The following is an 892,353-nucleotide window of genomic DNA, read 5'->3' on the forward strand; positions in this document are numbered from 1 at the left end:
TCGATGCCGACCGCGGCGAACGCCTCGTTGAACTCGACCAGGTCGAGGTCGGCGGCGCTCAGGCCCTCCTTCTCCAGCGCCCGCTTGGTGGCGTTGGCCGGCTGCATCTGCAGCGAGGAGTCGGGACCGGCGACCATGCCGTGCGCGCCGATCTCGGCGAGCCACTCCAGGCCGAGCTCCTCGGCCTTCGCCTTGCTCATCACGACCACGGCGGCCGCGCCGTCGGAGATCTGGGAAGCCGAGCCGGCGGTGATCGTGCCGTCCTTCGCGAACGCCGGCGGCAGCTTCGCGAGCGACTCCGCGGTGGTGTCGCCGCGCACGCCCTCGTCGGCCGACACCACGATCGGGTCGCCCTTGCGCTGCGGGATCGTCACCGGGACGACCTCCTCGTCGAACACGCCGTTCTTCCAGGCCTCGGCGGCCTTGCGGTGCGAGGCAGCCGCGAACTCGTCCTGCTCCTGGCGGGTCAGCTTCACACCCTCGGCGTTCACCTGCTCGGTGAGGCCGCCCATCGCCTGCTGGGTGGCCTGGTCGTAGAGCGCGTCGTACGCCATCGAGTCGACCAGCTTCACGTCGCCGAACTTGAAGCCCTCACGCGACTTCGGCAGGAAGTGCGGGGCGTTGGTCATCGACTCCATGCCGCCGGCCACCACGATCTCGACCTCGCCCGCACGGATCAGCTGGTCGGCCATCGCGATGGTGTTGAGCCCGGAGAGGCAGACCTTGTTGATCGTCATCGACGGCATGGTCCACGGCAGCCCGGCCGCGATGCCGGCTGCGCGGGCGGGGTTCTGGCCGGAGCCGGCCAGGATGACCTGGCCCATGATCAGGTAGTCGACCTGCTCGGGCCGCACGCCGGCCTTCTCGATCGCCCCCTTGATGGCGATCCCACCCAGCTCGCTCGCCGACAGGCTCTTCAAGCCGCCGAGCAGGCGGCCGATGGGGGTGCGCGCACCCGCAACGATGACGGACGTACCGGACATGGATGCCTCCAGACTTCGTGGTCGATCTGTGACCGACCTTACCCACGCACGATGGCAGCGGCGAGGGTGGAAAACGTCACACGCACTCGCCGCGAGCAGCGCGGCGTAAGACCATGTCCGCCATGAGCATGGAGATCCCCGCGCAGCTGTTCACCGCCATCGACCACGTCGGCATCGCGGTCGCCGACCTGGACGCCGCGATCGCCTTCTACGAGGAGACCTACGGCATGCGGCTCGCCCACCAGGAGGTCAACGAGGAGCAGGGTGTGCGCGAGGCGATGATGGCCGTGGGCGACTCCGGGAGCCACATCCAGCTGCTGGCCCCGCTCAACGAGCAGTCCACGATCGCGAAGTTCCTCGACAGCAAGGGCCCCGGTATCCAGCAGCTGGCCTACCGGGTCACCGACGTCGAGGCGGTGAGCGCCATCCTGCGCGAGCGCGGACTGCGCCTGCTGTACGACGAGCCGCGCCGCGGCACCGCCGACTCGCGGATCAACTTTATCCACCCCAAGGACGCCGGCGGCGTGCTCGTCGAGCTCGTCGAGCCGAACCCCGCCGCGACCGCTCACTGAGGCACACCTCACAGACGGTGTGCCGCACCGTTACCGATGGGTAATCTCCCGCCCAACCCAGCCGCTCGACCCACTCACGCAGGAGCCGACGTGCAGCACATCCTCGACGCGATCCTGGCCGGCGACTCCGCCGCCGCGGACTTCGCCGCCCTCGAGATCCCCGACCACTACCGCGCCGCGACCGTCCACAAGGACGAGGTCGAGATGTTCGAGGGCGTCATGACCCGGGAGAAGGACCCGCGCAAGTCGCTGCATGTGGAGGACGTGGCGCTGCCCGAGCTGGGGCCGGGTGAGGCGCTGGTGGCCGTGATGGCCTCGGCGATCAACTACAACACCGTGTGGACCTCGATCTTCGAGCCGGTCTCGACGTTCGGGTTCCTGGAGCGCTACGGCCGGCTCTCCCCGCTCACCAAGCGGCACGACCTGCCCTACCACGTGGTCGGCTCCGACCTGGCCGGCGTGGTGCTGGCGACCGGCCCGGGCGTGACGAAGTGGCAGCCGGGCACCGAGGTCGTCGCCCACTGCCTCTCGGTCGAGCTCGAGGACCCCGACGGCCACGACGACACGATGCTCGACCCGCAGCAGCGGATCTGGGGCTTCGAGACCAACTTCGGTGGCCTCGCCGACATCGCGCTGGTCAAGGCCAACCAGCTGATGCCCAAGCCGGCGCACCTGACCTGGGAGGAGGCCGCCTCCCCCGGCCTGGTCAACTGCACCGCGTACCGCCAGCTGGTCTCCAAGAACGGCGGCGACATGAAGCAGGGCGACAACGTGCTGATCTGGGGTGCCTCCGGCGGCCTCGGCGGCTTCGCCACCCAGTACGCCCTCAACGGCGGCGCCACCCCGGTGTGCGTGGTCTCCTCCGAGGACAAGGCCGAGATCTGCCGCTCCATGGGCGCCGAACTGGTCATCAACCGCAACGCGGAGGGCTACCGGTTCTGGAAGGACCCCCAGACCCAGGACCCGAAGGAGTGGAAGCGCCTCGGCGCGAAGATCCGCGAGCTCACCGGCGGCGAGGACATCGACATCGTCTTCGAGCATCCCGGCCGCGAGACCTTCGGCGCCTCGGTCTTCGTCACCCGCAAGGGCGGCACCATCACCACCTGCGCCTCCACCAGCGGCTACATGCACGAGTACGACAACCGCTACCTGTGGATGAACCTCAAGAAGATCGTCTCCTCCCACTTCGCCAACTACCGCGAGTCCTGGGAGGCCAACCGCCTGATCGCCAAGGGCAAGATCCACCCCACCCTCTCCCGGACCTACGCCCTCGACCAGGTCGGCCAGGCCGCCCTCGACGTCCACCAGAACGCCCACCAGGGCAAGGTCGGCGTCCTGTGCCTCGCCCCCGAGGAGGGCCTCGGCGTCCGCGACCACCAGATGCGCGAGCAGCACCTCGACGCCATCAACCGCTTCCGCGGCGTCTGAGCACCCCGGCCTCAAGGACCCGGGGGTTTCTGGCGAGGCGGGGTGGGTTGTTGCGGGTGGATCGGCAACACTGGACCGCACACACCCGACCCGCGAAGGAGTAGCGCCGCGATGAGCGACCAGGGACTGTCCATCTTCGACGACAACGAGCCGGAAGAGGACGAGACCCGCGCCGCCGCGGACGATGGCGCGGACGCGACCCAGGTGCTCCCCGCCGTGCCGTCGCGCGCGCCGAGGTCTCCCGCCCAGGCGCCGGCCCGACAGCAGGGGTCGGGACAGCCGGGCTCCGGACAGCGGGCCCCGGAGCGGCCCTCCCCGGTCCCGCCGACGGCCGCGGCGGCGACCCCCGCCCCGGTGCTGCCGCCGCGGGCCCCGGCGACCGCCCAGCCCGCGGCGGCGGGGGCCCTCCCGGTGGTCCGTCGGGGCGGCTACGACCGCGAGGCGGTCGACGTCCGGCTGCACCAGCTCGCCAGCGAGAAGGCGGGCCTCAGCGCCAGCCTCGCCGAGTCCGAGCAGCGCGCCGTCAGCCTCGAACAGCAGGTCGCCGGGCTGCGCGCCGAGCTCGAGGAGAACAAGAACCCGTCGTACGCCGGACTCGGTGGCCGCGCGAGCGCGATGCTGCGCCTCGCCGAGGAGGAGGCCGCCGAGGTCCGCGCGACCGCCGAGCGCGACGCGGCCGAGATCCGCGAGCAGGCCGGACGCGACGCCAAGGCGACCCGGGCCGATGCGATGCGCGAGGCCGAGGACATGCGGCTGGTCCAGCTCAAGGAGCTCGACGAGCACCGCAGCCGGCTGGTCGCCGACGCCGAGCAGGAGCGGTCGCTGGCGCGCAGCGAGGCCGAGGACCTGGTGGCGACCGCCAACCGGGAGGCCGCCCAGCTCCGGCTCGCCGCCGCCCAGGAGGCCAACGAGCTGCGCACGGCCGCCAAGCGCGAGGCCGAGCAGCTGCGCGCCGCGGCCGACCGGGAGGTCCAGGAGTCCCGGCGCACCCTCGCGGTCGAGAAGGAGCGGCTCGCCCGCGAGGCGACCGACCACCACGCCAGCGCCACGGCCGAGACCCGCCGGCTGGTCGAGGAGGCCGAGGAGCGCGCATCGGCGGCCGAGCAGCGCGCCCAGTCCGCGGCCGCCCAGGCCGCGGAGCACCGCGGCCAGGCCGCGACCGAGGCCGAGGCCCTGCTCAGCCGGGCCCGCCGCGAGGCCGAGCAGATCGTCGCGACCGCTCGCACCCAGGCGGAGTCGATCACGTCCTCCGGGGCGGCCGAGGCCGAGCGCGAGCTCGCGGCGATCCGGGCCGAGGTCGACCGGATCACCAAGCGCCGTGACGCGATCACCGCGCAGTTGGCGTCACTGAGCGAGGTCATCTCCGGCTTCGCGAAGGATGACGCGTGACCGAGCCGCCGGCGCGGGCGGAGGCAGAGGAGTCGGAGGAGTCGGAGGCGGAGGACGGCGTCGCCGGCATCCCCACCGACGAGGACTACCTCGGCGAGCCCGGCCCGCCGCTCGACCACCACGCACCGTTCTTCGTCGGCTTCGTCGGCGGGCTCGGCGTGCTGGTCGCCATCTGGATGGCGACGCAGATCCAGGCCATCGGCTCGACGCTGATGCTGATCGTGGTCTCGCTGTTCCTGGCGGCCGGCCTCGACCCGGCGGTGCGCTGGTTCGAGCGGCGGGGCATGCGCCGCTCCTACGCCGTACTCACGGTGATCCTGGCGTTCCTGGCGGCCCTCACGCTCTTCATCGTCGCCATCGTGCCGGTGATCGCCGACCAGGTCCGCTCGCTGACCGACAACGTGCCGCACTGGCTCGACCAGCTGCAGCGCAACCGCCAGGTGCAGCGGCTCGACGACGAGTACGACATCCTCGAGAAGGTCCAGGACTACGTCACCAACGGCGACTTCGCCGGGGCGCTCTTCGGCGGCGCCGTCGGCATCGGCCTGGCCGTCCTCGGAGCGCTCTTCAACGGCTTCATCATCGTGGTGCTGACGCTCTACTTCCTCGCGTCGCTCCGGACGACGAAGGGCGCGCTCTACCGCCTCGCCCCCGCCTCCCGGCGCGACCGGGTGTCCCGGCTCGGCGACCGGGTCGTCCGCAGCGTCGGCGGCTATGTCTCGGGTGCCTTCATCGTCGCGCTGTGCGCGGGCATCTCGTCGCTGATCTTCCTGTTCGCCGTCGGCCTCGGCGAGTACGCCGTGGCGCTGGCCTTCGTGGTGGCGCTCCTCGACGTGATCCCGATGATCGGCGCCACGCTCGGCGCGGTCATCGTCACCGCGATCGCGTTCGCGGAGGACTGGAAGATCGGTCTCGCCTGCGCGGTCTTCTACATCGTCTACCAGCAGGTCGAGAACTACGTGATCTACCCGCGCGTGATGTCGAAGTCCGTCGACGTCCCCGGCGCGGTCACCGTGATCGCCGCGCTGGTGGGCGCCGCGCTCTTCGGTGTCGTCGGCGCACTGCTGGCGATCCCGACCGCCGCGTCGATCCTGATGCTGGTGCGCGAGGTGTGGGTCAGGCGGCAGGACTCCCGCTAGCCTCGATCTTTCACGTAGTCGTGACTGAGTACGGCGTGTAACGCACGGAAGTGCCTGTCCTGCGAGGGATTCTTGGGCTTGTCGAAGGTCCAAGGAAGCCAAGCGGAAAGGCACTCCGTAGGTGAAGGTTATCCCGGCTGGTTCTGGTCTTCGTGTCGAGTGCGGGGGCGAGTCGCTGATCTCGTCGGCGGGCGCGGCGATTTTGTTGTCGACGGCCCGTGTGAGCGGGCTGGCAACGGCATTGGCGGATGGGTTGGCGCCGTGGCGCTCGAGCAGGTCGACGCACGACCCGGGCAAGACGGTGCTGGATCTGGCGGTTGCGATCGCGTTGGGTGGCGACTGCCTGGCCGACATCGGCGTGGTCCGGGCCCAGCCGGAGCTGTTCGGGTCGGTGGCCTCCGACCCGACGGTCAGCCGCCTCATCGAGGCCTTGGCTGAGCGACCTGAGGAAGCGATCGCGGCGATCCGGGCCGCTCGTGCGGTTGCTCGCGATCGAGTGTGGGCGCAGCGCACGCCCTTCGCCGATGAGGAGCAGGTGGTGGTCGATCTTGATGCCACCCTGATCGGGGCGCACTCGGAAAAGGAGGGTGCGACGCCGAACTTCAAGCGCGGGTTCGGGTTCCACCCGATGCTCGCCTTCGTCGACCACGGTCAGGGTGGCTCCGGTGAGCCGTTGGCGGCGATGCTGCGGCCGGGGAAGGCGGCCGCCAACGACGCCGCTGACCAGATCAGGGTCCTCGATGAGGCCCTCGCCCAACTCCCCGAGCACCTGCGGTCGCGGGTGCTGGTGCGTGGTGACACCGGCTCGGGGGTCCACGCGTTCGTGTGGCACGTCCACAACTTGGGTCTGGAGTACTCGGTGGGCGTCTACGGTCGTCAGCCCGTTCTCGACGCCCTCGCGGTGCTGCCGAAGCAGGCGTGGCGCAGGGCACTCGATGCCGACGGACGGCCGCGTGAGGGCGCTCAGGTCGCCGAGCTGACTCGGTGGCTGCCGACCACGTTCACGGGCTGGCCGCCCGGGATGCGGGTGATCGCCCGCCGCGAGCGGCCCCACCCAGGAGCCCAGTTGCGGATCACCGATCACGAGGGCTGGCGGATCACGGTGTTCGCCACCAACACCAAGAGCGGCCGGCTGGCTGATCTCGAGGTCACCCACCGGCTCCGGGCCCGCGCCGAGGACCGCATCCGCGCCCTGAAGGACACCGGGGCGACCAACCTCCCGCTGCAGGGGTTCGACAAGAACCAGCTCTGGCTCGAGCTGACCCAGCTCGCCGCCGAACTCATGACCTGGACCCAGGTCCTGGCCTGGCACGGACAACCAGCGCGGGTCTGGGAACCCAAACGGATCCGACTGCGACTCCTCGCGGTCGCCGGCCGGGTGATCACCACCGGCCGACGTCGGATCCTGCGCCTGTCGCGGCGATGGCCCTGGGCTGACCTCGTCCTCGGCGGACACCGCCGACTCGCCGCCCTCACCTGAACACCCGCCCAGCCCGAACGACCAGGACCTCGGAGAACCGGCAAGAGGGCCGGCGATTCACCGCGCCAGCGGCCACCAAAGCCCATCAGCTCAGCACGACACCCGATCCACCGACGTCATGAAAGATCGAGGCTAGTGGTCATCGCTGTTGATACGTCGGGGGTATCCGTGTTCAGGGTGCGTGCCTCGCAAGGCGGCGGCGCGACGGCATACCTGGTTGTCTACCGAGCGTCGCCGACGCGGCGAGGTGCGTGCACTGGGTGCGTAGACCCTGGGTGAATCAACGGTGATGGCCACTAGGGAGTGTCTGGTTATTCGCGAAGCCAGATGAGGATGGCGCTGAGGACGACGCCGCCGCGGTAGGTCGTGGCGTGCTTGTCGTAGCGGGTCGCGATCCCGCGCCATTGCTTGTGGTCGTTGAAGGACCGCTCGACCACGTTGCGCCGTTTGTAGATGACGGGGTCGAACGAGGGTGGTCGTCCTCCTGCTGAGCCACGACGGATGCGGTTGCCGATCTCGTCGTCTCGCTGCGGGATGACTGTTCGGACCCGCTTGCTGCGCAGCAGGGCGCGGTTGGCGCGCGAGGAGTAGGCCTTGTCTCCGAGCAGACGGTCGGGTCGGGTGCGCGGCCGGCCGGGTCCGATTCGTTTGACCGCGAGGTCGGCCAGCAAGAACTTGAGCATCGGGGCATCGCCGGCCTGGCCCGCGGTCAGACCGATCACCAGCGGTCGCTTGCGGCCGTCGACGAGCTGGTGGACCTTGGTCGACAACCCGCCCCGGGAACGGCCGATCGCATGATCGGGAGGCTCGTGAGCCGGGGCCGCGGCGGAGTTCTTGTAGTTCGACTCAGCCCCCTGTGAGGCCGGCAGGCCGCTCCTGGCGCGACAACGTGGTGGCGTGCTGGTGGGCCCGGTTGATCGTGGCGTCCACCGACACGGTCCAGTCGACCTCGCCCGCCGCGTCCGCCTCGGCGATCAGCTGGGCATGGATCCGGTCCCAGGTGCCGTCCCGGGAGAACGCCTGATGCCGCTCCCACACCGTCTGCCACGGCCCGAACGAGCCCGGCAAGTCACGCCACGCGACCCCGGTCCGGTAGCGGTAGATGATCCCTTCGACCACCTGCCGGTGATCGCGCCACGGTCGACCACGACGACCCTCGGAGGAGGGCATCATCGGCTCGATACGGGACCACTGAGCATCGCTCAACACCTCGACACGCGACATGGGTCAACAATCACCCACCCAACCGCCCCGAATTAGCAGACATGCCCTAGGGCGTGGCTCCTAAATCCGGGTGTGTGGAGTTGATTTGATGTCGACATGTCGCGGGAACGATTGCTGACTGATGCTCAGTGGGAGCGGATCGAGCCGCTGATGCCGTCCTCAGACGGTCAGCGAGGACGGCCGTTTCGAGATCACCGTCAGGTGGTCGAGGGGATCATCTACCGACTCCGGACCGGGGTTGCGTGGCGTGACCTTCCCGAGTCGTTCGGGCCGCATCAGACGGTCTCGAAGCGGCATCGTCGATTCAGCGCTGACGGCACCTGGGACCGGATCCACGCCCGGTTGGTGGCCGAGGCCGACGCGGCAGGGCAGGTCGATTGGACGGTGTCGGTGGACTCCACCATCAACCGTGCCCATCAGCACGCGACGAACACGAGCCGCCTCGAGCGGCCCGCTGGCGTGCACACGGGGGGCTGAGTCGAACTACATGAATCGGGCCGTAGAGCCTGGTTTCGAGCCCCTGGACCATGCGATCGGCAGATCGCGCGGTGGCCTGTCGACCAAGGTCCACCAGTTGGTGGACGGTGGCAGGCGACCTCTCGTGGTCGCTGTCACCGCCGGCCAGGCAGGCGACTCGCCCCTGCTGCGCTGGCTCCTGGCCGACCTGGCCGTCGCCCGACCCGGTCGCGGGCGGCCCCGCACGCGACCCGATCAACTGCTCGGCGACAAGGCCTACTCATCACGCGCCAACCGCGCCCTGCTCCGCAGCAAGCGCGTCCGAGCGGTCATCCCGCAGCGAGACGACGAGATCGGCAACCGCGTCCGCCGCGGCTCCTCAGGAGGGCGACCACCCTCATTCGACCCCGTCACCTACAAGCGCCGCAACGTCGTCGAGCGCTCCGTCAACGACCACAAGCAGTGGCGCGGCATCGCCACCCGCTACGACAAACTCGCCTACGTCTACCGCGGAGGCATCGTCGTTCGCGCCATCACCATCTGGCTGCGCGAATAGGGAGCCACGCCCTAGGCCGTGCTTAAGGCAGCTCGCCGGCGACCGGGGCCGCGGCGGTGGTGCGCTCCCCCAGCTTCACCCCGACGACGCCGACGAGGATCAACACCCCACCGAGCAGCTGGACCGGTCGGGGCAGCTCGTCGAGCAGCAACCACGCGAACACCACGGCAGCCACGACCTCGAGCAGCGCGACGAACGACGCGAGGCGCGAGCCGAGGCGGCGACCGGCGGCGATGCCGGTTGTGTACGGCACGGCGGCGGTGACGACCCCGAGGAGCACCAACGGCACCCACCAGGCGACGTCGGTGCCGGCGTACGCCACCTCGGCGGTCGCGCGCCGCATCGGGAGCACGCCGACCAGGCCGGCGAGGCCGAGCACCCCACCGCCGACGAGCAGGCCGCCGGCCGCGAGCGCCATCGGCGGCAGGCCGTTGTCCTCGTCGGCGGAGATGACGAAGTACGTCGCCGCGCCGACCATCGCGGCGAGCGCCCACAGGACCCCGGCCGCGGAGAGACCGACGCCGGAGACGAGGTCGAGGACCAGCACCAGGCCGACCGCGGCGATGCCGGCGCCGACCAGCGTCACCCGCCCGGGCCGCTGGCCGTGTCGCAGCCACATCCAGGCCACGACCGCGGCCGGCGCGGTGTACTCGATGAGGAGCGCCGGCCCGACCTGCATGTGCTGGACCGCCGAGAAGTAGCAGAACTGGGCACCCGCGACGGCGATCGTGCCGTACAGCAGGATCAGGCTGGCGTTGCGGCGCACCAGGCCCCACCGGCCGCGCAGTGCTAGCAGGCCGAACGGCAGCACGACCAGCGCCGCCAGGGAGATCCGGATCAGCACGATCGCACCCGGGCTCCAGCCGGACTCGAGCAGCGGGCGCGCGAGCGGGCCGGAGAGGCCGAACGTCGTCGCGGAGACGACCGCGAACGCCAGCCCGGCGGGCAGCCGGGAGCCCGCTGCCGCCTCCGGGGCGGTCGTCGACGGGTCGTCAGCCAGTTTGCTCACGGCTGATGCTATCCCGGCAATCTTCTACGAATGTCGTGACCTTTCAGTAATATGTCAACATGCCCTTGGCGAATGACACCACGATCACGCTGCAAGCAGCGGTCGTGCTCGCCAACTCCGCGATCGGCACCGACACGCTCACCGAGCTCGACCAGCTGGACGCCTGGTACGCCGAGTACCTCCACACCGGGCGGCGGGCGACGAGCAGCGACGAGCTCGACAGCGTGCGGGCCGTGCGTCCAATCCTCTACGACCTGCTGAGCGCCGACCGCGACCGCGCGGCCGAGCTCGTCAACGAGCTGCTCGCGGAGTCGGGCACGGTCCCGCAGCTGGTGCGGCACGGCGACTGGGACTGGCACCTGCACGGGGTATCCCCCGACGCCGGGCCGGCGACCCGCATCGTCGTCGACACCGCGATGGCGATGGTCGACGTCATCCGCGACGACGAGATGTCCCGCCTGGGCATCTGCGCCGACGAGACCTGCACCGGCATCGTGCTCGACCTCTCGCGCAACCGGTCGCGCCGGTTCTGCTCCACGGCCTGCGGCAACCGCAACGCGGTCGCTGCCTACCGCGCGCGCCAGGCACGCGGCTCCTAGCCTCGCCCGTGACCGGCGTCAGCCCAGGAAGCGGCGCAGTACCTCGGTGAAGACCTGGGGCTGCTCGGAGTGCACCCAGTGCCCGGCGTCCTTGACGGTCACCCGCCGGTTGCGTGGGAACCAGCGGTCCATCGCGGCGGCGTACTCGTCGCGGACGTAGTCCGAGCGCTGACCCGCGATCCACAGCGTCGGGCCCTGGTACGGCGGGGTGCCGGCGAGCGCGTCCTCCGGCCAGCCGCTGAGTGCGGCGATGTCGCGGCCCAGCACCTCGAGGTTGGGCTGCCACGACCAGCCGTCATCGCCGCGGCGCAGGTTCTGGAGCAGGAAGCTGCGCACCGTCGGATGCGGCACGGCGGCGGTCAGGGCGGCGTCGGCGTCGCGCCGGTGCTCGAGCCCGTCGAGATCGAGGGCCCGCATCGCCTGGATGTAGCCGATGAACTCGCCCGCCGACCCGTAGCCGACCGGCGAGACATCGACGACGCACAGCCGCTCGACGAGCTCTGGGTGGCGCAGCGCCAGCACCATCGCCGCCTTGCCGCCCATCGAGTGTCCGACCAGCGCGACCGGGTCGTCGGCCCGGAACAGCTCCGCGACCCGGTCGGCGACGTCGACGTAGTCGAAGTGGTCGGGCCACGGCGAGCGACCGTGGTGCGGCATGTCGACCAGCAGCACCCGATGGTCCTCGGCGATCGCCTTGGCGACGGTGGTCCAGTTCTTGCCCTGGCCGAAGAGGCCGTGGCAGAAGGCCACCAGCGGACCGCTCTCCCCCAGCGTCGTGGTGTGGAGGGACATGGCGCGAGGTTAGTTCAGCACCCGGCGGTCGCGCCGCGCGGGCCCGGCCCTCGGTCGGCGGGCGAGGTCAGAAGTCGAAGCCGTCGAACATGTCGCCGAGGCCGTCGCCGAGACCACCGATCGCGTCGCCGATCCCGTCGCCGAGATCGCCGATGCCGTCGCCGATCGCACCGATGCCGTCGCCGAGCATGTCGAAGCCGCCGAGACCGCCGAAGAGCAGGCCGGTGAAGAGCACGGGGCCGAGGCCGCCGAAGGTGCCCACGGCGTACGGCTGGTAGGCGGGCCCGGCCTGGTAGTAGGGCACCCGCTGAGCCCCCGCCATCACCATCCGGGAGTCGGGGTCGGCGCCGGCGGAGACCCGCTCCGCGTCGAGCGCGCAGGCGGGCACGTCGCGCGGCACGCCGCCCGCGGGCGCCCACGGCACGTCCGTCACGGACAGGCCGTGGCGCGGGTCGAAGAAGCAGGGCGGCCGCCGGGTCGGCAGCGGCTCACCGGCCACCCGGGCCTGCACGCAGGCGATCGCGTAGCGGCCGTCGTCGAGGATCTCGGTCACGTGCCGGACGTGGTCGGGCTGCGTCATCGAGTCGGCGGCGGTCTTCGCGGACTCGTAGGCGTCCAGCGCCCGCTGGTAGTCGGCGTTCTCGCCCGGGCTCAGCTCGCGGCCGGCCAGCTCGAGGTCGAGCTCCTGCAGCTGCTCGCCGAGCGACGTCACGTCCTCGAAGACGAGCTTGCGCACCGGCGCCAGCTCGGCCTCGCGGCGCTGGAGCTCGCGCTCCTTCGAGCGGCGCGACGCGACGACGGCCACCCCGATCGCGGCGGCGATGAGGAGCAGGATCAGCAGGCCTTCCATGGCACCAGCGTACGTGGACCGCCACAGGCGGCCGAGGCTCAGGCGCGAGCGGGCTCGTCCGCCTCCTCGGTCCGGTCGTCGGCGGTGAGGGGCTGGGCGACGCTCTCCAGTGACCGCCCCTCGGCCTTGACCCCGAGGAACGCCTCGACGATGCCCGCGCCGATCATCAGCACAGCGCCGACGAGGTAGCCGAGCGCGATGCCGGTGATGTCCTGGTCGGCCGACGCCCGGTCGATGAGCCAGCCGAAGAGGAGCGGCCCGCTGATGCCGCCAGCAGCCGTTCCGATCGCGTAGAAGAACGCGATGCAGAGCGCTCTGGTCTCCATGGGGAAGACCTCGCTGGCGGTCAGGTACGCCGCGCTCGCACCGGCCGAGGCGAAGAAGAAGATCACCGCGCCCAGGATCGTCAGCGACAGCGCGGTCACCGAGTCGAGCAGGAGGCCCGTCGCGCCGAGCAGCGCACCCGAGAACACGTAGGTGAAGGTGATCATCCGCACCCGGCCGATCCGGTCGAAGAGCGGGCTCAGCACCAGGGCGCCCGCGAAGTTGCTGGCCGCGAACGCCGCGATGTACCAACCGGTCTGCTCCACGCCGAGGAACGTGCTGAGAGTGTCGCCGTAGGTGAAGAAGAAGGCGTTGTAGAGGAACGCCTGGCCGACGAACAGCGAGAAGCACAGCACCGTGCGCTTGGGATAGAGCGTGAACACGGTGCGGGCGATCATGGTGAACGGGATCGTCTTGCGCTGCCGGATCGTGATCGTCTCGCCGGTCTCGGGCAGCCGCTCTCCGGACTCCTCCTTGACGGTGTCCTCGATGCTGCGGACGATGCGCTCCGCCTCGCCGTCGCGGCCGTGGATGAACAGCCAGCGCGGGCTCTCCGGCACGTTGCGGCGTACCAGGAGGATGCCGAAGGCGAGGATCGCGCCGAGGCCGAACGCCAGTCGCCAGCCCCACTCGGCGGAGATCACCGTCGGGTCGAGCAGCGGGATCGTCAGCAGCGCCCCGCCGGCAGCGCCGATCCAGTAGGAGCCGTTGATGGCGACGTCGACGCGGCCCCGGTACCTCGCGGGGATGAGCTCGTCGATGGCCGAGTTGATCGCGGCGTACTCGCCGCCGATGCCGAAGCCGGTGAAGAAGCGCGCCGTGAAGTACCACCACGGCGCCATCGAGAAGGCCGTCAGCACCGTCGCGCACGTGTAGACGACCAGGGTGACGATGAAGAGCTTCTTGCGTCCGAATCGGTCGGTGAGCTGTCCGAAGAACAGCGCACCCAGGCACGCGCCAGCGACGTAGATCGCGCCGGCGAAGCCGACGTCCCAGCTGCTCAGCCCCAGCCCGGTCTCCGGGTCCTTGAGCGCGTCCGACATCGAGCCCACGATCGTGACCTCGAGCCCGTCGAGGATCCAGACGGTGCCGAGCCCGATCACGATCAGCCAGTGCCACCGAACCCAGGGCAGCCGGTCCAACCGGGCCGGGATGTCGGTGGTGATCCGTCCTGTCTCCGCTCCCATGGGCCGATCCGTACCCGGGGATGCGGATCGGCAAGCCGGGTGGTGGTTTCGAGGCTCGCTTCGCTCACACCTCAACCACCGTCACGGCGGTTGAGGTGCGAGCAGCGCCAGCGACGAGCCTCGAAACCACCGCGCAGGGCTCAGCGGCTGCTGTAGTCCCGGAACCCGCGCTTCGTCTTGCGGCCCAGGTAGCCCGCGGTGACCAGGTGCTCGAGCAGCGGCGCCGGCGCGAACCCGGGCTCGCGGAACTCCAGGTAGAGCTCGCGCTGGATCGCCAGCGACACGTCGTTGCCGACCACGTCGAGCAGCTCGAAGGGACCCATCGGCAGCGCGCAGCCCTGCTTCATCGCGGTGTCGATGTCGTCGGCGGTGGCGTAGTGCGCCTCGAGCATCTTCACGGCGTCGTTGAGGTAGGGGAAGAGCAGCGCGTTGACGATGAAGCCGGCCCGGTCGCCGCAGGAGACGGCGACCTTGCCGAGGCCGGCGCACAGCGCGCGGGTGGTCTCGGTGACGTCGTCGGCGGTCACGACGGTCGAGACGACCTCGACGAGCTTCATCACCTGGGCGGGGTTGAAGAAGTGCATGCCGATCACGTCTTGCGGCCGCGACGTCGCCTGGGCGCACGCGATGATCGGCAGGCTCGACGTGGTGGTGGCGAGGATGGCACCGGGCTTGCAGATCTCGTCGAGGTTCTCGAACAGCGTGGTCTTGATCGCGAGGTCCTCGGCGATCGCCTCGACGACCAGGTCCACGGAGGCGAGGTCGTCGAGCGAGGTCGTGCCGGTGAGCCGCGCGAGGATCTCGGTCTTGGCCTCCTCGGTGGCCCGGCCCCGCTGGATCTGCTTGTCGAGGGACTTGGCGATGGCGGAGCGCACGCCGGCGACCTTGTCGTCGGAGCGGCCGACGTACCGCACGTCGTACCCACCCTTGGCGAAGACCTCGACGATGCCGGTCGCCATGGTGCCGGTGCCGACGACACCGACGACCTTGATGTCGTGACGCAGCTGCGGCGTGGCGTCGGCGGACGGGGTCCGGTCGTCGGGCACGACGACCGGGCTGTCGGGCGCCTCGTAGGTGTAGAAGCCGCGGCCGGTCTTGCGGCCCAGCCAGCCCGCGGTGACCATCTGCTTGAGGATTGGTGACGGCGCGTGCAGCCGGTCGCGGCCCTGGCGGTACATCGTCTCGAGGATCTCGTACGCCGTGTCGAGGCCGATCAGGTCGAGCAGCGCGAGCGGGCCCATCGGGTAGCCGCAGCCGAAGCGCATCGCGGCGTCGATGTCCTCGCGGGTCGCGTAGCGGGCCTCGTACATCGAGACCGCGTGGTTGAGGTAGCCGAAGAGCAGCGTGTTGGCGATGAATCCGGCCTTGTCCCCGCACACGACCGGCGTCTTGCCGAGCTCCGCGACCAGGGCCGTCACGTCCTCGAGCACCTGCTCCTCGGTCACCACGGTGCGCACGATCTCGACGAGCTGCTGCACCGGAGCGGGGTTGAAGAAGTGTGTGCCGATCACCCGCCCGGGTCGCGAGTTGGCGGTCGAGATCTCGGTGACGGACAGGCTGGAGGTGTTGGTCGCCAGGATCGTGTCCAGTCCCACGATCGCGTCGAGCTCGCGGAAGAGCTCCTTCTTGGTCTGGAGCGACTCGACCACCGCCTCGATGACCAGGTCGGCGCCGGCGACGTCGGCCAGCGCGGTGGTGAAGGTGATCCGGCCGAGCAGCTCGCGCTGCTCCAGGTCGGTCATCTTCTCCCGCTTCACCGCGCGAGTGGTGGAGTGCTCGAGGTACTGCCGGCCGCGGGCCAGCGCGTCGTCGTCCTTCTCGACCCCGACCACGGTGTAGCCGTGCCGCGCGAAGACCTCGGCGATGCCGGCACCCATGGTGCCGAGGCCGAGGACGCCGATGGTCGTGTAGCTCCGCGAGGCGGCGGCTGGGGTGCTCATGCGGCGCATCGTGGCACGGGATCGCCGATCTCGGCAGTGGCGTAGTTCACTCGCAGGTAACTTGACGGTCCGATCGTCGGCGTCCGACCGGCCTCGACTAGATTCGTCGCCCGTGAGACTCGTCGTAGCCAGGTGCCAGGTCGACTACGCCGGGCGGCTGACCGCCCATCTCCCGATGGCCACGCGGGTGCTGATGATCAAGGCCGACGGCTCGGTGCTCGTGCACTCCGACGGCGGCTCCTACAAGCCGCTGAACTGGATGTCGCCCCCGTGCACCCTCCGCGAGGGCACCAACGACGACGGCCAGGTCGAGTGGACGGTCAGCAACCCCAAGAGCGACGACACGCTGCGGATCCTGATCGAGGAGATCCACCACGAGTCGAACCACGACCTCGGCGTCGACCCCGGCCTGCGCAAGGACGGCGTCGAGAAGCACCTCCAGGGGCTGCTCGCCGAGCATCCCGCCACACTCGCCCCCGGCCTGACCCTGGTACGCCGTGAGTTCCCCACCGCGATCGGCCCGGTCGACCTCATGTGTCGCGACGCGGACGGCGCGTCGGTCGCCGTCGAGATCAAGCGGCGCGGCGAGATCGACGGCGTCGAGCAGCTCACCCGCTACCTCGAGCTGCTCAACCGCGACCCCCTCCTCGCTCCGGTGCGCGGCATCTTCGCCGCCCAGGAGATCAAGCCCCAGGCCCGCGTGCTCGCCACCGACCGCGGCATCGCCTGCGCCGTCGTCGACTACGACGCGCTGCGCGGACTCGACGACCCGAGCCACCGGCTGTTCTGATCGTCCACAGCCGCGAACGACCTCCTGGCACGCCCCGGCGGGAGCACGTACGGTGACCGGCATGACCGGTGACGCCAGCCTCCACCTCCGGGTGAGTCGACTCGAGAACGAGACCGAGTCGATCTACGAGCTCATCACCGAGGTCAGGTCCACCCAGCAGGAGCACACTCAGCGCCTCACCAGGGTGGAGGAGCGCCTCGCCGGGGTCGACGAGCGCCTCGCCGGGGTCGACGAGCGCCTCGCCACGATCGAGTCCACGCTGCACGAGGTCGTACGCCGCCTGCCGGAGCCGCCCGCGGGGTCGTGAGGCTCAGACCCGGCAGCCCAGCTCGGTCAGGGCCGCGCGCCCGGGGTCGGTGAGCCGCAGCGCGCGCGAGTCGGTCGCGCGGCGCACGAACCAGCCGCGATCGACCAGGGCGTCGGTGATCCCGGCGGCCAGCGCACCGGCGAGGTGCGGTCGGCGCTCGGTCCAGTCCAGGCACGGCCGGGCGAAGGAGCGACGCCGCGACCGGGCAGCCGCGACGTCGACACCCCACGCGCCGAGGGCGTCCACACCCACGGGCGTCACGTCGTACGCCGGCGTCAGCCACCCGCGCTCGAGCAGCACGTCGTGCAGGGCGACGCCGCACACGCCGGCGAGGTGGTCGTAGCAGGTGCGGGCGAAGCCGAGCGCCCGGGCGTGCCCGGCCTGGCGCAGCGAGACCACCGGACGCGGCGGCGCGACCTGCGAGAGCGCCTCGAGGGCGGCGCCGACGTCGGGCCCGGCGATCCGGTGGTAGCGGTGCCGCCCCTGGCTGACGACCTCGACGAGTCCACCCTCGCGCAGACGGGCGAGATGCTCGCTGGCGGTCGACGCGCTGACACCGGCGGCCCGCGCGAGCTCACCGGCGGCGAGCGCCCTACCGCCCATCAACGCGTCCAGGATGCGGGCCCGGCTCGGGTCCCCGATCAGCGCGCCGACGGCAGCGAGGTCGGTGTCGTGCACCAGGCGAGGCTACGCCGCCGATGCTTCGGCCGGCGCCGAAGCGTCCGGCCCCTAGCGTCCGGCACATGGAGAATCCCGGAGCCCTGGTCGAGGAAGCCGTCGAGCACTGCCTGGAGGTCGCCGCCACCTGGCTCGCCTGGACCGGCCGGCCGGCGGTGAGCGACGCCGGCGACCGGATCTACACGCCCTGCAAGGCGATCCGCCGGATCGGCGACCACCTCGTCGACCACCTCGCCGAGGTCGAGGCGCTGCTCGCGGGCGTGCCCACCCGGCCCGACCACTGGCACGCCAGCCTGGTGACCGTCGACGCTGACTGGGCGCGCTTCACCGAGCTCGACCTCGACGAGGCGCGCGAGCGGCTGAGCCGGCTCGGCCGCACCTTCGCACTGTGCCTCGCGGCGGCCGGGCCCGGCGAGTGGGACCTCCCACGCGGGGAGAACTGGACCCTGCGCGAGATCGCCGAGCACCTCGCCCACATCCGCTGGTACGCCGACCAGATGGGGCGGCTCGCCGGGTAGGCCCCTGTCCGCCGACTGTCACGATGGCGACATGAGGATCTTCCACATCGCCACCCTCGCCGACTGGGAGGCCGCCCAGGAGTCCGGCGCCTACCGGACCTCGACGCGCGGGGTGACCCTCGACGAGGAGGGCTACCTCCACGCCAGCCGGGCCGACCAGTGGGAGCGCGTACGGGCGGCGTACTACGCCGACGTCACCGAGCCCCTGGTGCTGCTGGAGATCGACACCGAGCTGCTCGACGCGCCCGTGGTCGAGGAGGCGCCGGCGCCCGGCGTCGATGAGACGTTCCCGCACGTCTACGGGGAGCTCGCCCCGGCCGCGGTCGTCGCGGTCAGGCGGCTCTAGGCCGGGCTCAGGCGCCGGCCTGCCGCGGCGCGGTCGGGTCGTCGCCGCCGTTGCTCTGCTCGCGGGCGACGTACTCCTCGATGTCCTCGATGTCGTCGACGTTGCGGCGCACCACGGCGAGCAGGTCGCTCATCGTGGCGACCTCCTCGACCTGCTCCTTGATGAACCACTGCATGAACTGCTCGGAGGCGAAGTCGGACTCCTCGCGGGCGATCCGGAGCAGCCCGTTGATCTGGTCGGTGACCCGCTTCTCCTGCTCCAGCGCCAGCTCCACCGGGGCGACCACGTCGTCGAACCGGCTGACCGGGGCCGGCACCGCGGGGATGGTCACCGCGCTGTCGGTGTCGAGGAGGTACTGGATCATCATCGAGGCGTGCGCCCGCTCCTCGAGCGCCTGGCCGTAGAAGAGCGCGGCGGTCTGCGGCATCGTCAGCGCGTCGTAGTGGACGGCGCACGCGAGGTACTGGTTGTGCGCGGCGAGCTCGTTGCCGATCTGGACGTTGAGCTGCTCGACGAAGCGGGGTGCTGCCACAGGAGGCTCCTCGGGGGTCGGGCCGGATCCAGAGCCCGGGCTGGGGGCTCAGGCTGCCTTCGCAAGCTTCTTCTTGGTGACCTTCTTGCCGTCGGCACGCACCAACTTGCGCTTCTTGACCGTATACCCGGAGGGCAGCGTGCCTTCCTTCAGCATCCGCAGTGGGCACCGGCCGCACTGCGGCTTCGAGACGCAGCACTCCAGCTTCGGCAGCTTGGCCACCTTCTTGGAGTCCTTCTTCTTGCCCACGACCGGAACGGTAGCACGAAGATTAGGGCAGCCTTACCTCATTGCCGGCATTCCATCAGTCCAGATCGTGCGCCGCCCGGACGATGTCGACGATGCCGTCCATGATCTGGGTCAGCCCGTAGTCCTTGGGCGTGTAGACAGCGGCCACGCCGAGCTCGCGCAGCCGGCGGCCGTCCGAGTCGGGGATGATGCCGCCGACGACGACCGGGACGTCCGCGGCGCCGGCGTCGCGCAGGCCGTCGAGCACCGCCGGGACCAGCTCCATGTGCGAACCGGAGAGGATCGAGAGCCCCACGCAGTGGACGTCCTCGGCCACGGCGGCGGCGACGATCTGCTCCGGGGTGAGCCGGATGCCCTGGTAGACGACCTCGAAGCCCGCGTCCCGGGCCCGGACGGCGACCTGCTCGGCGCCGTTGCTGTGCCCGTCGAGGCCGGGCTTGCCGACCAGCAGCCGCAAGCGGCCACCCGGACGCCCGGCCAACTGCTCGCCGGTCTCCTTCACCCGCGCCCGGACGGCGGCCAGCTCGGCGCCGGCCATGCCGGCCTGGGCGGCGACCCCCACCGCGCCGCTGACGCCGGTCGGTGCGCGGTACTCGCCGAACACCTCGCGCAGCGTGGCGGCCCACTCCCCCGTGGTCGCCCCGGCACGCGCGGCGGCCAGGGTCGGGCCCATCAGGTTGGCGTCGGTCGCGGCGGCCTCGGCCAACACCGCCAGCGCCGCGCCGACCTCGGCCTCGTCGCGCTGGGTCTTCCAGGCCTCGACGCTGGCGATCGCGGTCTTCTCGGCCTCGGGGTCGGCGACCATGATCGCGCTGTCGAGGTCGGCGGTCAGCGGCGACGGCTCGGTCGACTCGAACCGGTTGACGCCGACGATCACCTCGTCGCCGGACTCGATCCGGGCCCGCCGGGCGGCATGGGAGGAGACCAACTGCGACTTCATGTACTCGACCGCCGCGATCGCGCCGCCCATCGCCTGCACCCGGTCGATCTCCGCCCGGGCGCCCTCGACCAGCTCGGCGACCTTCGCCTCGATGACATGGGAGCCGTCGAAGATGTCGTCGTACTCCAGCAGGTCGGACTCGAAGGCCAGCACCTGCTGCAGCCGCAGGGACCACTGCTGGTCCCACGGACGCGGCAGGCCGAGGGCCTCGTTCCAGGCGGGCAACTGGAGCGCCCGCGCGCGGGCGCTCTTGGACAGGGTGACGCCGAGCATCTCCAGCACGATGCGCTGCACATTGTTCTCGGGCTGGGCCTCGGTCAGCCCGAGCGAGTTGACCTGCACGCCGTACCGGAACCGGCGCATCTTCGGGTCCTGGACGCCGTACCGCTCGCGGGTGATCTCGTCCCACAGCCGGCCGAAGGCCCGCATCTTGCAGGTCTCCTCGACGAACCGGACGCCGGCGTTGACGAAGAACGAGATGCGTCCGACGACCTTCTCGAAGTCCGCCGCGTCGACCTGGCCCGCGTCCCGCACCGCGTCGAGGACGGCGATCGCGGTGCTCAGCGCATAGGCGAGCTCCTGCGTCGGCGTCGCGCCCGCCTCCTGCAGGTGGTAGCTGCAGATGTTGATCGGGTTCCACTTCGGGACCTGGTGCACCGTGTAGGAGATCACGTCGGCGATCAGCCGCATCGAGTGCTCGGGCGGGAACGCGTAGGTCCCCCGGGAGAGGTACTCCTTGATGATGTCGTTCTGGGTGGTGCCGGCCAGGCGGGCGGCGACCTGCTCCGGCGGCAGGTCGGGGTTCTGCTCCTCCGCGACCACCTGGTAGAGCGCCAGCAGCCACATCGCCGTCGCGTTGATCGTCATCGAGGTGTTCATCTCGACCAGCGGGATGTCCTCGAACAGGCGCCGCATCTCACCCAGGTGCGGCACCGGCACCCCGACCTTGCCCACCTCACCGCGCGCCAACGAGGAGTCCGGGTCGTAGCCGGTCTGCGTCGGCAGGTCGAAGGCCACCGACAGCCCGGTCTGCCCCTTCGCCAGGTTGGTGCGGTACAACGCGTTCGACGCCGCCGCCGTCGAGTGCCCGGCGTACGTGCGCATCACCCACGGCCGGTCCTTGGCGTGGCTCGCCTGCTGCTCGGGCACTGCCTGCTCGCTCATACGAGGGAGGGTAGGCCGGGGACTACCCCGAGGTAACCGGTCGGACGTGTGGGGTATCCGACACGTCGGGCGGCGAGCTCAGGCGCTGGCCCGGGCGCGCTCGACCTCGACGACCCGGATCAGCCGGGACAGGTGCAGCATCCGGCGCACGGCGGGACCGCAGCCGCGCAGCATGAGGTGCTGGCCGGAACGGCTCGCCTGCCGGGTGGCGACCGCGAGCACCTTGAGCGCGGTCATGTCGATGGTGGTCACGTCGGTCAGGTCGACGACCACGTCGCTGTCGTGGCCCTCGAGGTGGTCGTAGATCGCGTTGCGGACCTCCATCGTGCTGCGGACGTCGAAGTCGCCACTGAGGAGGAGGGTCGAACCGTCGGTGATGATCTCCATCTTGCGCCCCGTTTCTCGGGATCCCGCGTCCCGATCAGCCGTCCTTGGCCTTGTCACCCACTATGACGCGGATCGCGACGGAATGGTTGCCCCATAACGGGTGGTTTTTCGTCGTGTCGCGGCGCGGCCGGTGCTGACCCGCCCGCGCCCGGCCTCGACGTGGGGCCCGGCTACGCTCACGGCATGGTGCACCTGACCCGGATCTACACGCGCACCGGAGACGCCGGCGAGACCCGGCTCGGTGACATGAGCACGACCTCCAAGACCGACCCGCGGCTCGCGGCGTACGCCGACGTCGACGAGGCCAACGCCCACCTCGGCGTGGCGCTCGCCCAGGGCGCGCTCGACGACGACGTCGTCACCGTGCTGACCCGGGTCCAGAACGACCTCTTCGACGTCGGCGCCGACCTCTGCACCCCGGTCGTGCCGGACCCCGAGTTCCCGCCGCTGCGGATCGAGCAGGAGTACGTCGACCGACTCGAGGCGTGGTGCGACGAGTACAACGAGGACCTACCCAAGCTCCGATCGTTCATCCTCAACGGCGGCACGCCCGGGGCCGCCCACCTGCACGTCGCCCGCACGGTCGTACGCCGCGCGGAGCGGTCGGCGTGGGCGGCGCACGAGGCCCACGGCGCGACGATGAACCTGCTCGCGATCACCTACCTGAACCGGCTCTCCGACCTGCTGTTCATCCTGGCGCGGCACGCCAACCGCGCGAACGGCGACGTGCTCTGGGTGCCCGGAGGCGAACGGCAGTAGTCACTTTCTGCCGCTGCCCTGGCCGGCACGCCACGGCGACGGCCGGTCGGAACCGCGACGACGGTGGGCGGAGTCCCCTTCCACCCACCGTCGCCGCGCGCCAGCGCCCTCCGGTCAGGAGCCGGACTGCGCGAACGGGGCGACCATGACGGTCAGGTCGGGCAGCGTGTCCTCCTGGACGACCGACCCCTCGACGAGGATGTCGACGTACTTCTCGAGCCCGGGCATGTTGACGTCGGCCATGATCGGGTTCATCGGAGTCTGCTTCAGCGCCTCGACCGTCTGCCCGCAGTGCGACGACATGACGTCGTACATCTCCTCGGCGTTGGCCGGATCGTTGAGCTGCTCGCCGGCCTCGGTCAAGGCGTCGAAGAACGCCTCCGACTGCTCCTGGTGGGACTCGTAGAAGTCGGTGGTCTGCGCGTATCCGGCGAAGGGCATCGAGACGCCGCCGGTCACCAGCGTGTGCGGGCTGCCGATGTTCCTCAGCCCCTCCATCGACTCCACCGGCAACGGGGTCTGGGCGACGTCGACCTTGCCGGACAGGACGGCCTGCAGGAGCTGGCCACCGGGGAGCGCGACCCACTTGACGGACGACGGATCGCCGCCGTCGGCACGGATCGCCCCGGCGACCGTCGCCTCGCTGACGCCACCGACCGCGGTCAGCGCGACGGTCTTGCCCTCCAGGTCGCTGAAGCGCTCGACGTCGCTGTCCTCCTTGACCATGGCGCCCGAGGTCGCGGCCTTCTCGTCGGTCGGGAAGCCGTAGGCCGTCGCGATCCAGGTCAGCGGGGTTCCGCCCTGGATCGCCTGGATGACCTCGCCGGGGGCCGTGAACGCGACGTCGACCGATCCGCCCACCGCGGCCGCGATCGTCGTCGAGCCGCCACCGCCGGCCTCGACCAGCTCGACGTCGAGGCCGTGGTCCGCGAACAGGCCCTTGTCCTTGGCCCACCACAGCGGAATCTCGCTGCAGTAGCCCAACGAGCTGACCTTGAGGCTCTGGTCGGTGGAGCCGCCGCCGTCCGACCCTCCGCCGCCGCAACCGGCCGCGAACAGGAGCGTGGCCGCCAGCGCGGCGATCGAGCCGCCGCGGATACCTCTGGGCAATGCGCCGTGCCTCTTCATTGATGTGAACCTCTTGTCAGTTGAGTTCCGATGGGTGTCGTGGTGCCTTCGTTGCCGGAGCTGCTGGTGCTGCTGGTGCTGCGTGGTTGCTGCAAGTGGTTGCTGCAAGTGGTTGCTGCAAGTGGTTGCTGCAAGTGGTTGCTGCAGGTGGTTGCTGCAGGTGGTTGCTGCAGGTGGTTGCTGCAGGTGGTTGCTGCAGGTGGTTGCTGCAGGTGGTTGCTGCGCGTGGCGCTACAGGGCGCTGCCCTCGCGGGCCGCGGGGACCCAGCGCAGGAGCCGTGCCTCCAGGAGGCTGAAGAGCGCGTTCGAGACGACGCCGATGAACGCGATCATCACGACGCCGCTCCAGGTGTCGAGGAAGCGGAACTGGTTGCTCGACAGGACGACGTAGGCGCCGATGCCCTCCGACGCCGCGAACATCTCCGAGACGACGACCAGGATCAGGGCGATGCCCAGGCTGACGCGCAGCCCGGCCAGGATCCCGGGGCTCGCGGCCGGCAGGACGATCCGGGTGAAGTAGGACCGCCGTTTCATCCTGAGGCTCTTGGCCGATCTCAGGTAGCCCTCGTCGATCGATCGAGCGCTGTCCATCGTGTTGACCAGGATCGTCCAGAACGTGCCCAGGACGACGATCGTGATGTTCATGCCGTTGCCGATCCCGAACAGCATGATCGCCACCGGCAGCAGGGCCGTCGCTGGGATGGCGATCCCGAACCTCACGATCGGCGCCATCAGCGCGTAGGCCGTCCGATTCATTCCGAGCAGCATCCCCAGGGACACACCCAGGACGATGCTGATCGCCCAGCCCTCGGCGAACCGCCCCGCGCTCGCGACCAGCTGCTCCCACACCGTCTCGGAGAGGAAGAGGGTGCTGGCCCCGCCCGTGAACCAGGTGTCGCGCAGGTTCGCGAATATCTCCGAGACGGGCGGGACGAAGGGCGTCGACCAGATGCGTGCGACGACCTCCCACAGGACCAGCAGGAGGAGGCCGAGCCAGACATGGCTGCCGACCTGCACCACCGCGCGGTGCAGTGCTTGGCCTGCGCGCCGCAGGCTCCCCCTGGTGGACAAGGCGCCGCCGTTCGACTGGATCAAGGTGTGCGACATGGTCCGACCGCCTCCTTCATGGCCGCTGCCGACGATTTGCGTGGGACCACGGGACGAACCTGCGCTCGAGCACCATGAACCCCGTGTACTGGATGAAGCCGAGGACTCCCGTGATGACGATCCCGGCGTAGGCGTAGTCGGGATGCGTGGGGATGTCGGCCTGGAACTTGATGATCAGGTGGCCGAGGCCGGAGCCCGCCGCGACGATCTCGACACTCAGGATCACGATCAGCGCAACGCTGCCGGCGACCCGGATCCCGGTCGCGATCATGGGCAGGGCCGAGGGCAGCACCACCCTGCGCAGCACGGTGACCTTGCTCCACTGGAGGCTCTTGGCCACGGTCAGCAGCTGTGGCTCGGTGCTGCTGACCCCGTAGATCGTGTTGAGCAGGATGAGCCAGCTGATCGACGAGACGGTCAGGGCCACCTTCATGTTGGTTCCCAGCCCCAGGACCAGCACCGCAACCGGGATCAGGGCGACCAGCGGCACCGCCCGACAGGCATGCACCACCGCCAGGCTCGGCTTGCGCATGGCGGCGACGGCACCTGCGACCAGTCCCAGTGGCACCGCGATCGCGACGCCCAGCACCATCGCGAGGACCCAGGCGCGGACCGTGTCGAGGATCTCGGCGCGATATCCACCGTCTCCGACCAGGTGCACGACGCCCCGGGCCACGTCCATCGGTGGCGGCAGCGACGACGAGGCGACCAGGTCGCCGCGGGTCACCGCCCACCAGCCGAGGAGCAGCAGGCCGACGCCCAGCAGGCCCAGGAGCGGATCGCGCATCGCGAACAGGAGCGGCGTACGCCCTGGCCGCGCCGCCTTCGCCTGCGCCTCCATGGACCCCGCGGCCGCGACCCGAGCACCGGGTCGTTCCATGAGGTCGCTCACGACGCCTCGCGATCGACCTTGTGGGCGCCCATGATCAGCTCGTAGAGCTCGGCCCGGATCTCCCCGAACCGCGGATCCTGCTTGGACAGGAGCTGATCGCGCGGCCTGCTGATCGGCACCTCCAGGTCGGCGATCGTCGAGGCCGGCGAGCCCGAGAGCACCACGATCCGGTCCGACAGATAGACCGCCTCGTCGATGTCGTGGGTGACGAAGATGATCGTCTTGTTCCACTCTTGCCAGACGTTCAGGACCAGGTCCTCGAGCACGTTCCTGGTCTGGGCGTCGACCGACGCGAACGGCTCGTCCATCAGCAGGACCTTGGGCCGCGAGACCAGCGCTCGCGCGATCGCCACTCGCTGCTGCATGCCGCCCGAGAGCTGCCAGGGGTACATCGGGCCGGTCTTCTCGGGCAGACCGACCTGGGCCAGCAGGCGGTACACGCTCTCCCGACGCTCCGCCTTGCTGCTCGAGTCGCGGATCGGAACCGCGATGTTCTGTTCCACGCTCATCCACGGGAAGAGCGAACGGCTGTAGTCCTGGAACACGATCGACAGCTCTTCCGGCGGACTCGAGTAGGCCCTCCCGTCGAGCGCCAGCTCGCCCGTGGTGGGCTGGATCAGGCCGGACAGGCAGTTGAGCAGGGTCGTCTTGCCACATCCCGATGGACCCACGATCGAGACGAACTCCCCCGGGTGCACGGCGAGGTCGATCTGCTCGATGGCCTGGACCTTGCCGTGCTTGGATCGGTACTGCTTCGAAAGACCGTCGACGCGGAGCATCGGCACGGTCTCCGTCGTCGGCTCGGCGACCTTGGTGTCGGTCGTTGGCTGTGAATGCATGATGTCAATCCCGCTTCTCTGGAAGAGCTCCTCGGCATGACCGCGGGGGCGCAGGAGGCCGCGCGGTCCCGTCGTCGTAGTGGACGCCGGCTGGCCCGAGCCAGCTGGCCCGGCGAGCGCTCGTGGTCATCGCTGTTGATACGTCGGGGGTATCCGTGCTCAGGGTGCGTGCCTCGCAAGGCGGCGGCGCGACGGCATACCTGGTTGTCTACCGAGCGTCGCCGACGCGGCGAGGTGCGTGCACTGGGTGGGTAGACCCTGGGTGAATCAACGGTGATGGCCACTAGGCCCGGTAGGTCACGTTGCTCACGGCGTACTCGGGAGCGAACTCGTAGTAGTCGCGAAGCGTGACCCAGAACCTGATCAGGTCCCGCTTCATGTCGTACGCCTCGTGGTCCTCGTACTCGGTGCGCGAGTGGACGATCAGGTGGTTGTTCAGGAACTGCATGTCACCGGGCTGGAAGATCATGTCGAGGTAGATCGAGGGCGAGCTGGCCACCTCGTCGAACATGTCGAGCGCCGCGATGGATCGCTCGGTCAGCCGCGGTGCGTCCTCATGGCGCTGGGACGACTCGATGTAGCTGCGGCCGTAGCGCGCGCTGAGCCGGCCCTGGTGGGCGCTGAAGATGGGCGACAGCTGGAAGCCGGGTCCCTCCGCGTCGATCGGGAGCCGCTTGTCGAAGGCGAAGCTCTCGTAGAGCTCGGCCACCAGCTGCGGATCGCGCCGCAGCATCTCGTTGTGGATGGCGGAGGAGCTCGCGATCCGGCTTGCTCCGCCGCTCTTCGCGGCCCGTCTGCACAGCAGCGCCACGACGTCCGAGCCGTCCACGTGGTAGTCGAGGGTGGCCGTGGTCTGGTACCCGCGGACCTCGGGGTCCCGGTAGTCCTTGCCCTGATCGCGGACGTGGACCAGGAGGTCGTTGCGGGCGTTCTGCGGCAGCGGGATGCCGATGTGCGAGCCGAGGATCCAGTAGGCCAGCTCGCACTCGGGCTCGCTCAGCTCGAAGACCGGAAGCCCTCGCACCAACGAGAACCCGAGCCCGTCCGTCAGCTGGTCCAGCACCTTCGCGATCAGCGGCTCGGTACGCGGCAGCGGGTAGTCGTCGCGCGTGATCTCCCCCAGGGGCGCCCCGCTCGCCTGGGCGTCCGCCACGGCCTGCAGCAGCTCATCGATGTTCTCCTGCTCGAGAACGACGGTCGCCTCCGGCGAATCGGCCACCTCGGGGCCGACCCAGGCAGCCGGGGAGTCAATGGGCTGGATGTTGGTGTGGTCCATCGTGTGCACAAACCTTCCATCGTCGGAATTCATGGTGCGGAAACAGATCTCGTGGATACGGATCACGGCCGCGATTCGGCCTGTGTTGCGTCTCACATTGCGATCCAACGTACCGTAAAACGAGATGATCGGGACTGTCTAGAGGATCCTGGAAAAGTCCTGAAAATAGATTTCAAATAGCAAACAAGGGCGCGTCGAAGTGCGCGGTAGAGGGGGGTCTCTCCGCGCTCTCGACACGCCCTTCTGAGGCATGTTTCACGGGGCGTCCGGCACCGAGGCCGAAGCGCTGGAAAAAGAATCGCCTTTGCATTTCTTGACCGCAGGCGACGCGCGCCGCGCAGACCGGCCTGTCACTCACCGGAAATGCAATATGCGTCCGATATCTAAAATGACGATCTATCGATGGCAGGGACCACCCGAACCCGACGGAGACATCCGTTCGGGCATTCCCACCCTCCTCACGATCTCCGTTTCCTCATCCCTTCGCCATGCCGGCAGCGCCGATCGACATCTCGCCCGCCAGCCGCTCGGCGGCACCCTGCAGCAGCGGAACGGCGCGAGCGATGATGTCGTCGGTCATGCGGGCCCGAGGACCCGACACCGACACGGCCATCCAGGACATCCGCTCCGCCTTGATCGGGACGGCCACGCACCTGACCCCGATCTCCTTCTCCTCCTCGTCCATCGCATAGCCGAGTCGGCGGATCTCCGCCAGGTCGGCGAACAGTGCGGTCTCGGTGGTCAGGGTGTGCGGCGTGTAGCCCGGCAAGCCGACCCGGTCGATGACACTGCGGATCTGGTCGTCGTCCAGCTGCGCGAGCAGAGCCTTGCCCACCCCGCTGCAGTGCAGCTCGACCTGGCGTCCCACCTCGGTGAACATGCGCATCGCGTGACGTGAGGGGACCTGGGCGACGTACTCGGCGTGCGCTCCGGTCAGGATCGCGAGGTTCGCGGTCTCGCCGAGCGCATCGACCAGCTCGCCGAGGATCGTCTGGGTGTTGACGCCCACCATCGAGCTGGCGGTCGCCCCCAGCGGAACCAACCGGAACCCGAGCGCGTAGCGACGATTCGGCATCTGGCGCATGTAGCCCCGGTCGACCATGGTCTGCAGGAGCCGATGGATCGTCGGCAACGGGATGTCGGACGCCGCCGCGATCTCCCCGATCGCCAGATGGCCGCCCCCGGCGGCCACGATCTCCAGCAGGTCCAGGGCGCGATGAACCGACTGGACGCCGCCGCTGCTACGGCGCGATTCGCCGTCAGGAACCACCATCCGCCGTACCCCTCTCCTCGCCAGCGGGCCGTTTGACAACCACCCTCAGGCTGTCTAGTTTCCACTATCCAGACGGAGATTTCCACATCTCGGAAACTTACGCAAGGGGTTGGCATGCCAGATCGGGTACGCGTCGGACGGCTGAGCGTCGCGGAGGTGCTGCATCGGTTCATCGTCGAGGAGGCGCTGCCGGGCTCCGGAGTCGAGCCGGACAGCTTCTGGGCCGGCGCGGACGCGATCATCCACGAGCTCTCCGGCCGCAACGCCGCCCTGGTCGCTCGGCGCCGTGAGCTGCAGCAGCTCATCGACGACTACCACCGGGCCGCCCCGGGCTCGCCCGACCCCGCCGCCTACCGGCGCTTCCTCGAGGAGATCGGCTACCTGGCCGAGGACCCCGAGGACTTCGCGATCACCACCGCGGGCGTGGACGTCGAGATCGCCGAGCAGGCCGGTCCGCAGCTCGTCGTACCGCTGCTCAACGCCCGGTTCGCGACGAACGCCGCCAACGCGCGGTGGGGGTCGCTGTACGACGCGCTCTACGGCACCGACGCGATCCCGGAGGACGACCTCCTCGCCCGCGGCGCCGGCTACAACACCGTGCGCGGCGCCGAGGTCATCGCGCGGGGACGCGCACTGCTCGACGCCCACTTCGGCCTTGCCGGCGGCTCCCATGTCGACGCGACGTCGTACTCGATCGACGCGCAGGGCCTGGCCGTCCACGTCAAGGACGAGGTGCTGCGCCTGGCGGACCCGACACAGCTGGTCGGTCACCGCGGGCCGGCCGGCGAGCCCGACGCGATCGTCCTGGTCCACCACGGACTGCACCTCGAGATCCTGATCGACCGCGCCGACACCGTCGGCTCGACGGACACCGCCGGCGTCAAGGACCTCGTGCTGGAGTCGGCGGTCTCGACGATCATGGACCTCGAGGACTCGGTCGCGGCGGTCGACGCCGACGACAAGGTGCAGGCCTACCGCAACTGGCTGCGCCTCATGCAGGGCACGTTGGCCGCGGAGGTCACCAAGAACGGGCGCACGTTCACCCGCGCGATGAACCCCGACCGGGAGTGCACGTCGCCCGGAGGCGAGACCGTGACGCTCCACGGTCGCTCCCTGCTCTTCATCCGCCAGGTCGGGCACCTCATGACGACCGACGCGGTGCTCGACGAGCACGGCGACGAGGTGCCCGAGGGCATCCTCGACGCGCTGGTCACCGGGCTCGGCAGCGTCCACGACCTGCGCGGCAACTCGCGCCTGCGCAACTCACGCACGGGCTCGATGTACGTCGTCAAGCCCAAGCTGCACGGTCCCGACGAGGTCGCCTTCACGTGCGAGCTGTTCGCCCGGGTCGAGGAGGTCCTGGGCCTGGCCCCGCTCACGATCAAGATCGGCATCATGGACGAGGAGCGGCGGACCAGCCTCAACCTGAAGTCCTGCATCTCGGCCGCGCGCGATCGGGTCGCCTTCATCAACACCGGGTTCCTGGACCGGACCGGCGACGAGATCCACACCTCGATGCAGGCCGGTCCCCTGGTCCGCAAGAACGACATGCGAAGCGCGACCTGGATCCGCGCCTACGAGGCGTCCAACGTCGACATCGGCCTGGCCTGCGGTCTCCGGGGGCGCGCGCAGATCGGCAAGGGCATGTGGGCCGCGCCCGACAACATGGCCGAGATGCTCGCCAAGAAGATCGACCATCCCCGGTCGGGCGCCACCTGCGCCTGGGTGCCGTCGCCGACGGCCGCGACCCTCCATGCGATCCACTATCACCAGGTCGACGTGCACCGGGTGCAGCGCGAGCTCGCGGGAAGGAGCCGCACGTCGAAGGCGGAGCTCCTGACGATCCCCCTGGGCGACCCGGCCGCATGGTCCGCCGCCGAGCGGCAGGCCGAGCTCGACAACAACATCCAGGGGACGCTGGGGTACGTCGTGCGGTGGATCGACGCGGGCGTCGGCTGCTCGAAGGTGCCGGACATCGACGGCGTTCCGCTCATGGAGGACCGCGCGACCTGCCGGATCTCCTCGCAGCACGTCGCGAACTGGCTCGCGCACGGCGTCGTCTCGGCCGACCAGGTCGAGGAGACGCTGCGCCGGATGGCCATGGTCGTGGACGGTCAGAATGCCGACGACCCGACGTACGTCCCGATGGCGCCCGCCTACGACGGCGAGGCCTTCCTCGCCGCACGCGACCTCGTCCTCCAGGCGACGGAGCAGCCCAGCGGCTACACCGAGCCGATCCTGCATCGGCGCCGGGTGACCGCCAAGACCCACACCACCAGGAGCAGCTGATGTCCCTCGACCTCGCCACCGCCCGCGCGATGATCGCCGCCGCCCTCGACCATGGATCCGCGGCGGGCCTCAAGCCGCTGACGGCGGTGGTGCTCGACGCCGGCGGCCATCTCATCGCCGCCGAGCGCTCCGACGGCTCGTCCAACAAGCGGTTCGAGATCGCCTTCGGCAAGGCCCACGGGGCGATCTCGCTCGGCATGGGGTCCCGCGCGCTGATGGCCCGCGCCGAGCAGCAGGGCTACTTCGTCGCCGCCGTGACCTCGGCCGTCGGCGGGGCGCTCGTGCCGGTCCCCGGCGGCGTGCTGGTCAAGGACGGTGGCGGGACCGTGATCGGCGCCCTCGGTGTCACCGGGGACACCTCGGACCACGACGAGGCGGCCGCCGTGGCCGGCATCGAGTCCGTCGGACTCCTCCCCCAGCCCGACTGAGCCGCCGGTCCCAGGGAGGCATCAGCCGGTGGTGCCGGGCGTCAGTGCTCGGCCCGGCCCACCGGCTGGTCCGGAGCCGCGGCGGACGTCGGCGCCCGCCGCTCCCGCGCGGCGAACACCGTGGCGGCCGCGGGGATCATCAGCGCCGCGATGACGAGCAGCGTCTCCAGGGTGCCGACATGGTCAGCGAGCAGCCCGAGCAGCGGCGGCCCGGCCAGGAAGGCGGTGTAGCCGATCGTGGAGACCGCGCTCACCCGGCGGGCGGCGCGCAGCGGGTCGTCCGCGGCCGCGCTCATGCCGACCGGGAAGCCCAGCGAGGCACCGAGGCCCCACACCACGATGCCGATCCCGACGAGCACGATGCTGCCGCCGAACACGATGAGCAGGATGCCGGCGAACGCCGCGGCGGCACTGCTCCACAGCACGGGGGCGCGGCCGTAGCGGTCGAGGACCACCGGGCCGTAGAGGCGGCCGGCCATCATCGAGCAGACGAAGACGGTGAAGCCGGTGACGCCGACCCAGTGCCGCACGTCGTACCCGTCGATCAGCGCGAGCGACAGCCAGTCGTTGGCGGCCCCCTCGGAGAGCGCGAACGCCATCACCATGACGCCGATCGCCAGCGTGCGCGGCTCGCGCCACGGCGACCAGCCGGTCGACGTGGCGCTGTCCGGGTGCTCCTCCTTCGCGGGGAGGTACGCCGCGGCCGCGCGCCAGGTCGCGATCGCGGCCAGCACCGCGAAGCCGGGCACGTGCAGCAGCAGCGGCGCGTGCAGGGCCGCCATCGGGATGCCGATGCCGGCGCCGGCGAACGAGCCGAGGCTCCAGCCGGCGTGGAAGCGCGGCATGATCGTCCGCTCGAGGCGGTGCTCCACCTCGGCGGCCTCGACGTTCATCGAGACGTCCCAGGTCGCGATGCCGATGCCGTCGACGAAGAAGCCGATCGCGGTCAGCGCGATCAGGTCGGTCACCACGCCGGTCATCGCGACGGTCAGCCCGACGGAGACCAGCACCGCACCGAACCGGGTCACGGCGGCGGCGCTGTAGCGGTCGATGAGCCGGCCGCTGAGCGGCAGCGCGATCACCGATCCGATCGAGATGGCGAGCAGCAGCAGGCCGAGGGAGGCGTTGCCGAGGTCGAGCGCGCTGCGGATGTCGGGCAGCCGGGAGACCATGGTGGCGAAGCAGAAGCCGTTGAGTGCGAAGCTCAGCGCCACCGCGTTGCGGGTGTGGAGCAGGGACGTCACCGCCCCAGCGTTCCCGATCCGGCACCGCTCCTCCAAACCGGTACCCGACCGGTCCCAGACGGGCCGCGTCAGAAGCCGTGGGTACGGCGCAGGCCGGCGAACCAGTCGGCGAACACCGGGATCCGCCACGACGCGGCCTGCACGAGCGCGGCATCGGCGTGCCGGGCCGCGAGCTCCGACTCCCCGACCGCTGCCGCGGCCATGGCCAGGTAGGCGTCCACCGGGCCGATCGCCAGCGCGGAGCCACCGCAGGCGCTGCGGCCCGACGCCGGCGCCAGCCGCTCGTAGGCGCCCGCGGCGAGGCCGCGCTCGCCGAGGTAGAGCGCCAGCTCGGCGCCGTGGGCCCAGGCGAGCAGCGAGATCTCGTTGTGGTGCTCCAGCGGCGCGCCGCGGGCGGCGTACGTCGCCCGCGCCCGCTCGTGCTCCCCGGCCCGCCAGAGGAAGACCGCGATGCTCGCCGCGAAGGGGTACGACGACTCGTCGAACATCTCGAGCACCGGCACCATGTCGAGCGACCGCCCCTGCCACAGGGAGATCGCGAGCCGCGCGGCGAGCACGGTCTCGCCGCCGGTGTCGTGCGTGATCCGCCGGTCGAGCGCCTCCAGGTGCTCCAGGTGACGCGCGCAGTCGTCCCAGCGGCCCGCCATCGCCAGCCACGGCAGCTCCAGGCCCTCGAGCGCCAGCTCGCCGAACGCGATCCGCAACTCCTCGGCCTGTGCTCGCGCGGCGGCGGCCTGGGACCACATCTCGTCGATCCGGCCGGCCTCGCCCAGCGCCGCCGCTCGCAGCACCGAGGAGACCAGGTGCGCCCGGGGTCGGCCGAGTCGGTCGGCCAGCTCGACGGCCTCGGTGATGATCTCCAGGCGGTACGGCGCGTTGCTCGGCGCCCAGAGCCCCGCGAAGTAGATCTGGCAGGCGTCCAGCAGCAGCACCGGGTCGCCGAGCCGCCGGGCCATCGCCAGCCCCTCGTCGGCGAGCGCGGTCAGCTCGTCGAAGGAGGCGCTCTCGCCGAGCTCGTTGGCCAGGGCGAGCAGCACCCGGCAGCGCAGCGCGCCGTCCTCCGGCGGGAGCCGGTCCAGGCTGCCCCGCAGCGCTCCCACGACGGTCGGGTTGACCTCGCCGGGCCCGGCCGAGCGCCACAGCACGCCCTGGCTGGTCGACACCGCGGCGGCGGCGACCGCCTCGGGGTCGCGCAGCTGCTTGCCGGTCTCGATCGCCTGCTCGACGCTCGCGACCAGGTCGGGCAGCTGAGCGGCCCAGCGGTAGGACTCGATCAGCGCGGTCAGGATCGCGTAGCGGTCCCGCGGCGTCCCCTGCCCGTCGCCGTCGAGGGAGACCAGCGCGCCCTCGAGCAGCTCGGCCGCCTCGTCGTACGCATAGAGCCGCCGGGAGAGGTCAGCGGCGTCGACGGCCGCGCGCCAGGCCCGGTCGGCGTACGACGGGCCGGCCTCGCGCCAGTGCCGGGCCAGCTCCGTCTCGCGTCCGGGCGCCCCGCTGAGCGCCTCGGCCACCCGGGCATGGGTGCGCGCCCGACGGCTCAGGCTCAGCCCGGCCCGGAGGGTGTCGCGGACCAGGGCGTGCGCGAAGAGGTACCGGTCGATGCCGTCCTCGCGGACCAGCCCGGCCGCCTGCGCGGGCTCCACGACGTCGAGCAGGTCGTCCTCGTCGATGCCGGTGACGGTCGCCAGCGTCGGGACGTCGAACGTCCGGCCGATCACCGACGCCGACCGCAGCGCCGCGACCGTCGCCTCCGGCAGCCGGGCCAGGCGCTGGTTGAGCACGTCGGCGACCGCGCCCGGCAGCTCCTCACCCTCGCCGCCCCCGCTGCCGAGCCGGGCGAGCTCGACCAGGAAGAACGGGTTGCCGTCGGTGCGCTCGCGCAGCACCGCAACGGCGGCCGGGGCCAGCTCGCGGGACGCGATGCTGGCGAAGACCGCCGCCGCCTCGGTGGGGGCGAGGCCGGACAGCTCGACGCGGACGGCGTGCATCCGGGCGAGCGCCTCCGAGACCTCGGCCAGCAGCCCGCTCGCCTCCGCCGGGCTGCGCCAGGTGGCGACGACGAGGAGCCGGGCCAGGTCGCTGGTCTCGACCAGCAGCCGGAGCACGCGCAGGGTCGAGGCGTCGGCCCACTGCAGGTCGTCGAGCACCACCACGACGGTCCGGTCTCGAGCGGCGCTCCGGACCGTCTCGACGATCCGCTCCCAGGCCCGGAACTGCTCGCCGTCCCCGCCGTCACCGGCGGCACCGGTCGTCGTCTCGTCGAGGAGGCTGGCGCCGAGTCCCTCGAGCACGGAGCGCCACGGCCACAGCGGCGGCGCGCCGTCGTCCTGCGAGCACCGGCCCACCAGGGCGAGCATGCCCCGCTGCCGAGCGCGGGCGATCAGCTCGGCCGCGAGCCGCGACTTGCCGATGCCGGGCTCGCCGGTGATCACGGCGTACGACGGAGCGCCCCCGTCGGCGCGCTCGATGGTCGCGAGCAGCGCCGCCAGGTCCTCGTCCCGCCCGACCATCGGCCAGGGCGCGACCGGCTCGGCCTCGGCGGCCGGCCCCGGGCTGGGCCGCGGGGCATCGGGAGTCTCGGGAACCGGCGGCGACGCGGTCGCGGCAACGCGGGGACGCACCCACTCCAGGTCAGGGTCCTGACGCAGCACCGCGGCCTGCAGCTCGCGCAGGTCGGCCGACGGCTCGATCCCGAGCTCCTCGTCGAGGACGCCCCGCAGCCGGGCGAGCGCGTCGAGCGCGTCGGCCTGGCGGCCGCTGCGGGTCAGGGCGACCGCGCAGAGCGCCCACAGCCGCTCGCGCAGCGGGTGGGCCGCGATCAGCGCCTCGAGCTCGGCGACCACCGCCGCGTGCCGGCCCAGGGCCAGCTCGACGACCGCCCGGTCCTCGACCGCGACCAGCCGCAGCTCCTCGAGGCGCGCACGCTCGGCGACCGCCGGGTCGGCGTCACCGAGCTCGGCGTACGGCGTACCGCGCCAGAGGTCGAGCGCCTCGGCCAGCGCCGCGGCGGAGCGCTCCAGGTCGGGCTCGCCCAGCGGTGCCGCTCCCCAGACTGGCAGCGGCTGCAACCTCCGGTGCTCGTCGGAGACGGCCCGCTCGAACCGGTGTGCGTCGAGGTCGTCGCCGGGCACCCGCAGCGCGTAGCCCGGTGCCACGGTGACCAGCACCTCGGCCGGCGCCCGGCGCTGCCGCCCCGGCTCCAGCACGCGCCGCAGGTGGGAGACGTACCCCTGGAGCGTGCCGGTCACCCCGGGCGGGGCGCCGTCTCCCCAGAGCAGGTCGACGATCCCGTCCACCGAGACCGGCCGGCCGCCGGAGAGCGCGAGCGCTGCGACGAGTGCGCGCTGCTTCGGGGTGCCGAGGTCGACCGGCGCGCCCGCGAGCCGGACCTCGACCGGACCCAGCACCGACACCTCCACGCCGGAAGCGTAGATCCCGGCGGCCCGGCTCCGCTCCCAGTCGGCTCGAAGCGATCTCCAAGTCGGCGGGCGCAAGGTCATCCCACCGATCGATCCACCACCACAGGAGTCATCACCATGACCATCGAGCTCAACGACGCACCTGCCGCTGCCCTGAGCGGGCTGCTGCCCGGTCGCCTCCACCTCCCCGGCGACGCGGGCTACGACACGGCCCGGGTCGCCTGGAACCTCGCCGTCGACCAGCGCCCGGCCGCCGTCGCGCTCCCCCGCAACGCCGCCGAGGTCGCCACCGTCGTCCGCCAGGCCGCCGCGGCCGGCCTGCGGGTCGCCCCGCAGAGCACCGGCCACAACGCCGGCCCGCTGGCCGCCCAGGGACTCGACGACGTCGTCATCCTGCGCACCTCGGAGATGAGCACCGCCATCGCCGACCCGGTGCGCGGCATCGTCCGGGTCGAGGGCGGTGCGACCTGGGAGCCCGCCGTCGACGCCGCGGCCGCGCACCACCGCGCCGTGCTGCACGGCTCCTCCCCCGACGTAGGCGTCGCCGGCTACAGCCTCGGCGGCGGCATCGGCTGGTACGCCCGCAAGCTCGGCCTCGCCACGAACAGCATCACGGCCGTCGAGATCGTGATCGGCGACGGGACGCTGGTCCGCGCCGACGCCCACACCAACGCCGAGCTCTTCTGGGCGGTGCGCGGTGGGGGCGGCAGCTTCGGCATCGTCACGGCACTCGAGTTCGCGATGTTCGACCTCGCGACGGCGTACGCCGGCTTCCTCATGTGGGACCTCGCCGACATCGAGCCGGTGCTGCGCGAGTGGGCGGCCTGGGCGCCCGGCGCTCCGGACGAGATCACCACCGCCTTCCGGGCGATGCGGATCCCGCCCCTGCCGGACCTGCCGGACTTCCTCAGCGGCAAGGAGATCGCGATCATCGACGGCGCCGTGCTCGGCTCCGACGAGCGCGGCGAACAGCTGCTCGCCGGCCTGCGGGCGCTGCGGCCGACCATGGACACCTTCGCCCGGGTCCCCGCCAAGTCGCTGGTGCGACTGCACATGGACCCCGAGGGCGGGACCCCCGTGGCCGGGGACTCGACGATGCTCGGCTCCTTCCCCGACGCAGCGGTCGATGCCTTCATCGCCGAGGCCGGGCCGGACGCCCGGAGCTCGCTGCTGATGGCCGAGCTCCGTCAGCTCGGCGGCGCGCTCGCCCGCCCGCACCTCGGTGGCGGCGTGCTGCACCGGCTCGATGCGCAGTTCCTCACGTTCGCCGCCGGCATGGCGATGACCCCGGAGATGGGTGCGCAGGCGCACGCGGACGCCGTACGGCTCAACCAGGCGCTCGAGCCGTTCCAGAACGGGCGGCAGTACTCGAACTTCGCCGAGAACCCGGTCGACTCCCGGTCGTTCTTCGACGCCGGGGCCTGGACCCAGCTCGCCGGCATCCGCAGCGCCGTCGATCCGCACGGCGTCTTCGTGGCCAACCACCCGATCCCGCGCCTGTTCGAGGACGGCCACCCCACCGCCTGACTGGGGTGGGGTTGCCACGGGGTCGCTCCCATCCCTCCGTTTCCCCGGCCGACCGGGGAAACGACGACGACACGCCGGCTCTCACCGGGGTGGTCAGGGAAACCGAAGACGACACGCCGCGCACCATCGGCGAGTCCTCACCGCTTTGCCTGACCACCCCCAGCCGAGGAGCCACCGGACGGTTCTCCCACCCACGGCAAGGCCCCCGATCCCAGAAGCCACCGGAGTCCCTCCAATCCCCGGCTGACCGGGGAAACGACGACGACACGCCGGCGACGATCGGCGAGTCCTCACCGCTTCACCTGACCACCCGGCAACACCTAGTGGTCGTCGCTGGAAGTTCCTCGGCCACCCGGAGAACTTCCGGTGATGGCCACTGGATGACTAATTCCAAGGGATCGTGCAAGCGAGCGGCGCTCAGCGCCGCTCCGGCAAGGCGCCGATGCGTCGGCAGACTGGACGTCTTTCAAGCGTCGGCAACGCCGCCGGAGCGGATGATGAGCGTCGCGCAGCGTGCGAGGCCTTGGAATTAGTCATCTAGCGGGGGCCGCGGGTCCAGTCGGTGCCGGGAGGGCCGGACTCGAGCCAGGACTGGAAGCCCATCAGCGAGGCCGGCGACATGGCCAGCTCGACCGGGCCGGACGGCGTCCGGCAGGAGATGACGACGTGCTCGGGGTAGAGCGAGATCTGCTCCGGACCCTCGGGCTCGCGCCGGCCGGTGTAGGTCACCTCGGAGCGCTGGAGCACCCGCTTGGGTCGCGGCCAGAGCGAGAAGTAGCGGAACCACTCCAGGGACTCCCCGGAGTAGCGGCCGAGGCCGAGAAGCCAACCGCGCCCGACATGAGCATGTCGGACGCGGTAGCTGAGCTCGAAAGTGCCGCCGTGGCGAGAGAGCAGACGTCGCCGGACGATCAGGCCCAGGCCGTAGAGGACGGCGAGAACGAGCAGCACGCCAGCGGCATCCAGGAGCCACTGCCACACCGGCATCCACGCCCTCCGTCCACTCCATTGCCGTGGGTGCACACCCTAGCGGCACCCCGGCAATGGAGCGGAAGCGGGTCGCTCAGGATCAGGAGGCCTTCTCGACGGCCCGGATCCGGGCCTCGGCACGACGCAGCCGGCGCTCGGCCTCGTCGTTGGCGCCGACGACGTTGCGGGCCTCCTCCAGCTCCGCACGCGCCGCGTCGACGTCGATCTCGTGCGGCAGCTGGGCGTGGTCGGAGAGGATCGACACCCGGCCGTCGGCGACCGACACGAAGCCGCCGTCGACGACCGCCACCACGACACCGCCGTCGGGGGTGGAGATCTCCACCACCGCATCGGTCAGCAGCGACAGGAGTGGCGCGTGGCCACGCAGGATGCCGACATCGCCCTCGGTGGTCCGGGCGATGACCATCTCCGCCTCCCCGGACCACACGGTGCGGTCCGGGGCGACCAGCTCGACCCGGAGCGGGGCGCTCTCGGCAGCCATCAGAGGTTCTTCTGGATCTCGGCCCACTTCTGCTCGACGTCGTCCAGACCGCCGCACATGAAGAAGGCCTGCTCGGCCACGTGGTCGTACTCGCCGTCCGCGATCTTGTTGAACGCCTCGATGGTGTCGGCCACCGCGACGGTCGAGCCCTCGATGCCCGTGAACTGCTTCGCCACGTAGGTGTTCTGGGAGAGGAACCGCTGGATCCGGCGGGCCCGGGACACGATGATCTTGTCCTCTTCGGACAGTTCGTCGACACCGAGGATCGCGATGATGTCCTGGAGCTCCTTGTTGCGCTGCAGGATCTGCTTGACCCGGATCGCGCAGTTGTAGTGCTCGGCACCGATGTACTGCGGGTCGAGGATCCGCGACGTGGAGGTCAGCGGGTCCACGGCCGGGTAGATACCGAGCGACGCGATCTCACGCGAGAGCTCGGTGGTCGCGTCGAGGTGCGCGAACGTGGTCGCCGGTGCCGGGTCGGTGTAGTCGTCCGCGGGCACGTAGATCGCCTGCATCGAGGTGATCGAGTGGCCGCGGGTCGAGGTGATCCGCTCCTGGAGCACGCCCATCTCGTCGGCGAGGTTCGGCTGGTAGCCCACCGCGGAGGGCATCCGGCCGAGCAGCGTCGAGACCTCGGAGCCGGCCTGGGTGAACCGGAAGATGTTGTCGATGAAGAGCAGCACGTCCTGCTGCTGCACGTCGCGGAAGTACTCCGCCATCGTCAGCGCGGACAGCGCGACCCGGAGACGGGTGCCCGGGGGCTCGTCCATCTGGCCGAAGACGAGGGCGGTCTGACCGAGAACGCCGGCCTCCTCCATCTCGACCATCAGGTCGTTGCCCTCACGGGTGCGCTCGCCGACACCGGCGAACACCGAGACACCACCGTGGTCGCGGGCGACCCGCGCGATCATCTCCTGGATGAGCACGGTCTTGCCCACGCCCGCGCCGCCGAACAGGCCGATCTTGCCACCCTGCACGTACGGCGTGAGCAGGTCGATCACCTTGATGCCGGTCTCGAACATCTGCGTCTTCGACTCGAGCTGGTCGAAGGCGGGCGCCTTGCGGTGGATGCCCCACCGCTCGTTGACCTCGAAGGTCTCGCCCTCGGCGAGGTTCAGCACGTCGCCGGTGGTGTTGAAGACCTTGCCCAGGGTCGCGTCGCCGACCGGCACGGTGATCGGGCCGCCGGTGTCGGTCACCTGCGCGCCGCGCACCAGGCCGTCGGTCGGCTTCAGCGAGATCGCGCGGACCATGCCGTCGCCGATGTGCTGGGCGACCTCCAGCGGGAGCACCGAGGTCTCACCGCTCAGGGTGACGTCGACCTCGAGCTTGTTGTAGATGTCGGGCATCGCGTCCACGGGGAACTCGATGTCGACCACGGGGCCGATGACCCGGGCGATGCGGCCGACGCCAGCAGTGCCGGTCCCCTGCGTCTCTTCGATCGTTGCAGTCATGTCTTTCACTCACTCCCGGCTTGGGCGTCGGCGAGCGCGTTGACGCCTCCGACGATCTCGCTGATTTCCTGGGTAATGCCGGCCTGGCGGGCCTGGTTGGCGATTCGCGTGTACTTCTTGATCAGCTCTTCGGCGTTGTCGGTCGCCGACTTCATCGCCTTCTGGCGAGCGGCGAGCTCGGAGGCCGCGGCCTGCAGCAACGCGAAGAAGATCCGGCTCTCGACGTACCGCGGCAGCAGCGAGTCGAGCACGGCCTCGGCGGACGGCTCGAACTCGTAGAGCGGCAGCGCCTCCTCCTTGGACGGCGCCTCGGTGCCCTCGACGACCTCGAGCGGCAGCAGCCGCACCGCCGTGGGCTCCTGCACCAGCATCGAGCGGAAGCGCGTGAAGACCACGTGCACCTCGTCGACGCCCTCGCCCTCCTCGTCGACGAACGCCGAGATCAGCGCCTGCGACACCTCGTGGGCGGCCTCGAGCGACGGCTGGTCGGAGAAGCCGGTCCAGGACCGGACCACCGAGCGGCCGCGGAACTTGAAGTAGGCCTCGCCCTTGCGGCCGCAGATGTACGTCGCGACCTGCTTGCCCTCCTCGCGGAGCTTCTCCGCCAGGCGCTCGGCCTCCTTGATCACGCTCGAGCTGTAGGCACCGGCCAGACCGCGGTCGCTGGTCACGACCAGCACCGCGGCCCGGGTGGCGTTCTCCGGCTCGGTCGTCAGCGGGTGGTCGACGTTCGAGAACGTCGCCACCGCGGAGACGGCACGGGTCAGCTCACGCGCGTACGGCGCGGCCGACTGCGCCCGCTGCTGCGCCTTGATGATGCGGGACGCAGCAATGAGCTCCATGGCGCGCGTGATCTTCTTCATCGACTCCGTCGACTTGATCCGCGCGCGGTACTCACGCAGCGATACGGCCATGGAGGATCAGCCCCGCTTCTGCTTGACGATCTGCTCCTGCTCGACGTCCTCGTCGGCCAGCGCCTCGGCCTGCGCCTCCTTGCCGACCTTGATCGAGCCACCGTCGGAGGTCTCGAACTGGTCGAGGAAGGCGTCGTAGGCCAGCACGAGCGAGGCCTCGTCCTCGAACTTCAGCGTCTCGCGGATGCCGGCGAGGATGCCGTCGTGCGAGCGGCGGAGGTAGTCGAGGAACTCCTGCTCGAAGCGGATCACGTCGTTGACCGGGACCCGGTCGAGGCGGCCGGAGGTGCCGAGCCAGAGCGACACGGTCATGTCCTCCAGCGCGTACGGCGAGTACGCCGGCTGCTTCAGCAGTGCCATCAGGCGCTGGCCGCGGTCGAGCTGCTGGCGCGAGGCGGCATCGAGGTCGGAGGCGAACATCGCGAACGCCTCCATCGCGCGGAACTGCGCCAGGTCGACCTTGAGCGAGCCGGTGACGGCCTTCATCGCCTTGGTCATCGCGGCGCCACCCACGCGGGAGACCGACACACCGACGTCGATCGCCGGGCGCTGGTTGGCCGCGAAGAGGTCGGACTGCAGGAAGATCTGGCCGTCGGTGATCGAGATGACGTTGGTCGGGATGAACGCCGAGACGTCGTTGGCCTTGGTCTCGATGATCGGCAGGCCGGTCATCGAGCCCGCGCCGAGGTCGTCGGAGAGCTTCGCGCAGCGCTCGAGCAGGCGGCTGTGCAGGTAGAACACGTCGCCCGGGTAGGCCTCACGGCCCGGCGGGCGGCGCAGCAGCAGCGACACGGCGCGGTAGGCCTCGGCCTGCTTGGTCAGGTCGTCGAAGACGATCAGCACGTGCTTGCCGTCGTACATCCAGTGCTGGCCGATGGCCGAGCCGGTGTACGGCGCGAGGTACTTGAAGCCCGCGCTGTCGGACGCCGGGGCGGCCACGATCGTGGTGTACTCCAGCGCGCCGGCCTCCTCGAGGGCGCCACGCACGGAGGCGATGGTCGAGCCCTTCTGGCCGATCGCGACGTAGATGCAGCGCACCTGCTTCGTCGGGTCGCCGGAGTCCCAGTTCTGCTTCTGGTTGATGATCGTGTCGATCGCGATCGTGGTCTTGCCGGTCGCGCGGTCGCCGATGATCAGCTGCCGCTGACCGCGGCCGATCGGCGTCATGGAGTCGATCGCCTTAATGCCGGTGGCCAGCGGCTCGTGGACCGACTTGCGCTGTACGACCGTGGGCGCCTGCAGCTCGAGGGCGCGGCGCTCGCTGGACTCGATCGTGCCGAGCCCGTCGATCGGGTTGCCGAGGGGGTCGACGACGCGGCCCATGTAGCCGTCGCCCACCGGGACCGAGAGGATCTCGCCGGTACGACGGACCGTCTGGCCCTCCTCGATCTTGTCGAAGTCACCGAGGATGACCACGCCGATCTCGCGGGTGTCGAGGTTCAGCGCGATGCCGAGCGTGCCGTCCTCGAACTCCAGCAGCTCGTTGGCCATCGCCGAGGGCAGGCCGCTGACGCGCGCGATGCCGTCACCGGCCGATGCGACGGTGCCGACCTCTTCCTTGCTGGCGGCGTCGGGCTGGTACTCGGACACGAACCGCTGCAGCGCGTCCCGGATCTCCTCCGGACGGATCGAAAGCTCCGTCATATCTGCGTCCCTACTCTCTTGGGCTCTGGTGGGGCTGGTGTTCTACGTGTGTGGGTGCCGGCTGGGTGGCGGTCAGCCGGCCAGCTTGCGTCGGGCGGAGTCGAGGCGGGCGGCGACGGTGCCGTCGATGACGTCGTCGCCGATCTCGACCCGCATGCCGCCGAGCAGGCCCGGGTCCACCTCGACGTTCAGGTGCACCGGGCGGTCGTACTGCGCGCTGAGTGCCGCCGCGAGGCGGCCCTGCTCGGCATCGGTGAGCTGGCGAGCCACCCGCACGTGCGCGACTCCCTCGCCCTGGGTCGCCGCGGCGACCTTCTGGTACTCCGTGACCGCGGCGTGGAAGGAGCGGAACGAGCCCGCGAGGGCCTGCTCCACCAGCGCGATCGTCGCCGGCAGCGCGCGGTCGTCGAGCAGCCGCCGCAGCAGCTGTCGCTTGTCCGCCTCCGTGCGGGCCGGGTCGGAGAGCGCGATGCGGAGATCGGCGTTCTCCTCGACGACCTGGGCGACGGTGAACAGCTCGTCGGAGAGCCGACCCGCCTCGCGACGGCCGGCCGACCGGACGGTGGCGATCACGCCGAGGTGCTCGAGCGCGTCCGCGAGATCGCGAGCCGCGACCCAGCGCAGCCCGACGCCCTCGGCGAGCACCTCGAGGCCCTCCGACCCGACCTTGCCCTCGAGCAGCCCCCGGACCAGGGCGGCCTTGGCCGCCGCCGGCGTCGAGACGTCGGTGACCGCCCGGCGCAGCGCCGGCTCGGACCGCAGGAGCTCGGCCAGGCGGAACAGGTCCTGGCCGAGGTCCGCGAACTGCTCGAGCGTGTCGCGGTCGTTGTCGACGCGCTCGCCGAGGACCTGCAGCGCCTCCGCGGAGGAGCCTCGCAGGGAGCTCAGGGCGTGCACCATCAGTTCGCTCCGTTGCCCGCGGCCGCGGAGGCCTCGATCGTCTCGAGGTCGACGAGGAACCGCTCGACGACGCGCGCGGAGCGGTCGTCGTCCTCGAGGCTCTCGCCGACGATGCGGCCGGCGAGGCTGGTCGCCAGCGAGCCCACCTCGGCCCGCAGGGCGGTGACCGCCTGCTGACGCTCGGCCTCGATCTGGGCCTTGCCGTGCTCGACGATGCGCGCGGACTCGGCCTGGGCCTGGTCCCGCATCTCGGCGACGATCGCGGCACCGTGCTCACGGGCCTCTTCGCGGATCCGAGCGGCCTCGTGGCGGGCGTCCGCCAGCTGCTGCTCGAGGTCGGCGAGCTTGGCATCGGCCTCGGCCTGCTTGTCCTCGGCCGCGGCGAGGCCACCCTCGATGGCCTTGGTCCGCTCCTCGAAGGTGGTCTCGAAGTTCGGAACCACCCACTTCTTCACCGCGAAGAAGAGCAGGCCGAAGACGACCAGCGAGAGGACGATCTCGATGGTGTGCGGCAGGAGCGGGTTGAGCTTCCCGTCCTCCGCCGCCTGCGTCGCCAAGGGGGCGATCAGTGCTTGCATGGCAGGTCCTTCCGGGGTCCTACGTCAGAAGTGGGTCGGACCGGTCAGAGAACGAACGCGAGGGCGATACCGATGATCGCCAGCGCCTCGGCGAGCGCGAAGCCGAGGATCGCGATCGACTGCAGGCGGCTCTGGGCCTCGGGCTGGCGGGCGACACCGCTGATGTAGGCGGCGAAGATCAGACCGATACCGACACCGGGGCCGATCGCAGCCAGGCCGTAACCGATCATGTTGAGGTTGCCGTCCACGGCAGTTTCCTTTCGGTTGGTACTACTTCAGGTACTGATTCAGGTGTTGTGCGGGGTGAGACTTGGGGGAACGCCGGAGGGCGTGGGGCAGGTCAGTGCTCCTCGGCGACCGCGCCCGAGATGTACATGGCGTTCAGCAGGACGAACACGTATGCCTGCAGGAACTGGATCAGGATCTCGAGGAACGCCACGAGGATGAACAGCACCCAGGCGAGCACGCCGACCGGGGCGTAGGCGCCGCCCATCTCGACGATGAGGTACTCGCCGCCGAGGGCGAACAGGATCAGCAGCAGGTGGCCGGCGAACATGTTGCAGAACAGACGCAGGGCCAGCGTGACCGGGCGGACCAGGATGTTCGACATGAACTCCAGCGGCACCAGCAGGATGAGCATGGGGCCGCCGATGCCCGGCGGCACCGTCTGGTGCTTGAGGTAGCCGACGAAGCCGTGCCGCTGGATGCCCGCGGCGTTGTAGATCACCCAGCTCAGGATCGCGAGGCTGTAGACCATGCCGGCCCGCGAGAAGGTCGGGAACTGGATGAACGGGATGGTCGCGAAGAGGTTGTTGACCAGGATGAAGAAGAACAGCGCGAAGAGGTACGGCACGTACCGCGCGAAGTCGTGCGCCCCGATGATGTCGCGGCCCATCGAGTTGCGGACGAAGCCGTAGGCGCCCTCGCCGACGAACTGCAGCCTGCTCGGCACCATCGCCCGGCGCCGCGACGCGGCCCAGAAGAAGACGAACACCACGACCGCCGCGAGCACGATCTGCAGCATCGGCTTGGTGACACCGAGCACGAAGGACTGGCCGAACATCTCGAAGGTGTCGTGGCCACCCCCGATCGCCGGGAGATCGAAGTCCCCCGGTCCGGGCGGCGTGAAGCCATCGGCGCGCACCACGGCGGCTGCGTAGGTCACCGGTTCTCCTCTACTTCTTCTGGTCGTGCGGCTGGTCTGGTGGCAGTGCGCGGTTGAAGCGGCTGAAGGTGAGATAGATCCCCAGCGCCGCGCCGATCAAGATCCCGATCGCGACGACGAACCCGGTCCCGAGCCATCGGTCCACCAGCCACCCCAGGACGCCGTAGAACGCGACCCCGGAGACGATGTACCCGAAGGCGTGCCACGGGTCGCCCTTCGGGCGCTCGCCCTGAGGTCGAGCCGACGGATCCTGCTGACTCATTGCGAACCGGAGGATAGCAGTCGAGTTTGGTCACCGATCCCACCCCTCCGCCGACGTGGACGCCGCCCCGGCGGGACGGTGCTCGGGCAGGTCGTAGATCGGGATCCGGCGGCTCGTCGAGAGCACGACCTGGACCACCATCCACCCCAGGGTGCCGGCGATCACGGTGCCGCCGAGCCAGGCGCGGTCGATCGTCTCGTCGAGCAGTCCCGATCCCGACAGCGCGACGAAGGCCAGCGCCATCGCGACCACCTGGAGCGTGTAGGTCAGCAGCGCCACGAGCAGCGACGCCGCGGGCAGCAGGGCGGCCACGGCGTTCACCGTGAACGTGCCGAAGCCGAAGACGGCCACCACGAGGACGGTGCCGACCAGGGCGCCGTACGCCGCGGCCGAGCCGGCCGTCAGCGCGCCGAGCAGCGCCGCGGCCAGGCCGAGAAGGGCCGTCGCCGACGCCGTCCGCACGAGCGCAGCCGTCCCCCGGTCGCGAGGTGCGGAGCGGGTGTCGGTCGTCATGTCGGCGGCCGTTCGTCGAGGGTGATGGTCGAGCGCCCGGCGTTCCTGGAGAGCGCTTGTGAAAAGTAGCACAAAGTCCCCGTGGGCGAGAAAACGCCCCCCGACACTCGGACCCGGGGTCTAGATCTGCATGCCCGGCTGGTCGGGCAGCTCGGGGCGGCGCAGGCGCGGCAGCAGGAAGGTCGCGGCGACGGTCACGGCCGCCATCGCCGCGACGGTCGCCCACATCCACGACTCGTCGCTGGCCAGGCTCATCAGCACCGTGCCGAAGGCCACCAGCGCGGCCCACAGGTACATGATCAGCACCGCCCGGCGGTGCGAGTGGCCGATCTCGAGCAGCCGGTGGTGCAGGTGCTGCTTGTCGGGGGCGAACGGCGACCGGCCGGCCCGGGTGCGGCGTACGACGGCGAGGACCAGGTCGAGGATCGGCACGATCAGGATCGAGACCGGCAGCAACAGCGGGAGCAGCGTCGGCAGGAAGCTCGCCTGTGAGCCCGCGGCACCGGCCGTGATCTGGCTGGGCGTGAACTGGCCGGTCAGCGTCACCGTGCTCGCCGAGAGCACCAGGCCGATCAGCATCGAGCCGCTGTCGCCCATGAAGAGGCGCGCCTGGTGGAAGTTGTGGGGCAGGAAGCCGATGCACGCCCCGGCCAGCGAGGCGCTGAGCAGGGCGCCGGTGGTCGCCAGCGAGACGTTGTTGAAGTCGGCCAGCGAGTAGCAGAAGACGAAGTAGGCGAGTGCGCCGATGCCGACGACCCCGGCGGCGAGGCCGTCGAGGCCGTCGACGAAGTTCACGGCGTTCACCGTCGCCACGACCACGAACCCGGTCAGCAGCGCGCCCTGGGAGCCGTCCAGCACGAACTGGGTGCCGTCGCTGCCCGGGAAGAAGACGTACTGGATGCCGAACGCGATCAGGAAGCCGGCGGCGAGCACCTGGCCGCCGAGCTTGGTGAGGGCGTCGAGCTCGAAGAGGTCGTCGAGCACGCCGACCGCGCAGATCAGCGCGCCGGCGATGAGCACGATGCCGGCGTCGCGGAAGACGAACGGCTGGCTGGTCGACAGGAAGGGCAGCTGCCGCGCCACGACGTACGCCGCCACCAAGCCGCCCAGCATCGCCAGCCCGCCGAGGTAGGGGATCGGTACGGCGTGCACGTCGCGGTCGCGGACCTTCGCGACCGCCCCGGTGCGCAGCGCGATCTCACGGGCGATCACCGTGAGCAGGTACGTCGCCGCCGCGGCGACCAGGAAGACGAGGAGGTACTCCCGCACCGCCTCAGCCTTCGTCCGTCAACGCGGTGCCGAGGGGTTCGAGGACCTCGTTGAGCCGGTCGAGCGACAGCGCGCCCCGGCGCAGGATCCGGCCGCGGTCGCCGGTGCAGTCGACGATCGTGGACGCCTCGCCACCGGGACTCGCACCGGAGTCGACGACGACGGACACCTCGTCGCCGAGCATCTCGACCGCCTGGTCGGCGTCGGTCGCGGCGGGCATCCCGGACTTGTTGGCCGAGCTGACGGCGAGCGGGCCGGTGCGCTCGAGGATGGCCAGCGCCACCGGGTGGTCCGGCATCCGCACGGCGACCGTGCCGCGGGTGTCGCCGAGGTCCCACTGCAGCGAGGTCTGCTGGTGGCAGACCACGGTGAGCGGGCCCGGCCAGAACTCCTCGACGAGGGCGCGGGCGTAGCCGGGCACCCGCACGGCCAGCGCGTCGAGCGTGGTCGCGGCGCTGACCAGCACCGGCGGCGGCATCTCGCGGCCCCGGCCCTTCGCGGCCAGCAGCTCGCGGACCGCGGCCGGGTCGAACGCGTCGGCGCCGACGCCGTACACGGTGTCGGTGGGCAGCACGACGAGCTCGCCCTGCTGCACGGCCAGGGCGGCCGCCTCGACGGCCGCCTCCCGCTCCTCCTCGGACGTCGTCGGGTAGCGCTCCACAGAGGTCATCGTGCCAGCCGGGCCGTGGTGAACCGTGCGCGACCTGCCAGGTCGTGGTGGTCTCGTACGTCGACCCAGCGCCCGGTCGCGGTCAGCACGGCCGGCGCCGACTCCCCCTGCACGTCGGCGTGCTCGAAGCCGAGCAGCCCGCCGGGTCGCAGCAGTCGCGCCGCCCGGTGGGCCAGCACCCGGATCGCGTCGAGGCCGTCGGCGCCGGAGAACAGCGCCAGGTGCGGATCGTGGTCGCGTGCCTCCGGGGCGACCGACTCCCAGGCCTCGAGCGGGATGTACGGCGGGTTGCAGGTCACCACGTCGACGGTGCCGAGCAGGTCGTCGAACGCCGTCGCGAAGTCGCCCTGGCGCAGGTCGACGCCGGTGCCGGCCAGGTTGCGCTCGGCCCAGGCGTACGCCGGCTCGTCGAGCTCGACCGCGTGCACCCGCGCACCGGGCACCTCGTCGGCGACCGCCTTGGCGACCGCCCCCGATCCGGTGCACAGGTCGACCACGACGCTGCCGGGCCCGGCGTGCTCGATCGCCCAGCCCGCCAGCAGCTCGGTCTCCGGGCGCGGCACGAACACCCCCGGACCGACGGCGAGCTCGACGTGGCGGAACCACGCCACGCCGGTCAGGTGCTGCAGCGGCTCACGGGCGGCCCGGCGGGCCACCAGCACGTCGTACTCCCCCGCCGCCGCGTCGGACACGTCGTCGACGAGCGGCAGCCGGCTGCGCGTGGTGCCGAGCACGTGGGCGAGCAGCTCCGCCGCGTCGTGCTCGGGGCTGGCGACGCCCGACTCGCGGAGGCGGGCGGCGGCGCCGGAGACCAGCTCCCGGGGCCGGATCACCACCGGCTCACGACTCCAGCGCGGCGAGCCGCTGCTCGAGGTCGGCCTCGACGCAGGTGTCGAGCACCGGCTGCAGGTCGCCGTCGAGCACCTGGTCGAGGTTGTAGGCCTTGTAGCCGGTGCGGTGGTCGGAGATCCGGTTCTCCGGGAAGTTGTAGGTGCGGATCCGCTCCGAGCGGTCGACGGTGCGCACCTGGCTGCGGCGGGCCTCGCCGGCCTCGGCGTCGGCGGCGTCCTGGGCGGCCTGGAGCAGCCGCGAGCGCAGGATGCGCAGCGCCTGCTCCTTGTTCTGCAGCTGGCTCTTCTCGTTCTGGCAGCTGACGACGATGCCGGTCGGCACGTGGGTGATCCGCACGGCGGAGTCGGTGGTGTTGACGCTCTGGCCGCCCGGGCCGCTGGAGCGGAAGACGTCGATGCGCAGGTCGTGCTCGTCGACCTGGACGTCGACCTGCTCGGCCTCCGGCAGCACGAGGACGCCGGCGGCGCTGGTGTGCACCCGGCCCTGGGACTCGGTGACCGGCACGCGCTGCACGCGATGCACGCCGCCCTCGAACTTCAGCAGCGCGTACGGCGCCTCGCCTGGCTCGGGAGTGCCCTTGGCCTTCACCGCGACCGTGACCGACTTGTAGCCGCCGAGGTCGGACTCGGCCGCGTCCAGCACCTCGACCTTCCAGCCCCGGGCCTCGGCGTAGCGGGTGTACATGCGCAGCAGGTCACCGGCGAACAGCGCGGACTCCTCCCCGCCCTCCCCCGACTTCACCTCGAGGATCGCGTCCTTGTCGTCGGCCGGGTCGCGCGGCACCAGCATCCGACGCAGCCGCTCCTCGGCCTCGTGCCGGCCGGCGACCAGCTCCTCGGCCTCTTCCGCGAAGGCCGGGTCCTCCCCCGCCAGTTCACGGGCCGCCTCGAGGTCGTCGCCGAGCCGCTGCCAGTCCCGCCAGGCCCCGATGATCGACGACAGCGCGGCGTACCGCTGGTTGAGCTGCTTGGCGAGCCGCGCGTCGGCGTGCGTCTCGGGCGCCGCGAGGCGCCCCTCCAGCTCGGCGTGCTCGGCGAGCATGCCCTCCACTGCTTCGAACATCTTCATCTCTCGTAGTCCGGACTCAGGTTTCGCGACGAGCCGGCGACACCGGCTCCCTCAACCTCCCGGTCTGATCCTCGTCGCGCTTGCGCGACGAGGGACCGTGACATGACACGAGCGCCGGTCCCCGCACGTGGCGGGGACCGGCGCTCGAAGACAGCTACTTCTTGGCGTCGGCGGCCTTCTTGGCGTAGCGGGCCTCGAAGCGGGCGACGCGGCCACCGGTGTCGAGGATCTTCTGCTTGCCGGTGTAGAACGGGTGGCACTGCGAACAGACGTCGGCGTGGATGACGCCGGAGGTCGCGGTGCTGCGGGTGGTGAACTGGGCGCCACAGGTGCAGGTCACCTGGGTCTCCACGTACTCCGGGTGGATGTCCTTCTTCATGGTGTGTCCTCTCGATGGCCGCCGGGTCGCCGCACTCCCTGCGAGTGGAGCGTGAACCGGAGCCGACAGACGATTGTCGCACGCGGTGGAACGCATGAGTAATCGGAGACATTCCCGGCGCGAGGTGCCGTTCGGCGCCGCTGGTGCACCGAGCTGCCCGGCCCGCGTTCGGGTGCGCCGGGCGGCGGTGAGCCAGCAACCTGATGCGGGTGCCGGATGGTTGCTGACGCACCGCTGGGGCGGAGCCGCTGCCCCTACGGCGCGGGCTCGGCGACCCGCCCTGGCGGCTCGACGAGCTCGAGGTGCGGCGTGCCCGCCTGGGCCGGGAGCCGCACGGTGACGGTGGTGCCGACCCCCTCCTCGGAGTCGAAGAGCACGGCCCCGCCGTGGCGGTCGACGATGGTCTGCGTGATCCGGACGCCGAGTCCGGTGCCGGCGATCTCGTTGGTCACCGCGTTGGAGGCCCGGAAGAAGCGGGTGCCGAGCCGGTCGAGCTCCCCCGCCGGGATGCCGATGCCGCGGTCGGTGACGGCGACCTCGACCTGGCCGCGGTGCGCCGTGATCGCGACGTCGACGACGCCGTCGTCCTGGCTGAACTTCACCGCGTTGGTGACCACGTTCAGGAAGGCGCGGTGCAGCATCGCCCGGTCCGCGAGCACCGGGACCGGCAGGTCGGGGCACTTGACGCCGATCCGGATGCCCCGGCGGGCGGCGGTGATCTTCACGTCCATCACCACGTCGCGCACCAGGGCGGACAGGTCGACCGGCTCCATCTGCTGGCTGCTGCCCTCGGCGCGCTGGAGCGTGAGCAGGTCGTCGATCAGCATCTTGAGCCGGGCCACGTTGCGGCGGGTGGCGTCGAGCATCCGATCGTGCCGCGGCTCCAGCTGTCCCTCGAACTCCTCGGCCACCAGCTCGACGTAGCCGCTGATCGTCGTCAGGGGGGTGCGCAGCTCGTGGGAGACGTTCGCGACGAAGTCGTCCTTGGCGGTGTCGAGGGTGCGCAGCTCCCGCTGGATCCAGACCTCGACCGCCCGGGCCCGGTTCTGGGCGTCGGCCAGGTCGTTGAGGGCCTTCGCGACCGCTTGCACCTCCTTGGGTCCGGTCGGCTCGGCACGCACCTCATGGTCCCCGCGCGCCATCCGCTGCACGACCTTCTCGAGCGCCAGCAGCGGGGTCGAGAGCTCGCCGAGCAGGCGGCGCCGCTGCCGGGTCATGACCACCGCCGCGACGAACGCGACGAGCAGCACCGCGAGCACCGTGCCGCGCAGCCGGAGCGTGACGCCCTCGGTCGCGGATCGCACCCGGCTGTCGAACGCCGTCGTGGTGCCCCGGTGCGCGGTCCGGAACGCGTCGAACGCCGCGATCCCCCGCCGCATCTCACGCGGGCGGGTTCCAGCCCCGCCCTCGGCGGCGATCCGCGGCTCGGCGTACTGCTTGATCCAGGCGTGCGCCACCTGCTCCTGGCGTGCCACGGCCGCCTCGAGCGAGCGGTCCCCGACGGCGAAGGAGCGGACCTCCTTCTCGTGGGCGCTCAGCCGCAGCTCGGCCTGACGGTAGTCGTCGACGGAGTCGGGTACGCCGACGCTCGCCCACGCCTCGACGGCCGCGGACATGTCGGTGAGCTCCTGGTAGATCGCCTGGTTCGCCGCCGCGGCCGGCTCGAGCTCCTGGCTCAGCTCCTGGACGGCGACCGCGGACACGATCACCCCGGTCACGGCGACCAACGTGGCCAGCGCGCCGAACAGCCCGATCCGGGCCAGCACCGACGCCACCACGCGCGCGACCGGACGTCCAGTCATCCCAGCCACCCCCGTGCTCACCCCGGGTGCCCCAGGGCACCGTCCCCGCGGAGCAGGCTACTGGCGTGGGCCGGGCGCGAACGCCACAGACCCGCGACCTTGCGGCTACCTAGCGGCAACCGGCGGACGACCATCTGTCGACGCGCCCGGTCGGCCTTCGCGGTCAGCCGGAGCGGCTCAGCAGCGCCTGGACCCGGGAGGCCAGCTCGCGGGGGCTGAACGGCTTGGTGATGTAGTCGTCGGCGCCGGAGTCGAAGCCGGTCTCGACGTCCGACTCCTGGGCGCGGGCCGTCAGCAGGATCACCGGCAGGTCGGCCAGCGCCGCGTCCGCCCGGATCTCCCGGATCGCGTCCAGCCCGGACACTCCCGGCATCATCACGTCGAGCACCGCGAGGTCGGGTCGCTCGGCACGACAGGCGTCGAGCGCCGCCCCGCCGTCGGCCACCGCGACTACGTCATGCCCGAGGGTCGAGAGCTTGAACTCGACGAGCTCGCGGATGTCGACGTCGTCGTCCGCGACCAGGATCCGAGCCACGCGGGTCCCCTTCCGTTCTGCTGTGCGCTGTCACCCTAGCCCGAGCGGCGCCGTTCCCACGCCGCTCGGGTCGTCGCCGGACCGGTCACTCCTCCCGACCGGACACGGTCGGGGTGGTCGTCTGGACCTGCATCAGGAACTCGATGTTGGTCTGTGACTTCTTCAGCCGCTCCAGCAGCAGCTCGAGGGCCTGCTGGCCATCGAGGGAGCTGAGCACGCGGCGCAGCTTCCAGACGATCGCGAGCTCCTCCTTGCTCATCAGGAGCTCCTCGCGGCGGGTGCCGGACTGGACCGCGTCGATCGCCGGGAAGAGCCGCTTGTCGGCGAAGTCGCGACGCAGCCGGATCTCCATGTTGCCGGTGCCCTTGAACTCCTCGAAGATCACCTCGTCCATCTTCGAGCCGCTCTCGATGAGCGCGGTCGCGAGGATGGTCAGCGAGCCGCCGTCCTCGATGTTGCGGGCCGCGCCGAAGAACTTCTTCGGCGGGTAGAGCGCAGCGGAGTCGACGCCGCCGGAGAGGATCCGGCCGCTCGCCGGCGCGGCGAGGTTGTAGGCCCGGCCGAGGCGGGTGATGCCGTCGAGCAGCACCACGACGTCGTGGCCGAGCTCGACGAGCCGCTTGGCCCGCTCGATCGCGAGCTCCGCCACGGTCGTGTGGTCGCTCGGCGGCCGGTCGAACGTCGAGGAGATCACCTCGCCCTTGACCGAGCGCTCGAAGTCGGTGACCTCCTCGGGGCGCTCGTCGACCAGCACCACCATCAGGTGGCACTCCGGGTTGTTGGTCGTGATCGACTTCGCGATCGACTGCAGGATCATCGTCTTGCCGGCCTTCGCCGGGGACACGATCAGGCCGCGCTGCCCCTTGCCGATCGGGGCCGCGATGTCGATGACCCGGCCGATCATGTTCTCGGGCCCGGTCTCCAGGCGCAGCCGCTCGGAGGGGTAGAGCGGGGTCAGCTTGGCGAACTCCACCCGGTGCTTCGCCGCCTCGGGGTCGGCACCGTTGACGGCGTCGATGCGGACCATCGGGTTGAACTTCTCCCGGCGCTCACCCTCCCGGGGCTGGCGCACCTGGCCGACGATCGCGTCGCCGCGGCGCAGCCCGAACTTGCGCACGATCGAGAGCGACACGTACACGTCGTCGGCACCCGCAAGGTAGCCGCTGGTGCGCACGAACGCGTAGTTGTCGAGCACGTCGAGGATGCCGGCCGCCGGGACCAGGACGTCGTCCTCGAGGATCGTGGTGTCCGGCTCGTTGCGGCCACCGACAGTGCGGTTCCGGTCGCGACCGCGGCGGCGCCGGTTGCGGCGGCCGCTGCCGTCGTCGTCGCCGTCGTCACCGTCGCCGTGCTGCTGGTGCCGGTCCTGGGACGGCTGGGCCTGGCGGTCCTGCTGCTGGCGGTCCTGCTGCTGGCGGTCCTGCTGCTGGCGATCCTGCTGCTGGCGGTCCTGCCGGCTCTGCTGCTTGCCGTCCTGCTGCTTGCCGTCCTGCTGCTTGCCGTCCTGCTGCTTGCCGTCCTGCTGCTTGTCCTGCTTGGCGTCCTGCTGCTTCTCTCGCTGCTGGTCCCGCTGCTGGTCCGCACCGCGCTCGCGCCGGGCCTGCCGCGGCTGGCCCGACTGGCCCGCCTGGTCCGCGGACTTCTCCCGCGAGCGCTCCGGCTTGTCCTGCTGCCGGTCCTGCTGCCGGTCCTGCTGCCGGTCCTGCTGCCGGTCCTGCTGCCGGTCCTGCTGCTGGTCCTGCTGCTGGTCCTGCTGCGGGTCGTGCTGGGGGCGCTCCGGCTCCCGCTTCTCCTGCCGCGGGCGCTCCGGCTTCTCCTGCTCCCGCCGGGGCTGGTCCTGCGGCTGGTCCTGGCGCGGCTGACCGCCGCCGCTCTGGTGGGCCTTGATGGCCTCGACCAGCTGGGCCTTCTTCATCGAGCCCGAGCCCGAGATCCCCAGCCCCGCGGCCATCGACTTCAGGTCCGCGATGAGCATGGAGTTGAGCCCGGCACCGCGCTTCCTCGCCGGCTTGCTCCCCGGCTGCTCGTCTGATGCGCCGGTGGTGGCTTCGATGGTCTCCGTCACGTGAGGTCCTTCCCACGTATCACTGCCGAGCCGGCCTCGGGCCGGCGGCTTCTGGTCATTGGTTCCTCACCCGTCGCGGCGTGGGTTCACGAGGCGGGCGGGCATGAGAGCGGCAGAGCGCCGCGAACGAGGAAGAGGGTGCACGATGCCGGCTGCTGGACCGGCGGTGCCACGCCGAGTGATCCGGCGCGGTCCCAAGATACCACCGGGTCGGGCCGCACGTTCAGGTAAGGCGGGCGCCGGTCGTCTCGATGTCCAGCAGGTGGCCGACCCAGCCTCGCGGGCATCGCGCCCGCAGCGCCTCCGCCCCGGCCGCGTCGGTGAACGCCAGCACCGTCGGTCCCGCCCCGGAGACCAGGGCTGCGACACCGTCGGCCCGGAGCAGGTCGACGAGGTCGAGCGAGTCCGGCATCGCCGGGCGACGGTACTGCTGGTGCAGGTAGTCCCGGGTCGCCCGCAGCAGCTGCTCGGGCTGCCCGGCGAGCGCGGCGACCAACAGGGCAGAGCGGCCGGCGGCCGCCGCCGCGTCGGCGTGCGGCACCTCGGCGGGCAGCAGTCCGCGGGCCACCTCGGTCGAGACCGACGACGGCGGCACGAAGGCCACCGCCTGCACCCGCGGGTCGACCGCCGCGGAGACCGCGAAGAACTCATGGTCCTCGTCACACCCGGAGATCGTGAAGCCGCCGAAGAACGCCGGCGCGACGTTGTCGGGGTGGCCCTCCATCCGCGCGGCCAGCCGGAAGAGCGCCTGGTCGTCCGCGAGCAGCGAGCCGCCCGCGACGAGCCCGCGGGCCAGCGTCACGCCGGCCACGATGGCCGCCGACGAGGAGCCGAGGCCGCGCGCGTGGGGGATCACGTTCGCGCAGGTCAGCCGGAGCCCCGGCGGCTGCGCCCCCATCAGGTCGAAGGCGGCGCGCATCGCGCGCACGACCAGGTGCGACTCGTCGCGGGGCACGTCCTCGGCACCCGCGCCGGTCACCTCGACCTCGAGTCCCGACCCGATCACCTCGGCGGTCAGCTCGTCGCGCAGCGAGAGCGCGAGCCCGAGCGAGTCGAAGCCGGGACCGAGGTTGGCCGACGTCGCGGGGACCGTGACCCGCACCGGGCCGTCGACGAAGGTCGCCACCTGTGCACCCGGCCGTCAGGCCAGACCGGCGGCCTCCGCCGCCGCCGTGACGTCGGCGTCGACCACGGTGTCGACGATGCTGTGGCCGCTCTCCGCGAAGCCCTCCAGGGCGGTCGCGGTGTCCTTGAGCCCGTGCCCGGTGACCGTGATCGCCACGGTGCTGCCGCGGTACGACGCCCCGCCGGCGAGCTCCTGGAGCAGCCCGGCGACGCCGGCCGCCGAGGCCGGCTCGACGAACACCCCGTCGCGCGCCGCGAGCTCGCGCTGCGCGGCCAGGATCTGGTCGTCGGTGACCGCCGCGAAGGAGCCGCCGGACTCGTCGCGGGCGGCCTCGGCCAGCTTCCACGACGCAGGGTTGCCGATCCGGATCGCCGTGGCCCGGGTCTCCGGGTCGGGGAACGGCGCACCGGTGACCAGCGGTGCCGCACCGGCGGCCTGGAAACCGCGCATCACCGGGGTCTTCGTGGCGGCGCCCGCGTCGGCGTACTGCGTGTAGCCGAGCCAGTACGCCGAGATGTTGCCGGCGTTGCCGACCGGCAGCAGGTGGTAGTCGGGGGCGTCGCCGAGGAAGTCGACGATCTCGAACGCCGCGGTCTTCTGGCCCTCGAGCCGGACCGGGTTGACGGAGTTGACCAGCGCCACTGGGTAGTCCCACGACAGCCCCTTGGCCATCGCCAGGCAGTCGTCGAAGTTGCCGCGCACCATGATCACCTGGGCGCCGTGCAGGATCGCCTGCGCCATCTTGCCGGCCGCGATCTTGCCCTCGGGCACGAGCACGAGCGGCTTGAGGCCGGCCTTCGCGGCGTACGCCGCCATCGAGGCGGAGGTGTTGCCGGTGGAGGCGCAGACGACCGCCTGGGCGCCGTCGTGCTTGGCGACGGAGATCGCGGCGGTCATGCCACGGTCCTTGAAGGAGCCGGTGGGGTTGTCGCCCTCGACCTTGAGCCACACCTCGGCGCCGGTCAGCCCGGACAGCCACTCGGAGTGGACCATCGGTGTGCCACCCTCGCGGAGCGTGATCGCGACCGTGCCCTCGGGGATCTGGAGCAGCGGTCGGTACTCCTCGATGACGCCACGCCACTGGTGGGTCCGCTGGATGCTCACTCCGCGACTCCCTCGACGCGCATCACCGAGGTGACCTCACGGACCGCCGGCATCCCGCGCAGCGTCTCGACGGTCGCCGCCAGCTGCGCGTCGGTCGACTCGTGCGAGACGACGACGAGCTGCGCGTCGGCACCGCGGCCCTCCTGGCGCACGGTCTGGATCGAGACGCCGTGCTCGGCGAACGCGGTCGCGACCGACGCGAGCACGCCCGCCCGGTCGTCGACGTCGATCGCGACGTGGTAGCGGGTGACGGTCTCCCCCATCGGCAGCACCGCCCGGTCGGCGTACGCCGACTCGCCGGCGCCGCGGGTGTCGGCGAGCCGGTTGCGGGCGACCGTGACCAGGTCGCCGAGCACCGCCGACGCCGTCGGCGCGCCACCGGCGCCGGGGCCGTAGAACATCAGCTGGCCGGCCGCCTCGGACTCCACGAACACCGCGTTGTAGGCCTCGCGGACCGAGGCGAGCGGGTGCGACCGGGGGATCATCGCCGGGTGGACGCGCACGGAGACCGCGTCGTCCCCACCCACCCCGTCCCTCAGCTCGCAGATGGCGAGCAGCTTCACGACGCTGTTCATGTCGCGCGCGGAGGCGACGTCGGCGGCGGTGACGTCGGAGATGCCCTCGCGGTGCACGTCGTTGGCGGTGACCCGCGAGTGGAAGGCCAGCGACGCCAGGATCGCGGCCTTGGCCGCGGCGTCGAAGCCCTCGACGTCCGCCGTGGGGTCCGCCTCGGCGTACCCCAGCTCCTGAGCCTCCTCGAGCGCCTCGGTGAAGCCGGCGCCGGAGGTGTCCATCCGGTCGAGGATGAAGTTCGTGGTGCCGTTGACGATGCCGAGCACCCGGGTCACCCTGTCGCCGGCGAGCGACTCGCGCAGCGGACGCAGGATCGGGATCGCGCCGGCGACCGCGGCCTCGTAGTAGAGGTCGCGGCCGACCTTCTCGGCGGCCTCGAAGAGCGTCGGGCCGTCCTCGGCGAGCAGCGCCTTGTTGGCGGTCACCACGGACTTGCCGCTCTCGAGGGCCGCGAGGATCAGCGAGCGCGCGGGCTCGATGCCACCGATCACCTCGATGACCAGGTCGACGTCGTCGCGCGTGACCAACGCCGTGGCGTCGGTGGTCAGCAGGCCGTCGGGCACCTCGACCTCGCGGGGCGCCTCGAGCCGGCGTACGGCGACGCCGGCCAGCTCCACCGGTGCTCCGACGCGGGCCGCCAGGTCATCGGCCTGCTCGTCGAGCAGGCGCACCACCTGGGAGCCCACCGAGCCGCAGCCCAGCACTGCCACCCGCAGTCGATCGGGCACAGCAGGCTTGTCGCTCTCCATTACAAATCACCCATGTCCGTTGCCAACAGGTCGTCCTCAGTCTCGCGGCGTACGACGACGCGCGCGACCCCGTCCCGCACCGCGACCACCGGCGGCCGCAGGGCGTGGTTGTAGTTGGAGGCCATCGAACGGCAGTACGCACCGGTGCCGGGCACGGCGAGCAGGTCGCCGGGGCGCACGTCACCGGGCAGGAACTCGTCCTTGACCACGATGTCGCCGGCCTCGCAGTGCTTCCCGACGACCCGGGCCAGCACCGGAGGGGCGTCGGAGGCGCGCGAGGCCAGCGTGCAGGAGTAGTCGGCGTCGTAGAGGGCGGTGCGGATGTTGTCGCTCATCCCGCCGTCGACGCTGACGTAGGTGCGCACGGCGCCGCCGTCGAGCTGGACCGGCTTAACCGTGCCCACGGTGTAGACCGTGCACATCGCGGGGCCGACGATCGCCCGGCCCGGCTCGATCGAGAGCCGCGGCTCGGGGATGCCGAGCGCCCGGCACTCGTGCTCGACGATCTTGCTCATCTCGGTCGCCAGCTGCGCCGGGTCGGCCGGGTCGTCCTGCGTGGTGTAGGCGATGCCGAAGCCGCCGCCCAGGTCCATCTCGGGCAGCGTCACGCCGAGCTCGTCGCTGACCCGGGCCTGCAGGGCGAGCACCCGGCGGGCCGCGACCTCGAAGCCGGCCGAGTCGAAGATCTGGCTGCCGATGTGGGAGTGCAGGCCGAGCAGCTCGATGCCCGGGGCGGCGAGCACACGGCGTACCGCCTCGAACGCCTGACCGTTGGTGATCGACAGGCCGAACTTCTGGTCCTCATGGGCGGTGGCGATGTACTCGTGGGTGTGCGCCTCGACGCCGGCGGTGACCCGGATCATCACCCGGGCGGTCGCACCGTCACCGGTGATCGACTCCAGCCGCTCGATCTCGTCGAAGGAGTCGACGACGATCCGCCCGATGCCGGCGGCGACCGCGCGGCGCAGCTCGCTGAGCGTCTTGTTGTTGCCGTGGTAGCCGATCCGGGCCGGATCGACCCCGGCTCGCAGCGCCACGGTCAGCTCCCCCGCTGAGCAGACGTCGAGGCAGAGCCCCTCCTCCTGGATCCAGCGTGCGACCGCGGTGCAGAGGAACGCCTTGCCGGCGTAGAAGACGTCGTACGCCGCGAACGCGTCGCGGAAGGCCCGGGCCCGGGCCCGGAAGTCCGCTTCGTCGAGGACGTACGCCGGGGTGTTCACGTTCGCGACCAGGTCGGGCACCGCGAGTCCGCCGACGTGGAGCTCGCCGTCGACCTTGTGGGCGGTCTGCGACCACAGGTGCGGGACCAGGTCGTTGACGTCACCGGGCTCGCGCAGCCACGAAGGACCGCGGAGCGCTCCGGGCGCGTGCGCCCAGCCTGCCTCGTGGGTCATCTACATCCGCCCTCTACATCCGCTCGGGTGCACTGACGCCGAGCAGGCCGAGGCCGTTGGCGAGCACGGTCTGGGCCGCCACCGTCAGCACGAGCCTCGCCTGGTTGATCGGCGCGACCGGCTCGTCGCCCTGCGGCAGCATCCGGCACTCGCGGGTGTCGTACCACTTGTTGAACACCGCCGCGAGGTCCTCGAGGTACCGCGCGACCCGGTGCGGCGCACGCAGCTCGGCGGCCGCGGTGACGACCCGTGGGAACTCCGCCAGGGCGCGCAGCAGATCGCCCTCCCGCTCGTGGGAGAGCAGCGCGGGGTCGAAGGACGCCACGGCGCCGGCGAGCTCCATGCCGAGGTCGGCGGCGTTCTCCACCATCCGGCAGGTGCGTGCGTGCGCGTACTGCACGTAGTAGACCGGGTTGTCGTTGGTCGCCCTGGCCCACAGCTCCAGGTCGAGGTCGATGTTGACGTCGCTGGAGTAGCGGGCGAGCGCATAGCGGCCGGCGTCGACGCCGATGGCGCCCACCAGGTCGTCGATGGTCACCACGGTCCCGGCACGCTTCGACATCCGCATCGGCTGGCCGTCGCGCAGCAGGTTGACCATCTGCCCGATCAGGATCTCCAGGTTGACGCCGGGCTCGTCGCCGAACGCGGCGCACATCGCCATCATCCGGGCTACGTAGCCGTGGTGGTCGGCGCCCAGCATGATCAGGCAGCGGTCGAAGCCGCGCTCGCGCTTGTCGAGGTAGTAGGCGAGGTCGCCGGACAGGTACGCGCCCTGGCCGTCGGACTTGATGACCACCCGGTCCTTGTCGTCACCGAACTTCTCGGTGGCCAGCCAGGTCGCCCCGTCCTTCTCGTAGATGTTGCCGAGCTCGCGCAGTCGCGCCACGGCCCGCTCGACCGCACCGGACTTGTGCAGCTCGTCCTCGTGGAAGAAGACGTCGAAGTCGACGCCGAAGTCGTGCAGCGACTTCTTGATCTCGCCGAACATCATGTCGACGCCCACAGCGCGGAAGACCTCCTGCGGGTCCTCGGCCTCGAGGGCGTCGGGGCGCTCGGTCAGGACGGCGGCGGCGATGTCGTGGATGTACTGCCCGCCGTACCCGTCCTCCGGGGCCGGCTCGTGGCGAGCGGCCGCGAGCAGCGAGCTGCTGAAGCGGTCGATCTGGCTGCCGTGGTCGTTGAAGTAGTACTCGCGCGTCACCGAGGCGCCCGACATCTCGAAGATCCGGCCGAGCGCGTCGCCGACCGCCGCCCAGCGGACGCCGCCGATGTGGATCGGGCCGGTCGGGTTGGCCGAGACGAACTCCAGGTTGACCTTCTCACCGGCGAAGGCGTCGTTGGCACCGTACGCCGCGCCCGCCTCGACGATCCGGGCCGCGACGACGCCCTGGGCGCCCGCCGCGACGGTGATGTTGAGGAAGCCGGGCCCGGCGATCTCGACCGCGGCGACGCCGTCGACCTGCTCCAGACGCTGCTGGACGAGCTCGGCGAAGGCCCGCGGGTTCAGCCCCGCCTTCTTGCCGAGCTGCAGGGCGACGTTGGTGGCGTAGTCGCCGTGCCCCTTCTGTCGCGGGCGCTCCACCGTCACGGTCGTGGGGACGCCGTCCGGCAGGGTGATCGCACCCTCGGTGGACAGCGTCGTCAGAACGTCGACGATCGCGGTGGAGAGCTGCTCGGGAGTCACCGGGCAAGGGTATCGGCGCGACCGGCCCGCTCTCGCATCGGTTTCGGCGGTGGGACGGCGCGGCCGATCAGCCGACCGATTACACCCTCCTCGCGAGTCGGTTGTAGGGTTCTGCGCAGTCCCGTCACGGCGGGGCGATGCCTCCGTAGCTCAGGGGATAGAGCACTGGTTTCCGGTACCAGGTGCCGCAGGTTCGAATCCTGCCGGAGGCGCCCATCTCGTCGGGTCACGGTCGTGACCTCCCGGTGCCACCAGGACGCCGGCAGTTGCAGCCCGCCCTCCGCCGGCCGGCGGTGAGCCAGCAACCAACGACCGCCGCGAACCGGTTGGTCACTCACCGCGGCGGCGCGGTGCGCCCGCCCGGCTCAGTAGACGATCACCCCGCGCAGGTTCCGGCCGGCGTGCATGTCCTCGTACCCGAGTGCGACCTCGTCGAGCTTGTAGGTGCGGGTCACCAGTTCGTCGAGCTTGAGCCGACCCTCGGCGTAGAGCCGCAGCAGCATGAGGATGTCCGCCTTCGGGTTGGACGCGCCGAAGAGCGAGCCCTGGATGCGCTTCTGGAAGAGCGTGACGTCGGCGAGCGAGATGGGCGCGCCGATCTCCGCGATGTTGCCCAGGCCGGTCACCACGACCGTGCCGGCCTTGCGGATCGCCGCCATCGCCTGGGCGACGTGCTCCCCGGTGGTGACCCCGACCGTCACGATCGCGGAGTCGGCGCCCTGTCCGTTGGTCGCCGACTGGGCGAGCTCGGTCGCCTCCTCCATCGTGGCCACCGCGTGGGTGGCGCCGAGCTCGAGCGACTTCTCGCGCTTGAGCGCGACCGGGTCGACGGCGATCACCATCGAGGCCCCGGCGTGCGCGGCGCCCTGCACCGCGTTGATGCCGATGCCGCCGACGCCCATCACCACGACGACGTCCCCGGGCCGGACGTCGGCCGAGTTCACCGCCGAGCCCCACCCGGTGCCGACGCCGCAGCCGATCAGACACGCCTTGTCCAGCGGGACGTCGTCGGGCACCTTCACCGCGGAGTCGACGGCGACCGTGGTCACCTCGCAGAAGGTCGAGATGCCGCACATCTGGCCGACCGGCTGTCCGTCGTAGGACAGGCGGAAGCTCTCCGGGTCGTCCCACCGGGAGCCGACGAGCAGGGTGGCGCCGAGGTCGCAGAGGTTCTGCATCCCGCGCGAGCACCAGGCGCACCGGCCGCACGACGGCAGGAACGAGAACACCACGTGGTCACCCTCCTGCCAGCCCGGCGTGTGGGGGCCGACCGCGGTCACGACCCCGGCGCCCTCGTGGCCGCCGGCGAACGGGTAGATCCCGACGGGGATGTCGCCGGTCGCGACGTGGTCGTCGGAGTGGCACAGCCCCGAGGCCACCATCCGGACCTGGATCTCATCCTGTCTCGGGGCGTCGACCTCGAGGTCCACGACCTCGTAGGTGCCGGGTGCTTCCTTGATGATCGCGCCGCGTGTGTGCATGAGGTCCTCCCGGATCGGTGTGACGGGCGTCACGTCGATCGTGGCCCTCGGCCGTTGGCGATCGGTTGGTCGTCGGCGTCGCTCAGCAGGCGCCGAGCAGCTCGCGGAGGGCGGCGACCTCGCTGCGGTCGGCGGTGAGCGACCAGGCCGACTTCACCGCGACCCAGCGCACGGCGTACTCGCACTGGTAGGCCCGCCGCGGCCGCCAGGCGGCGGGGTCGTCGTCGGACTTGGCGGCGTTGGCCGGCCCGTCGACCGCCAGCAGCACGGCGAGGTCGTTGGCGTACTCGCGACGCCGGACGTCCGACCACGCCGACGCGCCGGAGCGCCACGCCTCGGCGAGCGGGACGACGTGGTCGATCTGGATCGCCTGCGCCTGCGCCGGCGCCTTGAGGTCGTCGAAGGTGAGCCTGCGGCCGGTGTAGGGATCGAGCCACGAGCCGGCGAGCACGTCGTGGTCGCAGCGGCCCTGCTGAGCGACCGTCACGGTGCCGGGCACGGCGTCGCGCAGCAGTACGTCGTCGCGCTGGTTGCAGCCGTTGCCGTCGGTGTCGGCCCAGGGCGTGCCGAAGGCGGCCCGGTCGTACGTCGGGCCGGCCGGCGACCGCGGACCGACCTCGAGCCGGTCCAGCGCCCGGGTCGCCGCGGTCGGCGAGAGCGTCTCGACGGACGCCGGGCCCGCCGGCGACGTCGCGCCCTCCGTCACCGCGCAGCCCGCGAGCAGCGCGACACCGGCGACGGAGGCGAGGAGCCAGGCGCCGGCGGCCCGGCTCAGCCTCGATCCACCGATTTGCGGCGTCGCGCAGCAGGCGGAAATCGGTGGATCGAGGCTCAGCACCGCTCGATCGTGGCGTCCTGGCGCGCCTCGTTGCCGTAGCGGCGGGCCTGGTCGACGTACGGGAGCACCACGCTGGCGCCGCCCACGTTGCCGATGCTGCCCTGGACGACGCAGCTGGTGATCTTCGACGGCACCACGTGGGCCGTCGCCTGCGCGAGCCGGAACAGCTCGGCCGGCGACAGATCGGTGTGCATGTGCGCCATCACCGAGAGCACGCCGCGCTCGATGAAGCCGGGCACGGCGGCGCGGGCGCGCACCCGGGCCTGGATGCCGCGCAGCACCCGCTGCTGGTTGGCCGAGCGGTCGAAGTCGCCACCGGGCAGGCTCTTGCGGATCCGGGAGAACGCCATCGCGCCGTACCCGTTCAGGTGCACCTGGCCGCTCTTGAAGCCCTTGCGGTTGAGGTTCTCGTCGTAGAAGGGCCGCGGGTTGTGGACCGTGATGCCGCCGATCTCGTTGACCATGTCCTCGAAGTAGGGGAACCGGGTCACGAAGACGTAGTCGGGCTGGATGCCGACGAGGTCGCCCACGGTCCGGCCGAGCAGCTGCGGCCCGCCGTACGCGAGCGCGGCGTTGACCCGGCTGGAGCCGTAGCCCGGGATCGGCACCCACGAGTCGCGCGGGATGCCGATGGCGGTGGCCGCGCCGGTCCTGGTGTTCATGCCCACCAGCTGGAGCGCGTCGCCGCGGGTGCGGGTCATGTCCTCGCCCGGCCGGGCGTCGGAGCCCACGGCCAGGATCCAGACGACCTCGGGGGTGAGGTCGACGCCGTCGGCGCGCTGGACCTTCACCAGCTCGATCTCGGTGCTCTTGACCGCCGAGTCGGGGATCACCAGGGCGGCGACCCCCAGCACGGCGCCGACCGCGACCCAGCGCAGCAGGCGCGGGAACCGCTTCCGCATGTCAGATCGCTCCCTTCGTCACGTCGTAGCCGAAGACCTGCCAGCCCCCGCCCTCCCGGGTGAGGTAGAGCCGGCCGGCGACCTTGACCCGCTCCTGCGTGCCCCCGGTCGTGTCGAACTTGAGGATCACGTGCGCGGTCACCCCGACCGGCTTCCGCTTCACGGCGAGGACGTCGATGCGCAGCGCCCGGCCGACGGGCTCGACGCCGTCGATGTCCGCCCCGAGGTCCTGGTTGCTCATCAGATCGGCGTCGCGCTTCGCCTCGGCCCGGGCGCCGCGGGTGAAGCCCGGCCAGGCGTCGGCGAAGTCGGTGCGCGGGTAGTCTCCCTCGACGTACGCCGCGTCGAGCCAGCCGTCGACGACCGACCGGACGTCGGTGGACAGCCGGTCGCGGGCCGGTCGGCCGAGCGTGCCGGTGACCTTCCCGAAGGACACCTGGGTCTCGACGGCGGGCGGCTCACCCGGGTCGGTCGAGGCGCTCGCGCCGTCGTCCGGACCGGCGCCGGGGTCGTCGTCCCCACCGCTGCATCCGCCCAGGACGAGGGTCGCCACCAGGGCGGTCCCCACCGTCGCGGCGAGCGCACGGGACCCGCGTCGGACTCTCTTGCTCATACCCCGAAGCTCTCCGTTTCCTGTGCCGATCGGGTCGAAGTCTGCAACGCCGACCTGTGGCTCCCGGCACACCACGCCGAATCGCCTTCCGGGCGATCTGCATTTGCTGGTCCGGGGGTCTAGCCTTGACGTCTGACACTCCCCCGCGCACGTACCGGAAGAGGCGAATCAACCCGTGCCGCAGTCCCCTGGTAGTCAGTCCGATCTCGCGACCGCCGACTTCGGCGCCAACGAGTGGCTCGTCGAAGAGATGTACGACCAATATCGACGAGACCCGGACAGCGTTGATCCGACCTGGAAGAAGTACTTCCAGTCCAACGGCAAGGGCGCGGGAGGTGCCAACGGTACGACCCAGGCCCCCCCGGGGAGCAAGTCGGGGTCGCCGGGCACCGCTCGGGCGCCCGAGCCGGCACCGGCCCAGCAGCCGGCCCAGCAGCCGGCGGCGAAGCACGCCGCGGAGCCGGTGCAGGAGCACCGGCCCGACCCGACGCCGACCCCCGCTCCGATCGCCCGGCCGCGGCCGGAGAGCAAGGCCGCCGAGCCGGCCAAGGGCACCAGCAACCCGGTGCCGAAGGAGTCCCGCCCGGCGGCGCCGGCCCCGACCAAGGACGAGCCGACGTACACCGTGCTCCGCGGCGCGCCGGCGCGCACCGTCCAGAACATGGACGTCTCACTCACCGTGCCGACCGCGACCTCGGTGCGCTCGGTGCCGGTCAAGCTGCTGTGGGACAACCGCACCGTCATCAACAACCACCTCGCCCGCGCCCGCGGCGGCAAGGTCTCCTTCACCCACCTGGTCGGCTACGCGCTGGTCAAGGCGCTGAAGACGATGCCGGAGATGAACTCCGGCTACGACGTGGTCGACGGCAAGCCCAACCTGATCACGCCGGCCCACATCAACCTCGGCCTCGCGATCGACGTGAAGAAGTCCGACGGCACGCGCCAGCTGCTGGTGCCGAGCATCAAGGCCGCCGAGACGATGGACTTCGCGGCGTTCTGGACGGCGTACGAGGAGATCGTCCGCAAGACCCGCGACAACAAGCTCACCATCGAGGACTTCCAGGGCACCTCGATCTCGCTGACCAACCCGGGCGGCATCGGCACGGTCCACTCCGTGCCCCGCCTGATGAAGGGCCAGGGCACGATCCTGGGCGTCGGCGCGATGGAGTACCCCGCCGAGTGGCAGGGTGCGTCGGCCGACGCGATCGCCCGCAACGGCATCAGCAAGGTCATGACGCTGACCTCGACGTACGACCACCGGGTCATCCAGGGCGCGCAGTCGGGCGAGTTCCTCAAGCGGATCCACGAGCTGCTGCTCGGCGCCGACGACTTCTACGACGAGATCTTCCGGTCGCTGCGCATCCCCTACCAGCCGATCCGCTGGAACGCCGACATCGCGACCTCGCACGACGACGAGATCTCGAAGCAGGCGCGCATCCTCGAGCTGATCCACGCCTACCGCGTGCGCGGCCACATGATGGCCGACACCGACCCGCTGGAGTACCGCCAGCGGACCCACCCCGACCTCGAGATCGAGTCCCACGGCCTGACCCTGTGGGACCTCGACCGCGAGTTCGCGGCCGGCTCCTTCGGCGGCGAGGGTCGTCGGTTCATGAAGCTGCGCGACGTCCTCGGCATCCTGCGCGACTCCTACTGCCGCACCACCGGCATCGAGTACATGCACATCATGGATCCCGAGCAGCGCCGCTGGATCCAGGAGCGCGTCGAGCAGCCGCACACCAAGCCGCCCCGCGAGGAGCAGCTGCGGATCCTGCTGAAGCTCAACCAGGCCGAGGCGTTCGAGACCTTCCTGCAGACCAAGTTCGTCGGTCAGAAGCGCTTCTCGCTCGAGGGCGGCGAGACCACGATCCCGGTCATCGACGAGATCTGCGAGGCGGCCGCCGAGGCCGGCCTCGACGAGGTCACGATGGGCATGGCCCACCGCGGCCGCCTCAACGTGCTGGCCAACATCGTCGGCAAGAACTACTCCCAGATCTTCCGGGAGTTCGAGGGCAACATCGACCCGCGCACCGTCCAGGGCTCGGGCGACGTGAAGTACCACCTCGGCGCGGAGGGCGCGTTCACCGCCGGCACCGGTGCCCAGATCAAGGTGTCGGTGGCGGCGAACCCGTCGCACCTCGAGGCCGTCGACCCGGTGCTGGAGGGCATCGCCCGGGCCAAGCAGGACGTGCTCGACCGCGGCGCGGCGTACCCCGTGCTGCCGCTTCTGGTGCACGGCGACGCGGCCTTCGCGGGCCAGGGCGTGGTCGCGGAGACGCTGAACCTCTCCCAGCTGCGCGGCTACCGCACCGGCGGCACCATCCACGTGGTGGTCAACAACCAGGTCGGCTTCACCACCTCGCCGGGCTCGTCGCGTTCCTCGCTCTACTGCACCGACGTGGCCCGCATGGTCCAGGCGCCGATCTTCCACGTGAACGGCGACGACCCCGAGGCCTGCATCCGGGCCGCGCGGCTGGCCTTCGAGTACCGCCAGGCGTTCAACAAGGACGTCGTCATCGACCTCGTCTGCTACCGCCGGCGCGGCCACAACGAGGGCGACGACCCGTCGTACACCCAGCCGCTGATGTACGACCTGATCGAGCAGAAGCGCTCGGTGCGCAAGCTCTACACCGAGTCCCTCATCGGTCGTGGCGACATCACGATCGAGGAGGCCGAGCAGGTCCTCCGCGACTACCAGCAGCAGCTGGAGCGGGTGTTCACCGAGGTGCGCGAGGCGACCAGCCAGCCCTCGGAGTGGACCACGGTCCCCGACTACCCGGACAAGCCGACCGGCGAGACCAACACCGCGATCACGCTCGACGTGATGAAGCGGATCGCCGACGCCTACGTCACCCCGCCCGAGGGCTTCACCGTGCACCCGAAGGTGATGCCGCAGCTGCAGCGCCGCGCGGCGGCGATCGCCGACGGCCCGATCGACTGGGGCACCGGCGAGATCCTCGCCTTCGGCTCGCTGCTGATGGAGGGCCGCCCGGTGCGCCTGGCCGGCCAGGACTCGCGCCGCGGCACGTTCGTCTCGCGGTTCGCGACGATCATCGACCGGAAGAACGCCGACGAGTGGACGCCGCTGGCCAGCCTCACCGAGGACCAGGCCAAGTTCTACGTCTACGACTCGCTGCTCTCCGAGTACGCCGCGCTCGGGTTCGAGTACGGCTACTCGGTCGCCCGACCCGAGGCGCTGGTCCTGTGGGAGGCGCAGTTCGGCGACTTCGTCAACGGCGCCCAGACGGTGATCGACGAGTTCATCACCTCCGGCGAGAGCAAGTGGAACCAGCAGTCCGGCGTCGTGCTGCTGCTGCCGCACGGCTACGAGGGCCAGGGCGCCGACCACTCCTCGGCGCGGATCGAGCGGTTCCTGACCATGGCCGCCGACGAGGCGTTCGTGGTGGCCCAGCCGTCGACCCCCGCGTCGTACTTCCACCTGCTGCGCCAGCACTCGCTCGGCGAGGAGCACAAGCCGCTGATCGTCTTCACGCCGAAGTCGATGCTCAAGCGCAAGGAGGCCGCGGCCCGGCCGGAGGACTTCACCGGTGGGTCGTTCCGCCCGTTCCTCGGTGACGAGTCCGCCGACCAGGAGAAGGTCGACACACTGCTGCTCTGCTCGGGGCGGGTCACCTGGGACCTGATGGTCGAGCGGGCCAAGCGCGAGGACGGCGAGCGCTTCGCGATCGCCCGGGTCGAGCAGCTCTACCCGCGTCCGGAGGCCGAGATCCGCGAGGAGATCGCCCGCTACCCGCACCTGCGGACCGTGCGCTGGGTCCAGGACGAGCCGCTGAACATGGGCGCGTGGCCCCACTACGCCGTCAACGTGTGGCCGCACGTCGACGCCCAGGTCGAGGTGGTCTGCCGCCCCGAGTCGTCCTCGCCCGCCGTCGGCACGATCAAGCGGCACGGCGAGGAGCAGAAGGACCTGGTCGCGCGCGCGTTCGCCTGATCTGGTAGTGGTTTCGAGGCTCGGGCCTGGCGGCCCTCGCACCTCAACCACCGTGTCGGTGGTTGAGGTGCGAGCGGAGCGAGCCTCGAAACCACCAGAGGAGGACTGATGTACTTCACCGACCGCGGCATCGAGGAGCTCGAGAAGCGCCGGGGCGACGAGGAGGTCACCCTGGCCTGGCTCGCGGACCGGCTGCAGGAGTTCACCGACACGCACCCGGAGTTCGAGACGGCCGTGGAGCGGTTCGCGACCTGGCTGGCCCGGTTGGACGATCCGGAGGACTGAGCCTGGGCCGGTGCCGGGATACCCGGTGAACCGGGTATCCCGGCACTGTTCAGGTGTTGCAACGGCCGAGAAGTGCCAGCACTGCCTGTGAAGTCCGGTCAGGCCAGCGCGGCGAACCCCCGCTCGACGATCGCCGGCAGCGACCCGCCCTCGTCGACCCAGATCGCCGTCGAGGCGCGGAAGACCGCGAGGCCGGCGGCGGCCAGGGTGCGGGCGGAGGCGTCACCGCCGAGCTCGCGAGCGACGGCCCACTCCCAGGACGCGAACGTGTCGAAGAGTCGGCCCCGGAGCACCGGCGAGGTGGCGGCGGCGCGCTGGCGCAGCTGCACGCGCTCCCGGTCGGACTCGAAGCCGCGAGCGAGCTCGACGACGGCCTCGCGTACGACCTCGAGGGGGCGCAGCGGGCCGCCGGCCAGCTCGCGGATCCGGGCCCGGAGCTGCGCCTGCCGCTCCTCGCGACCCATGTCGAGCACCTCGTCCTTGGTGGCGAAGTAGCGGAAGAACGTCCGGCTCGAGACGCCCGCGTCGGCGGCGATCGCGTCGACGGACGTCTCGTCGTACCCCTCACTCGCGAAGCGGCGCAGCGCGGCGTCCTCGAGCGCGCGCCGGGTACTGGCCTTGTGGGTCTCGCGACGCCCCGCCGGCTCAGTCACCCGCGACCGCCATCCGCCGCTGCGCGCTCCGGTCCGGCCGCGCACCGGGCCGGCCGCTGCGCAGCTCCACCCGCGACAGCGTCCCGGTGAAGGCGAACGGCGGCCGGTAGTCCGAGGTGACCGCGATCCCGCGGTCCCGGCCGACCAGCAGGCCGGCCCCGGAGGTGACGAGGTTCGGGAAGAAGAGCAGCCCGGGCAGCGGCGCCTGCGCGACGTCCGCCCCGTCGACGGCCAGCACCAGCCGGGGCTCGCGCCCGGGCTCGTAGCGCACCGAGAGCACGTGCTCGCCGACCGGCACGGGATCGGGCGCCACCAGCCGAGTCGTGCCGTCGAGCAGTGCGACCGCCGCGGTCAACCGCCCGTCGAGGAGGTACGTCGCCCAGCCACCGTGCCGGTCCCCGATCGCCGTGATGATCCCGTGCGCGCCGCCGGCCGGCAGGTCGACGTACGCCGTGAGCTCGAAGCCGCCCAGCAGCGCCGGCAGCTGGCACTCCTGGACCGGTCCGCCGCCGGGCGCATAGGTGCCGACGGAGGGCGGCGGGAACTCGCCGGGATGCAGGTGCGCCATCGACGCCGGGAACTCGAAGAGCGGCAGCACCTGGTTGCGCCCGGCCTCGGCCCACCACAGCGCCTCCATCCGGCGCACCCGCTCCGGATGCTCCGCCGCGACGTCGCGCGCCTCGGAGAAGTCCTCGGCGAGGTCGAAGAGCGACCACCGGTCGGCGTCGAAGTCCGTGCTGCCCACGAGGTGCGAACGCTCGTCGAACTGGTTAGCGACATGGTCGGTGACCGCCATCCAGCCGTCCTCGTAGATGCCGCGCGAGCCGAACATCTCGAAGTACTGCACGAGCCGGTGCTCGGCGGCCTCCGGTTCCGCGAAGCTCGGGAGCAGCGACCGGCCCTCGACCGGCTGCTGGGTCACCCCGTCGACCGCCTCGGGCGGCTCGATGCCGGCCGCGTCGAGCACCGTGGCGTAGAGGTCGACCGCGTGGCAGAACTGCGGGCGTACGCCGCCGTGCCCGACCAGCCGGTCACCCCAGCGCACCACGAGCGGCGTGCGCACCCCGCCCAGCCAGGCGTACCGCTTCCACAGCCGCAGCGGCGTGTTGCCGGACCAGGCCCAGCCGAACGGGTAGTGGTTGTAGGCGTCAGGGCCGCCGATGTCGTCGATCCGCGCGATCGACTCCTCGACGTCCTCCCCCATCCCGAGCCAGCCGGCGGCCTCGTTGAGCGTGCCGGTCACCCCACCCTCGGCGCTGGCGCCGTTGTCGGAGAGCACCATCACCATGGTGTCGTCGGCGATCCCGCGCTCCTCGAGGGAGGCGAAGAGGCGCCCCAGGTGGTGGTCGGTGTGGGTGACGAAGCCCGCGAAGACCTCCATGTAGCGGGCGAAGAGGCGCCGCTGGTCGTCGGGCAGCGTCTCCCAGTCGGGGATCCACGGCGGCCGCTCGGGCAGCTCGGTGCCTGTCGGCACGATGCCCTCCGCGACCTGCCGCTCGAAGGTGCGCCGGCGCCACGCCTCCCAGCCGTCGTCGAACGCGCCCCGGTAGGGCTCGACCCACTCCTCGGTGACCTGGTGCGGGGCGTGCGCGGCGCCCGGGGCGAAGTAGAGGAAGAACGGCTTGCGCGACTCCGCCTGCTGCTGGTCCTGGATCATCCGGATCGCCTGGTCGACCAGGTCCTCGGTGAGGTGATAGCCCTCCTCCGGGGTGTACGGCGGCTCGACGTGGGTGTTGTCGCGTACCAGCTCGGGTGCCCACTGGCTGGTCTCGGCCCCGAGGAAGCCGTAGTAGCGCTCGAAGCCCTGCCCCAGCGGCCAGCGGTCGAACGGGCCGGCCGCGGAGTACTCGTTCTTCGGGGCGAGATGCCACTTGCCCACCGCCAGTGTGTTGTAGCCGTGGTCCTTGAGCACTCGCGCGAGACCGGCGGCCGAGCGCGGGATCCGCCCGGTGTACCCGGGGAACCCGAGCGCGGCCTCCTGGGTGACGCCCATGCCGACCGCGTGGTGGTTGCGCCCGGTGAGCAGGGCGGCCCGGGTCGCGCTGCAGACCGAGGTGACGTGGAAGCGGTGGTAGCGCAGCCCCTGGGCCGCGAGCCGGTCGATGTTCGGCGTGGCGATGCCCGACCCGAAGCAGCCGAGCTGGGCGAAGCCGACGTCGTCGAGGACGACCATCAGGACGTGCGGGGCGTCGGGCCGCCCCGGGCGCGGGTACGTCGCGAACCGGGGCTCCGAGGTCTCGACACGGGTGGTGATCCGCTGGGTCTCCATGGCCGGGCATTCTGTCACTCGACTGACACTTTCGTCCGTACCCGGAGTACGGCAGGATGCCGCCATGACCGACCACACGACCAGCCCCGCGTGGATCAGCTCCTCCGGACCGGACGGCGACGTCAGCTACCCGCCGGCTCCCTGGGCGATGGTGGGCCAGCTCTGGCTCTCGGTCCTCAAGCTGCGCACGGGCGTCGACGAGCTCCGTCCGGCGGGCGTCTACGGCGTGGCGTTCGTGTCCTACGAGCCCGGCAGCCCGCTGACCTACTCCGAGCTGCTGGTCGCCCGGCTGGTCCCGACCCAGCAGCACGGCAGATGCGTCTCGATCACCGACATCTGGGTCGACTCCCCCGCGTCGGTGGCCGGCGGTCGCGAGCTCTGGGCGATCCCGAAGCAGCTGTGCGACTTCGAGCTCGACACCAGCCATCGCGGTCCGCTGACGTCGACCCACTGGTCGACGTCGCTGGAGCGCCGACCGATCGCGAGCGCATCGTTCACCGACGTCAGCCGCGCGATGGTGCGGATCCCGTTCCGGGGCACCACCTGGCAGCCCGGCATCGGCGACACCGATGGCCAGGACCGCACCGCCGCCCTGCAGGGCTCCTCGAAGGCGCTGCCCTGCCGCGGCCGGTGGGACTTCGCCGCAGACGGCCCGCTCGGCTGGCTGCGCGGCGCCCGCCAGCTCGCGTCGTTCCGGCAGGCCGACTTCCGCATGTGCTTCGGCTGAAGCCGTGCCGCGTCGCATCGAGCCCGAGGCCGACGTCGTACGCCGGATCGGCGCGATCGCGACGCGGCTTCCGGAGGCCCGCGAGGAGGAGGCCTGGACCGGTGTGCGCTGGCGGATCCGGGCGAAGACCTTCGCCCACGTGATGGTCGCGCAGCCCGGCTACGAGTCGGCCTACCGCGACCTTACCGGCGACGACTCGATCCGCACCGTGCTCACCTTCCGCGCGGTCGGCGACGAGCTGCTCGCGCTGACCCACGCGGGGTGGCCGTTCTACCGGCCGCCGTGGTCGCCCACGATCGTCGGCATGGTGCTCGACGACGACACCGACTGGACCGAGGTCGCCGAGCTGGTCACCGAGTCCTATCGCGCCTGCGCCCCGCAGAAGCTGGTGCGGCTGCTCGACACCTGAGCGCGGGACCTCAGTCGCAGCCCCAGCCGTCGCCGTCCGCGTCGAGGCCGTAGATGTCGCTGCCGATGACGCGCACCGGGCCCCGGACATAGGCCGGGCCGTCGCCGCTGCCACCGGCGCAGTCGACGTCGCTGGCGATCGGCACGCACCCGCTGTAGTTGGGGTCGCACCGGCCACCCGGCTGGGGCTGCGGCTTGATCACCTTGGTGCCGTGGAGCACGATCCGGCTGACCGGCTTGCGCTTGACCTTGTCGACGACCAGCTCGCGGTCGACCCAGACGCCGTCCTCGTAGGTGATCCGGAAGACCTTGACGCGCAGGCCCGGGCGGCCCGGCCGCGCGACCTTCGTGACGCCCTTCTTCAGGGTGGCCGTCTTGCGGTGGACCGTCTGGTACCGGAGCTTGATGTTCTTGCGCACGCGCTCGTGCGTGACGACGACCTCCTCGGCCGGATCCGGCGACGGGTCGTCCGTCGCGTAGACCGCACCTACCGCGAGCGTCCCGCCCGCCGCGCCGGTGCCGACCTCGCTCGACTCCCCACAGCCCGCCAGTCCCAGCACCGCCATCGCCAGAGCCGCCACCGCGGCCAGCGTCCGCCCACGTCGCACCGTTGTCTCCCCCGATCGAGTTGCCCTGCGGTCGAGCGCACCGTAGGCAGAAACGGGCAAGCCGGTTGGCAACTTGAGGCAACGTTGAGCCTCAGGTCTAGAGCGCGTCTCCTCATCCGCTTCCGGTTGAGGAGCCGTGCTCTAGCCGGCCGGGCGCACCGTCACGTCGGTGATCGTCGCGTCGCGCGGCAGGTCGACGAGGCGCACGATCGCGTCGGCGACCGTCTCGGGGCGGATCCAGTCGGCGGCGTCGTACTCCCTGCCCTCCTGGGCGTGCACCCGCTCCTGCATCGGCGTGGCGGTGCGGCTCGGGAACACGGTGGAGACGCGCACGCCCGCTGCGGCCTCCTCGGCGCGCAGGGAGTCGGCCAGCGCGCGCAGGCCGTGCTTGGAGGCGGCGTACGCCGACCAGCGCGGACCCGCGGAGAGTCCGGCGGTCGAGTTCACGAACACGACGGTGCCGCGCGCGGCCCGCAGCGCGGGCAGCGCGACGCGGGTGAGGGCGGCCGGGGCGACGAGGTTGACGCGCAGCTGCGATGCCCAGGCCTCGACCGACAGCGACGACACCGGGCCGAGCTCGACGATGCCGGCGGCGTGCACGACGGAGTCGAGCGAGTCCGGGAGCACCAGGGACCCGACCGACTCCGGGAAGGCCAGGTCGGCGACGACCACCTCGGCGCCGTCGTACGACGAGCGCAGTGCCTCGGCCCGCTCCTCCGAGCGCGCCACCAGCACGACCCCGTCTCCCCGGTCGAGGAGCGTGCGCGCGACGAGCGCTCCGATCCCGGAGCCGGCCCCGGTGACGAGATGGGTGGCCATCAGCGGGTGAAGACGATCTTGCCGAACTGCTCACCCTCGAGCATCGCGGCGAAGCCGGCGCGGGCGTCGGCCATCGGCAGCGTCCGGTCGATCAGCGGTCGGGCGCCGGTCGCGTCGAGCATCGACACCAGGCCGGCGAGCTCGTCGCGGGTGCCCATCGTCGAGCCGATCACGCTCAGCTGCAGGAAGAAGATCCGGGTCAGCTCGGCGTCGTCGAGGTTCGGGCCGGAGGTGGTGCCGGAGATGACGATCCGGCCGCCCGGACGCAACGACCGGATCGAGTGCGACCAGGTCGCACGACCGACCGTCTCCATGACCGCGTCGACCTTCACGGGCAGTCGAGCCCCCGACTCGAACGCGTCGTGCGCGCCGAGGTCGAGCGCCCGCTTCCGCTTGGCCTCGTCACGACTCGTGACCAGCACCCGCAACCCGGCCGCTCGGCCGAGCACGATCGCGGCCGTCGCCACCCCGCCACCGGCCCCCTGGATGAGCACGGTCTCGCCGGCCCGCAGCCGGCCGCGGGTGAAGAGCATCCGGTACGCCGTGAGCCAGGCGGTCGGCAGGCAGGCGGCCTCCTCGAACGACAGCGTCGCCGGCTTCGGCACCACGTTGCGGCGCGGCACGGCGACCTTGTCGGCGAAGGTGCCCTGGTAGCGCTCGGACAGCAGGGACCGCTTCGGGTCGAAGGTCTCGTCGCCCGTCCACGACGGATCGCTGATCACCGCGTGCACGACGACCTCGTTGCCGTCCTCGTCGTACCCGGCCGCGTCGCAGCCGAGGATCATCGGCAGCGCCTCCTCGCGCAGCCCGACCCCGCGCAGCGAGAACAGGTCGTGGTGGTTGAGCGCGGCCGCCTTCACGGTGACCGTCGTCCACCCGTCCGGCACGTCGGGGTCGGGCCGCTCCCCCACCTGCAGTGCGGAGAGCGGGTCGTCCTGGGAGAACCGGTCGGCGTAGACGGCGAGCATTCGTCCAACCTATCGGTGGTTTCGAGACGGTTGCTGCGCAACCTCCTCAACCACCGTGCACGGTGGTTGAGGAAGGCGCACTGGCGCCTGTCCTTCGAGACGGTTGCTGCGCAACCTCCTCAGGAACCATCTCGAAACCACCGTCACCGGCGTGCGACACCGTCCCGACGTGCGGCATCCGCCACAGCGGACGCGACCGCCGGGCCGACCCGCGGGTCGAACGGCGAGGGGATCACGTGCTCCTCGGTGAGCTCGTCCCCGACGAGGTCGGCCAGCGCCTGGGCCGCGGCGAGCTTCATGCCCTCGGTGATCGCGGTCGCGTGCACGTCGAACGCGCCCCGGAAGATGCCGGGGAAGGCGAGCACGTTGTTGATCTGGTTCGGGAAGTCCGAGCGGCCGGTGGCGACCACCCGGGCGTGCCGCTGCGCCACCTCGGGGTGCACCTCGGGGGTCGGGTTCGCCAGACCGAAGATGATCGCGTCGGGCGCCATCCGCGCGACGTACTCCTCCGGGACATTCCCGCCCGAGACGCCGATGTAGACGTCGGCGTCGACGAGCACGTCGGCGAGACTGCCCGAGCGCCCGTTCTTGTCCGCGGTCATCTCGGCGAGCTCGCGCTTGACCGGCGTGAGGTCACCGCGTCCGGAGTGCAGCACGCCCGTGCGATCGGTGACCGCGAGGTCCGTGATGCCCGCCTCGATCAGGATCTTCGCGACGGCGACGCCGGCCGCGCCCGCGCCGGAGATCACGACCCGCGTGGCCTCCGGGTCGCGGCCGGTCAGGCGCAGCGCGTTCTGCAGCGCGGCCAACGCGACGACGGCGGTGCCGTGCTGGTCGTCGTGGAAGACCGGGATGTCGAGCCGCTCCTTGAGCCGGTCCTCGATCTCGAAGCAGCGCGGCGCGGAGATGTCCTCGAGGTTGATGCCGCCGAAGCTCGGCGCCAACCGCACGATGGTCTCCACGATCTCGTCGGCGTCGGTGGTCGCGAGGCAGATCGGGACGGCGTCGACGCCCCCGAACTGCTTGAACAGCACCGCCTTCCCCTCCATCACCGGCATCGCGGCCTGCGGGCCGATGTCGCCGAGGCCGAGGACCGCGGTGCCGTCGGTGACGACGGCGACCGTGTTGGGCACCCAGGTGTAGTGCTGCGTCATCGTCGGATCCGCCGCGATCGCCTCGCAGACCCGGGCGACGCCGGGGGTGTAGGCCAGGGACAGGTCGTCGCTCCCCACCAGCGGTGCCGTCGACCGGAGCTCCATCTTCCCGCCTACATGCAGGTCGAAGACGGGGTCTCCGGCGTGCGGGTGAGAAGGAGTGTGAGGGGTCATCACGAGACCTAGCTTTCCAAGACGAGGGCGTACGAACAGGTGGGGTCCGGTTCGACGCGCGGGGTGTGCGCGGATGGGCATCGGACCGCGGGGGGTCTCCCTCCCCTCCAGTCTCGCACAGCCTCAGAACCGACGGGGACGTGGCCAGACCCTGGCGACGGTGACGGCTGTCACGTCCGCCTCGGGCAGCACCCCGCGGTGCCGCGAGTCGACCCCCTCGTCGGGGTTGTCGCTGAGCACCCACCAGCCCGGGGCTCCGGAGCGCGTCGTACGTCGCTCGGCGGCGCGCTTGACCGCCACCGTCCCGTCCGGGAACCGGGCGACCACCACGTCGCCGGGGCGCGGCGCGCGGCGGTAGGAGACCAGCAGCCGGTCGCCGGTGCGCAGGGTCGGCTCCATCGATGCGCCGCGCACGATCGCGAAGCCCCAGCGGGGGGTGTCTTCCCCTGTGGACCGGGTACCTCGTGTTCGCTGCGACACGCGGAGTAGTGTCCCAGCAGCGCCCCGTGAACTTCACCGGTGGCATCGAGGACAACCGAAGACGAGAGGACCCGACCCGCATGTTCGCGCGACTGTTCGCCCCCACCCTTGAGGTTTCCGCCCACTGCGATCTCCCCTGCGGCGTCTACGACCCGGCCCAGGCGCGCATCGAGGCGGAGTCGATCAAGGCGATCATCGCCAAGGTCGCCGACAACGACGATCCCGACTTCCGCACCCGGGCGATCCTGATCAAGGAGCAGCGCTCCGAGCTGGTCAAGCACCACCTGTGGGTGCTGTGGACCGACTACTTCAAGCCCCCGCACTTCGAGAAGTACCCGCAGCTGCACACCCTCGTCAACGAGGCCACCAAGCTGGCCGGCGCCGGTGGCACCAAGGGCGAGCTCGACGCCGCCAAGGCCGACGAGCTGCTCGCCAAGATCGACGAGATCGCCGAGATCTTCTGGGCGACGAAGAAGGGCTGAGGCCCGAGCGCGTCCGGCCGGCACCGATCGGCGGTTAGCGGGACCGGCCCCGGGGTACGAAGACCCCAGGGCCGGTCCCGCTACATTTCGGCAGACCGGTCTCGGAACCCGCTTCACGACCACGCTCGAGGACGACACATGGCATCGATCGGCGCGACCACCGGCCCGACCGCGACCGAGGACGCCCGCCGGGCGGACGTCGAGCTGCGCCTGCCGGCCGACCGCGCGTACGCCTCCGTGCTGCGCACCACCACCGCCGGCCTGGCCGCTCGGCTGGACTTCCCGATCGACGACATCGAGGACCTGCGGATCGCGGTCGGCGAGGCCAGCGCGATGGTGCTCGCCGAGGCGGCGCCCGGCACCGACCTGCGCTGCCGCTTCTACCAGGACCTCGGTGAGCTGACCGTCGACGTCACCGTCTGCGTCGACGGCGCGGTCGAGCCCGACACCGACAGCTTCGCGTGGCAGGTGCTGAGCACCCTCGCCACCCGCGCCGCCGCCGACTCGACCGACGAGACGTTCACGGTCACGCTCACCATGGTGTCCTCCCATCGGGAGCCCGGTCGCTGACATGGCGCTCTCGCTGGACGACGACGGGAGATCCGACGGCCCCACGGGCGTCGAGCTGACCCGTCTGCGCAGCGCCGAGCTGTTCGCCGTCTTCGGCGACGAGCGGGAGTCGGAGGCCGCCCACGAGTCGGCCCGGGAGGCGCTGGTGCACCTCCACCTGCCGCTGGTCGAGCACTGCGCCCGGCGCTTCCGCAACCGCGGCGAGCCGCTCGAGGACCTGGTGCAGGTCGGCACGATCGGGCTGATCAAGTCGATCGACCGCTTCGACTCCGAGCGGGGCGTCGAGTTCTCGACCTACGCCACGCCGACGATCATCGGCGAGATCAAGCGCTACTTCCGCGACAAGGGCTGGGCGATCCGGGTGCCGCGACGGCTCCAGGAGCTGCGCATGCAGATCGGAACGGCGAGCGCCGAGCTCACCCAGTCCCTGGGCCGCTCCCCGACCCCCCGCGAGCTCGCCGAGGCGATCGGCTGCTCGGTCGAGGAGATCGTCGAGGGCATCGAGTCCAGCAACGCCTACTCCACGCTGTCCCTCGACGCCAGCGACGACGGCGACGACGGCACCGCCACGATGCTCGACGCCATCGGCGTCGACGACGAGGGGCTCGAGCACGTCGAGATCCGCGAGTCGATCAAGCCGCTGCTGGACAAGCTGGCGCCGCGGGAGAAGAAGATCCTGCTACTGCGGTTCTTCAAGAACATGACCCAGTCCCAGATCGCAGCGGAGATCGGGGTCTCCCAGATGCACGTCTCGCGGCTGCTCAACCGGACGCTCGAGCAGCTGCGCACCTCGCTCGAGGAGAGCTCGTAGCGCCTCCTCCTACTCCTCCTCGGCCGGAGCCAGCGCCGCCACGCTCGCCGGGTGGAAGATACCGCCGAGCACGATCAGCGCCACCGCGGCGACGGCCAGCGCGACCACCGTCGTGTCGCCACCCCAGAAGCTCCAGGCCACCCCGAGCTGGATCAGCTGGGCCAGCACCGCCGGGCTGCGCGCCCAGGAGCTGAGGCGGGACAACGCCCAGGCGCAGCCCAGCAGCCCGCCGCCGTACAGCAGGAAGAACACGGCGGTCGTCACCGCCACCTCCGCGCGGTCGGCGTTGAGGTTGGCCACCTCGAGCACGGCGTACCCGAGCAGCAGCAGCCCCTCGACCGCGACCAGCGAGGCGGCCACGATCAGGGGCGCCGGCACGTGGGCGGCGGGTCGTAGGCTCACCGGAGCACTCTAGAAGAGAGGCCGCCGGCGCCCCCGGCCAGACCGCCGCGGACGTGACTTCTGTGACGGATAAGACCATCGCAGGGGGTTGTTTAACGGTCGAAAGATTGCCACTCTTTGAGAGGCATCGCGTGAACTTGCGCGTGCTTTGTCGTGCCCATTCGCCCGGCAGGTCCGCAGCACCCCGCTCGGCCTGCCCTTTGAGCCTGTCTGTAGAGAGAAGGAACGCCCAGCCATGGATTGGCGCCACCGTTCCGCGTGCCTCGACGAGGACCCGGAGCTGTTCTTCCCGATCGGCAACACCGGTCCGGCCATCCTCCAGATCGAGGAGGCCAAGCAGGTGTGCCGACGCTGCGAGGTGCGCGAGCAGTGCCTCGCGTGGGCGCTCGAGGCTGGACAGGACCACGGCGTGTGGGGCGGTCTGAGCGAGGACGAGCGCCGCGCGCTCAAGCGTCGCAACGCCCGGGCTCGGGTGCGGACCGCCTAGCGGAGACGCGTCAGCGGATCCGCTGACGGTGGTCGAGCGAGCCGCGCGAGTGGGCTCGCGAACTCGCGACCGGCGTGTCGAGACCAGTCCAGCGTCCGGGTCACTAGTCGAGAGGCACGTCGAGCGCCGCCCGGGTACCGGTCCCGCCGGGGCCCGGCCCCAGCTCGAGCTGGCCGCCGAGCTCCGACTCCACCAGCGTCCGGACGATCGACAGCCCGAGGCTTCCCTGGCCCTCGAGGTCGAAGTCCTCGGGAAGGCCCCGGCCGTCGTCGTCCACGCTGACGTGCAGCCGGCCGACCAGCCGCTGCGCGGACAGCACGATCTCGCCCGTGAGGTCGGCGTCGGCCGGGTCGTAGCCGTGTTCGACGGCGTTCTGGAGCAGCTCGGTGATCACCATCGCGAGCGCGGTGGCGGCCTCCGACGGCAGCTCGCCGAACGACCCGGACCGGCGCACCCGCACCCGGCTGCCGACCGCGCTCACCTCGGTCACCATCCGCCCGAGCGGGTCCACGATCTCGTCGAAGTCGACCCGCTCCTCGACCGCCTGGCTGAGGATCTCGTGGACGATCGCGATCGACCCGACGCGGCGTACCGCCTCCTCCAGCGCCAGCCGCGCCGACTCGTTGTCGATCCGCCGCGCCTGGAGCCGCAGCAGCGCGGCCACGGTCTGCAGGTTGTTCTTCACCCGGTGGTGGATCTCGCGGATCGTCGCGTCCTTGGTGACCAGCTCGCGGTCCCGGCGGCGCAGGTCGGTGACGTCGCGCACCAGCACCACGGCGCCGATGTGCTCGCCGGCGGGCCGTAGCGGGATCGTCCGCACGATCAGCGCGACGCCCTCGGTCCCGATCTCGGTGTCCCGCTGCGCCCGGCCGCCGAGGACCGCGCTGAGCGTCTCCTCGTCGGGCCGGCGCCGGGGCGGCACCAGCGAGCGCGTGGTCTCGGCCAGGGACAGCCCGGTCAGGTCGCCGGACAGGCCGAGCCGGCGGAAGACCGACTGGGCGTTCGGGCTCGCGTACACGACCCGCCCGGCGGCGTCGATGCGCAGGAAGCCGTCGCCGACCCGGGGGGTGTCCGCGTGGTCGCTGCGCTCCCCCGCCGCCGGGAAGTGGCCGTTGGCGATCATCTGGGTCAGGTCGGAGGCGGTCTGGAGGTAGGACAGCTCGAGCCGGCTCGGGGTGCGCACGCCGAGCAGGTTCGTGTTGCGGGCGACCACCGCGATCACCCGCCCGGCGCGGCGCACCGGGATCGACTCGATCCGCACCGGCACGTCGTCGCGCCACTCCGGGTCGCCCTCGCGGATCAGCCGTCCCTGGGTGTACGCCGCGTCGATCAGTGGTCGGCGACCGACCGGCACGAACGTGCCGATCACGTCGTCGACGTACGCCGTGGGACCGGTCGTGGGCCGCATCTGGCCGGCCGCCCAGAAGCCCTTGCCCTCCCGGTCCGGCAGCCAGAGCACGAGGTCGGCGAAGGAGAGGTCGGCGATGATCTGCCAGTCGGCCTGGAGCAGCTGGAGCCACGCGACGTCGTCGGCGTCGAGGTCGGTGTGGCTGCGCACGAGGTCGCTGAGGGACGGCACGCTGGCAAGCGTAGGACTTCCGCCGACACCCGCCCGGACCGCCACTGGACGTTTCGGACGACTTTCGTAGGATCGCCCCTATGTCCGGGTCATACTGGCGGAACGTGCACGCAGCAGGGCTGGCGGTCCCGTCGGATCGCCCCCTCGACGAGCTCACCGCCGAGCTGACCCGGATGCTGGGCGACCCCGACCCGGCCCTGCGCGACGGCACGGCGTACCCCGCCCTGACCACCTGGATCGAGCGCGGCGTCTACGACGACCTGCTCCCGGGGCTCGGCGACGGCATGGCGATGGGGCTGCTGGCCGGTCTCGGCGAGTGCGACACCGACACGGTCTTCCGGCGCAGCTTCTCGGCCCTCGTGCTCGGCGAGTGCATCGCCCGCGACAACGCCCGGCCGCTGCTACCCGGCGGCAAGATCCTCGAGTGGGGCGACCGGCTCACGACCTGGCTGCTGCGCGAGCACGACCTGCGGGGCTTCGTCCCCGGCAAGGGCTGGGCCCACGCGGTCGCCCACGGCGCCGACGCCCTCGCGATCCTGGCGCGGTCGCCGCACCTGTCCACCCCCGAGCTGACCGTGGTGCTCGACGTCGTGGCCGACCGGCTGCTGCTCCCGGTCGACCGGCTGTTCAGCAGCGGCGAGCCCGACCGGCTCGCGTTCGCGACCATGGCGGTGCTGCGCCGCAACGTCGTGCCGCTGCGGGTGCTCGAGCCGTGGATCGCCCGGATCGCGGGCGCGGCCGGCACCCGCTCGGCGCACGACGACGGAGATCCCTACCTCGCCGGCGGCAACGCCGAGGCGTTCCTGCGGGCGCTCTACCTGCAGCTCTCACTGGGCACCCGGCCGCCTCAGGTGCGCTCCGACCTGCTGCTGGTCGTGGTGGACGCGCTGAAGTCGACCAACCGCGGCTATCTCGTCACGACTGGTGAGTAACCTGCGGGCATGCCCGACGAGAACCGGCCCGACGACACCGACCTGACCGGCCACGCCGGCGAGCTGGCGATCGCGGTCGCTCGCGCACACGGCGTCGAGACGATGTTCACCCTGTCGGGCGCGCACGTGTTCCCGATGTACGACGGCGCGGTCAAGGCCGAGCCGCCGATGCGGCTGCTCGACGTACGCCACGAGCAGACGGCGGCGTTCGCCGCCGAGGCCACCGGCAAGCTGACCCGGGTGCCGGGGCTGGCCGTGCTGACCGCCGGGCCGGGCGTGACCAACGGGCTGAGCGCCGTCGCACAGGCCCAGTTCGCGGGCTCGCCGATGGTGGTGGTCGGTGGGCGGGCGCCGCAGAGCCGGTGGGGCACCGGCGCGCTCCAGGAGCTCGACCAACCGCCGATCTTCGCGCCGGTCTCGAAGAAGGCGCACACGATCGCCACGGCCGACGCGGTGCTCGACGGGATCCACGACGCGTTCGTGACGGCCGGCTCGCCGCACCGCGGGCCGGTCTTCGTCGACGTGCCGATGGACGAGCTGTTCAACAGCGCCGGCGGCCCGCTGCCGGCGCCGATCATGCCGCGCGGCGCCGCGCCCGACCCGGACGCCCTCACCGAGATCGCCGAGCTGCTCGCCGCCGCCAGCCGACCGGTGCTGATCCTCGGCACCGACGTGTGGGCCGATCGCGCCGAGGAGGCGGCACTACGCTTCGTCGAGGCCACCGGCGTCCCGACCATCACCAACGGCATGGGCCGCGGGATCGTGCCCGGCGGCCACCCGCTGCTGGTCACCAAGGCGCGCGGCGCCGCCCTCGGCGGGGCCGACCTCGTCGTCGTGGTCGGCACCCCGCTGGACTTCCGGCTCGGGTACGGCGTGTTCGGGGGCCGCGACGGCGCACCGCCCGCCCAGGTCGTGCACGTCGCGGACTCCCCCGCCCAGCTCTCCGGCCACGCCGACCTCGCCGCGTCGGTGGCCGGCGACCTCACCTCGGTCCTCGACGGGCTGCTCACCGAGCTCGAGCAGGTCGTACGCCGGCCCGACTGGTCCGCCTGGCTCGGCGACCTCCAGGGCGCCGTGTCGGCCTCCGCCGCGCGCGACGCCGAACTGCTCGGCGCCACCGCCGACCCGATCCACCCGGCCCGCATCTACGGCGAGCTGCTCCCCCGCCTCGCCGACGACGCGGTGGTGATCGGCGACGGCGGGGACTTCGTCAGCTTCGCCGGCAAGTACGTCGAGCCGCGCCGCCCCGGCGGCTGGCTCGACCCCGGCCCGTACGGCTGCCTCGGCGCCGGCCTCGGCGCCGCCATCGCGGCCCGGCTGGCCCGCCCGTCGGCACAGGTCGTGCTGCTGCTCGGGGACGGCGCGGCCGGCTTCTCGTTGATGGACGTCGACACGCTGGTGCGCCACGACCTGCCGGTCGTCATGGTGATGGGCAACAACTCCGCGTGGGGCCTGGAGAAGGGCCCGATGCAGATGCTCTACGGCTACGACGTGATCGCCGACCTGGCGCCCCGCACGGCGTACGACGAGGTCGTGCGCGCGCTCGGCGGGGCCGGCGAGACCGTGACCGACCCGCGCCAGATCGGCCCCGCGCTCGACCGGGCGTTCGCCGCCGGCGTGCCGTACCTGCTCAACGTGATCACCGACGTCGCGGCGGTCTATCCCCGGACCAGCTTCGGTGTCTGAGGGGGTACTGGTCCGGCGCGCCGGCCCCGGCGACCTCGCGGCCGCGGGCGAGGTGACGGTCGCGGCGTACTCGGAGTTCACCCTCGGCCCGTCCGACCCCTACGTCGAGCGGCTGCGCGACGCGGCCGCCCGCCATCGCGAGGCCGAGCTGTGGGTCGCCGAGCTCGACGGCGAGGTCGTCGGCACGGTCACGATCGCGCTCGTCGGGTCGCCGTGGCGCGAGATCGGCACGGCCGACGAGGGCGAGTTCCGGATGCTGGCCGTCGCGCCCGCCGCCCGCGGTCGCGGCGTCGGCGCGGCGCTGCTGACCTGTGTGGTGGACCGCTTCCGCGGGCTCGGTGCGCGCGGCATCGTGCTCTCCAGCCTGGCCGAGATGACCGCAGCGCACCGGGCCTATGCTCGGCTCGGCTTCGAGCGGGTGCCCGGCCGGGACTGGTCGCCGGTGCCCGGGATCGACCTGATCGCCTTCCGCAAGGAGCTCTGATGGACGCGACCCTGACCTTCACGGTGACCGACGACGACACGGCGGCCGCCGTCGGCTCCGGCACCCTGCCGGTGCTCGGCACCCCCCGGCTGCTCGCCTGGTGCGAGGCCGCCACGTGCGCGGCGCTCGAGCCGGGCCTGCCCGAGGGGTCCACGAGCGTCGGCACCCGCGTCGAGCTCGAGCACCTCGCCGCGAGCGCGGTCGGCCAGCGGGTCGAGGTGACCGCGTCCTCGACGTACGCCGACGGACGACTGCACCGGTTCACGGTCGCCGTCCGCAACCTCGGCGCCGACGGCGGACCGGGGAAGGTGGTCGGCACCGGCCAGGTCACCCGGGTCGTGGTCGATGCCGAGCGGTTCCTGTCGCGGCTGTGACGTCTGCCGGGATACCCGGTGCCGTACCCGGTGCACCGGAGGTCCCGGCCCGCCCGCGGGTGGTTCGGAGGTCGCCCGGCGCGGATCGATCGAGGGCCGACCGGGAGTGCCACCCACGGATAGTCCGTCACGTTCTGGTTGCCCTACCGGCCGACTTGCGGCTGGATCGTGACGGACTATCCCGAATCGCCACCCACCAAGCAGCCGAGAGCCGTCACCGCCCACGACCCGCGTGCGCCCGATTTCACGCAGCGCCGCGGGGTTTGAGAGGATGGTCGACGGCCTACGGGCCATCGACGTCCCGATCAGGAGGAAGACCATGGGCAAGACCGGCCGCAAGCGCCGCGCTCGCAAGAAGAAGGGCGCGAACCACGGCAAGCGCCCCAACGCCTGAGCGCACCGGAACCACAGAACCCCCGAACCTTGCGGTTCGGGGGTTCTTGCTTGCCGGTGGCCCACGACGGGCGCGGGCAGCGCGGTGGTGGAGCGGTCAGCCCTCGCGGAGCTGGACCTGGACCTCGCGGATCTTCAGCAGCACTCGCTGGCGCAGCTGGTCAGGGGCGATCTCGGTGCACGAGCGCGCCACCACGGTCTTGACCGTGCGCTGCAGGTCGTACTTCTCCAGGCAGGGGTTGCAGCTGTCGAGGTGCAGCCGCACCTCCGAGCAGTCGGCCTCATCGAGCTCGTTGTCGATGAAGTAGACGATCCGCTCGAGGAAGTCGGCACAGTCCCCCGCGCTCGGCTCGCCGGGCAGGGAGGGGTGGTCGTGGCTCATGACTTGCCCCTATCGCGGCCGACGCTCAGCAGGTCGTTGTCGCGGACATAGTCCGAGAGCAGGTCACGCAGCTGGCGCCGTCCCCGGTGCAGCCGCGACATCACGGTGCCGATCGGGGTCTCCATGATCTCGGCGATCTCCTTGTAGGCGAAGCCCTCGACGTCGGCGAGGTAGACCGCCAGCCGGAACTCCTCGGGAAGCCGCTGGAGGGCCTCCTTGACCTCGGAGTCGGGCAGGTGCTCGAGGGCCTCGGTCTCGGCGGAGCGCAGCCCGGTCGAGGAGTGCGACTCGGCGCGGTGCAGCTGCCAGTCCTCCACGTCCTCCGACATCGACTGCTGCGGCTGGCGCTGCTTCTTGCGGTAGTTGTTGATGAACGTGTTGGTCAGGATGCGGTACAGCCAGGCCTTGAGGTTGGTGCCGGGCCGGAACTGGTGGAAGGACGAGTAGGCCTTCGCGTACGTCTCCTGCACCAGGTCCTCGGCGTCGGCCGGGTTGCGGGTCATCCGCATCGCGGCCGAGTAGAGCTGGTCGAGGAAGGGCAGGGCGTCCCGCTCGAAGCGGGCGGAGCGCTCCGCGTCGGTCTCGGTGGCGAGGTCCACGACGGGGTCGACCTCGGGGGTCGGGTCAGCAGGGTCGGTCATCACTCCCCAGCCTAGCCCGGTCGGGCGTTCGAGCACTGCCTGCATGGTGGTTGGAACGCCGACACCCCGTCGGTCATTCCCGGGCCCACGCTCAGGGGCGGGCGCTCGCGCCGGCGATCTCGCGCACGATCCACTCGAGGGTCGACTCCACGATGATGCCCATCGCCTCGGACTCGGTGAGCTCGCCGCGGGCCGGCACCTTGAAGCCGTGATCGGCACCGGGCACGACGGCCAGGTCGGTGTCGGCGGGGAACTCCTCCGGCCGGCCGAAGGTGTCGCGCTCGCCCTGGATCACCAGCGTCGGCACCCGCGAACCGCGCAGCTCGTCGAGTCGCGACGACTCCGGCTTGCCGGGCGGGTGCAGGGGGAAGGCGAGCGCCAGGCAGCCCGACGCCGCCAGTCGCTTCGCGCAGCGAGCGGCCGACCGGGCGCCGGCGGAGCGGCCGCCCACCACGAGCGGGGTGCGGGTGCGCAGCCGGTTGGCGGCGGCGATCAGCCCGGCGTCGAGCGTCGGCGGCGCGGTCGCCACCTTGCGTCCGGCCACCTTCCAGGGCTGCTCGAGACGCACGACCGTGACGCCGTTGCGCGGCAGCTGCTCGGCGAGCGCGGTCAGGTCACGGGTGTCGATGCCGTTGCCGGCGCCGTGGCTGAGCAGCAGGGTGGCGATCGGACTGCGGGCCTGGTCGACCACCAGGCGTGCCTCGCCGTGCGGCGTGTCGAGGCGGCGCTCCTGCCGGGTCACGACGAGGTCTCCTCGGGTCCGTGCTCCAGCGGCAGCGGCTCGAGCAGCTCGGGGCCGTTGTTGCGCACGTTGCTCACCAGCGCCGACACCGGATAGGCCTCGAGCCGGCCGGGGGCGGCCGGCTCGAGCAGGTCGAGCAGCTCCGCTCCCTGGGCGCGGGGGTCGAGCCAGGCGCCCCAGCGCTCCCGATCGACCATCAGCGGCATCCGCTCGTGGATGTCGCCGAGCGCGTCCTCGGCGTCGGTGGTGATCACCGTGCAGGACCACCGGAACCGGTCGGGCGCGTCGTCGGCCTTCGCGGGGTCGCGCCAGATCTCGTAGAGGCCGGCCATCGCGAGGATCCCGTGGTCACGCGGCCGGACGAAGAACGGCTGCTTGCGGGGCTTGCCGGCCTTGGTCGTCTCCCGGGTCGGGTACCACTCGAAGTAGCCGTCCGCCGGCAGCAGGCAGCGACGGGTCGCGAAGGCCCGCTTGTACGCCGGCTTCTCCGCGACGGTCTCCATCCGCGCGTTGATCAGCCGGTTGCCGATCGAGGCGTCCTTCGCCCACGACGGCACCAGGCCCCAGGTGAGCACCCGCAGCTGGCGCTGCGGCGGCTCGTCGCTCTCCTTGGACGGCGGCCGCTCGACGACGGCGTACACCTCCTTGGTGGGCGCGACGTTGTAGTCGGCCTCGAGGGCGTCCGGGATGCGACTCTCGACGATGTCGAACTCCTCGACGAGATCCTCCGGGCGTCTGCTCGACGCGTAGCGGCCGCACATGCGGCAACTCTAGAGGGGACGGCCGACGGCGGCCGGGCCCAGCAGCGGCTCAGGGTGCGTCTCCTGATCCGGCGCCGTCGCGCAGCAGGCGCTTCCGGATCAGGAGCCGTGCACTAAACCCGGGCCAGCTCGTCGAGCAGGGCGGCCACGGCCTCGTCGTCCGCCGGCAGGCCCTCGATCCAGGCGCGGGGCCGGGGAGGGTCGCCGGCGTCGATCATCCGCAGCAGCAGGTCGAAGCGGCGCAGCAGCAACTCGTCGCGCAAGGCCAGCACCACCAGGCGGCCGGGGGCGATGTGCCCGATCGTCTCGCTGCCCGGGAACACCCCGCGCACCGTGGCCCCCAGCTGCGCGTCGGCCATCGCGCGGGCCAGCGGCTCGCCGAGCCGCGCCGAGTCGGGCCCCGCGCCGGTCGCGACGACGACCAGCGCGTGGGTCTGGTGCGCGGGGCCGCCCCGGCGCAGGTCGGTGACGACGGTGCGCAGGTGGGCCAGGCTCGCGAGGCCCGTGAGCGGGTCCTCGCAGGACACGGCGTGCAGGTAGCCGAGCGTGGCCTCGCCCCAGGCCGCGGCGAGGGCCCGCGCAGCGGCGTACGCCGGAGCCTCGCCGCGCACCAGCTCCCAGGTGCGGGCGAGGCCGTCCAGCGCCTCCGGCAGCGAGACTCCGTCGCGTGCGAGGGTGCCCCCCAGCACCTCGCACGCGACGACCGAGCCCGATCCCGAAGCCAGGGCCTCCCCCACTGCCTCGAAGCGGGGTGGCAGCGCCACCCTCAGCTCGTCGGTCAGCTCCCGCCCCGGTCCGGGATCGGCCGTGGTCGAGCTCCGCCTGCGCGTCGCCATCCCATCCACGGTCGAGCTCCCCCTCTGGTCCGGTCTTGCCGGCTATGGGACGGCGCACCCGCCGACCCATGACGCGCTCGCGCTCGCCATTTCTTTTCGGGTTCTCCCGGGTTCCCCCCGACTCTCCCGAGCGATGCCGTCGCCTTTCGCGGGTTCGGACGTTGGGCCAGGCATGGGCTCCTCCGTATCGACCCTCGACGGGCGCAGCGACGCCGAGCTGATCTCGGCCGTCCGGGCCGGCGATGTCGCGGCGTACGGCGAGCTCTTCGCACGCCACGTCGAGGCCGCCCGGCGGCTCGCCAGGCAGCTGGCGCCGGGGCCGGACGCCGACGACCTCGTGTCGGAGTCGTTCGCGAAGGTGCTCGGCGTCCTGCAGCGCGGCGGCGGCCCGGACCTCGCGTTCCGCGCCTATCTGCTGACCGCCGTACGACGGGTGCACGTCGACCGGATCCGGGCCGCGGCGCGGCTGCACACGACCGACGACCTGACGCCCTTCGACCCCGGCGTGCCCTTCCGCGACACCGCGGTCGAGCGCTTCGAGAGCGCGGCCGCCGCGCGCGCGTTCGCCTCGCTGCCCGAGCGCTGGCAGCTGGTGCTGTGGCACACGGAGGTCGAGGCACAGCGGCCGGCCGAGGTCGCGCCGCTGCTCGGCATGACCCCGAACGCCGTCTCCGCGCTCGCCTACCGGGCCCGGGAGGGCCTGCGCCAGGCCTATCTGACGATGCACGCCGGCGACGCGGACGACGACGCCTGCGAGCGCACCCGCGCCGAGCTGGGCGCCTACGTCCGCGGCGGCCTCGCCCGGCGCGACGCCGCCCGGGTCGAGCAGCATCTCGAGCGGTGCCGGCCGTGCAGCTCCCTCTATCTCGAGCTCAGCGAGGTCAACGCCGACCTCCGCACGGTGCTCGCCCCGCTCCTGCTCGGCGGGGCCGCCGCGGCGTACCTCGCCTCCAGCGGGGGCACCGCCGTCACGGGCATCGCGCTGCTGCTCGGGCGGGCCCGCGACCTGCTGCTGGCCCACGGCCCGACCGCGGCGGTCGCCGGTGCCGCAGCGTCCGCGGTCGTCGCGGGTGCTGCGATCACGCTCCACCGGGCGCCGCCGGAGACGCCCGCCGCGGTCGAGCCACCCGCCGTCTCCAGCACGCCGTCGGTGCTCGAGAGCGGTCCGCGGCCGCTGCACCGGGCGCCCCACCCCGACCGGAGCGGGCCCGCCGGCGCCGTCACCCTCGCCGTCCCCGCGACGCCCGAGCCGACCTCCGGTCCCACCACCCCGCCCGACCCGGCCCCGACGAGCGCCCCGACCTCCGCACCCACCACCGCACCCACCACCGCACCCACCACCGCGGCGCCGACGACCGGCCCGCCCACAGCCGAACCGGCACCCGCGCCGCGCTCGCCCGCGGCCGGGCTGTCGGCGAGCGTCTCGATCGGGGCCGACGGTGTCGAGGTCGGGCTGGGGCTCGGGCTCGGCGGCGTACCCGTGCTCCCCGAGACCACCCTGGGCGTGCCGCTGGGCGTGCCATCGGGAGTGGGGCTGCCAGGGTCCGGGTAAACAGGAGGACATGACCGTCAGCAGACTCATCGCCCGACCGATGCTCGCGTCGATCTTCGTGGTCGGTGCCGCGACCGCGCTCAAGAACGCCCCCGGCACCGCGACCAAGGCCGACGCGGTCACCTCCCGCGTGGTCCCGATGCTGCGCAGGGCCGGCCTCCCCGTGCCGGACGACCCGGAGACGCTGGTCAAGATCAACGCCGGCGTCCAGATCGGTGCCGGGCTGGCGCTCGCCACCGGTCGCGCCCCTCGGCTCTCGGCCGCCGTGCTCGCGGCGTCACTGGTGCCGACGACGGCGGCCGGACACCGGTTCTGGGAGATCGACGACCCGGCGCAGCGCACCCAGCAGAAGCTGCACTTCTTCAAGAACGTCTCGCTCATCGGCGGGCTGATCATCGCCAGCGGCGACACCGAGGGCCGGCCGGGCGTGGCCTGGCGGGCGAGGCGCGCCGCGAAGGACGCCCGCCGTGAGGCGAAGCGGCTGGCCCACGATGCCCGGCGCGAGGCGAGGCTGGCCGCCGCACGAGTGCACTGACGCCACTACGCTGAGCGTCGTGACTGCCGCTACCGACGCCCCGGCCGACCCCTGGCCCGCACCCCGCGCGGCCCACCCGGTCGACGCCGTGGTGACGCTGCCCGGCAGCAAGTCGCTCACCAACCGGGCGCTGCTGCTCGCCGCGATCGCCGACGGCCCCTCGGTCGTCCGCCGGGCGCTCCGTTCGCGGGACACGACGCTGATGGCCGCGGCGCTGACGGCGCTCGGCTCGACCGTCGACACCGCGGGCGACGACTGGACGGTCACGCCGGGTGCCTTCGCCGGCGACGCCCGGGTCGACTGCGGGCTGGCGGGCACCGTGATGCGGTTCGTGCCGCCGGTCGCCGGGCTCTCGACCGGCACGGTCTCCTTCGACGGCGACCCGCACATGCGCAAGCGCCCGATCGGCGAGATCCTCGGCGCCCTGCGCACCCTCGGTGTCGAGGTCGACGGGGAGGCGCTGCCCTTCGCGATCCGGGGCTCCGGCTCGGTCCGCGGCGGCAAGGTCGTGGTCGACGCGTCCGCGTCGTCGCAGTTCATCTCGGCGCTGCTGCTCGCCGGCGCTCGCTACGACGAGGGCGTCGACGTACGCCACGACGGCAAGCCGGTCCCGTCCCTCCCCCACATCGACATGACGGTCGCGATGCTGCGCGAGCACGGGGTGCAGGTCGACGACGCCGACGCGAACCGCTGGCGCGTGCCCCCGGGGGCGGTGCGCGCCGTCGACCACGTGATCGAGCCCGACCTGTCCAACGCGGCGCCGTTCCTGGCGCTCGCGGCGGTCTCGGGCGGGTCGGTGACCGTGCGCGACTGGCCGCGCTCGACCACCCAGGCCGGCGACGCACTGCGCGAGATCCTCGCGACGATGGGCTGCGAGGTGGAGCGCGTCGAGGAGGGGCTGCGGGTCACGGGCTCGGGCACCCTGCTCGGCATCGACGTCGACCTGCACGACGTCGGCGAGCTCACCCCGGCCGTCGCCGCGCTGTGCGCGCTGGCCGAGGCGCCCTCGCACCTGCGCGGCATCGGCCACATCCGTGGGCACGAGACCGACCGGATCGCCGCCCTCGCGACCGAGCTGTCCGCGCTCGGCGCCGAGGTGACCGAGCACGCCGACGGGCTGAGCATCGAGCCGGCGCCGCTGCACGGTGGGGTGTTCCACACCTACGCCGACCATCGGATGGCGCACGCCGCCGTCATCCTCGGCGCCGCCGTCGACGGCGTGCTGGTCGAGAACGTCGCCACGACCGGCAAGACCTTCCCGGACTTCGCGGGCACCTGGTCGGGACTCATCGGCCGATGAGCGAGCGCTGATGAGCGGGCGGTACACCGACCAGGACGTCGAGCACTACGAGCGACCACGTCGGCACACCCGCCCTCGCACCAAGGAGCGCCCGTCGTACGACGACGCGCTCGACGGCATGGTCGTCACCGTCGACCGGGGCCGCTACACGCTGCTCGTCGAGGGTCGCACCGTGACCGCGATGAAGGCACGGCCGCTGGGCCGCAAGGGCGTCGTGGTCGGCGACCGGGTGCGCGTCGTCGGCGACACCTCCGGCGCGGAGGGCACGCTGGCCCGGGTCGTCGAGGTCGCCGACCGCACCACCGTGCTGCGGCGCACCGCGGACGACGACGACCCGGTCGAGCGGGTCATCGTCGCGAACGCCGACCAGCTCGTCGTCGTCACCGCCCTGGCCGACCCCGAGCCGCGTCCCCGGCTGATCGACCGAGCGCTGGTCGCGGCGTACGACGCGCGGATGCAGCCGCTGCTGTGCCTCACCAAGGCCGACCTGGCGGACCCGGAGTCGCTGCTGGTGACCTACCGCTCGCTCGGCGTACCGTGGCTGGTCACCCAGCGTGGCGGCGACCTGAGCGAGCTGCGGGAGCGGCTGCGCGGCCGGATCAGCGTGCTGATCGGCCACAGCGGCGTCGGCAAGTCGACGCTGGTCAACGCACTGGTGCCGGACGCCGACCGCCAGGTCGGCCACGTCAACGCCGTCACTGGGCGGGGCCGGCACACCTCGACCTCGGCGATCATGCTGCCCCTGCCCGCGACCGACGGCCGCGACGGCGGCTGGATCGTCGACACCCCCGGCATCCGCTCCTTCGGGCTCGCCCACGTCGAGCCGGAGCGCTTGATCGAGGCGTTCCCCGACCTCGACGAGATGACCGAGGACTGCCCGCGCGGCTGCACGCACGGCGCCGACGAGCCGGAGTGCGGGCTCGACGAGGCCGTGCGCACCGGCGACGCCGACCCCGAGCGGGTGGAGTCGTTCCGCCGACTGCTCGTCGCGCGCAGCGAGCCGCCGTACTAGTGGCCATCACCGGAAGTTCTTCGGGTGGCCCGCACCCCGGGCACGCACCTCGCGGCGTTGCCGTCGCTTGCTGGACGAGCAAGTAGAGCCGCGCTCCGGCGCCTTGCGATGCACGCACCCCGAGCACGGGCCACCCCCGAGGAACTTCCAGCGACGACCACTAGCGGTCGTCGCCGCGAGCGCTGCGGGCGTCGAGGAGCGCCATCCCGAAGCAGAACGCCGCGATCGCGCAGGCACCGGCGAGCACGCGCAGGCCGAGCACCAACGGACGGTCCGCCTCGATGGCCGAGTCGCTCTGGTCGATGACGTAGGCCATGAACCCGAAGTAGACGCCCAGCACCGCCGACAGCAGCGTGCCGAAGCCCGCCGTCCTGCTCGTCATCGCGTCTCCCTCGCACCTGGGTCGGTCCATCATGGACGGTCGTCCGCTCCCCGGCGGGCGAACTCACCCGAAACGGCGAGTTTCGAGCACCACCCGCCGCGGTACCGCCCCTCCAGGAGAGGGAGGAGAGCACGATGGGTGGTGGCGTGGAGACGTACTGCTCCGGAGACGGCTGGCGCAACCGGGTGATCGGTGGCGCGGAGCCCCTGCCCGGGGAGTACCGCACCCGGGAGGCGGCATCGGAGGTGGCCCGCGCAGAGGCGCGGATCCGGGGTGTGGAGCACGTGATCCTGCGCCCCGACGGGAGCGTCGCGGACCGGCGTCGCTACCCCCGGCTGTCGGGGGAGATCCCCGGCTGAGCGGGCTCCTGCCGGGTGGTGCGGGGTGGCGGCTTCATCAAGGGATGAGGACGAAGGCGCGCTTCCCCTGTCGAGTTCACCCGGGTAGGCGCGGGTCGACCTTCATCCCTTGATGAAGCTGCGAAGGGCCGCGGGCGACCGCCCGCGGTCTGGCCCGAGCCCGGCCCCGCCGATCAGCCCCAGACCGCACGGGCACCGGCGTCACCGGTGAGGATCACCAGCACCAGCACCGCCCCCGCGCCGACGCCGAGGAGCACGTCGAGCACCACCCGCAGCGCGCCGGTGCGCGTGTGCAGCCAGCCGGCGAGGAGGCCGACGATGCCGAAGCCGAGCGTCACCCAGAACAGCACCCGGGCGCGGTGCTCGTGGGTCAGCACCTGCGGGCTCGTCTGGATCTCCGGCGGCCGGGAGTTCAGGAAGGACTTGCCGGTGAAGTACGCCGCGGTGATCGCCCCGACCGCGATCACGACGAGCACCAGCATCGGCCAGCGCATCCGGTCACGCCACCGCGGCACCAGGTAGGCCAGCGCCGCCAGCGCGGCCAGTGGTCCGAACACCACGGCGGCGTGGACGACGAGCGGGTGCAGCGGCAGGCCGTTGAGCTCCATGCCCAGCACAACGGCGCACCTTGCCGGAACGTTCAGTCGACAGCGAATAGGCTGGCTGCGTGCCGACCGACTACACCGACGACCTGCGCCTCGCGCACGTCCTCGCCGACGACGCCGACTCGATCACCGAGAGCCGGTTCCGGTCGCTCGACCTGCACGTGATGAGCAAGCCCGACCTCACGCCCGTGACCGACGCCGACCAGGCGGTCGAGGAGAGCATCCGGCGTACCCTCTCGCGAGTCCGCTCGCGCGACGCGATCACCGGCGAGGAGCAGGGCTCGACCGGCCACAGCCAGCGCCGCTGGATCATCGACCCGATCGACGGCACCAAGAACTTCGTCCGCGGGGTGCCGGTCTGGGCGACGCTGATCTCCCTGGTCGTCGACGACGAGGTGGTGCTCGGGGTGGTGTCGGCACCACTGCTGCAGCGCCGCTGGTGGGCGTCGACGGGCAACGGCGCCTGGACCGGCCGGTCGCTGCTCAAGGCCACCCGGTGCCAGGTCTCCGACGTACGCCGGCTCGAGGACGCCTCGCTGTCCTACGCCTCCCTCTCCGGCTGGGAGGAGCGGGACCGGCTCGACGACTTCCAGTCGCTGATGCGGCGCTGCTGGCGCACCCGGGCGTACGGCGACTTCTGGTCCTACATGCTGCTGGCCGAGGGTGCCGTCGACCTCGCGGCCGAGCCCGAGCTCGAGGTCTACGACATGGCCGCGCTCGACGTGATCGTCCGCGAGGCCGGTGGCCGGTTCACCTCGCTGGACGGCACCGACGGCCCCTTCGGCGGCAACGCGCTCGCCTCGAACGGCCACCTGCACGAGGCCGCCCTGGCCTTCCTCGGCGCGCTGCCCGATGACGACGACGACCCGGACTGGCGCCGCTCGGGCCCCGGCTCGGTCTCCGATCTGCGCCTGCACCGCCCGCGAGACTGACCCTGGCCCCGGCCGGTGTGCACCGGTACGGTCTGTCCATGCGGATCGGTGAGGTTCTCCAGGCCAAGTCGAGTCGCGAGGTCGTGACGATCTCGCCGGAAGCCGGCGTGCGCGAGCTGATCGCCAGGCTCGCCGAGCACAACGTGGGCGCGTTGATCGTGAGCGGCGACGGCGTCTCGGTCGACGGCATCGTCAGCGAGCGCGACGTCGTGCGCCACCTGCACGCCGACGGCACCGTCATCAACAACACGGTCCGCGCGATCATGACCGAGGTCGTCGAGACCTGCGACGAGGACACCCCCGTCGAGGAGTTGATGAAGACGATGACCGAGCACCGGATCCGGCACGTGCCCGTCGTCCGTGACGGCCGGCTGACCGGGATCATCAGCATCGGCGACGTGGTCAAGCACCGCATCGACCAGCTGGAGTTCGAGCGCGACCAGCTCGACAGCTACGTGCACCAGACCTGAGGCGAGGCTCAGCCTGGATCGCTCTCGGCGAGGACGAGCGCCATGTCGTCCTGCAGCGCCTGACCCGTGTACGCCAGCAGGCGCGCGACCAGCCGGTCGAGCGCCTCCTCGACGGTCCCGTCGCCGAGCTCGGCGGCGTACTCGTCGAGGGCGAAGAACTCGCCCCTGTCGTCACGCGCCTCGACCAGTCCGTCGGTGTAGAAGAGCATCCGGGCGCCCCGCGGCCAGGGGTGCTCGCTCAAGGTGGGCACCGAGCCCAGGCCCAGCGGGACGGTCGGCTCGCCCGTGTCGACCGTGGTCGCCTCGCCCGACTGCAGGAACAGCGGCGGGTGGTGACCACAGTTGGCCAGCGTCACCCGGTCGCCCTGGAACTGCCCGACGATCGCGGTCACGAACTCCTCATCGCCCAGGATCCGGCTCATCGTCTCGTCGATGCGCATCGCGAGCGCCCCGGGATCCGGCTCGGTGAAGGCCGCCGCCCGGAACGCGCCGAGGACGGTCGCCGCGGTCTGCACCGCCTCGAGGCCCTTGCCACGGACGTCACCGACGATCACCCGCACACCGAAGGGCGTCTCCGCGACCTCGTAGAGGTCGCCGCCCACCAGCGCCTCCGCGGCCGCGGACACGTAGCGGGCGGCGAGGCCGACCGAGCCGATGGCCGTCGGCATCGACCGGAGCACGGCCCGCTGGGCGGTCTCGGCGATCACGGTCATCCGCTGCAGCCGCTCCTCGCGGCGCTCGCGCAGTGCGGCGTTCTGCACCGCGACGACGCCGAGCAGCGCGCACAGCCCGATGCGCGCGAGCCAGTCGAACGTGCCGGCGTCCTCCAGCCACAGCACGGACAGGAACGCGCAGGCGACCGATCCGACGGCGACGATCGCGGTGTTCCGGGCCGAGGTCAGCAGGCTCGCGACCATCGCCGCGCCCGCGAAGATGGCGATCAGCTGGGCCGGCGTGATGATCGACAGCACGATGAGCCCCGCCAGCACCCCGAACCCGACGAGCAGCCCGCGGTCCGGGCGCACGGACGGTCGGAGTAGTGGCACCGACACATCCTGACAGTCCGGCCCCGGGCCGGAGCGCGGAACGCCCCCGGACCCCCCGTTAGGGTGAACGACATGGACAAGCCCGAGATCGACTTCCCCGACTTCGACCCGCCCGCAGACCTCGTGGTCACCGAGCTCGCCGAGGGCGACGGCCCCGAGGCGACGGCGGGCGCGACCGTCTCCGTGCACTACGTCGGCGTCGCCCACTCCACGGGCGAGGAGTTCGACGCCTCGTACAACCGCGGCGCGCCGCTCCAGTTCCGGCTCGGGGTCGGCCAGGTCATCTCCGGCTGGGACCAGGGCGTGCAGGGCATGAAGGTCGGCGGCCGCCGCCAACTCGTGATCCCGCCGCACCTGGGCTACGGCGACCGGGGCGCAGGCGGCGTGATCAAGCCCGGCGAGACGCTGATCTTCGTCGTCGACCTCCTCGGCGTCAGCTAGGCGCCGCCCTGCGGGCGCCCGGCTGCGTTGTCGTCGCTCGACGGCCCGCTCCGCTCAGAGGCCGCCTTCGCTCCTCCGCCTTGCCGGGCATCCCGCAGGACGACGCCTCACCAGAGGCGGCTACCAGGGCAGGCCGTCGTCGGCGCCCTCCTCGGCCACCAGGGCGGACTGACCGCCCAGGCTGACGACGTCCCCCTGCACCAGCTGCCGGCCCCGGCGGGTCTCCACCTCGCCGTTCACGCGCACGTGCCCGTCCTGGATGACGGGCTTGGCCTCGGCGCCGCTCTCCACCAGGTTGGCGAGCTTGAGGAACTGGCCGAGCCGGATCGAGTCGTCGCGGATCGGGACGGGGAACGGCTCGGACATGAGGCCATTGTCGCTCCTGCCCGTCGAGGCCCGTCAGATGGCTGGAAATGGGTCGAGCCAACGACCATCTGACGGGCTCGACGCGCTGTCCCCAGGTACGCCGGAGCCGGGATTCAGCACCCTGCTCGACCTCCGCGGCCGATTCCTCGCGATCCCCGATCTCTTCGACCCGGTCCCCGTGGCGTGGTCGGCGAGCACGCCGGTGCCGACCACCGTGACATCGACCGCCACGCCCGAGACATCGAGCGCGAGGCCGACCTGCGCAATGCCGGGCTCGAGCACGTCGAGACCGTCGGCCGCGACCTGCGCGACGAGCGCCGGGTCGTGCACCGCATGGAACAGGCGGCCGCCCGCGCCGTACACTCGAGCGCGGGCTCGCGCCACCCTGACGACCGATCAGTGGATCAGCACCGACACCGTGTGGATCAGCACGCCCACGAGCCCGCCGACGATCGTGCCGTTGATCCGGATGAACTGCAGGTCGCGGCCCACGTGGAGCTCGATGCGGCGGGCGGCCTCCCGGCCGTCCCAGCGCTCGACGGTGTGGGTGATGACCGCGGTCAGCTCGGCGCCGTAGCGCTCGACCGCGAAGACCGCGGCGTCGGCGGCCAGGCCGTCGAGGCGCGCCCGGAGCGCGGCGTCGTCGACCAGCCGCCGGGCGAACGCGGTCACCTCGTCGAGCAGGCGGCGGCGTACGGCGCCCTCGGGGTCGGCCAGCGAGGCCTGGAGGCTGCGCCGCAGGGCGTTCCAGAGCGAGACCCCCGAGGCCACCAGCTGCGGCTGGTCGAGCAGCCGCTCCTTGAGGCGCTCGGTGCGCTCCTGGGTCTCCGGGTCGTGCTGCAGGTCGTGGGCGAGCTGGCCGAGCATCGAGTCGAGCGCGAGGCGGGCGTGGTGACGCGGATCGGTGCGGATGTCGTCGACCCAGCTCACCAGCTCGCGGTGCAGTCGGGAGATCACCGCCTCGTTGAGTCGGGCGGGAGCCCACCACGGCGCCCGCTCGCCGAGCACCTCCGCGACCGTGTCGGGGTTCTCGACCAGCCAGCGGTGCGCCTCGTCGAGCACGAGGTCGACCAGCCCGTGGTGCAGGTCGTCGCGCACGGTCTCCTCGAGCAGGCTGCCCAGCACCGGCGCGATCGGCTCAGCCCGGAAGCGCGGCACCAGCGCGTCGCGCACCAGCTCCTCGACGTGCTCGTCGCGGATCCGGCCGAGCGCGATCACCGCCACGTCGGCGAACTCGTCGACGGCCCGCTTCGCGTGCTCGGGTACGACGAGCCAGTGGCCGACCCGCAGCGAGATCGTGGCCGCGGCGACCCGGTCGCGGATGATCTCCTCCTGGAGGAAGTTCTCCCCCACGAACTCCTCCAGCGACCGGCCCAGCTCGTCCTTGCGGCGCGGGATCAGCGCCGTGTGCGGCACCGGCAGCCCCAGCGGGTGCTTGAACAGCGCGGTGACCGCGAACCAGTCCGCGATGGCGCCGACCATCGACGCCTCGGCGCCGGCGTTCACGAAGCCCCAGAAGCCGCCGTGGCCGAGCGTCGCGACGTACACGACGGCGGCGAAGCAGAGCAGCCCCACCGCGAGGGTGCGCATCCGGCGCAGTCCTCGGCGCCGCTGCTCGTCGGCCTCCGAGTCGGGGGTGATCATCGTCAGTGTCGCGCTCATCGAACGCCATCCTCCCCCATTGGGTCCAGACCACCGCGAAGTGAGAAGATCCCGCTCATGCCTCGCACCGTCATCACCTTCGGCACGTTCGACGTGTTCCATGTCGGGCACCTGCGGGTGATCGAGCGCGCCGCCGCGCTCGGCGACCGCCTGGTCGTGGGGGTCTCGGCCGACGCGCTCAACCTGCGCAAGAAGGGCCGCGAGCCGGTCTTCAGCCAGGCGGAGCGGCTCGCGATCGTGGCCGCGCTGAAGCCGGTCGACGAGGTGTTCGTCGAGGAGAGCCTCGAGCTCAAGCGCGACTACATCCAGAAGTTCGCCGCCGACGTGCTCGTCATGGGCGACGACTGGGCGGGGCGCTTCGACGAGTTCAGCGACGTCTGCGAGGTCGTCTACCTGCCACGCACGCCCGCGATCTCCACCACGGCGCTGATCGAGAAGATCTCCGGCGGGTCCTGACCCGCGGCCCCGGCGATGTCCTCCCGGTCGCTGCGCCCGCTGGCGTACGCCGCGGCCACGGCGCTGCTCTCCACCGGGCTGCTCGCGCTGGCGATCGGGGCGGGCTGGCTCGGGCCCGACGTGGGGCGCGGTGCGAACTTCTGCGAGGCCGCCCGCGGCGGACCGGTACGGCAGCCGGCCAACTCCTTCTCCAACCTCGGGTTCGTGGTCGCCGGGCTGCTGATCGCGTGGCGGGCCGGCCGCCCCGACCGGCTGGGCGACGTGCTGCCCCGGTACGCCGGCCTGGCCACGGCGTACGCCTGCGTGGTGGTGCTCCTCGGGCCCGCCAGCGCCGCGATGCACGCCACCCAGTCGGAGCTGGGCGGTCGCCTCGACCTGCTGAGCATGTACCTGGTGGCCTCGTTCGCCGCGGCGTACGCCCTGATGCGGTGGACCGGGCAGGGGCGGCTGTCCTTCTGGCTGGTGTTCGGCCTGCTCGTGGCCGGCTGCGAGCTGGTCGGGCTCTACGACGGCGAGGTGCCGGTCGTGACGTACGCCGGCAACCTCGCCTTCGCCGCGCTGCTGCTCCTGGCCGTGGTCGTCGAGGTCCGGCTCCGACGCCGCCCCGGCGCGACCCGCACCGACCTGCGGTGGGGCGCGGCCGCGCTGGGCACGATCCTGCTCGCCTTCGCGATCTGGAATGTCACCAAGGTGCTGTGGTGCGACCCGCACTCCCTGGTCCAGGGGCACGCGGCCTGGCACCTGCTGGGCGCGGTGGCGGCGTACCTGCTCTTCCGCTTCTGGGCCAGCGAGCGGGCCGGCGACGAGACGGGCTAGGAGCCGATGGGCTCCGGGATCGGGTCGGCGCGCAGCTCGTGCCGACCCGCGACGACCAGCCACACCGCCAGGGTGGCGATCAGCAGGACCGGGAGCAGCTCGATGTCGGGCACGACCGTCGCGGCGAGGAAGAGCGAGAGCCAGCCGCTGCGGGTCGCGGCGATGGTGATGCCGAGGACCCCGGCCGAGACCGCGACGGCCGGCGGCACGCTGTCGACGAACCCGACGACGGCCCAGCCCGCGACCACGCCGACGAACACCGCCGGGAAGATCCGGCCACCGCGGAAGCCGGACGCCGCGGCGACCAGCAGCGCCGCGAGCTTGACCACGACCATCAGGACGAGGTCGCCGTTGGAGTAGTCGGCGATGTCGGCCGAGACCGTCTTCATCTCCTCGAGACCCTTGAAGAGCGTCTCGGGGCCGCCGAGGGCGCCCAGCCAGCCGAGCACGAAGCCGCCCACCGTCAGCATCACCACGGGGTTCCGGATCGACCGGAACACGCGGTGCAGCGGGGAGATGACGTACGACGCGGCGAGCCCCAGCAGCGCGGTCAGCAGCGCGACGGCGACCGCCCAGCCGACGTCGCCCAGGCGGAAGCCGTCGTAGCCGGGGATCTCCAGCCGCAGGTCCATGTCCGAGAGCGCCAGCATCGTCGCCGAGCCCGAGGCGGCGGCGACCAGGGGCGCGAACAGCCGGTTCCACAGCGGGACCCGGGGGTCGCCGATCTGGGCCTCGGTGAGCATCAGGGCCGCGGCCACCGGCGTCCCGAACATCGCACCGATCGTCCCCGCGACGCTCCAGCTCAGCCAAGCCGGCACGGCGACCCGGGGCAGCAGCCGCATTCCGATGATGACGGTCAGCGACCCGTTGACGAGCATGATCGGGTTCTCGGGGCCGAGGCTGACGCCGCCGGCGAGCATCAGCACCAGCGCGAGGGCCAGGCCCGGCACCGCGAGGCCGGGCAGCGGCGCCGCCACCAGCTCCGCGCTGGCCGGATCGGGGCCGGCCCGACCGGGCGCGAAGCGCACCACGAGCCCGACGAGCAGGCCGGTGGTCGTCAGCACCACGACCATCCACCACCAGCGGTCGGGATCGACCCCGACCGCGTCGGGCAGGTCGTCCCAGACGAGGTCCTCGAGCAGCTCGGCCAGCAGCGAGAGCCCGAGCAGGCTCAGCCCGCAGCCGACGCCCACCAGGATCGCCGGCACGGTGAGCCGCAGCAGGTCGAGCCGACCCGGCAGCGGCGCCTCTGGGGCACTCGTCACCTGCAGCACGCTAGGGCGTCACCGCGCGCCGGCACTCACCCGACGCGGGTGAGTGCCAGCGGATCTCAGCGGGTCACGAGCACCCGCGGCGGGGCCAGCCGCGCGGCGGGTGCGGCCTGGGTGCGCAGATGGATGTTCTGGAGCAGGCCGACGGCCAACATCCCCGCGAACATCGAGCTGCCGCCGTACGACACGAACGGCAGTGGGACGCCGGTGACCGGCATGATGCCCAGGCACATGCCGATGTTCTGGAAGGCCTGGAAGGCGAACCAGCAGGCGATTCCGGACGCCGCGAGGCGGCCGAAGACGTCGTCGGTGCGCACCGCGATCGCCAGCGCCCGCCAGATCACCAGGGCGAGCAGCGCGACCAGCAGCCCGGCACCGACCAGCCCGAGCTCCTCCCCCGCGACGGTGAAGACGAAGTCGGTGTGCTGCTCGGGCACGAACCCGGCCCGGGTCTGGGTCCCGTCGAACAGACCCGAGCCGAAGAGCCCGCCACTGCCGATCGCGATCCGCGCCTGCTCGACGTTGTAGCCGGCGCCGCGGGGATCGAGATCGGGGTTGGTGAAGGCCAGGAAGCGGTCGAGCTGGTACTGCTTGAGGAAGCCGGCCGCCACCGCCGCGACCGCGGCGGTGACCCCGCCGGCGACGAGCAGCCCGAGCCAGCGTCGCGGTGCTCCGGAGACGGCGATCACGCCGACGACGGTCGCGGCGAGCACCAGCATCGTGCCGAGGTCGGGCTGGAGCAGGATCAGCGCCGCAGGGAGTGCGGCGATCGCCAGCATGCCCGCCACGTCGCCCACGCCCGCGCCGGCGGCGGCCACCCGCGACCGGCGTACGTCGGCGCGCTCGGCCACCCACAGCGCCATCCCGATCACCACCGCGAGCTTGGCGAACTCGGAGGGCTGGATCGACATCCCGCCGAGCTGGAGCCACGACTGCGAGCCGTTGACCGTGCTGCCCATCGTGAGCACCAGCACCAGTCCGGCGACCGAGGCGAGGTAGACCAGCGGGGCGACGATGCGCACCCACCGGTGGTCGGTCGCGAGCACGACCAGCATCAGCACGACGCCGATGACGATGTTGACCAGCTGCTTGCGCAGGTACGCCGTGGGGTCGCCGCCGGTCAGGTCCTCGCGGTGGCTGGTGGCCGACCAGACGAGCAGCGTGCCGAGCGTGACGAGCGCCAGCACGGCGAGCGTCAGCACCCAGTCGAGGCGCGGGATCCGGAAGGCCGGTCGGGCGGTCGTCGTCGGCATCTCAGCCCTCCTTCCGCGGCGGCAGGATGGAGCCGTCCCGGGTGAACGTCGGCAGCCCCGCCGGCGGGGTGGTGCCCGGGATCGCGGCGCGGTCGGGCCGCACCGTCTCGCCCTCGATGCCGTAGAGCGTCTCCCAGATCCGGCGGATCGCCGGGCCCGACGTGCCGGAGCCGGTGCCGCCCTGGCTGACCATCATCACGACGACGTAGTCGTCGGAGTACGACGCGACCCACGACGTCGACTGCTTGCCGTAGACCTCGGCCGAGCCGGTCTTGGAGCGGACCGTGACCTGGTCGAGGGGGAAGCCACCCATCTTCCAGGCCATCGTCCCCTGCCGGGTCACGCCCTGGAGCGCCCGGTCGATGTAGCCGAGCACGGAGTCGGGCAGGCCGATCGTGCCGGTCTTCTTCGGCGGGATCTTCCGGACCACCTTGCCGTCGGCGCCGACGACCGCCTTGGCGATGCGCGGGGCGTAGAGGGTGCCGCCGTTGGCGAGCGCGGCGTACGCCCGCGCGAGCTGGAGCGGGGTGACGAGCGTGTCGCCCTGGCCGATCGCGAAGTTGACGGCGTCGCCCGCCCGGTAGGCGTAGCCCTCGGCGCAGAACTCCTGGGCGAAGAGGTAGACGAAGTCGCTGGTCTTCCCGTCCTGCGGCTTGTCGGCGATGCCGCAGTAGTAGTCCTTCATCGACTCGAAGTAGTCGCGCTTCCAGGCGCGGTCCGCGATCCGGCCGGACGACTCGCCCGGCAAGTCGATCCCGGTCTCCTTGCCGAACCCGAAGGTCTTCGCCTCCGCGACCAGCGGGTCCTTGGCGTGCACGTCGGCGACGTCGGAGCCGTAACGCTGCCAGAAGTCGTAGCCGACCCGGTAGAAGAACGTGTTGCAGGAGACCTCGAGCGCCTTGTCGAAGCCGATGTAGCCGTAGGCGCCGGACTCGTAGTTCTTGAAGTCGCGGTTGCCGACCCGGAAGGCCGACGAGCAGTTCAGCCGGGTGTCCGTCGAGAAGCCGTTGGTCAGCGCGCCGGCGGTCATGAACGGCTTCCAGGTCGAGCCCGGGGCGAACTGACCCTGGGTGGCGCGGCCCAGCAGCGGGTTGCCGGCCTCGTCGGCGTAGAGCCGGGCCAGCTCCTTCTTGCTGATCCCGCCGACCCAGGTCGCGGGGTCGTACGTCGGCTGGCTGGCCATCGCGACGACACGCCCCGTCCTCGCCTCCAGGACGACGGCCGCACCCGAGTCGGCCGCGTAGTTGCGGTTGGTCACCGGGTCGTGGGTCGCCCGCGCGGTCCGGATCGTGTCGGCGAGCTGTCGCTCGACCACGCTCTGCACCTTCGCGTCGATGCTGGTCACCAGCGTGTCGCCGGGCCGGCTGGCCACCTCGCCGTCGTCGCCGAGCACGCGGCCCATCGAGTCGACGGCGACGCTCTTGTAGCCGGGCATCCCGCGCAGCCACCGGTCGTACTCCTGCTCGATGCCGGCACGGCCGACCACGGAGGAGCCGTTGACCGACGTGTCGGCGTCCTCGCGCGCGGTGTCGAGCTCGTCCTCGGTGATCGGGCTCAGGTAGCCGAGCACGTGGGCCAGGTTGACGCCGAAGGGCCGCGGATAGGCCCGCACGCTCTGCTGCTCGGCCAGCACGCCCGGGAAGTCCTCGGGCTGCTCGAGCACCCGCAGCGCCACCGCCTTCGAGACATCGGAGGCCACGGGAACCGGCTGATACGGCGAGCCGTTCCAGCACACGCCGGTCACCGAGCCCTCGTCGCCGCAGGTGACCAATGACCTGCGGATCCGCGGCACCGGGACGTCGACCACCTCGGAGACCCGCTCGACGAGCAGGTCCTGCTGGTGCTCGGTGAGCTTGCCGAGCACGGTGCGGTCGACGGAGACGACCCACGAGGTGCGGTTGGCCACCAGCGGGCGGCCCTGGTCATCGACGATCAGGCCGCGCTGCGGCTGCACGACGATGTCGCGCACCGACTGCGAGGCGGCCTTCGCGTGGTAGCGCTCGCCGTCGACCACCTGGAGGTAGTAGAGCCGCGCGAACAGGGTCGCGAACAGGGAGAAGACCAGCACCTGGATCACGACCAGCCGCAGGCGGCCGGTGCGCTGTGCCTTGAGGTGCGGGGCCGGCGGATTCGGGGCCAACGGGCGTGGGGACATCAGGCGAGCGACCGGTCCGGCTCGAGGTGGCGGAACGTCGCCAGCACGGGCGGCAGCACGAGCGGCGTGAGCAGCACGTCCCACAGCACGCCGACCAGCACGATCTCGAGCAGCTCCGGGATGCCGGTCGCCGGATCCTGGAGCAGCAGGCCGGAGAGCGCGAACACCGAAGTGCCGACGAACGACGAGGCAGCGACCGTCGCGAGCACCGTGCCCGGCGTCGGGCGGGCGTCGCGGCGCACCCGGCCCGCGACGTACCCGACGACGACCAGCGCGAGCGCCCAGCGGCCGGCGACGTGGTCGGCCGGCGGGGCGAGGTCGAGCGCGAGGCCCGCGGCGAAGCCGAGGACCGCCGCGAACTGCGGCCCGCGGGTCAGCGCGGCGCCGACCACGACGAGCAGCACCAGGTTGGGCACGATGCCGTCCCAGGCCAGGTGCGGGAAGAGCGAGACCTGGAGCACCAGGGCGACCACGACGGCCACCGCGGCGATGCCGGCTCGGGCGGCGCTCATGACCGGATCACCTCAGCCTCCCGTCCGCCTCGATCACGGCGCGGTCGCTGTCGGTGCCGGAGGGGACGACGACACCGACGAGGTCGAGCGCGCCGAAGTCGACGTACGGGTCGATGACGGCCCGCTGGGCGCTGTCGCGCACGCTGCTGAAGACGCTGGTGACGCGGCCGATGGGCACGCCGGAGACGTACGGGCCGGCGGCCTCGCTCCCCCACGTGACGACCGTGTCGCCCTTGCCCGGGACCGCGGCGCCGTCGACGAGCTCGAGGTCGAGCCGGCCGTCGCGGCCGAGCACGCCGCGGCCGTGGACGAAGCCGACGTCCATGCTCCGGCCGACCCGGCCGCCCACGACCGAGTCGGCGTCGACGATCAGCAGCACGGTGGCGGTGGTGCGGGTCACCCGCAGCACGCGGCCGACGAGCCCGTCGTTGTTGACCACGGTCAGGTCGGGGTGCAGGCCGGCGTCGGAGCCCGCGTCGATGGTGACGGTGCTCGAGAAGGACTGCGAGGGGCCGAGCCCGACCACCCGGGCCGGCACCAGCGAGTAGCCGATGCTGCGGGCGGCGGCGGTGAGGCCGTCGTACTCCTCGAGGCGGTTGCGGTTGTAGTCCTGGGTGGCCAGCTGCGAGCGCAGGTCGGAGTTCTCGGCCTGGAGGTCGAGGACGTCGCGCTGCAGGGAGTCCTTGGACCGGAACCACTCGGGCACCGCGGTGAGCGGTCGGACGGCGGCCGCGGTGGCGACCTCGACCGGGCCGAAGACCTCGCCGACGGCGCGGCGCACCGGGTCGACCGGCGACGACGTACGCGAGTCGAGGGTGATCAGCGTGAGGCAGGCCAGCACCAGCGCCACGAGCACGGACGTCTTCGGGCGGCCCCGGTCCGGGTCGCGGCCCCACCGGCGCGCCATCAGCCCCGCCTCCGGTCGCTGACCAGCACCTGCTGGAGCGCCTCGAACTCCTCCACACACTTGCCCGCGCCCATCGCCACCGACGACAGCGGGGCCTCGGCGACGTGCACCGGCATGCCGGTCTCGTGCCGCAGCCGCTCGTCGAGACCGCGCAGCAGCGCGCCGCCGCCGGTGAGCACGATGCCGCGGTCCATGATGTCGCCGGCCAGCTCGGGCGGCGTCTGGTCGAGGGTGGTGCGGACGGCGTCCACGATCGCGTGCAGCGGCTCCTCGAGAGCCTGGCGCACCTCGGCGCTGGAGACGGTGACGGTGCGGGGCAGGCCGGAGACCATGTCGCGGCCCCGGATCTCCGCCTCGGGCTCGTCGAGCATCGGGAACGCCGAGCCGAGGGTCATCTTGACCTCCTCGGCGGTGCGCTCGCCGAGCATCAGCGCGTGCTCCTTCTTCATCCAGGCCACGATCGCCTGGTCGAGGTCGTCGCCGGCGGTGCGGACGGAGAGGCTGGTGACGATGCCGCCGAGCGAGATCACGGCGACCTCAGTGGTGCCGCCGCCGACGTCGACGACCATGTTGCCGGTCGGCTGGTGCACCGGGAGCCCGGCACCGATCGCGGCGGCCATCGGCTCCTCGACGATGTAGACCCGCCGGGCGCCGGCCTGGTAGCCCGCCTCCTTGACCGCGCGCTGCTCCACCGCGGTCACCCCGCTGGGCACGCAGATCACCATCCGCGGCTTCGCGAAGTACCGGCGGCGGTGCACCTGCTCGATGAAGTAGCGCAGCATCTGCTCGGTGGCCTCGAAGTCGGCGATCACGCCGTCCTTGAGCGGGCGGATCGCGACGATGCTGTCGGGCGTGCGCCCGATCATCCGCTTGGCCTCGTGGCCGACGGCGAGCACCTCCCCGGTGGCGTCGTTCAGCGCGACCACGCTGGGCTCGTCGAGCAGCACGCCGCGACCGCGCACGTAGACGAGGGTGTTGGCGGTGCCGAGGTCCACGGCCATGTCACGGCCGATGAAGCTGTTCGCCATGGGACAACCTGTCGCTGAAGTACCGCCCGACGTTCATGGGTGGTACTGGTGGGGAAGAAGTGACAACAGGTTAAGGACGCACGGCACGGCGCCACGGGAGGACACGCGGGGTGACCTGCGGAATCGCCGAGCTGGGTCGGCGGGGGCTGGGGTGTCCACGGCCTTCACCACCGGTTCACCGGCTGCCCGGGGAAACGACGAGACACGCCGAGCCCGGCCGGGGTGGTCAGGGAATGCGAGCGCGACACGCCGGGGAACGACGGCGTGTCGTGCTCGTTCTGCCTGACCACCTCCGCGGCGCGACGTCCAGTGCTCGTCGGCCGTCGTGTTGGCCGGGTCAGCCCCCGTTGCCGCCCGTACGGCGCCCGTGGCGTCGGATGTCAGGTCCTGATGTCAGTCCGGGTGCCGGCTCGGCCTTTCTCGTTTCCCCGGCTGCCCGGGGAAACGAGCACGACACGCCGTCTCAGAGGTGGGGGAACCAGATCCCGATCTCGCGCTCGGCCGACTCGGGCGAGTCGGAGGCGTGCACGAGGTTCTCGCGGTTGGACAGCGAGAGGTCGCCGCGGATGGTGCCGGCGGGGGCCTGACGACCGTCGGTCGGGCCGATCAGGGTGCGCACGACCGGGATCGCCTCCTCGCCCTCGACCACCAGGGCGACCAGCGGGCCACTGGTGATGAACGCGCGCAGCGGCGGGTAGAAGTCCCGCTCGACGTGCTCGGCGTAGTGCTGGTCGGCCTGCTCCCCGGTGATGGTGCGCAGCTGCATCTCGACCAGGGACAGCCCCTTGGCCTCGAAGCGGCCGATGATCTGGCCGACCAGGCCGCGGCGGACCGCGTCGGGCTTGAGCAGGACGAGCGTGCGCTGGGTCATACCGAGGACCCTATAGAGCAGCGGCCCGCGCCCTGACGTCGGCCGGGACCGGCACGTCGGCGTCGATGTCCGAGACCGCCGCACCGACGACCCGGCGCACCGGGATGTGCCCGCCCCAGATGCCGGCCGCGACGTCCTCGGGGTCGTCGACCGGGCCGCCGGCACGGGCCTTCAACGACGCCTCGAGCAGCGGTACGGCGAGCACCGCGGTCGCCGCGAGCTCCTTGCGGGTCGAGGCGCGCAGCGTCGCCGACCGGCCCGGGACCATGTGGTCGACGATCAGGTCGAGCGCGTGCCGGCACTCGGCGGGGTCGTCGACCGCGCGGGCGGTGCCGATCACCACGGCGGACCGGTAGTTCATCGAGTGGTGGAAGGCCGAGCGGGCCGTCACCAGCCCGTCGAGCTCGGTGATCGTGACGCAGACCGTCGCGTCGGTCGCCGCCCGCAGCCAGCCCGCGGCCACCGACCCGTGCAGGTAGAGCGTGCCGCCCGTGTCGGGGCCGTCGAGGTCCACGGCGTACGCCGTGGGCAGCACCAGCGGGTGGCTGTGCCCGTCCCGGGTCACGGTCACGCCCAGGTGTGCGACCAGCGCGTCGGCCAGCAGCGCGTGCAGCGCGGCGCGGTCCTCGACCATCCGGTTGCGGCCGCGGCCGACGGTGGTGCGGGGCGTCGGGGAGAGCGGCGTCGTCGTCACGGGTACTAGCCTGGCCGAGAAGTGGCCTGCATACACGGGCCAATTCGGCATCAGTTCGACAGGACACTGCATGACGACCCCGCCTCCCTCCCTGGCCCTCTCCCTCGACCGGTCCGCGCCCGGGCCGCTCGGCCTGCAGCTCTCCGGCCGGATCCGCGAGCTGGTCCTCGACGGCACGCTCGGCCGCGGCGCCCGGCTCCCCAGCAGCCGGGCGCTGGCGGCCGACCTCGGCGTGAGCCGATCGGTCACCGAGCAGGCCTACGAGCAGCTGCTCGCCGAGGGCTGGCTGGAGTCGCGCCGCGGCTCGGGCACCTACGTCGCGGCCGGCAGTGCCGCCCGGGCCGTCGCGCCGGCCGTGCGTCGGGCGCCCGCCGAGCGGTCCCTGGTGCGGCTCGACGCCGGCACCCCCTGGATCGACCCCCGACACGCCGCCGGCTGGCGGCGCGCCTGGCGCGAGGTCTCGACGGCCCGGCCGCCGCGGGGGTACGACGACCCACGCGGCCTCCCGGAGCTGCGGGCGCTGCTGGCCGACCGGATCACCCGCAGCCGCGGGGTCCCCGTGCAGGCCGACGAGATCGTGGTCACCAACGGCACCACGGACGGGCTGCGCCACCTGCTCACCGTGCTGCCGCCCGCCCCGGTCGCGATCGAGGACCCCGGCTACCGGGCCGCCGCGGAGACCGTCCTCGGGCTCGGCCGCGCGGTGCGGGACCTGCCGGTGCCCGGCACCGTGACGCCGGGCCACCTCGACGGGTGCGCCGCGGCGTACGTGACGCCCGCCCACCAGCACCCGCTCGGCCGGGTGCTGTCCGGCCCGGACCGGGTGGCGCTGCTCGACGCCGCCCGGGCGGCCGGAGCGGTCGTGGTCGAGGACGACTACGACTCGGAGTTCCGCTACGACGTCGCGCCGGTGCCGGCGCTGGCCAGCCTCGACCGCTCGCGGGTCGCCTACCTCGGCACCGCCGCCAAGTCGGTCGCGCCGTCGCTGCGGCTCGGCTGGGTGGTGCCACCGCCCGACCTGCTCGACCGGCTCAACGCGCGCCGGGTGATCACCCACGAGGGCGCCCCGTGGCCGGTGCAGCGGGCCTACCTCGCGCTGCTGCGCGACGGGTACGTCGACAAGGTGGTGCGCACCGCGCGCCGGGTCTACGCCGAGCGCGCGCCCCGGGTGGCGGCCGCGCTCGCGCCGTACGCCGAGCTGGCCGGGCCGCTGGCGGGCATGTACTCCACCTGGCTGCTCCCCGAGGCCGACGCGCTGCGCGCCCGGGAGGCCGGCCGACGAGCGGGGTTCGAGGTCAACCTGCTCTCGGACTACTGCCGCTCGGCTCGGCTGACCGGCCTGGTCGTCGGCTTCGGCGGCGTCACCGACGACGAGCTGGACCGCGCGCTCGCGGCGCTGACCTCAGGCCTCTGAGCCCGCCTCGTCGCCACCGGCCCCGTCCCGCGTCGCGCGGGCCGCATCGTACGCCGCGTAGGCCGCGGCCCGCTCCCGCTCGATCCGGCGCCCCAGCAGGTACGCCGAGCCCCACAGCAGGGCGAAGATCGCACCCAGCACGAACATCATCGGGATCACGAAGCCCAGGCCGATCGCGGCCACCTGGATCACCCAGCCCAGGCCGTAGGCCCACTCGGCGCGCAGCAGGCCGGCCAGCAGCAGGCAGGCCAGGGCCAGGCCGAGGCCGACGGCCAGCGCGCGTCCGGTCTCGACGTCGGCGACCGTGATCAGCACCGGCGTGGTGAGCCCGAGGGTGATCGCCTCGAGGCTCAGCACCGCCGCGCACATGCCGCGGCGCGGCGACCGCTCGCGCTCGTCCGGCGGGGTCGGGACCGCGCGAGCGGGGGTCTCGATGGGCTCGCTGTCGTTCATCGGCGTCCTCCCCGGGGACGGACCAGCAGGCTGCGCGCCTCGCCGACGGTGACGACCGATCCGGTGACCAGCACCGCGCCGGACCCGACCGAGACGCTCGCGGCCGCGCCGGCCTCGGCGAGGGCGGCCGCCTGGTCGATGGCGTCGGCGAGCCGGGGCGCCACGGTGACCCGGTGCTCGCCGAAGATCTCGCGTGCCGCCCGGGCCAGGCGCTCGGCGGACATCGCGCGGTCGGTGGAGTTCTGGGTGCACACGACGTGGGCCAGGTGCGGCTCCAGGGCGGCCAGCAGGCCGTCGGCGTCCTTGTCGGTCATCACGCCGATCACGCCGACGAGCGGGTCGAAGGTGAAGGAGTCCTCGAGCGCCGCGCCGACGGCCTCCGCGCCATGAGGGTTGTGGGCGGCGTCGAGCACGATCGTGGGGCTGCGGCGGACGATCTCGAGGCGTCCCGGCGAGGTCACCTCGGCGAACGCCGCGCGCACCACCTCGTCGTCCAGCGGCCGGCCCTGCTCGGCGTCGCCGAGGAACGCCTCGACGGCGGCCAGCGCGACGGCGGCGTTCTGCGCCTGGTGGGCGCCGTAGAGCGGCAGGAAGACCTCGTCGTACCGCGCCCGCAGCCCCTGCAGCGAGACCACCTGTCCGCCGACCGCGGGCACCCGGGAGACCACGCCGAACTCCAGGCCCTCCCGAGCCACCGTGGCGCCGACCTCCGCCGCGCGCTCCAGCAGCACCCCGGCCACGTCGGGCTCCTGCTGGGCGAGGACCGCGGTGGATCCCGGCTTGATGATCCCGGCCTTCTCGACCGCGATCTCGGCGGCCGTCTCACCGAGGTACCGGGCGTGGTCGACCGCGACGGGCAGCACCACGGCCACCTGGGCGTCGGCGACGTTCGTGGCGTCCCAGGAGCCGCCCATGCCGACCTCGACGACGGCCACGTCCACCGGCGCGTCGGCGAACGCGGCGTACGCCATGCCGACCACGGTCTCGAAGAACGACAGCGGGTGGTCCTCGCTGACGTCGACGAGGTGGGTGTACGGCGCGACGTCGTTGAACGCGCGCACGAACTCCTCGTCGGTCAGCGGCTCGCCGTCGATCGAGATCCGCTCCGACATCCGCTCGACGTGCGGGCTGGTGAACCGGCCGGTGCGCAGGTCGAGCGCCCGCAGCAGCGTGTCGATCATCCGCGACGTGGAGGTCTTGCCGTTGGTGCCGGTCAGGTGGATCACCGGGTAGGCGCGCTGGGGGTCGCCGAGCAGCTCGGCGAAGGCGTGGATCCGGTCCAGGGACGGCTCGAGCTTGGTCTCCGGCCAGCGGGACAGCAGCGCGTCCTCGACCTCTTCGTAGGTCTCGGCGAGTCGGGGTGCGGGTACGTCGGTCATCTCGCCGACGAGTCTAGAGAGTTCCCTCGGCCCCGATCGGATCGAGGCCAGGTGCTACGGAGCCAGCGGCTCGATCTCGATCAGGTCTGCGAAGCGCTCGAAGTGACGGCCATGGTCGGTGACGATCACCGCAGCGTGGTTCTCGAGGGCGACCGCCACCAGGTTGGCATCGTGCACCTGCTTGCCGGCCACAGCGCCGTGACGGACCATCTCGACCAGACGACGCGTGGACCCTTCGGTGGCATGCAGCGTCTCGACACCGTCCAGAAGGTCCTCCAGCACCGCGACAGCGCGCGGGGCCGGGAGGCCCAGCCCGTTCGACGCGACCGGTCGCGTCGCAGCAGTCAGGAACTCGCGCACCGACTGGTCACCGATCGCGAGCGCGCGCTCGTCCTGCTCCAGCAGGCGAACTGCCGCCCGATGGGCCGTTCGTGACCGATCCAGTGCCGCGACCAGGACGTTGGTGTCCAGCAGCACCCACTCCGTGCTACCGATCGCCATCGCCGGCGGGGACGTCTGAGCCGTCTGAGTCGTCCGGGTAGTAGTCCTCGCGGTTGAACGGCTCGGTGCGCCCCGTGTCGACCGTGATCAGGTTGAGCGGTCCACGACGCCGACGCCGCCGAGGCTGCGTGGCCGCGTCATCGAGGTGGCCGCGTCATCGAGGACGAGCCTGAGCTCGGCCTCGAGCGAACGACCGTGGGAGCTTGCTCGAGCCTTCAGCCGAGCGACCGTCTCCTCGGAGACGTTGCGGATGTGAAGGGCGGGCACGAAGCAATGCTAGCAACAGTGCTAGTGGCCATCACCGCTGATTCACCAAGGGTCTACGCACCCAGTGCACGCACCTCGCCGCGTTGGCGACGCTCGGTAGACAACCAGGTATGCCGTCGCGCCGCCGCCTTGCGAGGCACCCACCCTGAACACGGATACCCCCGACGTATCAACGGTGATGACCACTAGCAGATCACCAGGTTCACCATGTCCACGACGTGCCGGTAGCCGATCGCCTCGTAGACGTGGTTGGAGACCGGGTTGGCCTGGTCGGTGAACAGGCAGCAGCGGATCCCCCGGGCGACGTACTGCGCCGAGACCTCCGCCACCGCGCGGCCGGCGTAGCCCCGGCCGCGCAGCTCGCGAGGCGTGTAGACCGGGCCGATCCGGGTCACGCCGTTCGCGGGCAGGTTGGCGGCGGTCAGGTGCACTGGCGTGCCGTGCTCGTCCTCCCAGAGCCAGACGATGCCGTCGTCGATGCGCACCAGCATGTCGTCGATCGTGAAGGACTCCGCGGCGTTGCCGTGCGGCTCGGTGCGACCGGCCTGCTCGGCCGCGGCCCGACCGAAGTCCCGGAACCAGGCCAGGCAGAGCTCGGCGTCGTCGCGGGTCGCGGCCCGGAGCCGCCCCGCCGGGGCGTCGGGCAGCGCCAGGTCGCCGAGCTCGAAGAGCCGCAGGTGCTCGTGCACGCTCACCGCTCCCCCGGCCAGGCGCACGGTCTCGTCGGCGACCACCTGGGCGGCCGGTAGCGCGCCGTTGACGCCGCGGACCTCCTCACCGCGCTCGTGCAGCGCCCGGGCGAGCGCCACGGCGGCGGCGTCGGGCATCGGCAGCACGTAGAGCGGGTAGGGCGCGAACGGCGCCGTACGCATCGCTACGCCGGCCACCGCCCCGGCCCCGTCACGCGCGATCGCCCACCAGCGGTACGGCGGCTCCGCGGTGTCGCCGCCCTGCGCCAGCCGTGCCGTCACGGTCGCGATCACGGTCGTGAGCACCGGCTCGGCGGCCAGGTGCGCGTCCGTCTCGGCCAGGAACCTCGCGGGGTCGCCGGTGAGCTCGATGCTGGAGGACATGACGGAAGTCAGCCAGCCGGGTGCCCACCCCCACAACCGGTTTCTCCGGTTGCCGTCGCGCGCCCTAGGATTTCGACCATGACCGAGACACAGAGCCAGGCCCCGGAGACGACCAGCGCAGATCCTCGCGCCGTCGTCGTACCCGACAAGCCTGCGCTCGAGGGTCTCGAGGCCACCTGGAGCGAGCGCTGGAAGGCGCAGGACACCTACGCCTTCGACCGCACCCAGCCGCGCGAGAACGTCTACTCGATCGACACGCCGCCGCCGACCGTGAGCGGCAGCCTGCATGTGGGACACGTGTTCTCCTACACCCACACCGACCTGGTCGCGCGCTTCCAGCGGATGCGCGGCAAGTCGGTCTTCTACCCGATGGGCTGGGACGACAACGGCCTGCCGACCGAGCGCCGGGTGCAGAACTACTTCGGCGTGCGCTGCGACCCCTCGCTCCCCTACGACCCCGACTTCACCCCGCCGGAGAAGCCGGACCCGAAGCGGCAGATCCCGATCAGCCGGCCCAACTTCATCGGGTTGTGCGAGCGGCTGGTCATCGAGGACGAGAAGGTCTTCGAGCAGCTGTGGCGCACCCTCGGGCTCTCGGTCGACTGGAAGCAGCACTACACGACGATCGGCGCGAAGGCGCAGGCCGCCAGCCAGCGCGCGTTCCTGCGCAACTACGCCCGCGGCGAGGCCTACCTGCAGGAGGCGCCGACGCTCTGGGACGTCACCTTCCAGACCGCGGTCGCGCAGGCCGAGCTCGAGGCGCGCGAGTACGCCGGCGCGTACCACCGAGTGGCCTTCCACCGGCCGGACGGCTCCGCCGTCCACATCGAGACCACGCGTCCCGAGCTGATCCCCTCGGTCGTCGCGCTGATCGCGCACCCCGACGACGAGCGCTACCAGTCGCTCTTCGGCACCACGGTCACCTCGCCGGTCTTCGGCGTGCCGATCCCGGTGCTGGCCCACCCGGCCGCCGAGATGGACAAGGGCGCCGGCATCGCGATGTGCTGCACGTTCGGCGACCTCACCGACGTCCAGTGGTGGCGCGAGCTGGCGCTGCCCGTGCGCACACTGATCGGCCGCGACGGCCGGATGTCCCGTGAGACGCCCGAGTGGCTCGCGCACGAGCCCGCGGCCACGGCGTACGAGCAGCTCAAGGGGAAGACCGCCTTCTCGGCCCGCGAGGCCGTCGTCGGCATGCTCCGCGAGTCGGGCGACCTCGACGGCGACCCGAAGCCGACCACCCGGATGACGAACTTCTACGAGCGCGGCGACAAGCCGCTGGAGATCGTCGCCACCCGCCAGTGGTACATCCGCAACGGCGGCCGCGACGCGGCCCTGCGCAAGGAGCTGGTGGAGGACGGCGGCCGGATCGTCTGGATCCCGGCCCACATGCAGCACCGCTACGACAACTGGGTCGGCGGCCTGAACGGCGACTGGCTGATCTCGCGCCAGCGCTTCTTCGGCATCCCCTTCCCGGTCTGGTACCCCCTCGACGCCGAGGGCGAGCCCGACCACGACCACCCGCTCCTCCCCCGCGAGGAGGACCTGCCGCTCGACCCGTCCACGGTCGCGCCGGCCGGCTACGCCGAGGACCAGCGCGGCAAGCCCGGCGGCTTCGTCGGCGACCCCGACGTGATGGACACCTGGGCGACCTCGTCGCTGACCCCGCACATCGCGGGCGGCTGGGAGAGCGACCCGGACCTGTTCGACCGGGTCTTCCCGATGGACCTGTGCACCCAGGGCCACGACATCATCCGCACCTGGCTCTTCGGCCGGGTGGTGCGCGCGCACTTCGAGAACCACCAGGTGCCGTGGTCGCACGCGATGCTCTCCGGCTGGATCCTCGACCCGGACCGCAAGAAGATGTCGAAGTCCAAGGGCAACGTCGTGGTGCCGACCGAGATCCTCGAGCGCTTCGGTGCCGACGCCGTCCGCTGGCGCGCCGCCATGGCGCGCCCCGGCCTGGACTCGCCGTTCGACGAGAGCCAGATGAAGGTCGGCCGGCGGCTCGCGATGAAGGTGCTCAACGCCTCCAAGTTCGTCCTCGGCGGCGTGGGCGCGACCGGCGTGAACCCGTTCGAGGTCTCGGAGCCGGTCGACTGTGCCCTCCTCGGCCGGCTCGCGAACGTCGTCACCGCCGCGACCGACGCGTTCGAGGCCTACGACTACACGACCGCCCTCGAGACCGCCGAGAAGTTCTTCTGGGAGTTCTGCGACGACTACCTCGAGCTGGTCAAGGAGCGCGCGTACGCCGACGACGGCGCCGCCACGGTGTCGGCGAAGGCGACGCTGGCGATCGCCCTCGACGTGCAGCTGCGGCTGCTCGCGCCGTTCCTGCCCTACGTGACCGAGGAGGTCTGGTCGTGGTGGCAGGAGGGCTCGATCCACCTGGCGTCCTGGCCGACGGTCACCGAGCTCGGCTCCGCCGCCGCCAGTGATCCGGTGACGTTGGACGCGGTCGCGGCGGCCCTGATCGGCATCCGCGGCGCCAAGTCCACCGCCAAGGTGTCGATGCGGGCCGAGCTGGCGCGGGTGGTGATCCGGGGGCCGGAGCCGCTGGTCACCGCGGCCGAGCAGGCCGCCGACGACCTGCGCAAGACCGGCCGCGTGGTCGGCGACCTGGTCTTCACCGTCGACCCCGACGCCACCGAGATCACCGTCGAGGCGGAGCTGGCCCCGGTCGAGGGCTGACCTCGACCGGCCTCGGTCGGCCGGGGTCGGTCACCCGGGGCCCGGCCACACCGCCTCGGTCAGCGCCAGCCGCGGTCGCCGTCGTGACCGCGACCACCGCCGCGGCCCCAGCCCCGGTCGTGGTCGTCGTTGCGGTCGCCGCGGCCCCAGCCACGGTCGTTGTCGTTCCCGGACCCTGACGGGCCACCGATCACGCCGACGACGCCGCCGACCGCGCCGCTCACCGAGCCACTCGGGTTGCCGTAGCCCGGGTTGCCCCGGCCCGGATTGCTGGAGTGACCCCAGCCGTGGCCCCGACCACCACCGCGGCCGGAGTTGTCGCGGGTCGAGGTCGGGATGCTGGTCTCGATGACGCCCTTCACAGCGTTCCGCACGCCCTGGCCCGCGCTCAAGCCCGGACCTCGGGTCGTGCTGCGGTCCTCGCCGCGACCCCAGCCGTGGCCGCGGTCGTGGTCGTCGTCGTCGTCACGACCCCACCCACGATGGTCGCTCGAGCCCGAGGAGCGGTCCGGCACCACCGGGATGACGGGGACCGTCGGCTCCGAGACGGGCGGCGCCGCAGCGAGCGTGGCGCCGTCGGCGTCGTCCTGCTTCGCATCGTCCTGCTTGCCGTTGTCCTGGGCGAGGTGCTTGTCGTCCTTCTTGCCCGGGCGCTGGTGCGAGCTGCCGGGCCGGGTCGTGGCCTCGTCGCCCGCCGAGCCGGCCGCGTGGCCCTGGTCCGGCGCGCCCGCACCGCGGTCGGCCGAGGACTCACCGCCCGTGGCGGCCTTCACCGCGGTCGCCGGCACCGGCGCCTCGGTCGGGACCGGCTTCGGGTGCAGCACGGGCGCGGCCAGCAGGGCCCGGTGGATCGGACCCGCGATGCCGCCGATGGCATCCGTGCGCACGGCGTGCGCCATCACCCCGATGCACGCCAGGACGACGATGATCGAGGCCACCAACGGTGCCCGGTGCTCGGACCGCATCTGACCCCTTCCCCGAGATATTCGGACGTTCGGGGATGAGTTTTCCGGCCCGGCCGCACCGCGGCCAAACCCCCAGGCCGCGAATGGCCGGAAATGGCCCGAGTGGGCTAGTCCCGACAGGCCAGGGGTCGGTGTGCGCGCCGGTCCGGATGGCCCGGGCGGGCCAGACGGCCCGGTGGGGCGGATCCGGCCAGGCCTAGGAGCCTCCTGAACAATCCGCGCGGCTACGCGACGGCCGGTGGAGCGTTGGCTGCGTTCGCCTCGGTCGAAGTGACCCGCCACGCCTTCCCTCGGCCGCCTTGCCACCGCACGCACCGGCCGCCGCTCGCGCTCGCCCGTCTTGTTCAGCAGACTCCTAGGCCGACTTCTTCTTCTTGGCCTCGGACTCGCGCGGCACCAGCGTGGGTGCGACGTCGTCGGACACGACCTCGCGGGTGACGATCACCCGGGCGACGTCGCCGCGGGACGGCACGTCGTACATCACGTGGAGGAGCACCTCCTCGATGATCGCGCGCAGCCCGCGCGCACCGGTGCCGCGCTCCATCGCCTTGTCGGCGATCGCCTCGACGGCCTCGGGGGTGAACTCGAGCTCGACGCCGTCGAGCTCGAAGAGCTTCTGGTACTGCTTGACCAGCGCGTTGCGCGGCTCGGTGAGGATCTGCACCAGCGCCTCCTGGTCGAGCTTGGAGACGCTCGCGATCAGCGGCAGCCGCCCGATGAACTCCGGGATCAGGCCGAACTTGGTGAGGTCCTCGGGGCGCACCTGGGCGAGCAGGTCCTCGGCGTCGCGCTCGGCCTGGCCGCGGACCTCCGCGGTGAAGCCGAGGGTCTTCTTGCCGACCCGCTGCTCGATGATGTGCTCGAGCCCGGCGAACGCACCACCCACGACGAAGAGGATGTTGGTGGTGTCGATCTGGATGAACTCCTGGTGGGGGTGCTTGCGTCCCCCCTGCGGCGGCACCGAGGCCGTGGTGCCCTCGATGATCTTCAGCAGCGCCTGCTGGACGCCCTCGCCGGAGACGTCACGGGTGATCGACGGGTTCTCGGCCTTGCGGGCCACCTTGTCGATCTCGTCGATGTAGATGATGCCGGTCTCGGCCTTCTTGACGTCGTAGTCGGCAGCCTGGATCAGCTTGAGCAGGATGTTCTCGACGTCCTCGCCGACGTAGCCGGCCTCGGTGAGGGCGGTCGCGTCGGCGATGGCGAACGGGACGTTGAGCATCCGGGCCAGCGTCTGGGCGAGGTAGGTCTTGCCGCAGCCGGTCGGACCGATCACGAGGATGTTGGACTTCGCGACCTCGACGACCTCGTCCTTGCTGTGCTTGCCCGGGCCCGCGGGGCCGGCCCCGGGCTGCAGGCCCGACTGGACCCGCTTGTAGTGGTTGTAGACCGCGACCGCGAGCGACTTCTTCGCCTGCTCCTGACCGATGACGTAGGAGTTGAGGAACTCGAAGATCTCGCGCGGCTTGGGCAGCTCGTCGAGGCTGACCTCGGAGCCCTCGTTGAGCTCCTCCTCGATGATCTCGTTGCACAGGTCGATGCACTCGTCGCAGATGTAGACGCCGGGACCCGCGATCAGCTTCTTGACCTGCTTCTGGCTCTTCCCGCAGAAGGAGCACTTGAGCAGGTCGCCTCCGTCACCGATACGTGCCACGGGCGGTCATCCTCCGGTATCTCGAGCTCGACCTGTCGGGCCCGGTGGGTCGGGTCCTGGGCTGTCGAACCTATCTGTCGAGCTGGTGCTGCGGTTGTGCGATCGAGGGGCCGAGGGCCTCTCTGACGGTACCGCGTGCCACCCCCGTTCGGGGGAGGGACACGGGACGTTCTGGGTCGGCCATGGCCTCAGGCGAGTGCGGGGGCACCCTTGCGCGACTCGATCACCGCGTCGATCAGGCCGTACTCGACGGCCTGCTCGGCGGTGAGGATCTTGTCGCGCTCGATGTCGCGGCTCACCTGCTCGAGCGGGCGACCGCTGTGGTCGCTGATCATCTTCTCCAGCAGCTCCCGCATCCGCAGGATCTCGTTGGCCTGGATCTCGATGTCGGAGGTCTGCCCGAAGGTGCCCTCGGTGTAGGGCTGGTGGATCAGGATCCGGCTGTTGGGCAGCGCCATCCGCTTGCCGCGGGCGCCGGCGCCCAGCAGGATCGCCGCCGCCGAGGCCGCCTGGCCGATGCACACGGTCTGCACGTCGGACTTGATGAAGTTCATCGTGTCGTAGATGGCCGTCAGCGCCGTGAACGAGCCGCCGGGGCTGTTGATGTAGATCTGGATGTCCTGGTCGGGGTTCATCGACTCCAGGCACATCAGCTGGGCGATCACCGCGTTGGCGACGTCGTCGGAGATCGGCGTGCCGAGGTAGATGATGCGGTCCTCGAACAGCTTGGCGTAGGGGTCGATGCGCCGGAAGCCGTACGACGTGCGCTCTTCCCACTGCGGGATGTAGTAGTTCATGGCTCTTTCCCCGTCTCGTGGGTTCAGTTCTTGTGGGCCGGGCGGCCGTCGTCGGCGGCCTCGCGGGCACTCTTGATGACCTGGTCGACCAGGCCGTACTCCTTCGCCTGCTCCGCGGTGAACCAGCGGTCGCGGTCGGCGTCGGCCTCGACCTGCTCGCGCGGCTGGCCGGTGTGCTCGGCGATCAGGTCGAGCAGGATCTGCTTGATGTGCAGCGACTGCTGGGCCTGGATCTTGATGTCGGAGGCCGAGCCGCCCATGCCGGACGACGGCTGGTGCATCATGATCCGGGCGTGCGGCAGCGCGTAGCGCTTGCCCTTGGTGCCGGCGCAGAGCAGGAACTGCCCCATCGAGGCGGCCAGGCCCATGCCGACCGTGGCGACGTCGTTGGGGATGTAGTTCATGGTGTCGTAGATCGCCATGCCGGCGTCGACCGAGCCACCCGGGCTGTTGATGTGCAGGAAGATGTCGGCCTCGGGGTCCTCGGCGGACAGCAGCAGCAGCTGGGCGCAGATCGCGTTCGCGTTCTGGTCGCGGACCTCGGAGCCGAGGAAGACGATGCGCTCGCGCAGCAGGCGCTGGTAGATGTGGTCGTCGAGGCCGTTCATCCCGCCGCCGCCGTTGAGCTGCGGCTGCTGGGTCCCCGAGTGGGGCGCGGAGCTGGAGTACTGGGTCACGAAAGCGACCCTAGCCGCAAGCGCCGACACATCCACGGCGTACACCCCCCTGTTCGCCGACAGCAGATTTCGGGCCTGCTGCGGCCGGCATGACCCTGAGCGGTGCGGTCCGTCGGGTGCCGGCGGCACGCGGATCGCCGTTTCCCCGGCCGCCCGGGGAAACGGCGGCGACACGCCGGGGCAGCCGGGGCGGTCAGGGAAAGCGGAGCGCGACACGCCGGGGGATGCGGCGTGTCGCGCTCGGACTACCTGACCGACCCCGCTGGACCCCGGGTCGGCCCCGGGCCCGTGCTCTGGGCGAAATGCCGTCGACCCGCCCGAACGGCTCGGGCGGGTCGACGAACGGGATCGGGTGGGATCAGGCCTCGGCCTTCTCCTCCGCGGCCTCGGCGTCCCCAGCCTCGGCGTCCTCGGCCTCGGCGGCGTCCTCCGGTGCACCGATGGTGCCGTCGGGACGCAGGTTCGCCAGCTCGACCACGTTGCCCGAGGCGTCCTTGACCACGGCCGACTCGACGATCCGGGCCAGCGCCTTGCCGCGCAGGATCTCCTGCACCAGCTCGGGGATGTGGTTGTGCTCGAACATGTGGTTCGCGAACTCCTGCGGGTCCTGGCCGGACTGCTGGGCCCGGCGGACCATGTGCTCGGAGAGCTCCTGCTGCTCGATGCCGAACTCCTCGACCTTGGCGATCTCGTCGAGGAGGAACTGCGCGGTCACGGCGTCGCGGACCCGGCGCTCGAGGTCGGCCTCGAACTCCTCCTGGGTCTGCTCCTCGTCCTCGAGGTACTTGTCCATCGTGACGCCGCTGTAGGCGAGCTGCTGCTCGAAGCTGCTGCGCCGGGCGTTGAGCTCGTCGGTGACGACGCTCTCGGGCAGGGGCACGGAGACCTGCTCGAGCAGCGCCTCGAGCACCGCGTCGCGAGCGGCGGCGGCCTGCTCGAGTCGGCGGCCGCGGCCGAGGCGCTCACGGAGGTCCTCGGTCAGCTCGGCGACGGTGTCGAACTCCGAGGCCAGCTGCGCGAACTCGTCGTCGACCTCCGGCAGCTCCTGCTCCTGCACCTGGCTCACCGACACGGCGACCTCGACGCCCTCGCCGACCAGGTCGCCGCCCACGAGCTGGGAGGAGAAGACGGTCTCGTCGCCGGCGGCCAGGCCGACCAGCGCCTCGTCGAGGCCGTCGAGCATGCCGCCGCGACCGACGCGGTAGGACATGCCGGTGACCTCGGCGCCCTCGACGGGCTCGCCGTCCTTGGTGGCCTTGAGGTCCATCACGACGAAGTCGCCGTCGGCGGCCGGGCGCTCGACGTCGATGAGCGTCGCGAAGCGCTCGCGCAGGGCCTCGAGCTGCTCCTCGACGTCGGCGTCGGTGAGCTCGATGTCGTCGACCTGGGCCTCGACGCCGTCGTACGACGGGAGCGTGATCTCGGGCTTGACGTCGACCTCGGCGGTGAACTCGAGGGCGTCGTTGTCCTCGAGCCTGGTCACCTCGATCTCCGGCTGGGCGAGCGGCTGGAGGTCGTTGGCCTGGAGCGCCTCGATGTACTTCTGCGGCACGACCTCGTTGATCGCCTGGTCGAGGACCGCACCGCGGCCGACCTGACGGTCGATGACGGCCGGCGGGACCTTGCCGCGGCGGAAGCCGGGCACGTTGATCTGCTGGGCGATGGCCTTGTATGCCTTGTCGAGGCTCGGCTTGAGCTCCTCGAAGGGCACCTCGACGGTCAGCTTGGCCCGGGTCGGGCTCAAGGTCTCGACGGCGCTCTTCACAGGCTTTCTCCTATTGGTTGCTCGATGGGTTCTGCGGTGCTGCGAGTCGGGGCGACAGGACTCGAACCTGCGATCTCCTGCTCCCAAAGCAGGCGCGCTAGCCACTACGCTACGCCCCGCCAGGCGGCGCCCCGGGCGCTACCGCGGCAGCGTCCGGACCCCTCCTGGAGCGGATGACGGGAATCGAACCCGCGTAGCCAGTTTGGAAGACTGGGGCTCTACCATTGAGCTACATCCGCGCGACACCTCCCCGACCCGTCGACCAGGGCGCGAATGTGCGGTGCAATCGTGCCATACCGAGCCCACCTGGCCCCAACCGGGACGGCGCCGTGGACGCTCCCCTGGTACGGCGCTGGTACGACGTGGGGCCGCGTCAGCGGCGGTGGACGAGCACCAGCGCGCGGTCGTCGTTGTGGGAGCCCAGCGCGTCGACCAGCCGGTCGGCGCCGCCCTCGAAGTCGCCGCGCAGCAGCCGCTCGGCCTGACCGAGCATCCGGTCGATGCCGAGCCCGATGTCGCGCTTGGGCGTCTCGACCATCCCGTCGGTGTAGAGCATCATCGCGTCGCCGGGTCGCAGCACCCCGGAGACGGTGGTGAACTCGGCGTCCTCGATGAGCCCGAGCACCGGGCCCTCCGCCTCGTGCACCGACCAGCGCCCGGAGCCGGCGTCGAGCTGCGCCGCCGGCGGGTGGCCGGCGGCGCGGACCTCGAAGTCGCCGGACTCGAGGTCGAGGGAGAGGTGGATGGCGGTCGCGAACCCCTCGTCCCAGCGCTGGTTCAGCAGGTACTCGTTGGCCGCGGGCAGGAACTCGGCCGGCTCGAGGGCGCCGAGCAGGCCGCCGAAGGCGCCCGAGAGCAGCAGCGCGCGGGTGCCGGCCTGCTCCCCCTTGCCGGAGACGTCGACGACGACGATCTGCAGTCGGTCGGAGTCGCGCGGGACCACGGCGACCACGAAGTCGCCGGCGAACGGCGTGCCGCCGGCCGAGCGCAGCGCGCCCTCGACCAGCCAGCCCGAGGGCAGCGGCGGGATCCCGCCCTGGCTCAGGATCCGGTCGCGCAGGTCCACGAGCATCGACTCCCCCTGCACCCCGGCGACGCCCAGCCGGGAGCGCCGGAAGGAGGTGGTCAGCACGATGAAGCAGAGCGCGTAGAGGATGGTGATCGCCAGCACGATCCGGGCGTCGAGCTCCGGCTGCCGCGCGATGGCGAGCATCAGCATCACCATCACGAAGACCACGAACCACGGCAGCTGCCGCGGCCCGAGCAGCAGGCTGCCGAGCAGCAGCGGGATCATCAGCGTCGTCATCGGCGCGGTGCCCGGCCAGGCCAGCACGACCAGGGTGATCAGGACCGTGAGCGCGACCAGCAGCACCAGCGTGCGGTTGGCACGCGGCAGGAGGTGCCGGCGGCGGCGCACCCGCCGCGGTCGGGACGGCTGAGCGGGCCGGTCCGCGTCGGTACGAGCGGTCATGGTCGTCGGTCCTCGTCCTGGGGTGCGCTCACTGTAGTGCTCGGGACCGGTACCTGCGCTGGCACTGGGAGCACCAGAACAGGTTGCGCCCCTGGAGCTCGGCGGTGCGCACCGACCGCCCGCAGACGTGGCAGGGCATGCCGTTGCGGCGGTAGACGTAGACCTCGCCGCCGTGGTCGTCGCGGCGCGGCGGCCGGCCCATCGCCTCCGGCGTGTGCTCCGGTCGCACCGTGTCGATCCGCCCGGTGCGCACGCCCTCGCGCATCAGGACGACCAGGTCGTCCCACATCGCCCGCCACTGCCCGATCCGCAGCGTGTTGCCCGGCCGATAGGGGTCGATCCGGTGCCGGAACAGCACCTCGGCCCGGTAGACGTTGCCGACGCCCGCGAGCACCGACTGGTCCATCAGCAGCGAGCCGATGGGCGCGCGACTGCGCCGGATCCGTTCCCAGGCCAGGCCGGGGTCGGCGTCGGCGCGCAGTGGGTCCGGCCCGGACCGGAGGACGACGAGGTCGCGCTCCGCGCGGGTCAGCAGCTCGCACGTCGTGGCGCCGCGCAGGTCGGCGTACGAGAAGGCGGCGGAGCCACCGGCGGGCGCGGCCACCAGCCGCAGGCGCACCTGCCCCCTCGGCACCGGCACCTCGGGCACCCCGGCGACGACCTCGAGGCCGCCGTACAGGCCGAGATGGATGTGCACGAACCGCTCGTCGGGGAACCCGACGAACAGGTGCTTGCCCCAGGCCTCGGCGCCGACCAGGACCTGGCCGTCGATCAGCGCAGCGGACTCGGCGAACCGGCCCTGGGGGCTGCTCGCCTCGACCTCGCGGCCGCCGAACACCAGGGTCAGCTCACCGGCGAGCCGGTGGAGGGTGTGTCCCTCAGGCATCGGCAGCCGGAGGCTCCGGGAGTGGCGGCAGCGTGCCGTCGACCTCGTACGCCGCGAGCTGGGCGATCCGCCGGGAGTGGCGCTCGGCGTCCGAGAACGGCTCGGCCAGGAAGAGCTCCACGAACCGGGTCATCTCCGCCAGCGAGTGCATCCGGCCGCCGACGGCCACGACGTTGGCGTCGTTGTGCTGGCGGGCGAGCAGCGCGGTCTCCTCCGACCACGCCAGCGCGCACCGGATGCCGGCGACCTTGTTGGCGGCGATCTGCTCACCGTTGCCGGAGCCGCCGATCACGACCCCCAGGCTGTCCTGGCCGGCCGCGCGCTCGGCCGCGACGGCCTGCGCCGCGCGCAGGCAGAAGACGGGGTAGTCGTCCTGGGCGTCGTACCAGAACGGACCGTGGTCGACCGGCTCGTACCCGTGCTCGGTGAGCCAGGTCGTCAGGTGGTCCTTCAGGTCGAGGCCGGCATGGTCGCAGCCGAGGTGCACGCGCATGCGGGCATCCTCTCAGCAGCACTGGTCGATGAACGAGGCGGACTGCCGCAGCAACTGCTCGGCAGCGGGGAACACCGAGGCGTGCCGCCAGAAGCCGTGGACCTGACCGAGGTAGCGGGTCGCGGTGACCGCCACGCCGGCGTCGGCGAGCCGCGCCGCGAGGTGCTCCCCCTCGTCGCGGAGCGGGTCGTGCTCGGCGGTCACCAGCAGGGTGGGCGGCAGCGTCGCGAGCCGGTCGGAGCGCAGCGGCGCGAGGTCGGGGTGGATGAGGTCGGCGGGCGTCGCGGCGTACTGCTGCCAGTACCACGCCGCCTCACGCGGGTCGAAGCCGTCGGTGGCGGTGCGGTACGAGGCGAAGCCGGCCTCGGGGTCGAGGAACGGGTAGACCAGCACGACGCCCGCGAACCGCGTCGGGTGGCGCAGCGCGGCGACCAGCGCGAGGTTGCCGCCGGCGCTGTCGCCGTGGACGACCGTCGGCCCGTCGAGGCCGAGCGCAGGGCCCTCGCGGTCGAGCCAGGCGACGACGGTCGACACGTCGTCGGGCGCCGCCGGGAAGCGATGCTCGGGTGGCCGCCGGTAGTCGACGCTGAGCACCGCCCGGCGGGTGCGGTTGGCCAGCCGGCGGGCGGCCGGGTCGTGGACGTCGACGTCGTGGAAGACGAAGCCGCCTCCGTGCAGGTGCAGCACCAGGCCGGGTGTGGCGTGGTCGGGCCGGTAGAGACGCGCCGGCACACCGTCGGCGTCGATGTCGCGCACCTCGGCGACGTCCTCGCGCGGCTCGGCCGCCGCGGCCGCGCGTGCCTGCGCACGAGCGGCGGGTACGTCGTAGCCCTCGGTCCAGACGGGCGTCGCTGCGGCCGCCAGCTCGACGGCGCGCCGGGCCTCCGGGAACAGCATGTCCGCACGCTATCGCCGGCGATCGTGCCACGATGCCCGGCATGCAGATCTCGCGGGCGCGGGTCGCCACGGCCGCCGCCTTCCTCAGCCAGGGCATGGTGCTGCTCAGCCTGACCACGCGCCTGCCCGACTTCCAGGACAGGTGGCACCTGTCCGACGTCGCGCTCTCGCTGGTGCTGCTGATGATGATCCTGCTCGCCGGCGCGGGTTCGGTGGTCGCGGAGCGGCTGGCCAAGCGGCGCGACAGCGCCCTGCTGCTGCGCACCGGGCTGCTGGTCATCGCCGTCTCGGTGCCCGTCCTGTGCGTGGCGCCGAGCGCCGGCGTGTACGTCGCGGGCATGGCCGGATACGGCCTCGGCCTCGGCGTGGTCGACGCGAGCACCAACATGCAGGCGGTCGCGATCGAGCACCGCTACGGCCGGCCGATCCTGCCGTCCTTCCACGGCGCCTGGACGCTGGGCGGCGTCCTCGGGGCGACGCTGACGTTCGGGATGTCACACCTGCCGCTCGAGGCGGCCGCGGTCGTCGGCGTGGTGCCGCTCCTGGTGTCGTTCGCGCCGTTCCTGCCCCGCGACCACGGGCCCACCGAGCTCTCCCTGGAGGTGGCGGTCCCGTGGCGGCCGATCCTGCTGGTCGGCCTCGCGATGGTGCTCTTCTACATGGTCGACACCGCCGTGCAGACGTGGGGCCCGCTGTTCCTCGACCACGAGTTCACGACGCCCGAACGCTACGTGTCGCTGGCCGCGATCGCCTACCTGCTCGCCAGCGGGGCCGTGCGGCTGGCCGGCGACGGGCTGGTCGCCCGGTTCGGCGTGGTGCCGGTGCTGCGGGTCGGCGCGCTGATCGGCGCCGCGGCGCTCGCCGTCGTGGTCTTCTCCCCCGGCTGGCAGGTCGCCGTGGCCGGCTTCGCGCTCCTGGGTGCCGGCGTCGCGGTGGTCGCGCCGCTCAGCTTCTCCGCGGCGGCGAAGATCGCCGGCGGCCCCGAGTCCGAGGGCGGGTTCGAGCCGGCCGTCCGCCAGGCCCGGGTCGACGCGGTGATCGCCCGATTCAACCAGTTCAACTACGTGGGCGCGCTGCTCGGCTCGGTGATGACCGGGCTGGTCGGCGCCGGCTCGCTGCGCGTCGGCTTCGCCGTACCGATGGTCCTGGTGCTCGGCATCGTGCCGCTCGCCGCGGCGTTCGTGCCGAAGGCGGCGGCGTCACTCGGCAGCCGCTGAGCGCTCCTCAGGTCGATCGCGTCTCGAGACGCGTCGGCGCACTCGCGGGCTTCGCGAACTCAGGTCCGGGGCCTTGGTTTCGAGACGCCTCGGTCAGCCCGTCGCTCCGCTCCGGCCTGACCCGACGCTCCTTAACCCTTCGGCGCACTCGCGGACTTCGCAAGCTCAGGTCCGGGGCCTTGGTTTCGAGACGCCTCGGTCAGCCCGTCGCTCCGCTCCGGCCTGACCCGACGCTCCTCAACCCTTCGGCGCACTCGCGGACTTCGCAAGCTCAGTCCGCGGCGCCTCGCCAGTTCTTGTCGGGCAGCGGGACCGGGCGGCCGGGCTGCTCCCCGCCGCGGGCCTCGAGGTAGCTCTGCTTCGGCACCATCACCTTGCGGCGGAAGATGCACACGACCTTGCCGTCCTGGTTGTAGCCGACCGTCTCGACGTGCACGACCCCGCGGTCGTCCTTGCTCGTGCTCTCCCACTTGTCGAGCACGGTGGTCTCGCCGTAGAGCGTGTCACCGTGGAACGTCGGCGCGACGTGCCGCAGCGACTCGATCTCCAGGTTGGCGATCGCCTTGCCCGAGACGTCCGGCACGCTCATGCCGAGCAGGATCGAGTAGACGTAGTTGCCGACCACGACGTTCTTCCCGAACTGCGTGGTCTCCTCCGCGTAGTGCGCGTCGAGGTGCAGCGGGTGGTGGTTCATGGTGAGCAGGCAGAACATGTGGTCGTCGTACTCGGTCACCGTCTTGCCGGGCCAGTGCTTGTACGTCGCGCCGACCTCGAACTCTTCGTAGCTGCGTCCGAACTGCATGCGCCCATGCTGCCTGCCGCCGCCGGGCGGCGCATCGTCCGGGCGCGTGGGCAATGTCACCCGGCCTCACCCGCCCAGGCGGGCCAGTTGTGCGTCCACCAGCGCCTCGAGCCGCTCCGGGCCGAACCGGTCGGGGTCGAAGAGGGCCTGGACGACCAGGCCGTGGGTCGAGGAGGTCAGCAGGTCGACGCTCGTCTCGACGTCCGCCTCGGGCCACCCGGCCGCGACGTGCGGCCGCAGCCAGGCCCGCCAGCGCTCGTAGCGGGCGGCCTCCCGGGCGGACAGGCCGGCGTCGACGATCGCGAGGCCCCAGAAGCCGACCCAGATCCGGCTCAGCTCGGCCGCCTCCCCGGTGGTCGGCAGCACGGCGAGCAGCCGGGTGCGCAGCGATGCCCGCCCGAGCGGGACGTCAGCCTCGCCGAGCGAGGCGTCGGTGCGTGCGTGGAGCAGCTCGAGCGCGTGGTCGATCAGCTCGGCCCGGCTGCCGAAGTAGTGGGTGACCAGGCCCGTGGTCGCGCCCATCTCCGCCGCGACCGTGCGCAGGCTGAGGCCGCCGAAGCCGTCGCGCGCCAGCACCCGCCACAGCGCCTCCGCGATCTCGCGGCGGCGTGCATCGTGGTCGACCCGGGCCGGCATGGGGCTAGATTACATAACAGTCGTTATGCAGATGGGAGCACACCATGCTGAGCAGGCAGGTCGGAGACGCGGAGCTGCGTCCGCTCGAGCCCTGGGAGGCCGCGACGTTCGCGGCGTTCACCGCGCGCCACCGCGAGCACCTCGGCCCCTGGCTCCCCTGGGCCCGCTCGATCGTCGACGAGGAGTCGGCGCACGCGTTCCTCCAGCGGTACGCCGACGCCACCGCACGCGACGGGGGCCGGATCTACGCGCTCTGGCGCGACGGCGAGATGGTCGGCGGCACGCTCTTCCGGGTCTTCGAGCCGGCCGCCTCGACCTGCGAGGTCGGCGTCTGGCTCAGCCCGGAGGCGACCGGGCGGGGCCTGGTCACCCGTGCCGTCGAGGCGATGGTGGCCTGGGCCGTCGACGTGCGCGGCATCCGCCGGGTCGAGTGGCACTGCGTGCCGGAGAACCTGCCCAGCCGGGCGGTCGCCCGGCGGCTCGGCTTCACCCACGAGGGCACGCTGCGCCAGGCGTTCGAGCACGACGGCCGGCTCTGGGACGTCGAGGTGTGGGCACTGCTGGCGGCCGAGCGGTAGGGGCTCCTTCCAGATGCAGACTTGCGCTCGATGTCTCGGGCGGGCCACCGGGGAGGGAGTGCAGGTGCCTAGCGGAAAGCCTGGACCGCAAGAGCAATGAGACATCCCAGAACCGCCACGTCGAGCGTCACTTGGATCCATCGCTCATGGCGCCCAAAGCTTGCGGACCACCGGTCGTCGTTCTCCTTGAGGGCGCGCACCGCCGGGACAGCCGAGCGCCCGAGACCGAACGCCGCACCGATGCCCAACGCTGTCAGCCATGGGGCGCCAAGCAGAACCAAGCTCACCGGGACGAACGGGAGCATGCTCGTCATGTAGGTGCGAGCACCAGTTCCCATCTCGACCCCGAACTGAAGTGCGCCTCGACGGGGCCCCGAACTTGAGATCAGCTCTGGCACCTGCCGCGCGTTCTGGGGCAACCGCAGTCGCAGGACGCCGGCGTCCTGGAGGACGGCGGCCAGGCACACGGTCGCAGCACCCCAGAGGACGGCATCGGCCGGAACCCACCAATGAAGCGTCAGTGAACCGACGATCAGCAGCAGGCTGCCACTGATGAGCCCTCCGAGAAGGAGGCCGACGATGAAGAACCGCCTGGATCCGCCCCGCCAGACCGACGAGACCAGCATTGCTGAGTTATGGCTTCAAACCGACCCCGAGATCGCGTAACCGGACGCCATCGACGCAGCCAACCAGGATGAGTAGTTCGGGAGGTCGCCGACGATCTCTGCGACCGTCACGCCCAGGACGACGACGCAGGCGAAGGCGGCCAGGCTCCACGGAGCGGTGAGCGCAACCGCGACGCGGCGCAGGCGCCGCGCACAGACCCCGCCAGAGCTTCGGATTCGGCCTCGAGCCCGGGTACTCACCGCGGACTCCTCCTCATGAGGTCGGTCGCGAGGCTCACGATCGTGGCCTGCTCGTCGGTGGTCATGACGCCGCGCAGCTCAGCCGCCACGGGATCCCATGCACACAGCCCGCCGCCGGGGCCGTAGGGGATGTGCAGCAACAACCACCTGCGATCGAGAGCGCCTATGACCGAGGCCCAGACGATCTGGTCCGGGGCCAGCTCCAGCAGTCCGCGGGACTGCCCGGTCGTGGGGTCGATGGCCAGGACGCCTCGCGCAAGCTTGCGGCCCTGTGGGTAGGCACCTTGCACCACGCCGACCAGCGTCGACAGGTGGGAGCCGACCTCGGCATCGCTGGGAACCGCGTTCTCTAAGCGGGCGACCTCGGAGGCCTCACCGCGCTCCGGCCACGTCCGCACTGCGGTGAAGACGTCTCCGGGGGCGAACCGGTCCGACCCGGCCCACCCCGAGTTCCGCACGAACTCGACGACGCGACCGTCCCGGTCGACCGAGGACGACCAGGGGTCATAGCCAAGAGGCTCGGCGGCCCGATCCCGCGGTCGCACGACCTGGGCCTTCCCCCCACCCCCCCGCGCCGTCACGACCACACCGGCACCGTCGGGGGTCCACCAATGCAGCACCGGGTCCCGAAAGGGCACCTCAACTCGGGTTGCGGCGCCCGACGCCAGGTCGACCACGACGACGCCGTACTGATCGCCGAGCGCCAACTGCCGTCCGTTCGGGCTCAACTCGAACTGCTGCTCGACGATGTCGGACTTGCGCATGCCGAGCCTGTCGCGATCCACGATGCGCCATTGCCCGTCCGGGCTCATCAACCCGACCTCACCGACCCCGAACCACTGAGGGTCGGTGCCCGCCGCCAAGATGGCGGACTCGATGGGCGCCGCGTGCAGCGATGGCGCGCCCGCAGCGTCGTCGATGTGAAGAACCCGTGGCAGGGCCGTTCTCAGCGGGGCCATGGCGCCGACGGGCTGCCACAGGTCCTGGACTAGCGAAGATCCACGACCGACGAACTCCAGCGCCTCGTCCGGCTCTTGCCCTGGTGTCTCCGCGTCTGGAGACAACGACGCGGTGGCACCAGCGGCAGGATCGCGTCGTCCGTCCGCTCCCGGGCTCGTGCATCCGCACAGGGCGAGCGTCGACAGCACAACAGCAACGCAGAGAAGCCTCGTTGCCTTTGCCCTCACGTCCGGGGCGCCTACATCGGGTGCTTGCACGTGGAGTTCACCCATGCGGACCCACTGCTCAGCAGGCGGAACCGCCCATCGGAACACCGGACGTCGGGCGGCTCCGGTTCGACGCCGTTCCGCTTCCATGCCCAGGTGTTCCTGCCCGCGCAGGAGGCCGGTCGACGGTCGTACTCGATCGAGCCCACGACGCCGTTGCGGTGGAATCCGTCGCTGCCGCAGAAGCCCGGGCCGATGTTCCCGGCCGCGGATCCGTGAGTGGGATTGCACTTGTTCCACTCGAGCGTCCAGAACTTGTACGCGCTCGACCCGGCCGGGACGCCATAGATGCCGGCCAACAGCGGGTGCCAGTTCGGGCAGTTGCCCCAGGTCGTGACGGCCTCGGCGCGCCGGAGCCGCGAGATCCCGTCGAGCGACGCGAGCCCGATAGCCATCCCCGTTGCCGCCACGGCCCGGAAGAGGCCGCGCCGGGTGAACGCAGAGGCGAGGATCTGCTGACGGACGAAGCTCTTCTCGGGGCGTGCTGGCTGGGTGAGGGCGTCGGGTATCTGGTCGAGACTGAGCATCAGCTTGCCTTCCTTGCGAGGGCGTTCGATTCGACGTGCAGCAAGGATTCGAGGAAGGCCAATTGCCTCCCGTACTTCGGGGCCGCCCCGTGTTCGGGCACGAGGGAAACTACTGACTGTGGACTTGCGAGCACGAAGTGGGTCTGGACCGGACCGTCGTCGAGGTCTGTGACGGTGGTTCGCCAGACTTCGCCGCTGGGCACGCTACGGCCCTTGAACGTCGGCACCCGCCCGAGCGCCTCCGCCGGCGCGTAGAAGTAGAGCATCCCGACGCCTTCGACGTAGTTGGAAACGTCGGTGACCCGTACGTTCACCGCGGACTCGGCGGCCGATGTGACGAGAACCCCGTCAGGAGCGTCCTCGATTCGAAGGCCTGAGAACCGTCCCCACGGGTCGATTCCCTCCGACTCGGCCACGGGAGGGAGCCAGGACGCAATCTCGTGGTAGGGCCCACGCCAGAGGGCGAGACCCTGGAGGTCTGAGCGGGAACTGCGATATACGATGAACTCGCCGCCTGGGACCGTCAGTTGTTGCTCGACGTGTGCGTCCAGTAGTTGAAACGCGATCGGATCGTACCCGCCGGCGAATGTGACGTGGAGTTCTCGGCCCTGTGCCCGGTCCGGATACTTTCCGTTCAACGTGGCAGGCTGCACGATCAGCGTGGCGTCACAGCGATTCGTGAACCAGGAACTTGCGGATCTCGCCTGGACGGCACGCCCGTCGGGAGCGATGAAGTAGATGTGCTTGCTCATGCGTGCTCCTCGACATTTGCCTGCACCGATCGCGCAACACCCGCGATCCTCGAGTGGAATCTCTTACCCACGGACTCGAGCGCGGCGATCCCTCCGACCGGCTCGATAGTCAGCACCAAGCCATCGTTGTCAGCCAGCACCAAGGCAGGCAGGTAGCCGGGTTCCAGGGTGTTGAACGCCATCGCATCGACGACGACAGGAACCTCAGCGCCAGCATCGCCAGTTCCGCTGCGCATCAGGATGACGTGATCGACGTCTAGGCCGGACGACGTCGCAAGCCGTCGGAAGGCAGGAACGATCTCGAGACACACTGGACAGTCGTCGGTCGACAGCAGGATGAGAGATGGCCGCCCAGTCCGCGTAACTGAGATCACGCTCCTCGCGGGAGCCGAAGAAGCAGCACTGCTGAAGATCGTGTCTGCATGAACCTCGTTGAGCTGCCGACGAAGACCCGCGTACCCCAAGCCCAGAATTGCGATGGCGACCCAAGAAAGAATGAGAGCCGCGCTCGTGACCGACATAGGACCTCCGATTGACCACTTCAGCCATCACGTCCCGTGCCAGCGCTTCAGAGCCGTCACTTCCGAGATTGGTGAGCCCGATCCTGCGTGGGCACGCAGGATCGGTCAACACTCCCGGTCGAAATGTCGCAAATAGAACGACATAGTGCGCAGTTGTTACGAAATACGGAGCGTTGGGTGATCAAGTATGTTATCCGCGCCGATCGTCTGGTCTAGACAATTACTCACGGGCCCTGCTTCATCACACCGAGACGACGACCGCGGCAACGGGGGCGAGACCCAACACGGATGCTCGAAGTACCGTCTCGAAACTCGCAGGTTTCTGGGACCCGAAGCACCCACAAGGCACCGGCCTCCCGCGCAGCAGCAGGATCGCGACGTACCCGGCGAACACGAACATCAAGCTTGTCACTGCGAGGCCGATCGGTACGAAGCGCCCATCCGATAGCGCGGACATGCCAGCAAGCACACCCAAGGAGGCACAGGCGAGTTCCGCAGCGACGACGACCGCCGCGGTCCACGCGACCAGTGGGTATGGGACGATTCCCTGCACGATCAACACGGCCCTGAACCTCTGAGCGTCCACGAGGTGCCGGAAGGCCGACCCCGCCAGCGCACCGGACGGGACCAGAACGAGGATCGAGGCGACGAAGCTGGAACCCTGATCCATCTCGCCCTCCGACTCGGACTTTGCCCGGCACGCCGACTGCCACAGGAGGATAGTTCCCTATTTCGCGCCAGGGGCCAGGTATCCGGGATCTCGCCGGCTACGCCCGGTTCGCCAGGACGAAACGGCAAGGTGGTGACGTCCGCAAGGGATGACACGCAGCAGCTGCCACCGAGCGGGTGCTGCGCTCCGTAGGACGGTGGTTGAGGAGGGCGCTCTGCGCCCGTCTCGAAACCGCCCGCCGCGAATGACGGTGGTCACCACCGTCTGTCATCTCACCGGGTTTCGACGCGCGGTCGCGGCCTCGCACGCTCGGCTGCGCGCTTGCTCGAGCTGCGCGACCCCACGCGTCGAGCTGGCTCCGTGCACTCGCCGCTGCTCGCTTCAGGAACCCCCGCCGCCGGCCTTGCGGCGGTGCATCTGCGGCGCTGCGCCGCCGGCCACCTCAGAGCCGTGCGCCTTCTCCTTCGGCGGCGCGTCCTGCCGGACGCCCTTCCGCTTGGCGTTCTTCCGATCCAGCGCCTCCCGCATCTTCGCCTTGAGGTCGTCGTTGGCGTTCGAGTCCGTCATCGTTCCTCCGCACGAGTGGGCCGGTCAGGTCCCTTCACCCTCGCACGAGGCACGGCGTACGTCGACCGACTATTCGCCCTACGGCACACCCGGAGTCAGCCGAGCTGGTAGTCCTTGAGCAGGCTGCGGCCGATGATCATCTTCTGGATGTCGCTGGTGCCCTCGCCGATCAGCATGAACGCCGCCTCGCGGTAGAGCCGCTCGATCTCGTACTCCTTGGAGTAGCCGTAGCCGCCGTGGATCCGGAAGGAGTCCTGCACGACCTCGTTGCAGTACTCCGAGGCCAGCATCTTGGCCATCCCCGCTTCGACGTCGTTGCGCTCCCCGGAGTCCTTCTTCCGCGCCGCCCGCACCATCATCGCGTGGGCGGTCTCCACCTTGGTGGCCATCTCCGCGATCCGGAACAGGATCGCCTGGTGCTCCACGATCGGCTTCCCGAAGGTCTCCCGCTGCTGGGCGTAGGCGACCGCGAGCTCGAAGGCCCGGTTCGCGATCCCGCACGCGCGCGCGGCCACGTTGACGCGGCCGACCTCCACACCGTCCATCATCTGGTAGAAGCCCTTGCCCGGCTCGCCGCCGAGGATCTGGCCGCCCGAGATCTCCAGGCCGTCGAACACCGCCTCGGTGGTGTCGACGCCCTTGTAGCCCATCTTGTCGATCTTCCCCGGGATCGTCAGACCCGGCGCGGTCTCCCCGAACCCCGGCTCCTTCTCGACCAGGAACGTCGTCATGTTCCGGTACACCGACTCCGCGCCCTCGTCGGTCTTCACCAGCACCGCGACCAGGTTCGACGTGCCGCCGTTGGTCAGCCACATCTTCTGGCCGGTGATCGAGTAGCCCGCCTCGGGCCCCTCACCCAGCCGCGTGGCCTTGGTCTTGATCGCCGACACGTCCGAGCCCAGACCCGGCTCCGACATCGAGAACGCGCCCCGGACCTCGCCGGTCGCCATCCGCGGCAGGTACTTCCGCTTCTGCTCCTCGGTGCCGTGCCTCATCAGCATGTAGGCCACGATGAAGTGGGTGTTGATCACCCCCGACACGCTCATCCAGCCCCGCGCGATCTCCTCCACGCACAGCGCGTAGGTCAGCAGCGACTCGCCCAGCCCGTCGTACTCCTCGGGGATGGTCAGGCCGAAGATCCCGAGCTCCTTGAGCCCGTCGACGATCTCCTGCGGATACTCGTCCGCATGCTCCAGCTCGGTCGCCACCGGGAGGATCTTCTCGTTGACGAACGTCCGCACCGCCTTGAGGATCTCGCTCTGGTCCTCGGTCAGTCCGTCGGTCTCACACAGCCGGCCCATCGGTGTCCTTCCGCGTCGGGGTGACTGCCCGGTAACCTACTCGGTCGGCGCGGCTTCGTGGCCGTGACAAATCGCACGCACTCAGCGGCGCTTGCCGGACCCCTGCACGAGGCGCGCCAGGGCGTCGACCGCAGCCTCGAGCTGCTGCTCGGCGGTGACCGAGTCCGGATCGAGACCGGGTACGTCGCGCGGCACCAGCTCGGCCAGGTCGCCGACCACCCGGACCCCGGTCGCCGCGAGGTCGGCGCTGCGGGCGTCGGAGCGCTTGCGCAGCCAGTCCGGCACCACGAAGCCGATCGACGGCTCGTCGGACTTGCGCGCGGCGAGCACCTGCTTGGCGAGTCGCTTCTTGACCGCCTTGTTGTAGACGCTGCGGTCGACGTCGTCGCCGAGGGCGGCGTTCAGCCGGCCCAGCAGCAGCGCGGACGCGACGCCGAGCGACTCGTTGGCGCGCGGCGCCGGAGCCCAGGTCGCCGGGGCCAGGCCGGCCACGTCGCAGAACCGCTCCCAGAGCAGCTCCGGCGGCGCACCCGACGGCGGGACGGTGATCACGGTGACCTGCTCCGGCCCGAGCACCTTGGCCCAGCGCTTGGCGACCTTGCCGACGTCCTGCTGGCGCCAGAACCGCTTGCCGACGGTGCCGGACTCCGAGCGCACGGCGCGCTGGAACTCGCTCCAGGCCCAGCTCCGCCGGTTCTGGAGCGTCTCCTGCCACATCGCGGGGACCACCCGGCCCAGGTCGCGGACCGTGATCACGACCTCCACCCGGGCACCCGGGAAGTCGGCGAGCACCCGCCGGATCCGGTCCTCGGGGATCGGCGCCAGGAACTCCATCGAGAGCAGCACCGTGCCGGGGTGGTCGCGCACGTCGGCGGCCAGCCTGGCCCAGGCCTTCGCGCCGGCGCCGGACGACGCGAGGTCGGTGACCGCCCGCACCTGCCGCGACCAGGGGGTCGGGAACAGCACGCCCTGACGCTCGAGCTCGTCGAGGTTCGCACCCAGCCGGGCCTGCACGAAGGTCGTGCCCGACTTCAGCAGCCCGACGTGCAGCACCAACCGCTCGACCATGGAGACCTCTCCGCCTCAACCAGAACCAACTGCAAGGACCAACGTGCGAGAACCTACGGACAGCACCACGCGTGGTTCACGAGCGGGTCACGAGTGGCTGTGCTGCGGAGACTACTCGTCGCGCCACTCGGGGCTGTCGAAGCCGTACTTCTCGGTGACGATCAGCCGCGGCAGCTCCCCGGACGGCGCGAGCTGACCGAGCGAGGCCAGCAGCCGCGCCGGGAACGGCGGGCGCGTGGGACTGGCGTTCCCCGTGTGCGGGCGGTAACCGACGGCGCGGGTGCGCTTGTCCCACATCCAGTTGAAGTGGTTGAGGTAGGCCTTGTACGTCTGCCGGCCGCGGATCGTCAGCAGCATCTCGTCGCCGGTCAGGCCCGAGTCCTGGTAGTTGCTCGACCCGGTGACGGTGTAGCGGGCGGCGGTGTCGTCGCCGTAGTGGCCCGAGATCAGCAGCATCTTCATGTGGCTGTAGAGGTCGACCTCGCCGTCGCTCTCGCCGTTCGGGCCGCTGTGGTCGGTGTCGAAGCCGTTGGAGCGCACCGGGATGTAGCCGCGCTTGGTCGGGTTGCCGAAGACCGCGCGGACCGCGGCGCCGGCCATGCCGTACTGGATCCTGATGTCACAGCCCTGGGCGTAGAGGTTGCGGAAGCGCTGGGCGATGTACTTGCCCCGGCTGCCGTCCCAGGCATGCATGTTGACCCGGATGATCGTGCGGCCGCCGTTGATCGTCGCCCCGGTGCACTTGACCGGACGCAGCAGCGTCATGATCGGGTCGTCGTACGGCGCGCCGTGGAACGGCGTGACCATCAGGCGGTACTTCGTGCCGATGGCCTCGTCGATGTAGGGCTTGGGGACCGGCTTGTCGAGCTTCTGCTGCCGGAAGAGGTCCTCGAGCCGCTCGTAGAGCTCCGGCGAGTCGTTGGTCGTCCACAGGTCGTTGTACTGGTTCTTCGCCCCGTTCATCTTCATGTTCACGGAGCCGACCATCACGACGTCCTTGGCCGCCCCGGTCTTGGAGAAGAGGAAGAACTTCGAGTGCAGGACGTCACCGTTGGACCGGCAGCCCTTGTAGCACTGGTAGGCGAAGTTCTTCTTCTTGGGGTTGGTGCCGATGGCCTTGCGCAGCTTGCGCTGGGCGGGCGTCATCTCGTGGTCGTTGATCAGCACCTGGACCTGGACGCCGCGCTTGCGGGCCTTGATGAGCGCGTCGGCGACCGGGAACCGGTCGAAGGAGAACATCGACATCCAGATCCGCGAGCCCTTCTTGGCGTGCCGGATGGCCGACAGCACCTGGCCCTCGATGCGGAACTGGGTCTCGGGCTTGGATCGCGGGACGTTGAAGACCGGCCCCTCGGCGGGCTGCCACTTCGCCTTCTTGGGCTTCTTCGGCTTGTCCTTGGGCTTGTCCTTGGGCTTGTCCGCCTTGACGAGCGCGAGCGACCCGGCGGACTGGCCGGCCGGAGCCGCCTGAGCGGTGGCGACGTACCCGCTGCCCCCCGTGGCGAGCACGATGAGACTCAGTGCCGTGACAAGCGCACGGGCGCTGGATTTCACGCGACGGACCTTTCGACGACGGAGCGGAGCACGCTAACACAGGCGATCGGGGCGCCCGTCATTCGCGGCGGCGGCGCCAGCGCGATGGCTTGGCGTCCAGCACGGGCACGTCCCCGGCTCGTTCGGCGGCCGCCCGGAGGTCGGTGAGCAGCGCCGCGACCGCACCCACCGCGACCGGGAGCAGCTCGGCGTCGGTGGCGTCGGAGGGATGCCTCCGGGCGGAGATGTCGGCGGAGCGGAGCAGGTCGAGATCGCCGCGCAGGTCGAAGCCGCCGCCCGCGAGCAGGCCCAGCGTGCGCTCCTCCCGGCGCCGCAGCTCGGCCAGCTTCTCGGCGGAGGGCCGGTAGCGCTCGGCGCCCTCGTGCACCAGCGTCCGCTCCCCGAGGTGTCCCCGGATCCAGCGGCCGCGGTCGGTGGGCGAGGTGAAGCCCCTCAGCTCCGCGTTGGTCCGCCGCAGCACCTCGACCTCGACGAGCCCGAGGGACGTGTTCGCGGGCTGCTCCTGGCTCTCGAGTCCGTCGGAGCCCTGCCCGCAGACGTCGAGGAAGGTGTCCCAGAGTGCGCGCGGACCCGCCCCCTTGGTGAGGGGCACGACATGGATGCGCTCGTGGTCGAGCACGCTCCCCCAGCGCTCGAGGACGTCGCCGAGGTCGAAGCTGGCCCAGCCCCAGGCGCTGACCCCCTTCGGCTCCGGCGGGTAGGAGTCGATCGGGAGGTGGTTGCCGTTCTTGACCCACTCCTGCCAGCGGGAGGTGAACAGGTCGACCGTCGGCCGGGCCGTGAGCACGACGTGCAGCTCGGCGTCCGGGAAGGCCTCCCGGGCGCGCTCGACCTGCGCGGGCGTGGCCGACGCGAAGAACTCGTGGCTGATCAGGGCGTCGCCGCCCTTCTTGCGCAGCCGGGTCCGCACCAGGTCGGTCAGATGGGTCCACGGGTGCTCGACGTGCCGGGGCCGGTTGGCCAGGCCCGGGTCCTCGCGCAGCTCCAGCGACGCCAGCAGGTGCTGTCGGCGGGCTCCCGGGAGGTACAGGCCGCGCTCGGCCAACCGGTCGCGGTTGAGCCAGAGCGCCTCCTGCAGGTACGTCGTCCCCGTCTTGGGCAGGCCGATGTGCAGGAAGACGCGCGAGGGGTCGCTCATCGCTCCGCGTCCGGGCCCTGGGGCGTGGTGCTGACCCCCGCCCGGTAGCGGGCCACGGCCGCGGCCACGCGCGGGTCGTCGGTGTCGGCGAGGGCGACGAGCAGCTCGGAGACGAGGTCGGTGACCTCCGCCAGCCGCAGGTTGAGCTGGCGGCACTCCTGGACCTCGGCCTCGAGGTCGGTGATGCGCTGGCGGAGCCGGGCGAGGTCGCGGATGCGGGAGCGGATCATGGCCACTGGACCACCAATCTTGTGAGGTACGGCGGCGCGTCCGGCGTGCCCGCGTCGATGCGGGACCGCACGCGCACGGTGTCGCGGGTCAGGTCGTGGCGGGCGACGACGCGGCCGCCGGAGCGGTCGATCTCGGCCAGGAACGCGTCGAGGTCGAGCGGCCGCACGCCGTACGGCAGGTCCGGGGACGGCGCCGTCGCCACCTGGAGGTAGAGCCGGCCGCCGTCGAGGGCCATCCGGGCCAGCCGGAGCAGGTTGGCGCGTCCGTACGCCGTGGTGGCGTCGGCGACGTGCCGGGCCAGCATCACCTTGGTGCCGGACACCTGGGACAGCTCGACGCCGAGCGGCAGCACCGAGCGCAGCTCGGTCAGGCTCATCCACTGGTAGCGCAGCGGCAGCCGGCCGCGGCGGGCCGCCTTCGCCCGCTTGCCGAAGGCCCGCCGGGCGTAGTCGAAGCCGGCCGCCGCGATGCCCTGCCGGGCCAGGAACGCGGCGTCGGCGCCGGCGCCGCAGCCGACGTCGAAGGCCGTCTCGGCGCGGCCGCGCTCGCGGCGCAGCACCCACCGCACGAACGCGCTGGGTGACGTCTGCTGCCCGTGGGTGCGCAGGTAGAAGGGGTCCCAGACCCGCTCACGGTTGGCCTGGGTACCCCGGAACCAGCCGCTGAGGCGGCGGTAGGTGCTCGGCGGCGTCTCGAACTTGTACGCCGGGTCGGGCACCCGCCAGCTCGGCCCGTACATCGCGGCGAGCAGGTGCTCGGGCTCACGGGGCGCGGGGAGTTCGCGGCCCTCGAGCGTCGTGGTGGAGGTGGGGTACATCCACTCCATCCGGAACGGCGCCCGCACCTCCCCCATCAGGTGCAGGTGGCCGTCGCGGAGGAACCCGCCGAACACGTCGAGGCCGCGCATCCGGCCGTCGCCCTCGCGCACGCCCACCTTGAAGGCGATGCCGCTGTAGCGGGTGACGGGGTAGCCGAGCTCGACGAGCGAGCGTTGCAGCCGGAAGGACTCGAGGACCACGTCGTACGGGTGCTCGTGGGCGCTCACGTAGCCGAGGTCGGCATCGGAGTCGTGCCCGATCAGCGCCCCCTCGCGCACGGCGCCGAGCAGGGTGCCGTAGGCGATGAAGGGGCGCACCCCGGCCGCGGTGAGCGCGCCGAGGACCTTCTCGATCGCGTCGAGCAGGGGCTCGGTGTGCTCGGCGCTGCGGCTCGCGAAGAGCCGGCGCAGCCGGTTGGACTTGTCGAGCCCCAGCGGGTTGCCCTTGGCGTCGGCGACGCGCACCCGGCCCTCGCCGGTGCCGAGGGCGACCTCGACGGCGCCGAGGGGCGCCTGGCTGACGTGGTCGAGCACGGTCACGGCGGTCCGGCCGTTCAGGTACGGCCGCAGCGCGTCGGGCCAGCGCCAGCGCCGCCCGGGGCCCTGCTCGACCGTGTCGCGCTGGGTCCAGAACGACCCGATCCGCTGGTCGTCGAACCGGACGTCGACCGAGCGATCCTCGGTGCCCCGGAAGGCGATGCCGTCGTCGTCGACCGAGAGCGCGGTCAGCAGATCGCCTGCGGGGGGTGCTGGTTCCACCGTGGTCCGTCCTCCTTCCGAGCGATCCCGTCACCCGTCGGAGGGGCCGGAGCAACCACGTCGACTCGGCGTCGCTCGCAGGGACGTGTTGTACTCTGCTGTCACACTAGCAACTCTGTCCTCAGCACTCGCCCGCCACCTCGGCGCCACCGACATCAGGCGTGCGGCGACATCTTGGGCGATGACAGAACGGGAGAATAACGCAGATGCCCGTGCCAGCCGTCGTGCGCCCGCGCCACCGCGCGGTCCTGGGCGCCCTCGTCCTGACCGTGGCCACCGCGGTCGCCTCCAGCACCCTCGCCCTTCCGGCACAGCCGGCCGCGCAGGCGGCACCCGCCACGAGCAAGAAGCGCGCCGTGGTGACCGTGCAGCCGCCCGGTGCGACCAGCTTCCGGATCGCGTCGTTCAACGTGCTCGGCGCCGACCACACCGACGGGGCCAAGCCGCGCAAGGGCTTCGGCACCTCCGCCCAGCGGCTGCCGATCAGCAAGCAGATCCTCGAGAACAACGGCGTCCAGGTCGTCGGCTTCCAGGAGCTGCACTGGCCGCAGGCCGAGCTCTGGAACACGATCGCGCCGGAGTGGGGCACGTTCCCCGGCACCACCCGCAGCGCGCCGGCTGCGCACAACTCGATCAGCTGGCGCCTCGACACCTTCACGCTCGTGCAGGCCAACGTGTTCCTGGTGCCCTACTTCAACGGCAACCTGCTGCCGATGCCGTACGTGCAGCTCCAGAACAACGAGACCGGCCAGCTGTCCTGGTTCGTCAACGTGCACAACCCGGCCAACACCCGCGGTCCGGCCCAGCAGTGGCGCGACCAGGCCGTCCAGGTCGAGTCCGACCTCGTGAACTCGCTGCGCGCGTCCGACCCGAGCATCCCGGTCTTCCTCACCGGCGACATGAACGACACCAGCAAGTTCTTCTGCCCGATCGTCCGCAACACCGAGCTCCAGGCGGCCAACGGCGGGTACGCCGACGCGACGACCTGCCAGCCGCCCAGCCCGGCCCGCATCGACTGGGTCACCGGCACCTCCGACGTGACGTTCTCGTCCTTCGTCGAGCAGCGCACGCCCATGGTCCAGAAGGCCAGCGACCACCCGGCGATGGTCGCGACCGCGACGATCCCGCCCGCCTCCGCCCGCGCGGCCGGCGTCACCAACGTCGTGGTGGTCGCGGTCGACGGGCTCCGTCCCAACGCGTTCACCTCGGCCTCCGACGCCGACCGCACCAAGCACCTGCGCGAGCTGCGGGCCGCCGGCGCCTCGACGATGAACGCCCGGCTCGCCTACGAGCGCTCCACGCCGCTGCCCAACACCCTCTCCCTGCTCACCGGCCGGCCGGTGGTGAAGAAGCGCGGCGGCCACGGCGTGAAGTACGACGAGGACCGCGGCAGGACACTCCACGAGACCGCCGGCCAGTACGTCTCGAGCGTCTTCGACCGGGTGCACAACGGCGGCCGCAGCACGGCGGTCTACACCAGTCGATCGAGCGCCACCACCATGAAGCGCTCCTGGAACAACAAGAACGGCGGCACCGATCCGGTCGGCCGCGACAACGGGCGCAAGAAGCTCAGCAAGTTCGTGCTCTACCGCGACAAGGACAAGCTGGTCGCCAAGCGGGCCATGCAGGATCTCGGCTCCCGCCCCAAGACCTTCAGCTACGTCGAGCTCAGCGCGCTGAAGCGCATCGGCGACGCGACCAAGTACGGCGGCCCGAAGTACGCCGCGGCACTCAACCGCGTCGACAAGCAGGTCAGCGGCATCGTGCGCACCGTCTCCCACAACGCCGCGACCGCGGGCCACACGATGGTGGTCATCGTCGGCGGGTCGGCGGGCGCGAAGGCCGGCAACCGCAAGCCGGCGAGCTACACCACCCCGCTGGTCGTCTGGGGGCCGGGCGTGGTCGCCGGCGCCGACCTCTACGACCTCAACCCCGCCTGGACCAACCCGGGCAAGGCGAAGGTGTCCTACAAGAGCAACGCGATCTTCACCGGCGTCGTCGCCAACCTCGCCCTTGCCGTGCTCGGCCTGGCTCCGCTGCCGGGTTCGAGCCTGAACCCGACCTCGTCGCTCAATGTCTTCGTCGACGGCCCCGTCGTCCCGTAGCGTCCGTCGGTCCGGCCGGCTGGCGCTCGCGGCCGTGCTGAGCGGGTCGCTGGTCGCCGCCGGGTGCACCGGCGACGGCAGCGACGCCGAGCAGGCCCGCAAGCCCGCCTACCACGCGCCGGAGCGGACCGCACCCGTACGGGCGCCGGCGGAGCGCGACGTGGTGCTCACCGACCCGGCCACCCCGGCCCCGCTCCGCGGCGTACCGGACCGGCCGAACCTGCTGATGATCACGCTCGACGACGCGGCCTGGGAGGACATGCAGTACCTCCCGCACGTGCAGGAGCTGCTGGTCGAGGGCGGAATGACGTTGGAGGACGGGCTCTCCCCCACCCCGGTGTGCGTCCCGGCTCGCGCGACGCTGCTCACCGGCCAGTACGCGCAGAACCACGGCGCGCTGACCATCAACGGCGAGGGCGGCGGCTTCACGGCGTTCGAGGACGACGACACGCTGCCGGTGGCGCTGCAGGACGCCGGCTACGACACGATGTTCCTCGGCAAGTACCTCAACGGGTACACCGAGGAGCACGTCGACCACCAGCCGCCCGGGTGGACCGTGTGGCGGCCCACCGTCGACTTCAGCACCTACAACTTCGAGGATCCCCAGCTGCTGGTCGACGGCGAGGTCGTCGAGACCCACACGTACTCCACCACGCTGCTGAGCGACCAGAGCACCGAGCTGCTGGAGGACCCCCGGCGCGAGCAGCGGCCCTGGTACCTGTGGCTCAACTACGTCGCGCCGCACCACGGCGGCCCGGTCGAGGACGACGACCCGAAGGCGCTCTACCCCGACGACGAGCACGCGCTGGCCACCACGGTCCCCGAGGAGCGCGACCGCGACACGTTCGCCGACCTCGATCTGCCCGACAAGCCCAACATGTTCGAGGCGGACCCCTCCGACAAGGTGGTCGTCTCCGCCGCGCGCGAGCCGGTCGCGCAGCAGCGCCGGGCCCAGATGCGGGAGGCGCACCAGCAACGGGTCGAGGCGCTCCAGTCGGTCGACCGCGCCGTGGCCCGCACCGTCGACACGCTGCGCCGCACCGGTCAGCTCGACGACACCTACGTCGTGCTGACCTCCGACAACGGGTTCGTGCTCGGCGAGCACAACCTGGAGGGCAAGCTCTGGTACTTCCGCGAGATCGTCGGCGTGCCGATGTACATCCGCGGCCCGGGCATCCCCGCGGGCACCGTGAGCCGGACGCCGGTCTCGAACGCCGACTGGGCGCCGACGTTCGCCGCGCTCGCGGGCGCGACGATGGGCCGAGAGGTCGACGGGGTCGACGTCCTGCCGTGGCTGGACGCGCGAGCGAGCCGCCGGGTCGTGCCGATCGCGGGCTGGCCGATCAAGGGCGGCCGCACGCCGCTCTACACCGGCGTCGTGGTCGGGCCGTGGACCTACGTGCAGGGACGCCGGGGCCAGCCCGAGCTCTACTACCGCTCGGTCGACCCCTACCAGCTCGACAACCTGGCCACCGACCGGCGCTATCGCGCGAAGCTCAAGGAGCTGCGCCGGATCTCGCGGGAGTACCGCGACTGTGCGGGCGGCGCCTGCCCGAGCGAGTTCTACCGCTGATCGGCGGCTACTGCACGCTGACGTCGGCGACGATCACCGGGTGGTCGGTGATCGCGTCGATCGCGCCGCCATCGAGCTCCCGGTAGCCCGAGAACGTCACCGGGGTGGACCCGAGGACCCAGTCGACGCGGGGCCCGGGCGGCACGTAACAGGGTGGCCCGGGCAGGGCCCCGCTGGCGCTCTTCATCATCGGCGCGAGGCCGGCGAGCCGGCAGTAGAACGCCTCGTGCTCGTTGAAGTCACCGGTCATCAGCACCGGCACGCCGGTCTGGTGGAGCTCGGTCGCGAGGTCGGCCTCGAGAGCGGTCGCGGTCTCGCGCCAGTGCTGCGCGGCGCCGCGGACGTCGGCCGGGTTGTGGAAGTTGGCGAACCAGAAGCGCTGCCCGCTCGCCCGCTGCTCCAGCTGCACGTAGGGCATCTGCACCGTGCGGCCGCCGAAGTAGGGGATCGCGATCGTCTCGGCCTCGATCAGCTCGAACTTCGTGGTGTCCCAGGCGATGCTGTTGGTGCCGTCGATCACCGACAGGGTCTGCCCGGGGTAGACGGCGAAGTTCGGGAGCCGGGCGAGGAACGTCGACTGCTGCACCGGCTCGAACTCCTGGGCGCCGACGACGTCGATGCCCTGCGCCGAGACCAGCGAGGCGGCCTGGGCCGCGCGGGTGGCGCCGTTCGCGAAGTGGGCGCGGCGGCCCTTGCCGTTGGTGTGGCTGGCACCGAGCATGTTGAAGCTCGCGATGCCGAAGGTCTGCACCGGCCCGACCGCCAGGCCGCGCGCCAAGCGCTCGGCCCGGTTGGCGAGGGAGGCCGGCCCGCCCTTGCCGCCCGCCCGGTTGCCGCGGCCCGCGCGCTGGGGCTCACGCACGAGCTCGGTGGCCTCGACCACCCGCTGCGGGTCGGGCGGCGCGGCGGTGACGGCGTCCACCTCGCCGTCGCTCACGGGGCGCGACAGCGAGTCGGCGGCCGCGCCGTTGTCGAGGGCGCCCTCGGACATCAGCTGGGCGACGCCCGTGACCAGGAGGCTGAGGACGACGACCGCGCCGACCGCGAGCCGGCCCCGGTCGGTGCGCAGCCTCCGGCGCTTCGTCTCGTCGATGCGGGAGCCACCGCGGGGTCGGGAAGGCGGCTCAGGCGTCTCCACCGGCTCCACCTCCTGGCTCTCCACGCCGTCCGGCGGGCTCGATCGAGGGTAACAAGGCCCACCCCGGCGCGGGGTGTTCGCCACCTGCCCGCGCCCGAGGGACACTCCCCCCTCGCTCCATCGGCCGAATCCGTCGGCTCCTGAGCGTTCCGGGCTGCCGAGGTCGGGGCGCCCCGACCGGTAGCGTATGGACGTGAGCACCCCACGGAGTCGCAGGCTTCCCCCGCTGCGCTCCTCCAGCCCACGATTCCGCGGGGACCCCGCGTGAGCACGGCCCCCACCCGCGTCTTCGCGGCCCGACTCGTCGGGCTGCCGATCTTCGACCCGCAGGGCGACCAGGTCGGCAAGGTCCGGGACCTCGTGGTGGCGGTGCGCTCGGAGGTGCACCAACCGCGCGTGCTCGGGCTGGTCGCGGAGGTCTTCGGCCGGCGCCGGATCTTCGTGCCGATGACCCGGGTGACCAACATCGACAGCGGGCAGGTCTACACGACCGGGCTGCTGAACATGCGGCGCTTCGAGCAGCGCCCCACCGAGACGCTGGTGATCGGGCAGATGCTCGACCGCACCGTGACCATCCCGAGTACCGGAGTCACGGGCACCGTCTACGACGTCGGCATGGAGCAGGCCCGCAACCGCGACTGGGTGCTGTCCCGGGTCGCGGTCCAGGAGAAGCCGCTGGGCCTGCGCCGGCGCGGCCAGACCCATGTCGTCGAGTGGCGCGACGTGGTCGGCCTGACGACCCGCGAGGAGACCCAGGGCGCGACCCACCTGGTCGCCGCGCTCAACGAGATGCGCCCCGCCGACGCGGCCAACATGCTCCACGACCTGCCTCCGGAGCGGCGTACGGCGGTGGTCGCGGCGCTCCACGACGAGCGGCTCGCCGACGTCCTCGAGGAGCTGCCCGAGGAGGACCAGGTCGAGATCCTCGAGCACCTCGACCACGAGCGCGCCGCCGACGTGCTCGAGGAGATGTCGCCCGACGACGCAGCGGACCTGATCGCCGAGCTGCCGCCCGAGACCGCCGAGGCGCTGCTCGCGCTGATGGAGCCCGACGAGGCCGAGGACGTGCGCCGGCTGTTGTCCTACGTCGAGAACACCGCCGGCGCGATGATGACGCCCGAGCCGGTGATCCTCGGGCCGGACGCGACCGTTGCGGACGCGCTGGCGCACGTCCGCAACCCCGAGCTCACCCCGTCGCTCGCGGCCCTGGTCTACGTCTGCCGGCCGCCCCTGGAGCCGCCGACCGGCAAGTTCCTCGGCGTCGCGCACATCCAGCGGCTGCTCCGCGAACCGCCCTCGACCCTGGTCGCGGGCGCACTCGACGACACCATGGAGTCACTGCGGCCGGAAGCGACCATCGACGAGGTCGCGGCACACCTCGCGACGTACAACCTGGTCGCCGCGCCCGTGATCGACGAGCACGGACACCTGCTCGGCGCGGTCACCGTCGACGACCTCCTCGACCACATGCTCCCCGAGGGCTGGCGCGACCGGGCGGTGAATCCGTGAGCGACCGGACACCCCGCCTCGACACCCCCCGGGAACTGCGCCGCAAGCCGCTGGTGCGGCGCCCGTCGTACAACGACGACACGTTCGGCGTCTTCGCCGAGTCGTTCGCGCGCTATATGGGCACCGCCCGGTTCCTGATGTGGATGACCGGCGTCGTGGTCGTCTGGATCGTCTGGAACATCCTCGCGCCGCGCGACCTGCGCTTCGACGACTACCCGTTCATCTTCCTCACGCTCGCGCTCAGTCTGCAGGCGTCGTACGCCGCGCCGCTCATCCTGCTCGCGCAGAACCGGCAGGAGGCGCGCGACCGGGTGATCGCCGAGCAGGACCGGCAGGCCGCCTCCCGGGCGCGCGAGGACATGGAGTTCCTCGCCCGCGAGGTCGCGTCGCTGCGGATGGCGGTCGGCGAGGTCGCCACCCGCGACTTCCTGCGCTCGGAGCTGCGCAGCCTGCTCACCGACCTCGAGGAGCGCGCCGACGAGCGTGGCCAGACTCACCAGGGCGACGACGCCGCGGAGGACGCCCCCACGTAGACTCAATGGTCATGAGCAGCCCCCTTCTCGACCGGGTCAACGCCGCGCTGGCGACCGTCAACGACCCCGAGATCAAGCGTCCGATCACCGAGCTCGGCATGGTCGACACCGTCGAGATCGACGACGCCGGGGTCGTGCACCTCACCGTGCTGCTGACCGTGGCCGGCTGTCCGCTCAAGGACACCATCAACCGCGACGTGACCACCGCCGTCGGCGGGGTCGAGGGCGTCACGGGCGTCGACCTGACCCTCGGCGTGATGACGGCCGAGCAGCGCTCCGGCCTGCAGCAGACGCTGCGCGGCGGGCAGGCCCAGCGCGAGATCCCGTTCGCTCAGCCGGGGTCGCTCACGAAGGTCTACGCGATCGCCAGCGGCAAGGGTGGCGTCGGCAAGTCCTCGGTCACCGTCAACCTCGCGATCGCGTTGGCGCAGCAGGGGCTCAAGGTCGGCGTCGTCGACGCGGACATCTACGGCCACTCGGTGCCCGCGATGCTCGGCGTGGCCGACGAGCGGCCGACGCAGGTCGAGGACCTGATCATGCCGGTCCCGACCGCGAGCGGCGTCTCGGTGATCTCCATCGGCATGCTCAAGCCGCGCCGCGACCAGGTCGTCGCCTGGCGCGGCCCGATGCTCGACCGAGCGCTGGTCCAGATGCTCGCCGACGTCTACTGGGGCGACCTCGACGCGCTGCTGCTCGACCTGCCGCCCGGCACCGGCGACATCGCGATCTCGCTCGGCCAGCACCTGCCCGGCGCCGAGGTCGTGGTGGTCACCACGCCGCAGGAGGCCGCCGCCGAGGTCGCCGAGCGCGCCGGCACGATGGCCTCGATGATGCACCAGCGCGTCGTCGGCGTCGTCGAGAACATGAGCTACCTCCCCTGCCCGCACTGCGCCGAGACCGGCACCGACCACCGCCTGGAGATCTTCGGCACCGGCGGTGGCGAGCGGGTCGCGAAGACCCTCTCCGACCGGTTCGGCTACGACGTACCCGTGCTGGGCGAGATCCCGATCGACATCTCGCTGCGCGAAGGCGGCGACGTCGGCAAGCCGATCGTCGAGGCCGACCCGACCGCGCCCGGGGCGGTCGCCCTCACCGCGATCGCCACCCGCCTGGCCGGACGCGGCCGCGGCCTCGCCGGCCTGCAGCTCGGGTTGACCCCCACCAGCAAGTCCTGACCCAGTAGGTTCTGCTTCGTGTTCGGGGTCGGCCTGCCGGAGTTCGCGGTCATCGCACTCGTCGCCGTCCTCGTCTTCGGGCCGGACCGGCTGCCCGACCTCGCGCGCCAGGCCGGCCGGATGATCCGCCAGGTGCGCCGGATGGCCAACAGCGCGCGCGACGAGCTGCGCGCCGAGCTCGGCCCGGAGTACGCCGACCTCGAGCTGCGCGACCTCGACCCCCGCACCATCGTGCGTCGTCACATCGCCGAGGTCCTCGAGGACGAGGACGACGACGAGCCGGCCCGCCCTCCGCGGCGCGGCCTGCGGCCGCTCGGCGTGGGCGAGGTCCCGCCGTACGACACCGACGCGACCTGACCCGGACGCGGATGGTCGGGCCGACGCTGGCCTGACCCCGGAGGTGGCGTCGCGCCCCCGGCCGCGACGAACGGTCTGGTCTGCGGCCAGCCCCGTCAAAGACATCTTGACCGCAGCGATCCTTCACAGGGTCGGGAACCGAGTACTGTTCCTCGGGCACGGTCTCAGTCAGGTGCGAAGTCTGGATGCTCGGGCCTCGACGCGGCGCAGACCGCCGAGCCGGCGGGCATGCCGCCCGGCGTGGACCACGGCCTCCGGAGAGGATGCGAACGATGACGATGGACACCGACGTCAGACGGAAGTCGTGTTCGTTCTGCGGGGTGCGTGGCAAACGAGGCATGAAGTTCGGCGGCGGCCTGGGCGCGATGATCTGCGAGAGCTGCGTCGAGCACTACCACGAGCTGTTCCAGTCCAGGTCCAGGACCAAGGCGGCGTCGAAGCCGCCATGGGAGTCCATGTCCGATACCGAGATCCTGGCGAACCTGCCGCTGATCTCGCAGACCGCGGCGCAGGTGGACGAGTTCCTGGTCGAGTGGGTCGAGTTGGCGCGGTCCCGGAAGATCTCATGGGCCGAGATCGGCAAGGCGTTCGGCGTCTCGCGCCAGGCGGCCTGGGAGCGGTTCGCTCAGCGCGTCGAGCAGGTCAGGTCTCGATCCACGAGCGCCTGACCCGGGACGACCTCAACCGGCCACGGCTGCGGCCCGCGCGACGCTGGCGAGGCTGGCGGGATAGCCAGTGACGATCTGGTTGTTCCCGGGCCTCGGGAACAACCAGATCGTCACTGGGTATCGCCCTTCAGCGGGCGTGCGGTCCGCCCGGGGCGGGCATCTCCCGGGGTCGGCCTGCTCGCGAGCTCGGGAGGGATAGTCCGTCACGTTCTGGTTGGCGTTCTCGCCGTGGGGCAGCCAGTTCGTGACGGACTATTCCGATGCGGTCGGTATCGGCGGGCTTCGAGTCCGCCTTGTCGGATGTGTCAGAGGGAGACCCCATGAGGGGGTCTTGCTCACCGACGCTGTCGCCTGACGTCCGACGGCCAGGGCGATTCAGCCGGTTGCGAGCAGCGGTAAGACGCTCGACCTCGTCGCGCCGGACGCATCCAGCAGGTCAAGACCCGTTCGGTGAGCCCAAGGACCCGCCTGCTCAGCCCGGCGCGGGGCGAAGCGGAGCCGCAGCCCTGCGGGCGTCAGCGTGGTCCGCGGGTCCGGCACGACCCGATCTGAGACGTTCTCCACGTCGTAGCCGCGCAGCACGGCCGCCAGCACCGCGTCGAGCAGGACGTAGCTCACGTCGCGGCCGGGGCACCGGTGCAGTCCGTGACCGAAGGACAGGAGCTGCTGCGGACGGGAGTCGGGATCGAGCCAGCGCTCGGGCAGGAACTCATCCGGCCGGTCGAAGAGCGCCGCGTCGCGGTGGACGACATAGGGGCTGACGACGAAGTTGTGGCCCGCCTCGAACCGATAGCGGCCCAGTTCGACCGGCCGGATGGCGACACGGTGCAGTCGCCAGGTGGGCGGGTAGAGCCGCAGCGTCTCCAGCACCACCGCTCGCCGACGTACGGCGTCTCCGCGCGCGGCAGCGGCCCAGCGGCGGTCTCGTCCCAGCTCGTGCAGTGCCCATGCTGCCGCGGCGGCGGGGACTCGCTGCGCGGCCAGCAGGGCCCCGATGAGGAGATCGGCGATGCTCTCCAGCGTGTGACCGGCCGCGACCGCGGCGACCACGGCGCCGGACGCGAAGTCCTGCCGCGGCCGGACCGCGCGATCGCACACGAGAGGGTCGACGACGTCGCGAAGTGCCCGGTACGCCCGGTGCATCCGACGGTTCGCGCGCGTGGGCCAGCTCGCTGGCAACGCGAACGGGTTGCCGAAGACGGCGCTGAGCGCCTCGAGCAACCCGGCGACCTCGACGTGGACCCGGCCGCTGCTCTCCTCGCCGAAGAAGTATCCGGCGACGAGTCTGGAGCACAGCTCTTCGAGCATCGGCAGCGGATCGACGTCCTCACCGCGGTCTCGTGCCGCCTCGACGGCGCCGAGCGAGGCCTCCGAGGCCAGCCCCCGAAGTGGTTCGAGCACGCCGCCGCGGAGTCCCGCATTCAGGTGCTTGCGGAGGCGGTTGCGCGCCGCGATGCCATCGGCGTCGAGGCGCCGGTTGAGGAAGGTGCCAACGATCTCGAACCCGGCCCGCGTATCGAGGACCGTCCGCGCAAGCTCGAGATCGTTGACGCCCGTGGTGATCGAGTCGAACGCGACAACTCCCCCGTAGCTCTCGCGTGCCGACATCAGAAAACCAAGGCGATCCTTCTCATACTCGGCGACCCACCCCGCCCAGCGGCCCCCCACTGGGCCTGGCGGCCGCCACGGCGCCCCGACGCCTCGAGCGCCCAGTTGCTGGCGCCGCCCCATGTCGCCCGTACCCGAGTCGAGCGATCATCAGGTCCACACGTAGTCGGGTGCACCGCCGCGGCCCTGGGCACGCATCACGAGGCGAGCGAGCGAGTACTTGATGAGACGCATAGGGCGGTCCCCCGATCTGGTGGCTCTGCGCGTGCGGCCGAGTTCAGGCAGCCGCACGTCTGTCAGGTCTATCATGACGTACGACAGGATCTCCTTGACACTCTTTGGAGAAGTTCGAGTAGGAATTCTGCGTCATCGACGGACTAGGACATCTGCTTGCCGAAGTCGCTTCGGACGGCTTGCCCAGGGCCCGATCAGCGAGCCTGGACAGGTTCGTCAACGAAACCGAGCTGGACGACGTCAAGGTCTCAACCACCGTCACGATGCCGCACAAGAAGGGGCGAGGAGCACGAATGAGCGAGCACGAATGAGCGAGCACGACTGTCATCGGGATTCCTTTCAGCGGCTAGCAGTTGCGCTGCGGCCCGCACCCGAAGCGCCACGTCGGGTGCACAAGCACCTGGTCCTGCGTCGGAAGAGGTGTGCCGTTATGGGCGCCGCAGTCACTACCGGATGCCTTGCCGCCGCTCTCACCGGCGGCCCCCTTCTGCGCACGTTGCTCAATCAATAGCCAGGACGTCGGGAGTCTCGACGACCAGGCAACCCCATCGCATTTCTATGTCAAGATCCTCCTGACGCCCGGAGGAAAATCTGTCATGGTTCTCCCCATGACCCTCGGGCACTTCGCTGCGGCCACCGAAAGCAGCGGGTTGCCATTTTCCGTAGCTTCGCTCTCTTGGTCACCCTTTTCGACGACTGACGCCAGGACACCAGGCCATAGGCCTTGAGGCGTCCAATCCCTCGACATACTCAACCGGCCCAAACGCCGGTCCACTTTGATGTCCCCTCGCATCGGGCGAAGGGTAACGAAAGGAGAGAACGAATGAGACGAGTTCTCGCGTCGGCCTGTGCGGTTGCGGCGCTCGTGGCGGTTCCGACGGCTGCGTCGGCGATCAACGCCTCATCCAATGACGGATCCGGCTTCGCCAACAGCCTTCGCTGGTACAACACCGGGGTCCAGATGGGAGGGAGTCTCAAGTCAACGAACGGCAACGCGGTGTACTTCTCCGCGAACCTGATCTACGACGGGGAGCTCGACTACCTCTTCGGGCGGTATACGACCGACACGACGTCACTGTCACTTGTCACCCGGGGCGGGCTCGCCGGCTTCAACACCGGTTCATCCAATCCTGCCGTGGATGGCATCAAGGTGCGAGTGTGTCGCAACAAGAGCAACCTGCCTGACTCCTGCGGGTCGTGGTCCGCCCAGGACCGACGCTGACCTGACCTAGAACGACTCGAGTTGGAGAGCGCACCGATGGAATTCACCACTTTCCCCGCGACGACGATCGGCATCGCCAAGCTGTCGAAGCGGTACCGACGCGGCATCACCGCGCTCTCCAACATCGAGGTCACCTTTACGCCAGGAATCACTGCCGTACTTGGTCGAAACGGCGCAGGAAAGTCCACGCTCGTACGCAGCATTGTCGGCATCGACACTCGCTACGACGGAACTATCACATTCGAGGAGTCCGGCGAGATCCTTGGTCGCGCCGAGCGAATGCGACGACTCGGCTGGCTCCCCCAGTCCTTCGGTTACCCCGCCCGCATGACCACCCGCGACTTCGTCGCGTACGCGGCGTGGCTCAAGGGACTGCCCCGAGACTCAGACGAGGCGATCGATTGCGCGCTCGACACCGCCGATGTTGCCAGTCACGGTCGCCAGCGACTCGACGCCCTGTCCGGCGGAACCCTACGTCGAGTCGGGTTCGCGGCCAGTATCGTCCACGCGCCGAGCGTCCTCGTGCTGGATGAGCCAACGACCGGTCTCGACCCGATCCAACGGGCTGAGTTCCACGAACGCCTTGCCATGATCGGACGCAGGAGCACGGTCGTTCTCGCCACACACATTCTCGAGGACGTTGCCGCACTCGCCGACCGGGTCCACGTCATCGAAGCCGGGGAGCTGGTCTGGTCCGGCACAGCCGTCGGCCTCTCAAGGGCGGGCGGCAATACGGCAGTCGACTCAGAGACGCTGCGCAGTGGGTTCCGGAGCGTCGTTGGCGGCGAGTTGAGTTGATCGGGCTTCCCATCTCGCGGCGTGAGCGCACGGTCGTCGTCCTCGCCGTCGCCGTTGTCTCGGCCCTGTCGGTCGGCAACCTGTACTCAGGTTGGTACGGCTCATGGGGGGAGACTGCACGAGCACTCCAGGTCACCACGCTTCTCACCTACCCGCTCCTCGCGGCCCTCTCCGCGTGGCTGACCGGAGCACCCCGCCGACGCCGATATCAGTGGATGGTGGGCACGGGGGTGAGCGGTGCGCTGAGATTGCGCATCTTGTGGGTCACCGCCATTGCTGGACTCGGCTTCGCCGGCATGCTCCCCGTTTTCGTAGTCGCCTGCGTCATGACTGGCAACGAGGCCGACTTCGGCAGTTTTCCAGGCCTTGAGCTTCTCCTCATCGCGACGGGAACCGTCGCTGCAATCGCGTTCGGACTCGCCCTCGCGTCTGCGCTCCCGCCGATGCTCGCGCCTATCCTTGCCACAGTCATCGTGTACGGCGGCGAGTACCTGCTCGACACGGGCACCCCCTCGATGGAGCAATACGCTGGGTTCGTCGTCGCCGACCAGCGCGAGCGCACCTACCTCGAGCCGACCCCTTGGGTCTTGATCGTGCAGTGCTTCCTTCTCGCATGCCTCGCACTCCTGTTCCTGGCGGCAGCGGTGCGATCCCGCTCGTGGCTGTTCCCACTGGCGGGGGCGTGCCTGGCGGCAACTCCATTGGTCATGGTGGGCAGTAGCAACTACTCGGTGTCCCACGCCGCACTGCAGCCTGTCTGCCAAGAGCAGAACGACTACACGCTGTGCATGACCCGCGCGAGGGCGCACACGATGGACGAGGTCGTGGAGAGCATCGAGCCGGCCATGACAATGATGGACTCATTCTCCGGACAGCGCCTGACCCTGGCAGAGGAGTCAATCCGCATCGGCACTCTGGAAGAGCGTGGGACAGTCGGCATGGTCGTGCCCTTCGCCATCACCTCAGGCATCGACGGCGACTCGCACCGCGTAGTGCGTGACGAACTGGTCGTCGACGTGACCAATGCCGTCTTACGCGGGTCGTGCGGCAGCGGCCGCTCCGGCGGGTACGTCGCCAAGTCCGCGACCGCCCAAGACGTATTGCAGGAGTGGGTTCTGCGAGAACTCAACATTCCGCTCGAAGGCGTGTCGTACGCCCAGATCCCTTTGAGCGAAGACTTCGTCGACTGGTCGCCTGTCGCGTCGTTCCGCTCCGCCTGGAATGACGCCTCACCCGATGCTCGCCTGCGATGGTTCGACCAGCATGGCGGAGACGTCCTGACATGCGACCTCCAGGACGACCTCACGATATGACCGCTCTCCTTCGACTTGGCGCTGCCCGCGGGCTATCCGGCAGGACGCTGCTGTCCCTAGCCGCGAGCGTTTCCATCGTCACCCTGACCGCAATGGTCGCGGTGGGCATTCGAACAAGCGCCGGTGCCGTTGCGGCAGGTGCGACGATCGACAGTGCGGTCCTGGTCGGCCTCATCGCCCCGGCCGCCGTACTGTCCCAACTGCTCCAGGACCGAGCCGCGTGGCTGCTCGAAACCGCCACCCGGAAAGCTCGGCGCGTTCGTTTGCTCTGGTTCGTCAGCCTCTGCACTCTGGCCACGCTCTCTTGCCTGGCATGCGTACTGCTCACCGCCGCCAACGTCGACACCTTCCTGCTGGCGGCCGATTTCACCCTCTTCTTCGCGATCAGCTGCGCGGGCGCACTCGTGCTCGGCGGCCCGCTCGGCTGGACACCCGCCGCCGCGCTCGCGTTGGCTGCCTCCACACCGGGCCTGATCCCGTTCGAGTGGAACTACGTGGCTCAGGCGTCGTATGCCATCCATATCTGGTGCGTGGCCGGCGCACTACTGGTCGTGACCGGAGCAGCGTTTGTCGCCCTCGATGAACATGGCATCGACCGCCAGCGCCGCATGCTGGAGCGCCAACCTGGGGTGACCGACGACTAACTCCTCACGTTCCCGTCTCCCTTGGCCATGGTGACTCGCCGGCCAAGCACGAGCAGTGGTCGGGACACGTGGTCCTCGCCCGCCCTGCGGTGTCCGGTCGCCGCGCCCCCACCGCGGGCGCGGCGCGGCCTCGAGCTCACCGGGACTGCACCGCCGCCAGAGCGTCGATCGCCACCAGCATGCGGCGCCCCTCCCCCACGACCGCCTCGACGAAGTCCGCCCCGACGCGATGCAGTACGGCGTCGTACGTCGCGCCCACGCGCAGGTGCAGTACGCACCGCTCGCCGGCGTCGGCGAGTCGGCGCAGCGCCGAGCCGACCCCGAGGCTCGCGACCGGCGACCAGGCGACCTCCGGGACCGACCGGTCGGAGGCGCCGTGCACGACCGTCACGGCCGGCAGCAGGACCACCCAGTCCTGGGACGCACCGCTGAGCACGCACCAGCCGTCGGCGACCCGGTCCAGCACGCCCTGGACGGCGCCCACCCCGGCGACCTCGAGCCGCACCTGCGTACCGAGGGAGGCCATCAGGCGGCTGGCCAGCGTGACCTCGCGGTACGCCGTCCGGCTGCGGTCGACCAGGTCCGGCCCGCGCTCGGCGTCGTAGAGCGCCTCGGCCTGCTGCTCCAGGTCGTCGAGCAACCCGAACAGCTCCTCCTCCCACGACATGCCCGACTTCTGCCCCGACGACCGCGGTCGCCAAACCGCCGGCCGCCGCAGACCGCGCCCGGTCGTCGGCGTGGTGGTGGGTCCTACGATGGGCGCGATGGGTGGAGTCCAGACGGGTGCGCGCCGAGTCGACCGGAGACCGCTGTCGATGGTCGGTCGGTGGCTGCTGCTGCTCGTCGCCCTCGGGGGCCTGCTGGCCATGCACGGCCTCTCCGATCACGGAGTCGGTGGGCCCGCGGCCGTCGCGCCCGCCACGACCCACGTGGCGATGGAGACCGGCACCCCGGCCACCGACCCGGCCGACGATCCGGCGGTCGCCCGAGGCGGCGCGGCCGACGGCCCCCAGGAGCATCACGGCGGCTCGGTCGTCGCGATGTGCCTGGCGGTCATCGGGGCCGTGCTGCTCCTGGGCGTCGTCGCCCGGCGCGCCGGGTTCGTCACGCGGCTGCGCCATGTGCTCACCACCCACCTGGCCGTGCTGACCGCGACCTCGTTCTGGGCGCGGGCGCGCGGGCCGGCGCCACCCGACCTGAGGCTGCTCTCCATCCAGCGGTGCTGATCGGCGACACCGCCGCCGTCGTACGCCCCGGGTCACCACGAGCACGGTGACCGTGGGCGATCGCGACGGCGGTGGCTTCGACGACCCCCGACAGCACCCACGTTCAGGAGAAAGACCATGCCTCTGCACACCCGCACCCACGCGCGTACCGGCACCCGTCGACTGCGTCGCACCGCCACCGCCCTCGCGCTGACCGCCGCATTGGGGGTCTCGCTCGCCGCCTGCGGCGACGATGCCGACACCGCCGACGGCCCGTCCGGCACCCGGACCGCCACCAACGGCGACGTGTTCAACACCGCCGACATCTCGTTCGCGACCGAGATGATCCAGCATCACGCCCAGGCGCTGTCGATGGTCGACCTCGCCGACGGCCGCCCGCTGGACCCCGAGGTCCAGCAGCTCACCGAGGACATCCGTGCCGCCCAGGGCCCGGAGATCGAGACGATGTCGGACTGGCTCACCGCCTGGGACCAGGAGATCCCCGAGACCATGCGCGACCACAGCAACGCGGGCCACGACATGGGAGGCGACATGTCTGACCGGATGGACGGGATGGACTCCGACATGCCCGGCATGATGTCGCCCGACGAGATGGACGAGCTCCAGGACGCCTCGAACGCCGCGTTCCAGGACCTCTGGCTGACGATGATGATCGAGCATCACCAGGGTGCGATCGAGATGGCGCGCACCGAGCAGGAGGACGGCGCGTTCGATGAGGCCGTCACGCTGGCGGAGACCATCGCATCGGCCCAGCAGCAGGAGATCGAGACGATGGAGGGGCTGCTCGGCTGACCCGGCCCGGCTCGACATCATGAACACGCACACGCCTGACGCCCATCCCACCTCTACTCCCGACCCGTCGGCGACCTCGGTCGCCGACGGCCGACCGCCGGGCCGGCGCCCCTCCCACCGCGGTGCGCTGGCCATCGGTGCCGCCGCCACGCTGCTGATGGTGACGCTCCTGGTCGTCGCCCTCACCGACCCCGGCGGCGGCGACCACCCCGGCGACGGTGCCACCGGACCGAACGCCGGGGTCGGGACGCCGATGATCGGCCACATCCACGGCATCGTCCCCGACCCGGAGGGCGACCAGACGGACCATCGCGTGCTCATCGGCGCGCACTACGGCCTGTTCTCCGTCGACGCCGACGGGAACGTCGCCCAGGTCGGCGACGACGTCACCGACTACATGGCGTTGACGGCGGCCGGGCCGGGCCGGCTGCTGGCCAGCGGGCATCCCGAGCCGACCGACGAGAGCCGCCCGATGAACCTGGGTCTCATCGAGTCCCGGGACGGCGGCAGGCAGTGGAACACACTGTCGCTCGACGGCGCCGCGGACTTCCATGCGCTGGAGCACGCCCCGGGCGAGCCGGGTCGGACCTGGGGCATCGACTCGGTCACCGGTGGGCTCGTCACGTCGACCGACGAACGTGCCTGGCAGACGGTCCACGAGCAGCCGCTGGTCGACATCGCCCTCGATCCGGGCGACCCCGCCCGGGTGCTCGCCACCACCGGCGACGGTCGGCTCCTCGAGGTGACCGCCGACCGGAGCGGAACCGTCGACGAGGGGGCGTTCGAGCAGGCGCCACGGCTCGGTCTCATCGACTGGCCGGCCGCCGACGTCCTGGTCGGCGTCGGCGCCAACGGGCGGGTCTCCCGATCGAACGACGGTGGGCGAACCTGGGTCGAGCTCGCCCGGGTTCCCGGCGACCCGAGCGCGCTGGGCGTCGTCGGCCACTCGTGGTTCGCGGCGACCAGCGACGGCCTGTTCCGCGGGCCCGTGGACCCTGACGCGGCGGACGAGGACGTGAAGCAGGTCCTCGCGTACGGCGAATGATCCGATGCCCGCCGGTCACCGGGTGACCGGCGGGCATCCGTCGCACGGACCCCTTGGAGAAGATACCCCCTAGGGGTATAATGGGAGACATGGACGAGACGAACGCACGGCAGACGGCGCCCGGCGCCTCGCACGAGCACGCATCTCACGAGCACCGGGGTCACCCCCACGAGCACACTCACGAGCACACTCACGAGCACGGCGGTCAGGGCGTCCAGACGACCGGGGCGGGCGCCGAGTACACCTGCCCGATGCACCCGCAGATCCGCCAGATCGGACCAGGGACCTGCCCCATCTGCGGCATGGCCCTGGAGCCGGTGACGGTCGCCGTCGACGACGGTCCGAGCTCGGAGCTCGTCGACATGACGCGCCGGTTCTGGGTGGGCGTCGCCCTCTCCATCCCGGTGATCGTCCTCGGGATGGGCACCGAGTTGTTCGACGTCATCTCCGAGGCGATCCCGGGCCGGGTCTCGGCGTGGGTGCAGCTGGCGTTCGCGACGCCGGTGGTGCTCTGGGCCGGCTGGCCGTTCTTCGTGCGCGGCTGGACCTCGGTGCGCACCATGAAACTGAACATGTTCACCCTGATCGCGATGGGCACGGGCGTCGCGTGGCTGTTCAGCGTGGTCGCCACACTGGCGCCGGGCATCTTCCCGGAGTCCTTCCGCACGATGGACGACGCCGTGCCGGTGTACTTCGAGGCGGCCGCGGTGATCACCACCCTGGTGCTGCTCGGCCAGGTGCTCGAGCTCCGCGCCCGGGAGCGCACGTCCGGAGCCATCAAGGCCCTGCTCGACCTGACCCCGAAGACCGCACACCGCATCGCGGACGACGGCGCCGAGTCCGACGTGACGCTCGACCAGGTGCACGTGGGCGACCGGCTCCGGGTCCGCCCGGGCGAGCAGGTCCCCGTCGACGGCGTCGTCGTCGACGGCCGCTCCTCGGTGGACGAGTCGATGGTGACCGGCGAGTCGATGCCGGTGACGAAGAAGACGGGCGACACCGTCATCGGCGGCACGCTCACCGCCGGCGGCACGCTGCTCGTCGAGGCGCGGGCCGTCGGCCGCGACACGATGCTGGCCCGCATCGTGCAGATGGTCGCCGATGCCCAGCGGTCCCAGGCGCCGATCCAGCGGCTGGTCGACAAGGTCTCGGCCGTGTTCGTGCCCGCCGTCATCCTCGTCGCCGTCGCCGCGTTCGCGACCTGGGCGCTCGTCGGGCCCGACCCCAAGCTCGCCCACGCCCTCGTCGTCGCGGTGAGCGTCCTGATCATCGCCTGCCCCTGTGCGCTCGGCCTGGCGACGCCGATGTCCATCATGGTCGGCGTCGGCCGCGGTGCCCGCCTGGGCGTCCTGATCAAGAACGCCGCCGCGCTCGAGCGCCTGGAGCGGGTCGACACCCTCGCGGTCGACAAGACCGGCACCCTCACCGAGGGCCGGCCGGCCGTCACCGAGGTCGTCGTCACTCCCCAGGACGACACCGTGCACGACGCCCGGAACCACGTCGCCGGCGGGTCCGAGGCCGAACTGCTGCGCCTCGCCGGCGCCGTCGAGCAGCCCTCGGAGCACCCGCTGGCGCGAGCCATCGTGAACGCCGCACTCGACGGCGTACCCGGTGGCCTGCCCGACGTGGCGGAGTTCGACGCGCCGGCCGGCAAGGGCGTGACCGGCCTCGTCGACGGCACGCGGGTCGCGGTCGGCAGCGCCGGTTTCCTGGCCGCCCTCGGGGTGGACGCCGCGCCGCTGGGCGCTCGGGCCGACGAGCTCCGCGGCGCGGGCGCGACCGCGGTGTTCGTCGCAGTCGACGGCCGCCTGGCCGGCGTTCTGGCGATCGCGGACCCGGTGAAGCCGACGACCCCGCAGGCCCTCGCGCAGCTGCGCGACGCGGGCATCGAGGTCGTCATGGTGACCGGTGACAACCCGGTCACCGCGAGGGCCGTCGCTGCCCGGCTCGGCATCCCGCGCGTCGAGGCCGAGGTGCTGCCGGACAAGAAGGCCGACGTGGTCAACGCGCTCCGGGCCGAGGGGAAGGTCGTCGCGTACGCCGGTGATGGCACCAACGACGGCCCCGCACTCGCCGCCGCCGACGTCGGGCTCGCGATGTCGACCGGCACCGACGTCGCCATCGAGTCCGCCGGCGTCACGCTCCTGCACGGCGACCTCACGGGGATCGCCACCGCCCGCACGCTGTCCCAGGCGACCATGCGGAACATCCGCAGCAACCTGTGGCTCGCGTTCGGCTACAACACCGCAGGCATCCCCATCGCCGCCGGCGTCCTCTACCCCGCCTTCGGCTGGCTGCTGTCGCCGATGCTGGCGGCCGCGGCGATGGCGCTGTCCTCGGTCAGCGTCATCACGAACGCACTGCGACTGCGCACCATGCGACTCTGACCAGGCCTTCCGGCCGTCGGGACCGCTTCCCCCGTTGTGGGTGAAGCGGTCCCGTGCGCGTTCGCCTTGACTACCGGGTGACCGAAGCGGAAGCACGGACTGCGCGACGGGGAGGCCGGCGTGTCGCGATCCACCTCGCGCGAGCGCGCTCCGCACTCCGAGCGTCAGCTCCGGTTCGTGCGGCCGACCCGCCAGGACGCGGTCGCCGGGTTCGCGACCGGCCTGTTCTCGATTCCGGAGGGGATGGCGTACGCCTCGATCGGTGGGTTCAACCCGCTGCTGGGCCTGTACTCCGGGATGGTGCCGACCACGGTCGGGTCGCTGTTCTCCCGGACCGTGCTGATGACCACGACGCTGACCAGCGCGATCGCCCTGACCTCGCACAGCGTCCTGACGCAGGCCGGTCTGCGCGCCGACGACCCCGGCAACATCGCGATGCTGACGATCCTGGTCGGCGCCATCATGCTGCTGTTCGGGTTGCTGCGCATGGGCTCGTTGATGAGCTTCGTCTCGAACGCCGTGATGACCGGGTTCACGACCGGCATCGCCCTCCAGATCCTCGCCGGGGTGATCGAGGATGCCACGGGGTACCAGACCAGCTACCACAACACGATCGCGAAGCTCGGCGACGCCCTCGCGCACGTCGGCAGCTGGGACCTCACCTCGACCCTCGTGTCCGCCGGGACCGTCGGCTGTTGGTTCGCCGCGCACGCCGTCAAGCGGCTCGAGCCGTTCGCGATCCTGATCGCGCTCATCCTGGTGAGCATCGTCGTCGCGCTCGCCGGCCTGGACGTGCGGGAGGTCGGCGACATCGGTGCCATCCCACGGTCGCTGCCGCACCCGGTCCTGCCGGACGTCTCGGCGGCACCCGAGCTGCTCACCGGCGCGGTCGCCGTCGCACTCGTCGCGCTCGCGCAGGCCGCGGGGATCGGCGCCGCCGTCCCCAACCCGGACGGAACCCGCACCAACGTCTCGGCCGACTTCACCGCCCAGGGCGTCGCGAACATCGCCGGCGGGTTCTTCCGGGCGCTGCCGACCGGCGGCTCGATGTCGCGGACCGGCGTCGCCACCAGCGCCGGCGCCCGCACCCGGTGGACCGGGATCTTCGCCGGCATCGTCCTCGCCGTCCTCGTCCTGGTCGCGGGCCCGGTCGCCGAGCAGATCCCGATGCCGGTCATCGGCGGGCTGATCGTGGTCATCGCCGGCGAGCTGATCGTCGGCCGGATCGGCGACATCCAGCTCGTCGCGCGCACCGGTCTCCTGCCCGCCATCGCGATGGTCGCCACCTTCGTCGCCACCACCCAGCTGCCGCTGCAGGATGCGATCCTGCTCGGCGCCGGGCTGTCGCTGCTGCTGTTCTGCGTCAACGCCCAGCGCCAGGCCCGGATCCGGGCCCTCCAGCGCGACGACCTCGGCCGGTGGTCCACGACCGACGTACCCGCCCGGATCGAGCCGGGCGCGGTCACGGTCCTCCACTACGAGGGCGTGAGCATGTTCGCCGAGATCGAACGACTCGACGAGGCGTGGCCCATCCTGGCCGACGCCCGCAACGCCGTCGTCATCTTCCACGTCCGGACCCTGCCCGACGTTCCCTCGTCGACGATCATCAAGGCTCTCGCCAAACGGGCCCACCAGCTCGCCGACCACGGCTCGCGGCTGATGATCGTCGGGCTCGATCCCGCCCTGATGAAGGTGTTCGACAGGACCGGGCTCAGCGCCGTCATCGGTCCGGAGAACGTGGTCACCCGGACGCCGACGTTCTTCGAGGCCCTCGACCGTGCCTACGACGACGCGGTCGCCTGGACCCGACGACCGCACTGACGCCCGCGGGACGACTCCACAGCGCGTGCTACGAACGCTGTGGACGAGCGGTTGATTTCGCCATCAAAGAGGCGTTTCCTGTGACAAACAGATGCAAACGCAAGGATTGGCGCTCGGGATGCCTGCTCCTCCGCTGCACCGCAGCCTGGCCGTGTGGACGGTCGTCACCGCTGCCGCGGCCGCCGCGGTGGCCTGGCTGCTGCCGGTGGCGGCCGGGCCGCCCGCTCCGGCCGCGGGCTTCGACGAGGTCCTGGTCCGGATCTGTGCGGTCGTCGCCCTCGGGGCCGTCGCGTGGCTGTGGCTAACCACCGGGGTCACGATCGCGGCGGCTCTCCGGGGGCGCGACGGGTGCGCTCGCGGCGTACCCGACCCGGTACGCCGGGTCGTGCTGGCGGCCTGCGGCCTCGCCCTGACCGGCGGCCTGGTGGCCGGCCCGGCCCACGCGACACCGGGCCGGCCGTACGAGGGCCGGACCGTCGGACCGGCGACGGTCGTGGCCGGGCTGCCGCTCCCCGACCGCGCGGTCGCGCCCGCGGCCGAGCCGGACTCGCCCTCCGGACTCGGGCGGGTGGTGGTCTCCCCCGGCGACTCACTCTGGGCGATCGCGGCGCGGCGGCTCGGCCCGGGCGCCTCGAACGCCGAGATCGACGCCGAATGGCGCCGGATCTACGCCGTCAACCGGTCCGAGATCGGCGCGGACCCCGACCTGATCACACCCGCTCAGCGACTACGGATGCCCATCTCGGAGGTACTGCCATGACCGACCAGCCCGTGCCCGGCGTCGTGCCGTTTCGCCCCGCCGTGCCCGCCGTGCCGCTCGCCAGCGTCCAGGGCACCCTCGCCCTCGACCTGGAGCCGCGCCGCGAGCCACCTCTCGCTGCGGTGATCCCGATCGACGCCACCACGCAGCGCGGCATCGAGCACTGGGCACAGCGCTATGCGCAGGCCGCGGTCGAGATCGTCGGCGGTGACCGGCCGGTCACCCAGCTGCTGCGCTGGAGCTCCCGCGAGGTCTACGAGGACCTTCAACGCCGCGCCCTCCTCGTCGCCCGCGCCGGCCGATACGTCCCCGGTTCCGGGCGGGTGCAGCCGGTCCGGCCCCGGGTCCTCGGCGTGCACTCCTGCTTCGTCAGCCGCGACGTGGTCGAGATCAGCTCGCACGTGCGGTACGGCGAGCGCTCCCGCGCCCTCGCGGCCCGCTTCGAGCGGGTCCAGGGCCTCTGGCGCTGCACGGCCCTGGAGTTTGCCTGAGCAAGCGAGCAGCGGCCCGCGACGAAGGAGCGGACCGCGTCGCTCGCGCAGGTTGAGCAAGCGCACGGCTGAGCCTGCGAAGCCGTGACCGCGCGTCGAAACCCGGTGAGAGGACCGGCGGCGCTGATCGCGAGATACCGTCGGATGCAGCACGTGGTTTCGAGACAGGCGCTAGCGCGCCTTCCTCAACCACCGTGGGGCGCGCCTTCCTCAACCACCGTGGGCGCGCCCTCCTCAACCAAGCGCGACGTCAGCTGATCCGGGCCGTCAGGCCGGTCGGGCCGCCGGGGCGACCGTGGCACTGCTTGTACTTCTTGCCCGAGCCGCAGGGGCACTTGTCGTTGCGGCCGACCTTGGCGAACTCGTCGTCCTCCGTGGTGACCGTGCCCGACCGCACCTCGGCCTCACCGTCCTCGGACGGCGCCGAGTAGGAGAGGTTCTGCGGGGCGGCCGGACGGTCGAGGCCCTTGGCCCGGATGCTCGGCTGCTCGGCCGACGGGAGGGTGCGCGCCATCGGCTCGACGGCTTCCTCCTCCTCGACCTCGACCTCGAAGTCGACCTCGCCCTCCGGCTCCTCCTCGACCTGGACGTCGAGGTTGAACAGGAACCCGACCGACTCCTCCTTGATGCCGTCCATCATCGCGGTGAACATGTCGAAGCCCTCGCGCTGGTACTCGACCAGCGGATCGCGCTGGGAGTAGGCCCGCAGGTAGATGCCCTCGCGCAGGTAGTCCATCTCGTAGAGGTGCTCGCGCCACTTGCGGTCGAGCACCGAGAGCACCACCCGGCGCTCCAGCTCGCGCATGACCGGCTCGCCGATCTCCTGCTCGCGCTGCTCGTACGCCGCGTGCGCGTCGGCCTGCAGCGTGCCGATCAGCTCGTCGCGGTCGATGTGGTCGACGCTGCCGACCTCGTCGACGATCGTGCGGTGGTCGACGGAGACGGGGTAGATCTGACGCAGCGCGTTCCACAGCGCGTCGAGGTCCCACTGCTCGGCGATGTCCTCGGTGGCGCCGTTGACGTAGCCGGCGACGGTGTCGTCGAGGAAGCCGCGGATCTGCTCCTGGAGGTCCTTGCCCTTGAGCACCTCGCGACGCTCGGCGTAGATCACCTTGCGCTGCCGGTCCATCACGTCGTCGTACTTGAGGACGTTCTTGCGGGACTCGAAGTTCTGCGACTCGACCTGGCCCTGGGCGTTGGCGATCGCGTTCGTGACCCGCTTGTTCTCGATCGGGACGTCGTCCGGGATCTTCAGCACCTGGAGCACGCGGTCGACCCAGTCGGACTTGAAGAGCCGCATCAGCTCGTCCTGGAGCGAGAGGTAGAACCGCGACTCGCCCGGGTCACCCTGACGGCCGGAGCGACCGCGCAGCTGGTTGTCGATGCGGCGCGACTCGTGGCGCTCGGTGCCGACGACGTACAGACCACCGGCGTCGCGGACCTCGTCGTGCTCGGTCGCGACCTGCTGCTTGATCCGCTCGACCATCGCCGGCCACGCCTCGTCGTACTGCTCGGCGGTCTCGCCGCCGGGCTCGAGGCCCTGCTTGCGCAGCTCCTGGTCGGCGAGGAACTCGACCGAGCCGCCGAGCATGATGTCGGTGCCGCGACCCGCCATGTTGGTCGCGACCGTGACCGCGCCCTTGTGGCCGGCCATCGCGACGATCTTCGCCTCGTCGGCGTGCACCTTGGCGTTCAGCACGGAGTGCGGGATGCCCCGCTTGCGCAGCTTGTCGGAGAGGTGCTCGGACTTCTCGACGGAGACCGTGCCGACCAGGACCGGCTGGCCGTTCTCGTGCCGCTCGGCGATGTCGTCGACGACCGCGTCGTACTTCGCCTCCTCGGTGCGGTAGACGAGGTCGGCCTGGTCGATGCGGGCCATCGGCTTGTTGGTCGGGATCGGGACCACGCCGAGGTTGTAGATCTTGTCGAACTCGGACGCCTCGGTCATGGCCGTACCGGTCATGCCCGAGAGCTTCTCGTAGAGGCGGAAGAAGTTCTGGAGGGTGATCGTCGCGAGCGTCTGGTACTCCTCGCGGACCTGCACACCCTCCTTGGCCTCGATCGCCTGGTGCAGGCCGTCGTTGTAGCGGCGACCCGCGAGCATGCGGCCGGTGTGCTCGTCGACGATGAGCACCTCGCCCTCCATGAGGACGTACTCCTTGTCGTTGCGGAAGAGCTCCTTGGCCTTGATCGAGTTGTGCATGAAGGAGATCAGCGGCGTGTTGACCGAGTCGTAGAGGTTCTCGATGCCCAGGTGGTCCTCCACCTTGGTGATGCCGGGCTCGAGCACCGAGATCGTGCGCTTCTTCTCGTCGACCTCGTAGTCGACGTCGCGCTCGAGCTTGCGGGCGACCTTCGCGAACTCGGCGTACCACTGGACGTCGTCCTGGGTGGGGCCGCTGATGATCAGCGGGGTGCGCGCCTCGTCGATCAGGATCGAATCGACCTCGTCGACGATGGCGAAGTTGTGCTCGCGCTGCACGCACTCCTCGATCGACCCCGCCATGTTGTCGCGCAGGTAGTCGAAGCCGAGCTCGTTGTTGGTGCCGTAGGTGATGTCGCAGGCATACGCCGTGCGCCGCTCCTCGGGGCGCATCTCCGGCAGGATCACGCCGACGGTCAGGCCCAGGAAGTTGTGGACGCGGCCCATCATCTCGGACTGGTACTTCGCCAGGTAGTCGTTGACGGTGACGACGTGGACGCCCTTGCCCTCGAGCGCGTTGAGGTACGCCGGCAACACCGCGACCAGCGTCTTGCCCTCACCGGTCTTCATCTCGGCGATGTTGCCCAGGTGCAGCGCGGCGCCGCCCATGATCTGGACGTCGAAGGGGCGCAGGCCGAGCACCCGGCGCGCCGCCTCCCGCGCGGTCGCGAACGCCTCGGGCATCAGGTCGTCGAGGGACTCGCCGTCGGCCAGCCGCTTCTTGAACTCGTCGGTCATGCCTCGCAGCTCGTCGTCGCTCATCGCGACGAAGTCGTCCTCGATGGCGTTGACGGCCTTGGCCACGGCCTCGAGCTGACGCAGGATCTTGCCCTCGCCGATGCGGAGGATCTTGTCGAGAATGGCAGGCACTGGTCCAACTTCCTGGGTCGCCGACGGCGGCACTGATATGGGGCGGGCTGGGCCACTCTACCCAGCGTGGCCCAGCCTCCGAAGAGTTGTGGCCAGGTCGCCCCGCGTCTCGACCGAGATCGACCCCAGCCCCAGCCAGCCGGCCAGTCGGAGCAGCTCCGCGTGGAGCTGCTCGGCCGTGTCGGGTGGCGCCCCGGGCTCGGCGTATGCCGCCTTGACGACCAACCGCCCCGCACCGGCCTCGAACTGGCGGTCCGCCTTGAGGTCGACCCGGGCAACGATCCGGTCGCCGAGGAGGAACGGCAGCACGTAGTAGCCGTGCACGCGCTTGTCGGCCGGGACGTAGATCTCGATGCGGTAGCGGAAGTCGAAGAGCGCCTCGGTGCGGGCCCGCTCCCACACGACCGGGTCGAACGGGCTGAGCAGCGCGCGGGCGTCCACCCGCCGGGGCACGCGGGCGTCGCGGTGCAGGTACGCCGCGCGCCGCCAGCCGTCGACCGCGACCGGCACCAGCTCGCCCTCCTCGACCAGCTCGGCCACCGCGGCGGCGGTGTCGGCGACCGGCATCCGGTAGTAGTCGCGCAGATCCTGCACCGTCGCCACGCCGTGGGAGCGGGCCGCCCGGACCACGAGCTCGCGGGCCGCCTCCTCGCGCGTCGGGACGGGCCGCGCGAGGACGGCGGGCGGGATCACCCGCTCGGGCAGGTCGTAGCGGATCTCGAACTGACTGTTGCGACCCGCGATCGCGACCTGGCCCGAGGTGTAGAGGTAGTCGAGCATGCGACGCGTCGCGGACCAGTTCCAGCCCCAGTTCTCCTTCTCCCGGGGAAGGCCGTCGCCCACCCATGACGCAGCGTCGCGCGCGGTGGAGGCGCCGCGCTCGGCGATCTCGTCGAGCAGGCTCTTCTCCAGCACGTCGTTCTCGGCGACGAACCCCCACTTGCCGCGCTTGGCGCGGTAGTCGTCCATCCGGTGCTGCATCACCGGCCAGAGCTCGACCGGCATGAACGCCTGGACGTGGGCCCAGTACTCCACGATCCGCCGTGGTCGGCGCTCGGCGGCCCGGCGCAGCAGTTCGACGTCGTAGGGACCCATCCGGGAGTAGAGCGGCATGTAGTGGGCCCGCTGGAGCACATTGACCGAGTCGACCTGGAGCACGCCGGTGCGCTCCAGGGTGCGCTGGAGGGTGCGCATGGTCGGCGCCGCGTGCGGCCGGTCGAGGAAGCCCTGGGCGGCCAGCGCGATCCGGCGCGCCTGGGCGACGCTCAGCGAGTCCATGCCGTGAGGCTAGAGGAGCGCGCCGACAGTGGTGGCCGGTGCTTCTCGGCTCACCGCGTTTCGAGGCTCAGGCCTGGCGGCCTTCGCACCTCAACCAGCGACACGGTGGTTGAGGTGCGAGGAGCCCCAGCGCCGAGCCTCGAAACCACCACACCCGACAGCAGTGATGGCTGCTTCTCGGCTCACCGCGTTTCGAGGCTCAGGCCTGGCGGCCTTCGCACCTCAACCAGCGACACGGTGGTTGAGGTGCGAGGAGCCCCAGCGCCGAGCCTCGAAACCACCACACCCGACAGCAGTCGCGGCTACTCCCCGACTCACCGCGTTTCGAGACGCGTCACGCAGTCCCGAGCAAGCTCGGCCCTGCGTCGACGCTCCTCAACCTGCCTTGCTTTCGTAGCCCGACCTCGTTCCTCGGTCGGCCTACGGCAAGTCAAGCAGCTTCTCCTTGACGGCGTACATGACCGCCTCCATCCGCGAGTGGAGCTGGAGCTTCTCGAGGATGTTGCGCACGTGGTTCTTCACCGTGTTGTCGCTGATGTAGAGCTCCTTGGCGATCTCACGGTTGTTCATCCCGCGCGCCACGAGGCGGAGCACCTCGAGCTCGCGGTCGGTGAGCCGCAGCCCGGCGGTGTGATCGCGCTCGGGGCGCGACATCTGCTTGAACTCGTCGATGAGCTTGACCGCCATCGAGGGGCTGATCAGCGACTGCCCGTCGGCCACGACCCGGACGGCCTGGGCGACCTCCTCGATCGAGGAGTCCTTCAGCAGGTAGCCGGCGGCACCGCTCTTGACCGCCTCGTAGAGGTCGGCCTCCTCGTCGGAGACCGTCAGCATCACGATCTTGGCCGACGGCACCGCCTCCTTGATCGCCAGGCAAGCCTCGATGCCGGACCGCTTGGGCATCCGGATGTCGAGGAGCACCACGTCGGGCGCGGTGCGCTCGGCGAGGGTCGTCCCCTCGACGCCGTCGCCGGCCTCGCCGACCACCTCGACCCCCGGCTCCGCGCCGAGCAGCATCGTCAGGCCGCGCCGGAAGAGCTCCTGGTCGTCGACCACGAGCACCCGGATCGGCTCGCGCTCGCGCTCCTTCGTCAGCTCTGCCACGCGGGCATCATGGCACGCCTGGGCCGTGGGCGCCCCACATCGGGGTGATCCGACGCGCCGACGCCGGTGGCCCGTCCGGGCCACCGGCGTCTTCCGATCGGACCCCGGGTCGTCTCAGACGGTCCCGCCGATGTCGAGCGAGATCACGCCGTAGTCGTAGCCGCGGCGGCGGTAGACGACCGCCGGACGCTCACTCTCCTTGTCGACGTAGAGGTAGAAGTCGTGTCCGACCAACTCCATCTCGTAGAGCGCCTGGTCGAGCGTCATCGGGGCGGCGGCGTGGGTCTTCTCACGGACGACCAGCGGCCCGTCCCCGGTCACGGCGATCGGCCCGACCTGACGCTCCTGGGTGACGACGTCGTCCGGCGTCATCTCCGTGGGCGGCGCGCCGTTGGCGAGCGCCTGCCCGACGGAGACCGGGGTCTTCCCGCCCCGATGGACACGTCGACGGTCGGACGCACGCCGCATCTGGGCGGCCATCTTGTCCAGGGCGAGGTCGAGCGCCGCCATCTTGTCGGCGGCTCCGGCCTCGGCCCTGATCACCGGGCCCTTGGAGAGCGCCGTCAACTGGACTCGTACGGCGCGATCCGCTTGCCGCGGGTTGCGTTCGCATTCCACCTCGACCTTCACCCGGATGATCCGGTGATCGTGCTTCTCGAGCTTGGACAGCTTCTCCTCTACGTGACTGCGAAACCGCTCAGACAGCTCGCAGTGCCGACCCGTGACCACAACTTCCATGTGAACCTCCCGATTGCACACTTGCTTCTCGGCGTTTCGGCGGCCAGCTCCGGTCGCACCCTCGTGGGGGGTACGCCGAAGCACCGGTACCCGCATGGGCCCGGCGTCGGGGAGGAGTCCGTCCGGCCGACCTGGTCTTCGACCCCACAACCGCCTGCTGAGGTGCTCGCAGCTTCTCTGCCACTACTGACCTTCTCCCGGTCACCGCCGCATCTGGCGACGGTGCCGAGGCAGGACTTACCACTAAGCCGCACCGTGATCGACGGTCCGCCCCGCATCGCGGCGCTGACCGTCTTACGTGGACCGTTTCGCCTGCGACTGGCATCGGCTAGCCGACCCTGCGCCCGGCTCGGCCGAGGCACCTGGACGACGCAACCACGGACCCGGACGGACTCCATGCAGAGACGTTAGTCCGAAGGTCAAGGAGACGAAAGGGCCCAAGGTCCCCCGCCTCGACCCCGTCGGCGTGTCGCGGCCACCGCAGCCACGGCGACCACCTCGAGACCCACCGCCTCGAGGGCTCGCTGGGCCTCGCGAAGCGTCGATCCGGTCGTGACCACGTCGTCGCAGACGACCACCCGGGCCTGGGTACGCCGCGCCGCCAGCGCCCGGAGCCGGTCGGAGGGGCAGTGCATGGAGCCGGCCAGGTTCACCGCCCGATCGTCGGCCCCGAGGCCCGCCTGGTCCACGACCCCCGGACGACTGCGCAGCAGGGACGCCGCCACCACGTCGGCGCCGGACCCGCGCAGCCGGCGCGCCGCCCTGGTGGTGATGCGCAGGGTCGGGTCGTGGCCGCGCGTCCGTGCGGTGCCCGGGCGCGACGGCACCGGCACCAGCACCACCGGGCCGTCCGGATGGTCGGCGAGCGCCGCACGGACCGCGTCGGCGAGCAGCCGGGCCAACGGATCGCGCAGCCCGAGCATCCGGCGCTCCTTGTGGCCCAGCAGCAGCGCCCGGACCACCCCGGCGTACTCCCCCGCCGCGAAGGGCGGCGCCAGCCCGGGCGGTACCGGGTCGGGCCGGGCCGGTGCCGCCCCGTCGGGCAGCCCGTCCGCGCAGTCTCCGCAGAGCACCCGCCCGGCACGGCCGCAGCCCGCGCAGCGTCGCCCCAGGAGCAGGTCGGCGGCCGCGTCGGCGAGGTCGGCCCAGGTCTCGCGGGGCATGTGCCGATGCCACCACCCCGCGGGGACCCGCTCAAGGCCACGGTCCGCGGCTGTGGACAAGGCTCAGCCGACGTAGGTCACGCCGGTGGTGCCGCTCGCGAGCGGCACGGTCGGCCGGTCGGCGGCCGACAGGTTGACCATGGAGCGGCGACCCACGCCGAAGAGCGGGTCGCCCGCCGCCGGGGAGCCGGCCAGCGACCGCAGCGGTCCCGGCACGGTGGTCGAGGTGCCGTCGGCCGCCGGCGCGCCGTCGACCGAGGCCAGGTAGAGCTGGACCAGCTTGTTCGTCGCGGCGAACGGGCTGAGGATCGCCAGGCTCGTGGGCGTCCGCCAGGCGATCGCACGCATCGGCAGGTCGCTGTCCGGCTCGCCGGAGATCGGCCGGGCCGGCGTCGCCCAGAGGATCCGGCCGCTGCGGTCGCGGGCGATCCGGCTGAGGACCAGCTCGTCGCCGGCGGGCCGGCGTACGACGGCGACCAGGCGGGTGCCGTCGCGCGAGACCACGAAGCTGCGCACCTGCCGCCCGGTGATGCCGGGCACCTCGAGCTCGTGCCGGCCCCGCTCGCCGACGTACGACACCGCGGCGCCGCCCGCGGTGCGGTCGACCAGCCACATCCGGTCGGAGAAGTCCCAGGCGGGCTCGAGCAGATCGGTGCCGCCGGTAACCACGGTGCGGGCCTGTCCGGCGTCCCGACCGCTGACCGGGGCGGCCACCACCACCCGGCCGTCCTCGGTCACGCCGGCCGCCCGGGTCGCGGTCAGGCTCACGCCCACGCTCCGCACGCCCAGCGCGTCGGCGCCCATCGGGCCGCTGACCGGCTCCAGGGTGCCGCCGGCACCGGAGGCGAGCCGTCCCTCACGCAGGCCGTAGAGCAGCGGGCTGGCCTGCCAGCCGGCCGGGTCGTACTCGCTGCCGCCGTCGACGCGGTAGGCGCTCACCCCGCCCGGCAGCGGGACCGACTGGCCGTTGATCGAGACGCGCAGCGCCTCGATCTCGTCCTCCTGGCGCAGCGTCCAGGCGAGCTGGGCCATCATCAGCTCGATCGACTGCGGCGTCAGGTCGCCGCCGTCGCCCTTGAGCCCGATGTCGGCGATGCCCTCGTCGGAGATCGGCACCGACAGGTTCACGGTCAGTCCCGGCGGGATGAAGCTGCGCACCACCCGGTCGAGGCCCGCGCTCGGACCGAGCAGCAGCGCCTGGGTCAGCGTGCTCGCGAGCTGCTTGCCCTTCGGCACGAAGACCGGCTCCGGCGCCAGGATCGAGGCGGTGGGATCGAAGTAGTAGAGCGACACCTGGCGGTAGCGGCGGGCGAACCACGACTCCGGCACGATCAGCGCGTCCGGCGCCCGGTCGATGCGCCACTCGCCCTCCTCGAAGGCCATCGGCAGCTGCACGATCCGCCGGGCCCGGGGCAGCGGGCCCTGCCAGGCGCCCTGGGCGTCGAGATGGTCCGGATCGCGCAGGGTGACCGAGACCCCGACGCCGCTCTCGGCGATGCGGGGGTTGCCGGCGTAGGTGATCGTCTCGTCCTCGGGCGTCCACGACGCGGCGGCGTCCTGGGTGAGGAACTCGCGGGCGGTGTTGGTCTGGATCGGCGTCGCCGTCATCGCGGCCAGGAAGCCCTGGACGATCTCGGCCCGGGTCGCGCCCTCCTGGGGCGGCCGCGGGTCGATGTAGACGCCGGGCTGACCGGCGACGCCGCCTCCGGACTGCGTCTCGACGACCGGGCCGCTCTCCGGCATGCCCACGCAGCCGCTCAGCACCAGCGCCGCGGCGACGGCGGCCACGACGACGAGGAGGGTACGGCGGCGGGTCATGTCACCGGCTCCGTCACGTCGGAGGGCACCAGCGCGAGCGGGCTGTGGCGCAGCACCGCGCCCGCGCGACGGGGCAGCGTCAGCCGGAACTGGGCGCCCTCCCCCGGCCGGCCCCAGGCCTGCAGCCAGCCGCCGTGGAGGTGGGTGTCCTCGAGCGAGATCGACAGGCCGAGGCCGGTGCCGCCACTGGTGCGGGCCCGGGCCGGGTCGGCGCGCCAGAACCGGTTGAACACCATGGCCGCCTCGCCCGGCGCCAGGCCGACGCCGTAGTCGCGCACCGTGATCGCGGCCGCGTGGTCGTCGCCGGCCACGGCCACCACGATGTCGCCTCCGGCGCGGTCGGTGCCGGTGTGGTCGATCGCATTGGTGACCAGGTTGCGCACGACGCGCTCGATGCGGCGTACGTCGGCCTCCGCCAGACACGGGTGGTCCGGTGCGTCGACCACGATCTCGACCCCCCGCTGGGCGGCCAGCGGTCGGGTCGCGTCGACCACCCGGTGGGCGACGTCGACGAGGTTGAGGTCGTCGAGCTCGAGCACGGCGGCGCCGGCGTCGAACCGGCTGATCTCGAGCAGGTCCGCGAGCAGGGTCTCGAAGCGGTCGAGCTCGGTCTGCAGCAGCTCGGCGGCGCGGGCGGTGGCCGGGTCGAAGTCGCGCCGGGCGTCGTGCAGGACGTCGCCGGCCATCCGGACCGTCGTGAGCGGCGTACGAAGCTCATGGGACACGTCGGAGACGAAGCGGCGTTGGACCCGGCTGAGCTCCTCGAGCTGGCGGATCTGCCGCTGCAGGTTGCTGGCCATCTGGTTGAACGACGTGGCCAGCCGGGCCAGGTCGTCCTCGCCCGAGACCCGCAGCCTCTCCTGGAGCTGGCCGGCCGCCAGCCGCTCCGCGACCTGGCGCGCCATCCGGATCGGCGTGACGACCTGCCGGGTCACCAGCCAGGTCATGCCGGCCACCAGCACGACGAGGAGGACCGCGGCGGTCAGCAGCGCCCGGGTCACCAGCGCCATGGTCTCCTCCTGCTCGTCGAGCGGGAAGAGGTAGTAGAGCGTGTAGGTCTGGGCGTCGGCGGGCAGCAGCACCTGCGAGCCGACGACGATGCCCGGACGCTCGGTCGTCACGCCGGCCGCGTCGGTGCTCCGGATCGTGGTGTAGGTCCAGGCGGTCGGCGCCTCCCGGTCGAAGTGCTTCTCGAGGTCGAGCGGGACGCTGCTGGTGTCGAGGCCCTGGGTGAAGTTCGCGCCCCCGTCGGAGATCCGGCCGCCCCCGCCGGTCGGGCCGGCCAGGACCACCGCGAAGCCGCGGGTGTCACCGGCCTGGATGATCGGCTCGACCAGGTCGCGCTGCTGGCTGGCGACGTCGGCGTCGGTGCCGGGAGCGGCCTCGAGGCGGACCCGCGCCTCGGCGGTCTCGTCGTTCGCCTCGGCCACGACCGCGTCGACCCGGTGGTCGAGCAGGCCGTCACGGGTCTGCTGGAGCAGGTACCAGCCGACGATGCCGATCACCGCCATCGACAGCAGGACGGTGCTGGCGACCACCCGCGCCTGGATGGAGCGGCGCCAGAAGGTCAACGCACGGCGTACCGGATCAGGGAGCCAGTGCGACCCGCGGGGGCGCAGGTGCAGCATGTCGGTGCCTCACACAGTCCCGGCCTTGTAGCCGACGCCCCGGACCGTCACCACGATCTCGGGGTTCTCGGGGTCGTGCTCGACCTTGGAGCGCAGCCGCTGCACGTGCACGTTGACCAGCCGCGTGTCGGCGGCGTGCCGGTAGCCCCAGACCTGCTCGAGCAGCACCTCGCGGGTGAACACCTGCCAGGGCTTGCGGGCCAGGCAGACCAGCAGGTCGAACTCCAACGGGGTCAGGTTGATCGGCGAGCCGGCCCGGGCGACCGCATGGCCGGCGACGTCGATGGTGAGGTCGCCGATCGACAGCGCCTCCGACGTCGGGGCGTCGAAGCGGCGCATCCGGGCGCGGATCCGGGCGACCAGCTCCTTGGGCTTGAAGGGCTTGACGACGTAGTCGTCGGCGCCGGACTCCAGGCCGACGACGACGTCGATGGTGTCGCCCTTCGCGGTGAGCATCACGATCGGGACGCCGGACTCCGCCCGGATCTCCTTGCACACGTCGATGCCGTCCTTGCCGGGCAGCATCAGGTCGAGCAGCACCAGGTCGGGTCGGTAGGCGCGGAACGCCTCCAGCGCCTCGTCACCGCGGGCGACCATCCGGCTCCCGAAGCCCTCCTGCCGGAGCACGATCGTGAGCATCTCCGCCAGCGACGCGTCGTCGTCGACCACGAGGATCCGCCCCTTGGTGTGGGGGTCGGACGGGGCGCCCGATGGCGCCGCGGCGGGCTCGCTCATGGCATCCATCATGACAGTTGCTCGGTGGTCGCGTTGCGCTCGCGAGGAACGGGCTCTGCTCACCGTGATCTCGAGACGCCGGTCGGCTCCTCGACCTGGTGCGTGTCTCCTGGCCCGCGCAGGGCTCGGGCCAGGAGCGCTAGTACCGGTACTGCTCCGGCTTGAACGGACCCGCAACGTCGATGCCGAGGTACGCCGCCTGCTCGCCGGTGAGCGTCGTCAGCCGCACCCCGAGGGCGTCGAGGTGCAGGCGGGCCACCTCCTCGTCGAGCTGCTTGGGCAGCACGTAGACGCCGGTGGGGTACTCCTCAGTCTTGGTGAAGAGCTCGATCTGGGCCAGCACCTGGTTGGTGAAGGAGTTCGACATCACGAACGACGGGTGACCGGTCGCGTTGCCGAGGTTCATCAGGCGGCCCTCGGAGAGCACGATGATCGAGCGACCGGTCGGGAAGGTCCAGACGTCGACCTGCGGCTTGACGTTCTTGCGCTCCGCGACGCCCGGCGCCTCGAGGCCGGCCATGTCGATCTCGTTGTCGAAGTGGCCGATGTTGCCGACGATCGCCTGGTGCTTCATCGCCCGCATGTGGTCGACGGTGACGACGTCCTTGTTGCCGGTGGCGGTGATGATGATGTCGGCGATCGGGAGCACGTCCTCGAGCGTCGAGACCTGGTAGCCGTCCATGGCCGCCTGGAGGGCGCAGATCGGGTCGATCTCGGTGACGATGACGCGCGCGCCCTGGCCACGCAGCGACTCGGCGCAGCCCTTGCCGACGTCGCCGTACCCGCAGACGACCGCGACCTTGCCGCCGATGAGGACGTCGGTGGCGCGGTTGATGCCGTCGACCAGCGAGTGGCGGCAGCCATACTTGTTGTCGAACTTCGACTTGGTGACCGAGTCGTTGACGTTGATCGCGGGGAAGAGCAGCGTGCCCTCGCGCATCATCTCGTAGAGGCGGTGGACACCGGTGGTGGTCTCCTCGGTGACGCCCTTGATGGAGTTCGCGATCGGGGTCCAGTGGTTGGGGTTCTCCGCGAGGACCCGGGTGAGGACCTCGAAGATGATCCGCTGCTCGGTGCTGGTCGCCGTGGCCGGGTCGGGCGCCTGGCCGGTCTTCTCGGCCTGGACGCCGAGGTGCACGAGCAGCGTGGCGTCGCCGCCGTCGTCGAGGATCATGTTCGGCAGCTGGCTGCCGGGCCAGTCGAGGATCTGCTGGGTGCACCACCAGTACTCCTCCAGCGTCTCGCCCTTCCAGGCGAAGACCGGCACTCCCTGGGGGTCCTCGACGGTGCCGTTCGGCCCGACCGCGATCGCGGCGGCGGCGTGGTCCTGGGTCGAGAAGATGTTGCAGGAGGCCCACCGGACCTCGGCGCCCAGCGCCACCAGCGTCTCGATGAGCACCGCGGTCTGGATGGTCATGTGCAGCGAGCCGGCGATCCGCGCGCCCCGGAGGGGCTGCTCGGCGGCGTACCGCTCGCGCATGGCCATCAGGCCGGGCATCTCGTGTTCGGCGAGCTGGATCTCGGTACGGCCGAAGTCGGCCAGGCTGAGGTCGGCGACCTTGAAGTCCATCGGTGCTCCCTAGGGACATGTGGCGGGGCTCTCCCTGCCGACGAGGTTAGAACGGCACCAGGGCATCGGAAGAATCCTCGACGCCTGCGGTCGGGATCGGATCAGGTCGCGCCAGGAGCATGCGGCTTCATCAAGGGATGCAGGCCGAACCCCGCCTCCCCGGGCGAGGTCACCCAGGAAAGCGCCACTCCCACCTCATCCCTTGATGAAGCGTCAGCCGGCCGGCTCAGTGCGCGGCGGTCGACCTGCGCCGCGGGACCAGGTGCAGCACCCCGAGGATGAGCGCGCCGACGATCAGGCCGAAGACCGCGGAGAGCAAGGTGTTCGTGAGCCAGCCCGCGATGCTGCCGAGAGTTCCGTGGAGGGCGTTGTGGACGGCGTGCTCGATGTCGTGGACGAGCTCGTAGGGCGCGTGCCAGCCGAGCTCGTCGAGGCCGACGAGCTCGATGTGGCCGCCGACCCAGAGCATCGCGGCGACGCCGACGACCGAGATGACCGCGAGCAGCCGCGGGGTGCCGACGAGCAGGGCGTGGCCGATCCTGCCGGGCAGGCCGGTGGAGCGCTGGGAGAGCGCCAGGCCGATGTCGTCGAGCTTCACGATGACCGCGACCACGCCGTACACCGCGAGGGTGATGGCGATCGCGACGACGACGAGGATGCCGAGGCGGTTGAGGAAGGGCTCCTCGGCGACCTCGTTGAGCGCGATCACCATGATCTCGGCGGAGAGGATGAGGTCGGTGCGGATCGCGCCCGAGACCATCGCCTTCTCCGCCTCGGCCCCCTCGGCGGTCACCGGCACCGGGTGGTGGTCGTGACCGCGCAGGCGCGCCCAGACCTTCTCGGCGCCCTCGTAGCACAGGTACCCGCCGCCGACCATCAGGATCGGCGTGAGCAGACCGGGCAGGAACTGGCTGAGCAGCAGCGCCACCGGCAGGATGACGAGGAGCTTGTTGCGCAGCGAGCCGATCGTGATCCGCTTGATCATCGGGAGCTCGCGGTCGGCGGTCACGCCGTGGACGTACTGCGGGGTGACCGCGGTGTCGTCGACGACCACGCCCGCCGCCTTCGTGGTCGCCCGGCCCGCGGCCGCACCGATGTCGTCGACGGACGCGGCGGCCATCTTGGCGAGGGCGGCCACGTCGTCGAGCAGTGCGAACAGTCCGCCAGCCATGGCGAAATGCTAGTGGACCCCCCGGGGGGGTCGCGGTGCCGGTTCCCGGCGGGCCCGGCGGGCGGCCGCTCGGGATAGTCCGTCACGTTCCGGTTGTCGTTCGTGCGATCGGGCAGCCAGTTCGTGACGGACTATCCGCTGGGGGCACCCCTCGCGGGGCCGACCCGACCCGGACGACCGAACTCACACCTGAACGACGTAGCTCCCGGACCGCTGCCGAGCCCGGGAGATCGCTAGCGGACCGTCTGGTGGGCGCGGCCCGCGTCGACGCCGGCCTCGATCTCGGCCTGCACCTCGGGCTGTACCTGGTCTTTGGCCGCGGTCAGCGCGACGGCGCGCGTCAGGTGCCGCTCGGCGTAGCCGAGCGGGTCGACCAGCTCGGTCAGCCGGGCGGAGACCGGGCGCCAGGCGAGCAGGAGCGAGAGCAACACGGCACCGACGGTGGTGGCCCCGAACGCGATCACCGGGTGCTGGTCGGCCCAGCCGCCGAAGCCCGCGTAGCCGGCACCCTTCACGAAGAACCCGTGGAAGAGGTAGACGACCAGCGTCGCCGCGCCCATCCGGGCGAACCAGCCGTCGATCCGCGGCACCAGGGCGAAGAACGCCCACGCGCCGAGCGTGCCGATCGCGAGCACCAGGGCCCGCGTCAGCAGCGCCTGTACGTCGTCGCCGTACCCCATCTCGTCGTACCGCGAGCGGTAGTAGAGCCACTCCGTGCTCGCCCAGGCGTCGGTCCAGGTGGTCAGCACCCAGATGCCCACGAACACCGCCACGGCGGCGGCCTGGGCGGGCTTCTTGCGCAACCACTCGAGCCGCTCGGGGGTGGCCTTGAGGCCCATCACGAAGAACGGCAGCAGCCCGAGCACGCGCGCGATGTCGAGGGTGTCGCCCGCGTACATCCCGGCCACCAGGCTGACGCCCACCGCGACCGCGAGCCCGCCCCACATCGGCCGGAAGATCGGGGTGAGGAGTCGCCAGAGGAAGAGGGCCGCGAGGTACCACATCGGCCAGTGCGGATCGCGGAACAGGTCGTCGAGCTCCTCGCCGCCGACGTAGATGCGGAAGATCGCCAACGCGGTCTCGAAGAGCAGGTACGGCACCACCACGGTGCGGAAGAGCTGCCACATCCGCACCTTGCTGTAGACGAAGCCGCGGGAGAGGTATCCGGTGACGAACACGAACGCCGGCACGTGCCACGCGTAGAGGAAGTCGTAGAAGTGCCCGACGACATCGGTGTCGGGCAGCAGCACCCAGGAGTGCCCGACGACGACCAGCGTCACCAGCATCATCTTGGCGTTGTCGAACCACGGGTCGCGGACGGCAGCGGTCGGAGCGGGCATGCTTCCCGCCTACCCGGCGGCGCCGGGGATCAGTCCTCCACGAGGCCGATTCTCAGGTACTCCGCAGCGTAGGTTCCGCTCAGCAGAAGCGAGGCGTACCGGGCCACCTCGGTGGGCGCCTCGGTCGTGACCGTCTCGACCCGGACGCCGCGCTCGGCGGCCGCGGCCCGCAGGCGACCGCGCTGCTCGCGGACCACGGGGTCGTCGACGCCGTCGTCGAGCACGACCAGCACCGGACGCCGGTCGCCGGAGTCCTCGGCGAACGGGTCGTCGAAGACGTCCCGCTGGCGAGCCGCTTCGATGACCGGGAGCAGGTGCTCGGCGTCGCCCGCGAGGGCCGAGCGGCCGGTCGCCCGGCGGATCGACTCCGCGACCCGGCGGGCCGCCCGCGCCGCGAGCACCGAGCCGCCCCACACGATCGGGTTGGCGTCGGCGAGGGCGATCGCGAGCATCTTGGCCGGGTTCACGGCCAGGTCGCGGTGCGGCGAGCAGGCGATCGCGACCGCGTCGAGCGCCTCCGCGACCTGCTCGGCGTCGGCCCGCGGACCGAGCGAGACCCGGTCGAGGTACTCCAGTACGACGACCGCGGTCGCGAGCTGGTCGCGGGTGGCGGTCGGCAGGATCGCGCTCCAGCGACCCGCGGCGTGCTCGGCGACCAGCGAGTCCGGCGGGCAGGCGACGACCAGCTGGCAGCCGCGGCGTACCGCCTCGGCGACCGCCGACGCGGCGCCGGTGTCCGCGCCGTCGGGGGCCAGCACCACCACGAGGTCGAGGCTGCCCGCCCAGCCCGGAAGGCCCGCGGCCGGCCAGGCCACGAAGGGCACCGGGCACCACGGCTCGAGCACCGCGCGCAGCAGCCGCGAGTCGGGGCCGGCGGCCAGGACGGCCCGCGGGCGGGCGAGCTCCACGGCGCGGGCGACCGCCTCGTCGGTGGCCGCCGCCGCCTCACCGGCGGTACGGCGGACCCGGGCGCCCGACTCGGCCAGCGTGCGCAGCACGTGGTCGCCGGCCTCGAGGGCGGCTCCCGCGTCGAGGCGGGACTCGTCGAACCAGGTCGCCATCGCCCCAGCCTCTCGTCGCAGTCCTCAGGACGGCTTGCGCGCCTCGTCGACCAACAGCACCGGTATGTCGTCGCGAACGGGGTAGGCGAGGCCGCAGCCCTGGCAGACCAGCTCCTCCCCCACGACCGCCAGGTCCGCGCGGCAGGCCGGGCAGACGATGATCTCGAGCAGCGCGGGGTCGATGTTGACGGACGAGCTCATCGGTCACTCCTGATCTGGGCGAGCACGGTGTCGCGCACGCGGGACATGGTCTGCTCGTCGCGGCCCTCGGCGTTGAGGCGCAGCAGCGGCTCGGTGTTGGACGGCCGGACGTTGAAGGTCCAGTCGGCGTGGCTGACGGTGAGACCGTCGAGGCGGTCGGTGGTGACGTCGTCCCGTGCGGCGTACGCCGCCTCGATCTCGGCGGTCACCGCCGCCTGGTCGGCGACCGTGGAGTTGATCTCACCGCTGAGCACGTAGCGGTCGTACGCCGCGAGCAGCGCCGAGAGCGGCTGCTCGGTCTCGGCGAGCGCGGCGAGGGTGTGCAGCGCGGCGAGCATGCCGGAGTCGGCACGCCAGAAGTCGCGGAAGTAGAAGTGTCCGCTGTGCTCGCCGCCGAAGATCGCGCCGGTCTCGGCCATGGTGGCCTTGATGAAGGAGTGGCCGACCCGCGTGCGCACGGGGTTGCCGCCCAGCTCACTCACGATCTCGGGCACCGAGCGGCTGGTGATCAGGTTGTGGATCACCGTCGCTCCGGGCTCCTTGGCGAGCTCGCGCGCCGCGATCAGCGCCGTGAGCGTCGACGGCGAGACCGCCCGCCCGCGCTCGTCGACGATGAAACAGCGGTCGGCGTCGCCGTCGAAGGCGAGGCCGATGTCGGCCGCCTCGGCGACGACACGCTGCTGCAGGTCGACGAGGTTGGCCGGCTCGATCGGGTTGGCGTCGTGGTTCGGGAAGGAGCCGTCGAGCTCGAAGTACATCGGCACCAGCTCGACCTGGTCGCCGAGCCGATCGAAGACCGCCGGTGCGGTGTGCCCGGCCATGCCGTTCCCCGCGTCGACGACCACCCGGAGCCGGCGGCCGACGACCGGCGCGAGCGTGAGCAGGTGAGCCGCGTACGCCGCGAGCACGTCGTGCTCGGAGATCGACCCGGCGGGTCCGACCACGGGCCGGGGCTCGGCGACCAGGTCGCGGATCTCGGCCAGGCCCGTCTCCATGCCGATCGGCACGGCGTGGGCGCGACACATCTTGATGCCGTTGTACTGCGCCGGATTGTGGCTCGCGGTGAACATCGCACCCGGGTGCCCGAGGTGGCCGGAGGCGAAGTAGAGCTGGTCGGTCGACGCGAGCCCGATCAGGACGACGTCGGCACCGGCCTCGCTGGCGCCCTGGGCGAACGCGCCGGCCATGCCGGGCGAGCTGGGACGCATGTCGTGGCCCACCACGACCGTCGCCGCCCCGACGACCTGTGCGAACGCGCGGCCGGCGGCCAGCGCGAGCCGCTCGTCGATCTGGTCGGGCACGGTGCCGCGGACGTCGTACGCCTTGAAGACCGCGGCGAGGTTCGTCGGGTCGAGGGTGTCGGCCATGCCTCGGAGCCTATCGAGGACGCGCCAGCGGACTCGATGAAGGTGGTCGAGCGAGCCGCGCGACCGAGGCACGAGGTCACGACCGGCGTGTCGAGAGCGGGACAGTCGCCGAGGCTGAGGCCGAGTCGGGCCGTCAGTCGTTGGTCAGCACCCGCAGGTGCCCGCGCCGGCCGACCTCGCGCCCGGTCTCCTCGGCCGGCGCCACCCGCCGCGGCGCGATCGGCCGAGCGGCCTCGCGGACCGCGTCGGCCAGCGCGAGCAGGTCGTCACTCGTCGGCCCCGGCGCGGTGAGGTCACCCGCGAGCCGCAGCACCTCCCAGCCGCGCGGTGCCGACAGGCGCTCGCTGTGCGCCTCGCACAGGTCGTAGGCGTGCGGCTCGGCGTAGGTGGACAGGGGGCCGAGGACCGCCGTCTGGTCCGCGTAGACATACGTCAGCGTGGCCACCGCGGGACGACCGCAGGCCGTGCGGGAACAGCGGCGGGCAGGACTCACGTCGCAGACGGTACCCCTCGGCACCGACCGCGCCGATTAGGCTCGCGGCATGGAACGACGCCGGCGCACCCGGGACCGTCGGGGGCGCGGGATGCGCGGCCCTGCGGTGCTCCCGGCCGTGCCCGGCCGGCCCGAGCTGCGCACCGCCCGCGAGCGCTTCGACGACATCGCGCTCGGCATCGTCACCGAGGTCGACCGGCGCTGGCAGGACCGGCTCGGCCTCGTCGAGTACGCCGTGGAGGACACCCCCCACCTCCCCGACGACTGGTCCCCGGGCACGGTCCCGCTCTCCTCGCTGGTCCGGGGCACCGGCGCGACGCCGACCCGGCTGGTGCTCTTCCGGCGCCCGATCGAGCACCGCTGCGACAACCGCGCCGAGCTGGAGGGGCTGGTGCTCACCGTCGTGGTCGAGCAGATCGCCGAGCTGCTCGGCATCGACGCCGAGGACGTCGACCCGCGCTACGAGGGCGGGCTGTAGGCCGGCCGACTCGCGTCGAGATCCGTGGACCGGCTGCCGACACGGGGTCCTGACGGCCATCTCGCGGATCTCGACGCCGATGGGGCAGTCGTCAGGGCAGCCCGGGCCGGACGTCGGGCACCAGCCCGTTGCGCACCGGGACGGTCAGCGGCAGCATCGACGCCCCGTTGGCGGAGCTGGTCAGCACCGCTCCGGTCACCGAGGTCCGCTCGGGCAGCACCGAGATCAGCCGGGCGGTGGGCGGCACCTTGACGACCGTGCCGCGGTCGGGCACCACCTCGGCCGTACGGCGGCGCAGCCGGTCGCCGTTCGCGTCGAGGGCCACCACGGTGACAGTGCCGGCCGTCGTGGCGCCGGCGAGCACGACCCGGCGCCGGGCGGCCCCGCGCCCCTCGGCCGGCTGCTTCGGGACGAGCACGGTCGCCTCGGCGTCGAACGAGCTCCCGGCGGTCGCGAAGGAGAGGTCGTTGCCGACGACGGAGCGCAGGGCCGCGCTCACCGGTCCGGAGGAGGTGACCTGGAGGCCGAGGGCGTCCTGACCGACCGCGGCGTTCACGATCGAGGAGACCCGCACCCGCGCCACGCCCCGCGGCGGGACCCGGATCTCCTCGGCGCCGTCGGGGGCGAACACCGACTCGGAGTCGACGACCTTGACCTCGGCCCGGACCTCGTCGTCGCCCGGGTTGGCGATCGCGAGCGTTCGCTGGCCCGTGCCGGGCGCGAGGCCGAGCAGCAGGTTGCTGGTCGCGGGAGCCGGCTGGGCCGGCAGCCAGTCCTGGGTGAGCGGGGCCCGGCCCGGGCGGTCGAAGCGGTCGAGCAGGGCCACCCCGAGCCGGCCGCGGGCGGTGACGACCTCGAGCGCGAGCTCGTCGGTGCGCGGCACCAGGGTGGCCAGGTCGAGCCGCACGGAGCTGCCGCCGGGGACGGAGACGCCGCGCAGCCGGGGCGCCTCCACCACGCCGTTGCGCCCCAGCACGGTGACGTCGGCGACGGCGGTGCCGCCGTCGGGGTTGGTCAGCTCGAGGACCGATCGATGGCTGGCGCCGGCGCCGACGCCGGTGAACCACTGACCCGCCGCCGGCGGCAGACAGGCGGTCACGGCGGGCTCGTCGCCGCCGCCCCGGCCGGCCACCAGGCCCGGCGCGCTGTCGTCCTCGCCGGTCACCGCGACGGCGTCCGGGGCGCGGGTCGTCGTCACCCGGCCCGAGACCAGGTCGGCGTCCTTCGCGTCCTTCCCGAGCCCGACCCGCACCGAGCCGTCCACGTCGTCGGAGACGGTCGTCAGCGCGAGCTCGGGCGCCCCCGGCAGCCCGGCCGGGCAGACGAGGGTGGCCGTGGTCAGCGTGGTGCGCTCCGGTGGCCGGGTGGTGGCCGCGGGCTCGGCCGGGCGCACCAGCAGCAGTGCCGCGACGCTGAGCAGCGGCAGCACCACGGCGAGCACCATGGTCAGGTTGAGTCGGCCGCGCCGGGTGGCGGTACGCCGGCGGCCGCCGGTCGTGCGGGGCTGGGTCATCGGTCGGACCGCCTCGGGTTCGTGGTCGGCAGGCACAGCACGACGACCACTACGACGGCGATGCCCTGCACCACCAGGAGCACCACTCGCAGCCAGGACACCGGCCCCTCCAGCAGCGAGCCGTCGAGCGGCCCGTCGACCTGCCACGCCCGGGTCGTGCGCTTCTCGGCGCTCGCCTGGACGAGTCCGGTCGTGGCGTCGAGGACGGCGGCGACGTCACCGTCGGCGGGCTCGGGCAGCACGACGTACTCGATCCCGCTGGCGCCGAGCCGGTCGACGACCTCGGGCGTCGGCCGGGAGACCAGCGCCCGGACCTCGGCCGTGAAGTCGGCGTCCTCGGCGGTCAGGTTGGTCACCTCGTCCTCGCCGAGGGTGACGCCGTCGCCGCGCCGGACCGTGTAGGTCAGGCCCTCGTCGACCCCGCCCCGGATCACGAGGATGCCGTGCTCGGGGCCCTCCTCGGAGCTCTGCACCATGTAGACGGGGATGTCGGTCTCGATGCCCTCGCCGATGGCGGGGTCGGAGCCGAGCCACCACACCACGCCGCCGACCGGCACCGCGGCGGCCACCACGACCAGGACGCCGCTGAGCACCCGCCGCCAGGCGATGGTCTCCACCCCGAGCCCGACGGCGCCGATCGACGCCGCGACGACGAAGGTGCCCTGGAGCACCAGCAGCAGCACGCCCGGTCCGGCGTCGACGGAGGTGGCGGCGAGGTCGAAGGTGACGGCGCCGAGGAGGGCGGCGAGCACCGCCGTCACCAGTGCCACGACCCAGCAGACGAGCACGGGGATCCGGGTCGCGCGCGGGAGCAGCGCCAGCAGCGCGAGCACGGCGAGCACGAGGCCCAGCCACCAGGGGGCGCCGAGCCCGTCGAGCCGGCCGGCGAGGAGATCGAGGGTGTCGGCCGTCGGCGTCGGCAGGCGGCCGGTGTCGAGCAGCAGGCCCTCGGCCGCCGACCGTTGGATGGCCGGCAGCCACCACGGCGCGAGCAGCACCGGCACCAGGCCGAGCGCCGCCGCGGGCGGACCCCACACCGAGCGGTCGCGCACCGCGCCGCGCACGACGAGCGCTGCGGCCCCGATGACGACCAGGCCGAGGGCGGCGGCCAGGACCCACAGCACGGGTGCGAACGCGGACCCGACGGCGAGCAGCAGGCCCACCCGCCAGGCGGCGCGCCACCGGCGCTCGGCCGCGGGCTCGGCGAAGCCCAGCGCGGCGTGCGCCAGCCAGGGCAGCAGCGCGGCGACCACGACCAGGCCGAGCCGGCCGTCGGACCAGGCCCCGCTCGCGACCGCCACCAGACTCCAGGTGGTCGCACCCCACAGCAGCACCCAGCGCGACGCGCCGGTGAAGACCACCAGGCGGCCGACCACCCTCAGGAAGCGCCACGCGCCCCACAGCCCGACCGGCACCGCGGCGACCAGGACCGCCGACACGGCCGCCGAGGGGCTGCCGCCGAGCAGGGTGGCGAGCAGCGCCATCGGCAGCACGTACGCCGGGGCCGGCACGGCCGTGCCGGTGCCGAGCGGGTGCCAGGTCTCGACCTGGAGCCGCCACCAGTCGCCGACCCCCTGCGGCGCCGGCGACAGGCCCCCGCCGGAGACCGAGCCGAACGCCGTCCGCGCCGCGACCAGGGCGACGATCACGACCAGCGCGACCAGCAGCGCGACGGGGTTGGTGAGGAACCGCGCCACGAGCCCGGTGTCCTCGGCGAGGAGGTCGTCGTCCTCCGGTCCCGGCCGGGGCGCGTAGCTGGCCGGTGCGCGCTCGGCAGCGGCGGCGCGCCGCCGCTCGGCGACGTCCTGGGCCTGGTTGGTCGCGGCGGCGACCAGGTCGCCGAGGAAGTCCAGCCCGTGGCGATAGGGCACCCACCACGGCGAGAGCAGCGGCGCCGCCCGTCGCTCGTCGGCGCCGGGCTGCTCGCGGCGGACCCGGCGAGCCTTGCGCACCTCGCCCGGGTGCGAGTAGAGCGAGAGCAGCGCCGCGAGGTCGTCGAGCGCCTCGCCCACCGATCGCACCAGGACGAAGCCGACCATCCGGAGCAGGGTGCCGAAGGCGAGCCGGAGCACCAGCCACGGCAGCCGCCGGCCGGGCGCGTTCGCGAGCAGCGTGTAGAGCGCCGCCCGCCGCTCCTGGTAGTGGGTGTGTCGTCCGGTCAGGGGGGTACGACGTACGCCCCGGTGCGCCGCCTCGGCGTGGAAGACCACCGCGTCCGGGACGATCAGCGTGGTGTGGCCCGCGGCCGCGGCGCGCCAGCCGAAGTCGATGTCGTTGCCGAAGATCGGCAACTGCTCGTCGAATCCGCCGAGCGTCTCGAGGACGGTACGCCGCACCAGCATGCCCGCGGTGTTGACCGCGAGCACCCGGTGCACCTCGTCGTGCTGGCCCTGGTCGTACTCGCCACGCTCCAGGCCGGTCTCGCGCCGCCCGGTGCCGCTGATGGTGACGCCGAGCTCGAGCAGCCGCTTGAGCGAGGGCCACTCCCGCAGCTTCGGGCCGAGGATGTCGGCCTCCGGGTGCTCGGCGGCGGCCGCCAGGAGCGCCGCCAGCGCGCCCGCATCGGGGTTGGCGTCGTCGTGCAGGATCCAGACCCACTCGGGCGTCTCGCCGCGCTCCCGCAGCCGCTCGAGGCCGCGCCCGACGGCGGCCGGGAACGAGGTCGCCCCGCTCACCCGGAGCACGTCGCCGAAGGCCCGCTCCAGCAGGTCGGGGCTGTCGTCCTTGCTGCCGGTGTCGACCGCGACGACGGCCGTGAGCGGCGCCCGCTGCGCCCGGACCCCGTCGATCACGGCGGGTAGCCAGCGGCCGCCGTCATGACTGACGAGCAGGGCCGCGACGGAGGGAACCACGATCGTGAACCCTAACGGCCACGCGGTCGCGCCCCACCCCCGCGTGCGGCGGCGCCCCACGCCAGGCGGTCGAAGGTCAGACGGCTCGCTTCTTCAGCTTGCGGCGCTCCCGCTCGGAGAGGCCGCCCCAGATCCCGAAGCGCTCGTCGTTCATCAGTGCGTACTCGAGACAGTCGTCGCGGACCTCACAGGTCAGGCAGACCTTCTTGGCCTCCCTGGTCGAGCCCCCCTTCTCAGGGAAGAAGGCCTCGGGATCGGTCTGCGCGCACAGCGCTCGCTCCTGCCATCCAGCTTCCTCGGCGTCCCCGTCGAGGAGAAATAGTTCTCTCACGGCTTTCGCCCTTTCGACCCGGTCTTGCTCCCACATCCCCGAATCACGTGCGGCTCCCGGTAGACCACCGGACCCGGATCACCGCGCCGAGACTCGCGAACGACATTGTGGGAATTACATGCCTGTCGTACCCGCAAAGTCAACCCCGCATCTGCTATGGACCAGCCCGGGAGCCCCGACCGTCGGGCCGCGACCGGGCGTGCGGCAAGGTATCCGCATGCAGAACATCACGGTGCTCTCGGGGGGCATGGGCGGCGCCCGCTTCCTCCAGGGGCTGCTCCACGGGATCGCCACCGGGCGGCTGCCGGGCGTCGCTCCCGATGCGACGGTAACGGTGGTCGCCAACACCGCCGACGACCTGTGGGTCCACGGCCTCAAGGTCTGCCCCGACCTCGACACGGTCATGTACACCCTCGGCGACGGCATCGACACCGGGCGCGGATGGGGCCGCCGCGCCGAGACGTGGAGCGTGAAGGAGGAGCTCGCGATCTACGGCGTGGAGCCGACCTGGTTCGGACTCGGCGACCGCGACATCGCGACCCATCTGGTGCGCACCCAGATGCTCGAAGCCGGCTACCCGCTCTCCGAGGTCACCACCGCGCTGTGCCGGCGCTGGCTGGACCCGGTGTACGGCGACCGGGTGCGACTGCTGCCGATGACCGATGACCGGGTCGAGACCCACGTCGCGATCGCCGACCCCGACTCCCCCAGCGGCCGCCGGGTCGTGCACTTCCAGGAGTACTGGGTGCGACTGCGCGCCTCGGTGCCCGCCGAGATGCTGGTCTTCGTCGGCCTCGACGAGGCCAGCCCAGGACCGGGCGTCGTCGACGCGATCACCGACGCGGACCTGGTCGTGCTGCCGCCCTCCAACCCGGTCGTGTCGGTGGGCACGATCCTCGGCGTCCCGCGGATGCGCGAGGCGCTCGCCGCGACCCGTGCCCCGGTGGTCGGGCTGTCCCCCATCGTCGGGGGCACCCACGTGCGCGGCATGGCCGAGCAGATGCTGACCTCGATCGGCGTCGAGGTCAGCGCCTCCGGTGTCGGCCTCCACTACGGCGCGCGCTCCGCCGGCGGGGTGCTCGACGGCTGGCTCGTCGACGAGGTCGACGCCGACCAGGCGGACCGGGTCGAGGCCGCGGGGCTCCCCTGCCGCGCCGTACCGCTGATGATGACCGACCCGGATGCCACGGCCGCGATGGCCGCGGCCGCGATCGACCTGGTCGCTCGATGAGTGCAGCGACCCGGCTCGAGATCTTCGCCCCCGACGGGGTCCCGGAGGTGGTGGCCGGCGACGACCTGGTCGCCCTTGCGCTCGCGGCCGCCGAGCTCGCGGACGGCGACGTGCTGGTGGTGACCAGCAAGATCGTGAGCAAGGCCGAGGGCCGGCTGCGGCGCGGCAGCCGCGAGGAGGCCCTGGCCGGCGAGACCGTGCGGGTCGTGGCCCGTCGCGGCGAGACCGCGATCGTGCGCAACCGCCTCGGCCTCACGATGGCGGCCGCGGGCATCGACAACTCCAACGTGCCGCTCGGCCAGATCGTGCTGCTGCCCGAGGACCCCGACGGCTCGGCCCGCACGATCCGCGAGGGCATCCACGAGCACGGGGGCGCCAACGTCGCGGTCGTCGTCAGCGACACCGCGGGCCGGGCCTGGCGCGAGGGTCAGACCGACGTCGCGATCGGCGCCGCCGGGCTGGTCGTGGCCGAGGACTTCGCCGGCCGCACCGACGCGCACGGCAACGAGCTGGCGGTGACCCTGCCCGCCGTCGCCGACGAGCTCGCCGGCGCCGCCGAGCTGGCGACCGGCAAGCTCGGCGGCCGCCCGTTCTCCGTCGTCCGCGGACGCGCCGACCTCGTGCTGCCCGCCGGCGAGCACGGCCCGGGCGCCGCGTCCCTGGTGCGGCCCGACGGCGCAGACCTGTTCGGGTACGGCGCCCGCGAGGCCGTCCTCCGCGCGCTGCGGGCGCACGACGACGACCGCCGGCCCTTCGGCGCCCCGGCTCCGGCGACCGAGCTGGCCGCCGCGATCCGCGAGATCGTTGGGCTGGCGCCGTCGCACACCGGTGCCGCCGACGGCGCCCTCGTGGTGACCTATCCGCGGGGCACGAGCCGCGCGCTGAGGGCGCTGGTGTTCGCGCACGGGTGGACGATGAACGCCACCGACCACCCCCATGAGGCGCGATTGCGCCCTGCGGACGTGTGATCCCCCCGTAGACTCTGCCGACGACCGTCCCACGAGCGCCCGAACCGCTCCAGCACGACCGAGGAACACGACGTGGCCAAGCCCGCCAAGACCGACCGCAAGGCGGTCATCGACCAGATGCGCAAGCAGCAGAAGAGTGCCGACCGGCGTCGTGGCGCCGTCATCGTCACGGTCTGCATCCTCGTCGCCGTCGGCATCGTCGCCGCGGCCGTCGTGCCGATCCTCGTGGACAAGTGGGACGACCGCGAGCTCGACAACACCGCGCTGGCCGACATCGGCGAGCCCGTCTCGGCGTGCCAGGACATCGAGACCAAGAAGGCCGACGGCAACCAGAACCACGTGCCGGTCGACACCCCCGTCGACTACACGACCGCGCCGCCGGCGTTCGGGCCGCACTGGAACCAGGCGGGCGTCGCGCCGGCGTCCTTCGCCCGCAAGTTCTACACCCCCGACGACCGCCCCGCGCTCGAGGCGCTGGTGCACAACCTCGAGCACGGCTACGCGATCCTCTGGTACGACGAGACCATCGCCGACGACCAGGCCGCGATGGCCGACATCGAGGCGATCTCGCGCAAGTTCGGCGACGACAACTTCCGCGACAAGTTCGTCGCGGCGCCGTGGCTCTCGACCGACGAGAACGGCAAGAAGTTCCCCGACGGTCAGCACATCGCGATCACGCACTGGTCGGCCGGCGGCAACGGCGTCACCGACCCGGCCAAGCAGGTCGGCGTCTTCCAGTACTGCTCCGGCGTCAGCGGCGCGGCGGTCGAGTCGTTCATGAAGAAGTACCCCTACACCGACTCGCCCGAGCCCAACGCGATGTGAGCGCCCGGCGCCCGAGCTTGCTCGGACGCCAGGTCGAGGAGCGTCGGTCCGGACCGCGCGCCAGCGCGGGACGGGCGACGCGTCTCGAAACCCAGTCGGCCCGGGCGACCTCACGTGAGTTCGCCGCGCCCCGACTCCTTCAGCGCCGCGACCACCTGCTTGACCTCCTGGGCGCGCGAGCGCGTCGTGACCAGCAGCGCGTCGGGGGTGTCGACGACGACCACGTCGTCGAGGCCGACGACCGCCACCACCCGCTTGCCGCCCGGCACCACCAGGCCGGTGCTGTCCACGGTGAGCACGTCCGAGGCGTCGCCGAGGACGGACGTCGCGGCGCCGGCCCCCTCGAGCAGCGTGGCCAGGGCGTCGAAGTCGCCGATGTCCTCCCAGTGGAAGGACGACGGCACCACCGCGACCCGGCCGGCGTCCGCCGCCGGCTCGGCGACGGCGTGGTCGAGCGCGATCTTCGGCAGGCCCGGCCACAGCTCGGGCAGCCGGTCACGGTCCGCGGCGATCGCGCGCAGGTCTGCGGCGAACTCGGGGTGCCACTTCCCCAGCAGGTCGAGCAGCACCCGCGGACGGACGACGAACATGCCGGCGTTCCAGCGGTAGCGGCCGGTCGCGAGGTAGCCCTCGGCGGTCGCGACCGACGGCTTCTCCACGAACTCCTGCACCACGGCCGCGCCGTCGTGGCCGGCGACCGGGTCACCGACATGGACGTAGCCGAACGCCGAGGACGGGAACGTCGGCTCGATGCCGAGCGTGACCAGCCAGTCGTCGCGGGCGACCTGGACGGCCCGACGTACCGCCTCCGCGAACGCGTCCGGATCGGCGATCACGTGGTCGGCGGCGAACGACCCCATCACCGCGTCGGGGTCGGACCGCTCGAGCAGCGCGGCGGCCAGGCCGATCGCCGCCATCGAGTCGCGCGGCGACGGCTCGGCGATCACCGAATCGGCCGCCACCTCCGGCAGCTGGGCGGCGACGGCCTCGCGATGGGGCAGGCCGGTGACCACGAGCAGCCGGTCGTCGACCAGCGGCGCGAGTCGGTCGCGGGTCTCCTGGAGCAGCGTCCGGCCCTCACCACGCAGGTCGTGGAGGAACTTGGGCGCCGAGGAGCGCGACAGCGGCCAGAGGCGGGTGCCGGCTCCGCCGGCCGGGATCACCGCCCAGAAGTGGTCGATCGAAGGCATGGTGAGAGCCTAGGGCGGTGACCACCTTCGGCGACGTACTGGCGCGCCAGCTGCGACAGGATCCCGGCCGTCCCCTGGTGACGTTCTACGACGACGCGACCGGCGAACGGATCGAGCTGTCGGTCACGACGTACGCCAACTGGGTGGCCAAGGCCGCCTCGCTGCTGGCCGAGGAGCACGACCTCGAGCGCGGCCAGCGGCTGTGCCTGGACCTGCCACCCCACTGGCTGGGTCCGGTGTTCCTGGGTGCGGCCTGGACCGTCGGCCTGACGGTCGTCGGCCCGGACGACGTGCCCGAGGACGCCCCTGGAGGCGGCGCCGACGCCGTCGTCTGCGGGCCCGGGTCGCTGGAGCGCTGGGCCACCCGGGCCGGCGAACTGCCGGTGCTGGCCTGCTCGCTGCTCCCGCTCGGCGTTCGCTTCGCCGACCCGGTGCCGGCGGGCGTGCACGACGTCGGCATCGAGGTCTGGTCGCAACCCGACGCCTTCGCACCCTGGGACCCCCCGACGGGCGACGACCTCGCCACCGCGGGCGGCTACGACGACCGCACCCAGGCCGAGATCTGGGCGGCGGCCGCCTCCGGGAGCATCGTCACCGACGGCGGCCGCCTCCTCTCGGAGGCGAACCCGGCTTCCCCACCGGGACTCGCCACCTTCACCGAGCCGCTCAGCAAGGGCGGCTCGCTGGTGCTGGTCGTCCACTCCGGACCGGAGCGGCTCAGCGCGACGTACGCCGCGGAGCGCGCCACGGCCCGCTTCCCTTGAGGGTCGGGCAGCACCACGTTCGGGGGTTCTGAGAGCCGGTGTCACCCGGCCAGGTCCGGGCCCTTCCCACTCCCCTGGCCCAGCGCTCGGTGCTGGCCCGCCCAGCCCGTGCCGAACCGGTCGACGAGCACCCGGTAGCCGGGGTCGGACCAGCCGCGCGCCTGGACGTGGCGGGCGCGGCCGGCACCCGGCGTCTCGTCGCGCGCCGCGCGCCGGGCGTCCCGGGTGTGGGACCTCAGGTCCACGGCCCGCTCGGGCGTCACGAAGCCCGTCTCCCGACGATCGTGGACGACGTCGAGGCTGATCACGTTCGCCGCGGGGGTGAGCACGGCGAGCACGGCGGCAAGCGCCAGGACCTGCTGGCAGGCCGTGACGAAGCGGATCTTGTTGGGAGGCATGAAAGCGGCTCTCCGGTGCGGGGGAAGTTCACACGGGACAGCAACTTTCACACGCGTCACAGCGGCGACGGAAGGGATCGTGAGTAACTACAGAGTTGTAATTTCTACTCGACACGCCGATGGAATCGAGATTTGTCAAGAAACTTCACGCCTGTAATTCATCCGCGACGCCGAACCCAGCCCTTCTTCCGGAGACCAGGCGCGGGATCGCCGGTGTGGTTGGGCCGCGGCGACGATTCGCCGGGTCGGGTCCCCCCGGGGGGCGCCCGGGGTTTCATCACGGGATGCAGGCGGAGTCACGGTTCCCTGCCTGGGCTCACCCTGGGAAGCGCGGCCTCACCCTCATCCCGTGATGAAACCGCGCACGGCGACGCCGACGCTGCCGACCGGACGCCCGAGCCGCCGGGCGGTGAGCCAGCAACCGGTTCGGCGCCACCGATGGTTGCCAACACACCTCCGGCGCAAGGTAGCCCGCCACCCGGCGCACGATGACCCGTTCGGGCAGCCGAGACCGCACCCGCTCAACGCCGACGTACGCCGCCGGGCTGCGGGCCGTGGGTAGGCGCCGAGTCGGCGCTACTTCACCCTCCCCGCTTCGCTCCTCCGGATGAACTGGCGCCGACTCGGCTTACATCTAGCTTCGCTAGATGTCGGCGCCGAGGTCGTCGTCCTCCTGCTCGAGCGCGTCCTCGGTCTCGCCGTCGTACTTCACGTACTTGATGCCCGCGTCGACGTCGCCGTCGAAGCCGAGCTTGCCGTGCTCGAGCACGATCACCCGGTCGCACATCTTGCGCACCGAGCCGGCCGCGTGGCTGACGTAGACCAGGGTCCGGCCGCTGTCGCGGACCTCCTGCATGCGCTGGAGGCACTTCTTCTTGAAGGGCTTGTCCCCCACCGCCAGCACCTCGTCGGCCAGGAAGATGTCGGAGTCGACGTGGATGGCCACGGAGAAGCCGAGCCGGGAGTACATGCCGGAGGAGTAGTGGCCGACCTCGGTGTCGAGGAACTTGCCGACATCGGCGAACTCGACGATCTCGTCGAACTTCCGCTTCGTCTCCGCCTCGCTCATGCCGAGGATCGCGGCGTTGAGGAAGATGTTGTCGCGGCCGGTCAACTGCGGGTGGAAGCCGGCGCCGGTCGCGATCAGGCCCGCGATCCGACCGCGCGTCAGGACCCTGCCGTCGTCGGGCCGCATGATGCCGTTGATCAGCTTGAGCAGCGTGCTCTTGCCGGAGCCGTTGAGACCCATCAGGCCGATGGACTCCCCCTGCTCGACGGTGAAGGACACGTCGTCGACGGCGGTGAAGGTGTTGCTGACCTCCTGCCGCTTGAGCCGCGCCATCGTCATCTGCTTGAAGGTGCGGTGGTAGCGCAGCGTGAACGTCTTGGTCGCGTGATCGACGACGATCGACTCGGCCATCAGAGGCGCTCCGGGATCTTGTTCTCGAGCCGGGAGAAGACCAGCTGGCCGAAGCCCAGGACCACCAGGGAGAGCAGCAGCGCCATGACGCCCCGGGTGAACAGGTAGTCGGGCAGGTCGGTGCTGGCGGTCGCCGTGGGCGAGTCCGTGGTGCCCACCCAGAACGCGCGCTGCATGAGCAGCACCGCGTTGGCCAGGGGGTTGGCCAGGAAGAGCTCGGTCTGACCGTGGAAGCGCTCGGCGACCATGGTGTAGGGGTAGATCATCGGCACGCCGAAGCGGACCAGGTTGTTGACGATCTGCACGACGTTGGAGACGTCACGGAAGAACACGTTCGCCGCGCTGAACATCAGCGCGCCCGCCATGCCGATGGTGATCGTGACGAGCAGGGCCAGCACCATCGCGGCCATGCCGACCGGGTCGGGTGTCCAGCCCATCCAGAAGCAGGCGATCGCCAGGATCACGATCTCGGGCAGCACGTGGTAGGCCGAGACCAGCACCGCCGCCACGGGGAACATCTCCCGGGGCAGCGCCATCTTCTGCACCAGGCCCTTGTTGCGCACCACCGAGCGGGTGCCCGAGCCCAGACACTCGGTGAAGATGCCGGTGATGATGATCCCGCAGAACATGTGGATCGCGAAGTTCTCCACGTTGTCGTGCAGGTTGAAGATGAACCCCATCACGAAGTAGTAGATGAGGAACTGCGACAGCGGGTTGATGTAGGACCAGAGCATGCCCAGCACGGAGCCCTGGTAGCGCGCGGCGATCTCGCGGCTGACCATCAGCCGCAGCAGGTAGCGGCGCCGGAAGACCTCGAACAGCCCCGTCGTGGCCGAGGGAGCCGTGAGCGGAGGCAGCGTGCCGGGGCCGGCGGCCTGACTCACGCGTCGCCCCCGGTCCACGGGCGGAAGGTCTCCTCCCACGCCTCCGGCGAGGTGATCTGCGGCAGCTTGGCGCGGTACTCCGCGGACAGCTCCGGCCAGCGCCGGTAGAGCTCGGCGTGCAGTCGCACGATCCGGCGCAGCTGGTCGCGGAACAGGGCCGGGTCGCGCGTGTAGAGCGCGGCCGCGGTCTGGTCGGGCATCGACACGATGGCGGAGTCGTAGCGCGCCAGGCGGTACCACCGGGCGTCCATCGCGGCGATCTCGGTCTCGGGGAACTCCCGTGAGAGCTGGCGCGGCGGCCGCAGCTGGCGCAGCGGCGCCAGCGCCGCGGTAATGAGCTGGGACCGCCGGGTCGGCACCTCGAGCTCCTGGTGCGACCGGCGCGAGGCCTTGCGGCGTACAGGCGGGAAGGCGTCGGGGTCGGACTCGAGCTGCGCGTCGGCGTACTGCTTGCGGAACGCGTTCACCTCGGCGAGCCGGGTCGGCAGCACCTCGTGCAGCCGGTCCGGGCCGGCGAGCACCTCCTCGAGCGCCTGCTGCCGCAGCTCGACGGTGGAGTACTGCATCGAGACCAGGTGGGCGATCGAGTGGTTGAGGCTCTCGCGGACGACGCGGCCACCGTGCGGGTACGGCGAGTGCAGCAGCGCGGAGATCAGCCGGTTGCGCTGGTGGAAGAACGCCTGCCAGTCGAGCGCGTCGTTCTTGTCGGTCCACGGCACGTGCCAGACCGCGGCGCCGGGGAAGGTCACGGTCGGGAAGCCGGCCGCCTTGGCCCGGACGCCGAACTCGCTGTCGTCCCACTTGATGAAGATCGGCAGCGACAGCCCGACCTCCTCGAGGACGGCCCGCGGGATCAGGCACATGAACCAGCCGTTGAAGTCGACGTCGACGCGCCGGTGCAGCCAGCGGGTCGAGCGCAGGTTGCGCGCCCCGAAGTCCCACTCGGGCAGCACGTGCTCGGGCGACATCCACCACCAGCGCCAGGTCTGGATGATCTCGCCGAAGCTGTGCAGCCGGGAGCGCGAGTAGAGGCTGAACATGTGGCCGCCGACGATCGTCGGCCGGCGGGCCAGGTCGCCGAAGGTCACCGCGCGCAGCAGGCTCTCGGGCTCGCAGACGACGTCGTCGTCCATCATCAGCGCGTACGTCGAGACGCCGGCGCGCACCGTCTCGAGCTGGCCCCGGGCGTAGCCGCCGGAGCCGCCGAGATTGCCCTGCTCGAGGACCCGCAGCTTGCCGTCCAGCGCCTTCTCGGCCGCCGGGAACCGCGAAGCGTCGACGACCTTCCGGCTGCCCTGCTCCATGACGAGCACCTCGTCGAGGATCGCGAGCACGTCGTCGTCGGAGCCGAGCTGGGCGAGCAGGTCGGCGCAGAAGTCCGGGCGGTTCATCGTGGTGATCGCGACGGTGACCGTGCCCGACGCGGCCCGGTCGGCCGGCACCTCGGCGTCCCAGGTCGCGGTGACCACGGAGTCCTGCTCGCCGGCCGCGACGTCGTACCAGTACCAGCCGCCGTCGGCGAACGGGCCGAGCGGGAGCTCGAAGACGAACGTGCCGGTGTCGCCGTCCTCGACCTGGCGGGCCTCGACCCGCTGCGAGCGGCCGTTGGCCATCGACTTGTAGACGGTGACGCCGGCGCCACGGCCCTCCAGCTCGACGGTCAGCCGCACCGTGTCGACGATCGTCCAGCGCCGCCAGTACGACGCCGGGAACGCGTTGAAGTAGGTGCCGAACGACAGGCGTGCGCCGCGCCGGACGCGCACCGCGTGGCGGTCGACGATCTGGTCGGGGTGGATCGTCTCGCCGGAGCTGACGGCCTGGCGCAGCGAGGCCCAGTTGAGCTCCTTGGCGGCCTTGTTGCCGCCGACGGCGTACTTGTCGGCGTCGAGGACCGCGGGGTCGGGGTCGACGTACAGCGGCAGGACGTCGAGGTCGCGATCGACCGGCATGATCTGGCGCTGCAGGACACGGCGCACGGTCTCCGTCACTCAGTACCCCCTCGTGATCCTGGGGAGATCATTCGTCGACTCCTCCGCTGGTGAGCGGCGCTCCCTCGGCGAAGTGCGGCCGCAGCTTGTTCTCGAACATCGACAGGGCCGAGCCGATCGCCATGTGCATATCAAGGTACTTGTAGGTACCGAGGCGACCGCCGAAGAGGACCATCGGCTCCTGCTGCGCCAGCTCGCGGTACCGCAGCAGCGTCCGCCGGTCCTCGGCGGTGTTGATCGGGTAGTAGGGCTCGTCGCCCTCCTCCGCGAACCGGCTGTACTCGTGGACGATCACGGTCCGGCCCGGCAGGTGGGTCTTCACCCGCTCGGGGTGGAAGTGCTTGAACTCGATGATCCGGGTGTACGGCACGTCGTAATCGTTGTAGTTGACGACGCCGGTGCCCTGGAAGTCGTCGACCTCCTCGACCGACTCCTCCAGGTCGACGGTGCGCCACGACAGGCGGCCCTCGGAGTGCCCGAAGTACTCGTCGACGGGGCCGGTGTAGACGATCGGGACCTTGCCCTTGAACTCCTCGGCGACGTCGAAGAAGTCGGTCTCGAGCCGTACCTCGATCTTGGGGTGGTCGGCCATCCTCGTCAGCCAGGCGGTGTAGCCGTCGACCGGGAGCCCCTCGTAGGTGTCGCTGAACCAGCCGTTCTCGAAGGTGTAGCGGACCGGCAGCCGGGTGATGATGTCCGCGCTGAGCTCGGTGGGGTCGGTCTGCCACTGCTTGGCGGTGTAGCCCTTGATGAACGCCTCGTAGAGCGGCCGCCCGATCAGGCTGATCGCCTTCTCCTCGAGGTTGGTGACGTCCTCGCTCTTGATCTCGCTGGCCTGGCTCGCGATCAGCTCGCGCGCCTCCTGCGGCGTGTGGCTCTTGCCGAAGAACTGGTTGATCAGGCCGAGGTTCATCGGCAGCGAGTAGACCTGGCCCTGGTACTTGCCGAACACCCGGTGCTTGTAGTCGGTGAACGCCGTGAACCGGTTGACGTAGCTCCACACCTTCTCGTTGGAGGTGTGGAACAGGTGGGCGCCGTACTTGTGGACCTCGACGCCCGTCGCCGGGTCAACCTCCGAGTAGGCGTTGCCGCCGAGGTGGTGACGGCGCTCGAGCACCAGCACCTTCAGCCCCAGCTCGGAGGCGCAGCGCTCCGCGACGGTGAGCCCGAAGAATCCGGAGCCGACGACGACCAGGTCCGGACCGGACGCTGCCACCGCTGAGGCCTGTGCTGAGGGGGTCGACACGGTTGGTCAGTCTACGGATCCGGTGGGCACGAACCGCATTCCCCGCGCGTCGCGCATGGCCCGGATCACATTGGCGGCCTCGGCCCGGCCGCCCCGCAGCGGGCTGAGCAGCACCACCGCGGCCGCGATCAGCCACGGCTTGCCCCGGACCAGGGCGTTCTCGCCGTAGCGCAGGTGCACCACGAAGAGGTTGCGGTACATGAAGTAGCCCTTCCAGCCGCTCAGGTCGTGCTGCTGGTCGAAGGAGAGCTGGCGGACCAGCACGGCGTCGCGGACCGCCCAGATCCGGAACCCGGCGCGGCGGGCGCGCAGGGCGTAGTCGACGTCGTCGTAGAAGATGAAGTACGACGGGTCGGGCAGCCCGATCGCGTCGACGACCGCGCGGCGGACCATGAACCCCTCGAAGGCGACGTTCTCGAGCTCCACCCGCTCCGGCATCCGGGCGCGCTCGCCGTACTCGGTCTCGACCATGCCGGTCTTGGGGCGGATCGCGAGGGGGTTGCGCAGGTCGAAGCGGGTGGCGGCCTTCTCGACCAGGTGCCCGGCGGTGTCCTCGCGGACCGCCATCAGGCAGTCCTCGTCCTGCGCGAGGAGCACCGTGAGGCATTCGGGCGAGGGGACGACGTCGTCGTCCATCAGCCAGATCCGGTCGAAGCCGCGGGCGTAGGCCTCGCGCACGCCGTGATGGAAGCCGCCGGCGCCACCGAGGTTCTCCGCCGGGCGGAGCACCTCCAGGCCGGCCAGCGCCGCCGTCTCCTGGGCCGTCGCGAGCACCTCCGGCGTGTGGTCGGTGCTGGCGTTGTCGACCACGATGACCGCGTCGGGCCGGCGCTCGAGCGCCGCCAGGCCCTCGAGCATCCGGGCCAGCAGGTCGGCGCGGTTGTAGGTCACCACGACGATCGCCACGGTCTCGGGTTTCGAGGCTCGCTCCGCTCGCACCTCAACCACCGAGTCCCAGATAGGCCTCGTGGCCGGTGAAGTCGCCGCGCAGCCCGGCGTACATGGCCCGGGCGCTCAGCGCCAGGCGCCGAGCAGAGGGTCGGGTGAAGGCGTAGAACCAGGCCGTCTTGACGACGAACGCGAGCGCGTGCGGCCAGCCCTTGTAGTCGCGCAGGTTGACCAGGTTGTTGCGGGCCATGCAGTAGTGCTTCAGCTCACTCGGGCTGTGGTTGTACGTCGTGCGGCCGAACATCATCGGCGTCCCGAGATCGCCGACGGCCGGGTGCCGCACCTCGGCGTCGACGACGGTGGCGATGCGCGCCCCGGCCGCCTCGGCGCGCAGGCGGTACTCGTGGTCGTCGCCCCAGATGAAGAACTCCGCGCGCGGCAGCCCGATCCGTTCGACCAGGGCGCGGGTGACCAGCACCCCGTTGAACGGGATCACGATGCCGTCGATGCGGCCGCCCGTCGCGGCCCGGCGTACGTCGTCGAGCCGGTGCACCACCCGGGTGCCGCCCGGCAGCCGGATCGGGAAGACCAACCGGGCAGGGTCCGCCTGGTCCACCACCAGCGGCCCCCAGAAGTCGAGATCGGGCTGCGCCAGCAGTCGGCCGAGGCAGTCCGGATCGGGCAGGCCGTCGTCGTCCATCAGCCAGACCAGGTCGGCGTCGCGCTCGAGCGCCCACGCGAGGCCGTCGTGGAAGCCCCCGGCGCCGCCGCCGTTGCGGGCGAGGGTCCGGCCGAGCAGCGGGGTGGTGGGGTGCTCGTCGCCGCCGTCACGGTCACCCAGTCCGGCGAGCCACTCCCCGGTGCCGTCGGTCGAGGCGTTGTCGACGACCAGCACCTCGCTCAGCCCGGGCACCTGGTCGAGCCGCTCGACGAGCGCGCGGAGCAGGTCCAGCCGGTTGAAGGTGACCACCACCGCGACGACGCGGGGCCGCTCGTCGGGCGGCGCAGGCTGGTCGGTCACGGCGACCAGACTAGAGTCGCTCAGTCCAGCAGCCGCTCGGGGGTGATGGACACCGGGTACGGCGCGGCCAGCGTCAGGGTCTCGGCGCCGGTGGCGGTGCCGGCCACGACGTACTCGCCGCCGCGCAGCTCCCACGCGGTGACCGACGGGTCCTCGGGGTCGACCACCCAGTACGCCGGGCAGCGGGCCGCCTCGTACGCCGACCGCTTCAGCCCCAGATCGATGTGGCGGGTGCTCGGCGAGAGCACCTCGACCGCCAGCAGCGGCGCACCCGGCAGGTTCGCCTCCCCGAACGCCGTCCTCGGCGCCACCAGCAGGTCGGGCTGGAGCACCGTGATGTCCGACAACTTCACGTCGTAGGGAGCGAAGAGCACCCGGAGGTCACTCGGACCGGCGACGCGGAGCACCCAGTGCAGATTCGCCACCACGATCTGGTGGCGGGTCACGGGCGACGGCGTCACGATCAGCGCGCCGTCGACGAGCTCGTAGCGATTGCCGTCATCGGGCATCGCCGCGAGATCGGCGGCGGTGAACTGCCGGCCGCGCGGCAGAGTGGTCATGCTCGCCATGGTGCCTCCTGTCGGTCATGGGCACCAGCGTGGAGCGGATCCGCACGTCGTGCGGCGCCTCTCCACAGGCCCGACAGGCGCTCAGTCCAGCAGCGCTACCGGAGTGATCGAGACCGGGTACGGCGCGGCCAGCGTCAGGGTCTCGGCGCCGGTGGCGGTGCCGGCCACGACGTACTCGCCGCCGCGCAGCTCCCACGCAGTGATCGAGGGGCCCTCGGGGTCGACCACCCAGTACGCCGGGCAGCGGGCCGCCTCGTACGCCGACCGCTTGAGCCCCAGGTCGATGTGGCGGGTGCTCGGCGAGAGCACCTCGACCGCCAGCAGCGGCGCACCCGGCAGGTTCGCCTCCCCGAACGCCGTCCTCGGCGCCACCAGCAGGTCGGGCTGGAGCACGGTCAGCTCGGAGATTCGCACGTCGAACGGCGCGAACAGGACGACCAGCCCGGCCGGACACGTCGAGTCCAGATGGGAGTAGAGGCGCCCGAGCAGGCGCTGGTGCCGGAACCGCGGCGACGGCGTCACGATCAGCGCGCCGTCGACGAGCTCGTAGCGGTTGCCGTCATCGGGCATCGCCGCGAGATCGGCGGCGGTGAACTGCCGGCCGCGCGGCAGAGCGGTCATGCTCGCCATGGTGCCTCCTGTCGGTCATGGGCACCAGCGTGGAGCGGATCCGCACGTCGTGCGGCACCTCTCCACAGGCCCGACAGGCGGCAGTACCTCAGCAGGCGGCGGTCAGGTCGTCGGCCTCGTTGGCGGCGTACCCGGTGCTGAGCGAGCCGATCGAGCCACCGGTGACCGAGGTGGGCCGCTTCTTCCGCTTGGCCTCCCCGGTCGGCGCGGCGTCGCCCTCGGCGCGGTCGATCGACTCGGCGACCTTCGCCTTGATCTCCTTGATGTCCGGGTTCGCGGTGTTGATCATCGGCGGCACCAGGGAGAGCGTGGAGACCTTCTGACCGCGCGCCTTGAGCGCGAGCTGGGCGAAGGAGTCGAACTCGCCGGCCGGGATGTTGGTCGAGACCATCGCGGAGCTCGCCGCCGCGATCCGCGCGAAGTTCGTGACCGCGGTCTGGGGGCTGACCTGCTGGAGCATCGCGCCCATCACGCACTTCTGGCGCGCCATCCGCGAGTAGTCGTCGGAGCCGTCGCGGGCCCGGGCGAACCAGAGGGTGTCGTGGCCGTTCAGCTTGCGGGTGCCGGGCTTGATGTAGCCGGTCACGTCGGAGCCCAGGCCGCCGACCGGGATCGGCTGCCGGACGTCGAGCGTCACGCCCCCGACGGCGTCGACGAGGTCCTTGAATCCCTCGAGGTTGACCATCGCCCAGTAGTTGATCCGCAGGCCGGTGATGCCCTCGATCGCCATCACGGTGGCGTCCACCCCCGGGTGCTTGGAGCCCGGGAACAGCTCGGTGTTGTCCCCCGCCCACGTGCTCACGCCGTTGAGGTAGTCGGCGTCGAAGCCGTCGGGGAACTGCTGGTGCATCACCGACCCCTTGACGAAGGGGAAGTTCTTCATGTTGCGCGGCAGCGAGATCAGCACCGTGCGGCCGGTGTCGGCGTCGATGCTCGCGACCGTCATCGAGTCCGGGCGCAGACCCCAGCGTCCGGCTCCCGAGTCGCCGCCGAGCAGCAGCACGTTGTAGCGGCCGTCGTTCGCGCCGGTCACCCCGCCGTCGCCGGACATCGCGAGCACGAAGGAGCGCTGCACCCCGACCAGGTGCGCGCCGAAGAGCAGGGCGGCGGCGATCGAGAGGCACAGCACGCCGTTGACGCCCACCGCGGCGCGGCGCTGGCCCAGGGACAGCGTCAGCGGCTGGCCGAGACGCCAGGCGTCCACGAAGAGATAGGCCCAGCCCACGGCAAGTGCGGTGAGCAGCAGGCGGAGCCACAGCAGCGCCGAGGGGTCGAAGGTCAGCCAGAAGAAGAAGCCGTGCGAGAACGCGCCGACCACGAGGCCGGTGCCCACCGCCAGCACCAGCACCGCCCAGGTGCGCAGCGCGATCCGGCCCACCCGCTTGTTGCCGTAGACCAGCTGCGCGGACCCCGGGAGCACGAGGGTCATCAGCATCAGCGAGACGGCGCGGCGGAACCGGACGCGCGCGGCCCGCTCGCCCAGGGCGGTGTGCGAGGTGTGCGACCCGGGGGAAGGAACGGGCGGCATCGAGAGACCTCTCTCGGGAGCGACGTACGGGGAAGGGTGCTGCCTCGCAAGTATCACCAGTCACAGCCGCAACAGGGGTCACGACGCGCCGGGTACCGGCCGACGAGGAGCAACCCGGTACGGTCGCCGCATGAAGGAGCGTCCCCGCGGTGACGGCGAGCCCGGCGAGGGCACGCCGGGCTTCCACTGGCTCTACGGCGACGGCGAGCGCGGCCCGAACCCGTCGGCGCCACGCGAGCCGCGGCCCGACGAGACCCGGGTGATGCCCACGATGTCCCGGCCCGCCGGACAGCCGCCCGTCGACCAGCGGCCGGCGGCCCGGTCCGGGCGTCCGGACCGCTCCGGTACGCCGCCGACGCCGCCCCCGGTCGCGCCGACCACCGGCCCCGAGCGGCCGCGGCGCCGCCGCGGCCCGCGGTTCTACCTGCGGATCGTGCTGGTCCTGCTGCTGCTCTGGGCGGTCTACCTGGTGGCCGTGCCGTTCTACGCGTGGACCAAGGTCGACAAGGTCGCGTTCGAGCCGAAGGGCGACCGCCCGGGCGACCAGCCCGGCACGACGTACCTGATGGTCGGCAGCGACTCCCGCGCCGGCCTGACCAAGGAGCAGCGCAAGGAGTACGTCACCGGCGACGTCGCGGGGCAGCGCACCGACACGATCATGCTGCTGCACACCGGGTCCGGCCCGAACGTGCTGATGTCGATCCCCCGCGACTCGCTGGTCGAGGTCCCGGGGCACGGCACCACCAAGATCAACGCCGCCTACGCCTACGGCGGCCCGAAGCTGCTCGTGCAGACGATCGAGCAGAGCACCGGCATCCGCATCGACGAGTACGCCGAGGTCGGACTCGGCGGCGTCGTCGAGATGGTCGATGCGGTGGGCGGCATCGAGATCTGCCCCACCTTCGACATGGTGGACAAGCTCGCCGGGCTGAACATCAAGAAGGGCTGCCAGGAGGCCGACGGCCGCACCGCGCTCGCGTTCGCCCGGTCGCGGCACAGCGACCCGCGCTACGGCGACATCACCCGCGCGAAGCACCAGCGCGAGGTCGTCTCCGCCGTCGGCGACGAGGTGCTGTCGCCGGCGACGTTCATCAACCCCTTCCGCTACTGGGGCGTCTGGATGGCCGTGCCCGCCGCCTTCCAGTTCGGCGACGGCATGTCGCCGATCGGCGCGGCGAAGTGGGCGCTCGCGATGACCCACGTCAACGGCGAGGACGGGATGACCTGCGGCGTCCCGATCTCCGACCTGGCGGTGCACTGGGACCCCGAGCGGTCGCAGCAGCTGTTCGACTACATCAAGGACGACAAGACCGACGACATCCCGAAGGGTCTGTGCACCCCGACCGGGCTGCCCAAGAGCGTGACCGGATGAGCTTCGAGACCCTCCGCTGGGAGGTCGATCGCGACGGCGTCGGCACGCTCACCCTGCACCGGCCCGACCAGCTCAACGCGTTCGACCTGACGATGGCGGGCGAGCTCGAGCGCTTCTTCCGCGAGGACGCGTGGGACGACGCGGTGCGCGCCGTCGTCGTCACCGGGTCCGGCCGGGCCTTCTGCGCGGGCATGGACCTGTCGGCGCAGGGCAACGTGTTCGGGCTCGACGAGTCGCTGCGGCCCACGGTGGCCGACTTCCGGGCGGCGTACGACCGGGCGCCGTACGACCGGGGCGTGCGCGACACCGGCGGCAAGGTGACGCTGGCGATCCATGCGCTCCCCAAGCCGGTGCTCGCCGCGATCAACGGTCCCGCCGTCGGCATCGGCGCGACGATGACCCTGGCGATGGACCTGCGACTGGCGTCGACGAAGGCCCGGATCGGCTTCGTGTTCGGCCGGCTCGGGATCGTGCCGGAGGCGGCGTCGTCGTGGTTCCTGCCACGCATCGTCGGGATCCAGCAGGCGCTCGAGTGGGTCTACTCCGCCGACATCCTCGACGCCGACACCGCGCTCGCGGGCCGGCTCGTGCGCAGCGTGCACGATCCCGACGACCTGCTGCCCGCGGCACAGGAGCTGGCCCGGTCGTTCGTGGTCGACCGCTCCCCCGCGGCGCTCGGCCTCGCGAAGCGACTGCTCTATCGCAACAGCGCGGTCGCCGACCCGCTCGAGGCGCACCTCTCCGACTCGCTCGCGATGTACTGGCAGTCGATCGGCGACGGCAAGGAGGGCGTGGCGGCGTTCCTGGAGAAGCGCACGCCGAACTTCACCGACCGGGCCTCCCAGCTGCCCGAGGTCTTCTAGCGCTCCCCCGCCTGGTGGTTTCGAGGCTCAGGCGCAGAGCGCCTTCACACCTCAACCACCGACACCGGTGGTTGAGGTGCGAGGGCCGCCAGGCCCGAGCCTCGAAACCACCACCCCGCGGGTCAGCGCGCCCGCTCGTCGCTGATCCGCCTCGCCTTGCCGAGTGAGCGCTCCAGGGCGTACGGCGCCACCACCTCGACCCGCGCGGTCACGCCGATCCGCTGCTTGATGCGGTCCTCGAGCCGGGCGGCCAGCGCGTCGTCGTACGCCTCGGCGACGGCCTCGACGCGCACGGTGAGCTCGTCGAGGCTGCCCGGCCGGGTCAGCACGCACAGGTAGTGGGGCGCGAGCCCGTCGATCGCCAGGATCTGCTCCTCGACCTGGCTGGGGAAGACGTTCACGCCGCGCACGATCATCAGGTCGTCGGTGCGGCCGGTGACCTTCTCCATCCGGCGGAAGGCGGGGTACGCCGTTCCGGGCAGCAGCCGACTCAGGTCGCGGGTGCGGTAGCGCACCACCGGCATCGCCTGCTTGGTCAGCGAGGTGAACACCAGCTCGCCGCGCTCGCCGTCGGGCACCGGCTCCAACGTGACCGGGTCGACGATCTCGGGCAGGAAGTGGTCCTCCCACACGTGCAGGCCGTCCTGGGTCCGGCCCGACTCCTGGGAGATGCCGGGGCCCATCACCTCGGACAGCCCGTAGATGTCGACCGCGCGGATGCCCGAGCGCGCCTCGACCGCACGGCGCATCTCGTCGGTCCACGGCTCGGCGCCGAAGATGCCGACCTCGAGGGCGGTCGAGCGCGGGTCGACGCCCTGGCGCTCCATCTCGTCGAGGATCGCGAGGAAGTACGACGGGGTCACCATGATCACGCGTGGCGCGAAGTCCACGATCAGCTGCACCTGTCGCTCGGTCATCCCGCCGCTGACCGGCACCACCGTGCAGCCGAGCCGCTCCGCGCCGTAGTGGGCGCCGAGTCCGCCGGTGAACAGGCCGTACCCGTAGGCGACGTGCACGACGTCGCCGGGCCGGCCGCCCGCCGCCCGGATCGAGCGCGCCATCAGCTCGGCCCAGGTGTCGAGGTCGGCCGACGTGTAGCCGACGACCGTCGGCCGGCCGGTCGTGCCGCTGCTGGCGTGCACGCGCGCGACCTGCTCGCGCGGCACCGCGAACATGCCGAACGGGTAGTTGTCCCGCAGGTCGGCCTTCGTCGTGAACGGGAACCGGGCCAGGTCCCCGAGCGTCCCGAGGTCGTCGGGGCGCACCCCGGCCGCGTCGAAGGACCGGCGGTAGTGCGGCACCGCGTCGTACGCCGTGCGCAGCGTCGCCCTCAGCCGCTCGAGCTGGAGCGCCTCCAGCTCGGCCCGGTCCAGGGTTGGGATCTCACCGCTCACCAGAACGCACCCCCGATCTCGCGCGACCGACCCACGAACGTCGCGACCACGGTGTCGCCGGCGGTCACCGTCACGTCGTAGGTCCCGTCGCGCTCGTCGCGGTCGCGCTCGACCGCGGCCGCCACCAGCTCGTCGCCGGACCGGGTCGGCGCACGGAAGCGGATCTCGGCACCCGCGGCGACCGTGCGCCGGTTGTAGGAGTTGCAGGCGAAGGCGAACGCCGAGTCGGCCAGCGCGAAGGTGAGCCCGCCGTGCCCGATGCCGTGGCCGTTGACCATGTCGTCGCGCACGGTCATCCGCAGCGTGGCCGTGCCCGGCCCGACCGACTCCAGCCGCATCCCGAGCGCCCGGCTGGCGTGGTCGTCGGACCACATCGCCTCGGCGCTGCGCTCCGCCGTCTGCTGGGCCACCCGCTGGGCGGCCTGCTCGGGACTCACCCGGTCAGGCTAGGCCGCTCCCAGCGTCCGGTCGAGGAGCGCGCGAAGCATCCGGAAGTGCCGCTCGCCGGCCGCCTCGTCGTAGACGGACGTGTCGGCCATCGTGTAGCCGTGCGCCGCGCCCGCGTAGACCTCGTTGACGTGCGGACGGCCGGCGGCGACGAGCGCGGCCTCCAGCGCCTCGACGGCTTCGAGCGGCATCGAGCGGTCCTGGTCGGCGTGGCCGAAGACGTACTCCGCCGTCGAGTCGGCGATGGCCAGGTGCGGGCTGTCGTCGGCGTCGGTCACCAGGCCGCCGCCGTGGAAGCCGCCGACCGCGGCGACGGTCCCGGGGAGCTGCCCGGCGGTGCGCACGGCCAGTCGCGCACCCATGCAGTAGCCGGTGACGCCGATCGGGCCAGCGCCGGCGTGCTGCTCGAGCGCCGCGACCCAGGCCGCGGCGTCCGGGCCGGACCGGTCCGGGGTCAGCTCGCGCACCCGGTCCATGACGCCGGTCCCGAAGAACGCCGCGCGCTCACCCGGGTCGCGCAGGTCGGCCTTCGGCGCCAGGTCGGCGGCGTGGCCGTCGCGGTAGAAGACGTTCGGCGCGAGCACGACGTACCCCCACGACGCGATGCGGTCCGCCATCGCCTCGATCTGCGGGCGCAGTCCGATCGCGTCCACGTAGAGCAGCACCCCCGGCCGTCCCCGGGTGCCCGACAGGTAGGCCTCGGCGGGCCCCGCGGCGGCCCGCACCTCGATCGTCTGTCCCATGGGGACGACCGTAGGCGCCCGCCCGGCGCCCGCCCAACCGCCCGGCGGATTCGGGACGGCTGCCCCTTCCGGCCAGGACGGGCGTGACGAGAACGTCGACCTTCGACCGTTCCCTCGAAGGAGATCCATGTCCTTGACGTCCTCGACCACTCCGCGCCGGAGCGCCGGCGCCCTGATCGCAGCGGCGACCGTGCTCGCGCTGACCGCCGGCCCGGCGGACATCGCCGCCGCGGACTCCCGGGACCGGGCGCGCGCGACCTCGCTGGCCGCGGCGCCCGGGTCCATCGTCTTCATCCGCAACCACAACGTGTGGCTGTCCCGCCCCGACGGCAGCGACCTGCACCAGGTGACGCGCGACGGGGTGGCCGACAAGCCCTACCAGTCACCGTCCCAGTCCGACACCGGCGTGATCGCGGTGAGCTTCGGCAACGAGATCGTGCTGATGCAGCAGAACGGCACCGTCATGAAGCGGCTGGACCCCGGCCCGCTGACGAGCGGCGTGAGCAAGCCCCTCGACGGGCCGCCCGTGTCGGTCTCGATCTCGCCCGACGCCACCAAGGTCGCCTACACCTTCGCCGCCTACCAGTGCGCCCACGGCGCGCCCTGCGGCGACCAGCGCGCCACCGCGATCACGCACACCGACAGCCTCACTGCCCCCAGCGTCTACGGCCAGACCCACTACTGGAACCCGTCGTGGGTCGGCAACGGCCGCACCATCCAGAGCGGCGGCTACCTGCACCAGATCACGCTCAACGACCTCGGGCAGCCGGCTCAGCACTGGTTCGACGACATCGACGTGCCGCAGGTGCCGTACGGCGAGGGCACCGACCTCGACGACGCCGAGCTGTCCCCGGACGGGCGGTGGCTCGGCGCCGTACGCGGCTACGACGCCACGACTCAGATCGTGTGGCACCGGGTGACCGGCAACGCGCAGAGCGGCCCCGCGCCGGCGGTGCCGAACCGGGTGTGCGAGACCAGCAAGATGGCCGGCCTGGCCGGCCCGACCTGGTCGCCGGACAGCAGCACGATGATGTGGACCGAGCCGGACGGCCTGTGGGCCACCACCGGCCTCGACGAGCCCTGCCCCAACCCGATGCTGGTGATCCCCAACGCCTCCCAGCCCGACTGGTCGGCAGCGGCGGTGAACCCCGGTCCACTGCCGGACAAGCCGGGGAAGCCGGGGAAGCCGGGCACGACCTTCTCGGTGACCAAGAAGGTGGCCGTCAAGGGAGTCGCCAAGGTGGGCAAGAAGCTCCGCGTGACCGGCTCCTGGAAGCCGAAGGCCTCCCAGGTGCGCTATCGCTGGCTGCGCGGCGGCAAGCCGATCAAGCGCGCGAAGGCGGCGACCTACCGGCTGCGCAAGGCCGACGCCGGGAAGCGGATCTCGGCCCGGGTGACGCTGCGCGCCCCGGGCGTGAAGACGTACACCGTCACCACCAAGCGCACCGCGAAGGTCCGTCGCTGAGCGATCGCCCCGGGTGACCGGGACTCCTGTCCCTGTCACCCGGGTCGCCCGTCCGTCCACACTGTCGGGCGTGGACGGGCGGGCGGCTGGGCACCCCGTCGGCGCGACGGTCGCCGGCGGGCTCTGCGTGACCCTCTGCGCGACCGCGCTCCTGCTCCTGGCTCGCGCCGACCACCCCTTCGACGTGGGCTGGTACGCCGAGCCCGTGCTCTTCGTGTTCTACCTGATCGTCGGCCTGATGTCCGGGCCGGTCGCGGCCCTGATCCTGCACCGCGGCCGGCACCCGCTCGGGTGGTCGACCGGGGCGATCGCCCTGTCGTTCGCCGCCGCGGCCTGCGTCCTCGCGTACGCCTTCGTCGCGACCGAGCGGGGCTGGCCGGCGGCCGGGCTCGCCGTCCAGGCCTTCGTCGCGGTCGAGGCGTTCGGCCGGACGCTGCCGGTGGCCGTGCTGCCGTGGGTGCTGCGCACCGGGCCGATGACCCGGACCGCGCGGCGGTGCGTCACGGCCGGCATCGCGCTGAGCACCGTGACGGGGCTGCTCGCCCTGACCGGCCACCAGGCCGGCGCACCGGCCAACCCGCTCTCGCTGGCCGACACGCGGGTCCACTCCGTGCTGCTGCCGCTGACCGTGGCGGCACTGACACTCTCCGGCCTGCTGGGTCTGGTCGGCGTCGCCGGTCTCGTGCGGCGCTGGCGCCGGGAGCCATCCGCCGGTCGCCGCGCCTTCGGCGTGCTCGCCGGCGGCATGGTGCTGCTCTTCGCAACGATGACGGCGCTGCTGGTCTGGTCGCCGACCTCGCACACCCTGGTCGCTGCGGTGACGCTGCCGTTGCTCTTCGCGGCCTACCTGCTGGTCTGTCTCTCGAGCGTGGTGCTGGTGCTGCGGACCTGGGAGCTGCCGATCGGGTCCGCCGTGCCCCGAGCCGCCGTCTGGGGCCTGCTGACCGCCAGCGTGCTCGTCATCTACGTCGTGGTCGTCGCGGTCGCGACCCGGCTGCTGCCGATCGGCAACGAGTCGGCGGGCGTCGTCGCCGCGGGCCTGCTCGCGGTGCTGGTCCATCCGCTCCGCCAGGCCCTCCAGGACAGGGTCGACCAGCTGGTCCACGGCGGTGCCGCCAATCCGGTCGTGCTGCTCGCGCAGCTCGGCGCCCGACTGCCCGGGACGCCGCGCCAGGAGGCGCTGCCCGCCCTCGTCGACGGGCTGCGGCAGGGGCTGCGACTGGGTGCGGTCGACGTCACCGGCGTCGACCCGCCGGTGCAGGTGGCGTCCGGCGTACCCCGCCCGGCCGGCGACCGGCTGACCCTCCCCCTCGTCGTCGACCACCGCCGCATCGGTCAGATCGAGGTCGAGGCCGAGGCGGGCCAGCGCCTCGATCCACGCACGATGCGCGCGGTGACGAACTTCGTCGGCCTGGTCGCGCTGAGCCTCGACCTGGTGCAGACCAACCAGCGGCTGCGCGAGGCGTCGCGCCGACTCGGCGACGTGCGACACGAGGAGCGCCGGATGCTGCGCCGCGAGCTGCACGACCACATGGGTCCGGCCCTGGCCGGGGTCGGCCTCGGCCTGGCCGCCGCCCAGCGCCGGCTCCGCCACGATCCGGGTGGGGCGGTCCGGCTGCTGGCGGATCTGGAGGCGGAGGTCGAGCGGCGTACCGAGGACGTGCGCCTGCTCGCGCGCTCGCTGCTGCCGGCTCAGCTCGACGACGGCGACCTCGCCGCGGCACTGACCGTGCTGACCGGGCGGTTCCGCAGCGCCGGGCTGCAGGTGCGCGCGGACTGCACCGGCACCGAAGCCCTCGACGCCCGCCGGCAGGTCGCGGTCTACCACGTCGCCGCCGAGGCGCTGGTCAACGCCTACCGGCACGGCCGCGCCAGCTGCGTCGACGTGCGCGTGCGCTGTGGACGCACGGGCGGGGTGACGCTGGAGGTCGTCGACGACGGCGTCGGCATCTCGCCCCAGCACGGGCGCGGCGTGGGCCTGAAGTCCATGCGCGAACGGGCCGACGAGCTCTCCGGTCACCTGTCGATCGAGCCCGGGGACGCCGGATCGGGCACGCGCGTCAGGATGGTGCTGCCGTGAGCGGGCCGATCCGGGTCGTCGTCGTGGACGACCATCCCGTGTTCCGCATCGGCATGATCGCGCTCCTGGAGGAGATCCCCGGCGTCGAGGTCGTCGGCCAGGCGGCCAGCGAGGACGAGGCGGTCGATGCCGCCCGTGCCCTCGGCCCCGACGTGATGCTCATGGACCTCGACCTCGACGGCGGCTCGGGCGCGGAGGCGACCCGCCGACTGCTGCGGGAGCGGCCCGGCGTCGGCGTCCTGGTCGTCACCATGTTCGGCGACGACGACGCCCTCTTCGCCGCGGTGCGCGCGGGAGCGCGCGGCTACCTGCTCAAGGGCGCCGGTCCCGACGAGGTCGAGGGTGCCGTGCGCGCGGTGGCGCGCGGCGCGTTCCTGCTCGGGCCCCAGGTCGCCGAGCGCGGCGTCGGCTACCTCACCGGTGCCCGCAACGCCCGGAGCGGACCGTTCGCCGAGCTCACCGACCGGGAGCGCGACGTCCTCGAGCTCGTCGCCCGCGGCCACGACAACGCCTCGATCGCCCGGATGCTGGTGCTCACCAACAAGACGGTGCGCAACTACGTCTACGCGATCTTCACCAAGCTGCGCGTCACCGACCGGGCCGCCCTGGTCGTCAAGGCCCGGGAGGCGGGCATCGGCGTGGACCAGCCCGAGCCCAGCGGTCCCGACCAGCCGGGATCCGGCGGCCCGGACGATCGAGGACAGCGGCCCCTGGGGCCGGGGTCGCCGGGATCGCGACGGTAGGTCTGTCACGGCACGGTGCCGTGACCGGCCTGCGCCGTGAGCGGAAGCGAGACCATGTCCCGACCCATCACCGAGGCGCCACCGGCACCCCGGATGCCGGCGGCGAAGCGGTTCCACTGGTGGCCGCTGTGGGCCGTCGGCTGTGGTCTGCTCGGCCTGATCGCCACGGTCGTCACCGACACCCGCGCCGGAGACGGCCCCTCGGCCACCGTCGGCGTCGCCAACATAGCGGCCCTCGACCACGAGATGTTCCGGCTGGGCGGGTTCGTGGGCTATCTGTGCGTCGCGGCGCTGCTCGTCTTCGCCGCCGTGTGGCAGCGCCGGGTCACCCACACCTTCGTGTGGTCCCTCGGCGCCCGGATCGTGACCTTCGGTCTGGTCGCGAGCGCGGCGGCGCTGTCGCTCGCCTACGGCTGGAAGGGCGCTCTGGGGAACTACCTCCACGGCGCGGCCGAGGACGACTACTACGACGACAGCGGCCTGTACGTCTACTACGTGATGAACGACTTCAGCCCGTACGTCGGCTGGCTGCCGGTCACCGTCGCACTCGGCGGGATCGCCTGGATGGCGTTCGCCGAAGGCCTGGTGTCCCGCCCCCTGGGCGCGGTCGCCGGCGCACTCACCGCACTCATCACCGCTGCCGTCGCCGTTACCGGCGTACCCGGTCTGCCGTTCCTCTCGATGTTCGGACTCATCGTCGTCGGGAGCTGGCTGACGGTCGGCCGCAGCCCCATCCTGCAAGGAGGACTCGCATGACCCACCGACTCGTCCCGGGCGGCCTCGCCGCCCTGGCGCTCCTGCTCGCCGCACCGACCGCGGCGACCGGCGCCACCCACCCCACCATCGATCCGGGTGGCGGCGACCCAACGCCCGACGACACCTCGCCCCCGGTGATCGCGGTCGACCGGCCGGTCGGGGACGTCGACGGGTGGCACCGCGATCCGGTCGACCTCGGCATCCGGGTCGCCGACAACCACACCGGCGACCTCGGGGTTCGCGAGGTCAGCTACACGATGTCCGGTGCGACCGTCGGGACGAACACCCAGACCTACACGAACGCCCGCGAAGTCACCGTCCCGCTCCGGATCGCGGCCGAGGGCTCCACCAAGATCGAGATCCGGGCCGAGGACCGCACGGGCCTCGTCACCACCCGCACCGAGTGGGTCGGCGTGGACACCACGAGCCCGTCGGTATCCATCGACTCGCCGGTCGACGGCAGCACCGTGCGCGTCGGCGAGCGCGTGCCGGTGACCTTCTCCTGCGGCGACGCCACGTCCTGGATCACCGACTGCGCGGGCAGCACCGCGGTCGGCGGCCTGCTCGACACCAGCTCCGCCGGGCAGCGGATGGTCTCGGTCGTCGCGAAGGACGTGGTCGGACGCACCACCATGCGCGACGCCACGGTCAACGTGGTCACGGACGCGCCGACGATCGGAATCTCCTCGCAGCCGGTCATCGTGGGCACGCCCCGCATCGGCGAGCGGCTGGAGGCGCGGCACGGCGAGTTCACCCCGCTGTCCTCGGTCATCTACCGCTGGTACCGCAACGGCGTGCTGATCCCCGGCGGTGCCGGCAGCTACTACACGGTCTCGGCCGCCGACGCCGGGGCGATGCTCCACGTCGTCGTGACGGCCACCGCCGCCGGCTACGAGGACGGTGTGTTCGCCGCGCCGGCGGTCGGGCCGATCCCGGCACAGGAGCCCGGCGGGGGCTCGGGTGGACCGGGCGGCGTCGGCGACCAGGCGGTCCGGGCCACCAGCACCGGAGCCGTGACCGGCGTCGCGCGGATCGGGCGGACCCTCACGGCCACCGCGCCCACGTGGTCGGTCGCAGGTGCGACGACCAGCCGGCAGTGGCTGCGCAGCGGCACGCCGATCCCGGGCGCGACGGGTACGACGTACCGGCTGGGCGCACTCGACCGCGGCGCGCGGATCTCCGTCCGCTTCACCGGGCAGGCCTCGGGCCGCCCCAGCGGCACGGTCGACACCGCGGCCACCAAGCCGGTCGGCAAGGCCGCGGCCAAGCTCCGCGCCCGGCTGGTCGGGGGCAAGGTCAAGGTCCGGGTCACCGCGCCCGGGGTCATCGCTCAGGGCAAGATCACCGTGCGTGCCGCGGGCCAGCGGGTCACGGCGAAGCTGAAGAAGGGCCGGGCGACGCTCCGGCTCCGTCCGGTGCCCCGCACCGCCAAGGTCACCGTCGTCTACCGCGGATCCTCCCTGGTCGCCAAGGCCAAGGCCCCGGTGCGTCGCTGACGGCTCATCCGACGTGCCCCTGCCCCGCCCGGGCAGGGGCACGTCGTCGTTCATCCATGGAGCAGCCGGGTGATCCGGCCCAGCACCACGGGCGAGGTCGCGGCCAGGAGCGTCACCGTCGCGACGCCCGCCTCGAGATGGTGGCCGATCCCGACCACCACCAGCACGCACGCGGCCGCGCGCAGCGCCCCGGCGGCGTACCGACGGGTGGGCGAGCCGGCCGCCCACGGACCGGTGCCGAGCAGCAGGCCGCCCACGGCGCCGAGGCTCAGCACCAGCAGCGCCAGCGGGAGGCGCGGACTCTGGAGGGCGGCGACCCCGGCCCAGCCGGCCGCGGTGACGCGCACGGCCGTCGTCCAGGCGCGGCCGTAGCGCGAGTCGACGGCCACCCAGGAAGGCCGCTCCGGACCGCCCGACGTCATGGTCGCCGCCCGAGCCCGGGGTCCTTCCCCGCGACCGCCGTCGTCGGGACGGCGGTGCCGGGCACGGGACCGTTCACGGCGCGACCGTAGGCACGACTCCATGAAGGGGGCGTGAAGCCGGCCGCGGTCCTTCATCGTCGCTTCATGCGCGCCCACCTACGGTCGGGTTCCCGGCCGCAGGGCCGGGAGTGAGCGGAGGGAGGCGTGATGACCGGGCTGCTGGAGCACCTGCTGTCCACGCCGGCCTGGTTGGTGCTGTCGATCGTCTTCGCGCTGCCGGCCCTGGAGTCCTCGGCCTTCCTGGGCTTCGTGTTCCCGGGCGAGACCGCGGTGCTGCTCGGCGGCGGCGCCCCCGGTGCCGTCGACCGGGTCGCCGAGCTCACCTAGGTGGTGCCGTGGCTCTCGACGCTCCCGGCGTTCCCGGCGCCTCCGAAGCTCTCGGACGCACGCGGCGGTCCGCCCCGCTACGGTCGCGGGAGGCACGCGGCAGCGACCTCCGCGGCCTGATCGGTGTCGCCGCCGCAGCGATCCTCGCGGTGGTCGCCTGGCTCCCGTTCCTCGACCGGCCCCTCTCACCCGACGAGGGCGGCTTCCTGCTGATCGCCCAGCAGTGGCACCCGGGCACGTCGCTCTACGGCAGCTACTGGGTCGACCGACCGCCCCTTCTCCTGTGGCTGTTCTCGCTCGCGGCACACCTCGGACCGATCGGCCACGCAGCGACCGGCGTGACCGCGCCGACCGTGAAGCTCCTGGGCGCGGTCGCGAGCGGACTCACCGTCCTGCTCGCCGGCCTGGTCGCGCAGGTGGTCTCCCCAGGGGTCCACTGGACACGGACGGCCACGGTCGTCGCCGCGGTGGCACTGCTGTCGAACCCGCTGCTCGGCATGCCCGAGGCCAACGGCGAGGTCTTGGCGCTCCCCTTCGTACTGACCGGGGTCGGCTGTCTCATCGCCGCGACCCGGCGCCCGTGGGGCCGCGACGCCCTGCTCCTGACCGCCGCCGCCGGCGCCTCCGGCATGGCGGCCGCGCTGGTCAAGCAGAACGTCGTCGACGTCTACGTGTTCGCGCTGATCCTGTTCCTCGCCTCCCGGCGCCGACTGCCCGACCTGGGGCATCGGATGTGCGTCTTCCTGGCATCGGGCGCCGCGCTCCTCGGCGCCGCCCTCGCGACCGCCGCCGTCCAGGGCACGACGCCGACGGGACTGTGGGACGCGACCGTCCGGTTCCGGCTCCAGGCCTCCGCGACCATCCGCTCCTCGGCGTCGACGGCCACCCCGGAGCGGCTGCTCCATCTCGGGCTCGCGGCGCTCGCCAGCGGCGTGGCCGTGCTCCTGGCCATCGCCTGCCTCGGTGCGCTGCGACGCTCCCGCGGCGCACGGGGGGCACGAAGCCCGCTGGTGTGGGCGGCGCTCGGCCTCGCGGCCTGGGAGCTCTGCGCCGTCGCGCTCGGCGGCAGCTACTGGCTCCACTACCTCACCGGGCTCGTCCCGGGGGCCCTGCTCCTGGTCATGCTCGCGCCGGCCTCCGGACGGAGCCGGGCTCTGCTCACCGGGTGCCTGGCCTACGTCGTGCTGGCGAGCGCGGTGGTCTGGGGTCAGCACGCCGCAGCTCCGGACACGGTCTCCGACGACGGGCAGGTCGCCACCTACCTGCGGGAGCACTCCGACCCCGCCGACGGCGTGGTGGTCGCCTTCGGACATCCCGACATCGTGGCCGCGAGCGGACTGCACAGCCCCTACGAGCAGCTGTGGAGCCTGCCCGTCCGGGTCCGCGACCCACGGCTGACCGAGCTCGGCACCGTGCTCACCGGACCGGCCGCACCGCGCTGGGTCGTGGTGGCCGGGGGCAGCCTCGACTCGTGGGGCCTGCAGGCCACCGCGACCCAGCAGGTGCTGGAGGAGCACTACGTCGAGCGCACGGCGTACGGCGACTGGCACGTGTGGCAGCACCGACCGGACGGGAGCGACCCGTGAGAGTCCTGGTGGCCGAGGACGACGTCCGGCTGGCCGACCTGCTCGACGAGTCCCTCACCGAGGCCGGCTGGCGGGCCGACGTGGTCCACGACGGCCGCGCCGCCTACGACCGGCTGTGCACCGACACCGGCTACGACGTGGTCCTCCTGGACTGGATGCTGCCCGGCATGGACGGTGTCACCGTCACGCGCCGGCTGCGCGACCTCGGGCTGTCGACGCCGATCCTGATGCTCACCGCCCGACGCGACCGACGGGACCGGATCGCCGGCCTCGAGGCCGGCGCCGACGACTACCTCACCAAGCCGTTCGACCTCGACGAGCTGATCGCTCGGTTGGGTGCGCTCCACCGCCGTGGCGGCCACCCCGGCGACCCGCCGGTGTAGGGCGGCGTCGGTCCAGGGAGTGCCGTCCTTCACGCCCGCTTCATCCTCCGCCACCTAGGTTCCCGCTGTGACGGATCCGAGGACCACCGCCACCCGGAGGCCCGACGCCGAGGTCGGGCAGATCCGGGAGCCGGCACGGACCGCCTGGTGGCGCGCCGCCCGCCTCTGGGCCGTGGTCGTGTGCTTCATCGGGGTCGGGATCGCCCGGTCGGCCCGGCTCGGCATTCCCTTCCGCGACCCGCACGGCGCCTACCTGGTCGGTCGCGTGGCGCTGACGTCGGCGATCTTCCTCGGGCTGGTCGCGCTGGACGGGCTCGTCCGCACCGACCACCCACGGTCGGTGCGGCGCGGGTGGTCGACCGTCCGCGCCCGGTGGACCTGGGGGCGGGTGGCCCTCGCGTGGACGGCGCTGCTGGCCTACCACGCGACGTACTTCACCTATCACAACCTGAAGAGCTGGGACGTCTTCAACGCCCCGCGCGACGCGATGCTCACCGCATGGGACCACTGGCTCTTCCTCGGACACAGCCCGGCGGTCCTCCTGCACGACCTGCTCGGCCAGCAGGCCGCCGCCTGGGTGCTGATGGTCTGGTACGAGGCCTTCGCGACGCTCGTCGTCGTCGCGTTCCCGGCCGCCGTCGTGCTGGCCCCACGGATGCGGGACGCGTACGCCGGGATCGCGGCGTTCGTCTGGGTATGGATCCTCGGCACCGCGACCTACTACGCGATCCCGTCGCTGGGACCGTTCCACGCCGAACCCGGTGACTTCTCGGGCCTGCCGCACCTCCCGGTCCAGGACACCCAGGCCGACTACCTGGCGCAGCGAGACCACCTCCTCGCGCACCCGCACGCCCCGGACGCGTTCGCGCAGGTGTCGGCGTTCGCCAGCCTCCACGTCGCCGTCACCGCCACGATCCTCGGGCTCGCGTGGTGGCACCGGATGCGCCGCACCACCGTCGTGCTGGCGGTCTTCCTCGCCGGAACCATGGTCGCGACGGTCTACCTCGGCTGGCACTTCGCCGTCGATCTCCCCGCGGGCCTGGCCATCGCGGCACTCGCCTGGGTGCTCGGCCCACTGACCGTCGGCGTACGCCGGCGACCCCCGCGAGCGGCGGGACGGCGGTCGGCACGAGCCGGCGACGACGCCCGCTGACGGCTTCATGCTCCCTTCATCGACACCGACCTACCTTCCGACCATGCGCTGCGTGATCGTCGTCCCGACGTACAACGAGGCCGACACCATCGGGGATCTCCTCGAGTCTCTCCGGGCCGTCCGCCCCCACGCGCCCGGCGTCTCCCTCGAGGTCCTGGTCGTCGACGACGACAGCCCGGACGGCACACAGCGGATCGTCCGCGCGCACCCGGGGTTCGACCAGTGGGTCCACCTGCTCGCACGACCGGCGAAGGACGGCCTCGGCGCCGCCTACCGCGCCGGGTTCGCGGCCGCCGTCGACGCCGGGTACGACGCGATCGTGCAGATGGACGCGGACGGCTCGCACCCGGCGTCCGCCGTGCCGGCGATGCTCGAGCTGCTGCGCTCGAGCGACGTCGTGATCGGCTCGCGCTACGTGGCCGGTGGCCGCACCGAGGGCTGGCCGGCCCGGCGCCGGGCGCTGTCCTGGGCGGCCAACTCCTACGCCCGCGGCGTGCTGCGACTGCGCACACGCGATACGACGTCCGGGTTCCGCGCCTGGCGGACCGACGCCGTCGCCGCGGCCGGCGTGCTGACGACGGCATCGACCGGATACGGCTTCCAGGTCGAGAACACCTGGCACGCCGAACGCCACGGACTGCGGCTGACGGAGCTCCCCATCACCTTCACCGAGCGCACCGCCGGGCACTCCAAGATGACCGGCGCCGTTGCGAGCGAGGCGGCCTCGCTCGTCCTGCGCTGGCGGATCGGCGAGCTGGTCCGCGCCGCGACCACCCTCCGGCCGCCGGCGGCCGCACCGAAGGACGTGGCGCAGGCATGAGGGCCGAGACCCGTTCCCGCACCGATCCGCTGGCGCGGCTCCGGTTCCTCGTCTCCTGGGCGGTGGCGCTGGCCCTGGTCGTCGCGGTCCTGCCTCGGACCGTCGACGTCTCCTGGCACGGGCTCCTGCCGGTGCTGGGATCCCTCCACTGGCCGGCGGCGCTCGCGCTGGCCGCCCTGTGGTTCCTGGGCCTCTACGTCCACTCCTTCGTGCTGACCGCGGCCGCGCCCAGCCTGACGCATCGTCGCGCCCTCACCCTGAACCTGACCGGCAGCGCGCTCGCGAACGTGGTACCGCTCGGGGGTGCCGCCGGCGTCGAGCTCAACCGCCGGATGATGCGCACCTGGGGGATCGACGGCCGCGCGTTCACCGGCTACACCTTCCTCACGAACCTCTGGGACGTCGGCTCCAAGCTGCTGCTGCCCGTGATCGCCGTGGTCGCGCTCGCGCAGGCCGGGGAGCGGCTCACACCGCCGGTGCAGGCCGCGGCGGCCCTCACCGGCGCGGGCTTCGTCGCCATGGTGGCCGGCGCGGCGTACGTGCTGGTCGGCCCGCGCGGTGCCGACGTGGTCGGTCGCGCACTGGAGGCCGCCGTACGCCGGGTGCTGCGACTGGTCCGTCGGGAGCGGGAGCTGGGGCTGGCCGCGGCCCTGCTCGACGTCCGGGCCCAGTGCGCCGCGCTGGTCGCCCAGGGCTGGCTGCGCATGTCCGTCGGGATCGCCGGCTACGTGGCCCTGCAGGGGCTGCTGCTCGGGCTCTGCCTGCATCTGACCGGCGGCGGGAACACCTGGCCCGAGATCCTCGCCGCGTTCGCGGTCGAGCGGGCGCTGACGATCGTGCCGCTGACCCCCGGCGGCATCGGCATCGCCGACCTCGGCCTGGTCGGCGTGCTGCTCGCGCTCGGGGGCGACCCGGCGAGCGCGGCCGGCGCCGCCGTCCTCTATCGCGCGTTCATCTTCGCCGTCGAGATCCCCGTCGGGAGCGGCGCCCTCGGCGTGTGGCTCCTCCGTCAGCGCTGGTCGGCCCGGCGAGCGACCGTGGCGTCCGCGCTCGTCGGCGCGGGCCGGGCGCGCCGGATCGCCCACGTCACCGACGTCTTCCTCCCGCGGCTGGGTGGGATCGAGACCCACGTCGACGACCTCGTGCGCCACCAGCGAGCGCTCGGTCTCGAGGCGGAGGTGCTGACTCCCACGACGCCCGACGGCGCCGATCCCTCCTGGGTGCGTCGGCTCTCGGCGGCGCAGGCACGCGTCGCGGTCGGCCGCTACGACGTCGCGCACGTGCACCTGTCGATGTTCTCGCCGTACGGCGTCGGCGTGGCCCGCGCCGCGGCCCGGGCCGGCGTCCCGGTCCTGGTCACCGTGCACTCGATGTGGAGCGGCCCCGGCGCGATCCTCCGACTCGCCGCGCTGGCCGGGCTCCGGCACCGGCCGGTGGCCTGGTCGGCCGTGAGCGGCGCGGCGGCGGAGACGTTCGGCCGGTCGTTCAACCGGTCGTTCGGCCACCAGCGGGTCGCGGTGCTGCCGAACGCAATCGACGTCGCGTCGTGGCGCCCGCCGGGCCCGGGTGCCGGACCGGGGCGCCCCGGCACCCCGCTCACCATCGTCAGCGTGATGCGGCTGATGCCGCGCAAGCGCCCGGTGCAGCTGGTGCGGATGTTCGCCCGGGTGCGCCGGCTGACCGGTCGCGACGACCTCCGGCTGGTGCTCGTCGGCGACGGCCCGCTGCGGGCCCGGGTGGAGCGCGCCGTGCGCCGCCACGGTCTCGACGAGCAGGTCCGGATCACCGGCCGCCTGACCCGCGACCAGGTCCGGGACGAGCTGGCCGGCGCCTCGATCTACGTCGCTCCGGCGCCGAGGGAGTCGTTCGGGATCGCCGCCCTGGAGGCGCGCTGCGCCGGTCTGCCCGTGGTCGCGAGCCGCCGGGGCGGGGTCGGGGAGTTCGTCCGCGACCGGCTCGACGGGATCCTCGTGGACGACGACGCCGAGTTGGCCGTCGCGCTGGCCGACCTGGTGCGCGACCGGGACCTGCGCGAGCGGATCGCGGCCCACAACCGCGCGGTCGCCCCCGGCTGCGACTGGTCGGACTCCCTCGACCGGACCGCCGAGCTGTACGAGCTGGCGAGGAGCCGGACGCGTGCGGCACAGCCCGCTCTCGGCGCCCTGCCGCCGCTCGTGGCGATGGAGGCCTGACCGCGGTGGCCACCATCGTCTCCCTGCACGCGCATCCCGACGACGAGGCGCTGCTGACCGGCGGCTGGCTCGCCCAGCGGGCGGCGGCAGGCGACCGGGTGGTGCTCGTGTTCGCGACCGACGGCGGCGCCGGACTGGCCGCGCCCCGCCCCGGATCCGCCTCGCTGGCACAGGTACGGCGGGTCGAGGCGGCGGCGTCCGCGGCGGCGATCGGCGCGGCCCGGCTGGTGTGGCTCGGCCACGCCGACTCCGGCATGGCCGGGCGACCCACCCATGACGCCCGTCGCTTCGCCGACGTCCCCGTCGACGACGCCGCCCGTGCCGTCGCCGCCGTCCTCGACGACGAGGCCGCCGACGTACTCACCGGGTACGACGCCAACGGCGGCTACGGCCACCCCGACCACGTCCAGGTCCATCGGGTGGCCCGACGGGCGCAGGATCTCGCCGCCACCCGGCCACTGCTGCTGGAGGCCACGGTCGACCGCACCTGGCTGGTCCGGCTGCTCCGGCTCGTCCGCCCGTTCGCGTCGCTGCTGCGCGGTATCACGCTCCCCGGTGACGAGATCTTCTCCGAGCGATCAGCGGTCGGCCTCGCCGTGGACGTGCGCCCCGACCTCGCCGCCAAGCGCGCCTCCCTCGCCGCTCACGCCTCGCAGCGCACCGGCGGCCTGCGCACCGTCACCCTGCTGCTCGCGCTGCCCCGGCCGCTGTCCGGACGCGTGCTCGGGACCGAGTGGTTCGTCGAGGTCGCCTGACCTCCCGGCGGACCGGAGCAGCCGCTCCAGGACCACCGCGGCCAGCAGCGCCAGGCCCATCGTGGTGCTGCCCAGCACGTCGGTGGGCCAGTGGACGCCCAGGTAGACCCGGCTGAGGCTGACCAGGGTCGCGATCACGACCGCGAGGGCCACCGCACCGATGGTCACCGCGGTGCCGAGCCGGCGCCGTTCGCGGCCGAGCCCGGGTCTGGCGTACCCGACCACGACGAGGGCGAGCATGCCCCAGCCCACCCAGGCCTGGGCGGTGTGGCCCGAGGGGTAGGACCAGCCCGACGCGGGTGCGATCCAGTCGGTCGCCGGCGGTCGCGGTCGCTGCAGCCACGCTCCGACGACGACGTGGAGCACGGCGGCGACGCCGTACACGAGCGCCGTGGTGACGATCGGCCGCCACGTCCGCAGCCGCCACCCGACGGTGCCCATGACGATGACCAGCAGCGGCACCAGGACCGCGTTCGAGCCCAGGTGCGTGACGAGTCGGAAGAAGGCGTCGAGCGCGGGCACGCGATGGGCCACGACCCAGTCGTGGATGCCGGGATCGTCGGCGGCGAGCTCGTCGTGCCCGGCGACGTCCTGGGTGATCGCGAGGAACGACCAGGTCAGCACCGCGAGCACCACCCCGGCCGCGGTCGCGGCGAGCCCGCGGCCCGTCCCGCCGTCCAGCCGGCGACGGATCCAGCCGGCGGTGCGGGGGAAGCGAGCACCCGCCCATCGGACCGGGTCGCCGTCCCGCAGCCGCACGAGCACGGCAGCGCCGGACGTACGCCGGGCCCGGCGCCAGGCCACCCCCGCGGAGAGGAGGACCACGAGCAGCACCAGCGCACCGAGGCCGACCCGGGAGGCGACGTGCTCGACGCGCTGCCAGCTGCGGCCACCCAGGTAGCCGAGCAGCACCGACAGCACGACCCAGCCCGCGGCGCCGGCGACGTTGTAGACGGCGAAGGTGCGGTACCGCATCCCCACCATCCCCGCGGCTCCCGGGATCATCACCCGCAGCGCCGCGGTGAACCTGCCGAGGAAGACCGCGCGACCGCCCCGGGCGGCCAGGTAGCGCTCCGCCCGGTCGAGGCGGTCGCGCTCGACGAACCGGCCGAGGGTGCCGCCGAGGACGCGGTGACCGTAGCGACGGCCGACGGCGTACCCCACGATGTCTCCGACGACCGCCCCCGCGAACCCCGCGGCCAGCACGGCGACCAGGGCCACCCGGCCCTGCTGGGCCAGCAGCCCGCCGAGGATCAGCGCGATCTCGCCCGGGAAGACGAACCCGACAAAGGCGGAGGACTCCAGCGCGGGGAGCGCGAACACGGCGACGAGAGCGGCCCAGGCCGGGAACCCCAGCAGCAGCGCGGCGACACGGTCGGTCATGGCCTCACTCCCCCGGGCTCACGAGATCCGGCCCGGAGGCGAGGTCGGGAAGGCCGCCGGGCGAGCCGGCCTCCAGGCGTGCCGACCCGGAACCGTGGCGACGAGCCCGACGACCTTCACGCCTCGAAGGTAGGAACCCGCGGATGAAGGCAGCATGAAGAGCCGCGCCCAGGCGTCATCCCGCGGTTCGGCCTCGACCCGATCCCCGGCGACGGCATGCTTGCGCCATATACCCCTCAGGGGTATGTTCTCGATCCGTCAGAGATTGATACCCCCATGGGGTATCCGAAGCACGGGGCCCGACGGGGACACGCCACCACCCAGGAGACCGACAATGTCCGACACGAGCACCGCTCCGTCGCCACCGCAACGCCGATGGCTCGGCCTGGCCGTCATCGCCGCGGCCCAGTTCATGGTCATCATGGACACCTCCATCATCGGCGTCGCGCTCCCGCAGATGCAGGACGACCTCGGGTTCTCCCCGGAGGACCTGACCTGGGTCTTCAACGCCTACGTCATCGCGTTCGGCGGGCTCCTCCTCGCCGGCGGCAAGCTCGCCGACCTCTATGGCGCCCGCCGCGTCTTCACTGCCGGCTGGGTCGTCCTGGCCGCCGGCTCGCTGGTCGCCGGCCTGGCCGGCAACGTCGCCGTCGAGCTCACCGGCCGCGCGCTCCAGGGCGCCGGCTCCGCGCTGATCGCGCCCGCCGCCCTGACCATGCTGATGATGCTGTTCGGCCGAGAGCCCCGCGAGCTGACCAAGGCCCTCGCGGTCTACGGCGCCGCGGCGCCGGCCGGCGGCACCGCCGGGGTGTTCCTCGGTGGCGTGCTGACCGAGTACGCCTCGTGGCCGTGGGTGTTCCTCGTCAACCTGCCCATCGCGGCCGTCATCCTGGCCGTCACGCCCTCACTTCTCCCCGCGGGACGCGCCGGCTCCCAGGTCCGGGTCGACGTGTTCGGCGCGGTCACCGTGACCGGTGGTCTCACGGCGGCGGTGTACGGCATCGTCTCCGCTCCCGAGGTCGGTTGGAGCTCCTGGCGCACCTGGGCCGCCCTGGGCCTCGCCGCCGTCCTGCTGGTCGCGTTCGTGGTCCGCCAGGCCAGGGCCGCCCAGCCCCTGGTCCGGCTCGGCATCTTCGCCGCGCCCAACCTGGGTGCCGCCAACCTCGCCCAGGCGCTGCTCGGCGCCGCCTGGGTCCCGATGTGGTTCTTCCTCAACCTCTACCTGCAGCAGGTCCTCGGCTACTCGGCCTTCCCCTCCGGCGCGGCGCTGCTGCCCATGACCGCACTCATCATGATCGGCATGGCGCTGATCGCTCCGCGCGTCATCACCGCGATCGGACCCAAGCGCACCACGGTCGCCGGCCTGGCCATCCTCACCGTGGGCCTCGGCTGGCTCTCCCGGGTCGACCCCGACGGCAGCTTCGTGGTCGACGTCCTGCCCGCCTCCCTGGTGGCCGCGCTCGGCATGGCGTTGGCGTTCATCCCGTCCCTCGGCACCGCCATCACCTCCGCGGCTCCCGACGAGGGTGGTCTCGCCTCCGGCATCGTGAACACCAGCTACCAGGTCGGCTCCGCCCTGGGCCTGGCCGTCATCACCGCCGTCGCAGCCGCCGCCGGGGCGAGTGCGGTGGCAGACCCGGCGGCCCGGACCGACGGCTACTCCGCGGCGTTCCTCGCCGCCGCCGTCGTCGCGCTCGCGGGCGCCGTCGCCTCGGCCGCGCTCCTGCGGCCCGCACCGACGGCACCCGCGCCTGGCGACGCGTCGCCAACAGCCGCGTCACGGGTCTGACGCGGCTCTGCCGACTGCCGCCGGACTCACGGGTCCGGCGGCAGTCGCGAGCCCGCGCTCAGATCTTGCTTTGCACCCCGGCGAGCAGCTGGCGGGCCATCACGATGCGCTGCACCTGGTTGGTGCCCTCGTAGATCTGGGTGGTAGCCGATCCCGGGGCATTCCGGCGCCTGACCTGCGGTTTTACCTCCGGGCGGCACACCGGTGTCACACCGGCACGCCCGCTGTGTGCGGTCCGGCGTGGTGTCGGTCGGGACTTGCGCGAACGCTTCGCTGCTTCGGTTTTCGTGGGTTCAGAACCCGGCTTCTGCTTCGATCTCGATCTCAACGAGCGGTTCAAGTTCGGCGCGAAGTTCGGCGTAGATGCTCGGGTGCCCTGTGTCCCGCTGGAGCATCACGGCCAGGGAGTATCGCTGCTCCGCGTTGTCGACGTCCCAGCGGTTCTGGTTGCGGACAGCGATCACGAGCTCATCCGGCCGGTCGTCGGCGACCTTCTGATGGCGGACGTAGCGCCCGAGCTGGTTCGCTCCGCGGCTCCGCTCGGTATCCGCCGGCTGAAGGTCGAGCCGGCCGCGCAAGCCGGACGGGGTCAGGGCGACGTCGTCCTCCAGGTCTTCTTCGGTTGCTGCCTTGACGTACGCGAGCCGGACCTCCTCGAGAGAGGGACCGTGGAAGGCCTGGAAGCTCATCTTGCTCGCCAGATAGTCCAACCGGGTGACTCGAACAGGCGGGTCGAACGCCAATGCGACTGATAGGTCGATACGACCGCCGGCGACGCGGAAGCTGCTCGGTATGGCGACACGGTAGAAGTGCGCTTGGTTCACTCGGATTGTGTGTTGGCTCAGGAGCACAACTCGATGATCGTCGGACATCTCGGACCGTTCGGGCGACACCCGTCCGTACCCGGTGAGGCGTCGCTCATCTTGACGAGCGGGAGCGCCGGAGTCGAGGTAGGTCGGGATCTGGTCGGCGCCAACGAGCAGGAGCGCGCGGACGCTGTTGCCGTTCAGCTCCGGGTACTGGCCGAGCACACGCAGCGCGCCGTGACTGACAAGCGGCGCCGCGTAGCTCGTTCCTCGCCCGGCCGCGAGTAGCCGGTCGGGCGCGTTGCCTCCGGCCCCGACGACCTTGCCGAGCGTGCTGCCTCGGTCCTCCCGTCCCACTACGGTGTCCACAACGGCGCTCCCCGACGGTGCGCTCAGCTCGGGCTTGATCGCGCCCATCGGGCCCGGCCCAACCCGAGTATGCGGGCTCGGAAGGTTTGGTCCGCCGACCACGACCTTGTCGGCGGAGGCCCGCACGAACACGCCTTGATGATGGCCGCCGCCTAGGCCGCCAACGGTCAGGGACAGGGCGGCAGTGCCCGGATCGAGGATGCCGGGTTCGGGCAGCGTGAGAAGGTCGGCGACGTAGTCGTTCGACCGCAGGCGGCCCAAGTCGTGCTGCCCAGAGTCGTAGTTGCCGGCGCAGGTCACGACAACGACGTCTTGGTGGTAGCGGATGAACTGGTCGACCATCGCGGCGATGGGCGTCGGGCGCGGTCCGGCGTAGGGACGCCGGCTGTCTCCCAGGGACAGGTTGATCACTCGCGCCCCTGCCTCGGCTGCGACAGTCATCGCCTCCAGGAGGAGGTCCGGCCAGGCTTGGTCGTCGGGGAACCGATCGTTGCGATCAAGGACTCGCACACTCAGCAGCCGCCCGGCAGGGACGACGGAACTCCGGGTGGCAAGCGGCTCCTCCAGAGAGCCGTAGAGCCCGAGGCTCGCGACGAGCGTTCCGTGTCCGCTCTCGTCGCCGCCGTCGGCGATTCCCTCTCCCACAGCCTCGGCCCCGATCACGGCCGGAGCGAGAAGCGGATGCGCTGACCGGATTCCGCTGTCGATGACGGCCAGGATCGGAGCCGTTGAGCTCGGGGCTACGGCGAGCGGGAGCGACTCGGGCGTCGCGGAGAGAAACTCGGGCGCGTCCAGCATCGGGCTCGGCATGAGGTCGACCCAGCTGATCCGGTCGGTCGCCAGTACCTCCTCGAGCATGCCCACCGGCAGGTCGCAGCAGACCACGGACCAACCCGCAGTGGCGCGGACCGAGGTGGCATGAACCGTACCGCCGGCACGTCCGACGGCGGCAGCCACGTCGGCGTTGCGACGTTGCGCCTCTCCAGCGTCCTCGGAGCACCAGCAGTTGATCTCGAGGCGCACAACCTCACCCGGGTCCGGTCCTTCGTCCAGGTGGCGGGCCAGCTCGACACCGATCAGGTCGCGCGAGCCAATCGGGCGAAGAGCGTCGATCTTGTCGAACAGCGTCTCGTACTCGGCGGCCCGCTCGTATCCCTTGTCGGTGAATCCGCGAGTGCCCTGCATGTAGAGGTCATTGCGGCGCACGAACTCGGTGAGTTCCGGGTCCTGCGCGAAAGCCACCAGCGCGCGGTCCGAGCGCAGTTCCAGAACACGGAGCCCGGCCCGCTCGACGTCCGCCGGGTCGAGCGGCCCGTTGATCTCCAGAACCAGGATCAGCTCGGGATCGACGCCCAAGACCTCGGAGCGGCGGCGATGCTCATCGGCGATGGTGCTGACCTGACGGCCCAGGTCTTCAGCATGGCGTTCACGATCTGTGTAGGCGGGAGCGCCGCCACGACCGGGCGTGCGCGTTCGGCGCGGGCCAGGGTCGGTGGCTGCAGCGAGTCGAAGGTGGGTGTGCCGTTGGGGCTCGATGAGCGACAACTGCTCGGACACCCCGGCATGCTACGAACGATTTGCCTTCTTGGTCGGCGGATTCGGAATTTGCGCGGTCGGCGTGGCGCGCTGCCGCCGCTCGAACGCGGCCGAGAGGTGCTCGTCGGCGAGCAGCTTCGCGCCTGAGAGGACCCACCGCCGTTGCGCGTCGAGAGCGATCAGCTCGACCTCGGCTGGCGTGAACTCCTTCAACTTCGTGGCCCACTTGCGCAGTCCCAGCCGGTGCGGCGCACCTTGGAGGCGCAGCCGGAGGAGCGCTTCGATGCCCGTGATGTTGAGCGGCGAGAAGGGGATCACGTCGTCGAAGCGACGCCAGATGGCGCTGTCTAGCAAGCCGGGATGGTTGGAAGTCGCAACCACTACCGATTCGCCGCCGATCTCCTCGATCAACTGCAGAACCGTCGCCATGACCCGTCGCAGCTCGGCGTGGTCGTTCCCCACCCCGCGTTCCGCCGCTACGGACTCGAACTCGTCGAAGACAAGCACGCACGGCGTGAGTTCGGCGAACTGTACGACCGACTCGACGTTCTTGGCCGTCTCGCCGAGATAGGACGACACGAGCGCAGCCAGGGCCACACTCGCCACGGGGAGGCTGAGCTCAGCTGCGATCGCGTGAGCCGATGCGGTCTTGCCCGTTCCTGGGTCGCCGATGAAGAGGAGCCGCCGCCGCGGCAGAAGGCGGAAGCTCGCAAGAAGGGACCTGCTCCGGTTCTCCTCGACGATCTCACCGATCGCCGTCACGGTATCGGCGGCCAGCACCAGGTCGCCCAGTTCGTGCGCCGGCTTGGCCAGCGTCAGAAGCGGGCGGTCGTCGCGGTCCTTGGGCAACGGCCGCAGCGAGAGTGCACCCTCGGTCATCGATAGCGCATCGCGATTCAGGGCGTGCTCGAGGTCGCTCGCGAGGAGCCGATGGCCGCGACGGCGCTCGTCCGAAATGATCCGGCCAGCAACCTCCCGAAACGATCCGTCGTCGGCCCGCGAGTACGCCGCGAAGAGTTCCTTGAGCTGGTCGCTTCTCGCCATCTCCTCGCCTCCTCCACCTTCGACTGCCGGATCCGTCCGCGGAGCGGTGACGCGCCTGAGTGTAGTTGCCTCACCCGGCTCCGGCGCTACTTCCGATGACGACGGAGCGCCGCCTGACGACCGTCGTCGACGACATCGTCTCGCTGTCCACCGACAGCGTGCCGTGGGCGTCGGTCGAGCGCCCCGCACCTCGTCGCGGAGACGCGCCCGCTCTTCGCCGGCAGCGGCCCAACTGGCCCGCTCCATAGGCCCCTGCTGCGGCACACAAGCGTCACACAACCCCATTGTGGCGAGTGCCTAACCATGCCGACAGGTGCCCTCGACGGCGTGGCCTGCTAGGACTAGCGTTAGGAGAGCCACGGTGCCACCGTGTGCTCGGATCCCTTACAGGGTTGGTGATTCTCGTGCCTACAGCTGCGACTGCACCCCGGAGAGCAACTGGCGGGCCATCACGATCCGCTGCACCTGGTTGGTGCCCTCGTAGATCTGGGTGATCTTGGCGTCGCGCATCATCCGCTCGACCGGGTAGTCGCGGGTGAAGCCGTAGCCGCCGAGCACCTGGACGGCGTTGGTGGTGACCTCCATGGCGACATCGGAGGCGAAGCACTTCGCGGCCGCCCCGAAGAAGGTGAGGTCGGAGTCGCCGCGCTCGGACTTGCCGGCGGCGGCGTAGGTCATCTGCCGAGCGGTCTCGACCTTCATGCCCATGTCGGCGAGCAGGAACTGCAGGCCCTGGAAGTCGGCGATCGGCTTGCCGAACTGCTGGCGCTCCTGGGCGTAGCCCAGCGCATAGTCGAGCGCGCCCTGGGCGATGCCGACGGCCTGCGCGGCGATCGTGACGCGCGTGTGGTCCAGGGTGCGCATGGCGATCTCGAAGCCGGTGCCCTCCGCCCCGATCATCCGGTCGGCGGGGATCCGCACGTTGTCGAGGTAGACCTCCCGGGTCGGGCTGCCCTTGATGCCGAGCTTCCTCTCCGGCGCACCGAAGGAGACGCCGGCGTCGGACTTCTCGACGACGAACGCCGAGATCCCCCGCGACCGCCTCTCGGGGTCGGTCACGGCCATCACGGTGTAGTACTCCGAGACGCCGGCGTTGGTGATCCACCGCTTGACGCCGTTGAGCACGAAGTCGTCGCCGTCGCGGACCGCGCGGGTCTTCATGCCCGCGGCGTCCGAGCCGGCGTCCGGCTCGGAGAGGCAGTAGGAGAAGCCGCCCTCGCCCGCGGCGAGGCGGGTCAGGTAACGCTGCTTGAGCCCCTCGGAGCCGGCCAGCTGCACCGGCAGTGAGCCGAGCTTGTTCACCGCGGGGATCAGGCTGCTGCTGGCGCAGGCCCGGGCGACCTCCTCGATGACGATCACGGTCGCGAGCGCGTCGGCCCCGGCCCCGCCGTACTGCTCCGGTACGTGCGGGGCGTGGAAGTCGGCCGCCAGCAGCGCATCGGCCGCCTCCTGGGGGTAGCGAGCGTGCTCGTCGACGTCGGCGGCGTACGGCGCGACCTTGGCGTCACACAGGTCGCGGACCGCCGCGCGGACGGCCTGGTGCTCCTCGGAGAGGGCGAACATCGGGAACTCGGCGCTCATGGCCGTGACCTCCGGGTCGAGATGACGAACGGTACTCCGTACCATATCTCCAGGACTCGATCCCGCCAACGTAAGGTCCCGCCATGGCCGCCTCCACCAACCGCCGACTCGTCGACGCCGCGATGACGCTCTTCGCCGAGCAGGGGTTCGAGAGCACCAGCGTCGAGGACATCGCGGCGCGCGCCGGCGTGGGCCGGACGACGTTCTTCCGGCGCTTCCCGACCAAGGAGGATGTGGTCTTCCCCGACCACGACGGCCTGCTGGAGAAGGTCGGCGCCCGGCTCGCCACCGGGACCGCCGCCACCGCACGCACCGCGCTCGAGGAGGCCTCCGGCATCGTGCTCGCGCACTACCTCGCCGAGGGCGAGACCGCGCGTCAGCGCTACCGGCTCACCCGGACCGTCGCCCCGCTGCGGCACCGCGAGCTTGCCAGCGTGCACCGCTACTTCCGGCTGTTCAGCCACCACCTCCGCGCCTGGCTGGGCGACGCTCCGGAGGCCGCGCTGCGGGCCGAGCTGACCGCCTCGTCGGTGATCACCGCCCACAACCACGTGCTCCGGTCCTGGCTGCGGGGCGAGACCGAGGACCCCGAGGCGGCGCTGAGCGCCGCGCTCGACCTGGCCCTGACCGGCCTGGAGCCTCGACGGGCGGCCCTCCCCGGCCCGGTCACGGTCGTGGTCACCACCGGGACGACCGACGTGGACGCCGTCGTCGGCCAGGTACGGCGGGCTTTGCTGGCCCCGGGCAGCGGACCCGGCCACGGCGTACCCGAGACGCGCGAACGCCCGGCCGGGTGACCCGGCCGGGCGTTCGACGTGGTGCGTCAGTGACGAGAGGTCACTTCTTCGCCTTCTTGATCTTCACCGAGGTCTTGCTCTTGGCGACGTAGCCGTCGCCGCTGTAGGAGATCTTGACCTTCTTGCCCGCGGCGGCCTTCGGCAGCTTGATGACGGCCTTGCCGTTGGCGACCTTCTTGGTGACCTTCTTCTTGCCGTACTTCGCGGTCACCTTGCCGGTCGGGAGCTCGGCCTGGTTCTCGTCGCCCTTGACCTTGACGGTGACCTGGTACTTCTTGCCGGCCTTCTTGACCTTGGCCTTCAGCGTGGAGGGCGCCTTGGTGATCTCGATCGAGCCGAGGTCGCCGGGAGCGGCGCTGGTGCAGGCGACGGTGACCGGGAAGTCGCCGGCGGCGGTCGTCGGAGTGAAGACGAACGACGACGGCAACTGCACCTTGTAGGTGCCGGACGCCGGCAGCGTGAAGGCCTCGTTGGCGCCGGTGCCCGTCATGGTGACGCTGCCGTCGGGGTTCGGGGCGGGTGCGCCGAACTTGAGCGGCGCCTTGATGGCGGTGGTGCCGAGCATCGCGGCGTAGTCGTCGACGCGGCCACCGTTGACACCCGCGCCGCCCAGCGTGGGCGCCAGGGTCGCGGGGATCGTGACGGTCGCGTCGAGGCTGAGCAGACCCGGCGGGAAGCTCTGCCCGGCGGTCGCGGTCGGCGGGACCACCGGGGTGGAGACCTTGAGCGCGAAGTCGCCGACCGGCGAGCCGGCAGCGGTGCAGGCGTAGGTCGTCGTGTTCTCGACGGCGTTCGCAGCGGTGGCGCTGATGCCGACGAGCGCGCCGGCGGCGACCGCGGTGGCGACGCCCGCGACGGCGGTGCGGGCGGTGAGGCGACGAAGGTTCATGAAGTGTGCTCCCTCCGAGCAACTCGTTTCGCTACCGGTTGGTAGCAGAGACGGGCGTCACACTAACCCGTGAACCCGCCCGGGGACATACACCCCTGGGTTTTCTTTCGACCGATGTCCGGAATCCCGACTCCTGGCGATGCGGCCTAGGCTCGGATCATGGCGGATTGGCGGGACCCGGAGTGGGTCAGGTTCATGCTCGACGACTGCCAGACCTGGGCGGTCGTCGGCCTCTCGGGCGACCCGGCACGCACGGCGTACTCGATCGCCTCGCTGCTCCAGGACCGCGGCAAGCGGATCGTGCCGATCCATCCCTCGGCCGCGACCGTGCTCGGCGAGCAGGGCTACGCGTCGCTGGCCGACGTCCCCTTCCCGGTCGACGTCGTCGACGTCTTCCGGCGCTCGGAGGCCGCGGGCGACGTCGCCGACCAGGCGGTCGCGATCGGCGCCCGCGGGGTCTGGTTCCAGCTGGGCGTCGTCGACGAGGATGCCTTCGTGCGGACGGTCGCCGCCGGCGTGCCGATGGTGATGGACACCTGCCCCGCGATCGAGTGGGCCCGCCGCTGATGGTGGCGTTCGGCTGGTGCGTGCTGCTGCTCGTCTTCGTCGACGAGATCCTCGCCGTCGCCGCCTTCGGGGCGTGGGGATGGCAGCAGTCACCACAGTGGCTGCTCGTCTGGCTGCTGCCGCTGGTGGCGATGACCGTCTGGTTCGCCTTCGCCTCGCCGCGGGCGCGGTACGGCGGGTCGCTGCGCCGGCCGGTCGTCAAGATCGTGGTGTTCGGGCTCGCGTCGCTCGCGCTCTGGGACATCGGTCGGCACGAGCTGGCGATCGGTCTGCTCGTCTTCTCGGTCGTCGTCAACGCGCTGGCGCAGGTCCCGGCGATCGCCCGGCTCCCGGAGCAGGCGCGGTCAATGCGCGAGCCCGCGGCGTGATGGACCTGCGGGTGGCGCCGGGGCCGGGCATCCCCGACGGTCTGGTGATCCCGGCGGCAGAGCTCGTCGAGCGCTTCAGCCGCTCACCCGGCCCGGGCGGGCAGTCGGTCAACACCACCGACAGCCGCGTCGAGCTCGAGTGGGACGGCGGTGCCTCCGCGGTGCTCAGCGACCACCAGCGCAGCCGACTCCTGAGTCGGCTGCCGGCGCAGCCGCTGCGGATCGTCGCCGCTGAGCACCGTTCGCAGCACCGCAACCGGGTCGCGGCCCGCGAGCGCCTCGCCGAGCAGGTCCGCACCGCCCTGGCCCCGCCACCCCCGAAGCGACGACCGACCAAGCCCACCCGCGGCTCGCAACAGCGGCGGCTCGACGCCAAGCGCCAGCGCGGCGAGACCAAGTCGCTGCGCGGCCGGGTGCGTGACACCTGACCTGCCAGATCGGTCACACCGGTCACACACCCACCATCCGCCCGGCGAAGCGCGCGCGACACGCCGGTGCGCCTCGGCGTGTCGCCACCGTTTCCCCGGGCGCCCGGGGAAACGAGCCGGATCCGGAGCACCGTCAGGCGAACCGCGCACGACACGCCGCAGGTCGCCGGCGTGTCGTGAGCGGATTGCCTGACAGAGGTCGGCGTGACCCCGATCCGGTCGACCTGACGGCACCATCGTGCGGCCGCCATCGCCCAGGTCCCGCACGACTGACAGGTGTCACGGGACTCGGGCGAGTGCGAGACGGAGCGCCGCGGCGGGCCTCAGCCCTCGAGCCGCGCGAGCTCCTCGTCCACGATCGTCGGGTCCAGCTTGGTGAAGATCGGCGTCGGCTTGGCGATCGGCGTGCCGGGCACGATCTGCCGCCGCCCCCAGGTGGGGAAGCCGGAGTACTCCCCGGTGATGATCGGGTACGGCGCACCGCCGTCGAGGTCGGCGACCTCCTCGATGCGCGGCATCGGCGCGACGTCGCCCGGGCCGCCGAGCGCCCGGTCGACCTCGTTGGCCGCGAACGGCAGGAACGGGCTGAGCACCAGGTTGAGGTCCGCGACGCACTGGGCGACGACGTGCAGGATCGTGCCGAGCCGCTCGCGCTCGTCGTCGCCCTTCAGCTTCCACGGCGTGGTGTCCGAGACGTACTTGTTGACCTCCGCCACGGCGCGCATCGCCTCGCCGATCGCCTGCTTCTGCCGGTGGCGCGCGATCAGCTCGCCGACGGTCCCGAACGCCGCCTCGGTCGCGTCGAGGAGGGCCTGATCCGCCGGCGTGAGCTCGCCCGCCTTCGGGATCTCGCCGAAGCTCTTCGCGATCATCGTCGCCGTGCGGTTGACCAGGTTGCCCCAGCCGGCCACCAGCTCGTCATTGGTGCGGCGCACGAACTCCGCCCAGGTGAAGTCGGAGTCCTGGCTCTCCGGGCCGGCGGCGGCCACGAAGTAGCGGAACGCGTCGGGCTGGTAGCGGCTGAGCAGGTCGCGCACGTAGATCACCACGCGCTTGGAGGAGGAGAACTTCCTGCCCTCCATCGTCAGGAACTCCGACGACACCACCTCGGTCGGCAGGTTGAGCTCGCCGTACTGCCGCGGCGTGCCGCCCTTCGCGCCCTTGCCGGAGTAGGCCAGCAGCTCGGCCGGCCAGATCTGGCTGTGGAAGGTGATGTTGTCCTTGCCCATGAAGTAGTACGACAGCGCGTCGGGGTCGTTCCACCACTCGCGCCAGCGCTGGTCGTCGCCGAGCCGGCGGGCCCACTCGATCGAGGCGGACAGGTAGCCGATGACGGCGTCGAACCAGACGTAGAGCTTCTTCGTCGGGTTCTCGCGCCAGCCCTCGAGCGGCACGGCGATGCCCCAGTCGATGTCGCGGGTCATCGCCCGCGGCCTGATCTCCTGGAGGATGTTCTGGCTGAAGCGGATCACGTTCGGCCGCCACAGCCCGGTCGCCTCTCGACCGTCGAGCCACTCCCCCAGCGCCTCGGCCAGCGCGGGCAGGTCGAGGAAGAAGTGCTGGGTCTCGATGAACTCCGGCGTCTCGCCGTTGATCTTCGACCGCGGGTCGATCAGGTCGTGCGGGTCGAGCTGGTTGCCGCAGTTGTCGCACTGGTCGCCGCGCGCGCCGTCGTACCCGCAGATCGGGCAGGTGCCCTCGATGTAGCGGTCGGGCAGCGTGCGGCCCGTGGACGGCGAGATCGCGCCGTACGTCGTCTGCTCGACGAAGTAGCCGTTCTCGTAGACGCCGAGGAACAGCTCCTGCACCACCGCGTGGTGGTTGCGGGTCGTGGTGCGGGTGTAGAGGTCGTAGGTCAGGCCGAGGGACGCGAGGTCCTCGGCGATGATCCGGTGGTTCCGGTCGGCGAGCTGCTGCGGGGTCAGCCCGGCCTCGTCGGCGGCGATCAGGATCGGGGTGCCGTGCTCATCGGAGCCGGAGACCATGAGCACGTCGTGGCCGGCCATCCGCATGTACCGACTGAAGACGTCGGAGGGCACGCCGAACCCGGCCACGTGGCCGATGTGGCGCGGGCCGTTCGCGTACGGCCAGGCGACTGCGGACAGGACTCTGCTCATGGGGCAATCCTAGGGATCGGGCGCCAGCCGATTCCGGCCGCGTCCGGCGGTGGGCGGCCGGGCCCGCCGCGGGACGTCATACGGACAGTGTGTCCGCTTGCTCGGAACGTATGACGTCCGCGCGCGCTCACCGGACCTGACGGCCGGCGAACGACGCGAGCTGCTGGTAGGGCCCGGCGTCGTCGGGCGTCGACTGCTCGGGGCCGAAGGCCGGGGCGCGGTTGTCGGCGGTGAGGTGGGCGCGCAGGAACGCGAGCCCCCGCGCGGCGACCTCGGGCTCCAGCCGGTCGACCGGTACGCCGATCGCGGTCGCGAGGTCCCAGGTGTGGACGGCGATCTCGGCGGTCTGCCAGTCGGCGCTCGCCGGCGCGGCGGCGACACCCTCGTGCCATGCGTGGATCAGGTCGTCCCCGGCCACCCGGAAGGCCGGGCCCCAGCCCTCCGCGACGTGGGCGGGCGGCGCCGCCCAGTCGGGCTGACCGCCCCGCATCATCGTCAGGAACCGACCCGGTGCCGCGATCAGGTGATCGGCGAGTGCGGCCACGTCCCAGTCGCCGCACGGCGTGGGCTGCGAGAGCGCGTCGGGGTGCACCTGGTCGAGGACGTCGCCGGCCTGGTCGAGTGCCTTCGCGAGCACCCGTACCTCGTCGCCCCAGTCGGCGTCGGCCATGGCCTTATCGTAGCGTCGGAGCATGACCACGCTGATCGCGGAGGACCTGCTGCTGCTCGTGCTCGACGACGACAAGGGCACGGTCACCACCGCCTATCCGCAGACCGCGCTCGGCGGCGCCGTGCTCGTCGAGCTCGCGCTCGACGGCGCGGTGGAGGTCGAGGAGAAGACCAGCGTCTGGCGCTCGGCGAAGGTGTCCCCGGTCGCGGCGCACCGGCCGGACGACGACATCCTCGGCGCGGCGTACGACGTCGTCGCGGAGAAGCCGCGCACCGCGCAGGACCTCGTCGACCGGCTCGGCAAGGGACTCAAGGAGCGGCTGGCGGACCGGCTCGTCGAGCGGGGCGTCCTCGAGCGGCAGGAGGGCCGGGTGCTGGGCCTCTTCCCGCGCACCCGCTGGCCGGCGGTCGACTCCGGCCACGAGGAGCAGGTACGCCGGGCGCTCACCGGTGCGCTCGTGCAGGGGCTGACCCCGGACCAGCGCACCGGGGCGCTGGTCGCGCTGCTGAGCGCGATCGACAAGGCGCACAAGGTCGTCGACCATGACGGGCTGCCCACCAAGGAGGTCCGCAAGCGGGCCAAGGAGATCAGCGAGGGCGCCTGGGCGGCCAAGGCGGTCCGCGACGCGATCAGCGCGTCGACGGCCGCGATCGCGATGATCGCCGCCGGCGGCGCGGTCGCTGCCGGCTCCTCGTGATCGTCAGCTGAAGTCGAGGTCGCCGGTGCGGCTGCGCTTGAGCTCGTAGAAGTGGTCGTAGCGCGAGAGCGTCACGAACGCGTCCCACATCCGGCCGGCGTCCTCGCCGCGCGGCGCCTTGCTGAGCACCGGCCCGAAGAACGCGCGCCCGTCGAAGGCGATCGTCGGTGTGCCGACCTCGTTGCCGACCTGGTCCATCCCGCGCCGGTGGGAGGCCGCGATCGCCTCGTCGTACGACGCGTCGTCCATCGCGTCGGCGTGGGAGAGGTCGAGGCCGGCCTCCTCGAGGGCCGCCTCGATCATCGCGCGATCGCGGTCCTGCTTCTCGAGGTGGATGCGATTGCCCATCGCGGTGTAGAGGGGCAGCAGCACCTCCTTGCCGTACTTCTCCTCGGCGGCCATCAGCACCCGCACCGGCTCCCACGCGGTGGCGAGGAACTCGCGGTACTCGTCGGGGATGTCCTTGTCCTGGTTGAGGTACGCCAGGCTCATGATGTGCCAGGTGACCTCGATGTCGCGGACCTTCTCGACCTCGAGGATCCACCGCGAGGTGATCCAGGCGAAGGGGCAGGCGGGGTCGAACCAGAAGTCCGCTCCGCGGGTGGGCTGCGTGGTCATACTCAGTTCAATCCGGACAGTCCGAGACCTATTCCCACCAGCGCACCGCCGGCGACGTACCAGGCGCTGTTGAGCCGGGTCCGCCACAGCAGCACGAGGGCCACCGCGAAGATCGCCACCGCCCAGCCGTCGACGATCACCGCCCGGCCGAGCTGCCACGACACCCCGGCCATCAGCGCGAGCGACGCCGCGTTCACGCCGTCGAGGATCGCCGACGTCCACGGCGAGGACCGGAGCCGGTCGGTGATCCGGGTGAGCAGCCCGACGAAGAGGAACGACGGCAGGAAGATGCCGACCGTCGCGACCAGCGCCCCCGGCAGACCCGCGACCACGTAGCCGAGGAACGTCGCCGTCGTGAAGACCGGCCCCGGGGTCACCTGTCCGATCGAGATCGCGTCGAGCAGCTGCTGCTGCGTCACCCAGCCGAGGCGGTCGACCAGGTCGCCCTCGAGGAAGGCCAGCAGCACGTAGCCGCTGCCGTAGAGCACCGACCCGATCTTGAGGAAGGTGAGGAAGAGCTGGGTCAGCTGACCCGCCGTCGGGTCGGGGAAGAGCACGGTCAACGGCGCCAGCAGCATGCCGTGGCCCGGCCGCCGCGTGGCGAGCAGCCGAGCGCCGGCGGCGATCGCACCGGCGGCGAGCAGCACGACCAGCTCGTTGACGCCGACGAGGTACGCCGCCAGCGCGGCGGCGGCCAGCAGGCCCAGCCACCGGCTCTTCACGGCGACCGGAAGCAGCCCCACGAGCGCCCACGCGACGATCGCCAGCACCGCCGGCACGACGCCGCGCAGCACCCACTCCGCGCCCGGGGTGTCGCCGTGCTCGACGTACAGCCAGGCCAGGAAGGTGACGATCACCGCCGCCGGCAGGATGAAGCAGACACCGGCCGCGACCAGGCCGCGCCAGCGGGCCCGGTCCCAGCCGAGGTGGATCGCGAGCTCGGTCGAGTTCGGGCCGGGGATCAGGTTGGTCGCGCTCATCAGGACGACGAACCGCTCGTCGGTGACCCACCCGCGGCGGCGCACCAGCTCCTCGCGCATCATCGCGATGTGCGCCACCGGGCCGCCGAACGCGATCGTGCCGAGGCGCAGGAAGACCAGAGCCACCTCACGGCCTTTTCCGGTCGGGGGAAGCACAGTGCAAGGATGACGCACATGCCTGGAACCAACCTCACCCGGGACGAAGCCGCCACCCGCGCCGCCCTCCTGGACGTCACGTCGTACTCCATCGACCTGGACCTCACGACGGCCACGAATGGGCAGAGCACGACCTTCGGCTCGACCACCACCATCCGGTTCACCTGCGCCGAGCCCGGTGCCGAGACGTTCGCCGACCTCGTCGACGCGACGGTCCACGAGATCACGCTGAACGGCGAGTCGCTCGACCCCGCCACGGCGTACGCCGACAGCCGGATCGCGCTTGCGGGCCTACAGGCCGACAACGAGCTGGTGGTCCGGGCGGACTGCACCTACTCGCGCACGGGCGAGGGCCTGCACCGCTTCGTCGACCCCGCCGACGACCGCGTCTACCTCTACTCGCAGTTCGAGGTGCCGGACGCCCGCCGCGTCTACACGACGTTCGAGCAGCCCGACCTCAAGGCGCCGTTCACCTTCACCGTGACCGCGCCCGACCACTGGAAGGTCGTCTCCAACTCCCCCACGCCGGCGCCGGAGCCGGCGGCCCAGGGCACGGCGGTCTGGCGGTTCGCGCCGACCAAGCCGATCTCGACGTACATCACCGCGATCGTGGCCGGCGAGTACCACGAGGTCCAGCACGTCTACCGGGGCAAGCACGGCGACATCCCGCTCGGCCACTACTGCCGCCAGTCGCTGGTCGAGCACCTCGACGTCGACGAGCTCGTGAAGCTGACCGAGCAGGGCTTCGCGTTCTTCGAGGACGCCTTCGACTACCCGTACCCCTTCGGCAAGTACGACCAGCTCTACGTGCCGGAGTACAACATGGGCGCGATGGAGAACGCCGGCTGCGTGACGCTGCGCGACGAGTACCTCCCCCGCAGCCGCCAGCCGCGCTCGTTCTACGAGTTCCGCTGCTCGGTGATCCTGCACGAGATGGCGCACATGTGGTTCGGCGACCTGGTGACCATGAAGTGGTGGGACGACCTCTGGCTCAACGAGTCGTTCGCCGAGTGGGCCTGCTACCACGCCGAGGTCGAGGCCACCGAGTTCGTCGACTCCTGGACCGGCTTCGCCAACGCCCGCAAGCAGACCGGCTACCGCCAGGACCAGCTGCCGAGCACCCACCCGATCGCCGCGGACAACTACGACCTGCGCGCGGTCGAGGTCAACTTCGACATGATCACCTACGCCAAGGGCGCGTCGGTGCTCAAGCAGCTGGTCGCCTGGGTCGGCCTCGAGCCGTTCCTCCAGGGCCTGCGGCAGTACTTCAAGGACTTCGAGTACGCCAACTCCGAGTTCAGCGACCTGCTCGCCGCGCTCGAGAAGGCGTCGGGCCGCGAGCTCACCGGCTGGGCGGGCGAGTGGCTGCAGACCGCCGGCGTGAACACGCTGGCGCCGGAGTTCGAGCTGGCCGACGACGGCAGCTACGCGACCTTCGCGGTGCGGCAGAGCGCGCACCCCGACTGGCCGACGCTGCGCCGACACCGGATCGGCATCGGCCTGTACGACGAGGTGGGAGGCCGCCTGGTGCGCCGCACGTCCGTCGAGATCGACGTCGAGGGCGCGCACACCGAGGTCGCCGAGCTGGTCGGCCAGCGGCAGCCCGACCTGCTGCTGCTCAACGACGGCGACCTGACCTACGCGAAGATCCGCCTCGACGAGCGCTCCCTCGCCACCGTCGTCGCCGGGCTGTCGAAGCTCGACGACTCGCTGGCCCGGGCGCTGGTCTGGGGCGCCACATGGGACATGACCCGCGACGCGGAGATGTCGGCCACCGACTACGTCGCGCTGGTGCTCGCGAACATCGGCGAGGAGACCGACGCCTGGGGCGTCAGCCGGATCCCGACGTACGCCCTGCAGGCGGTGAACCAGTTCGCCGCGCCGGACAACCGGGTCGCGCTGCGCGCCCGCTTCGAGAGCGGCCTGCGCGAGCTGCTGCTCGCGGCAGCGCCGGGCAGCGACCAGCAGCTCACCTTCGTCCGCACCTACGCCTCCGTCGCGCACAGCGACCAGGCGATCGCGGACCTGGAGGCGCTGCTCGACGGCGGCCTCACCGTCGAGGGCCTCGCGGTCGACCAGGACCTGCGCTGGTCGCTGATCACCGGCCTCGCCGTCAACGGCCGCGAGGGCAACCGCATCGAGACCGAGGCGGCCGCCGACAACACGATCTCCGGCCAGGAGCACGCGGCCGCGGCCCGTGCCTCGCGTCCGACCGCCGAGGCCAAGGCCGAGGCGTGGGACCTCGCGATGGTGCGCGACGACGTCGCCAACGAGACCCAGCGCAGCGTCGTGCTCGCCTTCCAGCGGGTCGGCCAGGACGACGTGCTCGCGCCGTACGTCGAGAAGTACCTCGCGGCCGCCGACACCATGTGGGAGGAGAAGGGCACCCAGCGGGCGTCGACCGCGCTGGAGTTCATCTTCCCGCGCCAGCTCGCCAGCCAGGAGCTGCTCGACCGGGTCGACGCCTGGCTCGAGTCGTCCTCGGCCAACCCGGCAGCGAAGCGGTACGTCAACGAGGGCCGTGCCGACGTCGCCCGCGCACTGGCCGCCCAGGCCAAGGACGCCGAGTCGGCGCCAGTTTCCCGCTGACGCACGTCGAGTCGGCGCTAGTTTCCGGAAACTGGCGCCGACTCGGCCATCAGGACCGAGCGCTCAGGACTCAGTGTGGAGGGCCTCCGGGGCGCGGGCGTGGTCGGCCAGCATCTGGATGCCGCGGCGCAGGCCGCCGACCAGATCGCCGTCGGCGAACGACGTCCGCATCTGCAGCGCGGCGAGCTCGACCTCCTGGTCGGTCAGCGAGCGGCGGACGACGGCGCCGGTGACGATCTCGAGCACCCGGGCCGCCGGGTCGAGCATGATCATCACGCTGCGCTCGGGCGCGACGAGCGCGGCGTGCAGCTGGGTGGCGAAGCCACGGGAGTCCGGACCCGAGCGACCGACGAAGACGCTGAACTCGAAGCGCGAGACCTGCTCGGCCGCGCGGATCGCCTCGTCGATCTGGAAGCGCTCGGCGCCGTTGAACTCACCAACGCCCACTTGCGCCTCCGGCCTGCGACTCCGTGGCGTCGGGAGCGGGCAGCTCGGCGGTGCCGGAGCGCGGGCCGCCGAACCACTGGTCCTCGGTGGCCTGGCCGCCCGGCGTGAACCGCTCGCCCTTCACGACACCGGGGATCACCACGAGCGCCGTGATGACCAGGAACAGCAGCAGCGGGATGCCTGCGAACACGAGGGCCGCCTCGACCGGGTCGACCGGCGCCGGGTCGCTCCAGCCGACGGGCACGTCGGCGCCCGCCGGAGCACCGGCGGCGAGGACGAGCGCCCCGGCGAGGAGCACGACGGAGGTACGACGGACGCGGCGGGCGAGCTTGGTGGTCACGATGAGAAGGGTATCCGGTGACGGCCGTCACCCGCCCCTCGGGCACAGCACCCCGACCCGGCGTCCGAGCGTCGCACCGGACCTGCCGCACCCTTGGTCGGTGCGGTAGACATGGTGGCCATGTTCGGCTTCGAGATGAGCGACCAGTGCGCCGCCGGTGAGCAGCTGTGCAACGTGGTGGAGGACTGGACCGGCAACCAGACCCTGGCCAACATCTCCGACGTCGTGATCGGCAAGCCCCTCGCGCTGCTGTGGCTGCTGATCCTCTTCCTCGTGGTGCGCTGGGTACTGCACCGTCTCGTCGACCGGCTCGTGTCCCGGGCCGAGGACGGGATGCTGCCGGACAAGATGAGCAGGTTCGGCCTGCGCGGGAAGGCCGCGCGGAGCGCGGAGGCCCGCGACCTGGCCACCCAGACCCGCCGGGTGCAGCGCGCCAAGACGATGGGCGACCTGCTCAAGAGCGTGATCACCGGCCTGCTGATCGCGATCTTCGGCACGATGGCGCTCAGCGAGCTGGGCGTGAACATCGCCCCGATCATCGCCTCCGCCGGCATCCTGGGCCTCGCGCTGGGCTTCGGCGCGCAGTCGCTGGTCAAGGACTTCCTGTCCGGCATCTTCATGATCTTCGAGGACCAGTACGGCGTGGGCGACGTCGTCGACCTCGGCGAGGCCAGCGGCACCATCGAGGCGGTCAGCCTGCGGGTCACCCGGCTGCGCGATCTCAACGGCACGGTCTGGTACGTGCCGAACGGCGAGATCCTGCGGGTCGGGAACATGAGCCAGAACTGGTCCCGGGCCGTCGTCGACGTCAACGTCGGCTACCACGAGGACCTGGCCCGCGTGGAGCGCGTGCTCCGCGAGGTCGCGCACGACCTGTGGCAGGACGACGACTTCCGCGGCATCGTCATCGAGGAGCCGGAGGTCACGGGAGTCGAGATGTTCACCCCCGACGGCGTCACGCTGCGGGTGTTGCTGAAGACCGCGCCGATGGAGCAGTGGGGCGTCGCGCGGGCGCTGCGGCAGCGGATCAAGGCCCGGTTCGATCACGAGGGCATCGAGATCGCGCTCCCCCAGCGGGTGGTCTGGCAGCGCGAGGCGCCGACGCCCGACGGGCCCGAGACGACGACGGCGGGCTCCTCCCCCGCAGGGGAGCAGCCCGCCGTCGATGGCTGAGCAGGCGCGCAGCGCTACGCCAGCGACGCCTCCAGCGTGATGGTGGTGCCGGTCAGCGCCTTGCTCACCGGGCAGCCCTCCTTGGCGGCCTCGGCGGCGGCCACGAAGTCGTCGTTGCTCATGCCCTCGACCACAGCCTTGACCGTCAGCTTGATGCCGGTGATGCCGGTGCCGGGGGTGAACTCGACCGCCGCCTGGGTGTCCAGCGACGTGGCGGGGGTGCCGGCCTTCGCGAGGCCGTTGGACAGCGCCATCGAGAAGCACGACGAGTGCGCGGCCGCGATCAGCTCCTCGGGGCTGGTCTTGCCGTTCGCCTCCTCGGCTCGCGACGGCCAGGAGACGTCGTAGGTGCCGATGCCGGAGGACTCCAGCGTGACCTGGCCGGCGCCCTCGAACAGGGTGCCCTCCCAGTGCGTGGTGGCGATGCGGGTCGTGGGCATGGTGCTCATCACTCCTCGTGCGGTTGCTCGGACGACTGGCTGCCGCGAGTCTTGCACGCCGGTGTCGGCACCTCATCGGCTCCCTTGCAGAATGGACGCGTGACGACGTACTACGAGGAGATCGGCGGCTTCGAGACGTTCCGGCGCATCGTGGCGAGGTTCTACGAAGGCGTCGCCGACGACCCGATGCTGCGGCCGATGTACCCCGAGGAGGACCTCGGCCCCGCCGAAGAGCGGTTCCTGCTCTTCCTGGTGCAGTACTGGGGTGGCCCCACGACCTACTCCGACACCCGCGGCCACCCGCGGCTGCGGATGCGGCACGCACCGTTCGCGGTCACGCCGGACGCGAAGGACCGCTGGCTCACGCACTTCCGCGCGGGCCTCGACGAGGTGGGCCTGACACCCGAGCAGGACCAGCAGTTCTGGGACTACGTCACCCACGCCGCGCAGTTCATGGTCAACACCTTCGAGTGAGGGCCGGGCGGCGGCGCCGTCGAGTGCAAGATTCCCGCAAGAGACTGGACCCCACGCGGCCGGCGATGCTCAATGGAAGGTGCACGCACCATCCGGGGGACAGTATGGGCATCATCGATCTCGTCGACCAGTCGGCAGCGACCGCGCTCGAACACGCGGCGGAGCTCCAGGACCACCTCAAGACAGCGGGCAGCGGCGCCACGATGGCCGAGTGTCGCGCCGAGATGCACCGCCTCGTCGGAGACATCGTCTCGTTGCGCAACGCCGCCGAGCTGCTCAAGCGCGCGCAGCACGCGGCCTAGGCCGGCGCCGCCTCGGGGGCAGGCAGGAGCGCGCGCAGCCGCTCGAGGTAGACCTCGTCCGGCGCCACGGAGCGCTGGGTGTGCCGGTCGAAGAACACGATCGTCACCCGGGCCCGGGAGAGGATCGTGTCGCCGTCGCAGATGACCGACTCGAGCGTCGCGGAGCGCTGACCGACCCGGGTGGCCCAGGTCCACGCGTCGTACTCCTCAGCCCGGAACAGGATCGGCACCCGGTAGTCGACGTCGGTCTGCGCGACGACCAGGGTCACCGGTGCGAGACCCTCCCACATCCGGGCCATGCCGGAGATCCGGGCCTCCTGGAAGTACTCGAAGTACTTGACGTTGTTGACGTGGCCGTAGACGTCGACGTCGGAGAAGCGGACCTGGACCGGGTAGCGCAGCGCGTGGTCGGGTCGGACGACCGGGATCGGCGGCCGGGGCGCCGGCGCCTCGGGCTCGAGGAAGGTCCGCAGCGACTCGCGCTCCTCGTCACGGAGCCGTCGAGGCCGCTCGGTCGCGAAGACGTACGGCGTGAGCACGGTCGTGGCGCGCAGGTAGACCTGCCGATCGCCGGCGGCGTCCTCGTGGAAGATCTCGTAGGCGAGCGTGAAGGACGCCGCCCGGATCTGGGTCACCCACGACTCGATGCTGACCGGCCGGTCGCCGAAGTGCAGCGGGGAGACGTAAGTGACCTCGTGTCGGACGACCACGGTCCCCTCGGCGAGCTCGCCGGTGCTGGCGGCCGGCCCGTGGGTCCGGAGCATGTCCACGCGGGCCTCCTGGAGGTAGTCCACGTAGACGACGTTGTTGATGTGCCCGAGGGGATCCAGGTCGGCCCACCGCATCGGGCACTCGTAGCGATGCCGCACGTCCCCGATGCTGCCAGACGCCGACCGGATGCTCCCGCCGGTGTCCGGCTATGGGTCAGTGGCCGAGCGCGAGGTCGCGGTAGTAGGTGCCGATCGACTCCTGACGCATCAGGCGGGCCCGGCGGTTCGTGACGACGACGTGCGCGATGACGCCGACCGAGAGCAGCGCGGCGAGGGCTGCGATGACCACGAAGGCGACCGCGAGGGCGACGACGGCGGAGCTGACCAGGGTCATGGCGAATACCTTCTCTACATCTGTATTTTCTACTGATGTAGAAGGTACGTCGCTGACATCGGCCGGACAAGTTCGCGGGATAGTGTCACCAGTCACAGCCCCACCGAAGGTCCCCATGCCGAGCACCAGCCCCGACACCCCCACCGCGGCCGCCCCGCTCTCCCCGCGACGCCGCCAGTTGCTCGACGCGGCGCTGCGCGTGATCGCCGACGAGGGACTGAAGGGCCTCACCCACCGCGCCGTCGATCGGCGCGCCGGCCTGCCCGAGGGCAGCTGCTCGGCGTACTGGCGCACCCGCCACGCACTCCAGGCCGCGCTCACCGAGTACGTCGCGAGCGCGCTGCTCGGCGACGTCGACCGGCTCGCCGAGCAGATGCGCGACTGCGAGCCCGACGAGCAGGCCGGCATGGAGCGCGCGGTCGAGCTCTTCCTGCGCTGGCTGGACCAGCGCGAACTGCTGGTCGCGCGCCTCGAGCTCACCATGGCCGCCAGCCGCGACCCCGACCTCGCCCAGCTGCTCGCCGACCATCGCTCCCGACTGGTGGCGGTCGTCGAGGACATCATGACCGCGGCCGGCCTGGAGCAGAGCGCGGAGCGGGCCGAGGCCTTGGTGGCGTCGTACGACGGGATCCTGCTTGCCGCACTGCTCAAGCCGCCGCCCGCGCGCCGGTCGTTCCTGAGCCGCTCACTGGAGCTGCTGGGCGACTCGCTGACCGGCGACCGACCGATGTGATCCACGCGGCACCAACCAAGCAATTGCTTGGTCATGGTTGACGGTCTAGGGTGACAGCGCCAGCACCGATCCGAACGGAGTTCTCATGCCCGAGGCAGTCATCGTTTCCGCGGCCCGCACGCCCATCGGTCGCGCCAACAAGGGCTCGATGACCGAGTTCCGCCCCGACGACCTCACGGCGTTCATCGTGCAGGCGGCGCTGGACAAGATCCCCGCACTCGACCCGACCACGATCGACGACCACTACCTCGGCTGTGGCCTCCCGGGCGGCGAGTCGGGCAACAACATGGCGCGCGTGGTCAACGTGCTCAACGGCCTCGACGATGTGCCCGGCGCGACCATCACCCGCTACTGCTCGTCGTCGGTCCAGACCACCCGGATGGCCTTCCACGCGATCAAGGCCGGCGAGGGCGACGTCTTCATCTCCTCGGGCGTCGAGACCGTCTCGCGGTTCGCCAAGGGCACGTCCGACCACTGGCCCGACACCAAGAACCAGCTCTTCGGCGACGCCATGGCGCGCACCGAGAAGACGGCCGAGGGCGGACAGGACTGGCACGACCCCCGGCAGGACGGGCTGCTGCCGGACATCTACATCGCCATGGGTCAGACGGCTGAGAACGTCGCCCGCCTGCGCGGCCTGAGCCGCCAGGAGCTCGACGAGTTCGGCGTGCGCTCGCAGAACCTCGCGGAGAAGGCGATCAACGACGGCTTCTGGGAGCGGGAGATCACCCCGGTCACGACCCCGAGTGGCACCGTCGTCAGCAAGGACGACGGCCCCCGTGCCGGCGTGACCTACGACGGGATCAAGGACCTCAAGCCGGTCTTCCGCCCCGACGGTGTGGTGACCGCGGGCAACTGCTGCGCGCTCAACGACGGCGCCGCGGCGGTCATCGTCATGTCGGACACCAAGGCCGCCGAGCTCGGCCTGAAGCCGCTGGCCCGGATCGTCTCGACCGGCGTCTCCGGCCTCTCGCCCGAGATCATGGGTCTCGGCCCGGTCGAGGCGACCAAGCGGGCGCTGGCCAACGCCGGCATGAGCATCGGCGACATCGACCTCGTCGAGATCAACGAGGCCTTCGCGGCCCAGGTCGTGCCGTCGTACCAGGACCTCGGCATCGATCTCGACCGGCTCAACGTCAACGGCGGCGCGATCGCGGTCGGCCACCCCTTCGGCATGACCGGCGCGCGCCTGCAGAACACCATGCTCAACTCGCTCGACTGGCACGACAAGACCACCGGACTCATCACGATGTGCGTGGGCGGCGGCCAGGGCATGGCACTCATCCTCGAGCGGATGTAGCTCGAGCTGATGTAGATCAGTCCTCGACGAACCCTGCGAACGCCTGGCCGCGGAACGCGGCCAGGCGTTCTGCCTGCTCGGCCACGCCGTCCGGCATCGCTGCGCCGTCCCACATCGTCACGGCGACCCGGAGCCTCCTGCCCTTGCTGCGCGGTCGCCAGGAGCCGACGACCTCGCCGCCCGCGAGCACGCCTCCGGGGCGGCCCAGGGTGCGCCACAGGTCCTTGCGCGCCGCGTCGTCGGGCACCACCAGCTCGCGGTCGCGGCCCTGGAGGAACAGGTCGAACGGCCCCAGCAGGCGCACCGACTCGCTCGCCGGCGCGTCGTTCAGCGCGTCGAGGTCGTCGGCGAGCAGATCGAGCCGGTGGCCGTCGACGACCACCGGCACCACGTCGTCGGGCCAGCGTTCCCGAACCTCGCGGACCGGACTGTCGACGTACCCGGCCACCAGCGTGGGGTCAGCCGGACCGAGCAGGTGCAGCACCGCCCGCACCGGGTCGAGGTGGGCGGGGACGGCCTTCGCGGGGCCGCGCCAGCCCGGCAGCCGGCGCAGCACCGGCGGTGACGTGCCGGGCTCGAGCTCCAGGCCGGCCTGCAGCGCGGCCAGCCGGAAGGGCTGCTCGTAGGTGTGGGTCGCCTGGCACGGGTTGCACCATCGCAGGTAGGGCTCGTCGAGGCGGGCGGTGAGCTCGCGCGACATCTCCCCCTTCCCGACCGGCCGGCGGACGATCTCGCGCATCTGCGAGGCGACGTGGTCGAGCGCCTCGCGCACGGGGATGCCGGCCCTCCTGAGCGGCCGGGCCGCATCGAAGACGCGCTTGGCGGCGTCGGCCTCGCTCCAGGGCGCGACCGCCGCCGCGACCTGGGCCGCCTCGGCCCGCCGGTAGGCGTGCGGCGCGCCGCGCAGGCTCCAGGCGAGGACGAGGTCGTCGTCGGGCACGCGTGCGCCGCGGATCGCCAGTGCCCACGGGGCACCGTCGGGCCCGGTGTCCTGCACGCCCAGGTCGAGGATCGCGGCGTCGCGGTGGGCGCCGTCGCGGTCCAGCTGCTGGATCGCCACCCGGAACCTCAGCACCTGCTCGCGCGACACGCGCAACGGCTCGCTCATGGCGCTATCCTCCGGCACAGCACCGACGCGCCGCCTATAGTGCCTGGGTGACCGACTCGGGGGACCACGAGACCAGGTGGTTGGACGAAGACGAGCAGCGGTCGTGGCGCGCCCTCGTCATGGGCATGACGCTGCTCCTCGACCGCCTCGACGACGACCTGCGTCGTACCTGCTCCCTCTCGCTCGTCGAGTACGAGATCCTGGTGCGTCTCTCCGAGCGCGAGGGCAGGCAGATGCGGATGGCCCAGCTCGCCGACGCGCTCGCGCACAGCCGCAGCCGGGTCACCCACACCGTCACCCGCATGGAACGGGCCGGCCTGGTGGCCCGCAGCAGCTCGCCCGAGGACGGCCGCGGCATCGTCGCGAGCATGACCGACAAGGGCTACGAGCTGCTGGTCCGGATCGCGCCGATGCACGTCACGGGCGTTCGCGAGCACCTGGTCGACCTGGCCAGCCGCGAGGACTTCGCGGCACTCGGCCGGGTCATGAACGCCGTCGCCGACAACCTCGTCGAGACGCACCCCGAGATGGAGCTGCGCCGGTCCTGAGCCGCGCCGGGCGCGTCGAAGGCCGGTGAGCCGACGCCAGGCAGCGACCACCCAGATCGCCGTACGCACGAGGGCTTCGGTGGTTTCGAGGCTCAGGCGCTAGCGCGCCTTCGCACCTCAACCACCGAGGCGGTGGTCGAGGTGCGAGCCAGGCTCGGACCCCGTCCCGGTCAGTCGCGGGTCAGGCGGCGGTGGGTGACCCGGTGCGGGCGGGCGGCCTCGATGCCGAGCCGCTCGACCTTGTTCTCCTCGTACGCCGCGAAGTTGCCCTCGAACCAGAACCACTTCGCCGGGTCCTCGTCGTCGCCCTCCCAGGCGAGGATGTGCGTGGCGATGCGGTCGAGGAACCAGCGGTCATGCGAGGTGACCACGGCGCAGCCCGGGAAGTCGAGTAGCGCGTCCTCGAGCGAGGACAGGGTCTCGACGTCGAGGTCGTTGGTGGGCTCGTCGAGGAGCAGCAGGTTGCCGCCCATCTTCAGCGTGAGCGCGAGGTTGAGGCGGTTGCGCTCACCACCGGAGAGCACGCCGGCCTTCTTCTGCTGGTCCGGTCCCTTGAATCCGAACGAAGCGACGTAGGCACGCGAGTTCATCTCGAAGTTCGCGACCTTGATGAAGTCCAGCCCGTCGGAGACGACCTCCCAGACGTTCTTGTTGGGGTCGATGCCGCCGCGGCTCTGGTCGACGTAGGAGATCTTCACGGTCTGGCCGACGTTGAGCTCCCCAGCGTCCGGGGTCTCATTGCCGGTGATCATCCGGAAGAGCGTGGTCTTGCCGACGCCGTTGGGCCCGATCACGCCGACGATGCCGGCGCGCGGGAGCGAGAAGGAGAGGTCGCGCATCAGCGTGCGGTCCTCGAAGCCCTTGGTGAGACCCTTCGCCTCGAGCACCACGTCACCGAGGCGCGGACCTGCCGGGATGTTGATCTCGGAGGTGTCGATCTTGCGCATCCGGTCGGCCTCGGCCGCCATCTCCTCGTAGCGCGCGAGACGCGAGCGGCTCTTGGTCTGCCTGGCCTTGGCGTTGGAGCGCACCCACTCCAGCTCCTTCTCCAGCATCTTGGCGCGCTTGGCGTCCTTCTGCCCCTCGATCTTGAGGCGCTCCTTCTTCGTCTCGAGGTAGGTCGAGTAGTTGCCCTCGTAGGGGTGCGTCTGCCCCCGGTCGAGCTCGAGGATCCACTCGGCGACATTGTCGAGGAAGTAGCGGTCGTGGGTAATCGCGAGGACGGCGCCGGGGTAGTCCTTGAGGTGGCCCTCGAGCCACTGGACGGACTCCGCGTCGAGGTGGTTGGTGGGCTCGTCGAGCAGCAGCAGGTCGGGCTGCTGGAGCAGCAGCTTGCACAGCGCGACCCGGCGGCGCTCACCACCCGAGAGATTGTCGACGATCGCGTCCGGCGGCGGGCACCGCAACGCGTCCATCGCCTGGTCCAGGCGGCTGTCGAGGTCCCAGACGTTGGCGGCGTCGAGCTCGCTCTGGAGGTCGCCGGCCTCGGCGTTGACCTTGTCCAGATCGGCGTCCGGGTCGCCCATCATCATGTAGAGCTCGTCGAGCCGGGCCATCTTGCCCTTGATCTCGGAGACGGCCTCCTCGACGTTCTCGAGCACCGTCTTGCCCTCGGTCAGCGGCGGCTCCTGCTGGAGCATGCCGACCGTGGCGCCGGGGTCGAGGATGGCGTCGCCGTTGTTGGCGTGGTCGAGCCCTGCCATGATCCGCAGCAGCGAGGACTTGCCGGTGCCGTTCGGTCCGACGACGCCGATCTTGGCCCCGTGCAGGAACGACAGCGTCACGTTGTCGAGGACGACCTTGTCACCGTGGGCCTTGCGCACGTTGCGCAGCGTGAAGACATATTCCGCCATGCTCCCGACCCTAGTGCGCCCGGGGCGCTGAGACCTGATCGGGGGGCATCGCGTCTGTAGGGTGACGGCCGCCACGAGGGAGGCCCGGCACGACCGACGGAGGTCCGGTGCGTCGACCAGCCAGCACGGACGAGGAGTTCGCGGAGCTCGTAGCCGCGTGCTCCCCGCAGCTCTACCGCAGCGCCTACCTGCTCACCACCTCTTCGCACGGCGCCGAGGACCTGGTGCAGACCGCCCTCGCCAAGGCGTACGCCTCCTGGTGGCGGGTGCGCAGCGCCGACGACCCGGTCGCCTACGTGCACGGGGTGCTCACCAAGAGCTTCCTGTCCGAACGGCGCCGTCGCAGCTCGCGGGAGCTGCCGATCGCGGCGCCTCCCGACCGGCCGGTGACCGACGCCGACCCGACCGAGCGCGCCGCCCTGATGGCCGCGCTCGCCGAGCTCGCCCCCGTCGACCGGGCGGTGGTCGTGCTCCGCTTCTGGGAGGACCGCAGCGTCGCCCAGACCGCGGCCGACCTCGGTCTCACCGAGGCCGCCGTCAAGAACCGCACCCTCCGGGCGCTGCGCTCGCTGCGCGGGCTGCTCGCCGACACCTCCTCTCCTGCGAACGGGAGCGCACGATGAACGATCTCGACTACACCGACGACCTGCACGCCCTGATGGACCGCACCCTGGCCGACCTGCCGGTGCCCACGCACCGGCTGCACGAGGGGGCCCTGCGCCACGGCCGCCGGGTGCGCCGGCGCCGCCGACTGGGGGTCGCCGCGGGTGGCACCGTCGCCGCCGCTGCGCTCGTCGCCGCCGCGCTGCCCGTGCTCGGTGGTGGGACCGGCACCGCCGACGGCGGCGTCGCCGTCGAACCCACACCGACTCCCCTGGCCCGGCCCTTCGAGCCGCACCCCGGCTGGTGGGACATGCCGGTCGGCGAGATGCGCCACCGGCTCGAGGCGCTGCTACCCGACGACGTCGTCGTCGAGAGCTTCCAGAAGCGCAACACCGAGGCGGCTCCCGGCGAGTCGCGGGTGTTCCACGGCCGCTTCGGCGGCGTCCTCCGCAGCGCCGACGACACCGGCCCCGGCAGCATCGAGATCATGCTGGTCGAGCTGCCGCAGGACGCCACCGCGCTCGCCGACCTCAGGTCGCAGCACCTCAGCTGCGCCGGCTTTCCCGAGTCGTGGACCTTCGAGGGACCGGTGAGCGGAGCGACCTGCGAGGAGGGCGACCTGCAGGACGGCCGGCCGGCCCAGCGCACGATCGCCTTCACCGACCAGGGCGTCGAGTACCGCGAGGTGCGGCGTTGGACCGACCGCGGCGAGATCTACGCCGCGGTCTCGAGCTCGACCGAGCGGAAGTGGGGTCCGCCCGCGTCCGCGCGCCACGCGCCGCTGACGCCCGACGAGCTCCTCGCGGTGGGCACCAGCGCCACCTGGACGGACTGGGAGCCGGCAGACTGAGCCTGCGCTCTCACGCGGCCGCCTCGGGCCTCGCCTCCCCCGTCGTCTCGGACCCGGCGCCCTCCGTCGCCTCGCCCGGCGCGGGTTCGGTGCGCTGGGTGCGGGTGAACTGGCTGGTGCCACGGCTGAGGTCGTGACCGACGTGGATGGCGTCGATCTCGAAGGTGAGCACCTCGACGCGCTCGCCGTTGACGTAGGTGCGGGTCTCGAGCCGGCCGTGCACGACGACCGGATCACCGCGGCGCAGCGACTCGGCGCAGTTCTCCGCGAGACCGCGCCACACGTTCACGGTGTACCACTGCGTCAGGCCCTCCGACCACGACTCGGTGCGACGGTTGAACTTGCGCGGCGTGCATGCCAGCCGGAAGTTGGCGACCGGCACGCCAGCGGCCTGGCGCAGGGTGACGTCGCCGCCGAGCCAGCCGCGGATGGTGATGGTGCTGTCGGACATCTGGATCTCCTTGTCTCGGTCCGGGTGGACGCCTCGAGACAACGGCTCGGCACCGACAACGAGCGGCCCGCCGACCCTCCCCTGGGGAGAACGTGTTCGTGGGCCGGCCTGTGGACGGAAGGTGGGCTCGACCATCGCGACGAGCGTTTCGTCGGCCGGCCGACAGATCTCCCGCTGGGACGACGAAGCCTCGTCGTCCAGGGGCCCGGGAGCGCTCGACCGGCAATCCGGATGCCGCGGGTTCATCAAGGGATGACGGTCAACCCGCGCCTACCCGGGTGAGCTCAGCCAGGGATGCGCGACTCCGACCTCATCCCTTGATGAAACGACGGCCTCGGCAACCCCGACGATCGAGAAGACGCGTGCTGCGGAGAGCCTCAGGCCCGGGCGCGGTCGACGCCGGCCCGCACGGCGGCGTACGCCGCGAGCTCCGCCTCGACCGGCTCGATGACCAGCTCGTGGGTGACCTCGTTGACCGCTTCTCGGAGATGCTCGTCGGCCCGGGCGGCGCGGCCGCGGGCGGCGCGGCCGACGGCGATCCGGGCGGCCAGTCCGAGGACGATGCCGAGCACGAGGCCGCCGACGAGCAGCACGAGTGCGACGGCGACCCCGAAGACCTGGGGGGTGTCGGCGTCCTGGAGCTTGCCCGTGGCGAGAAGCACGCCGGTCCAGCCCAGGCCGCCCAGAGCCGTGAGGAGCAGCAGCCACTGGAGGACGCGCAGGAGGTGCATCCAGCCCGGCAGCTTCGCGACCCCGAGGTCGGTGCGCGCGAGCGCCTGGTCGAGCCGGTCGCCGAGCTCGTCGAGACGCGACGGCGCGGCCCGGCGTACCGCCGCCACCCACGGCGGCGTCATCCCGACGGTCACCTCGTCGGCGAAGGTGCGCACCTCGTCGTCGACCCGGGCCCGCTGGACCTGGGTGGCCTCCGGGAGCGCGGTGCGGGAGCGGCCGCTGAGCTGGCTGCCCCGCGCGCCGAGGTCGAGGTCGAGGCGCTTGAGCGGGTCGGCCTTCAGGCCGGAGACCCAGCCGACGACGGGCCAGCCCGTGGCGCGGTGTCCGCGCTGACGCACCGAGCGCTCGACCGCGTCGACGACCACCGGCACGCCGGCCGCTTCGGCGAAGGCGGCGTCGAGGGTGGCGACCCGGGCCGGCTCGACCACCCGGGTCGGCGCGTCGCCGTTGGCCTCGGCGAGCCGGCCGGCGGCGGCGCGCACGTCGGCGTCGATCCCGGCGCGGGTGGACTGCTTCTGGGCGGCCCGGCGGGCGATCTCGGCGCGCAGCTCGGGGATGCCCGTGCCGAGCCGGGCGCTGACCGGCAGCACCGGGACCCGCTGGAGCCCGTCCTGGTCGAGCAGCCGGCGGATGTCGTCGAGCATCGACTGCCGACGTTCCTCGGGCACGGTGTCGATGTGGTTGAGCACCACGAGCATGATGTCCTGCTGCTCCACCGCCGGCTTCAGGTAGCGGTCGTGGATCGCGGCGTCGGCGTACTTCTGCGGGTCGACCACCCACACGAGCAGGTCGGCGAGCGAGACCAGGCGGTCGACCTCCAAGTGGTGGCTGACCTCGGTGGAGTCGTGGTCGGGCAGGTCGAGCAGCACGACGCCGTCGAGCTCGGCCTGCTGGTCGCGCCGTCCGTTGTCGAGCATCGAGTCGCGGGTGGTCTGGTGGCGCGGCGGGATGCCGAGCCACTCGAGCAGCGCGTCGGCCCCGTCGCGGCCCCAGACGCAGGCGGTCGCCCACGAGGTCGTCGGTCGGCGTACGCCGACGGCGGAGAGCTCGAGGCCGGTCAGCGCGTTGAACGTCGAGGACTTGCCCGAACCGGTCGCGCCGGCGATCCCCACGACCGTGTGGGTGGCGGAGAGGCGCAGCCGTCCCGCGGCCCGCTCGACCACGCCGACGGACTCGTCGACGATCGCGTCGTCGAGACGTCCGCGCGCGGCCCGGGTCGCGTCGTCGAGGCCGTCGATGCGGGCACCGATGTCGGTACCGCGGGTGACCATCCGGTCGGTCCCCTCCAGCAAGGACGTCATCTTCTCCCTCGACCTACCCGGAGCAGGGCGTCTCCGACATGGGCACGTGCAGGCCCCAGCCTAGGGCCTGAAGGGCACGAGGCCGGGATCAGGGCCTCGAACCAGCGGTCAGGCCAGCGACGCGTCGTCGCGACGGCTCTGCTCGAAGCGGCGGTCGTCGACCCGGCGGGCCGCGTCGCGCACGTGGCGATCGGCGTCGGGGTCGAGCGCGAGCGCGTCGAGCCGTCCCAGGTGCCGCCGGCGCTCCGCCGCGAACAGCCCGGCGATCCGACGCTCCAGGTCGGCCCGGCCCTGCGCCACCAGCGTGGTCGTCGACTCCGTGCCGAAGACCGCGTCGAGCAGCGTCCGGCCCACGTCGGCACCGCCCGGATCGTCGGCCGCGCTGTCGGCGAGCACGGTGACGGCGAGCGTGACGGCCAGTCCGCGGGCACCGTAGGCCAGATAGCGGGCGGTACGCCGGTCGGCGCCGTCGGCCTTGACCAGCTCGGTCAGGTGCTGCTGCCAGGCCCGCACCTCGCCCTCCACGCTGCGCCGCAGGCCGCGCGAGGCCCGGCCGAGGTCGTCGTCGGTGCCGGTCAGCAGCGGTCCCGCGGTGCCCAGCTCCTGCCAGGCCGCGGTCGCGGTCGCCGACGCCTGCTCGGCGTGGTCGAGCACCATCAGCTCCACGGCCGACTCGATGGCGACCGCGACCCGATCGGCCTGCTGGCCGGTGCCCTTGACGGCGTTGACGAGGCGGTCGCGGATCAGTCCGACCCGGCCCTCGAGCGAGCGCAGCAGCTCACCGGTGCCCGCGAACTCGCGCCACCGCGCCGCCACCTCGCCCCGCAGCAGCGTGCCGTCGGTGGCCGCGGCGACCGCGCGCCGGGTCGCCTCGTCGTACGCCGTCTCCGCCGCCCGCCGCAGCTCGGCCGCCGCGGCGACCTGCTCGGAGACGGCGTCCGCGACGACGTGGGCCTCCCTCGCGTGGGCGCGAACGGTGCCGTCGAGCGTCTGCCGCACGACCGCGGACCGGGCGTCGGTGTCCTCGGCGAGCGACACCAGCCAGGCGCGCACCTCGGCCACCGCCGAGCCGTCGAGCAGGCCCTCGGGCGAGACCGTCGACTCGGGCACGGTGAAGAGCGGGGAGTCCTTGAGGCCGCGGCTGGCGAGCATCCGGGCCAGGTGCGCGGCGACGGTGCGCACGGCGTCGGGCGGCGTCCGGTCGAGGACGACCGCGACCGCGGTCGAGCGCTCGGCGGCCTGCTTGAGGTGCTCCCACGGCACCTGGTCGGAGTAGCGCGCCGCGGAGGTCACGAACAGCCACAGGTCCGCGGCCGCCAGCAGCTGCGCCGCCAGCGTGCGGTTGGCCTTCTCGACCGAGTCCACGTCGGGTGCGTCGAGGATCGCCAGGCCCGGCGGCAGCGTCTCGGAGGCGACCAGCTGGAGCGCGTGCCGGTCGTCGGAGTGCTCCTGGACGCGCACCAGGTCGGGCAGCAGGCGGTCCTGGCCGAACCAGTGCGCGTCGTCGGGATGGTGCACCAGCACCGCCGAGCGAGTGGTCGGGCGCAGCAGCCCGGGGTTGGTGACGCGCCGACCCACGAGCGAGTTGACCAGCGTCGACTTGCCGGCGCCGGTCGAGCCGCCGACGACGGCGAGCAGCGGCGCCTCGACGGTCATCTGGCGCGGCAGCACGTAGTCCTCGAGCTGGTCGATCAGCTGCTGTCGGGTCACCCGCAGCTCCGCCGCGCCGGGTACGTCGAGCGGCAGCGGCGCAGCTTGCAGCGCATCGTGCAGGCGCACGAGTGCCGTCAGCATGCGGGAGTCGTGGTCGGCGGACGCCGTCATCGTGTGGGTACCACCTGTCCGGGGAAGGCGATCGACGGCCGGAGGGCGTCGATCCTCTGCAGAAACCGCTGGCCGCGGGCCGCGTAGTCGGGCGGCGGCGTGCCGCGCAGGTAACGGTAGTGGAGGAAGCCGAGCTCGATCGCGGCCTGCTGGTAGTCGCGCATCGCGCGCTCGGCCGCGGGGCCGCCACGCTCCCGGGCGTAGGCGCGGCTGCGCCGACGCGCGGTGAGGTCGACGACCCAGCCGATGTCGGTCGCCGGCACCAGCCCGCGGGTGGCGGCGTCGGTCAGCGCGGCGGCCAGCATCCGGCGCTCGGAGCGCCGCGACCAGACCGCCAGGCTGATCACCGAGATCAGCGCGGGCGCCATCAGCACGACGTACGCGAGCGCGAAGTGACCCAGGCCGTAGGCCGTCGAGGTGTTCCAGACGGCGTGGGCGACGACCGCGCAGACGTAGCCGGCGGCCGGCCACAGCACCCGGCCGCTCCCCCTGCGCGAGTTCACCGCGAGGCCGACGCCGATACCGATGAACGTCGTGAAGAGCGGGTGCGCGAACGGGCTGATCAGGCAGCGCAGCACGAACGTCGCGGTCACCGCTTCGGTGCCGCCCGGCCCCATGCCGTCGGTGCCGTTGTAGGCGGCGGCCAGGTAGAGGATGTTCTCGGTGAACGCGAAGCCGACTCCGACCATGCCGGCGTAGACGATGCCGTCGAGGATCCCGTCGAGCTCGGCGCGGCGCCACCAGAGCAGGAGGAGCAGGAAGAGCCCCTTGCACGCCTCCTCAGTGACGGGTGCCACGATCTCCAGTGTCTGGGTGTCGGTGAAGCCGCCCACGACCCCGCCGATGCCCTGGAGCAGGATCGCCGCCGCGGTGGCGACGAAGCAGCCCCACAGCAGACCCGCGGCGAGCAGCGTGCGCGGCTCCGGCTCGTAGCGGTCCAGCCAGAGGTAGCAGGCGACGATCGGGCCGACCGGCACCGCGGCGAGCAGCGTCGCCAGCACCACGGACCCGGGAGCTCCCGACAGCGCCAGGATCGCCAGGATCACGAGCGCGCCCACGACCACCAGGACCGTCACCACCACCGTGAACGCGACCGACGACGCGGCGCTGACACGGCGGGCTCCGGGCATGGCGGCAGCCTATCGGTGGCGCTCCCCCGGCCCGCTCACGGCGACCGGTCCCGGGGTGGCTCGTCGGCGTACAGTGGCCGGGTGAGCGAGAACGACACCACCCAGGCCACCACCGAGACCAACACCGAGTCCCACGACCCGGCCGTCCCGGCAGCGTACGCCGCGTTCATGCGCCAGGGCTGGGGCGACCGCGAGCTGGAGCTGCCGCGGGCCGAGGTCGCGGGCCCCGCGGCGCAGCGCCGGCAGCGGCTCGCCGAGGCGTTCCCGGGCGAGCGGCTGGTGCTGCCGGCCGGCACGTTCAAGGTGCGCGCCAACGACACCGACTACCGGTTCCGGCCCGACACCGCCCACACCTACTTCTCCGGCAACCAGACCAGCGACGCGGTCCTGGTGCTCGCCGACGGCGAGGCGGTCCTCTACGCGCGGCCTCGCTCGTCGCGCGAGACCGACGAGTTCTTCCGCGACCGGCAGTACGGCGAGCTGTGGGTCGGCCGCCGTCCGTCGCTGCGGGAGATCTCCGACTCGCTCGGTCTCGAGGTCCGCCACATCGACGAGCTCGACGCGATGCTCCAGGGCACCGGCAAAACCCGGGTGCTGCGCGGCATCGACAGCCACGTCGACCGGATGGTCGCCGCCGACGAGACCCGCGACGACGACTTCGCGCGGGTTGCCTCCGAGCTGCGGCTGATCAAGGACGACTGGGAGGTCGCGCAGCTGCAGCAGGCGTGCGACGTCACCACGCTCGGCTTCGAGGACTCCGTGCGCGAGTGGGACCGGGTCCTGGAGTTCGGCGAGCGCTGGATCGAGGGCACGTTCTTCCGCCGCGCTCGCGCGATGGGCAACGACATCGGCTACGACTCGATCGTCGGCGGCGGCAAGCACGCCACCACCCTGCACTGGATCGACAACACCGGGCCGATCACGCCGGGTGAGTTGGTGCTGCTCGACATGGGCGTCGAGAACCGCTCGCTCTACACCGCCGACGTCACCCGCACGCTGCCCGTCGACGGCCGGTTCACCGACCTGCAGCGCGACCTCTACGACCTCGTGTACGCCGCCCAGGAGGCGGGCATCGACGCCCTGCGTCCCGGCGAGCCCTTCCGGGCCGGCCACCACGCGGCGATGGAGGTGCTGGCCCACGGGCTCGCCGACCTGAAGCTGCTGCCCGTCCCGGTCGAGGAGGCGCTCGACCCCGAGAGCCGCGTCTACGCGCGGTGGACGCTGCACGGCACCAGCCACATGCTCGGCATGGACGTGCACGACTGCGGCCGGGCCGCACCCGAGGCGTACGCCGAGGGCACCCTCGCCGAGGGCATGGTGCTCACCGTCGAGCCGGGCCTGTACTTCCAGGAGGACGACCTGCTCGTGCCCGAGGAGCTGCGTGGCATCGGCATCCGGATCGAGGACGACATCCTCGTCACGGCCGACGGGACCACGAACCTGTCCGCCGCGCTTCCCCGCACGTCGGCGGACGTCGAGGAGTGGATGGGCCGGCTGCGCGGCTGACCCACCCACCCACCCCGCCGTACGACGGCGGCCGCGGTCAGCGCAGGCCGAGACGCGAGGAGCAGGACGGCCAGGCGCCCCAGCCCTGCCCGCGCTTGATCCGCTCGGCGACCTTGATCTGCTCGCCCTTGCTCGCCCCGTGCGGGAGTCGGGCGAACCTGCCGCCGCCGTAGCCGCGCCAGGTGCCGGGGCTGATCTGCAGCCCGCCGTAGTAGCCGTTGCCGGTGTTGATGTGCCAGCGGCCGCCGGACTCGCAGTGGGCGAGCCGGTCCCAGGTGCGGGTGGTGGCGGCCTCGCTGGACGCCTGGACGGCGACGACCGGGGTGAGCGTGGCCGCTGTCAGGGCAGCCGCGGACACGAGAGTGCGCATGCGCATGTGATCTCCTCGACGCCTGCGGAGTCTGGGCCCGTCTCCCGATCCGGGCGCCTGCTGCGCGCCGCCCAGGACGCACGCTCGCGACGGCGCCGCATCAGAGACGCGCCCGCTGTCGGGTTCGGGCGGAGTCGTGCCCGGCCGCTTCCGCGGCTGCACCCCTAGGGTCGTCGTGCGACCCGGAGACCTGGGTCCCCCGTACCTGTCCTGGGTGGGTCGGTTCCGACCCGGCGCCGGACAGGTCTCGGCGTGGCGACGGGCCGCCCCGGAGTGCCCGGGACCCTCACGACGGTAGGTCGACGCGCGCGACAGTCCAAACCGGCGGCCCGGGGCGCGGCTCAGGCTGCTCTCAGACCCGCCTGTCACCCTGACGGACATGTCGCAGCTGCTGTCGCCCCGCGCGCACGCCCTCGTGACCCGCGTGGAGGGGTGGTCCAGCGCCGGTCCCGTCCGCGCTGTCGCGGTCAAGACCCTGGTGACGATCGGCGGTCCGCTGCTGATCGTGGCGGGCGTGCTGATGCTCGTGCTCCCCGGACCGGGCCTGCTGGTCATCGCGCTCGGCTTCGCACTCCTGGCCCTGGAGTACCCCTGGGCGCGGTACGTGCTCGCCCGGCTCGGTCACGGCCTGTCCTGGCTGCGCGAGGCGGTGTTCCCCCGCGAGGCCTCGCGGGCCCGGCGGGCGGTCGGCGTGGTCATGGCCGGCACGTTCCTCGTCGCGACCACCGCGCTGACCTCCGCGGTCACCGCGCTGGTCGGCACCCAGACGGTCCTCTGACCGCACCCTCCCGAGCGGGCCCCGGGAGGACAATCACCCGTCTCGGGCGATGCGGCCGCCAGGCCGTCCGGACAGCGTGCCGTCATGAGCGATGTCCTGCCCTCCTGGCGCGACGGCGCGACCCGCACGGCGATCCTCGACTTCGTCGGCGCGGTCACCGACGGCCCCGACGCCGTACCCGAGGACGCCCGGGTCGCGGTGTTCGACAACGACGGGACGCTGTGGACCGAGAAGCCGATGCCGACCCAGCTCCACTTCATCGTCCAGCAGTGGGTCGCCGCGGCGCGCGCGGACGCCCGCCTGGCCGAGCAGCAGCCCTACCGGGCCGCCCTGTCGGGCGACCTGTCCTGGCTCGGCGCCGCGGTCGACAAGCACTACGCCGGCGACGACCGTGACCTCAAGACGATGATCGCCGCCATCGTCGCCTCGACCGTGCACGAGCGCGTGGAGGACTACGAGGCCGCGGTCGCCGCCTTCTACCGCGACGCCCGGCACCTCACCCTCGACCGCTCCTACGCGGAGACGGTCTACCAGCCGATGGTCGAACTGCTGCGCTTCCTCGAGGAGCACCGGTTCACCTGCTACATCGTCTCCGGCGGTGACCGCGACTTCATGCGGCCGATCACCCCGGACTACTACGGCATCCCGCCCGAGCGGGTCGTCGGCTCCGCGGTGGGGCTGGAGTACGACGCGGCCGCCAACGCGGTCCGCTACGGTGCCGCCTTCCAGTTCCTGGACGACGGACCCGAGAAGCCGGTCCGAATCTGGTCGCGGATCGGCCGGCGACCGATCCTGGCCTGCGGGAACTCCAACGGCGACATGGAGATGCTCCGGTTCGCGCAGGGGCAGCCCCGCAGCCTGAGCCTCCTCGTCCACCACGACGACGACACCGGCCGCGGCGACCCGCCGTACGACGCCGGCGCCGAGCGGATCCTCGCCGCGGCGACCGCGGAGGCGTTCACCATCGTCAGCGTCAAGGACGACTGGACGACCGTCTTCCGGTCGCCCGCGCAGTGATCGCGGCGCGGTCGCCACAGCCTGCGCGAATCGAGAAGGACCTACTCATCCGGCCGCGAGCGGCACTCGCAGGCCGGGGCGCAGCCGTGCCGGAGAGGAAGGCCTCGCCCCAGGGCTGGGCAGAGCGTCGGGACTGGAAGCCGCACATGCACCGTCGTCGCCCGCCGTCCGTCCGCGCCTCCGGGCGTTCGAGGACCTCGCGGCACCGGCCGGCCCGCTCCTCGACGAGATCGACAAGGCGATGCGGCAACGTGGAGCCGAACGGCCCCACCGTTCGCGGACGTCCTGGGTCAGTCCCTGGGCCACCCTGGTAGCCGCGGAGCGCAGAGCTCAGGGCCTGAACGGTACTGACCGCCACCGCACCCTCGACGCAATCCGCGATGGGTTCGAACAGGGTCGTGAGACCACGACGGTTGAGATGCGTCTGCTCCATGTGCTCAGACGCCTCAGGCGCGCCCGTCGGTCTGGTGCATACTGACCCGGGCGGTTTCCATTCGGTCGGAACTACACCAGGGTCATACCGAGGCTTGTTGCGACTGGATTCCGTTCCCCGGCCTCCGTAGCTCAGCTGGATAGAGCAGCGGCCTTCTAATCCGCGGGTCACAGGTTCGAATCCTGTCGGGGGCGCCACAGCTTCGCCGGAAGGGACACCCGGCGCGGCCGGGCGGGTCACCTCCCCCGGCCGCGCGCCTCCTCGCGCTCCTCGTGCTCGACGCGCTGGCGGTGGCTGCTCTCCATGTGGGCCAGGACCAGGCGCTCCATGCCCCGGACGTCGCCCTGGGCGATCGCCTCGAAGAGCACCCGGTGCTCCTCGGTGACGTGCATCAGGTCGTCGTGCTGCCCCATCGCCCAGCGCATCCGGCTGCGCATCGTCTCGGTGAGCTCGTCGAGCAGCCGGTTGCCGGCGAGCTCGGTGACCACCTCGTGGAAGTCGGCCGCGGCACGGCGGGCGGCGACCGGGTCCTCGGCGCGCGCCCCGGCCAGCTCGGCGTCGAGCACGGCGCGCAGCCGCGCCAGGCCCGCCTCGTCCCGTCGCTGTGCGGCGAGCCGGAAGGTGAGCACCTCGAGCGCGGAGCGCACCTCGTCGAGGTCGGAGAGATCGGACGCCGTGAACTCGCGCACGACCGCCCACGTGTTCGGGCGCAGCGTCACCAGCCCCTCGACGTCGAGGACCTTCAGCGCCTCGCGCACCGGGACCCGGCTGACCCCGAACTCGCTGGCCAGATCGCGCTCGACCAGCTTGCTGCCCGGAGCGCGTACGCCGTCGAGGATCTCGTCACGCAGCCGATCGGCGACCCGGGTCGAGTCCGAGGCTCGCTGCGCCGACGGGCTCGCTTGGGTCGTCTGTTCCGTCTGGGTCAAGTCCGGGTCCCGTCTCCTGCTCGCGTGGTCAGGCCACCTGCTCCTGGTCCAAGTAAACAATGCCCTCGTCGAGCGACGGCACGATCTCGGTGCCGATCCGGCGGTTCAGCAGGTCGTCGAGCCGGTCGAGCGGACCGATCAGCGCGCGGCCGCCGGCGCGCGCGACCCGGATCGCGGCGTCGACCTTGGGCTTCATCGAGCCCTCGGCGAAGGCGAGCTGCGAGATCGCGTCGGCCGACGCGGTCACGATGTCGCGCTGCACGGGAGTGCCCCAGTTCTCGCTGACGTAGTCGCCGTCGGTGAGCATGATCAGCACGTCGGCGCCGATCTCGGCGGCGAGCGCGGCGCTGGCCAGGTCCTTGTCGACCACGGCCTGCACGCCGACGTGGCGCCCCTTGGCGTCGGTGCGCACCGGCACCCCACCGCCGCCGACGCAGACCGCGAGCGTGCCGGCCTCCAGGAGGTTCCGGATGAGCGGCGCCTGGACGATCGAGATCGGGTCCGGCGAGGGCACCACCCGACGGAACAGGTCGCCGTCCTTCGCGATCGTCCAGCGGTACGCCGCCGCGGCCTCGGCGGCGTCGTGGGCGGAGTACTGGGGGCCGATCAGCTTCGTCGGGTGGGCGAAGGCAGGGTCGTCCTCGTCGACGACGGTGGTGGTGAGGATCGCGGCGACCTCACGCTCGCCCTGGAGCGCGTTGGCGAGCTCCTGCTGGACGACGTACCCGATCATGCCCTGGGTCTCGGCGCCCAGGATGTCGAGCGGGTAGGCGGCGACGTCCTGGTAGGCGAGGTTCTGCAACGCGAGCAGGCCGACCTGCGGGCCGTTGCCGTGCGTGATCACCATCTCGCTGGTGCGCGCCAGACCGGCGAGCGCCTCACACGTCGAGTGGACGTTGGCGCGCAGGTACTCGGCGGTCATCGGCTCGCCGCGGCGGGCCAGCGCGTTACCCCCCAGCGCTACTACGACTCGCATGGACATCCTCCTGTGGATCGACGGTCGCCGCGCCGGACTTGGTTTGGCATACCATTTCTGCTAAGAATGGTATGCCATTTCCGGCATTGCTCAAGACACCGCTTCCGAGCCACCGCGCAGGAGCCCCCAGATGACCACCGTCGGACGCACTCCCTCCCCCGCCGAGGCGACCGTCGACGCGGCGGCTCCACGGCCGGGCCGATCGGGCCGGCCGGGTGGGACCCGCGTCATCGCCGCCGTGTCGCTGGACGCGCGCACCGCCGACGGGCTGCCCGGCGACGGCCGCGCCGGGGTCGTCCACTCCGCCCACCAGCGCGTGATCAACGTCGTCTCCCCCGACGGCCACCTCTTCTGCCTGGCGACGTCGTCCCTGGACGACGCGCCCCGCACCATCCGGCTCCCCGACGCCGCCTGGCCGCCGGTCGCGCTGCACCCCGGCGACCCGGTGCGGTTCCTGCCCGGCAAGCTGCGCCACCAGGGCTCGTGCGGCGCCTCCACCATCGCGTTCGGGGACGCGATCCGATGGCAGCCGACCCGCGTCGACCTCACGCACCTGACGGTCGCGGACCTGCACGGCCTCGTCGCCGCCCTCGACACCGCGCTCGCGAACCGGCCCGCCGCCTCGCCGTTCGACGCCGCGAGTCAGTCCCTGATCACCGCACGCCTGCACCACCTCGAGGTCGCGGTCCGCACCGGCAACACCACCACGGTCGCCACGGTGGCGCGCGGGCTGATCGGCCTCGGCACCGGCCTCACCCCGACCGGCGACGACATCCTGACCGGCCTGGCCGTCCTGGCGGCGACCCCGGGCATCCGGCTGGACCGGATCCGGCCAGCGCTGCGGGCCGCGTCGTACGACGTGCACGCGCGCACCACCGCGGTGAGCGCGGCGACGCTCCTCGAGGCCGTCGACGGTCGCGGGCGGCAGCGCCTGCACGACCTGCTGGCCGCGATGGGAGCCAGGGCGACGCCGGATCCGGCGTACCGCTCCCGGCTCGACGCCGCGATCGCCGCGGTGCGCGCGATCGGCCACACCTCCGGCACCGACATCCTCACCGGCGTCCGCCTCGGCCTGCATCTCGAGGCGGGTCTCCGCGAGCGGGCCACACCCACCAACACCAAGGAGAACAGATGAGCACCCCACCCTCGCTCGACGAGCGCTACCTCGCCGCGGCCGCCGCCGGCGACCTGGCGGGCGTCCGGGCCGCGCTCGACGAGGGCGTCGACAAGGACGTCCAGGACCGCGAGGAGGCCAGCGCCATCCTGGCGGCCGCCCGCGGTGGCCACCACGACGTGGTGCGGGCGCTGATCGCCGAGGGCGTCGACATCGACGCGCAGGACCAGACCTGCTTCAACCCGTTCATCCACGGCTGCATCCACGACGACCTCGAGTTGGTCACGATCATGGTCGAGGCCGGCACCGACCTGAAGCGGCTCACCCGCTTCGGCGGCAACGGGCTCACCCCGGCCGCGGAGAAGGGCCACCTCGAGATCGTCCGCTACCTGCTCGAGAACACGACCATCAACGTCAACCTGACCAACACCCTCGGCTGGACCGCGCTGATCGAGACGATCATCCTCGGCGACGGCGGCCCGGTCCGCCAGCAGACCGCGGAGCTGCTGCTCCAGCACGGCGCCAAGCCCGGCATGACCGACGAGTGGGGCGTCGCGCCCGTCGACCTCGCCCGCAAGCGCGGCTTCGACGACCTCGCCGCCGTCATCGAGCGCTACCTCTGAAGGGACCTGAGATGACCCGCTACATCGACATCCGCAAGAACACCTACCTCGACTCGGTCTCGCTCATGTCCATGAGCACGAAGGCGAACGCCGTCGAGGGCGTCACCCAGGCCCTGTTGGGCATGGCGACCCCGATGAACAAGGAGGTGCTGCTCAACGTCGGCGTGCAGGACCCCGCCATCGACGCGGCCAAGCCGAGCGACCTGATGATCGTGATCGATGCCGCCGACGACCTGATCGACGCAGCGATCCAGGCCGTCGACGACATCCTCGCCCGCAAGAACGCCTCGGCCGGCGACGCCGCCGAGATCCGCTACCGGACGCTCGACGGCGCCTTCGAGGAGGTTCCGGACAGCAACCTGGTGCTGATCTCGGTCAACGGCGCCTTCGCCGCCCGCGAGGCCCGCAAGGCGCTCGTCGCCGGCAAGCACGTGATGATCTTCTCCGACAACGTGTCGGTCGAGGACGAGATCGAGCTCAAGGCGCTCGCCCACGAGAAGGGCCTGCTGCTGATGGGGCCCGACTGCGGCACCGCGATCATCAACGGCACCGGTCTGGCCTTCGCCAACGCCGTACGCCGCGGGTCGATCGGCATCGTGGGCGCCTCCGGCACCGGCAGCCAGGAGATCTCGGTCCGGGTGCACGACTTCGGCGGCGGCATCTCGCAGCTGATCGGCACCGGCGGCCGCGACCTCTCCGCCGAGGTCGGCGGCGTGATGATGATCGACGGCATCAACGCGCTCGCGGCCGACCCCGGGACCGAGGTCATCGTCATCGTCTCGAAGCCGCCGGCCGACGAGGTCGCCGGCCGGGTGCTCGCCGTCGCCGCCGAGAGCGGGAAGCCGGTCGTGGTCTGCTTCCTGGGCTCGCCGCGCACGGAGTCGGGCTACGACAACGTGCAGCTGGTCTCGGGCACCAAGCCCGCCGCGCTCGCGGCCGTCCTGGCCACCGGCGTGGACGAGTCCACCCTCGACCTGCACGCCCTCAACATCCCGCTGGTCGAGGAGGTCCGCGGCAAGCTGGCGCCCGAGCAGCAGTACGTGCGCGGCCTGTTCTGCGGCGGCACGCTCTGCGACGAGGCGATGTTCGCGGCGCTCGCGACGTTCGACAACGTCTACTCGAACATCCAGCAGGACCCGGCGTACCGACTCGGCGCGACCGACGTGTCGAAGGAGCACACCTACCTCGACCTGGGCGACGACGACTTCACCAACGGCCGGCCGCATCCCATGATCGACCCGACGCTGCGGCTGCAGCGCCTCGCCCACGAGGCCGACGACCCCGAGGTCGGCGTGATCGCGATGGACTTCATCGTCGGCTTCGGCTCGCACGAGGACCCCGTCGGCGTGACGATCCCCGCCATCGCCGAGGCCAAGGCGAAGGCCGCCGCACGCGGTCAGCACCTGGAGATCCTCGGCTACGTGCTCGGCACCGACCTCGACTCCCCCGCGGTCGCCGAGCAGGTCGCCCAGCTCGAGGCGGCCGGCGTGACCATCGCCTCCTCGTCCACCAACCTCGGCCTCCTGGCCCGCGAATTCGTAGCGAAGGGTGACCACCGATGAGCATCACCGACCTGTTCTCGACCGACCTGAAGCCGGTCAACCTCGGCCTGGACATGTTCGCCGAGGACCTCGCCGCCCAGGGCGCCGCCCCGGTGCGGATGGACTGGACCCCGCCCGGCGGCGGCGACCCCGACGTGATCGCCGCCCTCGGCCGGCTCGAGCGGCCCGAGGTCGCCGAGAAGATCAACGCGGCCAACGAGGAGGCGCTGAGCCGGATCCTCGCCGCTCAGCCGTTCCTGGAGGGCTTCGGCCGGGCCATCGACACCGTGCCGGGCATGACCGCGACGACGATCCTGCACGCCGGCCCGCCGATCGCCTACGAGCGGATGTCGGGCCCGATGAGGGGCGCCGTCACCGGCGCGCTGGTCTTCGAGGGCCTCGCGAAGGACCTCGACGCGGCCGACGAGCTCGCCCGCTCGGGCGACATCACCTTCTCCCCGTGCCACGAGCACCAGGCGGTCGGCTCGATGGCCGGCGTGACCAGCGCCAGCATGTGGGTGCACCAGGTGACCAACCGGACGCACGGCAACACGGCGTACACGAACCTCTCCGAGCAGCTCTCCAAGATCCTGCGGTTCGGCGCCAACGACCAGTCCGTCATCGACCGGCTGAACTGGATGCGCGACGTCTTCGGCCCGATGCTCGGCGCCGCGATGGAGCTCAACACCGACGGCATCGACCTACGGCTGATGCTCTCCCAGGCCCTGCACATGGGCGACGAGGCGCACAACCGCAACGTGGCCGGTACGACGCTGCTGATCCAGGCGCTCACGCCGTACCTCCTGGAGACCGACTTCTCCACCCAGGAGAAGCGCGAGGTCTTCGACTTCGTGGCGTCCTCGGACTACTTCTCCGGCCCCACCTGGATGGTCACCGCGAAGGCGTCGATGGACGCCGCGGCCGGCATCGCGAACTCGACCGTCGTCACGGCGATGTGCCGCAACGGCGTGGACTTCGGCATCCGCGTCTCGGGCACCGGCGACCGGTGGTTCACCGGCCCCGCGCAGCAGGTCGTCGGCCCGATGTTCGCCGGCTACACCCCCGAGGACTCCGGCCTCGACATGGGCGACTCGGCGATCACGGAGACCTACGGCATCGGCGGCTTCGCGATGGCCGCAGCCCCCGCGATCGTGGCGCTCGTCGGCGGCACCGTGCAGGAGGCGATGGGCTACTCGCGCACCATGAACGCGATCACCACGGGCAACAACCCCAACGTGACGATCCCCGCGCTCGACTTCATGGGCGTGCCGAGCGGCATCGACGCGCGCTTGGTGATGGAGACCGGCATCCTGCCGCTGATCAACACGGCGATCGCGCACAAGGACCCGGGCATCGGCATGATCGGCGCCGGCATCGTGCACCCGCCCGTCGAGGCGTTCCAGGACGCGCTACGGACCCTCGCCGACACCGTCGGCGAGGCCTGAGGGGATGGGTTGCCATGTCCACGACCTCTAGCTACCGCGACCTGGTGGACCCCGGTGCCGACGCGATCGCGACGTACGCCGCGCGCGGCTACGCCGAGGACGTGCTCCCGGTCCGGCCCCAGGACCGCTCCTGGTCGACGCCGCAGTTCATCACCGTGTGGATGGCGCCGATCCACAACATCCTGTCCTACTTCACCGTCGTCGGCTTCTTCGCGCTCGGCCTCTCCGCCAAGCACGTGGTCGCCGCGATCCTGCTCAGCGCGGTGATCGTCTCGATCGGCTACGTGCTCAACGGCCAGGCCTCCGCCCGCTACGGAGTACCGTTCGCGCTGCTGCTGCGCGACTCCTTCGGCACCAAGGGCGCGCTGATCCCGGCCGCGATCCGCGGCATCGTCGCCGGCGTCGTGTTCTTCGGCCTCTCCACGGTCTCCAGCGCGCAGGCGTTGGACGTGGTGATGGACAAGATCTTCCCGGGCTACGCCGACCTGGGCGGCCACATCCTCGGCCTGGCGGTGCCCACGGCGATCTCCTACCTGATCATGTGGGCGATCACCGTGGCGCTCTTCCTCGGCGGCCAGCGGTTCCTCGCCAGGTTCAGCACCTGGGCCAATCCGGCGGTGTTCGTCCTGATCAGCATCGGCGTCGTGCTGGCGGTCAGGAACGTCGGCAGCTTCTCGCAGGTCTTCGAGCTGCACCCGGTGCAGACCGAGGTCACGCCGCTGATCTTCATCGGCTGCGTCGCGGCGCTGGTCTCCAACTGGGCCGGCCCGATCGTCAACACCGGCGACTACACCCGCAACGCCACGTCGACCAAGGCACCGCTGATCGGCTTCCCGATCGGCGTGATCGCCTCCTACCTGCTCTTCATCCTCGTCACCATCACCTTCATGGCCTCGCTCAGCGTGACGACGCAGGGTGAGTTCGACGTGAACCGGCCGACGATCTTCGTGGACGCGATCAACTCGATCGGCAACTCCTTCGTCGTGGTCCTGCTCATCCTGTCGATGAACATCGGCATGACGGCGTTCTGCGTCTTCGGCAACATGCTGCCGGCCGGGCTCCAGCTCACCGCGCAGCTGCCGCAGCGGTTCACGGTCCGGAACGGCGCGATCCTGACGGCCGTCGCCGGCACGCTGATCCTGCCCTGGAAGTTCCTCGAGGCGACGGACGCGCTGTTCCTCTTCTACTCCTTCATCGGCTCGATGTTCGGCCCGATCGCGGGCATCATGCTGGCGTCGTTCTTCGTGGAGCGGAAGCGCACCGTCGACGTCGAGGGGATCTACGCCGACCCGAGCGCTCCCCAGATCGCCTACAACTGGCGCGCCATCACGGTGTTGGCGATCAGCTTCGTGATCACCATGGCCGGCACGGTGCTCGACGACGTCACCGTCCTGGTCGACATCAAGAACCTCGCGTTCTTCTCGGGCCTGGCCATCGGGTTCGTCGGCTACTCACTCACCATCGCGGCGACGCGGCGAAAGGTTGCACCATGAGCACTCCCACTCCCACTCGCGAGGCGGTCGACGCCTACTTCGCCCAGGCGGCCGAGATCACCGTCGCCGCCATGCGCGCCGGCACCGGCGGCCCGTTCGGCGCCACCCTGGTGCGCGGCGACGAGGTCATCGTCAGCGTCGGCAACACGGTCCTGCGCGACACCGACCCCTCCGGCCACGCCGAGCTGGTCGCCGTACGCGAGGCCTGCGCGAAGCTCGGCACCCTCGACCTGTCCGGCATGGTCATGTACGCCACCTGCGAGCCCTGCCCGATGTGCGTCGGCGTGATGATGTGGGCCGGCATCCGCACCTGCTACTACGCGTCGACCCGGGACGACGCCGCCGAGCACGGCTTCTCCGATCTGCACCTGCGGCGCTTCCTCGACGGCAGCGACACCAGCACGATGGACCTGGTCCACCTCACCGAAGACCGCGACGAGAGCGCGCAGATCTGGACGGAGTTCCGCGCCCTGCAGGGCTGATCCTGGATCCAGCCTGCGTCCGGATCAGGCCTGAGCGTCCGGTGCGACACTGCGCATCCGGTCGGGCTCGAAGCCGTGCTTCATGCCCCAGATCACGGCCTGTGAGCGCCGGGAGACGTCGATCTTGCGATACGCCGTGCGGATGTAGGTCTTCACGGAGTTGATCGAGAGGTAGGTGCGGTCGGCGATCTCCTGGTTGCTCAGGCCCTGCGTGATCAGGGCGAGCACCTCCGCCTCGCGGGCGCTGAGGCCGACCTGACGGCCCGGCCACTCGCCGGCGACGCCCGTGTCGACCGCCGTGGTGGACGCCGGCGGGGTCACCGTCTCCCCGCGGTGCACGGCCTCGAGGCCGGCCACGATCTGCTCCGAGGCCAGGCCCTTGGAGAGGTAGCCCGCGGCGCCGCGCTCGATCGCCCTGCGGACGAGCTCGGGCTGGAGGTTCCAGCTGAAGATGACGACCCTGGCATCGTTCCCGTGCACCAGCAGGTCGAGATCGACGCCGTCGCCCTGGATCGCCGCGAAGGTGTCGTAGAGGATCACGTCGACGCTGTTGAGCACGGGCAGACCCGAGTCGAGCTCGACCACGTTGACCCGGTCGTGGTGCGGGGCGAGCATGGCCGCGATGCCGGCGACGACGAGCTCGTAGTCGTTCACCACGGCGACTCGGATGGGGGCGGCAGCCATGGCGCCACTGTAAGCCCGCGGCACTGTGATCGGTTCGACACGCGCCTCAATGCCGGTGATCGCGCACCGGCCGGGATACAAAGGACGTGGCCCCGCTTGGTATGAGTAGGCGGGGCCGCCTAATTTTGGCCCGCGCCAACCCGCACTGAGCCTGAACACGCAGGTCAGCGACCGCTCCGAACCGAGTGCTTCCGTGTCGGGCTGCCCCCACGGCTGCCCCCATCCTTCTCGTGCTGCCCCCATCGATACGTGCGGGATGAGATGATGAGGCATGGCCAGCAGCAAGCGCAGCGACGGCGAGGGGTCGCTCTACCAGCGGCACATCAAGGGGTGCGCGCGACCGACGAACGTCCGCAGCGACTCGACCTGCAAGTGTCCGTGGCGCGGTGCCCTTGTCATCGGATGGCACGATGACAGGCCAATCCGGAAGCGCGTCACGGCGCCCAGCCGCGCGGCTGCGGCCGCCAAGCTCCGCCAGCTCGCTGAGGATGTGACGAAGGGGCAGTTGCCCCATGGTCGGATCCCCACCGTGGCAGAGTGGCTGACCTACTGGCTCGAGAACATCGTCAGCGAGCGCAACCGTCCGAACACGGTCCGCACCTACCGGACTTACGTCGAGCACTACCTCGTTCCGAACATCGGCAGGCACCGGCTCGACAAGCTAACCCCCGAGCACATCGCCGCAGCGTGGCGGAAGCTCCGCCAGGACGGCCTGTCTGAGAACACCATCCACAACACACACGCCGCACTCTCGCGATCCCTCAAGGTCGCCCAACAGCGCGGCAAGGCGACTCGGAACGTCGCCACACTGCTGGACGCCCCGAAGCGCACGCGCGAGGCGCCGACGGTGCTGGACAGGGACGAGGCGCGAGCTGTTCTCGCCGCCGCACGAGAGGTCCGCAATGCTGCTCGGTGGTCAGTCGCGTTCGCCCTGGGGTTGCGCCAGGGAGAAGCGCTCGGCCTGCGATGGTCCGACGTCGACCTCGACAAGGGCATCGTCGTCGTCCGCCACTCCCTCGGCCGCGTGAAGGGTAAGGGACTCGTTCTCGGCCCAACCAAAAGTGGCAAGGACCGCGCCGTCGTCCTACCTGCACCGCTACTCGCCGACCTCAAGACACACAGGAAGGCGCAACTCTCCGAGCGGATGGCCGCCCGGAACGAGTGGCACGATCTCGACTACCTGTTCCCCTGGCCAGACGGCCGGCCCATCGACCCCCGCGAGGACCGCGACCATTGGAAGGCGCTACTGAAGAAGGCTGGGGTACCGGACGTTCGCGGGCACTCGGCCCGCCATACGGCAGCCACCATGCTCTTGGCGCTCGGCGTCCCGATCGAGGTCGTCAAGGAGATCCTCGGGCACTCGTCTATCACCGTCACCCAGATCTACCAGCACCGCGTCAACGAACTGCACCTCGATGCCGCCGAGCGGATGGCCAGCGCCTACTGGGACTAGGCGACGTCAGTCCTCATCGAGCGGGTGCGCGCGGACGTACCGTTCCAGCGCCCGGATGATGACGGACGTCAACGTCTCGCCACGGTCTGCCGCCACCCGCTTCGCCGCGAACCAGAGGTCATCCGGGATCCGAACGCCGCGCTTCGGTGTCGCGGGCTGGTTGGGCACCCGGAGGACGCTAGAGCCGGGTGTGGCCACACCTCCTCGATTTCGGGGACAGCCGTCCGAAACTGGTGCACACTCGCTCGATGATGGAGGATTTCGCGGTCCTCATGCTGCTCGGGGTGCGAGTCCGCGAGGTGATTGACTTGGCCGAGCAGCACATCTGGCTTCCCGACGACAGGCTGCTCCTCATCGACGCTGGCCTGTCTCATCATCAGCGAAGCGAGCTTGCGAGTCATCTGACGCCGGCCGCCGCCGTTCATTGATCTTGAAGGGCGTGTCAACAGCCTCGTCCTCCGGCCGCCCGAGCGGCCCAGCCTTCCCCGGATCGGGCGACCCGTCGGCGACATCCTTCGCCCGCCGCAGCAACTCGATTGCTGGCACACCCACGACCCGACCGACAGCAACCAGATCGGGCACGGTAAACGCCACGGCCCCCCTCATGCGCTGATTCAGCAGCGTGTGGCTCTTGAATCCAGCCAGTCGAGCAAGCTCGCGGACGCTGCTGATGCGCGCGTCCCACCTCGCCTCCTCGATCACGCGAGGCAGCGCGTCGTTGACCTCGCGGCCGTACTCCATCGGGTTCATGGCGTACAGGATGACACACATTCAGTCCATGCGGACTTAATATCGCCAGTTTGGATGAAAACCTTGCCAATGGACTGATATCGGTCCACTATTACGCCATGGCATCCCCGACGTACACCGCCGACGCGGTCCGGGCAGAACTGGCTCGAAAGCGGAGGACGCAGGCAGACCTCGCCGCGGCCCTCGACATGACGGCACACACGCTCGGGCGCCGTCTCAATGGCGAGGTTCCGTTCACCATCCCCGAGATCGTCGCAGTCGCGACCTATCTCGAGGTGTCGCTCGACATCTTCATGCCGCCAGTCGATCGATCGGCCCTCGCGTCCTGAAAGCACCGATCCCCGGCCAACACGACCAAGCGCGACCGGGGATCAGAACCGAGAGGAAGTATCCCACATGGGAACCATCAAGCGCACGACCCGCAAGTTCAAGATGACCCCGGTCGACTCGATCCCCGAGGCCGCCAACGGTGGCAGCCGTGGCCCCGCGGCGCACTGGGTCAAGATCGCCGAGCAGTGCAAGGCCAACCCCGGAGTGCCGTACATCGTCCGCTTCGACGACATGTCACCCAAGGGTCACCAGTCCGCAGCCAGCGGCATCAACGCCGCCAGCCGCAACAGCCAGTCCAAGACCGGCAAGAACAGGGCGTTCGCCGAGCCGGGATACACCGCTGCCTACCGCGACGGTGTGCTCTACGTCCGCTACGACGCGCCCGCCAAGGTCACCCAGATCCAGAGGCGCGGACGGCGGGGTGCGGCATGAGCGAGCGCCTCCTCTACTCCCTCGAAGATGCCGCCAAGCAACTCTCGGTCGGCAAACGCAAGGTTGAGGAACTCGTTGCCGCTGACGAGCTTGAGACCGTCAAGATTGGCCGCCGCCGACTCGTCCCCTCAGAGGCGCTCGATGACTACATCGAGCGGCTGCGGAGGTCGGCATGACCACGCTCACCACCCCCGAGCAGGCCCGTGACGCCGGCATCGCTCTCCGCGAGCAGCACGCCGATCCGCGCCTGATCCTGGCGGTCGACCGGGTCATCAACCGATGGGCGAAGTCGGGGCGCAAGTTCTCGGCGAACGACCTCCGCAGCAAGGTCCCTGTCGCTGCGCAAGATCTCGTCGCTGGCCGTATCAGGTCGGCGTGGATGCGCAAGGTCATCGTGCGCGTCGGCGAGGTCAAGTCCGATCTGAAGTCGACCCATGCCAAGCGCATCGGTCTCTGGCAGGGCATTGAGCACGCCGCCGCGAGGAGTGATGCCGCATGAACGCCTGCGCCTTCCCCGACGGCGTGCTTCACGACCACGGCAACGCCCAGTGCCACGAAGCGACCTACCAGGCCGGTCGTCGTGACGCTCTGACGCCCCAGCCCCTCGCCCCCGCACTGACCACGCACGTCGACCTTGGCGCGGTGTGGATCGAGCGTGACGGGCAGCAGGTCCGTGTCGACGCCGACGAGTTGCTGCCGTTGGTGCGGTCGCTGCTGTTCCACCTGGACGCGCTGGGGGACGCGCGATGAGCGGGCAGTCGGCCGAGTCTGGAGACACCCCCACCCTCGTTCCGATCGAGAACGCCGAGGCCATGCGCGACTACCTCGACGCGCTGAACGATGCCGGGATCGACTGCCGAGCCGTGGGCATGGACTCGCGCGGCGAGCCGTTCTTGATCTCGCTGAGCGGCTGCTACGCCGACTCGGAGGTCGTGCTCTACGGCAACCCGTGGGACAACGAAGTGGTGAGCCCTCATGAACACCGTCGACCAGCTCGCACGAATGTCCGAGTGGCGTGCCGCGAATCCTGCCCCCCGCCAGCCCGTCGACCTGGCGACCCATGAGGACGAGGACACGCTGCGGCGAGCGTTCGCCGGCATCTCTACTGCTGCTCGTTGTGAGCAGCGTCGTCCCGCACCGATCCGGGTGGACGAGTACGGCTACGACAGGCGCGGCCGCTACTACGCGGGCTGGGACGGGGGCGACGATGACTGACCCCACGCCCTCGCTGCCCGCACGCCTGATCCTCGCGGCGTTCGCGGGCGCGACCATCGCGTTCGGTGTCGCGGCGGCGGTTGTGGGGGCGGCGCGATGAGGTGCGCGCCGACTTGCATCTGCCGATGCCAGCAGCAGGGGTGCGGATGTCGCGCCGCTCAGGTCAGCGAGCAGCCGCCGCCGCGACCCGTCGGTCAGACCGCGCCATGCGGTCTCTGTAACGGGCGCGCCGATGCCCGGTACGTCACGACCCCGCTGGGTGACCGCGTAGTCGTCATCTGGTGCTGGACATGCGACACCCCGAGGAGCGCGTGATGTGCCCTCATTGCGCCGCCCCCAGAGACAAGCACCTGGGCCACGAGGTCCAGGGCGTCTACGACGGCGTCCTGTTCTGGTCCTGCACCTCGTGTGGCCGTGCATGGTCGCGCGACTGGTCGGACCGGCCGCGCATCCAGCAGATCGCAGACGAGTACGTGCGGCAGCTCAACGACCACGCCGACGCCAGCCCCTAGACCGGGCGGCCCCGGTTGGCGCGTGGGGAAGCGCGTCACGTCAGGCCGGGGCCGTCCTGGGACAGAAGAACCCCCACCGGATGCGAGCCAGTGGGGGCCAGAGCAGAACTCCAACACGAAGGGTAACCGACAGTGACCATCATCGACGACCGCGCCGAACTCCTCGGGCTCGCCATCCTCAAGAAGGGCGCCCACCCCAACCCCGAGAACGGCGTCTGCCTCCTCGAGGCCGTCGCGTGGATCTCAGGCGAACCACACACCGACCGCCCGGAGTGCGCCTGCCCCGTGCTCGGCTCGTTCGGGCGCGCGCTGAACGACGTCCTGCCTGACGACAAGCGCCAGCAGCTCGTCCCCCTGGCGCCGCTCATCGTGGGCACCGCTAACGACGGTCACGCTCAGGAGCGCGGCCTCATGGCGGCGGACTGGCTGATCCGGACGTACACGCCGACGTGGCTGCGGCTAGCGGGACTGGAGGAGGCGGCGGTCTCACTGGAGACGCTTCCCCGACGCGCGTCGTGGGATGACGTCGAGGCGGCGGTTCCCGTAGTCCAGGCTGCGCGAGAGAAGGCCCGCGCCGCTGGGGACGCCGCTGGGGCCGCCGCTGGGGCCGCCGCTGGGGACGCCGCTGGGGCCGCCGCTTGGGACGCCGCTGGGGCCGCCGCTGGGGCCGCCGCTGGGGCCGCTCGGGACGCCGCTCGGGACGCCGCTGGGGCCGCCGCTTGGGACGCCGCTGGGGCCGCCGCTGGGGCCGCCGCTGGGGCCGCTCGGTACGCCGCTTGGGCCGCCGCTGGGGCCGCATTGCAGCCCACGGTTGACGCGCTCCAGGACTCCGCGATCGACCTGCTGCGCCAGATGTGCACGCTCGGTGAGGAGGCCGCGCGATGAGCGACCACACCCTCTTCGTCCGCTACGGCACCGATCCCGAGTACGTCATGCGCCGCTACGACGACGGGACCGTGACCGCAAGTAGCCGCCCGCTCGGCGGCAACCACTGGTCCCCCGAGGTCGAGCTGACCGCGCAGCCGATGGAGGCACCGTGCTGACCCGCCGCCTACCCGGACAGCCCCGACCCGCCGATGACCAGGGGGTGGCGGTCCATGGCTGAGCAGAGGGCAGAAACTGACCAGAAGCGCGGCCACCACCTGACCGTGGTGAAGGACGACGACTTCGATCCCGAGTACCCGCACTTCAAGGGCACGATCACCTGCCTCGTCCCCACCAAGTGTGGCGGCTGGCAGGAGTGCCCCGAGTCCCACCAGATCGAGGGTGGTCCCGTCAACGACGGGCCGTGGGACTCCGATGAAGACGCGCCGTGGTTCGAGGAGGACTACTTCACGTTTCATGGCGTCGAGCACGAGTGGCGCTACGGCTACGGCTGGACGGTGCCCTTCGAGGGGTGCTGCGTCGCGGACAACGACTCGTCAGTGGATTCCGTCCACGACATTGGGTTGGAGAACGGCGAGGGAACCTACGTCGTGGATGACGAGTGGGACGACACCTCGTGCACCCTGATCGTGGTCGAGCGTGTGAGCAGTCGGCCCGCCCAGGCGGTGACCAATGACTGACTACCCGCCCATCCTGCTGCTGCTCGTCCCGGACGTGGCCCTTGTCGCCGCCGTGGCGTTCCTCGCGCTCTGGGGCCTCGTCTCGTTCCCGTTCGCCGTCCTCGTGGGCCGCATGCTCCGCGACCAGGCAGCCGAGGACGCGGTCACGGCGCGTGACTTCGGTGAGCCGACGCGCGAGCAGATCGAGGCGGGCTGGCTGTTCGACGACCCCGCGTTCATCGACACCCCGATCTACGCCGAGATGCGCCGCGAGGAAGACGTGTGGTTCGCGGCGTCAGTGCTCGCTGACATCGACGAACTGCCGGGAGGTGACGCGGCGTGATCACCGAGCCCACCGTCATCTGGGACATGCCGGAAGACGAGTACCACGCCCACGAGGGAAGCCTGTCTGCATCGGGCGCCAAGCTCCTCGCGCCGCCGGCACCCTGTCCCGCGAAGTTCAAGCACCAGCAGGAGAAGGGGCGCCCGGACAAGCCTGAGTTCGACTTCGGCCACGCCGCCCACCGCATCCTGCTCGGCAAGGGCAACGACATCGAGGTGCTCGTCGGCAGAGACGGCGAGCCCTTCACCTCGATGCGCACCGGGGCATCCAAGGAGGCTGCGAAGGCGGCGCGCGCGGCGGGCCGCGTTCCAATGCTCGCCACCGAGTACGAACGGGCCGAAGCGGTCGCCAAGTCGGTGCGCGAGGACCCCATCATCGGCCCCGCGTTCACGGCGGGCGACGCCGAGGTCTCGCTGTTCTGGCCTGACGCGGAGACCGGCGTCATCCGCCGCGCCCGGTTCGACTGGATCACGCCCGAGGTCGCCGGACGCCGCCGCATCATCGTTGACCTCAAGACCGCCCGCACCGCCGAGCCCTACGCCTTCGGCCGCTCCGCGGCAGACCTTGGCTACGCCATCAGTGCAGCCAACTATGTAGACGGCGCCATCGCCTGCGGCCTCGCAGACGACCCCGTCTTCCTCCTCGCCGTCGTCGAGAAGACCGAGCCCTACGTGGTCACCACCTTCCAAGCCGACGACGACCTACTCGAACTAGGCCGCGCCCTCATGCGCAAGGCCATCCACCTCTACGCCGAGTGCACCCGGCGCGACCAGTGGCCCGGATACGTCACCGACGTCGCACGGCTCGAGCTGCCCGGCTACTACATCCAGCGAATCGAGGACTTGATCGCATGACCACGCTCGACACCATCACCCAGCCTCGCCCGCAGGCGCTCACGCAAGCCACCGCCGTCGAGCAGGCCCGCGCTGTTGCCGAGGTCGCCGCCGCCGTCCGCGTCGCCCAGGAGAACCCGCGCGACGAGACCACGGCCATCGCTCGGATGCGCCAGGCCTGCGGACAGCGCGCCCTCGCAGACCGCGCCTTCTACTCGGTGCCCCGCGCGGGCGGGCGCGTCGAAGGCTCATCCGTCCACCTCGCCCGCACGCTCGCCGCCTGCTGGGGCAACATCGACTACGGCATCCGCGAGCTCAAGCGCGACGACCAGGCGGGCGAGTCCGAGATGCAGGCATGGGCGTGGGACCAGGAGTCCAACGTCCGCTCCTCGCGCTCGTTCGTCGTCCCCCACGCCCGCATGGTCGGCTCCGCGAGGCGCGGCGACAAGCGACGTGAGCGACTCGACGACCTCGGAGACATCGCCAACAACAACAACTCGGTCGCCGCCCGCGCAGTGCGCGAGACCATCTTCACCATCCTCCCGGTCTGGTTCACCGCCGAGGCCGAGTCGCTGTGCGCCGGCACGCTCAACGGCCAGGGTGGCGAGAAACCGCTGGCCGCGCAGATCGCCGACGCAGTCAAGCACTACGCCGACTCGTTCGGCGTCACGAAGACGCAACTCGAGGCCTACGTGGCCCTCGCAACCGGCGAGTGGACCGCCCAGACCGTCGGCGGTCTCCGCGTCCTGTCGGGCGAGCTGACGCGCGGCGAGAAGCAGGTCAAGGACGAGTTCACGCCCGCCGAGCCCGAGAAGCCACGCGGTGTGACTGCCGACGACATCGCCGCCAACACGCAGGGCGGTGAGCAGGCATGAGCACCGAGCGCATCACCATTACCCGGTCACAGATCCAGGACATTGACACTCTCTGTGCCGGAATCGTCACCCGCGACGGCGAGATGGACGCTTGCTGCAAGGCAGCGACAACCATCATCTACGACGCTGAGCACGCGAGCGTCTGGCCTGCCTGCACATGGCACGCCCACCGGTACGGCGGCGCGCTGACACTGGCCCAGATTCGCGAGGCGCTCACGCAGGGCGCCACTCGGTTTGAGCGCGAGGTGGCCCCGTGGTGACCGCCGCACAGACCCTCCGCGACGCCGCAGCGACGATGCGGGAGCGGGCGCAGGCGGCGACACCGGGACCATGGCATGTCGAGCGTGATGAGATGTCGGAGCAGCTCTGTGTCTACAACGCTGACGGCGTCCATCTGGCCGAAGTATCCGAGTGGTCGCGCTGGCTAGGGAACGCCGACTACATGGCCCTCGCTGCTCCCCCGTTCGCGCTGGCGGTAGCTGCCTGGCTGGAGGCGGAGTCCGCCTCCCTCGATGCGATGGAGACATTCGAGGCCAAGACGGTCAAGCAGGAGCACGGGTGGTCCATCCGGGGCGCCGGGATCGCCGTGCGGAAACATAACGACGGCGAGCTTTCGATCCACGTTGACACTTCGCAGGCCGCCCTCGACGTCGCCCGCACCTACCTCGGCGGTGACCAGTGACGCGGGCGGGGCAGGCGGACGAGTTTGGGAGGTCGTCGCATGAGCCTCTGCATCTCCTGCCACCGCCGCATCACCCACGACGAGACCACCACCAGCGGCCGATGCGACGACTGCCAGCACGACCACGAGAGGGAGGCGTCATGACCAGCCCCCGCGACCTATCCGACCTCATCGGGCGCATCCCCGCGACGTCGCCCGACGACATCGCAGCCGCACGACGAACCTGCGCCCACTACGCCACCGACGCCGATGACCTGCGCGGGCTGCTCGACGTGCTCGGGATTGGAGACGAGACGTGACCACGCCAACCGTCTGCGCGGACTGCGGCGGCTTCTGCACCTCACGCAGCGCCCCGCCTCGCTGCTGGGAGTGTCGCCGACGAGATCAGGCGGGCGAGTTCTGGTCGACCGACGTGCTCACCGATGGCGAGTGGCGACCGACCGGGCCGGGCGGGGTGCTCCAGTGGCAAGAAGGTGCGCAAATGCAGGCCTCGGCGCCAGGCCTCACGCCTGCCGACGTGGCAAAGATGATCGCCTGCCCTACCTGCCGCGCGCGCGTCGACCAGATGTGCCGAACCACCACCGGTCGCACCCGCTCGCCTCATCCGACGCGCTTGGTCATCAAGCGCTGCCCCTGCGGCGAGCCGATCAACCCCGGCCGGAAGGTCTGCGACGACTGTCGCGCCGAGGCTCGCCGAATCAACGGACGCAATGGAATGCGCGCCACCCGAGCAAGGCGACAAGCCATCAGGCAAGCAGCGGCGTGATTCGCCGCCATCCCACACCTCTACTTCAGAAGGAGACAGTGTCATGAAGGCAGGAAGTGTCATCCGGATTCCCGACGCCGTCGCAAGCCGCACGGCCGGACGTGAAGTGATCCAGCCTGGCCTGCCGGGTCGCTGGTCGATCTGGTCACAGGCTGCCGGCGCGCCCGGCGCCCACTTCGCCGTCCCCATCGATGCGGCAGCCAGGGAGACGGGCGTCAAGTACGCAACAGTTCGCATCACCAAGCCCCAGGGCGAGACGGAGCGGGTGCAGCTCATCGCCACCGATCCTGCGGTAGCCATGCCAAAGCCGGTGCGCGCAGCGTGACTGGATCCGCTCCCGCGCACATCTCCGGATGGTGCAGCGCCCCGCCAGGAGCCCGACCACAGCACGACCGATGCCAGGTCGCCGGATGCGCATGCGAGTGCCACACGACGAGCGACGAGGAGGCTGCCTGATGGCCAAGATGCGCGGCTTCAAGCCGGAGATCTGGACCGACGACAAGTTCGTCGAGCTCAGCTCGTTCGCGCGCCTGCTGTTCATGGGCATGTGGAACTACGCGTGCGACAACGGCCACCTCGACGACAAGCCGAAGCAGATCAAGATGCGGGTGCTGCCGACGGATCCTGTCGATGCCGAAGTGCTCCTCGCGGAGATGCTGGAACTGGGCATGGTGGTCCGCGATGACGCGGGCCTGACCATCCCGAAGCTCCGTGAGCACCAGCGCCTCGACAACCGCTATTTCACGTGGTGCGACCGCTGTGAACTCGACGAGATCCCGGAGCCCGCACGCAGTAAGCACCCCCGCCACACGTCGGGCACCCGTCGTGCGCACGACGTGACACCGACGAGCACTCGCGTAGTCACGCGTGAAGGAAGGAAGGAAGGAAGTAGGGAAGGTGAAGGTGAAGGAAGTGTCGGTGATCTGACGACCACCGAGCCGACCAGGCCCGAGATCGACGCCATCTGCGAACACCTCGCCGACGAGGTCGAAGCGACCGGAAGCAAGCGACCTGCCATCACCGAGAAGTGGCGACGCGAAGCACGTCTCATGCTCGACCGCGACGGCCGCACCGCCGAGCAAGTCCACGCCTGCATCCGCTGGCTCTACGCCAGCAACCACCCAGACGCGATCTTCTGGCGCCCCAACGTTCGCGCCATCCCCAAGCTCCGCGCCGAGTGGCACAACGCCGACACCGACCGTCGCAAGGAGATCGAGGCCGAGGTCGCCGCACTCACGCCCACCGAGGACATCGCTACCCGAGGCGGTGACTCATGAGCGCACTCAACCCATGGCGCCGCGCCTACGACCGTGGCCGCGACGACCAGAGAGCCGCCGACGTCGCCTACCTCTACGCGCAAGCCGACGTACACCACGGACGCGTCGGTGACCAACGCCGCCGAGGTGCCATCCGACACGCGGCCGATCGGCTCCGAGATGGGCGACCGACTGGGCGCCCCGAGGACATGCAGGAGGTGACCCATGGCTGACCTCTATTCGGCCGAGTCTGGAGACACCCCCACCCTCGTTCCGATCGAGAACGCCGAGGCCATGCGCGACTACCTCGACGCGCTGAACGATGCCGGGATCGACTGCCGAGCCGTGGGCATGGACTCGCGCGGCGAGCCGTTCTTGATCTCGCTGAGCGGCTGCTACGCCGACTCGGAGGTCGTGCTCTACGGCAACCCGTGGGACAACGAAGTGGACTGGGGCACCGGCCCGTCGTGCGTCGAGTGCATGGCCCAGCGCCCGCACGGGATCGACAGCGTCCGCTTCCCCGCGTTCATCGTCCAGGCCCCGACCGAGGACGGCGCGTTCGCGGGGTGCGGTGTCGCCAATCCGCCCGCACCCGAGTTGAGCGCCGACCACGCTCGCTGTCGGCGCTGCGGCGCGGTGGTTCACCTGCTGCTGATCGCGCACCACGACCGTGACTGCCCTGTCGCCACACCGACCGCTCCGACCAAGGGCGGTGACGGTGATGAGTGACCAGCGTCCGGCCGAGAGGGGAGACCTGCTGCCGTACTACGAGGACGATCTCGTGACCCTCTACTGCGGCGATGCGCGCAAGCTCACGCCGTGGCTCGCGGCCGACGTGTTGGTCACTGACCCGCCCTACGGTCGCGCATGGCGGCAGTCGTCGATCAAGCACCGCAGTGGACGCGGGAAGTCGTCGCCCCACGAAGGCATCCAGGGCGACACGGACACCACGACGCGTGACGCGATTCTGGCACTCTGGGGAAACCGTCCCGGCATCCTGTTCGGCGACCTCATGCTCACGCCGCCGCCCGGAACGCGGCAAGTGTCGGTCTACGTGAAGCCGCCCGACGCCGGCACCCGCGGCGCTTTCGCGCAGGTCAGACGCGACCTCGAGGCGATCTACTTCACTGGGACCCACGGCGCCGGCATCGGCGGGCGGTCTGGCGCCTTCCGCACCAACGCCTCGAACGTGGGCGGCAACGCGGGACTGGCGGCGAAGGCCGGCGGCCACCCGCACACCAAGCCGCAGGACGTCATGCAGGAGCTGATCCTGCTCACATCGGGGGTTGTCGCCGATCCGTTCTCCGGCGGCGGGTCGACGCTCGTCGCCGCCAAGCAGCTCGGCCGCCGCATCATCGGCATCGAACTCGAGGAGCGCTACTGCGAGATCGCCGCCAAGCGGCTGTCGCAGGACTCCCTGTTCGGAGATCTCGTGAGGGTCAGTTCGACCGGGGCGACGTCATGAGCCGCCCCCGCAACCATCGCCTGATCCACCTGGCCGACCTCAACGAACGCCACCACGGACGCATGGTCGAGGTCGCGGGCATCACCGGCACGCTCACCGACGTCATCGCGGTCGGTGCACGTGTCCAGCTCGCCCTCGTTGTCGGTGGCGCGCGCATGTGGACCGACTGGATCGACGCCAACGAGACCGCCGAAGTGTGGAAGGAGTCCGCGATGACCGCCAGTGAGTGCCGCTCGTGTGGACGCCCATGGGACCCCGACCTCGAGCCATCACCCGGCGGACCGACGCGCTGCGAGGACTGTGCCAACGACGTCGCGAGGGAGGAATGATGACCGCACCCACCGCCCCGTGTGCCACCTGCGGCACCGCCTGCAACTCGGCCAAGACGCCACCAGAATGCGCCGACTGCCGACGACGCGCGCAGGCTGGCGAGCACTGGTCACCGGACGTGCTCACCGATGGCGAGTGGCGACCAACCGGCGCTGGGGGCACGCTCCAGTGGCACCCCTGGCCAAAACCGCGCGCAAAGGTCGCCAAGTGCGGCACTGATGGCGGCTACTACCGCCACCTGCGCCGCACCAAAACCGAGCCGTGCGCGGCATGTAGACGCGCGCACGCACTAGCACAGGCGAAGCGGAAGGAACGCGCCACATTGCGGGTGGTCGCATGACGCAGCTCGACACCTCCAGCAGCGCCTCTCGACAGCACTACATCGACACAGGCGAGTACCTGCCGCTCCGGACACACCTATCCGGCTGGTGCACCGCCCCAACCGGCGCGCGACCACACCACGAGCACTGCCACGTCGCGGACTGTCAGTGCGCGTGCCACGACGAGGAGGGCTGATGGCACGCATCCGAACGACCAAGCCATCATTCTGGGGCTCAGGGACCGTCGCCAAACTCAGCCGCGACGCCCGCCTGACGACCCTCGGCCTCATCTCGTTCGCTGACGACGACGGCCGGTTCCTCGCCGCGACCAACGCGATCAACGGCTTCATCTACCCGAACGACGACCTGCCGCCAGCCAGGGTCCGCAAGTGGATCGACGAGATCGCGAAGGTCGGACTCATCCACGAATACGAGAGGGACGGCATCCGCTATGGGTGCTTCCCGAGCTGGCACGAGCACCAAGTCATCAACCGCTACACGCCGTCCTCGCTCCCTGAGCCGGGCGTGCCATGTGTGCCTCGACCGACGAAGGGAGCGAAGGAATGACTCACGGAACACTCACGGAGTCCTCAGTGAGTTACCACCCGGTCACTCCCGACAGGAAGGGAAGGGAAGGGAATAGGAAGGGAACTCGCGGAGCCCATCCATCCTCTGACCTCACTAGCAGCCGATCGCGGCCTGTGGATAACGCCGCCGCGGCAGCCACTCACGACCGCGACGCATGGATGGGACTTCGTCCGATCGGCGGTGGTCGGTGATGGCGACGCAAACGGCACCCGATGTCTCAGACCTCGACATGCTCGACGACGCCCACAGACACGCCCGTTGCTGCATCTGCACCGGCACGTTCGGGCCGCTGATCGGAGTCCCGTACCGCGCGATCTGCGGGCGGCGCGCGATCAACCTGCGCGAGTGGGACGACCCGATGACCTTCCCGCCCGACGCCTGCCACGACTGCCTGCGCCTCTGGAGTGCGGGGTGTCCAACATGCCCGTGACTAAGGATGACGCCGAGATGCTCACCGCGCTCGCATCAAGGCGCGGCCCCACGGCGCACCACGCTGGCACGAACCGGGCGTCATGGCCGCACTCGGCAAGGTCCGCCACTTCGACCTTGGCGAAGTGATGATGACGGTTGGACGGGCGGCACGGGATCGCACCCTGGAGACCCCGGCAGCGATCGGCAACCCCGCCGCGCCCTGCTGGATCGAACGGCCCGTCGAGCGCTGGCAGCCCGAGAAGGTCGAGCGCTCCAACCGCTGCGGCGTCTGCAATCAGCGCCGCGACATCTGCGAACGCACGCCGCGATGGGCCGACGACGACCACGTGTTCACGCCCGACTACGTGCAGCCTGCCGGTTCAGCGGTCGACGAACTCCGCGACATCACGGCCGCCGCACGCGCTGCCCCACCGCCCGCCGATCACGACGAGGCGACCGAAGAGACGCCCGAGGAGGCGCTGTGAGTACCTGCATCAGTCGCGCTGGCGAGTTCAGCGCCCACGAGTTCAGTGACCCGAACTACCCACTGACCTGCCAGTTGTGCTTCGTCTTCGACGAGGACGAGGCGAATCGACGGCTCCGTGCCGCTCGCTACCTCGTCGGCGACTGGCAGGTCAACGGGAACAGCCGAGCGCTCGGCGACACAACCGCCGCTGTCTGGCACCTGGCAGCACGGCAACTCCTGGCGGTCCTCGCTGGCGACGATGCGCACGACGTAGACCCGAAGCTGCCCGCGAACTCCGCGCGAACAGCCGACGAGACCACGACGACCGCACCCGAGGAGGGCTGACTGATGAGCGACCATGCAATTCGCTGGACCTACGAATATGGCGGCGTCAGCGGCGAGGCCATCTGCCTCGCCGATCCCGACGCCGACTGCCACCTGACCAGCATCGCCTGCGAATGCGAGCGCTGGGGCGAGATCTGGCGACGCGATGACGGCACGATCTGGCATCGGATCGTTGACGGCGGTCCCATCGAGCCCCAGTGGCACGAGGTCAAGGTCGGCCCCGACTGCAACGTCTGCCTGTTCATCAACGACTCCGGCTGCGTTGAGGAGCTGACTGCGCCGGGCACCGAGTTCGTCGTCGCACAGACGCCGATCCGGCCGGTCTGGCAGGACGACGGCTGTGACTGGGAGCCGGTGCTGGCGACCGACGGGAGCGAGGACTGATGAGCGCCCGCTACCCCCAGCCCGCCGGCAGTGCTGTCGACGAGCTGCGAGACATCAAGGCCAAGGCGGCCACCAAGAGCGAGACCGAGAGCGAGGCGTCATGACTGACCTGACCGCAACCACCCGAGTAACCGTCGAGGTGTCCGGTCGACGACCAACGATCGCGGACATGCAGGTAGCCCTCGACATCTTGGCCGCCGAGGGCATCCCGTCAACGTTCGACATTCACGTTGATCAGCGCACCGGGCGCGAGTACATCGAGGGCGTGCCGGTGGACGAGCGTCCGATGACGTTCACGCTCAGCGTGACCGCCGAGCGTGCGGCGGCTGTCGCTGCGACTACCGAGGAGGCTTCATGAGTGCGAGTGGGCAGATGTCGACCGAGTCTGGCGTGCTGACCGAGACCGACCGCGAGACGATCTCCGAGGCGATCTGGCTCTGGGACCAGACTCCCGAGCAGACCGTCGAGGATCACGTCCTGCCGGTCGTCGAGCGCGTCGTCGCTGCTCACAAGGCGCGATGGCAGGGGGAGGCGCTCCGCGCCGAAGCCGCACTGATCGGTCGTGGCACCTGCTGCCCCGAGTGCGACGGCGTCGCGCAGATGATGCTCGACCGTGCCGACCAGATGGTCATTTCGACCGGACCGACCGCCGCACCAACCACCGAGGGGGACGCATGAACAACGAGGCGCTGAACGAGAGGCTGGCTGAGATGCTGGCCGAGCATGAATGGACCCGCAAGTCACGGTGCACCTGCCATTGGACGCCGCGGGCCTGCATGTTCCCCGAGCCCTACGTGAATGGTGCCGACCAGTACCGCGCGCACGTTGCCGCCGCGCTGGTGCCCGTCGTGCGGGCGATGCAGGCGGAGGCGTGGGGCGAGGGCGGTGCGCACGTTGACAGTCGCGGCGTCTACGACCCTGACGACAACCCGTACCGCAGCGACGAGAGCGAGGGTGGGCGATGAGCGAGTGGATGTGGCCCATCGGAGGGCTGCTGGTCGCGCTGGTCGCGCTGCCCGTGGCGGTGTGGATCAAGCGGGCTGGCGAGCGTGACTGGCGCCGCCATCAGGTCAGGCAAGTGACGATCCGCATCGTCGCCAACGTGGCACCGGCGGTAGCGACGCTGACTGGGATGGCGACGGCGATGGCATCGGCGATGAGGGCCGCAGCCGACTTCGAACGAACGATGGCGCAGGTAGCCAAGTCGCTGACGGCCGCCGAGACGAGCAACGAGGGGGACGCGTGAGCCGCTGCCTGCACTGTGGAGCCGAGACGACCAACGGCCTGGCGTTGTGCGAGCTGTGCCAGCGGTTCGTGCACGACTGCCTGGAGTTCCTGCCGGTCTACTTCCGCAACCTCGCACGCTGGCGACCGGGACGCGCAGGGTCACGCCAGGTCGCCGGGTCACGGGTGCTCTACGACGGCATCGACCGAGGCGCTGGCACGGGCGACCGGATCAGCGACACGCTGGACGAGACGCTGACGATGCTCACCACGCGAGCACGGACGCTGGCCGAGGACCGACCGCACTTCCCTCGACCACTGACCCTGACCGACGCCGTGCTGACCGACGACATGGCGGCCGCCTACGCCGACGCGCTCAACGACGACCCTGCGCGCACCGTGGTGTTGCTGTGTGCCGGTGTCGACGAGCACCTGATGTCCATCGCGACCACCGAGTGGTGCGGCGACATGGTGCGCGAACTCGGCGAACACGAGTCGCGATTGCGGGGGCTGACTGAGTCGGCTGTCCCCGGCTGGTACGCAGGAGGCTGTCGGCAGCCGGTGGGCTTCGACGAGACCGGCGCCGTGATCCGTTGCGAGACCAGTACCTACGTCGCGCCCGGGCTGACATGGGTGACCTGCCGAGGATGCGGCGCGACCACCCACGTCGCCGACCACCTGCCGGTGATCCTCGAGGAAGCACGCGAGTGGGTAGCTCGACCCAGGGCGCTGGCCGAGGCGGTGGTAGCGATGGTGCCGACCGAGCAGAGCGTGCCCAGGCTGTACGCCCGCATCCGGCAGTGGGTGCACCGAGGCGACCTGAAGCCACGGCGGAATCTGACGCGTGGCTACACCTGGGACGCCGACGCTGGGCGCATAGTGGTCGCCGACGTGGAGATCGGGCACGCGAGGTACCGACTCGGCGACGTGCTCGACCGGGTGCTGACCGAGGGCGCGACACGCCTGGGGCCGAGCGCGGACGACAAGACCACCGTCGCATCGTGACGTGCGCTACCATCTGTCACAGGTTGGGCGTCGTTGGCGTCCCCACACTTAGGTCCCCAGCGTCGTCCGCGACTGCTGGGGTTTCGTGTTCCAACCCCACCGTCCCGAGCGCTCGGGATTGGATCGGCACACCTCTGGCCATTGCGAGAACAGGGCGCCAATGGATCCCCTCGCGTTGCCCGGGCGCTGGACCGCTGGGAACTGGGTGCGACCGGCAAAGTTCAAGGAGGTCAAGATGGCCCTCTTCCATGTTCCGGACTTCGACCGACCGGCATGCGCCAAGCCTGAACACCTGCCGCTCGTCGACGCCGCATACCGGGCCCCGGGTGGTCCCGAAGGTCAGCGGATGCGGGATGAGCTCTGCACCGGCTGCCCGGCCGGCGACCAGTGCCTTGCTGCGGCGATGACCCGCGGCGAGTGGGGTGCCTGGGGCGGCAGTACCAAGCACGCACGGACCCGGCACGGCGCGGCTCGGACGTCGCTGCGCTCGAGTTCGTGATGGGCCGCCGCGTCTACCGGTACGCCGGCCGCGATTGGCCCGACCCGCGCGACACCAGGGCCTGGCGTGCGCTGCGAGACCGAGTGGTGAGCGAGGAGCCCACCTGCCGACTTCGCATCGTTGGCGTCTGCACCACCGTTTCCACCACCGCCGACCACATCATCCCCGTCCCCGAGCGGCCAGACCTCGCCATGGAGCGCACCAACCACCGCGGTGCGTGCGCGTCCTGCAACCGGGCTCGCAGCAACCTCCCAGACTCCGCGCTCGTCAAGGACAGCGCCCGCCCTGCGCCGGCCCTGGAGATCTTCAGGTGCTGACCGTCATCACCGGCCCACCCTGCGCGGGCAAGACAACCTACGTCGCAGACCATCGAGACCCCGGCGACCTGGTCATCGACCTCGACGCCATCGCTCACGCGCTCGGCTACCCCTCCACCCACGTCGAGTGGAACGACCAGCACCCAGCCCTCGCGGCCGCCCGGACCGTCCGGCAGGTCATCCTCGACCAGGCACTCCGCGCCAGTGCCGCAACGTGGCTGATCGAGGCCAAGCCGCACCCCACTAGCCGACGCATCTACCAACGGCACGGCGCCCGGATCGTCGACCTCGATCCCGGCCGCGCCGTCTGTCACCAGCGAGCGGAGGCCGCAGGCCGGTCCGCCGGGACACGGCAGCAGATCGACCGCTGGTACGGCGTCGCCTCCACCAACGCACCCGCTCTCGACCTGTTCGGCTGACCCGCGGGGCCCGGAAAAATCCGAGGGGTGTCCAACCGAGGCCGGATATCCGGCCTCGTCTCTCTCCCCGGACGACCCATGTCACGCTAAGGAGCCGCCGTGCAGAAGGACTGCGCGCAGTGCGGTGAGGTGTTCGAGGCCAAGCGGTCGACGGCGAAGTACTGCGGGGATCGGTGTCGGCAGCAGGCTCGACGCAAGGTGCCGGCGGCGGAGGCTGAGGCGATCGAGCCGCGGCTGCCGTCGATCGTGACCACCACCCAGGCCGAGCTGACGCGGATCGGGAAGCTCGACACGGTGCTCGGTGCGCAGGCGATGACGCTGGCGCAGCGGATGACGTCGATGAAGGACACGGGCTCGGCGATCGCGGCGCTCTCGAGGGAGCTAGACCGGGTGATGCTCCGGGTTGCTGCTGGTGCTGCGAAGCAGGAGGACCAGCTCGCATCTGCCAGGAGGCGCCGTGACGAGAAGAGGCGCGCGGCGGCCGAAGCTCGCGAAGCGTAAGAATCCGGCGGCGTGGTGTCACGAGGTCGAGTACCTCTACACGTTCGGGCCCGAGGTTGCGGACATCGCGGCGGAGACCGGGCTGATCCCTGACGAGAACCAGCAGTGGATCCTCGACCAGACCTTCGGGTACGACGCGACTGGTCGGCCGGCGGCGTTCGAGGTCGACCTAATCGGGCCGCGGCAGAACATCAAGACGAGCTCCATCATCATGATGGAGATCGGGTGGATGTACGTCACCGAGGAACCGTTCATCCTGCACACCGCGCACGAGCTTGACGCGACCGAAGAGGCGTTCATCGACCTGCGTGAGCGGCTGCTCGATACCCCGCTGCTGCGCGCCGAGCTCAACCCGGCGAAGGGTGACCGGGACACCCCGGGGATCTATACCGGCAACGGGTCGTGGGAGATCTGGCTCCTCAACGGCACCCGCTTGAAGTACAAGGCTCGAGGTAAGGACTCCGGGCGGGCGCTGGCTGCTGACAAGCTGGTGCTCGATGAGGGGTTCGCGCTCCAGAACTCGCAGGTCGGGTCGCTCTATCCGATCCTCACTACGATCCCCGATGCTCAGGTCGTCGTCGCGTCCTCGGCCGGGAAGCTGTACTCCTCGGTGTTGCGCGACCATCGGCATCGGGGTCGCAATGGGCTGACGGCCCGCCAGTTCTATGCCGAGTGGGGGGACCGGCAGCCGTGGATCGGCTGCAAGTCCCGGCATTGCAACCACGCGAAGGACGCTGTCGGGTGTGCGCTCGACGACGAGAAGCGCTGGGCGGAGATCATGCCCGCCTGGGGGCTGCGTGTGTATCCCGAGACTATCCGCAACATGAGGCAGGCGATGCCGCCGCTGGAGTTCGCTCGCGAGTTCATGGTCTGGTGGGAGGACCCGCCGAACGGTGACTCGTCGGGCGTGTTGGACCTGAACCAGTGGGCGGACCTGAGGGACCCGTCGGCGCCGGCGCCTGGGCGTGTCGTGGTCACGCTTGCGGTGTCGCCGGACCGAGAGCGTTCGACGATCGCGGCCGCCGGCGCTCACCCTGACGGGCGGACGCTCGTGGTCACCACGACCCGGCCTGGGACGTCTTGGGTGGTCGAGGCGCTGGCGGCGCTGTACGAGAAGCGGAACGTGGTGGGGAAGGTCGGTCTGCGGCCGAACTCGCAGGCGGGTGCACTGATCGGTGACCTCACCGCCGCGGGGATCAAGGTCGAGCCGATCACCAGCGTCAACGAGGGCCAGGCGACTGCGGCGTTCATCAAGGGCGTCGAGGACAAGCGCATCGCGCACGTGGGCCAGGCCGAGCTCGATGCCGCGGTCGCGAACGCCACCACCAAGATCACCCCGAGCCAGACCGAGGTGTGGGACCCCCGCGACGCCACGGTCGACATCTCGCCCGTCGTCGCTGCCTCGACCGCGGCGTTCAAGTGGGCCGCGACGAGCAAGACGCCGCCGCCCGCGCCGCGCCGCGCCGCGGGATCTCGTGCCCGTCGTGGGAGCGAGGTCGCGAGCGCCGGCTTCTGACCGACCTGACCGAAGGGAGACACCGTGGTCGACACCCAGCAGACCCCGCCTCCCAGCCCGGTCCGGGAGCGTGGCTACGCCGCCGACAAGGGGTCGGGCTGGTGGGTCGACCTCAGTCAGGAGACGACCCCGGAGCTGCGGTGGCCGCTGTCGATCGGGGTGTTCGACCGGATGCGTCGCCAGGACGCGCAGGTCGCATCGGTGCTCCGCGCGGTGCAGTCGCCGATCATCCGGACGCAGTGGCGGCTGGACGGCTCCGGGTGTGACCCGGAGGTGACCCGGTTCGTCGCGCAGAACCTCGGCCTCCCGATCGTCGATGACGACCCGGAGAACGACCACCGCGCGGCCATGCGGGGTCGGGACCGGTTCTCGTGGGACGACCACGTGCGGCTCGCGTTGCTGATGCTGCCGTTCGGGCACATGTTCTTCGAGCAGGTCTACCGCTTCGACGAGAGCACATCGAAGTTCCGTCTGCGGAAGCTCGGGCCGCGGCTGCCGCACACCATCTCGCGGATCAACGTCGCGCGCGACGGAGGCCTGGAGTCCATCGAGCAGTGGGGCTCCGGGCTGGATCTGTCGGGCGGCGTGAAGCTCCCGGTGAACCGGCTCGTCGCCTACGTACTGGACCGCGAGGGCGGGAACTGGCTCGGGCAGTCGCTGCTCCGGTCGGCGTACAAGAACTGGCTGCTGAAGGACCGCGCACTGCGGACCTGGTCGCAGTCGATCGACCGCAACGGCATCGGGATCCCGAAGTACAAGGGCGCGGAGAACGAGACCGATCTGACCAAGGGCCAGGACATCGCCGCGGACATGCGAGCCGGGGACAACTCCGGCGTGGCTGTCGCCTTCGGTGCCGACGTGGAGCTGATGGGCGTGAAGGGCACCCTGCCGGACATCGAGAAGTTCGTCGCCTACCACGACGCCCAGATCGCCCGCTCGGCCCTCGGGCACTTCCTGAACCTCGGCGGGCAGACCAACGGCCAGGTCGGGTCGTACAACCTCGGGTCGGTCCTGTCCGACACCTTCCACCTCGCACTGGACGCGGTCGCGGACCTCGTCGCGACGGTCGGGTCGGCCCACATCATCGAGGACCTCGTCGACATCAACTTCGGCCCGACCGCCCCGGCGCCCCGGTTGACCTACGACCCCATCGGGACTCGGCAGACCGAGCTCGACCGCGTCCGTGAGATGGCCGGACTGTCGTCCGACGCCGACCTGACCAAGTTCCTCCGCTCCATCCCCAACCAGTAGGAGTCCTGATGACCAAGATGGGCCGCTACCGCTACTGGGGAGACCAGAAGCCGGACACGTCTCGGCCGCTGCTGACGTTCAGTCGGCCGCAGGAGGCTGTCGCGCCCGCCGCCCGCACGGGTGCAGCCGAGCCGCCGGCCGTGACCGGCACGCTGCGGATCTACGGGCCGATCGACTCTTGGGGCGGCTGTTGGGGCGTCTCGGCCAAGGAGGTCGCACAGGCCCTCGACATGCTCGGCGACGCCGAGCGGATCATCGTGCGCGTCAACTCTCCCGGTGGCGAGTCGTCCGAGGGACGCGCGATCGTCAACCTGCTCCGCGCCCACCGCGCCGAGATCGTCACGGTTGTCGACGGAGCCGCGTACTCGGCTGCGTCCTACATCGCCGCCTGTGGCGACGACAGCGTCATGAGCCCGGGAACCACGCTGATGATCCACGACACCAGCACCTTCCTCTATGGCAACGCGGCAGCGTTCCGGAAGACGGCCGACGTGCTCGACACGCTCTCTAACAGCGGTGCCGAGCTCTACGCAGAGGTCGCTGGCGGCACGGTTGAGGAGTGGCGTGCTCGGCAGGAGGCCGAGACCTGGTACACCGCCGCTACGGCTGTCGAGTCTGGCCTCATGAAGCGCGTGGCCACCGTGCCCGACGCCGGCGTCGCTGAGACAGCCGGTGATGACGAGCCGGAGACCGTTGACCCGACCGACGTCGAAGAGCGCGCCCAGGCGAGCTACGACCTCTCCCTCTTCGAGAAGGCCCCCGAGCCCTCGAACCCTAAGCCCCCGACCGCGTCCGCGGGCGGGACCACCCAACCGGAAGGAGCTGCTGTCGTGGACTTCAACGACACGCAGATCACGGCCCTGCGCGAGCAGGTCGGTTTCCCCGCGGACGCGGACGCCGACACGATCGTGGCGGCCGTGACCGAGGCACTCGGCGAGCGCGCCGAGGCCTCCGAGAGCACGACCACGACCCCGCAGATCCCCGAGGGCATGGCCCTCGTGGACAGCGCGGTCCTCGCCCAGCTCCAGCAGGGCGCCGAGGCCGGCCGCACCGCGGCCACCACCCTCGCCACCCAGGAGCGCGACCGCGAGATCGCGTCAGCGCTCGAGGCCGGCAAGATCGCCGCCTCGAGCAAGAAGACCTTCGAGGAGCGCTGGGACGAGAACCCGGCCGGCACGAAGGCCATCCTCGACGCACTCACCCCGGGCCTGGTGCCGACCGACGAGGTCGGGCACGGCGGCGACACGGAGGGCTCCGCAGACGCCGCCTTCGAGGCCGCGCACACCGCGACCCTCGCCAAGCACGGCATCAAGAAGGGGGCCTGACCATGGCCGACTACCTGCCCAAGTACTTCCGCGGCCCGAAGCCGAACATCACGGTCGGCGCCGGCGGCATCACCGGCGGCAAGCTGCTCGAGCACGACGGGACCGTCACCGCCGCCGGGTCGAAGACCGTCATCGGCGTCGCCGGCCACGACCAGGTCGCCGGCAAGGCCGTCACCTACTTCCCGCTCCCCGGGAACGTCCACCGACTGATGGCGGGGACCGGCGGCGTGACCGCCGGAGACCTGGTGAAGGCCGACGCCGCCGGCAACGTGGTCACCGCCACCTCCGGCACCGACGCCGCCGAGGCGATCATCGGCACCGCCCTGACCACCGCGACGGCGACCAACGTCGCCGAGATCCTCGGAAAGTGAGGGCCTGAACATGGCTACCTCTTCGCCCGCTGCGCCGTCGCTCACCGGCACCACGCTGAGCATCGACGCGTACCTGAACAACCCGAAGTACTACGCCCGTGCGGCTGCGGACTTCCAGCTCACCCGCCCCATCGGCGGCGTGCTGCTGAAGGGCCGACTCGACGTCACCGGCTCCGGTGCGGCGCTGTTCGAGCAGATCGACAGCCTCTTCGCCGAACAGCCCGCGGAGGTCGTCGACCAGCTGGGTGACTACCCGCTCGTCACCACCGGAAACGGCACGCCCTCGGTCGCGCAGACGATCAAGAACGGCCTCGCCACCGAGTTCTCCGACGAGCTCGTCGCGCGGGGGCGGTTCGACGAGTTCAAGCGGAAGACGCAGAAGCTGACCAACTCGGTCGACAAGCTCTTCGACACCACCTGCATCACCGCCGTCTCCTCGGCCGTCACCGCGACCACGCCGGCTACCGCGACGTTCGACAACGCGTCCGGCAATGGCTTCCGTGACATCCAGGTCGCGGCCGCGAAGATCATGGAGGCAGGTGACGCGCTCGGCGTCTCCTACAACCCCGACGTGGTCGCCTGCCGACCGCTGATCTTCGCCTACGTCGTCGAGCAGCTGGTCAAGCTCGGGGCTCTGGACAAGGCCGCCGCCCTGGTCGCCAACGCCACCGGCATCGCTTACTCCGCGGGCGACGGCATGACCTACGTGCGCGCGAACGCGTCGTTCGGCTCCGGCACCAAGGTGCTCGTCGCCGACTCGAACATGCTCGGCAGCATCGCGACCGAGGACCTCGGCGGTGGCTACCAGCGCATGGGCGACGACCCGCTCGACACCGAGGTCAAGACCATCCGCGAGGACAAGAACGACGGCTGGCACATCCAGGCCCGCAAGGTCGCCGTGCCCTTCGTCACCGACCCGGCCGCCGGGATCTGGATCACGGGAGCGGGTGCCTGATGTACACCGTCATCGTCCCCCTGATCCAGGTCGCCACTACCGGCGGCGGCGCCGTCCAGGTCACCAAGGGCGGCGCCGTCCCGAGCGACATCACGCCCGAGGCGCTCGCCAACCTCATCGACCTCGGCTACGTCGAGGGAGCCGAGAGCGGATCGGACGAGCCCGAGGGTCCGCCGGCGAAGTCGGCGTCCAAGGGCGACTGGGAGTCCTACGCGCGCTCCCAGGGCGCCACGGACGAAGACCTGGCCGGCCTGAACAAGGACGACCTCGTCTCGCTCTACGGCGGCTGACATGGCGCACAACGCCACGCACGTCGTCAACGAGGGCCTCGTCGCCTACGTGCGTCTGACCGACGGCGGGACGGTGACGCTCCACTCGGGCGACACCGTCCCGCCCGAGGCGGACGCCGTCCACGTCGCCACGCTCGCCGGGCGTGGCGTCCTGTCCCAGTTGGCCGACCAGCAGTCCGAGCCGAAGGCCTCGGCCGGCGGCAAGCCGAAGGACTGAACCGTGTCGGAGTCGACCACGCCCACCTACGCCCAGCTGGCCGAGTACCTCGCGTACCTGGCTCAGCTGGCCGACATCACCGGTGGGCTGGTCGACCTCGACGACATGCGGCCCCTCGCACTCGAGGTGCGGCTGGCGTCGGTCAAGGCGCTGCTCTACGCCCGCCAGTCCGACATCCTCGATCAGGACAACGTCGAGCAGTTCCCGTTCTTCCTCGAGCTGCTCAACGGGGTCGCGGTCGAGGTCGAGTCGGTCACCGGGACGAACCCTCAGAACGGGACGGTGCGGGCGCTTGCGGTGCAGGCGATCACCTACGGGGTGGCGGCTCAGATCGAGTTCGCTGCCTACCCGGAGCAGCAGCTCGGCGACTCCGCCCGAGCAGGACAGTTGCAGGGCCGGTTCACCGAGCTGTTGGACCGGTTGCGGGCTGTGGTCGCGGAGGGAGCAGAGGGGGCCCTTCCGGCGTCGGTCGGTGGACCCCGGGGGTCGTTCCCGCCGGCTCGGCCCTACCCCGACGCCGCTGAGCGCTGGCCGGGGTCCTGCTGATGCTCGACATCGACGTCGAGGGCCGCCGCGCGCTGGGGCTTCTCGACGATATCGGGGACCGTCTCGGTCGGCCGGACGAGATGCTCGACCTGCTGGTGGACCGGGTCCACGAGTACGAGCGTGACCTGTTCGCATCCGGTGGCAACGGCCAGTGGCCGGCGCTATCGGCCAAGACGGTCGCGCTGAAGGGATCGAGCCGGGTCCTCGTCGACAGCGGAGACCTCCTCGCGGACCTGACCACCGCCCGGGACCTGATGGGCGACGAGGCCGTCGTGGCCTCGGATCGGGCCTACGCCAGGTTCCACAAGTCCGGAACCGGCCGGATGCCTCGCCGTGACCCGTCTCCCCAGCCGCCCGAGCAACTGGTCGCGCAGTGGTCTGAGGATCTTCTCGGGTATGTCGTGGACGGCCAGCGATGACGCTGCGGCTCGTCACCGCCGACGACCTGTGCCACGGCATGGAGACCGTCCTGCGTGGCCAGCTCGGTGGCCTCATCATCGCGCTCGGGCTCGATGAGCGGCCGCGGCCGGAGCGGCCGTTCGAGGTGCCGAAGGTGTGGGACCAGGTCCCTGTGCTGGAGGCGCTGCAGTCCGCGGTGGCGAACCGTGCGGTCGGGGCGATCACCTCGACCGGGATCGTCGGGCAGGTCACCACCCGCCGCAACGCCGATGGGTCGCAGCGTCTCGATGCGACCTTCCTGGTCCGGGTCGGGATCTACGACCGGGGTTCGGACTACAACGTCACCGCCAACCGGGTCCGCACCTGGGCGGCGCTCGTGCGTGCCGTCGGGCTGCGGAACCCGACCCTCGGTGGTGTCGCCGGGGGTGTCCGGTTCGTCACCGAGAGCTACCGGCAGTTCCCCCAGCAGGGAGTCGCGCGGACCCTCGGTGGCTGCGCGGTCGACTTCCACGTCGACGCCCGCAACATCGCCGACCTCGCCGACCTCGACGGCGCCCTCCCGGTCGTCGAGTCCCCCTTCTCCACCGTCACCGTCCGAAACCACCAGGAGTAGGAATGTCCCGTCCCCAGATCATCGTCAACGTCAAGGCCGCACTCCAGCGGCGCGGCGTGACCACGGACACCGGCCGCGCCTTCCTGGTGTACGCCGGCGCGACTGGTCCCGCGGCGCCGGCCCGGTGCCTGTCGGCCGCGGATGCTCTCGCCGCTTCGGTCCCGGCCGCTCAGGCCGCCTACGTCGGCGACGCCCTGACCCAGGGCGCCCCCGAGGTGTGGGTGCTCCGGGCGACCGCGGTCGACGCCGGAGCGGTCACCGAGTCCGAGTGGGACGCCGCGCTGGCGAAGCTCACCGCCGACTACGGGCCCGGCCAGGTTCTCATCCCGGGGGTGTCGACCTCGGCGGCCTACGAGGCGCTGCTGACCCACGCGAACGCTTCCGGGCGGTGCGTGCTCCTCGATGGCGCCTCGAACGCCGCCGCGTCCGCGCTGACGACCGCGGCAGCGGGTCTCGCGGCGGCTGCCGGTGCTCAGCGCGCCGGGATGATCGCCGGGTGGGTGACCGTCCCCGCGACCGGTGGCGGAACTCGCAACGTGCCCGGCTCGGTCATCGCGGCCGGTCTCGCGGCGCGTGGTGACGGGCGTGTCGGGCACACCAACCACGCGCCTGCCTTCGACCAGGGCCTCGGGGCTGGGGTCGCGATCGGTGGCACCGCGGTGACGGTCGCCTACACCGACGCCGAGCTCGACTCCCTGTCGGATGCCGGAGTCTCGGTGATCCGCGACGTCCGCGGCGTGCCGACCCTCTATGACTGGAAGTCGGTCTCCGACGACCCGAACTTCCGCCAGCTCAACTGGGGCCGGATGCACATGGAACTCTCGTTCGGGATCTCCTCGCTGGTCGAGAAGTTCCTCGGTCGCCAGATCGACGGCCGCGGCGCACTGTTCGCCGAACTCGAAGGGGTGCTCCGGGGCTACTTCCTGCCGCTGTGGCAGGCCAACGCCCTGTACGGGGCCGAGCCGGGGGACGCGTTCGACGTCGACACGTTCTCCCCGAACACGCCCACCACCATCAAGGCCGGCGAGCTCCACGCGCTCGCCGAGGTCTCCCTGTCCCCGTACACCGAGAAGGTCGTCATCGATGTCACGACCTCCGTCGCCGAAGGAGTCGCGGCATGACCACGTCGCAGATGCAGCTCATCACCGTCACCGTCGACGGCCGTCCGCTCGGCGTGTTCGACACCCTCACCGGTGGCGAGCCCACCGCCGAGGTGCCCAAGCACCGCCCGGGGGGGATGACCCAGGAGCGGTCCTACCCTGGGCTGCCGTCGTTCGGTGACCTCACCGTCGGCCGTGAACTGGATCAGCAGCGTGACCTCGAGCTGTACCGGTCGCTGGTCAACCGGGTCGGTCGGGCGTCGTTCACCGTGTCCCGGCAGCTGCTCGACGAGAACGGTGCCCCGGTCGGCCGGCCGATCACCTACATCGGCCGGCTCAGCGCGATGACCGACCCCGAGGCCGACTCGAACTCCAACGACCCGTCGATGTGGCAGATGACCGCCGTCATCACCGGGCGCGCCTGATGAGCGGGCAGTCCATCCTGGCCGGGCTGCGGAAGGCCCGAGAGAAGGCGCTCGCCGAGCTCACCATCGACCTCCAGGTCCCCGGCCTCGACGACCCGAAGGTCTACGTGCGGTACCGGCCGATCCAGCAGCGCGAGGTCGACCTGGTCCACGAGCGCACCCGAGACACCAAGAGCGAGGACCGCGATCTGATCGCGAACGCCTCCCTCCTCGCCCACGCCTGCGTCGGCGTGTTCGTGACCGTGGACGGCAAGCCGGATGGCGACCCCTCGACGTGGCCGCGGTTCGATCAGGATCTCGCCCAGATGCTCGGGATCGACGAGGCCCCGGATGGGTCGAAGATCGAGCCGACCACCGCTGAGATCGTCCGCGCCCTGTACATGACCGACGGGGCACTGCTCAACACCGCCCGCGCCCTTGACGCCTGGTCCGCGCCGGCCATCCTGCGGCGCGAAGAGGAGCACGCGGGAAACTGACCGGCGACCCCGCCATCGAGTGGGCAGGGGTCGCCGCCAGCTTCGGGCTCGACCCGATCAGGTTCCTCGATCTCTCGCCTGAGGATGCACCGTTCGCGGTCGCCGCGCTGAAGGCCGCGGTCAAGCAGCGTCAGGAGGAGTCGCTCGGCGACATGGACTACCTCGCCGCGCGCACCGCATCCCACACCGTCATCGGCTTCGCGAACGTCATGCGGGGCTTCCTGCGATCTCTCTTCAGGAGGTGAGCCGTGGCTGAGGAAGAGGTCGGGATCCGGCTCGCGCTGAAGAATCGCCGCGAGGTCCAGCACGGCATCAACGAGGTCGGCGACGAGTTCGACCGGGTTGGCGACGAGGCGCAGCAGGCCGGCCGGAAGGCCCGCATCGGTGCCGCCGGGATGGTCGCGTTCGGGAAGTCGGGTCGGCTCGCTGGCCGTGCCGTGGTCTACGGGTTCGGTGCCGCGTCCGCTGCGGTGGTCGGTGCCGGGATCGCGCTGACGAAGTTCTCGAAGGACTCCATCGGTGAGGCCCGGGAGGCGCAGAAGGTTGGCGCGGTCACCGCGCAGATCATCAAGTCGACCGGCGGTATCGCGAACATCTCCGCGCGTCAGGTCGGTGACCTTGCCGGCGCGATCTCGGTGAAGGCAGGGATCGACGACGAGGCCATCCAGTCCGGGTCGAACCTGCTGCTGACGTTCAAGAACGTCCGCAACGAGACCGGCCGCGGCGCCAAGATCTTCGACCGGGCCACCCGGTCCGCGGTCGACCTGTCCGCGGCCGGTTTCGGGTCCATCGAGTCCGGGTCGAAGATGCTCGGCAAGGCCCTCAACGACCCGCTGAAGGGCATCACCGCGTTGTCGCGGGCCGGGGTCACGTTCACCGAGGGCCAGAAGAAGCAGATCGAGCGGTTCGTCGAGCAGAACGACCTCCTGTCCGCCCAGAAGATGGTGCTCAAGGAGGTCGAGTCCCAGGTCGGTGGCGTCGCCGCAGAGCAGCGAACTTGGGGTGAGCAGGCCGCCGTCTCGTGGGGCAACATCCAGGAGTCCCTCGGCACCGCGCTGCTGCCGATGCTGGACCGCACTCAGCGGTGGTTCGTCCAGGAGGGCGCTCCTGCGCTGGAGAACTACGTCAGCATCTTCGAGCGACGCGGCATCCCGAAGATCCAGGAGTTCGCCGGGATCTTCGAACGTCGCGGTGTGCCCGCGATCAAGGACTTCTACCGTGAGGCGAAGCCTCTTGTGGACGACGTGCTGCCGCAGGTCGCCGGCTATCTCTCCACTACGAAGGACACCGTCAGCATCCTTGCCCCGAAGCTGAAGACGATCTTCGACAGCTTCAACTCGTTGCCAGACTGGGCCAAGGAAGCCGTGGTGATCGGCGGTGCCGGTGCCACGATCGCCGGCCGGCTCGGCGTCGGCAAGCTACTCGGCTCGCGCAACCTCGGTGGTACGGGAATCATCGGCGCCGTCACCCGAGCCAAGCCGCTTCCTGTGATCGTGGTGAACGAGGGCTTCGGCGTGCCTGGAGCTCCCGGGAGCAAGCCGAACGCCCCGGTGCCAGTAGGTTCTCCCGGCACCGGCCCGGGCGCACCCAAGCTGCCGGGCCTGTTGACGACCCTCGCTCTCGGCGCTGGCGTGACGTACTTCAGCAAGGACGGGGTCATCAACGACCTCGCGGGCAAGAAGATCGACACCGACGGCCAGCAGCTCGCTCTGGGCACGCTCAACAAGAGCCTGTCCGAGACCGGGAAGTCGCTCGCGCTGGGCGCCGACAACGCCGCCGAGTTCGACCAGGCGCTCCGCAATCTGTCGTACAACGCGAGCCCAGCGAAGGCCGCCCAGCACTTCATGGACTACGCCGACCGAGTCGGTATGACTCGCGACGCGCTCGCGAAGGCCGTGCCAGGGTTCGCCGGTGCGATGCGCACGTGGCAGCAGGAGTCGCTGACCGCTGGCAATCGCACGAAGTGGCTCACGACGCTGATCAACGGTCCGGGCGGGCTCTCTCCCGCGATCGCTGCCGTCGAACGCCCGCACGTCGGCTCCCTGCGGATCGACGGCCTGGACGCGGCGATCGAGAAGACGAACACGGTCCGACAGAACCTGCTCAACATGCCGGCACTGGGGTCCTACGGTTCGGGTCTCGGCGTCCTCGCACCGCCGAAGAAGCCGAAGGCCCGAGCGCTCGGTGGCGATGTGCGTGCCGGCGATGCCTACGTGGTCGGCGAGCGTCGCCCGGAGCTGTTCTTCCCGAAGGTCGACGGCTACATCCACCCGCGGATCCCCGAGCAGCCCCGGTTCGGTGAGGAGTTCTGGGGCGACGCTCGCAGCGCTGATGGCGCCATCCACATCCACAACTACATTGACGGCCGGCAAGTCAGCGAGACGGTCATCGACCGGTTCACTGGCGAGGAGGCTCGACGGTGACGGTGCTGCGGCAGGTCCTCCTACAGCCGGTGCTTCCGGCCCGACCCGAGTTCCTCGTCCTCGACCTGGTTGGCGAGGACAAGCTGTCGGGTGGTGTTGCGACCTGGAGCACGCTGAACCGACCACGTCGTCGTGATGCGATCCAGTTCGATGGCGTCACCGGATTCACCTACGTGCTCCCGCTGTTGATCAACGGTCTGGACGCAGCGCCCGGGGTCGATCTCGTGGTGGAGCCGCGGGTGCAGGTGCTCCAGTCGTGGGCGAGCAGCGTGCAGACGACCAGGCAGCCGGTTGTGCTGCGCGCCACGGGGCCGTTGCAGACGCCGGAGACGGTGCGGTGGGTCATCACCGGGCTGGACTGGGGCGCCAAGGTCCGCGACAACCGGGGCCGGCGGATCCAGCAGTACGTCACCGTCACCCTCACGCAGTACGTGACTGCAGTGGTGCGGAAGTCGGCGGCGAAGCGCTCCCGGGACCGCAAGGGCAAGGACAAGGCCAACGGCAAGAAGCCTCAGGGCAAGCCGCAGGGCAAGAGCAGCGGCAAGGGCTAGTGGTGGTCACCAATGCCGCGGTGGTGCTGCTGGAGGAGCTGAACCTCCGCAACGGCCGCCGCTCCTCGATGCTGGAGCTCGAAGAGGCCATCGTGGAGCCGCCCGAGCTGCTGCTGACCATGTCGGGTGCGTGCACGCTCACGCTGGTCGTCGGCGACGCCACCCGCGTGCTGACCCGGTCTCCGTTGATCGGTGAGAAGTCGTGGTCGACGGTCCTCGGGATCCGGTTCGAGCTGGCCGCGGTCCGCAAGGTCGGTGACCGGATCACGCTCACCTACGAGGACGGCGTCACGGCGGCGCTGCGTCGCCGCAAGGGCAAGCAGGTCATCCCGGGCAAGTCGATGACCCGTACCGCGATCGTGGCTCGCCAGGTGAACGAGGCACGGGTGCCGGCACTGATCTACCCCGGCGCGAAGCGGAAGGTGGGCAAGCCCGTGAAGCGGGGCGGTGACACCTCGGCGTGGGAACTCACCGGCTCACTGGCCGAGGAGGTGAACCTGCGGCGGTTCTCCACCGGCACCCAGCTCGTGTTCGCCTCCGACGAGTGGCTCATGGACCGCTTGGAGCCCGTCGCCCTGGCCGAGAACCAGGGTGCGGTCCGCAACATCGACTTCGACCTAGACCAGGGAAAGCGCGCGTCTCGGGCCACGGTGCAGCTCGACGCGACCGCCGGTGCGATGCCTCCCGGACTCCCGGTCATGCTTGGCGACGACATGGGCCCGGCGGCCGGACGGTGGCTGGTCCAAGACTTCCGCCGCAGCCTGTCCTCGACCCAGGTCACGGTGACCCTGACGCGAGCCCGTCACGTCCTCGCTGAGCCGAAGGCATCCAGCAGGGGCGACCTCGGCGACGACAGCTTCGTCACCGGCAGCGGGTCCGACACTGGCGGGAAGGCCGCTACGGCCGCCCGCGCGAAGATGGTGGCGTTCGCGCTCGCCCAGAACGGCAAGCCCTACGTCTACGGCGGACATGGGCCGAGCGTCTGGGACTGCTCCGGGCTCGTTCAGGGCGCTACCGCAGCCGCGGGTCACGTGCTCCCGGCGCCGTCGTCTTCGCAGGCTGCGGCGGTCGCCGGGGCCGGCAAGGGCATGTCGATCGATGCTGCGATCCGCACTCGCGGCGCGCTGCTGTTCATTCAGACCTCGACCGCCCATCACGTGGCGATCAGCCTCGGCAACGGCTCCACCATCGAGGCGATGAACCCCGAGGCCGGTGTCGCCATCGGCTCTGCGGCTGGTCGCGGGTGGACCTCGGCCGGCTACTGGATCTGACGAGAGCACGGGAGGGGTCCGGCATGACGCGTGACGGGTTCAGGCAGTTCCTCAACGGTCGCCCCACGGTGGAGGCCGCGGAGGCGGTCACCGCGAAGGTGATCCGTGTCGACGGCGGCATCCACGCTGTCGCTCTCGACGACGACGAGCGGCACCCGATCGGGCCCTGCCGTGGCCCCGCCGAGGTGCAGGTCGGTGACATCGTCCTCCTGATCGAGACCAACGAACTGCCGTGGGTCGCTCAGGTCGACGCACAGGTCGGCGGCGCGTGATGCCCCGCCACCTCGCGTTCCCCCTCGCGGTCGGCGTCGATGGCGCCATGGCCACCCTGGAGCAGGACGCCCCGGCCGAGGTCGCCCAGGCGGTCGCGCTGCTGCTGTCCACCGAGCCCGGTGAGCGCGCCGCGGAGCCCGAGTACGGCTACCCGAGCCCGCTGGGCCGTGGCGTGGATCCGGTGGAGGTGGCCGACGTCATCGCCGACTGGGAAGACCGGGCCGATCCGGCGCTCGTGCAGGTCACCCTGAACACGCTGGTCGAGCAGCACGCGGTCGTGCACCCCAGCATCCCGACCACCAGCACCGGCACCGATGTGGAGGGCGCGTAGATGGCCTGGGAACCCCCCGAGCTCCCCGAGGATCAGGACGAGGTCATCGGACGGATCCTCGATAACCTCCAGGACCGCATGGACGGCTGGGCGCCCTACGACGGGCAGCCCGAGGTTGCCCTGGCGCAGGAGATCGGCCGAGAGACGGTCGTGGTCAACGCCCGGATGCGGGACCAGATCGAGTACGCGGTCGCCGGGATCGGCAGCACGGTCTTCGACGTGCCGTATGCGCTGGCCACGACCGCTGCGATCAGCGTGCAGCTCACCGTGACCGGCACCGGCGTGGTGGTCCCGGACGGGTTCATGGTCACCGGCACCAACCCGGTCGGTGAGGACGTGAACTTCGTGCTCCTCGAGCCCGTCACCGCCGCCACGACCACCCCGGTGGTGACCATGCACGCCGCGGACGCCGGGTCTGCCGGCAACGGCGTCCCCGTGGGGCCGCTCTCGATCATCACCGCGACCTCCACCGTGATCACCGCGTCCGCAGTCACGGCCTCCGCTGGTGGCTCCGACGACGAGCTGCGCGACACCTACCTCGACCGCCTCGTATCCCGACTGTCGGTACTGCGCCCCGGTGGGGTGCTGGCCGCGGACATGGCCGCCCTCGCACGCACCGTCCCCGGCGTCACCCGGGCACTGGGGATCGACAACTACGACGCGCTGTCGGAGGCCATCGACGCCGAGAAGACCGTGTCCGTGTTCGTCATCGACAACGTCGGGGCGCCGGTCTCGGTCGGGGTCAAGGCCGACGTGCAGGACGCCCTGGAGGCGGTCCGGGAGCCGGGGTTCGTGATCTACGTCGAGGATCCGACGTACACCGCGGTGGATGTCGTCTACGACGTGGTCGCCGACGCTGGGGCCGATCCGGGCGAGGTGGCCGCGGCGATCGAGGCGGCGGTGCTCGCCTACCTCGACCCCGCGACGTGGGGCACCACCGTGGATGACGACACCACCTGGCAGGCCGCTGGCATCGTGCGTCTTTTCGACGTCGCCGCCACCATCGGCCGCGTTCCCGGGGTGGCGGCGATCGTGTCGGTCACCCTCAACGGCGCCGCGGCGGATGCCGTGCTGGCGGGCCCGGCCGCGCTCCCCGCCCCGGCTGACGCCGTCGATCCGACCACGGTCGCCGGGACGGTCTCCTGATGAGCGTCGCCGAGCGCGTTGTCGACGGACTCGGGCCCGCGTTCCAGAAGGCCGCGGGGCCGGTGCTCGACGACCTCGCCGGCGGGCTGACCAGCGAACTGGAGACTGCCGACCTGCTCGCCACTCCGACACCGGGCGGTTGGTCGGCCGCGTTCGACCTCGTCACCACCCCGGACCCGGCGTGGCTCGGGTCAGCGACCGGCACCACGGTGCCTGCTGGTCTCACTCTTGAGGAGCAGCGCGCCTACGTGAGGGAGCGGCCCGCGTGGCGCCGCGGGAGCCTCGACGCGATGGCCTCCGCGGTCCGGACGCTCCTCGCCGCGCCGAGCCGTGTCGGGTTCGCCGAGCGGCACGACGCCAACGCCTGGCGCCTGCGGATCCTCGTCTACGCCGCAGACGCGAGCGGCATCACCGAGGCCCAAGTTCTCGCCGCAGCCGCGACACAGAAGCCGGTCGGCCTGGTCCTCGACGGCGTGACCGTCGTGCCCGCGGTCACCTACGACGACCTCGCCGGGATGTACGACGACTACGCCGCACTCGAAGTCGAGGGGTGGGGCTACCCGCTCACCCTCGAAGACGACATCCCCGGCATTCGCTGGTGGAGGCCCGCATCCCGCATCACCCGGTACGCCCGGACGCGCGTGATCGCTCCGACCTACGCCGAGCGCAGCGCACGGTTCCCGACCTACCGCAGCAGCCGAGACCACGACCCGCAGGAGGCCTGACATGCCCACCACACCGGCTTTCGAGCTTCCATATCCCGGCCCCGGCTCCCCAGACAACGTCCCTGCCGACCTCTACGCGCTCGCAGGTCGGCTCGAGGAACTGCTCCCGACCTCGGGCACCTACGAGCCGACCCTGACGTTGGTCGACAGAGCAGCCTCGGCAACCACGCCCGCCCCGTGGCTGTGGAGCCGCATTGGGGACATCGTGACCGTCGACGGACAGATCCAGATCACCCCGTCCACTACCGGTCAGGTGTCAGTCGACGCCTCCCTGCCAGTGCCGTCGAACCTCGCTGCGAACGGTGATCTGAGTGGCGTCATGGGGTCAGGCGTGAGTAGTGCGACGGCGGGCTTGGTCGTGGCATACAGCATCCAAGACCGCGCGCGCCTCCAGTTCGTCGCGGCCTCGACCACCGCGGTCTACTTCGGCGTCCACTTCGCCTACAGGGTGATCTGAGGTTCGGCGCGTGAGCGAATACGTCGTCGGAGCCCTGATCACGGCCGCGGGCGCGGTGCTGCTGTTCGTCCTCAACCGGATGTTCGGCACCGACTCGTCAGCCTCGGTCGCGAACCAGTGGAAGGAGTGGTCGCACGAGCAGGGTCAACGCATCATCGATGAGCGCCTTCGAGTCGACGGCCTTGAGCAGCGCGTCGACGAGCTCGAGAAGGATCTGGCCGCCGAGCGAGAGTCCAACCGGGTTCTGACCCAGCGCAACGAGCGCCAGTCGTCGATGCTCACGTCCCTGATCCGGTGGGCGATCCTCCTGCGCGATGAGGTCGTGCGGCTCGGCGGCCAGGTGCCGCCCGCGCCCGTCGAGGTCGAGAACGCGCTGACGACCCTCGACCCGTAGCCCTCCGCTCCACTCTCCGCGTCGCGCTGCTGCTCGACGCCATCTCCAAGCGAACTCCAAGCACAGGCAGGGCTTGGAATTCGTCCGCTTGCCCGAAGGAGGCATCCAAATGCCCACTCCCAACCCGCTGGCCATCGTCACGTTCCGTGGTCGTCGCATGGACCGCAAGACCGCCACGGCGCTGGCCATCGCCGAGCAGCGCCTTGGCTACGAGCTGACCGTCACGCAGGGCTGCTACAACACGGGCGGCGTCTCGGCTTCAGCGGGCACCCACGATCGCGGCGGCGTCGTCGACCTCGCACCCTACGACCACGTGCACAAGGTCAAGGTGCTGCGCGACCTAGGGTTCGCCGCCTGGTACCGCCCCGCGATCGCCGGACTGTGGCCCGCGCACATCCACGCCGTGATGATCGGACACCAGGATCTCGCGCCCTCTGCCGCACGTCAGGTCCCGGCCTACCTGGCCGGGCGCGACGGGCTCACGGGCAACCGGCTCGACGCCAACGCCTACCGGCCGGACGTAGAGCCGTTCGACTTCGCAGCCGCCTGGCGTGACGGGCTGCTCCGGCAACGCATCAAGGGCATCAAGGCGCGACGGAAGACGTTGGCCGACAAGGCATCGCGGCTCAAGTCGCAGATCACCTACAGGCGTTGACCGTGGCACTCCTGGTCACCGCCAACCTCGGCCGCGGCGCCGACACCGCCGAGTTCCTCCGCAACGTCCGCGCGATCGACGCTGAGGCTGGGTCCGGTGCGGTCATCGGCTTCCAGGAGATCGACGAGGACGACCGCCCCGACGAGCACGGCGCTCTCCGCCACGTCCTCGGCCGCGCGTTCTCCTTCACCAACTGGCACACCCGCGTGCCCATCGGTTACGGCCGGCGGTGGAAGCGCAAGCGCAGCCAGGCCATCAGCGCGTCCGCCGGTCTCTTCCGACTCTCGCCCGCGCGAGTCATCTCAGAGGCCGTTCTTGTCCACGATCGCGGTCTCGAGCTCGTCGTGCTGAACGTCCACTTCCCTCGCAACGACCCGCGACTGCTCTCCCGGTGGCGCTCGGTCGACGCCAAGCTCCGCAAGCGCATCGCGCACTGGCACGCCCGCGGGCGCACGGTCGTCTGGCTGGGTGACGCCAATCGGGGCCGCCTCGGCCCGATGCATCCGTTGGAGCAGACGCTCGCACACGACGGCCTCGACTGGATCCGCGTCATCAAACACCCCGCCGGCGCCCAGGTACGCCGGACTGACACCGGGACGGTCGACCTGACCATCGACGGCCACGACGCCCTGTGGGCACGCGTGGACCTGCACACCCCGAAGGAGCACCGATGAACGACCAGACCGCCACCACCATCGACAAGATCATCACCGCCGGCAAGGCGCTCGCCGCCATGCTGGTCTGCGCCGCGGCGTACCTCGTCGGGATCCTCTCCGGCGACCAGACCCTCGCGGACGTCACCACCGTCCAGTGGCTCGGCCTCGTCGTCTTCATGGGCGGCGCCTACGGCCTGACGTACTCGACCCCGAAGCGCGTCGGTCGCCGTGGCCGCGCGATCGACGAGTAGTTCCGTGCTCTCCCGCCCGGCGCGCCTGGTCCTGGGGATCGGGATCGGCTCACTCATCCAGCCCGCAATGGCTGTCGGGGCGTGGCTGCTCTGGCAGGTCCAGTCCCGTCCCGCTCGCACCCGCTAGGAGATCCTCGTGCCTGAGATCGTCAACGGCATCACCGTCCCCGTCGACGGCGACCCGATCAACCTGCCCGGCGACCTCAAGACGTTCGCGGAGGACATCGGGACCGCGGCTCAGGAAGCTGGTGCGGCGGCAGCGGTCGGGTACGCGAGCTCGCTGGACGACGCGAAGGTGAGCGCCCTCCTCGACGACCAGGGCACCGAGACCGCTTCCGCGCTGTCGGCCTCGATTGGCGCGGTCGGCGGTGGTCTGTTCATGCCCCAGGGATACGGCGCCCGGGCGCTCGCGTCGAAGTGCGCCATCGGCGTCAACGCCGCCGTGGGGATCGCGGGTGACTCCACGGCCGACAAGCCCTACGAGTACCTGCAGATGGGGCTCGCGGCGTTCATCAAGCAGTTTCCCCGGCAGTCGGCCGACCGCTACGAATGGGATGGCACCAGCGCCTATGGGACACCGCAGCCGATCCTCACTGGCATCACCGCGCGCACCGTAGTCATGCGCGACGAGTTCGACCGGTCCGCCGCGGACCTCGTAGGCTCAACGCCCAATGTTGGTGTCGTATGGTTCGCGATCGGCAACGGTGCCGGCGACTGGGAACTGAACGGGTCTGCATGCGTCGCGACCGCCGACGCCACATCTGGCTCGGTCTTCACGACCGTCGTCGCTGGCGACGGCGAGCTGGTCGCCAACCTCACCCTCGCAGCCAACGACGCCCCCCGTTTCGTCGTCAAGCGCGTCAACGACTCGAACCGCATCCGCATCGACGTCCAGCGCAACAGCTCCGGCCAGTACCGCCTCCAGCTCTGGAAGTTCATCGGCGGCGTGCAGACCGCGATTGCCACCTCCGAGTACTTCTTCCACAACACCGCCGTCACGACATTCGACGTGACCTGCCGCGTGGTCGGCACCCGCGTGACCGGCTCGGTCAACGGTCAGTACATCGGCGGCACCCTCTCGACCGACGACGTCACCGCCCTCTCAACCGGAACGGGGGTCGGCCTGGAAGGCGCCAACCGGGGCGCAGCGATCATCAACCGCATGGAGTGGGCCACAGTCACGGCGGCCACCAGTTCGGGCGCGGTGGCCATCTACAACGGCTCCAAGTCTGGGTCGATCCTCTCTTATCAGGAGGGCGTCATCTCGACCCTGTTCCCCTCTGGCACGTTGCTCGACGTGGCGATCGTGAACTCCGGGCACAACTACGGGTCTGGGTCGGCCTCCTCCTACCTTGTGGCGATCGACTCCTTCATTGAGACACTGCGCACCGTGCAGCCTGACTGCGGCGTCGTCATCGCCTCGCAGAACCCCGAGGTGTCTCCCGCGCCCAACGTCGCCGCCCACGCGGCTCGGAACGCTGCACTGCCCGGGTACGCCGCAGTCAGGGGCTACGGCTACATCCCGAGCTGCGAGACCTTCGCGACCATGCTCTCCATCGGGCCGGCTTACATGCAGTCCGATGGCGTGCACCCGACCGGGGGCTCCGAGGGTGGCGCCGGCGTCCAGTCAGCGGCCGTGATCACCTACCTGAACCGACTCGCCGGCCTCGCGGCCTAGGGGCGGCGGCCTCCCAGTGACCGCTGCGTGCGCGCCAGGTTGGCTGCGAAACCTCCGGTTCAGGTTCGGGCTTTGGCTCGAGCTTCGGTGCGTCGACCTCGGCGCGCGTTAGCGAGTAGGCGAGGCCGATCGCACACCAGGCGGGGATGCTCGCGAGGAGACCGTTCTGAAACGCCAGCACCTCGGTGGAGTTATGCACGACGAACATCAGGAACAACGCCGCGCCAAACCGGCCGGACGCCTGCCGCGATGTCGCCACCGTCTTCCAGACCGTCAGCAGCACAAACGCGACCAGCGCGAGGCCGAACACCCCGAGTTGGAGATAGGTCTGCATGTAGAAGCTGTGGGACGACAGGTCCGTAGGCAGGAAGTCTCCCGGCAGCGACCCAACACCGAGGCCGAACCACTGGCCGTCCTGGTCGACGCGGCGAGTGATGTAGGGCCAGAGCCAATCGCGACCTGATAGCGCGCGGCGACCCGACTCGGCGGTGATGCGCTGCGAGATCTCGATCGCCAGCCGGTTCGCGTGGGCGTTGAGGAAGTACCACGTGATCGCCCAGATGGTGCCCACGGCCCCGATCAGACCGACAAGCCAAAACACCTTGGGTCGCAGCGCCGTAGCGCCCCAGTAGGCCAGCATCAGGATCAGGGTGAACCCGATCATGCTGCGAAAGTCCATCCGGAGCGCCAGGACGCCGGTCATGGCGAACACTGCGGACGTGTAGAACCAGGCGTTGTGCGGCTTGCGCACGATCAGGAGCAGCGCCCCCAGGGTGAGGAGGTAGACGATCGATCCGCCGACGATGTTCTTCGGTAGGCCTGACCCGGCCGACCCGACGATGCCGCCGACGATTAGCACGAAAGCCCCCAGTCGGAACAACGAGTACCCGAGCATCTCCTTGCCATAGGCCGCGAACAGGAGCAGCGTGCCGCCGGCCGCCACGGTGCTGATGGTGTGCCGGTAACCCTGCGTCGGGTCCTCGGAGAACAGAAGGGTCCCGATCAGGTAGACACTCATGAGGGTGAAGACCGCGGCCGAGAGGCGTGGGATACGGCTGGCACGACTCAGGATCGGGATAAGGGACGTAATCGCCGCGCCGGCCATCACGAGGTCACTGCCCTCAGGGCTAACCCCGTTCACCGCCGGCACGGAGATGAACATCAGCCCGACCACGGCGGCGAGCAACCGCAAGTCGGTCAGGTCCGGCTGTTGCCGTGTGGTGCTGATGGACATCGCAGCTGATCTTCCCACAGCCGAAACCGGAACTGTCGCGGTTCCCGTCACAAGGCCGGAACTGGCCTCACCTACAGCCGGGCTCCCTCACGGGCAGATCCCCATCCAGCGGGCCCAACCAGGTCGTATGCCGATACAGGCTCCGCCACAGCGCCAGAGCAGCAGCCGCCTCCTCGCCGGTCTCGACCCCGAGGTCCTCACAGAAGCGAGCGAACTCGGCCAGCGGGTTCCTCCCCGACAGGTAGTCCGGGAATGGGCCGTCCAGAGTAGTCACGTCACCCAGCGTGACCCCCACAGCCACTCACCACGACCCGTGCCGAGACGATCCGGCGAAACCGACCCCGGAACTTGTCACCCGCGTGAGCAACAAGCCGCCCCGTCCTCCACGTGAGGGCGGGGCGGTTCGTCGCGTCCGGACGACGAAGCCGCCCCCTCCCAGCCAACGAGAGGAGGCGGCTTTGTCATGCCCCGCTGACGCAGGGAGAACATCGAGCCATCGCGGGAGTCGCCCCCGAATAGCGGCTCATCCCCGCTGACGCAGGGCACCACGCACGCTACACGGCCCACGCCGATGCCCGTCACCGTTTCCCGTCGCGCAGCTGGTACACCCTGGGCGTCGTCACGCCGAGCGCTTCCGCGATCATCCGCGCGGTGACCCCCCGCTCGAGGGCGGCCCGCACCGCCGCCGACAGCACCGCCGGGGCCTCATCCTTGGCGGCCTTGGCCGCAACCACCCCACCCAGCAGATCCTCACGGGGCCGACCGACCGGCGTGTACCCGGCCGGGATGTGCTGCTCGACCTGCTCACGCAGCCACCGCTCATACGGCACAGACGGCAGCGGTCCCGACTCACTGGTCCACTCGCCGGGGTCGGCCCGCTCGGTACGCCGATCGACATACCCGTACACCTCGATCGCGATGACGTCCGCGGTGTCCAGGTCGACGTTGAACGCCGCCGCCGCAGTCGCCCGCTGCTCCCGCACCACTGGCGGCAGGTCGGCCAGGATCGCGCGGCGGGTCCGATCTGAACGCGCCTCGATCTCGAACACCGGCCGCGTCTGGCCGACGGCGGGGTCCCACGTCGGGGTGTCGGTCACGCCGTACTCACGCTCCATGACCTCGCGGAGCGCCTGCATCTGGCTGCTCATCAGTACAGCTCGTCAATCGGGAGGAACCGCTCGGCCTGCTCCTGGGTCCACCACAAGGAGCCGTCGCCCCGCTCCTCGGTGGTGCCGTCGGTGCAGGTGATGGCGTAGCGGTAGTTGCCGATCACCTGCAAGGTCGCGTTCGTGATGACGCCCTCGATCACGGCGTCGTCGCGGATGATGTAGACGGTGCGGCCGATGCGGTCCATCTAGGGCTCCTGGGGTGCTGATCTCGGGTCCATCCCGGTGCCCATAGTCAAGCATCGCTTACACATATAGTCAAGCAATGCTTTCATTCTGGAGGGGTTGACTAGACGACCCGGCTACCGACGTAGGCTGCGGCCGTGAGGCTGCACTCCACGATCCGGCCCGACCCGGACACCGGCGAACGCCGCGAGATCTACGCCGACGCACCGACGTGGGAGGCGGCCATCGCGCAGCTCGACGAGCAGAGGCCTGAGGGGCTGGCGGGAGATCCACATCACCGTCGTGCCCGGAGAGGTCGCGGACTGATGCCGGCCCAGCAGCGCTAGCGCCCATCGACCCTCGGCCGGTACTTCGAGTAGTCCCGCTCTGGCCGCGGCGCATCAGCAGGCCGCACGTGGTGAGCGAGCACCCACGACTGGGTGACATGGACCTCCAGGCCGTTGCCCGTGGAGTAGGAGGACGCGTACATGACCCACGCCTCCCAGCCGTGTCGATCCGTCTGCCGCCACGCCAGCAGCACACCGGGAGAGGGGTCTGACCACGCCCCCGTGACATCGACCCACACGTGGAAGGGAGGCTGGCGCATCCAGGCATCTTAGAACGGGTGTTCGAAGGTGGTGATACCAGGTTTCGGCTCCGCTGAGCGAGTACCGCGACTACGGTGCCAACATGTCAGAGAGCGCATCATCCACGCCGGCCGCGAGCCACGGATCCGACGTCAGCAACCATCCGGCGTATCTGGCCTACGTCTGGACGATCGCCCTTCTGCCGCTCGTGTGGCTGCCCCTCGGCTACTGGGTCCCCGCTCTGGCTGCGCAGGAGTGGGCGATGATCGCCTACTGGGTGATAGCGGTGGTGCTGGCGATCCTAGATAGTCAGCAACTGAAGAAGGGCGGCGTCAACGTCTCACCAGGGGCCGCCCTGCTGATCCCGCTCTACCTCATCCTGAGAACCGTTCGGGCCCGTTCGACACCAGCCGTCCCGATCCTCTGGTTCGCTTCCTTCGGGGCTGCGGTCATCGGTCAGTTGACGTTCGCCGCGAGCTATCAGTTCGACGGCGAGTGGATCGAGCCGGACATCGCAGAGTGGGCTACGAATCAGGGCGCCGGAGAGGTCGACGTCGACTGCCCGACGAAGTGGGTCCACGCGGACGAAGAGGTGCGATGCACCGTTACTGATGGCGCTGGCAACACCGCGTCGGTCATCGCCACGCTCGGCGACGACGGGTACTACTCCTGGTCCTGGCGCTGAAGTCCCCTGCCGAATGTGCACGTTTGCACCTATGCCCGCCCAGAGTCATCTGGAAACACGCGCGTTCACCGATCTAAATACCCCCTGACCTGCACTTTTGCGATGCCGCCACGGGATGAGTGCCGGATTCAAGTCCCGTCACTCACCCCAGACTCCGCGAGCCCCGGTCGTTCCTCGGCCGGGGCTCGCGCCATCTCCAGCTCGGCCGGCCGCCCGCGGCGGTGGGTGGTCCACCGTCTCCGACCGGCGAGACGGTGGACGGTCCACCGCCGCTGGATCCGATCGACACCTACCCACTCTCTGACTAAAGTCAGAGAATGGACACGACCGCGACCCTGCGCGGCTTCAACCGCACCTACACCCAGCGCATCGGCGCACTGGAGGAGTCCTTCCTGGGCACCGGCCGGCCGCTCGGCGCCTCGCGGCTGCTCTTCGAGATCGGTCCGGACGGAGCCGGGGTGCGCGAGCTGCGCGACCGGCTCGGCCTCGACTCCGGATACCTGACCCGCCTGCTCCGCCGACTCGACGGGGACGGTCTGGTGCGGGTCGACGCGGACCCCGCCGACCGGCGCCGACGCGTGGCCACGCTGACGACCGCCGGGCTGCGGGCCTGGCAGGAGCTGGACGATCGGTCCGAGGAGCTGGCGCAGCGGCTGGTCGCACCGCTCACCGAGCGGCAGCGCGTCCGGCTGGCCGAGGCGCTCGCCACGGCCGACCTGCTCGTCCGGGCGGCGACCATCCAGCTGCGCGAGGTCGCGCCGGACGACCCGGCCGCCGCCGACGCCGCCGGCCGCTACTTCGCCGAGCTGGCGCGGCGGTTCCCCGGCGGCTTCGACCCGGGCGACCCCGACCACGCGGGCACCTTCCTCCTGGCGACCAGCGCCGGCCGGCCGGTGGCGTACGGCGGTGTCCGCGAGCTCGACGGCGACCTGCGCGGGGTCGGCGAGATCAAGCGGATGTGGGTCGACGAGGCGTGGCGCGGCGCCGGCCTCGGCGCGCGGATGCTGCGCGAGCTCGAGGCGCTGGCCCGCCGCCTCGGCCACGACCGGGTGGTCCTCGACACCAACGGCACGCTGACCGAGGCGATCGCGATGTACGAGCGCGCGGGCTACCGCGCGATCCCGCGCTACAACGACAACCCGTACGCCGAGGCGTGGTTCGAGAAGGACCTGTCCCCGGGTCCTAGGCCGGCGTGAGCGCCGGCAGGCGCACCCGGAAGGTGGTCCCCTCCCCCGGCTCGGACTCGACGCTGACCGACCCGCCGTGCTGCTCGACGATCGCGCGGGTGATGGACAGCCCGAGCCCGCTGCCCGGGATCGCCCGCTCCTGGGCGAGCGAGGAGCGGAAGAACCGGCTGAACAGCCGCTCGTGCTCCTCCGGCGGGATGCCGATGCCGGTGTCGGCCACCTCGATGTCGACGACCTCCGTACCGACCCCCAGGCGCACGTCGACGCGGCCGTGCTCCGGGGTGAACTTCACGGCGTTGCCCACGAGGTTGATCACGACCCGCTCCAACATGTCGCGATCCCCGAGGAAGGGCACCGGCTCGTCGGGGAGGTCGACCTCGAAGCTGAGCTCCCGCCGCTCGAGCGACGGCGCCACGACGGCGCACCCGGCCGTCACGACCTTGCGCAGGTCGACGACGCGGTCGACCATGCCGATGCCGCCGTCCTGGACCCGGGAGAGCGTGAGCAGGTCGTCGATCAGCGACAGCAGCCGCGAGCTGTTCGCGGCGACGCGCTGCACGGCATCGAGCTGCGCGGCGCCGAGGTCGCCGTACTCGCCGTCCTTGAGCATCTCGACGTAGCCGAGGATGCTGGTGATCGGGGTGCGCAGCTCGTGGCTGACGCTGGACACGAAGGCGTCCTTGACCTGGTCCACGTCGCGGAGCCGCTCGACCGCCTGACGCTCGGTCTCGAGCGCCTCGACCAGCCGGTTCTCGGCCTCGACGCGCTCGGTGATGTCCTCGGAGGTGCTGACGTAGCCGATGACGTCACCGCGATCATCGACGATCCGGTTCAGCGACATCGAGTGACTGCGCTTCTCGCCGTCCTTGCGGACGAACTTCATCACGGTGGGCCCGCGGCCGACGAGCGCGGCCGAGACGACCGCGAAGTCGTTGGCGACCCCGATCTGGTGGGCCAGCTCGGCCACGTCCTCGCGGGAGTGCAGGAGCACCGCGTGCCGCCCCTCCACCTCGCCGGCGGCGTATCCGAGCAGCCGCTCGGCGCCCGGGTTGAAGAGCGTGATCCGGCCGAGCTCGTCGGTGCCGATGATCGCGACACCCACGGTGCCGTTGACGATGCTCTGCACCCGGTCGCGCTCCGCCGCGACCTGCCGGCCGTTCTCCAGCTGCTCCCCGACGCTGAGCACGAAGGGCACCACGACCAGCGCGCAGTCGACGATGAAGAACGCGAGCAGGAGCCCCTGGACGTCGGCGGGCAGGTCGTACCGGGCGTCGATGTGCGCGAACGGCCCGTGACCGCGGGTCGTCAGCGCGATCGCGACCCCGAGCGTGACGAAGAGCTGCGCGATCGCCTCGTACGCACCGCTGCGCAGCGCCCCCCAGGCGAGCACGGGGATCAGCGTGAACGCGAGGGCGGGGAAGTCGTCGAGCAGGAAGACCACCGGGGTGAGCGTCGCGACTAGCGTCCACTGGGCGACCCGCTCCACCACCGACGCGAGCCCGCGGTGCGGCCGCAGCCTGCAGAAGAACGGCGTCACGGCCAGCTGCGACGCGAGGCTCGACATGCCGACCGTCAGCCCCATCAGCCAGGGGGTGCCCCAGCCGGTGACCAGGCTGGTGACGACGGCAGACGTCGCGGCGACGAGATGTCCGGCGAATGCCGCCACGATGTAGCGACCGAGGTCGGCGTGGGAGTAGAGCTCCGGTCGCTGGCGTACGCCGCCGCTCAGGATCCGCCAGACCACCCAGGTCTCGACGGTGATGCCGATCGTCAGCCCCAGCGCGACACCGGACGGGCGGCAGGTCCAGATCGTCAGGAACGCGATCGCGCAGACGAGCACCAGCACGACCGGTATCGAGGGCCGCCTGGTCACGAGCAGGGTCGAGGAGGCCAGCCCGACCGGCCAGATGCCGATCGCGTAGCCACCCTCGGGCGCGCCGTACGCCGCGGTGAGCCCGAAGACCGCCGTCAGCACGAGCATGCCGAGGGCAGGCAGCAGTGACGCCCTGGGTGTCACTCCCACCTTCCGCCCTCCCTGTGGTCCCGACCAGTGCTCACGGCTGCCCAACGATCTTCTCGCGACTCGGGACCGTTGGTGCGCAAATCGCCGGTACCGGGCGAGGCGCCGGTGATGGCCTAGGTTGGACCGGTGACGTCCGAGCAGCAGGCCTACCACGTCGTGGTCGTCGGGGGCGGGCACAACGGCCTGGTCGCGGCCGCCTACCTGGCTCGGGCCGGCCTGTCGGTCCTGGTCCTGGAGCGCCTCGACCACACGGGCGGCGCGGCGATCTCCGCGCCGGCCTTCTCCGGCCACCCCGCGCGGCTCTCGCGCTACTCCTACCTCGTCTCGCTGCTGCCCGAGCAGCTGATCGCGGACCTCGACCTCGACCTGCGGCTGGAGTCGCGCTCGGTGGCGTCGTACACGCCCACGATCCGCGACGGACGGCCCGGTGGGCTGCTCGTCGAGCGCCCGGCCGGCGAGCGCACCGCCGAGTCGTTCCGGCATCTGACCGGTGGGCCGGCCGAGTACGACGCGTGGAACCGCTTCTACGCCGACGTGGGCGACCTGGCGGCCGTCGTCGCACCCACGCTGCTGCGGCCGCTGCCGCTCGAGCGCGAGATCCGCGACCGGGTCTCCGCCGAGACCTGGCATGACTTCGTGACCACGCCGCTCGGCGAGACGATCGAGGCCCGGTTCGCCGACGACACGGTGCGCGGCATCGCCGCCACCGACGGGCTGATCGGCACGTTCGCGTCGATGCGCGACCCCTCGCTGATCCAGAACCGCTGCTTCCTCTACCACCTGATCGGCAACGGCACCGGGGAGTGGCGGGTCCCGGTCGGCGGCATGGGCGCGGTCACCGACGCACTGGCGCGGGCGGCGACCGCCGCGGGCGCCGAGATCCGCACCTCGGCCGGGGTCAGCCGCATCCGCGCCGACGACGCGGGCGCCGAGGTCAGCTGGGACGACGCCCACGGCTCCCACACCGTCGGCGCGCGCTACGTGCTCTCCAACGTCGCCCCCTGGGTGCTCCGCATCCTGCTCGGCGACCAGGAGGACCCCGCGACCAAGCCGGTCGGCGCCCAGCTCAAGATCAACATGCTGCTCGACCGACTGCCGCGGCTGCGCTCGGGGATCGACCCCGAGGTCGCGTTCGCCGGCACCCTCCACCTCGCCGAGGACTACACCCAGCTCGAGGCGGCGTACGACGACGCCGCGGCCGGCAGCGTTCCGAGCGTGCTGCCGGGCGAGATCTACTGCCACTCCCTCACCGACCCCTCGATCCTGGGCGACGTCCCGGCCGGCACCCACACCCTGACCTACTTCGGGCTGCACACCCCCGCGTCGCTCTTCGACGCCGATCCCGAGGCGGCCCGCGACCTCGCCGTCCGCCGCGCCCTCGACTCCCTCGACCAGCATCTGGTCGAGCCGATCGAGTCCTGCCTGGCCACCGACGCCGACGGTCGGCCGTGCCTCGAGGCCAAGACCCCGCAGGACGTCGAGCGCGACCTCGCCATGCCGGGCGGGCACATCTTCCACGGCGACCTCGACTGGCCGTGGGCGGCCAACCGGGCCCGCCTCGACACGCCCGCGCAGCAGTGGGGCGTGCAGACCGACATCGAGTCGGTGCTGGTCTGCGGCTCCGGATCGCGCCGCGGCGGAGCCGTCTCGGGGCTCGGCGGCCACTCCGCGGCGCAGGCCGTCCTCGCGTCGCTCTGACCCGGGTCGCTCCGGGGCCCCTCGATTTTTCCCGCGGGTCTCCCGCTGGTAGAGTTCACGTCGCTTCAGGGTGACGTGGAGCAGGGCGCCATTAGCTCAATTGGCAGAGCAGCTGACTCTTAATCAGCGGGTTCGGGGTTCGAGTCCCTGATGGCGTACCAGACCGAAGGCCAGGACGAATCCCACGTCCTGGCCTTCGGCATTTCGGCCGCGCCGGTTCGCGTCGCGGGTTCATCAAGGGATGAACGGAAGATCGCGCCTACCCGGGTGAGCTCACCCGGGTAGGCGCGCGGCGACCTTCATCCCTTGATGAACCTGCGGCCCCTGATGCCGCCGGGGTCACCGGCCTCCACCGGAGCCCACCCCAGACCGGCGCGGCCGAGCCGTCGCTCTCGGGCCCCCGGGGCAGTCCCGAGACCACGACCGGCCCTGGCCGGGCCGCAGCCGGCGGCTCGCGGCCGACCAGGCGTGCGACGCCGCGACACCGACGGCCAGCGAGGCGAGGATCGCCCAGACCTGATGGCCGCCGTCCTCGAGCGGCGGGTAGACCTGCCAGTGGGTGAGGTAGATCCACAGCGATGCCGCGGCGAGGACGCCGAGCGCCGAGGCCGCCCATCCGGGCAGCCGGACCGGCCGGCCGGCGAGGAGCAGCAGGACGCCGGCCACGATGAGCGTCTCGCGCCGCGGGTCGCCGAAGAAGCCGACCGTCGCCGCGACCGCGATCGCGGCCACGAGCAGCCGCTGCCACCGGCTGCGGGCGTACGCCGCACACGCGCCCAGCGCGATGCACCAGGCGACCATGCCGAGCGTGTACCGCTCGGTCGACGTCGCCTCGACGCCGGTCCACGCGTAGCGCACAGCGAGCGTGACGGCGAGGAGCAGGAGCGCGGATCGGAACGGCGCGGCCCGATGAGCGCGGGCGAGCAGTGGCACCGCGAGCAGCGCGGCCAGGCCGAGGTAGCTCCACACCAGCGTCTCGAGGAACCAGAACTGCCACTGCTCGTCCCAGCGATCGCCCCCGAGCACCCCGTTGAGGAGCACCGCCGTCGACCAGCGGTACTCGTGGCCGACCGCGGCGAGCAGGCCCACGAACAGCACCGCCGGCAGCGCGACCGTGCGCGCGCTGCGCAGCAGTCCGAGCACCCGCTCACGCCGGTCGGTGACCGCGAGCTGGAACCGAGCGAGGTTGTAGCCGGCGACCGCCAGCAGCAGGTGTGCACCGCCCTGGAGCTGTAACAGGTCCGCGTGCGTGACCACGACGAGCGTGATCGCGACCGCGCGGAGCACCACCGAGACGTCCACCGGGACGCCGCGCCGGCGCCGGGCGGGGTCGGCCGGCGCCGGAACGGCGACGCGGGCCAGGTCGGTCGCCGACCTCGTGGGCCAGGACGACGGGAGCGTGCCGAGCCGCTCACCGAGCCGGGTCGACACCTCGACGTAGGACAGCGAGTCGCCGCCGAGCCCGACGAACGAGTCGGCGACCGTCGCCTCCGGGCGACCGAGCACGACGGCGTACAAGTCGCGGACCTCCTCGGCGGTGAGCGGCGTGGTGGCGACGGGGCCGCCGAGCGACTCCTCACGCTCGACGTGACCCCGGAGTGCGGCGTCGTCGGGCTTGCCCGACGCGGTGACCGGCAGGGTGTCGAGCACCACCACCCGCAGCGCCGAGCCGCGCAGCCCCGTCACGGCGGCGATGCGGTCGCGCACCCGGGACCGGGCACGGACGCCGGGGACGAACGCCCACAGGCGCTCCGGGCGCGCGACCAGGCGCACGACGTCGCCGGCGTCGGCGAGCAGCGCCTCGACCCGGTCGAGGTCGACCCGGTGGCCGAGCACCTTGGCCTGTCGGTCGAGCCGGCCGAGCACCTCGACGAGCCCGGCATCGGTGACCCGGGCCAGGTCGCCGGTGCGCAGCTCGCTCAGCTCGGCACCGCGGGCCAGGTCGGCGAGCGACTCGGCGTAGCCCATCATCACGTTGGGTCCGGCGTAGACGAGCTCGCCGGTCCCCGGTGGCGCGTCCGGCACCGGCACCACCCGCAGCGTGCCGCCCGGGACGGCGACGCCGATCGCGTCCGGGTGGTCCGGCGCGAGCTCGGGCGGCAGGTACGCGATTCGCGCGGTCGCCTCGGTCTGGCCGTACATCACGAACAGGTCGACGCCGCGCTCGTGGAGCAGCGCGGCGTACTCACGGACCCGGTCCGGCGCCATCCGGCCGCCGGCCTGCGTGAGGTAGCGCAGCGACGGGAGCCGGGGCAGCACCCGCCGACCGAAGCCCACGGCGTCGAGCAGCGCGAAGGTGTGGGGCACTCCGGCCAGGCCGGTCACCGACGTGCGCTCGGCGAGGTCCCAGAAGCAGGCGTCGGCGACCGACAGATCGGTCAGCACGACGGTGGCGCCGACCAGCAGGTGGCTGTGCAGCACCGAGAGCCCGTAGCAGTAGTGCAGGGGCAGCGCCGTGATCGCCACGTCCTTCGAGTGCAGGTCGAGGTAGTCGGCGATGCTGCGTGCGTTGGCCTCGACGTTGGCGCGCGAGAGCCGGACCAGCTTGGGCGAGCCGGTCGAGCCGGACGTCGAGAGCAGCAGCGCGAGGTCGGGGTGCAGGCCGGTGCTGGTGCCTGGCCGGTACTCCGCGACCAGATGGGCGTGCCGCTCGAGACCGCCCTCGCCGAGCAGCAGCACCGGATGGCCGTCGGCCAGTGCGGCCAGGTAGGCGACCACGAACTCGATCGTCGGCCGCGCCTCCAGCGTCACGAGGTGCCGCGGTCCCAAGCGGTCCCGCTCCGCCGTGACCAGGTCGAGGAGCTCGGCGTACGTCACCACCCGGTCGCCGTGGACCAGCGCCGGATCGCCCGGCGCCCCGCCGAGCAGCCAGTGGGCGGGACGCGCGACCGGGAGCGTGCTCATCGCGGGTTCTCGGGGAACGCCAGGACCTCGCCGACCACGCGCACGCCGACCTGCGTCCCGGGTTCGGGCACGTCGGTCGCGGGCACCCGCGCGGTCAGATCGACCTGGTCGTCCGCGCCGACCCGCACGCGGACGGTCGCGTCGTGCCCGAAGAACGACACCTCGACCACCTCGGCGGTCAGGCACCCGGGCGCGTCCTTCGCGGTGACCGCGACCTGCTCGGGCCGCACCGCCAGGAGGACGCGGCCGTCGCGGGCACCGCGCACCGGGATCGGGCCGAGCGCGCCGGCGGCGGTTCCGGCGTGCGCCTCGGCCGACACCAGCACGGCGTGCCCGACGAACGACGCCACGGCCGGGCCCGCGGGGTCGAGGTAGATGTCGGTGGGTGCCGCCACCTGGAGGAAGCGTCCGTGCGCCATGACCGCGACGAGATCGGCGAGCGAGAGCGCCTCGCCCTGGTCGTGGGTGACCAGCACCGCCGTCGCCTCGCTGGCGCGCAGGGCCCTGACGACCGCGCGTCCGGTCTCCTCGCGCAGGGCGGCGTCGAGGGAGGAGAACGGCTCGTCGAGCAGTACGACGTCCGGTCGCGGCGCGAGCGCGCGGGCCAGCGCGACGCGCTGCTGCTGACCGCCGGACAGCTGGTGGGGGTGCCGGCTCGCCGCGGCGCGGGGCAGCTCGACCAGGTCGAGCATCTCCTCGACGCGCCGCCGCGCGGCCGCGGAGCGGCGGCCCGACGGGAGGCCGAACGCGACGTTCGCCGCGACGTCGAGGTGCGGGAACAGCGCGCCCTCCTGCGGGACGTACCCGATCCGCCGGCGCCGCGGCGGCACCGGCCGGCCCGCACCGGCGACCGTCCGGTCCCCGAGCCGGATGGTGCCGGCGTCGGGCTCGAGGAAGCCGGCGATCAGCCGCAGGAGCGTCGTCTTGCCGCAGCCGGAGGCGCCCAGCACGGCGGTGATCCCGCCGGGCACGTCGAGGTCGACGTCGTCGAGGACGCGGGTCGGGCCGAAGGACTTGGTCAGGCCGCTGACCCGCAGCCCCACCGTCGGTCGAGTCATGCCGGCCTCCTCGGGCTCCGGGACACGGCCGCCCTCCCGAGCAGCCACGTGGCGGGTATCGACAGCAGGATCAGCGCGAGCGCGAACGGGGCGGCGGCGCCGTACTCGACGGCGGAGGCACGTGACCAGAACTCGGTGGCCAGCGTCGAGGTGCCGGTGGGCGCCAGCAGCAGGGTCGCGGTGAGCTCGGTGCCGACGGCCAGCGAGACCAGCGCGACGCTGGCCGCCAGCCCGGGCAGCACCAGGGGCAGCGTGACCCGGCGGACGGCGCCCGCCCGGCTGCAGCCGAGCGAGGTCGCGACGTCCTCGAGGACCGGCGGCGCCAGCTCGAGCGTGGGCCTGACGCCCACCGCGGCGCGCGGCAGGAACAGGATCACGTAGCCGACGACGAGCACCGGCAGCGTCTGGTACAGCGAGGGCACCACCCGGATCGAGATCGTCACCAGCGCCAGCGCGACGACGATGCCCGGCAGCGCGTTCGCGGGATACACCGCCCGCTCGATCAGGGTGACGACCACGCCGCGGTACCGCACCGCGAGCCAGGCGATCGGGAGGGCTGCCGCCGTGGCCAGCACGCCGGCGGCGACCGCCAGGCCGAGGGTGGTGCCCAGCGCGGCGCCGAGGTCGCCCGCGGGCAGCGACGACGAGTTGCCGCGCACCAGCCAGCGCACCAGGCTGACGAGTGGTACGCCGAGGCTCAGCACCGCGAGCGCGAGCAGGGCCGCGCACCAGGCCGGTGCGGCACGGCCGAGCCGGTGCCGGGTCGCCGGCCGGCCGACGCCGGAGCCCACGCGCGAGCGGCGTCGGCGGCCGCGGGCCAGCAGCTCGAGGCCGAGCAGGACCAGGCAGAAGGCGACGAGCACCAGCGCCAGCATGGTGGCGGCCGGGCCGTTGAAGGAGAGGCGGTACTGGTCGAGGATCCCGGTGGTCAGGGTCGGGAAGTTGAGCAGCTGCAGGGCGCCGTACTCCCCCAGCAGGTGGAGGCCGACCAGCAGCGCCCCGCCGAGCACGGCGGGGCTGATCGTCGGCAGCACCACCCGGAAGAACGACGACCAGGCGCCGGCGCCGAGGCTGGCGGCGACGTCCTCGACCGAGGAGTCCAGCCGGCTCAGCGCGGCCACGGTCGGCAGGTAGACGAGCGGGTAGTAGGAGAGGCTGACGACGAGCACCGCGCCCCAGTAGGACTGGACGGCGTGGGTGGTCGAGATCCAGCCGTAGCCGTTGACGAACGCGGGCACCGCGAGCGGTGCGCACAGTAGGCCGTGCCAGAGGCGGGCCAGCGGCAGGTCGGTGCGCACCACGAGCCACGCGCACCCGACCCCGAGGAGCAGGCTGAGCGCGACGCCGCCGACCAGCAGTCGGGAGGTGTTCCACACCAGGTCGTCGAAGCGCGGCCGGGTCACCAGGTCCCAGGCCTCGGCGGGGCCGAGCTCGGCGGTGGAGACGACGACGAAGCCGAGCGGCAGCAGGCTCGTCGCCGCGACCAGCAGCCCGAGCAGCACCAGCACCGCCGGCGGCCGAGCCGTCTCCCGGCCCGGGCGGCGGAGCCCGGGCGGTGCGACGGTGGCCTGGACGCTCAGAGCACGAACCCCGCGTCGGAGAGCAGCTCCACCACCTTGTCGCCGTCGAGGTCGCTGACGGCGACGGTGGGCGGCTGCAGCTCGGCGAGTGGCCGCACGGGCGGCTCCAGGCCGACCGCCGGGTTCAGGGGGTACTCCAGGGCGTAGCTGTCCGCCAGCGCCTGCTGTCCCTCCTCGCTGGTCAGGTACGCGACGAACTCCTGAGCCTCGTCCGGGTGCTCGGCGTTCTTCAGCACCCCGGCGCCCGAGACGCTGAGGAACGCGCCCGGGTCCTGGTCGCCGAAGTAGTGCAGCTCGCTGTCGTCGCTGTGGTCGCCGGACTCGGCCTGGTCGCGGTACCAGTAGTAGTGGTACTCGATGCCGGTCGCGATCTCACCCGAGTTGACCGCCTCGAGCACCACGTTGTTGCCGTCGTACACGGTGCCGTTGGCCTTCAGGCCCTCCAGCCACTGCCGGGCGGCGTCCTCGCCCTCCAGGTCGAGCACCGCGGCCACGATCGCCTGGAAGTCCGCACCCGTGGGCGAGAAGGACACCTTGCCGGCCCACTCGGGCTTCGCGAGGTCCAGGAGCGACTCCGGCAGCTCGTCCTCCCCGACCAGGCTCGGGTTGTACACCAGCACCGTCGACCGCGCCACGAAGCCGGTCCACTCCCCGCTGGCCGGCCGGTAGGCGGCCGGGATCGGCTCGGTCGCCGCGGCCTCGAGCGGCGCGAACAGCCCGGCCCGCTCGACCGCCGACATCGCCGGCGTGTTCTCGGTCAGGAACACGTCCGCCGAGGAGGCCTCGCCCTCCTGGATCAGCTGGGCCGCCAGCTCGGAGTCCGAGCCGTTGCGCAGCTCGACCTTGATGCCGGTCTGCTCCTCGAACTTCGGCGCGATCTCCTCGAGCAGCTGCTCGTGCTGAGCGTTGTAGACCACGATCTTCGGCCCGTCGTCCCCCGAGCAGGCGGCGCTGCCGAGGGCGATGACCAGGACACTGACGAGGGCCAGGGGCAGACGTTTCACGGGCGGGCTTCCTGTGGCTCAGGGTGACGATCTCCATTAGGGCAGGCTTACCTTAGGGCATCTTCATGAGGACCCGGAGCGCGGTCCGCCGAAGCCGAAGAACCCCGGCCTACGATCGGGGTCGTGCCGAGCCTCTGGTCGTACCGGTCCCGCAACAGCGTCCTGTCGGTCTGCTCCGACGGGTCCGTGCTCAGCATCGGGTCCGTGGGCTCGGCGGCCTCCCTCGGCAGCATCGGGTCGTTCGCGTCACTGGGCTCGGTCGGGTCGTCGATGAGCCGCTTCTCGCTGCTCTCCCACCAGAGCGACGGCTCGGTGCTCTCCCACCAGGCCAACCGCTCGATCCGCTCCGCGCAGAGCCACCTGACCCGGGCCGGCTACCGCACCGACGGCGACCTGCCCCGCGGCCTCGCCCCCGGCATCGCCCTCGCCGCGCTGGCGGTCGCGGGGGCGGCGTACGCCGTGCTCCGTCGCCGCTGACCCGCGCCGCACGCCGCATGACGTGCCGCGGGTGGGGCACCGCCCATCCATGACGCTGAGATCGATGTGGTGGGACCGCAACGACATGCCCAGCCCCGAAGCCGCGGTGCTGGGTGGTGAGTGGGACGTCGTGGTCATCGGCGGTGGGGTCACCGGGCTCACGACTGCGACGCTGCTCGCGCGCGCGGGTCACTCGGTGGCGGTCGTCGAGGCACGGCACATCGGGGCCGGCACGACCGGCGGCAGCACCGCCAAGGTCAGCGTCCTGCAGGGCACCCACCTCTCGCGGATCGCGCGCCGCCACTCGACCGCGGTGCTGCGGTCCTACGCGGAGGCCAACCGGGAAGGCCTGGCCTGGCTCGACCGCTTCTGCGGCGACCACGACGTCGAGTGCGAGACGCGGCCGGCCTACACCTACGCGACGTCGGCCGGCGGGGAGAGCGCGGCACGCTCCGAGCTCGACGCACTCCTGCGCGCCGGTCTGGACGAGGCGACCTGGGTCGACCGTCCTCCGCTCCCCTTCCCGACGCGGGGCGCCGTGCTGCTGCCCGACCAGCGACAGGTCGACCCGGTGGGTCTCGTGGCCGCGCTGGCGACGGACGCCCGCCGGCACGGGGCCGTCGTCGTCGAGGGCGAGCGGGTGCGCCGGGTCCGCGGTCGGGACCCGGTGCGCGTGCTCACCGAGCGCGGCGAGGCGAGCGCCGGCCTGGTGGTCGTCGCGACCAACATGCCGATCCTCGACCGGGGCGGCTTCTTCGCCCGGGCGACCCCGCAGCGGTCGTACTCGCTGGCGTTCCGCACCGACTCCCCCGCGGTCGACGGCATGTATCTCTCGGCCGACGGCCCGACGCGGTCGCTGCGCGATGCCGACGGCGGGCGGCTGCTCCTCGTCGGTGGCTCCGGGCACCGCACGGGGGCGGCGACTTCCGCGCGGGAGCATCTCGACTCGCTGCGCCTCTGGACCCACGAGCACTTCCCGGGGGCACGGGAGACCCATGCCTGGTCGGCGCAGGACTACGCGACGACGTCCGCACTGCCCTACGTGGGGCCGGTGCTTCCGGGTGCCGAGCAGGTGCTGGTCGCGGGCGGCTACTCCAAATGGGGGCTGACGAACGGCGTCGCCGCGGCACTCGCGATCTCCGGTCGTGTGCTCGGCGGCCAGCAGCCATGGGCGAGCGCCCTCGAGCCGTGGAGCACCCGCGAGCTCTCCGGTCTTCCCGGGATAGCGCTCGCCAATGCCGAGGTCGGCGTCGAGCTGGTCGGCGGCTGGCTGCGCCCACTCCGGCACGCCGGCGCCCGACCGGCACCCGACGACGGCGACGGCCGGGTGCGATACGAGCGGCCGGGACCGCCCACGGCGGCCACCCGCGTCGACGGCCGCGAGCAGGTGGTGTCGGCGGTGTGCACCCACCTGGGCGGGGTGCTGCGCTGGAACGACGCAGAACGCAGCTGGGACTGCCCGCTGCACGGCTCGCGCTTCGACACCGACGGCAGCGTGCTCGAGGGGCCGGCGACGTGCGGGCTGCGCCGACGTCGTTGACCGACGAACAAGCGCGGCGTGGCCCGCGCCACACCCGGGAAGGGCCTTCCTCAAGGGCTCTGCAAGGTTCGCCCACCGGTCGTCCAAGGCTCTGCCACAACCGCCGAAACCGCCCGACGCGCATGTGAGCCTGGTGCCCGCACCTCGTCCACGACCCCTGGAGCACCGTCCATGCGCAGCCGGCTCGCCACCCTCACCTCGGCCCTCCTCGTGCCCACCGTCCTCGGGCTCGGGGCCGCACCGGCGCTCGCGGGCAATGGGAACAACGGGACCGTCAAGATCGCGGAGGCCGACGAGGTCGGGACGCCGAGCAACGACCCGCACGTGTCGTGCTCGTTCGCGATCGAGTGGTACGGCTACGACGAGGGCCCCGAGTTCGTCTCCACCGTCAGCTTCGCGAGCCAGGCCCCGACCGCCGACGCGACCATCAGCGTCACCGGCAACACCAGCGTGTTCGTCGGCGGCGACGCCGCCGGCGGAGGCACCGACCTCGACGGCCGGGAGATCTACACGCTCTCCTTCACCGGCACGCCGCACCCGCAGCAGGGCTTCCACGTGAAGGTCACCACGACCACCCCGGGGTCGCAGGGCTCGGACCACAAGTTCAAGACCTTCTGGGTGCAGCCGTGCGAGACCGGACCCACCGACCCGACGGACCCGACGGACCCGACCGACCCCGGCGACCCGACCGACCCCGGCGAGCCGGGCGAGGGCGAGCTCCCGGTGACGACGGACCCGGAGCACCCGACGACCGAGGTCGTGCCGTGGACGTGGGACTGGCAGTACGCCCCGCCCACCTGCGACGAGCTCACCGTCGACTACCCGGCCAACATCCCGTCGGGGCAGGCCAACGACGTCAACATCCGGTTCGAGACGAACCTGGGCGAGCTGACCCTGAACTTCCACAACAACGACGGCACCTGGAGCGGGCGCACCGTCTTCACCTACGCCGCGCACCCCCAGTGGCCGGCCGGCGTGACGGCGTATCGCGTCGTGTGGGTCCAGGTCGGCGGCACCAACTACCACTGGCAGGGCAGCCTGGGCTGCGGCGACTGGGCGGCGCCGGACCCCGCACCCGCAGCACCGGCACCCGCAGCACCGGCACCCGCAGCACCGGCACCCGCAGCACCGGCACCCGCCGAGCCCGCGCCCGCCGCGGCCGTGCCGTCGGCGGCCGGCCCGGAGGCGGCTCCGACCGCGGCCCGGCTCACCGGCTTCCGCTCGGGCGCCGTCGCGGTCCGCAAGGGCGCGGCTCCGCAGCCCGTCCAGGTCACGGTGGTCGACACCGACGCCGAGGTGCTCCGGGTGCAGCGCCAGGCCCGGGGCTCCTGGAAGACGGCGCGCACGGTCCGGATCGCGGCGGACGGGTCGGCGCGGGTCACCTTCCCGCGGCTGGCCAAGCGCGGGACCTACCAGTTCCGCGTGGTCGTCGACGGCGTGGCGAGCAAGACGCTGCGGATCAGGGTCCGCTGACCCCGACCGCGGCCGGCATCGACCCGGGCGGCGGTGCCAACTAGAGGTAGAGGCCGGTGGCCGCGTCGCCCACCCGATCGGCGGCGACGGCATGCACGTCGCGCTCGCGCATCACGACGTACAGCTCCCCGTTGACCTCGACCTCGGCCTTGTCGTCGGCGTCGAAGAGGACCCGGTCGCCGACCTGGACGGCACGGGCGTGCGGGCCGACCGCGACGACCCTCGACCAGGCGAGCCGGCGGGCGCCCATGGCGGCGGTGGCGGGGATGACGATGCCGCCGGAGGAGCGGCGCTCCCCGGACTCCTTGTCGAGTTCGACGAGGACCCGGTCGTGGAGCATCTTGATGGGCGTCTTGCTGCTCACGGGATCAGCTGACGACCTTCCGGATGATCACGAACACAGCGACCACGCCGACGACCGCGCCCGCGGCCTTCAGGATGTTGTCGGTGCGGGGCTGGCCGGTGCGGGTGTCCACGAAGCGGGCCTTGATGCTGCTGACCTCGCGACTCACGATGGTCCTCGGGTGCGCCCGGTACAAGAGCTGGTCGATCGTCGTCGCCAGGCGCTCCCTGGTCTCGGCGATCTCCTGCTCGAGCTCGGACAGCTGCTGGTCCTGGCCCACCCTCTTCTCCTCTGACTCGTGACGACGCGCGATGACGGCGTCGAGCGGAAACGCTACCAATCAGCGGGTACCCCGCCTACGGGCGGGGCATCGCGGTCCGGGGATCGAACCCGAACGGCAGCTCGAGACGGTGCGCCTTCATCAGTGCCTCGTCGGTGAGCACGTCGTACGTCGTGCCGTCGGCGACGACGGTGCCGCCGCTGAGCACTACCGAGCGCGGGCACAGCTCGAGCGCGTACGGCAGGTCGTGGGTGACCATCAGGACGGTCACGTCGAGCGAGCGCAGGATGTCGGCGAGCTCGCGGCGGGAGGCGGGATCGAGGTTCGACGACGGCTCGTCGAGCACCAGGACCTCCGGCTCCATCGCGAGCACGGTCGCCACCGCGACCCGGCGCCGCTGGCCGAAGGAGAGGTGGTGCGGCGGCCGGTCGACGTACTCCTCCATGCCGACCTGCTCGAGCGCCCGCAGGACCCGGTGGTCCAGCTCGGCGCCGGTGATGCCGAGGTTGGCCGGCCCGAAGGCGACGTCGGCGCGCACGGTGCCCATGAAGAGCTGGTCGTCGGGGTCCTGGAAGACGACCCCGACGCGGCGCCGGATCTCGGTCAGGTTGGCCTTCTCCACGGCGAGGCCGCTGACCGCGACGGAGCCCGCGCCGGCGGTGAGGATGCCGTTGAGGTGGAGCACCAGCGTGGTCTTGCCGGCGCCGTTGGGACCGAGCAGCGCGACCCGCTCCCCGCGGTGGACGTGCAGGTCGACACCGAAGAGCGCCTGGTGCCCGTCGGGGTAGGCGTAGGCCAGGCCGTGGACGTCGAGGACCGGTGTCATGAGCGCGGCATCCGGCCCGTGTAGCCCCGCGACAGCATCGCCAGGTGCACCCGCTCCCCGCGCTCGTAGGACCGGATGAACAGCGCGCCCGCCGAGCGGGCCAGCACCGGCCAGTGCCTGGGGTTGCGGGCGGAGAAGCCGCGGGACTCCCGCGCGACCTTCATCCGCCGCATCTCGCCGGTGACGACGTCGAGGTAGCGGACCATGAAGGCCATGATCTGCACGAGCTGCTGCGGCAGCCGGAGCCGCTCGAGGCCGAGCAGCAGCTCCTGCGGCTCGGTGGTCGCCGCGAGCGTGAGGCTGGCCAGCACACCCAGCGTGCCCTTGATCAGCAGCGCGACACCGGCCTCGAGCCCGTGCTGGCTGACGGTGACGCCGAGCACCTCCGTGCGGGGGCCGGTGGCGACGAACGGCAGGAGCACCGCGAAGAGCACGAACGGGACCTCGACGACCGTGCGCTTGAGCAGGTACGTCGGCGGCACCCGGGACATCCCGATGACCGCGGCGAGCAGGAGGAGGTAGACGCCGAAGACCGGGTACCAGTCGCGCGGCGTTGCGACCACCACGATCATGAACCCCAGCAGCGCCAGGATCTTCAGGTGCGCCGGGACGCGGTGCACGGGCGAGTGCCCGTGGTAGTGCAGCTGGTGGCCGTGGCCCGCGCCCATCAGCTGACCGGCTCGCGGTCACGCTCGTCGTTGGCGGCGGGCTCCGCCGGCTTGCGGCGGCGTACGACGTAGACCAGGCCGGTGCCGAGGACGAGCACGACGACCACGCCGATCACGCCCGCGAGGCCACCGGAGAGCCGCTCGTTGTCGACGTCCTTGGTGGCGTAGCCCGCGAACGGGCTGTCCTTGGCGCCGTGGTCGGTCTCGGTGTGTGCGAAGCCCTTGTCCTGCGAGACCTTGGTGAGGCCGTCGGGGTCCGCCGAGGCGTAGAAGCTGATCACGCCGGCCAGCACCAGCGCGACCACGGCGACGCCGGCGACGACCCACCTGGTGGAGACGGTCTTCATGCGGAGGCTCCCGTCGTCGAGCTCGTGCGGATCTCGAGCTGACGACGCTCCAGGATCGGGCGGGCGCCGTAGACGAGGTCGGGGCGTACGGCGAGGATCGCGCCGACCGCGAGGAACGTGATCACACCTTCGCCGACGCCGATCAGCACGTGCACGCCGACCATCGCGGTCGTGAGGGTGTCCAGCGGGATGTCCGCCGTGCCGCCCATGGCGTACAACGCGACGAAGAGCAGCGCGGCCACGGGCACGGAGACGAACGCGCCGATGCCGGCCTGGAGCGCGGTGAGCGAGAGCCGCTTGGGCATCACCAGCTGGAGGCCCTTGAAGACCAGCCAGCCGACGACGACCGTGGCCAGGCCCATCAGCGTGATGTTGGTGCCGAGCGCCGTGATGCCGCCGTCGGCGAAGAGCAGGCACTGGACGAGGAGGACCACACTCAGGCAGAGGATGCCGGTCCAGGGCCCGACGAGCACGGCCGCGAGGGCGCCGCCCATCAGGTGTCCGCTGGTGCCGGACGCGACCGGGAAGTTGATCATCTGCACGGCGAAGATGAACGCCGCGACCAGGCCGGCCATCGGCGCGGTCTTGTCGTCGAGCTCGTTGCGGGCCTTGACCAGCGACACGCCCACGGCCGCGACGGCGACCACACCGGTCGTCACCGAGGTCGGCGCGTCAAGGAAGCCGTCCGGGACGTGCATGGGCTCTCCTGCTCGGCGTTCGTGCAACAGCGGATAGGTTGGTCGGACCTGGGTCCGTGCCCACTCTACGTTATTGCACATCTATTGCGACAAGGAGTTCGTCCGTGACCGAGCGCCTCTCCCCCGGCGACACCGCCCCCGAGTTCACGCTGAGCGACGACGCCGGGAAGGACGTCGCGCTGGGCGACTTCCTCGGCCGCAAGGTGATCGTCTACTTCTACCCGGCGGCGATGACCCCGGGCTGCACCAAGCAGGCCTGTGACTTCACCGACTCCCTCGACTCGCTGCAGGCGCAGGGCTACGAGGTCGTGGGCATCTCCCCCGACAAGCCGGCGAAGCTCGCGAAGTTCCGCGAGCGCGACAATCTCACGATCACGCTGCTCTCCGACCCGGACAAGACCGTGATGAAGGAGTACGGCGCCTACGGCGAGAAGAAGCTCTACGGCAAGGTCGTCGAGGGCGTCATCCGGTCCACGGTCGTCGTCGACGAGGACGGCAAGGTCTTCCTCGCGCAGTACAACGTCAAGGCCACCGGCCACGTGGCGAAGCTGCGCAGGGACCTCAAGCTCAACCTCGCGGACGAAGAGCCTCGCTGATCTCGCGGCGATGCCGAGGCACGCTGCACTCACGCCTCAGCCAGCGCGACGGGCGTTGCGGCGTGCGGGCCGTCGGGCCCGAGCCTCGAACCCACCATGGGAGACTTCCCCCGCGCGCCCGTAGCCCAATAGGCAGAGGCATCAGGTTTAGGTCCTGACCAGTGAGAGTTCGAGTCTCTCCGGGCGCACCGCAGCGCCGGCGATTCGCACCCACGGTGTGACGACGGTCACTAGCCTCGATCTTTCACGTAGTCGTGACTGAGTACGGCGTGTAACGCACGGAAGTGCCTGTCCTGCGAGGGATTCTTGGGCTTGTCGAAGGTCCAAGGAAGCCAAGCGGAAAGGCACTCCGTAGGTGAAGGTTATCCCGGCTGGTTCTGGTCTTCGTGTCGAGTGCGGGGGCGAGTCGCTGATCTCGTCGGCGGGCGCGGCGATTTTGTTGTCGACGGCCCGTGTGAGCGGGCTGGCAACGGCATTGGCGGATGGGTTGGCGCCGTGGCGCTCGAGCAGGTCGACGCACGACCCGGGCAAGACGGTGCTGGATCTGGCGGTTGCGATCGCGTTGGGTGGCGACTGCCTGGCCGACATCGGCGTGGTCCGGGCCCAGCCGGAGCTGTTCGGGTCGGTGGCCTCCGACCCGACGGTCAGCCGCCTCATCGAGGCCTTGGCTGAGCGACCTGAGGAAGCGATCGCGGCGATCCGGGCCGCTCGTGCGGTTGCTCGCGATCGAGTGTGGGCGCAGCGCACGCCCTTCGCCGATGAGGAGCAGGTGGTGGTCGATCTTGATGCCACCCTGATCGGGGCGCACTCGGAAAAGGAGGGTGCGACGCCGAACTTCAAGCGCGGGTTCGGGTTCCACCCGATGCTCGCCTTCGTCGACCACGGTCAGGGTGGCTCCGGTGAGCCGTTGGCGGCGATGCTGCGGCCGGGGAAGGCGGCCGCCAACGACGCCGCTGACCAGATCAGGGTCCTCGATGAGGCCCTCGCCCAACTCCCCGAGCACCTGCGGTCGCGGGTGCTGGTGCGTGGTGACACCGGCTCGGGGGTCCACGCGTTCGTGTGGCACGTCCACAACTTGGGTCTGGAGTACTCGGTGGGCGTCTACGGTCGTCAGCCCGTTCTCGACGCCCTCGCGGTGCTGCCGAAGCAGGCGTGGCGCAGGGCACTCGATGCCGACGGACGGCCGCGTGAGGGCGCTCAGGTCGCCGAGCTGACTCGGTGGCTGCCGACCACGTTCACGGGCTGGCCGCCCGGGATGCGGGTGATCGCCCGCCGCGAGCGGCCCCACCCAGGAGCCCAGTTGCGGATCACCGATCACGAGGGCTGGCGGATCACGGTGTTCGCCACCAACACCAAGAGCGGCCGGCTGGCTGATCTCGAGGTCACCCACCGGCTCCGGGCCCGCGCCGAGGACCGCATCCGCGCCCTGAAGGACACCGGGGCGACCAACCTCCCGCTGCAGGGGTTCGACAAGAACCAGCTCTGGCTCGAGCTGACCCAGCTCGCCGCCGAACTCATGACCTGGACCCAGGTCCTGGCCTGGCACGGACAACCAGCGCGGGTCTGGGAACCCAAACGGATCCGACTGCGACTCCTCGCGGTCGCCGGCCGGGTGATCACCACCGGCCGACGTCGGATCCTGCGCCTGTCGCGGCGATGGCCCTGGGCTGACCTCGTCCTCGGCGGACACCGCCGACTCGCCGCCCTCACCTGAACACCCGCCCAGCCCGAACGACCAGGACCTCGGAGAACCGGCAAGAGGGCCGGCGATTCACCGCGCCAGCGGCCACCAAAGCCCATCAGCTCAGCACGACACCCGATCCACCGACGTCATGAAAGATCGAGGCTAGTGGCCATCACCGGAAGTTCTTCGGGTGGCCCGCACCCCGGGCACGCACCTCGCTGCGTTGCCGTCGCTTGCTGGACGAACAAGTAGAGCCGCGCTCCGGCGCCTTGCGATGCACGCACCCCGAGCACGGGCCACCCCCGAGGAACTTCCAGCGACGACCACTAGAGTCCGCGCATGGACTCCGCGCTCACCACCGTCGCGCTCCCGGTGGCGCTTGGCATCATCATGTTCGGCCTCGGCCTGTCGCTGACCCTCGACGACTTCCGCCGGGTGGCCCGGTCACCGAAGCCGGTGGTGGTGGCCCTGGGCTGCCAGCTCCTGCTGCTGCCGGCCATCTGCTTCGCGCTGGTCAAGGCGCTCGACCTGCCGCCACTGCTGGCGATCGGCATGATGCTGCTCGCGGCGTCTCCGGGCGGCACCAGCGCGAACCTCTTCAGCCACCTCTTCCGGGGCGACGTGGCGCTGAACGTGAGCCTCACGGCCGTCAACTCGGTCATCTGCATCTTCACGCTTCCGCTGATCACCAACCTGGCGATCGACCACTACGACCAGAGCGACTCCGTCAGCCTGCAGTTCGCCAAGGTCGTCGAGGTGTTCGCGATCGTGCTCGTGCCGGTCGCGATCGGGATGCTCGTGCGCGCCAGGGCCGCGGCGTTCGCGCTCCGGATGGACCGACCGGTGCGGATCGGGTCCGCGGTGATCCTGGCGGTCCTGGTGCTCGGCATCCTCGTCGACCAGGCCGAGAACGTCGGCGACTACCTCGCCGACGTCGGCGTCGCGACCGCGCTCTTCTGCGCGATCTCGCTCGTGGTCGGGTACGTCGTGCCCAGGGCGTTCGGCGTCCGGGAGGAGCAGGCGATCGCGTCGTCGATGGAGATCGGCGTGCACAACGCGACGCTGGCGATCTACGTCGCGGTCGAGGTGCTCGACAGCACCGAGGTGTCGGTGCCGGCCGCGGTCTACTCGATCTTCATGTTCGTGTTCGCCGCGCTCTGGGGCTACGCGATCAGCAAGCGGCTGGCGCGCGCCCCTCAGCCGGCCTGACCGTCCCTCGCGCCGTCGGAACAGTGGACGGCGCACCGCCGACCCGCCGACCCACCACCCAGCGGTGGACACCCCACGGACCGCGGGTCAGAAGACGGTGGACCACCCACCGCCGACCGGCGAGGGTCGGCTCACTGCAGGATCCGCGCGACGATCGGCGCCATCCGGCGCAGCGCCCAGCCGCGGTGCGAGATCGCGTCCTTCTCCTCGCGGGGCAGCTCGGCCGTGGTCAGGCCGGGGCGGTCGTCGGCCTCGAACAGCACGTCGTACCCGAAGCCGCCGCTCCCCCGGCACTCGCGGACCACCTTGCCGGGCATCACGCCGGAGGCGCACTCCTCGCCGCCGAGCCCGTCGGCGTGCACGAAGGCCACCGCGCACATGAAGTGGGCGCTGCGACGCTCGTCGGGTACGTCCTCCAGCTGCGCGAGCAGCAGCTCGTTGTTGCGGTCGTCGCTCTTGGGGGGACCGGACCAGCGGGCCGAGAGCACGCCCGGCATCCCGTTGAGCGCGTCGACGCACAGGCCGCTGTCGTCGGCGAGCGCCGGCAGGCCGGTCGCCGCGAAGCCGGCGCGCGCCTTGAGCAGCGCGTTGCCCTCGAACGTCGCCTGGTCCTCGACCGGCTCGTCATAGCCCTCGACGTCGTCGATGCCGAGCACCTCGACCTCGGGGAGATGCTCGCGCAGGATGCGCTCCATCTCCTCGATCTTCTTGCGGTTGCGCGACGCGAGGAAGACCTTCATGACTCCAGTGCCTCGCGCTGGATGCGGGTCAGGTCGGCGCAGCCCTTCTCGGCCAGCGCGAGCAGCGCGTCGAGCTCGGCCCGGTCGAACGCCGCGCCCTCGGCCGTGCCCTGCACCTCGACGAACTTGCCGTCGCCGGTCATCACGACGTTCATGTCGGTCTCGGCGCGCACGTCCTCGACATAGGGCAGGTCGAGGCGCGGCACGCCGTCGATGATGCCCACGCTGACCGCGGCCACCGAGCCCGTGAGCGGCTCGCCGGTGAGCGCGCCGGTCGAGCGGAGGTGGGCCACGGCGTCGGCGAGCGCGACGTACGCCCCGGTGATCGCGGCGGTGCGGGTGCCGCCGTCGGCCTGGAGCACGTCGCAGTCGAGCTGGATGGTGTTCTCACCCAGCGCCCGGTAGTCGATGACCGCCCGGAGCGAGCGGCCGATCAGGCGGCTGATCTCGTGGGTGCGGCCGCCGATGCGGCCCTTGACCGACTCGCGCTCGGAGCGGGTGTTGGTGGAGGCCGGGAGCATGGCGTACTCCGCGGTCACCCAGCCCAGACCCGAGCCCTTGCGCCAGCGCGGGACGCCCTCGGAGGCCGAGGCGGCGCAGAGGACCCTGGTCCGGCCGAACTCGACCAGCACCGATCCGGCGGCGTGGTCGAGCCAGTTGCGGGTGATCGTGACCGGCCGCAGCTCGTCGTCGGCGCGGCCGTCCTCGCGGGGGGTGACAGTCATGGCACCGACCCTAGTGTCACCCCGCCCCGTCACTTCACCTCGGCCCGCAAGACCCGCCAGATGCCGATGGTGAGCGGTACGACGAGCCAGACGATCGCCGACACGACCAGCTGGGCCCACTCCTCACCCGACGTCGACCAGTCCCAGATCGCGGCTTGGGAGGACTGGAAGTCGATCCACGGGCGGAGCGTCTCGAACCACCCCATCAGCGCGCCGCCCAGCGCGAGCAGCCCGGGCAGCACCCACTTGTAGACGAAGAACACCACGATCGCGGCGGCGGTGTTGAGCAGCAGCGCCGCGAGCGCGAAGCCGCCCAGCATCGCGAGCACCTGGGTGATCAGGAACGCGAAGAAGTCCGGCCAGCCGAAGGTCCAGTCGGTGTCCCCCTGGAACAGCCCGTAGGCGAGGTTGGCGACGAAGCCGACCACGATCGAGAAGACGACGGTGGCCAAAGTCAGCAGCACGCCGACCAGCGCCTTCGCCGCGATCACCAGCGGGCGACGCGGCTCGAGCGAGAACGTCACCATCGCGCTGCGCTGGCTCCACTCCGTCGTGACGAGCATGATGCCGAGCACGGGGAGCAGGAACGACGTCAGGAACGCCGCCGTGCCCACGAAGTCGCCGAAGCTCATCGGCTCGTCCTGCGCCGCCGTCACGGAGACGGCGATCACCTCCGCCGCCAGGACCAGCAGGCCGATCGTCGCGAGCAGCCAGAAGCCGGCCCGGGTGTCGTAGGACTTGCGGAGCTCGACGCGCACCAGTCGCTGGAACGGCGTCGCCGTGGTGCCCGAGACGTCGAGGGTCGCTGCGGTCACCTCACTTCACCTCGGCGCGCAGCACCCGCAGGACGCCGATCGCGAGCGGGATCACCAGCCAGATGACGCCACTGACCGCGAAGTGCGCCCAGTCCTCGCCGCTCATCGACGCGTCGATGAGCGGCGTCTGTGCGTCGCTGAAGTCGATCCACGGTTGGAGGTCCTCGAACCACCCGATCAGCGCGGCGCCGAGGCCGAAGATCCCCGGGAGGACGAAGGAGTAGACCATGTAGAGCACGATCGCGGCCGGGGAGTTCAGTAGCAGGGCGGCGAACGCGAAGCCGGTGAGCATCCCGATGATCTGCATCAGCACGAAGGCCAGGGTCTGCAGGACGCTGAGGTCCCACACGACCGGGAAGTCCGAGAGCAGGCCGTAGAGGGCGTTGCAGATGGTGGCCAGCACCAGGGCGATGGCGACCGCCGCGACGGCCAGCCCGATGCCCACGACCAGCTTGGCGAGGATCACCAGCGGCCGGCGCGGCTCGAGCGAGAACGTGACCATCGCCGTGCGCTGGCTCCACTCGCTGGTGAGCAGCAGGATGCCGATCACCGGCAGCAGCAGGGCGATCGAGAAGTTCGTCGAGGTCAGGAAGTCGTTGTACGAGACGGTCAGGTCCTGGGCGACCACCACGGCCAGCTGGATGACCATCACCACGCCGGTCAGGGCGGCGGTCGCGATCAACAGCCAGAGACCCGCACGGGTGTCCCAGGTCTTGCGGAGCTCGGTGCGGACCAGCCTCGAGAACGGCGTGGGCGAGGTGCCGGAGATGTCCAGGGCGTGTCCGAGGCCGGGGGCGACGGTGGAGTTCATGCTCATGATGCGACGGCCTCCCGCTGGGTCTGGGAGGTGAGCTCGAGGAAGAGGTCCTCGAGGCCGCCGTCGGCCGCACGCAGGTCGGTGAGCACGATGCCGCTCTCGAGGGCGGTGCGGCCGATCTCGACCGTCTCGGTCTCGACGCGCAGGCCCTCGCCCGCGGCCGAGACGCCGATGCCCTTTGCCTCCAGCGCCTTGGTCAGCGCCTCGTTGTCGAGGGCCGTGACGAACGACGCGGCGCCACTCGCGGCACCGGCGAGCAGGGACTTCTTGTCGCCCTGGGCGACGATCCGGCCGTGGCCGATCAGGATCATCTCGTCGGCGATCTGCTCGACCTCGTGCAGCAGGTGGCTGGAGAGGAGGACGGTGCCGCCGCGCTCGGCGTACCCCTTGAGCAGGCCGCGCATCCAGCGGATGCCGGCCGGGTCGAGGCCGTTCGCCGGCTCGTCGAGGATCAGCACGGACGGGTCCCCGAGCAGCGCGTGCGCGATGCCGAGGCGCTGCTTCATGCCGAGGGAGTAGTTGCGGAGGCGGCGCTTCGCCTCGGTCGGGGTGAGGGAGACGAGCTCGAGCATCTCGTCGACCCGCGAAGCCGGGAGGCCCATCGTGCGGGCGCCGAGCTCGAGGATCTCCCGCCCGGTGCGGCCCGCGTGCTGGGCGGACGCGTCGAGCAGCACACCGACGTGCCGGCCGGGGTTGGGGATGTCGTGGTAGTGGTGCCCACCGATCGTGACCTGCCCCGACGTCGGCGGGGTGAGGCCGACCATCACCCGCATCGTGGTCGTCTTGCCGGCGCCGTTGGGACCGAGGAAGCCGGTCACCCGCCCGGGCTGGCAGACGAAGCTGATGTCGTCGACGGCGGTGAAGCTGCCGTACTTCCGTGTGAGTCGTTCGACGGTGATCATGCCTTCACCCTGCCGCATCGAAGGGCTCGGCACATCGTCCCGCGGGCGAGACACGCGGTGACCTAAGTAGGGGGCGGGGGCCGACCGACGGCCGGTCCGGCACGGTCGGGGCCGGGCCTACCCTTGCCGCGTGGACCGCCCGCGCCCCGAGGAGTACCAGCCGCCGCTGCGGTTGTGGAGCCACCTCTGGCGCCTCTTCCTGATGCTGTTGATCAGCGCCGCCGTGTGGCTGCCCTCCTCGGAGCAGGAAGCGAAGATCTCCGACTGGTGGTGGGTCCTCGACCTCGTGCTCGGCCTCGGGTGCTTCGTGCTCGTCTTCTTCCGACGACGCCACCCGCTCGCCATCGCGGTCGTGATCGGGGCGCTGGGTGCCGTGTCGGGTACGGCGGGCGGCCCGGCCGTCCTGGCGGCCGTCTCGCTCGCGACCCGGCGCCGATGGCGCGAGATCGCGATCATCGGGTCGATCAACTTCGCGGCCGCCCAGTTCTACAGCACGGTCACGGCGAGCACCTCCGACCCGGCGTGGCTGATCCTGGTGGCGAACGCCATCGCCACCGGCGCGATGCTCGGCTGGGGCATGTACATCGGCTCGCGTCGCGAGCTGATCTGGACGCTGCGCAACCGGGCCGAGCGCGCCGAGGAGGAGCAGGAGCTGCGCGTGGCGCAGTCGCGGAGCAACGAGCGGGCCCGGATCGCCCGGGAGATGCACGACGTGCTCGCCCACCGGATCTCGCAGATCTCCATGCACGCCGGGGCCCTGGCCTACCGGGAGGACCTCAGCGCCGAGCAGATGCGTGCCAGCGCCGGCCTGATCCGCGACCGGGCACACGAGGCGCTCACCGACCTGCGCGACGTCCTCGGCGTGCTCCGCGACGACACCGGCGAGCGGCGCAGCGCCCCCCAGCCGACGTACGCGGACCTGACCTGCCTGATCGAGGAGGCCCAGGAGTCCGGCATGCGCGTCGAGCTCGAGGACCTCGTCGACCCGTCGGGGCCGGCGGTGCCCGACGCGGCCGGGCGCACCGTCTACCGGATCGTCCAGGAGGGCATGACCAACGCGCGCAAGCACGCTCCCGGAGCGCTGCTGACGATCCGCATCACCGGGACGCCCGACGACGGCATCGACGTGCAGCTGCGCAACCCGCTCGGCTTCGGCCCGACCCACACGCCCGGTGCCGGCCTCGGCCTGGTCGGGTTGACCGAGCGCGCCGAGCTGCGCGGCGGCCTCCTGGAGTCCGGGCTGGACGGCTCGACGTTCGTGCTGCACGGCTGGATACCGTGGGGGACGTGAGCAGTCCGGCGACCAAGGCCACCACGCGCGTGCTCGTGGTCGACGACGACCCGCTGGTGCGCTCCGCGCTCGGCCTGATGCTCGGCGGCCAGGCCGACCTCGAGGTCGTGGGCGAGGCGGCCGACGGCCACGAGGGGGTGAGCCTGGCCCGGAACCTGCGGCCCGACGTCGTGCTCATGGACATCCGGATGCCCCGGCTCGACGGACTCGCCGCCACCCGCGAGCTGCACACCCGCCCGGACCCGCCGCGGGTGATCGTGCTCACGACGTTCGACGCCGACGAGTACGTCGTGGAGGCGCTGGCCGCCGGCGCCGACGGCTTCCTGCTCAAGGACACGCCGCCCCCGGAGATCGTCGCCGCGATCCGCAAGGTGGTCGACGACGAGCCGATGCTCTCGCCGTCGGTCACCCGCACCCTGATCCGGCGGCTGCGCGACGAGCCGGAGGAGACCGCCAACGCGGCCGCGACCCGCGCGGCCGAGGCCGAGGCCCGGCTGGCGCTGCTCACCGACCGCGAGCGCGACGTCGCCCTCGCCGTGGGCAAGGGGCTCAGCAACGCCGAGATCGCCCGCTCCCTGCACCTGTCCGTGCCCACCGTGAAGGCGCACGTCTCGCGCCTCTTCGACAAGCTCCAGGTGACCAACCGAGTCCAGATCGCGATCTGTGTCCACGACGCTGGTCTGAGCTGAGGGCCCCGGGACTGAGCCTGCGAAGTCCCGGACCAGGCCCGAAGATTGAGGAGCGCCGACGCGAGGGCCCCGGGACTGAGCCTGCGAAGTCCCGAACCAGGCCCGAAGATTGAGGAGCGCCGGCGCAGACCGGAGCGAAGCGACGGGCTGCGCGGCGCGTCTCGAAATCCAATCGAAGTCGCGGACCACTGAACGAGACGGGCGGCCGAGAACTCGGATCGTGGTGGTTTCGAGACGGTTGCTAGCGCAACCTCCTCAACCACCGGGACGGTGCTAGCGCAACCTCCTCAACCACCGGGACGGCGCGGGCGCAACCTCCTCAACCACCGCGGCCGGTGCGGGCGCAGCCTCTTCCGCCACCGTCGCCGTCAGATCTCGTACACAGCCCCCGGCCGCGCGAGCTCGATCGGACCGTCGTACGCCGCGCGGGCCTCGGCGAGCGCGTCCTGCGGGTCGTGCCACGGCGGGATGTGGGTGAGCACGAGCCGCCGCACCCCGGCGCGGGTGGCGACCCCACCGCAGTCGGTGCCGGTCAGGTGCAGGTCGGGCGGCACCGGGTCGCCGGTGCGGAAGGACGCCTCCGCGAGCAGCAGGTCGGCGTCACGAGCGAGGTCGTCGAGCACCGGCGTCGGGCCGGTGTCGCCGGTGTAGACGAGCGTGCCGCCCCCGTTCGAGATCCGGAGTCCGTACGCCGCGACCGGGTGGGCGACGGGCACCGGCGCGACCGTGAACGGCCCGATCCGCACCGGCCCGTCCCACACGAGGAAGTCGAACTCCATGGTCATGCCCGGGTCGGTCGGCAGGTCGTAGGCGCGCGCCATCCGGTCGGCGGTGCCCTCGGGGCCCCAGACCGGGATCCGCGGCTGCGGGCCGGTCGGGTGGTACTTGCGCAGCACGTAGTAGCCACACAGGTCGAGGCAGTGGTCGGCGTGCAGGTGGCTGAGCAGCACCGCGTCGATCGCGAGCGGGTCGGCGTGGCGGTGCAGCGCGCCGAGCGCGCCGTTGCCGAGGTCGAGCAGGATCCGCCAGGTGCGGCCGTCGTGCTCCTGCTCGAGCAGGTAGCAGCTCGCGGGCGAGTCCGGCCCCGGGTAGGAGCCGGAGCAGCCGACGACGGTGAGCCGCATCGGGGCCGTCGCCGGGGCGGTCATGCGAGTCCCCCGACGAACTGGGAGGCCGCGACCATCTCGGGGCCGAGGAAGCGCCGGCCGATCGCCTCGAACTCCGCGGGCGAGCCGGTGGTGAGGAAGGTGTACGTCGGGTCGCCCCCCGGCCGCATCAGGTCGGTGGCGACCAGCATCTTGTAGACGTCCTTGGCGCACTCCTCGGCGCTGCTCACCAGCGTGACGTTGTCGCCCATGACATAGGAGATCACGCCGGTCAGCAGCGGGTAGTGGGTGCAGCCGAGGATGACGGCGTCGACGCCGGCGGAGGTGAGCGGGTCGAGGTACTCGTGGGCCACCGCGAGCAGCTCGTCCCCCCCGGTGACGCCGGCCTCGACGAAGTCGACGAATCGCGGGCACGGTCGGGTGAACAGCTCGACGTGCGGGGCGGCCGCGAACGCGTCGTCGTAGGCCATCGACTCAGCGGTCGCGCGGGTGCAGATCACGCCGATCCGGCCGGTGCGGCTGGCCGCGACGGCGCGGCGGGTGGCGGGGAGGATCACCTCGACGACGGGTACGTCGTAGCGCTCCCGCGCGTCGCGCAGCATCGCCGCACTGGCGGAGTTGCACGCGATGACCAGCGCCTTCACGCCGAGGGAGACCAGGTGGTCGAGGCACTCGAGTGCGTACTCGCGGACCTCGCCGATCGGCTTGGGGCCGTAGGGCTGGCGAGCGGTGTCGCCGACGTACACGATCGACTCGTGCGGCAGCTGGTCGATGACCGAGCGGGCGACCGTCAGGCCGCCGAAGCCGGAGTCGAAGATGCCGATCGGGGCATCCCGGCGCGCGAGCGCCGCCACGTCGGCGCTGGTCAGGTCGGACACGCAGGCAAGGCTAGAGCGTCGGACCCCCGGCGCGGTGGGCACGCGACCCAGGTCACGGGAGATGCCGATCACGGCGCCCGGAGCAGGTAGCGTCGCGGCCATGGCCCGCCGCTCCGTCCTGCTGTCCTCGTGCGCGCTGGCGCTCGCGCTGCTGGCGCCCGCGGGCGCGACCCACGCCGCGTCCCAGGCCGCGTCCCCGGGAGCGTCCCCGGGAGCGTCCCCGGGAGCGTCCGCCGCCCTCCGGGACCCGCTGCCGTCCTCGGCCGCCCGGGTACTCGCGATCTCGGTCGACGGCCTCAACCCACGCGCGTTCAAGCGGCTCGGCGCGGCCCGGACGCCGACCTTCCACCGGCTGCTGAGCGAGGGCTCCGGCACCCTCAACGCCCGCACGGAGTACGAGCAGAACGTCACCCTGCCCAACCACACCAGCATGCTGACCAGCCGCCGCATCGACGCCCGCGCCGGCGGGCACGGGGTCACCTGGGACGACGATCGGCCGTGGATGACCGTGCAGAAGGCGGCCGGTCACCCGGTCGCGTCGGTCTTCAGCGTGGTCAGCGCCGCCGGCGGCGAGAGCGCCCTGTTCAGCACCAAGGAGAAGTTCCGCCTCTACGAGCGGTCCTGGCCCTCGGGCATCGACCGCACGGCGTACGACGTCAAGCAGCGTCGCCTGGTGCGCACCGCCGTCGCGGACCTGGTCGACAACGATCGGGCGTTCACGTTCCTGCACGTGTCGCTGCCGGACCGGTTCGGGCACCTGTACGGCGGGCTGTCGCCCCAGTACCTCGCCGCGGTGCGCAAGACCGACCGCCAGCTCGGCACGCTGCTGGACACCGTCGCGGCCAACCCGACGCTGGCCGAGCACCTGACCGTCGTACTCACCGCCGACCACGGCTTCGTGCCGGGCCAGCGCACGCACTCCCCGCGCGTGCTCGCGGACTACCGGATCCCGTTCCTGGCCTGGGGCGCCGGCGTGCAGCCGGGCGACCTCTACGCACTCAACCCCGACTACCGCAACCCGCGCAAGCGGCACCTGGGGTACGCCGCGGTCCGGCAGCCGGTACGCAACGGCGACCTCGGCAACCTCGCGCTCGATCTGCTCGGGCTCGGCCCGATCCCCGGCAGCGACCTGAACGCCGACCAGGACCTCGACGTCGGCTGACCTCGGTGGTTTCGAGGCTCAGGCGCTAGCGCGCCTTCGCACCTCAACCACCGTGGTGATGGTTGAGGTGCGAGCGGAGCGAGCCTCGAAGCCACCGTGGCGATGGTTGAGGAGTGAGGCGCGCCAGCGCCGAGCCTCGAAACCCGGCAACCCGAAAGACGGCCTCGGGAGCGAGCATGCCTCTCGGCTCACGGGGTTTCGAGGCTCAGGCGCTAGCGCGCCTTCGCACCTCAACCACCGTGACGGCCTTCGCGCCTCGACCACCGTGCGATCGCTCAGGCCCAGAGCTGGCCCTCGAGGCGGTCCTCCGCCTCGTCGATGGTGCCCTCGTAGGCGCCCGTGGAGAGGTACTTCCAGCCGCCGTCGGCGACCACGAAGGCGATGTCGGCGCTCTCGCCGGCCTTGGCGGCCTTGGCGGCCTGGCCGAGCGCGGCGTGCAGGATGGCGCCGGTGGAGATGCCGGCGAAGATGCCCTCGAGCTCGAGCAGCTCACGCACCCGGCGTACGGCGTCGCGCGGGCCGACCGAGAAGCGCGCGTCGATGAGCGAGGCGTCGTACAGCTCAGGCACGAAGCCCTCGTCGAGGTTGCGCAGGCCGTAGACGAGCTCGCCGTACCTCGGCTCGGCGGCGACGATCCGCACCTCCGGCTTCGCCGACCGGAAGAACCGGCTGACGCCCATCAGGGTGCCGGTGGTGCCGAGGCCGGCCACGAAGTGGGTGATCGACGGGAGGTCGGCGAGCAGCTCGGGGCCGGTGCCTTGCTCGTGGGCGAGGGCGTTGGCGATGTTGCCGTACTGGTAGAGCATCACCCAGTCGGGGTGCTCGGCGGCGACCTGCTTCGCGACCCGGACCGCCTCGTTGGACCCGCCGGCCGCCGGGGACGACACGATCTCGGCGCCCCACATGCGGAGCAGCTGGCGTCGCTCCTCGGAGGTGTTCTCCGGCATCACGCAGACGATCCGGTAGCCCTTGAGCTTGGCGGCCATCGCGAGCGAGATGCCGGTGTTGCCGGACGTCGGCTCGAGGATCGTGCAGCCGGGACGCAGCGTGCCGTCCTTCTCGGCCTCCTCGATCATCTTCAGGGCCGGGCGGTCCTTGATCGAGCCGGTCGGGTTGCGGTCCTCGAGCTTCGCCCAGAGCCGCACGCCGGCGCCGCCGTGGTCGAACTGGGCCGACAGCCTCGGCAGCCCCACCAGCGGCGTGCCGCCGACGGAGGCGAGGAGGTTGTCGTAGCGCGGCATGACCTAGCGAGCGCCGCCCGCGACCGCGGGCAGGACGACGACCTGGTCACCGTCGCTGAGCTCGGCCTCGAGGCCGCCGATGAACCGGACGTCCTCGTCGTTGACGTAGACGTTGACGAAGCGCCGCAGGTCGGCGCCCTCGATCAGCCGCTCCTTGATGCCGGGGTGGTTGGCATCGAGGTCGTCGATCAGCGCGCTCAGGCTGGCACCGTCAGCGGTGACCGCCTTCTCGCCGCCGGTGTAGGTGCGCAGGATGGTCGGGATTCGGACCTCGATGGCCATGCTTGTGACTCCTCAGTTGCGTAGCTCGTCGACCACGGTGACCTCTTCCTCGGTCACCTCGCCGTCGACGATCCTGTAAGACCTGAACTCCACGGGGCCGTCGTTATTCCCGTGGTCGCGCGTGCTCACCAGCACGTAGTGCGCACCCGGCTCGCTGGCCAGGCCGATGTCGGTGCGGCTGGGGTAGGCCTCGGTGGCCGTGTGCGAGTGGTAGATCACGACGGGCTCCTCGTCGCGGTCCCACATCTCCTTGTAGAGCTCCAGCAGCTCGGTGGAGTCGAACTCGTAGAACGTCGGCGACCCCGCCGCGTTGACCATCTCGATCAGCCGCTCCGGACGGTCGGACCCCTCCGGGCCCGCGACGACCCCGCACGCCTCGTCGGGGTGGTCGCGCTTGGCGTGCGCGATGATGGCGTCGTACGTCGCGCGGTCGATGGTCAACACGGGCCCAACCCTACGAGGGCGGACGCAGGTACCTGGCCGCGGTCTCACCTGCAAGGACGTCGCCGATCCGCCGCTCGATGGACTCGCTCATCGGCGGCAGGCTCGCGAGCCGCCACCACCGCACGTCGACGTTCTCGTCGTCGGCGACCCGGGCCTCGCCGGTGACCCAGGTGCAGGCGAAGGTCAGGTCCAGGTAGGCGGCCCGGTCGCCGTTCTCGTAGACGACGTCGGGGATCACGCCGACCGAGACGAGCCGGTCGACACTCACCTCGACACCCGCCTCCTCCAGCGCCTCGCGGGCCGCGGCGACGGCGGGCTCCTCGCCCGGGTCCACGATGCCGGTGACCGGGGACCACGCGCCGTTGTCGGCGCGCCTGGTGAGCAGGAGCTCGTCGTCGCGGCGGATGACGGCGGTGACACCGGGCAGCCACAGCTCGTGGGTGCCGACCATGGCGCGCAGCTCGGCCACGAACGGAGGGATCGGCATCAGCTGGTCAGCGCTCCGACCAGGGTCTCCTGGAGGTAGCCGACCCACTCGTAGATGTCGTGGGCCTGGGTGCGCGGGTCCTCGTCGGACAGCGAGTGCCAGTAGGCCTCGTCGCCCTCCTCGACGCCGAGCCGGGTCGCGAGGGCGAGCCGCAGGTCGGTGAACGACCGCATCCAGGTCTCGGCGGTCGGCTGGTCGAGCTCGACGTCGATCATCAGGCCCTCCTCGGTGAGCTCCTTGGGGAGCCCGGCCTCCTCGAGCCCGTCGATGATCGCGATCGCGGCGGCGGCCTTGCCGTCGCGCAGCGTGCCCTCAGTGAACCGGCGGAACTCCGCGGCCGCCTCCTCGTCGTGGGGGTAGGCGGTCGGGAAAAGCCGCGCCAGCACCGGGTCCTCCGGCTCCTGGGTCGGCCCCGAGAAGTCCATCATCGCCTCGAAGGGATCGACGTCGTCGCGGGGCTCCGCGGCCTCGTTGCGCAGCAACTCGACCAGCTGGCCGGCGAGCGAGCGCAGCAGGTCGGCCTCGAAGCCGGTGAAGTTGGCGATGATCAGCTTGCTGCGTCGGTGTCGCTGGAATGCACTCAACCCCAGCCCTCAGTCCTGTCTGTCCATGGTCGCCCAGAGGCCGTACTCGTGCATCGCCTGCACGTCGCGCTCCATCTCCTCGCGGGTGCCGTGGCTGACCACGGACTTGCCCTCCTCGTGCACCTCCATCATCAGCTTCTCGGCGACCTTCTTGGAGTAGCCGAAGTACTTCTGGAAGACGTAGCTGACGTACGACATCAGGTTGACCGGGTCGTTCCAGACGATCGTCACCCAGGGCTTCGCCGTCTGGAGGACGTCGTCGACGACTTCGTCGGGTGTGATGGTCGGATCGACCTCGACAGGCGCGGTCACAGCCCCATGTTGACACAGCGCCGAGACGGCCGAGTTGGCACACTGATCCCCGTGGCTGACTCCGGCTCCCGATCGACCGCGCTGCTCACCGACCACTACGAGCTGACCATGCTCCAGGCCGCCCTCCGGTCGGGCGCCGCGCACCGCCGCTCGGTCTTCGAGCTCTTCCCGCGCCGGCTGCCCGAGGGCCGCAGGTACGGCGTCGTGGCCGGCGTCGGCCGGGCCCTGGACGCCCTCGAGGCGTTCCGGTTCGACGAGCCGACGCTGGCCGCGCTCCGGGACGTCGTCGACGCGTCGACGCTGGAGTGGCTGGCGTCGTACCGCTTCTCGGGCGACGTGTGGGGCTACGCCGAGGGCGAGGCGTACTTCCCCTACTCGCCACTGCTGATCGTGGAGTCGTCGTTCGCCGAGGCGGTGCTGCTCGAGACCCTGCTGCTCTCCATCTACAACCACGACTCGGCGATCGCCTCGGCGGCGTCGCGGATGACCCTCGCCGCCGGCGACCGACCCTGCATCGAGATGGGCTCGCGCCGTACCCACGAGGAGGCGGCCGTGGCGGCGGCGCGGGCTGCGTACGTCGCGGGCTTCGCGGCCACCTCCAACCTCGCGGCGCGGCACCGCTACGGCGTGCCGTCGACCGGCACCAGCGCGCACAGCTTCACGCTGCTGCACGACACCGAGGCCGACGCGTTCCGGGCGCAGGTCACCGCCCTGGGCGAGGGGACGACCCTGCTCGTCGACACCTACGACGTCACCGAGGCGGTCCGGCTGGCGGTCGAGGTCACCGGCCCGGGCCTGGGCGCCGTCCGGCTCGACTCGGGCGACCTCGCCGTCCAGGCCGCGGAGGTGCGCACCCAGCTGGACTCCCTGGGCGCGACCGGCACCCGGATCATCGTGACCAGCGACCTCGACGAGCACGCGATCGCGGCGCTCGCGGCCGCACCCGTCGACGGCTACGGCGTGGGCACCGAGCTGGTGACCGGCAGCGGCCACCCGACCTGCGGCTTCGTGTACAAGCTCGTGGCACGCGAGTCGGACGCCGGCGAGCTGGAGTCGGTGGCCAAGCGCAGCGTCGACAAGCCGTCGGTCGGCGGCCGCAAGTACGCGCTGCGCCGGCGCTCGGCCACCGGCGTCGCGGAGGCCGAGGTGGTCGGCGTCGGCCACCGCCCGGTCGACGACGGCGACGACCGACCGCTGCTGGTGCCGCTGGTGCGGGCGGGCGAGGTCGTGGGCCGGGAGCCGTTGCCGGCCGCCCGCGAACGGCACCTGTCGGCGCGGGCCGAGCTGCCGGTGGCCGTCCAGCAGATGTCGCGAGGAGAGCCGGTCATCCCGACGATCCAGGAGTGAGCGGTAGCGTGGCCTGGCATGAAGCGTGCGTTGATCGTCACCGACGTGCAGAACGACTTCTGTGAGGGCGGCTCGCTCCCGGTGGACGGCGGCGCCCGGGTCGCCGCCGACGTCGGGGCGGTGCTGCGGGCCTGGGTCGCGCAGGGCCCCGACGCCCCGGCGTACGACCACGTGGTCGCGACCAAGGACCACCATGTCGACCCGGGTGGGCACTGGGCGGCCGAGCCCGACTACGCCGAGTCGTGGCCGGTGCACTGCAAGGTCGGCACCGACGGCGAGGCGTTCCACCCCAACCTGGACCCGCAGCCCTTCGACGCGATCTTCCTCAAGGGCGAGCACACGGCGGCGTACTCGGGCTTCGAGGGGCGCACCGTCGACGGGGTCGCGCTCGCCGACTGGCTGAGGTCGCACGACGTGACCGCGGTCGACGTCTGCGGCATCGCGACCGACTACTGCGTCCGCGCCACCGCCCTCGACGCCCTCGGCGCCGGCTTCGACACCCGGCTGCTGCTCGGGCTGTGCGCGGGCGTCGCCGCCGACACGACCGCCGCGGCGGTGGCCGAGATGGAGTCCGCCGGGGTGCGCCTCGGCTGAGGCGCTCGGTCGAGCGACAGGGCCCGTCGTACCTGACCTCAGTGTCGTATCCGGCCGAAATCACGACACTGAGGTCAGGTACGTCGGACGCAGGCGGCTCAGCACCACCTCTCGGCGAGCGTCCGGATCACGGTGAGGTTGCGGTTGGTCGCGACACCGAGGTGCTTCTCGACGGCGGCGTTCGTCAGCCTCGCCTCGTGGTAGTTCGGGCCGAGCAGCAGGTGGACGGCGCGCCCGCCGACCCTGGCCACCTCGCCCGCCGTACCGGCCGCCTCCACGGCCTCGACCCCCGCCTGCGTCGGCGGGTCCTTGAGCAGCGAGACGTAGTGGCGGCCCTCGTGGCCGTCGGCGAACCGCTCGGCGTCGGCGGCGATCTCGCGCAGCTCGGCCTGGGTGAAGACGATCGTCGGCACCTCGAAGCCCGCCTCCGCCTCGAAGGCGCTCTCGAGCGCCGCCTCGATCCGGGCCCGCGACCGCAGGGAGGTGTCGAAGCGGACGTTGCCGGTGTTGATGTAGGTCTCGACGCCGGTGCAGCCGGCGGCCTCGACCGCGGCGGCGATCGACGCCTTCGGGAACTTCCGCTTCGCGCCGAGGTTGATCGCCCGCAGGAACGCGATGTAGGTCCGAGTGGAGGCCGCCATGCGGGTGATCATCTCAGCGAAGCAGCATCGACCTCGTCCACAGCGGCCGCTGGTGGGCGGGGATCAGGCCCAGCTCGTCGAGGTATCCCGTGACCCGCTCCCCCATCCAGGCCAGCGTGTCCCGGTAGTGCGGGTTGCCGAGCGCGACCCGCCGACCCTCGCGGGGATCGATCCCCACGGCCCGGTAGGCCTCCGGGTTGACCAGGGCCCGGGCCACCAGGAACGCGGTCTGCGCCAGCGCCGCCTGGTGCCACGTCAGGGTCAGCCGGCCGAGCCGGGGCAGCATCCGCTCCACCTCGTCGCGGGCGAACGTCATGTGCCGGGCCTCCTCCAGCACGTGGATCCGGCAGACCATCCGCACCAGCGGCTGCACGCGCTCGTCCCTCATCAGCTCGCGCTGCCAGCGGTCGAGGATCTCCTCGGCCACGAGGATCGAGGCGTACGCCGAGACGCCGACGCCGACCGTCTTCATCAGCCGGCCGAGGCGATGGATGGTGGGCTGCGGGCCGTAGGACGGCACGCCGATCCGCTCGATCGCCTTGCCGAACATCAGCGAGTGCCGGCACTCGTCGCCGACCTCGGTCAGGGCGTAGTGCATCCGCCGGGAGCGCGGGTCCGCGTCGTACAGGTCGCGCACCATCATCTGCATCAGGATCAGCTCGAACCACAGCCCGACGCTGGAGATGCTGGCCACCTCGTGCCGGGACAGCTCGATCCGCTGCGCCTCGGACATCCGGTCCCACAGCGGCGTGCCGTAGAGCGACATCCGCTCGGGCTGCATGAACCAGAGCCCGTCGGCCAGCGGCGCGCCCCAGTCGAGGTCGACCTCCGGGTCGCAACTCTGCTTCGCGCTCGACCTCAGCAGCCGGTCGGGGACGGCGTCGGCCGTCGAGTCGGTCCGGGTGTCGGTCATCATCATGCGGCTCTCCCGAGTTGTCTGTTACCAGAAGTAACGGCTACCGCTAGGCTGACGCACATGCCACGCCAGGTCAAGGACGGCCGCTCTGCCCGCTGGGACGCCCACCGCGAGGAGCGCCGCACCGAGCTCGTGCTCGCCGCGGTCGCCGCGATCGACGACCTCGGCCCGTCCGCGGGCATCTCCGAGATCGCCCGGGCGGCCGGCGTCAGCAAGCCGGTCCTCTACCGCTACTTCGACGGGCTCGACGACCTGTACGCCGCGGTCGGGCGCTGGGGCGCCGACGAGGTGATGCGGCGACTGCTGCCGGCGATCCTCACCGAGGCACCGATCCGCGAGCGGGTCGGCCGTGGGGTCGAGGCCTACCTCGCGACGATCGAGCTGCACCCGCACGTCTTCCTGCTGCTGGTGCGCCACCGCGCCGCCGGCACCGACCCCCTCGCCGACGGCAAGGCCGCGATCGCGGCGGCGTTCGCCCGGATCCTCGGCGACACGCTGCGCGAGCTCGGGGTCGACACCGGCGCCGCGGAGCCCTGGGCCCAGTCGCTGGTCGGCATGGGCCTGGCGACCGGCGAGTGGTGGCTGGAGCGGCAGACCATGAGCCGGGCCGCCGTCGGCGCGCACCTGACGTCCTTCATCTGGCACGCGTTCTCCGGGACGGCCGAGGAGCTCGGCGTACCCCTGCGATCGCTGGACGCTCCGGGCGCCGTGCCCGGATCGATCACCCCGCTCGAGGAGAGGCGATGACCCACCCCGACACCCGCCACGCGCCGCGGGAGCAGTACGCCGGCCCGGCGACGCTGATCGCCGGCGAGGTCCGGCTGGAGGTCGAGGCCGACCTGCGCGGCCGCTTCGAGCCGATCGACGGCCGCTTCCACTGGTACGGCCGCCTCGCGGCCGCGACCGGGCTCGACCGGATCGGCTCCGGCGCGACCGTCACCCTCGCGACCGAGCACGGCTCGGCCGACGGCCGGCTCAGCGACATCGACCCGTGGGGGCGGCCGCGCGTGAGCGGACTGGGCCGGCCCCCGTTCTGAGGGCCGGCCATCCCCGTGACCCGCGTCACGTTCAAATACATAGGTTTCCGATGTAAAGTCGAACGGTGACCGAGACCGAGCTCGCCAGCGACCTGGTCGTGCATGCCGCGCGGCTGATCCGCGCCGTACGCCGGGAGCTGCACATGCCGGCCGGGATCCGGATCCTGTCGCTGATCGACGAGCTCGGCCCGCTGGGCATCACCCGGCTCGCCGACCTGGACCGCTCCTCGCAGCCGTCCATGTCGGGCGCCGTCGCCCAGCTCGCCGACCAGGGCTGGGTCACCAAGGCCCCGAACCCCGACGACGCACGCGCCTCGGTCGTGACGCTCACCGACGCCGGCGAGGCGGAGCTCGCCCGGGTGCGACAGGCGTTCGGCGAGCGCGTCGCCGGCATCGTCGCCGGCCACCCCACCCTCACCACCGACGATCTCGCCACGGCCGTCGCCGTGCTCCGAGCGATCCTGGAGAAAGGCCGTCCGTGACCTCGTTCCTCAAGCAACCCCGCGCCGTCTGGGCCGTCGCCTTCGCCTGCGTGATCGCGTTCATGGGCATCGGCCTCGTGGACCCGATCCTCAAGGAGATCGCTGCCGACCTCGGCGCGACCGGCAGCGAGGTCTCGCTGCTGTTCAGCAGCTACATGGCCGTGATGGGCGTCGCGATGCTGGTCACCGGCGTCGTCTCCAGCCGGATCGGCGCGAAGCGCACGCTGCTCGCCGGCCTGGTGCTGATCATCGTCTTCGCGGCCCTCGCCGGCTCGTCGGACTCCGTCGGCGCCGTGATCGGCTTCCGCGCCGGCTGGGGTCTGGGCAACGCGCTCTTCGTCGCGACCGCCCTGGCCACCATCGTCCAGTCGTCCCGGGGCTCGGTCGCACAGGCGATCATCCTCTTCGAGGCGGCGCTCGGCCTCGGCATCGCGTCCGGACCGCTGCTCGGCGGCCTGCTCGGCGAGCAGTCGTGGCGCGCGCCGTTCTACGGCGTCTCGACGCTGATGGCCATCGCCCTGGTCGCGACCGCGTTCCTGCTGCCGGCGACGCCGCCGCAGGGTCGTCGTACGTCGCTGGCCGACCCGTTCCGCGCCCTGCGGCACCCCGCCCTGCTGCTGCTCGCGCTGGTCGCGATCTTCTACAACCTCGGCTTCTTCACGCTGATGGCCGCCGGCCCGTTCGCGCTGCCGAGCTTCGGGATCATGGAGATCGGCTGGACGTTCTTCGGCTGGGGCGTGCTGCTCGCGTTCACGTCCGTGCTGGTCGCCCCGTGGCTGCAGCGGATCTTCGGCACGCTGCCGACGCTGACCGCGGTGCTCTCGCTGTTCGCGGTCGTGATGGCGCTGATGGCGGTCTTCGCCGAGCACGAGGCCGCGATCGCCGTCGGCATCATCGTGGTCGGCGCCCTGCTCGGCATCAACAACACCCTGGTGACCGAGGCGGTCATGGGCGCCGCGCCGGTCGAGCGTCCGGTCGCGTCCGCGGCGTACTCCTTCGTCCGCTTCACCGGCGGCGCCATCGGCCCCTTCGTCGCCATGAAGCTCTTCGAGCACCAGGGCGTGCACGCACCGTTCTGGTTCGGCGCCGCCGCGATCGCCGTCGGCGTGGTCATCATCGCCGCCGGCACGCCGGTGATCCGGCGGGCGCTCCACGACGCCCCCGCCGCACACTCCCCCGGCGAGGCCGAGGCGGAGCTGATCGGCGACCTGGCCTGAGGATCAGCTCCCGGACTCTCCTCACTGGATCCGTCGATCGCGGCGCCTGGGCGGATGACGGTGGTGGAGGCTTGGGGGCCGCCGGGCCGGCGTGCGGGCTTCGGCTGCTGGCAGCCGAAACCCGCGCGACACGCCGGGCCAACGCGGCGTGTCGTACGGGTTCCGGCTGTCAGGTGGGAGCCGGGGTGCTGGTGTGACCCCTGATGCGATGCCTGCGACCTGATGGGCCTCGGGACGGGGGCGGACACGTCAGCGGCGCGCGGGCGGAGTCCGCGTCGACAACCGCGCCCCGTGAGCCGACCGGGAGGGACCCGCGGCCGCGGACGGCCACCGGCCGCCGCACTGCGGTCTCGCTCAGAGGTTGCCGCGAAGCTCCTGCTCCCGTTCGATCGCCTCGAAGAGCGCCTTGAAGTTGCCCTTGCCGAAGCCGAGCGAGCCGTGCCGCTCGATGAACTCGTAGAAGACCGTCGGCCGGTCGCCCATCGGCTTGGTGAAGATCTGCAGCAGGTAGCCGTCCTCGTCGCGGTCGACCAGGATCTTGCGCCGCTTCAGCTCCTCGATCGGCACCCGCACCTCGCCGATCCGAGCGCGCAGCTCGGGGTCGTCGTAGTAGGAGTCCGGGGTGTCGAGGAACTCGATGCCGTTGTCGCGCAGGATGTCGACGCTGCGCAGGATGTCGTTGGTGGCGAGCGCGATGTGCTGGCAGCCGGCGCCGTCGTAGAACTCGAGGTACTCGTCGATCTGCGACTTCTTCTTCGCGATCGCGGGCTCGTTGAGCGGGAACTTCACGCGGTGGTTGCCGCTCGCCACGACCTTCGACATCAGTGCGGAGTAGTCGGTGGCGATGTCGTCGCCGATGAACTCGGCCATGTTCGTGAAGCCCAGCACCTTGTTGTAGAACCCGACCCACTCGTCCATCCGACCGAGCTCGACGTTGCCGACGCAGTGGTCGACGGCCTGGAAGAGCCGCTTCGGGTGGCCCTCGCGGCGCGCGACCTTGGTGGTCGCGGCGACGTAGCCGGGCAGGTAGGGACCGTCGTACCGGGACCTGTCGACCAGGGTGTGGCGGGTCTCGCCGTACGTCGCGATCGCGGCGATCCGCACCGTGCCGTGCTCGTCGGACTCGTCGTGCGGCTCGACCAGGATCGTCGCGCCCATCGCGCGGGCGTGGTCGATGCACTTGTCGACGTCCGGCACCTCCATCGCGAGGTCGACGACGCCGTCGCCGTGCTTGCGGTGGTGGTCGAGGACCGGGCTGTCCGGGGTCACGCCGCCGGTGAAGACGAAGCGGGCGCTGCCGGAGCGGAGCACGTAGGACTTCGAGTCGCGGCAGCCGTTCTCGGGGCCGCGATAGGCCTCGAGGTCCATGCCGAGCGCCAGCTGGTAGAAGGTCGCGGTCTGGGTGGCGTTGCCCACCACGAAGCACACGGCGTCCTGGGCGGTCACCGGGAAGGGGTCATGGGCGGCGTCGTACTCCACCAGCCCGACCAGCTCCTTGAGCTGCTCGAGAGTGAGGTCGGCCTTCAGCTCGTCCGGGGTCAGCGTCATGGCAGGAGCCTCGTCGCGCCAGACATTGTGTGCAACAGTACGTCGAAATACTGTGCAACCTGTCCAACATCGGGAGGCGACGTGGACGCTCTGGACGGCAGGTTGATCGACCTGTTCGCGACCGACCCGCGGATCGGGGTGCTCGAGGCGTCCCGGCGGCTCGGCGTCGCCCGGGGCACGGTTCAGGCGCGCCTGGACAAGCTCGCCACCAGCGGGGTGATCACCGGGTGGGGTCCCGAACTCTCCCCCGAGGCGCTCGGCTACCCGGTGACGGCGTTCCTCACCCTGGAGATCCGGCAGGAGCCGAGCCGGGGCGGCCACGACACCGTCGGCGCCCACCTCGCCGCGATCCCCGAGGTGCTCGAGGCGCACACGATCACCGGCGCCGGCGACATGCTCGCCCGCGTGGTGGCCCGGTCGAACACCGATCTGCAGCGGGTCATCGACCGGGTCCTGGAGACCTCCGCGATCGTGCGCTCCTCGACGGTCATCGCGCTCGCGACGCAGGTGCCCTACCGGGTCCGGCCGCTGGCCCGGACGGTCACCGATCCCCAACTCACCCAACACGGGTGAGGACCCGGGCGGGACCGCACTGTCACTGTGGCGTTCCGTCAGGCAGGAAGGTCATGGCCATGCCACCTATCGACCCGGGGGAGCTCTTCGGCAACCGTTTCCTGGACCAGGAGGTCCCGACCCATCGGTTCCCGGACGCCGGCATGACGGCGACCGACGCGATGCGCCTGGTCGCCCTCGACATGGCGCTCGAGGGCGACCCGAGCCGCAACCTCGCCACGTTCGTGACCACCTGGATGGAGCCCGAGGCCCAGCGGATCATCGCCGAGAACCTGCACCGCAACTTCATCGACCACGCGGAGTACCCCCGGACCGCCGAGATCGAGCAGCGCTGCATCCGGATCCTCGCGGACCTGTTCCACGCCCCGGGCGAGACGACCGGCGCGCGCACACAGGGCTCGTCCGAGGCGATCATGCTCGGCGCACTGTCGTTGAAGTGGAGGTGGCGCGAGCGCCGCTCGGCGGCGGGCCTGCCCACCGAGAGCCCGAACCTGGTCTTCGGCGGCGACGTGCACGTCGTGTGGGAGAAGTTCTGCCGCTACTTCGACGTCGAGCCGCGCATCGTGCCGCTCCAGGAGGGCAAGTACACGATCGGTCCCGACGACGTCGCGCCGCACATCGACGAGAACACCATCGGCGTGGCCGCGGTCCTGGGCACCACCTTCACCGGTCACCGCGACGACATCGTCGGCATCAACGACCTGCTGGTCCGGCTCAAGCGCGAGCAGGGCCACGACGTACCGCTGCACGTCGACGGCGCGAGCGGCGGCTTCGTGTGGCCGTTCCTCTACCCCGACTCCCCCTGGGACTTCCGGCTCGAGCAGGTCCGCTCGATCAACGTCTCGGGCCACAAGTTCGGCCTGGTCTACCCCGGCATCGGCTGGCTGATCTTCCGCGAGAAGGCCGACCTCGCACCCGATCTGGTCTTCGAGGAGAACTACCTCGGCAAGACCGATGCGACCTTCACCCTCAACTTCTCGACCGGCTCGGCAATGGTGCTCGCGCAGTACTACAACCTGGTCCGTCTCGGACGCGAGGGCTACACCTACATCATGCGGGGGATGCAGGACAACGCCCACGCGCTGGCGGAGCGACTCGAGCAGATCGGCGGGTTCGAGCTGATCGGCCGCGACGAGGAGCAGCTGCCGCTGGTCGCGTTCCGACTGCGCGACCACTCGAAGTACGACGAGTTCGACGTCGCCTGGCAGCTCTCCGCCGAGCGCGGCTGGATGGTGCCGGCGTACACGCTCCCGCCGAAGGCGGACAACATCACCATCATGCGGGCCCTGGTCAAGCAGAACTTCAGCCGCGAGCACGTCGACACGCTCGCCCGCGACATCGAGCAGGCCTGCCACACGCTGGAGCGCAAGGGCGGGGCCCACGAGTCCGAGCGCCAGCAGATGCTGCAGAGCCCGGGGCACTGACGCGGTCGGATCCGGGGCGGGCCCGCTCGCGGCCGGACCTGGACCCTCAGATCGCCAGGCTGACCGGCATCGTCGCGACCCAGCCGAGCGCGACCAGGAGGGTGGCGGTCCCGACGCCGCAGAGCACCCAGCGCAGCCGCCGGCTGCGGATCCGGGTGCCGATGCCGGCGAAGAAGAGGACGACGGCGTAGAGCACCACCGACAGCACATAGTTGCCGGCGCGCTGGATGTCGCGACGGACCTCGGCCGCGGAGCGCTCGGACTCGACGTCGAGCGCGGCCGCCTTCTCCTTCGCGGCGACGCGGTACTCGTCCATGGCGAACGGCGTGGGCGGCGCACCCTCCGTGGTGAGCGGGTCGGTGGCCAGCCAGGCCTCGAAGGCCGGCCGGAACTCGGGCCGGAACCGGTCCTCGTAGAAGGCCGCCATGTCGCGCTCGCCGCGCTGCTGGGCGTCGGCCCAGGCGATGAACGTCGCGACGTCCACCTGCGTCTCGGCCTGCGCGAGACCCTGGGCGCGCGCCGCCTCGATCCGGATGGCGCTGGTCCGGCTGGCGGCGGCGGCCTGCTCGCCGTTCCAGCGGGTGGCCTGGTAGCTGCTCCACGAGGTGCCGAGGGCGGCGACCACGAGCAGCACCGTGACGAGGACCTCCTGCCAGTCGCGGCCCGACCGGCCCGGGTCAGCCGGCTCGGCCATGCTCGTCACAGGGCGGGGAGACACTGACGTCGGCGGCCCGCATCTGCTGGTCCATCAGCTCCAGGGTGCGCTCCATCGCCGTCGGCTTGAGCCGACCGACCCCGTCGCCGTGCGGATGGTCGAAGAAGACGAGCAGCAGCATCATGAGCGTGATCACCAGCGTGACGCTGCCCATCAGCACGCCCTGGGTCACCGCGCCCTCCCCGCTGTCGGCGAAGAAGAGCAGGTAGACGAAGAGGATCCCGCAGACGATCCAGAGCACCAGCCACAGCGGGAGCGGGATCAGGCCCTCGGCACCGTGGATGCGGTCGACCCGGGCCTGCTCACGATCGGAGGTCTGGTCCATCCAGCGGTCATACGCCGACTGCTCCGCGTCGGTCGACGGCTCGACGGTCGAGATGGTGCGGAACATCGCCACGCCCCACGGGTTCACCTGCTCGCCGAGGGTGTCGGAGTCGACCGCGTCCCACTCCGCGCCGACGACCGAGCGGGCGTAGCAGACGAGCTCGCCGGTCAGCGTTGCCGACTCGGGAGCCGGCAGGAACTGGGCGGTCTGGACCTGCTGGGCCACGATCGTGGCCTCCGACTCGGCGCCGGCGCGGGCCTCGTCGTACGACGTGAACGCCAGGAAGATGATGAACCCGAGCAGGACCGAGAACCCGGTCGCCAGCACGCCGAACACGCCGGACGCGCGGTCGCCGTCGGTGAACCTGCTGCCCTCCGGGGCGTAGCGGCGCACGACCAGCATCGCGACGACCGCGACCGCGGTCGTCGCGATCGCGATGAACAGGGCGACGACGAGGTTCACGCCGCTCATCCTGGCGACGCCGCCATCCGGGGACATCATCCGAATCGTGTGAAGACGTCCCTGCCGATCCGCTCCTACCGTGGCCGCACCCGTGATCCGTGGAAGCGAGCACGACCGTGAGCATCGAGCACCCGACCCTGCCCCGGCAGGAGGTCCTGCCGTTCCCACCGACCCCCTCGGCATCCCTGGCCGGCCGCACCATGCAGGAGTCGGTCTACCGGGCGCGCGAGCCGGAGCAGCACCTGCCGAAGGACGCCCCCAACATCCTGGTCGTCCTGATCGACGACGCCGGGCCCGGCCTGCCCGACACGTTCGGCGGCGAGGTGCGGACCGCGACGCTGACCCGGGTCCTCTCCGAGGGCATCGGCTACAACCGCTTCCACACCACCGCCATGTGCTCGCCCACCCGCGCCTCGCTGCTGACCGGACGCAACCACCACCGGATCGGCAACGGCCAGATCGCCGAGCTGGCCAACGACTGGGACGGCTACTCGGGCCACATCCCGACCAGCACGTCGCTGGTCGCCGAGGTGCTGACCGACTACGGCTACTCCACCGCGGCCTTCGGCAAGTGGCACAACACGCCGGCCGAGGAGACGACGCCGTCGGGACCGTTCCACAACTGGCCGACCGGCCGCGGGTTCGAGTACTTCTACGGCTTCCTCGCGGGCGAGGCCTCGCAGTACGAGCCCAACCTGGTGCGCAACACCACCAGCGTGCTGCCGCCCAAGCGGGCCGAGGAGGGCTACCACCTCAGCGAGGACCTCGCCGACGACGCGATCGGCTGGCTGCGCCGGCACCAGGCCTTCGAGCCGGACAAGCCGTTCTTCATGTACTGGGCGAGCGGCTGCCTGCACGGCCCGCACCACATCATGAAGGAGTGGGCGGACAAGTACGCCGGCGCGTTCGACGACGGCTGGGACGCCTACCGCGAGCGGGTCCACGAGTCGGCCAAGACGGCCGGCTGGATCCCCCAGGACGCCGAGCTGACGCCGCGCGACCCCCGCCTGCCCGCCTGGGACGACATCTCCGAGGAGGAGAAGCCGTTCCAGCGCCGACTGATGGAGATCGCCGCCGGGTACGCCGAGCACGTCGACGTGCAGGTCGGCCGGCTCCTCGACGAGGTGGAGCGGCTCGGGCGGGCCGACAACACCCTGGTGTTCTACATCTGGGGCGACAACGGCTCCTCCGGCGAGGGCCAGAACGGCACGATCAGCGAGCTCCTCGCGCAGAACGGCATCCCCACCACCGTGGACATGCACATCAAGGCGCTCGAGGAGATCGGCGGCCTCGACGTGCTCGGCTCGCCCAAGACCGACAACCAGTACCACGCCGGCTGGGCGTGGGCGGGCAGCACGCCGTACAAGGGCATGAAGCTGCTGGCCTCCCACCTCGGCGGCACCCGCAACCCGATGGTGGTGCGGTGGCCCGAGAAGATCGCCGCGGACGCGCGCCCGCGCACGCAGTTCCACCACTGCAACGACCTGGTGCCGACGATCTACGAGGTGCTCGGGGTCACCCCGCCCCGCGTCGTCCGCGGTGTCGAGCAGCAGCCGCTCGACGGCACCAGCTTCGCCTACACCTTCGACGACCCGGACGCCGAGGGGCGGCTGCGCACGCAGTACTTCGAGATCATGGGCAGCCGCGCGATCTACCACGACGGCTGGATGGCCTCGGCCTTCGGGCCGCGGGCACCCTGGGTGCCGGGCCAGCCGCCGGGCATCCAGGAGTGGACGCCGGACCAGGACACGTGGGAGCTCTACCACCTCGACGAGGACTGGACCCAAGCCAACGACCTCGCCGAGACCCACCCCGACAAGCTCGCGCAGCTCAAGGAGGTCTTCGCGATCGAGGCGGCGCGCAACAGCGTGTACCCGGTCGGCGGGGGTCTGTGGGTGCCCGTGTTCCACCCCGAGCTGCGGATCTCCACGCCGTACCGCAGCTGGACCTTCAGCGGCGACATCGTGCGGATGCCCGAGTTCTGCGCGCCCGCGCTGGGCAACCGCGCCAACACCGTCACCATCGACGCCGAGCTGCCCGAGCGCGCCAGTGGCGTGCTCTACGCGCTCGGCGGCGCCGGCGGCGGACTGACCTGCTTCATGGACGACGGCCACCTCTGCTACGAGTACAACTGCTTCATCCTGATGCGCACCAAGATCCGGACCGAGCAGCCGCTGCCGGCGGGGCGGACCCGGATCGAGGTGCGCACCGAGTACGCCGAGGTCCGGCCCGGTGGCCCACTCGACGTCACCCTGTCGGTCGACGGCGCGCAGGTCGCGTCCGGGCTCGTGCCGGTCAGCGCGCCACTCCTCTTCACCGCCAACGACTGCCTCGACATCGGCACCTGCCTGGGCGGCTCGGTCTCGCTGGACTACTTCGACCGGGCGCCGTTCCCCTTCGAGGGCACGATCGACACCGTCGAGGTGAGCTACCTCAGCTGAGCCTCGATCTCGCCGCGAGCCAGGCGCTCCGCTCGGCGGCGGCCCGGGGGCGGGCACAACCGTTCAATTGCACCCGCGACCGACCGATCAACGATCGGGCCGCCAGGAGGGCGTCACGGTGAGAGCTGGGCACTCAGCTCGGCGGCGGCACGCTCGACCTGCGGCGCGACCGCGGCCTCGTCGAGACCGGCGTCGAGGGTGACGATGCCGACGCTGGCGTCGAGTCCGGGTACGTCGCGCACCGGCGTGGCCAGTCCGCGCGCACCGACCTGCAGCTCGCCGACGGTCACGACGTACGGCGCGGGGTCGCCGGATCGGCCGAGCAGGATCGCCCGGCCGGCCGCGCCGGCGGCGAGCGGGTGCCGGGAGCCGACCCGGTAGGCGACGTGGTAGTCGGTCCACGACGGCTCGACCACCGCGAGCGCCAGCGCCTCCTCGCCGTCGGCGATCGTCAGATGTGCCGTGCAGCCGACGGTCTCGGCCAGGTCGCGCAGCACCGGCAGCGCGGCCTCGCGGATCACCGGCTGCACGGCGGTCCCGAGCCGGAGCACTCCGAGGCCGACCTGGAGCCGGCCGCGCGGGTCGCGGCGTACCAGCGTGTGACGCTCGAGCGTCCCGACCAGCCGGTGCACGATGGTGCGGCTGACCTCGAGCTCGGCGGCGAGCTCGGTGATCGTCAGCCCGTCGGGCGCGGCCACGAGTACGTCGAGCACGCGCAGACCGCGATCGAGCGTCTGGGAGATCTCGGCGGCCACGGTGCGAGCGTAGCGAGCCGAGAGCCTGGGTGCTCCCGGCCCCGACGCACCTGACGTGTGTGCTGTGGAGACTCACGTTCCACAGCAGCGAGGTCAGGTGCGTCGCGCGGCCACGGCGAGGTCTGGGTCAGGAGGTCTTGCGCGTCGCCCAGTCGCGGATCCGGTCGATCCGGGCGTGCAGCTGCTCGGCGGTCGCGACCGCCGCGGCCGGGCCGCCGCACTCCTTGCGCAGCGCGGCGTGCGTGATGCCGTGCGCCTGCCCGGTGCGGTGGTACCAGGCGGCGACCAGGCCGTTGAGCTCGCGCCGGAGCACGGCGAGCTGCTCGTGGGCGGAGACCTGCGCGACGGTGTCGGGCTCGGGCTTCGCGGCGCTCGCGGCCTTCTGCTTCTTCGCGCGCTCGCTCTGGCGACTGTGCAGCAGCTCGCGCACCTGGTCGGGCTCGAGCAGGCCGGGGATGCCGAGGAAGTCCATCTCCTCCTCCGACCCGACGTGCACCTCGCCGGCGTGGCCGAACTCGCCGCCGTCGTACAGCACCCGGTCGAAGCGGGCCTCGGAGCCCATCGCCTCGAAGGACCCCAGCAGGTCGTCGGACGCCGCGTCCCCCGCGTTCGCCTCCGCCATCAGCTGGTCCTCGGCCGCGAAGATGTCGCCCTCGTCCTTGACCTTGCGGCCGAGCACGTGGTCGCGCTCGACCTCCATCTCCGAGGCGAAGCCGAGCAGGTTGGGCACCGACGGCAGGAAGACCGATGCCGTCTCCCCCCGGTTACGGGCCCGGACGAACCGGCCGACGGCCTGGGCGAAGAAGAGCGGGGTCGAGGTGGTGGTCGCGTAGACGCCGACGGCCAGGCGGGGCACGTCGACGCCCTCGGACACCATGCGCACCGCGACCATCCAGCGCCGGTCGTTGCCGCTGAACTCGCTGATCCGCTTCGACGCGGCCTTCTCGTCGGAGAGCACGACGGTCGCGGGCTCGCCGGAGATACCCCGCAGGATCTTGGCGTAGGCGCGGGCGGAGTCCTGGTCGGTCGCGATCACCAGGCCGCCGGCGTCCGGGACGTGCCGGCGCACCTCCGAGAGCCGCTTGTCGGCGGCGGCCAGCACCGACGGGATCCACGCGCCGCCGGGGTCGAGCGCGGTGCGCAGGGCCTGGTTGGTGAGGTCCTTGGTCAGCGGCTCGCCGAGGCGCGCGGCGATCTCGTCGCCCGCGCGCGTGCGCCACTGCATCTCGCCGGAGTACGCCATGAACAGCACCGGCCGGACGACGTGGTCGGCCAGCGCGTGCGCGTAGCCGTAGGTGTAGTCGGCCACCGACCGCGGCACGCCGTCGTCGCCCGGGGCGTAGCTGACGAACGGGATCGGGTTGATGTCGGAGCGGAACGGCGTGCCCGTGAGCGCGAGCCGGCGCGACGCCGGCTCGAACGCCTCCCGGATGCCCTCGCCCCACGACAGCGCGTCACCGGCGTGGTGCACCTCGTCGAGGATCACCAGGGTCTTGAACCGCTCGGTGCGGATCCGCATCGCGAGCGGGTTCACCGCGACGCCGGCGTAGGTCACCGCGACGCCGACGAAGTCCCCCGACGTCTTGCCCTTGCCGGCGGAGTACGTCGGGTCGATCGGGATGCCGGCCCGCGCGGCCGCCTCGGCCCACTGCAGCTTGAGGTGCTCGGTCGGCGCGACCACCGTGATCCGGTCGACCAGCCGGCGGCCGAGCAGCTCGGCGGCGACCGAGAGCGCGAACGTCGTCTTGCCCGCCCCCGGCGTCGCGACCGCGAGGAAGTCGCGGGGGTGGTCGTCGAAGTACTGCTTCATGGCAGCGGACTGCCACGCACGCAGGGAGGTCGCCGTACCCCAGGCGGCGCGCTCTGGCCAGGCCGGGCCCAGCCTCGATCCGAGAGGCGCGTTGGGCTGGGGATCGGCCGCCGGCCGACCCGTCACTCGTCGGACCCGCTGCCGCCGCCGGCGTCGTCGCGGAGCGACTCCCAGACTTCCTTGCACTCGGGACAGACCGGGAACTTCTCCGGCGCGCGGCTGGGCACCCAGACCTTGCCGCAGAGCGCCACGACGGGGGTGCCCATCACCATCGCCTCGGTGAGCTTGTCCTTCTCCACGTAGTGGGAGAACCGCTCGTGGTCGCCCTCATCGGTCGGGACGGTACGGCGATCCTCACGGACGTCCGTGTCTGTCGAGAAGCCGATGGTGGTCACGGACGAACACCTTACGTCAGAGGTGCCCCGGAGAGGGACTGCCGTCGCGCCGGCGCCGGTCAGTTCAGCTCGGGATCGAACGGGCGCGTCGAGTGCCAGGCCAGCTCGCCGGGCTGCCGGCGCAGCACCTCGCGCCACAGCTCGGCGGTGTCGATCCGGAACGCGTCGACGCTCTCGGCGGGGACGACGTACCAGCTGCCCTCGGCGATCTCGCCGTCGAGCTGGGCGGCGCCCCACCCGGCGTACCCGGCGAAGATCCGCAGCTCGGCCAGGCTCCCCTCGATCAGCTCCACCGGCGTGTCGAGGTCGACGAGGCCCAGCCGACCCTCGAGGGCGCGGAAGCCCACCGGGGCGTCGTCGGCATCGCGCAGCAGGGCCACGGCGAGCGCGCCGTCGGTGCCGACCGGGCCGCCGTGGAAGAGCACGTCGGGCTCGCTGACCACGTCGGTCCAGGCGTCGAGGACGTCGTCGACGCGGACGGCGGAGGGCCGGTTGAGCACCACCCCGAGCGCGCCGTCGTCGTCGACGTCGAGCAGCAGCACGACGCTGTCGGCGAAGTTCGGGTCGAGGAGCGCAGGCGTCGCCAGCAGCAGCATCCCCGCGCGTGCCTCGCTCATGGCCCCATCATCACGCACCCCTCCAGTCACGGCATCGCCCGGATCATGCGAGGCCGGCCCAGCAGCCGGCGCCCTCGGCCCACCACATAGGTTCGGGGCATGGGCGAGCGGATCACCGAGGACGTCAAGCGCGTGGCTCGCGCGATGCTCAAGGAGTTCGACGACCTGATGACCAGGATCGTCACGGAGGTCTGGTCGTCGGTGCCGGCCTACGCCGAGCTGATGCTGCACCAGAGTGAGCTGCGCGAGCGGACTCGGGAGAACGTGCACAACGTCATCACCTGCCTGCTCGAGGACCGGGAGCCGACCGCGGAGGAGCTCGCCCGCGCGACGGCCACCGGGGAGCGGCGCGCGATCCAGGGGGTCTCCGCCTCCTCCGTGATCCAGTCGTTCCGCACCGCGGAGCGGGCCCTCAACGAGGAGTACGTCGACTGGTGCGCGCGCATGCAGGTGCAGCGGGCCAACATCGGCAGCGGCCGCGCCGCGATGATCCGCTGCCTGGACGCCCTGGAGCAGGCGATGCTCGAGGCGCACATGGAGATCCAGCGCCAGGTCGAGGAGGACCTGCGACTCAGCGAGCCCGGCCTCTTCCGGCGGCTGGCGACGGGATCCAGCGTCGAGCTGGCCGACCTGCAGCGCCTGGCCGTCACGATGGGCATCGACGACCCCGAGCGGGGCACGTTCGTGATCGTCGCGCTCGCCTCCCGGGTCCGGGCCGACCGCGCCGCCATGGAGCGGCACCGGCACCGCTTCGTGTCGAGGCTGCGGCAGCTCTTCGCCGTGCCGGTGCTGTCGGGCACCGTCGAGGCCGAGGGCCTCGAGTGGGTGACCCTCTTCGCGATGCCCTGGCGGGGCGACGACCTGCGGAGCCTGGCCACGCGGATCGCCGACTCGTTCCGGTACGACGCGGCGACCGACGTCGTCGCCGCGATCAGCAACACCTGCGTCGGCATGTCCGGCCTGGGCACCGCGTGCAAGCAGGCGATCACCACCCTGGAGTCGCGGTCGGCGACCGACGACGGCCCACCCGTGCACCTCTTCCGCGATCGCCTGCTGGAGGTGATGGTGCACCGCGATCCGCCGATGGGGCGGCACCTGGTCCAGCGCTACCTCGAGCCGCTGGAGGGCGGTGGCGACCTCCTGGTCACGCTGCGCACGCACCTCGAGCAGGACCTCTCGGTGCGGGCCACGGCCGAGGCCCTGCACGTGCACAAGAACACCGTCGTCTACCGGCTGCGGCGCATCGAGGAGCGCACCGGCCTGCTCACCCGGCGACCACGCGACCTGGCGAAGCTGGTGCTGGCGGTGGAGGCGTGGGAGGCCTCCGGCGAGTAGTGCCCACCTGGGGGCACGGACTCAGCCGTCGACGAGCCCGGCCTCCCGCGCGACCCGCACCAGCGCGGAGACCAGCTCCTCCGGCGCGGCCGTGCCGTCGTCGATGACCACCAGCGAGTCGACCCCGGCGTCGCGCATCGCCAGCAGCCCCGCGACCGCGTCGTCGACCGTGCCGGAGATCGTGACCGCCCCGACGCAGTCGTCGTCCACGAGCTCGGCGGCCGACTCCCCGGCCCGCAGCCGGCGCTGCAGCTCGGCCGCGAGGTCCTGGTCGATGCCGGCGTGCTCGGTGATCGCGGAGGCGCCGTGCATGCCCAGGTAGCGCGCGGTGTGGGCACGCAGCCGCTCCCGCGCGCCGGTGGTCGTGGTGTCGAGGGTGAAGGAGGCGTACGCCGTCACCTCGGTCGGCCGGTAGGTCTCGCGGACCCAGCGCACGTAACCGGCGGACGAGAGCACCGAGAGCATCAGGCCGTCGGCCAGCTCCGCGCCCCGAGCGAGCGCCCGCGGCCCCTTGACGCCCCAGACGATGGGCACCTGCTGCGGCGGCGTGGCGTCCAGGGCGCAGCTCATCTGCGTGCCGAGCACCTCGCCGTCCAGCCGGCCACCGGCGAGCAGCACCCGCAGGGCGGCGGTGTAGTCGGCGAGCACCCCGATGGGCCGCTCGAAGGGGATGCCCAGCTGCTCCTGCATCCACCGTGCGTTCGAGGCGCCCAGGCCGAGCACGCTGCGGCCGGCGGAGACCTCGGCCAGCGCGTGGGCCTCCATCGCCATCAGGGCGACGTGCCGGGTCCACGGGTTCACCACGCCGAGGCCGACGCGGACCCGCTCGGTGACCGCGGCGATCGCGCCGGCCACGGCGAACGCGCCGCGCTCGAGGTAGTCCTCACTGACCCACACGTCGTGCAGTCCGGCCCGCTCGGCGAGCCGGGCGAGGTCGACGGCGTCGGCGGCGCTGCGACGTCCGGACGGCGCGACTCCCAGCCTCATCGGCCGGCCCCCTCCCCGATCGCGGCGTCGAGCGCCGCCAGGGTCGGCTCGATCACCGGCACCTCCGGCAGGGTGGCGGCCGCCGTCGGGATGTCCTTCAGGCCGGTCGACGTGGCGAGCAGCACGACCCGGTCCTCGGGCCGGGCGACGCCCCGCTCGATCAGCTCGGGAAGTGCGGCCACCGTGGTCGCCGACGAGGCCTCGACGAAGAGCCCGTCGCTCGCCGCCAGGCGGCGCTGCGCGGCCATGGTCTGTGCGTCGTCGAGCGAGACCGCTGCTCCCCCGGTCCGGACGAGCGCGTCCCATCCCTGCCAGGTCGCCATCGGAGTGGCGATCGAGAACGACACCGAGTCCGACACCGGCACGGTCGCCGCGGCGCGGAACCCCTCCTGCAGGGCGTGGCCGTACGGGCCGAACGGCTCGGTGGCCACCAGCCGCGGCACGCTGCTGCTCAGGCCCAGCTCGACCAGATCCTGGAAGCCGCGCGCCAGGCCGGCGAGCGCGTCGCCGTACGCGACCGGGGTGACGACCACATCGGGCACGTCGCCCAGCTGGGCGTGCAGCTCGTAGGCGATCGTCTTGTAGCCCTCGCAACCGAACGGGTTGGAGCCCGAGGGCGGCCCGACGAAGCCGGACATCGGCACCCAGCCGCGCTCCTCGACGGCCTGCCGCATGATCACCCACCGGTCGGTGGGCTTCTCCACGGCGACGGTCTGGGCGCCGTAGGCCTGCATCATCGTCTTCATGGCCAGCGGCACCGAGGCGAGGGTGAGCACCACGCAGCGTAGCCCGGCGCGGGCGGCGTACGCCGCGACCGCGGCGCCGTGGTTGCCGGTGCTGGAGACCACGACGGTGTCGCGGCCCTGCTGCACGGCCTTGGTGACGGCCACCGCGGCCAGCCGGTCCTTGTAGGACCAGGTCGGGTTGCGCGACTCGTCCTTGACGTAGAGGTGCGGCAGGCCGAGCTCGGCACCGAGGTTCTCGGTCGCGACCAGGGGCGTGTCCCCCTCGCCGAGGCTGACCACCGGTCCCGCCTCGATGGGCAGCAGCGGGCGGTAGCGGAAGAGCCCGGGGTCGTCGGTCGTCTCGAGCCCCCGCGCCCGGGCGAGGTCGTAGGTCGGCACGGCGTAGACATGGCCGCCGTCGACCTCCGTCGGGAGGTAGGCGTCCTCCTCGGCCACCTTGTCGCCGGTGACCGGGTGCACGAGGTGGCCCAGGTAGGCGCTCACAGCGGCACCACCTGGAGCTCGCGGCGACGGTCGCTCAACAGCCGGATGCCGTCGTCGGTCACCACCAGCGCGTCCTCGACCATCATCCCGCCCCAGCCCAGCTCGTAGTAGGGGGTCTCGAAGCAGAAGGTCATCCCAGGCTCCAACTCCCGGTCGTGCCCGGGCGCCACGATCGGCGCCTCGTAGACCTCGAGGCCGATGCCGTGACCGCAGTGCTGCCGCCGGTACGGCGCGGGGCCGCCGTGGGTCTCGACCGAGCGGACGGCCAGGTCGAACAGCTCGGAGGCCAGCACGCCGGGCCGGGCACGGGCGAACTGGTCCTCCTCGGCGGCCAGGATGGCGTCGTAGAACTGCTGCTGGCGTGCGGAGGGCTCGCCCAGGACCGCCGTACGCCCCAGGTCGGCCCAGTAGCCCTCGCGGGTGCCGCCCACGTCGAAGCGGAGCAGGTCCCCGGCCTCCAGCGCACGGTGGGTCGCGGAGGCGTCGGCCAGCGCGGAGCGCGGCCCCGAGGTCACCACCACGAACCGGGGCTCGAGATCCTCGGCCACGAGGGTGCCGGAGACCACGCGGGCGATCTCGGCCTCGGTCACGCCGACCGCCGCGGCATCGATGCCGGCCAGGATGGCCTTCTCGACGACGCGAGCGGAGGCCTCGAGGAGGTCCACCTCGCCGGGCAGCTTGACGGCACGCACGCCGGCGAACCAGTCGCTGGAGTCCACGAACTCGACCTGCGGCAGCAGCTCGGCGAGCCGGCGGCGCAGCGGCTCGGGGCAGGCGCGCTCGTCGAGCCCGACCCGGGTCGGGTCGCCGGCCGCACGGAGCGCGGCGGCGATGGTGGCCGCGTAGTCGGCGTGCTGCTCGACCAGCTGGGTGGCCCGGGCCGCGCCGTCGGCGGACTCGAAGAAGAAGCGCCCGTAGGCGCAGTAGTCCTCCTCCGCCAGGCCGGCGTCGAAGCCCGGAGCGCTGTCGGAGACCGGACCGGCGATCGTCAGCCGGTCGCTGGACAGGACAGCCGCCAGCGGCGACGTGCCGTGCACGACGGCGGCGACGCTGCGGTAGCCGGTCGCGTAGTCGACGTTCGCCGCGCTGAGCGCGAGCACCACGTCGACGCCGGCGGCCGGCAGCGCACCGCGGAGCTTGTCCCGCCGGGCCCGGATCAGGGCGGGGTCGATCCCGCGCGCACTCATCGGTCGTCCCCGGCCCCGCCCGCCTCACGACGGTAGGGCTGGATGACGTTCTCGGAGAACCACGCCATGTTGTCGAGCGTCTCCTCGACGGTGTTGCAGGCGAAGAGCAGCGCCGAGAGCGTGGTCACGCCGGCCTCGGCGTACGCGTGCACCTGCTCCAGCATCTGCTGGCCGTTGCCGATCAGGTTGCGGCTCACGAAGTCGGAGGTGTCCTGGTCCTTCAGGGTGCTCTTCGACAGCGACCGCATGTGGGCGTAGAGCTGGGACTCCTCGAACCGGGCGATGGCGTCCTTGGTGTCCTTGCCGATGGAGACCGAGAGCTGCGGCGCGACGTCGAAGTCCGCGGGCAGCTCGCGGCCGTTCGCCTCGGCGATGGCCCGGATCGCGTCGAGGCCCTCGGTGACCTCGGCCGGGGTGAGCACCGCCGGGATCCAGCCGTGGCAGAACTTGGCGGCGCGGATGCGCGAGCCCTCGGAGTTGCCACCGGAGAGGATCGGGAGCACCTCCTGGCGCGGCCGCGGGAAGCTCTCCACGTCGCGGAAGTTCACGAACTCGCCCTCGTAGGTCGCGCTGCGGTCGCGGAAGATCACCTGCAGGGCCTCGAGGTACTCGTCGGCCTGGCGCCCGCGGTGCAGCTTGGCGCCGGGCCAGATCGCCTCGGCCTCCTCGCGGTAGGCACCGATGCCGACGCCCATCTTGAAGCGGCCGCCCGACAGCTGGTCGAGGGTGGCGGCCTGCTTGGCCAGCACGGCGGGGTTGCGGAAGGAGAGCACCGTGATCGCCGTGCACAGGTGCAGCGTGGTGGTCTCCGCGGCGACGTACGCCAGGTAGAGGTAGGGGTCGTAGTAGCGCGGCGGCTCGGGGAACTCCTCGCGCACGTAGTGCTGGGTGGTCACGTGATCGTTGCCCCAGACTCCGTCGAAACCGAGGCGCTCGGCCTCGACGGCCAGCTGCACGGCCTGTTCGGGGCTCGCGTAGGGGACGGGGTACATCAGGCCTTCGGTTCCGGTGGGAACGCCGAGTCCGAAACGCATCACGGTGCTGTCTCCTCATCAAAGGGGTGGGCTGAAGGGGGATTGATGGCAGCGCCCACAGGTGTGTCGGGGACGGCTGCCGCGGGCAGGGCCTCGAGCCGCAGGTGGCGACGGCGGCGGGCCGGGTCCAGCGTCGGTACGGCGTCCAGGAGCCGCCGGGTGTAGGGGTCCGTGGGTGCCGTCAGCACCTCGCGGCCGCCCTCCTCGACGATCCGGCCGTGCTGCATCACGATCACGTCGTGCGCGATCGCCTGGGCGACGTCGATGTCGTGCGTGATGAAGATGTAGCTGAGCTGCCGCTCGGCCTGGAGCTCGCGCAGCAGGTTCACGATGTGGCCGCGGATGGACTGGTCGAGGCCGCTGGTCGGCTCGTCGAGCACCACGAGGTCGGGATCGGGCGCCAGGGCCCGGGCGATGGCGACCCGCTGCTGCTGACCGCCGGAGAGCTCGGCCGGCCGCCGGTGCCGCAGCTCGCGGGGCAGGTGCACCGCGTCGAGGAGCTCGTCGACGCGGGTCGAGGCCTCGCTGCGGCTCATCCGCAGCAGCACCCGCAGCGGCTCGGCCAGCGTGGTCTCCACCCGGAACTTGGCGTTGAGCGACTGCAGCGGGCTCTGGAAGACGGTCTGCACCCGCCGCCGCAGGGGGCCGCGGAACGCTCGCCGGTCGACGGTGGTCCCGTCGATCGTCACGGTCCCGGAGGTCGCGGTCTCCAGCCCGGCCACGATCGAGCCCAAGGTCGACTTGCCCGACCCGGACTCGCCGACCACGGCGAGGGTCCGGCCGGCGACCAGGGAGGCGCTGACCCCGTCGAGCGCGTGCAGGGTGGCGCGGCCGGTGCGGTACTCCTTGCGCAGGTCGCAGATCTCGAGCATCGTCACGGGCCGACCTCCAGCTCGCGGGCCGAGTCGAGCAGGTAGCGCGTGTACTCGTGGGTCGGGTTGCTGAGCACGTCGTGCGTCTCCCCCGTCTCCACGAGCCGGCCCTGGTTGAGCACGTTGACCCGGTCGCAGGTCTCCGCCACGACGCCGAGGTCGTGGGTCACCAGGAGCACGCTGCACTGGATCTCCTCGGTCAGCGCGACGACGAGGTCGAGGATCTGGGCCTGCACGGTCACGTCGAGTGCGGTGGTGGGCTCGTCGGCCAGCAGCAGCTGCGGACGGCAGGCCAGGGCCATCGCGATCATCACCCGCTGGCACATGCCGCCCGAGAGCTGGTGCGGGTACTTGCGGGCGGCCTGGGCGGGCTCGACGATCCGGACCTGCTCGAGTAGGTCCACCGCCGCGGCGCGGGCGGCGCGCCGCTCCTTCCCCTGGTGCAGGGACACCATCCGGGCGACCTGGTCGCCGACGCGCATCAGGGGATTCAACGAGTCGCGGGGATTCTGGAAGATCATCGCGAACCGGTGCGCGACCGACCGCCGGGCGACCGACGTGACGTCGGTGCCGTCGACGAGGATGCGTCCGGCCGTCTGCACGACGCCGCGGGGCAGGATGCCCATCACCGCGAGCGACGTCATCGACTTGCCCGAGCCCGACTCGCCGACGAGGCCGACGATCTCGCCGGGTGCGATGTCGAAGCTGACGTCGTCGAGGATCGTGGCCCGGCCGGGCACCTCCACCCGAAGGTTCTCCACTGCGAGGCGGGTCACTGCCGGTCACCTCCCAGGTCGTCGCCGATGAAGTGCAGCGCCATGACCGTGACCGCGATCATCAGGCCCGGGAAGAAGGCGGTCCACCACTGGCCGGTGAGCATGTTCGCGGCTCCCTCGGCCACCATCACGCCCCACTCCGCCGTCGGCGGGTGGATACCGACGCCGAGGTAGGCGAGGCCGGCGACGTTGAGGATCGAGTAGCCGCAGACCAGGGTGAGCTGCACCGCCGCCGGCCGGATCGAGTTCGGGAGCAGGTGCCGGAAGGCCACGCGGGGCCAGCGGGCGCCGGAGACGCGGGCCGCGGCGACGTAGTCGAGCTCGCGCTCGCTGAGCACCTTCGAGCGCACCAGGCGCACGAACGGCGCGACCTGGGCGATCGCCAGCGCGATCGCCAGCTTCGGCAGGGACTCCCCCAGCGAGACCAGGAGGATCATCGCGAGCACGAACCCGGGGAAGGCCATCAGGATGTCGACGGCGCGCATGATCACGTCGTCGACGATGCCGCCGAGGTAGCCGGCCACCACGCCGATCGCGGAGCCGATCACCATCGCCAGGACCGCCACGCTCACGCCGATCGCGAGGTCGAGCCAGATCGCGTTGACGCAGCGGGAGAAGACGTCGCGACCGTAGCTGTCGGTGCCGAACCAGTGGCTGGCGGACGGCGAGAGGAAGGGGTCGGCGACCCGCTCGCTCGGGTCGGCCAGCAGGAAGGGCCCGATCGCCCCGAGGACGACCAGCACGCCGATGATCACGACACCGACGACGAGGGACTTCCGGCGCCGGAGGGCCTCCACCCGAGCGGGGAACGTCGTACTGCTCATGAGCTGCTCCCTCCCAGACGCACGCGCGGGTCGATGAGTCCGTAGACGAGGTCGACCACGAGGTTGAGCAGGATGTAGAGCGTGCCGATGATCAACGCGTAGCCCTGCAGGAGGCCGAGGTCGTTGCTGCCGAGCGCGTCGTAGGCGACCCGGCCCATGCCCGGCCAGTTGAAGAGCCGCTCCACGATGATGTTGCCGCCGAGCAGGAAGCCGAAGACCAGTCCGATCGCGGTCAGGACCTGGAGCATCGCGTTGCGCAGCTGGTCGCGCAACAGCACCTCGCGCCCCGGGACGCCGTACGCCCGGGCGGTCCGGACGAAGCCGGAGTCCGCCGTCTGCAGCACCGCGGAGCGGACCATCTTGAGCACCGCCGCGGAGGCGCCCAGGCCGAGGGTGAGCGCGGGCAGGAACAGGAACTGCATCGACTGGCCCGCGAGGGCGAAGTCACCGGCCAGCAGGCTGTCCACGACGTAGAGCCCGGTCACCTCGGGTGGTGGTGGCGTGCCGATCGGGAGCCGGCCGACGGGCCCGGGGAACAGCTGCCAGGTCGAGTAGAGCCCGAAGATCAGCAGCAGGCCCAGCCAGATCGGCGCCATCGAGGAGCCGAGCACCGCGAACAGCCGAGCCAGGGCATCGCTCGGCCGTCCGGGCCGGGCCGCGGCGAGGAGGCCTAGGGGGAAGCCGAGCAGTAGGGCGATCACCAGGCCCGCGACCGCGAGCTCGATGGTGGCGGGGAGCCGGTCGAGAAGCTCGTCGCTCACCGGCCGTCCGGTGGAGACCGCCGGGCCCATGTCGCCATGGAGAAGCCCCGTCGAGTAGTCGAGGAGCTGCCGCGGCAGCGGGTCGTCCAGCCCGAGCTGGGTGCGCAGGGTCTCGATGTCGGCCTGGCTGGCCTCCGGGCCGAGCCGAGCGGCCGCGGAGTCTCCGGGCAGCACGCGCACGACGAGGAAGGTGACCAGGACCAGTCCGATCACGGTGACGGCCGAGATCAGCAGGCGGCGCAGGACATAGCGCAACACTGCGGGTACACCTCCTTGGCGCGACGGGCGGGTCGTGGGATTGGGCGGGAGCGGGGGCGGGGCCGGGGTGGTGGGGACACCCCGGCCCCGCGCGGTCAGCTCTTGGACAGGTACTGCAGCCGCAGCTGCTCGGTGTTGTCCTTGGTCAGGCCAGTGACGCCGTCACGGACCACGTAGGTCCACTTCGGGTTCCACAGCGGGATGGTCGGCATCTCCTCGATCAGCAGGGCCTGGGCCTCGGCCGAGATCGCGTCGCGGTCGGCCTGCTCCATGCTGCGGAAGCCCTGCTGCAGCAGCTTGTCGAGCGCCGGGTTGGCGTAGTTGGTGAAGTTGGTTCCCGCGCCACTGCCCGCCAGGGAGGCCATCTGGTAGAAGGGGTCGGCACCCCACGCGAGGAAGTTGTTCAGGTACATCTCCAGGTCCCGCGCCACGGTGCGCTGGGTGAACTCGGCGTCCGGCAGGGGCTTGACCTGCACGTCGATGCCCAGGTCCTTCAGGGCGGACTGGATGTAGACCGCCGCGCGGGCCTCGACCGCCGAGGACTGCTTGTAGGACAGGGTGGTGCTGAAGCCCTGGACGCCGGCCTCCGCCAGCAGCTTCTCGGCCTCGGCCAGGTCGGTCTTGAAGGCCGCGGCCGAGTCGGCGGCGTGGGTCTCCATGCTCTGGGAGACCAGGCCCGAGGCCGGGTCGGCGTAGCCGTAGAGCACCTCGTCGACGAAGGTCTGGTAGGGCAGCGCCAGCGAGATCGCCCGGCGGACGCGCTTGTCGTCGAAGGGGGCCTTGCCCGTGTTCAGGCCGAGGTACTCGAGCCGGTTGGAGGCCTCGGAGACCACCGACAGGCCGTCCACCTTGCTGAGCTCGGCCACCTGGTCGAGCGGCAGGCCGCCGGCCAGGTCGATCTCGCCGTTGCGCAGCAGGAGCGCGCGCTGCGACGGGTCGGAGATGAACTGGATCGTGACGCCGCCGTTGGCGATCTTGTCCTGGTCGTAGTACTTGGCGTTCGGCGTGAGCTGCACGCTGGTGGTCTTGTCGAAGGCGCCGACGGTGTACGGGCCCGAGGAGTTGTTGTTCTCGCGGAACCACTCACCGGCCCACGGGTCGTCCGAGGTCGCGTGCTCCTCGCCGGCCTTCTTGGAGAAGATGCCGAACGGCTGCATGGCCAGCATCTTGTCCAGGAGCGGCGTACCGAACTCGGACGTCACCTCGACGGTGCCGGGGTCGACCGCGATGAAGCTGTCCTTGGTGAGCCCGACCATCGGGTAGAGCACCTTGGTGTACGCCGTAGCCATCTCCAGGCCGCGCTGGTAGGACCAGACGACGTCGTCGGCGGTCAGCGGGCTGCCGTCGGCGAAGGTCAGGTCGTCGCGGAGCGTGATGGTCAGCGTCTTGCCGTCCTTGGAGTACTCCCACTTCTCGGCGAGCGCCTCGTTGAAGTCGGTGCCACCGACCTGCACGCCGCCGGTCTTGCTGTAGCCCTGCTCGATGACCTGCTCCACGAGCGAGCCGGAGGTGACCATCGAGGCCGGCGTCCGCCACTGCTGGGGGTCCATCACGTCGACCGCGCTGTCGAGGCTGATCACCAGGGCCTTCTTCGTGCTCTGGCTGGACTCGTCGTCGCTGGCGCCACAGGCGCTGAGCGCGAGCACGCCGGCGACGGAGAGCGCCGTGGCCATGGCCATCAGGCGGGAACGACGGGACTGGGCTTTCATCTGGCCTCCTGCGGGACGGACAACGTGCCCGACGGGGGCCGCTGTAGGAGACGAATGCTTCCAACCGGCCCCTCGCCCGACCATGGCCGGGTGGCCAAGGTTCGGCGGCACCACCTTGTGACCGGTCACAAGGAGGCGCCGACGAGAAGTCGGCAGCCCGAGCCCGCCGCTGGTTGAGGTGCGAGGGCCGCCAGGCCCGAGCCCCGACACCACCACCCCGACGGCAGCAGCGCCACTCCCACCTCACCGGGTTTCGAGGCTCAGGCGCAGAGCGCCTTCACACCTCAACCAGCGTGGCGCGGTGGTTGAGGTGCGAGGGCCGCCAGGCCCGAGCCTCGAAACCCAGCGAGCTTCAGACCGCCGTGACCCGAGGCTGCTTCTCGCCTCACCAGGTTTCGAGGCTCCTCCGCTCGTACCTCGCTCCGAAGCACCTCAACCACCGCCGCCCTACCCGAGGCCGCCTCTCGCCGCACCGGGTTTCGAGGCTCCTCCGCTCGTGCCTCGCTCCGGAGCACCTCAACCACCGCCCGGTTCCGAGTCGCGTACCTACGGTCGGTACTAGGCTCCGGAGCACCATGAGCGAGTCCCCGGTGTCCAAGGTCGTCCGTGGCGTGCCCGGAACGGGTCGCCGCCAGCAGTACTCCGCCTCGACGAAGCGGGCGCTCGTCGACGTCGCCGAGGAGCTGTTCACCGCGAACGGGTACGCCGCGACCTCGCTCGACACGATCGTGGCCGGCGCCCAGGTCACCAAGGGCGCGCTCTACCACCACTTCAGCGGCAAGCAGGCGCTCTTCGAGGCGGTCTTCGAGCGGGTCGAGTACGACGCCGCCCGGGCGATCCAGGACGCGCTCGGCGGACACCGCGACCCCTGGGAGAAGGCCACCGCCGGGCTCCGGGCGTTCCTCGACGTCGTCCAGGAGCCGCGCTACCGCCGGATCGTGATCCAGGAGGGCCCGTCGGTGCTCGGCTACGAGCGCTACCGGGAGCAGGAGGAGCGCTCGACGTTCGCCACCGTCCTGGAGATCGTGCGGTCGGTGCTCAGCGCCGGCGAGTGGGAGCTCGACGAGGACCTGCAGCAGACCTTCGCGCGGATCTTCTTCGGCGCGATGTCATCGGCCGGCGAGTCGGTCACCAGCGCCCCCGATCCGATCGTGGCCGCGGCCAACGTCGAGACCGCGATCGGCTTCATCCTCACCGGGTTCCGGGTGCTCGCCGAGGCCGGGGTGGAGCTGCCCAGCAGCGAGACGGTGGTCGAGGGCTGAGGCCCGACCCCACCTACTTCGAAAACGTCACGCTGCCGTTGGCGGCCGGCACCAGCTCGATCCAGGTGTGCCCGGCGGGGACGGTCAGGTCGCCCGCCTTCGTCGACAGCGAGATCGCGTCGTCGAGGCCGGCCTTGGACCAGGTGCCGCGCACCAGCTTGCCGCCGTGGAAGACCAGCGCCTGGCCCTTGCCCTCGAGCTTGGTCTCGGGCACCGGGTTGTCGGCGGGGTCGAGGTAGCCGGCATCGCCGACCTGCACCTTCAGCACGAGCACGGTGTCGGCCGGGAAGTGGTCGCCGTCGGCGGCGTAGGTGTTCTCGTTGACGTAGCCCGTGCCGTCGTAGGTCCAGTTCGTCGTGTGGCCGCCGCCGAAGCTCGCCGCGATCGTGGTGGCCTTCTGGCCGCCCGGGAAGTCCTCCTCCTCGCCCCACGGCAGGTAGTCGGCCGGCCGCGCGGCGTCCTGCTCGGCGCTCGTGGCCACCGTCGTCAGGTCGGCGAAGACGTTGTACGGCATGCTGCGGCCGGTGTCGCGGGACAGGCCCGCGGAGCCCTCGGGGAAGAACTGGATGCCGGCACCCTTGATCCGCGCGATCGTCTGGGCGGCCGCACCACTCGTGACGACTGACGCGTCGACCGGCGAGACGATGCCGATGTCGCTGGCGCGCATCGAGCGCACCGGACCGACCTTGGCCGGCAGCTCGGAGTAGTAGAACGCCGCGAGCCTGGTCAGGCCGCCCTCGACGAGCTCCTCGACCACCAGGTCCGCCTTGCCGAGGCCGAGCTGCGGTGCGCTGGAGCTGGTGTTGTCGATCTTGGTGACCAGCACCGGGTAGGGCTTCGCGACCTCCTCGTCACCGCTGACCGGCAGCCCGGTGAGCGGCCAGGTCGAGGCCACCTCCTCGCCACCCGCGACCTGCTGGGCGGCGGGCGCCTGGTCGTCGGAGGTCTCGTCCCCTCCCCCGCAGCCGACGAGCAGCAGGCTGGCGGCAGCGAGGAGGGCGGTGGTCAGCTGGGCACGGCGCACGGGACGCTCCGTTTCGTGAAACTCGCGTGTTCTGATCGACTTCAAGTGTGCAGGCGGGATCGTCGCACGCGGGGAGGCGCGCCCGGGAATCGTGAGCGGCGCCCGCCCGCGGGAGGTGGGCCGCCGCCCTCAACCGAGCTTGGCGCCGCCGTCGACGTACAGCGTCTGACCGGTGATGTACGACGCCTCGTCGCTGCACAGGAACGCCGCCGCGGCGGCGATGTCCTCGGGGAGGCCGACCCGCTTGACCGGGTTGGCCTCGGCGTTCATCTTGCGGAACTCGTCGACGTCGATGCCGAGGCGCGCGGCGGTCGCGTCGGTCATGTCGGTGGCGATGAAGCCGGGCGCGATGGCGTTGGCGTTGACGCCGAAGGGGCCGAGCTCGATGCCGAGGGTGCGGGTGAGGCCCTGGATGCCCATCTTCGCCGCCGAGTAGTTGGCCTGCCCGCGGTTGCCGAGCGCGGACACGCTCGAGAGGTTGAGGATCTTGCCGTACCGCTGGGCGACGAAGTGCTTCTGGGCGGCCCGGGTCATCAGGAACGCACCGCGCAGGTGCACGTTCATGACCAGGTCCCAGTCGTCGTCGGTCATCTTGAACAGCAGGTTGTCGCGGGTGATCCCGGCGTTGTTGACCAGGATGTGGATGCCGCCGAGCTCGGCGACGACCCGCTCCACGGCCGCCTCGGCGGACTCCGTGCTGCTGACGTCGGCACCGATGCCGACCGCCCGGGCGCCGTCGGCGACGGGCAGCCGCGCCGCGGCCTGCGCCGCCGACGCCTCGTCGAGGTCGAGGACCGCGACCGAGGCGCCCTCCTGTGCGAACCGGCTGGCGGTCCCGAACCCGATGCCGCGCGCGGCTCCGGTCACGACGGCGACCCGCCCGTCAAAACGACCCATCGGTGCTGCTCCTGCCTCTCGACGTCGCTGTCGTCGCACCACGATAGGGCGCCGCGGGCCGATCAGTACCCGGTGGGGCGCGGCTCGCCGTACGGGAGGACGGCGGCGAAGGCCTCGTCACGCGGCAGCACGACCAGCCTCCGCTCCGTGTGCGTGGCCGGGTCGAAGAGGGTCAGCGCCGATCGCGGGGTCGCGCCGTCGCAGCTGATCGCGTGCTGGAGCAGGAGCCGGCCGTCGCGGGCGCCGACGAGCAGCACGTTGCCGACGGCGTGGGGCACCCGCACGCGGGTGATCCGACCGTCCCGGTGTCGGCGGCCGAGGTAGACGTAGCCGCACGGCCCGGCGACCTGGACGTAGAGGCGTCCCCCGGCCCGGCGGGCGTCGAGGTGGCCGAGGTCCATCCGTTGCGGGTGGCGGCGCTCGGTGAGGCGGGTGTACGTCGCGGTCCGCAGGTCGACCAGGCCGAGCGTCGTGGCGCCGTGGTCCAGGCACGACACCAGCACCCGGTGGTCGTCCCACCAGCGCACGGGGTCGCAGCGCCGCGGCGTGGGGATCTCGGTCCGGACGCTGCCGTCAGCGGTCGACAGCAGCCGGACCACGCGCTGCCTCCAGTCCGAGCCGTGGGTCACCAGGCCGCTGCCGTCGGGCGTCGGGAGCAGCGGGCCGTCGACGTCCGGGCTGAGCCGGGTGCGCGTGCCGTCCCAGTCGAGCCGGACCAGCGGAGCCCGGCCGGTCCTCCCCCGCTCGTACGTGACCGCCAGCAGGCCGCCGCCGTCCGGCGCGAGCAGGACCTGCGAGATGTCGCGGGGCAGCGGCACCCGGCTCGCCGTACCGGACGCGACGTCGACCCGGAGCGCGCGCGGCCTCGGGTAGTCCGTGACCAGCAGCGCAGTCGCGGCGTCGGCCGACCAGTCGACGAGGCGGTAGCCGCGCTGACGCACGTCGAGGACCTCGCTGCGGCGGCCGTCGGGGGCGACCAGCTCGAGCCGCAGCCGCTTCGCGCGGATCCCCTCGGCGGTCGGCCGGCCCTGCTCGACGGCCGCCAGCGACCAGCCGGGCCCGGGTGTGGGCGTCCCACCGCGATCTGCCTGGACGGCTCCGGCGGGCGCGGTGGTGCCGAGGAGGGCGAGCAGCGAGACAGCGGCGAGCAGGGACTTCATCGGACGGTTCCTCCCGAGGTACGTCGCGGACGGTGTCGTCGGGGAGACGCGCGGTGGAGCCGTTCGGTTGCCTCGGAGCCCGCGAAGACCCCGCCGGTCCGCCTACCGGCGGACCTTCTTCGTGGCCGGGCTCGTCATCGCCACCTTCGCGTACGACGTCCGCCGTCCGGTCACGCGCACGCTGACCCGGTGACCGACGTCCGCCTTGCCGAGCCCGTAGGTCCGCGCCGTGCTCCCCTTGATCGGCTTGCCGTCGCGCAGCCACTGGTAGCGCAGCTGCACCGGCGCCGGGCGCCAGGCACCCGCGCGGGCGACCAGCTTGCGGCCCTGCCGCGCCTTGCCGGTCACCTTCGGCCGGGTCGTCGACAGCTTGCCGACGACCGGTGCGGTCGGGGCCGACTGCCGGGTCACGGGCGGGGCGCCGGCCAGCGTGCCGGTGACGCGCACGCTCAGCGCCTTGCCGGCGACCGCGTTGGTCGGCGAGTACGCGGTGTCGGTGGCGCCGGCGATCGGAGCGTCGGCGGCGAACCACTGGTAGGACAGCTGCACGCCGCCGGGGCCCCAGGCGCCGGGCTGCGCCGTCATCGTCGTGCCGACCCGGGCGGCGCCGCTGATCGCCGGCGCGCCGGGCGTGACCGCGGGCGCCGGGTCCACCGGGCCCGGGCCGACGGGACCCGGCTCCTCAGGCGTCGGCTCCTCGGGTGCCTCCACCGCCACCGCCGTCGAGGTGCGCGACACCGACGTACGGCCCGGGAGGGAGCCGGTCACCCGCACGCTGACCCGGGCACCGGCCGGCGCCGTTGCCGGCGTCAGCTCCAGCGTCGGATCGGTCGCCCGGTCGATCGGCGCGCCGTCGGCGAGCCACTGGTAGGTCAGCGTCACCCCGGCCGGACCCCACGCCCCCGGCTGCGCCGTCAGCGTGTTGCCGATCCGTGCGGTGCCCGAGATCGTCGGGACCGAGAACTCGACGGGCGGGTCACCGGCGGTCACCGGACCCACGAAGTCGGCGGTGACGTCCACCGACGCCTGGCCGGGCGCCGAGCCGGTGACGCGGGCCCAGATCCACTGGCCCTCGAGGGCGGTGCCGATCGTCAGCTCCGGTCCGGTGCCGACCGGGTCGTCCCCCGCGAACCACTCGACGTCCAGGTCGGCGTCGCCGGGGGTCCAGGCGCCCGGCGAGAGGGTGAGCGTCTGGCCAACCCGCGCCGTCCCGGTGATCGTCGGCGTGCCCGGCCGGATCGCGGTCGGGGCGCCGAGCTGCACGTCGTACGAGCGCGACATCGGCACGTCACCCGCGAAGGAGACCACGGTCGCGTCGCGGAAGGCGTAGGCGCCGTCCCAGTACTCGACAGCGTCGCCGCTGCCGGGGATCGGCGACATCTCGCAGTCGCGGTCGGCCGGCGAGAAGCGGAGCCGGAACTGCTCCGCCTGGTCGGTGACGCGGAAGCGGCCCTGCTGGTCGGTCGTGATCGGGCCGTACTGCGGCGAGCGCCACGGCCCGTCGCCGTCGCGCATCCAGAACATCACCGGGGCGCAGGCCGCCGGCTGCCCATCGCTGCCGCGGACGGTGAACGTCGCCGTCGGGCGCTCCTCCAGCGTGAAGTCCAGGGTGGCGGTGCCGCCGGCGGTGACCGTGACCGTGCGCTCCCTCCAGTAGTAGACGGGCGCGTCGTTGCTGGTGTCGGCGGGGTAGAACGACGCGGTGTAGGTGCCGGGGAGCAGGTTGAGGACCGGCTCGTCGGAGGGGCCAGCGGTGTCGTACCTCCCTGCGGCGTCGACGGTCACGCCGCTGCCACCCTGTCCGCGCTGGAAGTAGACCTCCCCCGCCACCGGCTCGCCGTGCTCGTCGAGGACCCGGCCGGTCACCTGGCCGATCGGCTGCAGCTCGATCGTCTTCGGCAGCGCGGTCACGGCGCCGTTGCTGACGGTGACCAGGGTGACGTCGGAGGGACCGGGCCGGTCGTCGTAGTACTCGTAGCCGTACTGACCGAGCTCGCCGTACTCGTCGGGGTAGGTGCGGATCTGGTACCGCCCGTCGGCGAGACCGGCGACGGAGAAGGTGCCGTCGGCCTCGGGCCGGACCCCGGCGACGTCGTAGTCGAAGAAGTCGCCGTTGGCCTGGAGCCGGTCCAGCACGACGTGCGCGTCGGCGTACGGCGCGGCGGCGCCACCGGCGGGTCGCGCGGTCACCGTCCCGGAGATCGCGCCGGTGTCGGCGGCATGGGACGGCGCGGCCAGGAGCAGCGAGCCGAGGACGGCGAGGAGCGTCGCCGGAGCGACGCGACGGACGGAGACGAGCACGGTTTTCCCTTTCGGCACGGGAAACGGCGCCCGTCCCCCAGGGCCGTCTTATCCGTCGCCGGGCGTCCCTAAACCTGCGATCCGTCGAGCCGGGTCACCCGAGCACGGCGCGCAGCCGCGCGGCGTAGTCGGTGGCCTCGCCGTCGGCGTACGTCGTGCGCGGCCAGAAGAACCCACGCAGCCCGTCGCCCTTGGTGCGGGGCACGACGTGCAGATGCAGGTGGGCCACCGACTGGCTCACGACGTTGTTCATCGCGACGAAGCTGCCCTGGGCGCCGAGGCCGTCGGTCACCGCCGTGGCGAGCCGCTGGGCCGCACCCAGGAACGGGTCGCGGAGCTCGGCGGGCAGGTCGGGCAGCGTCACCACGTGGACCCGCGGCACCAGCAGCACGTGCCCCTTGAAGACCGGCCGGCGATCGAGGAACGCGACCAGGTCGGGCTCGTCGAGCACGACGTCGGCGGGCACGTCTCCCGCCACGATCGCGCAGAACACGCACTCGACCCCGGCCACCATGGCAGGCAAGGCTAACGGTCGACCCGCCGCCGGCCCAGCGATCGGAGGAACCCCATGGACGTCGCACTTCTCGGCGTGGGAGCGGTGCTGTGCATCGCCGCGGTCACGGCCTTCGCGCCGCGGCTCGGCGTGGCCGCACCGCTGGTGCTCGTGCTCGTCGGCGTCGCGATCAGCCTGCTGCCGTTCGTGCCGGAGATCGAGATCGAGCCCGAGTGGATCCTGATGGGCGTGCTGCCGCCGCTGCTGTACTCGGCCGCGGTCTCGATGCCGGCGATGGACTTCCGCCGCGACCTGCGCGCCATCAGCGGCCTCTCGGTGGTGCTCGTCGTGGTCAGCGCCGTGGCGATCGGGTTCTTCCTCGACCACGCCGTGCCGGACATCGACCTGGCCACCGGGATCGCGGTCGGCGCGATCATCAGCCCGACCGACGCGGTGGCGACCACGATCGTCAGCCGGCTCGGGGTGTCGTCGCGGGTGGTCACCGTGCTCCAGGGCGAGAGCCTGCTCAACGACGCCACCGCGCTCGTGCTGCTGCGCTCGGCGATCGCCGCCACCGGCGCGAGCGTCTCGCTGCTCGGCGTCGCCGCCGAGTTCGTGGTCGCGGTCGCGATCGCGATCGCCGTCGGGCTGGCGGTCGGGCGCCTCAACCTCGTCGTGCGCCGCAATGTGACCGACTCGGCGGTGAACACGGCGATCTCGTTCGCGGTGCCCTTCGTCGCCTACCTGCCGGTGGAGCACCTGGGCGCCTCCGGCCTGGTCGCCGCGGTCGCGGCCGGGCTCTACACCGGCCAGGCCGCGCCCCGCTATCTCACGCCGCAGCACCGGCTCGCCGAGGAGCAGAACTGGCGCACGATCGAGCTGCTGCTCGAGGGCGGGGTCTTCCTGCTCATGGGCCTGGAGATCGACGGGCTCGTCCAGGACGTCCGCGAGGAGCACGGCATCACCGGCCACGCGATCTGGGTCGGCGCCGCTGCCGCGGCCATCGTGATCGCGGTGCGCGCCGTGTACGTCGTACCCCTGCTGTGGGCGCTGCACCGCAGGGCCGGGCGGTACGCCGCGTTCCGCGGCCATCTCGAGGACTGGCAGGTGCGGCTCGACGAGGGCGACCTGCCGGCCCGGTCGCAGCAGGGGCGCGCCGCGCACGTCGCCCGACGCAGCGAGCGGGTCCGGACCCGGGTGCGCCGGTCGATGGCCGACATCGACTACCTCACCGGCGCGCCGATGGGCTGGCGCGAGGGCACGGTGCTGGTCTGGGCGGGCATGCGCGGCGTCGTGACGCTGGCCGCGGCGCAGACCCTGCCGCACGACACGCCGCACCGCTCGCTGCTGGTGATGATCGCCTTCGTCGTCGCGGCCGGCACGCTCGTGGTGCAGGGCGGCACCCTGCCCTGGCTGGTGCGCCGGCTCGGCCTCGCCGGGCTCGAGAGCTCGCACGCCCACGAGCGGGTGCGGCTGCTGACCGAGCTCGCCGACGCGGGTCTCGCCACCCTCGACGATCCCGGGCTCGCGCGCCCGGACGGCGCGCCGTACGACCCGGCCGTGGTGGCGCGGGTGCGCGCCCAGGTCGCGGTTCCGGAGGACGCCGAGGGCTGGCTGGCCGCGCGCGATCACGACCAGGAGTACCGGACGCTGCGACTGCTGGTCATCGAGCAGATGCGCGAGACCCTGCTCGACGCCCGCAGCGACGGCGTCTACGACTCCGACGTGCTCGAGGGTGCGCTCGCCGTCCTCGACGCCGACCAGATCAGCACCGAGGTGCGCGGCGGGCCGATCACGCCCTGAGCGGCCGGCCCGGCGACGATGAGGAGCCCCTCCCCGGATTCCTGTACGTTTGTACATGTACAGACGTACAGAAACGAGTGGAGCACCTCATGACCGAGCCGACCCGGCGCCGGCGGGACCCCGTCGCGCGCAAGCAGGCGATCGTCGACGCGGCGGCCGAGATCGTCGCCGAGCAGGGTCCGGCCGGGCTCTCCCACCGCAGCGTGGCCACGCGCGCGCAGGTGCCCCTGGGGTCGACGACGCAGTACTTCGACTCGCTCCAGGACATGCGCGCAGCCGCGCTCGAGCGGATGGCGCAGGATCTCGAGGCCGACCTGGCCTCGCTCGCCGTGGCGATCGCCGACACCGGCGACATCGCCGCCGCCATCGCGACCTGGCTGCACGCCTACCTGACCGACGAGGCCGCCCTGCGCTCCGACGTCGTCCTCAGTTCCGCGGTGGTCCTCGACCCGACGCTGCGGCACCTCGCCCGGCAGTGGACCGCCGACGTGACCGCCATGCTGTCGCCCCACATCGGCGCCGCGGCCGCCCTCGCCGTCTCGATGTACGCCGACGGCGCGACCTGGCACGCCGCCCTGCACGACACCCCGCTCGGCGTCGACGAGCTGACGGACGCGATCCGGGCGCTGCTCACCCTGAGCGGAGGGGAGCCGTCGTGACCGGGTCCACGTCGTACCGGACCGAGGCGAGCCCGCCGCCGGAGCTCTCGAAGCGGCACCGCTGGTCGGCCGCGGCCGTGCTGTCGGCGAGCCTCCTGGTCATCGTGATGGACCTGACGATCCTCAACATCGCCATCCCCGACATGGCCGAGGACCTGCAGCCGTCGGCCACCCAGCTGCTGTGGATCGTCGACAGTTACTCCCTCGTCCTCGCCGGCATGCTGGTCTCGGTGAGCGCCATCGGCGACCGATGGGGCCGCAAGCGGATGCTGCTCGCGGGGTACCTGCTCTTCGGCATCGCCTCCGCGCTGGTCCTCGTCGCCGACACCGCCGCCCACGTGATCGCGATCCGGGCGCTGCTCGGCCTCGGCGGCGCGATGATCATGCCGACCACGCTGTCGCTGCTGCGCTCGGTCTTCCGCGACCCCCGGGAGCGCGCGACCGCCCTCGCGATCTGGGCCTCGGTGGCCGGCATCGGCGCCGCCATCGGACCGCTCGTCGGCGGCGCGCTGCTCGAGCACTTCTCGTGGCGCTCGGCCTTCCTGGTCAACGTCCCCCTGATGGCGATCGCCCTGGTGGCGGGTCTCCTCATCCTGCCGGAGTCCCGCAGCCCGAGGCCCGGGACCTGGGACCTCGCCGCGGCCGGCCAGTCGCTCGTCGGCATGGTCGCGCTCGTCTGGGCGCTCAAGCACTTCGCGAAGGAGCAGAGCCTGGCCGCACCGCCGGGCTGGCTGGCGCTGGCCGTCGGCGTCGCCCTGCTCGCGGCGTTCGTGCGCCGCTGCCTGCGCTCCCCCGAGCCGTTCCTCGACCTGCGCCTGTTCCTCCGGCGGCCGTTCACCGCCGGCGTCGTCGCCGCCCTCGGGTCCACGCTGGCGCTCGCGGCCGCGATGCTGCTGATCGCGCAGTGGCTGCAGCTGGTCGACGGGCTCAGCCCGATCCAGGCCGGGCTCCGGCTCGTCCCGTCCGCACTCGCCGGCGCCGTCGCCTCGCTGCTCGCGCCGTGGCTGGCCCGGCGCCTCGGCGTCCGCGCGGTCCTCGCCGGCTCGCTCGCCATGACCGGCGTCGGCATGGCCTGGCTGCAGCTCACCCCGGGCGAGCTCTCCCACACGGCCGTGTACGTCGCGCTGGTGCTGGTCGGCGCCGGGACCGGCGCGCTGGCCCTCGGCTCGGCGATGATCATGTCGAGCACGCCCGAGGACCGGGCCGGCAACGCGGCCGCGATCGAGGAGGTCTCCTACGACTTCGGCAACGTGCTCGGCGTCGCCCTCCTCGGCAGCCTCGCCGCCATCGTCTACCGCACCGGCCTCGACGGCCATCCGGTCCTCGGCCGGCTCCCGGCCGAGCTCGCCGAGACCGCCGGAGACTCCATCGGCAACGCCGTCGGCATCGCCGACCGGGCCGGCCTCCCCGACCTGGCGACGGCGGCCTCCGTCGAGTTCACCCATGCCCTCGAGGTGACCGGCCTGGTCGGCGGGGTGTTCCTGGTGGCCATCGCCGGCGTCGTCTTCTGGCTGACCCCGCGCGACCTGGACGTCACCGAGCAGCACGACTGACGGTCTCCTGCTGGATCCGCGGGGCCGTGGCGCCCGGCCGTCGCGGGTTTCGGCGATCGGCAGGTGGGAGCAGCCGTACCGGTGTGACGCCTGATCCGGACCCTGATCCGATCCGGCGCGACCCGCCGAGACCGATGGGCGGCCCTCGCTCGGACCGGCCCACCCCAGACCCGGGCCCACACGCGTCAGGAGGGACGACGGTCCGGCCCGACCTGCTACATCAGGCGCGCGAGCAGTTGGGCGCGGTTGTGCACGCCGAGCTTGGCGTGGATCGACTTGACGTGGTGCTTGACCGTGTGGGGGCTCAGGCAGAGCAGCTCCGCGATCTCGGCGTCGGACTTCCCCCGGAGCGCGTTCATCGCGATCTCGGCCTCGCGCTGGGTCAGGGCCGCCCGGACGGCCGGGTCCAGGGCGCGCCGGGCCGGGTCGTCGGTGCGCAGCACCGAGATCACCACGTCCGGACTCTCGGGAACCCGTTGCGACGTGACCGTGATGGTCGTGTCCCGGCCCTCGTCGTCCACGACGTCCCAGGAGCGCGCGGACGACGGGCCCTCGCACTGCAGCATGCCCTCCAGCTCGCGAGCGCCGACCCGGTGCTTGGCCATCAGCTCGGCGGCGGGTGCGTTGAAGTGGCGTCGCGCCGCCGTCATGTCGGTCAGCACCACGGCGGTGCGGGACCGGTCGAAGGCCGCCCGCAGCTGGCTGCGCTCGCGTTCGAGCGAGACCCGTCCGTTGATGGCCGAGACCGAGACGCCCAGGACGGCGGCGGCGGTCTTCGCGAGCTCACGGTCCGCCTCCTCGAACGGAGGCTGGTCCTCGTGCCGCGCCAGGTTCAGCGTGCCGACGACCGCGCCGTCGTGGACGAACGGTGCGCACAGCACCCGTGCCATGTCGTGCGGGCCGAAAACGTCGCGCACGATGGGGAGACGCTGCCACTCGGCCTGCGGCATCAGGGAGTCGCTGTCGCAGACCTGCAGCCGCTCGACCGCGGTCTGGACGACCGGATCGTGGTCGCGCCCGTACAGCTCGTAGCTCTGGGCGTAGTAGCTCCCGAGCCCCCGCACCTGCGCGATCGCCGGACGCCCGGTGACGCTGTCGTGGACGTAGATCCCGACCGCGAACGCGCCGAGCCACCGGTCCGCGCCGTCGAGGAAGTGCTGGAGCATTCCCTCGAGCGACGAGAAGCAGGCCAGCTGCGCCGCGAGGAGCGGGGACATGGCACGCGCGGGCGTCCACCCAGAGTCGCTCATCGCCGCTCCTCGTCGGGTCCGCCGGCGTCTGGACCAGGATCGTAGCCCGTCATGGCCGCGGTCGAGTCAGTTCTCGCGGGAGTCGTCGGGGCCGGCGATGCCCCGACCGATCCGGCCCCGGAAGAACGTCAGCGGCTCGCGGCCGGATCGGATCGAGAAGTCCAGCACCTCCCCGATCAGGATCGCGTGCGAATAGCTCTCGACGCTCTCGACCAGCCGGCACTCGAACGTCGCGACGGCCCCCTCGATCAGCGGTACGTCGAGCCCGGCGCGCCGGTACCGGATGCGGGCGAACTTGTCGTCCTCCTTGGAGGCGAACAGCTTCGCGATGTCGGCCTGCCCGCCCGCCAGGAGATTCACCGCGAAGACGTTGGCCTGCTCGATCGCCGTCCGCGTCCGCGACGTGTTCGACAGGCACGCGAGCACCTGCGGCGGGTCGACGGTGAGAGAGGAGAACGCGTTGACGGTGCTGCCGTGGTCCTCGCCGTCCACCGTGGTGGTCAGCACGGTCACGCCGGTGGGGAACTCCGCGCAGGCTCGCCGGAAGTCGCGCTCGACGCGGGTCGGATCGCGGTACGACGTACGCCGCTCCGCGAGGCCCATCATGGAGCGACCTGCAGCGACGGCGCCTGGCTCGGGTCGAGCCCCATCGAGATCAGCCCGGACATCTCGGCGCACGCGAACATGTTGGGCGGCATGATCGCTCCGGTCGTGGCATCGCGCAGCATCCGCTCGTAGCCGCGCGAGCGCATCAGCGAGTTGAGCCCGCCGGCCGTCGTACCCAGGGTGGAGATGGTGTGGATCGCCGTGCCGACCATCAGCTTGGCGCGCAGGAACGCGTAGCAGGTCGCGATGCTCGGGCCGCTGCGCTCGTCGGCCTCCCAGGCCGCCTGATACATCAGCAGCCGGGCCGCCTCGGTCTGCGCCGAGGCGTGCCCGATCGCGCTGCTGATGGTCGGGTGGTAACCGGTCGGCTGGGCGAAGCCCTTCGCGGCCCGGCCGCTGAGCGAGGTCTGCAGCCACTTCACCATGCCCTCGGCGAGGCCGAGGTAGCAACCGGTGTAGCCGCCCCAGGCAATGTGCGCCTGCGCGACGATCCAGTTGCCGAGGAAGTCGTCGAACTCGCAGAGCACCAGCTCGTCGGGCACGAACGCCCGGTCGATCCTGACCTGGTTGCTCCGCGTCGAGCGCATGCCGAGCGTGTCCCAGTCGTCGATCACCGTGACCGCGTCCGGCTGGTCGGTCGGCATCAGGAAGCCGACCACCCGCGTCGGGTCCGGGTCGCCCTCGGGGTGGGCGAACATGAAGGCGTACTCGCTGGCCTCCCAGTACGACGCGAACATCTTGGTCCCCGTCACCTCGAGGCCACCGTCGACCCGGCGGGCCGACAGCGAGGGCAGGTACGTCGCGGGCAGCAGGCTCGAGGCCGCCGGCTCCGAGAGCGGCGCGCAGATCAGCGCGCCTCCGAGCACGAGCTTCGCGACCCGCTCCTTGGTCTCCTCCGGGACCGCGTCGAGCGTGGAGATGATGCGCGTCGCGACGTAGTGCATGTTGAAGCCGAGGGCCGTCGCCGCGTCGCCCTGGGCGAGCGCCTCGACGAACGCCAGCCACTGGGTGGTGCGCGCCCCGCGGCCGCCCAGGTGCCGCGGGAGGGCCACGCCGAAGAGATCGGCGTCCCGGAGCCGGTCGAGGTGCTCGACGGCGGTCGTCGCCTCGAGGTCGTGCGTGGCGGCGTTGGCCGCGAAGTCGGCGGCCAGGGCGGCGCCGAGGTCGGCGAGCTCCTGGCTCTGGTGATCCAGCTGGAAGTCCACGATTCACTCCTAGGTTGTAGTCGTACGGGCGGGGCCGGAACGGTGGGGTCAGGTCCACATCGGCGGTCGGGTGGGATCGAGGCTCGTGTGCACGACCTTGGTGGTCGTGTACTCGAGCACGGTCGCGGCAGCGCCCTCGCGGCCGAAACCGCTCGCCTTGACGCCGCCCTGGGGCTGTCCCAGCGGGGTGGCGAACCAGGTGTTGATCCAGACCATCCCTGACTCCAGGCGATCGGCGATCTGGAAGGCCCGGGCCAGGTCGGCGGAGCAGACCCCGTTGGCCAGGCCGTAGGCGACGCCGTTGACCCGGTCGACCACCTCGTCCTCGTCCGCCCAGCTCTCGACCGTGAGCACCGGCCCGAAGAACTCCTCGCACGACGCGCTGGTCGTGCCGCCCGGCGAGGCCAGCACCGTGGGGCGCAGGTAGGAGCCCTCGCGCAGGTGCTCGGGGAGGTCCGGCTCCACGCCGCCGGCCCGCAGCGTCGCGCCCGCCTCGACGGCGGCGGCGACCCGGGCCGCGACGCGGTCGCGGTGGGCGCGGCTGACGAGAGGGCCCACCTGGGTGCTCGGGTCGAGGGCGTCGCCGACCGTGATCCGGTCCGCACGCTCGCACACGCGCTCCAGCAGCGACTCGTACCTCGACTCGTGCACCAGGAGTCGCGACGAGGCGAAGCAGACCTCGCCGTTCGCCGCGAAGATGCCGGTCAGCACGTCCTCGGTCACCGTGTCCAGGTCGGCGTCGGCGCACACGATCATCGAGCCCTTGCCACCCAGCTCCATCAGCGTGGGCGCGAGTCGGCCGGCGACGTCGCGCAGGATGCTGCGACCGGTCTCGGTGCCGCCGGTGAAGCTCACTTTCGCCACGCCGGGGTGCGACACGAGCGCGCGGCCCACGTCGGGGCCGTCGCCGGTCACGACGTTGACGACGCCGGGCGGGAACACGTCCTGGAGGATCCGGACGAACTCGACGGTGCTCACCGATGCCAGCTCACTCGGCTTGACCACGACGGTGTTGCCGGCGGCGAGGGCGGGAGCGAGCTTGTGCGCGACCGAGATCAGCGGCGAGTTCCAGGGCACCAGCGCCGCGACGACGCCGAGCGGTTGTGGCGACGTGACGACGTGGGCACCGGGCCCGCAGGGCACGGTCTGCCCGTGCAGGTCCCGGACGACGCCCGAGAAGAAGCGGAAGATCTCCGCCGCCGTCGGCACGTCGATCAGTCCGGCCTCGCGGATCGGGCGCCCGTTCTCGGTGGCCAGCAGCACCGGCCACTCCTCGGCCCCCGAACCCAGCCGCTCGGCGACGGCCCACAGCAGCCGCTGACGCTCGTCGAGCGAGGTCGCGCGCCATGCCGGGAACGCCTTCGCCGCCGCGCTGACGGCTCGTTCGACGTCGGCCGGCGTACCCGCGGTGACCTCGGCCCAGACCCGCCCGGTGCTCGGGTCGATCGCGGGGAAGGTCGCGGCGCCGATGGCTTCCTCGCCGCCGATGATCTGCGGCACCGGCGTCTCGAGGGCTGCCCTCTCGGGCGCTACGGAGAGGGTCATCTCACCCGCCGATGTGGGCCGAGTGGAAGGGGTTGTCGATCCGGATGCGCCAGGTCCCATCGGGCTGACGGCAGAAGACGTTGCTGTCGGTCGCGCCCATCTCGACGGGCTGACCGTCGGGCCCGGTGCCGGTCAGCTGCCACTTCAGGGCGACCAGCACGACGTCCCCCGCCTCGACCCGGTGCACCTCCTCGACGGTCAGGTGCGGCTTGGTGTCGATGAACGCCTGCAGCGCCTCCCGCAGGGCCGGTCGCCCGCTGACGGGTGCGTCGCCCGGGCCGGTCTGGAACACCGTGTCGTCGTCCCAGCAGGACAGTGCCAGCTCCAGGTCGCCGGCGTTCATCGCCTCGACGAACAACTCGTTGATCTCGGTGACGCTGTTTCGCGAACCCACGTGGACTCCTCGTGTCGGTGCGGAGGATCGGCCCTCCGCATGGCGGTGCCTCAAGTTAGGTCCGCCATGACCTGGGTCACATCCCGCGCCGGCGTCATCCCGGCGAACCCCCTGGTTGGGGGATCTCGCGCACGCAAGAACGGCCCCACCCGCGGGCGCGGGTGGGGCCGTTCTTCGCGACGTGGGTGCCCGCGAACGCGGGCACGCCTGCGGTGGAGCTGCGGGGAATCGAACCCCGGTCCTCGAGCGTCGAACCAGGTCTTCTCCGGGTGCAGTCCGTGCTATCGCATTTCTCAGCCCCGGGGCTCGCACGGACACGTCCCCGACAGGCTCAGTCGGGATTGAGTCCCGATCAACCACCCCGACAGCAGTTAACCGGCAAGTCTCCTAGATGACGCCCACGTCCGGGCCGGAGACGGATACCCGGGTGGACGCTTCGATCACCGCTCAGGCGGCGAGAGCGAAGGAACTGCGCTTAGCGTTGGCAGTTATTGGTTTCCAGCGATCGTTTACGAGATGACGCTGGCTCCTCGACCCGCTTCCCCTGGAACTAACGTCCCAAGTCGAAACCGATCAGCCCCTCTTGAGTTGTACAACCACAGTCTAGTGGCTCAACTCCGGGCGAGCACGCCGGTATTCCCCCCGTTCCGGCGTGCCCGCCCGGAAGCCTCCTCAACCGAGGAACCCCGCCAGCCAGCTCTGGACCCCGGCGATGTCGACCCGCTGGTAGCCGTCGAGGTAGCGGCAGTTCTCCGTGTAGCCGTACGACGTCACGCCGATGACCTCACCGTTGTGGAAGAGCGGTCCCCCCGAGTCGCCGAAGCAGGTGTGGCTGGTCGATCTCGAGCCGGTCGTCGGCAGCGAGGCCAGCAAGTCCCGCCCCTGCGTCCTGGTCAGCAACGATCACGCCAACTCGCGTGCCGCCGCCCTGACCCGGGGCACGGTCACCGTCGTTCCGGCGACGACCACGCTGGACCCGGTTCTCGCGTTCCACGTCGTGCTCCCCGCCGAGGACACCGGCCTCCGGCAGGACTCCAAGGCACAGGCCGAGCAGGTGCGCTCGGTCGACGTGCGTCGCTTGATCCAGCGCGTCGGCCGCCTTCCGGTGCCACTGACCCATGCCGTGGACGACGCGCTGCGGCTCCACCTCGACCTGGATTGACCCCATGGTCAGAGGTCCTCGTTGGTCCTGCCGGTGAGCACGGACTCGTTCTGCGTCGAGGTCGGCCTGCCCCGCCGGTCCGCGCCGTCGTCGTCGACCTTGACCAGGATCCAGTTCTTCGGGTCGCCACCCATCTTGATATGGGTGAGCGCGAAGGCACCGGTGAGCTTCTCGCCGTGCAGCACGACCTTGAGGTGCCCGGCCTCGATGGCGTCCGGCAGCGCGATCGGCTCGCCCTGGCGCTCGGTCACGTTGTCGAAGGTGCCCGTGTCCCAGACGATCACCGTGCCCTCGCCGTACCCCGCGCCGATCCGGCCCTCGAAGTCGGCGTAGTCGAGCGGGTGGTCCTCGACCTGGACGGCGAGCCGCTTGTCGCGCGGGTCGAGCGACGGGCCCTTCGGCACCGCCCAGGAGGCCAGCACGCCGTCGACCTCGAGCCGGACGTCGAAGTGCAGGCTGGACGCGTCGTGTCGCTGCACCACGAAGATCGGGTTGGGATGGCCCCGCCGGCGGCGGCCGGTGGGCTCCCCGGAGGCCGCGGTCTCCCGCTTGCCTCGGTACGTCGACAGGCGGTCCTCGCTCATGCCTATCGGGTACCCACGAGGGTTAGCGGTCGAACAGCGCGGACCCGTTGTGCCAGCACACCGCACGCAGCCAGTCGTCGCCGAGGTCGAGGCGGGCCAGCCCCTCGAGCTGGTGGGCGTAGGGGTAGGGGATCGTCGGGAAGTCGCTGCCGAGCACCACCTTGCCGGCATCGCGGTGGCCCAGCTCGCGCAGCCGCGGCACCAGCTCGGTCGGGTACGGCGGGAAGAAGTCGGTGAACACCATCGTCGTGTCGAGACGCACGCCGTCGTACCTCTCGGCGAGCGCGAGGAACTCCGCACACTCCGGCGCACCCATGTGGGCGATCAGCAGCCGCAACCGGGGGAACCGGCGCAGCAGCCGCTCGGTCGAGCCCGGCCCGGTGAACTCGTTGCCGACCGGCCCGGAGCCCGCGTGCACGACGACCGGCGTGCCGGCGTCCTCGATCTGCCCCCAGACCTCGTCGAGCAGCGGGTCGTCGAGGTGGAACTCCCCCACCTGGAGGTGCACCTTGAAGATCTCGACGCCGGCGGCGATCCGCTTGCCGACGTACGCGGCCGCGGACTCCTCCGGGAAGAACGTCGCCGAGCACAGCAACTCCGGCACCTCGCCCGCGAAGCCGGCCGCCCAGTCGTTGAGGTACTCCGCGACGCCCGGCTTGTGCGCGTAGGGCAGCGTCGGGAAGTGCCGCACGCCCATCGCGCGCAGGATCTCGACCCGCTCGGCATGGTCCTGCCGGTAACGGATCGGCCAGTCCCGGCCGATCTTCGGCCCGGCGGAGTCGAACACGGCGTACACGGCCCGCTGGATGTTCGGCGGCAGGAAGTGGACGTGCACGTCGAAGAGTCCCGGCAGGTCGAGGGCCTGCCAGAAGCGGCGTACCTGCTCGACGTCGGGGTGTCGAGACGGTTGCTGCGCAACCTCCTCAACCACCGACTCGTCAGTCACGCATGCCCTTGAGCCGGCGCCCGACGGCCTGCTCGGTCTCCCGGTTGGCCTGCCGCTCGGCGAGCGCGGCGCGCTTGTCCCACGACTTCTTGCCCTTCGCGAGCGCGATCTCGACCTTGGCCCGGCCGTCCTTGAAGTAGAGGGACAGCGGGACGACGGTCAGGCCCTTCTCGTTGACCCGGCGCTCGATCTTGTCGATCTCGACCCGGTTGAGCAGCAGCTTGCGCTTGCGCCGCGCGGCGTGGTTGGTCCAGGTGCCCTGGGAGTACTCCGGGATGTGGACGCCGTGCAGCCAGGCCTCGTGGCCGTCGATGTCCACGAACCCGTCGACCAGCGAGGCACGCCCCATCCGCAGCGACTTCACCTCGGTGCCCTGGAGGACCAGGCCGGCCTCGTAGGTGTCCTCGATGTGGTAGTCGTGTCGCGCCTTCTTGTTCTGCGCGATCAGCTTGCGCCCCTGCTCTCTGGCCATCCGCCCATTCTCTCAGGAGCGGGCAACCGAGATACGCCGAGTTGGCGCCAGATTGCCCCCGAGACGGCGCTAGATTGCACCAGCTCGCGCAATCTGGCGCCAACTCGGCGTCAGGGCAGCCAGTTCATCGGGTTTACCGCGTTGCCGTTCACCAGCAGCGTGAAGTGCAGGTGGCAGCCGGTGGACCAGCCCGTGGAGCCGACGTAGCCGACGACGTCGCCCTGCTCGACCCGGTCGCCGAGGTTGACCCGGTAGCCGGTGGCGTGGTTGTAGACGGCGGTGACGTTGGCGCCGTTGATGTTGCCGAGCGAGAGGTAGAGCCGGTTGCCGTAGACGTCGGACCAGTACTTGGCGATCACGGTGCCGCCGGCGATGGCACGCATGCCCTCGCCGCAGGAGACGCCGAAGTCGGTGCCGTCGTGCAGGCCCCAGTAGTGGTAGATGGGGTGCGAGCGATAGCCGTACGGCGAGGTCACCGATCCCGGCACCGGCCGGATGAACAGCCCGTTCGTGGGCCCCTGGTAGCCGGTGCGCGACCGGCGCGCGGCGGCGAGGATCCGCTGCCGGATCTTCGCCTCCCGCTGCTTCGCGGCACGCAGGGCGCGCAGGTCGTGGATGCGCGCCTTCTTCGCGGCCTGGCGACTCTCGGCCCGGGTGACCACCAGGGAGTGCACCTTGTCCCGCGCCGAGCGCTTCTCGGTGCGCAGGCCCTCCATCAGCACCAGGTGCTCGGCGGCGGCCTTGCGCTCGACCTCGACGTCGTCGCGGGCCTCCGCGACCTGGCGCTCACGGACCTCCAGGAGCACCTCGGCGGCGTGGAGGTCGTCGTACGCCCGGGTCTCGCGGCCGACGATGACGTTGCGCGCCTCCATCTGGCGGGTCAGGTCCGCGGGCGTCTTGGCGTCGAGCAGCGCCGAGAAGGCCAGCAGCTGCGGGTCGCCCTGCTCGTAGATGTCGGTGATGGTCGAGGTCACGGCCTGGTGCTGGACCTCGAGGGCCGCCCGGCCGTCGGCGAGGTTCTGCTGGGCCGTGGCCAGGCGGGTCTCGGCGGCGTCGAGGCGCTGCTGCATCTCGTCGTCGCGCACCTGGGCCGTGGCGAGCTTGGCGTTCGCGGTCTTCAGCTCGCTGCGGGCGCCGGCCAGCTCGGTCCGCGCCTTGGTCAGTGCCGCCTGGGCCTTGCGCAGCCGGCCGCTCGACTCGTTCAGGTCGTGCTGGGCGTCCTTGACCCGGGACTGCGCGTGCTTCTGCTGCTGCTTGAGGCCCTTGCCGTCGTCGGCGGTCGCGAGGGGGACGACGAGGGCGCCGATCGCCAGGCTGGCGACGGCGGTCGCCGCGGCCAGGCGTCGGCTGGCGGTACGGGGGAAGAGACGCACCGGGCTGCCTTCACGTGTTCGGGGAAGTGAACGCGATGACGGTAACCCGCCGGAATCACACTTTGAGGTATTTGCGTGTCAGCACGAGTGTCGGGAGCAGGGTGAGCACCGGACCGAGGATCGCGATCGACATCAGCGCCACGACGTACTCCGGCATCCCGATCCACGGCATGAACGCGAGGCCGGTCGCCGCGCGCTGGTCGATGCCGAAGTACATAAACGCCGCGAGCGCCCCGCCGGCGAGCGCGACGCCGATGATCGCGGTCACCAGCGCCTCGAGCAGGAACGGCAGCGCGATGTAGAGCGTCGAGGCCCCGACCAGGCGCATGATGCCGATCTCCTTGCGGCGGGCGAACGCCGCGAGGCGGATGGTGTTCCCCACCAGCAGCAGGGCCGCGAAGACCAGGAACGCCGCGGTCGCCAGCGCGGCCCACTGCAGCGCGTTGATCGAGCCGTAGATCGGCTTGAGCACGTCGCGCATGTCACGGATGCCGGAGACCCCGTCGAGCCCCACGACCGCGCTGGTGATGCCTTGGTACTGCTCGGGGTCCTTGAGCGTGATCCACACCGACTGCGGCATGTCGTCGGCGGTCGCGGCCGGGTTGGGACCGTCGAACTTCTCCGGCCCGAGGAGCTCCTTGACCTTCTCGAAGGCCTCCTCCTTGGACTCGAAGCGGTAGTCGGCGACCTCGGGGTTCTTCTCGACCTCGGCGGCGATCGCGTCCTTCTGCGCGTCGGTGACCTCGCCGGTGCAGGCGGGGTTGTCGTCCTTGTCCTTGCACAGCCAGACGGTGATCTGGAGCTGGCTCCCCCAGTGCTGGGCGGCCTTGTCGGCCTGCTGGTTGAGCAGCACCCCGAGGCCCACCAGGGTCAGGGACACGAAGAGGGTCAGGATGACCGCGATGTGCATCGACAGGTTCCGGCGCAGGCCCTGGCCGAGCTCGGAGAAGACGTAACGAAGCTGCATGGGGTGGAGGGCTTTCCTTCGGGTCGTCAGGCAGTCGAGGGGTGGGCCGGCGGCCCGTTCAGTGCTGGAATCCGTAGACGCCCTGCGCCTGGTCGCGGACCAGGCGGCCGCTGTCGAGCTCGATGACCCGCTTGCGCATCTGGTCGACGATCCCGGCGTCGTGCGTCGCCATCAGCACGGTGGTGCCGGTGCGGTTGATCCGGTCGAGCAGCTTCATGATGCCGACCGACGTGGTGGGGTCGAGGTTGCCGGTCGGCTCGTCGGCGATCAGGATCATCGGCCGGTTGACGAACGCGCGCGCGATCGCCACCCGCTGCTGCTCGCCGCCCGAGAGCTCGTCGGGCATCCGGTCGCCCTTGCCCTCGAGGCCGACCAGCTCGAGCGTCTCGGGCACCACCCGGTTGATCTCCGACCGCGACCGGCCGATCACCTGGAGCGCGAACGCGACGTTCTCGGAGACGGTCTTGTTGTTGAGCAGCCGGAAGTCCTGGAAGACGGTGCCGATCTGCCGGCGCATCCGCGGGACCTTCCAGCTCGCGAGCCGGTTGATCTCCTTGCCGGCGACGTACACGCGCCCGGAGGTCGGGCGCACCTCGCGCAGCACCAGCCGGAGAAAGGTCGACTTGCCGGAGCCCGACGTGCCCACCAGGAAGACGAACTCCCCCTTCTCGACGTCGACCGTGACGTTGTCGAGCGCCGAGTGGGTCTGACCTGGGTAGGCCTTGACGACCTTCTCGAAGCGGATCACGGGAATCGAGCGTAGACGCTGCACCTGAGAGCGGCCGCCGCGACGCCCGGACGGGCGCGTCGGGCCGCCGGCTAGGTTGTCGGACGTGTCCGTCGTACGCCGTGGGGTCGTGGCCGCCGCGCTGATCCCGTTGGTCGTGCTCGCCGGCTGCACGTCGGCCGGCGACGAGCCGACGGCCGAGCCCAGCGCGACCGTCACCGCCCTGGCCGACCTGGCGACCGACGACGTCGCGGTGGTCCGAGGCGACTTCTGCGCCCGGGTCAGCCCGCAGGAGGTCGAGGAGGCGCTGGGCGGCGCCGCGACGGACACGACCGACGCGACGACGTGGAGCAACGGCGACCGGGCCCGGGTGGCCGACGGCGTCCGCGACGTCGTGCACGAGTTCGGCTGTGCCTGGACCACCGACGTGAACACCGCCCGGGCCTGGGTGTTCGCGCCGCCGGTGACCGGCCGGCAGGCGCACCGGCTGGGCCGGGCCGCGGTGCGGGGCGACGGCTGCGAGCGGGTGCCCGACGCGGAGCGCTTCGGCGCCCACTCCCTCGCCGTCGTCTGCCGCGCGGCTGGCGAGGCGACCACGACCTACCACGGGCTCTTCGGCGACGCCTGGCTGTCGTGCTCGCTGACGGGCGCCGACCTGGCGCGCACCGACCGCTGGTGTGCGGCCGTCCTCCAGGCTGGACGGGCAGCGTAGGTTGGTCCGCATGCTCTCCCGTTCCCGTGCTCTTCCCGCAGCCGTGCTGATGGCGGCGCTGCTCGGCCTGTCCGGCTGCGGGGACGACACCGACGAGCCCACGACCACCGCCTCCGACTCGGCCGGGGCCACCGACTCGCCGACGGCGTCGACCAGCCCGTCCGAGACCGCCGCCCCGAGCAGTGCCCGCACCGACTTCTGCGCGCAGATCCCGAAGCCGGCGATCCGGACCGCGCTGTACGGCGCGGCCATCTACGACGAGGCCTGGGCGCCCGGCAAGGACGCCGACGTGCGGGGCGGGGTGCACGCAGAGGGCGCCGAGTTCGGCTGCGCCTGGACCGCGAAGGACGGCACCACGGTGACGGCCTGGCTGTTCGCGGCACCCGTCTCGGCCGACGAGGGCGCGACCCTGGTGAAGAAGGCCGGCGCCGGCTGCGAGCACAAGAAGATGCGGGCGCCGGGCGCCGACGCCGCCGTCACCGTGCAGTGCATCAGCGACGACGACACCGTCACCCGCACCCAGGCGCTGTACGGCGACGCGTGGCTGTCGTGCTCGCTCCAGACGCCGGGCATCCTGACCCGGCTCGACCGCGCGGCCGACTGGTGCGACGCGGTGCGCGAGGCCGCGCTGGTCTGACCCCCGGCCCTGGCTCGGCCTCGCTCAGCCGGCCTCGCCGGCGGCCGGTTCGGGTGCGGCGTGGTGCACCGGGCAGCCGTTGCGACCCGGCACCGGGAAGGTCCCGAGCCGGTCGATCTCGTAGCCGTCCGGGTAGCTGCGGATCCACGCGACGTCCTCGATCCGCTTCGGCTCACGGCGGGCGGGATAGGCCCGCAGCAGCAGCCCCCGCCCCCGGAGCGCGGCCCGGCTGAGCCGCTGGACGACCGCCGGCGGCGCGGCGTACCGGAACGCCTCGCGCAGCGGCTGGTCCATCAGCGCCCGCGCGAAGAGCCCGGCGGGGCGCCGCAGCGGCCGGGCGTAGAAGGTCCGCATCAGGTCGAGCGTCGCGTCGGCGACCCGGCGGCCCCCCTCGTCGTAGGCGAAGTGCTCCGCCTCGTAGGCGTCCATGAGCTCCTCGAAGCCGGCGTAGGTCGCAGGGAGGTCCTTGATGCCCATGTGCCGGCCGAGCGTCTGGTAGTAGCGGACGCTCGCCTCGACCTCGTGGACGGTGAACCGGCGCTTGCCGTAGTCGTCCATCCAGCGCTTCGGGACCACCACGAACGCGCTCAACACGTAGCGGAACTCGTGGTCGGGGATGTCGTAGGCGCGGTGCATCGCGTTGATCCGGCGGATCGCGGCCCGGGCCTCGGGGTGCTCGAACCCGAGGCGGGTGGGCGGTTCGAGCAGCAGCGCGGTGTCGTCGTACCGCTTCTGCACGCGGCCGGTGAACTCTCCGGTCTCGTCGAGGAGGCGGCCGATGCCCGGCACGGCGTAGGTGCGGAACAGCGCGAAGCTGAGCGCCTGGTTCATGTCCCAGGGGAACTCGTGGCTGACGACGTTCCGGTAGATCTCGACGAAGTCGGTCTTCGGGTCCAGCCGGTCGTTGCGCCGCTTCCAGTGGTCGCGCCTCATGCCGCCAAACTAGGACAGACGCTCGGAGGTTTCGAGGCTCGGCGCTGGCGCGCCTCGGGTGGTTGAGGTGCGAAGGCCGCCAGGCCTGACCCTCGAAACCACCCGTCAGCGGAAGGCGAGCAGCGCCTCGTGGACGCCGTACCCGAGCAGGCCGAGACCGGTCGCCACCGGCACCAGCACGCTCGGCGAGACCCGCCCGCGCGCCGTGGCCCAGGCGACGAGCACCAGCGAGGTCGCGACCAGGCCGGCGACGACGAGGTCGCGGTAGTCGACGCCGCTCGCGCGGGCGTGCGGGATCTCCGCGATCGGCACGCCGGCGAGCAGGCCCCAGGCCAGCACCCGCGTCGTCGAGGACTCGCTGTGCTCCCCCAGCCAGCCCGCGCCGCCGAGGATCCCGCCGAGCAGCGCCCCGCCGACGAGCCACACGGGCGCGCCGTAGTCGCTCAGCATCGAGCCGCCGGCGCCGAGCGTCGCCTGCCAGACGTAGTAGGTGACCAGGCCGGCCTCGACGGCGGCGATCGCGGTCAGGCCCGCACGGCGTACGTCGCGGGCGCCGCGACCGGCCACGAAGGCCAGCACCAGCCACGGTGTGCCGAGGTCGGGCAGCGCCCGCAGCGCTCCCGGCAGGTCCGCGCCCTGCGCGGAGAGGACGCCGAGCGCGACCCCGCAGCCGAGCAGGAGCGGGAGGCGCAGCCGCGCCCGGGCAGCCGGGGCGGTCAGTTGGCGTCGGCCTTCTCGGCCTCGCGGCGCCACCGGATGCCGGCCTCGATGAAGCCGTCGATGTCGCCGTCGAAGACCGACTGCGGGTTGCCGACCTCGTAGCCGGTGCGCAGGTCCTTGACCATCTGGTAGGGGTTCAGCACGTAGTTGCGCATCTGGTCGCCCCACGAGCTGGTGGCGTCGCCGCGCAGCGCGTCGAGCTGGGCCCGCTCCTCGGCCTTCTTCAGCGCGAGCAGCTTGGCCTTGAGGATGACCATCGCCGAGGCCTTGTTCTGCAGCTGCGACTTCTCGTTCTGGCAGCTGACCACGGTGCCGGTCGGGATGTGCGTCAGCCGGACCGCGGAGTCGGTGGTGTTGACCGACTGGCCGCCCGGGCCGGAGGACCGGTACACGTCGACGCGGACCTCCTCGTCGGGGATGTCGATGTCGTCGGTCTGCTCGAGCACCGGCACCACCTCGACGGCCGCGAACGACGTCTGCCGGCGGCCCTGGTTGTCGAAGGGGCTGATCCGCACCAGCCGGTGGGTGCCGCCCTCGACCGACAGGGTGCCGTAGGCGTACGGCGCGTGCACGGCGAAGGTCGCCGACTTCAGGCCGGCCTCCTCGGCGTACGACGTGTCGAAGACCTCGACCGGGTACTTGTGCTGCTCCGCCCAGCGCGTGTACATCCGCAGCAGCATCTCGGCGAAGTCCGCGGCGTCGACGCCGCCGGCGCCGGAGCGGATCGTGATCAGCGCCTCGCGCTCGTCGTACTCGCCCGAGAGCAGGGTGCGGACCTCGAGCGCCTCGACCGACTTCGTCAGCCGGCCCAGCTCGGTCTCGGCCTCGGCCAGCGAGTCGGCGTCGCCCTCCTCCTCGGCCAGCTCGACGAGTACGCCGAGGTCCTCGACGCGGCTGTGGAGTCCGGTGAACCGCTCGAGCTCGCCCTGGAGCGCGGAGAGGCGTCCGGTGACCCGGGTGGCGTTGGCCTGGTCGTCCCACAGGTCCGGCGCGGCGACCTGCTCGCCGAGGGCGGCGATCTCCTCGCGCATGGCGTCGAGGTCGAGCACCTTCTCGATGGAGCTCAGGGTCGCCTGGAGCTGCTTGATCTCTGCGTCGAAGTCCGGTCCTGCCACAAGCAGCAAGGTTACGTGGCGCGCGGCCTCCGGGCCTACTCGCCCGCCTCACTCACCGGCGCCGACGGCGATCGGCAGCTCCGCCCAGACCCGCTTGCCGCCGGCGACACCCGCCTCCATGCCCCAGGAGACGGCGACCGCGCCGACCAGGTGCAGGCCGCGTCCGTGTTCCTCGGTCTCGGTGAGCGGCTTCGGCTCGGGCGTGCCAGCGCCGTCGTCCTCGACCTCGATCCGCAGCGCCGGGCCGGCCGTCGCCAGGCGGACCCGGTAGGACGACTCGGCGTGGGTGAGCGCGTTCGCGGCCAGCTCGCTGACCACGAGCATCGCGTCGTCGACCGAGGTCTCGATGCCCCACTCGTCGAGCTTCTCGCGGACGAACCGGCGCGCGATCGCCACGCTGCTCAGCTCGTCGGGGAGATCCAGCACGGCCTCTTCGCGGATCGACCGGCCGACCTCCTCGAGCAGCTGGAGCAGGTAGCCGAGGTCGACGTCCTTGAGCGCGAAGCCCGCGGCGTTCGCGTCGATCCAGGACCGGTCCACGCCCTCGAGGCCGGAGAAGACCACGACCTTGGTCGCCGGCGCGTCGGCGCGGATGCGGCTGAGCACTTCCTGCCCGGCGATGTCGGGCAGGCCCAGATCGAGAACGACGACGTCGGGACGCAACTGCGCGGCGAGGTCGACGGCTTCTGCACCGTCTCCCGCCTCACCCACGACCTCGAACCCGCCCCGGAAACGGAGCGAGGTGCGGACCAGTCGGCGTACCTCAACGACGTCGTCCACCAGGAGGACGCGGATCGGCACGGTTCGAAGCCTAGCGAATCCGCCGGATCCGGACCGCTGCCGAGCGTCACCGCGCGTCGTCGGGGGCCCGGGGCAGCCGGACCACGAAGGCGCCCGGCTCGCCGGGCTCGGGTGGCCGGTACGACGCCTCGCCTCCGTGCTCCCGGGCGAGCTGGCGCACGATGTAGAGGCCCAGGCCCGTGCCGCCGGCCGACCGACCGGTCGCGAACCGCTCGAACAGCCGCTCGCGCATCTCCGGCGGTACGCCGGTCCCCGCGTCCTGCACGGTCACCAGCACGTCGTCCCCGTCGAGACGGGCGGCGACCCGTACGGGCGGCACGCCGTGCACGAGCGCGTTGGTGATCAGGTTGTCGACGACCTGGGCCAACCGACCGGCGTCGCCCACGACCAGCAGCCCGGGCTCGGCCTCGACGTCGAGCGGCGATCCGGGGCTGCCGCGCTGGGCGGTCGCCGCGGCGGCGACCACGATCGGCGCGACGTCGACCTCGCCCATGCGCAGCTCGAGCCGGCTCGACTGCAGCCGCGACGCCGTCAGCAGGTCGTCGAGCAGCCGCCGCAGCCGCGCCGAGCTGGCGCTCATGCCGGCGAGCAGCTCCGCCCGCTCCGCCGCGTCGAGCTCGTCCCAGTGCTCGGCCAGCAGGTCCGCGGTGCCGCCGAGGACGCCGACGGGCGTGCGCAGCTCGTGGGCGGTCACCGCGAGGAAGTGCGCCTGGTCGTCGGCCGCCTGCTGGAGCCGCTCATTGGCCGCGGCCAGCGCGGCCGCCGCCTCCTCCCGCTCCTGGAGCAGGCTGCGGCGCTCGGTGATGTCGCGCACGACCTTGGCGAAGCCCACATGCACGCCGTCCGAGTCGCGCACGGTGGTGATCACGACCGTGGCCCAGAAGCGGCTGCCGTCCTTGCGGATCCGCCAGCCCTCCTCCTCGTAGTGCCCGTCGCGCAGCGCCAGCTCCAGCTCGTGCTCGGGGTGCCGCGCCTCCTGGACCTCCGGCGGGTAGAAGGCGCGGAAGTGGCGGCCGACGATCTCGTGCGCGGCGTACCCGTTGATGCGCTGGGCTCCGGAGTTCCAGCTCTCGACCCGGCCCTCCGGGGAGAGCATGAAGATCGCGTAGTCCTCGACGTTGTCGACGAGCAGCCGGAACCGGATCTCGCTGCGCCGCAGCTCCTCCTCCGCGCCGCGCTGGCCGGTCACGTCCTGCACCTGGGCGAAGAGGTAGAGCGGCCGCCCGCCGCCGTCGAGCACCGGCGCCAGCGTCGCCACCACGCGCCGCGGCGGGGTCGCGCCCGCGACCTCGTGCTCGACCTGCCCCGACTCGACCGAGCCGTCGAGGATGCCGTCGAGCAGGCGCTGGAGGGTGTCGGCGGCCGGGCCCACGAACGCGGCGTACGACGAGCCGACCAGGTCGTCCACGGGGCGCTCGAGGATCGCGCCCAGGGAGTGGTTGGCGCGGACGATGTGCCCGGCGAGGGTCACCGTCGCCATCCCGATGGCGGCGTCCTCGAACACCTCGCGGAAGCGCTCGAGGTGCTCGCTCAGCACCCGGTGCTCGGCCTCGTCGGCCCGGCCGAGCGGCGCGGCCCGGGGCGCGGCGGCGGGCGTCGACCCGCCGGCGTCGAGCACGTCGACCAGGTCGCCCGCGAGCGTGTCGAGCGAGGTGAGCTTCTCGAAGAACGCCGCCGCGCCCAGCTCGGCCGCGCGGTGCGCGAGTCCCTCCTCCTGGAAGCCGCTGTACATCACGACCGTGGTGCCCGGCGCCGCCTCCAGCACCCGAGGGAGCGCCTCGAGGCCGTCCATCACCGGCATCGACACGTCGAGCAGCACCAGCGCCGGCTGCAGGCGGCGTACCACCTCGACCGCCTCGGCGCCGTCGCCCGCCTCGGCGACCACGTCGAGGAGTCCCGACGACCGCAGCCGGGAGCGCACCAGCGCGCGCACCTCCGCCGCGTCGTCGACGACCACGATCGTCGGCCGCGGCGCCCCTGCCGCACCTGCGCCCACGCAGGGAACCTAACCCGCGCGGGTCGTCAGCCGCGTCCGAACACCTGCGAGACCCACCAGCGGCCGTCGTCGTCGCGGTACGCCCCGATTCCCATCAGCCGGAACTGCCGGCGCAGGATGTTCGCCCGGTGGCCGCTCGAGTGCATCCAGCCGCGGTTGACCACGGCCTTGCCGCTCGGGTAGCCGACGGCGATGTTCTCGCCGACCATCGTCAGGTCGCAGCGCCGCAGCATCGGCTTCAGCGACTGGTGCACGAGCTCGCCCTTGCGGGCCATGCTGCGCGCCCAGCGCTCGGCGAAGCCGGTCAGGCAGGCCTGCTTGCGCAGCCGGCTCAGGCTGCGGTCGGTGCGTTGCTGGTTGGTGGCCGAGAACGCCGTGTCGGCGTACCGCGCCTCCGGCGCCTTCGCCTGCGCAGGCGTCAGCCATAGTGTGGTCGCCACGACCACGGCAGCCAGCGCGGCGAGCACTGACTGTCGGATTCCCAAGAACATGGCACCCCTCGATCGTCGACGGACGGGCTGGGAGGACGCTACCGGTTCCGGGCGCTCCGTGGGCAACGACCGCGAGAGTCGCCGGCGAGTTCCGGGAGACCGGTGACGGTCGCGGTTGTCCACAGGCCGCGGGACCGGGCCTGTTTCGGAGACCCGCTCGGCGGAGAGACTGGCGGCAAGGATCCGACTCGGGGGACCTGATGTCACTGACCCAACCGGCCGCGCGCCGTACGCCGGGCGCCCACGGCGAGCTCGTCGAGCGGCTCGACCTGCAGGTGCGCGAGCTGGTCCGCCGCGAGGGAGTGGATCCGCAGCACGACCCGCTGCTGGTGCGCCGGATCGCCGAGGGCGTGGTCCGCGACCACGACGAGCGCAGCCTCACCGGCGTCGTCGCCGCGGTGCCCGACGTCGGCGCCATGGTCGGCGAGCTGGTCGCGCGGGTGTCGGGCTTCGGTCCGCTCCAGCCGTTCCTCGACGACCCGACGGTCGAGGAGGTGTGGATCAACGACCCGAGCCGGGTCTTCATCGCCCGCAACGGGCGCCACGAGCTGACCACGCTCGTGCTCACCCGGGCCCAGGTGGAGGAGCTGATCGAGCGGATGCTGAAGTCGAGCGGGCGCCGCATCGACCTCAGCAGCCCGTTCGTCGACGCCATGCTCCCGGAGGGGCACCGGCTGCACGTCGTGCTCGAGGGCATCAGCCGGGGCTTCTCGGCTGTCAACATCCGCAAGTCTGCGGATACCGCCCTACACCCCCTCTGACCTGCATCGGAGCGATTACTGCGCTTCGCCGGTCCGCGGGGAGTCCGCACGGGCCCGACCGAACACCTCGTCGACGGCCTCGCGCGTCTGGTCATCGGAGTCCGGCCACATGTGGCTGTAGGTGTCCAGGGTCTCCTTTCCGGCGCCGTGCCCGAGCCGGTTCTGGACGACCTTGACGCTGGCGCCGTGCCGGATCAGCAGCGAGGCGTAGTAGTGCCGGAGGTCATGCTGCCGGGTCATCTCCGGGGCCTTCGCGGCGGTCACGGCCTCGCGGAACGCCTTCGAGACGTGGTCGCGATAGAGCAGTCCGCCGCCGGGCTCAGTGAAGACCGCGCCCTCCTCGCCGGCCGGGAACTCCTTCAGGTGCGCAGCGAGCGCGTCGACGACCGACTGGGGCAGCGGGATCGTGCGGTACGACGCCTCGGTCTTGGGCGGCCCGAACGTCGGCGGCCACGTCAACAGCAGTTGCCGGTCGACCCGGAGGGTACGCCGCAGGAAGTCAACCCGATCGACCGTCAGGCCTGCGGCCTCGCCCGGGCGGAGGCCGGTTCCGGCCATCAGCGTGACCATCGCGCGCCAGCGCGCCGGCATCGCGGCCTCGATCGCCAGCACGGTCTCGGTGGGCAGCGGGACGATCAGCTCGCGCTCGACCGGCGGCAGGGTGATCCTGGTGCACGGCGTGCGGGCGATGATGCGGTCCTCGGCTGCCGCCAAGAAGACCGCCCGCGTGTGCTGGTAGGTCACCCGCACGGTGCGCGGCTTGAGGCCCTTGCTCGTCAGCTTCTGGACGAAGGCCTGGACGTCGCCAGGGCGGATGCTAGCCATCGACCTCGAGCCGAACTCCGGGATGGCGTGCACCCGCAGCGCGGAGTCCACCGCGGCGGCCGTGTTGGGGCGGTGAATCTGCCGGGTCTGCCAGGCCTCGGCGTAGGCCTTGAAGGTGATCTTCCCGGCGCGTGGGTCGACGTACTGGCCGGTGAGGACCGACGTGGTGACCTCGTCGAGCCAGCGCTGGGCGTCCACCTTCCGGTCGAAGTGCCGGGCGTGCTCCTTGCCCGCGTCGTCGCGGTACCGCGCGCGCCACTTGCCGTTGGGACGCTTCTTGACGCTAGCCACGGTCGGTGTCCTCGTCGCGTTCGCGCGCCAGCGCCTCGCGATCCCTGGCCTCCAGCTTGGCCTCATGCTCCCGCGCGGCCAGAATGTCCATCGCGAACAACTCCTCAGCCGAGAGTCCCGCCACATCCCTGATGTGACCAGGGATCAGATCCTGGATCTGCTGGGGTAGGGCCTCCAGGTGCTTGCTGAGCTCGCGCGCATCAAGCTCGGCATCGATGAGCATGTCGACCGCAGACATCGTCCGCCGCCGAATCTGCGCCGCCAGAGAGCGCAGGCCGCTGACCGCCCGTCGCTCGAGACTTTCTGGAATCAGTGACTCCAGGGTCTGGCTCAACGCCGTCGCGACGGTCATGCCTTCGTTCAGCTTTAGCGCCCTGGTCCCCTTCTCGATCTTCAGGATCGTCTGTTGCTGCATCGGTAGACCGAGATCCGTTAGCCGTTCGGCAAGCTCTGTCTGCGTCAGCCCCCGCTCCATGCGGAGCGCCCTGATCCGCTCGCCGACTTCCTTATCGCTGGTCATGCCTTCGCACGCTACACCAAATTGTTGTGTGCTCCAACACCAATCCTCATGTAACTTCATCGTTGTAAGTCAAAACACCGAATCGGAGACACGATGGAGATCTCGTACTCACCCCAGGTCGCGGAGCTGCTCCGCATGGAGGACGTGGCGGCGCTGACCGGCGTCCCGATCAACACACTTCGGTCCTGGCGCGCGAACCCAAAGAAGAACCCCCGGTCCGAAGTCCACGACCCTCGGTCGCCGAGTCGTCTACCGCCGCAGCGACGTCCAGGCCTGGATCGACGCGCGCTTCGAGGAGGCGTCATGACGAAGCGGGGAGCCCATTCCGCCAAGAACCCGGCTCCCCGCTTCGCACTGAACACGACCATCCAGGATGAAGGGACAGACGCATGAGCAAGGCTAGGCGCTTCAACGACAGGAACGAGACAGCCAGGCTCGCGCTCGGCAACGTGGGCGACACCTTCACCGCCGAGCAGATGCGACGCCGTGCCAGGGCTCGTGAGGCTGCTGACGCCAACAGGAATGCGGCGATCGCACGGGCGAAGGACGCCGAGGGCAACGGACCGGGGGCAGCATGAACTACCAGATCGCCGGCCGCGTCACCATCGACCTGACCACCGACCTCGACACCTTCGATCCCGGGTACGACGACCGTCGCCGTCTCGACGTACTTCATCGTTGCCCTGACGGTGTCGAGGTGGTCATCCAGCTCGGTCAGCGCCAGTACCTCACTGAGGACGCCGTCCAGTGGATCCATGAGCACGGCGACCGGCTCCGGATCACCATCGAGGGGCCGTTCCCGGACACGCTGCTGGACATCGTCCGTGCGACGCGTGCTGGGCACCTGGGGGCAGCATGAAGCGGGTCTGGAGCATCACCCTTGACCGGAACTGCGCCTACGTCCGCGGCTACGGGACTCGCGAGCAGATCATCGAGCTGAAGGGCCGGCCACCGACGTGGTCTCGAGCCGAGAAGGCCTGGGTGTGCCAGCCGTCCACCGCGCACGACGTCATCGCGTCGGCCGAGAGGCGCGGCATCGTCGTGAACGTCCGCGGCGGCCCGGGCGACCTAGCACCGGATGGTGCTAGGTCGCAGGTGTCACCTGTCAGGAATCTGACACCTGCAAGCACGTCGCCTCAAGAAGGGCTCTGGTGACCTGGACCAAGCTCTCCGACGACTTCGGGGTCGACTGCCGAGACCTCTCGGACGCCGCCTTCCGAACGCACGTCGAGGGCTTGAGCTGGGTCATGAAGCGTGAGACCGGCGGATACCTCGACGCCCGCGACATCAGGCGCTTCGGCGAGTCCCCGCACGCCGAGATGGCGATCGCCGAGCTGGTCGCATGTGGGTGGTGGTCGATCGAGGGCCAGGGCTACCGGATCCACCACCACATGGAACACCAGCCCGAGCCGGACCTAGTTGCTCGGCGCCGCGAACTGACTGCCGAGCGCGTCCGGAAGCACCGTCGAAAGAAGGCCGGACTGGACGACGGTAACGCCGTTACGGAATGCGTTACCCGGGTCGGGACGGGACGGGACGGGACGGGACGGGAACCCTTAAAGACAACCCGCAGCTACAAGAAGGAGTTGGGGAAGTCGCCTGTTCTTGGTGCAGCGGGCGCCGCGGAGGCTGTCCGAATTGCAACGCGGTGGAGGTAGGGGCATGACGTCGGTTCTCGACCGCCAGGTCGCCAACGGGCAGCTCCCCGCCTGGGCTCGCATCTGGGCCTGGACTCTCGCCAACGCCAACACGCACGGCCACGCGCCCGCGTACCCGGGGCAGATCCGGCGCGACCTCGACATCACCACCCGTGACGTCAGCCGCGCCATCCGTCTGGCACGCGAGCGCCGGGTCATCGACCGCTGCTCGACAGCCGCCTGCCTGGTGCTGCCGGGCCACGCCCTCGCACCGTGCGAGGCCAACCATCGAGAGGGCCTGTGACCACCACCTCTACGACCGACGCCTGGTCCGGACGCAAGGTCACCCAGGCCCGCGCTGCCCTGGCTGCCCGGACGGTCTGGCCGGCGCCCTGTGGCCAGTGCGGCGAGCCCGTGACCCGTACCGAGCGATGGGTGCTCGGGCACATCATCGGCCGTGCCCTGCGACCTGACCTGATGTGGGAGCCGTCGAACCATCGTGTCGAGCACCGTGCCTGCTCGGACCGCTCCGCACAGGCCGCGGTCATCGAGAAGGCACGAGCCGAGGGAGCACGCGACGCACTGGCTCAGCACGGCATCGAGGACTCTTTTCCCGACGATCTGAGCGCCGAACAGCCCCCGCCCCTTCCCGCACACACACTCGGGGGCCTAGTGCCGCCTGTGGAGGCCAGGGACGGCCTGTCGTGGGCCGATCTGTGCCGAGATGCCCCCGACTGGCTTCAGCCGTACCTCGACGTCCCCGAGGATGCGGCCCCGCCGCTGTGGGTCTCGGGCGTCCACCCCGAGGCGGTCGGCAGCATGGGGCCGGCGGCGATCGAGTGGATGGAGTCGAACGTCATGGAGCGGGGTCGGCCGCTCCGGTTGAGGTGGTGGCAGACGCTCGCGGTCGTTCTCCAGCTCCAGCACCGAGAGGACGCCACTCTGTGCTGGCGGGTCATCCTCGAGTCCGGTCCGCGGCGGATCGGGAAGTCGGTGCGGCTCCGAGGCATGGCGCTGTGGCGGCTGGCGAACGGGCCGACGTTCTTCGAGCCGGAGCAGTTGGTGCTGCACACCGGGAAGGACCTGGCGATCGTCCGCGAGGTGATGCGCAAGGCCTGGGCGTGGGCGGCGCCGCTGGAGGACTGGGACATCAAGCGCGGCATGACCGAGCCCGAGGTGTCGTACCTCGGCGTCAACCGGTGGGTGGCGCGCAGCAAGGACTCCACGACTGGCTACGACGCCTGCCTCGCGCTGTGTGACGAGGCGTGGGACGTGCCGCCGGCCAGCATCGACGACGACCTGGAGCCGACGATGCTGGAGCGCGAGTCGCCCCAGCTCGTGCTCACCTCGACGGCACACCGCCGCGCGACGTCGCTGATGCGTGGCCGGATCCTCGACGCGCTGGCGACCGAGGACGGGGAGACGCTGCTGCTGATCTGGGCGATGCCACCGGGGTCGGACCCGGGCGACCCGGTGGCGTGGCGGGCGGCGTCTCCGCACTGGTCGGAGGACCGACGCCGGATGATCGCGAGCAAGTACGCGAAGGCGCTGGCCGGTGAGGCTGACCCGGAGGCCGACGACCCGGACCCGATGCAGGGCTTCATCGCGCAGTACGGGAACGTCTGGCGCTTTCGAGAGCGCCGCCGCGAGCGAGGGGAGCCGATCATCGAGGCTGATGCCTGGGCAGCCCTGGCGGCACCTGTCCCACATGGGACACCACCTGCCTCCGCTGCGATCGAGTCGTGGTTCGAGCATGGTGTGAGCCTTGCCGTTGCGTGGCGATCGTCGCCAGGAAGCCAGGTGGTGGTCTCGGTCTCCGCTCACGAGGACGTCGCGTCGGCTGTGGCGGCGTTGAAGGCGACCGGCTACCGGGGCATCGCGGTCGTGGGTTCGTCGCTGATGGCTGAGCCGGCGGTGAAGAACCTGGCGAAGCGGGCCGGAGAGGGCCGGGTCTCCGCGTCGGTCTCGGAGCTGATCCGGCTGCTGGGTGAGGACGTGGTCCGCCACGATGGCGGTGCTCACCTGTCCGGTCAGGTGCTCGATCTGCGCACGCTGCCAGGTGTCGATGGTCCACGGATGGTGTCGACGGGTCGGGCCGACGCCGTGAAGGCCGCGGTGTGGGCGATCAAGGCTGCCCGAGCGCGTGGTGGGCAGTTCAAGAGCATCGTGTTGCCCAGAACGTGACATCGGGTCTACCAGGATTGACAACTCGGCTCACCTGAGCGGCCTGGGGCCTGACCCTCGGCGGCGTGGGCTTCTGGCGCAACGTCTTCGGCGGCGGGCTGACCGAGGCGGTCAGCGAGGCCGCGAGCGCGCCCACGTTCGGCGTGGACATCGACTCCGGCACGCTCTACGGCACCCCGACGCTGGACGACTACATCTACCGCACCGGGCGGATCACCCGCGCCGAGGCGCTCGCGGTCCCGCCGGTCAAGCGGGCCCGCGACCTGATCTGTGGCGCGATCGGCCAGTTCGTGCTCCGGGTCTACGATCCGTCCGGCAAGCCGACCACCACGTTCTCCCCGAGCCTGTTCCCCCAGCCCGAGCCAGGCATCGCGCCGTCGGTGTCGTGGACCCGCGTGGTCGAGGACATGCTGCTGTTCGAGCGGTCCTGGCTCAAGACGCTGTCGGTCGGTTGGCACGGCCGGCCCGCGGAGGCCCGCCGCCTGGACGCCGAGACGGTCACGATCCAGCCCGAGTACGTCTACTTCCCGGAGGGCACGGCGAAGGTCTGGCCCGAGAAGCCGGGCGTGATCCGGATCGACTCCCCGAGCCCCGGCCTGCTCGACGCCTCCCCAGCGATCCGCGCGTGCATCGCGCTCGCCCGGGCGACCCTCAACCACGTCGACGGCATGCCGCCGATCGACTACTTCACTCCGGCCGAGCCCGGCATCGACCCCTTCGACGACCCCGACCAGGCGGCCGACTTCCTCGACAAGTGGCGCGAAGCCCGCCGCAAGCGCGCGACCGGGTACGTCCCGGCGGCGGTCAAGTACAACGTCGCCGGCTGGAACCCCGAGCAGCTCGAGCTCTCCACCGCCCGCGACCAGGCGGTCCTGGAGGTCGCCCGGCTGACCGGCATTGACGCCGAAGATCTCTCGGTCTCCACGACGAGCCGCACGTACTTCAACAGCCAGGACCGGCGCCGGCAGCGCATCGAGGACGTGCTGGGCCCGTACATGACCGCGATCGAGGGCCGGCTGTCGATGGACGACGTCACGCCCTACGGCTACACCGTCGACTTCGACACCAGCGGCTACCTGCGCCTCGACGACCTCCAGGCCGCGCAGACCGACTCGGTGCTGATCGCCGCCAAGGTGCTCCTGCCAGAGGAGGCCCGGACCAAGCGCGGCCTGGACCCCGACGTCGTGGCCGGTCCGGTCGACCCCGAGCAGGTCACCGCCGCGGTGGCCGCCTCGCTCGCCATCGAAGGAGCCCGCGCATGAGTGAGACCGTCACCTTCGAGACGACGTTCGCCGTCGACCAGGAGAGCCGCACCCTGAGCGGCGTCCTGCTCCCGTTCGGGGTCACGTCCGGCCCTGCTCGTGACCGGGTCAGCGGGAAGGTCTCGCGCTACCAGTTCGCCGCGGGCACCGTCACCGTCCCCGACGTCGACGAGATCGCCGTCGTCCTCAACTACGGCCACGACAACGAGACCCTGGCGGCCCAGGTCGGGATCGCCACCCACCTGGAGGCCAAGCCGGACGGCGTGCACGCCAAGTTCCGGATCGCCCGCACCCCCGAGGGCGACCGAGTCCTGGCACTCGCCGAGGACCGGATCCTGCGGTTCTTCTCGGCCGAGGTCCTCGGCGAGTTCGACGACAAGGACGGCGTGCGGCACTCCAGGTCCGCCGCCGTGGACGGCGCCGCCGTCGTCCTCAAGCCCGCCTTCCCGGGCGCCCACATCACCAGCGTCGCGGCGTCGGCCGCACAGGAGGAGAACACCATGGAGTGCACCAAGTGCAGCAAGGTCCACGCCGAGGGCGTGACCGAGTGCGCGACCCAGGCCGTGGCTGCCGCGTTCACCAAGGCCGACGGCGACCAGCTCATGGAGCAGGTCCAGGGCCTGTCCGAGAAGCTCGCCGAGCTGGAGAAGATCAAGATCCCCGTCGGCCCGGGCGCCGCGCAGTTCCATGTGACCGAGGAGCCGATCTACCGGTTCGCCGGCACCGAGCCTGCCCCGTCCGGTCACGACTTCGCCACCGACCTCCTGGCCGCCGCCCGTGACGGCGACGCCGCCGCGTTCGCGCGGGTCCAGGAGTTCACCGGGCAGTACCTGGCCCCGACGTTCGCCGACCAGCCGACCACGACCGCCGACACCGCGGCGCTCAACCCGTCGCAGTACCGACCCGACATGTTCCTCGGCCAGGCGCCGATCCCGGCGAGCCCCCTGTACGACTTCTTCTACAAGGGGACGCGGACCGACGTCACCCCGTTCTTCTGGTCCAAGCTCGACCGGGCCAACACCGACATCGGGATCGCCGACCACACCGAGGGCGTCGACCCCGAGGACCGCGACCTGGTGACCGTGGTCGGCGACACCGTCACCCCCAAGCCCGTCTCCGGCAAGGTCCACATCACCCGCGAGGTCGCCGACCAGGGCGGCAACCCCGTGGTCTCCGGGCTGGTCTGGTACGACTTCGAGCGCTCGTTCAAGGTCGCCCTGGAGGCCCGGACTGCCGCGCTGATCCAGGCCGCGACCATCGCCGAGCTGGGCACCGCGATCCCGGCTGGCTCGACCGGCACCGTCGCGGGCGCGGCCGTCGAGGACGGTCTGATCGGGCTCCAGTTCCTCGCCGACGGCTACCGGTTCCAGCGCGCCTTCGGCCACGTCGACCTCTACAAGGCCCTCGCTGGCGCCACCAAGGGCGACGACAACGCCGACAAGCTGTACCCGATCATCAACCCCGAGAACGCCACCGGGCAGGCCGCCAGCAAGTGGGCCCACCTGAACATCGGCGGCTACGGCATGTACCCCGCCGCCAGCCTCGGCGCGACCGACGTCAACCAGAAGTCGATCGTCGCCGACCCCACCGCCGTGCACGTGTGGAACTCCGGCCTAACCCGGCTCGACAAGCTCCAGGAGTCCGTCGAGGGCTGGGACCTGGGCGTCTTCGCCTACTGGGCCGGGATCGTCTACGACGCCACCGGCCTCCGCAAGATCACGTTCGACAAGAGTGCCTGATGAGTGCCGATGGGGTCAGCACTGCTGACATCACAGACCAGGCAGGTGCGACATACGTCGCACCTGCGAGCACGTCGCCGAAGCAGCGGGCCGCGAAGGTCGGCACCACGATCACGGTCGATGTCCCCAAGGGCGCCGACCGGGTCGAGGTGGTCCGGCCCGACGGCTCCACGGTGAGTGTCCGGGCCCGCCGTGGCCGGGCGGTCTACGTGCTCGACCGGCCCGGGGTCCACGTGGTGGCCGGCGAGACGGTGCATGCGAAGGCCGGGGGCTGAGCCTTGGCCGCCGACCTCTACCTCTACCCGGTGGATCGCATCCGCGACTACGTCGGAGAGAGCGTCATCACCAAGCACGGTGCGGCGGCGTTCGACGCCGCCGTCCGCGCCGAGCAGATGACGCAGGCAGGCGCCTGCCGAGTCCCCGCTGACGATGACGAGACTCCCGAGGCCCAGCAGATCCGCGAAGTCCTGGCCGAGGCACTGTGTCGGCGGGTGGCGGTCAACCTGGCGCGGCGCGGCCTGCCGCTGGGCATGCAGATGAGCGACGTCGGCCCGGCCCGGCTCACCACCAACGACCCTGAGGTCCGTCGCCTGGAGGGCCCGTACCGAAAGCTGGTCGTCGGATGAGCGCCGCCGAGATCCGGGCCGCGCTCGCCGAGGCGGCCTCCACGGTCGAGGGGGTCGTCTGCACCCCGACCTATGTGCAGCTATCTGCCCTCGGCGAGTCCTGCGTGCAACGCGAGCGGATCACCTACCCCAACGTCTTCGGCGGCGTGGGGAGCTGGAACGTCGTGGTCTGCCTGGGCCAGGACATGGCGGTCGCAGAGACCTTCTTCGACGACAAGGTGCCTGCCGTCGTCGAGGCGCTGGGGCCGGTCATGCAGGTCAAGAGCGCGGCCCTCAACAAGCTCAACCTCGTCGACGGCGCGACCGCGCTGGCGGCATTTATCAACGGCTTCCGGGAGGAATGACCATGGTTGCACTCGGCACACGCGAGCTCGAGCTGTCCATCGGTGGCGAGGACGTCACCGCGCAGATCACCAACTGCGAGATCCTGTCCAACCCCGCGGAGTCGGAGCAGACCACGTTCGCCGAGGCGAAGACCGGCGGCCCCCGGAGGTACTCGCTCAAGGGCGTGCTCCTTCAGGACACCTCCGACGGCAGCTTGTGGGATCAGATCTGGTCGGCGGCCGGCACGACCGTCGCGGTGCTCCTCAAGCCCTACGGCGGTGCCGCGACCGCGGACAAGAAGCACTACTCCGGCAACGTCGTGATCAAGGATCCCGACGGCACCCTGCTCGGTGGCGACGCCGACGCGTCGACCACCGGCCGGTGGACCGTCGAGATCGAGTGGGACTTCACCGCGAAGCCCACCGCGGTCACCGGCCCCTGATCAGGGGCGGCTGACATGGCACGGGCGGCCGGGTTCAAGGTCGAGGGCCTGAACTCGGTCGTCCGCGCCCTCCAGCAGCTCGGCGCCGACGTCGAAGACCTCAAGGACGTCTTCAGCGAGATCGCCGCCACGGGCGCCGACATCGCCGCCGACCACATCGATAGCGACACCGGTCGCGCCGCCTCCACGGTGCGCGGGAACCGCGCCAAGAACAAGGCCGTTGTCGCCGCCGGCTCCGCATCGGTGCCCTACCTCGGAGTCATCAACTACGGCTGGCCCGAGCGCGGCATCGAAGCCCAGGAGTTCATGCAGAGCGCCGACGACCAGCTCCAGCCCATCGCCGTCCAGCTCCTCGAGGACGGCATCAACGCCAAGATCAAGGAGAAGAACTTCCGATGACCACCACACCCCAGTCCACCGCCCCCGCTCCGCAGACCGAGCTGTCGCTGTCGGAGGTCATCGACGGCATGGACGGCTTCGACGAGCTGGCCGTGGAGAAGCACTTCGACGACTTCAACGTCTACGACGTCGTCGGCGCCCAGGGCGGCGCCCGGCCCCGCGACATGGTCAAGGCCCTGCGTGTCGGGGTCTTCCTGGTCCGCCGCACCGAGGGCGCCAACGACAAGGACGCCTACCAGGCCGCGATGAAGATGCCGGGCAAGAAGCTCCACGAGTTCTTCCCCGACGACCCCGAGGAGATCGACCCCGACGACCCGGACACGGACGCGGGAAAAGACGACTCCGAGCCCGCCTGAGGGCCTACGACACGGGGATGTGGTGCTTCATCACCCGACAGCCCCCCGAGGTCTACCAGCGGCTCACCCGGCTGGAGCGTGAGCAGTTCGCCAAGGCCGCGATCGACGCGGCGAAGAAAGGGTGGGTGTGATGGCCGGTCCGATCCGGATCTCCGTCCTGGCGAACGCCTCCCAGGCCAACCGCACGTTCGCCTCGGTCGGCACCACCGTGAACGGCGTCTCCGCCCGCGTCGGCCGCGCCGGCAAGGTCATGGGCCTGGCCGTTGCCGCCGGTGCAGCGGTGGCCGGCGTCGCGGCGCTGAAGTTCGGCAAGGACTCGGTCAAGGCCGCCAGCGACGCCCAGCAGTCCCTCGGCGCGACCGAGACCGTGTTCGGCCGGTACGCCGACACAGTCATCGCCCGCTCCAACAAGGCTGCCCGCGCGATCGGCCTCAGTGCGAACGAGTACCGCGAACTGTCCAACGTCGTCGGCGCCTCACTGACCGGTGCCGGCGTGCCGCTCAAGAAGACGACGGCCCTCACCGACCAGCTCAACCGCCGGGCCAGCGACATGGCCGCCACGTTCGGTGGCACCACCCGCGAGGCCGTCGAATCGATCTCCTCGCTGATGCGGGGCGAGGCCGACCCGATCGAGCGCTACGGCGTCTCGATCAAGCAGGTCGACGTCAACGCCCGACTCGCGGCCAAGGGCCAGGACAAGCTCACCGGCGCCGCGCTCAAGTCCGCCGAGATGCAGGCCCGGCTCGACCTGCTGATGCAGAAGACCGCCCGCACCCAGGGCGCGTTCGCCCGCGAGGGCAACACCCTGGCCCACCAGCAGCAGGTGCTGGGCGCCCAGTGGGAGAACCTGAAGGCCCGGGTCGGGTCCGCGCTGCTGCCCGTGCTGACCCGGCTGCTGACCCTGGTCAACGACAACCTCGGCCCCGCGTTCAACGCCGTCGTGGGCTACCTCGCGCCCCTGGTCGCCCGGTTCAAGGACCTCACCGGAGGCGCCAACGGCAGCAACGCCGCAGTCGCGGCCATCACCGCGTTCTTCACCGGCCGGCTGATCCCCGCCGTCCAGGCCGTCATCGGCGCCTACCAGCGGTTCTACGCCACCTTCATCCCGATCATCGAGCAGGTCGCCGCGGCCATCGCCGCGAAGTGGTCGACCATCGCCCCGCAGGTCCAGGCGATCTGGGACTCGGTGAAGAACATCATCACCAGCGCCCTGTCGATCGTGCAGTCCGTCGTCACGGCCGCGACCGCCGTGGTGCTCGCAGTGTGGGGCAAGTTCGGCGCGACCATGACGAAGTTCACCGCCACCGCGCTCGGGAACCTCGTCACCACCCTGCGCGGCGCGTTCAAGATCATCGAGGGCGTCTTCAAGGTCGTCTCCTCCGCGCTGCGGGGCGACTGGAAGGGCGTGTGGGACGGAATCAAGAAGATCCTGTCCGGCGCCCTGACGGTCATCAAGGGCAGCCTGGCGCAGGCATGGAACCTGATCCGCACCGCCGCCTCGGTCGCCTGGTCCGCGCTGAAGGTCATCATCGCCAAGGCGTGGGAGGGTGCCAAGGCCGCGGTCCGCAACGGCATCCGCGGCTCGGTGCAGCTCGTCACCGCGCTGCCCGCCAAGATCGTCGGCGCGATCCCCAAGCCGCGGACCATCCTGTCCGAGGTCGGCGGGTTCATCATCGAGGGCCTGCGCAACGGCATCTCCGCCGCCGGTCACCTCGTCACCGACGCGGTCGAGGCGATCGTCAACAAGATCCCCAAGAAGATCCGCCAGATGATGGGGATCGCGTCCCCCTCGAAGGTGATGCGTGCCCTGGCCCGGTGGATCCCCGCCGGCATCGCCCGCGGCATCCTCGACGGCCTCGACGGCATCAAGGCCGCGATCGACGCCGTCGGCCGCTTCATCACCAAGACCCTGGACCGCCAGCTCGCCGCCCGCGAGAAGGCGATCAAGAAGCGGCTGGACGGCAAGGCCGAGACCAAGGCCCTCAAGCGGATCCGGATCGAGTGGGACCGCCACTCCAAGACCGTCGTGCGGTCGGTGCGCGACGAGAACGCCGCGCTGGCCGCCAACGGCCGCGCCCAGGACCGGCTCACCGCACGACTGGAGAAGGCCACGACCGCGCTCGACGCGGCCCGGCAGGCGTACTTCGACTACGCCGCCGCGGTCAAGGACGCCGTGGTCGACACCGGGGGCCTGTTCGCCCTGGCCGAAGCCGAGGGAAGCGACGGGTCGCTCGCCTCGATCATCGCCGGCCGCACCGAGGCACTCGCCAAGGCCGAGCAGTGGGCCAAGGTCATCAACTCCCTGCGCGGTCGGCTCAACGACACCGACCTGCGCGAGCTGATCGACAAGGGCGTCGCCGGGCTCGCCACCGCCGAGGCCATCGCCTCAGGCGGACCCGACGCCATCATCGCGCTCAACGCCCTGCAGGACCGCCTCTCCGCGGTCGGGAAGAGCGTCGGGCTCAGTGCAGCGGACCAGTTCTACGGCGCCGGAGTCGAGGCCGCCCGCGCCACCGCCGCCGGCCTGGAGTCCCAGGCCGACAAGCTCGACAAGGCAGCTAAGAAGCTCGCCAAGGCCCTGATGAAGGCCGTGAGGAAGGCCCTGGCCGAGGAGCTGAACGGCAAGACCGGCGGCAAGAAGACCCAGGGCCTCCAGATCGACGTCGACCAGACCCACGCCCGCCGTCAGGGCGCCGCGCTGGCCACCAGCCTCCGCAGGGGCTTCGGCGTCCCCGCCCTCGACGCCTGGGCCACCAGTGGCGGCGCACAGGCCCGCGAGCAGCGCTTCTCGATCCAGTTCACCGCCGACCAGGTCGACCAGCTGATCCGCGGCGGCCGCGTCGACGCCGACATCACCGCCTACCACCGGGCCGGAGGAAGGACCCTCACGTGAGCAGCCAGACGTTCCACACCCTCGACGTGCTCCGCCTCGAGGTCGAGCAGCCACCCGCCACCGGCCTGCGGAACCGGATCAAGAACCCCGACGGCGTCGGCGGCGGCTGGGGCTGGATCACCCCCCAGACGAACCAGAACATCGGCGGCCTGGTCGACGGCTCCGGCCCCTACCTGTCGTTCGCCTCGATGGACACGTTCATGCCCGGGGAGTTCGGGTCCGAGCCCATCCCCGCCCGGCCCGGCCAGTGGGTCAACTGGCGCGCCGAGGTCCGGTCCACCAACCGCAGCTACCAGATCGGCCTCCAGCACCTCAACGCCGACGGGACCGTCGTCGGTGGGTTCATGCTGCTGGCCTCTACCGCCACCGGCGTCCGGTCCGGGTCCGCACACCAGATCACCGACCCCACCGTCGTCGCCGTCCGCCTCCGCGCCTACCAGGTCGGCGGAGGCGCGCCGCCCTGGGGCTTCTCCTGGCGCAAGGCGATGGTCGCGGTCGAGGACACCAACACCGGCATGACCGGCATGGCCTACACCGAGACCCAGTGGGTCAACATCCTCGGCAAGTCCCACAGCGTCCAGATCGAGCGGTCAGAGCTCAACCTCGGCATCCTCGCCGCGGTCGTCTACGACGCCGACCTCGACCCCGCCCAGGCCGGCGTCCACCTCGGCCAGGGCATCCGCGCCCACGCCCTCGTCGCAGGCTCCTGGGAGCCCCTGCACGTCGGGTCGCTGACCAACGCCCGCGCCGAGTACAACCCCCTGGCCACCGACGTCGACAAGCGCGCCAAGATCACCCTCACCGCCACCGACGCCGCCGGCACCCTGGGCCGGGTCCCGCGCCCCGACGGCGTGGCCACCATCCCCGACCTCATCGGCGTCCTGGAGGGCGCCGGAGTCCCGTGGAACATCAACGGCTCCACCAGCCAGCGGTTCCCCGGACCCACCGTCTCGACCAACCCCGACGCCCGCGCGATCGACCAGGTCGCGATCACCCGCGACACCGTCCACGGCTACGCCTGGATCTCCCGGGCCGGGGTGCTCACCGCCTGGGACGCCGACCAGCTCCCCACCGGCGTGGCCGCGGTCCTCGACGAGGACGACATGACCGCCCTCTCGATCGACTACGACACCGACCGGTGTATCAACATCGTCACGGTCAAGTACCTCCGGCCGGGCGGCGAGGAGGTCACCTACGGCCCCTACGTCGACCAGGCCAGCCGCGAGCAGTGGGGCGAGCACACCGCCGAGTTCACCGTCCACGGCATCCCCGAGACCGAAGCCAACATGGCCGCGTTCGCCAACGCCGTGTTCGCCGCCAACGCCACACCCCAGCGGCGCGTCAACACCGTCACCCTCCCGGTCCGCACCCCGGCCGAGCTGCCCAAGACGCTGCTCGACCTCTACGACCTCGTCACCGTCCAGAACGCCGACCTCGACCTCGACCAGTCGATGCGGATCACCGGCGTGCGGCACCAGATCGCCACCGACCGATGGTCGGTCACCCTCGAGTTCGCCGCCCAGGGCGGGGTCGCACCGCCCCAGCAGACCCCATCAGCGGGCCCGACGGTGGCTGCCGGAGCGGGTGAGTGGGTCGCCGCGGCTCCGACGAACGGGTGGACCGGCGCGGTCTACTACAACGTCGCGGACGGCATGTGCACGGCGATCCTCGACCTGTTCAAGACGGCGTGGGGTGCCGAGGTCATGGCCCAGCTCCCACCAGGCGCCATCCCCAAACCGGCGTTGCCCGCGGGCATGTACTTCTACGGGCTGTCGCGGGACACCGGCGCGCAGGCGCCGTTCTGGGTGGGCGTCGGCGGTGACATCGGCTGTGTCTTCGGGTCCGCCGTCACTGGTGGCGGCGGGATCACCGGAACCATCACCTACCCCGTGCGCCGATAAGTGCTGCTCACCCCGTCCCCCCGAGAGAGGAACCCGCATGACCTGGTACACCCGCCGCAGCTGGCGAGCCCGATCCGGGTCCGCGTGTTCATCGACGGCATCCAGATGGGCGACGCGGTCATCATCCCGGCCAGCACCGGTCAGCACCGGTCAGCACTACGCGGTGATCCCGCTCACCGGCCGAGTCCAGGTCTCTGCCGGGACCCACTACGTGCAGTTCGTCTCCGCCGGTGGGTTCTCCAACGGCGACGACTTCGGGTCCTTCTACGGCGTCGTCACCCCCACCTGACCATGACCGCCACCGTCGCCGAGACCGCCACCCTCGCCTGGGGCTACACCATGGCCGACGTGGACAGGCTCGCCCGCTTTACGGCACGCATCCGCAACACCTCGCTCGTCGGCTTCGATGAGCGCTACGAGACGGCCTGGCTCGCAATCATCGAGCGCCTGTACGACGGCCCGGAGATGCCCACCAGCGAAGACCTCATCCAGGTCGGCAAGGGCGCCATCCGCGACGAGGTCAACGCGCTGCTCCATCACCGCGGCATCAACAACTACACCTACCAGGACACGCCGAACTCCTGGAAGTACTGGAGCGTCATCTCAGCCGCCGACGAAGACTTCACAGGCCGACTCGTCGAGCGCCTCGCGCTCCCACAGGTGCTCGCCCTGCTCACCCCTGGCGAGTACGAGGCCATCGCCGCCCTAGCCGCCAACGGCACCCAGGCTGCTGCTGCCGCTGCGGTCGGGATCAAGCCGTCGGCGTTCACCGCCCGTATCGCTCGGGCGCGCCAGCGGATCATTGAGGCGTGGTTCGAGCACGAGACCCCGCGAAAGTCGACCACGAAGGGCAACGACATCGCGTGTAGCGCCGGACACCCGCGGGCCACTCACAGCACGAAAGACAGCCTCGGCCACTGGGATTGCCGCACCTGCCGTCGGAGACGAGACCTAGCGGGCTACCACCGCCGCAAGCCGCTGGCCAAGACGTCTGCCGCCGCCCTGGACTAGCCGGCCCGCGCCACTGGTCGGCGTTTCATGGGATCCCATGAGGTGCTGGTCGGCGTACAGCCCACGCTCAGCGCACGCGTTTGCGCAGGTCAGAACCGGCGTACACCAAGAACGCCCCCGGCCGAAGCCAGGGGCGTTCTGGTGAGGTGACCAAGGGGTGTACACACTGCGTACCCCCTCTCTCGGTCAGCGCGTCGCGTAGGCCAGCCCGAGCTTGCCCTCCACCGCTGTGCCACACGTCAGGTCCCGCCACAGCTGCTCCAGCGGGCCATGCAGCCTGTCCAACGGCTGGCGCTCGTCAAGCTCGACCACCCAGCGGTCGCCCTCGTCGAATCGCCTGAGCAGCCCGGCGTGACGTGCCCCCGGCGGCGGACACTGCCCCACGCAGGTGCACTCCGGCAGCGGGGCATCGGGGTTCTGGAAGCGCCACCCCAGCGAGACGCAGGACTCCTCGCGCGGGTCCAAGCACCACGGCATCACCGACCACCGCACGTCCACGTCACCCCGGTCCTCCAGCAGCCGCAGGTAGCGCTGCGTCTCGGCACACGCGGCCCGGAGCGCGTCCTCCCTGACCCCATAGTGTCCGTCGACGCCGGCCTGCACGTGCCGGTACGTCTGACCGCACCCGGCGCAACGCAAGGCGTCCCGATACAGCCAGACGTACCCGCGCCCATGATCTCGCGCCTTCGCACTTCGGGCCGTCCCGCACGCCAGGCACATCGCCACCACCTCGACGATCTGCACGCTCATGCCTGGGCCTCCAGACGCGCGATGACGCTAGGACGGCAGTTCGGGCAGACGTCAGCGGTGTCTGCCGCCGTCCGGATGCGAATCACTGCCCTCGGCTTCGGCCAGGCCCAGCGCCCGCAGAATGCGAGGTACTGCACCCCCATTTCACGGGCAACCGTGATACGTCCCACCGGCGCAGAGTGCAGCCAGGCGTCCGGCTCGACCATGTTGTCGGCGCCGGCAATATGGTCGGTGGTCTGCGGCTGCGCGGGCTTCCCCACCCGCGAGCCGCCCTGAGATGATTCGGTCACGATGTTGCCTCCTTGGAAGGCGATGTCGAGGCCCTCGGCTGGTGTTCCCGCACCACCGGGGGCCGCTCTTGCATGTTGACAAATCGAGACGCTACTACCGCCCTTGCAGTTTGACAAGTAGGATGGCGCTCATGCCTGAACACCTGATGGGCGCGACCGAGATCGCGGAGTTGCTGGGCGTCACCAGACAGCGCGTGCAGCAGCTCGCCAAGACCGCCGGCTTCCCGGCGCCCTACGACGTCCTCACAATGGGAGCCGTCTGGCTCAAGGCCGACATCGAGCGCTGGGCGCGGGAGACGGGTCGGATCGAGTAGGGCGGTCCGCAGACAGTCCGCAGGACACTCACCAACTGCCGTCAACCACAGTCACTCCCCATGCACCATCGATGCAGGTCAGAGCGGCGTTTGTGGCCAGATCACGCTGGACGGAGCCCCTGCGTGCGGTCAACATCCGCAAGTTCGTGGTCCGCGCCGGCCGGCTCGGCGAGCTGGTCGAGCTGGGCAGCCTGACCCCCACCGCGGCGACGTTCCTCGAGGCGTCGGTGCGCGCCGGCCTCAACATCATCACCACCGGAGGAACGCAGGCCGGCAAGACGACCATGCTCAACTGCCTGGCGGCCGCGATCCCCGGCGGCGACCGGGTGGTGTCGGCCGAGGAGGTGTTCGAGCTGCGCTTCCCCCACCCCGACTGGGTCGCCCTGCAGACCCGGCAGTCCGGCCTGGAGGGCACCGGGGAGATCCGGCTGCGCGACCTGGTCAAGGAGAGCCTGCGGATGCGGCCGAGCCGGATCATCGTCGGCGAGGTCCGGGCCGAGGAGTGCCTCGACCTGCTGCTCGCGCTCAACGCCGGGCTGCCGGGCATGTGCACGATCCACGCCAACAGCGCCCGCGAGGCGCTGGTCAAGATGTGCACCTTGCCGCTGCTGGCCGGCGAGAACATCTCGGCCCGGTTCGTGGTGCCCACCGTCGCCGCGTCCGTCGACCTGGTCGTGCACCTGGGCGTCGACGAGCGCGGCGTACGCCGGGTCGACGAGATCGTCGGGGTGCCGGGCCGGGTGGAGCAGCACGTGATCGAGACCGAGACGGTCTTCGAGCGCCGCGGCGGCGAGCTGCGGCGTACCGGCGGGCTGCCTCCCCATCTGGAGCGGTACGAGCGGGCCGGCATCGACCTGCACCGGATCCTGGCCGGCGCGTCCTGATGGGCGCGCTCGTCGGCCTCGGGGTGGGCATCGGCCTGCTGCTGGTCTGGAGTGCATTCTTCCTGCCGCGGCGCGGCCCCACCGCGCCCCGCGCCCGGCGGACCACCGACCTGCTGGCGCGCGCCGGGCTCGGCCAGGTGTCGGCGACCGGGTTCGTGCTGCTCTGCGCCGCGTGCGGGGTGGGCACGACCCTGGTGATGCAGGTCGTCTCCGGCACGCCGCCGGTGGCGCTCGCCTTCGGCGCGATGGGCGGCTGCCTGCCGGTCGCCGTGGTGTCCGGCCGCGCCCGGCGGCGCCAGCGCGAGCTCGCCGAGGTCTGGCCGGAGGCCGTCGACAACCTGACGTCGGCCGTGCGCGCGGGCATGTCGCTGCCCGACGCCCTGGCCGGGCTGGCGGTGCGCGGCCCGGTGCCGCTGCGGGCCGCCTTCGACCAGTTCGCGCTCGACTACCAGGTGACCGGCCGGTTCGGGGAGTCGCTCGACCGGCTCAAGGAGCGGCTCGCCGATCCCGTCGGCGACCGTGTCGTCGAGGGCCTCCGGGTCGCGCGCGAGGTCGGCGGCGGCGAGCTCGGCCGACTGCTGCGCAACCTCTCGACGTACCTGCGCGAGGACCTGCGCACCCGCTCCGAGATGGAGTCGCGCCAGGCCTGGACGGTCAACGGCGCCCGGCTGGCCGTCGCGTCGCCGTGGCTGGTGCTGCTGCTGATGTCGCTCCAGCACGACGTGATCCGGCGCTACGCGTCGCCGGTCGGCGTGGTGGTCCTCGTGGTGGGCGCCGGCATCTGCCTGGTGGCCTACCGGCTGATGATGCGGATCGGCCGACTGCCCGTCGAGCGACGGATCCTGTCGTGACACCGGCCTGGTGGGGAGCCCTGCTCGGCGCGACCGCCGCCGGCGGGCTGCTGCTCGTCGCGGTCCGGGTCCGCGCCATCCGGCGCCCGCAGCTCGCGCACCGGGTGCTGCCCTACCTCCGCGACCTGCCCTCGCTCGACGGCGCCGGCGACCGGCCCGGACCCACGCCCGTGCCGGCCGCGGTCGGCGTCTTCGGCCCGCCCCTGCGCTCGGCGGCCGACGCGGTCGAGCGGGTACTCGGCGGTGCCACCGCCGTCGAACGCCGGCTGGCCCGGGCCGGCATCGACCGGTCGGTGCACGAGTTCCGGGTCGAGCAGGTCGTGTGGGGGCTGGTCGCCTTCGCGGCGACGGCGGCCCTCGCGCTGCTGCGCACCCTCACCGACCCCGGCAGCCTGCTGCTGTGGGTGGTCGCGTGCGCGATCGCGTTCGTGGCGGGGGTGCTCGCCCGCGACAGCCACCTGACTGGCCAGGTGCGCAGCCGCGAGCGGCGAATGCTCGCCGAGTTCCCGGCCGTCGCCGAGCTGTTGGCCCTCGCGGTCGCCGCCGGCGAGAGCCCGGTGATGGCGCTCGACCGCGTCGTACGACGCAGCGGCGGCGAGCTGTCCCGCGAGCTGGGCCGGGTGCTGGCCGCCGTGCGCACCGGCGAGCCGGTCGCGGCGGCCTTCGACGGGCTCGCCGCGCGCAGCGGGCTGCCGGTCGTCTCGCGCTTCGCCCAGGGTGTCGCGGTCGCCGTCGAGCGCGGCACCCCACTCGCCGATGTGCTGCACGCCCAGGCCGCCGACGTCCGCGAGGCCGGCCGCCGCGAGCTGATCGAGTCGGCCGCCCGGCGCGAGGTACTGATGATGACGCCCGTCGTCTTCCTGGTGCTGCCGGTGACCGTGATCTTCGCGTTCTGGCCCGGGGTGGTCGGGCTGTCGCTGACCACCCCCTGACGTCCCACAAGGAGGAACCCGATGAACGACCTGGTCCTGGCCCTGATGGCCCGGCTCTCCCCACGCGAGCGCGACGAGCGCGGCGACGTGCCGGGGTGGGTGATGATTTGTGTCGTGAACGGGCCCTGATGCCTACCGCTCCCAGACGCCCTTCACCACAACGTCCGCGCGCGGCCGCCCCGTCCACACCCGCACCGGCCGGATCAAGTCACGCAGCACCTCCCGCCGGTGCTCCACCGGCCGGTCATCCCACGACCCCAGCAGATCCTGCGCGATCCCCACCGGATCCGACGGCCCCCGCCGCGCCGACACCGCAGCGTCCTCATGCGCGGCCTGCAACTGATCCCGCTTCTCCACCAGGCCCGCCACCGTCTTGGCGTAGACCTCCGGCGGCAGCGGCGCCGACGCGTTCGACAGGGCCAGCTGCTGCAGCTCGGCATCGACGCGCGCGACAGCCCGGGCGAGTCGGTCCGCCTCCGACCTCGAGGCGGTGACGCGGGCCTCGGCAGCCAGGGCGACGTTGCGCCGCTCGTCGACCTCGCCGGCGAGGTCGACGAGCCAGGCGTAGACCTTGTCCTCGACGTGCGACGCCATCACGTACCCGCCCTTGCACACGGCTGGGCCGATCTCCTTGCCGTTCTGGCACCGGTACTTGGGGACCCGATAGGCGCCGAACTGGCCGGCGACCATCGATCCTCCGCACCGACCGCAGCGGATCAACCCGGAGAGCAGGTACTGCGACCGGATCGTCCGGGCCGGCCTCGCAGCCCTGAGTCGCCGGGCGTCGAGGTATGCCTGCCACAGCTCTTGGTCGATGACGGGCTCGTGGACGCCAGGATGCAGGGTCGGCTCGATCTTCCGGGCCCGGTCGCCGCCGGCGAGGAAGGACCCGGTCGCGAAGCCGGAGTCGAGGACGCGGCGCAGCGTACGGTCCGACCACGGCCCGGGGTCCTTCTTCCCGTACCCACCGACGGTCAGGTGGCCATGAGCGTTGAGCCACCGCACCAGCTGGTAGACGGACTCGCCGGCGACGTAGCGGCGGTACATGTCCGCGAGGACGGGGGCGGTGACCGGATTAGGAACGTGGAGCTTCTTCTCGCGGTCGTAGACGTAGCCGAACCGATCTTTCCCGGTCGGCGGCCGGCCGGCGCGAACCCGTGAAGCGTGGACCTCCTTCCACACCTCCCCGATGCGCTCGGCCTCGAACGCCTGGAGCTCGGCGAGCATCCCGCGGGCGAGCCGGCCGCTCGAGGTGGTGGTGTCGAACTGCTCAGTGGCGGACTCGAGCCGGCCGCCGGCCTCTTCGACGCGGTCGATCGCGACGGCCCACCGGAGCCGGTGGCGTGCCGCGCGGGAGTACTTCCAGACGACGAGGACGTCGTACTCCCCCGCTTCGATGGCGGCGACGGCCTGGTCGAGGCGGGGCCACCAGGCGGAGCGGGCGCGGGATCCGGACTCGTCGATGCCTTCGAGCCAGCCGGCGATCTCGTAGCCGCGGGTGGCGGCATAGTCGATGATCGCGGTGCGCTGGACCTCCGGGGAGATCATCCCTTCACGTTCCTGGGAGACCCGCACGAGCCCGAGCGCCCTCGGTGGGGCTTCGGGGACGACGCGCAGCTGACGCCCGGTCATTGCAGCGACGACGACCCGGCTACGGCGGATCGGTCCGCCACCCAACCCCGCGACCGACTCATGCCGTCTCGTCCTCGTCGGCGGACTCGAACAGCCGATGGAGGTACTCCTCGTGGTTGGCATACCGCATGCCGACGACCACGCCCTGCCCGATGATCCCGATGCCCCCGACGATGCTCGCGAGCACCAAGATGACGGTGCCGATCGCTTGACCGTCCTCGGCTGCTGCGATGAGCCCACCGAGGATAGTCAGACCCACGCCAACGTAGATGTACGTCATCGGCGTCCCCGGCCTCGGCCGCAGGTCACCTGCTTCTCTCATTCCAGGCTCCTAGATGGTGATGGTCGCGAGCTGCTCGTCGAGGTACGCCCGCTCGCGGGGCGTGAGGGAGCTGAGCCGGACGGCGAGCGTGTCGTCGTCGACCCAGAGCTCCCAGGCTGCCTTCTCGTGGTCGGCCTGATGCCAGGCCAGCGCGTGCCCGATCCACCGGATGCTCGGCGCCAGGAGCCGGCCGACCTTGCGGTCGATGATCAGCTCCTCCCTCATCCGCCGATCCGGAGCGCACGGGCCCCGAACGATGTGCTGGGTCTCGTGGGCGATGGTGCACCGGCGCTCGGCCTCGTCGAGGCCGTTTGCGAGATACACCCGCCGCTCGTCGAAGCTGGTCAGCCCCCACTGCCCGTCCGGAAGGTCGTCGGTCCAGACCAGCCGCCAGTCGCGGTAGGTCCCGAAGACGCGCCACGGATGGTGCCGGTGGCGGCGGGGATCGCGGAAGACGTGGATGGGGTCGACCATGACCCGGGACCGTAGAGCCGACCGCCGACACTCGCTGTCCGGATGTCTAGCGGGGCTCCATGTCGTCGGGGTCGTCCGGTTCGGGCTCCCCCGCGCGTTCGGCGTTTCGCTGGCGCTGCTGGTTTTTCGAGACCTTCCCGGTCGTACGCGCGGCTGACCGTAGTCCGGTCAGTGCAGGCGCGCTGGTGGCGGCGGTGTCTCCACCGTGCTCACCCCTCTCCTCTGCTCGTCGGAGGATCTCCTTGATGAGCTCCACCTCGTCGAGTGAGCTGAGGGACGGCACCGCCGTCGGCCGCACCCGGGCCTCTTCCTCGGTCAGGAAGTCCGCCGCCACGAATGCCTCAAGGATCGGGCGGCCGTAGGCACGAGCGAACGCTGCCACCTGCTTGGCGTCCGGCGACTTGATGCCGCCGTTCTTCCATCGCGCGATCGACGGCTCAGTGACGCCGACCTTCTGCGCGATGACGCGGTTGACCTCGCCGCTGCTCCAGCGTGCGACGTACTCGCTCCAGCTCACGGCATGACCGTATTGCGGGTTCGGGGCGCATCCACGTCCCCAATCATGCCTTGCGTTGACGCAAGTGCGCAGGTGGCGGCATTACACGCGTGTCTTTCTGCACGTCAGGAGCCATTCGGGCTTGCGCAAGTGCCGCGTTGCCAAACCGTGACCTTCGTGTATTGCGTTCGCGCCAGTCTCGTGCGTATTGTTCACGCATTGCCGCAAGACAGCAGGTCAGCGGCCCAGACACGCAGAAGGAAGGAGGCGAGGTGATGACCGCCGTTCTCCGTCTCAAGCTCGACCAGCTCGGCAAGATCCGAGGCTGGACCGGGCTCAAGACGGACGCCGCGCTCGCCGCGGCCATGGGCATCGACGCGGGGAACCTCTCCCGCGTCCTCAAGGGCAAGCAGCAGCCCGGCCCCAAGTTCATCGCTGCCCTGTGCACGGCGCTCAAGGCCGACCTCGAGGACCTCTTCGAGATCGTCGACGACGCCGAGGACGTGGCGTGATGCCGTCGCGTGAGGAGGCGATCGCGTCGGCCGGGGCGAAGCTCGCGGCCTCCGACATCGCCTGCGCGCAGATGACGCCGCGCGAGCAGGCCGAGGCCGCCTGGACCCCGACGTCGCCGTACTCGGTGGACGAGATCGAGGACCGCATTCGTGCCCGCCGCGGGATGGCGCCGGTCCACCGGAAGGCGTCCTGACCCACCCCTAGAAAGCCGCAGGGCCCCGTCGCTGCCGAGCGAAGACCGGGACCCCACGAACGAGAGGAATCCTCGCATGAGCGAGACCAGCACCACCATCACCCAGGCCGCGGCGTTGCGCGCCGCCGCCGACTTCATCGACACCCACCCCGGGCTCCCCCTGCCCTTCGCCACGTCGTACTCCACCGGTCGCGTGAAGCTCAACTACTTCCTGCACATCAACGACTTCGGCGGCCTCGCCGAGCAGAAGGCCACGGCCGCCGCGATCGTGCGAGCAGTCGGCGGGGACTGGGACAAGCAGCCCTGGGGCGACGAGTTCCGCTTCACCGCCAGCCTCGACGCCCTCACCTTCGAGGTGCAGGTGAAGCGCGAGGCCGTCTGCGAGCGGGTCGTCACCGGGACCGAGACGGTCACCGTCCCGGCCGTCGAGGCCCAGGAGGCGCAGCCGGAGCGGACCGAGGTCGTGGAGGTCGTGGAGTGGCACTGCCAGCCGCTGCTCGCCGACGAGCCGGTCGACGCTGAGGCGGTGTCGTCGTGAGCGCGCGTCGTACGCCGGTGCCCACGATCGCGTTCCTCGCGGTCGCCCAGCACGCCGCCGACCACGCACTGCCCTTCCACGGCATCGACACCCCCATCACCCCGGGCGGCCCGTTCGTGGTCAAGGTCGCCGCCGACGACATGGAGGCCTGGCTCGACACCCTCACCGACCTCTCCCCCGGCGTGACCAAGCCGGTCGGCGACGGCCCGGCTGCGGTGCTGCGTCACCGCGGTGTCGTCCCTGGCGCGATCGGCGGCGTGCCGGTCGAGGTCCTCTGCATCCTCCGCCGTCCCGCTCCCCAGGCGGCTGGGCTGCGGCTGCTGGTCGGGAGCGCGTCGTGACCGCCCCGGAGATCGGGGGGACGTACGTCGACCCGTGCACCGGCCGCTCGTACCGCGTCGTCGACGTCACGGCCCTCCACGCGGTCGTGGTCCGTGTCGACGTCCACGAGCCCGGCGTCTCCTACGTCGCCGCGCGCGAGCGGTTCGGCGACCACTTCGTGCCGGCCGACGACCTGACCGAGCTGGCCGAGGCAGTGGGTGTGCTCGTGGACGCGCTGCGTCGGCCGGGTGACCCGCTGGCGGTGGAGTTCTCGACGGGCCCGTCGTCGTACGGGCCGTTCTGGTCGGACGCCCGGCTGGGGCAGTTGGTCGAGGTGTGGGCGCGTGAGGTTGCGGCTGCGGATGGTGCTGACGGCGGTGACCCCTCATGACCACCACCGAGACCTGTGCCCACGGCTGCAACCACGTGGAGCCCTACGGCTGGGCGGTCACCGTCGGTTGTCCCGCCCACGATCCTGACGCCCGGGTCCGCGCGCTGGTCGCGCAGATCGACCCCGCCGACGTTCTCCCCGTCCTGATGCGGCTCGCCGCCGACCCGGCGATTGACGAGTACCACTCGTGTGTCGTGTGCGGATCGCACGCGGTGATCGAGCGTGGGGTCTCGATCGTCTCGTCAGTGAAGCCCGAGGGCCAGCTAGTCGGAGTCGCCTGGTGCGCGAGCGAGCGGTGCCAGACGGACCGGCGCTCCACACGTGCTCTCGTCGAGAAGGTCGGACGCGTCACGGCTGGTGGTGACGCGTGATGACCGCCACCGAGACCCTCCGCCTCCCCGGCCACCCCACCACCACCCGACCGGCCCCGGCCGAGCCCACCAAGGTCCTCGAGCCGCCGCCGGCGTACGACCCGTGCGACCACCTCGACACCACCCGCCCCCACGACCTCGACACCTGCCCCTCCTGCCAGGGCCAGTGCCTCGTCGAGGTCCGCGACTGGATGACCGGCCTCGACGTGTGGATCACCTGCCCGGCCTGCGCCGGCACCGGAGAGCGAGGCACAGCATGAGCGACCCGTACGAGGCCGAGCAGACCGGCCCGCTGCACGTACAGAGCGACGACGCACCCGCCATCCCCGACCGGCGGCCGATGGACCACAAGCTGCAGAAGAAACAGCAGACCCGCGGCCCCATCCCCGCCCGCCAGACCAACGGCTACTACGCCGACCACGCCACCGGCGACCGGCTCCGCTCCGTCACCACAATCCTCGGCGGCGGCGTCCCCAAGCCGGCGCTCGTGCACTGGGCCGGGAACACCTGCACCGACGCCGCGATCGAGGCCGTGCCGCTGCTGGTCGCCGCGCTGCGGCGGCCCGAGCAGCTCGCCGAGCTGCGGTCGTGGATCACCCGCGCGCACACCAGGAAGAAGGACGAGCGCGCCGAGGTCGGCAAGGCCGTCCACGCCATCATCGAGTCCCGCCTCCTCGGCACCCCGCCGCCCGCGAGCGTGCGCGTCGGCGACCAGGAGTGGGCGCTCAACGGGCCCGAGCTCGCGCCGTTCATCGAGCACTTCCACCAGTTCGAGACCGACTGGCAGCCGGTCTGGAAGGCCTCGGAGATGGTCGTCGCGAACCCCGTCCACGGGTACGCCGGGACGCTCGACTACATCATCGACGGCGCCGGCCTGATCGGCGACATGCTCCGCGGCCGGGGCTACGCCGTGGACCCGGGCGTCGACGTCATGGGCGACACCAAGACCGGCGGCGAGTGGAACCGGGTCACGTCCGCCGGTCACGTTCACGGCGTCTACCCGGAGGCGGGCCTGCAGATGTCGGCCTACCGGAACGCCGAGGTGTGCTGGCTCCGCTCCGGTGAGCGGGTCCCGATGCCGGCGACCGCGGAGGTCGGCGTGATCCTGCACCTGCGCCCGGAGGGCTACCGGGTCTACCCGGCGCGGTGCGGGGACCTGGAGTACTCCTACTTCCGTCACGCACAGATGGTCGATGAGTGGTCCTCGCGGATCGCGTCGGCGAAGGCCGACGAGTCGGTGATCGGGAAGGCGCTCGTCGCGCCGGCCGAGGCCCGCGGGGCGGTGGCCTGATGTACGACCACACCGACCTGGGCGTCGACCTGATCCGCGCCGAGCGCGAGCGCCAGATCGTCGACGAGGGCTACACACCGGACCACGACCGCGCGCACTCGCACAGCGACTTACTCGACGCCGCCCTCGCCTACATCAAGGTCCAGCCGCACCTGTGGCCCTGGCACCTCTCCACGTTCAAGCCGGCGCACGACGAGCCGCACGACGACTGCGACGACCGGTGCATCCGCGACCTCGTCAAGGCCGGCGCGCTCATCGCGGCCGCCATCGACCGACTCCTCGACGACCAGAAGGACTCCTGATCATGCCCATCCTCGACCTCCAGAAGCGCTCCCGCACCCTCGGCCGAATCCGCCTCGGCCAGAAGGGCGACCGCGGCCAGCCCCAGAAGCTCGACCGCTTCCGCCTCACCTCCGCCAGCGAGCCACTCCTCAACAAGGTCGCCGAGCTCTACGGCGGCGAGGTCCACCCCTGGACCCCTGCCGGCGGCTCCCCCGCCTTCGAGGTCATCACCGACTCCCGCCGCCTCCCGATCATGGTCCCGCCCCAGCCCGTCACCCAGTGGTTCGAGGCCTGGCGCAAGTCCGGGTGCGTCCACCGCTGCGACGGCCGCACGAACGTCTTGACCGACGAGCCGTGCGACCCCGAGGACGCGCTCCACCAGGAGGCCACCGAGAAGCCCACCACCCGCCTCAACGTCGTCCTCCGCGACGTCGAGGGCGTCGGGGTCTGGCGCGTCGAAACAAAGGGCTGGAACGCCGCCGCCGAGCTGCCCGACGTCGCTGAGTTCCTCGCCCAGGCCGGCGGCTACGTCGACGGCTGGCTGGCGCTGGAGCAGCGCACCAGCGTGGACAACTCCGGCTCCAAGGCGGTCACGCGGCACTTCATGGTGCCGATCATCGAGATCGACGTGACCCCCGCGCAGCTGATGGCCGGCCGCGGTCGGGTGGCGGCGCCGGTGCTGACGGGTGGTCCGGTCGGGGACCGGCCGGCGCTCGCTGCCGCGGGTCCGGACTACGTCGCGCTCGCCGCCGACGCCACGACGGTCGAGGAGGTCCGGGGGCTGTGGACTCGCGCGAACGATGCGGGGCACCTCACCCAGGGCCTGGACGAGCACCTCAAGCGCCGTGCGCACGAGATCACGGCCTCCGGCGCTCCTCAGGCCGGCGCGGCCGCGCGCGTCGAGGAGCCGCAGCCGGACGCCGAGGGTGTCGCGGACGCGGTGGTCGTCGACGAGGATGCGGACGCGGTGTGGCAGCAGATCGTGCTCGAGGCCGGCCGGCAGGGCATGACCGCCAGCCAGCTGCAGGACGACTTCCCTGCCCGGATGGGCGGGCTGATCCCGGACGACGCGTCGGCGGGCGAGCTGCGGCACTACCTGGGGCTGCTGCAGGGCGGGACGGGGGCCGCAGCATGACGCGGCCGTCGTACGTCGCAACCCCGCTCGAGCGGGTGCTCTGGGACTCCCGCAACCGGGACCGGCAGGCGATCCTCGCCATGCAACGACGCCAAGACGTCTGGTGGCGAGGCTGGGGCATCCTGCGGCGCAAGCCCTGGCGGGCGAGCCATGGCCCCCAGATCCGTGGCCGATCACCCCGCGTCGCGCTGTCCAACCTCCGACGCTGGCTCCGAGCCGCCCACGACTGCCAAGACCCCGCCGTCGCGTGCACCTGCGCAGGCAGCTTCCGCTTCCCCACTCCGGACCTGCGGCGGGGGGTGCAGTCCTGATGGCCGCCACGAAGTGGTGGGAGCAGCCGTTCGCCGCGCTCGACACCGAGACCACCAGCCCCGACCCCACCCAAGCCCGCATCGTCACCGCCGCCGTCGTCCACCGCATCCCCGGCCAGAGGCCCAAGCCGATCCGCTGGCTCATCGACCCCGGCGTCGACATCCCGGACGAGGCTGCCGCCGTCCACGGCTACACCAACGACCGCATCCACGCCACCCTCGCCCAGCACGGCGCGAAGCCCGGATGGGCACTCCAGGCCGCCCCCACCGGCGCCGTCCGAGCCATGCCCGCTGAGGCCGCCATCTTCAACCTGTGCATGCAGACCGCCGGGTGCATCCTGCGCGAGCAGGCGCTGGTCGTGCACAACGCCGCGTACGACCTCACCCTCCTCGAGCACGAGGCGGCCCGGTACGACGTCGACCCGCTGTCGGTGCGGCCGGCCGGGCTGCGGGGCGTGGTGGACCCGATGGTGATCGAGAAGGCCTTCGACCAGTACCGCAAGACCTGCTACCGCAAGAGCCCGGACGGTGCGGAGTGTGACCGGGAGACCCCGGTGCACGTGTGCGGCGGCTGCCGTGGCGGCAAGTGGAAGTGTGGCGGCTGCGGGACCACCGACCGCACCCTGACCAGCCTCTGCGCGCACTACGGCGTCGTGTTCCCCGCCGACGCCGCGCACGACGCCGCCGCCGACGCGATCGCCTGCGTCCGGCTGCTGTTCAAGCTGCTCGGCGCGTGGCCGGAGATGGCGCGGTGGCGGCTCCCCACGCTGCACGCGCATCAGGAGACGTGGCGCCGGCAGCAGCAGAAGGGGCTGCGGGAGTTCTTCGACAAGGTCGGGAAGGACCACGACGGCTGCTGCGGGGCGTGGCCGGTGCACACCGACGCGTGCGCGGGCGCGCACCGAGAGGTGGTGGCGGCATGAGCGCCCTCGCCGTCCCCCTGCACTGCCAGGAGACCGCCGCCGCGGTGGCCACCCGTGACCGGGCCGCGACCGCCGACCAGCTCATCGACGTCGCCTGCAAGGACGCCATCCGCCTCCTCCGCGGCGGCCGCGCCGGGATGGCGGAGTACCGGCTCGCCCGGGCCGGCACCGCCGCCGACCGGATCCTCGGCACCACGACCACGAAGGACGGCGCCCGATGAGGTACACCACCCGCCCCCTCTCGGACCGCACCTGGTTCAACACGTCCCGGCGCTCCAGGTCCCAGTTCACCTCCACTTGGGCCGACACCCTCACTCTCCTCGAGCGCGAGATCGAGCACCTCAAGGGCCGCGAGCTCGTCATCGAGGTCGACGTCCGTGAGCAGGACATCCGTCTCGACGGGATGCTCCGCGCATCCGCGGTCGCCTCGGACCCCGCCGTCGTGCTCGCCATGGAGTCCAAGCACGGGCCGCTGCTCTACCGGTGCGACCGGTACAACGCGCTTCCCTACCGACGGTCCACCGAGCGCGGCGAGGTCGCCCCGAAGGTCTGGATGCACAACGTCCGCGCGATCGCGCTCACCCTCGAAGCGCTCCGCGCTGTCGACCGGTACGGCGCGACCGAGACCGGCCAGCAGTACGCCGGGTTCAAGGCACTCCCGGCCGGCCGCGCGATACCCGCCTCCCACATGACCTCCGACGAGGCGTGGTCGATCATCGGCTCCTACCAGCTGGAGCCGGTTGCGAAGTTCCGCGCGGAGGCGTGCACGGACGAGGTCCGCGCGGCCTACCGCCGAGCGCGCGCCGCCGCCCACCCCGACCGCCACCGCGGCGACCGCACGCTGTGGGACCAGGTCGAGCAGGCCGCCGCCGTCCTGGGGGTGGCCCGGTGAAGAACCCCGAGAACTGCGGCTACTCCGAGGGCGTCATCCACTCCCACACCGAGCACTGCCACCAGGCCGGCATCCAGCTCGGCCGCGAGCAGGAGCGCGGGCGCATCCTCGCCTGGCTCCACGACCAGGCCGCCCTCCACCACCACGCCCACGGCGACGCCGCGCGCCGCGGCGCCCTCAACCACGCCGCCGACCGGCTCCGCGACGGCCGTGCGCCGGGCCGGGCCGAAGGAACGGAGACGACCGATGGCTGACCTCAACTCGGCCGAGACTGCCCACGTCGGCAAGACGGGTGGAGGGGGCGGCAAGTGGGTCGCCTACGACAGCCCGAAGCCGCCCGCGGTCGCGGACCACTACGCGTTCTGGGGTGACGCCCCGCCGACCCGCTCCGAGCGGTGTGCGTGGTGGGTTCGGCAGATCGAGCGCGGGTGGCGACCCAACCGGCGGATCGCCGGAGAGTGCTACGACTGCTCCGCCGAGTGGTACGGCGTCTACATCTGGGAGTACCTGAACGTCATCGCCCCTGCGCTGTCCAGTCCGACCGCACCCGAGTTGAGCGCCGACCACGCTCGCTGTCGGCGCTGCGGCGCGGTGGTTCACCTGCTGCTGATCGCGCACCACGACCGTGACTGCCCTGTCGCCACACCGACCGGTGCGTCGACGGGCGGCAACCCGACATGAACCCCTACCTCGGCCTCGCCATCATCCTCACCGCCATCGCCATCTCCTGGTGGGCCGCCGGCGGCTTCCGCAACCCACCAGGAGGAGACCCACGATGAACATCCTCGCCATCGACCCCGGCAACACCGAGTCCGCCTACGCCCTCATCCACGCCACCACCCACCGACCCATCCACGCCGCGAAGCTCCCCAACGAGCAGCTCCGCATCGGACTCCAACGCAACGCACTCGGCCAGGCCGCCGAGCACGTCGCGATCGAGATGATCGCCTCCTACGGCATGTCCGTCGGCGCCGACGTCTTCGAGACCTGCGTCTGGATCGGCCGGTTCGCCGAGTCCAGCCGACTCCGCACCGGCCACGAGCCCGACCTCGTGAAGCGCCACCCGATCAAGCTCCACCACTGCCACTCCTCGAAGGCCAAGGACTCCAACATCATCCAGGCCCTCGTCGACCGGTTCGCGCCTGGCGAGCCCAACCGCGGGAAGGGCACCAAGGCCAACCCGGGCTGGTTCCACGGCTTCGCCGCCGACATGTGGCAGGCCTACGCCCTCGCCGTCTACGTCGCCGACCAGCTCGAGGCGAGCCCAGCCGGCCATGCAGCGGGGTTCTGATGGTCACCAACCTCGGCAACGCCACCGCCTACGTCGCCGGTACCGGCCACCGACCCCTCCCCAAGGCCGACGAGCACGGCTACCGCCGCGCCCACCAGCCACGCGCGAAGAAGCCCAGCGGCCTCGACTGGGACGCCCTCACCCCCCACTGCAAGACATGCGGGCAGAAGTCCGGCCAGCTCGACAACAACGACACCTGCCCCACCTGCCGCGGCGACGCCCCGAAGACCACGCCGAAGACCGCCCGCCGACACGGCCCCTACCAGCAGCTCCCCGACGACGAGATCGAACGCCGCTTCACCGCACCCGCCTCCGCACCCGACAACACCCGCCTCGGCGCCGACCTCGCCGACCTCGAAGCCACCGACCCGAAGGTCACCGCAGCCGCCGCAGCACTCGATGACGCCACCGACCGCATCACCCGCCCCGACGACCACGTCCACGCCGATGCTCTCCGCGTCGACGACACCCCAGAACTGCCCACGGAGGGTAAGCAGGGCCAGCCCACGACGCGGATTAGCGCACCGCGCGTAGCGACCAGCGCGGATCCAGCCGAGGCGGCTGGCGCTGGTTCCTCCACCGCCGAGATGAAGGACCCGGCGGTCGCCCAGGAGACGCGCCCTGCGGCGACCGCCGGCCCGACCAACACCAGCCCGGCCTACACCCCCGAGGGCAACCTCGACGCCCAGATCCAGCACGCCGCACGCGTCCTACGCGACACCGCCACCCACCACCACCCCGCCATCAAGCTGCTCCGCCTCAACGCAATCGCCGCGATCGAGGCCCTCCACCTGTTCGTCGAGATGAACCACCCACAGACCCCCGCGCCGGCGCCCGCCCTCCCCCGTGACGGCGCCGGCGCGGGCCCCGACCGGCCGGCCGCCGACCCGGAAGGGGAAGCCGGACGGCGGCCGGCCGCCCGCCGCGCCCCACGCTCGCGCCGATCGAGCGCTGTCACCGTCGACGAGCAAGCCATCATCCGCGAGTACAAGGCCGGCGACACCGCGCCCACGATCGCCCGCCGCCACGGCATCGGCCCGAAGCGGGTCCGCGACATCCTCGACCGCCACGGCATCGCACGCCGCGACGACCGAGCCACCCACTCAGGCGGCCGCAACAAGCTCCACCTCACCGACCAGCACCGCGAAACCATCGTGCGCCGCTACGTCGTCGACCAGGCCGCCATCGGCAAGATCTCCCGCGACACCGGTCACGGACGCCACACCATCACGGCCATCCTCAAGGACGCCGGCGTCACCATCCGCCCAGCCGCGCACCTCGCCCGAGCAACCGTCCTCACCGACACCCAGCGCGCCGAGATCGTCACCGCGTACATCGACGGCGGCGAGTCCAGCCACGTCCTCGGCACCCGGTACCGGATCCGCGCCGAGACCGTGCGCCAGATCGTCGTCGACGCCGGCTACCAGGTCCGGCCCAGAGGCGGCGAACCGGGCACCGACCGCCTGACGGCGCTCGGCGTGACCGCGGCCCAGGTCAAGGCATGGGCACTCGCCCAGGGGCTCATCGACCAGATCCGCACTGGTCGCGTCCCGGGCCGGCTCATCGACGCCTACGAGCAAGCACACCCCACCACCACCGCAACACCCGACCAGTCAGGAGACACCGCAGCATGACCGACACCCACGGCAGCATCGGCACCAAGGGCCTCGACGGCACCGGCTTCACCGAAGACCTCATCGGCGACCACTTCCACGGCGTCGGCACCCACATCATGGCCATCGTCGACCTCCAGGTCGTCGACAAGGCAGGCCCCAACCTCAAGGGCAAGCGGAAGGTCACCTACGTCATCGACGGCATCGAACCAGCCACCGACGACAACCTCGCCGAGCACCTCCGCGAGCTCCAGCGCACCGTCTACCTCAACCGGCAGAAGACCGGCGCCCAGGCCACCATCGACCAGGAGCTCGACGGCACCGGCGCCGAGCCGACCGTCGCCGGCGTGGTCGCCGCCGGCGCCGCCCACCGGCCGCACCCGTTCCTGCCCGTCGACGCCTCCCAGGACAACCCGATCTGCGACGTCTGCGGGCTCCTCGAAGCCGCACCCCGACACAGCGTCCAGGACCAGCTCCCCGACGGCGAAGGCGAGGAGCACGACCCGGACGGCGAGGAGCACGAGGACGACCTGGAGGGAGACGAGCCGCACGACGACGCGGAGCCCTGGGAGTACGAGGCCCCGGAGGGCCAGCTCCCCGCCACCGCGATCCCCGACCCCTTCACCACCCCCGAGCCCGACCCGGCCGCCTGAGACCAGCGCCCGGGGAGTCAAACCCAGCCGGCCCGGCCCGCGACACCCGGAACCCGGCAGGCAAGGACGCCCACCAAGCCCGCGACCCCTTTCCCGCGGGCGGCGCACCTGCTCCCCGGGCGCACCCCAGCACCACCCCGCAACACCGAGCACCACCCGCCGGACTCCCCCACCGCCGGCCGGGACACATCACGCCAGGCACGGAGGCACCGCGTGACCCACGACGGACCACCACCCCGTCACCTCCACCCAGTGGACCCACCGTTCGACCCCGACTACGACGGCCGCCGCGCCCCCCAAGACCTCGGAGCCGAACGCGCCATCCTCGCTGCCCTCCTCGCCCCCACCCGCGACCACGAAACCCACCCCGGCGAGCTCCTCGCCACCGAACTCGACCCCGACGACTTCTACCTCCCCGAACACCAGCTCATCTGGGAGACCTGGCACCAACTCCACACCCGCGACGGCGTCCCACCCGACTCCGTCCTCCTCAACGAAGCCATCGTCCGCACCCGCGACGTCAAAGCCATCCGCGCCCTCACCGACATCGTCGCCGACCGCGCACGCGACCTCCCCAACGACACCCTCGCGCCCCAGCACGCCCGCATCGTCCGCGACACCGCACGCCTCCGCGACGTCGACGAACTCGCCACCGGCCTCCGCCAGATCGTCAACAACGCCCGCATCGACCAGATCGACGCCTACCTCGGCGAAGCACTCCAACGCCTCGACCAGACCGTCATGCGGTTCGGCGCCACCACCACCAGCGCCGCCTCCGGCTACAAAGACCTCTCCTGGGTCCTCACCGGCCAAGCACCCGAGATCGAACCACCCCGCTGGGTCCGACACGACGCCGGCCACGCCCTCTTCTACGCCGGCAAGGTCAACGGCGTCTTCGGCGACCCCGAGACCGCCAAGACCTGGCTCGCACAGTGCGCCATCGTCGAAGCCCTCAACACCGGCGGCACCGCCGCCATGGTCGACGTCGACCACAACGGCGAGAACCACACCGCCGCACGCCTCCTCCTCCTCGGCGCCCACCCCGAAGCCATCGCAGACGGCACCCGCTTCCGCTACTACGACCCCGAAGACGGCGACCAGCTCCGCAACGCCATCACCGAGATCACCACCAACGCCCCCGACGTGTTCCTCCTCGACTCCCTCGGCGAGGTATTCCCCATGCTCGGCCTCAACTCCAACGACGGCGACGAACTCACCGGCGGCCTCCGCCTCATCTCCCGCCCCGCCGACGCCGGCACCTGCGTCATCTTCATCGACCACCTCCCCAAGTCCACCGAAGCCCGCGCCACCGGCTTCGCCATCGGCTCAATCGCCAAGAAGCGCGCCGTCCGCGGCTCCTACATCCGCGCCGAAGAACGCATCAAGCCCGCCCCCGGCCAGGTCGGCAAGATCAGCCTCTTCGTCGAGAAGGACACCGCCGGCGAGCTCCGCAAGCAGATCCCCGGCGGGAAGTACCTCGGCACCTTCGTCCTCGACTCCCGCGAACCCCACGTCAGCCGCTGGGCCGTCGTACGCGAAGACGCCCCCACCGACGCCGACGGCCACAAGCGCTACACCCGCGTCATGGAGCGCATCTCGCGCTACGTCGAGGACAACGACCAGTGCACCGGCAACGAGATCAAGGACGCGATCGGCGGCAAGCCGACCATCGTCGCCGAAGCCATCAAGACCCTCGTCTCAGAGGGCTTCGTCTCCGTCATGAAGGGCCGCAACCGCAGCCACCTCCACCACTCCATCGCCCACTACCGAGAGGCCGAGGACGACCATGTCCAGCACCACGACTGACCACCTCGACGCCACCCTCTCAGGTGGTTCCCTCAGTGGTTCCCCAAGTGGTTCCCTAACCGGTCCCAGGGCATCCAGCGAGCAAGTGGTTCCCCGGTTCCCCTCTCCTCCGGAGGGGAACCACTTGCGAGCCCTCCGCGCGAGTGGTTCCCGTCGGCACGGGAACCGCCGGGACTCACTGCTCCGTGAGGGCGCGATCGGCCGCAAGGACGGTGCGTGATGGTCGGCGCCCTCAAGGACGGGCCGTGCTCGTCGCGTGCTCATGGTCAGGCCGCGCCCGGCGGCGGGCCGTGCCCGCTGTGTGGCCGGCCTCGGTGCTCGGCGGCGGCGAAGACTCGGGCTGGTGAGCGGTGTCGGAAGAACCCGCACCCGGGCGCGTCGATCTGCACGAACCATGGGCTGACTGCTGCTGGTCGGGCGAAGGCGGCGGAGCGGCGGACGGAGGCGGCTGCGGAGGAGCTGCGGTCGCGGCTGATCTGGAACACCAGCGCGGCGCCAGTCAGCGACCCGATCGGGGAGTTGCAGCTGCTGGCCGGGCAGATGCGTCAGGCGGTGGATCTGCTCGGCGCGATGCTCGGTCCGGGTGACCCGTGCGAGTCGTGTGGGCGTGGGCCGTTGCCGTTGGACTCGCCGGCGGGTGTCGCGTGGTTGAAGCAGCAGCGTGAGCTGCGTGGGGTGTTGGAGGCGATGGGTCGTTTGGGGATCGCCAGCCGTGCTGTGGAGGTGCAGCAGGGTCAGGCGGATCTGGTGTTGGGGTGGTTGCGGGATGCGCTCGAGGCGGGCCGCGGCATGCCGGCCGGGAGCACGCCGGCGCAGGTGGTGGAGGTGGTGCTGGCTGCGTTCGTCGACGCAATGCGCCGCGGCCGCGGCGGGTCGGTCATCGCGGGCGAGCTCGACCAAGGGACCGCGTCGTGACCCGGCCGTTGACCGCGCGCCGGGTCCGCCGGGCTCGGCGGCTCATCGCCCGCGAGGCATGCCCAGCCCGCTGGGGCATCCGCCACCGCTGGGGTGGCATGTCCGGCCTCTCGGGTGCCGGGCTGTTCGTCAGGTGCCGGAACTGCGGGGAGGTCGAGTAGTGGCGCTCTCCGGCTTCCGCGCCCAGGCGCATCCGCAGCAGACCTCGCGACGCTGGCCGGCCGACGTCGACGAAGTGGACGACCGCGCGACGCACCCGCTCGACTTCGCCGACTTCAGCGACCGGTACGGGCCGTTCACGGTCGACGTCGCCGCCGCGGCCCACAACACGAAGTGCGACCGCTACTGGACCCGCAAGGACGACGGCACCGCTCAGGACTGGTCCGGAGAGCGCGTCTGGTGCAACCCGCCCTACTCCGACATCGCGCCGTGGATCCGGAAGGCATGGGCGTGCTGGGCGTCGACGTCGGGGATCACGATGCTGCTGCCGGCGAACCGGACCGAGCAGTCGTGGTGGCAGCTGATGGTCGAGCCGTACCGCGACCGGCCCGGGTCTCCGCTGCGGTGCGAGTTCCTGCCCGGCCGGATGAGGTTCCTCAAGCCCGGGCAGACCGCCGTCGGGCCGAACCAGCGGCCGCCGTTCGGGTGCGTGCTCCTGGTCTGGGACGCCGGCGTCAACGCCACGCTCACGTACTCGGCCGACCGGATCCCGGCCGGCGGCCTGTTCGAGGAGGCCACGTCATGAGCCGCCCCCTGCCGGTGTGCCCGGCGTACGACGTCTGGGGCGGCTACCGGCTCCGGTGCGTTCTTCCGGTCGGCCACGACGGCGACCACCTGGCGTCCGAGCTCGAGCCCGTCCTTAGTGGGGCCAGCGCTGACACTGGCCCTACCGAGACGGCTGCGGGGCCGGACGTCCGCACAGAGGCTTCGGTAGGGCCGCGCACTTCTCTCTCCTCCGGTGTCAGCGCCGAAGGTCCGTCGATGTTACCGGGCGCGAGACAGTCGCGGCTCGGACAGGTCCGCGACGGGAGTGGCGTCTGATGCCGATCCGTCCTGAGAACCGCGGCCGCTACCCCGCCGACTGGCCCGCGATCAGCCAGGCGATCAAGGACCGCGCCGGCTGGCGGTGCGAGTGCACCGGCGAGTGCGGCCGCCCCTACCTGCACCTCGACACCGACGACCGCTGCCGGAACCGGCACGGCGAGCCGGCGTACGGCACCGGCTCCCGCGTGGTGCTCACCACGGCGCACCTCGACCACACGCCGGAGAACTGCGACCCCGGCAACCTGCGGGCGATGTGCCAGGGGTGCCACCTGCACTACGACCGCGCTCACCACGCCCAGACCCGCGCGGCGACACGTCGCGCCGAGGCCGCCGCGCTGGCCGGCCTGTTCGACCTCGACGTCCAGGAGACCCCGTGACTCACCCCAGGCCCAGCAGCCGCAGCAGGGCTGCGACGACACTCCCAGCGAACTCCGCTCGGTCTATCCACCGCTCGAGCTTCCTCACGGTCCGGGGGCTCTCCGGGCTGTTGTGCGGGATCCACTCCGCTACTCGGGTGGCGAACAGGTACAGGTCGGCGCGTGCACGTCGTATGGTCACGCATCTCGGGTGTGCGGCGTGGACCCGGTGGGCTGACGACGAGGCTCAGTGGACTAGTCCGGTTCGCGCGGCGGTGACCCGATGAAGGCGTTGACGGTGCAGCAGCCGTGGGCGTGGGCGATCGTGCACGGCGGGAAGGACGTCGAGAACCGGACTCAAGCGTGGTCGTATCGGGGCCTGCTCGCCATCCACGCCGGTGCGCGCTGGTCCGATCGAGGCGGACGCTCAGGGCTCGTGTGGGACGCGCTGCGGGACCCGCTACGGCTGGCCGACCGGGGCGGTCACTGCGCGTGACGACCGGCGGCCCGGGTTCGACGTGATCCGCCCACTTGGCGCGATCATCGGCGTGGTCGACTTGGTCGGCGTGCACGCAGCGCAGTCGGTCGCCCGCTGGCCTGAACAGCCCGCCTGCTGTGACTCGCGGTGGGCCGAGACGTCGTACGCCGAGCACGGCGGCCGCACCCGCCGCGACGTCGTGCACCTGGTGCTGGAGAACCCGCGGCCGCTCCCCGAGCCGATCCCGTGCAAGGGCCGGCTCGGGCTGTGGACGCCGCCGGCCGATGTGCTGGCGCAGCTGCTCGCTGACGCCGGATGGGAGCGCACCGAATGAGCGGCACCGCCGACCCGCACGAGCCTCCCCCGCTGCCCGCTTTCCAGTGGCGGGTGACCCGCACACCGTCGGTCGTCAGGTCGGGTGGGCCGGAACGGATCTACGACCAGGCGGCCGCGGATCCCGCCTACGAGACGCCGCGGGTCCGGGGGTTCTCGGTCGCCGACGTCGACCCAAGCATGACCCTGCTTAGACGAGGTGTCCTCTGCCCTCGATGTGCCCCGAGCACTTTGGGTTGGTGCACACACGCTGCTCACCGAACGACTGCTCACGCTCAGCCATCTTCCGTGGCCGGGCGACCTGGTCGATCCGCACGGGTTTGCCGCAGAGCCCGCACGGCCTGTCGTCGCTCATCGCTGACCGGCTTCGATGTCGGCCTGCATCTGAGCCTGGGGGACGAATCTCCGTTGCTCGGAAACCCAGATGCACAGCCTGTTGCTGTCGACCGTCAGGTCTCCGCCACGTACGAACGACTCAAGGGATCCGTCCTCGTGCACGACCTTGGAGTGCTCAACCAGCGAGCCGACCGCAACGGCAAAGGTTCCCATGTCGTCCAACTGGGAGAACGCGACCCCGGTTACGCCCGCCACCATGATGACGCCGTCGTTGGAGACGTCTCCAGGCTCGAAGGCCCCGTTGACGCTGAGCACGGCGTCATCCTCGACGACCAGGCGCCCTGCGAACGCGCCGTTCACGGTGAGGGCTGCTCCGCCGTGGATCGTCGCACCGCGCACACCGCCGTTGACCGTGACCGATCTGGTGACGTCCAGATTCTCGAACTCGCCGTAGAGATCGCCAGCGCTCATCTCGCCGCCCTTCCTCCTCGTGCGACCCGACTGCCGCATCCACCCGACCGTAGCCACGCTCGCCGACAGCCGCAGGAGAACCGATGACCCTGCCCGCCACCTGCCGGCACGCCGACACCGTCCCGGTCGAGGTCCGTGACTCGCTCGACGCCGGCACCGTGCCCACCACCGTGCCCACCACCGTGGTCGCGCACATCTGCCGTGGCTGCCACGAGACCCTCCCCGCGGCGTGGGGCTGCACGGACTGCTCGTGGGTCGAGGAACGCGCGATGTGCGAACCGGTGCCGCGGCTGCTGCTCGCCCACCCCTGCCAGGAGCACGCATGACCGAGATGTCCGACGAGCTCCGCGCCGCCGTGCAGGCCGCGCTGCGGCGGCAGGCCGACGACCTCGTCCGCCGAGCGTACGCAGCAGCACCGATCCGGCCCATGCCCGGCTGCGTCCTCCCCGAGCCGGACGCCGACGGCGTGTACCGCATCACCAACCTGCCGCACCACCCACGCAAGCCCGAGACCGGCACCAGCTCGACCTTGGAGGGACCCGCGTGACCACCCGCCACACCCCGGCAACCAGCACCGGCGACCGGACGACCCCGGCCTGCCACTACGACCGCGAGACGAAGACCCGCGTCATCCGCGTCCGCCGCCCCGACGACCAGGGCGCCGACCCCGACGAACTCATCCCCTGCGAACAGCCGCACTGCGTCATCTGCCAGCGCGAACACACCACCCACGCCCAACCCCTCACCTGCCCCACCTGCATCGGCGAGGTCAGGCGCGACCTCGAGGACATCCGCTGGCTCGCCCGCCACCTCCGCTGGCAGGCCGCACGCGGCGACGGGCTCGCGGTCCCCTCCGCTCGGATCCCCGGCGGCGACGCCATGGTCGTCATGGCCCGCGCCGGCGCCGACGGGCCCGACCTCATCTGGTCCCCCGACCTCAACGAGACCCACCGCCCCGACGACGTGGTCCCCCTGCTGCTCCCACTGGTCAGCTGGGAGCACCAGTGGCGCGCCCACTTCGGCCACACCGCCAGGTCCACGGACCGGGCGCCGGTCACCGCGATCACCCACTACCTCGCCGACCACCTCAACGACATGGCCCAAGCCGGCGCCCACGGCACCGCGGCGGGCCCGGACTGGCCCGGGTTCGCCGCCGACATCACCGCGCTGCGCCGCCAGCTCGAGGCGATCCTCCACGACGAGCACGAGCCCGACCGCGGCGTGCCGTGCTTCGAGTGCGACCGCCCCCTGGTCCGCCGCTTCGGCGACCCGCGGCCGTGCCGCCACACCACGCCCGCCCGGGCGCACCTGGTCGCAGTGGAGGCCCGGGCCGCGGCCGGCCGCGCCATCCTCGCGGCGATCGCGTCGTACCCCGAGCTCCGCGGCCGCGACTATCCCCACGGCTGGACCCCTCACGAGCTCGCCGCCGCTCGGCCGCCGTCCACCGCGGAGATCTCCGCGGCCCGCCGGCCGTGCGACGCCTGCGCTGGCCGCGGCCAGGGCGGCATCGAGGACCCCAGCGTGGGCCAGTCCTGGGAGTGCCTGGGGTGCCGGCGCCGGTACACGCCCGGCGAGTACGCCCACGCGGTACGCCGCCACCTCCTCACCTCGGGCCCGAACGGCGACGGGTGGACCCACATCACGATGGCCGCGGAGGCGGCGTCGACGCAGACCGGTGCGGTGATCGCGCCGGGCACGGTGCGGAAGTGGATGGACACCGGGAAGGTCCGGGCGTGCTGTCGCTGGTCGTCCACGGTGGACGGGAAGAGCACTGGGCGGGTGCCGGCGTACGACGAGCCCGCCGGCCGTGGCCATGCCGCGGTCGTGCGGGCGTTCGCCGGGCGGGTGCAGTCGGTCCGTGGTCTTGCGCTGGTCTACTGGCCCGACGTGGCCGACCGTGCAGCGGATCTCGTCGTACGGCAGGCCGAGGTCGAGCGGGCCCGGCGTGAGCGGGCGGAGCAGGCGCGGCGGTTCTACGCAGCGCTGGCCGCGAAGGGCATCACCAAGACCAAGCCGGCGCTCGCGCTGGGGAAGAGCATGGGCATCCACCCGAACCGCGTGCGAGCATTCCTCGACGAGCTCGACGCGGCCCGCGAGAAGGAGACGGCATGAGCGCACCCACCCGACTGCCCCAACGGAAGCCGATCGGCACGTGCCCGGTGTGCGGCGACCCGGTGCTGTCGATCGAGGGCGAGACGGTGAAGATCGACGTGCCGCCGATCTCGCCCGACTCGCCACCGAACACCACTGCGATCCCGGGCCCGTCCCACCGGGTGTACTGGCCGTGTGGTCACCGGGAGGACCTGTGACGATCGCGGATTCGTACGCCGACATCCTGCCTACTGACTGGAGCACCCGCCCATGAGCGTCAACGTCATTCCCTGCGTCGTCAAGGACTGCCCCAACGAGACCGCTGGGTTCGAGGCCGGGGGTCGGTTCCTCGACCACGCCGGCACCCGTTGGCTCTGCGCCGAACATAAGGACACGCCCCCGTCCGAGCGCTGACCCGGGGGGCTGCATCTCCGCTACTAGCAGTTGAGCTGGCGAGCGCCGCGACGCACCATGGAGGCGTGACCCAGTCGCAGCCAGAGCAGAGGCCCGACGTCGAGCCAGTCGGCGTCGACGACGTCGAGGCGTGGCGCGACCTCCAGGACGTCCTCGAGGAACGCGACCGCGAGTACTGGGCCCGGACGTACGCCGACGACGAGTCCTAGCAGGACCGCGTTCCTGGAACGCCTGCGGCTGTCCGTGCTCACCGGCATCATGGCCGCGTGACCGGCGACATGGCTCCATGGCCCAGTACTCCGCGTCCCCGCCGCTGGCGCGTAGCGCTGGGCCTCAGCCTGGCTGCAGTCGTCGCCACAGCCGCGCTCGCCGCACTCGGCTGGTGGTGGGCCGGCACGACCCGGACCGAAATGGCCCAGTGGTTCATGGCTGGCGCCTCGATGCTGACGCTCGTCGCAGCTGTGGTCGCGGGCGTCTATGCGGCAGGTGCGTTCAGGCTGGAGAGCGATCGCGAGGAGCAGTGGTCCGTTGCTCAGCGCCGTGCACAAGCCAGGCTGATCGCGGCCTGGCCAGATAGCGTGCACCCGTATCACGAGTCGAACATCCATGACTCGGCGTCGAGTGAGCCTGCGCTGGTGTTCGTCGCATTCCGAAACGCTTCGGATCTGCCAGTCGTCCAGGTCAAGGCCGACGTCTACGTGAACGTCCGGCCCAAGTACGCCGGGCGCTACGAGGTGACGACCTACTCACTCGGCGGCGCGTCGATGCCGGTGCTCCCACCCGACCTTGAGCCGAAGCTGGTTGGGGTTCGCACCGACCGGCCTGAGGGAATGCCTCAGCGACTCGGCCTTGCTGGGGAGGTCGAGTACGACGTGACGATTGAGTTGACGTTCACCGATTCCGCCGGCGTTCGCTGGTCCCGGTCGACCGAGGGACTGCTGATCGACCTTGGCGACGCGTGGCGGGGCGTTGCTTGACAAGCGTGAACCTCTTGTTGTCTCATTCCCTCAAGAACCCGTATGCCCAGACACTGGCGCAGCGGGTTCTTGTGCGTCAGGAGTAGATCACGCGAGGTAGGTGACCACCTCGTGTCCACCGCCGCCCGTGACGACCTCTGGATCGACTTCCTCGAAGACGGCCTCGTCGGCCTCCGCGGCCGCGACCCCGACCCCGCCGACACCGGCGCCCCGGTCAAGACCTGGACCACGCCCGGCGAGCTCGCCCGCGACCTCGACCCCACCACCCGCCAGACCCCCGCACTCGACGCCATCGACTCCGCTCTGGTGGACGTCGACGCAGGCCGATGCGACCGGCTGATCATCACGATGCCCCCGCAGGAGGGGAAGACCACCCGCGTCAAGGCCGGCGTGCTGTGGATGATGACCCGCAACAAGCGCCGCCGCGTCGTCGCCGTCTCCTACGGCAAGGACCTCGCGATCGAGTTCGGCCGCGACGTCCGGTCCTGGATCACCACCTCGACCGGCGTCGACGGCGCCGCGAACCTCGGGATCCGCATCGCACGCGACAACGGGTCCGTCTCGAACTGGACCCTCGAAGGGCACCGCGGCGGCCTCCGCAGCGTCGGCATCGGCGGCGGCATCACCGGCCGGCCCGCCGACGTGATGGTCATCGACGACCCGATCAAGAACCGCGAGGAAGCGGACTCCGAGGTCTACCGCGCGAAGGTCCAGCGGTACTGGACCAGCACGCTGTCCACCCGCCTGGCCCCCGGCGCGCCGGTGATCGTGATCCTCACCCGCTGGCACGAGGAAGACCTCGCCGGGTGGCTGCTGAAGCGGCCCGACGGGCACCGGTGGCGGGTCGTGAACATCCCGGCCCAGGCCGACCACGACCCGAACGCCGGCGAGACCGACATCCTGGGGCGCGAGCCGGGCGAGTACATGGTCTCGGCGCGGATCGACGAGCGCACCGGACAGCCCCGCACCGCGAAGGACTGGGAGCAGATCAAGGTCCAGGCCGGGTCGGCGGACTGGGAGTCGCTGTACCAGGGCAACCCGTCCCCGCCGTCGGGCAACATCGTGCACCGCGACTGGTGGAAGTACTACGCGAGCCCGTTGTGGATCGTCCGCGATGACGGTGCGCACATCGTGACCGAGTACGACGTGATGCTGATGTCGTGGGATATGGCGTTCAAGGACACCGACGCCTCCGACTACGTCGTCGGGCAGGTCTGGATGCGCCGGGGCGCCCGGGCGTACCTGCTCGACCAGGTCCGCGGCCGGATGTCGTTCGTCGAGACCCGGCGCCGGTTCAAGTCGTTCGCCGCGAAGTGGCCCCAGGCGATCGCGAAGCTGGTCGAGGACAAGGCCAACGGCACGGCGGTCATCAACAGCCTCGAGATGACGGTCGGCGGGATCATCCCCGAGGACCCCGGGAACAAGGGGAAGTCGGCGCGGCTGCAGGCGGTCTCGCCGTTCATCGAGGCCGGGAACGTGTGGCTCCCGGATCCGGCGCTGCTCAACCCCTCGACCGGTGAGCCGTGGGCGCCGTGGGTGGACGGGTTCGTCGAGGAGCACGCCGCGTTCCCGTCCGGGTCGAACGATGACCAGGTCGACGCGGACTCGCAGGCGCTGAACCGGCTGCTGCTGCAGCCGCTGCTAACCGGCGAGACGTACGACGAGGACGACCTCGACGACGAGCTGGCGGACTACGCGATCAGCCACTGGTGACCTGCTGAAGATCCCCCACTCTCAGCCCAGATCCTCCGAAGTTGCGCACGAGAGGCGGTGACTGCGGTGACGCTCGTCGAGACCACCCCCGAACCGTCGTACGACGACCTCGTCGTCGAGCTCGGCGCCGTGCGCGAGTGGAACGGCGTCCTCGAAGAGGCAATCTCCGACCTCGAGCTCGCCGCCGACGAACGCGGCTGGCGGCTCGCCTCGATGCAGCTCGAGCAGGAGTTCTCCCGCCAGGGCCTCGAGCGGATCGTGGAGAACTGCCGCGTCGCCGCTATCGCCTCGCCGCTGATCAAGCGCGGCATGAAGCTCCGCGTCGGCTACGTGTGGTCCCAGGGCGTGTCCGTGCAGGCGCGGGCCGGCGAGGCGGAGGCCGCGAAGGGCGGCCAGGACGTCAACGCGGTCGTGCAGGCTTTCTGGGATGACCAGTCCAACCAGGTCTCCCTGACCTCGTCCGAGGCGGCCGAGACCAACGAGTGGGGGCTCGGCACCGACGGCCAGATCGTGTTCGCGTTCTTCACCGACCCACTCACCGGCCGCGTGCAGGTCCGCACCACGCCGTTCCAGGAGATCACCGACAAGATCTCCAACCCGAACGACCGCGACGAGGTGTGGTTCTACGCCCGCTCCTACACGGTCCGCGTGATCGAGCCCGGCTACTCCGGCCTGACCCGGTCCAGGGTGGAGACCCGCCGGGTGCTGCACCCCGACCTGCGGTTCTGGCCGGCGCAGCGGCCGAAGAGCATCGACGGGATCCCGGTGCTGTGGGACCAGCCGCTGCTGCACGTGACGGTGAACCGGCCGGCGCACTGGAAGTGGGGCATCCCGGACGTCTACGCGGCGCTGCCGTGGGCGCGGGCGTACGAGGGGATCCTGACCGACTGGGCGAAGCTGGTGAAGGCCCTGTCGAAGTTCGCGTGGCGGCTCACCGGCGACCGGTCCAGCAAGGCGCGGCGGGCGGCGGAGAAGCTCGCGCACGCGCTCCCCACGCGCATCGACGCCGACGCGGCGCTGCTCGGCGCCGGCACCGTCGGCGACGTCGCCGCGATGGGCCCGGGCGTGAACCTCGAGGCCATCCCGAAGTCCGGGGCGACCATCGACGCCGACGCCGGGAAGCCGCTCGCCAGCCTCGTGGCCGCGGCGCTCGGGGTCTCGGTGGTCGACCTGCTCGCCGACCCGGGCGTCACCGGGGCGCGCGCGGTCGCCGAGACGATGGACAAGGGCATCGTCGGGGAGATGAACCTGCGCCGCGCGACGTGGCGGTCGGTCATCCAGACCATCACGACCTACGTGATCGAGCAGGCCGTCCGGGCGCCGCGCGGGCCACTGTCCGGGACGGTGGTGCGGGACCCGCGGACCGGGGTGGAGACCATCACCCTGGCCGGCGGCACCGAGTCGACGGTCGAGGTCGTGTTCCCCGACCTCAACGAGCTGGACCCGGTGAAGCTCGTCGGGGCGATCGTCGAGGCCGACTCCACCGGGAAGCTCGGCACGCCGCGGCTGGTCGCGCAGCTGCTGATGCGGGCGCTGCAGGTCGACGACGTCGACGAGCTGCTCGACGCGATGTTCGACGAGGACGGCCAGTGGCTGCCGGGGATGGACCCCGCGCCCCGCTCCCGCACCGCGGGCGAGGAGCTGCTGCGGCGTCACGACCGCGGCGAGGACCCGCTCGACGACCCCGACGGCGGGCCCGAGGACGAGCAGTAGCCGCCGGCGATGGCGAGCAGGCGTGAGACCCGGCGCCTGCAGCGTCAGCTCGACGCGCAGCTGCGGAGGCTGACCGATCAGGTCGAGCGGGACCTGATCCGTGCGTGGGCGATGGCGTGGGACGAGACGTCGACGGACCTGACGGCGCTGCTGGTCGACCTGCTGACCGCCGGCGAGCAGGTCACCGTGGCCCAGCTGCTGATGGCGACCCGGCTGCGGCGGGCGCTGGCCGAGGTCGCCGACCGGCTGGAGCGGCTCACGGCGTACGCCGGCGTCCGGGTCACCCAGGATCTGCGGCGCGTGGTCGACATGGCCGGCGGCGCGCAGGCCTCGATCATCGACTCCCAGCTCCCCTCGGGCAGCGGCTTGGTCGACCTGGAGTCGTGGGCGCGTGTCGACCCGCGGCAGGTCGAGGCGATCGTGGCCAGGTCGACGCAGCAGATCACCTCGCGGATGCGGCCGGTGTCGGCGTCGGCGTACGACGTGATGCGGCGCGAGCTGATCCGTGGCGTGGTCTCCGGGTCGAACCCGAGGGTCGTTGCGCGGCGGATGGTGGCCCGGGCGCGGGAGCCGTTCGCTGGCGGGCTGACGCGGGCGCTGACGATCGCGCGGACCGAGATGCTCGACGCGCACCGGGCCGGCGCCCGGGCCGGGCAGGCGCGGCACGCCGAGGTCCTGCGGGGCTGGATGTGGCTCGCGTCGCTGTCCACGCGGACCTGCCCGGCGTGCCTGGGCATGCACGGGCAGGTGTTCGACCTCGACGTGCCGGGCCCGGACGGTCACCAGAACTGCCGGTGCGCGCGGATGCCCGTTGTGCGGCCGTGGACCGAGCTCGGGTTCGACGGGATCGAGGAGCCGGGCCCGTTGGCGCCGGACGCGGACGGGTTCTTCGCCGGGCTGACCCCGCGGGAGCAACAGGCGATCCTCGGGCCGCGTGGCTACCAGGCGTGGCTGGCGGGCCGGTGGCCGCGGTCGAAGTGGGGCGTACGTCGCTCGAACGACGGGTGGCGGGACTCGGTGGTGCCCGGGAAGCCGCCGCGGCTGCCGGGCGGGACCGCTGGGCGGCCGCCGCTTCCGCCGGCTCGCGCGCCGCGCGGGCTCGACGACGATCCGGCCCAGCGCGCGGCGGACGCGATCATCGCGCGGGCGACGAACGCCGAGCCCGCGGTGACGAAGCTCGTTCAGGAGGTCGCAGCCACCGCGGGCGGGCGGCTGGAGCGGCTGGAGTTCCGGCTGAAGAGTCGGGCGTCGATCGTCGACAAGCTCACCCGCCCCGGCGTCGACCTCGCGGAGGCCGCCGAGAAGATCAAGGACTCGCTGCGCTACACGATCGTGATCCCGCGGCGGAAGTACGCGCGCGGCGGGCAGAGCGCCCGCGACGCGCTGGCCGAGGCCGGGTACGTGCTCGTCAAGTCACCGGCCGGCTGGCCCGGGGCGGGCTACCGCGGCGTCAACCTCGCTGTGCGGGCGCCCGACGGGACCGTGTTCGAGGTGCAGCTCCACACCGCCGCGAGCCTGCGCGCCGCCGAGGCCGCACACCTGATCTACGAGGAGCAGCGGCGTCTGCCAGTCGGATCGAAGCGGTGGCTGGAGCTGGAGGCGGAGATGGCGAAGATCTTCAACTCGGTGCCCTGGCCGCCCGGCCTGCCGCGGATAGACTGAGACCATGCGGTACTGGCGGACCCCCCTCGTGAGCGGTGGCCATCTGTACGCGCGCACGTATCCCAGCGGCTACCGGGCCGATCGGAAGTCCCCAGGCGGCGACTGGGTCCGCGACGACTACCTGTGGTCGGAGATCCGGAACACCGGCGAGTGGGAGCCCGCCGCGGCCGCTGAGGTCGCGGCGTTCGAGGCTGCCCGGCTCGCGGCTGCGTCCTGACCGGGGTCTGACCCGGGTTCTAGAGCGGCGGCCGGCGGGGGTCGTCGCCGGCTGACGGCATGTAGGCCGTCGCGTCGCACCACTCACACTTCTCGACCATCGCGAGCCCGCCACGCCCGCCGGGCGCGAGCTCGGCGAGCACGAAGTTGTGCGCGCCCGTCGGCGACGTGCACTCGCCGTCGTCGTATCCCACCCGCCGCACGCTACCCGCCATGCCCTCGACAAGGGAGGTCCCGTCATGCCCAAGCTCGTCCAGGAGACCGGCCGCATCACCGAGGCCGCCGTCGCCGCGGCGAAGAAGACCGGCCGCCTCCCCGTCCAGCTCGTCTCCCCCGGGATGGGCTCGTCCGGCTACTACTCCGCCGAGGTCCTCGAGCAGGCCGTCACCGACGGCCTGTTCCCCGCCGGGATGCAGATGTTCGCCGACCACCCCACCGCTGAGGAGGCCAAGGCCCGCCCCGTGCGGTCGATCAAGGACCTCGTCTCGGTCAGCGTCACCGAGGCCCGGATCGCGACCGACGACGACGTCGCATCGTGGGGCGCCGACCCGGGCGCCGTGGTCACCGAGGCCGACATCGCTCCGGCCTGGCGCGACCTGGTCGAGAACTTCTCGACCGCGATCGGGCTCTCGATCCGCGGCGACGGCGAGCTGGCCGAGGGCGTCATCGACGGGAAGCAGACCAAGATCGTCGAGTCCCTGGTGCACATCCAGTCCACCGACTGGGTCACCCGGGCCGGCCGCGGCGGGAAGGTCCTCTCCCTCGTCGAGTCCGCTCGCGCGAACGCCCGCGCGATCGAGCACGGCATCGACGAGGCCACCGTCAACGACACCCGCGAGGCCCTGCAGACCGCGCTCCGCGACGCATACGCGGCCGCCGACCGCGTCTGGGTGTACGTCCGCGACTTCGACGAGTCGACCGTCTGGTTCGAGATCGAAGGCGCGGGCGCCGGCGACAACGCCGGCACCTACGGCCAGGCGTACGCCACCGCGAGCAACGGCGCGATCGCGCTGTCCGGGACGCGCACCGAGGTGCGGGTCCAGACCCAGTTCGTCCCGGTCACCCGGCCGGGCAGCACCACACCCACCACCGAGGAGTCCGAGGAGGACACCATGGGCAAGATCCAGCTCGAGGAGGCGGAGCACTCCGCGCTCACCGAGAAGGCCGGCCGGGTGGACGCTCTCCTGGAGGAGAACGCGACCCTGAAGGCCGAGAACACCTCCCTCAAGGAGGCCGACGCCACGCGCACGCGGAACGCGCGCGCCGGCGAGATCGTCGAAGCGCGCGCCAAGGAGGCTGGCGTCTCCTACTCGCCGCTCGAGGTCAAGGGCCTGTGCGTCGACCTCCCGGTGACGGAGGACGGCGCGCTCGACGAGGCGGCGTTCACGAAGGCCGTCGACGAGGACGCCGCGGGCCGGAAGGCCGCTGGCGGCGCCGGCAAGGTCATCGGGCACGGCGGGGCACCGTCCGGCGGCGGCACCGTCACGTGGGCGGAGATCGACGAGGCCGCAGGCCTCAGTGAGAAGAAGGGGGCCTGATCATGGCCAAGAACTGCATCCTCGCCCCGACCGAGCCGGCCCGGGTCCTCCCGGTCCCCGCCGGCACGGTCTCCGGGGCACCGGTGAAGGTCGGCGGGTTCGTCGGCGTCGCCGCGGCCGACCGCGCCGACGCCGCCACGAAGAAGGGCGCCGTGGGCTGCCCCGACGGGTACGCCCCGGTCGAGGTCACCGGCCTGTGGGAGGTCAAGGTCCCCGAGGTCGTCGCCGCGGCCGGCACCGCGATCTACATCAAGGCCGACCAAACCCTCACCACCACCGCGACCGACAACACCCTGTTCGGTCACACCGAGCCCATCATCCAGCGCGGCGTCCCCATCGGCGCGACCAAGGTCGTCGACTCCGGCGGCGTACAGGGCACCGTCTACGTCCGTCCCGTGAAGGTCTGAGGAGGCCCCGCGATGAACATGTCCCTTCTCGAGATCGCCGAGTCGATCTCCCAGGAGACCTCCGGCACCACGCCGGCGTCCTACCGGCGCCGCCTCGAGGCCCGCCCGGGCCTGATGGAGACCGCGCTCGGCATGGCCAAGCTCATCGGCCACTACCGCGAGGGCTCCTCGCGGGCCGCGCTGGAGATCAACGAGGCCCTCACCACCAGCGACCTGGCGCAGTACGCGTCCGGGATGCTGATCGACCGGGAGATCCAGCAGAACTACCCGGCGCTGCCCACGCAGTGGCCGAAGTTCCTGACCCCGACCACGGTGAAGGACTTCAAGCCGAAGTACATGAGCGAGCTCGTGCTCGGCGCGCAGGTCTTCAAGGATGTCCCGGAGCGGACCGGCTATCCGATGGCGAAGGGCCCGCGGCTCGCGGAGTACCCGATCAGCGCGAAGAAGACCGGTCTGATGTACGGCTGGTCGTTCGAGGCGCGGATCAACGACGACCTCGACCAGTTGCTGATGGTGCCGAACGCGTTCCCGCAGATGGCGGTGGACACCGAGGACGACCGTGGCCTGCGGCTGCTGATCAACCTGGAGACCGGTGCGCTGAACACCGGCTTCTTCAACGCCGGGAACGGCAACGTCGGCACCCTGAAGCTGAACCCGACGAACCTGCAGACGGTCGTGACGTCGCTGCGGACGAAGCGGGATCCCGACACCGGCACGATCATCCCGTCGGGTCGGCTGCAGCTGGTGGTCGGCTACGCCCTGGAGGCGGAGGCCGAGCGGATCCTCGCGGCGGAGAAGCTGCTGGTCTCCGACGGGAACGGCGGCTACCGCGAGGAGCCGAACCCGCTGCGCGGCAAGGTCGACCTGGTCGTGAACGAGAAGCAGCTCGGTGAGTCGTGGATCGTGATGCCGAAGCCGGGCACCGCGATCCGGGCGCCGTTCTGGTTCGCGAAGCTCCGCGGCTACGAGTCGCCGGACTTCCGCTACAAGGCGGACGGCGGCCGGTCGATGGGCGGCGGGGACGTCGTGGCCACGGAGGGGTCGTTCGACGACGACACCGTGTGGTTCCGCGGCCGGCACATCATGGGCGCCGCGCACGGCGACCCGACGCTGACCTACGGGTCCGACAACAGCGGCGTCTGAGGAGGACGGCATGGCTGAGAAGAAGATCGAGGGTCGGCACCTGCTGACGGAGAAGGACTTCCGTGAGGTCGTCGGCCCGGACGGCGAGGAGCTGCCGTCGGTGCCGAAGCACTGGGGCGAGGACCAGCTCGCGCCGGGCGCGAAGTTCAAGGCGAGGTCCGGGCGGTCCAGCGGCTCCGGCTCGTCGGGCTCGGGCGGCAGCGGCAGCACGGGCGCCACCGGGGCGACCGGCGCCACCGGCGCGACCGGGGCGACCGGCGCCACCGGCTCGTCGGGCTCGGGCGGCAGCGGCAGCTGACCGCACCCCCCTTTGGTGGGCGGAGTGGTGACCCGCCCCGCCCACCAGCACCACCCACGACTCTCGAGAGGAGGCCGCCGTGGCCGAGTCGACCTACACCTACGTGCTGACCGAGCCGGCCGGCCAGGTCCGTCTCCTCCTCAACGACATCCCGGTCGGCGACCCCGCCACCGCGGTGTTCTCTGACGCCGAGATCGACGCGTTCCTCGCCCTCGAAGGCGACAGCGTGAAGCGCGCGGCCGCGCAGGCGATCGACACAAACGCCACCAACGAGGCGCTCGCCTCGAAGGTGCTCCGCACCCAGGACCTGCAGACTGACGGCGCGAAGCTCGCCGACGCCATGCGCAAGCACGCCGCCGCGCTGCGCGCCCAGGCCGACGACGAGGACGAGAACGACGGGTTCTTCTTCGAGGTCCTCCCCCTCACCGGCGCCCCGTGCCGCACCGAGCGCACCCAGTACCCCTACGGCTGCTGATGCCCCGCCCGACGCGCGCCCACGGCCGTCCCGACACCGAGGTCATCCCCACCGACTGGGCTGCGTCGCATCGGCCGGTCGCGGAGAAGACGATGCGCGCCGCGACCGTCGAGCTGCGCCACCCCGGCACCACTCAGGCATGGGACCCGGGCGCCGAGCAGATGGTCGATGTCCCGCGGGCGCCGTACTGGACCGGCACGGCGCGGGTGCAGATGCTCGCGACCCGAGACCAGGTGAACGTCGTCGTCGGCGACGTCGAGTACGTCGCCCAGTACCGGATCGTCGTCCCGGCCGCCGTGGCGCCGACGCCGGCGGATCTGTGCACGGTCACGGTCGTCGACGACGCCGTGCTGGCCGGCCGGACGCTCACCGTCGGGCTGGTCGCGACGGGGTCTCTGATCTGGGAGCGCGACGTGTACGCCGCGCTCGTCTCCTGACCTCCTTCCGTCCACGGCTCCCCCGGCTCCCCCGGCTCCCGCGGCTCCCGCGGCTCCCGTGCGGGCCGGGTTGCACGCGTCCCGACCAGTCCTGAGGAGGGCCGTGATGGGTGCACACCTCGACGTCTCGCAGCTCGCCGCGCTAGGCGTCCGCATCGCCGGCGCCGGCCCCGCCGTGCAGGCCGGCGCCCGGACGGCGCTCACGCGGACCGCGTACGCCATCGAAGGCGACGCGAAGGTCCTCTGCCCGGTCGACACCGGCAACCTCATGGGCTCCATCTCCACCGACGTCGACGGCACCACGGCCGAGATCGGCCCGACCTCGGACTACGGGATCTACGTCGAGCTCGGGACCTCGCGGATGGCCGGGCAGCCGTTCATGGCGCCCGCGTTCGAGCGCCGTGTCCCGGAGTACGTCGACGCGCTGGCCACGATCGCGACGGCGGCGTTCTGACGATGGCGATCAGCAGGCGGCTCGTCCTCGACGCGGTCGCCGGCCGGCTCGCGGCCGTGACGAACGCGACCGGCTACCGCGGGCAGATCGGCGCGCGGTACGGCCTGCCTGGCGTGGTCGGCACGCCGGACGAGCCGCCGACGAAGACGGGCACGGACCTGCGAGTGCAGCCGTACTTCATCCTCGAGCCCGGCGTCGGCCGGCCCCTGCCCGGCGAGGGCTCACTCGGCGGGCCTACTGATCCTTTCCGTGACGTCGACGCGCCGTACGTCGTGCGCGCGGCCGCCGGCGACCACGACGACCTCCTGGCGCTCGTCGACCGCATCGACGCCGTCCTCCGACCGCCCGGCGGCTGGGCACCGACCGTGGCCGGCGCGGTATGCGGGCCGCTGGTACCGCAGCCGGGCTACGAGCCGCCGCTGCTCACCGACAACGGCGTCACGCCGCCGCGGCTCTACGTGCCGCTGCAGTACCGGCTCATCGCCCACACCTAAGCCCCCGGAAGGCACTGCCTCCCGGGGGTTCGTCATGCCCTCACCCAGACCCATCAGGAGGCACCCATGTCCGTCGACGGACTCACCTCGGCCTACCGGGTCGACACCGGCGAGAAGGTCCGCATCCCGCCGCACTGGCTCGACCACCCGACCCTCGGGAAGCCGTTCCGGCGGACCCCGAAGTCCCGCGCCGCCGACCAGGCCCACGCGGGCTCCACCAGCAGCGACCCCGACAGCGGCACGCCGGCGGGGTCGGACCTCGACACCCCCACCAGCGGAGACGGCGACCCGGCCGCTCCCACCGAGACCCCGGCCGCCGGGGACTGAGGAGACACCATGCCCAAGAGCCTGGCCGACGGCCACTCCAAGCTCACCCTGCTCACCGCCAAGCCCGTCGACCCGTTCAACCCGACGGTGACCGAGCTCAACGCCGGCGTCGACGTGTCATGCGCGGTCCTCGCGTCCGACTTCACGTGGTCGGCGACCGACTCCGACAAGGTCAACGAGAAGGCGCTGTGCACCACGAACAACGCCAACGCGATCGGCGCCAGCAACTTCCAGGCCGGCCTCACCATCTTCCGCGAGTTCGATGAGGCCGACGGCGCCGTCGACCCAATCGCGGACGTCGCCTACCAGACGGTGAAGGAGAAGGGCACCACCGTCTACGGCTACCTCCGTGAGGACGGGAAGCTCGCCACGCAGCCCTGGGTCGCCGGTGACGAGGCGCTGTACCTCGAGGTGCTGACGGACAACCCGCAGCGGCCGCAGAACGCGGGTGGCTACATCAAGCGGCGGGTGCCGATGGAGCCGCAGAACGGTGGCGACGTGACCGTCGCGGCCGCGACGCCCTGATCGGCGGCTGCCCCACGAACGGGGTGGCGGGCGCTACGTCGAGGTCGCCCGCCACCCTCCCCTCGCTTCACCTATCTCGATGACCTCACCTCGACGACCAGCTGCACACCAACCTCGACAGGAGCACGACCATGAACGACCACACCGACCAGGCCCTCGGCGACACCACCCCCGACCAGCCGACCCCCTCGAGCACCATGACTCCGTTCGGTGACCCCGCCGGCGCGCCCATCCAGCCCGAACGGCCCGCCCCCGACGCGACCGTGCGGCAGTGGACCCTCGAGCAGATCCTCGACACCGCGAAGCGGCCCCGCCGCCGCGCCAAGATCTGCCTGCGCGCCGACCTCCAGGCCGAGTACGACCAGTGCATCTACGAGCTCTCCGGACTCATCGACGCCCAGGGCCGCGTGATCGTCGACGACGAGCGGCCGGTCGGGGAGCAGTCGGCGAGGGCCCGCGCGAGCGAGCTGGCCGACCGGATGGTCGCCCTGCGCCGCGAGATGGCCGCGTTCATGTGGTACCCGCTGTTCGAGGGGCTCGACTCCGACGCGCTGCAGGCGTTCAACTCCAAGCACCGGCCGAAGCCGAAGAGCAACGGCGAGGGCCCGGACATGACGGAGTACAACACGCTGCTGATCGCGGAGTGCTCGGTCGAGCCGCGCCTGTCCGTGGATGACGTGCGGGCGCTGCGGAAGAAGCTCGGGGCCGCGGCGATGGGCGAGCTGTCGGCGACCGCGAACGAGGTCTGCGCGAAGGGCGGCGTGGATTTTCCTCAGCTGCCGAGCGGCTTGGCTCGGCTGCAGGAGCGGTAGCCCGCCGGATCGTCGCGACCGCCCGCGGCCTGGGTGTCGCGCCGACGGTGTTCGCGGGCCTGCGGCAGGTGACGACGACGTACCTGTACGAGGACCCGGAGCACCCCGACCGGGCCACGGGGTCGTTCGAGTCGGTGGCGTACACGCCGGAGGACCAGGCGCTGCTGCTGGGTCTGGCGGCGTACGAGCACCAGCAGCAGCACGGGGGCATGGGTTCGTGCTCGTGTGGGTGGCCGATCGAGGTGGCGTGGCACTCGGAGATGGACGGCTGGTTCGGGACGCTCGACGTCGTTTGTCACGTGTGCACGGCGCGTGCTGGGAAGACGGTCACGCACACGATCGTGCGTGACACCCGGCCGGCTGGGCATCCGGCGTTGCCGCCGTTCGTGCTCGGTGTGACCACCACCGAAGCCTGACTTCTCCCCGTCCCCGTCTCCGTTCTGGCCCCGCCGTTGTGCGGGGCCCTTCGTCGTTCATGAGAGGCGGTGGGCCCGATGGGTGCTGAAGCACGCTCTGTTGTCGTCAGGCTCACCGCCGAGACCGCGCAGTACATCGCGCAGATGCAGGCCTCGGGCCGCATGACGGTCAACGCGATGAAGCCGGCCGAGGCCGCGGTCATGCGGCAGTCCGCGGCGATCGACGACCTCGGCGGGAAGGCCGGAAAGCTCGGTCTCGCCGCAGCGGCTGGCGTCGCGGCGATGGGCAAGGCCGCGATGGACTGGGAGTCCCAGTGGGCCGGCGTCGAGAAGACCGTCGACGGCACGGCATCGCAGCTCAACGGGCTCGAGGACGACCTCCGCGGGCTCGCCCGCACGATGCCCGCGACGCACCAGGAGATCGCCGCCACCGCCGAGGCCGCCGGCCAGCTCGGCGTCGCCACCGAGGACATCACCGACTTCACCGAGGTCATGGTGAAGATGGGCGAGACGACGAACCTGACCTCCGACGAGGCGGCCACGTCGATCGCGCAGTTCATGAACGTGATGCAGACCGCGGCCGGTGACGTCGACGAGATCGGCAACACGATCGTCGACCTCGGCAACAAGGGCGCGTCGACCGAGGCCCAGATCGTGAACATGGCGCAGCGGGTCTCCGGCGCCGGCACGACCATCGGCGCGACCGAGCAGGACGTCCTAGGCCTGTCGGCGGCGATGGCGAACCTCGGTATCCAGTCGGAGCTTGGCGGCGGGGCGATCCAGCGCGTGCTTCTGGGCATCAACACGCAGGTCGCCTCGTCCGGGGACAAGCTCGAGCGGTACGCCGAGGTCTCGGGGATGTCGGCCGAGGCGTTCGCGCAGGCGTGGCGTACGTCGCCGGTGGAGGCGTTCGATCAGCTGGTTCAGGGGCTCGGTCGGATCCAGGCCGAGGGTGGCGACGTCGCCAGTGTCCTGGACTCGATGGGCATCAAGGGGACCCAGAACCTGCAGGTCATGCTACGGCTCGCCGGGTCTGGGGACATGCTCACTCGGTCCCTGAACCAGGCGAACGATGCGTGGGACCAGAACTCGGCCCTCACGGAGGAGTTCGCCAAGCGGCTGGGCACCACGGCCGCTGAGGTCCAGATCGCGTGGAACAACATCAAGGACGCCGGGATCGAGGGTGGCCAGGTCCTCCTCCCGATCATCTCCGAGATCGCAGCACACGTTGCCGACATGGGGGCAGCGTTCGGCGAACTTCCGGACCCCGTCAAAGACATCACCACCGCGGGTCTCGCGCTCACCGCGGTGCTCGGCGGGGGCCTGTGGTTCGGCGCGAAGGTCATCGGGGGCATCACGTCGACCAGAGCGTCTCTGGCGGCGCTGCGGCCCGAGATCGCCCGAGTCGGAACCGACCTCGCGACCCGCTCCGGCGTCCGACAGTTCACCAGCGACCTGGCCATCATGGCGACCACCTCGCGGACCGCCGGCGCCACGAGCGCGCGCGAGCTCGAGCGGACCGCGGCCGCCTCGCAGCGACTCCGGGGCCAGCTGGGCACCGCGGCGCTGCGCGGCGGGGCGCTCCTCGCGGGCCTCACCCTCGCGACAACCGACCTCGCCGACGGCATGGGTCTGGCCAACACCGCGTCGTACGCCCTGATGGGCAGCATCGCCGGCCCCTGGGGTGCCGCGATCGGCGGTGGCATCGGCCTCATGTCCGACTTCCACGCCGAGTCGCGCTCCGCGAGCAAGGCCATCGACGGCTTCAACGACAGCCTCGACGACACCGACGTCGCCAAGATGCTCGCCGGGTTCCAGGCGCTCCAGTCGAAGACGACCGACCTGAACGCGGACCTCGAGGACACCCACTTCATCCTCAGCCGAGGATTCCTTGACGGCATCTCCGACACCTGGTCCGGGATCGTCGACGTGTTCGGCGACGGCGCGACCGAGCTGAACCAGGCCAGCGGCGAGGCGACCGACCAGCTGGTCAACCTCACCGGCGTCCTCCAGGGCGTCGCCCAGGCGAACGGGGACTTCATCGCCTCGGCCTCCAACGGGCTGCAGAACCTCCCCTACGGTGACCTCGAGGACCTCGCCCGCGTCGGGGAGAAGGTCCAGCCGATCCTCGACGACCTCGGGTACTCCCTCGACGACCTGATGTCGATGAAGCCCGGATCGCCAGAGGCGGTCAAGGCGATCCAGGAGATCACCGACGCGCTCGCGCACGCCGACAGCCCGGCCGGTCGAGTCGAGGCGCTCGGGGACGCGATCGATGGTCTCGGGAACGACATGGAGACCACGGCCGACAAGGCCGAAGGCCTCGCCGACGCGCTCGACGCGCTGCTCGACCCCGGGATGAACCTCTCGGAGGCCACCGACCAGTGGACGACCGCGCTGAGGCACCTGTCCGACGACCTCGACAAGAACAACCGGACGCTCCGGGGGAACAGCGACGCGGCGATCAAGAACCGCGACGCGGTCCGCGAGCGGGTCGGGCAGATCAAGGACCTGCTCGTCGCCGAGGCTGACGCCGGCGCGTCGTCGGCGCGGCTGTCGAAGGTGCTGGGCAGTCAGCGGAAGGCGCTGATCGACGCCGGGGCGGCCGCAGGCATCAGTCGCGACGAGATGCGGGCATACCTCAAGGAGCTGGGGCTCACTCCGAAGCTGATCCGTACGGTCATCGACGCCGACACGCGGCAGGCGTTGAGCGCGATGGACCAGGTCAAGCGGATGCTCGACCAGCTCGACGGGAAGCGCGCCCAGACCGTCGTCGAGACCGTCTACCTCCAGACGAACAAGCCCAAGGCGACCCCCGGCAGCCCCGATGGGCTCAACAGGGCCAGCGGTGGCCCGATCTACGGGCCCGGGACGAAGACCTCGGACTCGATCCCGGTGATGGCCTCCAACGGCGAGTTCATGATGTCGGCCGCGGCGGTCGACCACTACGGCCTCGACACCATGTTCGCGATGAACGCCCGTCACCTCGCATCCGGCGGCGATGTCGCCGGACGCGTCGCCCCGCAGGGAACCCTGGACGACCGACTCGCGATCGCGCAGGCCATGCAGTCGATCCGTGACCTCACCCGCGACCTCAACGAGCGGGTGCAGAAGGGCAAGCACAAGGGCGACCTGGTCACCACCGGTATCGACCGGGAACTCCTCGAGCTCCAGCTGAAGGCTGCCCGAAAGGAGCTTGAGAACGCCGAGAGCCGTGAGAAGCGGGAGAAGCGGGAGGCGGCCCGCGAGGCCCGCCGGGAGGCGCGGGAGGCCAAGCAGGCCATCAGGGACGCGAAGGCGGGGCTGGGTATCGCTGCCGGCCTGTCGACGCCGTCCGCAGGTGAGGCCGCCGGCATGGCGACGTGGGACGCGATCGCGGGGTTCCGCGACCAGATCCGCGACGCCGGTGGGAAGGTCGGAGCGAACTTCGACATGCTCGCGCTCAAGAGCGCGATCCTGACTGCCCGCTACACCACGAACGCGGAGAAGATCGACGACCTCAACAACCAGATCGACTCGATCCGGACCGCCGCCGCCGGCTCGTTCATGCACGACCCATTCCAGGGCGGCCTGGCTGACTTTGACCTTCAGGTCGCGGCCGACACCAACGACACCAACGCCATGACCGAGGCGCTCGCCGCGGCGGCCGCGAAGGGCCTCGACGGGCCGCTGGCAGCGGCGCTGGCGTCGAGCGGGAACCTGCTGCTGGCGCAGGCGTTCGCCGGCATGGACGCGGCCGGGATCGAGCGGCGGGAGCGGGCGTACGCGGCGCGCGATGTGGCGGGGAAGGCATTGGGGGACATGGCGGTGCAGGTGTCGGGGCTCGCGACGCAGGTCAGCAGTCTCGTTGCGGAGAACGCCAAGCTCATCGGGCAGATCAACCAGATGGAGGGCAAGATCAAGAACGGGGTGTACGCCGGCGCGTACGACGGGACTGCGCAGCGAGAGCGGGACAGGGACAAGAAGCTCAGGGGCCGTACAGGAGCTGGCCGATGAGCCCGGAGCCCGGCCCGGTTCTGCAGTTCGTCGACGCTCCCGACGTGACCGCCACCGTCCGGCTCGATCTGTCCCAGCCGGGCGAGGTGTACGTCCTCGCCGACGGGTTCACGATCGGACACCCGTCGTTCACCGGCGGCCCGGAGTCGGTCGGCGTGGACTACGGCTACCGCAGCCTGGCGCTCACCATCACCGTCGCAGGAGACGAAGCGTTCGCTCTCGGCGTGATGCAGGCCCTGGCTCGTGAGCTGCTGCGGCCGTCGAACTGGTTGCTGTTCCGGCTCACCCCCACGACGGAGCCCGTGTGGTTCAAGACCTACGCGGGCGAGCCCGGCGACCTGTCGTTCGACCATGTTGGGTCCAAGCTGTGGCGCATCACCGTGCCCCTCACCGCCGCCGCCTTCGCATACGGTGCGGCGGAGATCGTGGGCCCGTTCACGGTCAACAACAACCCAGCCGCCGGCTCTCACGCGTGCCGCTACGTGATCCCGACGCCGATCAAGGGAGACGCCCCCTCGCCGTGCTCGGTGCAGATCGCGCCATCCGTGATCTGGGTTGACCAAACCGCTCTCTTCGCCACCGTCAGCCACGATGGTCCAGCACCGGCCGCGCACGTGTGGCAGACCGGGTCGTTCACAGCCGGCGCCGATACGACTCACGACAACGCGGCCGGGTCCACCTTCTCCGGTGGATCCCGGTCGATCGTGACCTTCGCTGGCACCCCCGGACTTGCGACCCGTCTTTCCGGCGTCGCACCCACCAGTCCCGAGCCCGGCAGGTACCGCGTGTTCCTCCGCGCTGCGCGCTCCGACACCAGCACGCGGTTCACCGCCAGGATGACGCTGCGGTACATCGGCTCCACCGTCGACGTCGCCACCAACGGCGTCGTGGCGGCCCTCGACCGGCCGCCGTTCTCTGCCAACGGGTACGCCTGCCTGCTCGACCTCGGGGACTTCTCCATCCCGCTCGGTGGCGCCGGCTGGGATGCCTCGGACCTACCGGCCGGCGGTACCCCACCCGACATTGCCGTCAAGCTCCAGCGCACCACCGGCACAGGCGCCGCCTGGCTTGACTACCTGCTGCTCATCCCGATCGACACAGTCACCACCAGCCAGACGCGGATGATGCGGTCCTACTTCAAGAGCTGCGACATCCAGGCCAGCCGGTACGGGGTCTGGGACGCCGAGAGGGAGCTTTTTCGGGCGATGAACACCGGCGACGTGTTCGCCGGGATGATCACGCCTCAGCTCTCGGGAGGTTTCCCGATGCTCGAGCCCGGCAAGAGCAACGTCTTCCACCTTCACCACCAGGTTGGATGCACCACGAACCCCGTCGACCTGAACGCGCCGAACTTCGATGCGATCGCCTCGACTGCGGACGTGACGCTGACGTACCACCCGCGCTACCTATACCTGCGAGGAGACTGATGCGCGCCCCGCTGGCTGTTCGTCTTAGTGACGGCATGACCGACCAGCATGTGACGAAACATCTCTCCCGGCTCCGGTTCCGCAAGACCGCTCCCGGTGGCCACGCGGACGCCTCGTGTCAGCTTGACGCCTCGTCGCGTTCCTTCCCTGACCTTGGCCCAACCGACCGCCTCTGGATCTACGACACCCGCACCGGTAGCACCACCTGGGAGGGGTACGTCAACAACCCCGGCACCCGAAGTGGCCAGGACGGGCAGGGTTACGACATCACCGCCCTCGGCGGCCAGTCCCGCATGGCCGACCATGCCGACAGGTACGGCTACATTGACCGCGACCTCGGCAACTGGCGGCCAAGTAGCTACAACGTCCAGAAGCCCAACGCCACCCGCCAATCAGGCAACGTCCCCGGTGCCGGCTGGTACGGCGGCGAGCCCGCCCTCCAGCTGCAGTTCGTACCCGGCACCCCAGTTGGCGCCAGCGAAGAAACCTCGTTGATGTACACAGGGTTCCTTGGTGGCTCGATGACCCTCGGCGGATACATCGGCTGCTACGACGCTGGAGCTGTCGATCCCAACTACGCGGTCTCCTGGTTCGGTGCGTTCTGGAACCCCGGCGATCCCAAGCACACCGTCTCTCTCGGCACTGGGATGGGCGCCGTCGCCGTCCTCACCGGAAACCCCTCGCTCCTCGCTGGCCGCGGGTCCCTGGTCTTTCAGCTCTACCGCGCCACCTCTGCCGGCAACGTCGGTCAGGACAACGTCTGGGCGGTGTTCGGGCGCATCGCGGTCCTCGGACACCTCATGGACCGCTACGGCGCGCTGAAGAACATGCCCTCGGCTGCTCACCTCATCGCCGGCACAAGCCCCGGAGTCCCTGGGGTGTCCCCTGGCGGCGGCTCCTACTACACCGCCTACGTCCTCGCCCACGAAGTCGTCGAAGACCTCCTCGGCCGCAGCCTCACCTTCTGCGACCCCGCCACCGCGCAGATCGACGGCACCACGTTCAAGATCGACCAGCTTGCCTACCCGGACTCGGTCAAGCCCGCGCGGCTCCTCGATGACCTCACCAGCTTCGAGCCCGACATGATCTGGGAGGTCCTCGAGACCACGCACAACTCCACTGGCCGACACCGCTTCAACTACCGAGGCTGGCCCACCACGCCGCGCTACATGATTCCCCCATCCATCCCTACCGAGCAGCTCGGCTCGGACCTCGACCTCTGCAACCGAATCGTCGTGAAGTGGACCGACGAGCGAGGCATCGAGCAGTCCACGGTGATCACCTCCACCGTGCCCGCCCTCGACGCGGTCGGACGTATCCGAGACGCTGACCCAGTCACTCTCCGTGCTGGCCTGGGTTCCCTGGCCAACGCGGAACGGGTCGGCGGCCGGATCCTCGAAGCGAAGGCGTCGCCGCCGAGGGCTGCCCGGGTCGTCGTGGATCAGCCGATCATGGACCTCCAGACTGGATGTCTGGTGCATCCCTGGGAGATCGAGCCTGGGTACCTGGCTCGGGTCGTTGCGACCGGGGACGACCTGCGAGTTACCGAGATGGAGTACGACGACGACTCGTGCGCGGCGCACCTGCAGCTGGGGACGCCGGCGTTGACGACCGAGCAGTGGATCGCTCAGGCGGTTGGTGCTGTATGACGGCGATCCGCGCGCAGCTCGGTTTCGGGCAGTCCATCGGTCCGGCGTCGTTCGTTGATCTCACCGATGCCGAGGTTGAGGTGCGGTTCGGTGATGGTGGTCTGCTCGAGGTGACCCTCACCCCGGACGTGTCGGGTGAGGTTGCGGCTGCGGTGCGGTGTCGGGTGATCTCGCAGGGGCCGGAGGACGAGGCGGTCCGCCGGGAGATCGCAGGGCTGCTGGCCGAGGAGCCGGGGCCGGGGCGGACGGCGGCGCTGGTGGAAGCGCTCGGCCGGCTCGCGGTGCTGGTGCCGTGACGATCCACGACCCTTCGCGGGTCTGACCAGAGGGAGAGCACCGCGTGATGGATGCCGGTACCCGCGAGGCGATCACCTGGACACTCGGCACGCTGATCGCAGGGTTCGCGATCCTCGGCGTGCTGGTGCGGCTCGTGCTGCTGCCCTACCTGCGCGAGCACCTGATCGCGCCGGTCAAGCAGGTCGAAAAGCAGGTCTCGGAGAACCACCACTCCAACGAGCCACCCACCGTGCTCGACCGCCTCGACGACGTGCAGCAGGAGGTCAAGGTCCTCGGCCGGATGCTCGAGGGCCACATGGAGTGGTCAGAACGCTGGGTCAAGCTCATCGAGCGCGAGGTCGACGTCGCCCGCCGCGACCGCGGCACGCCACCGCCTGCCGGCTCCTGACCTGACCCACCTCGTCCCCTCTCCCCCGCGTCGCGCTGCTGCGTGGCGCCATCTCTGCCTGCCCGAAGGAGGCACCCATGCAGGGACGACGCCTGCCGGACACCGTGCTCAGCGAGCTCCCGGTCGACTACGACGACCTGCAGCCCGGCGACTACTGGAAGGTCATGTCCCGCAAGGACCCCGCTGTGCCATTGACGCCCGACGTGCTCAAGCACGGGACCAGTCCGGAGAACGGGAATCTGACCAACACCGTCTGGGGGATCGTCACGCCGTTGGGCCAGTACGCCATGCTCAGCATCCACACCGTGCGCGAGCACGAGGACGGCACGATCAGCATCCGCCCGGGCGACGGCAGCTCCAACAGCGTTCTCGTTCGGGGCGGACCGCACGGGCTGTCCTGGCACGGCTACGTCGACCACGGCGTCTGGGAGCCCTGCTGATGGCCGCCCACACGGTTCGCCGTCGCGGCACCGACTCCAGTGGCCGCGGCATCTACGCCAGCGACTACATGTGGTCGTGGTGGCAGCAGGTCCTCGCCGACCCCGCCGTAGCTCCATTCGCGCACCTGATCGTCATCACCCAGGGCGCATGGATGACCGTCGCGGGCGGCGGCGCTCGGGCCAGCGCCGGCTACCACGACGGCGGCGGGTGCTTCGACCTTCGCGTCTGGAATCTGACCTCCCGCCAGGTGGTCACGCTGGTATGGGCGATCCGCCGACACGGCGGCGGCGCCTGGCTGCGGAACCTCGCTCACGGCGGGTTCACGGACCCGCACATCCATCTGGTGCTCGGCACCGACTACGACCTCGACTCCGGCGCCGCGTGGCAGTGGTCGGAGTACATCGCCGGCCGTAACGGCCTCGCGTCCAGCGGCCGCGACTACCACCGCCGCCCGAACCCGCTCATCACGACCCCACCGGAGGACGACATGGCCAACGCCGACGAGGTACTCGCAGCCGTCGAGAAGCTGACGAAGCGCGTCGACCGGATGGGGAAGAACACCGCGGCCCGCGACCGCCGCATCCGGGACATGCTCCTCAGCCGCATCGACCAGTACGGCGAGAAGGGCGCGACCGCCGCACAGCTGAAGCGCCTGCGCGCCGACGTCGCTCTGGCGCTCGCTGACGAGGACAACGAGGCCTGACCGCCGTGCTCGTCGCGCCGCTCCGCAAGTCCCGCCGAGCGGCGCACCGGGCTGCCCACTGGGCCGACCTGCGCGCGGTCCACCTCTCCGGCCGCTACGACCGCTCCCCCGAGTCGTTGCGCGAGCAGCTCGAGGCCGCGGCACGGCGCGCGGACGTCATCACCGTCACCGAGGTCGACCGGCCCCAGCGCGGCGACGTGCTCCGGGGACTGGCCGGGTTCCGGCTGCTGCGCCGCGGCAACGGCCAGCGGGGCGAGTCCGCGATCCTGGTCCGCACCGCGGTGTGGGAGGTCGTCGCCTGGGACGCGGTCATGCTCGTCAAGGATCTCGACGGGCAGCGCGGTGGCCAGGTCGCGCCGATCGCGCTGCTGCGGCACCGCGCCACCGGCTGCACGCTGCTGGTCTCGACCACGCACACCTCCGCCGGCGTCGAGGCCGGTTGGGCCGCGTCCGCTCGGGCGCGGGAGCACCGCGATGCCGTCGCAGTGTGGCGGCACACCGTGCTGGCCTGGCGCCGCCGGTACCGGCCGGACGGCGAGCTGGTCGTCGCGGACTGGAACCTCGACGCGCTCCGGCCGTGGGTCCGCGCCTGGATCCGCTCGGCGTGGCCGGGCCTGACGCTCCCGAAGCGGCTCCCGAAGAAGGGGACGCACGGGCGCCGGCTCATCGACTGGTGCCTCACCCGCCGCATCCACCGGCCCCGGATCCGGGTCATGGCCCTCACGCCCGCCTCGGACCACCGCGGCATCCACATCACCGGCACCATCCGACCCCGCAAGGAGCACCGATGAACCTCTCCACCATCCGCAAGTCCCTCGTCGCCGCCGGCGGCTCCGCGTTGTTCGCTGGCGTGGCCGGCCTGGCCGCCGGCATGTCCGACGGCACCCTCACCGGCGCCGAGACCGTGATCGCCGGCGGGCTCGCGCTCGGCGCGTTCGCCGCCGTGGGCCGGGCGACCTGGCGCGTCTCCAACGCCGACGCCGAGTAGCGCCGTGTCCCGCCGTCGTCGTCGTTGGCTGCTGGTCGCGGCGTACGCCGCCGCGGCCTGGCCGCTCGTCGACTACCTCCGCTGGCACCGCGCCCGCCGCCCCTGACCCCACCCCGCGCTCGTAGGAGGACCCATCGTGGCCGGATTCGACGACCTCATCGCCGCCGGACTGCCGTACCTGGCGACCGAGTACATCACCGCCACGGCCGGCACCAGCTGGACCATCGGTTACGACCTCGAGGACGACGCCGGCGCGCCGGTGGATCTGACGGCGGGGTTCACGGCGACGTGGAACGTCTACGACAAGGCGGGCGCGGCGAAGCTGTCGACGGGGTTGACGGTGTCGCGGACGGCGACGGGTGTGGTGGTCACGGCGACGGCTGCGGCGTCGGCAGGTCTCGCGGCTGGGGCCTACTTCCACGAGCTGCAGATCGTCCGCCCCAGCGACTTGGCGACGCTCGTGGTGGTGGGTGCCGGCGACTCCCAGTTCGTGGTGAAGCGGAAAGCGGCCGCGTGATGGCTGGGTTGCGGGTGAATCGGTCGAGTGGTCGGCCGCATGTCGTACGCGGTGTGGAGGGGACGCGGGCGACGTTCAGGCCGGTGTCGTTGGCGACGGCGGAGGCGTTGAACGCGGCCGCGGAGGCGGCTCGGGCTGGTGCTGAGGACGCGCGCGACGAGGCGGAGGCGGCTCGGGATCAGAGTCTGGCGGTGCCGCAGCTGGTCGACGCGAAGGGGGACCTGCTGGTCGGCACAGCTCCCGACACGGCGGGTCGCCTCCCGGTCGGCGTGAACGGCGCATTCTTGAAGGCCGACTCCACGAAGACGTCTGGCCTGGCATGGGTGGAGGGCGAGACGACTCTGGCCACCTATCGGCCCGCTCAGGATCTCAACACTCTCGTCACGCCGGGGTTCTGGACCGTCGACTCCACATCGGCCAACCGTCCCGCTTCGGGGCTATCAGGCAACGTGCATGTGATGTTCCAGGCGACCTACGTCAGCCAACGATTCGTCGCGGGGCAGCGGTCGTTCTTCCGGTCGAGTGGCGATGGCGGGGCAACGTGGACGCCATGGATCGAGGAGCGGACATCTGCCGCCCTGCCGGGCAACACCATCACCGGCACTGGCTCCCCCGAGGGCGTCATCACGGCCCCAGTGGGATCGCGCTACATCGACACCAACGCGACCAACGGCGCGGTCGAGTGGATCAAGGCCACCGGCTCGGGCGCCACTGGCTGGAAGGTCGTCTACGGGGACACGGGCTTCAGGTTCTTGTCTCGATGGGACCCCGCCGGTGTGGTGACAGGCTGGCCCCTCTCTCAGTCGTGGGCGCCCGTCCTCGGCGCCACCGGATGGATCGCCGCTCAGCGCACCGGTCCCATGGTGCAGATCTGGGTTCGAGCGCTCCGCAAGTTGAACCACACGACGGACCGGGTCCACGCCGATGGCTACAACCTGCCTCCCGGCATGACGCCCTACCAAGCCACCCCGGTGTTGGCGCAGATCGGCGTTGGCACGGTGATGACGATCAACGTGTCGACGGGAGGCTCGCTTACGCGGGGCTACGGGAACCAGGGCGCGCCAACAACCGGAGACATCAACCAAGACGTGGCCTGGTCGTACCCGGCGTCGTCCACGGCACCGTGGCCGACCACCCTTCCCGGCACCGCCGCCTAGACAGGAGCACCATCCATGGACGACCTCACGACCCTCACCGACAACGACCTCGACCAGCTCCGCATCGACGTCACCAACGAGCTCGAACGCCGCCAGCGGCTTGCGTCCGCGCCTGCCCAGGTCGCGGACATCGCCCGCCGCTACACCGACGACGGCGGCGACCCCACCGACCTCGCCACCGCCCTCGAAGGGATCATCACCCCAGCGCCGTAGCGACGTCACACGGACCCGGACAGACCTACAGCGGGCCTCTCAGCGGGTAGACCCCGTCCAGCGCCCCCATCCACGTCGTATGCCGAAACACGCTCCGCCACAGCGCCAGAGCCGCAGCCGCCTCCTCACCGGTCTCGACCCCGAGCTCCTCGCAGAAGCGGGCGAACTCGGCCAGCGGGTTTCCCCTTGTCGGCCGCGGGCAGTCCGGAGATGGGCCGTCGAGAGTCGCCATGTCGCCCATCGTCGCCCCACAGCGATCCGGGCCAAACCGACCCGGCGAAACCCAACCCAGAACTTGTCACCCGCGTGAGCAACAACCCCGCCCCGCCACCCAACCCGGGTGGCGGGGCGGCTTCGTCATGCCCGGCCGAGGTCGGCGCGCCGCCGACGCACGGTCTGCGCTGAAACCCCGATCGCTCGCCCAGCCGCCGCGGCGTTCAGGTGCGTCGTCTGCTGGATCCCGTCATCGAGATCCCGGTACCCGGCCTGTCGGGCGGCCTCGTCGAGCTTCGCGACCCGCGCCGCGACCATCCGCCGCACCGCCCGCTCCTGCCCGGGGCGCCGGTTCGCACGGACGTGCTGCTCGTTGCGGCTGCCCGCGGACGCGTCGATCCCCGGGACGGCCATCTCCCGCAGCCGCTCCGGGCCCTGCCACGGCTTGAGGTGCCCCAGCTCTCCGGCCGCGTGGCGCTCCCGGCCGATCTCCTGCGACCGCAGCCGGGTCACATCGGCCGCGAGAGCGGCCGTCGCCGGCAGGCCGTGCGCCGCCCGGTACTCCGCGGCCGTGACGCCGTGGGCCCGGCTCAGGTGTGTCCCCAGGTGCCGGAACCGGCGACCGTCCCCGCACTCCAGGCACGGGATCAGCCCGTCGCCGTCCGAGACCGTCGACCCGGCCCCGATCCGCGTCGACCTCGCCTCGACGACGCCGGCCGCGGCACGCAGCTCGTCGAGGACCCACAGGTAGACCCGGCCGCGGCCGTTGCCGGCCGGCCGGTGCGCGACCGGCGTGGGCCACCGCTCGGGGTGTCGATTCATCAGCGTCGCCAGCGACGAGACCGAGTAGCCGAGCTCGGCCGCCGCCTCGGCACGGGTCACCAGCACCGGCCGCCCACCGGCAACGATCTGGGAGACCCGCGACCGGCTGATCCCGAACTCGCTGGCGATCTCGCCCCGAGGGACTCCCGCTTGTGCCCGGACGATCACCCACGCAGCCCGCTCGAGGCTCGCCCGCCGCGGCCGCACGGTCGGGGCAGCGGGCGCCGCCGCGTCCTTCCTCCGCGCGCCCCGCACGCCCAGACGCGACCGCAGGTTCCCCACCGCGCGCTCGCTGCGGCCTGGGAGCCGGAGCGCGACCTGCTCGACCGAGAGCCGCAGATCCCGCACCAGGCGCAGCTCCTCCTCGCTCCACCGCGGCCTCCGGTCCCGCGGCGGCCCCAGCACCTGGGCCGCCGCCGCGAGCAGCTCGGCGCGGTCGTAGAGGAACGAGGGCTTCTTCGCGCCGTCGACGCGCTGGCGGGTCACCGGCTTGGGCCATCGGTCCGGGTGCGCCCGCATCGAGACCCGGAACGCGCCATCGGTGTGGCCGGTCAACTCCGCGGCCTGACGCAACGAGACCAGCGCGGGGCGGTCTTGCTTGCTCTCCCCGTCCTCGGCCGCGCTCACGACTCGTCGGCGTACACCACGCGCAGACCGTCGACCCGCTCGACGATCCGGGCCGCGAGCGCGCGCCACCAGCTCGCCGGCCACCCGTCCCGCTCGCCCTCCCGGGGGATCACCAGCACCGGCTCCGCCACGTCGAGCAGCCGCGTCGCCCAGGCGTCGACCTGCGCGTCCGCCTGGTCGGTCAAGTCCCCGACCTGCTCGGCCACGCCGGCCGGGATCCGGCTCGTTCCCGCCTCCCACCGCCGCACGGTGCGCTCGGCGACACCGAGCCGGGCCGCGACGTGCTCCATCGTGAGCCCGAGGTCCTCCCGCGCGATCCGGAACTCCGCATCGGTCAGGGCCTCGCTCAACGAGCCGAAGCCCTCGCCCGTGACGGGCGAGGGCTCCCGGGTCACGCTCGGGTGCTCAGGCACCGAACGTCTCGCGGACGATGGCCTCGTCGTCGGCATCCAGGACGGTGTCCGGGGTGAGGGCGGGCAGGTGCCCCAGGAAACCACAGATGGCGTTCGCGGTGGCACCGGTGTCGTTGCTGTCCAGCTCGGCGGCCAGGTCGGCGATGGTGATCATGATCGTTCCCCTACGGGTCTCGGTCTGGGCCTGTGCCCTGACCTCGTGACACACACTGTATGTCCTAAAACCGGACACGGGAAGGGGAAGGTCTGAAGTCGCCACCTTCGTCTAGACCGCCCCGGACATAGGCTGCGACCCGTGAAGCTGCGTAGCATGATCCGGCCCAAGACCGACGTCGACGGCGAGCAGAAGCACACGATCGAGGTCGAGGGCAGCTCCTACGACGACTGCGTCGCGCAGGTCGACGCCCAGACCCCCGACGGCTGGATCAAGCTCTACGTCATGCCACTCGAGCGCTGACGCCCGCCGAGCGGTTTCGTCACGCCCAATCGGGGGCATCCGATCCACATGCCCGACCGTCCACCAGACGACACCACCGTCTGGCTCGACGCCACCACCACCGGCCTCGTGCTCGGCTGGACACCCCAGTACATCCGGCGCCTCGCCGCCCACGACCGACTCCCCGCCGTCCGCCACGGCCGCTCCTGGTGGCTCCGCCGCGCCGACGTCGAGCGCTACGCCGCCGCCCGCGCGTTCACCGCACGCCACCGCGCCTGATCGGCCGGTCGGCGTACCGCCGTAGGCTGCGCCGCGTGAGGCTGCACTCCACGATCCGGCCCGACCCGGACACCGGCGACCGCCGCGACATCTACACCGACGCACCCACCTGGGAGCAGGCTACCGCCCAGCTCGACGCCCAGCGGCCCGAGGGCTGGCTCGAGATCCACATCACCGTCATCCCCGGCGAGGCCACGGACTGATGCCTGCCTGCGCCCAGTGGATCGCTACGGCGATGGACTAGGCCGAATCGCTCAGACCGAACGCGGCCTCCGGCCGTCCCGGACCCCCCGATCGTAGTTCTCGATCCCGCCCTCGAACCACGCGTGGGTCGCGAGCTGAACCATCGCGATACCGACGTCCATGCCGGCGTCGATCGACGCCTTCGCCTTGTGCAGCAGGAACCGCAGCATCGGATCGTCGGGTGCGGGCCACGGCTGCTCGGGCATCCGCGTCTCGCGGGGACTGGGCCAGTCGCCGCGCTCGGCATCCTGGGCCTGCATCTTCGCGACCGCTGGCTGGACGACCTCCTCCGGTATCGACAGGGAGTCCTCGATCTCGTCCGGCGTGCGGTCCATGGTCCCCATCCTGCACGACGGTCGGCGGTACGCCCAGGGCGTCACGGCTAGCCACCGACGCTACCCCCGGCCGCCGACCTTCGGCCGGTACTGCGAGTAGTCCCGCTCTGGTCGGGGCGAGTCTGCGGGCTTCACCAGATGAGCTGGCGTCCACCCCTGCGTCACGCTGACCTCCAGCCCGGTACCCGTGGAGTACGACGACGCGTACATTACCCACGCCTCCCAGCCGTGCTGGTCCGTCTGTCGCCACGCCAACAGCACCCCTGGCGACGGGACAGCCCACGAGTTGGTCGCATCGACCCACACATGGAACGGAGGCTGCCGCATCACCCAAGACTAGAACGCCTGTTCGAACCTTGCTACTGGCCCCCCGCCCCACACCGGCCGCCACGCTGCCGCCGCGCCGCCCGAATCCACCCCGAACATCGACGGCTCGATCTACCGTCAACCCATGAACCTCCAGGTCCGGGTCTCCCACGCCATCGTCGTCGCCATCGCCGCCCTCGCCCTCATCGCAGGAGTCGGCGCCGCCGGCGCTGTCGCCGGCGCGAAGTGGATCGACGGCAAGCGCATCGAGCCGAACTCGATCCCCGCGAACCGCCTCCAGAAGGGCACCCTGACCGGCAAGCAGCTGAAGAAGGGCGCTATCAAGGGCAACGCGATCGCCAAGCGCTCCATCCGCGCCACCCAGATCGCACCCAGCACCATCACCACCAACGAGCTCGACGACGGCACCGTCGACGAGCTGAAGCCCACGGTGGAGTACGTCGACAACGTCATCACCGGCAGCATCGACAACAGCGCGTACTACCCGGCTCCCTGCCCGGTCGGGACCCAGGCCGTCGCCGGATACGTCAAGCCGGGCGGCAGCGGCCTGGTGTCGTTCGTGAACTCCTACATCGACCCCGAGCAGAACGCGCTTATGGTCCAGTTCTCCATTTCCGGCACCGCCAACGTGCAGACCATCTGCCTCCGCTGAACCCGAGCACGCCGACCGGTGTCGGCGACCACGTCTAGCCTTCCGGCCATGACCAGCACCGCCACGGCCAGCCCCAGCGAGCCGCTGACCGACGAGCACCTCGAGATCCTCACCTTCGAGCAGCAGTGGTGGCGCTACCCCGCCGCCAAGGAGACCGCCGTCCGCGATCTCTTCGGCATGTCGATGACCCGCTACTACCAGCTCCTCAACCGGCTCATCGACCACCCGGCCGCGCTCGCCCACGACCCGCTCCTCGTACGCCGCCTCCAGCGGCTCCGGGCCGCCCGTGCGCACCAGCGCTCCGCGCGCCGACTCGGCTTCGAGCGGACGAGTCATTAGGCACCGTTCACGGTGATGACCGCCGGGCTGGTTGTCGGCATCACGGCGATCGCCGGCCCGGCCCTGCAGGACATGGTCAGCTCGGCGCTCGCCAAGGTGCGGTAGTGCCGGTCCGGCGGCGCGGCGAGCGCGGGTCGGCCGTCGTCGACTTCGTGCTCGTCCTGGTGGTGCTGGTGCCGATGTTCCTCGGCATCCTCCAGGTCGCGCTGGTGCTGCTGGTGCGCAACACGCTCGCGTCGGCGGCGTCCGAGGGCGCGCGGTACGCCGCGACGCTCGACCGCGGCCCGGCCGACGGCGCCGACCGGGCCCGCGACCGGATCGACGGGGCGATCTCGGGCCGGTTCGCCCGCGACGTGTCCGCGCGGCCGACGGCCGTCGACGGCGCGCCCGGCGTCGAGGTCACCATCCGGGCAGTGGTGCCCGCCCTCGGCATCGGCGGCCCCGGGGTCGCGCTGGAGGTGACCGGCCACGCGGTCGAGGAGCAGCCGCCGTGAGGCGCCGTGACGAACGCGGCAGCGCGCTGGTCGAGCTGAGCTGGCTCGGCCTCCTGCTGCTGGTCCCGATGCTCTGGATCGTGGTCTCGGTGTTCGAGGTGCAGCGCGGCGCCTTCGCCGTGTCCGGTGCGGCCCGGGCCGCCGGCCGCGCCTACGCCCTCGCGCCCGACGACGCCGTCGGCCGCGCCCGGGCCGAGGCCGCGGCCCGGCAGGCGCTGCGCGACCAGGGCATCGGCGGAGCGCCGCTCGAGGTGCACGTCTCCTGCACGCCGTACCCGCACGACTGCCACGCCGGCACGTCGGTCGTCACGGTCGTCGTCGAGTCGAGCGTCGACCTGCCGCTGCTGCCGGACCTGCTCGGCGGCGGCGCCCCGAGCTTCGCCCTCGACGCGACCCACGACCTGCCGATCGGGCAGTACCAGGAGGCCGCCGATGCCGCGCCGTGACCGGCGCCCGGACGAGACCGGCCAGACGACGCTGCTGATCGTCGGGTTCGCGCTGGTGCTGGCGATGGCCGTGGCGACCGTGGTCGACGTGTCCGCGGCGTACCTGCGGCGGCAGGGCCTGAGCACGGTCGCCGACGGCGCGGCGCTGCGGGCCGCGGACCTCGCCGCGACCGGCACCGAGGTCTACACCGGCGGCGTGCCGCAGGGCCGGCTCCGGCTGAGCGCGGAGCGGGTCCGGGGGTCGGTGCGCGACTTCCTGTCCCGGTCGGGGGCGTACGACGACTACCCGGGCCTGGCCTTCGAGGTCGACATCGACCCGGCCTCGTCGCACGTCACCGTGCACGTCACCGCCCCGCTCGAGCTGCCGCTCACCGTCCCCGGCTCTCCGCAGGTCGCGACGATCGGCGCCACGGGATCCGCGGCCGTCGTGGCCGAGCGGTAGCGGCCGAGCGGTCCGGGCCCGTCAGGCCCGGAAGCGCAGCGTGCCCGCGAACCAGGAGTTGGTCCACACCGGGTCGGTGCGCACCCGCGTGCCGGAGTACGGCGCGTGCAGCACCATCCGGCGACCGTGGAACCAGCCCGCGAAGACGCCGACGTGGTAGACGCCACCGCCGCCGGTGAAGAAGATCAGGTCGCCGCGGCGCATCGCCGAGCGCGGGATGTGGCGGGCGAAGCCGGCCTGGGCGGACGAGGTGCGCGGGATGCCGCTGAAGCCGGCCCGGCGGAAGCTGTAGAAGGTCAGCCCCGAGCAGTCGAAGCGGTTGGGGCCGGCCGCGCCGTAGCCGTAGGGGTCGCCCTTCTGCGCGACGGCGGTGCGCATCGCGACCTCGATCCGGCTGGGCTTGGGCCGGTGCTTCTTCTTGCCGTGCTTGGTGCGCTGCTTCGGCTGGTCCTGCTGCACGCTCTTCTCGACCGTGGCCGAGTGTGCGTCGGAGACCGGCGCGGAGGTGAGCAGGCCGATGGCGAGGGCGCCGCTGGCGAGGACCCTGGCCCCGGTATGGGTGCAGGCGCGCAGGACGACGGACAGGGGTGTGGACATGTGCGTGGTTCCTTCCCACGCCTGTGAGGTGAGCTGTCGGGTTCGGGCGAGGAAGGTGCCCGGCCGCCCTCAGGCGGCTTCACCCCAAGCGGCCGGCCGGCCGCGGAAAAAGTGGGTCCCCCACTCCTGCCCGTACTGCGTCACTCGTCGGTCGGGACGTGCCCCACCTGGTGGACCGGTGCCACGGACGGGCAGGACTCGGCGTGCCCGGGACCGGCTGTGCTTGGTGCAATCCTCAACGACGCTACCCACCGATCGCCGCACTGCAACATCCCGTCGGCCACCGAACGAGTGGCGCTCGTCACACTCCCCGCGTGGAACCGCGGCTGAGTCGGACGCAGATCACAGTCGGGCCGCGACCTCGTCGACGAGGTCGGCGATGGAGTCGACGACCCGGGTCGGCCGGTAGGGGAAGGTCTCGACCTGCTCGGGCCGTGTGGATCCGGTCGTCACCAGCACGGTGCGCAGCCCGGCCTCGAGGCCGCTGATGATGTCGGTGTCCATCCGGTCGCCGATCATCACCGTGGTCTCGGAGTGGGCGGCCAGCCGGTTGAGTGCGCTGCGCATCATCAGCGGGTTCGGCTTCCCGATGAAGTACGGCGTACGACCGGTCGCCGTGCTGATCAGCGCGGCGACCGAGCCGGTCGCGGGCAGCAGCCCGTGCTGGCTCGGCCCGCTCGGGTCGGGGTTGGTCGCGATGAACCGGGCGCCACCCGCCACCAGCCGGATCGCGCGGGTGATCGCCTCGAACGAGTAGGTCCGGGTCTCCCCCAGCACGACGTAGTCGGGGTCGCGGTCGGTCATCACGTAGCCGATGTCGTGCAGCGCCGTGGTCAGGCCCGCCTCCCCGACGACGTACGCCGTGCCGTGGGGGCGCTGCTCGTCGAGGAACTGCGCGGTCGCGAGCGCGGAGGTCCAGATCGCCGCCTCCGGCACGTCGATGCCGCTGCCGAGCAGCCGGGCGCGCAGGTCGCGCGGGGTGAAGATCGAGTTGTTGGTCAGCACCAGGAACGCGCTCCTCGAGGCCTTCAGCGCCTCGATGAACTCCTGCGCCCCGGGGATCGGCACGTCCTCGTGGACGAGCACGCCGTCCATGTCGGTCAGCCAGGTCTCCACCGGACGGGTGCTCATGGCGCCATTCTTGCGTCTCCGTCGAGCCGGGCCCCCACCGCGGTCCCCACTCAACGACGAGGGAGCAGCACCTCGATGCCGTCGGCCGGGTGGTCGCCGGTGACCCGGCCGCCGAGCGCCTCCACGACGACCCGGACCTGGCTGACCCAGTCCACGGTCTCGCCGCCGAGGTCGACCTCGGGAGTCCTGCCGGCGCACAGCACGTGGATGCGCAGGTGTCCCCCGGGCTCGCCGTGGAACACGATCCGCACGGCGCCGGTGCCGCGGCGTACGACGTCGGCGAGCAGCAGGTCGGTGGCGTGCTCGACAGGCCCCGGCGTGTAGGTCAGGGCCAGGTCGCCCTCGACCGCGGCGGTCAGCGCCCGGCCGCGGGACGCGAGGCGGTCCGCCCAGCGCTGCGCGAGCTGCGTCGAGAGGTCGGACAGCGACACCTCGGCGCCCACCACGAGGCTGCCGCGGCGGGTGATCTCGACGAGCTCGCTCGCGACCGCCGAGACCTCCTCGACCCGGGCGAGGCAGCGGACCACGGAGTCGCGGGCGTCGTCGGGCAGGTCGCCGCGCAGCGAGAGGTCCTCGAGCTCGAGCCGGATGCCGGTGAGCGGGGTGCGCAGCACGTGCGAGGCGTGCTCGGCGAAGGCCCGCTCGCGGTGCACGCGGTCCTCCAGGGCCAGCGCGCTCGAGCGGAGCGCGTTGGCGATCGCCCGGGCCTCGGGGATCCGGGTCTTCGGCAGGTCGAGGTCGAAGCGGCCCCGGCCCAGCGCACCCGCCGCGACCGCCAGCTTCTGGAACGGCGCGGAGAGCACCCCGGCCACGATCAGGCCCGCCAGTCCGGCGGCGATCGCGATCAGCAGGAAGAGCGCCGCGACCGAGCCGACGTCGCGGCCGATGAGGTCGCGGGTCACCGACGGCGACTCGCTGACGGTGACCTGGGCGCCGTGACCGCCGTCGACCTCGGCGGTCGCCGCGATGTCGTCGGCCGAGTCACGGTCGCCGCGGTAGTCGTCGCCGGTGACCACGATCTCCGAGCCGTCGCCGGAGGTGAGCACCAGCCGCGCCTCGGGGCCGACGAGGGTCTGGAGGAACGTCGCGTCGACGGGGTCGCCGGACGCCTCCCGGCCGGAGACGACCGTGGCGACGAGCTCCGCCTCCCGGTCGAGCTGGCCGGCGGTCTCCTCGCGGATCAGGTCGCGCAGCACATAGGTGCGGACCAGACCGGCGCCGATGAGCAGCGCGATCGTCAGGATGATGAACGCAGCTGTGAGGCGTTCACGCATCGCCCGAGCCGCCCTCGAGGCGGAAACCCACGCCCCGGACGGCCACGACCCGATCCGTCACCCCCACGCTCTCGAGCTTCTGGCGCAGCCGACCGATCGTGACGTCGAGCGTCTTGGTCGAGCCGTACCAGTTCTCGTCCCACACGTCGGCCATCAGCTGACCGCGGGAGACGACCTTGTCCCGGTTCGCGGCGAGGATGCTCAGCACCTCGAACTCCTTGCCGGTGAGCGGGACCTCCTCGGTGCCGGCGTAGACCCGCCGGGCATCGATGTCGATGCGCAACCCGTCGGGGTCGCCGGCGTCGCTGCCGTTCGCGGAGGAGGTACGGCGCAGCAGGGCGCGGACCCGCGCCTGCAGCTCGGCGAGCCCGAAGGGCTTGGCCAGGTAGTCGTCGGCCCCGTAGTCGAGGCCGACCACCCGGTCGAGCTCGCCCGCCCGGGCGGTGACGATGATGATCGCCCCCTGGTAGTCGGCCTCCCGGGCCCGGCGGCACACCTCGAGGCCGTCGATGTCCGGGAGGCCCAGGTCGAGGATCACGAGCTCAGGGGTCGTCGAGAGCGCGTCGAGGGCCTTCTGGCCGCTCTCCACCCACTCGACGTCGTATCCCTCGCGTTCCAGTGTGCGGACGAGCGGGAACGCGATGTCCTCCTCATCCTCCACGACCAGGACCCGGTGCGCCATGGGAGCGAGCATAGGGCCACGGTGGTCCCAGCCGACCTCGCTACTCACCGTTGACCGCTTTCGGACACGGCCCCGGAACGAGCCACCGCCGTCTGGGCGGCCGCCTGGGCAGCGGTCTGGGCAGCGGTCTGGGGGGCGGTCTCCGCCGCGGACCCGGAGGCCGGGGGCCGCAGCGTCGGTGTACGTCGCCGCAGCCGGTGCGCGGTGAGCGCGAGCAGGACCGCCGCGGAGGCGAGGGTCAGCACCCAGCCCTGCGGGTGGAGCACGAAGAGGTAGGCCCAGCCGATCCACGGGACCACGAACGCGACCCGGGACATGGTCGGCTGGCCGGGCCGCAGCGTCCACGGGTCGGCCGTCGGCATCGCGTCACCGCGGGTGACCACGCCGGCCGCGCCGATCGCCACGATCCGATGGGTCACCATGTCGTCCTCATCGGCAGCACCGGGCGGCTGATAAGTGATCACGTCGCCGACCCGCAGGTCGCTCACGGGGACGACCCGCTCGAAGGCCAGCGAGCCGCGGGAGATCCCGCCGTCGCGGTCGCCGTCCATAGAGCTGCCGGTCACCACGTAGCGATCCAGGCCCAATCCGATGGGAAGCAGCACCAGCAGGGTCACCGGCCCGAGGAGCACGACGAACAACGCCAACCGGCCCCACGGCGTCGGTGCCGGGGGGCGGGGAGCGGTGTCGATCTCCATCGTGGTGCTTTCCGAGAACTCGTGGGGGTGATGGGGACGACCTGCCGGCCCGGCGCTTCCCCCAAAGCAGCGGCCGAACCAGCAGGTCTGATCCCTTCAGAGCGACGGGCGGCGCTCCCCCCAGATGCGCCGCACGACCGCCCTTGGTTGGTCTGATGGCGGCCGGGTGCGCTCCCCCCGATGCGCGCTCGGCCACCCTCATCCCGGAGACCGATTGCGGCCCTCTGGCCTGATCGGTCCCAGCTCTTCAGTTGTTAGTCATCTGTCGGCCATCGCCGTCGGTCATCAGCCGGTCGAGGTGTCGGTGATCACCCACGTGTAGGCGGCGACCGCGGGGTCGCCCTGGTTCGCGAACGGCGCCGAGTCGGGCAGCGACACCGTGAACGTGAACTTGCTGGAACCACCCGGCGCCAGGTTGCCGACGTCCTGCGTGACGTCGTTCATCCCCCCGAACGGGCCGTCGTAGACGATCCGGCCGTCCTGCTCGATCTCCAGGCGGAGCTCGCCGCCCGCGAAGGCCGAGGGCTCGGCGTTCTCCTCGAAGGAGAGCCGCGAGTCGGAGGTGCCGGAGTTGCGGATGGTCACGACCTTGGTCACCGAGCTCCCCGGCTCGAGCTCGGTGATCGTGAGCGTGGCGCCCTGACCCGGGTCGGCCTGCAGCCGGATGCCGGTCGCGGCCTGGCTCTCTCCGGTCCACGGCACGCCGGTGATCGTCGCGAGCAGCCCGACCCCCACCACCACGACCACCGGAAGCACGAACCGTCGCAGCTGCCTGCCCGCGGTGCGAGTCGGCGCGGCGGTCGCGATGGTCATGAGCTCCCCCAGATGCGGCGTTCGGTGATGTCCTCACGCTAGGAGGGCGGGGTCCACGGCTCGGCAACACCGGCTCCACGCGGTACCCACTGTTTGGTAACAGAGGGCTTCCGGCGCTGGTGAACTCCTGATGCCAGTGGTAATGAAGTGACTGCTGTGACTCACCCGCTCGCGCCGAACAGGTCACCGTGCTCGGCGACCCGGTCGAGCACCTGCTCGGGCGTGAACTGCTCCAGGCCCAGCGGATCCTCCGCGCCCTCCTCGATCTCGTGCCAGCCGACCGGCGTGGCGACCGTGGGCCGCTCGCGGCCGCGCAGCGAGTACGGCGAGATCGTGGTCTTCGAGCCGGCGTTCTGGGACCAGTCGAGGAAGACCTTCCCGGTACGCCGGGCCTTCGTCATGGTGGCCGTGACCAGCGTCGGGTGTTCGCCCTGGAGCTCCTCGGCGACCTCCCTGGCGAGTGCCGTGGACTCGTCAGAGGGCAGCCGGCCGGGCAGGTCGGCGTACAGGTGCAGGCCCTTGCTGCCGCTGGTGACCGGCTTGGCGGTCAGGTCCCGCTCGGCGAGCTTGTCGCGCACCAGCAGCGCGACCCGGCAGCACTCGTGCAGGCCGGCGGGCTCGCCGGGGTCGAGGTCGATGACGAGCCGGTCGGCGTTGCGGGGGCGGCCGTTCCTCCCGACCGCCCACTGGTGCACGTGCAGCTCGAGCGCGGCGAGGTTGACCAGCCAGGTGAGCGTGGCGAGGTCGTCGACGATCGGGAAGACGAGCGTGTCACTCGAGGACCGGGCGCGGGACCCGGTCGTGGGGACCTTCGCCGTCCGCACCCACGAGGGCGTGCCGGCGGGGGTGTTCTTCTCGAAGAAGCTCGCCTCTTGGACGCCGTGCGGCCAGCGGATCCGGGTGACGCACCGGTCGCGCAGGTGCGGCAGCAGCACCGGCGAGACCTGGGCGTAGTAGTTGAGCACCTCGCCCTTGGTGTAGCCGGTGCGCGGGTAGAGCACCTTGTGGAGGTTGCTGATCGTGAGGGTCCGGCCGTCGACCTGGACGCGGACCTCCTGCTTCTCGGCCGGCATCAGCGGCCGATCGCGATCACGGGGCGGTGGTCGGGGTCGAGCCGGCGCATCAGGCGGGCGACGAACGGACGCGGCGCGCTGACGCATCCCGCCGTGGCACCGCGGCCGTTGACGTGCAGGAAGATCCCGGAGCCGCGGTGGCGCACCTGTCCGGCGTTGAAGCCGATCACGATCGACCACTCGTACTGACGGCGGTAGTCGGTGAGCCGCTCCGAGGCGTTCGGATCGCTGCCCGGCAGCCACCAGCGGAAGCCGCCCTGGCGCTGGTTGCGGAAGCGGTTGTAGTACGCCGACGCGTTGTCCTGCACCCAGAAGTCACCGCGCCGGACCTGGCGGTAGCGAAGCTTCCACGCGTCGTCGCGCTCGTGCATGCCGAAGGCCCACGGCAGGGCGTAGGTGCCCGTCGGCGTGGTGCCGGTGTTCTGGCGGCGGCGGTGGCCGACCACGAGCCCGCCGTACCCGATCCGGCCGTCGGTGGCCCGCATCCGGGCCGCCCAGCCGTCGCCCGTGAGCGCCCAGAAGGTGATCCGCGCGCGGTAGCCGGCGGTGTGGTTGACGGTGACGACCTGGCGGCTGCCCTCCGGGAGGCGGACGTCGACGCCGTCGAGGCGCACGTGCGTGGGCTCTGCGTGCGCCGGCGCCGGCACCAGGAGCGCCGTGACGGTGAGCGCCAGGGCGAGCAGGAGCCGGATCACGGGTCCCCTCCCAGATCCTCGGGGGTCAGGTCGGTGCGGACGCCCTGGAAGGAGGGCTGCCGCAACCGGTCGTACCCACGACCGTGGGTGTCGATGTCGACGACGAGGGCCGGCTCCAGCCAGTGCGTGCCCTGGGCGTCGACCGGGGGCACCTCGTCGGCGAACGGGCTGTCGCCGCGGCCGAGCCCGGCGACCAGCTCGGTGAGGACCCTGCTCTGTCTCGGCCCGATCCCGCTGCCCACGCGGCCACGGTAGATCAGCCCGTCGGGCGTCTGCTCCCCCACGAGCAGGGCGGCCAGCCGGTCGGTCGTGCCCTCCTGGGGACGCCAGCCGCCCACGACGTACGACAGCCGATGCCGGTGGGCGAGCTTGAGCCAGTGTGGGGTGCGCTCGCCGGGTCGGTACGTCGAGGTCCGGCGCTTGCTGACCACGCCCTCGAGGCCCTGCTGCCGGGTCGCCTCGACGAGCATCGCGCCGTCGTCGTACGCCGCCGGGACCTGCCAGGAGCCGTCGACGCCGAGCCCCTCGAGCAGGCCACGGCGCACCTCCTGCGGCTCCCCGGTCAGGTCGCGGCCGTCGAGGCGGAGCAGGTCGAAGACCATGTAGATCGCCGGCACCCTCTCGGCGAGGCGGGCCGCGGTCGTCGCCCGGCGCACGTGCATGCGCTCCTGGAGCGTGCGGAAGTCGGGCAGGCCCCGGTCGTTGAGCGCGATGATCTCGCCGTCGACCAGCAGGTCGCGCTCGCCGAGCGGACTGGTGGCGAGCTCGGGCCAGGCGATCGTGATCGCGTTCTCGTTGCGGCTGGTCATCCGCAGCCCGCCCGTCCCGACGTCGGTCAGCGCGCGCACGCCGTCCCACTTGACCTCGTGCGTCCAGGCGTCGCCGGTCGGCACGTGGTCCGTGCGGGTGGCGAGCATCGGGCGCATGACGACATCATGCCGGTCGGAACCCGGACCGACGCGCTCGATGAATGGCGTCGCGTTCGCCGGTCATACTGATGTCATGCGTGCAATCTGGAAGGGCGCCGTCTCGTTCGGGCTCGTGAGCGTGCCCGTGAAGCTGTATGCCGCCACCGAGTCCCACGATGTCTCGTTCCGGCAGGTGCATGCCAAGGACGGCGGGCGGATCAGGTACCAGCGGGTCTGCTCGCTCGACGGCGAGGAGGTCGCGTACGCCGACATCGCGAAGGGCTACGAGACCGAGGACGGCGAGATGGTCATCCTCACCGACGACGACATGGCCGAGCTGCCGTCGACGTCGTCGCGGGAGATCTCGGTCGAGAAGTTCGTGCCCTCCGACCAGATCGACCCGATGCTCTTCGAGAAGTCCTACTACCTGGAGCCCGAGAAGACCGGCGCGAAGCCCTACGCGCTGCTGCGCCAGGCCCTGATCGACGCGGACCGGATGGCGGTCGTCACCGTCGCCCTGCGGCAGCGCACCACCGTGGCCGTGCTGCGCGTGCGCTCCACCGACAACGGGGACGTCATCGTGCTGCAGACGATGATGTGGCCCGACGAGGTCCGCACGCCCGACTTCTCCGTCGAGTCCGGCGAGGTGAAGCCGGCCGAGGCCAAGATGGCCACCATGCTGGTCGAGACCCTGGCCGGCGACTTCGACCCGGCCGAGTTCGAGGACGACTACGCCGAGGCCGTCGAGGCCCTGGTCAAGACCAAGATCGAGGGCGGCGAGGTCAAGCGCACCGAGACCTCGACCAAGACCTCCGGCGAGGTCGTCGACCTGCTCGCCGCCCTGCAGCGCTCCGTCGACGCCGCCAAGACCGCCCGGGGCGAGTCTTCGTCGTCCTCCTCGTCCGGAGATGAGGCGCCGGCGAAGAAGAAGACCGCGGCCAAGAAGTCGACGTCGAAGAAGGCTCCAGCCAAGAAGACAACCGCCAAGAAGAAGGCCGCGGCCAAGAAGGCCAGCTGAGCCCCGTGCTCGGTGGTTTCGAGGCTCCTCGCTGGCGCTCGTCGCACCTCAACCACCGTCGCCGAGCACGGTGGTTGAGGAAGGCGCGCTAGCGCCTGTCTCGAAACCACCTTCCAGCACCCGACCCACCGCATCCGCCGACGCAGCGGGGTTTCGAGACGGTTGCTAGCGCAACCTCCTCAACCACCGTCGTCGGGGGTCACGGTGGTTGAGGAAGGCGCGCTAGCGCCTGTCTCGAAACCACCACCCAGCACCCGACCCACCGCATCCGCCGACGCAGCAGGGTTTCGAGACGGTTGCTAGCGCAACCTCCTCAACCACCGTCCTCGGGATCACGGTGGTTGAGGAAGGCGCGCTAGCGCCTGTCTCGAAACCACCACCCAGCACCCGACCCACCGCATCCGCCGACGCAGCGGGGTTTCGAGACGGTTGCTAGCGCAACCTCCTCAACCACCGTGGTCCGGGGTCACGGTGGTTGAGGAAGGCGCGCCAGCGCCTGTCTCGAAACCACCCCGTTCGGGGCGCGTCCAGTGCGGCGAACTGGCTGGCCTACCAGGCGAAGACCACGCGGGCGGCCGCGTACGGCGCGGTGCGGCTCGGCCACGACCTCGAGACCCACTCCATGACGCGGGAGGCGCTGGCGGCCGGGGACATCGACGTCGAGCGGGCGCGGGTCGTTATCCGGTGGGTCGACCGACTCCCCACCGACCTCGGCGCACAGACCCTCGCCAAGGCCGAGGCGCACCTGCTCGCCGAGGCCCGCCACCACGACGCCAAGGCGCTCGGCCGGCTGGGGCGGCGGCTGTGGGAGGTCATCGCGCCCGAGGAGGCCGACGCCCACGAGGCCCAGACCCTGCAACGGCAGGAGGCGGACGCGCTGCGGGCCTGCTCGCTGACGATGGTCGACGACGGCGACGGGAAGACCCGTGGCCGGTTCACCCTGCCGACCTACCACGCCGCCGCCCTCAAGAAGATGCTGATGGCCCTGGCCGCACCCAAGCACCTCGCGGCCACCCAGGGCCCCGGCATCGAACGCCGACCCGGACCCGAGGCACTCGGCCGGGCGCTGTGCGAGCTGATCGAGCGCTACCCGGTCGACCGGCTCCCGGCCACCGGCGGGGTCAACGCCACCGTCGTGGTGGTCATCGACGAAGACACCCTCACCGGACGGCTGGACAAGGCCGGGACCCTCGACACCGGCGACCAGATCAGCCCCGCCATGGCGCGCCGGCTCGCCTGCGAGGCCGGCATCATCCCCGCCGTCCTCGGCGGCAACAGCGTTCCCCTGGACCTGGGTAGGCGGAGCCGCTACCACACCGAGCACCAACGGATCGCCATGTTCCTGCGCGACCGCGGCTGCCGCGCCGAAGGCTGCGACCGCACCACCGGACTCCACGCCCACCACCAACAACACTGGACCGACGGCGGCCACACCAACCTCACCGACAGCGCCTCCCTCTGCGCCTGGCACCACACCCTCATCCACGACCCGGCCTACGTGACGACGTACCTCCCCACCGGGAAGATCCGGTTCCACCGACGCACGTGACGGCTCCGTCACCGACCGCCTGCGCGAGGCGCCTGCACCGGTGACCGGCGCCTGGCCATCAGCATCCGGACGACCAACACGTTCACCACGGCGGCGAACGTCAGCGCAACGAGCCCGACGACGTCCGTCGCGTGCGTGAACCACGGTGCCGGGCCACCGACCGACCACCCGTGGCACGCTCCGGCGGACGTGCACGCCATCCAGCCCGCCTCGCTCGATGGACTCGCCCCCGGTACCTGCGCCAGCAGCCCGTAGACAAGATAGAACCCGATGATCGCCGGGACTCCGCTCGGCAACGCCAGCACCGTGGCGAGCAGAATCGCATCCATACGCACCACGCACCAGGGACCCCGGCTCGCTCGAGCCGGGCCTGCCGGGAAGTTCCTCGACGCGTCGTGTCGAAAACGGCAGAGTTCGATCGACGCATGGGTGACAGCAACGTCGAACCGAGGAGAGACAGATGCGCTACATGGTGTTCGTGAAGATGGCGCCCGACCCGGGCGAGGTGCCACCCGCACTGATCGAGGCGATGGGCGCCGAGATGGGCCAGGCCTTCGCCGACGGCACGATGATCGCGGCCGGCGGGCTCGGAGGCGGCGAGCAGATCGTCGAGCTGCGGCTCACCGACGGCACCATCACCAACACCGACGGGCCGTACGCCGAGGCGAAAGAGCTCGTCGGCGGGTTCTCGATCATCGAGGCCCGGTCGCAGGCGGAGGCCGTCGAGGGTGCCCGCCGGGTGCTGGAGCTGCACCAGCAGTACTGGCCCGGCTGGGAGGGCGCCGTCGAGATCCGGCCGATCTGGTCACAGGACGGCACCGCGGCGGCCGGGTGACCGAGACCCCGACCGCAGCGGCGATCACCGCGGTCTGGCGTCGTGAGTCGGTCCGGCTCGTCGGCGCGCTGACCCGGATGACCCGCGACCTCGACCTCGCGGAGGACCTCGCCCAGGACGCCCTCGTCGCAGCGCTCGAGACGTGGCCCGACGAGGGTGTCCCGGCCAATCCCGGCGCCTGGCTGACCGCGGTCGCGAAGCGCCGGGCGATCGACCAGTTCCGGCGCACCGACGCGCTGCGTCGTCGTACGGCGGAGCTGGCCCGGAGCGGAATGGACGCGCACATGACCGACCTCGTCGACGTGGTCGACCACATCGAGGACGACGTGCTGCGGCTGGCGTTCATCGGCTGCCACCCGACACTGCCACCGGACTCCCGGACGGCACTGACGCTGCGCCTGGTCGGCGGCCTCACCACCGCCGAGATCGCCCGCGCCTACCTGGTCAAGGACGCGACCATGGGCCAGCGCATCTCCCGCGCGAAGCGCATCCTCGCCGAGAGCGGCGCGTCGCTCGAGATGCCGACGGGCGCGGCGCGGCGCGAGCGGCTGGCGGACGTGCTCGCCGTGGTCTACCTGATCTTCACCGAGGGGCACGCGGCGAGCGGCGGCGCCGACTGGATCCGTCCCGAGCTGTGCCTCGAGGCGATGCGGCTCGCCCGGATCCTCAGCGGCCTGGTGCCCGACGATCCCGAGGTGCGCGGCCTGCAGGCGCTGTTGGAGCTCCAGGGCTCACGACTGCCCGCCCGCTGCGACGCCGCCGGCGCGCCGGTGCTCCTCGACGACCAGGACCGACGCCGCTGGGACCAGCTGCTGATCCGCCGCGGCTTCGCCGCGCTCGCCGAGGCCGAGCGGCTCGGACGCACCGGCCGGCCCGTCGGCACGTACGTCGTGCAGGCCTCGATCGCCGCCTGTCACGCCCGTGCCCGCCGGCCGGAGGACACCGACTGGGTCGAGATCGCCCGGCTGTACGACGTACTGGCCCGGACCGCGCCCGGCCCCGTCGTCGAGGTGAACCGCGCGGTCGCCCACGGTCGTGCCCACGGCCCGGACGCCGGACTGGCGATCCTCGACGCGGTCGCCGACGACCCCGCGCTGGCCCGCTCGCACCTGCCGCTCGCCGTCCGGGGCGACCTGCTCGAACGCGCCGGGCGCCCGGCCGAGGCCGCGGCGGCGTTCCGGGCAGCCGCCGCGCTGACCGGCAACGACGACGAGCGCACGCTGCTCACCCGGCGCGCCCGAAGGGTGGCAGACCTCCCAGCGCCGGAGTGCTGAACCGCCACGCGGCGCCGGCTCAGCCGGCCACCACCCGGCTCCCCTGCGCGTCCGGCCGCAGCGAGATCCCCGAACCCGAGAGCAGCACGGCGGCCGCGCTGCTGACCAGGATCGAGCCGGTCTCCGCGGCGGCCGCGAGCTCGACCGACTCGTCCACACCCGGTCCGCCGACCTCGTCGCCCGCGACGCTCACCTCCGCGATCGCCACCCCGGCGGCCGCCGATCCCTCCGCCGTCGGCGCTCGGCCCAACACGCGGCGCAGCGCCCGCACCGCCGTCGCGGGTCCGTCGAAGAGCACCACGGGCGTCCCGTCGGAGCGGCTCCGGGGCCGCGCGCCCGGACCGGTGCCGGACAGGGCCGTCCGGACGTCCTCCGCACCGGCGCCCGCAACAGCCACGACGGCGGCCAGCGCACGGTGACCGCCGAGCTCGGGAAGGGTCCGTACGAACGGGTCGATCACCTCGAGGACCTGGTCGGCGTCGCCCCAGGGGAGGTGGTCCCGACCGTCGAGCAGTCGCAGTTGCGCCCCGGGCACCCGTTCGGCGATGTACCGGCTCTCCTGGGGGTCGAACATCTCGTCACCGGTGCGGTGCAGCAGCAGCGCCGGGGCGGTGATGCTGGGCAGCAGGTCGCGCACGTCGACCAGCGCGTTCATGTCCATCAGCGCACGCACGGTGGTCGGGGTGGCGGCCGCGCTCATCCGACGCTCCCACCAGCGCTGCATGGCCAGGTCGGCCGACGGGCAACGCAGCCGCGCGTCGGCGGCCCAGTCCCAAGCGGTCACCAGGTGCTCGACGTAGGCACGGCGCTCCTCGTCGGTCTTGGCCCAGGGGTAGTCGGGGGCGCGCGTACGCCGCGCGTAGCCGCCGTACAGGACCAGGCCGCGCACCCGCTCGGGATGCAGCGCCGCCATCAGCAATGCCATGGGGACGCCCTCGGAGTAGCCCACGAGCACGGCACTGTCGGAAGCGGCGGCAGCCATGACGGCGAGCACGTCGTGCATCCGGGTCTCGAGGTCGGGCACCCCCGCGGGCCGGTCGGACATGCCGGTGCCGCGCTTGTCGAAGCGGATCAGCCGGCCCATCGCCCCGAGGCCGTCGAGGAAGCGGACGTGGCGCGGATCGTCCCAGTCGATGTCGAGGTGCGAGACGAACCCGGAGATCAGCACCAGGTCGACCGGACCGCCGCCGGTGACCTGGTAGGCGACGTGCAGGCCGTCGGTGACCGTGTACCGGATCGGCGGCCGCGGGGCCGCGGCCCCGCCGGCCCCGGCCTCGGGCCCGGCCTCCTCCACGGTGCCGACGAAGCGGTAGCCGCGACCGTGCACCGTGCGCACCAACGCCTGCGCGCGCCCATCGTCCCCGAGCGCCCGCCGCACCTGCTTGATCCGGCTCGTGACGGCGGTCTCGCTGACGAACCGGCCGCCCCAGACGGCGTCCATCAGCTCTTCCTTGGTCACGACCCGATCGCGGTGCGCGACGAGGTGCACGAGCACGTCGAAGGCCTGCGGCTCCAGGGGTACGACGTGGCCGTCTCGCTGGAGCTCGAAGAGCGTCTCGTCGAGCTCCAGGCCGCCGGCCAGGATCAGGACCACGCAGATCATGGTCCCACGCCGGCGGCCCCGCGCACCCGCTCAGCGGGTCGCGACGTCGACGGCCACGGGCACACCGCGGGTGACCACGTCGTACACCGCGGAACGGCGCCGCGCCTGCTCGACCAGGGAGGCGAGCTCGCGCGCCTCGGCCTCGCCCTGCACGTGGAAGGTGACCCGGACCTGCTCGAACCCGTTGCGCACGCTCTCGTCGAGCCCCAGGATCCCCAGCAGGTCGATGTCGCCCTCGACGCGGGCGGTGACCTCCCCGAGCTCGATCCCCCGGGCGGCCGCGATGTTGGCCAGACCGCTCATCAGGCAGCTCCCGAGCGCCTGCAGCAGGTGTTCGGCGGGCGTGGGGGCGCGGTCCTGGCCGACCAGCACGACCGGGTGGTCGGCCTCGACGACGAACGGCTCGGTGCGGGTCTGCTCCGCCCCGGCGCCGTGGAAGGTGTCGATGGTGGTGCGGTTGTAGGTGCCGTCGACCCAGCGGGTCTGCGCACGGAACTGGAAGCGCGCGATCTCCGGCGCCGCGCGGACGGCGTCGATCGTGCCGAAGAGCGCCGGAACGTCGACGCCGTTGGTGTGCTGGTGCTGCGTGGTGGTCATGGTGCTGTCCTCTCGGTAGGGCGGTGGCCTGTCAGGCGGCGGACGCCGCATCGAGCCCGGCGGGCTCGGGTCGCGAGGCGAGCTGGGTCGCCTCCCGGTCGAGTGCCTCGGCGAGCTCCAGCTGGAGCTCGACGAAGTGAGCGGGGTCCGGGAACGCCGTGAGCTCCCGGGTCAGTCGGAACACGTCGGCGAGGGCGACGTCGCGGGCGGACTCGTACGCCGCGAGGGCGGACGCCTCGGGCCGGGCGCCGCCCAACCCGTCGGTGAGCGCGTCGGCGAGCAGCTCGGCGTCCCGGAAGGCGTCGGTGATCCCGTGGCCGGTGATCGGGTCGCGGTGGTAGCCGGCGTCGCCCACCAGTGACCATCCCGCTCCATGGGCCCGACGGACGTGGTTGGGCAGCGCCCGCACGCCGCGCACCTTGCTCACCGGGTGGCCGACGCGCGCCCGGGCCGCGAGCGGCACGGCCACGTCGTCGAGCTCGCTCAGCAGCGCGGCGTCCCGGCGGGCGCCGGCAGCGCGGACGCCGTCGAGGAGGGCGGTCGGGCGCACGATCCAGACGCAGCCGGTGTCGTCGTGGGTGGGGAAGACGCCCGAGAACGCGCGGTCGGCCACGTGGAACTCGAAGCCGCGCCAGGGCGCACCGCGCACGTACAGGTAGAAGAGGGAGAGGTCGGCGGCGAAGGAGCACGTGGTCTCGGCGTCGACGAGCCGCGCCACGGTCGAGCGGAGACCGTCGGCGCCGACGACGTGACGAGCGCGCAGCACGACGTGCCCGCCCATGGATGTCCTCGCGGTCACCCCGGTGACCCGCCCGGCGCCGTCGCGCACCAGGCCGTCGACCGCCAGGTCGGCGCGGAGCTCGGCTCCCGCGTGGACGGCGGCGTCGGCGAGCAGGGCGTCGAGCACTCGGCGCCGCGGCGCCACGACGAGGTCGACACCGGCGCGCGCCTTCAGCGGCACGGTCCGCTCCCCGGCGGGAGCCCCGAAGGTCACCTCCCTGACGGGTGGCGCGCCGCTCTCGAGGACCCGGTCGAGCAGCCCCCACCGGGACAGCTGGACGACGCCACCGCGCGCGATCCCGTGGGTGGAGAGCGGATCGCGGCTGAGCGGCGCCCGGTCGACCAGCGCGACGCGCAGACCCCGCGTCGCGAGGAGTCGGGCGGTCGTGGCACCGGCGCAGCGCGCGCCGACCACGACCACGTCGTACGGGAGATCTCTCTGGCTCACCCCCTCACGATGGGTCGGGGTGCGCCGGCAACCTTGGAGACGGGGTGGAGGCGCGATGGAGAGCGGGTGACCCTCAGGCCGTGTTGATCAACTCCGCGCCTGCTACGCGACGCGCTGGACGCCCGCTGACTGCGTTGCCGTCGCTCGGAATACGAACGGATATGTCGCTCCGGCCTTGTCACCACACCGCCCCGCGAAACGTCGAGGCTAGGTGGTCTCCCAGCGGAAGAGCCGGGCGGCGATCAGCGTCACCACCGTCGCGAACACCGCGAGGAACAGCATCGGCAGCAGCGCCGCCGTCCACGGCTCGCCGCGGACCATCACGTCGAGCATGCCGTCGTTGAGGTGCTTGAGCGGCAGCACCTGGGAGAAGGTCTGCAGCCACTGCGGGGCCCCCTCGAGCGGGAAGAACGAACCGCTGAGGAAGGCCATCGGCAGCACCATGAAGTTAGCGGCGTTGACCGCGCCCTCCTGGGTCTTGGTGATCGCGCCCGCGAGCAGGCCGATCGACATGAAGCACAGCGTGCCGACGACCAGCAGCGGGATCGCCATCCACCACGCGCCGGTCAGCGTCAGACCGAAGAACAGCGCGCCGACCCCGATGAAGATCGCCATCTGCACGAGCGCGACCGAGACGGTCACCGAGACCCGCGCGCCGACGACGGTACGGGTCGAGACCGGCGCGAGCTGGAGCCGGCGCAGCAGCTTGGTCTGCCGCCAGCCCTGGATCGTGGCGGCAGCGCCGAAGGCGGCGCTCATCGCGACGGCCCAGCCGAGCAGCCCGGGCGTGTAGTACTGGATGGTGTCGAGCGACTCGTCCTCGACCGACTCGACGTCGAGGGAGTACGTCGGGGGCTGGCCGGTCACCGCGAGGTTGGTCCCGTCGACGAGCGCCTGGAGCGCGCCGGCGGTGATGCCCGCCTTCGCCGGGTCGGTCTGCGTGTAGTGCGCGACGAGCGTCTGCCCCTGCTGCTCGACCGCCACGTCGGCGTCGCCCTTGCGCACCTGGGCGATCGCGTCGTCGAGGTCGTCGGAGTGGGTGACGTCGAAGGTGGCCCCGAACGACGCGTCGGCGTCGGCCGGCAGGTCGTCGATCAGCGACACGTCGCCGACGACGATCATGTCGACCTTGCCCACGGACTGGTCGGAGAAGAGCCCGCCGAAGAGCACGAGGAACATCAGCGGGAAGACGACCGCGAAGAAGACCGCGGTGCGGTCGCGCACGAAGCCGCGCAGGATCGCCCGCGAGAGCGCCCAGAACGGCGTGGCCCTGCTCGTCCGTGGGGTGCTCACCCGCGGCTCCCGAGGAAGGGTGCGGCTGCTCATGCTGGGGTGTTCATGCGTGGGGTGCTCATGCTCGGTACTCCCGTCCGGTGAGGTCGAGGAACACGTCCTCGAGTGTGCCGGTCTGCACGCGGACGCCGTCGAGCCGGCTCTGCTCGGCGAGTCGGGCGATCTCGACGGCGGGTTCGCGAGTGGTGAGCACCTCGCCGTCGGTCAGGGTGATCCGGGTCGGGGCGTCGAGCCCGTGGATCAGCGCTGCCGGAGTGTCGAACACCAGCAGCTTGCCGTGGTCCATGATCGCGACCCGGTCGGCGAGCGCCTCCGCCTCGTCCATGTAGTGCGTCGTCAGCACGACGGTCCGCCCGGAGTCGTTGATGCCGGACAGCAGGTCCCACAGGTTGCGCCGTGCCTGCGGATCGAGGGCCGCGGTCGGCTCGTCGAGGAAGACCACCTCCGGGTCGTGCACGAGTGCGCAGGCGATCGACAGCCGCTGCGCCTGGCCACCGGAGAGCTGCTCGACGCGGCTGTCGGCCTTCTCGACCAGCCCGACCCGCTCCAGCCACTCGTCGGCGCGCGACGCGGCCACGCCGTACAGCGACGCGAAGGTGTGGATCTGCTCGCGAGCGGTCAGCCGCTCGAAGAACGACGATGCCTGGAGCTGTACCCCGATCCGCGGCAGCAGCGCGGCGTTGCGCGGCCAGGCCGGGAGCCCGAGCACGCTGGCCGATCCCGCGGTGGGCTCGCGCAGCCCCTCGACCATCTCAAGCAGTGTCGTCTTGCCGGCGCCGTTGGGGCCCAGGATGCCGACGAACTCGCCCTCCCCCACCGTCAGGTCCACGCCGTCGACGGCACGGAGGTCGCCGTAGGTCTTGGTCAGGCCGATGACCTCGATCGCGGCGGTCATCGGGTACTCATCGGGGGGGCTCCCGGGGCGAGCAGCGGCCAGGGCCGTGCCGCCTCGATCTGCGCGGACAGCGAGAACAGCGTGACCTCGTCGTCGGTACGCCCGACCAGCTGGACGGCGAGCGGCAGGCCGTCGGGCGCAAGGCCGCACGGGACCGAGGCGGCGGGATTGCCCGCGACGTTCCAGATCGCGGCGTAGGCGATCGAGGGCATCGCCCGCAGCGCGGCTCGGACCGTGCCCACGCCATCGAGCCGGCCGACCGGTGGCGGCCGGTGCGCGATCGCGGGCGTGAGCAGCACGTCGACGTCCTGGAAGACCCGGTTGGCCTTGATCGACACCTTCTCGGTCTGGCCGAGCGCCCACTCGACGACCTTCGGGGTGACCCACGAGCCGAGGCGGCAGGTCTCCCGGGTGCGTCGCTCGAGCCGGTCGTAGTGCTCGACCAGCTCGGCCTCGCTGCGGATGCCGGCGAAGAACTGCGGCACGAACGCCGCCGTCGGGTCGGGGTAGTGCGGATCCACCTGGCGCACGTCGTGGCCGAGGCCGGTCAGCAGCCGGGCGGTGTCCTCGACGGCGTGCACGTGGGCGAGGTCGGGACGGACGCCGAGCGTGACCGGCGTGGTCGACCAGCCGATCCGTAGTCGGCCCGGCGCCTGGTCGACGGCGTCCACGAACGACGCGTCGCCGGCGGCCCGGTAGAGGTCGCCCTCGACGTTGCCGCGGACCACGTCGTAGATGACGGCGCTGTCGCGCACCGTGCGGGTCAGCGGTCCGGCCGTGCCGAGCGCCCACCACAGGTGCGGGTGCGGCGCGGTGGTGACCCGGCCGCGCTGCGGCTTGAGCCCGAAGAGACCGCAGCTGGCGCTGGGGATCCGGATCGAGCCACCGCCGTCGCCGCCCATGCCGGCGGGCACCATCCCGGCCGACACCGCGGCCGCCGTACCGCCGCTGGAGCCACCGGGCGTGCGGGCCGGGTCCCAGGGGTTGCGGGTGACGCCGCGGGAGGCCGACTCGGTGAAGGGGTAGGCCCCGAACTCCGGCATCGTGGTCTTGCCGACGATCACCGCGCCGGCGGCCCGCAGCCGACGGACGATCTCGGCGTCCGCGGTCGCCGGCGTCGCGTTGCCGTCGCCCCCGAACGTCGTGACCGTGCCCGCGACGTCGATCTCCTCCTTGATCGCGAGGGGTACGCCGTGCAGCGGTCCGGGCGTCTCGCCCGCGGTCAGCGCCGCGTCGCGCGCCTCGGCCTCGGCGATCGCCTCGTCGACGAGCACCCGCGAGAACGCGTTGAGCTCGCGGTCGCGCTCCTCGATCCGGGCGAGCGCCGCCTCGACGACGCCCCTCGCGGAGACGTCGCCTGCGCTGATCAACCGTGCGGTCTCGGCCACTCCGGCCGTGGCGAGGTCGGTCATGTCACGACGTTATCGGGTCGGCCATGCTCAGCCCGAGGCGAGGAGCCCCCGCACCACCCGCAGACCGACCGAGAGCCGGGCCAGGTCGGCCTGCTCGTCGGCGCAGATCTCCTCGAGCGTCGCGGTGGCGCGGGCGACCACGACGGCGTCGGCGTCCTCCCAGGCCGCGACCCGGGCCGGCGCGGTGTCCTCGGCGTCGGTGCGGCCCAGCACCTGCGCGGTCAGCTGGGCGTGCACGGTGTGCAGGTCGTCGCGCAGCGACGCCCGCGCCATGGTCTGCCAGCGGTCGGCCCGGGGCAGGGCGAGGATCCGCTGCACCAGCGCCGGCAGCCCGAGACGCTCCCCGAGGGCGAAGTGCACGCGGGCCACCACGCTCGGGTCGAGGTCCTCGCGGCCGGCGATCTCGATCACCCCGAGCAGCATGTAGGCCGGCGGCAGCACCGCCACCCGCGACGCGAGGTCCTCGGGCACGCCCGCGTGCTCGAGCGACTCCTTGCGCTCGACGTACGCCGCCAGCTCGCGTCCGCTCATCAGCTCGGGCAGCTCCGCCATCGTGCGCCGCACCGGCTCTCCGAACAGCTCGACGGTCCCCTGGCTGTCCAGGGGCGGCCGCCGGTTGTTGACCAGCCACCGCGACGCGCGCTCGACCAGGGTCCGCATCTCCAGGCGCATCCGGGTCTGGAGGGCCGCGGCGAGGCGGTTGTCGTAGGTCTTCAGCTCCCGGCGCAGGTCGAGGGAGCCGAAGATCTCGCGGGCCACGAAGTTGGCGCGGGTGAGCTCGCCCGCGCTCGCGCCGGTCTCGCCCGCGAGCCGCGGCCAGTAGGTGATGCCCGCGCCGTTGACGAGGTCGTTGACGACCTGGGTCACGATGATCTCGCGGCGCAGCGGGTGTCGCCGGACCTGCTCCTCGAAGCCCTCCCGCACCTGGGTCGGGAAGTAGGCGCGCAGGTCGTAGTCGAGGTACGGGTCGTCGGGCAGGTCCGACTCCAGCAGCTCCTGCGCGAGCACGATCTTCGTCCACGCGAGCAGCACCGAGAGCTCCGGAGCGGTCAGGCCCTCGTTGCCGTCGGCGCGGCGCTTGACCTCGCGCACCGGCGGCAGCCCCTCGAGCTCGCGGTCGAGCACGCCGTCGCGCTCCAGGCGCCGGATCCACTCCTCGTGCACGTGCAGCATCGAGGGTGCGTGGTCGAGCGCGTTGGCGAGGGCGAGGTTCTGCTCGTAGTTGTCGCGCAGCACCAGCTCGGCGACCTCGTCGGTCATCTCGGCGAGCAGCTGGTTGCGCTGCTTCTCGGTCAGGTCGCCGGCCTTGACGACCCGGTCGAGCAGGATCTTCAGGTTCACCTCGTGGTCGGAGGTGTCCACACCCGCCGAGTTGTCGATGAAGTCGGTGTTGATCCGTCCCCCGGCTCCCGAGCCGCCCCCGTCGCGGGCGCCGGCCCCCGACTGGGCGTACTCGATCCGGCCCAGCTGGGTCAGGCCGAGGTTGCCGCCCTCGCCGACGGCGCGGGCCCGGACGTCGCAGCCGTCGACGCGGATCCCGTCGTTGGCCTTGTCGCCGGCCGCCGCGTGGGTCTCGGAGGACGCCTTGACGTAGGTGCCGATGCCGCCGTTCCAGAGCAGGTCGACCGGCGCCTTGAGGATCGCGTTCATCAGCTCGGCCGGGGTCATCGCCTCGACGCCCGCGTCGATGCCGAGGGACTCGCGGACCGCGTCGTTGAGCGAGATCCGCTTGAGCTGGCGGGAGTAGACGCCGCCGCCCTCGGAGATCAGGCTGGTGTCGTAGTCCTGCCAGCTCGACCGCGGGAGCCCGAACAGCCGCTCCCGCTCGGCGTACGACGCCGCCGGATCGGGCATCGGGTCGAGGAAGATGTCGCGGTGGTCGAAGGCCGCGACCAGCCGGAGGTGCTTCGAGCGGAGCATGCCGTTGCCGAAGACGTCGCCGGACATGTCACCGATGCCGGCGACCGTGAACTCCTCGGTCTGCGTGTCGATGCCGCGCTCGCGGAAGTGCCGCTGCACCGAGACCCACGCACCGCGGGCCGTGATGCCCATCGCCTTGTGGTCGTAGCCCACCGAGCCGCCGCTGGCGAACGCGTCGCCGAGCCAGAAGCCGTAGTCCTTGGCCACCGCGTTGGCGATGTCGGAGAACGTCGCCGTCCCCTTGTCGGCCGCGACCACCAGGTAGGTGTCGTCGCCGTCGTGGCGGACCACGTCGCGGGGCGGGACGGTCTCGCCGTCGACCAGGTTGTCGGTGATGTCGAGCAGGCCCGAGATGAAGGTCCGATAGCAGGCCACGCCCTCGGCCAGCCACGCGTCGCGGTCGCGGCTCGGGTCCGGCAGCTGCTTGCAGAAGAACGCGCCCTTCGCGCCGACCGGCACGATCACGGTGTTCTTCACCATCTGCGCCTTGACCAGGCCGAGCACCTCGGTGCGGAAGTCGTCGCGGCGGTCCGACCAGCGCAGGCCGCCGCGGGCGACCGCGCCGAAGCGCAGGTGCGAGCCCTCGACGCGCGGCGAGTACACGAAGATCTCGTAGCGCGGCCGGGGCGCCGGCAGGTCGGGGATGGCGTCGGGCTCGAGCTTGAGGGCGATGTAGGGCTTGGGGCCGCCGTCAGCGCCCGGCTGGAAGTAGCTGGTGCGCAGCGTCGCCTTGATGTGGGTGAGGTAGGAGCGCAGGATCCGGTCGTGGTCGAGGCTGACGACGTCGTCGAGCGCTCGACCGATCCTCTCCTCCAGGTCCGCCTCGGCGTGGTCCTCGCCGCCGTGCTCGCGCTTCGGGTCGAAGCGGGCCTCGAAGAGCCGCACCAGCAGGCGGGTGATGTCGACGTTGCCGCGCAGCGCGCCCTCGATGTAGTCGAGCGCGAACGGCGAGTTCCCCTGCCGCATGTACTTCGCGTACGCCCGCAGCAGGGTGGCCTGCCGCCAGCTCAGCCCCGCCGCGAGCACCAGCGCGTTGAAGCCGTCGATCTCGTTGAATCCCTCCCACACCGCCCGGATCGCGTCCTGGAAGGGCTCGCGGGCGTGGTCGGGCAGGCTCGCGCCGTACCGGAGCCCGAACTCGTAGATGTAGGTCGGCCGCTCCAGGTCGAGCTGGTAGGGCCGCTCGTCGATCACCTCGACGCCCATCGACGAGAGCATCGGCAGCACGTTCGACAGCGACAGCGGCGGCCCGACGCGATAGACCTTGAGCCGCGCCTCTCCTCGGCCGGCGTCCAGGTCCTCGTAGAGCGACAGGTCGAGCCCGGAGTCGTGCTCGTCCAGGCGCATGCCCTCGAGCCGACCCAGGTCGACCGCCGCGACGCGCGGGGTGAAGTCCTCCTTGTACCCCTCGGGGAACGAGTCGAGGTAGCGGCGCAGCAGCGCGGTGCCGCTCTCCTCGCCGTACGACGCCAGCACCGCGGTGGTGAAGTCGTCGCGCCACGAGCGGGAGGCCTCGACCATCCGGCGCTCGAGGTCCGCGGTGTCGACCTCGCGGATGTCGGCACCCTTGGGCGGGTGCACCACGAAGTGCACCCGCGCGGTCGTGGACTCGGTCAGCCGCACCGTGAACTCGACCGACTCGCCGCCGAGCCGGTCGCGCAGGATCTCCGAGAACCGCTCGCGGACGGCGGTGTTGTAGCGGTCGCGCGGCAGGTAGACGAGCACGGAGACGTAGCGCCCGTAGGTGTCGCGGCGGATGAAGAGCCGCAGCTGGCGCCGCTCGCGCGCATGCATGGCCTGCTCGGCCATCGGCGCGAGCTCGTCGACGGTCGTGTGGAAGAGCTCGTCACGCGGGTAGGTCTCCAGCGTGTCCATGAGCGCCTTGCCGTCGTGGCTCATCGGGGAGAAGCCGATGCGCTGGAGCACGGCCGCGGCACGCTCGCGCAGCAGCGGGATCCGGGTCAGCGACTCGGTGTACGCCGCGCTGGAGTAGAGCCCGAGGAAGCGGCGCTCGCCAACGACCTCGCCGTTCTCGAACTTCTTGACGCCGACGTAGTCGAGGTACGCCGGGCGGTGCACGGTCGAGCGCGAGTTGGCCTTGGTGAGCACCAGCACGGTCTTCTCGCGCGCCTTGCGGGCCGCCGCGGCCGGCAGCCGGCCGCTGGTCGCGGCCATGTCCTGGTCGGCCCGCAGGATGCCGAGGCCGCTGCCGGCGACCCCGCGGAGGTGCTCGTGGTCGCCGTGACGCTCCAGGCCGTACTCCCGGTAGCCGAGGAACGTGAAGTGGTCGTCGGCCAGCCACTGCAGCAGGTTGCGGGCCTGGACGACCTCGGCGGGGTCGACGCCCTCCGGCGGGGACGTGGTCAGCTCGTCGACGATGGTCGCGACCTGGGCGTGCATCTTGTCCCAGTCCTCGACGGACTCACGCACGTCACGGAGCACGCGCTGGACGGCGTCCTCGATGCCCGCGACGTCGGCGCCCTCGGGGAGCCGGTCGATCTCGACGTGCATCCACGACTCGCGGACCGCCCGGTCGTCGCGCTCGCCGGCGGACTCCGCTCCCTCGCCCACCGGGCGCACGCTCTGCAGCGAGCCGGTGATGTCGCGCACCACGTCGAAGACCGGGTGGATCACCAGATGCACGTCGTGCAGCTGGCGCGAGAGCTCCATCGTCAACGAGTCGACGAGGAAGGGCATGTCGTCGACGACGACCTCGACGACCGAGTGTCCGTCGACCGACCAGCCCTGCTCACTCGGACCCGGCGTCAGGATCCGCACCCGGGCGGTCCCCTGCGGCCGGTTGCCGGCCAGCTTGTAGTGCGAGGCGAAGGCGCCGTAGACGTCGACGTCAGACCGATCGCCGATGTCCTCGACGGCGACATGGCGGTAGTAGGCCCGGATCAGCGCCTCGAGCTCGTCCCGCGGTGGCCCGCCGCTCCCCCTCCCCGACCGGGCCAGCTCGATGGCACTCGAGAGGAGGGCAGACTTGTCCGCTTCATGCGTCGCCGTTGACACAACTCCGAGGTTAGTGGATGCCCGGCGGCTCGCGCGGGGTCGGTGGTCAGAGCTTGCTGCGCAGCTCCCACAGCAGCGGGTAGTACTGCAGCGGCAGCCGGGAGCGGAGGTAGGTCGCGCCGGTCGATCCGCCCGTGCCCGACTTGGCGCCGATCATCCGCTCGACCATCACCACGTGGCGGGCGCGCCAGTTCGCGGCCAGCTCGTCATGCTGGAGCAGGGCCTCGGCGAGGGCCCACACCACGGCGTACCGGTCCCGGTCGTGGGCGACGGTGCGCATCGACGCGGAGACGTCGGCGTCGGTCTCGGCGGCCAGGCCGAAGGAGCGCAGGACGGCGAGGAACGCGTCCCACAGGCTCGGCTCCTCGAGGCGCTCCGCGAGCCGCGCCTCCTCCGCGTCGGTGAGGCCGCGGAAGCGACGCAGGTACGCCGGGTCCTTCGCCCCGGAGAGGAACTCCAGCTCGCGGAACTGCACCGACTGGAAGCCGCTGGCCGGGGCGAGTCGCTGCCGGAACTCCAGGAAGTCCTGCGGGGTCATCGTCTCCAGCACGTCGACCTGCTGGACGAGCACCCGCTCGATCACGTGCACCCGCGTGAGCAGGTGCTGGGCCCACCAGAGGCGGCCGCCTCCCTCGGACTGTGGGGAGTCGCCGCCGAGCATCGCCTCCCGGGCCGCGGTGACCTCGTGCAGGAGCTGCTTGAACCACAGCTCGTAGACCTGGTGGATGGTGATGAACAGCAGCTCGTCGTGGGCCGGTGGCTCCGACTCGAGATGCTGAGCGTCGAGCAGCTGGCCGAGCCGGAGATAGCTACCGTAGGTGAGCTGCGCCCCCTGCTCGCCGAAGGACACGAAGCTCTCGGTCTCGCTCATGGACCGAGAGTACGGCTCGCACCGCACTGCCGGTCGAGGTGCCGTTTCCATGCCATTGCGCGGTTCTGACACGTCAGGCGCCGTCCGGGACGCCACAACCGCGCGATTGCACCGCGAGGGCGTCCCCACCGCGCCCGGCCACCGACGCACGGGGCCGGCCGCGCCGACTCGGCGTGATCAGCCCGTCCGAGCGCCGGCTCCACGCACCGAAGGGTGACCGGAGAGGCCCGGCATGATGGGGCCCATGAGGCTCACGCACACGATGACCTACAACGCCCCGCAGGCCGCGGTGGGCGCGATGCTCGACGACCAGGCCTACCGCGACGAGGTCATTGCGGCCCAGGGGTCGCTGCGGGGCACGGCGAGCTTCGAGCAGGACGGCGACACCCTCGTGGTGGTCGTCGACCAGGTGCAGCGGGCCGACGGGATCCCGGCGTTCGCGAGGAAGATCGTGGGCGACGAGATCAACATCGTCCAGCGCGAGGAGTGGACATCGGCCGACCACGCCGACCTGCACGTGACGATCCCCGGCAAGCCGGGCCGGATGGTCGGCAGCATCGGGCTCACCGGGGACGGCGAGACGACCACCGAGACCGTCGACGTCGAGATCTCCGTCGACCTCCCGCTGGTCGGCGGCAAGCTCGAGAAGCTGATCGGCGACCTGCTCGGCAAGGCGCTGCGCGCCGAGGAGCGAGTGGCGCGCGACTACCTGTCCCGCTGATCCTCGTGGACGTCCTGCCGGCGGCGCAGCACGATCACCGCCGCCAGCAGCAGGAACGGGCCGAACGCCAGGACCAGCGTCAGCACCTGCTCGAACGGGTGCAGCGCACCCATGTGCATCGGGAGGATCATCGCCGGACCGTCAACCCTGGTACGGGTAGCGGTAGTCGGTCGGCGGGACGAACGTCTCCTTGATCGAGCGCGGGCTGGTCCACCGCAGCAGGTTGACCGCGGCGCCGGCCTTGTCGTTGGTGCCCGAGGCCCGGCCGCCGCCGAACGGCTGCTGGCCGACGACCGCGCCGGTCGGCTTGTCGTTGATGTAGAAGTTGCCGGCTGCGAACCGGAGCGCCTCCTGGGCCCACGCGATCGCGCGGCGGTCCTGGGCGATGATCGAGCCGGTCAGGGCGTACGGCGCGATCGACTCCATGCCGTGCACGACCTTCTCGAAGGCCTGGTCATCACGGTCCTCGTAGACGTGCACGGCCAGGATCGGACCGAAGTACTCGGTCGTGAACATCTCGTCGGTCGGGTCGCCGCCCTCGACGACGGTCGGGTTCACGAACCAGCCGACCGAGTCGTCGAGCCGGCCGCCGACCAGCACGTCGAGCTTGCGCGACCGCTTCGCGCGGGCGATGGCGGCCTTGTGCTTGGCGAACGCCCGGTCGTCGATGACCGCGCCCATGAAGACCCCGCCGCTCTCCGCGGAGAAGTCGGACGGGTCGCCGACCGTGATCGACTCGATCTCGGCGAGGAAGGAGTCCTTCATCCGCTTCCACACCGACCGCGCGACGTACGCCCGGGACGCGGCCGAGCACTTCTGGCCCTGAAACTCGAACGCGCCGCGGATCATCGCCGTGCGCACCACGTCGGGGTCGGCCGAGGGGTGGGCGACGATGAAGTCCTTGCCGCCCGTCTCGCCGACGATCCGCGGGTAGGACCGGTAGCCCGAGATGTTGTTGCCGACCTCGCGCCACAGGTGCTGGAACGTCGGAGTCGAGCCGGTGAAGTGGATGCCGGCCAGGTCGGGGTGCGCCAGCGTCACCTTCGAGACCTCGATGCCGTCGCCGGGCAGCATGTTGATCACGCCCGGCGGCAAGCCGGCCTCCTCGAGCAGCTCCATCGTCAGCGACGCGGCGAGCTGCTGGGTCGGCGACGGCTTCCATATGACCGTGTTGCCCATCAGCGCCGGCGCGGTGGGCAGGTTGCCCGCGATCGCGGTGAAGTTGAACGGCGTGATCGCGTAGACGAAACCCTCCAGCGGACGGTGGTCGGTGCGGTTCCACACGCCCGGGCTGTTCGCGATCGGCTGGTCGGCGAGGATCTGCCGCGCGTAGTGCACGTTGTAGCGCCAGAAGTCGATCAGCTCGCACGCGGCGTCGATCTCGGCCTGGAACGGCGTCTTCGACTGGCCGAGCACGGTCGCGGCGTTCAGCCGCTGACGCCAGGGACCGGCCAGCAGGTCCGCCGCCTTGAGGATGACGGCGGCGCGGTCGTCGAAGGACATGTCCCGCCACCCCGGCGCCGCCTCGCCCGCGGCCTTCACCGCGGCCCGGGCGTCGGCCTGCGTGGAGCCCTTGAAGGTGCCGAGCACGTGCTGGTGGTCGTGCGGCTGGACCACCCGCGTCTCCGCACCACCGCCGGCCCTCCAGCGACCACCGATGTAGCCGCGCAGGTTCTGCTGTCGCTTCTCGAGCTTCGCGATCTCCACGAGCAGGGCCTCCCGTTCGGAGGTGCCCGGCGCGTAGGTCAGGTTCGGCTCGTTGATCGGAGCCGGAGGAGAGGTCACAGCGTCCATGCCAGCGATGCTCTCACTGCAGGCCCGCGCCCCCAAACCGGAGCCGGGTGCTACTCCCCTGACACCGCCGCCGAGTGCGACTCCTCGAGTCGGGGCCGCAGCCCTGCGGCGAGGGCGTAGACGCGGTCATCGAGCCGCCCGATATCGGCCTTGAGCTCGGACTTCAGTCCGGCGATATCGGCCTTCAACTCGTCACGCACCCCGACGAGATCGCCCTTCAACTCATCACGCACCCCGACGAGATCGGCCTTGAACTCATCACGCAACCCGACGAGATCGGCCTTGAACTCGTGACGCAGCCCGACGAGATCGCCCTTCAACTCGTCACGCACCCCGACAAGGTCGGCCTTCAACTCATCACGCACCCCGACGAGATCGGCCTTGAACTCGTGACGCAATCCGACGAGATCGGCCTTCGCCTCGCGACGGTTCGCGTCGACCTTGGCATCCAGACGTGCGATGTCGCCCTTCAGGTCGAGGCGCAACGACCGCGTCTGTCCCAGCACCAGACCGCCGAGGCTGACCACGACGCCGAGCAGGGCCGCCAGGGAGACCCAGGTGTCGATGGTCATCGTGCTCACCTTCCCAGTGTGCGCGCACCGGCGTGCGATCGCCACCACGGTAGGGACACACCCGACGCTCCACCAGTCCGGCCCGAATCCCTGTGGACAATGGGGGCCGGCCGCTCACAGCAGCTGCGCGATCTCCTGAACGCCGAACCACCCGAGGTCGTCGTCGGGGTCGGCGTCGGGGCCGCGGTCGGTAGCGTCGGCGTGCACGGCGACCCAGCGCTTGCGCGGGATCCGGTCCCCCGGCTCGGGCACCCGGCCGAGCTCGGCGACCAGCACGACCCGGCGACCCGACCCGCCGCCGGCGTGCGCGGAGAGATCGGCCGCCGTCATCAGCGCGGCGTACTCCTCGTCCTCGCTGTCGTCGGCCGCGACCACGACGTCGTCGGTCGCGACCACCTCGCCGTCGGCGTCCGCGGCCGCGAGACCGCCGAGGGTGAGCGGGACATAGACACGATGGGTCACGGGCCCTCCGGAGCCTTGCGCTTGCGCCGACCGCGCGGCGCGCGGTTGCGGGCGGCCGAGGTCGAGTCGACGAGCTCGTCGAGCGCCTCGACCAGGCACGGCCCGAGCAGCTCGGCGTCGGGCAGCAGGTCGCGGTCGGCGTTGAGCCCGTAGAACACCGATCCGTCGTACGACGTCACGCCGATCGCCAGCGGGTGGCCCTCGAAGAGCGGGGGCACGGGGTACGACGCGACCATCCGCGCGCCCGCGGCGTAGAGCGAGGTCTGCGGTCCGGGCACGTTGGTGACGCAGAGCTGGTAGCCGCGCCGCCGCTCGACGCCCGCGACCCGAGCACCCAGCGCGTGGAACGTCGCGGGCGCGAAGCCGGACATGCCGGCCAGCCGCGCGGCCGGGATGCCGCGCCCGGTCTCCTGGTGGGCGAGGAAGGAGTACGACACCTGGTGCAGCCGGACGACGGGGCTGGGCTCGCCCACTGGAAGGTCGACGAAGTGGGCCGCGATCTGGCTGCCGAGCGAGGTCGGCTCGAGCTCGTCGTCGATCACCGAGACCGGCGCCAGGGCTCGGATCTGCCGGATGCCGCGCATCGACTCGCCGCGGGTCATCAGCCAGGCGCGCAGCGCCCCGGTGATGGTCGCGAGCACGACGTCGTTGACCGAGCCGCCGTGCACCTCCCGGACCTTGCGGTGGTCGGCCAGGTCGGTGCGGACCATCACCAGGCGCCGCTGCTGCGAGAGCGGGCCGATGATCGGCGACTCCGCGCGCGGGCTGCGGTTGGTCAGCGCGTCGAGCACCCGGCCGGTCGTCCGGGCTCCGTCGGCGACGCCCCGCAGCACCGCACCCGTGGTGACGGCCACCGTGTCGGTGACGGTCTCGATCTCGGTGACCGAGTCCCGCACCGCCCCGGCCATCAGGGAGAACGGCGAGGGCCGGCCGCGGGGGTGCCACTCGTCGTGGCCGAGCTCCCGGAGCTCGGGGTTGGCGTCGAGCAGCACCTGCCCGATGTCGACGGTCTGCACACCGTCGACCAACACGTGGTGCGACTTGGACAGCATCGCGACCCGGCCGTCGGCGAGACCCTCGACGAGGTACAGCTCCCACAGCGGCCGGTTGCGATCGAGCGGCCGCGAGATGATCCGCGACGCCAGGTCGCGCAGCTGGTCGACGCTGCCGGGCCGCGGCAGCGCCGAACGGCGCACGTGGTAGCCGATCTCGAAGCGGTCGTCGTCGACCCACACCGGGTTCGCGAGCCGGCCCGGCACGGTCTGGATCCGCTGCCGGTAGCGCGGGACGAACGAGATCCGGTCCTCCACCAGCCGCACCAGCCGCGCGTAGTCGAACCCGGAGTCGCCGGGGTCGAAGATCTCGACCGTCGCGTTGTGCATGGGTGTCGACGCGGACTCCTCGGCCAGCACGGCCACGTCCCGCGGCCGGAGCCGTTCGCTCATCCGACACCCCCTCCGTGCCTGCGCCGTCCCTGCGCCGCCACTGTGCGCCGGCGGACCCGACGTACCGACGGTTGGTACGACATGGGATTCTGACAGACGTCACCCCGACGAGAAGGATGTCCGATGCGCCGTTCCCTCGCTGCCGTGGCCGCGACCCTCGCCACCCTGTCGTTCGCGACCGCCTGTGGGGACGAGGAGAAGCCCCCCGCCGACTCCACCGACGCCAAGGTCATCGAGCTGACCTTCGCGGACGGCACCGTGACGCCCAACGGCGACCGGGTCGAGGTAGCGGTCGGCCAGGACATCGAGCTCGACGTGACCGCGGACGAGCCCGGCGAGATCCATGTGCACTCCACTCCCGAGCAGGAGCTGGAGTACGCCGCCGGCGAGAGCACCGTCACGATCAAGGGCATCGACCAGCCCGGCGTCGTCGAGGTCGAGTCGCACGAGCTGGACCAGGTGATCGTCCAGCTCGAGGTCCGCTAGGCCGCCGAGTTGTCCCCGGACGGATACAACCTCGCCCATGGGATCGGCGGGGCGAAGGACCTGCCGATCTCACCCGAGCTCGCGATCGCGGGCGCGACCGCCGCGCTGGTCATCTCGTTCACCGTGCTGGCGCTGGCGTGGCGCACGCCCCGCTACGACGCGACCACCAGCGGCCGGCCCGCACCCGCCTGGCTCGCCTCGATCGTCGACTCGACCTGGTGGCGCGTGCTGTGGCGCGCCGCGGGCTTCGCGCTGTTCCTCTACGTCGGTGCCGCGGCGGTCTTCGGCAAGGACCTCGTCATCAACCCGTTCTTCGGGGTCTTCTACGTCTGGTGGTGGGTCGGGCTGGTGCCCCTCTCGCTGTTCCTCGGGCCGGTCTGGAAGGCGATCAGCCCGGTCCGCACCATCAACCTCGCGTTCGCGAAGGTCTCGGGCAGCGACCCCGAGCGCGGCATCTTCGCCTATCCCGAGCGGCTGGGTCACTGGCCGGCCGCGATCGGCCTGTTCGCGTTCGTCTGGCTCGAGCTGGTCTACCCCTACTCCACCGAGCTCGGCCCGGTCCGGCTGTGGGTGGCCGGCTACGTCGCGGTGATGCTGGTCGGCGGCGCCCTGTTCGGCAACGTCTTTTACGAGCGCGCCGACCCGTTCGAGGTCTACTCCACGCTCGTCAGCCGGATGTCGCCGTGGGGCCGGCGCGACGGCGTGCTGCTGATCCGCAGCCCGCTGGCCAACCTCGACGCGACCCCGGTCCACCCCGGGCTGTTCGGGGTGGTCGCGGTGCTCTTCGGCAGCACGGCGTTCGACTCGTTCAAGGACTCCACCCGCTGGGTGAAGTTCGTCCAGGGCAGCACGACCTCGTCGTACCTGCTCAACAACATCGCCCTGGTGGCGTTCTGCGTCGGCGTGGGGCTGATCTTCGCCGCCGGCACCATGCTCACCGGGCTCGGCGACGACCTGCGCCGCCGCGAGCTGCCCGACCTGTTCGCGCACTCCGTGGTGCCGATCGTGGTCGGGTACGTCGTCGCGCACTACCTCAGCTACCTGGTCGAGGTCGGACAGCTGACCCTGATCCAGCTCAGCGACCCCTTCAGCGACGGCAGCAACTACCTCGGCACCGCCAACCTCGACGTCAACTACTGGCTCAGCTACCACCCCACCCTGCTGGCCAACGTCAAGGTGCTCGCGGTGATCGCCGGCCACGTCCTCGGCGTGATCGCGGCCCACGACCGCGCCATCCGGATCCTCCCACCACGACACCAGCTCACCGGCCAGCTGCCGCTGCTGGTCGCGATGATCGCGTTCACCGTCGGCGGCCTCTACCTGCTGTTCGCAGGCTAGGCGAACACCCGCCTCAGGCCGCGGCGGGGCCGGCAGCGATGCCGGCCAGCCACGGCTCGCTGGCGGCGACCACGAGCTGGGCGTCGACGACGTCGGCGAGGATCACCGCGGCGGCACGCAGCCGGGTGGCCCGGAAGACCGGGCTGCGCCGTACGGGCAGGCTCGAGACCGAGGTCACCCGGGCGACCATCCGCAGCGAGACCTGCCGGCCGGTGAGCGAGGCCGTGGAGAGGAAGCTCTCGGCGATGCCGTCCCAGTAGTACTCGGAGCGGTCGGTCCACACGTCGGTCACCGCCCGCACCCGGTGCGAGCTGCCCGTGAAGTCGGCGATGCCGTGCAGCACGTCGAGCACCTCGTCGTACCCGGGGCCGAAGCCGAGCTGCTCCTCGGGTCCGACCAGCTGGCGCAGCGGCCGCATCGTCTCCTCGGCGACCGAGGGGGCGATCCAGCGTCCGAGGTGGAGCACCGTCGCGACGTCGCAGAGCGCGTCGACGCCGTTGCGGTGGGCCCGGTCCAGACCGGGTAGCTGGTCGAGGTAGAAGTGCACCAGGTTGGCCCGCACCCGCACCTGGCTGACGAGCAGGTCGGGCGGCGCGCCGGCGGGCAGCACCGTCGGGCTGACCGGACCACGCATCGTGCCGAGCATCCCGAGCTCGATCCGCGACATCCGCGGGATCAGCGCGGGGACGACCGAGCCCAGCAACGGCGCCGGGGACCGCCGGCCGTTGGGGCTGAGCAGGCGCGCCTCCATCGCGGCGGCCGCCGGCTCCAGGTCATCGAGTTCCCACACGGTGGATGTTCGGCATCCGGAGCCGTCGCCTGAGGGTTCCGGGCGCCGATCCCCTCCGCGATCCCTGGACCCGATGCTCACCCGACCGGCGGCAGCACCCCGTCGACGATCCGGGCCACCGCCCGGCCGAGCTCGGAGTCGCCGCCCTCGACGAGGGTCCGGCCGGCGACCAACGCCCGGTCGACCGCCGCCTGGTCGTCGGGCAGGAAGTGGAGGGCGCTCGGCCGGGCGAACCCGGACACCATCGCGGCGATCTCGCGCTCGCTCCAGCCGAGCGTGGGACGCATCCGGTTGACGACGACCTGGACCGGCCGCCCCGGCCACCGGTCACGGACCTCGACCAGGCCACGGGCCAGCCGGGTCAGCCCGACCGGGTCGGCCGCGCCGACGACGAGCAGGTCGTCGGCGGCCTCGACCGCCGCGAGGGTGAGGTGGTTGCGGCCGGGACGCCCGCCGAGGTCGGGCACTGCGTCGTCCTCGAGGCTGAAGCCGGTGTCGACGACCACCTCCCCACGCTCACGCGCCAGCGTCACCAGCGACTCCAGGGTGCCCGCGCGTACCTCGGACCACCGGTCGGCGCGCGGCAGCCCGGTGACGACGCTCAGGTGCTGGTCGAGACCACGCTGGATCGACCCGAACCGTTCCGCGAGCTGACCGGCGGCCTCGAGGCGCACCGCGGCGAGCAGCCCGGAGACCTCGTCGAGGATCCCGAGCTGCTGGGCGACCGCTCCGCCGTACGGGTCCGCGTCGACCAGCACCGTGGGTCGACGTCGCCGGGCGATCTCGGCCGCGAGCGCTGAGGCGAGCGTGGTCCGGCCGGAGCCCGCGGGACCCCAGACCGCCACCACGCGACCGGCGACCGCGGGGCAGGCCGCGCCAGGCGCACCGGGCGGGGCCGCGGGCGCGGGTGCCTCCGGTCGGCGCACCTGCGTGGGCAGCTCGTCGGCGCAGAGCGCGTCCGCGAGCGTGTCGAGCCGGTCGTGGGTGACCACGGTCCGGATGCCGATCCGGCCGGCCCGCAGCCGGCCACCGTCGAGGGTGGCATCGCCCCGCGCGATCGCGACCGGCCGGACGCCGTGGGCGCGCAGGTGGTCGACGGCCGCGCGGTCGAGGCCCGGGTCGTCGATGCCGACCACGGCGACGCCGGCCTGGCCGGCGGTGGCGGCCGCGAGCAGGTCGTCGACGTCGACGCAGCGCTTGAGCACCACGACCCGCGGATGGTCGCCGAGCAGCCGCAGCGCCTCGGGCTCCCAGGCCGCGCCGGAGGCGACGATCAACGCGACAACCCGGTCGGCCATGCCTCAGCCCCGGCGGACCACGGTCAGCACCGGCGTCTCCCGCGCCGCGACGGCGGCGAAGTACGCCGCGGCCGCGTCCTCGGGTACCGCGAGCACCAGCTGCCGGCGCCCGCTCGCCCCGCCGAAGCCGGCATCGGGCCCGGGAGCGTCGACGACGGTCGCCTCCCGCAGCACCGGCGTGCCCGGCTCGGTCGCGGCGTCCCGGTCGCGGGCCGGCGAGCCGACCAGGTAGACGTCCACGACGGAGCCGGCACCGACCGCCGGGGGCACCTGGTCCGCCTCGACGGCGACCGGGAGCTCGACCGTGTCGGCCGGCTGGTCGTCCGCCCCGACGGCGCCGCGCGGCAGCAGCTCGCCGGCTCCCACGCCGCGAACCAGCCGCAGACCGCCCGGCAGGGCCTCCTCGACCCGGTAGTAGGCGGTCAGGTCGTCGCCGTCGGCGAACCGGACCCGCCGGGCCACCAGGTCGTCCTCGGTGAGCTGCGCGCCCGGACCGGCGTCGGCCGCGACCGCCCAGACGCGCACCGTGTCATCGGCGGCGGCCAACAGCCGGGACCCGGCGACCACGGACCCGGCCACGATCAGCAGGCCGACCCACAGCCGCGGGTCGCGCCAGCCCGGGTTCGTCGTCCGGGTCGCGGGCGGCACCGTTGCCCGGGCCCGCCCGCGCCCGTCGGCCTCCCGCTCCTCGTGCCCGGCCCCGAGACTCACGACGACATGATCACCCCGGCGCCCGACCGCGAAACCCGGCCCTCCACAGGGCGGCCGCGCCGGGCCCGGCCGGCGCGACCGGGATGCGACGATGGATCCATGGCCGCGAGTCCCCGCTTCCTCACCCTCGCCGACGTCGCCGAGGTGCTCAACACCTCCAGCGCGCAGGTCTACGCGCTGGTGCGCCGCGGCGAGCTGCCGGCGATCAAGATCGGCGGCCGCGGCCAGTGGCGGGTCGAGGCCGACCAGCTCGAGGAGTTCATCCAGCGCATGTACGCCGACACCCGCGCCTTCGTCGACGAGCACCCGTTCGTCGAGTCCGCGACCGACGAGCGCATCGACTGACACGCGACGCTTATCTATTGACATTCGATAGATACCGACCGACACTCGTGACATCTGTCATCGAGAGCCGGCCGCCGTCGCGCGGGCCGGCGTCGGGAGGTCGGGATGAGCAGCTGGGCAGTGCGCGCGCTGCGCGTGGTCATCGCCGTCGCCCTGGTCGGGTCGCTCGTGGTGCAGCTGGTGCTGGTGCCCCTGCTGTGGCTGGACCTCGACGACGCGCCCGAGGCCGTCCGCGTGCCGCTGGTCGTGATCGGCGTGCTGGGCGTCGGGACCCTGCAGGTCACCGGCGTGTGCATCTGGCGCCTGCTGACGATGGTCGGCCGTGGGACGGTGTTCTCCCCTGCGGCGTTCCGCTACGTCGACATCGTGATCGGGGCGATCGCCACGGGGGCCGTGTTGCTCTTCGGCGTCGCCGTGGTGGCCCGCTCCAGCAACCGGTCCACTCCCGGTGACGAGGTTCCTCCCGGAGTGGTGGCGTTGATCTGCGGGCTGGCCCTGGTGATCGCGGGAGTCGCCCTCGTCGTCTACGTGCTGAGGATGCTGCTGGTCCAGGCGGTCGCGCTCGACTCCGAGGCGAAGCACCTCCAGTCCGAGCTCGACGAGGTCATCTGATGGCGATCGTGGTGCGCATCGACGTGGAGCTGGCCCGCCGGAAGCTGAGCGTCGGCGAGTTCGCGGAGCGGGTCGGCCTCACCCCGGCCAACGTCGCGGTGCTCAAGAACGGCCGCGCGAAGGCGGTCCGGTTCAGCACCTTGGAGGCGATGTGCCAGGTGCTGGAGTGCCAGCCCGGCGACCTCCTCGAGTGGGTCCCCGACGGCGAGCCCGACCGCGGCGACCGGGAGGCCGGTGCCGAGCTCAGCCCACCTCACCGTCGAGGGTGAGCTCGACCGTCCGCTCCTTGCCGTCGCGGACCACCGTGAACTCGACCTTCTCGCCGGGCTGGTGGGTGCGGATCGCGACGATCAGCGCGATCCCGTCGGTGACCCGGGAGCCGTCGACGGCCGTGATGACGTCGCCCTTCCTCAGCCCGCCGTCCTCGGCCGGGGTGTCCGGCATGACCGAGTCGATCTCGGCGCCGGAGCCGCCGGTCGCGCCGGTGCGCACCTGGGCCCCGATCACGGGGTAGCGCGCCTCACCGGTGCGCAGGATCTGGTCGGCGGTGACCTTGACCTGCTCGATCGGGATCGCGAAGCCGACGCCGATGTTGCCGGACTCGCCGCCGATCATGCCGCCCGTGGTGGCGATCGCGGAGTTCACCCCCACGACCTGGCCGCGCAGGTTGACCAGCGGGCCACCGGAGTTGCCGGGGTTGATCGCCGCGTCGGTCTGGACGGCGTTGATGTACGACGACTCGTTGCCCGAGTCGCCGGTCGTCACCGGCCGGTGCAGTGCGCTCACGATGCCGGCCGTCACCGTCGAGCTGAGCCCGAGGGGCGAGCCGATCGCGACCACGCCCTCGCCGACGACGAGCCCCTCGGCGGTGCCGAGGGCCGCCGGCGTCATCCGGCGCGCGTCCTGCACGTAGAGCACGGCCAGGTCGTAGACGGGGCTGCGCCCCACGATCGTGGCGTCGTAGCGGTTGCCGTCCTGCGCGACGACCTCGATCGGGCCGTCGTCGTCGGCCGCGTCGGCGACGACGTGGTTGTTGGTGACGATGTGGCCCTGGCGGTCCAGCACGAAGCCGGAGCCGGTGGCGCCGCCGGCCTCGCCCTTGAACTCGGCGATGACCTGCACGGTGCTCGGGAGCAGCTTCTGGGCCACCGCCGCGATCGAGCCGTTGTCGAGGGGCAGCGGCGGCTCGGAGACCGTGTCCACCGCGGAGAGCCCGCCGGAGACCGTGCCCTGGTCGTCCTGGATCCGCTCGTAGGCGACCCCACCGACGAGCCCGCCGAAGGTGCCGACCACGAGCGCGAGCAGGCAGACGACCGGCCAGACCCAGCCGGGGACGCGGCCGCGCACCTGCGCGTGCCGCGGCGGGTGGGCGGGAGCCGGGGCCGGGAGGTGCCAGGCGGGCGGGTACGGCGGCGCCTGCGTCGTCGGCGGCACCCAGGTGGGTGCGGGGCCGGCCGGCGGCGGGAACGGCAGCGGCCGGGTCGGCTCGGGGCCGGCCGGGGCGTCGTCGTGGCTCACGGCCCCATCATCTCCCGGGCCGACAAGGATCCGCGCCGATCGGGCGGGTCACTGCTGCCGGCGATGCAGCGCGGGGCCGGAGCGGAGCAGCTCCGGGCTCTGCGTGGTCGGTGCCTGCGGGGACCGGGTCTGGGTGATGGTGGCCGGCGCGCGACGGTCGATCGTGGGGGCGTCGGCGGGCGCCACGCCGAGGGCCAGGATGCCCATGAAGGCGGCACCGACCGCGCCACCGCCCAGCGCGACGAGGCCGAGCTGGCGACGCCGGCTGTCCCGGTCCTCGACGAGATAGGCCTCCCCCGGCAGGGCGGGCAGGGCGGGCAGCGCGCCGAGCAGCGAGCCCTTGAGCCCGAGGGGCGCCGCGGTGGTGCCGTACGCGAGCCCGGCGAGGCGGGTCTTGACCCAACCCTCGCGCTCGACCTGGTCGCGGCAGGTGTGGCACTGGTGCACGTGCGTCCAGGCCCGCTCGGTGTCCTCGGCGGAGAGCTGGCCGTCGAGCAGCGCACTCACCCGCGGGCCGAGGTGGCCCGGGCCGATCATGCGGGACCCCAGCCGGAGAGCAGCGGGTCGGACGCGGGACCGGCGTAGCGGGCCCGCCCGGCGGTGGGCGCGCGGTGCGCGAGCGCGGAGCGCAGCATGCTGCGGCCGCGGTGGATGCGGGACCGGACGGTGCCGAGCTTGGCGTCGAGGATCGCCGCGATCTCCTCGTAGCTGAGGCCCTCCACGTCGCACAGCACCACGGCGGCGCGGAAGTCCGGCGGCAGCGTCGCGAGGGCGCTCTCGATGTCGTCGTCGAAGGTGCGGTCGACGTACGCCGCGTCGGGGGTGGGCGCCGTCGAGGTGAGCCGCTCGGCGCGCTCGTCGGACAGGGCGTCGAAGCGGATCCGCTGCTTGCGGCGCGCCTGGTCGAGGAAGAGGTTGGTGGTGATCCGGTGCAGCCAGCCCTCGAAGGTGCCCGGCGTGTAGGTCGACAGCGACCGGAACACCCGGACGAAGACCTCCTGGGTCAGGTCCTCCGCGTCGTGCCGGTTGCCGGTGAGGCGGTAGGCGAGCCGGTAGACACGGTCGGAGTGCTGCTCGACGATCTCCTCCCACGAGGGCACCTGCTGGTCCGGGGTCGTCTCCACCGGGACCTCCTGGTTGTGCACTGGGTCGCGCCTTCGCGCGGATCCGCCGAACAGGGTCTTGTCCTTCCTCACCGTAGGGACACGTGCTGAGAGAATCCTGTGAGGCGGTGTCCCACCGGGCCGCCTCGGTCAGGAGAACGAGCGAGCCGCGGCCGGTGTTCCCGCCCACCTCGGCGCGGGCGCGATACGTTGAGCCCGTGAAGCAAGCGAGTTGGAGCTACGCGGAGGAGTTCGTCACCGAGGACGAGGTGCTCGCCGCCGCCCGCGGCCGGGCGGCCGAGGTCGGCGTGGTGCCGATCGGCTCCGGCGGCGGGTCCGCGCTGCGCTTCCTCGCGTCGGTGCTCGAGGCGCGGGCGGTCGTCGAGATCGGCACCGGCACCGGCGTCTCGGGGCTGTGGCTGCTGCGGGGGATGCGCGGCGACGGCGTGCTCACGACCGTCGACATCGAGACCGAGCACCAGCGCCTGGCCCGGCAGTCGTTCACCGAGGCCGGCGTCGCGAGCCAGCGGGTGCGCACGATCTCCGGCGCCGCCCTCGACGTGCTGCCGCGGCTCACCGACGGCCACTACGACCTGGTCTTCTGCGACGGCGACAAGCGCGAGTACTCCGCTTACCTCGCCGAAGCGCTGCGGCTGCTGCGCCCCGGCGGCGTCGTGGCCTTCGACAACGCGCTGTGGCACGACCGGGTCGCCGACCCGGCTCAGCGCGACGAGGAGACCGTCGCCATCCGCGAGCTCGGGCGCACCGTGGCCGAGCACGACGACCTCGTGTCGCTGCTGCTGCCGGTGGGCGACGGGCTGCTGGTCGCGAAGAAGGTCTGGACGCCGGACGCCGACTGAACCTGGCTCCACCCCGCGCGGCGTCACGGGCGTGGGCGGGCGGCGGTCGCGCGGGTTTCGGCTGCTGGCAGCCGAAACCCGCATGACACGCCGAGGCGGCGCGGCGTGTCGTGCGGCTTCCGGCTGCCGGGTGGGATCAGGGGTGCTGGTGTGACCCCTGACGCGGACCCGGCGCGACTCCCGTGCGGCCCCGAGGCGACCGATGGCGTGGGCGATGCGGGCCGAGCCATGCGACCCTTCACGGGGCGATCGGTCCGGACGGACCGGGTCCGGCGCGAGCCGGTCAGCCCACGCCGGCGAGCGGGTCGGGCGAGCCGAGCCACTCCAGCAGCGCGCGGGCGCCGAAGCCGGTGGGGCCGGGCGTCCACTCGTAGGCGTCGTCGGCGGCGTCGCCGACCGAGGCGATGTCGAGGTGCGCCCACGGCACCTCGCCGACGAAGTGCTGGAGGAACAGGGCCGCGGTGATCGCACCCGGACCACCGGGAGCGTTGTCGGCGTCGGCCACCTTGGAGCTGAGCTTGGACTCGTAGGACTCCGACAGCGGGAAGCGCCACAGCGGCTCACCCGCGACCTCCGCCGCGTCGACCAGCAGCGACGCGAGCGCGTCATCGTTGGCGAACAGCCCGCCGACCTGCTGACCGAGCGCGACCTTCATCGCACCGGTCAGCGTCGCGACGTCGACCACGGCGGCCGGCGCGATCGAGCGCACGGCGTACGCCATCGCGTCGGCGAGCACCAGCCGGCCCTCGGCGTCGGTGTTGGTCACCTCGCTGGTGCGGCCGCCGTGGTGCCGCACCACGTCGCCCGGACGCAACGAGTTGCCGCCGACGCTGTTCTCCGCGGCGGCGACCAGCCCGACCACTCGGACCGGGCAGCCGACGGCGCGCAGCGCGGAGAGCGTAGCGATGACGACCGCCCCACCGGTCATGTCGCGCTTCATCGTGGCCATCGACTCGCCCGGCTTGATCGAGAGGCCGCCAGTGTCGAACGTGATGCCCTTGCCGACCAGGACCACGGTGGGCGTACGCCGGTTGGCCTTGCGCGGCGTGTAGTCGATCCGGATCAGCCGCGGCGGCGTGGGCGAGGCCTGGCCGACGCCGAGCACGCCGCCGAACCCCTCGGCCGCCAGCCGCTGCTCGTCCCAGACCGTGCAGTCGAGGTCGTGCGACGCCGCGATCGCCTCGGCCTGGGCGGCGAGCCACGGCGGGTTCTTCAGGTTGGCGGGCACGGTCGCGAGCAGCCGCGAGAGCCACGCCGCGCCCCCGATCGCGACCGCCCGGTCGAGCGCGGGGGCGAGGTCGTCGGGGAGGTCGGCGAGCACGATCCGGGCGGGTGGGACGTGCTCGGGCGCCGTCGAGCGCCAGTGGAAGAGGAACGAGCCGAGCATCGCGCCGACCACGAACGGGGTCAGCGCGTCCGGCGCGACTGCCGGGATCGAGGTCGCGACGGCCGCGCGGTCGCGGGTCGCCCGTGCGAGCGCGGCACCGGCGCGCCGGAAGTCCTGCAGCCGCTGCTCGCCCACCCCGACGAGCAGCACGGACGCCAGCTCGGGGCTGGCGGCGGTGCCGAGCGGCGCCGGGACTGCGGTGACCTCCCCCGCCTTGCCGGTGGCCGCCGCAGCCTCGAGCACGCGCAGCAGGTCGATGCCGAGCAGGTCCGCGACGTCCGCGGACCCGGGCCCGAGCACGGGCCCGCCGTCGCCCTCCCCCGGCAGGACCGGCAGCGCGATCACGTCGACCCTCGCCACGCCGTGCGGCGGCGCCACACTCAGGGCGAACTCGGGCGGCGAGACTTGGCTCGGAAGCGTCGGGCCCTGGCTCGGCGGCACGTCAGCCGACGACATCCTTGAGGGCATCCCCCAGAGCGCCGGCCTCTTCGGCGTTGAGCTCGACTACTAGGCGGCCACCGCCTTCGAGCGGGACGCGCATCACGATGCCGCGTCCCTCCTTGGTGACCTCCAGCGGACCGTCGCCTGTCCGCGGCTTCATCGCCGCCATCCGCGCACCTTCCTTCACCTGTCAGGGCACCGCGAGCCTCCGAGCGAGCCCACGGCGCCGTACGCGTGGACCATTATCCCCTATCCGGCGGTGACATGGAGCACAGGGCGGGAACCCGGTGGACGCGAGCCGCTGTCCCCGCCGGCTGGCAGACTCGGTGCATGCAGGCTCGCTCGGCGCTCTTCGACGTCTACGGCGACCACCTGCGCAGCCGGGGCAGCCAGGCGCCGGTGGCGGCCGTCGTCCGGATGCTCGACCCGGTCGGCATCGCGGCGCCGGCGGTCCGCACCGCGATCTCCCGGATGGTCACCCAGGGCTGGCTCGAGCCGGTCCAGCTCCGCGGCGGCCGCGGCTACCGCACCACCGAGCGCGCCAACCGGCGCCTCGACGAGGCCGGCGACCGCGTCTACCGCCGCCACGTACCGTCCTGGGACGGCCACTGGCACCTCGCGTTCGTGACCCCGCCCGCCGCCCGCGCGGCCCGCACCCGGCTGCGGGCCGACCTGACCTTCCTGGGGTACGCCGAGCTCGCCGACAACGTCTGGGTGAGCCCGTTCCCCCGCGGCGAGCTCACCACCGTGCTCGAGCGCGCGGGCGCGAGAGCGCGGTCGGCCCGGGCCGATCACTTCGACACCGAGCCGACCGGGGCGTGGGATCTCGACGCGCTGCGCTCGGCCTACGAGGGCTGGCTGGCCTCCGCCGACCGCCTGGTCGGCGCGCAGCTCGCCGCCCACGACGACGCGGACGAGGCGGCCTTCGCCGCCCGTTTCCACCTCGTCCACGAGTGGCGGAAGTTCCTCTTCGCCGACCCCGGCCTCCCCGACGCGCTGCTGCCCGACGACTGGCCGGGCCGCGCGGCGGCCGACCTGTTCGCGACGGAGGCGCACCGGCTCAAGCCGGGCACCGACCGGTTCGTCGCACGCTGCCTCGACGCCTGACCCGCCCACCACGGCCCACCACGGCCCAGCCGCTCTCTCCGACCGGTCTGCAAGACTGCGCGACATGAGCGACTCCTCCGTCCTGCTCGACGTCACCGACGGCGTCGGCACCATCACCCTGAACCGTCCCGAGGCCTACAACAGCCTCAACATCGCGACCAAGGAGCTGCTGCTCGAGACGGTGCAGCGGGTGGCGGAGGACCCCGCGGTCCGGTGCGTCGTGCTGACCGGCACCGGCAAGGCGTTCTGCAGCGGCCAGGACCTCAAGGAGCACATCGAGCTGCTCGACAACGGCGGCAGCGACGCGCTCTTCACCACCGTCGACAAGCACTACAACCCGACGGTGACCGCACTGGCCGAGATGGCCAAGCCGGTGATCGCGGCGGTCAACGGGGTCGCGGCCGGCGCCGGGGCGAGCCTGGCGTTCGCGTGCGACCTGCGCATCGTCGCGGACACCGCCGGCTTCAACCTCGCCTTCGCCAACGTCGCGCTCTCCTGCGACACCGGCGCCAGCTACCACCTGCAGCGGCTGGTGGGCCGGGCCAAGGCGATCGAGCTCCTGTACTTCCCGACCACGGTCAGCGCCGCGGACGCCCTCGAGCTCGGCCTCGCGACCACGGTGGTGCCCGCCGCCGAGCTGGCGACCGAGGTCGGCGCCCTGGCGGCGCGGCTCGCGGCCGGACCCACCGTCGCCCTCGGCGCGATCCGCCAGTCGGTGGCCTATGCCGCCGGCCACTCGCTCCAGGAGTCCCTGGAGCTCGAGAGCGCGATGATGACCAAGACCGGAGCGACCGCCGACCACCGCGCCGCCGTCGCGGCGTTCGTGGCGAAGGAGAAGCCGGTCTTCGAGGGGCGGTAACCGGCCTGGTCGCTAGCCGACGGTCGGCCCGAATCAGCCTCGTAGCGGGAGGGCGCCGAACCGCGATGGGGCTGGAATCCCCTTGTTCCACAGAGGCCTGGGCCACGAACAGGTCACGACCCGGCGTGCTCGTCCACACCCGGATCGGAGGTCTGTGGAAGGTGGTTTCGAGACAGGCGCTCGCGCGCCTTCCTCGACCACCGTGGGCCGAGGACGGTGGTTGAGGAGGTTGCGCTAGCAACCGTCTCGAAACCACCACGAACGCATCCCGCCCCCGACCCATCCCCAGAGGTGCCAACGGGGTGCGCGTCGCCGGGAGGACGCCACCACTCCCCGGGTACGGGCGGTGGTTTCGTGGCTCACGCGCCAGGGCGCCTCCACACCTCAACCACCGCGACGCGCTCGGGCACGACGCTACCGTCGCGGCCGCTTGACGCGGTGGGCGTCGAAGAGATGCAGCACCTGCCGGGGCGCGGCCTCGGCCATCCGCTTGCGGGGCGGGTGGCTGCCGTACTCGACCGTGAGCGCCGCCCCGTCGGAGCGGTGGTTGAACCAGCCGGTCATCGTGCCGTGGCACACGCCGCCGCAGGTGAGCGACCGGCGGGGCAGGCGCAGGTGGCTCGCGACCTTGCGGGAGAAGGCCGGGCTCTTCGTCGCCGTGTCGACGCCGTGGAGGGGCTGGTGGAAGCTGAGGATGCGCGACGGCTCGATCTTCTTCAGGAACCGCATCATCGCGCGGGTCTCGGGCTCCGAGGCCGGGCGCGGCCCGGACTCGTAGGAGCCGTCGAGGTCGGCCCAGGCGTAGGGGAAGTTGCGGTTGAGGTCCACGCCGTGGGCGTTCTTGCGGGTGCCGCGCGCCAGGCCGTCGGGGTTGTAGACCGGGACCACCCACAGGTCGACCCCGCGGATCGGGCGCCCGTCGCGCAGGCTCTCGAGGATCTGCCGGGTCCGGCCCTCGTCGCCGTGCATCGTCGAGATCAGCAGCACCCGGCGCTTCCCCGGCTCCCCCAGCCGCCAGGCCCGGATCGGTCGGCCGCGCACGGAGTGGCCGATCACCCGCTTCTCGACGACGGCACCGTGGTGCTCGCCGTGCTGGTCGCCGTGCTGGTTGCCGGGGTGGTCGCCGGCCGGGGCGGCGTACGCCGGCGCGGTGGTCGGCCCGGCGGCCGGCATCAGCATGGTCGCGGCGACGAGCGCGGCCGCGGCGGTCAGGGTCCCGAGACGCATGCCCCGCACCCTGTCACACCGGCCGAGGCTCACACGGCCGACGTCAGGTAGGCCCAGGTGAAGACGCACACGCCGACGAGCATGCCGACGTGGGCGAGGATCGAGAGGCCCGGACCGTCCGACCACGAGTCCGCGCTGCCCTCGGAGGCGTGCCTGCCACGCGAGGGCAGCCAGCGCAGCAGGATCAGCAGCCCGGCGATCACCGTGACCCACCAGCAGGCGAGCGAGACGATGCCGAAGGTCGACGTGCCGAGCGGGTTGTCCTCGGGGGCGACCAGGAACGCCACCCAGGTGACCAGGGCGACACCGCCCGCGATCGTGTGCACGGCGACCAGCCGCGAGCCCACGCTCGCCCGCCCGGCACCACCCCGACCGAGCCGGAGCCGGGTCAGCACCACGACGACCGCGGCCAGCGCGGTGAGGACGTAGACGGTCACCTCGGTCGACACGGAGGGCAGTGTGCCCTACGCCGTGTGGTCGTCGCCACGCACGGGGTCGTGCACGGGGTCGTGCGCGGCCTCGTCAGCCGGCTCGTCGGCCGGCGACTCGCGCTCCCGGGCGAGCCGGTCGAGCAGCGCGTCGACCTCCGACATCCGGTAGCCGCGGAACGCCAGCGAGAAGCGCACCCGGCGCAGGTCGTCGGCCGTGAGCGGCCCGCTGGCGGGCACTCGGGCGTCGGGCCGGTCGTCGTACACCTCCACCATCGGCGTGCCGCGGCCGGCGGCGAGCAGCGCGACACCGCCGAGCGCGAGCACGACCAGGATCGCGAAGAACCACATCATCCGCGATGCGCCTCCCGGGCGGCGACCATCCGGGCCACGGCCTCCTCGACGTCGTCGGTGAGCACCAGGCGCTCGAGGTCGATCTCACTGATCGTGCGGTGCGCGAGCTGGGTGTCGCGCATCCAGTCGAGCAGCCCCTCCCAGTACGACGAGCCGACGAGCACGATCGGGAAGTCGGTGATCTTGCCGGTCTGCACCAGCGTGAGCGCCTCGAAGAGCTCGTCGAGGGTGCCGACGCCGCCGGGGAGGACGATGAAGCCCTGGGAGTACTTCACGAAGATCGTCTTGCGTGCGAAGAAGTAACGGAAGTTGACGCCGACGTCGACCCACTCGTTGAGGCCGGACTCCCAAGGCAGCTCGATGCCGAGGCCGACGCTGACCCCGCCCGCCTCGCTGGCGCCCTTGTTGGCGGACTCCATCGCACCGGGCCCGCCGCCGGTGATCACCGCAAAGCCCTCCTCGACGAGCCGCCGGCCGGCCTTCTCGGCCGCGGCCCGCCACGGGCTCTCGGCGGGCAGCCGGGCCGATCCGAAGACCGAGACCGCGGGGCCGAGCTCCGCGAGCGCCCCGAAGCCCTCGACGAGCTCGGCCTGCATGCGCAGCACCCGCCACGGGTCGGTGTGCACCCAGTCGCCCGGCCCGCGGGAGTCGAGCAGCCGCTGGTCGGTGGTGCCCGGGTCGACCTGGTCGCGGCGTTGGATGATCGGGCCCTTGTACTTCGCCTTCATGCGGTCAGCCACTTCGTGAGGACCTGCTCGCAACGCTCGATGTGCTCCACCGGCACGTGCTCCTCCTGCTTGTGGGCCAGCATCGGATCCCCCGGGCCGAAGTTCACGGCCGGGATCCCGAGGGCGGAGAACCGCGCGACGTCGGTCCAGCCGAACTTCGGGTTGACCTCGCCGCCGACCAGGTCGGCGAAGGCCTTCGCGGCCGGCAGGTCCAGGCCGGGCAGCGCGCCGGGCGCGGAGTCGGTGACGGTCACGTCGTACCCCTCGAAGAACTCGCGCACGAAGTCCGCAGCCGCCGCCTCGGAGCGGTCCGGGGCGAAGCGGAAGTTGACCTCGACCACGCACTCGTCGGGGAGCACGTTGCCGGCGATGCCGCCCCGGATGGCGACGGCGTTGAGGCCCTCGTGGTACTCCAGGCCGTCGATGACCGGGCGGCGCGGCACGTAGTCCTCGAGCCGGCGGAGCACCGGGCCCGCCTTGTGGATCGCGTTCACCCCGCGCCAGGCGCGGGCGGTGTGGGCACGCTCACCGGTGGTGCGCACCTCGACGCGCATCGTGCCCTGGCAGCCCGCCTCAATGCTGGCGTTGGACGGCTCCATCAGGATCGCGAAGTCGGCCGCGAGCAGCTCGGGATGGCTCTCGGCCAAGCGGCGCAGGCCGTTGTGCTCGGCGGCGATCTCCTCGGCCTCGTAGAGGATGAACGTCAGGTCGCGGTTGGGCTCGGCGAGCGTGGCGGCGATCCGCAGCAGGACCGCGTCGCCGCCCTTCATGTCGCAGCTGCCGAGGCCGTGCAGGACGCCGTCGGCCAGCCGGGACGGCAGGTTGTCGTTGACCGGCACGGTGTCGAGGTGGCCCGCGATCACGACGCGCTCCGCGCGGCCGAGGTGGGTGCGGGCGACGACGTTGTTGCCGTGCCGGGCGACCTCGAGGTGGCCGAGGCCGCGCAGCGCGTGCTCGACCGCGTCGGCGATCTCCTGCTCCTGGAGGCTGACCGACTCGATGTCGACCAGCTGCCGGGTGAGTGACACGGCGTCGGCGGTCAGGTTCAGCTGGTGCGTGCTCACGGCTCCTATCCAACCAGCCGGGTGCGTGACGCGGGCACGGCGGCGCCGTCGGGGGAGTTTCACCGGCTGCGACACCTGTCCACGAAACTGCAACACGTTCTAGTATCGGCGCATGCGCAACGGACTCGTACTCTTCACCTCCGACCGCGGCATCCGCCCGGCCACCCTGGCCGCAGCCGCGGAGGAGCGGGGCTTCGACACCTTCTACGTCCCCGAGCACACCCACATCCCGGTCCGGCGCGAGGCCGCGCACCCCGGCACCGGCGATGAGACGCTGCCCGACGACCGCTACCTGCGCACGCTCGACCCGTGGATCACGCTCGCGACGGTCGCCCAGGCCACGTCGCGGATCCGGCTGTCGACCGCGGTGGCGCTGCCGGTCGAGTCCGACCCGATCACGCTGGCCAAGCAGATCGCGACGCTCGACCACCTCTCCGGCGGCCGTGTCGAGATCGGCGCCGGCTTCGGCTGGAACACCGACGAGCTCGCCGACCACCACGTCCCGGCCCGCCGGCGGCGGACCGTGCTGCGCGAGTACGTCGAGGCGATGCGCGCGCTATGGACGCAGGAGGAGGCGTCCTACGACGGGGAGTTCGTGTCGTTCGGTCCGTCGTGGGCCTACCCGAAGCCGGCCGCGCACGTCCCGCTCATCATCGGCGCCGGCGGCGGCCCGAAGACCTTCGCCTGGATCGCCGCGCATGCCGACGGCTGGATGACCACCCCGACCCAGCAGGACATCTCCGGCCAGATCGACGCGCTCACCAAGGCGTGGGCCGACGCCGGCCGCGAGGGCCGCCCCGAGATCCGGATCCTGATCGCGTTCAAGCCGGACCCCGCGGACCTGGCGGCCTGGGCCGACCAGGGAGCCACCGAGCTGATCTGGGGCGTCCCGGACCGGTCCGAGGACGAGGTGCTCGCCTCGCTCGACCGACTGGCGGGCCGACTGGGACTGGCCGACTGACCGTATCGGCTGACGGGGTTTCGAGATGGTTCCCGATGAGGTTGCGCAGCAACCATCTCGAAGGCAGGCGCGAGCGCGCCCTCCCCAACCACCGTCGTCAGCGGCCGAGGTGCGCCTCCAGGCCGTCGAGGATCCGCGCCAGGCCGAACTCCAGCTCGCGCCGGGGGTCGCGCCCGGCCTGGTAGGCCTCACCGGCGGCGGAGCCGACCCGGCCGGCGATCGGGTACTCGCGGTGTGACATCACCTCGGCGAGCGCCTCGTAGTTGGCCTCCCACCACTCGGCGTCGGTCATCCCGGACTCGCGCTCGGTGCGGCGTACGGCGTGCTCGGCGCGCGCGACGTTGGCGGCGAACCCCGTCACCAGCGTGATGGTCTGGTCCATCTCGAGATCGTCGAGGCCGACGCCCTCCACTGCCGAGAGCTGCCACTCGTAGCGGTCCGCGACGTTCGGGCCGAGCCAGGCGCGGACTCCCCCGACGTCGAGCAGCCACGGATGCGCCCGGTGGTCGGCGAGCTGCACCTCGGCGACCAGGGTCAACCGGGCCCGCAGGTCGCCGGTCATCGGTGGCAGGTCGGCGCGCCCGACCACCTGGTCGACCATCAGCACGACGAGGTCGTCGCGGCCCGCGACGTAGGTGTAGAGCGACATCGCGCCGACACCGACCCGCTCGGCGAGCCCGCGCATGGACAGCGCGTCGAGGCCGTCGCGGTCGGCGAGCTCGATCGCCGCGTCCACGACGTCGTCGACCGAGACCTTCGGGCGGCGGCCCCGCTTCGGCGCCGTGCCGTCGGAGGGCAGCACGTGGCGCCAGAGCAGGCGCAGCGTCGGGTCGGGGTCGGCGGACACGAATGGATCCTACTTTCTCGTACATCGTACGGAACAAATGTTAGACTCCGCCCGTTCTGACCCGTACACCGTACGAAAATTGAAGGAGAAGCATGGAGTCACCCCTGGTCGCCCGCGGCGTCCGGAAGCGCTACGGCGACACCCGGGCGCTCGACGGCCTCGACCTCGAGATCGCCCCGGGCACCGTGCACGCGCTGCTCGGGCCCAACGGCGCCGGCAAGAGCACCGCCGTGCGGACGTTCGCGACCCTGACCCGGTACGACGAGGGCGAGGTGCGGGTCGCCGGGCACGACGTGCGGCGCGACGGGGCAGCGGTACGCCGCGCGATCGGCCTGGTCGGCCAGTCCCCCGCGCTCGACGACGTGCTCCACGGCCGCGAGAACCTCGTGCTCCTCGGCCGACTGCACGGCCTGCCGGCCCGGGCGGCCCGGGGCCGGGCCGACGAGCTGCTCGCGGCGTACGGGCTGGCCGAGGCGGGCGGCCGCCCGGTCTCGACGTACTCGGGAGGCATGCGGCGGCGCCTCGACATCGCGGCCAGCCTGATCCGCCGGCCCAGCCTGCTCTTCCTCGACGAGCCCACCACCGGGCTCGACCCGCGGGGGCGCAGCGAGGTCTGGGCGACGGTGCGGCAGGTGGTCGCGCAGGGCACCACGGTGCTGCTCACGACGCAGTACCTCGACGAGGCCGACCAGCTCGCCGACCGGATCACCGTGATGGGTTCCGGGCGGGTGATCGCGGAGGGCACCTCGGCCGAGCTCAAGGACCGGCTCGGCGGCGACCGTGTCATCGTCACGGTCGCGGGCGACGACCTCGACGTGGTCGCGCGGGTGCTCGACGCGCCGGCGGACCGCGAGACCCGCCGGGTCACCGTCGAGGCGGGCGCGCAGGGCGGCACGGCCGCGCTGCTGGCCGCCGTACGCGCCCTCGACGCCGCCGGCCTGGCCGTCGACGACGTGCTGCTGCGCCGACCCACCCTCGACGAGGTCTTCCTGCACCTCACGGAAGGAGCCGCCCGATGAACGCTCTGCACCAGGGCTGGGTGATCACCCAGCGCGACCTCCGGCACTGGCAGCGCGAGCCGTGGACGCCGGTCTTCGGCATCCTCTTCTCGCTGATGCTGCTGCTGGTCTTCGGCTTCCTCTTCGGCGGGGCGATCGACGTGCCGGGCGGTGGTGACTACCTCGACTACCTGCTGCCTGGGATGTTCGCGCTGTCGATGCTCTTCGGCGTCGAGACCACGATGTCGGCGGTGACCCAGGACACGAAGCGCGGCATCACCGACCGGTTCCGGTCGATGCCCATCCACAGCGTCGCCGTCCCGCTGGGCCGCTCGGCCGCCGACCTGCTCAACTCCGCCCTCCAGCTCCTCGTGCTGATGGTCGGCGGCCTGCTGGTCGGCTGGCACCTGGACGCCGGAGTCGCCGACACCGCGCTCGCGGTGGCGCTGCTGCTCTGGCTGCGCTTCGCCGTGCTGTGGATCGGGATCTACCTGGGCCTCGCGCTGCGGGGCGAAGGGGCGCTGGCCGCCAGCCAGGTGCTGGTCTGGCCGCTCGGCTTCCTGTCGAACCTGTTCGTCGCGCCGGAGACGATGCCGGGCTGGCTGGGCGCGCTGGCCCAGTGGAACCCGGTCTCGGCGACCGCGGCCGCCGCCCGCGAGCTCTTCGGCAACCCGACCGGGGTCACCGACGGCGTGCTCGCCGAGCACGCCGTCCTGCTCGCCCTCGCGTGGCCGGCGGTGCTCACGGCGGTCTTCCTCCCGCTGGCCGCGCGGGCCTACCGCAGCCTGTCGCGCTGAGCGTGGGCCCGGGCCCGGGCTCGTCGTCCCGGCACACCGGGACGACGAGCCCTGCCGCCCGGGTCGGCCGGTGCGGCATCGTCGGCCCGCCCAGGCTCGAACGGCAGGAGAGGACGAGATGATGCAGGCTCGACGTACGGCGGCGCTGGCCGCGGCCACGGTGCTCGGCGCGTCACTGATGACGGTCGGAACCGGCCCGGGCGCGGCTGCGGCCGGCAAGCGTGCAGACCTGGTCGTCGCCTCGGTGGGCAAGCCCCCGACGACGGTGAAGCACGGCAGCTCGTTCAACCTCGGTGCCACCGTGGCCAACAAGGGCCGAGGGGCCGCGAAGCCGAGCTCGCTGCGCTTCTACCTCTCCCGGGACCGCGCCCGGAGCGCCGACGACATCACCGGCGGCACCGTCGCCGTGAAGAAGGTCAAGCCCCGCAAGAAGAAGACCGTCAGCGGCAAGGTGAACGTGCCCTGGGAGGCCAGCGGGAAATACTGGGTGATCGCCTGCGCCGACGCGACCAGGAAGGTCAAGGAGACCAAGGAGGGCAACAACTGCCGGGTCTCGAAGACCCAGGTGGACGTCGACGCCGACCTGCACGCGGACCTGACCGGCCAGCTCACCTTCCTCGACGAGGGGCAGCGGTCCGACCCGACCACCGGCCGGGTCGAGACCTGGAGGCGCACAGCGTCCGCCTCGATCTCGATCGCCATCGACGGTGCCCCGGGCGACCCGACATTCGCCAGCACCGGCAGCACCTACGAGCGCGCCGGATCGCTGACCGCCCACGAGGAGTCGGACAGCTGCGTCCAGGACCGGGAGCGCAAGGAGGCCGGTGGAGGGACGCTGAAGTACGCCGGCGACCGCTTCAACGACGACATCAACGGTCGCTTCACGCGCACCGACCTGAGCGGCCTGCGGATCGGCCTGTTCATGCGCGCCGGCTGGACCGACACCACCACCCAGACCGGCCGGGGCGAGCACCCGTGCGACTCGTTCACCAAGACCACGCAGGGCATCGGGCTCGACGTCAGCGACATCGAGCTCACCGAGGTCTCGGTGACCGCCCAGGCGATCACCTACCGCGTCGTCGGCTGGGTGGCCGAGCAGAACACCACGTCCGACTGGGACAAGGTCGAGGGCACCCTGACGCTGACGCTGCGCTGAGGTGGTTTCGAAGCGTCTCAGGCGCTGGCGCGCCTTCGCACCTCGACCACCGTGGGCTTCACGGTGGTCGAGGTGCGAGCGGAGCGAGCCTCGAGGGGAGGCTCGAAGCCCTGCTACTCGTCGATGACACTGAATCTGTCGGAATGGCCCCACTCAGCCGTCCCGCGTCCCCGCGCCGTGGCCAACTCGTGCAGGCTGAACCCTCGGAATCGGATCTGCCGGAGACAAGTCCAAGCCCAGGCAGCGAATCGGGTGTGCCAGACCTGGCGGATGCGAGGAACTGCTCATTCATCTTTGTGTGTGCTCCCGGGCCGACGACATCTGCTAGGCGAGGAGCCGAACAGCGTTCATCACGGCGCCGATGAAGGGCGGGGGCTCTCCCTCGGCACGTGCCGTCGCGTACCTGTACGCGACGTGGTTCTTTCGAACCGAGATGCCCTCTTCGTCCTCGATACGTTGCAGCTCCACCCCCCATTCACCCCAATCGGCTAGGAGGACTTCCAGACTGTCCTCGACGACCGCGAACCGCGTGTGCACTCCGGTCTCGGGCTGGTCAACCGGTTCTTGCCCCAAGTACTGAAGAAGCCCGCGATTCCCCTTCCTTGCAGCAGCGACCGTCACCGCGAGCTGGGCCTCCGCCTTGCCCTCACGCCTGCCGCGCTCAAGCAGGCCGGCGTCACCGTCAAAGAGGACGAAGTATGGGATCGCCAACTCATCCAGGACTGCCAACGGCAGGAGCATTGCGTCCTTGCCGCCGACGTCCGACACGACGACGCCCGCAACGGCAAGCGGTTCTTCGTCGTGTCGATCCCCGATGCCTTCGAAGACAGCACGGTCTGTCGTTCCCTCAACCAGGAGGACGGCCTGGGCGAAGAACGCCTCCGGCAGGCGATGGGTCGCCATCGAATCCAGAGCCTTGCGGACATGTTCTTCGCTTCGGAGCCCGCTCAGCCGCTCAATTGCAGCATCGACGGTACAACTCGCCACAACGGTGCTGCCCGGTCCCTGAGCTCTGTGCGGCCGCGTCAACCGACGCACTTGAGAGAACTTCCCGGCCGTAATGAAGTGCGGGCTGTGGGTCGCGTAGCAGACTTGGATCCCTTGGTCGGGATCTTCAGCAAGTTTTCGCAGGACCGTGGCGAAGGCCTGTGCCTGGACCGGGTGCTGAAAAAGCTCTGGCTCTTCGATCGCGAGACATATCGCACCCTGATCGGCTGCCGCGGCACCTTGGTGTGCGAGCAGTTGCAGCGCCGCTATCAACAAGGTGCGCTGAAACCCGTGTCCCTGTCGCTCGACTGTTGTCCGAAACTCAGCTTCAGCCACCGCCACTTCGAAGTGAGTCCGAGCGACAGGCGTCGTGATGGGAGTTTGGGCGACCTCTATCGCCTTGCCCGTCGAGTATTGCTCAACCGCCGCTGTGAGGTCGCGCGAGAGTTGCACCAACTGTGGCCCAAAGCTCTCCTGAAATATGGCCTGCTGACGGGCCTCGGTCTCCACCCTTAGTTCCTCAAGTCGATCTTCTGCCGAAGTTCGATCAACGCTCCGCTCTAGAATGCGACCGACGATCGTGTTCCGGCCATCAGCCACCTGCTCCGAAGCCCGCAGATCCGCTGTGACTAGCACGAAGTCGAAGATCCCTGACAACTGGTTTGCGCCGTTGAAACCAAAGAAACTCGTGGTGAGGTCAACCGGCGCGTCCTGGAGTTGGTCGAGATGCGCCATCTCCCAGGCGATCATCCCCGCATCGAGAGTCTCAGCGTTCACGGCCTTTTCAACGCCGAGCTCATCTGCCATCGCGTTGAACGCCATGCGACGCTCCAGCGCACCTTGGAGCCTTCTGATATCGCTGAAGGCCGGATAGGCCCGGACGTTGGCAGACATCACAGTATGGCCCCCCGGAGCGCGCCTCTTCCAGACCGTGAAGGTGTCGGAACCGGGAGGGGCGTAGCGACCCAAGGCGTCGCGATCACGGTCCGTCAGTCCGACGAACGTTACGCGGACCGAGATCTCATCGATGCCGCGCCCGTAGGTGACATCTTCGTCTTCAAGGGTCTCGCTACCGTTGAAGAACCAATCCAAGGCACGGAGGACGGTGGACTTCCCAGCTCCATTCGGTCCAATGAAGGTCGTTACCTCCTCAAACGAGACGTTCACGTCTTCGAGACAGCGGTACCCCTGGATCTGAACGCTTTCAATGCGCACGACTAGTCCTACAGCTCGACCGCCCAGCGCGGCTCGAACGGATTCCCTGTGGCCTCGGCGGAGATGAGATTGACGAGGTGCCACGAACGAATGGATGCGCGCTGTAGGCAGTACGCGAACAACCGATCAGGCTTCCCAGCCGCTCCTGGCCGGATACTGTACGGCTCGACCTCCCGTGTCTCTGTCGATCCGTCCGACTCCCGCGCGGTCAGCAGGACGGTCCGGTTCAGGCGAGCCTCGTTAACCACGACATCCATCACAGTCTCCATGGCCGTCTATGACACGCTCCAAGAGGATGATCGTGTAGCCGGTATGCGAATCCGGCCGGAACTATCTGGCTGTACTTGTCATGCAGGACACAAGATCTCAGTTCACGAGAACGTAGAGTGTGCTTCGGTCTTCCGTTGGATCCACTTGACGGCGGTGTCCTCCCGCTGGACGACTTGGTTCCTTGGCTACGCCTTGACGACGCTCACGGTGGCCTTCTCGCCGTCGCCGACGGTGACCTCGGCGCCGTCGGCCGCGTCGACCACGGCGTACGACGTCGCGAGGGTCTCCGCGGCGATCAGCTGCTCGTGGGCGCGGGCGGCGGCCTGCACGGCCGCGCCGCCGCCGATGGTGAGCGCGATCCGGTCGGAGACCTCCAGGCCCGCGTCGCGACGGGCCTGCTGGATGGCGCGCACCAGGTCGCGGGCCAGGCCCTCCTCGGCGAGCTCCGGGGTGACCTCGGTGTCGAGCACGACGAACCCGCCGCTGCGCAGCACGCCCGTCGCCGAGCCCTCGTCGGTGGCACCGGCGACGGTCTCCAGGGTGTACTCGCCCTCCTGGAGCACCAGCCCGCCGGCGGTGACGGTGCCGTCGTCGGCGACCGACCAGTCGCCGGACTTCGAGCCCTTGATCGCCGCCTGCACGTCCTTGCCGAGCCTCGGGCCGGCCGCGCGGGCGTTGACGGTGAGCTTCTGCTCGACGCCGTACGACGCCGCCTCGTCGGACTCCACGGCGAGCAGCCGCACGGCCTTGACGTTGACCTCGTCGCGGACGATCGCCTCGAAGCCCTCCAGTGCGGCCGGGTCGGTGACGACCACGGTCAGCGAGCCGAGTGGCAGGCGGTTGCGCAGGTTGCGGGCCTTGCGGAGCGCGGAGGCCGCCGAGCAGACCTCGCGGACCGTGTCCATCGCGGCGACCAGCGCCCTGTCCTCGGGACCGGCCGGCAGCTCGTCGGCCAGCGGCCAGTCGGCCAGGTGCACCGAGCGGCCACCGGTCAGGCCGCGCCAGACCTCCTCGGTCGTCAGCGGCAGCAGCGGAGCGGTCGCCCGGCAGACGGTCTCGAGCACCGTGTAGAGGGTGTCGAACGCCGCCGGGTTGTCGCCCCAGAAGCGGTCGCGGGAGCGCCGGATGTACCAGTTCGTCAGCACGTCGAGGAACGACCGGGTGGCGTCACAGGCGTCCGCCACGGCGTACGCGTCGAGCGCCTCGGTCATCTCGGCCGTGAAGTCGCGGCACTTCGCGAGCAGGTAGCGGTCCAACGGATCGGTCGACTCCGTGGATCGCTTCGCGTCGTAGGAGGAGGCGTTGGCGTAGAGCTGGAAGAAGTACCAGCTGTTCCAGAGCGGGATCAGCACCTGGCGCACCGAGTCGCGGATGCCCTGCTCGGTGACGACCAGGTTGCCGCCGCGCAGGATCGGCGACGACATCAGGAACCAGCGCATCGCGTCGGCGCCGTCGCGGTCGAAGACCTCGCGCACGTCGGGGTAGTTGCGCAGCGACTTCGACATCTTGTTGCCGTCGGAGCCGAGCACGATGCCGTGGCTGATGCAGTTCTCGAACGCCGGCTTGTCAAAGATCCCGCTGGCCAGGATGTGCAGCGTGTAGAACCAGCCGCGGGTCTGCCCGATGTACTCGACGATGAAGTCGGCCGGGAAGTGGTGGGTGAACCACTCCTCGTTCTCGAACGGCACGTGCACCTGGGCGAACGACATCGACCCGGAGTCGAACCACACGTCCAGGACGTCGGGGACGCGGCGCATCATCGACTGCCCCGTGGGGTCGTCGGGGTTCGGGCGCACCAGGTCGTCGACGTACGGGCGGTGCAGGTCGGGCTGACCGTCGCGGTCGCGCGGCAGCCGGCCGAAGTCGCGCTCGATCTCCTCGAAGGAGCCGTAGACGTCGAGGCGGGGGTACGCCGGGTCGTCGCTCTTCCACACCGGCACCGGGGAGCCCCAGAAGCGGTTGCGGGTGATCGACCAGTCGCGTGCGTTCTCGAGCCACTTGCCGAACTGGCCGTCCTTGATGTGCTCGGGCACCCAATTGATCTGCTGGTTGAGCTCGAGCATCCGCTGCTTGAACGCGGTCACCTCGACGAACCACGACGAGACGCCCTTGTAGATCAGGGGCTCGCGGCAGCGCCAGCAGTGCGGGTAGCTGTGGTCGTAGGTCTCGCGACGCAGCAGCACCGTGCCCTCGGTGACCGAGCCACCACCGTTCTTGAGGTGGTCGATGATCTGGAGGTTGGCGTCGAAGACCTGCAGGCCCTCGTAGTCGACGACGGGGAACGTGAAGCGGCCGTCCTTGCCGACCGGCATCACCGCCTCGATGCCCTCGCGGTCGGTGACGACCTTGTCGTCCTCACCGAAGGCGCCGGCGGTGTGCACGAGACCCGTACCGTCGGTGGTCGTCACGAACTCGGCCGGCACCACCCGGAAGGCACGCTCGTGGCCGCGGTAGTAGGAGAACGGCGGGTCGTAGGTCAGCCCGACCAGCTCCGAGCCCCGGCCACGCCAGGTGACGGTCGGCTCGTCGCCCAGCTCGCGGGCGTACGACGCGAGGCGCGCCTCGGCGAGGAGGTAGCGAGTGCCCTCGACATCGATGACGACGTAGTCGATGTCGTCGCCGACCATCACCGCGAGGTTGCTCGGCAGCGTCCACGGGGTGGTCGTCCAGACGAGCAGCTTCACGCCCTGGAACGGGCCCTCCGTGGTGACGTCGTACCCGACCGTGACCGCGGGGTCCTGCCGCATCTGGTAGACGTCGTCGTCCATCCGCAGCTCGTGGTTGGACAGCGGCGTCTCGTCGTTCCAGCAGTAGGGCAGCACGCGGAAGCCCTCGTAGACCCAGCCCTTGTCGTGGAGCTGCTTGAAGGCCCAGATCACCGACTCCATGTAGTCGGCGTTCATGGTGCGGTAGTCGTTGTCGAAGTCGACCCAGCGCGCCTGGCGGGTGACGTACTCGCGCCACTCCCCGGTGTACTTCATCACCGAGGCCCGGCAGGCCTCGTTGAACTTCTCGATGCCCAGCTCGAGGATCTCGTCGGTGGTCTTGATGCCGTTGAGGCGCATCGCCTCGAGCTCGGCGGGCAGGCCATGGGTGTCCCAGCCGAAGCGCCGCTCGACCCGCTTGCCGCGCATCGTCTGGTAGCGCGGGATCAGGTCCTTGACGTAGCCGGTGAGGAGGTGGCCGTAGTGCGGAAGCCCGTTGGCGAACGGCGGCCCGTCGTAGAAGACGAACTCGTTGCCGCCGTTCTCGCCCGCGTCGCGCTGGTCGACGCTCGCCTGGAAGGTGCCGTCGGCCTCCCAGTAGGCAAGGATCCGCTCCTCGATCTCGGGGAACCTCGGGCTCGACGGGACGGCGCTCGACTCGTCCGATGAGACCTTCGGGTAGGTCATGGGCGGCTTCTCCTGCGGTGTCGGTCAACTCGGGGCTGTGCCACGAGGACGATCTGACGACCGCGGTACCACCTCGCTTGCCGCCTCCCCGCGTGCTGCGGGGTGACGGCCGCTTCGTTCACGGCTGTGACGGGCCTACCCGTCCGGTTCTAGTGGGCTGACACCGAACCCGCTGATTAAGAGCCAGGAGCGATGACCGCTGTTCTTCCGGAGGCTCGCCGCTGATGACGGCTCGGACGCCTGTCCGGCAAGCGTACGGCGTGGGCTCGGCGCCCCGCCAATCGGATTGCCGGATGACGGCGGGGGTGATCGAGTGGGGATCATGACCGACCACCAGCGCATCGACCGTCGCGACTACCGATCGACCCATGGCGAGCGGGACACCGTGCTCACCTACCTGCGCAACTACCGCATCACGTTCGAGATGAAGTGCGAGGGACTGGACGCCGAGCAGCTCGCCCGGCGCGCCGTACCCCCGTCGACGCTGTCGCTGCTCGGGCTGATCCGGCACCTCGCGAAGGTGGAGCACAGCTGGAACCGGCGGGTGCTGCAGGAGAACATGGGCCTGCCGCGGCTCTACTGGTCCGACGACCGGCCCGACGTCGACTTCGACGAGGCCGTGGCGGACGACGCCGTCGTCGCCGAGGCGTGGGAGTCGTGGCGCCGCGAGGTGGCCGACGCGGACGCCTGGCTGGCCGCGGAGGAGGACTGGGGCCGCGAGGTGCCGGTGCACGACGAGCTCACCGAGGTGCGCGACATCGCGGTGCACCTGGTCGAGGAGTACGCCCGGCACTGCGGGCACGCGGACCTGCTCCGCGAGTGCATCGACGGGCGCACCGGCCAGTGACTCAGGACGCGGCCGCCTTCTCCAGGTAGGGGCGCAGCCGGTCGAGCGAGTGGGGGATCGAGAGCGGCGTCGGCGTGTTGAGGCCCACGATCGTCGGGTAGTCGAGCACGGCGACGGTGCCCGGGAGCCGGTCGAAGCCCGCGATGTCGGCGAGGTCGCTCTCGTCGCCGCCGTTGATCAGGAACGCGAGCAGGTCGGCTCGCAACAGGTCGGATCGCTCGGTGCTCACCTGGATCCGGGAGTCCCCGGTCTTCTCGCCCTGCGCGTGGACACCCGGCTCCATGGTCATGCCGAGCTGCTGGAAGAGCACGCTGGAGCCGTCGTTCTCGTCCGCGACGATGTAGAGCGAGTCGCCGACGACGTACTGCGCCAGGGCGAACGTCCGGCCGGCGAGCCCCGGCAGGTCCGCGGCCGTCCGGGCGACCTCGCCGTCGACGCCGCTGATCACCGAGACGGCGTCGTCCGGGCGGTGCAGGACCTCCCCCGCCAGCGTCACCAGGTCCTGCCACGGCTGGACCTGCGCCTCGTCGAGGTTCGGGATCGTCGGCGCGATCGCTGAGAGGAGCTGGTAGGTGCGCTTGTCGGCGATGGAGAACGAGCCGACGATCAGGTCCGGCTCCAGCGCGGCGATCGTCTCGATCGGCACGCCGTCGGTCACCTCGAACGCCTCGGCGCCCTCGGGGAGCTCCTGCCAGGGCACCGTGGAGTCGGGCATGTAGCTGTCGAGGCTGTAGCCGACCGGCTCGACCCCCATCGCGAGCATGGTGTCGGTCCACTGCACGTCGATGGTCACGATCCGCTCCGGTACGCCGTCCACCGCGGTCGAGCCGTAGACGTGCTCGACCACGACCGGCTCGCGCGGCGTACCGGCGGTGCCGCCGGCGGCCCCGCCCGCTCCCCCCTGCTCGGCGTCGGAGCCGCAGGCGACGAGCGCGAACGGAAGGATCAGCAGCGAGGCGAGGGGCGCGAGACGTCGGTTCATGAAAGGTTAGGCTAACCTAACTCATTCTGGCTCGCGCCTCGGCCCGGGGAACCGGGCGTCCAGCGGCGACCCTAGGGTTGGCTCCCGTGACCGCGACTCCGACGACTGCCTCGCCCACCGCCTCGGCCGCTCCCTCAACCGCGTGGGGCTTCGGCCTCGCCACCATCGACGCCGCCGGCACCGTTCTCGACGTCTGGTTCCCCGCGCCCGCACTGGGCGCGAAGCCGGCCGACGCGGTGCCGCCCGCGGAGCTGAGCGCGCTCCAGGGCACCGACACCGACCGCGGCGTCACCCGCGACGTGCTGCTCGTCGAGGTGGCCGACCTCCAGTCCGGGCCGACCAGCACCGAGGACGTCTGGCTCCGGCTGCACCTGCTCTCCGCGCGGCTGGTCACGCCCCACTCGGTCAACCTCGACGGCATCTTCGGCCTGCTCACCAACGTGGTCTGGACCAGCGCCGGGGCGTGCCCGGTCGAGGGCTTCGAGCTCACCCGGGCCCGACTCCGGGCCAACGGCCGACACCTGACCGTGCACGGGGTGGACAAGTTCCCGCGCATGGTCGACTACGTGCTGCCGTCCGGGGTGCGGATCGCCGACGCCGACCGGGTCCGCCTCGGCGCCCACCTCGCCGAGGGCACCACGGTGATGCACGAGGGCTTCGTCAACTACAACGCCGGCACCCTCGGCGCCTCGATGGTGGAGGGCCGGATCTCGGCCGGTGTCGTCGTCGGCGACGGCTCCGACGTCGGCGGCGGCGCGTCGATCATGGGCACGCTCTCGGGGGGCGGGACGCAGGTCATCTCGATCGGCCAGCGGTGCCTGCTCGGCGCCAACGCGGGCCTCGGCATCTCGCTCGGCGACGACTGCGTGGTCGAGGCGGGCTGCTACGTCACGGCCGGCACCAAGGTCACGATCAAGGACATGGACGGCAAGCCGCGGGTGGTCAAGGCCCTCGAGCTCTCAGGCGCCGACAACGTCCTCTTCCGCCGCAACTCCGTGACGGGCGCCGTCGAGGCGGTGCCGTGGAAGAGCGGCGGGATCGCGCTCAACGCCGCGCTGCACGCCAACTGACTCCCCGGATCGCCCGGACGCCCGGCACCGCGGCGTCCGGGCCCGTGTCCCGGCCGGGATCCTTGGCCCGCGACCGCACACTGGCTCCATGAGAATGCGCACGGGCTTGGCCCTGCTCGGCCTCGCCGGTGTCGGCGTCGCCGCGGCGGTCGGCTATGCCGTCGTGCAGCAGGTGACGCCGCTGTTCCAGCCCGATCAGTGCACGGCCACCGTCGGCGGCCGCACGGTCACGATCGACCCGGAGCAGGCCGAGAACGCCGCCCTGATCACCGCGGTCTCGATCGACCGCGGGATGCCCGCCCGCGCCGCCACGATCGCCCTGGCGACGGCGTACCAGGAGTCCAAGCTCTACAACCTGGAGTCCGGGGACCGCGACTCGCTCGGCCTCTTCCAGCAGCGTCCGTCGCAGGGCTGGGGCAGTCCCACCCAGATCCTCGACCCCTACTACTCCGCCAACGCCTTCTACGACGGGCTGGTGAAGGTCGACGGCTACGAGTCGATGCGGGTGACCGAGGCCGCCCAGCTCGTGCAGCGCTCGGCGTTCCCGGAGGCGTACGCCGACCACGAGGCCGACGCCCGGGTGCTCGCGTCGGCGCTGACCGGAAACTCCCCGCACGCGTTCAGCTGCCGGATCGGCGACGAGCCGACGGCGGGATCGGCGAAGCTGCGGCCCTCCGGGCTGACCCGGCGCGCCGACCTCGTCCGCCGCGAGGTCGCGGCCGTGTTCGCCGACCCGCCGGTCGGCGGCTTCGCCCCCGGCGGCGTCTCGACCGGGCACATGGAGGGATCCGCCCACTACGACGGCCGTGCGGTCGACGTCTTCGTGCGGCCGATCAGCGCGCAGAACCGGATCCGCGGGTGGGCGATCGCGCACTACCTGGTCGCCCAGGCCGAGCGGCTGCAGATCAAGACGGTGATCTTCGACGGCCGGATCTGGTCCGCCGGCAGCCGGTCCGGCGACGGCTGGCGCGCCTACGACCCGCCCGCCCGGTCCGGCGATCGGGCGATCCTGGAGCATCGCGACCACGTGCACGTCGACGTCTACGGCTGATCCGGCCGGACCGACCCGCGGCAACGGGAGTCGAAAGACCCTTCTCCAGACATCACCTGTCCGTATTTCCTTGGTCCGACCGTCACCGAAGGAAGAGGAGACCAGGTGCGCCGTCGTAGGACGATGACGCTCATCGGCGTGACCGTGGTGCTGAGCATCGCACTGGCGGCCGCCATCGAGGGAGCGCCGACGGCGACCCGAGGCCCGCTCTCGGCGCTGCGGGCCACGCTCGCCCGACCGGGAGCGCCCGACGTCGTGGTGGAGGGCAACCGGCTCGTCGACACCCGGACCGGCGAGGAGTTCGTCCCTCGTGGCGTGAACGTGCCCGGCTTCGAGTACGCCTGCGCCCAGGGCTGGGGCAGCTCGGAGCACGCCGGCTGGCTGTCGGCGATCGAGGTCGGCCGCGAGCTGCGCGCCTGGAACGTGAACACGGTGCGGATCCCGCTCAACCTCGACTGCTGGCTCGGCAGCCGGGACGCACCGGTCAACGGCGGCCTGCTGACCCGCAACCGCTGGGCCTACCGCGCCGCGGTGCGCACCTTCGTCGACAGCCTCCGCGGCGCCGGTCTGGTGACGATCCTGGACCTGCACAGCCGCAAGCGGCGGACGGCCTCCGACTTCGGCATGCAGGCGGCACTCGACGCGGACGGGCTGACCTTCTGGCGCTCGGTCGCCAGCGAGTACAAGGACGTGCGCGGCGTGATGTTCGACGTCCTCAACGAACCGCACTCCCGCTACGACGAGGCGAGGGGTGCGTGGGCGTTCGACCTGACCTGGGAGTGCTGGCGGGCCGGCGGTTGCGCGGCCCCGATGGAGACCGACCGCAACCCCTCCCTGAGCGGCGAGACCTACCCGGTGGTGGGGATGGCGCGCGCCGTCCAGGTCATCCGAAGCACCGGGGCCAGGCAGCCGATCGTGCTCGGCGGACTCGACTGGGCCAACGACCTGAGGGGCTGGCTGAGCCACCGGCCCGACGACGACCAGTTGGTCGCGTCCGCCCACCTCTACGACTTCAAGCGCTGCAGCACCGCGGCGTGCTTCGACGACGAACTCGCTCCGGTGGCCGCCGCCGTGCCGCTCCTGATCGGCGAGGTCGGCGAGGCGGACGGCGACACGGCCTTCCTCACCTCGGTGATCGACTGGGCCGACGCCCACGAGGTCGGCTACCTCGCCTGGGCCTGGCTGGACAACCCCGAGGACCAGTGGTCGCTGCTGACCGCGGACGGGCGGCCCGCGCAGCCCGTCGGGCAACTGCTCAAGGACCGGCTGGCGGCCTATGACTAGATGAGCTCGAGGGTCAGGTCAAACGGGCGACGGCGGCGTCGACCCGCTCGTCGGTGGCGGTGAAGGCCACTCGCACGTGCCGGCCGCCGGCGCGGCCGTAGAAGTCGCCGGGGGCGACCAGGATGCCGCGCTCGGCGAGCCACGAGACGGTCGACCAGCAGTCCTCGTCCCCGCCGTCGAGCGCGCGGCTCGCCCACAGGTAGAGCGACGCCTCGGAGTGGTCGATCCGGAAGCCGGCCGACTCCAGCGCCTCGCGCAGCTTGGCGCGGCGGGCGGCGTAGCGGGCGTGCTGCTCCACGACGTGGGCGTCGTCGTCCAGCGCCGCAGCCATCGCGGCCTGCTGGGGCCCGGGCAGGATCAGCCCGAGGTTCCTGCGCACCTCGAGCAGCTCGGCGACCAGCGCCGGGTCGCCGGCGACGAACGCGCAGCGGTAGCCGGCCAGGTTGGAGCGCTTCGAGAGCGAGTGCACCGCCAGGATGCCGTCGTGAGATCCCCCGCAGACGTCGGGATGGAGCACCGACGTCGGGGTCGCCTCCCAGGCGCACTCGATGTAGCACTCGTCGGAGACCAGGATCGTGCCGCGCTCACGGCACCAGTCGACGACCTTCCGGAGGTGCTCCGGCGGCAGCACCCGTCCGGTCGGGTTGGACGGCGAGTTGAGCCACAGCAGGGCGGGCGCCTGCGGACCCAGCGAGACCAGCGAGTCGGTGGCGACACCGCGGGCGCCGGCGAGCGCCGCGCCCACCTCGTACGTCGGGTAGGCCAGCTCGGGCCACACGACGAGGTCGCCCGAGCCGACACCGAGTTGGGAGGGCAGCGTCGCGACCAGCTCCTTGGAGCCGATCGTCGGCAGCACGCCGTCGAGGCCGAGGCCGGTCACGCCGTGCCGGCGCGCCAGCCAGTCGGCGGCCGCCTGCCGGACGGCGGGGATGCCGATCGTCAGCGGGTAGCCCGGGGAGTCGGCGGCGGCGCGCAGCGCGTCCTGGACCACGGCCGGCGTCGGATCGACCGGCGTGCCGATCGAGAGGTCGACCAGCCCGTCGGGGTGCCCGGCCGCGCGCTCGCGGTGCTCGACCAGGCGGTCCCAGGGGAAGTCCGGCAGCCGCGCGGAGACCGTACCGGTCACCGGGAGATCAGTGGTCCTGGTTCTGCGGCGGCAGCTCGGCGATCATCGGGTGGTCGTGGTCGATCTCACCCATCTTGGCCGCGCCGCCCGGGGAGCCGAGGTCGTCGAAGAAGTGGACGTTGGCGTCGTAGTAGCCCTTCCACTCCTCCGGCGTGTCGTCCTCGTAGAAGATCGCCTCGACCGGGCAGACCGGCTCACAGGCACCGCAGTCGACGCACTCGTCGGGGTGGATGTAGAGCATCCGCTTGCCCTCGTAGATGCAGTCGACGGGGCACTCGTCGACACATGCCCGGTCCTTGACGTCGACGCACGGCTGGGAGATGACGTAGGTCACCGATTCCTCCTGATACTCACGAGAGCAGGTGCTCTGTCACAGCCTAATATCCCGGGGGTGTCCGAGTCGGCAGACCCCCAGCATGTGAGCCATCACCTTCGCCAGCACGGCCTCGGCCCCCAGGTCGTGGGCCAGCGGGTGGTGGTCCGCAGGCTGGTGCGCGGCGAGACCGGCCCGAGCGGAGGCCCGGCGTTCACCGACGTGCTGGGCATCTGCCTCGCCTGGGGTGACGGCCGCTGCGTAGTGCAGCCGGCCGAAGGCCCGGCCGTGACGATCGCGCTGGCCGACATCGTGTCCGGCAAGCCGGTGCCGCCGCGGCCCCCGGTCCGGCACCGGATCGCCCCGGCCCAGGCCCAGCGGCGCGGCTTCGCGCTCTTCCCCGGCATGCACGCCGAGCCGCTCGGCGACTGGGTGCTGCGGCACACGCCCGGGTCCGGTGCCCGGCGGGCCAACTCGGTGCTCGCCTTCGGTCCGGCCAACGTCCAGGACGCCCACGACCGGGTGAGCGCGTTCTACGCCCAGCATGGGGCTCGCCCCGTCGCCGCGGTGCTGCCGGACTCCGCCGAGGAGGAGTCGTTCCGCGCGCGCGGCTGGGTGGCCGAGAGCGGCGACGCCGACACGCTCTTCCAGATGGCGGGCGTCGCCACGGTCCGGCGGGCGTTGGGCTCGCGGCGGGCGCCGGCGAGCCCGCCGGCCGAGTACGACGAGGACGGGGACCTGGTCATCGCCCGGATCGGCGACCACGCCCGAGGCGTCGCGGCGTACGCCGACGACTGGGTGGGCTTCCGCGGCATCGAGGTCGACCCCGCGCACCGGCGCCGGGGCCTCGCGCTCGCCGTGATGGCGGCGCTGCTCGGGTGGGGCGCCGAGCGCGGCGCGACCACGGCGTATCTCCAGGTGCTCGGCGACAATGCGGCGGCGGTCGGGCTCTACGAGGGCCTCGGCTTCGTCACCCATCACGCCTACCGCTACCTCGCGCCGGCGCCGGAGCCCGTCGTAGCATCGGATCGGCGCCCCGAGGCCTGACGAACCTCCCGCGAGCCGGCGGAGATCCGGGTGCCCGCGCGTGCGGCGTACCGACGAGAGGTCGACGATCCGTCGGCGAAGGTGTGGTGGCACCGCGACGTAGCCCCCGCCCACACCTCCAGGGCTTCCGCCACCTGGAGCCGTAGGCCGACCCCGGGACGTCATACGGACAGTGCGTCCCCTTGCTCGGAACGTATGACGTCCGGGGTGGCCCCGAGCGGCTCAGGCGCCGTCCGGCTTCGGCTTCTTGCAGACCACCGTGTCGGACGGGGTGTAGCTGGTGTGGAACTTCTCGGTCTTCGCGACCTCGTCGCTGCCGGGCTCGTGGAAGTAGCGCCACACGTCGACGTCGAAGCCGGAGTAGCCGGTGTTGGCATAGCAGTCCGGCGTGGTGAGGGTGCGGGTCGCGGGGGCCCGGTAGTTGTACCGGTCGGAGGTCTTGGTCGTGATGTCCCAGGTCTTCGTCGAGTACATCGACACGGTCACGACGCCCTGCGAGGACGACGTGGCCGGCTGCACCGTCGCGTGCACGAGCACGCCGTACGGCGTGTCGTTCTCGAAGCGCAGGTCGACCGCGCCCCAGGCGACGGTCGCCTCGCGCCCGACCGGGTAGCGGTCGATGTAGAAGGAGTGCGGCTTGTGCTCGATGTCCTTGAGGCCCGCGAAGAACATCGCGTTGAAGGTCGTGGTGGCCATCTGCGAGACGCCGCCGCCGAGGTCCTCCTTGAAGATCCCGTCGCTGATGATGAAGCCCTCGGTGAAGCCGTTCTCGCGGGTGCGCTCGCCGACGATGTCGTTGAGGGAGAACACCTCGCCCGGCTTGAGCACGGTGCCGTCGACGATCGCGGCGGCGCGGCCGATGTTCACGTTGCGGTACTCCGCGTAGGGGTAGTACGTCGTGAACGACGAGACCCGCTCCTTGATCCGCAGCGCCTTCGCGTCCGCGGTCGTGAACTCGGGCTCGACGACCGTGGCCTCGACCTCCATCTGCCGCTCGTCGCCTTCGCGGGTGACCAGCTGCAGGAAGGCGCTGCCCACGTCGTCGGGGTCGTAGGCGACCCCCGGCTTCGCCGGCACCACCCTCGGCTTGCCGTTGACCAGCTCGACGGTGGCGTCGACCGGCTCGTCGGCGCTGACGCCGTCGTCGACCAGCGCGGTCAGCCTCTTCGTCTTCAGGTCGGGCACCAGCGCGCCGCCCTCGGCCCTCATCCGCAGCGCGTCGGAGAACTGCTGCGGCCGCAGCTGGACGGGTGAGTCCCCGAAGACCAGCGTGACCGGCGCCGACATCGCCGGGTTGGCGAACGTGTCCAGCGCCTCTTGGACCGCGGCCTCGTCGATCTCGGGCTGCACCACCGTCGCGTCGAGCTCGACGACCTCGTCGTCCTCGGAGAGGTACGACGCGAGCACCCCGGCGCGCGCCTCGTCCGCGTCGAAGCCGGTGCCCGGGGCCGGGTCGGTGACCTTGATCTCGCCGCCCCGGAACCGGACCGCGCCGTCGGTCGGCGCGGTGCCCACCTCGTCGGCCAGTCCGTCGAGCGCAGCCTCGAAGGCCGCGTCGTCGACCGTGACCTCGACGCCCTGCTCGCCGCCCCCGGTCCAGTAGTTCCACAGCCGCCCCGGGGCCCAGCTCTTGCCGCCGCCGGACTCCGCGACGGTGGCGGCGTAGTCGACCTCGAGCCCGGCCTCGGTCGGGCTCAGCGTCGCCGTGCGGCCGTCGACGCTGACCGGGACCGGGCGCTCGACCCGGTCGGCGAGGCCGTCGCGCAGCGCCTGCTCGGCGTCGTCGGGGGTCATCCCCCCGATCTCGACGCCCTCGACGGTGGTGCCGCGCGGCACCTTGTCGCCGGCCGCGAGGTACGCCGCGGCGTACGCGCCACCCGCGAGCAGCAACAGACCCCCCAGCACCAGCAGCACGACCTTGCCGCCGGCGGAGTCGCGGGCGTTGGTCTTCGGCTTGCTCACGCGCGTGATCCTACGGAAGGGTCGCCGCTCGGCGCGGACGCGGGAGTGTGGCGAGGCCCACCACGAGCAGCAGCATGCCGAGGCCGAGCACGAGATAGCCCTGCCAGTCCTGGCTGATCAGGTAGTCGCCCTCGGGCCGGGGCACCGCCAGCCAGCCCACCATCGCGACCCAGCCGACGGCGAAGGCCAGCCGGCTCCACCAGCCCGCCGGCAGGGCGTACGCCGTCACCGCGGTGGCCGCCACCGCGAGCGCGAGTCCCCAGGTGAGGTCGTGGACCGCGATCGTCGCGACACCCGTGCCGGCACCGAGGAACAGCAGCCCCACGGCCGCAAGGAGCTTCACGGACCGTCAGTCGGTGGGGCGGGCGCTCAGGCCGGCGAAGAGGTCGGTCTCGAACCCGTGGGGGCCGAGCTCGCCGCGCTCCCCCTTGGCGATCCGGAAGAACTCGACGCCCATCGCCTCGGCGCCCACGTTGTTGGACAGCGCGAAGAACGGGCCGTCGGTGGTGATCTGGGTGGCGTGGGCGCGCAGCGCGGCCATCTTCTGGTCGAGGTACGCCGTGGCGTCGATCGCGGCCGCCAGGTTGTCGTCGGAGGTCGCGAAGCGCGGCAGCGGCCCGTCGGGGTCCATGCCCTCGAAGGTCGTGGTGTCCCCGGCCTCGCGCAGCGCCCGCAGGCCGGCCCGCAGGCGGCTCTCGGACATCGCGCCCCAGTAGATCCTGGGGATGTCCCAGGACTCCCCGAGGTCCTTGCGGTACGACGGCACCGCGGCCAGCTGCGCGGCGTACATCGCGACCCGGTGGGCCTGGATGTGGTCGGGGTGACCGTAGCCGCCGAACTCGTCGTAGGTGACCAGGACCTGGGGGCGCACCTCGCGGACGATCGTGACGAGGTGGTCGGCCGCCTCGGTGAGGTCGGCGTTCCAGAAGGCATTGGGGTGCTTCGCGATCACCTCGGGGTCGCCGATCGCGTGGCCGTCGGGGTGCCAGGCCATGCCGGAGTCGCGGTAGGTGCCGAAGCCCCCGAGGAAGCGGTGGTCGGTGACCCCCAGCGCGGCCATCGCGTCGGCCAGCTCACCGCGGCGGTGCTCGCCGAGCGTGTCGTCGCGGTCGGCGGCGAGGTGCTCGAGCTCGGGCACCAGGATCTCGCCCATCTCGCCGGCGGTGCAGGTCACCAGGGTGACCTGGCGACCCTCGGCGACGTACTTCGCCATCGTCGCGCCCTGGCCGATCGACTCGTCGTCGGGGTGGGCGTGCACGAGGAGGAGGCGCTGGTCATTCATGGCATCGATCCTAGGGAGGGGTGGGGACACCACCCCTAACCACCGGAGGGGCGCTTGATCTTCCGCGGCTCGGTCGGCAGCTCGAGCGGCGCACGGGGCGCCCCGGTCTCGTCGGCGTCCAGCCAGCCGTCGAACTGGTCGACCAGCAGGTCGAGCTCGGGCTCCGGCGCGTCGGTCAGCACCGCCCAGGGGTGGTCCTCGTCGTCGTCCTCGCCGGCGAGCCGCTCCCGCTCGGCGGTCGCGGTGTACCCCGCCGCGACGAGCCGGGCGACCACGGCCCGGGCGTCGTCCTCCTCGAAGAAGATCCCGCGCACGCGGTCATCCTCTCCCGTCGGCGGCCAGGAGCGCACGCAGGTGCGGCAGGAACGGCCGGTCGGGCTCGAGCCAGTCGACCGTCTCCAGCTCGCCGGCCGCCAGCCAGCGGATCTCGTCGTGCTCGACCGGGTCGGGGTCGACGTCGGCGGCGGTCGAGACCAGTGCCACCCGCAGCACGTGTCGCTCACCGATCGCGACCTCGCCGGGCAGCCAGCCGGTGACGGCGACCGCGCAGCCGAGCTCCTCGCGGATCTCGCGGACCACCGCGGCCTCGGGGCTCTCCCCCGCTTCGACCTTGCCGCCCGGGAACTCCCAGCGCCCGGCCGTCTCGGGCGGCGTCGTACGCCGCGCGGCCAGCACCCGTCGGCCTCGGACGATCGCTGCTCCCACGACTGCGGTCATGCTCGGACGCTACCGTTCGCGACGTGCACCTGACCCGCACCGACGACCTCGACGGCGAGATCGGGTCGCTCGCCGCGCGGCACGGCGGACGGGTCGGACTGACGCCGGTGCTGACCGGCCTCGACCGCCGGCTCCACCGGTCCTGGGCACCCGGCCTCGACGTACGCCGCGCGTGGGCATGGGACCGGCACGACCAGGCGGACCGGCGCTGGTGGCCGCAGGGCGTCTCGGTCGCGACCGGTGGCCGCTACCTGGCGGTGACGTGGTACGCGAAGGACGGGGGCTCGCGGGTGTCCTTCGTCGACCTGCGCCGGCGTCGCTACGGCCACGTGCCGCTCGTGCTGCCGACGCCGGAGGGTCACGAGCCGTTGCGCATCCACGCCGGCGGGCTCGCGTGGTCCGACCGCCGCCTGTACGTCGCGGCCACCCGGACGGGCCTGTGGGCCTGCGACCTCGACGACATCGTGGGCACCCGCGAGGGCTACCTGCTGCCGGCGCGGCACCGGTTGGCGCCGTCGGCGGACTTCCGGTTCTCGTTCGTCGCGCCGGACGGCGGGTCGCGGCTGCTCGCCGGTGAGTACGGCGGCGCGGGGCAGCCCCACCGGCTGCTGTCGCTGCCGACGGACGGCGGGCCGGCGGAGGTCACCGAGCACGGTGTCGTCCGCGCCCAGGGCGTCGTGCGCACCGGCGATCGGCTGCACCTGACGGCCTCGCACGGCACCCGGGGCCTGGGCTCGCTGTGGACCGGCGCGGCGGGATCGCTCCGGGAGCGGCGGCTCGCCCTGCCGATGGGGGTCGAGGACCTCGCCTACGACCCGGCCCGGGGCCGACTGTGGACGGTCACCGAGCACCCGTGGCGGCGCTGGATCGTGATGGCCCGGGTGCCGGGTGGGGCGGCCGCACGGTAGCCGACTTCTCGATGGCGGAGAGGTGGTTTCGAGGCTCGGGCCTGACGGCCCTCGCACCTCAACCACCGTGGCACGACGACGGTGGTTGAGGTGCGAAGGCGCGCCAACGCCTGAGCCTCGAAACCCGCAAGCCGACAAGCTGCCGTCACCACCGACGTGGCGGTACGACGACGGTGGTTGAGGAGGTTGCGCTAGCAACCGTCTCGAAACCACCCGGCGCCACGCACGACGCGACGACAGATCAGCCGACGGGGCGGGGCTGCCGGGCGAGCTGGCGACTCTGCGCGACCAGCCGGCCGGCGGAGTCCCAGACCTCGCAGTCCTCCTCGAACATCCCGCCGGCGAGGTTGCGGGTCGCATGGCGCACCTTGAGCCAGCCGGGGGCCGGCTTGGCGCGCACGTGGGCGGTCAGCTCGAGCGTCGGCGCCCAGCCCATCATCCCGAGGTCGAAGGTCACCGGCGGCAGCGCGTCGACGACCATCAGCAGCGAGATCGGGTCGGGCTCGCGGCCGTCGGCGAGCCGGAACCACGCCGCGATCTCGCCCCGTCCGCTCGGCTGACCGACCGCCCAGCCGACGTGGTCGGGGTGGAAGCGCATGTCGAAGCGGCCCATCATCGGCGCCAGGTCGAGGATCTCCTGGGGTGCGAACGTGTTCGCGACGCACGCATCGGGCGGGGGCAGCACCGGCTCCTCGGCCGTCGTGCGCACGTCGTCGCCGAGCCGGTCGAGGTCGCCGTACGTCGCCAGCGCGGCGATCCGGGTCTCCTCGCCCTGCGCTCCCGCCTGGCGCAGCTCGGCCGACGCGGTCGCGACCGTGCCGCCCTCCCGCCGCACGTCGACGGCCACGGTCGCCGGTCCGGGGGTCGCAGCCGAGAGGTAGTACGCCGAGACCGCGAGCGGGTCCGGCTTCTTCGGGAAGGTCTCGCGCAGCGCGGTGCCGATCAGCGCGAGCAGGTAGCCCCCGTTGACGCCGCCGCCGACGACCCAGCCGCGGTCGAGATCGGCGGCGTACCTCCCGTCCGCATCGTCACCGGCGGACCGGACGGCCGTATGGGCATCGAACTCGAACGTCACGCTCGCGAGCCTAGACAACGCGTCGTACGGAAGGATGGGGCCCATGACGCGACGTCGGCCACACTGGGTCTACGACGCCGGGGAGGAGCCCGACCCGCGGTTCACCCTGGCCAACGAACGCACCTTCCTCGCCTGGGTGCGCACCGCGTTGGCGATGCTGGCGGGCGGCGTCGCCCTGCACGCGCTGGGCCTGCCCGACAACGACGGGGTCCGCGGCCTGCTCGCCGTGGCGCTGGTGCTGCTGGGTGCGCTGGTCACCGTGCTCGCGATGGTCCGGTGGGCGCGGGTCGAGCGGTCGATGCGCACCCGCACCCCCCTGCCCGCGTTCAATCTCGGCATCCTGATCACCGGGACCGTCCTCGTCGGCGCCGTCCTCCTGGCGTTCGCGCTCGCGTGACCCCCCGCCTGCAGGTCGCCGCCCTGGCGGTCGGCGCCGGCCTCTGCGTCGTGCCGTTCGCCGGACGCACCCTCTCCCCGGACGAGGGTGGCCTGCTGCTGCTCGCCTCCCAGTGGTCGCCGGGGACCTCGCTCTACGGCGACTACTTCGTCGACCGGCCACCCGGGCTGGTCGCCCTTGCCGCGCTCGCCGACGCCGCGGGCGGCGGCTGGGCGCTGCGCGCCCTCGGCGTCCTCGCGGTCGTGGCCACCGTGCTGCTCAGTGGTGTCGTCGGCCGGCTCGCAGCGCCCACCCGCCGCTCGGCTCCGGTGCTCGCGGCCGCCACCGCGGCGCTGCTCACCACAACACCCCTCTTCGGGGGGACCGTCGTCAACGGCGAGCTGCTCGGCCTGCCGTTCCTGCTGGGCGGGATCGCCGCGGCGCTCCGTTCCGTCGGGGTGTCGTCGGGGCGCGCCGCGCTGTGGTGGGGCGTCGCCGCCGGCGCCGCCGGCGCCGGCGGGGCGCTGGTCAAGCAGAGCCTGTTGGACGTCTTCGTGTTCGCCGCCGTGCTCGTCCTGGTCGCGCGCCGGGGGCGCCCGGCGCTCGGCGTCGCGGCGGGCGCGGTCGCCGCCGTCGCCGTGGCCCTGTGGGCGGCGTGGGCCCGCGGCACCGACCCCGGTGCGCTGTGGGAGGCCGTGGTGGTCTTCCGCCAGGAGGCCGCCGCCGTCATCGCGGCGTCGGCCACCGACTCGACCACCCGGCGGCTGGGCGGGCTGTTCCTGGCGCTGCTCGCAACGGGGGTGCCGGTGCTCGGCGTCGTGCTGGGTCGGCGCCTGCGCCGACCGGTCGAGACGGCGGGGATGCCGGACCTGCGCTGGCCGGCGCTCGCGACCCTCGCCTGGGAGCTCGCCGTCGTGCTGCTCGGCGGCAGCTACTGGCTGCACTACCTGATGGGCCTGGTGCCCGGCCTGGTGCTGCTGACGGCCGCCGCGTGCCAGCGACCGCTCCCGGGCCGGCGTGCCCTCGCCGCGGCGTACGCCGTGATGACGGTGTCGACCGCGGCCGCGCTCGTCTGGGTGCTCTGCTGGCCGATCGAGCGTCCGGAGCGACCGGCGGTCGACTGGCTCGCCGATCACGTGACCGGCGGCGACACGGCGGTGGTGGCGTTCGGCGCGCCCAACATCCTCGAGGAGGTCGGACTGCACAGCCCGTACTCCGACCTGTGGAGCCTCCCGGTGCGCGTGCACGACCCCGAGCTGGCCGACCTGACCGCGCTGCTCCGCAGCGACGACCGCCCGACCTGGGTCATCGTGGCCGGCCGGTCACTCGGATCGTGGGGCATCGACGCCACCGTCGCCGACCGGGTGCTGGCCGACCACTACGCTCTGCAGGCCACCACCGGCGACTGGACGATCTACCGCGAGGACGACGAGTGACCCGAAGGACCGCGATGGCGGCGTACGCCGTCGTCCTCCTGGCCTGGTGCTGGCTCGTCGGGATCCCCAACGACCCCGCGGGCGTGATCGTCTGGATCTGGCTCGGCACGCTCGCCTGGCAGATCGAGGACGCCGACCGCGACCCGTGGCGCTTCTGGCGGGACTGGTGGAAGCCGCTGCTCCTGCTGGTCGTCTACTGGCTGGTGCGGGGCCTGGCCGACGAGATCGGCATCCCACCCCACTACTCCATGCCGGTGCGCTTCGACGAGTGGCTCTTCGGCGGCGCCGTGCCGACCGTGTGGCTGCAGGACGCCTGGTGCGGCGACCCGTGCCTGAAGTCGCTCCCACCGCGCTGGTGGGACGTCGCCTTCACGAGCGTCTACGCCTCGCACTTCCTGGTCGCGCTGACGCTGGCCGGCGTGCTGTGGGTGCGCAACCGCGACGAGTGGGTGCGCTGGCTGCGGCGCTACATCACGCTGCTGCTCGCCGGACTCACGATCTACATCGCCTACCCGATGGCGCCACCGTGGATGGCCGCACGGGACGGCTACCTCGACGAGGTGCATCGGATCACCAGCCGCGGCTGGTCGGAGATCGACCTGCACCGCCAGACGATGGTCATGTGGGGCATGGGCAACAAGGTCGCCGCGATGCCCTCGCTGCATGCCGGGATCGCCTTCCTGGTCGCGTTCTGGTTCGTCTCCCGGCTCCGGAGCCGCTGGCGGTGGCTGGTGCTGCTCTACCCGCTGGCGATGTCGCTGGCGCTCGTCTACTTCGCGGAGCACTACGTCGTCGACACCATCGCCGGTGCGGCCCTGGCGGTGCTGGTGATGGTCGCCGTCGGTCGCTGGGAGCTACGCCGCGCGGCGTAGCCGGCGCCGACCGGGGTTTCGGCTGCTGACAGCCACGACCCGCGCGACGCGCCGTGGTGCCTCGGCGTGTCGTGCGGGTTTCGGCTGCTGACAGCCGAAACCCGCACGGTCGTCGAGCCCAGACCCGCTCAACCACGGGGAAATAGCGACAGTCATCGTCGCCAACGGACGGTCCGATGAGTTCTCGCACGGCCGGCGGTCGAACTAGGGGAAATCCCCGATGCCACTGTCCCCACCCACTGGAAGAGTCGTCCCATGCACCGTCAGATCGCCGGCCGACTGACCGGCCCCGTGACCAAGTGGCTCGTGCTGCTGTTCTGGCTCGTCGCCCTGGGCGTCTTCGGCTCCCTGTCCGCCAAGCTGGTCGACGTCCAGAACAACGAGGCGTCCTCCTGGCTGCCGGCGAGCGCCGAGTCGACCGAGGTGTCCGAGGAGCTGTCGAGCACGGTCGACCCCAACAACATCCCGACGCTCGTCGTCTACTACAAGCCCTCCGGCCTCACCGATGCCGACCGGACCGAGATCACCCGGCAGGCCCAGGAGCTCGGCAACATCGACGGCGTCGTCGAGGGCACGGTCCTCACCCCCGAGCAGGCCGCGGAACAGGGGTTCGGCGGCTACTCGGAGGACGGCCAGGTGGCGGTGACGTCGCTGACCTTCAACTTCGGCGCCAACGGCTGGAACGACATCCCCGACGCCGCGGCCTCGATCCGCGACATCGCCCAGCTCGACGGGGCCGAGGTGCACCTGGCGGGGTACGGCGGCCAGGCGGCCGACGCCGCGGAGGTCTTCGAGGGCGTCGACACGACCCTGATCCTCGGCGCGCTCACGGTGGTCGTGATCATCCTGCTGTTCACCTACCGCAGCCCGCTGCTGTGGATCCTCCCGATCTTCAGCGTCGTGGTCGCCTACAGCGTGTCGGGCGGCGTCGTCTACCTGCTCGCCAAGTACGCCGACCTCACCGTCAACGGCCAGAGTCAGGCGATCCTCGGCATCCTGGTGATCGGCGCCGGCACCGACTACGCGCTGCTCCTCGTCGCCCGATATCGCGAGGAGCTGCGCCGCCACGACAACCGCCACGAGGCGATGGCGTTCGCCCTGCACCGCGCGGCGCCGGCGATCCTCGCCAGCGCGGCCACGGTGGCCGCCGGCATGCTCTGCCTGCTGCTCGCCGACCTCAACTCCACCGCCGGTCTGGGCCCGGTCAACGCCATCGGCATCGGCGTGACCTTCCTCGTCATGGTCACCCTGCTGCCGGCGCTGCTGGTCATCTTCGGGCGCTGGATCTTCTGGCCGAAGCGCCCGGCGTTCGGGTCCCCCGAGCCCAACACGACCGGCTTCTGGGCCAAGGTCGGCCGGGCCATCGCGCCGCGGCCGCGCCGGGTCTGGGTGATCACCACCGGTGTACTCCTCATCGCCTGCCTCGGCGTCCTCAAGATCGACGCGGGCGGCATGTCGACCGAGGACGCCTACACCAAGGAGTTCGACGCCATCAAGGGTCAGCAGGTGCTCGCCGCACACGGCCTGGTCGACAACTCGAACACCATCCAGGTGATCGCCAACTCCGACCGGATCGATGCGGTCGCCGCGTCGCTCGACGGCGTCGACGGGCTCGGCGAGCCCACGCCCGCCCAGCCGATCTCCGACACCCGCAGCTACTTCGAGGCACCGATCGACGCGGACATCTCCTCGCCGACGGCGTACGGCATCGTCGAGTCCAGCCGCGCCAGTGCGCACGGCGTGGCGGGCGCCGACGCACTGGTCGGCGGCGGCTCGGCGTTCTACCTCGACACCAAGGTGGCGTCGAACCGCGACAACAAGGTGATCATCCCGACGGTGCTCCTCGTGGTGCTGCTGATCCTGATCTTCCTGCTCCGGGCGCTCGCGGCGCCGTTGATCCTGATCGGCACCGTGATCCTGTCCTTCGGCGCCGCGATGGGCCTGTCGGCCCTGGTCTTCGACTACGCCATGCCGTTGGTCACCGACCATTGGCCCGACGGCGTGCAGGTCGATCCGGGGTTCCCGCTGTTCGCGTTCGTGTTCCTCGTCGCCCTGGGCATCGACTACAACATCTTCCTGATGACCCGGGTGCGCGAGGAGACCGCGCAGCACGGCACCCGCAAGGGCTCGCTGGTCGCGCTCAGCTCCACCGGCGGGGTGATCACCTCGGCCGGCATCGTGCTCGCCGCGACGTTCCTGGTGCTCGGCTCGATCCCGTTCGTCTTCCTCGCCGAGCTCGGCGTGGCGGTTGCGCTGGGCGTGCTGCTCGACACCCTGATCGTGCGGTCGGTGCTGGTCACCGCGATCAACCTCGATCTCGGCGGCAAGATCTGGTGGCCGAGCGCGCTGGACCGCAAGCCGCCGGTCGTGCCGCCCGACGCGGCCCAGCAGGAGGAGCCGGAGGCGGTCCGGGCCTGAGGAGGCGCAGGGTCCGGTCAGGACCGACGCGCGGCGCCCCAGGCGACGCCGAGCTCGAACAGCGACCCGACGCGGAAGTGGTCCATGGCCTCGGAGATACGGCGGCGCCCGGTGCGCTCGGAGATGCCGAGCGCCCGCGAGGCCGCCTCGAGGGTGGCGCCGCTGTCCATCAGCGTCAGCAGCTGGTCCCACCCCGACTCCGGGGAGCGGGCCGCGACCGCACGCTCCCAGAGCCGCTCGAAGATCCAGCCGGCCATCCCCGCGACGGCCCGACTGCGGACGGCGATGACCGAGGTCGGCCAGGCCTCACCCCACACGAGCGGTAGCGCGACCGTCTCCTCGTCGGTGATCCAGAACCAGCCGGGTGGACGGTCCAGAAGCCGCAACTGCAACCCGCCGTCCAGCTCCTCGGTCACCCGCTGCTGGGCGTCCGGGTGGATGGCGTCGCTGATCGACGCGATCACCCGGATCCGGCTGTCCGTCCCACGCCCGGCCTGGTGCCAGACAGCCTGCATGACGGGGTCGGCGACGTAGAGCCGCGACGCGTCGGGCAGCACCACATCGGTACGCCGTGCCGGCCGCCGCCCCTGGCGGACGTGCCAGAGGTCGACGACGGCCTCGGGACCGTGGAAGACCTCGACGTCGAGGTGCTGGCTCCCGCCACCGCCGGTGTCCCAGTCCCGGGCCAGCGCGGGCAGCTGGCCGACCACCTCCGCCAGGTCGGCCAGGTGCCGGAGCATCTCGGCGCCCAGGTCGCCGGCGCGCCGGCGTACCACGTCGGCGATGACCTCCTCGGGGGCCGTGTAGCCGACCCGGTCGCCGCGGACCTCCACGAAGCGCTCGGCCTCGAGCCAGGCCAGGTCGCGCCGGACCTCGTCCTCGTCACGCACGGCGAGGCCCGCCAGCTCGGCCACGGTCTCCGCCCGCGAGCGCAGACCCACCCCGAGGAGCTCGAGGGCGGTCGACTCGGGCGAGCGGGGCGCGGGCTCGGGACGCACCGGGTGATCGTCGCACGCCTCAGCCAAGCAATCCGATGCGGACCCGGTGTGTCCGCTACCGGTCATGTCCGGGATCGGCCAGTCCGATAACTGCCATGGCCGATTCCGGACACACCTGCGGCACCGATCTGGCGACAAGATCCGTGGGCGCCTCGACCCCGGGGCCTGACGGAGGGAACACGATGGACACACCCCGGCCTCGGACGCTCCGAGCCGCACGACTCACCGCCGGCCTGGCCGCGGCGGCGCTCGGCGCCGGCAGCCTCGCCGGCCTGGCCGTCCCGGCGCACGCCGCGGACACCACCGGCTTCCCGCGCACGCTGACGTTCGAGCCGTCGAAGCTGATCGCGACCGCCGACGCGGTCTACGCGGTCGGCTTCGAGGAGGCCGACGACGCCACCGAGAGTCACGGGTACGTCCAGAAGGTCGGCTCGGGGGACCCCGTCGACCTCGGCGAGGGCACCACGGTCGCCGACGCGGCCCTCACCGATGACGGCAACCTGCTCGTCGTGGGCACGGTCAGCGACGGCGACGGCACCGACTCGGCGACCTGGTCGATCGACACCGCAGACCTGGGCCAGCCCGGTCCCGCACCGGAACCGACGCTGGCACCGTCGGGCGACCGCGTCTCGCTCGTCGACGTCGACTCCGCCGGGCCGTACACGGTCGGCAACGACGGCGCCGGCCAGCTGCGGATCTGGCAGGAGGACGACGCGGTCGCGGTGGTCGCCGACGCCGCCGAGGCGACGGCCACGGCGTCCACGGGCGCGGTCGGGCAGCGGACCTGGTACCTGGCCGGAAGCGCGTGGGATCCCGTCACCACTGCCACCCTGTGGGCCGTCACCGAAGAGGGCGAGGACCCCGATCCGGTGCTCCTCGGTGCCGCGGGCGACGACCCCGACCAGTACGTGCAGTCGATGGCGGTGGACCCGGCCACCGACATCGCCTACGTGCTGACGCTGCGTGACAACGAGGACGGGCCGCAGACCTACGGCCTCAACGTCGTCACCGCCGGCGAGGACACCTACGTCCCGCTCGACTACGCCACCGCACTGGCCCTGTCGCCGGACGGCGACACCGTCTACCTCAGCACGGGCTACGACATCGTCGCGCTCGACGCCGACGACGTCGCGTCGTACGCCGAGGGCTCCGACGTCCCCTCGGTCTACCTCGACTCCGACGACACCCTGACCGAGCTCGCGACCGACCCGGCGGGGAACGTCTTCGCCGCCGGCGGCAACGACGTCTTCGCGGTGGCCGTCCCGGAGGCACCGACCGCCCTCGCGGCCGCGCCGGACCCGATGTCCACGGAGGGCGTCACCGCCTCGTGGGACGAGGGCAAGTACGCCTGGCAGCTGGAGGACGCCGGCGGGGCGCCGGCTCGGTACCGGTACGAGATCCGGAGCGCCGACGACGAGGTCGTCGACTCCGGCACGACCAACGACCAGATCGTCTCGGTCAGTGGCCTGCAGCCGGGCACGACCTACGACGTCCGGGTCGCGAGCACCAACGGCCTCCTCGACAGCCCCTGGGTCGAGCAGCAGGTCACGACGCACGACCGCTACCTGAGCGCCCCGTCGGCCCTCGCCGTCCAGGGCAGCCTGACCGTGGGCAGCACGCTCAGTTTCGCCGCCACCGGCGCGTGGGAGGCCGGCACCGACGTCACCTACGAGTGGTACGGCGCCACCGAGAGCATGGGCGGTCAGATCGCCACCGGCCCCACACTCACCCTGACCGCCGAGCACCTCGGCCTGACCATCACCGGCGTCGCGACCGGCACCAAGGCGGGTGCGGCCGGCGTCGCGCTCGTCGCTCGCGCGAGCGGCACGGTCGCGAACCCGGCCCAGCCGCCGATCACGGCCCCGGTGACTCCGCCCGCTCCGAAGGTCCTCGCCGCGGCGACTCCGAAGATCTCCGGCACGGCCCGGGTCGGCGAGACCCTGGTCGCCAAGCCCGGAAAGTGGACCGCTGGCGCGAAGCTGAGCTACCAGTGGGAGGCCGCCGGCAAGCCGATCAAGGGCGCCGACGGCCGCAAGCTCACGCTGACCAAGGCGCTCAAGGGTAAGCGGATCGGCGTCACCGTGACCGGCAGCCTGACGGGCTACGCGACGGAGTCGCGGACCAGCAAGGAGACCGCGAAGGTCGGCGGCGCCGCCAAGGCCGGGGCCAAGCCCGGCAAGGGCAAGGGCGGCAAGGGCGGCAAGGGCGGCAAGCCCGGCAAGGGCAAGGGCGGCAAGCCCGGGAAGGGCGGCAAGGGCCACCGCTGACCGCGAGACACACCTCCGTGCGCCGGCCCGATCGAGGGGGCGGGCCGGCGCACGGAGGTGACCGACAGGCGGCCGCCGTCCGCAGGAGAGGGGCGGCTGGTTAGCCTGTCAGAGTGAGCGAGCGGCCCACCCCCCAGCAGGTACGTCGTGCGTTGGCCCGTGCGGAGCGCGGTGCGGCCTTGGATGTCGCGGAGGCCACCGCGCTGTTGGCCGTGTCCGGTGTGGAGCTCGACCGGTTGAGTGCGGCGGCCGCGAAGGTCCGCGACGCGGGCCTGGTCGCGGCCGGCCGTGTGGTGGGTGGGCGCGGGGTGGTGACGTATTCGCCGAAGGTGTTCATCCCGGTCACGAAGTTGTGTCGGGACCGATGTCACTACTGCACGTTCGTGGAGACGCCTGGTCAGGCCGCGCGCGAGGGTCGTGCGCCGTACCTGTCGCCCGACGAGATCCTGGAGATCGCCTCGCAGGGCGCGGCGATGGGGTGTCTCGAGGCGCTGTTCACCCTGGGCGACCGGCCCGAGGAGCGGTGGCCCGAGGCGCGGGCGTGGCTCGACGAGCAGGGCTACGACTCCACGCTCGCCTACGTGCGCGCGATGGCGGTGCGGGTGCTGGAGGAGACCGGGCTGCTGCCGCACCTGAATCCCGGGGTGATGTCGTGGGAGGAGCTGAACCGGCTCAAGCCGGTGTCCCCGTCGATGGGGATGATGCTGGAGACCACCTCGCGGCGCCTGTTCGAGACCAAGGGAGAGGCCCACTATGGCTCTCCCGACAAGGATCCCGAGGTCCGGATGCGGGTCCTCGAGGACGCGGGCCGGCTGTCGATCCCGTTCACCACCGGGCTGCTGGTCGGGATCGGGGAGACGCTCGAGGAACGGGCCGAGACGATCTTCGCGCTGCGTCAGGTCTCACGGGCGTACGGGTCGGTGCAGGAGGTCATCGTCCAGAACTTCCGGGCCAAGCCCGACACCGCGATGCGGCACGCCGACGACCTCGGTCTCGACGAGTACCGTGCCGCGATCGCGGTCACCCGGATCGTGCTCGGCCCCAAGGCCCGGATCCAGGCGCCGCCCAACCTGGTGGATCTGGCCGAGTGCCGGGCCCTGCTGGACGCGGGCGTCGACGACTGGGGCGGCGTCAGCCCGCTGACGCCCGACCACGTGAACCCCGAGCGGCCCTGGCCCTCGCTGGAGCGGCTGCGGTCGATCACCGCTGAGTGCGGCTTCGAGCTCGCGGCTCGGCTGACCGTGCACCCCGAGTACGTCCGCGCCGGCGAGCCGTGGCTGGACCCCCGCGTCTCCGGCCACGTCGCCGCGCTCGCCGCCGACGACGGCCTCGCGCGCCCCGGCGTACGGCCCGTCGGGATGTCCTGGCAGGAGCCCGACGGCGGCTTCGCCTCGGTGGGCCGCACCGACCTCTTCGAGGCCGTCGACAGCGAGGGACGGTCCGAGGACCGGCGCTCGGACTTCGCGAACGTGTACGGCGACTGGGACTCGGTGAAGGCCGCGGCGTCACGCACCGGTGGTTTCGAGACGGTTGCCAGCGAGCACACGGTGGTCGGGGAAGGCGCGCTAGCGCCTGTCTCGAAACCACCGTCGGGGGCGCTCGCAGCCCTCAGGGCCGCCGAGGCCGACCCGGGCAACCTCTCCGACGAGCACGCCCTGACCCTGATGACCGCGGAGGGCGACCTGCTGCGGCAGGTGTGCCGGCTGGCCGACGACCTGCGCCGCGAGACCGTCGGCGATGACGTGACCTACGTCGTCAACCGCAACATCAACTTCACCAACGTCTGCTACGTCGGCTGCCGGTTCTGCGCGTTCGCCCAGCGGCGCACCGATGCCGATGCCTACTCACTCTCCCTCGACGAGGTCGCCGACCGCGCCCAGGAGGCCTGGGACCTCGGCGCGACCGAGGTCTGCATGCAGGGCGGGATCGACCCCGAGCTGCCCGCCACGGCGTACTTCGACCTGGTCACCGCGGTCAAGCAGCGGGTGCCGCAGATGCACGTGCACGCGTTCTCCCCGATGGAGATCGTCAACGGCACCGCCCGCACCGGCCTGTCGATCGAGGACTTCCTGATCAAGGCCCGCGAGGCCGGCCTCGGCTCGCTGCCGGGCACCGCCGCGGAGATCCTCGACGACGAGGTCCGCTGGGTCCTCACCAAGGGCAAGCTGCCCACCCGCACCTGGATCGAGATCGTCTCCACCGCCCACCGCGTCGGCATCCCGACCACCTCGACGATGATGTACGGCCACGTCGACCACCCCCGCCACTGGGTCGGCCACCTCCGCGTCCTGGCCCGCATCCAGGACTCCGCACTGGAAGCCGGGAGCACCGGCTTCACCGAGTTCGTGCCACTCCCCTTCGTGCACACCAGCGCACCGATCTACCTCGCCGGCGTCGCCCGCCCCGGCCCCACCATGCGCGACAACCTCGCCGTCCACGCCATGGCCCGGATCATGCTCCACGGCCGGATCCACAACATCCAGACCTCCTGGGTCAAGCTCGGCATCGACGGCACCCAAGCCATGCTCCAAGCCGGCGCCAACGACCTCGGCGGCACCCTCATGGAAGAGACCATCTCCCGAATGGCCGGCTCCGAACACGGCTCCGCCAAGACCGTGGCCGAACTCGTCGAGATCGGCGCCGGCATCAACCGACCCGTCCGCGAACGCACCACGACCTACGACCTCCGCTGAGCGCGTTCCGGCCAGCACACCCGCAGCCCCGGGCAGGGTTGGTCCGGTCGGAGCCACCGTTTCCCCGGCTGCCCGGGGAAACGGTGGCGACACGCCGCAGGCTGCGGTGGTGGTCAGGGAGAGCGAGCGGGACACGCCGGTGCGGATCGGCGTGTCGCGCTCGCCTTCCCTGACCGCCTCATCGGGCCTCGATGGGTGAGCCGGCTCCGTCGGTGTCCGGGTCGGTGGTGGGCCGGCGGGACCGACCCCCCGGAGACCTCGGGCCCAGCCTCGGGCTCGGCTCCTGGCTCTCAGGCCAGCACCGCTCGGACCTCCCGCTCGATCTCCAGGTCCTCGCGGGCGGTGACCACCAGGGTGGAGGCGGTGGCGCCGGAGGCGGAGACGTCGGCATCGCCGGAGACCTCCGGGTTCAGCAGCTCGTCGATGCCGAGGCCGAGGAAGCCCAGCCGGTCGACGGCCGCGCGGCGTACGTCGGGGCTGTGCTCCCCCACGCCGCCGGTGAACACCAGCGCGTCGACCCCGCCGGTCGCCGCGGCCATCGCGCCGATCTCGCGCACCAGCCGGTGCACGTAGACCGCCAGGCCCGCCACCGCCTCCGTCGAGCCCGACCCGATCGCGGCGGTCACCTCGCGGAGGTCACCCGAGGTGCCGGTGAGCCCGAGCAGGCCCGACTCGCGGTCGAGGACCCGCTCCAGCTCATCGGGCGTGACCCCGCGCGACTGGAGCAGGTGCAGCATCAGGCCGGGGTCGACGGAGCCCGACCGGGTCTGCATCACCAGGCCCTCCATCGGGGTCATGCCCATCGTGGTGTCCACCGACCGGCCGCCGCGCACCGCGCAGAGCGAGGCGCCGCCCCCGAGGTGGCAGGTCACGATCCGCAGCTCCTCCAGCGGCCGCCGCAGGAGCTCGGCGGCCCGCCGCGCGGCGTACGAGTGCGAGAGCCCGTGGAAGCCGTAACGGCGCAGTCCCCAGCGCTCGCGCCACTCCCGCGGCAGCGCGTACGTCGTGGCGGCCGCGGGCATCGTGGCGTGGAAGGCGGTGTCGAAGCAGGCGACGACCGGCACGCCGGGGTGCCGCTCGACCAGGTCGCGGGCGGCCTCCAGGGCCGGCGGGTTGTGCAGCGGCGCCAGCCCCGAGACCTGCTCGAGCTCGTCGAGCACCGCCGCCGTGACCAGGACGGCGGAGGTGCGCGACCCGCCGTGCACGAAGCGCACGCCGATGGCGTCATACGGCCCGCCGTCGTCGTGGGCCTCCCGGCCGTCGTCGAGCAGGGAGATCTTGAGGCTGCTGGAGCCGGGGTTCACGACCAGCGTGCGCACCTCAGCGGCCCGTCCACTCCCAGTCACGGATCTCGGGCAGGTCCTCACCGGCGGACCGGACGTACTGCCGGTGCCGGATCAGCGCGTCCTTGAGGCGCTCCCGCGCCGCCCCGGAGGTGGCGTGCAGCCGCGGCACGCGGTCGATGACGTCCATCGCCAGGTGGAAGCGGTCGATCTCGTTGAGCACGGTCATGTCGAACGGCGTAGTGGTGGTGCCCTCCTCCTTGTAGCCGCGCACGTGGATGTTCTCGTGGTTGGTGCGGCGGTAGGTCAGCCGGTGGATCAGCCACGGATAGCCGTGGTAGGCGAAGATCACCGGCTTGTCGCGGGTGAAGAGCGCGTCGAAGTCGGCGTCCGACAGGCCGTGCGAGTGCTCCCGCTCCGGCTGCAGCCGCATCAGGTCGACGACGTTGACGACCCGGATCCGCAAGGAGGGCAGCTCCTCGCGGAGCAGCTGCACCGCGGCGAGCGTCTCCATCGTCGGCACGTCGCCGGCGCAGGCCATCACGACGTCGGGCTCCCCCTCGGCGTCGTTGGACGCCCACTCCCAGATGCCGGCGCCCTTGGTGCAATGCACGATCGCGTCGTCCATGGAGAGGTACTGGCGGGCCGGCTGCTTGCCGGCGACGATGACGTTCACATAGTGCCGGCTGCGCAGGCAGTGGTCGCCGACGGACAGCAGCGTGTTCGCGTCCGGCGGCAGGTAGACGCGCACCACGCTCGCCTTCTTGTTGACGACGTGGTCGATGAATCCCGGGTCCTGGTGGGAGAACCCGTTGTGGTCCTGGCGCCACACGTGCGAGGTGAGCAGGTAGTTCAGCGAAGCCACGGGGCGCCGCCAGGAGATCCGGCGCGTCGACTCCAGCCACTTCGCGTGCTGGTTGAACATCGAGTCGACGAGGTGGATGAACGCCTCGTAGCACGAGAACAGCCCGTGCCGCCCGGTGAGCAGATAGCCCTCCAGCCAGCCCTGGCAGGTGTGCTCGGAGAGGATCTCCATGATCCGCCCGTCGGGGGCGAGGTGGTCGTCGTACTCGCGGATCTCGGCATTCCAGGTGCGGTCGGTGACCTCCATGACGTCCTGGAGCCGGTTGGAGCTGTTCTCGTCGGGCGAGAAGAGCCGGAAGGTGTCGAGGTTCTGGGCCATCACGTCGCGCAGGAAGCCGCCCAGCACGCGGGTGGCCTCCGCCGAGCCGGTGCCGGGCCGGTCGACCTCGACGGCGTAGTCGCGGAAGTCGGGCATCCTGAGGTCGCGCAGCAGCACCCCGCCGTTGGTGTGCGGCGATGCGCTCATCCGCAGGTCGCCCTCGGGGTGCAGCTCGGCGATGTCGACGGCCGGCGCGCCGGCCTCGTCGAAGAGCTCCTCGGGCCGGTAGCCACGCAGCCACTCCTCGAGCACCTTGCGGTGCGCCTTGTCGGTGCGCGCGTTGGCGAAGGGCACCTGGTGGGAGCGCCAGTAGCCCTCGACCTTCAGGCCGTCGACCTCCTGGGGTCCGGTCCAGCCCTTCGGGGAGCGCAGCACGATCATCGGCCACGGGCGCCGCGGCGTCGGCTCCGACGAGGCGCGCGCCTCGCCCTGGATGTCGGCGATCTCGTCGAGCGCGTCCCCGAGCGCGCCCGCGAAGTCGGCGTGCATCTGGGCCGGGTCCGACCCCGCAACGACGTACGGCGTGTGCCCGTAGCCGCGCAGCAGCGAGACCAGCTCCTCCTCGGGGATCCGCGCGAGCACGGTCGGGTTGGCGATCTTGTAGCCGTTGAGATGCAGGATCGGCAGCACCGCGCCGTCGCGGCGCGGGTCGACGAACTTGGTGCCGTGCCAGCTGGTCGCGAGCGGCCCGGTCTCCGCCTCGCCGTCACCGACCACCGCGGCCACGACCAGGTCGGGGTTGTCGAACGCCGCGCCGTACGCGTGCGAGAGGGCATAGCCGAGCTCGCCGCCCTCGTGGATCGAGCCCGGCGTCTCGGGGGCGGCGTGGCTGGGGATGCCGCCCGGGAACGAGAACTGCGTGAACAGCCGCTCCAGGCCGCGCTCGTCGAGGCCGACGTTCGGGTAGGTCTCGGTGTAGGTGCCCTCGAGGTACGACGCGGCGACCACGCCCGGGCCGCCGTGGCCGGGACCGGTGATGAAGATCATCGGCTGGTCGCGCTCCATGATCGCGCGGTTGAGGTGGGCGTAGACGAAGTTCAGGCCGGGGGTGGTGCCCCAGTGGCCGAGCAGCCGCGGCTTCACGTGCTCCTCGCGGAGCGGCTCGTGCAGCAGTGGGTTGCCCATCAGGTAGATCTGCCCGACGGAGAGGTAGTTGGCGGCCCGCCACCAGCGGTCCAGCGTCACGAACTCGGGGTCCATGCATCCCACCGTCCTCGGATGCGCCCGCCGGAGGCAAGGGTCCGGGGTCCCGGCGGCCGAATCTCACCTGAACCGGGTGGGCACCATGGCCGGAGTAGCGTGATCTGACCGACCGCGGACCGGCGACGAAGGAGGACCCGTGACCACCAGTCATGGCGACGGCGACCAGGAGCTGTACGGCGACTACAGCGTCGACGACGAGGACCAGCCGGGCAACATCGACGACCTCGGCGACGACGACGTGGACGACGAGCTCGACCGCGGCTACTCCCCACCGGAGCGCTACTCCGTGGGCCAGGGCTACGGCAACACGCCCTGGGAGGAGGAGCACCGCGAGACCATCGACCAGCGGATCGGCCAGGAGGAGCCCGACCCCGACCCGTACGCCGAGACCGACGACGAGTTCGTCGACGACGGCGAGGTCGGCGACGCCCGGGCCGGCCGGCTGGTCGACCCCGACGAGGGCCTCGGCGAGGACCGGGAGAAGGACCTGGTCGGCGACGACGTCGGCATCGACGGAGCGGGCGCGTCCGCCGAGGAGGCGGCCGTGCACATCGTCGAGGACTTCGTCGACGAGGAGTGATCCAGGAGTGCTGTCGGGCTCGACTGGGTAACGCCTCGGTGACACGGAGACTCCGTGTCGAGGGAGGGGAATACCGTGGAGTTCCTGCTGTGGATCCTGGCCGTCATCCTCGTGGTCAGCGGCGTCGTGTCCCTGTTCCGGGGGGCCATCCTGTGGGGCATCGTGCTGATCGTCGTGGGCCTGCTGGTCGGGCCGGGCGGGGTCAGCGTCTTCACGTAGCAGCCCGCGCCGCCGCGACCCGCAGGTCGGCGACGAGAGCGTCGTACGCCGACCTGCGGTCGTCGGCGCGCAGCACTGCCGAGGGGTGCGTGGTGGCGAGCACCCACTCCGGCGGCCGCGCCACCGGGAACGACTCGGGCCAGTCCCGCAGCTGCCCACGGGCCTCGCCGACCTTGAACGACGTGCCGTAGACGGCCTTGCCGGCGGTCCCACCGAGGATGACGACGCCGATCGGGCGCACCAACCGCAGTTCGGCGTCCAGCCACGGGCCGCAGGCCACGACGTGGGCTCGGCTCGGCGACTGATGGATCCGCTGCTTGCCACGGGTCCCGGACCAGCGGAAGTGCTTGACGACGTTGGTCTTGAACACCTCCCTCGGGTCGATGCCGACGTCGGTGAGCGCGTCGTCGAGCACCCGGCCGGCAGGTCCGACGAAGGGCTCCCCCTGCTGGTCCTCGCGATCGCCCGGCTGCTCGCCGAGCAGCAGCAGCGCCGCGTCGCGGCGTCCGTCGCCCATCACGCCCTGGGTGGCGTCTCGATAGAGCTCACAGCCGCGACACTCCTGCACCGCCTCGCGCAGGCTCGTGAGACTCAGCCGGTCGGGCACCCACGCCGCCGCCCCGGGACGCTGCTCGGTCATGACGGTGAGGTACCGCGCCCCGCCCCGTCGTATGCCCGGCCCCGTCGTATGCCCGGTCGGGCCGGCGGGGCCGGCCGCTGCGTGAGTCGACCGGCCCCGCCCCTTCTGCAGGCGAGGTAGCCCCCCACGGCCACCTCGAACCCCACCCGAAAGGGTCGAATTGACGAGAACGTGTTCTAGTTCGGCTCTAGAGTAGCCAGGTGCGCTTCGCGATCAGCACCTCCTTCCAGCCGGTGGACCACCTGGCCCCGATCGCCCGGGCGGCCGACGAGCTCGGCTACCACTCAATCGGGGTGCCGGACCATGTCGTCGACTTCGAGGAGCTGGCGACGCCGTACCCCTACACCCCGGACGGCTCGCGTCGCTGGACCCACGACACCGCCTGGCCCGACCCCTGGGTACTGATCGGCGCGCTCGCCGCCGTCACCACCCGGGTGCGGTTCTTCACCTCCGTCTACGTGCCCGCGATCCGCAGCCCGTTTCAGGTCGCGAAGAGCGTCGGCACCGCCGCGGTGCTCTCCGGCAACCGGGTCAGCCTCGGCGTGGGTATCGGCTGGTGCCGCGAGGAGTTCGAGCTACTGGGACAGGACTTCTCGACCCGCGGCCGGCGCACCGACGAGGCGCTGGCCCTGATGGCGGACCTCTGGCGACCCGGCTGGACGGAGTTCGACGGCGAGTTCCACACCGCGCCGCGGTTGGCGATGGAGCCGACGCCGACCGAGCGGATCCCGATCTTCGTCGGCGGTCTCTCCGACGTCGCGTTCCGCCGGGCCGCGCGCCACGACGGCTGGGTCGGCGACCTCTTCTCGATCGAGCGGGCCGGCGAGATCGCGGGCCGGCTCGCCGCCGCCCGGGCGGAGATCGGCGCTGAGGGCGACTTCTCGGTGATCACCGCGCTGAGCGACGCCTTCCTGCCCGAGCACTTCGAGCGGGCGGAGGCCGCCGGCGTCACCGACTGCTGGACGATGCCGTGGGCCTACTACCACGGGCTCGACGCCACGCTGGAGCAGAAGCTCGAGTCGATGGAGCGGTTCGCCGCCGACGTCCTGGTGCCACTGAACGGCTAGGGCTCGTCTCCCGATCCGGAGCCGTCGCGAGCGGCGTGGACGATGCGCAGGACTTCGATGGTGTCAGGCTCAAGGACCCGATAGAAGACCCCGGAGGGGAAGCGGCGCATCCGGGCCCGGCGTACGCCGGGAAAGCCCTCGACCGGCGGAGCGCCGTTGGGGAACATCTGCATCCGCTCGACCACCCGATCGAGGTCGGCAACGAATCCGTCGGCCAGCTCCTCGGTGATCCGCTCGTAGTGGTCGCGAGCCTCCTCGAGATCCTGGATCGCATGACGCCCGAATCGGAGCGTCACTCGCCCGGCCCCAGCTCCCGCCGCACGTCGATCCACGACCTCGTGGCCGCAGGCTCCTCATGCAGTGCGTCGAGCGCCTCGACCAGCTTGCGGCGCTCGGCATCGGACGGCACGTAGACCGCCTCTCCGAAGTGGGTGCGGAGCGCCTCCTGGATCACCTCGGAGCGCGTTCGGTGCTCGATCGCCCGGGCGCGCTCGACCAGGTCGTACAGCTCCTCCGGCAGCGTCACCGCCACCTTCCTCACTGCCATCGGGGCCTCCTTCGGTATGAAGAAATCATGCCCACAGAGCGCAGCTGTGGATCACTCCCACTCGATGGTGCCCGGCGGCTTCGAGGTGATGTCGACGGTGACCCGGTTGATCTCGCCCACCTCGTTGGTGATCCGGGTCGAGATGCGCTCCAGCACGTCGTACGGCAGCCGCGCCCAGTCGGCGGTCATCGCGTCCTCGGAGGTGACCGGGCGCAGCACGACCGGATGGCCGTAGGTGCGGTGGTCGCCCTGGACGCCGACGCTGCGCACGTCGGCGAGCAGCACGACCGGGAACTGCCAGATGTCGCGGTCGAGCCCGGCGCGGGTCAGCTCCTCGCGCGCGATCGCGTCGGCCTCGCGGAGGATGTCGAGGCGCTCGCGGGTGACCTCGCCGACGATCCGGATACCGAGGCCCGGGCCCGGGAAGGGGTGCCGCCAGACGATCTCTGCCGGCAGGCCGAGCTGCTCGCCCACGAGGCGGACCTCGTCCTTGAACAGCGTGCGCAGCGGCTCGACCAGCTCGAACTCCAGGTCGTCGGGCAGGCCGCCGACGTTGTGGTGCGACTTGATGTTGGAGGTGCCCGCTCCCCCGCCCGACTCGACGACGTCGGGGTAGAGCGTGCCCTGCACGAGGAACGCGACCTTCTCCCCCTCGGCCGCGGCGGGACCGAGGACCTCGGCCTCCGCGGCCTCGAAGACCCGGATGAACTCGCGGCCGATGATCTTGCGCTTCTCCTCCGGGTCGCTGACCCCGGCGAGCGCGTCGAGGAACTGCTTCTCGGCGTCGACGACCCGTAGGTCGGCGCCGGTGCTGGCGACGAAGTCGCGCTCGATCTGCTCGGTCTCGCCCTTGCGCATCAGCCCGTGGTCGACGTACACGCAGGTCAGCCGGTCGCCGATCGCGCGCTGGACCAGCGCGGCCGCGACCGCCGAGTCGACGCCGCCCGACAGCGCGCAGATGGCCTGGCCGCGCTCGCCGATCTGCTCGCGGATCCGGTCGACCTGCTCGTCGACGATGTTGACCATCGTCCAGCTCTGCCGGCAGTGCGCGATGTCGACGAGGAAGTGCTCGAGCACCGCCTGGCCGTGCTCGGTGTGCAGCACCTCGGGGTGCCACTGCACGCCGGCCAGGCCGCGCTCGACGTCCTCGAACGCCGCGACCGGCGTGGTCGCCGTCGACGCGAGCACGTCGAATCCGGCGGGTGCCGCGGTCACCGAGTCGCCGTGCGACATCCAGACGGTGTGCTCGAGCGGTACGTCGCGGAGCAGGGTGCCGCCGCGACCGACCGTGACCGCCGTGCGGCCGTACTCACGGGCGCCGGTGGGGCTCACCTCGCCGCCGAGGCCTCGGGCCATCAGCTGGAAGCCGTAGCACATGCCGAAGACCGGCGTGCCGGCCGTGAAGACGGCCGTGTCGATCGACGGGGCACTCTCGGCGTACACCGAGGAGGGGCCGCCGGACAAGATGATCGCCTTCGGGCGGCGGGCGAGCATCTCGGAGACCGGCATCGTGTGCGGCACGATCTCGGAGTAGACCCGCGCCTCACGCACCCGACGGGCGATCAACTGGGCGTACTGCGCACCGAAGTCGACCACCAGGACCAGATCGTGCTCCGGGGACAGCGTCATGGGCTGAGCCTACCGAGCGGTCCTGGGTCGCGCGGCGCCGCCCGAGCCCGTCGTACCTGACCAGAGTGTCGTGGACTCCGCGGCGGATTCAATCGGTCGAAGCAACACCGATCTGGAGGGTGTTGTGAGATGGGCCGAGGTGTGCCGGGCGAGGTGCGGGTCAGGTTCTTTGATCGGGTGGCCGAGGGTTGGTCGCTCTCGGCTGCTGCCGTGGAGGCGGGCGTGGCGAAGCAGTCGGCGTGGGAGTGGTGGCGGCAGTCTGCTCCGGTGATGTTGAGATTGGTTCAGACCAGACGTGGCGGGTTGCCCGTGGCTCGATCCGACGCGCCGCCCACGGGGTCTGCGCCGCCCACGGGGTCTGCGGGGTCTGCGGGGTCGGTCGTTGTGGGTGATCGGCCCGGGCGGCGGCCGTTGACCAGTGAGGACCGGGCGGTGATCGCGGTGTGTCTGCGGCGGCGGGCTGCGGGCGAGCAGATCACGCTGGCTCAGATCGGGGATCTGATCGATCGGGACAAGTCGGTGATCAGCCGCGAGATTGCCCGCAACAGTGGTCCCGACGGCAGCTACCACGGTGGCTTGGCACATGCTGCCGCGCACCAGCGGCGACGACGGCCCAAGGAGTTCCGGCTGGTGGCCAATCTCCGGCTGTGTCGGCAGATCGAGGCGTGGATGGACGATGGCTGGTCGCCGAAGCTGATCGCGATGATCCTCAGGCGGGACGATCCTCAGGCGGGACTACCCACACATGATCATGGAGCGCGTGTCCCACGAGACGATCTACCAGGCGCTCTACGTCCAGACCCGCGGATCGCTGCGCAAGGACCTCTACCGCCGGCTGTCGACCAGCCGGTCCCGCCGTCACCCCCGCACCGGCGCGAGGCGGGCCAACAGCCCCTACAAGGAGGCGTTCAAGATCAGCCAGCGCCCACCCGAGGTCGCTGACCGGGCCGTGCCCGGCCACTGGGAAGGCGACCTGGTGATGGGGACCGCCGGCGGCGTCGCGGTCGGCACCCTGGTCGAGCGCCAGACCCGGTTCACGATCCTGCTGCACCTGCCCGGGCGCCACGACGCCGAAGCCGTCGCGCAGGCCATGATCCGGGAGATGCGCCAACTGCCCGAGCACCTGCGCCGATCGCTGACCTGGGACCGCGGCACCGAGCTAGCCCGCTACGACAAGATCCAGCTCGACCTCGCGATGCCGATCTACTTCTGCGACCCACACTCGCCCTGGCAACGCGGCACGAACGAGAACACCAACCGGCTGCTGCGGCACTGGTTGACCAAGGGCACCGACCTGTCCCGATTCACCGCCAACGACCTGCGCCAGATCGCCGCCACCCTCAACGCCCGCCCCCGTCCCACCCTGGACCTCAAGACCCCAGCTGAGATGCTGAACCAGCTGCTCACCGAACCGACAGCAGCATGAACCCCGTTGCTACGACCGATTGACCTCACCCGCGGATGCACAGCACTCTGGTCGGGTACGACGCGGAGGGTGGTCGAACCTGGCTCAGCAGCCGGCTCAGGAGGCCCGTCGGTAGCGCAGCCAGATCGCCCGCTCGGCCTCATCGAGCGCCCGCCGTCGGGCGACCGTGGAGGTGTCCACCCACCAGTCCGGCTGCTCGAGGGTCCAGCGGCGGGCACGGGCGCGATGGTCGGTGGATCGCCGGTAGCAGGCGCGGAGGCGGCCCAGGAAGGCCGCCGTGTCTGCGGTGTTGCCGGACATCCTCGTGACCACCTCGATCCGCAGGTCTCGGTAGAGCGCATCCCGGTCGAGGTCGCGACGACGTGGGCCCTCGTGGAGATGGATCGCTCCGTCGTACTCCCCCGCGACACCCGCGACGGGGTCGAACAGGTCCGGCGTGATCAGGTGCCGTCCGTCCGGGTCGAAGATCGGGGCGTTGCACAGCACCCTCGCGGTGGGAAGCGCGAGGCGCCACTCCAGGCGCATCGGCACCTCCTGGATCGACCAGACGTTCTCCTCGGCCAAGCTCAGCGCGGCTCGGAGGCGCCGGATCCCCGGGCGACCCGACAGACGGCCGGCGTAGGTCGTCAGCGAGGCGATGCTCACGAGGTCGTCGGCCGCCGCCATGTCAATCACCTGCACGGCGCGGGTCAGGGTGCCGGCCCGCCGGGCCTCGAAGCTCACGGAGCGCTCCGCGATCGTGATCGGCAGGCCGTCGACCTCGATCACGTCGCCGCCGAGCAGCCAGTCCTCGGCGATCCGTACGCCGGGACGAGACCTCACCACGCGCTGGTCGCCCAGGCCGACCGGCACCGGGAGCCGGGTGCGTCCGTCCGGGCCGAGCCCGCGGAGCCAGCGGCTGCCCAGCCAGGCCAGGCCGGCCCACCCGGTGGCGGAGGCCATCGGGCCGCAGCCGGCGACCGCCTCCACGATCCGCTGCTCCACCTGCTCGGGATCGGCCGCCTCGAGGACGTGGAGACCGCCACCGACGGCGCGCCAACGCGGTCCCCGCGCCTGGCCCCGCGTCGGTCCCGCCACGCCGGCCGGATCGACGCGCACCGGCACCACGACACCGGGGCGGGTGATGCGCAGAACCATGCCGCCAGCGTGCCCCGGTTCGGTCGGGCGCGCGGTGCGCTCTCCACAGCCCGCGTCGTACCTGACCTGAGTGTCGCGAAATCCGCGAATCACGACACTCAGGTCAGGTACGACACGAAACCCCAGGCCCGGCGCTCGCTCCCGTCAGGACCCGGCCGGGGAGGGAGGATGGCCGGGCCCTGACCGTCCACGCAACTGCCGGACAGCGCCTGGACACGGGACCCGGCGGTGGGAGGGAGCGTATGACCGGGTCCGCTGGCTCAACGAGAGGCTCAGACCCGGGTCACGGCCATTCCGGACGATTTTCGACCCGTCCGGCGCCGGCTCAGCCGACCCCGACGATCGGCAGCCGCAGCGCGCCGGGGGCACTGTCGGGCACCACCGGGGCGACCGGGCGTACCGGCTCGATGCGGCGGTACGTCGTACCGAGGCGGGGCCGGGGGTCGGGCTCGCCCTTGTTCGGCCAGCAGGCCATCGCCCGCTCGGCCTGCGCGGTGATCGTCAGCGACGGGTTGACGCCGAGGTTGGCGGTCACGGCCGAGCCGTCGGCGACGTGCAGCCCGGGGTGCCCGTAGACCCGCTGGTAGGGGTCGAGCACGCCGGTCTCGGGCGAGGTGCCGATCGCGCAGCCGCCGATGAAGTGGGCGGTCAGCGGCATGTTGAAGGCGTCGCCGACCGCGCCACCCGGGAAGCCGCCCATGATCGACGCCATCGTGCGGATCGCCTCGTTGCCGGCCGGGATCCAGGTCGGGTTCGGCACTCCGTGCCCCTGCCGCGAGGTCAGGTAGCGCCTGCGGGTGCCCGGGATCCGCCTGGTGTACGTCGTGATCGAGTTGTCGAGGCTCTGCATCACCAGGGCGATCACGGTGCGCTCCGACCAGTGCCGCATGTCGTAGAGGTCGGCCACCTCGCGCCGCTGCCGCCACATCTCGCGCAGCCAGGTCCGCCAGCGCGGCTCGTCGCCGTCCCCGTCGGTGAGCACCGACTGGAGCAGCGACATCAGGTTGCTGCCGGGGCCGTAGCGCACCGGTTCGATGTGGGTGTTCTCGTCGGGGTGGAAGCTCGACGTGATCGCGATGCCCTGGCTGTAGTCGACGCTGGAGTCGGGGGCGATCGCGCCGCCGATCGACTCGGAGTTGGTGCGGGAGAGGTGGCCCAGCCGGTCGGACAGCCGCGGCAGGTGGCCCTCGTCCCTCATCCGGTGCAGCAGCCGCTGGGTGCCGAGCGCACTCGCGGCGAAGACGACCTGCTCGGCGGTGAGGACCCGCCTCGACGAACGCCGGGCGACCTTGGCCTTCGTGTAGCGCACGTGCACGTCGTACCCCCCGCCGTCGCGCGGGGCCACCCGAGTGACGGTGGTGAGCGGCAGCACCGTCGCGCCGTGGGACTCGGCGAGGTGGAGGTAGTTCTTGACCAGCGTGTTCTTGGCGTTGTGCCGGCAGCCGGTCATGCAGGAGCCGCACGCGATGCAGGTACGGCGCTCCGGACCGGCGCCCCCGAAGAACGGGTCGTCGACCCGCTGGCCGGCGCCGGCGCCCTCGTCGCCGAAGTAGACGCCGACCGGGGTCGGGTGGAAGGTGTCCCCCACGCCCATGGCGGTCGCGACCTGCTCCATCACGTCGTCCGACGGTGTGCGCAGCGGGTTCTCGACGACGCCGAGCATCCGCTTCGCCTGGTCGTAGTACGGCGCGAGCTCGGCGCGCCAGTCGGTGATGTGGCTCCACTGCGGGTCGTCGTAGAACGGCGCGAGCGGCTCGTAGAGCGTGTTGGCGTAGACCAGCGAGCCGCCGCCGACGCCGGCACCCGAGACGATCAGGCAGTCCCGCAGGGCGTCGATGCGCTGGATGCCGTAGCAGCCGACCTCGGGACGGAAGAGGTACTTGGTGACCTCGAACGAGGTCTCCGGGAGGTCGTCGTCCTCGAAGCGCGCACCGGCCTCGAGCACGCCGACCCGGTAGCCCTTCTCGGTCAGCCGAAGTGCGGTCACCGAGCCGCCGAAGCCGGAGCCGACGACGAGGACGTCGAAGTCGTACGTCGTACTCGCCGCCACCTCAGGCTCGCCCGAGCTTCTTCATCAGGCGCAGGTTGGCGTTCATCAGCTTCGCGTAGGCCTCGTCGGACATGCCGAACTGGGGGCCGAAGCGGATCAGCCGCTGGGTCGCGACCGACTGGGTCTCGGTGTAGCGGAGCACGCCCTCGGCGCCCTGGCGCCGGCCCATGCCGGACTCGCGCATGCCGCCCATCGGAGCGTCCAGGCTGGCGAAGGTGGCGGCGAACGCCTCGTTGACGTTGACCGTGCCGCACTTGAGGTAGCGGGCCACGATCCGGGCGCGGGCGCGGTCCTCGCTGTAGACCGAGGCGTTGAGGCCGTACTCGCCGCCGTTGGCGCGGTCGACCGCGTCGGCCTCGTCGTGGAACCGGTAGAGCGACACGACCGGACCGAAGGTCTCCTTGCCGAAGCAGGCCATGTCGGGACTGACCCCCTCGAGGATCGTCGGCTCGAAGAAGTAGGGGCCGAGGTCGGGGCGCGCGTTGCCACCGGTGAGCACGCGGGCCCCCTTGGCGACGGCGTCCTCGACGTGCGCGGTCACGGTGTCGAGCTGGGCCTGGGAGATCAGCGGGCCCATGTCGTTGCCCCACTCGAGGGTCGATCCGAGCGTCATCGCCTGGGTGCGGGCGACGAAGCGCGCCACGAAGCGGTCGTAGACCTGGTCGGCGACGAAGATCCGCTCCATCGAGACGCACAGCTGGCCGGAGTTGGAGAACGACGCGCGCACCGCGCCCTCGGCGGCCTTCTCGACGTCGGCGTCGCGGAGCACGAGCAGCGGGTTCTTGCCGCCGAGCTCGAGCGAGCACCCGATCAGCCGGTCGGCGCAGCCTCGGGCGATCACCCGGCCGGTCGCCGTCGAGCCGGTGAAGCAGACGTAGTCGGCGTGCGCCACGATCGCCCCGCCGATCTCGGCGCCAGGCCCCGCGACGACCTGCCACAGCTCGCGCGGGATGCCCGCCTGCTCGAGCAGCTCGGCACCCAGGAGGGCGGAGAGCATGGTCTGCGCGTCGGGCTTGGCGACCACGGCGTTGCCGGCGACCACGGCGGCGATGCCGTCGATCAGCGCGAGGTCGAAGGGGTAGTTCCAGGGCGAGATGATGCCGACCACGCCCTTGGGGACCCGGTTGACGTCGACCCGGGTCAGACCGGGCACCACCCCGGGCCGACGGCTGGTCGCGAGGTGTCGCTTGGCGGTGCGACCGTAGTAGCGGGCGGTGAGCGCGACGTGCAGCGGCTCGTCGAAGGCATGCTTGCGCGCCTTGCCGGTCTCCCACTGGATCAGGTCGATGATCTCGTCCTGGCGGTCCAGCACCAGGTCGTGCAGCCGCAGCAGCGCCCGCTGGCGCTCCTCGATCGGCGTGCGCGCCCAGGCCACCTGCGCCCGTCGCGCCCGCCCGAACGCCTCGGCCACGTCGCCCGGCGTCGACTGCGGGATGTGCGCGAGCGGGGCGTCGTTGAGCGGCGACCGCACCTCCGCGGTGGTGCCGCCGGTCGCCACCAGCCGGTCGGTGAGCGCCGCGACGTACTCCGGCTCCAGCGCGTACGACGCGCGCGGGTCGTGCTCGGGGTCGTGCGGTCCGACGACGGCGGGGTCGCCCGCCGGGTTGCTGTGAGCGCTCATGATCCCGAGGGTAGGTGACCCGCGGTCGCGGTTGCTACCCCGGAGTAGCCCGTGGCGGGGGGCTCGGCTGTCAGCAGCCGAAACCCGCACGACACGCCGCGGGGGGACGGCGTGTCGTGCGGGTCCTGGCTGCCAGGTGCAGCCTCAGGGCTTGTAGATGGACTTCAGCTCCGTGTAGTGCGCCAGGCCCTCGGGGCCGAACTCGCGGCCGATGCCCGAGGACTTGTAGCCGCCGAAGGGCGCGGCGAAGTCCATCGTGTAGGTGTTCACGCCGTAGGTGCCGGTGCGGACCCGGCGCGCGACGTCGAGACCGGCGTCGACATCGCCGGTCCAGACGGTGCCGGCCAGGCCGTACTCCGAGTCGTTGGCGATGCGCACCGCGTCGTCGACGTCGTCGTACGCGATCACGGAGAGCACCGGGCCGAAGATCTCCTCCTGGGCGATCCGCATCCGGTTGTCGACGTCGGCGAAGACGGTCGGCCGGACGTACCAGCCCGAGGTGAGGCCGTCGGGCATCCCGTTGCCGCCGACGACGACGCGGGCGCCCTCCTCCTGACCGAGGGCGATGTACTTCTCGACCCGCTCCTGCTGGCGCTGTGCGACCATCGGGCCGATCTCGGTGGCCGGGTCGAGCGGGTCGCCGACGACCATGCCCGAGACCGCCTCGGCGAGCGCGTCGACGACGGCGCCGTAGTTGGCCCGCGAGGCGAGGATGCGGGTCTGGGCGACGCAGGCCTGGCCGGAGTTCATCAGCGCCGTGAACTTCAGGCCCTCCATGGTCGCGGCCAGGTCGGCGTCGTCGAGCACGATCGCGGCCGACTTGCCACCGAGCTCGAGCGAGACCCGCTTGAGCTGCTCGCCGCAGATCGACGCGATCGTCCGGCCGGCCGCGGTCGAGCCGGTGAACGCCACCTTGTCGACGCCGGGGTGCCGCACCAGGTGCTCGCCGACCTCGCGGCCGGCGGCCACGATGTTGACGACACCGGCGGGTACGCCGGCCTCCTGGAGCAGCTCGGCCATCAGATAGGTGTCGAGCGGCGTCTCCGGCGCCGGCTTGATGACGATGGTGCAGCCGGCCAGGAGCGCCGGGACCAGCTTGGACATGATCGTGAACTGCGGGACGTTCCACGGCGGGATCGCCGCGACCACGCCGACCGGCTCGCGCCGGACGATGACCTCGCCGAGCGCGCCCGTCCGGGTCTCCTCCCACGGGAAGGTGCGGGCGATGCCGAGGAACGCCTCGATCTGCATCCACGGCGCCGGGGCCTGCGCGAGGTTCGAGAACGAGACCGGCGCGCCCATCTCCGTGGAGATCAGCTCGGCCATCTCGCCCAGCTTCGCCGCGTAGAGGTTCGAGAAGTTCTGGACGACGTCGATGCGCTCCTCGGGCGTCAGCCGCGGCCAGGGACCCTCGTCGAACGCCTGGCGCGCGGCGGCCACCGCCGCGTCGATGTCGGCCTTGCTGCCCTCGGGCACGGTCGCGACGACCTGCTCGGAGTGCGGTGAGACCACCTGGATCGTGTCCCCCGAGGCAGGGGCGGCCCAGTCTCCGTCGATGAAGAACGTGGTGCGGTCGAGGCTCATTGGTTTCGGTTTCCTCTCGGTGCGGGGCCGCACAGGCTCGACCCCGGCGGACGGTTACGGAGCGAGCGTGAAGAAGTCGGTGAACCCGGACGGGTCGTGGCGGCCGATGCAGAAGTGCTCGAACAGGCCCCAGCCCTCGTGCCCGTCCAAGGTGGCCCGGCCGACGTGGTCGACGCAGCCGAACATGAACCGGCCCTGCACCGCCTCGTCGGCCATGTCGTAGGTGACCCGCTCGGCGAAACCCTCGCCCTTCCACATGCCGTGGATCCAGTCGGGGTCGCCGCCGTAGCCGCCGCCGACATGGAGGGGTACGGCGAGCCGCGACTCGACCTCGAGCACCAGCGGCTTCCCCTCGGGAGTGGTGCAGCGGATCGTCGCGCCGCTCGGCGTACGCGTGCCCGGGAGGTAGTGGACGTCGATCAACGGCCAGCCGAGCTGCTCCACCCGACCGTCGGGCCACACCCGGGTGCAGTCGTTGAGGGTGCGGAAGCCGTCGGGGCTCTCCTGGACGATCACGACGATGGCGAAGTCGTCGAACTGGACCGGGACGTAGAGCCACCACATGCCCTCGAACGGCGGATCGGAGGGGGCTCCCGGGGGTTCCGCCTCCCCCACGGGGCGGATCCCCCAGGAGCGGTCACGACTGCCGAGCCAGACCGCCGGGTCCACGGTGATCTCGGCGCCGTCCAGGACGATGGTGCCGCTCCAGGTGCCGAGCTGGGCGAACCGCTGGGCGTCGAGCGTGACGCGGCTGCCGGACCTCAGCACGTGCGGCTGCTCCTGGACGACGTCGCTGGTGCCCTCCCAGGTGAGGTCGAGCGCCATGCCGTCGGTCTCGTCGAGCACCACCCGGATCTTCCGCAGCGGGTCGGGGACCTCGACCCGGTAGCCGCCGACGCGTGGGTTGAGGCGGTCCTGGTTCATCAGGTCGGAGAGGTGGACCGCGGTCTGCTTGCCGTCGCGTGCAACCAGGACGAAGGCGTCCTTGGTGCCGAGGTTGGGGTAGTAGCCCATGCCGGTGATCAGCATGATGTCGCCGGTGCGGTCGTGGGCGTTGAAGTACCAGCGGTCGTAGAAGTTGCGGTCGCTGCTGTTGGCGTACGCCAGCGGGAGCGGCGCCTGGTGCAGCGGGAACTCGTCGAGCGGGCCGATGTCGCTCATGCCCCGACCTCCTCGAGCAGTCGGTCGAGGAGCGGCTTGTGGTGGAAGAGCGACTCGATGTCGTCGGGGCGCTCGATCTCGCCGAAGTGGATCTGCCGGGCGCCGGTGCGCATGAAGACGATCGCCCACTGGATGCCGTTGTAGATGTGGTACCAGTGCAGGTCGCCCAGCTCCGCCCCGGTGATCCGCTCGTACTCGGCGCGCACGTCGTCCTCACGCAGGAAGTGCGGCATGCCCGGCATCTCGAGCATCCCGGTGATGGCCTCGAAGACCCGGTGGGCGAAGACGATCCACGACACGTCCAGCTCGCGCGGTCCGAGCGCGGCCATCTCCCAGTCGAGGACCGCCACCGGCTCGAAGTCGCGGTACATGATGTTGCCGATCCGGGAGTCCCCCCAGCACAGCACTGCTTCGGCGGTGTCGGGGAGATTGGCCTCCAGCCAGGCGAGACCCCGCTCGATCACCGGCGAGCGACCGATGTCGGCGACCGCAAACTCGTACCACGCCCGGGTGCGCGCGAGGTTGCGCTCGAGCAGGGTCCCCCCGGCGTACCCGTGCCGCTCGGGGTCGAGGAAGTCGAACGTCGCGGTCGCATCCGGGATCGCGTGCAGCTGCGCGAGTACGTTGACGCTGTTGTCCTGGAGGCGCTTCTGGTCGTCGTGAGTGGCGTCGTGGAGCCAGTTGTCGCCGAAGTTGTACGGCAGCACGTCCTGCGGGACGACGCCCTCGATCCGGTCCATCAGGAAGAACGGCGTGCCGAGCACCTCGCCCGTCGGCTCGACCCAGCCGACACCCGGCACCGGCACGCCCGTCAGCTCGCCGACCAGTCGGATCGCGTCGTACTGGTCCTGGAGCTCGTAGTGCGGGAACACCGGCAGGTCCTCGGCGGCCGGCGCGACCCGGGCGACATACTCGCCGTGCCTGCGCTCGCCGTCCTCCACCCAGTCGACGTCGAGGATGATCGTCTCCGACGACATCCCGTTGGCGTCGACGCCGCTGTGCACGGTGACCGTCGGGTCCGCGCCGGGCGGCAGCACGGTCGTGAGCCAGTCCGCGAGGCGGGTCGGCAGCGTGGCGGCGTCCCGGCTGGAGCGCTGAATCCTCATGTCGGCCGGCGGCGGAGCCTGGGTCACGGTCCCTCCCTCGTCGCGTGTGGCCTCGGTCGCACACGCTGACGCCAGCATCGGTGGAACGTGTTCTAGTTGTCAACGGGGTGGTGCTCGTTTCCCCGGCCGCCCGGTGAAACGACGACGACACGCCGACGTTCCGCGGCGTGTCGTCGTCGGGTCGCCTGACCGTGAGCACGGGAGTGCGCCGGAATTCGTACACAGGTCGTGGTCGCGATCGGTCTATCCACAGCGACGCCACCTCGTGGGTCGTCGTGCGCCGGACGTGGACAGAGAAGGAACATGCTGAATCTCAACTCGATCGATATCCACGACGGTCCGGTCATGATGCGCTTCGAACTGCTGGCTGCGGGCTATGACGGGAGCGCGATTGCTCGGATGCGCCGAGCGGGCGCTCTCCATCGGCTCCGGCACGGTGCCTACGTCGAGGGCGCGTTGTGGCGCTCCCTCAATGCCGCCGGTCGCCGTCGACTCGTCGCTCGCGCGACGCTGCGCAGTGCTCGTTCGCCGGCCGTGCTGGCAGGGCCGAGCGCAGCCGACGAGCTCCAGGCACCCGTGTGGGACATGGGAGACGCGGTACACATCACCCGCCTCGACGGGAGGGCCGGACGGCGAGAAGCGGGCGTTGTGCAGCATCGTGGCTCGATGCGCGCGGGCGACCTGACCATCCGCGACGGGATACCGCTCACGAGCGGCACCCGGACCGCAGTCGACATGATCGCGATCACCGAACCCGAGCACGCGCTGGTAACCATCAACGGACTCGTGCGGGCCGGCGAGACGTCGGTTGAGTTGATGGAGCAACGACTCGCAGGCATGAAGGCCCACCCCTTCAGCCTGAACGCACCCATCGTTCTCAGTCTGGTCGAGCCCCGCTGTGAGTCGGCCGGAGAGACGCGGACTCTCATGCTCTGCTGGCGCCACCACCTCCCGCGCCCGATACCGCAGTACGAGGTGAGGGACGCCGCGGGACGACTCGTGGCACGCGTCGACTTCGCCTGGCCCGATCTGGGGGTTTTCCTCGAGTTCGACGGCAAGGAGAAGTACCAGCGCTATCGGCGGCCTGGCGAATCGGTCTCGGACATGGTGCTGCGCGAGAAGGAGCGTGAACGCGTCGTCTGCGGCATCACGGGCTGGCGGTGCATCCGCATCGTGTGGGCAGACCTACTACACCCTCAGCGCACCGCCGGGCGCATTCGCTCCACCCTGGCCGGGCAGCCTTGGGCCGCGTGAGCCGAAGGATCTGTCAGGCAACCCGAGCACGACACGCCATGCCGCGTCGGCGTGTCGCACTCGTTTCACCGGGCGGCCGGGGAAACGAGCCCACCCTCACACCACATCCCCCACCACGACCCGCGCCTCATCCGCCTCCTGGTCGGTGAGCTTCAGCTGCGACTGACGCTCGGCCTCGACCCGGCGCAGGTAGTGGTCGACCTCCTCGGCGGTGCGGGCGTCGTCCCAGCCCAGCTCCTCGGCCATCAGGCGGGCGACACCGGGGGCGGCGGCGACGCCGCGGTCGAAGGTCTCGATGGAGATGCGGGTACGCCGGGTGAGGACGTCGTCGAGGTGGCGGGCACCCTCGTGGGTGACGGCGTAGACGACCTCGGCGGCGAGGTAGTCCTCGGCGCCCTCCAGCGGCAGCGCGAGGGAGCGCCGGGCGGCGATCAGGCCGAGCAGGTCGTCGATCAGCCCGCCGTAGCGCCCGAGCAGGTGGTCGACGCGCGCGACATGGAGACCGGAGCGGCGGGCCAGGAGCACCCGCTGGTTGGAGCGGGTCTCCCAGTCGGCGGCGCCGAGCAGCGGCACCCGGTCGGTGATCGAGGGGCGCACGGTGAGACCCAGCGTCGAGGTCAGCGAGTGCGCGGCCGCGTCGACGGCGTCGCGGCCCATCACGCGGTACGTCGTGAGCTTGCCGCCGGCGATCATCACCAGGCCGGGCACGGGCGTGACGACCGTGTGCTCGCGGGAGATCCGGGACGTCGGCTCGGACTCGCCCGACAGCAGCGGCCGCAGCCCGGCGTACACGCCCACGACGTCCTCGTGGTCGAGCGGCTCGCGCAGGATCGCGTTGACGTGGCCGAGCACGTAGTCGATGTCGGCCTTCGACGCGGCCGGGTGCGCCTTGTCGAGGTTCCACGCGGTGTCGGTGGTACCGATGATCCAGTGCCGGCCCCACGGGATCACGAACAGCACCGACTTCTCGGTGCGCACGATGAACCCGGCTTCGGACCGGATCCGGTCGCGCGGCACCACGAGGTGGATGCCCTTCGACGCCTGCACGTGCAGCGCGCCGCGGCCGCCCACGAGCTCCTGGATCTCGTCGGTCCACACCCCGGCCGCGTTGATGACGACCCGCGCCCGGATCTCGAGGTCCCGGTCGTGCTCCAGGTCACGGGCACGTACGCCGACGATGCGCTCGCCCTCCCGCAGGAAGCCGGTCACCTTCACCCGCGTCGCGACGTGCGCACCGTGGGAGGCGGCGGTGCGGGCGATCGTCAGCACCAGCCGGGCGTCGTCGACCTGGCAGTCGTAGTACTTGATCGCCCCGGCGAGCGACGCCGGGTCGAAGTCGGGCGCGATCCGCTGCACGGCCCGCCGGGAGAGGTGCCGGTGCCGCGGGACGCCCATCTCGCCGCCGAGGTTCGCCAGCGCGCCGAGCATCGCCATGCCGTCGTAGAGCGTGAGCCCGGCCGCGACGTACGGCCGCTCCCAGCCGCGATGGGTCAGCGGGTAGAGGAACGGCACCGGTCGCACCAGGTGCGGCGCCAGCCGGGTCAGCAGCAGGCCGCGCTCCTGCAGCGCCTCGCGGACCAGCCCGAAGTCCAGCATCTCCAGATAGCGCAGGCCGCCGTGGACCAGCTTGCTGCTGCGGCTGCTGGTGCCGCTGGCCAGGTCGCGCTGCTCGACCAGGCCGGTGCTGAGTCCGCGGGTGACCGCGTCGAGCGCGGTGCCCGCGCCGACGACGCCGCCACCGACGACGAGCACGTCGAGCTCACGCTCGTCGTGCGTCATCGCCGCGAGCGCCTCCTCGCGTGCCTGCGGTCCGAGAGCGCTGGAGCGGGTCATGCGACCAGTCAAGCAAACGGACGCGGCAGGCTCCTAGGCCCGGACCCGCGGTCCGAGACTGGCGCGGTGGTCGTGGACCATCGTGTGCGTGGCCCGGGTCTGCGCGACGACCTCGGTGTCGATCTCGGCGATCGCCAGGCCCTCCCCGTCGTCCAGCCGGGCCAGCGGGCGCCCCTCGGGGTCGTAGACCGCCGAGCCACCGATGAACTCCCAGGCGCCGCAGCGTCCGGTGAGGCCGGCGAGCACGACGTACATACCGTTCTCGACGGCGCGCGCGGCGTAGTAGAGGTCGCGCCGGTGGCCACCGCCCGGGAAGTACGCCGCGGCGGCCAGGTAGCCGACCGCGCCGTCGAGCGCGGCCGCCTGCGCATGCTCGGGGAAGCAGCCGTCGTAGCAGACCGACAGTCCGAGCTCGACGCCGTCGACGTCGATCGACGCGCCGTGGTCGCCGACCGTGAAGAGCTGCTTCTCGAGGCCGTCGAGGTGCTGCTTGTCGTACGGCGCGGTGGCGCTGCCGTCGGGACGCACCACGACCAGCGAGAGCCGCCGGGCGTCGCCGCGGCACACGGCGGCGCCGGCCACCACGGTCACCCCGCCCTCGGCCGACGCCGCACGAAGCGGGTCGAGCCAGCCACCCAGGTCGGCGACGTCGGGCAGCGGACCGGTGAACGCCTCGACGTCGTACCCGGTGAGGAACGCCTCGGGCAGCACGACCAGCCGCACGCCCTGGCCGGCGGCGAGGTCGACCAGCCGGGCGGCGGTGCCGACGTTGGCGGCCAGGTCGCCCGACACGGCGGCGGCCTGCGCCGCCGCGACGAGCAGGGTGCTCATGCCGGCGCCGCGGCGACCGCCTCGGCGAGACCGCGGGCGGCGAGCCGGTCGGCGCGCTCGTTGCCCTCGTCGCCGGCGTGCCCCTTCACCCAGTGCCACTCCACCTCGTGGCGGGCGCAGGCCTCGACGAGGCGCTGCCAGAGGTCGACGTTCTTGACCGGCTGCTTGGCACTGGTCCGCCAGCCGTTGCGCTGCCACGAGACGACCCACGAGGTGATGCCGTTGCGCACGTAGGTGCTGTCGGTGTAGAGGTGCACCACCGACGGTCGGGTGAGCGTCTCGAGCGCCTCGATCGGGGCGGTCAGCTCCATCCGGTTGTTGGTGGTCGACTCCGTCTGGCCGCCGCAGAGCTCGCGCTCGTGCTCGCCGTACCGCAGCAGGGCTCCCCAGCCCCCGGGACCGGGATTGGGCACGCAGGCGCCATCAGTGTGGATGGTGACGGCCCCGTCGGCCGTCGTCACTCGACCACGACCTCCACCCGCTGGAACTCCTTGACCTCGGTGTAGCCGGTGGTCGCCATCGAGCGGCGCAGCGCACCGACCAGGTTCATCGTGCCGTCGGCGACCCGGGAGGGACCGAAGAGGATCTCCTCGAGCGTGCCGATGGTCTCGAACTCCACCCGCTGGCCGCGCGGCAGGTCGTGGTGGTGGGCCTCGGTGCCCCAGTGGAAGCCGCGACCGGGCGCGTCGGTGGCGCGCGCGAACGGCGAGCCGACCATCACCGCGTCGGCACCGCAGGCGATCGCCTTGGCGACGTCGCCGGACTTGCCGATCGAGCCGTCGGCGATGACGTGGACGTAGCGACCGCCCGACTCGTCGAGGTAGTCGCGGCGGGCGGCGGCGACGTCGGCGACCGCCGAGGCCATCGGCACGGCGACACCGAGCACGGTCCGGGTGGTGTGGGCGGCGCCGCCGCCGAAGCCGACGAGCACGCCCGCCGCGCCGGTGCGCATCAGGTGCAGCGCGGCCTGGTGGGTCGCGCAGCCGCCGACGATGACCGGCACGTCGAGCTCGTAGATGAACTCCTTGAGGTTGAGCGGCTCGGCCTGCGAGGAGACGTGCTCGGCGGAGACGGTGGTGCCGCGGATCACGAACATGTCGACCCCGGCGTCCACGACCGCCTTGGCGAACTCCTTGGTCCGCCCCGGGGAGAGCGAGCCGGCCACGGTCACGCCGGCCTCGCGCATCTCGCGCAGCCGCTCGGTGATCAGCTCGGGCTTGATCGGCTCGAGGTAGATCTCCTGGAGCCGCCGGGTCGCGTCGGTGCCCCGGAGCCCGGCGACCTCCTCGAGCAGCGGGTCGGGGTCCTCGTAGCGGGTCCAGAGGCCCTCGAGGTTGAGCACGCCCAGCCCGCCGTACCGCCCCAGCGCCACCGCGGTCGTCGGCGACATCACCGAGTCCATCGGCGCGGCCAGGACGGGGATGTCGAAGCGGTAGGCGTCGATCTGCCAGGCGGTGCTGACCTCCTCGGGGTCACGGGTGCGCCGCGAGGGCACGATCGCGATGTCGTCGAAGGAGTAGGCGCGCCGGGCGCGCTTGGCCCGGCCGATCTCGATGTCGGTCACAGTCGTGGGTCCTTTGTCAGCGTCCGGAGTAGTTGGGGGCCTCGACGGTCATCTGTACGCCGTGCGGGTGGCTCTCCTGCAGCGAGGCCTGGGTGATCCGGACGAACCGACCCTTCTCCTGCAGCTCCGGGATGGTCCGGGCGCCGACGTAGAACATCGACTGGTTGAGGCCGCCGATCAGCTGGTGGGCCACGGCGGCGAGCGGGCCGCGGTAGGCGACCTGGCCCTCGATGCCCTCGGGCACGATCTTGTCGTCGCTGGCGACCTCGGCCTGGAAGTAGCGGTCCTTGGAGTAGGACTTCTTGCCGCGGCTCGACATCGCGCCCAGCGAGCCCATGCCCCGGTAGGACTTGAACTGCTTGCCGTTGACGAAGACCAGCTCGCCGGGCGACTCCTCGCAGCCGGCCAGCAGCGAGCCGACCATCACGGTGTCGGCGCCGGCGACCAGGGCCTTGGCGATCTCGCCGGAGTACTTCATGCCGCCGTCGGCGATCACCGGCACGCCGGCGGCCTTGCACGCCAGCGCCGCCTCGTAGACCGCGGTCACCTGGGGCACGCCGACCCCGGTCACCACGCGAGTGGTGCAGATCGAGCCCGGCCCGACGCCCACCTTCACCGCGTCGGAGCCGGCGTCGACGAACGCCTGCGCGCCCTCCCGGGTCGCGACGTTGCCACCGACGACCTGCGCGTGGCGGGTGGCCGGGTCGGACTTGAGCCGGCGGACCATGTCGAGCAGCATCCGCACGTTGCCGTGCGCGGTGTCGGCGACGAGCACGTCGACGCCGGCCTCGATGAGCGTGGTCGCGCGCTGCCAGGCGTCACCGAAGTAGCCGATGGCCGCGCCGACCATGAGGCGGCCGGCGCCGTCGTACGACGCGTGCGGGAACTGCTCGCCCTTGACGAAGTCCTTGACCGTGATCAGGCCGGTGAGGTGGCCCTGCTCGTCGATCAGCGGGAGCCGCTCGCGCTTGTGCCTGCGCAGCAGCACGGTGGCGTCCTCGCGGCTGATGTCGGCGGGGCCGGTGATCAGCGGCATCGGCGTCATCACCTCGTCGACCTTGGTGGTCGCCCACTCGGCGACCGGGGTGAAGCGCAGGTCGCGGTTGGTGATGATGCCGAGCAGCCGGTTCTCGCCGTCGACGACCGGGAAGCCGGAGACGCGGTACTCCCCCGCGAGCCGGTCGAGCTGCTCGAGCGTCGCGTCGGGGCCGATGGTGACCGGGTTCGAGATGATGCCGGTCTGGGTCCGCTTCACCAGGTCGACCTGGTAGGCCTGGTCCTCGATCGACAGGTTGCGGTGCAGCACGCCGAGGCCGCCCTCGCGGGCCATCGCGATCGCCATCCGCGACTCGGTGACGGTGTCCATCGCCGCGCTGACCAGCGGCACCTTCAGCGAGATCTCGCGGGTGAGCCGCGAGGTCGTGTCGATGTCCGCAGGCGCCAGGTCGGAGTGACCGGGCAGCAGGAGGACGTCGTCGTAGGTCAGGCCCAGCGGGGCGAACTTCTCCGGCAGCTCCACTCCCACAGCCTACCGGCGCGACCCCTCCGGCCCGAAGCCGACGGGTGCCCCGCCGGGGGCGTCCGACGACCTGAGAAGGTGGGGCCCGTGCGCGACTTCGTACGGCGACATCCGGTCGCGATCGCCGTCGCGGTGGCCGTGCTCGCCCGCCTACCCGCGCTGACCCGCCCGGTGCGCGCGGACGAGGCCGGGTTCCTCCTGGTCGCCGGCGCATGGGACCCGCGCCCGGACAGCCTGTTCGGTCCCTACTGGGTCGACCGGCCGCCGGCCCTGATCGCGGTCTTCGACGCGGTCGACGCCCTCGGCGGCGTCACCACGCTGCGGCTCCTCGGCGCGCTGGTCGCGGGACTCTCGGTGCTGCTGGCGGCGGCCGTCGCCGGCACCGTGAGCGGCCCGCGCGCGACCGTGTGGACCGCGATGCTGACCGCCGCGCTGCTCTCGAACCCGATGATCGACGTCGTGGCGGTGAAGGGCGAACTGCTCGCCCTGCCCTGCGTGCTCGGCAGCATGCTGCTCACGCTGCTCGCCGTACGCCGCCGCTCCTGGCCCGCCGCGTTCGTCGCCGGCGCCGCGGGCGCGCTGGCGGTGGGACTGAAGCAGAACCTGGTGACCGGCCTGCTCTTCGCCGGCGTGCTGCTGCTGGTCGCCTGGCGCACCGGCCGGCTCGAGGGGCGGTCGACGGCGGTGCTCGCCGGTGCCGGTGTGCTCGGGGCCGCGGTCCCGGTGCTCGCGACGGTCGCGTGGGCGGAGCTGGCCGGGGTCCGGCTCGGCACGCTGTGGGACACGGTCTACGGGTTCCGGGCCGCCGCCGCCCGGGTGATCGCCGACGGCACCACCGACGCACCGGAGCGCCGGGCCTGGATCCTGCTGGCGATCGCGCTGGCGACCGGTCTGCTGGCCGTGCTGGCCGGGCCGATCGCGAACGCCCGCGAGCTGTGGCGCGACGACCCGCCCGTGGTCGCCGCCACGATCGCGGTGGTGGTCGCCGACCTGCTCTCGCTCGCCGCCGGCGGCAGCTTCTGGCAGGACTACCTGATCCCGCTGGTACCGGGAGCCGCGCTGTGCACGGCGCTGCTCGCCGGCCGCGCGGGTCGGTCGGGTCGCACGATGCGCGGTCTCGTGGTCTTCGCGACGATGTCGGCGGCCGTGGGCATGGTCTCCTGGCTGGCCTGGAACCTGACCGGGCAGCAGGAGTTCGACGAGGTCCGCACCGGCGAGGCGATCGCGGCGTCCGCCGAGCCGGGCGACACGCTCGTGGTGTTCGGCGGCCGAGCCGACCTCCAGCACGCCAGCGGGATGGCCTCGCCGTACCCGTACCTGTGGAGCCTGCCGATGCGGACCAAGGACCCCGGGTACGCCGACCTCGCCGCGCTCCTCGCCGGGCCGCGGGCGCCCACGTGGCTGGTCGAGTGGGTCGCCCTCGACGCGTGGTCCGACCGGGGCGTCGACGAGCTCGCCGAGGTCATCTCCGACGAGTACGTCGAGGCGGGGACGGCCTGCAACGGGCACCCGGTCTACCTGCTGCGCGGCGTCGACCGGCCCCTCGTCACGCCGTCCTGCTGAAACGCCGAGTCGGCGCCAGATTTCAGCCCGGAGGTGAAATCTGGCGCCGACTCGACTGCAATCTGGCGCCGGCTCGGCGTCAGTGGCCGTGCCCGTGGCCGTGCCCGTGACCGGCGGCCTCGGGCTCCTCCTCCTCGGGCTTGTCGACGACCAGGGTCTCGGTCGTGAGCAGCATGCCCGCGATCGAGGTGGCGTTGACGAGCGCGGAGCGGGTCACCTTGACCGGGTCGAGCACGCCCTGGGCGACCAGGTCGCCGTACTCGCCGGTCGCGGCGTTGTAGCCGTTGCCCTTGCCGAGCTCGCGGACCTTGGTGGTGATGACGTAGCCGTTCTCGCCACCGTTCTCGGCGATCCAGCGCAGCGGCTCGTCGGCGGCCTTGCGCACGATGCGCACGCCGACCGCCTCGTCGCCGGACAGGCCGAGGTCGCCGTCGAGCACCGACACCGCGTGGATGAGCGCGGAGCCGCCACCGGCGACGATGCCCTCCTCGATCGCGGCGCGGGTCGCGGAGACGGCGTCCTCGATGCGGTGCTTCTTCTCCTTCAGCTCCACCTCGGTGGCCGCGCCGACCTTGATCACGCACACGCCGCCGGCCAGCTTCGCGAGGCGCTCCTGGAGCTTCTCGCGGTCCCAGTCGGAGTCGGTGGACTCGATCTCGGCCTTGATCTGGTTGACCCGGCCCTCGACCTCGGCGGAGTCGCCGGCGCCGTCGACGATCGTGGTGTTGTCCTTGGTCACCACGACGCGGCGGGCCTGGCCGAGCACCTCGAGACCGACCTGGTCGAGCTTGAGGCCGACCTCGGGGGCGACGACCTGACCGCCGGTCAGGGTCGCGATGTCCTGCATCATCGCCTTGCGGCGGTCACCGAACGCCGGGCTCTTCACCGCGACGGCGTTGAACGTGCCGCGGATCTTGTTGACGACCAGGGTCGACAGCGCCTCACCCTCGACGTCCTCGGCGAGGATGAAGAGCGGCTTGCCGGCGGCGATGACCTTCTCCAGCAGTGGGAGCAGCTCGGCGACGGCCGAGATCTTGCCCTGGTGCAACAGGATGTACGGGTCGTCGAGGACGGCCTCCATCCGCTCGGGGTCGCTGACGAAGTACTGGCTGATGTAGCCCTTGTCGAACTGCATGCCCTCGGTGAAGTCGAGCTCGGTGCCCATGGTGTTGGACTCCTCGACGGTGATGACACCGTCCTTGCCGACCTTGTCGAACGCCTGCGAGAGCAGGTCGCCGATCACGCTGTCGCGGCTCGAGATCGTCGCGACCGAGGCCATGTCCTCGACGGACTCGACCTCGCGGGCGGCCTCCTTCAGCGCGTCGCCGACGGCCTCGGCCGCGGCGTCCATGCCCCGCTTGAGACCCATCGGGTTCACGCCGGCCGCGACCGCGCGCAGGCCCTCGTGGACCATCGCCTGCGCGAGCACGGTGGCGGTGGTGGTGCCGTCGCCGGCGATGTCGTTGGTCTTGGTGGCGACCTCCTTGGTGAGCTGCGCACCGAGGTTCTCGAACGGGTCGTCCAGCTCGACCTCACGCGCGACGGTCACGCCGTCGTTGGTGATGGTCGGGGCGCCCCACTTCTTGTCCAGGACGACGTAGCGGCCCTTCGGGCCCAACGTCACCTTGACGGCGTTGGCGAGCGCGTCGACGCCGCGCTCGAGCTTGCGGCGGGCGTTCTCGTCGAACTCCAGGATCTTCGGCATGACTCTCCTCTCAACGAAGATCGGGTCGTCCGCCTCAGGAGGGGCTACAGACCCCTGAGAGGCGGACGACCCGAGGGAAATCAGGAAACGACAGCCAGTACGTCGCGCGCGGAGAGGATGAGGTACTCCTCGCCGGCGTACTTGACCTCGGTGCCGCCGTACTTGCTGTAGATGACCTTGTCGCCGACGCTGACGTCGAGCGGGACGCGGTTGCCGTTGTCGTCGATGCGACCCGGACCGATCGCCAGGACCTCACCCTCCTGGGGCTTCTCCTTGGCGGTGTCCGGGATGACCAGGCCGGAGGCCGTGGTCTGCTCAGCGTCGAGCGGCTTGACGACGATCCGGTCCTCGAGAGGCTTGATGTTGACCGACACGATGTCGACCTCCACTTTCTGGCACTTCGATGGTGGGTGGTGCACGTCTGGTGCCTGCGGGTCCGGTACGCCGTCGCGGGGGTCGCACCGGTTCACAGGCGCTGGCACACTCACGAGGAGAGTGCCAGATCAGAAACTAGCACTCACCCCAACTGAGTGCCAGCGTTACCCCGCACTGACAGGATCGGACCGTGGATCTCGACGCGTTCCGGTGGCTGCTCACCGACGACGGCCAGCGCCTGCTCGACGCGGCGGCCGGCGAGCTGCGCGCCTCGGGCGACTCCCTCGCCACGCAGACCAGGCTGCGCCGTACGGCGGAGCCGGCACACGTCGCGGCGGCGCTGACCCAGGTCACCCTGCGGGTGCGGGCCCGGGCGAAGTTCGGCGACCTCGCCGACCGGATGTACTTCACGCCCGACGGCCTGGAGCAGGCGACCCGGCCGCGCGTGGCCGAGCACCGCGCCGCCCGGCTGGCGGCCGCTTCGGCCACCACGCTCATCGACCTCGGCTGCGGCATCGGCGGCGACCTGCTCGCGGCGGCCCGCGTCGGCCTGGTCGGCGCCGGGGTCGATCTCGACCCGGTCCGCGTGGAGGTCGCCCGGGCCAACCTGGAGGCGCTCGGCCTCCCGGGCGCGGTGACGGTCGCCGACGCGACGACGGTCGACACCACGCCGTTCGACGTCGCCTTCGCCGACCCGGCCCGGCGGGGCGCCCGCGGCCGCACGTTCGACGTCGACGGCTGGACGCCGCCATGGTCGTTCGTCGAGCGGCTGCTCGCGCGCGACTCCTGCGTGAAGGTCGCGCCGGGGATCCCCCACGACCTGCTGCCGCCCGGCGTCGAGGCCGAGTGGGTCAGCGACCGGGGCGAGGTCAAGGAGGCCGCACTCTGGTCCGGTCGGCTGGCGACCTGTGCCCGCCGGGCGACGGTGATCGTCGCGACCGGACTGGCCACGCTCACCGACGAGGACGACCCCGGGGCCGACGTCCGGGCGGTCGGCGCCTTCCTCTACGAGCCGGACGGCGCCGTGATCCGGGCCGGGCTCGTCACCGCCGTCGCCGCGGGCGTCGACGGCGGCCTCGTCGACGAGCACATCGCCTACGTCACCTCCGACGCGTCGTACCGGACGCCGTTCGCGCGCGGCTACCGGGTCGTCGAGGAGCTCCCCTACCGCGAGAAGCAGCTGCGGGCGGCGATCCGCGAGCGCGGCATCGGGCGGCTCACGATCAAGAAGCGGGGCGTCGACGTCGTTCCCGACCAGCTGCGCAAGCGCCTCGACCTGCGCGGGGACGGCGAGGCGACGATCGTGCTCACCCGGGTGGCCGGCGAGGGCACGGCGCTGCTGGTGGAGCCCTTCTGATCGACGCCGACAGACGAGTCTCCCGGGAGCCGACTGGCTCCCGGGAGACTCGGGTCGTGGGCGGTCAGGCGACCTGCGGGACCGGCTGCCCCTCGGCCTCGACGCGACGGGCCTGGCGGGCGTGCCAGATACCGAAGCCGAAGAGGACCAGCAGGACCGCTGCTCCGGCGAAGGCGGCGATGGCGGCGATGCCGGCGATGGTGCCGACGGTCGCGAACGCGTAGCCGTAGAGAAGCAGGCCGCGGAGGGTGTTGCCCATGAAGAGCGACTCACGCAGGTCCATCCACGCCTGGGCCTCGTCCTTCTGCGCCTGGGTGGCGTTGGGGTTCTCGGCGATAGCCGCGGAGAGCTCGCGACCCTTGGCGCTGGCCTCCTCGTAGGTGACGGGGTCACCGTTGTTGAGGGCCGCACCCGACGCGTTCATGTGCGCCAGGATGTAGTGGTCGGCGAACGCCTTGGCCTCGGGCCCGGTGTCCAGCGGACTGCCGGCGTAGGGCTTCAGGGCCTCGGCGTCGGCCTCGGGGAGGCTCGCGAGCGCGTCGCCCTCCGGCATCACGATGTCCTGCTGGGTGAACTGGGCCTCGACCTGGTCACCGATGAACACGTTCGCCCAGGTGAGCAGGCCACCGGCCATGAGGAGGACGGCGGCGAGGGCCAGTCCCGTCCATGAGATCAACTTGTCGAATGCCGAGCGCATCGTGCGCCTCCCTGTGTTGGCGGGACTCCTTCGTCCTGCTTCACCCAGAACGTTAGAAACTGCTGAACGCCGTCAGCAGGGCCGCACGGACGGTCCTGACGGGACCTAGGTCCCGTCAGGACCGCCGCAGCGTCGGCGGCTCAGCCCAGCGCGGCTCGCTCGGCGCCGATGGTGGTGTCGTCGCCGTGGCCGGTGTGCACGACCGTGTCGTCGGGCAGGGCGAAGAGCCGGGCCCGGATGGACTCCAAGATCTGGTCCTCGTCGGAGTAGGAGCGGCCGGTCGCACCCGGGCCTCCCTGGAACAGGGTGTCACCGGTGAACACGCACCCCAGGTCGGCGGCGTAGAGGCAGACCGCGCCCGGCGCGTGACCGGGCGTGTGCAGGACCTGCAGCGTCGTACCGCCCACCTCGATGACCTGACCGTCGGCCAGGTCGAGGTCCCACAGGTAGTCGCTGTGGGTGAGCTCCCACAGCGGCCGGTCGGCCGGGTGCAGCATGATCGGCGCGCCCGACCCGTCGTTGACCGCTTCGCGCAGCGCCGGCGCGACCCGCACGTGGTCGTCGTGGGCGTGGGTGCACACGATCGCCTTGACCCGCCGGTCCCCCACCACGGCCAGGATGTCGGCGACCGAGTGCGGGGCGTCGATCACCACGCACTCGGCGTCGTCGCCGATCACCCAGATGTTGTTGTCGACCTCGAAGGTCTGCCCGTCGAGGGAGAAGGTGCCCGAGCTGACCGCGTGGTCGACCCTGGCAGATCCCGGACCAGACCCCGGACCGGTCACAGGATCACCACGCTGCGTAGTACGTCGCCGTGGTGCATCCGCTCGAAGGCGGCCTCGATGTCGCCGATGCCGATCTCCTCGGTCACGAACGCGTCCAGGTCCAGCCGGCCCTGCTGGTAGAGGTCGACCAGCATCGGGAAGTCCCGGCTCGGCAGGCAGTCGCCGTACCAGCTCGACTTCAGGGCACCGCCGCGGCCGAACACGTCGATCAGCGGCAGGTCCGGCACCTTCATGTCCGGGGTCGGCACACCCACCAGCACGACCGTGCCGGCCAGGTCGCGGGCGTAGAACGCCTGCTTCCAGGTCTCGGGACGCCCGACCGCCTCGACCACCACGTCGGCGCCGTCCGCACCGTCGTAGGTCTCCGCGCAGATCCGCTTGATCTCCTCGACCGCGTCGACCTTCGAGGAGTCGACGGTGTGGGTCGCGCCCATCCGCTTCGCGGCCTCGAGCTTCTTCGGGTCGATGTCGACCGCGATGATCGGCGAGGCGCCGGCCAGCGCCGCCCCCGCGATCGAGGCCACGCCCACGCCGCCGCAGCCGATGACCGCGATCGACCGACCCCGGGTGATCTCACCGGTGTTGATGGCGGCGCCGATGCCGGCCATCACACCGCAGCCGAGCAGGCCGACGGCGGCCGGACGGGCCGACGGGTCGACCTTCGTGCACTGGCCCGCCGCGACCAGGGTCTTCTCCGCGAACGCGCCGATGCCCAGCGCCGGGGACAGCTCGGTGCCGTCCTCGAGAGTCATCTTCTGCGTCGCGTTGTGGGTGTTGAAGCAGTACTGCAGCTCGCCCCGCTTGCACGCCCGGCACTCACCGCACACCGCGCGCCAGTTCAGGACCACGAAGTCGCCCGGCGCGACACCGGTCACGTCCGGACCGACCGCCTCGACCACGCCCGCGGCCTCGTGGCCCAACAGGAACGGGAAGTCGTCGTTGATGCCACCCTCGCGATAGTGCAGGTCGGTGTGGCACACCCCACACGCCTGGACCTTCACCAGCGCCTCGCCCGGACCCGGGTCCGGCACATTGATCGTCACGACCTCGACGGGCTGACCCTTGCCACGGGCGACCACGCCCTTCACCTGATGCATGCGGCTAGCCAACCGCATCGGGCAAGTTTTGCAACCATCGGGCTCCCGACCGCGTCTCGGGGATGTGCGGACGATCGAGGAGACTGGAGCGGCGATGACCGACCGCGACGCCGACTTCACGGCGTACCTCCAGGCGCGCCAGCCGCGGCTGCTGCGTACGGCGTACCTGCTGACGGGCGATCAGCACCAGGCGGAGGACCTGCTGCAGACCTCGCTCGCGAAGCTCTACCTGGCCTGGGAGCGGGTGCAGGAGCGCGACTCGGTCGACGCCTACGTGCGACGGATCATGGTCAACGAGAACAACTCGGTCTGGCGGCGCCCCTGGCGTCGGCGCGAGGTCACCACCGAGGCGGTGCCGGACCGCACGCCGGTGCACGACGCGTACGACGAGGGCCGGTCCGCCGCGGTCTGGCAGGTCGTGCAGACGCTGCCGCGCAGGGCCCGCGCCGTCGTGGTGCTGCGCTACTACGAGCAGCTCACCGAGGCCGAGACCGCCGAGGTGCTCGGCATCTCGGTCGGCACCGTGAAGTCCCAGTGCAGCCGGGCGCTGGTCGCGCTGCGCGAGCGAACGCCCGTCGACCTGAACCCCCACGCCGATCCGGGCAGCCACCGGGAGGAGGAGCGATGACCGAGGAGACCTTCGTGCGAGAGCTGGAGCGCCACGCCGACGACGTCCACGGCGTGCCTCTCACCCTCGAGACCGTGCGCGGCCGCGCCCGGCAGATCCGGCGCCGGCGGCGAGCGGCGGCCGTGGCCGGCGTGGCCGCCGCCGTGGCCGCGGTCGTGCTGGTGCCGGCGGCGTTGACCGGCGGTGGGAGCGAGCGGGCGCCCGAGCCGGCCCCGCCGCTCACCGCGCCCGGCTCGTCGGTGCTGCACGACGGCGTCGTCACCAAGCCCGACGGCGAGACCGTGCCCCTCGATGTCGACAACTCCAACGTGACCGGGATCGCCGTGCTCACCGATGGACGGATCGTGCTGGCCACCCAGCGGCCGTCCGCGGTTCAGGTGTTCTCGGCCGGCGGCGGGCACGCCGCGACGTACCCCGTCGCGGTGAACTCGATCACCGCGTCGGCCCGGGACGACGCGGTCGCGTGGGTCGGGAAGGACCTGTCGGTGCGGGTGCTGTCGAGCGACGTCGCCGAGCCGGTGACCCTGGCCGAGATCCCGATGCCCGGCGAGGCCGTCGGCAGCATCGACGCGGTGCTCGACGCCGAGCACCTGCTGGTCGGCGACTGGAACACGACCACCGGCGAGCTGACGCAGGCGGGCTACCGCGAGCTGGCGATCACTGAGCCGCTGCGGGTGAGCGACGTCAGCCCCGACGGCGAGCTGTGGTCGGTGCAGTACGCCGACGACTCGGATCCTCAGTTCGGCTGCTCGGGCCTCTACGACCCGAGCTCGCAGCAGATGACCGCACGGACATGCGACACGTCGGGACTGCGGTTCGCCCCCGACGGCCGGCACCTGCTCGGGCTCCGGGGCGACAACAACATGTTCGGCGAGGCGTCGACGTACGACCTCGAGCTGCAGGAGATCGGCCGCTACGAGTCCAAGGGGAAGGGTGACGTCATCAGCCGAGCCGCCTGGGCCGACGCGACCCACCTGGTCGTCGCGCGCACCGACTGGAAGACGTCGACATGGTCGCTGGAGCGGGTCGACCTGGCGTGGGACGACCCCGAGGTCGTCGTACCGGAGGCGCCGGGCCGTAACCCCGAGTCGGTCCAGGAGTTCGTGCTCTCCGAGTGAGCGATACGTCACCGGGACTTCGCCCCGAGTTAGGTCGGGGGTAGACGAAAGTCGGAGGCATCCGGACGCCGCTCGTCGGTAGGCTTGCCGATCGTGTTCGCAGCTCTTGGTCGTCTCACGTCCCGCCGTCCCTGGTTCGTCATCGCCGCGTGGGTGGTGATCGCCATCCTCGTCGCGGCCTTCGCGCCCGCCTTGACCACCACCCAGGAGGAGTCGGAGTTCCTGCCCGACCACTACGAGTCGGTGCAGGCGGCCCAGATCCAGGAGGAGCAGTTCCCCGGCGCCACCACACCGGCGGCGCTGATCCTCTTCGAGCGCGAGGACGGCAAGGCACTCACCGAGGACGACCAGGCGGAGGTCGGCCGGATCGCCGAGGAGCTCGGGCCGGAGCTGGGCAAGGACACCTTCGTCCAGCAGGTCGTGACCGTCGGTCCCGACGGCCAGCCGAACATCTCCGAGGACGGCAAGGTCCAGGTCGGCATCGTCGGCCTGGCCGAGGGCTCGACCGGCTTCGACACCCAGGCGTTCGACGACGCGAAGTCGATGCGCGACGACATCGCCGATCTGACCGAGGGCACGGACCTGAAGGTCACCTCCACCGGCTCCGTGCCGCAGGGCCTGGACTCCCAGGAGTCCAGCGAGCGGTCGCTCGCCATCGTCGGCATCGCCACGATCGTGCTCATCGTCGGGCTGCTGGCGATCATCTTCCGCAGCGTCATCATCTGCCTGATGCCGATCGTCGTCGTCACGCTGGTGTCCATGGTCGCGACCGGCCTGATCGGCTGGGCCAACGAGGCCTTCGACCTCAAGGCCGACTCGTCGATCCAGACGATCCTGGTCGTCGTCCTCTACGGCATCGGCACCGACTACATCCTGTTCTTCCTGTTCCGCTACCGCGAGCGGCTGCGGCAGGGCGAGGACACCCGCGCCTCGGTGGTGCACGCGCTCGAGCGGGCCGGTGAGGCGATCGCCTCCGCCGGCGGCGCCGTGATCGTCGCCTTCCTCGCGCTGCTGCTCAGCTCGCTGGGCATCTTCAAGGCGATCGGCCCGGCACTCGCGATCGCGGTGGCCGTGACGCTGCTCGCGGCGCTGACCCTCGTGCCTGCGGTCGTGACCGTGCTCGGCCGGGCCCTCTTCTGGCCCTCGAAGAAGTGGCGCCAGGAGCCCGAGGCGGCTCGCTTCGGCAAGATCGGCCAGAACCTGGGCCGGCGCCCGGGCGTGTTCGCCGCCGCCTCCGGCCTGGTCCTGGCCGTGCTCGGGGTCTTCGCGTTCAGCTTCAACCCGTCGTTCGACTTCACCTCGAGCCTGCCCAAGGACGTCGAGTCGACGAAGTCGCTGAACACCTTCCAGGAGCACTTCGCGGCCGGCGCGAGCGAGCCGGTCCCGGTCATCGTGCGGGCCGACGACGGCACCCTCGACGAGGCATCCCTGGAGACGTTCGCCAGCGACCTCGACGAGGCGCAGGGCGTGTCCCAGGTCTACCCGGCCACGGTCTCCGACGACGGCACCACGGCGCAGTTCATGGTCGTCCTCGACAACGACCCCGCGTCCGACCAGGCGCTCGACGACGTCAAGGGACCGATCCGCGACGCCGCCCACGCGGCCGCACCGGACGGCACCGAGGCCTTCGTCGGCGGTACGCCGGGCATCTTCGCCGACCTGCAGGAGGCGATGATCCGCGACTACAAGGTGGTCTTCCCGGTCGCCGCGCTGGTGATCATGCTGATCCTCGCCCTGCTGCTGCGCAGCCTGGTGGCCCCGCTCTACCTGATGGCGGCGGTCGGCCTCAGCTTCGCGGCGACCCTCGGCGCGACCGTGATCGTGTTCCAGGGCATCGCGGGCGACAGCGGCCTGATCTTCATGCTGCCGATCTACATCTATCTGTTCGTGACGGCACTGGGCACCGACTACAACATCCTGATGATCGCGCGACTACGTGAGGAGGCCCGCGAGGGCAAGGAGCCGCGGGCGGCGGCCGCCGAGGCGCTCAAGCACGCGGGGCCGACCATCGCCGCGGCCGGCGTGATCCTGGCCGGCACGTTCGCCTCGCTGATGCTCAGCGGCAACACGCTGATGATGTCGATGGGCTTCGCGCTCTCCTTCGGCATCTTCATCGCGGCGTTCGTGATGGCGATGTTCTTCACCCCGGCTCTCACCGCGCTCATCGGACACGCAGCCTGGTGGCCGGGCCACCAGGACCGGCAGGCCCCCCAGGAGCTGTCCGACGTGCCCGAGGAGCCGGCCCGCACCTGACGCCCGGCTCGCGGGCGCACGCCCGAGCGCGCGATACCCAGTGACGAAGTGGTCGTTCCGACAGCACCGGAACAGCCACATCGTCACTGGGTATCGCCGTTTCGGCACCCTCAGACGAGGACCTCGGTCACCGGCTGGGAGGAGTCGGCGGGCAGGTCGAGTCGCGACGGCGTACGACCGCGGGCGACCATCTCGGACCCGAGCGCGGCGACCATCGCGCCGTTGTCGGTGCACAGGCCGGGGCGCGGGACCCGCACCCGGATGCCGCGGGCCGCGGCGCGCTCCTCGGCCAGCACCCGCAGTCGCGAGTTCGCGGCGACGCCGCCGCCGATCAGGATGTGGTCGATGCCCTCGGTGACGGCGGCGTCGATCGCCTTGCGGGTGAGCACGTCGCAGACGGCCTCCTGGAACGACGCGGCGACGTCGTTGACCGGCACCGGCTCGCCCGAGCGCTCGCGGGCCTCGACCCAGCGCGCCACCGCGGTCTTGAGACCCGAGAACGAGAAGTCGAACCGGTGCCGCTCGAGGTCGCGGCGCGCGGTGAGACCGCGCGGGAAGTCGACGTAGACGCTGTCGCCCTCGCGGGCGGCGCGGTCGATGTGCGGGCCGCCGGGGAAGGGCAGCCCGAGCAGCCTGGCGACCTTGTCGAAGGCCTCCCCCGCCGCGTCGTCGATGGTCGCGCCGAGCGGGTCGACCCCGCCGTGCTGACCCGTCACGTCGGTGACCCGCAGCAGCGACGAGTGCCCACCCGAGACCAGCATCGCCAGGCACGGCTCGGGCAGCGGGCCGTGCTCGAGCTGGTCGACGGCGACGTGCGCGGCGAGGTGGTTGACGCCATAGATCGGCTTGTCGAGCCCCACGGCGAGCGCCTTGGCCGCGGCGACGCCGACCATCAGGGCCCCGGCCAGGCCGGGGCCGCTGGTCACCGCGATCGCGTCGACGTCGGTCAGCACGATGCCCGCGGTCTCGCAGGCACGCTCGATGGTCGGCACCATCGCCTCGAGGTGGGCGCGGCTGGCGACCTCGGGGACGACGCCACCGAACCGGGCGTGCTCGTCGACGCTGCTCGCGACGGCGTCCGCCAGCAGCGTGTGGCCGCGGACGATCCCGACACCGGTCTCGTCGCAGGAGGTCTCGATCCCGAGGATCAGCGGCTCGTCGCTCACCCGATCATTGTGCCGAACGGCCTAGTCCGAGAATGGCGGTGACCAGGCAGGCGGCTGTTCCCGGCGGAGCCGGGAAGGGTTGTTGCGGTGGTTAGGCGGCGGGTTCGAGGGTGACGTGGTAGCCGAGGGCTTCGAGGCCCCGGACGTGGCTGCGCTTCTTGGCGGTGGTTGAGACGCGCTGGTCGTAGTGGTCGGGGCCGAGGTCTTGGTAGCGAGCGTTGGGGTCGGCGAGGAGGTGCCAGATGATGGTCAGGATCGAACGGCCGACCGCGACCATGGCCTTCTTCTTGCCGCGGCGGCGCGCGAGCCGTCGGTAGCGGGCGCCGAGGAAGGTCTCGGTGCGGCCGGCACCGACGGCGGCCTCGCCGAGGACCCGGGCCAGGTAGCGGTTGCCGTGTCCGGTGGAGCCGTTGCCCTTGTTCTTCCCCGCCGATGACTTGATCCCGGGTGAGAACTTCGCCCACGACGCGAGGTGTCCCGGGGTGGGGAACCGGGTCATGTCGAGGCCGATCTCGGCGATGATGACCGCGGCCGCCCGCGGGCCGATCCCGGGGATCTCCTCGAGCCGGGCGACCGCGTCAGCGAAAGGGGCGAGATGCTCCTCGATCTCGTCCTCGAGGGCGGCGATGTCGGTGTTGGCCTGATCGATGCGCGCCAGCATCCGTGACAGGAGGAACCGATGGTGCTCACCGAAAGTCCCGACCTTGAGTCCGGCGAAGGCCTCCTCCAGCAGGCTGATCTTGGGACGCATCCGTGAGCGTGCCAGGTCCGCGAGTCGCTTGGGATCGCGTTCCCCGGCGATCATCGCGGCCAGCATCTCGCGCCCGGAGACCCCGAAGATGTCCGAGGCGACCACCGAAAGCTTGATGCAGGCGTCCTCCAGCAGCTTCTCGACCCGGTTCTTCTCCGCGGTGCGGACCCCGACCAGGTCGGCCCGGTAGCGGGTCAGGTCCCGCAGCCGGCGGATCTCGGTGGGGGGCACGAAACTGGGTCGGAGCATCTGCCGCTCGGCGACCTTGCACAACCACACCGCGTCCAGCACGTCGGTCTTCGGCCGTCCGGGCAGGTGCCGGACGTCTTTGGCATTGACCAGCCACGGATCCAGGCCGTGAGCCTCAAACAGGTAGAACGGTGGCCGCCAGTAGTCGCTGGTGGCCTCCATCACGACCCGCTCGATGCGTAGATCGACCAGATGGTTGGCCAGGTCGCTCAACGACCCCACCATGGTCGAGTGCGTGGTCACCTCCTGGACCCGGCGCTTCTTGCCCACCGCCGCGGGCAGCCGGACACAGCACACGACCTCGGCCTTGCCGATGTCCAACGCTGCGACCCGTTCGATGATCTGCTCATCGTCTTCAGAGTCTGCGAACACCCCACTCCTCCTTGGGATCGGTCGTTCTGATGGCAACGACCGCCCGGGGGAACCACCAGGGCAAAGAAGCGAATCTAGTCCTCGCGCTCACACCGACTCACCTCCTGGTGACCCGGATCGGCAGCACTGAAGGGCCCACCACGCGGTTCCCGCGCCCGGCTAGACGACGGCCTCGCAGGACCATAGGAACAACGGCGTCACCGGGCAGCCGCAGCACCATTCTCAGCCCGGAACGGGCGCCCCGACAGGGGCACCTTGGCTAGATGAGTAATTCCGAGGGATCGTGCAAGCGAGCGGCGCTCAGCGCCGCGCTGGCCAGGCGCCGGCGCGACGACAGACTGGATGTCTCTCGAGCGCTGGCAACGCAGCCAGCGTGGATGCTGAGCGTCGCGTAGCGTGCGAGACCTTGGAATTAGTCATCTAGCCGCGGGCGCCGCAGCCTCGGCCCAGGCCGCGGCGCAGCACGATGGCCGTGGTGCCGTCGCGGTAGTAGCGGCGCCGCCGGTCGACCTCGACGAAGTCGCGGGCGGCGTAGAACGCCAGCGCGCCCGCGTTGTCCTCGCGCACCTCGAGCAGCAGCCGGTCGGCACCGGCCGCGCGGGCGGCGACCACCACGGCGTCCAGGAGCTCGGAGGCGAGCCCGTGGCGGCGATACCCCGGGTCGACCGCGATCCGCTGCAGCTCGGCGATGTCCGCGACGATGCTGGCCACGGCATGGCCGACGACGACGCCGTCGACCTCGGCGACCAGGTAGCTCACGGTCGGCAGCGCGCCGGTCACGCCCTCGCCGACCAGCGCCTCCGACCAGGCGTCGGCGCCGAGGTTGTCGCGCTCCAGCGCCGCCACCGCGAGTACGTCGCCGGCGGCCGCGAGCCGGACCGTCACGAGACCGGCTTCGGCGGGTGCGCGGCGGCCGCGTCCGGGCGGCGCAGGTAGAGCGGCTCGGGGTCGAGCAGCTCCGCTCGCTCCTCCGCCACCGTCCGGGCCAGCCAGCCGGCGTCCGGCGCCTCGGGCCCCACCCGGCGCGGGAAGGAGTCGGGGTAGAGGGCCGCTCCCTGCCCCACCACCGGGACGTCGGTCGCGAGCACGGCAGGCTTGTCGACGAGCGGTCCGTCGACACGAGCGCCGTCGGCGTCGTACCGCGCGAGGTAGACCTCCTTGCGGCGGGCGTCGGTCGCCACCGCGAACGGCTCCGTCACGACACCGGTGTCGACGGCCTGCACGGCCAGCACGTCGAGCGAGCACACGCCGTACACCGGGATCTCGAGCACGAAGGCGAGGGTGCGCGCGGTCACGAGGCCCACGCGCAGGCCGGTGAACGGTCCGGGCCCGACGCCGACGGCGATCGCGGTGAGGTCCTGGCGGACGATGCCCACCTCGCTCATCGCGCGGTCGATGAGGGGGGCGAGCTGCTCGGCGTGCTTCATCGGCCGCTCGGCACGGAGCTCGGCCACCACCTCGCCGGACTCCCCGCCATGGAGGGCGACGGAGACGTGCGGGGTGGCGGTGTCGAAGGCGAGCAGCACGGGTCGAGGCTAGGGCATCGGCCTAGGCCGACCGCACGTCGCCGAGCTCGACCGCGATGTCGAGGTGGCCGGCGTGCCGGGCGTACTCGGCCAGCACGTGGAAGCAGATCCACTCCAACGTCGGCGGGTCGTCGGCGAACCGGCCTCCCGGCGCGGCGGTCGCGTCGAGCGGGAAGCCTCGCAGCACGCCGCGGGTCCGCTCCCCGATCCGCTCCAGGCGCTCGACGAGCTGCTCGGCGGTCACGTCGTCGGCGACCACCCAGCGCCCGTCGGCGGCCTCGTCCCACGGCTCGTCGACGGTCCAGTCGCCCCACGGATCGTCGACCGAGTCCCCGAGGAAGCCCCAGACGAACCAGCGCTGCTCCATGTGGAGCACATGGCTGAGCAGCTCGATCGGCGTCCACCCCGACGGCACCAGCGTCGTACGCCGCCGCTCCTCCGGCAGCGCCAGGACGGTCGCCGCGAGGTCGGCGCGGACCCAGTCGAGGTACGCCGCCCAGCGCGCTGCTCCGGCCGGACCGCCCTTCGCGGGCTCGGCGTCGTCGCGCGAGACCCGGTGGTCGTCCGTCGCCATCAGGGTCCTTCGGTCGCGGCCGTCACCGACGCGTGGATCTCGAACACCTTGTCCAGGCTCACCATCTCGAGCAGCCGGAGCGCCGGGCCGGGTCCGCAGACCAGACCGATCTCGGCCTCTCGGCTGGCCAGCCAGCGCCGCGCGGCGACCAGGGTCCCGATCCCGGTCGAGTCCATGAAGGTCACGCCGTCGAGATCGACGACGACCCGCGGCTGCGAGCAGAGCACCGGGTCGAAGAGCACCTGCCGGAGCCGCGAGGCCGTGAAGACGTCGATCTCCCCGCTGACGGTAACCACGGTGTGCCCGTGCCCGGACCTGACCCCGATCTCGAACGGACGCTCGGTCGTCGCCGTGTGATCCACGAGACAGACCGTACCCCGACGGCGGCCGTCCGGAACGTGCTCACTCGATCCGGTTGCCGGCCTCGTCCCAGTGCTCCGCCACCTTCTTGCTCGGCTGCACCCGCGGCGGCTCCCCCGGCATCTTGGGGTAGTCGGGCGGGAAGTTCAGCTCCCCGCCCGGGAGCTCCTCCCAGAGTCGCAGCAGCGGATCGAGGGAGTACGCCGTCTCGTCGATCGTGGCCCACGCGTCACCGTCTCGGACCCGGTCGGGGACGGTGAAGAGGTTGTACTCCCGCGGGTCCCTCACGCCGGCGAGCTCGTCCCAGGTCATCGGCGTCGAGACGGGGGCACCCGGCAGCGGGCGCAGGGAGTACGCCGAGGCGATGGTCCGGTCCCGGTTGTTCTGAATAAAGTCACCGTAACAAATACCCAACGAGTGGATGCACCGTCCACGCGAGGCGGCGCGTTGACGACGCAGCGCCACGCGGCGACACGGCAGCGCTTGACCGGGCCGACGTGAACCAACGTTGAGCCCGTGCGACCCCGCGAGACCGCTGCTACTGCCGTCCACTACGTCAACCTGTTGCCTGCCGCGTCCCAATGCGCTTCCACCTTCTTCGACGGCTGCACTCGCGGCGGTTCACCCGGCATCTTGGGGTAGTCGGGAGGGAAGTTGAGCTCGCCTCCAGGCAACGTCTCCCAGAGGTTGAGTAGGGGTTCGAGGGAGTGAGAAACGTCGTCCATGCTCTCCCACGGATCGCCGTCCGAGAGGTAGTCGGGAACGCTATGGAGGTTGAACAGCTTCGGATCTTCCAAGTCTGCGAGTCGTTCCCACGTCATGGGGGTAGACACCGGAGCGCCAGGGCGAGCACGCAAGCTCCACGCACTCGCGATAGTTCGGTCCCGGTTGTTCTGGTTGTAGTCGATGAACAGTCTCGAACCGCGCTCTTCCTTCCACCAGTTGGTGGTCACTCCCCCGTCCCGCCGCTCAAGCTCTCGCCCCAAGCCGATGGCAGCGTGACGTACTTCCTCAAACGTCCACTCGGGCTTGATCCGCACGTAGATGTGAATGCCCCTGTTGCCGCTGGTCTTGGGATAGCCGCGAAGGCCCAGCTCCAAGAGCAACTCGTTCGTGACCAGCGCTACGCGCCGCGCGTCCGTGAAGGTGGTGCCGGGTTGCGGGTCGAGGTCGATGCGGAGTTCGTCAGGGTGGTCGACGTCTGTGCGCCGCACTGGCCAGGGGTGCAGCGTGAGAGTGCCCATCTGTGCGGCCCATACGAGCGCGGCCGGTTCGTTGGGGCATAGCTCATCGGCGGTACGTCCGCTGGGAAAGGTGATGCTCACCGTCTCGATGTAGTCGGGCGCACCTCTCGGCAAGCGCTTCTGGTAGAAGCCATCACCGCCCTTGTCGGTTGGGCCTGTAGCGAGCCTCATGCCCTCGCGATAGCCGCTGGGCCAGCGCTCCATGGCGGTGGGACGATCTCCTACAGCGCGCATGAGCGGCTCACCTACGGCGGCGAAGTACTCGCACACCTGCAACTTGGTGACTGCTGGGGTCAGCGTTGTGGCCTCGTAGATCACGCGGTCAGGGCTGGACACTCGAACGCCGCGGCCCTCGACTGTGACCGTTGCTGCCGCCGCCTTCGCCATGGACTCCACGCTAGACCGTCACCGTGCCGAAGCGCGCTATGAGCCAGTGGGCTGTCGGCGGGTGGACCTACCGTTGCTGTTCATGGTGTCTCGTGCCGTTCTCGCGCCCCTGGCACCTCGCCACAGCTACAGTCCCATGCCTGTGGGAGACGGTTCACCGAAGCAGAAGGAGCGGTTCAGCCGCGCTTGGGTGATTGCTGCCGCCTCAGCTGCGGACTTCACCTACGAGATTGTCGCGGACGATGAGCGCGGCGTGGATATGACGGTGCATAGCCACGAGCACACCCTCGACTTTCAACTCAAGGCAACGAGCAATCCTGAGGTTCAGGAGGATTGCCTTATCCACGACCTCGACATTAGGACTTACAACCTCCTTCGCTCTGTCACTCGCTCCGGCTATGGAGTTCTCGCTCTGATCGTTGTTGGCCCGGACACGGGAACGTGGCACTCGATGAATGACTCAGGGACCAAGCTGGCGCACTCCGCCTACTACCTCCCGCTCTTTGGCCTGCCAGAGACAACTAACGAAGCGACAGTCCGGCTGAAGGTGCCGACAAGCAACCTGCTGACGAGTGCTGCGATGCAAGCGCTCATGGATGCGCAGGCTGCGAGGTGGGCGTCGTGACGGAGGAGCCAATCTTCGGGGGGTACGCACTCACACCTGCGGATATGACGGCCTGGCTGCGCATTCAAGGCTGGGAGCAGACGGGCGCACTGGGAGACGTGGCACAGCGCTGGAGGAACGACTCCGTGAGCGTGGTGGTACCGATGCTCACGTCTTCGCCTGACTTCACTCTGCGCTGGTCGGAACTGCTTGATCGGCTCTCAGACGGGCTGGACACTGACCCGGCCGGAGTCCTCCTGGCTGTCGCTAAGTCAGGCTCCGACATTGCGGAGTTCCGTGCCACCGGGCAGATAGACGACTCATTGCCTCTTGGTGACGCCGCGACGCTCATCGAGTCCGTGAGGCGCGCCATGCAAGCTTCGGCCAACTCGGCGCTACAGCCCCGCAGCTACTACGGCCACAGCCTGCCGGATGCGGCGCGCGACCACGCGCGGAACGTGAGGATGGGGCAGACACGGCGCGGCAGCTACATCGTGCCGGTCATTAGCCGTCTACCGATCCTTGAACCGGACGACGCAGACGACGCCGTACTGTTCGATGAGGTCGCGTTCCAGCCCTTTGCTCGCACTGCGATGCTGCGGCTTGCAAAGGGGCTGAAGACCCTCCATGACCTCACGCACGGCGCCTCGCAGCCCACTCGAAGCAGCATCACCGAGGCCATCGGAGAAGGTGTCTCTTCTGAGCTTTGTGATGCCGTAGCAAGCACTCTCGAGGCCCACTCCATCGTGGATCTCGATGTGACTTTCGCGTGGGCAGAACGACTCCCCGAGTCCACCGCCCCCGCTGCTGTGACCATGGAAGATGGCTCCGCACCGATGATTCGGCAGGTGTCGAGCGTCCTCAAGGGTGAGCCCATCGTTGGCCGTCAGACCTTCGTTGGCTACGTGAAGCGCCTGGATCGAGGCGAGGAGGACGAGGTAGGGCGCATCACTCTCCGCGCACTCGACAACGACAAGGCCCGCAACATCACCATTGACTTGAACGACGACGACTACCACGTGGCCGGCGAAGCCAACACGGATCGGCGGATGGTGTCAGTGACAGGGGTTCTGCACCGCGAGCCCGGTCGTGCCCTCCGCTTCACCGAAGTCAGCGAGTTCCACCTCCTGGAGGGCTTTCCGTCGCTGTTCGAAGAGGCAGATCGCCCACAGCAGGAACGGTGATCGTCTCACCTGCTGTGGCTAACGCAACGATGCCCCGCACCCTTGCGAGTGCGAGGCATCGAGGCTTTCGGAGATCAGCTTCCGATGGCTCGAACGAACCTGATCGAGTTGTAGTAGGGATTGGCGGTGGGGTCACTCCCCCACTTTTCAGCGGGAGCACCACCCAAGAGGCTCGGATCGAGGCTGTTCACAGCGACACCAGAACCGGTGTTGTCTGCCACCTCATCAGTGAGCGCGGGTCAAGTCCCAGGTAGTGGTGTATCGCCTGTGATCCTTCGTAGGGGTTAGGCGCTGAGTTCGAGGACGGGGTCGGTGCTCACCTCCGTCGTCGTGTCGGTCACTGGAGCGAGTCGGCAGCGGGCGAGGACTTCGAGGCCGAGGTAGCGGCGGCCTTCGGCCCATTCGTCGGTCTGTTCGGCCAGCACGGCCCCGACGAGGCGAACGATGGCCTGCCGGTTGGGGAAGATGCCCACGGCGTCGGTGCGGCGCCGGATCTCCTTGTTCAGCCGCTCGGAGGGGTTGTTGGACCAGATCTGGGTCCAGACGTCCTTGGGGAAGGCGGTGAAGGCCAGGATGTCGGCGCGGGCGGCGTCGAGGTGCTCGGCCACCGCCGGCAGCTTGGCGGCCACGTAGTCCAGCAGCCGGTCGAACTGGGCGTGCACCGCGGCGGCGTCGGGCTGGTCGTAGACCGAGTGCAGCATCGCCTTGACCGCCGGCCACATCGACTTCGGGGTCACGCTCATGAGGTTGGCGGCGTAGTGGGTGCGGCAGCGCTGCCAGGTGGCGCCGGGAAGGTTGGCCGCGATGGCCTCGACGAGGCCGGCGTGCGCGTCTGAGGTCACGAGCCGGACCCCAGCCAGGCCGCGGGCCACGAGGTCGGCGAAGAACTCGTTCCACGCCGCCCCGGTCTCGGCCGTGGCCACCCGCATGCCCAGGACCTCGCGGTGCCCGTCACCGTTGACACCGGTCGCGATCAGGACCACGGCGTTGATGACCCGCCCGCCCTCGCGCACCTTCATGGTCAGGGCGTCGGCGGCGACGAACGTGAAGGGTCCGGCCTCGTCGAGGGGCCGGTGGCGGAAGGCCTCGACCTGCTCGTCCAGGTCGGCGGCCATCCGGGACACCTGCGACTTCGACAGGCTGTTGATGCCCAGCTGCTTGACGAGCTTGTCCATCCGGCGGGTGCTCACCCCGGCCAGATAACAGTCCGCCACCACCGTGATCAGCGCCGACTCGGCCCGCTTGCGCCGCTCGAGCAGCCACTCGGGGAAGTACGTCCCGGTGCGCAGCTTGGGGATCGCGACGTCGATCGTGCCGACCCGGGTGTCCAGGTCGCGGTGCCGGTAGCCGTTGCGCTGCGCGGTCCGGTCCGGGCTGCGTTGGCCCCACTCGGCACCGACCACCGCGTCGGCGTCGGCGGACAGCAGCGCGTTGATCACCGTCTGCAGCAGGTTGCGCATGAGGTCCGGGGAGGCTTCCGCCAGGGCCTCGCCAAGCAGGCCGGCAGGGTCGACAATGTGAGGTGCGGTCACCGTGATGCTCCGTTCGAGAGTGCTGTGAAGGGTTCACTCGAAGATCACGCGGTGGCCGCTCCACGTCTACTACGACGAGGCCGGCAACCGCGTTACACCATCATCGGGGACTCAACTTGAGCGCGGGGCTTGTAGTTGCGCCGTTGCTCATGCCCATGACCTGCCCCTGGATCTTGGTCGCGATGTTTGCCGGGTCGAAGCTGCGCGCTCCCCCTGCTTCACCAAAGCCCACTCGTGTCGCAGCGATGCGGTTGCTCACGTTCGGCGCGAAGATCCACTTTGTGGTCCACACGTTGGGCTTGCCCGAGTCCGAGGCCCAGTTGCCTGCCATGAGGAAGTGAGCCTCCTGCCCCATGAGCACGCTCCACGTGCGAGCCTGCGCGCTGGTGGGGTTCATCCAGTTCTTGAAGACTGGCGCGTTGCCCGTGCTCGTTGAGAACACCTGATCTCCGTCATTGTCGAAGCTCCGCAGCGAGCCCCGATTGCTAAGGCCGTTGACCTGCGGCGTGCCTTCGGCCCAGCGAGTGAGAACGGTGGCGATGGCGTTGGTGCCATCGTCCTGCACCACGCCGACTGATGCAGGGCGGTAGAGGCCGACCCGCACGTCCCGGAGCTCGTTGTCACGGAAGAACACTCGCTCGGCGGACTCGTCGCCTGCCTGAGCGAGACGGCCCTCGAAGGCGCACTGCTTGTCGAAGAAGCCAACCTCAGTCGTGCCCTTCGGGTTGAGAGCGCCGTAGCCCCAGACAGGGTTGTTGGCGTTGTTCATCTTGGGCGTGACTGCTGAACCGCTGTGCTTCGCTGTGGGGTCGATGCTGGCGTTGAGAGCCTGATAGCCGGCGCTCGCGGTGCCGTAGGCGTCCTTGTTGCAGTGGTTGGTGAGTGCCTGCCAGAAACCAGTGACCTGCGGAGTCTGCGCGCTCATGAGCGGCTGCGAGCTTGTCGTGTAGGTCGTTACGGGAGCACCGTTGTTGGTCGTCGTGGTGGAGGTGGTCGCGGGACCGTTGTTACTCCACGCGCTCCACGGCTGGCAGTCCTCAGTCACGCTCGTGTTCATCGAGACCGCACCGGCAGCGGTGAGCGAGAACGTGTAGGAGGTCTGGCGGTTACAGAAGTGTTGGCGCCGCTGCGGCTGCGTCACTGTCGTGACCGTGACAGTGCCTTGAGTGGTCGTGGCGATGGTTACGTCTCGCCGTTCAAGCACTACATAGGTGGTGCGCTCCGTGACGTTCATGACGCCGCCCTCAGCCATGGCGCGACGGTTCTTGTCGTTGAGGTCAACGGTGGGGTGAGCCGCGCTACCGGTGGCAGTGCCAGCGGCGTTGAGCTGCGCCTGGGTAGGCACGGTTCCGTTCGGCACGGTCTGTGCGAACAGGTCGCCGTAGGGAGTCATGCCCTGAGCGGACTGCGCCTCGACTTGAGTCGGTCCCGGGTGCACCGAGCCGTTGGTGACGCTCGTGGTCCATGCGTAGGGGAAGACACCGAGCCCCACGATGTTGCTCGTGGTCGAGGTCGTGGTGTTGGTGCCGTTGGTGGAGGTCGAGTTCGTCAGGTTGCGGTACTCCACCACGTTCTCAGCAGAGGCCACAGGCGGGCGGTTGTAACAGTACGAGCCCCGCTCCGCGTTCGTGTTCCGAGCATCGGGAATCACTGCACCGGGGCGGATGAGGTAGTTCGAGTAGCTGCCAGCGGTGGGGCAACGAGGACGGCAGTCACCGGGAGCGTCGAACGTCCACTCGCGCCGGGTGTCACCGTTGTTGAAGGTGTAGCCGTTGGCGGTGCGCTGAACGATGGTGATACTCGCGTTAGGACCACCGAACTCCACGGCTGAGCCCTTGGCTAGGTCCTCACCGTTGCCTCGACGGTAGTACGTCTTCGCACCCTCTCCATCGGCGGGAATCTTGATGCCACCGAAGACGCGATTGCTGTTGCACTGTAGGAGGTCGGGCTTTGTGGCTGGAACCTTGGGGTCTTCCACTTCCGACTGCCACACGCAGATGATTACGTTGTTGGAGCCTGCCACCTTATTGAGCGCCACCTGCTTCGCCTTCGCGTTCTGCGAGTTGACAGCGGGGTTGGGGTAGGTCGCGTTGATCGCTGCGCGGACTGCTGCGGCCTGGGCCTTCGACGCACTGCTCGACGGGTAGGTCGCCCACTGGTTGTTGGGGGCGGCGAGGTACCACACGTCACGGAGCGTGCCAGCGTTGGCAGCGCATGCTCCCGCTCCAACGCGGTTGAGGTCCGCGTTGCGGTTGCCGCTGTTGTAGCAGCTTGACGCGCCGTTGTCGGGAACGGCTCCGAGGCCTCCTACGTGCCGCCAGCTCAAGGAGCCGTAGTCGCAGGAGCCGCCACCGCTGCCGGTGCCTCCGGTACCTCCGGTGCCTGCTTCAGCAGGGGCCATCCCGGAGAAGAGGGAAAGGAGCAGGGCGGCGAACGCTACTCCGAGCCCTGCGATCACCCTGCTTGGGTCGAGGATGACCATTCTTGGTTGTGTTGTCATTGTGCTTCTCCCATGGAGTGGGTCGTGTCGATGGGGGGAATATCGACTCGGCACCTGACTCAGGACGCGACAAAGCCCGCAGTGCTCGGCACCACGGGCTTCGTATGAGAGAAGACAGCGCTGTTAGCGGACGCGCCCCACGTTGTAGACCTTGGTGCGGTCCGCGTAGTCCTCCGCGCGAACGGTGACTGTCAGGCGTAGCTTCTGTCCCCGGAGGGCCCTCTTGGGCTTGAAGGTGCGTTTGGTCGCGCCCTTGATCGTCGTCGCGGTGCCGTAGGACCACTGGTAGCGCACTGTTGCCTTGTGGGCCTTTCCTGCCTTCGTGAAGACAGGCTTGGAGACGGAGAGCTTGCGGCCCACCTTCGGGTGTCCCTTCACCTTTCCAGTGATCTTGCCGAACTTCTTCACCCACTTGGCAGGTTGCTTCGGGAGAGCGGCGACCTTCTGCGCGTCGAAGTAGAACTGCCAGTCGCCCTTGCCGGCCTTCTCGCCCCTGATCGAGACCCACACGTACTTGCCCGCGTCCTGCTGGCGAGGTGTCCAGGTCAGAACGGGAGCACCCGCGCCATCGCGCTGCACGATGGCAGCGTTGCCGGAGGTATTTGCAGCGAAGTCGGCAGGGGTGAAGTTCTTCGTCTTAGAGGTCCAGACCCTTGACGAGAACTTGGTGCCCGGCTCCCACGAGCCACCGGTGAACTTGACGGTGGCCTTCTTGCCGACGAAGTGAGTCCACTCCCCGTTACGGAGCACGGAGGAGTCTTCGATGCCAGTCGGGTGTCCCACGTAGGAGAAGGTGAACGGCTTCGCAGCGCTCTGGGAATCCCCTTCATTGACAACGTAAGTGAGTGCTTCGTCCTCATAGATCGAGTCGCAAGGCACCCCGACGCGGAACTGCGAGTCTCCTCCGTCAGCAAGTGAGGCCTGCGCGAACGTGCCTACCTTCACGTCGTAGGAATCGGCGACTGTCACGGTGTAGGCAGTAGAAGCACTCGGCGTGGCATCACTGAAGTTGACGACCACAGCGCAACTCGGGGAGAGGTAGGGCGAGAGTCCGCCCCCCTCGTTGGCCACGGTGATGGAGGTGATCTCGGGAGAAGCGCCCGTCGTGGGCGCTTGCTGATTGCCGAGCGCTGTCGTACTTCCCATGAGCATGCCCCCAAGGGCTAGCGCTGGGGCAATGCCCGCGAACAGTTTGGTTGTCTTCATCGGTAACACTCCTCGGTGTCTTCGTGTCGGTGGTTGCTGGCAGGGCCAGGTGTGCGGAATATCGCCACCGATCACCAGGAGACGGTCCAGGCGTTGGAGACGGTCTTGGCGAACTTCTTGTTGCTCGGTACGACCACACGGACGGAGTAGCGCTTGGGGAGCTTTCCGATCTTGAAGCTCTTTGTCTTGTAGAGCCGGTGCTGCTTGCGGGTCACTGCGTCGAAGTAGAAGACGCCCTTCTTAGTGGTGGTCTGGCGGATGGCGTTGTGCCACTTGCCTCCCTTGCGGATCTGTAGGAAGACGTGCTTCTTCCCGCCCTTCTTGGTGAGGCGCACCTTGTCCTCCGCCAGCCAGCCGACCTTGCCGCCTCGGTGGGTGATGCGCTTGAAGCCGTGCTTGGGCTTCTTGTGAACGCTCGTGACGGGCGTGGTGGGGGTGGGCTTGGCGATCACCATGGACCCGAACTCGCTGTCACCGTCCACGATGAAGGGTGTGGCGGCGGTGTAGTCGCCGGTGACGACGTACTCACCTGATGGCGCTCAGCTGAATCTCCCCAGTTCTGCTCACTGAAATTCCCCACCCCGTGGCTCCACCGGAAGCGGGTGGGGCTCCTTCGAAGATGGCGGTCTCTGACCACGCGCCGTCTACCGAAGGAGCCCTCGCTTCCCATGCTGACACGGGAGGAAGACATCGACGCTCACGCGTTGCGCCGGCAGGGCTGGACGATCTCCGCGATCGCCCGGCACCTGGGCCGGGACAGGAAGACCATCCGCGCCTACCTGAACGACGAGCGGGTCGCCGGCGAACGCAAGCCCGCCGGCGACGACCCGTTCGAGCCGTACTTCGACTACGTCCGCGCGCGCCTGACCGAGGACCCCCACCTGTGGGCGATGACGTTGTTCGACGAGGTGGTCGGGCTGGGCTATGACCGGTCGTATCCGACGTTCACCCGCCAGATCCGCACCCGGGAGCTGCGGCCGCACTGCGAGCCGTGCTCGGCGACGAAGGGCCGGGCGAACGCGCCGATCGAGCACCCGCCGGGTGAGGAGACCCAGTGGGACTGGCTCGAGCTGCCCGACCCGCCCGCGGCGTGGGGCTGGGGCAAGAACGCGCACCTGTTGGTCGGTGCGCTCGCCCACTCCAGCAAGTGGCGCGGCCACCTCGCAGCATCCGAGCAGCAGCCGCACCTGATCGCCGGGCTCGACGCCGTCACCCGGAAGCTGGGCGGGCTCACTCGGAAGTGGCGCTTCGACCGGATGACCACGGTGTGCCACCCCGAGTCGGGGAAGGTGACCGCGACGTTCGCCGCAGTCGCCAAGCACTACGGGGTGTCCGTGGCGATCTGCCCGCCCCGACGGGGCAATCGCAAGGGCGTGGTGGAGAAGTCCAACCACACCGCCGCGCAACGCTGGTGGCGCACCCTGCCCGACGACATCACCATCGAAGAGGCGCAGGCCTCGCTGGACCGGTTCTGTGAACTGCGGGGTGATGCCCGGCTGCGTCCCTCCGCCGTCGATGGCCGCGCCAGCGTGCTCACGGTCGCGGAACGCGAGCCGTTGACCCCGGTGCCGACCAGCCCATTCCCCGCCACGATCAGCGAGGAACGGACGGTGTCTGCTCAGGCGCTGGTCGCCTGGCGCGGGAACTTCTACTCCGTCCCGCCGGAGCTGGCCCGCGCCCAGGTCGTCGTGTCCCAGCGGCTCGGTGAACAGCACATCGACATCGTCACCACCAGCGGGATCGTCATCGCCCGCCACGAACTCGCACCCGACGGTGCTGGGGTGATGGTGCGCGACCACGGCCACGTGATCGCCCTCGAGCAGCTCGTCCTCGCAGGACACGACACCTCCCGCCCGCACCGCCGCAAGGAACGCATCCCACCCGGCCCCGCGGCACGCGCGGCCGCCGAGCAACTGCGCGCCCGCAACGACGCCACCGACACCGCGATCAGCGACGACGTGGTGATCGACCTGTCCAAGTACGACCGAGCAGCAACCGGAAGGAACACCCTCACATGACCGACTCCCTGACCATGCCGACGTCCCCACCGATGAGCGGCGCCCAGGCCAGCCTGTACCAGCAGCTGCGCGGCCACCTCGCCACGCTGAAGCTCACCGCCGCTGCCGAGCACCTGCCCGGCGTGCTCGCCCAGGCCGAAGCCGAGCAGTGGTCGATGACCGCGACACTCGAGCACCTGCTGGCCCGCGAGGTCGAAGCCACCGAAGCACGCAAGCTCGCCGGCCGCCTGCGGTTCGCATCCCTGCCGACGCCCGCGACCCTGGCGGACTTCGACTTCGACGCCGCCCCCGGCGTCGACAAGAAGCTCGTCGACGAGCTCGCGACCTGCCGCTACCTCGACACCGCGACCAACGTGCTGCTGATCGGCCCGCCCGGCGTCGGGAAGACCCACCTGGCCGTCGGGCTCGGCCGCGCTGCAGCCGAAGCCGGGTACCGGACCTACTTCACCACCGCCGCCGACCTCGCCGCCCGCTGCCACCGCGCCGCGATCGAGGGACGCTGGGCCACCACCATGCGATTCTTCGCCGGCCCCACCCTGCTCGTGATCGACGAGCTCGGCTACCTGCCGTTACCCGGCGAAGCAGCCTCCGCGCTGTTCCAGGTCGTGTCCCAGCGCTACCTGAAGACCAGCATCGTCTTGACCACCAACCGCGGCGTCGCGTCCTGGGGTGAGGTTCTCGGCGACACCACCGTCGCCGCCGCCATGCTCGACCGGCTCCTGCATCGCTCCGTGGTGCTCAACCTCGACGGCGACTCCTACCGCCTACGCGACCACCACGCCAAGAACGACGCACTCCGTCACGCCGCGACCGGCACACGCCGACCGCTACAGTGACACCCGCCCAGGGTGGGGAATTTCGATGAGCGCCCCTGGGGAATTTCGACGAGCGCCATCACGGCCTCTTCGAGCCGCTTGCCAGAGATCGCCAAGTGCCCGCCCCGCGCACACTGGTAGTTGGTGGAGTTCCTTGCTCTCAGCAGATTGCCCCACATCTTCGCGCCACAGTCGCCACAGCGCAGGAGCGAGCCGAGAAGGTACTTTCCCCTGCGCCTCCTCGGACGAGCACGAGCAGCGAGTAGCGCGAGAACTTCCTCTCGCTCCTCAGTGGTGATGATGGGTTGCCACTTGCCCTTCACCACGTTGCCGTCTGCGTCTCGCACCAGCTCCTTCTTCAAGGTGCGAAGGCCCGCGGTGCGGGGGCGGGTAAGCACTTCATGGAGGTTGTTGAACTTCCACTCGCCACCCCACGGAGTTCTGATGCCGCGTTCGTTCCAGTCGCGAGCGATGGTGTTGACACCCCACCCGGCCTTTACCCGCTCCACAGCCTCGCGGATGAGCTCTGCCTCCTGCGGCTCGATTGTGCGCCTATCCTCCTTCCAGCCGAAGGCTCTGCGACCTCCGGTGAAGGGCTCACCCCGCAGCGCCAGGTGACGATGCGCGGCCTCGAGGCGTTCTCCAATGCGCTCCGCTTCCGCACCGTCCCACGCGGCAACAGTGATTGCGACCGCCCGCCCGTCTGCGGTGCCGAGGTCATAGGTGCCAGACACCACCGTGCGAATCTGAAGCTTGCCCTTGTTGGCGAGGGTGATTAGGTCAATCCACTCCGCAGGGCGGCGGGTGAGACGCGAGTTGGAGTAGGACAGGACCGTGCTGACCTCGCCCGCCCGCACCGCCGCGAGCATGGCGGCGTAGGCGGGACGGGCCTTCTTGCTGAGGCTTGATGCGCCTATGTCGTTGTCGGTGTAGACGTGCGCCACGTCCAGGCCGAGACGCTTCGCGAGGTCGCGGCAGTCTGCTTCCTGCCGTTCGACCCCGACGCGATTGCCTTCTTCATCTCGACTGATGCGCGTGTAGATCACCGCGCGGCCACGATCCGTCAACGCCCGACTCCGTCCACCAGACCAGGTATTTGTTAAGGCTACTAGTTCTGGTTGAAGTCGACGAAGATCCGCTCGCCGCGCTCCTCCTTCCACCAGTCGACGGTCACGCCGTCGTCGCGCCGGGCGAGCTCGCGGCCGAAGCCGATCGCGGCGTGCCGGACGTCGGTGAACTCCCAGCGCGGCTCGATCCGCACGTAGATGTGCACGCCCCGGTTGCCCGAGGTCTTCGGGTAGCCGCACAGGCCGAGCTCCTCGAGCAGCTCGCGGGCGACACCGGCGACCCGGACGGCGTCGGCGAACGTCGTACCGGGCTGCGGGTCGAGGTCGATGCGCAGCTCGTCGGGGTGGTCGGTGTCGGTGCGCCGTACCGGCCACGGGTGGAAGACCAGCGTGCCCATGTGGGCGCACCAGACCGGCACGGCGATCTCGGTCGGGCAGATCTCGTCGGCGGTGCGTCCCGAGGGGAAGGTGACCTGCACGGTCTCGACGTACTCGGGCGCCCCCTTGGGCACCCGCTTCTGGTAGAAGGCGTCGGCGTCCTTGTCCTGCGGCCCGGTGGCGAGCTTCATGCCGGGCCGCACACCGGAGGTCCACCGCTCCAACGCCGTCGGCCGGTCGCGGAGCGCGCGCATCAGCCCGTCCTCGACGCTCGCGAAGTACTCCGCGACCATCAGCTTGGTGACCTCGGGCGTGGTCTCGGTCGCCTCGTAGATCACCCGGTCGGGACTGGACACGCGGACGGCACGGCCGCCCGCCTGGACCTCGGCCGCGGGGGTCTTCGCCATGCGTCGACCCTAGCCCGGCACGACGGAGGAGTGCCGGGCGTGGGGAGGCAGGTTGAGCAAGCAACGGCGCGTCGAAACCTCACGGCAGCGGGCCGTGAGCCCGCCCCACCCCCACGACGTACGCTGAAGGCATGGCCTACAACGTGTCGAAGACCGACGAGGAGTGGCGCGAGGAGCTCACGCCTGAGGAGTACGCCGTCCTGCGCCAGGCCGGCACCGAGCGAGCGTTCGTCGGCGCGTACACCGACACCGAGACGACGGGCGTCTACCGCTGCAAGGCCTGCCAGGCCAAGCTCTTCGAGTCGGACACCAAGTTCCACTCCGGCTGCGGCTGGCCCTCCTTCTACCAGCCGATCAGCGACACCATCGAGTACCTCGAGGACAACTCCCACGGGATGAAGCGGGTCGAGGTGCGCTGCGCCAACTGCGGCTCGCACCTCGGCCACGTCTTCCCCGACGGCTACGGCACCCCCACGGGCGACCGCTACTGCATCAACTCGATCAGCCTGACCCTGGAGCCGGCCGACCAGCAGTGACGCGAGGTCACTCCTCGTCGACGAGCGCGCCGGTGACCACGACGACGGCCTCGCCGTAGGTCCGGTCCGCCCACTGCTGCAGCGAGCCGTCGTCGTAGGTGACGTCCACGACGACACGCGGCCCGGTGACGTAGGCGTCCTGGGCGCCGGGCAGCTCCAGCACCTCGGCCTGGATCCGCTCCAGCTCGGCCCTGCTCAGCTGCTCGGCCGGCTCGGGGTAGGTCGGCTCGGCGGCCGGCATCGCGTCGTACAGCGCGGCCGGGACGGCGCTGGTCACGGTCAGCCGCTCGCCGTCCCAGGTGCCCGTGACGGCGAACTGCCCCCACCGGGTCGCGCCCTCCCGCTCGAAGACGCCGCGCTGGGCCGCCCAGTCCCAGCCGACCAGCTCGGGCCCGTCGCACTGCGGCGGGTGGGACTCCCGGACCGGCCCCAGGCAGAGCTCGGGGGTGCCGGTGTCGATGACCGTGGCGAGCGTGCGGGTGTGCACCGGGCCGGGGGCCGCCGGGGTCGCGGCGGGCGGCGCGGCCGCCGTCGGCCGGTCGGCGGAGGTCACGGAGTCGTCGGTCGCGGTGGCGTCGTCACCGCTGCCGCACGCGGTCAGTGCGAACAGCGCGGCGGCGGCGAGGGCGATCGTGGTCTTCATCATGGCGGTACGACGACGCACCGGCCACGTCGGTTCCCTGCTAGATGAGTAATTCCAAGGGATCGTGCAAGCGAGCGGCGCTCAGCGCCGCTCCGGCAAGGCGCCGATGCGTCGGCAGACTGGACGTCTTTCAAGCGTCGGCAACGCCGCCGGAGCGGATGATGAGCGTCGCGCAGCGTGCGAGGCCTTGGAATTAGTCATCTAGGGCAGGCGGTCGACCAGCTCGGCGACGTCGACCCGGGCGCCGGTGTAGAACGGCACCTCCTCGCGCACGTGCCGACGGGTCTCGGAGCCCCGCAGGTGCCGCATCAGGTCGACGATGCGAGAGAGGTCGTCGGCCTCGAACGCCAGGATCCACTCGTAGTCGCCGAGCGCGAACGACGGCACCGTGTTGGCGCGCACGTCGGGGTAGCCGCGCGCCATCTGGCCGTGCTCGGCGAGCAGTCGACGGCGCTCGGCGTCGTCGAGCAGGTACCACTCGTAGGACCGCACGAAGGGGTAGACCGCGGCGTACGCGTGCGAGCGCTCGTCGGCGAGGAACGCCGGCAGGTGGCTGCGGTTGAACTCCGCCGGCCGGTGCAGCGCCATCTGCGACCAGACCGGCGCCAGGCGGGTGCCGAAGCGGGTACGACGCAGCCGGTGGTACGCCGCCTGCAGCTGGTCGGCCGAGGCCGCGTGCCACCAGACCATCACGTCGGCGTCGGCGCGCAGGCCGGCGACGTCGTAGACGCCGCGGACGACCACGCCGTCGGCGGCCAGGTCGGCGAGCAGCTTCTCGAGCTCCTCGGCCTCGGCGGCGCGGTCGGCGTTGTCGCCGAGCCGCTCCTCGAGACGGAAGACCGACCACATCGTGTACCGGATCGTCTCGTTCAGCTCGTTGATGCGAGCGGCGTTGCTCTTGATCTCGGCCTGCGGGTCGGTCTCGCTCATGCCCCTATTGTGCAAGGCGCCCCCCGATCGCAGCGGGCCGGGATCATCGGGCGTGACCCGCACCGCACCGCCTAGGTTCGGAGCCATGATCACCGAGCTGAACCGGCTGGTCGCACTCGTCGAGGAACGGCTCACCGACGACCTCGACGTCGGTGCGCTCGCCCGGGCGCTCGGCACGACCGAGCACCACCTGCGGCGGATGTTCGCCGCGCTGGCCGGCATGCCGCTCTCGGAGTACGTACGCCGGCGCCGGATGACCGTCGCCGCCGCGGACGTGATCGGCGCCGACGACGATCTGCTGACGATCGCCGTGCGCTACGGCTACGGCTCGACCGAGGCGTTCGGTCGTGCCTTCCGGTCCGTGCACGGCAGCGTGCCGGCCGAGGTACGCCGCGCCGGCGGTCCGCTCCGGTCCCAGCCCCGCCTCACGTTCCGTCTCACCGTCGAAGGGAGCACCCCCATGGACACCCGCATCGTCGACCGGCCCGAGTTCCGCCTCGTCGGCCACGCGTTCCGCGTGCCGTTGATCTACGAGGGCGTCAATCCGCACATCCGGCAGCACATCGAGTCCCTCGCCCCCGAGCAGCACCGGCGGCTCAAGGCGCTCTCGGACACCGATCCGGCCGGCATCCTCGCCGTCACCGCCGACAGTGAGCCCGACGCGGCCGAGGGCTCGATGCTGACCTACCTGCACGGCGTCGCCGTCACCGGAGCGGTCCCCGACGACCTCGACGCCGTCGAGGCACCGGCGGGCTCGTGGGCGGTCTTCCGTACCAGCGGCGCCTACCCGCAGGTGCTGCAGGAGACCTGGGCGGCCACCGCGACGCAGTGGTTCCCGTCCAACCCGTGGCGGCTCCGTCCGGGCCCCTCACTGGTCGCGATCCTGGAGCACGCCGACGACTTCGGCACCGCCACCACCGAGCTGTGGCTGCCGATCGAGCCGGCGTGACGGAGCTCAGTCGCGGCCGTAGCCGGCCTCCCGCGCCTTGATGATCGCCTCGGCCCGGCCGGCGGCGTGCAGCTTGGCGTAGACGCCGGAGACGGCGTTGCGGACGGTCTTGTTGGAGACGTAGAGCTCGGCCGCGATCGCGTCGTTCGACCGGCCCGCGGCGAGCAGCCGAAGCACGTCGCGCTCACGATCCGTCAGGTCCGGGAACGGCTCGGGCTCCTCCGCCCGCGTCGCGGCCCCGGAGAAGTACGACGACACGCGCGCCGCCAGGCTCGCGCCGAAGACCATGCCGCCGGCCGCCGCCGCGCGGATCGCCGTCTGCACCTCGTCGGCCCCGGAGCCCTTCAGCAGGTAGCCGCTCGCGCCGGCGCGGATCGCGCTGAGCACGGTGTCGTCGTCCTCGTTCATGGTCAGCATCACCACCCGGACATCGGGCTGCCGGCCGGTGATGTGCCGGGTCGCCTCGATGCCGTCGAGGTGCGGCATCTGGATGTCCATCACCACGACGTCGGGCTCGGTCTCCGCGATCACGTGGATCGCGTCCCGGCCGTCGGCGGCCGCGCCGACGACCTCGATCCCGTCGAGGGCGCCGAGCAGGCTCGACAGCCCCTCACGCACGATCTGGTGGTCGTCGACGACCACGACGCGGATGTCGCTGGACGGATCGCTCATGGGGTGCTCCTCAGGGGCAGCCAGGCGCGCACGACCGTGCCGCCCGAGGTCGGGCAGGTGATCTCGCTGCGGCCGCCGAGCTCGGCGGCCCGCTCGCGCAGCCCGACGAGACCGACGCCCGCCTGGGCCGACGGTGCGATGCCGACGCCGTCGTCGGCGACCTCGACGAGCAGCGCGTGGTCGGCGACCTCGAGCCGGACGGTGCAGGTGCTGGCCCGGGCGTGCCGGGCCGCGTTGGTCATCGCCTCACCGGCGATCCGGTAGGCCGCGACCTCGACCGCGGCCGGCAGCGAGCCGAGCTCACCCGCCACGACCGTGGCGGCCGGCTCGAGCAGCTCGCCCTGCTGGCGCAGCGCGCCGGCCAGGCCACGGTCGTCGAGCGCGGGCGGCCGCAGGTCGTGGACGAGACGGCGTACGTCGGCGACGACGTCCTGCACGTGCCCGCTGACGCCGGCGATCTCGCGCTCGGCGGCATCGGGGTCCTTCGGGACGAGCAGCCGCGCGGACTCGAGCTGGAAGACCACGCCGCTGAGCGCCGGGCCGAGCCCGTCGTGGAGGTCGCGGCGGATCCGGCGCCGCTCCTCCTCGCGCGCGGTGACGAGGCGCTCGCGGCTCTCCTGGAGCTCGTCGGCGAGCCTGCTGGTGCGCGCAGCGGTCGCGGCCTGGCGCACCAGATCGCCGAGCAGCTCCTCGTCGCGGCGCGACAGCCGGCTGCGCAGCCCGCGGGCCGGCAGCACCAGCCTGCCGACCTCCGCGTCGCGGTAGGTGATCGGCAGCGCGCGGGTCTCGGCGGGACGGTCGCCGTACGTCGCGAGCAGCCGCTCGCCGTTGCTGCGGTCGACCTCGACGCTGACGAACCCCACCCCGAACGCACTCGCCACCGACCGGGCGACGACGGCGAGCTGCTCGGCGCCCTCCTCGGTCGACTCCAGCGTCGAGGCCAGCCCGGCCACGACGTCGTACGGGTTGGCGCGGTCGCCGAAGAGGAACCGCCGCACGCCCCGCGACAGCCGGTTGCGCAGCGGTCCGTAGAGCAGCACGGTCGTCAGCAGCACGACCAGCACCACCTGCGACTGGGCCATCGCGTCGTCGAGCACGAGCGTGATCGCCGCGACCACCGCGAAGTCGATCACGACCAGCACCAGCGCGAGCAGCGAGAGCAGCACCGTGCGGCCGAGCAGCTCCTCGATGGGGACCAGCCGCGGGTTGACGACGGCCACCGTCATCGCGATCGGTGTCAGCACGATGCAGACGAAGAACACGACCGCCGTCAGGTCGCCGAGCTCGAGGAAGAGGGTCACGACGATGGTCGTCGCGGTCACCAGCGCACCCCATAGCAGCCAGCGCAGCTGGTCGCGCTCGGTGCCGCGGGACCGGCGGTAGCGGTGCACGACGACGCCGACCGGCACGACGAGGCCGATGACCGTCAGGGCCTGGAGGCCGCCGGTCAGCACGCCCGCGATCGGCTCGAGGGCCCAGACCGTGGTCCAGTCGGGGTCGACGCCGGGCATCAGGCGGCCGGTGGGCTGGTCGTACGGCGTGACGACGAACGCCAGCGCCCCGACGACGAGCACGATCATGCAGACCCAGCTCGCCGCTCCCCACGGCCCGCGAGGGAACCGGCCCTCGGGGAAGACTAGCGGCAGCACCACGATCGTCGCCGGCAGCAGCGAGGTGAAGCGCGCGAGGAACCAGACCGCGAAGGTCATCGCGGGCAGCGCGTGGTCGGTGACCAGCCCGAGGCGGACGTAGGCCTCGGACAGCCCGTCGAGGGACCAGAAGAGGCCGACCGCGCCCAGGGTCCAGCCGATGCCGCGGTGGCCCGGGTGGCGCAGCACCACCGCCGAGAGGATCGCGAGGATCAGACCGATCAGGCCGGTGCCGACGCCGTGACCGATCTCGATCTCGGCGCCGAACGACCAGAGCATCGGCTCGCCGTACGACCTGCTCTCGAAGACGAGGATGCCGACGAGGCAGGCCAGGCAGAGGACGGGCAGCACGACAGCGACCGGCCAGGCGGCCGGTCGCTGCGCAGTGCTGTCGGTCGGATTCACCGGCACATCATGACCGGTACGCACGGTCGCCGAGGGCGAAACCGAGCGCGGCGACGAGGACCAGCAGCGGCCCGGTCGCGCCGGCCATGTACTGCGCCGGCGAGACGCCGATCACGACGGTGAGACCGCCGAGCACCAGGCCGGTGCGGCCGATCCAGCGCGGGACGGCGCCGGCGCGGCTCGCGGTGAAGGTCGCGAGGCCGGCGAGGCCGGCGAGCACCCAGCACCACGGGATCGTGCCGGTCCAGTGGTTGAACATGACCGCGTTGACCGGCTCGATCATCTGCTCGTCGGCGCCGATGCCGAAGACGAACTCAGTGTCGAGGCCGCTGCCGATCACGGCCACCACCGCGGTGCCCAGCAGGCCGCCGAAGGCGACCAGCGGGGCCGCTGAGCGATCGCCGAGGCCGTCGCGCAGGCGCCGGAACAGGCCGGCGGCGAACACCACCAGCAGCAGGGCGCCGACCACGGTGAACACGTGGAACGCGAGGATCTGCGGGGTCTGGTCGGCGAGCTTGTCGGCCATGCCCTGCGGGTCGCCGAACAGGCTCTTGTCGTACACCGCGTCGATCATGCTCGACGAGACGATCGTGCCGATGCCGGCGAGGCCGGCTCCGATGCCGGCGAACGCCCACGAGCGGGAGGCGCCGGCCGGGCGCGGGGTGAGGGTGGAGACGTCCGATCGGACGGGGTTGTCGGTGGTGACGTGGGTGGTCATCTCGGTGCCTTCTGTGAGTGGTTCCTGTCGATGACCACAGGCTGGCGGGCCGGTTGTCCCGGCAGCCAGGGACAACGGGGCAGACCCGATACCCAGCGGCACAGTGGTTGTTCCCGGCACCCGGGAACGACCACATCGTCACTGGCTATCCCTCAGTGACGAGCTCTCGGGCGGCGCGGTGGGCGGAGGCGATGACCGCGGGGATGCCCACCCCGTCGTAGGCGGCACCGCAGACGGCGAGGCCGGGTACGCCGGCGACGGCCGCCCGGGCGCGGGCCACCCGGTCGAGGTGGCCGACGGCGTACTGCGGGAGGCCGCCGCCCCAGCGCTGCACGTGGGTGTCGACGGGCGCGGCCGCGACCCCCACCGCGTCGCGGAGGTCGGCGAGCGACCAGGCGACCAGCTCCTCGTCGGTGGCCTGGAGGGCCACGGCCTCGCCGTACCGGCCGAGCGAGGTGCGCATCAGCAGCAGCCCGGCGCCGGCGCGGCGCACCCAGCCCCACTTCGAGAAGGAGAACGTCGCCGCCTTGATCCGGCGGCCCTCGACCGGCGGCACCAGGAAGCCGGAGGAGTCGGTCGCGTCGAGCGTCGGCACGTCGGCGGCCCGGAAGGCGAGCGTCACCACCGCCATGGACGCCGACTCGATGCCGGCCAGCACCGCCGCGGCGGTCGGCGCGACCGTCGACAGCAGCCGGGCCGTCGGCGCGGCCGGCGTCGCGAGCACCACGGCGTCCGCGGTGACCGGCACCGCGGCGGTGGTCGGCCCGACCACCAGCTCGAAGCCCCCCGCGGCGGTGCGCCGCAGCTCGCGCACGGTGGCCCCCGTGCGCACGGTCAGGCCGGCGGCCAGCGCCTCCGGCAGCCGTCCCATCCCCTCCGGGATGCCCGCGAAGACCGGCGCGTCGTACGTCGTGGGCACCGCGCCGGCCGCCTCCAGCACCGACCCCGCCGAGGCGTAGGCGACCAGCTGCGGGACCGCGGCGCGGGCGGAGATCAGGCGGGCGTTGCCGGCGTACACCCCGCCGAGCAACGGCTCGACCAGCCGGTCGGTGACCTCCGCGCCGAAGCGGCGGTCGACGAGCTCCCCCACCGAGATGTCGTCGGCGATGCGCTCGGGCGGCAGCGTCGGCTCGAGCCGCACCCGCTCGACGCCCTCCGGCGTCAGCACGCCGGACGCCGCCAGCTGGGCGAGGTCGAGCGGCACGCCCATCAGCGAGCGCGGCAGCGGCCGCAGCGCACCGCGGGTCCAGATCCGCGAGGAGGCGACCGCGGGGTGCTCGATCGGCAGCCCGAGCTCGCGGGCGAGCGTCACGCCCTCGGGGCGCCGGTTGAGCATCGCCTCGGCGCCCACGTCGACCTGCACTCCGGCGACCGAGGTCCGCAGCAGCTTGCCGCCGACCCGTGGCGACGACTCCAGCACGACGACCTCGTGCCCCGCGGCGACCAGGTCGCGGGCGGCCGTGAGGCCGGCGACCCCGGCGCCGACCACGACCACGCTGACCACGCGCCCACTCTCCCAGACCGGATCCGGAACCGAGCCGGCGCGGGTCGCGTCCCAACGGACATGGCCCGCTCACTCACCCGTTCGCTCTCTCCGACGGTGGCCGGCACCGCGCTGCTGGTCGCCCTGGTCATCGCACTCACCGGCTGCTCCTCCGACGACCACGACGAACGGGACGACGCGGCGTCGGGTAGCTCCGCCGCGCTGGACGCGCCCGCCGCGGACGCCCTCGAAGGCGCTGCCGACGCGGGCGGCGACGCCGCCCGGGGCCCGGACGCCGCCGCGCGGAGCGTCGCCCAGGAGATCCCCCAGGCGGTGATCCGCAAGGGCAACGTCGCGCTGCGCGCCGACGACGTCGGCCGAGCGCAGATCGAGGTGCGCAAGGTCGTCGACCGCCACGCCGGAGAGGTGACCGAGGAGAAGACGCAGTCGGACGACGACGGCCGGCCGACGTACGCACGGATGGTGCTGCGGATCCCCTCCGACGACTTCGGCGAGGCGGTCGAGGGGCTCAAGAAGATCGGCGAGCTCGAGTCCGCGAGCACCAACGAGGACGACGTGACGACGCAGGTCATCGACGTGCGGACCCGGCTCCAGGTGCAGCAGCGCAGCATCGCGCGGATCAGCGTGCTCTTCCAGCGGGCCCAGAGCATCCGCGACATCATGGCGATCGAGTCCGAGCTGTCGCGCCGGCAGGCCGACCTCGAGGCGCTCCAGCAGCAGGAGGCCTACCTGGCCGACCAGACCTCCCTCTCGACGATCGTGGTGAGCATCGACCGAACCCCGGCGCACCAGACGAAGCCCGAGGAGGACGATCGGGGCTTCCTGGCCGGACTGTCGGCGGGCTGGGGAGCGCTCGCGACGTTCGCGGTCGGGCTGGCGACCGCCGTCGGCGCGCTGCTGCCGTGGGTCGTCGTGGTGGCGGTCGTCGGCGTGCCGGCGCTGCTGCTGGTCCGGTCGGTACGCCGCCGGACGGCGGCCCGGCCGGCCGAGCCCGCTCAGTCGAGCGAGTAGCCCTGCACGAACTCGGTCAGCCGCTCCAGCTGACCGGGGTCGGTCGTCGGCAGCACGCCGTGGCCGAGGTTGAACACGTGGCCGCGGGCGCTGCGGCCGGCCTCGATGATCTCGGCGGCCCGGGCGGTCATCACCTCGGTCGGCGCGAAGACCAGGGTCGGGTCGAGGTTGCCCTGCACGCCGCGGTCGCCGACCCGGGTGATCGCCTCGTGGAGGGGCGTGCGCCAGTCGACGCCGACCACGTCGGCGCCGGCCTCCCCCATCAGACCGAGCAGGTTCGACGTACCGACCCCGAAGTGGATCCGCGGCACGCCGAGCTGGCCGGCCCGGGCCAGCACGTCGGCGGAGTGGGGCATGACGTGCTCGCGGTAGTCGCCCGGGGTCAGCGCGCCGGCCCAGGAGTCGAAGAGCTGCACCGCGGACGCGCCGGCGGCGACCTGGATCTCGAGGTAGGCGGCGGAGATGCCGGCGATCTTGCGCATCAGCGCGTCCCAGACGTCGGGGGCGCCGAACATCATCGCCTTGGTCTTGGCGTGCTGCTTGGAGGGGCCGCCCTCGACGAGGTACGACGCGACCGTGAACGGCGCGCCCGCGAAGCCGATCAGCGGCGTGCCGCCGAGCTGGTCCACGAGGTCGCGCACCGCCTCGCTGACGTAGGGCACGTGGTCGGGGGTCAGGTCGGGGATCGCCGCCACGTCGGCGAGCGTGCGCACCGGCCGGTCGACGACCGGCCCGACGCCGGGCTTGATCTCGAGGTCGACCCCGACCGCCTTCATCGGCAGCACGATGTCGGAGAAGAAGATCGCGGCGTCGACGCCGTACCGACGCACCGGCTGGAGCGTGATCTCGGTGACCAGCGCGGGGTCCATGCAGGACTCGAGCATGCCGACGCCCTCGCGCACGGCGAGATACTCCGGCAGCGACCGACCGGCCTGCCGCATGTACCACACGGGCGTGTGCGGCACCGGCTCTCCACGGAGCGCCTTGAGGAAGGCGCTGTCCCTGAGTCGCTCGGAGACACGGTCGTTCGCGGCCTGCATGTGCGAATCCTCCCAGGTCAGTCGGCGTGTTCGCACATCCACGACGCTCGGACCGACCTACTGTGAACCCATGGTGGTCGGTCAGGAGACACACCCGAGCACGGGTGCGGGCGCGGCGCCGGCGGAGTTCCGCGAGGCCGTGGCCACCATGCACGCCGCCCGCCTGCGGCCCGAGGTGCTCTGCGAGGAGATGCCCGCGCCGCAGCGCATCGCGCCCTGGGCCTCGGCGCTCTCGGCCGACGTCACCGTCGACGGGACCGACATCGGGACCGGCCGGATCATCCTGCTGCACGACCCGGCAGGCAACGACGCCTGGTCGGGCACGTTCCGCTGCGTGGCGTACGCCCGGGCCGAGGTCGACCTCGAGCTGATCACCGACCCGATGCTCGCCGCCGTGGGCTGGACCTGGCTGACCGAGGCGCTCGACGAGCACAGCGCGTCGTACGTCGCGGCCTCGGGCACGGTGACCCGGGTCGCGACCGAGAGCTTCGGCGGGATGGCCGACGAGGGCGGCACGGCGCAGATCGAGATCCGGGCGTCCTGGACGCCCGTGGTGCCCGACGACGCCCCGGACCTGGCCCCGCTCGACCTGGCGCCGCACGTCGAGGCCTGGGGCGAGCTGCTCTGCACCGCCGCCGGGCTGCCGCCGGTCCCGCACGGCGTGGCCGTGATGCCGAGCCGGCGCGGACAACGGGGCGGCGGGCGCTGACCCGATGTCCGACGACGACGAGCCCACTCCCCCTCCTCCGCTCCTCACGCTGCGCGACGGCCTCCCACCCGTCGTCCAGACCGAGCCCGCCCTGGCCGACGTGGGCGCCGCGATCGCGGCGGGGACCGGGCCGGTGGCGATCGACGCCGAGCGCGCCTCGGGCTATCGCTACTCCTCCCGCGCCTACCTCATCCAGCTACGCCGGGAGGGCGCCGGGACGTTCCTCGTCGACCCGATCGCCTTCGAGTCACTCGAGCCGCTCGAGCGGGCGCTCGACGGCGCCGAGTGGATCCTGCACGCCGCGACCCAGGACCTGCCCTGCCTCACCGCGGTCGGGCTGCACCCGTCGGGGCTCTTCGACACCGAGCTCGCCGGGCGCCTGCTCGGATATCCGAAGGTGGGGCTCGCGACACTCGTCGAGGAGCTGCTCGGCTCGCGCCTGGCCAAGGAGCACTCGGCGGTCGACTGGTCGACCCGGCCGCTGCCCGCGCCGTGGCTGGAGTACGCCGCCCTCGACGTCGAGGTGCTCGTCGAGCTCCGCGGCCTGCTGGGCGAGAAGCTCGAGGAGAGCGGCAAGGCGGAGTGGGCGCGCCAGGAGTTCGACCACCTGCGCGGCTTCGAGCCCGCCGCGCGCACCGAGGCGTGGCGGCGCACCTCCGGGGTGCACCGGGTACGCGGCCGACGAGCACTCGCCGCCGTACGCGAGCTGTGGGAGGCCCGCGACCAGATCGCCGCGCAGCGCGACGTCACCCCGGGCCGGATCATCCCCGACTCCGCCATCGTGATCGCCGCCCAGGCGCTCCCGACGGACCGCGAGTCCCTCCTGGGCACCAAGGGCTTCCACGGTCGCGGCGCCGAGCGCTACGCGTCCCGTTGGGTGGCCGCGCTGCAGCGGGCCGCCGAGATGGACGAGGCCGACCTGCCGACCCGCAACCCCCGCGGCAACGGCCCGCCGGTCCCCCGCGCGTGGGCGGAGAAGGACCCCGTCGCCGCCCGCCGGCTCTCCCGCGCTCGCGAGGCGATCTCCGCCCGCTCCGAGGAGCTGTCGGTGCCGGCCGAGAACCTGCTCACCCCCGACTACCTGCGCCGTACCCTCTGGACGCCACCCGCCAGCCGCGACGCCGTCCAGCTCACCCCGGCCGTCGCCGACCAGCTCGCCGGGTACGGCGCGCGCCGGTGGCAGATCGAGCTCACCACCCCCATCCTCGTCGATGCGATCCTCACCGCCGAGGACGACACCGACGCCGGCTGACGGGCCCCGCAGCGGTGCGTCAGGCGGCGTATTCGATGACGAAGGTGGGTGTGGAGGTCGCGCCGATCGGGGCGGGTGTCCGCAGCTCCAGCCGTTTCCCCGGCCGCCCGGGGAAACGGCGAGACACGCCGACGACCCGCCGGCGTGGTCAGGCAAAGCGAGGGCGACACGCCGGGGAGTGACGGCGTGTCGCCCTCGCTTTGCCTGACCGCCCCACAGTGCGCCTCCGGGAGCTCCAGCAATGGGGGCGACGGCGACGCCCGGACCGGCGATCGTTGGGCGAAGCCGGTGGTTTCGAGGCTCGGGCCTGACGGCCCTCGCACCTCAACCACCGTGGACCCGGCGACGGTGGTTGAGGTGCGACGAGCGCCAGCGAGGAGCCTCGAAACCACCACCAACGCACCCCGAGCCCCGACCACAAGCCGACGTCAGCGAGGACGCCGACAGCCACCTCCCGGATGGTGGTTTCGGGGCTCAGGCGCCAGCGCGCCCTCGCACCTCAACCACCGTGGACCCGGCGACGGTGGTTGAGGAGGTTGCGCTAGCAACCGTCTCGAAACCACCCCTCACGCCGAACCGACCACAGGTCGGCGTCCTCCCGATACGGCACCCGCACTCGTGCCGCCGGGAGGGCGCCGACGATCGCTCGCGCGGTACAGGTGGTTTCGAGACAGGCGCTAGCGCGCCTTCCTCAACCACCGTGGGTGCGCCTTCCTCAACCACCGTGACCACCGGCGGGTGGTTTCGAGACAGGCGCTAGCGCGCCTTCCTCAACCACCGTGGACTCGGCGAGGCTCGGGTCTGGCGGCTCTTACGCCTCAACCGGGGTGACCGGTACCTCAGTCAGCGGTCTCCGAGGGTGACTCGGACGGGTCGGCGGAGTCGGAGACGGACTCGGGGTCGAGGACGGTCCGGGACTCCTCGTCGATCGCGGTGGTGACGGTGTCGAGGTCGAGGACGCCGACGCCGTAGACGAGCTGGCGCAGGCTGGGGGCGACGGCCGCCTCGAGCTCGGGCATGGTGTCGATCATCGGCGCGACCGCCATGGAGCGCACGCTGGTGTTGAAGATCGACGAGTGTTGGGGTCGGCGGCCGGGCTGGACGAACTCGTCGGAGAGGGCGACCTCGACGTTCGCGGGCTGGAGGTAGCCGGTGCGGGTGACCAGGCCGACGGAGTCGGCGCCGATCTCGTGCACGATGAAGTCGGCGGCGATCGCGGGGGCCGGGGTGGTCGCCGACATGCACAGGGCGGTCACGTCGCCGACGGTGGCCGAGCTGTCCAGCCGCGGCATCGGCAGGATGTCGAACTCGAGGTTCGTCTTGCGCCGCAGCACCGGCACCAGCGAGCGGTCGCCGGCGATCATGCCGAGCTTGCCGCGCAGGAACCACTTCAGCGCCGGCGCCTCGGCGAGCTCGGTCTCGTCGAGCGTCACCTGGGGGTTGCGGAGCAGCTCCAGGGTCCGCTCGAGCGCGTTCTTGCTGTCGTCGCTCGAGAAGGACAGCGACGAGGGGTCGTTGGCGTCGTCGAAGACCGAGCCGCCGCCGGAGGTGATGAAGGGCGACAGCCCCTCGATCGTCGGATCGATGTGCACGCCCTTCGCACCCTTGGCCGGGCGGCTGGCGAACTGCGCGGCCGCGGCGAACTGGTCGAAGGACCAGTTCGTCGCGTCGTCGTTGGGCGCGTCGAGGCCCCGATTGCGCATCCGCTCGAAGCGCACCAGGCGCTTGTTGTAGTAGATGACCTCGGGCGAGACGCCGTACGGCATGCACTGGAGGTGCTCGGCCGCGCTCAGCTCCTCGAGCGCGCTGCGGGTGTAGTTGTCACCGAACTCGACGCCGCGCTCGTCGAGCAGCTCGTCGACCGGCTGCGTGTACTGGTTGTCCAGCAGCCAGCGCAGGTCGGACCGCGAGGCGAGGAAGACGTCCGGTACGGCGGCGCCGGCCTCGATGTCGGCGCGCATCGCGGCCTCCGACGGCCACCGCTGGAGCTCGACGTCGACGTTCTCGGGGTCGAGGTTCCACGAGTCGACCGTGGCCTGGAAGGCGCGCAGCACCACCCGCGGGCCGACCACGCCGAACGTCAGCTGCTCGGGTGTCGGCGGGGTGCTCGTCGTCGGAGGGGGCGCGGCGGGCGGCTTCTCCGAGTCCGCGGTACAGGCCGCGGTGGTCAGCACCGATGCCACGGCGAGGACCGCCACCATTCCCCGGGTCGCCCTCACCGAACCTCCTCATCGACACACTCATCGACACGCTCACCGACGCACTCACAGACGCGCCCGGGCTGGCCCGGGCGCGACCCACCCTATCGAGGGGACGGTGGGCGATGCTCAGTCAAAGGCGTGGTGAACGCGTGCGGCGTCGATCACGCGCGCGAAGATCGCGGGGTCCAACGCGGCCCCTTCGCGGCGTACGGCGCGCGGGTCGAGCCGGATCAGGCGGTCCAGCCGCACCTCGCTCGGCCGCCGCGACCGGTCCCAGGCTCCGGAGCCGACGTCCATCCAGTGTCGGCCCCAGTGCGCCTCCTGCGCGGCGTCGCGGTCGTGGTCCTTGCTGGTGAGCATCAGCCCCAGCAGGTCGCCGTCCTGGACGCCGACGAGCAGCACCGGTCGGTCCTTGCCCTGTCGCGGGTCGTCCTCGTAGGGCACCCACCCCCAGACGACCTCGCCGGGGTCGGGCCGGCCGTCGGCCCGAGGGGCGTAGGTGACCTGCACCGTCCGGCGCGAGGCTCGCGTGGCGGCACCGGGTCGGCGCAGCAGACTTCGCAGCGATCGCATGAGAGCGACCCTAGGAGATGAAGCACGCCGAACCGGGAGCGCCTCACGGCGCGTGGCCGCTCGTGGCGGCTAATTTTGGGACCCGGGGCTGCCGCGGTCCGGCGTGCTCCGAGGAGTCTAACCGCCTCAGGCCAGACCTTGTTCCAGCTCCACATGTCCGGCCGCCTCGAGTTGCTCGGAGAGCAGCAGCATCCGCTGCACCTCCGCCTCCGACGGCCCGCTCAGCGCCGCCCGGCCGGCGGCGACGACCCGCGCGAAGGCCGCCGCGCGCAGGAGCACGTCGGCGAAGTCGCTGCCCGCGATGCCGCGCAGCACCTCGTCGATCATCGCCTTCAGCTGCTCGGGCCCCGGCGGCTCGGCGACACCGGCGACGACCCGCGCGACCTGGGCGCTGACCCGGCCGGCCTCGAACTCCCGGGACACCGCGAGCGGGTCGGCGTACACCCACGAGCGCAGCAGGTAGAGCCGCCACAGGCAGCCGGCCAGCGAGTCGGCCGGGGAGCCCGACCACACCTGCGCGATCGTCTCGATGCCCTCGCTGTCGGCGAGGTGCAGCAGCCGGTCGGCGACCGCCGCGTCGTCGGAGCTGCGGGCGCCGCGCACCAGCAGTACGGCGGCCCGGTCGGCGGCCTCGCTGACCAGCGCCGGGTCGGCGCCGTCGTCGACGAGGGCCTCGAAGAACAGGCCGCCGGGCGTCATCGGTCGGTGGTGCCGACGGTCGCTGCTGCGTGGGGCGGTGTTCACCCTGCGAGCGTACGTCGGATGCGCTGGTCGCTGACGGGGTAGGGCGTGCCGAGCTGCTGCGCCCACAGCGAGACGCGGTACTCCTCCAGCATCCACCGCACCTGCCGCAGCTGGGCGCCCGGCGGCCGCCCCTCCGGCAGCGCCTCGAGCTGGTGCAGGTAGGCGTCCTGGAGCTCCGCCAGCTGGTCCATCAGCTGCCGATCGCGGTTGAGCTGGCCGGGCAGCTTCTCGCGGCGCTGCTCGAGCGCGGTCAGGTATGCCGGATAGCGGCGCAGCTGAGCCGCGCCCGCCTCGCCGACGAAGCCGGGGTGCACCAGCCGCGCGAGCTGCGCCCGCATGTCGGTGAGCGCCGGCAGCATCGCCATCTCGGCCCGGCCGCTGAGCGACTTCTCCGTCCGGCGCCAGGCGTCGAGCACCCGGACCACGTCGGCCATGGTCACCCGCACCTGCGCCTCGTGGTCGCGGGCCGCCTCCGCCAGCAGCGCGTCGTACGCCGCCGGGTCGCGCACCGCGGGCCGCGCGTCCACGACCGCCTGCACGACGGCGGCCCGGACGTCCTCCAGCAGGTCCGCGACGCCCGGGTAGGGCGATCCGGCGAGGCCGAGCTTCTCGGCGTTGCCGAGCCCGTCGAGGATCGCCCTGACCGGCGACGGCAGCGCGAGCAGCAGCAGGCGGCGTACGCCGAGCCGGTGCCGCGCCTCCTGCTCGTCGGCGGATCCGAAGACCTGGAGGCCGACGCTCACCCCCTCGTCGACCAGCGCCGGGAAGACCTGCACCTCATGGCCCGCGCGCTTCTGGGTGAACGACGGCTCGATGGTGCCGAAGACCCACGACGTCTCGCCGGTGCGGGCCAGCCCGCTGTCGCTGGCCACCTCGGCGATCGCCTCCGCGAACTGCCCGCGCAACGGCGCCTTGAGCGACTCGAGGTCCTTGCCCCGCGCCTGCTCCTGCCCGTCGTCACCGACGACCCGGTAGGTCGGGCGCAGGTGCTCGGGCACCTTCGACCAGTCCCACGCGTCGCGCGGCACCACGACCCCACTCGTCGACCGGCACCAACGTTCCAGGGCGTCGAGGAGCGGCTCCTCCCCCGGCGGGACCGCCGCCAGGAACTCGCGCGCCTTGTCGGGGGCCGGCACGAAGCTGACCCGCAGGCTCTTCGGCAGGCTGCGGATCAGGCTGGTGACCAGCTCCTTGCGCAGGCCTGGCACGTTCCAGGAGAAGTCGTCGGCCTCGACCCGATTGAGGGTCGCGACCGGCACGTCGATCGTCAGCCCGTCGGCCGCGGCGCCGGGCTCGAAGTGGTAGCTGATCGGGAAGGTCAGGCCTTCGCCCTCCCACCGCTCCGGATAGTCGGTGGCCCGGACCTCGTCGGCCGTGTCATGGGTGAGCATCGCCGGGTCGAAGGTCAGCAGCTCCGGCTGAGTCCGGCGCGCCTGCTTCCACCACTGGTCGAAGTGTGCGCCACTGACCACGTCGGCGCCGACCCGGGCGTCGTAGAAGTCGAAGAGCGTGTGCTCGTCGACGACGATGTCGCGGCGCCGGGCCCGGTGCTCGAGCTCCTCGGCCTCCTCGAGCAGCCGACGGTTGGTGTCCATGAACCTGTGCCTGGTGTGCCACTCTCCGTAGACCAGGGCGTGCCGGATGAACAGCTCGCGGGCGAGCGCGACGTCGACCTTGCCGTAGGAGACGAGCCGGTCGGCCACGAGCGGTACGCCGTACAGCGTGGCGCGCTCGTAGGCCATGACGGCGGCGCGCTTCCTGCTCCAGTGCGGCTCGGAGTAGGTGCGCTTCACGAGGTCGCCGCCGAGGCGCTCGGCCCACTCGGGCTTGATCGCGGCGTTCTGCCGGGCCCACAGTCTGCTGGTCTCGACGAGCTCGCCGGCCATCAGGAACTGCGGGTTCTTGCGGTGCAGCACGCTGCCCGGGAAGATCGCGAAGCGGGAGCCGCGGGCGCCGAGGTACTCCCGGGGTCCCCGCTTCTCCTTCTCCCGCTCCTCCAGCAGGCCGATGTGCGAGAGCAGGCCGGAGAGGAGGGCCTGGTGGATGCCGTCACTATCGAACTCGGTGGTTGAGGAAGGCGCACTAGCGCCTGTCTCGAAACCTCGTCCCTTGCCGACCTGGATCTTCATCTCCTTGCAGACCTGGCGGAGCTGGGACTCGAAGTCCTGCCACTCGCGGACCCGCAGGTAGTTGAGGAACTCGCGTCTGCACATCCGTCGGAACGCCGAGGAGGACAGCTCCTGCTGCTGCTCCTTGAGGTAGCGCCAGAGGTTGAGCCAGGTCAGGAAGTCGCTGCCGTCGGCCTTGTAGCGGGCGTGCAGCTGGTCGGCCTGCGCCTGCTCCTTCGGATGGTCGGCACCCGGTCGCTCGCGTGGGTCCTGGAGCGACAGCGCGGCCGCGATCACGATCACCTCGCGCACGCAGCCGAGGCGCTCGGCCTCGATGATCATCCGTGCCAGGCGGGGGTCGATCGGCAGCCGCGCGAGCCGACGCCCGGTCTTCGAGAGCGTGCCGTGGCGCAGCGCGCCGAGCTCCTCGAGCAATTGCACGCCGGACTGCACGTTGCGGCGGTCGGGCGGCTCGACGAAGGGGAACCGCGCGATGTCACCCAGGCCGAGCGACGTCATCTGGAGGATGACGCTGGCCAGGTTGGTGCGCAGGATCTCGGGGTCGGTGAACTCCGGCCGGCTCTCGAAGTCCTCCTCCGAGTAGAGCCGGATCGCGATGCCCGCCTCGACGCGGCCGCACCGGCCGGATCGCTGGTTGGCCGAGGCCTGGCTGATCGGCTCGATCGGCAGCCGCTGCACCTTGGTGCGCACCGAGTAGCGGCTGATCCGGGCGACGCCGGTGTCGACGACGTACCTGATCCCGGGCACGGTCAGCGAGGTCTCGGCGACGTTGGTGGCCAGCACCACCCGGCGTACGGCGTTGCCGTGCGAGCTGAAGACGCGATGCTGCTCGGCGGCGGTCAGGCGCGAGTAGAGCGGCAGGATCTCGGTGCGCGGCAGGTCTTTCAACGCGTCGGCGGTGTCGCGAATCTCGCGCTCGCCGGGCAGGAAGACCAGCACGTCACCCGGACCCTCGGCCGAGAGCTCCTTCACCGCCTCGACGATCGCCTCGGTCTGGTCCCGGACGACGACCTCGCCCTCGTCGTCGATTGAAGACTCGGTCCCTGAGGAGGCGAGGGACGAGCCGTCTCGAAGGGCCATCAGCGGCCGGTAGCGGATCTCGACCGGGTAGGTCCGGCCGGAGACCTCGACCACCGGCGCGTCGAAGTGCTGCGCGAACCGGTCCACGTCGATCGTCGCGGAAGTGATGATCAGCTTTAGGTCGGGGCGGCGCGGCAGCAGCCGCTTGAGGTAGCCGAGCAGGAAGTCGATGTTGAGGCTGCGCTCGTGGGCCTCGTCGATGATGATCGTGTCGTACTTGCGCAGCTGCCGGTCGCGCTGCAGCTCGGCGAGCAGGATGCCGTCGGTCATCAGCTTCACCCGGCTGGTCCGGGAGGTCCGGTCGGTGAAGCGGACCTGGTAGCCGACCAGGTCGCCGAGCTCGGTGCCCAGCTCGCTGGCGATCCGCTCGGCGACCGAGCGGGCGGCGATCCGGCGCGGCTGGGTGTGGCCGATCAGACCTGTGCTCCCGCGGCCGAGCTCGAGACAGATCTTCGGCAGCTGGGTGGTCTTGCCCGACCCGGTCTCTCCCGCGACGATCACGACCTGGTGGTCGCGGATGGCCGCGGCGATGTCGTCGCGGCGCTGGGTGACCGGAAGCTCCGGTGGGTACGTGATCTGGAGCTCGGTCATGACTGGACCCATTGTGCCAAGCATGTGATCCCGAGGCTCGGGCCTGGGGGCCTTCGCACCTCGACCACCGACCTAGAACTTGTTCTAGTATCGCCGCATGACGCAGGCGGAGGAGTACGACGTCGTCGTGGTGGGCTCGGGCGGCGGCGCGCTGACCGGCGCGTTCCTGGCCCAGCGGGCCGGGCTGCGCACGGTGGTGGTCGAGAAGACCACGCTGCTCGGCGGCACGTCGGCGTACTCCGGCGGCGCCTGCTGGTTGCCGGGCAGCCGGGTGCAGCAGCGCGCCGGCATCGCGGACTCCACCGACGGCGCGCGCGCCTACCTCGCCGCGGTGCTCGACGACCCCGACCAGGACCGGCTGGAGGCGTTCCTGGCGCACTCCCCCGAGCTCGTGGCAGAGCTCGAGGAGGCCGGCATCCCGTTCGAGTGGCTGCCGTTCTCGGAGTACTACGACGCCCCGGGGCGGGTCCCGATGGGCCGCTCGATCCAGCCGACGAACATCAAGCGGGGCGCCCTCTCCCCCGCAGTCGCCGCCCTGGTCCGCCCGCCGGTCGAGCGCGACCGGGTCGGCGAGGGCGGCCGCAACACGCTCTCCGGCGGCCAGGCGCTGATCGCACGGCTGCTCGAGGGCTTCGTCGCCGCGGGCGGCGCCGTCCTCACCGAGCTGCCGATGACCGGGCTGCTCCTCGACGGCGAGGGACCCGACAGCAGGGTCGCCGGCATCGCAGCGATGACGCCGGAGGGCCCGGTCGAGATCCGGGCGCGCCGCGGCGTGCTCATCGCGGCCGGCGGCTTCGAGGGGAACGCCGAGGAGCGCGCGGCGCACGGCGTACCCGGCGACGTCGCGTGGACGATGGCGCCGCGGGGCACCAACATCGGCGAGCCGATCGCGGCCGGCGTCGCGATCGGCGCCGCGGCCGACTACAGCGGGGTCGGCTGGTTCTGCCCCGGGCTCGAGCAGCCCGACGGCGGCGGGTCGTTCACGCTCGGGTTCCGATCCGGGTTGATGGTCGACCAGCGCGGACAGCGCTACGGCAACGAGTCGCTGCCCTACGACCGGTTCGGGCGGATCATGGCCGAGGCCCCTGAGCGGATCCCGTCGTGGTTCGTGTTCGACTCCCGCGAGGATGGGTGCCTGCCGGCGATCGCGATGCCCGAGGGCGACCCGGCCGAGCACCTCGCCGCCGGCACGTGGGTGCGGGCCGAGACGATCGAGGGCCTCGCCGAGCGGATCGGCGTACCGGCCCACGCGCTGACCACCACCGTCGAGCGCTTCAACGGCTTCTGCGAAGCCGGCGTGGACGAGGACTTCGGCCGCGGCGTCGACGAGTACGACACCTTCTTCACCGGAGGCGCCGGTCCGGCGCCCTGCGACCAGGCGCCCTTCTACGCCGCGCGCTTCGTGCTCTCCGACCTCGGCACCAAGGGCGGCCTCGTCACCGATGCCGCGGGCCGGGTGCTGCGCCCGGACGGCACGTCGATCGCGGGGCTCTACGCCGCCGGCAACAGCGCGGCCTCGGTGTTCGGGCCGCGCTACCCCGGGCCGGGCGCCCCGCTCGGGTCGGCGATGGTGTTCGCCTCGCTGGCCGTGCGCGACCTGCTGGGCCAATGACCACCACTAGCCGGACGAGCCGTCGTCCTGCTGCTGGTCCTGGCTCGGCGCCGGAAGCTGCGGCTGCGTGCCGTCGGGCCCCTGCCGGAAGGTCTGCCCCGGGCCGAAGCCCGGCCGGCCGCCGAGGTCGGGGCCGTCGGCGTGCACGGCGTACCCGACGATGCCGCCTGCCAGTCCGCCGATCAGCAGCGTGCCGGCCGCGACGGCGGCGAGCACCGGGAGGCCCACAGTCCGACGGCGTCCGGCCGGCGCCTCCGGAGGAACCGGCGGGGTCAGCGGTGGCGGCGGCGGTGGTGGCGGGAGCGGGTGCGCGGCCTCGGGCGGGAGGGTCTCATCGGTCATGACGGCGAGCGTGCGGCGCCGACCTGTGCGGGGGCTGTGCCGGGCCGATGAGGATCTCGTGAGCCCGGCACAGTGGGCGCACAGGAACCTCACAGGTACGGTCGACAGGGTGTCCGCCATGGACCTGACCCGGCCGGACGGAACCCCGCTGCGCGTGCTCGTCGTGGACGACGAGGTCAACATCGCCGAGCTGGTCTCGATGGCGCTGCGCTACGAGGGGTGGGAGGTGCGTACGGCGCACACCGGGTCGCAGGCGGTCGCGGCGGCCAGGGAGCTGCGCCCCGACGCGGTCGTACTGGACGTGATGCTGCCCGACTTCGACGGCCTCGAGGTGCTGCGCCGGATGCGCGCCGCTCAGCCCGACCTCCCGGTGGTGTTCCTGACGGCCCGCGACGCCGTCGAGGACCGGATCGCCGGCCTGACCGCGGGTGGCGACGACTACGTGACCAAGCCGTTCTCGCTGGAGGAACTGGTGGCCCGGCTGCGCGCGTTGATGCGGAGGTCGGGAGCACACCAGGTCGCGACGTCCTCGGTGCTGGTCGTCGGTGACCTCGAACTCGACGAGGACAGCCACGAGGTGCGCCGCGACGGCCGGGACATCGCGCTGACCGCCACCGAGTTCGAGCTGCTGCGCTACCTGATGCGCAACCCGCGCCGGGTACTCAGCAAGGCGCAGATCCTGGACCGCGTCTGGAACTACGACTTCGGCGGGCAGGCCAACGTCGTCGAGCTCTACATCTCCTACCTGCGCAAGAAGATCGACGCCGGCCGGGAGCCGATGATCCACACCATGCGCGGTGCCGGCTACGTGCTGAAGCCGGTCTCGGCGTGAGCGTCCTCCGATCCCTCACCTCGCGACTGGTCCTCACGACGGTCGTGCTGGTCCTGGCCGTCTCGATGCTGCTCGGTGCCGCCACGACCCTCGCCATGCGCAGCTACCTCCGGGACCAGCTCGACCACCAGGTCGAGCAGGCGCTCCGGCTCCCCCCGGCCGGCGGGCCGGGGGCCGAGGTCGGCATGGTGCGCGCCATCGTTCCCGACGGCGGCTCACCGCGGGGCGACATCGTGCAGCCGGGGGCCCGGGCCGAGGTGAGCGGTGCGGCGCTCGAGGAGCTCGTCGACGTCCCGGCCGACGGCACCGCGCACAGCGTCAGCGTCAGCGGCCTCGGCGACTACCGCGTCATCGCGGTCGAGGCGGGGGGCGGGACCGTCGTCGTCGGCCTGCCCGAGGACGACGTGTCCGCGACCCTCAACCGCCTGATGTCCCTCGAGCTGCTCTTCGCCCTGCTCGCCACCGTGGCCGGCGGGGTCGTCGCGCTGGTCGTCGTACGTCGCCAGCTGCGGCCGCTGCGCGAGGTGGCCGCGACCGCGCACGCCGTCGCGGAGCGACCGCTCGCGACCGGTGCGGTCGACCTCACCGAGCGGGTGCCGGACCACCTCACCGACGAGCACACCGAGGTCGGCCAGGTGGGCGCGGCGCTCAACACCCTGCTCGCGCATGTCGAGACCTCGCTCGAGGCGCGGCACCGCAGCGAGCAGCAGGTGCGGCAGTTCGTCGCGGACGCCTCGCACGAGCTGCGTACCCCGCTGGCCACGATCGCCGGCTACACCGAGCTCGCGCGACGCCGGCCGGGCGACCCGGCGGTCGTCCGCACCGCGCTGGACAAGGTCGAGGAGGAGTCCGGCCGGATGACCTCGCTCGTCGAGGACCTCTTGCTGCTGGCCCGCCTCGACGCCGGGCGCCCGCTCGAGCGCGAACCGGTCGACCTGACCAGGCTGGCCGTGGAGGCGGTCTCCGACGCCCGGGTGGTCGACCCGGGACGCCACTGGCGCGTCGACATCCCCGACGAGCTCGTCGACGCTCCCGCGGTGGTCACCGGCGACGGGCTGCGGCTGCACCAGGTGATCGCCAACCTGCTGACCAACGCCCGCAAGCACACCCCGCCGGGCACCACCGTGACCGTGGCGGTGCGCCGCGACGGGTTCGCGGTGCACGACGACGGCCCGGGCTTCCCGCCGGATCTGGTCGATCACGCCTTCGAGCGGTTCGCCCGCGGCGACGCGGCCCGCACCCGCGGCGCCGAGGTCGGCGTCGGGCTCGGACTCGCGCTGGTCGACGCGATCGTCACCGCCCACGGCGGCCGGGTCACGCTCAGCTCGGCGCCCGGCGACACGACGGTGACCGTGGCGGGTCTCACCCGTTTCGCGTGAGCACCGGCCGCCGGCCGGCTCCGACGATGGGCATCCGCCAACGACACCGGAGGAAGCCATGGCCGAGCGCAACGAGATCCTGGAGCGAGCGCGGACACAGATCTCGGCGCCGGCGGTGGTGCCGTCGCCGCTCGGCGACCTGGAGTTCTTCGGCGGGGTGCCCATGCCCGAGTCGGTCGAGACGACCTACGACCTGCTGGACCTGACCCGGGCGATCGAGGTCTACCTCAACACGATCCCCGGCGCCTCGCTCGTCGCGATGCGCAACGGCTTCCGCAGCATCGGCCTCGATGGCAACGTGCTGGGCTACACCGACCCGCGCGCGAACTCGGGCTCGTACTTCCTGACCCCCAACACCGAGACGACCTACGGGACCCTCTTCTTCGACCTGCGGGTCGGACCGATGGTCATCGAGGCGCCGCCGCAGTCGCTGTGCGTGGTCGACGACTTCTGGTTCCGCTACGTCGCCGACCTCGGCATCGCCGGGCCCGACCGGGGCGCGGGCGGCCGGTACTGCTTCCTCCCGCCGGGGTACGACGGCCCGGAGCCGGACGGCTACTACGTCTACCGCTGCCCGACGTACACGAACTGGCTGGTCGTGCGCACCCTCGGCGGCGTACCGGACCTGGTGAAGACGAAGGTCTACCCGCTGGCGCAGGCCGACGACCCGCCGGCGACGACCTACCTCAACATCGCCGACAAGACCCAGAACACCGTGCACGCCAACGACTTCTCGTTCTACGAGGAGATCAACACGCTGATCCAGGAGGAGCCCGCGGACTCACTCGACCCGGAGCGTGCCGGCCAGTGCGCGGCGATCGGGATCGTGCACGGGCAGCCCTTCGAGCCCGACGAGCGGATGCGCCGGATCCTCACCCAGGCGGCGCCACTGGCCGCCGCGATGGCCCGCGCCCTGACCTACCGGCCGCGCGACCCGGAGGCCTACCTGTACCCGGGCAGCACCTGGCTGGCCGCGTTCGTCGGCGGCAGCTACGAGTTCCTCCGCGACCACGCGCGGCTGCTGGACGCCCGGGCGCAGTTCCACTACGTCGCGACCGTGATCACCCCGGCGATGGCGCACGCCCAGGTCGGTGCCGGGTCGGCCTACGCCTACACGGCGATGGACTCCACCGGCGCCTGGCTCGACGGCGCCCGCTCCTACCGGCTCACGCTGCCGCCGAACGTGCCGGCCAAGAACTTCTGGGCCGTCGACCTCTACGACACCCAGACCCGGTCGCTGCTCGAGACCGACGATCCCCACCCCGCCGTCTCGAGCCTCGGCGAGGTGCAGGCGAACGCCGACGGGAGCGTGGATCTCTGGTTCGGCCCGACCGCGCCGGAGGGCCAGGAGTCCAACTGGGTGCAGACCCTCCCCGGCGCGGCGTGGTTCACGATCCTGCGGCTCTACGGACCGCTGGAGTCGTGGTTCGACAAGACCTGGCGGCCGGGCGAGATCGAGCCGGTCGACTGAGCCGTCACCGGCCCGTGCCCAGCACGCCCACGACCGCGGGCAGCGAGGCGACGACGAGGCCCAGCAGCTCCTCGCGGGTGACTCCGCGGGAGTCGTCGATCCAGGAGAGCACGAGCTCCTCGGTCATCGCCGACCAACCCTGCACGAGCAGGCGGGCGGCCGGCGTGTCCGGGACGATCTCACCCGCGTCGTCCCCGTGGAAGAGCCGGCCGTTGAGCGCCGATCGGGCGTCCTCGTAGATCGCGCGGAGGCTCTCGTTGCCGCCGGCGGCGGCCTTGACCAGCGAGACGTAGCCCTCGTGGTTGGCGACCACGTAGTCGACGTACGCCGTCACCGAGGTACGCAGCCGCTCCAGCGGCTCGCCGTCGGTCGGCGGGGTGGTCTGCGCGATCAGGTCGTCGGCGGCGTGCCGCACGACGGCCTCGTGGAAGGCCTGCTTGCTGCCGAAGTAGTGGTAGAGAAGACCCCGGGAGATCCCCGCCTCCTCGGCGAGCAGGTCGATCGAGAGCTCGTCGAGGGAGCGGTGCGCGAGCAGGCGGACGCCGAGGTCGAGCAGCTGCTCGCGGCGCTCGGCGGGCGAGAGCCGGGTGCGGGGCGCGGTGGTCACGTCGCCACTCTATTGACGCTCGTTCAATAGCGCCAGTAACCTCGCGACCCGTGCGGAGCTTTGATGGCAAGGTCGTGGTGATCACCGGCGCGGGCTCGGGCATCGGCCGGGCGCTGGCCACCAACCTGGCGGCGCGGGGCGCGCGGCTCGCGCTGAGCGACGTCGACGACGGCGGACTCGCCACCACCGTCGCGCTGGCCGAGTCGGCCGGCGCCCGCGAGGTGCGCGCCGACCACCTCGACGTGGCCGACCGGGCCGCGTTCGCGGCGTACGCCGAGAGCGTCGTCGGGCACTTCGACGGCGTCAACGTGGCGATCAACAACGCCGGCGTCGCGCTGGCGGGCGACCTGATCGACCTCGACTACGGCGACATGGACTGGATCATGGGCATCAACTTCTGGGGTGTCGCGCACGGCACCAAGGAGCTCCTGCCGCACCTGATCGCCTCCGGCGACGGCCACCTCGTCAACATCTCCTCGCTCTTCGGGCTGGTCTCGATGCCGGGCCAGAGCATGTACAACGCGGCGAAGTACGCCGTGCGCGGGCTCTCGGAGGCGGTCCGCGAGGAGATGCTGGTCGCCGGCCATCCCGTCGGGGTGACCGTCGTGCACCCGGGCGGCATCAAGACCGCCATCGCCCGCAACGCGCGCTACGCCGCGACCGAGGACGGCGCCGAGAGCGCGAAGCGGTTCGACGAGAAGCTCGCGCGGATGACGCCCGAGCGGGCCGCCGAGGTCATCCTGAGCGGGGTCGAGAAGGGCAAGGCGCGCGTGCTCGTCGGCATCGACGCCCACGCGGTGCACCAGCTCGCGAAGCTGGCCGGATCGCGCTACCAGGACATCGTCGCCTGCGGCGCGCGCAAGGTCATTCCTCCGAAGACGACGTCCGCCTGAGCCGGCCCCGCCTGCGGGGCTTGACGCGCAGCGGTCCGACCAGGCGTGGCCCCGCGAGCCGGCTCTCGAGCTTGCGTGCCTCGCGCTTGAGCGGCTGCGCGACGTACTCCCCCAGGATCACCCCGGAGGCGAGCGCCAGCGCGACCGCCCCGGCAGTGAACAGCGCGAGGAGACCCTCGGAGGTGCTGGCACCCCCCTCGGAGAGCAGGCTCAGGCCGCGATAGATCGAGAGGCCAGGCAGCATCGGCACCACCGCCGGCACGACGACGACCAGCGGCGGGACCCGGAGCCGGGCCGCCACGCCGTAGCTGACCAGGCCGACGAAGAACGCGGCGAACGCGGTCGGCCAGGCCCTGCCGACGCCGCTGACGTCGACCGACTGGGAGATCAGCATCGCGATGGCCGCGACCAGGCCGATCGTCACGAGCACCCGGCGCGGTGCGTAGGAGGCGAAGGCGAACGACGCCGCACAGATCGCGGCGCCGATGGCCGCGGCGGAGGCCTGCTTGAGGTCGACCACCGCGCCCGGCTCCAGGCGACCGACGTCCACGCCGAGCATGTCGCCGAGCTCGAGGCCGCCGCCGACCCCGGCGATGATGCCGGCGGTCGCGAGCATGGCCTCGGTGAGCCGGGCGCCGGCCGTCACGTAGAAGCCGGACAGCGCGTCCTGGAGCGCACCCATGAAGCCGATGCCGGCCAGCAGCATGATGATGTTCGCGGTCACCACGACCGACGGGTCGAGATCCATCGGGGTGGCCGCGACCAGGACCGCGATCAGCGTCGCGACCCCGCCGCCGGCGACCTGCAGGTAGAAGAACGGCAGCCGCCGCCGCGCCATCACCAGCTGGAGCCGGTCGATGCACACCGCGGCCACGAAGGCGATCGTGACGACCTCCCAGCCGCCGCCCAGCTGTAGACCGACGCCCGCGCACATGGCCCCCCAGCCCAACGTGGCGGCCCAGCGCGGCAGCACGTGGCCCGAGGAGACGATCCGGGCCAGCCGGCCGCGCGCGTCCTTGAGGTCGACGTCGCCGCGGAGCACATCACGGACCAGGTGGTCGACCAGCGTGAGGTCCTCGTAGTCGATCTCCCGCTGCTTCACCTGCCGGATCAGCACGAACGCCGGCAGCTCGGGGTCGGGCTGGTAGCTCATCGACAGCGACGTGAACGTCACGTCGACCTCGGGGTTGCGCACCCCGAGCTGCCACGAGAGCGCCTGCATCGTCGCGGTGACGTCCGCCGCACCGGCGCCCGAGGAGAGCAGCAGCTCGCCGACGCGGAGGCAGAAGTCGAGAGTCAGGTTGAGCTCACGAGCCTCCAACATGGCCGCCATGCTTGCAGCCGGCCGTCTAGGTTGACCATGTGCCACACGCTCTGGGAGACGAAGTCCGCGTCGTGATGTCCAAGTGGGGCGGCCGACCGCATTGGGAGTTCGACGCGCTCTTCCTCGGCAGCGACCGGCACGGGGACTGGCTCGGCATCCCGGTCGGTACCCGGATGGCCCGCCCCGGGGCGACGTACGTCGCCCCGACCCACCAGGTCGGCCTGGTCCCGCCGCCCGGCCCCGAGGCGGAGCGCGGCTGGCTCGGCACCTTCCACGACGTGGACGGTCCGGTGCGGGTGTACGTCGACATCACCACCCCGCCCGTCTGGACCGGCGCGACGGTGCGCGCGGTCGACCTCGACCTCGACGTACTGCTGGGGCACACCGGCCGCTCCTGGGTCGACGACGAGGACGAGTTCGCCGATCACCGGATCCGGTACGGCTACCCGGAGGAGGTCACCCGCGCCGCGATGGCATCCTGCGACCGCGTACAGGCCCTGGTCGCCCGGGGCGCGGCGCCGTACGACGGCAGCGCGACCTCCTGGCTCGCCCGACTGAGGGAGCTGCTGGCCCGGTGAGGCGTGGAACGCTGGTCGCGTGCGCATCGCCTTCCACGAGTCGCCGGAGCCGACGCTGGGCGTCGAGTGGGAGCTCGCGCTCGTCGACCGGCGCAGCCGCGACCTGCGCAACGACGCCACCCACCTCTTCGCCCGGGCCCGGCCGCGGCTCGCGGACCCGAGCAGGCTGCACCAGGAGCTGCTGCGCAACACCGTCGAGGTCGTCAGCGGCGTCTGCCGCACGGTCGGCGAGGCGATGGCCGACCTGCGCGGCACGCTCGAGGTCGTCGTCCCGGCCGGGGACGCCCTCGGCCTCGACCTGTACGGCGCGGGCACCCATCCGTTCGCGTCGTGGACCGGCCAGCAGCTCACCGAGGGCCACCGCTACCAGGAGCTGATCAACCGCACCCAGTGGTGGGGCCGGCAGATGCTGATCTGGGGCGTGCACGTGCACGTCGGGCTGCCGGCGCAGGAGCGGGTGATGGGCGTGCTCTCGGCGCTGCTCACCTACTACCCGCATCTCCAGGCGCTCTCGGCGTCGTCGCCGATCTGGGCCGGGCTCGACACCGGCTACGCGTCCAACCGGGCGCTGATGTTCCAGCAGCTGCCGACGGCCGGTCTGCCGTTCCAGTTCACGCAGTGGTCGGAGTTCGAGGCGTTCGTCCAGGACCAGCTCACCACCGGTGTGATCGACGAGCTGTCGGAGATCCGCTGGGACGTGCGGCCCGCGCCGCGGCTGGGCACCCTGGAGAACCGGATCTGCGACGGCGTCTCCACCCTCGCCGAGCTGGCTGCCCTGGCCGCGCTCGTGCACTGCCTGGTGGTCGACCTCGACACCCGGATGGCCGCCGGCGAGCAGCTGCCGACGCTCCCCCCGTGGCACGTCCAGGAGAACAAGTGGCGGGCCGCCCGCTACGGCCTCGACGCGATCGTCATCACCGACGCCGCCTCGAACGAGCGGCTGGTCACCGAGGACCTCGCCGACCTGCTCGACCGGCTGGCCCCGGTCGCCGACCGGCTCGGCTGCGCCGACGAGCTCGCCGCGGTCGCCGACATCCCGCGCCGGGGCGCGTCGTACCAGCGCCAGCGGGCGGTGGCCGCCGAGACCGACGGCGACCTGGTCGCGGTCGTCGACTCCGTGGTGCGCGAGCTACGCGGCGGCCTCTAGGCCGTTGCACGACCTAGATGAGTAATTCCGAGGGATCGTGCAAGCGAGCGGCGCTCAGCGCCGCGCTGGCCAGGCGCCGGCGCGACGACAGACTGGATGTCTCTCGAGCGCTGGCAACGCAGCCAGCGTGGATGCTGAGCGTCGCGTAGCGTGCGAGACCTTGGAATTAGTCATCTCAGTAGCCGCCGTCGGGCGGCACCATCTCGAGGCGTACGCCGAGCAGCCGCACCGGCCGGTCGTGCTCCACCCGGTCGAGCAGCGAGACGGCCGCGTCCGCGAGCAGGTCCGGGTCGTTGGTGGGCTCGGGCAGGGTGAGGCTGCGGCTCAGCGTGCGGAACGGCTTGAGCCGGATCTTCAGCCCCACCCGCGCCGCCGGACGCCCTTCGGCGTCGATGTCCTCGACCGCCCGGCGGGTGATCCGGCGGACCGCCTCCGCGACCTCGTCCCAGTCGTCGAGGTCCTGCTGGAAGGTCTCCTCGCGCCCGTGCGCCCGGGGCACCCACGGGGTCGCGTCGACCGGACTGGTGTCGACGCCCCGGCCGAGCCGGTGGAACCACGGACCCATGGTGGGCCCGATCTCGGCCGCCAGCACGCGGGCGTCCGAGGCGGCCAGCTGGTCCACGGTGTCGATGCCGAGTGCGGCCAGCCGCTTGGCCGTCTTGGCGCCGACACCCCACAGCGCCGTCGTCGGCCGGTCGCCCATCACCTGCTGCCAGTTGTCCGAGGTCAGCTGCCACACCCCGCGGGGCTTGCCGAAGTCGGTCGCGATCTTCGCGCGCAGCTTGTTGTCGCCGATCCCCACCGAGCAGTGCAGGCCGGTGGCGTCGAGCACCGCGGCGCGGCACAGCTCGGCCCACTCCCGCGGGTCGCCGAGCTCGCCGTGGCCCGGACCCGGCGCCAGGAACGCCTCGTCCCAGCCGAGCACCTCCACCACGACCGGCACGCCGCCCCAGGTCAGCGAGCGCAGCGTCGCCATCACCTGCTCGGACGCCTCGTTGTAGACGTCCTTGTCGACCGGCAGGAACACCGCGTCGGGGCACTTGCGCGCCGCGATCCGCAACGGCATCCCGGAGCCCACCCCGAAGGCGCGCGCCTCGTACGACGCCGTCGACACGACCCCGCGCTCGGTCGGGTCGCCTCGCCCGCCCACGATCACCGGCCGGCCGGCCAGCTCGGGCCGGCGCAGCACCTCGACCGCGGCCAGGAACTGGTCAAGGTCCACGTGCAGCACCCACGGCTGCTCCGGCGGCCCGTTCATCGCCGGGGTGGGGGCAGCGCGTCCGTGGACTCCATCTGGCCGAGCCCCGAGACCATCAGCAGGTCGACGACGACCGAGCGGAGCTGGGCGAGCACGGCCTCCGCGGCCAGCACGCCGGTGCGCTCCAGCCGGCCGGTGGCCTCACCCACCGCCAGCAACGGGGTGCGCGCCGCGACCGCCATGTGGTCGGTGGCCAGCTCGGCCGCGGCCATCTCGGCGGCCGCGGCAAGATCGACCGTGAGCCGGGCGTAGGACGCCGGGATCGGACGGCGGTGGTAGGCCGCCACCGCCGTCTGCCGGACCAGCACCCGGGTGCTGCGCAGCGCCCGGTCGAGCGGGTCGACCAGCGAGGACATCTTGCGCAGGTCACCGCGGTGACGCACCCGGAACGGCGACGACGTGACGACGTCGAGCCCCTCGTCGGCGGCGGCCTGGAGCTCGCGGATCAGATAGTCGGTCGAGCGCGCGTCGGCGAGCAGGTCGAGCGCCGCCTCCGGATCGCCCTCGGTCATCACCTCCGCCGCCGCGCGCAGCAGCGCGGCGATCTTGCGCATCACCACGGCCGCCTGCTCCCGTGGCCGGCGCAGCGGCGCGGCCGGCACGACGGTCGCCGCCACCAGGGCGACCAGACCGCCGACGACCGCGTCGGTCCACCGGGTGAAGGCGGCGCCGGGGTCGGGCACCAGCGAGGCGACGACGATCGACTGGACGGCGGCCTGGGTGACCAGGAGCGGCCCGCCGTCGAGCAGGAAGGCCGCGGTCATCGAGAGCGCCACGATCAGGGCGATCTGCCAGGCCCCGGTGCCGACCCAGACCACCAGCAGGTCGGCGAGGAAGACCCCGACGGCGACGCCGACGGTGACCTCGGCGACCCGCCGCATCCGCTGGCCGTAGGAGGTGCCGAGCGCGACCACGGCGGCGACCGGGGCGAAGAACGGCGTCGGGTGGCCGAGCAGATCAGCCGCCACGAACCACGCGACCCCGGCCGCGATCGCGCACTGACCGATCTGCCACCACTTCGAGTGCCAGCGCAGCAGACGGGTCCGGACGGACGTGCGACCGCGATCCCACATCCGGTCGAGCGGTCCGGCCTCCTCCACAGCGCCGATCCTGCCATGCCCCTCGGCCGTCTCCGAGGCTCCGGATGCCCGGGCAGCCGGGGGTCGCTCACCACGCGTGCACCCGCTCGATGCCCGGGCCCTCCGGGGGCGATGCGCCCTTCGCCGCCCCGGCGACTCCGAGCCCGCAGCCGATCGCGGCGACGACGACTGCGGCGACGAGGACGGTCAGGTTGCTCATGGCGACTCCCGGCGGGTCGGGCACCGGCGGGATCCGGTGCGCCGACGACGCTAGGGGCGATCGCGGACGCCCGACGGACACGCCGCTGTCCCCTGGGGAGAACGGCGTCGGAAGGACGCCTGTGGACGACATGTGGTCGTGGGGCAGCGGCCGCCCCCACCGGTCTGATCGGGCCGCTCCGGGTCGAATCAGAGGCCACACCAGCATCTCCGCTCCCATCGCCAGAGCCCGTCAGGCACACCGCTCACGACACGCCGACCCAACACGGCGTGTCGCCACCGCTTCGCCTGACCACCTCGTGACTGCCAGGGGCAACGGGCGTCTCGGGCCTGACGGCCCTCACCCCTCAACCACCGTGCGGGCGGATGGTTTCGAGACAGGCGCCAGCGCGCCTTCCTCAACCACCGTGCGGGCGGATGGTTTCGAGACAGGCGCCAGCGCGCCTTCCTCAACCACCGGGATCCACCGTGCGGCCGCGGCCGACGCGGTTGTGACGACCGCCTCGACGCGCCATAGTCGGCACACCACCGAACGGCGGCGGAGGGAGGGCGGCATCGCGTGGCCTCACTCATCGACCCGACGGGGACGGCGTTCCTCCTGGCGGAGAGCCGCACGATGCCGATGCACGTGGGCGGCCTGCATCTGTTCGAGCGGCCCGAGGGCGCCGGGCGCGACTACGGCCGGCAGATGTACGAGTCGATGCGCGACGTCGACGAGGTCGCGCCGCTCTTCCTCAAACGGCCGCACCGGTCGCTGACGACCGCGGGACAGCTGGTCTGGGTCGAGGACGACCAGTTCGACATCGAGCACCACGTCCAGCACGGCGCGTTGCCCCAGCCGGGCCGGGTCCGCGAGCTCCTCGAGCTGGCGGGGCGGCTGCACAGCACCCGGATGGCCTGGGAGCGGCCGCTCTGGGAGGCGACGGTCATCGAGGGGCTGCGCGACGGCCGGATCGCGCTCTACACGAAGACCCACCACGCGCTGGTCGACGGGATCTCCGCGATGCGGCTGCTGCAGAGCGTGCTGTCGACCGACGGCGAGCGCACCGCGATGCCGGCGCCGTGGGACGCCCGCACCCGCCGTACCTCGAGCAGTACGTCGGGCAGCGCGGCGCCCCCGCAGGCCACCGATCTCACCGACCTCCCCCTGCGCACCCTGCGCTCGGCCCTCGCGATCGCCGGCGAGGCCGCCGGGCTGCCCGCCGCGCTGGCGCGCACGGTGACCAGGGGCGTGCGCAACGAGACCTCGGCGATCTCGCTCCACGCGCCGCGCACGATCTTCAACCAGAAGATCACCGGGTCGCGGCGGTTCGCCGCCCAGGACTGGCCGGTCGCGCGACTACGGGGCATCGGCAAGGCCACCGGCACCACGATCAACGACGTCGTCCTCGCGATGTGCGCGGGTGCGGTGCGCGCCTACCTGCTCGAGCTCGACGCGCTGCCGGACGCGCCCCTGGTGGCGATGGTGCCGGTCGGCCTGAACGCCCGGCAGGCGAACGCCGCGTCGACCGACGGCGGGAACGCGGTCGGCTCGGTGATGTGCCGGCTCGGCACCGACCTCCCCGATCCCGCCGACCGGCTGCGCACGATCCACGCCTCGATGACCGACGGCAAGCAGGCGCTGTCGACCATGACCCCGGCCCAGATCCTCGCGATGAGCGCGCTCGGCCAGGCGCCCGCGATCATCGCGCCGCTGCTGCGGCTGGAGGGCATGATGCGCCCGCCGTACAACCTGATCATCAGCAACGTGCCCGGCCCGCGTACCACGCACTACTGGAACGGCGCGCGGCTGGTCGGCACCTACCCGCTCTCCATCCCGATCAACGGCATGGCGCTGAACATCACCTGCACCTCCTACGACGGCAGGCTGGCCTTCGGGCTGATCGGCTGCCGTCGCACGGTGCCGCACCTGCAGCGCATGCTCGGCCATCTCGACACCGAGCTGACCGCCCTGGAGCGGGCGGCCGGCGTGACGTGACTAGTCCAGCTCCTCGTAGCCGCCGCCGACCGTGTCGGCGACGGCCTGGAGCCGGGCCCGGGTGACGTCGGCGACCGTGCCTAGTCCGGCCGCGTGCGCGTTGGAGCCGGGGCGGGTCGGTTCGGCGGAGTTGATGCTGACGCAGCGCCGGGTGCCGCCGTCCGCGGCGTTCTCGAGCGCGACCGCATGGCCGGTCGTGCCGCTGCCCGCGAAGAAGTCCACGACCAGGGCGTCGGCGGGCATCGTGCCGAGGATCCGGCGCAGCAGCCCGGTCGGCTTGGGCGACTCGAAGACGTGGCCGACCAGCTCCTTGAGCTCGGCGACCGCGGTGTCGGTGGAGCCGACCTCCTCGGCCAGCCAGATCGTGCGCAGCTTCTTGCGCCGCCCCCCGGGCGTGTCCCGGTGCAGCCAGTCGCGCTGGTAGACGTCCACCCGCTCCCCCGCGCGGCCCTTCACGACGCGACAGACCACGTCGTCGGGCCGGGCCTCGATCAGCGGCGGGCTCCACCGCCACACCGCCGGCGTGCCGTCGCCGAAGACCGGCCTGATCTCGACGGCACCGTCGAACGCCGTCGTGCTCACCCGTCCGCTGCTCGGATCGCCCCAGACCGCGAAGTGCAGGGTGCGGGCCGTGACCGGGTTGAACTTCTTGTTGGTGTTGCGCAGCGGCAGGTGCCGGTAGCGGCGGCCGTCCGGAGCGGTCAGCGGGAAGTCGCGCTCGTCGACGGTGTCCGGGCTGCTGGCGTCGAGCACGGTACGGCGTGCGTCGCGGGCGTAGACGAGCAGGTACTCGTGGCTCGTGGCGAAGCCCCGGCCGAGCTGACGCCCCTTGGGGTTGAGGTTGACCACGATCTGGGCGAGCAGGCTCTCCTCGCCGAACACCTCGTCCATGAGCAGCCGCAGGTGCGCCACCTCGTTGTCGTCGATGCTGACGTAGATCGCGCCGGTCTCGGCGAGCACCTCGCGGGCGGCGACCAGCCGGGGGCGCATCATCGTCACCCAGGCCCGGTGCCGGCTGCGGCGCGAGCCGTCGGCGCGGAAGTCGTCGTGATAGGCGAAGTCGTTGCCGGTGTTGTAGGGCGGGTCGATGTAGACCAGGTCGACGGGCCGGCCCAACAGCGCCGGCAGCCGCGGCAGCACGTCGAGGTTGTCGCCCTCGATGAAGACGTTCCACGGCTCGCCCACGGTCCGAGCCTAGAGACACACGAGCACCAGGTGACCGATCCACGCCCATGCGCAACCTACCCTTGGGCAGGTGCGCACTCGGGTTACCTTGACCGTCGGGCTCACTGCCTGTGCCCTCATCGCGGCCTCCCCTGCCCTCGGGGACCCCGGTCCGGACCGGCCGACCACGGCCGAACGGCACTACGCCGTGCAGCGGGACCACTCGCAGGGCCGGTCGCTGCACCCGCGGCACACCTCCGGCAACGAGCCCGGCTGGATCGCGCCCGACCTCTCGCCGGCGCAGCGTCGCGCGCCGGCGCGCAAGACCGAGGCCACGTCGTACACGGTCGTGCCGGGCGTGATGTACTCGACCTGGACGCAGGTCGACGCGCGCGGCCCGATCGTCGCGCACCTGCTGGCCGTCGACCCGAAGGCCGCCGGCGTCGGCATCGACTACCTCGCGCCGAAGCACGTCGCCGAGACCTCCCCGGTCGGGACCATGCTCGCGAAGGACACCCGGGCCGTGGCCGGCGTCAACGGCGACTTCTTCGATATCGGCCGCACTGGCGCGCCCCTCGGCGTCGGGAAGGCCAAGGCCAAGAAGCTGCTCCACGGGCGGGTCGAGGGATGGAACTCCGCGTTCTACTTCGACAAGGCGGGCGCGCCCCAGATCGGCGAGCTGCCGATGATCGCCCGCGTGCGCAACCGGCCGCGGATCGAGGTGACGGGCCTCAACCAGCCGTACGTCGCGCCGAACAGCGTCGGCGTCTACACCAAGGCGTGGGGCAAGACCGATGGCTACACGATGACCCAGGGGCAGCGGAAGCGCATCCGGGTCGTGTGGGTGCGCAAGAACCGCGTCGTCAAGGTCCGCAAGGTGCTCAAGAACGACCGCAAGATCCCCGGCACGATCCTGATCGGCCGAGGGGACGGCGCCCGGCAGCTGAAAAAGCTGAAGAAGGGCAGCAAGGTCGTCGTCAAGGCCCGGCTCAAGGGCCACCCCAAGATGGCGATCAGCGGCGACCGGCCGCTCATCGACGACGGCGTCATCAAGGTCGTCGACAACCGCGTGATGCACCCCCGCACCGCCGTGGGCATCGACCGCGACTCCGGCCAGATCCTGCTGCTGGTCATCGACGGCCGCTCCTCGGCGAGTCGCGGCTACACGATGGTCGAGCTCGCCAACCTGATGATCGACCTCGGGGCCGACGAGGCGCTCAACCTCGACGGCGGCGGCTCGTCGACGATGATCGCCCGCGACGCGACCGGGGCGAACCAGGTGCTCAACAAGCCGTCCGACGGATTCCAGCGCTGGGTCGCCAACGGGCTCCAGGTCACCTACAAGGCGCCGGCCGCCCGCAAGCCCGGGCGACGCCGGTAGAACTCAGGCGGGCACCAGCACAAGCACCACGCTGGTGATCGGCGCCAGGCACTGCTTGGTCGGCGACGGCAGCACCGCCCGTACGACCGTCTCTCCCCCGGTGCTCGTGCCCACGACGCGAGTCGGCACCTCGCAGCCGATCGCCACCACGGCCGCCGCCAGCCGCCGGCCCTCGGGCACCCGCGCCCGCTCGGCGGCCCGCACGATCTGGCCCTGGAGGCGGTCGTTGCGGAACCGCTCGACGTAGCGCCGCACGGCCTGCTCGTCGGCCAGCACGGTCGGCTCGGTCGTCACCCGGCCGCCGGCGGAGGTGCCGGTGAGGATCGCAACCTCGATGATCTCGCCCGGTGCGAGCGAGTCCGGCGCCGCACCCGGGGCGTCGCCGCCGCGGTCGTCGCAGCCGCCGGCCAGGAGCAGGACCAGCGCGACCGTCGCGAGGGTGCGTCGCATGATGGTTCGACGCGGGCGCGGTGGCCCGGGTTCCGGGCGGCCGACGGCACCTGGCAGGCTTGCGGCCGTGGCCCGCTTCACCCGCGCCGAGCTGGAGTCCTTCCGCGACGCGGAGGTCCCCGACCTGCTGCCCGGCCCCGACGACCCCGCCCTCCGGCTGCTCTTCGTGGGCATCAACCCCGGCCTCTGGACGGCGGCCACGCAGACCCACTTCGCGCACCCGGCCAACCGCTTCTACCCGGCGCTGCTGCTCGCCGGGATCATCACCGAGCCGGTCAGCCCGTCGGACGGGATGACCGACGCCGACCGCGACCGGCTGCGCGCCCGCGGGATCGGCATCACCAACATCGTGCGCCGCGCGACCGCCCGGGCGTCGGAGCTCTCCGACGACGAGCTGCGCGCGGGCGGGCTGGAGCTGGTGGAGACGGTACGCCGCACCTCGCCGCGGGTGGTCGCGATCGCGGGCGTCACGGCGTACCGGGTCGCCTTCGGGCAGCGGCGCGCCGCGCTCGGCCGCCAGCCGGAGCCGATCGAGGGCGCGGAGCTGTGGGTGGTGCCGAACCCCAGCGGGCTCAACGCGCACGAGACCGCCCCCACGCTGGCCGCGGCGTACGCCGACGCCGCCCGGGCGGCCGGCGTCCTCTAGACGGGCTCCCTATCCGCAAGCGCGGGAGTCGGACGGCGGCCGCCACTCGCGCCTGAGCAGCCCGTAGACCCACGAGCTCGACACCTCGCCGTTCACGACGCAGTCCTCCCGCAGCGTCCCCTCCCGCACGAAGCCGAGCTTCTCCAGGACGCGGGCGGACGCCGCATTGCGCGTGTCGACCTCGGCCTGGACCCGGTTCAGGTCCAGCGTGTCGAAGGCCCACCGCAGCAGCGCCCCGGCGGCCTCCGTCGCGTAGCCGTTGCCCCATGCCGCCTCGCCGAGGACGTAGCCCAGGGACGCGCTGCGGTGGTCCGGGTTCCACCGGACCAGCGCGCACCAGCCGAGGAACGCCCCGTCGGAGGCGCGCTCGATGACCGGCCGCGCCCCGCTGCCGTCCTCGGCCATCCGCCGGCAGGTCGCGACGAAGCGCCCGGCCCGCTCGGGATCGGTCCAGGGCGGCGAGTCCCAGTAGCGCAGCACCTGGGCGCTCCTGTGCAGCGCCCAGAGGGCGTCCGCGTCCGCATCGGCGACCGGGCGCAGCCGCAGCCGCTCGGTGTGCAGCGTGGGCGTGGGCAGCCTGGGCGTGGACATGGGCCTAGACCGGGAACGCCTGGTCCTTGCCGAGCACGGTCAGCCCGTCCTCGACCACGAACCCGCGGGCCCGGTCCTCCTCCGGGTCGACCCCCAACCGGGCGCCGGGCGGGATCGCCACGTGCTTGTCCACGATCGCGTGCCGCACGACCGCACCGGCGCCCACGTGCACGCCGTGCATCAGCACCGCGCCGCGCACCTCCGCGCCCGCGTCGACCCGCACGGACGGCGAGAGCACGGAGCGACTCACGGAGCCGCCGGTGACGACGATCCCCGGCGAGAGCACCGCCTCGTCGACCAGGGCGGGCTCGCCCGCGCTGCCCTGTACCAGCTTGGCCGGGGGCTGCGGGCCGTAGGAGGTGTAGATCGGCCAGTCGAAGTTGTAGAGGTTGAAGACCGGCAGCGGCGAGACGACGTCGAGGTGCGCGGCGTAGTAGGAGCCGAGGGTCCCGACGTCGCGCCAGTAGTCGCGGTCGCGCGCGGTCGACCCGGGGACGTCGTTGTCCCGGAAGTCGTAGACGCCCGCCTGCTGGCGGCGCACGAACGCCGGCACGATGTCGCCGCCCATATCGTGCTTGGAGCCGATCTCGGTCGCGTCGCGGGTCACCGCCTCGACGAGCGCGTCGGCGTCGAAGACGTAGTTGCCCATCGACGCCAGCACCTCGCCCGGGCTGTCGGGGAGGCCCGCGACCTCGGTCGGCTTCTCGAGGAACTCGCGGATCCGGGTCGGGTCGTCGGGGTGCACGTCGATGACGCCGAACTGGTCGGCGAGGCCGACCGGCTGGCGGATCGCCGCGACCGTGCAGGTCGCGCCGCTCTCGACGTGCGCCTGGACCATCTGGGAGAAGTCCATCCGGTAGACGTGGTCGGCGCCCACCACGACGACGATGTCGGGCTGCTCGTCGCGGATCAGGTTCAGCGACTGGTAGATCGCGTCGGCGCTGCCGAGGTACCAGTGCTTGCCGACCCGCTGCTGCGCCGGCACGGGGGTCACGTAGTCGCCGAGCATCGTCGACATCCGCCAGGTCTGGGTGACGTGCTTGTCGAGGCTGTGCGACTTGTACTGGGTCAGCACCACGACCTGCAGGTAGCCGCTGTTGACGACGTTCGAGAGCGCGAAGTCGATGAGACGGTAGATGCCCGCGAACGGCACCGCCGGCTTCGCCCGGTCCGCGGTGAGCGGCATCAGGCGCTTGCCCTCCCCGCCCGCGAGGACGATCGCGAGGACCTTCTTCCGGGAGCCGGGCGCCATGGGTCCAACGTAGTGGGGTCGCGACCCGCTCGACCACGGGTAGGTTCGCATCGTGCGAGTCGACGTGCTGTCCCGCGAGTACCCACCCGAGATCTACGGCGGCGCCGGGGTGCACGTCGCCGAGCTGGTCCGGGCGCTGCGGATGCGCGTGGACGTCGAGGCCCACGTCCACGCGTTCGGGGCGCCGCGCGACGAGCCGCTGACCACGTCGTACGCCGACCTCGCCGAGCTGTCGGGCGCGAACCCCGCGCTGCGCACCCTCGGGGTGGACCTCGCCATCGCCGACGGCTGCGCGGGCACCGAGCTGGTGCACTCGCACACCTGGTACGCCAACCTCGCCGGCCACCTCGCCGCGCTGCTGTACGACGTGCCGCACGTCGTCTCCGCCCACTCGCTCGAGCCGCTGCGGCCGTGGAAGGCCGAGCAGCTCGGCGGCGGCTACGCGATCTCGTCGTGGGCCGAGCGCACGGCGTACGAGGCGGCCGCGGCGGTGATCGCGGTGTCGGCGGCGATGCGCGACGACGTGCTGTCGTCCTATCCCGCCGTCGACCCGGCGCGCGTGCACGTGGTGCACAACGGCATCGACACCACGCAGTGGGCGCCGCGGGTCGACCCCGACCGCGTCCGCGAGCTCGGGGTCGACCCGGACCGGCCGTCGGTGGTGTTCGTCGGGCGGGTCACCCGGCAGAAGGGGCTACCGCTCTTCCTGCGCGCCTGCGCGGCGCTGCCCGCCGAGGTGCAGATCGTGCTCTGCGCAGGAGCACCGGACACGCCGGAGATCCTGGCCGAGGTGGAGGGCCTGGTGCACGGGCTCCGGACCTCGCGCTCGGGTGTCGTGTGGATCTCGGAGATGCTGCCGCGGCACGACGTCGTCGCCCTGCTGACCGCCGCGACGGCGTTCGCCTGCCCGTCGATCTACGAGCCGCTCGGCATCGTGAACCTCGAGGCGATGGCCTGCGAGACCGCCGTCGTGGCGACCGCCACCGGCGGCATCCCCGAGGTCGTCATCGACGGCGTCACCGGGGTGCTGGTGCCGATCGCGCAGGCCACGGACGGCACCGGCACGCCGCTCGACCCGGACCGGTACGTCGCCGACTTCGCGGCCGCCCTCACCGCGGTGGTGTCCGACCCGGCGCGGGCCGCCGCCATGGGCCGCGCCGGCCGCGAGCGCGCCGTCGCCGACTTCTCGTGGACCGCGATCGCCGAGCGCACCGTCGAGGTCTATCGCTCGGTGCGATGACGGGGCCTGTGGATGAGCGCCGACGCCGTCGGCCGATCGGTGCGAGGCTCACGGGATGGACGAGCCGTACCGACCCACCGTTCGCACCCAGGCCGCCCTCGAGGAGGTCTGGCGCCACCTGATGGGCCCCTGGGGCTTCGACCGCCGCAGCATCTGGCTGCTGCGCGTCGACGCCGACCACCGCCCGATCCCGGTGGTCACCGAGATCACCGAGTGCGAGGACCGACCCGGGCCGGAGCTGGTCCGCCAGCTCGGCGACCTGCTCCGGGGCCTCGACGACGACGATCCGGGCGGCAGCTTCGCCTTCCTGCTCTCCCGGCCGGGCGCGGGCATCGAGGAGGACGACCGGGTGTGGGCGCGCTGCCTGCTGGAGGCCGGCGCCGCGAGCGGCGTCCGCCTCGAGATGCTGCACCTCGCGACCGACGCCGGCACGGTCCCGCTGCCGCCGGACGAGCTCGTCCCGCTGCGTACCGCCTGAGCATCCCCTACGGTGGGGGCTCGTGAGCGAACCCGGCTTCAGCAAGTTCGTCTTCGCCGTCTGGGGTGTCGACGTGGCGACCGACCTGCGCGACGCCCGTCTGCACGAGCGGCTCGCCGCGGCCGGCGTGGGCCGGCTGCAGGTCAACGTCGCCGACGAGCAGGTAGCCGATGCCCTCCGCATCGACCACCTCCCCGACCCCGTCGACGGCTTCGTCAGCGTCTGGGACGGCGATCCCGCGCAGGTGGCGCGCGAGCTCGGCGAGGTCGGCACGGCGCACGGGTACGCCGTCGACGAGCGCCGCCGGCTCGACCCGCCCGAGGCGTGGGACGGCAGCCGCGCCGACGCGCTGGCGAACGTCGCCGTGCTGCGCCGGCCCGCCGAGCTCGACCGGGCCGAGTGGCTGCGGCGCTGGATGGTCGAGCACACCGCGGTCGGGATCCGCACCCAGGCGACGTTCGGCTACGTGCAGAACGTCGTGCACGAGCCGCTCACCCCCGGCGCCCCGCGCATCGACGGCATCGTGGAGGAGCTCTTCCCCGCGGCCGCCGTCACCGACATGCACGCCTTCTACGGCAGCGGCGGCGACGACGCCGAGCTCGGCCGCCGCATCACCGAGCTGATGGCCAGCGTCGCCCGGATCGGTGCCGACCGCGACCTCGACCTGGTGCCGACGGGCCGCTACCTCTACGACCTGGGTCGAGGCTGAGCAACGGATCACCGAGCTGCGGCGCGACGCGTCGTCCGCGGCTGGTGCGCGCGCTCAGCGGGTTTCTAGATGAAGATGCCGAGGATCAGCACGACGACCAGGCCGGTCACCGACAGCACGGTCTCCATCAACGACCAGGTCTTGACGGTCTGACCGACGGTCATCCCGAAGTACTCCTTGACCAGCCAGAAGCCGGCGTCGTTCACGTGGGAGAAGAACAGCGAGCCGGCGCCGACGGCGAGCACCACCAGCGAGACCTCACCGGTCGACATGCCCGCCACCAGCGAGGTCATCAGGGAGGACGCGGTGATCGTGGCGACCGTGGCCGACCCGGTCGCCAGGCGGATCAGCACGGCGAGCACCCAGGCGAGGAGCAGCACGGAGATGTTTGCGTCCTTGGCCCAGTCGGCCAGCACGGTGCCGATGCCGCTGTCGACGAGCACCTGCTTGAACCCGCCGCCCGCCGACACGATGAGCAGGATGCCGGCGATCGGCGGCAGCGACGCGGCCACCGTCTCCGACAGCCGGTTCTTGTCCATGCCGACGCCGACGCCGAAGGTGAACATCGCGACCAGCACGGCGATCAGGAGCGCGATCAGCGGGTTGCCGATCACGTCGCCGACGCGCTGGACCATGTTGGTGTCGTCGTCGATGACGATGTCGAGGATCGCCTTGCCGAGCATCAGCACGACGGGCAGCAGGATCGTGGCGATGGTGACGCCGAACGACGGACGGTTGGCGACATCGCGTTCCGCGGTGTCGTAGGTGTGCGGAGGCTCGACGACGACCCAACGACCGGCGATGCCGCCGAACAGCGGGCCGGCCACGATGATCGTGGGGATCGCCACCAGGAGGCCCAGGCCGAGGGTGACCCCGAGGTTCGCGCCCAGCAGGTCGATCGCGGTCACCGGTCCGGGGTGCGGCGGCACGAATCCGTGCATCGCCGACAGGCCCGCGAGCGCGGGGATGCCCACGGTGATCAGCGAGACCTGCGCCCGCCGGGCGACCAGGTAGATCACCGGCATCAGCAGGACCAGGCCGATCTCGAAGAACATCGGCAGCCCGATGATGGCGCCGACGAGCGCCATCGCCCAGGGCAGCAAGGCCTTCGACGACCGGCCGACGATCGTGTCGACCACCTGGTCGGCGCCTCCGGAGTCGGCGAGCAGCTTGGCGAACATCGCACCGAGGGCGATCAGGGCGCCGACGCCGGCGGCCGTCGTACCGAACCCAGTCGTGAACGACGTGAGCACGGTGTTGACGTCCTGGCCGTCCACGATGCCGACGGTGAGCCCGCCGAGGATCAGCGCGATGAACGGGTGCACCTTGAGGACGGTGATCAGGACGACCAGCAGCGCGATGCCGATCAGCGCTGCCAGGACCAGATGCCAGCCCGCGGCCACCGGTTCGACGAGATCGTCGGCCATCATCGGCCGGACGAGTTCCATGGGTCAGTCCTTCCCGAGATGCTCCTCGACACGTACGGAGTCCACATACCCCTGGACGATGGCGTCGACACTCTGGTCGACGTCGATGACGATGCCGTCCTCGTCGGGCTGCAGCGGCTCGAGTGTCGCGAACTGCGAGGCGAGCAGCGACGCGGGCATGAAGTGACCGGGCCGAGCGGCCTGGCGGGCCGCGATCACCTCGGGGGTCCCGTGCAGCAGCAGGAACCGGACGTTCGGCGCGAGCCCGCGGATCTGGTCGCGGTACTTCCGCTTCAGGGCCGAGCAGCTCATCACGCCGCCGCTCTCGTGGACCGCCAGCCACTCGCCCACGAGCGCGAGCCACGGGAAGCGGTCGCTGTCGTCGAGCGGCTCACCGCGGCTCATCTTCGCGATGTTCGCGGACGGATGCAGGTCGTCGGCGTCCTCGAACGGGACACGGAACCGCTGCGCGAGCGCGGCACCGACCGTCGACTTGCCCGAGCCCGAGACACCCATCACCACCAGGGGATGCATGGGGTCACGCTAACCGGCGGGGCTCGCCTCGACCTCGGCTGTGCCACCGGATGCGGACGGCTCCGACGCGGGCGTCGGGCTCGGCTTCGTCGACTCGACGGCCGGGTCCGGCGTCGGGGTCGCGGCGGTGGGCGGCGCCGGGCTCGGGGTGGGGTCCGCGGCCGGTGGCGAGCTCTCCGGCGGCTCGGGAGCCGCCGGCTCCTGCGCGGGCTGCTGTACCTGGGTGGGCTGCTGGGTCGGCTGTTGGCTGGGCTGCTGGGCAGGCGCGGAGGACCCGGACGGCTGCTGGGAAGGCGCCTGCTTGGGCTGCTGGGACGGCGGGTCCGTCGGCTCGTCGGCCGGCTCCTCGACCTCGACGACCAGCGGCGCCGACGCGCTGCCCTCGGCCATCGGCGTCGCGAACACCTTCCAGCGGTACGTCGTCGTCTCGCGGGCCCGTAGCGTCACCGCGACGCTGGAGCCCACGACGACCCGGACCGTCTCCCAGTCGTTCTCGTCCCCGGCGTCCCCGTGCGGCTTGAGTGCCTGCAGCACCACCCGCGCACTGCTCACCGGCGCACCGAGGTCGTCGACGACCCGGCCGGTGAGCGTCACCCGCTGGTCGGGCGCCACCGGCGCGGTCGGTCCGGCGATCGACGTACGGGTGCCGTAGCCCTCGAGGTCGTACGTCGCGGTCGCCCCGGGGCTGCCGATCCGCCAGGCGTCGATGTTGAAGGGGTTGCCGTCGCACCCGAAGCCGACCGCGTAGAAACCGTAGCCGTCGCCGCCCATCGCCTGCACGAAGGCGGGCACGCCGGAGGATCCGACCTGGCCGCCGACCGGCTGCTGGGTGGCCAGGTCGTACTGGGTCCAGGCGTAGCCGAGACCCGGGACGTCGACCGTGGTCCAGCCCGCCGAGGCGGGGGCGGTCAGGCTCGCGCGGCCGATCCACATCGTGCTGGTGCCGACGTCGGCCGGCGCCTGGTAGCCGACGTACGCGACGCCGGTGGTGCCGCCCTCCGCGTGCACGGAGACCCCGGCGACGCTGGTGTCGGCGATCGACTCGACGTAGCTGACGATGCCGGTCGCGCTGCCGCCCGCGGTGTCGAAGCCGAGGCTGCGCTCGCCGGTGGCGCCGGCTCCGGTGGCCAACCCGATCTGCGGCCGCACCGGCTCGGCGGAGCGCTGGAAGACGTCGTCGCAGCCGACGACGGTGAGCTGGGCGCGGTTGCCGGCCGGGAACGCCGTGCCGCGGACCACGGTGGTCGAGTCGCTGCTCGCGGATGCTCCGGGAAGCGTGCCGGCAGCCATGACTACGAGAGTCGTGGCCGCCACCATGACTCCCCGTCGCACTGTGCTCCCCAGTTCCACGTGTCTGCTCCCGAGCCTTCCTTCGAGAAAGGCTACGTCGGATCCGGCCGGTTGTTCAGGGAGTGGTGGAAGAGGTTTCCCCAAGTTCGGTAGGCGCCGCCGGCGTCGGGGTCTCCGCCGGGGCCTCGGTCGGCGTCTCCGTCGGCGTGTCGGAGGGCGTCGGAGCCAGGGTCGGCGTCTCGGTGCCGCTGGGACTGGAAGTCTCGGTGGGCGACCCCTCCGAGGGCGTCGGCGAGGGGCTGTGCGACCCACCGTCGTCCTCGCGGCGGTCCTGGTCGTCCTGCTGGCCACCGCCGCGGCCGCCGACGTTCCCGATGGTCGTGCCGCCGTCACCCGAGCCGCCGGTGATGGAGGAGACGCTGCGGCCGGCCGCGAGCTCGAGCGCCGTGATCAGCACGATCGCCACCACGAACAGCACCCCGGCGGCGAGCAGCACGTGGCGCCACGGCAGCGACCGCAGCCGCTCCCGCCACGAGGTCTGGGCCACCCGGGCGACGGCGTCCAGCTCCTCCTGGGCGGCGCCGAGGCGCTCGTCGGCATGGTCGAGGTGGCTGTCGTGGGCCGCGGTGTCGGTCGCCCGCTCGGCCCGACGTACCTCCGCCTGGGCGATCCCGACCTTGCGGGCCGCACTGCCCTGTGCCTTCGCGAGGGTGCGCCCGCTCGTCGCCAGGCCCTGGGTGAAGACGGCGCTCGAGATCGTGACCACGAGGCTGCCGATGGCCGCGCCGATGATCGTGCCGGCCGCGCCCAGGAAGGAGAGCAGGAACGCCGAGGCGACCGCCGCCAGTGCTCCGGCGACCGCCCTGAGCCAGTCGATCTCCAACCCGCGCCGGCGCTCGGCGCTCTCCTCGGTCATCACCGCCCAGTATGCCCAGTGCGAGACGGGATGCGCGCGGAGATCTGAGTCCGGAACGCGCCGGATGACGGCTCGAACCTACTGAGCGGTCGCTTTTCTTCTGCGGCATGATGGGGTCGGCTCGCGCGGAGCCCGCCGCGCAGGTCCCTGCAGGATCCAGGGCAGAACCCAGGAGGTGCACCGATGCAGCTGGCGCTGTCGGCGGAGGACGCCGAGTTCCGCGATCAGATGCGGGAGTTCTTCACCACGAGGATCCCGCAGGAGATCCGCGACGCCGTCGCCGAGCGGCGCGAGCTCACCCGCGAGCAGTTCGTGTCGAGCATGCAGATCCTCAACGCGGCCGGCCTCGCCGTACCCAACTGGCCCGTGGAGTGGGGCGGGCGGGACTGGACCCCGCTGCGCCGCCACATCTGGCACGAGGAGATGCAGCGGGCGTTCGTGCCGCCGCCGCTGGGCTTCAACGCGTCGATGATCGGCCCGGTGATCGCGCAGTTCGGCTCCCAGGAGCTCAAGGAGCGCTTCCTCGCCAAGACCGCGAACCTCGACATCTGGTGGTCCCAGGGCTTCTCCGAGCCCGACGCCGGCTCCGACCTCGCGTCGCTGAAGACGCGCGCGGTGCGCGACGGCGACGAGTACGTCGTGAACGGCCAGAAGACGTGGACCACGCTGGGGCAGTACGGCGACTGGATCTTCACGCTGGTGCGCACCAACCCGGAGGCCAAGTTGCAGGCCGGCATCTCGATGCTGCTCATCGACATGACCTCCCCCGGCGTGGAGGTGCGGCCGATCGAGCTGATCGACGGCGGCCACGAGGTGAACGAGGTCTGGTTCACCGACGTCCGGGTGCCGGCCGAGAACCTGGTCGGCGAGGAGAACCGCGCCTGGGACTACGCCAAGTTCCTGCTCGGCAACGAGCGGGTCGGCGTGGCTCCGGTGGGCGCGACCAAGCGCAACCTCGCGCAGGCGAAGGAGTGGGCGGCCACGGTGTCCACGGGCGAGGGCACCACGCTGCTGGACGACCCACTGGTCTCGACCCGCATCGTCGAGCTCGAGAACGAGCTGCTCGCCCTCGAGCTGACCGCGCTGCGCGTCGTCGCCCACTCGACCGACGGCAAGCCGCACCCCGCGTCGTCGGTGCTCAAGCTGAGGGGTACCGAGCTCCAGCAGGCGGTGACCGAGCTGGTCGTCGACCTGGCCGGGCCGGCCTCGCTGGCCAGTGGGGCCGGCGACGACTCCGACCTGCCGTGGTGGGCCCGGCGCGCGACGCCGACGTACCTCAACTTCCGCAAGGCCTCGATCTACGGCGGCTCCAACGAGGTGCAGCGCCAGATCATCGCCCGCACGATCCTGGGACTCTGAGGGGACGACGTCATGGACTTCAACTACGACGAGGAGCAGCAGGCGCTGCGCGAGGCCGTGCGCGGGCTGGCCGGCAAGGCGTACGCCGACTTCGAGAACCGCCGCCGGGTGGTCGCCGAGGAGCCCGGCTTCAGCGAGAAGGTGTGGACCCAGCTGGCCGAGATGGGCGTCCTCGGGCTGCCCTTCGACGAGGCGTACGGCGGGATGGGCGCCGGCGCCGTCGAGGTCGGCATCGTCGCCCAGGAGCTCGGCCGGGTGCTCGCGCCCGAGCCGTTCCTGACCTCCGTGGTGCTGGCCGGTGGCGCCGTCGCCGCGGCAGGATCGGAGGAGCAGAGGATCGGGCTGCTCGACGACGTGTCCTCGGGCGGCTCGGTGCTGGCCTTCGCGCACGCCGAGCCGGGCTCGCGCTGGCAGCCGACCGCGTCCGCGGTGACCGCGTCGTCGTCCGACGACGGCTGGACGCTGACCGGCGTGAAGGAGCCGGTGCCGGACGGCGCGCGCGCCGACATCCTCGTCGTGTCGGCGGCGCTCCCCGCGGGTGGGACGGGCCTCTTCGTGGTCACCGCCGAGACCCCCGGCCTGACCCGCGAGGGCTACCGGACCCACGACGGCGGCCGGGCCGCGAAGGTGACCTTCGCCGGCACTCCGGCGGACCTGCTCGGCGACGACCCGGGCGACCGCACGGGCGTCATCGCGCGGGTGCTCGACGTCGCCCGGATCGCCGCCTGCCACGAGGCCGTCGGTGCGATGGAGTTCTCGCTGGAGACCACGGCGGCGTACCTCAAGAGCCGCAAGCAGTTCGGCGTCACGCTCAACACCTTCCAGGCGCTCACCTTCCGCGCGGCGGACATGTACGTCTCGCTCGAGCAGGCGCGCAGCCTGGCACTCTGGGCGTCGATGGTGCTCGACGGCGGCTCCGACGCCGACGTGGCCACCGCCGCGAGCCGGGCGTCGCTCGGTGTCAGCCGGGCCGGCCGCCACATCGGCCAGGAGGCGATCCAGCTGCACGGCGGCATCGGGATGACCGCGGAGTACAGCATCGGCAGCTACACCAGTCGCCTCACCGCGCTCGACCACCTGCTGGGCGACGGCAACCACCACCTCGGGCTGCTCGCCACGGACGTCGGTGGCTACCGCGAGGTGGACCCGCTCCCGTAGCTGGGACTCGTGCGCGGGGCTCGGGCGCCGGGCTCGTCGCCGAGGCTCCCGGCGGTGGGGCTCCCGGCGGCGGAGGTCGTACGGCGGAGGCGGTCAGGCAGACCGAGCCCGACACGCCGTCTCTCCCCGGCGCGTCGCACTCGCTTTCCCTGACCACCCCGGCGCGGCGTCGGCGTGTCTCCTCGTTTCCCCGGGCAGCCGGGGAAACGAGCAACAGCCGGCTTCGGCGTCAGACCTGACACCCGGATCCACGGGGCGCCGTGCGGCGACAACGGGGGCTGATCCGCCCGCACGACGGCTGAGGGGCCCGGGACGTCGTACCAACGGTCCGGGCCGACCCGTTCGTACGACGTCCCGGACCCGACGAGCGACGGGTCACCGGACGTGCGCCTGCAGCCGGAGCATCTCGAACTCCACCTGTCGTTGCTGGCGTTGACGCAGGGCCTGCAGGCGCTGGTGCATGTCCTGGATGGACATCGTGCGCCACGCCTGGCGACGGTTGAGCTGGAGGGTGGACATGAGCGGTCCTCTCGGTCGGATGCCCGCCACCCGGCGGGCACGCCCATCGTGGGGGCCCGCACTTGAAGGCGGCTGGGAGCCGGCTGGGAGACCCCTCAGGGAGAGGACGGCGGGGACTCGCCCGACGCCAGCCGCTCGTGCAGCCGGTCGCGCACCTGCTCCGGCGTGAGCTGCGCGCGTTGCCGCTGGTCGCGCGCGATGATGACCCCGGAGGCGGCCACCCCGGCCAGCCCCGCCAGACCGAGTACCTTCCACAACTTCATGAGGACCTCCGATGACCCCTGCGACGGACGATCGATGAACGGCGCGACGGACGGTGCGTCGAGCGAGCTCACCCTCGACCAGGCGGTCGAGCTGACCCGCACCGGCGACCTGTGGCTCTTCCGCGGCCGCTCCGCTGCCGATCACGCTATCCGGCTGGTCACCAACGCGCCGGTCAACCACGTGGGCATGGCGGTCGTGCTCGATGACCTGCCGCCGCTGCTGTGGCACGCCGAGCTCGGCAAGGGACTGCGCGACGTCTGGACCGACAGCCATCATCGTGGGGTCCAGCTCCACGACCTGCGCGAGGCGGTAGTCCAGTGGACCGGCCGGTACGAGCAGCAGGCCTGGCTGCGCCAGCTCGACGCGACCGTCACCGCCGAGATGGAGGACGCGGTGCTGCGCACGATCGCCCGGCTCGACGGCACGCCGTTCCCGTCCACGGCCAAACTCGTGGGCCGCTGGGCGCGGGGGCGCGTACGCCGCGCCGCGAGTGCCGAGCTCACCTACTGCGCCGAGGTGGTCGCCGCGACGTACGCCGCGATGGGGCTGCTGGACGGCGACCGGCCGACCAACTACTACGACCCCGGTCGCTTCTGGTCCGGTGACGACCTGGAGCTCCGCGCCGGCGCTCGGCTCGGCGCGGAGCTCGCGGTCCGGACCTGACCGGGCCTCAGCCCTGGGCGCCCTGGGAGCGCCAGTAGTCGTTGAGCGCCGCGTTGGTCTTGACGAACCACACGATCGCGCCGACCAGGAAGAACCAGCCGAGCAGCAGGTACCAGAGGCCGGTGGTCGCGGTGACCGGCTTGGCCCGGCCCTTGCGCTCGTACATGTTGCCGACCTCGTTGGAGGTCAGGAACGGCATCACGATGCCGACCAGGATCGTCAGCAGCAACGCGATCGGGCCGCCGATGCCGGTGCCGGTGTGCTGCTTCATCTCGTCGTGGGTCTTGTACCACCAGTACCAGGTGTAGAACCCGAGCGTGACGATGGTGAGCAGCACGCAGGTGCCGGTGTTGCGAACCTGGCCGATCGGGCCGTCGGCCGGGCCGGCCATCGGCGCGAGCGGGGCAGCCGACGGGTACGCCGGAGCGGCCCCACCGGACGGCGCCGGTGCGGAGTACGGCGGCGGCGCGGCCGCGGGATCGGGGGTGGACCCGGTGGGGTCGTTGGTCTCGGTCATGACGGTGTCCTCATGGTCATCTGGGCGACAAATCACCCGAGGTTAGGACCCCCGGGGCGGCGGTGTGCGACTTCCGGTCAAACCCTAGTGGAGTCGGCGCCCCCCGCGCGCCAACGACCCATCGGGGCACGGGGGGTGACCGGAGTTCCCACAATGGAGTCATGACCGCGCTCGACACCGTCCGCGCCACGTACGCCGAGGCCGCCGCCGCGTTCCTCGATCTGGCCGCCCAGGTGCCACCGGACCGGTACGCCGGCCCGGGCCTCGGCAACTGGGACCTGCGCTCGCTGATCGGGCACGCCGGCCGCTCGCTCCTGACCGTCACGACGTACCTGGACACCCGGGCCGAACGCGTCGACGCCGAGGACGCGGCGGACTACTTCGCCGTCGTCAGCCGGCTCGCCGACGGCACCACCCGCGACGCCATCCACCAGCGCGGCGTCGAGGCCGGGGTGCTGCTCGGCGACGACCCGATGGCCGCCCTGCGCGCCGCGCGCGACGACGCCGAGGCCGCGCTCGACCTGCTCGAGGGCGAGGACGTCGTCATCCGGACCGCGGGCGGCGGCATGCGGGTGAGCGACTACCTGCCGACCCGCACCTTCGAGCTCACCGTCCACTGCCTCGACATCGCCCGCGCCACCGGCCTCGACTTCACGCCGCCCACCGAGGCGCTCGCCGACACGCTGGCGCTGGCCAGCGCGAGCGCGCTGCGCCAGGGGCTCGGCGTCGACGTCGTGCTCGCTCTCACCGGCCGCCAGCCGCTCCCCTCCGGTGCGTCCGTGGTGCCCTGAGCGTCGGGGATAGTCCGTCACGTTCTGGCCGACGATCCGCCGGTGGGGCAACCAGAACGTGACGGACTATCCCGAGAACGCCTCGTCGTACGCCGCCTCGAGGCCGGCCGGGTCGAGGGAGTCGACGACGGCGACCCGGCCCGGGCCGGTGCGGCTGAGCCGGCCGGAGTCGTCGACCTCCCAGGCACCGCGATCGACGGTGGCGAGGCCGGGCTCGACGAAGGCGGCGGCGGTGGCGAGGTCCCACCGCTTCGGGACCTCGGTCGCGGCCACGATCGGGCCGACGACGGGGAAGGCGGCGAGCAGGTCGGGCGTGCCGGCGGGGATCGGGTCGTCGGGCACCACCGTGACCGGGACCGGTCCGGCCAGCACCGCGGCGAACGCCGCCGGGTCGGCCGCGGCGTTCCACTCCGCGACCCCGTCGATCGACGGGACGCTCACGGCCCCGGCCATGGTGTGGATCCCGGCGAGCCGACGGTAGCTCTCCGGCCACCGCTCGGCGAGGTCGGCGAGATTGGTCAGGGGGCCGAGTGCGACCACGTGCAGGTCGTCGGTCGAGCCGGCGAGCTTCGCGATCGACAGCGGCGCCGGGTCCGAGGCCGGCACGAACGTGGTGTCCACCCGCGGCAGTCCGGGCGCCACCGCGGCCGTGGCCCGCCACTCGCGCGGCCACTGCCGGGCCGGGTCCTCACGGCCGCACGCCACCGGCACCCAGCCCTCCCCCAGCGCATGCACGAGGTCGGCGACCAGGTCGGCGCCGGGATCGCAGCCGACCAGCCCGGTCCCGGCGATCGTCACCGCGACGACGCGCACGTCGGACCGGCGCAACAGGTAGGCCAGCGCCACCAGGTCGTCGCCGGCCAGGTCGGTGTCGACCACGATCGGCGTCGCGTCCTCGTCGGGAGCGGCCCCGCCGGCGAGCGCGCCCACCGTGGCGAGCTCGCCGTCGTCGTCGTACGGCGCCGCGCAGCCGGCCAGCGCCAGGACCGCCACGGCGGCCGCGACCAGCGCCCTCACGGTGTCACCGCCTGCTGCAGCAGCACCCCGGCCACGGCGATCGCCGCACCCGCGGCCAGCAACGGCCGGCGGGCCCGTCCGGGCACCGCGACGGCGACGGCCAGCAGGACCAGGCCGACCAGGTAGGCGTTGTGCCACCACGCCAGCGCCGGCGACACCACGACCCGGGCCCAGTGGTCCTGAAACTCACCGGGAGCCGACAGCAGCCAGTCCGCCGGGAAGGTCAGCGGGTCGGTCTCGGGCGGCCCGACGTCGACGTACACCGGCTGCACCTGCACCGGGGCGAGCGCGCGGAGCACCGGCCCGTTGAAGATCCAGTACGTCGCGCCGGCCAGGAACCAGCCGATCGACAGCACGATCGACGCCGCGAGCCGCTGTCGGAGCACGTGCACGGCCGCCGCGCCCACGGCCACCGCGAGGCAGGCCAGGAGGCCCAGCTGGACCAGCTCGGGCAGCGTGTGGTGGGCCTGGGCGGTGCGGCCGGGCTCGTCGCCGAGCGACAGCCCGCCGGTCGAGCGCAGCCAGAGCGCCGCCGCCACCACCAGCAGGACGGCGACGCCGACCAACGGCAGGGCGCCCAGGAGTCGCGCGGCGGACCGCCGGGCGCGACCCAGCGGGGCGTCGTCGGCGACCGGCACCAGCTCTCGGCCGAACGCCGCCACGCTGGCCAGCGAGATGCCGAGCAGCAGCGGGGTCAGCGAGGCGACCAGCCCGGTGTAGCGCTGCCCGGACCACGTCTCCTCCCAGGTGTTCCAGGCCATCAGCCCCGACAGCGCCAGGCCGAGCCAGGGCGCCGGGTGCCGCAGCGAGCGGCGCGCCTCGATCCGGGCCAGCTCCTGGGTCGCGGTCGTGGTCATCGGTTGCGTCCCATCCACAGTGCGGCACCGGCCGCGACGGTCACGAGCTCCGGTCGGGGGTCCCAGTCGATGTCGACGGCACGAGCCGTGATCACCCACAGCACGGGTGCGGCGACGCCGAGCGGCACGCCGGCCCAGACCGCGACGGCGAGACCGGAGGTGGTCAGCGCCAGCAGCCCGAGGAGCGGGCCCCCGACGGCGGCGAGCCACAGGCCGAACCCCGCCGGCAGCAGCAGGGCGAGTCGACGGGCTCGGCGTACGGCGTGCGACGTCGGCACCGCCGCCAGCAGCGCGGCGGCGGGGTCGCGCAGCCCGGCGACGACCGCCGCGGCGACCGCGGCCGTGGCGACGCCCGTCAGCGTGCCCGGCCAGGCGCCGCCATGGGCCGCCAGCGCGCTGGCCACCGCGAGGCACACCGCCACGCCGGCCAGCGGCGTCCAGCTCGTCGCCCGGACCGTGGGCAGCACCCAGGCGGTCATGGCGCGTGCTCCATGCGGGCGAGCAGCAGGTAGCCGTCGTCGAGCGTCGGGTCGACGACGGCGGCGCCGCTCGGCGGGTCGCCGAGGTGGCGGTAGCTGCCGGTCGGGGTGAGCCAGCTGCGGACGGCGTCCGGGTCCTGGCGGTCGTCCTCCCAGACCCGGCCGTGGGCCAGGCCGGCGAGCTCGGCGGGGGTGCCGGCGAACCGGACCCGACCGGTGAACATGACGTACACCTGCTGGCAGAGCGCGGACACCTCGGAGATGTTGTGGGTGGCCATCAGCACGGTCGGCGCGGCCGACAGCAGCGAGCGCAGCCCGAGTCGCTGGTCGGGGTCGAGGCCGTTGGCGGGCTCGTCGAGCACGAGCAGGTCGGGCTGGCCGACCAGCGCACAGGCGAGCGCCACCCGCTGCTTCATGCCACCGGACAGCGCCCGGATCTTCCTGTGCATCACGTCCTGGAGCGTGACCGCCTCGAGCACGCGGCGCACCTCGTGCCGGCGGCGCTCGCGGTCGGTGTGCTCCTTGAGGACGGCGACGTAGTCGACCATGTCGTACGGCGTGAAGCCTGGGTAGAGGCCGGGGCTCTGCGGGAGGTAGCCGAGCCGGCGCCGGATCTGCACGCGCTCGTCGGCCCGGCCGGGGTCGAGGCCGAGCAGCCGCAGCGATCCCTCGTCGGGCGCGAGCACGGTGGCGGCCATCCGGAGCAGGCTGGTCTTGCCGGCGCCGTTGGGGCCGAGCAGCCCGATCACGCCGCGGTCGGCGGACAGTGTCACGTCGTCGACGGCGCGGGTGCCGCCGTAGGACTTGGTGAGGGCGATGGCCTCGATCATGCGATCCTCCGGTAGGCGACGGCGTCGCGACGTACGACGGTGAGCGCGACGGCCGCGAGCGCGACGGTCAGGGCGACGGCCTGCACGCCCGGGCCGGCGATCGCGTCGGCGAAGACCTCCGGTCGCAGCGTGCGGTGGGCGACCACGACAGCGCCGACGAGCAGCGCCCAGCCCACGCTGGCGGTGAGCGCCACGTGCAGCGGATCGATCCGGGTGGTGCCCGCCAGCAGCACCAGGGCCGAGAGCGCGAGGCCGGGCAGGCACCACGCGAACGCGAGCCGCAGGGGCACGTCGTCGATCCAGAGGTCGACCGCCAGCAGCACGCCGAAGGCGAGCGGCAGCGCGACGGCCGCGACCAGCAGCGCGCGCAGCGCCACCAGCCGCAGGCCCGCGGTCGGCGCGACCAGGGCGATCTCGCCGCTCGGGTCGGACCCGTCGCGGTAGGCGAGGGCGACCGCCGCCACCGGTGCCAGCGGCGCCAGCACCAGCAGCGTGAGGAGTCCGGCATCGCCGAAGGCCGACGCGGCCACCAGCGGCACCAGCCCCACCAGCAGCACCGCCACCAGCGCGGCCTGCATCATCAGCGGGGTCGCGATCGCGGAGCGCACGATCCAGGGGCTGCGCGAGGGCCGGTCGACGCGGTCGGCGAGCCGACTCCAGGCGAGCTCCTGCTCGTCCGGGCCGGTGAGGGCGGCCAGCCGCCCCCGACAGGACGCGCAGCCCAGCAGGTGGCTCTCGAGCGACGCGGCGAGCACGAGTGGCGCACTGCCCGCGAGGTACGTCGCGAGGTCCTGGTCGTCCGCGTGCCACGCGGGGTGATGGGTGCTCACAGCAGCGCCTCCCTCAGCTCGGAACGGGCCCGGCTCATCCGGCTCTTCACGGTGCCGCTCGGGATGCCCAGCAGGGCGGCGGCCTCACGGGTGGACAGGCCGTCGAGCACGGTGGCCCGGACGACCGCGAGCAGCTCGGGCGACAGGCGCTGCAGCGCCTGGCCCACGTCGCTGTGCTCCACCGCCAGCAGTACGGCCTCCTCGGCGGACGGCGCGTGCTCGTGGCGCAGCTGGCCGAGCCGCTCGAGCACCGACTTGCGGGGACGCAGCCGGTGCAGCAGCGTGCGGATCGCGATGCCCCACAGCCAGGCGGCGACCTCGCCGTCGCCCTGGTACTTCCCGGGCTTGTCCCACACCACGAGGAAGGTGTCGTTGACGACCTCGGCCACGATCGCCGGATCGGAGCAGCGCTGTCGCACGCGCGCGGCCAGCCACGGCTGGTGGCGGGTGAAGAGCTCGTGCAGCGCCCCACGGTCGCGCTCGCCGATGGCGGCGAGCAGCGCGCGGTCGCTGGGCTCCTGATCGACGGTCACGCTTCACTGTGCCATCGAGGAGCCCGATCGGTTCGCGACCGCCCCAGAATGTGACTAGGACACGGGCGTTGCCAACCTGCGTAACAGCGCCGCGAGTGGACCAACTGCAGAAACGGTGATGTCACGTGCGTCGGTGGAATCGGATCTTCCCGGTGGGGAGGTACGTGGCCTGGTAGGTGATGTCGTGGATGAGGGTGTGGTGCCAGGCGCACAGGGACGCGCCGTCGTCGAGGTTGGTGTGGCCGCCGTCGACCCAGTGCTGTTGGTGGTGGGCGTGGAGGCCGATCGTGCGGTCGCAGCCCTAGGCGCGGCAACCGTGGTCGCGCAGGAACATCGCGATCCGTTGGTGCTCGCTGTGGTAGCGGCTCCGCCGGCCCAGGTCCAGGGGAACGCTGTTGCTGCCGAGGACGGCGGGGATGATTCCGGCCTCGCAGGCGAGCCGGCGGGCCATCGCGGGTGAGATCTGGTCGCCGGTGTCCAGGACGCCGGCCTTCTCCAGCCGGCCGGTGAGGGTGTCTTCGTCGATGACCACCACGACGGTGGCGTTGACGCCGCCGGTGGTCGGGAGCCGGTCGGTGGGGTAGTGCTCGATCAGCTCGCACAGCGCCCGGCCGAGTGCTTCGGGTCCGGGGCGGCGTTCGATGCCGGGGCCCTGGGTGGCCGCGAGGTGCTTGGGTGCGGCGAGCGCCATGAGCATCTTCTTGAGGGCGGCGGCGTGGTAGGTCGGCAGGGTGAACCGGCCACGGGTGGTGCCGTCGCCGTCGTCGGCCATCGTGAGCGAGCAGGCCCGCAGCGCGGCCGCCTCCTGCCGTTGCAGGATCTCGGCTTCGTGGGCGTCGGCCTCCTCAGGCGCGATGACCTCCCACAGCCGACGCCCCAGCCGACCCAACGCCTTCGCGTCGTGATGACGCGCCTCGGCGACCAGATGCGCCTCGGCCTTCGCGAGGGTCTCGGGGCCGAGGTCGGTGGGGAGTCGGTCGACCCACCGGACCACCACCCGCGCCCGCTCGACACAGATGTCCCCGGCCGCCCGCGCCTCACGGGTCGACGCGTGGGCCTCGAGGTCGTGGCCGAGCCGCACCGCACCGTACGCCGCCGCCCGGGTGGTCTTCGTGGTGTGGGCCAGCCAGTTCGCCGCGCTGGACGTCCCCACCTCTTCGCCGACGTGGATCGTGTCGGCGTGCGCGGCGACCCGGGCCTGCAGCTCGCTGACCTGCGCCGCCAACCGGGTCAGCGCCACCAGCGTGGCCCCGGCCTCGGCAGGGTCCATCGACCACACCGACGCATCGGCCACCGCGTCGACGAGATCGCGCATCCGCGCGGTCATCGTCGACACCCGGTGCCGCGGCGTGGCCTGTGCTGTCATGCCCACTACTCAAGCACCCGCCACCGACACTCAAGGCCCTAAATCCCCTTATTTCACAGGGGCCTGGGTCACGAACAGGTCACGATCCAGCGTGCTCATCCACACCCAATGCCGATGTCTGTGGAGGAGTGGTTTCGAGACAGGCGCCAGCGCGCCTTCCTCAACCACCGTGCCCCCCGACGACGGTGGTTGAGGAGGTTGCGCCAGCAACCGTCTCGAAACCCCGCTGCGTCGACGGATGCGGTGGGTCGGGTGCTGGGTGGTGGTTTCGAGACAGGCGCCAGCGCGCCTTCCTCAACCACCGGGCCCGACGACGACGGTGGTTGAGGAGGTTGCGCTAGCAACCGTCTCGAAACCCTGCTGCGTCGGCGGATGCGGCGGATCGGATGTCTGTGGAGGGGTGGTTTCGAGACAGGCGCTAGCGCGCCTTCCTCAACCACCGTGACCCCCGGGCGACGGTGGTTGAGGAGGTTGCGCCAGCAACCGTCTCGAAACCACCACGACCAACGCGACCCGGTCCCGAGCACAGCCCGGCGCCCCGACAGGTGGTTTCGCGACAGGCGCTAGGCCAGCGCCCAGATCCCGGGGCGGCCCTTGGTCATCTGCCCCTCGGCGATCAGCGCCTGGCGGGCCCGGCGGGCGGCGTACCGCCACCGGAGCTCGCCCTCGGGCGTCAGCTCCTGGTCGGCGGGCTTGAGCCGCTCCCCCATCGCCGCCTCGAGCGCGTCGAAAAGGTCGTCCTGGTCCAGCTCGCCGCCGTGCTCGCCGAGCACCTCGAGGATCGCCGACCGGAAGGCGTCCGGCGGGGTCCAGCGGTGGTTGACCACCCGCGGCGGCGCGGCGGCCGGGGCCGGCCGGGACGTACGCCGGGTCACCGGCGTCGCCCGGGGCGTGGCCACCCGCCTGGTCGCCGGCGGGGGTGGGGGCGGCGGGTTGCCGTGGATGCAGGTGCTCTTCGGAAGGTCACACAGCTCGCAGTAGTCCACGTCGCTCATCACCCTCAGCCTAACCCCCGACCGGCCGCCCCCGTCAGCGGGCGTGCACCACGAACGGCGCCGTGACGACGCTGCCGTCGGCGAGGCGGAACTGCGCCCACAGTCGGTAGCCGCCCGGCACCTCGAACCGCGCGTGCAGATCGAGCTCGGGCCCGAACTCCGTGCCCGGCAGCGCCGGCACCGGCCGCCCGCGGCCGTCGAAGGTCTCTGCGTGCCGGTGCTGGAAGCGGCTGCCGTCCGCGCGCAGCACCACGACGTGGCCGGCGGCGCCGAGGTACGGCGCGAGGTCGTCGACCGGGGCACCGGTCGCGGCATCAGCGAAGCTCAGCGTGAAGTCGCTGGTCTCCGCGACATGGGCCTCGCCGTCGAGCGTGATGCGCAGGCCGCCGACCGTGGCCTCGCGTACGTCGTCGGCCGGCAGCGACTCGGCCGGCGGTGGGTCGCCCGCCACGGTGACCCGGTGTGCGTCCAGCACGTCGGCCATCTCGCCCTGCTGGCGGAACTCCGTGTGCAGCGTGTACTCCCCCGCCGTCGGGAAGGTCACCACCACCCCGAGCACGCCGTCCTCGCCCGTGGGCTCCGCGTGCAGGTGCGCGAAGGTGCCGAGGTCGGCGCGGGTCACGATCAGGTGCATCCAGACCTGGTGGGTGCGCACGAGGTCGTCGACCGGCTCGCCGGTGTCGGCGTCGCGCACGGTCACCGTGACCGGGGTCGGCGCGCCCGGCGCGACGTCGGACGGCACGTCGTACGACACCGTGAGGCCGGCGTCGTGAGCGCTCACCGGGGGTACGTCGGTGCGCTCCATCGTGCTCATCTGCGGTCGCATCGGCATGCCCATGCCCTCCGACCAGGTGAGCACGCCGTTCATGCCCCGCTCGGCCTGGTCGGTGCGGCTCAGCCAGGTGAAGCCGACGCCGACCGCGATGGCGAGCAGGGCGATGCCGGCCAGGTAGCTCCAGTCGGCGAGCCGCGCGCGGCCGGCCGAGCCCTTGGGGGGCTTCCGCAGCCGCAGCGCGTTGGTGACGACGCTGACCGAGCTCATCGCCATCGCGGCGCTCGCCAGCACCGGGTCGAGCAGCAGGCCGTCCCACCAGTACAGGGCACCGGCGGCGACCGGGATCAGCAGCACGTTGTAGGCGAACGCCCAGGTGAGTCCCTGCTTGATCGTCGTCACGGTCCGGCGCGACAGCTCGATCGCCGACACGATGCCGTGCAGGTCGCCGCCGACCAGGGTGATGTCGGAGGCCGCGATCGCCACGTCGGTGCCGGTGCCGATCGCGATGCCGAGGTCGGCCCGCGCGAGCGCCGGTGCGTCGTTGACGCCGTCGCCGACCATCGCGACGACCTGGCCGGCGGCCTGCAGCCCGGCGATGCGCGCGGCCTTGTCCGCGGGGCGTACGTCGGCCATCACGTGGTCGATGCCGACCTCCGCGGCGACGGTCCGGGCGGTCTCCTCGTGGTCGCCGGTGACCATCCAGACGTCGAGGCCCATCGCCTTCAGGTCGGCGACGGCCCGAGCCGACGACGGCTTCACGGCGTCGGCGACGGTGACCCGTCCGGCGTACCGGCCGTCGACCGCGACCCGGATGCCGGCGCCATCGGATCCGGCGAGGGCGATCCCGTGCGCGGCGAGGTGGGCCGCGTTGCCGGCCAGCACGGTGCGGCCGGCGATCTCGGCCACCACGCCGTGGCCGGGCACCGAGTCGAAGCTCGTGGTCGGGGGCACCGTGAGCCCGCGCTCGCGGGCGCCGCGGACGATCGCCTCGCCCACCGGGTGCTCGCTGCCGACCTCGGCCGCCGCGACCAGCGCGAGCAGCTCGTCGGCGTCCCAGCCGTCGGCCGGAGCCACCTCGGCCAGCTCGGGCCGGCCGACCGTGATCGTGCCGGTCTTGTCGAGCACCACGGCCGTGAGCCGGCGCGCGGTCTCCAGGGCGGCGCCGTCGCCGACCAGGATGCCCAGCTCGGCGGCCTTGCCGGTGCCGACCATGACGGCGACCGGCGTCGCCAGCCCGAGCGCGCACGGGCAGGCGATGATCAGCACCGCGACCGTCGTACCGATCGCCAGCGTCAGCCGGTCGGCCTCCGGCCCGAACAGCAGCCAGGCCAGGAACGTCAGCAGCGCGACGACCAGCACCGCGGGCACGAACCACGCCGACACCCGGTCGGCCAGCCGCTGCATCGGCGGAGCCGAGCCCTGCGCCTCCTCGACCAGCCGGACGATCTGCGCGAGCGTGCTGTCGGCGCCGACGGCCGTGGTGCGGACGACGAGGCTGCCGGTGGTGTTGACCGTGGCGCCGATGACCGGATCGCCGACGCCCTTGTCGACCGGGACGCTCTCGCCGGTCAGCATCGACTCGTCCACGGCCGAGCGCCCCTCGGTCACGACCCCGTCGACCGGCAGCTTCTCGCCCGGGCGGACCCGCACCAGGTCACCGACCACCACGTCGGCGACGGGGACGTCGACCTCCACGCCGTCGCGCAGCACACGAGCGGTCGTCGGCGCCAGCCCGACCAGCGCCCGGATCGACGACGCCGTGCGCTTCTTGGCCTTCAGCTCCAGCCAGCGGCCCATCAGCACCAGCGCGACGACGATCAGCGCGGTCTCGAAGTACAGGTGCAGCGGCAGGCCCCACCGCTCCGCGAGGCCGGGCCAGAGCGTGACGAAGGCGCTGTAGCCGAACGCCACGCCGGTGCCGAGCGCGACCAGCGTGTCCATGCTGGTGGCCCGGTGCCTGGCGTTGCGCCAGGCGCGGCGGTAGATGTCCTGTCCCGCCCAGAACTGGACCACGGTGGCGACCACGAGCAGGAGCGGCATCAGCCAGTCCATCGTGTCGAGATGGAGCGGGACGTACATGATCCCCATCAGCGCCAGGCCGACGGCGAGCGCGACCTGCCACCTGCGCCGCAGCCGGCCGATCTCCACGTCGCGACGGGCGTCGAGCTCGTCGATCGGGTCGGCCGCGGGGGCCGAGCTGTCGGCGGCGGGGTGGTCCGCCGCCGGAGGCTCGGCCTGGCGCAACGTGCCGGCGTACCCCGCCTTCTCGACGGCGGCGGCGAGCGCCGTGGCGTCGACCACGGCGGGGTCGTAGGCGACGGAGGCGGTCTCGTTGGCCAGGTTCACCGACGCCGACTCGACCCCGTCGACCCGGGAGAGCGCCTTCTGCACGCGGTTGACGCAGGACGCGCAGGTCATCCCCTCGATGTCGAGGGTGGACTCGACGAGCGGCTGGGTCTCGGTGGTCATGCGGTCTGCGCTCCTCCGGCGGGTTCGGGCGCTCTCAGGAGGCCAGCTCGTAGCCGGCCTCGTCGATCGCCGCGGCGACCTCGACGTCGTCGAGCGGGCGGCCCGACCGTACGGTGACGTCACCGGTGGCCAGGTCGACCTGGACGTCGCTGACGCCGTCCAGCGAGCCGAGCTCGCGGGTCACCGCGCCGACGCAGTGGTCGCAGGTCATGCCGTGCACCCGGTAGGTGCGGGTGGTCGTCTCCATCATCTCCTCCATTCTACCCCCAGGGGGTATCAGGGAGTCGACGATACATACCCCCTAGAGGTACATGCAAGGGTGATGTCGGCCGCAACGGGGCGATAGCCACAGACGATCTGGTCGTTCCGGGCGGTCCGGAACGACCACACCGCCACTGGGTATCCCCCCGGTCGACCCCTCGCGAGAGGGCTGGCAGGTGTGGCTGGAGGCGTGGCAGGTGGCGTGGCAGGTGGTGTGGCAGGTGGTGTGGCAGGTCAGTCGGCGCTGACGACGCGCAGCACCCGGGCGTCGTGGACGAGCTGGCGGTGCTGGGCGCGGCGCAGGCGGTCGAGCCGCCGCTGCTTCTCGTCCGCGGTGAGCGAGCGCCACTCGCGGCGCGATTCCCTGCGCGTCATGCCCTCCAGGAGCGACGCAGCGTCCGCCAGATACCTCGGAGTCGGGCGAGCGGGCTCAGCGGCGGGTCGAGGCGCAGGCGACGCAGCGGGCCGCGGCCGGGCGCGCCTCGAGGCGTCCGGCGGGGATGGTCGCACCACAGTCGACGCAGACGCCGTACCGGCCGGCGGCGAGCCGGGCGAGGGCGGCGTCGACCTCCTCCAGCTGCGCCTCGGCCTGGCGCACCAGGGCACCCACCTGCGAGCGCTCGAAGGCGATCGTCGTGCCCTCGGGGTCGTGCTCGTCGTCGGCGTTGGAGTCCTTCGAGGCCTCGACGAAGCCGCGGTAGTCGCCGCGCAGATCGGCCAGCCGCCTGACCGTCCGCAGGCGCTCCTCCTCCAACCGGGCACGGTCGCCGGTCACGACCGCTCCAGCAGCGTCAGCACCTCGTAGTGGGCGGTGTTGGGGAACATGTCGAGCAGCTGCCCGCGCGCCGGCCGCAGCGAGGGCATCCGCGCGAGGTCCTGCGCGAGCGTGCGGGCGTTGCAGCTCGAGTAGAGGACGTGCCGCACGCCCGACGCCTCCAGCCAGCCAGCCAGCTCGGACCCGATGCCGCGGCGCGGCGGGTTCACCACGACCAGGTCGGGCGGAGCGATCGCGGCGAGGGCGTACGCCGTGGCGTCGCCCGCCTCGAAGCGGACCCGCGGGAGCCCGACCCCGGCGGCGCTCAGCGTGGCGCTCGCGACCGCCTCGCGGCTCACCTCGATCCCGGTCACCTCGACGCCGGTGCCCGCCACCGCGAGCGCGAAGCCGCCGACGCCGCAGTAGAGGTCCCACACGGTCGCCGGCCCGACCTCCGCGACCCAGGCCCGGCCGCGCTCGTAGAGCTCGGCGGCCAGCGCGGTGTTGGTCTGGAAGAAGCTCTGCGGCCGCAGGTGGAGGTCGAGCCCGGCCACCCGCATCGTCAGCGTCTCCTGCTCGGTCAGCAGGAGCTCGCGGTCGCCCTCGAGGATCGCCTTGTGCTCGGGCTGCAGGTTGACGGAGGCGACCGCCAGCGCCGGCAGCGCCTCGCGCAGCGCCGGCAGGTGCTTGCGGATCCGGGCGACCGGCTCCTGGGAGCGCAGCACGAACCGCACCATCAGCTCACCGTCCGGCGACTCGGTCACCAGCAGGTGCTTGAGCTCGCCGCGGCGGGCCGGCACGTCGTACGGCGTGAGCCTCGCCCGGCGCACGAACCCGGCCAGCACCGGCAGCGCCGCCCGGATGCCCGGGGTGTGCAGCGGGCAGTCCCGGAGGTCGACCCCGCCGCCCGTCGGGTCGAGGATGCCGAGCGTGGGCTCGTCGACCGTGCCGCTGACGACCATCTTGGCCTTGTTGCGGAAGCCCAGCTGCGCGCTCGCGACCGGCTCCCGCCAGCCCAGGCCCCGGTGGCCGCCCAGCAGCCCCTCGACGGTCCGCTGCTTGTCGACGAGCTGGGCGTCGTAGGGCAGCCCCAGCCAGCTGCACGAGCGGCAGCGACCGGCGTCGAAGTGGTGACAGAGCATGGCCCGCCCAGGCTACGGGCCACCGCCCGGACGACGGAGGGTCGTGTGCCCGAGCCCGCGCCTCGGCGCGCCCTCGAGCACACGACCCCGATCGTCCCGATCCGTGGTCGGGACGCCTCAGCCGACCCTCAGTTGACCCGGACCGTCATGGTCCCCTTCTTGTCCTTGCTGGACAGGATCCGGATCTTGGTGCCCGTGCCGGCGACGATGACGCTGCCCAGCGGGTTGTCCTCGTCGTAGTAGGCGTACGGGTCGGTGTCGTCGAACACCTTCACCCCCGGCCGCGACTTCTCCGTGATCGTCGTGCGCTGGGTGCCGCCGGCGGTCGCGGCCTCCCGGTGCAGGCTGATCTTGTCCGTCTTGTCGAGGCTGAACGGCGCGTCGAAGGACTGGATCCGGTTGCGGGCGACGGTCCCGTCGCTCCAGGTCAGCGCGTCGGGGTGGGCGTCGACCGGCAGGGCCTCGCCACCACCCGGGTGCTGCGTGGTGTTGTTGTCGGAGTAGAGCGTGTTGGCGTACCAGACCAGCAGGCCGTTCTGGTACGGGAAGCGCTCCACCTTGTCGGGCTTGGTGACCGTCCAGCCGAAGTTGTACGGGCCTTCCTTCAGCGTGGTGTCGTAGCCGGCGTACTGCCGGTTCTCGGCCAGGTAGTAGTGCTCGTACGGCACCGTGTAGCTGCCGTCGGTGACGACGACGAACCCGTCCCTGGTCCAGCCGGGCGCGCCGTCCTCCACCCCGGTCGTCAGGGCGCTGCCGACCGCGACGTCGTCGACCTTGAACCCGATCTCGTGGTACGCCGCGTCGTTGACCATCCGGAACCGCAGCTGCGCGTCCTGCCCGGCGTACGCCGCGAGGTCGGCCGTCAGGTCCACCCAGGCGTCACCGCTGCTGCCGGTGATGCCCTCGCCGTCGTTCTGGTTGTTCGGGTCGGCGTTCGTCGACAGGTTGGTCGGCACCGGCGTGAACGTCGAGCCGCCGTCGGTCGAGATCTCGGCGTAGGCGTAGTCCCAGTCGGTCTCGATCGAGTAGTTGACCTTGGCCGTGAGCTGGCCGCCCGCGGGGACCGTGAAGTCCGGGCTCGTCACGGTGGCCGTGCGCTCGTCACCCTGACCGGAATAGAGGTACTTCGACCCCGAGGCCGCGTCGCCGACGTCGACCTTCTCCTCGCCGGGCGGCAGGTTCACCAGCACGGCCTGGGCGTTCTTGGTCGCGTGGTACGACGGGCCGAGCTTCAGCTCGGCGCGGCGGCCGGCCGCGACCTGGGCGTAGTCGAGCCAGCCGAGGAAGAGCTTCTCGGTGGCACCCATGTGGTTGGGCGTGGTGCCGATGGCGTTGGCGTCCTGGTGGCTCATCCAGGAGCCCGAGCTCATCAGGTTCCAGAAGCCGGTGCCGTTCTCGCCGCCGTTGGTGTCGTAGTAGTCCGGCAGGCCGAGGTCGTGGGCGAACTCGTGCGCGAAGACGCCGAGACCGCCGTTCTCCGGCTCGGTCGTGTAGTCGCGGATCCACAGGCCGGTGTTGCCGATCTGGATGCCGCCGAACTTGGCGTTCGCGGGGCCGTCGGTGCGGTTGGGGTTGACGTACCAGCGGTGCGACCAGATCGCCCACTCGGGCGCACCGGCCTCCTCGCCCTCACCGGCGTGGATCGCCTGGAAGTGGTCGATGTAGCCGTCCGGCTCGTTGAAGTCGCCGTCGCCGTCGTAGTCGAACCGGTCCCAGATGTCGTACTGCTGGAGGTAGGCCTTGATGTCGGCGTCGCTCTTGCCGGCCGCCTTCTGCGCGTCGTACCAGGCCGTGGCGCTGTCGCCGATGAAGCGGGTCATGTCCACGTTGGACTCGGTCTGGCCGTAGCTGGCCTCGTTGTTCGGCACCCGCACCCAGTCGGACACGTCGCCCTCGAGGTCGAAGCGGCCGCTGGACATCTCCTTGTAGGCGTCCTTGAACGACTCGCCGTCCTGCTCCGGCATGCCGTTGAAGAACATGTCGAGGAAGTGCTGGCGGTCGAAGTCGGGCTTCCAGTACGTGCTGTTGTCGTCGGGCCCCGGCTCCGGGATCTCCCCGGCGGCCGGGCCGGCCGGCGCGTCCGGGAAGCGCTGGTCGACGGTGTCGCCGAAGTCGACCAGGAAGGTGAGCAGCTGGGCGGTCTCCTGGGTGCCGTACTCGACCCACTGGCCCTTGCCGACCTTGACCGCCCGCGAGCCGCTGCGGTTCTTGACCTCGCGCTTGCCGGTGGCGACCAGCTCGACCGCCTTCTCCTTCAGCGCGCGCCGCTTCGCCTCGAGGGGATCGCGGCGGTCGTCCTTCTTGTGGGGTGCTAGTTGCTGGGCGGCCGGCACGGAGTCGGCCGGCGGGCTCGCCGTGGCCTGTCCGGGCATGACGACGGCCGCGAGCGAAAGACTCGCGGCCGCACCGATGACGCCCGAGATGCGTCGCTTCAAGATATTTCCTCCGAGAGTTGTCCGGCGCCCCCGAGTGGACGCCGTGCGGGCCCCGATGCCCACGATCCGCACCCCATCACGCACCTTCGGCCCGTGTAAAGACCCTCCCGCGTAAAGACCAGATCTCGCCAAGATCTTCGGCACGAGGCTCCGGCCACGCAAGGACCGGCTACCTATCGCCCCGGATCATCGCCCCGGACGGGCCGGGAGCTCCGGCGACCGGACGGCCACCCGCTTCCACCGGCTCGACAGGGCCAGGCCGGTCGTCACGTCCCACAGGCCCCAGAGCGCCGCGACGAAGGCGACCCCGCCCAGGTCGCCGAAGAAGCCGAGCGCCAGCACGAGCGCCAGGCCGGTGTTGCGCACCCCCAGCTCGAACGTCATCGCCCGCACCCCGGGCGCCGGCAGCCGCAGGCCGCGCCCGGTGCCGTAGCCGACCGCCAGCGAGAGGGCGTTCTGCACGACGATCGCGAGCGCGACGACGCCGACATAGTCGACGAAGATCGCGAACTGCCCGGCGAGCCCGCCCACGATGATCAGCAGGAGCAGCACCAGTGCCGCCGGCTCCACGAACCGGCGCGCCCGCGCGGCGAAGGCCGGGAACCGCCAGGCCACCAGCAGGCCGGCCGCGAACGGCAGCCCGATCAGCACGGCCACCTCGGCGACCATGTCCCAGGTGTCGATCGAGACGTCGCGGAGCAGATCGTCGGCGGCCGGGTTGAGCCCGCACCAGAACGCCACCGCGATCGGGGTGACCACCACGGCCAGCACGTTGGACGCGGCCGTCATCGAGATCGACAGCGCGACGTCGCCCCGGGCCCGGTGGGTGAGGATGTTGGAGAGGTTCCCGGCCGGGCAGCAGACGACCAGGATCATGCCGATCGCCACCGAGCCGCGCACGTCCAGGGCCAGCGTGAGCAGCACGGTGAGGGCCGGCATCACGAGGTACTGCGCGACCAGGCCGGCGCCGACGACGACCGGACGGCGTACGACGTCGCGGAAGTCATCGAGCCGGGTGTCCAGGGCGACGCCGAAGAGGAAGACGGCGATGATCGCCTTGGTCGCCAGCTGGAAGCCGTCGGACAGGTCGATCCGGAGCTCGTCGATGTCGGCGGCGAGCACGGACAGGTACGCCGTCATGACCGGACCCTAGCGATTCCGCGCCCGCCGGGACCCGGTCTTGACCCAGTCTCGACCGGGTCGGGTCAGGTCGCGGGCAGCTCGGTGTACGGCAGCGCGCAGATCGTCAGCACCCGCGCAACGATGCCGCCCTCGCGGGCCCGCACCTCGATCTCGGCGCCCGCCTCGCGGCACTGCCGCATCGCGACCGCCAGCACGCCGACGGCCAGGCTCGGGAAGAACTCGACGTCGGACAGGTCCACGACCAACGACGCGGTGTGCTGCCCGGTGTGCTTGGCCAGATCCTCACGGAAGACGGGGCCGGCGAGCTCGTCGACCGACCCCGCCACGAAGAGGACCTGCTGGTCGGCGTCGTACGCCGCGGCGTAGGGCTTCTCGTCCACGTCGACACCCTAAGCCGTGTTGCTCAACTCCGCGCCTGCTACGCGACGGCGCCCACCTGACCGACACGGCCTGGTCCGCACGCCCGTCACCCACCGGGGTGAGTTCTGAGAGTCGGCGCGATCACCCCGGGACGACCCCTAGACTCCCCGCGTGATCAACAGCCCAGCCGGCGCCCCCGCGATCCGCGGCGTCCAGGACCGCCAGACGGTCTCCGCCGACGGCACCTCCCTCGCCACCGACCTCGACGGCGTCATCGTCAACCGGCCGCCCGTGCACGTGGACCACCGCGGCGCGCTCCTCGAGATGTTCACCGGCGAGCGGTTCTGGGAGGCGCCGTTCGCGTACGCCTACCAGACCTCGATCCGCCCCGGCATGCTCAAGGGCTGGTTCCTGCACGAGGAGAAGCTCGACCGCTACCACCTGGTGTGTGGCGAGTTGCTCGTGCTGCTGTACGACGACCGCCCGGAGTCGCCCACCCGCGGCCAGCACCAGAAGCTGGTGCTCGGCGAGGCGAGCGGCGCCCGTCAGGTGCTGATCCCCCCGCGCGTCTGGCACCTCTCCCTCAACGTCGGTGCCGAGGACGCGATCCTGGTCAACCTGCCCAGCACGCACTACGACCACGAGAATCCGGACCGCTTCCACGTCGACATCGACTCCGGGACGATCCCGGTCGACGTGCGGTCCTTCTTCCCCGTGACCTACGCGGGTCCGCGACAGATCGCGGCCACCTTCCACTGAGGTGACCCCACTCGTCAGCGTCGTCGTCGCGACGTACGAGCGCGGGCTCGCGATCGCCCCGACCCTGCGCTCCATCGGAGCGCAGACCCGCACCGACCTCGAGGTGCTCGTCGTCAGCGACGGCCCGCCGGCCGACGGACTGGCCGAGACCGTCGCGGGCTTCGATGAGCGCTTCCGCCTGCTCGCACTGCCCGAGCGCACGCGATCGCAGTCCGGTCCGAACAACCTCGGCCGCGAACAGGCCCGCGGGCGGTACGTCGCCTACCTGGGCCACGACGACCTGTGGCTGCCCGAGCACCTGGACCGGCTGCTCGGGGCCCTCGACGAGGGCTTCGACTTCGCAGTGGCGGGCTGCATCTACCTCGGCCCGCCCGGTGCCGAGGACGAGCTGACCTGGGTGACCGGGCTGTTCGAGTCCGGCGACGCCGAGGTCCCGCGCGAGCACTTCTTCCCACCGTCGTCGTTCGCCCACGTGCGCGACCTCCCGGCCGCGGTGGGGAGGTGGCCGGATCCCGCGGCCCTGCGCCTCCCGGTCGACACGGCGTTCCTCCTCGCCGCGGCCGACGCCGACTGCCGGTTCGCGTCCACGGGCGAGGTCAGCGTCGTGAAGTTCGCGTCGGCGCTGCGCTACCTCTCCTACCTCGCGCCCAGCGACGCCGAGCAGCTGCGGGTCGAGCGGCTGCTGGCCGATCCCGCGGCCCGCACGGCCTACGTCGACGAACGGCTCGCGGAGGCGCGCGCCCGCGGCACGGTGATGAGCACCCGGCACGCCGCTCCCCAGCAGTTCGAGGTCGGCGAGCGGCTCGCCGCCAACGAGCAGCTGCGCGGCATCGCGATCCCGGCGCCCGCCGCGCTGGTCGACAGCGCCTGGATCGGGCCCGGCGAGGAGTGGCGCGGGTTCGACTGGCACGGGCCCGAGTGGGACGACGTCGACCGCTGGCGCTGGTCGGGGCCGAGCCCGCGACCCCGGCTCGCGCTCCCCTGGACACATCCCGAGCCGGTGCACGTGCGGGTGCATCTGCGCACCGACCCCGCGGTCCCCGTGACGGTCGTCGAGGCCCGCGTCGACGGCGAGCCGGTCGACCATCGCGTCGGCGCCGGCCCCTGGGGACGCGTGGTCGAGCTGCGGGCGCCGCTTCGCGCCGGGCGCGCATCGGTCCTGGAGCTGGAGACGTCGCCGCCCGTCCGGCGTCCCGGCGGCGCTCCAGACGCCCCCGAGCGCCTGGTCGGCGTGGCCCTGATCGGCATCGAGGTCGAGACGGACGCGGCCGCCGCGGCGCACCCGGACGACCCGACGATGGGGCGCGCCGCCCTCGCGGTGCGCGGCGCCCAGCTCGAGCGGCTCGAGCTCGAGCGACGCAGCCAGGCCGTCCACCTCGCCCGGCTGACCGAGGAGCTCGCGCTCACCCACCAGCATGCCGCGAACCTCGAGGGCGTGGTCGCCGCTCAGGCGAGGTCGATCACGACCCTGCAGCGCCAGGTGGCGCAGGCCGAGCGCAAGGAGGCCGACCGTGCCGAGCGTCGGCGACGACGCGCGGAGGCGAAGGACGCGGCGCCCGGTCCCGCCTGAGACGTGGCCGCGTGGGGCTCAGTCGTGCTTCACGTGGGCGTCCGGGCCCGGGTAGCACAGCCCCTCGTGGCCGTCGTCCCACTGCACGACGTACGGCGGCTGGCCGTCCTCGCCGCGCACCTCCACCACGACGCCCCTCCGGCCCGACGAGTGGTCGGTCGGCGCCTCCACGATCAGCCGATCTCCTACCTCTGCGCGCATGCCTCCACGATGCGCCGCCGGGGTCGGCACCGCAAGGGTGCGGCGGCCGGCTCAGGCGATCGCGACGCCCGGGATCGCGTAGCCGTTGATCGAGCCCGCCCAGCCGGCGTACTCGAGATCCCACTCCCGGTCGAAGTAGCGGATCGGCACGGTGGCGACCGTGCCGGACCCGCCCGCGTCGGACGAGCGCACCAGGCCGTTCCCGAGCGAGATCGCGACGTGCCCGTGCCCGGAGCTGCCGCCCGTCCAGTACACGGCCGCGCCTCGTGGCGGGGTGGCGCCGCCCGTGTGCCGGCCGCTCGCGTGTCGCCACGCCGTGGTGGCGTCGGCGTACTTCGACGGGATGCCGGCCTGCTCGCGCGCCCAGCCCAAGCACTGCCCCGGCACGTTGGTGGTGGACTCCATCGCGGACGCGGCGGTCTGGGCGGCGTTGCTCGGCGCCAGCGGCAGCGCCGGGCGCACCGGCCTGCGCTCGACGCGCGTCGCGTCCACGACGCGCCTCGCCTTCAGCGCGCGCTCGGCGTGCGTGCCCGCCGTCCGGTCGCCGGCGCGGGAGACCGCAGGCGAGCGGTCCACGTGGATCGTGGCCGCACCGAGATCCGTGGTCACGACGGCCTCGGACCGTCCCTCGGCCAGCTCGGCCGCGATCGAGGTCGCGGCGATCCCGACGGTCATCATGGCGACCATCACGACGAGGAGCAGCCGCAGCGGCGAGGCGAGCGTCGAGCGCCATGGCGTGGTGAACGGGGAAGACAAGCGGGTTCCTCTCGCAGGGGGCAGTGGCCCACCGCGCGGCGATCCGCTCGGGTTCGACTCGACGGGGATGGGGCCGGGTGCAGGGCGCGCCGATCCGGCGCTACAGGTCACCTGCTGTAGTTGAAAACGAAAGAAACGCCCGCGTCATCCCCGTTCGGGCTGTGATCTGGGTCAACCGGTCAGCGACGCGTTCGCGTACTGCTCGAGCAGCACGCCTGGACCGAGCGGCTTCGCGCCGTCGTCAACGCGGCGGTACGGCGCGGATGCCCGCTTCGGCGAGCCAGGCGCGGGCCCGGCCCGACTGCCGATCGTCCGAGAACGGATACCACCGCGCGGCCAGGTCCTCCTGGTGGATCGCGTCCGCGAACCGTCGGAAGGCGCCCTTCCCCTCGGTCGCCGACACGAGGCGTCGACGCAGGTCGGAGTTGGGCTGTCGCGCCGCGAAATCGGCCATGTCCTGCCGCCGCTCCCGCGATCCCGATGCGTCGAGCTCGAGCCACCGGTCCGGATCGTCCGTCACGTCGATCGCCTCCGCCTCGTCGCCATCCATCGCGTCCACGAGCGCGCCCGGGATCACCTCGCCCGTGTGCAGGTCCAGGTAGCCGGCCGGATCCTCGGGGCCGCCCGACAAGGCCGAGCCGAGCTCCTGGAGGTCGACCGGCACCTGTCGCGTGGCCGGCGGGGTCCCGCGCAGCTCGGCGAGCAGGTCCTCGGCCAGGATGTCGTCCCCGGGCCAGCCGCGCAGGTCGAGCCGGTTGAGCACGGAGGCGGCGATCGCGTCGCCGCGCGTGCGGTCGGAGGCCAGGACGATCTGCAGGCCGACGCCCACGTGTTGCAGCAGGTCGTCGACGTCTCGGCCTTCGATCGCCGCCAGGATGGCGGGGATGTCGCGCCGAGCGATGGCACCTCGCAGGTCGCTCACGTCGACCGGAACACCGGGCCCGCCCGCCGGCCATTCGTTCCAGAGCATCGGGTGCGGCCGGGCCGGACGACGCGGCATGGGCGTCTCCCCGTCGTCGTCCCAGCGCCGGCCGTACTGGTCCGGGATCGTGCCCCACCCCCACGCCACGGTCGGCATCCTCGGCACCACGCCCAGGACGTCGGCCGGATCCACCTTCGGCGCCTCGACCGTGCAGGCGTAGGTCCAGTCGTCGCCGAAGTCGAAGACGTACCGGAACTCCTCACCCGGCACGACCTGCCGGGCCACCTTGGTCTGCTCCAGGACGAGCGGCCGCTTCGGAAGCGGACCGAACGGCGTGTCCAGCGCGTCGTCCGCGGTCTCCTCGTCGGTGACGACGGTGCCGTCCGCCAGCGTGAACTGGCACAGGTGAGCCCGATCCCACCGCGCGAACGCGTCATCGATCGCCTTCGCGAGCTGGGCGAAGGTGTGCGACGGCCCGGTCACGAGCACCCGTCCCGGGTACGGCCACAGGTCCTCGCCCCTACCGCCCAGCAGCTCGACCTTGATCGACAACCAGGTGCGCGCCATGGGTGCGACCCTACTCAGCGCTCATCCTCGAGACGCGACGACGCGGGTCTATCGGCCGCCGGACCCCAGCTTCCGCGGATCGATGCCGTCGACGCCGTTGGCGACCTTGGGGAGCCTGGCACCGGTGAGCTCGGCCACGGCTCGCGCCGCCATGCCGATGGCGGCGTCGACGTAGGCACGCGGAGCGGAGTCGGTGTTGGCGATGGCGACCCGGCCCCAGCGCTGCCGTGCGACGTGGCTCGGCAGCGGCCCGGCGGGCCAGAACTTGTCCCAGGGGCGGGCGTACTCGTAGGCGTAGCCGTGTGCCCACCGGTTGACGGTGATCGAGAGGATGTCGTCGGCCGGATCGAAGCCGAACCGTCCGAGCGTGCGCGCCAGCTGGTCCCGGAGCCGGAACTCCATCTCGTCGAAGGTCGTGCCGGCGAGCTGACGTCGTCCGTACGCCGCCTGGTCCTGCGGATGCTCGCCACTTCCGGGCTTGCAGAACGAGCTCGTCACGTGGAGGAGCGCACGGTCCTTCGGCTTGTCCGGGAACTGGTAGCGGCCCATGCTGACCGGGAAGTCCAGCCCGATGCTCTGCCAGTACGCCGTGGGGTAGCGGACGTGCGCGAGCTCGGCCTTCTTGAACGCCTTCCAGTTGCGGACCTCCACCGTCGTGTAGCACAGCGCCAGCCGACGGGAGTCGAACAGCGCCTCCCGCTGGGCGTCGCCGAGCTCGTCGGTGAGGTAGGGGATCAACGAGTTCTGGCACGCCATGACGACGTTCGCCGCCCGAACCACCCGCAGCTTGCCCTTCTCCAGGTAGGTCACGTCGACCTTCGTCGCGGTCCCGGGGTCGCCGACGTGCTTGATCCGCACGGCCGGCGCGTTGAGCCGGATCCGCACCCGGTTGCCCGACTGGTCGAGCCGGCCGTAGCGGATCCGGTTGGTGGTGATCGTCTGCATGCCCTTGCCGGGCAGGGCCTCGGGCAGGAGCTTGCGCACCAGCGAGTACACGACGCCGGCGTTGCCCTCGGGGAAGTGGTAGATGTACTCGTCCTCGGCGTACCAGAGCTTGTGGGCGGTGGGGGCCATCCGCGGGTCGGGCTTGTCGTCCCAGTAGGGCTGGAACGTCCCACGGAATCCGGGGAACGGCTCGACCCAGGCGTCCAGGCCGCCGATCGCGTCGATGCCGTAGCCCCAGTTGCCGTTGGACACCGTCTGCAGGTACTTCAGCGCGTCGGCGTCGGCGCCGGCGTGGTCGCGGAGGAATTCGAGGTAGGTGATCCGGTCGAGCTTGTTCTTCTTCTGTGCCCGCGTGAGGCCGGCCAGGTAGTCGACCTTGCCGTTGTAGATCTCCTCGATCTTGGCGCGGGTGGCGGCCTTCACCGGCGAGCCCGCGAGGACCTTCCGGTAGTCGGGGGTGCCATGCCACCGCCCGAGGAAGTCGGCGCCCCAGCTCTCCTTGTCCAGGAACACGCCGCTGCCGAGGTGGTGCCGGTCCTCGAAGTCCTTGTCGAAGTACTTCTCGAACCTCTCCGGCTCGATGCCGACGTCGTCGAGCAGCTTCTTCGCCACGGGCGCGAACGAGGAGGGCGCGTCGAGCGACTGCGAGCCGCCGTACCCGATCAGCTGCCGGTGGGTGGTGGAGAAGTCGTTGCGGCGAGCGTGGCCGCCGACGTCGTCGAGCGCCTCGAGGACCAGGATCCGGGCCTTGCGTCCGGCCTGCTGCTGGAAGATCCGGGCCGCCGCGAGACCGCTGATGCCGCCGCCGACGACCACCAGGTCGTAGGTCTCGCCGGTCGCCTGCGGCTCGCCGGCGTTGTCCCAGAAGGTCCCCGCACGGAGCTGGTGGCCGAAGTTGTCCAGCTGGTTCTGGCCCCGCATCCCGTCCCGGCCGGGTGGGTACACCCCGCCGCGCCGAGAGACGGCGCCGGGCTGCGCGGGCGCTGCCTGCGCCGGGGCGCTGCCGGCTGCGCCGAGCAGCGACCCGGCGGCGACGGCTCCGACGCCGAGCGCGACGCCGTCCATGAAGTCGCGCCGCGTGATCTTGCGGTCCATCCCGAGCTCGTTGCGGGTCGAGTCGCTCATCTCAGGGCTCCTGTCTGGCCGACGGCGGATCGGCCTGGGGTGGGAGCGACTGTCGATGATTAACATGTTCACCACAAGCAACATGGCGCCGCCGGTGCGCCGTCGTTGACCCCACGAGGTGGAGGCATGGACAGGCGTCGCGTTCGCCCCACGGTCGAGCAGGTCGCCGAGCGCGCCGGCGTCTCGAAGGCCACGGTCTCCAACGCCCTCAACGGGACGGGCCGGCTCTCGCCGGAGACCCGCCGGCGGGTGATCGCGGCGGCGCACGAGCTGAGCTACGTGCCCTACACCTCGGCGTTCGCCCAGGCGCGCGGCGGCACGGGCATGCTCGGCCTGACCATGGCCATCTTCGGCGACCTCGCGGTGCCGTACACCCAGAACCCGTACTACTCCGAGCTCATCCTCGGCGCGATCGGCGCCGCACACGCCCGCGGCTACCTCCTCACGGTGCTGCCGGCGACGATGTCGGCCTGGTCGTGGCTGACCACCCCGGTCGACGGCGTGGTCCACTGCGAACCGCGGCTCAGCGACCCGGTCCGCCCGATCCTCGAACGGCGCGGCATCCCGCTGGTGTACGCCGGGCGGCCGCCCGAGCCCCGGGCCGACGACTTCTGGGTCGACACCGACGACGGTCAGGGCCTCGTCGGGCTGCTGGACCACCTGCGCCACGGCGGTGCCCGGACCGCGGTCGCGGCGGTCCTTCCCGACCATGACGACGCCTATCCGGCGATCCTGCGGGAGACCTATCTCGCCTGGTGCCGTGCCGTCGGGCAGGAGCCGATCTACACGACCTTCGCCCCCGACAACCACCGGGGCGCCGAGCGAGCCGCGATCTCGACGCTGCTGGGTCGACCGACCCCGCCGGACGCCGTCGTCGGCGTCTACACCTACTCCGGGCTCTTCCTCCTCGAAGCCGCCCGGGCGCACGGCCTGGCCGTGCCTGCCGACCTCGCCATCGGCTGCTTCAGCGACGACCCGAAGAACGCCCACCTCGATCCCCCGGTCACCACGGTGAGCATGCGACCCGCGGACGTCGGCGCCGAGTCCACCGACCTGCTCATCGATCTCATCCACCAACGCAAGCGGATCCGGAGGCAGCGACTGCTCCCCACCGTGCTCCACGTCCGCGCCTCGTCGGCGGGCTGACCCCGGGCGCCGGCCGCGGTCAGGCGTCCTTCGTCTCCGCGACCTCGCCCCGGCCGAGCTTGCTGTGCCGATAGCCGTACGCCGCGTAGATCACCACGCCGATCAGGAACCACACCGCGAACCGCACCCACGTCGCCGGCTGCAGCTTGGTGATCAGCCACAGCGAGAACGCGATGCCGAGGAGCGGGGTGAACGGCATCGCCGGCGTCCGGAAGGTGCGCACGATGTCGGGCGAGCGGTAGCGCAGCACGATCACCGCGGTCGACACGACGACGAACGCGAGCAGGATGCCGATGTTGGTCAGCTCCGCCGCCTCGCCGATCGACACGAAGCCCGCGATGCCCGCCGACACGATGCCGACGATCCACACCGGCCGGCTCGGCGAACGGTTCCGGTTGGTCTTCGCGAACCAGGCCGGCAGCAGCCCGTCCCGGCTGATGGCGTACCAGACCCGGCTCGCGCCGAGGGTGAAGGAGAAGAGCACGGTGATGATCCCGACGATCGCCCCGACCGCGACCACCTTCGAGAAGCCCGCCAGTCCGACCGACTCGAAAGCCGCGCTGAACGCCGCCGTGTCCGCCAGGTCGGTGTAGTCGACCATGCCCGTCAGCACCGTCGCGGCCAGCAGGTAGAGCACCATCGCGATCGCCAGCGACAAGATGATGGCCTTCGGCAGGTTGCGCTCGGCCTCCTTGGACTCCTCGGCGGCGGTGCTCATCGCGTCGTACCCGAACACGGCGAAGAAGACCGTGGCGGCGCCGGTCGCGGCGCCGCTGAGCCCATGCGGGAAGTACGGCGTGAGGTTGTCGGTGTCGATGTAGAAGACGCCGACCACGATCACCGCCAGCACGATCAGGATCTTCACCCCGACCAGCCAGGTCTCCACCCGCGCGCTGGTCTTGATGCCGCGGTTGAGCAGCCACGCCACGCCCAGGCACAGCAGCACAGCGAAGAGGTCGATCCGGTGCCCCGCGCCGGTGCCGGGCGCGCCGAGCATCCACGTCGGCAGGTCCAGCCCGATCGCGTCGGCGAGGAAGTTGATGTACTGCGACACCCCGATCGCGACCACCGCCACGATCGCGGTGTACTCGAGCAGCAGGTCCCAGCCGATGAACCAGCCCACGGACTCGCCGAGCACGGCGTAGCCATAGGTGTACGCCGACCCCGCCTCCGGGATCATCCCGCCGAACTCGGCGTACGACAGCGCGGCACACGCGCTCGCCACGCCGGCGATCAGGAACGACACCGTCACCGCCGGCCCGGCGTCCTCCTTCGCCACCGGCCCCGCGAGCGCGAAGATCCCGGCCCCGATGATCGCCCCGAGCCCAATCGCGGTGAGCTGCCAGAGCCCGATGCTGCGCTCGAGCTCGCTGTCGCCGTGCTCCGCCTGCACCGGCTTGCGCCGGAAGATCCCGGTCTGGGCGGCCACCCGGCGTACGCCCGAATGCTCGTGCTGGGCCATGACTCCGGCCTACCACAGCGCCGGCCGTCGCTGAAGGCCACCGACGCCCCGGCTTTCAACGGCTCGGCCGGGACGTCATACGTTGCGAGGAACCGCTTCCACGCAGCGCATGACGTCCCGAGAAGCCGAGCGTCGCTCAGCTGCAGCCGCTCGTGCTGCCGCAGCCCTCGCAGACGTAGCAGGAGCCGGCGGGGCGCATCTTGGTGCCGCAGGTGAAGCAGAGCGGGCTGTCGACCGCGGTGCCGGTGATCTGCTCGAGCAGCTCGGCGCTGGTGTGGGCGGTGGACGGGGCGGGCTTGGCCGCCACCGACTCGGAGATTTCGAGGCTCGCTTCGCCTCGCACCTCAACCGCCGAGGAGTCCTCGGCCTCCGGGTCGTCGGCGCGGAGCTCGATGGCCGGAGCGACCAGCTCGGCCGCGGTGTTGCCGTGGTCCTCGAGCGGCTCGTAGGAGCCGGTCTCGAGGTAGCGCTGGCGCTCCTCGGCCGAGTAGATGCCCAGGCTCTGACGGGTCTCGAACGGCAGGTAGTCCAGCGCCAGCCGACGGAAGACGTAGTCCATCACCGACTGGGCCATCCGGATGTCGGCGTCGTCGGTGAGGCCGGCCGGCTCGAAGCGCTGGTTGGTGTACTTCGAGACGAAGGTCTCCAGCGGCACGCCGTACTGCAGGCCGATCGAGATCGCGATCGAGAACGCGTCCATGACGCCGGCCAGGGTCGAGCCCTGCTTGCCGAGCTTGAGGAAGATCTCGCCGAGCGAGCCGTCCTCGTGGGCACCCGAGGTCATGTAGCCCTCCGCGCCACCCACCGTGAAGGAGGTGGTGCGCGAGACCCGGGACTTCGGGAGCCGCTTGCGGACCGGGGCGTAGACGACCTTCTCGACGACCTTCGGCTCCACCTCGGACTCGACCTTGGCCGCGGCGTCGGCGGCGTCCTTCTTGGCCTTGCCTCCGCCGTCGGCGAGCGGCTGGCCCACCTTGCAGTTGTCGCGGTAGATCGCGGTGGCCTTGAGGCCCAGCTTCCACGACTGGAGGTAGACCTCCTCGATCTCCTCGACGGTCGCCGTCTCCGGCAGGTTGACCGTCTTCGAGATCGCGCCGGAGAGGAACGGCTGCGCCGCCGCCATCATCCGCACGTGGCCCATCGGCTTGAGCGCGCGGGCCCCCATGGCGGTGTCGAAGACCTCGTAGTGCTCGGTCCGCAGGCCCGGCGCGTCGATGACGTGGCCGTGCTCGGCGATGTAGGCGACGATCGCCTCGACCTGCTCGTCGACGTACCCGAGCTTCTTCAGCGCACGCGGGATGGTCTGGTTGACGATCTGCATCGAGCCGCCGCCGACGAGCTTCTTGAACTTCACCAGCGAGAAGTCGGGCTCGATGCCGGTGGTGTCGCAGTCCATCATGAAGCCGATGGTCCCGGTGGGCGCGAGCACCGAGGCCTGCGCGTTGCGGAAGCCGTTGGTCTCGCCGAGCGCGATCACGTCGGCCCACGCCTGGGTGGCGAGCTTGTGCACCTGGCTGTCCGCGATGTGCAGCGTGCGGACGGTGTCGTTGGCCGCCTGGTGCTTGCGCATCACCCGCTTGTGCGCCTCCGCGTTGCGGGCGTAGCCGACGTACGGACCGACGATGCCGGCCAGCTCCGCCGAGCGCTTGTACGACGCGCCGGTCATCAGCGAGGTGATCGTCGCCGCCATCGAGCGGCCACCCTCGGAGTCGTAGCCGAGGCCCATCGCCATCAGCAGCGCACCGAGGTTGGCGTAGCCGATGCCGAGCTGGCGGTAGTCGCGGGTCGTCTGGCCGATCGCCTCGGTCGGGAAGTCGGCGAAGCAGATCGAGATGTCCATCGCGGTGATGATCAGCTCGACTGCCTGCGCGAACAGCGCGGCGTCGAAGGTGTCGTCGTCCTTGAGGAACTTCAGCAGGTTCAGCGAGGCCAGGTTGCACGAGGAGTTGTCGAGCGACATGTACTCCGAGCACGGGTTGGACGCGGTGATCCGGCCGGTCTCGGGGTTGGTGTGCCAGTCGTTGATCGTGTCGTCGTACTGCAGGCCCGGGTCGGCGCACTCCCACGCCGCCTCGCTGATCTTGCGGAACAGATCGCGGGCGTCGACCCGCTCGATGACCTCGCCGGTCTTGCGGGCCCGGAGGCCGAAGTCGGTGCCGTCCTCGACCGCGCGCATGAACTCGTCGGAGACGCGGACGGAGTTGTTGGCGTTCTGGTACTGCACCGAGGTGATGTCGACGCCGCCGAGGTCCATGTCGAACCCGGCGTCGCGCAGCGCGCGGATCTTGTCCTCCTCGCGCGCCTTGGTCGCCACGAACTCCTCGATGTCGGGGTGGTCGACGTCGAGCACGACCATCTTCGCCGCACGGCGGGTGGCGCCGCCGGACTTGATGGTGCCGGCCGAGGCGTCGGCGCCGCGCATGAAGGAGACCGGGCCGCTCGCCGTGCCACCGGACGAGAGGAGCTCCTTGGAGGAGCGGATGCGGGAGAGGTTCAGGCCGGCGCCGGAGCCGCCCTTGAAGATGAAGCCCTCCTCCTTGTACCAGTTCAGGATCGAGTCCATCGAGTCGTCGACGGAGAGGATGAAGCAGGCCGAGACCTGCTGCGGCGACGGGGTGCCGACGTTGAACCAGACCGGGGAGTTGAACGAGAAGTACTGGTGCACGAGCAGCCAGGTGAGCTCGCGCTCGAAGACCTCGGCGTCGGCAGCGGTGGCGAAGTAGCCGTGGTCGACGCCGGCCTTGGCGTAGGTCTTCACCACGCGGTCGACGATGTGCTTGAGGCTCCACTCGCGGGCGTCGGTGCCGACCGCGCCGCGGAAGTACTTCGTGGTGACGATGGTCGAGGCGTTGACCGACCAGAAGTCGGGGAACTCGACGCCGCGCTGCTCGAAGACCGTCTCACCGGTCTTCCAGTTGGTCTGGACGACGTCGCGGCGCTCCCAGGTGATCTCGTCGTAGGGGTGCACGCCCTCGGTGCTGAAGACCCGCTGGATCTTCAGGCCCGCGCCCTTCCTGGCCTTGCCCTTGCCCGGCGCCTGTCCCTGGGCTCCGCCGCTCACCGTCTCGGTCATCCCTCTGCGTCCCGTCTCTCGAGGTTGATGTGCTGGTTCGATACTTGCTGGTGCCACCGACAGTGCGGCGGCTGCGTCTGTTGACGTCTGTTGAGGTCGCTCGACAAGCGAGGTGGTGGGCCCGGCGTACGCAGCTTCCCCACTACGCACGCCGGGCCGTCTGTGGTCAGCCCGTGGGGACGGGCTGAGGCGCGGGCTCCGCGAGCACGCGCTCGAGGCGCTCCGCGCGCAGGGCCGCGATCTCCTTCTCGAAGTCGTCGGCCGACTCGAAGGCGCGGTAGACGCTCGCGAAGCGCAGGTAGGCGACCTCGTCGAGCGCGCGCAGCGGCCCGAGGATGGCCATGCCGACCTCGTGGGCCTCGATCTCGGCGGCGCCGGAGAGCCGCAGCGCGTCCTCGACCACCTGACCGAGGCAGGCCAGCTGGTCCTCGGACACCGGGCGGCCCTTGCAGGCCTTGCGCACGCCGGCGACCGCCTTCTCGCGGTTGAACGGCTCGCTGGCCCCCGAGCGCTTGAGCACGGTCAGCTGCATCAGCTCGACGGTCGTGAACCGGCGCTCACAGGCCGAGCAGGCCCGCCGGCGGCGGATCGAGCCGCCGTCGTCGGCGACCCGGGAGTCGAGGACCCGGGTGTCGGTGTTGCGGCAGTACGGACAGTGCATCGGGCCCCTCCTCCCTTCGGTCTCGCCCAGCCTCCGCACGCTGCCGCCCCCTCCGCGCGGTGTCCCGGCGGGGTGGGTGTGGCTGTGGAGAGCTGGGGCTTTCCCTGTGTACAACAAGCAGTTCGCTGTGAGTCATCCACCGTCCCCTGTGGAACTAGATGTGGATAACTACATCGTTGTAAGTACTAGATGTAGTGGTAACCGTACGCCCCGGCGAAGGGCGATGCAAGGGCAGGTCGAGGTGGTTCTGACCGGTCCGTCCCGCCACCCGCAAAGCCGCAGGTCAGGGCCGCAGCGGCCGGGCGACACGGGCTCCGGAACCGGCGCGTCGCCCCCCGATGGGGGCCGGCGACCGGGCGGATGCCCGGGAAGCCTCCCCCGACCGCTGGGTCGATCGGCCACAATGGCCGGGTGCGGGGTGCGACGGGTGGGAAGCGAGCCGGGTCGCGCCGTGGACCCCGGCGCAGGCGGACCTTCCAGCCGGCCCTGCTGCTGCTTGCGCTCGGCATCACGGCCTGCGTCGTGGCCTGGGGGTACCTCGTGTACGCCGCGATCGACTTCGGCGCCACCGCCCGGGGTGGCGACGACCGGGCCTGGTGGTTCCTGGCCGTCGCCTCGGTCGGCGCCGTCGCCTGCCTGTTCTTCGGGATGATGCTGCTCGCCCGACTGACCCGGCGGCTCGGGATCACCGAGCCACCCGCGCCCCGCGGCACGGCGGACGCCGAGGAGGCGCCGCGACCGATCGGCGGGCGACGGGCCGCGCGCTAGTGACGGGGCACGCTAGGACGGGGCACGCTGGCCGGGTCCGGCAGCTCCGCCACCGGGCCCGAAATACCTCGAGGGGCGGAGCCGAACGGCCCCGCCCCTCGTCTTCCCCGGTCTCGCCGGCCGGGGTCGAGGCGGCCGGCGAAGTCTTGGGTGGCCCCGGTGGCGAACGTCAGCGCACCGGGGACGGATGTCAGCCGACCGGGACCAGCAGCCGCTGACCGGCGACGAGCATCCCGGAGTCGAGCGCGTTGAGCTTCTCGATCCGGTCGATCATCGAGCGGACGTCACCGTCACCGGCGGCCACGGATGCGATCTCCCAGAGGGTGTCGCCCGGGCCGACCTGCACGACCGCGGTGGGCTCCGGCGCGCCGGAGTCGCGGGTGGCGACCGACCCGCCCGCGACGACCACCCCGAGGGCGAGCACGGCGAACAGCGCGAGCACCACGACCACCACCCGGCCGCGCCGGGTCAGCCGGACCCCGCCGTCCGTGTGGCCGGAGCGACCGCGGAGCGCCCGCTCCACGGTGGGGTCGAACGTCCGGTCGAACGTCTGGTCGATCGTCATGGTGCTCATCTGGTGACCTCCTGGGGAAGTGGCCCCGCTCCGGGGCCGTCGGTCCGTGTTCGTCGAGAGCAGTTCTAGTGGCGGCCACCGACAGTCCCGGAGGAGCCGATCCGGACACCCACTCGATCAGCCGTTCGATCGAACACGTGTACGACGTTAGATCATCTGTTCGAACGACACAAGGGCCCAGGCGAACATTTGTTCGACGCTCGTACGGGGTGGCGGACTCGACACGCCGTTCGAACAACTGTTTGAAGACGGCGGCCGAACGGGCTAACGTCGACCCATGGCCAAGAAGATGACGGTGCGAGAGCTGCCCGACGGCCCCGCGGACGCGACCGGGCTCACCCCGCGACAGCAGCGCGTGCTCGCGACGATCAAGGACTCGATCGAGAAGCGGGGCTACCCGCCCAGCATGCGCGAGATCGGCGAGGCGGTCGGGCTGACCAGCTCCTCCAGCGTGGCCCACCAGCTGAAGACGCTCGAGGAGAAGGGCTTCCTCAAGCGCGACCCCAACCGGCCCCGCGCCCTAGAGGTCTTCCTGCCCGAGGTGATGGCGGCCCGCCGCTCCCTCGGCGCCGCCGAGGAGTCGTCCTACGACGAGACCGGCCTCGGCGACAGCGTGCCCGCCGCGTCCTACGTGCCGCTGGTCGGTCGGATCGCCGCCGGCGGACCGATCCTGGCCGAGGAGCGCTACGAGGAGGTCTTCCCGCTGCCCAAGCAGCTGGTCGGCGACGGCGAGCTCTTCCTGCTCGAGGTCTCCGGCGACTCGATGGTCGAGGCCGCCATCTGCCACGGCGACTACGTCGTCATCCGCAAGGAGCAGACGGCCGAGAACGGCGAGATCGTGGCCGCGCTCATCGACGGGGAGGCCACGGTCAAGACGCTGCAGCGCAAGGACGGAAAGGTGTGGCTGCTGCCGCACAATCCCAACTACGATCCCATCGACGGCACGAACGCCACCATCCTCGGCAAGGTGACCGCCGTGCTGCGACGGGTCTGATCGACGCGATGTACTCCCCCTCGGGGAATTGCCCGACCAGACCTCGGGGTTGACTCGGGGAGGATCCCCGATGGCACGGGAGGGCTGATGGACGACGGTGGTGCTGTGACGACAGCACCTGTGATCGCGCCCAGGCGGCCCCTCCCCCGCTGGGCCCGAGGCCTGCTCGAGCTGCTGTTGATCCTCGGGCTCTGGGTGCTCTACAGCCTGGCCCGACTGCTCGCCGACACGTCCATGCAGCCGGCGCTCGACCGGGCCAACGACCTGCTGCACATCGAGAAGCTGATCGGCATCCACTGGGAGACGCCGCTCAACCAGCTCTTCACCGACCACCGGGTGCTCGGCCTGGCCGGCAGCTACTGGTACGCCACACTCCACTACGTCGTGACCGCCGCGGTCCTGGTCTGGCTCTGGCGCCTCGGCGCCGACCGCTACGGCCCGGCCCGCCGCGCCCTGGTCATCGCCACCCTGCTCGGCCTGCTCGCCTACCTGTTCATGCCGACCGCCCCGCCCCGCTTCATCAGCGGGTACGTCGACGTGCTCAGCCTGCACGCGGCCGACGGCTGGTGGGGCGCCGACGCCTCCGCGCCCCGCGGGGTCGGCGGGCTGACCAACGAGCTGGCGGCGTTCCCCTCCCTGCATGCGGGGTGGTCGCTCTGGGTGGCGCTCGCCCTGCAGGTGTACGCGACCCGCAAGTGGGTCCGCGTGCTCGGCTGGATCTACGCGATCGGCACCGCGGTCGTCATCGTCGGCACCGGCAACCACTGGGTGATCGACGCGATGGTGGGCTGGCTGGTCGTCCTGGTCGGCTGGGTGGCCGCGCAGGCGATCGGGAAGGTCCCGCTGCGCTGGCCCCGGCGCCGGCGGGCCGCGGTCGCCCCCGACCGTCCACCCTCCGAGCCGGATCCGCTCGATCGACTGGCGGACGAGCGGCCGTCGTGCGAGGACACCTCGGTCCTGGACTGACGCCGCCCACCTCGTCCGGGGTGGCGGTTGGGCGATTCTTGGTGCCGTCGGGGACAGTAGGGCAATGCGCTCCCCCCTCGGACGACGTCTGCTGCCCGCGACCGTCCTGCTGACGCTCGCGCTCGAGGCCCTCGTCGTCGGGAGCCTCGCCGCACCGGCCGGGGCAGAGCCCGAGAGCCCCGCGTCCACCTCGACCTCCGACTCCCCCGACGCCGCCGCGGCGGCGCTGGAGGAGGTGCAGGAGCTGCTCGCGCCCCAGGCGACGCCCGCCCCGGCACAGCGGCAGGCGACCGGCGACGACACCGAGGAGCAGACCGGACGCGACCTGACCCTGGCGCTGCGCGAGCTGCGGCTGCGCATGGACGACCTGTCGGCGGCCGACCGCGCCGCGGCCCGCCGGGTGACGAAGCGTCCCAGCGCCGACGTCTACCGCGACTTCGGGTCCGCGCGGGTGCACTGGCGCTCCACCGACACCGCGATCACGCCGCGCTGGATCAAGAAGGTCGGCTCGGTCGTCGACCGGGTGCTGTCGACGTACGCCAATGCGGGCTACCGCACCCCGAAGTCCGACGGGGCCCGCGGTGGCGGCGACGGCCTGCTCGACATCTACCTGGTGGACTTCGCGGCCGAGCAGCAGTACGGGCTGTACGGGTACTGCGACACCGACGTCGCCCCACCGGCGGAGGGCCCCTACGACACCTGGGCCTACTGCGCGCTCGACCACACCTTCCAGGGATTCCCGCGCAAGCCGATCCAGAGCCTGAAGGTGACCGCGGCGCACGAGCTCTTCCACGCCGTGCAGTTCGCCTACGACTACAACGAGGACGCCTGGTTCATGGAGGCGACCGCCGTGTGGGCGGAGGACGAGGTCTACGACCGGATCAACGACAACCTCCAGTACCTGCCGATGAGCCCGATGCGCCAGCCGCGCCAGTCGCTCGACCAGTTCGGGGACTCGCTGCGCCACTACGGCGCGTGGATCTTCTTCCGCTACCTCAGCGAGCGGTTCCCCCGGTCGCAGGGCCGGATGCCCGTCATCGTCCGCAAGATCTGGGAGCGCGCCGACGGCTCCCGCAACGGGCCCGACGACTACTCGATCCAGGCGGTCAGCAAGGAGCTCGCGAGCCGCGGCACCGACCTGCGCCGGGTCTACGCCCAGTTCGCCGACGCGAACCGCCGTCCCCGGCGCACCTACGAGGAGGGCCGCAGCTACCGGGCCGCGCCCACCCGGGCGCACACGTTCACCCCCGCCAGCCACGACACCGGCTGGCAGCAGGTCCGCGTCAACCACCTCGCCAGCACCACGCTGAGCGTGCGCCCCGGGCCCGAGCTGAAGCAGCGGCGACTCCGGGTCGCCGTCGACCTGCCCGCCAAGCGACGCGGGTCGGCCGCCGTCCTCACCTGGTACGACGAGCAGGGCCGGGCGCACCGGACGATGGTGCGCCTCTCCCGGAAGGGCGTCGGCACGGCCGAGGTGCGCTTCGGGAGCGGCCGGGTGCGCCGGGTCGACCTGACGCTCGCCAATGCCAGCATCCGCTCGCGGTGCTGGCAGGGTCAGGTCGACGGCGTGGAGTACTCCTGCCGCGGCCTCCCGCGCGACGACCACTCCCGGATGCGCTACCGGATCCGCGCCGTCCGCTGAGGCGCGGCCCGACCCGCGGGCGGCCTACGCCTGCGCCAGCCGGCGCAGCGCCTGCCGCACCAGCGCGGGATCGGTGGTGGTCCACATCGGCGGCAAGCTGGCCTTGAGGAACCCGCCGTACCGCGCGGTCGCCAGCCGCGGGTCGAGCACCGCGACCACGCCGCGGTCGGTGTGGGTGCGCACCAGGCGGCCGGCGCCCTGGGCGAGGAGCAGCGCGGCGTGGGTCGCCGCGACCTGCATGAAGCCGTTGCCGCCGGCCTGGTCGGCGGCCTTCTGCCGGGCGCTGAGCAGCGGATCGTCGGGGCGCGGGAACGGGATCCGGTCGATGAGCACCAGCTGGCAGGTGTCGCCGGGGACGTCGAGGCCCTGCCACAGGCTGAGCGTGCCGAAGAGACAGGTGTGCGGGTCGCCCACGAACTGCGCCGCGAGCTCGGGCAGCTGCGCCTCGCCCTGGGCCAGCGTGGTGAGGTGGGGCAGCCGCTCGCGCACCACCTCGGCGGCGGCCTCGGCCGCGCGACGGCTCGAGAACAGGCCCAGCGTGCGGCCCTCGGCCGCGTCGACCAGCTCGACGATCTCATCGAGCGTCGCCGCGCCCATGCCGTCGCGGCCCGGGGGCGGCAGGTGCCGCGCGACGTACAGGATCGCCTGCTTGCCGTAGTCGAAGGGGCTGCCGACGTCGAGTCCGCGCCACGGCATCGCGTCGCCGGTCGTCGCCGGCGCCGGCTCGCCCTCGGCGACCCGCTCGCTCGGTTTGAGCCCGACGCTGGTCGCGACCGAGGAGAAGTCGCCGCCGAGCATCAGCGTGGCGGAGGTGAAGACGACGGTCTTGTCCGCCAGCAGCTTGTCGCGCATCGGACCCCAGACCTGGAGCGGCGCGACGCACAGCCTCGGTGGCATCCGCTCGGTGCCCTCGGTCAGCCAGAGCACGTCGGAGTCGAGGTCGGCGGCCATCCGCTCGGCGGTGGCAAACACCTCCTGCACGGCGCCCTTCGCCTGCTGGCGACCGGCGTCGCCGCCGTCCTCCTCCTTGTCGTTGCCCTTGGGGTACGCCGAGGCGCAGGCCCGCGCCGCGTCGCGGACCAGCACGAGCGCGTCGGCGAGGTCCTGGGGGATCGCGTCGAACCGGCCGGGTCGGGCCTCGGTCATCGCGGTCCGGAGCGCGTCGGCCGCGTCGGCCAGGTCATCGGCCTCGGAGCCGTCGACGTGCCTCTGGCTGCGACGGGCCGCCCGCTCGACCTCCGCCGCCCAGAGCTCGTCGGTGGCCGCCTGGGTCACGCGCGTGGTGAGCTCGTGGGCCTCGTCGATCACGACCACGTCGTACTCGGGGATCATCGGCACGCCCTCGATCGCGTCGATCGCGAGCAGGGAGTGGTTGGTGACGATGAGGTGGGAGCGCTGCGCCTTCTCCTTGGCGCGCTCGGCGAAGCACTCGAGCCCGAACGGGCACTTGGCGGCGCCCAGGCACTCGCGGTGGTTGACGCTGACCTGGCGCCACTCGCGGTCGGTGTGCCGCGGGGCGCCGTCGCGCTCGCCGGTGCCGCCCTGCTCGACCTGCGCCTCGGCCCAGGTGCGCAGCTCGAGGACCTTCTTGCCGAGGGAGCCCTCGGGCAGCTCGACGTCGAGGGCGCCCTGATCGTCGGGCACCCCCTCGCGGATGCGGTGCAGGCAGGCGTAGTTGGAGCGACCCTTGAGCACGGCGTACGACGTGTCGACGCCGCTGCCCTGCACCGCCTCGACCAGCCGCGGCAGGTCGCGCTCGACCAGCTGGTGCTGGAGTGCGAGGGTCGCGGTCGCCACCACCACCCGGTCGCGGTGGAGCAGGCTCGGCACCAGGTAGGCCAGGGACTTGCCGGTGCCGGTGCCGGCCTGGACGAGCAGGTGCTGCTCACTCTCCATGGCCTCCGTCACGGCCTCGGCCATCCGCACCTGGCCCGTGCGCTCCTGCCCGCCGAGCGCCGTCACCGCGGTGTGCAGCAGCTCCGTCACGGCGGGGGTCACGGTGGGAGCGTCGGGCACCCGAGAACCCTAGCCCCGGCCACCCCCGGCGGCGCGGGCCGTCCCCAGGCCCGGGCCGGTCAGACCAGGCCGAGCGCCGCGAGCCGGTCGGCGACGTAGTCGCCGAAGGCGTCGTGGCCGTCCTGGGTGAGATGCAGCCGGTCGGGCAGGTAGGTCAGCTCGAGTCCCACGGTCGGCAGGTACGGCACGTCGTACCGACCGGCCAGCCGGCCGAGCAGCGCGTCGACGCGCGGGACGGCACGGGCGCGGGAGGGCGCGGCGGCGGGGCCGACCACGACCACGTCGTACCCGCGCAGCTGCCGCATCAGCTGCCGGAAGCCGGAGCGCACGGCGGCGTCGGGCTGGTCGTAGTCGTTGAGGCCGCCCTCGACCACCACGAGGTCGGCGCCCCCGCGCAGTGCGGCGGGCGCGCGGTCGGCGAAGGACACCGCGCCGCAGGAGCTGGCGCGGGCACCGAACCCGGAACCGGAGAAGCCGGCGACGTGCACGGCCCCCGGCAACCGCGAGGGCCACGACCGGGCGGACTCGTCGAGGCCGAGGCCCACCGACCAGGAGTCGCCGACGACCACGACCCGGGGTCCGCTGCCGGTGACGACCGCGGCGCGGGCCCGCGAGTCGGCGGCGAACCGGTCACAGCGGGACGGGTCGCTGCCGATCGCGCGCACGCCGACGAGCACGGTCAGCGCGGCCGTGAGCACGACGGCCAGCACCGCGCCGACCAGCACCGGCCGACGTACCCACACGTCCACGCTCTCCCCCCGAGGCCTCACCACACCAGCGTCAGCGACCAGACGGCGCGGATGTTCCGGAATGACGCAGAAACCGCGTCAGTGCTACCGAATCGTGATCTTCTGGGCCCGTGGCAGACGTCGTCGAGATCCCCGGGCCCGAGGGCCGCCGCATCGAGGTGCTCGACGGTGGCGACCCGGACGGCTTCCCGTTGCTGTTCCACAACGGCTCGCCGTCCGCCGTGGCCCTCAGCCCGGCGCTCGAGCGGCAGTTCGCGTCCGCGGGCCTGCGGCACGTGACGTTCTCACGGCCCGGCTACGGCACCTCGACGCCGCGGCCCGCTCCCGGCCGGTACGTCGACGACGTGGTCGAGTCCGTCGCCGTGCTCGACCACCTGGGGATCGGCGAGTTCCTCACGCTCGGCTGGTCGGGCGGGGGTCCGCGGGCCCTGGCCTGCGCGGCGCTGCTCCCCGAGCGGTGCCGGGCGGCCGCCTCGCTCGCCGGGGTCGCGCCGTACCACGCCGACGGGCTGGACTGGTTCGCCGGGATGGCGGAGGAGAATCACGAGGAGTACGCCGCCGCCGAGGCCGGCCCCGAGACCTACGAGCGCTTCGTGGTCGAGAACATGATGCCGATGCTCCGTGCCTCGCCCGACCAGATCGCCGAGGCGCTGGGCGGGCTGGTGACCCCGGTCGACAAGGCGATCGTGACCGCCGACTTCGCCGACTGGATGAGCAGGTGCTTCAACCACGCCGCGGCCCAGGGCGCCGTCGGCATCCGCGACGACGGCATCGCGGCGGTCACGCCGTGGGGCTTCGACCTGGCCGACATCCGGGTGCCGGTCGCGATCTGGCAGGGCCGGCAGGATGCGATGGTGCCCTTCGCGCACGGCGTGTGGCTGGCCGCGCACGTCCCCGGCGCCGAGGCGCACCTCGACGACGACGAGGGGCACCTGTCCCCCGTGAACCGGCTCGAGGACGTGCTGGCCGACCTCAGGCGGCTGGGCGGGGTGTAGCGGGCGCCCCTCCCCGGGACCGCCCGACCCGGCTCAGACGGCGTACGCCGCGAGCTCGCCCGCCAGGTCGGGGTTGGCGCGGCCGACGACGATCGTGCCGTCGCCGGTGTGCTCGAGCGACTCGATCTCGCCGTGCTGGTGGAGCCGGTTGATCAGGTCGCCGCGCTCGTACGGCAGCAGCGCCTTGAACTCCACGCCCGGCCGCGGCAGCTCGCCCTCGATCACCCGCAACGCCTCGGCGACGCCCTCGCCGGTGCGGGCGGAGACGACGACGGAGTGCGGCTCGCGCTGGCGCAGCCGCGCGATCACCATCGGGTCGGCCAGGTCGGCCTTGTTGATCACGACCAGCTCCGGGACGTCGAGCGCACCGATCTCGGCGAACACCTCGCGCACCGCGGTCAGCTGGCCCTCCGGGTCGGGATGCGAGCCGTCGACGACGTGCAGGATCAGGTCGGCGTCCGCGACCTCCTCCAGCGTCGAGCGGAAGGCCTCCACCAGCTGGTGCGGCAGGTGCCGGACGAAGCCGACGGTGTCGCTCATCGTGTAGACCCGGCCGTCGGAGGTCGTCGTACGACGCGTCGTGGGGTCGAGCGTCGCGAACAGCGCGTCCTCGACGAGCACGCCGGCGTCGGTGAGCCGGTTGAGCAGCGAGGACTTGCCGGCGTTGGTGTAGCCCGCGATCGAGACGCTGGGGATGTGGTGGCGACGGCGCTCCTGGCGCTTGGTGTCGCGGGTCCCCTTCATCTCCTTCAGCTCGCGGCGCAGCTTCGCGATCTTGGTGTTGATGCGGCGCCGGTCGGTCTCGATCTTGGTCTCACCGGGACCACGACCGCCGATGCCGGCGCCGCCGGCGACCCGGCCGCCGACCTGACGGGAGAGGTTGCCGCCCCAGCCGCGCAGCCGCTGCTTCATGTAGTTGAGCTGGGCCAGCTCGACCTGTGCCTGGCCCTCCTTGGACTTCGCGTGCTGGGCGAAGATGTCGAGGATCAGCGCGGTGCGGTCGACGACCTTGACCTTGAGCCGGTCCTCGAGGTTGCGCAGCTGGCTGGGCGCGAGCTCGCCGTCGCAGATCACCGTGTCGGCGCCGGTCGCGCGCACGATCTCGGCGAGGCCCTCGACCTTGCCGCGGCCGATGTACGTCGCGGGGTCGGGCGACTGGCGGCGCTGGTAGATCGCCTCCAGCACCTCCGAGCCGGCGGTCTCGGCGAGCAGGGCGAGCTCGGCCATGGAGTTCTCGGCGTCCTCGACCGACCCTTCGGTCCACACCCCGACGAGCACCACTCGCTCGAGGCGGAGCTGGCGGTACTCGACCTCGGTGATGTCCTCGAGCTCGGTGCGCAGGCTGGCGACCCGGCGGAGCTGGTGGCGCTCGGCCAGGTCCAGCTCACCGGTGGTGAGGTCCTCGGGGTCGGGCTCATCGACGTAGCCGGATTCGAACTCCGAGTCGGGGTCGTCGGACTCCCACTCGTCGGTGGCCGCTAGCTCGTCGTCGAGATCGAACTCGGCGTTGATGTCATGTGCGTTCGTCATACGCCACCCAGCGTACGTTCATCGCCCACCCGCGGCGAGCCGATTAGGCTCCGGCCATGCGTCTCGGACTCGTCAGTCGCCTCTCGTCGCTCGCCCTGGTCGCCGCCGCGCTGGCGCTCGTGCCCGGTCTGGGCTCCCCGGCCGCGGCCGGCACCACGGTCTTCCCGGTGCCCACCAGCAGTGCCGGGCTCGGCCGGATCGTCACCGCTCCCGACGGGAACATGTGGTTCGTCGAGGCGGACGCCAACAAGGTCGGCAGGATCACCCCGAGCGGACAGATCACCGAGTACCCCTTCCCGGCCGAGTTCCCCGGCACCACGACGCTCAAGGACCTCGATGTCGCGCCCGACGGCACGATCTGGGTCGTCTACGAGTCCGGGGAGCGAGCCCGCCACATGAACCCCGACGGGTCGACGATCACCGATGGGGTGATCGGCAGCTACCCGTACGGCGAGCAGGTGCGGGTCGGCCCCGACGGCACCGCCTGGGTCACCATGTCGTTCGACGAGGACTACGTCATCCGCATCGTCGGCTCGACCATCTACGAGCACCCGAACGCCCCGGAGTGCGAGGACTCGCTCGGCGAGGCGGCCGACGGCTCGATGTGGTGCCGCCAGGGCGCGGGTCTGATCCACCTCAACGCCGACGCGTCCGGGGGCGTGACCTACCCCGCTGGCAGATTCGCCGCCTATCCCTACGCGATCGCCGCCGGGCCGGTCGGCTCGATCTGGTTCGGCCGCTACTCCAGCGGCACGATGTTCACCTCGCCCAGCGACGGCGAGGTCGGCTACCTCGACGCCGGCACCGCGCAGATCACGGCGTTCGACACCGGCTCCCGGACCGCGCCGGCCGACCTGGTGCAGGGCCCCGACGGCTCCATGTGGTTCACCAGCATCGGCGCCGCCGCGGGCATCGGCCACGTCTCCCCGCAGGGCACGGGCGCCCTCACCGCGATCGGCGGCTACGAGCCGGAGTCCCTGACGTTCGCCCCCGACGGCTCGATCTTCGCGACCGACCCGACCAACAACGTGATCATCCGGGTGACCACCGACGGGCTCCAGCAGACGAACGTCGACCCCGGCGACGGTTCGGTGTTCACACAGGGTCCCACGACACCGGCGCTCGGCACCGTCAAGGCGCCGAAGAAGCCGGTCCGGATCAAGCGCAACCGGGTGCCGGTCACGATCGCCTGCCCGGCCGACGCCAGCGGCTGCCGGGGCAAGGCCACGCTCCGGTCGGCCAAGAAGCCGCACAAGATCCTCGCGCGCGCCGCGACGTACCAGGTCAAGCCCGGCAAGAAGAAGACCGTCAGGCTCAAGCTGACCAAGGCGGGCCGGAAGGCGGTGCGCACGAAGAAGGTCACCAGGCTGCGCGTCGAGCTGTCCGCGAAGGGCGCCCAGCCGGTGCGGAAGATCGTGAGGGTACGACGCTGACCGCGCCGCCCCAGGTGCCGCCGGGCATCCGCCTGCTCGGCATCACGGGCGCACCGGGCGTCGGCAAGTCCACGTTCGCCGCGGCGCTGGGGCTGCCCGTGGTGCCGATGGACGGTTACCACTACGCCGACGTCGAGCTCGACCGCCGTGGCCTGCGCGACCGCAAGGGCGCACCGGAGACGTTCGACGCGCCCGGGTACGCCGCGCTGCTGCGGCGGATCCGGGCCGGCGAGGCCGATGTGGTCGCCCCGATGTTCGAGCGCGGCCTCGAGCAGCCGCTGGCCGGCGCGATCCCGGCGCCGGCGACGGGCACCGTCGTCACCGAGGGCAACTACCTGCTGCTCGACGAGCCGCGCTGGCGCGCGGTGCGGGCCGAGATCGACGTGGTGTGGCACCTGACGCTCGACGACGACGTACGTCGGGAGCGGCTGGTCGCCCGGCACGTGGCGTTCGGCAAGTCGCCCGCCGAGGCGGCGGCGTGGGTGGCGCGGGTCGACGAGGCGAACGCGGCCCGGATCGAGGCGGCCCGGGGGCGCGCCGACCTGGTGGTCGACCTCAGCGACTGGGACGGGGCTCGGCGGCGAACTCCCCCGGCGTGAGGCCGGTGACCGCGCGGAAGTCGCGGCCGAAGTGCGCCTGGTCGGCGTACCCGAGGTCGGCGGCGACCCGGGCGAGGTCGGGGCGCGCCACCTCGCGCAGCCGCTCGGCGGCCTCGTGCAGGCGGCGGCGCTGGATCAGCCACTTCGGGGCCAGCCCGATGCGCCGGGCCGTGAGTCGCTGCAGGGTGCGCTCGGTGATCGCGAACTTCTCGCACACCTGGCCGACCCGCTGCACCTGCGGATCGCCCTCGACGTACTCCACGATCAGGTTGACCAGCAGGCCCTCCTCGTCCACCGGGAGCAGCGCGGCGAGGGCCGCCTCGACCACGGCGACCGCCGCCTGCTGCCGGTCGGGGTCGTCCGGGTGATCGCCCACCGCCTGCCGGATGCGATCGGTGAGCGCCGCCCCGTCGAGGCCGTACGCGTCACCGAGCGGGACGGCGGTGTCGGTGAGCCGGTCGACCGGGCCGCCGGCGAGGGCGAGACCGGCCGCGGGCTGGAGCATCGTGCCGAGCGCCCAGCCGGCGCCGGTGAGCTCCTGGGTCGAGAGGCCGCTGCTCGGGCCGACCAGCAGCGCGTACTCGTGCGACACCACGATCAGGCAGACGGGGTACTGCAGCACCCGCTGCACCGACACGTGGCCGTCGGGCAGCGACCAGACCGGCATCCAGTAGCGGCGTACGAGATCGGCGAGCCCGGGGCCGGGCGCGAACCGGTGGATGGGCGGCGTGTAGCCGCTCGCGTCGAGCAGGTGCGCGCGCTCGGTCGGATCGATGCGGCGATGCCCCGTCATGTGTCGGATTCTTTCAAGAGCCGCCGACATCGGTGGCCCACGCTGGGGACATGAACCTCTACCTCGATGCCGCCGACCGTTTCAGTGCCACCGTCTCCGAGACCGACGACTGGTCCGCCACCAGCCCCTGCGACGGCTGGTCCGCCGCGGACGTCGTCGACCACGTGGTCGACACCCAGCGCCAGTTCCTCGAGGGCCACGACGCCGAGCTCGGCGCCCGCCCCGATGGCGACCCGGCGCAGGTGTGGACGCAGCACCTCGCCGTCGTACGCCCGCTCGCCGCCGACGAGGGCTTCCGCGCCCGCGAGTACGACGGCTTCTTCGGGCGCACCACGATCGGTGCCACCCTCGACCACTTCTACGGCTTCGACCTCGTCGTGCACGGCTGGGACCTCGGCTCGGCCTCGGGCCGACCCACGACCTTCACGCAGGCCGACATGGACGCGATGGACGCGGCGTTCGTGGGCTTCGGCGACCACGCCTACGACGAGGGCGTCTTCAAGCGGCCGGTCGACACCCCGGAGGGCGCCGACCGGCAGACGCTGCTGCTGGCCCGGATGGGACGGCGGGCCTGAGCCAACGTCACGGTGGTTGAGGTGCGAGGCGCGCGCTTCGCCCGCTCCTCGGCACCGTCACGGTGGTTGAGGTGCGAGGCGCGCCAGCGCCGAGCCTCGAAACCACCGGGTGAAGACGACTACTTGGGGGGCATCCGGATGCCGCCGTCGACGCGGACGACCTCGCCGTTCATGTAGCTGTTGGTGATGCACTCGACGACCATGCTGGCCAGCTCGTCGGGGACGCCGAGCCGCTTCGGGAACAGCACGCTCTCGCCGAGCTTGGCCTTGAACGCCTCGGCCTGCTCGCCCTCGCCGTAGATCGGGGTGTCGATCAGGCCGGGGGCGATGGTGTTGAGGCGGATGCCGGCGGCGGAGAGGTCGCGGGCGACCGGGAGCGTCATGCCGACGACGCCGCCCTTGGAGGCGGAGTACGACGCCTGGCCGATCTGACCGTCGAACGCGGCGACGGACGCGAGGTTGACGATCGCGCCGCGGCAGCCGTCGGCGTCGGGCTCGTTGCGGCTCATCGCGGTCGCGGCGAGGCGGGTCATGTCGAAGGTGCCGATCAGGTTGATCGCGATCACCTTGCGGAACGCGTCGAGGTCGTGCGCGGAGTCGAACTCGCCGTCGCGGCCGATGGTGCGCTGCGCCCAGCCGATGCCGGCGGAGTTCACGCAGGCGCGCAGCGGGGCGATCGCCGCGGCAGCCTCGACCGCGGCCCTGATCTGGTCGGTGTTCGTCACGTCGACCTGGGCGAACACGCCGCCGATCTCCTGGGCGAGCGCCTCGCCCTTGTCGGCCTGCAGGTCGGCGACCACGACGACCGCGCCCTTGGCGGCGAGCCGGCGCGCGGCCGCGGCACCGATGCCCGACGCGGCGCCCGTGACGATGGCACTTGCTCCGTTGATGTCCATGGTCCGGAGCATAACCATGCTCACAGTGAGACTGTCACGGTGCCGCGGGTTTCGGCTGTCAGCAGCCAGAACCCGCAGGACACCCCGGTCGACCACGGCGTGTCCTGCGGGTTTCGGCTGTCAGCAGCCGAAACCCCGCGCTCAGAGACCCGTGGTGCCCCGGGCCACGATCACGGCGGGGCCGGTGAGCAGCACCCGGTCGTCGGTGGTCCAGGTGACGGTGAGGGTGCCGCCGGGGACATCGACGCGGTAGGCGACGTCCGCGTCGGTCGGACGGGCACCGTCGGCCACGGCGGCGGCCACCATCACCGCGCAGGCGCCGGTGCCGCAGGAGCGGGTCTCCCCCGAGCCGCGCTCGTGCACCCGCATCGCGACGTGCCGGTCCCCGCGGCGTACGACGAACTCCACGTTCACGCCGTGCGGGTACGTCGTCTCGTCGTGGTCGGGCGCGTCGAGCAGGGTGCCGGCGTCGTCCAGCGACTCGACGAAGGCCACCGCGTGCGGGTTGCCCATGTCGACGTGGCGCGCCACCCAGGCGTGGCCGGGCACCGCGACCTTCGACTCGCCGAGCACCCGTGGAGCCCCCATGTCGGCGGTGATCAGGTCGCCGTCGACGGTCAGCACTTTGACGCCGTCGCGGGTGCCCACCGGGATCGGCGCCGAGGGGTCGGCGAGACCCTCGTCGACCAGGTAGCGGGCGAAGACCCGGATGCCGTTGCCGCACATCTCCGAGACCGAGCCGTCGGAGTTGCGGTAGTCCATGAACCAGCCGCCGTCACGGCGGACCACCCGCAGCACCCCGTCGCCGCCGATGCCGGCCCGGCGGTCGCACAGCGCGCGCACCCGCTCCGCCATCCGCTGGGGCGACAGCTCGCCGTGCACGGAGCCGTCGGGGTCGGGCAGCAGCACGAAGTCGTTCTCCGTGCCGTGGCCCTTGAGGAAGGGATAGCGCTCAGGCATACATCCCCCGCGAGTAGTTGTCGGGCTCGTAGTACTCGTCGAGCTGCTGCAGCGTCATGCCGGTCGGCTCGGAGTCGTGCGCGATCACGGCACGGCGCGGCACGATCCCGGTCGGGTCCCAGGTCTCGGGCCGCCACAGCGCCGAGCGCAGGAACGCCTTCGCGCAGTGGAAGAAGACCTCCTCGATGTGCACGACCACGGCGAGCACCGGACGGTGCCCCTTGACGACCATCTCGTCGAAGAACGGCGCGTCGCTGACCAGCCGGGCCCGGCCGTTGACGCGCAGCGTGTCGCCGCGGCCGGGGATCAGGAAGTTCAGCCCGACCTGCGGGTTCTCGAGGATGTTCCGGTAGCCGTCGGCCCGCCGGTTGCCGGGCCGCTCCGCCACCGCGATCGTCCTGTCGTCGATGACGTGGACCAGCTGCCCCGCCGGGTCGCCCTTCGGCGACGCGTCGCACGCGCCGGATGCGGACGCCGTCGCGAGCACGCAGAACGGCGTCGCCGCGAGCCAGGCCCGGTCCACGTCGAGCAGCGCCGGGCGGACCTTGTCGCGGACCCGGGGGATCGGCTCGCCGAGCAGGTCCACGAGGTCTTCGACCGTGGTGATCTCGGTCCAGTCGGTCTCCGGGGCGGCGGTCTGGGTCGTCGGCACGCGACCACGGTACGCCGCGCGTCGGACCGACCGGCTCAGTGCATCCGCTTGCGGACGACCGCTGCCGACCCGCCGCCGCGCCGGGTGGGCTCGGCGGCCGCGGTGAGCAGACCGTCGGGGCCGATCTCGATCCCGGTCGCGGCGCCGATCTCATGGGTCCCGGTGAAGATGTCCTCGTAGGTCTCGACGTCGTGGCCGAGAGCCGTGAGACCGGCGGCGTACTGCTGCACGAACGCCGGCTCCGCCAGGTCGGTGGGCGTGTTGCGCTGTGTGGCCCGCGGGGCGGCGATGGCGGCCGGCAGCGTCATGCCGAGGTCGAGCCGGTTGAGCAGGATCTGCAGCACCGTGGTGATGATCGTCGAGCCGCCCGGCGAGCCGACCGCGAGCATGGGCTGGCCGTCCTTCAGCACGATGGTCGGCGCCATCGACGACCGCGGCCGCTTCCGCGGCTCGATCCGGTTCGGGTCGGCCGGGTCGTACTCGGCCGAGAAGTCGGTGAGCTCGTTGTTGAGCAGGAAACCGCGCCGGGGCACCACGATGCCGGAGCCGCCGGTCTGCTCGATGGTCAGCGTGTACTCGACCACGTTGCCCCACCGGTCGACCACGGTGAGGTTCGTGGTCTCGGTGTTCTCGGTGTCCGGGGGCGAGGTTGCGGTCCCGGTCGGCCCCGCGCAGCGGCCGTCGTACGTCGTGACGTCGCCGGCGTCGACGGGCCTGGCCAGCGTCGCAGCGGGATCGACCAGGCACGCGCGCTCCGCGGCGAAGGTGTCGGAGAGCAGGTCGGCGAGGGGCACGTCGACCTGGGCGGGGTCGCCGACGTACGCACCGCGGTCGGCGAACGCCAGGGCGCTCGCCTCGAGGTAGAGGTGTAGCGCCTGGACCCGCGGCAGGGCCGAGAGGTCGTAGCGCTCGAGGATGTTGAGCGCCTCGCCGACCGTCGAGCCGCCAGACGACGAGGGCGCCATGCCGTAGACGTCGAGGCCGCGGTAGCCGACGCGGGTCGGCCGGCGGTCGACCATGCGGTAGCGCTCGAGGTCGCGGGTCCGCAGGTGACCCGGGGGCACCGGCAGCTTCGGGTTCGCCACCGTCGGCGGCGTGCGCACCGCCTGCACGATCTCGGGCGCGAGCTCGCCGCGGTAGAAGGCCCGCGGTCCGCGCTCGGCGATCAGCTGGTAGGTGTCGGCCAGGTCGGGGTTGCGGAACCTGCTGCCCACCCGCGGAGCGTGGCCGCCGCGCAGATAGAGCCGCTTGGTCGACACGAAGGCGCCGAAGCGCTGGCGGTTCTGCAGCACCTGGCTGCGGAAGGTCCGGTCGACCACGAAGCCCGCACGGGCCAGGCGGGTGGCCGGCCGCAGCGACGACGCCAGCGATCGGGTGCCCCACCGCCGCAGCGCCCGCTGCCAGGTCGCGAGGGTCCCCGGGACGCCGACCGAGACACCGCTGGTGACCAGTTCGGGCGAGAAGTTCCACGGCTTGTCGGTCTTCGGGTCGATGAAGGCGTCGTGCGGCATCGCCGACGGCGCGGTCTCGCGACCGTCGACGGTGCGCACCTTGCCGGTCTTCGCCGCATAGTGCACGAAGTAGCCACCGCCGCCGATGCCGGCGCTGAAGGGCTCGGTCACCCCGAGGGCGGCGGCGGTCGCGACCGCCGCGTCGGTGGCGTTGCCGCCGCGGCGCAGCACCCGGAGGCCGACCCGGGTCGCGTCGGGGTCGACCGAGGCGACGGCACCGCCGGTGCCGACGGCGGTCGCCCGTTTCGGCGGAGTCGGCGCCTGCGCGCCGGACTGTCCGGACTGCCCGGACGAGACGGGGCCGGACGAGGCCGGTGCGGAACCGGCCGGTGCCGGTCCGACGGCGACGGTCAGCGCCGCGGTGAGCGACAGGGCGGCGAGTGCGGCGACGGAGCGCATGCGGGGACCTCCCGAGAGTGGCTGCCCCTCCCCGTGCCCATTCAGGCCGGTGGCAAACGCGGCCCGACCACCCGGTAGCGGGCGCACAGGAACGCCCGGTTGCGGTCGTGCTCGATCAGCTCGAGGTCGAAGCGACGCGGGAAGAGCGGCCGCCCCGCGCCGAGCGTGACCGGCGCGATCGAGACCACCACCTCGTCGAGCAGCCCCGCCTCCGCGAACTGCGCCGCCAGGTCGCCGCCGCCGACCATCCAGATGTCCCGGCCGCCGGCGGCCGCCGCCATCGCGGCGTGTACCTCGGCGACCGGCGCGGACGTCAGCGTGATGTTGTCGGCCACCCGGCGCAGGTCACGGTGGGTGAACACCCACGACGGCTGCTCGTAGAACCACTTCTCGCCCTGGTCGACGTGGTGCGCCAGGACCCACTCGTACGTCGTGGCGCCCATCGCGATCGCGCCGACGTCGGTCATGAAGGCCTGGTAGTTGAACGGCCCGTCGTCGTCGATGGGCTGGCTGAGCAGCCAGTCGAGCGAGTCGTGCTCGTCGGCGAGGAAGCCGTCGAGGGTGGTCGCGGTGTAGAACGTGGTCTTCATGCGTCGGGGTCCGATCGTCGTCGTAGCCAGTTGATGGGGTCGCCCTCGTCGGTCTCGACGCCGTGGTCGCGCAGCATGGCGCGGACGCCGAGCCGGCGGTGCGCGGAGTAGGTGAGCACGTGGGCGACGATGCTGCCGAGCACGAAGCTCTCGGGCGGGTCGCAGAGCGCGTCGACGATCCGGTCGTCCCAGGCCCGGCACCGCTCGATGTCGCGGAGCATGTCGAGCCAGCGCGCCGCGACGTCGTCGTGGCGACGCAGCAGGGCCACGACATCGTCGGGCCGGTCGTCCGGGAAGTCCTCGCCCAGGATCGCCGCGAGCCACACCTCCTTCGTGTGCACCTGACTGGTCAGCACCGCGGCGACCGACGCCTCCTCGCCCTCCCAGCTGTGCACGCGACTGCCCGGCTGCAGTTCGGCGCGGTACGCCGCGTCGTCGAGCTGCTTGGCCAGCACGATCAGCTCGCGGGTGTCGTCGAGGTCGTGGTGGACCAGCAGGTCGAGCGGCTGGGTCATGGTGTGCTCCCCGGTGTGCACCCACAGCGAGGTGGGCGGATGGAAGTGGATGCCGTTCGGCGCCGGCAGCCAGTGGTGTCCGTCGACCCGCTCGCTCGGCGGGTTTCCGTAGGCCCGCACGTACGCCCGGGCGAAGCCCTCGACGGACTCGTAACCGGCCGCGAACGCCGTGTCGGTCACGGTCGCACCACGCCGCAGCTGCCAGGCCGCCCGCTCGAGCATCACCCGGCGGCGCATCGCCACCGGTGGCTCACCGGCGCCCGCGGACAGCTGGCGGGCGAAGTGGTAGGGCGACGAGAACGCCCCGCTCGCCATCTCCCCCAGGCTGCGGTGCTCCTCGTCGAGCACCGCGTCGAGGAGCTCGCGAAGGCGGTCGCGCCCGGTCTCGGTCATGGGTCCAGTCTGGCCGCGATCGCCGCCGGTGCGCCCGACCGTTCTTGCTCTGCCGCGGAGTGATCGTCGAGCGTCCGAGGTGACCGCCGGGATAGTCCGTCACGAATTGGTTGCGATCCGGCGTGTGGGACCGCCAGAACGTGACGGACTATCCCGGCAAGCCTCCCGACCACGACACCACGGCCACCGCCCGGTCGACCAACTCCGGGTCGTCGTACCGGAGCCAGGTGACCCGCGGGTCCTTGCGGAACCACGAGTCCTGGCGGCGGGCGAAGCGCCGGGTGGCGACGACGGTGCGCTCGCGCGCCTCGTCGAGGGTGAGCTCACCGCGCAGGTGGGCGACCACCTCGCGGTAGCCGATCGCCGTCACCGCCGTGCGGCCCTCCGCCAGCCCCTCGTCGAGCAGCCGCTCGACCTCGGCCACGAAGCCCTGCTCGAACATCGACTCCACCCGCCGCGCGATCCGCTCGTCCAGCGCCGGCCGGTCGATGTCCACGCCGATCTGCACGGACGCGGGGTCGACGTACTCCAGCGTCGGCAGCGACGCGCTGAACGGCCGGCCGGTGATCTCGACGACCTCGAGGGCGCGCACGATGCGGCGGCCGTTCTCGACCAGGATCCGGTCGGCCGCCTCGGGGTCGACCTCCCGGAGTCGACGGTGCAGCTCCGCGCTGCCGACCTCCTCGAGCTCGGCCTCCAGCCGACGGCGTACGGCGTCGTCGGTGCCGGGGAACTCGAACCGGTCCAGGATCGCCCGCGTGTAGAGCGCCGAGCCGCCGACCAGCACCGGCACCCGGCCTGCGGCGCGGAGCCGCACGATCGCGCCGCGGGCCCAGCCCTGGAACTCCGCGACCGTCAGCGGCTCGCGCACGCTCAGCACGTCGAGGAGGTGGTGCGGGACGCCGTCGCGGTCGGCCTCGGCCAGCTTCGCCGTACCGATGTCCATGCCGCGGTAGACCTGCATCGCGTCGGTGTTCACGACGTCGCCGCCGAGCCGGGCGGCGAGCCCGAGCGACAGGCCGGTCTTGCCCGACGCGGTGGCGCCGACGACCGCGACGATCGGCGGGTTCGGGGGGCTCGACATGTGGCTAGTCTGGCAAGCATGAGCGAGTTCGACCTGACCGAGGACCTGGAGCCGGAGGAGGAGCCCGACCAGGAGGAGTTCGAGGGCACCGAGCCGGGAGCCACGTCACCCGAGACCGGCACGATCTACGGCGAGGCGGGTGAGGCGGAGACGACGCCGCACGACCTCGAGGACGAGACCGAGGACGAGGAGTGACCGGGGTCGAGCCCTACACCGAGGAGTACGCCGCCGCGCACGGGCGCTTCGTCGTGGTGCCCGCGGCGTACGTGTTCCTGCTGCGCGACGGCGCCGCCGGACCGGAGGTGCTGCTGCAGCTGCGGCGCAACACCGGCTACATGGACGACCACTGGGCGGCCGCCGCGGCCGGCCACGTGGAGCGCGGCGAGACGGCGTACGACGCGGCCCGTCGGGAGGCGCTCGAGGAGCTCGGGATCGGCGACGTCGACCTGAGGTTCGTGACGTCGATGCAGCGCACCCTCCACGACCAGCCGATCGACGAGCGGATCGACTTCTTCTTCACCGCCCGGTCGTGGTCGGGCGTGCCCCGGATCATGGAGGCCGACAAGGCCGCCGACCTGCGCTGGTGCCCGCTCGCCGAGCTGCCCGAGCCGGTGGTGCCGCACGAGCGGGCCGTGTTGGAGGCGGTGCGAACGGGTACCGCGGAGGCGTACTCGACCTTCGGCTTCTAGAGATTCTAGAGAGGCACGCGTGACCTCCGACCAGTCCGACCTCGGCCCGATGCCCGAACCCGTCATCGAGCCCGGCGAGCCCAACCCCGGCGGCCCCGACGCCAAACCCGACGACGCCAACGGGACGATCCCCGATCCCCCGGTGTCCGACAACCCGTCGATCGCCCAGCAGGTGCCCGAACCGCTGAAGCAGGAGGTCGAGAGCGGCGAGGACACCTCGACCAAGGCCACCCGCAGCGCCGACGGCGAGGACGACGAGCCCGAGAAGGAGTCCCCGGCATGAGCGGCGACCGCGACGAGGAGCTCCAGTCCTCCACGCCCGGCTCCTCGGGACCCCAGCGCGCGACCGGCGGCATGGGCGTGAGCAGCGAGCGGGTCGGCCACGCGGGGCCGGGCCAGGAGGCCACCGACGGGCTGCGCGACGTCTCCGAGCACGAGCGCGCCCCCGACGAGGAGACGCTGCCCGAGCAGTCCGTCGGCAACCCCGAGGACAACCCCGAGGGCATCCCGCCGAAGGCGGGCTATCCCCGGCTCGATCCTCGGGCGGACGACGAGCTGTAGGGCGACCGGCGTTGGTTTCGAGGCTCAGGCGCCAGGGCGCCTTCGCACCTCAACCACCGTGAGGAGATCAGCCGCAGGCGGGCGCGTCCGGGAGCGGGGCGGGAACGCCGAGGGTCGGCATGCCGAGCGCGACTCCGGCGGTCGTGGACGGGGCGGAGTTCCGGGCCTCCCACGCGTCGCCCGAGCAGGTGCGGCGCACGTCGATCACGCCGCCGTCGGCGACGAGGTGGTGCGGCGCGGCGTACGTGATCTCGACGGTGACCAGGTCGCCGGGACGTACGTCGACGCCGACCGGCGGCGCGAAGTGCACGAGGCGGTTGTCGGGGCCGCGGCCGGAGAGCCGGTGCGTCTCGGCGTCCTTGCGGCCCTCCCCCTCGGCGACCATCAGCTCGACCCGGGTGCCGACGAGGCGCTTGTTCTCCTCCCAGGCGATGTCGTTGACCAGCGCGACCAGCCGCTCGTAGCGGTCCTTGACCACCTCCGGCGGGACCTGGTCGTCGAGCTCGGCGGCGGGCGTGCCGGGCCGCTTGGAGTACTGGAAGGTGAAGGCGCCCGAGAAGCGTGCCTCGCGCACGACGTGCAGCGTCTCCTGGAAGTCCTCCTCGGTCTCGCCGGGGAAGCCCACGATGATGTCGGTGGTGATCGCCGCGTCGGGCATCGCCGCGCGGACCCGCTCGATGATGCCGAGGAACCTCTTCTGCCGGTACGAGCGCCGCATGTCGCGCAGCACCTTGTCGGAGCCGGACTGCAGCGGCATGTGCAACTGCGGCATCACGTTAGGGGTCTCGGCCATCGCCTCGATGACGTCGTCGGTGAACTCCGCCGGGTGCGGCGAGGTGAAGCGCACCCGCTCCAGGCCGGGGATCGAGCCGCAGGAGCGCAGCAGCTTCGAGAACGCCTGGCGGTCGCCGAACTCCACGCCGTACGAGTTGACGTTCTGGCCCAGCAGCGTGACCTCGGAGACGCCCTCGGCGACCAGCGCCTCGATCTCGGCCAGGATCTCACCGGGCCGGCGGTCCTTCTCCTTGCCCCGGAGCGCAGGGACGATGCAGAACGTGCAGGTGTTGTTGCAGCCCACCGACACCGACACCCAGGCGGCGTACGCCGACTCGCGGCGGGTCGGCAGCGTCGACGGGAAGACCTCGAGCGACTCGAGGATCTCGACCTGCGCCTCCTGCTGCACCCGGGCCCGCTCCAGCAGCACCGGCAGCGAGCCGATGTTGTGGGTGCCGAAGACGACGTCGACCCACGGTGCCTTCCGGGTGATCGTGGCGCGGTCCTTCTGCGCCAGACAGCCGCCGACGGCGATCTGCATGCCGGGCCTCGCCGCCTTGACCGGCGCGAGGTGGCCGAGGTTGCCGTAGAGCTTGTTGTCGGCGTTCTCGCGCACCGCGCAGGTGTTGAACACGACGACGTCGGCCTGCTCCCCGTCAGGAACGCCGACATAGCCCGCGTCCTCCAGCAGCCCCGACAGCCGCTCGGAGTCGTGGACGTTCATCTGGCACCCGTAGGTGCGGACCTCGTAGGTACGTGCGCTCATGACAGTCGCCAGGGTACGGCGCGCCCGCGGACCGCCCGAAACCACGACGACCCCAGTGCACAACCCCAGTGCACAGGTAGCCCGAACGGGCCATCGGTGACTAGTGTCCCCTCATGACGGCAGCCACGACTCCGGAGACCGGCACCGAGACCGTGGTGGCGCTTGCGGGTGTCGACAAGTGGTTCGGCCCGCTGCACGTCCTCCAGGGCATCGACCTGACCGTCCACCGCGGCGAGGTGGTCGTCGTCATCGGACCGTCCGGGTCGGGAAAGTCCACACTGTGCCGCGCCATCAACCGGCTCGAGACGATCGACAACGGCTCGATCACCCTGGAGGGCCGGCCGTTGCCCCAGGAGGGCAAGGAGCTCGCCCGACTGCGCTCCGACGTCGGCATGGTCTTCCAGAGCTTCAACCTCTTCGCCCACAAGACCGTGCTGGAGAACGTCACGCTCGGCCCGATCAAGGTGCGCGGCACCAAGCGCACGGACGCCGAGAAACGTGCCCGCGAGCTGCTCGACCGGGTCGGGGTCGGCCAGCAGGCGGCGAAGTACCCGGCCCAGCTCTCGGGTGGCCAGCAGCAGCGCGTCGCGATCGCCCGCGCGCTCGCCATGGACCCCACGCTGATGCTCTTCGACGAGCCGACCTCGGCGCTCGACCCGGAGATGATCAAGGAGGTCCTCGACGTGATGGTCGACCTCGCCCGCGGCGGCATGACGATGATCGTGGTGACGCACGAGATGGGGTTCGCGCGCACCGCGGCCGACCGCGTGGTCTTCATGTCCGACGGGGCGATCGTCGAGGAGAGCACGCCCGACGACTTCTTCACCAACCCGCGCTCGGAGCGGGCCCAGGACTTCCTCGGCAAGATCCTGAAGCACTGACCCTCCCCGGCACCGCCCCGCACACTTCACCGCTCACTCGGAAAGAGGAGAAGAAAATGGGACACATCCAGAAGGTCCGGGCGGCGGCCGTCGCCCTCGCCCTGGCGGGCGCTCTCGCGGCCTGCGGTGACGCCGGCGACGACGGCGATGAGGGCTCGGACGTCGAGGTGCAGGAGAACGCCGCCGACGAGTTCGACGACGGCACCCGCATGAAGGAGCTCGCCGACGCGGGCTCGGTCACGATCGGCGTGAAGTTCGACCAGCCCGGCATCGGCTTCAAGGGGGCCACCGACGACGCGCCGGTCGGCTTCGACCCCGAGATCGGGAAGATCCTGGCTGCCGACCTCGGCATCGCGCCCGAGGACATCACCTGGAAGGAGACGATCTCCGACAACCGCGAGCCGTTCCTCCAGAACGGCACCGTCGATCTGGTCATCGCGTCGTACTCCATCACCGACGAGCGCCGGCAGGTCGTCGGCCAGGCCGGCCCCTACTACGTCACCGGCCAGCAGCTGCTGGTCGGCACCGACAGCGACATCGACAGCCTCGACGACGTCAAGGGCACCGAGGTCTGCTCCGTCACCGGCTCGACCTCCCTGGAGAACATCGAGGCCGAGGGCGCCAAGCCGCGCGGCTTCGACACCTACTCCGAGTGCGTCGACCAGGTGCTCAACGGCACGGTCGACGCGATGACCACCGACGGCGCGATCCTGCTCGGGTACGCCGCGGAGAACCCCGACCAGCTCAAGGTCGTCGTGGAGCCGTTCTCCGAGGAGCGGTACGGCGTGGGCTACTCCATCGACGCGCCCGAGATGTGCGAGTGGATCACGGAGACGATCGAGGACGCGCAGGACGACGGCGCGTGGGCGACGGCGTTCGAGGCGACGCTCGGCCAGTCGGGCGTCGAGACCCCCGATCCCCCGGCCATGGACGAGTGCCCGGCCGCGTGACGACGGGCTGACGACTCGCTGACGACTCGCTGACGGAGAGAGGGCCGAGGGTTGGACGACCTGCTCGACCAGTACGACCTGGTGCTCCAGGCGTTCTGGCTGACCATCCAGCTCTCGGTGCTCTCCGGCCTGTGCTCGCTCGTGTTCGGCACCCTGCTGGCCGCGCTGCGGGTCGGGCCGATCTCCGTCCTGCGAGCCGCGGGGACGACCTACGTGGCGCTGGTGCGCAACACCCCGTTGCTGCTGGTGTTCGTATTCGTGTTCATCGCCGCGCCGAACCTCGGCTGGTTCGTCGGCACCCCGTTCCTCGTCAAGGGCGTCATCGCGATGAGCGTCTACACCTCGGCGTTCGTGTGCGAGGCGGTGCGGTCCGGGGTGAACGCGGTCTCGGTGGGGCAGGCGGAGGCCGCGCGCGCGATCGGGCTCACCTTCACCCAGACGATGGGGAGCGTGGTGCTGCCCCAGGCGTTCCGCGCCGTCGTACCGCCCCTGGCCAGCGTGCTGATCGCGATGACCAAGAACACCTCGATCGCCGCCGTCTTCGGGCTCATGGAGCTGACCGGCCGGATGCGCTACTTCACCAACAACAGCGCCGACGACACCGTCATCTTCCTGGTCTTCGCCGCGTTCTACATCGTGCTCGTCGAGCTGATCTCGGCCGGGGCGATCGGGCTCGAACGGCGCTGGAGGGCGGCGCGATGAACACCCCACGAAACTGCGGGCTTCCCCCGTTTCGCTCCTCCAGCCCACACTTCCGCGGGGACCCCCGATGAGCACCGTCCTCTTCGACACCCCCGGGCCGCGAACGCGCGCCCGGCACCGGCTGTACGCCCTCCTCTCCGGCGTGGGCCTGCTCGCCCTGCTGGGCTGGTTCGTGTGGTACCTCGACGAGCAGGGCGAGCTCGAGTACGAGCTCTGGGAGCCCTTCGTCACCCCGGCGTACGTCCAGGTGCTGTGGGAGGGCCTCCTCGACACGCTCGCCATGGCGGTGCTCGCCATCCTGCTCGCCGTCGTGTTCGGCGCCGTGTTCGGCGTCGGCAAGCTGTCGGAGCACGCCGCCGTGCGGTGGCCGTCGTGGCTGATCGTGGAGTTCTTCCGCGCGGTCCCCCTCCTGCTGCTGATCATCTTCCTGTTCCTCGGACCGGCCGGGCTGAGCTCCTACTGGTCGGTGGTGGCCGGGCTGACGCTCTACAACGGCTCGGTCCTGGCGGAGATCGTCCGCGCCGGCATCCTCGCGGTGCCGAAGGGACAGGTGGAGGCGGCGTACGCGCTCGGCATGCGCAAGACGCAGGTGATGGTGACCATCCAGCTGCCCCAGGCCGTGAAGATCATGATCCCGGCGATCATCAGCCAGTGCGTGGTCGCCCTGAAGGACACCAGCCTCGGCTACTACGTGCTCGCTCCCGGGCTGACGACGGTCGGTCGCCAGATCTGGACCGAGTTCGGCAACCAGTTCCAGACCGCGGTGGTCCTCTCCGCGACGTACATCGTCGTCAACCTGCTGCTGACCCTGCTCGCGACCTGGGCGCAGCGGCGCCTCGTCGGCGAGCGGAGACCGATCGTGCATCCGGTCGATCCCGGGATGGGACACGGCGGCCCCGGGTTGTCGTGACCTCGGCCCCGTCATGGGCCATGCTGTCGGCACCATGACCGACGCACACCTCGACCGCCGATCGCTCTTCCTGGCCGGCGCTGGAGTCGCCACCTCCGCCGCCCTGGTGACCTTCGAGCCGGCGACGGCCGGCGAGCGCACCCGCACCAAGACGTTCAAGGGCCGCTTCGCCGGCGACGACGTCCCCGACTGGGTCTACCTGCCTTTCCGGGTGCCGAAGGGCGTCCGGGCGATCTCGGTGAAGTACGACTACGCGCCGGTGAGCCTGGGCCCGACCTCGCTGAACGTGGTCGACATCGGCATCTTCGACCCGTCGGGTCGCGGGCTCGGGAGCACCAAGGGCTTCCGCGGCTGGTCCGGCGGCAAGCGGCGGTCCTTCCGGCTCAGCCGCACCTCCGCCACCCCGGGGTACCTGGCCGGCCCGATCACGCCGGGCCGGTGGAACCTGATCCTCGGCCCGTATCAGATCACCCCCGCGGGCACGCCGTACCGCGTCGACGTCACCCTGCACTTCGGCAGGCCCGGGAAGCGCTTCCGGCCGCGCCCGGCGCCCGCGTCGGTGCCCGGCACGGGGCCGGGCTGGTACCGCGGCGACCTCCACGTGCACACCGTGCACTCCGACGGCTCGCAGACGCCGCGAGACGTGATCGGGTACGCCCGCAAGGCCGGCCTCGACTTCATCGGCACCTCCGAGCACAACACCAGCTCCGCCCAGCGGATCTGGGGGCGGGTCGTGCCGAAGGGCTTCCTGGTCATCCCCGGCGAGGAGGTGACCACCCGCGCCGGGCACTGGCTCGCCGCGGGGCTGCCCACAGGCACCTGGATCGACTGGCGCTACCGCCCGGAGGACGGGAGGCTCGCAGGATTCACCGAGCGGGTGCGCAGGCTGAAGGGCCTCGCGATCGCGGCCCACCCCTACCAGATCGGCGGCGGCAACGGCTGGCAGTTCGGCGACGACTTCGCCGAGATGGACGCGGTCGAGGTGTGGAACGGTCCCTGGAGCGGCCTGAACGCCGCCGCCAACACCAAGGCGGTCGCGCGGTGGCACGACCTGCTGACGGCCGGCGTCTTCAAGCCCGCGGTCGGCAACTCCGACACCCATCAGGCCGCGCAGCGGATCGGCCTGGCCCAGACCGTGGTCCGGGCCGACCGACTCTCGGTGGCCGCGCTCATGGCGGGCTACCGGGCCGGGCACTCGTGGATCACCGGCTCCTCGGCGGTCGACCTGGAGTTCACCGCCACGCTGGGTGGGTCCCGAGCCGAGTGCGGCGACCGGCTCGCGAGCGGCCCCGCCGACCAGGTGACCGTGCGCCTGCACGCCTCCGGCGTACCGGCCGGGTCCGTGGCCACGCTGATCGGCCCCGGCGCCACGACGTACGGCGCCCCCGTGGTCGGCGGCGCCGACGGAGCACTGCTGGTCGAGCAGTCGGTGCCGGGCGGTACGCCGTTCGTGCGGGCCGAGATCCGTCAGGGCCCGGCGGCGACCGACGCGATGGTGGCGCTGACCAACCCGATCTTCCTGACCTGAGTGCCTGCTCGGGCCTGATGTCGGGGATAGTCCGTCACGTTCCGGTTGCCACCAGCCAGGATCGGCAACCGGAACGTGACGGACTATCCCCAACGATCTATCCCGCGATCCCGGCACGCTGGACCTCAGGACTGCCGGATAGCGTGTGCGGGTGAGCAAGGGGCGCGTCAACTGGTCGATGCTGCTGGTGGCGTTCGCGCTCCTCGTCCCGGTGCTGGGCGGGGTCGCCCTCGTGCTCGGCGGCGGCAGCGCACCGCTCGGGTGGGCGCTGATCGGCTTCTTCGGCGCCGGCGCGGTGGTGCTCGGCAAGAAGGCCGTCACCGGCGACTGAGCACCTCCATGCGGTTGCCGTGCGCGTCGCGGGTGTGGAAGCGCTCGTAGCCGTCGAAGGTGTGCCGCTCGCGCCAGTCGACGTCGAACCCGAGCGACCGGAGCCGCAGCGCCAGCGCCTCCAGCGCGGCGACGTCGTCGAGCAGCAGCGCGGGGTGGGCCTTGCGGGCCGAGGCGAACGGGTCCTCGACGCCGACGTGGATCTCGACGCCGTCGCGGCGGAACCAGGCGCCGCCGCGCGCGGCGAGGTCGGCCGGCTTCGCGACCTCGGCCAGGCCGAGGCCGTCGGCGTAGAAGCGGCGGGCGGCGTCCTCGCCGCCGGGCGGGCAGGCGACCTGCACGTGGTGGAGCCTCATGACCGCACCTGCGCGACCACGAAGATCCGCCGGAAGGGCAGCACCACGCCGTACTCGTGCCGGGGGTACGCCGCGGCGAGCCGCCGCTTGAACTCCGCCTCGAACGCCGGGCGCAGGTCGTCGGGGAGCGCCTGCAGCGTGGGGCGGGCGCCGGTGCCGGACACCCAGGTGAAGACCGGGTCGGGGCCCGTGAGCAGGTGCAGGTACGTCGTCTCCCAGGCGTCGACCGTGCAGCCGAGGCGCGCGAGCGCGTCGAGGTAGACCGCCGGGTCGTGGCTGCTCGGCACCGCGACGCCGGAGGTGTGCTCGGCGTACGGCGCCTCGGCGGCGAGCTCGTCGCGGAGCGTGTGGCTGGGCTCGTCGAAGTTGCCGGGCACCTGGAAGGCGAGCCAGCCGCCGGGGGCGAGCCGGCCCACGAGCGCGGGCAGCAGGTCGAGGTGGCCGGGGATCCACTGCAGGGTCGCGTTCGAGACCAGCACGTCGACCTCGCCCCGGTCGGTCGGACCCGACCTCGCCCAGTCGCGCAGGTCGGAGACGTGGAAGCGGACGTCGCCGCCGAGCTCGCGCGCCTTCGCGATCATCTCGGGGCTGGCGTCGAGCCCGACCACGTGGGCGCCCGCCCAGCGGTCGGCCAGCAACGTCGTCAGGTTGCCCGGGCCGCAGCCCAGATCGACGACCGTGGCCGGCCGGTCGGCGCCGACGCGGGCGAGCAGCTCGACGAACGGGCGGCCGCGCTCGTCGGCGTAGGTCAGGTAGCGGTCGGGGTCCCAGGTGTGTGACATCGCGGTCCTTCCGAAGTCTCTTGACATCAAGATATCTTCGGCGACCTTTGTCTTGATGTCAAGATTCTCGACCGGATCGGTTACGCTGACGGCATGCGGGACGAGGTCGACGAGCTGGTCGAGGCCTGGGAACGAGAGCGCCCCGACCTCGATCTCGCCCCCGTCGAGGTGTTCAGCCGGATCAGCCGGCTGGGCCGCCATCTCGACCTCGCCCGGCGGGACGCGTTCACCACCGCGCAGGTCGAGTCGTGGGAGTTCGACGTGCTGGCGGCGCTGCGCCGAGCCGGCGCGCCGTACGAGCTCTCCCCCGGCCGCCTGCTTCGCGAGACGCTGGTGACCAGCGGCACCATGACCAACCGGGTCGATCGGCTCGCCGGCCGCGGCCTGGTCGAGCGGCTGCCCGACCCACGTGACCGGCGCGGCGTGCTCGTGCGGCTCACCCCCGAGGGCAAGGAGGCGGTGGACGCCGCCTTCGAGAGTCTGCTCGAGGCCGAGCAGACCTTCCTGGCCGGGCTGCCCGAGAAGGACCGCGGGCGGCTGGCGGCGCTGCTGCGCACGCTCCTGGCGCCGTTCGCCGACTGATCCCGGCTACTCCAGCGCCTCGGCGGCCTCGAGCCACTCCAGCTCGAGCTCGCCCTTCTCGTCGGCGAGCGTCCCGAGCCGTGCGCTCAGCCCGGCCAGCTCCTCGTACCGCTCCGCGGCCTGTGGTGCCAGCGCCTCGATCTGGGCGTTGAGCTCCGCCTCCTGCTCTGCGATCCGCTCCAGCTGCCGGTCGATGCGGGCGATCACCTTGCGAGCCGCCCGCTCCTCCGCACTGCCGGCCTTGGCCTTCGCGGTCGAATCGGGAGTTGTGACGGTTGACTCGGGAGTGGTGACCGTTGAGTCCGGAGAAGATTCCGGACTCAACTGGCCGGAAGTCCCGATTCGACGTTCCAGGTACTCGTCGACCCCGCGCGGCAGCATCGAGATCTGGCCGTCGCCGAGCAGCGCCCAGACGGAGTCGGTGACCCGCTCGAGGAAGTAGCGGTCGTGGGAGACCACGACGAGGGTGCCCGGCCAGCCGTCGAGGAAGTCCTCGACCACGTTGAGGGTCTCGATGTCGAGGTCGTTGGTGGGCTCGTCGAGCAGCAGCACGTTGGGCTCGGTGAGCAGCAGGCGGAGCAGCTGGAAGCGACGCCGCTCGCCGCCGGACAGGTCGCCGATGCGCGCGGTGAGACGGTCGCCGGTGAAGCCGAACCGCTCCAGCAGCGCCGTCGCCGTGATCTCGCCGTCGGTGGTGCGGGTGACCCGGCGGATCGACTCCACGGTGGGCAGCACGCGGCCCTCGGGGTCGAGGTCGTCGAGCTGCTGGGTGAGGTGCTGGAGCGCGACGGTGCGGCCGTGCTTGACCCGTCCGACAGCCGGGGCCAGCTCACCGGCGAGCAACGAGAGCACCGAGGTCTTGCCGGCGCCGTTGACGCCGACGATGCCCACCCGGTCGCCCGGCCCGAGCCGCCAGGTGGCGTGCGAGAGCAGCTGGCGGTCCCCGCGGAAGAGGTCGACGTCCTCGACGTCGATCACGTCCTTGCCGAGTCGCTGGGCCGCGAACCGCTGCAGCTCGAGGCGGTCCCGCGGCGGCGGCACGTCCTCGATGAGCTGGTTGGCCGCGTCGATCCGGAACTTCGGCTTCGAGGTCCGGGCCGGCGGGCCGCGGCGCAGCCAGGCGAGCTCCTTGCGCACCAGGTTCTGCCGGCGCACCTCCGAGGCCGCCGCCTGCCGCTGCCGCTCGGCCTTGGCGAGCACGAACGCGGCGTACCCGCCCTCGTAGGCGTCGACGACGCCGTCGTGCACCTCCCACGTCCACTGGCAGACCTCGTCGAGGAACCACCGGTCGTGGGTGACCACCACCAGCGCCGACGGCCGGGCGGCGAGGTGCCGGGCCAGCCAGGCAACCGCCTCGACGTCGAGGTGGTTGGTGGGCTCGTCGAGTACGACGAGGTCGTGGTCGTCGAGCAGCAGCGCGGCCAGCGAGCAGCGTCGGCGCTCGCCGCCGGAGAGGCCGACGACGGCGCGGTCGAGCTCGACACCCGCGAGCAGCACGTCGACGATCTCGCGGGTGCGCGGGTCGGCGGCCCACTCGTGGTCGGACCGGCCGCCGAGCACCGCCTCACGGACGGTGTGGGTGTCCTCGAGCTGGTCGCCCTGGTGGAGGTAGCCCACGAGCAGGCCGCGCTGCCGCGAGACCCGTCCGGAGTCGGGCTCCTCGATCCCGGTCATCACCTCGAGCAGGGTGGTCTTGCCGTCGCCGTTGCGCCCGACGATGCCGATCCGCTGACCGACGGCCACGCCGAGCGAGACGTCGGTGAGCAGCGGGCGGATGCCGTAGGACTTCGAGACGCGCTCGAGGTTGAGCAGGTTAGCCATAGGCCACCGGATGTGCCCCGGCGACCGCGCCGGTCGTGACGAGGACGACGTCGTGGCTCGCGCGCAGCTCGGCGGCGGTCGCCCGCGCCGCGTCGGCGGACTCGCAGAGGAAGACGCAGGTCGGCCCCGAGCCGGTGACGACACCGCGCAGCGCACCGGCCGCCTCCCCGGCGTCGATGAGCCGGGCCAGGTCGGGCCGCAGGTCGAGCGCGGCGGGCTGGAGGTCGTTGTGCAGGGCGGCCGCGAGGGCGTGGGGATCGCCCGCATCGAGGGCCGCGAGCAGCGCCTCCGGCATCGGGGGTACGGCGGGGGCGTCCGGGAAGAGCCGGTCGTAGTGGCGGTAGACCTCGGGGGTCGACATCCCGTTCGTCGAGGGGACCAGCACCCACCACCACGTGCCGTGGTCGGGGACCGGCTCGACGATCTCGCCGCGGCCGGTGCCGAGCGCGGTGCCGCCGACCAGGGCGAACGGCACGTCGCTGCCGAGCTGCGCGGCAAGCGCGAGGAGGTCGTCGTCGGAGGTGTTCGCTCCCCACAGCCGGTCGAGGCCGACCAGCGCCGCTGCCGCGTCGGCCGAGCCGCCGGCCATGCCGCCGGCGACCGGGATCTCCTTGGCGATGTGCACCTCGCCGGTGACCGCGAGTCCGTGGCGGGCGGCCAGCAGCGCCGCCGCCCGGTCGACGATGTTGTCGCCGGCGAGCGGCACGTGGTCGCGGTCCATCCAGCCGGCGACCGTGAGGTCGACCGACCAACCGTCGGCGTCGGCCAGCGTCAGGTCGTCGTACACGCCGACCGCCTGGTAGACGCTCGTCAGCGGGTGGAACCCGTCCTCGCGCGGGGCGCCGACGCCGAGGTGGAGGTTGATCTTCGCGGGGGCGCGGACCGTGATGCTCATGCGGCAGCCCTCCGCGGCTCGACGCATGCGACGGCGGCGAGCGGTGAGTCAGCAACCAACCCGCCGGTCGGAACGGTTGCTGACTCACCGCCGCCCGGCGCCCAGCGCAGCCTCATGACGCCAACCCCTCTGCGATCCGCACGAAGTCGTGGACGGTCAGGGTCTCGCCACGGGCCAACGGCGCCACGCCGGCCCGCTCCAGCGCGGCGTCGACGACCTCGGCCGGGGCGAGCACGCGCAGCGCGCCGCGGAGCGCCTTGCGGCGCTGGGCGAACGCCGCATCGATCACGTCGAAGACCCGCTCGCGCGGCACCATGGTGCTCGGCGGCTCGCGGCGGGTCCAGGCGACCAGGCCGGAGTCGACGTTGGGCGCGGGCCAGAAGACGTTGCGGCCGATCGCGCCCGCTCGGCGTACGTCGGCGAACCAGGCGGCCTTGACCGACGGGACGCCGTACACCTTGGAGCCGGGCGAGGCGGCCAGCCGGTCGGCCACCTCCGCCTGCACCATCACGAGGCCGCGCTCGAGCGACGGCAGCAGGGCGAGCAGGTGCAGCAACACCGGGACCGAGACGTTGTAGGGCAGGTTCGCGACCAGGGCGGTCGGCGGCGGGCCCGGCACCTCGTCGACCCGCATCGCATCGGCGCGCACCACCTCGAGCCGGTCGGCCTGGGCCGGCGCGTACGCCGCGATCGTCTCGGGCAGCAGCCCCGCGAGCTTGTCGTCGACCTCGATGGCCACCACCCGGCCGACGACCTCGAGCAGCGCGAGGGTCAGCGACCCCAGCCCCGGCCCGACCTCGACCACCACGTCGTCGGCGGTGACGCCGGCCTCGCGGACGATCCGCCGCACGGTGTTGGCGTCGATCACGAAGTTCTGGCCGCGCTGCTTGGTCGGGCGCAGGTCGAGGCGCGCCGCCAGCGCACGCACGTCTGCCGGCCCGAGCAGGCGAGGTTCGGCGGACGTGTCGGACATGGTCGTCAGCGTAGTCAGCGCGAGGCGGTGCTCCGATTCGGCGGCGGTCGTCGGCGGACGTCGCTAGGGTCCGAGGCACATCGCTGCGGGCCCGGGTCCGCGACCGACTCGGAGGAACCCATTGATGAGACGTGCCATCTCGACCCTCAGCGCGATCGCGGTCGTCGCCGTGCTGCCGATGGTCGCCACGCCGGCCCAGGCGGCACCGGAGACGTTGCCTGCCGCGCCCCAGGCGGACCCGGGTGCCAAGAAGCTCGACAACAGGAGCCATCCGCTCTCCGCGCGCCGCACCGCGCTGCGACAGCAGGCGGTGGAGGAGCTGCTCGACGGCGACGCCGAGCTCAAGGGCAGGGGCCGCAACCGCACCATCGAGATGGCGAACGGCGTCGAGGTGGAGTACGGCGTGACCCAGCACGCGAACCTGTTGACCTTCCTGGTCGAGTTCGGCGAGGACGACCCGGCCGACCTGGCCAACGAGGACTTCCCCGCCGAGGGTCCGCTCCACAACGAGATCCCCGCACCGGGCCCGTCGGACAACTCGACGTACTGGAAGGCCGACTTCAACCGCCAGCACTTCGAGGACATGTTCTTCAACGGCATGCCGGAGCAGGGCGGCGAGTCGTTCAAGGATCTCTACTCAGAAATGTCGAGCGGCCGCTTCGACCTGGAGGGCGACGTCTCCGACTGGGTGCAGGTGCCCCACTCGGAGGCCTTCTACTCCGACGAGGACGGCTATGAGAACCAGCCGGAGATGACGGCGTTCATCGGGGACAGCGCGACCGCCTGGTACGACGCCCAGGTCGTCGCCGGGAAGACCGACGACGAGATCCGGGACTACCTCGCGCAGTACGACCAGTGGGACCGCTACGACATCGACGGTGACGGCGACTACGACGAGCCGGACGGCTACATCGACCACTTCCAAGCCGTGCACGCCGGCGAGGGCGAGGAGGCCGGCGCGGACATCTGGACCATCTGGTCGCACCGCTGGGCCGCGAACACCGACGGCTTCGGGGAGGACGGCCCGGAGTGCCCGGCGGGCATGGACGTCGAGGCCCCGGAGTCGGACTGCCTCGTCGGCGGCGTCCAGATCGGCGACACCGGCTACTGGATCTTCGACTACACCACCGAGCCCGAGAACGGCGGCCTGGGGGTGTTCGCGCACGAGTTCGGTCACGACCTCGGCCTCCGCGACTACTACGACACCGGCAGTGGCGACAACAGCAACGGCTTCTGGACCCTGATGGACTCCGGCTCCTGGCTCGGCCACGGCGACGGTGCCACCGGCAACTCGGCCGGCCACATGGGCGCGACGGAGAAGCTCTTCCTCGGCTGGTACGGCCGCGAGACGGCGGACGGCTTCGCTGACCTCGCCGTTGTCGACGGCGCCGGCGCCTCGGAGGAGGTCGTCCTCGGCCCGTCGTATCACGCCACGTCGACCGGCAAGCAGGCCGTCCTGGTCACTCTTCCTGAGGGCCACGACATCGCCACGGGCCCGGTGTCGACTGGCAACTACCTCTATTCAGGCACGAAGGACGACACGTCGGTCACCGCGACCAGCCCGCACATCTCCCTCCCCGGGGGCTCGCCGCTCCTGACCGCGAACGTCGCCTACAGCATCGAGAACGGCGCCGACTTCGCCTACCTCCAAGTGCGGCCCGACGGCGGCGACTGGTCGAACGTCATGACCAGCAGTTCGGTCGCCGGCGGCGGTATCACCGGCAACCAGCTCTCCTTCGCCGACATCACCGCGGATCTGAGCGCCTACGCCGGACAAGAGGTCCAGTTGCGCTGGGCCTACGTCACCGACGCCAACACCCACGGTGCGGGGTTCCTGGTGCGCAACGTCTCCGTCGGCACCTACTCGACGGCGTTCGGCGCGACCAACGATTGGGTCCTCGACGGGTTCCACTCCGTGGTCGACGGCCAGTACGAGTACGACTTCGCGCACTCGTATGTGGCTGAGAACCGCACCTTCGACGGGTACGACGTGGCCCTGAGCCAGGGTCCGTACAGCCATGACTATGCGGTCTCCGCACCCGGGAAGAAGGTGGACCACTACTCCTACGAGGACGGCCTGCTCGTCTACTACTCCAACGGCGCCTACGGCGACAACAACACCAGTGAGCACCCGGGCTACGGCGCGAACCTGCCCGTCGATGCGAACCCGGCCTCGATCACGTGGAGCGGGACCGGGGCCGATGCCGCGGCGAACGGCCGCCTCCAGGCGTTCGACGCGACGTTCGACGTCGACGAGACGAATGCCCTCTCGCTGACCCGCGAGGTGGTGGGGGGCGGCTCTCAGTCGGTTGACGTTCCCGCGCGCCCCAGCGTGCCGGTCTTCGACGACTCGAACGTCGACGGCTACTGGACTGAGGACGCCAACGGCTGGTTCTCCACCAAGGTCGCCGGCGCCGGCACCATGATCCAGGTTGTCTCCTCTGACAAGTCCGCCGACAAGATGGTGGTGAAGGTCGGCAAGCGGTTCGTCGCCGCGCTCGGCGGGGCGTCCCTGAGCGGCACCGCGCAGCCGGGGAGCACCCTGACCGCGACGGCTCCCGCCTGGTTCCAGCAGGGCGTGACCACCACGGCGACCTGGCTGCGCGACGGGACACCGATCCCGGGCGCAGGTGGCAGCACCTACCAGGTGCAGGGCGCCGATGTCGGCCACACCCTCTCGGCCCGGGTCACCGGCACCAAGGAGGGCTACGCCAGCACGACCGTCACCACCTCCGGCGTACCGGCGACCCAGGCCGGCGCACCGACCGCCGCCGCCGCGCCGCGGATCACCGGCACGGCGCGGGTCGGCCGCACCCTGAAGGTCACCGGCGCGCAGTGGAGCGTCCCGGGCACCTCGACGTACACGTGGACGGTCGGCGGCAAGACCGTCGGCAGCGGCGCGTCGTACCAGCCGAAGCCGGCCGACGCCGGCAAGCAGGTGACCGCGACGGAGACGTTCACCGCGGCCGGCTATGCGATCGCCACGGCGAGCGCCACGTCGGGCAAGGTGGCCAAGGCGAAGGTGAGCCTGAACGTCGGCCACGGCAAGGCCAAGAGGGGCAAGAAGGTGTCCGTCACGGTCCGGGCCACCTCACCCGACCTGAAGGTGCCCGGCAAGGTGAAGCTCACCTACGCCGGCGAGAAGCTCAAGGCCGCGAAGCTCAAGAAGGGCAAGGTCACGGTCAAGCTCCCGGCGCACAAGGCCGGCAGGTACAAGCTCAAGGTCACCTACCCGGGCGCGACCGGGTTCGGCCAGGTCAGGAAGACCGTCAAGATCAAGGTGAAGTGAGCCTGGAGTGACCTGACGAGGGTCCCGGTGCGCCGCACCGGGACCCTCGTCATGTGTTCTGATGGTGGCGTGTGGGTGAGACGCGTCGTCGCGACGCTGTGTGTGCTGGCGGTCGCCGCGGTCCCGGTGCTGGTGAGCCCGGGCGCGCAGGCGGTCGTGCCGACCCAGGGTCCGACGATCGTCGGCACCGCGCAGGTCGGTAAGACGCTGACCGCGCAGGGTGCGACCTGGCCGGTCGCCGGCACCTCGACGTTCGCCTGGTACGTCGGGCCGAGCAAGATCGCGAGCGGACCGACGTACGTCGTCCGGCCCGCGCGGCTCGGGCAGCAGATCACGCTCACCGAGACCTTCACCGCCACCGTCGGCGGCGAGACCGGCACGGCCAGCGTCACCACGCCGCAGGTCGTCGAGGGCGACCCGCCGGCCCCGAACCGGGCGCTGACCGTCACCGGCCCGGCCGAGGTCGGGGCGTCCCTGGTGGCCAAGCGGGCGACGTTCCCGGTCAAGGGCGTGACGACGCTGACCTGGACGATCGACGGCGCCCGGGTCGGCACCGGCCGGTCCTACACGATCCGGCCCGGCGACCTGGGCAAGGTGGTGCGCCTGACGCAGTACTTCTCGAGCAACGGGTACGCCGCCACCACGCTCACCCTCGACCGCGGACCGGTCGGGCTCGGGCCGGCGCCGGTCGCCTTCGGCCGGCCGTCGATCTCCGGCAAGGTGCAGGCCGGGTCTCGGCTCAAGGTCACCGGCGGCACCTGGTCGGCACCGGGCAGGTCGACCTACGCCTGGTCGGTGGACGGCACCGAGGTTCGCCGCGGCCGGTCGTACGTCGTGTCGCTGGCCGACGTGGGCTCGCGGGTGACCGTGACCGAGACCTTCACCAGCCCGGGCTACGAGCCCGGGACGGTGAGCGCTCAGACGCCGGTCGTCGGGCCGGCACCGGTCCGGCTGCGGATCAAGGTGGGCAAGGCGCGGACCGGCCGACGGGTGGCGGTCATCATCCGCGCGACCTCACCGGGTCCGGAGGTGCCCGGCAAGGTGCGGATCGGCTACTCCGGCAGGTCCCTCGGGGCGAAGAAGCTCACCAAGGGCAAGACGTCGCTCCGGCTGCCTCGCAAGAAGCAGGACGGCGAGCACCGGCTCCGGGTGATCTACCGAGGCAAGCACGGCTTCGGCTCGGCCAGCCGGATCGTCATGATCCGGCTGCGCTGAACCTGGAGCCGGGCCGAGCTCAGCGCGGGAGGCCCAGGCTGGCCGCGCAGGCCGGCCAGGCGCCGTAGCCCCCGGAGGCGTCGCGGAGCTTGGTCGCGATGGCGATCTGCGTCTCGCGGCTCGCGTTGCTCGGGAGGCCGGTGCCGCCGTGCGCCTGCCAGGTGCCGAGGCTGAACTGGAGTCCGCCGTAGTAGCCGTTGCCGGTGTTGATCGCCCAGTTGCCGCCGGACTCGCACTGCGCGAGCCGGTCCCACACGGTGTTGCCGCCGGCGAAGCTGACCACCTGCTTCTTGGTGCCGACCTTGACGATCCGGTCGACCGGCGCCCGCTTGACGGCCTGGCGGAGCACGGTGCGGTCGGCGACCTCGCCGTTGCGGTAGACGATGCGGTAGGTGACGTCACGCAGGCCGCTGCGGCCCTCGCGGACCACGGACTCCTCGCCTTCGTACATCGAGCCGTCCGTGCGCTCGACGGTGCCGAACGGCACGGCCTCGGCGCCCACCCGCTTGCGGACGATCCGCCGGTCGGTGAAGACGACCCGGTCGCCGTCCTCGAGCACGTGGTCGACGGCCGGCTCGGTGCGATCGTGCTTGCCGACCTTGACGCCGAGCTCGCCCAGGGCGTCCTCGACGGTGAGCGCGGTGAGCGTACGGCGTACCGGCTTGCGGCCGCCGACCTCGACGGTGAGCTTCTTGGGGGTGACGACGTCGAGGGACATCCCGCCGCGGTCGATCGCGCCGCCGCGGCTCGCCGAGAGATCGGCGCCGGCGTAGCGCTTGCCGACCTCGTCGAGCGCCCCCGAGACGGTCGTCGCGGTGACCCAGTGGGTCGTGCTCGTGCCGTCGACGTTGAGCTCGAACGGGCGGGCGAAGTGGACCGAGATGCGGGTGCCGTCGCTGACCTGCTCGTCGAGCGCCGGCGCGACCTCGTCGCGGTCGGTCACCTCGACGCCCTCGGCGTCGAGCACGTCGCCGACCGTGCCGCCGAAGGCGGAGACCTGCTGCGACCTGCCGTCGAGGGTGAGGGTCACGGACTTGCTCAGCGCGCTGTAGCCCCATGTGGTGCCGGCGACCGCGGCGACGGCGACCGCCGCGGTGGCGATCATCAGGGGTCGGCTGGTGGCGAAGCGGCGGAACCGGCTGGTGTGCTCGTTGTCGGGCACGTCTCTCCGAACGTCGTACTCTCCGGGCCTCGGGTGCCAGCGCGCCCGACACGTGTCTCCACCCTGGTGGTGAGCTGTCTCGGGGGACTTCCGGCGGCCTGATGCGGCCACCTGCACTGGTCAGATCGGGTCCCGATCCCGGCCATCGGTAGTCCAGACCACCAGCCTTCCCGGCTCGTTGCAAACTGAACCAGGCGAAATTGTGGAAATCGTGAGCCGCCTCTCAACGCCCCGAAGGCCTCATCCGTCACATCAGTCCCACCGGCCCCGCGCTCGTTTCACCGGCTGCCCGGGGAAACGAGCGCGACACGCCGCGGCGCACCGGCGTGTCGCGCGCGCTTCGCCTGACAGGCCCGCCCTACCAGGACCCGCCGAAGGCGGCGAAGGTGTTCGCCTCGATCGCCGCGCACAGCTCGCCGAGGTCGTCACCGCGCACCTCGGCCATCGCCCGCACCGTGAGCGGCACCAGGTAGGAGCCGTTGGTGCGGCCGCGGTGCGGCATCGGCGTCAGGTACGGCGCGTCGGTCTCGACCAGCACCCGGTCGCGGGGGGTGACGGCGAGGGCGTCGCGCAGCGGCGCGGCGTTCTTGAACGTCACGGTGCCGGCGAAGGAGAGGTGCGCACCGCGCGAGAGGCAGGCCCGCGCGAAGTCGGCGTCGCCCGAGAAGCAGTGCATCACCCACCGGTCGGGGGCGCCCTCGCTGTCGAGCACCCGCAGGACGTCGTCGTGGGCGTCCCGGTCGTGGATCACCAGCGTCTTGTCGAGCCGCTTGGCCAGGTCGATGTGCCGACGGAAGGACTCCTCCTGCACGGCCCGACCCTCCTCGCCGGTGCGGAAGAAGTCCAGGCCGGTCTCCCCCACCGCGCGCACCCGGTCGTGCGCGGCCGCGAGCGCCTCGATCTCGGCCATCGCGTCGTCGAGCGACGGGAGCCGCGGCGCCTCGTTGGGGTGCAGCGCGACCCCGGCGACCAGCGCGTCGTACGTCGCGGCCGCCTCGACCGCCCAGCGCGCGCCGGGCAGGTCGCAGCCGATCTGGACGATCCGCGGCACGCCCGCGGCGGCGGCCGCCGCGAGCGCGTCGGCCACCGGCAGTGCGGGCTCGTCGCCCCGGGCGATGTCGAGATGGCAGTGGTTGTCGACGACCGGGTGCGGCAAGGGCTCCGGCGCCGGCAGGAGGGTGCTCATGCGGGGTCCCCGCGGAATCGTGGGCTGGAGGAGCGGAACGGGGGAAGTCCGCGATTTCGTGGGGTGCTCACGCACCCACCTCGGAGGCGACCACGCGCTCGATGATCGCCGCCGCGCAGTCGTCGGGCGCCTGCGTCGGGATCCAGTGGCTGACGCCGGTCAGCTCGACGAGCTGGTACGGCGCGTCGACCCACGCGGCAGTGCCGTCGACGCCGATCCGGGTGATCGCCACGTCGCGGTCGCTCCAGACCAGCGTCGTGGACACGGTCACGCGGTGGTCGGCCGATCCGGGCCGCGCCAGCGGGAGGGCGCGGTACCAGCCGAGCGCGTGCGGCAGCGCGCCGTACTCCACGATCTCGCGGCGGAACCGCTCCACCTCGGCGTCGCTCATGCCCGCCCGGCGCATGCTCTGGTCGAAGCGACCGCCCGGTCGCCGGGCGCTGAGCTCGGGCAGCAGCGGCAGGTTGAAGAACGCCATGTAGCGCGAGCGCCGGCGCTGGGCCGGCGTCCTCATCGCCCGGGCGAAGGCCGCGGGGTGGGGCACGGAGATCGCGGTCCAGCTGCGCAGCAGGTCGGGCCGGCGCATCGCGACCGCCCAGCCGACCGCCGAGCCCCAGTCGTGACCGGCCAGGTGGACCGGCCCGCCGATCCGCTCGATCAGCGCGACGGCGTCGCCCGCGAGCCGGGACATCCGGTAGTCCCGACGCCGACGCGGCCGGGCGCCCGGCGAGTAGCCGCGCTGGTCGAGCGCGTAGGTGCGCAGGCCCGCCTCGTGCAGCAGCGGCGTGACCAGCCGCCAGGTCGTGCTGCGCTCGGGGAACCCGTGCAGCAGCACGATCGGGCGTCCGTCGCTCGGGCCCTCGTCGAGGACGTCGAAGCTGAGGCCGTCGTGGTGGAGGACCCGGATCCGCTCGCTCATGCGCCTCCTCCTCCCCCGTGGACGAGGTTGTAGACCTCTCGCTTCGGTACGCCGGCGCGCCGGGCCACGTCCACGATGGCCTCCTTGCGGGGCAGGCCCGCGGCCTCGAGGTCCCCGACCGCGGCGAGCAGGCTCGCCGGGTCCGACCCGACCTCGGCGACCGGCGCCGCGCCGGCGACCACGATCGTGACCTCGCCGCGCACGCCCTCGGCCGCCCAGGCGACCAGGTCGGCGAGCGGCCCGCGGCGTACCTCCTCGTGGGTCTTGGTGAGCTCGCGGCACACCGCCGCGGCCCGGTCGCCGCCGAAGGCCTCCGCCATCGCCGCGAGCGCCGCCTCGGTGCGGTGCGGCGCCTCGAAGAAGACCATCGTGCGCTGCTCGTCCGCCAGGTCGGCCAGGCGACGGGACCGCTCGCCGGCCTTGCGCGGCAGGAAGCCCTCGAAGCAGAACCGGTCGACCGGCAGCCCGCTGAGCGCGAGCGCGGTCAGCACGGCCGAGGGGCCGGGGACGGCGGTAACCCGGACGTCGTGCTCGACGGCGGCCGCGACCAGGCGGTAGCCGGGGTCGGAGACGCTCGGCATCCCGGCGTCGGTGACCAGCAGCACCCGGTCGCCCGCCAGCAGCGCCTCCAGCAGCACGGGGGTGCGCGCGGACTCGTTGCCCTCGAAGTACGACACGATCCGCCCGGCGATCGTGACGCCCAGGTCGGTGGTCAGCCGCTTGAGCCGACGGGTGTCCTCGGCGGCGACCACGTCGGCGCCGGCCAGTTCCTCGGCCAGTCGCGGCGGCGCGTCCCCGACCTGTCCGATCGGCGTCGCCGCCAGCACCAGCACACCGGAGGGGACGCCGGACGGGGCGGGGTGAGTGGGTGCCACGTCCTAGAGTCTTCCATCGTGACCACCGCCGCGCCCCCCGAGCCTGCGGAGGAGCGTGTCGGACTCTCCCGTGACGCCGCCGGCCGGCCGGTCCCGTCGGCGTGGCGGCGCGCCCGGTCGCGGATCCGGGGCGAGGACCCGGTCGTCGGGTGGGCCGCCAGCATCGCGGTGGCGCTGCTGGCGCTGTTCCTGCGGCTGTGGCATCTCGGCCGGCCGCACGCGTTCGAGTTCGACGAGACCTACTACGCCAAGGACGCCTGGTCGCTGCTGCACTTCGGCTACGCCCGCGACTACGTCGACAAGGCCAACGATCGCATCCTCGACGGACAGACGACCGACCTGTGGAAGTCGACGCCGGAGATGGTCGTGCACCCCGACGTCGGCAAGTGGCTGATCGCACTCGGCGAGAAGGCCTTCGGGATGGACCCCTTCGGCTGGCGGGTCTCCGCGGCCGTCGTGGGCGCCCTCATGGTGCTGGTGATGTGCCGGCTGGCCCGCCGGCTCACCGGATCCACGCTCCTGGGCTGCGTCGCCGGCCTGCTGCTGTGCTTCGACGGCCTGCACTTCGTGCTGTCCCGGCTGGCGCTGCTCGACATCTTCGTCGCGTTCTTCATCCTCTGTGGTGTCCACTGCCTGGTGGCCGACCGCGACTGGCACCGCGCCCGGATGGCCCGCCTGGTGCCGGACCAGGTCTCCGACGGCCGGTCCTGGGGGCCGGTGCGCGGGCTGCTGCTGCGGCCGTGGCTGCTGCTCGGCGGCGTGTGCTGGGGACTCGCGGTGGGCTCGAAGTGGGAGGCGCTCTACCCCCTCGCGGCGTTCGGCCTCCTCGTCTGGCTGTGGTCGGCCGGCGCGCGCCGCTCCTTCGGCGTCCGGTGGGCCGTGCTGCGCTCCGCGGTGGTCGACGGGATCCCGGCGTTCGTGCAGCTCGTCCTGGTGGCCCTGGTCGTCTACGTCGCGAGCTGGACCGGCTGGCTGGTCAACGCCCAGGCCTACGAGCAGCACCTCTCCGCCACCCAGTACACCCACTACGACGGCGGCCAGGACTGGCCGACCCGCACCGAGCCCGACGCCTCCGGCCTGGGCGAGGTGACCCAGTCGCTGCGGTCGCTCTGGTACTACCACCAGGACGTCTACGCCTTTCACACCCACTTCCTCAACGACAGCACGCACACCTACGCCTCCAACCCGGCCGGCTGGCTGCTGCTCAACCGGCCGGTCGGCGTCGCCGCCGACACCGACATCCAGCCGGGCACCCAGGGCTGTGCCGCGCCGGCCGGGAGCGACTGCCTGCGCCAGGTGCTGCTGCTCGGCACGCCCGCGATCTGGTGGGCCGGCTGCCTGGCGATCCTCTACGCGCTGGCGATGTGGGTCGGCGCCCGCGACTGGCGCTTCGGGCTGGCGGTGGTCGGCGTGGCCTCCACCTGGCTGCCCTGGCTGCAGTACGACGACCGGCCGATCTTCTCCTTCTACGCCGTCATCACGCTGCCGTTCCTGGTGCTGGCGCTGACGCTCGCCATCGGGCGACTGCTCGGCACCTCGGCCGCGCCGAGCGGGCGGCGGACGGCCGGCGTCGTGGTGTCCGGCGCCTTCCTCGTGCTCGTGCTGCTGAACTTCGCCTGGTTCTGGCCGATCTGGACCAACCAGCTCCTGACCCACGGCGAGTGGTTGGACCGGATCTGGTTCACCCGCTGGATCTGACCCCACCGAGCTGCCGACCTGCCAGCATGTGCGCGTGACCTCGTGGCAACCCGGGTGGGAAGACTTCCCGCCGTCGCTCCTGGAGTTCTGGACCGAGCGACACCTGTGCACCCTGACCACCCTGCGCGCCGACGGGCGACCGCACGTCGTACCGGTCGGGGTCGCGCTCGACCTCGACGAGCGCTGCGCCTGGGTGATCACCTCCGGCACCTCGCGCAAGGCGCTCCAGACGGCGGCCGACCCCCGCGTCGCGGCCTGCCAGGTCGACGGCGCCCGCTGGTCGACGCTCGAGGGCCGGGCGCAGGTCCGCACCGACGAGGCGGCGGTGCGGCGGGCCGAGGAGCGGTACGCCGCGCGCTACCGCGTCCCGCGGCCGAACCCGGCTCGGGTCGCGCTCCGGATCGAGGTGGAGCGCTTCCTGATCTCACCGGCATTCGCCGAGCCCGCGTGACGGGGTCGGTTTCGGACGACGCGCCACGGGATGTCAGGCTTGGCGCCATGTCCGCCCAGACCCCCGCGCCCGCGCCCCACGGCGGCGACGAGCTCAGCGATCTCGACCGCGAGATCCTCGCGTTCGAGAGCGACTGGGTCTCGCACGCCGGCGCGAAGGACGAGGCGGTCCGCGAGCGCTTCGCCCTGACGCCGACCGGCTACCACCAGCTGCTCAACCGGCTGATCGACCTGCCCGCCGCCGAGGCCCACGCGCCGCGGCTGGTGCGCCGGCTCCGGCGCCGCCGCGCCGCACGCCAGGAGCAGCGCAGCGCCCGGCGGCTCGCCTCCGGCTGACCGGGGCGAGCGCCGTACGCCGGCGGGTCAGGACCTGTTCGCCTCGATCACGCCGCGGACCTTCTCCGCCCCCGGGATCGGGACCATGTTGACCGGATCGACGATCTCGAGGGTGTAGTACTCCTCGTCCTCGGTCTGGCCGTCGCGGTTGATCTTCACGTAGATCGTGCGGGAGCCGGGGAGGAACGACGTGGGGTCGATGTAGAAGTCCGCGCCCTCGGTCGCCGTGCTCTCCGCGGCGTTCACGCGCACGGTGGCGTAGCCGTGCGAGAAGTCGCCGACCAGCGGGATCTCCACGAACTTGCCGGCCTTCTTGGTGTACTCGTTGCGCACCGGCGGCGACTGGCCGAACCCGATCGAGCCGAGCGGCGCGACGTACGTCGGGTCGGGGGGCGGCATCTGGTAGGTGCCGATCGCGGGCCGGTGGTCGGAGCCCTTGACGTTGGTCAGGATCTGGGTGCTGACCGGCGCGCCGGAGTTCCAGATCTGGTCGATCAGCGCATTGCTGTGAGTGCCGTACTTCTTCGAGAGCAGTGGGCTCTTCTCCCAGACGGACTTGAAGCCGATCTTCTTGAACTGCTTGACCGGCAGCTGCTTCTTGCCCGCCCGGATGTCCTCCTTGTAGCCGGCGTTGAAGTCGCCCAGGACGAAGACCTCGTCGCTCGCGCTCCGCTCGGCGCGGGCGGTCTTGACCAGCGTGCGCAGCTGCTTCAGGTAGAGCTTCTTCGCCTGCGGGCGGCCCGGGACGAACTTGCCGCCCTTCACGGTGCCGGTGAGCAGGTGGACGTTGATGAAGCTGAGCTGGTGGCCGCTCGCCCGGTGGAAGAGGCGCACCACCGTCGCCCAGTTGGGGGTCTTGGCCTCCTCGCCGCCGCCGTTGCGTCCCTCGATCCGGTGCGGGTCGGAGAGCTTGACGCCGCTGCCGGAGACGAAGTCGAGCTGGCGACGGTCCCAGATGATCGGGTTCTGCTGCAGCTGCGGCGGCCGGTAGTAGCCCCAGTTGTAGTCGGCGATGAGCCACTTGTTCTTGTCGTTCATGCCGACCTCCTGGAGACCGAGCACGTCGACCGACGGCTTCACCTGGGTGACGACGTTCTTGAAGGTGTCGACCGTGGCCCGGGAGATCACGTTGTACGTGCCGATCCGCACCTGGAGCGGGTCCGCCTTGCGCGCGTGCCCGGGAGCGGGCGCGGCGGTCGAGGCGGACGTCGCGGCGAGAGCGGACAGCGCCAGGGCGGCAGCGGTCAGGACTCGGGTGGCGGCACGGTGCACGAAGGATCTCCCTCAAATTGGGTACGTCACAGGGTACGGAGGAGACACCCGGTTCGCGGAAATCCGGACGGGCCCGTCCCGAATGGCGAACCGGGCGGCGGCACCGCGATGACGAGGTGCCGCCGCCCGGCGCGCTGCGACCGTCGCGGCTCAGGTGGTGCCGAACCACCGGCTCAGCGCCGGCACCCGGCGCAGCACCAGCTGGTCGAGCACCAGGATGACGAGCAGCGAGATCCCGAAGAACGGCAGGAACACCCCGAGCGCGACCAGCAGCACCACGAGCGCCGGGGTGCTCCGGACCGGCAGCCGACCGCGCGGTGCGCCCAGCGTGCCGCTGCCCCGCGGCCGGCGGCGCCACCACATCAGCGGGCCGCTGACGCACATGAAGACGATCGCCACGCACATCAGCGCGGCGCCCCAGAACGACCACAGCCCGAGGCTGCGGCCCTCGTGCAGCCCGATGCCCTGGGCGACCACCTTCGCGAGCCGCGGGTAGTCGTCGAAGCCGTACGTCGAGACGACCTCGCCGCCGTACCGGCCCACGTGCACGGTGCGCTCGTCCGACGGCGCGTCGAACGCGTAGCCGATCACCGAGTACACCCCGCGCTCGTCGTCGGCCGCCGGCAGCGCCACCGTCATCGGGTGCCGCAGGCCGGCCAGGCCGGCGACCAGGACCGCGGTGTCGACGTTCGCGACGCTGCGCGCGGCGCCGTGCTCGGGTGCCGGGGAGGTCGGCACCTCGGACTGCTGCTGGGCCCACGGGATGTCCTGCGTGTGACTGTGCGGCAGCGACTCGTCGAGCGTGGAGATCGGGCTGCTGATCGCGCCGTGGTCCATGCTCCACATGGACGTGCCCCGCTGGCTGGCGAGGGTCTGCACCTTCGCGCCCCAGAAGTCCGTCCAGGGCAGGCCGCTGACCAGCAGCATCAGCAGGCCTACGCCGACTCCCGCCCCGACCAGGCCGTGCCGCCAGCGCAGCCGGGCACCCGCGCGGCCGGCCGACCGCGCCCGGCGCCGGGCCCGCCAGCCGCGCACGAACAGGTAGTAGCCGGTGAGCGCCATCACGAGCGCCCAGCAGGCGGCGAGCTCGATGACGTAGCCGCCCCACCTGCTCCCGGTCATCAGGTCGGCGTGCAGCCGGATCGCCGTGCCCGAGAGCGTCGTGTCGGGATCCATCGAGCCGAGCACGTCGGGGCCGTAGGGGCTGACGTAGACGTCGCGTGCCTCCCCCTCGGCGGTCTGGATCGAGACGATCGTCGGACGGTCCGCGCTGCGCGGCTCGGCCAGCGAGACCGCGGTCGAGCCGGGGTACGCCGACTCCACGACCGCGAGCTGCTGCAGGTAGGGCTGCGCGACCGCCCCCTGCGGGGCGTCGACCTTCATCAGGTCGGGGTGCAGCAGCGGTTCGAGCTGGAACCGGAACAGGTAGATCAGGCCGGTCACCGCGAGCAGCAGCAGCACGGGGACGACCACGAAGCTGGCGAAGAAGTGCCAGCGCCACACGGCGCGGAACCATCCGCCGCCGGAAGGTCTGGGCCGCCCGGGCGGGTCGGCCGGATCGCGCCGGGGCGCGAGGACGTCGGTCATGGGTCTCTCCTCGAAGCAGGTGGGCGCGCGGGTACGCGCGCGCACGCCGGGACCTCGGACGGGTCCGGCGTGGGTGGTGTGCGATCAGGCGGCGAGGAGAGGTGGGCCGCGACGGGAGTCGGGACGGACCAGCCAGACCGAGCGTGGCCCCGACGGGGCCCGCTCGGCGTCCACGGCGGTGACCCGCGGCGGGCCGAGGGCCGGTCGGAGCACCAGGACGGCCGCGAGCACCCGACGCCCGGTCAGCGCGATCAGCGTCCAGAGGCAGCGCTCGCCGTACCCGAGCCACAGCCCGACCAGCGCGGCGGCCGCGAGGTGGGCGGCCATCATCGGCGCGTGGGCCGACAGGTCGGCGACGAGGTGGCCGACCGGCAGGCTGGGCGCGAGGCCGCCGGCCGCCTGGTCGGCGGCGCCGTCGTAGGCGTCCTGGAGCGAGCCGATGCGGCGACCGTCGACCACGGGGAGACTGCCCAGCGCACCGGCGCGGGGTGTCGTGCCACCGGCCCGGTCGCCGACGTGGCCGGCGGTGACGGTGAGCACGAGGTGGATCGCGGCCTGCCCGCCCACGAGCATCCCGGCCAACCGCAGCGGCGAGGCCCGGCGGTTGAGCATCGGTGCGCTGAGCACCACCGAGAGCACCAGCAGGCCGACGAGGAGCGCCGGCCCGGGCAGCAGGCCGTCGGCGGTGACGTGGCCGACGACGCCGAGGAAGAAGGCGACGACCCCGAGCAGGCCGGCGCGTGCCCACAGCACGGCCGCGTCCACCCTGGTCGCCATGGCCAGCAGTGTCGCACGCTGCGGAGGAGCGAGGAGCCGATCAGTCCGACTCGACGGGGGCGCCGTCCGCGGGCGGCCCCGCCCACGGGTCGGTGATCTCGCGCAGCCGCAGCAGCGTGCTCCGCAGCTCGTCGGCCGCGTCCGCGCCGAGGTGCCGACGCCATTCGCCCTCGATCTGGTCCTGCACCCGACCGGCCACCTCGATCGCCGCCCGGCCGCGGGGCGCGATGGTCACGAGTCGGGCGCGGGCATCGGAGGGGTCGACGACGCGGGTGACGTAGCCCTGGGCCACGAGCTGGTCGACGAGGAAGCCGGCCGTCTGCTTGGTCACCTGCGCGGCGTCGGCCAGGGTCGTGAGCCGCGACCCCGCCGGGTCGATCCGCTGGAACACCCGGGCCTGGGAGAGCGTGATCGGGTAGCCGGCGGCGACGACCGCGTCGATGATGCGCTGCTCCAGGTGCCGGTAGGGCAGGAAGAGCAGGACGCCCAGGCTGATGCCCGGATCCTCGGCCGGCGGACGCGGCCCGGCGGTACGGCGTACGGCCATCAGGTCACCCCTTGCCATGCGGCGATGCTCGCCGCACACTTTAGTCAGTCTCTCTGACTAATTTGAGCCCGGCTCGCCGGATCGGCGAGCCGATCGCGGGCGGGGGCAGGCATGGACATCGAGACCCAGTGGACCCACATCGAGTCCGAACGGCGCAGCCTGGGCGAGCTCCTCGACGGCCTCGCGCCGGAGCAGTGGGAGGCCCCGTCGCTGTGCACGCAGTGGCGGGTCCGCGACGTCGCCGCGCACCTGACGATGACGACCTGCGGCATGCCCACCCTGGGCGCGACCCTGGGCGGCCTGGTCCGCGCCCGCGGTCGACTCTGGGACTTCGGCCGCGACGTCGCGGTCGACTGGGCCGCCCGGCCGACCGCCGAGATCGCGTGCACCCTGCGCGAGCGCGCGTCGTCGCGCTCCCTGCCGGCGGTCGCCCTGGCGCGCAACGTGCTGCTCGACGTCGTCATCCACGGCCAGGACATCACGATCCCGCTGGGCATCGAGCGGCCGGTGCCGACCGAGGCCGGCCTGGCCGTCTTCGAGCGCGTCTGGAGCATGGGCTGGCCCTTCCACGCCCGCCGGCGGCTCGGCGGGTGCACGCTCCGAGCGACCGACGCCGACCTCAGCGTCGGCCGGGGTCCGTCGATCTCCGGGCCGCTCGCCGCGCTGATCCTGCTCGCGTCGGGGCGGGACGCGGCGGCGCTGGCGCGCCTCGACGGACCGGGGGTCGATCTGGTGCGGGCCTGATCCGGCGGCGCGGTGTGGTGGACGCGTCGTGGGTACCGGGTCGGCATGGATGCGTTCGGTCTGGTCGCGATGGTCGTGGTCACGGTGGGGGTCGTGGTGGCGATCCTGCTGTTCGAACGCCGTCGGGCCGAGGGGATCGAGCGCGATCTCACCGACGAGGCCAGGCGGAGACGGGAGTGAGCCCGTGCGCGCGGCGGGCCGGCGGTTCGCGACGCGGCGGCGCGGGTAGATGGGTCGGGTGCCGCTGCTCCGGGTCCTCGCGCTGCTCGCGATCGCCGGCGGCGTGCTGCTCGCCGTACCGCCCGCCGCGGCGGTCGACCGGCCGGCCGAGCGGGTCGTGCGGGTGGGCACCGAGGGCACGTATCCGCCGTTCACCTACCGCGACCCCGACTCCGGGGAGCTGACCGGCTTCGATATCGAGGTGGTCCGCGCGGTGGCCGAGGAGGCCGGGTGGGACCTGCGGCTCGTGGAGGCGCCCTTCGACTCGCTCTTCCCCGCGCTCGACTCCGGGCGCATCGACGTGATCGCCAACCAGGTCACGATCAACCCGGAGCGGCAGGCGCGCTACCTGTTCAGCACGCCGTACACCTACTCCCACGGCGTGATCGTCACCGCCCAGGACACCGACGACATCACGACGCTCGCGGACCTCCGGGGCCGCACCACCGCGCAGACCTCCAGCAGCAACTGGGCACAGGTCGCGCGCGACGCGGGCGCGAAGGTGCAGTACGTCCAGGACTTCGGCCCCGGGGTCGAGCTCCTGGTCCAGGGGCGGGTGGACGCGATCGTCAACGACAACATCGCGGTGCTCGACTACCTCGCCACCTCGGGCACCGACGAGGTCAAGATCGCCGGCGACGCGGGCGACGAGACCCTCGAGCAGGCGCTCGCCTTCCGCCGGTCCGACCCCGAGCTCCAGCAGCAGGCCGACGCGGCGCTGGCCACACTCGCCGACGACGGCACCCTCGCGGCGATCTCCGAGAAGTACTTCCGCGCCGACGTCACCGTGCGGGAACGCACCGGCGACGTCGACGTCCAGGCGTCGGACGCACGGACCACCTGGGAGGTGCTGCGCGACACCGCGGGACCGATGCTCGTCGGCCTGCTCAAGGGCACGATCCCGCTCACGGTCGTCAGCTTCGCGGTCGGCCTGACCCTCGCGGTCGGCGCCGCCCTCGCCCGGCTGTCGTCGGTGCGCGTCCTCGACGGGATCGCCCGGGTCTACATCTCGATCATCCGCGGCACCCCGCTGCTGGTGCAGCTGTTCATCGTCTTCTTCGGGCTCGGCCAGGTCGGCATCAGGCTCGACCCGTACGTCGCGGCCGGCATCGCCTTCAGCCTCAACGTGGGCGGGTACGCCGCGGAGATCGTGCGTGCCTCGATCCTCTCGGTGCCGCGGGGGCAGTACGAGGCCGCGACGGTCATCGGGATGGACTACGGGCAGTCGATGCGGCGGATCATCCTCCCGCAGGCGGCGCGGATCGCCGTACCGCCGCTGTCCAACACGCTGCTGTCGCTGATCAAGGACACCTCGCTGGCCTCGCTGGTGCTGGTGCCCGAGCTCTTCCGCGAGGCGCAGGTCGCGGCGGCGCTCAGCACGGAGTACCTGCCGCTCTACTGCCTGGCCGCCGTGTACTACTGGGTGGTCTGCCAGCTGGTGACGATGGCCCAGGCACCGCTCGAGCGACGACTCAGCAGGTACGCCGTATGACCGACCTGATCGAGGTGCGCGGGCTCGAGAAGTCCTTCGGCGACCACCACGTCCTGCGGGGCGTGGACTTCACGGCCGCCGCGGGCACCGTCACGGTCGTCCTGGGCCCGTCCGGCTCCGGGAAGACCACCGTGCTCCGCTCACTGAACGTGCTGGAGACCCCGGACGCGGGGCTGGTCCGGATCGACGACGCCGTCCTCGACTTCGGGGCGCCGCCGGCCGACCGGGCGTCGTACCGACGTGCGGTCACGGCGCTGCGGGCCCGCAGCGGCATGATCTTCCAGGCCCACAACCTCTTCCCGCACAAGACCGTGCTCGGCAACCTCGTCGAGGGACCGGTTCAGGTCCAGCGACGCGATCCGGACGAGGCGGCGGCCGCCGCCCGCGAGCTGCTCGCCCAGGTCGGCCTCGCCGGCCGCGAGGACGCCTACCCCGCGCAGCTCTCCGGCGGGCAGCAGCAGCGGGTCGGGATCGCCCGGGCGCTCGCGCTGCGTCCCGAGGTGCTGCTGCTCGACGAGCCCACCTCCGCCCTCGACCCCGAGCTCGTGGGCGAGGTCCTCGCCGTGATCCGCGACCTCGCCGCCGAGCGCTGGACCCTCGTCATCGTCACCCACGAGGTCCGCTTCGCCCGCGAGGTCGCCGACCAGGTGCTCTTCATCGACGACGGCGTCGTCGCCGAGCGCGGCGGCCCCGAGGTGCTCACCGATCCCCGCGAGGAGCGGACCCGGCGGTTCCTCGCGCGGGTGCTCGACGCCGGGTAGCCCCGCCGGGGGCCTGCTGTGGCCCACGACACACCCGGCCGGCATCGTCGGTCGCCGGGGCGTCCGCGCCCGGACGCCGAAGCACCCCCGTTCGTTCACCCGTCTCCCCTTGGCTGAGCCCGGCCGGCTCGACGATGGAGGACGAATGAAGCACAGACCGCGCGGTCGGATCGCGCGCTGCCTCGGTGCAGCGCTGACCGGGATCCTGGCGACGGGGACGCTGACCGCGATCGCCGTACCCACGGCCCTGGCGGGGACCGCCGAGGAGCAGCGCCCCAGCTACCTGGGCAAGACGCTCTACACCGGCGAGTTCCACTCGCACACCTCGGTGAGCGACGGCGTGCAGCTGCCCGACGACGCCTTCGCCCACGTGCGCGAGGAGACCGACGCCGACTTCTTCGCGGTCTCCGAGCACGACGTGATGTGGGACCTGCGCAACGGCGACGACTTCATCGACGACTGGCGCGACGCCGACTCCGAGGAGTGGCGCTACGTGCACGAGGCGGTCGACCACTTCAACGGCGCCCAGGACGAGCTGGTCGCGGTCCCGTCGATCGAGACCACCTGGTACGACGGCACCGGCCACATCAACGTCTTCGACGCCGATTGGAAGGCGACCGCCCGCGCCACCGAGAAGGGCAGCGTCGACGGCTTCGCCAACTCCTTCGGGACCGGCGACCTGAAGTACGACGTGTACACCTTCTTCGCCCGGCTCAAGCAGGACCCCGAGGCGATCGGCCAGTTCAACCACCCGAGCCCGCAGGGCAAGGGCAACTTCTTCGGCTTCAACGGCCTCGACCGCGAGGTCGACGAGCGGATGGAGCTGATCGAGGTCCGCAGCGACGCCCAGTTCACCCAGTTCGTCAAGGCCCTCGACACCGGCTGGCACCTCGCGCCGGTGTGGAACGGCGACGAGCACTCGGCCACCTGGGTCACGAGCAACCAGGCCATCACCGGCGTCTGGGCCACCGAGCACAGCCTCAACGGCCTGTACGCCGCGATGCGGGACCGCAGCACCTTCAGCACCCAGGACGTCAACGCCACCCTGGCCTTCGGCGGCAACGACCGGCTGATGGGCTCGATCCTGCCCGCCGACACCGAGCACGTCGCGTTCGACGTCGCCCTCTCCGACCCCGACACCCGCGACTCCTTCGCCAAGGTCGAGCTGATCGGCAACGGCGGGCAGGTCGTGCACGCCTTCCCGGACGTTTCCGGGAACGACCTCGAGCTCCGGCACGAGCTCGACGTACGCGACGGCGACTACTACCTGCTCCGCGCCACGCAGGCCGACGGCCAGACCGTCGTCTCCGCCCCGATCTGGATCGGCGAGACCACCCGGGGCGCCGACTACGCGCCGCGGATCACCGTCCCCGCCGACTACCCGGCCACCGTGAGCTACGGCGCGGAGATCGCCCTGCCCGCGGCGACCGCGACCGACGACTCCGGCGCCACGCCAGCCGTCACCTACGAGGTGTACGACGCCGCCGGGCTGGTCCCCGTCGACAACGACGCCTTCCGGGTGCGCAGCTACGACGACCACTTCGTGGTCGTCAAGGCCGAGGACGCCTCGGGCAACATCGGCGCCGAGCTGATCCGCCTGGTCGTCGACCAGGCCGAGCTCGACCCCGCCGGCGTGTTCCAGTACTTCGGCAGCACCGCGGTCGTGGCCGAGCGGGCCGGCGGCACCGGCATCGCGGTGTCCACCGACCGCGCCGTCGAGCGGGTCTACGCCCAGGTGCTGCCCGCCGACCGCGACGACTGGTCCACGGCCGAGGTGCTGACCTCGACCAACGACCGGCCCTACGAGGTCAACACGATCGGCAACGACGAGCCGACCTATCAGCACTCCATCACCGGTCAGACCTTGCGCAGCCACGAGTTCGACCTCACCGGCCTCACCGAGGGCGACCGCTACCACTACCGCTTCGGCGTCGCGGTCGACGGCGCAGCGCCCGCCGCGAGCGACGCGGCCTGGACCGACGTCCAGGGCGAGTTCGTCGCCGGCGGCAAGGGGAACGAGCCGATCTACGCCATCGGCGACCTGCAGGCCACCACCCACGACCCCGACGACCTCGGACTGCTGCGCGACGTGCTGGCGCGCCTCCAGGAGGAGGTGCCGGGCGGCCGGACGCTGCTGCAGACCGGCGACCTGGTCGACAACGGCGGACGCGGGCAGTACTGGCAGGAGGTCTTCGACCACGTCTTCGACGGACTGGACATCCAGTACGCGCCGGTCGCCGGCAACCACGAGACCTACGGCGACCTGGACTACAACAGCGTCAGCGACGACCGCACGACGATCTTCGGCAACATGTTCGACACCCCGAAGAACGGCCGCATCGGGGAGAGCAACTACTCCTTCGACCGGGGCGACGTCCACGTCGCGGTGCTCAACTCCGTCGTCGACATGGACCGGCAGCTCGCCTGGCTGGCCAAGGACATCCGGGCCTCGGACCGCACCTGGAACGTCGTGACCGGCCACTACTCCTACTACGGCGGCTCGCACGGCAACGACGGCCCGCTCGCTGCGGACCGACCCAAGCTGACCGCGGCGTTCGAGAAGCTCGGCGTCGACCTCTACATCGGCGGCCACGACCACATCTACAAGCGCTCCACCATCTACGACGGTCGCCTCGCGGAGACGCCCGCGGAGGAGGCCGAGGGCACCACCTTCGTCACGCTCGGCTCCGCCGGGCCGAAGTTCTACGGCAACGTCGTGCACTGGTGGGACGACGTCGTCTTCGACGAGGACACCCAGCTCGGCACCGTCCTCGAGGTCGTGGACGACGGCCTGCGGCTCACGACGTACACCCTCGACGGACGCACCGTCGACACCTACACCGTGCGCAAGCCCCAGAGGTCGTGGCGGGTCACCTCCACCGACGTCGAGGGCCGGGCGATGGAGGGTGTCGGCGTCGTCAGCCACGAGGGCTCCCCCGACGAGGCCACCGTGATCGCGGCGACCTACGACCGCACGGGGCGCACGCTGCGTGAGGTCCGCGAGGTCCGCGTCGAGCTCGACCACGAGGGCTCGGAGCAGTACACCACCTTCGACACCCCGCTCCCCGTCAACCCGAGCGACACCGTGAAGGTCTTCGCCTGGGACGGCCTGGCGACGGCCCGGCCGTTGATGGGCGCCACGCTGGTCCGGGAGGGGATCGAGGGGCAGGGCACCGCCGCGGACCCGTACCTGATCAACGCCGCCGGCGACCTCGACAAGATCACCAACGACCCCGAGGGGCACTACCTCCTCACCACCGACCTCGACCTCGGCGGCACCACCCGGTCACAGCTCGACCGGTTGGTGACCTTCCGCGGCGTCTTCGACGGCGGCGGCCACACGATCCGCGACTTCACCACGCCCGAGACGCAGGGCGTCGGCCTCTTCGCCGACAACTACGGCACCGTCCGCAACCTGGTCGTCGAGGGCGAGGTCGAGACCGACCGCGGCACCGTCGGCCTGGTCGCCGACCAGAACCACGGCCTCATCGAGCGGGTCCGCACCGCCGGATCGATCGCTGGTGCCACCCGGGTCGGCGGCATCGTCGGCGACCACTACGGCACGATCCGCGACTCCTACTCGACTGCGGCAGTCACCACCACCGGCCTGTACGCCGGCGGCGTGGTCGCCATCGCGATCGGAGGCTCGGTCACCGAGCGGGTCTACGCCACCGGCACCGTGAAGGCGACCGGACGCAACGCCGGCGGCGTGGTCAGCTACGGCTACGAGAACACCCGGGTCGGCAACGTGGTCTCCCTCAACGAGCGGGTGCAGGCCCCGTCCTTCGCCCACGCGATCGTCGGCCGGGTCTCCGACGGCCAGATCGCCGACCTGGCACGCAACTACACCAGCTCGGCGGTGACCGTCCTCGGCGAGAGCCTCACCGAGCCGCCGGCCGCGGACAACTGGCGCGGCGAGGTGGTGCCGGCCGCGACGCTGCGCACCGCGGCATTCTTCGCCGACCTCGGCTGGGACCTCGACGGCGTCTGGGAGTGGCACCCGGACGCGAAGCGCCCGCTGCTGCGCCGGGCGGCCGAGGAGATCGACCTCGGCACCGTCCGGCCGGCGCTGGAGCGGGACGACGACGGCGCCTGGCTGGTCGCCGCGCCCGACGACCTGCGCCAGGTGGTGCAGTTCCCCGACGAGTCCTACCGGCTGGCGGCCGACCTCGATGTCGCCGGTCACGACCTGCCGCAGCTGGGCAGCGCCCGCGCCTTCAACGGCGTCCTCGACGGCGACGGGCACCTGATCAGGGGCTGGAGCTCCGCCCAGGGCGGCGTCTTCTCCCTGATCGGGGCCGAGGGGCGGGTGCAGGACCTCGGCATCGTCGGCCTGGCGGTCACCAAGCCCACGGCGCGGGGCGGCGGCCTCGTCGACACGCTGCGCGGCACCGTGGAGCGGGTGTGGACCTCGGGCTCGGTGCGCGCGCAGTCCTACGCCGGCGGCATCGCGGGTGAGTCGTTCGGCACGATCCGCGACAGCTACTCCACCGCGACGGTCGCCACGACCGGCGGCAACTATGCGGGCGGCATCATCGGCGTCGCCGACTCACCGTCCACCACGGAGCGGGTCTACGCGACCGGCGTGGTCAACTCCTCCGGCACCTCCGCCGGCGGGGTGAGCGGCTACGCCCGCAACAGCGCCACGATCGTGCGGCAGGCGTTCGCGCTCAACCCCTCGGTCACCGGCACCACCACCTCGCAGCGGGTGGTCGCGCGCTCGGCGAACGGCGAGACCGCGACCTTGGAGCGGCTCTACGCCGTCGAGACGCTCTCGGCCGGCGTCCAGAGCAGCACCGCCGTCGGCCCGCAGACCCTCAACGGGGAGACCCGGACCGTCGCGCAGGCCGGGTCGCCGGCGACCTGGCGCGACGACGTGGGCCTCGACCTCGACGGGGTCTGGGCATGGCACGCCGACGGCAAGCGCCCGGTGCTGGTCGAGGCCACCGAGGAGATCGAGGTCGCCGACCACCCAGCGCTCGAGCAGGAGGACGGCACCTGGCTGGTGTCACGCGCCGTCGACCTGCAGCAGGTGGCGCTCTTCCCCGCCGAGTCGTACCGGCTGACCGCCGACCTCGACCTCGCGGGGCAGCCGGTGCGGATCGAGAGCTTCAGCGGCAGCCTCGACGGCGGCGGCCACGCGATCCGCAACCTGGCCGCCACCCAGGGCGGCCTCTTCGGGACGATCGCCGCCGACGGCCGGGTCCACGATCTCGGCCTGGCGGACGTCGCGATCGCCAAGGCGACGCTGAAGGCGGGCGGCCTGGTCGACACGCTGCGCGGCACCGTGGAGCGGGTGTGGACGTCGGGATCGGTGCGTGCGCACTCGTACGCCGGCGGCATCGCCGGTGAGTCGTTCGGCACGATCCGCGACTCGTACTCGACCGCCGAGGTCACGGCGACGTCGACGAGCTACGCCGGCGGCATCGTCGGCGTGGCCGACTCGCCCTCCACGACCGAGCGCGTCTACGCCACCGGCGCGGTCCGCGCGACCACGGCCTCGGCCGGCGGCCTGGCCGGCTACGCCCGCAACAGCGGCTCGGTCGTACGCGGCGGCGTCGCGCTCAACCCGAGCGTGACGGCCACCGCGGACGCGAGCCGAATCGTGGCGCGGTTCGCGTCCGGCCAGACCGCCACGCTCGCCGACCTCTACGCGCTCGACACCCTGGCGCCGAGCGTGCAGACGAACGCCACGACCGGCCCGGGCACGCTCAACGGCGCGTCGCTGACGGCCGAGGAGCTGGCCCAGGCCGCGGCCTGGACCGCGGCCGGCTTCGACCTCGCGTCGGTGTGGAGCTGGGACGACGAGCGCGGGCGACCGGTGCTGTCCGGCGCCGCCGGCAGCGTGGTCCGGCCGGCGGCGTACCGCCCGCGGAAGGCGGGGCCGGCGCGGGTGATCTCCGACTCGGCTCCCGCCCGGTCGCACGAGGTCGTCATCGACGGTGACGGCACCGCGACCGTCACCGTGGGCCTCGGCAGCGCCGCCGCCGACGCGCCGGCCGGCATCCTGGTGCTGCGCACCGGGGCGGACCCGCGTGCGCCGCGCGCGGAGGACATCGTCTTCGTCGACCAGCGCGCCACGGACGCCGCGGGCCGGCTGTCCTTCGAGGCCCACCTGGGCGCCTCCACCGACGGCCTGCGGCTCGCCGTCGGCGTAGCGGGCCAGACCGATCGGTACCTCGCCTGGCTCGACCCGCAGACCGGCGGTGGTGGCCCGGTGGACCCGGTCGACCCCGGCGGATCGGGTGATCTGGAGCGGGCAGTGCCCGAGCTCACGGCGGACCGGCTGGTCGCGGCCTGGGGCGAGCGGGCGACCCTGCGGGTGCGCGCCGGCGGAGCCCGGGGTCCGGCGAGCGGCGAGCTCCGGATCACCACCGGCAGCCGCACCCTGGCCACCGGCACGCTGAGCGGCGGCGCGGCCACCGTCGTGCTCCCCCGCCGATCGCAGACGGTCGGACGACACGTCCTGACCGTGTCGTACGGCGGCGACGGCTCCTACCTCGCCCGCACCACGACGGTCCGGGTGCGGGTGACCAAGGCGGCCGGCACCCTGCGCGTGGCCACGGTGACACCGAAGAGGATCGAGGCGAAGCGCACCCGGGCGAAGGTCCGGCTGCGACTGGACGCGCCCTCGGGCGTCTCGACGAACGGCACCGTGCGGATCCGGGTCGCGGGCCGGACGGTGCGCGCGAAGCTCCACGACGGCGTCGCGAAGGTCCGGCTGCCCCGGATCCCGAAGCCGGGGGCCACCAGGCTGGTGGCGGTCTTCCCCGGCAACGCCGAGGTGCAGCCGACCCGGGCGAGCGTCCGGATCCGGGTGGTCCGCCGCTGAGACACGACCCGGCGGAGTCTCGCCCCGAAGATCCTGGATTGCCTCGACGCCCCGGCAGGGGCAGGCTGGTGCCCAGGTTGGGAGTCTCCGGGCCCGGCCTCACGCAGATCGGGCCCGGGGACTGCACCGCCTCGGGTGCCGCCGAAGATCCTCAAAACTGACGAGTTCGGGATGCCCCGGACCGGGGTAGGGATCTCTGCGGACCCGTCCGCTTTCCCCCGGAGCGGACGGGTCCCTTCCACACCCGTCGCCGTCCACCGGGGATCTTGGTCTGGCCCGAACCGACCTGTCACGTCCGTCGGTGGAAGCGGATCTTCCCGGTGGGGAGGTACGTCGTCTGGTAGGTGGCGTCGTGGATGAGGGTGTGGTGCCAGGCGCAGAGGGACGCGCCGTCGTGGAGGTTGGTGTGGCCGCCGTCGGTCCATCTGGTCTCGTGGTGGGCGTGGAGTCCGGCCGTGCGGTCGCAGCCTTCGGCGCGGCAGCCGCGGTCGCGGAGGAACATGGCGATCCGTTGGTGCTCGGTGTGGTAGCGGCTCCGCCGGCCGAGATCGAGCGGGACCGAGGCGCTGCCGAGGACGGCGGGAATGATGCCCGCCTCGCACGCCAACCGCCGCGCCATGCCGGGGCTGATCTGGTCGCCGGTGTCCAGGATCCCGGCCTTCTCCAGCCGACCCATCAGGGAGTCCTCGTCGATGACCACCACGACGGTGGCGTTCACACCGCCGGTCTGGGGCAGTCGGTCGACCGGGTAGCGCTCGATCAGCTCGCACAGCGCCCGACCCAACGCTTCCGGTCCGGGTCGGCGCTCGATGCCGGGGCCCTGGGTAGCCGCCACGTGCTTGGGGGCGGCCAGCGCCATCAGGATCTTCTTGAGGGCGGCGGCGTGGTAGGTCGGCAGCACGAACCGGCCGCAGGTCTTCCCGTCCCCGTCGTCGACCATCGTCAGCGAACACGCCCGCAGCGCGGCCGCCTCTTGCCGTTGCAGGATGTCGGCTTCGTGGGCGTCGGCCTCGTCGGGGGCGATGACCTCCCACAGCCGCCGACCGAGCCGACCGAGCGCCTTCGCGTCATGGTGCCGACCCTCGGCGAGCAGGTGCGCCTCGGCCTTGGCGAGGGTCTCGGCGCCGAGGTCGGCGGGGATTCGGTCGACCCACCGGATGACGACCCGCGCCCGTTCGACGTCGATGTCCCCGGCCGCCAGCGCCTCCCGCGTCATGGCGTGGGCCTCGAGGTCGTGGCCGAGCCGCACCGCGCCGTACGCGGCCGCCCGGGTCGTCTTGGTGGTGTGGGCCAGCCAGTTCGCCGCACTGGACGCACCGACGTCAGCGCCCACGCGAATCGTGTCGGCGTGCGCGGCCACCCGGGCCTGCAGCTCGGCGACCTGCGCCGCCAGCCGGGTCAGCTCGACCAGCGTCGCGCCGGCCTCGGCAGGGTCCATGGACCACACCGACGCATCGGCCACGGCGTCGACGAGCTCGCGCATCCGCGCGGTCGTCGTCGACACCCGGTGTCGCGGCGTGGCCTGTGCTGTCATGCCCACTACTCAAGCACCCGCCACCGACACTCAAGGGCCTGGATCCCCTTGTTCCACAGGGGTTTGGGTCACGAACAGGTCACGATCCAGCGTGCTCGTCCACACCCAATGCCGATGTCCTGTGGAGGGGTGGTTTCGAGACAGGCGCTAGCGCGCCTTCCTCAACCACCGTGACCCGAGGACGGTGGTTGAGGAGGTTGCGCTAGCAACCGTCTCGAAACCCACCACGACCAACGCGACCCGGCCCCGACCACAGCCCCGCGCACCGACGGGTGGTTTCGAGACAGGCGCTAGCGCGCCTTCCTCAACCACCGTGCTCGGCGACGGTGGTTGAGGTGCGACGAGCGCCAGCGAGGAGCCTCGAAACCACCGTGACCCGCGGCGACGGAGGTGTGGGGAAGAATCCAGCTATGAAGGTCACCGTCGTCGGCGCGGGATCGACGTACACGCCCGAGCTGGTCTCGGGTCTGGCCGCGCAGCGGTCGCGGCTCGCGGTCGACGAGCTCGTGCTGATGGACGTCGATCGCGGGCGGCTCGAGGTGGTCGGCGGGTTCGCGCGGCGGATGCTGGCCCACCAGGGGCTGGCGACCGACGTCCGTCTGACCACGGACCGCACCGACGCGGTCCGCGACGCCGACGCCGTGCTGGTGCAGCTGCGCGTGGGCGGGCAGACGGCTCGGCTGGCCGACGAGACGTTCCCGCTGGCGTGCGGCTGCGTGGGGCAGGAGACCACCGGCGCCGGCGGACTCGCGAAGGCGCTCCGGACGGTGCCGGTGGTGCTCGACATCGCCGAGGAGGTACGCCGGATCGCCAAGCCCGACGCGTGGCTGATCGACTTCACCAACCCCGTCGGCATCGTCACCCGGGCGCTGCTCGACGCCGGCCATCGCGCGATCGGGCTGTGCAACGTGGCGATCGGCATGCAGCGCTGGATGGCGGACCTGCTCGAGGTCGACCCGGGCCGCGTCGAGGTCGACCCGGTCGGTCTCAACCACTTCTCGTGGATGCGGCGGGTGCTCCTCGACGGCGAGGACGTGCTGCCCCGGCTGCTCGACGGGCGCATGGACGACCTCAGGACGCGCCTGCCCTTCCCCGAGCACCTGATGCGGATGCTGGGCGCGCTGCCGTCGTACTACCTGCAGTACTACTACCTCCACGACCGGACCGTCGCCGAACAGCGCCGGGAGCGACCGCGCGCCGCGGTGGTGGCCGATCTCGAGACGGAGCTGCTCGACCTGTACCGCTCCCCCACGCTCGTCGAGAAGCCGACGCAGCTCGAGCAGCGCGGCGGCGCCTTCTACAGCGAGGCCGCCGTCGACCTGCTCGCCTCGCTGTACGCCGACGAGCCGACCGTCCACGTGATCAACGTGCGCAACGACGGGCTGATCCCCGGCCTCGCCGCCGACGACGTCATCGAGACCCGCTGCCTCGTCAGCCGGTCCGGCATCGAGCCGCTGCCACAGCCCGACGTGCCGCCGGTCATCCTCGGGCCGATCCAGCACGTCAGCGCCTACGAGCGGATCGCCGCCGGGGCCGCGCTCTCGGGCGACGCGGACGACGTACGCCGCGCGCTGCTGGCGCACCCCCTGATCGGTCAGTGGGACCTGGTCGAGCAGCTGCTGCCCGGGTTCGAGCGATGACGACGCACACCCTGGTGCTCGGCGTCGACGTCGGGAACTCGAAGACCCACGTCGCCGTCGTCGACACGGGCGGCGACGTGGTCGGCGCGGCCGCCGGCACCGGCTGGAGCTCCGGCGACCTGAGCGCGGCCACGGCCGTCGACCACGTGCTCGGCCTGGCCGAGCGGGCCTGCGGACGGCGTGCCGGCTTCGCCGCCGCGGCGATCGCGATGGCCGGCCTCGACCTGCCGCACCAGGAGCGGGACATGGTCGACCGGTTCGCCGCCGCGGCACCGGCGCCCGCCGTCACCGTCGTCAACGACACCTTCGCGCTGCTGCGCGTCGGCGCGCCGTCCGGCGACGGCGTGGCAGTGGTCGCCGGCGCGGGCATCAACTGCGTGGGCGTGCGCGGCGACCGGGTGGTCCGCTTCCACTCCCTCGGCCGGCTCAGCGGCGACTGGGGCGGCGGTTACGACGTCGGTGCCGAGGCGCTCGCGCTGGCCTGCCGGGCCGAGGACGGGCGCGGGGCGGCCACGGCGCTGGAGCGGCTGGTGCCCCGTCACTTCGGCCTCGACCGGCCGCTGCAGGTGAGCGAGGCGGTGCTGGACGGTACGGTGCGCCGGGACCGGCTGCTGGAGCTCTGCCCGACGGTCTTCGCGGCCGCCGGCGAGGGCGACGCCGTGGCCCGCTCGGTCGTCGAGCGCCTGGGCACGGAGGTCGCGGTGTTCGCGCGCACCGCCGTACGCCGCCTGTCGTGGGACTCGGGTCCGGTCCCCGTCGTGCTCGGCGGCGGGCTGTTCCAGTCGCGCGACCCCGTGCTGCTCGACTCCGTCACCGAGGCACTCGACGACCGGCTCGAGGTCATCGTGAGCGACGACCCGCCCGTGGTCGGATCGGTGCTGATGGCGCTCGACCTGCTCGGTGTCCCGCCGCCGGCCCGCCTGACCGCACGTCTCCGGCCGCTGCTCTCGTGACCCCTTCCGGGCGCGATAGTCCGTCACGTTCTGGTTGTCTCGCGCGCTCGGAGGCAACCAGAACGTGACGGACTATCCCAGTCGTCGACACATACGACGATCCAGTTGTCGGCGCACGCGGCAGAGCCAGGCATGCCGACCAATGAGGGGATGCCAGGCGTGCTCGGCCGGGTCATAGTGGATCGGTGAGCGCATCAGACCAGACCGCGGACGAGGTGGCGGAGCGCCTGTTCGGATCGATCCTGGGCACGGTGGAGGTGATGTCGGTCTTCCTCGGGGACCGCCTCGGCTGGTACCGGTCGCTGGCCAGCGAGGGTCCGGCCAGCGCGAACGAGCTGGCCCGACGTACCGGCACCCACGCCCGCTATGCCCGCGAGTGGCTCGAGCAGCAGGCGGTGGCCGGGCTGCTGACGGTCGAGTCCGACGGCGGGCCAGACGACCGACGCTTCGCCATCCCGGCCAGCACGGCCGAGGTGATGACCGACCCGACGAGCCTGGCCTACCTGGCGCCCCTGGGCCGGATGTTCGGCGCGGTCGGCCCCGTGCTCCCCCAGCTCCTCGAGGCCTATCGGAACGGCGGCGGCGTCAGCTGGGACCAGCTCGGCGACGATGCACGGGAGTCCCAGGCCGACGCCAACCGGCCGTGGTACGAGAACCGGCTCGGCCCCGCCCTCGCGGGAGTGCCCGCGGTCCACGACACGCTCACTACCCCGGGCTGCCGGGTGCTCGACGTGGGCTGTGGCGCGGGCTGGTCGAGCATCTCCCTGGCTCGCGCCTACCCGTCGGCCACGGTGCTCGGCGTCGACGTCGACGAGCCCTCGATCGCGCTGGCCGAGGACAACGCCCGCGCCGCCGGCGTGGACGACCGGGTGCGCTTCGTGGGCCGGGACGCCGCCCTCCTGCCCGAGGGGACGGTCGACGTGGCGTTCGCCTTCGAGTGCGTCCACGACATGCCCCGACCGGTCGACGTGCTCTCGGCGGTCCGCCGGACGCTCGCACCCGGCGGCTCCCTGGTCGTCATGGACGAGGCCGTGGCCGACGCCTTCGCCCCGGACGGCGACGAGCTGGAGCGGATCATGTACGGGTTCAGCCTCTTCGTCTGCCTCCCCGACGGGCTCTCCTCGGCCCCGAGCGTGGGGACCGGCACCGTGATGCGTCCGGCCACGTTGCAGGGCTACGGCGAGGCGGCCGGCTTCGGGACGTTCGAGGTCCTGCCGATCGAGGAGTTCGGATTCTGGCGCTTCTACCGGCTGTCCTGACGGGACCCGGGCCCAGGCGCGAACGATCAGGCCCGGATGATGCGTCGCTCGATCGCGGCCGCGACCGCACCCGCCCGGGTGTCGACGCCGAGCTTCGTGTAGATGTGCGAGAGGTGCGACTTCACGGTCGCCTCGGAGACGAAGAGCTCGCGGGCCATCTCCTTGTTGCCCAGCCCGCGGGAGAGCAGCTCGAGCACCTCGACCTCCCGCTCGGTGATGGTGGTCGCGCCCGGCGTCGTACGCCGGACCAGGGTCGCGGCCACGGACGGCGCGAGCACGGTCTCGCCGCGCGCGGTGGCCCGGATGCCGCCGAACAGCTCCTCGGGCGGAGCGTCCTTGAGGAGGTAGCCCCGCGCGCCCGCCTCGAGCGCCCGCAGGATGTCGGACTCGGTGTCGTAGGTCGTCAGCACCAGCACCTCCGGCGCCGGGTCGAGGGCCCGCAGGGCGGCCGTCGCCTCGGCGCCACCGGGCTCGCCGGCGCCCAGGCTCAGGTCCATCAGCACGACGTCGGGCCGGTCCGCGGTCACGACGGCGACCGCGGACTCGAGGCCGTCGGCCTCGCCGACCACGGACAGGTCCTCCTGGCCGTCGACCAGGGCGCGCAGCCCGGCCCGGATCACCGGGTGGTCGTCGACCAGCACGATCCGGATCATCGGTCCTCCTTCGGCAGGTTCGACAGCGGGAAGCGGACCGACACGGTCGTGCCCTCGCCCGGGGCGCTCTCGACGTCGGCGCGGCCGCCGAGCGCCGCCGCCCGGTCCCGGATCCCGGCGAGGCCCCGGCCGCGGGTGCCGGACGGTCGTACCTGCGTGGGATCGAAGCCGCGGCCGTCGTCGCGCACGTCCAGCACCACCTCGTCCAGGTGGTAGGTCAGGGTCAGCGCGACCCGGCCGGCGCCGGCGTGCTCGCGCACGTTGGCCAGCGCCCCGCGGGCGGTGCGGACCAGGGCCGCCGCCACGTCCGCGGGTACGACGACCGGCTCGCCGTCGACGCGGACCTCGACCCGCATCCCGGGCGCGGCCTGCTCGGCCGCGCGCCGCAGGGCGGCGGGCAGAGCGTCGGGCAGGGCGGTGCCGGTGACGTCGCCGGCGAGATCGGCCGGGGCCAGGTCGCGCACCACCCGGCGTACCTCGTCGAGGCCGTCGCGGGCGGTCGCCGCCGCGGTGCGCACATGGTCGCGGGCGGTCTCGGGCTGGGTGTCCCAGGCCTGCTCGGCGGCCTGGAGCAGCAGGTTGATGCTCGACAGGCCCTGCCCGACGGAGTCGTGGATCTCCCGCGACAGGCGGGTCCGCTCGGCGAGGGCTCCGGTGCGGTGCTGCTCCTCGGCGAGCTCGGCCTGGGCCTCGACGAGCCGGTCGAGCAGGTCCTGGCGGGCACGCGACTCGAGGTCGAGGGCGCGGTAGGCGAGCACGGTGACCAGCGCGACGCCGATCGGCCCGGCGACCTGCACCGGGTCGAAGCCGTCGGCCGACGAGCTGTCGAGTCGCTGCCAGGCGGCGGTCAGCAGCACGGTCATCAGCACCACGGTGCCGACGGCCCACGCGAACGGGACCACCCGCAGCACGGCGAAGGCCACCGGCACCGCACACCAGGCGAACGACGGTGCCACTGCAGTCAGCGCCCCCCACAGCACGACCATCCCGGTCACCCACACGGTGGGCCACCAGCTGCGGTCGGCCAGCAGGCCACGGGTGGCGTACGCGAGGCCGAGCACCAGCGCGCCGGCCAGGACGGCGACCCCGGTGGCGTCGAGGGCGTGCCGGTCGACGTACCGCACCGCGCAGGTGACGAGCAGCACCACCAGCACGACCAGCAGCCACCGGTCCAGCCGGTTGGCGGGCGCGAGGATGCCGTGCTCGCCGGGGCGGCGCGAGGCGGGGTGGAGGACAGACATGGCTGGCCAAGCCTAGGGAGGAACGGCGGTCCCCGGCATCAACCGATCGGCTATCGAGGGGTAGCCGGCTGCCCGACGTCCGGACCCCTCGCGGCCAGCACAGTGGTGGCATCAACCCGAGAGCCACCACCCAGGAGAGATCCATGAAGCGCACGACCATCGCCAGCACGCTGCTCGCCGCGACCGCCGTCAGCACCGTCGGCGCGGCCGTCGGCACCGCCACGCCGGCCCTCGCCGACCAGGACCGCGACCACGGCCGCGCCGCGAGCTACCTGCTGACCGGCGACCCGGTCGACGCCGCCAACCCGGCCGGCTCGAAGTTCGAGGGCATCGGCGCCGACGAGCGGCGCGGCCGGTTCTACGTCAGCGAGGTCACCGGCGGCGAGATCCACCGCGGCAAGGTCGGCACCGCCCGGACCCGGGAGTGGCTGGCCGGCCACGGCACCGACGGCCGGTTCACCGCCCGCGGCATCACCGTCGACGACCAGGGCCGGGTCTACGTCGCCGGCGGCCCGAACGGCATCGGCGACGGTGGCGTCGACAACGGCCGCCCGGACCTGTGGGTCTACAGCAAGGAGGGCAAGCGGCTCGCCGCGCTGCGGACCCCGGGCAACGACGTCTTCCTCAACGACGTCGCGATCGGCCCCGACGGCGCGGCGTACTTCACCGACTCCAACGACGCCCAGATCTTCCGCGTCGCGAAGGGCAAGCAGGGCTGGAACGTGCGGCTGTGGGCCGACGCGAGCGACAAGATCACGCGGGAGACCGGCTTCAACCTCGGCGGCATCGTGCTGACCCGGGACAAGAAGGCGTTCGTCGTCGCCCAGGGCAACGTCGGCACGCTGTGGCGCTTCGCCGTGAAGTCCGGCAAGGTCACCCAGGTGAAGACCGGCAGCGCCGACCTGGTCAACGCCGACGGCCTGGTCCTGCAGGGCAGCCGCCTCACCGTGGTCCGGAACTTCAGCAAGCAGATCGCCACGCTCCGGCTCTCCGCCGACGGCCGCCAGACGAAGCTGATCCGCCAGCAGGCCACCTCGCCGGACCGCGTGCTGACCACCGCCAAGGAGCTGCGCGGCCAGATCCTGTACGTCGACAGCAAGTTCGACGAGCAGGTCGCCTCCGGCCCCTACGAGGTCGTCGCGGACCCGACGCGATGAGGCGCCTCGTCCTGGCCGCCCTCCCGCTCGCCCTGCTGCTGGGGGCGTGCGGGGGCGGCGGCCCCACCACCACGCCGGAGCCCGATCCGGACCGCGCCGGGAGCCCCGCCTCCCCGGGCGGGTCCGCGAGCGGGCCGGACGCGAGCGACTCGCCGGGCGACGCCGCCGGCGCGGGGAGCGCTCCGGACGCCGAGGAGCAGGCCGCGCTGGACCGCCGGCTCCGCGACGCGGCCTGGGCGAACGACGTCGCCCGGGCCCGCCGGCTGATCCGACAGGGCGCCGACGTGAACGCCAAGGACGAGACCGAGCAGTCGGCGTACCTGGTCGCCACCAGCGAGGGCTACCTCGACCTGCTGCGGCTCACCCTGCGCTCCGACGCCCGGATCAACGACAAGGACAGCTGGAACGGCACCGGCCTGATCCGCGCCGCCGAGCGCGGCCACGGCCTCGTCGTGGGCGAACTGCTCCGGGCCGGTATCGACCGCGACCACGTCAACCGGATCGGCTACCAGGCCATCCACGAGGCGGTGTGGCTCGGCGAGGACACCGCGACGTACGCGACCACCGTCCGGGTGCTCGCCGCGGGCGGCGCACGCCTGGCGAGCCGCTCACCCTCGGCGGGACTGACCCCCGTGGAGATGGCCCGCGAGCGCGGGTTCGACGGACTGGAGAGGATCCTGAGGAGCATGACCACTGCCGATCGCCCTGCCGACCCCGACGCCGCCCTGCTGCGGGCCGCCGCGGACGGCGACGCCGACGCGGTCGCCGTCGCGCTCCGCGCGGGCGCCGACATCGAGGCCCGCGACGAGCGCGACCGTACCGCGCTGCTGCTCGCCGTCACCTACGACCGGGTGCCGGTCGCCGAGGTGCTCGTGGCCATGGGCGCGAACCCCGACGCCCTCGACGCCCAGCACGACACCCCGTGGCTGGTCACCGGCGTCACCGGCAGCGTCGCGATGCTCGAGGCCCTGCTGCCGGCCGACCCCGACCTCACCGTCCGGAACCGGTACGGCGGCCTGTCGCCGATCCCGGCCAGCGAGCGCGGCCACGTCGCCTACGTGCGCCGCGTCGTGCAGACCGACGTCGACATCAACCACGTCAACGACCTCGGCTGGACCGCGCTGCTGGAGGCGATCATCCTCGGTGACGGCGGTCCCGACCACCAGGAGATCGTCCGGATCCTGCTGGCGGCCGGGGCCGACCCGACCATCGCCGACCGCGACGGCGTCTCGCCGCTGCGCCACGCCGAGCAGCGCGGGTACGACGAGATCGCCGCCCGGCTGCGCCGCTGAGCCCGGCGACCCCGCCCGCGGCGGCTCGAGCTCATCGGGCCGCCGCGGGCTCCCTCGGGGTGTCGGCGTCGAACCCCACGGCGACCGGCAGGTCCGTGACGACGCGGGTGTCGAGGAACTCCCACCACTCGTCCTGCGAGACCCGCTCGGACTCCCAGTCCGCGTTGCTCTTGAGGTTCGCGAGCGCGGCGCGGTACTCCCCCCAGCCGGCCTCGTTCTCGAAGCCGGCCCAGTTCTCGATGACGTAGACGTCGCCGATCACCGAGTAGTACCAACGCAGCGACTTCACCATCGGCAGGTCGTCGTAGAAGAAGCGCTCGCGGTCCTCCAGCCAGGACCAGAACTCCTTCATGTTCTGCCGCGCCCGGGGCGCGAGCTTCATCCGGTAGACGAGGTAGATCATGCGGGGCTCCCCTGCAGGTGACGCCGGAACCAGGTCCAGCTGGTCTCGTTGGGCTCGCTCCACGCCTCCGGGGCGCTGGCGTACTCGGGATAGTGGGCGTCGATCTGGACGCGGGTCGTCTCCGGCACCTCGTCGTACGAGCCGAGCTTGACGCCGCGGGTGTGGAACACCAGGCCACCCGGGCGGTCGCCCATCCGCATCCAGGGCAGCCACGGGGACAGTCGGGCCCACGAGAGCTCGCAGGGCACCGAGGTCAGCGACTCGTCGGCGAGCGCACCGGCGCTGGTGAAGAACTGGAACAGCTCCAGCGCGCGGTAGGTGTCGTCGGCCGAGTGGTCGGGGAACTCCGCGACCGGCAGCGGGGAGGGATAGGCGAGCGGGATGTCCATGTTGAAGCAGATCCGGTCGCCCAGCCGCGTGGTCGGCACCCGGAACGGGCCCCATCGGGTCTCCAGGGTCCAGCGCTGGTTCACCGGATCGTTGGTGACGTGGCAGACCCGCACCTCCTCCCCGGTCCAGGGGTTCGACCAGGTGTCCAGGACCTCCCGGGTGCGGGGGTCCTGGTAGAACGCGATCTCCCGCGACAGCAGGTCGTAGCCGTCCTCGGTGGGGACGACGCGCGCGACGTTGAGGCCCTCGAAGCCGAAGAGGTGCCGGTACGCCTCGCCCGGCGCGTTCACGTAGACGTCGCCGGTCCACCAGACCGGCACGTCGGCGCCGGACAGGTCCGCGCGGGTGCGGGCCAGGGCGTCCAGCTGCTGACGGGGCGAGTCCAGGGGCACACTCGTGTTCATCGAACCTCCAGTCGGTCGGTGACGTCGGCCTGCGGGTGCGGCAGGTCGACGGTCGGGGTGTCGCGGGCACAGTCGGCGGGTGGATCCGGAGCCACGGCCGGCTCCGGCCGGTCCTCCGGAAGGGACCCCGGCATCAGCAGCGGCATGCCGACGTCCAGGATCCGGTGGCAGGCCACCTCCACGCCGGCGTGCTGGAGCAGCTCCGGCCGCTCCTGGCCGCACTCGTCGCTGGCCAGGTGGCAGCGCGGGTGGTAGGCGCACCCGTGCGGCGCGGCCGCGGACGAGGGCACCTCGCCCTTCGCCGCCGCGAGCTCGCGGTGGTCGGGGTCGGGGTCGGGCACGCTGTCCAGCAGCATCCGGGTGTACGGGTGGGAGGGGCGGCGCAGCACCAGCTCGGCGGCGCCGCTCTCGACGAGCCGGCCCAGGTACATCACCGCGGCCCGGTCGGCGATCATCCGGGCGACGTCGATCTCGTGGGTGATCAGCACGATGCTCAGGTCGAGGTCCGCTCGCAGCTCGCGCAGCAGGTCGATCACGGTCGCCTTGACGCTCGCGTCCAGGCTCGCGGTCGGCTCGTCGAGGACCAGCACCTTCGGCGAGAGCAGCAGCGCCCGGGCCAGCGCCGCGCGGGCCAGCTCGCCACCGCTGACGTCGGAGGGCCGCGAGGCCAGGTGGGCCGCGGACAGCCCGACCCGTTCGACCATCTCCTCGATCCGCGCCCGGCGCTGGCGCCGGTCGGTCTCGACCTTGTTGACCAGCAGCGGCTGGGCCAGGGAGTGACCCAGGGTGCGGCGTCGGTTGAACGCCGACCACGGGTTCTGCGCGACCAGCTGGATCAGCCGCCGGTCCCGCGCGGTGCGCTCCGGCCGCAGCTCGACACCGTCGACGGCGATCGTGCCCCGGGTCGGCTCGACCAGTCCGACGAGCATCCGCGCGACCGTGGACTTCCCGCAGCCCGACTCGCCGACGATCGTCATCACCTCGCCGCGCTCGACGGCGAAGGAGACCTCGCTGACCGCACGCACGAGGACCGAGCTCTTCTGCCAGCCGCCGTGGTCGATCCGGAAGTGCTTCTCGAGGCCCTCGGCCACCAGCATACTCATGTCGCCTCCTCGACCCGGTGGCACCGGACCATCGACGTCCGGTCGCCCAGCACGGCCGGCATCTCCTCGGTGCAGCGCGCATCCGCGAGGGCACAGCGCGGCGCGAACGGGCAGCCGGTGGCCCGGTTGGCACCCGCCGCCGTACCGCGCAGGGTGCTCAGCCGGCCGCGCTCGGGCGTCCAACGGGCCGGCATCGCGCCGAGCAGCGCCTTCGTGTACGGGTGCTGCGGGCGGTGGAACAGGTCGGAGGTGGTGGCCACCTCGACCAGCCGGCCGCCGTACATCACCCCGACCCGGTCGCAGATCTGCGCGATCACGCCGAGGTCGTGCGAGACGTAGACGATCGACAGTCCCAGGGTGTCGCGGATGCCGAGCAGCAGCTTGAGCACCTGGGCCTGGACCGTCGCGTCGAGGGTCGTGGTCGGCTCGTCGGCGAGCAGCAGCGAGGGCCGGTTGGTCAGCGTCGCGATCGCGATCAGCAGCCGCTGCAGCTGGCCGCCCGAGAACCGCGACGGCAGGTTGTCGAGCCGGCCGAGCACCGAGTGCAGGCCGATCCGCGCCAAGGAGTCGCGCACGTCGCTGTCGTCGATGCTGTCGCCGAAGTACCACCGCAGCTGCTGCCCGACGGGTGTCGTCGGCGACAGCGAGGTCATCGGGCGCTGCGGCACCAGGGCGATCTCGGTGCCCCGGATCCCGCGCATCTGCTTGTCGGTGAGCGAGAGCAGGTCGCGGCCGCCGAACTCCACGCCGGTGGCCTCCACCCGCGCGCTGTTCGGCAGCATCCGCATCAGGGCGTTGCAGATGCTGCTCTTGCCGCTGCCCGACTCGCCGACGACGCCGAAAACCTCGCCGCGGCGTACGTCGAAGCTCACCCCGCGCACGGCCGTGACGGCGGCGCCCCGGCCGGCGGCGTACCGGACCGCGAGGTCGCTCACCCGGAGCACGACGTCGTCGCTCGCGTGGCGGCCCGGCGTCGAGGTGCCGGGTTCCAGGGTGAGCTCACTCATCGGTGCCCCCGGGGACCAGCGAGAGGTTCTGGGGGGCCACCCGGCTGATCCGCAGCTGGTCGAGGTTCAGGGGCGAGACCGTGGCCAGCCGGGCGACCACGATCTTCGGGTACACCGGAGGGAACATCACGGCCTCCTCGACGAGGATCTCGTTGATCCGGCGCAGGCTCGCGGCCCGCACCTCGTCGTCCGAGGTCCTCCAGACGGTGTCCATCAGCTCGTCCACCTCCTGGTTGACGAAGCCGCACGAGAGCACGCTCGTGGACTGCGCCGGCGCGAGCGCCATGTAGTTCGCCGGTCCCGAGGTGAAGCCGGACTGGAAGACGTTCATCAGCATGTCGTAGCTGCGGTCGAGCATCTTGTTCGACCACGGCCCGCCGGCGAGCTGTTGGATGGTGACGTCGATGCCGATCTTCGCCCAACCGGCGGCCAGCACCTGGGCCATGTCACGACTCGTGTGGTTGGTCCCGATGGTCAGGGTGAAGTCCCGCCGCTCGGTGGTGGCCTGGTCGAGCAGCTCGCGGGCGTGATCGAGGTCGGGTTCGTCGGGATAGGGCTGGAGGTCGGGATCCCAGCCCATCTCGGCCGGTCCGATGGGCCCCTGCCCGATGACGGCGGCGCCGCCGAAGACCTTCGACAGCACCCCGTGTCGATCCGTGGCTGCGGCGACGGCCTTGCGGAACCACGGATCGGAGAACGGCTCGCGCATCACCGCGACGTAGCTGAGGATGTCGTTCGGTCCCTCGACCTCGTCGACGTGCAGGTCCGGGTTCGCCCGCACCGAGCCGATGTTGTGGTACGGCACCGAGGTGAGCAGGTCCACCTTGCCCTGGCGCAGGCTGATCAAGCGGGTCGCGCCGTCCTGGAAGACGGTGTACTCGATGCCGGTCAGGTCGGGCTTGCCGCCGTGGTAGCCGTCGTACGCGACCATCTTGAAGGTCTGGCCCGGGGTGAAGGACTCCAGCCGGAACGGGCCGGTGCCCATCATCGCGTCCTTGCGCTTGGCGTAGTCGCGGTGGACGATCGGCAGGTTGGTCAGGTGCGACCGCATCAGGCCGTACGGCTTGGTCAGCTCGATGCGGACCGTGTACGCGTCGTCGGCGCCGTAGCTCTGCACGTAGCCGAGCAGGTAGGTGATCCACTCGCTACCAGACCCGAGGTCGTTGACGTGCGCGAGCGTGGCGACCACGTCGTTGGCGGTCAGCTCGTCGCCGTTCTGGAAGGTGATCCCGCTGCGCAGCGGGATCCGCCAGGTCAGCCCGTCCGCGGAGACCTCCGGCTCCCCCGCCGCCAGCAGCGGCACCGAGCGCTGCCGGTCGTCGTAGGCGTAGAGCGTCTCGACGACGGGCTCGGCGATCCAGCGGGTGACCTCCGACCCGGAGTCGAGCGGGTTGATGTTGCTGGGCGCGGAGGCGACGGCGATCCGGAGGATGCCGTCGCGATGGCGCTCCTCGATGCGTGAGGCCACCGAGGTGCTCGCGCAGCCCGTCGCCGCGGCCACCGTCACCGCGGTGATCCCGAGGAACCCGCGCCGGCTGAGCGGGAAGCCCTCCCCCACCACCGATCGAAGTCGCTCCGTGCTCACTCCGCACCCCCTTCGCTGCCGCCGAGCAGAGCGTCGCTGAGCGCGTCGCCCAACAGGTTGAAGCCGAGGATGCCCAGCACCATCACCGCGCCGGGCAGCGTCGCGTACCACCAGGCCCCCTCGAGGATCTGGGAGCCGGCGTCGGCGATCAGGTTGCCCAGCGTCGGCTCGGGTGGCGCGAGCCCGAAGCCGAGGAAGCTCAGGCCGCCCTCGGCGAAGATCGCGATCGCCATCGCCAGGCACGCCTGGACGACCATCGGCGGCAGCACGTTGACCGAGATCTCGGAGAGCAGGATCCGGGTCCGCCCCACGCCGAGCACCTGGAGCATCGCGACGTAGTCGTCCTGCATCTCCACCAGCGTCGCCGCGCGGACGATGCGGGCGAAGAAGGGCACGAAGCCCAGCGCCAGGCACACGATCAGCCGGGTCCGCATGCCGAAGGTCACCGGGCCGATCTCGATCGTGCCGGTGCCGGTGAGCGTCAGCACGAACATCACGAAGACGAACATGGGCAGCGCCTGGACCGTCTCCAGTCCGCGCATGATGGCGTTGTCGAGGCGGCCGTTGTAGTGGTAGCCCGCCAGCATGCCGAGCGGCATCGCGACCGACAGCGAGAGCAGCACGGTCCCGAGGGAGATCGTCAGCGAGTTCCAGGCGCCCTCCGCGGTCCGGGCGAAGACGTCGCGCCCGAGGGTGTCGGTGCCGAACCAGTACTCGGCGGACGGCGGCTCCGCACCCGGCGCGTCGAGCAGGGTGGGGTCACCGATCAGCTGGCCGACGGTGGCGATCAGCAAGAACGCGACCACGCAGCCGACGCCGAACCAGTTGGTGACGCCGTGGATCGGCCAGCGTCGTACGTCGACGATCCTCAGCACCAGCGGCCGGGAGGCCGGGCGCGCAGGCACCGGCGCCGCGGTCGGGCTCATCACGGTGGTCACCGGTCGGTCTCCCTCGGTTCGGCGGCGGTGGCGGTCATGCCATCACCGGTGCGGTACGGCGCTGGGTGCTGGTCCGAGTCCGCGGGTCGACGACGAAGTAGAGCGCGTCGACCACGAGGTTGAGCCCGAGGAAGATCATCGCGGTGAAGACCGAGCAGCCCAGCGCGAGCGGGTAGTCCTGGCGCAGGAACGCGGTGACCATCAGCTGGCCGAGGCCGGGGATCTGGAAGACACTCTCCACCAGGACCGTGCCCGAGACCAGGCCGCCGAGCAGCACGCCGACCACCGTGAGCGTGGGGATGATCGCGTTGCGGATCGCGATCCGCTTCATCATCTGTCGCTGCGGCATGCCCATCGCGGTCGCGAAGGCGACGTAGTCGAAGGAGAGCACGTCGATCAGGGCGGCCCGGATGGAGCGGACCACCAGCGCGAAGGTGGACAGGCCCAGCACCAGGGCGGGCAGCAGCATCACCTTGAGGTTGGCGATCGGGTCCTCGGTGAAGCGGACGAAGCCACCCGCGGTGGGGAGCATGTCGGGATAGCGCTGGCCGATGAAGACCAGCGAGAGGACGGCGAGCCAGTACGCCGGCACCGAGAAGCTCAGCACCGTCACCACCCGCACCGCGCCGTCGCTCCACGAGCCCCGCCGGGTCGCCGTCCAGCAGCCGAGGAGGAATCCCGGGACCATCGCCAGGAGCGCCGCCAACCCCCCGAGCTCCAGGGAGACCGGCAGGTGGCTGGCGATCTGGGACATCACCGAGGTCCCGTCGTACAGCGAGGTGCCCAGATCGCCCCGCAGGAGGCCGAAGAGGTAGTCGAAGTACTGGATGAAGATGTTCTGGTCGAGCCCGTGCTCGGCCTCGTACGCCGCCCGGGCGAGCGGGTCGGCGGCCACCGCCGGCGGCAGTGAGTTCACCGGGCTGCCCGGCGCCAGGCGGAGCAGGAAGAACATACCGGTGACGACGAGCCAGAGCACCAGGATGGCGTTGAGCGTGCGTCTCACCATGAACTCGAGCATCGTCATCTCCCCACTCGGATACTCCGGACGGTCACTACACGGTCACAGCATGATCGGTGATCTCAGCCGAGATTGAGGCCCAACAGGGATCCGAGTCCGTATGTCGCGGCCGCGGCCAGCGACCCGACCGCCACCTGACGCAGGATCGCGACCCCCATCGGCCGACCGTTGAGGCGGGCCATCACGGCTCCGACCGCGACCAGCGCGAGCAGGGCGATGCCGATGGCGCCGAGCAGCGCGGCGGTGCCGCCGGTGATCAGGTATGGCAGCACCACGAGCACCGCGCCGAGCGAGAAGGCGACGAAGCTGGACGCCGCGGCGCCCCAGGGCGAGCCGAGGTCGTCCGGGTCGAGGCCGAGCTCCTCGCGGGCCAGCGTGTCGAGGGCGATCTCGTGGTCGGACATCACCTGGGCGGCGATGTGGCTCGCGTCCTCCGGGGTGAGCCCCTTCGCCTGGTAGATCAGCTCGAGCTCGCGCTGCTCCTCCTCCGGCATCAGCCTGATCTCCTCGGCCTCGAGGGCGATCTCGCGCTCGAACGCCTCGCGCTGGTTCGCCATCGAGATGTACTCGCCGGCGCCCATCGAGAAGGCGCCCGCGAGCAGCCCGGCCAGGCCGGCGAGGAGCACGGTGCCACGGTCGGCGGAGGCGCCGGCGAACCCCATCACGAGTGCCGTGTTGGAGACCAGCCCGTCGTTGACGCCGAAGATGCCGGCACGCAGGGTGCCGGACTTGTTGCTGCGGTGCCAGCGCTCCCCGACACCGGACTCACCGATCATCTCGCCGAGGACGTCGGCGTGTTGGGACTCCTCGAGGAGCATCGACTCCGGCGCGTCCGGGTCGTCGGCGTAGGTGTCGAACCCGTTCCGCTCGTCCTGCTCGATGACCGGCAGCACGAGGTCCGGCGTGTACTGACGGGCCAGCTCGAGGAGCGACTGGGTCCGCGCCCCCGGGACGAACTCCCCCGGCTCCGGCGGCTCGCCGCCGAGCCGGCGGATCTCGTTGGCCCAGAAGTCCGCGTGGCGGTCCTCGATCGTGGCCAGCTCCAGGAACGCGTCTCGACGCGTGCCCCGGCTCAGCTGGGCGAGGCCCCGGTAGAGCGCGGAGGCCTCTCGCTCGGTGGTGATGTGTCGGCGGTATCGGTCGAGCGGGTGCTCGGACCGCGCGGTCGGGTGGGTGGTGCTCATCTGTCTGTACCTCGACTCGTTCATTCGGGCGGCGTGCGGCTCGTCAGGGCGTCAGGCTGATCGCCTGCTCGGGGCAGGACGTGAGGGCCGTCTGGGCGTCCGCGAGCTGCGCGTCGGTGAGGTCGCCGGTCGCCGTGACGCGGCCGTAGCCCCACTCGTCGACGTCGAACACGCTGGGCGCGAACCGGGCGCAGTACTTGCGGCCCTCGCAGCGCGAGGAGTCGATGCTGGCCTTCATGGAGATCCCCTGTCGTTGGGTGTCGTGGATGTCGGTGGTCAGGTCGGCGGCAGGACCGCGCGGAACCTGGTGACCGCCCCGCCTCCGGGACGATCGAGGGTGATGTCCCGGCAGCCGGGACAGGAGCGCTCGCGGTGGGCGAGCAGCTCGGCGGAGAAGTTGGTGATCAGCGAGCCGATCAGCAGCGAGTCGGCGTCCGGCAGCGCGCAGTTCCCGCGGCCGGCCATCGCCTCGGCCCGCCGTTCGAGCTGTGCGAGGTCGTCGTCGCTCCCGGTGCCGTTGGCGATCCTGGTCAGCTGCTCGACGACGACCTGGGTGCCTCGCACGCACGACCCGCACTGTCCGGAGCTCGACTCACGGAGGTAGGTCGCCACGTCGAGGGCGGCCCCGACCACGCACTCGGAGCGGTCCAGCACGATGATCGCGCCGCACCCCCACAGTGCGCCGCGCTCCCGCATGGAGTCGTGGCCGACGGCCGCCGAGAGGATGTCGGTGGTCCACACACCGCCGGCGAAGCCGCCCACCAGGACGGCTCCGGCCTCGATGCTCGACCACCGCGGGTGCTCGGCGACGACCGCGGAGAGGGGCTCACCGCGCCGCGCCTCGAGGAGGACCGCCTCGCCGGCGATCAGCACGGTGGCGAGCATGGTGGCTCCGGCGTCGTGGCCCTCCCGGACGGCCAGCGCAAGCCGGGCGGCGGTCTCGACGTTGACGACCAGGGTGGGTCGTCCGGCGACGCCCTCCTCGTAGGGGCGCGGCGGCTTCCGCAGCGGCTTGGCCTCTCCCCCACTCAGCCGGTTGACGACCGCGGTCTCCTCGCCGGCGACGTACGCCGCGTCGACCTCCTCGACCGAGGCGCCGGCCAGCTCGGCCGGCGCCTCGGCGAGGGCCGCGCGGAGGGCCGCCGCGGACTCGGGGTCCGAGACGTAGGCGACCAGGCGGTCGGCGCCCACCGCGGTGGCGGCGGTGCGCAGACCGTCGAGGACGAGGTGGGGCCGGTTGCGCATCAGCCACCGGTCCTTGATCGAGGCCGGTTCGCCCTCCTCACCGTTGACGACCACCGCGCGCGGACCGGTGCCGCTCAGCACCGCGTCGAGCTTGACCGCGGTGGGGAACCCGGCGCCCCCGGCGCCTCTGAGCCCGGCCCGCTCCGCGGCGGCGACGATGGCCGCGGCGGGCGGGAGCGGGCCGTACCCGCCCGAGCTCCGATAGGCGCCGACCCCATGATCGGGGACGCCGAGGAGCAGCCTCGGATCCGCTGGCGCGGTGGTCGTCATCGGCAGGTCACTTCTTGAGGTAGCGCGGCAGGTCGCGTCCGATCTCGGCGAGCACCTTGGTGTTCAGGCGGTAGGCGAGGACCGCCTCGTCGATCACCTTCTGCTGCTCCTCCTCGCCCCAGGGCGCGGCGTCGAGCTGGTCGCGGTACTGGATCTTGAAGGCCTTGTAGTCCGGGATCTGGTCGAAGACGTAGAACTGCACGCCCTGCTGGTCCTTGAACTGGAACGCCCGCTCGACCGCGCCCTTGATGACCTGACCACCGGACAGATCGCCCAGGTAGCGGGTGTAGGCGTGCGCGACGAAGCCGCCGGGCCAGTCGAAGCAGACCTCCTTGAGCCGGTCGCAGTACTCCTTGGTCGCCTCGTTCGGGGCGATCTGGGTGCGCCAGTCGTCGCCGAGCAGGAACTGCAGGTCTGCCTCGAGTGCGGGGATCCGGGCGAGCGAGTCGTACACGAAGGGCCCGCCGACGGCGTCGTCGCGCATCTTCTCGGCCGCCTCCTCGATCACGAGGTAGGCGTAGTAGTGCTGCACGACCATGTCGACGTAGCCCTGGACGTTGCACTGTCCGCCGAGGAGCGCCTGCATGTACTCGGTGTACTCAGCGTGCTCGTGGTCGTCCCACGTCATCGACTTGAGTTCCTCGGAGAAGCGCGAGCTGGTCGTCGCCGGTTCGCTGCCAACGGTCATCTGTGACTCCTTCTTCGCCGGCGCTTCGGCCGCTTTCCAATAGGTGGTTGCTCGAAGATGCGCTGTAGCTGTCTGCTCACAGCAGCATCCGACGCACCGATCCTGACCGGTTTATGACGAACTGTCAACACGTTTCTGACTGCTCGTCACGAGTTACAGACAAATAGTCATGAAACTCTTTCCAATGTGACGTGCGTCGCCTAAAGTCCCACCAACCGACCGAAGGAGTTCCCTTGTCACGTTCCATCCTGGTCGCCCGCTCGCGCGGCGTCGGCCGCGCAATCATCGTGCTGCTCATGGCCGCCGTCTGGCTGGTCGCGTACAGCTCGCCGGCGTCGGCCGACGGCGCCTCCCTCGAGGTCGATCCGTCGACCGAGATCGACCCCGCCGGCGGCGAGGTGACCGTGACCGGCACCGGCTTCGAGCCCAGTGTCGGGCTGTTCGTGGTCGCCTGTGATCCCTCGGTGCCCAAGGGCGGCGCCTGCGACATGGCGAACTTCCAGCAGCCCCAGACCGATGCCGACGGATCCTTCGAGGTGACGCTGAAGGTGGTGCCGAAGTTCGGTCAGACCGACTGCGCCAAGACCCCGTGCGGCATCCAGACCAGCAAGGTCGGCGAAGGCGCGAACCGCACGCAGGAGCGCACCGTGCCGATCGGCTTCGCCGGCGGAGTCGCGCCGGTGGACGGCTGGCCGGGCGTGGGCTCCGCCGACGCCGACCCCGGCGACACCGCCACCGACAGTGCCGGCGCGTCCGACGACGGCCAGCAGGACAGCGCCGACGAGGACTCGAGTTCGTCGACGCCGCTCGTGATCGGCGTGATCGCGGCCGTGGTGGTCATCGGGGCCGCCGTCTTCGTGATCGCACGACGCCGCCGTCAGCCCGCCGACATCCAGTGACCGTCCAACAAGGAGAGAACGCATGACGATGTACACACCCGGCCGGAAGGGCCGCGCCAGGGGCAAGACCCGGCGCGGCCGCCTCTTGGCCGCCTTCACCGCCACCGTGGCACTCGCTGTGATGCCAGCGCTCGCCGTCGTCTCACCCGCGAGCGCTGCACCGAAGGGCACCCTGGCCGCCGTGAGCGGTACGACGGCTGGGCTCACCCCGGGTCAGAGTGTCGATCTGACGCTCACCAACTACCCAGCCGAGAACGTGCTGGTGAAGTACTGCGAGCTCGTCATGGTCGGCTTCAGCATGACGGTCGGCGACTGCGCCGCTTCTCCGGTCAACGTCACGGTGCCCGACACGGCTGGCGGGCGCGGGAACGCCACCGCCACCGCCGTCGCCCAGAAGATGATCGGCGCCAAGGACTGCGCCGCTGCGGCGATGTGCGGGTTCGTCACCGAGTCCGCCGGGGTCACGAAGAATCCCGACTCGGACGTGAAGCTCACCGTCGCGTTCGACACACCAGAGCTTGAGATCCTCGATCGCGCGCCGACAGCTGCCGACAACAGCCCGGTCACGGTCAAGGGCACCGGATTCCGCCCGAACACCACGATGCGGCTCACTCAGTGCAACAACTCGCTGCCCGCGGGCGGGAAGTGCCGCTCGACGCTCGGCCAGGGCTACGCCGAGCCGACCACGGACGCCAACGGGGAGTTCGAGACCGAGCTGAACGTGTCCGCGTCGTACGTCTCGGGTGCCGACACCCTCAACTGCACCGACGGGTCGATCGTCTGCGGTGTCCAGACCAGCAGCAAGGTGTCCGGCGCGGACCGGACCCAGCAGGCGATGGTCGATCTGGACTTCGGCGGCACCCTGACGGCCAGCAAGGTCACCGGGATCTCCACCGCCGGTGAGTCCATCACCGCCACCGGCACAGGCTTCCAGCCGAACATCGACCTCTACCTGGTCAACTGCGACACCGCGGTCCCCGCGGGCGGGGCCTGCGACATGGCACGGCTCGAGGAGGTGCACACCGACGCGAACGGCGGATTCAGCCAGGCGATCACCGTCGGCTCCTTCACCGGCACCGACTGCCTGGTCAAGGCCTGCGGCCTGCAGACCAGCAAGGTCGGCGCCGGCGCCGACATGAGCCAGACCGCGACGCTGCCGCTGTCCTTCACTGCGCCGCCGGTGCACACCGCGGCGCTGACTGCCAGCAAGACGAGCGGACTGAGCGCGGCCGGTGAGTCGATCACCGCCAACGGCACCGGCTTCCAGCCGAACATCAACCTGTTCCTCGCCCTGTGCGACACCGCCGTCCCGGCCGGCGGCGCCTGCGACATGACGAACTTCAAGCAGGTGACTACCAATGGCTCCGGCGCGTTCAGCCAGGCCATCAAGGTCGGCTCCTTCACCGGCACCGACTGCCTGGTCAAGGCCTGCGGCCTGCAGACCAGCAAGGTCGGCGCCGGGGCCGACGCCAGCCAGACGGCGACCCTGCCGCTGTCCTTCGTAAACACCCCGCCGGCGCCCACCGCGACGATGACCGCCAGCAAGACCACCGGCATCAGCATGTCCGGCGAGGACCTGCAGGTGAACGGCTCCGGCTTCAAGCCCAACGTCTCGCTGTTCGTCGCGCTGTGCAACACCAAGGTCCCCGCCGGCGGTGCCTGCGACATGGCCAACTTCAAGCAGGTCAAGACCGACGGCAGCGGCGCCTTCCCGAAGACCTCGATCAAGGTGGTCGGGAGCTTCACCGGTGGGAACGGCTCCAAGGTCAACTGCCTGAGCGACCCGTGCGCGCTGCAGACCAGCCAGGTCGGCGCGGGCTCGGACGCTACGCAGACCGCCACCCTGCCGCTGGGCTTCGTCAAGGGCTCCGCGACGGGCTCCAAGGCGGCGCTGAACGCACCGAAGGTCGTCAAGTCCGGCAGCACGGTCAAGGTCAAGGGCAGCGGCTTCAAGGCCGGCACCAAGGTCCAGACCGCGCTCTGCAAGACGTCGGCCAAGGTCGGCAAGCAGTGCTGGACCGCGAAGGCCAAGACCGCCAAGGTCAAGAAGAACGGCACCTTCACGGCGAAGATCAAGGTCGCCAAGAAGTTCCAGTCCAAGCAGGGCAAGGTCAACTGCGGCAAGTCCAAGTGCGCGATCAAGACCTGGAACAAGAAGAAGCCGAAGCAGGCCTCGAACCAGGTCACGCACAAGGTGAAGTTCGGCAACAAGACCGCCCGCACGACCACGATCGTGTCGACCTCGACCGCGCTGTCCCCGACCTTCGCGGTCCGGGCCGCGCGCGCCGGGGAGAGCCTGTCGGTGAGTAAGACCTCGGGACTCTCGCCGGCCGGTGAGACCGTGTCGGTCAAGGGCTCGGGCTTCAACCCGAAGGTCGGCCTCTTCGTCGCGCTGTGCAACACCGACGTTCCCGCCGGCGGCGCCTGCGACATGTCCAACTTCAAGCAGGTGCAGACCGACGCCAACGGCGCCTTCCCGGCGACCTCCATCAAGGTCGTGGGCACGTTCACCGGCGGCGACGGTTCCAAGGTGGACTGCTCCAGCGACCCGTGCGCCCTGCAGACCAGCCAGGTCGGGTCCGGGGCAGACGGACAGGCCACCGTGCCGTTGACGTTCGGCGGCACCTCCTCGGGCGGCGACTCGGGCGGCGACTCGGGCGACGACGGCGCCTCCGGGGGCGACTCCGGCGGCAACGACAGTGGCGACGACGGCGCCACGTCCTCCGGTGGCACGTCGGCGAACGGCTCGTCGAGCTCGGGCGGCGGCGCCGTGCTGCCGCAGACCGGTGCCGGCGACGAGCTGTGGCTCGCCACCGTGGGTCTGCTGATGCTGGTCGGCGGGCTGGCACTGACCCTGCGCAGGAGCGCGCGCGCTTCCTGACGGCACACACCAGTGGGGCCGTGACGGATCTCCGTCACGGCCCCACTGCTGTGTCCGGCGGGCGGTGGGTGATCCACCTTCTCCGCCCGCCAATCGGTGGCTAGGTCACCGCCGCCCGCGGCCGGACCGGCCCAGCGGTGGGTGATCCACCTTCTCCGCCCGCCGATCGGTGGCTGAGCCACCGCCGCCCGCAGGGGGTCGCCGAGGTGCGAGCGCAGCGAGCGTGGTCGACGCCACCGGCTCACCAGGAGCGGACCAGCAGCCGATCCACGCGAGCCGGGAGGCCGGCGCCGGCGGGGAGCCACGTCCAGGTCCACCGCTCGACGTCCAGGGCGTCACGGGCCTTCGCCGCGGGCGCCAGCGGGCCGCTGACGACCTCGGAGCCCCCGTGCCCGGCGCTCGACGCCATCAGCACGCCGAGGACGTCCGCGGGACCGGAGGCGGTGCGCCGGCGTACGTCGTACCACCCGGGCTGCCAGGTCGGGACCCCGCCGAACCAGGCGAGCGCCAGGGCTCCGTCCGGCGTGCGGGTGTCCTGTCGACACGCGTCGGCGGGCACGAACGCCCAACAGCCGGCGCCGTGACGCCGACCGTTCATCTCCAACACGCCCGCGAGCACCACGAACTCCTCGGCCACCGCGTAGCTGCCCGTCGCCATCCGCTCCCACCCCGGGGGGAAGCGGACCAGCGAGACCGACGCCTTGCTCGCGCGGTCCAGCCACAATCGGTGCAACCGTACGGGTGCCGAGCCGCCGGGGATCTCCTGATCGACCCAGCCGGCCGAGGTGGCCGCGACCTCGTGAAGGTCGACGGCGCGGAGGCCGTCGACGGACCCCGTCATGAGCCGGCGCGCGCGAGCACCCGGCGGGCGTTGCGGACGACGGCGAGGTCGATCATCCGGCCGTCCGCGTCGAGCAGCACGCCGTCGCCGGCCTGCTCGGCGCGCTCGAACCGGTCCACGATCTCGCGGGCGCGGTCGATCTCGTCGGGCCGCGGGGTGAACACGTCGTTGACGACCGTGACCTGGGCCGGGTGGATGCAGGCGCGACTGCCGTAGCCCATCCGGCGCAGGGCGTCGGTCGAGGACCGCAGGGCGTCGAGGTCGGTGAAGTCGGTCGTCACCGGGCCGACCGGGGCCTCGATGCGGGCCGCCGCCGAGGCCAGCACGACCTGACCACGGACCCAGGCCAGCTCGGCACCGTCGGCGCCTGGTTCGATCCCGCAGTCGGCCGCCAGGTCGACCTCGCCCACCTGGAGCCGCGCCACGCGCGACGCGGCCGCGATCGCGGGCGCAGCCAGCACGGCCGCCGCGTCCTCCAACAGGGGCGAGAGCGCCACCGCGCCCACGTCGAGGCCACGAGCGTCCTCGAGCTCGTCGAGGAGCGCCGCCACGGCCGCGACGTACGCCGCGCCGGGGGTCTTCGCCAGGCAGAGCCCCGAGAGGCCGGGCGCGACGACCGCGGTGACGTCGTCGCGCCACGACTCGGCGTTGACGCGCACCCAGAGCTGGGTGGGATCGTCGCTGACGGCGTGGCCGGCGACGAACTCCGCCACCGCCTCACGCGCCCGCTGCTTGCGGGGCCAGGCGACCGCGTCCTCGAGGTCGAGGATCAGGGCGTCGGCCCCGCGCTGCAGCGCCCGGGCGAACAGCTCGGGCCGGTCCCCCGGCACGTAGAGATGGCTGCGGACGGCGGCGCGGGGCTCCATCTCAGACCGATCCGGCGACCGCGGTCGACCCCGCCGCGCCGGTGTCGCCCGCGAGCTCCGCCAGGACCTGTGCCGCGCCGGTGGCGTTGAAGTGCCGGCCCGACAGCTGGGCACCGTTGACCGCCCGCGACTCGTCGCTGGCGAGCCAGACCGCCGCGGGCACGATGACGCCCGGCTCGGAGTAGCCCATCGGGAGCTGCTTGAGGTGCTCGGGCATCTTGTCCGGCCCGAACAGGTGCGTGTCGACCATGCCGCCCGGGGTCAGGCAGTTCACCCGCACCCCGCGCTCGGCCGTCTCGCCGGCGGCGATGGTCACCAGCACGTCGACGCAGGCCTTGGAGACCGCGTAGATGCCGGACCCGGCGCGGGCGATCCGGCCGGTCTCCGAGCCGATCGCGATGAAGCTGGCACCCTCGTCGAGCACCGGGATGGCGGCCTTCATGCACGACCACATGCCGATCGCGTTGACCCGCATCACCCGCTCGACGATGTCGGCGTCGTAGGTGTCCAGGGTGGTGTACCGCTTGTCGGTGAGCCCGGGGTACGACGTACCCGCGTTCGCGACGAAGACGTCGATGCCGCCGAGCTCGGCGACGGCGGTGCGCACCAGCGACTGAACCTGGTCCTCCTCGGCCACGTCGGTCACGCACACGTGCACCTCGGCCCCGGCGTCGGCGCAGAGCGCCCGCACCCGCTCGAGGTCGTCCCGCGAGCGCGCGGCGAGCACCAGGCGCGCGCCTTCGCGGGCGTATCCGACGGCCATCGCCTCACCCAGGCCACGGCTGGCCCCGGTGACGACGATCCGCTTGTCCTGTAGCGCTGCCATGCTCACACCTCTCGATTCAGCCGATGACTGTCTTGCCCGTGACCACCGCTCGGGCCACGACCGTGCGCAGGATGTCGTTGGTGCCCTCGCCGATGTTCATCAACATGGCGTCACGGTAGAGCCGCTCGACCTCGTACTCGGTCGAGTAGCCGTAGCCGCCGTGCACCTTCATCGCGTCGATGGCCGACGCGAGCGCGACCTCGGAGCAGAAGATCTTGGCCATGCCGGTGGCGCCGTCGGCACGCCCGCGGCGTACAGCGTCGGCGGCCCAGTAGGCCATCAGCCGCGCCGCCTGCACCTCGGTGGCCAGGTCGCCGAGCTTGAGCTGGATCGCCTGGAAATCGGCGATCGGCTGCCCGAACGCCTTGCGCTGCTGGGCGTACGCCAGAGCCTCCTCGTAGGCGCGCTGGGCGATGCCCACCGACCGGGCGGCGATGTTGACCCGCCCCCACTCCAGGCCCGAGAGCGCCTGCTGCATGCCCTTGCCCTCGACCCCGCCGACCAACCGGTCGGCCGGGACCCGGACGCCGTCGAGGAGCACCTCGCACGACTCGGTGCCCTTGTAGCCGAGCTTGTCGATGTCGCGGAGCACCTCGAAGCCGGGCAGGTCGGCGTCGACCAGCAGCAGGCTCATGCCGGCGTGCGCCGGGCTCGCCTGCGGGTCGGTCTTGACGAGCACCGGCAGCGGGTCGGCGTACCGCGCGTTGGTGATCCACATCTTGGTGCCGTTGACGACGTAGTGATCGCCGTCGAGGCGCGCGGTGGTGCGGATGCCCTGCAGGTCGGTGCCGGCGTCGGGCTCGGTCAGGCCGATGCCGGTACGTCGCTCGCCGGTCGCCAGCGCCGGCAGGTACCGCTGCTGCTGCTCCGTCGTGCCGTGCAGGGCGATGATCCGGCAGGCCAGGGAGTGGCTGCCCAGGATGCCCGCGATGCCCATCCAGCCGCGGGACAGCTCTTCGAAGACCAGCGCGAAGGAGACCGGGTCGAGGTCGAGCCCGCCGTACTCCTCGGGGACGGTGATGCCGAAGAGCCCCATCTCCTTCATCCCGTCGACGATCTCGGTCGGATAGCGCCCGCTGTGCTCCCACTCCCGGGCGACCGGCACGATCTCCTTGTCGACGAACGTGCGCAGCAGGGCCTGGAAGTCGCGCTGCTCCTCGGTCAGGGTGAAGTCCACGTCAAGCCTTCCGGTCGGGTTGGAACAGCGGCAGTGCTCGCCCGTCCGCGAGCGGCCGCCAGGCGAGTCGGAGACGGTCTCCGACCGCGACGTCGTAGGGGTGCTCGGTCACCACGTTGGACAACAGCAGCACGCCGCTGGGCAGGCGGACCCGCGCCACGACGTACGGCGCGGTGTGTCCGGGAGCCGGCCGCTCGACGACGGTGCAGGAGTCCACGACCCCGTGCTCACCCGCGTCGGCCTGACTCAGGCCGTCGGCGCTGCCGCAACGGATGCAGACCGCGCGGGGCGGGTGCTGATGGTGGCCGCAGGCGCACGCCTGGACGGTCAGCCGGCGCTGCCGGGTGGCGTCCCACCAAGGGGTCGTGACCTCGTCGCCGGGCGAGATCTCAGCGTCCGTCATCGGGCAGCCTCCTGGCTCGTCGGCCGGGCAGCGGTGAGCTGGCAACCATCCGACCCCACCCAACGGTTGCTGACACACCGCCGCACGGCAGCATCGGCCGGCAGCGGTGAGCACGCAACCATCCGACCCCACCCAACGGTTGCTGACACACCGCCGCACGGCAGCATCGGCCGGCAGCGGTGAGCACGCAACCATCCGACCCCACCCAACGGTTGCTGACACACCGCCGCACGGCAGCATCGGCCGGCAGCGGTGAGCACGCAACCATCCGACCCCACCCAACGGTTGCTGACACACCGCCGCACGGCAGCGTCGACCGGCAGCGGTGAGCACGCAACCATCCGACCCCACCCAACGGTTGCTGACACACCGCCGCACGGCAGCATCGGCCGGCAGCGGTGAGCACGCAACCATCCGACCCCACCCAACGGTTGCTGACACACCGCCGCACGGCAGCATCGGCCGGCAGCGGTGAGCACGCAACCATCCGACCCCGCCCAACGGTTGCTGACACACCGCCGCACGGCAGCATCGGCCGGCAGCGGTGAGCAATCCACCGAAGCCCGCCGCGAGGAGGTGGACAGCCCACCGCCCACCCGGGGCACCACCGGCCGGAGCATCATCGGTCCACCCCCAGCAGCACGGTCGCGTGGGACGACAGGATGCCGCCGGTGCCATGGGCCAGCGCCACCTCGGCGCCCGCGACCTGCCGCGCGCCGCACTCACCGCGCAGCTGGCGGACCGCCTCGACCAGCAGCAGGATGCCGAACTGGCCCGGATGGCAGTAGGACAGCCCGCCGCCGGAGGTGTCGAGGGGGAAGTCGCCGCCGGGCCGGATCCGGCCGCCCCCGATCCAGTCGAGGGCCTCGCCGCGACCGCAGAAGCCGAGTGCCTCCAGGCTCAGCGCGACGGTGATCGTGAAGGAGTCGTAGACCTGGGCGACGTCGACGTCGGCCGGGGTGAGCCCGGCCCGGGCGAAGGCGGCCGCGCCCGAGGCGACCGCCCCGGTGGTGGTCAGGTCGTCGACGGCGGTCATCGACGTGTTCGTGACCGACTCGCCGTAGCCGAGCACCCGCACCGGCGGTCGCGCCAGGTCGCGGGCGCGCTCCAGCGAGGTCAGCACGACCGCTCCCCCGCCGTCGGTGACCAGGCAGCAGTCGCCGGTGCGCAGCGGCGTCGAGACCATCGTGGTGGCGAGCACGTCGTCGGCGGTGAGCGGGCCGGCGTCATGGCGGAAGGCCCGCGGGTTCAGCAGCGCCCACTCCCGGGCCGCGACGGCCACTTCGGCCAGCTTGTCCGGGGTCTGACCGTAGCGGTGCAGGTAGGCCTGCGCGGCCATCGCGTAGTAGGAGATCGGGTAGAGCGGGCCGTACGGCGCCTCGAACTGGGCCTCGGGCATCTGGAGCTCCAGCGTGCCGGTGAGCGAGCGCGACCGGGCCGAGCGCTGGTTGGACGCGAACGAGATCACCACGACCTCGACCTGCCCGGCCTCGATCGCCTGGGCGGCGCGCGCGACGTACATCTCGAACGCCGAGCCGCCCGCGAAGGTCGACTCCGTCCATGCCGGCTGCAGTCCGAGGTAGTCGGCCACCTGCGTCGCGGAGAACCGGGAGACCCCGCTGGTCGCGAGGCCGTCGACGTCGGCGAGGGTCAGCCCGGCGTCGGCCAGCGCCCGGGTGATCGCCTGCGCCTGCAGCGCGAGGATGCTGCGGCCGGTCACCCCCAGATCGCACTCGGCGGCCCCCACGATCGCCACCCCGCTCACGGCGCGCACCGCCTCGGCTGCAGCACCAGCAACGACCGGGCCGGCTCGACGGCGACCCGCTCCTCGACACCGTCGGCGTCGATCACGACGACCCGGTGGCGCAGCTCGACGCCGTCGTCCCCGCTGCGCACCACCTCGGCCTCGCAGCGCACCCGCTCGCCGGCGAAGACCAGGTTGCGGAAGGTGAACTCGAGCTCGGCCAGGCGCCAGCCGGGTCCCGCCCAGTCCTGGGCCTGGGCCGCGACGAGGGCGCCGAAGACCTGCCCGTCGACCACGGGTGCGGCGAGCCGCTTCTCCGAGAGGTACGCCGGGTCGTAGTGCAGGCGGTGCCAGTCCCAGGTGGCGCCTGCGTAGGCGATCATGTCGGCGATCCCGATGGTCAGCTCGCGGACCGCCGGCGGCCCGCTCGGCACCGTGCTCGTCGCCGGGCTCATCGCGGCGCCTCCAGGGACACGAAGATGATCGTCTCGGTGTTCTCCACCAGCCGCTCCCCCGCCTGGTTGGTGTACGTCGCCCGGGAGGTGACCACGAGCATCTCCCCGCCCTGCCGGCCGGTCTTCACCCGCGCGTCGAGGATCTCCCAGGTCGCGGTGATCCGGTCGTCGGGGTGCACCGGCCGGTGGAACACGTAGGAGTTGCCGCCGCGCACGGTGCGGGTGTCCGGGATCTCGATGCGCCAGGTGTGCCCGGCGTACCCCTCCGCGTCCATCGGCAGGTCGGCGTACTGGTTGGTCTCGCACACCAGCGTCGGCGGCGCCACCACGTCGCGGTAGCCGTGCGTGCGCGCGTAACCGGCGTCGGTGTAGAGCCGGTTGTGGTCGCCGACGGCGCGCGCGTAGTAGCGGAACGCCGCGGCTCCGAACTCCTCCGGTGCCGTGTAGACGGTCCGGCGGCCGACGAGCGCCGCCGCGTGCTCGGCCAGGCCGCTCATCGCGCCGGCTCCGGGAGCAGCGCGGTGCGGTGCCCGGCCGCGCGGTGCCGGGCAGCGGTGCGCCAGCAACCACTCCAACGCCCGAAACGGTTGCCCACGCACCGCCGCCCGGGCGTCGCTCCGGGTAGCGGTGCGCCAGCAACCGCTCCCATGCCGGAAACGGTTGCCCACGCACCGCCGCCCGGGGCGATGCCGCTCACAGCCCTGGCTCCGGGAGAAGTGCGGTGGCGAAGACCTCGAGCAGGAACTCCGGGCGCAGCAGGCCGGCGCACATCGCGCCGGTCGACGCCGGCCACGGCGGCGAGAGCAGCCGCTCGCGGACGGGCGCGACCAGGCGGTAGTCGCGCAGCGCCTCGATCGCGCAGAACTCCAGGGTCTGCACCAGATGCTCCGGACCGGTGCCGGCGGCCGCCAGCACGTCGAGGAGGGCCTGGTAGGTGACCTCCGCCTGGGCGCCGATGTCACCGGGGTGCAGCGCCTGCTGGGTCTCCATGTCGAGGGCTGCGAAGCCGGACATGAACAGCGTCCGGCCGGCCTTCACACCCGGCGAGTAGGTGAGCGTGTCGTAGCGCGACCAGCCGGGGTTGACCGCCTCCAGCGGGTGCCGGGACGCGGTCACGTCCAGCGCCACGAGCACCCCGGGCCGGTGCAGCCGGCTCATCACGATGCCGCCGGCGCCCGGGTAGACGCCCGCGCCGCCCAGCCGGTCCTTCCGGACGTGGTGGACCTTGCGGTAGGTGCCCCGGGTCTCCGGCGTGGTGTAGTCGTAGGTGGTCACCGCATGGTCCAGCGACAGCCCGGCCCGGCGCAGCAGCTGGTCGGCCCGGTCCAGGCACCAGGCGTACTGCCCGACGAGGTCTCCGGGGTGGACGACCTCGCCGTCCTCCCACGGGATGATCGTGGGCAGGTAGACCGTGCCCTGGTGGGCCTCCACCACGGGCGAGGAGGTCCAGGTCCCCCGGCCCGCGGTGTCCGAGCGGGCGACCAGCAGCCGGCCGCCGCCGGTGCCGGCGTGCACCTCGACCTCGAGCAGCGCCGCCGAGCGCACCAGCCGCTCCACGACGATCGTGGTCACCGACGCGACGGCGTCGCCGAGCACCTCCTCGCGCACCTGCTCGACCGCGGCGTACTCCGGGAGCCCGGCGAGCGTGACGTTCTCGGTCACCTTGACGATGTCGCCGGCGCCCAGGCCGGCGGCCTCCAGGATCGTGAGCACCTTGTCGTACGCCGTGCGCGCCTGCTCGGCCATGGACCCGGTGACCACCATCTTCGCGGCGCCCGGGTCCAGGCGGGACGCGGTGTGCCCCGAGATCCAGGCGTCCGGGCCGGACGTCAGCCCCAGCGAGAAGGTGAACCCCTCGTAGGGGAACCACGGGAAATCGGCGGGCTTGATCGCCGAGGGGGTGCTCATCGGGCTTCCTCCACAACTGCTTCCAGGAACTGATCGGTCAGGTCGGACAGGTCGCCCAGCTCGTCGAGGGCGACCAGGGAGAGCCACAGCCGGTGGGCGGCCGGGCCGCCGCCGGCGTTGGCGAGGAACTTGGCGCGCAGGCTCTCGGTCGACAGCGGGGCGTCCGGTCCGCCCGCGCTCCGGTCGACCGCGCCCTCGAGCACCTGGCCATCACGCAGCCGGATCCGGACCCGGCCGCACGCGTCGGCCGCGACGCGGTCGCTGGGCGCGGACTCGGTCCGCACCCGCCCGGCGAGGGCCGCGACCTCCGCGCGCTGCACCGAGTCGACCGCGTAGGTGCTCTCGGAGACCGAGCCGTCCAGGAGCAACGCCGCGACCGACCAGGGCAGGGAGAACTTCGCGTCGTACGGACCGCGTGGCCGGGTGAGGTCGCGGTCGGGGTCGCACACCACCGCCGCCGAGTCGGGGTGCACCGCGGCCACCACCTCGGCGACGTCGGCGGGCCGGACCTCCCGGCCCGCGACCGCCGCGGCGACCGCGTCGAGGGTGGCGTGCATCAGCTGGCAGGCGGGATAGGGCTTGATGCCGATCCGGCCGGTCTCCCAGCGTCGCCCGAGGTCGCCGCCGACCACGTCGAGGTCGGGCGGGGCACCGACGAGCGCGGCGTAGAGACCGCGTTGGCCCTCCAGCACGGTGGCCGGCCCGGTCGCGCCGGCGCCCGCCAGGAGCGCGGCGGTCACGCCGTTCATCGACGCCAGGCCCGGGTGCAGCTGCTTGGTCGACGCGGCGCTGCCGAGGAACTCCAGGAGCCCACCGGCCGAGCTGCCGGCGATACCGAGGGCGTCGGTGGCCCGCGCGCCGTCCAGGCCCGACAGCCGTGCGGTGACGAGTGCGGCGGCGAAGACCCCGGCGGCCGACGTGGCGTGCAGCCCGCGGTCGTGGAAGCCGTTCGGCACCGCCGCGGCGATCCGGCACACGGTCTCGTACCCGACCACGGCCGCGGTGACCAGGTCGCGCCCGGTCGCGCCCGCGGCCTGGCCGACCGCCAGGGCGGCCGGGAGCACCACCGCGGTCGGGTGCACCAGCCCGCCCGCGTGGGTGTCGTCGAAGTCGTGCGCGTGCACGAGCGCGCCGGTCGCGAGCGCCGCCGCGGCGCTGCCGACCCGGTCCGGGCCGCCGAGCAGCGTCGCCTCCGGTGGGCCGCCGAGCCGACGGGCGACCTCGACCACGGGCGCCACCGCGCCCGAGCGGACCGCGGCCGCCGCCGTACCGAACCCGTCGGCCAGGTGCCGGACGGCCGCCTCCCGGATCCGCCCGGGTACGTCGTCGTCGCGCAGGGCGATGCCCCACTCGGCGAGCGCGGCCGCGACCGGCGTCATGCCTGGGTTCATCTCTGGGCTTCCGTCAGCTCCGCGCCGAAGGCACCCGCGGCGACATGGCCCCTGATCCGGTCGTCGGTCCAGCCGACGACCTCCTTGAGCACGTAGCGGAAGTCCTCGTTGCGCGACGGCGCCCGCCGGTACTCCACCGGTTCGCTCCCGACCCGCACCGGGGAGGCCACCTGCCGCACCGTGCCGAACGTCGGGTGCTCGGTCTCCACCACGAGTCCCCGAGCCTGCGTGTGCGGCTCCTGCAGCGCGGCCGGTACGTCGTTGATGGGCCCGCACGGGATCGCGGCCTCGTAGAGCAGCTTCAGCCAGGCCGCGACCGGCCGCTCGGCGAAGATCGCCTCCAGCAGCGGCAGCAGCTCCCCGGCGTTGCGCTGCCGGTCGGCGAAGGTGGCGAACCGCGGATCGGTCGCCAGCTCCGGCCGCTCGACGACCACGGCGAGCCGCTGCCAGAACTTCTCCTTGGCGCAGCCCACCACGAGCCAGCCGTCCTGGGCCTCGAACGCCTGGAAGGGCACCAGCGACGGGTGGGCGGAGTGGTGGGTGCGCACCGGCTGGAACCCGGCGTTCAGGTGCCAGGTCGCCGGGTAGGTCAGCAGCCCGACCGCGGTGTCGTAGAGGCTGACGTCGCAGTCCATGCCGACGCCGTCGCGCCTGGCGGCGTGCAGGCCGGCGAGCAGCGAGATCGCGGCGACGAACCCGCCGCTGTAGTCGACCATCGACAGCCCCGACTTGGTGGGTGGGCCGTCCGGCTCCCCGGTCAGATCCATCCAGCCGGCGAGGCCCTGCAGGATGTAGTCGTAGCCCGGCTCCTTGGCCCGCGGCCCGGTCATCCCGAAGCCGGTCAGCGAGCAGCACACGATCCGCGGGTTGAGGTGCTTGAGGTCGTCGTAGGTGATGCCGATCTTCGCCGGCACGTCGCCGCGCAGGTTGGAGTAGACGACGTCGGAGACCCGCACCAGCTCCTCGAAGACCTCACGCCCCTCAGGGGTCGCGAGGTCGAGCGAGAGGCTGCGCTTGTTGCGGTTGAAGGTCTCGAAGAAGAGCGAGTCCTCGCCCTCGGCGTACGGCGGCACGTAGCGCCCGACGTCGCCGCCGACCCGCGGGTCCTCGATCTTGATCACCTCGGCACCGAGATCGGCCAGGTGCACGCTGCCGAACGGGCCGGCGCCGTACTGCTCGACCGCGATGATCCGGACGTCCTCGAGGGGCTTCATGCGGCCCTCCCGCTCAGCTCGCCGATCAGGGCGATGATCTGGTCCTGCGCCGCGCGGGTCTCGTCCGCGGGCAGCCCGTGCGTGGGCGGCGAGAGCTTCACCGCGTCCGCGATGCCGTCGTACGCCGCGAGGCGCTGCCGGACCTCCTCGCGGGTGCCGGTGAGCGTGAGCGCGTCGACCATCCGGTCGGACACGACGTCACCGAGGTGATCGGCACCGCGGCCGCCGCGGAAGGCCGCCACCACGGCGTCCTGCTCCTCGGCGAGCCCGTGGAAGGCGAAGAAGTCGGCGTAGGTGCGCACGCTCGCGTAGAAGCCGACGAGCCCGGCGATCCGGGAGACCGCGCTGCGGCGGTCGTCGGCGATCGAGCAGCACGCGGAGACCACGATCTTGAACGCCGACCAGCTGCGCTCGGCACGCTCGATCCCGGCGGTCAGGTCGGGCAGGATCCGCTCGGAGAGGTAGCCCGGAGAGCACAGCTCGTGGGAGATCCAGCCGTCCGCGATCTCCCCCGCGGTGCGGGTCATCACCGGCCCCATCGCCGCGAGGTAGATCGGGATGTCGGTGCGCAGCACGGGGAACGGGCGCTCGTAGCCGCGGATCCGCATCGGCTCGTACTCACCGTCGAGGTCGATGGTCTCTCCGGTCGTGCAGGTCTCCCAGAACGTCCGGATGTTGCGCACGGTCTCACGGACGTGACCGACCGGCTTGCCCCAGCGGGCGTTGTGCCACTGCTCGTTGAGCCGCTGCACGCCCGAGCCGAGGCCGAGCACGAACCTCCCGCCGGCCAGCTCGTCGAGGTCGAGTGCCTCCAGGGCGGTGATCATCGGGCTGCGGGTGAAGGCCAGCGCGATCGCGGTGCCCACGGCCGCGCTGGTGGTCGCCTGCGCCATCGAGGCCGCCGAGATCGTCGCGCTGCGGTGCATCTCCGGCGTCCAGAGCACCGTCGCGCCGGCGCGCTCCGCGCGGCGGGCGGCGTCGTCCTGCTCGGCGAGCGTCTCGCCCCACGGCTGGTAGGTGAGCTCGAGCATTCCCTCACGCACCTTCGAGGCTGAGGGCCGTCTCGGCCTGCGGGAACGTGTCGCTGACCTCGGCCGCGCCGCGCTTGTAGACGTAGAACGTCCGCCGGAAGGAGCAGACCTCCTTGCCGTCCTGGTTCAGCGTCCGGGTGCGGACCGTGACGATCCCGGCACCGGGCCGGCTGCCCGACTCCCTCTTCTCGATCACCAGCGACTCGCTGAAGAGCGTGTCGCCGGCGAACACCGGGTGGGTCATCCTGATGTCGTCCCAGCCCAGGTTCGCGAAGGCGTTCTGGGTGATGTCGGTGACGCTCTGGCCGACGGCGATTGCGACCGTGAAGGTCGAGACGACCAGTGGCCTGCCGAACTCGGACTTCGCGGCGTACTCCGCGTTGAAGTGCATCTGGTTCGTGTTCATCGTGAGCAGGGTGAACCAGGTGTTGTCGGCCTCGCTGACCGTGCGGCCCAGGGGATGCTGGTAGAGATCGCCGATCTCGAAGTCCTCGTAGAACCTCCCCTGCCACCCGTCCCTGCGGGTCACCGGTGCGGCCGTCGCCGCCGGCTGCTGCTCACTCACAACTGTTCCTCTCGGGTGGATGGGCCGTTCTCGATCGGCTGCACGAGCATCTGCACGGTCGCCTCCAGCACGACCACGTCGAACTGGTTGTGCACCGTGCAGCCGAAGGTCTCGATCCGGGACCCGCCGCTCGTGGTGCGGGCGCTGCGGAGCTGGAGTGCGGCGCGGATCCGGTCGTCCGCCCGGACCATCGTGCGGAACCGGACGTCGTCGAGGCCGACCATCGCGATCGCGTGGTCGAGCGCGCCGGAGCGCTCGAGCATCCCGCCCACCAACAGCAGGACCCCCTGGCCGGGCAGCGGCCGGTCCGGATTCGAGGCGTCGAACAGCGGATGGACGAAGCCCGCCGCGTCGAGGAGGGTGGCCACCAGCTCGCCGGTGACCACCACCTCCTCCGTAGTGGTCGTGCGCGTCACCGGGTCCACACCGGCTCCCGCTTCTCGACCCACGCGCGGTAGCCCTCGGCACTGCTGGGCACCTCGGCGTGGAAGCGGGCGAACTCCGCCCGCTCGGCCGCGAGCGCGTCGGCCTGGGCCAGGTCGCCGGCCAGGCCGACCAGCCGCTTCATCGACGCGAGGCACTCGGGCGAGCGCCGGCTCATCGAGCCGGCCAGGTCGGCGACGGCCTCGTCGAGCCCGTCGGCCGGGACCGCCCGGACCGCGAGGCCGTGCTCGACCATCTCGGCGCCGGTGAACCAGCGGCCCGTGAACAGCAGCTCACGGGCCCGCTGGTCACCGAGCTTGCGCACCGCCCGGACGGTCGCGCCGGCCCCCGGCACGATGCCGAACTCGATGTGGTGGTCGGCCACCCGTGCGGAGTCCGCGGCCACCGCCAGATCGCAGGCCAGCAGCAGCTCCAGGCCACCGGCCCGGGCCAGCCCGTTGACCGCGGCGACCACGGGGATCGGCAGCGCCTCGAGCCGGTCGAGCAGGGCGTGGAACCGGGTGGTGAACGGCACGAAGACGCCAGCCGGGTCCGCGAAGCACTCGCCGAGGTAGTCGATGTCCATCCCCACCGAGAACGCCGTGCCGGCGCCCCGGATCACGAGCACCCGCACGCTGCCGTCGGCCTCGGCACGGTCGAGGATGACCTCGAGGGCGTCGAGCACCTGCGGGGTGATGCTGTTCATCGTGTCCGGGCCGTCGAGCAGCACGTGCCCGACGCCGTCACGGACCTCGAACCGGACCTCAGTCGCCGAAGGGGTCATCGACCGGTCACATCCCGTCGCCGTCCCAGCGGCCGCGGGAGCGGCTGCGGACCGGCATGCTCGACAGGATCGGGGCGGGGATCGGGTCGCCCTGCTTCCACTTCCGGCCCGCGCCCCAGTTGTGCGCGTGCTCGTCGGTGCGCTCGGCGGCGTGCTCGGTGTCCTTGCCGCTCCAGCCCCAGTCGAGGTCGATCACCTCGCGGGTCTCGCCCGCATCCTCCGACTCGTGCGCGTGGTCGTGGCCCTCGTGGTCATGGTCGTGGTCGTGGTCGTGCGAGTGGTCGTGCGCGTGGTCGCCGTGCCCGCCCTGCAGGTTCTGGGCGTCGAGTGCCTTGGCGATCGCGATCAGCGACGGGTCGGCACCGGTGCCGTGCGGCCGGACCGGGTCGTCGAACTGACCCTGGTCCTTCTGGAACTGCCACGAGACGGTGAGGTGGGCCAGGTCCTCCTCGGTGCGCCAGGGCTGCGCCAGGTCGTGCGTCGAGTGCGCCCAGCGCGTGGCCGGGTGCGGGCTGTCGTCGAGACCGTTCGGGCCGTAGTTGACGCCCTCGCCGCCCCAGCGCACCCACTCGTTCTGGGTGTACCAGTTGGCCAGCTCGCCGTCGGAGCGCAGCAGCCAGGTGCAGCCGCCCTCCATCGAGGTGAAGTGGCCGTGCTTGACCCGGGCGGGGCGGAAGAAGTAGGTGCCGAGGTCGAGGGTGCCGAAGTTGTACTCCATCAGCCCCTGGGTGGTGTAGGCCTCCTCGTAGCACGGGTGGTGCGCGAGGCGGTGGTCGCTCCAGCCCTCCTGGGCGTGCACCAGGCGGGTGTAGAAGCCGGTGACGGGGTCGACGTGGAGGTACTTGATGAACAGGCCGGGCATCGGGCCGGGGTTGGGGACCGCGTCCCAGTTCATCGCCTCGGAGTCGATCACGATGACCTCCTCGCGCGCCTCCGCCCACGACCGGGCACCGCCGAGGGACTCGACCGGGTCGAACCCCGACGGATGCGACCGTCGTCGTCTTGGCGACGCCACCCTTCTGGTTGGCCACCGCGAGTGTCGTGCTCATCGAGGCCCATCATGCCGGACCGGCGTCGCCGCATCGTGGCGACACCTGCTTGACTCGACGGCATGTCCGACTCGAGGCGCACCGCGCTCGTCACCGGCGCCACCGCCGGCATCGGCCGCTCCTTCGCCCACCAGCTCGCCGGCCGGGGCCACGACCTGGTGCTGGTCGCGCGCGACCGGGAGCGACTGGAATCCGAGGCCGAGCTGCTGCGCTCGACGTACGCCGTCGACGTGGAGGTGCTGCCGGCCGACCTGGTCGACCGCGGGCAGCTGGCCGCGGTCGAGGCCCGGCTCGCCGACCGCAACCGCCCGGTCGACCTGCTGGTCAACAACGCCGGCTTCGGCCTGAAGAGGCGCTTCCTGGACAACGCGGTCGACGACGAGCAGGCGATGCTCGACGTGCTGGTGACGGCGGTGATGCGGCTGAGCCACGCCGCGCTGGGCCCGATGGCCGAGCGCGGTCGCGGCGGCGTCATCAACGTCTCGAGCGTGGCGTCGTTCCTGCCCCGCGGCAGCTACAGCGCCGCCAAGGCGTGGGTGAACTCCTTCTCCGAGTGGGCCGCCTACGAGTACCGCGACCGGGGCGTCACCGTGACCTGCCTGTGCCCGGGGTTCACCAGGACGGAGTTCCACGAGCGGATGGACGTCTCGCGCGGCTCCGCGCCGGGCTTCCTGTGGCTCGACGCCGACGAGCTGGTGGCGACCGCGCTCGACGACCACGAGAAGGGCCGGGTGTGGTCGATCCCGAGCCCGCAGTACCGCGTGATCGCCCGGCTGGCGCGGATCGTCCCGACCCCGGTGCTCAGGCGGTTCCAGTCGCTCGGCCGGCGGTGACCACGGTCGGCGTCGCCCGCCCGCTGCGCGCGGACGCGTCGGCGGCGAGCGCCAGCAGCCGCTCCAGCTCCGCGGGGTGGGTGGTGTTGCAGCCGAGGTCGTGGTCGGCCTTGCCGATCCCGTGGTAGTCGCTCGACCCGGTGGCGACCAGGCCGAGGTCGCGGGCCATCGCCCGCAGCCGGCCCCGGGTCGCCGGGTCGTGGTCCTGGTGGTCGACCTCGATGCCGGCCAGCCCCACCGCCTGCAGCTCCGCGAGCGTCGCCTCGTCGGGGCGGCCCAGGCCGCCGCGTCCCCACGGATGCGCGATGACCGACACCCCGCCGGCACCGGCGACCGCCCGGATCGTGGTCTCCAGCGGGGCCGCGTAGCGGTCGACGTGGGCGGGCCTGCCCCAGCCGAGGTAGCGGTCGAACGCCTCGGTGCGGTCGACGACCACCCCGAGGGTGACCAGCGCGTCGGCGACGTGCGGCCGCCCCGACGCGACCGCGCCCGCCGACGCCCGGCGTACGTCGTCCTGGGTGATGTCGATGCCCAGGCCGTTGAGCCGCTCGACCATCGTCGGCACCCGCTCGGCCCGACCGTGGAGCACCTTCTGGAGCTCCGCGGCCAGCGGCGGGTAGGCCGGGTCGGGCAGGTAGGCCAGCAGGTGCACGCTGCGCCCGTGGTGGCGGGTGCTGATCTCCATGCCCGGCACGAGCGTGAGCCCGACGTCGTCGGCGGCGGCCGCGGCCGCGGCCCAGCCCTCGGCGGTGTCGTGGTCGGTGATCGCCAGCACGTCGAGGCCGGCGCGCGCCGCGGCGTGCACCAGCTCGGTCGGGGTGTCGGTGCCGTCGCTGGCGCGTGAGTGCGTGTGCAGGTCGATGCGCACAGGCGTCACCCTAGAGGCTCCACGGACCTCACCAGCCGGGCCGGTGCCCGCCGAAGGGCAGCTCGACCAGCTGCGGGCCGGCGGCCGACACGTCGCGCAGGATCCAGTCGTCGCGCAGGAGCAGCAGGGCCGAGGCCGGCCGGAGCACGATCCAGAGCCACCTCCCGGCGGCCTCCCCGGCCAGCACGGACCGGTCGAACTCGCCGTCGAAGCCGCTCGTCGAGATGTCCCACAGGTTGACGGACTGGCTGCCGATCCGCACCCGCGCCGACGGCGCGCGGTCGCCGATCTCGTGCCCGGGGTCGGTGTAGCGGGTGCCGGCACAGCGGGCGCCCAGCCCGGTGCCCGCCTCCTCCGCGACGACCAGCACGTCGACCGGACCGTCGAGCTCGCTGGTGCCCGAGGTGCAGGTCAGCGCCGCCGTCGCCCGGCCCGGCCGCGCGGCGACCACCGCGAAGTCGGTCACCGACCAGCCCGGGCTCATCGGCCACGGTACGTAGGTCGGGAAGGTCCCGGCCGTGCGCAGGTGCTCCGCGAACGCGTCGTACGACGCCTCGGGCGCACGCCACAGCGGCCCGGTCGCGCCGTGCTCGGGACAGGACCACTCGCCGTCCGACTCGACCACCGGTGCCGAGCAGAGCACGCAGCCCGCCGTCAGCGACATGCGACCACGGTGCGGAACCCGGCAGCGTCCGTCAAGGGGTGAGGCCGGTGGTTTCGAGGCTCAGGCCTGGCGGCCTTCGCACCTCAACCACCGTGACGGTGGTTGAGGTGCGACGAGCGCCAGCGAGGAGCCTCGAAACCCTAGAAGCCGACGCGCCGTCCACCCGCGTCGCCGCGGACGACCTTGCCCTTCTCGTACGCCGACTCGCGCAGCTCGGCCTGGAACGTGCGCATCCGGTCCTGGAGCGCCGGGTCGGTGGCGGCGAGGATGCGCACGGCGAGCAGGCCGGCGTTGCGCGCCCCGCCGACGGCGACGGTGGCCACCGGGACACCCGCGGGCATCTGCACGATCGAGAGCAGGGAGTCCATGCCGTCGAGGTACTTCAACGGCACCGGCACGCCGATCACCGGCAGCGGCGTCACGGCGGCGAGCATGCCCGGCAGGTGCGCCGCTCCCCCGGCGCCCGCGATGATCACCGACAGGCCGCGCTCGGCGGCCTCACGCCCGTAGGCCAGCATCTCCTCGGGCATCCGGTGGGCCGACTTCACGTCGGCCTCGTAGGCGATGTCGAACTCGCCCAGCGCCTCGGCGGCCAGCTTCATCACCGGCCAGTCGGAGTCGGAGCCCATCACGATGCCCACGCGAGGCTGGTCCGCCATCTCACTCACTCTCGTTTCCGAGGTCGCCACGGAACCACGAGGCGGCGTGCCGCGCGCGCTCGAGGCAGTCGTCGAGGTCGTCGCCGTAGGCGTTGACGTGGCCGACCTTGCGGCCGGGCCGCAGCTCCTTGCCGTAGAGGTGCACCCGCAGGTGGGGATCGCGCGCGAGCGCGTGCGGGTAGCCGTCGTAGAGGCGGCCGACGCCCGCGTCGGGGCCGCCGAGGATGTTGACCATCACCGTCCACCGGGCCCGCGGCTCCGGCGCCCCGAGCGGCAGGTCGAGCACGGCGCGCAGGTGGTTCTCGAACTGCGAGGTGACGGCGCCGTCCTGGGTCCAGTGCCCGGTGTTGTGCGGGCGCATCGCGAGCTCGTTGACGAGGATCCGGCCGTCGTCGGTCTCGAACAGCTCGACCGCGAGCACGCCCGTCACGTCGAGCGCGCCGGCGATCCGCAGCGCGATCTCCTGCGCCCGGCCCGCGAGCTCAGGTGACAGGTCGGGCGCCGGCGCGATCACCTCGTGGCAGATGCCGTCCTTCTGCGTCGAGGCGACGACGGGGTACGCCGCGGCCTGACCGCTGGGCGAGCGGGCGACGAGCGCGGAGAGCTCGCGCCGGAAGTCGACGAGCTCCTCGGCGATGATCCGCACGCCCGACGTGGTCGCGGCCGCGAACGCCTCCGCACCGACCTTCTCCAGCTCGGCGGCGTCCCGCACGAACCACACGCCCTTGCCGTCGTACCCGCCTCGGGTCGTCTTGAGCACGCACGGGAAGCCGAAGTCCTCGACCTCGGCGGCGGACGTGACGATCGCGTTGCGCGGGCACGGCACGTCGAGGGCCGCGAGCCGCTCGCGCATCACGCCCTTGTCCTGGGCGTGCACGAGCGCCTCGGGTCCGGGCCGCACGGCGACGCCGTCGGCCTCGAGGGCGTGCAGGTGCTCGGTCGGCACGTGCTCGTGGTCGAAGGTGACGACCGGGCAGCCCGCGGTCACCTCGCGCAGCGTCGTGAGGTCGCGGTAGTCGCCGACCGTGTGGTCGGGGATCACCTGGGCGGCCGAGACGCCCTCGGCCTCGGCCAGCAGGCGGAGCGGCAGCCCCATCGCGGCAGCCGGCTCGGCCATCATCCGGGCCAGCTGTCCGCCGCCGATCACGGCGAGAGTGGGCGCGAGGGGCGGGGCGGGCTCGGGCACACCCGCAGCCTAGGCGACGTCTTCAGAGCGGCTGCCGGTGGTCCTGGGTCTCGAAACGCAGGCCCTGACCGCGGATCGTCGTGATCAGGAAGGGCTCCCGGGCATCATCGCCGAGCTTGCGGCGTACCCAGCCCAGGTGCACGTCGATGGTCTTCGACGAGGTCCAGAACGTCGTCTCCCAGACCTCCTCCATCAGCTCGGCCCGGCTGACGATGGTGCCGGCGTGCCGCATCAGGCAGTGCACGAGGTCGAACTCCTTGCGCGACAGGGTGATCTCCTGATCCCCTCGCCACGCGCGACGTTCGTCGGGGTCGAGCCGGATGCCCTGCACCTCGATCACCTGCACACGGTAGGAACGTGATGCGGATCACGGGGTGGATTCGGTGAATTTCCTCGGGTTTGGTCAGGCCCGGCGCACGGCCACCGGCTCGACGATGCCGAAGCCGCGGACCGGGCGGGCGGGCAGCCGCCGGGTCTCGAACTCGTCGGCGGGCAACAGCCCGGCGGTGGCCGCGTCGATGATGATCCGGTTGCGCCGGGCGACGGCGGTCAGCCGCGCGGCCAGGTTGACCGGCGGGCCGAAGACGTCGCCGAGCCGCATCACGACCGACCCGCTGGCGAGCCCGAGGCGTACGTCGGGCATCCGCGGGTCGCGACCGACGACGTTGATGATGCCCTCCGCGATGTCGTAGGCGCGGACGGGATCGTCGCTGACGAAGAGCACCGAGTCGCCGATGCTCTTGATGACCCGGCCGCGCTGCGCGGCGACCACGTCGGCGCACCGGGACTCGAAGAGCTCGACCAGGTCGCCGATGCGGTCCTCGCTCAACCGGTTGGAGAGCGCGGTGAAGCTGACGATGTCGGCGAAGCCGACGGTGAGCTGGACCGTGTTGAGGTCCTCCTCGTTGGCCCGCAGCGCCTCGACGCGGGCGACGGCCGCCGCGAGATGCCGGCGCCACACGTAGATCAGCAGCTCCTCGAACGGCGCGCTGAGGTCGTCGACGAGGCGCAGCGCCGAGACCGTGCGGCTGTCGGTGCCCTCCGGGTCGCCGGCCAGCTCCTCGACGCGGGTGACCAGCGTCGAGACCTCCCAGTCGGCGAGCCGGGCCATGGTCTGGCCGACGGCGCGGGTCAGGTTCAGCGCCAGGTCGAAGTCGACCGCGCCCGACCGCACGATGGCCAGCATCGACGACAACGCCTCGGCGTCGGCGTCGGTGAACGCGGTCTCGAGGCCGTGCTCCGGGAAGCCCAGCGCCCGCCAGAGCCGGCGCGCCTCCTCGATCGTCACCCCGGTGCGGGTCGCGATCTCCGCGGCGTTGAAGGTCGGCGCCTCGCCGAGGATCGCGCGCTCGAGGTCCTTGGGGCCCCGGCCGCCCTCGGTGGACTCGTGCGGCTGGTCAGACTCCGTCATGTCCGCCCGAGCGGTCGTGGATCCTCTGGAGCATCTCGTTGACCTTCCGCTGGGTCTCCTCGACCCGCGGGATGTCGTGGAGCTTGATCGTGCCGTGCGTGCTCGCGTCCGAGATCAGCAGCGTGCCGCAGCCCAGCATCCGGTCGATCAGGCCGAACTCGTAGGCGATGTCGCTGATCCGGGCCAGCGGCATGTCGTGGCCGCGGCGCACCAGGACGCCGCTGCGGGTGATCAGCCGCCGGTCGGTGAAGGTGTACGACGCGGTCGCCCAGACGATCACCGGCCGCAGCACCCACCACACGACGGCGACCGCGACGATCGCCCACACGACGTACGCGACCCTCTGGTCCCACTGCACCTGGACGTAGGTGCCCACCGCCAGCAGCACCACCAGCAGGATCAGCGGCCACAGCAGGGCCTTGACGTGGGTGCGGGTGTCGATGACGACGCTCTCGCCGTCGTTCAGCAGTCTGCGTGAGATGGCCACGGGCAGATCATGTCACCGATCGAGGGCTACCGGGCGGGGCGCACATGGACCACGTCGCCGGCGCCCACGGCGGTGGAGCCCTCCGGCCCGGCCACCACCAGCCGCCCGTCGCGGTCCACTCCGGTGGCCCGCCCGACGAGGGGATCGCCCGAGGGCAGCAGCACCCGGACGTCGCGGCCGACGGTCACGCACGCAGCGGCGTACGACGACGCGAGCCGGTCACGCGCCTGTTCGCCACCGACCTGCCAGGCGTCGTAGGCCTCGACGAGCGCGTTCAGCACCGTCGCCAGCACCTCGGTGCGGTCCGGCTCCGCGCCGCCGGCGATGGCCAGCGACGTCGCGGTGGGCACGGGCAGCTCGTCGGCGGTGACCGACACGTTGAGACCGATCCCGACCACCGCCGCCGGTCCGGTCGGCGTGTCCACCCGCTCGACGAGGATGCCGGCCACCTTGCGGCTCTCGCCCGAGGGGTCGCCGAGCAGGACGTCGTTGGGCCACTTCACGCCGGCGTCGTACCCCGCTCCGCGCAGCGCCTTGGCGACGGTGTGCCCGGTGAGCAACGGCAGCCAGGGCCACTCGGCCGCCGGGACGGTCGGACGCAGCACCACCGAGAACAGCAGCGCCGAGCGCGGCGGGGTCGACCAGCTGCGGTCGAGGCGACCGCGGGCCGCGGTCTGGTGCTCGGCCACGACGACCAGCCCCTCGGGAGCGCCGGCGCGGGCGCGGTCGGCGGCGACGGCGTTCGTCGACGTCACCTCGGGCAGCACCTCGACGTCCAGTCCGGTCGCGAGCGCCGCGAGGCGCCCGGCGTCGAGTGATGGGCGTCTCATGGCATCGCGGGTCACGGGCACTAGATTGGCCCACGGTCCCAACACCGTGTCAGTAGGCCTGTCGAAGAGGAGCCGACCCCCATGAGCGTGCAGCCAGGCGAAGGTACCGACGTCCCCGCCGACATCGACGTCCACACCACGGCGGGCAAGCTCGCCGACCTGGACCGACGTCTCGACGAGGCGGTGCACGCCGGGTCCGCGAAGGCCGTCGAGAAGCAGCACGCCAAGGGCCGCAAGACCGCCCGGGAGCGGATCGAGATGCTCTTCGACGAGGGCTCCTTCGTCGAGCTCGACGAGCTGGCGCGGCACCGCTCCACGGCGTTCGGGCTCGAGAAGAACCGGCCCTACGGCGACGGCGTGGTCACCGGCTACGGCACCATCGACGGCCGCCAGGTGTGCGTGTTCTCCCAGGACTTCACCGTCTTCGGCGGCTCGTTGGGCGAGGTCTACGGCGAGAAGATCACCAAGGTGATGGACCTCGCCATCAAGACCGGCAGCCCGATCATCGGCATCAACGAGGGCGCCGGCGCCCGCATCCAGGAGGGCGTGGTCTCGCTCGGCCTGTACGGCGAGATCTTCCGCCGCAACGTGCACGCCTCGGGCGTGATCCCGCAGATCTCGATGATCATGGGCTCCTGCGCCGGCGGGCACGTCTACTCCCCCGCCGTCACCGACTTCACGATCATGGTCGACGGCACCTCGAACATGTTCATCACCGGCCCCGACGTCATCAAGACCGTCACCGGCGAGGACGTCACGATGGAGGACCTCGGCGGCGCGCGCACGCACAACACCAAGTCCGGCAACGCTCACTACATGGGCTCGGACGAGGAGGACGCGATCGAGTACGTCAAGGCGCTGTTGTCCTACCTGCCGCAGAACAACCTCGACGAGGTCCCGGCGTACGAGGAGGTCGCGGACACCGAGTTCTCGGACCTGGACCGGGCGCTCGACACGATCATCCCGGACTCGCCGAACCAGCCGTACGACATCCGCGACGTGATCACGACCGTCGTGGACGACGAGGAGTTCCTCGAGGTCCAGGAGCTCTTCGCGCCGAACATCGTCGTCGGCTTCGGCCGGGTCGAGGGGCACTCGGTCGGGGTGGTGGCCAACCAGCCGATGCAGTTCGCCGGCACCCTCGACATCGATGCCTCCGAGAAGGCCGCGCGCTTCGTCCGCTTCTGCGACGCGTTCAACATCCCGGTGATCACCTTCGTCGACGTGCCCGGCTTCCTGCCCGGCACCGACCAGGAGTGGAACGGCATCATCCGCCGCGGCGCCAAGCTGATCTACGCCTACGCCGAGGCGACGGTCCCCCTGGTCACGGTGATCACCCGCAAGGCCTACGGCGGCGCGTACGACGTGATGGGCTCCAAGCACCTCGGCGCCGACATGAACCTCGCCTGGCCGACCGCGCAGATCGCGGTGATGGGCGCCCAGGGCGCGGCCAACATCCTGCACCGCAAGACGCTCAAGGCGGTCCAGGACGAGGGTGGGGACGTCGAGGCCAAGCGCGCCGAGCTGATCGACGAGTACGAGACCACGCTCGCCAACCCCTACATCGCCGCCGAGCGCGGGTACGTCGACGCCGTCATCTCGCCCCACGAGACCCGCGTCGAGATCGTCCGCGCGCTCCGGCTGCTCCGCTCCAAGCGGGAGATCCTCCCCGCCAAGAAGCACGGCAACATCCCGCTGTGAGTGGGGTCGCGAGAGCAACCCGCGGCCAGAAGCGACCGCGACCACAGGAGCAGGAGGAGCCCACGGTGAGTGACGAGGCATCCGCAACCCCGGAGACCGTGCCGCAGCGCCCGATGCTGCGCGTCGTCCACGGCGACGCCACGCCCGAGGAGATCGCGGCGATCGTCGCCGTGCTCGCCGCGGCCGGCGACGCCCCGTCGCCCGCGCCGCGGCGCGTGCCCGAGTGGGCGGCACACCACCGCCAGGTGCGACGCGCGCTGCCGCACGGGCCTGGTGGGTGGCGGTCCAGCGCGCTGCCACGCTGAGGCGTCGCCGTCGCACCGGTCGACCGGCACCCCCGCTCCGGCCTGGCAACCCGTCGCGGCCGGGGCATGTGGGCCTCGGGCCAGGTAGGTCGCGGTCCAGCGCTGCCGCCCGGAGGCCGACGTCGTTTCACCGGCCGCCCGGTGAAACGGTGACGACACGCCGCACCGGCCCGGCGTGTCGCGCTCGCTTCCCCTGCCCGAGGGGCAGATGTGACCGGTCGCACCCCGGGTCGCCTTCCGAGAAATGCCGCCTAGACCACCTGGTCTGGACCATACTTGAGCCGATCTTTGGGATTTCCCGTGTGGCGTCTTGAGGCTGGCCGACCAGACTGAGCGTCACACCATGGGGGTGTCGCACGGGCGGCGCCGTAGCACGGGAGACGAGACCACGTGGACGTGAACGACACGGGCACGCAGCAGTTCGCCGCGACCGGTGACGACCAGTACGTGCGACTCGCGGACCCCGATCTCGCGGCGTACGCCGACCAGTACCAGGGCGAGGTGCAGGAGCTCCCGACCTACCGGCCCACGGTCGGCTGCATCATCCCGGCCTACAACGAGGCCGAGACCATCGCCGGCGTGCTGGACTCACTGCTCCAGCAGACCCGGCTCCCCGACGTCATCCACGTCATCATCAACAACTCCTCCGACGACTCCGTCGAGATCGCCAGCCACTACGCCGGACCGCACAAGCGGATGACGCCGACCGGCGAGCAGGAGACGGCGATCTACGTCCACGACATCGGCAAGAACCCCGACAAGAAGGTCGGCGCGCTCAACTACGGCTACTCCCTCGTCGAGACCATGGACTACCTGCTCGGCGTCGACGGCGACACCACGCCCGAGCCGGACGCCGTGCAGCACCTCGTCGACGAGATCTCGAGCGACGCCCGGATCGGCGGCATCTCCGCGATCTACTCCATCGACGACAGCGCCCTCGACGGCTGGATGTCGAAGTTCCTGATCGCCGGGCAGCGAGCCCAGTTCTCGGCGTTCAACATGCAGAACCTGCTCAAGGGCCGCAACATGGCGGTCCTCGGCGGCCAGTTCTCCATCTTCTCCACGCAGGCGCTGCGCGACGTGCTCAAGGACAGCCACCAGCGCACCCCCTGGGTCAACGACAGCGAGGTCGAGGACTCCCTGCTCTCGCTGCAGATCAAGAGCGCCGGCTACCTCACCAAGATCTCCGCCCGGGCCCGCGCCCACGTGGGCGGCATGACCACGCTGCGGGCGCTCGACGCCCAGCAGGTGAAGTGGAACTTCGGGGCGATCGACCTGATGTGGCCCGGCCAGCGCGGCGACACCCGCGGGCAGCCGTTCCACCCCAACCTGCGACTGCGCTGGTTCGAGCACATGTCGATGGTGCTCAACATCCTCACCCGGACGATGTTCGTGCTGCTGCTCGCGGGCTCGCTCAACATCCACGCGTTCGTGTTCAGCCCGTGGTGGCTGATCCCGCCCGCGGCCGCGATCTGGCTGAACTTCCGGGTCGCCCGGTCCATGGAGTTCGTCAACAGACGCGACTATCTCTTCGCGCTGCTGATGGTCCCGGCCGAGTCGTACATGGTGATCCGGATGGGCCACTTCATCCGGGCGTGGCTGAAGTTCTTCAGCCGCCAGCAGACCGACAACTGGGCGGCGCAGGCGAAGGCCGAGCGCGGCAAGGGCGTCGCGTGGCTCTACCCGTTCGTCGCCTTCCTGTTCATCTTCGCGGTGAGTGCGGCGATCTGGCTCCAGCTCCCGATCAGCCTGCGCTCCGACATCCTGGCGGTGGGCTGGCCCATCCTCGGAGTCATCACCGTCCTCCAGACCGCCTGGATGATCATGAAGGCCATGCGTCGCTACCGCGGCTTCAAGGCCTGATCCCACATGCCCCACGATCCTCAGGAGCGCCGCATGTCCCGCATCCACCCCCGCCCGAGTCTGCGCCGCAGCGCGGTGGCCGTCGCCGCCGCGGGCGCGCTGATGCTGACGGGGCTGACCGGCTGCTCCGCGATCGACAGCCTCACCGGCAACGACGACCCATCGGCCGCGCCGTCGGCGACGCCGACGGCGAGCGAGACGCCGTACGACTCGCAGTTCACCCGCGACGGCACGTTCCAGTCCCACATCAACATCGACAACCTCGACTTCGTGTACACGCTCTACCCGACGAAGTCGACGCCGCGCACCAACGAGTGGTACCCGAAGGGCAAGAAGTACTTCTCGTTCACCTTCCAGGCCTACGACCTCGACCGCGACCTGCGGGACCCGTTCCGGACCAAGCGCAAGGTCTACCTCGACCGGATCCGGGTCACCTCGCAGGTGGTGACGTACGACGGGTCGACGTCCGGCGAGAAGCCCTACTCCCTCGACGCCGTGGCCAAGAACGTCACCTTCGATCCCGAGCCGCTGTCGACCAAGTACGGCATGCTGATCACCTCACCGAAGGGTGCCTTCGAGCTGCGCAACCAGGCGATCCGGCCGACGTCGATGGACACCAAGGGCCTCAACCTGTTCTTCACCGCGACCGTCTGGATGGAGCGGCGCGCCGGGACCGGGAGCTTCGTGAAGAAGAAGGTCAGCCAGAAGGTCCCGATCGCGATCTTCAAGTCCGACCAGCCGACCCAGGCGCAGTCGATCCCGGTCGACGCCAACTGAGCCGGCCCACCGGTTGTAACGCCGGGTTACTGCCTGTTCCCACGGTGTTGCAACACGGTGGGAAGAGCGGATAACCCGGCGTTACATGCGCGTCGAGCGCTACACCGCCTCGGCGAGCCTGTAGCCCACGCCCCGGACCGTCTCGATGTAGCGCGGCGTCGCCGCGTCGTCGCCGAGCTTGCGGCGCAGGTTGGCGATGTGCACCTCGACGGAGCGCTTGTCGGCCTCGTTGACGAAGTACGACGTGACGTACTGCTGCCCGCGCATGGTCAGCACCAGGTCGGCCTTGCTGCGCACCCGGCGACCGGTGCCCATCAGCGAGGCGAGCAGGTCGAACTCCGTACGGGTCAGGTCGACGGCCCCGTTGTTGACGGTCACGACGCGGGTCTCGTGGTTGAGCGCCAGGCCGTTGAACTGCATCCAGCCGGTCGACGGGTCGGCGAGCACCGCGCCGTGCTGGGCTGCGGGCTGGGCGACGGGCTGGGGCGCACCCCGGTGCGGCTGCTCGGCCGGCGGCTGCGGAGCGACCTGCGGCGGGGCCTGCTGGGGGGCCGGCGGCGGCGCCGGCACGGTCGGCGGGTGCGCCGGCTGGAAGGGCCGCTGCGGCTGCTGCGCCTGCTGAGGCTCGGGCGCCTGCGAGGAGAGCGGCGCGAGCGGGCCGGCCGTGGCCAGGTCGCGCGCGGCCGCGGCGGCCCACGACTCCGGCTCGGGAGCGGCGGGCGCCTCGCGCTCGGCGTCGACCCAACCCTGCGGCTTGTCCATCCGGGTGCGCGGCCGGCGCAGCATCGAGTCGGCGCGGGCGCGCAGCTCGCGGGGACGGAACGGCTTGACCAGGTAGTCGTCGGCACCGGCCTCGAACCCCTGCACGACGTCGATCTCGTCGGCGAGCGCGGTGATCATGATCAGGTAGGTGCTGCTGAACTCGCGCAGCCGCTTGGCGACCGCGAAGCCGTCCATGCCCGGCATGTTCACGTCGAGCGTGGTGATCAGCGGGTTGTGGCGACGGACCGCCTCGACACCGTCGGCGCCGTTCTCGGTCACCACGGTCGTGAAGCCCGACTGGGTCAGCACTATGTCGATCAGGTCACGTACATCGGGGTCGTCCTCGATGATGACCGCAACCCACTCGTTGCCCGACTCCATGAGCCGCAGCCTAACAACGCCGCTGCGCCCGACGGCGACGCGTGGGTCCCCGACTCGCCGCCCGGATCCCACCGCGTCCGGCGCATCACCACCCGGACGCGCCGGCCAGCTCCATCGCGCGGTCGGGCCAGAACTGCCCGGCCGGCGGTCCGCCGTGGCACTCGCCGTCGCTCTCCCCCGGCGGCTTCACCCACACGTAGGCGTCGAGGTTGCCCTGGTCCGTCGCCGCGCCGGGCTCGGTGCCGAACGCCCGGCCCGGTGGGTTGCACCAGTCCTGGCTGGCGCCGAACCCGTTGCGGCCACTGTCGATGACGTAGTGCGCACCGCCGAGCATCCCGCTCAACCGCTCGGCGTAGGCCCGCTCGTCCGCGTCGGTCTGGAAGTTCGAGACGTTGGTCGCGAAGCCGCGCACGTCCTCGACACCGACCTGCTCGAGCAGCCGCGCCAGGTCCTTCGCCTCGACCCAGTGGGAGTGACCGCCGTCGACGTACGTCGTGAGGCCGGCCGCGGCGAGCCGGTCCACGGCGTCGGCGATCAGCCGGACCCGGTCCTCACGGCTCCCGCACTCGAGCACCGAGGCGAGGGCGTCGGGCTCGACGACCACCGCCACGTCGTCGCCCGCCGCGGCGGCGTCGGCGATCTCCTGCACCCACGGGCCGTACCGGTCGGCCGGGAGGCCGCCTCCGGAGAAGCCGCCCGTGCAGTCGCGGTCGGGGATGCCGTAGACCACGAAGGTCGGCACCCGGCCGGCCTCGTCCGCCGCGTCGACGATCCGCGTCACGTAGCCGCCGACGTCCCCGGCGGGGTGCTCCTCCGGGGTGAGCCAGATGCCCTGCGGCGTCTCGGCCAGCCGGCGGAAGACCCGCTCCCGATCGGCGTCGCCGGACGCCTTCGCCTGCTCCGCGGCCTGCGCCGTGCGCGAGTCCGGATCGGCGTAGCCCGCGTGGTCGGCGTACGGGTTGACCGCCTGGGCGTCCGCCGGGCCACCGTCACCGCCTCCGGAGCAGGCGGTGAGCCCGGCGAGGGTGGCCAGCAGCAGCGCCGCCGGTGCGGCGGAGGGGCGGCGGAGGAGCACCGCGCCATCATGCCCGAGGCGCGGTCCCCGCCCCGGCTCATCCCGCCCGGCTCGCCCGTCCGGGCGCGAACAGGCTCGCGACGAACGCGATCGCGACGGCGGCGGCACCGGTGATCAGGGCCGGGCCGATCGCACCGTCGTAGCCCCGCGGGTCGAGCGCGCCGCCGTAGCCGAGGAAGACCGCGGTCAGCAGCGCGATGCCGAGTGCCACGCCGAACTCGCGGACCGTGGAGTTCGCGGAGCTGGCGACCGCGAAGTCGCCCTCCGGGAGGCCGTCGAGCACCGCGGTGGCCATCGGCGCGAACGTCAGGCCCATGCCGACGCCGGCCAGGAGCAGTGCGGGGACGAACGCGGAGTACGCCGAGTCCGACTCGGTGAGCCACGCGAACCAGACCAGCGACGCGGTCTGCAGCGCCAGCCCCAGCGCGAGCAGCGGCCGAAGCCCGACCTTCGGCGCCAGCGCCCCGGCGATCGGGGCGACCACCATCGGCGCCGCGGTCCACGGCAGCGTGCGCAGGCCCGCGTCCAGCGGGGAGTAGCCCTGCACGATCTGGAGGTACTGCGCGAGCAGGAAGACCGTGCCGAACATGCCGAGGGTGAAGAACAGCGCGATCACGTTGGCCACCGAGAAGCTGCGCGAGGAGAACAGCCGCAGCGGCAGCACGGCGTACGAGCGGCCCCGGGCCCAGACGACGTACGCCGGCACCAGCAGCGTCGCGAGCGCGAGCGGCACGAGCACCCGCGGGTCGCCCCACCCGTCGTCGTTGCCGTGCACGATGCCCCAGACCCCGAGGAAGACCGCGCCGCCGAGCAGCAGCACGCCGACCAGGTCGAGACGCTGCCAGGCGCCGCGCGACTCCGGGATCGCCGCCAGCAGCAGCGGCGCGGCCACCAGGGCGACCGGCACGTTGAGCCAGAAGATCGCCTCCCAGCTGACGCCCTCCACCACGGCCCCGCCGATCACCGGGCCGAGTGCGACCCCGAGGCCGCTGACCCCGCCCCAGATGCCGATCGCGGCGGCCCGCCTGGCGGGCGGCACCGCGGCCGCGAGCAGCGTCAGCGAGAGCGGCATGATCGCGGCGGCGCCGACGCCCTGCACGGCCCGCGCGACGATCAGCGCCTCCGACGTGGTGCTGAGCGCCGAACCGATCGAGCCGAGCGTGAAGACGGCCAGGCCGACCAGCATCACCCGGCGCCGTCCGAGCCGGTCGCCCAGAGTCGCGGCCGGGAGCATGAACGTGGCGAAGGCGAGCGTGTAGGCGTTCATGAACCAGGAGAGCTCGCCGACCGACGAGCCGAGGTCGGCCTTGATCACCGGTAGCGCGCTGGTCATCACCAGGTTGTCCAGCGTGGCCATGAACATCGGGAGCGACGCCGCGAGGACGGCGAGCCACACCGGCGCACGGCGGGACCGGGGCCCGGGGTCGCTGGCGGGGGCGAGCTCCCGCGTCGCGTCGAGAGTGGTCATCACGGCTCCTAAGAAGGCATTGAATGATTACTTAGGTCACGACGGTAAGTAATCGACTGATAACATGTCAAGCATGAATGCGGCCGGACGTGCGCAGAAGGTCAGCCGGATGAGCGCCGAGGACCGGCGCGAGCTGGTGCTGGAGGCGGCCACCCGGGCCTTCGCCCGCGGCGGGTATGCGGGCACCAGCACCGACGCGGTGGCCAAGGAGGCCGGCGTCTCCCAGCCGTACGTCGTGCGGATGTTCGGCACCAAGCTCGACCTCTTCCTCGAGGTCTTCGAGCGAGCGGTCGGCCGGATCCGCGACGCGTTCGCGGCGGTGCTCGACGAGGGTCCGTTCGACCCCACGAGCGAGGACGACCGCGCCCGGATGGGCATCGCCTACACCGAGCTGCTGCAGGACCAGGACTTCCTGCAGGTGATGATGCACGGCTTCTCCGCGGGCGGCGTGCCCGAGATCGGGGCGGCCGCCCGGCGCTGCATGGGCGAGGTCTTCGCGACCATCAAGCGCACCGGCTGGGACGACGAGGAGACCCGCGACTTCATCGCCTACGGGATGCTGCTCAACGTGATGATCTCGATGCGCGCCCACGAGCACCTCGACGAGGGCGACCCGCTGACCGCGCTCGCGACGTGCGCGTTCGGTGACGCGATCGAGATGCTTGAATCACCCGCGTGACGGCTCTCGTTCTCGGCTCCGCGTCCCCCGCCCGGCTCCAGACGCTGCGCAACGCCGGCATCGAGCCCACGGTGATGGTGTCCGGGGTCGACGAGTCGCAGCTCGAGGGCCTGCCGCCCGCGGAGCTCGCACTCCAGCTCGCCGAGCTCAAGTGCGCCGCGGTCGCCGAGCGCGACGACCTGCCCGAGGGTGCGCTCGTGCTCGGCTGCGACTCGGTGCTCGACCTCGACGGCGCCGCGCTCGGGAAGCCCGAGGACGCCGCGGAGGCCGTGCATCGCTGGGAGCGGATGCGCGGCCGCTCGGGCGTGCTGCGCACCGGCCACTGCCTGCGCGACACCGCCACCGGCCGGGTCGCCGCGGCCACGGCGTCGACCACGGTGCACTTCGCCGACCTGGCCGACGATGAGATCGCGGCGTACGTCGCGAGCGGCGAGCCGCTGCACGTCGCCGGGGCGTTCACGGTCGACGGACTCGGTGGTGCGTTCGTGACAGGGATCGACGGCGACCACCACAACGTGGTCGGGGTCAGCCTGCCGCTGCTCAGGGACCTCGTCGCGGAGCTCGGTCACTCGTGGACCGAGCTGTGGACTCCCCGTCCGTCCCGGTGACCTCCAGACCACCCAGACCACCCAGCTCGCCCGGGCCGCCGCCCTCGTCGGTCGGCTGCAGCTCGCTCAGCTCGAAGACCTGGAGCGGGTGGTGCCGCAGCTCGGCCAGGACCACCGGCCGCCGGAAGACCAGCGTGCGGAACAGGTAGAAGCGCGCCACCATGCCCAGGAAGAGCCCGAGCACGTTCGCGGAGACGTTGTCGGAGTAGGGGTCGTCGAGGCCGAGCACGTTGCGGCTGACCCACAGGCACCCGATCGGGATCAGCATGGTGACCAGGTTGATCGCCACGAACATCAGCCGGCCGCCGTCGGCGGTGCGCGGCGGCCGGTCCTTGAAGACCCAGGTACGACTGCCGCGGTAGCTGATCGTCATGCCGACCACGTTGGCGATCACGAACGCGAGGTAGGGATGGTTGGCGAGCGGCGCGTCCCAGCCAGTGCTGAACCCGTGCAGCAGGAAGTTGAAGATCAGGAACGCGACGATCGTCGCGAGGCCACCGACCGCCAGGAACCGGTATGCCTCGGTGAAGATCCGATGCCACCGGCCACCAGCCATGGGGCCAAGGCTAACCGTTGGGCCCGCTCAGCCCGGTAGCAACCGCCCCGGACCACGTGGCTGAGGTGTGAGGGCCGCCGAGCCCGAACCTCGAGACCCCCTCCCCCGCACCGGCCGGTTTCGAGGCTCGTCGCTGGCGCTCCTCACACCTCAACCACCGTGACACGGTGGTTGAGGTGCGAAGGCGCCCTGGCGCCTGAGCCTCGAAACCACCCCGGGTGGCGCTACTCGACCGGCAGGCCCAGGCCGCGCGCGATCAGCATCCGCTGCACCTCCGAGGTGCCCTCGCCGATCTCGAGCACCTTGGCGTCGCGGTAGAAGCGGGCGACGGGGTACTCCTCCATGAAGCCGTAGCCGCCGAAGACCTGGGTGGCGATCCGGGTGGCGGTGACGGCGGACTCGGTGGCGTAGAGCTTGGCGACGGCGGCGGCCTGCTTGAAGTCCTTCGTCGACGCGCCGGACCCGTCGCGCATCGAGTCCTTCATCGCCGCGGCCCGGTAGGTCAGCAGCCGCGACGCGTGCAGCATCACCTCGAGGTCGGCGATCTGGAACGCCACGCCCTGCTTACGCCCGATCGGACCGCCGAAGGTCTGCCGGTCCCCGGCGTACTCGACGCTCAGGTCGAGGCAGGCCTGGATGCAGCCGACGGCGAGCGCGGCGATGGCGACCCGGCCGTCGTCGAGCGTTGCGAGGAACTGGGCGTAGCCGCGGCCACGGGCGCCGAGCAGGTTGGCCTCCGGGACGCGCGCGTCCTCGAACGTCAGCGGGTGGGTGTCGGAGGCGTGCCAGCCGAGCTTGTCGTAGGCCTTCTCCGCGGTGAACCCGGGCGTGCCGCTGGGCACGATGATCGTGCTGATCTCCGCCTTCCCGGCCTCGGTCTCACCGGTGCGCGCGGTGACGGTCACCAGGCTGGTGATCTCGGAGCCGGAGTTGGTGATGAACTGCTTGGCGCCGTTGACCACCCACTCGCCGTTTTCCAGTACGGCGCGGGTCGTGGTCGCCCCGGCGTCGGAGCCGGCACCCGGCTCGGTGAGGCCGAAGCCGGCCAGCCGCTCCCCCGCGACGAGGTCGGGCAGCCAGGTCCGACGCTGCTCGTCGGTGCCGTAGGCGAGGATGGGGTTGATGCCGAGGCCGACCGCCGCCTCGAGCGTGATGCCGAGCGACTGGTCGACCCGGCCGATCTCCTCGATGGCCACGCAGAGGCTGGTGAAGTCGCCGTCCTCGCCGGCGCCGCCGTACTCCTCCGGAGCGGTCAGCCCGAAGAGGCCGAGCGCGCCCATCTTCCGCACGACGTCGACCGGGAAGTGGTGGTCGCGGTCCCACCGAGCGGCGTGCGGCGCGATCTCGGCCTCCGCGAAGTCGCGGACGCTGCGACGGAACTCCTCGTGCTCGCGGGACACCTCGAAGCTCGACGACTGGCTCATGCTCCGCATGCTAGCCGCCGAGGTTAGCGATTGTTAACCTCGCGACCCTCGGGACACCAAACATCCGCTTGGTGCGACATGGCCCACACCCGGACGAAGCCCATCTGGGCGCCCGCTGGCGATACCCTGCCCCGCGGGGTCGTGCCGACCCGCCATGTCTGACGCAGGAGGGGTAGTGCCCGAGAGCAAGCCGCTGCAGAAGGTCCTGATCGCCAACCGCGGAGAGATCGCGGTGCGGGTGATCCGGGCCTGCAAGGACGCCGGGATCGGAAGCGTGGCGGTCTACGCCGACCCCGACCGGGACGCGCTCTTCGTGCGGCTGGCCGACGAGGCCTACGCGCTGGGCGGAGCGACGCCCGCCGAGTCCTACCTCGACATCGCCAAGATCCTCGCGGTCGCCGAGCAGGCGGGCGCCGACTCGGTGCACCCCGGCTACGGCTTCCTGGCCGAGAACGCCGACTTCGCCCAGGCCGTGCTCGACGCCGGCCTGGTGTGGATCGGCCCGCCGCCGGCCGCGATCGAGGCGCTGGGCGACAAGGCGCGGGCCAAGCACATCGCCCAGAAGGCGAACGCCCCGCTCGCCCCCGGCACCAAGGACCCGGTCCAGGACGCCGACGAGGTCGTCGAGTTCGCGAAGGCCAACGGCCTGCCGGTCGCGATCAAGGCCGTCTTCGGCGGCGGCGGCCGCGGCCTCAAGGTCGCCCGCACGCTCGAGGAGATCCCCGACGCCTACGAGTCCGCGGTGCGCGAGGCGGTCACGGCGTTCGGCCGCGGCGAGTGCCTGGTCGAGAAGTTCCTCGACCGGCCGCGCCACGTCGAGACCCAGTGCCTGGCCGACGCCCATGGCAACGTCGTGGTGGTCTCCACCCGCGACTGCTCGCTGCAGCGCCGGCACCAGAAGCTGGTCGAGGAGGCGCCCGCCCCGTTCCTCACCGACGACCAGGTGGCCCGCCTCTACGAGTCCTCGAAGGCGATCCTGCGCGAGGCCGGCTACGTCGGCGCCGGCACCTGCGAGTTCCTCGTGGGCCGCGACGGCACCATCTCCTTCCTCGAGGTCAACACCCGGCTCCAGGTCGAGCACTGCGTCTCCGAGGAGGTGACCGGCATCGACCTGGTGCGCGAGATGTTCCGGATCGCCGCCGGCGAGGCGCTCGGGTACGACGACCCGGAGGTGCGCGGCCACTCGATCGAGTTCCGCATCAACGCCGAGGACGGCGGCCGCAACTTCATGCCCGCCCCCGGCACGCTGTCGGCCTGGAGCCCGCCGCAGGGTCCGGGCGTGCGGATCGACGGGGGCTACGAGAACGGCGAGACCGTACCCGGCTCGTTCGACTCCCTGATCGCCAAGCTGATCGTGACCGGCCGCGACCGCACCCAGGCGCTGGAGCGCTCGCGCCGCGCGCTCGACGAGTTCGTCGTCGACGGCATGCCGACCGTGATCCCCTTCCACCGCACGGTGGTCGACGACCCGGCGTACGTCGGCGCCTCCACGCCGTCCGGCGAGGGTGAGTTCACCGTCTACACCACGTGGATCGAGACCGACTTCGACAACCAGATCCAGCCCTACGGCGGCGACGTGGCCGAGGCCGAGGAGGCCGACGAGCGCCAGAAGGTCGTCGTCGAGGTCGGCGGCAAGCGGCTCGAGGTCGTGCTGCCCGGCGGGCTCAGCCAGACTCTGGGGGCAGGTCTGTCCGCCGGTGGCGGCGGGGCGAAGAAGCCGAAGCGCGCCGGCGGCAAGAAGGCCGGCGCGGCCGCGAGCGGCGACGCCGTCACCAGCCCCATGCAGGGCACGGTCGTGAAGGTCGTCGTCGAGGAGGGCCAGGAGGTCGCCGAGGGCGACACCGTGGTCGTCATCGAGGCGATGAAGATGGAGCAGCCGCTCAAGGCCCACAAGGCCGGCACCGTCACCGGCCTGCAGGCCGAGGTCGGCCAGACCGTGGCCAACGGCGCGGTGATCTGCGAACTCAAGGACTGACCGGGTCCGCAACGCCATGCTGCTCTCGGGCGATGTCCCCTACCCGGACACGATCGACGCCCTGGAGCAGGCGCTGCGCCAGGACCACGTGATCGTCCAGGAGACGCGCGCGTCCGGCGACACCAGCGGGGCGATGGCCCGGATCGGCGAACTGGTGTCGCGACTGCCCTTCGCGGCGTACGTCGCCGTGATCGACGCGCCGCCCGACGTGGACGCCGGCATCGACTCGTCGCGCTTCCTCGCCACCGCGCTGAGCCGGCGGATCGGCGAGCCCGGTCTCTACGTCGTCTCGGCGAGCGGCAGCCCCACCGGCGTCCGGGTCATCGGCACGGGCTGGGACGAGACGCTCTTCAGCCTCCAGGCCAACACCGACAGCGACGCAGTCGAGGCCGCGAGCGGGAGCTACCTCCTCACCCCGACCGTCGACGTCGAGGCCGTGCTCCAGACCGCGCTCGCCGCCCCGCCGCAGAGCGAGGGACTCGACTACGAGGACGTCAGCCTCCCCGATACCGTCGTCGACGACCTCGCCGAACGGGAGCGGGACCTGCAACCGTACGAGCGGCCGAGCCGGTCCGACCTGGACGAGCCGCCGGAGCCGTGGAGCACCGGCAAGCGGTGGATGGTCGGGGTCGCCGTCGGCGCGGGCCTGCTGGCCGTGCTGCTCCAGAGCCTCGTCGGCTGGCCGGGCTGGCGTCGCCAGCGCGGCGACCGGACGAGCGACCGGCCGAGCACTCGGGCGAGGGCCGCCGGCAGTCCTGCGCCTCCCGACATCGAGACCCTGCGGGCCGAGGCGGGCACCCAGCTCACCGCGCTCGCCGAGACGCTGCCGACCGCGCCCGCCGGAGACCGGCACGACCGCGCCGCACTCGCGCGCGAGGTCGCCGAGCCACTGCTCGGCTCCGACGACGTCCTCGACGTCATGGGTGCGCTGGTGCTGGCCCGCGCCGGGCGCCGCGAGCTCGCCATCGCCCGGCGGCGCGCCACGGCGCCGTACGACGTCTGCTTCTTCGACCCGCGCCATGCCACCGCGACCCAGGTGGCCGAGTGGCGCTTCGGCGACAGCGCGGTCGAGGTGCCGGTGTGTCGCGCGTGCCGGAAGGCGGTGAGCTCCGGCCGGGAGCCCGAGACCCTGAAGGTACGCCGGCACGGGCGGCTCCAGCCCTACTACGAGGGCGACTCGGTCTGGGCGCAGACCGGCTTCGGCAGCCTCGCCGCCGACCTCGGCGACCTCGCCTCGCGCGTGGCCGCCGCGAGGGGGCGGTCGCGATGAGGGTCCTCGGTGCCCTGCTGGCGGTGGTCGTCGCGGTCGGGGTCGGGCTGTTCGCCGGCCTGGTCCCCGGGCACCACGCGGTGCCGCCGGAGGTCGACTTCGACGACGCCATCCTGGCCGCGGCGGCGCAGGAGCCGCCCGGCGACCGAGTGCAGGCGGCGATCGACGGCGTGCGGGAGACCGGCTTCTACGTCGGGCCGGAGCTGCGCGACGAGCTGACCGACGACGAGGTCGCCACCGTCGAGCGGATCATCGCCACGGCTCCCGTGCCGGTCTTCGTCGTCTGGTGGGCGGACACCGCCGACGCCGGCTACAACACGACGTACGCCGCGCTCGACCAGCTGCGGGTGGGGGTCGGCGAGGACGGCTACTACGCGGTGGTGACCCGGGGCAGCTACCCACTCCTGGGGGCCCTCGGCTACCGCGATCCCTACGTCGACGCCGACGGCAAGGGCCGCGCGGGCGCGGCCCTGGAGCGGCTCGTCGACGAGCTGGCGGCGGTGCCGCCGGAGCGCGAGTTCGAGGGCGGTGACACGCGCTCGGACTACTGGGGCGGCACCGGCGGCGGCATCGCGGCCGGCCTGCTCTTCGCGGCGATCGGCTACCTCGGGCTGCTGGCGGTCGTCGGCCTCGTCGGTGCGCTGTCCCGCTCCGCTCGTGAGGGCCGCGGATGACCCGGATCGACGAGGAGACCCTGCGACAGATCGAGGCCGAGCTCGGCGAGGACGGCGTCTGGGTCGCCCCCGAGCTCCGCGACCAGGTGCCGCACGACGTCGAGGCACAGATCGAGGCGGCGGCGGCCGAGGCGGACACGCCGACGTACGTCGCCCTCGTGGACCTCGACCACCGCGACCCGCTGACGCACGGCGACGCCGGGGAGCTCGCGAACTACATCCGCGACGACACCGGCCGCTCCGGCGTGTACGTCGGGCTCGAGCCGCAGTACGGCGACGACCCCTACGTCCTCGAGCTCACCAGCTTCCCCGACGACTCCGGGCTCTTCTACGCCGCGCGGGTCGCCTCGGCCGAGCACCCCGACGACCTCGGCGCCCAGGCGCTGCGGGTGCTCGAGCTGCTGAAGTCGGGCGACGCCGAGCGCCTCTACGAGCAGCTCGACCCCGAGGAGCGGTACCCCGGCGGCTCGTCCGGCGGGGACGACGGCGGGCTCGGCGCCGGAGCGCTGACCGGCATCGCCGTCGCGGTGCTCGCCCTGGTCGCCGTCGTCGTGACCGCGCGCCGTCGCCGGGCGCGGGCGCTGCCGGCCGCGCCCACCCCGACGGGGGCATCGTTCACGCTGCCGACCGCCGTGCTCAGCACCGTCCGGGCCGCCGAGGACCGCCGCACCGAGGGCCGGGCCCAGGCCGACGTGCTCGCTCTCGGCGAGGCGATCGACGCCGCCGAGCTCGACCCCCGGCACAGCGCGGGCCTGCCCGCGTGGCAGGCGGCGCTCGACCACTACGACGTCGCGCGCCGCATCCTGGACCGCGACCACTCGCCCGCCGACGCCGTCGGCGCGATCGTGCTGGCCGGGCGGGGACGCTCCGCACTCGCCGCGGCCGTCGACGGTCGCGGCTGGGAGCCCGCGCCGAACTGCTACTTCAACCCACTGCACGAGGGCGCCACGACACCGGTGCTCTGGCGCGACGGCGAGTCCGGTGTCCGGGTGCCCGCCTGTGAGCGGTGCGCTCGCGCGGTGACCGGGGGCACCGAGCCCGACGACGTGCTCGACTTCGTCGCCGACGGGCGGCCGGCGCACTACTTCAAGCTCGACCTGGGCGCGTGGAGCCGCACCGGCTACGGCGCCCTCGACGGCGACCTCCTCGGGCGGCTGCTCGAGTCGGGCCGACGGGGTCGGAGCCGCCGCCGCTCCGCCCCGTAGGCTCGGGTCGTGACGGACTCCGAGGCCCGGCCACGCCTGCGCGAGCCCCGCCAGCGGGTGAGCCCCCGGGCGCGGCTGATGTGGGCGACGTCGGCGGGGCTCGAGGCGGTCGTGCTGGTCGCGGTCCTCGCCGTGGTCGGCCCGATCACCGACTGGCTCCCGATCCCCGGCTGGCTGGTCGCGCTGGTCGGCGTCCTCGCCGCGGCGTACGTCGTGGTGATGCCGCTCTGGCGCTACCGGGTGCACCGCTGGGAGGTCACCGACACCGCCGTCTACACCCAGACCGGCTGGTGGGTGCGTGAACGGCGGATCGCGCCCATGTCGCGGATCCAGACCGTCGACCACGCCGAGGGCGCGATCGCGCGGCTCTTCGGGCTCGCCACCGTCACCGTCACCACGGCCTCGGCCGCCGGAGCACTCGAGATCGTCGGACTCGACCGCGGCCGCGCCCTCGAGCTGGTCGACCAGCTCGCGGTGCAGGCCGACACCGTGCCGGGCGACGCGACGTGACCGATCCCGAGACCGCACCGGAGACCCCGGAGGCCGGCGGGATCCCGGTGGCCGCGGAGGACGTCGCCTGGCGCCGGCTCGACCCGCGGATGCTGCTGATCTACCCGGTGCGCGAGCTGGTGCGCTTCCTGCCCGCGCTGCTGGCCATCTTCATCGCCGGCACCGCCGCCGGCCGGACCGACTGGTGGCACGGGCTCGGCATCGCGATCCCGGTCGCGCTCGGCCTGCTGCGGTACTTCACGACGTACTACCGGATCACCGCCGCCCGGGTCGAGCTGCGCCGCGGCCTGGTCAACCGGCACCTGCTGTCGACGCCGCTCGACCGGGTGCGCACCGTCGACGTCACCGCCTCGCTCACCCATCGGCTGCTGGGGCTCACCACGGTGCGGATCGGCACCGGCACGGCTTCGACCGACGACGAGGACCACCTCGACCTCGACGGCCTGCCGGTCGAGCACGCCCGGCGGCTCCGTGCCGAGCTGCTCCGACTCGGCGACGCCGGGAGCGAGGCCGCGCCCACCGACCGCGTGGTCGTGCGCTTCGACCCCGCCTGGGTGCGGTTCGCCCCGCTGACGACCACCGGCCTGGTGCTGGCCGGCGGTGCCCTCGGCGTGGCGGCCCAGACGCTCAACGCCGTCGGCGGCTTCGACGACCTCGACGCCGAGGGCATCGTCAACGGCGCGACCGGATGGTCGATCTGGCTCGCAGTGCCGATCGGGCTGGTGCTGCTGGCCATCCTCGTCTCCGCGCTGGCCATCACCGGGTACGTCGTCACCAACTGGGGCTTCACGCTCACCCACACCGGCCCCCGACGCCACGGCGCCTGGCACCTGCGCCGCGGCCTGCTCACCACCCGGGAGACGACCGTCGACGACGAGCGCGTCAGCGGCGTGAGCATCGCGGACCCGCTCGCGCTGCGGGCCGCGCGCGGGGCGCGCGTCTCGGCGATCGTGACCGGCCTGGACCGCGGCCGGTCGGCCAGCTCGCTGCTGGCACCGCCCTGTCCGCGCCCGGTGGTCGACCGGGTTGCGGCCGAGGTGCTGGGCACCGTCGCACCGGTGCAGACGCCGCTCACCGGCCACGGACCCCGCGCCCGGGGGCGCCGCTACACCAGGGCGTCCGGACCGGTGCTCGTCGCGCTCGCGGTCGTCGTGGGTGCCGTCGCCGCCGGCGTGCTCGACACCTGGTGGCTGGTCACGCTGCTCGCGCTCCCGGCGGCGCTCCTGCTCGCCCACGACCGGGCCGCCGCACTCGGTCACGCGCTGGTCGACCGGCACCTGGTCGCGCGCTCGGGCAGCCTCGATCGCCGGCGCGAGGCGCTCGCGGTGCGCGGCGTGATCGGCTGGAACCTGCGCGCCTCGTGGTTCCAGCGCCGGGCCGGCCTGACGACGCTGGTCGCGACCACGGCCGGCGGGCGGCAGGCGGTGACCGTGCTCGACGTACCGGTGGACACGGCGGTGGCACTCGCCCACGACGCGATGCCCGAGTTGCTCGGGCAGTTCCTCGTCTCGCCGGAGACGAGCGCGCCGTCGCCCGCCGCGCCGGGCTTATAGCGTGTCCGCCATGTTCTCCAAGGTACTGGTGGCCAACCGGGGCGAGATCGCGATCCGAGCGTTCCGCGCGGCCTATGAGCTGGGTGCGCGCACCGTCGCGGTCTTCCCCTACGAGGACCGCTGGTCCGAGCACCGGTTGAAGGCCGACGAGGCCTACGAGATCGGTGAGCGGGGCCACCCGGTGCGCGCCTACCTCGACCCCGAGGCGATCGTCGCGGTCGCGGTGCGGGCCGGTGCGGACGCCGTCTACCCGGGCTACGGCTTCCTGTCGGAGAACCCCGCGCTCGCCGAGGCGTGCGCCAACGCGGGCATCACCTTCATCGGTCCGACCTCCGAGGTGCTGGAGCTGACCGGCAACAAGGCGCGCGCGGTCGCCGCTGCCAAGGCGGCCGGCGTCCCGACGCTGGCGAGCGTCGAGCCCTCGACCGACCCGGACACGCTGATCGCGGCGGCCGCCGACCTGCCCTACCCGCTCTTCGTCAAGGCCGTGGCGGGCGGCGGCGGGCGCGGCATGCGGCGGGTCGACAACCCGAAGGACCTGCGCGACGCCGTCGAGACCTGCATGCGCGAGGCGGAGGGCGCCTTCGGCGACCCGACCGTCTTCATCGAGCAGGCCGTCGTCGACCCGCGGCACATCGAGGTGCAGATCCTCGCCGACGGCGCGGGCAACGTGATCCACCTCTTCGAGCGCGACTGCTCGGTGCAGCGGCGGCACCAGAAGGTCGTCGAGATCGCCCCGGCGCCCAACCTCGACCCGGAGCTGCGGGACCGGATGTGTGCCGACGCGGTGCGCTTCGCCCAGGAGATCGGCTACCGCAACGCCGGCACCGTGGAGTTCCTGCTCGATCCGCAGGGCAACTACGTCTTCATCGAGATGAACCCGCGCATCCAGGTCGAGCACACCGTGACCGAGGAGGTCACCGACGTCGACCTCGTGCAGTCGCAGCTGCGGATCGCCTCCGGCGAGACGCTGGCCGACCTCGAGCTCGCGCAGGACACGGTCCAGCTGCGCGGCGCGGCGCTGCAGTGCCGGATCACCACCGAGGACCCCGCGAACAACTTCCGTCCCGACACCGGCGTGATCACGACGTACCGCTCCCCCGGCGGCGGCGGCGTCCGCGTCGACGGTGGCACGACGTACACCGGCGCGGAGGTCTCCGCGCACTTCGACTCGATGCTGGCCAAGCTCACCTGTCGCGGACGCACCTTCGAGAAGGCCGTCGAGAAGGCGCGCCGAGCGGTGGCGGAGTTCCGGATCCGCGGCGTCTCCACCAACATCCCGTTCCTGCAGGCGGTGCTCGCCGACCCCGACTTCGCGGCCGGCCGGGTGACGACGTCGTTCATCGAGACGCACCCGCAGCTGCTCCAGGCGCGCGGGTCGGGCGACCGCGGCAGCAAGCTGCTCAGCTACCTCGCCGACGTGACCGTGAACCAGCCGCACGGCGCGGCGCCGGTCAGCCTCGACCCGGTCGCGAAGCTGCCGGCGGTCAACCTCGACGTGCCCGCGCCCGACGGCACTCGGCAGCTGCTGCTCGAGGTCGGCCCGGCCGAGTTCGCGCGCCGGCTGCGCGCACAGAACGACGTCGCCGTCACCGACACGACCTTCCGCGACGCCCACCAGTCCCTGCTCGCGACCCGGGTGCGCACCCGCGACCTGCTCGCGGTCGCCGGCCACGTCGCGCGCACGACGCCGGAGCTGTGGTCGCTGGAGTGCTGGGGCGGCGCGACGTACGACGTGGCGCTGCGCTTCCTCGCCGAGGACCCGTGGGAGCGGCTCGCCGCCCTGCGCCAGGCGGTGCCGAACATCTGCCTCCAGATGCTGCTGCGCGGTCGCAACACCGTCGGCTACACGCCGTACCCGACCGACGTGACCAACGCCTTCGTCGAGGAGGCGGCCGCGACCGGCATCGACGTGTTCCGGGTCTTCGACGCCCTCAACGACGTCGAGCAGATGCGCCCGGCGATCGAGGCGGTCCGGGCGACCGGCACCGCGGTCGCCGAGGTCGCCCTGTGCTACACCGGCGACCTGTCCGACCCCGCCGAGTCGCTCTACACGCTCGACTACTACCTGCGGCTGGCCGACGAGATCGTCGCGGCCGGCGCGCACGTGCTCGCGATCAAGGACATGGCCGGCCTGCTGCGCGCGCCGGCGGCGCGGACCCTGGTGACCGCGCTGCGCGAGCGCTTCGACCTGCCCGTGCACCTGCACACCCACGACACCGCCGGTGGCCAGCTCGCGACGCTGGTCGCGGCGATCGAGGCCGGGGTCGACGCCGTCGACGCCGCGTCCGCGTCGATGGCCGGCACCACCTCCCAGCCACCGCTCTCGGCCCTGGTCTCGGCGACCGACCACAGCGACCGCGAGACCGGCCTGTCGCTGGGCGCCGTCAACGCCCTCGAGCCCTACTGGGAGGCGACCCGGCGGGTCTACGCGCCGTTCGAGTCCGGCCTGCCCTCGCCCACCGGCCGGGTCTACCGGCACGAGATCCCCGGCGGTCAGCTCTCCAACCTGCGCCAGCAGGCGATCGCGCTCGGCCTCGGCGAGAAGTTCGAGCAGATCGAGGACATGTACGCCGCCGCCAACGACATCCTCGGCAACGTCCCGAAGGTGACGCCCTCGTCGAAGGTCATCGGCGACCTCGCGCTGCACCTGGTGGCCGTCGGCGCCGACCCGGCCGAGTTCGCCGAGAACCCCGGCCGGTTCGACATCCCCGACTCCGTCATCGGCTTCCTCAACGGCGAGCTCGGCGACCCGCCGGGCGGCTGGCCCGAGCCGTTCCGCACCAAGGCGCTCGAGGGCCGCAAGCACAAGCCGCCGCTCGAGACCCTCACCGACGAGCAGCGGGAGGCTCTCGACGGTGAGCGCCACACCACCAACCCGCGCCGCCGCCGGATGCTCAACGAGCTGCTCTTCCCCGGCCCGACCCGGGAGTTCACCGAGTCGCGCGCGACGTACGGCGACCTGTCGGTGGTGCCGACCCGGGAGTACCTCTACGGCCTGCGCCAGGGCGTCGAGCACACCGTCGAGCTCGAGGAGGGCAAGACCCTGCTCTTCGGCATCCAGGCGATCAGCGACGCCGACGAGCGCGGCATCCGCACGGTGCTGGCCACGATCAACGGCCAGCTCCGCCCGGTCAACGTGCGCGACCGCTCCATCGCGGCCGAGGTCGCCGCGGCCGAGAAGGCCGACAGCGGCCAGCCCGGCCACGTCGCCGCGCCGTTCCAGGGCGTCGTGACCGTGGTCGTCGCCCCGGGCGACAAGGTCGCCGCCGGCGACACCGTCGCGACCATCGAGGCCATGAAGATGGAGGCCTCGATCACCGCCCCCGTCGCCGGGACCGTCGAGCGGATCGCGCTCTCCGGCACCCAGGCCGTCGACGGCGGCGACCTGGTGCTCGTGCTCTCGTAGGTTCGGTCGTGTCGGGGCGGGAGTCGGCGCTGGCGCAGGCGTTGCGGGACTGCCCGCGAAGTACGCCGGGGCGGTCGACGACTGCATCGCGCCCGCTCGTCCCGGGGCGCCACGGTGGGAGTCGGGCGTGACCGATCAGGAGGGCACGCCGGTCGTCGCCGGCATCGTCACCGCGGTCGTGGGCACGAGCAGCTCGTTCGTGGTCGTGCTGGCCGGGCTCGCCGCCGTCGGGGCGACGCCGGAGCAGGCCGCGTCCGGATTCCTCACCCTGCTGATCACCCAGGCGCTCGGCATGCTCTGGCTCTCCGTCCGGCACCGGGCGCCGATCACTCTCGCCTGGTCGACGCCGGGTGCCGCGCTGCTGATCTCGACCGGCGTCGTGACCGGTGGCTGGCCCGCGGCTGTCGGAGCGTTCGTCGTCACCGGCCTGCTCGTCGTGCTCACCGGCCTGGTCCCGGCCCTGGGCGACCTGGTCTCGCGCATCCCGACGTCGCTCGCCCGGGCGATGCTCGCCGGGGTGCTCGTGCCGATCTGCCTCGAACCGGTCACGGGGCTCGCCGACTCCCCGGCGTACGTCGCGCCCGTGGTGCTCGCCTGGCTGGTCATGCACCGGATCTCGCGGCGGTGGGCGGTGCCGGTCTCGCTGGCCGTAGCGCTGATCGTGGTGGTGGTCGCGGCGGGGTCGTCGGTGGCGGCGGCCGACCTGGTCCCCTCGGCCACGTGGACCACCCCGCACTGGACCCTCCAGGCCGTCGTGAGCATCGGCGTGCCGCTCTACGTCGTGACGATGGCCTCGCAGAACGTGCCCGGCGTCGCGATCGCCGCGAGCTACGGGTACGCCGTGCCGTGGCGCGAGGCCATGACCGTGACCGGGATCGGCACGGTCGCCGGCGCCCCCTTCGGCGGACACGCGATCAACCTGGCGGCGATCACCGCCGCGCTGACGGCCGGACCAACGGCCGGACCCGACCGCAGTCGCCGCTGGATCGCCGCCGTGACCGCGTCGGCGACCTACCTCGTGCTCGCGCTCTGCTGCGCCGCCCTGACGGCACTGGTCGCCGCGGCACCCGGCGACGTGATGCAGGCGGCGGCGGGCCTGGCCCTGCTCGGCACGCTCGCGGCGTCGCTCGCCGGCGCACTCGCCGACGAGGACGGCCGCGAGGCGGCCGTCGTGTGCTTCATCGTGGCCGCCTCGGGCGTGACCGTGCTCGGTGTCGGCGCGGCGTTCTGGGCGCTGGTCGCCGGGCTCGTGCTCCGGCCGTTGCTGCGGGTGGTCAGCCCGGCGCGATCGTGAGGGTCAGCCAGGTCGAGCGCAGCCCGAGCGCCGAGCGGAAGCTGTCTCCGCTCACGGTCACCTGACCGGCGCTGCCGGTCAGGGTGATCGAGCCGACCCGGCCGCCCCAGGCGCCGTTGCCGTCGCGCGAGGTGATCTCGATGCGCCGCAGGTCGCCGACGGCCGGCCACGCCTGCTCCAGCCGGGTGTCGGCGAGCACGATCTTCCAGGCATGCACCGGGTTGCCCGCCCAGCCGTCGTACGGGTCCTCGCGCGCCGGCAGGTAGGGCATCGAGCCCGCGGCCGTCCAGCCGCCGCTGCTCGAGCCGAACTGGGTGAAGGCCGGCTCGCCGGAGCTGGTCAGGATCTGGGTCCGGGTGTCCCGGATCGCCCGGTTGGCGCTCGGGTGCTCGGCGGCGACCCCGCCATAGACCTGGCAGGAGGTCGTGTCGCAGATCTGGTACGCCGAGGACCGCGGGTGCGCGCGCTCGTACGCCGCGTAGGTGCGCGCCGCGACCGCCTGGGCACGCACCGCCTCGGTACTCCACGTCGCCGGAAGCTCGAGCGGGACGACCCCGCGCAGGTACTTCTCGAGGCGCAGCTCGTTGACGGTCGCGCGGGTGCCGGTGGAGGTGATCCCGGTGCGCAGCCGGCCGCGATAGGCGCGCTCCCCCGACGGCGTCACCAGGGTGATCGGCCGGCCGCCCGCGAAGAACTCGCCGGTGCCGCGCAGGGTCGTGTAGGGGTACCAGCGGTCGGTGCGGTAGGAGACCCGGCCGACGCCGGCCCGGCCGGTGACCACCCGCCAGGCGGTGGCGCCGTTCTCGGGCAACAGGGTCCGCCCGCGGACCTGGGTGTCCTTGATCGTGAGACCGGCGCGGGCGCGGACCACGAGGTCGCGCGGCGTGGTGTCGGCGGTGAGCTGCACGGACACCCGCCCGGCGGCGGTGCCCCACTGGGTGCCCGGGTAGTAGAACTCGGTGATCTGCTGGTAGGTGAGGCCCTGGCGCGCGGCCCCCTCCGCGCCGTACTGGGACATGCCGTGGCCGTGGCCGTAGCCGTGCCCGCTGATGGTGATCCGCGCCGCGGCCGGCACGTCCCAGCCGCCGGCGCGTCGCTCGGCGGCAGCGCCGGCCGGCCCGGCGGACGCCACCGTCGCCGAGAGCGTCAGGGCGCCGGCCAGGAGGCCGACGCGCAGGGGCGCGGTGCTGCGACGCATGAGGTCCTCGGGGCTTGAAGTGGCGGATGGTGCGAGTGTGACGAGCCATCGCACCATGCTCCGAGCGGCCCCGCAATGTGAACCGGAGAACTACACTTATGTAATTTCGAAGAGCGTGGAGCGCAGCCCCATCCAGCTCCGGAAGTCGTCGCCGGAGACCGTGTGGGTGCCACCGGTGCCGGTCACCGTGACCTCCAGCGCCCGGCCGCCGTACGGGCCGCGGCCGTCGCGGGCGGTGACCGCGATCGACACCAGGTCGCCCATCCCCGGCCAGTTGCGGGTGATGTCCGACGCGGTGAAGGTGGTGGCCTTCGGGTCCTCACCGAGGACGCCGGTGTCGAAGGGGTCCTCCTCCGCGCGCAGGTAGGGGTAGCCGCCGTCGATGCTCCAGCCGCCGTTGCTCGCCGAGAACTGGGCGAAGATCGGGCGGCCCTGGAGGCTGACCACCTTGCGTCGGGTCGCCGTGATGGCACGATCCGTCTGCGGAGTCTCGTCGGCGACCCCGCCGTAGACCTGGCAGGCGTCGGTATCGCACAGGTCATAGGGGCGGTGCCGGTTGTCGCGGCGCTCGAAGGCCGCGTACGTGCGCGCCGCCACGGCCTGCGACCGAAGCGCGTGAGCCGGCCACGACGGGAAGACTTCGCGGGGCACGACGCCGCGCAGGTAGGAGTCGATCGGCAGCACGTTGACGGTGTTGCGCTTGCTGCCCGAGTCGTTGACGGAGGTGGAGCGCAGGGCGCCGCGGTACGTCGCCCGTCCGCCGGGGATCTTGAGGACGATCGGCTGGCCGCCGGCGGAGAACTCGGCGTCGCCTCGGGCGGTGCGCCAGTGGTGCCACGTGCGGGTCTTGAACGAGACCTTCGAGCGATGCCCGGCCGGCTGGATCCGCCACGCCTGCACGTGCTTGCCCCGGATCTTGGCCGGCAGCCGCCAGGTCCGGCCGACGCCGAGCGAGCGCAGCCTCAGCCCGGCTCGGGCCCGCACGACCACGTCGCGGGAGGTGTCGTCGGTGAGCTGGATCCGGATCTTGCCGCCGGCGGTGCCCCACTTCGTGCCGGGGTAGTAGTGCCGCACGATCTCGCGCCAGCTCTGGCCCGCCTCGGCGCGGGCACGGGCGCCGTACTGCGAGAGGCCCTTGCCGTGTCCCCAGCCGACCGTGGTGATCGTGACGCTGTCGAGCCTGCGCCGGTCGGGCTTCGCCGGGCCGGCGTCGGCCGGCGCGGCGGTGGCGGCGAGCGCCAGGGTCACGGACAGGGCGACGGCAGCGCGCCGGATCGACATCGGACCTCCCGAGAAGCGGACGGAGCGGTCAGGTTAGCGGGGACGCGCAAGCGGACACGCTGCTGGTGGTCGAGCGAGCCGCGCGACCGAGCCTGCGAGGTCGCGACCGGCGTGTCGAGGCAACGGACCGCCTCAAGGCGGGCTCCGAGGCTCAGATGCGGTGCAGGCGGCGCGCGGCCTCGGCCAGCGAGCCGCTCATCGACGGGTAGACCGTGAACGCCTGGGCGAGCTGGTCGGCCGTCAGCGACTCGGCGACCGCGATCGAGACCGGGTGGATCAGCTCGCTGGCGCGCGGGCCGACCACGACGCCTCCGACGACGTTGCCGGTGCCGGGGCGGCAGAGCAGCTTCACGAAGCCGTCGCGGACGCCCTGCATCTTGGCGCGCGGGTTGCCCGAGAGCGGCAGCATCACGACCTCGGCCTGGATCTCGCCCGCGTCGACGGCCTGCTGCGACCAGCCGACCGTGGCGATCTCGGGCGCCGTGAAGACGTTGGAGGACACCGTCTTCAGGTCGAGCGGATGCACGGTGTCGCCGAGGAAGTGCCACATCGCGATCCGGCCCTGCATCGCCGCCACGCTGGCGAGCATCAGCACGCCGGTGCAGTCGCCGGCGGCGTACACACCGCGAGCGGAGGTGCGCGAGACCCGGTCGACGTTGACGAAGCCGCCGTTCTTGGTGACGACGCCGGCCTCCTCGAGGCCGAGATCCTCGGTGTTGGGCACCGAGCCCAGCGCCAGGATGCAGTGGGAGCCCTGGACGGTGCGGCCGTCGGTGAGGGTCACGGTGACGACGTCGCCGTCGCGGGTGACCGACTCCATGCGCGACTTGGAGAGCACGTTCATGCCGCGCCGGGTCAGCACGTCCTCGAGCACCTTGGCGGCGTCGGCGTCCTCGCCGGGCAGCACCCGGTCGCGGCTGGAGACCAGCGTGACCGGGATGCCGAGGTTGAGGTAGGCGCTGGCGAACTCCGCGCCGGTGACGCCGGAGCCGACGACGATCAGCTCGGTCGGCACCTCGGTGAGGTCGTAGACCTGCTCCCAGGTGAGGATCCGCTCGCCGTCCGGCTGCGCGGTCGGGAGCGTGCGCGGCGCGGCTCCCGTCGCGACCAGGACCGCGTCGGCCTCGAGCGTCCGCTCGCCGCCGTCGGCCAGACTCGCGACGACCCGGCCCGGACCGTCCAGCCGGCCGCGGCCGTGGACCAGCGTGACGCCGTCGCGGGTGAGTCGCCGCTCGATGTCGGAGGACTGGTCGGCGGCGAGCTGCTTCACCCGCTTGTTGACGCGGGCCAGGTCGACCCGGATCGAGGTGGCGGCGTCGCCCCCGGCGTCGAGGAAGGTCACCCCGAGCTCGGCCGCTCCGGCCAGCTCGCTCATCACCTCGGCCGTGGCGATCAGGGTCTTGCTGGGCACGCAGTCGGTGAGCACGGCGGAGCCGCCCACGCCGTCCGTGTCGACGATGGTGACCTCGGCGCCGAGCTGCGCGGCGACGTGCGCCGCCTCGTAGCCGCCGGGACCGCCCCCGATGATGACGACCCGTTCATCGGCCATAGTGGCGCTTCCTTTCGTCTCACCGGGCCTCGATACGCCGCATCGCCCTCAGCCGCGGCGACTGCTCGTCACAAGTTGATCATGTGGCCGGCGATGCCCTCGACGGCCTCCTTCATCGCCTCCGACAGCGTCGGGTGCGCGAAGACGTTGCGGGCCACCTCGTCGGCGGTGAGGTCCCACTGCTGGGCCAGCGTCAGCGCCGGCAGCAGCTCGGTGACCTCCGGGCCGATCATGTGGGCGCCGACGATCTCGTTGTACTCGGCGTCCGCCACGATCTTCACGAAGCCGACGCCCTCGGCCATGCCGCGGGCCTTGCCGTTGGCCGAGAACGGGAACGACGCGACCTTCACGTCGTACCCCTTCTCCTTGGCCTGCTCCTCGGAGTAGCCGAACGACGCGATCTGCGGCTGGCAGAACGTCGCGCGCGGGATCATGTCGAAGTCGATCTCCATGGTCTCGGCGCCGGCGATGGTCTCGGCCGCGACGACGCCCATCGCCTCGGCGGTGTGGGCGAGCATCAGCTTCCCGGTGACGTCGCCGATGGCGTAGATGTTGGGCACGTTGGTGCGGCCGCGGGCGTCGACCGCGATCGCACCGCGGTCGGTGAGCTCGATGCCGGCGTTCTCGAGGCCGTAGCCCTCGACGCGCGGGGCGAAGCCGAACGCCGCGAGCATCCGGTCGGCCTCGAGCACCTCGGTGTTGCCGTCCTTGCTCACCGTCACCTTGACGCCGCTGCCGGTGTCCTCGACGTTCTCGACCTTGGTGGACAGCAGCACCTTCACGCCGAGCTTCTTGTAGTGCTTGAGCAGTTCCTTGGAGACGTCGGCGTCCTCGGTCGGGACCATCCGGTCCAGGAACTCCACGATCGTCACGTCGACCCCGAAGTTCGCCAGCACGTAGGCGAACTCCACCCCGATCGCACCGGAGCCGCCGATGATGACGCTGCCCGGGAGCTCGCTGTCGAGGATCTGCTCCTCGTAGGTGACGACGTTCGCGCTCTTGCTCATGCCCGGCAGCATCCGGACCGTGGCGCCGGTGGCGACGATCAGGTTGTCGAAGGTGTAGGACGTCGTGGCGCCGTCCTTGTCGACCTCGACCTCGGTCGGGGACTTGATCGTGCCCCAGCCGTCGAGCTCGGTGATCTTGTTCTTCTTCATCAGGTAGTGGACGCCCTTGGCGCTGGCCTCGGCGACGCCGCGGCTGCGCTGGTGGGTCTTCCCGAAGTCCATCGACGCATCGCCGCTGATCCCGAAGGTGTCCTTCTCCTTCGTGATGATGTGGGCGATCTCCGCGTTGCGCAGCAGCGCCTTCGACGGGATGCAGCCGACGTTGAGGCAGACGCCGCCCCAGTACTTCTCCTCGATGACGGCGACGGTCTGGCCGAGCTGCGCGGCACGGATCGCGGCGACGTACCCACCGGGGCCGGCGCCGAGGACGAGGGTGTTGAAGTGGGTGCTCACGCACGTCAGCCTACTGACGTGAACACGGTCACTCCGCACCGCTCCACTACTCTGCACGAGTGACGCTTTACGCCGCCTACGGGACCAACCTCGATCCCGCGCGGATGGGTGAGCGCGCCCCGCACTCACCGCTCTCGACGGTGGGGTGGCTCCAGGGCTGGCGGCTCACGTTCGGCGGCGAGGAGCACGGCTGGGACGGCGCGCTGCCGACGATCGTCGAGGACCCGATCGACCAGGTCTTCGTCGCGGTGTACGACGTCACCCGCGAGGACGAGTCGACGCTCGACGGCTGGGAGGCCGCCGACTCCGGCCTCTACCGCAAGACCAAGGTCCGGGTCGCCACGATGACCGGCTCGGTGGTCGCCTGGACCTACGTCCTGGACGCCTACGAGGGCGGGCTGCCCTCCGCGTCGTACCTCGGGATCATGGCCGACGCCGCTGAGGCGGCCGACGCCCCGGCCGACTACGTCGCCGCCCTGCGCAACCGGCCCTGCCGGTCGACCGGGTTATGACGCACCATACCTGTATGACCACGCTTCTCCGGCACGACGTGATCGTGCGTGAGGGCCCCTACACCCGCGCAGAGCGAGACGCGGTGCCGCCGAACGGTCGCCACCATGAGCTCCTCGACGGGGTCCTGGTGATGACTCCGGCCCAAGGCGTCCGGCATCAGTCGATCGTCGGCAGCCTGGCGATCCTGCTGGCGGATCACGCGCCTCGTGATTGCAAGGTTCTACTCGGACCCTTCGACGTCGCGCTCGGCCCGGCGAGCATTCTCCAGCCCGACGTCCTGGTCGGCCGGCGAACCGACTTCACCGAGATCGATCTGCCGACCGCGCCGCTTCTCGCCGTTGAGGTGCTCTCCCCCTCCACCCGGCTCTTCGACCTCGGCCGCAAGAAGGAGCTCCTCGCCGAGGCCGGCTGCCCGTCGTACTGGACCATCGACCCCACCCGTCCGGAGCTCACCGTCTGGCAGCTCGACAACGACCGGTACGTCGCAGCCGAGCTCGTCGGGCCCGACGACACCTGGACCGCCACCGCGCCCTACCCGGTGACCATCACCCCGCGCGACCTCATCGACGACTGAGCACCCTGTGGATGACGACCGACGCCGTCCGGCGTGATCGCCGACGCTGGTGGGCATGGACCACAGGAGGCACCATGGAGACCATGACCCTGTCCCGCGCCGACGTCATCGTCCGCGAGGGCCCCTACACCCGGGCCGAACGCGACGCCCTGCCCGACGACGGCCGACGCCATGAGCTCCTCGACGGGGTGCTGGTGATGAGCCCGGCCCCGAGCATCCGGCATCAGCGCATCGTGTTCCGACTCGCCGTCACCCTCGACGCGGCCGCGCCGAAGACACACATCGTGCTGGTCGCTCCGACCGATGTCACTCTCGGCCCGACGACCGTGCTCGAACCCGACGTCCTGGTCGGCCGGCGAACCGACTTCACCGAGATCGATCTGCCGACCGCGCCGCTGCTCGCCGTCGAGGTGCTCTCCCCCTCCACCCGGCTCTTCGACCTCGGCCGCAAGAAGGAGCTCCTCGCCGAGGCCGGCTGCCCGTCGTACTGGACCATCGACCCCACCCGTCCGGAGCTCACCGTCTGGCAGCTGACCGACGGCCAGTACGTCGCAGCCGAGGTCGTCGGGCCCGACGACACCTGGACCGCCACCGCGCCCTACCCGGTGACCATCACCCCGCGCGACCTGCTCGACGACTGACGCGGCAGGGTTGCCTCAGGCCGGCGGGGCCGTGTGGCAGACCGCCTCCACGTTGTTGCCGTCGGGGTCGCGCACGAAGGCGCCGTAGTAGCCCTCGTGGTACTCCGGCCAGTTCCGGGGCTCGTGCAGCACCTCGGCACCGAGGGAGACGGCGGCGTCGAAGAAGGCACGGACGGCGTCGGCCGACTCCGCCTGGAAGGCGACGTGCACCTCGCGGTTGGGTCCGGACGAGGGGCCGCCCTCGGGCTGGGTGCCGATCCAGAAGTCCGGCTTGCCCGGAACGCCGTATCCGATGGCGACCTCGAAGTCCAGGACCCGGCCGAAGCCCAGGACCCCGAGCACCTTGTCGTAGAACGCCGACGACGCGGCCAGGTCGGAGCAGTTGATGCCGAAGTGATCGATCATCCGCTCATCCTGCCGGATGCTGGCGTTGCGGCGGGAGCGGTTTAGAGTCGCCGATGTGACCCACGCAGCAACCCCCGAGTCCCCGTACGAGCTCGCCGACCAGGCCGCCCGGCGTCTCGCCGAGCTGACCGGAGTCGAGCGTCACGACATCGCACTCGTGCTCGGCTCGGGCTGGCTGCCCGCGGTCGACGCTCTCGGCGAGGCGACCGCCGAGATCGACACCACCGACCTGCCGGGCTTCAGCGCGGCCGCGGTCGCCGGCCACTCCGGCAAGATCCGCTCGATCAGGTCCGGCGACCGACAGCTGCTCGTCTTCCTGAGCCGCACCCACTTCTACGAGGGCAAGGGTGTCGACGCGGTCGTCCACGGCGTGCGTACGGCGGCGCGCGCGGGCTGCCGCGCGATCGTGCTCACCAACGGGTGCGGCGGGCTCAAGGAGACCTGGACGCCGGGCACCCCGGTGCTCATCTCCGACCACATCAACCTCACCGGCCGGAGCCCGATCGTCGGCGCGACCTTCGTCGATCTCACCGACCTGTACAGCTCCCGGCTCCGCGCCCTGTGCCGCGAGGTGGACTCCAGCCTCGACGAGGGCGTCTACGTGCAGTTCCCCGGCCCCCACTACGAGACGCCCGCGGAGGTGCGGATGGCCGGCATCCTGGGCGGTCAGCTGGTCGGCATGAGCACGACGCTCGAGGCCATCGCCGCGCGCGAGGCCGGCATGGAGGTGCTCGGCATCAGCCTGGTCACCAACCTGGCCGCCGGCATCAGCGACCAGCCGCTCGACCACGCCGAGGTCCTCGAGGCCGGCCGCGCCGCCGCGTCCCGGATGGGCGACCTGCTCGGCCGCGTCGTACCGCGGATCTGAGGCCCGCCGTCCGGCCGCCGACTCCGACACGCACGAGCCGGCGGCACCCGGGTGGGTACCGCCGGCCTGCGCAGGGTGCTGCTTACTTCTTCGCCTTGGCCTTCTTCGCCTTCTTGACCTTCAGCTTCAGCGCCTTGGTGCCGTTGGTGTAGACGTCGTCGGCGGAGGTGAAGGCGACCTTGACCTTCCACTTGCCGGCCTGCAGCTTCGGCAGCTTGACGACGGCCTTGCCGTTCTTCAGCGTCGCGCTCCGCTTCTTGGCGACCTTGCCCTTCTTGAGGGTGACCTTGACCTTGCCGGCGGGCGTGAGCGAGCCGCCCTTGACCGCCACCGCGAGCTTGCCGGCCTTCGCGGTCGTGACCTTCTTCTTGACCTTGGCGGTGACCTTGGCCTTCGCGGTCAGCTTGCTCCAGTCGAGCGACACCGCGGTCTGGGTGTCCTGGCTCGTGGTCGAGTGGCCGTGGGCGCGCCACGTGTAGAGCGCGTACGCCGTGCCCTTCTCGAGCTTGTCGGCACCGGCTGTGAGCGTGGTGCTGAACGCGTTGGCCTTGATCGCCGACGCCGGCACCCACTGCGCGGCGACGAACTTGTCCATGTCGGTCTGCGAGCCGGTGGCGGGCAGGCCGCCGGCCGGCGCCAGGCCCACGTAGACGCCGTCGTCACCGGGGTTGCCGTCGGTGGGCAGGAAGCCCTTGCCCTCGACCGCGAACGAGACGCTCTGCTTGGCATAGGTCGCGGTCGTGGTGACGGACTTGGCGACGTTCGCGTACGACGCCGTGAACGCGGCCGGCGCCTTCTTGTCCGAGCCGGTGGTCCAGTAGAAGTGCGCCCGGACCCCGCTGGTGATCTGGCCGAGGAAGGTCGGGGCGAACGACTTCCCGTCGACCGGTCGGCCGGCGGTGATGCCGAGCGCCGTCGCCTGCGGGCTGTCAGCGGGCAGTACGCCGGCCCAGTCCGGCGTCGCCGCGATCGAGCCGGTGGACCACTTGGTGGCCGCGTCGAAGGTGGTCACCACGACCCGCGCGGGCGAGGTGCTCGCCTCGGCCGAGCCCATGGCGGCGGCGTTCCAGGCCGAGACCAGGGCCGTGATCGTCCCCTCGCCCGCGGCGTCGACGGTCACCGCCGGGTCCTCGATCTTGACCCAGTAGAACGGATTGCCGGCGTTCACGAAGGTGCCCTTGACGGCCCCGTCGTACTGGACGGTGCCCGCACCCGTCGCCGGGTCGACCACCGACGAGACGGCCGGGAACGTGATCACGCCGGCGGCGTCCTCCGTCGCGCCGTCCGCGAGCTCGTGGGTCGACAGGTGGTCGTCGAACTGCTCGGAGATCTCCCACGCGAACGACCCGGTCGCGGCGGAGGCGGTACTGGGCGATGCCGACTGCGCCGGCGCCGTGCCGACTACCAGCGCGGTCGATGCCACCGCGCCGGCGGCGACGAACGCCAGCCCGCGGAGGCGCTTGTGCTGAGACATGCGGTTTCCTTTCTAGGGTCGGCGCGGACGGCCGACGGGGACGAGCAAGGTGAGTGCGGCCGCGATCAGCAGGCCGCCGCCGAGCCACCAGATCCAGGTGGCGTCGGACGCGGGTTCGGCCGGGGCGGCCGACGTCTGGGGCGCCGCGACCAGCTGTGCGGCGAGCGGGAGCGCCATGTCCACCGCCGGCGCCTCGGCGGTCGGCACCGCGGGCACGGAGGGGGCGGCCGGCGGAGCGACAGCGGGTGGCGCGGGTGCGGGCCGGGCGGTCACCGTCGCCGTGACGGTCACCGGCGGCGGCACGATCGGGTTGTCGAGGGGCTGCTTGGTGGCCGTCTCGCTCGGCGTCGGCTCGACCGGCTCCTCCTCCGCGGCCCCGAAGCCGACGGAGACGGGCAGCGGGACCTTGAACCCGTCGGTCGACGCCCCGCTGGAGAGCCAGAACGCCGCGGTGCCGAGCTGGTTCATGTAGTCGACGAACGACTGCGGGAACGAGCCGAAGGCCGGACCTCCGGGGACCTGACCGACCCCGGTCACCTCGGTGCCGAGGTACGCCGGGGTGGCGCTCAGGCCGGTCTCGCCGAGCGTGACGTCGGGCAGGTCGGCGACCGTCACCCGGGCGGCGGGGACGGGCGCCCACTGGGTCGGGTCGTCGACCGAGGAGGCGTACCCGGAGAGCGTCGCGGTCAGCGTGCCCCGCCCGTCGGCCACGTCGAGGACCGGGTCGGAGAGCGCGAAGAACGACATGCCGGAGTAGTAGAGGATCGTGACGTCGCCGTCCCACGTCACCTGGGCGGTGCCGGCGGCGAGGTCGACGGTGCCCGTGCCGGCGCCGAAGACGAAGCGGTGCTTGCTGAACGTGCCGGACGTCGGCGATCCGAGTGGCTTGCCCCGCTCGTCGGTGCGCAGTCCCTCCCACGTGGCCGGCTTCCAGGCCTTGCCGTTCCACTTCTCGATCGAGACGTCGCCGACGGCCTGCTTCCAGCGCGACTTCGGCAGCGTGGTGCCGCCCTTGCCCGGGTCGGGCACCGTGCCGGCGGCGAAGAAGTTGAAGGTGTCGGGCGCGAAGGCGCGGTTGCTGGACTCGTCGTTCACACCCCACCGGAGCGTGACGCCGTCGAGCTCGACCGGCCCGGCCGAGGAGGTCGGGCTCTCGCTCGGGCCGGGATCGTCGGCGACGGCGGGTACGGCGAGCAGGACGCAGCCGACCGCGGCGAGCAGCGCGCCCGCGATCCGCTCACGCCGCCGCACGACGCTTGCCCTTCCAGGTGCGCACGCCGAGGCGCAGGACGGCGAGCAGCAGGACCAGCGCGGCGGCGCCCGCGAACAGCCAGGCGGCCCTCGTGTCCTCCTCCGCGGCCCGCGGCTCGACGCTGTCGGTCGTCGTCCCGGACGCCTGCACGGCGAAGCTGACGGTGGGAGGCTCCGGCACGCCGTACAGCCGCAGCTCGTGGGTGCCCGGGCCGGTGTCGGCGGGGAGCGTGATGATGCCGGCCAGGCTGCCGTCGCTGCCGGCCAGGAAGGGCCCGGCGCCGGAGGCACCGTCGTCGAACACCGCCGAGACCTGGGCACCGGGCGGTAGGCCGGTCGCGCTGAAGGCGAGCACGTTGCCGGCCACGGCCGACTCCCGGTCGACCTCGAGGGCCGCCGGCTTGGCGGCGCCGGGCTTCGGGTTCGCGCCCTCCCCGGGTGCCGTGCTCGGGGCGGACGGGGCGTCGGTCTCGACGGGGTCGGCGGTCGAGCCGTCGGTCCCGGTCGGCGTCGGCGTGGCGGCGCCGCTCGCGCCTCCCACGGCGCCGATCGTCACCGGCGTGAAGGTTTCGTTGGGCGGGCTCTTGACGCCGTGCGCACCGATCGTGATCACGCCGCAGGTGAGCTTGCGGCAGTCGACGGTGCGCACCGCACCGTCGCGGTCGTAGGTCTGGAACGTCGCGCCCGGCACCACGACCTGGGTCGACCAGGAGCCGGCGGCGGTCATGGTGCCGCCGTTCGCCGAGGAGGCGGTGTCGGAGCCGGGGAAGGCGACGTACTTCTGGAAGCCCTGGTTGGCCTTGGCCTCGTCGTCGGGCACGTAGAAGTAGTCCTGGCCGGTGACGCCGCCCTTGCTGGGCTGCCACCCGGGCCGGACGGCCCCGAAGAACACGTAGAGCCCGCCGTGCCCGCCCTTGACCGACTGGAAGCCGGAGCCGGACACCCGCAGGGTGGTGGCGTACGTCGGGTCGATCTTCGCCTGCCCCTCCGGGTTGGCGACGGTGACCCGCGACGCCGCGTGCGCGGGCGTCGCCACCAGGACGGTGCCGGCGACCACGGCCCCTGCGATCAGGGTCGCCGCGATCAGGCGTGCGGCCACGGCGTGGCGCATCGGACCTCCTCCCCCGCGTGCGACTCCACCGCACGCGTCCGGACCGGCACGACGAGCAGCGCGCCGGCATGGTCGATCACCTCGACCGGGTGCTCGTAGACCTCGGTCAGCAGCTCGGAGGTGAGCACGTCTCGGGGCACGCCGTTGGCGCAGACCCGGCCGTGCGCGAGCATCACGATCCGGTCGGCGTACGCCGCCGCGAGCGACAGGTCGTGCAGCACCACCACGACCGCCGCGCCGGCCTGGGCGGCGGAGCGGGCGACCGCCAGCAGCGACTCCTGGTGGCGGATGTCGAGCGCCGCGGTCGGCTCGTCCAGCATCAGCACCGGCGTCTCCTGCGCCAGCAGCCGGGCGAACGACGTGCGGGCCTGCTCGCCACCCGACAGGGTCGGGTAGAGGCGGGCGGCGAACTCGACCACGTCGGCGCGCTGCATCGACTCGGAGACCACCCGCTCGTCGTCGTCCTCGCGCGCGGTGCGGTGCCAGGGCGAGCGGCCCATCTGCACGACCTCGCGGACCCGGAAGCCGAAGGCGAGCCCCTGCTTCTGCAGCTGCACGCCACGCTGGCGGGCCAGCTCGCGGGCGGCGTACGCCGGGAGCGGCTTGTCGTCGAGCGACACCCCGCCCACGGTCGGCTCGATGTCGCCGGCCAGCACGCCGAGCAGCGTCGACTTGCCGGCGCCGTTGGGCCCGACCAGCACGACGAGCTCGCCGCCGCGGATGTCGACGTCGACGTCGCTGAGGATCGGGTTGTCGTCGTAGCGCACGCCCACGCCGCGGGCGCTGAGCAGGGGGCCGGTCCGGCTCATGCCCAGCCTCCCGCGGTACGCCGGGCGCGCCGGATCAGCCAGAAGAAGAACGGTCCGCCGACCAGCGCCGTGAGCATGCCGATCGGCAGGTCGGCGTAGGCGATCAGCGTGCGGGCCCAGAGGTCGGCGAGCACCAGCAGCACGGCGCCGCCGAGCGCGCTCGCGGGCACCAGCAGCCGGTGTCCGGGCCCGGCGACCATCCGGATCAGGTGCGGTACGACCAGGCCGACGAACGAGATGATGCCGCAGAACGCGACGGCCGCGGCGGTCAGCACCGCCACCACGACGATGGTGGTCATCCGCAGCCGCTCGACGTCGACGCCGACGTGCCGGGCGGCCCGGTCGCCGAGGGCGAGCAGGTCCAGTCGCGGCGCCAGGAAGAGCGCGGCACCGAGGCCGACCGCGGCCATCGGCGCGACCACCCCGACGTACTCCCAGCGGGAGCCGTTGAGGCTGCCGAGCTGCCAGAACACGATCTCCTCGCGCGCCTGGGTGTCGCCGAGGAACATCAGGAACGCGAGCCCCGCGCTGGCGACCGCGTTGACCGCGATGCCGGTCAGCACCAGCGTCACCACCTCGGTGCGGCCGCCGTCGCGGGACATCGCGTAGACGAGGAGGGTCGTCAGCAGGCCGCCGATGAAGGCGCAGATCGCGACGGTCCAGGTGCCGGCGAAGGTGAGCTCGAAGACGATGACGGTCGCCGCCGCGACGGCCGCGCCGGCCGAGACGCCGACGACGCCGGGCTCGGCGAGCGGGTTGCCGAAGACTCCCTGCATCAGCGCGCCGGCCGTGGCGAGACAGGCCCCGGCGAGCGCGGCCATCACCACGCGCGGGAAACGCACCTGCCACAGGGTGTTCTCCCCCTGCGGGTGGTGCGGCACCGGCCCGAGATCGAGGCCGAGCTTGTGCAGCACCGAGCCGAGCACCTCCGAGGGCGGTACGTCGAGCTGGCCGTGGCCGGCCGCGAACACCAGCGAGACCACGAGGGCGATCGAGAGTCCGCCGAGCAGGCCGATCCGGCCGGCCAGCGCGCGGATGCCGGCGCGCTGGTGCTCGACGACGGCGGCCGTCATGCGAAGTCCCCCGAGGTGCTCACGCTGCCCCCGGGGCGTAGACGGCGACGGCGAGGGCGTCGAGCACGCTGGCGGAGATCGGCCCGAAGCCGAGGATCTGGGAGTCGTCCATGGTCACGAACCGACGGTGCTCGCCGGCCGGGGTCTGTGCCAGGGCCGGAAGTCGCTCGAGGAGCCCGTCGACGCCCCCGGCCGAGTCGAGCCCGCCGCTCATCATCAGCACCAGGTCGGGCTGCGCGGCGACCAGGCCCTCGTCGGTGAGCGGCTTCATGCCGTTCCAGTCGATCTCCTCGGCCACGTCGTACCCGCCGATGGCGTCGATGAGCGAGTCGGCGCCCGAGCCCTCGCCGAACATGTAGTAGACGCCCGACTGCCCGCGCACGTAGAGGAAGACGGTCCGCAGCCGCTGGCCCCGGTCGGCGGGCGCGATCTCGGCGATCTCGGCGGTGACGGCGTCGATCTGCTGCTGGGTGCGCTCCGCGAGGGCCTTGCCGGCGTCGGACACCCCCAGCGAGTCGGCGACCGCGCGGATCAGCTCGGCCGCGTTGTCGAGGCCGCGGTGGGAGTCGAGCACGACGACCGGGATGCCGGAGTCGCGCATCTGGAGGATGACGTCCCACGGCCCGAGCGAGGTGTCGGTGATGATCAGCGTCGGATCCAGGCCCAGGATGGCCTCGGCGTTGAGCTCGTGGCCGTTCTGGGTGACCAGCGGCAGGTCGTCGGCCTCGGGGAACTCCGTCGACACGTCGCGGCCGACCAGGTTGTCACCCAGGCCGAGCTCGAAGACGGTGCGCGACAGCGTGCCGTAGACGTCGAGCGCGAGGACCCGGCTGGCGTCCTGCACGGTGACCTTCGTGCCCTGGGCGTCGGTCACCGTCACCGGCAGCTTCGGGGTGGGGTCGTCGGCCACCGGGTCGACCGGGGTCTCGGCGACGGCGGTGACCTCGCCGTCCCAGTCCCGCACGTCGTCGAGCGGCGTCACCTCGGAGAGCGGCGGCGTACTGCCCGCGGAGACGGCGGCCGTGCGGTCGCCCTCGGCCGGGTCCGCCTTCGACGACAGCCCGCACGACGCCAGCAGCCCGACCATCACCACGGCGCCCGCGACCGCGGCCGTCCTCACCCCACCACCCATGACGACAAAGGTAGCACTAACTAAGGCATGCCTTACCTAAAGGTCTGTGTGTATATTACGATCCTGACAATCTGTCGCAACATCAACCTCGACCCATCTGGAGCCGCCATGACCGTCCTCGACCGCACCACCGACCTCAATCTGTCGGCGGCGATGCGCGAGGGCTCACTCGCCGAGCACCAGGCGGCGGAGGACTCGAAGTTCATGGCCGACCTGCTCGGCGGCCGGGTCAACGAGCAGGGGTACGCCGACTACCTGCTCCGCCTGCGCGGCGTCTACGCGACGCTGGAGCAGACCGTGCACACCCACCGCGACGACCCGTCCGTCGCCGCGGTCCGCGACGACGCGCTCGAGCGGCTGGCCGCGATCGACGCCGACCTCGACCACTGGGCTCCCGACGGCCCCCGCACCGTCGACTCCCCCGCCACCGACGCCTACCGGCAGCGGCTGGTCGAGGCCGCCGAGCAGTGGCCCGCGCTGCTGGTCGCCCACCACTACACCCGCTACCTCGGCGATCTCTCCGGCGGCCAGGCCATCGGCCGGATCCTCGACCGGACGTTCGAGCTCGGCGGCGCCGGCATCGCCTTCTACGACTTCCCGGAGATCGAGAAGCCGAAGGTCTATAAGGACGGCTACCGGGCCCGGCTCGACGCCCTCGACCTGGACGCCGACGAGCGGCTGCGGATCGTCGCCGAGGTCAAGCTCGCCTTCCGCCTCAACCAGGCCCTGTTCGCCGAGCTCGGCGAGAACCTCGAGGCGTACGCCCGCTGACCGCGGTCGCCTCGCGGCGGTTGACCTGGAGTGCGCTCCAAGGGCGAGACTGAGGCGTGAGCTACTCGATCGCCGAGGTCGCCGAGCTGACCGACCTGACCCCGGACACGCTTCGCTACTACGAGCGCGACGGCCTGATGCTGCACCCGGTCGACCGGTCCGCGACCGGGCACCGGCGCTACACCGACGGCGACCTCACGTGGATCAACCTGCTCACCTGCCTGCGGGGCACCGGCATGCCGATCCGCGACGTCCGCCGGTACGCCGAACTGGTGCGCTCCGGCGAGGGCACGGAGCAGGCGCGCCTCGACCTGCTCCGTGCGCACCGGGTACAGGTGCTCGCCCGGCTGGCGGAGGTGCAGGAGCACCTCGGTGCCATCGACCGCAAGATCGGGATCTACAGCGCGAAGCTCGAGGCCCTTGACCTGGAGCGCACTCCAGGCGCTTCAGTGGACACATGACGATCCAGCACCGCACCCTCGGGACCCAGTCGCCCCTCACCGTCTCCGCGCTCGGCCTCGGCTGCATGGGCATGTCGGAGTTCTACGGCACCTCGGACGAGGCCGACGGTATCGCCACCATCCACCGTGCCCTCGACCTCGGCGTCACCTTCCTCGATACCGCGGACATGTACGGCCCGTTCACCAACGAGCGGCTGGTCGGCAAGGCGATCGCCGGCCGTCGCGACGAGGTGCAGCTCGCGACCAAGTTCGGCAACGAGCGTCGGCCCGACGGCACCCGTGTCGGCATCAACGGCCGCCCCGAGTACGTCCGCGCCGCGTGCGACGCCTCGCTCCAGCGCCTCGGTGTCGACCACGTCGACCTCTACTACCAGCACCGCGTGGACCGGACCGTGCCGATCGAGGAGACGGTCGGCGCGATGGCCGAGCTGGTCGAGGCCGGCAAGGTCCGCCACCTCGGGCTCTCGGAGGCGGGCGCCGACACGATCCGCCGGGCCCACGCGACGCACCCGATCACCGCGCTCCAGACCGAGTACTCGCTCTTCACCCGCGACCTCGAGGACGAGATCCTCCCGACGCTGCGCGAGCTCGGCATCGGGCTGGTGCCCTACTCCCCGCTCGGCCGCGGCATCCTCACCGGGGCCATCACCTCCGACGACTCCCTGGAGGAGGGGGACTCCCGGCGCTCGGCGTACTTCCCCCGGCTCAACGGCGACAACCTGCGGGCCAACCTCGCGCTGGTCGACGCCGTGCGCGCCATCGCCGAGGCGAAGGGCTGCACGCCGGGCCAGCTGGCGCTGGCGTGGGTGCTCGCCCAGGGCGGCGACGAGGTCGGCGTCGCGCCGATCCCCGGCACCAAGCGGGTCCGGTACCTCGAGGAGAACGTGGGGGCCGCCGACGTCGAGCTCGGGTACGACGACCTGACGGCGCTCGCCGAGGCCGTCCCGCGCGGCGCCGTCGCCGGTGACCGGTACGGCGACATGAGCTCGATCGACGCCTGAGCGCCGGGGTGTCCGACGACCCCTGCCGGGTGTCGGTGCCGACGCCTACCGTGGTGACATGGTCACCTGGCAGCTCACCATCGACGCCAACGACCCGAACCGGCTGGCCCGGTTCTGGGCCCCGCTCCTCGGCTACGAGCCGCAGCCGCCTCCGCCGGGCCACGCGTCCTGGGTCGACTGGTACCGCTCGGTCGGCGTTCCCGAGGAGGAGCTCACCGACATCGGTCCCGACTACTGCGACCGGCTCCACGACCCGTCCGGCGAGGGGCCGACGATCTGGTTCCAGATCGTCCCCGAGGGCAAGACGGTCACGAAGAACCGGCTGCACCTCGACGTCTACCCGGGCGGCCGCGACAAGACGCGGCCGATGGAGCAGCGTCGCCGCGAGGTCCAGGAGACGGTCGACCGCGTGGTCGCCCAGGGCGCGACGGTGGTCCGCAGCGTCCTCGACGAGCACTCCTGCTTCGCCGTCATGCAGGATCCCGAGGGCAATGAGTTCTGCGTGAGCTGAGCGCGAGACGGGCCCGCAGGCCGTAGGCGCAGCCTCGCATCATCCGCTCGTGGTTCCAGCGCAGCAGCGGCCGCGCGAGGTACGCCGCCGCGCCCAGCCAGCCCCGCACCCGGACCTCCTGCTCGAAGTCGAGACGGGTCCCGGCCGGCACCGGGGTGAGCGCGAAGCGCACCGCCCCGGCCAGGTCCCCCGAGACCTCCACCTCGAGGTGCGCGGCCGAGCGCGAGACCGCGTGCAGCACCAGGTCGAGGGTGTAGGGCAGCGCCGAGCGGCAGAGCACCCGGGCGTCGTCGGGGCCGAGCGAGGCGACCGCCACGACCTGCGGCCACCAGGCCGGGTAGTGCTCGAGGTCGACGAGCACGGCGTGCACGCGCGCCGGAGGCGCGTCGATCTCCCAGCTGTCCCGGAAGGCGAAGGAGGCCCGCATCCTCGTATGGTGCCCCCTATGAGCACACAGGGGACCCCCGCATGAGTGACCTGCTCGCCGCCGCTCGGGCGTGGGCCGCCGACGATCCCGACCCGCAGACCCGCGCCGAGCTGGAGGCGGTGATCGCCCGGGTCGAGGCCGGGGCCGAGAGCACCGACCTGGCCGACCGCTTCGACGGCACCCTCGAGTTCGGCACGGCGGGGCTCCGCGGCGAGCTCGGCGCCGGGCCCAACCGGATGAACCGCGTCGTCGTCACCCGCGCCGCGGCCGGGCTCGCGGCCTACCTGCGCGACACCGGGCACGGGAGCGGATCGGTCGTGATCGGGTACGACGCCCGGCACAACTCCGACGTCTTCGCCCGCGACACCGCCGAGGTGATGACCGGCGCCGGGCTCACGGCGTACCTCCTCCCCCGACCGCTGCCCACCCCGGTGCTCGCGTTCGCGATCCGCGAGCTCGGCTGCGCGGCGGGCGTGATGGTCACCGCCAGCCACAACCCGCCGCGCGACAACGGCTACAAGGTCTACCTCGGCGACGGCAGCCAGATCGTGCCGCCGGCCGACACCGAGATCGCGGCGCGGATCGCCGCCGTGGGCCGGGTCGGTGACGTGCCGCGCGGCGGCGCCGGCACCGTGCTCGGCGAGGAGATCGTCGACCGCTACCTCGACACCACCGCGACGCTGGTCGGCGACGGGCCCCGTGACCTCGACATCGTCTACACGCCCCTGCACGGGGTCGGCGGCACGTCGGTCGAGCGCGTGCTCGAGGCCGCCGGCTTCGCCGCGCCCGCGGTGGTCGAGCAGCAGGAGCAGCCGGACCCGGAGTTCCCGACGGTGGCCTTCCCCAACCCGGAGGAGCCGGGTGCGATGGACCTCGCCCTCGAGCTCGCCGAGCGCCGTGGCGCCGACCTGGTGGTCGCCAACGACCCCGACGCCGACCGCTGCGCCGCGGCGGTGCCGGGCCCCCAGGGCTGGCGGATGCTCCGCGGCGACGAGGTCGGCGCGCTCCTGGCCCACGCCCTGCTCGCGCGCGGCAAGCGGGGCACCTACGCCTGCAGCATCGTCTCCTCGAGCCTGCTCTGGAAGCTCGCGGCCGCCGCCGGCCAGCCCTACGCCGAGACGCTCACCGGCTTCAAGTGGATCAGCAAGGTCGAGGACCTCGCGTTCGGCTACGAGGAGGCGCTCGGCTACTGCGTCGACCCCGAGCACGTGAAGGACAAGGACGGCGTCTCCGCGCTGCTCCTGCTCTGCGAGCTCGCCGCGGCCGCCAAGGCCGACGGCCGCACCCTGGTCGACATCCTCGACGACATCGCCCTGGCCCACGGCCTGCACGCCACCGACCAGCTCTCGGCGCGGGTCACCGACCTCGGCGAGATCGCGGCGGCCATGGACCGGCTCCGGACGACTCCCCCCAGCGAGCTGGGTGGGCTCGCCGTCGAGCGCGTCGACGACCTCAGCACCGGCAGCGCAGACCTGCCCCCGACCGACGGGCTGCGCTACCGGCTCGCCGACGGCGCCCGCGTCATCGTGCGCCCGAGCGGCACCGAGCCCAAGCTCAAGTGCTACCTCGAGGTCGTCGTACCCGTGGACCCCGACGCCGGCGTGGACGCCGCCCGGATCGCGGCCGCCGGCCGCCTCGACGCCCTGCGCGACGACGTCAAGGCCGCGGCCGGCATCTGACGGTGGTTGAGGTGCGAGCGGAGCGAGCCTCGACACCACCGCCGACGCGGGCGACCGCTCAGTGCACGACCAGCCACACCACGAACGCCACCACCAGCGCGACCGACGCGCCGATCTCGGGCCAGGCCCAGGTACGGCGTACGTGGGCGGCCAGCACCTGCAGCTCGGGCGAGCCCTGCCGGAGGCCGGCCCGCTCGCGCGCGGACTTCGCGAGGTGGGCGATCCGGGACTCCACGAACGCCTGGTGCACGCTGGACTCGAGGGGCGCGTCGCTCACCGGGTCCCGCGGCTCGAGCGCGTCGAGCCGCGGCTGCTCGATCCCGCCGCGCGGCTGGACCCGGTTCTTCGTCAGGTGCCGCAGCGAGTAGCCCACCACCGGCGACACCAGGGCGCGCTCGCCCACCGTCACCGTCAGGACCTGCCTCACCTGCACCCGGTCGATGGCGGCGAGCGGCACCCGGTCGGTGTGGAACATGCCGCGCATCACCAGGTCGCGCTCGGTCACCCACAGCGCCGGGCGCAGCAGGGCCGCCCAGACCAGCACCGCGCCGAGCACGGCGACGATCGCGACCCCGAGCGCCGTGCCGCTGTCCCGGCCGATCACGGCGAGGACCAGCACGACCCCCGCCGTCACCAGACCGAGGATGCCGCTGAAGCGACCGCTGGTGGGCTGGAAGCGCTCGACCACCCGGTCGCCGGTCTGCTCGGTCATGTCGTGCTCTCAAGGTTGTGGTACTGGGCTCGGCCAACCCTATGCTGGCCCGGTGAGCGGAACTTCCACCATCCCCGACCCAGGTCTCGCGGACGCGACCCGTTCGGAGGCCGCGCTGCGCCGGTTCCTGCACGGACTGCCCGGTGTCGACCAGGTCGGCGCGGAGGCGCGGGCGGCCGGCCTCGGGACGCGTTCGATCAAGACCAGCGCCAAGGAGTTCGCGCTGGACCTCGCCATCCGGATGGTCGACCTGACCACGCTGGAGGGGCAGGACACCCCCGGCAAGGTCCGGGCGCTCGCCTCGAAGGCGATGCGGCCCGACCCGGCCGACCCGACCTGCCCGGCGGCCGCCGCCGTCTGCGTCTACCCCGACATGGTCGCCACCGTGAAGGAGACGCTGGGCAGCTCCGGGGTCAAGGTTGCCGCGGTCGCGACGGCATTCCCGAGCGGTCGCGCGGCACTCGACATCAAGCTGGCCGACACCCGCGACGCGGTCGAGGCCGGCGCCGACGAGATCGACATGGTCATCGACCGGGGTGCGTTCCTCGCCGGCCACTACCAGCAGGTCTTCGACGAGATCGTCGCGGTCAAGCAGGCATGCGCCCGGGCCGACGGGGAGGACGCGCACCTCAAGGTCATCTTCGAGACCGGCGAGCTGCAGACCTACGACAACGTGCGCCGGGCGAGCTGGCTCGCGATGATGGCCGGCGCCGACTTCATCAAGACCTCCACCGGCAAGGTGCAGCCGGCGGCGACGCTGCCGGTCACGCTGATCATGCTCGAGGCGGTCCGCGACTTCCGCGAGCAGACCGGCACGATGGTCGGCGTCAAGCCCGCCGGCGGCATCCGCACCGCCAAGGACGCCATCAAGTACCTCGTCATGGTCAACGAGGTGGCCGGCCCGGACTGGCTCGACCCGGACTGGTTCCGCTTCGGCGCGTCCACGCTGCTCAACGACCTGCTGATGCAGCGCACCAAGATGACGACCGGCCGCTACTCCGGTCCCGACTACTTCACGCTGGACTGATCACCGATGACTAATCCGTTCGAGTACGCCCCCGCTCCCGAGTCCCGGAGCATCGTCGACATCAAGCCGTCGTACGGCCTCTTCGTCAACGGTGAGTTCACCGAGGGCCACGGTACGTCGTTCAAGACGATCAGCCCGGCCACCGAGGAGGTCCTCGCCGAGATCGCGGAGGCCGACGAGGCCGACGTCGACGCGGCCGTCAAGGCGGCCCGCAAGGCCTACGAGAAGGTCTGGGGCCCGATGTCGGGCCGCGAGCGCGCCAAGTACCTCTACCGGATCGCCCGGATCATCCAGGAGCGCAGCCGCGAGCTCGCCGTGCTCGAGTCGATCGACAACGGCAAGCCGATCAAGGAGTCGCGCGACGTCGACGTGCCGACCGTCGCGGCGCACTTCTTCTACTACGCCGGCTGGGCCGACAAGCTCGCCTACGCCGGCCGCGGCACCGACCCGAGGCCGCTCGGCGTCGCGGGCCAGATCATCCCGTGGAACTTCCCGCTGCTGATGCTGGCGTGGAAGATCGCGCCGGCGCTCGCCTGCGGCAACACGGTCGTGCTCAAGCCGGCCGAGACCACCCCGCTGACCGCGCTCCTCTTCGCCGAGATCTGCCAGCAGGCCGACCTGCCGCCGGGCGTGGTCAACATCGTCACCGGCGCGGGCGCGACCGGTCAGGCGCTGGTCTCGCACCCGGACGTCGACAAGGTCGCGTTCACCGGCTCGACCGACGTCGGCAAGGCGATCGCCCGCGCGGTCGCCGGCACCGAGAAGCGGGTCACGCTCGAGCTCGGCGGCAAGGCCGCCAACGTCGTCTTCGACGACGCCCCGCTCGACCAGGCGGTCGAGGGCATCGTCAACGGCATCTTCTTCAACCAGGGCCACGTCTGCTGCGCCGGCTCCCGCCTGCTCGTGCAGGAGTCGGTCGCCGACGAGCTGCTGGCCAAGCTCAAGCGCCGGATGTCCACGCTGCGCGTGGGCGACCCGCTCGACAAGAACACCGACATCGGCGCGATCAACTCCGCCGAGCAGCTCGCCAAGATCCGCGAGCTGTCGGAGATCGGCGAGGCCGAGGGCGCCGGCCGCTGGTCGCCCGCCTGCGACCTGCCCGAGACCGGCTTCTGGTTCCCGCCGACGCTCTTCACCGGCGTCTCGCAGGCCCACCGGATCGCCCGCGAGGAGATCTTCGGCCCGGTGCTCTCCGTGCTCACCTTCCGGACGCCCTCGGAGGCCGTCGAGAAGGCCAACAACACGCCGTACGGTCTCTCCGCGGGCGTCTGGACCGAGAAGGGCTCGCGGATCCTGTCCATGGCCAACCAGCTGCGCGCCGGCGTCGTCTGGGCCAACACGTTCAACAAGTTCGACCCCACCAGCCCGTTCGGCGGGTTCAAGGAGTCGGGCTACGGTCGCGAGGGCGGCCGCCACGGTCTGGAGGCCTACCTCAAGTGAGCCCAACCAACAGCAGAGTCGACGTTCGCAAGACCTACAAGCTCTACATCGGCGGCGCGTTCCCGCGCTCGGAGTCCGGGCACTCCTACGAGGTGGCCGACAGCTTGGGGAAGTTCGTGGCCAACGCCGCCCTCGCCTCGCGCAAGGACGCCCGTGACGCGGTCGTCGCGGCCCGCAAGGCGCAGGCCTCCTGGGCCGGCCGCACGGCGTACAACCGCGCGCAGATCCTCTACCGCATCGCCGAGGTGATGGAGGACCGGCGGCCGCAGTTCGTGCAGGCGACCCAGCAGTCCGAGGGGCTGACCGCCGCAAAGGCCGAGAAGGTCGTCGACGAGGCCATCGACCGGCTGGTCTGGTACGCCGGCTGGGCCGACAAGATCACCCAGGTCGTCGGCAACGCCAACCCGGTGGCCGGGCCGTTCTTCAACCTCTCCACCCCCGAGCCGACCGGCGTGGTCGCGGTGCTCGCGCCGCAGCGCTCCTCGCTGCTCGGCCTGGTCAGCGTCGTCGCGCCCGTCATCGTCACCGGCAACACCGCGGTCGTGGTGTCGTCGTACGAGCGGCCGCTGCCGGCGGTGACCTTCGCCGAGGTGCTGGCGACCTCCGACGTGCCCGGTGGCGTGGTCAACCTGCTCACCGGCTCGGCCGCGACGATCGCGCCCTGGCTCGCGGCCCACATGGACGTCAACGCCATCGACCTGACCGGCATCGCCGGCGAGCCCGCGCTCGCCACGGAGCTCGAGGTCGCGGCGGCCGACAACCTCAAGCGGGTACGCCGCGCGCCGGCCGTCGAGCCCGACTGGACCCTCGACCCGGGCCTGGAGCCGATCACCGCGTTCCTCGAGATCAAGACCGTCTGGCACCCGATCGGCATCTGACCGTCCGTGCACGCCCGGGTGATCGTCCTGGCCGGTCCGTCGGGCGCCGGCAAGTCCCGCCTCGCCGAGCGCACCGGCCTGCCGGTGCTGCGCCTCGACGACTTCTACAAGAGCGGCGGCGACCCCACGCTCCCCCTGATCACCGAGGGTCCGAACGCCGGCATCGTCGACTGGGACGACCCCGAGTCGTGGCTGCTCGACGACGCCATGGCGGCGCTCGACGAGCTGTGCCGCACCGGGCGCGCGGACGTGCCGGTCTACGAGATCGCGCGGAACGGCCGCTGCGGCTGGCAGACGCTCGACCTCGACGGGCACGACCTGTTCGTCGCGGAGGGCATCTTCGCGCAGGAGATCGTGTCCCACTGCCGGGAGGCCGGGCTGCTGGCCGCGGCGTACTGCGTGCGCCAGCACCCGATGGTGACCTTCTGGCGGCGCCTGACCCGCGACCTGCGCGAGCACCGCAAGCCCCCGCTGGTGCTGGTCCGCCGCGGTCTCGCACTGCTGCGCGACCAGCGCCGGGTGGTCGGCCACGCCGTCGAGTGCGGGTGCCGGCCGGTGACGCCGGACCAGGCCTACGCCGACCTGGACCGGCTGGCGGGGCAGGACGCCGCGCGATGACCGACTGGCCGCGGCAGCCGGACTCCCGCACCTGCGGGCCGTCGGTCGTCGTGGTCGCCCGGCTCCTCGACCACGGGCTCCCGGAGCCGTGGCCGGGCTTCCGCGACGAGGTACTGGCGATGCACCGCCGGCTCAACCGGTGGTGGCCCCGGGCACTCGGCACGACACCGTGGGCGGTCGCCCGCGTGCTCGGGGGCCGGGTCCGCCGCTACCGGCGCGCGGACGTGCTCGCCGCGCTCCCCCGGCGGGTGCCGGTCTACCTGGGCAGCCGGTGGCTGCCCCGCCACGTCGTCCTGGTCCTCGACGAGCGGGACGGGGAGCCCCTGGCCTACGACCCCGCGCGCGGGGTGGTCGCACCGCTCTCCACATCGCGCTGGAAGCACGCCTGGTTCGCGGTGCTGCCGGACTGAGCTCCTCCTGGCGGGCTGCCGCCAGGAGGAGCTTCCGGCGAGGCAGCTCAGCCGAGCGCCTTGGCCTTCAGCGACTCGTACTCGGCCTGGTTGATCGTGCCGGCGTCCAGCAGTGCCTTGGCCCGGGCGATCTCCTCGGCGGGCGAGCCGGCTCCGGAGGACACCGACCGGATGTAGGCGTCGGTGTCGGCCTGGGCGGCCTTCATGGCGGCGACGTTGCGCTCGGCCATGCCGTGGCCGCGGGCGATCAGGTACACCAGTGAGGTGATCAGCGGGAGGATGATCAGGAAGAAGACCCACACCGCCTTCATCCAGCCGCTGGTGCCCTTGTCGCGGAACAGGTCCGTCAGGATCTGGAACAGCACAACCAAGTAGGCCATGAGCAGGAAGAAGGAGATGATGAACCAGAAGAAGTCCCAGAAGCTGTCCACAGCGTTCCTCTCAGGTGCGTCGAGGCCGGTTCCGGCCCCGGTGTCGCGCCGAGGCTAGTCGGGCCCGGAGTCGGCGGGGCTCACCTGAACCGGGTGACTGCGCCCCGCCAGCAGCCGCTGCGCGAGGAGCGGACAGATCAACACGCTCAACGCGCCGCCGGCGACCAGCACCGACGCGTTGGTCGTCGTCATCTCGCCCGCGTCGACGGCCACCGAGGTGACCGCGACGATGATCGGCAGCCCGGTCGCGGCGAAGAGGGCCATCGCCGCGCTCTCGCGGCCGTCGAAGACCCGGCGGCCCGCCTCCCGCTCCGTACGGGTCGCGATCAGGACGCCGCCGCCGCGCACCAGCAGGATCATGCCGAGGAAGGCCACGAGCGCGACCGGCTCCTCGACGACCGCGCGCGGGTCGATCGCCATCCCCGAGGTGATGAAGAAGACCGGGATCAGCAGCCCGAAGGCGAGCCCCTCGAGCTTGTGCTCCAGGCTCTCGTGGCCCGCCGGCAGCAGGCCGCGCAGCACGAAGCCGGCCGCGAACGCCCCGAGCACGACGTCGAGGTCGAAGAGCGCCGCCGCGACGCCGAGCGTGACCAGCAGCAGCACGACGAGGCGGACCTGGGTCTGGCCGGAGGTCTCCGCCCCACGGCGTACGGCGGCGAGCAGGGCCGAGCCCTCCCGGCTGATCCGCGCCGAGAAGCGGTGCACGAGCACGGCGACCGCGAAGAACGAGGCCAGGACGAGCAGCGAGGCGACCAGCCCGCGGCTGCCGAGGAGCACCGCCATCGCCACGATCGGACCGAGCTCGCCGTACGCGCCGTGGTTCATCAGCGTGCCCCCGAAGCGGGTGCCGAGCAGGCCGCCGTCCTTGAGGATGGGCAGCAGCGTGCCGAGGGCCGTCGAGGTCAGGGCGATCGCGACCGCGATCTCCGCGTGGATGGCGTCGGCCAGGCCGATCAGGAAGATCAGGGTGAGTGCGACCGCGAAGCAGCCCAGCCAGGTGATGAGCGCGCGGCGGCCACCCCGGCCCACCAGCTCGTCCACCTCGACCTCGTAGCCCGCGAGCAGGAAGAGCATCCCGAGCCCGAGCTCGCGCAGGATGGTGACGCCCTCGCCGGCGGCGGCGAGCTCGAGCACGTTCGGCCCGATCAGCACCCCGAGCACGAGCAGCAGCACGACCTCGGGCACCCGGCCACGCAGCAGCAGGCCGGCGAGCAGCGGGGCGAGCACGGCGCAGAGGGTGATCCAGAAGATCGACTCCGCCGCCCCGGGCATCAGGAGGTCCAGACGACGAGGACCAGCACCAGCCACGCCGCGGCGACGCCGAGCGCGAGCAGCAGCACGCCGTAGCCGAGCACGAACCAGGTCCGCCCGGCGCCCTCCAGGCCGCCCTGGGTCGCCGCCACGTCGACCCGCTCCGGGCGCTCGGGGTCGTAGGCCACGTCGAGCTCGTCGCCGACCCGCGGCGGCGGCGCGGGCACGTCGGTCAGCGTCTGCGCCTCCACCGGGCCCGCGGCGCCGTCGGGGACGAAGGAGACCCGCGGGAAGTAGCGCGTGTCGGGCTCACCCCCCAGGCTGAGGTCCTTGGCCTCCAGGCCCACGACGGTCGCTCGCACCGCGACCGCCCGGGCGCGGAACCGCTGGGCGGTACGACGGACCACCTGTCCCTTGAGCAGCAGCCCGCCCGCGACCAGCAGCAGCACCAGCGCGGAGCCGAGCAGCAGCACGGTCGGGACGTAGTGGATCCTCACCTCACGTCTCCTCCCGCAGGGCGGCGTACGCCGGCTTGATATGGTCCTGGATGAGCGCCAGCCGCTCGTCGAAGGGCAGGAACGCCGACTTCATCGCGTTGACGGTGAACCACTCGAGGTCGCGCAGGCCGTAGCCGAACGCCTCGACGAGCGACCACATCTCGTGGGTCATCGAGGTCTGGCTCATCAGCCGGTTGTCGGTGTTGACCGTGACCCGGAAGCGCAGCTTCTTCAGCAGCCCGATCGGGTGCTCCGCGATCGACTCCGCCGCCCCGGTCTGCACGTTGGACCAGGGGCACATCTCGAGCGGGATCCGCTTGTCGCGCACGTACGCCGCGAGCCGGCCGAGCTCGACCGAGCCGTCGTCGTGGACGGTGATGTCGTCGATGATGCGGACCCCGTGGCCGAGCCGGTCGGCCCCGCACCACTGGATCGCCTGCCAGATCGACGGCAGGCCGAACGCCTCGCCCGCGTGGATGGTGAAGTGGAAGTTCTCCCGCTGGAGGTACTCGAACGCGTCGAGGTGCCGGGTGGGCGGGTAGCCGGCCTCGGCGCCGGCGATGTCGAAGCCGGCCACCCCGCGGTCGCGCCAGGCGACCGCGAGCTGGGCGATCTCCATCGACCGGGCCTGGTGCCGCATCGCGGTGAGCAGCTGGCGCACCACGATCCTGCCGTCGGTGGCCGCCACGCCCTGGTCGAAGCCCTCCTGCACGGCCGCGACGACCTCCTCGAGGGTGAGGCCGGTGCCGACGTGCTGCTCGGGGGCGTAGCGGATCTCGGCGTACACGACGCCGTCGGCCGCGAGGTCCTCCACGCACTCGCGGGCGACCCGGGTCAGGGCCGGCCCGGTCTGCATCACGGCGACGGTGTGGTCGAAGGTCTCGAGGTAGCGCACCAGCGAGCCCGAGTCGGCGGCCTCGGCGAACCACCGGCCGAGCGACTCCGCGGTCAGGGGGGCGGTCGGCTCACCGCCCACGTCGGGCAGTTGATGGCCGCAGTCGGCGGCCAGCTCGATGATGGTCTGCGGCCGAAGTCCGCCGTCGAGGTGGTCGTGCAGCAGCACCTTCGGCGCCCGGCGTACCTGGTCGTGGGTCGGCGTCATGAACTGATCCAACCAGAACCGATACGTTGGCGGCATGCGCGTCTTCACGACTCTCGACGAGGTGTCGGCCGCCGCCGGCGAGGAGCTCGGCACCTCGGACTGGCTGACCATCGACCAGGAGCGCGTGGACCGGTTCGCCCAGGCGACCGGCGACCACCAGTGGATCCACGTCGACGTGGAGCGCGCGGCGTCCGGCCCCTTCGGCGGCACCATCGCCCACGGCTACCTGACGCTGTCCCTGGTGCCCTTCCTGGGCAGCCAGGTGGTGAGCTTCGAAACACCCGGCGCCAGGCTCAACTACGGCACCAACAAGGTCCGCTTCCCCCACCCCGTGCCGGTCGGCTCGCGGATCCGCGCCCACGTCGCCCTCGGCGACGTCACGGACCTGCCGAGCGGCAAGCAGGCCGCGATCCGCTACACCATCGAGATCGAGGGCGTCGCCAAGCCCGCCTGCGTCGCCGAGACGGTGGTGCTGCTCCTGCCCTGAGCCGCTGCCCTGAGTCGGTGGTTTCGAGGCTCAGGCGCCAGAGCGCCTTCGCACCTCAACCACCGACACGGTGGTTGAGGTGCGAGCCGCGCCAGCGGCGAGCCTCGAAACCACCGACTGCCGCCACGGGGGTCAGCCGATGCGGTCGTGGATGAGGGGGGTGGGCTGGTACGGCGTGTCGGTGGGTGCGATGTCGTAGCCGTGGTCGAGGGAGGTCTGGGCGCGGTCGATGCGGTCGGGGTCGTCGGTGTGGAGGGTGAATAGGGGTTGGCCGGTGGTGATGGGGTCGCCGGGGCGGGCGTGCCAGGTCACGCCGGCGCCGGCCTGGACGGGGTCCTCCTTGCGGGCCCGGCCGGCGCCGAGGCGCCAGGCGGCCAGGCCGACGGCCATCGCGTCGAGGCGGGTCAGGGTGCCGGTGGCGGGTGCGGTCACGGTGTGGGTCTCGCGTGCGGTGGGGAGCGGGGCGTCGGGGTCGCCGCCCTGGGCGCGGATCATCTGTCGCCAGGTGTCCATGGCGGTCCCGTCGGCGAGCTTGTCGGCCGGGTCGACGTCGCCGCGGCCGGCGCCGGTGAGCATCTCGCGGGCCAGCGCGAGGGTCAGCTCGACCACGTCGGCGGGTCCGCCGCCGGCGAGCACCTCGACGGACTCGGCGACCTCGATGCCGTTGCCGGCGGTGTAGCCGAGCGGGGTGGTCATGTCGGTGAGCAGCGCCACCGTGCGCACCCCCGCGTCCTGTCCGAGCGCGACCATGGTCTCGGCGAGCTCGCGGGCGGCGTCGAGGTCCTTCATGAACGCGCCGGTGCCGACCTTGACGTCGAGCACCAGCGCGCCGGTGCCCTCGGCGATCTTCTTCGACATGATCGAGGAGGCGATCAGCGGGATCGCCTCGACCGTGCCGGTCACGTCGCGCAGCGCGTAGAGCTTCTTGTCCGCCGGGGCCAGCCCGTCCCCGGCCGCGCAGATCACCGCACCCACCGACTCCAGCTGGGCAAGCATCTCCTGGTTCGACAGCCCCGCCCGCCACCCCGGGATCGACTCCAGCTTGTCCAGCGTGCCACCGGTGTGGCCCAGCCCCCGCCCCGACAGCTGCGGCACCGCCACCCCGCACGCCGCGACCAGCGGCGCCAACGGCAGCGTGATCTTGTCGCCCACCCCACCGGTCGAGTGCTTGTCCGCGGTCGGCCGCGACAGCCCCGAGAAGTCCATCCGCTCCCCCGAGGCGATCATCGCCCCGGTCCACCGCGAGACCTCCCGCCGGCCCATCCCGTTGAGCAGGATCGCCATCAACAACGCCGACATCTGCTCATCGGCCACCCCACCCCGCGTGTAGGCATCGATCACCCAATCGATCTGGCTGTCGCTCAACTCCAACCGGTCACGCTTCGCGGCGATCACCTCGACGGCGTCATGCATGGCTTCCTCCCACGGGCACCCGGCGGTAGCCCCTCAATACGAACGTGCCCCGGCTCTCCGGCTCCCCGGTGAGGGCCAGGTCGGGGAAGGTCTCGAACAACGCGGGCACCGACTCCGCCAGCTCCATCCGCGCGAGCGGGGCGCCCAGGCAGAAGTGCACGCCGACCCCGAAGGCCAGGTGGCTGTTGGGCGTCCGGTCGACCAGGAACTCGTCGGGCCGGTCGAAGACGGCCGGGTCACGGTTGGCCGCGCCGAGCAGCGCCGCGATCTTCTGGCCCTCCTCGACGACGACCTTCTGCTCGCCGTGGTCGAACTCGACGTCCTCCATCGCGGTGCGCTCGAAGAGCTGGAGCGCGGAGTCGAAGCGCAGCATCTCCTCGACGGTGGCCGGTACGTCGGCGCCGGGGCGCAGCCCGCGCCGCAGCATCGCGGTCAGGCCGTTGCCGAACACGTTCACCGACGCCTCGTGACCCGCGTTGAGCAGCAGCACCACGGCGGCGACGACCTCGTTGTCGTCGAGCTCGGTCGCCACCAGGTCGGTGATCAGGTCGTCGGCCGGCTTCGCGCGCCGTTCGGCGGCCAGCTCACGCGCCAGGCCGGCGAACTCGACCGACGCCCGGACCGCGTTGTCGACGGTCTCCTGCGACGGCGCGACCTCGTACATCCGCACGATCGCCTGCGACCAGTCGCGCAGGTCGTGGGCGTAGGACCGGGGCACACCGAGCAGGTCGGCGATCACCAACACGGGCAGCGGCTCGGCGTACCCCTCGATCACGTCGAACCCGGCGGGGTCGACATCGTCGAGCAGCGAGGCGGCGAGCTCGCGCACCCGCGGCCGGAGCCGCTCGACGTGGCCGCGCGCGAACGCCGAGGCGACCGGGCGCCGCAGCCGGGTGTGCTCCGGCGGCTCGTTCTCCATCATCTGGTTGCGGTGCAGGAGGTTGAAGGGCTCGAGGTAGTCGAGCGGCTCCTTGTCCTTCCACAGCCGCCCCAGCCGTCGGTCGCGCTGCACCTGGCCGACGGACGCGTGCGCGAACGTCAGGTACATCCCCGACGGCTCGTGCCACGCCACGCCGCCGGTGGCCGCGTGCTCCTCGCGCTCGCGCGCGAAGTGTGGATAGGGGTCGGCGACGACCTCCGGGTCCGTCAGGTCAATCGAGGTCGTCGGGACCGAACGCATCAGGCAGCACCTCGTCCATTCTCCGGATCCCCGAGACCGTCCACAGGAGCAGTCCGGGACCACCGTTCTCGTACAGCAACTGGCGGCAGCGACCGCACGGCATGATGATCTCGCGGTCACCGTTGACGCAGACGAAGTGGGTCAGCCGCCCGCCCCCGGTGATGTGCAGCTGGCCGATCAGGCCGCACTCCGCGCACAGCGCCACGCCGTACGCCGCGTTCTCGACGTTGCACCCGGTGACGACCCGGCCGTCGTCGACGGTCGCGGCGGCGCCCACCGAGAAGTGCGAGTACGGCGCGTAGGCGTGGGTGACCGCCTCCTCGGCGGCCGCCTTGAGCGCGTCCCAGTCGAAGCTGTCCCCTGACTCGGCGGCCATCACCCCGCGCTGCCCTTCCGGTAGATCTGCCCGTCGGCCGCCGGCATCCGCAATCGTTGCGAGGCGAAGGCGAGCACGAGCAGCGTGACGACGTACGGCGTCATGCTCGTGAAGTCGCCGGGGACCTGGTCGATCGCGAAGTAGAGCACGCCGAGGCCGATCGCGACGACGCCGGTGATGATCGCGGCGCGCTGCTGCTGCTGGCGGGCCTGCCAGACCGCGGCCGCGAGGGCGAGCACTGCGAGCGCGAGGAGCAGGGCGTGCACCGAGTCGCCGCCCTGACGCAGGCCGAGGGTCTCGGTATAGCCGAACAGACCGGAGCCGGCGAGCAGACCGCCCGGGCGCCAGTTGCCGAAGATCATCGCCGCGAGACCGATGTAGCCGCGGCCGCCGGTCTGGCCGTCGCGGTAGTTGCTGGACGCGACCATCGCCAGGAAGCCGCCCGCGAGGCCCGCGAGCCCGCCGGAGATGAGCACCGCCACGAACTTGTAGCGCAGCACCGCGACGCCCAGCGACTCCGCGGCCGAGGGGCTCTCACCGCACGAGCGCAGCCGCAGGCCGAACGACGTGCGCCACAGCGCCCACCAGGTGAGCACCAGCAGCAGCATCGCGAGCACGACGAGCAGCGACAGGTTGGTCACCAGCGCCTGCGCGACCGACGCGAGCTGGGACACGAAGAAGATGTCCTTGCCCACGATGTCGCCGAGCGCATCGCCGACCGGTGTGATCGTGATCGTCGGGACGTCGGGGATCTTCGGCGACTGGGTCTGCCCGCCACCGGGCAGCCCGACGAAGGTCAGCGACGCGAGGTACTGCACCGCGCCCAGCGCGATGATGTTGATCGCGACACCGGAGATGATGTGGTCGACGCCGAAGATCACGGTCGCGAGCGCGTGCACCAGGCCGCCGAGCATGCCCATCAGGATCGCCCCGGCGACGCCGGCCCAGGCGCCGTAGTGGTAGCCGAAGTAGCCGGCCCCCCAGGTGCCGAGGATCATCATGCCCTCGAGGCCGATGTTGACGATGCCGGCACGTTCGGACCAGAGGCCGCCGAGACCGGCCAGCATGATCGGGACGATCGCGATCAGGGTCGCGGCGACCGTGCCGCGCGAGACCAGGTCGTTCGCGCCGGTGACGGCCTCCAGGATCGACAGCGCGAGCAGCACCAGGAACAGCGCGGCGGCGAACCACCAGCGCGGCAGCCGGCGACGCTGCTGCGGCCGAGTGCCGGGCTCGGCGGCGCCGATGAGGGTGGGGAGACTCACGACTTCACCTCCTCGGGCTCGTCGGTGCGTGAGGTGGCCAAGGCGCGGGCCACCTCGCGCTGCTCGAGACGGACGCCGTAGCGGCGGACCAGCTCGTAGGAGATCACGACGGTCAGCACGATCACGCCCTGGGTGATCGCGACGATGTCGGGCGAGACGCCGACCAGGATCTGCAGCGGGTTGGACTGCTCGTCGAGGTAGGCGAAGAGCAGCGCGCCGAACGCGATCCCGATCGGGTTGTTGCGGCCGAGCAGCGCGATCGCGATGCCGGCGAAGCCCAGGCCGGACTGGAAGGTCGAGCCGTAGGTGTAGGCGTCACCGAAGAGGATCGGCAGTCCGACCAGGCCGGCCACCGCGCCGGAGATCATCATGGCGGCGATCGTCATCTTCTTGACGCTGATGCCGCTGGCCACCGCGGCGGTGGTCGAGCGGCCGGTCGCCCGCAGGTCGAAGCCGAAGCGGGTGCGGTTGAGCACGAACCAGAAGGCGAAGCCGGCCACCGCGGCGATCAGGATGAAGCCGTAGATCGTGTAGTCGCCGAACGGGATGCCGCCGATGCGGCTGCCCTCGGGGATCTGCTTGGTGCCGATCTGGTTGCTGCCCTCCTCGCGCACCGCGACCTGGCGCAACAGGTAGGCCACCAGGCCGGTCGCGATGAAGTTCAGCATGATCGTCGAGATGACCTCGCTGACGCCCCGGGTGGCGCGCAGCACGCCGGCGATGCCGGCCCAGATCGCGCCGACCGCCATCGCGCAGACGATCGCGAGCGCGGTGTTGAGGTAGCCGGGCAGCCAGGCCTCGCCGGCGACGACCGCGGCGGTGAACGCAGCGACGCGGTACTGGCCGTCGACGCCGATGTTGAAGAGGTTCATCCGGAAGCCCACCGCGACGGCGAGACCGGAGAGATAGAGCACCGTGGCGTTGTTGACGATGTTGGTCCAGTTGCGCGTCTCGGGCCACGACAGCAGCTGGCCCCAGACGTCGCCGACCGGGTCGCCGGCGGCCAGCAGGACCAGGCTGGTGATCAGGAATGCGGCCAGCAGCGCGAGCACCGCGGATGCGATGCCCAGGCCCAGCGCCGTGAGGCGTGCCTTGGTCACGACTACTCGCCCTCCCCTGCTCCGGTCATCGCGGAGCCGAGCCGCTCGGGTGTCACGTCGCCCGGATCGAACGTGCCGACGAAGCGACCCCGCAGGATCACCTCGATCCGGTCGGAGAGACCGATCAGCTCGTCGAGGTCCGCGGAGATCAGCAGGACGGCGAGGCCGTTGCGACGCGCGTCCTTGATGTGCCGCCAGATCGCGGCCTGCGCACCCACGTCGACGCCGCGGGTCGGGTGTGCGGCGATCAGCAGGGTCGGCTCGCCGCTCATCTCGCGGCCGACGATCAGCTTCTGCTGGTTGCCGCCGGACAGCGCCCGGGCCAGCACGTCGGGGCCCGGGGTGCGGACGTCGTACTCGTCGATGATGCGCAGCGTGTCGTTGCGGGCACCGCGCTTGTCGATGAGGCCGTGGCTGACGCTGGGCGGGCGGAACTGGTGGCCGAGGATCCGGTTCTCCCAGAGCGGGGCGTCCAGGAGCAGGCCGTGGCGGTGCCGGTCCTCGGGGATGTAGCCGACGCCGCTCATCCGCCGGTCGCGGGTGGAGCGGCCGGAGAGGTCGGCGCCGTCGAGCTCGACGAGCCCGGTCGCCGCCGGGCGCATGCCCATGATCGACTCGACCAGCTCGGCCTGGCCGTTGCCCTCGACACCGGCGATGCCGAGCACCTCGCCACGGTGGATCTCGAAGGAGATCGACTGGAGCAGCGGCCGGCCGTCGTCGCTGGGCAGCGACAGGTCGCGCACGCGCAGCAGCACCTGATCGGTCACCGTGGACGCCTCGGTGCTCGGGGACGGCAGCTCGGAGCCGACCATCAGCTCGGCGAGCTGGCGGGCGGTGACGCCCTTGGGGTCCTCGACGGTGCGGACGGTGGTGCCGCGGCGGATCACGGTGATCTCGTCGGCGACCGAGAGCACCTCGTCGAGCTTGTGGGAGATGAAGATGACGCTCAGGCCCTCGGCCTTGAGCTCGCGCAGGTTGCCGAAGAGCTCGTCGACCTCCTGGGGCACCAGTACGGCGGTCGGCTCGTCGAGGATGACGATGCGGGCGCCCCGGTAGAGCACCTTGAGGATCTCGACGCGCTGCCGCGCGCCGACGCCGAGCTCCTCGACCAGGCGGTCGGGGTCGATGCCGAGGCCGTAGGCGTCCGAGATCCGCACCACCTCGGCCCGGGCCTTCGCGCCGATGCCGTGGAGCTTCTCCGCGCCGAGTACGACGTTCTCGAGCACGGTGAGGTTGTCGGCGAGCATGAAGTGCTGGAAGACCATGCCGACGCCGGCCTTGATGGCGTCGGCCGGCGAGTGCAGGGTGACCTGCTCGCCGTTGATCTCGATCGTGCCCGAGTCGGGCGGCTGCACGCCGTACAGGATCTTCATCAGCGTGGACTTGCCGGCGCCGTTCTCGCCGACGATGGCGTGGATCGTGCCCCGGCGCACGTCGATGTTGATGTCGTCGTTGGCGATGACGCCAGGAAACCTCTTGCCGATGCCGCGCAGGCGGACGGCGATCTCGCTGGGTGGGGCCGCGGTGGGCACGATCTCTGACCTCCTTGTCAGTCCGGGCGTGACGCTACCGGAGACGGGACGGGCCCGCGGGGCTTGCCCCGCGGACCCGTCATCGTGTCGATTCAGCCGACGGTCACTTGGCCGGCTTGTCCGGCACCGTGATCTCGCCGTCGATGATCTGCTGCTTGTAGTCGTCGAGCTGGTCGGTGATGTCGTCGACGAAGCCACCGCTGGTGGAGTAGCCGACACCGTCGACCTTGAGGTCGTAGGTGGTGACACCGGTCGGGAAGTCGCCCCCGCTGACCTGCTTGAGGTAGTTGTAGACCGCGACGTTCACGTTCTTGAGCATCGAGGTCAGGATGACGTCCTTCACGGACGGGTCCGCGGTGTTGTACTGGTCGGAGTCGACACCGATCGCCCAGGCCTTGGCCTCGGAGGCCGCCTCGAAGACGCCACCACCGGAGCCGCCGGCGGCGTGGTAGACGACGTCCGCGCCGTTGTCGTACATGCCCTGCGCGGCCGTCTTGCCCTTGGCCGGGTCGGCGAAGCCGGAGAAGTCCGGGACCTGGGTGAGGTACTTGACGTCGATCTTGATGTCCGGGTTGACCGCCTGGGCGCCGGCCTCGTAGCCCGCCTGGAACTTCTGGATCAGCGGGGTCTCGACGCCACCGACGAAGCCGATGTGGTCGGTCTCGGTCTTCAGCGCCGCGGCGGCGCCGACCAGGAACGAGCCCTGCTCCTCGGCGAACACCAGGCTGGCGACGTTCGGGGAGTCCGCGAGGCTGGAGTCGTCGATGATCGCGAAGTGGACGTCGGGGTACTCCTTGGAGACCTTGCCCACCGAGGCGGCGTAGGCGAAGCCCACCGCGATGATCGGGTCGTAGCCGGCGTCGGCGAAGGTGCGCAGACGCTCCTCGCGAGCGGTCTCGGCCTCGCCGTCCTCGGCCTCGGACTCCTGGCTCTCGGCGATCAGGCCCTCTTCCTTGGCCTGGTCGAGACCCGCCGCCGCGGAGTCGTTGAACGACTGGTCGCCACGGCCGCCGACGTCGTACGCCATGCCGACCTTGACGTCAGAGGTGGGCGCCTTCGAGCCGTCGTCCGAGGCCGAGCCGTTGTCGCCGTCGCTGTCACTGCCGCACGCGCTGAGGGCCAGGATCCCGGCCGCGAGCACTGCCGCAAACTTCGTGGTGCGCCGCAAGACGCCTCCTTCATGTGCTGTGGACGCCCTTCCAGGCGCAGAAAACAGGTCAGACACTAGGCCCTTCGCGCGGCGACGGCACGCTGTTGACGAAGTTGTTACCGAGTCGATGCGTGCGAACCGCCCGTTTCACGTCAGGTGCGGGGCAAGGACGCCACCGCGACCTGCGCCAGCACCCGGGCGCCGACCGCCACCGCGCGGTCGTCGACGCGGAGGTTCCCCTGGTGCAGGTCGTACGTCGGCCCGCCCGGCGTGCGGGTGCCGAGCCGGCCCATCGCGCCCGGGACCCGGTCGAGATACCACCCGAAGTCCTCGCCGCCGAGGCTCTGCTGGGTGGACATGTGGCCGTCGAGGCCGAGCACGGCCTCCACGGCGCCCGCCAGCAGCGTGGTCGAGGCCGAGTCGTTGACCACCGGGGGCACGCCGCGCTGGTACTCGACCTGCGCGTGCACGCCGTACGGCGCGACGATCTGCTCCACGAGCAGCGGCACCAGCTTCTCGGCCTCCGACCAGGCGATCGCGTCGAGCATCCGGACCGTCCCTCCGACCCGGCCGGTCGCGGGGATCACGTTGTGCGCCGAGCCGGCCCGGACCACGCCCCAGACCACGCTGACGCCCGCCCGCGGGTCGAGCCGGCGGGAGAGGATGGCCGGCAGCTCGGTGACGACCTTGCCGAGCGCGAAGGTGAGGTCCTCGGTGAGGTGCGGGCGCGAGGTGTGCCCGCCGGAGCCGGTGAGCGTGACGTCGACGTGGTCGGCCGCCCCGGTGATCGGCCCCTCGCGGAGGCCGACCCGGCCGACGTCGAGGGTGGGGTCGCAGTGCAGGCCGAAGATCCGCTCGACGCCGTCGAGGGCGCCCAGCTCGATCAGCGACAGCGCGCCGCCGGGCATCACCTCCTCGGCGGGCTGGAAGAGCAGCCGCACCCGGCCCGGGAGCAGCCCCAGCTCGTGCACCCGCGCCAGGGCGACGGCGGCGCCGACCAGCGCGGAGGTGTGCACGTCGTGCCCGCACGCGTGGGTGACCCCCTCGACCGTGCTCGCCCACGGGTCGCCGGTGAGGTCGGGGACCGGCAGCGCGTCGAGGTCGGCCCGCAGCGCGACGACCGGGCCGCGGTCGCCGATCTCGGCGACCAGCCCGGTGCGGGGCAACTCGGTGACCCGCCACCCGGCCCGCTGGATGCGGGCCGCGACGAGGGCGGTCGTGCGCAGCTCACGCCAGGACAGCTCGGGGTGCGCGTGCAGGTCGCGCCGCAGCCCGATCAGCTCGTCCCCGACGGCCGCGACGGCGCCGGCGATGGCGTCGCCGAGGACGGCGCCGGGGGGCGTGCCAGGGGTCGGGCCGAGGGAGGACATGTCAGCACGAGGTTAGTTCACGCGCGCCCGGATGCGGGCCCGGCCGGCGACCGGGCCCGCATCCGGGGCTCCGCGGGTCGGCTCAGCCGCCGTAGCGCACGAGCTTGCCGGCGGGCGGTGCCGTGTCGTTCGGCGGGAGCACGTTCGTGGTGGCGTAGAGGCCGTCCGGGGTCCACTCGACGGCGGCGGGCAGCTTCGTCTTGGCGTACGTGCGCACCTTCGTGGTGCCGTGCTTGATCCGGGAGATCTCACCGCCGAAGAGCTGGGCGACGTAGACGTCGCCGTTCGCCGCCACCGCCAGTCCGGTGGGCGCGAAGAGGCCGCCGACGATCTGCTTGACCTTCCCGTTCTTCATCCCGACGCTGTAGAGCGACCCGAGCGGCATCTGCTCCCCGAGCCCGCCACCCTCGGTGGTGACCAGGAGCTTGCCGTCGGAGCCCTTCTGCACGTCGGTGGGCACCGGCTCGCCGTAGTAGGTCATGCCGACCACGCAGTCGGGCAGCTTCATGCCCTGGGCGAGCTCCGCGGTGATCTTCACCGGCACCGCGGGCAGCACCGCGAGCGTGTGGATCTTGCCCTTCGGCGAGATGGAGAGCACGGCGTTCATCCCCGCGTCGGCGACGAAGACGGTGCCCTCGTCGACCTGGTACGTCGCGTACGGGTGCGAGTCCGGCAGCCCCTGGTAGCTCGGCGGACCGAAGTCCGCCGTCGGCCACTGCGCCGCGCACTCGGCGCTGATGCCCCGGATGCCGTAGGTGACCTTGTGGTCCGGGTTCTTCTTGTTCTCGTAGGCACGGACGTTGGCGAGCGTCTTGACCTTGCCCTTCGGCGTGATCCACTTGACCCACGACTTGATCGGCATCTGCTCGCCGCTGCTCTTGGTCTCGGTGAACACGAGCTTGCCGTGGAAGACCGAGACCCCGCCGACCTCATTGCCGTTCTTGCTCGCGTAGACCGTCTTGGGCTTCTTGCCCTGGCGGATCCTGCTGAGCAGGCCGGCGAAGTTCTGGGTGACGTACGCCGTGCCGTCGTCGTCGACCGCGGCCGAGAGCGGGGCGATCAGTCCCTTGGCGAGCGTGTCGGGCTTCGGCGCGGCCGCCTGGCCGGCGGGCACGGCGACGGCCGTCGTGGCGGCCACGGCGAGCGTGGCCGCGGCGGCGAGCATCCGGGTTCTGCGCATGGGCTTCCTCCCTGAGCGGTGATGAGCCCCTCCACACTGTGACGACCTCGTGCCGCGCGCAACGCCCATCCGGGGGATAGACGCGAGTGCGGGCCCCGGCCGATCATCCGGGACCCGCACTCGGATCGTGGGGCGGTCAGCGTCGGAAGCTGACCACCTTGCCGTTGGGCTTCTTGCCCTTCGGCGGGAGCACGTCCGTGGTCGCGAACAGCATCGTGCCGCGCACCTCGACGTCACCGGTCATCGAGAGCCGGCGCACGGTCGACGCCCGGTCCGAGCCCTTCTTGATCTTCGCGATCGCGCCGGAGAACAGCTGCGAGACGTACACGTCGCCGTTGTCGGCCACGGCCACCCCGACCGGGCTGACCAGGCCGCCGGCGACCCTGCTCACCTTGCCGCTCCTGGGATGCACCCTGAAGACCTGGCCGCGCGCGCCCATGCTCGGGTCCTCGGGCCCGCCCGGCAGGGAGCTCACGTAGAGGCTGCCGTCGGGACCGACCTCGACGTCGGTCGGCACCGACTCGAAGTAGTAGTCGAGGCCGACCGCGCACTGCGGCAGCCCCTGCTCCTCGGCGAAGCCCGCGGTGATCTCGGTCGGCACGCCCGGCAGCACGGCGACCGTGCGGACCTTGCCCTGCGGCGACACGGCGAGGATCGCGTTCATCGCCGCGTCCGCGACGTACGTCGTCCGCTTGACCGTCGTGGTCGCGTAGGGGTGCGAGTCGACGATGCCGGGGTACGACGCCGGCGGCCCGTCGGCCGGCCACTGAGCCGCGCAGTCGTCGGCGAGGCCGCGGACGCCGTAGGTGACGTCGCCGTCGGGGTTGGCCTTCCTCTCGTAGGCCAGCAGGTTCGCCACCGGCGTCGCCTTGCCGCTGCCGGCGATCCGCAGCAGCCGGGTCGCGGTGTAGTTGCCGTCCTTGTCGGACTCGCTGACCGCGAAGGTCACGGTGCCGCGCCGCGCGGAGACGGCGCCGACCTCGGCGCCCCGCTTCGTGGCGGTGTAGAGCGTTTTCGGCTGCTTGCCCGGCCGGAGCAGCTGGAGCGAGCCGCCGAAGCTCTGCGTGACGTAGACGTCGGTGCCGTCGACGGCGATGCTCAGCGGGCTCAGCAGGCCCTTCGCCAGCACGGTCGGCTTGGCGGGCTTGGCGGGCTTGGCGGGCTTGGCGGGCTTGGCGGGCTTGGCGGGCTTGGCGGGCTTGGCGGGCTTGGCGGGCACCGCCAGGGACGGCGCCGCCGCGAGGGTGCCGGCGGCGAGCGCGGTGGCCGCCAGGCCGGCGAGGATTCGGGTCGTGCGCATGGTGTGCTGCCTCCAGAAGGATGTGGTGTCGGTGGGATGACACTGCCGATCCCCCGGTCCCGGGCGCAGGTGACGCCGGTCCCGAATGTTCGGGACACCGAGGCAACGGCCCGGGTCATACCGAGTTATACTCGGGTCGTGAAGACCGCGATCTCCGTACCGGAAGAGATCTACGCTCGCGCCGAGCGAGCGGCGAGGAAGCTGGGACTGAACCGTTCCCAGTTCTACTCGGCCGCCGCGGAGCGCCTAGCGGCCGAGGTCGAGTCCGCCGATGTGACGGCAGCCATCGACGCGGTCGTGGACGCGGCCAACGCCGACTCGTCGATGCCGTTCGCGATCACCGCGGGCACACGGCTCGACGACGATCCGGACAGCCAGTGGTGAGTCGTGGCGACGTCCACTGGTGCGACCTCGGCGAACCATCGGGCAGCGCTCCGGCGAAGCGGCGGCCGGTGCTGGTCGTCCAGGCGGACCCGTACAACGAGAGTCGGCTCGCGACGACGATCGTCGCCGTCCTCACCTCCAACACCGCACTGTCGGCGATGCCGGGCAACGTCTTCCTGCCGGCGGCGGCTACCGGACTGCCGAAGGACTCGGTCGCCAACGTCACCGCGCTCGCGACGGTCGACCGCAGCTCGCTGGACCCGCACCCGACCGGCGCGGTCCCGAGTCATCTCATGAGGGAGGTCGAGCGAGGACTGGTCCGGGTCCTCGGCATCGGCTGACGCGCCGGCGCCGGTCAGCCCGCGTCGTACGCCGCGAGGATCCGGTCGGCCGCCACCGTGGCGGGCAGCTCGCCCGCGAGCACGGCCGAGCGGACCTCCTCGCGCACCGCCTTGACCCCCGCGGAGTGCCGCAGCCGCTGGTCGAGCTCGTCGCGGACCAGCGCCCAGGTGAAGTCCAGCTGCTGGTGGGCCCGCTTGTCGGCCAGCCCCTGCGGGCCGAGGTGGTCGCGGTGGCCGTGCACCCGGTCCCAGAGGTCGTCGACCCCGGTGTCCTCGAGGGCGGAGCAGGTCACCACCGGAGGCGCCCACTCCCCCCGGCCGCGCACCAGCCGCAGCGCCCCGGCCAGGTCACGCGCGGCCACCCGCGCCTCCTGCACGCGGTCCCCGTCGGCCTTGTTGACGGCGATCACGTCGGCGAGCTCGAGGATGCCCTTCTTGATGCCCTGCAACTGGTCGCCGGTGCGGGCCAGGGTCAGGAAGACGAATGTGTCGACCATGCCCGCGACGGTCACCTCGGACTGACCCACGCCCACGGTCTCGACCAGCACCACGTCGTACGCCGCGGCCTCGAGCACCGCCATCGCCTGCACGGTCGCCCGCGCGACGCCGCCGAGGGTGCCGGCGCTGGGCGAGGGCCGGACGAACGCGCTGGGGTCGTTGGCGAGCCGCGACATCCGGGTCTTGTCGCCGAGCACCGAGCCGCCCGTGCGCACGCTGGACGGGTCGACCGCGAGCACCCCGACCCGGTGCCCCCGCCCGGTCAGCCGCGAGCCGAGCGCCTCGATGAGCGTGGACTTCCCGACACCCGGCACGCCCGAGATCCCGACCCGGACCACGTCGCTGGGCGCATCCGTGGCGAGCGCGGTCAGCAGCTCGCGCGCCTGCTCGCGACGCCGCGGATGGGTCGACTCGACGAGCGTGATCGCCTGCGAGACCGCCGCCCGCCTGCCGTCCCGGATGCCGGCGACGAGCGAATCGACGTCCGGCATCAGTGCTTCAGCTGCTCCCGCAGCCGGGCCAGCAAATCAAGCGCCGACTCGGCGATCACGGTGCCGGGCAGGAACACCGCCGCCGCGCCCATCTCCCGCAGCGTGGGTACGTCGTCGGGTGGGATCACCCCGCCGATCACGATCATGATGTCCGGACGGCCCTGCTCGGCGAGCGCCTGCTTCAGCGCCGGCAGCAGCGTGAGGTGGCCGGCGGCCAGCGACGAGACACCGACGATATGCACGTCGGCGTCGACCGCCTGCTGGGCGACCTCCTCGGGCGTGGAGAACAGCGGCCCCACGTCGACGTCGAAGCCCATGTCGGCGAAGGCGGTGACCACGACCTTCTGGCCGCGGTCGTGGCCGTCCTGGCCCATCTTGGCGACCAGGATGCGCGGTCGGCGGCCCTCGGCCTCCTCGAACTCCTCGGTGGCGTCGAGCACCTGCTGCACGAGCGTGCCGCCCTCGCCGGTGGTCGACTCGTCCCTGTACACGCCGCTGATCGTACGGATCACCGCCTGGTGGCGGCCGTAGACCTTCTCCAGCGCTTCGGAGATCTCCCCCACGGTCGCCTTCGCCCGGGCCGCGTCGACGGCCAGCGCGAGCAGGTTGCCGTCGAGGGAGCCCCGGGTCGCCCCCTGCTCGGCGGAGCGGGTGAGCGCCTCGAGCGCGCGGCGTACGGCGTCGTCGTCGCGCTCGGCGCGCAGCCGCTCCAGCTTGGCCATCTGCTGACGGTAGACGTCGTCGTTGTCGACCTTGAGCACGTCGAGCTTGTCCTCGGCCGCGAGCCGGTAGGTGTTGACGCCGATCACCTGCTGCGCGCCGGAGTCGATCCGGGCCTGGGTGCGGGCCGCGGCCTCCTCGATGCGCATCTTCGGGATGCCCTGCTCGATCGCGGCGGCCATGCCGCCCGCCTGCTCGGCCTCGAGGATGTGCGCCCAGGCGCGCTCGGCGAGGTCGTGGGTCAGCCGCTCGACGTAGTAGCTGCCCGCCCAGGGGTCGATCGTGCCGGTGGTGCCGCTCTCCTGCTGCAGCAGCAGCTGGGTGTTGCGGGCGATCCGCGCCGAGAAGTCGGTCGGCAGCGCGATCGCCTCGTCGAGCGCGTTGGTGTGCAGGCTCTGGGTGTGGCCCTGGGTGGCGGCCATCGCCTCGATGGCGGTGCGGCCGACGTTGTTGAAGACGTCCTGCGCGGTCAGCGACCAGCCGCTGGTCTGCGAATGGGTACGCAGGCTGAGCGACTTCGGGTTCTGCGGGTCGAACTGGCGCACCAGCCGCGCCCACAGCGCGCGGGCCGCGCGCATCTTGGCGACCTCCATGAAGAAGTTCATGCCGATCGCCCAGAAGAAGGACAGCCGCGGCGCGAACTGGTCGATCGTCAGCCCCGCGTCGAGGCCGGCCCGGATGTACTCGACGCCGTCGGCCAGCGTGTAGGCGAGCTCGAGGTCGTTGGTCGCCCCGGCCTCCTGGATGTGGTAGCCGGAGATCGAGATCGAGTTGAAGCGCGGCATCTTCTGCGAGGTGAACTGGAAGATGTCGCTGATGATCCGCATGCTCGGGGCCGGCGGGTAGATGTAGGTGTTGCGGACCATGAACTCCTTGAGGATGTCGTTCTGGATGGTCCCCGCGAGCTGCTCCGGCTTCACCCCCTGCTCCTCGGCCGCCGCGATGTAGAGCGCCAGCACCGGCAGCACCGCGCCGTTCATGGTCATCGACACCGACATCTGGTCCAGCGGGATGCCGTCGAAGAGCGTGCGCGCGTCGTAGATCGAGTCGATCGCCACGCCCGCCATGCCGACGTCGCCGCGCACCCGCGGGTGGTCGGAGTCGTAGCCGCGGTGGGTGGCCAGGTCGAAGGCGACCGACAGGCCCTTCTGGCCGGCCGCGAGGTTGCGGCGGTAGAAGGCGTTCGACTCCTCGGCGGTGGAGAAGCCGGCGTACTGCCGGATCGTCCACGGCTGGGTCGTGTACATCGTCGGGTACGGCCCGCGCAGGAACGGGCTCAGGCCCGGCAGCGTGTCGAGCGCGTCGAGGCCGGTGAGGTCCGCGGGACCGTACGACGGCCGGATCGCGATGCCCTCGGGCGACATCCAGGTGTGGTCGTCACCGGGGGTTTCGAGGCTCGTCGCTGGCGCTCCTCGCACCTCAACCACCGGCGGCAGGGTGGTTGAGGAAGGCGCGCTCGAATCAGTCGACACGGTGGTTGAGGAAGGCGCGCTCGAACCAGTCGACACGGTGGTTGAGGAAGGCGCGCTAGCGCCTGTCTCGAAACCACCCTCCAGCGACAGTCCGCTGAAGCTCTTCGGGACACTCACTGCAGCTTCTCCCTCGTGCTGGTCAGGAAGGCGAGCGCGTCGACGCCCATCGCGCACGACGCGTCCGCGTAGTCCGCCGGCTTCCCGGCGATGATCACGTGCGTCGCGCCGGCCGCGCGCAGGGCCTCGGCCGCGGCCTGGCCCCACTCGGCGTACGTCGCGTCTGCTCCGGCCAGGCAGACGACCGCCTGGCCGTCGTACGCCGCGACCAGGTCGTCGACGCCCGGGGTCGGCCCGGCGACGTCGACCGCGATGCCGCCGGCGGCGAGCAGGTTGCTCGCGAACGTCGCGCGGGCGGTGTGCTGGGCGACCGTGCCGAGCGTCGCCAGGAAGACCTTCGACGCGACGGGACGGTCGCGCAGCGCCTCGAACGCGGCGCCGTAGCGACGCGTGGTGTCGGCACCGGCCGGGTCGCGCTCCGGGAGCACCTCGCCGAGGTTGGGGAACTCGGTGAGGCCGGTGATCGGGCGCTTGCGCCGGGCGACCGCGGCATCGCGCCTCGCCACGGTCTCGGCGATCTCCGCGTCCAGGTCGGCGCCCTCCTCGAGCCGGCCGAGGAGCTCCCAGGCGGCGACCGCGAGGTCGTCGGTGAGCTTCTCGACGGCGTACGCGCCGCCGGCCGGGTCGGCGACGTGGGCGACGTGCGACTCGTCGATCAACAGGTGGCTGGTGTTGCGCGCGATCCGGCGGCCGAAGGCGTCCGGGCGGCCGAGCGGGCCGTCGAAGGGCAGCACGGTGACGCTGTCGGCTCCCCCGACGCCGGCCGCGAAGGCGGCGACGGTGGTGCGGAGCATGTTCACCCAGGGGTCGTACTTGCTCATCATCGGCCGGCTGGTCACCACGTGCTGGCGCTGCTCGCGGCCCTGCGCGGAGCTCAACTCGAGCATCCGCGCCCAGGCCCGGCGGGCCGCGCGCAGCTTGGCGATCGTGGCGAACTGCTCGTCGGTCGCGGCGTAGCGGAACTCGACCAGGCCGGCGGCCTCGTCGACGCTCAGGCCGGCGTCGGTGAGCGTGCGCAGGTACGCCGCGCCGGCGGCCAGCGACCAGGCCAGCTCCTGCGCGTCGGAGGCGCCGCGGTCGTGCACGGCGGTCGCGTCGACGACGAAGGCCAGGACGCCACGCTGCTGTGCCGCTCGCGCGAGCTCGCCGGTCGCGTCTGCCGCGGGCACGCCGAGGTTCGTCGCCGGGTGCAGCTCTCGACCCTCCGCCAGACTCGACCGGGCGTACGCCAGGAACGCCTGCGGGTCGCCGCCGTCGAGCACGACCGGGGCGAGGTCGAGGAGAACGTCCTTCAGGACGGTCGCGTAGTCGGCGCTCCCGCGCAGCCACAGGCTGGTGACACCGCCGTCGAGGTCGACGAGCGCCTCCTCGTTGGCGAGCTTCGCCGCGGCCGGGTCGCCCGCGTCGACGTAGGACCGCACGTCCCAGTCGCCCTGCCGGGTCGGCCGGCCGGAGGTCCGCAGGCCGTCGAGGAGCGCGGCGGTGCCGAGCGGCGAGATGCCGATGCCGTCGAGCGTGGTGCGGGTGAGCCGCTCCCACACGAGGTCGTCGGCGTCCTGCTCGCCCAGGCGCCCGGCCTTGCGCAGCACGGCCGCCGCCTGTGCCTCCCAGTCGGCCACCGTCCAGGTGTCGGCCGGGTCCGCGAGGTCGAGCGACCCCTGCTCGGGCTCCAGCTCCTCGGGCTCGCTCAGGCCGCCCTCGAGAGTCCCACGTTCGGTCATGGTGCGAACGATAGGAGCGCCTCGTGACGAGGGCTACTGAGTGTGACCTTTTCCGCGTCCGGAGCCGCCCTCGGGCACCCGCCGCCCGCTGACGAGCGTCGCCAGCGGCGGGAGGCCGGTGAAGACGATCACCCACAGCGGCCAGAAGAAGCCGCGACCGGTCTGCGACCACAGCAGCACGCACGCGACGCTGCATACGACGAACACGAGCAGCTCGCGGCCCACTGGCCGCCGGGACCGGTCGGGCTCCGCCGACGCGCTCCGGATGGGCTGGAGGTCGGACACGAGGGTCAGGAGCGCGCCGAGAGTGATCGGCGCCGTCGTCCGCGCGGTGCGTACGTCGAGCTCCGCGCGGGTCAGCCGGCCGTCGGCGTACGCCTCGACGAAGAGGTCGCGGGCGTGGTCGCGGTCGGCGTCGGTCGCCCGCACCCGGGCGTGCTCCGGGCGCCGCGGGTCGAGGTGGAAGCCGGCCCAGAACCGCTCGGGCTGCTCAGGCATCGGCGCTCCCCTCCCCCGACGCGGCCTCGACCAAGAGCTCGGCCAGCTCGTCGGCGGGATAGAAGTCGCGCGGGCAGGTCTCGCCCGCGCAGCCCCGGTAGCGCTTGGCGAGCGAGGCCAGCGCCTTGCGCGCCGGCGCGTAGCGCTTCTCGCCGGCGAGGTTGTGGATCTCGTAGGGATCGCGGGAGCGGTCGTAGAGCTCCTGCCCGCCGCGGCGGTAGCGGACGTAGGTCCAGGCACCGACCCGCACGCCCCAGTAGATGCGCTGGGTGCCAGCCACCTGGTAGGCCTCGATCGGCACCACGCGCACCTGGGCCGGCGCGTCGACCCACGGCAGGATGTCGACGCCGTCGAGTGGCCGCGGCGGCGCGACCCCGGTCGCGGCGAGGATCGTCGCGGCGAGGTCGGGGTTGGTCACCGCGGTCGGCACCATGACGCCCTGCGGGAGCCCGGGGCCGCGCATCAGGATCGGGATCCGCACCGACTCGTCGTAGTGGTAGAGCTTGCCGTTCAGGTTGTGGTTGCCGACCGCATAGCCGTTGTCGGAGGTGAAGATCACCAGCGTCCGGTCCAGCTGCCCGGTCGCCTTCAGCTGGCGGAAGAGCCTGGCGACCGCCCGGTCGAGGCCGCGCGCCGCCTCGATCCGGCGCTGGTAGACGATGTTCAGGGCCTGGCGGTCCGCCTCGTCGAACTGGCGGACGTTGGCCGGCGCCCACTCGGGCAGCGTCTCGTGGTCGGGCTCCGGGAACGAGTTGGGCGTGATCGGCAGCGGCACGTCCCGGTAGAAGCCGACGTCCTGGGGATCGGGCACCGTGGACTTGAAGCGGGCCTGGCGCGTGCCGGCGTACTTCTTCCGCGGCGCCTCCGCGTCCACCGGCCCGCCGACGTGCGGAGCGACGTAGTTGACCCAGGCGAACCAAGGGTTGTCGCGGCGCTCCCCGATCATCTGCGTGGCCTGCTCGGTCATCACGTCGGTCGTGTAGCCCTGCTGGCGCTCGATCCGGCCGTTGACGCTCAGGCGCTGGTCGAAGAAGCGGTACGTCGAGGGGTCGGGCGTGGCCCGCCAGTCGGTCCAGCCGGGCGGGATGTCGCGGGCGGTCCTGTTCTTGCCGTAGCCGTTGAGGTACTTGCCGGTGAACAGCGTGTCGTAGCCGGCGTCCTGCAGCGCGCTGGCGATCGTGTCGCGGTCGTCCCAGTCCCGCGCCTGGTAGCCGCCGGCCGGACCGCGCACCGTCTTGGCGCCGTGGTTGTGGGCGTACTGCCCGGTGAGCAGCGACGCCCGGGCCGGCACGCACATCGGGGACGGCGCGATGCCGTCGCCGAAGGTCACGCCGCCGGTCTCCATCAGCCGGCGCACCCGCGGGAGGTAGGGCAGGTCGGTCGCGGCCAGGTCGTCGACCGTGATCATCAGGACGTTCGGCCTCGAGACCGGCCGCTCCAGCGCCGGTGTCGGCGTCGGCGTCAAGGCCGCGCGCGCCGACTCGGGCACCCGTGTCGGGTCGTCGATGCCGACGAGGGCCAGGGCGCTGACCGCGAGGGTCGCCAACAGCGCCCGGCCCGGACGTCCCCTGACCACACGCCCTCCCCGGCTCGTATCGACGTGAGGCTCCTCGATCGACAAAACCGTACCGGGTGCCTCCTCGGCCGCCTCACGACAACCGAACCGCCGCCCACGACGTCTCACCCGGTGCAGGCGAAGACAACACACCGGACGAGGAACATGCTGGATCCAGATCGATCCTCGACTCGGGAGGGAGGAGATCGGCATGACGGTGCTCGCACACCGGCCTCGGGGCCGGAACGAGGAGGAGGCGGCACGCTGGCAGGCGGTGCTCAGGGCGGTCGTGACGATCGCGCTGGTGACCCTGGTGGTGGCGGCCGCGCTCGGCGCCGCGACGTACGTCGCCTCGAGAGCCTTCGTCGGGATGCTCTCCTGACCGGCCCGGAACCGGTCCTGCCCCGGCCGAGAGCGGGCGCGGGCATCCTCACCATTCGGGGTGGACAGCGGCCTCCGGTGGTCTAGATTTCGCTCGAGGGCCCCGGCTCCTGCGTCGGCCCCCAGAGGGAGACCAGCACGGATGTCGACGCCCATGCTCGCGACGGACGCCGGCGCACCGCCCTTCGCCGCCTTCGCGGACGCCGCGATCGGGGTGGCCCTGGACGAGGCGCCGGCCGAGGCGCTCGACGACGCGCGCACGACGCTCGCGCTCGACTCCGCGTCGGTGTTCCACACGCTCTGCGTCAACGCCGGGGCGGAGGGTCCCGAGCGCGAGCTGCTCGCGCTCCTCGTGGCCTGCGAGCTCGACCCGGTGCGCGCGGCCCGGATCGGCGTGCTGGTCGGCGCGACCCGGCCCAGCCGGATCACGCTCGGCGCCGCCGCCCGCCTGCTGGGCGGGACCCTTGCCTGCGCGGAGGCGGCCGGTCCCGGGTCCGCCCTGCGACGCGCGGCGCTGGTCGGCGGTCACCGCCCGGGGCTGTGGGCGACGACCGAGGTCGAGCTCGCGCCGCAGGTGCTGTGGGCGCTGCTGGGCGACCCGTCCCCCGACGCGGACCTGCCGGTCGGCACCCGTCACGTCGACCGGCCGGCGTCGACTCCCCGGTCGGCCGAGGTCGTGCTGGTCTCGGGTCCCGACCGGGTACGCCGCCGCGACCTGGCCATCGAGCGCTCCGGTGGCGGCCGGTTCCTGGTGGCCCCGGCCCCTGCGTCCGACGCCGGCTGGGCCGCGATCGTGCGCGAGGCCACCCTCACCGGCCGAGCGGTCGTCGTCGAGCTCGACGACGGCCTCCCCGAGGAGGGGCGGCGCTGGGTCGAGCGGGCCACCCATCTCGGCTGGGCGCTCACCTGCGTCGACGAACTGCCGGTCCGCGACCTGCCCGACCGGGCGCGCTCCGAGCACGTCGCGTCCGCCGACCTGGTGACCGACGACGAGTGGCGAGCCGCGGTCGGCCCCGACGTACCGCTGGAGCACCGGCTCACCGCGGAGCAGACCGAGCTCGTCGCTGCGGTGCACCCGACCGTCGACGGCGACGTGCACGTCGCCGTCCGCCGCCTGCTCGCCGGGCCACTCGGCACGCTGGCGCGCCGGGTCCGGCCGCAGAAGTCCTGGGACGACCTGGTGCTGAGCGGGGCCAAGCTGGCCCAGCTGCGGTCGATCGTCGCGCGCTACCAGCACGCCGGCCGGGTGCTCGACGACTGGGGGCTGTCGCACGCCGCCGGCCGCGGGATCGTCTCGCTCTTCACCGGCCAGTCCGGCACCGGCAAGACCCTGGCCGCCGAGGTGGTCGCGTCGGAGCTCGGCCTGGACATGTACCGCATCGACATCTCGACCGTGGTCAGCAAGTACATCGGCGAGACCGAGCAGAACCTCGAGCGGCTCTTCGCGGCCGCGTCGGCCGGCAGCTCGGTGCTGTTCTTCGACGAGGCCGACTCGCTCTTCGGCAAGCGGGCCGAGGTCAAGGACGGCCGCGACCGGTACGCCAACCTCGAGGTCTCCTACCTCCTCCAGCGGCTCGAGACCTACGACGGCATCGTCGTGCTGGCCACGAACCTGCCGAAGAACATCGACGACGCCTTCCTGCGCCGCATCCACTTCGTCGTCGACTTCCCCACCCCGGCCGGGCCCGAGCGGCGCGCCATCTGGGAGCGGCATCTCCGCGACGGCGTACCGCAGGGAGACCTCGACCTCGACCTGCTCGCCCGCCGCTACGAGCTCACCGGCGGCGTCATCCGCAACGCCGTCGTCGCCGCCGCCTTCCAGGCGGCCGACGAGGACCGGCCGGTCGAGATGCGCCACGTCCGGGCGGCCCTGATCGCGGAGTACGTCAAGCTCGGGCGCGTGGTCCGGGAGGAGGACTTCGATGGGCTTCAGTAGGCACTTCAAGAAGAGGAAGCCGCAGGCGCCGGCGCCGAAGCAGGCCGCCACCGCGCCGCCCACCCAGCTCGAGGTCGAGGACGAGTCGCAGGAGAGCGAGAGCGAGGAGCAGCTGCAGACCCTCGCCGGCCAGCCCTCCAGCGACGTCACGCTCGCACCGGGCAAGGTCACGCCCCAGGGCGGCGACCGCCAGGACGAGTCCCAGGAGTCCGAGTCGGAGCAGGAGGACTCGCCCTTCGACGACGCGGGAGCCAAGGTCGACGACCTCTCCGACTTCGTGCCCCCCACCGAGAAGGAGATCGCGGCCGCCGCAGCGAAGGCCAAGCGCCCGCGGCGCGGGCCGAGCCGGACGTTGCGCGAGATGTCCACCGCGGTGCGGGACACGATGTCCTACGACGAGCTCAAGCGCGCCCGCTCCAAGAAGTCGACGCTCTACCGGCTGATGGTCACCCTCGACGAGCTCACCGCGACCCGGCACCCGCTGAACCAGCTGCCCCTGGTCAAGAAGGTCGGGCGCCTGGCCGAGTCCTATCGGTTCAAGCACCGCGGGGGCACCAGCGAGGTCGAGCGCACCCGGATCGACCTGATGGTGGAGATCGACCGACTCGCCTCGGCCCAGGTCCTGCGCACCTACGCCGAGCTCCAGTACGCCGAGCGGCTCGGGGGCACCGACCTCCAGAAGCACGAGTTGCAGGCGATGCCGGCGCAGAAGGGCTCGAAGGGCGGCCAGACCCGCCCGCCCGTTCGACAGTTCGCACACTTGACGGGCGGCGCCGACATCCGAGGCCACGACACGTCATGGGGTGCTCGTCCGGAGGACGAGCGGTTCGTACAGGATGCGAGCGCGTCCGACAACCAGAAGGCACCCAACGCCCGGCTCGCGACGGCGGCCGCCGGCCTCAGCCATGCCGAGGTGCTGGCGATTCGGACCTACACCGCGGAGAACTACCGCTACATCAACCCGAGCATGACCGGCTTCGAGCCCGGACTGCGCAAGCACCTCGGGGCGAGGGCCGACGACGAGTCCGTCGACCGCCTCCAGCAGGAGAGCGCCGTACACGCCGGCATGGCGATGTCGGGCCTCGCCAAGCTGCCGGCGTGGCACGGCGTCTCCTACCGTGGCGACAACGTGGACCTCGGCCGGATGAAGAGGATGTACACGGTCGGCCAGGTGGCCACCAACGAGCTCTTCATGAGCACGTCCAAGGGCACCGCGACCGGTCGCCAGTTCCTCCGCACGAGCGGCGACGGGCCGATCAAGCTGTTCGTCGAGGTCGAGGTGGACGGCAGCGGCGGCAAGGACATCTCGATGCTGTCGACCGCGACCACCGAGCGCGAGGTTCTCGTGCTGCCGGGTGCCCGCTACGTCACCCTCTCCATCGAGGAGTACGACGTCGCGACCTTCGCCCGCACGCCCCTGCGACAGCGACCCGACGGGAGGAAGCGGCCGGACGGCTCCATCCCCGCCTACTACGTGCGGATCCGCCAGGTCGGCTGAGGCCCCGACCGTCGACCGCGTGTGACGTCTCGGACGAGGTCCCGCGATCGGCAGACGGCACCGCCTCCGACCGCTACGGTCCGCGTCATGACAACGTCACGGCGCCGCCTCCGGCGCCTCGCTCCCGTCCTTCCCCTCGTCCTCGGCCTGGCCGCCGTGCCCGTGATCGCCGCGCCGGCACAGGCGCAGGCGCAGCGCACCTGGGTCTCGGGCGTCGGCGACGACGGCAATCCGTGCTCGCGCACCTCACCGTGCAAGACCTTCGCCGGGGCGATCTCCAAGACGGCGGCGGGCGGCGCGATCAACGTCCTCGACCCGGGCGGCTTCGGCGCCGTCACGATCACCAAGTCGATCACGATCGACGGTTCCGGCAGCTTCGGCTCCATCAGCAACCTCGGGACCACGGCCGTCATCATCAACGCCCCGGGAGATGCCGACGTGATCCTGCGCGGCCTCGACATCATCGGCGGCCTGTCCGGGAGCGTCGCGGGCACCTGCGGCGGCATCGCGGGCGTCTCCGTGATCGCGGCCCGCTCGGTCCGCCTCGACGACGTCCGGATCTCCGGCCAGGCCAACGCCATCCGGACCCCGCTCACCTCCAGCTCACCCGACACCTTCGTCGACATCGCGCTCAGCGACGTCGCGCTCACCCAGAACTGTCAGCACGGAGTCCTGCTCGAGCCGGCTCCGGGGCACCCGACCCGGGTGAGCATCACCGACAGCGTCGTCACCCAGTCCAACGTCGCGCTCCGCGCGGCGGCCGGGGCCGAGGCATGGGCGACGCGCACGCACCTCAACCTCAACAACACCGGCGTCGAGCTCGCGGGCGGCATCGTCCACGCCGGATGTGGGACGGAGTCGTTCGGCAACGCCACGAACGGCGCGTTCAGCGACGACGTCTGCCCCGCCAACGCTCCGGTCGTGGTCTCGACCCCGGCACCCGCGACCCCGGCCACCCCCACGGCCACGACGTACTGCCGGGTGCCGAGCGTGACCGGCCGCACCGTCGCCCAGGCCACCACCCGGCTGAAGGCCGCGGGCTGCGCCACGGGCGCGGTCAGCCGGAAGAAGGTCGCGAAGAAGGCCAAGCGGGGCAAGGTCCTCGGTCAGGGCGTGACCGCCGGCACGGAGGTCCGGCTCGGATCGAAGGTCCGGCTCGTCGTGGGTCGCTAGACCTCGGCACGGCCGTCGTTGTCCTTGTTGCGGATGCCGATCTTGTTGCCGAGCCAGACCAGCGGGTCGTACTTGCGGTCGACGACCCGCTCCTTCATCGGGATGATCGCGTTGTCGGTGATCCGGATGCCCTCGGGGCAGACCTCGGTGCAGCACTTGGTGATGTTGCACATCCCGATGCCCGCGGCGCTCTGCGCCAGGGCCCGCCGGTCGTGGGTGTCGAGGGGGTGCATGTCGAGCTCGGCGTACCGCAGGAAGAACCGCGGGCCGGCGAAGGCCGGCTTGTTGTCCTCGTGGTCGCGGACGACGTGGCAGGTGTCCTGGCACAGGAAGCACTCGATGCACTTGCGGAACTCCTGCCCGCGCTCGACGTCGATCTGCGCCATCCGGCGCTTGCCGTCGGGGTCGCGCGGACCGAGCTCGGCATACGGCAGCTCCTTGGCCTTCTCGTAGTTGTACGACACGTCGGTCACCAGGTCGCGGATCACCGGGAAGGCGCGCATCGGCGTGACCGTGATCGTCTCCTCGGGCTCGAAGTCCGAGAGCCGGGTCATGCACATCAGCCGCGGCCGGCCGTTGATCTCGGCGGAGCACGAGCCGCACTTGCCGGCCTTGCAGTTCCAGCGGATCGCCAGGTCGCCGGCCTGCGTCGCCTGCAGCCGGTGCAGTGCGTCGAGGACGACCTCGCCCTCGGACACCTCCACGGTGTAGTCGCCGAGGTCGCCGCCGGACTGGTCGCCGCGCCAGACGCGCATCTTCAGGTCGTAGCCCATGCCGGTCCTCTCCCGATGATCTGGCTAGTCGAAGTACTTCTTGAGCTCGTCCGGCAGCACCGGCAACGGCTTCTCGGACAGGTCCACGCCGGTGCCGCCGGCGTCGAGGGTGACGACGAGGTTCTTCGTGCCCCACACCTCGTTGTCGGTCTGGGGGAAGTCGTCGCGGGTGTGGCCGCCGCGTGACTCCTCGCGGGCCAGCGCCGCCTTCGCGATGGCCTCCGAGACCAGCAGCATGTTGCGCAGGTCGATCGACAGGTGCCAGCCGGGGTTGTACTGCCGATGCCCCTCCACGACCATGTGCCGCGCGCGCTCCTTCAACCCCTCGATCTCGACCAGTGACTGCTCGAGCTCGCGGGCGGTGCGGATGATGCCGACCAGGTCGTTCATCGACTGCTGGAGGTCGTGCTGGATCGTGTACGGGTTCTCGCCTCCCTCTACCTCAAATGGCGCGAGGGCGCTCGTCGACGCCGCCTTGATGTCGGCCTCGTCGACCGCCGGACGGGTCGAGAGCCCCGCGGCGTATGCCGCAGCGTGCTCACCCGCCCGCTTGCCGAACACCAGCAGGTCGCCGAGCGAGTTGCCGCCCAGCCGGTTGGAGCCGTGCATGCCGCCCGAGCACTCCCCCACGGCGTACAGGCCGGTGACCGCGCTCTCCTGGCTGTCGGCGTCGACCTCGACCCCGCCCATCACGTAGTGGCAGGTGGGCCCGATCTCCATCGGCTCCTGGGTGATGTCGACGTCGGCCAGCTCCTTGAACTGGTGGTACATCGACGGCAGTCGCTTGCGGATGAACTCGGGCGTACGCCGGGACGCGATGTCGAGGTAGATGCCGCCGTGCGGTGACCCGCGGCCGGCCTTGATCTCGGAGTTGATCGCCCGCGCCACCTCGTCACGGGGCAGCAGCTCGGGTGGCCGCCGGTTGTTCTTCTTGTCCTCGTACCACCGGTCGGCCTCCTCGATGGTGTCGGCCGTCTCCGCCTTGAAGAACTCCGGGATGTAGTCGAACATGAAGCGCTTGCCTTCAGAGTTCTTGAGCACGCCGCCGTCGCCGCGCACCGACTCCGTGACCAGCAGCCCCTTCACCGAGGGCGGCCACACCATGCCGGTCGGGTGGAACTGCACGAACTCCATGTTGATCAGCGCGGCGCCCGCCCGGAGCGCGAGCGCGTGACCGTCGCCGGTGTACTCCCAGGAGTTCGAGGTGACCTTGAAGGACTTGCCGATGCCGCCGGTCGCGAGGATCACCGTCGGTGCCGCGAACGCGACGAAGCGGCCGGTCTCGCGCCAGTACCCGAAGGCCCCGGCAATGGCGCCGCCTCCGGTGGTTGAGGAAGGCGCGCTGGCGCCTGTCTCGAAACCCCCGTCCTTGAGCAGCTCGGTGATCGTGCACTCCATGAACACGTCGATGCCGAGCTGCACGGTGCGCTGCTGGAGGGTGCGGATCATCTCCAGCCCGGTGCGGTCGCCGACGTGGGCGAGCCGGGCGTACTTGTGACCGCCGAAGTCGCGCTGCGAGATCAGCCCGTCGTCGGTGCGGTCGAAGAGGGCGCCCCAGTCCTCGAGCTCCTGCACCCGCTCGGGCGCCTCCTGGGCGTGCAGCTGGGCCATCCGCCAGTTGTTGAGCATCTTCCCGCCACGCATGGTGTCTCGGAAGTGCACCTCCCAGCTGTCCTCGGGCCAGCGGTTGCCCATCGCGGCGGCGATGCCGCCCTCGGCCATCACCGTGTGCGCCTTGCCGAGCAGGGACTTGCACACCACCGCGGTGCGTGCACCCGCCTCGTGCGCCGCGATCGCCGCGCGCAGGCCGGCGCCCCCGGCACCGATCACGACCACGTCGTACTCGTGCCGCTCCAGTCCGCCGGCCGCTGACCCGGACATCTCGTTGCCGGTCATGGGGTGCCGCTCACTCATTAGAAGAACCTCGGGTCGTCGAAGGCGCCGGTGGCGAGCAGGTAGACGTAGAGGTCCACGATCGCCACGGAGAACAGCGAGTACCAGGCATAGACCCCGTGCTTGGTGTTCAGCTTCGAGACGGCCGTCCACAGCCGGTAGCGCACGGGATGCTTCGAGAAGTGTCTGAGCCGGCCGCCGGTGATGTGCCGACAGGAGTGGCACGAGAGCGTGTAGAGCCAGATCAGCACGACGTTGGCCAGCATCAGGACGGTGCCGAGGCCCATGTGCCCCCACTCGCCGTCCTCGTTGCGGAAGGCCAGCACGGTGTCGTAGCTGAGCACGCAGGCGACCAGCACCGCGGCGTACCAGAACCAGCGGTGGATGTTCTGCAGGATCAGCGGGAAGCGGGTCTCGCCGGTGTACCTGCCGTGCGGCTCGGCGACCGCACAGGCGGGCGGCGAGAGCCAGAACGCCCGGTAGTAGGCCTTGCGGTAGTAGTAGCAGGTGAGCCGGAAGCCGAGCGGGAAGATCAGGATGATCAGCGCCGCCGACAGTGGGAAGCCCGCGAACGGCTGGCCGAAGTCCGAGGCGCCCTCGACGCAGTCACCGAGACAGGGCGAGTAGAACGGCGAGAGGTACGGCGTCGCGTAGTAGTAGGCGCCGGCGAACGCCCGCCAGGTGGCATAGACCACGAACGCCGAGAACACCACGAACGTCACGGCCGGGTAGAGCCACCACGTGTCGGTGCGGAGCGTCTTCGCTCCGATCCGGGCCCGGGTCGGGCCGTTCACACCGGTCGAACCTGCTGAGCCCTGCGTTGCCCTGGTCTCGCGCGCGTCGGTCGACGCCATCGCCACCTCCGGTGGGTCGGGTGCATCCGCAGTCTGCACAGTCGGCGCGGGATGTGAAAGAGGCCACACCGAAGATTTCGAGAACCGGTTGCACCAGCGCGCGAACGAGACCGGTCGGTAACGCGCTCTAAGTCACACTGACCCGCCGATCACGGGCCGCTCACGCGGGGTAGCGTGGCCTCTCGTGGCAACGACGACCTTGGTGACGGGTGCGCGGGCGTCGCGCTCGACCATCACCCTCAAGCTCCTGATGGCCGCGAGCGGCATCATCTTCATCCTGTACGTGCTGCTCCATATGTACGGCAACCTCAAGGCCTTCGCCGGCCACGATGCCTACAACGAGTACGCGCACCACCTGCGCACGCTCGGCGAGCCGATGCTCCCGTACGCCGGCTTCCTCTGGATCATGCGCGCCGTGCTCATCGTCGCGGTGGTCGTGCACGTGTACGCCGCGGCCAAGCTGTGGCGCCGCGCAAACCATGCGCGCAGCCAGAAGTACGTCGTGAAGAAGAACCTCGCCTCGTCGTTCTCCTCGCGCTGGATGCGCTGGGGCGGCCTGACGATCCTGCTGTTCGTGATCTGGCACCTGATCAACTTCACGATCGGCAAGGTCAACGTGGCGGGCGGGGAGACCAACGACCCGTACAACCTGCTCGTCGACACCTTCGACACCTGGTGGATGACCGTCATCTACCTGCTGGCGATGTTCGCGCTCGGCATGCACCTGCACCACGGCACCTGGAGCGCCGCGCAGACGCTGGGCCTGACGAACAACGCACGCGCCCGTCGCAACGCCAAGGCCCTCGGCTGGATCCTCGCGGTCGTCATCGCCGCCGGCTTCTCCCTCGTCCCGATCTTCGTCCTCGCGGGCGTCATCTCCAAGTAAGGGGCTGCACATGACCGACATGCCTGACACCACGCTGACGGGTGACCCCTCGCACGACGCCCCCGCGGAGCACGGCGACGACGCCGCCGGCTACTACACCCCCGGCGAGCCGATCCGCGACACCAAGGCCCCCGAGGGCCCGATCGACGAGCGCTGGCAGACCCGCAAGTTCGAGGCCCGCCTGGTCAACCCGGCCAACCGGCGCAAGCTCGACATCATCATCGTCGGCACCGGCCTGGCCGGTGGCTCGGCCGCGGCCACGCTCGGCGAGGCCGGCTACAACGTGAAGTCCTTCTGCTACCAGGACTCCCCGCGCCGCGCCCACTCGATCGCCGCGCAGGGCGGCATCAACGCCGCGAAGAACTACAAGGAGGACGGCGACTCCGTCCACCGCCTGTTCTACGACACCGTCAAGGGCGGCGACTACCGCTCGCGCGAGTCGAACGTCTACCGGCTCTCCGAGGTCAGCGCCAACATCATCGACCAGTGCGTCGCGCAGGGCGTCCCCTTCGCGCGTGAGTACGGCGGCCTCCTCGACAACCGCTCGTTCGGCGGCGTCCAGGTCTCCCGCACGTTCTACGCCCGCGGCCAGACCGGTCAGCAGCTGCTGATCGGCGCCTACCAGGCGATGGAGCGGCAGGTCGCGGCCGGCACGGTCACGCAGTACACCCGCCACGAGATGCTCGAGCTGATCGTGGTCGACGGACGGGCCCGCGGCATCATCGCCCGCGACCTGGTCACCGGCGAGATCGAGACACACCTGGCCGACGTCGTCGTGCTGGCCTCCGGCGGCTACGGCAACGTCTTCTACCTCTCCACCAACGCGATGGGGTCGAACGTCACGGCCACCTGGCGGGCGCACCGCAAGGGCGCCTACATGGCCAACCCCTGCTACACGCAGATCCACCCGACCTGCATCCCGGTCACCGGGTCGCACCAGTCGAAGCTGACGCTGATGTCGGAGTCGCTGCGCAACGACGGGCGGATCTGGGTCCCGAAGCAGAAGTCCGACTGCGACAAGGACCCCCGGCAGATCCCGGAGCAGGACCGCGACTACTACCTGGAGCGGATCTACCCCTCCTTCGGCAACCTGGTGCCGCGCGACATCGCGTCCCGCGCCGCCAAGTACGTCTGCGACGAGGGTCGCGGCGTCGGCCCGGAGGTCGACGGCGTGCGCCGTGGCGTCTACCTCGACTTCAGCGCCGCGGTCGAGCGGCTGGGCCGCGACGCGGTCGAGGAGAAGTACGGCAACCTCTTCGACATGTACGCCCGGATCACCGGCGAGAACCCGTACGACACCCCGATGCGGATCTACCCGGCGGTCCACTACGTCATGGGCGGCCTGTGGGTCGACTACGACCTGCAGGCGTCGATCCCCGGGCTGTTCGTGACCGGCGAGGCCAACTTCTCCGACCACGGCGCCAACCGCCTGGGCGCCTCCGCCCTGATGCAGGGGCTCGCCGACGGCTACTTCGTGCTGCCCCACACGATCCGCGACTACCTCGCGGACGGCCCGTTCGAGAAGGTCGAGGAGACCCACCCGGACGTCGTCGAGGCGCGGAAGTCGGTCGAGGACCGGGTCTCGCACTTCCTGTCCACCAACGGCACCCGCAGCGTCGACTCCTACCACCGCGAGCTCGGCAACATCATGTGGGAGTACTGCGGCATGGAGCGGACCGAGGACGGCCTGAAGAAGGCCATCGACCTGATCCGCACCCTCAAGGACGACTTCTGGCGCAACGTGAAGGTGCTGGGCACCTCCGACAGCCTCAACCAGTCGCTGGAGAAGGCCGGCCGCGTGGCCGACTTCCTCGAGCTCGGTGAGCTGATGTGCATCGACGCGCTCAACCGCCGCGAGTCCTGCGGCGGCCACTTCCGCGCCGAGTCGCAGACCGAGGACGGCGAGGCGCTGCGCCACGACGACCAGTACGCGTACGTCGCCGCCTGGGAGTTCGCCGGCGACGGCGAGCTGCCCGTCCTGCACAAGGAAGACCTCGTCTACACGGCCATCGAGATGAAGCAGCGGAGCTACAAGTAATGAAGGTGACCCTCAAGATCTGGCGCCAGCCGGACGCCGCGTCGAAGGGCGCGATGCAGACCTACGAGCTCGACGGCGTCTCGCAGGACATGTCGTTCCTGGAGATGCTCGACGTCCTCAACGAGGATCTGATCGCCAAGGGCGAGGACCCGGTCGCGTTCGACTCCGACTGCCGCGAGGGCATCTGCGGCATGTGCGGGCTGATGATCAACGGCCAGGCGCACGGCCCGGAGGTCACCACGACCTGCCAGCTGCACATGCGGTCCTTCAAGGACGGCGACGAGATCGTCGTCGAGCCCTGGCGCGCCGACGCGTTCCCGGTGGTCAAGGACCTCGTCGTCGACCGCGGCGCGTTCGACCGGATCATCCAGGCCGGCGGCTTCATCTCCGTCAACACCGGCTCCGCCCCCGAGGCGCACTCCGTGCCGGTCCCCCGTGACGACGCGACGCGCGCGTTCAACGTGGCGACCTGCATCGGCTGCGGCGCCTGCGTGGCGGCCTGTCCCAACGGCTCCGCC

The 892,353-nt window shown here is 71.7% G+C and carries 912 protein-coding genes, 6 tRNA genes, 1 other RNA gene, 4 pseudogenes and 1 riboswitch (2 of these 924 running past the window's edge); of the genes and pseudogenes, 432 read left to right on the plus strand and 491 right to left on the minus strand.

What is annotated here, in order from left to right:
• Positions 1 to 983: the 5' portion of an acetyl-CoA C-acetyltransferase gene (locus tag FHU40_RS02480; protein WP_183590702.1), read on the minus strand. It extends 211 nt beyond the left edge of the window; 983 of the gene's 1,194 nt are visible here — the first part of the coding sequence; its start codon is at positions 981 to 983; the stop codon falls past the left edge of the window.
• A 113-nt stretch (positions 984 to 1,096) separates the two neighbouring features.
• Between FHU40_RS02480 and mce the strand changes: the two genes are divergently transcribed.
• From mce to FHU40_RS02505, 5 genes are all read left to right on the plus strand, one after another.
• Positions 1,097 to 1,555: a methylmalonyl-CoA epimerase gene (gene mce, locus FHU40_RS02485; RefSeq protein ID WP_183590703.1), complete on the plus strand. Its 459-nt coding sequence runs from the start codon at positions 1,097 to 1,099 to the stop codon at positions 1,553 to 1,555.
• Between the two features lie 90 nt (positions 1,556 to 1,645).
• Complete coding sequence (gene ccrA, locus FHU40_RS02490; RefSeq protein WP_215527015.1) at positions 1,646 to 2,983, plus strand: crotonyl-CoA carboxylase/reductase; 1,338 nt, start codon at positions 1,646 to 1,648, stop codon at positions 2,981 to 2,983.
• Positions 2,984 to 3,094: 111 nt separating this feature from the next.
• Positions 3,095 to 4,372 carry a coiled-coil domain-containing protein gene (locus tag FHU40_RS02495; RefSeq protein ID WP_183590705.1) on the plus strand — a complete coding sequence of 426 codons (1,278 nt, stop codon included), beginning with the start codon at positions 3,095 to 3,097 and terminating at the stop codon, positions 4,370 to 4,372.
• Positions 4,369 to 5,511, plus strand: coding sequence for an AI-2E family transporter (locus FHU40_RS02500; protein ID WP_183590706.1), 1,143 nt, complete (start codon positions 4,369 to 4,371; stop codon positions 5,509 to 5,511). Before FHU40_RS02495 ends, FHU40_RS02500 begins: the two co-directional genes overlap by 4 nt.
• A 121-nt stretch (positions 5,512 to 5,632) precedes the next feature.
• Positions 5,633 to 6,991 carry an IS1380 family transposase gene (locus FHU40_RS02505; protein ID WP_183590707.1) on the plus strand — a complete coding sequence of 453 codons (1,359 nt, stop codon included), beginning with the start codon at positions 5,633 to 5,635 and terminating at the stop codon, positions 6,989 to 6,991.
• Positions 6,992 to 7,302: 311 nt separating this feature from the next.
• On the opposite strand, the gene FHU40_RS02510 is transcribed toward FHU40_RS02505, so the two are convergent.
• A protein-coding gene (locus tag FHU40_RS02510) for an IS5 family transposase (RefSeq protein WP_425490146.1) occupies positions 7,303 to 8,215 on the minus strand; the annotation gives its coding sequence in 2 pieces (ribosomal slippage) (positions 7,303 to 7,876 and positions 7,875 to 8,215; 915 coding nt in all).
• A gap of 96 nt (positions 8,216 to 8,311) precedes the next feature.
• Here FHU40_RS02510 and FHU40_RS02515 point away from each other — a divergent pair.
• Positions 8,312 to 9,253, plus strand: a pseudogene (locus tag FHU40_RS02515) (IS5 family transposase).
• On the opposite strand, the gene FHU40_RS02520 reads toward FHU40_RS02515, so the two are convergent.
• A complete protein-coding gene (locus FHU40_RS02520) occupies positions 9,250 to 10,236 on the minus strand; it encodes an EamA family transporter (RefSeq protein ID WP_343057686.1) in 987 nt (328 codons plus the stop codon). The pseudogene FHU40_RS02515 and the gene FHU40_RS02520 sit on opposite strands and share 4 nt — an antisense overlap.
• Before the next feature lie 59 nt (positions 10,237 to 10,295).
• On the opposite strand from FHU40_RS02520, the gene FHU40_RS02525 reads away from it, so the two are divergent.
• Positions 10,296 to 10,835, plus strand: a complete 540-nt coding sequence (locus FHU40_RS02525) for a CGNR zinc finger domain-containing protein (protein ID WP_183590708.1) — start codon at positions 10,296 to 10,298, stop codon at positions 10,833 to 10,835.
• Between the two features lie 18 nt (positions 10,836 to 10,853).
• Here FHU40_RS02525 and FHU40_RS02530 read toward each other — a convergent pair whose 3' ends face one another.
• The 4 genes from FHU40_RS02530 to FHU40_RS02545 all read right to left on the minus strand — a co-directional run bounded on the left by FHU40_RS02530 (position 10,854) and on the right by FHU40_RS02545 (position 15,928).
• Positions 10,854 to 11,627 (minus strand): alpha/beta fold hydrolase, encoded by a 774-nt coding sequence (locus FHU40_RS02530; RefSeq protein WP_183590709.1) that lies wholly within the window; start codon positions 11,625 to 11,627, stop codon positions 10,854 to 10,856.
• 67 nt (positions 11,628 to 11,694) lie between these two features.
• Positions 11,695 to 12,477: a hypothetical protein gene (locus FHU40_RS02535; protein WP_183590710.1), complete on the minus strand. Its 783-nt coding sequence runs from the start codon at positions 12,475 to 12,477 to the stop codon at positions 11,695 to 11,697.
• 38 nt (positions 12,478 to 12,515) lie between these two features.
• On the minus strand, positions 12,516 to 13,988 hold the full coding sequence (locus FHU40_RS02540) for an MFS transporter (protein WP_183590711.1): 1,473 nt from the start codon (positions 13,986 to 13,988) through the stop codon (positions 12,516 to 12,518).
• Between the two features lie 140 nt (positions 13,989 to 14,128).
• Positions 14,129 to 15,928 (minus strand): 3-hydroxyacyl-CoA dehydrogenase family protein, encoded by a 1,800-nt coding sequence (locus tag FHU40_RS02545; protein ID WP_183590712.1) that lies wholly within the window; start codon positions 15,926 to 15,928, stop codon positions 14,129 to 14,131.
• A gap of 112 nt (positions 15,929 to 16,040) precedes the next feature.
• Between FHU40_RS02545 and nucS the strand changes: the two genes are divergently transcribed.
• Both nucS and FHU40_RS02555 read left to right on the plus strand, forming a co-directional pair.
• A complete protein-coding gene (gene nucS / locus FHU40_RS02550; RefSeq protein WP_183590713.1) occupies positions 16,041 to 16,718 on the plus strand; it encodes an endonuclease NucS in 678 nt (225 codons plus the stop codon).
• A gap of 61 nt (positions 16,719 to 16,779) precedes the next feature.
• Entirely contained in the window at positions 16,780 to 17,025 is a 246-nt protein-coding gene (locus FHU40_RS02555) for a hypothetical protein (RefSeq protein ID WP_183590714.1), read from the plus strand.
• Between the two features lie 3 nt (positions 17,026 to 17,028).
• Here FHU40_RS02555 and FHU40_RS02560 read toward each other — a convergent pair whose 3' ends face one another.
• Entirely contained in the window at positions 17,029 to 17,703 is a 675-nt protein-coding gene (locus FHU40_RS02560; protein WP_343057688.1) for an ArsR/SmtB family transcription factor, read from the minus strand.
• 65 nt (positions 17,704 to 17,768) lie between these two features.
• On the opposite strand from FHU40_RS02560, the gene FHU40_RS02565 reads away from it, so the two are divergent.
• Both FHU40_RS02565 and FHU40_RS02570 read left to right on the plus strand, forming a co-directional pair.
• Positions 17,769 to 18,221, plus strand: a complete 453-nt coding sequence (locus FHU40_RS02565; RefSeq protein ID WP_183590715.1) for a hypothetical protein — start codon at positions 17,769 to 17,771, stop codon at positions 18,219 to 18,221.
• Positions 18,222 to 18,252: 31 nt separating this feature from the next.
• Positions 18,253 to 18,567, plus strand: coding sequence for a DUF952 domain-containing protein (locus FHU40_RS02570; RefSeq protein WP_183590716.1), 315 nt, complete (start codon positions 18,253 to 18,255; stop codon positions 18,565 to 18,567).
• A gap of 7 nt (positions 18,568 to 18,574) precedes the next feature.
• Here FHU40_RS02570 and FHU40_RS02575 read toward each other — a convergent pair whose 3' ends face one another.
• The 4 genes from FHU40_RS02575 to FHU40_RS02590 form a co-directional block, all read right to left on the minus strand.
• Entirely contained in the window at positions 18,575 to 19,099 is a 525-nt protein-coding gene (locus FHU40_RS02575; protein ID WP_183590717.1) for a ferritin-like domain-containing protein, read from the minus strand.
• Between the two features lie 48 nt (positions 19,100 to 19,147).
• Positions 19,148 to 19,348 (minus strand): hypothetical protein, encoded by a 201-nt coding sequence (locus tag FHU40_RS02580; protein WP_183592290.1) that lies wholly within the window; start codon positions 19,346 to 19,348, stop codon positions 19,148 to 19,150.
• Between the two features lie 55 nt (positions 19,349 to 19,403).
• Positions 19,404 to 21,452 carry a protein meaA gene (locus FHU40_RS02585; RefSeq protein WP_183590718.1) on the minus strand — a complete coding sequence of 683 codons (2,049 nt, stop codon included), beginning with the start codon at positions 21,450 to 21,452 and terminating at the stop codon, positions 19,404 to 19,406.
• 78 nt (positions 21,453 to 21,530) lie between these two features.
• Complete coding sequence (locus FHU40_RS02590) at positions 21,531 to 21,839, minus strand: STAS domain-containing protein (RefSeq protein WP_183590719.1); 309 nt, start codon at positions 21,837 to 21,839, stop codon at positions 21,531 to 21,533.
• A gap of 183 nt (positions 21,840 to 22,022) precedes the next feature.
• On the opposite strand from FHU40_RS02590, the gene FHU40_RS02595 reads away from it, so the two are divergent.
• The gene (locus FHU40_RS02595; protein WP_183590720.1) at positions 22,023 to 22,598 is read left to right on the plus strand and encodes a cob(I)yrinic acid a,c-diamide adenosyltransferase; all 576 of its coding nucleotides are present in this window, start codon (positions 22,023 to 22,025) and stop codon (positions 22,596 to 22,598) included.
• A gap of 114 nt (positions 22,599 to 22,712) precedes the next feature.
• On the opposite strand, the gene FHU40_RS02600 is transcribed toward FHU40_RS02595, so the two are convergent.
• The 6 genes from FHU40_RS02600 to FHU40_RS02625 form a co-directional block, all read right to left on the minus strand.
• Positions 22,713 to 23,726 carry an ABC transporter substrate-binding protein gene (locus FHU40_RS02600; RefSeq protein WP_183590721.1) on the minus strand — a complete coding sequence of 338 codons (1,014 nt, stop codon included), beginning with the start codon at positions 23,724 to 23,726 and terminating at the stop codon, positions 22,713 to 22,715.
• Between the two features lie 231 nt (positions 23,727 to 23,957).
• A complete protein-coding gene (locus tag FHU40_RS02605; RefSeq protein WP_183590722.1) occupies positions 23,958 to 24,833 on the minus strand; it encodes an ABC transporter permease in 876 nt (291 codons plus the stop codon).
• Between the two features lie 16 nt (positions 24,834 to 24,849).
• Positions 24,850 to 25,725, minus strand: coding sequence for an ABC transporter permease (locus tag FHU40_RS27935; RefSeq protein ID WP_183590723.1), 876 nt, complete (start codon positions 25,723 to 25,725; stop codon positions 24,850 to 24,852).
• Complete coding sequence (locus tag FHU40_RS02615) at positions 25,722 to 26,564, minus strand: ABC transporter ATP-binding protein (RefSeq protein WP_246389914.1); 843 nt, start codon at positions 26,562 to 26,564, stop codon at positions 25,722 to 25,724. Before FHU40_RS02615 ends, FHU40_RS27935 begins: the two co-directional genes overlap by 4 nt.
• Positions 26,565 to 26,847: 283 nt before the next feature.
• On the minus strand, positions 26,848 to 27,840 hold the full coding sequence (locus tag FHU40_RS02620) for a TauD/TfdA family dioxygenase (protein ID WP_183590724.1): 993 nt from the start codon (positions 27,838 to 27,840) through the stop codon (positions 26,848 to 26,850).
• A gap of 475 nt (positions 27,841 to 28,315) precedes the next feature.
• Positions 28,316 to 29,113: an IclR family transcriptional regulator gene (locus FHU40_RS02625; RefSeq protein WP_183590725.1), complete on the minus strand. Its 798-nt coding sequence runs from the start codon at positions 29,111 to 29,113 to the stop codon at positions 28,316 to 28,318.
• 114 nt (positions 29,114 to 29,227) lie between these two features.
• Here FHU40_RS02625 and FHU40_RS02630 point away from each other — a divergent pair, with 114 nt between their 5' ends.
• Both FHU40_RS02630 and FHU40_RS02635 read left to right on the plus strand, forming a co-directional pair.
• Positions 29,228 to 31,402: a malate synthase G gene (locus FHU40_RS02630; protein WP_183590726.1), complete on the plus strand. Its 2,175-nt coding sequence runs from the start codon at positions 29,228 to 29,230 to the stop codon at positions 31,400 to 31,402.
• A complete protein-coding gene (locus FHU40_RS02635) occupies positions 31,402 to 31,830 on the plus strand; it encodes a GlcG/HbpS family heme-binding protein (RefSeq protein WP_183590727.1) in 429 nt (142 codons plus the stop codon). Before FHU40_RS02630 ends, FHU40_RS02635 begins: the two co-directional genes overlap by 1 nt.
• A gap of 41 nt (positions 31,831 to 31,871) precedes the next feature.
• On the opposite strand, the gene FHU40_RS02640 is transcribed toward FHU40_RS02635, so the two are convergent.
• Both FHU40_RS02640 and FHU40_RS02645 read right to left on the minus strand, forming a co-directional pair.
• On the minus strand, positions 31,872 to 33,074 hold the full coding sequence (locus tag FHU40_RS02640) for an MFS transporter (protein ID WP_183590728.1): 1,203 nt from the start codon (positions 33,072 to 33,074) through the stop codon (positions 31,872 to 31,874).
• Between the two features lie 68 nt (positions 33,075 to 33,142).
• Positions 33,143 to 36,493 (minus strand): BTAD domain-containing putative transcriptional regulator, encoded by a 3,351-nt coding sequence (locus FHU40_RS02645; RefSeq protein ID WP_183590729.1) that lies wholly within the window; start codon positions 36,491 to 36,493, stop codon positions 33,143 to 33,145.
• Positions 36,494 to 36,610: 117 nt separating this feature from the next.
• Here FHU40_RS02645 and FHU40_RS02650 point away from each other — a divergent pair, with 117 nt between their 5' ends.
• Complete coding sequence (locus FHU40_RS02650) at positions 36,611 to 38,020, plus strand: FAD-binding oxidoreductase (protein ID WP_183590730.1); 1,410 nt, start codon at positions 36,611 to 36,613, stop codon at positions 38,018 to 38,020.
• Positions 38,021 to 38,557: 537 nt separating this feature from the next.
• On the opposite strand, the gene FHU40_RS02655 is transcribed toward FHU40_RS02650, so the two are convergent.
• The 24 genes from FHU40_RS02655 to argS form a co-directional block, all read right to left on the minus strand.
• A complete protein-coding gene (locus tag FHU40_RS02655; RefSeq protein ID WP_183590731.1) occupies positions 38,558 to 39,007 on the minus strand; it encodes a DUF2550 domain-containing protein in 450 nt (149 codons plus the stop codon).
• Between the two features lie 82 nt (positions 39,008 to 39,089).
• Positions 39,090 to 39,491: a F0F1 ATP synthase subunit epsilon gene (locus FHU40_RS02660; RefSeq protein WP_183590732.1), complete on the minus strand. Its 402-nt coding sequence runs from the start codon at positions 39,489 to 39,491 to the stop codon at positions 39,090 to 39,092.
• Positions 39,491 to 40,945 carry a F0F1 ATP synthase subunit beta gene (atpD, locus tag FHU40_RS02665; RefSeq protein ID WP_183590733.1) on the minus strand — a complete coding sequence of 485 codons (1,455 nt, stop codon included), beginning with the start codon at positions 40,943 to 40,945 and terminating at the stop codon, positions 39,491 to 39,493. The genes FHU40_RS02660 and atpD overlap by 1 nt, the downstream gene beginning before the upstream one ends.
• Before the next feature lie 5 nt (positions 40,946 to 40,950).
• Positions 40,951 to 41,859, minus strand: coding sequence for a F0F1 ATP synthase subunit gamma (locus FHU40_RS02670; protein WP_183590734.1), 909 nt, complete (start codon positions 41,857 to 41,859; stop codon positions 40,951 to 40,953).
• A 6-nt stretch (positions 41,860 to 41,865) separates the two neighbouring features.
• The gene (gene atpA, locus FHU40_RS02675; RefSeq protein ID WP_183590735.1) at positions 41,866 to 43,503 is read right to left on the minus strand and encodes a F0F1 ATP synthase subunit alpha; all 1,638 of its coding nucleotides are present in this window, start codon (positions 43,501 to 43,503) and stop codon (positions 41,866 to 41,868) included.
• Positions 43,504 to 43,575: 72 nt separating this feature from the next.
• The gene (locus tag FHU40_RS02680) at positions 43,576 to 44,403 is read right to left on the minus strand and encodes a F0F1 ATP synthase subunit delta (RefSeq protein ID WP_183590736.1); all 828 of its coding nucleotides are present in this window, start codon (positions 44,401 to 44,403) and stop codon (positions 43,576 to 43,578) included.
• The gene (locus tag FHU40_RS02685; protein WP_183590737.1) at positions 44,403 to 44,981 is read right to left on the minus strand and encodes a F0F1 ATP synthase subunit B; all 579 of its coding nucleotides are present in this window, start codon (positions 44,979 to 44,981) and stop codon (positions 44,403 to 44,405) included. Before FHU40_RS02685 ends, FHU40_RS02680 begins: the two co-directional genes overlap by 1 nt.
• A 44-nt stretch (positions 44,982 to 45,025) precedes the next feature.
• The gene (atpE, locus tag FHU40_RS02690; protein ID WP_056908071.1) at positions 45,026 to 45,229 is read right to left on the minus strand and encodes an ATP synthase F0 subunit C; all 204 of its coding nucleotides are present in this window, start codon (positions 45,227 to 45,229) and stop codon (positions 45,026 to 45,028) included.
• A 92-nt stretch (positions 45,230 to 45,321) separates the two neighbouring features.
• On the minus strand, positions 45,322 to 46,146 hold the full coding sequence (gene atpB / locus FHU40_RS02695; protein ID WP_183590738.1) for a F0F1 ATP synthase subunit A: 825 nt from the start codon (positions 46,144 to 46,146) through the stop codon (positions 45,322 to 45,324).
• Between the two features lie 10 nt (positions 46,147 to 46,156).
• On the minus strand, positions 46,157 to 46,408 hold the full coding sequence (locus FHU40_RS02700; RefSeq protein ID WP_183590739.1) for an AtpZ/AtpI family protein: 252 nt from the start codon (positions 46,406 to 46,408) through the stop codon (positions 46,157 to 46,159).
• A gap of 30 nt (positions 46,409 to 46,438) precedes the next feature.
• A complete protein-coding gene (locus FHU40_RS02705; protein ID WP_183590740.1) occupies positions 46,439 to 46,921 on the minus strand; it encodes a hypothetical protein in 483 nt (160 codons plus the stop codon).
• A gap of 120 nt (positions 46,922 to 47,041) precedes the next feature.
• Positions 47,042 to 48,190, minus strand: coding sequence for an MraY family glycosyltransferase (locus FHU40_RS02710; RefSeq protein WP_183590741.1), 1,149 nt, complete (start codon positions 48,188 to 48,190; stop codon positions 47,042 to 47,044).
• A 4-nt stretch (positions 48,191 to 48,194) separates the two neighbouring features.
• A complete protein-coding gene (locus FHU40_RS02715) occupies positions 48,195 to 48,860 on the minus strand; it encodes an L-threonylcarbamoyladenylate synthase (RefSeq protein WP_183590742.1) in 666 nt (221 codons plus the stop codon).
• On the minus strand, positions 48,857 to 49,693 hold the full coding sequence (gene prmC, locus FHU40_RS02720; protein WP_183590743.1) for a peptide chain release factor N(5)-glutamine methyltransferase: 837 nt from the start codon (positions 49,691 to 49,693) through the stop codon (positions 48,857 to 48,859). Before prmC ends, FHU40_RS02715 begins: the two co-directional genes overlap by 4 nt.
• 7 nt (positions 49,694 to 49,700) lie before the next feature.
• On the minus strand, positions 49,701 to 50,774 hold the full coding sequence (prfA, locus tag FHU40_RS02725; RefSeq protein ID WP_183590744.1) for a peptide chain release factor 1: 1,074 nt from the start codon (positions 50,772 to 50,774) through the stop codon (positions 49,701 to 49,703).
• Between the two features lie 160 nt (positions 50,775 to 50,934).
• Positions 50,935 to 51,159: a 50S ribosomal protein L31 gene (gene rpmE / locus FHU40_RS02730; RefSeq protein ID WP_183590745.1), complete on the minus strand. Its 225-nt coding sequence runs from the start codon at positions 51,157 to 51,159 to the stop codon at positions 50,935 to 50,937.
• Positions 51,160 to 51,413: 254 nt separating this feature from the next.
• Positions 51,414 to 52,961 carry a sensor histidine kinase gene (locus FHU40_RS02735; protein ID WP_183590746.1) on the minus strand — a complete coding sequence of 516 codons (1,548 nt, stop codon included), beginning with the start codon at positions 52,959 to 52,961 and terminating at the stop codon, positions 51,414 to 51,416.
• Positions 52,962 to 53,124: 163 nt separating this feature from the next.
• Entirely contained in the window at positions 53,125 to 53,496 is a 372-nt protein-coding gene (locus tag FHU40_RS02740) for a response regulator transcription factor (RefSeq protein ID WP_183590747.1), read from the minus strand.
• 85 nt (positions 53,497 to 53,581) lie between these two features.
• Positions 53,582 to 55,561, minus strand: coding sequence for a transcription termination factor Rho (rho, locus tag FHU40_RS02745; RefSeq protein ID WP_183590748.1), 1,980 nt, complete (start codon positions 55,559 to 55,561; stop codon positions 53,582 to 53,584).
• A 223-nt stretch (positions 55,562 to 55,784) separates the two neighbouring features.
• Positions 55,785 to 56,687 (minus strand): homoserine kinase, encoded by a 903-nt coding sequence (thrB, locus tag FHU40_RS02750; protein WP_183590749.1) that lies wholly within the window; start codon positions 56,685 to 56,687, stop codon positions 55,785 to 55,787.
• A 15-nt stretch (positions 56,688 to 56,702) separates the two neighbouring features.
• On the minus strand, positions 56,703 to 57,791 hold the full coding sequence (gene thrC / locus FHU40_RS02755) for a threonine synthase (RefSeq protein WP_215526984.1): 1,089 nt from the start codon (positions 57,789 to 57,791) through the stop codon (positions 56,703 to 56,705).
• Positions 57,788 to 59,113 carry a homoserine dehydrogenase gene (locus FHU40_RS02760; RefSeq protein ID WP_183590750.1) on the minus strand — a complete coding sequence of 442 codons (1,326 nt, stop codon included), beginning with the start codon at positions 59,111 to 59,113 and terminating at the stop codon, positions 57,788 to 57,790. Before FHU40_RS02760 ends, thrC begins: the two co-directional genes overlap by 4 nt.
• Entirely contained in the window at positions 59,113 to 60,507 is a 1,395-nt protein-coding gene (gene lysA / locus FHU40_RS02765) for a diaminopimelate decarboxylase (protein WP_183590751.1), read from the minus strand. Before lysA ends, FHU40_RS02760 begins: the two co-directional genes overlap by 1 nt.
• Before the next feature lie 13 nt (positions 60,508 to 60,520).
• The gene (argS, locus tag FHU40_RS02770) at positions 60,521 to 62,191 is read right to left on the minus strand and encodes an arginine--tRNA ligase (protein WP_183590752.1); all 1,671 of its coding nucleotides are present in this window, start codon (positions 62,189 to 62,191) and stop codon (positions 60,521 to 60,523) included.
• A gap of 139 nt (positions 62,192 to 62,330) precedes the next feature.
• Here argS and FHU40_RS02775 point away from each other — a divergent pair.
• A tRNA-Arg gene (locus tag FHU40_RS02775) sits at positions 62,331 to 62,403 on the plus strand.
• Positions 62,404 to 62,556: 153 nt separating this feature from the next.
• Here FHU40_RS02775 and FHU40_RS02780 read toward each other — a convergent pair.
• The 4 genes from FHU40_RS02780 to FHU40_RS02795 all read right to left on the minus strand — a co-directional run bounded on the left by FHU40_RS02780 (position 62,557) and on the right by FHU40_RS02795 (position 66,025).
• Positions 62,557 to 63,672, minus strand: coding sequence for an NDMA-dependent alcohol dehydrogenase (locus tag FHU40_RS02780; protein WP_183590753.1), 1,116 nt, complete (start codon positions 63,670 to 63,672; stop codon positions 62,557 to 62,559).
• Positions 63,673 to 63,754: 82 nt separating this feature from the next.
• Entirely contained in the window at positions 63,755 to 64,510 is a 756-nt protein-coding gene (locus FHU40_RS02785) for a GmrSD restriction endonuclease domain-containing protein (protein WP_183590754.1), read from the minus strand.
• Positions 64,504 to 65,412 (minus strand): LCP family protein, encoded by a 909-nt coding sequence (locus FHU40_RS02790; RefSeq protein WP_183590755.1) that lies wholly within the window; start codon positions 65,410 to 65,412, stop codon positions 64,504 to 64,506. The genes FHU40_RS02785 and FHU40_RS02790 overlap by 7 nt, the downstream gene beginning before the upstream one ends.
• A gap of 1 nt (position 65,413) precedes the next feature.
• A complete protein-coding gene (locus FHU40_RS02795) occupies positions 65,414 to 66,025 on the minus strand; it encodes a hypothetical protein (protein WP_183590756.1) in 612 nt (203 codons plus the stop codon).
• Positions 66,026 to 66,200: 175 nt separating this feature from the next.
• Here FHU40_RS02795 and FHU40_RS02800 point away from each other — a divergent pair, with 175 nt between their 5' ends.
• Together FHU40_RS02800 and FHU40_RS02805 are read left to right on the plus strand one after the other, a co-directional pair.
• Positions 66,201 to 69,977 carry a multifunctional oxoglutarate decarboxylase/oxoglutarate dehydrogenase thiamine pyrophosphate-binding subunit/dihydrolipoyllysine-residue succinyltransferase subunit gene (locus FHU40_RS02800; protein ID WP_183590757.1) on the plus strand — a complete coding sequence of 1,259 codons (3,777 nt, stop codon included), beginning with the start codon at positions 66,201 to 66,203 and terminating at the stop codon, positions 69,975 to 69,977.
• Between the two features lie 108 nt (positions 69,978 to 70,085).
• A complete protein-coding gene (locus FHU40_RS02805) occupies positions 70,086 to 70,262 on the plus strand; it encodes a DUF6104 family protein (RefSeq protein WP_011755196.1) in 177 nt (58 codons plus the stop codon).
• A 98-nt stretch (positions 70,263 to 70,360) separates the two neighbouring features.
• On the opposite strand, the gene FHU40_RS02810 is transcribed toward FHU40_RS02805, so the two are convergent.
• Both FHU40_RS02810 and FHU40_RS02815 read right to left on the minus strand, forming a co-directional pair.
• Positions 70,361 to 70,915 carry a TetR family transcriptional regulator gene (locus FHU40_RS02810; protein WP_183590758.1) on the minus strand — a complete coding sequence of 185 codons (555 nt, stop codon included), beginning with the start codon at positions 70,913 to 70,915 and terminating at the stop codon, positions 70,361 to 70,363.
• Positions 70,908 to 73,184, minus strand: coding sequence for an arylsulfatase (locus FHU40_RS02815; RefSeq protein WP_183590759.1), 2,277 nt, complete (start codon positions 73,182 to 73,184; stop codon positions 70,908 to 70,910). The genes FHU40_RS02810 and FHU40_RS02815 overlap by 8 nt, the downstream gene beginning before the upstream one ends.
• 64 nt (positions 73,185 to 73,248) lie before the next feature.
• Between FHU40_RS02815 and FHU40_RS27940 the strand changes: the two genes are divergently transcribed.
• Both FHU40_RS27940 and FHU40_RS27945 read left to right on the plus strand, forming a co-directional pair.
• Complete coding sequence (locus FHU40_RS27940; RefSeq protein ID WP_246389919.1) at positions 73,249 to 73,911, plus strand: acetoacetate decarboxylase family protein; 663 nt, start codon at positions 73,249 to 73,251, stop codon at positions 73,909 to 73,911.
• Between the two features lie 4 nt (positions 73,912 to 73,915).
• Entirely contained in the window at positions 73,916 to 74,320 is a 405-nt protein-coding gene (locus tag FHU40_RS27945; protein ID WP_343057691.1) for an MmcQ/YjbR family DNA-binding protein, read from the plus strand.
• Positions 74,321 to 74,330: 10 nt separating this feature from the next.
• Here the strand turns inward: FHU40_RS27945 and FHU40_RS02825 are convergent, their stop codons facing one another.
• The 5 genes from FHU40_RS02825 to FHU40_RS02845 form a co-directional block, all read right to left on the minus strand.
• A complete protein-coding gene (locus tag FHU40_RS02825; RefSeq protein ID WP_221199488.1) occupies positions 74,331 to 74,927 on the minus strand; it encodes a G5 domain-containing protein in 597 nt (198 codons plus the stop codon).
• A gap of 141 nt (positions 74,928 to 75,068) precedes the next feature.
• Positions 75,069 to 75,746, minus strand: coding sequence for an SDR family oxidoreductase (locus tag FHU40_RS02830; RefSeq protein ID WP_183590761.1), 678 nt, complete (start codon positions 75,744 to 75,746; stop codon positions 75,069 to 75,071).
• A complete protein-coding gene (locus FHU40_RS02835; protein WP_183590762.1) occupies positions 75,746 to 76,714 on the minus strand; it encodes a zinc-binding dehydrogenase in 969 nt (322 codons plus the stop codon). Before FHU40_RS02835 ends, FHU40_RS02830 begins: the two co-directional genes overlap by 1 nt.
• Positions 76,715 to 76,857: 143 nt before the next feature.
• Complete coding sequence (locus tag FHU40_RS02840) at positions 76,858 to 77,973, minus strand: NAD(P)-dependent malic enzyme (protein ID WP_246389920.1); 1,116 nt, start codon at positions 77,971 to 77,973, stop codon at positions 76,858 to 76,860.
• Positions 77,974 to 78,165: 192 nt separating this feature from the next.
• Complete coding sequence (locus tag FHU40_RS02845; RefSeq protein WP_252275205.1) at positions 78,166 to 78,456, minus strand: S24/S26 family peptidase; 291 nt, start codon at positions 78,454 to 78,456, stop codon at positions 78,166 to 78,168.
• Between the two features lie 146 nt (positions 78,457 to 78,602).
• Between FHU40_RS02845 and sodN the strand changes: the two genes are divergently transcribed.
• The 3 genes from sodN (at position 78,603) to FHU40_RS02860 (ending at position 80,385) form a co-directional block, all read left to right on the plus strand.
• Entirely contained in the window at positions 78,603 to 79,004 is a 402-nt protein-coding gene (sodN, locus tag FHU40_RS02850; RefSeq protein ID WP_183590764.1) for a superoxide dismutase, Ni, read from the plus strand.
• Between the two features lie 138 nt (positions 79,005 to 79,142).
• Complete coding sequence (locus FHU40_RS02855; protein WP_183590765.1) at positions 79,143 to 79,574, plus strand: ATP-binding protein; 432 nt, start codon at positions 79,143 to 79,145, stop codon at positions 79,572 to 79,574.
• 1 nt (position 79,575) lies between these two features.
• Positions 79,576 to 80,385: an RNA polymerase sigma factor SigF gene (locus tag FHU40_RS02860; RefSeq protein WP_183590766.1), complete on the plus strand. Its 810-nt coding sequence runs from the start codon at positions 79,576 to 79,578 to the stop codon at positions 80,383 to 80,385.
• A 9-nt stretch (positions 80,386 to 80,394) separates the two neighbouring features.
• On the opposite strand, the gene FHU40_RS02865 is transcribed toward FHU40_RS02860, so the two are convergent.
• Positions 80,395 to 80,787: a hypothetical protein gene (locus tag FHU40_RS02865; RefSeq protein WP_183590767.1), complete on the minus strand. Its 393-nt coding sequence runs from the start codon at positions 80,785 to 80,787 to the stop codon at positions 80,395 to 80,397.
• A gap of 235 nt (positions 80,788 to 81,022) precedes the next feature.
• Here FHU40_RS02865 and FHU40_RS02870 point away from each other — a divergent pair, with 235 nt between their 5' ends.
• The gene (locus tag FHU40_RS02870) at positions 81,023 to 81,274 is read left to right on the plus strand and encodes a WhiB family transcriptional regulator (protein ID WP_011755173.1); all 252 of its coding nucleotides are present in this window, start codon (positions 81,023 to 81,025) and stop codon (positions 81,272 to 81,274) included.
• 103 nt (positions 81,275 to 81,377) lie between these two features.
• Here the strand turns inward: FHU40_RS02870 and FHU40_RS02875 are convergent, their stop codons facing one another.
• Positions 81,378 to 82,853, minus strand: coding sequence for a sensor histidine kinase (locus FHU40_RS02875; RefSeq protein ID WP_183590768.1), 1,476 nt, complete (start codon positions 82,851 to 82,853; stop codon positions 81,378 to 81,380).
• An 80-nt stretch (positions 82,854 to 82,933) separates the two neighbouring features.
• On the opposite strand from FHU40_RS02875, the gene FHU40_RS02880 reads away from it, so the two are divergent.
• The 5 genes from FHU40_RS02880 to FHU40_RS29830 all read left to right on the plus strand — a co-directional run bounded on the left by FHU40_RS02880 (position 82,934) and on the right by FHU40_RS29830 (position 86,723).
• Positions 82,934 to 83,785 (plus strand): DUF2785 domain-containing protein, encoded by an 852-nt coding sequence (locus FHU40_RS02880; protein WP_183590769.1) that lies wholly within the window; start codon positions 82,934 to 82,936, stop codon positions 83,783 to 83,785.
• A 9-nt stretch (positions 83,786 to 83,794) separates the two neighbouring features.
• A complete protein-coding gene (locus FHU40_RS02885) occupies positions 83,795 to 85,471 on the plus strand; it encodes an acetolactate synthase (protein WP_183590770.1) in 1,677 nt (558 codons plus the stop codon).
• Positions 85,464 to 85,955, plus strand: coding sequence for a GNAT family N-acetyltransferase (locus tag FHU40_RS02890; protein WP_183590771.1), 492 nt, complete (start codon positions 85,464 to 85,466; stop codon positions 85,953 to 85,955). The genes FHU40_RS02885 and FHU40_RS02890 overlap by 8 nt, the downstream gene beginning before the upstream one ends.
• Complete coding sequence (locus tag FHU40_RS02895; RefSeq protein WP_183590772.1) at positions 85,955 to 86,329, plus strand: thioesterase family protein; 375 nt, start codon at positions 85,955 to 85,957, stop codon at positions 86,327 to 86,329. Before FHU40_RS02890 ends, FHU40_RS02895 begins: the two co-directional genes overlap by 1 nt.
• A gap of 319 nt (positions 86,330 to 86,648) precedes the next feature.
• Positions 86,649 to 86,723: a 50S ribosomal protein bL37 gene (locus FHU40_RS29830; protein ID WP_369759046.1), complete on the plus strand. Its 75-nt coding sequence runs from the start codon at positions 86,649 to 86,651 to the stop codon at positions 86,721 to 86,723.
• A gap of 96 nt (positions 86,724 to 86,819) precedes the next feature.
• Here the strand turns inward: FHU40_RS29830 and rsrA are convergent, their stop codons facing one another.
• The 5 genes from rsrA to FHU40_RS02920 all read right to left on the minus strand — a co-directional run bounded on the left by rsrA (position 86,820) and on the right by FHU40_RS02920 (position 90,084).
• Complete coding sequence (rsrA, locus tag FHU40_RS02900; RefSeq protein WP_183590773.1) at positions 86,820 to 87,104, minus strand: mycothiol system anti-sigma-R factor; 285 nt, start codon at positions 87,102 to 87,104, stop codon at positions 86,820 to 86,822.
• Entirely contained in the window at positions 87,101 to 87,745 is a 645-nt protein-coding gene (locus tag FHU40_RS02905) for a sigma-70 family RNA polymerase sigma factor (protein ID WP_183590774.1), read from the minus strand. The genes rsrA and FHU40_RS02905 overlap by 4 nt, the downstream gene beginning before the upstream one ends.
• A gap of 91 nt (positions 87,746 to 87,836) precedes the next feature.
• Positions 87,837 to 88,487 (minus strand): alpha/beta hydrolase family protein, encoded by a 651-nt coding sequence (locus FHU40_RS02910; RefSeq protein WP_183590775.1) that lies wholly within the window; start codon positions 88,485 to 88,487, stop codon positions 87,837 to 87,839.
• Positions 88,484 to 89,248 (minus strand): SOS response-associated peptidase, encoded by a 765-nt coding sequence (locus FHU40_RS02915; RefSeq protein WP_183590776.1) that lies wholly within the window; start codon positions 89,246 to 89,248, stop codon positions 88,484 to 88,486. Before FHU40_RS02915 ends, FHU40_RS02910 begins: the two co-directional genes overlap by 4 nt.
• Positions 89,249 to 89,361: 113 nt before the next feature.
• A complete protein-coding gene (locus tag FHU40_RS02920; protein ID WP_183590777.1) occupies positions 89,362 to 90,084 on the minus strand; it encodes a hypothetical protein in 723 nt (240 codons plus the stop codon).
• A 172-nt stretch (positions 90,085 to 90,256) separates the two neighbouring features.
• Between FHU40_RS02920 and FHU40_RS02925 the strand changes: the two genes are divergently transcribed.
• The 4 genes from FHU40_RS02925 to rsgA are packed head-to-tail and all read left to right on the plus strand — an operon-like array spanning position 90,257 to position 94,483.
• Entirely contained in the window at positions 90,257 to 91,636 is a 1,380-nt protein-coding gene (locus tag FHU40_RS02925; RefSeq protein ID WP_183590778.1) for a sigma-70 family RNA polymerase sigma factor, read from the plus strand.
• Between the two features lie 10 nt (positions 91,637 to 91,646).
• Positions 91,647 to 92,171, plus strand: coding sequence for a DoxX family protein (locus tag FHU40_RS02930; protein WP_183590779.1), 525 nt, complete (start codon positions 91,647 to 91,649; stop codon positions 92,169 to 92,171).
• Positions 92,172 to 92,190: 19 nt separating this feature from the next.
• Positions 92,191 to 93,471: a 3-phosphoshikimate 1-carboxyvinyltransferase gene (aroA, locus tag FHU40_RS02935; protein WP_343057693.1), complete on the plus strand. Its 1,281-nt coding sequence runs from the start codon at positions 92,191 to 92,193 to the stop codon at positions 93,469 to 93,471.
• Between the two features lie 10 nt (positions 93,472 to 93,481).
• Positions 93,482 to 94,483, plus strand: a complete 1,002-nt coding sequence (gene rsgA / locus FHU40_RS02940; protein WP_183590780.1) for a ribosome small subunit-dependent GTPase A — start codon at positions 93,482 to 93,484, stop codon at positions 94,481 to 94,483.
• Positions 94,484 to 94,643: 160 nt separating this feature from the next.
• Here the strand turns inward: rsgA and FHU40_RS02945 are convergent, their stop codons facing one another.
• Positions 94,644 to 94,865, minus strand: coding sequence for a hypothetical protein (locus FHU40_RS02945; protein WP_183590781.1), 222 nt, complete (start codon positions 94,863 to 94,865; stop codon positions 94,644 to 94,646).
• 134 nt (positions 94,866 to 94,999) lie between these two features.
• Between FHU40_RS02945 and FHU40_RS02950 the strand changes: the two genes are divergently transcribed.
• Entirely contained in the window at positions 95,000 to 95,224 is a 225-nt protein-coding gene (locus tag FHU40_RS02950; RefSeq protein ID WP_183590782.1) for a DUF2188 domain-containing protein, read from the plus strand.
• A gap of 173 nt (positions 95,225 to 95,397) precedes the next feature.
• Here the strand turns inward: FHU40_RS02950 and FHU40_RS02955 are convergent, their stop codons facing one another.
• A complete protein-coding gene (locus FHU40_RS02955) occupies positions 95,398 to 95,832 on the minus strand; it encodes a DUF2231 domain-containing protein (protein ID WP_343057813.1) in 435 nt (144 codons plus the stop codon).
• 59 nt (positions 95,833 to 95,891) lie between these two features.
• Between FHU40_RS02955 and hisN the strand changes: the two genes are divergently transcribed.
• Both hisN and FHU40_RS02965 read left to right on the plus strand, forming a co-directional pair.
• Positions 95,892 to 96,761, plus strand: coding sequence for a histidinol-phosphatase (gene hisN / locus FHU40_RS02960; protein WP_183590784.1), 870 nt, complete (start codon positions 95,892 to 95,894; stop codon positions 96,759 to 96,761).
• A gap of 38 nt (positions 96,762 to 96,799) precedes the next feature.
• Positions 96,800 to 97,231 (plus strand): CBS domain-containing protein, encoded by a 432-nt coding sequence (locus tag FHU40_RS02965; protein ID WP_183590785.1) that lies wholly within the window; start codon positions 96,800 to 96,802, stop codon positions 97,229 to 97,231.
• An 8-nt stretch (positions 97,232 to 97,239) separates the two neighbouring features.
• Here the strand turns inward: FHU40_RS02965 and FHU40_RS29295 are convergent, their stop codons facing one another.
• Entirely contained in the window at positions 97,240 to 98,277 is a 1,038-nt protein-coding gene (locus FHU40_RS29295; RefSeq protein ID WP_183590786.1) for a SpoIIE family protein phosphatase, read from the minus strand.
• Positions 98,278 to 98,349: 72 nt separating this feature from the next.
• Between FHU40_RS29295 and FHU40_RS02975 the strand changes: the two genes are divergently transcribed.
• Positions 98,350 to 98,718, plus strand: coding sequence for an FKBP-type peptidyl-prolyl cis-trans isomerase (locus FHU40_RS02975; protein WP_183590787.1), 369 nt, complete (start codon positions 98,350 to 98,352; stop codon positions 98,716 to 98,718).
• A 120-nt stretch (positions 98,719 to 98,838) separates the two neighbouring features.
• On the opposite strand, the gene FHU40_RS02980 is transcribed toward FHU40_RS02975, so the two are convergent.
• From FHU40_RS02980 to FHU40_RS02990, 3 genes are read right to left on the minus strand one after another with little or no spacing between them, the layout of a single operon-like run.
• The gene (locus FHU40_RS02980; protein WP_183590788.1) at positions 98,839 to 99,084 is read right to left on the minus strand and encodes an RNA-binding S4 domain-containing protein; all 246 of its coding nucleotides are present in this window, start codon (positions 99,082 to 99,084) and stop codon (positions 98,839 to 98,841) included.
• A gap of 33 nt (positions 99,085 to 99,117) precedes the next feature.
• On the minus strand, positions 99,118 to 99,468 hold the full coding sequence (locus tag FHU40_RS02985) for a hypothetical protein (RefSeq protein ID WP_183590789.1): 351 nt from the start codon (positions 99,466 to 99,468) through the stop codon (positions 99,118 to 99,120).
• Positions 99,469 to 99,480: 12 nt separating this feature from the next.
• Positions 99,481 to 100,746: a DUF445 domain-containing protein gene (locus tag FHU40_RS02990; RefSeq protein ID WP_183590790.1), complete on the minus strand. Its 1,266-nt coding sequence runs from the start codon at positions 100,744 to 100,746 to the stop codon at positions 99,481 to 99,483.
• 57 nt (positions 100,747 to 100,803) lie between these two features.
• Between FHU40_RS02990 and FHU40_RS02995 the strand changes: the two genes are divergently transcribed.
• Together FHU40_RS02995 and FHU40_RS03000 are read left to right on the plus strand one after the other, a co-directional pair.
• Positions 100,804 to 101,202, plus strand: coding sequence for an FAD synthase family protein (locus FHU40_RS02995; RefSeq protein ID WP_183590791.1), 399 nt, complete (start codon positions 100,804 to 100,806; stop codon positions 101,200 to 101,202).
• Between the two features lie 15 nt (positions 101,203 to 101,217).
• A complete protein-coding gene (locus tag FHU40_RS03000; RefSeq protein WP_183590792.1) occupies positions 101,218 to 102,018 on the plus strand; it encodes a ceramidase domain-containing protein in 801 nt (266 codons plus the stop codon).
• On the opposite strand, the gene FHU40_RS03005 is transcribed toward FHU40_RS03000, so the two are convergent.
• The 8 genes from FHU40_RS03005 to FHU40_RS03040 form a co-directional block, all read right to left on the minus strand.
• Positions 102,015 to 103,283, minus strand: a complete 1,269-nt coding sequence (locus tag FHU40_RS03005; protein WP_221199489.1) for an ion channel protein — start codon at positions 103,281 to 103,283, stop codon at positions 102,015 to 102,017. The two genes, FHU40_RS03000 and FHU40_RS03005, sit on opposite strands and share 4 nt — an antisense overlap.
• Positions 103,284 to 103,348: 65 nt before the next feature.
• Positions 103,349 to 104,542 (minus strand): rod shape-determining protein RodA, encoded by a 1,194-nt coding sequence (gene rodA, locus FHU40_RS03010; protein WP_183590793.1) that lies wholly within the window; start codon positions 104,540 to 104,542, stop codon positions 103,349 to 103,351.
• Position 104,543: 1 nt separating this feature from the next.
• Entirely contained in the window at positions 104,544 to 106,697 is a 2,154-nt protein-coding gene (gene mrdA / locus FHU40_RS03015; RefSeq protein WP_183590794.1) for a penicillin-binding protein 2, read from the minus strand.
• Positions 106,697 to 107,209 carry a rod shape-determining protein MreD gene (gene mreD, locus FHU40_RS03020; RefSeq protein ID WP_183590795.1) on the minus strand — a complete coding sequence of 171 codons (513 nt, stop codon included), beginning with the start codon at positions 107,207 to 107,209 and terminating at the stop codon, positions 106,697 to 106,699. The genes mrdA and mreD overlap by 1 nt, the downstream gene beginning before the upstream one ends.
• Before the next feature lie 7 nt (positions 107,210 to 107,216).
• A complete protein-coding gene (gene mreC / locus FHU40_RS03025) occupies positions 107,217 to 108,116 on the minus strand; it encodes a rod shape-determining protein MreC (RefSeq protein WP_183590796.1) in 900 nt (299 codons plus the stop codon).
• The gene (locus FHU40_RS03030) at positions 108,116 to 109,144 is read right to left on the minus strand and encodes a rod shape-determining protein (protein ID WP_183590797.1); all 1,029 of its coding nucleotides are present in this window, start codon (positions 109,142 to 109,144) and stop codon (positions 108,116 to 108,118) included. The genes mreC and FHU40_RS03030 overlap by 1 nt, the downstream gene beginning before the upstream one ends.
• A gap of 463 nt (positions 109,145 to 109,607) precedes the next feature.
• Positions 109,608 to 110,015 (minus strand): nucleoside-diphosphate kinase, encoded by a 408-nt coding sequence (gene ndk, locus FHU40_RS03035; protein WP_183590798.1) that lies wholly within the window; start codon positions 110,013 to 110,015, stop codon positions 109,608 to 109,610.
• A gap of 10 nt (positions 110,016 to 110,025) precedes the next feature.
• The gene (locus FHU40_RS03040; protein ID WP_343057695.1) at positions 110,026 to 110,709 is read right to left on the minus strand and encodes a pyridoxamine 5'-phosphate oxidase family protein; all 684 of its coding nucleotides are present in this window, start codon (positions 110,707 to 110,709) and stop codon (positions 110,026 to 110,028) included.
• Positions 110,710 to 110,779: 70 nt separating this feature from the next.
• Here FHU40_RS03040 and pdxR point away from each other — a divergent pair, with 70 nt between their 5' ends.
• Positions 110,780 to 112,123, plus strand: coding sequence for a MocR-like pyridoxine biosynthesis transcription factor PdxR (gene pdxR, locus FHU40_RS03045; protein ID WP_183590800.1), 1,344 nt, complete (start codon positions 110,780 to 110,782; stop codon positions 112,121 to 112,123).
• Here pdxR and FHU40_RS03050 read toward each other — a convergent pair.
• From FHU40_RS03050 to FHU40_RS03070, 5 genes are all read right to left on the minus strand, one after another.
• A complete protein-coding gene (locus FHU40_RS03050; protein WP_246389921.1) occupies positions 112,112 to 112,576 on the minus strand; it encodes a DUF4233 domain-containing protein in 465 nt (154 codons plus the stop codon). The two genes, pdxR and FHU40_RS03050, sit on opposite strands and share 12 nt — an antisense overlap.
• Positions 112,573 to 113,955 carry a bifunctional tetrahydrofolate synthase/dihydrofolate synthase gene (gene folC / locus FHU40_RS03055; RefSeq protein ID WP_183590801.1) on the minus strand — a complete coding sequence of 461 codons (1,383 nt, stop codon included), beginning with the start codon at positions 113,953 to 113,955 and terminating at the stop codon, positions 112,573 to 112,575. Before folC ends, FHU40_RS03050 begins: the two co-directional genes overlap by 4 nt.
• Positions 113,956 to 114,009: 54 nt before the next feature.
• Complete coding sequence (locus FHU40_RS03060; RefSeq protein ID WP_183590802.1) at positions 114,010 to 114,432, minus strand: PIN domain-containing protein; 423 nt, start codon at positions 114,430 to 114,432, stop codon at positions 114,010 to 114,012.
• Between the two features lie 111 nt (positions 114,433 to 114,543).
• Positions 114,544 to 114,723 carry a FitA-like ribbon-helix-helix domain-containing protein gene (locus FHU40_RS03065; protein ID WP_183590803.1) on the minus strand — a complete coding sequence of 60 codons (180 nt, stop codon included), beginning with the start codon at positions 114,721 to 114,723 and terminating at the stop codon, positions 114,544 to 114,546.
• A gap of 185 nt (positions 114,724 to 114,908) precedes the next feature.
• Entirely contained in the window at positions 114,909 to 115,796 is an 888-nt protein-coding gene (locus FHU40_RS03070) for a GNAT family N-acetyltransferase (RefSeq protein WP_183590804.1), read from the minus strand.
• A 78-nt stretch (positions 115,797 to 115,874) separates the two neighbouring features.
• On the opposite strand from FHU40_RS03070, the gene valS reads away from it, so the two are divergent.
• Positions 115,875 to 118,487, plus strand: coding sequence for a valine--tRNA ligase (gene valS / locus FHU40_RS03075; protein WP_183590805.1), 2,613 nt, complete (start codon positions 115,875 to 115,877; stop codon positions 118,485 to 118,487).
• Positions 118,488 to 118,546: 59 nt separating this feature from the next.
• On the opposite strand, the gene FHU40_RS03080 is transcribed toward valS, so the two are convergent.
• The 11 genes from FHU40_RS03080 to FHU40_RS03130 form a co-directional block, all read right to left on the minus strand.
• On the minus strand, positions 118,547 to 119,452 hold the full coding sequence (locus tag FHU40_RS03080) for a hypothetical protein (protein WP_183590806.1): 906 nt from the start codon (positions 119,450 to 119,452) through the stop codon (positions 118,547 to 118,549).
• Between the two features lie 355 nt (positions 119,453 to 119,807).
• Positions 119,808 to 121,106 (minus strand): ATP-dependent Clp protease ATP-binding subunit ClpX, encoded by a 1,299-nt coding sequence (gene clpX, locus FHU40_RS03085; protein ID WP_183590807.1) that lies wholly within the window; start codon positions 121,104 to 121,106, stop codon positions 119,808 to 119,810.
• 188 nt (positions 121,107 to 121,294) lie between these two features.
• A complete protein-coding gene (locus tag FHU40_RS03090) occupies positions 121,295 to 121,903 on the minus strand; it encodes an ATP-dependent Clp protease proteolytic subunit (protein WP_183590808.1) in 609 nt (202 codons plus the stop codon).
• Positions 121,904 to 121,926: 23 nt separating this feature from the next.
• A complete protein-coding gene (locus FHU40_RS03095) occupies positions 121,927 to 122,511 on the minus strand; it encodes an ATP-dependent Clp protease proteolytic subunit (RefSeq protein WP_183592164.1) in 585 nt (194 codons plus the stop codon).
• Positions 122,512 to 122,938: 427 nt separating this feature from the next.
• Positions 122,939 to 124,345 (minus strand): trigger factor, encoded by a 1,407-nt coding sequence (gene tig, locus FHU40_RS03100; protein ID WP_183590809.1) that lies wholly within the window; start codon positions 124,343 to 124,345, stop codon positions 122,939 to 122,941.
• 46 nt (positions 124,346 to 124,391) lie between these two features.
• Positions 124,392 to 124,464, minus strand: a tRNA-Pro gene (locus FHU40_RS03105).
• Between the two features lie 46 nt (positions 124,465 to 124,510).
• A tRNA-Gly gene (locus FHU40_RS03110) sits at positions 124,511 to 124,584 on the minus strand.
• Between the two features lie 134 nt (positions 124,585 to 124,718).
• A complete protein-coding gene (locus FHU40_RS03115; protein ID WP_183590810.1) occupies positions 124,719 to 125,816 on the minus strand; it encodes a PP2C family protein-serine/threonine phosphatase in 1,098 nt (365 codons plus the stop codon).
• A 28-nt stretch (positions 125,817 to 125,844) separates the two neighbouring features.
• Complete coding sequence (locus FHU40_RS03120; protein WP_183590811.1) at positions 125,845 to 126,702, minus strand: Fpg/Nei family DNA glycosylase; 858 nt, start codon at positions 126,700 to 126,702, stop codon at positions 125,845 to 125,847.
• The gene (locus FHU40_RS03125) at positions 126,695 to 127,195 is read right to left on the minus strand and encodes a ribose-5-phosphate isomerase (protein ID WP_183590812.1); all 501 of its coding nucleotides are present in this window, start codon (positions 127,193 to 127,195) and stop codon (positions 126,695 to 126,697) included. Before FHU40_RS03125 ends, FHU40_RS03120 begins: the two co-directional genes overlap by 8 nt.
• 12 nt (positions 127,196 to 127,207) lie before the next feature.
• Positions 127,208 to 128,092 carry an alpha/beta hydrolase gene (locus tag FHU40_RS03130; protein WP_183590813.1) on the minus strand — a complete coding sequence of 295 codons (885 nt, stop codon included), beginning with the start codon at positions 128,090 to 128,092 and terminating at the stop codon, positions 127,208 to 127,210.
• A 32-nt stretch (positions 128,093 to 128,124) separates the two neighbouring features.
• Here FHU40_RS03130 and FHU40_RS03135 point away from each other — a divergent pair, with 32 nt between their 5' ends.
• The gene (locus FHU40_RS03135) at positions 128,125 to 129,309 is read left to right on the plus strand and encodes an MFS transporter (RefSeq protein WP_246389923.1); all 1,185 of its coding nucleotides are present in this window, start codon (positions 128,125 to 128,127) and stop codon (positions 129,307 to 129,309) included.
• Positions 129,310 to 129,580: 271 nt separating this feature from the next.
• Here the strand turns inward: FHU40_RS03135 and FHU40_RS03140 are convergent, their stop codons facing one another.
• Both FHU40_RS03140 and FHU40_RS03145 read right to left on the minus strand, forming a co-directional pair.
• Positions 129,581 to 130,111 carry a MaoC family dehydratase gene (locus FHU40_RS03140; protein ID WP_183590814.1) on the minus strand — a complete coding sequence of 177 codons (531 nt, stop codon included), beginning with the start codon at positions 130,109 to 130,111 and terminating at the stop codon, positions 129,581 to 129,583.
• A gap of 66 nt (positions 130,112 to 130,177) precedes the next feature.
• Positions 130,178 to 130,747 carry a TetR/AcrR family transcriptional regulator gene (locus tag FHU40_RS03145; protein ID WP_183590815.1) on the minus strand — a complete coding sequence of 190 codons (570 nt, stop codon included), beginning with the start codon at positions 130,745 to 130,747 and terminating at the stop codon, positions 130,178 to 130,180.
• A 44-nt stretch (positions 130,748 to 130,791) separates the two neighbouring features.
• Here FHU40_RS03145 and FHU40_RS03150 point away from each other — a divergent pair, with 44 nt between their 5' ends.
• Positions 130,792 to 131,325, plus strand: coding sequence for a GNAT family N-acetyltransferase (locus FHU40_RS03150; protein ID WP_183590816.1), 534 nt, complete (start codon positions 130,792 to 130,794; stop codon positions 131,323 to 131,325).
• A 68-nt stretch (positions 131,326 to 131,393) separates the two neighbouring features.
• Here the strand turns inward: FHU40_RS03150 and FHU40_RS03155 are convergent, their stop codons facing one another.
• The 13 genes from FHU40_RS03155 to FHU40_RS03215 all read right to left on the minus strand — a co-directional run bounded on the left by FHU40_RS03155 (position 131,394) and on the right by FHU40_RS03215 (position 143,322).
• Positions 131,394 to 131,951, minus strand: coding sequence for a hypothetical protein (locus tag FHU40_RS03155; RefSeq protein WP_183590817.1), 558 nt, complete (start codon positions 131,949 to 131,951; stop codon positions 131,394 to 131,396).
• Between the two features lie 236 nt (positions 131,952 to 132,187).
• Entirely contained in the window at positions 132,188 to 133,150 is a 963-nt protein-coding gene (locus FHU40_RS03160; protein ID WP_183590818.1) for a TolB-like translocation protein, read from the minus strand.
• Between the two features lie 239 nt (positions 133,151 to 133,389).
• A complete protein-coding gene (locus FHU40_RS03165) occupies positions 133,390 to 133,944 on the minus strand; it encodes a hypothetical protein (RefSeq protein ID WP_183590819.1) in 555 nt (184 codons plus the stop codon).
• Positions 133,944 to 134,696 (minus strand): hypothetical protein, encoded by a 753-nt coding sequence (locus FHU40_RS03170; RefSeq protein WP_183590820.1) that lies wholly within the window; start codon positions 134,694 to 134,696, stop codon positions 133,944 to 133,946. The genes FHU40_RS03165 and FHU40_RS03170 overlap by 1 nt, the downstream gene beginning before the upstream one ends.
• On the minus strand, positions 134,693 to 135,217 hold the full coding sequence (locus tag FHU40_RS03175; RefSeq protein ID WP_183590821.1) for a thioredoxin domain-containing protein: 525 nt from the start codon (positions 135,215 to 135,217) through the stop codon (positions 134,693 to 134,695). Before FHU40_RS03175 ends, FHU40_RS03170 begins: the two co-directional genes overlap by 4 nt.
• Before the next feature lie 241 nt (positions 135,218 to 135,458).
• Positions 135,459 to 135,887, minus strand: coding sequence for a MauE/DoxX family redox-associated membrane protein (locus tag FHU40_RS03180; protein WP_183590822.1), 429 nt, complete (start codon positions 135,885 to 135,887; stop codon positions 135,459 to 135,461).
• A 381-nt stretch (positions 135,888 to 136,268) separates the two neighbouring features.
• Positions 136,269 to 136,454, minus strand: coding sequence for a DUF5302 domain-containing protein (locus FHU40_RS03185; RefSeq protein ID WP_183590823.1), 186 nt, complete (start codon positions 136,452 to 136,454; stop codon positions 136,269 to 136,271).
• A gap of 95 nt (positions 136,455 to 136,549) precedes the next feature.
• Complete coding sequence (locus FHU40_RS03190) at positions 136,550 to 137,755, minus strand: acyl-CoA dehydrogenase family protein (protein ID WP_183590824.1); 1,206 nt, start codon at positions 137,753 to 137,755, stop codon at positions 136,550 to 136,552.
• Between the two features lie 81 nt (positions 137,756 to 137,836).
• A complete protein-coding gene (locus FHU40_RS03195) occupies positions 137,837 to 138,823 on the minus strand; it encodes a hypothetical protein (protein WP_183590825.1) in 987 nt (328 codons plus the stop codon).
• Between the two features lie 111 nt (positions 138,824 to 138,934).
• On the minus strand, positions 138,935 to 140,332 hold the full coding sequence (locus tag FHU40_RS03200; protein ID WP_183590826.1) for a phospholipase D-like domain-containing protein: 1,398 nt from the start codon (positions 140,330 to 140,332) through the stop codon (positions 138,935 to 138,937).
• A 103-nt stretch (positions 140,333 to 140,435) separates the two neighbouring features.
• Positions 140,436 to 141,515 carry a sulfotransferase family protein gene (locus FHU40_RS03205; RefSeq protein WP_183590827.1) on the minus strand — a complete coding sequence of 360 codons (1,080 nt, stop codon included), beginning with the start codon at positions 141,513 to 141,515 and terminating at the stop codon, positions 140,436 to 140,438.
• Positions 141,512 to 141,745 (minus strand): DUF6752 domain-containing protein, encoded by a 234-nt coding sequence (locus FHU40_RS03210; protein ID WP_183590828.1) that lies wholly within the window; start codon positions 141,743 to 141,745, stop codon positions 141,512 to 141,514. Before FHU40_RS03210 ends, FHU40_RS03205 begins: the two co-directional genes overlap by 4 nt.
• Complete coding sequence (locus FHU40_RS03215) at positions 141,742 to 143,322, minus strand: class I SAM-dependent methyltransferase (protein ID WP_183590829.1); 1,581 nt, start codon at positions 143,320 to 143,322, stop codon at positions 141,742 to 141,744. Before FHU40_RS03215 ends, FHU40_RS03210 begins: the two co-directional genes overlap by 4 nt.
• 206 nt (positions 143,323 to 143,528) lie before the next feature.
• Between FHU40_RS03215 and FHU40_RS03220 the strand changes: the two genes are divergently transcribed.
• Positions 143,529 to 145,427 carry an endonuclease/exonuclease/phosphatase family protein gene (locus FHU40_RS03220; protein WP_183590830.1) on the plus strand — a complete coding sequence of 633 codons (1,899 nt, stop codon included), beginning with the start codon at positions 143,529 to 143,531 and terminating at the stop codon, positions 145,425 to 145,427.
• On the plus strand, positions 145,396 to 147,000 hold the full coding sequence (locus tag FHU40_RS03225) for a sulfatase family protein (RefSeq protein WP_183590831.1): 1,605 nt from the start codon (positions 145,396 to 145,398) through the stop codon (positions 146,998 to 147,000). Before FHU40_RS03220 ends, FHU40_RS03225 begins: the two co-directional genes overlap by 32 nt.
• Before the next feature lie 7 nt (positions 147,001 to 147,007).
• Here FHU40_RS03225 and FHU40_RS03230 read toward each other — a convergent pair whose 3' ends face one another.
• Positions 147,008 to 148,138, minus strand: a complete 1,131-nt coding sequence (locus tag FHU40_RS03230) for an endonuclease/exonuclease/phosphatase family protein (RefSeq protein ID WP_183590832.1) — start codon at positions 148,136 to 148,138, stop codon at positions 147,008 to 147,010.
• Between the two features lie 264 nt (positions 148,139 to 148,402).
• Here FHU40_RS03230 and FHU40_RS03235 point away from each other — a divergent pair, with 264 nt between their 5' ends.
• The 5 genes from FHU40_RS03235 (at position 148,403) to FHU40_RS03255 (ending at position 152,380) form a co-directional block, all read left to right on the plus strand.
• Positions 148,403 to 149,647 carry a magnesium transporter MgtE N-terminal domain-containing protein gene (locus tag FHU40_RS03235; protein WP_183590833.1) on the plus strand — a complete coding sequence of 415 codons (1,245 nt, stop codon included), beginning with the start codon at positions 148,403 to 148,405 and terminating at the stop codon, positions 149,645 to 149,647.
• Positions 149,644 to 150,180 (plus strand): DUF1003 domain-containing protein, encoded by a 537-nt coding sequence (locus FHU40_RS03240; RefSeq protein WP_215526930.1) that lies wholly within the window; start codon positions 149,644 to 149,646, stop codon positions 150,178 to 150,180. Before FHU40_RS03235 ends, FHU40_RS03240 begins: the two co-directional genes overlap by 4 nt.
• 11 nt (positions 150,181 to 150,191) lie before the next feature.
• Positions 150,192 to 151,355: an Mrp/NBP35 family ATP-binding protein gene (locus FHU40_RS03245; protein WP_183590834.1), complete on the plus strand. Its 1,164-nt coding sequence runs from the start codon at positions 150,192 to 150,194 to the stop codon at positions 151,353 to 151,355.
• An 18-nt stretch (positions 151,356 to 151,373) separates the two neighbouring features.
• The gene (locus FHU40_RS03250) at positions 151,374 to 151,712 is read left to right on the plus strand and encodes a sec-independent translocase (RefSeq protein WP_183590835.1); all 339 of its coding nucleotides are present in this window, start codon (positions 151,374 to 151,376) and stop codon (positions 151,710 to 151,712) included.
• A 272-nt stretch (positions 151,713 to 151,984) separates the two neighbouring features.
• The gene (locus tag FHU40_RS03255; RefSeq protein WP_183590836.1) at positions 151,985 to 152,380 is read left to right on the plus strand and encodes a hypothetical protein; all 396 of its coding nucleotides are present in this window, start codon (positions 151,985 to 151,987) and stop codon (positions 152,378 to 152,380) included.
• Between the two features lie 375 nt (positions 152,381 to 152,755).
• Here the strand turns inward: FHU40_RS03255 and FHU40_RS03260 are convergent, their stop codons facing one another.
• Positions 152,756 to 154,111, minus strand: a complete 1,356-nt coding sequence (locus FHU40_RS03260; RefSeq protein WP_183590837.1) for a cytochrome P450 — start codon at positions 154,109 to 154,111, stop codon at positions 152,756 to 152,758.
• Positions 154,112 to 155,045: 934 nt separating this feature from the next.
• Here FHU40_RS03260 and FHU40_RS03265 point away from each other — a divergent pair.
• Genes FHU40_RS03265 through FHU40_RS03280 form a run of 4 tightly spaced genes read left to right on the plus strand, consistent with a single transcriptional unit; the run spans position 155,046 to position 158,199 of the window.
• A complete protein-coding gene (locus tag FHU40_RS03265) occupies positions 155,046 to 155,444 on the plus strand; it encodes a hypothetical protein (protein WP_183590838.1) in 399 nt (132 codons plus the stop codon).
• Positions 155,445 to 155,480: 36 nt separating this feature from the next.
• The gene (locus FHU40_RS03270) at positions 155,481 to 156,242 is read left to right on the plus strand and encodes an ATP-binding cassette domain-containing protein (RefSeq protein WP_183590839.1); all 762 of its coding nucleotides are present in this window, start codon (positions 155,481 to 155,483) and stop codon (positions 156,240 to 156,242) included.
• Entirely contained in the window at positions 156,239 to 157,555 is a 1,317-nt protein-coding gene (locus tag FHU40_RS03275; protein ID WP_183590840.1) for a hypothetical protein, read from the plus strand. Before FHU40_RS03270 ends, FHU40_RS03275 begins: the two co-directional genes overlap by 4 nt.
• On the plus strand, positions 157,552 to 158,199 hold the full coding sequence (locus FHU40_RS03280) for a hypothetical protein (RefSeq protein ID WP_183590841.1): 648 nt from the start codon (positions 157,552 to 157,554) through the stop codon (positions 158,197 to 158,199). The genes FHU40_RS03275 and FHU40_RS03280 overlap by 4 nt, the downstream gene beginning before the upstream one ends.
• Positions 158,200 to 158,335: 136 nt before the next feature.
• Here the strand turns inward: FHU40_RS03280 and FHU40_RS03285 are convergent, their stop codons facing one another.
• Positions 158,336 to 158,866: a hypothetical protein gene (locus FHU40_RS03285; protein ID WP_183590842.1), complete on the minus strand. Its 531-nt coding sequence runs from the start codon at positions 158,864 to 158,866 to the stop codon at positions 158,336 to 158,338.
• Positions 158,867 to 158,963: 97 nt separating this feature from the next.
• On the opposite strand from FHU40_RS03285, the gene FHU40_RS03290 reads away from it, so the two are divergent.
• From FHU40_RS03290 to FHU40_RS03320, 7 genes are all read left to right on the plus strand, one after another.
• Positions 158,964 to 159,425: a DUF6153 family protein gene (locus tag FHU40_RS03290; RefSeq protein WP_183590843.1), complete on the plus strand. Its 462-nt coding sequence runs from the start codon at positions 158,964 to 158,966 to the stop codon at positions 159,423 to 159,425.
• Between the two features lie 117 nt (positions 159,426 to 159,542).
• The gene (locus FHU40_RS03295) at positions 159,543 to 160,217 is read left to right on the plus strand and encodes a DUF305 domain-containing protein (protein ID WP_183590844.1); all 675 of its coding nucleotides are present in this window, start codon (positions 159,543 to 159,545) and stop codon (positions 160,215 to 160,217) included.
• Between the two features lie 19 nt (positions 160,218 to 160,236).
• Positions 160,237 to 161,262: a beta propeller repeat protein gene (locus FHU40_RS03300; protein WP_183590845.1), complete on the plus strand. Its 1,026-nt coding sequence runs from the start codon at positions 160,237 to 160,239 to the stop codon at positions 161,260 to 161,262.
• A gap of 89 nt (positions 161,263 to 161,351) precedes the next feature.
• Positions 161,352 to 163,649 carry a copper-transporting P-type ATPase gene (locus tag FHU40_RS03305; RefSeq protein ID WP_281374559.1) on the plus strand — a complete coding sequence of 766 codons (2,298 nt, stop codon included), beginning with the start codon at positions 161,352 to 161,354 and terminating at the stop codon, positions 163,647 to 163,649.
• A gap of 120 nt (positions 163,650 to 163,769) precedes the next feature.
• Entirely contained in the window at positions 163,770 to 165,470 is a 1,701-nt protein-coding gene (locus tag FHU40_RS03310; protein ID WP_183590847.1) for a SulP family inorganic anion transporter, read from the plus strand.
• 118 nt (positions 165,471 to 165,588) lie between these two features.
• Entirely contained in the window at positions 165,589 to 166,230 is a 642-nt protein-coding gene (locus FHU40_RS03315) for a LysM peptidoglycan-binding domain-containing protein (RefSeq protein WP_183590848.1), read from the plus strand.
• Positions 166,227 to 166,721 carry an Rv3235 family protein gene (locus FHU40_RS03320; protein ID WP_183590849.1) on the plus strand — a complete coding sequence of 165 codons (495 nt, stop codon included), beginning with the start codon at positions 166,227 to 166,229 and terminating at the stop codon, positions 166,719 to 166,721. Before FHU40_RS03315 ends, FHU40_RS03320 begins: the two co-directional genes overlap by 4 nt.
• A 250-nt stretch (positions 166,722 to 166,971) precedes the next feature.
• Here the strand turns inward: FHU40_RS03320 and secA are convergent, their stop codons facing one another.
• The 15 genes from secA to FHU40_RS03395 form a co-directional block, all read right to left on the minus strand.
• Positions 166,972 to 169,794 (minus strand): preprotein translocase subunit SecA, encoded by a 2,823-nt coding sequence (secA, locus tag FHU40_RS03325; protein WP_183590850.1) that lies wholly within the window; start codon positions 169,792 to 169,794, stop codon positions 166,972 to 166,974.
• A 57-nt stretch (positions 169,795 to 169,851) separates the two neighbouring features.
• On the minus strand, positions 169,852 to 171,072 hold the full coding sequence (locus FHU40_RS03330; RefSeq protein ID WP_183590851.1) for a winged helix-turn-helix domain-containing protein: 1,221 nt from the start codon (positions 171,070 to 171,072) through the stop codon (positions 169,852 to 169,854).
• A gap of 420 nt (positions 171,073 to 171,492) precedes the next feature.
• Complete coding sequence (locus FHU40_RS03335) at positions 171,493 to 172,176, minus strand: response regulator (RefSeq protein WP_252275194.1); 684 nt, start codon at positions 172,174 to 172,176, stop codon at positions 171,493 to 171,495.
• A 114-nt stretch (positions 172,177 to 172,290) separates the two neighbouring features.
• Positions 172,291 to 172,914, minus strand: a complete 624-nt coding sequence (hpf, locus tag FHU40_RS03340; RefSeq protein ID WP_183590852.1) for a ribosome hibernation-promoting factor, HPF/YfiA family — start codon at positions 172,912 to 172,914, stop codon at positions 172,291 to 172,293.
• Positions 172,915 to 173,333: 419 nt separating this feature from the next.
• On the minus strand, positions 173,334 to 174,077 hold the full coding sequence (locus FHU40_RS03345; RefSeq protein ID WP_183590853.1) for a ComF family protein: 744 nt from the start codon (positions 174,075 to 174,077) through the stop codon (positions 173,334 to 173,336).
• Positions 174,078 to 174,140: 63 nt separating this feature from the next.
• Positions 174,141 to 175,895 carry an LpqB family beta-propeller domain-containing protein gene (locus tag FHU40_RS03350; protein ID WP_183590854.1) on the minus strand — a complete coding sequence of 585 codons (1,755 nt, stop codon included), beginning with the start codon at positions 175,893 to 175,895 and terminating at the stop codon, positions 174,141 to 174,143.
• Positions 175,892 to 177,523, minus strand: coding sequence for an MtrAB system histidine kinase MtrB (mtrB, locus tag FHU40_RS03355; RefSeq protein ID WP_183590855.1), 1,632 nt, complete (start codon positions 177,521 to 177,523; stop codon positions 175,892 to 175,894). Before mtrB ends, FHU40_RS03350 begins: the two co-directional genes overlap by 4 nt.
• Before the next feature lie 9 nt (positions 177,524 to 177,532).
• Positions 177,533 to 178,258 (minus strand): MtrAB system response regulator MtrA, encoded by a 726-nt coding sequence (mtrA, locus tag FHU40_RS03360; RefSeq protein ID WP_183590856.1) that lies wholly within the window; start codon positions 178,256 to 178,258, stop codon positions 177,533 to 177,535.
• A gap of 139 nt (positions 178,259 to 178,397) precedes the next feature.
• Positions 178,398 to 179,828, minus strand: a complete 1,431-nt coding sequence (ahcY, locus tag FHU40_RS03365; protein WP_183590857.1) for an adenosylhomocysteinase — start codon at positions 179,826 to 179,828, stop codon at positions 178,398 to 178,400.
• Between the two features lie 226 nt (positions 179,829 to 180,054).
• Positions 180,055 to 180,999, minus strand: a complete 945-nt coding sequence (locus FHU40_RS03370) for a DUF808 domain-containing protein (RefSeq protein ID WP_183590858.1) — start codon at positions 180,997 to 180,999, stop codon at positions 180,055 to 180,057.
• 233 nt (positions 181,000 to 181,232) lie between these two features.
• Positions 181,233 to 182,339: an acyltransferase family protein gene (locus FHU40_RS03375; RefSeq protein ID WP_183590859.1), complete on the minus strand. Its 1,107-nt coding sequence runs from the start codon at positions 182,337 to 182,339 to the stop codon at positions 181,233 to 181,235.
• 29 nt (positions 182,340 to 182,368) lie between these two features.
• Positions 182,369 to 183,400, minus strand: a complete 1,032-nt coding sequence (locus tag FHU40_RS03380; protein ID WP_183590860.1) for an SIS domain-containing protein — start codon at positions 183,398 to 183,400, stop codon at positions 182,369 to 182,371.
• Between the two features lie 24 nt (positions 183,401 to 183,424).
• Positions 183,425 to 183,601: a Trm112 family protein gene (locus tag FHU40_RS03385; protein WP_183590861.1), complete on the minus strand. Its 177-nt coding sequence runs from the start codon at positions 183,599 to 183,601 to the stop codon at positions 183,425 to 183,427.
• Positions 183,598 to 184,968 (minus strand): phosphomannomutase/phosphoglucomutase, encoded by a 1,371-nt coding sequence (locus tag FHU40_RS03390; RefSeq protein WP_183590862.1) that lies wholly within the window; start codon positions 184,966 to 184,968, stop codon positions 183,598 to 183,600. The genes FHU40_RS03385 and FHU40_RS03390 overlap by 4 nt, the downstream gene beginning before the upstream one ends.
• Positions 184,969 to 185,101: 133 nt before the next feature.
• Positions 185,102 to 185,461: a DUF3499 family protein gene (locus FHU40_RS03395; protein ID WP_183590863.1), complete on the minus strand. Its 360-nt coding sequence runs from the start codon at positions 185,459 to 185,461 to the stop codon at positions 185,102 to 185,104.
• A 49-nt stretch (positions 185,462 to 185,510) separates the two neighbouring features.
• Between FHU40_RS03395 and FHU40_RS03400 the strand changes: the two genes are divergently transcribed.
• Complete coding sequence (locus FHU40_RS03400) at positions 185,511 to 185,939, plus strand: metallopeptidase family protein (protein ID WP_246389925.1); 429 nt, start codon at positions 185,511 to 185,513, stop codon at positions 185,937 to 185,939.
• A 91-nt stretch (positions 185,940 to 186,030) separates the two neighbouring features.
• Here the strand turns inward: FHU40_RS03400 and FHU40_RS03405 are convergent, their stop codons facing one another.
• The 3 genes from FHU40_RS03405 to FHU40_RS03415 form a co-directional block, all read right to left on the minus strand.
• Complete coding sequence (locus tag FHU40_RS03405; protein WP_183590864.1) at positions 186,031 to 187,452, minus strand: DUF5719 family protein; 1,422 nt, start codon at positions 187,450 to 187,452, stop codon at positions 186,031 to 186,033.
• A complete protein-coding gene (locus tag FHU40_RS03410; protein WP_183590865.1) occupies positions 187,449 to 190,304 on the minus strand; it encodes a glycosyltransferase in 2,856 nt (951 codons plus the stop codon). Before FHU40_RS03410 ends, FHU40_RS03405 begins: the two co-directional genes overlap by 4 nt.
• Before the next feature lie 76 nt (positions 190,305 to 190,380).
• Positions 190,381 to 190,635 carry a WhiB family transcriptional regulator gene (locus tag FHU40_RS03415; protein WP_011754873.1) on the minus strand — a complete coding sequence of 85 codons (255 nt, stop codon included), beginning with the start codon at positions 190,633 to 190,635 and terminating at the stop codon, positions 190,381 to 190,383.
• Positions 190,636 to 190,852: 217 nt separating this feature from the next.
• On the opposite strand from FHU40_RS03415, the gene cofD reads away from it, so the two are divergent.
• The 3 genes from cofD to FHU40_RS03430 all read left to right on the plus strand — a co-directional run bounded on the left by cofD (position 190,853) and on the right by FHU40_RS03430 (position 193,659).
• Positions 190,853 to 191,866 (plus strand): 2-phospho-L-lactate transferase, encoded by a 1,014-nt coding sequence (gene cofD, locus FHU40_RS03420; protein ID WP_183590866.1) that lies wholly within the window; start codon positions 190,853 to 190,855, stop codon positions 191,864 to 191,866.
• Positions 191,863 to 192,834: a coenzyme F420-0:L-glutamate ligase gene (locus FHU40_RS03425; protein ID WP_183590867.1), complete on the plus strand. Its 972-nt coding sequence runs from the start codon at positions 191,863 to 191,865 to the stop codon at positions 192,832 to 192,834. The genes cofD and FHU40_RS03425 overlap by 4 nt, the downstream gene beginning before the upstream one ends.
• 72 nt (positions 192,835 to 192,906) lie before the next feature.
• A complete protein-coding gene (locus FHU40_RS03430) occupies positions 192,907 to 193,659 on the plus strand; it encodes a DUF3105 domain-containing protein (protein WP_183590868.1) in 753 nt (250 codons plus the stop codon).
• A 110-nt stretch (positions 193,660 to 193,769) separates the two neighbouring features.
• On the opposite strand, the gene FHU40_RS03435 is transcribed toward FHU40_RS03430, so the two are convergent.
• Positions 193,770 to 194,849, minus strand: a complete 1,080-nt coding sequence (locus FHU40_RS03435; RefSeq protein WP_183590869.1) for a mannose-1-phosphate guanylyltransferase — start codon at positions 194,847 to 194,849, stop codon at positions 193,770 to 193,772.
• A gap of 17 nt (positions 194,850 to 194,866) precedes the next feature.
• On the opposite strand from FHU40_RS03435, the gene FHU40_RS03440 reads away from it, so the two are divergent.
• Positions 194,867 to 195,613, plus strand: coding sequence for a TIGR03089 family protein (locus tag FHU40_RS03440; RefSeq protein ID WP_183590870.1), 747 nt, complete (start codon positions 194,867 to 194,869; stop codon positions 195,611 to 195,613).
• Between the two features lie 41 nt (positions 195,614 to 195,654).
• Here the strand turns inward: FHU40_RS03440 and FHU40_RS03445 are convergent, their stop codons facing one another.
• The 10 genes from FHU40_RS03445 to FHU40_RS03490 all read right to left on the minus strand — a co-directional run bounded on the left by FHU40_RS03445 (position 195,655) and on the right by FHU40_RS03490 (position 206,185).
• Positions 195,655 to 196,011, minus strand: coding sequence for a hypothetical protein (locus tag FHU40_RS03445; protein ID WP_183590871.1), 357 nt, complete (start codon positions 196,009 to 196,011; stop codon positions 195,655 to 195,657).
• A gap of 643 nt (positions 196,012 to 196,654) precedes the next feature.
• Positions 196,655 to 197,431 carry an ABC transporter ATP-binding protein gene (locus FHU40_RS03450; protein WP_183590872.1) on the minus strand — a complete coding sequence of 259 codons (777 nt, stop codon included), beginning with the start codon at positions 197,429 to 197,431 and terminating at the stop codon, positions 196,655 to 196,657.
• Entirely contained in the window at positions 197,431 to 198,315 is an 885-nt protein-coding gene (locus FHU40_RS03455) for an ABC transporter permease (protein ID WP_343057702.1), read from the minus strand. The genes FHU40_RS03450 and FHU40_RS03455 overlap by 1 nt, the downstream gene beginning before the upstream one ends.
• On the minus strand, positions 198,312 to 200,303 hold the full coding sequence (locus FHU40_RS03460; protein ID WP_343057703.1) for a glycosyltransferase: 1,992 nt from the start codon (positions 200,301 to 200,303) through the stop codon (positions 198,312 to 198,314). The genes FHU40_RS03455 and FHU40_RS03460 overlap by 4 nt, the downstream gene beginning before the upstream one ends.
• A gap of 28 nt (positions 200,304 to 200,331) precedes the next feature.
• A complete protein-coding gene (gene glf / locus FHU40_RS03465; protein ID WP_183590873.1) occupies positions 200,332 to 201,519 on the minus strand; it encodes a UDP-galactopyranose mutase in 1,188 nt (395 codons plus the stop codon).
• Positions 201,520 to 201,555: 36 nt separating this feature from the next.
• The gene (locus tag FHU40_RS03470; RefSeq protein WP_183590874.1) at positions 201,556 to 202,488 is read right to left on the minus strand and encodes a glycosyltransferase; all 933 of its coding nucleotides are present in this window, start codon (positions 202,486 to 202,488) and stop codon (positions 201,556 to 201,558) included.
• A gap of 1 nt (position 202,489) precedes the next feature.
• Positions 202,490 to 203,458 carry a glycosyltransferase family 2 protein gene (locus FHU40_RS03475; protein WP_183590875.1) on the minus strand — a complete coding sequence of 323 codons (969 nt, stop codon included), beginning with the start codon at positions 203,456 to 203,458 and terminating at the stop codon, positions 202,490 to 202,492.
• Positions 203,459 to 203,478: 20 nt separating this feature from the next.
• On the minus strand, positions 203,479 to 204,018 hold the full coding sequence (locus FHU40_RS03480; RefSeq protein WP_246389927.1) for a Uma2 family endonuclease: 540 nt from the start codon (positions 204,016 to 204,018) through the stop codon (positions 203,479 to 203,481).
• A gap of 90 nt (positions 204,019 to 204,108) precedes the next feature.
• On the minus strand, positions 204,109 to 204,648 hold the full coding sequence (locus tag FHU40_RS03485) for a Uma2 family endonuclease (protein WP_246389929.1): 540 nt from the start codon (positions 204,646 to 204,648) through the stop codon (positions 204,109 to 204,111).
• A gap of 97 nt (positions 204,649 to 204,745) precedes the next feature.
• Entirely contained in the window at positions 204,746 to 206,185 is a 1,440-nt protein-coding gene (locus FHU40_RS03490; RefSeq protein WP_183590878.1) for an LCP family protein, read from the minus strand.
• 130 nt (positions 206,186 to 206,315) lie between these two features.
• Between FHU40_RS03490 and FHU40_RS03495 the strand changes: the two genes are divergently transcribed.
• On the plus strand, positions 206,316 to 207,557 hold the full coding sequence (locus tag FHU40_RS03495; RefSeq protein ID WP_183590879.1) for an LCP family protein: 1,242 nt from the start codon (positions 206,316 to 206,318) through the stop codon (positions 207,555 to 207,557).
• Positions 207,554 to 208,420, plus strand: a complete 867-nt coding sequence (locus tag FHU40_RS03500) for a crotonase/enoyl-CoA hydratase family protein (protein WP_183590880.1) — start codon at positions 207,554 to 207,556, stop codon at positions 208,418 to 208,420. Before FHU40_RS03495 ends, FHU40_RS03500 begins: the two co-directional genes overlap by 4 nt.
• Before the next feature lie 122 nt (positions 208,421 to 208,542).
• Here the strand turns inward: FHU40_RS03500 and paaK are convergent, their stop codons facing one another.
• From paaK to FHU40_RS03515, 3 genes are read right to left on the minus strand one after another with little or no spacing between them, the layout of a single operon-like run.
• The gene (paaK, locus tag FHU40_RS03505) at positions 208,543 to 209,814 is read right to left on the minus strand and encodes a phenylacetate--CoA ligase PaaK (protein ID WP_343057706.1); all 1,272 of its coding nucleotides are present in this window, start codon (positions 209,812 to 209,814) and stop codon (positions 208,543 to 208,545) included.
• Positions 209,811 to 210,251 (minus strand): hydroxyphenylacetyl-CoA thioesterase PaaI, encoded by a 441-nt coding sequence (paaI, locus tag FHU40_RS03510; RefSeq protein ID WP_252275183.1) that lies wholly within the window; start codon positions 210,249 to 210,251, stop codon positions 209,811 to 209,813. Before paaI ends, paaK begins: the two co-directional genes overlap by 4 nt.
• Positions 210,252 to 210,260: 9 nt before the next feature.
• Positions 210,261 to 211,004 (minus strand): dienelactone hydrolase family protein, encoded by a 744-nt coding sequence (locus FHU40_RS03515; protein WP_183590881.1) that lies wholly within the window; start codon positions 211,002 to 211,004, stop codon positions 210,261 to 210,263.
• A 127-nt stretch (positions 211,005 to 211,131) separates the two neighbouring features.
• On the opposite strand from FHU40_RS03515, the gene FHU40_RS03520 reads away from it, so the two are divergent.
• The 5 genes from FHU40_RS03520 (at position 211,132) to FHU40_RS03540 (ending at position 217,544) form a co-directional block, all read left to right on the plus strand.
• On the plus strand, positions 211,132 to 212,469 hold the full coding sequence (locus FHU40_RS03520) for a hypothetical protein (protein ID WP_183590882.1): 1,338 nt from the start codon (positions 211,132 to 211,134) through the stop codon (positions 212,467 to 212,469).
• A gap of 70 nt (positions 212,470 to 212,539) precedes the next feature.
• Positions 212,540 to 214,549: an ATP-binding protein gene (locus FHU40_RS29300; protein ID WP_183590883.1), complete on the plus strand. Its 2,010-nt coding sequence runs from the start codon at positions 212,540 to 212,542 to the stop codon at positions 214,547 to 214,549.
• Positions 214,546 to 215,292 (plus strand): response regulator transcription factor, encoded by a 747-nt coding sequence (locus FHU40_RS29305; RefSeq protein WP_343057707.1) that lies wholly within the window; start codon positions 214,546 to 214,548, stop codon positions 215,290 to 215,292. Before FHU40_RS29300 ends, FHU40_RS29305 begins: the two co-directional genes overlap by 4 nt.
• Positions 215,293 to 215,346: 54 nt before the next feature.
• Entirely contained in the window at positions 215,347 to 216,048 is a 702-nt protein-coding gene (locus FHU40_RS03535; RefSeq protein ID WP_183590884.1) for a hypothetical protein, read from the plus strand.
• Positions 216,045 to 217,544 (plus strand): hypothetical protein, encoded by a 1,500-nt coding sequence (locus FHU40_RS03540; RefSeq protein ID WP_183590885.1) that lies wholly within the window; start codon positions 216,045 to 216,047, stop codon positions 217,542 to 217,544. Before FHU40_RS03535 ends, FHU40_RS03540 begins: the two co-directional genes overlap by 4 nt.
• 50 nt (positions 217,545 to 217,594) lie before the next feature.
• Here the strand turns inward: FHU40_RS03540 and FHU40_RS03545 are convergent, their stop codons facing one another.
• On the minus strand, positions 217,595 to 217,933 hold the full coding sequence (locus FHU40_RS03545) for a hypothetical protein (protein ID WP_221199491.1): 339 nt from the start codon (positions 217,931 to 217,933) through the stop codon (positions 217,595 to 217,597).
• Positions 217,934 to 218,173: 240 nt separating this feature from the next.
• On the opposite strand from FHU40_RS03545, the gene FHU40_RS03550 reads away from it, so the two are divergent.
• From FHU40_RS03550 to FHU40_RS03580, 7 genes are all read left to right on the plus strand, one after another.
• Positions 218,174 to 218,353, plus strand: a complete 180-nt coding sequence (locus FHU40_RS03550; protein ID WP_221199492.1) for a hypothetical protein — start codon at positions 218,174 to 218,176, stop codon at positions 218,351 to 218,353.
• Positions 218,354 to 218,361: 8 nt separating this feature from the next.
• Positions 218,362 to 219,939: a hypothetical protein gene (locus FHU40_RS03555; protein WP_343057708.1), complete on the plus strand. Its 1,578-nt coding sequence runs from the start codon at positions 218,362 to 218,364 to the stop codon at positions 219,937 to 219,939.
• Positions 219,936 to 220,322, plus strand: a complete 387-nt coding sequence (locus FHU40_RS03560) for a response regulator (protein WP_183590887.1) — start codon at positions 219,936 to 219,938, stop codon at positions 220,320 to 220,322. Before FHU40_RS03555 ends, FHU40_RS03560 begins: the two co-directional genes overlap by 4 nt.
• Before the next feature lie 67 nt (positions 220,323 to 220,389).
• Complete coding sequence (locus FHU40_RS29310) at positions 220,390 to 221,475, plus strand: phosphatase PAP2 family protein (RefSeq protein WP_343057709.1); 1,086 nt, start codon at positions 220,390 to 220,392, stop codon at positions 221,473 to 221,475.
• Between the two features lie 43 nt (positions 221,476 to 221,518).
• Positions 221,519 to 222,295 carry a polyprenol monophosphomannose synthase gene (locus FHU40_RS03570; RefSeq protein WP_183590888.1) on the plus strand — a complete coding sequence of 259 codons (777 nt, stop codon included), beginning with the start codon at positions 221,519 to 221,521 and terminating at the stop codon, positions 222,293 to 222,295.
• Complete coding sequence (locus FHU40_RS03575) at positions 222,292 to 224,487, plus strand: glycosyltransferase (RefSeq protein WP_183590889.1); 2,196 nt, start codon at positions 222,292 to 222,294, stop codon at positions 224,485 to 224,487. The genes FHU40_RS03570 and FHU40_RS03575 overlap by 4 nt, the downstream gene beginning before the upstream one ends.
• Before the next feature lie 5 nt (positions 224,488 to 224,492).
• Positions 224,493 to 225,242 carry a PIG-L family deacetylase gene (locus FHU40_RS03580; protein WP_183590890.1) on the plus strand — a complete coding sequence of 250 codons (750 nt, stop codon included), beginning with the start codon at positions 224,493 to 224,495 and terminating at the stop codon, positions 225,240 to 225,242.
• A 42-nt stretch (positions 225,243 to 225,284) separates the two neighbouring features.
• Here FHU40_RS03580 and FHU40_RS27965 read toward each other — a convergent pair.
• A pseudogene (locus FHU40_RS27965) lies at positions 225,285 to 226,625 on the minus strand (bifunctional DedA family/phosphatase PAP2 family protein); the annotation flags it as partial.
• A gap of 334 nt (positions 226,626 to 226,959) precedes the next feature.
• On the opposite strand from FHU40_RS27965, the gene FHU40_RS03595 reads away from it, so the two are divergent.
• A complete protein-coding gene (locus tag FHU40_RS03595; protein ID WP_183590891.1) occupies positions 226,960 to 228,414 on the plus strand; it encodes an MFS transporter in 1,455 nt (484 codons plus the stop codon).
• A 293-nt stretch (positions 228,415 to 228,707) separates the two neighbouring features.
• Here FHU40_RS03595 and FHU40_RS03600 read toward each other — a convergent pair whose 3' ends face one another.
• The 3 genes from FHU40_RS03600 to FHU40_RS03610 all read right to left on the minus strand — a co-directional run bounded on the left by FHU40_RS03600 (position 228,708) and on the right by FHU40_RS03610 (position 233,750).
• A complete protein-coding gene (locus tag FHU40_RS03600; RefSeq protein ID WP_183590892.1) occupies positions 228,708 to 231,146 on the minus strand; it encodes a S8 family serine peptidase in 2,439 nt (812 codons plus the stop codon).
• Between the two features lie 9 nt (positions 231,147 to 231,155).
• On the minus strand, positions 231,156 to 232,169 hold the full coding sequence (locus tag FHU40_RS03605) for an AAA family ATPase (RefSeq protein ID WP_183590893.1): 1,014 nt from the start codon (positions 232,167 to 232,169) through the stop codon (positions 231,156 to 231,158).
• A gap of 408 nt (positions 232,170 to 232,577) precedes the next feature.
• Positions 232,578 to 233,750: an acyl-CoA dehydrogenase family protein gene (locus FHU40_RS03610; protein ID WP_183590894.1), complete on the minus strand. Its 1,173-nt coding sequence runs from the start codon at positions 233,748 to 233,750 to the stop codon at positions 232,578 to 232,580.
• Positions 233,751 to 233,833: 83 nt separating this feature from the next.
• On the opposite strand from FHU40_RS03610, the gene FHU40_RS03615 reads away from it, so the two are divergent.
• Positions 233,834 to 234,547, plus strand: a complete 714-nt coding sequence (locus FHU40_RS03615) for a TetR/AcrR family transcriptional regulator (protein WP_183590895.1) — start codon at positions 233,834 to 233,836, stop codon at positions 234,545 to 234,547.
• Positions 234,548 to 234,587: 40 nt separating this feature from the next.
• Here the strand turns inward: FHU40_RS03615 and FHU40_RS03620 are convergent, their stop codons facing one another.
• Entirely contained in the window at positions 234,588 to 235,436 is an 849-nt protein-coding gene (locus FHU40_RS03620; protein WP_183590896.1) for a hypothetical protein, read from the minus strand.
• 159 nt (positions 235,437 to 235,595) lie between these two features.
• Between FHU40_RS03620 and FHU40_RS03625 the strand changes: the two genes are divergently transcribed.
• Genes FHU40_RS03625 through arfB form a run of 3 tightly spaced genes read left to right on the plus strand, consistent with a single transcriptional unit; the run spans position 235,596 to position 236,799 of the window.
• Positions 235,596 to 236,003 carry a CoA-binding protein gene (locus FHU40_RS03625; RefSeq protein ID WP_221199493.1) on the plus strand — a complete coding sequence of 136 codons (408 nt, stop codon included), beginning with the start codon at positions 235,596 to 235,598 and terminating at the stop codon, positions 236,001 to 236,003.
• On the plus strand, positions 236,003 to 236,371 hold the full coding sequence (locus tag FHU40_RS03630) for a YrdB family protein (protein ID WP_183590897.1): 369 nt from the start codon (positions 236,003 to 236,005) through the stop codon (positions 236,369 to 236,371). Before FHU40_RS03625 ends, FHU40_RS03630 begins: the two co-directional genes overlap by 1 nt.
• Positions 236,371 to 236,799: an alternative ribosome rescue aminoacyl-tRNA hydrolase ArfB gene (gene arfB / locus FHU40_RS03635; RefSeq protein WP_215527557.1), complete on the plus strand. Its 429-nt coding sequence runs from the start codon at positions 236,371 to 236,373 to the stop codon at positions 236,797 to 236,799. The genes FHU40_RS03630 and arfB overlap by 1 nt, the downstream gene beginning before the upstream one ends.
• Before the next feature lie 323 nt (positions 236,800 to 237,122).
• Here arfB and metG read toward each other — a convergent pair whose 3' ends face one another.
• The gene (metG, locus tag FHU40_RS03640) at positions 237,123 to 238,916 is read right to left on the minus strand and encodes a methionine--tRNA ligase (protein ID WP_183590899.1); all 1,794 of its coding nucleotides are present in this window, start codon (positions 238,914 to 238,916) and stop codon (positions 237,123 to 237,125) included.
• 127 nt (positions 238,917 to 239,043) lie between these two features.
• Positions 239,044 to 239,586, minus strand: a complete 543-nt coding sequence (locus FHU40_RS03645) for a TIGR03086 family metal-binding protein (RefSeq protein WP_183590900.1) — start codon at positions 239,584 to 239,586, stop codon at positions 239,044 to 239,046.
• A 22-nt stretch (positions 239,587 to 239,608) separates the two neighbouring features.
• On the opposite strand from FHU40_RS03645, the gene FHU40_RS03650 reads away from it, so the two are divergent.
• On the plus strand, positions 239,609 to 240,283 hold the full coding sequence (locus FHU40_RS03650) for a GOLPH3/VPS74 family protein (protein WP_183590901.1): 675 nt from the start codon (positions 239,609 to 239,611) through the stop codon (positions 240,281 to 240,283).
• A 3-nt stretch (positions 240,284 to 240,286) separates the two neighbouring features.
• Here the strand turns inward: FHU40_RS03650 and FHU40_RS03655 are convergent, their stop codons facing one another.
• Both FHU40_RS03655 and chrA read right to left on the minus strand, forming a co-directional pair.
• Complete coding sequence (locus FHU40_RS03655) at positions 240,287 to 240,901, minus strand: mycothiol-dependent nitroreductase Rv2466c family protein (RefSeq protein ID WP_183590902.1); 615 nt, start codon at positions 240,899 to 240,901, stop codon at positions 240,287 to 240,289.
• Positions 240,902 to 240,903: 2 nt separating this feature from the next.
• The gene (gene chrA, locus FHU40_RS03660) at positions 240,904 to 242,007 is read right to left on the minus strand and encodes a chromate efflux transporter (protein ID WP_343057712.1); all 1,104 of its coding nucleotides are present in this window, start codon (positions 242,005 to 242,007) and stop codon (positions 240,904 to 240,906) included.
• Positions 242,008 to 242,055: 48 nt separating this feature from the next.
• Between chrA and pepN the strand changes: the two genes are divergently transcribed.
• A complete protein-coding gene (gene pepN / locus FHU40_RS03665; RefSeq protein ID WP_183590904.1) occupies positions 242,056 to 244,626 on the plus strand; it encodes an aminopeptidase N in 2,571 nt (856 codons plus the stop codon).
• Positions 244,627 to 244,689: 63 nt separating this feature from the next.
• Here pepN and FHU40_RS03670 read toward each other — a convergent pair whose 3' ends face one another.
• Together FHU40_RS03670 and FHU40_RS03675 are read right to left on the minus strand one after the other, a co-directional pair.
• Positions 244,690 to 245,073: a DUF5130 family protein gene (locus FHU40_RS03670; RefSeq protein WP_183590905.1), complete on the minus strand. Its 384-nt coding sequence runs from the start codon at positions 245,071 to 245,073 to the stop codon at positions 244,690 to 244,692.
• Complete coding sequence (locus FHU40_RS03675; RefSeq protein WP_183590906.1) at positions 245,060 to 245,413, minus strand: hypothetical protein; 354 nt, start codon at positions 245,411 to 245,413, stop codon at positions 245,060 to 245,062. Before FHU40_RS03675 ends, FHU40_RS03670 begins: the two co-directional genes overlap by 14 nt.
• A 111-nt stretch (positions 245,414 to 245,524) precedes the next feature.
• On the opposite strand from FHU40_RS03675, the gene FHU40_RS03680 reads away from it, so the two are divergent.
• A complete protein-coding gene (locus tag FHU40_RS03680; RefSeq protein WP_183590907.1) occupies positions 245,525 to 246,586 on the plus strand; it encodes a mechanosensitive ion channel family protein in 1,062 nt (353 codons plus the stop codon).
• A gap of 14 nt (positions 246,587 to 246,600) precedes the next feature.
• Here FHU40_RS03680 and FHU40_RS03685 read toward each other — a convergent pair whose 3' ends face one another.
• Complete coding sequence (locus FHU40_RS03685; RefSeq protein ID WP_183592177.1) at positions 246,601 to 247,026, minus strand: OsmC family peroxiredoxin; 426 nt, start codon at positions 247,024 to 247,026, stop codon at positions 246,601 to 246,603.
• A gap of 99 nt (positions 247,027 to 247,125) precedes the next feature.
• Between FHU40_RS03685 and FHU40_RS03690 the strand changes: the two genes are divergently transcribed.
• Positions 247,126 to 247,500 (plus strand): globin domain-containing protein, encoded by a 375-nt coding sequence (locus FHU40_RS03690; RefSeq protein ID WP_183590908.1) that lies wholly within the window; start codon positions 247,126 to 247,128, stop codon positions 247,498 to 247,500.
• Positions 247,501 to 247,604: 104 nt separating this feature from the next.
• Positions 247,605 to 247,802: a hypothetical protein gene (locus FHU40_RS03695; RefSeq protein ID WP_183590909.1), complete on the plus strand. Its 198-nt coding sequence runs from the start codon at positions 247,605 to 247,607 to the stop codon at positions 247,800 to 247,802.
• Here the strand turns inward: FHU40_RS03695 and FHU40_RS03700 are convergent.
• Together FHU40_RS03700 and FHU40_RS03705 are read right to left on the minus strand one after the other, a co-directional pair.
• On the minus strand, positions 247,799 to 248,671 hold the full coding sequence (locus FHU40_RS03700; protein WP_215526873.1) for an acyl-CoA thioesterase: 873 nt from the start codon (positions 248,669 to 248,671) through the stop codon (positions 247,799 to 247,801). The genes FHU40_RS03695 and FHU40_RS03700 overlap by 4 nt on opposite strands.
• A gap of 55 nt (positions 248,672 to 248,726) precedes the next feature.
• Positions 248,727 to 248,906, minus strand: coding sequence for a hypothetical protein (locus FHU40_RS03705; protein WP_183590910.1), 180 nt, complete (start codon positions 248,904 to 248,906; stop codon positions 248,727 to 248,729).
• Between the two features lie 115 nt (positions 248,907 to 249,021).
• Here FHU40_RS03705 and FHU40_RS03710 point away from each other — a divergent pair, with 115 nt between their 5' ends.
• Together FHU40_RS03710 and FHU40_RS03715 are read left to right on the plus strand one after the other, a co-directional pair.
• Positions 249,022 to 249,639, plus strand: coding sequence for a TetR/AcrR family transcriptional regulator (locus tag FHU40_RS03710; protein ID WP_183590911.1), 618 nt, complete (start codon positions 249,022 to 249,024; stop codon positions 249,637 to 249,639).
• Positions 249,640 to 249,724: 85 nt separating this feature from the next.
• Positions 249,725 to 250,939 carry an acetyl-CoA C-acetyltransferase gene (locus tag FHU40_RS03715; RefSeq protein ID WP_183590912.1) on the plus strand — a complete coding sequence of 405 codons (1,215 nt, stop codon included), beginning with the start codon at positions 249,725 to 249,727 and terminating at the stop codon, positions 250,937 to 250,939.
• A 16-nt stretch (positions 250,940 to 250,955) separates the two neighbouring features.
• Here FHU40_RS03715 and FHU40_RS03720 read toward each other — a convergent pair whose 3' ends face one another.
• Positions 250,956 to 252,047 (minus strand): DNA glycosylase AlkZ-like family protein, encoded by a 1,092-nt coding sequence (locus FHU40_RS03720; RefSeq protein ID WP_183590913.1) that lies wholly within the window; start codon positions 252,045 to 252,047, stop codon positions 250,956 to 250,958.
• Positions 252,048 to 252,094: 47 nt separating this feature from the next.
• Here FHU40_RS03720 and FHU40_RS03725 point away from each other — a divergent pair, with 47 nt between their 5' ends.
• Positions 252,095 to 252,595, plus strand: a complete 501-nt coding sequence (locus FHU40_RS03725; protein WP_252275167.1) for a MarR family winged helix-turn-helix transcriptional regulator — start codon at positions 252,095 to 252,097, stop codon at positions 252,593 to 252,595.
• A 170-nt stretch (positions 252,596 to 252,765) separates the two neighbouring features.
• Here the strand turns inward: FHU40_RS03725 and ettA are convergent, their stop codons facing one another.
• A complete protein-coding gene (ettA, locus tag FHU40_RS03730) occupies positions 252,766 to 254,448 on the minus strand; it encodes an energy-dependent translational throttle protein EttA (protein WP_183590914.1) in 1,683 nt (560 codons plus the stop codon).
• 107 nt (positions 254,449 to 254,555) lie between these two features.
• On the opposite strand from ettA, the gene FHU40_RS03735 reads away from it, so the two are divergent.
• On the plus strand, positions 254,556 to 255,071 hold the full coding sequence (locus FHU40_RS03735) for a SigE family RNA polymerase sigma factor (protein WP_183590915.1): 516 nt from the start codon (positions 254,556 to 254,558) through the stop codon (positions 255,069 to 255,071).
• Positions 255,068 to 255,901: a hypothetical protein gene (locus tag FHU40_RS03740; RefSeq protein WP_183590916.1), complete on the plus strand. Its 834-nt coding sequence runs from the start codon at positions 255,068 to 255,070 to the stop codon at positions 255,899 to 255,901. Before FHU40_RS03735 ends, FHU40_RS03740 begins: the two co-directional genes overlap by 4 nt.
• Positions 255,902 to 255,911: 10 nt before the next feature.
• Here FHU40_RS03740 and ssb read toward each other — a convergent pair whose 3' ends face one another.
• The 4 genes from ssb to FHU40_RS03760 form a co-directional block, all read right to left on the minus strand.
• Complete coding sequence (gene ssb, locus FHU40_RS03745; protein WP_215526868.1) at positions 255,912 to 256,352, minus strand: single-stranded DNA-binding protein; 441 nt, start codon at positions 256,350 to 256,352, stop codon at positions 255,912 to 255,914.
• A gap of 377 nt (positions 256,353 to 256,729) precedes the next feature.
• Positions 256,730 to 258,385: a GTPase gene (locus tag FHU40_RS03750; RefSeq protein ID WP_183590918.1), complete on the minus strand. Its 1,656-nt coding sequence runs from the start codon at positions 258,383 to 258,385 to the stop codon at positions 256,730 to 256,732.
• A gap of 108 nt (positions 258,386 to 258,493) precedes the next feature.
• Positions 258,494 to 260,209: a dynamin family protein gene (locus FHU40_RS03755; protein ID WP_246389936.1), complete on the minus strand. Its 1,716-nt coding sequence runs from the start codon at positions 260,207 to 260,209 to the stop codon at positions 258,494 to 258,496.
• Positions 260,206 to 261,339, minus strand: a complete 1,134-nt coding sequence (locus FHU40_RS03760; protein WP_183590919.1) for a PrsW family intramembrane metalloprotease — start codon at positions 261,337 to 261,339, stop codon at positions 260,206 to 260,208. The genes FHU40_RS03755 and FHU40_RS03760 overlap by 4 nt, the downstream gene beginning before the upstream one ends.
• A gap of 81 nt (positions 261,340 to 261,420) precedes the next feature.
• On the opposite strand from FHU40_RS03760, the gene FHU40_RS03765 reads away from it, so the two are divergent.
• Positions 261,421 to 262,845: an aminopeptidase P family protein gene (locus FHU40_RS03765; protein WP_343057713.1), complete on the plus strand. Its 1,425-nt coding sequence runs from the start codon at positions 261,421 to 261,423 to the stop codon at positions 262,843 to 262,845.
• Between the two features lie 37 nt (positions 262,846 to 262,882).
• Here the strand turns inward: FHU40_RS03765 and FHU40_RS03770 are convergent, their stop codons facing one another.
• Entirely contained in the window at positions 262,883 to 263,221 is a 339-nt protein-coding gene (locus tag FHU40_RS03770) for a transglycosylase family protein (protein WP_183590920.1), read from the minus strand.
• A 373-nt stretch (positions 263,222 to 263,594) separates the two neighbouring features.
• Here FHU40_RS03770 and FHU40_RS03775 point away from each other — a divergent pair, with 373 nt between their 5' ends.
• The 3 genes from FHU40_RS03775 to FHU40_RS03785 all read left to right on the plus strand — a co-directional run bounded on the left by FHU40_RS03775 (position 263,595) and on the right by FHU40_RS03785 (position 265,640).
• The gene (locus tag FHU40_RS03775) at positions 263,595 to 263,993 is read left to right on the plus strand and encodes a PGPGW domain-containing protein (RefSeq protein ID WP_183590921.1); all 399 of its coding nucleotides are present in this window, start codon (positions 263,595 to 263,597) and stop codon (positions 263,991 to 263,993) included.
• Positions 263,994 to 264,077: 84 nt separating this feature from the next.
• Positions 264,078 to 265,010, plus strand: coding sequence for an HAD family hydrolase (locus FHU40_RS03780; RefSeq protein ID WP_183590922.1), 933 nt, complete (start codon positions 264,078 to 264,080; stop codon positions 265,008 to 265,010).
• A 553-nt stretch (positions 265,011 to 265,563) separates the two neighbouring features.
• Positions 265,564 to 265,640: transfer RNA gene (locus FHU40_RS03785), tRNA-Arg, on the plus strand.
• Positions 265,641 to 265,679: 39 nt separating this feature from the next.
• Here the strand turns inward: FHU40_RS03785 and FHU40_RS03790 are convergent.
• Positions 265,680 to 266,372 (minus strand): GntR family transcriptional regulator, encoded by a 693-nt coding sequence (locus FHU40_RS03790; RefSeq protein ID WP_183590923.1) that lies wholly within the window; start codon positions 266,370 to 266,372, stop codon positions 265,680 to 265,682.
• A 28-nt stretch (positions 266,373 to 266,400) separates the two neighbouring features.
• Entirely contained in the window at positions 266,401 to 267,348 is a 948-nt protein-coding gene (locus FHU40_RS03795) for a carbamate kinase (RefSeq protein ID WP_183590924.1), read from the minus strand.
• Positions 267,349 to 267,478: 130 nt separating this feature from the next.
• Between FHU40_RS03795 and FHU40_RS03800 the strand changes: the two genes are divergently transcribed.
• The 6 genes from FHU40_RS03800 to FHU40_RS03825 are packed head-to-tail and all read left to right on the plus strand — an operon-like array spanning position 267,479 to position 274,046.
• Positions 267,479 to 268,483 carry an oxamate carbamoyltransferase subunit AllH family protein gene (locus FHU40_RS03800; protein WP_183590925.1) on the plus strand — a complete coding sequence of 335 codons (1,005 nt, stop codon included), beginning with the start codon at positions 267,479 to 267,481 and terminating at the stop codon, positions 268,481 to 268,483.
• Entirely contained in the window at positions 268,480 to 269,085 is a 606-nt protein-coding gene (locus FHU40_RS03805; protein WP_183590926.1) for an ankyrin repeat domain-containing protein, read from the plus strand. Before FHU40_RS03800 ends, FHU40_RS03805 begins: the two co-directional genes overlap by 4 nt.
• Before the next feature lie 11 nt (positions 269,086 to 269,096).
• The gene (fdrA, locus tag FHU40_RS03810; RefSeq protein ID WP_183590927.1) at positions 269,097 to 270,647 is read left to right on the plus strand and encodes an acyl-CoA synthetase FdrA; all 1,551 of its coding nucleotides are present in this window, start codon (positions 269,097 to 269,099) and stop codon (positions 270,645 to 270,647) included.
• The gene (locus FHU40_RS03815; RefSeq protein WP_183590928.1) at positions 270,644 to 272,071 is read left to right on the plus strand and encodes a YlbE family protein; all 1,428 of its coding nucleotides are present in this window, start codon (positions 270,644 to 270,646) and stop codon (positions 272,069 to 272,071) included. Before fdrA ends, FHU40_RS03815 begins: the two co-directional genes overlap by 4 nt.
• 14 nt (positions 272,072 to 272,085) lie before the next feature.
• Entirely contained in the window at positions 272,086 to 273,564 is a 1,479-nt protein-coding gene (locus tag FHU40_RS03820; RefSeq protein WP_183590929.1) for a cytosine permease, read from the plus strand.
• Positions 273,561 to 274,046, plus strand: a complete 486-nt coding sequence (locus FHU40_RS03825) for a nucleoside deaminase (protein ID WP_183590930.1) — start codon at positions 273,561 to 273,563, stop codon at positions 274,044 to 274,046. The genes FHU40_RS03820 and FHU40_RS03825 overlap by 4 nt, the downstream gene beginning before the upstream one ends.
• Positions 274,047 to 274,070: 24 nt before the next feature.
• Here the strand turns inward: FHU40_RS03825 and FHU40_RS03830 are convergent, their stop codons facing one another.
• Positions 274,071 to 274,730 (minus strand): response regulator transcription factor, encoded by a 660-nt coding sequence (locus tag FHU40_RS03830; RefSeq protein WP_183590931.1) that lies wholly within the window; start codon positions 274,728 to 274,730, stop codon positions 274,071 to 274,073.
• 271 nt (positions 274,731 to 275,001) lie between these two features.
• On the opposite strand from FHU40_RS03830, the gene FHU40_RS03835 reads away from it, so the two are divergent.
• Positions 275,002 to 276,183, plus strand: coding sequence for a tyrosine-type recombinase/integrase (locus FHU40_RS03835; RefSeq protein WP_183590932.1), 1,182 nt, complete (start codon positions 275,002 to 275,004; stop codon positions 276,181 to 276,183).
• A 6-nt stretch (positions 276,184 to 276,189) separates the two neighbouring features.
• On the opposite strand, the gene FHU40_RS03840 is transcribed toward FHU40_RS03835, so the two are convergent.
• Together FHU40_RS03840 and FHU40_RS03845 are read right to left on the minus strand one after the other, a co-directional pair.
• On the minus strand, positions 276,190 to 276,351 hold the full coding sequence (locus FHU40_RS03840) for a hypothetical protein (protein WP_183590933.1): 162 nt from the start codon (positions 276,349 to 276,351) through the stop codon (positions 276,190 to 276,192).
• A 183-nt stretch (positions 276,352 to 276,534) separates the two neighbouring features.
• Positions 276,535 to 276,933 carry a hypothetical protein gene (locus tag FHU40_RS03845; RefSeq protein WP_183590934.1) on the minus strand — a complete coding sequence of 133 codons (399 nt, stop codon included), beginning with the start codon at positions 276,931 to 276,933 and terminating at the stop codon, positions 276,535 to 276,537.
• A 98-nt stretch (positions 276,934 to 277,031) separates the two neighbouring features.
• On the opposite strand from FHU40_RS03845, the gene FHU40_RS03850 reads away from it, so the two are divergent.
• From FHU40_RS03850 to FHU40_RS04145, 61 genes are all read left to right on the plus strand, one after another.
• Positions 277,032 to 277,262, plus strand: coding sequence for a helix-turn-helix domain-containing protein (locus FHU40_RS03850; protein WP_183590935.1), 231 nt, complete (start codon positions 277,032 to 277,034; stop codon positions 277,260 to 277,262).
• A 67-nt stretch (positions 277,263 to 277,329) separates the two neighbouring features.
• Complete coding sequence (locus tag FHU40_RS03855; protein WP_183590936.1) at positions 277,330 to 277,695, plus strand: hypothetical protein; 366 nt, start codon at positions 277,330 to 277,332, stop codon at positions 277,693 to 277,695.
• The gene (locus FHU40_RS03860) at positions 277,692 to 277,871 is read left to right on the plus strand and encodes a helix-turn-helix domain-containing protein (RefSeq protein WP_183590937.1); all 180 of its coding nucleotides are present in this window, start codon (positions 277,692 to 277,694) and stop codon (positions 277,869 to 277,871) included. Before FHU40_RS03855 ends, FHU40_RS03860 begins: the two co-directional genes overlap by 4 nt.
• The gene (locus tag FHU40_RS03865; protein ID WP_183590938.1) at positions 277,868 to 278,194 is read left to right on the plus strand and encodes a hypothetical protein; all 327 of its coding nucleotides are present in this window, start codon (positions 277,868 to 277,870) and stop codon (positions 278,192 to 278,194) included. The genes FHU40_RS03860 and FHU40_RS03865 overlap by 4 nt, the downstream gene beginning before the upstream one ends.
• Positions 278,191 to 278,445, plus strand: a complete 255-nt coding sequence (locus FHU40_RS03870; RefSeq protein ID WP_183590939.1) for a hypothetical protein — start codon at positions 278,191 to 278,193, stop codon at positions 278,443 to 278,445. The genes FHU40_RS03865 and FHU40_RS03870 overlap by 4 nt, the downstream gene beginning before the upstream one ends.
• Positions 278,446 to 278,670: 225 nt before the next feature.
• The gene (locus FHU40_RS03875; RefSeq protein ID WP_183590940.1) at positions 278,671 to 278,910 is read left to right on the plus strand and encodes a hypothetical protein; all 240 of its coding nucleotides are present in this window, start codon (positions 278,671 to 278,673) and stop codon (positions 278,908 to 278,910) included.
• A 281-nt stretch (positions 278,911 to 279,191) separates the two neighbouring features.
• Positions 279,192 to 279,422 (plus strand): hypothetical protein, encoded by a 231-nt coding sequence (locus FHU40_RS03880; RefSeq protein ID WP_183590941.1) that lies wholly within the window; start codon positions 279,192 to 279,194, stop codon positions 279,420 to 279,422.
• Between the two features lie 132 nt (positions 279,423 to 279,554).
• Complete coding sequence (locus FHU40_RS03885) at positions 279,555 to 280,307, plus strand: hypothetical protein (protein WP_221199495.1); 753 nt, start codon at positions 279,555 to 279,557, stop codon at positions 280,305 to 280,307.
• Entirely contained in the window at positions 280,304 to 280,465 is a 162-nt protein-coding gene (locus tag FHU40_RS03890) for a hypothetical protein (RefSeq protein ID WP_183590942.1), read from the plus strand. Before FHU40_RS03885 ends, FHU40_RS03890 begins: the two co-directional genes overlap by 4 nt.
• 54 nt (positions 280,466 to 280,519) lie before the next feature.
• Positions 280,520 to 280,987 (plus strand): hypothetical protein, encoded by a 468-nt coding sequence (locus FHU40_RS03895; RefSeq protein ID WP_183590943.1) that lies wholly within the window; start codon positions 280,520 to 280,522, stop codon positions 280,985 to 280,987.
• Positions 280,980 to 281,309, plus strand: a complete 330-nt coding sequence (locus tag FHU40_RS03900) for a hypothetical protein (RefSeq protein WP_183590944.1) — start codon at positions 280,980 to 280,982, stop codon at positions 281,307 to 281,309. The genes FHU40_RS03895 and FHU40_RS03900 overlap by 8 nt, the downstream gene beginning before the upstream one ends.
• Positions 281,306 to 282,163: a PD-(D/E)XK nuclease-like domain-containing protein gene (locus FHU40_RS03905; protein WP_183590945.1), complete on the plus strand. Its 858-nt coding sequence runs from the start codon at positions 281,306 to 281,308 to the stop codon at positions 282,161 to 282,163. The genes FHU40_RS03900 and FHU40_RS03905 overlap by 4 nt, the downstream gene beginning before the upstream one ends.
• Positions 282,160 to 283,017 (plus strand): hypothetical protein, encoded by an 858-nt coding sequence (locus FHU40_RS03910; protein WP_183590946.1) that lies wholly within the window; start codon positions 282,160 to 282,162, stop codon positions 283,015 to 283,017. Before FHU40_RS03905 ends, FHU40_RS03910 begins: the two co-directional genes overlap by 4 nt.
• A complete protein-coding gene (locus tag FHU40_RS03915) occupies positions 283,014 to 283,277 on the plus strand; it encodes a hypothetical protein (RefSeq protein WP_183590947.1) in 264 nt (87 codons plus the stop codon). Before FHU40_RS03910 ends, FHU40_RS03915 begins: the two co-directional genes overlap by 4 nt.
• Positions 283,274 to 283,699, plus strand: a complete 426-nt coding sequence (locus FHU40_RS03920) for a hypothetical protein (RefSeq protein WP_183590948.1) — start codon at positions 283,274 to 283,276, stop codon at positions 283,697 to 283,699. The genes FHU40_RS03915 and FHU40_RS03920 overlap by 4 nt, the downstream gene beginning before the upstream one ends.
• A 140-nt stretch (positions 283,700 to 283,839) precedes the next feature.
• Positions 283,840 to 283,998, plus strand: a complete 159-nt coding sequence (locus FHU40_RS03925) for a hypothetical protein (protein WP_183590949.1) — start codon at positions 283,840 to 283,842, stop codon at positions 283,996 to 283,998.
• Positions 283,999 to 284,180: 182 nt separating this feature from the next.
• The gene (locus FHU40_RS29835) at positions 284,181 to 284,465 is read left to right on the plus strand and encodes a zinc finger domain-containing protein (RefSeq protein WP_425490171.1); all 285 of its coding nucleotides are present in this window, start codon (positions 284,181 to 284,183) and stop codon (positions 284,463 to 284,465) included.
• Between the two features lie 43 nt (positions 284,466 to 284,508).
• Positions 284,509 to 284,790, plus strand: a complete 282-nt coding sequence (locus tag FHU40_RS03930) for a hypothetical protein (RefSeq protein WP_183590950.1) — start codon at positions 284,509 to 284,511, stop codon at positions 284,788 to 284,790.
• Positions 284,791 to 284,920: 130 nt separating this feature from the next.
• Positions 284,921 to 285,742 (plus strand): hypothetical protein, encoded by an 822-nt coding sequence (locus FHU40_RS03935; protein WP_183590951.1) that lies wholly within the window; start codon positions 284,921 to 284,923, stop codon positions 285,740 to 285,742.
• A gap of 204 nt (positions 285,743 to 285,946) precedes the next feature.
• On the plus strand, positions 285,947 to 286,450 hold the full coding sequence (locus tag FHU40_RS03940; protein ID WP_183590952.1) for a hypothetical protein: 504 nt from the start codon (positions 285,947 to 285,949) through the stop codon (positions 286,448 to 286,450).
• On the plus strand, positions 286,443 to 287,186 hold the full coding sequence (locus FHU40_RS29315) for a DNA methyltransferase (RefSeq protein WP_343057714.1): 744 nt from the start codon (positions 286,443 to 286,445) through the stop codon (positions 287,184 to 287,186). The genes FHU40_RS03940 and FHU40_RS29315 overlap by 8 nt, the downstream gene beginning before the upstream one ends.
• Positions 287,183 to 287,515: a hypothetical protein gene (locus FHU40_RS03950; protein WP_183590953.1), complete on the plus strand. Its 333-nt coding sequence runs from the start codon at positions 287,183 to 287,185 to the stop codon at positions 287,513 to 287,515. Before FHU40_RS29315 ends, FHU40_RS03950 begins: the two co-directional genes overlap by 4 nt.
• A 516-nt stretch (positions 287,516 to 288,031) precedes the next feature.
• Positions 288,032 to 288,403 carry a hypothetical protein gene (locus FHU40_RS03955; protein ID WP_183590954.1) on the plus strand — a complete coding sequence of 124 codons (372 nt, stop codon included), beginning with the start codon at positions 288,032 to 288,034 and terminating at the stop codon, positions 288,401 to 288,403.
• A gap of 211 nt (positions 288,404 to 288,614) precedes the next feature.
• Positions 288,615 to 288,854, plus strand: coding sequence for a hypothetical protein (locus FHU40_RS03960; protein WP_183590955.1), 240 nt, complete (start codon positions 288,615 to 288,617; stop codon positions 288,852 to 288,854).
• Positions 288,855 to 288,936: 82 nt separating this feature from the next.
• Positions 288,937 to 289,320, plus strand: a complete 384-nt coding sequence (locus FHU40_RS03965; protein ID WP_183590956.1) for a hypothetical protein — start codon at positions 288,937 to 288,939, stop codon at positions 289,318 to 289,320.
• Positions 289,317 to 289,646 (plus strand): hypothetical protein, encoded by a 330-nt coding sequence (locus FHU40_RS03970; RefSeq protein WP_183590957.1) that lies wholly within the window; start codon positions 289,317 to 289,319, stop codon positions 289,644 to 289,646. Before FHU40_RS03965 ends, FHU40_RS03970 begins: the two co-directional genes overlap by 4 nt.
• 3 nt (positions 289,647 to 289,649) lie before the next feature.
• A complete protein-coding gene (locus FHU40_RS03975) occupies positions 289,650 to 290,030 on the plus strand; it encodes a hypothetical protein (protein WP_183590958.1) in 381 nt (126 codons plus the stop codon).
• A 100-nt stretch (positions 290,031 to 290,130) separates the two neighbouring features.
• Entirely contained in the window at positions 290,131 to 290,388 is a 258-nt protein-coding gene (locus tag FHU40_RS03980; protein ID WP_183590959.1) for a hypothetical protein, read from the plus strand.
• Positions 290,385 to 290,708 (plus strand): hypothetical protein, encoded by a 324-nt coding sequence (locus FHU40_RS03985; RefSeq protein ID WP_183590960.1) that lies wholly within the window; start codon positions 290,385 to 290,387, stop codon positions 290,706 to 290,708. Before FHU40_RS03980 ends, FHU40_RS03985 begins: the two co-directional genes overlap by 4 nt.
• Positions 290,705 to 290,995: a hypothetical protein gene (locus FHU40_RS03990; RefSeq protein ID WP_183590961.1), complete on the plus strand. Its 291-nt coding sequence runs from the start codon at positions 290,705 to 290,707 to the stop codon at positions 290,993 to 290,995. The genes FHU40_RS03985 and FHU40_RS03990 overlap by 4 nt, the downstream gene beginning before the upstream one ends.
• Positions 290,992 to 291,276, plus strand: a complete 285-nt coding sequence (locus FHU40_RS03995) for a hypothetical protein (protein WP_183590962.1) — start codon at positions 290,992 to 290,994, stop codon at positions 291,274 to 291,276. The genes FHU40_RS03990 and FHU40_RS03995 overlap by 4 nt, the downstream gene beginning before the upstream one ends.
• Positions 291,273 to 292,259: a hypothetical protein gene (locus tag FHU40_RS04000; RefSeq protein ID WP_183590963.1), complete on the plus strand. Its 987-nt coding sequence runs from the start codon at positions 291,273 to 291,275 to the stop codon at positions 292,257 to 292,259. The genes FHU40_RS03995 and FHU40_RS04000 overlap by 4 nt, the downstream gene beginning before the upstream one ends.
• Positions 292,260 to 292,494: 235 nt before the next feature.
• Positions 292,495 to 292,758 carry a WhiB family transcriptional regulator gene (locus FHU40_RS04005; protein ID WP_183590964.1) on the plus strand — a complete coding sequence of 88 codons (264 nt, stop codon included), beginning with the start codon at positions 292,495 to 292,497 and terminating at the stop codon, positions 292,756 to 292,758.
• A 310-nt stretch (positions 292,759 to 293,068) separates the two neighbouring features.
• Positions 293,069 to 293,494 carry an AAA family ATPase gene (locus tag FHU40_RS04010; RefSeq protein ID WP_183590965.1) on the plus strand — a complete coding sequence of 142 codons (426 nt, stop codon included), beginning with the start codon at positions 293,069 to 293,071 and terminating at the stop codon, positions 293,492 to 293,494.
• A 99-nt stretch (positions 293,495 to 293,593) separates the two neighbouring features.
• Positions 293,594 to 293,995 (plus strand): DUF2256 domain-containing protein, encoded by a 402-nt coding sequence (locus FHU40_RS04015; protein ID WP_183590966.1) that lies wholly within the window; start codon positions 293,594 to 293,596, stop codon positions 293,993 to 293,995.
• Positions 293,952 to 295,511 (plus strand): hypothetical protein, encoded by a 1,560-nt coding sequence (locus FHU40_RS04020; RefSeq protein WP_183590967.1) that lies wholly within the window; start codon positions 293,952 to 293,954, stop codon positions 295,509 to 295,511. The genes FHU40_RS04015 and FHU40_RS04020 overlap by 44 nt, the downstream gene beginning before the upstream one ends.
• A gap of 24 nt (positions 295,512 to 295,535) precedes the next feature.
• Positions 295,536 to 296,762 carry a phage portal protein family protein gene (locus tag FHU40_RS04025; RefSeq protein ID WP_183590968.1) on the plus strand — a complete coding sequence of 409 codons (1,227 nt, stop codon included), beginning with the start codon at positions 295,536 to 295,538 and terminating at the stop codon, positions 296,760 to 296,762.
• Between the two features lie 8 nt (positions 296,763 to 296,770).
• Positions 296,771 to 298,087 (plus strand): head maturation protease, ClpP-related, encoded by a 1,317-nt coding sequence (locus FHU40_RS04030; protein ID WP_183590969.1) that lies wholly within the window; start codon positions 296,771 to 296,773, stop codon positions 298,085 to 298,087.
• Positions 298,088 to 298,089: 2 nt separating this feature from the next.
• A complete protein-coding gene (locus FHU40_RS04035; protein WP_183590970.1) occupies positions 298,090 to 298,458 on the plus strand; it encodes a capsid cement protein in 369 nt (122 codons plus the stop codon).
• 10 nt (positions 298,459 to 298,468) lie between these two features.
• The gene (locus FHU40_RS04040; RefSeq protein WP_183590971.1) at positions 298,469 to 299,413 is read left to right on the plus strand and encodes a phage major capsid protein; all 945 of its coding nucleotides are present in this window, start codon (positions 298,469 to 298,471) and stop codon (positions 299,411 to 299,413) included.
• The gene (locus tag FHU40_RS04045) at positions 299,413 to 299,703 is read left to right on the plus strand and encodes a hypothetical protein (RefSeq protein ID WP_183590972.1); all 291 of its coding nucleotides are present in this window, start codon (positions 299,413 to 299,415) and stop codon (positions 299,701 to 299,703) included. Before FHU40_RS04040 ends, FHU40_RS04045 begins: the two co-directional genes overlap by 1 nt.
• 1 nt (position 299,704) lies before the next feature.
• On the plus strand, positions 299,705 to 299,920 hold the full coding sequence (locus tag FHU40_RS04050; protein ID WP_183590973.1) for a hypothetical protein: 216 nt from the start codon (positions 299,705 to 299,707) through the stop codon (positions 299,918 to 299,920).
• A 3-nt stretch (positions 299,921 to 299,923) separates the two neighbouring features.
• Positions 299,924 to 300,466 (plus strand): hypothetical protein, encoded by a 543-nt coding sequence (locus FHU40_RS04055; protein WP_183590974.1) that lies wholly within the window; start codon positions 299,924 to 299,926, stop codon positions 300,464 to 300,466.
• Complete coding sequence (locus FHU40_RS04060; protein WP_183590975.1) at positions 300,466 to 300,885, plus strand: phage virion morphogenesis protein; 420 nt, start codon at positions 300,466 to 300,468, stop codon at positions 300,883 to 300,885. The genes FHU40_RS04055 and FHU40_RS04060 overlap by 1 nt, the downstream gene beginning before the upstream one ends.
• Complete coding sequence (locus FHU40_RS04065; protein WP_183590976.1) at positions 300,882 to 301,478, plus strand: hypothetical protein; 597 nt, start codon at positions 300,882 to 300,884, stop codon at positions 301,476 to 301,478. The genes FHU40_RS04060 and FHU40_RS04065 overlap by 4 nt, the downstream gene beginning before the upstream one ends.
• Positions 301,479 to 301,480: 2 nt before the next feature.
• Positions 301,481 to 302,599, plus strand: coding sequence for a hypothetical protein (locus FHU40_RS04070; RefSeq protein ID WP_183590977.1), 1,119 nt, complete (start codon positions 301,481 to 301,483; stop codon positions 302,597 to 302,599).
• Positions 302,596 to 303,003 carry a hypothetical protein gene (locus FHU40_RS04075; protein WP_183590978.1) on the plus strand — a complete coding sequence of 136 codons (408 nt, stop codon included), beginning with the start codon at positions 302,596 to 302,598 and terminating at the stop codon, positions 303,001 to 303,003. The genes FHU40_RS04070 and FHU40_RS04075 overlap by 4 nt, the downstream gene beginning before the upstream one ends.
• Positions 303,003 to 303,479 carry a hypothetical protein gene (locus tag FHU40_RS04080; protein WP_183590979.1) on the plus strand — a complete coding sequence of 159 codons (477 nt, stop codon included), beginning with the start codon at positions 303,003 to 303,005 and terminating at the stop codon, positions 303,477 to 303,479. Before FHU40_RS04075 ends, FHU40_RS04080 begins: the two co-directional genes overlap by 1 nt.
• 248 nt (positions 303,480 to 303,727) lie before the next feature.
• On the plus strand, positions 303,728 to 305,902 hold the full coding sequence (locus tag FHU40_RS04085; protein ID WP_183590980.1) for a hypothetical protein: 2,175 nt from the start codon (positions 303,728 to 303,730) through the stop codon (positions 305,900 to 305,902).
• Complete coding sequence (locus tag FHU40_RS04090) at positions 305,899 to 306,453, plus strand: hypothetical protein (protein ID WP_183590981.1); 555 nt, start codon at positions 305,899 to 305,901, stop codon at positions 306,451 to 306,453. The genes FHU40_RS04085 and FHU40_RS04090 overlap by 4 nt, the downstream gene beginning before the upstream one ends.
• A 2-nt stretch (positions 306,454 to 306,455) precedes the next feature.
• Complete coding sequence (locus tag FHU40_RS29320; protein WP_183590982.1) at positions 306,456 to 307,724, plus strand: NlpC/P60 family protein; 1,269 nt, start codon at positions 306,456 to 306,458, stop codon at positions 307,722 to 307,724.
• 23 nt (positions 307,725 to 307,747) lie between these two features.
• Positions 307,748 to 307,996 (plus strand): hypothetical protein, encoded by a 249-nt coding sequence (locus FHU40_RS04100; protein ID WP_183590983.1) that lies wholly within the window; start codon positions 307,748 to 307,750, stop codon positions 307,994 to 307,996.
• The gene (locus FHU40_RS04105; RefSeq protein WP_183590984.1) at positions 307,996 to 308,328 is read left to right on the plus strand and encodes a GPW/gp25 family protein; all 333 of its coding nucleotides are present in this window, start codon (positions 307,996 to 307,998) and stop codon (positions 308,326 to 308,328) included. The genes FHU40_RS04100 and FHU40_RS04105 overlap by 1 nt, the downstream gene beginning before the upstream one ends.
• Positions 308,329 to 309,474, plus strand: coding sequence for a baseplate J/gp47 family protein (locus tag FHU40_RS04110; RefSeq protein ID WP_183590985.1), 1,146 nt, complete (start codon positions 308,329 to 308,331; stop codon positions 309,472 to 309,474).
• Positions 309,474 to 310,199 carry a hypothetical protein gene (locus FHU40_RS04115; protein ID WP_183590986.1) on the plus strand — a complete coding sequence of 242 codons (726 nt, stop codon included), beginning with the start codon at positions 309,474 to 309,476 and terminating at the stop codon, positions 310,197 to 310,199. The genes FHU40_RS04110 and FHU40_RS04115 overlap by 1 nt, the downstream gene beginning before the upstream one ends.
• 1 nt (position 310,200) lies before the next feature.
• Complete coding sequence (locus FHU40_RS04120; RefSeq protein WP_183590987.1) at positions 310,201 to 310,656, plus strand: hypothetical protein; 456 nt, start codon at positions 310,201 to 310,203, stop codon at positions 310,654 to 310,656.
• 10 nt (positions 310,657 to 310,666) lie between these two features.
• Entirely contained in the window at positions 310,667 to 311,050 is a 384-nt protein-coding gene (locus tag FHU40_RS04125) for a hypothetical protein (RefSeq protein ID WP_183590988.1), read from the plus strand.
• A gap of 109 nt (positions 311,051 to 311,159) precedes the next feature.
• Positions 311,160 to 311,705 (plus strand): hypothetical protein, encoded by a 546-nt coding sequence (locus FHU40_RS04130; RefSeq protein WP_183590989.1) that lies wholly within the window; start codon positions 311,160 to 311,162, stop codon positions 311,703 to 311,705.
• Positions 311,706 to 311,707: 2 nt separating this feature from the next.
• Positions 311,708 to 312,379, plus strand: coding sequence for an endonuclease/exonuclease/phosphatase family protein (locus FHU40_RS04135; RefSeq protein ID WP_183590990.1), 672 nt, complete (start codon positions 311,708 to 311,710; stop codon positions 312,377 to 312,379).
• On the plus strand, positions 312,376 to 312,612 hold the full coding sequence (locus FHU40_RS04140; RefSeq protein WP_183590991.1) for a hypothetical protein: 237 nt from the start codon (positions 312,376 to 312,378) through the stop codon (positions 312,610 to 312,612). The genes FHU40_RS04135 and FHU40_RS04140 overlap by 4 nt, the downstream gene beginning before the upstream one ends.
• Positions 312,613 to 312,748: 136 nt before the next feature.
• A complete protein-coding gene (locus FHU40_RS04145; protein WP_183590992.1) occupies positions 312,749 to 314,290 on the plus strand; it encodes an SGNH/GDSL hydrolase family protein in 1,542 nt (513 codons plus the stop codon).
• Here FHU40_RS04145 and FHU40_RS04150 read toward each other — a convergent pair.
• From FHU40_RS04150 to FHU40_RS04160, 3 genes are all read right to left on the minus strand, one after another.
• Positions 314,253 to 315,524 (minus strand): hypothetical protein, encoded by a 1,272-nt coding sequence (locus tag FHU40_RS04150; protein WP_183590993.1) that lies wholly within the window; start codon positions 315,522 to 315,524, stop codon positions 314,253 to 314,255. The two genes, FHU40_RS04145 and FHU40_RS04150, sit on opposite strands and share 38 nt — an antisense overlap.
• A gap of 578 nt (positions 315,525 to 316,102) precedes the next feature.
• Positions 316,103 to 316,672, minus strand: a complete 570-nt coding sequence (locus FHU40_RS04155) for a hypothetical protein (protein ID WP_183590994.1) — start codon at positions 316,670 to 316,672, stop codon at positions 316,103 to 316,105.
• Positions 316,672 to 316,878, minus strand: a complete 207-nt coding sequence (locus tag FHU40_RS04160; RefSeq protein ID WP_183590995.1) for a hypothetical protein — start codon at positions 316,876 to 316,878, stop codon at positions 316,672 to 316,674. The genes FHU40_RS04155 and FHU40_RS04160 overlap by 1 nt, the downstream gene beginning before the upstream one ends.
• Positions 316,879 to 317,013: 135 nt before the next feature.
• Between FHU40_RS04160 and FHU40_RS04165 the strand changes: the two genes are divergently transcribed.
• The 3 genes from FHU40_RS04165 to FHU40_RS04175 all read left to right on the plus strand — a co-directional run bounded on the left by FHU40_RS04165 (position 317,014) and on the right by FHU40_RS04175 (position 319,323).
• Complete coding sequence (locus FHU40_RS04165) at positions 317,014 to 317,202, plus strand: hypothetical protein (protein ID WP_183590996.1); 189 nt, start codon at positions 317,014 to 317,016, stop codon at positions 317,200 to 317,202.
• A 343-nt stretch (positions 317,203 to 317,545) separates the two neighbouring features.
• Positions 317,546 to 318,127, plus strand: coding sequence for a DUF4333 domain-containing protein (locus FHU40_RS04170; protein ID WP_183590997.1), 582 nt, complete (start codon positions 317,546 to 317,548; stop codon positions 318,125 to 318,127).
• A gap of 317 nt (positions 318,128 to 318,444) precedes the next feature.
• The gene (locus FHU40_RS04175) at positions 318,445 to 319,323 is read left to right on the plus strand and encodes a bifunctional helix-turn-helix transcriptional regulator/GNAT family N-acetyltransferase (RefSeq protein WP_183590998.1); all 879 of its coding nucleotides are present in this window, start codon (positions 318,445 to 318,447) and stop codon (positions 319,321 to 319,323) included.
• Here the strand turns inward: FHU40_RS04175 and FHU40_RS04180 are convergent.
• Positions 319,310 to 321,337 carry an ATP-binding protein gene (locus FHU40_RS04180; protein ID WP_183590999.1) on the minus strand — a complete coding sequence of 676 codons (2,028 nt, stop codon included), beginning with the start codon at positions 321,335 to 321,337 and terminating at the stop codon, positions 319,310 to 319,312. The genes FHU40_RS04175 and FHU40_RS04180 overlap by 14 nt on opposite strands.
• 126 nt (positions 321,338 to 321,463) lie before the next feature.
• Between FHU40_RS04180 and FHU40_RS04185 the strand changes: the two genes are divergently transcribed.
• Complete coding sequence (locus tag FHU40_RS04185; RefSeq protein ID WP_183591000.1) at positions 321,464 to 323,035, plus strand: FAD-dependent oxidoreductase; 1,572 nt, start codon at positions 321,464 to 321,466, stop codon at positions 323,033 to 323,035.
• 85 nt (positions 323,036 to 323,120) lie between these two features.
• A tRNA-Lys gene (locus FHU40_RS04190) sits at positions 323,121 to 323,196 on the plus strand.
• A 178-nt stretch (positions 323,197 to 323,374) separates the two neighbouring features.
• On the opposite strand, the gene FHU40_RS04195 is transcribed toward FHU40_RS04190, so the two are convergent.
• From FHU40_RS04195 to FHU40_RS04210, 4 genes are all read right to left on the minus strand, one after another.
• A complete protein-coding gene (locus tag FHU40_RS04195) occupies positions 323,375 to 325,939 on the minus strand; it encodes an AMP-binding protein (RefSeq protein WP_183591001.1) in 2,565 nt (854 codons plus the stop codon).
• The gene (locus tag FHU40_RS04200) at positions 325,936 to 326,997 is read right to left on the minus strand and encodes an ABC transporter ATP-binding protein (protein ID WP_183591002.1); all 1,062 of its coding nucleotides are present in this window, start codon (positions 326,995 to 326,997) and stop codon (positions 325,936 to 325,938) included. Before FHU40_RS04200 ends, FHU40_RS04195 begins: the two co-directional genes overlap by 4 nt.
• Positions 326,994 to 328,505, minus strand: a complete 1,512-nt coding sequence (locus tag FHU40_RS04205; protein WP_343057715.1) for an ABC transporter permease — start codon at positions 328,503 to 328,505, stop codon at positions 326,994 to 326,996. The genes FHU40_RS04200 and FHU40_RS04205 overlap by 4 nt, the downstream gene beginning before the upstream one ends.
• A gap of 68 nt (positions 328,506 to 328,573) precedes the next feature.
• Complete coding sequence (locus FHU40_RS04210) at positions 328,574 to 329,581, minus strand: iron ABC transporter substrate-binding protein (RefSeq protein ID WP_343057716.1); 1,008 nt, start codon at positions 329,579 to 329,581, stop codon at positions 328,574 to 328,576.
• Between the two features lie 123 nt (positions 329,582 to 329,704).
• Here FHU40_RS04210 and FHU40_RS04215 point away from each other — a divergent pair, with 123 nt between their 5' ends.
• The 3 genes from FHU40_RS04215 (at position 329,705) to FHU40_RS04225 (ending at position 333,071) form a co-directional block, all read left to right on the plus strand.
• Entirely contained in the window at positions 329,705 to 330,058 is a 354-nt protein-coding gene (locus FHU40_RS04215; RefSeq protein WP_183591003.1) for a hypothetical protein, read from the plus strand.
• Between the two features lie 49 nt (positions 330,059 to 330,107).
• Positions 330,108 to 331,598, plus strand: coding sequence for an FAD-dependent oxidoreductase (locus FHU40_RS04220; RefSeq protein ID WP_183591004.1), 1,491 nt, complete (start codon positions 330,108 to 330,110; stop codon positions 331,596 to 331,598).
• A gap of 171 nt (positions 331,599 to 331,769) precedes the next feature.
• Positions 331,770 to 333,071 carry a hypothetical protein gene (locus tag FHU40_RS04225; protein WP_183592291.1) on the plus strand — a complete coding sequence of 434 codons (1,302 nt, stop codon included), beginning with the start codon at positions 331,770 to 331,772 and terminating at the stop codon, positions 333,069 to 333,071.
• 40 nt (positions 333,072 to 333,111) lie between these two features.
• Here FHU40_RS04225 and FHU40_RS04230 read toward each other — a convergent pair whose 3' ends face one another.
• The 6 genes from FHU40_RS04230 to FHU40_RS04255 form a co-directional block, all read right to left on the minus strand.
• Complete coding sequence (locus FHU40_RS04230; protein WP_183592186.1) at positions 333,112 to 333,411, minus strand: GroES family chaperonin; 300 nt, start codon at positions 333,409 to 333,411, stop codon at positions 333,112 to 333,114.
• A gap of 28 nt (positions 333,412 to 333,439) precedes the next feature.
• Positions 333,440 to 333,694: a DUF3618 domain-containing protein gene (locus tag FHU40_RS04235; RefSeq protein WP_183591005.1), complete on the minus strand. Its 255-nt coding sequence runs from the start codon at positions 333,692 to 333,694 to the stop codon at positions 333,440 to 333,442.
• 76 nt (positions 333,695 to 333,770) lie between these two features.
• Positions 333,771 to 334,520, minus strand: coding sequence for an energy-coupling factor ABC transporter ATP-binding protein (locus FHU40_RS04240; protein ID WP_183591006.1), 750 nt, complete (start codon positions 334,518 to 334,520; stop codon positions 333,771 to 333,773).
• Positions 334,517 to 335,188, minus strand: coding sequence for a cobalt ECF transporter T component CbiQ (gene cbiQ, locus FHU40_RS04245; protein ID WP_183591007.1), 672 nt, complete (start codon positions 335,186 to 335,188; stop codon positions 334,517 to 334,519). The genes FHU40_RS04240 and cbiQ overlap by 4 nt, the downstream gene beginning before the upstream one ends.
• Positions 335,188 to 335,535 carry a PDGLE domain-containing protein gene (locus FHU40_RS04250; protein WP_183591008.1) on the minus strand — a complete coding sequence of 116 codons (348 nt, stop codon included), beginning with the start codon at positions 335,533 to 335,535 and terminating at the stop codon, positions 335,188 to 335,190. Before FHU40_RS04250 ends, cbiQ begins: the two co-directional genes overlap by 1 nt.
• Positions 335,532 to 336,233, minus strand: coding sequence for an energy-coupling factor ABC transporter permease (locus tag FHU40_RS04255; protein WP_183591009.1), 702 nt, complete (start codon positions 336,231 to 336,233; stop codon positions 335,532 to 335,534). The genes FHU40_RS04250 and FHU40_RS04255 overlap by 4 nt, the downstream gene beginning before the upstream one ends.
• 104 nt (positions 336,234 to 336,337) lie before the next feature.
• Here FHU40_RS04255 and bcp point away from each other — a divergent pair, with 104 nt between their 5' ends.
• The 4 genes from bcp (at position 336,338) to FHU40_RS04275 (ending at position 339,722) form a co-directional block, all read left to right on the plus strand.
• Entirely contained in the window at positions 336,338 to 336,829 is a 492-nt protein-coding gene (gene bcp, locus FHU40_RS04260; protein WP_183591010.1) for a thioredoxin-dependent thiol peroxidase, read from the plus strand.
• Between the two features lie 114 nt (positions 336,830 to 336,943).
• A tRNA-Leu gene (locus FHU40_RS04265) sits at positions 336,944 to 337,017 on the plus strand.
• A 167-nt stretch (positions 337,018 to 337,184) separates the two neighbouring features.
• Positions 337,185 to 338,543, plus strand: a complete 1,359-nt coding sequence (locus FHU40_RS04270; RefSeq protein WP_183590707.1) for an IS1380 family transposase — start codon at positions 337,185 to 337,187, stop codon at positions 338,541 to 338,543.
• Between the two features lie 309 nt (positions 338,544 to 338,852).
• On the plus strand, positions 338,853 to 339,722 hold the full coding sequence (locus FHU40_RS04275; RefSeq protein ID WP_183591011.1) for a bile acid:sodium symporter family protein: 870 nt from the start codon (positions 338,853 to 338,855) through the stop codon (positions 339,720 to 339,722).
• Positions 339,723 to 339,853: 131 nt separating this feature from the next.
• On the opposite strand, the gene rdgB is transcribed toward FHU40_RS04275, so the two are convergent.
• From rdgB to FHU40_RS04300, 5 genes are read right to left on the minus strand one after another with little or no spacing between them, the layout of a single operon-like run.
• Complete coding sequence (gene rdgB, locus FHU40_RS04280; protein WP_183591012.1) at positions 339,854 to 340,462, minus strand: RdgB/HAM1 family non-canonical purine NTP pyrophosphatase; 609 nt, start codon at positions 340,460 to 340,462, stop codon at positions 339,854 to 339,856.
• Positions 340,459 to 341,187 carry a ribonuclease PH gene (rph, locus tag FHU40_RS04285; RefSeq protein ID WP_183591013.1) on the minus strand — a complete coding sequence of 243 codons (729 nt, stop codon included), beginning with the start codon at positions 341,185 to 341,187 and terminating at the stop codon, positions 340,459 to 340,461. Before rph ends, rdgB begins: the two co-directional genes overlap by 4 nt.
• Before the next feature lie 29 nt (positions 341,188 to 341,216).
• On the minus strand, positions 341,217 to 342,002 hold the full coding sequence (locus FHU40_RS04290; protein WP_183591014.1) for an ABC transporter permease: 786 nt from the start codon (positions 342,000 to 342,002) through the stop codon (positions 341,217 to 341,219).
• 1 nt (position 342,003) lies between these two features.
• Positions 342,004 to 342,813 carry an ABC transporter permease gene (locus FHU40_RS04295; RefSeq protein ID WP_183591015.1) on the minus strand — a complete coding sequence of 270 codons (810 nt, stop codon included), beginning with the start codon at positions 342,811 to 342,813 and terminating at the stop codon, positions 342,004 to 342,006.
• Positions 342,814 to 342,815: 2 nt separating this feature from the next.
• Entirely contained in the window at positions 342,816 to 343,721 is a 906-nt protein-coding gene (locus tag FHU40_RS04300; protein WP_183591016.1) for an ABC transporter ATP-binding protein, read from the minus strand.
• 130 nt (positions 343,722 to 343,851) lie between these two features.
• On the opposite strand from FHU40_RS04300, the gene FHU40_RS04305 reads away from it, so the two are divergent.
• Both FHU40_RS04305 and FHU40_RS04310 read left to right on the plus strand, forming a co-directional pair.
• Positions 343,852 to 345,012 carry a histidine kinase gene (locus FHU40_RS04305; protein WP_183591017.1) on the plus strand — a complete coding sequence of 387 codons (1,161 nt, stop codon included), beginning with the start codon at positions 343,852 to 343,854 and terminating at the stop codon, positions 345,010 to 345,012.
• Entirely contained in the window at positions 345,009 to 345,701 is a 693-nt protein-coding gene (locus FHU40_RS04310) for a response regulator transcription factor (protein ID WP_286674348.1), read from the plus strand. The genes FHU40_RS04305 and FHU40_RS04310 overlap by 4 nt, the downstream gene beginning before the upstream one ends.
• A 368-nt stretch (positions 345,702 to 346,069) precedes the next feature.
• Here FHU40_RS04310 and FHU40_RS04315 read toward each other — a convergent pair whose 3' ends face one another.
• Positions 346,070 to 346,849: an MBL fold metallo-hydrolase gene (locus tag FHU40_RS04315; protein ID WP_343057717.1), complete on the minus strand. Its 780-nt coding sequence runs from the start codon at positions 346,847 to 346,849 to the stop codon at positions 346,070 to 346,072.
• A complete protein-coding gene (gene murI, locus FHU40_RS04320) occupies positions 346,846 to 347,685 on the minus strand; it encodes a glutamate racemase (protein WP_252275148.1) in 840 nt (279 codons plus the stop codon). Before murI ends, FHU40_RS04315 begins: the two co-directional genes overlap by 4 nt.
• 100 nt (positions 347,686 to 347,785) lie before the next feature.
• On the opposite strand from murI, the gene FHU40_RS04325 reads away from it, so the two are divergent.
• Positions 347,786 to 348,847 carry an alkaline phosphatase family protein gene (locus FHU40_RS04325; protein WP_183591018.1) on the plus strand — a complete coding sequence of 354 codons (1,062 nt, stop codon included), beginning with the start codon at positions 347,786 to 347,788 and terminating at the stop codon, positions 348,845 to 348,847.
• 275 nt (positions 348,848 to 349,122) lie between these two features.
• Here the strand turns inward: FHU40_RS04325 and FHU40_RS04330 are convergent, their stop codons facing one another.
• Genes FHU40_RS04330 through clpS form a run of 6 tightly spaced genes read right to left on the minus strand, consistent with a single transcriptional unit; the run spans position 349,123 to position 352,197 of the window.
• Positions 349,123 to 350,088 carry a PLP-dependent cysteine synthase family protein gene (locus FHU40_RS04330; RefSeq protein ID WP_183591019.1) on the minus strand — a complete coding sequence of 322 codons (966 nt, stop codon included), beginning with the start codon at positions 350,086 to 350,088 and terminating at the stop codon, positions 349,123 to 349,125.
• A 3-nt stretch (positions 350,089 to 350,091) separates the two neighbouring features.
• Positions 350,092 to 350,370 (minus strand): MoaD family protein, encoded by a 279-nt coding sequence (locus FHU40_RS04335; RefSeq protein ID WP_183591020.1) that lies wholly within the window; start codon positions 350,368 to 350,370, stop codon positions 350,092 to 350,094.
• Between the two features lie 12 nt (positions 350,371 to 350,382).
• Entirely contained in the window at positions 350,383 to 350,814 is a 432-nt protein-coding gene (locus tag FHU40_RS04340) for a M67 family metallopeptidase (RefSeq protein ID WP_183591021.1), read from the minus strand.
• Between the two features lie 10 nt (positions 350,815 to 350,824).
• Entirely contained in the window at positions 350,825 to 351,301 is a 477-nt protein-coding gene (locus FHU40_RS04345; RefSeq protein ID WP_183591022.1) for an NUDIX hydrolase, read from the minus strand.
• On the minus strand, positions 351,301 to 351,885 hold the full coding sequence (locus tag FHU40_RS04350) for a DUF2017 domain-containing protein (protein WP_183591023.1): 585 nt from the start codon (positions 351,883 to 351,885) through the stop codon (positions 351,301 to 351,303). Before FHU40_RS04350 ends, FHU40_RS04345 begins: the two co-directional genes overlap by 1 nt.
• A gap of 9 nt (positions 351,886 to 351,894) precedes the next feature.
• Positions 351,895 to 352,197, minus strand: coding sequence for an ATP-dependent Clp protease adapter ClpS (gene clpS / locus FHU40_RS04355; RefSeq protein WP_343057718.1), 303 nt, complete (start codon positions 352,195 to 352,197; stop codon positions 351,895 to 351,897).
• A 6-nt stretch (positions 352,198 to 352,203) separates the two neighbouring features.
• Here clpS and FHU40_RS04360 point away from each other — a divergent pair, with 6 nt between their 5' ends.
• Both FHU40_RS04360 and FHU40_RS04365 read left to right on the plus strand, forming a co-directional pair.
• A complete protein-coding gene (locus tag FHU40_RS04360; protein WP_183591024.1) occupies positions 352,204 to 353,544 on the plus strand; it encodes a nicotinate phosphoribosyltransferase in 1,341 nt (446 codons plus the stop codon).
• A gap of 18 nt (positions 353,545 to 353,562) precedes the next feature.
• Positions 353,563 to 354,138: an isochorismatase family protein gene (locus FHU40_RS04365; RefSeq protein ID WP_183591025.1), complete on the plus strand. Its 576-nt coding sequence runs from the start codon at positions 353,563 to 353,565 to the stop codon at positions 354,136 to 354,138.
• Positions 354,139 to 354,236: 98 nt separating this feature from the next.
• On the opposite strand, the gene FHU40_RS04370 is transcribed toward FHU40_RS04365, so the two are convergent.
• Both FHU40_RS04370 and FHU40_RS04375 read right to left on the minus strand, forming a co-directional pair.
• Positions 354,237 to 354,779, minus strand: coding sequence for a DUF1697 domain-containing protein (locus FHU40_RS04370; RefSeq protein ID WP_183591026.1), 543 nt, complete (start codon positions 354,777 to 354,779; stop codon positions 354,237 to 354,239).
• Between the two features lie 13 nt (positions 354,780 to 354,792).
• Entirely contained in the window at positions 354,793 to 355,698 is a 906-nt protein-coding gene (locus FHU40_RS04375) for an AurF N-oxygenase family protein (RefSeq protein WP_246389938.1), read from the minus strand.
• Positions 355,699 to 355,755: 57 nt separating this feature from the next.
• On the opposite strand from FHU40_RS04375, the gene FHU40_RS04380 reads away from it, so the two are divergent.
• From FHU40_RS04380 to FHU40_RS04395, 4 genes are all read left to right on the plus strand, one after another.
• A complete protein-coding gene (locus FHU40_RS04380) occupies positions 355,756 to 356,442 on the plus strand; it encodes a TetR/AcrR family transcriptional regulator (RefSeq protein WP_183591027.1) in 687 nt (228 codons plus the stop codon).
• The gene (locus tag FHU40_RS04385) at positions 356,439 to 356,732 is read left to right on the plus strand and encodes a DUF4873 domain-containing protein (RefSeq protein ID WP_183591028.1); all 294 of its coding nucleotides are present in this window, start codon (positions 356,439 to 356,441) and stop codon (positions 356,730 to 356,732) included. The genes FHU40_RS04380 and FHU40_RS04385 overlap by 4 nt, the downstream gene beginning before the upstream one ends.
• A 65-nt stretch (positions 356,733 to 356,797) precedes the next feature.
• Complete coding sequence (locus tag FHU40_RS04390; RefSeq protein WP_252275142.1) at positions 356,798 to 357,214, plus strand: MarR family winged helix-turn-helix transcriptional regulator; 417 nt, start codon at positions 356,798 to 356,800, stop codon at positions 357,212 to 357,214.
• Entirely contained in the window at positions 357,211 to 358,431 is a 1,221-nt protein-coding gene (locus tag FHU40_RS04395; RefSeq protein WP_183591029.1) for an MFS transporter, read from the plus strand. Before FHU40_RS04390 ends, FHU40_RS04395 begins: the two co-directional genes overlap by 4 nt.
• A gap of 354 nt (positions 358,432 to 358,785) precedes the next feature.
• On the opposite strand, the gene hppD is transcribed toward FHU40_RS04395, so the two are convergent.
• Positions 358,786 to 359,979: a 4-hydroxyphenylpyruvate dioxygenase gene (gene hppD / locus FHU40_RS04400; RefSeq protein ID WP_183591030.1), complete on the minus strand. Its 1,194-nt coding sequence runs from the start codon at positions 359,977 to 359,979 to the stop codon at positions 358,786 to 358,788.
• Between the two features lie 81 nt (positions 359,980 to 360,060).
• On the opposite strand from hppD, the gene FHU40_RS04405 reads away from it, so the two are divergent.
• Positions 360,061 to 360,552 (plus strand): Lrp/AsnC family transcriptional regulator, encoded by a 492-nt coding sequence (locus tag FHU40_RS04405; RefSeq protein WP_252275140.1) that lies wholly within the window; start codon positions 360,061 to 360,063, stop codon positions 360,550 to 360,552.
• 53 nt (positions 360,553 to 360,605) lie between these two features.
• Positions 360,606 to 361,976 (plus strand): glutamate decarboxylase, encoded by a 1,371-nt coding sequence (gad, locus tag FHU40_RS04410; protein ID WP_221199498.1) that lies wholly within the window; start codon positions 360,606 to 360,608, stop codon positions 361,974 to 361,976.
• Positions 361,977 to 362,022: 46 nt separating this feature from the next.
• Here the strand turns inward: gad and FHU40_RS04415 are convergent, their stop codons facing one another.
• Complete coding sequence (locus tag FHU40_RS04415) at positions 362,023 to 362,670, minus strand: hypothetical protein (protein WP_183591032.1); 648 nt, start codon at positions 362,668 to 362,670, stop codon at positions 362,023 to 362,025.
• A complete protein-coding gene (locus FHU40_RS04420) occupies positions 362,654 to 363,478 on the minus strand; it encodes a bestrophin-like domain (RefSeq protein ID WP_183591033.1) in 825 nt (274 codons plus the stop codon). The genes FHU40_RS04415 and FHU40_RS04420 overlap by 17 nt, the downstream gene beginning before the upstream one ends.
• Positions 363,479 to 363,594: 116 nt before the next feature.
• Between FHU40_RS04420 and FHU40_RS04425 the strand changes: the two genes are divergently transcribed.
• Entirely contained in the window at positions 363,595 to 365,919 is a 2,325-nt protein-coding gene (locus FHU40_RS04425; RefSeq protein WP_221199499.1) for a sulfatase-like hydrolase/transferase, read from the plus strand.
• Between the two features lie 113 nt (positions 365,920 to 366,032).
• On the opposite strand, the gene FHU40_RS04430 is transcribed toward FHU40_RS04425, so the two are convergent.
• The 4 genes from FHU40_RS04430 to FHU40_RS04445 all read right to left on the minus strand — a co-directional run bounded on the left by FHU40_RS04430 (position 366,033) and on the right by FHU40_RS04445 (position 369,496).
• A complete protein-coding gene (locus FHU40_RS04430) occupies positions 366,033 to 366,674 on the minus strand; it encodes a helix-turn-helix domain-containing protein (protein WP_183591034.1) in 642 nt (213 codons plus the stop codon).
• A 127-nt stretch (positions 366,675 to 366,801) separates the two neighbouring features.
• Complete coding sequence (locus FHU40_RS04435; RefSeq protein WP_246389940.1) at positions 366,802 to 368,484, minus strand: DEAD/DEAH box helicase; 1,683 nt, start codon at positions 368,482 to 368,484, stop codon at positions 366,802 to 366,804.
• A 122-nt stretch (positions 368,485 to 368,606) separates the two neighbouring features.
• Positions 368,607 to 368,870 (minus strand): DUF3039 domain-containing protein, encoded by a 264-nt coding sequence (locus tag FHU40_RS04440; protein ID WP_215527546.1) that lies wholly within the window; start codon positions 368,868 to 368,870, stop codon positions 368,607 to 368,609.
• Positions 368,871 to 368,938: 68 nt separating this feature from the next.
• Entirely contained in the window at positions 368,939 to 369,496 is a 558-nt protein-coding gene (locus FHU40_RS04445) for a YqgE/AlgH family protein (protein WP_183591037.1), read from the minus strand.
• A 99-nt stretch (positions 369,497 to 369,595) separates the two neighbouring features.
• Between FHU40_RS04445 and FHU40_RS04450 the strand changes: the two genes are divergently transcribed.
• Positions 369,596 to 370,831, plus strand: a complete 1,236-nt coding sequence (locus FHU40_RS04450; RefSeq protein WP_183591038.1) for a PucR family transcriptional regulator — start codon at positions 369,596 to 369,598, stop codon at positions 370,829 to 370,831.
• 21 nt (positions 370,832 to 370,852) lie between these two features.
• Here FHU40_RS04450 and FHU40_RS04455 read toward each other — a convergent pair whose 3' ends face one another.
• The 9 genes from FHU40_RS04455 to FHU40_RS04495 all read right to left on the minus strand — a co-directional run bounded on the left by FHU40_RS04455 (position 370,853) and on the right by FHU40_RS04495 (position 380,468).
• On the minus strand, positions 370,853 to 371,818 hold the full coding sequence (locus FHU40_RS04455) for an LLM class flavin-dependent oxidoreductase (RefSeq protein ID WP_183591039.1): 966 nt from the start codon (positions 371,816 to 371,818) through the stop codon (positions 370,853 to 370,855).
• A complete protein-coding gene (locus tag FHU40_RS04460) occupies positions 371,815 to 373,047 on the minus strand; it encodes a pyridoxal-phosphate dependent enzyme (protein WP_221199500.1) in 1,233 nt (410 codons plus the stop codon). Before FHU40_RS04460 ends, FHU40_RS04455 begins: the two co-directional genes overlap by 4 nt.
• Positions 373,044 to 374,234: a M24 family metallopeptidase gene (locus tag FHU40_RS04465; protein WP_183591040.1), complete on the minus strand. Its 1,191-nt coding sequence runs from the start codon at positions 374,232 to 374,234 to the stop codon at positions 373,044 to 373,046. Before FHU40_RS04465 ends, FHU40_RS04460 begins: the two co-directional genes overlap by 4 nt.
• Complete coding sequence (locus tag FHU40_RS04470) at positions 374,231 to 375,268, minus strand: LLM class flavin-dependent oxidoreductase (protein ID WP_183592196.1); 1,038 nt, start codon at positions 375,266 to 375,268, stop codon at positions 374,231 to 374,233. The genes FHU40_RS04465 and FHU40_RS04470 overlap by 4 nt, the downstream gene beginning before the upstream one ends.
• On the minus strand, positions 375,268 to 376,140 hold the full coding sequence (locus FHU40_RS04475; RefSeq protein WP_246390217.1) for an ABC transporter ATP-binding protein: 873 nt from the start codon (positions 376,138 to 376,140) through the stop codon (positions 375,268 to 375,270). The genes FHU40_RS04470 and FHU40_RS04475 overlap by 1 nt, the downstream gene beginning before the upstream one ends.
• Positions 376,141 to 376,142: 2 nt before the next feature.
• Entirely contained in the window at positions 376,143 to 376,916 is a 774-nt protein-coding gene (locus FHU40_RS04480; RefSeq protein ID WP_183591042.1) for an ABC transporter ATP-binding protein, read from the minus strand.
• Entirely contained in the window at positions 376,913 to 377,740 is an 828-nt protein-coding gene (locus tag FHU40_RS04485) for an ABC transporter permease (protein WP_183591043.1), read from the minus strand. The genes FHU40_RS04480 and FHU40_RS04485 overlap by 4 nt, the downstream gene beginning before the upstream one ends.
• Positions 377,737 to 378,759 carry an ABC transporter permease gene (locus FHU40_RS04490; RefSeq protein WP_183591044.1) on the minus strand — a complete coding sequence of 341 codons (1,023 nt, stop codon included), beginning with the start codon at positions 378,757 to 378,759 and terminating at the stop codon, positions 377,737 to 377,739. Before FHU40_RS04490 ends, FHU40_RS04485 begins: the two co-directional genes overlap by 4 nt.
• Positions 378,760 to 378,854: 95 nt before the next feature.
• Positions 378,855 to 380,468, minus strand: coding sequence for an ABC transporter substrate-binding protein (locus FHU40_RS04495; protein ID WP_183591045.1), 1,614 nt, complete (start codon positions 380,466 to 380,468; stop codon positions 378,855 to 378,857).
• 575 nt (positions 380,469 to 381,043) lie between these two features.
• On the opposite strand from FHU40_RS04495, the gene FHU40_RS04500 reads away from it, so the two are divergent.
• Positions 381,044 to 381,730: a TetR/AcrR family transcriptional regulator gene (locus FHU40_RS04500; protein WP_183591046.1), complete on the plus strand. Its 687-nt coding sequence runs from the start codon at positions 381,044 to 381,046 to the stop codon at positions 381,728 to 381,730.
• A gap of 13 nt (positions 381,731 to 381,743) precedes the next feature.
• Here the strand turns inward: FHU40_RS04500 and FHU40_RS04505 are convergent, their stop codons facing one another.
• The 5 genes from FHU40_RS04505 to FHU40_RS04525 form a co-directional block, all read right to left on the minus strand.
• Positions 381,744 to 382,754: a DUF3048 domain-containing protein gene (locus FHU40_RS04505; protein ID WP_183591047.1), complete on the minus strand. Its 1,011-nt coding sequence runs from the start codon at positions 382,752 to 382,754 to the stop codon at positions 381,744 to 381,746.
• 129 nt (positions 382,755 to 382,883) lie between these two features.
• A complete protein-coding gene (locus tag FHU40_RS04510) occupies positions 382,884 to 383,651 on the minus strand; it encodes an SDR family NAD(P)-dependent oxidoreductase (RefSeq protein WP_183591048.1) in 768 nt (255 codons plus the stop codon).
• A gap of 62 nt (positions 383,652 to 383,713) precedes the next feature.
• Positions 383,714 to 384,811 (minus strand): SMP-30/gluconolactonase/LRE family protein, encoded by a 1,098-nt coding sequence (locus FHU40_RS04515; protein WP_183591049.1) that lies wholly within the window; start codon positions 384,809 to 384,811, stop codon positions 383,714 to 383,716.
• Between the two features lie 102 nt (positions 384,812 to 384,913).
• Positions 384,914 to 387,112 carry a hypothetical protein gene (locus tag FHU40_RS04520; RefSeq protein ID WP_183591050.1) on the minus strand — a complete coding sequence of 733 codons (2,199 nt, stop codon included), beginning with the start codon at positions 387,110 to 387,112 and terminating at the stop codon, positions 384,914 to 384,916.
• A gap of 94 nt (positions 387,113 to 387,206) precedes the next feature.
• Positions 387,207 to 387,626, minus strand: coding sequence for an HIT family protein (locus FHU40_RS04525; protein WP_183591051.1), 420 nt, complete (start codon positions 387,624 to 387,626; stop codon positions 387,207 to 387,209).
• Positions 387,627 to 387,680: 54 nt separating this feature from the next.
• On the opposite strand from FHU40_RS04525, the gene FHU40_RS04530 reads away from it, so the two are divergent.
• The 3 genes from FHU40_RS04530 (at position 387,681) to FHU40_RS04540 (ending at position 391,620) form a co-directional block, all read left to right on the plus strand.
• Positions 387,681 to 389,408 carry a cation:proton antiporter gene (locus FHU40_RS04530; protein ID WP_183591052.1) on the plus strand — a complete coding sequence of 576 codons (1,728 nt, stop codon included), beginning with the start codon at positions 387,681 to 387,683 and terminating at the stop codon, positions 389,406 to 389,408.
• Positions 389,409 to 389,497: 89 nt separating this feature from the next.
• On the plus strand, positions 389,498 to 390,067 hold the full coding sequence (locus FHU40_RS27980; protein WP_183591053.1) for a TetR/AcrR family transcriptional regulator: 570 nt from the start codon (positions 389,498 to 389,500) through the stop codon (positions 390,065 to 390,067).
• Positions 390,064 to 391,620 carry an MFS transporter gene (locus FHU40_RS04540; protein ID WP_343057721.1) on the plus strand — a complete coding sequence of 519 codons (1,557 nt, stop codon included), beginning with the start codon at positions 390,064 to 390,066 and terminating at the stop codon, positions 391,618 to 391,620. Before FHU40_RS27980 ends, FHU40_RS04540 begins: the two co-directional genes overlap by 4 nt.
• Before the next feature lie 215 nt (positions 391,621 to 391,835).
• Here the strand turns inward: FHU40_RS04540 and FHU40_RS04545 are convergent, their stop codons facing one another.
• The 6 genes from FHU40_RS04545 to ssrA form a co-directional block, all read right to left on the minus strand.
• Positions 391,836 to 392,870, minus strand: coding sequence for a LuxR C-terminal-related transcriptional regulator (locus FHU40_RS04545; protein ID WP_183591054.1), 1,035 nt, complete (start codon positions 392,868 to 392,870; stop codon positions 391,836 to 391,838).
• Between the two features lie 66 nt (positions 392,871 to 392,936).
• Complete coding sequence (locus FHU40_RS04550) at positions 392,937 to 393,476, minus strand: flavin reductase family protein (protein ID WP_183591055.1); 540 nt, start codon at positions 393,474 to 393,476, stop codon at positions 392,937 to 392,939.
• On the minus strand, positions 393,473 to 394,681 hold the full coding sequence (locus tag FHU40_RS04555; RefSeq protein WP_183591056.1) for an acyl-CoA dehydrogenase family protein: 1,209 nt from the start codon (positions 394,679 to 394,681) through the stop codon (positions 393,473 to 393,475). The genes FHU40_RS04550 and FHU40_RS04555 overlap by 4 nt, the downstream gene beginning before the upstream one ends.
• Before the next feature lie 48 nt (positions 394,682 to 394,729).
• On the minus strand, positions 394,730 to 396,226 hold the full coding sequence (locus tag FHU40_RS04560) for an aldehyde dehydrogenase family protein (protein ID WP_183591057.1): 1,497 nt from the start codon (positions 396,224 to 396,226) through the stop codon (positions 394,730 to 394,732).
• Between the two features lies 1 nt (position 396,227).
• A complete protein-coding gene (locus tag FHU40_RS04565) occupies positions 396,228 to 396,620 on the minus strand; it encodes a YybH family protein (RefSeq protein WP_183591058.1) in 393 nt (130 codons plus the stop codon).
• Between the two features lie 210 nt (positions 396,621 to 396,830).
• Positions 396,831 to 397,201: a transfer-messenger RNA gene (gene ssrA, locus FHU40_RS04570) on the minus strand.
• A 197-nt stretch (positions 397,202 to 397,398) separates the two neighbouring features.
• On the opposite strand from ssrA, the gene FHU40_RS04575 reads away from it, so the two are divergent.
• Positions 397,399 to 397,782, plus strand: a complete 384-nt coding sequence (locus FHU40_RS04575; protein ID WP_183591059.1) for a type II toxin-antitoxin system PemK/MazF family toxin — start codon at positions 397,399 to 397,401, stop codon at positions 397,780 to 397,782.
• Between the two features lie 8 nt (positions 397,783 to 397,790).
• On the opposite strand, the gene FHU40_RS04580 is transcribed toward FHU40_RS04575, so the two are convergent.
• From FHU40_RS04580 to ftsE, 6 genes are all read right to left on the minus strand, one after another.
• Positions 397,791 to 398,366: a DNA polymerase ligase N-terminal domain-containing protein gene (locus FHU40_RS04580; RefSeq protein WP_183591060.1), complete on the minus strand. Its 576-nt coding sequence runs from the start codon at positions 398,364 to 398,366 to the stop codon at positions 397,791 to 397,793.
• Positions 398,367 to 398,388: 22 nt separating this feature from the next.
• A complete protein-coding gene (locus FHU40_RS04585; protein ID WP_343057722.1) occupies positions 398,389 to 399,312 on the minus strand; it encodes an amidohydrolase family protein in 924 nt (307 codons plus the stop codon).
• Positions 399,305 to 399,784, minus strand: coding sequence for an SsrA-binding protein SmpB (gene smpB / locus FHU40_RS04590; protein WP_183591061.1), 480 nt, complete (start codon positions 399,782 to 399,784; stop codon positions 399,305 to 399,307). Before smpB ends, FHU40_RS04585 begins: the two co-directional genes overlap by 8 nt.
• 110 nt (positions 399,785 to 399,894) lie before the next feature.
• Positions 399,895 to 401,157: a peptidoglycan DD-metalloendopeptidase family protein gene (locus tag FHU40_RS29325; protein WP_183591062.1), complete on the minus strand. Its 1,263-nt coding sequence runs from the start codon at positions 401,155 to 401,157 to the stop codon at positions 399,895 to 399,897.
• Between the two features lie 55 nt (positions 401,158 to 401,212).
• Positions 401,213 to 402,124: a permease-like cell division protein FtsX gene (gene ftsX / locus FHU40_RS04600; RefSeq protein WP_183591063.1), complete on the minus strand. Its 912-nt coding sequence runs from the start codon at positions 402,122 to 402,124 to the stop codon at positions 401,213 to 401,215.
• A gap of 58 nt (positions 402,125 to 402,182) precedes the next feature.
• Positions 402,183 to 402,872, minus strand: a complete 690-nt coding sequence (gene ftsE, locus FHU40_RS04605; protein ID WP_183591064.1) for a cell division ATP-binding protein FtsE — start codon at positions 402,870 to 402,872, stop codon at positions 402,183 to 402,185.
• Between the two features lie 85 nt (positions 402,873 to 402,957).
• Between ftsE and FHU40_RS04610 the strand changes: the two genes are divergently transcribed.
• Together FHU40_RS04610 and FHU40_RS04615 are read left to right on the plus strand one after the other, a co-directional pair.
• The gene (locus tag FHU40_RS04610; protein WP_183591065.1) at positions 402,958 to 403,563 is read left to right on the plus strand and encodes a hypothetical protein; all 606 of its coding nucleotides are present in this window, start codon (positions 402,958 to 402,960) and stop codon (positions 403,561 to 403,563) included.
• Positions 403,564 to 403,573: 10 nt separating this feature from the next.
• On the plus strand, positions 403,574 to 404,200 hold the full coding sequence (locus FHU40_RS04615) for a hypothetical protein (protein WP_183591066.1): 627 nt from the start codon (positions 403,574 to 403,576) through the stop codon (positions 404,198 to 404,200).
• 24 nt (positions 404,201 to 404,224) lie between these two features.
• Here FHU40_RS04615 and FHU40_RS04620 read toward each other — a convergent pair whose 3' ends face one another.
• The 6 genes from FHU40_RS04620 to FHU40_RS04645 form a co-directional block, all read right to left on the minus strand.
• The gene (locus FHU40_RS04620; protein WP_183591067.1) at positions 404,225 to 405,133 is read right to left on the minus strand and encodes an oxygenase MpaB family protein; all 909 of its coding nucleotides are present in this window, start codon (positions 405,131 to 405,133) and stop codon (positions 404,225 to 404,227) included.
• A 105-nt stretch (positions 405,134 to 405,238) separates the two neighbouring features.
• The gene (locus FHU40_RS04625; protein ID WP_183591068.1) at positions 405,239 to 405,886 is read right to left on the minus strand and encodes a DUF6518 family protein; all 648 of its coding nucleotides are present in this window, start codon (positions 405,884 to 405,886) and stop codon (positions 405,239 to 405,241) included.
• The gene (gene prfB / locus FHU40_RS04630; protein WP_183591069.1) at positions 405,850 to 406,968 is read right to left on the minus strand and encodes a peptide chain release factor 2; all 1,119 of its coding nucleotides are present in this window, start codon (positions 406,966 to 406,968) and stop codon (positions 405,850 to 405,852) included. Before prfB ends, FHU40_RS04625 begins: the two co-directional genes overlap by 37 nt.
• Positions 406,969 to 407,016: 48 nt before the next feature.
• Positions 407,017 to 407,769 carry a response regulator gene (locus FHU40_RS04635; RefSeq protein WP_183591070.1) on the minus strand — a complete coding sequence of 251 codons (753 nt, stop codon included), beginning with the start codon at positions 407,767 to 407,769 and terminating at the stop codon, positions 407,017 to 407,019.
• Between the two features lie 46 nt (positions 407,770 to 407,815).
• Positions 407,816 to 409,765: a PAS domain S-box protein gene (locus FHU40_RS04640; RefSeq protein WP_183591071.1), complete on the minus strand. Its 1,950-nt coding sequence runs from the start codon at positions 409,763 to 409,765 to the stop codon at positions 407,816 to 407,818.
• Positions 409,766 to 409,791: 26 nt separating this feature from the next.
• Positions 409,792 to 410,256 (minus strand): CAP domain-containing protein, encoded by a 465-nt coding sequence (locus FHU40_RS04645; RefSeq protein ID WP_183591072.1) that lies wholly within the window; start codon positions 410,254 to 410,256, stop codon positions 409,792 to 409,794.
• Positions 410,257 to 410,456: 200 nt separating this feature from the next.
• Here FHU40_RS04645 and FHU40_RS04650 point away from each other — a divergent pair, with 200 nt between their 5' ends.
• Positions 410,457 to 411,017: an ATPase, T2SS/T4P/T4SS family gene (locus tag FHU40_RS04650; protein WP_221199504.1), complete on the plus strand. Its 561-nt coding sequence runs from the start codon at positions 410,457 to 410,459 to the stop codon at positions 411,015 to 411,017.
• Between the two features lie 15 nt (positions 411,018 to 411,032).
• Here FHU40_RS04650 and FHU40_RS04655 read toward each other — a convergent pair whose 3' ends face one another.
• A complete protein-coding gene (locus FHU40_RS04655) occupies positions 411,033 to 412,133 on the minus strand; it encodes a tyrosine-type recombinase/integrase (RefSeq protein ID WP_183591073.1) in 1,101 nt (366 codons plus the stop codon).
• Positions 412,126 to 412,653, minus strand: coding sequence for a helix-turn-helix transcriptional regulator (locus FHU40_RS04660; RefSeq protein WP_183591074.1), 528 nt, complete (start codon positions 412,651 to 412,653; stop codon positions 412,126 to 412,128). The genes FHU40_RS04655 and FHU40_RS04660 overlap by 8 nt, the downstream gene beginning before the upstream one ends.
• A 389-nt stretch (positions 412,654 to 413,042) precedes the next feature.
• Between FHU40_RS04660 and FHU40_RS04665 the strand changes: the two genes are divergently transcribed.
• The gene (locus tag FHU40_RS04665) at positions 413,043 to 413,231 is read left to right on the plus strand and encodes a hypothetical protein (protein ID WP_183591075.1); all 189 of its coding nucleotides are present in this window, start codon (positions 413,043 to 413,045) and stop codon (positions 413,229 to 413,231) included.
• On the plus strand, positions 413,228 to 413,512 hold the full coding sequence (locus FHU40_RS04670) for a hypothetical protein (protein WP_183591076.1): 285 nt from the start codon (positions 413,228 to 413,230) through the stop codon (positions 413,510 to 413,512). The genes FHU40_RS04665 and FHU40_RS04670 overlap by 4 nt, the downstream gene beginning before the upstream one ends.
• 49 nt (positions 413,513 to 413,561) lie before the next feature.
• Here FHU40_RS04670 and FHU40_RS28815 read toward each other — a convergent pair whose 3' ends face one another.
• Positions 413,562 to 413,690 (minus strand): hypothetical protein, encoded by a 129-nt coding sequence (locus FHU40_RS28815; protein WP_281374561.1) that lies wholly within the window; start codon positions 413,688 to 413,690, stop codon positions 413,562 to 413,564.
• A 114-nt stretch (positions 413,691 to 413,804) separates the two neighbouring features.
• On the opposite strand from FHU40_RS28815, the gene FHU40_RS04675 reads away from it, so the two are divergent.
• From FHU40_RS04675 to FHU40_RS04740, 15 genes are all read left to right on the plus strand, one after another.
• Entirely contained in the window at positions 413,805 to 414,311 is a 507-nt protein-coding gene (locus FHU40_RS04675; RefSeq protein ID WP_183591077.1) for a hypothetical protein, read from the plus strand.
• A gap of 4 nt (positions 414,312 to 414,315) precedes the next feature.
• A complete protein-coding gene (locus tag FHU40_RS04680) occupies positions 414,316 to 414,594 on the plus strand; it encodes a hypothetical protein (RefSeq protein WP_183591078.1) in 279 nt (92 codons plus the stop codon).
• Positions 414,591 to 416,474 carry an HNH endonuclease gene (locus tag FHU40_RS04685; protein ID WP_183591079.1) on the plus strand — a complete coding sequence of 628 codons (1,884 nt, stop codon included), beginning with the start codon at positions 414,591 to 414,593 and terminating at the stop codon, positions 416,472 to 416,474. The genes FHU40_RS04680 and FHU40_RS04685 overlap by 4 nt, the downstream gene beginning before the upstream one ends.
• Before the next feature lie 65 nt (positions 416,475 to 416,539).
• The gene (locus FHU40_RS04690) at positions 416,540 to 417,736 is read left to right on the plus strand and encodes a phage portal protein (RefSeq protein WP_183591080.1); all 1,197 of its coding nucleotides are present in this window, start codon (positions 416,540 to 416,542) and stop codon (positions 417,734 to 417,736) included.
• Complete coding sequence (locus tag FHU40_RS04695) at positions 417,733 to 419,475, plus strand: hypothetical protein (RefSeq protein ID WP_183591081.1); 1,743 nt, start codon at positions 417,733 to 417,735, stop codon at positions 419,473 to 419,475. The genes FHU40_RS04690 and FHU40_RS04695 overlap by 4 nt, the downstream gene beginning before the upstream one ends.
• Positions 419,475 to 419,750 carry a hypothetical protein gene (locus FHU40_RS04700; protein ID WP_183591082.1) on the plus strand — a complete coding sequence of 92 codons (276 nt, stop codon included), beginning with the start codon at positions 419,475 to 419,477 and terminating at the stop codon, positions 419,748 to 419,750. Before FHU40_RS04695 ends, FHU40_RS04700 begins: the two co-directional genes overlap by 1 nt.
• Before the next feature lie 3 nt (positions 419,751 to 419,753).
• Positions 419,754 to 420,101: a hypothetical protein gene (locus tag FHU40_RS04705; protein ID WP_221199505.1), complete on the plus strand. Its 348-nt coding sequence runs from the start codon at positions 419,754 to 419,756 to the stop codon at positions 420,099 to 420,101.
• A complete protein-coding gene (locus tag FHU40_RS04710; RefSeq protein ID WP_183591084.1) occupies positions 420,098 to 420,445 on the plus strand; it encodes a hypothetical protein in 348 nt (115 codons plus the stop codon). The genes FHU40_RS04705 and FHU40_RS04710 overlap by 4 nt, the downstream gene beginning before the upstream one ends.
• Before the next feature lie 2 nt (positions 420,446 to 420,447).
• Positions 420,448 to 420,867 (plus strand): hypothetical protein, encoded by a 420-nt coding sequence (locus FHU40_RS04715; RefSeq protein ID WP_183591085.1) that lies wholly within the window; start codon positions 420,448 to 420,450, stop codon positions 420,865 to 420,867.
• Positions 420,868 to 420,882: 15 nt separating this feature from the next.
• Positions 420,883 to 421,266: a hypothetical protein gene (locus FHU40_RS04720; RefSeq protein ID WP_183591086.1), complete on the plus strand. Its 384-nt coding sequence runs from the start codon at positions 420,883 to 420,885 to the stop codon at positions 421,264 to 421,266.
• A complete protein-coding gene (locus tag FHU40_RS04725; RefSeq protein WP_183591087.1) occupies positions 421,263 to 421,622 on the plus strand; it encodes a hypothetical protein in 360 nt (119 codons plus the stop codon). The genes FHU40_RS04720 and FHU40_RS04725 overlap by 4 nt, the downstream gene beginning before the upstream one ends.
• Positions 421,623 to 421,752: 130 nt before the next feature.
• Complete coding sequence (locus tag FHU40_RS04730) at positions 421,753 to 424,515, plus strand: phage tail protein (RefSeq protein WP_183591088.1); 2,763 nt, start codon at positions 421,753 to 421,755, stop codon at positions 424,513 to 424,515.
• Complete coding sequence (locus FHU40_RS04735; RefSeq protein ID WP_183591089.1) at positions 424,512 to 426,416, plus strand: hypothetical protein; 1,905 nt, start codon at positions 424,512 to 424,514, stop codon at positions 426,414 to 426,416. The genes FHU40_RS04730 and FHU40_RS04735 overlap by 4 nt, the downstream gene beginning before the upstream one ends.
• Before the next feature lie 163 nt (positions 426,417 to 426,579).
• A complete protein-coding gene (locus FHU40_RS28820) occupies positions 426,580 to 426,705 on the plus strand; it encodes a hypothetical protein (protein ID WP_281374562.1) in 126 nt (41 codons plus the stop codon).
• A gap of 2 nt (positions 426,706 to 426,707) precedes the next feature.
• Positions 426,708 to 427,427, plus strand: a complete 720-nt coding sequence (locus FHU40_RS04740; RefSeq protein WP_183591090.1) for a hypothetical protein — start codon at positions 426,708 to 426,710, stop codon at positions 427,425 to 427,427.
• A 186-nt stretch (positions 427,428 to 427,613) separates the two neighbouring features.
• On the opposite strand, the gene FHU40_RS04745 is transcribed toward FHU40_RS04740, so the two are convergent.
• On the minus strand, positions 427,614 to 428,177 hold the full coding sequence (locus FHU40_RS04745) for a hypothetical protein (RefSeq protein ID WP_183591091.1): 564 nt from the start codon (positions 428,175 to 428,177) through the stop codon (positions 427,614 to 427,616).
• Complete coding sequence (locus tag FHU40_RS04750) at positions 428,174 to 428,467, minus strand: hypothetical protein (protein WP_183591092.1); 294 nt, start codon at positions 428,465 to 428,467, stop codon at positions 428,174 to 428,176. Before FHU40_RS04750 ends, FHU40_RS04745 begins: the two co-directional genes overlap by 4 nt.
• Before the next feature lie 131 nt (positions 428,468 to 428,598).
• Here FHU40_RS04750 and FHU40_RS04755 point away from each other — a divergent pair, with 131 nt between their 5' ends.
• The 4 genes from FHU40_RS04755 (at position 428,599) to FHU40_RS04770 (ending at position 431,448) form a co-directional block, all read left to right on the plus strand.
• On the plus strand, positions 428,599 to 428,781 hold the full coding sequence (locus tag FHU40_RS04755; RefSeq protein ID WP_183591093.1) for a helix-turn-helix transcriptional regulator: 183 nt from the start codon (positions 428,599 to 428,601) through the stop codon (positions 428,779 to 428,781).
• A gap of 92 nt (positions 428,782 to 428,873) precedes the next feature.
• The gene (locus FHU40_RS04760; protein WP_343057723.1) at positions 428,874 to 429,665 is read left to right on the plus strand and encodes a TadA family conjugal transfer-associated ATPase; all 792 of its coding nucleotides are present in this window, start codon (positions 428,874 to 428,876) and stop codon (positions 429,663 to 429,665) included.
• Positions 429,665 to 430,516 (plus strand): type II secretion system F family protein, encoded by an 852-nt coding sequence (locus FHU40_RS04765; RefSeq protein ID WP_183591094.1) that lies wholly within the window; start codon positions 429,665 to 429,667, stop codon positions 430,514 to 430,516. The genes FHU40_RS04760 and FHU40_RS04765 overlap by 1 nt, the downstream gene beginning before the upstream one ends.
• Positions 430,513 to 431,448: a type II secretion system F family protein gene (locus tag FHU40_RS04770; RefSeq protein ID WP_183591095.1), complete on the plus strand. Its 936-nt coding sequence runs from the start codon at positions 430,513 to 430,515 to the stop codon at positions 431,446 to 431,448. The genes FHU40_RS04765 and FHU40_RS04770 overlap by 4 nt, the downstream gene beginning before the upstream one ends.
• 132 nt (positions 431,449 to 431,580) lie before the next feature.
• Here FHU40_RS04770 and FHU40_RS04775 read toward each other — a convergent pair whose 3' ends face one another.
• Genes FHU40_RS04775 through FHU40_RS04790 form a run of 4 tightly spaced genes read right to left on the minus strand, consistent with a single transcriptional unit; the run spans position 431,581 to position 434,393 of the window.
• Positions 431,581 to 433,203, minus strand: a complete 1,623-nt coding sequence (locus FHU40_RS04775; RefSeq protein ID WP_343057724.1) for a recombinase family protein — start codon at positions 433,201 to 433,203, stop codon at positions 431,581 to 431,583.
• On the minus strand, positions 433,139 to 433,402 hold the full coding sequence (locus FHU40_RS04780; protein ID WP_183591097.1) for a hypothetical protein: 264 nt from the start codon (positions 433,400 to 433,402) through the stop codon (positions 433,139 to 433,141). The genes FHU40_RS04775 and FHU40_RS04780 overlap by 65 nt, the downstream gene beginning before the upstream one ends.
• A 9-nt stretch (positions 433,403 to 433,411) precedes the next feature.
• Positions 433,412 to 433,876, minus strand: a complete 465-nt coding sequence (locus tag FHU40_RS04785) for a hypothetical protein (RefSeq protein WP_183591098.1) — start codon at positions 433,874 to 433,876, stop codon at positions 433,412 to 433,414.
• 46 nt (positions 433,877 to 433,922) lie between these two features.
• Positions 433,923 to 434,393, minus strand: coding sequence for a helix-turn-helix domain-containing protein (locus FHU40_RS04790; RefSeq protein WP_183591099.1), 471 nt, complete (start codon positions 434,391 to 434,393; stop codon positions 433,923 to 433,925).
• Between the two features lie 254 nt (positions 434,394 to 434,647).
• Here FHU40_RS04790 and FHU40_RS04795 point away from each other — a divergent pair, with 254 nt between their 5' ends.
• From FHU40_RS04795 to FHU40_RS04915, 25 genes are all read left to right on the plus strand, one after another.
• Entirely contained in the window at positions 434,648 to 434,884 is a 237-nt protein-coding gene (locus FHU40_RS04795) for a helix-turn-helix domain-containing protein (protein WP_221199507.1), read from the plus strand.
• Positions 434,884 to 435,078 (plus strand): hypothetical protein, encoded by a 195-nt coding sequence (locus tag FHU40_RS04800; protein WP_183591101.1) that lies wholly within the window; start codon positions 434,884 to 434,886, stop codon positions 435,076 to 435,078. The genes FHU40_RS04795 and FHU40_RS04800 overlap by 1 nt, the downstream gene beginning before the upstream one ends.
• A 76-nt stretch (positions 435,079 to 435,154) precedes the next feature.
• Positions 435,155 to 435,616, plus strand: a complete 462-nt coding sequence (locus FHU40_RS04805) for a hypothetical protein (protein WP_183591102.1) — start codon at positions 435,155 to 435,157, stop codon at positions 435,614 to 435,616.
• On the plus strand, positions 435,613 to 435,957 hold the full coding sequence (locus FHU40_RS04810; RefSeq protein WP_183591103.1) for a hypothetical protein: 345 nt from the start codon (positions 435,613 to 435,615) through the stop codon (positions 435,955 to 435,957). The genes FHU40_RS04805 and FHU40_RS04810 overlap by 4 nt, the downstream gene beginning before the upstream one ends.
• Positions 435,954 to 436,328, plus strand: a complete 375-nt coding sequence (locus FHU40_RS04815; protein WP_183591104.1) for a hypothetical protein — start codon at positions 435,954 to 435,956, stop codon at positions 436,326 to 436,328. Before FHU40_RS04810 ends, FHU40_RS04815 begins: the two co-directional genes overlap by 4 nt.
• Positions 436,325 to 436,699: a hypothetical protein gene (locus FHU40_RS04820; RefSeq protein ID WP_183591105.1), complete on the plus strand. Its 375-nt coding sequence runs from the start codon at positions 436,325 to 436,327 to the stop codon at positions 436,697 to 436,699. The genes FHU40_RS04815 and FHU40_RS04820 overlap by 4 nt, the downstream gene beginning before the upstream one ends.
• Positions 436,699 to 436,959 carry a hypothetical protein gene (locus FHU40_RS04825; protein WP_183591106.1) on the plus strand — a complete coding sequence of 87 codons (261 nt, stop codon included), beginning with the start codon at positions 436,699 to 436,701 and terminating at the stop codon, positions 436,957 to 436,959. Before FHU40_RS04820 ends, FHU40_RS04825 begins: the two co-directional genes overlap by 1 nt.
• The gene (locus FHU40_RS04830; RefSeq protein WP_183591107.1) at positions 436,956 to 437,990 is read left to right on the plus strand and encodes a hypothetical protein; all 1,035 of its coding nucleotides are present in this window, start codon (positions 436,956 to 436,958) and stop codon (positions 437,988 to 437,990) included. The genes FHU40_RS04825 and FHU40_RS04830 overlap by 4 nt, the downstream gene beginning before the upstream one ends.
• Positions 437,990 to 438,292 carry a hypothetical protein gene (locus FHU40_RS04835; RefSeq protein ID WP_183591108.1) on the plus strand — a complete coding sequence of 101 codons (303 nt, stop codon included), beginning with the start codon at positions 437,990 to 437,992 and terminating at the stop codon, positions 438,290 to 438,292. The genes FHU40_RS04830 and FHU40_RS04835 overlap by 1 nt, the downstream gene beginning before the upstream one ends.
• A 2-nt stretch (positions 438,293 to 438,294) precedes the next feature.
• The gene (locus FHU40_RS04840) at positions 438,295 to 439,407 is read left to right on the plus strand and encodes a recombination directionality factor (RefSeq protein WP_183591109.1); all 1,113 of its coding nucleotides are present in this window, start codon (positions 438,295 to 438,297) and stop codon (positions 439,405 to 439,407) included.
• On the plus strand, positions 439,404 to 439,718 hold the full coding sequence (locus tag FHU40_RS04845; protein ID WP_183591110.1) for a hypothetical protein: 315 nt from the start codon (positions 439,404 to 439,406) through the stop codon (positions 439,716 to 439,718). Before FHU40_RS04840 ends, FHU40_RS04845 begins: the two co-directional genes overlap by 4 nt.
• Positions 439,718 to 440,641 (plus strand): 3'-5' exonuclease family protein, encoded by a 924-nt coding sequence (locus FHU40_RS04850; RefSeq protein ID WP_183591111.1) that lies wholly within the window; start codon positions 439,718 to 439,720, stop codon positions 440,639 to 440,641. The genes FHU40_RS04845 and FHU40_RS04850 overlap by 1 nt, the downstream gene beginning before the upstream one ends.
• Positions 440,638 to 440,862: a hypothetical protein gene (locus tag FHU40_RS04855; protein ID WP_183591112.1), complete on the plus strand. Its 225-nt coding sequence runs from the start codon at positions 440,638 to 440,640 to the stop codon at positions 440,860 to 440,862. Before FHU40_RS04850 ends, FHU40_RS04855 begins: the two co-directional genes overlap by 4 nt.
• Positions 440,859 to 441,533 carry a molecular chaperone DnaJ gene (locus FHU40_RS04860; protein WP_183591113.1) on the plus strand — a complete coding sequence of 225 codons (675 nt, stop codon included), beginning with the start codon at positions 440,859 to 440,861 and terminating at the stop codon, positions 441,531 to 441,533. Before FHU40_RS04855 ends, FHU40_RS04860 begins: the two co-directional genes overlap by 4 nt.
• Positions 441,530 to 441,787, plus strand: a complete 258-nt coding sequence (locus tag FHU40_RS04865; RefSeq protein ID WP_183591114.1) for a hypothetical protein — start codon at positions 441,530 to 441,532, stop codon at positions 441,785 to 441,787. The genes FHU40_RS04860 and FHU40_RS04865 overlap by 4 nt, the downstream gene beginning before the upstream one ends.
• Positions 441,780 to 442,214 (plus strand): hypothetical protein, encoded by a 435-nt coding sequence (locus FHU40_RS04870; RefSeq protein WP_183591115.1) that lies wholly within the window; start codon positions 441,780 to 441,782, stop codon positions 442,212 to 442,214. The genes FHU40_RS04865 and FHU40_RS04870 overlap by 8 nt, the downstream gene beginning before the upstream one ends.
• Before the next feature lie 94 nt (positions 442,215 to 442,308).
• Positions 442,309 to 442,824 (plus strand): hypothetical protein, encoded by a 516-nt coding sequence (locus tag FHU40_RS04875; RefSeq protein ID WP_183591116.1) that lies wholly within the window; start codon positions 442,309 to 442,311, stop codon positions 442,822 to 442,824.
• Complete coding sequence (locus FHU40_RS04880; RefSeq protein WP_183591117.1) at positions 442,824 to 444,458, plus strand: hypothetical protein; 1,635 nt, start codon at positions 442,824 to 442,826, stop codon at positions 444,456 to 444,458. The genes FHU40_RS04875 and FHU40_RS04880 overlap by 1 nt, the downstream gene beginning before the upstream one ends.
• Positions 444,455 to 445,090, plus strand: a complete 636-nt coding sequence (locus FHU40_RS04885; protein WP_183591118.1) for a hypothetical protein — start codon at positions 444,455 to 444,457, stop codon at positions 445,088 to 445,090. Before FHU40_RS04880 ends, FHU40_RS04885 begins: the two co-directional genes overlap by 4 nt.
• 252 nt (positions 445,091 to 445,342) lie before the next feature.
• On the plus strand, positions 445,343 to 446,896 hold the full coding sequence (locus FHU40_RS04890) for a DnaB-like helicase N-terminal domain-containing protein (protein ID WP_183591119.1): 1,554 nt from the start codon (positions 445,343 to 445,345) through the stop codon (positions 446,894 to 446,896).
• Between the two features lie 216 nt (positions 446,897 to 447,112).
• Complete coding sequence (locus FHU40_RS04895) at positions 447,113 to 447,811, plus strand: hypothetical protein (RefSeq protein ID WP_183591120.1); 699 nt, start codon at positions 447,113 to 447,115, stop codon at positions 447,809 to 447,811.
• Between the two features lie 160 nt (positions 447,812 to 447,971).
• Positions 447,972 to 448,556 (plus strand): DNA N-6-adenine-methyltransferase, encoded by a 585-nt coding sequence (locus tag FHU40_RS04900; protein ID WP_221199508.1) that lies wholly within the window; start codon positions 447,972 to 447,974, stop codon positions 448,554 to 448,556.
• A 295-nt stretch (positions 448,557 to 448,851) separates the two neighbouring features.
• Positions 448,852 to 449,232, plus strand: a complete 381-nt coding sequence (locus FHU40_RS04905; protein WP_183591122.1) for a hypothetical protein — start codon at positions 448,852 to 448,854, stop codon at positions 449,230 to 449,232.
• Between the two features lie 262 nt (positions 449,233 to 449,494).
• A complete protein-coding gene (locus FHU40_RS04910) occupies positions 449,495 to 449,707 on the plus strand; it encodes an ASCH domain-containing protein (protein ID WP_183591123.1) in 213 nt (70 codons plus the stop codon).
• Positions 449,708 to 449,729: 22 nt separating this feature from the next.
• On the plus strand, positions 449,730 to 450,023 hold the full coding sequence (locus FHU40_RS04915; RefSeq protein ID WP_183591124.1) for a hypothetical protein: 294 nt from the start codon (positions 449,730 to 449,732) through the stop codon (positions 450,021 to 450,023).
• 350 nt (positions 450,024 to 450,373) lie between these two features.
• On the opposite strand, the gene FHU40_RS04920 is transcribed toward FHU40_RS04915, so the two are convergent.
• On the minus strand, positions 450,374 to 450,829 hold the full coding sequence (locus tag FHU40_RS04920) for a hypothetical protein (RefSeq protein ID WP_183591125.1): 456 nt from the start codon (positions 450,827 to 450,829) through the stop codon (positions 450,374 to 450,376).
• Positions 450,830 to 450,912: 83 nt separating this feature from the next.
• Between FHU40_RS04920 and FHU40_RS04925 the strand changes: the two genes are divergently transcribed.
• The 11 genes from FHU40_RS04925 (at position 450,913) to FHU40_RS04975 (ending at position 459,616) form a co-directional block, all read left to right on the plus strand.
• Positions 450,913 to 451,155, plus strand: a complete 243-nt coding sequence (locus FHU40_RS04925) for a hypothetical protein (protein ID WP_183591126.1) — start codon at positions 450,913 to 450,915, stop codon at positions 451,153 to 451,155.
• A complete protein-coding gene (locus FHU40_RS04930) occupies positions 451,152 to 451,376 on the plus strand; it encodes a hypothetical protein (RefSeq protein WP_183591127.1) in 225 nt (74 codons plus the stop codon). Before FHU40_RS04925 ends, FHU40_RS04930 begins: the two co-directional genes overlap by 4 nt.
• Positions 451,373 to 452,941 (plus strand): hypothetical protein, encoded by a 1,569-nt coding sequence (locus FHU40_RS04935; protein ID WP_183591128.1) that lies wholly within the window; start codon positions 451,373 to 451,375, stop codon positions 452,939 to 452,941. The genes FHU40_RS04930 and FHU40_RS04935 overlap by 4 nt, the downstream gene beginning before the upstream one ends.
• Positions 452,938 to 453,138, plus strand: a complete 201-nt coding sequence (locus tag FHU40_RS04940) for a hypothetical protein (protein WP_183591129.1) — start codon at positions 452,938 to 452,940, stop codon at positions 453,136 to 453,138. Before FHU40_RS04935 ends, FHU40_RS04940 begins: the two co-directional genes overlap by 4 nt.
• 52 nt (positions 453,139 to 453,190) lie before the next feature.
• On the plus strand, positions 453,191 to 453,334 hold the full coding sequence (locus FHU40_RS04945) for a hypothetical protein (protein ID WP_183591130.1): 144 nt from the start codon (positions 453,191 to 453,193) through the stop codon (positions 453,332 to 453,334).
• 65 nt (positions 453,335 to 453,399) lie between these two features.
• Positions 453,400 to 453,543: a hypothetical protein gene (locus FHU40_RS04950; protein ID WP_183591131.1), complete on the plus strand. Its 144-nt coding sequence runs from the start codon at positions 453,400 to 453,402 to the stop codon at positions 453,541 to 453,543.
• A gap of 57 nt (positions 453,544 to 453,600) precedes the next feature.
• On the plus strand, positions 453,601 to 454,311 hold the full coding sequence (locus tag FHU40_RS04955; RefSeq protein WP_183591132.1) for a hypothetical protein: 711 nt from the start codon (positions 453,601 to 453,603) through the stop codon (positions 454,309 to 454,311).
• A 111-nt stretch (positions 454,312 to 454,422) separates the two neighbouring features.
• Positions 454,423 to 456,024, plus strand: a complete 1,602-nt coding sequence (terL, locus tag FHU40_RS04960; RefSeq protein ID WP_343057727.1) for a phage terminase large subunit — start codon at positions 454,423 to 454,425, stop codon at positions 456,022 to 456,024.
• Between the two features lie 57 nt (positions 456,025 to 456,081).
• Positions 456,082 to 457,737, plus strand: coding sequence for a hypothetical protein (locus FHU40_RS04965; protein WP_183591134.1), 1,656 nt, complete (start codon positions 456,082 to 456,084; stop codon positions 457,735 to 457,737).
• 9 nt (positions 457,738 to 457,746) lie between these two features.
• Positions 457,747 to 459,399 carry a phage minor head protein gene (locus FHU40_RS04970; RefSeq protein WP_183591135.1) on the plus strand — a complete coding sequence of 551 codons (1,653 nt, stop codon included), beginning with the start codon at positions 457,747 to 457,749 and terminating at the stop codon, positions 459,397 to 459,399.
• A gap of 4 nt (positions 459,400 to 459,403) precedes the next feature.
• The gene (locus FHU40_RS04975) at positions 459,404 to 459,616 is read left to right on the plus strand and encodes a hypothetical protein (RefSeq protein ID WP_183591136.1); all 213 of its coding nucleotides are present in this window, start codon (positions 459,404 to 459,406) and stop codon (positions 459,614 to 459,616) included.
• A gap of 19 nt (positions 459,617 to 459,635) precedes the next feature.
• Here FHU40_RS04975 and FHU40_RS04980 read toward each other — a convergent pair whose 3' ends face one another.
• The gene (locus FHU40_RS04980) at positions 459,636 to 459,809 is read right to left on the minus strand and encodes a hypothetical protein (protein ID WP_183591137.1); all 174 of its coding nucleotides are present in this window, start codon (positions 459,807 to 459,809) and stop codon (positions 459,636 to 459,638) included.
• Positions 459,810 to 459,854: 45 nt separating this feature from the next.
• Between FHU40_RS04980 and FHU40_RS04985 the strand changes: the two genes are divergently transcribed.
• The 24 genes from FHU40_RS04985 to FHU40_RS05100 all read left to right on the plus strand — a co-directional run bounded on the left by FHU40_RS04985 (position 459,855) and on the right by FHU40_RS05100 (position 478,717).
• A complete protein-coding gene (locus FHU40_RS04985) occupies positions 459,855 to 461,153 on the plus strand; it encodes a hypothetical protein (protein ID WP_183591138.1) in 1,299 nt (432 codons plus the stop codon).
• Positions 461,154 to 461,155: 2 nt separating this feature from the next.
• Positions 461,156 to 461,560 carry a capsid cement protein gene (locus tag FHU40_RS04990; RefSeq protein WP_183591139.1) on the plus strand — a complete coding sequence of 135 codons (405 nt, stop codon included), beginning with the start codon at positions 461,156 to 461,158 and terminating at the stop codon, positions 461,558 to 461,560.
• 12 nt (positions 461,561 to 461,572) lie between these two features.
• On the plus strand, positions 461,573 to 462,703 hold the full coding sequence (locus FHU40_RS04995; protein ID WP_183591140.1) for a phage major capsid protein: 1,131 nt from the start codon (positions 461,573 to 461,575) through the stop codon (positions 462,701 to 462,703).
• A 10-nt stretch (positions 462,704 to 462,713) separates the two neighbouring features.
• Positions 462,714 to 463,001, plus strand: coding sequence for a hypothetical protein (locus tag FHU40_RS05000; RefSeq protein WP_183591141.1), 288 nt, complete (start codon positions 462,714 to 462,716; stop codon positions 462,999 to 463,001).
• Positions 463,002 to 463,080: 79 nt separating this feature from the next.
• The gene (locus FHU40_RS05005; protein ID WP_183591142.1) at positions 463,081 to 463,476 is read left to right on the plus strand and encodes a hypothetical protein; all 396 of its coding nucleotides are present in this window, start codon (positions 463,081 to 463,083) and stop codon (positions 463,474 to 463,476) included.
• Positions 463,476 to 463,913 (plus strand): DUF6093 family protein, encoded by a 438-nt coding sequence (locus FHU40_RS05010; RefSeq protein WP_183591143.1) that lies wholly within the window; start codon positions 463,476 to 463,478, stop codon positions 463,911 to 463,913. The genes FHU40_RS05005 and FHU40_RS05010 overlap by 1 nt, the downstream gene beginning before the upstream one ends.
• Before the next feature lie 106 nt (positions 463,914 to 464,019).
• Positions 464,020 to 464,367 (plus strand): HK97-gp10 family putative phage morphogenesis protein, encoded by a 348-nt coding sequence (locus tag FHU40_RS05015; protein ID WP_183591144.1) that lies wholly within the window; start codon positions 464,020 to 464,022, stop codon positions 464,365 to 464,367.
• Positions 464,368 to 464,369: 2 nt separating this feature from the next.
• The gene (locus FHU40_RS05020) at positions 464,370 to 464,861 is read left to right on the plus strand and encodes a hypothetical protein (RefSeq protein ID WP_183591145.1); all 492 of its coding nucleotides are present in this window, start codon (positions 464,370 to 464,372) and stop codon (positions 464,859 to 464,861) included.
• 66 nt (positions 464,862 to 464,927) lie between these two features.
• Positions 464,928 to 465,188 (plus strand): hypothetical protein, encoded by a 261-nt coding sequence (locus FHU40_RS05025; RefSeq protein ID WP_183591146.1) that lies wholly within the window; start codon positions 464,928 to 464,930, stop codon positions 465,186 to 465,188.
• A 9-nt stretch (positions 465,189 to 465,197) separates the two neighbouring features.
• Positions 465,198 to 465,713 (plus strand): phage tail tube protein, encoded by a 516-nt coding sequence (locus FHU40_RS05030; protein ID WP_183591147.1) that lies wholly within the window; start codon positions 465,198 to 465,200, stop codon positions 465,711 to 465,713.
• Positions 465,714 to 465,844: 131 nt separating this feature from the next.
• Complete coding sequence (locus FHU40_RS05035; RefSeq protein WP_183591148.1) at positions 465,845 to 466,525, plus strand: hypothetical protein; 681 nt, start codon at positions 465,845 to 465,847, stop codon at positions 466,523 to 466,525.
• 68 nt (positions 466,526 to 466,593) lie between these two features.
• Positions 466,594 to 466,941, plus strand: a complete 348-nt coding sequence (locus FHU40_RS05040; RefSeq protein WP_221199509.1) for a hypothetical protein — start codon at positions 466,594 to 466,596, stop codon at positions 466,939 to 466,941.
• 78 nt (positions 466,942 to 467,019) lie between these two features.
• A complete protein-coding gene (locus FHU40_RS05045; RefSeq protein ID WP_183591150.1) occupies positions 467,020 to 470,937 on the plus strand; it encodes a phage tail tape measure protein in 3,918 nt (1,305 codons plus the stop codon).
• Positions 470,938 to 471,092: 155 nt separating this feature from the next.
• Complete coding sequence (locus tag FHU40_RS05050) at positions 471,093 to 472,364, plus strand: hypothetical protein (protein WP_183591151.1); 1,272 nt, start codon at positions 471,093 to 471,095, stop codon at positions 472,362 to 472,364.
• On the plus strand, positions 472,364 to 474,013 hold the full coding sequence (locus FHU40_RS05055; RefSeq protein WP_183591152.1) for a hypothetical protein: 1,650 nt from the start codon (positions 472,364 to 472,366) through the stop codon (positions 474,011 to 474,013). Before FHU40_RS05050 ends, FHU40_RS05055 begins: the two co-directional genes overlap by 1 nt.
• Positions 474,010 to 474,309 (plus strand): hypothetical protein, encoded by a 300-nt coding sequence (locus FHU40_RS05060; protein WP_183591153.1) that lies wholly within the window; start codon positions 474,010 to 474,012, stop codon positions 474,307 to 474,309. The genes FHU40_RS05055 and FHU40_RS05060 overlap by 4 nt, the downstream gene beginning before the upstream one ends.
• Before the next feature lie 47 nt (positions 474,310 to 474,356).
• Positions 474,357 to 474,698, plus strand: coding sequence for a hypothetical protein (locus tag FHU40_RS05065; RefSeq protein WP_183591154.1), 342 nt, complete (start codon positions 474,357 to 474,359; stop codon positions 474,696 to 474,698).
• A 77-nt stretch (positions 474,699 to 474,775) separates the two neighbouring features.
• Complete coding sequence (locus FHU40_RS05070) at positions 474,776 to 475,138, plus strand: hypothetical protein (protein ID WP_183591155.1); 363 nt, start codon at positions 474,776 to 474,778, stop codon at positions 475,136 to 475,138.
• Entirely contained in the window at positions 475,138 to 475,842 is a 705-nt protein-coding gene (locus FHU40_RS05075) for a hypothetical protein (protein ID WP_183591156.1), read from the plus strand. The genes FHU40_RS05070 and FHU40_RS05075 overlap by 1 nt, the downstream gene beginning before the upstream one ends.
• Positions 475,843 to 475,847: 5 nt before the next feature.
• The gene (locus FHU40_RS05080; RefSeq protein ID WP_183591157.1) at positions 475,848 to 476,633 is read left to right on the plus strand and encodes an exonuclease/endonuclease/phosphatase family protein; all 786 of its coding nucleotides are present in this window, start codon (positions 475,848 to 475,850) and stop codon (positions 476,631 to 476,633) included.
• Positions 476,630 to 476,830 (plus strand): hypothetical protein, encoded by a 201-nt coding sequence (locus FHU40_RS05085; protein WP_183591158.1) that lies wholly within the window; start codon positions 476,630 to 476,632, stop codon positions 476,828 to 476,830. The genes FHU40_RS05080 and FHU40_RS05085 overlap by 4 nt, the downstream gene beginning before the upstream one ends.
• Positions 476,831 to 476,966: 136 nt before the next feature.
• Positions 476,967 to 477,347 carry a hypothetical protein gene (locus FHU40_RS05090; protein WP_183591159.1) on the plus strand — a complete coding sequence of 127 codons (381 nt, stop codon included), beginning with the start codon at positions 476,967 to 476,969 and terminating at the stop codon, positions 477,345 to 477,347.
• An 83-nt stretch (positions 477,348 to 477,430) separates the two neighbouring features.
• Positions 477,431 to 478,504, plus strand: a complete 1,074-nt coding sequence (locus FHU40_RS05095) for a pyocin knob domain-containing protein (RefSeq protein WP_183591160.1) — start codon at positions 477,431 to 477,433, stop codon at positions 478,502 to 478,504.
• 15 nt (positions 478,505 to 478,519) lie between these two features.
• Positions 478,520 to 478,717: a hypothetical protein gene (locus FHU40_RS05100; protein WP_183591161.1), complete on the plus strand. Its 198-nt coding sequence runs from the start codon at positions 478,520 to 478,522 to the stop codon at positions 478,715 to 478,717.
• 357 nt (positions 478,718 to 479,074) lie between these two features.
• On the opposite strand, the gene FHU40_RS29330 is transcribed toward FHU40_RS05100, so the two are convergent.
• The 3 genes from FHU40_RS29330 to FHU40_RS05115 are packed head-to-tail and all read right to left on the minus strand — an operon-like array spanning position 479,075 to position 480,946.
• The gene (locus FHU40_RS29330; RefSeq protein WP_221199510.1) at positions 479,075 to 480,379 is read right to left on the minus strand and encodes a MucR family transcriptional regulator; all 1,305 of its coding nucleotides are present in this window, start codon (positions 480,377 to 480,379) and stop codon (positions 479,075 to 479,077) included.
• Positions 480,376 to 480,774, minus strand: a complete 399-nt coding sequence (locus tag FHU40_RS28825) for a helix-turn-helix domain-containing protein (RefSeq protein WP_221199511.1) — start codon at positions 480,772 to 480,774, stop codon at positions 480,376 to 480,378. The genes FHU40_RS29330 and FHU40_RS28825 overlap by 4 nt, the downstream gene beginning before the upstream one ends.
• A gap of 10 nt (positions 480,775 to 480,784) precedes the next feature.
• A complete protein-coding gene (locus FHU40_RS05115) occupies positions 480,785 to 480,946 on the minus strand; it encodes a hypothetical protein (protein WP_183591163.1) in 162 nt (53 codons plus the stop codon).
• 141 nt (positions 480,947 to 481,087) lie between these two features.
• On the opposite strand from FHU40_RS05115, the gene FHU40_RS05120 reads away from it, so the two are divergent.
• Genes FHU40_RS05120 through FHU40_RS05130 form a run of 3 tightly spaced genes read left to right on the plus strand, consistent with a single transcriptional unit; the run spans position 481,088 to position 481,710 of the window.
• Entirely contained in the window at positions 481,088 to 481,249 is a 162-nt protein-coding gene (locus FHU40_RS05120; RefSeq protein WP_183591164.1) for a hypothetical protein, read from the plus strand.
• Between the two features lie 48 nt (positions 481,250 to 481,297).
• On the plus strand, positions 481,298 to 481,507 hold the full coding sequence (locus tag FHU40_RS05125) for a helix-turn-helix domain-containing protein (RefSeq protein WP_183591165.1): 210 nt from the start codon (positions 481,298 to 481,300) through the stop codon (positions 481,505 to 481,507).
• A gap of 35 nt (positions 481,508 to 481,542) precedes the next feature.
• Positions 481,543 to 481,710, plus strand: a complete 168-nt coding sequence (locus FHU40_RS05130; protein WP_183591166.1) for a hypothetical protein — start codon at positions 481,543 to 481,545, stop codon at positions 481,708 to 481,710.
• 51 nt (positions 481,711 to 481,761) lie between these two features.
• Here FHU40_RS05130 and FHU40_RS05135 read toward each other — a convergent pair whose 3' ends face one another.
• Complete coding sequence (locus FHU40_RS05135; RefSeq protein ID WP_183591167.1) at positions 481,762 to 482,085, minus strand: hypothetical protein; 324 nt, start codon at positions 482,083 to 482,085, stop codon at positions 481,762 to 481,764.
• 451 nt (positions 482,086 to 482,536) lie between these two features.
• Between FHU40_RS05135 and FHU40_RS05140 the strand changes: the two genes are divergently transcribed.
• The 5 genes from FHU40_RS05140 to FHU40_RS05160 all read left to right on the plus strand — a co-directional run bounded on the left by FHU40_RS05140 (position 482,537) and on the right by FHU40_RS05160 (position 484,785).
• Positions 482,537 to 483,064 (plus strand): hypothetical protein, encoded by a 528-nt coding sequence (locus FHU40_RS05140; RefSeq protein ID WP_183591168.1) that lies wholly within the window; start codon positions 482,537 to 482,539, stop codon positions 483,062 to 483,064.
• A 48-nt stretch (positions 483,065 to 483,112) separates the two neighbouring features.
• Entirely contained in the window at positions 483,113 to 483,403 is a 291-nt protein-coding gene (locus FHU40_RS05145) for a DUF3263 domain-containing protein (RefSeq protein WP_183591169.1), read from the plus strand.
• Between the two features lie 104 nt (positions 483,404 to 483,507).
• Positions 483,508 to 483,897 carry a TadE/TadG family type IV pilus assembly protein gene (locus FHU40_RS05150; protein WP_183591170.1) on the plus strand — a complete coding sequence of 130 codons (390 nt, stop codon included), beginning with the start codon at positions 483,508 to 483,510 and terminating at the stop codon, positions 483,895 to 483,897.
• Complete coding sequence (locus tag FHU40_RS05155; RefSeq protein WP_183591171.1) at positions 483,894 to 484,343, plus strand: hypothetical protein; 450 nt, start codon at positions 483,894 to 483,896, stop codon at positions 484,341 to 484,343. Before FHU40_RS05150 ends, FHU40_RS05155 begins: the two co-directional genes overlap by 4 nt.
• Positions 484,330 to 484,785, plus strand: a complete 456-nt coding sequence (locus FHU40_RS05160; protein ID WP_183591172.1) for a pilus assembly protein TadG-related protein — start codon at positions 484,330 to 484,332, stop codon at positions 484,783 to 484,785. Before FHU40_RS05155 ends, FHU40_RS05160 begins: the two co-directional genes overlap by 14 nt.
• Before the next feature lie 21 nt (positions 484,786 to 484,806).
• On the opposite strand, the gene FHU40_RS05165 is transcribed toward FHU40_RS05160, so the two are convergent.
• From FHU40_RS05165 to ligD (FHU40_RS05205), 9 genes are all read right to left on the minus strand, one after another.
• Complete coding sequence (locus tag FHU40_RS05165; protein WP_183591173.1) at positions 484,807 to 485,382, minus strand: C40 family peptidase; 576 nt, start codon at positions 485,380 to 485,382, stop codon at positions 484,807 to 484,809.
• 5 nt (positions 485,383 to 485,387) lie between these two features.
• Positions 485,388 to 485,532, minus strand: a riboswitch (cyclic di-AMP (ydaO/yuaA leader).
• A 192-nt stretch (positions 485,533 to 485,724) separates the two neighbouring features.
• Positions 485,725 to 486,513, minus strand: a complete 789-nt coding sequence (locus tag FHU40_RS05170) for an HAD-IIA family hydrolase (RefSeq protein ID WP_183591174.1) — start codon at positions 486,511 to 486,513, stop codon at positions 485,725 to 485,727.
• 50 nt (positions 486,514 to 486,563) lie between these two features.
• The gene (locus tag FHU40_RS05175) at positions 486,564 to 487,787 is read right to left on the minus strand and encodes a histidine kinase dimerization/phospho-acceptor domain-containing protein (protein ID WP_183591175.1); all 1,224 of its coding nucleotides are present in this window, start codon (positions 487,785 to 487,787) and stop codon (positions 486,564 to 486,566) included.
• A complete protein-coding gene (locus FHU40_RS05180) occupies positions 487,780 to 488,469 on the minus strand; it encodes a response regulator transcription factor (protein ID WP_246389948.1) in 690 nt (229 codons plus the stop codon). Before FHU40_RS05180 ends, FHU40_RS05175 begins: the two co-directional genes overlap by 8 nt.
• Before the next feature lie 44 nt (positions 488,470 to 488,513).
• Positions 488,514 to 489,167, minus strand: coding sequence for a S24/S26 family peptidase (locus tag FHU40_RS05185; RefSeq protein ID WP_183591177.1), 654 nt, complete (start codon positions 489,165 to 489,167; stop codon positions 488,514 to 488,516).
• A gap of 285 nt (positions 489,168 to 489,452) precedes the next feature.
• Complete coding sequence (locus FHU40_RS05190) at positions 489,453 to 489,980, minus strand: COG1361 family protein (RefSeq protein WP_183591178.1); 528 nt, start codon at positions 489,978 to 489,980, stop codon at positions 489,453 to 489,455.
• Between the two features lie 161 nt (positions 489,981 to 490,141).
• Positions 490,142 to 491,053: a non-homologous end-joining DNA ligase gene (gene ligD, locus FHU40_RS05195; RefSeq protein WP_183591179.1), complete on the minus strand. Its 912-nt coding sequence runs from the start codon at positions 491,051 to 491,053 to the stop codon at positions 490,142 to 490,144.
• Positions 491,053 to 491,748 carry a L,D-transpeptidase family protein gene (locus tag FHU40_RS05200; RefSeq protein ID WP_183591180.1) on the minus strand — a complete coding sequence of 232 codons (696 nt, stop codon included), beginning with the start codon at positions 491,746 to 491,748 and terminating at the stop codon, positions 491,053 to 491,055. The genes ligD (FHU40_RS05195) and FHU40_RS05200 overlap by 1 nt, the downstream gene beginning before the upstream one ends.
• A complete protein-coding gene (gene ligD, locus FHU40_RS05205) occupies positions 491,745 to 492,674 on the minus strand; it encodes a non-homologous end-joining DNA ligase (protein ID WP_183591181.1) in 930 nt (309 codons plus the stop codon). The genes FHU40_RS05200 and ligD (FHU40_RS05205) overlap by 4 nt, the downstream gene beginning before the upstream one ends.
• Positions 492,675 to 492,750: 76 nt before the next feature.
• Here ligD (FHU40_RS05205) and ku point away from each other — a divergent pair, with 76 nt between their 5' ends.
• The 4 genes from ku to FHU40_RS05225 all read left to right on the plus strand — a co-directional run bounded on the left by ku (position 492,751) and on the right by FHU40_RS05225 (position 497,332).
• The gene (ku, locus tag FHU40_RS05210) at positions 492,751 to 493,674 is read left to right on the plus strand and encodes a non-homologous end joining protein Ku (protein WP_183591182.1); all 924 of its coding nucleotides are present in this window, start codon (positions 492,751 to 492,753) and stop codon (positions 493,672 to 493,674) included.
• Positions 493,675 to 494,149: 475 nt separating this feature from the next.
• Positions 494,150 to 495,223, plus strand: a complete 1,074-nt coding sequence (locus tag FHU40_RS05215) for an HNH endonuclease signature motif containing protein (protein ID WP_183591183.1) — start codon at positions 494,150 to 494,152, stop codon at positions 495,221 to 495,223.
• Between the two features lie 460 nt (positions 495,224 to 495,683).
• Positions 495,684 to 496,058, plus strand: coding sequence for a YciI family protein (locus FHU40_RS05220; RefSeq protein ID WP_183591184.1), 375 nt, complete (start codon positions 495,684 to 495,686; stop codon positions 496,056 to 496,058).
• On the plus strand, positions 496,055 to 497,332 hold the full coding sequence (locus tag FHU40_RS05225; RefSeq protein ID WP_183591185.1) for a sigma-70 family RNA polymerase sigma factor: 1,278 nt from the start codon (positions 496,055 to 496,057) through the stop codon (positions 497,330 to 497,332). Before FHU40_RS05220 ends, FHU40_RS05225 begins: the two co-directional genes overlap by 4 nt.
• Positions 497,333 to 497,351: 19 nt before the next feature.
• Here the strand turns inward: FHU40_RS05225 and FHU40_RS05230 are convergent, their stop codons facing one another.
• From FHU40_RS05230 to FHU40_RS05265, 8 genes are all read right to left on the minus strand, one after another.
• Complete coding sequence (locus FHU40_RS05230) at positions 497,352 to 498,926, minus strand: alpha/beta fold hydrolase (RefSeq protein WP_183591186.1); 1,575 nt, start codon at positions 498,924 to 498,926, stop codon at positions 497,352 to 497,354.
• A gap of 39 nt (positions 498,927 to 498,965) precedes the next feature.
• Entirely contained in the window at positions 498,966 to 499,532 is a 567-nt protein-coding gene (locus FHU40_RS05235) for an OsmC family protein (protein WP_183591187.1), read from the minus strand.
• Between the two features lie 31 nt (positions 499,533 to 499,563).
• Complete coding sequence (locus tag FHU40_RS05240; protein ID WP_183591188.1) at positions 499,564 to 500,760, minus strand: FAD-dependent monooxygenase; 1,197 nt, start codon at positions 500,758 to 500,760, stop codon at positions 499,564 to 499,566.
• A 207-nt stretch (positions 500,761 to 500,967) separates the two neighbouring features.
• A complete protein-coding gene (locus FHU40_RS05245; RefSeq protein WP_215526795.1) occupies positions 500,968 to 502,053 on the minus strand; it encodes an ABC transporter permease in 1,086 nt (361 codons plus the stop codon).
• 58 nt (positions 502,054 to 502,111) lie between these two features.
• The gene (locus FHU40_RS05250) at positions 502,112 to 502,948 is read right to left on the minus strand and encodes an ABC transporter ATP-binding protein (protein ID WP_183591190.1); all 837 of its coding nucleotides are present in this window, start codon (positions 502,946 to 502,948) and stop codon (positions 502,112 to 502,114) included.
• The gene (locus FHU40_RS05255; RefSeq protein WP_183591191.1) at positions 502,945 to 504,360 is read right to left on the minus strand and encodes an amidase; all 1,416 of its coding nucleotides are present in this window, start codon (positions 504,358 to 504,360) and stop codon (positions 502,945 to 502,947) included. The genes FHU40_RS05250 and FHU40_RS05255 overlap by 4 nt, the downstream gene beginning before the upstream one ends.
• A gap of 27 nt (positions 504,361 to 504,387) precedes the next feature.
• Positions 504,388 to 509,295: an NAD-glutamate dehydrogenase domain-containing protein gene (locus FHU40_RS05260; RefSeq protein ID WP_183591192.1), complete on the minus strand. Its 4,908-nt coding sequence runs from the start codon at positions 509,293 to 509,295 to the stop codon at positions 504,388 to 504,390.
• Between the two features lie 46 nt (positions 509,296 to 509,341).
• A complete protein-coding gene (locus FHU40_RS05265) occupies positions 509,342 to 510,166 on the minus strand; it encodes a tryptophan 2,3-dioxygenase (RefSeq protein ID WP_183591193.1) in 825 nt (274 codons plus the stop codon).
• 244 nt (positions 510,167 to 510,410) lie between these two features.
• Between FHU40_RS05265 and FHU40_RS05270 the strand changes: the two genes are divergently transcribed.
• Positions 510,411 to 510,887, plus strand: a complete 477-nt coding sequence (locus FHU40_RS05270) for a DUF2505 domain-containing protein (protein WP_183591194.1) — start codon at positions 510,411 to 510,413, stop codon at positions 510,885 to 510,887.
• Here the strand turns inward: FHU40_RS05270 and FHU40_RS05275 are convergent.
• The 5 genes from FHU40_RS05275 to FHU40_RS05295 all read right to left on the minus strand — a co-directional run bounded on the left by FHU40_RS05275 (position 510,872) and on the right by FHU40_RS05295 (position 515,160).
• The gene (locus FHU40_RS05275; RefSeq protein ID WP_183591195.1) at positions 510,872 to 511,018 is read right to left on the minus strand and encodes a hypothetical protein; all 147 of its coding nucleotides are present in this window, start codon (positions 511,016 to 511,018) and stop codon (positions 510,872 to 510,874) included. The two genes, FHU40_RS05270 and FHU40_RS05275, sit on opposite strands and share 16 nt — an antisense overlap.
• Before the next feature lie 10 nt (positions 511,019 to 511,028).
• Entirely contained in the window at positions 511,029 to 512,681 is a 1,653-nt protein-coding gene (pruA, locus tag FHU40_RS05280; RefSeq protein ID WP_183591196.1) for an L-glutamate gamma-semialdehyde dehydrogenase, read from the minus strand.
• A gap of 50 nt (positions 512,682 to 512,731) precedes the next feature.
• On the minus strand, positions 512,732 to 513,262 hold the full coding sequence (locus FHU40_RS05285; RefSeq protein WP_183591197.1) for a hypothetical protein: 531 nt from the start codon (positions 513,260 to 513,262) through the stop codon (positions 512,732 to 512,734).
• Positions 513,263 to 513,367: 105 nt separating this feature from the next.
• A complete protein-coding gene (locus FHU40_RS05290; protein ID WP_183591198.1) occupies positions 513,368 to 513,715 on the minus strand; it encodes a DUF6912 family protein in 348 nt (115 codons plus the stop codon).
• Positions 513,712 to 515,160 (minus strand): WS/DGAT/MGAT family O-acyltransferase, encoded by a 1,449-nt coding sequence (locus tag FHU40_RS05295; RefSeq protein WP_183591199.1) that lies wholly within the window; start codon positions 515,158 to 515,160, stop codon positions 513,712 to 513,714. The genes FHU40_RS05290 and FHU40_RS05295 overlap by 4 nt, the downstream gene beginning before the upstream one ends.
• A gap of 123 nt (positions 515,161 to 515,283) precedes the next feature.
• Between FHU40_RS05295 and FHU40_RS05300 the strand changes: the two genes are divergently transcribed.
• Both FHU40_RS05300 and FHU40_RS05305 read left to right on the plus strand, forming a co-directional pair.
• Complete coding sequence (locus FHU40_RS05300) at positions 515,284 to 515,646, plus strand: cupredoxin domain-containing protein (RefSeq protein WP_183591200.1); 363 nt, start codon at positions 515,284 to 515,286, stop codon at positions 515,644 to 515,646.
• A gap of 9 nt (positions 515,647 to 515,655) precedes the next feature.
• A complete protein-coding gene (locus FHU40_RS05305) occupies positions 515,656 to 516,984 on the plus strand; it encodes a hypothetical protein (protein ID WP_183591201.1) in 1,329 nt (442 codons plus the stop codon).
• Positions 516,985 to 516,997: 13 nt separating this feature from the next.
• Here the strand turns inward: FHU40_RS05305 and FHU40_RS05310 are convergent, their stop codons facing one another.
• The 3 genes from FHU40_RS05310 to FHU40_RS05320 form a co-directional block, all read right to left on the minus strand.
• Positions 516,998 to 517,774 (minus strand): hypothetical protein, encoded by a 777-nt coding sequence (locus FHU40_RS05310; protein WP_183591202.1) that lies wholly within the window; start codon positions 517,772 to 517,774, stop codon positions 516,998 to 517,000.
• A 77-nt stretch (positions 517,775 to 517,851) separates the two neighbouring features.
• Positions 517,852 to 519,072, minus strand: coding sequence for a CpaE/TadZ family protein (locus tag FHU40_RS05315; protein WP_183591203.1), 1,221 nt, complete (start codon positions 519,070 to 519,072; stop codon positions 517,852 to 517,854).
• A gap of 3 nt (positions 519,073 to 519,075) precedes the next feature.
• Entirely contained in the window at positions 519,076 to 519,783 is a 708-nt protein-coding gene (locus tag FHU40_RS05320) for a hypothetical protein (protein ID WP_183591204.1), read from the minus strand.
• A gap of 99 nt (positions 519,784 to 519,882) precedes the next feature.
• On the opposite strand from FHU40_RS05320, the gene FHU40_RS05325 reads away from it, so the two are divergent.
• The 3 genes from FHU40_RS05325 (at position 519,883) to FHU40_RS05335 (ending at position 521,009) form a co-directional block, all read left to right on the plus strand.
• Positions 519,883 to 520,128, plus strand: coding sequence for a helix-turn-helix domain-containing protein (locus FHU40_RS05325; RefSeq protein ID WP_183591205.1), 246 nt, complete (start codon positions 519,883 to 519,885; stop codon positions 520,126 to 520,128).
• A gap of 105 nt (positions 520,129 to 520,233) precedes the next feature.
• Positions 520,234 to 520,740 (plus strand): DUF2975 domain-containing protein, encoded by a 507-nt coding sequence (locus FHU40_RS05330; protein ID WP_183591206.1) that lies wholly within the window; start codon positions 520,234 to 520,236, stop codon positions 520,738 to 520,740.
• Positions 520,740 to 521,009, plus strand: a complete 270-nt coding sequence (locus FHU40_RS05335) for a helix-turn-helix domain-containing protein (protein ID WP_183591207.1) — start codon at positions 520,740 to 520,742, stop codon at positions 521,007 to 521,009. The genes FHU40_RS05330 and FHU40_RS05335 overlap by 1 nt, the downstream gene beginning before the upstream one ends.
• Here FHU40_RS05335 and FHU40_RS28000 read toward each other — a convergent pair.
• Genes FHU40_RS28000 through sigE form a run of 3 tightly spaced genes read right to left on the minus strand, consistent with a single transcriptional unit; the run spans position 520,984 to position 523,382 of the window.
• Positions 520,984 to 522,258 (minus strand): trypsin-like peptidase domain-containing protein, encoded by a 1,275-nt coding sequence (locus tag FHU40_RS28000; RefSeq protein WP_183591208.1) that lies wholly within the window; start codon positions 522,256 to 522,258, stop codon positions 520,984 to 520,986. The two genes, FHU40_RS05335 and FHU40_RS28000, sit on opposite strands and share 26 nt — an antisense overlap.
• A 48-nt stretch (positions 522,259 to 522,306) precedes the next feature.
• Positions 522,307 to 522,795 (minus strand): anti-sigma factor, encoded by a 489-nt coding sequence (locus FHU40_RS05345; RefSeq protein WP_183591209.1) that lies wholly within the window; start codon positions 522,793 to 522,795, stop codon positions 522,307 to 522,309.
• On the minus strand, positions 522,792 to 523,382 hold the full coding sequence (sigE, locus tag FHU40_RS05350; protein ID WP_343057731.1) for an RNA polymerase sigma factor SigE: 591 nt from the start codon (positions 523,380 to 523,382) through the stop codon (positions 522,792 to 522,794). The genes FHU40_RS05345 and sigE overlap by 4 nt, the downstream gene beginning before the upstream one ends.
• Before the next feature lie 197 nt (positions 523,383 to 523,579).
• On the opposite strand from sigE, the gene FHU40_RS05355 reads away from it, so the two are divergent.
• Positions 523,580 to 524,221 carry an O-methyltransferase gene (locus FHU40_RS05355; RefSeq protein WP_183591211.1) on the plus strand — a complete coding sequence of 214 codons (642 nt, stop codon included), beginning with the start codon at positions 523,580 to 523,582 and terminating at the stop codon, positions 524,219 to 524,221.
• A 283-nt stretch (positions 524,222 to 524,504) separates the two neighbouring features.
• Here the strand turns inward: FHU40_RS05355 and FHU40_RS05360 are convergent, their stop codons facing one another.
• Both FHU40_RS05360 and FHU40_RS05365 read right to left on the minus strand, forming a co-directional pair.
• Complete coding sequence (locus FHU40_RS05360) at positions 524,505 to 526,049, minus strand: leucyl aminopeptidase family protein (RefSeq protein ID WP_343057732.1); 1,545 nt, start codon at positions 526,047 to 526,049, stop codon at positions 524,505 to 524,507.
• Between the two features lies 1 nt (position 526,050).
• The gene (locus tag FHU40_RS05365; RefSeq protein ID WP_082574674.1) at positions 526,051 to 526,218 is read right to left on the minus strand and encodes a DUF3117 domain-containing protein; all 168 of its coding nucleotides are present in this window, start codon (positions 526,216 to 526,218) and stop codon (positions 526,051 to 526,053) included.
• 161 nt (positions 526,219 to 526,379) lie between these two features.
• Between FHU40_RS05365 and FHU40_RS05370 the strand changes: the two genes are divergently transcribed.
• Together FHU40_RS05370 and FHU40_RS05375 are read left to right on the plus strand one after the other, a co-directional pair.
• A complete protein-coding gene (locus FHU40_RS05370; protein ID WP_183591213.1) occupies positions 526,380 to 527,156 on the plus strand; it encodes a PaaX family transcriptional regulator in 777 nt (258 codons plus the stop codon).
• Positions 527,157 to 527,220: 64 nt separating this feature from the next.
• Positions 527,221 to 528,015 (plus strand): enoyl-CoA hydratase/isomerase family protein, encoded by a 795-nt coding sequence (locus FHU40_RS05375; protein ID WP_183591214.1) that lies wholly within the window; start codon positions 527,221 to 527,223, stop codon positions 528,013 to 528,015.
• A gap of 414 nt (positions 528,016 to 528,429) precedes the next feature.
• Here the strand turns inward: FHU40_RS05375 and FHU40_RS05380 are convergent, their stop codons facing one another.
• The 5 genes from FHU40_RS05380 to dapE are packed head-to-tail and all read right to left on the minus strand — an operon-like array spanning position 528,430 to position 531,816.
• On the minus strand, positions 528,430 to 529,242 hold the full coding sequence (locus FHU40_RS05380) for a M14 family zinc carboxypeptidase (protein ID WP_183591215.1): 813 nt from the start codon (positions 529,240 to 529,242) through the stop codon (positions 528,430 to 528,432).
• Between the two features lie 29 nt (positions 529,243 to 529,271).
• Positions 529,272 to 529,691, minus strand: coding sequence for a hypothetical protein (locus FHU40_RS05385; protein ID WP_183591216.1), 420 nt, complete (start codon positions 529,689 to 529,691; stop codon positions 529,272 to 529,274).
• Positions 529,692 to 529,706: 15 nt separating this feature from the next.
• Positions 529,707 to 530,024, minus strand: coding sequence for a DivIVA domain-containing protein (locus FHU40_RS05390; protein ID WP_246389950.1), 318 nt, complete (start codon positions 530,022 to 530,024; stop codon positions 529,707 to 529,709).
• Positions 530,021 to 530,752, minus strand: coding sequence for an LOG family protein (locus FHU40_RS05395; protein ID WP_183591217.1), 732 nt, complete (start codon positions 530,750 to 530,752; stop codon positions 530,021 to 530,023). The genes FHU40_RS05390 and FHU40_RS05395 overlap by 4 nt, the downstream gene beginning before the upstream one ends.
• Positions 530,749 to 531,816, minus strand: a complete 1,068-nt coding sequence (gene dapE / locus FHU40_RS05400) for a succinyl-diaminopimelate desuccinylase (protein ID WP_183591218.1) — start codon at positions 531,814 to 531,816, stop codon at positions 530,749 to 530,751. Before dapE ends, FHU40_RS05395 begins: the two co-directional genes overlap by 4 nt.
• A gap of 112 nt (positions 531,817 to 531,928) precedes the next feature.
• Between dapE and FHU40_RS05405 the strand changes: the two genes are divergently transcribed.
• Complete coding sequence (locus tag FHU40_RS05405) at positions 531,929 to 532,777, plus strand: LLM class F420-dependent oxidoreductase (RefSeq protein ID WP_183591219.1); 849 nt, start codon at positions 531,929 to 531,931, stop codon at positions 532,775 to 532,777.
• Positions 532,778 to 532,874: 97 nt separating this feature from the next.
• On the opposite strand, the gene FHU40_RS05410 is transcribed toward FHU40_RS05405, so the two are convergent.
• Positions 532,875 to 533,624 (minus strand): TetR/AcrR family transcriptional regulator C-terminal domain-containing protein, encoded by a 750-nt coding sequence (locus FHU40_RS05410; RefSeq protein ID WP_183591220.1) that lies wholly within the window; start codon positions 533,622 to 533,624, stop codon positions 532,875 to 532,877.
• Positions 533,625 to 533,716: 92 nt separating this feature from the next.
• Here FHU40_RS05410 and FHU40_RS05415 point away from each other — a divergent pair, with 92 nt between their 5' ends.
• The 3 genes from FHU40_RS05415 (at position 533,717) to FHU40_RS05425 (ending at position 536,575) form a co-directional block, all read left to right on the plus strand.
• The gene (locus FHU40_RS05415; RefSeq protein WP_183591221.1) at positions 533,717 to 534,643 is read left to right on the plus strand and encodes an ATP-binding cassette domain-containing protein; all 927 of its coding nucleotides are present in this window, start codon (positions 533,717 to 533,719) and stop codon (positions 534,641 to 534,643) included.
• A complete protein-coding gene (locus FHU40_RS05420) occupies positions 534,640 to 535,419 on the plus strand; it encodes an ABC transporter permease (protein WP_183591222.1) in 780 nt (259 codons plus the stop codon). Before FHU40_RS05415 ends, FHU40_RS05420 begins: the two co-directional genes overlap by 4 nt.
• Positions 535,420 to 535,537: 118 nt before the next feature.
• Complete coding sequence (locus tag FHU40_RS05425) at positions 535,538 to 536,575, plus strand: CARDB domain-containing protein (RefSeq protein ID WP_183591223.1); 1,038 nt, start codon at positions 535,538 to 535,540, stop codon at positions 536,573 to 536,575.
• A gap of 324 nt (positions 536,576 to 536,899) precedes the next feature.
• On the opposite strand, the gene FHU40_RS05430 is transcribed toward FHU40_RS05425, so the two are convergent.
• Together FHU40_RS05430 and ileS are read right to left on the minus strand one after the other, a co-directional pair.
• Positions 536,900 to 538,777, minus strand: coding sequence for an AAA family ATPase (locus tag FHU40_RS05430; RefSeq protein WP_183591224.1), 1,878 nt, complete (start codon positions 538,775 to 538,777; stop codon positions 536,900 to 536,902).
• Between the two features lie 455 nt (positions 538,778 to 539,232).
• Entirely contained in the window at positions 539,233 to 542,439 is a 3,207-nt protein-coding gene (gene ileS, locus FHU40_RS05435; protein WP_183591225.1) for an isoleucine--tRNA ligase, read from the minus strand.
• Positions 542,440 to 542,761: 322 nt separating this feature from the next.
• Here ileS and FHU40_RS05440 point away from each other — a divergent pair, with 322 nt between their 5' ends.
• Positions 542,762 to 543,286, plus strand: a complete 525-nt coding sequence (locus FHU40_RS05440) for a DinB family protein (RefSeq protein WP_183591226.1) — start codon at positions 542,762 to 542,764, stop codon at positions 543,284 to 543,286.
• 1 nt (position 543,287) lies between these two features.
• Here FHU40_RS05440 and FHU40_RS05445 read toward each other — a convergent pair whose 3' ends face one another.
• Positions 543,288 to 544,268: an ABC transporter substrate-binding protein gene (locus FHU40_RS05445; RefSeq protein WP_183591227.1), complete on the minus strand. Its 981-nt coding sequence runs from the start codon at positions 544,266 to 544,268 to the stop codon at positions 543,288 to 543,290.
• 86 nt (positions 544,269 to 544,354) lie between these two features.
• Here FHU40_RS05445 and dapD point away from each other — a divergent pair, with 86 nt between their 5' ends.
• From dapD to FHU40_RS05460, 3 genes are all read left to right on the plus strand, one after another.
• Entirely contained in the window at positions 544,355 to 545,338 is a 984-nt protein-coding gene (gene dapD / locus FHU40_RS05450) for a 2,3,4,5-tetrahydropyridine-2,6-dicarboxylate N-succinyltransferase (protein WP_183591228.1), read from the plus strand.
• Between the two features lie 88 nt (positions 545,339 to 545,426).
• A complete protein-coding gene (locus tag FHU40_RS05455; RefSeq protein ID WP_183591229.1) occupies positions 545,427 to 546,389 on the plus strand; it encodes a VldE C-terminal domain-containing protein in 963 nt (320 codons plus the stop codon).
• A 105-nt stretch (positions 546,390 to 546,494) separates the two neighbouring features.
• Positions 546,495 to 547,673: a cellulase family glycosylhydrolase gene (locus FHU40_RS05460; RefSeq protein WP_183591230.1), complete on the plus strand. Its 1,179-nt coding sequence runs from the start codon at positions 546,495 to 546,497 to the stop codon at positions 547,671 to 547,673.
• Between the two features lie 13 nt (positions 547,674 to 547,686).
• Here the strand turns inward: FHU40_RS05460 and dapC are convergent, their stop codons facing one another.
• The gene (dapC, locus tag FHU40_RS05465; RefSeq protein ID WP_183591231.1) at positions 547,687 to 548,799 is read right to left on the minus strand and encodes a succinyldiaminopimelate transaminase; all 1,113 of its coding nucleotides are present in this window, start codon (positions 548,797 to 548,799) and stop codon (positions 547,687 to 547,689) included.
• A gap of 7 nt (positions 548,800 to 548,806) precedes the next feature.
• Complete coding sequence (gene fdxA / locus FHU40_RS05470) at positions 548,807 to 549,133, minus strand: ferredoxin (RefSeq protein ID WP_181645430.1); 327 nt, start codon at positions 549,131 to 549,133, stop codon at positions 548,807 to 548,809.
• Between the two features lie 57 nt (positions 549,134 to 549,190).
• Between fdxA and FHU40_RS29335 the strand changes: the two genes are divergently transcribed.
• Positions 549,191 to 550,159 (plus strand): GNAT family N-acetyltransferase, encoded by a 969-nt coding sequence (locus FHU40_RS29335; RefSeq protein WP_183591232.1) that lies wholly within the window; start codon positions 549,191 to 549,193, stop codon positions 550,157 to 550,159.
• 222 nt (positions 550,160 to 550,381) lie between these two features.
• Here the strand turns inward: FHU40_RS29335 and FHU40_RS05480 are convergent, their stop codons facing one another.
• The 5 genes from FHU40_RS05480 to FHU40_RS05500 are packed head-to-tail and all read right to left on the minus strand — an operon-like array spanning position 550,382 to position 554,120.
• Positions 550,382 to 552,121, minus strand: a complete 1,740-nt coding sequence (locus tag FHU40_RS05480) for a VanW family protein (protein WP_183591233.1) — start codon at positions 552,119 to 552,121, stop codon at positions 550,382 to 550,384.
• A 10-nt stretch (positions 552,122 to 552,131) separates the two neighbouring features.
• Entirely contained in the window at positions 552,132 to 552,464 is a 333-nt protein-coding gene (locus FHU40_RS05485) for a DUF6113 family protein (protein WP_183591234.1), read from the minus strand.
• Positions 552,465 to 552,470: 6 nt separating this feature from the next.
• Positions 552,471 to 553,403, minus strand: coding sequence for an N-acetyl-1-D-myo-inositol-2-amino-2-deoxy-alpha-D-glucopyranoside deacetylase (mshB, locus tag FHU40_RS05490; RefSeq protein ID WP_183591235.1), 933 nt, complete (start codon positions 553,401 to 553,403; stop codon positions 552,471 to 552,473).
• Between the two features lie 35 nt (positions 553,404 to 553,438).
• On the minus strand, positions 553,439 to 553,717 hold the full coding sequence (locus FHU40_RS05495) for a hypothetical protein (protein ID WP_183591236.1): 279 nt from the start codon (positions 553,715 to 553,717) through the stop codon (positions 553,439 to 553,441).
• Positions 553,718 to 553,721: 4 nt separating this feature from the next.
• On the minus strand, positions 553,722 to 554,120 hold the full coding sequence (locus tag FHU40_RS05500) for a (deoxy)nucleoside triphosphate pyrophosphohydrolase (protein WP_183591237.1): 399 nt from the start codon (positions 554,118 to 554,120) through the stop codon (positions 553,722 to 553,724).
• Positions 554,121 to 554,143: 23 nt separating this feature from the next.
• Here FHU40_RS05500 and FHU40_RS05505 point away from each other — a divergent pair, with 23 nt between their 5' ends.
• Complete coding sequence (locus FHU40_RS05505) at positions 554,144 to 555,028, plus strand: SMP-30/gluconolactonase/LRE family protein (RefSeq protein WP_183591238.1); 885 nt, start codon at positions 554,144 to 554,146, stop codon at positions 555,026 to 555,028.
• 241 nt (positions 555,029 to 555,269) lie between these two features.
• Here FHU40_RS05505 and FHU40_RS05510 read toward each other — a convergent pair whose 3' ends face one another.
• Positions 555,270 to 556,103 (minus strand): thioesterase family protein, encoded by an 834-nt coding sequence (locus FHU40_RS05510; protein WP_252275121.1) that lies wholly within the window; start codon positions 556,101 to 556,103, stop codon positions 555,270 to 555,272.
• Positions 556,104 to 556,146: 43 nt separating this feature from the next.
• Between FHU40_RS05510 and FHU40_RS05515 the strand changes: the two genes are divergently transcribed.
• The 4 genes from FHU40_RS05515 to FHU40_RS05530 all read left to right on the plus strand — a co-directional run bounded on the left by FHU40_RS05515 (position 556,147) and on the right by FHU40_RS05530 (position 561,205).
• Positions 556,147 to 556,500, plus strand: coding sequence for a YidH family protein (locus FHU40_RS05515; RefSeq protein WP_246389951.1), 354 nt, complete (start codon positions 556,147 to 556,149; stop codon positions 556,498 to 556,500).
• Positions 556,497 to 557,915 (plus strand): hypothetical protein, encoded by a 1,419-nt coding sequence (locus tag FHU40_RS05520; protein ID WP_183591241.1) that lies wholly within the window; start codon positions 556,497 to 556,499, stop codon positions 557,913 to 557,915. The genes FHU40_RS05515 and FHU40_RS05520 overlap by 4 nt, the downstream gene beginning before the upstream one ends.
• Positions 557,912 to 558,787, plus strand: a complete 876-nt coding sequence (locus FHU40_RS05525) for a phosphatase PAP2 family protein (RefSeq protein ID WP_183591242.1) — start codon at positions 557,912 to 557,914, stop codon at positions 558,785 to 558,787. The genes FHU40_RS05520 and FHU40_RS05525 overlap by 4 nt, the downstream gene beginning before the upstream one ends.
• Positions 558,788 to 559,042: 255 nt before the next feature.
• A complete protein-coding gene (locus FHU40_RS05530) occupies positions 559,043 to 561,205 on the plus strand; it encodes an MMPL family transporter (RefSeq protein WP_183591243.1) in 2,163 nt (720 codons plus the stop codon).
• A 17-nt stretch (positions 561,206 to 561,222) separates the two neighbouring features.
• Here FHU40_RS05530 and FHU40_RS05535 read toward each other — a convergent pair whose 3' ends face one another.
• Complete coding sequence (locus FHU40_RS05535) at positions 561,223 to 562,203, minus strand: hypothetical protein (protein WP_183591244.1); 981 nt, start codon at positions 562,201 to 562,203, stop codon at positions 561,223 to 561,225.
• A gap of 182 nt (positions 562,204 to 562,385) precedes the next feature.
• Here FHU40_RS05535 and FHU40_RS05540 point away from each other — a divergent pair, with 182 nt between their 5' ends.
• Together FHU40_RS05540 and FHU40_RS05545 are read left to right on the plus strand one after the other, a co-directional pair.
• Complete coding sequence (locus FHU40_RS05540) at positions 562,386 to 564,470, plus strand: fibronectin type III domain-containing protein (RefSeq protein ID WP_183591245.1); 2,085 nt, start codon at positions 562,386 to 562,388, stop codon at positions 564,468 to 564,470.
• A gap of 113 nt (positions 564,471 to 564,583) precedes the next feature.
• Positions 564,584 to 567,163 (plus strand): bifunctional FO biosynthesis protein CofGH, encoded by a 2,580-nt coding sequence (locus tag FHU40_RS05545; protein ID WP_183591246.1) that lies wholly within the window; start codon positions 564,584 to 564,586, stop codon positions 567,161 to 567,163.
• 290 nt (positions 567,164 to 567,453) lie between these two features.
• Here the strand turns inward: FHU40_RS05545 and FHU40_RS05550 are convergent, their stop codons facing one another.
• Entirely contained in the window at positions 567,454 to 568,509 is a 1,056-nt protein-coding gene (locus tag FHU40_RS05550) for an acetate/propionate family kinase (RefSeq protein WP_343057735.1), read from the minus strand.
• Entirely contained in the window at positions 568,484 to 570,829 is a 2,346-nt protein-coding gene (locus FHU40_RS05555) for a phosphoketolase family protein (RefSeq protein ID WP_183591247.1), read from the minus strand. Before FHU40_RS05555 ends, FHU40_RS05550 begins: the two co-directional genes overlap by 26 nt.
• A 139-nt stretch (positions 570,830 to 570,968) precedes the next feature.
• Between FHU40_RS05555 and FHU40_RS05560 the strand changes: the two genes are divergently transcribed.
• Both FHU40_RS05560 and FHU40_RS05565 read left to right on the plus strand, forming a co-directional pair.
• Complete coding sequence (locus tag FHU40_RS05560; RefSeq protein WP_183591248.1) at positions 570,969 to 571,412, plus strand: DUF5709 domain-containing protein; 444 nt, start codon at positions 570,969 to 570,971, stop codon at positions 571,410 to 571,412.
• Positions 571,413 to 571,487: 75 nt separating this feature from the next.
• Complete coding sequence (locus FHU40_RS05565) at positions 571,488 to 571,631, plus strand: GPGG-motif small membrane protein (protein WP_183591249.1); 144 nt, start codon at positions 571,488 to 571,490, stop codon at positions 571,629 to 571,631.
• On the opposite strand, the gene FHU40_RS05570 is transcribed toward FHU40_RS05565, so the two are convergent.
• The gene (locus tag FHU40_RS05570; protein WP_183591250.1) at positions 571,624 to 572,271 is read right to left on the minus strand and encodes a UdgX family uracil-DNA binding protein; all 648 of its coding nucleotides are present in this window, start codon (positions 572,269 to 572,271) and stop codon (positions 571,624 to 571,626) included. The genes FHU40_RS05565 and FHU40_RS05570 overlap by 8 nt on opposite strands.
• A gap of 200 nt (positions 572,272 to 572,471) precedes the next feature.
• On the opposite strand from FHU40_RS05570, the gene FHU40_RS05575 reads away from it, so the two are divergent.
• Positions 572,472 to 573,338: a TIGR03619 family F420-dependent LLM class oxidoreductase gene (locus tag FHU40_RS05575; RefSeq protein WP_183591251.1), complete on the plus strand. Its 867-nt coding sequence runs from the start codon at positions 572,472 to 572,474 to the stop codon at positions 573,336 to 573,338.
• Here the strand turns inward: FHU40_RS05575 and FHU40_RS05580 are convergent.
• From FHU40_RS05580 to guaA, 3 genes are read right to left on the minus strand one after another with little or no spacing between them, the layout of a single operon-like run.
• A complete protein-coding gene (locus FHU40_RS05580) occupies positions 573,335 to 573,634 on the minus strand; it encodes a type II toxin-antitoxin system RelE/ParE family toxin (protein ID WP_183591252.1) in 300 nt (99 codons plus the stop codon). The genes FHU40_RS05575 and FHU40_RS05580 overlap by 4 nt on opposite strands.
• Complete coding sequence (locus tag FHU40_RS05585) at positions 573,631 to 573,885, minus strand: ribbon-helix-helix protein, CopG family (protein WP_183591253.1); 255 nt, start codon at positions 573,883 to 573,885, stop codon at positions 573,631 to 573,633. Before FHU40_RS05585 ends, FHU40_RS05580 begins: the two co-directional genes overlap by 4 nt.
• 51 nt (positions 573,886 to 573,936) lie before the next feature.
• Entirely contained in the window at positions 573,937 to 575,514 is a 1,578-nt protein-coding gene (gene guaA / locus FHU40_RS05590; RefSeq protein ID WP_183591254.1) for a glutamine-hydrolyzing GMP synthase, read from the minus strand.
• A gap of 129 nt (positions 575,515 to 575,643) precedes the next feature.
• On the opposite strand from guaA, the pseudogene FHU40_RS05595 reads away from it, so the two are divergent.
• A pseudogene (locus FHU40_RS05595) lies at positions 575,644 to 576,940 on the plus strand (IS30 family transposase).
• A 96-nt stretch (positions 576,941 to 577,036) separates the two neighbouring features.
• On the opposite strand, the gene FHU40_RS05600 reads toward FHU40_RS05595, so the two are convergent.
• The 6 genes from FHU40_RS05600 to FHU40_RS05625 all read right to left on the minus strand — a co-directional run bounded on the left by FHU40_RS05600 (position 577,037) and on the right by FHU40_RS05625 (position 585,626).
• The gene (locus FHU40_RS05600) at positions 577,037 to 578,077 is read right to left on the minus strand and encodes a hypothetical protein (protein WP_183591255.1); all 1,041 of its coding nucleotides are present in this window, start codon (positions 578,075 to 578,077) and stop codon (positions 577,037 to 577,039) included.
• Between the two features lie 325 nt (positions 578,078 to 578,402).
• Positions 578,403 to 580,127: a GMC oxidoreductase gene (locus FHU40_RS05605; protein WP_183591256.1), complete on the minus strand. Its 1,725-nt coding sequence runs from the start codon at positions 580,125 to 580,127 to the stop codon at positions 578,403 to 578,405.
• Position 580,128: 1 nt separating this feature from the next.
• Entirely contained in the window at positions 580,129 to 581,748 is a 1,620-nt protein-coding gene (locus tag FHU40_RS05610) for a succinic semialdehyde dehydrogenase (protein ID WP_183591257.1), read from the minus strand.
• 144 nt (positions 581,749 to 581,892) lie between these two features.
• A complete protein-coding gene (locus FHU40_RS05615; RefSeq protein ID WP_183591258.1) occupies positions 581,893 to 583,332 on the minus strand; it encodes an aldehyde dehydrogenase in 1,440 nt (479 codons plus the stop codon).
• A 54-nt stretch (positions 583,333 to 583,386) separates the two neighbouring features.
• Positions 583,387 to 584,493, minus strand: a complete 1,107-nt coding sequence (locus FHU40_RS05620) for an Rv3169 family protein (protein ID WP_183591259.1) — start codon at positions 584,491 to 584,493, stop codon at positions 583,387 to 583,389.
• Complete coding sequence (locus tag FHU40_RS05625; protein ID WP_343057737.1) at positions 584,490 to 585,626, minus strand: phosphotransferase family protein; 1,137 nt, start codon at positions 585,624 to 585,626, stop codon at positions 584,490 to 584,492. The genes FHU40_RS05620 and FHU40_RS05625 overlap by 4 nt, the downstream gene beginning before the upstream one ends.
• A 276-nt stretch (positions 585,627 to 585,902) precedes the next feature.
• Between FHU40_RS05625 and FHU40_RS05630 the strand changes: the two genes are divergently transcribed.
• Positions 585,903 to 586,853 carry a type IV toxin-antitoxin system AbiEi family antitoxin domain-containing protein gene (locus tag FHU40_RS05630; protein WP_183591260.1) on the plus strand — a complete coding sequence of 317 codons (951 nt, stop codon included), beginning with the start codon at positions 585,903 to 585,905 and terminating at the stop codon, positions 586,851 to 586,853.
• Between the two features lie 96 nt (positions 586,854 to 586,949).
• On the opposite strand, the gene FHU40_RS05635 is transcribed toward FHU40_RS05630, so the two are convergent.
• The 5 genes from FHU40_RS05635 to guaB are packed head-to-tail and all read right to left on the minus strand — an operon-like array spanning position 586,950 to position 592,600.
• On the minus strand, positions 586,950 to 588,686 hold the full coding sequence (locus FHU40_RS05635) for a glycerol-3-phosphate dehydrogenase/oxidase (protein WP_183591261.1): 1,737 nt from the start codon (positions 588,684 to 588,686) through the stop codon (positions 586,950 to 586,952).
• A 33-nt stretch (positions 588,687 to 588,719) separates the two neighbouring features.
• On the minus strand, positions 588,720 to 589,517 hold the full coding sequence (locus FHU40_RS05640) for a carbon-nitrogen hydrolase family protein (RefSeq protein WP_183591262.1): 798 nt from the start codon (positions 589,515 to 589,517) through the stop codon (positions 588,720 to 588,722).
• Positions 589,514 to 589,978 (minus strand): ribonuclease HI, encoded by a 465-nt coding sequence (gene rnhA, locus FHU40_RS05645; RefSeq protein ID WP_183591263.1) that lies wholly within the window; start codon positions 589,976 to 589,978, stop codon positions 589,514 to 589,516. The genes FHU40_RS05640 and rnhA overlap by 4 nt, the downstream gene beginning before the upstream one ends.
• The gene (locus tag FHU40_RS05650) at positions 589,975 to 591,081 is read right to left on the minus strand and encodes a GuaB3 family IMP dehydrogenase-related protein (protein WP_183591264.1); all 1,107 of its coding nucleotides are present in this window, start codon (positions 591,079 to 591,081) and stop codon (positions 589,975 to 589,977) included. Before FHU40_RS05650 ends, rnhA begins: the two co-directional genes overlap by 4 nt.
• A gap of 16 nt (positions 591,082 to 591,097) precedes the next feature.
• Positions 591,098 to 592,600 (minus strand): IMP dehydrogenase, encoded by a 1,503-nt coding sequence (gene guaB / locus FHU40_RS05655; RefSeq protein ID WP_183591265.1) that lies wholly within the window; start codon positions 592,598 to 592,600, stop codon positions 591,098 to 591,100.
• 87 nt (positions 592,601 to 592,687) lie between these two features.
• Here guaB and FHU40_RS05660 point away from each other — a divergent pair, with 87 nt between their 5' ends.
• Entirely contained in the window at positions 592,688 to 594,163 is a 1,476-nt protein-coding gene (locus FHU40_RS05660) for a hypothetical protein (protein ID WP_183591266.1), read from the plus strand.
• 79 nt (positions 594,164 to 594,242) lie between these two features.
• On the opposite strand, the gene groL is transcribed toward FHU40_RS05660, so the two are convergent.
• Positions 594,243 to 595,868 carry a chaperonin GroEL gene (gene groL, locus FHU40_RS05665; RefSeq protein WP_183591267.1) on the minus strand — a complete coding sequence of 542 codons (1,626 nt, stop codon included), beginning with the start codon at positions 595,866 to 595,868 and terminating at the stop codon, positions 594,243 to 594,245.
• Positions 595,869 to 595,948: 80 nt separating this feature from the next.
• A complete protein-coding gene (groES, locus tag FHU40_RS05670; protein ID WP_183592203.1) occupies positions 595,949 to 596,242 on the minus strand; it encodes a co-chaperone GroES in 294 nt (97 codons plus the stop codon).
• 191 nt (positions 596,243 to 596,433) lie between these two features.
• Between groES and FHU40_RS05675 the strand changes: the two genes are divergently transcribed.
• Complete coding sequence (locus FHU40_RS05675; RefSeq protein WP_183591268.1) at positions 596,434 to 597,600, plus strand: THUMP-like domain-containing protein; 1,167 nt, start codon at positions 596,434 to 596,436, stop codon at positions 597,598 to 597,600.
• A 64-nt stretch (positions 597,601 to 597,664) separates the two neighbouring features.
• Here FHU40_RS05675 and FHU40_RS05680 read toward each other — a convergent pair whose 3' ends face one another.
• From FHU40_RS05680 to FHU40_RS05690, 3 genes are all read right to left on the minus strand, one after another.
• Positions 597,665 to 598,297 (minus strand): hypothetical protein, encoded by a 633-nt coding sequence (locus FHU40_RS05680; protein ID WP_183591269.1) that lies wholly within the window; start codon positions 598,295 to 598,297, stop codon positions 597,665 to 597,667.
• A 140-nt stretch (positions 598,298 to 598,437) separates the two neighbouring features.
• Positions 598,438 to 599,082 carry an MBL fold metallo-hydrolase gene (locus FHU40_RS05685; protein WP_183591270.1) on the minus strand — a complete coding sequence of 215 codons (645 nt, stop codon included), beginning with the start codon at positions 599,080 to 599,082 and terminating at the stop codon, positions 598,438 to 598,440.
• Complete coding sequence (locus FHU40_RS05690; protein WP_183591271.1) at positions 599,079 to 600,179, minus strand: S-(hydroxymethyl)mycothiol dehydrogenase; 1,101 nt, start codon at positions 600,177 to 600,179, stop codon at positions 599,079 to 599,081. The genes FHU40_RS05685 and FHU40_RS05690 overlap by 4 nt, the downstream gene beginning before the upstream one ends.
• 94 nt (positions 600,180 to 600,273) lie before the next feature.
• Between FHU40_RS05690 and FHU40_RS05695 the strand changes: the two genes are divergently transcribed.
• The 3 genes from FHU40_RS05695 (at position 600,274) to FHU40_RS05705 (ending at position 604,178) form a co-directional block, all read left to right on the plus strand.
• The gene (locus FHU40_RS05695) at positions 600,274 to 600,807 is read left to right on the plus strand and encodes a SigE family RNA polymerase sigma factor (RefSeq protein ID WP_183591272.1); all 534 of its coding nucleotides are present in this window, start codon (positions 600,274 to 600,276) and stop codon (positions 600,805 to 600,807) included.
• Positions 600,804 to 601,925 (plus strand): hypothetical protein, encoded by a 1,122-nt coding sequence (locus tag FHU40_RS05700; RefSeq protein ID WP_183591273.1) that lies wholly within the window; start codon positions 600,804 to 600,806, stop codon positions 601,923 to 601,925. Before FHU40_RS05695 ends, FHU40_RS05700 begins: the two co-directional genes overlap by 4 nt.
• A 93-nt stretch (positions 601,926 to 602,018) precedes the next feature.
• Complete coding sequence (locus FHU40_RS05705) at positions 602,019 to 604,178, plus strand: MMPL family transporter (protein ID WP_183591274.1); 2,160 nt, start codon at positions 602,019 to 602,021, stop codon at positions 604,176 to 604,178.
• 110 nt (positions 604,179 to 604,288) lie between these two features.
• Here FHU40_RS05705 and tsaD read toward each other — a convergent pair whose 3' ends face one another.
• The 8 genes from tsaD to FHU40_RS05745 all read right to left on the minus strand — a co-directional run bounded on the left by tsaD (position 604,289) and on the right by FHU40_RS05745 (position 610,807).
• Positions 604,289 to 605,344, minus strand: coding sequence for a tRNA (adenosine(37)-N6)-threonylcarbamoyltransferase complex transferase subunit TsaD (tsaD, locus tag FHU40_RS05710; protein ID WP_183591275.1), 1,056 nt, complete (start codon positions 605,342 to 605,344; stop codon positions 604,289 to 604,291).
• A gap of 91 nt (positions 605,345 to 605,435) precedes the next feature.
• Entirely contained in the window at positions 605,436 to 606,716 is a 1,281-nt protein-coding gene (locus tag FHU40_RS05715; RefSeq protein WP_183591276.1) for an IS110 family RNA-guided transposase, read from the minus strand.
• A gap of 420 nt (positions 606,717 to 607,136) precedes the next feature.
• Positions 607,137 to 607,601 (minus strand): ribosomal protein S18-alanine N-acetyltransferase, encoded by a 465-nt coding sequence (rimI, locus tag FHU40_RS05720; RefSeq protein ID WP_183591277.1) that lies wholly within the window; start codon positions 607,599 to 607,601, stop codon positions 607,137 to 607,139.
• Complete coding sequence (tsaB, locus tag FHU40_RS05725; RefSeq protein WP_183591278.1) at positions 607,598 to 608,242, minus strand: tRNA (adenosine(37)-N6)-threonylcarbamoyltransferase complex dimerization subunit type 1 TsaB; 645 nt, start codon at positions 608,240 to 608,242, stop codon at positions 607,598 to 607,600. Before tsaB ends, rimI begins: the two co-directional genes overlap by 4 nt.
• 22 nt (positions 608,243 to 608,264) lie before the next feature.
• On the minus strand, positions 608,265 to 608,816 hold the full coding sequence (locus FHU40_RS05730; protein ID WP_183591279.1) for a mycothiol transferase: 552 nt from the start codon (positions 608,814 to 608,816) through the stop codon (positions 608,265 to 608,267).
• A complete protein-coding gene (locus tag FHU40_RS05735; protein ID WP_183591280.1) occupies positions 608,816 to 609,178 on the minus strand; it encodes an STAS domain-containing protein in 363 nt (120 codons plus the stop codon). The genes FHU40_RS05730 and FHU40_RS05735 overlap by 1 nt, the downstream gene beginning before the upstream one ends.
• Before the next feature lie 40 nt (positions 609,179 to 609,218).
• Positions 609,219 to 609,590 carry a non-homologous end-joining DNA ligase LigD gene (ligD, locus tag FHU40_RS05740; RefSeq protein WP_246389953.1) on the minus strand — a complete coding sequence of 124 codons (372 nt, stop codon included), beginning with the start codon at positions 609,588 to 609,590 and terminating at the stop codon, positions 609,219 to 609,221.
• Between the two features lie 137 nt (positions 609,591 to 609,727).
• Complete coding sequence (locus FHU40_RS05745) at positions 609,728 to 610,807, minus strand: DNA polymerase domain-containing protein (RefSeq protein ID WP_183591281.1); 1,080 nt, start codon at positions 610,805 to 610,807, stop codon at positions 609,728 to 609,730.
• Positions 610,808 to 610,943: 136 nt separating this feature from the next.
• Here FHU40_RS05745 and FHU40_RS05750 point away from each other — a divergent pair, with 136 nt between their 5' ends.
• Together FHU40_RS05750 and FHU40_RS05755 are read left to right on the plus strand one after the other, a co-directional pair.
• A complete protein-coding gene (locus FHU40_RS05750; protein ID WP_183591282.1) occupies positions 610,944 to 611,432 on the plus strand; it encodes a DUF4365 domain-containing protein in 489 nt (162 codons plus the stop codon).
• Positions 611,429 to 612,595 (plus strand): hypothetical protein, encoded by a 1,167-nt coding sequence (locus FHU40_RS05755; protein WP_183591283.1) that lies wholly within the window; start codon positions 611,429 to 611,431, stop codon positions 612,593 to 612,595. Before FHU40_RS05750 ends, FHU40_RS05755 begins: the two co-directional genes overlap by 4 nt.
• Positions 612,596 to 612,879: 284 nt before the next feature.
• Here the strand turns inward: FHU40_RS05755 and FHU40_RS05760 are convergent, their stop codons facing one another.
• The 4 genes from FHU40_RS05760 to FHU40_RS05775 all read right to left on the minus strand — a co-directional run bounded on the left by FHU40_RS05760 (position 612,880) and on the right by FHU40_RS05775 (position 618,315).
• The gene (locus FHU40_RS05760) at positions 612,880 to 614,127 is read right to left on the minus strand and encodes an IS256 family transposase (RefSeq protein WP_183591284.1); all 1,248 of its coding nucleotides are present in this window, start codon (positions 614,125 to 614,127) and stop codon (positions 612,880 to 612,882) included.
• Between the two features lie 100 nt (positions 614,128 to 614,227).
• Positions 614,228 to 616,312 (minus strand): hypothetical protein, encoded by a 2,085-nt coding sequence (locus FHU40_RS05765; protein WP_183591285.1) that lies wholly within the window; start codon positions 616,310 to 616,312, stop codon positions 614,228 to 614,230.
• Positions 616,313 to 616,750: 438 nt separating this feature from the next.
• Positions 616,751 to 617,833 carry a hypothetical protein gene (locus FHU40_RS05770; protein ID WP_183591286.1) on the minus strand — a complete coding sequence of 361 codons (1,083 nt, stop codon included), beginning with the start codon at positions 617,831 to 617,833 and terminating at the stop codon, positions 616,751 to 616,753.
• A gap of 71 nt (positions 617,834 to 617,904) precedes the next feature.
• The gene (locus FHU40_RS05775) at positions 617,905 to 618,315 is read right to left on the minus strand and encodes a hypothetical protein (protein WP_183591287.1); all 411 of its coding nucleotides are present in this window, start codon (positions 618,313 to 618,315) and stop codon (positions 617,905 to 617,907) included.
• A gap of 186 nt (positions 618,316 to 618,501) precedes the next feature.
• Here FHU40_RS05775 and istA point away from each other — a divergent pair, with 186 nt between their 5' ends.
• Both istA and istB read left to right on the plus strand, forming a co-directional pair.
• Positions 618,502 to 619,851 (plus strand): IS21 family transposase, encoded by a 1,350-nt coding sequence (gene istA, locus FHU40_RS05780; RefSeq protein WP_183591288.1) that lies wholly within the window; start codon positions 618,502 to 618,504, stop codon positions 619,849 to 619,851.
• Positions 619,848 to 620,687: an IS21-like element helper ATPase IstB gene (gene istB, locus FHU40_RS05785; RefSeq protein ID WP_183591289.1), complete on the plus strand. Its 840-nt coding sequence runs from the start codon at positions 619,848 to 619,850 to the stop codon at positions 620,685 to 620,687. The genes istA and istB overlap by 4 nt, the downstream gene beginning before the upstream one ends.
• Here istB and FHU40_RS05790 read toward each other — a convergent pair.
• Together FHU40_RS05790 and FHU40_RS05795 are read right to left on the minus strand one after the other, a co-directional pair.
• Complete coding sequence (locus tag FHU40_RS05790) at positions 620,651 to 621,733, minus strand: recombinase family protein (RefSeq protein WP_183591290.1); 1,083 nt, start codon at positions 621,731 to 621,733, stop codon at positions 620,651 to 620,653. The two genes, istB and FHU40_RS05790, sit on opposite strands and share 37 nt — an antisense overlap.
• A 44-nt stretch (positions 621,734 to 621,777) precedes the next feature.
• Positions 621,778 to 622,518 (minus strand): annotated as a pseudogene (locus FHU40_RS05795) (DNA polymerase domain-containing protein); the annotation flags it as partial.
• Between the two features lie 131 nt (positions 622,519 to 622,649).
• Here FHU40_RS05795 and msrB point away from each other — a divergent pair.
• Positions 622,650 to 623,054, plus strand: a complete 405-nt coding sequence (gene msrB / locus FHU40_RS05800) for a peptide-methionine (R)-S-oxide reductase MsrB (protein WP_183591291.1) — start codon at positions 622,650 to 622,652, stop codon at positions 623,052 to 623,054.
• 7 nt (positions 623,055 to 623,061) lie between these two features.
• Here msrB and FHU40_RS05805 read toward each other — a convergent pair whose 3' ends face one another.
• Together FHU40_RS05805 and hemQ are read right to left on the minus strand one after the other, a co-directional pair.
• Positions 623,062 to 623,700, minus strand: coding sequence for a hypothetical protein (locus tag FHU40_RS05805; protein ID WP_183591292.1), 639 nt, complete (start codon positions 623,698 to 623,700; stop codon positions 623,062 to 623,064).
• A gap of 198 nt (positions 623,701 to 623,898) precedes the next feature.
• Positions 623,899 to 624,627, minus strand: coding sequence for a hydrogen peroxide-dependent heme synthase (gene hemQ, locus FHU40_RS05810; protein WP_183591293.1), 729 nt, complete (start codon positions 624,625 to 624,627; stop codon positions 623,899 to 623,901).
• 85 nt (positions 624,628 to 624,712) lie between these two features.
• Here hemQ and FHU40_RS05815 point away from each other — a divergent pair, with 85 nt between their 5' ends.
• Complete coding sequence (locus tag FHU40_RS05815) at positions 624,713 to 625,576, plus strand: AraC family transcriptional regulator (RefSeq protein WP_183591294.1); 864 nt, start codon at positions 624,713 to 624,715, stop codon at positions 625,574 to 625,576.
• A 6-nt stretch (positions 625,577 to 625,582) separates the two neighbouring features.
• Here FHU40_RS05815 and FHU40_RS05820 read toward each other — a convergent pair whose 3' ends face one another.
• The 4 genes from FHU40_RS05820 to hemG form a co-directional block, all read right to left on the minus strand.
• Positions 625,583 to 626,248, minus strand: a complete 666-nt coding sequence (locus FHU40_RS05820) for a response regulator transcription factor (RefSeq protein ID WP_183591295.1) — start codon at positions 626,246 to 626,248, stop codon at positions 625,583 to 625,585.
• Positions 626,245 to 628,302 carry a histidine kinase gene (locus FHU40_RS29340; RefSeq protein ID WP_183591296.1) on the minus strand — a complete coding sequence of 686 codons (2,058 nt, stop codon included), beginning with the start codon at positions 628,300 to 628,302 and terminating at the stop codon, positions 626,245 to 626,247. Before FHU40_RS29340 ends, FHU40_RS05820 begins: the two co-directional genes overlap by 4 nt.
• Positions 628,303 to 628,309: 7 nt before the next feature.
• On the minus strand, positions 628,310 to 629,020 hold the full coding sequence (locus tag FHU40_RS05830) for a hypothetical protein (RefSeq protein WP_221199515.1): 711 nt from the start codon (positions 629,018 to 629,020) through the stop codon (positions 628,310 to 628,312).
• 145 nt (positions 629,021 to 629,165) lie between these two features.
• Positions 629,166 to 630,524 (minus strand): protoporphyrinogen oxidase, encoded by a 1,359-nt coding sequence (gene hemG, locus FHU40_RS05835; RefSeq protein WP_183591297.1) that lies wholly within the window; start codon positions 630,522 to 630,524, stop codon positions 629,166 to 629,168.
• A 60-nt stretch (positions 630,525 to 630,584) separates the two neighbouring features.
• Here hemG and FHU40_RS05840 point away from each other — a divergent pair, with 60 nt between their 5' ends.
• Positions 630,585 to 631,535 carry a DUF4349 domain-containing protein gene (locus tag FHU40_RS05840; RefSeq protein WP_183591298.1) on the plus strand — a complete coding sequence of 317 codons (951 nt, stop codon included), beginning with the start codon at positions 630,585 to 630,587 and terminating at the stop codon, positions 631,533 to 631,535.
• Here the strand turns inward: FHU40_RS05840 and hemE are convergent.
• Positions 631,520 to 632,575, minus strand: coding sequence for a uroporphyrinogen decarboxylase (hemE, locus tag FHU40_RS05845; protein ID WP_183591299.1), 1,056 nt, complete (start codon positions 632,573 to 632,575; stop codon positions 631,520 to 631,522). The genes FHU40_RS05840 and hemE overlap by 16 nt on opposite strands.
• 70 nt (positions 632,576 to 632,645) lie before the next feature.
• Between hemE and FHU40_RS05850 the strand changes: the two genes are divergently transcribed.
• A complete protein-coding gene (locus FHU40_RS05850) occupies positions 632,646 to 633,284 on the plus strand; it encodes a DUF3000 domain-containing protein (RefSeq protein WP_183591300.1) in 639 nt (212 codons plus the stop codon).
• A gap of 4 nt (positions 633,285 to 633,288) precedes the next feature.
• Entirely contained in the window at positions 633,289 to 634,536 is a 1,248-nt protein-coding gene (locus tag FHU40_RS05855; protein WP_183591301.1) for an HRDC domain-containing protein, read from the plus strand.
• 839 nt (positions 634,537 to 635,375) lie between these two features.
• On the opposite strand, the gene FHU40_RS05860 is transcribed toward FHU40_RS05855, so the two are convergent.
• From FHU40_RS05860 to hrpA, 4 genes are all read right to left on the minus strand, one after another.
• Complete coding sequence (locus FHU40_RS05860; protein ID WP_183591302.1) at positions 635,376 to 636,755, minus strand: ABC transporter substrate-binding protein; 1,380 nt, start codon at positions 636,753 to 636,755, stop codon at positions 635,376 to 635,378.
• Between the two features lie 108 nt (positions 636,756 to 636,863).
• Positions 636,864 to 637,310, minus strand: a complete 447-nt coding sequence (locus FHU40_RS05865) for a type II toxin-antitoxin system PemK/MazF family toxin (RefSeq protein ID WP_221199516.1) — start codon at positions 637,308 to 637,310, stop codon at positions 636,864 to 636,866.
• Between the two features lie 126 nt (positions 637,311 to 637,436).
• Entirely contained in the window at positions 637,437 to 638,054 is a 618-nt protein-coding gene (locus tag FHU40_RS05870; protein ID WP_252275114.1) for a hypothetical protein, read from the minus strand.
• Positions 638,051 to 641,854, minus strand: a complete 3,804-nt coding sequence (hrpA, locus tag FHU40_RS05875) for an ATP-dependent RNA helicase HrpA (protein ID WP_246389955.1) — start codon at positions 641,852 to 641,854, stop codon at positions 638,051 to 638,053. The genes FHU40_RS05870 and hrpA overlap by 4 nt, the downstream gene beginning before the upstream one ends.
• A gap of 97 nt (positions 641,855 to 641,951) precedes the next feature.
• Between hrpA and FHU40_RS05880 the strand changes: the two genes are divergently transcribed.
• Positions 641,952 to 643,466: an FAD-dependent oxidoreductase gene (locus tag FHU40_RS05880; protein ID WP_183591304.1), complete on the plus strand. Its 1,515-nt coding sequence runs from the start codon at positions 641,952 to 641,954 to the stop codon at positions 643,464 to 643,466.
• A gap of 6 nt (positions 643,467 to 643,472) precedes the next feature.
• Here FHU40_RS05880 and FHU40_RS05885 read toward each other — a convergent pair whose 3' ends face one another.
• On the minus strand, positions 643,473 to 643,808 hold the full coding sequence (locus FHU40_RS05885) for a hypothetical protein (protein ID WP_183591305.1): 336 nt from the start codon (positions 643,806 to 643,808) through the stop codon (positions 643,473 to 643,475).
• A 118-nt stretch (positions 643,809 to 643,926) separates the two neighbouring features.
• On the opposite strand from FHU40_RS05885, the gene FHU40_RS05890 reads away from it, so the two are divergent.
• Genes FHU40_RS05890 through FHU40_RS05900 form a run of 3 tightly spaced genes read left to right on the plus strand, consistent with a single transcriptional unit; the run spans position 643,927 to position 647,490 of the window.
• Entirely contained in the window at positions 643,927 to 644,640 is a 714-nt protein-coding gene (locus FHU40_RS05890; RefSeq protein WP_183592207.1) for a response regulator transcription factor, read from the plus strand.
• Complete coding sequence (locus FHU40_RS05895; protein WP_343057739.1) at positions 644,637 to 646,019, plus strand: sensor histidine kinase; 1,383 nt, start codon at positions 644,637 to 644,639, stop codon at positions 646,017 to 646,019. The genes FHU40_RS05890 and FHU40_RS05895 overlap by 4 nt, the downstream gene beginning before the upstream one ends.
• A gap of 58 nt (positions 646,020 to 646,077) precedes the next feature.
• Positions 646,078 to 647,490, plus strand: a complete 1,413-nt coding sequence (locus FHU40_RS05900; protein ID WP_183591306.1) for a DUF1254 domain-containing protein — start codon at positions 646,078 to 646,080, stop codon at positions 647,488 to 647,490.
• A 4-nt stretch (positions 647,491 to 647,494) separates the two neighbouring features.
• On the opposite strand, the gene FHU40_RS05905 is transcribed toward FHU40_RS05900, so the two are convergent.
• The gene (locus FHU40_RS05905; protein ID WP_183591307.1) at positions 647,495 to 648,097 is read right to left on the minus strand and encodes a TetR family transcriptional regulator; all 603 of its coding nucleotides are present in this window, start codon (positions 648,095 to 648,097) and stop codon (positions 647,495 to 647,497) included.
• A 50-nt stretch (positions 648,098 to 648,147) separates the two neighbouring features.
• Between FHU40_RS05905 and FHU40_RS05910 the strand changes: the two genes are divergently transcribed.
• Positions 648,148 to 648,990 carry an SDR family NAD(P)-dependent oxidoreductase gene (locus FHU40_RS05910; protein ID WP_183591308.1) on the plus strand — a complete coding sequence of 281 codons (843 nt, stop codon included), beginning with the start codon at positions 648,148 to 648,150 and terminating at the stop codon, positions 648,988 to 648,990.
• Here the strand turns inward: FHU40_RS05910 and FHU40_RS05915 are convergent.
• Positions 648,962 to 650,314: a threonine/serine exporter family protein gene (locus FHU40_RS05915; protein ID WP_183591309.1), complete on the minus strand. Its 1,353-nt coding sequence runs from the start codon at positions 650,312 to 650,314 to the stop codon at positions 648,962 to 648,964. The genes FHU40_RS05910 and FHU40_RS05915 overlap by 29 nt on opposite strands.
• Before the next feature lie 38 nt (positions 650,315 to 650,352).
• On the opposite strand from FHU40_RS05915, the gene FHU40_RS05920 reads away from it, so the two are divergent.
• Both FHU40_RS05920 and FHU40_RS05925 read left to right on the plus strand, forming a co-directional pair.
• Positions 650,353 to 650,892, plus strand: coding sequence for a DUF402 domain-containing protein (locus FHU40_RS05920; protein WP_183591310.1), 540 nt, complete (start codon positions 650,353 to 650,355; stop codon positions 650,890 to 650,892).
• A gap of 19 nt (positions 650,893 to 650,911) precedes the next feature.
• The gene (locus tag FHU40_RS05925) at positions 650,912 to 652,039 is read left to right on the plus strand and encodes a glutamate--cysteine ligase (RefSeq protein WP_183591311.1); all 1,128 of its coding nucleotides are present in this window, start codon (positions 650,912 to 650,914) and stop codon (positions 652,037 to 652,039) included.
• 175 nt (positions 652,040 to 652,214) lie between these two features.
• On the opposite strand, the gene FHU40_RS05930 is transcribed toward FHU40_RS05925, so the two are convergent.
• The 3 genes from FHU40_RS05930 to FHU40_RS28835 all read right to left on the minus strand — a co-directional run bounded on the left by FHU40_RS05930 (position 652,215) and on the right by FHU40_RS28835 (position 654,596).
• Positions 652,215 to 653,297, minus strand: coding sequence for a DNA polymerase IV (locus FHU40_RS05930; protein WP_183591312.1), 1,083 nt, complete (start codon positions 653,295 to 653,297; stop codon positions 652,215 to 652,217).
• A complete protein-coding gene (locus FHU40_RS05935) occupies positions 653,294 to 654,397 on the minus strand; it encodes an FUSC family protein (RefSeq protein WP_252275106.1) in 1,104 nt (367 codons plus the stop codon). The genes FHU40_RS05930 and FHU40_RS05935 overlap by 4 nt, the downstream gene beginning before the upstream one ends.
• A gap of 67 nt (positions 654,398 to 654,464) precedes the next feature.
• On the minus strand, positions 654,465 to 654,596 hold the full coding sequence (locus tag FHU40_RS28835) for a hypothetical protein (protein ID WP_281374564.1): 132 nt from the start codon (positions 654,594 to 654,596) through the stop codon (positions 654,465 to 654,467).
• A gap of 558 nt (positions 654,597 to 655,154) precedes the next feature.
• On the opposite strand from FHU40_RS28835, the gene FHU40_RS05940 reads away from it, so the two are divergent.
• The gene (locus tag FHU40_RS05940; RefSeq protein ID WP_183591313.1) at positions 655,155 to 656,573 is read left to right on the plus strand and encodes a wax ester/triacylglycerol synthase family O-acyltransferase; all 1,419 of its coding nucleotides are present in this window, start codon (positions 655,155 to 655,157) and stop codon (positions 656,571 to 656,573) included.
• Here FHU40_RS05940 and FHU40_RS05945 read toward each other — a convergent pair whose 3' ends face one another.
• The gene (locus FHU40_RS05945) at positions 656,574 to 657,758 is read right to left on the minus strand and encodes a DNA methyltransferase (RefSeq protein WP_183591314.1); all 1,185 of its coding nucleotides are present in this window, start codon (positions 657,756 to 657,758) and stop codon (positions 656,574 to 656,576) included.
• A 70-nt stretch (positions 657,759 to 657,828) separates the two neighbouring features.
• On the opposite strand from FHU40_RS05945, the gene FHU40_RS29345 reads away from it, so the two are divergent.
• Positions 657,829 to 659,118: a phosphodiester glycosidase family protein gene (locus FHU40_RS29345; protein ID WP_183591315.1), complete on the plus strand. Its 1,290-nt coding sequence runs from the start codon at positions 657,829 to 657,831 to the stop codon at positions 659,116 to 659,118.
• Between the two features lie 3 nt (positions 659,119 to 659,121).
• Here FHU40_RS29345 and FHU40_RS05955 read toward each other — a convergent pair whose 3' ends face one another.
• Positions 659,122 to 659,568, minus strand: coding sequence for a hypothetical protein (locus FHU40_RS05955; protein ID WP_183591316.1), 447 nt, complete (start codon positions 659,566 to 659,568; stop codon positions 659,122 to 659,124).
• Between the two features lie 67 nt (positions 659,569 to 659,635).
• Between FHU40_RS05955 and FHU40_RS05960 the strand changes: the two genes are divergently transcribed.
• A complete protein-coding gene (locus tag FHU40_RS05960) occupies positions 659,636 to 660,214 on the plus strand; it encodes a mismatch-specific DNA-glycosylase (RefSeq protein WP_343057742.1) in 579 nt (192 codons plus the stop codon).
• A 9-nt stretch (positions 660,215 to 660,223) separates the two neighbouring features.
• Here the strand turns inward: FHU40_RS05960 and FHU40_RS05965 are convergent, their stop codons facing one another.
• Together FHU40_RS05965 and glgC are read right to left on the minus strand one after the other, a co-directional pair.
• Complete coding sequence (locus FHU40_RS05965) at positions 660,224 to 660,805, minus strand: GNAT family N-acetyltransferase (protein ID WP_183591317.1); 582 nt, start codon at positions 660,803 to 660,805, stop codon at positions 660,224 to 660,226.
• Positions 660,806 to 660,809: 4 nt separating this feature from the next.
• The gene (glgC, locus tag FHU40_RS05970) at positions 660,810 to 662,057 is read right to left on the minus strand and encodes a glucose-1-phosphate adenylyltransferase (RefSeq protein WP_183591318.1); all 1,248 of its coding nucleotides are present in this window, start codon (positions 662,055 to 662,057) and stop codon (positions 660,810 to 660,812) included.
• Positions 662,058 to 662,109: 52 nt separating this feature from the next.
• On the opposite strand from glgC, the gene glgA reads away from it, so the two are divergent.
• From glgA to FHU40_RS05985, 3 genes are read left to right on the plus strand one after another with little or no spacing between them, the layout of a single operon-like run.
• Positions 662,110 to 663,297: a glycogen synthase gene (gene glgA, locus FHU40_RS05975; protein ID WP_183591319.1), complete on the plus strand. Its 1,188-nt coding sequence runs from the start codon at positions 662,110 to 662,112 to the stop codon at positions 663,295 to 663,297.
• 55 nt (positions 663,298 to 663,352) lie between these two features.
• Entirely contained in the window at positions 663,353 to 663,775 is a 423-nt protein-coding gene (locus FHU40_RS05980; RefSeq protein ID WP_183591320.1) for a hypothetical protein, read from the plus strand.
• Between the two features lie 22 nt (positions 663,776 to 663,797).
• On the plus strand, positions 663,798 to 664,484 hold the full coding sequence (locus tag FHU40_RS05985) for an EthD domain-containing protein (RefSeq protein WP_183591321.1): 687 nt from the start codon (positions 663,798 to 663,800) through the stop codon (positions 664,482 to 664,484).
• A 65-nt stretch (positions 664,485 to 664,549) separates the two neighbouring features.
• On the opposite strand, the gene FHU40_RS05990 is transcribed toward FHU40_RS05985, so the two are convergent.
• The 4 genes from FHU40_RS05990 to FHU40_RS06005 all read right to left on the minus strand — a co-directional run bounded on the left by FHU40_RS05990 (position 664,550) and on the right by FHU40_RS06005 (position 668,651).
• Positions 664,550 to 665,932, minus strand: coding sequence for a GntP family permease (locus tag FHU40_RS05990; RefSeq protein ID WP_183591322.1), 1,383 nt, complete (start codon positions 665,930 to 665,932; stop codon positions 664,550 to 664,552).
• A 3-nt stretch (positions 665,933 to 665,935) separates the two neighbouring features.
• A complete protein-coding gene (locus tag FHU40_RS05995) occupies positions 665,936 to 666,445 on the minus strand; it encodes a gluconokinase (protein ID WP_183591323.1) in 510 nt (169 codons plus the stop codon).
• 9 nt (positions 666,446 to 666,454) lie between these two features.
• Positions 666,455 to 667,735 carry a hypothetical protein gene (locus FHU40_RS06000; protein ID WP_183591324.1) on the minus strand — a complete coding sequence of 427 codons (1,281 nt, stop codon included), beginning with the start codon at positions 667,733 to 667,735 and terminating at the stop codon, positions 666,455 to 666,457.
• 115 nt (positions 667,736 to 667,850) lie between these two features.
• Positions 667,851 to 668,651 (minus strand): hypothetical protein, encoded by an 801-nt coding sequence (locus FHU40_RS06005; protein WP_183591325.1) that lies wholly within the window; start codon positions 668,649 to 668,651, stop codon positions 667,851 to 667,853.
• A 183-nt stretch (positions 668,652 to 668,834) separates the two neighbouring features.
• Here FHU40_RS06005 and FHU40_RS06010 point away from each other — a divergent pair, with 183 nt between their 5' ends.
• Both FHU40_RS06010 and FHU40_RS06015 read left to right on the plus strand, forming a co-directional pair.
• Positions 668,835 to 670,010, plus strand: a complete 1,176-nt coding sequence (locus FHU40_RS06010) for an acyl-CoA dehydrogenase family protein (RefSeq protein WP_183591326.1) — start codon at positions 668,835 to 668,837, stop codon at positions 670,008 to 670,010.
• A 12-nt stretch (positions 670,011 to 670,022) separates the two neighbouring features.
• Complete coding sequence (locus FHU40_RS06015) at positions 670,023 to 671,168, plus strand: acyl-CoA dehydrogenase family protein (RefSeq protein ID WP_183591327.1); 1,146 nt, start codon at positions 670,023 to 670,025, stop codon at positions 671,166 to 671,168.
• 375 nt (positions 671,169 to 671,543) lie between these two features.
• Here FHU40_RS06015 and FHU40_RS06020 read toward each other — a convergent pair whose 3' ends face one another.
• Together FHU40_RS06020 and FHU40_RS06025 are read right to left on the minus strand one after the other, a co-directional pair.
• Positions 671,544 to 671,687, minus strand: a complete 144-nt coding sequence (locus FHU40_RS06020; RefSeq protein WP_183591328.1) for a hypothetical protein — start codon at positions 671,685 to 671,687, stop codon at positions 671,544 to 671,546.
• A 95-nt stretch (positions 671,688 to 671,782) separates the two neighbouring features.
• On the minus strand, positions 671,783 to 671,950 hold the full coding sequence (locus tag FHU40_RS06025; protein WP_183591329.1) for a hypothetical protein: 168 nt from the start codon (positions 671,948 to 671,950) through the stop codon (positions 671,783 to 671,785).
• Between FHU40_RS06025 and FHU40_RS06035 the strand changes: the two genes are divergently transcribed.
• On the plus strand, positions 671,949 to 672,614 hold the full coding sequence (locus FHU40_RS06035; RefSeq protein WP_246389958.1) for a hypothetical protein: 666 nt from the start codon (positions 671,949 to 671,951) through the stop codon (positions 672,612 to 672,614). The genes FHU40_RS06025 and FHU40_RS06035 overlap by 2 nt on opposite strands.
• Before the next feature lie 7 nt (positions 672,615 to 672,621).
• Here the strand turns inward: FHU40_RS06035 and FHU40_RS06040 are convergent, their stop codons facing one another.
• Positions 672,622 to 673,131: a DUF4234 domain-containing protein gene (locus FHU40_RS06040; protein WP_221199518.1), complete on the minus strand. Its 510-nt coding sequence runs from the start codon at positions 673,129 to 673,131 to the stop codon at positions 672,622 to 672,624.
• A gap of 161 nt (positions 673,132 to 673,292) precedes the next feature.
• On the opposite strand from FHU40_RS06040, the gene FHU40_RS06045 reads away from it, so the two are divergent.
• Positions 673,293 to 673,922, plus strand: a complete 630-nt coding sequence (locus FHU40_RS06045) for a maleylpyruvate isomerase N-terminal domain-containing protein (RefSeq protein WP_183591332.1) — start codon at positions 673,293 to 673,295, stop codon at positions 673,920 to 673,922.
• A gap of 66 nt (positions 673,923 to 673,988) precedes the next feature.
• On the opposite strand, the gene FHU40_RS06050 is transcribed toward FHU40_RS06045, so the two are convergent.
• The 16 genes from FHU40_RS06050 to FHU40_RS06125 all read right to left on the minus strand — a co-directional run bounded on the left by FHU40_RS06050 (position 673,989) and on the right by FHU40_RS06125 (position 690,188).
• Positions 673,989 to 674,939: a nucleoside hydrolase gene (locus FHU40_RS06050; protein ID WP_183591333.1), complete on the minus strand. Its 951-nt coding sequence runs from the start codon at positions 674,937 to 674,939 to the stop codon at positions 673,989 to 673,991.
• On the minus strand, positions 674,936 to 675,796 hold the full coding sequence (locus tag FHU40_RS06055) for a hypothetical protein (RefSeq protein WP_183591334.1): 861 nt from the start codon (positions 675,794 to 675,796) through the stop codon (positions 674,936 to 674,938). The genes FHU40_RS06050 and FHU40_RS06055 overlap by 4 nt, the downstream gene beginning before the upstream one ends.
• Entirely contained in the window at positions 675,793 to 676,275 is a 483-nt protein-coding gene (locus FHU40_RS06060) for a hypothetical protein (protein ID WP_183591335.1), read from the minus strand. Before FHU40_RS06060 ends, FHU40_RS06055 begins: the two co-directional genes overlap by 4 nt.
• Positions 676,272 to 677,105, minus strand: coding sequence for an ABC transporter ATP-binding protein (locus tag FHU40_RS06065; protein ID WP_183591336.1), 834 nt, complete (start codon positions 677,103 to 677,105; stop codon positions 676,272 to 676,274). Before FHU40_RS06065 ends, FHU40_RS06060 begins: the two co-directional genes overlap by 4 nt.
• On the minus strand, positions 677,102 to 677,935 hold the full coding sequence (locus FHU40_RS06070) for a cupin domain-containing protein (protein WP_183591337.1): 834 nt from the start codon (positions 677,933 to 677,935) through the stop codon (positions 677,102 to 677,104). The genes FHU40_RS06065 and FHU40_RS06070 overlap by 4 nt, the downstream gene beginning before the upstream one ends.
• Positions 677,932 to 678,468: an RNA polymerase sigma factor gene (locus FHU40_RS06075; RefSeq protein ID WP_183591338.1), complete on the minus strand. Its 537-nt coding sequence runs from the start codon at positions 678,466 to 678,468 to the stop codon at positions 677,932 to 677,934. Before FHU40_RS06075 ends, FHU40_RS06070 begins: the two co-directional genes overlap by 4 nt.
• A gap of 301 nt (positions 678,469 to 678,769) precedes the next feature.
• Entirely contained in the window at positions 678,770 to 679,834 is a 1,065-nt protein-coding gene (locus FHU40_RS06080; RefSeq protein WP_246389960.1) for a DUF222 domain-containing protein, read from the minus strand.
• A 563-nt stretch (positions 679,835 to 680,397) separates the two neighbouring features.
• The gene (locus FHU40_RS06085; protein ID WP_183591339.1) at positions 680,398 to 680,829 is read right to left on the minus strand and encodes a hypothetical protein; all 432 of its coding nucleotides are present in this window, start codon (positions 680,827 to 680,829) and stop codon (positions 680,398 to 680,400) included.
• Between the two features lie 34 nt (positions 680,830 to 680,863).
• Positions 680,864 to 684,073 carry a heavy metal translocating P-type ATPase gene (locus tag FHU40_RS06090; RefSeq protein ID WP_183591340.1) on the minus strand — a complete coding sequence of 1,070 codons (3,210 nt, stop codon included), beginning with the start codon at positions 684,071 to 684,073 and terminating at the stop codon, positions 680,864 to 680,866.
• A 34-nt stretch (positions 684,074 to 684,107) separates the two neighbouring features.
• On the minus strand, positions 684,108 to 684,323 hold the full coding sequence (locus FHU40_RS06095; RefSeq protein WP_246389962.1) for a heavy-metal-associated domain-containing protein: 216 nt from the start codon (positions 684,321 to 684,323) through the stop codon (positions 684,108 to 684,110).
• Between the two features lie 245 nt (positions 684,324 to 684,568).
• Positions 684,569 to 684,709: a hypothetical protein gene (locus FHU40_RS06100; RefSeq protein WP_183591341.1), complete on the minus strand. Its 141-nt coding sequence runs from the start codon at positions 684,707 to 684,709 to the stop codon at positions 684,569 to 684,571.
• 55 nt (positions 684,710 to 684,764) lie between these two features.
• A complete protein-coding gene (locus FHU40_RS06105) occupies positions 684,765 to 685,109 on the minus strand; it encodes a TraR/DksA C4-type zinc finger protein (RefSeq protein ID WP_183591342.1) in 345 nt (114 codons plus the stop codon).
• Positions 685,106 to 686,230: a 23S rRNA (uracil(747)-C(5))-methyltransferase RlmC gene (gene rlmC / locus FHU40_RS06110; protein WP_183591343.1), complete on the minus strand. Its 1,125-nt coding sequence runs from the start codon at positions 686,228 to 686,230 to the stop codon at positions 685,106 to 685,108. Before rlmC ends, FHU40_RS06105 begins: the two co-directional genes overlap by 4 nt.
• Positions 686,231 to 686,358: 128 nt before the next feature.
• Complete coding sequence (locus tag FHU40_RS06115) at positions 686,359 to 688,665, minus strand: immune inhibitor A domain-containing protein (protein ID WP_183591344.1); 2,307 nt, start codon at positions 688,663 to 688,665, stop codon at positions 686,359 to 686,361.
• A 186-nt stretch (positions 688,666 to 688,851) separates the two neighbouring features.
• Positions 688,852 to 689,805 carry a bile acid:sodium symporter family protein gene (locus FHU40_RS06120; protein ID WP_183591345.1) on the minus strand — a complete coding sequence of 318 codons (954 nt, stop codon included), beginning with the start codon at positions 689,803 to 689,805 and terminating at the stop codon, positions 688,852 to 688,854.
• 65 nt (positions 689,806 to 689,870) lie between these two features.
• Positions 689,871 to 690,188, minus strand: a complete 318-nt coding sequence (locus tag FHU40_RS06125; protein ID WP_183591346.1) for an STAS domain-containing protein — start codon at positions 690,186 to 690,188, stop codon at positions 689,871 to 689,873.
• Positions 690,189 to 690,339: 151 nt separating this feature from the next.
• Between FHU40_RS06125 and FHU40_RS06130 the strand changes: the two genes are divergently transcribed.
• On the plus strand, positions 690,340 to 690,927 hold the full coding sequence (locus tag FHU40_RS06130; protein ID WP_183591347.1) for a dTDP-4-dehydrorhamnose 3,5-epimerase family protein: 588 nt from the start codon (positions 690,340 to 690,342) through the stop codon (positions 690,925 to 690,927).
• Between the two features lies 1 nt (position 690,928).
• On the plus strand, positions 690,929 to 692,497 hold the full coding sequence (locus FHU40_RS06135; RefSeq protein WP_183591348.1) for a glycosyltransferase: 1,569 nt from the start codon (positions 690,929 to 690,931) through the stop codon (positions 692,495 to 692,497).
• An 18-nt stretch (positions 692,498 to 692,515) separates the two neighbouring features.
• On the opposite strand, the gene FHU40_RS06140 is transcribed toward FHU40_RS06135, so the two are convergent.
• The 4 genes from FHU40_RS06140 to FHU40_RS06155 all read right to left on the minus strand — a co-directional run bounded on the left by FHU40_RS06140 (position 692,516) and on the right by FHU40_RS06155 (position 697,013).
• Positions 692,516 to 692,698 carry a DUF1918 domain-containing protein gene (locus tag FHU40_RS06140; RefSeq protein WP_183591349.1) on the minus strand — a complete coding sequence of 61 codons (183 nt, stop codon included), beginning with the start codon at positions 692,696 to 692,698 and terminating at the stop codon, positions 692,516 to 692,518.
• A 51-nt stretch (positions 692,699 to 692,749) separates the two neighbouring features.
• Positions 692,750 to 693,454: a CHAP domain-containing protein gene (locus FHU40_RS06145; RefSeq protein ID WP_183591350.1), complete on the minus strand. Its 705-nt coding sequence runs from the start codon at positions 693,452 to 693,454 to the stop codon at positions 692,750 to 692,752.
• Positions 693,455 to 693,695: 241 nt separating this feature from the next.
• Positions 693,696 to 694,943 (minus strand): UPF0158 family protein, encoded by a 1,248-nt coding sequence (locus tag FHU40_RS06150; RefSeq protein WP_183591351.1) that lies wholly within the window; start codon positions 694,941 to 694,943, stop codon positions 693,696 to 693,698.
• A 48-nt stretch (positions 694,944 to 694,991) separates the two neighbouring features.
• Complete coding sequence (locus FHU40_RS06155; protein WP_183591352.1) at positions 694,992 to 697,013, minus strand: NAD(P)-binding protein; 2,022 nt, start codon at positions 697,011 to 697,013, stop codon at positions 694,992 to 694,994.
• Positions 697,014 to 697,139: 126 nt separating this feature from the next.
• Here FHU40_RS06155 and FHU40_RS06160 point away from each other — a divergent pair, with 126 nt between their 5' ends.
• A complete protein-coding gene (locus FHU40_RS06160) occupies positions 697,140 to 698,159 on the plus strand; it encodes a LacI family DNA-binding transcriptional regulator (RefSeq protein WP_183591353.1) in 1,020 nt (339 codons plus the stop codon).
• A gap of 19 nt (positions 698,160 to 698,178) precedes the next feature.
• Here the strand turns inward: FHU40_RS06160 and FHU40_RS06165 are convergent, their stop codons facing one another.
• From FHU40_RS06165 to nrdR, 3 genes are all read right to left on the minus strand, one after another.
• Positions 698,179 to 699,621: an amino acid permease gene (locus FHU40_RS06165; RefSeq protein ID WP_183591354.1), complete on the minus strand. Its 1,443-nt coding sequence runs from the start codon at positions 699,619 to 699,621 to the stop codon at positions 698,179 to 698,181.
• Between the two features lie 136 nt (positions 699,622 to 699,757).
• Complete coding sequence (locus FHU40_RS06170) at positions 699,758 to 702,694, minus strand: vitamin B12-dependent ribonucleotide reductase (RefSeq protein ID WP_183591355.1); 2,937 nt, start codon at positions 702,692 to 702,694, stop codon at positions 699,758 to 699,760.
• Positions 702,695 to 702,860: 166 nt separating this feature from the next.
• Positions 702,861 to 703,355, minus strand: coding sequence for a transcriptional regulator NrdR (nrdR, locus tag FHU40_RS06175; RefSeq protein WP_183591356.1), 495 nt, complete (start codon positions 703,353 to 703,355; stop codon positions 702,861 to 702,863).
• 411 nt (positions 703,356 to 703,766) lie between these two features.
• Here nrdR and FHU40_RS06180 point away from each other — a divergent pair, with 411 nt between their 5' ends.
• Positions 703,767 to 704,123 (plus strand): hypothetical protein, encoded by a 357-nt coding sequence (locus tag FHU40_RS06180; protein WP_183591357.1) that lies wholly within the window; start codon positions 703,767 to 703,769, stop codon positions 704,121 to 704,123.
• A 190-nt stretch (positions 704,124 to 704,313) separates the two neighbouring features.
• Here FHU40_RS06180 and FHU40_RS06185 read toward each other — a convergent pair whose 3' ends face one another.
• Entirely contained in the window at positions 704,314 to 704,697 is a 384-nt protein-coding gene (locus FHU40_RS06185; RefSeq protein ID WP_183591358.1) for a LysM peptidoglycan-binding domain-containing protein, read from the minus strand.
• 277 nt (positions 704,698 to 704,974) lie between these two features.
• Here FHU40_RS06185 and lexA point away from each other — a divergent pair, with 277 nt between their 5' ends.
• From lexA to FHU40_RS06200, 3 genes are all read left to right on the plus strand, one after another.
• Positions 704,975 to 705,691, plus strand: a complete 717-nt coding sequence (gene lexA, locus FHU40_RS06190; protein ID WP_183591359.1) for a transcriptional repressor LexA — start codon at positions 704,975 to 704,977, stop codon at positions 705,689 to 705,691.
• A gap of 105 nt (positions 705,692 to 705,796) precedes the next feature.
• Positions 705,797 to 706,657, plus strand: a complete 861-nt coding sequence (locus FHU40_RS06195; protein WP_183591360.1) for a phosphatase PAP2 family protein — start codon at positions 705,797 to 705,799, stop codon at positions 706,655 to 706,657.
• Between the two features lie 64 nt (positions 706,658 to 706,721).
• Entirely contained in the window at positions 706,722 to 708,299 is a 1,578-nt protein-coding gene (locus FHU40_RS06200) for an MXAN_6640 family putative metalloprotease (protein WP_183591361.1), read from the plus strand.
• A gap of 24 nt (positions 708,300 to 708,323) precedes the next feature.
• Here the strand turns inward: FHU40_RS06200 and FHU40_RS06205 are convergent, their stop codons facing one another.
• On the minus strand, positions 708,324 to 710,315 hold the full coding sequence (locus FHU40_RS06205; RefSeq protein ID WP_183591362.1) for a helicase C-terminal domain-containing protein: 1,992 nt from the start codon (positions 710,313 to 710,315) through the stop codon (positions 708,324 to 708,326).
• Positions 710,316 to 710,374: 59 nt separating this feature from the next.
• A complete protein-coding gene (locus tag FHU40_RS06210) occupies positions 710,375 to 711,085 on the minus strand; it encodes a GDSL-type esterase/lipase family protein (RefSeq protein WP_183591363.1) in 711 nt (236 codons plus the stop codon).
• 89 nt (positions 711,086 to 711,174) lie between these two features.
• Here FHU40_RS06210 and FHU40_RS06215 point away from each other — a divergent pair, with 89 nt between their 5' ends.
• Positions 711,175 to 712,059, plus strand: a complete 885-nt coding sequence (locus FHU40_RS06215) for an alpha/beta fold hydrolase (RefSeq protein WP_183591364.1) — start codon at positions 711,175 to 711,177, stop codon at positions 712,057 to 712,059.
• Between the two features lie 33 nt (positions 712,060 to 712,092).
• On the opposite strand, the gene hflX is transcribed toward FHU40_RS06215, so the two are convergent.
• A complete protein-coding gene (gene hflX / locus FHU40_RS06220; RefSeq protein ID WP_183591365.1) occupies positions 712,093 to 713,589 on the minus strand; it encodes a GTPase HflX in 1,497 nt (498 codons plus the stop codon).
• 56 nt (positions 713,590 to 713,645) lie between these two features.
• On the opposite strand from hflX, the gene FHU40_RS06225 reads away from it, so the two are divergent.
• Entirely contained in the window at positions 713,646 to 715,022 is a 1,377-nt protein-coding gene (locus FHU40_RS06225) for a Vgb family protein (protein ID WP_183591366.1), read from the plus strand.
• Positions 715,023 to 715,036: 14 nt separating this feature from the next.
• Positions 715,037 to 715,621: a nucleoside/nucleotide kinase family protein gene (locus tag FHU40_RS06230; RefSeq protein WP_343057747.1), complete on the plus strand. Its 585-nt coding sequence runs from the start codon at positions 715,037 to 715,039 to the stop codon at positions 715,619 to 715,621.
• On the opposite strand, the gene FHU40_RS06235 is transcribed toward FHU40_RS06230, so the two are convergent.
• A complete protein-coding gene (locus FHU40_RS06235) occupies positions 715,578 to 716,414 on the minus strand; it encodes an AraC family transcriptional regulator (RefSeq protein ID WP_183591367.1) in 837 nt (278 codons plus the stop codon). The two genes, FHU40_RS06230 and FHU40_RS06235, sit on opposite strands and share 44 nt — an antisense overlap.
• A 50-nt stretch (positions 716,415 to 716,464) precedes the next feature.
• On the opposite strand from FHU40_RS06235, the gene FHU40_RS06240 reads away from it, so the two are divergent.
• A complete protein-coding gene (locus FHU40_RS06240; RefSeq protein WP_183591368.1) occupies positions 716,465 to 716,989 on the plus strand; it encodes a maleylpyruvate isomerase family mycothiol-dependent enzyme in 525 nt (174 codons plus the stop codon).
• A gap of 119 nt (positions 716,990 to 717,108) precedes the next feature.
• Here FHU40_RS06240 and FHU40_RS06245 read toward each other — a convergent pair whose 3' ends face one another.
• From FHU40_RS06245 to miaA, 7 genes are all read right to left on the minus strand, one after another.
• Positions 717,109 to 717,885 carry an SDR family NAD(P)-dependent oxidoreductase gene (locus FHU40_RS06245; protein ID WP_183591369.1) on the minus strand — a complete coding sequence of 259 codons (777 nt, stop codon included), beginning with the start codon at positions 717,883 to 717,885 and terminating at the stop codon, positions 717,109 to 717,111.
• A gap of 141 nt (positions 717,886 to 718,026) precedes the next feature.
• Positions 718,027 to 718,845: a diaminopimelate epimerase gene (gene dapF / locus FHU40_RS06250; protein ID WP_183591370.1), complete on the minus strand. Its 819-nt coding sequence runs from the start codon at positions 718,843 to 718,845 to the stop codon at positions 718,027 to 718,029.
• A complete protein-coding gene (locus tag FHU40_RS06255; protein ID WP_183591371.1) occupies positions 718,838 to 719,497 on the minus strand; it encodes an MSMEG_1061 family FMN-dependent PPOX-type flavoprotein in 660 nt (219 codons plus the stop codon). The genes dapF and FHU40_RS06255 overlap by 8 nt, the downstream gene beginning before the upstream one ends.
• Before the next feature lie 35 nt (positions 719,498 to 719,532).
• A complete protein-coding gene (gene ggt, locus FHU40_RS06260) occupies positions 719,533 to 721,407 on the minus strand; it encodes a gamma-glutamyltransferase (protein WP_183591372.1) in 1,875 nt (624 codons plus the stop codon).
• A gap of 41 nt (positions 721,408 to 721,448) precedes the next feature.
• Entirely contained in the window at positions 721,449 to 721,997 is a 549-nt protein-coding gene (locus tag FHU40_RS06265) for a dihydrofolate reductase family protein (protein WP_183591373.1), read from the minus strand.
• The gene (locus FHU40_RS06270) at positions 721,994 to 722,905 is read right to left on the minus strand and encodes a helix-turn-helix domain-containing protein (RefSeq protein ID WP_183591374.1); all 912 of its coding nucleotides are present in this window, start codon (positions 722,903 to 722,905) and stop codon (positions 721,994 to 721,996) included. Before FHU40_RS06270 ends, FHU40_RS06265 begins: the two co-directional genes overlap by 4 nt.
• Before the next feature lie 148 nt (positions 722,906 to 723,053).
• Positions 723,054 to 723,989, minus strand: a complete 936-nt coding sequence (gene miaA, locus FHU40_RS06275) for a tRNA (adenosine(37)-N6)-dimethylallyltransferase MiaA (RefSeq protein WP_183591375.1) — start codon at positions 723,987 to 723,989, stop codon at positions 723,054 to 723,056.
• A gap of 18 nt (positions 723,990 to 724,007) precedes the next feature.
• Here miaA and FHU40_RS06280 point away from each other — a divergent pair, with 18 nt between their 5' ends.
• The 4 genes from FHU40_RS06280 to FHU40_RS06295 are packed head-to-tail and all read left to right on the plus strand — an operon-like array spanning position 724,008 to position 725,239.
• Positions 724,008 to 724,184, plus strand: a complete 177-nt coding sequence (locus FHU40_RS06280) for a hypothetical protein (protein WP_183591376.1) — start codon at positions 724,008 to 724,010, stop codon at positions 724,182 to 724,184.
• The gene (locus tag FHU40_RS06285; protein WP_183591377.1) at positions 724,181 to 724,678 is read left to right on the plus strand and encodes an NUDIX domain-containing protein; all 498 of its coding nucleotides are present in this window, start codon (positions 724,181 to 724,183) and stop codon (positions 724,676 to 724,678) included. Before FHU40_RS06280 ends, FHU40_RS06285 begins: the two co-directional genes overlap by 4 nt.
• Positions 724,679 to 724,697: 19 nt before the next feature.
• Positions 724,698 to 724,961, plus strand: a complete 264-nt coding sequence (locus tag FHU40_RS06290) for a hypothetical protein (protein ID WP_183591378.1) — start codon at positions 724,698 to 724,700, stop codon at positions 724,959 to 724,961.
• On the plus strand, positions 724,958 to 725,239 hold the full coding sequence (locus tag FHU40_RS06295; RefSeq protein ID WP_183591379.1) for a hypothetical protein: 282 nt from the start codon (positions 724,958 to 724,960) through the stop codon (positions 725,237 to 725,239). Before FHU40_RS06290 ends, FHU40_RS06295 begins: the two co-directional genes overlap by 4 nt.
• Before the next feature lie 67 nt (positions 725,240 to 725,306).
• On the opposite strand, the gene miaB is transcribed toward FHU40_RS06295, so the two are convergent.
• Positions 725,307 to 726,779 carry a tRNA (N6-isopentenyl adenosine(37)-C2)-methylthiotransferase MiaB gene (miaB, locus tag FHU40_RS06300; RefSeq protein ID WP_183591380.1) on the minus strand — a complete coding sequence of 491 codons (1,473 nt, stop codon included), beginning with the start codon at positions 726,777 to 726,779 and terminating at the stop codon, positions 725,307 to 725,309.
• 113 nt (positions 726,780 to 726,892) lie between these two features.
• Here miaB and FHU40_RS06305 point away from each other — a divergent pair, with 113 nt between their 5' ends.
• The 6 genes from FHU40_RS06305 to FHU40_RS06330 all read left to right on the plus strand — a co-directional run bounded on the left by FHU40_RS06305 (position 726,893) and on the right by FHU40_RS06330 (position 732,081).
• A complete protein-coding gene (locus tag FHU40_RS06305) occupies positions 726,893 to 727,660 on the plus strand; it encodes an amino acid ABC transporter ATP-binding protein (RefSeq protein ID WP_183591381.1) in 768 nt (255 codons plus the stop codon).
• A 56-nt stretch (positions 727,661 to 727,716) separates the two neighbouring features.
• Positions 727,717 to 728,610 carry a glutamate ABC transporter substrate-binding protein gene (locus tag FHU40_RS06310; protein ID WP_183591382.1) on the plus strand — a complete coding sequence of 298 codons (894 nt, stop codon included), beginning with the start codon at positions 727,717 to 727,719 and terminating at the stop codon, positions 728,608 to 728,610.
• Positions 728,611 to 728,661: 51 nt separating this feature from the next.
• Positions 728,662 to 729,312 carry an amino acid ABC transporter permease gene (locus tag FHU40_RS06315; RefSeq protein WP_183591383.1) on the plus strand — a complete coding sequence of 217 codons (651 nt, stop codon included), beginning with the start codon at positions 728,662 to 728,664 and terminating at the stop codon, positions 729,310 to 729,312.
• Between the two features lie 67 nt (positions 729,313 to 729,379).
• Positions 729,380 to 730,222 (plus strand): amino acid ABC transporter permease, encoded by an 843-nt coding sequence (locus FHU40_RS06320; protein ID WP_183591384.1) that lies wholly within the window; start codon positions 729,380 to 729,382, stop codon positions 730,220 to 730,222.
• A gap of 34 nt (positions 730,223 to 730,256) precedes the next feature.
• A complete protein-coding gene (locus FHU40_RS06325) occupies positions 730,257 to 731,750 on the plus strand; it encodes a CehA/McbA family metallohydrolase (RefSeq protein ID WP_183591385.1) in 1,494 nt (497 codons plus the stop codon).
• Positions 731,751 to 731,901: 151 nt separating this feature from the next.
• Complete coding sequence (locus FHU40_RS06330) at positions 731,902 to 732,081, plus strand: hypothetical protein (protein ID WP_183591386.1); 180 nt, start codon at positions 731,902 to 731,904, stop codon at positions 732,079 to 732,081.
• Here the strand turns inward: FHU40_RS06330 and FHU40_RS06335 are convergent.
• On the minus strand, positions 732,068 to 732,436 hold the full coding sequence (locus tag FHU40_RS06335; protein WP_183591387.1) for a VOC family protein: 369 nt from the start codon (positions 732,434 to 732,436) through the stop codon (positions 732,068 to 732,070). The genes FHU40_RS06330 and FHU40_RS06335 overlap by 14 nt on opposite strands.
• Complete coding sequence (locus tag FHU40_RS06340) at positions 732,433 to 733,218, minus strand: methyltransferase domain-containing protein (RefSeq protein WP_183591388.1); 786 nt, start codon at positions 733,216 to 733,218, stop codon at positions 732,433 to 732,435. The genes FHU40_RS06335 and FHU40_RS06340 overlap by 4 nt, the downstream gene beginning before the upstream one ends.
• Positions 733,219 to 733,311: 93 nt before the next feature.
• On the opposite strand from FHU40_RS06340, the gene FHU40_RS06345 reads away from it, so the two are divergent.
• Positions 733,312 to 733,800 carry a MarR family winged helix-turn-helix transcriptional regulator gene (locus FHU40_RS06345; protein WP_183591389.1) on the plus strand — a complete coding sequence of 163 codons (489 nt, stop codon included), beginning with the start codon at positions 733,312 to 733,314 and terminating at the stop codon, positions 733,798 to 733,800.
• Positions 733,801 to 733,806: 6 nt separating this feature from the next.
• On the opposite strand, the gene FHU40_RS06350 is transcribed toward FHU40_RS06345, so the two are convergent.
• From FHU40_RS06350 to rsmA, 3 genes are all read right to left on the minus strand, one after another.
• Positions 733,807 to 735,621, minus strand: a complete 1,815-nt coding sequence (locus tag FHU40_RS06350) for an ABC-F family ATP-binding cassette domain-containing protein (protein WP_183591390.1) — start codon at positions 735,619 to 735,621, stop codon at positions 733,807 to 733,809.
• On the minus strand, positions 735,614 to 736,516 hold the full coding sequence (locus FHU40_RS06355) for a 4-(cytidine 5'-diphospho)-2-C-methyl-D-erythritol kinase (RefSeq protein ID WP_183591391.1): 903 nt from the start codon (positions 736,514 to 736,516) through the stop codon (positions 735,614 to 735,616). The genes FHU40_RS06350 and FHU40_RS06355 overlap by 8 nt, the downstream gene beginning before the upstream one ends.
• A 112-nt stretch (positions 736,517 to 736,628) precedes the next feature.
• The gene (gene rsmA / locus FHU40_RS06360; protein ID WP_183591392.1) at positions 736,629 to 737,489 is read right to left on the minus strand and encodes a 16S rRNA (adenine(1518)-N(6)/adenine(1519)-N(6))-dimethyltransferase RsmA; all 861 of its coding nucleotides are present in this window, start codon (positions 737,487 to 737,489) and stop codon (positions 736,629 to 736,631) included.
• A 124-nt stretch (positions 737,490 to 737,613) separates the two neighbouring features.
• Between rsmA and FHU40_RS06365 the strand changes: the two genes are divergently transcribed.
• On the plus strand, positions 737,614 to 740,778 hold the full coding sequence (locus FHU40_RS06365; RefSeq protein ID WP_246389963.1) for an immune inhibitor A domain-containing protein: 3,165 nt from the start codon (positions 737,614 to 737,616) through the stop codon (positions 740,776 to 740,778).
• Between the two features lie 69 nt (positions 740,779 to 740,847).
• Complete coding sequence (locus FHU40_RS06370) at positions 740,848 to 741,993, plus strand: hypothetical protein (RefSeq protein WP_183591394.1); 1,146 nt, start codon at positions 740,848 to 740,850, stop codon at positions 741,991 to 741,993.
• A gap of 19 nt (positions 741,994 to 742,012) precedes the next feature.
• Here FHU40_RS06370 and FHU40_RS06375 read toward each other — a convergent pair whose 3' ends face one another.
• The 4 genes from FHU40_RS06375 to rsmI all read right to left on the minus strand — a co-directional run bounded on the left by FHU40_RS06375 (position 742,013) and on the right by rsmI (position 746,135).
• A complete protein-coding gene (locus tag FHU40_RS06375; protein WP_343057749.1) occupies positions 742,013 to 743,155 on the minus strand; it encodes a resuscitation-promoting factor in 1,143 nt (380 codons plus the stop codon).
• A gap of 358 nt (positions 743,156 to 743,513) precedes the next feature.
• Positions 743,514 to 744,341, minus strand: coding sequence for a TatD family hydrolase (locus FHU40_RS06380; protein WP_183591395.1), 828 nt, complete (start codon positions 744,339 to 744,341; stop codon positions 743,514 to 743,516).
• Between the two features lie 67 nt (positions 744,342 to 744,408).
• Positions 744,409 to 745,260 (minus strand): alpha/beta fold hydrolase, encoded by an 852-nt coding sequence (locus FHU40_RS06385; RefSeq protein WP_183591396.1) that lies wholly within the window; start codon positions 745,258 to 745,260, stop codon positions 744,409 to 744,411.
• The gene (rsmI, locus tag FHU40_RS06390) at positions 745,257 to 746,135 is read right to left on the minus strand and encodes a 16S rRNA (cytidine(1402)-2'-O)-methyltransferase (protein ID WP_343057750.1); all 879 of its coding nucleotides are present in this window, start codon (positions 746,133 to 746,135) and stop codon (positions 745,257 to 745,259) included. The genes FHU40_RS06385 and rsmI overlap by 4 nt, the downstream gene beginning before the upstream one ends.
• Positions 746,136 to 746,153: 18 nt before the next feature.
• Between rsmI and FHU40_RS06395 the strand changes: the two genes are divergently transcribed.
• Genes FHU40_RS06395 through FHU40_RS06405 form a run of 3 tightly spaced genes read left to right on the plus strand, consistent with a single transcriptional unit; the run spans position 746,154 to position 748,619 of the window.
• The gene (locus FHU40_RS06395) at positions 746,154 to 747,833 is read left to right on the plus strand and encodes a dolichyl-phosphate-mannose--protein mannosyltransferase (RefSeq protein WP_343057751.1); all 1,680 of its coding nucleotides are present in this window, start codon (positions 746,154 to 746,156) and stop codon (positions 747,831 to 747,833) included.
• 34 nt (positions 747,834 to 747,867) lie between these two features.
• Positions 747,868 to 748,284 carry a TIGR03618 family F420-dependent PPOX class oxidoreductase gene (locus FHU40_RS06400; RefSeq protein ID WP_183591397.1) on the plus strand — a complete coding sequence of 139 codons (417 nt, stop codon included), beginning with the start codon at positions 747,868 to 747,870 and terminating at the stop codon, positions 748,282 to 748,284.
• 47 nt (positions 748,285 to 748,331) lie between these two features.
• On the plus strand, positions 748,332 to 748,619 hold the full coding sequence (locus FHU40_RS06405) for a DUF3263 domain-containing protein (RefSeq protein WP_183591398.1): 288 nt from the start codon (positions 748,332 to 748,334) through the stop codon (positions 748,617 to 748,619).
• A 27-nt stretch (positions 748,620 to 748,646) separates the two neighbouring features.
• On the opposite strand, the gene FHU40_RS06410 is transcribed toward FHU40_RS06405, so the two are convergent.
• The 4 genes from FHU40_RS06410 to FHU40_RS06425 all read right to left on the minus strand — a co-directional run bounded on the left by FHU40_RS06410 (position 748,647) and on the right by FHU40_RS06425 (position 752,820).
• A complete protein-coding gene (locus FHU40_RS06410; protein WP_183591399.1) occupies positions 748,647 to 749,891 on the minus strand; it encodes an endonuclease/exonuclease/phosphatase family protein in 1,245 nt (414 codons plus the stop codon).
• Between the two features lie 150 nt (positions 749,892 to 750,041).
• The gene (locus FHU40_RS06415) at positions 750,042 to 751,478 is read right to left on the minus strand and encodes a PepSY-associated TM helix domain-containing protein (protein ID WP_183591400.1); all 1,437 of its coding nucleotides are present in this window, start codon (positions 751,476 to 751,478) and stop codon (positions 750,042 to 750,044) included.
• Positions 751,479 to 751,562: 84 nt separating this feature from the next.
• Entirely contained in the window at positions 751,563 to 752,255 is a 693-nt protein-coding gene (locus tag FHU40_RS06420) for a hypothetical protein (RefSeq protein ID WP_183591401.1), read from the minus strand.
• Positions 752,256 to 752,295: 40 nt separating this feature from the next.
• Complete coding sequence (locus FHU40_RS06425; protein WP_246389969.1) at positions 752,296 to 752,820, minus strand: MarR family winged helix-turn-helix transcriptional regulator; 525 nt, start codon at positions 752,818 to 752,820, stop codon at positions 752,296 to 752,298.
• A gap of 93 nt (positions 752,821 to 752,913) precedes the next feature.
• Between FHU40_RS06425 and FHU40_RS06430 the strand changes: the two genes are divergently transcribed.
• From FHU40_RS06430 to FHU40_RS06445, 5 genes are all read left to right on the plus strand, one after another.
• Positions 752,914 to 753,546, plus strand: coding sequence for a maleylpyruvate isomerase family mycothiol-dependent enzyme (locus FHU40_RS06430; RefSeq protein ID WP_183591402.1), 633 nt, complete (start codon positions 752,914 to 752,916; stop codon positions 753,544 to 753,546).
• A gap of 45 nt (positions 753,547 to 753,591) precedes the next feature.
• Complete coding sequence (locus FHU40_RS28840) at positions 753,592 to 753,726, plus strand: hypothetical protein (protein WP_281374565.1); 135 nt, start codon at positions 753,592 to 753,594, stop codon at positions 753,724 to 753,726.
• A 49-nt stretch (positions 753,727 to 753,775) separates the two neighbouring features.
• Positions 753,776 to 755,257 (plus strand): ABC transporter substrate-binding protein/permease, encoded by a 1,482-nt coding sequence (locus FHU40_RS06435; RefSeq protein ID WP_183591403.1) that lies wholly within the window; start codon positions 753,776 to 753,778, stop codon positions 755,255 to 755,257.
• Positions 755,254 to 756,018 carry an amino acid ABC transporter ATP-binding protein gene (locus tag FHU40_RS06440; protein ID WP_281374566.1) on the plus strand — a complete coding sequence of 255 codons (765 nt, stop codon included), beginning with the start codon at positions 755,254 to 755,256 and terminating at the stop codon, positions 756,016 to 756,018. The genes FHU40_RS06435 and FHU40_RS06440 overlap by 4 nt, the downstream gene beginning before the upstream one ends.
• 145 nt (positions 756,019 to 756,163) lie before the next feature.
• Positions 756,164 to 762,850 carry a metallophosphoesterase gene (locus FHU40_RS06445; protein ID WP_183591404.1) on the plus strand — a complete coding sequence of 2,229 codons (6,687 nt, stop codon included), beginning with the start codon at positions 756,164 to 756,166 and terminating at the stop codon, positions 762,848 to 762,850.
• 289 nt (positions 762,851 to 763,139) lie between these two features.
• Here the strand turns inward: FHU40_RS06445 and FHU40_RS06450 are convergent, their stop codons facing one another.
• Positions 763,140 to 764,384 (minus strand): HNH endonuclease signature motif containing protein, encoded by a 1,245-nt coding sequence (locus FHU40_RS06450; RefSeq protein ID WP_183591405.1) that lies wholly within the window; start codon positions 764,382 to 764,384, stop codon positions 763,140 to 763,142.
• Positions 764,385 to 764,794: 410 nt separating this feature from the next.
• Here FHU40_RS06450 and FHU40_RS06455 point away from each other — a divergent pair, with 410 nt between their 5' ends.
• From FHU40_RS06455 to FHU40_RS06465, 3 genes are all read left to right on the plus strand, one after another.
• The gene (locus FHU40_RS06455) at positions 764,795 to 766,024 is read left to right on the plus strand and encodes a 6-phospho-beta-glucosidase (RefSeq protein ID WP_183591406.1); all 1,230 of its coding nucleotides are present in this window, start codon (positions 764,795 to 764,797) and stop codon (positions 766,022 to 766,024) included.
• Positions 766,021 to 766,977 carry an N-acetylglucosamine kinase gene (locus FHU40_RS06460; RefSeq protein ID WP_183591407.1) on the plus strand — a complete coding sequence of 319 codons (957 nt, stop codon included), beginning with the start codon at positions 766,021 to 766,023 and terminating at the stop codon, positions 766,975 to 766,977. The genes FHU40_RS06455 and FHU40_RS06460 overlap by 4 nt, the downstream gene beginning before the upstream one ends.
• A 185-nt stretch (positions 766,978 to 767,162) precedes the next feature.
• Entirely contained in the window at positions 767,163 to 768,236 is a 1,074-nt protein-coding gene (locus FHU40_RS06465; RefSeq protein WP_343057753.1) for a class I SAM-dependent methyltransferase, read from the plus strand.
• Positions 768,237 to 768,262: 26 nt separating this feature from the next.
• Here FHU40_RS06465 and FHU40_RS06470 read toward each other — a convergent pair whose 3' ends face one another.
• Positions 768,263 to 768,889, minus strand: a complete 627-nt coding sequence (locus FHU40_RS06470; RefSeq protein WP_183591408.1) for a response regulator — start codon at positions 768,887 to 768,889, stop codon at positions 768,263 to 768,265.
• Entirely contained in the window at positions 768,886 to 770,130 is a 1,245-nt protein-coding gene (locus tag FHU40_RS06475) for a sensor histidine kinase (RefSeq protein WP_183591409.1), read from the minus strand. The genes FHU40_RS06470 and FHU40_RS06475 overlap by 4 nt, the downstream gene beginning before the upstream one ends.
• Before the next feature lie 143 nt (positions 770,131 to 770,273).
• On the opposite strand from FHU40_RS06475, the gene FHU40_RS06480 reads away from it, so the two are divergent.
• Complete coding sequence (locus FHU40_RS06480) at positions 770,274 to 771,287, plus strand: SMP-30/gluconolactonase/LRE family protein (RefSeq protein WP_183591410.1); 1,014 nt, start codon at positions 770,274 to 770,276, stop codon at positions 771,285 to 771,287.
• The gene (locus FHU40_RS27690) at positions 771,284 to 772,579 is read left to right on the plus strand and encodes an ankyrin repeat domain-containing protein (protein ID WP_246389972.1); all 1,296 of its coding nucleotides are present in this window, start codon (positions 771,284 to 771,286) and stop codon (positions 772,577 to 772,579) included. Before FHU40_RS06480 ends, FHU40_RS27690 begins: the two co-directional genes overlap by 4 nt.
• Positions 772,580 to 772,610: 31 nt before the next feature.
• On the opposite strand, the gene FHU40_RS06490 is transcribed toward FHU40_RS27690, so the two are convergent.
• From FHU40_RS06490 to FHU40_RS06540, 11 genes are read right to left on the minus strand one after another with little or no spacing between them, the layout of a single operon-like run.
• The gene (locus FHU40_RS06490) at positions 772,611 to 772,982 is read right to left on the minus strand and encodes a hypothetical protein (RefSeq protein ID WP_183591411.1); all 372 of its coding nucleotides are present in this window, start codon (positions 772,980 to 772,982) and stop codon (positions 772,611 to 772,613) included.
• Positions 772,979 to 773,776 carry a DUF1838 family protein gene (locus tag FHU40_RS06495; RefSeq protein WP_183591412.1) on the minus strand — a complete coding sequence of 266 codons (798 nt, stop codon included), beginning with the start codon at positions 773,774 to 773,776 and terminating at the stop codon, positions 772,979 to 772,981. Before FHU40_RS06495 ends, FHU40_RS06490 begins: the two co-directional genes overlap by 4 nt.
• Positions 773,773 to 774,879, minus strand: coding sequence for an oligopeptide/dipeptide ABC transporter ATP-binding protein (locus tag FHU40_RS06500; protein ID WP_183591413.1), 1,107 nt, complete (start codon positions 774,877 to 774,879; stop codon positions 773,773 to 773,775). Before FHU40_RS06500 ends, FHU40_RS06495 begins: the two co-directional genes overlap by 4 nt.
• On the minus strand, positions 774,876 to 775,886 hold the full coding sequence (locus FHU40_RS06505; RefSeq protein ID WP_183591414.1) for an ABC transporter ATP-binding protein: 1,011 nt from the start codon (positions 775,884 to 775,886) through the stop codon (positions 774,876 to 774,878). Before FHU40_RS06505 ends, FHU40_RS06500 begins: the two co-directional genes overlap by 4 nt.
• Positions 775,879 to 777,471, minus strand: a complete 1,593-nt coding sequence (locus FHU40_RS06510) for an ABC transporter substrate-binding protein (RefSeq protein ID WP_183591415.1) — start codon at positions 777,469 to 777,471, stop codon at positions 775,879 to 775,881. Before FHU40_RS06510 ends, FHU40_RS06505 begins: the two co-directional genes overlap by 8 nt.
• Positions 777,468 to 778,409 carry an ABC transporter permease subunit gene (locus tag FHU40_RS29350; protein WP_183591416.1) on the minus strand — a complete coding sequence of 314 codons (942 nt, stop codon included), beginning with the start codon at positions 778,407 to 778,409 and terminating at the stop codon, positions 777,468 to 777,470. The genes FHU40_RS06510 and FHU40_RS29350 overlap by 4 nt, the downstream gene beginning before the upstream one ends.
• Before the next feature lie 34 nt (positions 778,410 to 778,443).
• Positions 778,444 to 779,433: an ABC transporter permease gene (locus FHU40_RS06520; RefSeq protein ID WP_183591417.1), complete on the minus strand. Its 990-nt coding sequence runs from the start codon at positions 779,431 to 779,433 to the stop codon at positions 778,444 to 778,446.
• Positions 779,434 to 779,489: 56 nt separating this feature from the next.
• The gene (locus tag FHU40_RS06525) at positions 779,490 to 780,611 is read right to left on the minus strand and encodes a VIT1/CCC1 transporter family protein (RefSeq protein WP_183591418.1); all 1,122 of its coding nucleotides are present in this window, start codon (positions 780,609 to 780,611) and stop codon (positions 779,490 to 779,492) included.
• Between the two features lie 43 nt (positions 780,612 to 780,654).
• Positions 780,655 to 780,849 (minus strand): ferredoxin, encoded by a 195-nt coding sequence (locus FHU40_RS06530; protein ID WP_183591419.1) that lies wholly within the window; start codon positions 780,847 to 780,849, stop codon positions 780,655 to 780,657.
• A 38-nt stretch (positions 780,850 to 780,887) separates the two neighbouring features.
• Positions 780,888 to 782,126 (minus strand): NADH-ubiquinone oxidoreductase-F iron-sulfur binding region domain-containing protein, encoded by a 1,239-nt coding sequence (locus FHU40_RS06535; RefSeq protein ID WP_183591420.1) that lies wholly within the window; start codon positions 782,124 to 782,126, stop codon positions 780,888 to 780,890.
• Positions 782,127 to 782,133: 7 nt separating this feature from the next.
• Positions 782,134 to 782,814, minus strand: a complete 681-nt coding sequence (locus FHU40_RS06540; RefSeq protein ID WP_183591421.1) for a biliverdin-producing heme oxygenase — start codon at positions 782,812 to 782,814, stop codon at positions 782,134 to 782,136.
• A 233-nt stretch (positions 782,815 to 783,047) separates the two neighbouring features.
• On the opposite strand from FHU40_RS06540, the gene FHU40_RS06545 reads away from it, so the two are divergent.
• On the plus strand, positions 783,048 to 783,713 hold the full coding sequence (locus tag FHU40_RS06545) for a neocarzinostatin apoprotein domain-containing protein (RefSeq protein ID WP_183591422.1): 666 nt from the start codon (positions 783,048 to 783,050) through the stop codon (positions 783,711 to 783,713).
• 22 nt (positions 783,714 to 783,735) lie between these two features.
• On the plus strand, positions 783,736 to 786,594 hold the full coding sequence (locus tag FHU40_RS06550) for a neocarzinostatin apoprotein domain-containing protein (protein WP_183591423.1): 2,859 nt from the start codon (positions 783,736 to 783,738) through the stop codon (positions 786,592 to 786,594).
• 241 nt (positions 786,595 to 786,835) lie between these two features.
• On the opposite strand, the gene FHU40_RS06555 is transcribed toward FHU40_RS06550, so the two are convergent.
• The 16 genes from FHU40_RS06555 to FHU40_RS06630 all read right to left on the minus strand — a co-directional run bounded on the left by FHU40_RS06555 (position 786,836) and on the right by FHU40_RS06630 (position 801,237).
• Positions 786,836 to 787,435 carry a DUF4437 domain-containing protein gene (locus FHU40_RS06555; RefSeq protein WP_183591424.1) on the minus strand — a complete coding sequence of 200 codons (600 nt, stop codon included), beginning with the start codon at positions 787,433 to 787,435 and terminating at the stop codon, positions 786,836 to 786,838.
• Positions 787,432 to 788,301, minus strand: coding sequence for an HpcH/HpaI aldolase/citrate lyase family protein (locus FHU40_RS06560; protein ID WP_183591425.1), 870 nt, complete (start codon positions 788,299 to 788,301; stop codon positions 787,432 to 787,434). The genes FHU40_RS06555 and FHU40_RS06560 overlap by 4 nt, the downstream gene beginning before the upstream one ends.
• A 1-nt stretch (position 788,302) precedes the next feature.
• The gene (locus FHU40_RS06565) at positions 788,303 to 789,127 is read right to left on the minus strand and encodes an SDR family NAD(P)-dependent oxidoreductase (protein ID WP_183591426.1); all 825 of its coding nucleotides are present in this window, start codon (positions 789,125 to 789,127) and stop codon (positions 788,303 to 788,305) included.
• Between the two features lie 16 nt (positions 789,128 to 789,143).
• Complete coding sequence (locus FHU40_RS06570; protein ID WP_183591427.1) at positions 789,144 to 790,304, minus strand: acyl-CoA dehydrogenase family protein; 1,161 nt, start codon at positions 790,302 to 790,304, stop codon at positions 789,144 to 789,146.
• 1 nt (position 790,305) lies between these two features.
• The gene (locus FHU40_RS06575; RefSeq protein WP_183591428.1) at positions 790,306 to 790,707 is read right to left on the minus strand and encodes a Zn-ribbon domain-containing OB-fold protein; all 402 of its coding nucleotides are present in this window, start codon (positions 790,705 to 790,707) and stop codon (positions 790,306 to 790,308) included.
• 619 nt (positions 790,708 to 791,326) lie between these two features.
• Positions 791,327 to 792,472, minus strand: a complete 1,146-nt coding sequence (locus FHU40_RS06580) for an acetyl-CoA acetyltransferase (RefSeq protein WP_183591429.1) — start codon at positions 792,470 to 792,472, stop codon at positions 791,327 to 791,329.
• The gene (locus tag FHU40_RS06585; RefSeq protein WP_183591430.1) at positions 792,469 to 792,906 is read right to left on the minus strand and encodes a MaoC family dehydratase; all 438 of its coding nucleotides are present in this window, start codon (positions 792,904 to 792,906) and stop codon (positions 792,469 to 792,471) included. Before FHU40_RS06585 ends, FHU40_RS06580 begins: the two co-directional genes overlap by 4 nt.
• Positions 792,903 to 793,403, minus strand: a complete 501-nt coding sequence (locus tag FHU40_RS06590) for an FAS1-like dehydratase domain-containing protein (RefSeq protein ID WP_183591431.1) — start codon at positions 793,401 to 793,403, stop codon at positions 792,903 to 792,905. Before FHU40_RS06590 ends, FHU40_RS06585 begins: the two co-directional genes overlap by 4 nt.
• Positions 793,404 to 793,599: 196 nt before the next feature.
• A complete protein-coding gene (locus tag FHU40_RS06595) occupies positions 793,600 to 794,814 on the minus strand; it encodes a RidA family protein (protein WP_183591432.1) in 1,215 nt (404 codons plus the stop codon).
• Complete coding sequence (locus FHU40_RS06600; protein WP_246389974.1) at positions 794,811 to 796,205, minus strand: MmgE/PrpD family protein; 1,395 nt, start codon at positions 796,203 to 796,205, stop codon at positions 794,811 to 794,813. Before FHU40_RS06600 ends, FHU40_RS06595 begins: the two co-directional genes overlap by 4 nt.
• Complete coding sequence (locus FHU40_RS06605; RefSeq protein WP_183591433.1) at positions 796,202 to 797,419, minus strand: CaiB/BaiF CoA transferase family protein; 1,218 nt, start codon at positions 797,417 to 797,419, stop codon at positions 796,202 to 796,204. The genes FHU40_RS06600 and FHU40_RS06605 overlap by 4 nt, the downstream gene beginning before the upstream one ends.
• Positions 797,416 to 798,450, minus strand: a complete 1,035-nt coding sequence (locus FHU40_RS06610; RefSeq protein WP_183591434.1) for an LLM class flavin-dependent oxidoreductase — start codon at positions 798,448 to 798,450, stop codon at positions 797,416 to 797,418. The genes FHU40_RS06605 and FHU40_RS06610 overlap by 4 nt, the downstream gene beginning before the upstream one ends.
• A gap of 4 nt (positions 798,451 to 798,454) precedes the next feature.
• Complete coding sequence (locus FHU40_RS06615; RefSeq protein ID WP_343057756.1) at positions 798,455 to 799,015, minus strand: MaoC family dehydratase; 561 nt, start codon at positions 799,013 to 799,015, stop codon at positions 798,455 to 798,457.
• A complete protein-coding gene (locus FHU40_RS06620) occupies positions 799,012 to 799,431 on the minus strand; it encodes a MaoC family dehydratase (RefSeq protein ID WP_183591435.1) in 420 nt (139 codons plus the stop codon). Before FHU40_RS06620 ends, FHU40_RS06615 begins: the two co-directional genes overlap by 4 nt.
• Positions 799,428 to 800,222, minus strand: coding sequence for an enoyl-CoA hydratase/isomerase family protein (locus tag FHU40_RS06625; RefSeq protein WP_183591436.1), 795 nt, complete (start codon positions 800,220 to 800,222; stop codon positions 799,428 to 799,430). Before FHU40_RS06625 ends, FHU40_RS06620 begins: the two co-directional genes overlap by 4 nt.
• A gap of 7 nt (positions 800,223 to 800,229) precedes the next feature.
• Positions 800,230 to 801,237 (minus strand): DUF4437 domain-containing protein, encoded by a 1,008-nt coding sequence (locus FHU40_RS06630; protein ID WP_221199519.1) that lies wholly within the window; start codon positions 801,235 to 801,237, stop codon positions 800,230 to 800,232.
• A 96-nt stretch (positions 801,238 to 801,333) separates the two neighbouring features.
• Between FHU40_RS06630 and FHU40_RS06635 the strand changes: the two genes are divergently transcribed.
• Positions 801,334 to 802,104: an SDR family NAD(P)-dependent oxidoreductase gene (locus tag FHU40_RS06635; RefSeq protein ID WP_183591438.1), complete on the plus strand. Its 771-nt coding sequence runs from the start codon at positions 801,334 to 801,336 to the stop codon at positions 802,102 to 802,104.
• Here the strand turns inward: FHU40_RS06635 and FHU40_RS06640 are convergent.
• The 8 genes from FHU40_RS06640 to FHU40_RS06675 all read right to left on the minus strand — a co-directional run bounded on the left by FHU40_RS06640 (position 802,073) and on the right by FHU40_RS06675 (position 808,209).
• On the minus strand, positions 802,073 to 802,972 hold the full coding sequence (locus FHU40_RS06640) for a PHP domain-containing protein (protein ID WP_183591439.1): 900 nt from the start codon (positions 802,970 to 802,972) through the stop codon (positions 802,073 to 802,075). The genes FHU40_RS06635 and FHU40_RS06640 overlap by 32 nt on opposite strands.
• Positions 802,973 to 803,000: 28 nt before the next feature.
• The gene (locus FHU40_RS06645; RefSeq protein ID WP_183591440.1) at positions 803,001 to 803,636 is read right to left on the minus strand and encodes a DUF6758 family protein; all 636 of its coding nucleotides are present in this window, start codon (positions 803,634 to 803,636) and stop codon (positions 803,001 to 803,003) included.
• A gap of 140 nt (positions 803,637 to 803,776) precedes the next feature.
• Positions 803,777 to 804,295 carry a 5-(carboxyamino)imidazole ribonucleotide mutase gene (gene purE, locus FHU40_RS06650; RefSeq protein WP_183591441.1) on the minus strand — a complete coding sequence of 173 codons (519 nt, stop codon included), beginning with the start codon at positions 804,293 to 804,295 and terminating at the stop codon, positions 803,777 to 803,779.
• 1 nt (position 804,296) lies between these two features.
• Positions 804,297 to 805,481 (minus strand): 5-(carboxyamino)imidazole ribonucleotide synthase, encoded by a 1,185-nt coding sequence (locus FHU40_RS06655; RefSeq protein WP_425490155.1) that lies wholly within the window; start codon positions 805,479 to 805,481, stop codon positions 804,297 to 804,299.
• A 22-nt stretch (positions 805,482 to 805,503) separates the two neighbouring features.
• On the minus strand, positions 805,504 to 805,821 hold the full coding sequence (locus tag FHU40_RS06660) for a winged helix-turn-helix domain-containing protein (protein WP_183591442.1): 318 nt from the start codon (positions 805,819 to 805,821) through the stop codon (positions 805,504 to 805,506).
• Positions 805,822 to 805,884: 63 nt separating this feature from the next.
• Entirely contained in the window at positions 805,885 to 806,892 is a 1,008-nt protein-coding gene (locus FHU40_RS06665) for an adenylate/guanylate cyclase domain-containing protein (RefSeq protein ID WP_183591443.1), read from the minus strand.
• Positions 806,879 to 807,379: a PH domain-containing protein gene (locus tag FHU40_RS06670; RefSeq protein ID WP_183591444.1), complete on the minus strand. Its 501-nt coding sequence runs from the start codon at positions 807,377 to 807,379 to the stop codon at positions 806,879 to 806,881. Before FHU40_RS06670 ends, FHU40_RS06665 begins: the two co-directional genes overlap by 14 nt.
• Before the next feature lie 26 nt (positions 807,380 to 807,405).
• Positions 807,406 to 808,209: a biotin--[acetyl-CoA-carboxylase] ligase gene (locus tag FHU40_RS06675; RefSeq protein WP_183591445.1), complete on the minus strand. Its 804-nt coding sequence runs from the start codon at positions 808,207 to 808,209 to the stop codon at positions 807,406 to 807,408.
• Between the two features lie 81 nt (positions 808,210 to 808,290).
• Here FHU40_RS06675 and FHU40_RS06680 point away from each other — a divergent pair, with 81 nt between their 5' ends.
• From FHU40_RS06680 to FHU40_RS06695, 4 genes are all read left to right on the plus strand, one after another.
• The gene (locus FHU40_RS06680) at positions 808,291 to 809,910 is read left to right on the plus strand and encodes an acyl-CoA carboxylase subunit beta (RefSeq protein WP_183591446.1); all 1,620 of its coding nucleotides are present in this window, start codon (positions 808,291 to 808,293) and stop codon (positions 809,908 to 809,910) included.
• A 65-nt stretch (positions 809,911 to 809,975) separates the two neighbouring features.
• Positions 809,976 to 810,215, plus strand: coding sequence for an acyl-CoA carboxylase epsilon subunit (locus tag FHU40_RS06685; protein ID WP_343057759.1), 240 nt, complete (start codon positions 809,976 to 809,978; stop codon positions 810,213 to 810,215).
• Positions 810,216 to 810,605: 390 nt separating this feature from the next.
• Positions 810,606 to 812,078, plus strand: a complete 1,473-nt coding sequence (locus FHU40_RS06690) for a glycosyltransferase family 2 protein (RefSeq protein WP_183591447.1) — start codon at positions 810,606 to 810,608, stop codon at positions 812,076 to 812,078.
• Between the two features lie 33 nt (positions 812,079 to 812,111).
• Complete coding sequence (locus tag FHU40_RS06695; RefSeq protein ID WP_183591448.1) at positions 812,112 to 812,855, plus strand: hypothetical protein; 744 nt, start codon at positions 812,112 to 812,114, stop codon at positions 812,853 to 812,855.
• A gap of 99 nt (positions 812,856 to 812,954) precedes the next feature.
• Here the strand turns inward: FHU40_RS06695 and FHU40_RS28845 are convergent, their stop codons facing one another.
• The 3 genes from FHU40_RS28845 to FHU40_RS06710 form a co-directional block, all read right to left on the minus strand.
• A complete protein-coding gene (locus tag FHU40_RS28845; RefSeq protein WP_183591449.1) occupies positions 812,955 to 813,998 on the minus strand; it encodes a response regulator transcription factor in 1,044 nt (347 codons plus the stop codon).
• An 85-nt stretch (positions 813,999 to 814,083) separates the two neighbouring features.
• On the minus strand, positions 814,084 to 815,073 hold the full coding sequence (locus FHU40_RS06705) for a glycoside hydrolase family 6 protein (protein ID WP_183591450.1): 990 nt from the start codon (positions 815,071 to 815,073) through the stop codon (positions 814,084 to 814,086).
• 37 nt (positions 815,074 to 815,110) lie between these two features.
• Entirely contained in the window at positions 815,111 to 816,541 is a 1,431-nt protein-coding gene (locus FHU40_RS06710; protein WP_183591451.1) for an MFS transporter, read from the minus strand.
• A 73-nt stretch (positions 816,542 to 816,614) separates the two neighbouring features.
• Between FHU40_RS06710 and FHU40_RS06715 the strand changes: the two genes are divergently transcribed.
• Both FHU40_RS06715 and FHU40_RS06720 read left to right on the plus strand, forming a co-directional pair.
• Positions 816,615 to 817,220 (plus strand): TetR/AcrR family transcriptional regulator, encoded by a 606-nt coding sequence (locus tag FHU40_RS06715; protein WP_246389976.1) that lies wholly within the window; start codon positions 816,615 to 816,617, stop codon positions 817,218 to 817,220.
• Positions 817,217 to 817,828, plus strand: coding sequence for a Maf family nucleotide pyrophosphatase (locus FHU40_RS06720; protein WP_183591452.1), 612 nt, complete (start codon positions 817,217 to 817,219; stop codon positions 817,826 to 817,828). The genes FHU40_RS06715 and FHU40_RS06720 overlap by 4 nt, the downstream gene beginning before the upstream one ends.
• Here FHU40_RS06720 and FHU40_RS06725 read toward each other — a convergent pair.
• Positions 817,761 to 818,384, minus strand: a complete 624-nt coding sequence (locus tag FHU40_RS06725; RefSeq protein WP_183591453.1) for a GtrA family protein — start codon at positions 818,382 to 818,384, stop codon at positions 817,761 to 817,763. The genes FHU40_RS06720 and FHU40_RS06725 overlap by 68 nt on opposite strands.
• Positions 818,385 to 818,608: 224 nt before the next feature.
• Positions 818,609 to 819,808: an acyl-CoA dehydrogenase family protein gene (locus tag FHU40_RS06730; RefSeq protein ID WP_183591454.1), complete on the minus strand. Its 1,200-nt coding sequence runs from the start codon at positions 819,806 to 819,808 to the stop codon at positions 818,609 to 818,611.
• Positions 819,809 to 819,983: 175 nt separating this feature from the next.
• Between FHU40_RS06730 and FHU40_RS06735 the strand changes: the two genes are divergently transcribed.
• From FHU40_RS06735 to FHU40_RS06770, 8 genes are all read left to right on the plus strand, one after another.
• Positions 819,984 to 821,783 (plus strand): acetyl/propionyl/methylcrotonyl-CoA carboxylase subunit alpha, encoded by a 1,800-nt coding sequence (locus FHU40_RS06735; RefSeq protein WP_215524992.1) that lies wholly within the window; start codon positions 819,984 to 819,986, stop codon positions 821,781 to 821,783.
• A 16-nt stretch (positions 821,784 to 821,799) separates the two neighbouring features.
• Positions 821,800 to 823,053, plus strand: coding sequence for a hypothetical protein (locus FHU40_RS06740; RefSeq protein ID WP_183591456.1), 1,254 nt, complete (start codon positions 821,800 to 821,802; stop codon positions 823,051 to 823,053).
• On the plus strand, positions 823,050 to 823,727 hold the full coding sequence (locus FHU40_RS06745) for a hypothetical protein (RefSeq protein WP_183591457.1): 678 nt from the start codon (positions 823,050 to 823,052) through the stop codon (positions 823,725 to 823,727). The genes FHU40_RS06740 and FHU40_RS06745 overlap by 4 nt, the downstream gene beginning before the upstream one ends.
• Positions 823,724 to 824,932, plus strand: coding sequence for a hypothetical protein (locus tag FHU40_RS06750; RefSeq protein ID WP_183591458.1), 1,209 nt, complete (start codon positions 823,724 to 823,726; stop codon positions 824,930 to 824,932). Before FHU40_RS06745 ends, FHU40_RS06750 begins: the two co-directional genes overlap by 4 nt.
• A 9-nt stretch (positions 824,933 to 824,941) precedes the next feature.
• Positions 824,942 to 825,442, plus strand: a complete 501-nt coding sequence (locus FHU40_RS06755; protein ID WP_343057761.1) for a PH domain-containing protein — start codon at positions 824,942 to 824,944, stop codon at positions 825,440 to 825,442.
• Entirely contained in the window at positions 825,439 to 826,995 is a 1,557-nt protein-coding gene (locus FHU40_RS06760; protein ID WP_183591459.1) for a PH domain-containing protein, read from the plus strand. The genes FHU40_RS06755 and FHU40_RS06760 overlap by 4 nt, the downstream gene beginning before the upstream one ends.
• Before the next feature lie 10 nt (positions 826,996 to 827,005).
• Positions 827,006 to 830,404 (plus strand): pyruvate carboxylase, encoded by a 3,399-nt coding sequence (locus tag FHU40_RS06765; protein ID WP_183591460.1) that lies wholly within the window; start codon positions 827,006 to 827,008, stop codon positions 830,402 to 830,404.
• 127 nt (positions 830,405 to 830,531) lie between these two features.
• Positions 830,532 to 831,698, plus strand: coding sequence for a benzoate/H(+) symporter BenE family transporter (locus FHU40_RS06770; protein ID WP_183591461.1), 1,167 nt, complete (start codon positions 830,532 to 830,534; stop codon positions 831,696 to 831,698).
• Here FHU40_RS06770 and FHU40_RS06775 read toward each other — a convergent pair.
• From FHU40_RS06775 to lpdA, 4 genes are all read right to left on the minus strand, one after another.
• Positions 831,679 to 832,896, minus strand: a complete 1,218-nt coding sequence (locus FHU40_RS06775; protein ID WP_183591462.1) for a SpoIID/LytB domain-containing protein — start codon at positions 832,894 to 832,896, stop codon at positions 831,679 to 831,681. The genes FHU40_RS06770 and FHU40_RS06775 overlap by 20 nt on opposite strands.
• 96 nt (positions 832,897 to 832,992) lie before the next feature.
• The gene (locus FHU40_RS06780) at positions 832,993 to 834,177 is read right to left on the minus strand and encodes a SpoIID/LytB domain-containing protein (RefSeq protein WP_183591463.1); all 1,185 of its coding nucleotides are present in this window, start codon (positions 834,175 to 834,177) and stop codon (positions 832,993 to 832,995) included.
• Between the two features lie 151 nt (positions 834,178 to 834,328).
• Positions 834,329 to 835,726 (minus strand): NAD(P)H-quinone dehydrogenase, encoded by a 1,398-nt coding sequence (locus FHU40_RS06785; protein ID WP_183591464.1) that lies wholly within the window; start codon positions 835,724 to 835,726, stop codon positions 834,329 to 834,331.
• 68 nt (positions 835,727 to 835,794) lie between these two features.
• Positions 835,795 to 837,186 (minus strand): dihydrolipoyl dehydrogenase, encoded by a 1,392-nt coding sequence (gene lpdA / locus FHU40_RS06790; RefSeq protein ID WP_183591465.1) that lies wholly within the window; start codon positions 837,184 to 837,186, stop codon positions 835,795 to 835,797.
• Positions 837,187 to 837,245: 59 nt separating this feature from the next.
• Between lpdA and FHU40_RS06795 the strand changes: the two genes are divergently transcribed.
• The 3 genes from FHU40_RS06795 (at position 837,246) to FHU40_RS06805 (ending at position 838,914) form a co-directional block, all read left to right on the plus strand.
• Entirely contained in the window at positions 837,246 to 837,698 is a 453-nt protein-coding gene (locus tag FHU40_RS06795; protein WP_183591466.1) for a gamma-glutamylcyclotransferase family protein, read from the plus strand.
• Positions 837,699 to 837,712: 14 nt separating this feature from the next.
• A complete protein-coding gene (locus FHU40_RS06800; protein ID WP_183591467.1) occupies positions 837,713 to 838,273 on the plus strand; it encodes a Uma2 family endonuclease in 561 nt (186 codons plus the stop codon).
• Between the two features lie 74 nt (positions 838,274 to 838,347).
• Positions 838,348 to 838,914: a Uma2 family endonuclease gene (locus FHU40_RS06805; protein ID WP_246389978.1), complete on the plus strand. Its 567-nt coding sequence runs from the start codon at positions 838,348 to 838,350 to the stop codon at positions 838,912 to 838,914.
• A gap of 15 nt (positions 838,915 to 838,929) precedes the next feature.
• Here the strand turns inward: FHU40_RS06805 and FHU40_RS06810 are convergent, their stop codons facing one another.
• On the minus strand, positions 838,930 to 839,319 hold the full coding sequence (locus FHU40_RS06810) for a VOC family protein (RefSeq protein ID WP_183591468.1): 390 nt from the start codon (positions 839,317 to 839,319) through the stop codon (positions 838,930 to 838,932).
• A gap of 16 nt (positions 839,320 to 839,335) precedes the next feature.
• Between FHU40_RS06810 and FHU40_RS06815 the strand changes: the two genes are divergently transcribed.
• Positions 839,336 to 840,187, plus strand: a complete 852-nt coding sequence (locus tag FHU40_RS06815; protein ID WP_183591469.1) for a purine-nucleoside phosphorylase — start codon at positions 839,336 to 839,338, stop codon at positions 840,185 to 840,187.
• Positions 840,188 to 840,269: 82 nt separating this feature from the next.
• Here the strand turns inward: FHU40_RS06815 and FHU40_RS06820 are convergent, their stop codons facing one another.
• The 6 genes from FHU40_RS06820 to FHU40_RS06845 are packed head-to-tail and all read right to left on the minus strand — an operon-like array spanning position 840,270 to position 847,037.
• Positions 840,270 to 841,661, minus strand: a complete 1,392-nt coding sequence (locus tag FHU40_RS06820) for an HtaA domain-containing protein (protein WP_183591470.1) — start codon at positions 841,659 to 841,661, stop codon at positions 840,270 to 840,272.
• Positions 841,662 to 841,673: 12 nt separating this feature from the next.
• Complete coding sequence (locus FHU40_RS06825) at positions 841,674 to 842,912, minus strand: HtaA domain-containing protein (RefSeq protein ID WP_183591471.1); 1,239 nt, start codon at positions 842,910 to 842,912, stop codon at positions 841,674 to 841,676.
• Positions 842,899 to 844,023: a hypothetical protein gene (locus FHU40_RS06830; RefSeq protein WP_183591472.1), complete on the minus strand. Its 1,125-nt coding sequence runs from the start codon at positions 844,021 to 844,023 to the stop codon at positions 842,899 to 842,901. The genes FHU40_RS06825 and FHU40_RS06830 overlap by 14 nt, the downstream gene beginning before the upstream one ends.
• Positions 843,996 to 844,832, minus strand: a complete 837-nt coding sequence (locus tag FHU40_RS06835; protein ID WP_183591473.1) for a heme ABC transporter ATP-binding protein — start codon at positions 844,830 to 844,832, stop codon at positions 843,996 to 843,998. Before FHU40_RS06835 ends, FHU40_RS06830 begins: the two co-directional genes overlap by 28 nt.
• Positions 844,829 to 845,905, minus strand: a complete 1,077-nt coding sequence (locus FHU40_RS06840; RefSeq protein WP_183591474.1) for a FecCD family ABC transporter permease — start codon at positions 845,903 to 845,905, stop codon at positions 844,829 to 844,831. The genes FHU40_RS06835 and FHU40_RS06840 overlap by 4 nt, the downstream gene beginning before the upstream one ends.
• 19 nt (positions 845,906 to 845,924) lie before the next feature.
• Positions 845,925 to 847,037: a heme/hemin ABC transporter substrate-binding protein gene (locus FHU40_RS06845; protein ID WP_183591475.1), complete on the minus strand. Its 1,113-nt coding sequence runs from the start codon at positions 847,035 to 847,037 to the stop codon at positions 845,925 to 845,927.
• Positions 847,038 to 847,145: 108 nt separating this feature from the next.
• Here FHU40_RS06845 and FHU40_RS06850 point away from each other — a divergent pair, with 108 nt between their 5' ends.
• The 4 genes from FHU40_RS06850 to FHU40_RS06865 are packed head-to-tail and all read left to right on the plus strand — an operon-like array spanning position 847,146 to position 849,781.
• Positions 847,146 to 847,808, plus strand: coding sequence for a biliverdin-producing heme oxygenase (locus tag FHU40_RS06850; protein ID WP_183591476.1), 663 nt, complete (start codon positions 847,146 to 847,148; stop codon positions 847,806 to 847,808).
• Between the two features lie 56 nt (positions 847,809 to 847,864).
• Positions 847,865 to 848,269, plus strand: coding sequence for a MerR family transcriptional regulator (locus FHU40_RS06855; protein ID WP_183591477.1), 405 nt, complete (start codon positions 847,865 to 847,867; stop codon positions 848,267 to 848,269).
• Positions 848,266 to 849,270, plus strand: a complete 1,005-nt coding sequence (locus FHU40_RS06860; protein ID WP_183591478.1) for an aldo/keto reductase — start codon at positions 848,266 to 848,268, stop codon at positions 849,268 to 849,270. The genes FHU40_RS06855 and FHU40_RS06860 overlap by 4 nt, the downstream gene beginning before the upstream one ends.
• Positions 849,271 to 849,328: 58 nt before the next feature.
• A complete protein-coding gene (locus tag FHU40_RS06865; protein ID WP_183591479.1) occupies positions 849,329 to 849,781 on the plus strand; it encodes a VOC family protein in 453 nt (150 codons plus the stop codon).
• Here the strand turns inward: FHU40_RS06865 and FHU40_RS06870 are convergent.
• A complete protein-coding gene (locus tag FHU40_RS06870) occupies positions 849,741 to 850,208 on the minus strand; it encodes an SRPBCC family protein (protein ID WP_183591480.1) in 468 nt (155 codons plus the stop codon). The two genes, FHU40_RS06865 and FHU40_RS06870, sit on opposite strands and share 41 nt — an antisense overlap.
• A gap of 41 nt (positions 850,209 to 850,249) precedes the next feature.
• On the opposite strand from FHU40_RS06870, the gene FHU40_RS06875 reads away from it, so the two are divergent.
• Positions 850,250 to 851,887 (plus strand): phospho-sugar mutase, encoded by a 1,638-nt coding sequence (locus tag FHU40_RS06875; RefSeq protein WP_183591481.1) that lies wholly within the window; start codon positions 850,250 to 850,252, stop codon positions 851,885 to 851,887.
• 58 nt (positions 851,888 to 851,945) lie between these two features.
• Here FHU40_RS06875 and FHU40_RS06880 read toward each other — a convergent pair whose 3' ends face one another.
• A complete protein-coding gene (locus tag FHU40_RS06880) occupies positions 851,946 to 852,599 on the minus strand; it encodes a hypothetical protein (RefSeq protein ID WP_183591482.1) in 654 nt (217 codons plus the stop codon).
• 52 nt (positions 852,600 to 852,651) lie between these two features.
• Between FHU40_RS06880 and deoC the strand changes: the two genes are divergently transcribed.
• From deoC to FHU40_RS06905, 5 genes are read left to right on the plus strand one after another with little or no spacing between them, the layout of a single operon-like run.
• A complete protein-coding gene (gene deoC / locus FHU40_RS06885) occupies positions 852,652 to 853,626 on the plus strand; it encodes a deoxyribose-phosphate aldolase (protein ID WP_343057763.1) in 975 nt (324 codons plus the stop codon).
• 6 nt (positions 853,627 to 853,632) lie between these two features.
• Positions 853,633 to 855,066, plus strand: a complete 1,434-nt coding sequence (locus FHU40_RS06890) for an aldehyde dehydrogenase family protein (protein WP_183591484.1) — start codon at positions 853,633 to 853,635, stop codon at positions 855,064 to 855,066.
• Positions 855,063 to 855,944: an aldehyde dehydrogenase family protein gene (locus tag FHU40_RS06895; protein WP_183591485.1), complete on the plus strand. Its 882-nt coding sequence runs from the start codon at positions 855,063 to 855,065 to the stop codon at positions 855,942 to 855,944. The genes FHU40_RS06890 and FHU40_RS06895 overlap by 4 nt, the downstream gene beginning before the upstream one ends.
• A 6-nt stretch (positions 855,945 to 855,950) precedes the next feature.
• Positions 855,951 to 856,562: an ATP-binding protein gene (locus FHU40_RS06900; protein ID WP_183591486.1), complete on the plus strand. Its 612-nt coding sequence runs from the start codon at positions 855,951 to 855,953 to the stop codon at positions 856,560 to 856,562.
• On the plus strand, positions 856,559 to 856,972 hold the full coding sequence (locus tag FHU40_RS06905; protein WP_183591487.1) for a hypothetical protein: 414 nt from the start codon (positions 856,559 to 856,561) through the stop codon (positions 856,970 to 856,972). The genes FHU40_RS06900 and FHU40_RS06905 overlap by 4 nt, the downstream gene beginning before the upstream one ends.
• A 47-nt stretch (positions 856,973 to 857,019) precedes the next feature.
• Here the strand turns inward: FHU40_RS06905 and FHU40_RS06910 are convergent, their stop codons facing one another.
• The 4 genes from FHU40_RS06910 to FHU40_RS06925 are packed head-to-tail and all read right to left on the minus strand — an operon-like array spanning position 857,020 to position 860,253.
• Complete coding sequence (locus FHU40_RS06910) at positions 857,020 to 857,403, minus strand: SHOCT domain-containing protein (RefSeq protein ID WP_183591488.1); 384 nt, start codon at positions 857,401 to 857,403, stop codon at positions 857,020 to 857,022.
• A 54-nt stretch (positions 857,404 to 857,457) separates the two neighbouring features.
• Positions 857,458 to 858,675, minus strand: coding sequence for a cation:proton antiporter (locus FHU40_RS06915; RefSeq protein ID WP_183591489.1), 1,218 nt, complete (start codon positions 858,673 to 858,675; stop codon positions 857,458 to 857,460).
• Positions 858,675 to 859,151, minus strand: a complete 477-nt coding sequence (locus tag FHU40_RS06920; RefSeq protein WP_183591490.1) for a DUF3592 domain-containing protein — start codon at positions 859,149 to 859,151, stop codon at positions 858,675 to 858,677. Before FHU40_RS06920 ends, FHU40_RS06915 begins: the two co-directional genes overlap by 1 nt.
• A 1-nt stretch (position 859,152) precedes the next feature.
• Positions 859,153 to 860,253 (minus strand): adenosine deaminase, encoded by a 1,101-nt coding sequence (locus FHU40_RS06925; RefSeq protein WP_221199521.1) that lies wholly within the window; start codon positions 860,251 to 860,253, stop codon positions 859,153 to 859,155.
• A 34-nt stretch (positions 860,254 to 860,287) separates the two neighbouring features.
• Between FHU40_RS06925 and FHU40_RS06930 the strand changes: the two genes are divergently transcribed.
• Positions 860,288 to 860,740 carry a MaoC family dehydratase gene (locus tag FHU40_RS06930; protein ID WP_183591492.1) on the plus strand — a complete coding sequence of 151 codons (453 nt, stop codon included), beginning with the start codon at positions 860,288 to 860,290 and terminating at the stop codon, positions 860,738 to 860,740.
• 132 nt (positions 860,741 to 860,872) lie between these two features.
• On the opposite strand, the gene FHU40_RS06935 is transcribed toward FHU40_RS06930, so the two are convergent.
• The 10 genes from FHU40_RS06935 to FHU40_RS06980 form a co-directional block, all read right to left on the minus strand.
• Positions 860,873 to 862,153 (minus strand): thymidine phosphorylase, encoded by a 1,281-nt coding sequence (locus FHU40_RS06935; RefSeq protein WP_183591493.1) that lies wholly within the window; start codon positions 862,151 to 862,153, stop codon positions 860,873 to 860,875.
• Complete coding sequence (locus tag FHU40_RS06940) at positions 862,146 to 863,333, minus strand: cytochrome P450 (protein ID WP_183591494.1); 1,188 nt, start codon at positions 863,331 to 863,333, stop codon at positions 862,146 to 862,148. Before FHU40_RS06940 ends, FHU40_RS06935 begins: the two co-directional genes overlap by 8 nt.
• Positions 863,305 to 863,709 (minus strand): cytidine deaminase, encoded by a 405-nt coding sequence (locus FHU40_RS06945; RefSeq protein ID WP_183591495.1) that lies wholly within the window; start codon positions 863,707 to 863,709, stop codon positions 863,305 to 863,307. Before FHU40_RS06945 ends, FHU40_RS06940 begins: the two co-directional genes overlap by 29 nt.
• Positions 863,709 to 864,974, minus strand: coding sequence for an ABC transporter permease (locus FHU40_RS06950; RefSeq protein WP_183591496.1), 1,266 nt, complete (start codon positions 864,972 to 864,974; stop codon positions 863,709 to 863,711). The genes FHU40_RS06945 and FHU40_RS06950 overlap by 1 nt, the downstream gene beginning before the upstream one ends.
• Positions 864,971 to 866,074 carry an ABC transporter permease gene (locus FHU40_RS06955; RefSeq protein ID WP_183591497.1) on the minus strand — a complete coding sequence of 368 codons (1,104 nt, stop codon included), beginning with the start codon at positions 866,072 to 866,074 and terminating at the stop codon, positions 864,971 to 864,973. The genes FHU40_RS06950 and FHU40_RS06955 overlap by 4 nt, the downstream gene beginning before the upstream one ends.
• 2 nt (positions 866,075 to 866,076) lie before the next feature.
• Positions 866,077 to 867,606 (minus strand): ABC transporter ATP-binding protein, encoded by a 1,530-nt coding sequence (locus tag FHU40_RS06960; RefSeq protein ID WP_183591498.1) that lies wholly within the window; start codon positions 867,604 to 867,606, stop codon positions 866,077 to 866,079.
• Positions 867,607 to 867,709: 103 nt separating this feature from the next.
• Positions 867,710 to 868,774, minus strand: a complete 1,065-nt coding sequence (locus FHU40_RS06965; protein ID WP_183591499.1) for a BMP family lipoprotein — start codon at positions 868,772 to 868,774, stop codon at positions 867,710 to 867,712.
• Between the two features lie 134 nt (positions 868,775 to 868,908).
• Positions 868,909 to 870,126, minus strand: a complete 1,218-nt coding sequence (locus FHU40_RS06970; protein WP_183591500.1) for an amidohydrolase — start codon at positions 870,124 to 870,126, stop codon at positions 868,909 to 868,911.
• An 82-nt stretch (positions 870,127 to 870,208) separates the two neighbouring features.
• The gene (locus FHU40_RS06975; RefSeq protein WP_183591501.1) at positions 870,209 to 871,306 is read right to left on the minus strand and encodes a ScyD/ScyE family protein; all 1,098 of its coding nucleotides are present in this window, start codon (positions 871,304 to 871,306) and stop codon (positions 870,209 to 870,211) included.
• Between the two features lie 136 nt (positions 871,307 to 871,442).
• Complete coding sequence (locus FHU40_RS06980; protein WP_183591502.1) at positions 871,443 to 872,606, minus strand: ScyD/ScyE family protein; 1,164 nt, start codon at positions 872,604 to 872,606, stop codon at positions 871,443 to 871,445.
• A 138-nt stretch (positions 872,607 to 872,744) separates the two neighbouring features.
• Here FHU40_RS06980 and FHU40_RS29355 point away from each other — a divergent pair, with 138 nt between their 5' ends.
• Both FHU40_RS29355 and FHU40_RS29360 read left to right on the plus strand, forming a co-directional pair.
• Positions 872,745 to 872,990 carry a hypothetical protein gene (locus FHU40_RS29355; RefSeq protein ID WP_246389979.1) on the plus strand — a complete coding sequence of 82 codons (246 nt, stop codon included), beginning with the start codon at positions 872,745 to 872,747 and terminating at the stop codon, positions 872,988 to 872,990.
• Positions 872,987 to 873,331 (plus strand): type II toxin-antitoxin system PemK/MazF family toxin, encoded by a 345-nt coding sequence (locus tag FHU40_RS29360; protein ID WP_343057765.1) that lies wholly within the window; start codon positions 872,987 to 872,989, stop codon positions 873,329 to 873,331. The genes FHU40_RS29355 and FHU40_RS29360 overlap by 4 nt, the downstream gene beginning before the upstream one ends.
• 14 nt (positions 873,332 to 873,345) lie before the next feature.
• Here FHU40_RS29360 and meaB read toward each other — a convergent pair whose 3' ends face one another.
• The 5 genes from meaB to FHU40_RS07010 form a co-directional block, all read right to left on the minus strand.
• Positions 873,346 to 874,320 (minus strand): methylmalonyl Co-A mutase-associated GTPase MeaB, encoded by a 975-nt coding sequence (gene meaB / locus FHU40_RS06990; protein WP_183591504.1) that lies wholly within the window; start codon positions 874,318 to 874,320, stop codon positions 873,346 to 873,348.
• On the minus strand, positions 874,320 to 876,467 hold the full coding sequence (gene scpA / locus FHU40_RS06995) for a methylmalonyl-CoA mutase (RefSeq protein WP_343057767.1): 2,148 nt from the start codon (positions 876,465 to 876,467) through the stop codon (positions 874,320 to 874,322). The genes meaB and scpA overlap by 1 nt, the downstream gene beginning before the upstream one ends.
• Positions 876,468 to 876,625: 158 nt before the next feature.
• Complete coding sequence (locus FHU40_RS07000) at positions 876,626 to 878,350, minus strand: methylmalonyl-CoA mutase family protein (protein ID WP_183591505.1); 1,725 nt, start codon at positions 878,348 to 878,350, stop codon at positions 876,626 to 876,628.
• Between the two features lie 33 nt (positions 878,351 to 878,383).
• Complete coding sequence (locus tag FHU40_RS07005; protein WP_183591506.1) at positions 878,384 to 878,848, minus strand: DUF1707 domain-containing protein; 465 nt, start codon at positions 878,846 to 878,848, stop codon at positions 878,384 to 878,386.
• Entirely contained in the window at positions 878,841 to 880,424 is a 1,584-nt protein-coding gene (locus tag FHU40_RS07010) for a sulfatase family protein (RefSeq protein ID WP_343057768.1), read from the minus strand. The genes FHU40_RS07005 and FHU40_RS07010 overlap by 8 nt, the downstream gene beginning before the upstream one ends.
• 190 nt (positions 880,425 to 880,614) lie before the next feature.
• Here FHU40_RS07010 and FHU40_RS07015 point away from each other — a divergent pair, with 190 nt between their 5' ends.
• The 4 genes from FHU40_RS07015 (at position 880,615) to FHU40_RS07030 (ending at position 885,391) form a co-directional block, all read left to right on the plus strand.
• A complete protein-coding gene (locus FHU40_RS07015; protein ID WP_183591508.1) occupies positions 880,615 to 880,785 on the plus strand; it encodes a hypothetical protein in 171 nt (56 codons plus the stop codon).
• 141 nt (positions 880,786 to 880,926) lie between these two features.
• Positions 880,927 to 882,720, plus strand: coding sequence for an ATP-binding protein (locus FHU40_RS07020; RefSeq protein WP_183591509.1), 1,794 nt, complete (start codon positions 880,927 to 880,929; stop codon positions 882,718 to 882,720).
• Positions 882,707 to 884,218 carry an ADP-ribosyltransferase gene (locus FHU40_RS07025; protein ID WP_183591510.1) on the plus strand — a complete coding sequence of 504 codons (1,512 nt, stop codon included), beginning with the start codon at positions 882,707 to 882,709 and terminating at the stop codon, positions 884,216 to 884,218. The genes FHU40_RS07020 and FHU40_RS07025 overlap by 14 nt, the downstream gene beginning before the upstream one ends.
• A gap of 87 nt (positions 884,219 to 884,305) precedes the next feature.
• Positions 884,306 to 885,391 (plus strand): PASTA domain-containing protein, encoded by a 1,086-nt coding sequence (locus FHU40_RS07030; protein WP_183591511.1) that lies wholly within the window; start codon positions 884,306 to 884,308, stop codon positions 885,389 to 885,391.
• On the opposite strand, the gene FHU40_RS07035 is transcribed toward FHU40_RS07030, so the two are convergent.
• From FHU40_RS07035 to FHU40_RS07045, 3 genes are read right to left on the minus strand one after another with little or no spacing between them, the layout of a single operon-like run.
• Positions 885,388 to 886,164, minus strand: a complete 777-nt coding sequence (locus FHU40_RS07035; protein ID WP_183591512.1) for a succinate dehydrogenase/fumarate reductase iron-sulfur subunit — start codon at positions 886,162 to 886,164, stop codon at positions 885,388 to 885,390. The genes FHU40_RS07030 and FHU40_RS07035 overlap by 4 nt on opposite strands.
• Before the next feature lie 24 nt (positions 886,165 to 886,188).
• A complete protein-coding gene (locus FHU40_RS07040; protein ID WP_183591513.1) occupies positions 886,189 to 888,078 on the minus strand; it encodes a fumarate reductase/succinate dehydrogenase flavoprotein subunit in 1,890 nt (629 codons plus the stop codon).
• Positions 888,078 to 888,851, minus strand: coding sequence for a hypothetical protein (locus tag FHU40_RS07045; RefSeq protein WP_343057770.1), 774 nt, complete (start codon positions 888,849 to 888,851; stop codon positions 888,078 to 888,080). The genes FHU40_RS07040 and FHU40_RS07045 overlap by 1 nt, the downstream gene beginning before the upstream one ends.
• A gap of 244 nt (positions 888,852 to 889,095) precedes the next feature.
• Between FHU40_RS07045 and FHU40_RS07050 the strand changes: the two genes are divergently transcribed.
• The 3 genes in view from FHU40_RS07050 to FHU40_RS07060 are tightly spaced (at most 19 nt apart) and all read left to right on the plus strand, a layout consistent with a single transcriptional unit that may run on beyond the window.
• A complete protein-coding gene (locus FHU40_RS07050; RefSeq protein ID WP_183591515.1) occupies positions 889,096 to 889,797 on the plus strand; it encodes a succinate dehydrogenase cytochrome b subunit in 702 nt (233 codons plus the stop codon).
• Positions 889,798 to 889,816: 19 nt separating this feature from the next.
• Entirely contained in the window at positions 889,817 to 891,835 is a 2,019-nt protein-coding gene (locus FHU40_RS07055; protein ID WP_183592229.1) for a fumarate reductase/succinate dehydrogenase flavoprotein subunit, read from the plus strand.
• A protein-coding gene (locus tag FHU40_RS07060) for a succinate dehydrogenase/fumarate reductase iron-sulfur subunit (RefSeq protein WP_183591516.1) crosses the window boundary here: on the plus strand, positions 891,835 to 892,353 show its 5' portion. The gene runs 225 nt beyond the window's last position; only the first 519 of its 744 coding nucleotides appear in the window; the start codon lies at positions 891,835 to 891,837; the stop codon falls past the right edge of the window. The genes FHU40_RS07055 and FHU40_RS07060 overlap by 1 nt, the downstream gene beginning before the upstream one ends.

Source organism: Nocardioides soli (genome assembly GCF_014191495.1).
Classification (GTDB): Bacteria; Actinomycetota; Actinomycetes; order Propionibacteriales; family Nocardioidaceae; genus Nocardioides; species Nocardioides soli.

Bases quoted from the DNA above. Each gene is read 5' to 3' on its own strand.
- FHU40_RS03890 (WP_183590942.1), top strand. From the start codon at position 280,304: ATGAGCGACCACACCCTCTTCGTCCGCTACGGCACCGATCCCGAGTAC.
- FHU40_RS05615 (WP_183591258.1), bottom strand. From the start codon at position 583,332: ATGAGCCTCGACCGCACCACGTTCTTCATCGACGGAGACTGGGCCGCC.
- istB (WP_183591289.1), top strand. From the start codon at position 619,848: ATGACCGACTCCCTGACCATGCCGACGTCCCCACCGATGAGCGGCGCC.
- FHU40_RS03975 (WP_183590958.1), top strand. From the start codon at position 289,650: ATGAGCGACCATGCAATTCGCTGGACCTACGAATATGGCGGCGTCAGC.
- hemQ (WP_183591293.1), bottom strand. From the start codon at position 624,627: ATGAGCGAGACCGACCCGCAGGCCGAGATCAAGAGCAACGCCGCTCGC.
- FHU40_RS03740 (WP_183590916.1), top strand. From the start codon at position 255,068: ATGAACGATCTCGACTACACCGACGACCTGCACGCCCTGATGGACCGC.
- FHU40_RS03135 (WP_246389923.1), top strand. From the start codon at position 128,125: ATGCCCGGCATGCAGATCTCGCGGGCGCGGGTCGCCACGGCCGCCGCC.
- FHU40_RS05325 (WP_183591205.1), top strand. From the start codon at position 519,883: ATGGCCGCGAGTCCCCGCTTCCTCACCCTCGCCGACGTCGCCGAGGTG.
- FHU40_RS02815 (WP_183590759.1), bottom strand. From the start codon at position 73,184: ATGGAGACCCAGCGGATCACCACCCGTGTCGAGACCTCGGAGCCCCGG.
- mtrB (WP_183590855.1), bottom strand. From the start codon at position 177,523: ATGCTGCACCTGCGCCCCCGCGGGTCGCACTGGCTCCCTGATCCGGTA.
- arfB (WP_215527557.1), top strand. From the start codon at position 236,371: ATGGACCTGCGGGTGGCGCCGGGGCCGGGCATCCCCGACGGTCTGGTG.
- meaB (WP_183591504.1), bottom strand. From the start codon at position 874,320: ATGCCGGACGTCGATTCGCTCGTCGCCGGCATCCGGGACGGCAGGCGG.
- FHU40_RS28840 (WP_281374565.1), top strand. From the start codon at position 753,592: ATGGATGCGTTCGGTCTGGTCGCGATGGTCGTGGTCACGGTGGGGGTC.
- FHU40_RS05000 (WP_183591141.1), top strand. From the start codon at position 462,714: ATGGCTGAGAAGAAGATCGAGGGTCGGCACCTGCTGACGGAGAAGGAC.
- FHU40_RS05085 (WP_183591158.1), top strand. From the start codon at position 476,630: ATGAACCTCTCCACCATCCGCAAGTCCCTCGTCGCCGCCGGCGGCTCC.
- mrdA (WP_183590794.1), bottom strand. From the start codon at position 106,697: ATGTCCCCACGCCCGTTGGCCCCGAATCCGCCGGCCCCGCACCTCAAG.
- FHU40_RS04465 (WP_183591040.1), bottom strand. From the start codon at position 374,234: ATGAGTGCGCGCGGGATCGACCCCGCCCTGATCCGGGCCCGGCGGGAC.
- FHU40_RS06140 (WP_183591349.1), bottom strand. From the start codon at position 692,698: ATGCGCGCAGAGGTAGGAGATCGGCTGATCGTGGAGGCGCCGACCGAC.
- FHU40_RS06865 (WP_183591479.1), top strand. From the start codon at position 849,329: ATGGTCACCTGGCAGCTCACCATCGACGCCAACGACCCGAACCGGCTG.
- FHU40_RS05135 (WP_183591167.1), bottom strand. From the start codon at position 482,085: ATGGACCGCACGCCGGACGAGATCGAGGACTCCCTGTCGATACCGGAG.
- FHU40_RS03710 (WP_183590911.1), top strand. From the start codon at position 249,022: ATGCCGAGCACCAGCCCCGACACCCCCACCGCGGCCGCCCCGCTCTCC.
- FHU40_RS02835 (WP_183590762.1), bottom strand. From the start codon at position 76,714: ATGCTCGCCGTCTACGCCGACCGGTTCTCCCAGGACGACCCGCTCTCC.
- FHU40_RS05600 (WP_183591255.1), bottom strand. From the start codon at position 578,077: ATGGTTCTGCGCATCACCCGCCCCGGTGTCGTGGTGCCGGTGCGCGTC.
- FHU40_RS06490 (WP_183591411.1), bottom strand. From the start codon at position 772,982: ATGATCTACCTCGTCTACCGGATGAAGCTCGCGCCCCGGGCGCGGCAG.
- FHU40_RS03285 (WP_183590842.1), bottom strand. From the start codon at position 158,866: ATGTCGTGGGAGGAGGAGCTGTTCGGGTTGCTCGACGACCTGGAGCAG.
- FHU40_RS04070 (WP_183590977.1), top strand. From the start codon at position 301,481: ATGTCCCGTCCCCAGATCATCGTCAACGTCAAGGCCGCACTCCAGCGG.
- FHU40_RS03930 (WP_183590950.1), top strand. From the start codon at position 284,509: ATGAAGGCAGGAAGTGTCATCCGGATTCCCGACGCCGTCGCAAGCCGC.
- FHU40_RS03845 (WP_183590934.1), bottom strand. From the start codon at position 276,933: ATGAACCCGATGGAGTACGGCCGCGAGGTCAACGACGCGCTGCCTCGC.
- FHU40_RS07035 (WP_183591512.1), bottom strand. From the start codon at position 886,164: ATGGGCTACGACCTGAAGATGCGCGTCTGGCGCGGCGACCAGTCCGGC.
- rpmE (WP_183590745.1), bottom strand. From the start codon at position 51,159: ATGAAGAAGGACATCCACCCGGAGTACGTGGAGACCCAGGTGACCTGC.
- FHU40_RS03380 (WP_183590860.1), bottom strand. From the start codon at position 183,400: ATGGCGACCTGGTTCGACGAGTCCCGCCTCGACGCGGGAGCCGCCCTC.
- FHU40_RS04315 (WP_343057717.1), bottom strand. From the start codon at position 346,849: ATGACCGCCCCGGCGACGGCCCCGATGCGGCTCACCGTCGTCGGCTGC.
- FHU40_RS03070 (WP_183590804.1), bottom strand. From the start codon at position 115,796: ATGTCCTCCAGCATCGAGCTCACCGGCGACCCCGCGAGGTTCCTGGCC.
- FHU40_RS05265 (WP_183591193.1), bottom strand. From the start codon at position 510,166: ATGAGCGAGACCGAGAGCTTCGTGTCCTTCGGCGAGCAGGGGGCGCAG.
- istA (WP_183591288.1), top strand. From the start codon at position 618,502: ATGCTGACACGGGAGGAAGACATCGACGCTCACGCGTTGCGCCGGCAG.
- FHU40_RS04775 (WP_343057724.1), bottom strand. From the start codon at position 433,203: ATGCCAACCACGAGGAGTACCTCCATCGGCTGTTCGAGTCCGCCGACG.
- FHU40_RS03935 (WP_183590951.1), top strand. From the start codon at position 284,921: ATGGCCAAGATGCGCGGCTTCAAGCCGGAGATCTGGACCGACGACAAG.
- FHU40_RS06225 (WP_183591366.1), top strand. From the start codon at position 713,646: ATGCGTCTCGGACTCGTCAGTCGCCTCTCGTCGCTCGCCCTGGTCGCC.
- FHU40_RS04455 (WP_183591039.1), bottom strand. From the start codon at position 371,818: ATGAGGCTGGGAGTCGCGCCGTCCGGACGTCGCAGCGCCGCCGACGCC.
- fdrA (WP_183590927.1), top strand. From the start codon at position 269,097: ATGACCCGCTACATCGACATCCGCAAGAACACCTACCTCGACTCGGTC.
- FHU40_RS03995 (WP_183590962.1), top strand. From the start codon at position 290,992: ATGAGCGAGTGGATGTGGCCCATCGGAGGGCTGCTGGTCGCGCTGGTC.
- FHU40_RS07005 (WP_183591506.1), bottom strand. From the start codon at position 878,848: ATGCCTGAGCAGCCCGAGCGGTTCTGGGCCGGCTTCCACCTCGACCCG.
- FHU40_RS03265 (WP_183590838.1), top strand. From the start codon at position 155,046: ATGAGACGAGTTCTCGCGTCGGCCTGTGCGGTTGCGGCGCTCGTGGCG.
- FHU40_RS02980 (WP_183590788.1), bottom strand. From the start codon at position 99,084: ATGTCCGAGCCGTTCCCCGTCCCGATCCGCGACGACTCGATCCGGCTC.
- FHU40_RS06240 (WP_183591368.1), top strand. From the start codon at position 716,465: ATGAACCTCTACCTCGATGCCGCCGACCGTTTCAGTGCCACCGTCTCC.
- FHU40_RS04930 (WP_183591127.1), top strand. From the start codon at position 451,152: ATGACCGAGATGTCCGACGAGCTCCGCGCCGCCGTGCAGGCCGCGCTG.
- FHU40_RS03165 (WP_183590819.1), bottom strand. From the start codon at position 133,944: ATGCTCAGTCTCGACCAGATACCCGACGCCCTCACCCAGCCAGCACGC.
- FHU40_RS02925 (WP_183590778.1), top strand. From the start codon at position 90,257: ATGGGCTCCTCCGTATCGACCCTCGACGGGCGCAGCGACGCCGAGCTG.
- FHU40_RS04560 (WP_183591057.1), bottom strand. From the start codon at position 396,226: ATGACCCTCTCCGTAGCGCCCGAGAGGGCAGCCCTCGAGACGCCGGTG.
- FHU40_RS03750 (WP_183590918.1), bottom strand. From the start codon at position 258,385: ATGACGTCCTTGCTGGAGGGGACCGACCGGATGGTCACCCGCGGTACC.
- FHU40_RS03425 (WP_183590867.1), top strand. From the start codon at position 191,863: ATGAGTGCAGCGACCCGGCTCGAGATCTTCGCCCCCGACGGGGTCCCG.
- FHU40_RS04105 (WP_183590984.1), top strand. From the start codon at position 307,996: ATGCCCCGCCACCTCGCGTTCCCCCTCGCGGTCGGCGTCGATGGCGCC.
- FHU40_RS06530 (WP_183591419.1), bottom strand. From the start codon at position 780,849: ATGAAGGCCAGCATCGACTCCTCGCGCTGCGAGGGCCGCAAGTACTGC.
- FHU40_RS04530 (WP_183591052.1), top strand. From the start codon at position 387,681: ATGGACGTCGCACTTCTCGGCGTGGGAGCGGTGCTGTGCATCGCCGCG.
- FHU40_RS04040 (WP_183590971.1), top strand. From the start codon at position 298,469: ATGGCTACCTCTTCGCCCGCTGCGCCGTCGCTCACCGGCACCACGCTG.
- FHU40_RS05010 (WP_183591143.1), top strand. From the start codon at position 463,476: ATGCCCCGCCCGACGCGCGCCCACGGCCGTCCCGACACCGAGGTCATC.
- FHU40_RS04255 (WP_183591009.1), bottom strand. From the start codon at position 336,233: ATGCACGTCCCGGACGGCTTCCTTGACGCGCCGACCTCGGTGACGACC.
- FHU40_RS06800 (WP_183591467.1), top strand. From the start codon at position 837,713: ATGACCACGCTTCTCCGGCACGACGTGATCGTGCGTGAGGGCCCCTAC.
- FHU40_RS04855 (WP_183591112.1), top strand. From the start codon at position 440,638: ATGAGCGCCCTCGCCGTCCCCCTGCACTGCCAGGAGACCGCCGCCGCG.
- FHU40_RS29835 (WP_425490171.1), top strand. From the start codon at position 284,181: ATGCAGGCCTCGGCGCCAGGCCTCACGCCTGCCGACGTGGCAAAGATG.
- FHU40_RS03595 (WP_183590891.1), top strand. From the start codon at position 226,960: ATGTCCGACACGAGCACCGCTCCGTCGCCACCGCAACGCCGATGGCTC.
- FHU40_RS06880 (WP_183591482.1), bottom strand. From the start codon at position 852,599: ATGACCGAGCAGACCGGCGACCGGGTGGTCGAGCGCTTCCAGCCCACC.
- FHU40_RS06935 (WP_183591493.1), bottom strand. From the start codon at position 862,153: ATGCATGACGCCGTCGAGGTGATCGCCGCGAAGCGTGACCGGTTGGAG.
- FHU40_RS05540 (WP_183591245.1), top strand. From the start codon at position 562,386: ATGGACACACCCCGGCCTCGGACGCTCCGAGCCGCACGACTCACCGCC.
- dapF (WP_183591370.1), bottom strand. From the start codon at position 718,845: ATGCCTGAGCGCTATCCCTTCCTCAAGGGCCACGGCACGGAGAACGAC.
- FHU40_RS03915 (WP_183590947.1), top strand. From the start codon at position 283,014: ATGAGCACCGAGCGCATCACCATTACCCGGTCACAGATCCAGGACATT.
- FHU40_RS03305 (WP_281374559.1), top strand. From the start codon at position 161,352: ATGGACGAGACGAACGCACGGCAGACGGCGCCCGGCGCCTCGCACGAG.
- FHU40_RS05850 (WP_183591300.1), top strand. From the start codon at position 632,646: ATGGTGGTCGGTCAGGAGACACACCCGAGCACGGGTGCGGGCGCGGCG.
- FHU40_RS04385 (WP_183591028.1), top strand. From the start codon at position 356,439: ATGACCCACCCCGACACCCGCCACGCGCCGCGGGAGCAGTACGCCGGC.
- FHU40_RS06150 (WP_183591351.1), bottom strand. From the start codon at position 694,943: ATGGCGCGCACCTGGTTGTCGATCAAGGTCGAGCTGCTGGGCGGTAGG.
- FHU40_RS03715 (WP_183590912.1), top strand. From the start codon at position 249,725: ATGCCCGAGGCAGTCATCGTTTCCGCGGCCCGCACGCCCATCGGTCGC.
- FHU40_RS06540 (WP_183591421.1), bottom strand. From the start codon at position 782,814: ATGACCGTTGGCAGCGAACCGGCGACGACCAGCTCGCGCTTCTCCGAG.
- FHU40_RS03535 (WP_183590884.1), top strand. From the start codon at position 215,347: ATGTCCCGACCCATCACCGAGGCGCCACCGGCACCCCGGATGCCGGCG.
- FHU40_RS05125 (WP_183591165.1), top strand. From the start codon at position 481,298: ATGCCCGACCGTCCACCAGACGACACCACCGTCTGGCTCGACGCCACC.
- FHU40_RS03120 (WP_183590811.1), bottom strand. From the start codon at position 126,702: ATGCCTGAGGGACACACCCTCCACCGGCTCGCCGGTGAGCTGACCCTG.
- FHU40_RS05610 (WP_183591257.1), bottom strand. From the start codon at position 581,748: ATGAGCGCTCACAGCAACCCGGCGGGCGACCCCGCCGTCGTCGGACCG.
- FHU40_RS06160 (WP_183591353.1), top strand. From the start codon at position 697,140: ATGGACAGGCGTCGCGTTCGCCCCACGGTCGAGCAGGTCGCCGAGCGC.
- FHU40_RS05830 (WP_221199515.1), bottom strand. From the start codon at position 629,020: ATGACCACCCACGTCACCACCGACAACCCCGTCCGATCGGACGTCTCC.
- FHU40_RS07000 (WP_183591505.1), bottom strand. From the start codon at position 878,350: ATGACCGAACGTGGGACTCTCGAGGGCGGCCTGAGCGAGCCCGAGGAG.
- FHU40_RS04720 (WP_183591086.1), top strand. From the start codon at position 420,883: ATGGCACGGGCGGCCGGGTTCAAGGTCGAGGGCCTGAACTCGGTCGTC.
- FHU40_RS04080 (WP_183590979.1), top strand. From the start codon at position 303,003: ATGAGCGGGCAGTCCATCCTGGCCGGGCTGCGGAAGGCCCGAGAGAAG.
- FHU40_RS06450 (WP_183591405.1), bottom strand. From the start codon at position 764,384: ATGACAGCACAGGCCACGCCGCGACACCGGGTGTCGACGACGACCGCG.
- FHU40_RS03955 (WP_183590954.1), top strand. From the start codon at position 288,032: ATGGCACGCATCCGAACGACCAAGCCATCATTCTGGGGCTCAGGGACC.
- FHU40_RS03260 (WP_183590837.1), bottom strand. From the start codon at position 154,111: ATGGGGCGGCGCCAGCAACTGGGCGCTCGAGGCGTCGGGGCGCCGTGG.
- FHU40_RS04450 (WP_183591038.1), top strand. From the start codon at position 369,596: ATGGGCGAGCGGATCACCGAGGACGTCAAGCGCGTGGCTCGCGCGATG.
- mshB (WP_183591235.1), bottom strand. From the start codon at position 553,403: ATGAATGACCAGCGCCTCCTCCTCGTGCACGCCCACCCCGACGACGAG.
- FHU40_RS05255 (WP_183591191.1), bottom strand. From the start codon at position 504,360: ATGACCGACCTCGCCACGGCCGGAGTGGCCGAGACCGCACGGTTGATC.
- FHU40_RS02870 (WP_011755173.1), top strand. From the start codon at position 81,023: ATGGATTGGCGCCACCGTTCCGCGTGCCTCGACGAGGACCCGGAGCTG.
- FHU40_RS02495 (WP_183590705.1), top strand. From the start codon at position 3,095: ATGAGCGACCAGGGACTGTCCATCTTCGACGACAACGAGCCGGAAGAG.
- FHU40_RS06845 (WP_183591475.1), bottom strand. From the start codon at position 847,037: ATGGGTGGTGGGGTGAGGACGGCCGCGGTCGCGGGCGCCGTGGTGATG.
- FHU40_RS03400 (WP_246389925.1), top strand. From the start codon at position 185,511: ATGGAACGACGCCGGCGCACCCGGGACCGTCGGGGGCGCGGGATGCGC.
- FHU40_RS06850 (WP_183591476.1), top strand. From the start codon at position 847,146: ATGACCGTCCTCGACCGCACCACCGACCTCAATCTGTCGGCGGCGATG.
- FHU40_RS03655 (WP_183590902.1), bottom strand. From the start codon at position 240,901: ATGACCACGCAGCCCACCCGCGGAGCGGACTTCTGGTTCGACCCCGCC.
- FHU40_RS03855 (WP_183590936.1), top strand. From the start codon at position 277,330: ATGGGAACCATCAAGCGCACGACCCGCAAGTTCAAGATGACCCCGGTC.
- FHU40_RS05425 (WP_183591223.1), top strand. From the start codon at position 535,538: ATGATGCAGGCTCGACGTACGGCGGCGCTGGCCGCGGCCACGGTGCTC.
- smpB (WP_183591061.1), bottom strand. From the start codon at position 399,784: ATGGCCAGAGAGCAGGGGCGCAAGCTGATCGCGCAGAACAAGAAGGCG.
- FHU40_RS06385 (WP_183591396.1), bottom strand. From the start codon at position 745,260: ATGAGCGAGCGGATCCGGGTCCTCCACCACGACGGCCTCAGCTTCGAC.
- FHU40_RS02660 (WP_183590732.1), bottom strand. From the start codon at position 39,491: ATGGCTGCCGAGAGCGCCCCGCTCCGGGTCGAGCTGGTCGCCCCGGAC.
- FHU40_RS04670 (WP_183591076.1), top strand. From the start codon at position 413,228: ATGAACTACCAGATCGCCGGCCGCGTCACCATCGACCTGACCACCGAC.
- FHU40_RS04170 (WP_183590997.1), top strand. From the start codon at position 317,546: ATGTCAGAGAGCGCATCATCCACGCCGGCCGCGAGCCACGGATCCGAC.
- FHU40_RS03685 (WP_183592177.1), bottom strand. From the start codon at position 247,026: ATGCCCACGACCCGCATCGCCACCACGCACTGGGAGGGCACCCTGTTC.
- FHU40_RS06975 (WP_183591501.1), bottom strand. From the start codon at position 871,306: ATGCGCAGAACCCGGATGCTCGCCGCCGCGGCCACGCTCGCCGTGGCC.
- FHU40_RS06440 (WP_281374566.1), top strand. From the start codon at position 755,254: ATGACCGACCTGATCGAGGTGCGCGGGCTCGAGAAGTCCTTCGGCGAC.
- FHU40_RS06815 (WP_183591469.1), top strand. From the start codon at position 839,336: ATGCTGGCGTTGCGGCGGGAGCGGTTTAGAGTCGCCGATGTGACCCAC.
- FHU40_RS02655 (WP_183590731.1), bottom strand. From the start codon at position 39,007: ATGCCGGTGTGGCAGTGGCTCCTGGATGCCGCTGGCGTGCTGCTCGTT.
- FHU40_RS03390 (WP_183590862.1), bottom strand. From the start codon at position 184,968: ATGGCCGACACCCTCGACCCGACGAACCTCGCCGCGGTCTTCAAGGCG.
- FHU40_RS05030 (WP_183591147.1), top strand. From the start codon at position 465,198: ATGCCCAAGAGCCTGGCCGACGGCCACTCCAAGCTCACCCTGCTCACC.
- FHU40_RS05995 (WP_183591323.1), bottom strand. From the start codon at position 666,445: ATGCATCCCCTGGTGGTGATGGGTGTCTCGGGCTCGGGCAAGTCGACG.
- FHU40_RS02790 (WP_183590755.1), bottom strand. From the start codon at position 65,412: ATGCGGAAGCGGTTCCCGCGCCTGCTGCGCTGGGTCGCGGTCGGCGCC.
- FHU40_RS06970 (WP_183591500.1), bottom strand. From the start codon at position 870,126: ATGTCCTCCCTCGGCCCGACCCCTGGCACGCCCCCCGGCGCCGTCCTC.
- lysA (WP_183590751.1), bottom strand. From the start codon at position 60,507: ATGACCCACGAGGCAGGCTGGGCGCACGCGCCCGGAGCGCTCCGCGGT.
- FHU40_RS06245 (WP_183591369.1), bottom strand. From the start codon at position 717,885: ATGGACATCAACGGAGCAAGTGCCATCGTCACGGGCGCCGCGTCGGGC.
- FHU40_RS04710 (WP_183591084.1), top strand. From the start codon at position 420,098: ATGAGCGCCGCCGAGATCCGGGCCGCGCTCGCCGAGGCGGCCTCCACG.
- FHU40_RS05075 (WP_183591156.1), top strand. From the start codon at position 475,138: ATGGCCGCCCACACGGTTCGCCGTCGCGGCACCGACTCCAGTGGCCGC.
- FHU40_RS03160 (WP_183590818.1), bottom strand. From the start codon at position 133,150: ATGGCCCCGCTGAGAACGGCCCTGCCACGGGTTCTTCACATCGACGAC.
- FHU40_RS06155 (WP_183591352.1), bottom strand. From the start codon at position 697,013: ATGAGCGACTCGACCCGCAACGAGCTCGGGATGGACCGCAAGATCACG.
- FHU40_RS03575 (WP_183590889.1), top strand. From the start codon at position 222,292: ATGAGGGCCGAGACCCGTTCCCGCACCGATCCGCTGGCGCGGCTCCGG.
- FHU40_RS03800 (WP_183590925.1), top strand. From the start codon at position 267,479: ATGACCACCGTCGGACGCACTCCCTCCCCCGCCGAGGCGACCGTCGAC.
- FHU40_RS02600 (WP_183590721.1), bottom strand. From the start codon at position 23,726: ATGAAGAGGCACGGCGCATTGCCCAGAGGTATCCGCGGCGGCTCGATC.
- FHU40_RS05365 (WP_082574674.1), bottom strand. From the start codon at position 526,218: ATGGCGGCGATGAAGCCGCGGACAGGCGACGGTCCGCTGGAGGTCACC.
- FHU40_RS04615 (WP_183591066.1), top strand. From the start codon at position 403,574: ATGCTCTCCCGTTCCCGTGCTCTTCCCGCAGCCGTGCTGATGGCGGCG.
- FHU40_RS02860 (WP_183590766.1), top strand. From the start codon at position 79,576: ATGGCGCTCTCGCTGGACGACGACGGGAGATCCGACGGCCCCACGGGC.
- FHU40_RS04525 (WP_183591051.1), bottom strand. From the start codon at position 387,626: ATGGTGGCCGGGGTCGAGTGCGTGTTCTGCGCGATCGTGGCGGGAGAC.
- FHU40_RS04470 (WP_183592196.1), bottom strand. From the start codon at position 375,268: ATGCGTTTCGGACTCGGCGTTCCCACCGGAACCGAAGGCCTGATGTAC.
- FHU40_RS03170 (WP_183590820.1), bottom strand. From the start codon at position 134,696: ATGAGCAAGCACATCTACTTCATCGCTCCCGACGGGCGTGCCGTCCAG.
- FHU40_RS03540 (WP_183590885.1), top strand. From the start codon at position 216,045: ATGACCCACCGACTCGTCCCGGGCGGCCTCGCCGCCCTGGCGCTCCTG.
- FHU40_RS06605 (WP_183591433.1), bottom strand. From the start codon at position 797,419: ATGAAGCCCCTCGAGGACGTCCGGATCATCGCGGTCGAGCAGTACGGC.
- FHU40_RS02945 (WP_183590781.1), bottom strand. From the start codon at position 94,865: ATGACGAGCAGGACGGCGGGCTTCGGCACGCTGCTGTCGGCGGTGCTG.
- FHU40_RS05515 (WP_246389951.1), top strand. From the start codon at position 556,147: ATGACGCGACGTCGGCCACACTGGGTCTACGACGCCGGGGAGGAGCCC.
- FHU40_RS03185 (WP_183590823.1), bottom strand. From the start codon at position 136,454: ATGACGGACTCGAACGCCAACGACGACCTCAAGGCGAAGATGCGGGAG.
- FHU40_RS06045 (WP_183591332.1), top strand. From the start codon at position 673,293: ATGACCGCGCTCGACACCGTCCGCGCCACGTACGCCGAGGCCGCCGCC.
- FHU40_RS03960 (WP_183590955.1), top strand. From the start codon at position 288,615: ATGGCGACGCAAACGGCACCCGATGTCTCAGACCTCGACATGCTCGAC.
- FHU40_RS04130 (WP_183590989.1), top strand. From the start codon at position 311,160: ATGCCCACTCCCAACCCGCTGGCCATCGTCACGTTCCGTGGTCGTCGC.
- FHU40_RS05530 (WP_183591243.1), top strand. From the start codon at position 559,043: ATGCACCGTCAGATCGCCGGCCGACTGACCGGCCCCGTGACCAAGTGG.
- FHU40_RS04360 (WP_183591024.1), top strand. From the start codon at position 352,204: ATGTTGACACAGCGCCGAGACGGCCGAGTTGGCACACTGATCCCCGTG.
- FHU40_RS04945 (WP_183591130.1), top strand. From the start codon at position 453,191: ATGAGCGTCAACGTCATTCCCTGCGTCGTCAAGGACTGCCCCAACGAG.
- FHU40_RS05115 (WP_183591163.1), bottom strand. From the start codon at position 480,946: ATGATCACCATCGCCGACCTGGCCGCCGAGCTGGACAGCAACGACACC.
- FHU40_RS04065 (WP_183590976.1), top strand. From the start codon at position 300,882: ATGACGCTGCGGCTCGTCACCGCCGACGACCTGTGCCACGGCATGGAG.
- FHU40_RS06785 (WP_183591464.1), bottom strand. From the start codon at position 835,726: ATGGCCGATGAACGGGTCGTCATCATCGGGGGCGGTCCCGGCGGCTAC.
- FHU40_RS03875 (WP_183590940.1), top strand. From the start codon at position 278,671: ATGAACACCGTCGACCAGCTCGCACGAATGTCCGAGTGGCGTGCCGCG.
- rdgB (WP_183591012.1), bottom strand. From the start codon at position 340,462: ATGAAGGTCTTCCTCGCGTCGCGCAACCGCAAGAAGATCGAGGAGATG.
- FHU40_RS05170 (WP_183591174.1), bottom strand. From the start codon at position 486,513: ATGAGCACCCGTCCGGTGGAGACCTGGCTGACCGACATGGACGGCGTG.
- FHU40_RS06455 (WP_183591406.1), top strand. From the start codon at position 764,795: ATGAAGGTCACCGTCGTCGGCGCGGGATCGACGTACACGCCCGAGCTG.
- FHU40_RS06475 (WP_183591409.1), bottom strand. From the start codon at position 770,130: ATGTCTGTCCTCCACCCCGCCTCGCGCCGCCCCGGCGAGCACGGCATC.
- FHU40_RS06565 (WP_183591426.1), bottom strand. From the start codon at position 789,127: ATGGCAGCGCTACAGGACAAGCGGATCGTCGTCACCGGGGCCAGCCGT.
- FHU40_RS02620 (WP_183590724.1), bottom strand. From the start codon at position 27,840: ATGGACCACACCAACATCCAGCCCATTGACTCCCCGGCTGCCTGGGTC.
- FHU40_RS04150 (WP_183590993.1), bottom strand. From the start codon at position 315,524: ATGTCCATCAGCACCACACGGCAACAGCCGGACCTGACCGACTTGCGG.
- FHU40_RS06875 (WP_183591481.1), top strand. From the start codon at position 850,250: ATGAGTGACCTGCTCGCCGCCGCTCGGGCGTGGGCCGCCGACGATCCC.
- FHU40_RS06780 (WP_183591463.1), bottom strand. From the start codon at position 834,177: ATGTCGATCCGGCGCGCTGCCGTCGCCCTGTCCGTGACCCTGGCGCTC.
- FHU40_RS03115 (WP_183590810.1), bottom strand. From the start codon at position 125,816: ATGACCGCTCGTACCGACGCGGACCGGCCCGCTCAGCCGTCCCGACCG.
- FHU40_RS05730 (WP_183591279.1), bottom strand. From the start codon at position 608,816: ATGGCGACGGACGACCACCGGGTCTCGCGCGACGACGCCGAGCCCGCG.
- FHU40_RS05680 (WP_183591269.1), bottom strand. From the start codon at position 598,297: ATGCGCTCGGCATTCGACAAGTTGATCTCATGGACGGGACTGGCCCTC.
- FHU40_RS04155 (WP_183590994.1), bottom strand. From the start codon at position 316,672: ATGAGCAGCCAGATGCAGGCGCTCCGCGAGGTCATGGAGCGTGAGTAC.
- FHU40_RS04075 (WP_183590978.1), top strand. From the start codon at position 302,596: ATGACCACGTCGCAGATGCAGCTCATCACCGTCACCGTCGACGGCCGT.
- FHU40_RS05900 (WP_183591306.1), top strand. From the start codon at position 646,078: ATGGCCGAGCGCAACGAGATCCTGGAGCGAGCGCGGACACAGATCTCG.
- FHU40_RS28845 (WP_183591449.1), bottom strand. From the start codon at position 813,998: ATGGAGTCGGGCAACGAGTGGGTTGCGGTCATCATCGAGGACGACCCC.
- FHU40_RS05840 (WP_183591298.1), top strand. From the start codon at position 630,585: ATGGCCCGCTCACTCACCCGTTCGCTCTCTCCGACGGTGGCCGGCACC.
- FHU40_RS02685 (WP_183590737.1), bottom strand. From the start codon at position 44,981: ATGCAAGCACTGATCGCCCCCTTGGCGACGCAGGCGGCGGAGGACGGG.
- FHU40_RS03315 (WP_183590848.1), top strand. From the start codon at position 165,589: ATGCCTGCTCCTCCGCTGCACCGCAGCCTGGCCGTGTGGACGGTCGTC.
- FHU40_RS02615 (WP_246389914.1), bottom strand. From the start codon at position 26,564: ATGCATTCACAGCCAACGACCGACACCAAGGTCGCCGAGCCGACGACG.
- FHU40_RS03155 (WP_183590817.1), bottom strand. From the start codon at position 131,951: ATGCTGGTCTCGTCGGTCTGGCGGGGCGGATCCAGGCGGTTCTTCATC.
- FHU40_RS05235 (WP_183591187.1), bottom strand. From the start codon at position 499,532: ATGACCACCACGCAGCACCAGCACACCAACGGCGTCGACGTTCCGGCG.
- FHU40_RS06460 (WP_183591407.1), top strand. From the start codon at position 766,021: ATGACGACGCACACCCTGGTGCTCGGCGTCGACGTCGGGAACTCGAAG.
- FHU40_RS03910 (WP_183590946.1), top strand. From the start codon at position 282,160: ATGACCACGCTCGACACCATCACCCAGCCTCGCCCGCAGGCGCTCACG.
- FHU40_RS03940 (WP_183590952.1), top strand. From the start codon at position 285,947: ATGGCTGACCTCTATTCGGCCGAGTCTGGAGACACCCCCACCCTCGTT.
- FHU40_RS04060 (WP_183590975.1), top strand. From the start codon at position 300,466: ATGCTCGACATCGACGTCGAGGGCCGCCGCGCGCTGGGGCTTCTCGAC.
- pepN (WP_183590904.1), top strand. From the start codon at position 242,056: ATGCCTGGAACCAACCTCACCCGGGACGAAGCCGCCACCCGCGCCGCC.
- FHU40_RS05160 (WP_183591172.1), top strand. From the start codon at position 484,330: ATGCCGCGCCGTGACCGGCGCCCGGACGAGACCGGCCAGACGACGCTG.
- rph (WP_183591013.1), bottom strand. From the start codon at position 341,187: ATGACTGTCACCCCCCGCGAGGACGGCCGCGCCGACGACGAGCTGCGG.
- FHU40_RS06600 (WP_246389974.1), bottom strand. From the start codon at position 796,205: ATGAACCCAGGCATGACGCCGGTCGCGGCCGCGCTCGCCGAGTGGGGC.
- FHU40_RS03130 (WP_183590813.1), bottom strand. From the start codon at position 128,092: ATGCTGTTCCCGGAGGCCCGGCGCGCCGTCGAGCTGGCGGCCGCAGCG.
- FHU40_RS03630 (WP_183590897.1), top strand. From the start codon at position 236,003: ATGGTGGCGTTCGGCTGGTGCGTGCTGCTGCTCGTCTTCGTCGACGAG.
- FHU40_RS03140 (WP_183590814.1), bottom strand. From the start codon at position 130,111: ATGCAGTTCGGACGCAGCTACGAAGAGTTCGAGGTCGGCGCGACGTAC.
- FHU40_RS06725 (WP_183591453.1), bottom strand. From the start codon at position 818,384: ATGGCTGGTGGCCGGTGGCATCGGATCTTCACCGAGGCATACCGGTTC.
- FHU40_RS05370 (WP_183591213.1), top strand. From the start codon at position 526,380: ATGCAGGCTCGCTCGGCGCTCTTCGACGTCTACGGCGACCACCTGCGC.
- FHU40_RS05890 (WP_183592207.1), top strand. From the start codon at position 643,927: ATGGACCTGACCCGGCCGGACGGAACCCCGCTGCGCGTGCTCGTCGTG.
- FHU40_RS02885 (WP_183590770.1), top strand. From the start codon at position 83,795: ATGCCCGACGAGAACCGGCCCGACGACACCGACCTGACCGGCCACGCC.
- FHU40_RS07015 (WP_183591508.1), top strand. From the start codon at position 880,615: ATGACGGTGCTCGCACACCGGCCTCGGGGCCGGAACGAGGAGGAGGCG.
- FHU40_RS06325 (WP_183591385.1), top strand. From the start codon at position 730,257: ATGACCGACGCACACCTCGACCGCCGATCGCTCTTCCTGGCCGGCGCT.
- FHU40_RS05445 (WP_183591227.1), bottom strand. From the start codon at position 544,268: ATGAACCGACGTCTCGCGCCCCTCGCCTCGCTGCTGATCCTTCCGTTC.
- FHU40_RS05070 (WP_183591155.1), top strand. From the start codon at position 474,776: ATGCAGGGACGACGCCTGCCGGACACCGTGCTCAGCGAGCTCCCGGTC.
- FHU40_RS03985 (WP_183590960.1), top strand. From the start codon at position 290,385: ATGAGTGCGAGTGGGCAGATGTCGACCGAGTCTGGCGTGCTGACCGAG.
- FHU40_RS03900 (WP_183590944.1), top strand. From the start codon at position 280,980: ATGACTGACTACCCGCCCATCCTGCTGCTGCTCGTCCCGGACGTGGCC.
- FHU40_RS07055 (WP_183592229.1), top strand. From the start codon at position 889,817: ATGCCTGACACCACGCTGACGGGTGACCCCTCGCACGACGCCCCCGCG.
- FHU40_RS06890 (WP_183591484.1), top strand. From the start codon at position 853,633: ATGACTAATCCGTTCGAGTACGCCCCCGCTCCCGAGTCCCGGAGCATC.
- FHU40_RS06525 (WP_183591418.1), bottom strand. From the start codon at position 780,611: ATGAGCACCACCCACCCGACCGCGCGGTCCGAGCACCCGCTCGACCGA.
- FHU40_RS05750 (WP_183591282.1), top strand. From the start codon at position 610,944: ATGCCTGTGGGAGACGGTTCACCGAAGCAGAAGGAGCGGTTCAGCCGC.
- FHU40_RS04700 (WP_183591082.1), top strand. From the start codon at position 419,475: ATGAGTGCCGATGGGGTCAGCACTGCTGACATCACAGACCAGGCAGGT.
- FHU40_RS05190 (WP_183591178.1), bottom strand. From the start codon at position 489,980: ATGACCATCGCGACCGCCGCGCCGACTCGCACCGCGGGCAGGCAGCTG.
- FHU40_RS06420 (WP_183591401.1), bottom strand. From the start codon at position 752,255: ATGGCGACCAGGGTGGACGCGGCCGTGCTGTGGGCACGCGCCGGCCTG.
- FHU40_RS06265 (WP_183591373.1), bottom strand. From the start codon at position 721,997: ATGAAGACCACGTTCTACACCGCGACCACCCTCGACGGCTTCCTCGCC.
- FHU40_RS04365 (WP_183591025.1), top strand. From the start codon at position 353,563: ATGAAGCGTGCGTTGATCGTCACCGACGTGCAGAACGACTTCTGTGAG.
- miaB (WP_183591380.1), bottom strand. From the start codon at position 726,779: ATGAGCGCACGTACCTACGAGGTCCGCACCTACGGGTGCCAGATGAAC.
- FHU40_RS06170 (WP_183591355.1), bottom strand. From the start codon at position 702,694: ATGACCGAGACGGTGAGCGGCGGAGCCCAGGGACAGGCGCCGGGCAAG.
- FHU40_RS06350 (WP_183591390.1), bottom strand. From the start codon at position 735,621: ATGGCTAACCTGCTCAACCTCGAGCGCGTCTCGAAGTCCTACGGCATC.
- FHU40_RS05375 (WP_183591214.1), top strand. From the start codon at position 527,221: ATGAGCGACTCCTCCGTCCTGCTCGACGTCACCGACGGCGTCGGCACC.
- FHU40_RS04840 (WP_183591109.1), top strand. From the start codon at position 438,295: ATGCCCATCCTCGACCTCCAGAAGCGCTCCCGCACCCTCGGCCGAATC.
- FHU40_RS03050 (WP_246389921.1), bottom strand. From the start codon at position 112,576: ATGAACGACAGCGAGCCCATCGAGACCCCCGCTCGCGCGGTCCCGACC.
- FHU40_RS04435 (WP_246389940.1), bottom strand. From the start codon at position 368,484: ATGAAGCAGTACTTCGACGACCACCCCCGCGACTTCCTCGCGGTCGCG.
- FHU40_RS04045 (WP_183590972.1), top strand. From the start codon at position 299,413: ATGTACACCGTCATCGTCCCCCTGATCCAGGTCGCCACTACCGGCGGC.
- FHU40_RS06425 (WP_246389969.1), bottom strand. From the start codon at position 752,820: ATGGCAAGGGGTGACCTGATGGCCGTACGCCGTACCGCCGGGCCGCGT.
- FHU40_RS05270 (WP_183591194.1), top strand. From the start codon at position 510,411: ATGAGGCTCACGCACACGATGACCTACAACGCCCCGCAGGCCGCGGTG.
- FHU40_RS03225 (WP_183590831.1), top strand. From the start codon at position 145,396: ATGTCTTCGTCGACGGCCCCGTCGTCCCGTAGCGTCCGTCGGTCCGGC.
- FHU40_RS04035 (WP_183590970.1), top strand. From the start codon at position 298,090: ATGGCCGACTACCTGCCCAAGTACTTCCGCGGCCCGAAGCCGAACATC.
- FHU40_RS03795 (WP_183590924.1), bottom strand. From the start codon at position 267,348: ATGCGAGTCGTAGTAGCGCTGGGGGGTAACGCGCTGGCCCGCCGCGGC.
- FHU40_RS06750 (WP_183591458.1), top strand. From the start codon at position 823,724: ATGACCCGGATCGACGAGGAGACCCTGCGACAGATCGAGGCCGAGCTC.
- FHU40_RS03145 (WP_183590815.1), bottom strand. From the start codon at position 130,747: ATGCCGGCCCGGGTCGACCACGATGCACGCCGCCGCGAGATCGCGGAG.
- FHU40_RS06840 (WP_183591474.1), bottom strand. From the start codon at position 845,905: ATGACGGCCGCCGTCGTCGAGCACCAGCGCGCCGGCATCCGCGCGCTG.
- FHU40_RS05805 (WP_183591292.1), bottom strand. From the start codon at position 623,700: ATGATGAAGACCACGATCGCCCTCGCCGCCGCCGCGCTGTTCGCACTG.
- FHU40_RS06025 (WP_183591329.1), bottom strand. From the start codon at position 671,950: ATGAAGTTGTGGAAGGTACTCGGTCTGGCGGGGCTGGCCGGGGTGGCC.
- FHU40_RS06005 (WP_183591325.1), bottom strand. From the start codon at position 668,651: ATGACCGAGGAGAGCGCCGAGCGCCGGCGCGGGTTGGAGATCGACTGG.
- FHU40_RS04665 (WP_183591075.1), top strand. From the start codon at position 413,043: ATGAGCAAGGCTAGGCGCTTCAACGACAGGAACGAGACAGCCAGGCTC.
- FHU40_RS05185 (WP_183591177.1), bottom strand. From the start codon at position 489,167: ATGGAGATCGACACCGCTCCCCGCCCCCCGGCACCGACGCCGTGGGGC.
- FHU40_RS04100 (WP_183590983.1), top strand. From the start codon at position 307,748: ATGACGCGTGACGGGTTCAGGCAGTTCCTCAACGGTCGCCCCACGGTG.
- FHU40_RS06860 (WP_183591478.1), top strand. From the start codon at position 848,266: ATGACGATCCAGCACCGCACCCTCGGGACCCAGTCGCCCCTCACCGTC.
- FHU40_RS03520 (WP_183590882.1), top strand. From the start codon at position 211,132: ATGTCCTTGACGTCCTCGACCACTCCGCGCCGGAGCGCCGGCGCCCTG.
- FHU40_RS04495 (WP_183591045.1), bottom strand. From the start codon at position 380,468: ATGAAAGCCCAGTCCCGTCGTTCCCGCCTGATGGCCATGGCCACGGCG.
- FHU40_RS04120 (WP_183590987.1), top strand. From the start codon at position 310,201: ATGCCCACCACACCGGCTTTCGAGCTTCCATATCCCGGCCCCGGCTCC.
- FHU40_RS04515 (WP_183591049.1), bottom strand. From the start codon at position 384,811: ATGAAGTCCCTGCTCGCCGCTGTCTCGCTGCTCGCCCTCCTCGGCACC.
- FHU40_RS06055 (WP_183591334.1), bottom strand. From the start codon at position 675,796: ATGACCACGACCGCGACCCAGGAGCTGGCCCGGATCGAGGCGCGCCGC.
- prfA (WP_183590744.1), bottom strand. From the start codon at position 50,774: ATGTTCGAAGCAGTGGAGGGCATGCTCGCCGAGCACGCCGAGCTGGAG.
- FHU40_RS04330 (WP_183591019.1), bottom strand. From the start codon at position 350,088: ATGCCGCGCTACGACAACCTCCTCGCCTCCGTCGGCGGCACGCCGCTG.
- FHU40_RS03850 (WP_183590935.1), top strand. From the start codon at position 277,032: ATGGCATCCCCGACGTACACCGCCGACGCGGTCCGGGCAGAACTGGCT.
- FHU40_RS28835 (WP_281374564.1), bottom strand. From the start codon at position 654,596: ATGAGCAACCTGACCGTCCTCGTCGCCGCAGTCGTCGTCGCCGCGATC.
- FHU40_RS07020 (WP_183591509.1), top strand. From the start codon at position 880,927: ATGTCGACGCCCATGCTCGCGACGGACGCCGGCGCACCGCCCTTCGCC.
- FHU40_RS04830 (WP_183591107.1), top strand. From the start codon at position 436,956: ATGAGCGACCCGTACGAGGCCGAGCAGACCGGCCCGCTGCACGTACAG.
- FHU40_RS04335 (WP_183591020.1), bottom strand. From the start codon at position 350,370: ATGGCCATCGAGGTCCGAATCCCGACCATCCTGCGCACCTACACCGGC.
- FHU40_RS06480 (WP_183591410.1), top strand. From the start codon at position 770,274: ATGAAGCGCACGACCATCGCCAGCACGCTGCTCGCCGCGACCGCCGTC.
- FHU40_RS05025 (WP_183591146.1), top strand. From the start codon at position 464,928: ATGTCCGTCGACGGACTCACCTCGGCCTACCGGGTCGACACCGGCGAG.
- FHU40_RS02625 (WP_183590725.1), bottom strand. From the start codon at position 29,113: ATGGTGGTTCCTGACGGCGAATCGCGCCGTAGCAGCGGCGGCGTCCAG.
- FHU40_RS03080 (WP_183590806.1), bottom strand. From the start codon at position 119,452: ATGCGGTCCGAGCACCGGGCACCGTTGGTGGCCTCGATCATCGTCGTC.
- FHU40_RS03495 (WP_183590879.1), top strand. From the start codon at position 206,316: ATGAAGGAGCGTCCCCGCGGTGACGGCGAGCCCGGCGAGGGCACGCCG.
- FHU40_RS05695 (WP_183591272.1), top strand. From the start codon at position 600,274: ATGACCGACCGCGACGCCGACTTCACGGCGTACCTCCAGGCGCGCCAG.
- FHU40_RS05015 (WP_183591144.1), top strand. From the start codon at position 464,020: ATGGGTGCACACCTCGACGTCTCGCAGCTCGCCGCGCTAGGCGTCCGC.
- FHU40_RS02990 (WP_183590790.1), bottom strand. From the start codon at position 100,746: ATGAGCGCGACACTGACGATGATCACCCCCGACTCGGAGGCCGACGAG.
- FHU40_RS03000 (WP_183590792.1), top strand. From the start codon at position 101,218: ATGTCCTCCCGGTCGCTGCGCCCGCTGGCGTACGCCGCGGCCACGGCG.
- FHU40_RS05415 (WP_183591221.1), top strand. From the start codon at position 533,717: ATGGAGTCACCCCTGGTCGCCCGCGGCGTCCGGAAGCGCTACGGCGAC.
- FHU40_RS03610 (WP_183590894.1), bottom strand. From the start codon at position 233,750: ATGAGCGCCGAGTTCCCGATGTTCGCCCTCTCCGAGGAGCACCAGGCC.
- FHU40_RS06295 (WP_183591379.1), top strand. From the start codon at position 724,958: ATGAGCGGCGACCGCGACGAGGAGCTCCAGTCCTCCACGCCCGGCTCC.
- FHU40_RS04970 (WP_183591135.1), top strand. From the start codon at position 457,747: ATGGCGAGCAGGCGTGAGACCCGGCGCCTGCAGCGTCAGCTCGACGCG.
- FHU40_RS02920 (WP_183590777.1), bottom strand. From the start codon at position 90,084: ATGGCGACGCGCAGGCGGAGCTCGACCACGGCCGATCCCGGACCGGGG.
- FHU40_RS03620 (WP_183590896.1), bottom strand. From the start codon at position 235,436: ATGAACCTTCGTCGCCTCACCGCCCGCACCGCCGTCGCGGGCGTCGCC.
- FHU40_RS04620 (WP_183591067.1), bottom strand. From the start codon at position 405,133: ATGAGGCGCGACCACTGGAAGCGGCGCAACGACCGGCTGGACCCGAAG.
- FHU40_RS06355 (WP_183591391.1), bottom strand. From the start codon at position 736,516: ATGAGCATCACGGTCCGCGCCCCCGCGAAGATCAACCTCCACCTCGGC.
- FHU40_RS03775 (WP_183590921.1), top strand. From the start codon at position 263,595: ATGTCGCAGCTGCTGTCGCCCCGCGCGCACGCCCTCGTGACCCGCGTG.
- FHU40_RS02975 (WP_183590787.1), top strand. From the start codon at position 98,350: ATGGACAAGCCCGAGATCGACTTCCCCGACTTCGACCCGCCCGCAGAC.
- FHU40_RS05635 (WP_183591261.1), bottom strand. From the start codon at position 588,686: ATGACCCGCTCCAGCGCTCTCGGACCGCAGGCACGCGAGGAGGCGCTC.
- FHU40_RS03195 (WP_183590825.1), bottom strand. From the start codon at position 138,823: ATGGTCGAGCGGTTGGTGCTGCACGTCGGGCTGCTGAAGTCGGGCACG.
- FHU40_RS02915 (WP_183590776.1), bottom strand. From the start codon at position 89,248: ATGTGCGGCCGCTACGCGTCGAGCAGACGCCCGGAGGATCTCGTCGAG.
- rodA (WP_183590793.1), bottom strand. From the start codon at position 104,542: ATGCCGACGACGACCGCCCGACCGGCCTTCCGGATCCCGCGCCTCGAC.
- FHU40_RS03695 (WP_183590909.1), top strand. From the start codon at position 247,605: ATGGGCATCATCGATCTCGTCGACCAGTCGGCAGCGACCGCGCTCGAA.
- ku (WP_183591182.1), top strand. From the start codon at position 492,751: ATGCGTGCAATCTGGAAGGGCGCCGTCTCGTTCGGGCTCGTGAGCGTG.
- FHU40_RS03820 (WP_183590929.1), top strand. From the start codon at position 272,086: ATGTCCACGACCTCTAGCTACCGCGACCTGGTGGACCCCGGTGCCGAC.
- mce (WP_183590703.1), top strand. From the start codon at position 1,097: ATGTCCGCCATGAGCATGGAGATCCCCGCGCAGCTGTTCACCGCCATC.
- gad (WP_221199498.1), top strand. From the start codon at position 360,606: ATGGCCATGCCACCTATCGACCCGGGGGAGCTCTTCGGCAACCGTTTC.
- FHU40_RS06820 (WP_183591470.1), bottom strand. From the start codon at position 841,661: ATGTCTCAGCACAAGCGCCTCCGCGGGCTGGCGTTCGTCGCCGCCGGC.
- FHU40_RS04030 (WP_183590969.1), top strand. From the start codon at position 296,771: ATGACCAAGATGGGCCGCTACCGCTACTGGGGAGACCAGAAGCCGGAC.
- FHU40_RS06165 (WP_183591354.1), bottom strand. From the start codon at position 699,621: ATGGCCCAGCACGAGCATTCGGGCGTACGCCGGGTGGCCGCCCAGACC.
- ligD (WP_183591181.1), bottom strand. From the start codon at position 492,674: ATGCGCCCGATGCTCGCCACCCGCACGGACCACGTGCCGACCGGCGAC.
- FHU40_RS05055 (WP_183591152.1), top strand. From the start codon at position 472,364: ATGCGCGCCCCGCTGGCTGTTCGTCTTAGTGACGGCATGACCGACCAG.
- FHU40_RS05100 (WP_183591161.1), top strand. From the start codon at position 478,520: ATGGACGACCTCACGACCCTCACCGACAACGACCTCGACCAGCTCCGC.
- FHU40_RS04510 (WP_183591048.1), bottom strand. From the start codon at position 383,651: ATGGGTCGTTTTGACGGGCGGGTCGCCGTCGTGACCGGAGCCGCGCGC.
- FHU40_RS03255 (WP_183590836.1), top strand. From the start codon at position 151,985: ATGACGATGGACACCGACGTCAGACGGAAGTCGTGTTCGTTCTGCGGG.
- FHU40_RS03860 (WP_183590937.1), top strand. From the start codon at position 277,692: ATGAGCGAGCGCCTCCTCTACTCCCTCGAAGATGCCGCCAAGCAACTC.
- FHU40_RS04370 (WP_183591026.1), bottom strand. From the start codon at position 354,779: ATGGCGGCCTCCACTCGGACCTACATCGCGTTCCTGCGGGCGATCAAC.
- FHU40_RS05865 (WP_221199516.1), bottom strand. From the start codon at position 637,310: ATGCGATCGCTGCGAAGTCTGCTGCGCCGACCCGGTGCCGCCACGCGA.
- FHU40_RS03180 (WP_183590822.1), bottom strand. From the start codon at position 135,887: ATGGATCAGGGTTCCAGCTTCGTCGCCTCGATCCTCGTTCTGGTCCCG.
- FHU40_RS06830 (WP_183591472.1), bottom strand. From the start codon at position 844,023: ATGCGCCACGCCGTGGCCGCACGCCTGATCGCGGCGACCCTGATCGCA.
- FHU40_RS03405 (WP_183590864.1), bottom strand. From the start codon at position 187,452: ATGACCCAGCCCCGCACGACCGGCGGCCGCCGGCGTACCGCCACCCGG.
- FHU40_RS06120 (WP_183591345.1), bottom strand. From the start codon at position 689,805: ATGACGGCGTACCTGTCCGTGCTCGCCGCCGACATCGACGAGCTCCGG.
- FHU40_RS04695 (WP_183591081.1), top strand. From the start codon at position 417,733: ATGAGTGAGACCGTCACCTTCGAGACGACGTTCGCCGTCGACCAGGAG.
- FHU40_RS04975 (WP_183591136.1), top strand. From the start codon at position 459,404: ATGCGGTACTGGCGGACCCCCCTCGTGAGCGGTGGCCATCTGTACGCG.
- FHU40_RS06430 (WP_183591402.1), top strand. From the start codon at position 752,914: ATGGACATCGAGACCCAGTGGACCCACATCGAGTCCGAACGGCGCAGC.
- FHU40_RS06090 (WP_183591340.1), bottom strand. From the start codon at position 684,073: ATGACCACCGAGACCCAGCCGCTCGTCGAGTCCACCCTCGACATCGAG.
- msrB (WP_183591291.1), top strand. From the start codon at position 622,650: ATGGCCTACAACGTGTCGAAGACCGACGAGGAGTGGCGCGAGGAGCTC.
- FHU40_RS04835 (WP_183591108.1), top strand. From the start codon at position 437,990: ATGTACGACCACACCGACCTGGGCGTCGACCTGATCCGCGCCGAGCGC.
- FHU40_RS02530 (WP_183590709.1), bottom strand. From the start codon at position 11,627: ATGTCCCTCCACACCACGACGCTGGGGGAGAGCGGTCCGCTGGTGGCC.
- FHU40_RS04850 (WP_183591111.1), top strand. From the start codon at position 439,718: ATGGCCGCCACGAAGTGGTGGGAGCAGCCGTTCGCCGCGCTCGACACC.
- FHU40_RS06435 (WP_183591403.1), top strand. From the start codon at position 753,776: ATGGGTCGGGTGCCGCTGCTCCGGGTCCTCGCGCTGCTCGCGATCGCC.
- FHU40_RS04380 (WP_183591027.1), top strand. From the start codon at position 355,756: ATGCCACGCCAGGTCAAGGACGGCCGCTCTGCCCGCTGGGACGCCCAC.
- FHU40_RS02795 (WP_183590756.1), bottom strand. From the start codon at position 66,025: ATGAGCAAGAGAGTCCGACGCGGGTCCCGTGCGCTCGCCGCGACGGTG.
- FHU40_RS05220 (WP_183591184.1), top strand. From the start codon at position 495,684: ATGCGCTACATGGTGTTCGTGAAGATGGCGCCCGACCCGGGCGAGGTG.
- FHU40_RS05330 (WP_183591206.1), top strand. From the start codon at position 520,234: ATGAGCAGCTGGGCAGTGCGCGCGCTGCGCGTGGTCATCGCCGTCGCC.
- FHU40_RS03500 (WP_183590880.1), top strand. From the start codon at position 207,554: ATGAGCTTCGAGACCCTCCGCTGGGAGGTCGATCGCGACGGCGTCGGC.
- FHU40_RS06675 (WP_183591445.1), bottom strand. From the start codon at position 808,209: ATGAGACGCCCATCACTCGACGCCGGGCGCCTCGCGGCGCTCGCGACC.
- FHU40_RS02545 (WP_183590712.1), bottom strand. From the start codon at position 15,928: ATGAGCACCCCAGCCGCCGCCTCGCGGAGCTACACGACCATCGGCGTC.
- FHU40_RS04820 (WP_183591105.1), top strand. From the start codon at position 436,325: ATGACCACCACCGAGACCTGTGCCCACGGCTGCAACCACGTGGAGCCC.
- FHU40_RS02705 (WP_183590740.1), bottom strand. From the start codon at position 46,921: ATGACGACCGACACCCGCTCCGCACCTCGCGACCGGGGGACGGCTGCG.
- FHU40_RS02555 (WP_183590714.1), top strand. From the start codon at position 16,780: ATGACCGGTGACGCCAGCCTCCACCTCCGGGTGAGTCGACTCGAGAAC.
- FHU40_RS02855 (WP_183590765.1), top strand. From the start codon at position 79,143: ATGGCATCGATCGGCGCGACCACCGGCCCGACCGCGACCGAGGACGCC.
- FHU40_RS04990 (WP_183591139.1), top strand. From the start codon at position 461,156: ATGGCCAAGAACTGCATCCTCGCCCCGACCGAGCCGGCCCGGGTCCTC.
- FHU40_RS04240 (WP_183591006.1), bottom strand. From the start codon at position 334,520: ATGACACCGGTCCTCGACGTCCACGGCCTGGCCTACGCCTACCCCGAC.
- FHU40_RS03205 (WP_183590827.1), bottom strand. From the start codon at position 141,515: ATGAGCGACCCCTCGCGCGTCTTCCTGCACATCGGCCTGCCCAAGACG.
- FHU40_RS06320 (WP_183591384.1), top strand. From the start codon at position 729,380: ATGAGCACCGTCCTCTTCGACACCCCCGGGCCGCGAACGCGCGCCCGG.
- FHU40_RS06765 (WP_183591460.1), top strand. From the start codon at position 827,006: ATGTTCTCCAAGGTACTGGTGGCCAACCGGGGCGAGATCGCGATCCGA.
- FHU40_RS04415 (WP_183591032.1), bottom strand. From the start codon at position 362,670: ATGGCCGAGCCGGCTGACCCGGGCCGGTCGGGCCGCGACTGGCAGGAG.
- FHU40_RS04575 (WP_183591059.1), top strand. From the start codon at position 397,399: ATGACCTCACCGTTGTGGAAGAGCGGTCCCCCCGAGTCGCCGAAGCAG.
- FHU40_RS06185 (WP_183591358.1), bottom strand. From the start codon at position 704,697: ATGAGCACCATGACGATCGACCAGACGTTCGACCGGACGTTCGACCCC.
- FHU40_RS04860 (WP_183591113.1), top strand. From the start codon at position 440,859: ATGAGGTACACCACCCGCCCCCTCTCGGACCGCACCTGGTTCAACACG.
- FHU40_RS04920 (WP_183591125.1), bottom strand. From the start codon at position 450,829: ATGAGCGCTGGCGATCTCTACGGCGAGTTCGAGAATCTGGACGTCACC.
- FHU40_RS05455 (WP_183591229.1), top strand. From the start codon at position 545,427: ATGAGAATGCGCACGGGCTTGGCCCTGCTCGGCCTCGCCGGTGTCGGC.
- FHU40_RS02830 (WP_183590761.1), bottom strand. From the start codon at position 75,746: ATGGCCACCCATCTCGTCACCGGGGCCGGCTCCGGGATCGGAGCGCTC.
- FHU40_RS03320 (WP_183590849.1), top strand. From the start codon at position 166,227: ATGACCGACCAGCCCGTGCCCGGCGTCGTGCCGTTTCGCCCCGCCGTG.
- FHU40_RS03615 (WP_183590895.1), top strand. From the start codon at position 233,834: ATGGCCGCCTCCACCAACCGCCGACTCGTCGACGCCGCGATGACGCTC.
- FHU40_RS04730 (WP_183591088.1), top strand. From the start codon at position 421,753: ATGGCCGGTCCGATCCGGATCTCCGTCCTGGCGAACGCCTCCCAGGCC.
- FHU40_RS04140 (WP_183590991.1), top strand. From the start codon at position 312,376: ATGAACGACCAGACCGCCACCACCATCGACAAGATCATCACCGCCGGC.
- FHU40_RS03805 (WP_183590926.1), top strand. From the start codon at position 268,480: ATGAGCACCCCACCCTCGCTCGACGAGCGCTACCTCGCCGCGGCCGCC.
- FHU40_RS04645 (WP_183591072.1), bottom strand. From the start codon at position 410,256: ATGTTCTTGGGAATCCGACAGTCAGTGCTCGCCGCGCTGGCTGCCGTG.
- FHU40_RS03865 (WP_183590938.1), top strand. From the start codon at position 277,868: ATGACCACGCTCACCACCCCCGAGCAGGCCCGTGACGCCGGCATCGCT.
- FHU40_RS04345 (WP_183591022.1), bottom strand. From the start codon at position 351,301: ATGCCGATCCCTCCGTTCGTGGCCGAGCTGCGCGCCATGGTCGGCACC.
- FHU40_RS04110 (WP_183590985.1), top strand. From the start codon at position 308,329: ATGGCCTGGGAACCCCCCGAGCTCCCCGAGGATCAGGACGAGGTCATC.
- FHU40_RS02680 (WP_183590736.1), bottom strand. From the start codon at position 44,403: ATGGTGCACGCCCTGAGCTCCCTGCGAGGCTCCTCCGCGGAGGCGCTG.
- FHU40_RS03030 (WP_183590797.1), bottom strand. From the start codon at position 109,144: ATGGCGAACAGCTTCATCGGCCGTGACATGGCCGTGGACCTCGGCACC.
- FHU40_RS03680 (WP_183590907.1), top strand. From the start codon at position 245,525: ATGGTGGCCATGTTCGGCTTCGAGATGAGCGACCAGTGCGCCGCCGGT.
- cbiQ (WP_183591007.1), bottom strand. From the start codon at position 335,188: ATGGGCGCGGGCCACGGCCACCAGCTGCACTACCACGGGCACTCGCCC.
- FHU40_RS04275 (WP_183591011.1), top strand. From the start codon at position 338,853: ATGGACTCCGCGCTCACCACCGTCGCGCTCCCGGTGGCGCTTGGCATC.
- FHU40_RS03175 (WP_183590821.1), bottom strand. From the start codon at position 135,217: ATGTCGGTCACGAGCGCGGCTCTCATTCTTTCTTGGGTCGCCATCGCA.
- FHU40_RS04545 (WP_183591054.1), bottom strand. From the start codon at position 392,870: ATGAGCGACTCTGGGTGGACGCCCGCGCGTGCCATGTCCCCGCTCCTC.
- FHU40_RS02585 (WP_183590718.1), bottom strand. From the start codon at position 21,452: ATGAGCGAGCAGGCAGTGCCCGAGCAGCAGGCGAGCCACGCCAAGGAC.
- FHU40_RS04005 (WP_183590964.1), top strand. From the start codon at position 292,495: ATGGCCCTCTTCCATGTTCCGGACTTCGACCGACCGGCATGCGCCAAG.
- FHU40_RS03755 (WP_246389936.1), bottom strand. From the start codon at position 260,209: ATGACGGCGTCCGCCGACCACGACTCCCGCATGCTGACGGCACTCGTG.
- FHU40_RS03300 (WP_183590845.1), top strand. From the start codon at position 160,237: ATGAACACGCACACGCCTGACGCCCATCCCACCTCTACTCCCGACCCG.
- FHU40_RS03280 (WP_183590841.1), top strand. From the start codon at position 157,552: ATGACCGCTCTCCTTCGACTTGGCGCTGCCCGCGGGCTATCCGGCAGG.
- FHU40_RS06235 (WP_183591367.1), bottom strand. From the start codon at position 716,414: ATGACGGGGCATCGCCGCATCGATCCGACCGAGCGCGCGCACCTGCTC.
- FHU40_RS04925 (WP_183591126.1), top strand. From the start codon at position 450,913: ATGACCCTGCCCGCCACCTGCCGGCACGCCGACACCGTCCCGGTCGAG.
- FHU40_RS04825 (WP_183591106.1), top strand. From the start codon at position 436,699: ATGACCGCCACCGAGACCCTCCGCCTCCCCGGCCACCCCACCACCACC.
- FHU40_RS02650 (WP_183590730.1), top strand. From the start codon at position 36,611: ATGACCATCGAGCTCAACGACGCACCTGCCGCTGCCCTGAGCGGGCTG.
- FHU40_RS05700 (WP_183591273.1), top strand. From the start codon at position 600,804: ATGACCGAGGAGACCTTCGTGCGAGAGCTGGAGCGCCACGCCGACGAC.
- FHU40_RS04800 (WP_183591101.1), top strand. From the start codon at position 434,884: ATGCCGTCGCGTGAGGAGGCGATCGCGTCGGCCGGGGCGAAGCTCGCG.
- FHU40_RS06595 (WP_183591432.1), bottom strand. From the start codon at position 794,814: ATGAGCACCCCCTCGGCGATCAAGCCCGCCGATTTCCCGTGGTTCCCC.
- FHU40_RS04195 (WP_183591001.1), bottom strand. From the start codon at position 325,939: ATGAGCACGCTCCCGGTCGCGCGTCCCGCCCACTGGCTGCTCGGCGGG.
- FHU40_RS03490 (WP_183590878.1), bottom strand. From the start codon at position 206,185: ATGCCGCCCGTTCCTTCCCCCGGGTCGCACACCTCGCACACCGCCCTG.
- FHU40_RS05555 (WP_183591247.1), bottom strand. From the start codon at position 570,829: ATGGACCCCGAGTTCGTGACGCTGGACCGCTGGTGGCGGGCCGCCAAC.
- FHU40_RS06645 (WP_183591440.1), bottom strand. From the start codon at position 803,636: ATGTCGCTGACGGCGGGCTGCGTGCTCTGCTCGGCACCGGTGGTCGAG.
- FHU40_RS03190 (WP_183590824.1), bottom strand. From the start codon at position 137,755: ATGGGCCGGCTGTGTGAGACCGACGGACTGACCGAGGACCAGAGCGAG.
- FHU40_RS04870 (WP_183591115.1), top strand. From the start codon at position 441,780: ATGGCTGACCTCAACTCGGCCGAGACTGCCCACGTCGGCAAGACGGGT.
- FHU40_RS06740 (WP_183591456.1), top strand. From the start codon at position 821,800: ATGCTGCTCTCGGGCGATGTCCCCTACCCGGACACGATCGACGCCCTG.
- groL (WP_183591267.1), bottom strand. From the start codon at position 595,868: ATGCCGAAGATCCTGGAGTTCGACGAGAACGCCCGCCGCAAGCTCGAG.
- FHU40_RS04445 (WP_183591037.1), bottom strand. From the start codon at position 369,496: ATGAGCGAGGCACGCGCGGGGATGCTGCTGCTGGCGACGCCTGCGCTC.
- FHU40_RS05275 (WP_183591195.1), bottom strand. From the start codon at position 511,018: ATGATCCTCCCGATGCACATGGGTGCGCTGCACCCGTTCGAGCAGGTG.
- ndk (WP_183590798.1), bottom strand. From the start codon at position 110,015: ATGACCCAGCGCACGCTCGTCCTGCTCAAGCCCGACGCGGTCCGCCGC.
- FHU40_RS06335 (WP_183591387.1), bottom strand. From the start codon at position 732,436: ATGAGGCTCCACCACGTGCAGGTCGCCTGCCCGCCCGGCGGCGAGGAC.
- miaA (WP_183591375.1), bottom strand. From the start codon at position 723,989: ATGTCGAGCCCCCCGAACCCGCCGATCGTCGCGGTCGTCGGCGCCACC.
- FHU40_RS03650 (WP_183590901.1), top strand. From the start codon at position 239,609: ATGACCACGCTGATCGCGGAGGACCTGCTGCTGCTCGTGCTCGACGAC.
- FHU40_RS06695 (WP_183591448.1), top strand. From the start codon at position 812,112: ATGTCCCGCATCCACCCCCGCCCGAGTCTGCGCCGCAGCGCGGTGGCC.
- FHU40_RS02570 (WP_183590716.1), top strand. From the start codon at position 18,253: ATGAGGATCTTCCACATCGCCACCCTCGCCGACTGGGAGGCCGCCCAG.
- FHU40_RS03870 (WP_183590939.1), top strand. From the start codon at position 278,191: ATGAACGCCTGCGCCTTCCCCGACGGCGTGCTTCACGACCACGGCAAC.
- sodN (WP_183590764.1), top strand. From the start codon at position 78,603: ATGTTCGCGCGACTGTTCGCCCCCACCCTTGAGGTTTCCGCCCACTGC.
- FHU40_RS06925 (WP_221199521.1), bottom strand. From the start codon at position 860,253: ATGACGCCGACCCACGACCAGGTACGCCGGGCGCCGAAGGTGCTGCTG.
- FHU40_RS06730 (WP_183591454.1), bottom strand. From the start codon at position 819,808: ATGAGCCAGTCGTCGAGCTTCGAGGTGTCCCGCGAGCACGAGGAGTTC.
- FHU40_RS02595 (WP_183590720.1), top strand. From the start codon at position 22,023: ATGGTGCACCTGACCCGGATCTACACGCGCACCGGAGACGCCGGCGAG.
- FHU40_RS04230 (WP_183592186.1), bottom strand. From the start codon at position 333,411: ATGCTCCACGACCGGGTCCTCGTCGAACTCGACAAGGAGTCCGGGGAG.
- FHU40_RS03825 (WP_183590930.1), top strand. From the start codon at position 273,561: ATGAGCACTCCCACTCCCACTCGCGAGGCGGTCGACGCCTACTTCGCC.
- FHU40_RS06280 (WP_183591376.1), top strand. From the start codon at position 724,008: ATGAGCGAGTTCGACCTGACCGAGGACCTGGAGCCGGAGGAGGAGCCC.
- FHU40_RS05640 (WP_183591262.1), bottom strand. From the start codon at position 589,517: ATGAGCACCCTGCTCGTCGCGGCGGCGCAGGCCGCCGCCGTGTCGGGC.
- FHU40_RS06710 (WP_183591451.1), bottom strand. From the start codon at position 816,541: ATGACCACTCTCGACGCGACGCGGGAGCTCGCCCCCGCCAGCGACCCC.
- FHU40_RS06505 (WP_183591414.1), bottom strand. From the start codon at position 775,886: ATGAGTGAGCTCACCCTGGAACCCGGCACCTCGACGCCGGGCCGCCAC.
- FHU40_RS27940 (WP_246389919.1), top strand. From the start codon at position 73,249: ATGACCGACCACACGACCAGCCCCGCGTGGATCAGCTCCTCCGGACCG.
- FHU40_RS02965 (WP_183590785.1), top strand. From the start codon at position 96,800: ATGCGGATCGGTGAGGTTCTCCAGGCCAAGTCGAGTCGCGAGGTCGTG.
- FHU40_RS04765 (WP_183591094.1), top strand. From the start codon at position 429,665: ATGGGCGCGCTCGTCGGCCTCGGGGTGGGCATCGGCCTGCTGCTGGTC.
- FHU40_RS04985 (WP_183591138.1), top strand. From the start codon at position 459,855: ATGCCCAAGCTCGTCCAGGAGACCGGCCGCATCACCGAGGCCGCCGTC.
- ahcY (WP_183590857.1), bottom strand. From the start codon at position 179,828: ATGGACTTCAAGGTCGCCGACCTCAGCCTGGCCGACTTCGGCCGTACC.
- FHU40_RS05880 (WP_183591304.1), top strand. From the start codon at position 641,952: ATGACGCAGGCGGAGGAGTACGACGTCGTCGTGGTGGGCTCGGGCGGC.
- FHU40_RS05390 (WP_246389950.1), bottom strand. From the start codon at position 530,024: ATGATGTGGTTCTTCGCGATCCTGGTCGTGCTCGCGCTCGGCGGTGTC.
- FHU40_RS03245 (WP_183590834.1), top strand. From the start codon at position 150,192: ATGAGCAGCCCCCTTCTCGACCGGGTCAACGCCGCGCTGGCGACCGTC.
- FHU40_RS06535 (WP_183591420.1), bottom strand. From the start codon at position 782,126: ATGACGACCACCGCGCCAGCGGATCCGAGGCTGCTCCTCGGCGTCCCC.
- FHU40_RS06345 (WP_183591389.1), top strand. From the start codon at position 733,312: ATGCGGGACGAGGTCGACGAGCTGGTCGAGGCCTGGGAACGAGAGCGC.
- mreC (WP_183590796.1), bottom strand. From the start codon at position 108,116: ATGGCGCGCCGGTGGGGCCGCGACCCGGACCGGGGCCGCCCGAAGACG.
- FHU40_RS05140 (WP_183591168.1), top strand. From the start codon at position 482,537: ATGAACCTCCAGGTCCGGGTCTCCCACGCCATCGTCGTCGCCATCGCC.
- FHU40_RS04805 (WP_183591102.1), top strand. From the start codon at position 435,155: ATGAGCGAGACCAGCACCACCATCACCCAGGCCGCGGCGTTGCGCGCC.
- FHU40_RS05380 (WP_183591215.1), bottom strand. From the start codon at position 529,242: ATGCGTCTCGGGACCCTGACCGCCGCGGCCGCGCTCGTCGCCGCGACC.
- FHU40_RS06100 (WP_183591341.1), bottom strand. From the start codon at position 684,709: ATGACGCGCAGGGAATCGCGCCGCGAGTGGCGCTCGCTCACCGCGGAC.
- FHU40_RS29315 (WP_343057714.1), top strand. From the start codon at position 286,443: ATGAGTGACCAGCGTCCGGCCGAGAGGGGAGACCTGCTGCCGTACTAC.
- FHU40_RS02605 (WP_183590722.1), bottom strand. From the start codon at position 24,833: ATGTCGCACACCTTGATCCAGTCGAACGGCGGCGCCTTGTCCACCAGG.
- FHU40_RS06020 (WP_183591328.1), bottom strand. From the start codon at position 671,687: ATGTCCACCCTCCAGCTCAACCGTCGCCAGGCGTGGCGCACGATGTCC.
- FHU40_RS04795 (WP_221199507.1), top strand. From the start codon at position 434,648: ATGACCGCCGTTCTCCGTCTCAAGCTCGACCAGCTCGGCAAGATCCGA.
- FHU40_RS05295 (WP_183591199.1), bottom strand. From the start codon at position 515,160: ATGAGCGAACGGCTCCGGCCGCGGGACGTGGCCGTGCTGGCCGAGGAG.
- FHU40_RS06625 (WP_183591436.1), bottom strand. From the start codon at position 800,222: ATGACCCCTTCGGCGACTGAGGTCCGGTTCGAGGTCCGTGACGGCGTC.
- FHU40_RS04475 (WP_246390217.1), bottom strand. From the start codon at position 376,140: ATGCTCGAGATCTGCGACCTGCGCAAGGAGTACCGCACCGGCCGCGCC.
- FHU40_RS05585 (WP_183591253.1), bottom strand. From the start codon at position 573,885: ATGGCAGTGAGGAAGGTGGCGGTGACGCTGCCGGAGGAGCTGTACGAC.
- FHU40_RS05405 (WP_183591219.1), top strand. From the start codon at position 531,929: ATGCGCAACGGACTCGTACTCTTCACCTCCGACCGCGGCATCCGCCCG.
- FHU40_RS03270 (WP_183590839.1), top strand. From the start codon at position 155,481: ATGGAATTCACCACTTTCCCCGCGACGACGATCGGCATCGCCAAGCTG.
- FHU40_RS05500 (WP_183591237.1), bottom strand. From the start codon at position 554,120: ATGACCGCAGTCGTGGGAGCAGCGATCGTCCGAGGCCGACGGGTGCTG.
- FHU40_RS06870 (WP_183591480.1), bottom strand. From the start codon at position 850,208: ATGCGGGCCTCCTTCGCCTTCCGGGACAGCTGGGAGATCGACGCGCCT.
- FHU40_RS03925 (WP_183590949.1), top strand. From the start codon at position 283,840: ATGACCAGCCCCCGCGACCTATCCGACCTCATCGGGCGCATCCCCGCG.
- FHU40_RS03780 (WP_183590922.1), top strand. From the start codon at position 264,078: ATGAGCGATGTCCTGCCCTCCTGGCGCGACGGCGCGACCCGCACGGCG.
- hemE (WP_183591299.1), bottom strand. From the start codon at position 632,575: ATGCAGGCCGCGAACGACCGTGTCTCCGAGCGACTCAGGGACAGCGCC.
- FHU40_RS02700 (WP_183590739.1), bottom strand. From the start codon at position 46,408: ATGAGTCAGCAGGATCCGTCGGCTCGACCTCAGGGCGAGCGCCCGAAG.
- FHU40_RS03150 (WP_183590816.1), top strand. From the start codon at position 130,792: ATGCTGAGCAGGCAGGTCGGAGACGCGGAGCTGCGTCCGCTCGAGCCC.
- FHU40_RS02565 (WP_183590715.1), top strand. From the start codon at position 17,769: ATGGAGAATCCCGGAGCCCTGGTCGAGGAAGCCGTCGAGCACTGCCTG.
- FHU40_RS05980 (WP_183591320.1), top strand. From the start codon at position 663,353: ATGGACGAGCCGTACCGACCCACCGTTCGCACCCAGGCCGCCCTCGAG.
- FHU40_RS04780 (WP_183591097.1), bottom strand. From the start codon at position 433,402: ATGAGAGAAGCAGGTGACCTGCGGCCGAGGCCGGGGACGCCGATGACG.
- FHU40_RS06940 (WP_183591494.1), bottom strand. From the start codon at position 863,333: ATGCGTTCGGTCCCGACGACCTCGATTGACCTGACGGACCCGGAGGTC.
- FHU40_RS03125 (WP_183590812.1), bottom strand. From the start codon at position 127,195: ATGCGCGTGCACCTCGGCTGCGACCATGCCGGCCTCGACCTGAAGGAC.
- FHU40_RS06200 (WP_183591361.1), top strand. From the start codon at position 706,722: ATGCGCTCCCCCCTCGGACGACGTCTGCTGCCCGCGACCGTCCTGCTG.
- FHU40_RS05690 (WP_183591271.1), bottom strand. From the start codon at position 600,179: ATGCATCAGGTGAAGGGCGTGGTCGCCCGTGGCAAGGGTCAGCCCGTC.
- hflX (WP_183591365.1), bottom strand. From the start codon at position 713,589: ATGACGAACGCACATGACATCAACGCCGAGTTCGATCTCGACGACGAG.
- FHU40_RS03965 (WP_183590956.1), top strand. From the start codon at position 288,937: ATGGCCGCACTCGGCAAGGTCCGCCACTTCGACCTTGGCGAAGTGATG.
- FHU40_RS03515 (WP_183590881.1), bottom strand. From the start codon at position 211,004: ATGGGACAGACGATCGAGGTGCGGGCCGCCGCGGGGCCCGCCGAGGCC.
- FHU40_RS03485 (WP_246389929.1), bottom strand. From the start codon at position 204,648: ATGACCGCTCTGCCGCGCGGCCGGCAGTTCACCGCCGCCGATCTCGCG.
- FHU40_RS03450 (WP_183590872.1), bottom strand. From the start codon at position 197,431: ATGGCCGAGTCGATCGTCGTCGATCACGCGACCAAGACGTTCACGCTG.
- FHU40_RS05745 (WP_183591281.1), bottom strand. From the start codon at position 610,807: ATGGCGAAGGCGGCGGCAGCAACGGTCACAGTCGAGGGCCGCGGCGTT.
- FHU40_RS06635 (WP_183591438.1), top strand. From the start codon at position 801,334: ATGTCCGACTCGAGGCGCACCGCGCTCGTCACCGGCGCCACCGCCGGC.
- FHU40_RS04715 (WP_183591085.1), top strand. From the start codon at position 420,448: ATGGTTGCACTCGGCACACGCGAGCTCGAGCTGTCCATCGGTGGCGAG.
- FHU40_RS05915 (WP_183591309.1), bottom strand. From the start codon at position 650,314: ATGTTGGAGGCTCGTGAGCTCAACCTGACTCTCGACTTCTGCCTCCGC.
- FHU40_RS05035 (WP_183591148.1), top strand. From the start codon at position 465,845: ATGAACGACCACACCGACCAGGCCCTCGGCGACACCACCCCCGACCAG.
- ggt (WP_183591372.1), bottom strand. From the start codon at position 721,407: ATGCGCTCCGTCGCCGCACTCGCCGCCCTGTCGCTCACCGCGGCGCTG.
- FHU40_RS04160 (WP_183590995.1), bottom strand. From the start codon at position 316,878: ATGGACCGCATCGGCCGCACCGTCTACATCATCCGCGACGACGCCGTG.
- FHU40_RS02735 (WP_183590746.1), bottom strand. From the start codon at position 52,961: ATGACTGGACGTCCGGTCGCGCGCGTGGTGGCGTCGGTGCTGGCCCGG.
- FHU40_RS02635 (WP_183590727.1), top strand. From the start codon at position 31,402: ATGTCCCTCGACCTCGCCACCGCCCGCGCGATGATCGCCGCCGCCCTC.
- FHU40_RS04755 (WP_183591093.1), top strand. From the start codon at position 428,599: ATGCCTGAACACCTGATGGGCGCGACCGAGATCGCGGAGTTGCTGGGC.
- FHU40_RS27690 (WP_246389972.1), top strand. From the start codon at position 771,284: ATGAGGCGCCTCGTCCTGGCCGCCCTCCCGCTCGCCCTGCTGCTGGGG.
- FHU40_RS06680 (WP_183591446.1), top strand. From the start codon at position 808,291: ATGAGCGTGCAGCCAGGCGAAGGTACCGACGTCCCCGCCGACATCGAC.
- FHU40_RS04880 (WP_183591117.1), top strand. From the start codon at position 442,824: ATGGTCACCAACCTCGGCAACGCCACCGCCTACGTCGCCGGTACCGGC.
- FHU40_RS03095 (WP_183592164.1), bottom strand. From the start codon at position 122,511: ATGAACGGCCTCGACGACCACATCTACCAGCGCCTGCTGCGCGAGCGC.
- FHU40_RS04995 (WP_183591140.1), top strand. From the start codon at position 461,573: ATGAACATGTCCCTTCTCGAGATCGCCGAGTCGATCTCCCAGGAGACC.
- FHU40_RS05440 (WP_183591226.1), top strand. From the start codon at position 542,762: ATGACCGACCACCAGCGCATCGACCGTCGCGACTACCGATCGACCCAT.
- FHU40_RS04785 (WP_183591098.1), bottom strand. From the start codon at position 433,876: ATGGTCGACCCCATCCACGTCTTCCGCGATCCCCGCCGCCACCGGCAC.
- FHU40_RS03705 (WP_183590910.1), bottom strand. From the start codon at position 248,906: ATGACCCTGGTCAGCTCCGCCGTCGTCGCCCTCGCGGTCGCCTTCGTG.
- FHU40_RS02955 (WP_343057813.1), bottom strand. From the start codon at position 95,832: ATGGAGCTCAACGGCCTGCCGCTGCACCCGCTCGTCGTCCACGCCGCC.
- FHU40_RS04375 (WP_246389938.1), bottom strand. From the start codon at position 355,698: ATGATGATGACCGACACCCGGACCGACTCGACGGCCGACGCCGTCCCC.
- FHU40_RS05965 (WP_183591317.1), bottom strand. From the start codon at position 660,805: ATGTCCACGCCCAGGCTGCCCACGCCCACGCTGCACACCGAGCGGCTG.
- FHU40_RS03950 (WP_183590953.1), top strand. From the start codon at position 287,183: ATGAGCCGCCCCCGCAACCATCGCCTGATCCACCTGGCCGACCTCAAC.
- FHU40_RS04910 (WP_183591123.1), top strand. From the start codon at position 449,495: ATGAAGGCGTTGACGGTGCAGCAGCCGTGGGCGTGGGCGATCGTGCAC.
- FHU40_RS05180 (WP_246389948.1), bottom strand. From the start codon at position 488,469: ATGGCGCACCGGGTCCTGGTCGTGGAGGATGAGGAGGACATCGCGTTC.
- FHU40_RS04220 (WP_183591004.1), top strand. From the start codon at position 330,108: ATGACGCTGAGATCGATGTGGTGGGACCGCAACGACATGCCCAGCCCC.
- FHU40_RS03385 (WP_183590861.1), bottom strand. From the start codon at position 183,601: ATGAGCTCGTCCGTCAACATCGACCCCGCGCTGCTCGAGATCATCGTC.
- ftsX (WP_183591063.1), bottom strand. From the start codon at position 402,124: ATGCAGCTTCGTTACGTCTTCTCCGAGCTCGGCCAGGGCCTGCGCCGG.
- FHU40_RS06930 (WP_183591492.1), top strand. From the start codon at position 860,288: ATGCGCGTCTTCACGACTCTCGACGAGGTGTCGGCCGCCGCCGGCGAG.
- hppD (WP_183591030.1), bottom strand. From the start codon at position 359,979: ATGACGCTGACCCCGGACGAGCTGAAGGCCGACCTCACTCTCGAGCAG.
- FHU40_RS04580 (WP_183591060.1), bottom strand. From the start codon at position 398,366: ATGAGCGAGGACCGCCTGTCGACGTACCGAGGCAAGCGGGAGACCGCG.
- FHU40_RS02895 (WP_183590772.1), top strand. From the start codon at position 85,955: ATGGACGCGACCCTGACCTTCACGGTGACCGACGACGACACGGCGGCC.
- FHU40_RS06520 (WP_183591417.1), bottom strand. From the start codon at position 779,433: ATGACGATGCTCGAGTTCATGGTGAGACGCACGCTCAACGCCATCCTG.
- FHU40_RS04550 (WP_183591055.1), bottom strand. From the start codon at position 393,476: ATGATGGGCCTCGCGGAGCGGCGTACGTCGTACCGCGATCCGACCCGC.
- rsgA (WP_183590780.1), top strand. From the start codon at position 93,482: ATGAGCGGGCGGTACACCGACCAGGACGTCGAGCACTACGAGCGACCA.
- FHU40_RS05820 (WP_183591295.1), bottom strand. From the start codon at position 626,248: ATGAGCGATCCGTCCAGCGACATCCGCGTCGTGGTCGTCGACGACCAC.
- FHU40_RS06575 (WP_183591428.1), bottom strand. From the start codon at position 790,707: ATGACGGACGCTGAGATCTCGCCCGGCGACGAGGTCACGACCCCTTGG.
- FHU40_RS05770 (WP_183591286.1), bottom strand. From the start codon at position 617,833: ATGAAGACAACCAAACTGTTCGCGGGCATTGCCCCAGCGCTAGCCCTT.
- FHU40_RS03290 (WP_183590843.1), top strand. From the start codon at position 158,964: ATGGGTGGAGTCCAGACGGGTGCGCGCCGAGTCGACCGGAGACCGCTG.
- FHU40_RS02905 (WP_183590774.1), bottom strand. From the start codon at position 87,745: ATGACCGACCCTGCTGACCCGACCCCCGAGGTCGACCCCGTCGTGGAC.
- FHU40_RS02880 (WP_183590769.1), top strand. From the start codon at position 82,934: ATGTCCGGGTCATACTGGCGGAACGTGCACGCAGCAGGGCTGGCGGTC.
- FHU40_RS04175 (WP_183590998.1), top strand. From the start codon at position 318,445: ATGGACACGACCGCGACCCTGCGCGGCTTCAACCGCACCTACACCCAG.
- FHU40_RS03835 (WP_183590932.1), top strand. From the start codon at position 275,002: ATGGCCAGCAGCAAGCGCAGCGACGGCGAGGGGTCGCTCTACCAGCGG.
- FHU40_RS06095 (WP_246389962.1), bottom strand. From the start codon at position 684,323: ATGATGGAGACGACCACCCGCACCTACCGGGTGCACGGCATGACCTGC.
- FHU40_RS06365 (WP_246389963.1), top strand. From the start codon at position 737,614: ATGAGACGTGCCATCTCGACCCTCAGCGCGATCGCGGTCGTCGCCGTG.
- rlmC (WP_183591343.1), bottom strand. From the start codon at position 686,230: ATGCTCTGTCACCACTTCGACGCCGGTCGCTGCCGCTCGTGCAGCTGG.
- rsmA (WP_183591392.1), bottom strand. From the start codon at position 737,489: ATGTCCGACACGTCCGCCGAACCTCGCCTGCTCGGGCCGGCAGACGTG.
- FHU40_RS05855 (WP_183591301.1), top strand. From the start codon at position 633,289: ATGTCCGACGACGACGAGCCCACTCCCCCTCCTCCGCTCCTCACGCTG.
- FHU40_RS06380 (WP_183591395.1), bottom strand. From the start codon at position 744,341: ATGAGCACCCTCCTGCCGGCGCCGGAGCCCTTGCCGCACCCGGTCGTC.
- FHU40_RS04325 (WP_183591018.1), top strand. From the start codon at position 347,786: ATGGCCCGCCGCTCCGTCCTGCTGTCCTCGTGCGCGCTGGCGCTCGCG.
- rsrA (WP_183590773.1), bottom strand. From the start codon at position 87,104: ATGAGCCACGACCACCCCTCCCTGCCCGGCGAGCCGAGCGCGGGGGAC.
- FHU40_RS03895 (WP_183590943.1), top strand. From the start codon at position 280,520: ATGGCTGAGCAGAGGGCAGAAACTGACCAGAAGCGCGGCCACCACCTG.
- mreD (WP_183590795.1), bottom strand. From the start codon at position 107,209: ATGAGCGCCGCCCGAGCCGGCATCGCCGCGGTGGCCGTCGTGGTCGCC.
- FHU40_RS06555 (WP_183591424.1), bottom strand. From the start codon at position 787,435: ATGACGGGGTCCGTCGACGGCCTCCGCGCCGTCGACCTTCACGAGGTC.
- FHU40_RS06470 (WP_183591408.1), bottom strand. From the start codon at position 768,889: ATGATCCGGATCGTGCTGGTCGACGACCACCCGGTGATCCGGGCCGGG.
- FHU40_RS03720 (WP_183590913.1), bottom strand. From the start codon at position 252,047: ATGAGCGAGCCGTTGCGCGTGTCGCGCGAGCAGGTGCTGAGGTTCCGG.
- FHU40_RS03210 (WP_183590828.1), bottom strand. From the start codon at position 141,745: ATGATCCGCTCCCGCATCCGCGACCTCGCCCGGCTCCGCCAGCGCATC.
- FHU40_RS05345 (WP_183591209.1), bottom strand. From the start codon at position 522,795: ATGATCGGCCCGGGCCACCTCGGCCCGCGGGTGAGTGCGCTGCTCGAC.
- FHU40_RS03815 (WP_183590928.1), top strand. From the start codon at position 270,644: ATGAGCATCACCGACCTGTTCTCGACCGACCTGAAGCCGGTCAACCTC.
- purE (WP_183591441.1), bottom strand. From the start codon at position 804,295: ATGGCGGACCAGCCTCGCGTGGGCATCGTGATGGGCTCCGACTCCGAC.
- pdxR (WP_183590800.1), top strand. From the start codon at position 110,780: ATGACGACCCCGCCTCCCTCCCTGGCCCTCTCCCTCGACCGGTCCGCG.
- FHU40_RS02780 (WP_183590753.1), bottom strand. From the start codon at position 63,672: ATGCACACACGCGGCGCGATCATCAAGGAAGCACCCGGCACCTACGAG.
- FHU40_RS06715 (WP_246389976.1), top strand. From the start codon at position 816,615: ATGAATGCGGCCGGACGTGCGCAGAAGGTCAGCCGGATGAGCGCCGAG.
- FHU40_RS06270 (WP_183591374.1), bottom strand. From the start codon at position 722,905: ATGACCGAGACCGGGCGCGACCGCCTTCGCGAGCTCCTCGACGCGGTG.
- FHU40_RS04885 (WP_183591118.1), top strand. From the start codon at position 444,455: ATGACCGACACCCACGGCAGCATCGGCACCAAGGGCCTCGACGGCACC.
- FHU40_RS06040 (WP_221199518.1), bottom strand. From the start codon at position 673,131: ATGACCGAGACCAACGACCCCACCGGGTCCACCCCCGATCCCGCGGCC.
- hrpA (WP_246389955.1), bottom strand. From the start codon at position 641,854: ATGACCGAGCTCCAGATCACGTACCCACCGGAGCTTCCGGTCACCCAG.
- FHU40_RS03550 (WP_221199492.1), top strand. From the start codon at position 218,174: ATGACCGGGCTGCTGGAGCACCTGCTGTCCACGCCGGCCTGGTTGGTG.
- FHU40_RS04680 (WP_183591078.1), top strand. From the start codon at position 414,316: ATGACGTCGGTTCTCGACCGCCAGGTCGCCAACGGGCAGCTCCCCGCC.
- FHU40_RS05065 (WP_183591154.1), top strand. From the start codon at position 474,357: ATGGATGCCGGTACCCGCGAGGCGATCACCTGGACACTCGGCACGCTG.
- FHU40_RS04485 (WP_183591043.1), bottom strand. From the start codon at position 377,740: ATGAGCAGTACGACGTTCCCCGCTCGGGTGGAGGCCCTCCGGCGCCGG.
- FHU40_RS06405 (WP_183591398.1), top strand. From the start codon at position 748,332: ATGTCCGCCCAGACCCCCGCGCCCGCGCCCCACGGCGGCGACGAGCTC.
- FHU40_RS02535 (WP_183590710.1), bottom strand. From the start codon at position 12,477: ATGGAAGGCCTGCTGATCCTGCTCCTCATCGCCGCCGCGATCGGGGTG.
- ligD (WP_183591179.1), bottom strand. From the start codon at position 491,053: ATGCCGGCCGAGAAGCAGGAGGTCCGCGTCCAGGTCGACGGCCGGACC.
- FHU40_RS04940 (WP_183591129.1), top strand. From the start codon at position 452,938: ATGAGCGCACCCACCCGACTGCCCCAACGGAAGCCGATCGGCACGTGC.
- FHU40_RS04740 (WP_183591090.1), top strand. From the start codon at position 426,708: ATGACCGCCACCGTCGCCGAGACCGCCACCCTCGCCTGGGGCTACACC.
- pruA (WP_183591196.1), bottom strand. From the start codon at position 512,681: ATGGACGCTGTGACCTCTCCTCCGGCTCCGATCAACGAGCCGAACCTG.
- atpA (WP_183590735.1), bottom strand. From the start codon at position 43,503: ATGACGGAGCTTTCGATCCGTCCGGAGGAGATCCGGGACGCGCTGCAG.
- atpD (WP_183590733.1), bottom strand. From the start codon at position 40,945: ATGACTGCAACGATCGAAGAGACGCAGGGGACCGGCACTGCTGGCGTC.
- FHU40_RS02995 (WP_183590791.1), top strand. From the start codon at position 100,804: ATGCCTCGCACCGTCATCACCTTCGGCACGTTCGACGTGTTCCATGTC.
- FHU40_RS07025 (WP_183591510.1), top strand. From the start codon at position 882,707: ATGGGCTTCAGTAGGCACTTCAAGAAGAGGAAGCCGCAGGCGCCGGCG.
- FHU40_RS03090 (WP_183590808.1), bottom strand. From the start codon at position 121,903: ATGAACTACTACATCCCGCAGTGGGAAGAGCGCACGTCGTACGGCTTC.
- guaA (WP_183591254.1), bottom strand. From the start codon at position 575,514: ATGACGCTGTCCCCGGAGCACGATCTGGTCCTGGTGGTCGACTTCGGT.
- FHU40_RS06310 (WP_183591382.1), top strand. From the start codon at position 727,717: ATGGGACACATCCAGAAGGTCCGGGCGGCGGCCGTCGCCCTCGCCCTG.
- FHU40_RS06305 (WP_183591381.1), top strand. From the start codon at position 726,893: ATGACGGCAGCCACGACTCCGGAGACCGGCACCGAGACCGTGGTGGCG.
- hpf (WP_183590852.1), bottom strand. From the start codon at position 172,914: ATGGAAGTTGTGGTCACGGGTCGGCACTGCGAGCTGTCTGAGCGGTTT.
- FHU40_RS03605 (WP_183590893.1), bottom strand. From the start codon at position 232,169: ATGGCGAGAAGCGACCAGCTCAAGGAACTCTTCGCGGCGTACTCGCGG.
- FHU40_RS04300 (WP_183591016.1), bottom strand. From the start codon at position 343,721: ATGATCACCGTCGAACGACTCACACGGAAGTACGGCAGCTTCACCGCC.
- nrdR (WP_183591356.1), bottom strand. From the start codon at position 703,355: ATGCACTGTCCGTACTGCCGCAACACCGACACCCGGGTCCTCGACTCC.
- FHU40_RS06085 (WP_183591339.1), bottom strand. From the start codon at position 680,829: ATGAGCGACGTGGACTACTGCGAGCTGTGTGACCTTCCGAAGAGCACC.
- FHU40_RS05300 (WP_183591200.1), top strand. From the start codon at position 515,284: ATGCGCCGTTCCCTCGCTGCCGTGGCCGCGACCCTCGCCACCCTGTCG.
- FHU40_RS02590 (WP_183590719.1), bottom strand. From the start codon at position 21,839: ATGGAGATCATCACCGACGGTTCGACCCTCCTCCTCAGTGGCGACTTC.
- FHU40_RS06905 (WP_183591487.1), top strand. From the start codon at position 856,559: ATGACCGACTGGCCGCGGCAGCCGGACTCCCGCACCTGCGGGCCGTCG.
- FHU40_RS03370 (WP_183590858.1), bottom strand. From the start codon at position 180,999: ATGGCTGGCGGACTGTTCGCACTGCTCGACGACGTGGCCGCCCTCGCC.
- FHU40_RS05815 (WP_183591294.1), top strand. From the start codon at position 624,713: ATGATCACCGAGCTGAACCGGCTGGTCGCACTCGTCGAGGAACGGCTC.
- FHU40_RS02715 (WP_183590742.1), bottom strand. From the start codon at position 48,860: ATGACCTCTGTGGAGCGCTACCCGACGACGTCCGAGGAGGAGCGGGAG.
- ileS (WP_183591225.1), bottom strand. From the start codon at position 542,439: ATGACCTACCCGAAGGTCTCATCGGACGAGTCGAGCGCCGTCCCGTCG.
- lexA (WP_183591359.1), top strand. From the start codon at position 704,975: ATGGCCAAGAAGATGACGGTGCGAGAGCTGCCCGACGGCCCCGCGGAC.
- FHU40_RS07040 (WP_183591513.1), bottom strand. From the start codon at position 888,078: ATGAGTGAGCGGCACCCCATGACCGGCAACGAGATGTCCGGGTCAGCG.
- FHU40_RS04115 (WP_183590986.1), top strand. From the start codon at position 309,474: ATGAGCGTCGCCGAGCGCGTTGTCGACGGACTCGGGCCCGCGTTCCAG.
- FHU40_RS05165 (WP_183591173.1), bottom strand. From the start codon at position 485,382: ATGTCCACACCCCTGTCCGTCGTCCTGCGCGCCTGCACCCATACCGGG.
- FHU40_RS06665 (WP_183591443.1), bottom strand. From the start codon at position 806,892: ATGACGGAGTCTGACCAGCCGCACGAGTCCACCGAGGGCGGCCGGGGC.
- FHU40_RS06000 (WP_183591324.1), bottom strand. From the start codon at position 667,735: ATGGCTGCCGGCACGCTTCCCGGAGCATCCGCGAGCAGCGACTCGACC.
- FHU40_RS03375 (WP_183590859.1), bottom strand. From the start codon at position 182,339: ATGCCCGCTCCGACCGCTGCCGTCCGCGACCCGTGGTTCGACAACGCC.
- FHU40_RS06585 (WP_183591430.1), bottom strand. From the start codon at position 792,906: ATGAGCCCGGCGACGAGCACGGTGCCGAGCGGGCCGCCGGCGGTCCGC.
- FHU40_RS03295 (WP_183590844.1), top strand. From the start codon at position 159,543: ATGCCTCTGCACACCCGCACCCACGCGCGTACCGGCACCCGTCGACTG.
- FHU40_RS03990 (WP_183590961.1), top strand. From the start codon at position 290,705: ATGAACAACGAGGCGCTGAACGAGAGGCTGGCTGAGATGCTGGCCGAG.
- FHU40_RS06610 (WP_183591434.1), bottom strand. From the start codon at position 798,450: ATGCTCGAGCTCACCTACCAGCCGTGGGGCGAGACGCTCGCCGAGCAG.
- FHU40_RS06775 (WP_183591462.1), bottom strand. From the start codon at position 832,896: ATGCGTCGCAGCACCGCGCCCCTGCGCGTCGGCCTCCTGGCCGGCGCC.
- FHU40_RS05570 (WP_183591250.1), bottom strand. From the start codon at position 572,271: ATGACCGAGCAGCGTCCCGGGGCGGCGGCGTGGGTGCCCGACCGGCTG.
- FHU40_RS05045 (WP_183591150.1), top strand. From the start codon at position 467,020: ATGGGTGCTGAAGCACGCTCTGTTGTCGTCAGGCTCACCGCCGAGACC.
- FHU40_RS06340 (WP_183591388.1), bottom strand. From the start codon at position 733,218: ATGTCACACACCTGGGACCCCGACCGCTACCTGACCTACGCCGACGAG.
- FHU40_RS04500 (WP_183591046.1), top strand. From the start codon at position 381,044: ATGAGCGAGTCCCCGGTGTCCAAGGTCGTCCGTGGCGTGCCCGGAACG.
- FHU40_RS03645 (WP_183590900.1), bottom strand. From the start codon at position 239,586: ATGGCCGACGCCGACTGGGGCGACGAGGTACGGGTGCTCGCGAAGGCA.
- FHU40_RS27980 (WP_183591053.1), top strand. From the start codon at position 389,498: ATGACCGAGCCGACCCGGCGCCGGCGGGACCCCGTCGCGCGCAAGCAG.
- FHU40_RS03350 (WP_183590854.1), bottom strand. From the start codon at position 175,895: ATGACCCGCCGCCGTACCCTCCTCGTCGTCGTGGCCGCCGTCGCCGCG.
- FHU40_RS02840 (WP_246389920.1), bottom strand. From the start codon at position 77,973: ATGGAGCTCCGGTCGACGGCACCGCTGGTGGGGAGCGACGACCTGTCC.
- FHU40_RS02760 (WP_183590750.1), bottom strand. From the start codon at position 59,113: ATGGAGAGCGACAAGCCTGCTGTGCCCGATCGACTGCGGGTGGCAGTG.
- FHU40_RS06805 (WP_246389978.1), top strand. From the start codon at position 838,348: ATGGAGACCATGACCCTGTCCCGCGCCGACGTCATCGTCCGCGAGGGC.
- FHU40_RS04295 (WP_183591015.1), bottom strand. From the start codon at position 342,813: ATGAACTCCACCGTCGCCCCCGGCCTCGGACACGCCCTGGACATCTCC.
- FHU40_RS06745 (WP_183591457.1), top strand. From the start codon at position 823,050: ATGAGGGTCCTCGGTGCCCTGCTGGCGGTGGTCGTCGCGGTCGGGGTC.
- FHU40_RS05175 (WP_183591175.1), bottom strand. From the start codon at position 487,787: ATGCGTGAACGCCTCACAGCTGCGTTCATCATCCTGACGATCGCGCTG.
- FHU40_RS06065 (WP_183591336.1), bottom strand. From the start codon at position 677,105: ATGATCGAGGCCATCGCCCTCACCAAGTCCTACGGCGGCACCCGCGCC.
- ettA (WP_183590914.1), bottom strand. From the start codon at position 254,448: ATGGCGGAATATGTCTTCACGCTGCGCAACGTGCGCAAGGCCCACGGT.
- FHU40_RS04725 (WP_183591087.1), top strand. From the start codon at position 421,263: ATGACCACCACACCCCAGTCCACCGCCCCCGCTCCGCAGACCGAGCTG.
- FHU40_RS06590 (WP_183591431.1), bottom strand. From the start codon at position 793,403: ATGAGCGGCCTGGCCGAGCACGCGGCGGCGCTCGTCGGCCGCCGGACC.
- FHU40_RS05250 (WP_183591190.1), bottom strand. From the start codon at position 502,948: ATGACCGCCGCGATCGAGGTCATCGGCCTGACCAAGACCTACGGCGAC.
- FHU40_RS03480 (WP_246389927.1), bottom strand. From the start codon at position 204,018: ATGACCACTCTGCCGCGCGGCCGGCAGTTCACCGCCGCCGATCTCGCG.
- glgC (WP_183591318.1), bottom strand. From the start codon at position 662,057: ATGGCGCCCGGCTCCCGGAAGAAGGTCCTCGCGATCGTCCTCGCGGGC.
- FHU40_RS06550 (WP_183591423.1), top strand. From the start codon at position 783,736: ATGACGATGTACACACCCGGCCGGAAGGGCCGCGCCAGGGGCAAGACC.
- mtrA (WP_183590856.1), bottom strand. From the start codon at position 178,258: ATGAGCGAGCCCGCCGCGGCGCCATCGGGCGCCCCGTCCGACCCCCAC.
- FHU40_RS04050 (WP_183590973.1), top strand. From the start codon at position 299,705: ATGGCGCACAACGCCACGCACGTCGTCAACGAGGGCCTCGTCGCCTAC.
- FHU40_RS06010 (WP_183591326.1), top strand. From the start codon at position 668,835: ATGCAGCTGGCGCTGTCGGCGGAGGACGCCGAGTTCCGCGATCAGATG.
- FHU40_RS04845 (WP_183591110.1), top strand. From the start codon at position 439,404: ATGACGCGGCCGTCGTACGTCGCAACCCCGCTCGAGCGGGTGCTCTGG.
- FHU40_RS06080 (WP_246389960.1), bottom strand. From the start codon at position 679,834: ATGACAGCACAGGCCACGCCGCGGCACCGGGTGTCGACGATGACCGCG.
- FHU40_RS03770 (WP_183590920.1), bottom strand. From the start codon at position 263,221: ATGCGCATGCGCACTCTCGTGTCCGCGGCTGCCCTGACAGCGGCCACG.
- FHU40_RS06035 (WP_246389958.1), top strand. From the start codon at position 671,949: ATGAGGACCTCCGATGACCCCTGCGACGGACGATCGATGAACGGCGCG.
- FHU40_RS05020 (WP_183591145.1), top strand. From the start codon at position 464,370: ATGGCGATCAGCAGGCGGCTCGTCCTCGACGCGGTCGCCGGCCGGCTC.
- FHU40_RS06015 (WP_183591327.1), top strand. From the start codon at position 670,023: ATGGACTTCAACTACGACGAGGAGCAGCAGGCGCTGCGCGAGGCCGTG.
- FHU40_RS04745 (WP_183591091.1), bottom strand. From the start codon at position 428,177: ATGAGCGTGCAGATCGTCGAGGTGGTGGCGATGTGCCTGGCGTGCGGG.
- FHU40_RS02540 (WP_183590711.1), bottom strand. From the start codon at position 13,988: ATGGGAGCGGAGACAGGACGGATCACCACCGACATCCCGGCCCGGTTG.
- FHU40_RS05885 (WP_183591305.1), bottom strand. From the start codon at position 643,808: ATGACCGATGAGACCCTCCCGCCCGAGGCCGCGCACCCGCTCCCGCCA.
- FHU40_RS06500 (WP_183591413.1), bottom strand. From the start codon at position 774,879: ATGAGTATGCTGGTGGCCGAGGGCCTCGAGAAGCACTTCCGGATCGAC.
- FHU40_RS03435 (WP_183590869.1), bottom strand. From the start codon at position 194,849: ATGCCTTCGATCGACCACTTCTGGGCGGTGATCCCGGCCGGCGGAGCC.
- FHU40_RS03830 (WP_183590931.1), bottom strand. From the start codon at position 274,730: ATGGCTGCCGCCCCCATCCGAGTCGCCGTGGTGAACGACTACGAGCTC.
- FHU40_RS02525 (WP_183590708.1), top strand. From the start codon at position 10,296: ATGCCCTTGGCGAATGACACCACGATCACGCTGCAAGCAGCGGTCGTG.
- FHU40_RS03760 (WP_183590919.1), bottom strand. From the start codon at position 261,339: ATGCCCGGAGCCCGCCGTGTCAGCGCCGCGTCGTCGGTCGCGTTCACG.
- FHU40_RS02930 (WP_183590779.1), top strand. From the start codon at position 91,647: ATGACCGTCAGCAGACTCATCGCCCGACCGATGCTCGCGTCGATCTTC.
- FHU40_RS05060 (WP_183591153.1), top strand. From the start codon at position 474,010: ATGACGGCGATCCGCGCGCAGCTCGGTTTCGGGCAGTCCATCGGTCCG.
- FHU40_RS05955 (WP_183591316.1), bottom strand. From the start codon at position 659,568: ATGCGACGCACCCTCGCGACGGTCGCGCTGGTCCTGCTCCTGGCCGGC.
- FHU40_RS02670 (WP_183590734.1), bottom strand. From the start codon at position 41,859: ATGGCCGTATCGCTGCGTGAGTACCGCGCGCGGATCAAGTCGACGGAG.
- FHU40_RS03445 (WP_183590871.1), bottom strand. From the start codon at position 196,011: ATGCCTCCCAACAAGATCCGCTTCGTCACGGCCTGCCAGCAGGTCCTG.
- FHU40_RS04660 (WP_183591074.1), bottom strand. From the start codon at position 412,653: ATGACCAGCGATAAGGAAGTCGGCGAGCGGATCAGGGCGCTCCGCATG.
- FHU40_RS05335 (WP_183591207.1), top strand. From the start codon at position 520,740: ATGGCGATCGTGGTGCGCATCGACGTGGAGCTGGCCCGCCGGAAGCTG.
- FHU40_RS02950 (WP_183590782.1), top strand. From the start codon at position 95,000: ATGGGTGGTGGCGTGGAGACGTACTGCTCCGGAGACGGCTGGCGCAAC.
- FHU40_RS06810 (WP_183591468.1), bottom strand. From the start codon at position 839,319: ATGATCGATCACTTCGGCATCAACTGCTCCGACCTGGCCGCGTCGTCG.
- FHU40_RS05315 (WP_183591203.1), bottom strand. From the start codon at position 519,072: ATGGCCGACCGGGTTGTCGCGTTGATCGTCGCCTCCGGCGCGGCCTGG.
- FHU40_RS03220 (WP_183590830.1), top strand. From the start codon at position 143,529: ATGCCCGTGCCAGCCGTCGTGCGCCCGCGCCACCGCGCGGTCCTGGGC.
- FHU40_RS05420 (WP_183591222.1), top strand. From the start codon at position 534,640: ATGAACGCTCTGCACCAGGGCTGGGTGATCACCCAGCGCGACCTCCGG.
- FHU40_RS05620 (WP_183591259.1), bottom strand. From the start codon at position 584,493: ATGAGCGACATCGGCCCGCTCGACGAGTTCCCGCTGCACCAGGCGCCG.
- FHU40_RS06445 (WP_183591404.1), top strand. From the start codon at position 756,164: ATGAAGCACAGACCGCGCGGTCGGATCGCGCGCTGCCTCGGTGCAGCG.
- FHU40_RS04905 (WP_183591122.1), top strand. From the start codon at position 448,852: ATGCCGATCCGTCCTGAGAACCGCGGCCGCTACCCCGCCGACTGGCCC.
- FHU40_RS03345 (WP_183590853.1), bottom strand. From the start codon at position 174,077: ATGCCCCGCGAGACCTGGGCCGACCTCGCCGACGCGGCCGCCGACCTG.
- FHU40_RS07030 (WP_183591511.1), top strand. From the start codon at position 884,306: ATGACAACGTCACGGCGCCGCCTCCGGCGCCTCGCTCCCGTCCTTCCC.
- metG (WP_183590899.1), bottom strand. From the start codon at position 238,916: ATGAGCAGAGTCCTGTCCGCAGTCGCCTGGCCGTACGCGAACGGCCCG.
- FHU40_RS04225 (WP_183592291.1), top strand. From the start codon at position 331,770: ATGCGCAGCCGGCTCGCCACCCTCACCTCGGCCCTCCTCGTGCCCACC.
- FHU40_RS02805 (WP_011755196.1), top strand. From the start codon at position 70,086: ATGTACTTCACCGACCGCGGCATCGAGGAGCTCGAGAAGCGCCGGGGC.
- FHU40_RS06560 (WP_183591425.1), bottom strand. From the start codon at position 788,301: ATGGAGCCCCGCGCCGCCGTCCGCAGCCATCTCTACGTGCCGGGGGAC.
- FHU40_RS04200 (WP_183591002.1), bottom strand. From the start codon at position 326,997: ATGACTCGACCGACGGTGGGGCTGCGGGTCAGCGGCCTGACCAAGTCC.
- FHU40_RS02630 (WP_183590726.1), top strand. From the start codon at position 29,228: ATGCCAGATCGGGTACGCGTCGGACGGCTGAGCGTCGCGGAGGTGCTG.
- FHU40_RS06915 (WP_183591489.1), bottom strand. From the start codon at position 858,675: ATGCCCGGGGCGGCGGAGTCGATCTTCTGGATCACCCTCTGCGCCGTG.
- FHU40_RS05930 (WP_183591312.1), bottom strand. From the start codon at position 653,297: ATGAACGGGCCGCCGGAGCAGCCGTGGGTGCTGCACGTGGACCTTGAC.
- FHU40_RS05395 (WP_183591217.1), bottom strand. From the start codon at position 530,752: ATGAAGGCGAAGTACAAGGGCCCGATCATCCAACGCCGCGACCAGGTC.
- FHU40_RS06495 (WP_183591412.1), bottom strand. From the start codon at position 773,776: ATGAACACGAGTGTGCCCCTGGACTCGCCCCGTCAGCAGCTGGACGCC.
- cofD (WP_183590866.1), top strand. From the start codon at position 190,853: ATGCAGAACATCACGGTGCTCTCGGGGGGCATGGGCGGCGCCCGCTTC.
- FHU40_RS03980 (WP_183590959.1), top strand. From the start codon at position 290,131: ATGACTGACCTGACCGCAACCACCCGAGTAACCGTCGAGGTGTCCGGT.
- FHU40_RS06060 (WP_183591335.1), bottom strand. From the start codon at position 676,275: ATGACCGCCTGGGTGCTGCCCACGGTCCGGGCGACGAGCTGGACGCCG.
- FHU40_RS03625 (WP_221199493.1), top strand. From the start codon at position 235,596: ATGGCGGATTGGCGGGACCCGGAGTGGGTCAGGTTCATGCTCGACGAC.
- FHU40_RS06415 (WP_183591400.1), bottom strand. From the start codon at position 751,478: ATGACCGACGTCCTCGCGCCCCGGCGCGATCCGGCCGACCCGCCCGGG.
- FHU40_RS03330 (WP_183590851.1), bottom strand. From the start codon at position 171,072: ATGGACTCGCTGAGCGTCGCCCAGGCGCGCCGGATCGCGCTGGCCGCC.
- FHU40_RS03570 (WP_183590888.1), top strand. From the start codon at position 221,519: ATGCGCTGCGTGATCGTCGTCCCGACGTACAACGAGGCCGACACCATC.
- FHU40_RS06945 (WP_183591495.1), bottom strand. From the start codon at position 863,709: ATGGCCGCCGAGTCAGGGGACAGCTTCGACTGGGACGCGCTCAAGGCG.
- FHU40_RS06980 (WP_183591502.1), bottom strand. From the start codon at position 872,606: ATGCGCACGACCCGAATCCTCGCCGGCCTGGCGGCCACCGCGCTCGCC.
- folC (WP_183590801.1), bottom strand. From the start codon at position 113,955: ATGACCGACGTACCCGCACCCCGACTCGCCGAGACCTACGAAGAGGTC.
- FHU40_RS04250 (WP_183591008.1), bottom strand. From the start codon at position 335,535: ATGAAGACCGTCTCCACCAGGTGGGTCGTCGCCGGCGTCGCCGTGGTC.
- FHU40_RS05145 (WP_183591169.1), top strand. From the start codon at position 483,113: ATGACCAGCACCGCCACGGCCAGCCCCAGCGAGCCGCTGACCGACGAG.
- FHU40_RS05630 (WP_183591260.1), top strand. From the start codon at position 585,903: ATGCTGAATCTCAACTCGATCGATATCCACGACGGTCCGGTCATGATG.
- FHU40_RS04650 (WP_221199504.1), top strand. From the start codon at position 410,457: ATGTCACTGACCCAACCGGCCGCGCGCCGTACGCCGGGCGCCCACGGC.
- valS (WP_183590805.1), top strand. From the start codon at position 115,875: ATGACCGAGACACAGAGCCAGGCCCCGGAGACGACCAGCGCAGATCCT.
- FHU40_RS06835 (WP_183591473.1), bottom strand. From the start codon at position 844,832: ATGAGCCGGACCGGCCCCCTGCTCAGCGCCCGCGGCGTGGGCGTGCGC.
- FHU40_RS28815 (WP_281374561.1), bottom strand. From the start codon at position 413,690: ATGCCGCGCCTCTCGGCCGACGCGATGACGTCGTGCGCGGTGGACGGC.
- ssb (WP_215526868.1), bottom strand. From the start codon at position 256,352: ATGTCCGACAGCACCATCACCATCCGCGGCTGGCTCGGCGGCGACGTC.
- FHU40_RS04875 (WP_183591116.1), top strand. From the start codon at position 442,309: ATGAACATCCTCGCCATCGACCCCGGCAACACCGAGTCCGCCTACGCC.
- FHU40_RS05990 (WP_183591322.1), bottom strand. From the start codon at position 665,932: ATGGAACTCGTCCGGCCGATGATGGCCGACGATCTCGTCGAACCGGTG.